The sequence below is a fragment of the Rhizobacter sp. genome, from assembly GCA_019635355.1.
Classification (GTDB): domain Bacteria; phylum Pseudomonadota; class Gammaproteobacteria; order Burkholderiales; family Burkholderiaceae_C; genus Rhizobacter.
Window position 1 is genome coordinate 3304045 of the sequence record JAHBZQ010000001.1, and the last position, 893140, is coordinate 4197184.

The window sequence follows — 893140 nt, forward strand, 5'->3', positions numbered from 1 at the left end:
GTCGCCACGGTTGGCGATGCGCCCACGCACCATCGCCAGGCCCGTCTCGGGCTCACGCAGCCACTCGAAGCGGTGCTCGGCAACCCGCGCCGCGGCGTGCCGGGCCAGCGCGTCGCGCGGGGCCAGGGCCAGCACGGCGAGCCAGGCTTGGCGTAGAGAATCAGGTGTCGAGGTCATGTCGATGTCATCTAGATGACTTTAGAATGCCCCGACTGTAGCGCTCCACCCGTGACAGCTTTTTGACATGACCCTGAACGCCTCGTCCCATCCCGCCGACAGCCCCGACACCCCCGCCCCCGTGCGCCGGTGGGAAGCCATTGCCGCCGAGCTGCGGGACGACATCGTGCAAGGCCGCCTGACCCCCGGCCAGAAGCTGCCCAACGAGGCCACGCTGGCCGCGCGCTTCGCGGTGAACCGCCACACGCTGCGCCAGGCGGTGCAGGCGCTGGCACAGGAAGGCTTCGTGCGGGTGGCGCACGGCAGCGGCACCTACGTGCGCGAGCTGGTTCTCGACTACGCACTCCAGCGCCGCACCCGCCTCTCGCAGAACCTGGCCGCCGCAGGCGAGACGGCCGACCGCGAGCTGATGGCGCACGAGGTGGTGCGCGCCGGCGAATGGGCGCGCGACCTCGGCGTGGCCGCCAGTGCCAAGGTGCAGCTGCTCTACACCCGCGCCACGGTGCGCGGCCGGCCGATCAACCTCGCCACCTCGGCCTACCCGCTGCCGCGGCTTGAGGGCATGGTGCAGGCGCTCGCGCAGCACGGCAGCGTCACCGCTGCGCTGCGCGCCCTGGGGGTGCCCGACTACACCCGCAAACGCAGCGTGGTCTCCTGCCGCCTGCCCACGGTGGAAGAGGCGGACGCGCTGGCACGCCCCGTCACGCAGCCGGTGCTGGTGGTGCGTTATGTGAACGTCGACGGCGAGGGCCTGCCGGTGGAGGCGGGTCGCACGCTGTTTGCCGCAGACGCGGTACAGCTCACCGTCGAGCCAGATGCTTTGGAGACATGAGTCCCATGCGCCATGCCGTGTATTTCGCCCCGCCGCCCACGCACCCCCTCTGGCGTGCCGGCTGCGAGTGGCTGCAGCGCGACCCGTCGGCGCCCGAGGCGCCCGTGCCGCAGCGTGAACATGTGCGCGAGCCCTGGCGCTACGGCTTCCACGCCACGCTGAAACCGCCCATCCGCCTGGCCGAAGGGCGCGACGAGACCAGCCTGCACGAGACCCTGGCGAGGCTTGCGCAGCGCACGCCCTCGTTCACCATGCCGTCCCTGTCGGTGCAATGGCTGAGCGGCTTCCTCGCGCTGCTGCCGGTGGAGCCGCTCTCGCGCAGCCACCCGCTGCACCGCTTGGCCGACGACTGCGTGGTGCAGCTCGACCCCTGGCGCGCGCCACCCACGCCCGACGAAACCCAGCGCCGCCTGAAGCTGCGGCTCGACGACGAGCAGCACGACCTGCTGCAGCGCTACGGCTACCCGCATGTGCTGGCGCGCTGGCGTTTCCACATGACGCTGACCGATTCACTGCCGCATGACATGGGCCTGCGCGCCGCCTTGCAGCGCGAGGCCGAGCGGCACTTCGCCCGCGCGCTCGCGCAGCCGCTGGTGTGCGATGCGGTCTGCCTCTTCGTGGAGCCCGCGCCCGGCCGGCCCTTCCGGCTGGTGCAACGCTTCCCGCTCGGGCAGTAGCCGCGTTGCCGGCACGGGCACCGAATTGCCGCAACATCCGCCGCCTGTCATCGGCCCGCCATGCGGCCACGCCACACTGACGGGTTCCATGCTGCACGACGATCCTCTGCTCTTGCCCCTGTCCACCCGTTTGCACACCCACAGCCGGCACCTGCTGGTGGTGGTGGGCCGCTCCGGCGTGGGCAAGGACGCGGTGATCGGCGCCTGGCTGCGCCGCTTCGCGCCCGGCACCCGCCCGCACCTCGCCCGCCGCGTGATCACGCGCGAGCGCCACCCGAGTGAAGACCACGAGCCGGTGTCGGTCAGTGCCTTCCACCGGCTGGTGGCCGAGCACCAGCTCGCGTTTCACTGGCACGCGCACAGCCTGCACTACGGCGTGCGATGGTCGGAGCTGGCCGCCTTGCATGAGGGCCGCTGCGTGGTGGTCAACGGCTCGCGGCAGCACCTGCCGCAGTTGCGCGAGCAGGCGCCGCAGGCCCGTGTGGTCGAGATCGTGTTGCCGGAGGCGCTGCGCCAACAGCGCCTGCAAAGCCGGGGCCGCGAGACGGCGGCGGAGCTGGCCACGCGGCTGTCGCGCGGCGCGCCCGAGAGCGGCGCCGACCTCGTGATCGACAACAGCGGCCCGATCGACGAAGCCGTGGCCGAGCTGCACGACTGGTGGACCGCCGGCACCCGCTCGCCCCTGCTCGCCGTGCAACAAGCCGTGCGACCGTGAACCACTGCTCGGCCACGCAGGTGGCCCGGGCCTTGCTCCACCCTCCGAAGGCGCGACAGCGCGCCAGTTGACGGCGTATGCTCACTCGCGTCGTCACCAGCAAAGGAGCGACGCACCCATGAGCAGCGACAAGGTCGGCGAGGCCCGTGCATCGAAGCACATCCGCCTCACTTCGCACCCAGGCCCCAATGCCACCCCCGTGATCCGCTGGGGCGCGGCCACTGCCGCCGAGCGCGGGCCGGTGATCGGCACCACCACCCACCGCCAGCACCGCAACGTGGTCGGCACGCACAGCGGCAGCTACGGTGTCTACCGGGCCCTCGCGGTCGCCGCCGGCAACCTGGTGAAAGGCCACCGCGCCGACCTCACCAACACTGCCCCCACCACGCCCATCGGCCCCTACCCGCAGTGGAGCGACCCGCACAAGATCGTGTCGCTCGACCCCTGGGGCGCGGCCGTGGGCGAGGTCTTCGCCGAGCAGATCGCGCAGGGCTACGACATCCGCCCCACCATCGCCGTGACGCAGGCGCATGTGCACCTGCCCGAGATCAAGCAGGCCATCGCCTTCCAGCGGCTGCAGATCGACGGGAAGATCCTGCTCGACGACGCCTCGGCCACCGTCACCAAGATCGCGGTCGAGCCGGTGTGGTGGATCGAGGGTGTGGCCAAGCGCTTCAACGTGAGCGAGGCGGACCTCCGGCGCGTGATGTTCGAAGAGACCGGCGGCATGTACCCCGAGCTCGTGACGCGCAGCGACATCGGCATCTTCCTGCCGCCCATCGGCGGGCAGACGCTCTACATCTTCGGCAACCCGCGCGACCTCGCCGACCCGAGCGTGACGCTCACCGCACGCGTGCACGACGAGTGCAACGGCTCCGACGTGTTTGGCTCCGACATCTGCACCTGCCGGCCCTACCTCACGCATGCCATCGAAGAGTGCATCAAGGGCGCGCAGGCGGGCGGCGTGGGGCTCATCGCCTACAGCCGCAAGGAAGGGCGGGCGCTCGGCGAGGTGACCAAGTTCCTCGTCTACAACGCACGCAAGCGCCAGGTGGGCGGCGACAGCGCCGACAAATACTTCCTGCGCACCGAGTGCGTGGCCGGCGTGCAGGACATGCGTTTCCAGGAGCTGATGCCCGACGTGCTGCACTGGCTGGGCATCCAGAAGATCCACCGCCTGGTGAGCATGAGCAACGACAAGTACGACGCGATCACTGGCAGCGGCATCGAGGTGGGCGAGCGCATCAAGATCCCTGATGAGCTGGTGCCGGCCGATGCGAAGGTGGAGATCGAGGCCAAGATCGCGGCGGGGTATTTCACCGATGGCGTGGTGCCCGATGCGGCCTCGCTCGCGTCGACGAAAGGGCGGGATCTTGTCTGACCCCGCCGCCCTGCTCCGCTCTCCTGCCACCATCCGCGAGCGCTGCCGCAACATCCTTGCGGCCGTGGAGGCCGGCCAGTCCAAGCACTTCACCCTGCACCGCAGCCAGCTCGACGAGGTGGCGCGGCGCGTGGAGCAGGTGACACGCCGGCAATACCCCGACCTGCGCATCCCGTATCACTCGCGCTGGCGGCATTTCGAAGCCGGCAGCGTGGACCGGCGCGCCGAGCTGGCGCTGCAGCTCGAAGGGCGTGACGCGGCCGAGCAGGCGCAGGCCCACATCGACCTCACCGTGATGAGCGTGCTGCTCGATGCGGGCGCGGGGCCGGCGTGGGGCTTCGATGAGAAGGGCGTCGAATTCACGCGGTCCGAAGGGCTGGGCGTGGCCACCTTCCGCGCCTTCGTCGCCGGCTGCTTCTCGAGCGACCCGCTGGACCCGCTGCGCGTGGACGCACAAGCGCTGCAGCGGGTGGACGAGGCGCTGCTCGCGCAAGTCTTCCAGGTGCGAGACGACAACCCGCTCGTCGGCCTCGCCGGCCGCGCGACCCTGATGCGACGCCTCGGCGAAACCCTCGCCGCACAGCCCGAGGTCTTCGGCGAAGACGGTCGCCCCGGCGGCCTCTACGACACGCTCACCCAGCGCGGCCAGCTCGACCGCCTGCCCGCGCCCGCCGTGCTGCAGGCCCTGCTCGACCACCTGGGCCCGATCTGGCTCACCGGCAGCCAGCTGCAGGGCACACCGCTCGGCGACTGCTGGCCGCACCCGGCGGCCGGCGGCAGCGGCCTCACCGCCGGCTGGGTGCCCTTCCACAAGCTGAGCCAGTGGCTCACCTATTCGCTGCTGGAGCCCTTCGAGTGGGCCGGCGTCACGCTCACCGAGCTCGATGGCCTGACCGGCCTGCCCGAATACCGCAACGGCGGCCTGCTGCTCGACTCGCGCGTGATCGTGCCGCGTGATGCGAGCTTCGCCTCGCGCACGCACACCGCGGCCGACGAGGCCATCGTCGAATGGCGCGCGCTCACCGTCGCGCTCATCGACGAACTCGCGCCGCTGGTGCGCGAGCGCCTGCACAAGAAGCCCGAGGAGATGCCGCTCGCGTGCATCCTCGAAGGCGGCACCTGGGCCGCAGGCCGCGAGATCGCGAAGAGCTTGCGCGAGGGCGGTAGCCCGCCCTTGAAGATCGAGAGCGACGGGACGGTGTTTTGAGCGACCGCCGTCATTCCCGCGAAAGCGGGAATCCACGCACGGCACGAATTCCTGGATTCCCGCCTTCACGGGAATGACGAGAGGCACATGAGATGAACAACAACCAGATCCACCACATCCAGCACCCGCTCATCCAGCACAAGCTCACGCTGATGCGCGAGAAAGACCGCAGCACCAACAGCTTCCGCCGCTTGCTCGGCGAGATCAGCATGCTGATGGCGTATGAAGTGACGCGCGACATGCCCACCCAGCTGATCGACATCGAGACGCCGCTCGAGAAGATGCAAAGCCCGGTGATCGACGGCAAGAAGACGGTGTTCGTCTCGATCATGCGGGCCGGCGCGGGCTTTCTCGACGGCATGTTGAACGTGATCCCCGGTGCGCGCATCGGCCACATCGGCCTGTACCGCGACCCGAAGACGCTCGTGGCCGTGGAGTACTACTTCAAGATGCCGCAAGACATGCACGAGCGCGACGCGATCGTGCTCGACCCGATGCTCGCCACCGGCAACTCGGCCGTGGCCGCGGTCGACCGGCTGAAGGAGACGGACCCGAAGTCGATCCGCTTCGTGTGCCTGCTCGCCGCGCCCGAAGGCCTGAAGAACTTCACCGAATCGCACCCCGACGTGCCGGTGTACGTGGCGGCGGTCGACCGCGAGCTCAACGAGCACGGCTACATCGTGCCGGGGCTGGGCGATGCGGGCGACCGCATCTTCGGCACGAAGTGAATGCCGCCCGAGCTACGGCTCGGACAGGTACCCGCGCTCCACCGCGGCGGCCTGGTTCTCGAAGATGGCCATGGCGGTGTTCATGCGCTTGAAGCCGAGCTTCGCGTAGAACGCCTCCTTGCCCGGCACCGAGTACAGGATGATCTTCTTGTGCCCGTTCGAGAGGTCCAGCAGCCGCTGCACGATCTGCCGGCCGAGACCCTGGCCCTGGTGGCTGGGCAAGAGCGCCACGTCGCAGAGGTAGGCCACGTCGGCCCCATCGGCCAGCGCGCGGCCCACGCCCACGAGCTTGCCTTCTTCACGCACGAAGCACCTGAACATGCTGTGGCCGAAGGCCGTCTTCAGGGCCGCCGCGTTCTTCTGGCCCAGCGGGGCCGCTGCATAGAGCGCCACCAGCTCGGCCCAGTCCACACCCTCGAGAGAATCCGACCAAACCAGTGCCACGGTTCAACTCCTGTTTGCCAAACGTGCGCGCGCCGCACCCAGCAGCACACGCGAGTAGAGCTTGTGAAAGCCCAGCAGCGCCCCGAACACGAACCCCAGGCGCGGCGTGCCACCGCCCGGCCTGGGTTGGCCGACCACGGCAGAACCGAAGTACAGCGTGGTGCCGCCCACACCCGCCGGGCTCACCATGAGCCACGAGCGCGTGCGGCCGGCCACGTCACACAGGAGCAACTGCGTGGGCGTGCGGCCCTCCACCCGCCAGGCCGAAAACCCGGCCACCTCGCCACGCGCGAGCTGGCGCACCTGCTCGTCGGTGCAAGGGCGTGACAAGAAGAGCTTGATCAGCAAGCGCTCGAGCTTGAAGACGCGGCCGGTGTAGAAGGCTTCGATGAACTGCGGCAGCGCGACCGGGGCTGCGACGCCGGTGGTGTAGCAGTCGGTGAAGCTGCCCGGGCGGGTGTACGTCGAGAGCAGGGCGTTGGGGGGCAACGGGCAGGGGCGGAGGGGCGACATGCGGGGAGCTTACTGCTGGGGTGTCCCGAGGCGACGTTGACGTTTGACTTGAACGACTGCAGTCACGCTGGCGGCTGCTTGTGCCCGTTTTGCAGCGAATGGCGTCATTCGCGGCGATACCCAAAAAATCCGCTTTTGCGCAGATAGCGCTCGTTCGCCCCCCAGCGGGCGAACGGCATAGCGGCCGATGGCAGAAGCACTACCGGTCACAAGTAGACTTGCGCCGGGAGAGGGCCCTCGGGCGCGAAGACCAACTATGGTGTTGTCGCCTTGCTACTCAAGCAGGCTTCAGGCTGATGCCCACACGACACGCGGCTGGAGCTGAATGCATTCCTGTCTCGACGGAAGAGCTAGCGGGAGCGTCTGCGTGAATATTCATGACCTAAGCGAACGCGACATCTGTACCAAGTTCATTACTCCCGCCATCCAGGCCGCTGGATGGCAGCAGGCGCAGTTCCGGGAGGAAGTCAGCCTCACGGATGGGCGCGTCATGGTTCGCGGCATGCTGGCCGCCCGCGTCCGCAACCCAGAAGCAAAGGGCGGGCCGAAGCGCGCCGACTACGTTCTCTACGCGCGACCGAACGTTCCGCTGGCGGTTGTCGAGGCCAAGCAAGCTCGCTTCCCTGTGGGGCAGGGTATGCAGCAGGCGCTGGCTTATGCCGAGATGCTGGACGCTCCCTTCGCGATCTGCAGCAACGGCACTGCACTCCTGATGCACGACCGAACGGGGCTTACCTCACCGACGGAGCGTGAAGTTCCGTTGGACGCCTTTCCGACGCACGCCGAGCTGTGGGCACTCTTCCAGCAGTGGAAGGGCTTGACCGAACCAAAAGCCGTGGCGCTCGTCGAGCAGCCCTTCTATACCGATGGCAGCGGCCGGGAGCCCCGGTACTACCAGCGCGTTGCCATCAACCGGGCCATCGAGGCCATTGCCACGGGTCAGCAGCGCGTGCTGCTGGTCATGGCCACTGGCACGGGCAAGACCTACACCGCCTTTCAGATCATCTGGCGGCTGTGGAAGGCCAAAGCCAAGAAGCGCATCCTGTTCTTGGCCGACCGAAACATCCTGGTCGATCAGACGATGCAGCAAGACTTCGCCCCCTTTGGCGAGGTGATGCACAAGGTCACCAACCGCGAAGTCAAGAAAAACTACGAGATCTACTTGGCGCTGTACCAGGCCGTGACCGGGCGCGAGGAATGGAAGCAGATCTACCGGCAGTTCCCGGCGGACTTTTTCGATCTGGTCGTCATCGACGAGTGCCACCGTGGCAGCGCAGCGGATGACTCAGCGTGGAGAGATGTGCTGGACTACTTCAGCGCCGCCACCCACCTTGGCTTGACCGCGACCCCGAAAGAGACCAAGGAGGTGAGCAACCTCACCTACTTCGGCGACCCGGTCTACACCTACTCACTGAAGCAGGGCATCGAGGATGGCTTCCTCGCACCCTACAAGGTGATCCGCATCGCGACCGACGTGGACGCCGTGGGCTACACGCCCGAGAAGGGCAAGGTCGACAAGCTCGGCCAGAAAGTTGAGCAACGGCAGTACACGACCAAAGACTTCGACCGCAACTTGGTTCTGGAGAAGCGCACCCAGCTGGTGGCGCGCAAGGTGTGGGAGTACCTCAAGGCCACTGACCCGATGGCCAAGACCATCGTGTTTTGCGACGATCAGGACCACGCCGAGCGCATGCGCCAAGAGCTGGTCAAGGTCATCCCGGCCGCAGCCAACAACCGCCGTTACGTCATGCGCATCACCGGCGACGACAACGAGGGCAAGGCTCAGCTGTCGTACTTCATCGACAACGACGAGCCATATCCCGTCATCGCCACCACGTCGAAGCTGCTGACCACCGGTGTGGACGCCAAAACCTGCAAGCTCATCGTGCTGGACCAGAACATCAACTCGATGACCGAGTTCAAGCAAATCATCGGGCGTGGCACCCGCTTGCGCGAGGACTACCAGAAGCTGTACTTCACCATCATGGACTTCAAGGGCGCCACGCGCCTGTTCGCCGACCCGGAATTCGATGGCGAGCCCGTGGTGATCTACGAGCCCAAAGGGGACGACCCGGTGGTGCCTCCCGAGCTGCCCCTAGGCACTGGCGAGCCCGAGCCGCCAGCCCTCGGGCCGGGCCTCGGCACGACCGGCGGTGACTTGGCGCCGCCCGGACTGACGACGGGCGGCAACGGCGAAGGCCGCGTCAAGTACGTCATCCACGATGTCAATGTGCGCGTGGCCGTTGAGCGTTCGCAATACCTCGATGCCGACGGCAAGCTGATCACCGAGGACTACCGCGTCCTGCTGAGGGACGACATCAAGAAGGCGTTGCAGGCCGAGTTCGGCAGCCTGACCGACTTCCTGCGCCGCTGGAACAGCACCGAGCGCAAGCAAGCCGTGCTGGAGGAGCTGGCGGACCATGGCGTCGCGCTGGAGGTCTTGCAGCAGGCCGTACCGAATGGCACCGAGCTGGATGCGTTTGACCTCGTGGCCCACGTCGCCTTCGATCAGAAGCCGCTGACCCGCCGCGAACGGGCGAACAACGTCAAGAAGCGCGACGTGTTCGGCCAATACGGCGAGCAGGCTCGTGCCGTGCTCGAAGCCTTGCTCGAGAAGTTTGCCGACCACGGCGTGCAAGACATCGAAGACGCCAAGGTGCTGGAGCTGCCGCCGTTCGACCAGTTCGGCAGCAAGACCCAGATCCGCCGCGGCATCTTTGGCGGAGTGGACCAATACATCCAGGCGGTTCAGACACTTGAACAAGCCCTGTACGACGCAGACAACGACAAGAAGCAGGCCTGACCACGACCGGTGGGCCCACAGCACAACAGACCGACATGAACCTCAGCAGCACCATCAAGTCCATCCAGGACATCATGCGCAAGGACGACGGCGTCGACGGCGACGCCCAGCGCCTGGGCCAGCTCACCTGGATGCTCTTCCTCAAGGTCTTTGACCAGCGCGAGCAAGAGTGGGAAGACGACGCCAAGGCCGACAGGAAAAAGTACAAGTCCCCGCTGCGTGAAGACCTGCGCTGGCGCAACTGGGCGGCCTACATCACCGACGCCGAGGGCAAGAAGAAGCCGCAGACCGCCGCCAGCGAGATCATTGGCTTTGTTAACAACCGGCTTTTCCCATCGCTCAAAGATTTGAGCGTTGCTGACAACGCCGATGGCAAGACCAAAGAGCGACACAAGGTGATCCGCAGCGTCTTTGAAGACGCCAACAACTACATGAAGTCAGGCGCCCAGCTGCTGGCCGTGATCGAGAAGCTGGAAGAAGCCATCAACTTCAACGACTTCAAGGTTCGCGCCAACCTGGGCGATGTGTACGAACAGCTGCTCAACGACCTGCGCGGCGCTGGCAACGCGGGCGAGTTCTACACACCCCGGACCATCACCCAGTTCATGGCAAACCGCCTGAACCCCAGCCTCGCGAAGCGCGAAACCGTCATGGACCCAGCCTGTGGTACTGGGGGGTTTTTGACGGCGGCTATTGATCACTTCCGCAATGAATTGGAGCGGATGAAGTCGCCTAAGCCCGATGACAAGCGTGCAATCGAACGCTTGATCAGCGGCATCGAGAAAAAGCAACTTCCCCACCTGCTATGCACCACCAACATGCTGCTGCACGGCATCGACGTGCCCAGCCAGATTGAGCGAAAGAACACGCTGGGTGTGGGCTGGAACGAATGGCGCGCTCACGACAAGGTGGACTGCATCATCACCAACCCACCGTTCGGCGGCTATGAGGACGACGGTGTGGGCAGCGACTACCCCGCTGACCTGCGTACCCGAGAGACAGCCGACATGTTCATGGCCCTCATCGTCAAAAAGCTGTTGAAGGAAGGCGGCCGCGCCGCCGTGGTGTTGCCCGACGGTTTTTTGTTTGGCGACGGCATCAAGGGCACGCTCAAGCGCATGCTGCTGCGCGACTGCCACCTCCACACCATCGTGCGCCTGCCCAAAGGCGTGTTCGCGCCCTACACCACCATCAAAACCAACCTGCTGTTCTTCACCAAGGGCGCGCAGGTGAACGACGGCGACGATCACTTCCACACCGACACCATCTGGTTCTACGAACACCCTTACCCGCCGGGCTACAAGAGCTACAGCAAGACCAAGCCCATCCGCATGGAGGAGTTCAAACCCCTGCAAGACTGGTGGGGCAGCGAAGCCAACGGCTTTGCCGACCGGGAGGAAACCGCGCTGGCCTGGAAGGTCGACTTCAAGGCCAAGCGCGAGCAAGCTGAAAGCCTCGCCCAGCCGCACTGGGCCCGCGCTGAGCAGCTGAACAACCAGGCCAGCGCGGTAGAGGGCCAGATGCGCGCCCTGCGCGAGTCCATCAAAGGCGTGACCGACCCTCTGCAGCGCAAGGCGGCTGAAGACGACATCGAAACGCTGCGCCCGCAAGCTGAGGGCCTGCGCCTTCAAGCCCGCGACGCCCAGGCCGCTGGCGACCGCATCTACTGGCCCATCTACAACCTGGACCTGAAGAACCCCAACGCACCGGAAGAGGAAACCCACGACCCCGACGTGCTGCTAGCGAAGTACAAAGCCCTGCTTGGCCAGATCGAAGAAACCGAAAGCCTGCTCAAGGCTGAACTGGCCGCCGCATTGGCACACCACTTCAATGCCGAAGACCGCGCTGAAGATGCCGCCGAGGCCCCCCAGTCATGAGCGGCAAGTCGGTTGAACCCACCCCTCAGCTGCTGGGCGACATTCGCCAGCTCATCGAGCAAAGCCGCCAGCAGCTGGCCAGCACGGTCAACAGCGCGCTCACCCTGCTGTATTGGCACATCGGCCAGCGCATCCGCACCGAGGTGCTGCAAGGCCAGCGGGGCGGCTATGGGGAACGCATAGTCTCCGCGCTGGCGAGACAATTGGAAGCCGAGTACGGGCGGGGCTTTTCCGAGAAAAACCTGCGCCACATGCTGCGTTTTGCAGAAGCCTTTCCTGACGAGCCAACCGTCTCCGCAGCGCGGAGACAATTGAGCTGGACCCACCTCAAAGCGCTGATCTACATCGCTGACCCGCTCAAGCGCGACTTCTACCTGCAGATGTGCCAGCAAGAAGGGTGGAGCACCCGCACCCTGCAAGACCGCATGGACTCGCAACTGTTCGAGCGCACGGCCTTGTCCAAACAACCTGCCGAGCTGATCGCGCAAGAGCTGGCCACCCTGCGCCAGACCGGCGAGATCCAGCCCGCCCTGGTGCTCAAAGACCCGTATGTGCTCGACTTCCTGGGCCTGCAAGACCGCTACGTCGAAAAAGACCTGGAAGACGCCATCCTGCGCGAGCTCGAAGGCTTTTTGCTGGAGCTGGGTGCGGGCTTCAGCTTCGTGGCGCGGCAAAAGCGCATCCAGCTCGACCAGGACGACTTCTACATCGACCTGCTCTTCTACAACCGGCGCTTGAAGCGCCTGGTGGCCATCGACCTGAAGCTCGGCGACTTCAAGGCCGAATACAAGGGCCAGATGGAGCTGTACCTGCGCTGGCTCGCCAAACACGAGCAGGAGCCGGGCGAAGCCCCACCCCTGGGCATCATCTTGTGCAGCGGCCACAAGAAGCGCGAGCAGATCGAGCTGCTGGAGCTGGACGCCAGCGGCATTCACGTGGCCGAGTACCTCACCGCCCTGCCATCCAAGGAAGTGCTGCAAGCCAAGCTGCACGAAGCCATCGCGCTGTCGCGCGCACGGCTGGACCACCGCAGCGGGGACGAGGTCTGATGGACGCGCAGCAGTTTCTGGCGGAATTCGGGCATGTTGCCAATGCACCGGGAGGTGTGACGAGGCTTCGTGAGTTGGTGCTCTTCCTTGCGGTTCGGGGTGAGCTTGTTGCTCGGCTCCCAGTCGATCATGCGCGGGTGGCAAAGATTCGCTTAGGTCTTGACCATTCGAAGACTTTGGAAAGGCGAACTCGGTTTCGAGTTCTAGAACCCGTGGCTGCCCCAGACGCGCCATATCCAGTAACTGATGGATGGATGTGGGCGCGCCTCGGTGAGTTGGTCGAAGTCCTTGATGGACTTCGACAGCCGATCACTAAGAGCCACCGAAAGCCTGGTCAAATTCCGTACTACGGGGCATCTGGCATCGTCGACTACATCGCTGAACACATCTTCGATGAGGACCTTGTTTTGGTCGGCGAAGATGGAGCCCGTTGGGGCCGGGGCGAGCCAACAGCGTTCAAGATTTCAGGTAAGTCCTGGGTGAATAACCATGTCCACGTACTCAGGCCCAACCGAGAGCTCATAGCGGACGACTATTTGGTCATCGTTCTCACTGAGATGGAGTTGAGCGGTTTCATCACCGGCATGACCGTTCCAAAGCTCAATCAACAGCGCTTGATTTCCATTCCGATACCGCTGCCTCCTACTGAAGAGCAATCCCGCATCGTCGCCAAAGTCGATGAACTAATGGCACTGTGTGATCTTCTGGAGAAGCAACAACAAGACCGACGCAAGCTGCAAAACGCCATGCGCCAGTCCACCCTGCAGGCCCTGGCCAGCGCCGAAAATCCGCACGAACTACATGAGAGCTGGCAACGCCTGCAAGCCAACTTTGGACAACTGGTGTTCGAGCCCGGTGATGTTGATGATGTGATTGCCGAACTAAAGAATCTGGCAGTCCGCGGACATCTCGAAGCCGCTTCTGCAGTTCCAGTGGACATGGTGCAGATCAAGTCAGACTGCTCCGAACTGCGTGCCAAATACATCGCGTCAGGCGTCATGCGTCGGCAGAAGCTGGTCGGCCCAGCTGAGAACGATGTGGGCTATCCGGAACATTGGGGTGTGACCTCGTTTGACGAGGTGGCGGTGGTGATCGGCGGCGTGACCAAAGGGCGCAATCTCCGAGGCAAGAAGACATTGGCGTGTCCCTACCTCTCCGTTGCAAACGTGCAGCGCGGTTACTTCAAGCTCGCCAGTCTCAAGTCGATTGAAATCGCCGAAGACGAACTGACGAAGTACGCGGTACATGAAGGCGATTTGCTCATCACCGAAGGTGGTGACTGGGACAAGGTCGGCCGTACCGCCATCTGGCGAGGGGGTGTTCCAAATTGCCTTCACCAGAACCATGTATTCAAGGCCAGAGTTCCCAGTGATCACCTCTTGAACGAATGGGTGGAACTGGTCTTCAACTCGGGCGTTGGCCGGGACTACTTTGCGGGTGCTTCCAAGCAAACGACCAACCTTGCGTCGATCAACATGACGCAGCTGCGAGGATTCCCATTGCCGGTCCCTCCGCTGGATGAGCAACGGCGGATTCTCAAGAAGCTGGCCGACTTGACCGCTCAGTGCAATGCCTGGCGAGACCAGCTCGACAAGAAGGTCAAGTTGTCGGCGCTACTGGCCAACGCTGTTGTCGCTGGTCTCACAGGCATGGACTTCGAACAACAGGAGGAAGCCGTGAAAGCACCCCAAACCGAACTGATCGCCCCACTCCGGCTGTGTGCCTTGCCGGACGTCAAGGACCAGGCGCCACTCGCCACCTTGCTGGCCCGTCACCAAGGCGAGATGTCGGCCCGCGACCTGTGGCAGCGCTTCGGCGGTGAGATCGATGATTTCTACGCGCAGCTCAAGACCGAAGTGGCCCATGGGTGGATCACCGAGCCCCCGGTGGCCCAGGTGCGCACCAAGACGGCTGAAACCGCAGCGGGCTGAACATGCAGTTGCGGCACCTGGCGATCCCGAACTTCCGCAACCTGCGTGGTCTGGTCATCAACTTCGCCACCCACCTCGAACCCCGGCCGGGCGCTGAGGGCACGGCGGCGCCCAAGGCCATCCGCAGCCACGCGCTGATCGGCCAGAACGGCACTGGCAAGTCCAACCTGATCGAGGCGCTGATCACCCTCTTCCGCGACGTGGACCTCGACCGCGACGCCGCCTTCGACTACACGCTGGAATACGAAATTCGCGGGCATGTGGTGCGCATTCAGGCCGACCTGGCCAAGCAGCGCCGGCCGTTCGTGTGGGTCGATGGCGAGCGGGTCAGCCAGGACTACCTGAACAAGAACGACCCGGCCGACAAAACGCCACGTGACGAGCGCCGCGGCCCGCGCCTGCTGCCCTCGCACGTGTTCGCCTACTACTCGGGCCGCAACGAGCGCATCGAGGCGCTGTTTCAGGATCACCAAAAGCGCTTCAATGGGCGACAAGAGATCACCGCCGACGAAGTGATTCGAGGTGACCTTTTTGCTTCATATAAGGCGCCCAAAGAAATGATTGCCTTGGAGGCAGCGCTGCGAGATTTCGAGGGTCGACAAGAGAACGAACTTTCGCCGACTGAGCTCACGAACCTTGCACGTATCCGGGATGCACTTAAGCCACTCTATGAGCAGCGCAGTCGGTTTTTGTCGTCAACCGAATCGGAGCATCGCAGGCGATCCGCGAAGTTGGGGGATGACCGCCTGCGCCGCCTGTTCTATTGCCGTGGTGGCCACAGTCAGCTGGTACTGCTGGCTTGCCTGCTGTCGGACGATCCGGTGTTCCAGAAGGTGTTGAAGACCCTGCACATCGAGTCGCTGGAGTCGGCCTTGTTTGTGTTGAAAGAGCCCTACCGGCTGCGCGAAAAGCGCCGCAATGGCAAATTCGACGAGGTGGAGCTGAACGAGGGCGACCCGCGCTTCTGGTACGCCCGAGGCAGCGTGGTGAGCGAGTTTCTGGACAGCCTGTGGCAAGTGGCCTGGGCGCCCATCGAGCAAGAGGTCACCCAGCAGATCGACTTTCGTGGGCGCACCGAGAAGCAGCGCCAGCTGTACCTGTACGTGCCCAACCAAGCCAAATTGCAGGAGCTGGGCCGCCTGGTTGGCGGCACCGACAGTTTCTTCCGCTACGCCGAGGGTGCCTACATCGGCGACCTGATCGAGGAGGTGCGCATCACCGTCAGGAAGCGCGTGGATGGTAACGATGCACATGACGGCAAGGTCGGTTTCACCCAGCTGTCAGAAGGCGAGTTGCAGATGCTCACCGTGCTGGGCCTGATGCGCATCACCCGCGAAGACCACTGCCTGTTCCTGCTCGACGAGCCCGACACGCACCTGAACCCGATCTGGAAGCTGCGCTACTTTGATGACATCGAGGGTGTGCTCCACCAGGACGGCGAGGCCTTGATGCAAGGCGCCTCGCAGGTGCTGATCACCACGCACGACCCGATGATGATCGGCAGCCTCAAACGCGAGCAGGTCCACATCCTGCGCCGGCAGGCAGGCCACACCACGGTCGAAACGCCGGACGAGCACCCGCAGGGCATGGGTGTGACGGGGCTGCTCAAGAGCGAGCTGTTTGGCCTGTCGTCGACCCTGGATGTTGAAACCGAGCGCCGCCTGTTCCGACGCAATGAGCTGTTCGTCAAGCAGCCTCGCACGGCCGAAGAAGATGCCGAGCTGACCCGCCTGTCGGCCGAATTGGCGGACCTCGGTTTTTCGACGGCGGACTTCCGCGACCCAGATTACGCGCTGTTCGTGCGCAAGATGGCGGAACACCGCAAGTTCCGCAAACCCACGCTCAGCCCAGAAGAGCAGGCCGAGCAGAACAGGGTGGCCGACGAGATCATCGACGAGATCCTCCGCGAGGAGGCCGGCAAGTGATCTTCATCGACCTGGAACACAAGCGGCCCACGGACCATGACATTCCGGGGTGGACGCCTTGGACGCAAGCGGAGTGGGACGCTTGGCTGGCGAAGTCGGCGCAGCTGGTGATCGACATGGCGGCATTGCAGGCCGCAGGGAAGCGCGAGGAACGCAACGCCCTGATCGATGCCAACGGCGCACATTGGGGAGCGCTGAAGGATTGGATGTTGGCGCTGTCGGGAGGCAAGTGTTGGTTCTCTGAGACGCGGCAGCCGTACTCGCACTACGACATAGAGCACTTCCGCCCGAAGAAGTCGGCAAAGGCGCTTGATGGCACGGAGCGTGACGGCTACTGGTGGTTGGCCTTCAACTACATGAACTTTCGGGTCTGCGGCAACGTCGGCAATCGCAAGAAGGGCGGCTGGTTTCCTTTGCAGCAGGGCTCGCTGTGCTCGACGTTCGACGCACGTTGCGAGGAGTCTGAGGCGCCCTACCTGCTCGACCCGATCGACGACGACGATGTGTCGCTCATCGCCTTCGACGAGGAGGGCAAGCTCATCACAATGCCGGGTAGTTCCCTGTGGGAGCAAGAACGCGTGAGTGAGACTGTCAAGCGGCTGAAGCTGAACGAGCATGTGCCGCTGGCAGAGGCGCGACGCAGCGTTTGGCAGAAGGTCGATGCCCTCATTGAAGACTTCCTGATCGCGAAGGCCAAGTGCGCAGGCGGCAAGAACCCTGCTGCGAAGGCCAAGCTCTTGGAGGTGCGTGCGAAGGTTCGCGAGCTCACGCACCGGTCGGCCGAGTTGTCGTCGGTGGCGCGGTGGTGCCTGCAGGTTCGCAACGAGCCGCAGCTGTTGAAGCTGGTGGCCTGAGCGAGGAGCGCGCAATGCCCATCCATCACGCCATCTGGCGCGTCGGCGAACAGCCTGTGCCGCTTTTCTCCAGCCGACTAGCCAGCGAGCAGCAGCTCGAAGACATGATCGTGCGGGACCCGAGCATCCTGTCGAGCGAGTGGATGCTCATCGGTCGCCAAGAGGTGACATCGCACAGTGGGCGTGTCGACCTCTTGGCGATCGCACCGGACGCCTCGCTTGTGTTGATCGAGCTCAAGCGCGACCGCACGCCGCGCGAGATCATTGCCCAGGCGCTGGACTACGCCTCATGGGTCGAGCAGCTGACGCCGACCGCGTGGCGCAGATCTTCCCGCGGTTCTCCGGTGGTAAGAGCCTGGATGTTGCGTTCCAGGAGCGCTTCGGTGTGGAGCTCGACGAAGAGATGCTCAATCAGTCGCACCAGATCATCATCGTGGCCGCCGAGCTCGACCCGTCGACCGAACGCATCATCGGCTATCTGAATGCGCGGGACATCGCGATCAACGTCGTGTTCTTTCAGGTCGTCGAGCACGGCGCCGACAAGCTGCTGAGCCGGGCCTGGCTGATTGACCCCGGGGAGACCCAGGCCAACGTGGTCACCACCACGGCCACGGGGCACAAAGAGCCCTGGAACGGTGAGTTCTACGTGTCCTTCGGCGACGCAGCTTCGCGCAGCTGGGAAGATGCCCGGCGCTTCGGCTACATCAGCGGCGGTGGCGGAAGTTGGTACAGCCAGACCCTGAAGCTGCTGTCGCCCGGAGATCGCGTGTTGGTCAAGATCCTGAAGAAGGGCCACGTTGGCGTTGGCACGGTCCGGGAGTCGGTGCAACCCGTGAAGGACTTCAAGGTCCAGACGGACGGCGGCGAACAGCCGGCGTTGGTGGCGCTGAAGCACGCCGAGAAATACCGGCTGACTGCCGATGACCCGGAGCGCGCGGGGTACTTCGTTCGGGTGAAGTGGCTCGACACCGTGCCGGAGAACAAGGCCGTCAACGAGGTGGGCTTGTTTGGCAACCAGAACACCATTTGCCAGCCGACGGCGCCCAAGTGGCGGCACACAGTCGAACGCCTCAAGGCCTCGTTTCCAGGCTGGTGCTGGAACTACTCGGACATGCGACAGGCAGCCTTACTCAAGAGCTGACATCGCAGAATACGCGACTGACTGACCGCACCCAGTCTGAAGCTGTAGGTCGAGGCACGAGAACCCGGTGACCCCTGGCCGAGCGGCCTCGCTCCGCATCAGCGCACCCGCAACCCCGCCCGAGTCGTCCTGAGCTCATGCCAACACGCCTCGCTGCACGCCCTGCCCAGCGGGCTCGTGCGCAGCGCCTCGTCGGCCGCGATGATGCGCATGCGGCGCCGCAGCTCGCGCACCGTCTGCATGACGGTCCATGAGGCGACCGATGAGCAGACCTTCGGCACCTCGCTCGGTGACACGAGCGAGAGCACGAGGCCGGTGCAACGGCCGAGCGCCGTGCGAAGCGAATCGGTGTGGGCCTCGGTGATCTTGGAGCGGCGGCCTCGGCTCAGCTCGAGCGTGAGCCGCACGGCGCGCGTGGCACAGGCTTCGGTGTCGCGGTGGAGCAGGGCGAGGTCGAAGGCGTCGGCGGTGAGGTGGTCGTTGACCGCCTCGGGGCCCCACTTCTGCAGGCGCTGCTCGAGCTCGGCGGTGACGGATTCGAAGGCCATCGCCGCGGGTGGCAGGCTCGACGCACAGAGCGCGACGGCAGCGAGGGTGATGCAGGCTCGGGTGCGCAGGGAGGGCCGGAAGTTCACGGTCGCCCCGCGCCACCCATCAGGACTTGGCCGGTGCCGGCTTGCCCGACTTGGCCTGCTTGGCAGCGCGCTTCTGGTCTTTTGCGCGTTTCTGCTTGATGCGGCGGATGCCGCGGTCTTTGTCTGCACTCATGTCGATCTCCTGGGGTGGGTGAACACGATATCGCGTCTCGATGGCATCGCGAGTGAGACCGGGGAATGACCAAAGCGTGCTCAGGGCTTGGGGCGACCCTGCAGCCTGATGAAGCCGCCAAACGCCGCCAGCGCCACCGAGGCCAGCGCGTAGAACAGCATGGCGCGGGGCGTGGCGCGAAACGCCAGCAGCGACAGCAAGGCGCCGAGCACGCCCACCACGATGACGTGTCGCCACGCCAGCGCCTTCGCAAAGCGCGCGGCGAGGTAGCCGCCCGAGACCGGCGGCACGAGAAAGCCCACCATGGAAATCACGCCGGTCGTGAGCTTCCACGCGTCGTGAGAGAGCCTGTCTTCGATGACCGCCATCACGCCGCCGAGCACGATGCCGGGCACCACGTAGCAGGTGACGAGGGCGAAGGCGATGACCTTCCAGTCGAGGGGTTTCTGAGGGGCCGTCATGGCCGGATGATCGCAGCGATTGACACCTGGCTTCGACAAGCTCAGCCCGAACGGGTTCAAGGTCATGATGGTTCTTGGCAGTCCCTTCGACGGACGGGCCTTCGACAAGCTCAGGCCCGGCTCAGGGCGAACGGGGTGAGGTATGGCGGCTACTCGCCCAGCAGGTGCAGCACCACGTCACGCCGGTGCGGCCGCACGCGGTGCTCCCACAGGTAGAGGCCTTGCCAGGTGCCGAGCGCGAGCCGGCCCTCGACGAGCGGCACCGAGAGCTGCACCGCCGTGAGCGCCGCGCGCACGTGCGCGGGCATGTCGTCGGGGCCTTCGTCCTGGTGGCGAAAGAGCGTGTCGCCATCGGGCACGAGGCGCGCGAAGAAGCGGTCGAGGTCGCCGCGCACGTCGGGGTCGGCGTTTTCCTGGATCAGCAGGCTCGCCGAGGTATGGCGCACGAACACGGTGAGCAGCCCCTCGCGCAGCCCGCTCGCGGCGACCCAGTCGCACACGGGGCGGGTGATCTCCACCAGCCCACGGCCGCGGGTCGGGATGTGAAGCGTGGTGTGTGACTGTTGCAGCATGGCGCCAGCAAATTTACGCCAGTCGGTGCATGCTCGCGCCCCATGGATTCACTCTCGCAGATTGCACTGGGCGCTGCCGTCGGGGTGGCGGTGATGGGGCGCCGCACCGCGGTGTGGAAGCCGGCGCTGTGGGGCGCGGTGTGCGGCACGCTGCCCGACCTCGACGTCTTCATCGACCACGGCGACGCGATCCGCAACATGGTGCTGCACCGCTCGGAGTCGCACGCGCTCTTCTGGCTCTCGCTGCTCTCGCTGCCGCTGGCGGCGCTGATCGCGCGGCTGCACGGCGAGTGGGCGTTGTGGCGGCGCTGGTGGCTGGCGGTGTGGCTCGCGTTCGTGACCCACCCGCTGCTCGACGCCATGACGGTCTACGGCACGCGCCTGCTGCTGCCCTTCACCGACCAGCCGTATGCGGTGGGCAGCATCTTCATCATCGACCCGCTCTACACCGTGCCGGTGCTGGTGGGCGGCCTGTGGGCGCTCTTCTCGCGCGGCAGCGCCCGGGGGCTGAAGGCCAACGCGGTGGGCCTTGCGCTCGGCACCGCCTACCTCGCCTGGAGCGCCGCGGCGCAGGCGCACGTGGAGCGTGTCGCGCACGCCGCGCTGCAGGCGCAGGGCGTGAAGGCCACGCAGGTGCTGGTGACGCCCACCCCCTTCAACACCCTGCTGTGGCGCGTGGTGGCCATCGAGGGCGACCGCTACCACGAAGGCTTCCGCTCGCTGCTCGACGGCGATCGGCCGATGCAGTTCGACCCTTTCCCGCGCGCCCTGGGCCTCCTGCCCGAGCTGCAGGCGATCAACGGGGTGCAGCGCGTCACCGCCTTCAGCCGCGGCTACTTCAAGCTGCACGAGGACGCCGCCCGCCTCGTCATCACCGACCTGCGCATGGGCCAGGAGCCCACCTACACCTTCAGCTTCGCGGTGGCCGAACGGCACAGCCGGGCCACGCCGCTGCAGCCGCCCATTCCCCAGGGCCGCCGGCCCGACGACATGAAGCGTGCGCTCTCGTGGCTGTGGCGGCGCGCGCTGGGTGAGCCGCTGCCGCCGCCGCGCTGAGCCGGCGGCTGAAATGAGCAATCCGCCCACCCTTCGACGACCCACGGGAACATAATCCGTGCTGGCGCATCCACATTGGGATGCAGGAGCCCCAAATGAAGCGACGCCAACCCATCAGTGAAGCCCGCATGCTGGATGCCGAAGCCCGCTTTCCGGAGTTGGCCGCCCAGGCCGGACGCGCTGCGCACGAGCGTACCCTGGCGTCGACGGGGCGGGTGGTCAAAGCCATCAAGGGACAGGTGATCGAGGCCAAGAACGACGGGTCGATCCGGGTGCTGCAGCAATTGCCGCCCGCCACCCCGGTCAAGAAAGGCCTGGTTCTCGTTCGCCGCGGCTCGCGTTGAGTTGACACAGGCTCGCCCGCGCCTGCGCATGTTTGCCGGCCCGAATGGGTCGGGCAAGAGCACGATCCTGTCGGAGCTGAAGGAAGAATGGATCGGCGTGTATATCAACGCCGACGACATCGAGAAGGTGCTGAAGCAAACCGGCGAGCTCAACCTGGCCGACTACGAGTTGATCCGCGCACCCGGCGACAGGCTGCACCACCAGTTCGCCCATTCCCCCTTGCTGGCGAAGGCAGGCGTCACACATCTGGCAAACCAGGTCGCAGTTGATGGTTTCGTGATCCGTTTCGGCCAGGTTCCCGTCAACTCCTATTTCGCATCCGAGATCGCCGACTACATCCGGAACGAATTGCTGGCCCAGGGCACCTCATTCACCTTCGAGACGGTGATGTCACACGAGGGCAAGGTCGCGTTCATGGCCAAGGCCCAGGCGGCGGGCTACCGCACTTACCTCTATTTCGTGGCGACCGAGAGTCCCACGATTAACGTCGAGCGCGTCAAGCAGCGCGTCGAGCAGGGCGGCCACCCCGTCGAACCCGTCAAGATCGTGGAGCGGTATCACCGCTCCATCGAACTGCTGGAGTCGGCCACCAATGCCGCCGATCGGGCCTACATCTTCGACAACTCAGGCGAAGCACACCTGCTGGTTGCCGAAGTCACCGCCGGCCAGGAGATGAAGATCCACGCGGACGCGTTGCCGCGCTGGTTCACCCAGTCACCCCTCTGGGCCGCATTCCAACCCTGACGGCCCGGGGCTTCGGGCTCGTGGCCCATACGCGGCAAAGCCGACACTGCTCGCTGGGAATCGGCCCGGGCGCTATGCTGAGCCCGTGGACACCAACGCCATCGTCTCCCATGCCCGTCTGGCCCCGCTGGCCATGACCTTCGGGGAGCACCTGGCCGCCTCCGTGCGCGGCCTGCCCTGCGCGCCGCCCGGTCGTTGAGCGCCCGGCGGTTCTTCGCCTGAACGAACCGCGCCCTCAACCACCTCGCACAGGAGCACACCATGCCCGATCTCTTCGACAACCCCATGGGCTTGATGGGGTTCGAGTTCGTCGAATTCGCCTCGCCCACGCCCCACACCCTGGAGCCGCTCTTCGAGCAGATGGGCTTCAGCCTCGTCGCCCGCCACCGCAGCAAAGACGTGCTGCTCTACCGCCAGGGCGACATCAACTTCATCGTCAACCGCGAACCCAAGAGCCTGGCCGGCTACTTCGCCGCCGAGCACGGGCCGAGCGCCTGTGCGATGGCCTTCCGCGTGAAGGATTCGCACAAGGCCTACTACCGCGCCATCGAGCTTGGCGCGCAGCCGGTCGACGTGCCCACGGGGCCGATGGAGCTCAAGCTGCCCGCGATCAAGGGCATTGGCGGTGCGCCGCTGTACCTGATCGACCGCTATGAAGACGGCAAGAGCATCTACGACATCGACTTCGAGTTCCTGCCGGCCTTCCAAGACCCCGCGGCGCGCCACCCGCGAGGCCACGGCTTCAAGATCATCGACCACCTCACGCACAACGTGTACCGGGGGCGCATGGCCTTCTGGGGCGGCTTCTACGAGAAGCTCTTCAACTTCCGCGAGATCCGCTACTTCGACATCCAGGGCGAGTACACCGGCCTGACCAGCCGCGCGATGACGGCGCCCGACGGGCTGATCCGCATCCCACTCAACGAAGAGGCGGGCAAGGGCTCGGGGCAGATCGAAGAGTTTTTGATGAAGTTCAACGGCGAGGGCATCCAGCACATTGCGCTCTTGACCGACGACCTGATCGCAAGCGTCGACGCGCTGCAGCTGGCCGGCGTGAAGCTGCAGACCGCGCCGAACGACATCTACTACGAGATGCTCGCCGAGCGACTGCCCGGCCACGGCGAGCCGGTGAAGGAACTGCAGACAAGGGGCATCCTGCTCGACGGCAGCACGGCGAATGGCGAGAAGCGTTTGCTGCTGCAGATCTTCTCGGCCAACGTGCTGGGCCCGGTGTTCTTCGAGTTCATCCAGCGCAAGGCCGACGAAGGTTTCGGCGAAGGCAACTTCAAAGCGCTCTTCGAATCGCTCGAGCGCGACCAGATCCGCCGCGGCGCACTCAAGGTGGAGGCATGACCATGGAACTGAAAACCGAACGCATCCACCACGTCGCGTATCGATGCAAGGACGCGAAGGAAACCGTGCTCTGGTACGAGAAGATGCTCAACTTCAAGTTCCAGCTCGCCATCGCCGAAGACCGCGTGCCGTCGACGAAGGAGCCCGACCCGTACATGCACATCTTTCTCGATGCAGGCGGCGGCAACGTGCTGGCCTTCTTCGAGCTGCCGACCAAGCCGCCGATGGGGCGCGACCCCAACACGCCCGAGTGGGTGCAGCACATCGCCTTCCGCGTGAAGGACCGCGAGACGCTGCTCGCCTACAAGGCCCACCTCGAAGCGCAAGGCGTGAGCGTGCTCGGCATCACCGACCACGGCGCCTTCCACTCGATCTATTTCTTCGACCCCAACGGGCACCGGGTGGAGCTGGCCTGCCCCGACCCGGAGGAAGAGGCCACGATCCAACGGCTCGACGCGGTGAAGTGGGACATGCTCGAAGAATGGAGCCGCACGAAGCGTGCGCCGAAGCACGCGGACTTCTTGCACGCGCGGGAGTTCAAGGGCTGAGCCAGCGCTGTGCGCAGGCTTCGACAAGCTCAGCCCGAACGGTGGCAAGGCCACCCACCCGTTCGCCCTGAGCCTGCCTGTCCTGAGCTTGTCGAAGGGTCGAAGGGCCCTTGCCCGTCAGAACGTCGTCAGCTGCAACCCGCTGAACTGATCGCTCTCGCGCCACTGCGCCAGCATCTTGAAGTAGGGGATCGGCCCCTGCCCATAGGGCGAGTTCTGTACCCCGCGCGCTTCCGGCTTGCCTTCGTTGTTGTAGTAGCCCGGGGTGCACGAGGCCAGGAACTCCTGGTTGCGGCGCTGCCCGTCGATGATGGTCTGCACCCAGGCGTCTTCCTCGGCCACGGTGGGCTCCATCGTGCGCACCTTGCGTGAATGCGCCTGGCTGATGAGGAAGGTGGCATGGCGCGCCTGCTCGCCCAGCGAGTGGGTGTAGTTGGCGGTCTGGCCCGATTGCGGCGGCCCGAAGATGAAGAGGTTGGGAAAGCCGTTCGTCATCATGCCGTGCAGCGTGCGCATGCCGTTGGCCCACTTCTGCGAGAGCGTCTCGCCGCTGCGGCCCACGAGGTCGTAACCCGCGCGGCGGGTGTAGCCGGTGCCGACCTCGAAGCCGGTGGCAAAGACGATGGCATCCACCTCGAAGTGCTGGCCGTTGGCGACGATGCCGTTCTCGGTGATGCGCTCCACACCCGCACCCTGCGTGTCGACCAGCGTCACGTTGTCGCGGTTGAAGGTCTGCAGGTACTCGTCGTGGAAACACGGGCGCTTGCAGAACTGGCGGTACCAGGGCTTGAGCGACTCGGCGACCTTCGGGTCTTTCACCACCTCGTCGACACGCGCGCGCACGGCCGTCATCTTCTTCGCGTCGGCCAGCTCCATCGTGAGCGTGATCTTTTCCATCGACGACAGCACGCTGCGGTCGGCCATCGCGAGCTGGCGGAAGTTGCGGGCGGCTTCGGTCCAGCCGTCGCGCACGAGGTCTTTGTCGGCATAGCCGCCGGCCACGAGCGTCGTGAAGTTCTCGATGCGCTCACGCTGCCAGCCGGGCTTCTGCTCGTCGTACCACTCGGGTGGCACCGGGCGATCGTTGCGGACGTCGACCGACGAGGGTGTGCGCTGGAAGACGTACAAATGCTTCGCGCCCTCGGCCAGGTGCGGCACGCACTGCACGGCGGTGGCGCCGGTGCCGATGATGGCGATGCGCTTGTCGCCGATCTTGTCGAGCCCGCCCAGCGGGCCGCCGCCGGTGTAGTCGTAGTCCCAGCGGCTGGTGTGGAAGGTGTGGCCCTTGTATCCCTCGATGCCGGGGATGCCGGGCAGCTTGGGCCGGTTCAGCGGGCCGTTGCTCATGACGACGAAGCGGGCGCGGATGCGGTCGTCGCGGTCGGTGTGCACGAGCCACACCGCGTCGGCCTCGACCCACTCGAGCTTCGTCACCCGCGTCTGGAAGAGCGCGTCGCGGTAGAGGTTGAAGTGGCGCGCGATGTGCTGCGCGTGGGCCAGGATGTCGGCGCCCATCGCGAAGCGCATCTTCGGCTTCACGCCCAGCTCTTCGAGCATGGGCAGGTAGACCGAGGCCTCCATGTCGCAGGCGGCGCCGGGGTAGCGGTTCCAGTACCAGGTGCCGCCGAAGTCGCCACCGGCTTCGATGAAGCGGATGCTTTCCTCGCCGGCCATGCGCAGGTGCGCGCCGGCCTGCAGGCCGCCGAAGCCGCCGCCGATGACGAGGATTTCGACCTGGTCGGCAAGCGGCGCCCGCGTGAAGCCAGGCGGCACATACGGGTCGACGGCATAGCGCGCGTAGTCGCCCTTGATCTCGACGTATTGCGCGTTGCCGTCTTCACGCAGGCGCTTGTCGCGCTCGACGCGATAGCGCTCGCGCAAGGCCTCGAGTTCGGCCATCTGCTGGTCGGAAAGGCCCGAGGCGGGTGCGGGTGTCGGGGCGGCAAGGGTGTCGGCGCTCATATATCAGCAGTACAAATTCGATGAAAGGTTTCAACTGTAAGGTATCTGCCTTAGAACTGCACCCGTTTTGCCGTGTGTATTTGAGCGTTGTCCCTATCAGGCGGAACGTTGTGTGCACCACGTCACCACCGCGACGTCGCTCATGTGACAGAAGCGTTCGGGCTGGCGCTCTTGAAGGCGGCCAACGGAGTGCGTACCCTCGTCGCTCCAGCAGTTTCCATTCGAGAAGGACTCCCCCATGCCCACCACCGCACGTGCCGTCGTCGTCCGCGAAGTCAACGGCCCCATCACCGTCGAGACACTGCAGGTCAAGGACCCGGGCCCCAACGAAGTGCTCGTGAAGATGTCTGCCTGCGGCGTGTGCCACAGCGACCTGTCGGCCGCCAACGGCACCATCCAGATGGCGCTGCCGCTCGTGCTCGGCCACGAGGGCGCCGGCATCGTGCAGGCGGTCGGCTCGGCGGTCACCGAGTTCAAGGTGGGCGACACGGTGCTGAGCAGCTTCGTCGCCATGTGCGGCCGCTGCCGCTACTGCTCGACCGGCCGCCCGCAGCTGTGCGACCAGCCGGTGCGCGCCGCACTCGCGGCACCCGGCGCGGTGCCGCGCTTCACGTCCGACAAGGGCGAAGGCTTCAACGTGTTCGGCGCGTGCGGCGTGATGGCCGAATACGCCACGCTGGCGGTCGACAGCGTGGTGAAGATCGACAAGGACATGCCGCTCGACAAGGCCTGCCTCGTGAGCTGCGGCGTCATGACGGGCGTGGGCGCTGCGCTCAACACCGCGCAGGTGCAGGCCGGCTCGATCTGCGTCGTGTTCGGCTGCGGCGGCGTGGGCCTGTCGGCGATCCAGGGTTGCCGCATCGCGGGCGCCTCGATGATCGTCGCGGTCGACACCTCCGACCTCAAGCTGCAGATGGCGAAGGACTTCGGCGCCACCCACACCGTCAACGCCAAGAGCGTGGAAGACGTGGTCAAGGCGATCATGAAGCTGACCGGCGGCGGCGCCGACTACGCGATCGAATGCGTGGGCGTGGGCGCCGTCGTGGCGCAGGCCGTCAACGTGCTCGCCCGCGGCGGCATGGCGGTCACCGTGGGCGTGTCGGCCCCGACCGACAGCGCCCCGGTGCGCACGCTCGCGATGACCGCGATGGAGCGCTCGCTCAAGGGCAGCTACTTCGGCTCGGCCCGGCCGCGCGAAGACTTCCCGCGCCTCATCAAGATGTACCGCACCGGCCAGTTGAAGCTCGACGAGCTCATCACCAAGACCTACTCGGTCGACGAAGCGCCGCAGGCTTTTGCCGACCTGGCCGAAGGGCGCAATGCGCGGGGCGTGATCCTCTTCGACTGACACGCCGCACGACAGGGCCGCATGCCCGCCCGGCGATCGGGGCCAAGCCTGCACATCGCGTAGGCTTGGCGGCGTGATCCTGCACCCACCCCCTTCCGACGACCACCCGACCATCACCGCCGCCGAACGGGCCCGCGCTGCGGCGCGCAGCACCTGGGTCAGTGTCTGGGTCAACCTCGTGCTCACCGCGGCGCAGATCGCGATCGGCATCGTCGCCCGCTCGCAGGCGCTGGTGGCCGACGGGCTGCATTCGCTGTCGGACCTGGTCTCCGATTTCGTGGTGCTCTTCGTCAACCGCCACAGCCACAAGGGGGCCGATGCGGAGCACCCGTATGGCCACCAGCGTTTCGAGAACGCGGCCACGCTGCTGCTGGGCGCGCTCTTGATGAGCGTGGGCGTGGGCATGCTGTGGTCGGCGGTGGACCGCATCGCCACGCCCTCGTCGGCCGGCGGCGTGCAGCCGGCCGCGCTGTGGATGGCGCTCTTCACGCTGGCGGCCAAGGAGCTGCTCTTTCGCTACCTGCTGCGCGTGGCCGAGCGGATGAAGTCGAGCATGCTCGTTGCCAACGCATGGCATGCGCGCTCCGACGCGGCCAGCTCGCTGGTGGTGGCACTCGGCATCGCCGGCAGCCTGATGGGCTACGCCTTCCTCGACGCGGTGGCCGCGCTCATCGTCGGCCTGATGATTGTGCGCATGGGCTGGCGCTATGGGTGGGGTTCGCTCAACGACCTGATGGACCGCGGCGTCGACGAAGAAGAACTCAATGCCATCCGCAGCACGCTCGTGTCCACGCCCGGCGTGGCCGGCGTGCATGACGTGCGCACACGCAAGATGGGCGACATGGTGCTCGTCGACGCCCACATCGAGGTCGACGCCACGCTGAGCGTGGAGGCGGGCCATGCGATCGCCGTCGCCGCGCGCGAGCACGTGATGCAGCAGCACCACCGGGTGCTCGACGTGATGACGCACGTGGACCCGTGGCACCCTGCCACGGCTTGAACCCTCAACCGCCGCGGCCGAGGATCCAGCGCAGGAGACGGGGCCGGGCCGCGCTCGTGGTGCCTTCGACGTCGTCGACCGCGATCACCCGCTCGGCGGCGCGCAGGTAGGCGAGTGCGGCCGCCGGGCGCCTCGACTTGCGGGCCACCGCTTCGAGCGAGCCCGTGCGGCGCAGGGCCCGGTTGAGCTCGTCGACCTCGTCGCCCACCGCCTGCGCGGCATCGAGCGCGTCCATGAGGTCGAGCAGGCCGCCGCTCTTCGGCCGCGACACGTCGGGGCACAGGCGCCGCACCTGCGCCCGCTGCGTGCGCAGCGCTTCGGCGAGGGCCAGCGTTTCCTTGTCGCGCAAGGGTGTGAGCTGCCCGAGGCCGCGCAGCCACAGCGGCGAGAGCGTGCGCATCGCGCCCGAGGGCAGGTTGGCGTAGAGCTCGCGCAGCAGCGTGCCCGCTTGGTAAAGCTGCTCGCGGATGGCCGCCCGCGCGAGCGGCAGCATCGCCGGGTCGGCCTCGGTCTCGAAGCGCCACACGCAGGCGGCGGCCAGGTACAGGTGCGAGAGCACATCGCCCAACCGCGCCGACAGCAGCTCCATGCGCTTCAGCTTGCCGCCGAGCAGGCCCATTGCGAGGTCGGCGCTCAGCGCGTACTGCGCGGAGAGCTTCGCGATGCGGCGCGCTTCGGGTCTGAGTGCATCGGACACCCGACCGCGCAACGGCGCGTGCACCACGCTGCGCCACAGGTTGCGCAGCACGTGGCCCGCATGGCCGAGCAGCGCGCGGCCGAGCGCGGCCTCGTCGCGCCCCTCGACGGCGGCCATCTCGTGCAGCACCTGCGGGTGGCAGCGGGTGGCGCCCTGGCCGAAGATGATGAGCGCGCGCGACAGCAGGTTGGCGCCCTCGACCGTGATCGCGATCGGCGCATGCCGGTAGGCCACGCCGAGCAGGTTCTTCGGGCCGGAAATGATGCCCTTGCCGCCCAGCACGTCCATGCCGTCGGTGACGGCGCGTCGGCCGGCTTCGGTGAGCTGCACCTTCAAGATGGCACTCGCCACGCTCGGGCGCTCGCCCGCGTCGAGCGCGGCGGCGGTGTAGCGGCGTGCGGCATCGGTGGCGTAGAGCCGCGCGGCCATGCCGGCGGTGATGCCCGCGATGGCGTGGAACTTCCCGATCGGCAGGCCGAACTGCTCGCGCACCTGGCCATAGCCGTTGACGACGAAGAGCGAGGTCTGCTGCATGGCCGCGCCGAGCGCGGGCAGCGAGATGGCGCGGCCTGCGGCCAGGCACTCCATCAGCATGCGCCAGCCCTGGCCAACCTGCGGCTCACCGCCGATCACCCAGTCCATCGGCACGAAGACGTCTTCGCCGCGCACGGGGCCGTTCATGAAGGCCGAGTCCATCGGGCGGTGGCGGCGGCCGATCTGCAGGCCGGGCGTGGGCACGGGCAGGAGTGCGCAGGTGATGCCGAGGTCTTGCTCGCCCTGGGGCCGACTTTCGTCAACGGCCTGGAAGGCGAGGCCCACGACGGTGGCGACCGGTGCCAGCGTGATGTAGCGCTTGTCGAAGCGCACGAGGAAGCCGCGCACGGCGCGGCCATCGATCACCCGCTCGGTGAGCACGCCACGGTCGGGGATGGACGCTGCATCCGACCCCGCATACGGCGAGGTGAGCGCGAAGCAGGGCAGGTCGCGCCCGTCGGCCAGGCGCGGCAGGTAGTGCTGCCGCTGCGCGTCGGTGCCGTAGCGCAGCAGCAGCTCGGCCGGGCCGAGCGAGTTGGGCACCATCACCGTCACCGCGCAGGCGACGTTGACGGTGGCGATCTTCGCCACGACCTCGGCGTGCGCGGTGTGGCTGAAGCCGAGGCCGCCGTGCTCGCGCGGGATGATCATCCCGAAGAAGCGGTGCTTGCGCAGGAAGTGCCACACCTCGGGCGGCAGGTCGCGAGCTTCGTCGATGGCGTGGTCGTCGAGCATCGCGGTGAGCGCGCGCACCTCGTGCTCGATGAAGTGGCGCTCGACTTCCGTGACGCGCGGCCGGCCACGGCGCATCAGTGCGTCGAAATCGGGCCGGCCCGAGAAGAGCTCTCCCTCGAAGCCGACGGTGCCGGCGTCGAGGGCCGCGCGTTCGGTCTCGCCCATCGCGGGCAGGGCCTTGGAAAACGGCGCCATCGCGAGGCGCCCGATGAGGCGGTGCAATCCCATGTGGGCGAGCCTAGGTGGGCTCGCCGTTCAAGCGCATCAGCGCACCGCGCGGATCGGCGTAGGAACCCGCCTTACTTGAAGGGATTGGCGGTGGCGAACCAGAGGCCGATGCCGGTCGCGATGATGAACGCGCCATCGAGCACGCCCACCAGCAGGAACACCTTGCCTTGCAGCGGCTCCATCATCTCGGGCTGGCGTGCCGAGGCTTCGAGGTACTTGCTCGCCATCACGCCCACGCCCAGGCACGAGCCGATGGCACCGAGGCCGATCATGTGGCCCACGGCGAGGGGGAGGAGGTTGATGCCTTCCATGTCGTTTCTCCTTGCGTCGTTGAATTCAAGGAGATCGTCTCGCCGTGGGGTGCGTGGCGTCCATGACCTGCGAGGTCATGGCGGCCTGCGCACGCTTCAGTCAGACTTGATGTTCCGGCTCGTGATGATGTCGGAGAGCAGCGCCGTGTCGGCCTTCATGCGCTGGGCCAGGCCCTCGGGCGCGCTGCCCACGGCCTGCCAGCCGGCCGTCAGCAGCCTGGCCTGCGTCTCGGGCTGTTTCATCACCTCGGCCACGGCCGCGGCCACACGCGCCACCACCGGCTTGGGCAACGAGGCGGGGCCGACGAGCGCCGTCCACACCTCGAGGTCGGTGCCGTTCACGCCCGCTTCGCGCAGCGTGGGCACATCGGGCACGAGCGCGCTGCGGCCGGGCGAGGTGACCGCCACCGCCTTCAGCTTGCCGGCCTTGACCTGCGGCATCGCGATGCCGGGCGGCAGCAGCGAGAGCTGCACTTGGCCTGCGATCAGCGCCGTCACCACCTGCGGGTTGCCGGGGAAGGGCACGTGCACCGCGCCGATGCCGGTCTTGCTCTTGAGCAGCTCCATGCCGAGGTGGCCCACGGTGCCATTGCCGGGCGTGCCGTAGTTGCCCTTGTCGCCGAGCGAGCGCGCCCAGGCGATCAGCTCGGCGGGCGTGCTGCCCTTCGCGTCGCCTGCGGCGGTGAGCACGAGCGGGGCGGTGCCGAGCAGCGAGATGGGCGCGAAGTCACGCGCCGGGTCGAACGGGGTGGCCGGGTTGATGAGCTTGGCGACGGTGAGGTTGCCGTTGATCACGATGCCGAGCGTGTGCTCGTCGGTGGCGCGGGCGACCTGGTCGGCAGCGATGTTGCCCGAGGCGCCGGGCTTGTTGTCGACCACCACCGGCTGGCCGAGCGCCTTGGCCAGCGCGTCGGACAGCGCGCGCGCCATCACGTCGGGCGACGAGCCGCCGGGGAAGCCCACCACCAGCCGCACGGGCTTGGTGGGCCAGGCGGCGGTCTGGGCCAGCGCAGGGGAAAGCGGCAGCAGTGCGGCCACGGCAGCGGCCAGCAGATGTCTCTTGGAGATCATGGGGTACGTGTCTTGCATGAGGGAAGGGCAAGCCTAAGCCAGAATCGTTTTCGTGTTTCTCAGGAGCCGCCCCATGATGGACCTGCTCGTTCGCAATGCCACGCTGCCCGATGGGCGCACCGGGATCGATGTGCTGGCGCTTCAAGGCCGCATCGACGCCATCGGCCCGCAACTCAGCGCACCGCCGGGCACGCCGGTGCTCGATGCGCAGGGCTTCCTGCTGAGCCCGCCCTTCGTCGACGCGCACTTCCACATGGATGCGACGCTCAGCCACGGCCTGCCGCGCGTGAACGCGAGCGGCACGTTGCTCGAAGGCATCGCGCTCTGGGGTGAGCTCAAGCCGCTGCTGACGCAGGAGGCGCTGGTCGAGCGCGCCCTGCAGTACTGCGACTGGGCGGTGGCGAAGGGGCTGCTCGCGGTGCGCTCGCATGTGGACGTGTGCGACGACCGCCTGCTCGCGGTGGAGGCGTTGCTGCACGTGAAGGAGCGTGTGAAGCCCTACCTCGACCTGCAGCTCGTGGCCTTTCCGCAAGACGGCGTGCTGCGCTCGAGGAACGCGGTCGACAACCTCAAGCGTGCGCTCGACAAGGGCGTGGAAGTGGTGGGCGGCATCCCGCACTTCGAGCGCACCATGGCCGATGGCGCCGAGAGCGTGCGGCTGCTGTGCGAGATCGCCGCCGATCGAGGCCTGCGTGTGGACATGCATTGCGACGAGACCGACGACCCGCTGTCGCGCCACATCGAGACGCTCGCCTTCCACACCCAGCGCCTCGGCCTGCACGGGCGGGTGGCGGGTTCGCACCTGACCTCGATGCACTCGATGGACAACTACTACGCGAGCAAGCTGATCCCGCTGATGGCCGAGGCGCAGATCCAGGCGATTGCCAACCCGCTCGCCAACATCGTGCTGCAAGGCCGGCATGACACCTACCCCAAGCGCCGCGGGATGATGCGAGTACCCGAGCTGCTCGCGGCCGGCGTCAACGTCGCCTTCGGTCACGACAGCGTGATGGACCCGTGGTATTCGATGGGCAGCGGCGACATGCTCGAGGTGGCCGCGATGGGCCTGCACGTGGCGCAGATGACCTCGCAGGCGCAGATGAAGCAGTGCTTCGATGCGGTGACGGTGAACCCGGCGCGAATGCTCGGCCTCGAGGGCTACGGCCTGGCGACGGGCTGCCACGCCGACTTCGTGCTGCTGCAGGCGCGCAGCCCGGTGGAGGCGATCCGCGTGCGCGCCACACGGCTTGCCGTGGTGCGCCGCGGCCAGGTGATCGCGCAGACACCGGCCGCCACCGCGACGCTCTCGTTGGCAGGCCGACCGACCCGTGTGGACTGGACCTTGCAACGCTGAGACTCCCCCTAGAATCGTTCGACAACAGGGAAGTCTTATTCATGAAACTCATCGGCGCGCTCACCAGCCCCTACGTTCGAAAAGTGCGCATCGTGATGGCCGAGAAGCGGCTCGACTACCAGTTCGAACTCGAAGACGTCTGGAATCGCGACACCATCATGAAGTCCAACCCGCTCGGCAAGGTGCCGTGCCTGGTGATGGAAGGCGGTGAGGCGGTGTTCGACTCGCGCGTGATCGTGGAATACGTCGACACGCTGTCACCCGTGGGCAAGCTGATCCCCGACCGTGGCCGCGAGCGCACCGAGGTGCGCACCTGGGAAGCACTGGCCGACGGCGTGATGGAAGCCGCCATCCTCGCGCGCCTGGAGCAGACCTGGGCCGGCCGCAGCGAAGCGCAGCGCAGCGCCGCCTGGGTCAGCCGCCAGATGGACAAGGTGCACGCCTCGGTGGCTGCGATGAGCCAGGGCCTGGGCGACAAGCCCTTCTGCAGCGGCATCCACTTCTCGCTGGCCGACATCGCCGTCGGCTGCGCGCTCGGCTACCTCGACTTCCGCTTCGCCCACATCGACTGGCGCAGCCAGTACCCGAACCTGGAGCGCCTGGAAGCGAAGCTCGCGCAGCGGCAGAGCTTCATCGACACGAAGCCTCCGGCGGGCTGAACTGCGATCAGGGCATCGCCACCCTCCGTTCGCACTGAGCCTGTCGAAGTGCAGCGCAGGGCTTCGACAGGCTCAGCCCGAACGGATCTCAGTGACGTGCCCGGTCAGGCCGCGCGCAGAGACAGCGTGCTCGCGCGCTGGTCGAACTGCAGCTTGTTGTAGACCCGGCGAATGCCGCAGGCCACGCTGTGCACGCTCGCGTGCCACTGCTGCGCGATCTCGTCCACGAGATACCCCTGCGCCACCCACTGCAGGATCTCCTGCTCCACGCCGGTGAGCACCAGCGGGTCGAGCGCTTCGGTCATGGTGTCGTAGCGGCGAGCACCCGGCTTGCGGAAGTGCGAGAGCAGCTGGCGCGCGATGGTCGGCGAGATCGGCGACTCGCCGCGCCACAGTTGCTCCAGCGCGCCGATCAGCGCCTCGTGCGTCTTGGTGTGCACCCAATAACCGTCGGCCCCGGCTCGCAACGCTTCGAGCAGCAGCGCGTCGTCGTGCGAGACCATCGTCACGAGCACGTGCGGGCCTTGCGATGCACCTTGGCGCAGCTCGCCCAGCAGCGGCTCGACTTCGCCGTCTTGCACGCGCAGGTCGGTGATGAGGATGTCGGGGCGACCCTGGCGCATCACGCGCCGGGCCTGCTCCACCGTGTGCACCTCGTCGCGCACCCAGAACGTCTCGGTTGCATCGATCAGCGCACGCAGCCGAGGACTGGCTTCGTGATCACGCTGGAGCAGGACGACGGACGGCATGAACGGGTGGACGCAAGGAGGAGGTTGCGGGGCATTGTTGTGACAGCCAACCCATGGTGCATCCCCTCAAACCCGCGTTCATCCCCGTGTTCGGGGGGGCGTTGTAGCGAGCTGCTACAGAGGTGTTTTGCGTCTTGTGCCGAAGGTCTATGGCGAGGCCTGAAAGCTGTGCGCACTGGCCATCGGCCAGTACAGCTTGAAGACGTTGTGCGGCATCTCGCCACGCAAAAGCTCGCCCGGTTGCAAGAACGACAAGAGGTTCGCGAGCAGCTTCACCTGGTGGTCGCTGCAGCGGCGCACGATGTGCGAAGCCGTGATGCCACCAGGGTGATCGAGGCCGGCCGCCTGCACGAGCTCCTTCAGCGCCTTGAGCGTGCTCTGGTGGTACTGGAACACACGCTCCGACTTGGTCGGCACCACCAGCGCACGCTGGCGATGCGGGTCTTGCGTGCTCACCCCGGTGGGGCACTGGCCGGTGTGGCAGGCCTGCGCTTGGATGCAACCCAGCGAGAACATGAAGCCACGCGCCGAATTGCACCAGTCGGCGCCGAGCGCCATCATCCGCGCGATGTCGAAGGCGCTGATGACCTTGCCGGCGCAGCCGAGCTTGACCTTGTCGCGCAGGTTCAGGCCCACGAGCGTGTTGTGCACGAGGAGCAGACCCTCCTGCAGCGGCGCGCCCACGTGGTCGGTGAATTCGAGCGGCGCGGCGCCGGTGCCACCCTCGGCACCATCGATCACGATGAAGTCGGGCGTGATGCCGGTCTCGAGCATGGCCTTGGCGAGGCCGAACCATTCCCACGGGTGGCCGATGCACAGCTTGAAGCCGGTGGGTTTGCCGCCCGAGAGCTCACGCAGCTGGTCGATGAACTTCATCATCTCGACCGGCGTGTCGAAGGCGCTGTGCTTCGCGGGCGAAATGCAGTCGACCCACGGCGTGACGCCGCGCGCCGCGGCAATCTCGAGCGTGACCTTCGGGCCCGGCAGCACGCCGCCGTGGCCGGGCTTCGCACCCTGGCTCAGCTTGAGCTCGATCATCTTCACCTGCGGCAGCGTCGCGTTGGCGCGAAATCGCTCGGGGTCGAAGCGGCCCTGCGCGTCGCGGCAGCCGAAGTAGCCGGAGCCGATCTCCCAGATGAGATCGCCGCCGTGCTGCTGGTGGTGCACGCTGATCGAGCCTTCGCCGGTGTCGTGCGCGAAGTTGCCTCGCTTCGCGCCTGCATTGAGCGCGAGGATGGCATTCGCCGACAGCGCGCCGAAGCTCATCGCCGAGATGTTGAAGACGCTCGCCGAATAGGGCTGCGCACGCGTGGCGCCGATGGTCACGCGGAAGTCGTGCGTGGCGAGTTCGGTGGGCACGAGCGAGTGGTTGATCCACTCGTAGCCGGTGGCGCCCACGTCCATCTGCGTGCCGAAGGGGCGTTTGTCCTGCTCGCCCTTGGAGCGCTGGTAGACGAGCGAGCGCTGCTGGCGCGAGAAGGGCGCGGCCTCGTTGTCGCTCTCGATGAAGTACTGCCGCATCTCGGGGCGGATGAACTCCAGCAGGAAGCGCAGGTGGCCGATGACCGGGTAGTTGCGCAGCACCGAGTGGCGCGTCTGCAGCACGTCGCGCAGGCCCAGGCCCAGCAGCAACGCGAAGACGAGCACCAGCACGCCGCTGGTGCCGAAGCCCACCCAGGTGAAGGCGCTGAGCAAGAGGCCCATCGCGCACAGCAGCCACGCGCTGTAGCGAACCGGGAAGTACTGGTTGAGCTTGTCCAGCCAGGCGTGCATGGTTCCCTCGTTTCCCTCGTGGCCCTGGTGGCGGGCCCCTAGGGCCTGTTCACACTAAATGAGCACCCACGCCAAGGCCTGAAGGCGTGGGCGGCAAGGCGCAGCGGAGGCCGTGTGCCCGTGGCACACAACGACGCTGCAACGCCGCCGCACGCGCCTTCAGGCCCCGGCCCTTCGGGTGATCTCAGCAAAAGCCCGCCCACAGCGTTGCAAATGCTCGCTGTAGCAAGTGCTACAGCTGCGCTTTGCGCCTCGTTGGCGGGCTTTTGTTGAGTCACGTGGGTGCTCATTTAGTGTGAACAGGCCCTAGTCGCGCGATGGTAGGCGCGCACTGGCGTGCAGGGCTGCTCGAAAAGCGGCATGGACACTGCCCTTCTGCCTTCGTATGCTCGCCCGGTCTTCCGACCTGCGAACCTGCATGCCTGCTTCCGTTCTCTCGCGCCTCGTGCTGCTGTGCGGCGCCACCTGCCTCACGCCGATGCTGTGGGCCGCACCGGCCTCCGCCCCATCCACCAACACGCCGCTGCGCGACACCCGCTGGGCCTTGCAGACGATCGCCGGCGCCCCCGCCGCCACCAGCCCCAAGCGAGGCCAGGTGCAGCTCTCGCTGCGTGCCGCCTCGCAGCACCTGAGCGGCTTCGCCGGCTGCAACACGCTGCAGGGCCGCTACATCCAGCGCGGCACCTCGCTCGCGCTCAAGCCCCTGGCCACCACGCGCATGGCCTGCGAGCCGGAGCTCATGCAACAGGAAGCGCGCTTCCTGCAGACGCTCGCCAGCATCGACGGCTACCGCATCGAAGGCCGCCAGCTGAGCCTCTTGCAGGGCGACGTGGTCAAGCTCACCTTCCTCGCCTCGCCCACCCGCTGATGCACACCGACACGGCACACGCTTCGGCACGGCATGCGTTGTTTTCGCACGGTCGTGCTTAGCAAGTCGTGCCAAAGGACCGTGAACGGAGACGCACTCTGGCCATGAATTCGCGCCGTGTCACCCTCGCGACTCGACTTGGGATTCCTCGCTCACTAGCCTGCCGACCAGCAAGCGTAATCGGTCGTAACGCCCCTCAAGTTCGCGCACGGCCCGACACGCCCCCGGTTTCTTTCACAGCTCTTCGATGTACGCCATGACGATGAATCGCCGACTCTTCCTCAGCCGCTCCGCCCAGACCGCCACCGCCCTCGGCATGGCCACCTGGCTGCCGAATTCGCAGGCCGCGGCGGAAGCCATGTCTTCCAAGCACATCACCTTCGGCAGCTCGCTGCCGCTGACCGGCCCGCTGGGCGCCTCGGGCAAGGAGCACGTCATGGGCATCCAGGCCGCGTTCGCCGCGGTCAACCGCGCGGGCGGCGTGCATGGTCGCGAGCTGCGCCTGGTCACGATGGACGACGCCTATGTGCCGGCCAAGTCGGCCGAGAACGTGAAGCAGATGGTGGCCGAGAACTCGGTGATGGCGCTCGTCTCGCAAGTGGGCACGCCCAACACCGCGGCACTCCTGCCCATCATCGAGAAGGCCGGCCTGCCGCTGGTCGGCCCGATCACCGGCTCGGGCGCCTTGCGCAACCCGCAGCTGCGCAACGTGTTCCACATCCGCCCGAGCTACGGCGAGGAAGTGACGCGCATGGTCGAGCAGCTGGTGAAGATGGGCCTGTCGAACATCGCCTTCGTCTACCTCGACAACCCCTTCGGCAAGGAAGTGCTGGCGCAGGGCAAGGCCGCGCTCGCCGCCGCCAAGCTCACCGCCTCGGGTGAATTCGCCCTGGCCTTCGACGGCAAGAACGCCGCGGAGGTGGCGCAGCGAGTGGAAGATTCGCGTGCCGGTGCCGTGTTCCTCGCCACCACCGGCGCGGGCGTGACCGATTTCGTGATCGCACTGCGCGGTGCGATGGGCTCGATCCCGATCGTGGGCCTGTCGGTCACGTACACCGACCTGCCGCGCCTGGGCAAGGACCGCGCGCTCGGCCTGGCGATGGCCTCGGTGTTCCCGAGCTACAAGAGCAAGAAGTTCGCGCTCATCCGCGACTACCAGGCCGACATGGACGCGCTGAAGTTCGAAGCGCCCACCGGCTCGGCCGTCGAAAGCTGGATCAACGCCCGCGTGCTGATCGAAGGCGTGCGCCGCAGCGGCCGCGACCTCAGCCGCGACAAGCTGCGCGCCTCGCTGGCCAGCATCCGCGGCTTCGAGGTGGGCGAACTCGTCATCAACTTCAGCGCCGCCGCGCCCTACGTGGGCACGCTGCCGGTGAAGCTGGGGGTGATGGGCCCCGACCTGACCCTTCGCGTCTGACGTGTTCGCGTTTGAACTGATCACGTTTGAACGGATACCGTCGGTTTGGGTGCGTCTGTGAACATCGTTCCACAACTACATACCAGGAGACAGCCTTCATGAACCCGCTGAACCGACGCCATTTCCTAACCCGTGCCAGCCAGGGAGCCGCCGCGCTGGGCGCTGCCAGCTGGGTCGTGCCGAGCTGGGCCGCCGAAGACGGCGTGACCGCGAAGTCGATCACCATCGGCAACTCGACGGCCCTCTCGGGCCCGCTCGGCAACGCCGGGCAGGACCACATCAAGGCCATCCAGGCCGCCTTCGCCCAGATCAACAAGGCCGGCGGCGTGAACGGCCGCGAGCTCAAGATCGTCACCAAGGACGACGGCTACCAGGCGCCGCGCACGGTCGAGAACATCAAGAAGATGATCGACGACGGCAGCGCGCTCGCGTTCATGTCGCTGATCGGCACGCCCAACAACGGCGCCATCCTGCCGATGACCGAGAAGGCCGGCATCCCGGTGCTGGGCCCGATCACCGGCGCCGCCTCGCTGCGCAAGCCCGAGTACAAGAACACCTTCCACATCCGCCCGAGCTACACCGACGAAGTCACGCGCATGGTGCAGCAGCTGGTGCAGATGGGCCTGCAGGACATCGCGGTCGTCTACCTCGACAACCCCTTCGGCAAGGAAGTGCTGGGCAATGCGCAGCGTGTGCTGGCCGAGCAGAAGCTGAAGGCCGTCACCGCGCTCCCGCTCGCGGTCGACGGCAAGAACGCCGCCGAAGTGGCGCAGCAGATCGTCGACAGCAAGTGCGGCGCCGTCTTCCTCGGCACCACCGGCACCGGCACCACCGACCTCATCCTCTCGCTGCGTGAGAAAGCGGCCGGGCTGCCGGTGATCGGCCTGTCGGTCACCTTCACCGACACCAAGCGCCTGGGCAAGCACATCCAGGGGCTGGCGATGGCCTCGGTGTTCCCGAATGCGCAGGTGATGAAGTTCGCCGTCGTGCGCAACTTCCACGCGTCGATGGAGGCCGCCGGCCTCACCACCACCGGCCTCGGCCTCGAGAGCTGGATCAATGCGCAGGTGATCGCCGAAGCGCTGCGCCGCGCGGGCCGCGACGTGACGCGCGAGAAGCTGCGCAACGCGCTGGCGGGTCTGCGCAACTTCGAGGTGGGCGAGGTGGCGATCAACTTCACCAACGCCGCGCCCTATGTGGGCACGACGGCGGTGAAGCTCGGGGTGTTCGGCCCCGACGGGATCCTTCGCTCCTAAGAAGGTGTCAATGCAACAGCGGCTGCTGGCACAGCAGCTTCAGCGCGAAGCTTTTCTCCAAGATCAGGTAGGAACGCGCGCAAGTGGAGAGGAATTTGTCCCAGTTCCCGTTTTGCCATCTCCTGGACTTTTTCGACATAACTCCCCTTCTTCATCTCAAAGAATCTCCCTAGATTGACCGTCAGATCCTTCTTGTTGAACATCTTCAAGATCAATATGAAGTCCCCAGAGGCTGCTGCTTCTTGTGCGTCTCGGAGCGCAGCAGCGTGAATGGCTTTCGGATCGATCTGCTTTTGAAATTTCTCGAATTCCGCGCTGTACTGATCGATGTCTATCTCAGCAGAACTGAATCGGCCAAGGGCTAGCGCGACTTTGTGTTGCGTGACTTCAATCGCGTGAACCGAGATTGAGCGATTGAACTCATCAAAAACAAAAGTTTGCACTTCTCGCAGAACCTTGGACTGGTCCAGCAGAAGTTGTTCGGCAACGGCCTGGATCACGTCGGGAATGAGATAAAGGTTCTCCACCTCCGCCACAAGCGGCACGTAGACACCGCCTCTCTCATAAGAAGCTATCTGCCCCTCTTCAAGGTAGTCTCGGTCAACGATGCCGAAGCATTGAAGATGGTGCAAGCCTCTCTGAGAGCGAAACATCTTGGTCGCCGCCACAACGTTGCTACATCCACCGATGGGTTTCACTGTGAACTGCGGAAAGGCGAGCCGATAGATAGCAGCGTCGTGAGAGCCATTTGTCCCTTCGACAAACAGCACGGGCTTCCTGCTACCAAGGACTTCTAAATAGACGTCCTCGGGAATCTCTTGCTGCTCCGGGACAAGAAACCAGTGGAAAGCGCCCTCACCGTAGCCGGTAACACACAACTTCGTTGCCCCTTGACGATCGGCCGCAAACAAGAGGTCATGCGTTAGATAGACGAAAGTGCAATCGGGCCGTGCCTTCTCTATCGCATTCCACAGGAAGTCTTGGATCGCCTTGTGAAGATGAATTTCTGGCTCATCAACAACGATGATTGCACCTGAAGGTGCGCACAAGCATTGGCCGACGAGATAAAAAATGACACGCTCACCATCGCTCAGCGCGCGCGCAGAGTAAGGCTCTCCTGGCACTCCGACCGGACTCACGCGAATTTCGCCACTGTCAATGTTGAGAGAACGATGAGGAAGCACAGATTCCCAAAGAGTCTGCACCCTGCGCAACAAGGTATCTCCAACAGGATGCAGCTGCCCCGTCTGCCGTTGGTGTGCTTCATATTCCAAAAGCGCCGTGTAGCTTTCGGAAAAGAGAAGTGTGAGCAGTTTGTCGAAGTCGCTCAACGGCGCAGTTTCTGGATAGACCATGGACCCATACCGGGCCTGTTGGCGCAGTATGGCCTTGTTGCTTTCATACTGCTCTTGATTCCAGTTTTCTGGAACAGGTGCCCAATAAAACTGGTTGCGTGCAGCCTGCAACGCTATAGGGCTCGCGCTTTCCGGAAATACCAGCGAACGTTGCGCTGCAATTCGGTGGACTCGATCTTTTTGCGGACTCTTGAATTCAAGCCATGAGCCCAGCCGGCTTTTGCCCGCTCCATTTGCCCCGATGACAACAACGCTCGTTTGACAGTCCACCAGCGTAGGGGGAGCTGTAGTCGACCCTGAAGCCGGAAACATGACCTCCCTTTGCGATGCTTTTGCCATTTCGATCCTCGGTGTAGGGCAGTTCTTCAACGTCGGGATAACGTCAAATTTTCACGGATTTTTGCCATCCAAGATAGCCTAGGCCGTTTGCTCGAAGACTAGAAATACGCCAGCAGCGCCTTCGCCGTCTCGGCGGGCGCTTCTTCGGGCACGAAGTGGCCGCTGGGCAGCGCCTCGCCGCTCACGCGGCCGGCGCACTGCGCCTGCCACAGCTCGATCGGCTTGAACATGCGGTGCACCACGCCGCGCGTGCCCCACAGCACCTGCGTGTCGCAGGCGATGCGCTCGCCGGCTGTGCGCGAGGCGCGGTCGTGTTCGAGGTCGATGCCGGCCGAGGCGCGGTAGTCCTCGCAGATGGCGTGGATGCTCTCGGGCACCACGAAGCAGCGTTCGTATTCGGCAATCGCCTCGGGCTCCAGGTAGCCCATGCCCGCGCTGCCCCAGCCGCCGAGCTTCCAGCGCAGGTAGAAGAGCGGATCGCCGCCGATCATGCGTTCGGGTAGCGGCGCGGGCTGGATCAGGTGGAACCAGTGGTAGTAGGCCGACGCGAATCGCATGTCGGTCGCGTCGTACATGTCGAGCGTGGGGGCGATGTCGAGCAGGCTGAGTTTCGTCACCGCCTCGCGGTGGTCGAGCGCCATGCGGTGCGCCACCCGGCCGCCGCGGTCATGGCCAACGAGGCCGAAGCGTTCATGGCCGAGCGCGCGCATCAGCGCCACCATGTCGGCGGCCATCGCACGCTTGCTGTAGGTGACATGCTCTTTGTCGCCGGGCGGCTTGGACGAATCGCCATAACCCCGCAGGTCGGGCATCACGAGGAAGAAGCGATCGCGTAAGCGCTGCGCCACACGGTGCCAGATCACGTGCGTCTGCGGGAAGCCGTGCAAGAGCAGCAAGGGCGGGCCGCCCGGCTTGCCGCCGGTGCGCGCAAAGATCTGCTGGCCGTTGACCTCGTACCGCTTCGCCTCGAAACCGTCGAACCATGCCATCGTGCTCACCTCCGGGGCTGCGATCTTGTCATGGGGCAGCTATCCTCGCGGCCTTCATGTCGAACCCCATCACCACCGTGGCCGAGGCGCAGGCCATGTTCCACGCACTGCAGCAGCGCGCACAGGCCGCGGGCGTGAGCCTGCGCGTGCCGCCGCCCGAGCCCACCACCTGCTGCGGGCGCGGCTGCAATGGCTGCGTGTGGGAAGGCTGGTACGCCGCGGTCGACTACTGGCGCGAGGAAGCGCTGTTGCGGCTCGCGCCTTAACGCTGCTTCGGCGGCTCCACCGGCGCGAGCGTCCACTCGGGCACACGCCGCCGGTCAGCGCTGTCGATCTTGCGGGCCACGAGCTGTGCGCACATGCGCAGGGTGTCGACGTCCTTGCGTCGCAGGTGCTCGTTGGGTGCGCTGCTGAAGCAGCAGAGCGTGCCGTAGGTCTGGCCGTCGGGCAGCACGATGGGCGTGCTGAGGTGCGCGCCGACGCGGAAGGGCGTCAGCGGCAGGTCGGGCACCTTGGTCGCGTCATGCACCAGCTCCGGCAGCCGCCCATCGACCACGCGCAGGCAATAGCTCGACTCCAGCTCGCCGCTGTCGCCCACCTGCACTGGCGGTGCGGCCTGCGCCTTGTCGACGAAGCGCATCACCCGCTCGCCGTCGACGAACTCGGAGACGAAGACCACGTCCATGCCCAGCTTCTCGCGCAGCGAGTGCAGCACCTCGGGCACGGCACGGTCGATGTCGGCATCGGCGGTGTCGGCGGTCGCGACCAGCAGCTCGGAGACCTGCACGAAGAGGGCATCGAGGTCGAAAGGGTCAGCCATGCCGCAAGGTTGCCACGGGTAGCCGCGCGCTGCGAAGCCCCAGACCTTCAGGGGACAATGCCGCGCATGGCCGCCCTGCGCACCGTCCACGCCACCCGCTACCTCACGCCGCTGCGCGAAGGCGGCTCGCTGCCGGCCATCGTCGAGGCCGACGACGACGGGCTCTACGTGCTCAAGTTCCGCGGCGCCGGGCAGGGCCCGAAGGCGCTGATCGCCGAACTCGTGGCCGGCGAGCTGGCCCGCACCCTCGGCCTGCCGGTGCCCGAGATCGTGCTGATGGAGCTCGACGCGGAGCTCGCCCGCACCGAGCCCGACCCGGAGATCCAGGACCTCATCCGCGCGAGCGGCGGCCTGAACCTCGCGCTCGACTACCTGCCCGCCTCCGTCACCTTCGACCCGCTGGCCGAGCGGCCCGACGGCGAGCTGGCCTCGCGCATCGTGTGGTTCGACGCGCTCATCACCAACATCGACCGCACGCCGCGCAATGCCAACCTGCTGCTGTGGCACCGCGGGCTCTGGCTCATCGACCACGGCGCGGCGCTGTACTTCCACCACAGCTGGGACGACTTCCTGCAACGCGCGGCGAAGCCCTTCGTGCCGATCAAGGACCACGTGCTGCTGCCCTTTGCCAACCGCCTGCACGAAGTCGACGCCGCGATGGCCGCGGCGCTCACGCCGGAGCGCATCGCCGAGATCGTGGCGCTGATCCCGGAGGCGTGGCTGCTGCCCGACCCGTTCTTCTCCGGGCCCGATGCGCAGCGCCGCGCCTATGTCGACTACTTCAAGCGCCGGCTGCAGGCGCCGCGCGCGTTCATGGAGGAGGCCGCCCGTGCCCACGCTGCACACGTATGACTACGCCATCGTGCGGGTGGTGCCGCGCGTGGAGCGCGGCGAGTTCGTCAACGTCGGCGCGATCGTGTCGTGCAAGCGCGCGGGTTTTCTCAAGGCGCAGATCGAACTCGACGAGGCCCGCGCGCTGGCGCTGGCGCCGGGGCTCGACCTCGTGCCGGTGCGCGCCACGCTGCGGGCCATCCCCGACATCTGCGCCGGGGGCGAGGCGGCCGGGGCCTTGCGCCACCTGTCGCCGCGCGAGCGTTTCGACTGGCTGGTGGCACCGCGCAGCACGGTGATCCAGACCTCGCCGGTGCACACCGGCCGCTGCGACGACCTCGAGCTCGCGCTCGCAAAGCTGATCGGGCGCATGGTGCGGGTCGCGCCCGCGGGCTGACGGCTCAGGCGACGCGGATGCGCGGCTCGCCGGCCGTCAAGCGGCCGATCACGGCGGCATCGTCGAAGCCCGCGGCCGCGAAACGCGCGAGCACGGTGTCGGCCGCATCGGCCGCACACGACACGAGCAAGCCGCCGCTCGTCTGCGGGTCGGTGAGCAGCGCCTGCTGCCACGGCGCGATCGACGCCCCGAGCGCCACCTCGGCGCCGTAGCCGGCCCAGTTGCGCGCCGACGCGCCGGTGGCCATGCCCTCGCGTGCAAACGCGGTGGCGGTGCCGATCAGCGGCACCTGCGCCATCTGCACGTCGGCCGCGAGCTTCGAGCCGCGGCACACCTCCAGCAGGTGGCCGAGCAGGCCGAAGCCGGTCACGTCGGTCATGGCATGCACGCCGTCGATTTCGGCCAGCACGCTGCCCACGCGGTTGAGCTGCGTGGTGTGGCGGATCATCTCTGCGTAGCCCTTGGCATCGAGCCGGCCCTTCTTCAGCGCGGCCGAGAGGATGCCCACTCCCAGCGGCTTGCCCAGCACCAGCACGTCGCCGTCTCGCGCATCGGCGTTACGGCGCACGCGTTGCGGGTGCACGAGGCCGAGGGCCACCAGGCCGTAGATCGGCTCCAGCACGTCGATCGAGTGGCCGCCCGCAATCGGGATGCCCGCCTCGCGGCACACGCTGGCGCCGCCTTCCAGGATGGCGCCGATCACCTCGAGCGGCAGCTTGTCGAGCGGCATGCCCACGAGCGCCAGCGCCATGATCGGCGTGCCGCCCATCGCGTAGATGTCGGAAATCGCGTTGGTGGCGGCGATGCGGCCGAAGTCGCGCGGGTCATCGACAATCGGCGTGAAGAAATCGGTGGTGGCCACGAGCGCCTGCTGGTCGTTGAGGCGGTACACCGCGGCGTCGTCGGCGGTCTCGGTGCCCACCATCAGCTCCGGCGGGATCAGGCCCTGCGGCGCGCGCGAGAGGATGTCGGCCAGCACGCCCGGCGCGATCTTGCAGCCGCAGCCGCCACCGTGGGAGAAGGAAGTCAGCTTGATCGGGTCCATGCCCGAAGTGTCGACCAAAACATGAGCCATAAGCTGTACACCGTCGAAGACCTCAGCGAGTTCAGCGTCATCATCGACGCCCGCTCGCCGTCGGAGTTCGCGCTCGACCACATCCCCGGCGCCATCAACTGCCCGGTGCTCGACGACGAGGAGCGCCGCATCACCGGCACGACCTACGTGCAGGTCTCGGCCTTCGAGGCGCGCAAGATCGGCGGCGCGATGGTCGCGCGCAACATCGCCCGCCACCTCGACGAACGGTTCGCCGACAAGCCGCGCGACTGGCGCCCGCTCGTCTACTGCTGGCGCGGCGGCATGAGGAGCGGCAGCTTCGTCACCTGGCTGCGCCTGGTGGGCTGGGACGCGCAGCAGTTGAAGGGCGGCTACAAGGCCTTTCGCCACCACGTGATGCAACGTCTTGCGGCGCTGTGCCCGGCTTTGCAGCTGCACGTGCTGTGCGGCCCGACCGGCAGCGCCAAGACCCGCGTGCTGCAAGCCCTGCGCGAGCAGGGCGAGCAGGTGCTCGACCTCGAAGCGCTGGCCGCGCACCGCGGCTCGGTGCTCGGCGCCGTGCCGGGGCGCGAGCAACCGTCCCAGAAGGGCTTCGAGACGCAGCTGATGAGCGCGCTGGCGCCGCTCGACCCCGCGCGGCGCGTGTGGGTCGAAGCCGAGAGCCGGCGCATCGGCCGCATCACCGTGCCCGATGCGCTGCTGCTGCGCCTGCGCGAAAGCCCCGTCGTGGAGATCGCCGCCACGCCCGAGGCGCGCCTCGCCTACCTGCTGCGCGACTACGCCTGGCTCGGCGACGACCCGCAAGGCCTCGCCGACAAGCTCGAGGGCCTGAAGGGCCTGCTGCCCAACGAGACCCTCGCGCACTGGCAGGCCTGGGCGCTGGCCCGCGAGTTGCCACCGCTCTTCGCCGCGCTGATGGCCGAGCACTACGACCCGCAGTACGCCCGCTCGCAGGGCCGCCACCTGCAGCGGCTCACACAGGCGCGTCGCGTCGAGACCGACGACCTCACGCCCGCCGGCATCGCCGCGCTGGCCCGACAGATCGCTTCCCTTCCCTGACCATCCTCCTATGAACACCCTCCGCCGACACCTGCTCTGCCTCGCCGCCCTCGCCGCCCTCGCCGCCACCCCCTGGGCCCACGCCCAGACGCCGGTGCTGCGTGTCACCGCCATCCCCGACGAGTCGCCCACCGAACTCGCGCGCAAGTTCGCGCCGCTCGGTGCCTACCTCGAAGCCAAGCTCGGCATGAAGGTGGAGTGGACGCCGGTCACCGACTACGCCGCCGCGGTCGAGACGCTGGTGCACCGCAAGATCGACCTCGCCTGGTTCGGCGGCTTCACCTTCGTGCAGGCGAATGTGCGCTCGGGCGGCAAGATGGTGCCGCTGGTGCAGCGCGAGGAAGACGAGCGCTTCCGCTCGGTCTTCATCACCGACGCGAAGAGCGGCATCGCCAAGCTCGACGACCTGAAGGGCAAGACGCTCAGCTTCGGCTCGGCCTCCAGCACCTCGGGACACCTGATGCCGCGCAGCTTCCTGCTGGCCGCGAAGGTCAACCCTGACGTCGACTTGAAGCGCGTGAGCTTCTCCGGCGCACACGACGCGACCATCGCCGCCGTGGCCAGCGGCAAGGTCGACGCGGGCGCGCTCAACATCTCGGTGTGGGAGAAGTTCGTGGCCGAGAAGAAGGTCGACACCACGCAGGTGAAGGTCTTCTACACGACCCCGCCCTACTACGACTACAACTGGACGGTGCACGCCGACATGCCCGCCGAGCTGCGCGAGAAGATCAAGGCCGCCTTCCTCGCACTCGATGCCAACGCGCCGCAAGGCAAGGAGATCCTCGCACTGCAACGTGCGGCGCGCTTCGTGCCGACCAAGGCCGAGAACTACACCGGCATCCGCGCCGCGGCGGAAAACGCCGGGCTGCTGAAGTAAGTGATCGAGCTGCAGCAGCTGTCGGTCGCGGCGGCCCCCGGCGCGCGCGGTGCCGCGCTCAAGGGGGTGAGCCTGCGCATCGCGCCGGGTGAGCAGGTGGCGGTGATCGGCGCCTCGGGTGCGGGCAAGACCACGCTGCTGATGGCGCTCGCGTGTGCGCTGCAGCCGCTGTCGGGCGAGCTGAAGCTCTTCGACGTGTCGCCGTGGCAGCTGGGTTCGGCGCAGCGGCAGCGGCTGCGCGCGCGGCTCTTCCTCGCGCCGCAGGTGCCGCCGCTGCCGCCGCGCCAGCGTGTCGTGGCCTCGGTGCTCGCCGGCCGACTGCCGACGATGGGCCTGTGGGCCAGCCTGCGCACGCTGTGGCACCCGCGCGAGGCCTCGGTGGCCCACGAAGCACTGGCCTCGTTGGACCTCGCCGACAAACTCTGGGAGCGTGTCGACCGCCTCTCCGGTGGCGAGCGGCAACGTGTGGGCCTCGCACGCGCGCTGGTGTCGCAGGCCGAGCTGTGGCTGATCGACGAGCCGCTGTCGGCGCTCGACCCGACGCGCGCCCAGCAGGTCATCACCACGCTCACCGAGCGCGCGCGGCGCGAGCAGCGCACGCTGGTGTGCAGCCTGCACCAGGTGGCGGTGGCGCGTGAGCGCTTTCCGCGCATCGTGGCGCTGCGCGATGGCGAATGCGTGTACGACGGGCCCGCAAGCGGCCTGGGCGACGAGGCGCTGCGGGCGCTCTACGCCGGGCGCGAGGCGGGCGACGGCTCGCCGCCGTCGGTGCGGCCCGCGCCGGGCCTGCCCGAGGCGATGTGCCGGTGAGCGCACTGCCGCAGCGCAACTTGCGCGACCCGGCCTGGCTGCGCCGCTGGTCGGCCGTGCTCGTGGGCGCGGTGCTGCTGTGGCCGCTGGTGGCCTGGACCGAGTTCAACCCGCTCACGCTGGCCGACGCGCGCAGCCTCGCCGCCACCTGGAACTTCGTGCGCGACTTCGCGCCGCCGCGCCACGACGCCGAGTTCCTCGCGATGCTGGCCCGCGAGACCTGGCGCACGGTGGCGATCGCCACGGCCGGGCTGGCGCTGGCGTGGCTGATCGCCGTGCCCCTCGCGCTCGTGGCCAGCACGCGGCTGTCGACCAGCGCCCTCGGCACGCGCATGGCCTGGGGCCCGCAGGCGCTGCGCCAGGCCGCACGCTGGCTGCTGGTGGTGCTGCGCTCGATTCCCGAGCTGGTGTGGGCACTCGTCTTCGTGCGCGTCGTCGGCCTCGGGCCCACGGCGGGCGTGCTGGCCATCGCCATCGCCTACGGCGGCATGCTCGGCAAGGTCTACGCCGAGATCCTCGACAGCAGCGACGCCAGCCCCACGCTCGCGCTGCTGCGCAACGGCAGCGGGCGGCTGCAGGCGTTCTGCTTCGGCGCGCTGCCGCAGTGCGCCCCCGAGCTCACGAGCTACACGCTGTACCGCTGGGAATGTGCGATCCGGTCGTCGGTGGTGCTGGGCTTCGTGGGCGCGGGCGGCCTCGGGCAGCAGCTCGACACCGCGACCAAGATGTTTGCCGGCGCCGAGGTGGGCGCGATCCTGCTGGTGTTCGTCGCGCTCGTCGCCTTGAGCGACCGGCTCAGCGCCTGGCTGCGCAAGGAGATCGCATGACAAGCCGTCGCCGCGCACTCCTGGTGCTGCTGGGCATCGCCGCGCTCGTGCTCGCGAGTTTTGCGACGCTCGATCTGCGCTGGGCCGAGTTCCTGTCGTGGGGGGCGTTGCAGAAGATGGGGGCGTTCGGCGCCAGCTTCTTCCCACCCGAGACCTCGGCACCCTTTCTGCGCAAGACGCTGCAGGGCGCGGGCGAGACCTTGGCGATGTCGCTGCTCGGCACGCTGCTCGCCGCGGTGGCCGGGCTCGCCATCGCCCTGACCGCGAGTGCCCGCGGCCATGCGGCGGCCCGCAGCGCCGCGCGCCTGGTGCTCAACGTGCTGCGCTCGGTGCCCGAGCTGGTGTGGGCCTCGCTGCTGCTGGTGGCCGCGGGCCTGGGCCCCTTCCCCGGCACCTTGGCGCTCGCCCTGCACACCACCGGCGTGCTGGGGCGGCTCTTCGCCGAGGCGATCGAAAACGCCGCGCCCGAGCCGGCGCTGGCGCTGCGCGTGCGCGGCGTCTCTAGCCCGCAGGTGTTCCTCTGGGCCACGCTGCCGCAGGTGCTGCCTCAGCTGCTGTCGTATGCGCTCTACCGCTGGGAGAACAACATCCGTGCTGCCGCCGTGCTCGGTGTGGTGGGGGCCGGCGGGCTGGGCCAGATGCTCAGCTACCACCTGAGCCTGTTCCAGATGCACGAGAGCTGCACCGTGCTGCTGGCCATGATGGCCCTGGTGCTGGCGGTGGACGGGCTCTCGTTCCTCACACGGCGGGTCCTCACACGCTGAGGACCCGTGGCGCAGACGGCTCAGCCGGGCTGGCCCTCGACCTGGATCGCGCGGGCCGCGAGGTAGCGGTGGAATTCGCTCAGCGGAATGGCCGTCACCCCGCGGGTGTTGCCTTCGGCCCAGCTCAGGGTCACGTCGAACTCCGACTCCTGGAATTCGATCGGGCCTTCGGGGATGGTGATGTTGGGGCCGTCACCCTCGCGGTAGACCACGGGGCCGGTGATGCGTGCGCTTTGGGACATGGCGTTTGCTCCTGTGTGCCGGGGTCGATGGACACCCATTCTCGAAACCGGCCGGGCGATGCCACAACCGGGGAAAGGCGTTCGCGCGTGTAGGCGTCGTCCTACGCGCAGTGGGAGGGGGACGGACGCGTGCAGCCTAGCGTGCCCGGCGCGCTTGTGGAAGGCCAGGGTTTTTATTTGCCACCCCGGCCTGACCTCGGTCAAGCGATGTCGTTTTGCGTCTCGACGATGCGCGAGACGATGCCGTAGTCGATCGCTTCCTGGGCACTCAGCCAGAAGTCGCGCTCCATGTCGGTCTTCACCGTGTCGTAGGGCTTGCCGGTCTGCTTGGAGATCACGCGGGCGATGCGCTCGCGCGTGCGCAGGATCTCCTTGGCCTGGATGGCGATGTCGGTCGCCTGGCCACCGGCGCCACCGGCCGGCTGGTGGATCATGAAGCGCGTGTTGGGCAGGCACAGGCGGCGCTCCTTCGGCGCGGCCAGGAAGATGTGCGCACCGGCGCTCGCCACCCAGCCGGTGCCGACCACCGTGACTGGGGCGCGCACGAAACGGATCATGTCGTGGATCGCATCGCCCGATTCCACATGCCCGCCCGGCGAGGAGATCAGCATGGTGATCGGCGCATCGGACTCTTCCGACAGGGCCAGCAGGCGGCGGCAGGTGGCGTGCGCCAGCTTGTCGTCGATGGCACCGAAGACGAGCACGTAGCGTGACTTGAAAGCGAGCTGGTCTTCGAGGCGATCGGTCTTTTCGATGTTGACGACGGGCTTGTCGTCTTCGTGGGAATGGATGCGGGTCATGTCGGCCTCCTGGCGTCTTTGGGGTGGATCGGCAAATTGTTGCGCATGCAGCGCGCCCGTGCCGCAGCCCTGTGGACAACTGCTGCAAACCCTGTGGGAAAGCAGTGGAACATCGGCGGAGAGCCGGTGGGCAAGCTGTGCAGTATCGCTAAGGCAGCAGCTGCAGGGCGAGCCCCGCCACGGCGCTGCCGGCGATCACCGGGATCACGCCGAACTTGAAGCGGAAGAGGGCCACGCCCGCTGCCACGCCGATCGCGGCCGAGGCCCACTCGAAGGGGCCGCCGAGGCCTTGTGGCCACAGCACGTGGTACGCGAAGAACACCGCCAGGTTCACGATCACGCCGACCACCGCCGCCGTGATGCCGGTGAGCGGGGCGGTGAACTGCAGCTTGCCGTGCGTCGTCTCGATGAAGGGCGCGCCGAGAAAGATGAAAAAGAACGAGGGCAGGAAGGTGAAGAAGGTGACGACCGTGGCCGCTGCGGCGCCGGCCAGCACCAGCGCGTCGGGGCCGAAGATGGCTTTCGTCCAGCCGCCCACGAAGCCCACGAACGACACCACCATGATGAGCGGGCCCGGCGTGGTCTCGCCGAGCGCGAGGCCGTCGATCATCTGCGGGCCGGTGAGCCACTGGTGGTGGTCGACCGCACCCTGGTACACGTAGGGCAGCACCGCATACGCACCGCCGAAGGTGAGCAGCGCCGCCTTGGTGAAGAACCACGCCATCTGCGTGAGCACCGCGGGCCAGCCGAAGGCCGCGGTGAGGCCACCGAGCGCCAGCGCCCACAGGCCGACAAAGACCACGATCACGGTGCGAAAGCGCGCCCAGCTGAAGCGGGCGTGCTCGGGCGTGGGCGTGTGGTCGTCGATGAGGGCCAGGCCATGCCCGTGCGCCGCTTGGCCGTGCCCACCGCCCGCGCTGAACCTGGCCGGCGCCACACGCCCGCCCACATAGCCGATGAGACCAGCCGCCAGCACGATCAGCGGGAAGGGCAGCTGCAAGGCAAAGATCGCCACGAAGGCCGCCACCGCGATGCCCCACAGCCAGCCGTTCTTCAGCGTGCGCGAGCCCACACGCCAGGCGGCGTGCACCACGAGCGCGGTGACCGCCGGCTTGATGCCGTAGAAGAGCCCGGCGATCACCGGCACGTGGCCGAAGGCCATGTAGACCCACGACAGCGCGATCAGGATGAAGAGCGAGGGCAGCACGAAGAGCCCGCCCGCCACGAGGCCGCCCCAGGTGCGGTGCATCAGCCAGCCGATGTAGGTGGCCAGCTGCTGCGCCTCGGGGCCGGGCAGCAGCATGCAGTAGTTGAGGGCATGCAGGAAGCGGCTCTCCGAAATCCAGCGGCGCCGCTCCACCAGTTCTTCATGCATCACCGCGATCTGGCCCGCCGGCCCACCGAAGCTGATGAAGCCGAGCTTGAGCCAGAAGCGGAAGGCCTCGGCGCGGGTGACGGGGGTGGGCAGGGGGGCCGGAGTGGAAGACGTCGCTGTCATGGGGTTGTCATGTCACCTGGAGCCAGAAACGACAACGCCGTGCAGGAGCACGGCGCGTCGCGGATCGCTGGGGGTGGAGCGCGATCAGAAGGGGATGTCGTCGTCCATGTCGTCGAAGCCGGTCGACGACTTCGGGGCCTGCTTCGCGGCGGGGCGCGAGGCCGGGGCGCTGCGCTCGCCGCGATCGCCGCCTTGTGAACCGCGGCTGTAGCCACCGCCACCGCCTTCGTCACCACCACCGCCGCCGCCTTCACGGCCGCCCAGCAGCTGCATGTTCTCGGCCATGATTTCGGTGGTGTACTTCTCGACGCCGTCCTTGTCGGTCCACTTGCGGGTCTTGAGGCGGCCTTCGACGTAGACCGGGCGGCCCTTCTTCAGGTACTCACCGGCGATCTCGGCCATGCGGTCGAAGAAGACGATGCGGTGCCATTCCGTCTCTTCCTGCTTTTCGCCGGAGTTCTTGTCTTTCCACTGGCGCGAGGTGGCCACGGTGATGTTGCACACCGCCGAGCCGTTGGGGGTGTAGCGGACTTCCGGGTCCTTGCCCAGGTTGCCGATGATGATGACTTTGTTGATCGAGGCCATGGGGCGCTCCAAGAAGGGGTAGATCGGGGATAGGCGAATTATGAGGCGCGACGCCGGTGGGGTCTCGCCCTCCTACAGGTGCCTACCTAGGGTTGATACCCTTCCACCCCCATCTGCCAGAGGAAGAAGGCCAGCATGTCGGCCCGCTCTTCCAGCTGCTGCTTCTTGGTACTGCCGATGCCGTGGCCGGCGTCGTATTCGAGGCGCAGCAGCACCGGCTTGCCGCTGGTGGTGGCGGCCATCAGGCGGGCGGCCGTCTTGGTGCTGGTCCACACTTCCACGCGCGGATCGTTCACGCCGTGCGTCAGTAGCACCGCCGGGTAGGCGGTGCCGGGCTTGATGTGGGCGTAGGTGCTCATTGCCAGCAGCGACTTGAAGCCCGCTTCGGTCTTCACCGAGCCGAACTCGGGGATGTTGGGCACGCCGTTGGCCGTGGTCTCCATGCGCAGCATGTCGAGGGCCCCCACCGCCGGGATGACGGCCGCGAAGAGCTCGGGCCGCTCGACCATCGCCATGCCCACCAGGATGCCGCCCGCGCTGCCGCCGAGGATGCCGAGCTTTGCCGGCGAGGTGTATTGCTGCGCGATGAGGTACTCGGCGCAGGCGATGAAGTCCTTCCAGGTGTTGGGCTTGGTGGCCTGGAACCCGGCGCGGTACCACTCCTCGCCGTAGACGCTGCTGCCGCGCGGGTTGGCGATGGCGTACACGCCGCCTTGGTCCAACCACGCGAGCCGGCTCACGCTGTAGAAGGGCTCTTCGGTCGAGCCGTAGCTGGCGTAGCCGTAAAGGATGGTCGGGTTGCGGCCGTCGAGCTTCACGTCGGCGCGGTGGATGATGGACATGGGCACCAGCGCCCCGTCATGGCTCTTCACCTTCACCTCCGTGGCCACGATGCCCGCGGGCTGGTCGAAGGGCCCGGCCGGTTGCAGGCCGGTGTTGCGCACGCTGCCGTCGGCGGCCACCTCGTACACCTGGCGCGCGGCGTTCCAGCTTTGCAGGTCGAGCAGCAGTCCGGGCAGGCGCGGGTTGGCCGCGCTGCCGCCGCCTTCGTCGTTGACGAGGCCGAACGAGCCTTCGAGCGGCAGCGTCACCTCCACCGGCGCGCCGCCCGCGCCGTGCGGGCGTTTGTAGAGGCGCTTGATGTTGCCGTCGCGCGCTTCGATGTAGACCGCATCGGCCGCGGCCGCCACGTTGACCACCACGCGCTCCGACGGCGGCATCACCAGCTCGGCCTGCTGCAGGTCGGGCGTCTTGAGCCGCATCGCGAGCACCTTGGAGCGCGGCGCGCCCTGGTGCGACACGAGGTAGAGCGTGTCGTCGAAATAGGTGATGCCGGTGACCTCGTCCGACGGCTTGAGCACACGCTTCCACGCCGGCTTGCCGGCCAGCACGCCGGCCTGCGGCGCGACGAAGAGGCCCAGCTCGCGCTGCGTGCCGTTGATGACGAGGCCGAGCGCCCATTTGCCGTCGTGCGTGAAGTTGACGATGGGGATCTCGGCGGGCTGGATGTCCACGCCCTTCGTCGCGGTGCCGAACACCGGCTTCGCCTCCGCGATGGGGCGGCCGGCGCGCAGCAGCCAGACCTGGCTGTGCTGGTACTTGTCGGTGGCCTTAGCGCCGCCGCGTGGCGCCCGCAGGCGGTTGACCACCAGCTGCGTGCCGTCGGGCGACCAGTCGACCCCGCCGAACTCGGCCCGCGTGATCGGCCGGCCGAGCGGCTTGCCGCTGCGGGTGTCGAGCAGGTGCAGCACCGCGGCCTCGGAGCCTTGCGCCGACAGGCCGTAGGCGAGGCGCGCGCCATCGGGCGACGGCATGTACCAGTTGATCGCATGCGGCTGGCCGGTCTTCTTCTCGACGGCTTCGGGGTCGACCAGCAATTGGTCGGCGCCCTTCAGGCCCCGGCGCAGCGAGAGCTTGTACTGGTTGTCGGTGGCACCGCGTCGCTCGATGAAATACAGGTCGCCGGGCACGCGGGTGATCTGCGCCACCCGTTCCGACGCAGCCGAGTCGTAGCGCGAGATCTTCTCCAGCAAGGCCTCGCGGCCGGGAATGCGCCGCAGCGTGGCGTAGGCGTGCTCGCTCTGCGCCTTCATCCACTTGGCGACCTCGGGGTTCTGCTTGTTCTCGAAGTAGCGGTAGGGGTCGTCGACGCGCACACCGTAGAAGGTGTCGGTCACCGTGCGAACCGGGGCCACGGGCGGCTGAGCTTGCGCCTGGGCCACGATGGCGGGAAGTGCAAGAGCGAAGCAGACGAGCGTGTGTTTCATGCAAACGAAGTTAGCACGCAGGCTCTCGCGCTCACCACCCCCACTTTCTAGCCACACGCCGTTGGGGGAAGGCGCGCCCCAGGCCCTCGCGTACCATGCCGGCTCGCCTGCCGCCATGTCTCCGACCGTCTCCCCCACCGCTTCGCCCACCGCCCCTCTGCGCATCCTGCAAGAGGTGTTCGGCTACCCCGCGTTCCGCGGCCAGCAGCAGGCCATCATCGACCACGTGGGCCAGGGCGGCGACGCGCTCGTGCTCATGCCCACGGGCGGCGGCAAGAGCCTGTGCTACCAGGTGCCGGCGATCGCGCGCCACCGCGCGGGCCGTGGCGTGACCGTGGTGGTGAGCCCGCTGATCGCGCTGATGCACGACCAGGTCGGCGCGCTGGAAGAGGCGGGCGTGCACGCCGCCTTCCTCAACTCCACGCTCACGCTCGAAGACACGCAGAAGATCGAGCGCGAGATGATGAGCGGCCGCCTGGTGCTGCTCTACGCCGCACCCGAGCGCGTGACCACGCAGCGCTTCCAGGCGCAGCTCGATTCGCTGAACGAGCGTGGGCTCCTGAGCCTCTTCGCCATCGACGAGGCGCATTGCGTGAGCCAGTGGGGCCACGACTTCCGCGAAGACTACCTGCAGCTCAGCCTGCTGCACGAGCGCTACCCCGATGTGCCGCGCATCGCGCTCACCGCGACCGCCGACGACCTGACCCGCGCCGACATCATCGAGCGCCTCGCGCTCCACGAGGCGCAGGTCTTCATCAGCAGCTTCGACCGGCCCAACATCCGCTACCAGATCGTCGAAAAAGACAACGCCCGGGCCCAGCTGCTGCGTTTCATCCAGGACGAGCACGAGGGCGATGCGGGTGTCGTGTACTGCCAGTCGCGCAAGAAGGTGGAAGAAACGGCCGACTGGCTGAAGGCCGAAGGTCTCCACGCGCTGCCCTACCACGCGGGGCTCGACGCCGACGTGCGCCGCCGCCACCAAGACAAGTTCCTGCGCGAAGAAGGCGTGGTGATGGTCGCGACCATCGCCTTCGGCATGGGCATCGACAAGCCCGACGTGCGCTTCGTGGCCCACCTCGACCTGCCGAAGAACATCGAGAGCTACTACCAGGAGACCGGCCGCGCCGGCCGCGACGGGCTGCCCGCCGACGCGTGGATGACCTACGGCCTGGCCGACGTGGTGAACCAGCGCCGCATGATCGACGACAGCCCGGCCGGCGAGGAGTTCAAGCGCAACCAGATCGGCAAGCTCGATGCGCTGCTCGCGCTGGCCGAAGCGCACGACTGCCGTCGCGTGCGCCTGCTGCACTACTTCGGCGAAGAGAGCTCGCCCTGCGGCAATTGCGACAACTGCCTGAACCCACCGGCCACCTGGGACGCCACCGAGGCCGCCCGCAAGGCGCTCTCGTGCATCTACCGCTTCCACCAGAACGGCGGCCAGCGCTTCGGCGCCGTGCACCTGATGGACGTGCTTCGCGGCAAGCTGACCGACAAGGTGCAGCAGTACCGGCACCAGGAGCTGTCGACCTTCGGCATTGGCGCCGACGTGAGCGAAGCGCAGTGGCGTGCCGTGCTGCGCCAGCTGATCGCGCTCGGCCACCTGCGCACCGAAGGCGAATACAACACGCTCGAATTGACGCCGAGTGCGCGTGCCGTGCTGCGTGGCGAGGTGACGCTGCTGCTGCGCCAGCCGAGCGAAGCGCCGAAGCGCGGCAAGACCGCCCGCGCCACCCGCGGCGGCAAGGAGAAGCCGCCCCCCGTGCCGCTCGACGCGCCAAGCACCGAGCGCTTCGCCGCCCTCAAGGCCTGGCGGGCCGAGGTGGCCAAGGAGCACGGCCTGCCGGCCTACGTGATCTTCCACGACGCCACGCTCGCCGAAATGGCCCGCTCGCAGCCGGCGTCGCTCGACGACCTGTCGCAGATCAGCGGCGTGGGCGAGAAGAAGCTCGAGGCCTACGGGCGCGAGATCCTGCGGGTGCTGGACACGGCCTGACACAGCCCCGGCTGGCCGGCCGGCCCCGCCCGCGGCACACTGCAGCTCTGGCCACCGGGAGCCTCGCCATGACGATCACACGCCCCTCGCGCACGCTTGCCGCTGCTTCGCTCGCGGCCCTCGTCACGGCCTGCGGCGGTGGGGGAGACGACGCGCCCTCGTCCTCGGGCAACGAGACCGCCCAATCGACCCGCGGCATCGTGGTGATCGACGAAAGCGCACGGGCACAAGCCACGGTGCTCTCCACCGCCAGGGTCGTGTTCACCATCAGCGGCGCGAGCGGCTCCAGCAGCTGCGCCGGTGGCGGCTCGGTGAGTTTCATCGCCACGGCCGGGCCCACCGGCAACCTCACCAACGGCATGCCGGACGCCGGCGAGACCTACACGATCCAGTTCAGCAGCTGCCGCAGCAACACCGACAACTCGGTGGTCAACGGCGCGCTCACGCTGACGGTCAACAGCGCCAACGGCGACAACCTGTCGGTCAGCACCGAATCGCACCTCACCGTGGCGCAGCAGGACCGCACGCTCCAGCTCGACGGCAGCTCGACCCTCAGCCACACGGTGCAGACGAGCGGCACGACGCAGGTCACGACCGACCGCTGGCAGACCCCCTCGGCCCGCATCACCAGCACGCACGGCAGCCGCACCACGCGCTTGAGCCTCACCCAGGTGGACCTCATCCACACGCGAACCACGACCAATGGCGCCGTCACCGGCAGCACCCACCAGGGCACGCTGACGATGGCCTACAGCGGCTGGCTCGGCGACTGGTCGGCCACCATCGGCACACAAGGCGTGGTGAGCTTCAACGCGAACGGCGTGCGCCTCGGCGGGCTGTGGCTGATCACGCTGCCGCGCCACCTGCTCTGGCTGGTGCCGGTCCTCGTCATCGAGGCCGACTGACACCACCGAAGGGCGCTCAGCCCTTGGTGTTCTGGTCGAACGCCCGGTAGGTGGACAGGAGCCGCCCGTAGGCGGACATCACACGCTCGAAGCACTTCGGGTCGCGCTTCACGTGGGCGTCGTAGAGAAAGCCCGAGAGCAGCGAGAACACTTCGAACACCATCTGCTCCGGGTCGGAGTCGGCGCGCAGGTGGCCGCGCTCGATGGCCTGCTGCACGGTGCGCTCGAGCGTCTGGCGCCAGGCCATCATGCCGTTGACAAGGCGCGTGCGCAGCGCATCGGGGTGGGCGTCGGGGTCGTCGTCGAAGGTGTTGACGGCGTAGTGCGAGGCGATGAGCGCGGTGAGCTCGTTGCCGTGGTGCACCCAGCGATGCACGATCGCATTGAGCCGCGGCAGGCCCGCGGGCTCCGACAGCGTGGGCATGAAGACGGTGAGCGCGAAGATGCGCTCGTACTCGTCGAGGATCAGCACCTGCAGCGCTTCCAGCGAGCCTACGCGGACGAACACACCGCTCTTGCTGATGTCGAGCTTCTGCGCGATCGCGTTGAGCGTCACGCTCTGCAAGCCCTTGTGGACTGCGATGTCCATGCCCGCCGCGACGATCGCCGCGAGGGTTTGTTCACTCTTGTCGCGTCTGCGAGCCATCCCTGAAACCTGGTGCTTTCTACTGCTGGAGAAGTGTGCGGAAGTATACGGATCGGGTCTCTTTTGACACCCTCGTAACTGAGTAGGAACGCGCCAACTAGTGCCGTGATTTATGCCCCCTAAAAGGGTGTGCGTTGCAGCAGGCGCTACAGCCCACGGCGCGCGGGTTCGAAAACAAGGGAGACACAGCCACACCCGCGAGACCCCCCATGTTCTGCCCCGCCCGCCTTGCCTTGCTTGCAGTTGCTCTGGCTGCTGCGGTGCCCGGTGCCCACGCCCAGACGCAGACCCACACCTTCGGACTGCACCTCGTCAGCTACCACGAGCCGGACAAGACCTACAACAACACCAATCCCGGCCTGTACTACCGCCACCCCGATGGGTGGACCGCCGGCTTCTATCGCAACTCGGTGCGTCGCGACAGCATCTACGTGGGCTACACGTGGAAGTACGGCATCTTCGACATCACCACCGCCGGCGTGAGCGGCTACTTCCACAAGGTGCAGCCCTTGCTCGTGCCGTCGGTGTCGCTGGGCACCTGGTACGGCGTCACGCCGCGCATTGCCTACATCCCCCGCGTGGAAAAGAAGATCGGGTCGCACGTGCTGCACCTGATGCTCGAGTTCTGAGCGGCTGGCCTCGTGCCGGCCGCCTGAAGGTGTCACCGCACGCAACAGCGCGCGCGTGATGCGCCCGCGCGGATGCGGGGCCTGCCGTTGGGCGCGAGAACTGCATCACGCACAAAGCTTTACGAGACCTCACGGAAGTCGCGGTCTCGCGTTCCGACAATGTCTCCATGTCTCAAGCAGTACCTGACATGCGCGCCAGCCTTCTTTCCCTCCTGGCGCTTTGCGCCTTCGCGTCCCTGATGAGTGCCTGCGGGGGCGGTGGCAGCGAGCCGACCGCCAGCGACACCACCGCGGCTGCCCCCACCGCCTCCACCTCGGCCACCACCGAAACCGCGGAACTCACCACCCCCGGGCTGCGCTGGCGCGGCGTGAATCTCTCCGGCGCCGAATACAACAGCACCCTGCTGCCCGGCCGCTACGGCTTCGAATACTTCTATCCGAACCCGACCTCGGTCGACTACTTCCAGTCGAAGGGCATGAACCTCGTCCGCCTGCCCTTCCTGTGGGAGCGGGTGCAGCCCACGCTGTACCGCGCGCTCGACCCCACCGAGCTGCAGCGCCTCGTGAGCTTCGTCAACAGCACCACGGGCAAAGGCGTCACGGTGCTGATCGACCCGCACAACTACGGCCGCTATCGCCAGCAGGTGATTGGGAGTGCGGGTGTGCCGCACACCGCCTTCGGTGACTTCTGGTACCGGCTCGCCGTCACCTTCAAGGGCAACCCGAAGGTGCTCTTCGGCCTGATGAACGAGCCCTATGGCATGACGACCGAGAACTGGGTCGGCGCCGCCAACGAGGCCATCCGCCGCATCCGCCTCGCGGGGGCCACCAACACCATTGCGGTACCGGGCAACGCCTGGTCGGGCGCCTACAGCTGGACGGCCAATTTCTACGGCACGCCCAACGCGCAGGCCATGCTGCAGATCACCGACAGCCGCAACAACCTCGTGTTCGAAACGCACCAGTACCTCGACACCGACAGCTCGGGCACCACCACCGGCTGCGTCAGCTCGACGATCGGCGCGCAGCGCCTGCAGGTCTTCACCGACTGGCTGCGTGCGAACGGCAAGCGCGGCCTGCTGGGCGAATTCGGCGCGGCGAACAACGACACCTGCCAGCAGGCCCTGACCGGCATGCTGGCCTTCATGCAGGCGAACAGTGACGTGTGGGTCGGCTGGAGCTACTGGCTGGCCGGCGCCTGGGCCAGCCACGACCCGTTCAGCATCCAGCCGGTCAACGGTGTGGACCGGCCGCAGATGCAGGTGCTGCAGCCGTACCTGAACTGATCTTCATCGGCTGCATCTCTCTCAGCTTCGCCTGAGCTTCGCGAGTTCATCGCTGACCAGGTGCACGACCAGGCGGTCGAGCGTCTGCACCGAATACTGCTTCACGTCGTGCGGCGTCTGCGTGCCTGGGCCGCTGCCCGGGTGGTGTGCGTCGCGGTAAGTGAGGAAGACGAAGCGGCCGGCGGTGTACTGCGCCATCTGGCGGTAGATGTATTCGCCCACCGGGTCGAGGCCGCTCGCGCCCACCGCGAAGAGCTTGATGCCCTTGGCGAGTGCGGCCTGCATGTCGCGGTCATATTGCGGGCCGCCGTAGTCGAGGTGAGGCGGCGCATCGGCCACCAGCACCACCATGCGCGCCGCCTGCTGGCGCCAGCTCATGCGGTGCACGGCTTCATGCAGCGCTTCGTTGAGCGCCTCGGGCGTGTCGCCGCCACCGTGGGCTTGCACGCTCGCCAGCTGCTGCTGGAAGGCGCCCAGGTCGTCGGTGAAGTCGTGCGTGCGGGTGATGTAGGCATCGCCGCGGTCGCGGTAGCTCACCAGGCCCCAGCAGATGTCGGGCTGGCCGGGCAGTTGGGCGATCTGCTGCGCCATCGCGCGCATCGACGCCTTGAGCTTGGCGATCTCGTCGCCCATCGAGCCGGTGGCGTCGATGAGGAAGACAAGGTCGAGGCGCAACGGCTGTGACGCGACCGCCCCCAGGCGCACCTGCACCGCGTTCGACTGGCCGCGCATCAGCAGCGCGCGGCTTTGCATCGTGCCCTTGCGCACGGCGATGCCGAGCGTGCGCTCGTCAGGTCCGTAAGGCATGAAGGCGCGCGGGTGCACCCACACCCGGCCTGCCGTGTCGGTGCGGGCCCACATGAGCGGTTGCGCCACGCCGGGGCGTTGCACCGCCACCTCGGCGTCGTGCACCGGCTGGCCACTGGCATCGGTCACTTCGAGCAGGTAACGCTCGCTGATGTCGCGCTCGCGCACCGGCAGGCCGGCGTGGCGCTGGCGGTAGGCGAGGTACTCGCCGAAGTCGGCGTTGTCGTCGACCATGCCGGCCGTTACCACGGGGTGGTGGGGGCGTTGCACCGAGGGCTGCGGTTGTGGCTGGGGCCACGGGGGCGGTGCAAACGGCGCGTGGGCAGATGGCCCACCCGCCGCGTCGGCCATGCGCGATTCGGCGGCCGGCGCGGCCGATGTTTCTTCCGCCGTCGATGCCCCTGCAGCATCACGGCGCTTCGCAAGCGGCGCTTCGGCGCGCGACGAAGCCATGTCACGCTCATGCCGCCAAGCGCCGCGGCCTTGCTGCACGTTGCCACCCCCGGGCACTTCGCGCATCGTCGGCAGGCGGCGGCAATGTGCGGCCGAGGGCGGGCTGAACGCAGGCGGCGCATCGTCGGGCTGCCACGCGGGGGTGTCTTGCCAGACGGGTGGCCAGGGTTCGCGTTCGGCCGAGGTGGCGCCGCAGGCCATCAGCATGAGGCTCATCAGCGCGGCCGGCCACAACGCACGGCGAGAAATGGGGATCGAGGGCATGGGGGGTCTCCTGAAGGTGAAGGTCACCTCCACTGACACGCACCAGCCCGCACGGTGGGGTGAAAGTTTTTTCGCCCCCGGTTCACCCCATCGGCACCCCGTGCGCGTATCACCCCAGGATGAGGCAGACTCCCACGCCGATGAGCCCCCCGTCCGACACACGCGGCGAACCGACCGACGACGAGCTGATGAGCGCCTACGCGCGCGGCGACGCCGCCGCCTTCGAGCGCCTCTACACGCGCCACCAGGCGGGGCTCTACCGCTTCGTGCGCCGGCTGCTTGGCCCCGCACTCGCCGCGCAGGCCGACGAGGTGTTCCAGGACACCTGGCTCAAGGTCGTCAACGCCCGCGCGCAATGGATGCCACAAGGCGCCACCTTCCGCACCTGGCTCTTCACGCTCGCGCACCACCGCGTGATCGACATCTGGCGGCGCAGCGGGCGCGAGGTCTCGGTGAGCACCGACGACGACACCCCCTGGGAGCCCGAAGGCGACGCCGCCTGGGCGCAGTGGCCAGAGGCCAGGAGCCCGGCGCCGCACAGCGAGGAGCTCGCGTTCTGGCGCCGTGCCGGCGAGCGGCTTCTGCGTTGCCTCGACGAACTGCCCCTCGCACAACGCAGCGCCTTCCTTCTGCACCACGAAGACGAGCTGCCGCTGGCCGACGTGGCACGTGCGCTCGAGGTCGGCTTCGAGACCGCCAAGACACGCCTGCGCTACGCGATGAGCAAGCTGCGCGTCTGCATGGGCGCCTACCTCGCGCCGCTGCAGCAAGGGGAAGCCCGATGAGCGAACCCGACGAAGCGCGCGACGTCCATCTGCGCGAAGCGCTGCGCCACGCGCCCGATGCGCAGCTGCAGGCGCCGCCGCACCTCAGCGAGCTGATCCTGAAGGAAGCACGCGCCAAGGCACGCGACGCCAAACCCGAGGTCACGCCCGCCCCCACCTGGGCCCGCCGCGTGTGGGATTGGCTCGCCCGCCCGGCCGTCGCCACCGGCTTCGCGGGTGTGATGGCCGCGACGCTCGTCGGTCTGATGTGGTGGGACCAGCCCATGGACGAAGCGATGCCACGCTCGCCCGTTCCCGCCGCCGCGCCTGCGGCAGAGCCGGCGGCGCCCGCGGCTTCCGAAGCGCCGCCCGTGCTGCGCACCAGCCCGTCCGATGGCGCCGCGACCGCTTCCCCCAAGCCCGAGCCCCCGCGCAAGAAAGCGGCCGAAGCCCCCCGCAATGCGGCAGCGGGCACCGCCGCCCCCGCGCGCTCCGAGACAGGGCTCGCCGTGCCGGCACCCGTGGCCATGCCACCGGCACCGGCACCTGCGGCGGCCGCAGCCCCGGCGCTGTCCGCCGACGCCAGCGCCGAAGCCTTGGCCAAAGCCCGCGTCAAGGAAGAAGAACACCAGCGCGAACGCAGCAGCATGGCACCCACCGAAGCGTCGCAACGCCGCGCGGCGGCCAAGGCACAACTCAACGAGTCGCGCTTGCAGCTCGAAGGCGAGGCCTACACCCGCGTGGCCAGCGTGCGCGCCGCGATCGCGAGCGAGGCCACCCGCTGGGCCTGGCAACGCGCCAACGCCCCCGCGCAGCCGATGAACGATGCCATCTACGCCTGGCTCGCCCAGCTCGACAGCAGCACCGGCACCCAGTGGCAAGCACGCAGCGCCCGCGAGACCACTGCGCCGCGGGGCCGCGCACTCACCCTGCTGCGCGACGGCCAGCTGCAGCACAGCTTCCAGATCACCGAGCGCAGCGTGCTGTGGCAACGTGGCCAGACCGCGTGGCAGGTGGAGCTGCCGGCCGAGACGCTCGCCGCGCTGCAAGCAGCCCTCGACAGCGCCGCGCCCTAAAAGGGCGTGCGGGGCGGGCGGCTTGAGCACAGCGCCGAATGCGCCGGTCGACAACGAATGCCTTCCCGCCAGCCGTGGCGCCTTCTTCAGCAGGCCTGGCGAGGCTCGGGCACCCCCTTCTCCCCCCTCAATTGGGCGTGCACTCCCCCATCGCCGACAACAGTTCAGCGAGGGTCTTGGTTATATTGCCGCCTGTCCAGTGCACACGCTCAAACAAAAAAAGCGTCAGCGCGGCTTCCAGTCGGAAGCAGGGGGGGAACAAGTTTTCGGGCCCATGCCGGGTGGCTGCTGCGAAGCAGCAGCCTGGCGTCTCCGTGTTCGCCCCACCGTGACTGTCGTCTCCGGGTGGGTGCGCAAGGCATCGTGTTCCGTATTCCTGCGGCAACTGCTGCAGGCCACGGCCGTATTCGATCGCATCGCCACCGGAGGCTTCTTGAATCACAACCGTACCCCTCACGTCGCGACTCATCGCGCCTTCCTCGTTGCCGCAGCCTTCTCGGCCGTGCTGGCCGCCTGCGGCGGCTCCAGTGACAGCGGCGGCAACGGCAGCACGCCATACGTCCCGCCCGCACCCCCGCCACCGGTCCCCCAGGTGCCCGGCGACGTGAGCAGCCGAACACTGTCGTCCGCCACCGGCCTGGCCGTGGCCGGCGCCACGGTGACCGTCGGTGCCGAGACACGCACGACGTCCGCAAACGGCTCGTTCGCGTTCCAGGATGTACCGGAGAACGATCGCCTCGCGATCACGCTCTCGGCACCCGGCTACGTGCCCAAGGTGCGCTACACGGCCTCGGTGAACAACGTCGAGACCGTCGTGCCCGTGCAGCTCACGCCCGTGGCGACGACGCAGAGCGTCGACGCTGCCGTCGGTGGCACCGTCACCGTGGGGGGCAGCACTGCACAGGTGAACATTCCTGCCAATGTGATCGTCACCTCGGGCGGCGCGGCGCCGGCCCAGCCGGTGAACGTGCAGGTCACGCCCATCAACCTCGCCCAGGACTCGGCCCTGCTGACCGGCGACTATCGTGTGTCGTCCAACACCTGGCTCCAAGCGCACGGTGCGATGTCCATCGTGGTCACCGATGGCAGCGGCAGCACGTATGACTTCGCCCCAAGCGCCGCCGTGCGCATCCCCGTCTCCTCACGGTCCACCAACATCCCACCGCTGGCCGCGCTGTTCCGGTTCGACGAGTCGACCGGCTTCTGGGTGAATGAAGGCACGGCCACCCTGGCGGGCGTCGCGCCGGCCCAGTACTACACCGGCGCCGCCACTCAGCCCGGCACCTGGGCGGTCGGCAGCGTCCTGGAGGCCGTGCAAGTCACGGGTTGTGTGCAGAACACCCTCGGCCAGCGCGTGAGCAGGGCTCGCGTCGAGTCTGATGGCGTGAACTATTCGGGCACGACGAGCGCCCTCACTGACAGCAACGGCAATTTCTCCATTGCAGTGCGAACCGATGCCGAATCTATCGTGTACGCCCGCTGGGGACGGCGTGTGTCGAACTACGTCGAGATCGAGACGGAGAAGGTTCCCAAGGCCATCGACACGGGCTGCCTGATCCTCGCCGACGCCATCAGCATCAAACTGACCTGGGGGGCCAACCCGGTGGATGTGGACTCGCACCTGATCACCCCGCATGGCACGCACATTTCATACCTGAACCTGGGCTCGTTGCCAGGCCTGCCGTATGCCGCCCTCGATCACGACGACACCACGTCGAACGGCCCAGAGATCGTCTCCGTGCGCCGTGTCGTGCGCGGCGGCATCTACCGCTACTACGTCGCCAACTACTCTCGCACCTACACCCCAGCGATGACGGGATCGCCAGTGCGGATCGAAGTCTCGGCGGCGGGCTACACCAGCATCTTCACGCCGCCCGCGGGCGAGGGCTTCAACGACTTCTGGCATGCGTTCGACATCGTGGTGGACACCGACTGCAACATCTCGGTCAACCCCGCCAACCCTGCGAACGCCTGGTCCGCCACGCCGCCACAGCCCCCGATCCAGACCATCGCCGGCCCCATCACCTACTGCCCGAACAACTGACGCGCCACGGCGCACGCGGCCGGCACCTTGCCGGCTCGAAGGGGCGGCCCTCCCGGGCGCGCCCCTTTTTCTTTGGGGCTCGCCGCTGACCGGCGGCAGCAGGCGTCAGCGGCGAGGACATCGTGCCTCGCTATCATCATTCGTTTACCTCGCCGCCCCATGCCCGCCCGCCGCCCGCCCGCTCCGCCCGAGGCCTCCATCGAAGCGCCGATGCTCCGTGCCAACTCCGTGGAAGCACCCGTTCTGCGGGTGCGAGGCGCGCGCACCCACAACCTCAAGAACGTCGACCTCGACATCCCGCGCAACCAGCTGGTGGTGATCACCGGGCTGTCGGGCTCGGGCAAGTCGAGCCTCGCGTTCGACACGCTGTATGCCGAAGGGCAGCGGCGCTACGTCGAAAGCTTGAGTGCGTATGCGCGGCAGTTCCTGCAGCTGATGGACAAGCCCGACGTCGACGTGATCGAGGGCCTGTCGCCCGCGATCAGCATCGAGCAGAAGGCGACCAGCCACAACCCGCGCTCCACCGTGGGCACGGTGACCGAGATCCACGACTACCTGCGCCTGCTCTATGCCCGGGCCGGCACGCCCTTCTGCCCCGAGCACAAGCTGCCGCTGCAGGCACAGAGCGTGAGCCAGATGGTCGATGCGGCGCTCGCGTTGCCCGAGGGCACCAAGCTCATGGTGCTGGCGCCGGTGGTGCGCGACCGCAAGGGCGAGTTCGCCGAACTGTTTGCCGACATGCAGGCGCAGGGCTACGTGCGTTTTCGCATCGACGGCGCGACCTTCGACGCAACCGACGTGCCCAAGCTCAAGAAGGCCGAGAAGCACGACATCGACATCGTGATCGACCGGGTGAAGGTGCAGGAAGGTTTGCAGCAGCGCCTGGCCGAAAGTTTCGAGGCCGCGCTGCGCAACGCCGAAGGGCGCGCCATCGCGCTGGAGATGGACAGCGGCAAGGAACACCTCTTCAGCAACCGCTTCGCCTGCCCGATCTGCAGCTACAGCTTGAGCGAACTGGAGCCGCGCCTCTTCTCGTTCAACTCGCCGGTGGGCGCCTGCCCGAGCTGCGACGGCCTGGGCCAGGTGACCGCGTTCGACCCCGAACGGGTCGTCGCCTTCCCCTCGCTCAGCCTCGCCAGCGGCGCGGTGAAGGGCTGGGACCGCCGCAACGGCTACACCTTCTCGCTGCTCGAGAGCGTGGCCAAGCACTACAAGTTCGACATCGACACGCCGTTCGAAGACCTCTCCAAGCAAGCCCGCCAGGTGCTGCTCTATGGCTCGGCCGAGGAAGAGATCAGCTTCACCTACGAAGCCGACGGCCCCAAGGGCAAGACGCGCAGCGTCAAGCGCAAGCACCCCTTCGAAGGGATCATCCCCAACCTGGAGCGGCGCTACCGCGAGACCGACTCGGCCGCCGTGCGCGAAGACCTCGCCCGCTACCAGGCCGCGAAGCCCTGCCCCACCTGCCACGGCACCCGCCTGCGCACCGAAGCGCGCCACGTCTTCCTGCAAGGCGACGGCGAGGCCGTCTCTGGCAAAGAGCCTGGCGAGCCGATCTACCGCATCGAGCACCAGACGCTGCGCGAGTGCCTCGCGTACTTCGAGCAGCTGAAGCTCAAAGGCGCCAAGGCCGAGATCGCCGACAAGGTGATCCGCGAGATCCGCTCGCGCCTCAAGTTCCTCAACGACGTCGGCCTCAACTACCTGAGCCTCGACCGCAGCGCCGACACGCTCTCGGGCGGCGAGGCCCAGCGCATCCGCCTTGCCTCGCAGATCGGCTCGGGCCTGACCGGCGTGATGTACGTGCTCGACGAGCCGAGCATCGGCCTGCACCAGCGCGACAACGACCGTCTCATCGGCACGCTGCGCCACCTGCGCGACATCGGCAACTCGGTGCTGGTGGTCGAGCACGACGAAGACGCGATCCGTGCCGCCGACCATGTGATCGACATGGGCCCCGGCGCCGGTGTGCACGGTGGCGAGGTGATCGCGCAAGGCACGCCGGCCGACGTGGCGGCGAGCAAGGAGTCGCTCACCGGCCGCTACCTCGCCGGTGTGCTGAAGATCCCGGTGCCGAAGCAGCGCCGCCGCCTGCAAGACATGGACGAGCCTCAGACGCTGCGCATCGTCAACGCCCGCGGCAACAACCTGAAGGGCGTGACGGCCGAGATCCCGGTTGGGCTCTTCACCTGCGTGACCGGCGTGTCGGGTTCGGGCAAGTCGACACTCGTCAACGACACCTTGTACGCAGCGGTCGCCCGCAAGCTCTACGGCAGCCACGCCGAGCCCGAGCCGCACGACACCATCGACGGGCTGGACCTCCTCGACAAGGTCATCAGCGTCGACCAGAGCCCCATCGGCCGCACGCCGCGCAGCAACCCCGCCACCTACACCGGGCTCTTCACGCCGATCCGCGAGCTCTTTGCCGAAGTGCCCACCGCCCGAGAGCGCGGCTACGGCCCGGGCCGCTTCAGCTTCAACGTGGCCGGCGGCCGCTGCGAGGCCTGCCAGGGCGACGGCGTGCTGAAGGTCGAGATGCACTTCCTGCCCGACGTCTACGTGCCCTGCGACGTGTGCCACGGCAAGCGCTACAACCGCGAGACGCTGGAGGTGCTCTACAAGGGCAAGAACATCACCGAGGTGCTCAACCTCACGGTGGAAGACGCGCACGAGTACTTCAACGCCGTGCCCAACATCGCGCGCAAGCTGCAGACGCTGCTCGACGTGGGCCTCGGCTACATCCGCCTCGGGCAAAGCGCGACCACGCTCTCGGGCGGCGAGGCGCAGCGCGTGAAGCTCGCACTCGAACTCAGCAAGCGCGACACCGGCCGCACGCTCTACATCCTCGACGAGCCCACCACCGGCCTGCACTTCGCCGACATCGATCTCTTGCTCAAGGTGCTGCACCAGCTGCGCGACGCGGGCAACACCATCGTCGTGATCGAGCACAACCTCGACGTCATCAAGACCGCCGACTGGTTGATCGACATGGGGCCCGAGGGGGGAGCGGGTGGCGGAACGGTGGTCGCGGCCGGCACGCCGGAAGAGGTAGCGGCCCACCCGGCGAGCCACACGGGGCACTACCTCAGGCCGTTGTTGCGGTAGATCAAGGCTCCGCGCTGGCGAGACTTTTCTCACGAGGTTGAAAAGCGCCACGATGCACCGCAGCAATGCGGCATCGTGCTTGCATGCGGGGGTTGCCACTCTTGGCAAGCGCCAGACGCTTGCACTACATTGCCGCAGCCCCGCCCCACCCCCTGTCGCGCAACGCGCCACGACGACACCCCCATGCCGCCTGCGCCTCTGCCCGCTGACGAATCCCAACGGCTGGCCAGGCTTCACGCGACGGGCATCCTCGACACCGCCCCCGAAGAGAGTTTCAACGCGCTCGTGCAGTGCGCCGCCGAACTCTGCGGCACGCCGATCGCCGCGATCAGCCTGGTCGACGCACAGCGCGAATGGTTCAAGGCCGTGCACGGCTGGGACGACCTGCCGGTGCGCGAGATCCCGCGCGCCATCTCCTTCTGCAACCACACGCTCGTGAGCGAGGGGCTCTTCGAGGTGCACGACGCGGCGCACGATGTCCGGTTTGCACACAGCCCCTTCGTGACCGGCGTGCCGCACATCCGCGGCTATGCGGGCGCGCCGCTGGTGGTCGACGGCGAGGTGCTGGGCGCACTGTGCGTGGTCGACTCGCGCCCCCGCACGCTGAGCGACGCGCAGCGCCAGAGCCTCGTGCAACTCGCGCGTGTGGCCAGCACGCTGATCGCCAACCGCCACGTCACACCGCCCGCCGACGACGAGCGCCACCGCCTGCTCGACTTCGCGCGCGCCTCGGGCGACTGGATGTGGGAGACCGACGCCTCCCTGCGCTACACCTGGGTGTCGTCGACCTTCGAAGCGGTGACCGGGCTCTCGCCCGGCTCGGTGCGCGGCCAGCTGCTCGAAGACGCGCCCTTGCTCGACGGCCTCGGCCAGCCGCTCGGGGGCGGGCGCAGCCTGCACGCACTGCTGCAGCGGCGCCAGCCGATCACCCGCGTGATCACGGACAAGGCCACCGCGCGCGGCGTGCTGCAGGTGTCGCGCAGCGCGGTGCCGGTGTTCGATGCCGACGGCGAGTTCACCGGCTACCGCGGCACCGCCCGCGACGTGTCGGCGCACATCGCGGCCGAGCGGCGCACGCATGCGCAGGGCGAGCTGCTGCGCAAGCTGTCGTCACAGGTGCCGGGCGTGATCTTCCAGCTCTGGATGCAGCGCGACGGCACGCCCTTCTACACCTACGCGAGCGACGCCACGCGCGAGCTCTTCGGCGTCGAGCCGCCGCGCAACGGCGACGGGGGCGACGCCAGCGTGGTGTGCCGCATGCTGCACCCCGACGACGCCGTCGACTTCGTGCCCAGCCTGATGGCCGCCTCGCGCACGCTGCGGCCCTGGCAGCGCGAATTTCGCATCATCCGCGACGGTGGGGTGCGCTGGATCGAAGTGCGTGCCGTGCCCGAGCGCCATGCCGAAGGCGGCACGCTCTGGCACGGCTTCTGTTCCGACGTGACCGCGCGCAAGGAGACCGAGCTCGCCCTGCGCAGCAGCGAAGAGCGCTGGAGCCTGGCCGCCGAAGCGGCCGGCATCGGCATCGCCGAACTCGACCTCGACAGCGGCCGCATGAACTTCGACGCCCGCGCCTGCGCCAACCACGGCCTCAGGTTCCCGCAGGGCGATTACCGGCTCAACGACTGGCTCGCCGCCATCCACCCGAGCGACCGCTATGCGGTGCAGGCGCGGCTGGAGCACGCGCTGGCCACCGGCGGCATGCTGGAGGCGCGCTACCGCCAGCAGCGGCCCGACGGCAGCGAGGCCACGCTCGAGATCTTCGCCCGCTGCACGCTCGGCGAGGCGCAGCGCCCGGTCGGCATGGTGGGCACCTGCCGCGATGTGACGCAGCAGGCCGCGCACGAGCAGCTGCGCCACGACAAGGAAGCCGCCGAGCGCGCCAGCCGCGCCAAGAGCGAGTTCCTTTCGCGCGTGAGCCACGAGCTGCGCACACCGCTCAACGGCATCCTCGGCTTCGCGCAGCTGATGGCCATCGACCGCGTGCACCCGCTGGAGCCCGACCAGGCCCGCCGCCTCGACAGCGTGCTGCGCGCCGGCCGCCACCTGCTCGAGCTCATCAACGACATGCTCAACCTCGCGCGCATCGAGCAGGAAGACTTCTCGCTCGCCAGCACGCCGGTCAACCTGGCAGCCACGCTGCAGACCTGCTTCACGCTGATCCAGCCGATGGCCGACAGTGCCGGCGTCCGTCTCGCCGCACCGCCACGCCGCGCCCACTGGGCGCTGGCCGATGCGCGCGCAGTGGAGCAGGTGCTGCTCAACCTGCTGTCGAACGCCATCAAGTACAACCGGCCCGCCGGCACGGTGAAGGTCACGCTCTCGCGCGGCGACGAGCACATGTTCGTGGCCGTCACCGATGAAGGCGAAGGCCTCTCGGAGACGCAGCAGGCGCGGCTCTTCCAGCCCTTCAACCGGCTCGGCGCCGAGCAGAAGCGGGTGGAAGGCACCGGCCTCGGCCTCGTGATCGCGCGCCAGCTGGCGGCCTCGATGGGGGGTGAGCTGAAGGTGACGAGCCGCCCCGGCAAGGGTTCGACCTTCACGCTGAGCCTGCCGGCCGGCACCGCCCCCACCGGCACCCGCCACCGCGCCGACCCGCGCGACCCGCTGCCACCCGAGCCCACCACCGCGCACCGCCAGGTGCTCTACGTGGAAGACGAGCCGCTCAACGTGCTCTTGATGCAGGAGGTGTTCAAGGCACGCCCGCAATGGGCGCTGCACATCGCGACCGATGGCCAGGGCGGCCTCGCCGCCGCCCGCGCGCAGCACCACGACCTGCTGCTGATCGACATGAACCTGCCCGACATGAACGGGCTGGAGCTCATCCGCGCCCTGCGCGCCGACCCGCGCACCTCGGGGCTGCAGTGCATCGCACTGTCAGCCGACGCGATGCAGGCGCAGATCGACGCAGCGCTCGCCGCGGGCTTCGACGGCTACTGGACGAAGCCGATCAACGTGGCTTCGATGCTCGAAGGCCTCGGCCAGGCGCTGGAACAGCCCCCCAGTCGCTAGCGCTCCTGCCCCCAAGGGGCGCCACCCATCGGGCCGGGGAACCCGTCCCTCGGGCGTGGCTTGATGGGTGCATCGCTGCGCTCGCACGCCGCCGGTCGCTCAGCCTGAGGTATCGAAGGCGCGTGCATTCGCCGCCCAGAATGAAAAAAGCCGGTGCACTGCACCGGCTTCTGTCGTTGGCCGAAGCCTTCGATTTACTTGAGGTGACCGTTGATCAGCTTGGTCATCTCGAACATCGACACTTGGCCCTTCTTGAAGATTTCCTTCAGCTTGGCGTCGGCGTTGATCATCGTGCGCTTGGCTGCGTCTTGCAGCTTGTTGGCCTTGATGTAGTCCCACACCTTCTTGGTGACCTCGGTGCGCGGAACCGGCTTGTCGCCAATGATGGCGGCCAGTGCTGCGCTCGGGGTCATCGCCTTCATGAAGGCGGCGTTGGGGGTGCGCTTCTTCGCCGGAGCCTTGGCGGCCTTCTTGGCGGGAGCAGCCTTCTTGGCGGCTGCCTTCTTCGCCGGAGCGGCCTTCTTGGCCGGTGCCGCCTTCTTCGCCGGGGCGGCCTTCTTCGCTGCCGCCTTCTTGGCCGGAGCGGCCTTTTTTGCTGCGGGTTTCGCAGCCTTCTTCGCAGTTGCCATTTCGAATTTCTCCATCAAATGAGTTGTTGATGTGCCCGTGTTGGGTGAGTGCCGCATGAGCTACTCGGTTCTCCATGGATCACGTGCGGAGCGAATACTACTGCGAGAGTGCTGCATTGAGAAGCAGTTTTCATAGGTAAAACGCGCGCAAACGCGCTTCGCAGCGTGCTTTTGTCGTCGCTGCGCGTCACTTGTGTGCCTCTCGTGCGCCTCTCTCATGCCACAGAGAGACACGACGAGCGCTCCCGCGCTCAGCTCACATCGCCCTCGTGCGGCTCGCGTTTTCGCCCGTGCAGCATCGCGGCGACGAGGCTCTCGCGGTGCCGAACACTCATCGCGAGCACGCCGCAGAGGTGCAGCGCGACGAGGGCGACCAGGGTCCACGCGAGCCCCGCGTGCAGCGCGAACATCGTCTCGTCGCCCCAGTAGCGGTCGGTGGTGCAGAGCCATCCGGTGCCGCCGACCGCGAGCACGCAGCCGAGCAACAGCACCACCATCCAGCCCCCGAGCGGGTTGTGGCCGAGGTGGCGCGACGCGCGCCCGCGCAGCAGCGCGGCAAGGTAGCCGAAGGTCTCGCGCGGGCCGCGCACGAACTGCCCGAAGCGCGCATAGGCGCCGCCCGCCACGCCCCACACCAGGCGCATCAGCACGATGGCAAGCGCCGTGTAGCCGATGGTCTCGTGCCAGTGCGTCCACTTCTCGGTGGTGAGCCATGCCCCCGCCACGGCGCCGATGAGCGCGAGGTGGAGGGCGCGGACGGGCAGGTCCCAGACCTTCATCGAACGAAGCTCAGGCGATCACTTGGCGGCGGCCTGGCCCGCGGGCAGCACCGGCTCAAAGCTCTTCGGGTCGAAGAAGGCCTCGGCCTTCTGGCCCTTCGAGTCGAAGCCGTAGACCTCGTAGCAACCGTTCTCGACCTTCACCTTGCGCACCTTCCAGCCTTCGGCGACGAGCTTGCTTTGCAGCTCCATCTGGCCGCGCCATTCGGCCTTGGGGGTGCTGCACTTGATGTCGCCGTGGGCTTGGGCGGCGCCCGTGGCGAGCAGGGTCAGGGTGGCAACGAGGAAGAGGTGTTTCATGGTGAGTCCCTTTCGAAGTGGCAAACGCGCGCTCAGGTGTCGGCCCAGGCGCGCAGGAGGTTGTGGTACGTGCCGGTGAGGCCGATCACCGCCGGGTCGGTCTCGCCGTGGCGTGTGCGCAGGCTCATCAGGTGCTGGTCCATGTCGAAGAGCAGGCGGCGCTGCTCGTCGCTGCGCACCATGCTCTCGATCCAGAAGAAGCTTGCGATGCGGTGGCCACGTGTGACGGGCTCGACGCGGTGCACGCTGGTGCCGGGGTAGAGCACCATGTCGCCGGCCGGCAGCTTGACCTGCTGGCGGCCGTAGGTGTCTTCGATCACCAGCTCGCCGCCGTCGTAGTCGGCGGGGTCGGCGAAGAAGAGGGTGCAGCTGATGTCGGTGCGCACCCGTTCGCCGGTGGGCGAGCCGGGCACGTAGCGGATGGCGTTGTCGACGTGGTCGCCGAAGGCGTTGGCGGTGCCGCCGTAGCGGTTGAAGAGCGGCGGGAAGACCTTCTTCGGCAGCGCCGCCGAGAAGAACACCGCGTGGCGGTTGAGGCCTTGCAGCACGATCTGCTGCAGCGCGCGCGCTTCGGGGCAGTCTTGCGGCAGCTGCTCGTTGTTCTTGGCCAGGGCCGATTGCATGCCGGCGGTCACCCGGCCGTCGCCCCAGGGCGCACGCGCGAGGATCTCGCGGGCAGTGCGGACTTCGTCGGGGGTCAAGACCTGCTGGATGTGCTGGAGCATGGCGATGGCTGTGCTGGAAGACGAAGGCTGGCCCCGAAGGGCCGGCAACGGGCGCTCAGAACTTCAGGGTCATGTTGAGCTGGACCGTGCGACCCTTGCCCGGGATGTAGTGGCCGCGGTAAAGCATGTCGGCGTAGTGCTCGTCGGTCACGTTGGTCACATTGAGCTTGAAGGTCGCGACGTCGGTGGCCTCGAACTCGGTCATCAGGTCGCCGGTGATGTAGCGCGGCGCGGTGATCGTGCTCTGCTGCGGCCGGTCCGAGCTGCGGGCATTCAGGCCACCGCCGACGCGCCATTTCGGCAGCACCTTGTAGGTGGCCCACAGGGTGCCGGTGTGGCGAGGCGTCAGGCCGGGGCGCATACCGACGGTCTCACCCGACAAGAGCGTGTCGCCGTTGGAGGCGGCCTTGTCGATCTTGGCGTCGGGAATGAACGAGTAGGAGGCGAATACTTCCCAGAGTGGGTGCGGCCGGCCCATCATGTCCAGTTCAAGGCCTGCGGCGTGGCGGGCCCCCGAAAGTGCGTAGTTGTCCGCCGTGGGTTCGTCGCGGTTGCGTTCGTTGTATTTGGTGGCGTGGAACAGGGCCACCCGAGTGGTGAACTTGCCGTCGGCTGTGTCGAGCTTGGCGCCCAGCTCGAAGTTGCGGCTGCCCTCCGGGCCGGTGTTCGAACCGAGCGCGTCATAGCGATAGGTGTCGCCAGAGGTGTTGAACGAGGTGCCATAGGAGAAGTGGTACGACTGCGTTGCGGTCGGCTGAAACAGGATGCCGAAGCGATGGCTCCAGAGGGCATCGGTTCGCTCACGCACCACGCCGTCTTGCGGCTGCGCGTAGCGCCCGGCAAAGTGATCCCAGCGCAGACCGCCGAGCACCTTCCATGCGGGTGCGACCTGGACCAGATCCTGGATGTAGACGCCAAGCGCCTTGGCGCGGAAAGTCTGCGTCACCCGGGTGATACGCGACCCTTCGTCGATGCTGGCGCCATCGTTCGGGTTCCCCACCGTCGTGGTGGGTTTCGTGAGGACAGGGCTGACCGGTGAAAGGCCAAAGTTTTCGAAGGACTCGTCTGCGTAGTCCATGCCGCCGACCACCGCATGGCTGTAGCCACCCAGGTTGAACTTCCCGTTGTAGTCACTTTGCAAATAGCGGGTGTCCATGTTCATGATCTTCGGCGTGGGTGTGCCGCGGTTCAGCACCGTGGCATCGCTGAAGGTGTCGGCGGTGACGGGCACCCCGCCCGGCTGGCTGGCCATCGGCGCAAAACGTATCGTGCTCGCCCGCTGGTCGCGGGTGTAGCGGGCCTGGCGAAAGGCGGTGCGCAGCTCGCTGCTGTCGTCGAACTTGTGGGTGTGCACGAGGTTGCCCTGCGTCGTGCTGCCGCGCAGGTAGTCGCTGGCCAGCCCGTAGTAGTTCTTCGGGTCGGTCGTCCAGAGCCGGTCGCCGTTGCCGCTCGCGCCCTGCGGCACCCAGGGCAGGCCGTAGTTGATGCCGCCGTTGTTCTCGAGGTGGTAGAGGCCGACCGACACCTCGTCGGGCGTGCCGATGCCGTACTTGATGGTGGGTGCGATGCCCTTGTTGTCGATCTTGTTGCCGTAGTTGTCGGCCTGCGTGAGCATGGTGTTGATGCGCACCGCCGTGGTTTCACCGGTGCGCTGGTTGAAGTCCAGCGTCGAGCGCATGTAGTTGCCGGTGCCGAGGGTGGTGCTGACCTCGTAGTCGTTCGACAGCTGCGGCTGCTTGGTCACCTGGTTGACCGCACCGCCGGTGGAGCCGCGGCCGAAGAGCATCGAGGCCGAGCCGCGCAGCAGCTCCAGGCGGTCCCAGTTGAAGGAGTCGCGCTCGTAGAAGGCCGGGTCGCGCATGCCGTCGATGAAGACGTCGCCCGCGGCCTGCAGGGAGAAGCCGCGCAGGCGGATGTCTTCTTCGCCCCCTTCGGCGGCGAGGAAGGAGATGCCCGCGGTCTGGTGCAGGGCCTGCTTCAGGGTGTCGACGTTGCGGTCGTCGATCAGGCGCTCGGTGACGACGGTCACCGACTGCGGCACGTCACGCAGCTCCTGCTTGCCCTTGCCGATGCGGGTGGTGGTGGCCTGGTAGTCCTGCTTGCCCGACGGCTCGGCGGGCTCGGCCTTGATGCGGATGGTGGGCAGCGTCACCACGGGTTCGTTGGCCGCAGATGCCGGAGAGGCCGCCGAAGCCGCCGGCACGGCGGCGGGCGCCGACTGCTGCGCCATCGCGGGCGACAGGGCGAGGCCGAAGCCAGCTGCGAGGGCACCCAGGGGCAGCAGGGTGGGGCGGGAAGGGGCCGCAGCAGCCGGGCTGAGCGGAAGCGTCTTGGTGGGCACAGTGATCTCCAGGTTGTCGGTGAGGCACTGGCTGGCGGCGACGGGCTGGCTGTGCTGGCGTGTTGGGTTTACTTGGTGAGGATGAGCTTGCCGAGCGAGGTCTCGCGCAAGCGGTAGACGGCGCCGCGGTGCTCGATCAGCACCTCCTTCGCATCGCCGAGCAGCTGGCGACTGGAGATGCGCGGCTCGGCCGGCACCGGCGCGGCGGGCTGGGCCTCGTGCACCGAGGGCCGGTCGATCGGCGGCGGGGTGATCGGCGGTGGCGTGAGGGTCACGGCGTCTCGGGCTCGCTGATGAAGCCGACCTTGGTGAGGCCCGCCTTGGACGCATCGGCCAGGGTCTGCGCCACCACGCGGTAGGCCACAGCCTGGTCGGCCTTCAGGTGCACCTCGGGCTGCGGCTGGCGCTGGCTTTCGACGGCAAAGCGGCGTGCGGCCTCGGCGCGCTCCACCGGCTCGCCGTTCCAGAAGAGGCCGCCGTTGGCGTCGATGCCGAACTCGATCTTGTCGGCCTGCGTCACGTTGGGCTGAGAGCTCGCCTTGGGCAGCTCGAGCTTCACGGCCTGCGTGAGCAGTGGTGCGGTCACGATGAAGATCACCAGCAGCACCAGCATCACGTCGATCAACGGCACCATGTTGATCTCGGCCATGGGCGCGCCGGCGCTGCGGTTGTCGAAGCTTGCGAAGGCCATGTCGCGCTCCTCGTCAGGCGGCCGCGCGGGCCGGCGTGCCGCCGTTGCGCAGCGGCACCACCTCGCCCGACAAGGGCTGGCCCATCGACACGAAGGTGTGCAGCTCGTAGGCGAAGGCGTCGAGCTTGGAGAGGATCACGCGGTTGGCACGCGTGAGCCAGTTGTAGCCCATCACCGCGGGGATCGCGACCGCGAGGCCCAGGCCCGTCATGATCAGCGCCTCGCCCACGGGGCCGGCCACCTTGTCGAGCGTGCCGGCGCCGCTTATGCCGATGGCGACGAGCGCGTGGTACACGCCCCACACGGTGCCGAAGAGGCCGACGAAAGGCGCCGTGGCGCCGACGGTGGCGAGCATCGCGAGCCCGTTCTCGAGGCGCGTGGTTTCTTCGTCGAGCACCTTCTTGATGGTGCGGGTGACGAAGTCGCCGGCCGTGCCGGCTTCTTCCAGCTTCGCGGCGCCGTACTTCGCGTGGTGCGCACGGGCGCTCATCGCGTGGCTGGTGAGGTGCGAGAACGGGTCGTTGGCACCGTGCGTCACGATCTCGGAGGCCACCGCGTCGAGCGAGCTCGCGTTCCAGAAGAACGACAGGAAGGCTTCGCTGCGCTTCTTGCGCGCGAGCAGGGTCAGGCCCTTGATCGCGATGATGGCCCAGGAGACGACGGACATCAGCACCAGGATCGCGAGCAAGGTCTTGCCGACCACGTCGCTCTGGGCAATGAAATGGGCGAAGCCCAAGGAGGTGTCTGCATTCATGGTGATCGATCAGGGAGGGTCAAAAGCGAGCACGGTCTCGGCCCGTGCGGCGACGGGCACGCCGTTGATGGCATGAGGCTTGAACTTGGCCGCGCGCAGGGCGATGACGGCGGCTTCGTCGAGCAGCGGATAACCGGACGACTTGCCCACCGTCACCTGCACGGGCCGGCCGTGCGCGTCGATCTCGACGCGCAGCAGCACCTCGCCGTATTCCTTGTTGCGCCGTGACAGGGACGGGTACACGGGCCTCGGCGGCACGAGATAGCGCAATTCCGACGCCGGGATCTGCGGCGGGGGCGGTGGCGGTGCGGGGGGGGCCGGAGGCGCAGGCGGTGCGGGCGGCGCCTGCGTGACCACCGGCGCGGGCGGCGGCGGCACCTCGGGCGCGGGCGGTGCCTCGAACGGTGCCGGCGCAGGCGTGGGCGCCGCGGCGATCACCCGCGGCTCGGGCGCCTTGACCACCGGCTTCACCTCGGGCGGTGGAGGCGGCGGTGGGGCCGGAGGCGCGGGCGGCGCCAGCAGGTTCACGAAGATGGGCGCGGCGTCGAGCACCGTGGCGCGCACCGCGGGCACTTGCAGGATGCCCCAGACGCCGGCCACGTGCGCGGCCGCGATGGCAGCCACCACCGCACGATGCTGTGCCTTGCTCAGCCCTTCACGGCGCTGCAGCGGCATGCGCAGCGCGGCCATCACGGCGAGCGGGTCGGGCAATGCGTCTTGTGCAGCGAGGGGTGGCATGGGGCGCGACGGCGATGTGCGGCTGCCGGGGCAGCGGGGCGCGCCAGTGTATCACTAATGAGAACGATTCGTATTTGAGATTGTGACGGGGCTCGCGGCTATGCTGCGCCCATGATCAAGATGCTCGTCCGCTGGCTGTTGCTCGCCGCCGCCTTGCTGCTGGTGGCCCATGTCTACCCAGGCGTCACCGTCAAGAGCTTCCAGTCCGCCATGATCGCGGCGCTGGTGCTGGGCCTGCTGAATGCGCTGCTGCGCCCGCTGCTGGTGCTGCTGACGCTGCCGGTCACGGTGATCACGCTGGGGCTCTTCCTCTTCGTGATCAATGCGCTGATGTTCTATTTCGCCGCCGAGCTGCTCTCCGGCATGGCGGTGACAGGCTTCGGCGCCGCGCTGATCGGCTCATTGATCTACAGCCTGTGCGGTGTCGTGATCGACACCGCACTTGAGCGCCTCTTCAAGAACTGAGCGCCGGCTCTTTCAGCATCGCCTTGATGCCGCGCACCGCCTGCCGGATGCGCGACTCGTTTTCGATCAGCGCGAAGCGCACGTGGTCGTCGCCGTGGTCGCCGAAGCCGATGCCGGGTGACACGCTGACCTTGGCTTTTTCCAGCAGCAGCTTGGCGAATTCGAGCGAGCCCATCGCGCGGTAGCGCTCGGGGATCTGCGCCCAGATGTACATCGAGGCCTTGGGGCATTCGACGTCCCAGCCGGCTTCGCGCAGGCCTTTCACCAGCACGTCGCGGCGCTTCTGGTACTGCAGGGCGATGTCTTTCACGCACTGCTGGTCGCCTTCGAGCGCGGCGATCGCGGCCACCTGGAGCGGCGTGAAGGTGCCGTAGTCGTGGTAGCTCTTGATGCGCGCGAGCGCGGCCACGAGCTCGCGGTTGCCCACCATGAAGCCCACCCGCCAGCCGGCCATGTTGTAGCTCTTGCTGAGCGTGAAGAACTCGACCGCGATGTCTTTCGCGCCAGGCACCTGCATGATCGACGGCGCCTTCCAGCCGTCGAACACGATGTCGGCATAGGCAAGGTCGTGCACGACGAAGATGTCGTGCTTCTTGGCGAGCGCGATCACGCGCTCGAAGAAGTCGAGCTCCACACACTGCGCCGTCGGGTTCGACGGAAAGCCGAGCACCATCATCTTGGGCTTGGGGTAGCTGCCGCGGATGGCGCGCTCGAGTTCGGCGAAGAAATCGACGCCCGGCACCAGCGGCACCGAGCGGATGTCGGCCCCCGCGATCACCGCGCCGTAGATGTGGATGGGGTAGCTCGGGTCGGGCACGAGCACGGTGTCGCCACGGTCGAGCGTGGCGAGCATCAGGTGCGCGAGGCCCTCTTTCGAGCCGATGGTGACGATGGCCTCGTGGTCGGCATCGATCTCCACGCCGTAGCGGTCGCGGTACCAATGCGAGATCGCACGCCGCAGTCGCGGGATGCCCTTGCTGGCCGAATAGCCGTGGGTGTCGGGCCGCTGCGCGACCTCGGCGAGCTTGGCGACGATGTGCGGCGGCGTGGCCCCGTCGGGGTTGCCCATGCTCATGTCGATGATGTCTTCGCCTCGGCGGCGCGCGGCGAGCTTCAGCTCGGCCGTGATGTTGAAGACGTAGGGGGGAAGGCGATCGATGCGCGCAAAGCGGCGCTTGCCTGAGAGAGACATTGGATTGACTTTCACGTGAGCGCCCGGAACCGTCCGAGCGACGTGCCCTGCAAGCCGCAGGGCTCGCGGATATTAGCCTGAAGCTAGCGGCCGAGCTGCGCGGTCTTCACGCCGGCGCCGCGCACTTCGAAGCGCACGCGTTGGATTTCACGGCCATCGCGGCCGATCAGCGCCAGCTCGTGGCGGCCGGGCCACGGTGCCCACGCGAGGCGCGTGCCCTCGCCGACCCGCTTGCCGTCGAGCACCCAGGTGCCCCGCTCGCCTTCGAAGTGGATGCGCTGCGCGCGCGGCGGCATGTCGGGGTCGATGGCGAAGAGGCTGCCGTCGCGCGGGCTGGTGATGCCGTAGCGCTGGCGCGCCTGCATCTGGCCGCTCGGCTGCCAGCGGGCCTGCGTCGTGCCGGCGAGGAAGAGCTCGTCACGCATCGGCTCGGCGCTGCCTGCGATCTGCACCCGTTCGCCGACGATGCCCTGGGGCGCGGCGGGCCGCTTCGACACACGCCCGTCATGCAGATGCCGCACCACCGCCTGCCAGATGGGCGCGGCACCGCTCACGCCGCTCACCTGGTGCATGGCTTCGCCGCTCGCGTTGCCCACCCACACGCCGACGGTGTAGCGCTCGGTGTAGCCGATGCACCAGTTGTCGCGCATGTCCTTGCTGGTGCCGGTCTTCACGGCGGCAAAGCCGGGCGTGACGAGGGCGCTGTCGAGGCCGAAGGTCTGCGCACGCGCGGCGTTGTCGGACAGGATGTCGGTCACGAGGTAAACGGCCGCCGGGTCCGCGACCTGCCGAGGAGAGGTGGCCGACTGCAGCGCGACTGGCGCATACGCACCGCCGTTCGCAAGACTGCGATACCCATTGGTCAGCGCCAGCAGCGTCACGTCGGCACCGCCGAGCGCCAGTGCGTGGCCATAGAAGCCGGCCGACTCGGGCAGCGCGAAGCCGAGCGCGTTGAGTCGCGCAAGCACCGCCTCGGGCCCCAGCATCGCACCCACCCGCACCGCCGGCACGTTGAGGCTGGCGCCGAGTGCGGTGCGCGCGCTGACCCAGCCCTTGAAGCTCTTGTCGTAGTTCTGCGGCAGGTAGAGCCCGCTCGTCGTCGCGATCTGCGCCGGTGAATCGTCGAGCAGGCTCGCAGGCGTGATGAGGCGGCGCTCGAAGGCAAGGCCATAGAGGAAGGGCTTCAGCGTGGAGCCCGCCTGCCGACGCGCGACAACGCCGTCGACCTGGGCCGCGTCGGACAGCGCGCCGCTGCTGCCCACCCAGGCCAGCACCTCGCCGGTCTTGTTGTCGAGCACCAGCACGGCGCCGTCTTCGACGTTGCGGCCGTTGAGCTCGGCGAGGTGACGGCGCAGCGTGGCGATCGCAAAGCGCTGCAGGCGCGCGTCGAGCGAAGTGCGCACGACGGGCTGGCCGAGCGAGAGCTGGCGCGCGAAGTGCGGTGCGAGCTGCTCACCGAGCACCATGCCGCCACGCTTGCGGAAGGCGCTGTGCGCGAGCGCCACCACGCCGGTGCAGTCGAGCTTCTGCTGTTGCAGCACGCCACAGGCGCGGCGCGCGGCGGTGTCGGCGTCGGCGTTGGGGCTGCGCAGCAGGGCGGCGGCGAGGGCGGCCTCTTGTGCATCGAGGCCGCTCGGGTGTTTGCCGAAGAGCGTTTGCGACAGGGCCGCCACGCCCACCAGTTCACCCCGGAAGGCGACACGGTTCAGATACGCCTCGAGGATCTCGCTCTTCTTCCAGCGCGATTCGAGCCGCGAGGCGGTGACGGCCTGGCCGAGCTTCTGCGTGACGCTGCGGCCACCTGTCGGGCGCGCCAGGTCCTCGTCGAGCAGGCCGGCGAGCTGCATGGTCAGCGTCGAGGCGCCACGGGTGCGGGTGTTCCACACATTCGCCCACGCGCTTTGCGCCACCGCACTCCAGTCCACGCCGCTGTGCTGGTAGAAGCGCTGGTCTTCGCTGAGCACGATGGCATGCAGCAGCGCGGGCGAGATGTCGGTGAGCGGCACCCAGGGCAGGCGGCGCACGGTCTTGTCGACGCGCACGGTCTGGATGGGGGTGCCGGTGCGGTCGAGCAGCGTCACGTCAGAGGGTTTGTGGGTGGCCCTCACCTCACCGAAGCTCGGAACAGCGCACGCCGCATTCGCCCACAGCAGCGCGACGCAAGCCACCCATGCCGGTCGCCCCAACCCACGCATCGTTCGCCCTGAGCCTGTCGAAGGGCCCGGTGGCATACCGCGGGGCTTCGACAAGCTCAGCCCGAACGGAAGACTCACGGCGCGACCTCCAGCGCTGCGTTCGGCAGCTCGCCGAAGCTCTCGGGCGCGTACATCGCCTCCACCCGCGACGGCGGCAGCGAGAACCGGCCGCCGTTGTTGAGCCGCACGGTGTACTCGATCACGTGCTTGCCCTTGGGCAGGTAGTCGAAGTAGCTGCGGAAGGCTTCGAAGCTGCGCTCTTCGAACGCTGGCCACGCCGTGCCGCCCTGCTTCTCGCCGGAGGTCGCGATGGTCGAGTCGCGCCCCAGGCCCGAGCCGAGCAGCGTGGCGCCACCGGGGACCGGGTCGCTCACTACCACCCAGGTCATGTCGCTTTGCGCGTCGACTTCCAGGCGCACGCGCATCACGTCGCCGCGCGACCACTTGGCCTTGTCCTTCTGCTCCACCGCGCTCACGCTGCGCGTGAGGCTGTAGCCGGCGCGCAGCGGCGACTTGAGCGGAATGGCGGCCAGGCTTTGCACCGTCAACCACGGCTTGCCGCTGCCTTGCTGCGCGACGTTGAGCGTGCCGCCCTTCTCGGGCCAGGCCAGTAGTGCCGCGCCGCCCTCGGGCTGGCGGGCCCAGTCGATGCTCGCGGGCTTGCTTCCCTCCACGCTGGCCACGGTGCTGCCGGCGATCTTCACCGACTCGAACCTGGCCGCGAACTTGTCGAGCGCGAGCGAACCCCAGAGGTTGGCGGTGGTGGTGAGCCACGCGCCGTGGCGCTGGCGCCCGAGGCTGCCGACGACCATGCGCGGCAGGTCGTCCTTCCAGCCCGGCTCGTCGAGCACCGCGAGGATGAGCCGCGCCGCATTGGCATCGGCGCTGTCCATCAGCCACCACCAGAAGTCGCCTTCTTCGTTGCTGAAGCGCAGCGTGGTGCCGGCGTAGGTGAGGCGGCCCCGCAGGATCTGCTGCGCCTCTTCCAGGCGCTTGGCCTGGTCCGGGATGCCCTTCACGCGCTTGAGGATCTGCAGCCAGTCGATCACCGCTGCGGTGGGCCACTGGTTGGGCGTGAGGTTGATCGAACCCAGCATCTTGGGCTGCGCGCGGCCGTGGCGCGAGAGCGCCTCGATCGCGGCGAGCTTGCGCACGTCCAGATCCGCGCGTGGCGACCAGAACTTCCGCTCGATGCGGCCTTCGACGAAGGCCGTGAGCCCGTCCAGCATCAGCGCCTGTGCCGACGACGGCAGTTCGAAGCCCGCTTCGTGCGTGGCCGCGATCACGTAGGCGGTGAGGCGGTCGCTGCCGCGTGGGCCATCATCCGCACGCGGCGGGAAGTAGCTCGCCAGGCCGTCGCTGTCGAGGTAGGTCGGCAGCGCATTGGCGACGGCCGCCCAGAGCTTCGCGTCTTTCAGGCCGACCGCCTTCGAGGTCTTCTGCTCCAGGCAGATGAAGGGGTAGGTCTCGAAGTAGCGGCGAATGCCGGGCAGCGCGCCGGTGAGGCGCGGTTGTACGGCGACGTTGAGGCCGCCGCGCTTCACGCCGGTTTCAGGCAGCGCATCGGCCGGCACCGCGACCGGCATCGCGACCGGCCCATCGAGCTGCTGCAGCGTGGCCTGCAGCACGCGCACCGGCACGGCCGGGCTCACCAGCTGCGTGACCTTCACGCGGTCCTTGGCTTTCTCTCCTCCTACTTCATCGGCGGTCGCCTCCCACGCGATGCTCAGCGCCTCGGGTGGCACCGCCACGCCCCAGGTCAGCTCCTTCGCGCTGCCCGCGGGAATGGCCACTTCCTGCGGCGTGAGGGCAATCGGCGTGCGGGCGATGTCGTCCCCGACACGCGCCATGCCCTGCAGCGCAACGCGCACCTTCATCTCGCGCGAGGTGGTGTTGCGCAGCGTCAGCATCGCGCTGAACTGGTCGCCCTCGCGCACCAGCGGCGGCAGGCCGGGCAGCACTTGCAGATCCTGCGTGACACGGATGCTCGCGCTGCCGGTGCCGAACTGCTGCACGCCCGCGTCGGCGATCGCCACCAGCGAGAAGCTGGTGAGCGAGTCGTTGATCGGCACTTCGATCACGGCTTCGCCGTTGCCGTCGAGCAGCACCCGGTCCTTCCACACGAGCAAGGTGTCGAACAATTCGCGCGTCGGGTTCTTGCCACCCCCGCCGCCCGCTGCCACGGCTTTGCGCCCGTAGTGGCGGCGGCCGATGATCTCGCTCTGGCCGGTGGCTGTCTGCACGCCCCAGGCCCGCTGCTGGATGAGCGCATGCAGCAGGTCCCACGAGTCATTCGGTTTGAGCGCCAGCAGGCCTTCGTCGACCGCGGCGAAGGCCACCTCGGTGCCGGCCAGCGGCTTGCCATCCTTCACCACCTTCACCTTCACACTCGCCTTCTGGCGGATGGCGTACTGCGTCTTGTCGGGCGTGACCGTGACCTGCAGCTTGTGCTCGCCGATGCCCACTTCGAGCGCCGCCACGCCGAGCTTGAAGGCCGGCTTCGACAGATCGACCATCGCCGTGGGCGCCTGGTACTCGCGCCCCTCGTACCAGAACGAGCGCACCCAGTTCATCGGCTCCTTCCAGCCCCAGGTGAAGAACGAGTACCACGGCACCTCGCGGATGCGGCCACGCAGCGCCAGCACGCTCACGTAGACGTTGGGCCCCCAGGCCTTGTCGATCTTGAGTTCCACCGTCGGGTCGTCGCCGCGCAGCGTGACCACCTGTGTCGAGAGGACGCCTTCGCGCTCCACGCTCACGAGCGCCGTCGCTTCGCGGAAGGGCATGCGCACCTGCAGCTTGGCTGTTTCGCCCGGCTGGTAGCTCTTCTTCTCGGGCAGCACATCGATGCGGTCGTCGTTGTCCTGCGCGAACCAGAGCTCGCCTTGCTTGGTGATCCACACGGAGCTCGCGGCCTGGGCGAGGTTGCCGTTGCCATCCTTGGCTTGCGCGATCAGCTCGACCTGGCCGGCGGTGTCGAGCGCGGCATCGCAGAGCACAAGGCCGCGGTCGTCGCTGCTGCCGCTGCAGAGCACGCCGAGGTCTTTGGTCTCGGTGCGGTTGTCGTAGGCGTAGAAGCCGCCGACCATGCGCTTGCGCGTGCTGATGACCTGCGCCAGCCGGCCTCGCACCTCGACCTTCTGGCCCTTGATCGGCTTGCCGGTCGTGTCGAGCGCCAGCGCCTGGAACAGCACCCGCCCGCGGTTGCTGGCCCACGAGCCGGTCTTCACGCCCAGCACCACCGCGCTCGGCCACAGCGCGATGCGGGTCGACGCCGTCTGCACCTCGCCGTTGGGGTCGTTGAAGGTGAGTTCGGTGACGAGCTCGCTGGGCCGGGTGATGGGCGGCAGTTCCTTCAGCGTGACGACGGCTGCGCCATTGCGGTCGGTCGTGAGCGGCAGCTTGTCGGCGACGAGCCGGCCCTGTTCGCTGCGCGGCTCGTCGTCGTCGCCGCTCGTCTCGCGCGGCGGCCCGAAGTTGAACTCGTCGTAGCCCGGCATGCCGGCGCTGCGCTCGCGCAACAAGGCGGTGAGGCGCGCGGCGGCCTGACCCATGCCGCCACCGGAGAAGTAGTTGAGCTGCACGTTGACCGGCAGCTCCTTCGGCGCCACGGCCACCGTCTTGGGGCCGCTCACACGCGCGTCCACCAAGGGCAGGCGGAACTCCTCGACGCGGAAGCTGCCGCTCGCCCAGCGGCGCTGCAGACCATCGTCTCTGGCACTCGGGCGCTCAAGCACCACGTCGTAGACGCCCAGCTTGGCGGCGCCGGGGATGTTCCAGGTGGAACTGGCACTGCGCGCCCCGTTCCAGCTGAGCGGCTGCACGTATTCCTGGCCGCTGCCCTGGTGGATGATCTTCATGCGCGTGGGCAGCTCGGCGGCCGGCAGCATCGCCAAACCCGCCGACGTTTCGCGGCGAATGAAGTGCTTCATCGACACCGTCTCCCCCGCACGCAACAGCGTGCGGTCGAACACGGTGTGGGCGCGCAGGTCGGGCTCTGGGTCCTGGCTGGTCGGGTGGCTGAAGCGCCACGGCTCCACGCCTTTCTGCCAGTGGCTGAAGACGAAGGCGATGTCGGTCGCGCCCTTGTCCATCGCCTTGCGGGCGGTGACGAAATACCCACCTTCGCCCTCGCATTCGGCCCCCTGCCGCAGCAGCGCCCTGTCGACTCGTGCCAGGCCGAGGGCGTCAGTGCGGCCGGCCCACTGCCGTTGGCCCGCGCAGTCGTACACCGCAACGTCCGCGTCGCCCACCGGCTTGCCGCGGTCGAGCGTGGTCACGAAGACGAGGCTGTTCTCGCGGCCGAGCTTGAAGTGCACGCCGAGGTTGGTGACCAGCACGCCGGTGCGCACATACATGGGCGCCTTCTTGTCGAGCAGCGATTCGCCGAGGCGACGCGACTCGATCTCGACCACGTGGTAGCCCGGCTCGGGCAGCGGAATGCCCACCACCTCGAAGGGCCGTGGGTCGCCACCTTGCAGCTTGGGCAGGTCGAGCCGCTGCGTGTCGGGGGCCCGTGCCAGCAGCGAGACTTCGCGACTTTCGTGATCGCGCTCGTGCGCGCGGGCCAGCTTGGCGTACCAGCTGCGGATGTCGGCATCGCTGCGCAGCGTCTTGATGCGCACCGCGCCCGACGCAGCGCCGGAGCGCAGGTCGCCCTGCACATGGCGCAGCGTGACCGGCAGCATCGCGTCGGCCTCTCGTTCGCCCCATTCGATGACGCCGAACGGTGCGGCCGCGAACTTGGCGATGGGTGGCGCGTCGCCCGTGGCGACCTTGAGCGGGAACGACCCGGCATTGGCCAGCGTCCGGCCGGCGGCGTCTTTCACCTCGCGTGGCAGCTCCACCGTCATCGCCATCGACTCGGGCAGCGGCGTGGGGAAGCGCACTTCGCCCACCTCGGCCGCGGTGTCGTCCTTGTCGAACTGCGGCTTGATCACCGAGCCCGAGGCGGGCTTCAGGCGCACCGCTTCGGCGGTGGCGCGTGGCACCGGCGACGAGAAGCGCAGCGACATCGGGCGGATGGGCAGGCAGGGCGCCTCGGCCCGCTCACGCTCGCAACTGAACTCGGCGGTGAAGGGCTTGCGCACGCGGAAGCTGTAGCGCTGCTCGGTGCGCGTCAGCACCTGCGGGTTGGCTTGCGCCGCGATGCCGGCGCCCCAGACGAGGCGCACCGGGGTGTCGGCCGGCAGCGGGCGCTGGCAGGCGACGAGCAGCCAACGGGCAGCGTCTTTGGTGAGGCGGCGCGCCTTCAGCACCTCGTCGCGCACGGGGCCGGTGATGATGCGCAGCGGCACGCGTTCACCGATGCCTTCGATCTCGCAGCGCGCGTGGGCGAGCACCGTCGACTCGACCGCCGGGCCGGTGAGGCGCAACAGGAAGTGCTGGTCTTCTTCGATCTGCCCGCCGGCGTAGGGCTGCGTGGCGCTCACCGCCGGGCCGCCGGTGCTGAAGCTGTAGTTCGCCGACGTGAAGCTGCCCTTGAGCGGCTTCCACTCGCTGCGCGCTTTCAGCGTGCAGCGTGTGCCGGGCGGCACGGGCTCCTGGAAGTCGTAGAGCCACACCCGGTCGTCGGACCACCGGCCCGCGCCCTTGGGCACCGGGCCTTCGCACGAGAGATTGAAGGGGTCGGGCTGTCGCAGGTCGCCGAAGGGCACCACGGGCTCCGAGAACTTGACGACGACCTGGCGCACCTGCGCCACTTCGCCTTGCGGGCTCACGCTCGTGACGGTGGCCGCGTGGGCCGCGGCGCCAAGCGCAGCGATGTAGAGCGCGACACTGGCGCGATGGGTGGCAGTCTTCAAGCGATGCATGCCGTTTTCTCCAGCCTCCTTGGGAAGGCGGCAAGGATAACGGCGGGCTCGCCCCTCAGCCTTCGCGCTGGCGGTCTTCGACGTCGCGCCGACGGGCCTGGGCCTCGATCTCCTTCAGACGCGCGTCGATCACCGAGGCTTCGATGAAGTCGACCGTGCGGCTGCTGCGCGCGAGGCGCTGGCCGGCGCGCAGGCGGTCGACGCCGCCCACGAGATCGCCAAGGGCGATGCGCGATTCGGCCTCGGCGCGCAGTGCGCGCAGCGGCTGGTCGAGCTTTTCCCACAGGCGGCCGAGTTGCGACCAGACGGTGGCGTCTTGCGGGTGCAGCGAGGTCCAGGTCTGCAGCTCTTCGGCGGCGCGTTGCACGGCGGGCTTGTCGCGCGACATCGCGACCTGCGCCGCGAGCAGCATCACCGCGCGCGACGAGGCCTGGCCCTCGGCCTTGGCAAACGGCTTGAGCGCCTCGCCGGCACGCTCGGCGTCGCCACGCGCCAGCAGCGACTGCGCCTGCAGCAGTGCCACGTCGCGCTGGGCGCGGGCGTCGCCGCGAGCGGCACCGAGGGCGAGCTGCAGCGCGCTGTCGGCCCGCGGCCAGTCGCGCAGCAGGGTCGCCGCGAGTGCGCTGGCGTAGCCGGCCATCAGGCGCTCGGCGGGTGGTGCGCTGGCGGGTGCGTCGAGCGCCTGCCAGCGACGCAGCGCATCGACGCGAGCGTCCATCAGCACCCGTGCACGTGCCTGCGCCGCGGTGTGGGCCAGCACGCCAGCGGGGGGTGTGGGCGGCACGGCGCCCAGGCGCGCGCGCGCCTCGCCGATGCGCTCGGCGTTCAAGGGGTGGGTGCGCAGGTAGGGGAAGCCGCCGCTGTCGTTGAGACGCGAGGAGTGTTCGAGTTTCTCGAACATCGCGGCCATCCCGCCCGGCGCATAGCCCGCCTGGGTCATCACGCTGAAGCCGATGCGGTCGGCTTCGCGCTCGGCGTCACGCGAGAAGTTGAGCTGGCCTTGTGCCGCCACCGCCTGGCCGCCGGTGATGAGCGCGTTGGCGCCATCCATGCGGGTGCTGCGGCTGGCGGCGATCATGCCGAGGATGATGGTGGCCAGCCCGATCATCGACTGGCGCTGGCTATTGGCCATCGACCGCGCGATGTGGCGCTGCGTGACGTGCGTGAGCTCGTGTGCGAGCACCGAGGCGAGCTCGTCGCGGGTCGACGTCATCGCGATCAGACCCAGGTGCACGCCGACGTAACCCCCGGGCAGTGCGAAGGCGTTGACGCTGCGGTCGCGCACGAGGAAGGCTTCCCAGGCGAAACGCTGCTCGAGGTCGGGGCCGATGTCGCCACGCTGGCGGGCGGCAGCCACCAGCGGGTCCCACAGCGACTGCAGGTATTCGAGCAGCACCGGGTCGTCGAGGTAGTCGGGGTCGCGGCGGATGTCGCGCATGATCTGCTCGCCCAGGCGGCGCTCGCTGCCGACGCTCAGGTCGTCGGACGCCGTTTCACCGAGGGCCGGCAGGCGGCTTTGCGCCACCACGGGTGCGGCAGGCACGAGCAGGCTCGCGGCAACCAAGGCCGCCAGCAGGCGCGCCACGGGGCGACGGGAAGAGACGGTGTTCAGCAAATCAGGCAGGGCCGGCAGCGTGCGGGTTGGAGCCGGTCGACGCGGGAAGGTTCGGCAGGCCCGCGACTATCATGCCAGCGCCACGTTGCTCCTCTGTTTCTCGACCATGCCCGCACCTGTGCCTTCCGATCCGAACTCGCCGCTCACGCACTTCGATGCGCAGGGGCAGGCGCACATGGTCGACGTGTCGGCCAAGGCCGAGACGCACCGCATCGCCCGCGCGAGCGGCGTGATCCGCATGCTGCCGGCGACGCTGGCGCTGATCCAATCCGGCAGCGCAAAGAAGGGCGATGTGCTGGGCGTGGCGCGCATCGCGGCCATCCAGGCCAGCAAGCGCACGGCCGAGCTGATCCCGTTGTGCCACCCGCTGCCGATCACACGGGTGGCGGTGGAGTTCGAGGTCGATGCTTCGTCCTCACTCGTGCGTTGCACGGCGCAGGTGGAGACGCTCGGCCGCACGGGCGTCGAAATGGAGGCGCTGACCGCGGTGCAGGTGGGCCTGCTCACCATCTACGACATGTGCAAGGCTGCCGACCGTGGGATGGTGATGGGCGAGATCCGCGTGCTGGAGAAGCACGGCGGCAAGTCGGGCGACTGGAGCGCTCCTAGCGCAGCTTGAAGTCTTCGTAGGTGAACTGGCGGGTCGCCGGTTTGCACTGGAAGGGCTCGGGGATGCCGGGCGGGCGCGGCTTGTCGCACAGCGCGAAGAACTCTGCTGAGTCGGGGTTGCGGAATTCACGCAGGCGATCGGCGATGTAGCGCGCACGCTCGACGTCGCCTTTCTCGGCATAGGCCGTGGCCCAGGCCATCATCAGGCGCGTGTCCAGCAGCAGGTGCGGGGCACGGCGGAAGGCTTTCCAGGCGGTCGAAGGACGCGTCGCGACGGTGGCAGCGGCGTAGTCGGCGTGGTGGGCGAAGAAGATGCTCTTCTGGCCCTGGGCGATGCGGCGTGAGAGGGGGGTGCTGTCGTCGTCCACGCTGAAGATGCGCGTGACGCGTAGGTAGTCGAAAAGCGAGAAGGCGGTCCCCGCCATCAGGAGCGAAGACGCAATGATCAATGCGTGACGCATCCGCGAAGATCCAGGCGTGGCGGCAGGTGTGCTCTCGTCTGACGGTGTCGAGCATCCAAGGCAAAGCCCCAACGCAAACGCGGTGGGAAGCAGGAAATAGGCGTACCACAGCGGGTACTCGAGCATGCTGTGGATCACCATGATGAGCACCATCAAAAACGTGGCCCGGACCATCGTGACGTCCGCATCGGCAGCAAGCATCGAAGCTCGCAAGCCCTTCCACAACGCCCAAGCCAGCAACCCCATTGCGAGCAGCCCCAGCGGCAGCCCCAGCTCCACCAGAAGCTGCAACGGCAGGTTGTGCGTGTGGTCGTAGAACGCCACGGGTCGCCCCGGGAACGGCGTCAAGGACCATGCGATGTTGAATTCCCCCCAGCCCACGCCCAACCACGGCTGCTCTCGCAGCAACGAGAGTGCATTGGCCCAGATGCCGAAACGGGAGCTGGATGGATCGGCCTTGTGGAGTTGGGTGCCCCCTATGAAGGTCTGCGAGGTGGCATCGGCCCATAGCGACATGCCGATCCATGACGCGACATAGACCACCGGAACAAGCCACAGCAGCACACGCGAGAACAGCGACAGCCGTCGGTCGATGATGGCCCACAGCACCAGCATGACCACGCACACTGTTCCCGTGCGCGACACCGTCAGCACGTCACCAAAGACGAGGACGGCCAGCGCCAGCATTGCGACCACGCGCCAGAGTACGCGACCGTGGCGCTCGGCTTTCTCGAGCAGGGTGTCGCAGAGCCAGACCAACCCCACGATGGACCACAGCAGGAAACTGCTGAGGTGATTGGGCTGGCGCAGGTTGCCTCCAGCTCTGCCTTGCGCCCCAGGACTTGCGATCCAGTCTGAACCAGCCCAACTGGGCATGAACGTCTGGACGGTGGCCAGCCCCACATTGACCAAGCCTGCCACCAACAGGGCGAGACAAACGGCCAGGAAGACTGCTTGTCGCTGCGTCCCGCGCGACACGACGAAGCCCCCCGCGAGCGTCAAAGCCGCCGCGAAGAGCAGCCCCAGGCTGGACATCGCCAGGCTCAGCGGCAACCTTTCGAGCACACAGGACATCAGCACGCCAAAGGCCATGAGGCCCAGCGCGGCCACCGCAGGCAGCACCCCGCTTACCGCCATCCAGCGACTGTTGGCGAAAAGACAGCTCAGGAAGACACCCCATCCACCTAGCGCCAAAGCCTGGTTGAAGAAGGTTGCTGAGGGAGAGACATTGCGGGCCAACAACGTTGGCGTCCCGATGGCGAGGAATGCCAGCAGGCACAGAAGCGCGAGCTTCAGGCGGTCTGGGAAAGAGGTCTGCACAGGTATCGAGTCGTCGTCGAATTCAGAAGAAGCCATCCACGGGTAGGTGATGGACCGGGGTACCCTGCGCATCCAGGACCACCACCCAGTCGCCCTTGCGCGCCCCGCTCAACGGCAGAAACCGGGCGTCGCTGTCAAGAAGATGCAGCTCGGCCAGACGGGCCATCGCTGCTTCGCGCACGGCGGGATAACGCGCAAAGAGGATGGAAATCGGACGAGCCTTGCGCGCTGCCTCGGCACGCCGCAGTTCGTAGGACTGCCAGAAGCGCGGACGCTGCGACCAGTCGAGGCCGCCCAGCGCCTTGAAGAGCGCCTCGTTGCTTTCCTCCCCCGCAGCGGGCACGCGAACGCTCAACAGCAAGGGACCACTCAAAGGAAGCTCACGGTACTCGGCCGGCGCTCGCGGAAGGTCAGCCACGTCAACCTGGGCCGCAGTGACCACGCGGAATCGATCACCCTCGAAAACCGACGCGATGGGGCGGGCCGCGAACACCGTGTGGAGCCCGTACAGCAACGCGGCCAGCTGGATCGCCGCAATCACGATGAGATCCATGGCGAGGTGCCGCCGCGTCTTGCGGGTGTCAAAAACGGCCAGCGTTAGCAGTGGACCGAGAACCAAGTCGACGCTCGTGATGAGCACAAAAAGACCCAGGCCGCCAGCGACGTGGCGGTAGATGCCCGGGTACCAGACCCCCAGCACCAGCGCGGCCGCGCTGGCGGCGATGAGGGCAGAAATCAGGAGATGGAGGCCGCTCGCACGGACACGGCTGCGGAGGTCGAATGTCGGCACGGCGCGAGTGTAGCGATCCGATATTGCACACCAAATAAAAAGGGGCGCCGAAGCGCCCCTTGCGGAAAACAGCGTCGCTGAATTTCAGCGGCAAGCAGCCGGAGCGTACTTGGCACGGACGCCGGTGGCGCCGACGGCAGCGGTGGTCATGCCACCAGCGGCAGCCGTTGCAGCCGTTTCAGACACGCAAGCCCAATCGATGGCGCCAGAGTGGCCAGCGGCGAGGGCGGTCGCCAGATCTTCCGGGGCGGTACCAGAGGCGCCGACGCGGATCCACGGTGCGATGCGGATGACGTTTTCCGTAGCAGCGAGACCGACCGCAGCGGAGAGGTAGGTCACTTCGATCACACCACTGGCGTTGTCGGCCAGCACGGACTGGACGTACTTGCTGTTCGCACCCGAGTTGCCGGCCTGGGCATTCCAGGTGTTGACGACGCGGAGCAGATCGCCGGTGGCGGCGGTGCCGTCGGTGGCAATGTTCTTCTTGATGGAGTCAGCCAAGCTCAGACCTTCCGTGATGCGGGTGCGCACCGTGTAGTCCTGATAAGCCGGCAGAGCGACTGCAGCCAAGATGCCGATGATCGCCACAACGATCATCAGTTCGATGAGGGTGAAACCCTTTTGAATAGAACGCTTCATGGAAAGCTCCTGAAAGGAATGAGAGGGGTGAGACACGGTTCTTCTGTTGCACCCTGCATGCCACCCTGAATCGGGGGAAAAAGCGTGGAATCCGACCTCAGTTCTGACACAAAGGGTCACCGGGTGATCCAGTTCACGTTGCAGGCGGACACAGATTGACGGAAATCGTCACTGAGGGGCATCAGGCCAGGTCCAGCACCTGGCCGGCGCGCAGGGCGCCCAGGCGGTGGGGAGTGGCCAGCCGGCCGACTTCTGCCATCACGGCATCGACTTCGCCCGGCTTGATGTGGGTGATGTGCACGTCGACGCTGCCCTGCAATTGCGCCAGCTCGAGGCCGAGCTTCTGTGGGTGCAGATGCTGGCTCAAGCAGGCGACATCGCGCTCGTCGTCACTGAACGCCGTCTCGATGACCAGGTGTGCGACCTTCATGGACGACAGGCGCCGCCACAGTGCCGGGTTCGGCCCGGTGTCGCCGGTGAACACCCACCAAGCCTCACGGCCTTGCAGCGCAAACCCCACCGCCGGCACGGTATGGGCGGCGCTCAGCACCTCGAAGGTCTTGCCGCCGAGGGTCAGCTGGTCACCCATCTGGAATGGGACCATCGCCAGCACGGGCCGATCGGCGACCGGCAAGCGGGTGAAATCGGGCCAGATCACGCCGTTGAAGATGTGCGTGCGCAACGCCTGCAGCGTCTCGGGCAGGCCATACACCTGGATCGGCCCGCGCCCCTGCGCCGCTCGCAGGCGCATCACCGCGTCGGCCAGCAGGCCGATCGAGAGAACGTGATCGAGGTGGGAGTGGCTGACCAGGATGTGATCGATCTGGGCCAGCGCCTCCAGCGGCAGGTCACCCACCCCCGTGCCGGCATCGACCAGCACGTCGTGGTCGACCAGGAAGGAGGTGGTTCGGCTGCCTTCGGCGATGGCGCCAGAGCAACCGAGGACGCGGATTTTCATGGGTGAGGCGACAGGCGAGAGCACAGAGCCAGGCGCAACATGCGCGGCACCCGGATGCTGCCGGCAGCAGACCCCTGCCGCAAGGTCGCAATGCGGCAATTCGCAACCAACGGCATGCACTCACACCACGCCCTCGCGGGCCGTGTGAAAAGCGTCACGCCGCGTGCGGCGGGCGTCAGGCCTGGATGAACTGCATCTGCGTGCCGGCGAGCTCGATCACGTCGCCGTTCTTCAGATGCAGGGTGTCGCCCACCAGCGGGTTGCCGTTGATGGTGGGGCGGGTGGCGCCTTCCACGTGGGCGAAGACATAGCCACCCGGGCGCTTGGTGATGGAGGCCACTTGCACGCCAGGCTTGCCGACGGTGGTGACGACCTTGGTGAGGGCCACTTCGCGGCCAGCGGCAGCGCCGTTCAGGACCTTGATGGTGCCGGGGGAAGTATTTTGGCCGAGACCGCCGAAGCCGGAGTTTGCGCCCTGAGCCGAGGTGTGCGCGAAACCGTGGCTGTAGGCCGCAGGGGCCGGGGCACCCTGCTTCATGATCATGGTCTTCTCGTAGTCGGTGCCATCGTCGACGAGGTACTTGATCTTGTACTTGCCGATCTCGACGGTGTCGTTGTGCGTCAAGAGCTGCTTCTTGACGGCCTTGCCGTTGATGTAGGTGCCGTTGGTGCTGTTGAGGTCTTCGATGAAGACGTCGGTACCGACCATCTGCAGCACGGCGTGCTCGCCACTCACCGCCAGGTTGTCGATCACGATGTCGTTGTACGGACGGCGGCCGAGGGTCGTCTTGTCCTTGGTGATCTGCACTTCCTTGATCACCACCCCGTCGAGCGAAACGACCAGCTTGCCCATGCTTGACCTCTGTGTTTTGTATGTCTCAGGCCCGTCGGGCCAGGTTGATGATGTCGACCATCTCAGCGCCGGAAGGGCCACCACGACCGGGGCGCATTGCTCTGGCCCTTCACGCGCACCAACACCACGGCAATATTATCCTTTCCCCCTGCGTCGTTCGCCGCATCGATGAGCCCGGCCCCCATCTCGGGAAGCGCATCGTGCGACTGCAACACCTGGGCGATGCCATCGTCGTCCAGCATGTCCGACAAGCCGTCGGAGCACAACAGGTAGATGTCCCCCGGCATGATGTCGTGCAGGTGGGTTTCGAGCAGCACGGTGTCTTCCACGCCCACGGCGCGGGTGACGAGGTTCTTGTTGGTCGAGAAGGCGGCCTGCTCGGGCGTGATGAGCCCGGAGTCGATCTGCTCCTGCAGCAGCGAGTGGTCGTGGGTGATCTGAACCAGCCGGCCGCCGCGGAAACGGTAGCCACGCGAGTCGCCCACATGGCCCATCAGCAGGCGGCCTTCGCGGAACGCGCCGACGACGAGCGTCGTGCCCATGCCGGCGTACTGCGGGTTGGAATTGGCAGCGTTGAAGATCGCCCGGTTGGCGTTGTCGACGCAGATGTCCATCGCACGGCGCACGTCGGTGTCGGTGGCGCTGCTTGAGGCTTCCTGCAGCCAGCGGCCGAGTTCTGCCTTGATGAACGAGGTGGCCATGCCGCTGGCCACTTCGCCGGCGTTGTAGCCGCCCATGCCATCAGCCAGCACCACGAGCCCGGCGGCTTCCTGGACGGCGATGGAGTCTTCGTTGTTGTTGCGGGCGCGTCCGGTGTCCGTGGCACTGAAGAACTCGAGCGTCATGGCGGGTGGGTGGGCGCGTGCAGGTTCGTTGACCAAGCGGATCAGAGGCTGGGATTGTGCCCCGTATCGACCCGCTCCATTTTCACGGTAGCGGCGAATCCGCTGGAATCGGGGGGGAGTGTCGCCGCATCGACGGGGCCGGGCTGTTGCCCTTGCGACTTCATGCTGGCCACGACGGCGCGCAAGTCTGCGGCGAGCTGCTGGCCGCCGCCGTAGCGCGCTTCGGGGCGCTTTTCGAGCGTGAGCGCCACGACACGCGCCAGCGCTTCAGGCAGGTCGGGGCGGATGCTGCGCACGTCGGGCGCGGGTTCGTTGGCGATCTGCTGCATCAGCGTCGCCATCGATTCCGAGCGGTGCGGCAGGCGGCCAGTGAGCAGTTGGAAGAGCATCACCCCGAGCGAGTAGAGATCGCTGCGGCCGTCGACACGCCGCCCCGCCAGTTGCTCGGGCGACATGAACGAGGGCGTGCCCAACACCAGGCCGGTGCGCGTGCGGGCCGAGTCGGCGACACGGGCAATGCCGAAGTCGGTGACCTTGACCAGATCGGTCGCGGGGTCGACCACCACATTGGCGGGCTTGATGTCTCGGTGAACCACCCCCTGGCTGTGCGCGTAGTGCAGCGCATCGGCGACCCGCGCCACGATCTGCAGCACCGTCGTCACCGGCAGCAGCTTCGTCGGTGTCGTGTAGGCCTGCAGGTTGTCCCCCTTCAGGTACTCCATCGCGATGTAGGCCAGCTCGCGCTCCTCGCCTGCATCGAAGATGGTGACGATGTCGGGGTGCTGCAGGCGGCCGGCGGTCTCGGCCTCGCGGAAGAACCGTTCGCGCGCCTCGACCAGCTCGTCACCCGAGAATTCGCGGCTGAGGGCCATGGTCTTGATCGCCACCTGGCGGCCGATCTTCGGGTCGCGGCCGAGGTAGACGGCGCCCATCGCACCCCGGCCGAGCTCACGTTCGATGCGGTAGCGGCCCAGGCTTGCGCGGTCGGTTTGGGCGGGCAGGGTCGAACGGGGCGCGGAAAAGGTGGAGGTGGGCGCTCTGGTGGCTGCGACATCCGGGCGGCGCGGCTGCAGGCGGCCCAGCGACCATCCGATGTGGCCGAAGACCAGCGCCGCCACCACCGGGAGCGTCCAGCCCACCGGCACGGAGAGTTGCCACCACAGCAAGGCGGCGACCGCGACGATGCTGAACACCAGCATGACCGAGACCGCCACCCCGGCCTCGCGGCGCAAGCGCGGCAGGACCCACACCAACTCCGCCCACACCAGCCCCAGCGCCAGCGCGCTCAAGCCCCAGCCTGCGGCAGACGTCTGGAAGAGATGCTGCGCCACACCCAAGACCCGTACCTCACAGTTCCGTCATGGAACCGGCACGGTATCACAGGGTTACAGCTCCCGCCGATGCAGAAACGGTGTGCATCAATCCGCGAGCGCCAGCATCGCGCTCAAGCCGGTGCTGATGGCCACGGGGTAGGTCCAACGGCTCAATTCCTGCGACTCCGCCCCGGCAGCCAGCGGCTCGTCGGGCTTGCCCAGTCGAGGACGGCGCGCGTCGAACACCTTGATGCCCCCGAGCCGCTGGTCCAGCCGGACCGCCACATCGAGCAGTGGCCGCTTGGCCACCATCTTTTCGATCTTGACGCCGGGCTGCGCCTCGAACATCACTTCCACCTTGGCCAGCAGATCGGCCGCCCAGCGCTCGCGCCACTGCTGGCGGCCCGCCGCCGACACCCAGCGGCCGATGTGGCGCGTGAGGGTGGGCGGGCAGGCCACCAGGATCCAGTGACTGGCCTCGCCTTTTTGCACCAGCGGGGCCAGCATCTGCGCCGCATGCGGCGCGTCGTTCAGGAACACAGCGATCTTGTCCATCGGCGTTCTCCTTGCGTGGTTCTGTCAGGTGGCGGAAGGCCGGTTCGCGGGTGTACGGCGCGCCGACCACCAGCCGGCCGCGAGCACCCCCACGATGAGCACCGCATAGGTGACGATGCGGTTGACGGCACTCGGATCGAACACCTCGTCGAGCAGCGGCTCGCCGATGATCATGTGCGCCGCGGTGTAGGCCAGCACACCGGCACCGACGTAAGTGATGATGGGGAAGCGTTCCACGAGCTTCAGCACCAGGGTGCTACCCCACACCACGATGGGCACGCTGATCAGGAGGCCGATCACCACCAGTGTGAAATCGCCGTGGGCCGCGCCGGCCACGCCGAGCACGTTGTCCACGCCCATCAGCGCGTCGGCGATCACGATGGTCCGCATCGCGCCCCAGAAGGTGGTGACGGCCGGGCCGCCATGCTCGCCTTCTTCACCCGACCCCGGGGCGAGCAGCTTGTAGGCGATCCACACCAGCCCCAGGCCACCAAGCGCCATCAGACCGGGGATCCTGAGCAGCCACACCACGCCGACGGTCATGGCCGTGCGCATCGCAATGGCGCCGAAGGTGCCCCACAGGATGGCACGCTTCTGCAGGTGGGTGGGCAGGTTGCGCGCGGCGAGCGCGATCACGATGGCGTTGTCACCGGCCAGCACCAGGTCGATGAGCACGATGGCCAGCAAAGCTGACAGCCACGCGGAAGAGAAGAGTTCCATGAGGTCTCCAGGAGCGGTTGCACGACAGACGGTGCAAGCCCATGAGGACGGGTGGTGGAGGCGAGGGGCGGTCGCCTTCGAGCCTGCCGTCATCGGCTTGCATCGAAGGTCTTGCTCGGCTTGGAGTGAATCGTTATGGCCTGGCAAACCGGAAGCAACGCTTCGTATTGACGGCTTGCCGATACCCGGCGGACGGCACTGGTGCCACGGACCGGGTCGAGCTACTCCCCTTCAGCGGCCAGTATAGCCACCGGGGTTGTGCTTGGGGATGTGGGAAGTACGCCCCTCAGGCCCGCTGGCGCGCGTGCTGGCCACGGCGCTGCAGCCAGAGGCCCACCACCACGACCAGCGCGGCGCCGATGGCCCCGGCGATGTTGATCTGGGTGTGCGTCAGGTCGGGAAAGCGCTCGCTCACTGCCGGGTCGGTCAACAGCATCTCGCCCGCCAGGAAACCGAGCAGCGCAGCCCCCAGGGTGATGATGATCGGGAAGCGCTCCATCACCTTGAGCAGCAGCGTGCTGCCGAAGATGATCAGCGGAATGCTGACCGCGAGGCCGATCACGAGCAAAGGCGTGTCGCCCTTGGCCGCCGCGGCCACGGCCAGCACGTTGTCGAGGCTCATCACCAGATCGGCGACCAGGATGGTGCGGATGGCCGACATCATGCCGCCCGCTTGATGGCCCTCGCCATCGTCGTCGTCTTCCTCGTTCAGCAGCGAGATGCCGATGTAGACGAGCAGCAGCGCGCCGACGATCTTGAGGTAAGGCCACTTGAGCATCTCCACCGCGATCAGCGTGAGCACGATGCGCATCACGATGGCGGCAGCGCTGCCCCAGAAGATGGCCTTCTTCTGCTGGTGCGGGGGAAGGGAACGTGCGGCCAGCGCGATCACGACGGCGTTGTCACCCGAGAGGATGATGTTCGCGAGAATGATCGAGCCGAGAGCTGCCCAGAAGGCGGCAGAGGTGAAGTCCATTGGCTGGGCCCGTTTGTAGGTGGGAGTCAGAGGCCCGCGTGGGGGCCCCCTTGTCGAGCTGCCAGGATTCTAGAAAGCCGGCCGTGCCGCTACGTTCGTAGTAGTACGGACCGGCGAGGGGCCTCAGCTCAGATCAGACCCTTGAGCAAGCGACCCATCTCCGACGGGTTGCGCGTGACGGTGAAGCCGCACTCTTCCATGATCGCGAGCTTGGCGTCGGCCGTGTCGGCACCGCCCGAGATCAGCGCGCCGGCGTGGCCCATGCGCTTGCCCGGAGGCGCGGTCACGCCCGCGATGAAGCCGACGATCGGCTTCTTCATGTTGGCCTTGCACCAGCGGGCCGCATCGGCTTCGTCGGGGCCGCCGATCTCGCCGATCATGATCACGGCGTCGGTGTCGGGGTCGTCGTTGAAAAGCTTCATCACGTCGATGTGCTTCAGCCCGTTGATCGGGTCGCCGCCAATGCCCACCGCGCTCGACTGGCCGATGCCCAGGTCGCTGAGTTGCGCCACGGCTTCATAGGTCAGCGTGCCGGAACGCGACACGACGCCGATGCGGCCCTTCTTGTGGATGTGGCCCGGCATGATGCCGATCTTGATTTCTTCCGGCGTGATGAGGCCGGGGCAGTTAGGGCCCAGCAGCAGCGTCTTCTTGCCGCCCTTGGCTTCCTTGACCTTCATCTTGTTGCGCACTTCCAGCATGTCCTTGATGGGGATGCCTTCGGTGATGCAGATGGCCAGGTCGAGGTCGGCTTCGACAGCTTCCCAGATCGCGGCGGCCGCGCCCGCGGGCGGCACGTAGATCACCGAGACGGTAGCGCCGGTCTGAGCCTTCGCTTCCTTGACCGAGGCGTAGATGGGGATGTCGGAGAACTTCTCGCCGGCCTTCTTCGGGTTGACGCCGGCGACGAACGCGTTCTTGCCGTTGGCATACGCCTGGCAGCCGAGGGTGTGGAACTGGCCCGTCTTGCCCGTGATGCCCTGGGTGATGACCTTGGTGTCTTTGTTGATGAGGATGCTCATGTTCGTGTCCTAGCGTGATTACTTCAGGGCGGCCATCACTTTTTGCGCGGCCTCGGCCATCGAGTCGGCGCTGATGATGGGCAGGCCGGACTCGGCGAGCATCTTCTTGCCCAGCTCTTCGTTCGTGCCCTTCATGCGCACGACCAGCGGCACCTTCAGGTTGACCGCCTTGCACGCAGCGATCACGCCTTCGGCGATGGTGTCGCAGCGCATGATGCCGCCGAAGATGTTGACGAGGATCGCCTTCACCTTGGGGCTCTTCAGCATGATCTTGAAGGCTTCGGTCACCTTCTCGGCGGTGGCGCCGCCGCCCACGTCGAGGAAGTTGGCCGGCTCGCCGCCGAAGAGCTTGATGGTGTCCATCGTGGCCATCGCAAGACCCGCGCCGTTCACCAGGCAGCCGATGTTGCCGTCAAGCTGGATGTAGGCGAGGTCGAACTTCGAGGCTTCGATTTCCGCCGGGTCTTCTTCATCGAGGTCGCGGTAGGCCACGATCTCGGGGTGGCGGAAGAGGGCGTTGCTGTCGAAGTTGAACTTCGCATCGAGCGCGATCAGGTTGCCCTTGCTGTCGCAGTTGAGCGGGTTGATCTCGACCAGCGACGCGTCGGTGCTCATGTAGCAGTTGTAGAGCTTCTGGAACACGTCGACGGCCTGGGCATGCGAGCCTTCGGGCAGGCCGATCGCCTTCGCCACCTTCGTCGCCTGTTCGGCGGAGAGGCCGGTCAGCGGGTCGATGTACTCGGTGATGATCTTCTCGGGCGAGGAATGGGCCACCTCTTCGATGTCCATGCCGCCTTCGCTGGAGGCGATCAGCGCAACCTTCTGCGTGGCGCGGTCGGTGACCAGCGACACGTAGTACTCCTTCTTGATGTCGGCGCCTTCTTCGATGTACAGGCGGCGCACCTTCTGGCCTTCGGGGCCGGTCTGATGCGTCTTGAGCTGCATGCCGAGGATCTGGCCCGAGATCGTCTTCACGTCATCGAGCGACTTGGCGAGCTTCACGCCACCGCCCTTGCCACGGCCACCGGCGTGGATCTGGGCCTTCACCACCCACACGGGGCCACCCAGCTTCTGGGCGGCTTCAAAGGCCTCCTGCACGCTGAATGCGGGATAGCCGCGGGGGACCGGCACGCCGGCTTGGCGCAGGATTTCCTTGCCTTGGTACTCATGGATTTTCATCGCGGACTCTCTTCACTCGGTTTGCAGGGAACGTTTGAACAGCTGGGGGGAGAACTTCGGACTTCGCCGGCCGATACCAGCGCGGGTAGTGCAGCTTGACGGTCGGGCCGTCGGTGCGCAAGGCGTGGCAGCGGTCGAGCTGGAACGGCGGCTTGGCGTCGGCGCCATCACCACCGCGGGTGTTGATCACGTCGCCGGCAAACGCCTGCACCACTGCCGTGGGCAGCACCTGCGTCAGCTCGGTCAGGTGGGTGCAGCCTGCCACACCCCCCAAGCGCTCGTGGACGGCATAGCGGAAGCCGCGCATCAGGTTCAGGCCGGCCAGCTTCGTGTAGGCATCACCGTGGTCGTTGCAGGCGCCGGGGTAGGGCATGCCACGGGTTTCGGAGCCGGCCTCGAGCACGTTGAACTGCTCGTCGATGACGAGCCGCAGCAGCATGTCGTGGATGGGCTCGCCAGCACGGCGAAATTCGGTGTCGCGGGTCTTGACGTCGGTGATCACCGCGTCGACTTCCCACAACCCATTGCCACGCGCAAACACCTGCACGTCGATGCAGCGTGTGTGCTTGAGCTGGCGCTCGGGCGCGGCGGCAGGCAAGGCCATCGGGGCGTGTGGGTCTGGCGGAGGGCTGGCCCCAGCAAATGTGACGGGGCCGCGAAAGCTCGGCACTTTAGCATTGCGCACTGCACCAAATTAGCGCGCTCGTGCGGAACCCGCGCGCACCGTCGGGTCGATCCGTTCAGGCCGATTCGTCGTCGGCACCGCCTTGCAGCGCACGCCGGATCGCCTCGCCGGAAAAGCCGCGCGCCGCGAGAAAGCGCATCTGGCGTGCCCGTTCGGCCGCGTCTTGTGGCGGCTGACCGAACTTGCGCGCCCACACCTCGCGCGCGCGGGCGGCCTCGCTGCCCTTGAGCTGCTGCGCGGCCTCAGCGCTCAGGGCCACCCCGTGCTGTGCCAGCTCCTGCTTGATGCGCAGGTTGCCATAGCGCGCTGCCCGCACGTGGATGCGGCTTTCGACGAAACGCTCTTCGCTGAGATAACGGTTCGCCTGCAGCCAGTCGAGCACCCCGTCGACCTGCTCAGCCGCGCGGTCTTCATCGACCGGCAGCTCGCCCTCACCCGCAGGCTTGCGGGCGTGGACCATCAGCTTGCGCCTGAGCTCGCTGCGGCTGTGCTCCCGCTGCGCGAGGATCTGAAGGCCCCGGCCCTTCAGTGACAAGCGGGGCTTCATGCGCGGCGTTTATTCCTCGGCCGCCGCCGCTTCCTTGGCCGCACGGCCGCGCTTGGGGGCCGGCGCAGCAGCTTCTGCGTCACCTGACGCGCCCGGCAGCAGCGGAATGCCCATCGCCTCACGCACCTTGTTCTCGATCTCCACCGCCAGCACCGGGTTCTCGCGCAGGAACTCACGCGCGTTGTCCTTGCCCTGGCCGATCTTCTCGCCGTTGTAGGCGAACCAGGAGCCGCTCTTCTCGAGGATCTTGGCCTCGACGCCCATGTCGATCACCTCGCCTTCGCGGCTGATGCCCTGGCCGTAGAGGATGTCGAACTCGGCCGTCTTGAACGGGGGCGAGACCTTGTTCTTCACCACCTTCACCTTGGTCTCGTTGCCGATGACCTCTTCGCCCTTCTTGATGCTGCCGATGCGGCGGATGTCGAGCCGCACCGAGGCGTAGAACTTGAGCGCATTGCCGCCGGTGGTGGTCTCGGGCGAACCAAACATCACGCCGATCTTCATGCGGATCTGGTTGATGAAGATGACCATGGTGTTGGTCTTCTTGATGGTGGCGGTGAGCTTGCGCAGCGCCTGGCTCATGAGGCGGGCCTGCAGGCCCGGCAGCGAGTCGCCCATCTCGCCTTCGATTTCGGCCTTGGGCGTGAGCGCGGCCACCGAGTCGACGACCACGAGGTCGACCGAGCCCGAGCGCACCAGCGCGTCGACGATCTCGAGCGCCTGCTCACCCGTATCAGGCTGGCTGATGAGCATTTCCTGCAGGTTCACGCCGAGCTTCTGGGCGTAGGACGTGTCGAGCGCATGCTCCGCATCGATGAAGGCGCAAGTGCCACCCATCTTCTGCATCTGGGCGATGACCTGCAGCGTGAGCGTGGTCTTGCCCGACGATTCCGGGCCGTAGATCTCGACCACCCGGCCGCGCGGCAGGCCGCCGACGCCCAGCGCAATGTCCAGCCCCAGCGAGCCGGTGGAGACGACCTCGATGTCTTCGATCTTCTCGCCCTCGCCGAGCTTCATGATCGACCCCTTGCCGAACTGCTTTTCGATCTGGGCGAGTGCGGCTTGCAAGGCCTTGGCCTTTTCGGTGTTCAGGGCCTTGACGGGTGCGTCCATGAATTTCTCCTTGTGGATCAATGGGTTACCAGCTGCAATTAACGACAGGCTGGATGAATGAACAGCATTCTGCAAGCGGAGTAGATCGAAGTAAACCCACTTTTTGGTCAGTTTGCCTTACGATCTAGCCATGACGGCCCCGACCGCGAAAGACGCCTGGCGCCAGACCCACCTGGGCCGCTTGCTCGGCCACGCGCTGCGCCGTTTCGACGAGCGCGTGCTGGCGCTGATGGCCCGCAACGTCGAGGTGCCGCTGGCCCTGTCGAACCTCGCTGCGCGGGCGCAGGTGAGCGCGGCCCACATCCACATCACCCGTCACCTGGCGCTCGACGGCTCGCGCCTCACCGACCTCGCCGCCCGCGCCGGCATGAGCAAGCAGGCGATGGGCGACCTGGTCGACCAATGCGAGGCGTGGGGCCTGGTGAAGCGCGAGGCCGACGCGCGTGACAAACGCGCCCGCGTCGTGCGCTTCACCGAGACGGGCCTGGCCTGGCTCAAGGCCTTCGAGCAGGCCGTGGCCCAGGCCGACCGCGAGTTCCGCGCCGAGGTCGGGCCCGACGTCGCCACCGTCGTCTCGCTGGGCCTGGAGGCCTATGCCGGCGCCTGGTCACCGGGTTGATACCCCGCATGGTTCGCGTCAGCAATTTCATTCACACTGCCAGCGAGACAACACCAGGAGAACACCGATGCGGATACTGATTGCCGAAGACGATCAGGTCCTGGCCGACGGCCTCTTGCGCACGCTGCGCAACACCGGCTACGCCGTCGATGCGGTGGCCAGCGGCTCCGAGGCCGACGCGGCACTCGTCTCGCACGAGTTCGACCTGCTGATCCTCGACCTCGGCCTGCCCAAGCTGCACGGCCTGGAGGTGCTGCGCAAGCTGCGCGCGCGCGGCTCGGCGGTGCCGGTGCTGATCCTCACCGCGGCCGACAGCGTCGAGCAGCGCGTGAAGGGCCTGGACCTCGGCGCCGACGACTACATGGCCAAGCCCTTCTCGCTGCAGGAACTGGAAGCCCGCGTGCGGGCGTTGACGCGCCGCGGCCTCGGCACCGCGTCGAGCATCATCAAGCACGGCCCGCTCACCTTCGATGCGACGGGCCGCGTGGCCTACATCAACGACCAGATGATCGAGCTCTCGGCGCGCGAGCTGAGCCTGCTCGAAGCGCTGCTGCAGCGCGCCGGCCGCCTCGTCAGCAAGGACCACCTCGTCGAGCGCCTGTGTGAATGGGGCGAAGAGGTGAGCAACAACGCGATCGAGGTCTACATCCACCGGTTGCGCAAGAAGATCGAACAGGGGCCGATCCGCATCGCCACGGTACGTGGCCTTGGCTACTGTCTGGAAAAGATTCCGAACTGATGACAGCCCCCCAGTCGCTTTCACTCCTGCCCCCAAGGGGCGCCGTCCGGCTTGGGGCGGCCCGGCGCCGGACCTAGGTGGCCCTGCGCAGAGAGCAACGCTCCCTCTTCGGCGAGATCCTCGATTGGATGCTCGCCCCGCTGCTGCTGCTGTGGCCGATGAGCGTCGTGCTCACCTGGCTGGTGGCGCAGGGCATCGCCAACAAGCCCTTCGACCGCCAGCTGGGCGAACTCACACGCCTGCTGTCGCAGCAGATCACGCTGCAGGTGCAGGACGACGGCGCGCAACATGCCAGCTTCTCGCTCACCCGCGGCACGGCCGACCTGCTGCAGACCGACGAGACCGACACGCTCTACTACCAGGTGCTGGGCCTGCGTGGTGAATTCCTGAGCGGCGACCGCACCCTGCCCGTGCCGCCCGACGACGACCGCGGCGCCCTGGGCCTGCTGCGCTTTCGCGACGACACCATCGGCGGCGAGCCGGTGCGCGTCGCCTACCAGTGGGTCGCCGTGCCAGGTTCCAACGGTGGGGCCGCCTTGGTGCAGGCCGCCGAGACCCTCGGCAAACGCTCGCGCCTGGCCACCGAGATCATCAAGGGCGTGATGCTGCCGCAGTTCGTGATCCTGCCGCTGGCGGTGCTGCTGGTGTGGCTCGCGCTCGTGCGTGGCATCGCGCCGCTCAACGAGCTGCAGCAGCGCATCCGCCACCGCGAGAGCCACGACCTGAGCCCAATCGACGAGCGCGAGGTGCCCGAGGAAGTGTCACCCCTCGTGCGCGCGATCAACGACCTGCTGATGCGGCTCGACCGCAGCATCAGCACGCAGAAGCACTTCCTCGCCGACGCGGCGCATCAGTTGAAGACCCCGCTCGCCGGCCTGCGCACGCAGGCCGAACTCGCGCAACGCGAGATCGACGCCGGCCAGACCGACCCGCAGTCGCTGAAGAAGTCGCTGCAGCTCATCGCCCGCAGCAGCCAGCGCGCCGCGCGCATGGTCAACCAGCTGCTGGCGATGGCCCGCGCCGAAGACGCCTCGCAGGCGCAGACGCACCAGCCCGTCAACTTCGCGCGGGTGGCCACCGAGGTGGTGCACGACTTCGTGCCGCGCGCGCTCGAAAAGCGCATCGACCTCGGCTACGAAGGCCCGAGCACCGGCGACGCCTCCAAGCCCATGGTGCTCGGCCAGCCGGTGCTGCTGCGCGAGCTGGTGCGCAACCTCGTCGACAACGCCCTGCAGTACACGCCCGAGGGCGGCACCGTCACCGTGCGGGTCGTCGACGACCCCTTCGGCCAGGTCGTCGTGCTGCAAGTCGAAGACTCGGGCCCGGGCATCGCGCCGGCCGAGCGCGACAAGGTGTTCCAGCCTTTCTACCGGGCGCTCGGCACCAACGTCGACGGCTCGGGCCTCGGCCTCGCCATCGTCAAGGAGATCGCGCAACAGCACCACGCCGAGATCGCCCTCGAAGACGCCAACCTGCGCCACCGCAGCGGCATGCTCACCGAGCATGCGGGCGCCGCCTTCGGGCCGGGTGCGCGCTTCACCGTGCGCTTCGCGGCGGCGCTCCCCGACAGCCCCACGGCCGCCGCCGCGGACGAGCCTCGCTAGACTGGCCGCACACCTCCCCTTCGTCTCGCATGGCCTCGTCATCCTCCGCTTCCACACGACAACTCGACCTCGCCCTGCAAGGCGGCGGCTCGCACGGCGCCTTCACCTGGGGCGTGCTCGACCGGCTGCTGGAAGAGGAAGACATCCTCTTCAGCGGCATCTCGGGCACCAGCGCCGGCGCCCTCAATGCCGCGGTGATGGCGACCGGCTTCCACAGGGGCAAGCGCCCCGGCGCACGCGAGGCGCTCACCGAGTTCTGGCACGACGTGAGCCGCTCCGGCTCCATCTTTTCGCCCTTCTCCGCGGGCAAGACCAACGGCCTGCACGACAGCCTCCAACTCGACCGCCTGCCGGGCTACCAGTGGGTCAGCGCCTTCTTCCGCTCGTTCAGCCCCTACGAGTTCAACCCGCTCAACCTCAACCCGCTGCGCGACGTGGTGCGCCGGCACGTGGACGAAGAAGCCCTGCACCACTGCCGCTTCAAGCTCTTCGTCACGGCCACGAGCGTGACCACCGGCCAGGCGCGTGTGTTCACACGGCCCGAGCTGAGCCTGGAAGCGCTGATGGCTTCGGCCTGCCTGCCGTTCCTCTTCCAGGCGGTCGAGATCGACGGCGAGCCCTATTGGGACGGCGGCTACACCGGCAACCCGGCCATCTACCCGCTGATCTACAACACCGAAGCGCTCGACATCCTGCTCGTGCGCATCAACCCGCTCGTGCGCAGCGGCACGCCCACGCGCAGCGAAGAGATCCTCGACCGCTTGAGTGAGATCACCTTCAACGCGAGCCTGATGGGCGAGATGCGCGCCATCGCCTTCGTCTCGCGCCTGATGCGCGAAGGCAAGCTCGACGCCGGCAAATACAAGGACCTGCGCCTGCACATGGTGGCCGACGATGACCAGCTCGGCCCGCTCGGCCCCAACACCAAATTCAACACCGACCGCGCCTTCCTCGAGCGCCTGCGCGACATGGGCCGCGACGCCGCGCAGGCCTGGCTCCAGAACCACAAGGCCGACATCGGCGTGCGCGGCACGCTGGACGTGGAGCGTGAGTTCCTCACGCCGCGCAAGCCTCGCGCCACGCCGTGAAGGCACCTGAAACCGCGCCGTAACCGCACAGCGCCGATGATGGCGGGATGCCCGCTTCGATTCCCGCCGCTCCCCGCCCCAGCCTCGTCGCGCTGACCCTGCCCCTGCTGGCCGAGCTGGTGCTCGGCATGGCCGTGGGCGTGGCAGGCCTGTGGCTCGCCTCGCGCGTGTCCGACACCGCGTCGGGCGCGTTCGCGCTCTCCAATCACGTACAGGTCTCGTTCTTCCTGCTGTTTCGCATCATCAGCATGGGCGTGAGCGTGACCATCAGCCAGAGCCTCGGCGCCGGCGACCGGGCGAGCGCCGACCTCACCGCACGCTCGGTGCTGGCCGCCAGCACCTGGCTGGGCCTCGTCGCGGGCGCGGCCCTTGCGCTCTTCGCGACACCGCTGCTGCACCTGGTGAACGCGCCGGCCGAGGTGTTGCCGCTCGCCACGCCGTACCTGCGCATCCTCGCGATCTCCCTCGCGCTCGACGCCTTCAACGCCAGCATGGCCGCCGTGATGCGCGCCCACATGCATGCGCGCGACACGCTCTACAACATGCTCGCGATGCACGGCGTGCACCTCCTGCTGTCGGTGCTGCTGATGCCCTCGATGGGGCTCGCCGGGTATGCGGTGGCCGCCGCGGTGAGCCGTGCCTTCGGCGTCGGCTTCCATCTCTTCCTGTGGCGCTGGCGCCTGCAACTCGTGCCGCACGCGGCCGACTGGTGGCGCCTGCAGCCGAAGCTGCTTGCCCCCGTGCTGCACATCGGCCTGCCGGGTGCGGCCGAGACCATCGCCTACCGGCTCGCGCTGATGGTCACCATCGCGCTGGCGGCCGGCATGGGCACCCACGCCCTGGCCACGCACAGCTACACCATGCAGCTGATGTATTTCATCCTGGTGTTCGGGCTGGCGATCGGCTTTGCGAGCGAGATCCTCGTGGGCTACCTGGTCGGTGCGCGGCAGCTGCACGCGGCGCACGCGCTGGTGCGCAAGAGCCTGCGCTACGGGCTCGTCGTCTCGACCGGCGTGGCCCTGCTGGCGGCGCTCGCCGGCCCGTGGCTGATGCGGCTCTTCACGCACGACGAACGCATCATCGAACTCGCCAGCACGCTGCTCTGGGTCACGGTGCTGCTGGAGCCCGGGCGCACCTTCAACCTCGTCGTCATCAACGCGCTGCGCGCGACCGGCGATGCGCGCTTCCCGGTGGTCGCCGGCATCGCCTCGATGGTGTTCGTGATGGCGGGCGGCGCCTGGCTGCTGGGCGAGGTGATGGGGCTCGGGCTCGTGGGCGTGTGGATCGCCTACGCGGCCGACGAGTGGGTGCGCGGCCTCACCATGTGCGCCCGCTGGTGGCGGCGCGGCTGGGTGCCGTCGGCGCGCGCCACGCACCGTCGGCTGACGCGGCAGCGCACGGCGCTCACGGCCGGGGGCTGAGTTCAGCCGCGCTCGCGGCGGCGCAGGAGTTCGAAGACGATGGCATCGTCCATGCCGGCGAGGCCCCGCTCGCAGGCCTGCGCGAAAACAGCCGCCGCCTGCTCGCCGATCGGCGTGGCGGCACCGGCTTCGCGCGCCATGCCGAGCGCGAGGTGGGTGTCCTTGTTCAAGAGGCTCGCGTGGGCGCGCGGCAGGTAGTCGCCCTGCAGCGCACGGCGCAGGCGGTCGCTGCCGATCCAGCTCTGGCCGCTGCTCTGCTCGATGACGGCCAGCGTGCGCGGCAGGTTCAGGCCCAGCTGCGAGGCGAGCGCCATCGCTTCGGCCGCGCCGGCGAGGTTGATGCCGGCGAGCAGGTTGTTGACGAGCTTGGTGCGCGCGCCATCGCCGGGCCGCGCGCCGAGGTGGAAGACCTTGGACGAGAGCGTGTCGACGAGCGTGCGGTGCCGCTGCAGCAGCGCCGGCTCGCAGGCCAGCATCAGGCTCATGCTGCCGTCGCGCGCCCGCTCGGGGCCGCCCGACATCGGCGCGTCGAACCAGCCGATGCCGCGCGCCACCAGTGCCTGCACCAGCCGCTCGGTGTCGGCGGGGGCGATGGTCGGGCACAGCATCACCGCCGAGCCGGGCGGCAGGGCGTGCGCCGCGCCGTGCGGGCCGAAGAGCACCGCCTCGGTCTGCGCCGCGTCGACCACCGCGACGATCACCACGTCGCTCGACGCCGCCAGCCCACTCGGCGTGGGGCAGGCCATCGCGCCGAGCGCCACCGCCTGCGCCTCGCGCTGGGCATCGATGTCGTGCACCGCCACGAGATAGTCCTGCGACAGCAGGCGGCCGGCCATCGCACCACCCATGTTGCCCACGCCGATGATCCCCACCCGCGGCACGGGCCAGGCGACGGGAAGGCGCTCCGGGTCCATCCGAGGCTCAGCGGCGCATGAAGCGCCGGCTCTTCGAGATCGACATCAGGATGCCGAGCCCGAGGCCGAGCGTCACCATCGCGGTGCCGCCGTAGCTGATGAAGGGCAGCGGCACGCCGACCACCGGCAGGATGCCGCTCACCATGCCCATGTTGACGAAGGCGTAGGTGAAGAAGCTGAGCGTGATCGCCCCGGCCAGCAGGCGCGAGAAGACGCTCGGCGCGTCGGCCGCGATCATCAGCCCGCGGAAGATGAGGAAGATGAAGCCGAGCAGCAGCAGCGCAAAGCCCATCAGGCCGAACTCTTCGGAGAAGGCCGCGAAGATGAAGTCGGTGGTGCGCTCGGGGATGAACTCGAGGTGGGTCTGCGTGCCCTTCATGAAGCCCTTGCCCGACAGGCCGCCCGAGCCGATGGCGATCATGCCCTGGATGATGTGGAAGCCCTTGCCCAGCGGGTCGGTCGTCGGGTCGAGCAGGGTGCAGACGCGGTTCTTCTGGTACTCGCGCAAGACGTGCCACTCCACGCCCGGCTGGCAGATGTGGTCCTCCGACAGCACGAGCGCCGTGATGCCGATGGCACCGACCACGAGCACCGGGATGATGAGCTTCCACGACAGGCCGGCGAAGAAGATCACGTAGAGCCCGGCCGAGAGCACGAGGATGGCCGTGCCGAGGTCGGGCTGCTTGACGATCAGGCCCACCGGCACCGCGAGAATCACGAGCGCCACCAGGAAGTCGCTCACCCGCAGCGCGCCTTCGCGCCGCTGGAACCACCAGGCCAGCATCAGCGGCACGGCGATCTTGAGCATCTCGCTCGGCTGGATGACCACGCCCACGTTGAGCCAGCGGGTGGCGCCCTTCTTGGTGATGCCGAAAAGCGCCACCGCGATGAGCAGCAGCACGCCCGCCGCGTAGAGCGGCACCGCCAGGCGCATCAGCTTTTGCGGCGGCACCTGCGCCACGACGAAGAGGATGGCGAAAGCCAGCAGCATGTTGCGGCCGTGGTCGACGAAGCGGGTGCCGTGGTCGAAGCCGGCGGAGTACATCGTCACGAGGCCGAGCCCGGCCAGCCAGAAGATCGCGAAGAGCAGGGGCCCGTCGAAGCCGGTGAAGATCGGCTTGATGCGGTTCCAGAGCGAGGGTTTTTCGAAGACGACGCTCATGGCCGTGCCTTTTCAGGGGCGGAGGCGGCGGTGGCCGCAGCGGTGACGACACCCACCGGCGCCGCCGCGAACCCGGCCGCGCCCGGCAAGGGCACGGCCGACGCGGCCCGCGGCGTACCGACCGGTGCCGCGGTCTTGCCTTCGCGCGTGAGCGCGATGTCTTCCTCGCTCGGGTACTGGCCGAGCAGCACGTAGTCCATCACCCGGCGTGCGATCGGCGCGGCGCTGGCCGCGCCGAAGCCGGCGTTCTCGACGATCACCGCCAGCGCGATGGTCGGGTTCTCGATCGGCGCAAAGGCGATGTAGAGCGCGTGATCGCGCTTGTGTTCTTCGAGCTTGCTGGCGTTGTATTTCTCGTTGGCCCGCACGCCCACGGCCTGCGCGGTGCCGGTCTTGCCGCCGCTCGGGTAACCCGCGCCGGCAAACACCCGCGCGCCGGTGCCGGCCGTCACCACCTGCTGCATGCCTTGCACGACGACGGCCACCTGCTCGGGCCTGAGCGGCAAGGAGTCGAGGGCGGCATGGGCCACCTGCCGCCGCTCGCGCGTGACCACGTCTTCCACCTCGCGCACGATGCGCGGCTTGTAGCGCTCGCCCTTGGTCACGAGCGTGGAGACCGCGCTGGCCAGCTGCAGCATGGTGAAGTTGTTGTAGCCCTGGCCGATGCCGAGCGAGATGGTCTCGCCGGCGTACCACTTCTGCTGCTCGGGCTTCTTGTAGGCACGGCGCTTCCACTCGGTGGAGGGCAGGAGACCCGTCACCTCGCCTTCGATGTCGATGCCGGTCTTGCGGCCGAAGCCGAAGGGCTCGAGTTCATCGTGCATCAGGTCCACGCCCATCTCGTTGGCAAGCGAGTAGAAGTAGACGTTGCTGGAGAGCGCGATGGCACGCACCATGTCGACCGGCCCGAGGCCGTGGTCACCGTGGCTGCGGAAGGTGTGGTTGCCGAAGACGAAGCTGCCGCCGTCGTGGATGATCTGCGTGGCGCTGCGCTTGCCGCTGTTGAGCGCGGCCATCGCCATGAAGGGCTTGAAGGTGGAGCCCGGCGGGTAGGTGCCCCGCAGGGCCCGGTTCAAGAGCGGCTTGTCGATCGACTCGTTGAGCTCCTTCCAGGAGTCGAAGTCGATGCCGTCGACGAAGAGGTTGGGGTCGAAGGTGGGCTTGCTGACGAAGGCCAGCACTTCACCGTTGCGCGGGTCGAGGGCGACGAGCGCGCCGCGCCGGTCGCCGTAGAGCTGCTCGACGAGCGCCTGCAGCCGGATGTCGACCGAGAGGATGAGCTTGTTGCCAGGGGTCGGCGGGCTGCTCTTGAGCCGCCGCACGGCACGTCCGCCGGCACTCGTCTCCACTTCCTCGACGCCGGTCAGGCCGTGCAGCTCCGATTCGTAGCTCTGCTCCACGCCGAGCTTGCCGATGTATTCGGTGCCGCGGTAGTTGTCGAGCTTCTCTTCCTCCCAGTCTTCCATCGCGGCCTTCTCGGCCTGGTTGATGCGGCCGATGTAGCCGAGCAGGTGGCTGCCCACCTCGCCGAGCGGGTAGTTGCGGAAGAGCCGGGCCTTGATGTCGACGCCGGGAAAACGGAAACGCTGCGCGGTGAAGCGGGCCACTTCCTCGTCGGTGAGCTTGGTGCGGATCGGCAGCGACTCGAAGCTCTTGCTTTCTTCCAGCAGCCGCTTGAAGCGCTTGTGGTCGCGGGGCTGGATCTCGATGATGGACTCGAGCCCGGCGATGGTGGCGTCGAGGTCGGCCACCTTCGTCGGGGTGATCTCCAGCGTGTAGGCCGAGTAGTTGTTGGCCAGCACCACGCCATTGCGGTCGACGATGAGGCCGCGGTTGGGCACGATGGGCACGACCGCGATGCGGTTGTTCTCGGCCTGGGTCGAGAGTTCGTCGTGGCGCGTGACCTGCAGCACCACCAGGCGTGCGGCGAGCAACCCGAAAGCGAGCAGCACGAAGGCAGCGGCCGCGAGCAGGCGGGTGCGAAAGCGCCCGACTTCCTGCTCGACGTTGCGAAGTTCTGTCATGGGTGGCCTCAGTACCGCAAGGCGATCACAAGGGACGATTCTTGTCGGTGTCGGGTGGCCGGCGCTGTGGCGCCAGCAGCACCAAGGTCACCACGGGCCACAAGAGGCTTTCGAACACCGGCGCGAGCATCACTTCCCAGCCGGGCAGCATGCCGCCGACCATCATGCGCACCACCATCGACACCGCATGCGCCGCCACGAAGAGCGGCAGGATCTGCAGCGCCTGTGACAGCACGCCGAACCACAGCAGCCGCCGGTGGATGGTGATCGCGAAGAAGCTCAGGAGCGTGTAGGCGAGGGCGTGCTGGCCGAGCACGGCGCTGTCGTGCACGTCCATCAGCACGCCGAAGACGAAGGCCGCGCCCAGGCCGACACGGCGCGGCTGGTGCACGTTCCAGAAGACGAGCACCAGGGCCAGCATGTCGGGCAGGTAGGCCACGCGGCCGAAAGGCACGAGGTTGAAGGCGAAGGCCAGCAACATCGTGGTCCACATGAAGAACGGGTTGACCGGCAGCAGTAGCTGGTCGGCGCCACGGGGCATCATCGTTTTGGCCCCTTTTCCTTCTTCGCCTTGGCCGGCTCCTCGGCGGGCGGGGTGTCGGGGCGCGGCGGCATCTGGATGCCCACCGGCTCCAGCACCAGCACGTGGCGCACGCTGTCGGGCTCGGCGATCGGCGCGAGCGCGATGCGGGCGAAGCCGGTCTCGACCTTGCGGTCCACGCTCACCACCTTGGCCACCGGCAGGCCGGAAGGGTAGACGCCGTCAACGCCCGAGGTCGACAGCAGGTCACCGACCTGCACGTCGGCGTTGCCGGCCATGAAGCGCAGCTCCAGGCCCGCGCCGGCCGAGTTGCCGAAGGCAGCGCTGCGCGCCTGCGTGCGGCTGTTGAGCACGGGAATCGCGGCTTCCTTGTCGGTGAGCAGCGTGACCTCGGCGCTGTAGGGGAAGACACGCGTGACCTGGCCCAGCACGCCGGCCTCGTTGATGACCGGCGACGAGATCACCAGACCGTCGCGGTTGCCGCGGTCGATGATGACCTTGCGGGAGTAGGGGTCGGGCGCGTCGTACAGCACCTCGGCGGTCTGCGACCGCACCTTGAGCGCGCCGCGCAACTCGAGCAGGGCACGCAGGCGGGCGTTCTCCTGTTGCAGCTGCTCGACCTTGGCGGCCCGCTCGGCCTGCTGCACCAGCATCACCTTGGCACGGGTCTCCTCACTGCGCGCTTGCTGCAGGCCGCCGAGGTAGTCGGCCGCGCCCTGCCACAGGTCGACCGGCGTGCGCAGCACCCGCTCGACCGGGTTGAGCACGGTGGCCACGATCGCGCGCAGCGGCTGCGTCACCTTGAAGCGTGTGTCGGCCACCATCAGGAAGAGCGCCAGCGCCGAGAAGAACACCATGCGCGTGAACGCCGATGGCCCCTGTCGGAAGAAGGGCGGCGGGGTCCGGTCAAGAGTGCCGAGAGGCATGGTGAGCGCTGTGACTCAGGAAAGGCTCAAACGTTTGAATTGAAAAAGCCGGCCACGCGATGCACGTGCCGGCTTCGTGGTGCTGTTCACGTTCACTCGGAGGTAAAGATGGAGCCCAGCCGTTCCATGCGCTCCAGCGCCATGCCGCAACCACGCACCACGCAGGTCAGCGGGTCTTCCGCGACCAGCACCGGCAGGCCGGTTTCCTCCGCCAGCAGGCGGTCGAGGTCGCGCAGCAGGGCGCCGCCGCCGGTGAGCATCATGCCGCGCTCGGCGATGTCGGCGCCCAGCTCGGGCGGGGTCTGCTCGAGCGCGTTCTTCACGCTGGAGACGATCTGGTTGAGCGGGTCGGTGAGCGCCTCCAGGATCTCGTTGCTGCTGATGGTGAAGCTGCGCGGCACGCCTTCGCTCAGGTTGCGGCCCTTGACTTCCATCTCCTTCACCTCGGAGCCAGGGAAGGCCGAGCCGATCTGCTTCTTGATGGCCTCGGCGGTGGGCTCGCCGATCAGCATGCCGTAGTTGCGGCGGATGTAGTTGATGATGGCTTCGTCGAACTTGTCACCGCCGACGCGCACCGAGCCCTTGTAGACCATGCCGCCCAGCGAGATCACGCCGACCTCGGTCGTGCCGCCGCCGATGTCGACCACCATCGAGCCACTGGCTTCGCTGACGGGCAGGCCGGCGCCGATGGCCGCGGCCATCGGCTCCTCGATCAGGTAGACCTCGCTCGCCCCGGCGCCGAGGGCCGATTCGCGGATGGCCCGGCGCTCCACCTGGGTCGAGCCGCAGGGCACGCAAATGATGATCCTCGGGCTCGGCTTGAGCATCTTCGAGTCGTGGACCATCTTGATGAACTGCTTGAGCATCTGCTCGGTGACGGTGAAGTCGGCAATGACGCCGTCTTTCATCGGGCGGATGGCTTCGATGTTGCCCGGCACCTTGCCCAGCATGGCCTTGGCTTCGGCGCCGACCGCCTGGATGGTCTTCTTGCCGTTGGGGCCGCCTTCGTGGCGGATGGCGACGACCGAGGGTTCGTCGAGCACGATGCCCTTGCCGCGCACGTAGATCAGCGTGTTGGCGGTGCCGAGGTCGATGGCCAGGTCGGTGGAGAAATAGCGACGCAGAGAAGCGAACATGTTCTTGTGTGTCAGATCGGCGAGCATGCGGCCGCGGTCAATGGCGCGCGGGTCATGCTGGGCGATGTGGGTCCGTGTTGGTGGCGGGTGGGGTGCTCACGCATTCGACCAATACGACGGCGTGAGCGCAATTGGGTTCCGAGGCCTTTTGAAACAAGCTCGCAAACCCTTGCAAACTCTGGGTTTTCGAGGCGTCGAGGGGCGTGTGGATAACCGGGGATAATACTTCAACACCCCTGGTTTTCGATCCCGCGAAGACCCATCCAACAGTGGATTTCCCATGGCCCTAGACCCCAAGGATGTCGGCCGCATCGCCCACCTCGCCCGCCTCGAATTGCAGGCCGATGAACAAGAGGCGATGAGGCTTCAACTCAACGAGTTCTTCTCCATCGTCGAGCGCATGAGCGCCGTCGACACCAGCGGCGTCGAGCCGCTGTACACCCCGCTCTCCGCCGTGCGCGACGTGGGCCTGCGCCTGCGTGACGACGTGGTCACCGAGACCAACGACCGCGAGCGCAACCTGCGCAATGCCCCTGCGTCGGAAGACGGCTTGTTCCTCGTCCCCAAGGTCATCGAATGAAGGACCTGCATTCCCTGGGCGTGGCCGCGATGGGCCGCGCGCTCGACGCACGCGAGGTGTCGAGCACCGAACTCACGAAACATCTGCTCGCACGCGTTGCGGCGCATGAACAACTGGGCGCCTTCCTCGTGGTCGACGAAGACCATGCGCTGCAACAGGCCAAATCGGCCGACGCCCGCCGTGCCGCGGGCGAGCGTGGCGCGCTGCTCGGCGTGCCGCTCGCCCACAAGGACATCTTCGTCACCCAAGACCTGCCCACCACCGCCGGCTCGAAGATGCTCAAGGGCTATGTGAGCCCCTTTGACGCGACCGTCGTCGCCAAGCTGGCGCAGGCCGGCACGGTAACGCTCGGCAAGCTCAACTGCGACGAGTTCGCGATGGGCTCGGCCAACGAGAACTCGGCCTATGGCGCTGTGCACAACCCCTGGGACGCGACCCGCGTGCCGGGTGGCTCCTCGGGCGGCTCGGCCGCCGCGGTGGCGGCCCGCCTCGTGCCCGCCGCCACCGGCACCGACACTGGCGGTTCCATCCGTCAGCCGGCCGGCTTCTGCGGCGTGACCGGCATCAAGCCGACCTACGGCCGCTGCTCGCGCTACGGGATGATCGCCTTCGCCTCCAGCCTCGACCAGGCCGGGCCGATGGCGCAGAGCGCCGAAGACTGCGCGCTGCTGCTCGACGCGATGGCCGGCTTCGACGAACGGGATGCCACGAGCGCCAACGAGCCGCTGCCGGGCTTTGCCGCGTCGCTCGCCCAGCCGCGCGAGGGTGCCACCACGGCGCAACCCTTGAAGGGCTTGCGCATCGGCCTGCCCACCGAGTTCTTCCCGGCCGCGCTGGCCGCCGACGTGAACGGCGCGCTGCGCAGCGCGCTCGGCGTCTTCGAGCAACTCGGCGCGACGCTGGTCGACGTGAGCCTGCCCCGCACCGAACTCTCGATCCCGGTGTACTACATCATCGCGCCCGCCGAGGCCTCGTCGAACCTGTCGCGCTTCGATGGCGTGCGCTACGGCCACCGTGCCGAGAAGTACACCGACCTGCTCGACATGTACAAGAAGAGCCGCGCCCAGGGCTTCGGCCCCGAGGTGAAGCGCCGGATCATGATCGGCACCTATGTGCTCTCGCACGGCTACTACGACGCCTACTACCTGCAGGCCCAGAAGCTGCGCCGCATGATCGCCGACGACTTCCAGCAGTGCTTCGGCCAATGCGACGTGATCGCCGGCCCGGTGGCACCCACGGTGGCCTGGCAGATCGGTGCGCAGGGCGACGACCCCGTCGCCGCCTACCTCGCCGACATCTTCACGCTGCCCGCGAGCCTGGCCGGCCTGCCCGGCATGAGCCTGCCCGCCGGCTTCGGCGAAGGGGGCCTGCCCGTCGGCCTGCAACTCATCGGCAACTATTTCCAGGAAGCACCGCTGCTGCAGGCCGCGCACGCCTTCCAGCAAGCGACCGACTGGCACACGCGTGTGCCTTCGGGGTTCTGACATGGCGACCACAAGCAAACTCATCCGCGGCTACGAGGTCGTGATCGGCATCGAGACGCACGTGCAGCTCTCGACGAAGAGCAAGGCCTTCAGCGGCTCGTCGACCCAGTTCGGTGCCGCGCCCAACACCCAGGCTTCGCCGGTGGACCTGGCGCTGCCGGGCACGCTGCCGGTGATGAACAAGGGCGCGGTCGAGCGCGCGATCCGCTTCGGGCTGGCCGTCGGCGCGAAGGTGGCGCCGCAGTCGATCTTCGCCCGCAAGAACTACTTCTACCCCGACCTGCCCAAGGGCTACCAGATCAGCCAGTACGAGATCCCGGTGGTGCAGGGCGGCGGCGTCGAGTTCTACGTGGGTGACACGCAGCACAAGGTCAACCTCACCCGGGCCCACCTGGAAGAAGACGCCGGCAAGTCGCTGCATGAAGACTATGCCGGCCAGACCGGCATCGACCTCAACCGTGCCGGCACGCCGCTGCTCGAGATCGTGACCGAGCCCGACATCCGATCGAGCGTCGAGGCCGTGGAATACGCGAAGGCCCTGCACGCGCTCGTGGTCTGGCTCGACATCTGCGACGGCAACATGCAGGAAGGCAGCTTCCGCTGCGACGCCAACGTCTCGGTGCGCAAGCCCGGCGCCGACTTCGGCACCCGCCGCGAGATCAAGAACCTGAACTCGTTCAAGTTCATGCAGCAGGCGATCGACTTCGAGATCCAGTGGCAGATCGACCTGATCGAAGACGGTGGCGAAGTGCAGCAGGCCACGGTGCTCTTCAACCCCGACACCGGCGAGACGCGGGCGATGCGCACCAAGGAAGATGCGCACGACTACCGCTACTTCCCCGACCCCGACCTGCCGCCGCTCGTGATCGCGCCCGAGTGGGTGGAGCGCGTGAAGGCCGAGATGCCCGAGTTGCCACGCGTGATGGCGACGCGCTTTGTGCTGCACGGAGTTACGCCTTACGCCGCCGCTCAACTTACCTCTGAGCGCAGTTTTGCGGACTTTTTCGAAAGCTCGTGCATCAACAGTGCGGACACTGAGTTTTCCATCGAGGATTGGCGCAACTCAGATCTTGTTCGCCTTTGTGCGAATCTGATGATCGGAGATGTCGCTCGGAAGCTTAACGAAGGGGGACCTCGGTGGCAGTTTTGGATTAGCCCAGAATCTTTGGGGCGTATCGCCATGCGCATCCACAAAGGCGTCATCTCGCTGAAGGCCGGCAAAGATTTGGTCGATGAGCTTTGGACTGAAGGCTGGCGAGATCAAAAACAAGAGCCTCCGAGCACGGTTGACCAGCTGATCGAGCGTTACGGCCTCAAGCAGGTAAGCGACACCGGCGAGATCGAGCGCATCCTCGACGAAGTGCTGGCCGCCAACGCCAAGTCGGTGGAAGAGTTCCGCGCCGGCAAGGAGAAGGCCTTCAACGCCCTGGTCGGCCAGGCCATGAAGGCGACCAAAGGCAAGGCCAACCCGTCGGTGGTGAACGAACTCCTGAAGAAGAAGCTCGCCGGCTGAGGCGGCCGGGGCCGCCGCCTTACTTGACGGCGGACTTGGTGCCGCTGGCAGGGGCCGGCGGCGAGGCCACCACCGGCAGGCTGCCGGCCGGGGCACCGGCCCACAGCTTGCGCAGGCGGGCGAGTTCGGTGTCGTACAGCGAATCGATGCGCTTGATCTCTTCCTTCTGGTTCTGCACCAGGGAGCGCTGCGCAGTGGTCGCGGCATCGTTCGCATCGAGCTGCTGGCGCAGCTTGAGCGGCAGCTTCTTGCCTTTGTAGAACTCCATCTCGTCGAGCAGGGGCTTGCGCTCCTTCTGCAGCTCGACCAGCCGGTCTTCGGAGAACTTCACGCCCTTGCGCACGTCGTCGAGCGCGGCCTCGCGGGCCTTGCTGTGCGCCGCTTCGTCGGGAAAGCGGGCCAGCAGGTTGCGGTCGCGACGCACCGCGTCTTGCTTGGCGGCGCGCTCCAGCTCGGCCTGGCGCTTCTTGGCCTCGGCCTCGGCCAGCTCGTCGACGGTCATGGTGGGCGGCACCACCTGCCTCACCGACCCGTCGGCGTTCAGCAGGCGTTGCTCGCGCGCCAGGCATTCGCGGATCGGCCGGTCGGAGGTGAGCCGGCGGCCGTTGCCGTCGACGCAGCTGTAGATCTGCGCGGCCTGGGCGCTCACCGCAAACAGGCCGACCAGCACACCAGCAAGGATCGGTCGGGTCACGGCAGGCAACACATCACACCCCATAGCGTTCTCGGTAAGCGGCCACGCGGGCGAAATGCTCGCCCAGGGCCGGGTCCTGGTTCGTCTTCAGATACTGCAGCAAGTCACCCAGGGTCGCCACGGCGGAAACCGGCAGTTGGAGCTGCCGCTCTACAAATTGCACCGCCGACCAGGGCGCATCGGCGCCGTTGTCGGTGGCCTTCTCCTGGCGATCGAGGGCGATGGCCACCGCACACGGCGTGGCCCCGGCCGACTGGATCATGGAGATGGATTCACGCACGGAGGTTCCCGCAGAAATCACGTCGTCGATGATGAGAACGCGGCCGCGCACCGGCGCGCCGACAAGCGTGCCGCCTTCACCGTGATCTTTGGCCTCTTTGCGGTTGTAGGCGTAGGGCACGTTGCGCCCGCCGCGAGCGAGTTCCATCGCCACGGCGGCCGCGAGCGTGATGCCCTTGTAGGCCGGGCCGAAGATCATGTCGAACTGGATGCCCGAGGCGACGAGCCTCGCTGCATAGAATTCCGCGAGGCGCGCGAGCTTGGCGCCGTCGTCGAACAGGCCGGCGTTGAAGAAGTACGGTGACAACCGCCCGGCCTTGGTCTTGAACTCCCCGAACCGCAACACGCCCGCCTCGACTGCGAACTTCACGAAGTCTTGAGCCAAGGTGTCGGCTTGCGTGCTCGGGGTCATGTCGGGGGAGTCTTCGTGTTTCGTCTGGTGTCTTTGAACCTGAACGGCATCCGTTCTGCCGCCACCAAGGGCCTGCTGCCCTGGGCTGAAGCCCTGGGCGCCGATTGTATGGGGGTGCAGGAGATCAAGGCGCAGGCGGCCGACATCGCCGAGCGCTTCGACACCGTGCACGACATGACCGGCTATTTCCACTTCGCCGAGAAGAAAGGCTACTCGGGCGTGGGCCTGTACACCCGCAAGGAGCCGAGCGACGTGGTCGTGGGCATCGGTGCCCCCGAATTCGACGCCGAAGGCCGTTACATCGAATGCCGTTTCGACACACCTTCGCGCAAGCTCTCGATCATCAGCTGCTACTTCCCGAGCGGCTCGTCGGGCGAAGAGCGACAGCTCGCCAAGTTCCGCTTCCTCGCGCTGATGACGCCGTGGCTCACGCGCTTGAAGGCCGAGCGCGAGTTCATCCTGGTGGGTGACATCAACATCGCCCACAAGGAGATCGACCTCAAGAACTGGAAGGGCAACCAGAAGAACAGCGGTTTCCTGCCCGAAGAGCGCGCGTGGATGACCCACTGCCTCGACGAAATCGGCCTGGTGGACGTCTTCCGCACCCTGAACCAGAAGGCCGAGCAATACACCTGGTGGAGCAACCGCGGCCAGGCCTACGCGAAGAACGTGGGCTGGCGGCTCGACTACCACCTCGCCACGCCCGGCATCGCCGCGCTGGCCCGCAAGGAACACATCTTCCTCGACCAGCGCTTCTCCGACCACGCGCCCCTCATCATCGACTACGACTTCACGCTCTGAGCGTGGGCCGGTCGGGTGAATAAGGCCTGCCGGCGTCATCTGTTTGGCCGATCTGGCGGCCGGGCCTCGTTCCTAGAATGAAATTCGCCTGCGCGGGCAGGCCTTTCCAAAGGAGGAACGACATGCGCCACCCCCATTTCCTCGCCGCCGCGGCGGCCCTGTGCCTGAGCGGCGCTGCCCATGCCGGCGAGGTCTACACCGGCGTCGGCACGCACGGCCTGATGCTCGGCTACGCCCAGCCGGTGGCGCCGCACGTCACCCTGCGCGCCGACTACGCCAGCGCCGGCAAACGCACCCGCCAGGAGCGCGAAGAAGGCATCGACTACGACGCCAAGCTCACCTACAACCGCATCGGCCTCTTTGCCGACGCCTTTCCCTTCGCGCCGGGCGGGTTCCGCTTCACCGGCGGGGTGACCTTCAACAACATGAAGATCGACATGGAAGGCCGCGGCAACGGCGGCACGATCAACATCGGCGGCACCGACTACACCATGTCAGCCAACGACCGATTCAACGTGAAGGTCGAGTTTCCGAAGACCACGCCCTACGTCGGCATCGGCTACGGCCACCAGCTCAGCACCGGCTGGGGCTTCGTCTTCGACCTGGGCGCCTCGATCGGCAAGGCCAAGGTCACCGAGACGCACTCCGGCCCCAACCTGGGCCAGGCCTCGCAGGCCGACATCGACCGCGAGCTGGCCGAGGTGCGCGAAGGCGCCGGCAAGGTGAAGGCGATCCCGCTGATCGCCATCGGCTTCAACTACCGCTTCTGAGCCCGACCCGGGGCAGGGTGCGCCCGACCCAGGCATCCACCAGTCCCGCGCACGCGCCCTGCGTGCTACGGTCTGCTGGATGGAACAGGCGCCACTCTCCGTTTCGCTGGCGTATGTCGCCGCGTTGCTGGAGGCGGCCGACGTGCCGCCCGCCCACGCCTCGCAGTTGCTGCGCCAGCAGGGGCTGGACCCCGACGACCCCGGCGCCCGCCTGAGCGAACACCAGTTCGCCACCCTCTACCGCTCGCTCGTCGTCGCGCTCGACGACGAGATGCTGCGCTGCTTCTCGCGCCCGCTGCGCCCCGGCACGCTCAAGTTCACCTGCCTCGCGCTGCTCGACGCGAAGAACCTGATGGTGGCGCTGCACCGCTGGTCGTACCTCTCGCGGCTGATGCAGGACGACTTCTACCTCGAGCTCACGCAGCGCGGCGACACCGCCCGCATCGCCATCGAGCAGGTGGCCGGCGCGCCGGCACGGCGGCCCTTCGCCTCCGACCTGATGCTGAAGGTGATCCACGGCGTGGCCTCGTGGCTGACCGGCCAGCGCCTCGCGCTCGTGCGCACCGATTTCCCCTTCCCGCGCCCCGGCTTCGCCGCCGACCACGCGCTGCTCTACCCGGGCTCGGTCTTCTACGGCCAGCCGCAGGCGGCGCTCACGATGGACGCCGCGTTGCTCGCGCTGCCCATCCGACGCTCCAAGCCCGAGCTCGACGACTTCCTGCACCGCGCGCCGGCCGACTGGTTCTTCGCCACCCCGCGCGAGCCGAGCCTCGCGCTGCGCCTGCGCGACTACCTCGCCGAGCGCCTGCCGCGCCCGGCCACCGCGGAAAACGCGGCCGAGACGCTGCACCTGTCGATCCGCACGCTGCACCGCCGCCTGGCCGACGAAGGCACGAGCTTCCAGCGGGTGAAAGACGAGTTCCGCCGCGACCGGGCCCTGCAGCTGCTCACCAAGAGCCAGGCACCCATCAACCTCATCAGCGAACAGCTCGGCTTCGACAGCACCGCCTCCTTCCACCGCGCCTTCCGCGGCTGGACCGGAGACACGCCGGGGGCTTTCCGCAGCGCCGGCGCACCGCCGCGCTGAGGGCCCGTAGGATGACCTCCACTGACAGAACGCAGTTGGAGCCCGCATGTCGCTTGAAACCCTCGAATACGAAACCGCCCCCAACCCCACACGCAGCGTGATCGTGCTGCACGGTCTCGGCGACGACGGCCACGGCTGGGCGCCCATCACGCAAGAGCTCGACCTGAGCCCGCTCGGCGCCGTGCGCTTCGTGCTGCCGCACGCACCGATGCAGCCGGTGACCATCAACAACGGCTACGTGATGCGCGCCTGGTACGACATCCTCGGCACCGACCTCGCGCGCCGTGAAGACGAGCGTGGCCTGCGCGAGTCGATGACGAAACTCGAAGCGCTGATCGCTCGCGAGAAAACGCGTGGTGTGCCGGCCTCGCGCATCGCGCTGGTCGGCTTCTCGCAAGGCTGCGCGATGGCGCTGCTCACAGGGCTGCGCCACGGCGAGCGGCTCGCGGGCATTGCCGGCCTGTCGGGCTACCTGCCACTGGCGGCCACCACCGCCTCCGAGCGCAGCGAGGCCAACCGCTCCACGCCGCTCTTCCTCGCCCACGGCACCGAGGACCCGGTGGTGATGCACAGCCGCGGCGTGGCATCGCGCGATGCGCTGGCCGCGCTCGGCTATTCGATCGAGTGGCACGAGTACCCGATGCCGCACTCGGTGTGCGCCGAAGAGGTCGACGACCTCAACCGCTGGCTGCTCCAGGTGCTGGCCGATTGAAAACGCATATGGCGCTCATGCATGCTGCGCCCGTTGCACGGGCGGCGTCGCGCGAGCACAATGGCGGCCTCATGAAGATCAACCACGATTTGTTCGACGCCTAGCGCCTTTCGATTTCGCATCGGAAGGCGTGCTGCGCCTTCCGGCTCTCTGAATTGGTCAAACACCGCAGACCCCGGCAGGCACCCGCCCTCCGGGGTTTTGTGTTTTCTGGACTCCCGCCATGACCATGCGCACCTACGACAAGCTGATCGCCACGATTCACGCCCGCCGGAGCGTGGTGATCCTGCGTGCGCGCTCCGGCCGCACCCCTTTCATTCGACGCTAGCCTCTGATGGCGAATCCGCCTGGGGCTGGCCTGCCTCAGACTCTTCCAAAGAAAGATTCGCCATGAACAACAACAAGCTTCGTCAACTGCGCAACATCGGTGTCATCGCCCACGTCGACGCGGGCAAGACCACGACGTCCGAACGCATCCTCTTCTACACGGGCGAGAGCCATCGCATCGGCGACGTGAACGCCGGCACGACGCAGCTCGACTTCGACCCCCAAGAGCGCAAGCGCGGCATCACGATCAACAGCGCGGCGACCACCGTTCACTGGAACGGCGTGCAGATCAACCTGATCGACACGCCGGGCCACATCGACTTCAACATCGAGGTGAACCGCTCGCTGCGCGTGCTCGACGGCGCCGTGGTCGTGTTCGACGGCGTGGCCGGCGTGGAGCCGCAGACCGAGACCAACTGGCGCCTGGCCGACCAGTACCGTGTGCCGCGCATCGCCTTCATCAACAAGCTGGACCGCGTGGGCGCCGATTTCCTGCGCGTGGTGGCCATGATGGAAGAGCGGCTCGGCACCAAGGTGCTGCCGCTGCAGCTGCCGATCGGCGCGGAAGGCGACTTCCGCGGCGTGGTCGACCTCGTCGGCCTGCGCGCCTTCGTGTGGGAGCGTGACGACGCACGCGAGCCCTATCGGGTGGCCGAGATTCCGGCCGACCTGCTGGCGCTCGCGCAAGCGCACCGTGCCCGCCTCGTGGAGGCGGCGGTCGAACAGGACGACGCCGCACTGAACGCGTACCTCAACGGCGACGCGGTGGACGAAGCCACGCTTCGCGCGTGCATCCGCCGCGCCACGCTGTCGGGCGCGTTCGTGCCGGCACTCGCCGGCTCCGCGTTCAGGAACCGCGGCGTCGAGCCGCTGCTCGATGCGGTCGTCGACTACCTGCCGTCGCCGGAAGACGTCGCCCGGGCGGAAGGCGAACCTGCGTCCGACCCGCAAGGGCCGTTCGCCGCGCTCGCCTTCAAGCTCGTGGCCGACGACCACGGCGCGAAGGTGTTCGTGCGCGTCTACCGCGGCAAGCTCAAGCGTGGCGACAGCGTGCTCAATGCGAGCACCGGCCGCCACGAGCGGGTGGCGCGGCTGTACGAGGTGCATGCCGACGCGCACGTCGAACGCGAGGAGCTCGTCGCCGGCGACATCGCCGCCATCGTGGGCCTGAAGGACACGCTGACGGGTCACACCCTGTGCGACCCGGCGCATCCTCTCCATCTGGAGGAGATCAGCGTGCCCGAGCCGGTGATCGACGTGGCCATCGAGCCGAAGACGCGCGACGACCTGACCGGGTTGTCGAAGGCCTTGCACGCCCTGCTGCGAGAAGATCCGAGCCTCAAGATGCGGCAAGACGCCGAATCGGGGCAGACGATCCTCTCGGGCATGGGCGAACTGCAGCTCGAGGTCTCGGTCGAGAAGCTGCGCGCACGCTTCGGCGTCGAGGTGCTGGTCGGCCGGCCGCAGGTGGCCTACCGCGAGACGATCACGCGGGCGGTGGACGTGCACCACGTGCACAAGAAGCAGTCCGGCGGCCCCGGCCAGTTCGCCCAGGTCACGCTGCGCTTCGCGCCCCTGGCACGCGGCGAGGGCGTGCGCTTCGCGAGCGAGGTCGTGGGCGGTGCGGTGCCGCGTGAGTTCATCCCCGCGGTGGAGCAAGGCATCCGCCGTGCGGCGCAGACCGGCGTGCTGGCCGGCGCCCCGGTGGTGGACTTCGAGGCCACGCTCGTCGACGGTGCCTTCCACGAGCGCGACTCGTCGACGCTCGCCTTCGAGCTGGCCGCGTTCGCCGCGGCGCGCGAGGCCTTCGCAAACGCGGAGCCAGTGCTGCTGGAGCCGGTGATGGCGGTGGAAGTCGTCACGCCGGTCGAGGCCCTCGGCGACGTGATCGGCGACCTGCACCGCCGGCGCGGGCACGTGCGCGGGCAAGGCCAGCGCGGCAACGCCGCGGTGGTCGACGCGCAAGTGCCGCTCGCGGAGATGTTCGGCTACATCGGCCACCTGCGTGCGCTCTCGTCGGGGCGTGCGCAGTACACGATGCAGTTCGACCACTACGCGGTGGCCCCGGCGAGTGTGGTCGCCGAGGTGGCGAAACGCTGAGCCAGGCGGGGTGCGGGTCTCGATCCGCACCCCGCTTTTTTTGCTTCGCTACATTGGCACCCCATGAGCTTTCGCTACCAAACCGTTCCCGTCACCCCGTTTCAACAAAACTGCTCCATCGTCTGGTGCGACGAGACGATGGAAGGTGCCGTCGTCGACCCCGGCGGCGAGCTGCCGCGCCTCGTGGCCACCGCGCATAAGCTCGGCGTCACGCTCAAGCAGATCCTGCTCACCCACGCGCACATCGACCATGCCGGCGGCACCGGCACGCTGGCGCGCGAGCTCGGCCTGCCCATCGTCGGCCCGCACGAGGCCGACCAGTTCTGGATCGACGGCCTGCCACAGCAGAGCGCGATGTTCGGCTTCCCACCCGCCGAGACCTTCACGCCCACCCGCTGGCTGCACGACGGCGACACGGTGCAGGTGGGCCACTGCACGCTGCAGGTGCGCCACTGCCCGGGCCACACGCCGGGCCATGTGGTCTTCTTCGAGCCCGGCTCGCAACGCGCCTTCGTGGGCGACGTGCTCTTCGCCGGCAGCGTCGGCCGCACCGATTTCCCGCAGGGCGACTTCGACACCCTGGTCGACTCGATCCGCACCCGGCTGTGGCCGATGGGCGACGCGGTGGTGTTCATCCCGGGCCACGGGCCGGAGAGCAGCTTCGGCCAGGAACGCCGCAGCAACCCCTACGTGCGTGACGCGATCGGGCCAAGGTGAATAAGTCACACGCCGGGCGGCAGGATTCACCTCCTCTGAGGACGCGCGCTTCCTAAATTTGCATCACGGCGACGGGAGGCCCGACGCCGATATTGCAAAGGGACAGCGTCATGTTCGACACCGCCACGACCAGCCACTGGCCGAACGCTTACACCGGCCCTGAACGCCGCAGCACGGCGCCATCACCCATGACACGTTGGCTTGCACGCATGCTCGATGAGACCCAGCACGGCATGCTGCTGATCACCCCCTACGGGAGGTTGCGCCATGCCAACCATGCCGCCCGCGACGAACTTGCACGCGGCCAAAGCCTGCGACTCGCGGGCGAGGAGATCCTCGCCACCCATCGTGACCAGCAAGGCATCTTGCTCCAGGCGCTGGCCGAAGGCAGGCACTGCCGCCGCCGGCTGATCACGCTCGGCACGGGTGACCAGGCCCTGCCGGTGGCCGTGGTGCCGATGGGCGATGGCGACCCTCGCGCCGAAGCCCTGGTGCTGCTGGTGCTGGGCCGCCGCCAGGGCCATGAAGCGCTCACGCTCGACTTCTACGCCCGCACGCAGGGCCTCACCAGCGCCGAGGCACGCGTACTGCAGTCGCTGTGCGACGGCTTGCGGCCGAAAGAGGTGGCGCAGCGTTTCGATGTGGCCGTCTCGACCGTGCGCACGCAGATCAGCAGCATCCGGGCCAAGACGCAGACGGCCAGCATCCGCGACCTGGTCTCCAAGGTAGGCACCCTGCCGCCGATCACACCGACGATGCGTCCGCTGGCCTCGGCGCATTGACGCACCGCCCAGCGCATTGCGGATGGCTCCGGTTTCGCGCGAAGATGCGCGCGCCGCCCACTCCGCCATGCGCCCATGCCGCCGCCCACCCCGGCCGATGCCAAAGGCCCCCCCTGGCCGCCAAGCCTGCAAGCACTGATCGACCGCGGGGAGACGCGGCGCTATCGCAAGGGCACGGTGTTGATCCATGAAGGGGATCTCGGCGACACCTTGTTCATCGTGCTGTCGGGCGAGGTGAAGGCTTTTTCCACCGACGAGCGCGACCGCGAGATCGTCTACGGGGTCTACGGCCCCGGCGACTACCTGGGTGAAATGAGTCTGGACGGCGGCCCGCGCTCGGCCTCGGTGGTGACGCTGGAGACCACGGTGTGCGCCGTGATCACCCGCAAGACGCTGCAGGAGCACATCGCCACCTACCCGGGGTTCGCTTTCGAGCTGCTGTCGCGCGTGATCCAGCGTGCCCGCCTGGCCACGCAGAGCGCGCGCAACATGGCGCTGCTCGACGTCTACGGCCGAGTGACCAGGCTCCTGGAGGGAATGGTGATCAGCCGCGAACACGACGGCACCCGCGTGATCCAGCAGCGGCTCACGCACGGCGAGATCGCCGGCCGCGTGGGCTGCTCGCGCGAGATGGTGAGCCGGCTCATGAAGGACCTCGAGCGCGGTGGTCACATCACGCGCAACGGCAAGGGCCTCGTGCTGGCACCGCGTCTGCCGCCACGCTGGTGAGGCGCTACCTGGCCAGCTTGCGCGCCACCTGCGGGGCAGCGAAGCTCGTGCCCCGCAGGCGCACCACGGTGCCGCTGCGGTTGGCCGCGGCCAGCACGCCCGGCCTGGCCGCGCTCTCCTCGCTCACACCGACCCAGTCCATGCCCACCGTGAGTGGCTTGCGCTTGTTGGTGCGCGTCGGCCCTTCGGACGCCGTGCGCCCGTCTTTGTCGTCTCGGTAGCGCCAGCCTCCCACCACGAACACCTTCTCACCGGTGGCGATTCCATTGAGGGTGCCGCTGCGCAGTACACCCACGAGGCGGCCAGAAGGGTCCTGCACGGCGGCACGGAGGTAGCGCTTGGGGTCGTAGTCGGGATCGACCAGGAATGACTGCCGGCCCCGCCGCAACATGCCCACATCGGTGTCGTTGCGCGACACATAGGCATGCACCTTCACCGGATTGCCGGTGACAGCGATGTTTTCGATGTCGATCGTCCAAACCCCGGCCGGTGCCACCGGATATCGAGGATCCACTGACGCGGTGCGCCCTACCGCCAGCAGCACCATCCCGCCCTTTTTCTCCACGCCGCGCCGCGTCGAGAAGATGACCATCGCAAGGGGCTCCTTCGCGCTCGAGGCCCAAGTCGCCGCGTCTCCCTGCACAAAGCGCTGGGTCTTGCCGTCGGGCGCCGTCACGTTCACCACCACGTCGTTCGCGCGGTCGAACCACAGCTGCAGGAAGCCGGGCGTCTGCGTGTCGGGAAGCACGCGCCAGCACAGCTCGCGTGTCTTGGCCGCGGGCACGCGTTCCGCCGCGTGGCAACGGGCCAACCGGCTGTTGCCACCGGGGATCACGATGGTCAGGGTGATGTTCTTCTGCTCTTGGGTCTCGGCGACCAGCGCATCCAGCGCCTGCTCGAAGACCGACGAGCCATCGTGCGGCCCCACGTAGGAGCCGTAGCTGATGTTGACGACGACGCGCCGGGTGGCCGGGCCCGCGCAGGCCAGGATGTAGCGCAGCCCATCCAGCAGTTGCCCGCCCAGCCAGCCCCCCGAGGTGTCTTGCAGGCAGCGCTCCGGCAGCTGCACGAACGCGATGTCGGCCGTCGAAGCCGCGCTGCCATCGGGCAGGTTGTCGAGGGCCCCGCCTTCCTGTCGAAACAGGCGCGACTCCACCGGCACCGGGCCCGCCATGATGTCCATCACGTGCGCGCCATGAGACATCCGGCGGCGCATGTTCGTGTTGCCGCAGTCGTCGTAGCAGGCGTCCTCGTCGATCACTCGCCCGACCGAGTGCTTCTTCATCACCTCGTCCAGCTGTGCGCGCGACAGCTCGCGTCCATAGCCCAGTTCCGCCGGCACGGGGGCCGCCTGTTGCTGGTCATCGCACAGGGTGGATCCGAGGTCCTGATCCCACAGACCGACGACACGTGTGCCCCAGGATCCGTTGGGCAACGGCTTGCGAAAACTGCGGTGCGCAAACGGGCAGCCGTAATCGATCACGCCGAGCAACAGCGGGCCATCACTGCCCACACGCTGCTTGGGAGCCACGGCCGAAGCCGTGGGAGCCTTCTGGATTGCACGGTCGGGGATGATGGGCTCGACCAGATCGACACGAAGAACAGCTGAGTTGAGCTGGCCGGACGAGAGCTGTTTCAAGAAGCCGGGACCGACGGTGGCCGTGCAAAAGCGGGACTTGGCCGTCTGGTAGGCCTGCGGGATATGCGCGTTCGTGCCACAACTCGTTTGAAAGCCTGCGGCATCTTCCGTCGAATCCAGCTCGATCAACAGCCGCAACGGGAAGGCGGATGTGTAGTCTCTGAACGCAGTGGCATGGGCCCACACCACGTAAGGGTCGAGCAAGCCAGGTGCGTGCGCACCCTGGGCGGCCAGCATGGAGCCGGCTTTGATGGATTTCCAGATTGGCATGGTGGCGCCTCGGTGACCGGATGCGTTCAGACGACACGCGAAGGTGGCATGTCTTTCCATTCGGCTTGTGCCTTGCCCCACAGGTACTTCAGGACGGGGCTGCCCGCCGGCATCGGGCCGGGACTGCCGATGAGGTGATAAGGGCACGCCTTCACGTTGCGGTCCAGGGGCTGTCGCTCAGGGTCGAAGTCCTCCCGGCCCGTCAATGCCGCACCGTCGAAACTGCGCTCGGTCCAGGTGCCGGCGGACGTGAAGCGCGCGAGGGCGTACTCCGCAAGCGTGACGCCCAGCAGGCGCCCGGCCATGCTGTCGATGGGGAAGTGCACGCCGGCCACCACGCGGTTGGTCGCGATGCGCGCGGCCTGCCGATCGAGCTGGGCGGTGATGGCCGTGTCTTGGTTGGGATCGAGCTTCAACAGCGCCTTGAGCACGGTGGCGACGATGTAGGCCTGCGTCGCATGGCCGCTGGGAAAGCTCCCATGCCCGGGCGTGGTGATCAGGGGCTGGACCTGCGGAGAAAGCTGATACGGGCGCCAGCAGCCCAGCTCGTGCTTGAAGCGCATCTCCACGTACACCGCGAGCTGCAAGACGATGTTGATCAACTCCAGGGTGCGCTTCACGCGCTGCGGCTGAAGCGGCAGCACCGAGCCCCAGAAGGCGTACTGCGGATCGATCTGGGCCAGGATCTCCGCCGCGCGGTCGTCCCGGAGTTCAGCCCAGTCCAGAACCGGCTTGATCTGCCGTGCAAACACCGTTGGAGACGCGCGCTGGATGGTCACCACCGGCCTGGCCGCAAAGCTGCCGCCTTGTTGCTGCGCGAGGTAAGACAGCTGCAAGCCCTTGCGCTGAGCCGTGTACTCAAAGTGCAAAGGCGACACGAGTTCTTGAATGCCCACATAGGCCCGCACCCAGGGCTCCCAGCGCTCAAGCTCGGTGTCACGCCCAACCTTCGGCAGCGGGAAGGTACGGGCCGCCCGATGGGCCGGATCAAACGTGGCGTCGCGGCTGGAGATCAGCGCCGACACCATCAGCGGCGAGGCATAGCCATCGGCCAGGCTGCCGACCCCACCCCCTCCGGCACCGCCGGCACCACCCGCGCCCCCGGCACCGCCCGCACCGCCCGCACCTCCGGCTCCGCCGGCTCCACCGGCACCGCCGATCACAGCCGCACCGCCCGCCGCACCCATGGCCGATTGCAAGAGATGACGTGAGAAATGCTGCTTGGAATACATGGGGCCTCCTCCTCGAAATCGATGTGTCGTGAAAAGCCGCGCTCAGTCCGGCAGCCCGGCCCGGCGCAACGCGTCGGCCCAGGTGTGGCCTGTCTCGTAGGCCGCAGCCGGGGTGCGGGCCAGGTAGGACCGAACCGTGAGCCCGCGCTCGGATTCGCGCAGCACACGCATCCAGTTGCGCGCTTCGTCCATCTGCCCGAGCTGCGAATGCGAGATGGCCAGCACCCTCAGCGTGGAGCTGTGTGATCGATTGGCCCGCAACGAACGCAAGGCCAGCTCGATGGCCCGCTCGTAGTCATGGGCGGACATCGCCGCCGTGGCGGCCAGCGAGTCGTGGTAATAGCGCAGCGGGTCAAGCGGCGACAGCGCCAAGGCCTGCCGGGCGCTGGCCACCGCTTTCTCTCCCTCGCCCTTGAAGGCATAAGACACGCTGGCAAACAACCAGGCCAGCGACTCGTTGGGGTTGGCAGCCAGCGCCTCGTCGTAGCGTTGCAGCGCGTGATCGAGATCCTTCTGCATGTGGCAGCGCACGAAGCCTTCGATGGCCAGCGCCAGGGCGCAATCGGGGTCGTCGTTGAGTGCACGCTGCGTCTGCTCGATCGCCTCGCGGGCTTGCGCGTGCTCGTCATCGGCCCAGCCACGCGTCACCCTCAGCACATACCACTTGGCCAACCAGGCCCGAGGCGTGGGCGCATGGGGGTTGCGGCTCACCAGATGCTCGAGCATCTCGCGCACCCGCTCGAAATCTGCGCGTGACGCCCGGTGCATCAGCGAGATGGAGCCCAGGAGCAGCGAGTGGCTGGCCAGGGTGGGCAAGGCATGCGACCTGACCAGCCGTGCCTCGGCTTCGAGTACCGAGCGGGCCACGCCGTCGCGGATGCGCTGGATCGCCTCGCTCTGGGGTTGCAGCGGATCGAGCGGCCCGACCACGATGCGGTCGGCCCAGACCACGCTGGCCGACGCGGTGTCGGCCAGCTCCGCCGCGATGCTGAGCGAGCTTGCGGACGCGTGGTATGAGCCACTCAGCACGTAGTTGGCGCCCAGCACGTTCGCGACCTGCGCAGGTGTGGATTTCCGGCCCTTGAGTGCGGCGGTCGACAGCCGGGAGATCACATGGATCAAGGCCTCGCCGGAGATCTGCGCAATCACGCCATCGGCAATCACGTCACCCAGAACATCCATGCCCGCATCACCGCCCAGGCAATCGAAGGGAATGACCGCGATGGCGGGCAAACCGATGCGCGAACCGCCCTGCGCCTGGCCGACCACGGGCCGCGGACCCGCCACACCCAGGCGAAAGGCTCGCACGGGCTTTTGCACATGCTTCACATGGCAATCGCCCAGGTCCTCGACGTCGGCATCGAGCCCTGGCACCAACTGGTCCCGGACCGGCGCCGACACGACGATTTCCCCCGGCCCCGCCAGCGACGTCAGCCGCGCGGCGAGGTTCACGCCGCTGCCATAGATATCGTGCGCGTCGACGATCACATCGGCCGCATGCACCCCAATGCGCAGGCACATCCACTCCTGGGGAGGCCGGCTGGCGTTATAGGGCTGGATCGCTTGCTGCATGGCCAGGGCGCATTGGACGGCGGGCGGAACGTTTCCGAACTCGAGCATCAATCCGTCACCCAGGCTCTTGACCAGGCGCCCCCCATGTTCGGGCAGCAGCCGGATCACCACCTCGCCCACGAACGCCTGCCAGCGGTGCACCGTGTCTTCTTCGTCCTGCTCCATCAGCCGGACGGACTCCACCACGTCGACCACGACAACCGTGCGAGAGACCCGCTGCAAGGCAGGCCAGGGCGTTTCGGATTGATTCGCCGACATGGTGGATTTGCGGCTCGCGCGGGGCATCCTCCGCATTGAGGACGTGGCACGCTACAGCAAGAAGTTAGCCAGCCGGAACCGCTGAATCCCGGGGGTGGGGCCCGCCGGGGAGGCGGGCGAAGGGCTCAGCCCTTGGCCGGCGCCGACGCCGCCTTCGGCGGCTCGAAGCGCTGATCGGGCTTGGGCGCCCTGGCGTAGAGGCCTTCCACCTTGGGCAGGGCCATCTCGATGTCGCGGATGCGGGTCGGCCCCGAGGGGTGGGTCGAGAGGAACTGGGGCGGCGCGCCCTTGCTCGCCTGGCCCATCTTGTTCCACAGGCTCACGCCGGCGCGCGGGTTGTAGCCGGCGCGCGCGGCGAGCTCCATTCCCACGAGGTCGGCTTCCGACTCGTCTTCACGGCCGAACTTGAGGGTGAGCAGCTGGCCGCCCAGGTCGGCGGCCATGCGGCCGGCGTTGCCGAGGCCGAAGATGGCAGCACCGAGCTCAATGGCGCCCCGCGTGGCGAGCGTCTTGCCCATGCGCTCGCGCGCATGCTCGCGCAGGGCGTGGGCCATTTCGTGGCCCATGATCATCGCGACCTCGTCGTCGTTGAGCTGCAGCTGCTGCAGGATGCCGTAGTAGAAGGCGATTTTGCCGCCGGGCATGCAGAAGGCGTTGATCTGCTGCGAGCCGAGCAGGTTGATCTCCCACTTCCACGACTTGGCGCGCGGGTTCCACTCGTCGGTGAACGGGATGATGCGCGAGGCAATGGCGCGCAGGCGGATGACCTGCGGGTGGTTGTCGGGCGCGAGCGCCTTCTTCTCGGCCGCCTGCTGCTTCATGGCCGCGTATTGCGACTGCGCCGCGCCTTCGACCTGGTCGGCCGACACGAATTTGGAGAACTGCGATTCCTTGCCGACCTCGACACCCTCGCGGGCCCAGGCCGGCACGGCGGCGAGGCCGGCGCCTGCGGCCAGCGCGCCGGTGAAGAGGCGACGGCGGTGACGGAAGCAGCCGCAGCCCTGCGGGTGCCCTTCGGGCGACAGGGGAGGTTCAGGCAGGTCGGCGTCGTGTCGGAAGTGGGTGGTCATGGCGTCTCGGATCACGAAGGGCAAATGTTGTTCCCGGGGGCGCGGCTTCAAGCCCGGCCGTCGTTCGTTCAATCGTCGGCCAGGGCGGCGCGCGGGTCGACTTCGAGCGCTTGCACCGGGCGGCGCAGCCACCACAGCATCACCAGCGCCGGGGCGGCCAGCACGGTGGAGAGGATGAAGAACGTGGGCCAGCCGATGGTCTCGGCCATCACCCCGGCCAGCGGGCCGACCCAGACCCGACCGACCGACGCGAAAGCCGACAGCAAGGCGTACTGGGTGGCGGTGAAGCGCTGGTTGCACAGGCCCATCAGGAAGGCGACGAAGGCGGCCGTGCCCATGCCGCTCGCGATGTTCTCCGCCGCGATCACCAGGATCAGGCCGCCGTCGACGGGGGTCGCCTTGTCCAACCACACGAGATACCAGTCGAAGGCCGGCACCACGAAGCCCGGCAGCACGCCCTTGCCGCTGACGGCGAGCCACCAGAAGCCGAGGTTGCTCACCATCTGCAGCACCCCGAAGAGCATCAAGGCGCGCCAGAGGCCGAGCTTGAGCATGAGCACGCCGCCCAGCAGCGCCCCGCCGATGGTGAGCCACAGGCCGATCAGCTTGTTGGCCACGCCGAACTCCGCCTGCGTGAAGGCCATCGACTGCAAGAGGAAGGGCGTCATCAGCGAGCCGGCAAACGCATCGCCGAGCTTGTAGAGCACGATGAAGCCGAGGAAGGCCCCGGCGCCGGGCTGGCTGAAGTAGCTGCGCAAGCCGCCGAGCAGGGTCTCGAAGCGCAGCGCGCGCGCCACCCAGGCGGCCAGCGGCAGGGTGAGCCCGACGCCCAGCACCAGCACGAGCAGCTGCGTCCACTTGGCCTGCAGCGCCGGCGACAGGGTGCTCGTGGCCCACAGAGGCGCCAGCAACGCCTTGGCGACGGTGGGCCCGAGGCGGTCGGTGAGCACCACGCCGGCGGCCACGGCCAGCAGCACACCCAGGAAGCCGAGCAGGTCGCGCCGCGCCGCGCTGGTGGGCTTGAGCGTGGCGTCGACCTTCGGCAGAAAGAGCAGCGACACCACCGCCGCCCCCACCATCAACCAGGCCATCACGCGGTAGACCTCGGGCCAGGTCCAGTGGCCGCCCTGCGTGGGGTCGGCCCAGATGAAGGCGATGCCGCCCGAGAAGATCATCGCCAGCCGGTAGCCCAGCACGCTGGTCGATGCGCCCAGGCCGCGCTCGCGCGCGGGCAGGAGGTCGGTGCGGTAGGCGTCGATGACGATGTCCTGCGAGGCCGAGATGAAGGCCACCAGCACCGCGAGCAGCGCAAAGAGGCGGATCGACGCCGTCGGCGAGGTGCTCGACATCCACCACAGCGCGAGCGCGAGCGCCAGCTGCGTCACCACCAGCCAGCCGCGGCGCCGCCCGAGCCAGGGCAGCTCGAAGCGGTCCATCAGCGGCGCCCAGAGGAACTTGAAGGTGTAGGGCAGGCCGACCACGCTCAGGAAGCCGATGGTGGCGATGTCGACCTTGGACAGGCTCAGCCAGGCCTGCATGGCCTGGCCGGTGAGCGCGAGCGGCAGCCCGGAGGCGAAGCCCAGCACGGCCACGACGATCAGGCGTCGCCAGGCATCGAGGCGCGCGTGCAGGGGCTGGGGAGGCGCGGAAACAGGCATGTGGCGGCGATTCTAGGAATGCGTGTGTCGCGGCGCGCCTCAGCGCTCGCCGGGCTGGAAGCGCTGGTCGACCCAGCGCAGCAGGTCGCGCCACATCTGCCGCATCTCGGTGTCGGTGGGCGCACGCAGCGCATTCGGCAACTCGATGGTCACCACCGGCACACCCTTGTGCACGCCGCCGTAGTGGCCCAGCGAGCCGGGGAAGATGCCCACCCGCTCGAGCTCGAGCCGGCCCAGGCGCTGCGGTGGTTCGCGCGGGCCGTCGTAGTCGAGCACGCCGTAGGGCGCGTGCACGCTCACGATGAGGTCGGGCTTCCACGCGCTGATGGTCTCGACGAGAAAGCGGCTCTCCGGCTCCGACAGCGCCGCACGGCCCGGGTAGCGGCGTGGGTCGCGGCGGGTGCGCTTTTCCCAGTACACCGGCGCCTCCTGGGCCCAGCGCGGGGTGGGGAAGTTGCGGTTGAGGTCGACCCGGTTGGCGTTGACGCGGGTCGGCTTGGGCAGCATCAGCCCGTCGGGGTTGAGGGCCGGCACGAAGCGCCAGTCGAGCCCGTGCGGCGCCAGGCCGGCCTGGGCGATCCAGTGGAAGACAAGCGACGACGACGACAGCTCGTCGCCGTGGATGCCACCCACCACCAGCACCCGCCGCGGCACCGTGGGCGCCGGGCCGACCCAGGGCGCGGCATCGTCGCCGCGCGCATGCACGTCGCGCCGGTACAGCGGTACGCCGCGCACCGACTGAGCGCCCGAGGGCACGAGCCGCGCCTCTTCACACAGGCCGCGGCTCACGCCGGGCAGGCGGCGCGACCAGTCGGCGCACTGCGGCACGGCCGCCGCCAGGCTGCTGGCGGCCAGAAGCGGGGCAGCAAGCCAAAACCGCGCCGGGCGTGAAGTTTTCATGGCGGCGGCAGTGTAGGGGCTCGCTTGCCCCCCTGTATGGGAGTTGGCCTTGTCGGAAAGGGTCCGCCACAATGCCCGAATGACCGCCTTGCTGCGCCCGCTCACCCCCGCCTTTTCCTCGCAGGAATTCCGCACGGCGCTGGGCGCATTTGCCACCGGCGTGACGATCGTCACCGCACTCGACGCCACCGGCCGCCCCATCGGCCTCACGGCCAATTCATTCAACTCGGTCTCGCTGTCGCCGCCCCTCGTGTTGTGGAGCCTGTCGCGCCGTGCGGGTTCACTGCCGGCGTTCAGCGGCGGCTCGCACTACGCGATCAACATCCTCGCCGCCGACCAGCGCGCGCTGGCCGAGCGTTTCGCCTCGAAAGACGTGGACCGTTTCGCCGGCCTGGCCTTCCGCCAGGGTGCGGGCGGTGCGCCGGTGCTCGAAGGCAGCGCCGCGGTGTTCGAGTGCTTCAACCGCAGCCAGTACGAAGAGGGCGACCACGTCATCTTCGTGGGCGAGGTCGAGCGCTGCGAGCGGCGCGAGGGCGCCCTGCCGCTCATCTACCACGGCGGGCGTTACTTCACCGAGCTGCCGCTTTAACGACCGGCCAACCGGCCTGGTCGGGTGCTGCCCCGAGAGACGCACGGTCCACGGCCGGCCAGAATCGGCCGACCTCTTCAGCGAAGCTCCCATGACCCTTCCTGTCTTGCCGCGCCGCTGGCTGGCGGCCGTTGCGCTTGCCTTCCTGTGGCCCACGGCCACCTTCTCGGCCGAACCGCTCCCGAGCGGCAACCTCCAGCGCGGCCCGATCGCCTTCGAGCTGGCCATCTACCTGCCCAAGGGCAGCAAGGCAACGGCCTTGCCCGCGCTGCGCCAGCGGCTGAACGCCTCGGGCATGCCGACGTGGGTCGACGCATTGCCGAAAACCGCCCCCACCGCGCCCGTCGTGCACGCCAGGCTGCTCGACACGGTGCAGAAGGATTACGCGCCGCCCAGTCTCGACATGCTGCAACGCTTCGGCCGCGGCCTCAGCCGCGACCAGGCCCAGGCGCTGCAGACGACCGAATACGCGCTCATCCTCCGCTTCGCGCACCCGACCCCGAACAACCTCACCGCGTACCGAGCCGCGCTGCAGCTGGCCGAGCAGGTCGCCCGCGACACCCAGGGCCTGCTGTGGGACGAAGAGACCCGCGAGGTGTTCACCCCCGATGCATGGCGCACGCGCCGCCTCGACAGCTGGTCGGGCGACATCCCCGACGCGGCCCTGCAAACCGTCATCCACGCCTACAAGGGCGACCAGCAGGTGCGCGCCATCACGCTCGGCATGGTCAAGTTCGGCTTGCCCGACGTGGTGATCGACGACTTCTCCTGGTCGAACAACCGGCCGATGGGCAATCTCGTCAACGCCCTGGTGCAGGCGCTGGTGGAAGGCGCCACGCTCACGTCACCGGGCCAGTACGAGCTTGACCTGCGCAAGCTGCGCCATGCACCGGTGAGGGAGGCCCTGCTGCCCTCGCTCAAGTCCAACGCCAATGCCGTGGCACGGCTCACGCTCCGCAACGGCAAGCCCGAGTCGGGCGACCCCGACAACCGGCTGCTCGAAGTGAAGTTCGACCGCTACCCCGGGCCGGACCACTACGCCCGGCAGGATGCGCTCTTGAGCGCACTCTTCGGCAGCGAAGACGGCGTGACCCGCGTGAAGCACAACGAGGAGCTGCTCGCCGCCAGCGCTGCCGCGAAGAAGCACCTGCCCGCCCTGCGCGAGGCCTTCCGCAAGGGCCTGCAGCCGGGCGAATACATCCTGCTCAAGCTGCCCTTTGCCACGCCCGCCGGCAGCAACGAATGGATGTGGGTCGAGGTGTTGAGCTGGGACGGCGACACGATCCGGGCGCTGCTGAAGAACGAGCCGGTCGACGTGCCGACGCTGCACGCCGGGCAGGAGGTGAAGGTCTCGCAAAGCAAGGTCTTCGACTACCTGCGCCGCTACCCCGACGGGCGCGACGAAGGCAACGAGACGGGCAGGATCCTGCAGCGCATGCAGGGGCGCTGAACCCCGGCCGCCCAAGCGGCCACCGCCTTGCGCCCCGAACTCAGCCAGCGCTCAAGCGACGCCGCGCAAACGCGACGAACCAAGGCACGCAGTCGGCATTGGCCATCGCATCGAGCTTGAACACCTGCTCGGGCGCTGTGCCCAGCAGGAGCTTCTTCACCGGCAGCTCCATCTTCTTGCCCGAGAGCGTGCGGGGGATCGCGCTCACCTGGAAGATCTCGTTCGGCACATGGCGCGCCGAAAGCGCCGTCTTGATCGCCTCGCGCAAGCGCTTGTCGAGCGCTGCATCGAGCGTCACACCCTCACGCAGCACCACGAAGAGCGGCATGTAGCTTTCGCGGCCGAGGTATTCGAGGTCGACCACCAGGCTGTCGAGCACTTCGGGTTGCGCTTCGACGGCGCGGTACAGCTCGGCCGTGCCCATGCGGATGCCGTGGCGGTTGATCGTGGCGTCGCTGCGGCCGTAGATGATGGCGCCGCCGCGCGGGGTGATGCGGATCCAGTCGCCGTGGCGCCAGATGCCGGGGTACATGTCGAAATAGCTGTCGTGGTAGCGGCGATGGCCCTCGTCGTTCCAGAAGTACAGCGGCATCGACGGCATCGGCTTCACGCACACCAGCTCGCCGACCTCGTCGACGAGCGGCCGGCCCTGTTCATTCCATGCCTCGACGGCGGCGCCGAGGCACCGGCATTGCATCTCGCCTTCCACCACGGGCAGCGTCGGCAGGCCGGCGATGAACGCGCCCGCGAAGTCGGTGCCGCCGGAGATCACCGACAGCCAGATGTCCTTCCCACCCACCTTGGGCACGTGGTCGTCGGCCCAGCGGTAGCAGTCGGTCGCCAGCGGCGAGCCGGTGGCGCCCAGCGCGCGCAGATGCGAGAGCTTCAGGATCTCCTTCGGCTTCACCTCGGCCTTGAGGCAGCTGGCAAAGAAGGCACTGCCGGCGCCGAAGAAGGTCGCCTTCGCGTCGTCGACGAAGCGCCACAGCGTCGACCAGTCGGCCTGGCCGCTCTTGCCCGAAGGGCTGCCGTCGTAGACGCAGATCGTCGTGCCCAGCAAGAGGCCCGCCACCTGCGAGTTCCACATGATCCAGCCGGTCGCGCTGTACCAGTGGTAGCGGTCGCCGGTGTCGACGGTGGCGCAGAGGTTGTTGTGCAGGCCCAGCATCTTGATCGCTTCGAGCACCACGCCGCCGTGGCCGTGCACGATGGGCTTGGGCAGGCCGGTGGTGCCGCTGCTGTAGACGACCCACAGCGGGTGGTCGAAGGCGACCCACGTCGGCGCAAGCGTGGCGTCGTCGGCGATGAGGGTGTCGAAGTCGTGCACGGGCCGCGAAGGCGAGGCCAGGCGCTCGGGTTGCGCGGCGGCATCGAGGTAACGCCACAGCACCACGTGCTGCACGCTCGGCAGGTCCGTCAGCAGACCCTCGAGCACCGGCAAGCGGTCGTGGGCGGTGCCGCCATACACGTAGCCGTCGCACGCGATCAGCACCTTGGGCTCGATCTGGCGGAAGCGGTCGAGCACGGCCACCGGGCCCATGTCGGGCGAACACACCGACCAGATGGCACCCAGGCTCGCGACCGCGAGGAAGGCCACCGCCGTCTGCGGCGTGTTGGGCAGGAAGGCGACGACACGGTCGCCCGCGCCAACGCCGAGCTTCTGCAAATGTGCCGCCAGCGAGGCGACCTGCCGCCGCAGCTCGGGCCAGCTCACTTCCTGCAGCTCACCCCGCTCGCGCAGGCGCTCGTTCTGGAACACGATCGCCGGGTGACCGGCCGCGTGCGCCGCATCGGCATGGCGGAACACCTGCTGCACGTAGTTGAGCTGCGCGCCCGGGAACCACTGCGCGCCCGGCATCTTGTCTTCCACCAGCACGGTGCTGCGCGGGGTGGGCGATTGCAGGTCGAAGTAGTCCCACACCGACGACCAGAAGGCATCGAGGTCGCTGACCGACCAGCGCCACATCGCGTCGTAGCCCTCGGTCGTGGTGGCGTCGAAATGCAGGCCGCGCTCTTTGGCCAGCCAGTGGGTGTAGCGGGTGATCTGGGGTTCAGGCTGGGTGCTCATGACACAGGAGATCAGCGTTTCGGCAGCTTGCTGGTGTCGATGTCGACGTATTGCCACCAGTCGAGCCAGAAGGCGGGCCGGCGGTAGCCGATCAGCGAAGCATCGGTGAGGTCTGTGAGGATGCGGTGCACGCCGATGCGGTAAGGCATGTAGGCGACGACGATCTTCGTGGCTTCGTCGAAGAGGGCGAGGCGCTCAGGCCCGTCGGGCAGCGCCTTCATGCGCTCGTAGATCGCATCGAAGGCCTTGAGCTGGAAGCGCGCGAGGTTGCCCTTGCCGGTGGACGGGCCGTAGTCGCGCTCCAGCGAGCCCTGGCCGTCGGGCGAGGCGGCCGACGAGCCCACGCGCCAGGTCATGAACTGGCCCGAGCGCGCGGCCTTCAGGTTCTCGGGCCACTGCGCCACCTTGAGCGACAGGCGCAGGCCGAGCGCATCCATGTCTTTCTTGAAGAGCTCGTCGAGCTGGCGGCTGGCGCCGTCGGACTGGCTCAGCATCTCGATCACCAGCGGCGAGCCATCGGGGCGCTCGCGCCAGCCGTCGCCGTTGCGGTCGACGAAGCCGTAGAGGTCGAGCAGGGCCTTGGCACGGGCCGGGTTGTACTCGCTCATCTCGGTGCGCCGGTCGGCCGAGTAGCCGGTGGTGAAGGGCGTCATCATCGACTGCGCCCGGATCGCCTGGCCGCGCCGCGCGAGCTGGATCTCGCGGTCGACGTCGTTGCCGAGCGCGATGGCGCGGCGCAAGGCCACCTGCGCGGGCGTGTAGCCGCCCACCACCGGGTTCTCCATGTTGAAGACGAGCAGGGTCACGTCGGAGCCCGGCACTCGGTGCGCCTGCACGCCGCGCTTGGCCAGGTGCGGCGCCAGCTTGCCGCCGGGCAGGGCCTGGTCGGCGAACTCGTTGGGCAGGCGCTCGATGAAGCTCTGCTCGCCGTTGAGGAACGACAGCCAGCGCGGCTGCGACTGCTCGATGATCGAGACCTCGACCCGGTCGATCATCGGCAGGCGCTGGCCTTTGAAGCGCTGGAGCAGGGCCTGGCCGTCGGCGTCGTCGGCGTTCGGCTCGGCGTCGTAGAAATCGTCCCGGTAGTTCGGGTTGCGCTCGAGCACGATCTTCGAGCTGCGCCGCCAGTCGACCAGCCGGAACGGGCCAGTGCCCACCGGGTGCTCCATGATGCGGTCGCCATAGAACTCGACCACCTCGCGCGCCACCGCCCCGGCCGACACGTCACGCCCCACCCACACCGAATAGAGGTGCCGCGGCCGCGACTGGCGCAGCTTCACGCGGAAGGTGTAGCGGTCGAGCGCTTTCAGGCCTTCGACCTCGCGGTCGTAGTCGAAGGGCTTGCCGCTCTTCAGCGCCTCGTCGCGCAGGGCTTGCAGGCCGACGATGCCTTCGTCTTCCAGCGAGGGGTGCACCGGCGACTTCACCTTCGGGTCGTACACGCGCTTGAGCGAGTACACATAGTCTTCGGCGACCAGCTCGCGCTTCTTGCCCTTGAAGGCCGGGTCGTCGGCGAAGTAGATGCCGGGCTTGATGCGAAAAACGAAGGTCTTGTAGTCGTCGCTGATCTCCGGCAGGGCCACCGCCGTCGACGGCTTGAGCTTGTAGGGCCGGGCCAGGTGGTCGTAGCTGAGCGGCGCCTCGAAGATGTGCGCCGTGACGATGCGCGAATAGATGTCGCTGATCTGCGAGGGGTCGAAGCCCGTCTCGGCCACGGGGAAGGCATAGCGCAACACCTTGGGCGGGGTGGCCGCCGGCTGCGCCCATGCGGCGGGCAACGCCGTCACCAAGAGCAGTGCCATCAGGGCGGCACCGAGGGCACGCTTCATCGATCGGTCTCCTAGGTCGTTCGCGCCAAAGTCTAAGCGGCATGGACCGCACGACGGCACGCAAGTTGCGTCGCGATGCCCCGGGCAAACGCGGGGCGATGCGCCAAAGGCCCCCGCTTAGACTCGCGCGCTGATCGACCCCCTGGACACCCGCTCACACGCCACATGGCCGCCTACGTCATCCGCCGATTGCTGCAGATGATCCCCACGCTGCTCGGGGTCTTGCTGCTGGTCTTCCTGCTCTTCAAGTGGGTCGGTGGCGACCCGGCCGAAATCCTCGGCGGGCTCAACGCGAGCCAGGCGCAGATCGACGCCATCCGCGACCAGCTCGGTCTCAACCAGCCCTGGTACGTGCAGCTCTGGATCTACCTCAAGGGCGTGGTCACCTTCGACTGGGGCAAGAGCTGGGCCACCAACGAAGCGGTGAGCAGCATCTTCGCCACCCGCCTGCCGGCCACGCTCACCGTGATGCTGCCCATCCTGGTGCTCGACGTGCTGCTGGCCATCCCCATCGCGATGTGGGTGGCCTACCGCCGCGGCTCGCTGGCCGACCGCACGGCGATGGTGATCACGACGGTGGCGCTGTCGATCTCGTTCCTGGTTTACATCATCATCGGCCAGTACGTGTTCGGCTTCCAGCTGGGCTGGTTCCCAGTGCAGGGCTGGAGCGACAGCATCCTCACCAACCTCACGACCTACGTGCCGCTGCCGGCGCTGCTGGCGGTGGTGGTGAGCCTTGCGCCGCAGATGCGGCTGTACCGCAGCTTCTTCCTCGACGAACTCGGCCACGACTACGTGCGCACCGCACGCGCCAAGGGCATGACGGAGAAAACGGTGCTGTTCCACCACGTGCTGCGCAACGCGATGATCCCGATCCTCACCAACGTGGCGCTGATGCTGCCGGGTGTGTTCGTCGGCTCGTTCCTGATCGAGGTGTTCTTCTCCATCCCCGGGCTCGGGCGCGAGATCATCCTCGCGGTGAACCGCAGCGACTACCCGGTGATCCAGTCGGTGGCCATCTACCTCGGCATGCTCACGATGCTGATCAACCTCTTGGCCGACATCCTCTACAAGCTGGTCGACCCCCGGGTGGTGCTGAAATGAGCGCGGTGTTGTCGACGGCGCAGGCCGTGCCGGTGGTGAAGTCCGACGGGGTGTGGGTCGCCGCGTGGAAGCGCCTGCGCGCCGACCGCGTGGGCCTCGCGTCGATGGCCGTGGTGCTCGCGTTCATCGTGCTGATCGTGCTCACCGGCACCGGGCTCGTCGCCAAGGATTGGCAGAGCGAAGTGGGCGTGGCCAACGCACCGCCCACCTTCATGGGGCCAGCGCCGAAGGTCGAATCGTCGGCGCTGCCGGCGCCCAAGGGGCCGGTGCTCGACATCTCGTCGGTCGACCCGCTGGCCCCGCGCTATGCCGAATGGGCCGCGCGCGCGGCGCAGCTCAAGTCCAACGAAACCCCCAAGGCCGAGACGCTGCCCTTCGGCGCCGACCGCCTGGGTCGAGACGTGCTCGCGAAGGCCGCCAAGGGCACGCAGACCTCGGTGGTGGTAGGACTCGTGGGCGCGGTGATCGCCGCACTCATCGGCACGGTGCTCGGGGCGCTGGCCGGCTTCTTCGGCCGGCGTGTGGGCGACTTCCTCGAGTGGCTCTACAGCGTGTTCACCGCGATGCCCGACATCCTCTTGCTGTTGGTGATGGCGGTCGTCTTCGGGCGCGGCATCGGCAGCGTGGCGATCATCCTGGCGCTGGTTGGCTGGACGGGCGTGTACCGCCAGGTGCGCGCCGAATTCCTGAAACACTCGGCGCGCGACTACGTGCGCGCGGCCGAGGCCATCGGCGCGTCGGCCGGCTCGCGCATGTTCCGCCACATCCTGCCCAACGTGAGCCACGTGGTGCTGGTGCGCATGTCGCTGCTGGTGGTGGGCTTCATCAAGTTCGAGGTGATCCTGTCGTACCTGGGCCTGGGCGTGGGCGTCGACGAGGTCTCGTGGGGCACGATGCTGCAGGAGGCGCAGAGCGAGTTGATCCTCGGGCAGTGGTGGCAGCTGGTGGCGGCAACCGCCTTCATGGCGGTGTTCGTCACGGCGTTCTCGCTCTTCACCGATGCACTGCGCGATGCGCTCGACCCGAAACTGCGAGGCCTCGAATGAGCGCGTTGCTGTCGCTTGAGGACCTGCGTGTCTCCTTCCGCACCGGCAAGGCCAATGGCGTGGTGCAACGCTTCCAGGCCGTGGGCCATGGCGACGATGGCGTGAGCTTCGAGGTGCCCGAGAACACCACCGTCGCGCTCGTCGGCGAGTCGGGCTCGGGCAAGAGCGTCACCGCCATGTCGGTGCTCAACCTGTTGCCCGACAACGCCGAGCGCTCGGGCGCCATCCGCTTCCAGGGCCGCGACCTGCTGCAGGCGAGCCTGCCCGAGCTGCAAGCCCTGCGCGGCCGCGAGATCGCCTGTGTGTTCCAGGACCCGATGAGCTCGCTCAACCCGGTCTTCACCGTGGGCCACCAGCTGTGCGAGCCGTTGATCAAGCACCTGGGCCTGACGCCGCGGCAGGCGCTCACGCGGGCCGAAGCGCTGCTCCACGAAGTCGGCCTGCCCGACCCCAAGCGCCGGCTCGGCGCCTATCCGCATGAACTCTCGGGCGGCCAGCAACAGCGCGTGATGATCGCGATGGCGATCGCCTGCGAGCCGAAGCTTTTGATTGCCGACGAGCCCACCACCGCGCTCGACGTCACCATCCAGCGCCAGATCCTCGACGTGCTGGCCAAGCTCAAGCAGCAGCACCGCATGAGCATGCTCTTCATCAGCCACGACCTCGGCGTGGTGGGCGAGATCGCCGACCACGTGGTGGTGATGCGCTCGGGCACGGTGCGTGAGCAGGGCCCGGTGGCGCGCGTCTTCGCCGCGCCGCAAGACGCGTACACGAAGGCGCTGCTCGCCTGCCGCCCCACGCTCGCCCACCGCGGCGCGCGGCTGCCGACCATCGACGACCACATCGCCGGCATCGCGACGCAGACGACCGCCAAGCCCAAGGAGGCCGACGCCCCCGTGGTGATCGAGGCCACCGCGCTGCGCAAGAGCTACTGGCTGCGCCGCGGCGTGTTCGGCCGCACCGAGTTCAAAGCGGTGAAGGGTGCAAGCTTCACGCTGCGGCGTGGCCACACGCTCGGTGTGGTGGGCGAGTCGGGCTCGGGCAAGACGACGATGGGCCTCGCGCTCTTGCGCCTGCACGACCCCAACGGCGGGCCGACCGGCGGGCAGGTGATGTTCGACGGCCGCGACCTGCTCGGCCTGAAGCGCGACGAGCTGCTGCCGATGCGCCGGCGCATCCAGGTCGTGTTCCAGAACCCGTATGCCTCGCTCAACCCGCGCTTCACCATCGGGCAGACGCTGGTGGAGCCCATGCGCATCCACGGCGTGGGCGCGAGCGACACCGAGCGCCAGGGGCGCGCCCGCAAGCTGCTCGCCAAGGTGGGCCTCGACGAGGCCGCGCTCTACAAGTACCCGCACGAGTTCTCGGGCGGCCAGCGCCAGCGCGTGGCCATCGCCCGCTGCCTCACGCTCGACCCCGAGGTGCTGGTGCTCGACGAGGCGGTGAGCGCGCTCGACGTCTCGGTGCAGGCCCAGGTGCTCAACCTGCTCAAGGACCTGCAGGACGAGCTCGGCCTCGCCTACGTCTTCATCAGCCACGACCTCGCCGTGGTGCGCTTCATGGCCGACGAGGTGCTGGTGATGAAGGACGGCGAGGTGGTCGAGCAGGCGAGCGTGGCGCAGATCCTCGACGCGCCCCAGCAGGACTACACCCGCCGCCTGCTCGCCGCCGTGCCTCGCGGCCTGCCCCGCGCGGCCGCGGCCTGAGCGCCGGAAGGGGAGGGGCTTGACACTTCGCACGATCGTGCGAAGATACGCCCCATGGAAACCAAGACCGAACGCAGCGAACTCACCCTCGCCGCGATCCTCGACACCTCGCTCGCGATGGCCGCCGCCGACGGGCTCGACAGCCTGACCATCGGCGAAGTGGCCAAGCGCCTGGGCCTCTCGAAGAGCGGCGTGTTTTCGCGCATCGGCTCGCGCGAGGCCCTGCAGGCGGCGGTGATCGACGAGTACGGCCGGCGTTTCCTGGCCGACGTGTTCACCCCCGCGATGCGCGAGCCGCGCGGCCTGCCACGCCTCAACGCGATCATGCGCCTGTGGATGCAGCGTGCCCGCGACATCGAAATCAAGATGGGTTGCCTCTACACCGCGGGCGCCTTCGAGTTCGACGACCGCGAGGGCCCGCTGCGCGAGCTGCTGCTGACGCACGTCCAGCGCTGGCGCACCGCGCTGCGCCGCACCGTGCTGCAGGCGGTGGAGGCCGGTCACCTCGACCCCGAGCTCGACCCCGACCAGCTCGTCTTCGAGCTCGACGGCCTCTTCGTCACGCTGATGCGCGAAGCGCGTTTCCTGCGCGACCCGCGCGCCGCCGACCGCGCCTGGACCGCCTACGAGCGGATCATCAGCTCGCTGCAAGTTCCTTCCCGTCGTTGACGAGGCGCCGTGATGCACCCCGCTGACGTTTTTGCTGGCCTCACTTCGCACGATCGTGCGACAAAAGGAGTTGAACCATGTTGATCGTTGTGCTGCTCGGACTCGTCGGGGCGCTGGCATGGGCCGGCGCGTGGTTGCAAGGTGTGTGGGCCTCGGTGCCACGCCGCAATGCCGACTTCCACCTCTAGGAGGCCCTCCATGACCCAGCCCACCTTGGCCCCCGCGGCCGCCAACCCGGCCGCCGCGTTCTACGCCGGCCTCGTCGCCCGCAGCCTAGGCGCCGCTTTGCGGGTGTCGCAGTCGGTCGCGCCGGCCGCGGCCACGCGGCTCGCGCTGCGGCTCTTCTTCACGCCCATGCCGCTCAAGCTCGCGGCACGGCGGCGCCCGCTGCCCGCGGGCTGGCAGGTCGAACACTGGCCTTTCGAGCACGGGTCGATGGCCGTCTACCGCCGTCGCCCAGAAGGCGAGGGCGAGCGGCCCACCGTGCTGCTCGTGCACGGCTGGGCCGGCAGCGGCCAGCAGATGCTGGCGCTGGCCGACACGCTGCACGCGGCCGGCCTCGACCCAGTGCTGCTTGACTTCCCGGCCCACGGCCGCAGCGCCGGCTGGCGCGCCACGCTGCCGCAGTTCGTGCGGGCGCTGTGGGCCGTCTCGGCGCGGATCGGGCCCTTGCACGGCGTGGTCGCGCATTCGCTCGGGGCGCTGGCCGCCGCGCATGCTGCGGCCAACGGGCTGCCCGTGCAGCGGCTGGCACTGCTTGCGCCGTCACCGCCACCCCGGCTCTTTCTGAAATGGTTTGCGGGCAGCCTCGGCCTGGGCGACGGCCTGCCGCAGCGCATGGGAGCGTGGATCGAGCGGGTGGAGGGCGTGCCCCTGGTGCGCTTCGACCCCGAATGGGTGGGCCCGCGCGTGGCGCAACCCACGCTGGTGGTGCACGACGAGCACGACCGTGTCTCGCCGCTGGCCATCGGCCAGCGCCTGGCGCAGGCGCTGCGGGGCGCCTCGCTGCTGACCACGCAGACGCTCGGCCACCGCCGCGTGCTGGGCGATGCCGCCGTGGCGGCAGCTGTGACAGCGCACCTTCAAGCCACCCCAGACGGCGCCGTGCGACCAAACGGGTCAGAGATGTAACACCGCCCTTACGCTTCGACAAAAAACGGCGCGGCCAGCGATCAAAACGTGGCCGGCGCCGTCGAAAGTCTCACGAAAAACCGCAAGTCAGCACTGGCACGGAAGCTGCGCCTGGAGTCGCATACCGCCGCCGCAGGCCCCACAAGAGCCAGGCGAGCGAGAAGACATTCACAGGACGTCGTGCCATGCCGTTGTTTCATCGCTCTGCCTCCTCTGCATCGCAAGCCTCGCGCCGTGTGCGCCCGGCTTCACCGAGCTGCCGCGGCGGCGCCTCGTCGATGCTGCGCCTGGCCCAGCCGGCCGCGCCGCGCCAAGCCAACCTGAGCACCTGGCTCAGCCGTGCGGCCAGCGTGCTGGCCCCGCCCGCCGCGCAGTCGCTGGCGGTGCGCCCGAGCGAATTCGCCCCCAGCCGCTGGCTGGTCGGCCACTGAACGAGGCCAGCATGAGCGAGCCGAGCGTGTCCCGCGTGACGCTGCCGAGCACCGCACGTGCCCCCGTGCAGCGCCGCAGCGCACCCGACTCCAGCTGGGCCACGCTGCCCGCGGATCGTTCGTTCAAGGTTCTGCAGCCCAGCCGCACGCCTGCGCAGCTGTCGCTGTTCCCGCCGCCGGGGCTCAAGCCCCACGGCCGTTGATCAAGATAAGTGAGAGAGGGTTTTTCGACGTGTGACGTCCAAGGGAAGCGGGCAATTCGGGGTGGATGAGAGCGAGCTCCCGAGACCTGTCCCGCTTCCCTGTCTTTTTCGTCCTGTCGAACCCGCGTCATCCCCCGTGACGCCCTGACCCGCCACTCCTACACTGCCGCGCACAACAGCGCGAGCAAGGAGACAGGAGATGGCCCTCTTCCCAGAATGGCGCGTCAAGCGCCCCGTTCCCGGCATCGTGGTCGCCCCCGACGAGCGCCTGCCCTGGCCGCAGACCTTCGCGATGGGCGTGCAGCACGTGATCGCGATGTTCGGCGCCACGGTGCTGGCGCCGCTCCTGATGGGCTTCGACCCCAATGTCGCCATCCTCATGAGCGGCGTGGGCACGCTGATCTTCTTCTTCATCGTGCAAGGCCAGGTGCCGAGCTACCTGGGCTCGAGCTTCGCCTTCATCGGCGTGGTGATTGCCGCGAGCGGCTACGCCGGCAAGGGCCCCAACCTCAACCTCGGCGTGGCCCTCGGCGGCATCATCGCCTGCGGCGTGATCTACACGCTGATCGGCGTGCTGGTGCACTTCACCAATGTGCGCCACTTCCGCTCGAGCACCATCGCCGGGCTGGAGGTCGACGAGGTGGAGCAGGGCCAGGCGGTGCACTGGATCGAGCGGCTGATGCCGCCCGTGGTCACCGGCTCGGTGGTGGCGGTGATCGGCCTCAACCTGGCGGGCGTGCCGATCAAGAACATGGCGCCGACCTCGTTCGACGCGTGGATGCAGGCCATCACCTTCGTGAGCGTGGGCCTGGTCGCGGTGTACACGCGCGGCATGACCCAACGGCTCCTGATCCTCGTCGGCTTGATCGCCGCGAGCGTGGTCTACGCGGTGCTCACCAACGGCTTCGGTCTCGGCAAGCCGATCGATTTCTCGGCCATTGCCGCAGCACCCTTGATCGGCCTGCCGAAGTTCGCTGCGCCGGTGTTCAGCGGCGAGGCCATGCTGCTGATCGCGCCGGTGGCGCTCATCCTGGTGGCCGAGAACCTCGGCCACATCAAGGCGGTGAGCGCGATGACCGGGCGTGACCTGAACCCGATGCTCGGCCGCGCCTTCATCGGCGACGGCGTGGCCACGGTGGTGAGCGGAGCCTCGGGCGGCACCGGCGTCACCACCTACGCCGAAAACATCGGCGTGATGGCGGCGACCAAGATCTACTCGACCGCGATGTTCGTGGTGGCCGCGCTCATCGCCATCGTGCTCGGCTTCAGCCCGAAGTTCGGCGCGCTGATCCAGACCATTCCGCTCGCGGTGATGGGCGGGGTGAGCATCGTGGTCTTCGGCCTCATCGCGGTGGCGGGCGCCAAGATCTGGGTCGACAACCAGGTCGACTTCAGCGACAACCGCAACCTCATCGTCGCGGCAGTTACGCTCATCCTCGGCACCGGCGACTTCACGCTCAAGTTCGGCGGCTGGTCGCTCGGCGGCATCGGCACCGCGACCTTCGGCGCCATCGCGCTCTGGGCGCTGCTCGGCCGCAAGAAGCCGGCTTAGCCCTTAGGCCTGCGCCTGCACCGGCAGCGCGCCCACCGGCTGCGCCTCGGGCAGGCTCGCGGTGAAGCAGCTGCCCACGCCCACCGTGCTCTCCACGGTGAGCCGCCCGCCCATCACCTGCAGCAGCCGCTGGGTGATGACGAGCCCGATGCCGGTGCCTTCGATGCCGCTGCGCTCGATGCCCAGGCGGTTGAAGGGCTCGAAGAGGTGCTCCTGCTGCGCGGCGCTCAGGCCGATGCCGGTGTCTTGCACCTGCAGCAGCACCTGGCCCTCGGGCGTCACCGGCCAGCGCAGCATCACGTGGCCGCCAGGGCGGTTGTACTTGATCGCATTGCTGAGCAGGTTGACGAGCACCTGCCGCAGCCGCAGGTGGTCGGCCCGCACGCAGGTGGTGGGGGCGGCGAGGTCGCGCGCACTGCGGTCGACCTGGATCGTGACGCCGGCCTCGGCCGCCGCGTTGACCACCAGCGCGATCGCCTCGCTCACGACCACGTAGACCGGCACCACCGCGGGCAACAGCGACACGCCGCCGCTTTCGATGCGCGAGAGGTCGAGCACGTCGTTGATCATCGCGAGCAGGTGCGAGCCGGCCTGCGAGATGTGGTCGACACGCGCGCGCTGCGCCGGCGTGAGCGGGTGCGCGGTGTCGAGCGCGAGCAGCTGCGCGAAACCCAGCACCGCGTTGAGCGGCGTGCGCAGCTCGTGGCTCATGCGCGAGAGGAACTGCGTCTTGGCCGCGTTGGCGCGCAGCGCCGCCTGCGCGGCCAGCTGGTTCTCTTCGGCCTGCTTGAGCGCGGTGGCGTCGATGATGAGGCCGCGCAGCAGGCGGCGGCCGTCGTCGCCCTGCAGCACGGTGACGAGGCTGCTCATCCACAGCACGCGCCCGTCGGCCGCGATGAAGCGGTATTCGATGGACTGCGGAGTGCCGGCCAGCTGCACCGCGATGATCTCGCTCACCGCGCGGTCGCGGTCGTCGGGGTGCACGCGGGTGGCCCAGAAGGCACGCTCCATCCAGCGGGCCGGCGCGAAGCCGGTGATGGCCTCGGCCTTGTCGCTCACATAGGTGAAGCGGCGCTCTTCGAGGTCGGCCTCCCAGAAGATGCCGTCGACCGAGTTCACGAGGTCGAGGAAACGCTGCTGGCTGCTGCGCAGCGCCGCGTCGGCCTGCATGCGCTCGGTGATGTCTTCGGCCACCACGATGAAGTAGTCGGGCCTCCCATCGGGCTTGCGCACGAGCGTGGTGTTGGCGTTGACCCAGACCGCGTGGCCTTCGGCATGCAGGTAGCGCTTGGTGCAGTGGTAGCGCGGGAACTCGCCCGCCAGCAGCCGGGCGCGCAGGGTGTGCTCGGCGGGCAGGTCGTCGGGGTGGGTGACCTGGTCGGTGCCGAGCTTCATCTGCGCCTCGCGGCTGCGGCCGAGCATCTCGCACATGCGCTGGTTGACCATGCGCGGCGTGCCGTCGAGCGTGAGCTCGACGATGCCCACGCCCGCCAGGTCGACGGTCGCCTGCAGCTGCGCGCGCTGCTCGCGCAAGGCCTGCTCGGCCGCGCGGCGGGCCCGTTCGGCGCGCACCGCGCCCATGATGGCCGCCACGCTGGTGAAGAGCGGCTGCAGCCGCTCGACCAGCGCCTGGTCGTAGCCGCCGTCGCGGTTGGCGAGGCCCAGCTGGCCCACCATCTCGCCGCCGTGGAAGAGCGGCACGCCGAGGAAGGCGCGCATCGGCGGGTGGCCGGCCGGCAGGCCACCACCCCGGCGCGGGTCGCTGCCCGGCTGGTTGCTGATGACCACCTCGCCGGTGCGCACCGCGTGGCCGAAGAGCGTGCCCAGGTTGTGGAACTCGAGCGCATCGCCCTCGCCACCGCGCAGATGGCGCTCGACCATCGCGCGCGTCGCGTCGTTCCACGAGATGTCGGTCAGCACCTCCATGCGCAGGAAGGGCGCACCGTGTTCGTCGTGCAGCACGTCGGCGATGAAGCCGTATTCGCTGCCGGTGCAGTCGAGCAGGTCGACCAGCAGCGGGTCGAACACTTCGCGGGGCGGCGCCGCGCGGATATAGCGGGACTGCACTCGCCCGATGATGGCGGCGAGGTCGTGCGGGCTCACGGGTGGTTCGCTCAAGGTCTTCACGCCGCGGTGCTGACGTCGGGTCACTGTGTCACAGCCCCCCAGGCTTGGGAAGGGCCCGCCCCTCTTCGAACCTGCTCGAAATACCCACTTTTGTCGCGACACTTCGGTGTTGCACACTGGTGCGGTCACTGCCTCCTGGAGTCTCGCCGCATGTCACGTTCCAACGCTGTTCCAAACCTGATCACCCGCCGCCGCGCGCTGGCCGCCGGTGCCGCCCTGATGGCCACACCGGCCGCATGGGCGCAAGGCGCGTGGCCCACGGCCAAGCCGGTGCGCATCGTCGTGCCCTTCGCCCCCGGCGGCACCACCGACATCCTCGCCCGCGCGATGGCGCCCGAGCTGAGCCGTGCCTTCGGGCAGCAGTTCATCGTCGACAACAAACCCGGCGCGGGCGGCAACGTCGGCGGCGACCTGGTGGCCAAGTCACCCGCCGACGGCTACACGTTGCTCATGGGCACGGTGGGCACGCACGGCATCAACCAGTCGCTGTACCCCAAGATGCCCTTCGACCCGATCAAGGACTTCGCCCCCGTCACGCTGGTGGCCGGCGTGCCCAACGTGCTGGTGATGAACCCGGCGCGCGCCGAGGCCGCGAAGATCAACACGGTGGCCGACCTCATCCAGTACGCCCGCGCCAACCCCGGCAAGCTCAACATGGCCTCGAGCGGCAACGGCACCTCCATCCACCTCTCGGGCGAGCTCTTCAAGAGCATGACCGGCACCTTCCTCGTGCACTTCCCCTACCGCGGCTCGGGCCCGGCGCTGCTCGACCTCATCGGCGGCACGATGGACCTGATGTTCGACAACCTGCCCTCGGCCATGCCGCACATCAAGGCCGGCAAGTTGAAGGCTCTTGGCGTGACCACCGCGCAGCGCAGCGCGGCGCTGCCCGAGGTGCCCACCATCGCCGAAGCGGGCGTGAAGGGCTTCGAGGCCAGCTCGTGGTTCGGCCTGCTCGCCCCCGCGGGCACGCCGGCCGACATCGTCAACCGCATCCAGCAGGAAGCGGCCAAGTCGCTCGGCGCACCCGAGCTGAAGGAGCGGCTGTTGGCGCAAGGCGCCATCCCGAGCGGCATGAAGCCGGCCGAGTTCGCGGCCTACATCGCGGCCGAGACGAAGAAGTGGGAGAAGGTGGTGAAGGCGTCGGGCGCGAAGGTCGACTGACCGCCCGCGGCGTCACAGCTCGGGGTAGAGCTTCTTCAGGTCGTCCACCAGCGCGCGGGCCTCGGCCAGCGTGCTGGGCAGCACCTTCTGCTCCTTCTTGATGCGCTCGATGTTGACGGCCATCTTGCGCAGCTCGTCGACGGTGAGCTGCGTCTTGTCGTCGAGCGTGCCCTCGGGCAGCACCCGGGCGATGGCCAGCAGCACCTCGCTCAGCTTGCCGATCTGCATGCCATACGACGCCACCTCGCGCAGCACGCGCACTTCGGTCTCGGCGTCGCGCGCCCGAAAGAGCAGCGAGGGGCTGATGTCTTGCGTGACCGAGCCGCTCAAGGGCCAGTGCACGATGGGGTTGTAGACGAATGACATGGCGCTCTCCCTGGCCTTCCTCTGGGGCAGACATGGTGCGGCGCAGCAACAAACCCGTCAAGCCAACGTTTGGATGAACCGGCGTCGACAATCGCCGTGATGCCCGACCCGCACGCCCCCCGCCACAGCGCCTTGCGCGACGACCTGCTGGCCGCCGCCATCGTCTCGGTGCTGCTGATCCCGCAGAGCCTGGCCTACGCGCTGCTCGCCGGGCTGCCGCCGCAGGTGGGCCTGTATGCGAGCGTGCTGCCGCTGGTGGCGTATGCGCTCGTCGGCGCGAGCAGCGTCAACGCCGTCGGCCCGGCCGCCGTGCTGGCCCTGATGACGCTGCAGGCCATCGCCCCGCTGGCGGGCCAGGTCGACCCGAGCGCCGCTGCGGTGGTGCTGGCCTGCGAGGTGGGCCTGCTGCTGGCCCTCGCGGCGGTGCTCAAGCTCGATGCGCTGGCCGCGCTCTTGAGCGCGCCGGTGCTGCAAGGTTTCTCGGTCGGCGCGGCGATCTCGATCGCGCTCTCGCAGCTGCCGGCGCTGCTGGGCAGCCCGGCGCACGGCGTGCACCTGCGCGCCTTGCTGCGCGGCTGGTGGAGCGCCGCGCAGGCGGGCCCGGCGGTGCACCTCGCCACCGCCGCCTTCGGGCTCGGCTCGCTGGCGGTGCTGCTGCTGGCGCGCCGCCACCTGCAGCGGCTGGCGGCCCGCTGGTTCAGCCACGACATGGCGCAGCTCGTGGCGCGCTCGGCGCCGCTGGTGGTGATCGCCGTCGCCATCGCGCTGGCCTGGGGCCTGGCGGCGCCGTCGCACGGCGTGGCGGTGGTGGGCCGGCTGCCCACGCTGCACCTGCCGCTCGGCCTGCCGCTGCTCGACGCCGAGCTCTGGCTCGCGCTGCTGCCCGCGGCCGCGCTCTTGGCGCTCGTCACCTTCGTCAGCAGCTTCGCCGTGGCCGAGCGGCTGGGGCTGCAGCGTGGCGAGCATGTGGATGGCCGGCGCGAGCTGGCCGGGCTGGCCGCGTCGAACCTGGTCGCAGGCCTGTCGAGCGGCATGCCGGTGGGCGGCAGCTTCTCGCGCAGTGCCTTGAACGCCGATGCCGGCGCCCGCACCCGCTGGGCCGGCGCGTGGACGGCGCTCTTCCTCGCCGCCGCCGCCGTGCTGCTGGCCGCGCCGCTCGCCTGGCTGCCGCGCACGGTGCTGGCTGCGACCATCGTGGTGCCGGTGCTGGCCGCGGCCGAATGGAAGGCCTTCGGCTTCGCCTGGCGCTACTCGCGGCGCGAGGCGCTGCTGATGGGGCTCGTGGCGGCGATCACGGTGCTGCACACGGCCGAATGGGCGCTCGGCGTGGGCGTGGTGATCTCGATCGCGCTCATGCTGCAGCACGCCGCCCGCCCGCACGCCGCGCTGATCGGCCGAGTGCCCGGCACCGAGCACTACCGCAACGTGGAGCGCTACGCCACCGAGCTCACGCCGGGCGTGCTCAGCCTGCGCATCGACGAGAGCCTGCTCTTCGTCAACGCGCGCCTGCTGCCGGGCCTGGTGGCGCGCCGCCTCGATGCGTTTCCCGACACCCGGCGCGTGGTGCTGCAGATGACCCCCGTCAACCGCATCGACCTGAGCGGCCTCGAAGCCCTGAACACGCTGCAGACGGTGCTGCGCGAACGCGGCATCCGCCTCGACCTGTCGGAAGTGAAGGGCCCGGTGCTCGACGGCCTGCGCGCCGCGCAATGGGCCCGCTGGTTCACCGGCCGGCTCTACCTGAGCCACCACCAGGCGGTGCGTGACGAGCAGGGCATGGCGCCATGACGGCGCAGGCCTCGCGTCTCACGGCCGGCCGACCACCACCGGCTTCTCGCGCACCGGCTTGCGCAGCGCCTCGTGCGCCAGGTCGCGCACCGAGCCGAGCGCCAGCGCCAGGAAGGCCAGCGCGCAGAGCTTGTAGGTGACACGCGCCCAGCGCAGGCCGGCGCGCTTGAACACGCGGTCGACGATGGCCGCACACACGAAGCACCACAGCACCGACGAGGCCATGAAGCCGGCGAAGAAGGTGCCGTAGTCGGCCGGCGTGGGCGCCTGCACGCCCACCGCGCCCATCGCGCTGCCGATGGCAGCCCAATAGGCCACGTTCTGCGGGTTGGTGACGGAGAGCAGCGCGCCCGCCTTGAGCGCACGCCGGCGCTGCACCTCGCCGCCCAGTTCGAGGCTGAACTCGTGGCTGGCCGCACGCCACGCATCGCGCGCCAGCCACAGCAGGTAGGCGACGCCTGCGAGGCCGATCGGCAGGCGCAGCCATTCGAGCTGCAGCAAGAGGCCGATGCCCACCAGGCCCAGCACCGCCCACAGCGCATCGCCCACCAGCGAGCCGACCTGCACCGCCAGCGCCGGGCGGAAACCACCGTGCACGCCCTGGCGCACCGTCTCGGCGAAGACGGCCCCCGGCGTCGCGTTGAAGATCAGGCCGAGCAGGAAGGCGGAGATGAAGAGCGTGGTCATGCGAACGACTCTAGCGACGGCGTGCTCAGCCTTCTGTCACCTGCAGCAACTTGAGCCGGCCCGAGGCGCCGCACTTGAGCGTGACCTGCGCCTTGCGGCAGCCGAAATGGCGCGCCACGAGCGCGATCAACTCCTCGTTCGCCTTGCCGTCGACCGGCGGCGACTTGAGCTGCGCAAGCCAGGTCCCGTCGGCCTGCTGCTCGAAGCTGCTCGTGCGTGCGTTGGGCTTGACCTTGACCTGCAGCGTCTTCATCGCGCTGCACTGTAAGCCTCAGCGCGCGCCGTCTCCCAGGCGGAGTTCCCACGACTCCCAAGCCGTGTCGGGCGCGCCGCCCCAGCGCGAGTAGAGGCGCTGGGCCGCGGCGTTGCCAGGCAACACCAGCCAGCGGATGCGGCCGGCGCCAAGGGCCTGCGCTTCGGTGCGCACCGCCGCGAGCAGCAACTCGGCCACGCCCTGGCGGCGGCGGCGCGCATCCACATACAGCTCCTTCAGCACGACGGTGGGCCGCAGGTCGTAGGTGAAGGGCGTGACCAGCAGCACCGCGTGCCCGCACAGCGCGCCGTGCGTGTCTTCGGCCACGAGCGCGGTGAACTGCTTCGCGCCCGTGCCGGCGAGGCCGCGCACCAGCAGGTCGTCGGCGGTCACGCGGAAGTCGGCCGCGTAACCCTCGAACACCGCCAGCGCCTGCATCGAGGCGAGCAGGGGCACCACGTCGCGGGCGGTCGCACGCCGCACCTTCACGGCGCCGAGCCTTCCTTGAGGCTGAAGCCTTCGTCGAGCCAGCCGGTGGCGCCACCGATCATCAGCTTGACCTTGCGGCCGAGCTTCGCGAGCCGCAGCGCGCCCTTGTGGCCGCCGTTGCAGTGCGGGCCGGCGCAGTAGGTGACGAAGAGCGTGTCCATCGGCCACTCGGCCATCTTCGACTCGACGATCTTCCCGTGCGGCAGGTTCAGCGCGCCAGGCACGTGGCCCTTGGAATAGAGGTCGGGGCCACGCACGTCGAGCAGCACGAAGTCGGCCTGGCCGGTGCTCATGGCGTGCTGCACGTCCCAGCAGTCGGTTTCGAATTCGAGCGCCGACTGGAAGTGCTCGACGGCACGGTGCGGCGCGGCGGCGGGGGTCTGGCTGACGACGGATGGCATGGTGGTTTCCTCTCCTGTTGATGACGGCTTCAGTGTGCGTGGACAGAGGAAAAATCGACAGTGGCGTGAATGACACCAGCCGGTAAGATTGCGACATGCCGAAACCGAAGCCGCACCTCGTCGCCATCCTGGCCTACGACCAGCTCTGCACCTTCGAATTCGGCTGCGCGGTCGAGCTCTTCGCGCTGCAGCGGCCCGAGCTGGGCGTGGAGTGGTACCGCCACGCGGTGTGCGCCATCGAGCCCGGCCCGCTGCGCGCGATGGGCGGGCTGACGGTCGAAGCGCCGCACGGCCTGGCCACCCTGCGCCGCGCCGACACCATCGTCGTGCCCGGCTGGCGCGATGCCGACGAAGTGCCGCCGCCCGCGCTGCTGAAGGCGCTGCGCAGCGCGCATGCGCGCGGGGCGCGGGTCACGTCGATCTGCTCGGGTGTCTTCGTGCTCGCGCATGCCGGCCTGCTCGCCGACAAGCGCGCGACCACGCATTGGCGTTACGCCGAGAAGCTCGCGCAGCGATTCCCCGACGTGCAGGTCGACGACAGCGCGCTCTACATCGACGAAGGGTCGGTGATCACCTCGGCCGGCTCGGCCGCCGGCCTCGACATGCTCCTGCACCTGGTGCGCCGCGACCACGGCGCGAAGGTGGCCAACCTCGTGGCGCAGCGGCTCGTGATGCCGCCGCACCGCGAGGGCGGGCAGGCGCAGTTCGTGCCGCGCCCGATGCCACGCGAAGAAGAAAGCCCGGTCGCCCGCCTGATCGACCTGATGCGCGAGAACCCGCGCGCCGACCACACGCTGCCGGCGCTCGCCGCGCACGCGGGCCTGAGCGTGCGCACCCTGCAGCGCCAGTTCAAGGACGCCACCGGCCAGACCCCGCTCGAATGGCTGGTGCGCGAGCGCATCTCGGTGGCCAAGGAGCTGCTGGAGTCGCACGCCGGCCTCGACATGGAGCAGGTCGCCGAGCTGGCCGGCTTCGGTTCGCCCGAGTCGCTGCGGCGGCACTTCCGCTTGCAGGGGCTGCCGGCGCCGACGAGCTTCCGGCGGCAGTTCGCCGTCGGTGCGCGCTGAGGCAGCGGCCCGCTCGACAACGGGGCATCGAACCGCTTCGGTGCACGCCCACGACGGCGCCAAGACCGCGCGCGACACGGACCAACGCGACCGCTGAGAACCACGCCACACCGGGCGTCAGACCCTCTTGCCCGCGCCTGCGCCCCCCGCACCAGACCTGCGCAACAGCGGCCCACATCGGCTGGCACGGCTCATGCTCGTCATGACTTGTCATAACGAGTTGGAAGGGCCATGGGCAAAGCTGATCCCGCGTCGACGAAGCCGCTGACACTGGTGGGCGCCCCGCCGCCACGTGTGGCGCTCGGCTCGACGCAACCGCTCTACACGCAGATCAAGGAGATCCTGCGCGCACGCATCCTCGACGGCAGCTACCAGCCGCACCAGCAGATGCCCTCCGAGAGCGAGATGATGGCCACGTTCAACGTGAGCCGCATCACCGTGCGCCAGGCGCTCAACGACCTGCAGAACGAAGGGCTCATCTTCCGCATCCACGGCAAGGGCACCTTCGTCTCCAAGCCCAAGGCCTTCCAGGACCTGGGCCGGCTACAAGGCTTCGGCGAAGCGATGCGGCAGATGGGCTACGAGACCTTTGCGCGTGTGCTGTCGCTGAAGACGGTGACGCCGAGCGCGCAGGTGGCCGAGAAGCTGCACCTGCCCAAACGCGCCAAGGTCACCGAACTGCAGCGCGTGCGCTTCCTCAACCGCGAGCCGATCTCGCTCGACGTGACCTACGTGCCCACGTCCATCGGCCAGCGCCTGGCGAAGGAAGACCTCGCCGCGCGCGACGTGTTCGTGATCCTCGAGAACGACTACGGCCTCGCACTCGGCCACGCCGAGCTGCAGATCGGCTCGACGCTCGCCGACGAGCCGCTCGCCGCGCAGCTCAAGGTGGAAGAGGGCTCGCCGGTGCTCTTCATCGAGCGCACCACGCACACCGCCGACGGCGCGCCCATCGACTACGAGCACCTCTATTACCGCGGCGACGCCTTCCAGTACAAGGTGCGCGTCGACCGTGTGCCCCTGCCGGAGCGCGCCACATGACGCAGCGCCCGCATATCGATCCACGCAGCGCTTCGTTCACGGCGCTGCCCCTTCTCTCCACACTCCCGGAGCACGCATGAACACGATCGAACACGAATACGACATCGTCGTCGTTGGCGGCGGCACCGGCGGCCCGATGGCCGCGGTGAAGGCCAAGGAGAAGAACCCGAAGCTCAAGGTGCTGCTGCTCGACAAGGCCAACGTCAAGCGCAGCGGCGCGATCAGCATGGGCATGGACGGGCTCAACAACGCCGTCATCCCCGGCCACGCCACGCCCGAGCAGTACACCAAGGAGATCACGGTCGCCAACGACGGCATCGTCGACCAGAAGGGTGTGTACGCGTATGCCGCCAACAGCTACTCGATGATCGAGGAGCTCGACAAGTGGGGCATCAAGTTCGAGAAAGACGAGACCGGCGACTACGCCGTGCGCAAGGTGCACCACCTCGGCAGCTACGTGCTGCCCATGCCCGAAGGGCACCACATGAAGCGGGTGCTGTACCGCCAGCTCAAGCGCGCGCGTGTCGAGATCACCAACCGCGTGGTCGCCACGCGCCTGCTCACCGGCCCCAGCGGCGAGATCGCGGGCGTGATGGGCTTCGACTGCCGCACCGCCGAGTTCCACGTCATCAAGGCCAAGGCCGTGATCATCTGCACCGGCGCGGCCGGGCGCCTGGGCCTGCCCGCGAGCGGCTACCTCTTCGGCACCTACGAGAACCCCACCAACTGCGGTGAGGGCCATGTGATGGCCTACCACGCAGGCGCGGAGCTCACCAACCTCGAGTGCTTCCAGATCAACCCGCTGATCAAGGACTACAACGGCCCGGCCTGTGCCTACGTCACCGGCCCCTTCGGCGGCTACACCTCCAACAACGCCGGCCAGCGCTTCATCGAGTGCGACTACTGGAGCGGCCAGATGATGATGGAGTTCTGGAACGAACTCGAAGGCGGCCGCGGCCCGGTGTTCCTGAAGCTCGACCACCTCGCCGAAGAGACGATCAGCGAGATCGAGCACATCCTGCACACCAACGAGCGGCCGAGCCGCGGCCGTTTCCACGCCGGGCGTGGCACCGACTACCGCAAGCAGATGATCGAGATGCACATCTCGGAGATCGGCTTCTGCAGCGGCCACAGCGCCTCGGGCATCTGGACGAATGAGCGTGGCGAGTGCTCCATCCCCGGCCTGTATGCGGCGGGTGACTGCGCGAGCATCCCGCACAACTACATGCTGGGGGCCTTCGTGTACGGCAAGTTCTGCGGCGAGAACGCGGCCGACTACGTGAGCGGCATTTCGCAGCCGGCGTTCTCGCAGGAGAAGGTCGAAGCCGAGAAGGCGCGTGTCTACGCCCCGCTCGGCAAGACCGAGGGCCTCACGCCCTTCCAGGTCGAATACAAGACACGCCGCATCGTCAACGACTACCTGCAGCCGCCCAAGGTCACCCGCAAGATGGAGATCGGCCTGCAACGCTTCGACGAGATCCGCGAAGACCTGCAGCACATGAGCGCCACCGACCCGCACGAGCTGATGCGTGCAATGGAGGCCCACACCATCCGCGACTGCGCCGAGCTGGCCGCGCGCGCTTCGCTCTTCCGCACCGAGAGCCGCTGGGGCCTGTACCACCTGTGCGTCGACCACCCCGAGAAGGACGACGCCAACTGGTTCTGCCACACCAACGTGACGAGCGACGAGCGCGGCAACGCCGTCTTCCGCAAGCGCGAGGTCGAGCCGTATGTGGTGGAGCTGAACGAGGAAGAGAAGTCGGCCTACCAGCGGCTGCGTGTGGCGAGCCCCGCCGCGGCCTGACCCGAACCTCCGTTCGGGCTGAGCCTGTCGAAGCCCAGCGCCTGCCCCCAGGCCCTTCGACAAGCTCAGGGCGAACGGGATTGCCCACAAGGAGAACCCCATGACCATCGCGATCACCCGAACCCAAGCCCCCGTCGTCATCGACGAAGACAAGTGCATCGCCGACAAGGGCTGCACCGTCTGCGTCGACGTCTGCCCGCTCGACGTGCTGGCCATCGACCTGACGAAGAACAAGGCTTTCATGAAGTTCGACGAGTGCTGGTACTGCATGCCCTGCGAGAAGGACTGCCCGACCGGCGCCGTGCGTGTCGACATTCCTTACCTGGTGCGCTGACCATGGTCGCCATTGCCTCCATCCACGACCGGCTGCGCAACCCCGATGCGGGCGTGCGCCGCATCGCGGTCATCGACCTGCCCTACAGCGACGAGGAAGACGACGTGGCGCCGCTGCTCGTCGAGGCCCTGGCCGATGCCGACGCGAGCGTGCGCCTCGAAGCGGCGAAGGCACTCGAAGGCTTCGAGGAGCCTGAGGTGCTCGACGCGCTCGTGCCCCTGCTGAAGGACCCCGACGCCGCCGTGCGCGACGCGGTGGCCTACACGCTCGCCGAGCTGAAGGACGCCGCCTCCGCCACGCCCATCCTGCCGTACCTGCTCGACGACGACCCCGGCGTGCGCGCTGCCGCGCTGCACGCAGTGCGCGCCTTGCGCGTCGACGCCGCCTTCGAGCCCGCGCTGCAATCGCTGGCCCACCCCGACGCCGCGGTGCGCCGCGCCGCGGTCGGCGTGCTCGGCTATCTCAAGAAGCCGCAGGCCCTGGGCGCCCTTACCGAGATCGCCGCGCACGACGCCGACCCCGAGGTGCGCCGCATCGCCGTGGGCGCCTTGAGCTACGCCGGTGACAGCGCCGAGGTGAGCGTGCTGCCCGCGCTCGGCCGCGCGCTGGCCGACCCGGTGTGGCAGGTGCGCGAGGAGGCCGCCACCACCTACGCCAAGACGAACTCGCTGCTCGGCGTGCCCAACCTGGTGCGTGCGATGGACGACGAGTACTGGCAGGTGCGCGTGAAAGCCGCGCGCAGCCTCGGCAAGCTGAAGGCGCGCGACGGCGTGCTGGCGCTGATCGAAGCGCTGCTGCACCCGGTGAGCAACCTGCGCAAGGAAGCCGTGATCGCGCTGGGCGAGATCGGCGACTCGCGCGCCATCGCGCCGCTGGAGCGTGCGATGCACGACCCCGACCCCGACGTGCGCAAGCTGTCGAAGCTGGCGCTGACGTCGATGCAAATGCCCAAGCAAGGAGCCTGACATGAAGCCCCCACGTTCGCTTCGCTCACTGCCCCCCACGGGGGCGCAAGCCTCCCTTGGGGCGGCCCGGCGGGAGGCTTGACATGGCCTTCGTCGTCACCGAAGCCTGCATCCGCTGCAAGTACACCGACTGCGTGGCCGCGTGCCCGGTCGAGTGCTTCCACGAAGGCCCCGACTTCCTCGTCATCGACCCGGCCGCGTGCATCGACTGCGGCGTGTGCGTGCCCGAGTGCCCGGTCGAGGCGATCTACGACGAGAAGGACCTGCCGCCCGAGCAGCACGAATACATCGCGCTGAACAAACGCCTGGCCGCGCAGTGGCCGCTCATCACCACCGCACAAGACCCGCTGCCCGACGCCGACCACTGGGCAGAGCAGAAAAACAAGCGAGGCCTGCTCACCGAAAACACCGAGCAGGTTTGACGGAGACAAACGAGGAGCCCTGCGCAGGCACCGATCTTGCGCAACGGCTTCGTGATTCCGACCCGACGCACCAGGAGATCCGAGATGAAGTTCCTATCGCTCCCGCTTGTTCCCGTCGCCCTGACGACCTGCCTGCTGGCGCTGCCTTGCGCGGCCTTCGCGGCCAAGGAGGTCGTGACGATCGGCATCGGCACCCAGAACACCACCACCAACACCGTCACCGGCGGCGTGGTGCTCAAGGAGCTGAAGCTCCTCGAGAAACACCTGCCCAAGACCGGCAAGTACGCCAACATCGAGTGGAAGCTCGACTGGCAGAACTTCACCTCCGGCCCGCCCATCACCAACGGCATGGTCGCCGGCAAGCTGCAGATCGGCATGATGGGTGACTACCCGCTGCTGGTGAACGGCGCCACTGGCCAGCAGAACAAGGGCAACGAGACACAGCTCATCGCGGTCATCGCCTACAACGCCTTCGGCTCCGGCAACGGCGTGGTGGTGCACAAGGACAGCCCGTACTACGAGCTGGCCGACCTCAAAGGCAAGACGGTGTCGGTGCCCTTCGGCTCGGCGGCGCACGGGATGATGCTGCAGGCCATGCAGGAGCGTGGCTGGCCCAACGACTACTGGAACTTGGTGAGCCAGAGCCCCGAGGTCGGCACCACCAACCTGCAGGAAAAGAAGATCGACGCGCACGGCGACTTCGTGCCCTTCGCCGACCTGCTGCCGCACCGCGGCTTCGCACGCAAGATCTTCGACGGTGCGCAGACCAAGATCCCCACCTTCCACGGCGTGGTGGTGCGCAAGGAGTTCGCCGACAAGTACCCCGAGGCAGTGGTGGCCTACGTCAAGGCCTTGATGGAAGCCAACGACTGGGTGCGCAAGGACCCGAAGACCGCCGCGGCGAAGGTCGAGGAGTGGACCAAGATCGAGAAGGAGGTGGTCTACCTCTTCCTCGGGCCGGGCGGCATCCACACGCTGGACCCGAGCATCAAGCCGCGCTGGGTCGAGACGATCAAGATTGCCCACGGCGTTCTCGCCAAGCTGGGCCGCGTGAAGGACTTCGACGTCAACGCGTGGGTCAACGAGAGCTACGTGCGTGAAGCCTTCAAGCAGCGCGGCCAGGACTACGACGCGCAGAAGCAGACCCTCGCGAACTACGACGTCTCGGGCAAGGACCCGATCTGCAAGGTGGCCGTCACGCGGCCGAAGGAAGCCGGCGAGATCTGGCTCTCGACCGGCGAGATCGTGCCGGTGAGTTCGCCCGCCTGCCTGCTGGCCGGCATCAAGCAGTACGAGGCGGCCGGCAAGAAGATCAACGTGGCCTACCTCTACGACAAGGCACTGGGCATCAAGGTCGTCGCCGACAAGGCCTTCTATGCGATGGACACGAGCAATCCCAAGGCGCCGGTGGCCGTGCCCTTCCTGCTGAAGAAGGACGCCGAGGCCCACGCCGCCAAGACCAACGGCAAGCTCGCCACCTACGCCGAAGCGCTGGGCCAGGCCTCGGCCACCGTGGTCGCGGCCACCACGAAGTGAAGTGAACACCATGCGCGCCCTGCAACGAGTCGAAGACTTCACACCGCCGCCCGAGCCCGTGCCGGCCCGCGCGGCCACAGCCCCTGCCCACGTGGGGCAGGGCGTCACGCCGCTGCCGCTCCCCGTGGGCGTGCCGAGCGCGCCCTCGCTGTGGCGCCGCTTCTGGGAGGGCCGCGGCGCCCTGCTGCTGATGGCGGCCATCTCCATCGGCGGCGTGCTGCTCTTCTGGCAGCTCGCCACGCACTACAAGCTCGACGCCTACATCCGCTTCAACAACATCCCCACACCGGCGGCGGTGCTGGAGAAGGTGGTCGAGGTCAACAGCAGCCCGAAGTTCGTCACCAACATCGGCATCAGCGTGCGGCGCATCCTGCTGGGCTTCCTGGTGGCCACGGTGCTGGGCGTGGGCCTGGGCGTGCTGATCGGCCGCTACCGCGTGGTGCGCGGCCTGGCGATGCCGGCGATGGAGATCTTCCGGCCCATCCCGGCCATCGCCTGGGTGCCGATGTCGATCATGCTGTGGCCCGACAACGAGGTGAGCATCGTCTTCATCACCTTCCTCGGCGCCTTCTTCCCCATCCTGCTCAACACGGTGCATGGCGTGGAAGCGATCGACCCGGTGCTCCTGCGCGCAGCGCGCACGCTGGGGGCAGGCGAGGCGAGCCTCTTGAAGCACGTGGTACTGCCGGGGGCGCTGCCGCACATCTTCACCGGGCTCGCGGTGGGCATGGGCGTGGCGTGGGTGTCGCTGATCGCGGCCGAGATGATCTCGGGGCAGTTCGGCATCGGCTACTTCACCTGGGAGGCGTATTCGCTCATCAGCTACGCCGAGATCGCGCTCGGGATGATCACGATCGGCGTGCTGGGGCTCCTGTGCAGTGGCGGCATCCGCCTGCTCGCCAAGCTCGCGATGCCGTGGCAGGCGCATTCGGGAGGCAAGGCATGAGCAACGTGGTGGCAACGCAAGGCCGTGTCGACGTGCGCGACCTGCACATCCGCTTCAGCGTCAAGGGCCAGGAAGTCGAGGCGGTGCGCTCGGCGAGCGTGCACGTGCGGCCGGGCGAATTCGTCTCGCTGATCGGCCCTTCGGGCTGCGGCAAGTCGACGCTGCTCAACGCGGTGGCGGGCTTCCTCAAGCCCAACGGCGGCCAGGTACTGCTCGACGGCCAGGCCATCACCGGCCCGGGCTCCGACCGTGGCGTGGTGTTCCAGCAGTACTCGCTCTTCCCGTGGATGACGGTGCGCAAGAACGTGGAGTTCGGGCTCAAGATGAAGGGCGTGTCGCTCACCGAGCGCGAGTCGCAGGCGCGCACGCTGCTGGGCCTCGCGGGCCTGCTCTCGTTCGAGAACCACTACCCCGACCAGCTCTCGGGCGGCATGAAGCAGCGTGTGGGCATCGTGCGCGCACTCGCCACCAGCCCGCAGGTGCTGCTGATGGACGAGCCCTTCGGCGCACTCGACTCGCAGACGCGTGTGGTGATGCAGGAGATCCTCACCAACATGTGGCAGCGCCTGCGCATCTCGGTGCTCTTCATCACGCACGACATCGACGAGGCGGTGTTTCTCTCCGACCGCATCTACGTGATGACGGCGCGCCCGGGCCGCATCAAGGCCGAGCTGCCGGTGCCGCTGCCGCGCCCGCGCACACCCGAGATGACGGCCACGCCGGAGTTCGCCGCGATGGTGCGGCAGATCAAGGGCTTGATCCGCGAGGAGAGCATCGCGGCGATGGGTGGCGAGCTGAGCGAAGGTGGGCTCGCGGGCCTGGCCACCGAGGTCGGCCCGCAAGGTGTGGGGCAGCTGGTGTGAGGGAGGCCGCGATGCTCATCTCCGAAGACACCGTGCCGGCCGACCTGGTGTGGCACGAAGCCAGTGGCCAGCTGGAGCTGGCCTGGGCCGACGGCCGGCGCGTGGCCTTCAGCTCGGCTCGCCTGCGCGCCGCCTGCAAATGCGCCGGCTGCGAGAAGCGGCGCCGCGACGGCCAGCCGCCGCAGGCGCCCGCCGGCATCGCACTGGCGCAGATCCACCCGATCGGCGACATGGGCGTGCAGCTCGTCTTCAGCGACGGCCACGACCGCGGCATCTATCCCTGGCCCTATCTGCATCAACTGGCAATGGAAGCCTCGCCATGAGCAACCTCTTCGACTCGCGCGTGCTGAGCGTTCGCCACTGGACCGACCGTCAGTTCTCGTTCACCTGCACCCGCGACCCGGGTTTCCGTTTCCAGAGTGGCCAGTTCACGATGATCGGGCTGGAAGTCGACGGCAAGCCGCTGCTGCGCGCCTACAGCGTGGTGAGCCCGCACTGGGAAGAGACGCTCGAGTTCCTGAGCATCAAGGTGCCCGACGGCCCGCTGACCTCGCGGCTGCAGCACATCCAGGTGGGCGACACGATCAAGATCGGCCGCAAGGCCTCGGGCACGCTGCTCACGCAGAACCTGCTGCCGGGTCGTCACCTCTACCTGCTGTCGACCGGCACGGGCCTGGCGCCCTTCATGGCGATGATCCGCGACCCCGAGGTGTACGAGCTGTACGAGAAGGTGATCCTGGTGCACGGCTGCCGCCAGGTGGGCGAGCTGGCCTACGACGAGGTGATCACCCAGGAGCTGCCGGCCAACGAGTACTTCGGTGACCAGGTCAAAGAGAAGCTCATCTACTACCCGACCGTCACCCGCGAGGCCTTCCGCAACCAGGGCCGCATTCCGGTGCTAATGGAGACGGGCGCGCTGGCGCGTGCGATCGGGCTGCCGCCGATGTCGAAGGAACACGACCGCTTCATGCTCTGCGGCAGCCCCGAGATGCTGCGCGACACCCGCGCCTTCTTCGACAAGCTCGGCCTGAGCGAAGGCAACATGAGCACGCCGGGGCACTTCGTCATCGAGCGGGCCTTCGTCGAGAAGTGATCGCCGCAGACGGCCCCGGAATCAACCCCGTTCGGGCTGAGCCTGTCGAAGCCGTGCGCTGCACTTCGACAAGCTCAGTGCGAACGGAGCGTGGCTGGCGCCCGTTCCGGATCCAGCCTCAACATGTTCGCGCGCACCTCCTTCCTTGACGCCAGCGCGCACAGCCTCAAGCGGGTGTGGCCGGGCACGGCCACCTGCCTGCTGATCGCGATGGCGGCGTCGTTCGTCGCCACGCTGCACCAGGGGCCGCCCATGCTGTACGCGCTGCTCTTCGGCACCGTGGTGCACTACCAGAGCCTGGAAGACCGCACCGCCCCGGGCGTCGACTTCTGCAGCCGCACGCTGCTGCGCCTCGGCGTCGGGCTGCTCGGTGCACGCATCACCTGGGAGCAGGTGGCCGGGCTCGGCGCGCCCACGGTGCTGATCGTGCTCGGCGCGGTGGCGAGCACGCTGCTCTGCGGCTGGTGGCTCGCGAAGGCGCTGCGCCTGCCGGCGGCGCTGGGGGTGCTCGCGGGCGGCGCCACGGCCATCTGCGGGGCGTCGGCGGCGCTCGCGATCGCGGCGGTGCTGCCGCGTGCGCGAGAGGGTGAGACCCCGCCCGAGCGGCATGCGCTGATCGTGGTGGTGATGGCCACGCTCCTGTCGACGGTGGCGATGGTGGCCTACCCGGTGATCGCACGCCGCCTGCAGCTCACGCCGGCCGAGGCCGGGCTCTTCATCGGCGGCAGCATCCACGACGTGGCCCAGGTGGTGGTGGCGGGCTACTCCGTCTCGCCCGCGGCGGGTGACGCGGCGTCGGTGGTGAAGCTTTTGCGCGTGAGCCTGCTGGTGCTGGTGGTGCTGGGGGTGTCGATCGTGAGCCGTGCGCCCACGGCACCGCGCGAGCGGGGGCCAACGGCGATGCTGCGCCGCCTCGGCGGGCTGGTGCCGGGTTTCCTGTGGCTCTTCGTCGCGATGGCCACGCTCAACTCGCTGGGCTTTCTTCGCCCCGTCGAACAGGAACTCGGCGTCGCCTCGCGCGCCTGCCTGATGCTCGGCGTGGCGGGCCTGGGCATGAAGACCTCGTTCCCCCACCTGAGCCGCGCGGGCTGGCGGCCGGTGCTGCTGATGGTGCTCACCGGCGCCTGGCTGGCAACCACACTGCTTGGCGCGGTGTGGGCGTGGCGCTGAGGCAGGCCTCGCCGCTCCTTCAACACATCACGCGCGAGGGCACGCCGAGGTGGCGTGCGAGGCCCAGGCCCCCGGCGCGCATCACCCCGCGGTGGTTCCAGCGGAACACCGGCGCCAGCAGCGGCGCGAGCCAGCGCATCCACGGCTGCGCCAACTCCACGCGCCAGACGTAGGTGACGTCGGTGCAGCCCCCTTCGCTGCGCAGCAGCCACAGGCCTTCGCCCCGCAGCGCACCGCACGAGCGGCCGCGAAGGCGCTCGAAGCGCCGCGACTCCACCGCCTCCACCTCGACCACCATCCCGTAGGGCAGCCGGGTGGCCCACTCGATGCGGCGCACGCTGCCCACGCCGTCGGCGCCGCCAGCCTTGAGCAGGCGCACCGAGCGCACGTAAGGCCACCAGCGCGGCCAGCTTTCGGGGGCGGTGAGGGCGGCCCACACCCGCTCGACCGGCGCGTCGATGCGCCAGTGGCTCACCAGGTCGAAATGGTGGCTCGACGACATCAGGCCGCCAGGCGCGGGTAGCCGCGCTGCTCGATGTCGACCCGGTCTTCGAGGGCGGCGGCGCTGACCTCCTTGCGGATCTGCGCTTCCAGCAAAGGCTTGAGGAGCCGGCCGATGACCGGGGGCAGCGGCAGGCGGATCACGATGTCGACCAGCGTGCCGGCACGGCCGCCGACCACCTGCGGCGAGAAGCCGAAGCGCAACGACCCCCCTCGGTTGAAGCCCTCGACCGACACGTCTTCGATGCCGCCATCGGCCAGCAGCCGGCGCTCGAACACATCGCGCTGCGCGATGCCGAGCAGGCGCACCACCTGCACGAAGCGGGCGCCGTCGGCCCGTCGCTCCAGCACCTCGAAGCGCAGCTTGGGGTGCACGTTGCAGCCGATGTGGTGGTCGAGATCGGCGAACTGGCTGCGCACCGTGGCGAGTGGTGCGGCGATCCACTGGGTGTGGTGAACATGGGCAAACGCGGGCATGGCGGTCTCCTGGCGGAGTGTCTCGGGGCTGTGTCTGCCCATACGGCCGGCGGGGGCATCCAGATGCATCCAAACGACCGGCCGCGCCGTAAGAAGCGGCATGACCCGCCCGAGCGACCCGGTTCCCCCTGCCCAGGCGCGCCAGATCAAGGCGCGGCTGCTGGAGCGGGTGGCCGATGCCGACCTCACCCATCTCACCGTGGACGCCCACCAGGGCAGCTGGCAGGCCTTTGCCCCAGGCATTGCGCTCAAGGTGCTGCGCGAACACGAGGGGGTGCTGTCGTACCTGCTGAAGCTGGACCCGGGCGCCACGCTGCCCGCCCACCGCCACCCGCTCGACGAGGAATGCCTGGTGCTCGAAGGGCGGCTGCGCGTGGGCACCCGCATCGAGATCGGCCCTGGGGGTTACCACGTGGCCCACCGGGGCGCCTTGCACGCCACCATCGGCAGCACGACCGGCGCGACGATCTTCCTGCGTGGCGCCATTCCCGAACTCGGGCAGGCCCTGGCCAGCCTCTGAAGGTGCATCCGACATCGCAACCCCGGCGTATCACCCGAGCATGAACGCCCAGCCCACCTCCGTCACGACGCTCGACGACCCCGCCGCGCTCTTCGACGACGACGCAGCGCCTCCCCCCACGCCGGACGAGGCGGAGCCGCCCGTCGCACGCGGCTGCGCCACGCCGGTCACCGACGACGAGATCGCCGGCTGGATCGGCCGCATCGTCACGCACGACGAACGTGCGCTCGCCGCGCTGTACGACGCCACGCTGTCGCGCGTCTACGGCGTCGTGCTGCGGGTGGTGCGCCGCGCGTCCTTGGCCGAAGAGGTGGTGGAAGACACCTTCTTCCAGGTGTGGCGGCAGGCCCCGCGCTTCGATCCGGCGCGCGGCAAGGCCCTGACCTGGCTGCTCAACATGGCGCGCTCGCGCGCCATCGACGCCGTGCGCCACGAGTCGCGCTTCCAGGCCGACAGCCTCGATGCCGACAACGCCCCCGCGCTCGACGCCGACGACCCCGGCCACGACGACCTGCTCGACGTGGCACGTGGCCATGCCGAGTTGCAGCGCGCACTGCTGCTGCTCCATGCACAGCCGCGCCAGCTGGTTGCGCTCGCCTTCTTCCGGGGCCTGAGCCATGAGGAGATCGCCACCCACACCGCACTGCCGCTGGGCACGGTGAAGTCGCAGATCCGCCGTGCGCTCGCCACCTTGCGCGATGCCCTGGGCCCCCAGGCCCGGCGCACGCTTGCCTCATGAAGAATCGTCACCCGATGAAAGCCTGGACGCCCAACACCCCGATGCCGCTGGCCGAGCCACCGACCGATCCGCTGGCGGCCGAACTTGCGCCCTTGCTCGACGCGCCGTTCGCCGAGGCCCTGGCGCATGAGGGCGCGGGCCGCGGCCTGCGCTCTCGGCTGATGTCGCGCGTGGCCGCCTCGCAGGCGGCCGAGGTGGGCATGGTCACCACACGCCGCCGGCACGCCCCCCGCGAGACGCTGGGCCCCGGCGTGAGCGTGCAGACGCTGTACCACGGCGTCGGCCGGCGCGACGGGGAGCCACTGCGTGCGCGCCTGATCGAACTCGCAGCGGGTGCCTCGGTCGATGCAGCCCTGCTCGGGGGTGAGGCCACGCTGCAGCCCCGCCACCGCGAGTGGCTGGTGGTGGGCGGGCACGTGTCGGGCCCCGGCGCACACCTGGGCCTGCGCGACTACCACGTCACCCCGGCCGGTGCGCCCACGCCCTCGTGGCGGGCCGAGACGGCCGCGCTGCTCTTCCTGCGCGAATCGATGCTGCCCGCGCAGGCTGGCGACGTGCCGCACACGGTGCACGATGCCGAGGCCGGCTGGCCCGATTTCGCGCCCGGCATCCAGCGCCGCGTGCTGTGGCAGCGCGACGGCCAGGCCGCCTTGCTCTATTTCGCCGAGCCCGGGGCCGCCGTGCCGCAGCACTCGCACGGCCACGACGAGGAGTGCCTGATGGTGCAGGGCGAACTCTTCCTCGACGACCTGCTCCTGCAGGCCGGCGACTACCAGCTTGCCCCTTCAGGCAGCGGCCACCGGATCACGCAGACCGACACCGGCGTGGTGATCTACGCGCACGGCGATCTGGACTTGCAGTTCGTCTGACGCGCGGAAAGACAAGGCGAAAAAAAGGCCCGGTTCCGCCAACCGGGCCAACGCTCTCTTTTCCCTTAGCAGGTTCGAATCACCACCAGGATTCGGCCTGCACACCCACCGAGGTGCCAGACTTCTTGTCGCCGAACACCTGGCGGGCGTTGGTGGAGCTCAACCCGCCGGCGCCGGCAGTGCGCACGGCGTCGTTCCAAATCGCGTGCGTGACGAACAGGCGCACGGTCGGGCGAGACCCGGCTTCCTTGCCAGCCGAGGCCGCCACGGCCAGGGTGCCCTTGGTCAGGTTCTGCTTCGCGCCGCCGCCATCGGGCTTGACCTGGTCATGGCCCAGCTCGGCGAGGAAGCGGAACGGGCCGGACAGGTGGGTGTCGGTGCGCGCACCGATGGTGAACCACTTGTTGCCGGTGTTGCCCGTGTTCTTGCGGATGCGGTACTCGGTGATGAAGTCGACCGCCGTGCCGCCCAGGGTCATGCCCTGCTGGAAGACGACGCGGGTGTTCTTCAGGTCGCCGAACTTGTCGCCCTTCACGCCGAACAGCGTGTCGCCGCCGAGGATGGTGCCGCTGAGCTTCTGGTACACGCCGACGGCCAGGCCGTTGGGCTGGTCAGCCGGCTCGGCGGGCGGCGTCGTGGTCTGGTTCTCGGTCTTCAGCTGCTTCGACGGCGTGACGTAGATCGACAGCTCGCCGTTGGGCACCGTCTTGATGCCGGTCATGCGGATCGGCAGCGCCATGCGGTTGTTGTAGGCGTCGTTGTTCGGGTCCATCATGAACGCGACGCTCAGCTTGCCGATGCCCAGGTCCATGTCTTCAACGCCGGCGCCGTTGCCGTCGTTGTTCTCGAGGAACTGGTCGTTGATGCCGGTCTGCAGGCGGTTGTAGAAGCGGCGGCCCGCCCACACGCGGCCATTGGCCAGCTGGCTGATGTTCTGGCCGTAGGCGTAGATCTGGCCGAAGCGGGTGGTCAGCTGGTCGGGGCCGTTGCCGTTGTTCTGGGCGTTGCCCGAGTCCCAACCCTTGTAGACGCTGGGCATCACGCGCACATGCCAGTCGGAGCCTTCGTACTCGGCCAGCTTGGCGTCGAAGGTGGGCTCGACCACGTAGTCGCACTCGTTGCCGAGGCGGTACTTGGTGTCGGCATTGGCCAGGCCGAAGCAGACCTGGTTGCCGCCGCGGGCGTTGACGCCGACGCCGGCGCGGAAGTAGCCCGAGAACTCGATGGGCGGTGCGGCCAATGCGCTACCGGCAACCCCGGCCAGGGCCAGGGCGGTGAACAGTCGAACGGTTTTCATGGTTGCTCCTCGTCACTTTCGTGGGTGGTTTTGCCGTCTTTGCGGCGGTGGTGGCGGGCCTTGCGGCCCAGGGTGGGAACGGGTCTCGGTTCAGTGCAGGGCCAGCGCCTGCCCGTCGGGTTGGAACAAGAGCGAGCGGCCGGGCTGGGGCGCGAGGCCCACAGCGTCGCCGGTGGCAAGAGGGGCGTGGTCGGCCGGCACGCGCAGCGCCACGGTGTGCTCGCTGCCGCGCAGGGTGGCGTGCACGATGGTCGAGTCGCCCAGGTGTTCGAGTAGCGCCACGCGGGCGGCGAGGCCCTCGCCCGCCTGCGTGATCTGCAGGTGCTCGGGGCGGATGCCCAGCACCAGGTCGCCTGCGGTGAGGCGCAGCGAAGTCGTGGTGGCCGGCAGGCGCACCGCACCGGCCTCACCCATGCGCAGCTGCACGGCGTCACGCTCGCTGCGCTCGGCGGTGCAGGGGATGAAATTCATGCGCGGCGAGCCGAGGAAGCCGGCCACGAACTGGTTCGCGGGCTTCTCGTAGAGCGCGAGCGGCGTGCCCACCTGCTCGATGCGGCCGGCGTTGAAGACGGCGATGCGGTCGCCGAGCGTCATCGCCTCGACCTGGTCGTGGGTGACGTAGATCATGGTCGTGCCCAGCTCGGCGTGCAGGCGCGAGAGCTCGATGCGCATCTGCACGCGCAGCCCGGCGTCGAGGTTCGACAGCGGCTCGTCGAAGAGGAAGACCCTGGGCTTGCGCACGATGGCACGGCCGATGGCCACGCGCTGGCGCTGGCCGCCCGACAGCGCCTTGGGCTTGCGTTCGAGCAGGTGGGTGATCTGCAGGATCTCGGCGGCGCGGCCGACCGATTCCTTCACCTGCGCCTTCGACTGGCCGGCGAGCTTCAAGGCAAAGCCCATGTTCTCGGCCACGGTCATGTGCGGGTAGAGCGCGTAGCTCTGGAACACCATCGCCACGCCGCGCTCGGCGGGGGGCACGTCGTTGATGCGGTCGCCGCCGATGAAGATGTCGCCGGCCGAGATGTCTTCCAGGCCCGCGATCATGCGCAGCAGGGTCGACTTGCCGCAGCCCGAGGGGCCGACGAAGACGGTGAACTCGCCGTCGGCGATGTCGAGGTCGACGCCCTTGATGACCTCGGCGCCGTCGTCATAACTCTTGCGCACGCTGCGCAGGGTGAGGGTGGACATGGTGCTGGCTCCTTTGCCTCAGCGGTTCTGCGCGATGAAGTCGCGGTACCAGTGCGCGCTGTCTTTGGGGGTGCGCTTCTGGGTTTCGTAGTCGACGTGGATCAGGCCGAAACGCTTGTCGTAGCCGGAGTTCCACTCGTAGTTGTCGAGCAGGCTCCAGTAGAAATAGCCGCGCACGTCGACACCGGCTTCCATCGCGGCGCGCAGCGCCTGCAGGTGGGTGCGCAGGTAGTCGATGCGGGGCTGGTCGGCCACGCGCCCGTTGACCACCACGTCGGCCACGGCGGTGCCGTTCTCGGTGATGTAGATCGGCGGCAGCTTGTAGTCGGCGTTGATCTTGACGAGCAGATCCGTGAGGCCTTGCGGGTAGTTCTCCCAGCCCATGTCGCTCTCGCCGGTGAGCTTGGGCGCCGGCACCGGCGGCTTGGCGGTGCTGGCCCAGATGCGGGTGTAGTAGTTGATGCCGAGGAAATCGAGCGGCTGCGCGATCACATCGAAATCGTTTTCATGTGTCACCGGGTAAAGGTTGACGCCGGGGGCCTTCGGGTACTGCTTCAGGAAGATCGGGTCCATGAACCAGCGCACGAAGGTCGCGTACTCGCGCTCCGCGGCCTCGCGGTCGGCCTGGGCGTCGGTGGCCGGCGTGGCGGGCGACTGGTTGAGCACGATGCCGAGCGGGGCCTTCACGCCGGCCGCACGCATGGCCTGCATCGCGAGGCCATGCGAGAGCAGCAGGTGGTGCGACACCTGCACCGCGAGCTGCAGGTCGCGCGCGCCGGGGGCGAACTGGCCGATGGCGTGGCCGAGCACCGCGGTGCACCAGGGTTCGTTGTGCGTGGCGATCGCGCTCACACGGTCGCCGAGGCGGCGCCCCATGTGCTCGGCATAGTCGGCGAAGCGCTGTGCGGTTTCGCGCGTGGCCCAGCCGCCCACGTCTTGCAGGGCCTGCGGCAGGTCCCAGTGGTAGAGCGTGGCGTGCGGCTTGAGGCCCTTGGCGAGCAGGCCATCGACGAGGCGGTCGTAGAAGTCGAGGCCTTTGTCGTTCCAGGCGCCGCGGCCTTGCGGTTGCACACGAGGCCACGAGATCGAGAAGCGGTAGGCGTCGACGCCAAGCGAGGCGATGAGGTCGATGTCTTCACGGTAGCGGTGGTAGTGGTCGCAGGCCACGTCGCCCGTGTGCCCCTTGTGCACGTTGCCGGGGAAATGGGAGAAGGTGTCCCAGATCGAGGGGCCGCGGCCGTCTTCGCGGGCCGCGCCTTCGATCTGGTAAGCAGCCGTGGCGACGCCCCACGAGAAGCTGGATGGGAATTTCGAGACAGTCACGCGTCGGGTCCTTGGAGATCTGGTGAATGAGTGATGAGCGTCAGGCCTTCACCGCACCGGCGGTGAGCCCTTCGATGAGGCGGCGCGAGGCCATCGCAAACATGACGAGCAGCGGCAGCACCGCGATCGACGAGCCGGCGCAGATGGCGCCCCAGGGCGTCTGCCCCGTGCCCTGCAGCGAGCGCAGCGCGAGCGGCACGGTGTACATCTCCATGTCGCGCATCACGATGAGCGGGCCCATGAAGTTGTTCCACGAGGCGATGAAGGTCACGAGGCCGAGCGTGCCGAGTGCCGGGCCGATGAGCGGCAGCACGATGCGGAAGTAGATGCCCAGCTCGCTGCAGCCGTCGATGCGCGCGGCATCCAGCAGGTCGCGCGGGATGGCCGAGGCGATGTACTGGCGCATCATGAAGATGCCTAAAGCGCCGCAGGCGGCCGGCACGATCAGCGCCTTGGGCTGGTTCATCCAGCCGAGGCCGCTCATGATGAGCGCGGTGGGGATCATTGCCACGAAGCTCGGCAAGAGCATCGTGCCCATCACGAAGACGAAGAGCTGCTTCTTGTAGCGGAACTCGAACATCGCGAAGGCATAACCCGCGAGCGAACACAGCAGCAGGTTGGCCGCGGTGACGGCGAGTGCCACGTAGACGCTCCAGCCGAGGTTCTGCCACCAGTGGGGCAGGCGCTCGAGCAGGAGCTTCAGGTTGTCGTCGAAGTGGTTGCCGAACCAGATGGGCGGCGGCAGCGACAGGATCTCGCGGTCGCTGTGCGTCGCGAAGATGAACATGAAGTAGAAGGGCGCGAGCATCAGCAGCGCACCGGCCAGCACGATGGCGTAGGCGGTGAGCTGGCCGACGTTGACGCCGGCGCGGCGCGGGCGCGGCGCCTGCAGGGCGAGGGTGGCGCTCATGCCTTGTCCTCCTTCTGGCCCAGGAGCTTGTTGTTGAGCCAGGTCACGGCAGCGATCAGCATGAAGAGCAGCCAGGCCACGGCCGAGGCGGTGCCGAAGTCACCGTCGACGAAGGCGGTGGCGTACATGTGCATGGCCGCGGTCTTGCCGGCCTGGTCGATGCCGCCCGTGCCACCCGTCAGGATGAAGGGCTCTTCGAAGAGCTGCAGGTTGCCGATGATGGTGAGCGTGACCGCGAAGAAGATCATCGGGCGCAGGAGCGGCAGCACGACGTGGCGGAATTGCTGCCAGCGGGTGGCGCCGTCCATCGTGGCGGCTTCGAAGAGGTCCTTCGGGATGGTCTGCATCGCCGAGAGATAGAGCACCGTGTTCCAGCCGACGTAGCGCCAGAAGACGACGAAGGAGATCATCCACTTGGTGTACTGCGGCTGGCCCCAGTCGATGTTCTGCGCGGGCAGGAACCAGCTGAACACCGGCAGCTCGTGGAGCGCTGCGATGCTCGCGTTGATCACGCCGTAGTCGCGCGAGAAGAGGGTCGAGAACACGAGCGAGATGGCCACGCTCGAGGTGATGAAGGGCAGGAAATAGGCACCCACCACCGCGTTGCGCCAGCGCTTGAACGCCATGTGCATGAAGAACGCGAGCGGCAGCGCCACCAGGTGCTGCGGCACGCCGGAGACGATGGCCATCCAGCCCGTGTTGTAGAGCGACTTGTGGAACCAGTCGTCGTTCAACACGATGTACACGTAGTTCTCGAACCCGACCCATTCCATCGCCGCGAGGCCGGCGGCCGGCTCCCAGCGGTGGAACGAGAGGTAGGCCGAGAACAGCAGCGGGAACAGCCCGAACACCAGGAAGATGACGAAGAACGGGCTGATGAAGAGGTAGGGCACCCATCCACGCAGACGGGCCCGCAGGTTCGTGCGCTTGTGGCGCAGCTCGGTCGGCGCGGCGGTGCGCGCCTCCGGGGTCAGGGGTTCAGACATGGCCTGCATGATGGCGCGCCCAGACTCTTCTCTGCTTCATCCGCGGCGATCAGCGGCGCACGCGCTTCTTGAGCGTGGCTTGTGCGTCGGCCAGGGCGGTCTTGATGTCCTTGTTCTGCTCGAGCACCTTCTCCAGCTCGGCATTGACCACCTCACGCGCGACCGGGTCGTACTTGTCGACGGCGATGGCCTGGATCTTGTCGGCCGCGAGCTTCCACTGCTGGCGGGCCTTCTGGCCACCGAGGTACTCGATCGGCTGGTTCAGGAAGTCGTCGTTCTGCGCTTCGATCAGCGAAGGGAAGGCGTCGAGCTTGCGGAAGGCCTCGAGCTGCATCTCCTTGTTGAGCGTGAGGAACTTGATGAACTCCCACGCCGCGGCCTTGTTCTGTGCCTTCTTCGGGATGGCGTAGAACGAGCCGCCCCAGTAGCCGAACGAGTTGTTGGGCAGCTGGGCCGAGCGCCACTTGCCAGCCGATTCCTTGGCCAGCCAGTTGGTCAGGTGGCCGTTGAGCCACGCGCCCATCATCTGCGAGGCGATGCGGTCGCGCTTGAAGCCTTCGGTCCATTCGTTGGACCAGGCACCGATCTTGCCGTCGATGCCGGCGGTGCGGGCGGCCTTGGCCAGCTCGAACGCCTTGGCGAAGCGGGCGCTGGTGACGAGCGGCTGGCCCTTCTTGTCGAAGTAGATGCCTTCGCCGTCCTTCAGGCCCGAGCGGATGTAGATGTCCTTGATGTCGACCGCATTGCCGAGCATGTAGGCGCCGGTCGCGGCCTTCACCTTCTTGCCCGCCTCGATGTACGACTCCCAGCTCTTGGTGAGGTCGGCTTCGGTGACACCGGCCTTGTCGGTCAGGTCCTTGCGATAGAACATCGCGCCCGGGCCGATGTCGACCGGCATCGCGTTCAGCGCGCCAGTGCCGCTCATGGCCTGCGGGTAGCTGAACTTCGCGACCTTGCTGCGGTACTGCATCGCGTTGTAGGGCGCCTTCGACAGGTCTTCCAGGCCGCCCGATTCGGCGAACTTGCCGATGAAGTCGTTGTCGACCGCCATCACGTCGGGCAGGTTGGAGCCCGTGGCCAGCGCGGTGGTCATCGCGGTGTGGTGGTCGGGGTAGGCGAGCGACGCCAGCTTGATCTCCACCTCGGGGTGCAGCTTCTGGTACAGCGGGATCGCGGCCTTCACGCCACGGTCGAGGTCGGGGAAGGAGGCGACCGTGAGGGTCACCTTGGTCTGGGCGCTGGCGCCGGCGGTCGCCAGCGCAAAGGTGACGCCGGCCAGGGCCAGCAGCAGCGGCTTGATCATGTTTTTCATCTGTGTCTCCGTCTGGGCTCGACTGCCATCGTTGTTTTCAACGTCTGGCATCGTTTTCACGAAATGCGGCGCATGTAACCCGATCACATGCCCCGCGCACTCGATCGCCTCATGCGCCCCGTCTGCCATTCCTCTCGGTAAGAGGGTGGAAACGGGGCGGCCGTGTCGGCGGGGATGTGACCCGATTTCATGTGAAATCGATTTCACAACGGCGCGTATTTCATCGCCCGTGACGGGAGGGTGTCAACACGGGAAACCCCAGAAAGCCACAAACCTAGGGAAAGCCCTTGTCTCGTCGGCGACGCACTTCAGCGCGCCGGCAACAAGGTCTCGAGCAGCGGTTTGCGCCAGCTGAGCGCGTGCGGGTCCAGCACGCCGAAGCCGGCAGCGAGCTCCCAATACGCCCAGGAGAACCCACGCGCTTCGGCGTGCTCGCGCACGGCGCGGGTCCACGCGAGACGGCTCGCGTTGTCGGCTTTGGAGTAGGCACCGAACTCACCGAGGTAGATGGGCCGCTGCTCACGCTTGGCCCAGTCGGCCACGCCGTCGAAGGCTTCGCGCAGCGCCCGCAGCTCGGGTGCGCGGCCACGCCAGGTGCTGCCCATCCACGCGCCGGCACCGCTCACCCATTCGGCACCTTGATGGGTGACCTCCATCGGCTCGTAGTAGTGGAAGGTGGCGATGAGATTGCGGTCGTCCTGAGGCAGCTTGAGCAACCACAGCATCTTGCGGCTGTTCCACTCGGAGCCGCCGACGATGAGCGTGCGGTTCGGGTTGCTCGCGCGGATGACGGGCAGCACGGCGGCCAGCGCGTCGTTCCACTTCGATTGGGTGAGCTTGTCGTGCGGCTCGTTGAGCACCTCGAAGATCACCTGCGCCGGCGCATCGCGGTAGTGCTCGGCGACCTGCTTCCACAGGCCGAGGAAACGCGCGCGCTCGGCGTCGGGGTCGCTCATCATCCCGGTGTAGTGGTGCATGTCGAGCACGATGGCGAGCCGGTGCTCGAGCGCGAGTTTCACCACGCCGTCGATGCGCGCGAAGAACTCAGGGTCGATGGTGTAGGGCGGCTTGTCGGCGGCCTGCGCGTCCCAGCGGATGGGCAGGCGGATGGCGGTGAAGCCGGCCTTCGCGGTGAGCGCGATGAACTCGTCGCGCAAGGCGGGGCCGGCCATGCCTTCGCGGGCATGATCGAGCATGTTGCCGAAATTGATGCTCTTGGCGAGCAGCCGGTTGCAGCTCTCGGCGCGCGCCTGCGGCGGCTGCTGGCCGTCGCACGCCAGCGTGGGCCCGGCGGCCAGAAGTGCCAGACTCGCGAGCAGCGATCTGAAGGGGTGGGGCATGGTTGTCTCCGTGTGTCGTGGGTGGGTTGTGGCTGGCGGGCGGGGGCTGGAACGGCACGCAAGTGGCCCACACTCGCGGCTTGAAAACGTTATCATCCCGCGCGCCTGCACCCCTTTCCTGACCTGTGCCTGACGCCGTGACCTCACCCAACGACCACCAGAGTTCGACTCCCGCGCCCGAGACCATCACGGCCATCACGGTGCTGGACGTGGCCCGCGAGGCCGGCGTCTCGGCCAGCACGGTGTCGCGCATCCTCAACGGCACCGCGCGGGTCGCCTCCGACAAGCGCACCGCCGTCGAGAACGCGATCCGCAAGCTCGACTTCAAGCCCAACCTCTTCGCGCGCAGCCTGAAGACGGGCACCACCATGACGGTGGGCGTGCTCACGCAAGACATCGAAAGCCCCTTCTTCAACCGCGCGATGCGGGGCATCGAAGAGGGCCTGTCGGGCAGCGGCTACGCGCCCATCATCGTGAGCGGCCACTGGAATGCGAAGGAAGAGGCCGAGCGCATCCGCCTGCTGCTGGCGCGCCGCATCGATGGCCTGGTGATCCTCACCGGCCACCTCGACGACGCGCAGATCATCGACTTCGCGCGCCACCAGCCCATCGTCGTGACGGGCCGCCAGCTGAGCGCGCCCAACCTGCGCAGCCGCCAGCTCGACCAGGAGCACGGCGGCTACATCGCCACCCGCCACCTGATCAGCCTCGGCCACAAGCGCATCGCCCACATCGCCGGCCCACGCGACCATTTCGACGCCACCGAGCGCCTGGCGGGCTACCGTCGAGCGCACGCGGAGGCGGGCATCGAGGTGGCGCCCGAGCTGATCGTGCAGGGCGACTTCCTGGAAAGCGGCGGCCTGTTGTCGATGAACCGGCTGCTCGACAGCGGCCACCCGTTCACCGCGGTGTTTGCCGCCAACGACCAGACGGCTTTCGGCGCGCGCGTGGCGATGTACCGCCGCGGCATCCGCGTGCCCGACGACCTGTCACTGGTGGGAGTGGACGACCTGCCCGCCGCGGCCTACCTCACGCCGCCGATCACGACGGTGCGCCAGCCGATCTACGAGATGGGGCTCTTCGCCGCGCACGCGCTGCTCAACATGCTCGGGCACCGCGTGCCGGAGATCGAGTTGCCGGCGCTGGAGTTGATCGTCAGAGAAACGACGCGCAGGCTTTAGCCGCGCGCGGCAGCGTCTTCGATGGCCTGCTGCACCTTGCGGGCGCCGCGCAACACCAGCGTCTGGTCCAGCATCGCCTGCGGTGCCACCGCCTGCGCTACTTCATCGAGCGAATCCGGGTCGGTCATCAGCGCATTGGCCAGCGCCGACAGCGCACAGATGGCGCGCCGCGGTGCCTGCGCCGGCAGCTGCCGCAGCGCGTTCACCCGCACGTGGTGGCGCACGCTTGCCACTGCCGCCTGGCCGAGGCCCCAGCTTTCGCAGAGCGAAGCACCCAGCGAATCGTGGCTCACGCCGAAGGCTTCGTATTCGCGCTCGACCAGCTCCATGTCGTTGGCCGATGAGGCCAGCATGGGCTGGTAGACCTCGGGGGCGTGTTTGTAGAGCACGGCCTTGCCGCACTCCTCAAAGAGGCCGGCCGAGTGGGCGCCCCAGGGGTCGACGCTGAGCGCCTGCCCGATGCGGCCCATCAGCAGGCCGCGCACGCTGGCGCGCTGCCACACCGGCTCCAGCTCCGGCACCGCCGGGAACACGGCGCGCAGGCCGAATTCGAAGGTCACCGCCGCCACTTCGCGGGTGCCCAGGTACATCACCGCCTGCTGCACGCTCTGCACCCGGCCCTTCAGGCCGTAGAGCGAGGAGTTCACCGCCTTCATCACCGCGGCGGCCAGCGCCATGTCGGACTCGACCAGGCGGCCGAGCGTGGGCAGGTCGACCTCGTCGTCGGCCAGCAGCAGCGAGAGCTTGACCAGCACCTCCGGCTGGGCCGGCACATCGATGTTCAGGGAGCGCAGTTTGGGGTCCACGGGCATGGGGCCTCCATCAAAGTCAATACTTCACGGACCATGCTACGCAAGGCAGAACGGGTCAATCAACCGAACAGACCACCCAAAGCATGGCTTCAATTGCTTTGACGAACGGCCGTGCCATTCGGTGCCTGCCTTCTTATACTGCGTGACATCCCCGCAAAGAGGGTCGACACATGACCATCAAGCTCGCCAAAAGCGAACAGACGCTCCAAGCCATCATCAAGACCGCCTTGCAGATCGCCGTGGTGGAGGGCCTGCAGGCCGTCACGCTCGGCGAAGTCGCCAAGCGCATGGACATCAGCAAGAGCGGGGTGTTCGCCCGTGTCGGCTCTGTCGAAGCGCTGCAGAGCATGGTGATCAAGGAATACAGCCGCATCTTCGTGGCCAACGTGTTCACCCCCTCGCTCAGCGCACCGCGTGGCCTGCCGCGCCTGAACGCGATCATGCGGCTGTGGATCGGCCGCGGCACCGGCGAGAACGCCTTCGCCGGCGGCCTGCACGCCACCGCCGCCTTCGACCTCGACCACGTGGAAAGCCAGCTGCGCGACGAGCTGCTCGAAGCCGTGCTCGCGTGGCGCGTGCTGCTCAAGGGCGCGATCGTGCGCTGCATCGAAGAGGGCCACCTGCGCTCCGAGACCGACCCGGGCCAGCTCACCTTCGAGATCAACAGCCTGATGGTCGGCTTCCTGCACGAATCGCGTTTCGTGCGCGACCCGCTGGCGCACGAGCGCGCCATGTCGGCCTACCAGCGGCTGATCTCGACCTACCGCAGCTTCTCTTACGCCGACTGAACGATGCGGGTGCTCGTCCTCGGCGCGGCGGGCTTCATCGGCTCGCGCCTGAGGCGGGTGCTGCAGGCCCAGGGCCACCTCGGCGGGCAACCCATCACCGAGCTGCTGCTGGCCGACAACCGGCCGGTGAGCGGCGGCGAGCAGGGCGACATCTGCGACGACGGTTTCGTCGACCACCTGTTCGCCAAGCCCGTCGACGCGGTGTTCCACCTCGCCGCCACGCTGACGCTCGATGCCGAGATGGATTTCGAGCGTGGCATGGCCGTCAACGTGCACGCGCTGATGCGGCTGCTGGAGCGCTGCCGGGCGCAGCGCAAGCGCCCCGCGTTCGTCTTCGCGAGCTCGATCTCCACCTTCGGCGGCGACGTGCCCGACACGGTCGACGACACCGTCGCCCAGAACCCGCAGACCTCCTACGGCACGCACAAGGCGATGGCCGAGCTGCTGCTCAACGACTACTCGCGGCGCGGCGCGCTCGACGCGCGGGTGCTGCGCCTGCCGGTCGTGCTCACGCACCCGGGGCCGCCGAGCGGGAGTGTGTCGGACCGCATCGCCGCACTGATCCGCGAGCCGTTGAACGGCCGCGACGCTATCTGCCCGCTGGCGCCCGACACCCGCGTGCCGGTGGCCTCGGTGCAGAAGGTGGTGGGGGGCTTTCTCGCCCTGCAAGCCTTGCCGCCCGAGCGCTTCGGCCCGACACGCGTGATGAACCTGCCCTCGCTCACCGTCACCCCGGCCGCGCTGGCCGCTGCCGTGGCGCAACGCGGTGCGACCGGCCGCGTGCACTGGCAGCCCGAGGCACAACTGCAGGCGATCGTCGACGGCTGGCCGCGCGCCTTCACCTCGGCCCGTGCGCTGGCGCTCGGCCTGACGCCCGACGCCGACGCACTGGCGTTGGTCGACGCCTACCTGGAGACTTGGCCCCCCGATGCCTGAACCTCAACTCCCCGTCTGCATCATCGGCGCCGGCTCCTCCGGCGTGACCCAGGCCAAGGCGCTGAAGGAACGGGGCGTCGCCTTCGAGTGCTTCGAGATCGGCTCCGCCATCGGCGGCATGTGGCGCTACGAGAACGACAACGGCCTGTCGTCGGCCTACCGCAGCCTGCACATCGACACCAGCCGCAAGAACCTCGGCTACGCCGACTTCCCCATCCCCGAGACCTACCCCGACTTCCTCTCGCACTGGGAGGTGATGGACTACCTCGATGCCTACGCGGACAAGGCCGGCGTGAAGCCGCACATCCGCTTCAACACGAGAGTGGATGAAGTCACCCCCGCCGGCGACGGCACCTGGGCCGTGCGCCTCTCCTCCGGCGAGACGAAGCGCTACCGCGCCGTGCTGGTCGCCAACGGCCACCTGTGGGACCCGCGCCTGCCGGCCTTCCCCGGCCACTTCGACGGCGAGGCCATCCATTCACACCACTACCGCACCGCCGAGCCCTTCCAGGACAAGCACGTGATGGTGGTGGGCATCGGCAACTCGGCCGTCGACATCGCCGTCGACGTCTGCAAGTCGGCGAAGAGCACGATCCTCTCCACGCGGCGCAGCGCCTGGGTGATGCCCAAATACATCATGGGCGTGCCCATCGACCGCTGGTCGGGCGTCTTCATGCGCAAGCTGAAGCTGCCGACCGTCGTGGCGCGCGAGCTGGTGCGGCGTTTCGCGTTTCTCGCCGTGGGCGACCAGGAACGTTATGGCGTGCGCAAGCCCGCGCACCCCATCTGGCGCGAGCACGCCACGCTGTCGCAGGAGCTGCTGCCTTACGTGGGCCACGGCTGGATCCGCATCAAGCCCAACGTGCGCGAGCTGCAGGGTGCGCAGGTCGCGTTCGACGACGGCAGCACCGCGCCGGTCGACGCCATCATCTATGCGACGGGCTACAAGACGAGCTTCCCGTTCCTGGCGAAGGAACTCTTCGAAGTGAACGACCAGCCGGTGTCGCTGTACCGGCGAATGCTCTCCCCGCAGCACCCGGGGCTGTATTTCGTGGGCCTGGTGCAGCCGATCGGGCCGACCATTCCGCTGGTGGAGATCCAGGCGCGCTGGGTGGCGTCCGTTCTTGCGGGTGAGACCGCACTGCCCGATCTGCGCACCATGCAGGAGGAGATCGCCCGCCACCACCGGCACCAGGCGAAGCGCTACCTGGGCTCGGCGCGTTACACCTTGGAAGTCGACTTCCGCGACTACGCGAAGCAGCTCCGTGGCGACATGGCACGCGGCCGGGCCACAGCCTAGAGGTGCAGCGCGTCCCAGCCGGTCTTCGCAATCAGCGCCGAGACCACGAGGATGAACACCCCGCGCACGAAGCCCGCGCCGTGCTTCAGCGCGAGGCGTGTGCCGAGCAGGCTGCCGATCACGTTGGCCACCGCCATCGCGGCGGCGATGTGCCACCACACGTGGCCCTTGAAGGCAAAGAGCGCAATCGCCGCGGCGTTGGTGGCGGTGTTGAGCAGCTTGGCGCTGGCGCTCGCGTGGAGGAAGTCGTAGCCCAGCAGGCGCACGAAGGCGAAGACGAAGAAGCTGCCGGTGCCCGGGCCGAAGAAGCCGTCATAAAACCCGATGACCGCGCCCAGCGCACCCGCCAACAGCGCTTCGGCCCGACCGCTGAAGCGCGGCGTGTGCTGGCGGCCGAGGTCCTTGCGCAGCAGCGTGTAGACGAGCACGGCCAGCAGCACGAGGGGCAGGGCCTTGCGCAGGCCATGGGGGCTCACGAGCGTGACGGCCCAGGCCCCGGCAAAGCTGCCGACGAGCGCGGCACCGGCCGCGGGCAGCAGCGCGGCCCAGCGCATCTCGACCTTGCGCGAGAACTGGTAGGTGGCCCAAGCCGTGCCCCAGATGGCGCCGCCCTTGTTGGTGCCGAAGAGCGTGGCCGGCGCGGCGGTGGGAAAGACGCTGAAGAGCGCCGGCACCAGGATCAGCCCGCCGCCGCCGACGATGGCGTCGACGAAGCCCGCGAACAGCGAGGCGAGGGTGACGGTGAGGAGTTCCAGGGGGCGCTTTCGGGGCCGGCGTCATGCGCCGGAAATAACAAAGGCGCCAGGGGTGACCCTGGCGCCTTTGGATTTTGTCATCGGCCGTGTCGCCTTCTGGGCGCCAGCTTTTGTGCGCCTGCAGGCGCTAGCCCTTGACGCGTTGAATGTCTCCTCAGACCCCCGCCAGTGCCCGGCAGATCAGGCCTGCCGGCCGCGAGTGGGCGGACTGTAGGCCGCTGTTTTGGCGCACACACTAGGGGTTTTCCTGCGCCATCCTGGGGCGCCGGCCGGTCAGCGTGTGGCGCTGGGCAGATCGCGTGGCAGAAACAAGTGCACGCGCGTGCCTTCTTGCGGTGCACTCACCACCTCGACCCGGCCGCCGTGCAATTCGGCGATGCGCTTGACGATGGCCAGGCCCAGCCCCTTGCCGCCTTCGCCGGTGGCGGGCGCCACCGTCTGGCGCGCCTGGTAGAAGCGGTCGAAGAGGTGGGGCAGGTCGGCGGCGGGAATGCCGGGGCCGGTGTCGGCCACCGTCACCGCCACCTCGCGGCCCTCGGCGTCGGCGCACAGCGTGATGCGGCTGCCGGCGCCGCAGAACTTGAGCGCGTTGTCGACGAGGTTGGCCAGGGCGCGCTCGAAGAGCTCGATGTCGACGGCGGCGGCCACCGGCTCATCGCGGTGCTCGGCGTCGAGCGCGACGCCGCGCTGCAGCGCACGTTCGGCGAAACGCGCGGCCACGTCGGCCAGCAGCTCGTTCAGGTCGACCACCTCGGGGCGCAGCTGGAAGCTCGGCTCGTCGAGCGTGGCCAGGTCGCCGAGCGACTGCACCAGGCGCGCGGCGTTGCGGGTGTTGCGCAGCGCCACCTCGGCCATTCGCAGGTCGTCGCCGCGCGCGGGGTCGCCGGCCCAGCGGGTCTGCAGCGTCTCCAGGCAGGCGGTGGTGGCGGTGAGCGGCGAGCGCAGGTCGTGCGAGAGGTTGCTCACCGCTTCGCGGCGGAAGTGGTCGAGGCGGCGCAGCGCGTCCCACTGCTGGCGCAGCGTCGTGAGCATGGCGCCGAAGGCCAAGGTGAGTTGGCCGAATTCGTCGCGTGTGGCGGGTGGCAGCAGCGGCTGGGCCTCGGCGACGCCTTCCTGCAGGCCGTCTTTCCCGAGGCCGTGCATCGACAGCGCCGCCACCGCGCTCGTGAGCCGCTGGAGCGGGCGTGTGACCGAGGCGATCACCAGCGCCGCGAGCAGGGTGGTGAGCGTCATGATGGCCACGATCAGCCCCATCGCCGGCCGTGCAAACGCGCTGCGCAGCGCCTGCCAGCGGCTTGCCGGCAGGCCCTCCTTGTGGCACACGAGATAGAGGTAGCCCGCCATCGGGTCGCTGCCCCCGATCGCCTTGCGGCTGAGCGCGCGCGCGGCCACCACCGCGTCGGCATCCATGCGCTCGGGGTCGTCACCCATCACATAGGGGCTGGGGGTGACGGCGGCGGCCTGGCGCACCGGCGCCATCGCCACGCGGAAGTCGGGCGGCAGCACCACCGAGCCGGTGCTCGCGAGCACACGCCCCTCGGGGTCGAGCAGATAGAGCTGGGTGTCGGCCTCGAACAGCACCAGGTTCTTGAGAAAGGCTTGGAAGTCGTCGGGGTGGCGCTCGTGCAGCTCGATCAGGTTGTCGTACTGGGCCACCACCCGCGTGAGGAAGGCCGACGAGCGCTGGAAGGTGGTCTCGTGCTCGAAGCGCTGGAAGGCGACGAGGACGGTGGCGAGCACGGCCAGCGCCGTGACGAAGCCCGTCGCAAAGATCGTCAGCGCGATCTTGAGGCGGACGCTCATCCCGGGGCGTCTCGCATCTTGTAGCCGGCACCGCGCACCGTGAGGATGAACTGCGGCCGCATCGGGTCGGCTTCGAGCTTGGCGCGCAGGCGGTTGATGTGCGTGGTCACCGTGTGCTCGTAGCCGTCATGGCTGTAGCCCCACACCGCGTTGAGCAACTGCGAGCGCGAGTACACATGGCCGGGGTGGCTGGCGAAGTACAGCAGCAGGTCGAATTCGAGCGCGGTGCATTCCACTTCCGCGCCGCGCAGCTTCACCTGGCGCTTCGCTGGCAGGATCTCCAGCTCGCCATTGCGCACCCAGCCGGTCTGCCCGGCCTGGCCTTGCTGGGCCGCACGTTGCAGGTCGGCCCGGCGCAGCAGCGCCTTCACCCGCGCCAGCAGCTCGGCGAGCGAGAAGGGTTTGGTCAGGTAGTCGTCGGCCCCGAGTTCCAGGCCCAGCACGCGGTCGAGCTCGGTGGCCTTGGCGGTGAGCATGAGGATGGGCGTGGTGCGTCCGCGCGCACGCAGCGCCTTGCAGACCTCCAGCCCGTCGAGCCCCGGCATCATCAAGTCGAGGATCAGGAGGTCGCTCGCCACCTCGGCCTGGCTGGCCAGCGCCGCGGGGCCATCGGCCACCGCCTGCACCTCGTAGCCGGCGCTGCGCAGGTTCATCGCGATCAGCTCGCGGATGTCGGTCTGGTCTTCGGCGACGAGGATGTTGGCAGGCATGCGGGGATTGTCGTGTCGAGCCCCGGCGCCCTGACACGCATCTGATGCAAATGTGATCTTCCTGTGATCTTCGGTGAGCTGGGCGCGAGCCGCGCTCGCGACAGTGAGCTCCATCGCACCACGACACCCCCAGGAGCCCACCATGACCGCAGCCGCCGCCAACTTCGCCGCCCCGTCCACCTTCCTGCCGGTGGCTTGGACGGAAATGGTCTCGCACCGCAGCTATCTGGTGCGCTTCGCCCAGCGCAAGCTGCACGACCCGATGCTGGCCGAAGACGTGGTGCACGACGTGTTCGAGGCGGTGATCTCCGGCCGCGCTGCCTTTGCCGGCCGCGCGGCGCTGCGCTCCTGGCTCACCGCCATCCTGAAGCACAAGATCGTCGACCTGGTGCGCAGCCGTGTCGGCCTGGAAAGCCTGGACGAAGAAGGCCCCGACGAGGCCGCGCACGCCGTCGCCTGCCCGCAGCCCCAGCCCGACGAGGTGGCCACCCAGCGCGAAGCCCTGCGCCAGACGCTCGCCCGCATCGACGCCCTGCCCGCCAGCCTGCGCGAGGTGGTGGAGCTGCGCGTGCTGCAGGACCAGCCCACCGAGGCGGTGTGCGCAGCGCTCTCGATCAGCGAAGACAACCTCTTCGTGCGCCTGCACCGGGCGCGCAAACAGTTGATGAACTGACAGCTGATGAACTGACATTCATCGCCGGGCGAACCGCGCCCGGCTTCGCACTGGCATGCGGATTGCGGCGGGTATCCTGCCGCACTCTCACCCCGTCCCTTGCTTGCGAAACTTCCGAAAGGCCGCGCCATGCCCCAGACCCTCCCCGCCACCCTCATCCCCGGCGACGGCATCGGCCCCGAGATCATGGACGCGACGCTGGCGGTGCTCGACGCGGTCGGCGCGCCCTTCGAATGGGACCGGCAGGTGGCCGGCCTGGGCGGCATCGCCGCCGCGGGCGACCCGCTGCCCAAGGCCACGCTCGACAGCATCCGCAAGACCCGCCTCGCGCTCAAAGGCCCTCTGGAGACACCCTCGGGCAGCGGCTACCGCTCGTCGAACGTGCGCCTGCGCGAGGAGTTCCAGCTCTACGCCAACCTGCGCCCGGCACACACGGTGATCCCGGGCGGTCGCTACGACAACATCGACCTCGTGATCGTGCGCGAGAACCTCGAGGGCCTGTACATCGGGCACGAGCACTACGTGGCGATCGACGGCGACCCGCATGCCGTGGCCATGGCCACCGGCATCAACACCCGCGCCGGCAGCCGCCGCCTGCTCGAGTTCGCCTTCGAGCACGCCATCGCCACCGGTCGCAAGAAGATCACCGTGGTGCACAAGGCCAACATCATGAAGGCGCTCACGGGCATCTTCCTCGAGACGGCGCAGCAGGTGTACGACGCCAAGTACAAAGGCAAGATCCAGTTCGAGACCATCATCGTCGACGCCTGCGCGATGAAGCTGGTGTTGAACCCGTATCAGTTCGACGTGATCGTGACGACCAACCTCTTCGGCGACATCCTGTCCGACCTGGTGGCCGGACTGGTCGGCGGCCTGGGCATGGCGCCCGGCGCCAACATCGGCACCGACGCCGCCATCTTTGAGGCGGTGCACGGCTCGGCACCCGACATCGCCGGCAAGGGCATCGCCAACCCGACGGCGCTGATCCTGGCCGCCGCGATGATGCTCGACCACGTGAAGCTGCATGACAAGGCCGAGCGCGTGCGCCGCGCGGTGGACGAGACGCTCAACGTCGACAACGTGCGCACCGGCGACCTCGGCGGCACGGCGAGCACATCGGCCTTCGCACAGGCGCTGGTGAAACGACTGGGATGACGACCCCTCGCCCAACGGGTACCTTGGGCGATCCCCCGAAGGGGATGCGGGCCGGCTTGGGAGCGGCCCGGCGCTCGGCCCGCGTCCGCTTCTAAGCGGTACCGAGCAACCTGCCGGGCTTGGCGTGCACCGAGAAGCTCATCGACGGCCCGCCGTACAAGGTAATGGTGTAAGCCCCGCCGTTGTCGAGCGTGATGGGCGCCGCAGGCACATGCACGTTCAGCTCTTTCGTCGGCAGCGGTGGGCCATCGACCGCGCCTTTCCTGATGGAGGCGTCGATGGCGGCGGGCAGGGCCGAACCGGAGGTGAGGGCAGCGAGCGAGGCCATGGGGTGTGGAGTGCGGGCGACACTCTAGTGGAGCGGCCTTGAGGGAGCACTCACCTTGAGCGATGTCGCCACCAAAAACGGCCGTTTTCAACACCGCCGGCGCGCATCGGCGCCGGGCCTCTTGCGTGTCAGGCCCGTGCCAGCCAAGCCCCGGCGTCGTCGACGGTGAGCGGCGGCGCGTAGAGCGCACCTTGCAGCACCTGGCAGCCGGCGTGGCGCGCGGCCTGCGCCTGCGCCTCGGTCTCCACGCCTTCGGCCACCACGTCGAGCTGCAGCACGGCGGCCAGCTGGCAGATCGCCTTGATCACCGCGGCGGCGTCGGGTGCGGGCAGCGGCTCGATCAGCGAGCGGTCGATCTTGACCGTGCTCACCGGCAGGCTGCGCAGGAGGTTGAGCGAGGAGAAGCCGGTGCCGAAGTCGTCGAGCGCCACCCGCACGCCCAGCTCGCGCATCTGGCGGATCTGGTCGCGCGCCTGCTCGAGGTGGGTGACGGCAGCGCTCTCGGTGATCTCGAGCGTGAGCAGGGCGGGCGGCACGCGGTACTGCGCGAGCGTGTCGGCCACCAGCTGCGGGAACTGCGTGTCGATCAACTGCAGCGGCGACACGTTCACCGCCACCGGGAAGGCCTCGCCATGCTCGGCGCGCCAGCGGGCGATCTGCTGGCAGGCCTGGGCGAGGATCAGGCGGCCGAGCGGGCCGATGAGGCCGGTGCGTTCGGCGGCGGGAATGAAATCGCTCGGGGCGATGCGGCCGAGGCCCGGCCGGTCCCAGCGCACCAGCGCCTCGAAGCCGAGCAGCGCGCCGTTCGCCGCATCGACCTTGGGTTGGTAGAAGAGCACGAATTCGTCTTTGCTCACACCGGCGCGCAGGCCCTGCTCGGCATCGAGCACCTGGCCCGAGCCGCGCTCGAAGCCTTCGGGCGGGAACTGCAGCGAGGTGCCCGGCACCGCCTTGGCGCGGTGCATGGCGGCGGTGGCCGCGCGCAGCAGCGCCTCGGGCGTGCCGGGGCCGACCGGGTGCAGCGCGGCACCCATCGACACGTCGAGGAAGAACTCGTGCTGCCCGTCGCTCGACGATTGCACCGTGAGCGCCTGCGCCAGGCGCTCGCGCACCAGCGCACCGAGGCCGCGCACGCTGGGCTCGTCGTCGGCACTGGGCGAGATCAGCGCGAACTCGTCTTCGCCCAGGCGCAGCACCTGGGCGTCGCCATTCACCGCCTGCTGCAGGGCGCTCGCCAGCGTGCGCAGCACCTCGTCGCCGAGCGAATGGCCGTGGGCTTCGTTGAAGAGCTTGAAGCGGTCGACGTCGAGCAGCATCAGCGCGAAGCGCTTGCCGGGCTGCGCGCACAGCTGGCGCAGGCGCTCGCGCAAGGCGTTGCGGTTGGGCAGGCCGGTCAGGCCGTCGTGCGTGGCCTGGTGCTGCAGGGCGCGGGCGGCGTTGTGCTGCACGGTCTCGTCGGTCACGACGACCTGCTCGGCGGGCAGGCCGTCCCAGTCGATGCGCCAGGCGGTGAAGCGCAGCTGGATCGGTGTGCCGTCGGCGCGCACGCGCACGCCGTCCCAATTCGCCTGCGGAATCTCGCCGTCGATCAGCTGGCGGTGCCGCTCGCGCGAGGCGAGGCGCTCGCTCTCGGTGAGCGCGGCCGGGCCACGCCAGAAGGTGTTGAGGTCGGCCAGCGAGCTGAGGCCGTAGATGCGCAAGAGCGCCGGGTTGGCGTACAGCACCCGCTCGCCCTGCACCACGGCCACGCCCTGGTGCGAGTGCTCGACGAGCTGCTGGAAACGCAGGCGCAGGCGGCGCGACTCCTCCGACGAGCGGGTGACCGCGGTGTGCAAGAGCGTGAGCCCGAGGATCAGGCGCAGCACCCCGGCGATCGCGAGCTGTACGCCCAGGCCGGCCTCACCGACCACCACGAAGATGTATTGGTTGACGCCCACCAGCACCAGCAGCAGCCCGACCAGCCGCTCGGCGAAGCCGCGGTGCCAGAGCCAGCCGAGCGCCACCATGCCGGCCGCCATGTGCAGCGTGGCGCTCGAGGCCTGCGCCCAGCGCGCGTCGATCTGGATCAGCCCGATGCCGAGCAGGAAGAGGCCACCGAAGAGACCGAGGATGTGTCGGCGCGTCGGCACATAGCCGGCCAGCCGCGCGCTGCCCAGCATCAGCAGCCCCACGTACAGCGCCGAGACCACCACCACCAGCAGCGTGCCCACACCCCGGCTGGCCGGCCCGGGCGCCCGCGTGCTCAGCATGTAGGCCACGGGCACCAGCGTCTGCGCGAGGTAGGCCCAGCCGAGGTCGCGCGTGAACACCTGCCGCGGGTCGCGCCACCAGGTGAGCAGCAGCGACAACCCGACGATGAGGTTGATGGCCGTGGTGAAGCCGAAGGAGAGGGTGTAGTCCAAGGGCGCGGGCGTCGCGTGTTCTTGTCTTACTGGCCGGCGAGGATCCAGCCGGCGGCACGCTCGGCGATCATCAGCGTGGGCGAATTGGTGTTGCCGCTCGTGATGGTGGGCATGACGCTCGCGTCGACCACCCGCAGGCCCCGCACGCCATGCACCTTCAGGCGCGCATCGACCACCGCGAGCGGGTCGGCCTCGGGGCCCATCTTGGCCGTGCCCACCGGGTGGAAGATGGTGGTGCCGATGTCACCGGCCAGGCGCGCGAGTTCGTCGTCGGTCTCGAACTGCGGGCCGGGCTTGATCTCTTTCGGCGCGTATTTCGCGAGCGCCGGCTGGGCCACGATGCGGCGCGTGAGGCGCAGCGACTGCGCGGCGATGTGGCGGTCGGCGTCGGTGCTCAGGTAGTTGGCCTGGATCAGCGGCGCATCGAGCGGCGAGGCGCTGCGCAGGTGCACATGGCCGCGGCTCGTCGGGTTGAGGTTGCACACGCTGGCGGTGAAGGCGTTGAACGGGTGCAGCGGCTCACCGAAGGCGTCGAGCGAGAGCGGCTGCACGTGGTATTCGAGGTTCGGGTGCGGCTGCGACGGGTCGCTGCGGGTGAAGGCGCCCAGCTGCGAAGGCGCCATGCTCATCGCGCCGGTCTGCTTGACGAGGTACTCGAGGCCGATCAGGGCCTTGCCCCACCAGTGGCGGGCCTGGATGTTGAGGGTGTTGACGCCCGTCACGCCGAAGACGGCGCGGATCTGCAGGTGGTCTTGCAGGTTGCCGCCGACGCCGGGCAGGTGGTGGCGCACCGCGATGCCGTGGTGCTGCAGCTGGCTCGCAGCGCCGAGGCCCGAGAGCTGCAGGATCTGCGGCGTGTTGACCGCACCGGCCGCCAGGATGACCTCGCCGCGCGCGTGCGCGATCTCGGGCTGGCCGCCGCCGTGCGGCAGCACCTCGACGCCGATGGCACGCCGCGCGTCGTCGCCCTCGCCGAAGAGGATGCGCGAGACGTGCGCGCCGGTCCACACCTGCAGGTTGTCGCGGTCGAGCGCGGGGCGCAGGAAGGCTTTCGCCGCGTTCCAGCGGATGCCTCGGCGCTGGTTGACGTCGAAATAGCCCACGCCTTCGTTGTCGCCGCGGTTGAAGTCGTTGCTGTGCGGGATGCCGGCCTGCTGCGCGGCTTCGGCAAACGCATCGAGCACGTCCCAGCGCAGGCGCTGCTTCTCGACGCGCCACTCGCCGCCAGGGCGTTTGCCCAGCGGGTCGAAGCCGGGGGCGGCGTGGAACTCGTCGGCGCCCTTGTGGAAGTCTTCGTGCTTCATGAAGGCGGGCAGGCATTCGCGCCAGCTCCAGCCCTCGTTGCCGAGCGCGCCCCAGTGGTCGTAGTCGCGCGCCTGGCCGCGCATGTAGATCATCCCGTTGATGCTCGAGCAGCCGCCGAGTACCTTGCCGCGCGGGTAGCGCAGCCGGCGGCCGTTGAGGCCGGGGTCGGGCTCGGTCTGGTAGAGCCAGTCGGTGCGCGGGTTGCCGATGCAGTAGAGGTAGCCGACCGGGATGTGGATCCAGAGGTAGTCGTCCTTGCCGCCGGCTTCGATCAGCAGCACGCGCTTCTTCGGGTCGGCGCTCAGCCGGTTGGCCAGCAGGCAGCCAGCCGTGCCGGCGCCGCAAATGATGTAGTCGTAGACGGGAGGAGGGGAAGGGTTCAAGACGGCGCCCTGCGGTTCGCCGCAAAGTCTAGCCGCCGCCTCGGGCCTTCCACCCCCGTCTTGACCCGGGGTGTGGTGAACGTGTTGGTTTCAATTGTTCGCCGGGGCCGGCGTGCGCAGAAGCGCATACCAGTCGACACGGCGCGTCATCACCATCACCGCGGCCAGCACCACGAAGAGCAGCCCCGAGCCGATGACGAGCGAGCTCTGCTCCAGCTGCAGCAGCAGGTAGAGCGCGCCGTACAGCCCTGCGATGCCGGCGGCGAACATCGCCCCGGCCTTCGCACCGCCCAACAGGTAGCGCCCATAGAAGCCAAGCAGCGCCACGCAGGCCGCGCTCGCCACCGCATACGACGGCCCGAACGCCAGGTGCTCCGACAGGCTCAGCAACAGCAGGAAGAAGATCGAGATCGCGCTGCCCACCAGCAGGTACTGGATGGGGTGCACCCGCAGGCGGCGCATCACCTCCACCATGCCGACGGCCACGAAGGTGAGCGCGATGAAGAGCAGGCCGTACTTGATGGCCCGGTCGCTCATCGAATAGGGGTTCACCGGGTCGATGAACGAGACGTTGAAGCTCTCGATGCACTTGCCTTCCGGGCCATCCTGCCCGCCACACAGGCCGGCGCCACGGGCGAAGTCGAGCGGCGCGGTGGTGGCCAGCGACGACATCTGCCAGGTGGCGCTGAAGCCATCGGCGCGAATCTCGCGCGCCACCGGCAGGAAACGCCCGCCGAACGACGGGTGCGGCCAGTTGGCGTCGAGCTTCATGCGCGTGTCGTCGGCCACCGGGGCGATGGCCAGGTCGGCGGTGCCCACGAGTTCGAGCGTGACTTCGGCGGTGACGGGTGCATTGGCCTGGCGCAGCGCCTCCGGCAACAGCGCGTGGAAGCCCCGCGGATGGCTCGCGTGGCCGGTGCCGGCGGCGACCGTGAGGGTGTCGCCCGCGACCTGCACCGTGGCCTGGCGGATGCCGCGGGCATCGCTCACGCCGACCATCAGCACCGGCGCCTGGCAGACGAGGCGCGAGCCGGCGTGTTCGGCCACCGGGCGCAGCGCGGCGAGCGTGGGCCATTGCGCGGTGAGCTGCGTGCGGCTCACGTAGGTGTTGACCTTGAAGAGCCCGCGGTAACGCGGCTCCATCGACACCACCGCCTGCACCGAGAGCTGGCGCGGCGTGGCCGTCAGCTGGAACTCGCGCCGGTGCGTGGTGGTGCTGCGCTCGCGACCTTCGCCGGTGATGCTGTCCCATTCCTCGCTGCACTGACTGTGCAGCACGGGGCCGAGCACCGCCTGGCGGCCGGCCTGGCTCTGCTCGACGCTGGCCACCGCTTCATGGAAGCGCTGCTGGCGCTCGTCGGCCAGGCTGCCGATGCGGCCCAGGCCCAGCATCAGCAGGCCGACGATCACGGCCAAAGCCAGGGCCTTGGCGAGGAGGGGGTTCAGTTTCATGGGTGCGGCTCCCTTGTGGATGGAAGCGCCGCACTGTCAAAGCCCGCGGTGAAGCCGGGATGAAGCCTGCGTGAAGTGAGTCAGCGCAAGGTGGCCGTGAGCACCGGGAAGAGCTTGATGAGCCCGTCGGACATCACCTCGACCGCGAGCGCCGCGAGGATCAGACCCATCAGCCGCGTCATCACGTTGATGCCGGTCTTGCCCAGCACGCGGGCGATGCGGCCGGCGGCGCTGAAGGCGAGCCACACCGAGAGGCCGATCACCACGCCGTAGCCGACGAGGTAGGCCAGCTCCCACCAATGGCGGGTCTTGTCGGCGTAGATCACCATCGTCGAGATGGTGGCCGGGCCGGTGAGGAGCGGGATGGTGAGCGGCACCACGGCGATGCTGTCGCCGGCATCGACCTTGTCGTCGCCTTCGGTCACGTCTTCGTCGCGGGTCTCGGCCGGGCGGGCGTTGAGCATCTGCAGCGCCGAGATGAGCAGCAGCGTGCCGCCGCCGACCTGGAACGACGCGAGCGAGATGCCGAAGAACTCGATGATCTTCAGGCCCGCGATGGCGCTGATGGCGATCACGCAGAACGCGCTGAAGGCCGACACGCGCACCGTGCGGCGGCGCTGCTCGGCGCTGAAGCCTTCGGTGAAGTGGATGTAGAAGGGGATCGCCCCGATCGGGTTGACGATGGCCAAGAGCGCGATCAGCGGTTTGAGAAGGTCCATCGAGGCTCCGGTCAGGCCGCCGCCAGCTCGCGCAGGTAGCGCAGCCCGGGCACGGCGCGTGGACCGTACCAGCTCACGAGCTCGCCGTCGACCCGCTGCACGATCGCCTGCGGGCACAGCGCCTGCGCCTCGCGCAGGTGGGCGTCGTCGAAGCGGAAGGGCTCGGAGCTCAGCAGCACCCGCTGCACCGAGCGCAGCCAGGGCTCGTCGCCGCGCACCACGGGGTAGCGCGCCGCACCGTGCGCACCGCCCTCGACCGCCGGCAACGTGCTCCAGCCCACCGTGGCGAGCATGCGCGAGATGTAGGTGTCGCGCGCAACCGTCATCCACGGGCCGCACCAGATGAGGTAGAGCACCTGCTGCGGCGCAGACGCGAAAGCACGGCTGTGCGCAAGCTCGTCGCGCAGCATTTGATGCAGCCGCGCACCACGCGCGGCCACCTCTGGGAGGTGGCCGAAGGCTTGTACGAGCTGGTCGACGAGCGGCAGGTTGTCGTCGGGGCCGTTCGGGTGGGTGACCACCACCTCGGCGCCCATCGCCTGCAGCGCCGGCACGATGTCGTGCCGGTTTTCATCCACATTCACCAGCACGTGCGTGGGCGCGAGTTGCCGCAGTTTGGCGAGATTCACATCCTTGGTGCCACCGACCTTGGGCACCTCGCGCAGCTGCGGTGCAGGGTGGATGCAAAACCCGGTGCGCGCGACCAGGTGGCTTTCCAAACCCAGCTCTACTACCAGCTCCGTGAGGCTGGGCACCAGGCTTGCAATACGAATGTCCTGCAGGTTTCGCATCGGGCAGGTCTCAAAACAACAGTTTCACCTTGAGCGAATTGCAGGGCTTTCCACTATTTGCGTGGGTTTGCACAATGACTTGATAATGGAATTTCCCGGTATTGGATGCAGCGCCTTCGCTTGAATGTTTCTACTCGAATGTTTCGAGGATAGGTAAAAGCTCCAGATTGTTCTCTGTCATCAGGAAAGAAAGGCGCTCTCCATGGGCAACAAACTCTACGTCGGCAACCTCGCCTACAGCGTGCGCGACGACGATCTTCAACAAGCGTTCGCGCAGTTCGGCACCGTGTCGTCGGCCAAGGTCATGATGGACCGCGACACCGGCCGCTCCAAGGGCTTCGGCTTCGTGGAGATGGGCTCGGATGCCGAAGCCCAATCGGCGATCAACGGCATGAACGGCCAGGCCCTCGAAGGCCGTGCGCTCGTGGTCAACGAAGCTCGCCCGCGTGAAGAGCGCCCGGGTGGCTTCCGCTCCGGTGGTGGCGGCGGCTACGGCGGCGGCGGTGGTGGCGGCTACGGCGGTGGTGGCGGTGGCCGCTCCGGCGGTGGCGGCGGCTACGGTGGTGGTGGCGGTGGCCGCTCCGGCGGTGGTGGCGGCTATGGCGGCGGTGGCCGCTCCGGTGGCGGCGGCTACGGCGGTGGTGGTGGCGGTTATGGCGGCGGCGGCGGTGGCCGCGGCGGCTACTGAGCCCCTCGGCCCATAAGTCGAATCAAACGAGAAGCGGTGGATGCGAAAGCATCCACCGCTTTTTCATTCCGGCCTGTGCTGTGAGCCCTATTCGCCCTGGCGCTGCTTGCGCGGCCGGCCGGCCAACACGAGATCGAAGATGGCGTTGGGCAGCAGGCGCAGCAGCTTGGCCACGGCGGCCATCTGCCAGGGGATCACGCGGTAGCTCACGCCACCTGCGATGGTGCGGAAGGCTCGGTCGGCAAAGGCCTCGGCCTTCATCAGGAAGGGCATGGGGTAGCGGTTGCGGCGCGTGAGCGGCGTCTCCACATAGCCCGGTGCGATGGTCACGACCTTCACGTTCGCATCGCGCAGCTCGCCACGCAGGCTCTCGCAGTAGCTGATGGTCGCCGCCTTGCTCGAACAGTAGGCCGCGTGGCCGGGCAGGCCGCGGATGCCGGCCACGCTCGCGATGCCCACCAGCGTGCCCGAGCGGCGTGCGCGCATCGGCGTGACGAAGGGCTGGAAGGTCGCGGCCATGCCGATGTTGTTGGTCTCGTAGACGGTGCGCATCATCTCGAGGTCTTCGAGGATGGCGGTATCGATGCCGATGCTGATGCCGGCGTTGGCGATCACCACATCGGGCAGGCCCTGCGATTCGATGCAGGCGCGGCCGGCGCCGGTGATGCTGGCGATGTCGCGCACGTCGGCACCGTAGACGACCACGCGCGACGTGTCGAGCTTCTCGCGTTCGGCCCACTGGCGCAGCTCCGCTTCGCGCCGCGCGACCAGCGCCAGCCGGTAGCCCGCGCGGTAGTAGCGCAGGGCCAGGGCCTGGCCGATGCCGCTGGAGGCGCCGGTGATGTAGGCCAGGGGGGCGGTGCTCATCGTGCAGGCTCCTTGTTGGATTTGGGCAGGAAGCTCGCGCGCATGCGCCCGCTGAACTGGATCAGGCGGTCGAGGTGGCTGTATTCCATGCCCTCGGCCTGCACCTGTGTGTCGCCGCGCGTGACGGTCACGGGCAGGTGCGACTTCACGCGCTCGGTGTCGAGGAAGGCATGCAGGAACTCGCCGCGGAAATCGAGCGCCGGGGTCGTGGGCGTGGCTTCGCTGACCACCTGGGCACCGCCCAGCAGCTGCACCTCGGTGCCGGCGCCGTTGGCAATGCCGCGACGTGCGCTCGCGTAGGTGATGCGGCCGTCGGCGCCGATGGCGCGCAGCCGCACGTTGTCGATCTCGACAGTGTCGGTGTCGGGGTAGTGGCGCAGGGCGTCGCCGTCGATCTGCGCCTTGAGGGGCCCCTGCGCACCGAAGCGCTGCACCGAGAAATTGCGCATCTCGTAGTCGGGCTCGTGGCGCAACGGGGCAGCGGCGCGGTCGCGGTCGACCACCGGGGTGTTCTTCACCAGCCACCAGGTGCCCAGCGCCAGCAGTGCCATCAGCAGCAGCGGCAGGTAGGCCGAGAAGAATTCCAGCACGCGCCAGCGCCAGGGCTGTTCGCCATGGGCCGGCTTGGGATCGGCGGGCATGGGCACGCCAGCGGGCGGCGCGGTCATGGGCTCAGCCCCCCGCATCGAGCGTGACGAGGTGGCCGTGCAGCAAGGCCGCGTAGCGGTTGGCGGCCATCAACAGCAGGTCGCAGAACTCGCGCGCGGCACCGTGGCCGCCGCTGGCGCCGGTCACGTGGTGCGCGATGGCACGCACTTCGGCGTGGCCATTGGCGGGGGCACAGGCAAAGCCGGCGCGGGTCATCAGCGGCAGGTCGGGCCAGTCGTCGCCCATCGCGGCCAGTGCCGGCCAGTCGAGCGAGAGCTGCTGCAGGATGCCGTGGGCCGCGGCGAGCTTGTCGTGCGCACCGTAGACGGCGTGCGCGATGCCGAGATCGGCCACACGGCGACGCACGGCCGGCGAATCGCGGCCGGTGATGACGATGGGCGTGATGCCGCCTTGCGCCAGCAGCTTCAAGCCGTGGCCGTCGAGCGTGCTGAAGGCCTTGAACTCCTCGCCGCGCTCGCCGATGTAGATGCGGCCGTCGGTGAGCACGCCGTCGACGTCGAAGATCGCTGCGCGCACGGCCTGGGCCTGGAGCAGCAGCTCGGGGGCGAAGCGCAGCACCGGGGCAAGTTCGCGCATCAGATGACCTTCGCGCGCATCAGGTCGTTGAAGTTGAGCGCGCCCACCAGCCGACCATCGGCCTCGACGACGAGCACGCTCGTGATCCGGTGCGCCTCCATCAGGTCGGCGGCCTCCACCGCGAGCACGTCGGGGCGGATGGTGCGCGGCGCCTTGTGCATCACGTCGGCCGCCGCGAGCGCACGCAGGTCGCGGCCGCTTTCGACACCGCGGCGCAGGTCGCCGTCGGTGAAGATGCCCAGCACCTTGCCCTGCGCATCGGTGATGGCGGTGGCGCCCAGGCCCTTCTGCGTCATCTCGCGCATCATGTCGACGAAGGGGGTGTCGGGTGCGACGCGCGGCACGTCGTCGCCGCTGCGCATCACGTCGCGCACGTGCGTGAGCAGCTTGCGGCCGAGGCTGCCGCCGGGGTGCGAGCGGGCGAAGTCTTCCTCGCGGAAGCCCCGCGCATCGAGCAGCGCCACGGCCAGCGCATCGCCGAGCGCCATCTGCGCGGTGGTGCTGGCGGTGGGCGCGAGGTTGAGCGGGCAGGCTTCGGCATCGACCGCGCTGTCGAGCACGATGTCGGCATGCTGCGCGAGGGTGGACTCGCGCCGGCCGGTCATCGCGACGAGCGTCACGCCGATGCGGCGGATGGCCGGCAGGATGGCCGTGAGTTCGTTGGCTTCGCCGGAATTGGAGATGGCGAGCACCACGTCGCCAGGCGCGACCATGCCGAGGTCGCCATGGCTGGCCTCGGCGGGGTGCACGAAGAACGCGGGCGTGCCGGTGGAGGCGAGCGTGGCGGCGATCTTGCGGCCCACGTGGCCGCTCTTGCCCATGCCCATCACCACCACGCGCCCGGTGCAGCGCAGGATGGCCGACATCGCCTGGCCGAATTCGTCGCCGAGGCGGCCCTTCAGGCCGAGCAGCGCCTCGGCCTCGATGTCGATGGTCTTGCGCGCGAGTTGCAGCGCACGATCCACATCAAGGCTGGCAGAAAGAGGGGTGGCAGAGGACACGAGAGGGGCTGCGTGGGCAGGGCTGTCCAGTAGGATCGGGCGATTGTAGGCACGTGGCCTGTGCCCCTTTTGTCCACGCTTGTGCCCTCGTGCCGCCCGTTGCGCCCACATGGTCAGCACCCTTGAACTGGTCCTGCTCTACCTGATTGCCGCCGTGCTGGGCGTGGTGGCCTGCCGCATGCTGCGCCTGCCACCGATGCTGGGCTACCTGGCGGTCGGCGTGCTGATCGGCCCCAACGCGCTGGCGCTGGCGAAGAACTCACCCAGCGTGAGCTACCTGGCCGAATTCGGCGTGGTGTTCCTGATGTTCGTGATCGGGCTGGAGTTCAACCTGCCCAAGCTCAAGAGCATGCGCAAGCTGGTGTTCGGCCTCGGCCTGAGCCAGGTGGTGCTCACCGTGCTGATCGCGCTCGCCGGCAACGCGTTGCTGGCCACGGCGTTTGCCGCCGTGGGGCGGGAGTGGGGCCTCAGCTGGCGCAGCGCCTTCGCGCTGGGCGGAGCGCTCGCCATGAGCAGCACCGCCATCGTGGTCAAGCTGATGGCCGAGCGGCTGGAACTGGAAAGCGAACACGGCCGGCGTGTGATGGGCGTGCTGCTGTTCCAGGATTTGGCGGTGGTGCCGCTCATCGTGCTCATCCCAGCGCTGGGATCGTCGCCCGAAGCGTTGATGCGCGAGCTGGCCTTCGCGTCGCTCAAGGCCGCGGCGCTGCTCACGGTGTTGCTGGTCGGCGGGCAGCGGGTGATGCGCTGGTGGCTCACGCTGGTGGCGCGGCGCAAGAGCGAAGAGCTCTTCATCCTCAACCTGCTGCTGGTGACCCTCGGCCTCGCGTGGATGACCGAACACGCCGGCCTGTCACTCGCGCTCGGGGCCTTCGTGGCCGGCATGCTGATCGCCGAGACCGAATACAAGCACCAGGTGGAGACCGACATCCGGCCCTTCCACGACGTGCTGCTGGGCCTCTTCTTCATCACCATCGGCATGAAGCTCGACATGGAGATCGTGCTCTCGCAGTGGCCGCTGGTGCTGGTGCTGAGCCTGATCCCGGTGGTGTTCAAGTTCGGCCTGGTGGCCGCGCTGGCCAAGCTCTTCGGGGCGGCCACGGGCACGGCGTTGCGCACCGGCCTGTACCTGGCGCAGGCGGGAGAGTTCGGCTTTGTGCTCGTCAACCTGGCGCAAGGCGAAGGGCTGTTGTCGCCCACGCTGCAGAGCGCGGTGCTGGCGAGCATGGTGCTCTCGATGCTGGCCACGCCGTTCATCGTGATGTACAGCAACCGCATCGTGATGCGGCTGTCGTCGAGCGACTGGCTGATGCAGTCGGTGGCCATGACGACCATCGCCAAGCGCGCCATCAACACCGAGGCGCACATCATCATTTGCGGCTACGGCCGCAGCGGCCAGAACCTCGCGCGCCTGCTCGACCTGGAGCGCATCCCGTACATGGCGCTCGACCTCGACCCCGACCGTGTGCGCCAGGCCGCGGCGGCCGGGCAGAGCGTGGTGTTTGGCGATGCGGCACGCCTGCAGAGCCTGATGGCCGCCGGCCTCGCGCGTGCGAGCGCGGTGGTGGTGAGTTATCACGACACGCCCTCGGCGCTGAAGATCCTGCACCTGGTGCAGGAACACGCGCCGACCGTGCCGGTGGTGGTGCGCACGATCGACGATGCCGACATCGAGCGCCTGCGCGCCGCGGGTGCCACCGAGGTGGTGCCGGAAGCGGTGGAGGGCTCGCTGATGCTCGCGAGCCACGCGCTGGCGCTCGTCGGCGTGCCGATGCGGCGCGTGATCCGGGTGGTGCAGGACCAGCGCGATGCACGCTACAGCCTCTTGCGTGGCTACTTCCACGGCGCCGACGACGACACGGTCGACGACCTGCAGCAGGCGCGGCTCCTGAGCGTGAGCCTGCCGCCGGCCGCGGCGAGCCTGGGCCAGCCGCTGGCCGACCTGGCCCTGCACGCCGTGGGGGTGAGCGTGGTGTCGGTGCGGCGCGCGACCGGCTCGGTCACCCAGCAACCCGACGACAGCGTCACCTTGCATGCCGGCGACACGCTGGTGCTGTCGGGTCTGCCGGAGGCCTTGGCGCTCGCCGAAGGCAAGCTGCTCGGGCGGGGCTGACGATGACAAAGGGGCCCGAAGGCCCCTTTGTCGTTCCCGGATTGCGCTGCGCTCAGGGAGGGCAGGCGCCACCATTCGCCGCGATCACCGGGCGGAAGAGCGCGGCCGCGGCACCCGCCGCCGCGTCCTCGGCCGTCGCCGCCCGCGTGAAGGTGCAACCGTAGGCCGGCGCGGCCACGGTCGCCGGGGTCAGCACGTCGTCACCCGCCGGCTTGGGGCCCCCTTCGGCCCAGGCGACCAGGTCACTGAAGGCTTCCACCTGCTCGGCGAGCGTGAAGTCGCAGTGGCTGATGCCGCGGATGGCGCGCTGCACCAAGCGGTCGCCATTGCCCCGGGCCACCGCACGCTGGCGGTAGACCTGCTCCATGTTGAAGGGCACGAAGAGGTCGCCCAGGGTGTGGATGGTCAGCACCGGCACGCTGAACTCGCCGTTGACCTTCGGGACCCAACGCAGGCCGTCGCGGCGCAGGCGGTTGGCGTCGGGGTCGGCGGTGAGCTTCAGCGCCACGTTGTTGATCGCCGTGCTGCCGGCCGTGTCACCCGTGATCGTGTAGGTGAAGGCATTGGTGTCCAGCACGTTGCGGTTCAGGATGCCGTTGACCGTGCCATCGGAGCCGAAGGTGCTGTAGGCCGACTGGAAGCTGCGGCCGGCCGCCAGTGCCAGGTCGAACAGCGGGCGGTCGCCGCCGGTCAGGTTTTCGACGATGGAGGCGAAACGCGCGCCGTTCGCGGTCGGCACGATGGTGCTGGCGCTGAAGGTGCTGAACAGGTTGCCGGTGACGGCGGCCGAGATGTCGGCCCAGTTCTGCGTCGGGTAGCGCGGCACGCCGGCCACCGCCTGCGCGGCCACCTGGATCCCGGCAAAGGTGTTGAAGAGCTCGGTGTCGCCGGTCACGCCGCACATCGGCACGGCACCGTCGTAGCGCACGCGGTTTCGCGCCGTGGCCAGGGTCTCCGCTTCCACCGCGGCGGCGGCGATGTGGCCGCCCATCGAGTGGCCAATGATGTAGGTCTTGGTCGGGGCTGCCAGCGTGCGGCCGTTGGCGGCGGCGATGCGGGTGAACTCGAGCGCCAGCGCGTTGGTGTCTTCGACGCCGGCCCGCACGTCGTACCAGTTCTTCGCGTAGCTGGAGGCGGCCCAGGCGTAGCCGTTCTCGATCAGGTAGCGGCGGATCGACGGGTTGCCGGTGGTCGGGGTGAGCGTGGTGCCGCGGTAGCCGTGGGCGTACATCACGAGCTTGCCGTTCCAGTTGGTCGGCACTTCGACGCGGTAGGAGGCGCCGTTGAGCACGCCCGCCCAACGGTCGGTCGTGACGGCGACGCCGGCCATCGCCGTGAAGCTCGGGCCGTTAGCGCCGGCGGCGTAGTCGGGGTAGACGGTGGTGTTGTCGAGCGGCACCGGCGTGAAGACGCGGGTGTCCTGTGCGCGGGTCTCTTCGGGTGCCGGCGGGTCGTCATCGCCGCCGCCGCAAGAGGCCAGGACCACGGCTGCGGCGAGGGCCGCCAGCCGGAAGGGGGAGAAGTGTTGCTGCATGGGGTCTCCTGTGATCGATCTGCTTTTGCAAACGCGCGTCGTGCGCACGTTCTGCCCGACGGTATCCGGGCGTGCTTTTGTGCGATCAGCGGGGATACCCGTTACAGCTCGTCACGTGGGGGACAAACGGTTCTGCAAGCCGGAACGCGGCGCGAACCTGGCCGATGCTGCCACTCCCGTGGCACGAAACGGCAATCGACAGCGCCCCGGCCGGCAGCGGTTGGCCGGGGCGGGCGCCGTCAGGCGAAAGGCATCTTGCTGGCCATGTTGGCGCGCATGCGCTGCGCCATCACCGCGCCAGCCGCCCGCACCAGCTCGAGCGCCAGGGCGGGGGAGCGCTGGGCCAGCTCTTCCAGGCGCGGGCCGCGCAGCGCCCACACCATCGACGGGGTGACCGCCTCGACGCTCGCCATGCGCGGGCCGTCGCCGAAGATGCCCGGCTCGCCCACCACCGAACCGGGGCGCAGGATCGCGATGCGGTTGCTGCCCGGGGGGCCGCCGGTCACGAACACCTGCAGCGAGCCGCGGCCCAGGAAGTACATCGTGCGGTCGGTGTCGCCCTGCTTGATGAGCAGGTCGCCGGCGCGGATGTCGTGCTGCGTGAAGTAGGGGCCGATGGTGCGCCAGTGTTCGGCGTTGAGCCGGGCCCGGAACGCGTCTTCGGTGTTGAGCGTCTGGATCGCGTTGACCAGTTCGTTGAAGTCCATGATGAGTCGGCCGCGGAGTGAGTAGGCGCGGCGGGCGCCGCGTGGGGCGATTATCGGCTCGCCCCGCCGCGTCAACAACGAAGGGCAACCCGCGGGCGGCGGGTCCTCACTCGCCTTACTTGCCGATACAGAAGCGGCTGAAGATCTCGCCCAGCAGGTCGTCGGGCGTGAAGGCGCCGGTGATCTCGGCGAGCGCGTTGTGGCCCAGCCTCAGCTCTTCGGCCAGCAGGTCGAGGGCAGGCTGGGCAGACTGCAGTTGCGCGCGGGCCATCGCGAGGTGATCGCGGGTGCGCTGCAGGGCGTCGACATGCCGGGCGCGGGCGATGTAGACGCCTTCGGGCTGCGCGTGCCAGCCGGCGAGCCGGAGCAAGGTGTGGCGCAGGGTGTCGAGGCCGTGGCCGGTCTGCACCGAGATCGCCACACCATCGCCTTCGGGCGCCGCGCGCAGGTCGTGCTTGTTGAACACGTGCACCACCCGCGCGGCGAGCGGCGCGAGGCGTTTTGCGATCGCGGCGTCGTCGGTGTCGTAGGCCGGCTCGCCGACCCGCGTGAGGTCGTGCAGGAAGAGCACGGCGTCGGCCTGGCCGATGGCGTCCCAGCTGCGGGCGATGCCGATGCGTTCGACCTCGTCGCCTGCGTCGCCGAGCTCGCGCAGGCCGGCGGTGTCGATCACGTGCAGCGGCACACCTTCGATCTGGATGGTCTGGCTGACCTTGTCGCGGGTGGTGCCGGGGATGGGGGTGACGATAGCGAGTTCCGCCCCGGCCAGCGCGTTGAGCAGCGAACTCTTGCCGACGTTGGGTTGGCCCGCGAGCACGACGCGGATGCCTTCGCGCAGCAGCGCCCCCTGGCGCGCGTGGTCGAGCACGGTGGCGAGCTGGGCGTTGATCGCATCGAGCTGGCCTTGCGCATCGGCCTGGCGCAAGAAGTCGATTTCTTCTTCGGGAAAGTCGAGTGTCGCCTCGACCAGCATGCGCAGGCGCACGATCTGCTCGCGCAGGGTGTCCACTTCGCTGGAGAAGGCACCCGAAAGCGAGCGGCTGGCCGAACGCGCCGCGGCTTCGGTGCTGGCGTCGATGAGGTCGCTCACGGCCTCGGCTTGCGCGAGGTCGAGCTTGTCGTTGAGGTAGGCACGCTCGGTGAATTCGCCCGGCTCGGCCAGGCGCAGGCCGATGTCGCGGCCGAGCTCGAGGCAGCGGGCGAGCAGCAGCTGCAGCACCACCGGCCCGCCGTGGGCCTGGAGTTCGAGGACGTCTTCGCCGGTGTACGAATTCGGCGCGGGGAAATGGATCGCGAGGCCGCGGTCGATGGGCTGGCCGTGCGCGTCGAGGAAGGGGAGGTAGGTCGCGTGGCGCGGGGCGAGAGCCCGGCCGCACACACCCTCGATCAGCGGCTGCAGGTCGCGCCCCGAGGCGCGCACGATGCCCACCGCACCCCGCCCGGCGGCGGTGGCGATGGCCACGATGGGCTGGTGATGGCGCGGCAGCATCGCCGAATGCTCCCCGCGCGCTCGCTCAGGTCACACCCAGGCGCTTGTTGATGATGTACTGCTGCGCGATGCCGAGGATGTTGTTGGTCAGCCAGTACAGCACCAGGCCCGCCGGGAAGAAGAAGAAGAACACGCTGAAGATGAGCGGCATGATCCACATCATCCGGGCCTGCACCGGGTCCGGCGGCGTCGGGTTGAGCCAGGTCTGCAGCAGCGTCGAGCCGGTCATGAGCAGCGGCAGGATGTAGTAGGGGTCTTTCGCCGACAGGTCGGTGATCCAGCCGAGCCACGGCGCGTTGCGCATCTCCACGCTGGACAGCAGCACCCAGTACAGCGCGATGAAGAAGGGCATCTGCACGAGGATGGGCAGGCAGCCGCCGAGCGGATTGACCTTCTCTTCGCGGTAGATGCGCATCATCTCCTGCTGCATCTGCTGCGGTTTGTCTTTCAGGCGCTCGCGCATTTCCATGATGCGCGGGTTGATGGCCTTCATCTTCGCCATCGAGCGGTAGGCGCTGGCGTTGAGCCAGTAGAACGCGATCTTCAGCAGCACCACGAGTGCCACGATCGCCCAGCCCCAGTTGCCGATCAGCGAGTGCAGCTTGTCGAGCAGCCAGAAGAGCGGCTTGGCGATGACGGCGAACCAGCCGTAGTCCTTCACGAGTTCGAGGCCGGGGGCGAGGGCCTGCAGCTTGTTTTCTTCCTGCGGGCCGGCATAGAGCTGGGCTTCGTGCGTGACGGTGGCGTCGGGCGCGATGCTGCCGAGCGGCAGCACCATCGCCACCGTGTAGAGGTTGTTGCCCAGGCTCTGGGTACGGAACTCGCGCGGCGCCTTGCCTGGCACCAGCCAAGCCGAATTGAAGTAGTGCTGGACCATCGCGATCCAGCCGTTGTCAGCCTTCTTCACGTAGTCGGTCTTGCCCTTCTCGATGTCGGCGAACTCGACCTTCTGGAAGTGCTTTTCTTCGGTGTAGACCGCCGGGCCAGTGAACGAGGTCGGCGCCATGAACATGCTGCTCGGCGGCACGGTGCCGTCGCGCTGCAGCTGCAGGTAGAGCTCGGGATGGACCGGCGCCGTGCCACGGTTGGTGACCTCATGGCGCACGCCGATGGTGTACTGCCCGCGCTTGAACACGTAGCTCTTGCGCAGGGTCACGCCGGCAGGCTCTGGCGTTTCGAAGCTCACGGTCAGGGTGTCCTGCCCGTCCTTCAGCGTGGTGTCGCCGGGCAGCATCTTCAGCAGCGTCAGGTGGTTGGGAAGGTTGATGCCAGGCTGCTGGGCAATGAGGCCGGTCTGCGCGACGTAGGTGCGGGAGCCACTGCGGTCGAAGAGCACCAGCGGCTGCTTGGGATCGGCATCGCTCGGGTGCTTGAGCAGCACGAGCTTCACCAAGTCGGCCCCCTTGGTGTCGAAGGTGGCTTCATAGAGGTCGGTCTTGACCGTGCGCTGCTCGCTGGCGACCGCGGCGGCGCTGGCCGCGCCCGCAGGAGGCGCGGCCACCCCGACCTGACCGGGGGCCGGCACACCCGAAGCGGCTGTCGCCGTGGCCGCAGGCTTGGCCGGCGTCGGCGCGAACATCGACGGCTTGCCGTTGTGCATGTTCCAGTTGTTCCACAGGAATGTCAGCGACACCAGGAACACCACCCAGAGCAGGGTGCGGCGCATATCGGTCATGGGGAGGTCTTTTCGCGAGAAGAGGTCAGAAGACTGGTGAAGGGGCGCGGCGCTTGTGCCGGCACCGGGTCGTGCCCACCGGCACACCAGGGGTGGCAGCGGGCGAGGCGACCGAGCGTGAGGTAAGTGCCCGCCGCGGCGCCGTGGCGTTCGAGCGCCTCCAGGGCGTAAGCCGAGCAGGTGGGCTCGAAACGGCAGGCGCTGCCCAGCCACGGGCTCAGGAAGAAGCGGTAAGCCCGCACCAAGCCCATCAACAGGCGTCGGGGAAGGGCCAGGACGGCGGCGAGCATGGCGATCTCCAGGCTCACGCCCCGGCCGCGCGGCGCACCGCGTCGGCCATCAACCGCGAGAGTTCACGCCCCGCTTCCTCGCGCAGGGCATCGGAGGCGGCGCTCGCAAAACGGTTCTTGTCGAACGGCGAGCGCAGGCGCACCACCCACAGCCCGGCCTGCAGGCTGGACTGCGCACCCGCGGCCTCGCGGATCTGGCGTTTGAGCAGGTTCCGGGTCACCGAACGGCGGGCATGGCGCTTGGGCACCACCGCCCCCAACCAGCAACCGGCGGGGGATTCATCCACAGGCTTGCCCATTTCCGGTGCCTGACCTGTTGACAACTTGCTGGCAACTGCCGGCGGAGCGGGCTTTCGTGCCGTGCTCGGGCCGGATCGCAGGTAGTGGACGGCGAAATGCAAACTGCGTGCGTGGGCGGGAGTGCCCAGCACGCGTTCGAAGTCGGCAGATCGCACGATGCGACCGATCACGGCGTGGCCGTGTCCAGGGTCAAGGCGCGGCCGTGTGCTGCGCGGGTGCCGTCTTCAGACGGCCAGGCGCTTGCGGCCCTTGGCGCGGCGAGCGTTGATGACGGCGCGGCCACCGCGGGTCTTCATGCGCACGAGGAAGCCGTGGGTGCGGGCGCGGCGGGTCTTGGAAGCTTGGTAGGTGCGTTTCATGGGGCAATCCTGCTGGTCTGTTTGAAGGTCTGGAAATCGAGATGAAGACCTGCGCTGAGACACTCGCAAGCGCTGCTTTGTGCCGCGGCGCCCACCGATCGACCAAGCCTTCGGGAAACCCACTATTACACCAAAAAGGCCTTTTGAAGTCAAAGACTTGCACGGCAGCATGCGCCTGCCAGCGCTTTCGTGAAGGGATTGACCATCGTCTCGAAACTGTGGATAACCGCGTCTCCCGCAACCAGGGGCACGTAGAATCCCGCCGCTCCGAAAAAGACTTTTCCACAAATGAGCGCTGACCTCTGGCAACGTGGCTGCGAACGACTCGCGGCGGAGTTGCCCGAACAACAATTCAACACCTGGATCCGGCCCCTGCCGGCCGCTGACGTCACCGACGAGGGTGGTGACGTGGCCGTGGCCAGCGTGCAGGTGCCCAACCGCTTCAAGCTCGACTGGATCCGCAACCAATACGCTGGCCGCATCGAGGCCGTGCTGAGCGAGCTGGCCGGCAAGCCGGTGCGGCTCGACCTCACGCTTGCCGCCCGCGAGCCGCAGGCCTCGGGTGCAAGCGCGGTGCGCGGCACGGGCCCGCGCTCCTTCACACAGGCCTTGCGCCAGGCGCCGGCTGCCAACGAGACACCGCTGCCCGCCCGCCCCCTAGCCGAAGGCCACTCGAGCGCCAACCTGCCGCGCCACCGCCTCAACCCGGCGCTGACCTTCGACACCCTGGTGCCGGGCCGCGCCAACCAGATGGCCCGCACCGCCGCGCTGCACGTGGCCGGCGCCCCGGGCCAGATGTACAACCCGCTCTTCATCTACGGCGGGGTGGGCCTGGGCAAGACCCACCTGGTGCATGCGGTGGGCAATGCCTTGCTGGCCGACCGGGCCGATGCGCGTGTGCTCTACCTGCACGCCGAGCAGTTCATCACCGACGTGGTGAAGAACTACCAGCGCAAGACCTTCGACGAGCTCAAGGCCAAGTACCACCAGCTCGACCTGCTGCTGATCGACGACGTGCAGTTCTTCGCCGGCAAGGAGCGCACGCAGGAGGAGTTCTTCAACGCCTTTGAAGCACTCCTGGCCAAACGCGCGCACATCATCATGACCAGCGACACCTATCCCAAGGGATTGGTGGACATCGACGAGCGCCTCACCTCCCGCTTCGACGCCGGCCTGACCGTCGCCATCGAGCCGCCAGAACTCGAGATGCGCGTGGCCATCCTCATGCGCAAGGCCGACAGCGAGGGCACCTCGATGCCGGAAGACGTGGCCTTCTTCGTCGCGAAGAACGTGCGCGCCAACGTGCGCGAGCTCGAAGGGGCGCTGCGCAAGATCCTGGCCTATTCACGCTTCTCGCAGAAGGACATCAACATCCAGCTCGCCCGCGAGGCGCTGAAGGACCTGCTGTCGATCCAGAACCGCCAGATCGGCGTCGAGAACATCCAGAAGACGGTGGCCGACTTCTACAAGATCAAGGTCGCCGACATGTACAGCAAGAAGCGCCCGGCCAGCATCGCCCGGCCACGCCAGATCGCCATGTACATCGCCAAGGAAATGACGCAGAAGAGCCTGCCCGAGATCGGCGAACTCTTCGGGGGCCGCGACCACACCACGGTGCTGCACGCGGTGCGCAAGATCGCCGCCGAGCGCCAGAAGAACACCGAGCTCAACCAGCAGCTGCACGTGCTGGAACAGACCCTGAAAGGCTGAGCGCACGCCTTGCCCAACTGTCAACTCACAACCCTGGGGACAAGTCCATGACAACTCGGGAGCTGTCCACAGCCTTCGCTGAAAGCCGAAAGTTGTTGTCGATCCTTCCCGCCATGCCAGCCCATCGGCACACAGGGTTCGCGGCAAGATAAGCGGTTGATGGAAAAGGGGAAAATGGCGTTCTCCACAGAAAACGTCGTCCTCTACTAAGACGACTAAATTAAGAGGTTCACATGATTGTCTTGAAGACAGCACAAGAAAAAGTATTGAGTGCGCTGCAAGCCGTCTCGGGCATCGTCGAGCGTCGGCACACGCTGCCGATCCTGGCCAACGTGCTGATCCGCAAGACCGGAGGGTCGATCGAGTTCACCACCAGCGACCTGGAGATCCAGGTGCGCACGCTGGCCGAGTTCGAGGGCGACGCCGGCAACTTCAGCACCACCGTCGGGGCCCGCAAGCTGATCGACATCCTGCGTTCGCTGCCCAGCGACCAGACCGTGACCCTCACCGCCAACCAGAACAAGCTGACCCTGCAAGGCGGCAAGAGCCGCTTCACGCTGCAGACGCTGCCGGCCGACGACTTCCCGCTGGTGCAGGAAGCCGCCGACTTCGGCCCGATGTTCAGCGTGCCGCAGAAGACGCTGAAGACCTTGATCAACCAGGTGCACTTTGCGATGGCGGTGCACGACATCCGCTACTACCTGAACGGCATCCTCTTCGTCGCCGAAGGCAAGAGCTTGACGCTGGTGGCCACCGACGGCCACCGCCTGGCGCTGGCCCAGGCCAACCTCGATGTCGAGATCCCGAAGCAGGAGGTGATCCTCCCGCGCAAGACGGTCCTCGAGCTGCAGCGCCTGCTCAAGGACGAAGACACGCCCATCGAGATGCGCTTCGCCGGCAACCAGGCCAAGTTCAGCTTCTCGGGCATGGAGTTCGTCACCAAGCTGGTCGAAGGCAAGTTCCCCGACTACAACCGCGTCATTCCGAAGAACCACAAGAACAGCGTGACGCTGGGCCGTGCACCGCTGCTCGCGAGCCTGCAGCGCGCCGCCATCCTGACGAGCGAGAAGTTCAAGGGGGTGCGCGTCAACATCGAACCGGGCAGCCTGCGCATCGCGTCGAGCAATGCCGAACAGGAAGAAGCTAAGGAAGAACTTGAGATCGACTACGGTGGCGACACCATCGAGATCGGCTTCAACGTGACCTACCTGATGGACGTGCTGGCCAACATGAGCGTGGACATGGTCAAGCTGGAATTGCAGGACACGAACTCCAGTGTGCTGATCACCGTGCCCGAGCAAGCCGGCTTCAAGTACGTGGTCATGCCCATGCGGATCTGACCCCGCCGGCCTTTGCGCCGAGTGCCACACGCAAGCGGGCTTCGGCCCGCTTCACCGTTTCTAAGATGGGGTGAAAGCCCCGTTCACCGAGTCACCCGTGACCATGACCGACGTTCAAAACCTTCCTGAAGAACCGCCGAAGAAGACCGCTGCCGAGATCAGCGCCGGCTATGGCGAGGGCAGCATTCAGATCCTCGAAGGCCTGGAAGCCGTGCGCAAACGGCCCGGCATGTACATCGGCGACACCTCCGACGGCACCGGCCTGCACCACCTGGTGTTCGAGGTGGTCGACAACTCCATCGACGAAGCACTCGCCGGCCATTGCGACGACATCGTCGTCACCATCCACAGCGACAACTCCATCTCCGTCATCGACAACGGCCGTGGCATCCCGACCGGCGTGAAGATGGACGACAAGCACGAGCCCAAGCGCTCGGCCGCGGAGATTGCCCTGACCGAGCTGCACGCCGGCGGCAAGTTCAACCAGAACAGCTACAAGGTCTCGGGCGGCCTGCACGGTGTGGGCGTGTCGTGCGTGAACGCACTCTCGAAGTGGCTGCGCCTGACGGTGCGCCGCGACGGCAAGCAGCACTTCATCGAGTTCAAGAAGGGTGTGCCGCAGGACCGCGTGCTGGAGATGCGTGACGGCTTCGAAGTGAGCCCGATGAAGATCACCGGCGAAACCGAGAAGCGCGGCACCGAGGTGCACTTCCTGCCCGACGACGAGATCTTCCAGCAGAACGCCGACTTCCACTACGACATCCTCGCCAAGCGCCTGCGCGAACTTTCGTTCCTCAACAACGGCGTGAAGATCCGCCTCGTCGACGAGCGCAACAACAAGGAAGACAACTTCGCCTTCGCCGGCGGCGTGAAGGGCTTCGTCGACTTCATCAACACCGGCAAGAAGGTGCTCAACCCGACCGTCTTCCACGCCACCGGCGAGAAGAACAGCGAGCAGGGCACCACCATCACCACCGAAGTGGCGATGCAGTGGAACGACGGCTACAGCGAGTCGGTGCTCTGCTTCACCAACAACATCCCGCAGCGCGATGGTGGCACCCACCTGACCGGCATGCGCGCGGCGATGACGCGCGTCATCAACAAGTACATCGAAGACAACGAGCTGGCCAAGAAGGCCAAGGTCGAGGTCACCGGCGACGACATGCGCGAAGGGCTCTGTTGTGTCTTGAGCGTGAAGGTGCCCGAGCCCAAGTTCAGCAGCCAGACGAAAGACAAGCTGGTGTCGAGCGAAGTCCGCGGCCCGGTGGAAGACGTGGTGAGCAAGGCACTGACCGATTTCCTGCTCGAGAACCCGGCCGACGCCAAGATCATCTGCGGCAAGATCGTCGAAGCGGCCCGCGCCCGCGAAGCGGCCCGCAAGGCGCGCGAGATGACACGCCGCAAGGGCGTGCTCGACGGCATGGGCCTGCCCGGCAAGCTCGCCGACTGCCAGGAGAAAGACCCGTCGCTGTGCGAGATCTACATCGTGGAGGGTGACTCCGCCGGTGGCTCCGCCAAGCAGGGCCGCGACCGCAAGTTCCAGGCGATCCTGCCGCTGCGCGGCAAGATCCTCAACGTGGAGCGCGCGCGCTTCGAGCGCCTGTTGACCAGCAACGAAATCCTCACGCTGATCACTGCCCTCGGCACCAGCATCGGCAAGGAAGAGTTCAACCCCGACAAGCTGCGCTACCACCGCATCATCATCATGACCGACGCGGACGTGGACGGCGCGCACATCCGCACGCTGCTCTTGACCTTCTTCTACCGGCAGATGCCCGAGATCGTCGAGCGTGGCCATGTCTACATCGCGCAGCCGCCGCTCTACAAGGTCAAGCTCGGCAAGGAAGAGCAGTACCTGAAAGACGGCCACGAGCTCGACGGCTACCTGCTCAAGGTGGCGCTGAAAGACGCCAAGCTCGAAACTGGCATGGGCGGCGCCGTGCTGACCGGCGAGACGCTCGACACGCTGGCCCGCCAATACGTGCTCGCCAACAACGTGGTCGACCGCCTGGCCAAGTGGATGGACGTGGAAGCCCTGCGCGCGATGGCCAACGGCCTGGAACTCCAGCTCGACACGCTCGAAGCCGCCGAGCAGTCGGCCCAGGCGTTGAAGGCTGCGCTGCACAACGCCGAAGTCACCGCCGAGTTCGACACGCGCATGGACAAGCACATCCTGCGCATCAGCCGCATGCACCACGGCAACGTGAAGAGCAGCGTGATCACCGCCGACTTCGTGCACGGCGCCGACTACGAAGCGCTCAGCACGGCCGGCCGCACCTTCAAGGGACTGGTGAGCGCTGAAGCCGTGGTCAAGCGTGGCGAAGGCGACAAGCAGAAGGAAGCCAAGGTCACCGACTTCCGCCAGGCGATGGCGTGGCTGATCCAGCAGGCCGAAAACGCGGTGGGCCGTCAGCGCTACAAGGGCCTGGGCGAGATGAACCCCGAGCAGCTCTGGGAAACGACGATGGACCCGACCGTGCGCCGCCTGCTCAAGGTGCAGATCGACGACGCGATCGAGGCCGACCGTGTCTTCACCATGCTGATGGGCGACGAGGTGGAGCCGCGCCGCGACTTCATCGAGCAGAACGCGCTGCGCGCGGCCAACATCGACGTCTGACCCTTTCTCTCGTTTCTGCACCCTCTTCCGGGCCGTGTCGACGGCGCAAGCCGTCGCATAGACTCCCGCTCGCCGATCACAGACAAGGGGAGCGGACGGCATGCAGTGGAGCCTGGAGGGGGTGGTGGCGCTGGCGCCCGACGATGCGTCGGCAAAGGCAGCCCGTGGCCTGACCTCGGCGGGCAAGTGGCCGTTGCTCGGGGCGAACGATGCGGCGGCCTGGGGCGAGTGCCAGGGCAGCGGCTCCAAGCCCTACCAGACGCAAGTCGACTTCAACGGGCCGGCGTTTCGCTGCAGTTGCCCGAGCCGCAAGTTCCCCTGCAAGCACGGCTTGGCGTTGCTGATGATGCGGGCGCAGGACGAGTCGCTCTTCAAGGCAACCGACGCGCCGGCCTGGGTCAGCGAGTGGCTGGCCTCGCGCCACGAAAAGGCGCAGAAGCAGGAAGAGCGTCAGCGCGAGAAAGCGAGTGCTCCTCCGCCCGACCCGCAGGCGGTGGCCAAGCGCGAGGCCCAGCGTTGGCAACGCATGACGGCCGCAGGCGAAGAGCTGCAACGCTGGTTGGCCGATCAGCTCGCGCGGGGCCTCGGTGCCTTGAACGACGAGACCCTCCGGACCTGGCACACGATGGCAGCGCGTATGGTGGATGCGCAGGCGCCCGGCCTGGCCTTCCACGTGCGAGAGGCCGCACAGTGCGCCGGCCGTGGCGTGTCGTCGCCCGAGCGGCTGTTGCATCGCCTCGGGGTGTTGCAGCTCATGTGCGATGCGCTCCAGCGCCGCGAGCAGCTCTCGCCCGAGCAGCAGGCCGACCTGCAAAGTGCACTCGGGTGGCCGCAGGACAAGGCCGAGGTGCTGGCCAGCGGGCCCCGGATGAACGACCGCTGGACGGTGCTCGGCATCGCAGTCGAAGAACGCGATGACAAGCTGACCGAGCGCCGGGTGTGGCTGCACGGCCAGCAGACGGGCCGCCGTGCCTGCCTGCTGGACCATGCCTTCGGTGGGCGCGGCTTCGAGCAGAGCTGGCTGGTGGGCACCGGTGTCGAGGGTGCGCTGGCCTTCTTCCCGGGTGCGGCGGGTGTGCGGGCCTTGTGGGCCGACGCTCCGGCAGTGCCGGGCCCCGCCGTGTGGCCGGTTGCGACGCCGGCCGAGGAGCGGCTTGCGATCGCCCAGCGGGTGTCGGCCTGCCCCTGGACGGGCACCCACCCGCGGGTGCTGGCGAAGGCCATCGTGATGATTCAAGGCCCCAAGGTGCTGGCACTGAGTGCTGATGAAGCGGTGCCGCTCCACCTGGGCGAACATAACCGGTGGCAGCTGATGGCGTCGACCGGGGGTCGTCCCTGCCAGTTGATGGGCGAGTGGGACGGCGAGCAGCTCGTCCCGCTGACCGCCTGGCGCGGCCCGGCCGAGGGTGTGCTGTGGCAACGGGGGGCCGAATGAGCGCAGGTTCCCCCTGGGCCCCGATGCTGCCCGTCGCCATGGTCGGCACCGACCGGCAACCCGGCCCCTTGCCACGCTGGCCGGGCGAGGTGGGGGAGGTGATGGAGCGTGCCGCGCAATCGGCCGAACATCCTGCGAATGGCTTGCTGCGAGCCGCCGGTGTGCTGGCCGTGTGTGGCCTCGCCGGTGCACAAGGTGCCGCGTGGACGCAGGCCGTGCCTTCGCCCGCACCTGACGACGCCTGGCCGCCGGTGCCCGAGGGTCCATTGCGCAGCCTCATCGCGTGGTCCTTGGCCGAGGGCCCGCCGCGCCTTGTGCAGTGGCTGTGCCTGCAGCTCGGGTCGGCGCAGCACCGCTTGCCGCACACCCTGCTGCCGGCCGCGCTCGATGCGGGCCGTCGGTCGATCGCCTTGCGCGCCGTGTTGCTGCCGGTGCTCGACCAGCGCGGCCTATGGCTTGCCGCACAACGCGACGAATGGCGATACGCCGCCGGTGCCGACGCCGACACGCCCGATGCCCAACGCTGGACCGACGGCAGCCTGGAGCAGCGCCGCGAGGTCCTGCTGCACGAGCGCCGCCACAACCCGGCCGCCGCCCGCGAGCGCTACGCCGCCGCCCTGGAAGAACTGCCCGCCAAGGAACGCGCCGAGCTCCTGGCCGTGTTGGCCGAAGGCCTCGGCCCCGATGACGAAGCCCTGCTCGATCGCCTGCGCGCCGACCGCAGCCGCGAGGTGCGACAAGTGGCCTGCCAGCTGCTGCTGCGCCTGCCCACCGCCGCCCATCCCCAACGCGCGACCGTGCGCCTCGCGCCGCTGCTCCGGCACGAACGGGTGCTGCTGCGCAAACGCTGGCAGATCGACGCCCCCACGGCGGAAGCCGCCGACTGGAAAGCCGACAACGTCGACGCGGCCCGGCCCAAGCACGAGACGCTCGGTGAACGCGCCTGGTGGCTCTACCAGCTGGTGCGCCAGGTGCCGCTGGGTTGGTGGACCACTCACACCGAGCTCGACGCCCCCGCCCTCATCGCCTGGGCCCACGACACCGACTGGGCCGAAGCCCTGCTGCGAGGCTGGCGCGACGTGCTGCTGGCCGCGCCCGAAGCCGCCTGGTGCAATGCCTTCCTCGACCACTGGCCTGCCAAGTACCTGCGCGACGACCCGGCCACCGTGCTGGCCTTGCTGCCACCCGCCGCGCGCGAGCGCCACTGGCTGCGCCACCTGGGCCAGGGCCAGGTGTCGGTGCCGGGCATCGTGCAGCAGGTGCTCACGGCCTGTGCCCCGGGCGAGTCGCTCTCGCGCGAACTTTCGGAGCGGCTCGTCGAGGCCATCGTGCCGCGTGTTGGGGGCCGCACCTTCGCCGACGACTACGCCTTGCGCTCGCTGCTCCCCGAACTCTGCTGCGCGCTGCACCACGAGCTGCTGCCGCGCCTGTCGCAGCTCGCCCAGCAAGACGAACTCACGCCCTCCATGGGGCAGACGCTGCACGCCGCCACACAGGTGGTGGCGGTGCGCCAGGCCCTTCATTCCTTCATCACCTCGAGGACACCATGACCGCTTCCACTGCCGCGACGACCCCCCAGCAGGTGATGCGCCAGCATGCCGAAGTGCAGTTCGCCGAAGAGCTGGCCGAGCTGCGCCGCGTCGATGACCGTGCGCGGCCCGAGAACTGGGCGTTGTCGCCCTGGGCCGTGGTGCGCTACCTGATGGGTGGCAAGCTCGACAACGGCTTCGAGGTCAGCGCCAAGTACATCGGCAGCGCCCGCCTGATGGAGATCGCCGTCGCCACGCTCGCCACCGACCGCGCGCTCTTGCTCTACGGCGTGCCCGGCACGGCCAAGTCGTGGGTGTCGGAGCACCTGGCCGCGGCCATCAGCGGCGACTCCACGCTCTTGATCCAGGGCACCGCGGGCACCAGCGAAGAGCAGTTGCGCTATGGCTGGAACTACGCGCAGCTGCTGGCCCACGGGCCGTCGGAGGCTGCACTCGTCGCCAGCCCGCTGATGCAGGCCATGCGCCGTGGCCGCATCGCACGCATCGAAGAACTCACCCGCATCCCCGCCGACGTGCAGGACAGCCTCATCACCGTGCTGTCCGAGAAGACTCTGCCCATCCCCGAGCTCGGCAGCGAGGTGCAGGCCTCGCGCGGCTTCAGCGTGATCGCGACCGCCAACAACCGCGACAAGGGGGTCAACGAACTCTCGGCCGCTCTCAAGCGGCGCTTCAACACCGTGGTGCTGCCAGTGCCGGCCACCGAAGACGAAGAAGTCTCCATCGTCGTCAAGCGGGTGGCCGAACTGGGCCGCGCGCTGCAGCTGCCGGCCGAGCCACCGGCGCTGAAGGAGGTGCGGCGCATCGTGCAGATCTTCCGCGAGCTGCGCAACGGCAAGACGGAAGACGGCAAGACGCAGATCAAGTCGCCGAGCGCCACGCTCTCGACCGCCGAGGCCATCTCGGTGATCAACAGCGGCATGGCCCTCGCCGGCCACTTCGGCGACGGGGTGCTGCGCGCGCACGACCTCGCTTCGGGCCTGATCGGCGCGGTGGTGAAAGACCCGGTGCAGGACAACGTGGTCTGGAACGAATACCTCGAAACGGTGATGAAAGAGCGCAGCGAGTGGAAGGACCTGTACCGCGCCTTCCGCGACCTCAGCTGAACCGCTGCCGCCGATGCCCGCACCGCACTACTTCGGCATCCGCCACCACGGCCCCGGCTGTGCCCGCAGCCTGCTGCGGGCCTTCGAGGCGCTGCGGCCCGACTGTGTGCTGATCGAAGGCCCGCCCGAAGCCGACGAGCTGGTGCGTGCCGTGGTCGCCGATGGCATGCAGCCCCCCGTGGCGCTGCTGAGCCACTGCCCCGACGACACCCGCCTCGCGGTCTATCACCCCTTCGCCGAGTTCTCGCCCGAGTGGCAGGCCCTGCGCTGGTCGGTGCTGGCGGGGGTGCCGGCGCGCTTCATCGACCTGCCGCTGGTGCATGGCCTGGCGCTCGACCAGGCCGAGCGCGATGCGCCGCCGCCCGAGGCCGAGGTGGAAGACGACCGCGAGGCCCTGCCCGACGAAGGCCCTCATGTCGAGACCGGCGACCCGCTCGACTGGTTCGCCCGCGCCTCCGGCCATGCCGATGGCGAAGCCTGGTGGAACCACATGGTCGAAGAGCGGGGTGACGGTGAAGAGCTCTTCGCCGCCATCCACGAAGCGATGACCACGCTGCGCGCCGAAGCCGGTGACCGGCCGAGGACAGACGCCGACGCACGCCGCGAGGCCCTGCGCGAAGCGCACATGCGCCAGAGCATCCGCGCCGCGCAGAAGGAAGGCTTCGAGCGCATCGCGGTGGTGTGCGGCGCCTGGCACCTGGGCGGCCTGGTGGCCGAGCACACCGTGAAGGCCGACACCGCCTTGCTCAAGGGCCTGCCCAAGCTGAAGGTGCAGACCACCTGGGTGCCCTGGACCTACCGCCACCTCTCGCGTGCCAGCGGCTACGGCGCCGGCATCGCCTCGCCCGGCTGGTACGAGCACCTGTGGAAGAGCCACGGCAGCCCGCAGCCGCGTGCCATCGGCTGGCTGGCCCGCGTGGCGCGGCTGATGCGCGAGCGCGAGCTCGACTGTTCGTCGGCGCACCTGATCGAAGCCTCGCGCCTCGCCGAGGCGCTGGCGGCGCTGCGCGAGCGGCCGGCACCCGGCCTGGAAGAGCTGCACGAGGCCACCCGCACCGTGCTCACGCTGGGCGACGACACGGTGCTGCATTTCATCCACGACGCGCTGGTCGTCGGCGACCGTTTCGGCAGCGTGCCGCCCGACGTGCCGGTGGTGCCGCTGCAGCGTGACCTGGAGCAGGCGCAGAAGTCGCTGCGCCTCAGGCCCGAAGCCTTGCAGAAGACGCTCGACCTCGACCTGCGCAACGCCAACGACCTGGCCCGCAGCCACCTGCTGCACCGCCTCAACCTGATCGGTGTCGCCTGGGGCAGCCTGGCCAAGGTGGGCCGCTCGGCACGCGGCACCTTCCATGAGGTCTGGTCGCTGCAGTGGCAACCCGAGTTCGTGCTGCGGCTGATCGAAGCCAGCGTGTGGGGCCGCACGGTCGAAGAGGCGGCCACCGCCCGCGCCATCGACCGCAGCGCGCAGAGCTCCGATCTGGTCGCCCTGTCGGCGCTGGTCGACAGCGTGCTGCTCGCCGACCTCGACCATGCGGTGGCGGCCGTGACGCAGGCGCTGGAAAACCGCGCGGCCGTCACCGGCGATGCACAGCAGTTGCTGGCGGCCCTGCCGCCGCTGGCCAATGTGTTCCGCTACGGCAACGTGCGACAGACCGACGCGTCGATGGTGGGCCATGTGCTCGACGGGCTGATCGTGCGCGCCGCGATCAGCCTGCCGCTGGCCGCCTCGTCGCTCGACGATGCGGCGGCCGAGACCCTGCGCGACAAGCTGCTCGGCGCGCACGCCGCGGTGGCGCTGCGCGATGGCGAAGAGCAGACGCAGGCGTGGCAACGGGCGCTTGTGCAGCTGGCCGCGTCATCGGGCGCGCACGAGTTGCTGCAAGGCGTGGCCGTGCGCCTGCTGCTCGACACCGGGGCCTGGGCGCACGAGCAGGCGGCGCAGGCGCTGTCGCTGCACCTTTCGTCGGGGGCCGACCCGGGCAAGGCCGCGGCGTGGCTCGACGGCTTCCTCAACCGCAACGCGGTGGTGCTGCTGCACGACCCCCAGGTGTGGCGGCTGGTCGATGCTTGGCTGGCCAGCCTGAGCGATGAGCATTTCCTGCGCGTGCTGCCGCTGGTGCGGCGCAGCTTCTCGGCCTTCGGGCCGGGTGAGCGGCGTGACCTCGGCCAGCGTGCGCGACAAGGCGCGCCCGACGCTTCGGCCACGGTCGTGGCGCACAGCTGGGACGAGACACGTGCGGTGATGCCGTTGCCGGTGCTGCGCCGCATCCTGGGGCTGGAAGCATGAGCACGAGCATGAGCACGAACGACGACGACCGCCTGCGCCGCTGGCGCCTGGTGCTGGGCCAGGAGGCCGAAGCGTCCTGTGGCGCGCTCGCCGGCCCGGCGCTCGAGATGGACCAGGCCCTCGCCGCGCTCTACGAACCGCAGGGCCCCGGCGGCCTGCAATCGCGCGACCGGCGCGGTGGCCGCGGCGGCTCGGCCCCGAGCGTGGCCCGCTGGCTGGGCGACATCCGCAAGTACTTCCCGAGCCAGGTGGTGCAGGTGATGCAGCGTGATGCGCTGGAGCGCCTGAACCTGCGCGACATGCTGCTGCAGCCCGAGATGCTGCAGAGCGTGCAGCCCGACGTGCACCTGGTGGCCAGCCTGATGGCGCTGTCGCACGTGATCCCGGCCGGCACCAAGGAGACCGCGCGCCAGGTGGTGCGCGCGGTGGTCGACGAGCTGATGAAGCGCCTGGAAGAGCCGATGCGCTCGGCCATCACCGGCGCGCTCGACCGCAGCCGCCGCAACCGCCGGCCGCGCCATGCCGAGATCGACTGGCAGCGCACCATCCGCGCCAACCTCAAGCACTGGCAGCCCGAGTACCGCACCGTGGTGCCCGAGACCCTGGTCGGCTACGGCCGCAAGGCACGCCGGCCGCAGCGTGAGGTGGTGCTGTGCATCGACCAGAGCGGCTCGATGGCCAACTCGGTGGTCTACGCCAGCATCTTCGGCGCGGTGATGGCCTCGCTGCCGGCGGTGGCCACCAAGCTCGTGGTCTTCGACACCGCGGTGGTCGACCTGAGCGAGCAGCTCGACGACCCGGTGGAGCTGCTCTTCGGCGTGCAGCTCGGGGGTGGCACCGACATCAACGGCGCGGTGGGCTATTGCCAGTCCATCATCCGCGAGCCGCGCAACACCATCTTCGTGCTCATTTCCGACCTGTACGAAGGCGGCGTCGAGGCCAACCTGCTGCGCCGCGCCGCCGAGCTGGTCGAGAGCGGCGTGCAGTTCATCACCCTGCTGGCGCTGAGCGACGAAGGGGCGCCCGCCTACGACCATGCGCTCGCGGCCAAGCTCGCCGCCTTGGGGGTGCCTTCGTTCGCCTGCACGCCCGATGCCTTCCCCGGCCTGATGGCGGCGGCCATTCGCCGCGACGACGTGAACGCGTGGGCCGCCGGGCAGGGCCTGGTCACGAGTGCCAAGGCGCGCTGAGCGGCCCGCTGCGTCCACATGAAAAAGGCCCCTCGCGGGGCCTTGGGGTGTCACCGGACGGTCAACCGCCGATCAGAGGTCGTCATCACGGCGCAGGTTGCGGTCGGCGTCCTTCAACGCCTCCTTCGCATCGCCGTAGCGCTTCTGCACCTTGCCCTCGACCTGTTTGGCCGCACCACGGGCTTCGTGCTTGGGGCTGCCGAGCGCCTCGCCGGCCTTGCGTTGCACCTTGCCGGCGGCGTCCTTCATGGCGCCTTTCACCTGGTCCTTGTTCATGGGGACATCTCCTTCAGTCGGGTTGAAACACCGAGACGTGGCGTTCACGTCTCACCGTGCTGGAAGCCTACGCGCCGCCTCACGGGAAGGCTGCGAGAGGGCGGCGCGGATCGAGGTCGGACCGCGCCTACATCGCAGGTCGGCGCGACGCGCTAGCGGCGGTGCGGGGCGAGGTCCTTCTCTTCGCCCGAGCGCGTCTGCGCGTCGAGGCCACGGTCGGGGGATTCGAAGGTCTGCTGCTCGTCGCCGCTCGGCTCGATCAGCTCTTCGATGATGAACTGGCCGTATCGCTGCGCCCGCTCGGCGTGGAAGCGGCGTGCGATCTCGGCCACCTGCGTCCATTGCGCTTCTTCCTTGGCCTTCACGACGAGGAAGCTGTAGCCCTCGTCGGCCAGCTCGCCGCGGGCGCGTGCGAGGTTGATCTCCTGGCCCAGGTTGGCGAGCGGGCTGGCCTTGGCCAGGTCGAGGTCGACCTGCTCGCGCATCTGGTCGGCGCTGTAGCGGGTGAGGTCGGTGTCGGCGAAGCCGGCATCGCGCAGCGCATCGGCCGCCGCACCCATGTCCTGCTGGGTGGGAAACGAGACGATCACGTGGCCGACGGGGGCGAAGACGCCGAGGGTTTCGTGCTTTGACGTACTGTCCATGAACATGCTCCTTGCCGGCCCGGCGGGCCGTTTCGTCGCATCGTCCCCAGGCGGGCGCGGCGCGTCACCCGGACGGCGGCGCAAGGGGCTGTCGGCGATTGCCTACCTGGCCGGGCCCGCCGACGCGAGCCCCGCCTGCCAGAGCGGCCAGGCGGCCTCGAAGGGCGTGGTGGGCGTGGTGGGCGATGGCGCGAAGCGCAGCGGGTCGCGCACGAGCGTGACCCAGGCCAGCGTGTCGTGGTGGTTGCCGGGTGGGGCGCCGTCGTCGCGGAAGGCCACGAGCCAGGCGTGCACGGCGGCGTAGTGCTGCGGGTGCTGGCGCTGCGTCCAGGCCAGGCCGACGAGGTCGGCATAGGCCTCTTCGCGGCGGGTCTGCTGCATGGCCTGCCACTCTTCGCGGGTGGCGGCATCGTCGATCTCGCGGCTGGCGGTGAAGCCGGCGGGCACCGTGTGCCAGGCGCCGCGCACGTAGCGCCAGCAGTGGCCCAGTTCATGCGCGGCCATCGCTTCGACGACCGGGGTGAGCAGTGGCGTGGGGATGGTGGTGAGCGTGCTCTCGGCCTCAGGGTTGCCGCGCATCGAGAGCACGAGCTTGCAACGCTCGTCGACATACGCCATCGCGAGTGGCGCTTCCCCCGGCGTGGGCTGCGGCTGCACCACGATGTCGAGCGGCAGGCCTTGCTGGCGTGCGTAGGTGACGACCGGCCAGGCGAGCTGCAGCCAGCGCCGTTCGAGCGCGGTCAGGCCCTCGTCGGCCAGCGCCGGCAGCGAGGCCAGCGCGGCACTGGCAAGCAAGGCGGGCTTCCACATGCCGCCATTGGAGCGGTGTGCACGCGCGGTCAAGCCTCGAAGAGTGCCGACTAAGCACGACTTTTCAGGGCCTTGCCGGCTTGATCTGTTCCACGCACCCGCTACCCTTTGAACCGACTTGCGAACCGACTTGCCGACGGGGCCATGAAAACATTCCAAGCCTTGCTGGACCAGCTGACCCTGGGCCTCGACTCCCGGACGTACAACCTCGACCAGACCTCGGAGCTGGTGTGCCGCCACGTGCAGGCCGAGCTGGGGTGCTCGCAGGTGAGCATCTGGCTGCTCGAGCAGGGGCCGGAAGGCCCGGCGATGCGCCACCAGGTGGGCTACGACGGGCCGGCGGAGCGGGTGCTGGTCGCCACCGAGCCGGTGTGCCACCCCAATATCCTGCCCTACGTGCAGGAACTGACGCAGCAGGGCGTGTTCGCGAGCGACGATGCCTGGGCCGACGAACGCCTGGGGGGCCTGCGCGACAACTTCCTCGTGCCGCTGGACCTGCGCTCGGTGCTCTACGCCACCATCGGCGCCAACGGCACGACGACTGCCATCCTCGCCTGCGCCGAACGGGCCCGCACACGCCACTGGACGGCGGTGGAGATCCGCACGCTCAAGGCCTATGCCGATGCGATCTCGCTGCGCCGTGCGCGGCGCCACCGGCGCGAGGCCGAGGCGAAATCGCTGGCGCAGCGGCTGCTGCAGGCGTAGGCCGCAGCGTCAACCGCCCGAGGCGTCCGTTCACAAACCCAGCCGCTGCGGCGAGAGGTACTGCTGTCGGTAGACCTCGAAGGGCAGGGTGTCGGTGGCTTCGACGCGTTTCTGTTCTTCGAGCGAGGCCTGCGCCATCTGCGCGTAGTGCAGCGCCTGCTCGGCGCTGAAGGGCAGCGCGAGCAGGCTCGCCTGCGTCTGGCGGCTCTGCGCCAGCGTGAACTGCGCAAAGCTGTGCTGGAAGTCCTGCGCCATCGCGTTGAGCACCCGCGCCGAGGGCGTGAGGCTCGCATCGGCCAGCAGCTCACGCGCGGCCACGAGCGCCGCCTGGTGCAGCTCGCCGCCATGGGCGGCATCGAGTGCGGCGGCGATCGGCCGGCACTCGTCGACGATCTGCAGGCCCCATTCGACGAGCGTCACCTCCTGCGTGCCACGCTCCAGCTTCAGGCCGGGCTCGCGCCCACGCGCCGCGGTGCGGTGCTGGTTGCGCCCGAGCGCGGCAATCTCGTCGGGCGTGTCGGGCGGGCTCGCGCTCAGCAGGCAATGCAGCAGGAAGACGTCGAGGAAACGCGTTGTCTCGGCGGTGATGCCGATGGGCACGAAGGGGTTGAGGTCCATCAGCCGCACTTCGACGTATTCGACGCCGCGCTCGCGCAGCGCGTGCAGCGGGCGCTCGCCGGGGAAGATCACGCGCTTGGGGCGGATGGTCCCGTAGAACTCGTTCTCGATCTGCAAGAGGCTGGTGGCGAGCTGGTTGTACTCGCCGCCCGGGTTGTGGATGCCCACCGCGGCATAGGCCGGGTAGGGGCGGGTCAGCGCGTCTTGCAATGAGGCACCGTAGCTCGCCAGGCCGTTGTAGCTGACGGCCAGGCTCGCCTGCGCATCGCTCTGGTAGCCGAGCCGGCCCATGCGCAGCGAGGTGCCGTGCGGCATGTAGAGCGTGCGCTCCGAGAGCTGCTGCAGCTCGTGCGGCCGGCCTTCGACGAAGCTCGCGCCCACCGCGGGCGAGGCGCCGAAGAGATAGAGCAGCAGGAAGGAATGGCGGCGGAAGTTGCGGATCAGCGAGAAGTAGCCTTCGTCGGACACCCCGGGCAGCGACCAGTTGTAGTGGATGCCCGAGATCGTCTGCATGCGCCGGCCGTAGCGGTGGCCGAGGCCCATGCGGTAGACGCTCTTGGCGCGCCCCACGTTGGAGTTGCCATAACGCCCGAGCGGGATGGTCTCGTCGGTGGGCAGCTCGCAGGGCATGCTCGACACCCACAGCAGCTCGTCGCCCGCGGCCTGCATCGCGTGGTAGACGGCCTGGTGGATCTGCGTGAGCTCGCCGAGGCAGCCTTCAATGGAGGCATGCGCGCCGGTCACGAGCTCGAGCTGCGACTCGCTGAAATCGGTGGTGATGTGCGGGTGGGTGAGGGCCGAGCCGAGGGCCGCCGGGTGCGGCGTGAGCGCGAGCGCCGCATCGGGGCGGGCCCGCAGGCTTTCTTTCTCGATGCCGCGGCGGATGCCGGTGAGCACGCTCTTCGGCAGCGCACGCAGGCGGTCTGGCAGGTCGCTCATGACAGCCCCTCGCCCTTCGGGCGATCCCCCAGGGGGATGCGGGCCGGCTTGGGAGCGGCCCGGCGCTCGGCCCGCTGCGCGCGTCTCTTGTCCATGCACGGTCTCCTCAATCCTCTCAGGGGAGCGGAAGGTATCAGAGCTTGGCGTCCGGCGCCGGCCAGCGGGTTGATCGAAGCTGTGTTAGGTCAAGCCGCCGGCAGCAGCTTCACCGTGAGGCGACCCCCGCGCTCCACGAGCTGCAGCAGGCGGTCGATGTTGGGGTGCTTGCCGGGGTGGGCGCGGGCGTCGGCGGTGTGCTCGGCGTAGAGCGTCAGGCCTTCGTGCGCGGCCTCCACCGTGATGGCGCCGAAGCGCTGCGCCAGCGCGTGGTACACGGCCACCGAGCCAGCGGAGCCGGGCTTGTTTTCCAGCGTGGCGATGGTGGTGCCCTGGTCGTCGAGGAGTTGCAGGCCGGCGAGGTGGTTCACCGGCGGCAGGGTCTTGAGGTTGTCCGCGAAGGCCATGTCGTCGTCCTCAGGTCGCCGACTGGAAGAGCGCCAGCGTGCGCTCGAAGGCGAGGCGTGCGCTCTCGGGTTCGTAGTCCTTGCGGCGGTCGGACTGGAAGCCGTGGCCGGCGTCGTACAGGTAGACGGGCACTTCGGGGTGCGCATCGATCACCTTCTGCACCCCGTCGAGCGGGATGCCGGCGTCGTGCTTGCCGAAGTGCAGGATGGTCGGGCACTTGGGGGTCTCGTTCGCGAACTGCGGCACGAGGCTCCCGTAGTAGCCCGAGGCGGCGGCGAGGCCGGTGCAACGGCAGGCCGCCGCCCACGACACCGAGCCGCCGTAGCAGTAGCCGGTGATGAAGACCTTGCCCTTCTTGGCAAGGGCGTCGATGCAGGTCTGCGCGTCGGCCACGCTCAGCTTGAAGGGGTGGAGCTCGCGCGCCACCTTGATGGCCTTGGCCACGTCTTCTTCGGAGTAGCTGGCCTGGAAGCCTGGCGCCTCGCGGTCGTAGATGGCGGGGGCGAGCACCTCGAAGCCCTGGTCGGCGAAGCGGTCGGCCTGCTCCTTGATGTGCTCGGTGACGCCGAAGATCTCTTGGATCAGCACCAGCCCGCCGCGGCGTTGGCCCTTCGGCTCGACGTGGTAGACCCCGATGGGGGCGCCGTCGCTCATGGTCATCTGGATCATGCTGCCGCGTGTGCTCATGGGGCTCTCTCCGGGGTTGATTCGGGGTGGGGCAGGAATATACGGCGTGATCCATGACATTGCCGAACGGGCGGGAGAAGCCGGTCTGCCTGCTGCAACGCGCGGGCCACGCCTGAAACAAAGACAGCAAGTTGCATAGACCAACTTATTGCGCTATGCTGAACTCGCTTCAAAGGAGAAACACCATGAGCCGTCGAGCCCAACTTCTCGTCATCGATCCTCAGAACGACTTCTGCGACCTGCCCGATTCCTACCGCCCGGCCGATGCCCTGACCGGCCAGCGTGTGGCGCCTACGCTGCCGGTGGCCGGCGCGCACGCCGACATGCAGCGCCTGGCCGCGTTCATCCGCGACACCAGCGCCGTGTGGAGCGACATCGCCATCACCCTCGACTCGCACAACCGCCTGCACATCGCGCACCCCACCTTCTGGCAAAAGGGCGATGGCGGCGCGGTGGCCCCATTCACCGCCATCAAGGCCGAACAGGTGCGCGCCGGCGAATACCTGCCGCGCGACCCGGCCATGCTGCCGCGCGCGCTGGCGTACCTCGACGCGCTCGACGCCCGTGGCCGCTACACGCTGATGGTGTGGCCGGTGCACTGCGAGGTGGGCAGCTGGGGCCACAACGTGCACCCCGACGTGCGCAACGCCTACAACGTGTGGGAGACGCAGCAGCTCAAGGTCGTGCGCAAGGTGATGAAGGGCGGCAATACCTTCACCGAGCACTACAGCGCGCTGCAAGCCGAGGTGCCCGACGCGGCCGACCCCGAGACGCTGCTCAACCGCACGCTGCTGGATGCACTCGACACGGCTGACCTCCTGGTGATCGCCGGCGAGGCCAGCAGCCACTGCGTGAAGGCCACCACCGAAGACATCGTCGACCACCTGCCCGGCGGCCGGCCGGAGCGCATCGTGCTGCTCACCGACTGCATGAGCCCGGTGGGTGGGTTCCAGGCGCAGCACGAGGCCTTCCTCGCCGACATGAGCGGGCGGGGCGTGCAATTGGCCACCACCGCCGACCTGCTGCCCGAGTTGCTGGCCAACCGTTGAAAGCTTGACATGACCCCCGTCATCCGCAACCTGCTCGAGACCGACCTCTACAAGTTCACCATGTGGCAGACCTTGCTGCATGGCCACCCGCAGGCGCAGGCCGAGTACCGCTTCGTCTGCCGCAACACGCCGGCCTACCCGCTGGCCGAGCTGCTGCCCGAGGTGAACGCGCAGCTCGACCACCTGTGCAGCCTGTCGTTCCGCGAAGAGGAGCTGGCCTATCTCGGCGGCCTGCGCTTCATCAAGAGCGACTTCGTCGACTTCCTGCGCATCTTCCGCTTCCAGCGCCGCTTCATCGAGGCGCGCGCCAAGGGCCCGGTGCTGGAGATCGTGGCCAAGGGGCCGCAGGTGCACGTGATGGGGTTCGAGATCTACGTGCTCGCGATCGTCAACGAGCTGTACTTCCGGCGTTTCGAGCAGGCGCCGGCGCTCGCCGAAGGCCGCCGCCGCCTGCAAGAGAAGCTGGCCCAGCTGCGCGCCTTCGAGGCCGAGCCGGCACGCGCCAACCCCTTCGAGTTCTTCGACTTCGGCGTGCGCCGGCGCTTCAGCGGCGCGTGGCAGGAAGAGGTGGTGGCGACGCTGAAGGAGAACGTGCCGCAGTTCTTCAAGGGGAGCTCCAACGTGCACTTGGCGCGCACCCTCGGCCTCGTGCCCATCGGCACCATGGCCCACGAGTACCTGCAGGCCTACCAGGCGTTCGGCGTGCGCCTGCGCGATTTCCAAAAGGCGGCTCTCGAAGACTGGGTGCAGGAATACCGCGGCGACCTCGGTGTGGCGCTCACCGACGTGGTCGGCATGGACGCCTTCCTTGCCGACTTCGACCTCTACTTCGCCAAGCTCTTCGACGGCCTGCGCCACGACTCGGGTGACCCCGTGGTGTGGGGCGAGAAGGCGCTCGCGCACTACGCGAAGCTGCGCATCGACGCACGCACCAAGCGCCTCGTCTTCAGCGACGGGCTCGACCTGCCCACCGCCTTCCAGCTCTACCGCCACTTCGCCGACCGCACGCAGACGGGCTTCGGCATCGGCACCTCGCTCAGCAACGACGTGGGCCTCACGCCGCTCAACATCGTGATGAAGCTGACCCACTGCAACGGCCAGCCGGTCGCGAAACTGTCCGACTCGCCGGGCAAGACGCTCTGCGAAGACCAGACTTTCCTGGCCTACCTGCGCCAGGTGTTCAACGTGAAGGAGGTGACTTGATGCTCCACATCGCCGTCGCCCAGCTCAACTACTTCGTTGGCGACATCGAAGGCAACGCGCAGAAGATGATCGCGGCCGCGCAGCAGGCCGCGCGCGACGGCGCCGAGCTGATCGTGTTCTCGGAGCTCTCGCTCACCGGCTACTACCCCGGCGACCTGCTCGACGAGCTGCACTTCATGGACCGCGTGGCCGCCGGCATCGAGAGCCTGAAGAGCGCCTCGCGCCAGTTGCGCAACCTGCACTGGGTGCTGGGTGCGCCGGTGCCGCGCGTCGGCCCGGGCAAGCGCCTGCACAACATGCTGCTTGTCATCCATGCGGGTGAGGTGGTGCTGCAGTACGCCAAGCAACTCTTGCCCACGTACAACATCTTCGACGAGCACCGCCACTTCGAGCCCGGCCCCGACGTGGCCCGCGTGCTGCGCATCGGCCACACCCAGGTCGGCGTGATGATCTGCGAAGACGGCTGGAACGACGAAGGGCAGGACTACCGCGTCAACCCCTTCGAGCGCATGCGCGATGCGGCGCCCGACCTGGTGGTGAGCATCAACGCAAGCCCGTCCAACATCGGCAAGCGCGAGCAGCGGCACCAGGTGTTCGGCGATGCGAGCAAGCGCCACGGCCTGCCCATCCTCTATGTCAACCAGGTGGGCGGGCAGGACCAGGTCGTGTTCGACGGTGCCTCGTTTGCCGTAGAGCCCGAGCGGGGTGTGGTCTACGAGGCGCAGCGTTTCGTGGAAGACCTGCGCGTGCTGCGCTTCGACAACGGCCGCTTCCTCACCCGTGCCGGCGAGGCGCTGCCGGCGGTCGACCCGAAGGGGCTGTCGACGATGGCCTTCTATCGCGCGCAGATCGTGCTGGGCCTGCGCGACTACGCCCGCCGCTGTGGCTTTGGCCGGGTGGTCGTCGGCTCCTCGGGCGGCATCGACAGCGCGCTCACGCTGGCGCTGGCCGCCGAAGCGCTGGGGCCCGACAACGTGGTGGGCGTGACGATGCCGTCGAAGTTCTCCTCGTCGGGCTCGGTCGACGACTCGGTCACGTTGTGCCGCAACCTCGGCATCGCGCTCCACACGCACCCGATCAAGGAGCTGGTCGATGGCTATGCGAAGCAGTTCGAGGCGAGCTTCGGCACGCCGCTCGTGGGCCTGCCGCTCGAGAACCTGCAGGCACGCATCCGCGGCACGATCCTCATGGAGTACAGCAACCACTTCGGCCACCTGCTGCTGACCACCGGCAACAAGTCCGAGATCTCGGTCGGCTACTGCACGCTGTACGGAGACACCAACGGCGGCCTCGGCCTGCTGGGCGATCTCTACAAGACGGAGGTGTTCGCGCTCTCGCGCCATGTGAACGAAGCGGCCGGCCGCGAGCTGATCCCTGTCGCCATCATCGACAAGCCGCCCTCGGCCGAACTCGCCCCCGACCAGAAAGACACCGACAGCCTGCCGCCCTACGAGGTGCTCGACGAAGTGCTCAAGGTGCTGATCGAAGGCCCGCGCCTCGCCGCCTGGGAGTTCGCGCAGGCCACCGGCTTCGTCGACAAGCTGACCGCCAGGCCCGAGGGGGCCGCCCTGGTGCAGCGGGTGCGCACGATGATCGCCCGCAACGAATACAAGCGGCGCCAGTCGCCGCCCATCATCCGCGTGCGTGCACGCGCCTTCGGCACCGGGCGGCAGATGCCCATTGCCGCGAAACACGTCTGAGGTGCCCATGACCACCCCGACCCCTGACGTGGCCGTGTATGTCGGCCGCTTCCAGCCCTTCCACCTCGGCCACCTCGCGTTGCTGAAGCACGCGCTGGAGATCGCGCCCACCGTCGTGCTCGTGATCGGCTCGGCCTGGCAGGCGCGCACGCCGAAGAACCCGCTGACCTGGCAGGAGCGCGCCGAAGTCGTGCGCCTCGCGCTGAACGAGGAGGAGCGCGAGCGCGTGAAGTTCCTGCCCATGCGCGACCACTACGACGAAGCCCGCTGGGTGCAGGCCGTGCAGCGCGGCGTGGCCGACCTGTGCGGCGAAGCGGCGAGCGTCGCGCTCGTCGGCCACTACAAAGACGCGACCAGCGAGTACCTGCGCAGCTTCCCGGGCTGGACGGTGATCTCGGTCGAGCGTGTGCCGGGCGCCGACGGCACCGGCCTGCGCGACGCGCTCTATGCGGCCGGCGCGCACAACATCGACGCCACGCTCGCCGCCCTCGTGGGCCAGGCGCCGCCGAGCACGCTCGACTTCCTGCGTGCCTGGGTGCGGCTGCCGCACTTCGACGCGCTCTGTGAAGAGTGGTGCCTGCTGCGCGAAGAGAAGGCCAAGTGGGCCGGCGCGCCGTACCCGCCCGTCTTCGTGACGGTGGATGCGGTGGTGCGCTGCGCCAACCACGTGCTGCTCATCCAGCGCGGCAAGGCACCCGGCAAGGGCCTCTATGCCGTGCCGGGCGGTTTCATCGAACAGCGTGAGACCGTCTACCAGTCCTGCCTGCGCGAGCTGGAGGAAGAGACGCACCTCACCCTGCTCGACCTCACGATGCGCGCGAGCCTCGTCGACGTGGCCGTCTTCGACCACCCCGACCGCAGCCAGCGCGGCCGGGTGATCACGCACGCCCACTACTTCGACCTCGGCGAGCGTGAGCTGCCCGAAGTGCAGGCCGACGACGACGCGCAGTCGGTCGAGTGGATGCCCATCGCGCGGCTGGCGACGATGGAGGATCGGTTCCATGACGATCACTTCCACATGCTCGATCACTTCCTCGACTTGACCGAGACATGAGCCGGCGCATGAGCGGTGGGGAGGCCTTCCCCCGCCCCTACACCACCGTCGACGTGGCGATCTTCAGCGTGCGCGACGACAGCTTGCAGGTGCTGCTCGTGCAGCGCCCATCCGACGCGGGCGAGCCCTTTCCCGGCCAGTGGGCCTTGCCCGGGGGGTATGTCGACGTCGAGCGTGACGACTCGCTGCTCGACTGCGCACGCCGCAAGCTGCACGAGAAGACGGCCGTTGCGAGCCCCTACCTCGAGCAGCTCGGCAGTTGGGGCAGCGCCACGCGCGACCCCCGCGGCTGGTCGGCCACCCACGTGTATTTCGCCTTGCTGCCGAGTGGCGACTTGACGCTCGCCAAAGGCGCCAACGCGGCGGACGTGGCGTGGTTCGAGGTCGAAGCGGCGTTGAAGAAGCGCCCGCGTCTGGCCTTCGACCACTACGAGCTGTTGCGCGCCGCCGTCGAGCGGCTGCGCAGCAAGGTGGAATACACCTCGCTGCCCGCCTTCCTGCTGCCCGAGCCCTTCACCTTGCCGCAGCTGCAGCGCATGTACGAGGTCGTGCTGGGCCGGCCGGTCGACAAGAGCGGCTTCCGCACCCGCATGTTGGCGGCCGGCTTTCTGCAGGAGGTGGGCGTGGTGCCGAGCGAATCGAATCGGCCGCCGATGGGCTACCAGTTGAAAGATCGGAAGCTGCCGGTCTTTTTTCCACGCACCTTCAGCCCTCGCGCTGACGATTGACCAAGCCCGGCGAAGCACGGGCTCATCGAGCAACCCCTCACGGATCGGGCTTTGCCCGGCCGTCGAGGGGGCGCCCCTCGGGGGCAGGAGCGAAGCGACTGGGGGGCGTCTTCACGCCTGCCAGACGCCCCAGCCCTTCTCGCGCAAGCCGATCGCCAGTTCCACCTCCATCTCCTTCGCGCCCTCATACGGCATTGGGTTGTAGACCTCGTATACCTGCGGCAGCAGGCGCAGCCCGTGCTCCTGCACGTAGCGGTTGGCCTGGAGGCCGGCCTTGTGCTTGTCGAAGCGCACGTCGGGGTCGAGGCCGGTCATGCCGACGTAGACGAAGGGTTTGCCGAGCTGGTAGTCGGGGTTGGCAGCGCGGAAGCGCGCGTGGTTCCACACGCGGTCGTCGAGCTCCACCACGTAGACGTGGTAGTGGTGCGAACGCGGCGTGGTGCTGGTGGAGGAGCGGGCTTTGCGCGGCATGGGCGTCCCTACAATTCTCGCGCCTCACTTCCCTGGGCCTCTCCTACGAGCTCACACGATGCCACGCGCCTCCAAACCCAAGACCCTCAGCATCCGCGACGTGGCCGAACTGGCGGGTGTGTCGCTCGGCAGCGCGTCGCGGGTCATCAACAAGGTGGCCAACGTGAGCGAGGCCACGCGCGAGAAGGTGGAGCGCGCCATCGCCCAGCTCGGCTACCGGCCCAACCACGCGGCGCAGTCGCTGCGCCTGCGCAGCTCGCGCACGGTGGGCTGCCTGCTGACCGATGTGGCCAACCCGCTCTACGCCAAGCTCTACCGCGGGCTGGAAGAGCGCCTGCGCCCGCACGGCTACATGATGCTGCTCGCCAACAGCCTCAACCAGGCCGAGCGCGAGATCGAGATCCTCTCCACCTTCGTGAGCCGCGGCATGGACGGCCTGCTCATCGCCCCCGGCAACGAGCGCGACCGCGAGGTGCTGGCGGCGGTGCGCTCGCTGCCGGTGCCCACCGTCATCCTCGACCGCGACATGGACTCCCCCACCGACAGCGTGCTCTTCGAGCATGTGCCCGGCGTGAAGAACCTGGTGCAGTACCTCGCGGGCCTCGGCCACAAGCGCATCGCGATGGTGTTGTCGCAGTCGCCCAACCGGCCGATCCGCCGCCGCACCGAGGGCTACCGCATGGGCCACAAGCTGGCGAAGCTGGAGGTCAACGAAGAGTTCATCGTGCACCTGCCGTCCGCCACCAGCTCGGCCTTCGAGGCGGTGAGCACCTTGCTGCGCCGCACCGACCGGCCGACCGCGCTGCTGGTGATGGGCACGACGATCCTCAACGACACGCTCAACGCCATCGGCGCGCAGCGCCTGCGCATCCCCGACGACGTGTCGGTGGTGTCCTTCGGCGACCCCGATTTCGCGGCGGGCCATGCGCCGGCGATCTCGTCGCTGCGCATCGACCTCGAGAAGGCTGCCGACGAAGCCACCGCGCTGCTGCTGGCCCGCATGCGTGGCGACGACGGGCCGCCCAAGAGCGTGACGCTGGTGAGCGACTTCATCCCGCGCGGCTCGTGCGGGCCGGCGCCGAAGAAGACCTGAGGCCTTTCGTGCGCGCGGCGCGTCAGGTCTCGCCGCGCGACAGGCCGACGAAGCTCACGAGCGACAGCGCGCCCATCGCGGCGACCAGCAGGCCGAGCGCCACGCCGCCGTGGATCGGCAGGCTCACCACCATCAGGCTGCCGAGCGAGCCGGCGGCCATGCGCAGGCAGCCCGAGAGCGCCGACGACGAGCCCACGAGCATGGGCGACACGCTCATGCTGCGCAGCATCGCGTTGGGCATCAAGAGGCCGTTGCCCAGGCCGAAGAGCAGCATCGGCACGGCGATGCAGGCGGCCACGTCGCCAAACACCCCGCCCAGCAGCGCGACGAGGCTGCCCGAGGTTGCCAGCAGCAGGCAGCCGGCCTCGATCAGCCGGCGTGGGGTGACCTGGCCGGTGAGCCGCGAGACGATGAAGTTGCCGATGACGTAGCCGATGGGCGGCAGCGCACCGTAGACACCGAAGGCCGCCGCGCTCACGTGCAGCTCGCCGATCAGCAGGGCCGGCGCCTGGGTGTTGTACGCAAAGATGCCCAAGGCACCGATGGCGATGGGCAGCGTGTTGGCCATGAAGCGGCGGGTGCGCAGCAGCTCCACGTAGCCGGTGACGAGCCGCCAGCCGCCGTGCGTGTTGCGGCGCTCGGCAGGCAGGGTCTCGACCAGGCCGCGCAGCGAGGCGGCCAGCAGCACCAGCCCGAGCAGCGAGAAGAGCAGCAGGTTGGCGCGCCAACCGAAACTCTGTTGCACCAGGCCGCCGACCATCGGCGCGACGATGGGCGCGATGGCGATGCTCATGCCCAGGTGGGCGCTCGCGCGGGCGGCGTCTTCGTCGCTCATCGCGTCGCGCACCATCGAGCGCGTGAGCACCATGCCGCCGCTCGCGCCGATGCCTTGTGCGATGCGCGCGGCGATCAGCCACTCGATGGTGGGCGCGCACCAGGCGGCGAGACTGCCGAGAAAGAAGACCACGAGCGTGACGAGCCCCACCTGCCGGCGCCCGGCGCGGTCGCTCCAGGGGCCGACCACCAGCATGAAGGCTGCCATCGCGGCGAGGTAGGCGCTGACGGTGAGCTGCACCTGGCCGATCGGCACGCCGAAGTCGCGCGCCATCGCCGGCAGCGAGGGCAGGTAGGCGGAGGAAGAGAAGAGGCCGACCGCGGGCAGCGCGCTCAGCAGCCAGAGGGGGGCGATGCGGCGGTCTGTGGTCACTGCACGGTGAGCACGATCTTGCCGAAGTGCGCGTTGCGCGCCATGTGGGCGAGGGCCTGCGCGGCGTCGTCAAAGGGGAAGGTGCTGTCGATCGGCAGGGCGAGCTGGCCGGCCGCGAGGGCGGGGCCGAGGTCGGCGCGCATGCGGCGGTTGATCTCGCGCACCTCGTCCACGCTGCGGGTGCGGAAGGTGACGCCGATGTAGTGGATGCGTTTCAGCGCGTGCAGGTCGAAGTCGAACTCGGCGCGGGTGCCGGCCAGTCGCCCCACGTTGACGATGCGGCCGAGCACGCGCGCGGCCTTGAGGTTCTGGTTGGCCTGCGCGCCCGAGAGCTGGTCGACGATGAGGTGCACCCCCTGGCCCTCGGTCGCATCGAGCAGCCGTTGCGGCCAGTCGGCCTGCGTGGTGTCGACGGCGAGCTGCGCGCCGAAGTCTTTCAGGCGCTCACGGCGGGTCGGGGTGGTGGAGCTGCCTGCCACGAGGCCCGCGCCCATGAGCTTCGCGATCTGCAGGCCCATCAGGCCGACGCCCGACGAGGCGCCCTGGATCAGCACCGCCTCGCCCTGCTGCAGGCGGCCGTTGGTGACCACCGCGTCGAGCATGGTCTGCAGGGCGACGGGCAGGGTGGCGGCTTGCTCGAAGCTCATGGACGTTGACGGGATCGGGATGACACGGCCGAAGTCCGACACCGCGTACTCGGCGAAGGCACCACGGCCGGAGCCCATCACCCGGTCGCCGGGCTTGTATTCCTTCACGTTGGCGCCGCAGCGCACCACCTCGCCGGCCACTCCATGCCGAGGCGTGTGCCCGGGCCGCCTTGCGCCCCGTGCGCGTGGCCGGCGGCCATGCCGAGGTCGGCACGGTTGAGGCCGCAGGCGCGCACCTTCACCAGCACCTCGTCGGGCCCCGGCTCGGGGATGTCGACGTGTTGGATCTGCAGGCCTTGGGCGCCGGCCTGGACGGCGGCTTTCATCGTCTTGCTCATGTCGACCTTTCTAGCAGGTGGCGGCGGGCCGAGCGCCGGGCCGCTCCCAAGCCGGCCCGCATCCCCTTGGGGGATCGACCGATGTACTCATCGGGCGAGGGGTTGTCATGTCCTGATGACGCCGATGCTCAGCCCGCCATCGGCCAGCAGCGCATGCCCGTTGACGTAGGTGGATTCGTGGGAGATGAGGAAGAGCGTCGCATACGCCACCTCCCAGCCGGTGCCCTGGCGGCCGAAGGGCACGGCCAGCGCGCGGTTGGGGCGACGGCGGCTCGCGTCGCGGCCCATCGGCGTGTCCATCAGGCCGGGCAGCACGGCGTTGCAGCGGATGCCCTTGGGCTCACCGGCGACGGCGATGGCGCGTGCCAGCGAGACCTGCGCGGCCTTGGCCGATTCGTAGGTCGGGTTGCGGCTCGCGTTGCGCAGGCTGGCGAGCGAGGACATCAGCACGATGCTGCCGCCCGGGCTCATCAGCGGCAGCGCGGCCTGGCTGAAGAACATGTGGCTCTTCACGTTGACGCCGTATTCCTTGTCCCAGGTCTCGGGCGTGATGCGGTCGAACGGCAGGCCATGCGAGATGCCGACGTTGAGCACCAGGCCATCGAGGCCGCCCATCGCCTCGGCGGCTTGCGCCACCAGCGGGGCGATGCCGGCGGTATCCAGCACGTCGGCCACGAAGGCGTGGGCCGTGCCGCCTTCGGCCGTGATCTGGTCGACGGTGGCCTGCACCGCCTCGGCCTTGACGTCGACACACGCGACCTGCGCGCCTTCACGCGCGAAGAGCACGGAGATGGCGCGGCCGTTGCCGATGGGCGGGTCTTCTTCGGGAATGACCCGCTGGCCGGCGCCGATGACGAGCACACGGCGGCCTTGTAGTCGGCCGCGGCCGGGGGCGTGGCCGAGGGTCTCGGGGTGCAGGGCGCGGCTCGGGTCGAGGTCGGTGGGGGCGAGGTTCATGGGGTTCCTTCTGCGTGGAAGTCAGCAACCCGTTCGGGCTGAGGTATCGAAGCCCTGCATGGCCTGAGCGGGCCTTCGATACCTCAGGCTGAGCGGTTGTGTTTACTTGATCGTGCCGGCGGGTTCGATGTCGACCTCGAAGTTCTCGAGGAAGCGGCTCACCAGCATGTAGAAGCCGATGGTCAGCACCAGCTCGGCGGTCTGGCGGTGACCGAAGCGTTCGGCGACCTGGTTGAACAAGGCATCGGGCGCCTTCACCTCGCGGAACACCACGTCGGTGAACTCGAGCACCAGCTTCTCGTCGGGGGTGAGCACCGAGGTGTCGGCGCCGACTTCGAGCGCGGCGATGGTCGCGTCGCACATGCCCACGTTCTTCGCCACCCGCTTGTGCTGGTGCACCTCGTAGCTCGCGTTGCTCAGGATGCCCACGCGCAGGATGGCGATCTCGCGCAGCTGCGAGTCGAGCTCGTTGTGGCGCAGCAGCGCGCTGCCGAGCGCAAGAAAGCCCGAGGAGGCCGCGTCGCCCGCGTGCGGCAGCATGCGGTAGAGGTTGAGCGGGTTGCGCGAGGCGAGCAGCGCCTGGTACTGCTCGCTCGCCTGGCTCATGTCGAAATAGGGAATGCGGGCCACGGAGGCTCCTTTGTGATGATGTTGTGGAGGCAATGCTAGCGCAGGAGTGAAACGTTTCATTTCGGGCAAGCCCGGGCCCGGGTTGTCCGCTGCGGGACACAATCGGCGCCATGAGCGCACCCCACCCGTCGTCGTCGACCGCCACGCTGCACGAGCAGCCGGATTTCCAGCGCTTTGCCGCCCGCCTGGGCGAGGTGCTGGCGAGCGACGACTTCGCGAAGCTGGTGCTGGCCAAGCCGCTCGCGGCGGCGGGTGACCTGCAGCGTGTGACGGCGCGGCGTGTGGTGCTGCGCGGCGAGCGGGTGCTCTCGCTCGTCTACACGCACGCCACGCGCGACATCACCAAGAACCACCCGCTCGATGAAGGCCAGGCCGTGCTGCTCGGCCTCGTGGGCACGCAGTTCGGCAATGCGCACCTCTTCCATGCGGACGAGGAAGTGCAGCTGGCGGTGAGCAAACGAGGCCGCTGCACGCTGGCCACGCACCGGGCCACCGCGCCGCAGGCCGCGTCGTCAGGCCACGACCGCGAGAAGCAGCGCTGGGTCGACGTGAACCGGCCCTTCCTCGTTGAGCTCGGCGTGACCACGCGCGACCACCAGGTGGTGCCGGCGATGGCGCGCAAGTGGAAGCAGATCAACAAGTTCGTCGAGGTGTTCGCGCATGCGTTGGAGCGCTCGCGCCTGGCCGACGCGAAGGCGCTGCACGTGATCGACTTCGGCTCGGGCAAGGGCTACCTGACCTTCGCGCTGCACGACTGGCTGCGCCACACGAAACACATCGACGCGCAGGTGACCGGCGTGGAGCTGCGGCCCGACATGGTGAAGCTGTGCAACGACGCCATCGCGCGCCTGAAGCTCGAGGGCCTGCGCATCGAAGAGGGCGACGTGCGGCACTACCAGCCCGCCGAGCTAAACGTGATGATCGCGCTGCACGCCTGCGACACGGCGACCGACCACGCGATCCACCTCGGCCTGCGCGCCGGGGCCGACATCATCCTGTGTTCACCCTGCTGCCACAAGGAGCTGCGCCCGCAGCTGCTGAGCCCGCACCCGCTCGCGCCCATCCTGCAGCATGGCGTGCACCTGGGCCAGCAGGCCGAGATGCTGACCGACGGCCTGCGCGCGATGCTGCTCGACGCCTGCGGCTACGACACGCAGGTGTTCGAGTTCGTGTCGCTGGAGCACACGCAGAAGAACAAGATGATCCTCGCGGTGAAGCGGGCGCAGCCGCGCTCCAACACCGAGGTGTTGCAGCAGGTGCGCGAGGTGAAGGACTTCTACCGCGTACAGCAGCAGTGCCTGGAGACGCTGCTCAAGGCCGACGGGCTGCTGCCGGCCTGATTCACTTCGACGCCACACCCGAGGCCGCCGCCGCGCTCTGCGGCGTGGGCACCACCTGCCCCGGGGTGTCGCTCGGGCCCTGGCCGGGCGGGATGTGCGGCAGCCGGTGGGCGATGCCCTTGTGGCAGTCGATGCAGGTCTTCTCTTTGTTGGCGAGGTAGGTGCTGTGCATCGCCTGCGCGCGCTGGCTCTGGCGGGTGAAGTCCATCGAGTCGTACTGGTGGCAGTTGCGGCACTCCAGCGAATCGTTGGCCTTCAGGCGCGCCCATTCGTGCTGCGCGAGTTCCAGCCGCTTGGCCTGGAACTTCTCGGGCGTGTCGATGGTGCCGAAGATCTTGCCCCACACCTCCTTCGAGGCCTGCATCTTGCGGGCCATCTTGTCGGTCCAGTTGTGCGGCACGTGGCAGTCGCTGCAGACCGCACGCACGCCGGAACGGTTGGTGTAGTGGATGGTGGTCTTGAGTTCGGCGAACACGTTGTCGCGCATCTCGTGGCAGCCGGTGCAGAAGGCTTCGGTGTTGGTCGCCTCCATCGCGGTGTTGAAGCCGCCCCAGAAGACGATGCCGCCGATGAAGCCGACGATGGTCAGGAAGCCGAGGCTGTAGTGGACGCTCGGGCGAGAGATGACATGCCAGTAACGCTTGAGCAGGTTGATCACGGTGTGGTCCTCTGGGGCGTCGTCAAACCTTGGAAACGGTTGCCGGTGATGGGGGACACCGGCTCCTGCGACACGTGGCACTGCTGGCAGAAGTAGCGGCGGGTGGAGATGCGGTCGAGTACCTTGCCGTTGCGGTCGACGTAGTGCGTCTTGCTCACCGGCACCGCGCCGCTGAACTCGGTCTTGTCACGCGCGTGGCAGTCGAGGCATTTGTTGAAGTTCTTGTCGATCTGGTAGCCGTCGACACGGTGCGGCACCACCGGTGGCTGCATGTCGTAGTTGCGCGGCATGCGGCGGTCGTCGTTGACGCTGTTGGTCAGGCGCGGCGGGCGGGTGCTGTCGGGGATGGGCGCCGTGCCGCGGGCGGCGTCGGTGAAGCCCGCGGGGGCGCTGGCAGGCGCGCTGGTGGAGGTTTGCGCCATCGGTGCGAGCGGCAGCGCGAGCGCCGCGGCGAGCAGGAGCAAAAAGCGTCGTGTCATGGCATCACACCTTCTCGATCTTGATCGCGCACTTCTTGAAGTCCGTCTGCAGGGAGATCGGGTCGGTGGCGTCGAGCGTCAGCTTGTTGATGAGCTGGCTGGCATCGAACCAGGGCACGAACACCAGGCCGCGCGGCGGCTTGTTGCGCCCCCGCGTTTCGACGCGGGTGTGCATGCGGCCGCGCCGCGAGCTGAGCATGACCTCGTCGCCGCGCCGCACGCCGAGCGCGCGTGCGTCTTCCGGGTGGATGTAGCAGACCGCGTTGGGCACCGCCTTGTGCAGCTCCGGCACGCGCCGGGTCATCGAGCCAGAGTGCCAGTGCTCCAGCACACGCCCGGTCGACAGCCAGAACGGGTACTCCTTGTCGGGTGCTTCCGCCGGCGGCTCGTAGGGCAGGGCGAAGATGACCGCCTTGTTGTCCTTGTGGCCGTAGAACTGGTAGCCGGTGCCCGCCTTCACATAGGGGTCGCTGCCTTCCTTGTAGCGCCAGCGGGTCTCCTTGCCGTTGACGACCGGCCAGCGCAGGCCGCGCACCTGGTGGTAGGTGTCGAAGGGGGCGAGGTCGTGCCCGTGGCCGCGGCCGAAGGTTGCGTATTCCTCGAACAGGCCCTTCTGCACGTAGAAGCCGAAGGCCTTCGATTCGTCGTTGGCGTAGCCGGCTTCGATCTGCGAGGTGGGGAAGGCATCGACCTGGCCGTTGCGGTACAGCACCTCGAAGAGTGTCTTGCCCTTGACCGACGGCTGCTTGGCGATGAGCTCGGCCGGCCACACCTCCTCGATCTTGAAGCGCTTGCTGAACTCCATCAGCTGCCAGAGGTCGCTCTTGGCTTCGCCCGGTGCGCTGACCAGCTGGTGCCAAAAGTGCGTGCGCCGCTCGGCGTTGCCATACGCGCCTTCCTTCTCGACCCACATCGCGGTCGGCAGGATCAGGTCGGCGGCGACGGCGGTGACGGTCGGGTAGGCGTCGGACACGACCACGAAGTTGGCCGGGTTGCGGTAGCCGGGGAAGCCTTCCTGCGAGAGGTTGGCCGCCGCCTGCATGTTGTTGTTGACCTGCACCCAGTACGCATTGAGCTTGCCGTCTTTCAGCATGCGGTTCTGCAGCACGGCGTGGTAGCCCGGCGTGGTGGGGATGGTGCCCTGGGGCACCTTCCAGATTTCTTCGGTGTGCTTGCGGTGCTCGGGGTTGGCCACCACCATGTCGGCGGGCAGGCGGTGCGAGAAGGTGCCCACCTCGCGTGCGGTGCCGCAGGCGCTCGGCTGGCCGGTGAGCGAGAAGGGGCTGTTGCCCGGCGTGGAGATCTTGCCGGTCAGCAAGTGGATGTTGTAGACCATGTTGTTGGCCCACACACCGCGGGTGTGCTGGTTGAAGCCCATGGTCCAGAACGACATCACCTTGACCTTCGGGTCGGCGTACAGCTCGGCCAGCGCGAGCAGCCGGTTGGCCGGCACGCCCGAGAGCTTGGCGGTGTACTCGAGCGTGTAGGTCGACACGAACTTGGCGAACTCGTCGAAGCTGCTCGGCTTGGCGCCGCCCGCGTCCTTCGCGTTCTTCGCCGCCACCTGCAGCGGGTGCTCGGGGCGCAGGCCGTAGCCGATGTCGGGGTTGCCCACCTTGAAGGTGGTGTGCTTGTCGACGAACTCGCGGTTCACACGCCCGGTGCTGATGATGTGGTGGGCGATGAAGTTGAGGATGGCCAGGTCCGTCTGCGGCGTGAAGATCATGTTGATGTCGGCCAGGTCGCACGAGCGGTGCTCGAAGGTCGACAGCACGGCCACCTTCACATGCGCGGCCGAGAGGCGCCGGTCGGTCACGCGGGTCCACAGCACCGGGTGCATCTCGGCCATGTTGGAGCCCCAGAGCACGAAGGCGTCGGCCGCTTCGATGTCGTCGTAGCAGCCCATCGGCTCGTCCATGCCGAAGGTGCGCATCATCCCGGCCACGGCCGAGGCCATGCAGTGGCGTGCGTTGGGGTCGATGTTGTTGGTGCGGAAGCCCGCCTTCATCAGCTTCAACGCGGCGTAGCCTTCCCACACCGTCCACTGGCCGGAGCCGAACATGCCCACCGCCGTCGGCCCCTTTTCCTTGAGCACCTTCTTCCACTGCGCGGCCATGGTGTCGAAGGCCATGTCCCAGCTCACGGGCTGGAACTCGCCGTTCTTGTCGTACTGGCCGTTCTTCATGCGCAGCAGCGGCTTGGTCAGCCGGTCTTCGCCGTACATGATCTTGCTGAGGAAGTAGCCCTTCACGCAGTTGAGGCCCTTGTTGACCTCCGCCTGCACGTCGCCGTGGGTGGCGACCACGCGGTTGTCCTTCACGCCCACGGTCACGCCGCAGCCGGTGCCGCAGAAGCGGCAGGGCGCCTTCGACCATTTCACGCTCGGGTCGTTGGGGGCGGCGGGTTGCTGGGCGTTGCCGGGCAGCGGCACGCCGGCCACCATCGCGGCGGTGGCCGCGGCGGTGTTGCGGATGAAATCACGACGGACGATGGCCATCGGGCACCCCTTCTCTTTCGTTGTTCGGTTCAATCAACTGGTTCATGGCCTCCAGGCTGTCGATGGCCTGGTAGACGACGGTGGCGCTCAGCACGCCGGGCAGGCGCTGGATGCGGCCGATCTGGCCGAGCATCTCGTCGGCGGTATCGGTTTCGAGGGTGACGACGAGCTTGCCGCCTTCGGTCACGGCGTGCACCTGGGCGCCGGGCAGGGCCTCAAGGGCGGCGGCGATGCCGGGGGCGCGTTTGGCGGTGGCATGCACCACCAGGCTCGTGATGTGGAGTTCGGGGTCGGCGACGACCATGATCGGCTCCCGTTCAACCGCCCGGCGGGCCGGCGAACATCTGGAAGACCCAGACCAGGAAGCCGTAGCCGGCCACGATGCCCACCGCCAGCACCGGGGCCATCACCACCGACAGAAAAATCAGGCTGCGCCGCTCCTGCGTTTTGACGGACGGCCCAGAAGTTGTCTCGCTCATGCAGCTTCTCCTTGGTGCGCACTGTCGCGTGGACTGTCAACCGCGGGCTTGAGCCCCGTCAACAAAACGCTAGCTCGCACCAGGGGTGTGCACGAAGAGCTTGCGCTCAGCCCCGGAAAAGCGCATGAAGGGCGTCGATGCTTTCCGGCCCATACGACACCGAGCCGACCGGCACGCGGTGGCCCACCGCCTCCAGCACCTGCGCCGTCCAGGTCGGGCCGAAGCCGCCGCAGAGCTCGATGAGCTGCACCCCGTCGGCCACCATCGCCTGGGCCACGGCCAGGGCCTGCGACGGGGACGACACGCCCACCGACAGCATCTCGAACGCTGGCGACCGCATCACCTGGCGGTGGCGGGTGGGGTCGAGCTGCGAGCCGGTGACGATGAAGCCGAACTTGCTGAGTGCCATGTGAAATCCTTCCCAAGCTTGTGAAGGCACCATTCTTGGGAACGCTGATACTCGCGTCCAAGACCGTTGGGGACTGAGTTCAGACCATGGGCGTCTCATCCGTGTTGGACCTGCAGCAATTGCGCTACTTCGTTGCGGTGGCCGAAACGGAGAACGTCGGCCAGGCGGCCGAGCTGCTGCACATCTCGCAGTCGCCGCTGTCGCGCCAGCTGCAGCAGCTGGAATCGCGGCTTGGGCTCACGCTCTTCACCCGCGAGAAGAAGCGCTTGAAGCTGACCCCGGCCGGGCGCGAGTTCCTCGCCGAAGCGCGGGCCCTGCTCGCACATGCCCAGCGGGTGCAGCAACGGGCGGCCGACGTGGGCCGCGGCAAGGTGGGCACGCTGGTGGTGGGCTACGTGGCCGGCGCGGTGCATGCCGGCGTCATCGGCAAGGCCTTGCAGGCGCTGCAGCAGCAGGTGCCGGGGGCGCGCATCCAGTTGCGCAGCCTGGCCTCGGCCGACCAGTTTGCGGCGCTGCAGCGTGGCGAGCTGGACCTCGGCTACACCTATGCGGCACCGCCGCACGAGTCGGGCCTGGCGAGCTGCCTGCTGCTGGAAGAGCCCTTCCGGCTCGCGGTGCCGGCCGGCCATGCGCTGGCGACGGCCGAGGCGCTCGACCTCGACGGCGAGCCGCTGGTCGCCCCGCTGTCCTGGCCGGCGCGCGAGGAGTTGCTGGCCGCCTGCGCGACGCTCGGCTGGACGCCCGACGTGCGCTACGAAGCCGCCGACCCCGCCGCCGCGCTGGGCCTGGTGGCCGCCGGGCTCGGGCACGCCTTCGTGCAGAAGAGCCTGGCGCCGCCCGCGGGCGCGCCGGTGGTGCTGCGCGAGCTGCCGCAGGCCTTTGCCTTGCGCTTGCAGATCCACTGCGTGCACCAGGGTTCTCCCTCACCCTTGGCGCATCGCTTGATGATGGTGTCGTAACGCTTGCGACACCCTCGGCGCTGGCACCTCGCCAGAATCGCCGGCATGACAAACCGAGTCCTCGCGCACACCGGCGCCACCGTCCCGATCCTGCAGGCCCCGATGGGCTGGATCGCCCGCACCCCGCTTGCCTCGGCCGTGTCCCGCGCGGGCGGGCTCGGCATCATCGAGACGTCTTCCGGCGAGACCGAGAACTGCCAGGCCGAGATCGCGAAGATGCGTGCCACCGGCCTGCCCTTCGGCGTGAACCTGCCGATCCGCTTCCTGAAAGACGACGCGATGCTCAAGTTCGTCTGCACGAGCGGCGTCAAGTTCGTGACGACCTCGGCCGGCAGCCCGGCCAAGTTCATCGCGCCGCTGAAGGACGCGGGCATCGTGGTCTACCACGCGGTGCCCACGGTCGACGCGGCCATGAAGTGCGTCGACGCCGGCATCGACGGCCTGGTGGTCGAAGGCGCCGAAGGTGGCGGCTTCAAGAACCCGGAGGAGGTGTCGACCCTCGTGCTGCTGCAGGCCATCCGCGCGCGCACCGAGGTGCCGCTGATCGCGGCCGGCGGCATCTGCGACGGGCGTGGCATGGCGGCGGCGTTTGCGCTCGGCGCCGAGGCGGTGCAGATGGGCACGCGCTTCGTGAGCTGCGCCGAGAGCCCGGTGCATGCGAACTACAAGCAGGCCATCGTCGACGCAAAAGACACCGGCACGCTGGTGCTCAACAAGAAGTCGACGCCGTGCATCCGCGCGCTGAAGTCGCAGCGCACGCTCGCGATCTATGAAGAGGGTGTGATGGCGCCCGATGCGCTCAAGGGCATCCGCAGCGTCTACTTCGACGGCGACATGGAGGCCGCACCGGCCCTGGCCGGCCAGAGCGCCGCGCTGATCGACCGCGTGAAGACCGCCAAGGAAATCATCGACGAGACGGTCGCGCAGTTCTTCGAGATCACGTCGCGGCTGGGCGGATTGGCGCAGCGTCGTTCGTTCGGCTGATCTCCGACTCGAGCGTCGGCTCGCCGCGGCGCGAGCCGTGGCTGTGCGCATAGACCCAGGTGAACTCGGCCCCCAGCAGGAAGATCTGCGCCGAGTAATACACCCACACCAGCACCACCGCCAGTGAGCCGGCCGCGCCGAAGCCCGAGGTGATGCCGCTCTTGCCGATGTAGAGGCCGATCAGCAGCTTGCCGATGGAAAAGAGCAGCGAGGTGACGGCGGCGCCGATCCACACGTCGCGCCACTCGACTTTCACGCGCGGCATGATCTTGTAGATCATCGCGAAGATGAGCGTGACGAGACCGAAGCTCACCAGCAGGTTGACGGCCTGCAGCGTCACCTCCCAGGCGCCGAAGAGTGGCGCCCACCAGTGGCCCAGTGCCGACAGCGCCGCGCTCACCACCAGCGAGACCATGAGCACGAAGCCGATGCCCAGGATCATCCCGAACGACAGCACGCGGGCGCGCAGCAGTGACCAGAGGCCGCTGCTGCGCTGGCGCACCGGCGCGCGCCAGATGCGGTCGAGCGCGTCCTGCAGTTCGGCGAACACGGTGGTGGCACCGATCAGCAGCACCACCACGCCGACGAACGTGGCGAACACACCTTCCTTCGGCTTGGCCACGCTCTCCAGCAGCCCCTGGATCGCGACCGCGCCTTCTTCGCCCAGCATGCCGCGCAGCTGCGCAAAGATCTCGCCGCGCGCCGCTTCGGCGCCGAACACCAGGCCCGCCACCGACACGACGATCAAGAGCAGCGGTGCTGCCGAGAAGGTGGTGTAGTAGGCGAGGGCTGCGCCCATGCTGGGCGCGTAGTCGTTCTGCCAGGAGACGGCGGCCTTCTTGGCCAGCTGCCACATCGCGGTGAGCTTCATGTCAGACGCGCTCCGCGATGTCCTTCATGTCACGCGAGCTGGATGGCCTGGTCGCTCGGCTGCGAGATGTCGCGCAGCGTGTGGTCGAGGTCTTCGCTCTCCTGCCGCGTGGCCAGGTCGCCCAGCGACACGATGCCCACGATCTCGCCTTCGCGGTTGAGCACCGGCAGCCGGCGCACCTGGGCCTCGCCCATCAGATGCGCCACGTCGTCGATCTCGTCGTGCTCGGTGCAGGAGAGGGTCTGCTCGCTCATCACGTCAACCACCAGCGTCTCGTCGGGCCGCTTGTTGTAGGCGGTGGCGCGCACGGTGATGTCGCGGTCGGTCACGATGCCGACGAGCCCCTGGCCGTCGTAGACGGGCAGGGCGCCCACGTCGAGCCGGCTCATCAGCTCGGCGGCGCGCTGCAGGGTTTCGTCGGGGCGCACCACCACGACGTTGCGGGTGATGACGGAAGCGATCTTGGGCATGGGGTTCTCCTCGTGGAATGTCGGCTCAGTATGGAAAGCGCTTCGCGGCCGGTCAGTCGGCGCGGGCCGCCGGGTGGTGTGGGAGCCTTCTGACAGCTCTGCGAAGATGCGCGCCACCAGAGATCAGGAGGAGGCACACATGAACCTTCGATGGGCGCTGCAGGCCCTGGCCGACACCCACGGGCTCGACGATTCCCAGCGGCGCCGCCTGCTGGCCCTCGGTGGTGTGGGGCAGCAGCCTGCGCAACTGGCACCCTGGCTGCCGCGCGGCCTTGCGGTGGTGACCGCGGCGCTGGTGGGCCTGGGGGTGGTGATGTGGATCGCCGCCAACTGGGACACCCTCGGCCGCATGGGCCGCTTCGCGCTGCTGATGGCACTCGTCGGCGCGACGGGCCTGGGTGCGGCGCTGCGGCCCGGGGCGCGGCCGGCGCTCGGGCTGCTGGCCTTCCTCGGCGTCGGCGCCTTGTTCGCCTACTTCGGCCAGACCTACCAGACCGGCGCCGACCCGTGGCAGCTCTTCGCGCTGTGGGCCGCGCTCGGCGTGCCGCTGTGCCTGGGCGCGCGCAGCGACGTGCTGTGGGCGCCGTGGTCGCTGGTGGCGATGGTGGGCATCTCGCTCTGGACCCATGCGCACCTCGGGCACCGCTGGCGCGTGGAGCCCGGGGACCTGACGGTGCACGGCCTGGCCTGGATCGCCGCGCTCTGCGTGGTGGCGGCCTTGAGCGCGCCGATGCGGCGGGTGACGGGCGCGGGGCTCTGGGGCTTGCGCACGGCAGCGACGCTCGCGGTGGCAATGGTCACGGCCACCGCGCTCGGCGGCCTCTTCCACCAGGAGGTGCCGGCGCACTACGGGCTCGGCCTGCTCGTGCTCGGCGTGGGCGCGGCCCTCAGCGCGCAGCGGCACAGCTTCGACGTCTTCGTGCTCAGCGCGGTCGCGCTCGGTCTCAACACCCTGCTGGTGAGCGGGCTGGCCAGGCTGCTCTTCCGCGACCTGGACGGCGACGAGATCGGCTCGCTCTTCGTGCTGGGCATGGCGGCAGCGGGCCTGCTGGCGGGCACGGTGAGCGGCATCCTCAAGCTCTCGCGTCGCCTGGCGCACGGCCCCGCGCAGGAGGCCGGCCATGCATGACGGCCTCGACGAGGTGATGGCGTGTGCCCGCGCCGAGCAGCTGCTGCCCGAGGGCGCCCTGCGGCCCGGCGGCGAGCAGCGGCCCTGGCCGGTGGTGCTGCTGACGGCGCTCGGGGCGTGGCTCGCGGCCGTGCCGCTGCTGGGCGTGGTGGGCCTGCTGCTCGAGCCCTTGATCAACAACCCGGTCGGGCCGTATGTCGTGGGCATCCTGCTGCTCGCCGGCTCGGCGGTGGTGCTGCGCTCGACGCAGGTGCCGCTCTTCGTGGAACAGCTGGCGGTGCCCGGCCTGTTGGTGGGCGGTGGGGCGCTGGGCTTCGGCCTCTTCGAGCACTTGCCGCATGCGGCGGCCTCGCTGCTGCTCGCGGCGGTGGCGGTGGGGCTTGCGCTGTCGCTGCGCCAGGCGTGGCTGCAGTCGCTGCTGGGCGTGGCGGCGGCGTCGCTGGTCGGGCTCTCGCTGATGGAGCCGCGCGGCTGGTTCCGCGCGCACACGGTCGAGCTGATGTGGACGGTGTGCCACCTGCTGCTCGCCGTCGCGTGGACCGCGCGGTGGTGGCCGGGGGTGTGGCGCGGTCGGGGCGCGGCGCTCGAAGCGCTGCTGTCGGGCTGGTGGCTCACGGTGCTGGTGGGCCTGGCCGCGCTGGCGGGCATGAGCTTCCTGGTGGGCGGTGTGATGGGTGGTGGCCTGGCGGGCGAGGTGGCGCGCGAGGTGGGCGGGGCACCGGGCCGGGCGCTCGGTGTGATGCAGGGCTTGCGGGTGGCGAGCGTGGTGCTGGCCCTGGCGGCGGTGGCGCAGCTCTGGGCCGCCTGGCCGGGCGTGCGTCATCCGGCGCTGGTCGGCGTCGCGGTGGGTGCGGCAGGCCTGTCGTTCTTCATGCCCACGCTGGGCGGTGCGCTCTTTGCGCTGGCCGCGCTGCTGGCCGAGCGGCGCTGGCGTCTGGCGGCCGTGGCCGGTGTGGCGGTGGCATGGATCGTCGGCGCCTTCTACTACGCGCTGGCCTGGGCGCTCGCCACCAAGGCGCTGGTGCTGCTGGGTGTGGGCGTGGCGATCGGCGCGATGGCGTGGTGGCTGCGCGCACCGCGCGAGCCGAAGGCGGTGGCCGCACCGCCGCCGCCGCTCGGCCGGCACGCGTGGTACGTGGGGGCGGCCACGGGCATCACCTTGCTGGTCGCGGGCAGCGCCATCTGGCAGAAGCAGGAGCTGATCGCGCGCGGCCAGCCGGTGTTCGTGGCGTTGGCGCCGGTCGACCCGCGCTCGCTGATGCAGGGCGACTACATGCGGCTCAACTTCTCGGTGCCCCGGGACCTGCTGGACGCACCGCCCTCGGCGACCGCCGAGCGGCCCAAGGTGGTGGCTCGGCGCGACGCGCGCGGCGTGGCCTCGCTCACACGGGTGCTCAAGCAGGGCGAAGTGCTGGCGGCCGATGAATTTTTGTTCGAGTTGACGCCCAAGGGCGGCGGCTGGATCCTCGTGAGCGATGCGTGGTTCTTCCGCGAGGGCGAGGCCGAGCTGTGGGCTAAGGCCCGCTTCGGCGAGTTCCGCGTGATGCCCGATGGGCGTGCGCTGCTGGTGGGCATGGCCGACGAGACGCTGCGCCCGATCAAGTCTGTGAAGGAGTGAGAAAGATGTCTGCGACCGATGCTGTTGTCGAGGCGCTGTTGAAAGCCCGCCGTACTTTGCAGCCTGCGGATGCCACGCCGCTCGCGAAGTCGCTCGTCGCGCCCGACGATGCCTACCTCGTGCAGACGGTGGTGGCCAACGAGCTGGGCTGGTTCGACGCCGACGGCGTGGCGCTCAACTGGAAGTCGGGTGGCGCCTCGCGCAGCGCGGGGCTGGGCCACTCGCCGCTGCCACCCACCGGCGTGTGGCCCAGCCCAGCCGACGCGCGGCCGTGGCCCTTCCGGCTGCGCCTGATCGAAGCCGAGGTCGCGTTGCGACTCGGCCAGGCGGTCGATGCCGAGCTGGCGGCCACGCTCGACGAGACGAACGCGCCGGCGCTGGTCGACGCCATGTGCGTGAGCATCGAGATCGTCGACTCGCGCTGGTTGCAGTCGGTGCAGGCGCCGCCGCTCTTGCGCCTGGCCGACCTGCAGTCGCACGGTGCGCTGGTGCTCGGCGCGTGGGTGCCGTTCGACGCCGGCCGAGACTGGTCGCAGCAACGCTGCGAGGTGCACATCGGCAGCGTGGTGCGCGAATTCCGCGGCACCCACACGTTGGCCGACCCGGCCTACGTGCTCACGGCCTGGCTGCAGCACGCCACCGCCGACGGCGCCACGCTGCCGGCCGGCACGGTGGTGACCACCGGCACCTGGTGCGGCGCGCTCGAGGCGCAGGCCGGCGATGCGGTGCGGGTGCTGTTCGACGGCATCGGCGAAGCGGCCGTCCAGCTCTGACCCCCGGTTCGAGAACCCTGTCGCGAAAGCGGCATGTTGCTTCGCAACATCTTTAGTATGATGATCGTCATGTAATGCCAACCTGGAGCTGAACATGACTGCTGCCGCTGCTACTTCCGCTGTGATCGCCGGCTATGCCCGCACCCCGTTCCACTTCGCGAAGAAGGGCCGCCTCGTCGGCGTGCGCCCCGACGATCTGGCCGCCACCGCGGTGAAGGGCCTGATCGAACGCACCAAGGTCAACCCGGCCGACATCGAAGACCTCATCCTTGGCTGCTCGTACCCCGAGGGCGAGCAGGGCCACAACATCGCGCGCATCGTGGTGTTCCTCGCCGGCCTGCCGAACACGGTGGCGGGCACGACGGTGAACCGCTTCTGCGGCTCGGCGATGACGGCCATCCACATCGCGGCCGGGCAGATCGCCATCGGCGCGGGCGAGGTGTTCGTCTGCGGCGGCGTGGAGTCGATGACGCGCGTGCCCGATGGTGGCTTCACGCCCTCGCCCAACCCGGCGCTGCGCGCGCGTTACCCCGAGGCGTATTTCAAGATGGGCGAGACCGCCGAGGTGGTGGCCGAGCGCTATGGCGTGTCGCGCCTCGCGCAGGAAGAGCTCTCGGTCGAGTCGCACCGCAAGGCGGCGAAAGCCCAGGAGCTCGGCCGCCTGCACGACGAGATCGTGCCGGTGACCACGCCCGAGGGCGAGGTGGTCGACAGCGATGGCTGCATCCGGCCGAACACATCGCTCGAAGGGCTGGCCGGTCTCAAGCTCGCCTTCCGCGAACCCGGCAACGGCACGGTGACCGCCGGCACCTCGTCGCCGCTGACCGATGGCGCGACGGCGGTGCTGGTGTGCTCGGAAGACTATGCGCGCCGGAACGGCCTGCCCATCCTCGCGCGCATCGTGTCGACCGCGGTCGCCGGCTGCGCGCCCGAAGAGATGGGCATGGGCCCGGTGCCGGCGGTGAAGAAGGCGCTCGCCCGCGCCGGCCTCACGGTGGCCGACATCGACCTCGTGGAGATCAACGAAGCCTTCAGCAGCCAGGCCGTGGCCTGCCTGCGCGAGCTGGGCATCTCGCGCGACGCGATCAACCTCGACGGCGGCGGCCTCTCGATCGGCCACCCGCTGGGTGCGACCGGCGCACGCCTGGTGGGCAAGGCCTCGACGCTGTTGCAGCGCGAAGGCAAGCGTTATGCGCTCGCCACGCAATGCATCGGCGGTGGGCAGGGGATCGCCACGGTGCTGGAAGGCGTTTGATCTGAGCGGTCGTCATTCCCGCTTTCGCGGGAATGACGACGCAGGCGCGGCTCAAGTTCCGATCACGCCCCCATCGCGCTTGCGGATGACCACCGTCGACGAGCGCGGGCGGCCGTCGGGCCGCCGGTCGGGCCAGTTGGAGTAGCGCCGCGGGTTGGCGGGGTCGCTGCGCTCGCTGGGGGTCTCGCCCGGGTGCTGGATGTTGATGAACATCGTGCGCCCGTCGGGGGTGCCGGTGGCGCCGGTGATTTCGCAGCCCGGTGGGCCGACGAGGAAACGGCGGATCTCGCCCGTCTTCACGTCGGCGGCCAGCATCATGTTGTTGCCCAGGCGCGCCATCTCGCCCTTGCCCATGGCGGTGCTGCTCATGTCGGTCTGGATCCACAACACGCCGCGGGCGTCGACCCACAGGCCGTCGGGGCAGCCGAAGAGGTCGCCCTGGATGTTGCCCTTCGCTTCGGCACGCTCGTTGGCGGGGTCGCCGGCCAGCACGAAGTGGTTCCACGCGAAGGTGCTGCCGTCGTGGTCACCGTCTTCGCGCCAGCGGATGATCTGGCCCATCACGTTGTTGGCGCGCGGGTTGGCCGCATCCACCCCCGGTTGCCCGGCCTGGCCGCGGCTCGAATTGTTGGTGAGCGAGCAGTAGACCCAGCGTTCGCGGTCGATGGCCACCCACTCGGGGCGGTCCATCTTGGTGGCGCCAAGGGCGTCGCTCGCTTGGCGTGACTTGATGAGCACCTCGCCCTGGTCGGCGAAGCCGTTGGCCGCGGTGAGCGGGCCCGTGCCGTGCGTGAGCGGCAGCCAGCGGCCGCGGCCATCGGCGTCGAAGCGCGCCACGTAGAGCGTGCCGTGGTCGAGCAGCTCGGCGTTGGCCTTGTAGCCGCCGGGGCGGATGGCGTCGCGGCTGACGAACTTGTAGATGTATTCGAAGCGGGCGTCTTCGCCGGAGTAGACGACGGCGCGGCCGTCTTTCGTGACCGCCACCGTGGCGCCTTCGCGCGCGGCGCGGCCCATCGCGGTGCGCTTGACGGGGGTCATGGTCGGGTCGAAGGGGTCGATCTCGACCACCCAGCCGAAGCGGTTGTGCTCGTGGGGGTGCTTGCCGGTGTCGAAGCGCTCGTCGTGCTCGTGCCAGCGGTAGTAGCGGCCGATGTCCTTGCGCTGGCCCCAACGGCGCTGGTGGGCGTCGGGCTGGTCGGGGCCCTGGAAGTAGAAGGCGAAGTTTTCCTCCGAGGTGAGGTAAGTGCCCCAGGGCGTGACGCCGCTCGCGCACTGGTTGAGGATGCCCAGCACGCGCCGGCCCGACGGGTCGGCCGCGGTCTGCAGCAGCGGGTGGCCGGCGGCCGGGCCGCGCAGCTCGACCGGCGTGTAGGCGGTGATGCGGCGGGCGTAACGCGAGGGCCGCACCACCTCGACGCGGCCGTCGGGCCCGCGCTTCACCTCGATCACCGAGACGCCATGCGCCGCTTGCGACTTGCGCACCTTCTCGGCCGACCAGTTCGCCAGGCCATCGGTGTGCAGCAGGCCGTCGTCGGTGTACTCATGGTTGATGGCGAGCAGGCCGGTCGTGTCGGTGAGGGCGTAGTAGTGCATGCCGTCGTGGTGCATGCCCATCTGCACCTCCTGGTCGGCGGCGCTGTTGCTGGCGTCGAACTTGAAGGCGGGGCTCTGGCCGGCGATGCCCACCGGCTCACCCCAGGGCGCGAGGGCCTCGGCGATGTAGCCCTCGGGCAAGGTGACGGTGTCGGCAGTGCCGGCCGGCACGCTCTTGAAGCCGAGCAGCGGGCCGGTGCCCACCGTGGCGCAGCCGCCGAGCGGCGCCAGCAGGCCGGCCATCGCCGCGCCCGCGCCGCCGAGGAGCAGGGTGCGCCGGGTGGGGTCGCTCACCTCGACGAGGCTGGGGTTGGAGGAGCGGTTGCTGTCCTCCATCGTGGAGAAGTCCTTGGCCATGGCGCGTGCGGCAGTGGGAAAGCGCCGATTGGAGCGCCAAAGCCGTGCCCCGGCCAGCCGGGATGGCCCGGTGGGCGTCAGTTGTCGCGCGTGGGTGGCAGCGGCAGCCCGAGGCGCTCGCGGATGGCCTGGCGCGAGGCGCGCAGGATGGCGGTGGAATGCGCCGGGTCGGCGATCGAACGGGCCAGCACGACCGCGCCCACCATTTCCGAGAGCAGCGAGACGGCGGCGATGCCCGGGTCGGGCCGGCCCAGCGCTTCGAGCTGGCCGGCGATCAGGGTCGTGAGGCGGGCGGCACCCTGCTCGAAGGCCACCCGGGCCTCGGACGCGAGGCGCGGCAGGTCGGCGGCCATCGTCGCGATGGGGCAGCCTTCCTCGCGGTGGTCGCGGTGGTAGCGCGAGAGGTAGAAGGCCACGTAGGCGGCCAGGCCCTCGCCCGCGGGTTTGCCGGCCGAGAGCTCCTCGAAATAGGCGCAGGCGGTGTCGAACATTTCGCCGATGGCGGCGACCAGCAGCTCGTCCTTGCTGGTGAAGTGGGCGTAGAAGCCGCCGTGCGTGAGCCCGGCGCGGCCCATGATCGCGGCCACGCCGATGCGGTCCGGCCCCTCGGCGCGGATGGCGGCGGCGGCCTCCTTCAGCACGCGGCTGCGGGTGCGTTGTTTGTGTTCGGCGTCGTAGCGCATGGGTCGAATGATATGACGATCGAAATATAAAACCGCGGGCCGGGAGTCAGCGCCGCCTGCCGGCCGGCAGAATTCACGGCCCCGGGTTGAGGGAAGACCTGGATTGCGAGACCTGCGAGAATCACGCCCTTCGCCGGCTCTGGCCGGCGGCCCCGTCTTCACCGGGGCTCAGGCCCAGGCGCCCACCCCAGGCCTTCTCCGATCTGCCAACCTCATTGGAATTTTCCGCATGAGCAACCTCTTCGACGCCAAGGTGTTGAGCGTTCGCCACTGGACCGACCGTCAGTTCTCGTTCACCTGCACCCGCGACCCGGGTTTCCGTTTCCAGAGCGGCCAGTTCACGATGATCGGCCTGGAGGTGGATGGCAAGCCGCTCCTGCGCGCCTACAGCGTGGTGAGCCCGCACTGGGAAGAGACGCTGGAGTTCCTGAGCATCAAGGTGCCCGATGGCCCGCTGACCTCGCGGCTGCAGCACATCCAGGTGGGCGACACGATCAAGATCGGCCGCAAGGCCTCGGGCACGCTGCTCACGCAAAACCTGCTGCCGGGCCGCCACCTCTACCTGCTGTCGACCGGCACGGGCCTGGCGCCCTTCATGGCGATGATCCGCGACCCCGAGGTGTACGAGCTGTATGAGAAGGTGATCCTGGTGCACGGCTGCCGCCAGGTGGGCGAGCTGGCCTATGACGAGGTGATCACCAAGGAGCTGCCGGCCAACGAGTACTTCGGCGACCAGGTGAAGGAAAAGCTCATCTACTACCCGACCGTCACCCGCGAGGCCTTCCGCAACCAGGGGCGCATTCCGGTGCTGATGGAGACCGGGAAACTCTTCCACGACATCGGCCTGCCGCCGATGAGCAAGGAGCACGACCGCTTCATGCTGTGCGGCAGCCCCGAGATGCTGCGCGACACGCGGGCCCTCTTCGACAAGGCGGGCATGACCGAGGGCAACATGAGCACGCCGGGGCACTTCGTGATCGAGCGGGCGTTCGTCGAGAAGTAAGAGAAGACAAAAGAGAAGACGACGGGCCTCCAGCACGCCGAAAGAAAAAGCCTGGCCGGGGCAACCCGGGCCAGGCTTTTCTTTTGGGAGATCAGCCGAAGAAGAGCTTGAAGAGCTCGGGCTCGTCGACTTCGCGCGTGACCAGGCCGCGGATGGGCTCCTGGTAGGCCTCGGAGGCCGAGGCCGTCATCAGGTCGGCCGGCATGGTGACGCCCCAGGCGGTGTTGAATTCCTGGGCCGCGTTGCGGCGCGCGATCATCTCGTAGGCGGTGGCGGTGTTCATGGGGCCGTCCCTCAATCTGTGTCTGGATGTGAAGGCTATCGGCTGCGCCAACCTCGGCATGAACCGAAAAGCAAGCGCTTCGGCCACCACTTCGTCACCCGCTCGGGGTTCGCGTGATTTTGTTGGCCGCTTTGGGCTTTGCGAGGGCCGCGCTCAGGTCGTGACCGAGCGGCTGTCGAGCCAGCGCAGCACGCAGGCGTAAAGGCGGCTCGGGGCGACGGGCTTGGTGATGTGGTCGTTCATGCCGGCGGCGAGGCAGAGCTCGCGGTCTTCGGCATACGCGTTGGCGGTCATCGCGAGGATGGGCAGCCCCCGGCGCTCGGGCAGCTGGCGGATGGCGCGAGAGGCGTCGAGCCCGTCCATCACCGGCATCTGCACGTCCATCAGCACCAGCGCGTAGTCGTGTGCACGCACGCGCTCCACCGCTTCGGCGCCGTTGCTCACCACGTCGACGCTGAGCTTGAGGCGCGTGAGCAGCGCAAGCGTCACTTCCTGGTTCACCGGCTCGTCGTCGACCAGCAGCACGCGGGCACCGGCATGGCGGGTGGCGATCTCTTCTTCCGGGCGCAGGTGCGCCCCGTCGGCCGGCTCGGGCGGATCGGCGGCCACACGCAGCCGCGCCGTCATCCAGAAGGTGCTTCCCACGCCGGGCGAGCTGCGCACGCCGACGTTGCCGCCCATCAGCGAGGCCAGGCGCTTGGCGATCACGAGGCCCAGGCCGGTGCCGCCGTACTTGCGCGAGGTGGAGTCGTCGGCCTGCGAGAACGACTGGAAGAGCCGCGCCTGCTGCTCGGGCGTGATGCCGATGCCGTGGTCCTGCACCTCGACGTGCAGCATCACCACGTTCTCGGCCGATTGCGCCACACGCGCGCGCAGCAGGATGCGGCCGTGCTCGCTGAACTTGATGGCGTTGCTGAGGAAGTTGAGCAGGATCTGCTCGAGCCGCAGCGGGTCGCCCACGAGCCGCTTCGGCATGCCGGGGGCGATTTCGGTGACGAGGGCCAGGCCCTTGGCCGTGGCCCGCTCGCGCAGCATGCCCTGCGCGTTGTCGATGACCTCGGCGAGCGCGAACTCGCGCTCCTCGAGTTCGAGCCGGTCGGCCTCGATCTTCGAGAGATCGAGGATGTCGTTGATCACGCCCAGCAGGTGGTGGGCCGCGGCGCCCACCTTGCCGAGCTGCGCGAGTGCCTGCGGCCGGTCCTGCAGCTCTTCCTGCAGCAGGTGGGTGAGCCCGATGATGGCGTTCATCGGCGTGCGGATCTCGTGGCTCATGTTGGCGAGGAAGGCGCTCTTGGCGCGGCTCGCCGCTTCGGCGGCGTTGCGCGCGGCCACGAGGTCGGTGGTGCGCTCGCTCACGAGTTGTTCGAGGTGGTGGCGGTGCGCCTGCAGCTCCTCGCGGGCGGCGCGCTCTTCGGTGATGTCGATGAAGGCGCCGTGCACGCGCGAGATCACGCCTTCGTGGTTGCGCACCGCGTTGCCGAGCGTGCGCACCCAGATGCGCCGGCCGCTCTTGGTGAGGATCTGCATCTCGAGGTCGTAGGCCACGCCGCGCCGGGCGCAGGCGCTGAAGGCCTGGTGCACGAGCTCGCGGTACTCGGGGGCGTAGAACTGGCCCGCCTCGTCGAGCGAGGGCGAGTAGCCCGGCGGCATCTCGTGGATGATCGCCGCCTCGTCGGACCACACCAGCCGCCGGTCGTTGAGCGTGGCGATCCAGGCGCCCATGCGCACCAGGCGGCTGGCCATCTTGAGCAGGCTCTCGCTCTCGCGCAGCTTGTCTTGCGACTCGCGCAGGTCGGTGATGTCTTGGATGACGCCGAGCACACGCGCCGGCTTGCCGTCCTTCATGACCACGCGTCCGCGTGAGCGCACCCAGATCGGCCGGTCGGTGGCGGTGACCATCGGGATCTCGACGTCCCACGGCGTGCCGTCGGTGATGGCGGCGGCCACCAGCGGCTCCACCTGCTCGCGCACGCCGGGGCGGCAGAACTTCCAGCCTTCGGTCATCGAGAAGCGCGAGCCGGGCGGCACGTCGAGCAGCAGGCACATCTCGTTCGAGGTGGTGGTCTCGCCGGTCTGGATGTCGAGCTCCCAGCCGGCCACACGCGCCAGCTCGCCGGTGCTGGAGAGCTGCTCTTCGCGCGAGCGCAGCGCCTGCTGCACGCGGTAGGACTCGGTGACGTCGCTGAACACCAGCACCACGCCGGTGACGCGCCCTTGCGCGTCGCGGATGGGCGCCGCGCTGTCGGCGATCTGGTACTCGTGGCCATCGCGCGAGATGAGCGTGGTGTGGTTGGCCAGGCCCACCACCTCGCCGCTCGCCAGCACCGGCTTCACCGGGTCTTCGGCGGGGGTGCGCGAGTCGGCGTTGACGATGTGGAAGACATCGAGCAGCGGGCGGCCGAGCGCATCGGCCAGCGGCCAGGCGGTCAGCCGCTCGGCGGTGGCGTTCATGCGGGTGATGTGGCCGCGGGTGTCGGTGACGATCACCGCGTCGCCGATCGAGTGCAGCGTGGTGGCGAGGTTCTCCTCGCTGTCGCGCAGGGCGCGCTCGGCGGCGGCGCGCGCGCGCAGCATGCCGGAGAAGTCGTCGGCCAGCGCCCCCACCTCGCGCGGGGCACCGCTCAGGTCGAGGTGGGCCAGCGCCTCCGGCTCGGGCGAGACACTGGCGCGGCGCGCGGCAGCGGCCATCGCCTCCACCGGCGCGCTGGTGCGCCGGGCGATCAGGAGGCCCAGCGCCGCCGCCAGGCCGATGGCCAGCAGGGCGAGCGTCACGCTGATCAACGTGCGCTCCCGCACCGGGCCGTAGACGGCGTCGATGGGGATGCCTACCGCCGCATGCCAGGGTGTGCCGCGCACGGGCACCACGCCGAAGATGCGGTTCACGCCTTCGAAGTCGGGCGATTCCCCGGTGCGCTCGTTACCGGGCACGAGTTGGCGGAACCAGGGGATGTGCGCGAGGCTTTTGCCGATCCATTCCTCGGGCTTGAGGCTGCTGCCGATGACCGCACCCTTGCCATCGACGATGCGCGCCAGCGCCCGAGAAGGCAGCTCGCCGGGGCCGGGGCCCAGGCGCAGCGTGGTGAGGTCGAGCGACATGGCGATGACGCCGGGGCTTTCCTTGCGGCCGTCGACCTCCTGCTCGGGCAGCGGGTAGGCCACCAGCAGGACCCAGCGGTTGGTGAAGTAACCGCGGCTCAGCGGGCCGATGGTGAAGCGCTGGGTGCGCAGCGTCTCTTCGAGCGGAAGGCCGCGGCTCACGCGCATCGGGGCGCCGGGTGGTGGGTCGATGGCGCTGCAGACGCGGTCGCCGTTGCGCTTGACCGAGATGAGGTTGGTGTAGGTGGGGAAGAGGCCGCGAAAGCTCTTGAAGAGCGGGTCGCACAGGTCGGGGTCGAGCGCGTTGACCCCATCGCGCTGGGCCAGCAGCGACAGCAGGCGCTCGGCGTTGGAGATGACCGCCTCGGTCTCGAGCGCGGCCCCGCGGGCGGCGCGCAGGGCTTCGACGGCGGCGCGCTCGGCATCCTGCTGCGCCTGGGTGATGCCGTTGTAGGCGATCAATGCCAAGAGCGGCAACGCGGTGGCCAGCACGAGCAGGCTCAGGCGTGCGCGGATGGGCAGGGCGTGGCGCATCGGGTCATTTCAGCACTGTGCGAGGGCGGAAGGGCCCGGGCGTGACCGCATTGTGGGCACGCGTCCGCTCGGGTAGCCTGCTGGCTGCAACTTTCACCACAGCGATGGCATCGGCGCAACAGCGGGGCGTCCTCGGTCGGCTGGCCGACGGGATGAAACAGCTCTTCGAGCGGGTGGGCGAGGTGCCTCCGGCGTCGGCGCTGCCCGATGCCGACCTGCTGGCGGGCATTGGCTGGGCCGAGTTCGAGCGCCAGGTGGCCGAGGGCTTCCGCCACCGGGGGTACGCGGTGAGCGAGACGGGAGGCGGCGGGGGCCGTGCCGTCGACATGGTGCTCACGCGCGGGCAAGACCAGTTTCTCGTCGACTGCAAACCCTGGCGCACGCTGGCGGTGGGGCCGGCGCCGGTGCGCGAGCTCATCGCGTTGCTGCGCAGCCGCGAGGCGGCGGGCGGCTTCGTCGTCAGCTCGGGCGAGTTCACCGACGAGGCGCGGCGCCTCGCCGCAGGCCACCCGGTGCAGCTGATCGACGGCAAGGTGCTGCGCGAGTTGCTCAACACACGCGAAGAGAAGACGCAGCCGGTGGTGGTGCGGCGCGAAGGGCCCTTCCTCGACACCACCTTGCCGCCATCGGCCTGGCGCCTGCGCGCGCAGCCCTGCCCGCTGTGCGGGGGCGCGATGGAAGAGGCCGAGCGCCACGGGCGGCGGGTGCTGGCCTGCGTGCACCACCCGTTGTGCGAGGGCGTGCGCGAGGTCTGAGCGGGCCTGGGCGGGCTCAGCCGCGGTGCGTTGCCCGGCGCGTGGCGCTGAAGCGCGAGCGCCACAGCGCCAGGCATTCGACCACGCCCCACAGCAGCGCGCAGCCGAGCGCCGGGGCCGAGCGGAGGAAGAGAGGGCGGTGCCGCGTCATGCCGCCCACCCTAGGGGCCGCGTGTGACACGGGCGTGTCAGCCGAGGCCGGCTCGCCTCGATCAACTGTCACATCACCCGGCTAGGCTCGCCGGGTGGACCGCGTCGACTTGCCCGCCCTGGCCGAACTGCAAGGCCTCGTGGAGGCCGGCGGCCCGCACCTGCAGCAGCGGGTGGTGTGCGAGGTGACCTGCGGCGACACCCGCCTGCCCGTGCACGTGGTCACGCTCGGCAACCCCGGGCCCGACGTGCCGGCCATCGGCATCTTCGGCGGGGTGCACGGGCTGGAGCGCATCGGCGCCGAGGTGGCGCTCGCCTTCCTGCGCAGCCTGGTGATGCGCCTGCCGTGGGACGGCGTGCTGCACCGCCAGCTCGAATCGCTGCGCATGGTCTTCATGCCGCTCGTGAACCCGGCCGGCATGGCGCTCGGCACCCGCGCCAATGCGCGTGGCGTCGACCTGATGCGCAACGCGCCGGTCGAGGCGGTCGGCCGCGTGCCGTTTCTCATCGGCGGCCAGCGCCGCAGCGCCGCGCTGCCCTGGTACCGGGGCGTCGCCGGCGCGCCGATGGAGGTGGAGAGCGAGGCGCTGTGCCGGGTGGTGGACGAGGAGCTGCTCGGCCGCCCCTTCAGCCTGGCGGTGGACTGCCACTCGGGCTTCGGCCTGCGCGACCGCATCTGGTTTCCGCATGCGCACACACCCGAGCCCATCGAGCACCTGCCCGAGCTGCACGCACTGCAGCACATCCTCGACCAGGCGCTCACGCACCACCGCTACGTGCTGGAGCCGCAGAGCCGCCAGTACCTCGCGCACGGCGACCTGTGGGATCACCTCTACCTGCGCTCGCTCGAACGGCCGGAGCATGTGTTCCTGCCGCTCACGCTGGAGATGGGCTCCTGGCTGTGGGTGAAGAAGAACCCGCGCCAGCTCTTCTCGCGCCACGGGCTCTTCAACCCGCTGATCGAACACCGGCAGCAGCGGGTGCTGCGCCGCCACGTGGGCTGGCTCGACTTCATGGCGCGCGCGGTGGCGAGCTACCGGCGCTGGGTGCCGCTCGACGCGGCCGAGCGGGACCGCCTGCGCATCGAGGCCCGCACCCATTGGTACGGGCCGGCGTGACGCTCAGGCGGCAACGGTTTCGCCGAACGCCGCGTCGATCTGCGCCGCGGCCGAGGCCAGCGCCTTCTTCTCGGCTTCCGGCCCCATCGCCAGCCCTTCAGCGTAGAAGAACGTCACGTCGGTCATGCCGAGGAAGCCCAGCACCGACTTCAGGTACGGCACCTGGCTGTCGGCCGGCGTGTCGCGGTAGAGGCCGCCGCGGGCGAGGGCCACATAGACCTTCTTGCCGGTGAGCAGGCCGATCGGGCCCTTGTCGGTGTACTTGAAGGTGACACCGGCGCGGGCGATGGCGTCGATCCAGTTCTTGAGCGCAGCCGGCACGCCGAAGTTGTACATGGGCACGCCCAGCACCAGCACGTCGGCGGCCTGCACTTCGGCGATCAGCGCGTCGTCTTGCGCCACGCGGGCGGCCTGGGCCGGGGTGCGCTGCTCGGCGGGGGTGAAGAGGGCGCCCAGCGCGGCTTCGTCGAGTGCGGGCAGGGGCTGCTTGCCGAGGTCGCGCACCGTCAGGGTGGCCGCGCCCAGGCGCTGCACGATGTCGCCGGCCAGGCGGGTGGAGTGCGAGCCGGTGGTGCGGGCGCTGGAATTGATCTGCAGGACGTTCATCGTGGGCTCCTTGTGGGAAACGTTGTGTCGATGGAGTCACTGTAGTTATCCCGAAAACCAACCGGAAGACGTCAAACTGGATAACATTGTTCCGCCAATGCAACGATGCTGAACGATGAGGTCCCCATGAACATGATCGAACCCAACGACCTGCTGCTTTTTGCGCGGGTGGTGGAAGAGGGCAGCTTCAGCCGCGCGGGCGAGCGCCTGGGCCTGCCGAAGTCGACCGTGTCGCGCCGGGTGGCGGCGCTCGAAACTCAATTGGGTGAGCGCCTGCTTCTGCGCACCACCCGCAAACTCAACCTCACCGACCTCGGCCACAGCCTCTTGGCCCACGCCCGGCAGGTGGCCGACGAGGCCGAGGCCGCCGCCGCGCTGGCCCAGCACCGGCAGGTGGAGCCGAGCGGCCGGCTGCGCGTCTCGATGCCGGGCGATTTCGCGACCGGGGTGCTGAGCGAGGTGCTGGCGGCCTTCGTGGCGCGCTACCCGGCGATCTCGCTGGAAGTGGACCTCTCGCCGCGTCGTGTCGACCTGATCGGCGAGAACTTCGACCTGGCCATCCGCATGGGCGAGCTGGCCGACGACGCGACGCTCGCCGCGCGGCTGCTGGCCGACCTGTCGCAGGGCCTGTACGCCTCGCCGGCCTACCTGCAGCGGCGCGGCACGCCCTCGGAGCCCGAGGCGCTGATGGAGCACGACACGCTGCAGATCCTGTCGCGCCACGGTGAGCCCAAGCCCTGGACGCTGGAGCGCGAAGGCCAGCGCTGGGAGGGCATCCCGCCGGCCCGGGCGCGGGCCAATTCGCCGGAGCTCTTGATCCGCATGGCGCTGGCGGGTGCGGGCATCGCGATGGTGTCGGACCATTTCGCCGAGGGCCATGTGCGCAATGGCGAGCTGATGCCGCTGCTGGTGGACTGGTACCCGCCGAGCGCGCCGGCCTGGGCGGTGTTTCCCGGGCGGCGGCTGATGCCGGCGCGCACGCGGGTGTTCCTCGACGCCCTGCAGGCCGAGTTCACCGGCCCGGCCTGCCAGGCGGCGCAGGTGCGCCATGCCGGCCTGCGCGAGGCGGGGCGCCGCACCGAGCTGGCGACGTAAGCCCACGTCCCGCAGCGGGATTCGGGCCCGTCCTACAGCCCCGGCGCGGCCGGGCCCCTACGCTGTGCGGCAGATTCGTTGGAAGGAGACCCCCATGATCCGCGCCCTCGCCCTGTTTGCCGTGGTGGTCGTGATCGGCCTGTTCGCGTTGCTGAACTGGACCGCGTTCACCACCCCCACCACGCTGTCGCTGCTCTTCGTCGACGTGCAGGCCCCGCTCGGCCTGATCATGCTGGGGCTGGTGGTGTTCCTCACCCTGCTCTTCACGCTGTGGGCCATCTCGATGCAGGCCTCGACGCTAATGGAAGCGCGCCGCCTCAACCGCGAGCTGCAGGCCCAGCGCGAGCTGGCCGACAAGGCCGAGGCCTCGCGCTTCGTGGAGCTGCGCAGCTACGTGGGCGAGGAGCTGCAGCGTTCGGTGGCCTCGGCCCACCGCGGCCATGAAGAGCTGCTGTCGCGCCTGACCCACCTCGAAGGCGCGCTGCGCCTGGCGCTGGAGCACAACGCGAACTCGGTGGCCGCGAGCCTGGGCGAGTTCGAAGACCGACTGGAGCGCGGCGACCTGCCGCCGCCCGAGATCACCTCGCGCGGCGACACGACGCCGCCGCTGCGCCGCTGAGGCGGGCCGAGCGCCGGGCCGCTCCCAAGTCCTGTCCTGAGGTACCGAAGGGCGGCCCGCATCCCCTCGGGGGATCGGCCGTGTATTCACGGCCGAGGGGTGGTCATTTCCCTTCGTCGGCCACCAGCGTCGGCGTGCCCGCCGGCGGGTGCTCGGCGTGATGGTGGTGCCGCTTGGTGTGCTTCGCCACCCACTGCTCCAGGTCGTCGACGAAGGTGAACACCACCGGGATCACGAGCAGGCTGAGGAAGGTCGAGGTGATCAGCCCGCCGATCACCACGATGGCCATCGGTGAGCGGAAGCTCGGGTCCACGCCCAGGCCAATGGCGATGGGCATCATGCCGGCGCCCATCGCGATGGTGGTCATCACGATCGGACGCGCCCGCTTGTGGCAGGCGTCGAGGATGGCGTCCCAGCGGTCGAGGCCATGCTCGCGCCGCGCCAGCACCACGTAGTCGATCAGCAGGATCGAGTTCTTCGTCGCGATGCCCATCAGCATGATCAGGCCGATCATCGACGGCATCGAGAACGCCGTGTGGGTGACGAAGAGCGCGAGGAAGGCGCCCGGGATCGACAGCACCAGCGCCACCAGGATGGTGGCCGGCTGCACGAAGTCCTTGAAGAGCAGCACCAGCACGATGTAGATGCACAGCACGCCGGTGGCCATCGCCAGCAGGAAGCCCGACACCAGCTCGCCCATCGCCTCGGCGTCGCCCACCTCGGTGTGCGTCACGCCCGAGGGCAGGTTCTTCATGCTGGGCAGGTTGAGCGCCTGCTCCTGCACTTCGCCGAGCGGCTGCTGGTTCAGCTCGATCTCGAAGTTGACGTTGCGGCGGCGGTCGAAACGTGCGATCTCCGCGGGGCCGCTGGCCAGCTCGATGGTGGCCACGTTCGACAGCGGCACCGGCCCGCGCGCGCCGGGCACCGGCAGGCGCGAGAGCACCTCGATGTCTTGGCGGCCGGCGTCCGACAGCTTCACCACCACCGGCACCTGGCGCTCGGAGAGGTTCATCTTCGCGAGGCCCTGGTCGTAGTCGCCGGCGGTCGCGATGCGCAGCGTGTCGGCGATCGCGGCAGACGTGACGCCCAGGTCGGCCGCGCGCGCGAAGTCGGGCCGCACCACCAGCTCGGGCCGCACCAGGCTCGCAGTCGACGTGACCGCGCCGATGCCGGGGATGGTGCGCAGCTCGCGCTCGACCACCGCCGCATGCTGGGCCAGCACACGGCCGTCTTCACCGGCGAGCACCAGCACGTACTTCTCGCTCGACGCGCCGAGGCCCACCTTCACGCGCGCACCGGGCAGCACTTCGAGCGCGGTGCGCAGCTGCGCTTCGACGTCCTGCTTGCTGACGCCCTTGCGGTCGTTGCGGTGCGTCATGTTGATCGTCAGCACCGCTTTGCGCACCTCGGCCGCCCCTTGCGGCGCGAACGGGTCGGCCCCCGCGCTGCCCCCGCCGATGGCGGTGTAGACCATCTTGATCTGCGGGTTCTGCTGCACGATCTCGCGCGCCTGCTCGGCGAGGGCGTAGGTGTCCTTGAAGGTGCTGCCGGGCGGCAGCGTCACGGTCACCTGGGTCTGCGAAAGATCATCGGGCGGGATGAAGCCGGTCGGCAGGAAGGGCACCAGCGCGAACGACCCGACGAAGAACACCGCCGCGCCCAAGAGCGTGAGCAGGCGGTGCTTCAGGCACCAGCTGACCCAGCCCATGTAGACCGTGAGCCACTTGGCATCGGCGTGCTCGCGCTTGGGCTTGCGCAGGATGTAGGCCGCCATCATCGGCGTCAGCATGCGGGCGACCACCAGCGAGAAGAACACCGCGATGGCCGCCGTCCAACCGAACTGCACGAAGAACTTGCCCGGCACGCCGCCCATGAAGGCCGTGGGCAGGAACACCGCGATCAGCGTGAAGGTGGTGGCGATCACCGCCAGGCCGATCTCGTCGGCCGCTTCCATCGCCGCCTGGAAGGGCGTCTTGCCCTCGCGCAGGTGGCGCATGATGTTTTCGATCTCGACGATGGCGTCGTCGACCAGCACCCCCACCACCAGCGAGAGGCTGAGCAGCGTGACCACGTTGATGGTGAAGCCCATTGCGTGCATCACCGCGAAGGTGGGGATGGCCGACAACGGCAGCGCCACCGCCGAGACGATGGTGGCGCGCCCGTCGCGCAGGAAAAGGAACACCACCAGCACGGCGAGGGCTGCACCTTCGTACAGCAGCTTCATCGAGCCGTCGTAGTTCTCGACCACCGGGTCGACGAAGTTGAAGGCCTCGGTGATGGTGATGTCGGGGTGCTCGGCCTTGAGCTTGTCGAGTGCGGCGCGCACGCCGTTGGTGACGTCGATCTCGCTGGCGCCGCGCGAACGCACGATCTCGAAGCTGACCACCGGCTTGCCGTTGAGCAGCGCCGCCTGGCGCCGCTCGGCCACGGTGTCGCTCACCTTGGCGATGGCGTCGAGCCGCACGTGGCGGCCATCGCTGAGCGTGACCTCCATCGCGCCCAGCTCCTGCGCCGTCTGCACGGTGGCGAGCGTGCGCACCGACTGTTCCGCGCCGCCCAGGTCGGCGCGGCCGCCCGAGGCTTCCTGCTGGATCTGGCGCAGCTGGCGCGAGACGTCGGCGGCGGTGATGTTGAGCGCGAGCATGCGCCCCGGGTCGAGCTCGACGCGCACCTCGCGCGAGACACCGCCCACGCGGGTGACGGCGCCCACGCCGTTGACGGCGAGCATGGTCTTCGAGACCTGGTTGTCGATGAACCACGACAGGGCCTCGTCGTCCATGCGCGTGCTGGCGACGGTGTAGGTGAGGATGGGCGTGCCGGCGAGGTTGACCTTCTGGATCACCGGGTCACGCAGGTCGGCCGGCAGGTCGGAGCGCACGCGAGAGACGGCGTCTCGCACTTCGTCGACGGCCTCCTGCGTGGGCTTCTCGAGGCGGAATTCGGCGGTGAGGATGGCGGTGCCGTCCTGCAGCGTGGTGTAGATGTGCTTCAGGCCCTGCACGGTCGCGAGCGAGTTCTCGATCTTGCGCGCGACCTCGGTCTCCATCTGCGCCGGCGAGGCGCCGGGCAGCGAGGCCGTCACCGTGACCATGGGCAGGTCGATGTCGGGGAAGTTCTGGATCTTCATCGCCCGGAAGCCGAGCAGGCCGGCCAGGGTCAGCATGATGAAGAGAAGGATGGCCGGCGTCGGGTTGCGGATCGACCAGGACGAGACGTTGATCATGGGGCGGGTCCTTGTCTCACGCTCACTTCTTGGGTGCGGCGACCGGCTTCACCGCCGCGCTCGGGGCGGTGGGGGTGGCGGCGGCCACCGGCGCCTCGACCACCCGCACCACGTCGCCTTCGGCCAGGAAGCCGCCGCCGGCGGCGACCACCTTGGCCAGTGGGTCGAGGCCGCTCGTGATCTCGACCCGCTCGCCCACACGCCGGCCCACGCCGACCTTGAGCTGCGTGACCTTCGAGTCGGGGCCCACCTTGAGCACGTAGTTGAAGCCGTCGCGCAGCACCACCGCGCCTTGCGGCAGGGTGAGCGCCTCGCTCTGGCCGATGTCGAACTCGCCGCGCGCGTACATGCCGGCCTTCACCTCGGGCGCCGAGGCGAGGTCGACGTAGACGATGCCGTTGCGCGTCTGCGCGTCCACCGTCGGCGCGACGGTGCGCACCTTGCCGCTGACCGGCGCAGCGGTGTTGGTGGCGACCACGCTGGCCACCATGCCGGGCTTGAGGCGCGCGAGGTCGGCCGCCGGCACTTCGGCGCGCCACTCCAGGCGGCCCTGGCGGATCAGGCGGAAGAGCTCCTGCCCGGCCGGCAGCACGGCGCCCACCGTTGCGCTGCGGGCCGAGATGATGCCGTTGTCGGGCGCGACGACCTGCGCATGCGTGACCCGGATCTGCGCGACCTTGTACGAGGCCTTGGCGGCTTCCAGGCGCGCCTGGGCGGTGCGCTCGGCGGTCAGGTAGTTGTTGATCTGCTGGCCCGACAAGGCGCCGGCCGGGCCCAGCTCGCGGGCGCGCTGGGCGTTGGCGGCGGCTTCGCCGAGCATCGCCTCGGCTTCGGCCACCGCGGCCTTGGCCTGCAGCAGGTCGGCCTGCACGGTGTCGCTTGCGAAAACGGCCAGCACCTGGCCTTTCTTCACCACGTCGCCCACGTTGGCGCGCACCTCGGCCAGGCGCAGGCCGTTGGCTTCGGTGCCCACGCTGGCTTCCTGCCAGGCGGCGATGTTGCCGTTGGCGCTGATCTTCATCGGCAGCCGGGTGGTCTGTGCCTGCGTCACCGTGACGGTGAGCGCGGCCTTGGTCGGGGCCGCAGCGGGGGCTTTTGTGTCCTTGGCGTCTTTCTTGGAATCGTCGGCGGCGCGCACGCCCAGCCCGTAGAGGGCAGCGAGCACGAGGGCCAGGGCGGGCAGCAGGACGGTCTTGGGGCGCAGGGTCATGATGGTGTCGAGGCAAAGCGTCGCCGGCAGGAAGCGGGGCGCGATGCTGACACGCCCCAGCTGACAACGAGGTGTCAGGAGCGCACGTCAATGCCGCGCCTGCGGACATGCAGGCTGATGGGTACTGCGGTTCGAACAGGAACGCGCGTCGGTGCGGGTGGCGCGGCCGACGCTGCGCGGCGTGAGCCGGTGATGGTAAACCTGGACGCGCCCAAGCCCTGGCGCGCGTCCACGCGCCAGGGTCGGGCACCTTCATGTTTTCTTAAAGCGCCTGCGGCAGGGTTCAGTGCAGCAGGGACATCTGGCGCGGCGGCTGGGCCGAGCGCTGGCGCAGCACGGCGTGCGGCACATAACCGCGGCTTTCCAGGTTCCAGCCGTCGGTGGCGGCCTCGTCGTTCACCTGCTGGACGTGGGTCGTGCCCAGTTTTCGCGCGCTGGCGCGGGCGACCACGCTCTCGCACTGCTCGGCGGTGAGCAGGCTGGCGAAGGCCGTCCAGCGCTGCAGCGTGAGCGGGTTGCGCCACGCGTCTTCGATGGCCCAGCGGGCGGCCACGCCTTCGGCGCCCTTGGCTTCGAGCACGCGCGGCAGCAGCGCGTGGAAGAAGGTCTGGAAGGCGCGGCGCGCGGCCTTGCCGGGCAGCAGGTCTTCGATGCGGGCGATGCGGTGGCTCCAGCCCGCCACCAGCAGTTGCTGGCTGATGAAGGCCTGCAGCGCTTGCGCGGGGTTGAAGAGGCGCAGCCGATTGGGCGGCAGCACCAAGAGCGGCAGCGTGCAGGCCTCGGCGTGCGCGAGCGGCTCGACGAAGCTGCACAGCGTGGCCACGCGCGACCATTGCGCGGCATTGAGCCCGCCGATGCCGCCGAGCTGGCCGTCTTCGATCAGCTTGGCGAAACGCTGCGCATCGCGGAAGCCGTGCGCGGCTTTGCCGTGGTTGGCCTTGGTGCTGATGATGGCCAGGTTGCCGGCGGCGTAGCCGGCGTCGCTGCGCACCCGGTCGATGGAGGCATCGCTGCCTTCCATCGTGGCGCTGCTGAGCGCCACGCGGGTGATGGGGCAGTGCGTCACGTCGATCTGCTGCAGGTAGTGCGGCGTGACCTGCACCAGCTCGACGCTGCGGCCGCGCAGCCAGGCGTTCAGGCGCAGCTGCAGCCACTTGCGCACGTGGCGGGTGGGCTCGAGCGTGCGGCGGCCGAAGGTGGCCTGGCCGGCGAGCCAGCCGTTGCGCAGCGGCGAGGGCTCCTGGGCGTAAGGCGCGGGCGGCGTGACGGCGTGGTGGGCGTAGTCCCAGCCCAGCTCGAAGCCGATCTGCTCGTGCGTGGTGAGGGTGGTGCTCGCGTTGTGCAGCTCGAAGCTGACTTGATCGATCTTGGCGGGGGACTTGAGTTCGGTGGTCATGGGCGTTCTCCGTTGCGGTGACGCCAGTGTGGCCAGCGGGTAGCTCATCAAATGAGCCAGTGGGCACTGTGGCGCTCTTGCATCACGGGATATCCTCTCGGCCAGTGGCTCATCGGGTGAGCCTGTGGCTTGGGATACGGGAACGCATGGACCGGACTGAACGCTTCTACAAGATCGAACGATTGCTGCGCCATCGCGGCTGCGTGAGCTTCGCGGAGCTGCGGGAAGAGCTCGACGTCTCGCCCGCCACGCTCAAGCGCGACCTGCAATACCTGCGTGACCGGCTCGATGCGCCCATCGTCTACGACCGTTTCGACAACGGCTACCGGTTCGAGCAGGACTCGCAGCACGAGCTGCCGGGCATCTGGTTCAACGAAAAGGAGATCACCGCGCTGCTCACCATGCACCAGCTGATGTCGGGCCTGGACGACGACGGCGTGCTGTCGCGGCACCTGCAGCCGCTGATCGACAAGCTGCAGGGCATGCTCGGCGGCGACGAAGGCGAGTCGCGCGAGCTGATGCGGCGCGTGAAGCTCATCTCCACCGCGCGCCGGCGTGCGCCCAGCCAGCACTTCGAGCTGCTCGGCAGCGCACTGGTGCAACGGAAGCGCGTGTGGCTGCGCTACTTCAAGCGCAGTGACCGCAGCCAGAGCGAACGCCAGGTCTCGCCGCAGCGCCTGGTGAACTACCGCAACACCTGGTACCTCGACGCCTGGTGCCATGCGAGCGAGGGCCTGCGCCGCTTCGCGCTCGACGCCATCCGCGAAGCCAAGGTCGACGAGACGAAAGCGCGCCAGGTGCCGCTGAAGGAACTCGAAGCCGAACTCGACGCCGGCTACGGCATCTACAGCGGCGCCGGCACCAAGGTGAAGTGGGCGACGCTCGTCTTCAACGCCGACGCCGCGCAATGGGTGGCCGTGGAGGAGTGGCACCCCGAGCAGCAGGGCCGCTGGCTGGCCGACGGCCGCTACGAGCTGCGCGTGCCCTACAGCGATCCGACCGAGCTCACGATGGACGTGCTGCGCCACGGCGATTCGGTGGTGGTGACCGGCGACAAGGCCTTCGCCGCCCGCATCGCGCAGCGGCTGCAGCAGGCCGTGAACCAATACGCCTGAGCGCGAGGGATTTCACGTTTTCCCCAGGCGGGTTGCGCGATAACGCGGAACCCGAACGTGTGCCCTTCGGCAACAATGGGCCGGTCAAGCTGCCCGGTAGATGGCGGCTGGCGACCATCATCAGGGAGGTTTTCATCATGTTCATGCGCCCATCGCTGCGTGCGGTGTTCGTCGTGCTGTTGTCCGTCGGCCTGCTGGCGGGCTTGTCGGGCTGCGGCAAACGCAAGGCCGAAGCCACCGTCGTGGCCAGCTTCGAGGCCCCCACCAAGGACGTGGCGAACATGGCCGCCGCGGCGGCCAAGGGCTCGCCCACCCTGAGCGACTGGTACGCCGGCCCCTTCGAGGTCAAACCCGAAGGCGGCGCGCACCTGCTGCGCTGGACCTTCACCGGCGAGGTCACGCGGGCCGGCCCGGTCGAGATCCGCGTCTTCGGCCAGCTGGAGAGCGAGACGCCGAGCGGCAAGGGCCCCGGGCTCGTGCGCTGCAAGGTGGAGAAGGCCGAAGCCACCCCCGGCCCGGCGACCTACAGCTGCGACACGAATCGCTTCCGCACCGAAGACCCGAAGAAGATGCACCTCGCCCCCGTGCTCGAGAAGCTGAGCGGCTTCACGCTCGCGCGCATGCAGCTCGAGGTGATGACCGTGCCGGTGGAAACCTCCGCCTGGGACTGGTTCATCTCCATGCCGCTGCTGGGCCTCGTGATGCTGGGCTTGTGGTGGTTCTTCTTCCGGCGCTGAGATGACGCCGAGCACTCCCGGCGGCGCGCCGAACCTGCTGGCGCAGTGGATCGAGCAACGCTCGCACCGCTGGCACGAAGGCCGCACCGACACGCTGCTGAAATCGAACCCGCTGCAGCGCCTGACACACGCGATGCGCGAGCTGCTCGACGCGCTGGAGCGCAGCGACTTCAGCCGCATGCTGCAGCCGCTCGGCTGGTGGCGGCGCGTGACCGGCGAGCGTGTGCTCAACGAAGTGCGCTTCCGCCTCGCCGACCGCGAGATCGCGCACCTGATGGCCGCCGCCCAGGCCTGCGCCGATCGCCAGCTCGACTGGCATGCGCAATGGCAGTCGATGGTGCGCGAGCACCGCGACTTCGTGCAGGGCCTGGCCGAGCGCATCCGCATCGAAGAGCGGCTGTTGCGAGATGACCCGCCCGAGCACCGCGAAGCCCGCGCGCTGCAGCTGCACAACGCGCAGCTGGTGCTGGTCTCGGCCCAGCTCACCGCGCAGCAGTTCAAGCTGCTGCAGGCCAAGCACGACACCGTGCTCGCCCGCTTCGGCGACATCAAGCACAAGCTGATCCCGCTCTGGCTGGACCAGCTCACCGCCGTGATCCAGGGCCGCGCGCTCAAGGCCGCACACTGGCAGGCGGCCGTGAAGACCTACGAGGCGCTCAGCACCCGGCTGCGCACCGATCTCCAACAGGCCGAGGCCTAGGACGAACGACAGGAGCTGACATGACTTCTTCTTCCCTCACCGACCCGTCTTCCGCCGGCGGCGCCGTGGCCACGATCCCGGCCACCGAGCTGCAGGCGCTGGGCCTCGCGCCAGACGACCTGCCGCGCATTGCCGAGCTCGCGCGCAGCCTCAACCTCGACGACCCGGCCACGCTCTTCGCCTTCGGCGGCGAGGCCACCGATGCCGCGGCGGCCTCGGCCGACGCCCTGCTGGCGCAGGCGCGCAGCTCCGACCTCGACGAGTCGGGCAAGGTGCTCACCAAGGTGCTCGCCGCGGCGCGCTCGGTCAACCTGCAGGGGCTGGAGAGGCGCTCGCGCATCCCGATCATCGGCGGGCTGATCGACAAGCTCACGCTCGCGAAAGACAAGCTCGTCGACGAGTTCTCCAGCGCCAGCAGCCAGATCGACGGCCTCACGAACGAGATCGAGACGCTGCAGGCCACGCTCACCACGCGCCTGGGCTCGCTCGACCAGATGTACCAGGAGGTCGCGGCCGAATACAAGGCGCTCGGCGCGCACATCGCGGCCGGCGACCTGTGCCTGAAGCAGGCTTCGGCCCAGGCGGCGTTGCCGCCGGCGAGCCCGCTCGAAGCCGAGCTGCGCGCCTCGCGCAAGGAGTCGCTGCAGGTGCTGGAAAAGCGCATCGCCGACCTGCGCGTGATGCAGCAGTCGGCCCTGCAGACGCTGCCGGCCATCCGCATGATCCAGGCCAACAGCCGGCTGCAGATCGACAAGTTCAAGACCATCCGCCAGCTGACCATCCCGACGTGGAAGCGCCAGTTCATGCTCGCGCTCTCGCTCAACGAGCAGCGCAACGCCGGGCAGCTGGGCCAGCGCATCGACGAGGCCACCAACGCCATGCTCAAGCGCAATGCCGAGCTGCTGCACACCAACTCGGTGGAGGCGGCCAAGTCGAACCAGCGCCTGGTGATCGACGTCGAGACGCTGCAGCAGGTGCAAGACACGCTGCTCAAGACGGTGCAAGACGTTTTGCAGGTGCAGCAGGACGGTGTGCAGGCGCGCCAGCAGGTGGCCGGCCAGATCGGCCAGATGCGCACGCAGCTGCAGAAGCTGGCCCAAGAGAAGCGCTGAGCGCGGACGGCGATGAGCGGGCCCGACGATCACTTCGACGTCGACCGGGCGCTGGGCCGGCTGGCGCGGCGCGTCGGCTGGCTGCGCTGGGGCGTGATCGGCGGGCTGGCGCTGTGTGCGGGGCTCGGGTGGCTGGTGGCGGACCATGTTTCGCTGATCGCGAGCGACCCGCTGCACCCGGTGGTCTCCAGCGTCGACATCCCGGTGCCGACCCTGAACGCCAGCGGCACGATGGACCGCGACCTGAGCGCCACGGAGCGCGCACTCGCGGTGCTGGGGGCGATCATGTTCATGGTGATCGTCGCGGCCTACCGCTACACCGAAGGCACCCGGCGCTACGTGGTGCTCTGGTGCGGCGCCGGAACCATCGCCCTGGTGCTGCTGGCGCAGTGGGCCACCTCCGGCGACCAGCGGGCCAACCGCGACATCGAGCGTCTGGCCAAGGCCGGTGCCTACCGCGAGCTGTCGGCCCGGGCCAAGGCGCGCCCGCAGATGCCGTATGCCCACTACATCGGTGCGCAGGCGCTGCTCCTGGCGGGCGACAAGGAACAGCTGCGCGCCGAATACGGTGATTGGCTGAAGCGCTGGGGTGACGAGGCGGTGCGCTCTGGCTACGTGGGCGCGCGGCGCGTGCCGCACGGCGTGCCTGAATGGGAGGGCAGCCATGCCTCCGCCCAAGTGATGCGGGCCCTGGAGCTGGCCGCCTTCGGCAACGACGTGACGCCTTATGCGCGCACCTACCTGCGCGACAACCTCGCACGCCTGGCCCATGCGCGCCAGCAGCTGCTCTGGCTCGTGCCCACGCTCTCGATCGCAGGCCTGGCCGCCGTGGGCGTGCTCGTGACCTGGCGCCGCGCGCGGCGCAACCTGCGGCAGGCCGAGCAGTGGGTGGTGCGCTTCGACTACTACCAGGCGGCGCCACCACCGCCCGGCTCGCCCGCCGCCCTCGAGGCCGCTGCGCCGGCCACGCTGCCGCCCCTCGAGTTTCAGGCCGAGAACCCTGTGGTGCGCTGAGCGGGCCCGCCGCGGTACGCTTGCCGGCTTCACCCTGAGGAGACCGTGCATGAAAGCCATCTGGAACGGCGTGACCCTGGCCGAGAGCGACGACACCGTGGTCGTCGAAGGCAACCACTACTTCCCCGAGAGCAGCCTCAAGCGCGAGTACGTGAGCTTCAGCAACCACCGCACGAGCTGTGCGTGGAAAGGGCAGGCGCACTACTACAGCCTGTTCGTCAATGGCGAGATGAACCCCGATGCGGTCTGGTACTACCCCGAGCCGAGCGAGGCCGCGGCGCAGATCAAGGGGCGCGTGGCGTTCTGGAAGGGTGTGAAGGTCGAGGAGTGACCGCCGCGCGTCGGACGACGGCTTGCCGCGACATGGGCTGAACGCCTGGCCGGTGTCGCCTGCGTGTCACATGAATGAGGGGCCCCAGAACTGATCACTCCCCCCTTCGGGGCGAGGCTTCCTGCAAGTGGCTGCAGGCAAGCTCCGCACCGGTTTTTCAGTTGACTTCAACATCATCCAAAGAGGGAGGGAATTCATGTCTCGTCTTGCATCGCTGATGCTGTCCGTGGCGGCGGTCGCCACGTTGGCGGCGTGTGGAGGCGGCGGCTCCGATGCACCGGCTCCGGCGCCTGCGACGCTGAACGGCGTGGCCGCCGTGGGTCGCGCGCTGGCCGGTGCCACCGTCGAAGCACGGTGCCGCGGCGGCTTCACCGGCACGGCCACTGCCAGCGCCAACGGCAGCTACAGCATCCCGTTCACCAGCGGCAGCCTGCCCTGCGTGCTGCGCGCCACCTCGGGCGCCACCGTGCTGCACTCGCTCGCCCGCGGCAGCAACACCGCCCACATCACGCCAGTGAGCCAGCTGGTCGTCGCGCACCTGGCAGGCGTCTCGCCGGCCGGCTACTACGGCAGCTTCAACGACACCGTGGCCGATGGCCTGACCGCCGCGCGTGTCGACGCCGCCCATGCCAGTGTCGTCAACACGCTCAGGAGCGGCGGTGTCGACTTCTCCGCCTTCGGCAACCTGATGACGGCCACGCTGGTGGCGGCCAACGGCGCGAACGCCGGCAATGCCTACGACCAGGCCCTGGACGCGCTGGCGCAGCGCATGACGGCCCGCGGCCTCACGCTCGCCGCGCTGACCGATGCGGTGCTGCGCGGCTCGCCGGCCAACACGGTGCAGACCGTCAACACGCCGTCCTTGCCGCCCCAGTCGCTGCTGCAGCCGGCGGCACCCAGCTGCAACGCGCTGCGCAGCGGCGCCTACCGACTGGTCATTCCCAAGCAGGGCACGATCGCCGGCCAGTTCTCGACCGAGATCATTCGGGTCGACGCGGTGGCGGGCACCATCCTCAATGCCGATGGCGACACCGGCACCTTCGCGCCCGCGGCCGCTGGCAACTGCCTCTTCACCACCGCCAACGGCCAGTTCGCGGTGTCTCCGGCCGGCGTGGTGGTGCTGCGCAGCCAGGAAGACGGCGTGATGCGCCTCGGCGTGGCCTTCCCGGAGCAGGCCCATGCACTGGCCGATCTCGCGGGCAGCTGGCAATCGCTGGGCGTCGACGAGGACACCAACGGCTTCAGCACCGACTCGCTGGCGGCCAACGTGTCGGCTGCGGGCGGCATCACCGCCACCAGCTATTGCGCCGACGTCGTCACCTGCCAGGTGCTCGCGGCGCACCCGCCGGTCACCTTCTCGGTGAACGCCGCCGGCGGCTTCACCTTGACCGACACCACCGGCTGGACGGAGCGCTTCTTCGCCTACCGCTCGGGCAACGGCGACCTCATGTTGGTCGAGCTGATGCACACCGGCGGCTTCGCCCTGTGGACCCCGCAGCGCGCCACCGGCCCGGTGGCCCTGGGCGCGCGCCTGTCCTCGTGGGGCGCCTGGATGGGCCCCGACCTGCAGTCGAACACGGCCTTCCAGTGGACCGACTACACGACCACCGCGTCCGATGCCACCAGCTGGACGCGCGTGAGCGCGAGCACCGGCCACAGCGAGACGCTCACGGCCAACAGCCCGCGCGCAGGCTGGGTCACCCGCCCCGAAACCGTCGCGTCGCTCCCTGGCGGCGGCACGGTGACGGTGCGGGGCTTCAACGGCCTGGTGGTTCGCGGCATGGGCCTCACGGCCCTCTCGATGCCCACGCTGGGTGGTGGCGCGTTCTTCCTGTCGGTCAACCAGCAGTAATCTGCCGCGCCCGCAAAAGGCCCGCTTCGGCGGGCCTTTTTTCATTCGTGCCGCAGCGCGTCGATCGGGTCGAGCTGCGCCGCACGGCGCGCCGGCACGTAGCCGAAGACCACGCCGATGGCGGCCGAGAACACGAAGGCGAGCAGGTTGATGCCGGCGTCGAACACATAGGGCACCGACATCACCTGCGCCAGCACGATGGAGGCGACGGTCGCGAGCGCGATGCCCACCAGCCCGCCGAGTGCCGCGAGCGACACCGCCTCGATGAGGAACTGCAGCAGCACCTCGCGCTCCAGCGCGCCGATGGCCAGGCGCAGGCCGATCTCGCGGGTGCGCTCGGTCACGCTCACCAGCATGATGTTCATGATGCCGATGCCGCCCACCAAGAGGCTCACCGCGGCCACCGCGCCGAGCAGGGTGGTCATCACCTGCGTGGTGCCCGAGAGCGTGTCGGCGAGCTGCTTGGTGTCGAGCACGTTGAAGTTGTCGTCGTCGGCCTCGCTCAGCTTGCGGCGCTCGCGCAGCAGGGTGCCGAGGCTTGCCTTCACGCTGTCGGCGTCGGCGCCGTCCTGCATCGACACGAGCAGGGTGTTGACGCGCTGGTTGCCCGTGACGCGGCGCTGCAGCGTGCGCAGCGGCACCACGACCACGTCGTCCTGGTCGTTGCCCATCGCGGCCTGGCCCTTGGAGGCCATCTCGCCGATCACGGTGCACGAGAACTGCTTCACGCGCACCATCTGGCCGAGCGCGTCGCGCCCGCCGAAGAGTTCGCGCTTGACCGTCTGGCCGATCACGCACACCGCGGCGCCGGCCTGCAGCTCTTCGTCGGCGAAGCGGCGGCCGTTGGCGAGCGTCCAGTTGCTGACGTCGAACCACTCGTTGGTGCTGCCGGTGATGAGGGTCGTCCAGTTCTTGCCGTTGGCCACCACGGTGGTGTTGGTGCGCGCCTCGGGCGCCACCGCGCGGATGCCGCCGATCTGCGTGGCCACCGCCTGCGCGTCGGCTTCCTTGAAGGACGGCGCACCGCCGCCGCCGCCCGGGCCCAGGCGCTGGCCGGGGCGCACCATGAGCAGGTTGGTGCCGAGGCTCGAGATCTGGTTCTGTACCGCCAGCGTCGCGCCGTTGCCGAGCGTGACCATGGTGATGACGGCGCTCACCCCGATCACGATGCCGAGGATGGTGAGGAAGGAGCGCAGCAGGTTGCGCCGGATCGAGCGCAGCGCGAGCAGCAGCGAGCTGAGCCACATCAGGCGGGCTCCTCGGCGTGTGGGGCGGGCACGCCCGGCTGCACGTTGGGCACGTCGCTCTCGATGCGGCCGTCGACGAAGCGCACGATGCGCCGCGCGTAGGCGGCCATGTCGGCCTCGTGCGTCACCATCAGGATGGTGATGCCGCGGTCGGTGTTGAGGTGGCGCAGCAGCTCCATGATCTCGTGGCTGCGCTGGGTGTCGAGGTTGCCGGTGGGTTCGTCGGCGAGCAGCACCGTCGGGTTGGTGACGATGGCGCGGGCGATGGCCACCCGCTGCTGCTGGCCGCCCGAGAGTTCGCCCGGCGTGTGCGTCTCGCGGCCGGTGAGGCCCACCGAGTCGAGCGCCTGCATCGCGAGTGCGTGCCGTTCCTTGGTGGGCACGCCGCGGTAGAGCAGCGGCAGCTCCACGTTCTCGAGCGCGGTGGTGCGCGGCAGCAGGTGGAAGCCCTGGAACACGAAGCCGAAGTACTTGCGGCGCAGCAGCGCCCGCTGGTCGCGGCTCAGGTGCTCGACGTGCGTGCCCTTGAAGAGGTACTCGCCTTCGGTCGGCCGGTCGAGCAGCCCCAGCGCATTCATCGCGGTCGACTTGCCCGAGCCACTCGGACCCATCACGGCGACGAACTCGCCGGCCTGGATGTCGAGGTCGACACCCTTGAGCGCCCACAGCGCGGCCTCGCCTTCGCCGTAGAGGCGTTTGACGCCGCGCAGCCTGATCAGCGGGGTGTCGCTCATTTCGCGGTCGCGCGTTGTTCGGTGATGACGGGCAGGCCTTCCTGCACGCCCTCGCCGCTCACCTCGGTCATGCGGCCGTCGGTGATGCCGGTCGTCACGCGCAGTGGCACGGGCTTGCCGTCTTGCAGCACCCAGAGCTGCTTTTGGCCGGCGGACGGCCCGGCCGCGTCGCCATTGCCACCGCGGCGCTGGCTGCTGCCGCGCGGCATGCGCGGCATCAGGCTGCCGACGATGCCGCTGCCGCCGCCCGCGCCCTGCGCCTTCTGGCCGGGTTGCGAGGGCGTGAAGCGCAAGGCGGTGTTCGGCACCAGCAGCACGTTCTGCCGCTCGGTGGCGGTGATGGTGGCGGTGGCCGTCATGCCGGGGCGAAGCGACAGGTCGGCGTTGTCGACGTCGAGGTAGGTGACGTAGGTGACGACGTTCTCGGTGATGGTCGAGCCGTAGGCCACGCGGGTGATCGTCGCCGGGTAGCGGCGGCCGGGGTAGGCGCTGACGGTGAAGTTGGCCTTCTGGCCGACCTGCACCGCACCCACGTCGGCCTCGTCGACATTGACCTGCAGGCGCAGCTTCGCCAGGTCTTCGGCGATGGTGAAGAGCGTCACGGCCTGCAGCGAGGCGGCCACCGCGTTGCCGGGGTCGACGTTGCGGGTGAGCACCACGCCGTCGGTGGGCGAGCGGATCGAAGCCTTCTTGAGGTTGGTCTCGTCGGTGGAGAGCGCGGCCTGCGCATCGGCCACGGTGGCGCGGGCGCTGGCTTCGTCGGCCTGGGCGCGCTCGACGGTGGCGCGGCCGGTGTCGAGCTCGGCCTTCGAGGGCACCTTGCCGCCCGAGAGGCGCGCCACCTCTTCGAGGCGCGCGAGGTTGCCCTGCGCTTCCTTCAGCGTGGCGCTCGCCTGCGCCACCCGCGCACGGGCCGAGGCCAGCGTGGCGCGCGAGCGCAGGATCTGATCCGACAGCTTGGCGGTGTCGAGCTCCACCAGGACCTGGCCTTTCTTGACGCGGTCGTTCACGTCGACCAGCACGCGCGCCACCGTGCCCGAGAGCTCGCTGCCGATGTTGACGGAGCGGGTGGGTTGCAGGGTGCCGTTGGCGGTGACCTGCAGGCGCAGGGTGCCGCGGGTGACGGGCTGGGTGGCGAAGGTGGGCGCGGCGTTGGCCTCTCGCTGCGACTGCCACCAGACGACGCCGCCGGCCACGAGCGCGAGCGCTGCGGCGATGAGCCAGGTGCGCGGCTGGCGCCACCAGGGACGGGGCGGGGCTTGGTCGAGCAAGGCGTGCAGCTCTTCAGGGTTGGCGTGGGGACTGCGACTCATGACCGTGGGCTTTCGTTCATTGACCAGCCGCCTCCCAGCGCCTTGTAGAGACGCACGTGGTCGGCGCTGAGTTCGGCCTGGGTGCTGGCCAGGCTGTCTTGCGTGCTGAGCAGCGAGCGCTGCGTCTCGAGCACGGTCTGGAAATCGACCAAGCCGCTGCTGTAGCGCTGGTTGGCGAGCAGCGCCGCTTGTTGCGCCGACTCGCTCGCGCTTTGCAGGCGCTGCAGGCGCTCGCGGTTGCCGCGCAGGGCGACGAGGGCGTCTTCCACTTCCTGCAGCGCGTTGAGCACCACGGCCTGGTAGTTGACGCGTGCCTTCTCGAGCGCGGCTTCCTGCGAGCGCACCTGGGCCTTGGCCGCGCCGCCATCGAAGAGCGGCACCGACACACTGCCGAGCAGCGCGCTCACCACCGAGCTGCCGCCGGTGAGCCCGCTGAGCGCGAGCGCCGACAGGCCGACCGAGCCACTCAGGTTGAAGCTCGGGTAACGCGCTGCATCGGCCTGCGAGACGCGCGCGAGCGCGGCCGAGATCTGCTGCTCGGCGACGCGCACATCGGGGCGCTGGCGCAGCGTCTGCGCGGGGATGCTGAGGGCGAGTTCGCCGGGGGGCATGGGCACGGGCGCCGTGGGGGCGAGCCGGTCATGCAGGGCGGTCGGCGGCTGGCCGGTCAGCACGGCCAGCGCATGCTCGGTCTGCGCGACGCTGGTTTCGAGCGAGGGGATCTGTGCGCGTGTCTGCTCGGTGGCGGTGCGGGCCTGCGCGAGTTCGAGCGAGGTGGCGAGGCCGGCCTGCACGCGCCAGTCGGTGATCTGCAGCGTCTCCTGCTGGGCGGCGAGGTTGCGGCGGGCGATGTCGAGCCGGGTCTGCAAGCCGCGCAGCTGCACGTAGCTCACCGCCACTTCGGCGGCGACCGAGACCTGCGTGTCACCGAGGCTCGCCTGGCTGGCCTGCGCTTCGGCTTCGGCCGCCGACAGGCCGGCGCGCTTGCCGCCGAAGACATCGGGCTCCCAGCTGGCGTCGAAGCCGGCCTGGTAGCGGCTGCCGGCGGGCGCATCGCCCGTCTTGCTGTGCTGGACGCTGGCCGAGGCGCCGAGGCTGGGCCCGAGGTTGGCGTCTTGCACGTCGCGCAGCGCCCGCGCCTGGGCGAGCGCCGCCTGCGCGCTGCGCACGGTGGTGTTGGCTTGGAGCGCTTGCGTGACGAGCGCAGTCAGCTGTGGGTCGTCGTAACGCTGCCACCAGTTGGCGAGGGTGTTGGGGCTGCTGGGCATGGGGGCACTGGCCGACCATTGCGCCGGCACGGCCACCGCTGGCAGGGCTTGCTGCCTGGCAGTGAGCGACGCACAGCCGCTCAGGGCGAGGGCCCCGGCCACGGCGGCGAGTGCCCCGAGGTGAAGGCGGGATGAGGAACGTGGAGCCATGACACCAATGTTGCGCGCAGGTGTGACGGGCGCGCTTCGCCTGCGTCAAGGCTTTGTAAAGATGGGGGTCTTTTGTGGGCTTGCTTGCTTGCTTGCTTGCGCTTGAGCGGCGCGCGGGGGCCGGGTGTCGCATTCCGCTCATGTCCTCCGAGAAAGCTCGCTCCCGCGATCTTTCTCTCCCCCTTTACTTCGCTCCATGCGACACCCGGCCCCCGCGCGTGGCACCGGCGTGCTACTTCTGGGTACCCACATCGCTCCGAACTACAGGCGAGCGGCGAGCCGCGTTCCCTGGTCGATCGCCCGCTTTGCATCCAGCTCTGCCGCCTCATCGGCGCCGCCGATGAGGTGCACCGAGACGCCTGCCGCCTTCAAGGGCTCCAACAGCTCGCGCAAAGGCTCCTGCCCCGCGCACAGCACCACGGTGTCGCATTCGATCAGTTGCCCGTCCTTGCGGGCTTCACCGTAGGTGATGAAAAGGCCCTGCGGCGTGATCTGCTCGTAGTTCACGCCGCCGATCATCTCGACGCGTTTCATCTGCAAAGTCGCACGGTGGATCCAGCCGGTGGTCTTACCGAGGGTCTTGCCCAGCTTGCCGGGCTTGCGCTGGAGCAGCGTGACCTGGCGGGCCGGGGGCGTGGGTTGGGCGCGGGTCACGCCGCCGCGCACCTGCTCGGGGTCGGCCACCCCCCACTCGGCGAGCCACTCCTGCAGGTTGAGCGTGGGTGAGTGGCCCGGCGCGGTGACGAGGTACTCGGCCACGTCGAAGCCGATGCCGCCCGCGCCGATGATCGCCACGCGCTCGCCGACGGGCTTCTGGTGCAGCAGCACGTCGATGTAGCTGAGCACGTTGGGGCCGTCGCTGCCGGGGATCTTGGGGTCGCGTGGCGTGACGCCGGTGGCGAGGATCACCTCGTCGAAGCCGCGCAGGTCGTCGGCACTCACGCGGGTGTTCAGCTTCAGGTCGACCCCGGTGGCTTGGAGCCGGTGGGTGAAGTAGCGCAGGGTTTCGCTGAACTCTTCCTTGCCGGGCACACGCTTGGCCATGTTGAACTGGCCGCCGATCTCGGCCGCGGCGTCGAAGAGCGTGACCGTGTGGCCGCGCTCGGCGAGGGTGGTCGAGGCGGCCAAGCCTGCCGGGCCAGCGCCGACGACGGCGATGCGCTTGCGCACCGGCGCGCGGTGCAGGATGAGCGTCGTCTCGTGGCCCGAGCGTGGGTTGACGAGGCAGCTCGCGAGCTGCGCCTTGAAGGTGTGGTCGAGGCAGGCCTGGTTGCAGGCGATGCAGGTGTTGATGGTCTCGGGCTTCGCGGCCGCGGCCTTGTTGACGAACTCGGGGTCGGCCAGCAGCGGGCGCGCGAGGCTCACCATGTCGGCGCAGCCGTCGGCCAGCACCTGCTCGCCGACCTCGGGCATGTTGATGCGGTTGCTGGTGATGAGCGGGATGGTGAGGCCAGCCGCGCGCAGCTCGGCGCGCATCTTCTTCGTCACCCAGGTGAAGGCGCCGCGCGGCACGCTGGTGGCGATCGTCGGGATGCGCGCTTCGTGCCAGCCGATGCCGGTGTTGATGATCGTCGCACCCGCTTGCGCCACGGCCTTGCCGAGCTGCACTGCCTCGGCCCAGGAGCTGCCGTCGGGGATGAGGTCGAGCATCGACAGGCGGTAGATGAGGATGAAGTCCTGGCCCACCGCCTCGCGCACGCGCTGCACGATCTCGACCGGCAGGCGCATGCGGTTCTCATAACTCCCGCCCCACTCGTCGTCGCGCTGGTTGGTGTGGGTGACAAGGAACTGGTTGATGAAGTAGCCCTCGCTGCCCATGATCTCGACGCCGTCGTAGCCGGCTTCGCGTGCCAGCACCGAGCAGCGGATGAAGGCCTTGATCTGGCGCTCGATGCCACGGGCGCTCAAGGCGCGTGGCGTGAAGGGCGAGATGGGCGACTGGATGCGCGACGGCGCCACGCAGAAAGGCTGGTAGCCGTAACGCCCGGTGTGCAGGATCTGCAGCGCGATCTTGCCGCCCTCGGCGTGCACCGCGTCGGTCACGAGCTTGTGGCGCTTGGCGGCTGCGTGGGTGGAGAGCGTGCCGGCGAAGGGTGCCGCCCAGCCTTCGATGTTGGGTGCGAAGCCGCCCGTCACCATGAGTCCCACGCCGCCGCGCGCACGCTCGGCGAAGAAGGCGGCCATGGCGGGGAATTTCTTGCGGCCGTCTTCCAGGCCGGTGTGCATGCTGCCCATCAGCACGCGGTTCTTGAGGGTGGTGAAGCCGAGGTCGAGCGGGGCGAGCAGGTGGGGGTAGGCAGTCATGGGCGCGATGCTAGGCGCGCCGTCTCAATTCAGGTTAGAGGTTCACCCTCAGGTGGCCGTGCCGAACTGCGCGAGGCGGCCGTTGGGTGACGGGCGGTGGTACCAGTGCCGGGTGGCCGTGGCGATGCCGATCGCGTCTTCGTCGTGCCACGCGCGCAGCAGCGCCATCGCGATGCGGCGCGACAGGGTCGCACCGGGGCAGGCGTGGCCGCCCAGGCCCCAGGTGAAGCACCGCGGTGTGGGGCGCTGGAGATCGAAACGATCGGGATCGGGGTTGGCGGCCGGGTCGCGGTTGGCGCTGGCCAGCAGCACGAGGATCGCATCGCCGGTTTTCACCGTGAGGCCGTGGACCTCGCAGTCTTCGGCGGCGAACCGGCGCGTGTTCTGTACCGGAGCGTCGTGGCGCGCCACTTCGAGCGCCAGGGCGTCGTCGAGTGACGGGTCGGCCTGCCACTGCGCGCGCAGGCCCGGCTCGCGCTGCAGGGCCACGAGCACCGCGCCCATGAGGCCGGCCGTGGCCTCGCAGGTCTGGGTGAAGAGGCCGACGCGGTTCGCGTCGCCCTCGCAGCGGGCGAGCAGGCGGGCCGCGGCCTCGTTGCCACGCTCGCGCGTCGACGCATCGGCCGTGGGCGACCAGCTTGCGATGAGCCCGCGCACATCGCTCGGCAGCGTGCCGGCGTCGTCGGCTCCGTGCAGCAGCGCCCACAGCACCCGCACCGGGGCTTCGAAGAGCAGGCCGTTCAGGTCTGCCGCGCTGGGGGAGGCGCCCTCGCGCACGACGCGGTGCGCCGCCTCGCCGACCTGCCAGTCGCGCTGCAGGAAGGGGGTGGCCCAGGCCTTGCCTTTTTGGTGCACTGGCCCGTCGTTCTGCCGCATCAGCCCGCCGAACACCGCGCCCGACGGCGTGCCGGCCACTGTGCGCGGCACCGGCTCGGCGGGTGGGCGCACGCGCAGGGCCGGGTGTTGCAGCACCGCCTGCACGGCGGCGGCGCTGCTGGCGACCCACAAGCCCAGCTCGGCGTCGTGGTGCAGGCCGCCCGGGAGCGCGGCGCGCAGCTGGGCGTAGAGCGGGTAGGGGTCGGGCTGGTGGGGGGCGGTGAGCAGCGGGTTCATGTCGCCAGTGTGGCGGCACCCCCGCGCGTCATGCTTCGGGCCGTGTCGAAACGTCGGCCAATGCGTTCAGCAGGCGGTCGACATCTTCGTTGCGGTGGGCGGCTGACAGCGAAATGCGCAGCCGCGCCGTGCCGGCCGGCACCGTGGGCGGGCGGATGGCCGGCACCCACAGCCCGCGCTCGCGCAAGGCGGCGGCGAGGTCGAGCGTGGGCTGGTTCTCGCCCACGATGAGCGGCTGGATGCAGGTGTCCGAGGCGAGCAGCCGCCAGGGCAGGCCAACCATGCCGGCGCGCAGGCGCCGGGTGAGCGCTGCCACGTGCTCGCGCCGCCAGTCTTCTTCGGCGATCACCCGCAGGCTGGCGCGCACTGCGGCGGCCACCATCGCCGGGGTGGCCGTGGCGAAGATGTAGGTGCGGGCGCGTTGCATCACCCACTCGACGGCATCGGCCTCGCCGGCCACGAAGGCCCCGGCGCAGCCCGAGGCCTTGCCGAGCGTGGCCATGTAGAGCAGGCGCGGCGAACCTGCCATGCCCAGGTGGGCGGCGCTGCCGCGGCCCTGCGGCCCGAGCACGCCGAAGCCGTGGGCATCGTCGACCATCAGCAGCGCATCGTGCTGCTCGCACAGGGCCAGGAGCTCGCGCAGGGGGGCGATGTTGCCGTCCATGCTGAAGACGGCATCGGTGACGACGAGCTTGCGCTGTGCGGTGGAGGCGGCGAGCTGTGCGGCGAGTGCCGCCAGGTCCACGTGCGGGTAGACGTGCGCCTCGGCCCGCGCCAGCCGCACGCCGTCGATCAGGCAGGCGTGGTTGAGGGCGTCGCTGAACACCGCGTCACCGCGGCCCACGAGCGCCGGCACCAACCCCACGTTGGCGAGGTAACCCGAGCCGAAGTAGAGCGCACGCGGGCGGCCCACGAAGGCGGCCAGTTCGGCCTCCAGCGCCTCGTGCGGCCCTTCGTGGCCGCACACCAGCGGCGACGAGGTGGCGCCCACGCCGTAACGCGCCGCCGCCTCCTGCGCCGCGGCGATCAGTGCAGGGTGCTGCGAGAGGCCGAGGTAGTCGTTGCTGGCGAAGGAGAGCAGCGGTGCACCATCGACCGTGAGGTGCGGGCCGTCCTTGGCCTGCACCACGCGGCGGGTGCGGCGCAGGCTGGCGGCGTCGAGGGCCGCCAACCGCTGGTCGTGGTCGTGACTCAAAGGGCGAGGCCGAGCGAGCGTTGCTTCATCGCGCGGACTAGGGTTAACACGGCCCGCGATTCTAGGAGGCCCTTGCGTTCTAGGGATCGCGCTCGGCGGCAGAATTGCCCTCGGATTTGAAGGCCGAAGTTCGCAGATGACGAAACCGGCTCGCAAAGGGAAGAGGCTGCATTCGCAGCCTCTGCATTTCGGGCGCACATCGCGCCTCATCAGGGAGGTTCATGAAGATCGAAAACCGAAAGGCGCGGCTTGCCCGCGCCCGTGTCTCGCTGCGCGCATTGGCCATCGTGCCCGCGCTGGGTTTGATTTCGTGTGGAGGAGGCGGTGGCGGCGATGACGCACCCCCGCCGGCCCTCATGGCGGGTGACTACTACGTCTACGACTATTCGTTCACGCCCGCTGGGTCGTCGACCTCGAGCTACCGCAACATCACGACCATCTCGAGCGTGGCGCCTGACGGCACCAACCTGCGCGTGGGCACGAGCTCTCTCGCCATCGCTTCGTACACCGCCTACCTGAATTCGGCGCAGGTCGGCTATATGACGAGCGTCAACGGATCGATCAATTGCCAGTTCTCTCCTCCGGCTCAGGTGGCGCCGCCTTCTCCGCGATCGGTGGGCCAGAGCTGGTCGGTCACGTCGACAACCTCGCCGTCCGGTTGCAACGGCGTTATCCAGACTACTCAGTCTGGCCAGGTGGTCGCGCGGGAGGCCATCACGGTTCCCGCTGGCACCTTTGAGACTTACAGGGTCACCCGCCAAGCAAGCAACACGCTGAGCGCCACGACCAGCAACCAGCAGACGAGCACCTGCTGGTACGCCGTCGACCGAGGGTACGTGGTGCGCTGCGACTTCAACACGACAACGACGACCAGTGGCTCCATCACGACGTCGACCTCCACACAGGTGCTGTCGGCCATCGGCGGGCCTGTACGCGCATCGCAGGGCAGCACCGTCAGCCGTTTCCAGGGGGCTTGGCGCGTTGGCTTCAACGGGGGTGTGTCCGGCAATTGCCCATCGCTGCTGATTTCGAGCAGCGGGAACGTCAGCGGCACCTGCAACGTCACCGGCGGTGCTTCCTTTACTGTCGCGGGTACGGTGACGCCCAGTGGCTCGGTGTCCCTGAGCCTCTCAACCGGTGGCAGTCTCACGGGCAGCCTGTCGACACCTTACGCGGGTAGTGGTACGTGGGTCGACAGCGGAACTTCAGGCAGCTGGACCGCTTCTCACCAGTGAGCCCAGGCGGGACTTCAAACCCGCCACTGAACGTGCTGCGGCTCTGGCACCGCCATCCGCGGCACGTCGGCCCACATCGGCGCGCCGAGGTGCTCTTGCAAGTAGGCGATGTTGTCGTCGGGCGAGGCCATCTGCGGGTCGATGCGGTTGGCCACCCAGCCGGCCAGCGTGAGGCCACGCGCGCCGATGGCTTCGGCGGTGAGCATCGCGTGGTTGAGGCAGCCCAGGCGCAGGCCGACGACGAGCAGCACCGGCAGCTGCAGCGCCTGCGCGAGGTCGGCGCCGGTCTCGCGCTCGTTGAGGGGCACGAAAAAACCGCCGGCGCCTTCGACCACCACGGCATCGGCTTGTGCGGCCAGCTGGCGGTAGCGCTCGACGAGCAACGGCAGCTCGATGCGCACACCCGCCGCGCGTGCCGCGAGGTGGGGTGACATCGGCAGCGGCAGGCAGTACGGGTTGTCGAGCTCGCGCGGCACCTGGATCGAGCTGCAGGCGCGCATCGCCACCACGTCTTCGTTGTCGTCGCCGTGCGCCATCGGCACCGTGCCGGCCGCGACCGGCTTCATGCCGACGACGCGTGCGTGCTGCTTTCGCAGATGCAACAGCAGCGCTGAGCTGATGAGGGTCTTGCCGACTTCGGTGTCGGTGCCCGTCACGAAGTAGCCCACCGTCATGCGAGCGCTTCGTTCAAGGCCGCGAGCGCACCGTCGGCCAGCCACGCCGACTCTTCCTCGTCGATCACATACGGCGGCATGAAGTACAGCGTGTTGGCGATGGGCCGCAGCAGCAGCCCGCGTTGCAGCGCGGCCATGTGATAACGGCGTGCAAAGCCGGGGTCGTCGGTGTCGATGTCGAAGCCCCACATCATGCCGATCTGGCGCGTGCGCAACACCTTCTCGTGCTGCATCAGCGGCGCGCACAGTGCGGTGAGGCGCGCGGCGGTCTCGCGGTTGGCGGCCATCCAGTCGCGCTGCTCGAAGACTTCGAGCACGGCCAGCGCCGCGCGGCAGGCGAGCGGGTTGCCGGTGTACGAGTGCGAGTGCAGGAAGCCACGCGCCACCCGGTCGTCGTAGAACGCGGCGTAGACCTCATCGGTGGTGAGCACGAGCGACAGCGGCAGCGTGCCGCTCGTGATGCCCTTCGACAGGCACATGAAGTCGGGCCGCACGCGGGCCTGCTCGCAGGCGAAGAGGCTGCCGGTGCGGCCGAAGCCCACCGCGATCTCATCGGCCACCAGGTGCACCTCGTAGCGGTCGCACAGGGCGCGCGCCTCGCGCAGGTAGGCCGGGTCGTAGGTGGCGATGCCGGCGGCGCACTGCACCAGCGGCTCGACGATGAGCGCGGCCGTCTCCGCGTGGTGCACTTCCAGGTAGGCCTGCAGGGCCTGCACGCAGTGCAGCAGGTGCTCCTCGGCCGAGACACCCGGCGCGGCCTTGCGTGCATCGGGCGTGGGCACGGTGGCGCTGATGCGCAGCAGCGGGCCATACGCATCGCGGAAGAGTGGGATGTCGGTGACCGACAGCGCACCCGCGGTTTCGCCGTGGTAGCCGTTGCGCAGGCCGATGAAGCGGGTCTTCCTGAACTTGCCGTGGTTGCGCCAGTAATGCGCGCTCATCTTGAGCGCGATCTCGGTGGCCGAGGCGCCGTCGCTCGCATAGAACGCGTGGCCGAGGCCGGTGAGCGCGCCGAGTTTTTCGGAGAGCGCCACCACCGGCTCGTGCGTGCAGCCGGCGAGCATCACGTGCGCCAGCGTGTCGAGCTGCTGGTGCAGCGATGCGGTGATGTGCGGGTGGCCGTGGCCGAAGAGGTTGACCCACCAGGAGCTGATGGCGTCGAGGTAACGCTTGCCGTCAGGGTCGTAGAGCCACACGCCTTGTGCGCGGGCGACCGGCAACGGCGGCAGGGTCTCGTGCTGCTTCATTTGGCTGCAGGGGTGCCACACCGCCTGCACGCTGCGTGCTGCAAGTGTGCTCATGCGTTCACCACCATGCCGCTGCGGAAGGTTTCGAAGATGAGCATCAGCGGCCCGCGCTCGGTGACGATGCGGTAGCAGCGGCTCGCGCGCAGGTCGGGGTGGCCGACGTGCTGCCACAGCGCGCTTTCGATCTCGGGGGTGCTCTGGAGCGGCTCGCGTTGCACGAAGAGTTTTTGCAGCAGGTGGCCGATGGGGGCCACGCCTTCGTCGAGCTTGGCGAGGAACCAGTCGGGCACCGCATCGAGCCGGGTGTAGGAGAGGTTGTCCATCAACACACGGCCGTGGGCGTGCAGGCTCGTCACACGGTGCAGGTAACGCTCGCCGCCGAGCTGCTCGCGCACGCCGGGCGGCACGCTGTCGGTCTGCTGTTGCGACAGCAGCTGCACCGTCATCGGTGCTTGCGCGATGGCTTCGCACACACGCGTGGTCGAGCCGTCGAGCGCCATCAACGCGCGCAGCAGCGGCGCGTGTTGCGGGTCGGGCGGGAAGGGGTGTCGATCTACACTCATTTGCTTCTTCTTGTCCCTGGCGGTTTTGGTTTTGTGAAACCCAGCATCGTACCGGCCACGCTCCACGCGACGCCGCAAGACCTCTACGCACGCCTGGGCGCGGTCGACGGCACGGTGCTGCTCGAAAGCAGCAAGCAGATGCCCGGTTTGGGCGGCTGGTCGTGGGTCACGGGCCCGGCCGTGGCCACGCTCGAAACGCGAGGCTCGCGCACGACGCTCGTCGACGCGGTGAGCCGCCATGTGCTGGCCGAATGGGCCGACCCCTTCGAGGCCATCGCCTCGGTGCTGTCGCAGCTGCCGGCCGACACGGCGGCGCGGCCCGCGGGCCTCGGCTTCGCGGGCGGGCTCGTGGGCCACCTCGGCTATGACCTCGCGCGTTTCGTCGAGCGCCTGCCGTCCATCGCGGCCGACGAGCCGGCGCTGCCCGCGATGCGCCTGCACCTGTGCGATCACCTCTACGCGCACGACCACGCGAGCGGCACCTGGTACTGGTGCGAGCGGGCCACGCCCTGGGGCGATGCCGAGACACGCCAGCGCGTGTGGGCGACGACACGCGCCTGTGCCACCGCGCGCACGCCGGCCGCGGGCCGCTTCCAGGCCGGCGCGCCGCAGTCGCGCACGCCGCCGGCACGCTACCTCGGCCAGGTGCAGCAGGTGCTCGACTACATCGCGGCCGGCGACATCTTCCAGGCCAACCTGTCGCACCGGCTCGAAGCGCCGTTCGAGGGCGACCCGTATGCGCTGTACCGCGCGCTCACCGCGCGCAACCCGGCGCCGTTTTCGGCCTACCTGCCGGGCGATGGGTTTGCGATCGCGAGCGTGTCGCCCGAGCGTTTCCTGAAGCTCGACTGCACGCCTGCGGGCCGGGTGGTCACCGCGCGGCCGATCAAGGGCACGCTGCCGCGCGAGGCCGATCCGGCGCGAGATGACGCGCAGCGCCTCGCCCTCACGCACAGCGTGAAGGACCGTGCCGAGAACCTCATGATCGTCGACCTGATGCGCAACGACCTGGGCCGCGTGGCGCAGGTGGGCAGCGTGAAGGTGGAGCGGCTCTTCGAGGCCGAGCCGCACCCGAGCGTGTGGCAGTTGGTGTCGACCATTCGCGCCACCTTGCGCGACGACCTGGGCGTGGCCGACCTCCTGCGCGCCTGCTGGCCCCCGGGCTCGATGACCGGTGCACCCAAGGTGCGGGCGATGGAGATCATCGAGGCGCTGGAGCCGGTGCGGCGTGGGCCGTATGCGGGCGCGATCGGCTACTTCGATGCGAGCGGCGCGATGGACCTCTCGGTGGTGATCCGCACGGCCATCGTGCACGGCGCGCGGGTGATGGTGCAGCTCGGCGGCGCGGTGGTGGCCGATTCCGACCCGGCCAGGGAACTCGCCGAGACCGAAGCAAAAGGCCGCTTCATCGTGCAAGCCTTGCGGGGCAGCTGATGGCCGGGCTCAGCGCGCTGCACAGCCGCCGCCTGCGCGAGATCTGGCGTTCGGCGGGCTGGCCCTGCCAGGACCTGGTGGAAGTGGAGCTGCTTGCGGCCGGCCTCATCGAACGCGTGCGCCAGCCGAGCGGCCACGAGACCTTGCGCGTGACCGATGCCGGGGTGGCGGTGCTCGCCGACACGCTGCAGCGCAACCGCGCGCGGCGCGATGCACACGAACACCTGGTCGAACGTGTGGCGCGCGAGATGACGCGCGCCGGCCGCCTCGCCTGGCGCGGCCTCGCCTTGCGCGCCAAGGTGGGGGAGGGCGATGAGTCGCAATGGGTCATGGCCATGCCCGATGTGTTCTCCATCCGCCACACCACCGTCGAGGCCTACCTCGAACCCATCGTGCACGAGATCAAGGTGAGCCGCGCCGACCTGCTGTCGGACCTGCGGCGCGAGGCCAAGCGCCACGCCTACCTGCAGCTCAGCGGCGAGTGCTGGTACGTGATCGCGCGTGGCATCGCCGAGGCCGACGAGATTCCGCCCGAGTTCGGCGTGATGGCCGCCGAGGGTGCGGCGCTGGAGGTGCTGCGCCCGGCGCCGAAGCGGGCGATGAGCATGTCGCTGCCGCTGTGGATGGCGCTGGCGCGGGCCACGCCGCTCGAGGGCTGGCGGCACGACGACGCGCAGGGTTTGCTTTAGGCGCAACTGCCGTGCGATGACGAAGGAGACGCCGCCGGCAGCGCCTCGCGCTGTGCGAGCTCCACCTTCGCCGCCCGGAAGGTGCCCTGCGCCACGATCGACGCCGGCAGCGTGCCGCCATGGGCCTCGGGCGTGAGCACCAGCGCCCAGCTCTCGTCGGCCAGGCGCACGCTGCCGATGCCTTGCACCTGGGTGCGCTCGGTCTCCAGCACCAGGGCCTTGGTGCGGCCCACCCCGCCCGAGAACGCGAGCGACACCGCCCCGCAGCGGATGGGCACCGGCTTGTCGCCGCCGACCAGCGAGCTCAGCAGGCGGCCGGCGTGCAGGCCGAGACGGGCGTCGAGCTTCTTCGGCAGGCTGCCGCCGGCGAAACGCAGGTCGAGCTGGCCGTCGAGGCCGCGCCACCAGCTGGCGAGGGTGGGCCCGAGCGTGCTCAGCGTGAGTGAGCCGGTGACCGTGGGCCATTGGACGTCTTCAACGTCGGTCTGGCGTGCGAGCGTGGGCCAGAGCTGGGTGGGCTTCACGCCGCGCGCGCTGAGTTGCAACGCGGCCTCGGGCGCCTTGCCGCGGGTGCCGAGCGAGAAGCGCCCTTGCCAGCGGCCGCCGGCCAGTTCCGCCTGTTGCAGCTGGAGCTGCAGGTCGCCGCCGTCGAGCGTGGCACTGGCTTTCAGCTGGTGCGCTGACGGCCAGGTGGGCGCTTCGAGCGTGTCGACCTGCACGGTGATTCGTGCATCGAGGCGGCGCACGCTGTCGAAGGGCAGGGCACGCTGCGGCAGCACGCGCGTGGCCGACGCGGGCCCGGCCTTCAGCGGCACGACGGGCTCGCCCTGGCGCGAGGGCAGGTCGTCCAGCCGCAGCAGTTCGCTCTTCGTGTTGGCCTGCAGCGACGCACGCCCCTCTCGCGAGCGGGCCGGTGTGTAGCGCGCCTCGCCGGCGAGGTCGGAGCGGCCGAGCAGGAGCTTCGCGTCACGCGCCACCCAGCTCGCGCCCTCGCGCGCCAGCTGGCCGTCGAAGCGATAGGGCCGTGAGGCCGGCCACTCGCCCCGCGGCAGGAAGGCGTGCAGCTGCGCCAGCGTCTCGCCGCGCAGCTGCACCCGGGTGTCGACCGCCGACAGCTGCATCAGGTCGGCGATCTCGCCCTGCACGGCGAGCGTGGTGCCACCGCTTCGGGCCTCGCCGCGCAATGGGAAACGCTCGCCGGTGTCGACCATGCTGAGCACAGGCCCCGCTTCGGCCTGGCCCGACCAGGCGGCGTCGCCGAAGCGGCCCTGGAAGGCAATGCGTTGCGTGCGGCCGTCGTGCGGTTGCGCCAGCGGTGTCGAATGCGCCTCCAGCGTGAGCCCGAGGCCGGGGTGGCTGAGCGTGAGGCGGCTGCGCTCGGCCTGCAGGCGCTGGATGCGCATGCGCGCGCCGCCGCGGTCGTCGGGGCGGGTGAGGCGCCAGTTGCGCAGGCCGTCGGGCTGCCGTTGCAGGTCGACGTCGGCCTCGACGAGGTGCATGCGGCGCATCACGCGCACGTGGGAAAAGAGCGTGGCCCAGTCGAAGGTGAAGCTGGCCTCGCGGGCGGTGATGAAGGGCCGGTCGCCGCTCGCCCAGGGCGCATTGGCGACGCGCAACCCGCGCAGGCGCACGACGGGTTGCCAGTCGGCGTCGAGGCGGATCTGCAGGTCGTCGACCTGCACCTCGCGCTTCGACTTGTGCTCGAGGTAGCGCACCACGGCCGGGCGTGCCCAGTTCCAGTCCGCCATCAGGAGCGTGAGCACCAGCAGGACGCCCGAGGCGCCCAGCAGGGCCACAAGGGTGCGCGGCGGTGGGGTCATGCGGGGGAATGCTAGGTCGCGACGGGTTCATGGGCGCCCGGCCAACCCCGCGTTGACGTGTAGGACGAGGGTGGCGTTACGCTCGTGCCCATGCTGCGCTTCGCTTGTCTCGTGGTCGCCACCGCCGCGCTCGCCGCCTGCGAGCGGCCCGCGGCGCCCGTCGCCGCCCCGGCCCCGCCCGCCAGTGCCACGGCGCTGGTGGTGCCGGCGCCCATTGGCACGCCGGCCGCGGCGGGCATCGCCTGGCTCGCCGCCAGCACCGAGGCCGAAGTCGACGCCGCCTTCGCCCAGGCCCGCGAGCAAGGCAAGCCGGTGCTGCTGTACTGGGGTGCCGAGTGGTGCCCGCCCTGCAACCAGCTCAAGGCCACGCTCTTCAACCGGCAGGACTTCATCGAGCGCACCCGTGCCTTCGTGCCGGTCTACCTCGACGGCGACCGGCCCGGCGCGCAGAAGCTCGGCGCGCGTTTCAAGGTGCGCGGCTACCCGACGCTGGTGCTCTTGAGCCCGGCCGGCCAGGAGATGACGCGCCTGCCCGGCGAGGTCGACGCGCAGCAGATCACGCAGGTGCTGACGCTGGCCCTCGCCATGCAGCGGCCGGTGAAGGCCGTGCTGGCCGATGCCCGCGCCGGGCGGGCGTTGAGCGCGGGCGAGTGGCAGCTGCTGGCCTTCTATTCCTGGGAGACCGACGCCGGCGACGCGCAGGCCCAGGTGCTGCCCCCGAAACAACTGCCGGCCGCCCTGCGCGAGCTGGCCGCCGCGTGCCCGCCCGCGCAGGCCGAGGCCGGCACGCGCCTCTTCCTCAAAGCCTGGGCGGCGGCGGAAGCGCCACGCCCCGATGCGAAGGCGCGCGAGCGGTTTCTCGCGGTGCTGCGCAGCGCCGAGGCGTCGCGGGTGCAGATGGACGTGCTGGCCAACCACGCCGAGGCCCTCGCCAAGGCGTTCGCACCGGCCGGTGACAAGGCCCGCACGGCGGTGATCGACGCCTTCGACGCCAGCCTGGCTGGCCTCGCCAACGACGTGACCCTGTCGCGCGCCGACCGGGCCAGTGCCTCCATCGCCCGCGTGCAGCTGGCCCGCCTCGACGCCGCTCGCGGCGTGCCGCCCGCGCTGATGAGCGACATCCGCGAGCAGGTCGCACGCCTGGACCGCGAGACGACCGACGGCTACGAGCGGCAAGCGGTGATCCCCACGCTGGCCTACTTGCTGCGCGAGGCCGGGGCGGCGCCCGAGTCCGATGCCCTGCTCAAGGCCAACCTCGCCCGCAGCCACTCGCCCTACTACCTGATGTCGAGCCTGGCGAGCAACGCGAAGAAGCGCGGCGACCGCGCGGAAGCCCTGCGCTGGAGCGAAGAGGCCTGGCGGCGCAGCGAGGGCCCGGCCACACGCCTGCAGTGGGGCGCGGCCCATGTGGCCACGCTCGTGGAGCTGGCCCCGCAGGACGAAGCGCGCATCGAGGCCGCCGCGCTGCAGGTGCTGCGCGAAGCAGCCGCGCAGCCGAATGCGTTCTACGAGCGCAGCGCGCGCTCGTTGCAGCGGGTGGCCGACACGCTGGCGACCTGGCAGAAGAAGAACCCGGGCCACGCCGACGCGATGTCGCGCCTGCGCACCGGGCTCGATGCACTGTGCGCCGCGGTGCCCGAGGCCGACGGCCAGCGCGACGCCTGCCGCAGCCTGCTCAGCCCGAAGAAGGCTTCAGCCTGAGCTCGAAGCCGAGGTAGAGCACGGCGGCGAGCGCCAGCGGCACCAGGTAGTACAGCGCCCGGTAGACCAGCAGTGCGGCCAGCAGCGTGCTCTGCGCGACAGGCGGTGACAGCAGCGTGAGGAACACCGCCTCCAGCACCCCGAGGCCGCCCGGCACATGGGTCACGACCCCGGCCACCGCGGCGGCGAGCAGTGCGGTGAGGGCAGCGGCGTAGTCGATTTGCGATGGCAGCAGCATGTAGACCGTGGCGCCGATCAGTCCCCAGTTGAGCGCCGAGAGTGCCAGCTGCAGCAGGGCCGCACGCCCCGACGGCAGGTGCAGGTGGTGGCCGCGCACCGCAAAGCTGCGCCGGGGCGAAGCAAAACACAGCGCCACGTAGCCGGCCGCGATGGCGACGAGCGCCGCCCCCAGCACCTGCAGCGCACCAGCGCCGAGCGACCAGGCTTCGGGCACCGCGATGGGCTGCCACAGGCAGCACACGCCCGCGAGCACGAAATAACCCAGCCAGTTGGTCAGCATGCTGAAGCCGACGATGCGCGAGATGCGCGCTGCGCTCAGGCCCTGGCGCGAATAGAGCCGCGCGCGCAGGGCCACGCCGCCCACCAGCGAGCCGAAGTTGAGGTTGAAGGCGTAGCTCGTGAAGGCGGTGGCGAGCACTCGCCAGGCCGGCAGCTGGTGGCCGGTGTAGCGGCGGCTCAGCAAGTCGAAGGTGGCGTAGAGCGTATGGCTGGCGATCGCGAGGGCGGCGGCGGCCATGAGGGTGGTGGCGGGGTAGTCGCCGATGGCCGCGAGCACCTCGCCCCACTTCACTGTGCGGGCATAGCGCAGCACCAGCCACAGCACCAAGGCCAGGAACACGGCCGACGCGCTGCGGCTGAGCGCCGGCCACCACGGTCGCCGCGTGAACGGCACACGCGGGGCCGGCGCCGTCTCAGACGCCATGGGTGCGGTGCTCGGGGGCGCGCTCGGCGGTGCTGGGCGGGTCGGCGTTCACCAGGGCCGGCGAGTGTCGCGGCAGCCAGGTGGCCCAGTACGGGAAGCGGCGCAGCACGTGGAAGACGACGAAGCTGCGCACCACCTGCCACGGCGTGGGCTTGCCGCTGCCCTCGGGCGCAACCTCGCGGCAGCTTTCGCAGACGAGCTTGTCGAGCCGCTCCGCAAGCTGGCGGTTGAAGTCGCCGTCGCGAATCACGACGTTGGCCTCGAGGTTGAGCGCGAGGCTCAGGGGGTCGAGGTTGCTGGAGCCCACCGTCGACCATTCGTCGTCGGCCAGCGCCACCTTGCCGTGGAAGGGGCGCTGGCAGTATTCGTAGATCTTCACGCCCGCGCGCAGCAGGTGGTCGTGCAGCAGCTCGGCGCCGAACTTCACGATCGGCATGTCGGGTGTGCCCTGCAGGATGAGCCGCACCTCCACGCCGCGCCGGGCCGCGCGGCGCAGCTCGCGCAGCAGGCGGTAGCCGGGGAAGAAGTACGCGTTGGCGATCCACACGCGCTTCTTCGCCGAGCGGATGGCCACGCGGTAGAGGCGCTCGATGTCGTCGCGGTGGTGGTTGTTGTCGCGCGTCACGAAGAGCGCGTGCGCGGTGCCGGCGTGCGGCTGCTGCGAGGGCGGTGCCACCGGCTTGCGGTGGAACCACCAGCGCCGTGGGCCATGCGGCTCGTGGATCGCGGCGCGCACGAAGCCGTGGATGTCCGACACGATGGGGCCGCGCACCTTCACCGAATAGTCCTGCTTGGCCTCGGGGCCGAAGTCGAGCAGGTGGTCGGCCGAGTAGTTGATGCCGCCGATGAAGGCGAGCTCGCCGTCGATGACGACGATCTTGCGGTGCATGCGGCGCAGCACGTTGGCGCGGATGCCGAGCAGGGGCTTTTGCGGGTCGAACACGCGGATGCGCACGCCGGCCGCCGTGAGCTCGCCGATGAACTGCGGCGAGAGGTCCGGCGAGCCGAAGCCGTCGATCAGCAGGTCGACCTGCACGCCGCGCTGCGCCGCCTCGACGAGCACCTGGTGCAGCGCCTTGCCGACCTTGTCTTCGAAAAGGATGAAGGTCTCGATGATGACCTCGCGCCGGGCCTGCGAGATCGCCTCGAACACTGCCGGGAAGAAGGCCTCGCCGTTCTCCAGCAGCGTGAAGTGGTTGCCCGGCTGCCAGCGCGCGCGGTCATTCATAGCGAGATCTCCGCGACGAGCGGGGCGTGGTCGGACAGGTGCGACCAGGGCCGGCGCGGCAACACCACCGGCGAGTGGATGCGCGCGTGGCGCACGTAGATGCGGTCGAGTGCGAGCACGGGCCAGCGCGCGGGGAAGGTGCGCACGTGTTCGCCATGCGCATGCACGAAGACCTCGCGCAGGCCGCAGTTGCGCTCGAGGATGGGGTTGGCGCGGTGGCGCCAGTCGTTGAAGTCGCCGGCCACCACCAGCGGCGCGTCGGCGGGCACCTCGGTGTGCACGAGCTTGCACAGCAGTTCGAGCTGGCGGCGGCGGTGCGATTCCTTCAGGCCGAGGTGCACGCAGATGGCGTGGATGCGCTGCTCGCGACCGGGCACGCGCAGCGCGCAATGCAGCAGCCCTCGCCGCTCGGGGCCGGCGATGGAGACGTCGTGGTTCTGGTAGTGCTCGATCGGGAACTTCGACAGCACCGCATTGCCGTGGTGGCCATGGGGGTACACCGCGTTGCGGCCATAGGCGAACTCGGGCCAGATCTCGTCGGCGAGGAACTCGTAGTGCGGGTCTTCCGGGAAGTTCAGGAACTTCGACGGGTGCTTCTCGTGCGCGCCCTGCACCTCCTGCAGGAAGACCACGTCGGCCCCGACCGCGCGCACGGCTTCGCGCAGCTCGTGCAGGATGAACTTGCGGTTGAGGAAGGTGAAGCCCTTGTGGGTGTTGACCGTCATCACCTTGAAGGCGAGCTCGGGCATGGGGCGGTCGGGCGGGTTGCGGGACATGCCCGTTTTTGTACCGTCAGGCCCGGCGAGGGCCTGTAGGACAAGGCCGGCCGCGGGCGCAGGCCGCCTTCTCGATTCAGCGCTGGGGCGCGGCCGGCGTGAGCTGCACCTCGTACTGCGCGCCGCGGCTGCGGTCGCCGAAGAGCAGCGTGCCGCCCGCCCAGCGGTAGCTGGAGAGGAACTCGGCGATCTGCATGCCGCCGTGCATCGTGATGCCCACCAGCAGGCCCTGCTCGAAGCTCAGCACGTAGCGGATGTCGTCGACCCGCAGCGTGAGCGTGCCGTCGGGGTCGACGCGCGCGTCCATCGGGCCGCAGGTGGGCGTGTGGGTGTTGAGGGTGACGCACATGCGCGCGTCGTAGTGGCCCGGGGCCGGCGCCCCGGGCAGCGGGGCGGCCGTGGCCGCCACCAGCAGCGGGAGCATCAGCATGGTGCGAGCCCCCGCGTGCGCGTCACTTGATCAGGCCTTCGGCCTTGAGGGCCGCCTGCACGGTGGGGCGTGCCGCCATGCGGGCCATGTAGGCCGTGATGTTCGGGAAGGCGCTGAGGTCGAGGCCCACGCGGCCCGACCAGTTGAGCACCACGAAGAGGTAGTTGTCGGCCACGCTGTAGTCGCCCAGCAGGTAGGACTTCCCGGCCAGCTGGTCGTTGACGTAGGCCAGGCGGCCGTTGATGCGGCTCTTGGCGGCGTTCTTCAGTTCGTCGGGGGTGTTGGGGTTGAAGAGTGGGCCATAGGACTTGTGCAGCTCGGTGCCGATGAAGGTCAGCCACTCCTGCAGGCGATAGCGCGGCATGGTGCCGTTGGCGGGCGCGAGGTTCTTGGCCGGCACCTGGTCGGCGAGGTACTGCTGGATCGCCGCCACTTCGGTCAGGCGCTCGCCGTTGTCGAGCTCCAGCAGGGGCACGTAACCCTTGGGGTTGATCGTGTAGTAGTCGGTGCCGTCTTCGAGCTGGTGCGTCTTGGTGCTGGCGAGCACGGCCTCGAAGGGCAGGCCGGACTCGAGCAGGGTGATGCGGACGGACAGCGAGCAGGCGCCGGGGCTGTAGTAGAGCTTCATGTTCCGCCTAAGTCGTGGTGAAAGGGGCGGTCATTACACCGCGAGGATGACGGCCCCTCGCCCGGTGGGTACATCGGGCGATCCCCCGAGGGGATTGCGGGCCGGCTTGGGAGCGGCCCGGCGCTCGGCCCGCTCGCGAGCGGCTTCAGCGGACGAAACGGCCGTCGCGCGTCACCTGCACCAGCTCCACGAAGCGCGAGCCGGTGTGGTTGCCGCTGGCGAAGCTGACGTCCATGCCGGCAATGCGCAGCTTGGTGGCGGCCAGCGCTGCATGCAGCTTCTGGCGGTTGAGGTCGCGGCCCAGGCGCTTGAGCCCGTCGAGCATCACGAGGGCGTTCACATACCCCTCGAAGCTGTAGTAGTTGACCGGCACCTTGGTGGCGGTCGCCAGGCGGCGGTATTCCTTCACCGTCGGGTCGACCTCGTTCCACGGGTAGGGCATGACCTGCGAGATGGCCAGGCCGCGGGTCTTCTCGCCGACCACCTTGGCGATGAGGTCGCCGGGCACGATCGACATGCCGTAGAACGACGGCTGCTGCCCACGGGCCCACACCGCCTTCATCAGCTCGCCGCCGAGCGCGCCGCCGAGGTACATGACGATCGCCTGCGGCTCGCCCGCCATCAGCGTGCCGGCCACGGCCGCGGCATCGGTCGCGTCGCCCTTCATGGGCGAGGCCGCCACCGGCTTCAGCTGGTGCGCAGCGAGCGCCTTCTCGATCAGGCGCAGCGCTTCCACGCCGCCGGGGTTGTCGAGGTGGGCCACCGCGATCTTGGTGATGCCGATGGTCTGCAGCTGCTGGATCAGCACCTCGGCCTCGCGGCCGGTGGTGGCGCGCACGAAGTAGGCCGAGCCCTGGGCCTTGTCGCGCGCCGAGTCGGCGACCGCGTAGCCGCCCACGAGCGGGGCGCCGCTTTCCTTCAGCACCTGGCTCGCCGCCGCCGTGGTGCCCGAGCCCACGCAGGCGAAGAAGGCGAAGGCTTTGTGTTCACCCAGAAGCTTCCGGTAGTTGGCGACGGCCTTGTCGGGCTTGAGTTCGTCGTCGAGCGACACCACGCGCACCTTGCGGCCGTTGACGCCGCCCTGCGCGTTGGCTGCGTGGAAGGCGAGGTCGGCGCCGGCCAGCATCATCTTGACCGGCGCGCCCAGCGGGCCGCCGAGGATGCCGCTGTTGCCGAGCACGATTTCGTTGGCGCTCTGGGCCCAGGCGGGAACACCCAGGCTGGCCAGGCCGCCAGCGGCCAGGAAGTGTCTGCGTTGCATGTCGTCCTTTCGCAGTGGGATTTCGGACGCACGTCCGAAGTAGTTGCTTTTCATAAGCAATCTGTGGGGCGGAGCCTACGCTTCTTGTGCTGGCGCGGGGAGTGGGCCAACTCCACATCCTTTGAGCGCTGTGTGCAAAAAGTCTTGAGCGCGGCGCATTTCGTGGCGCATAGAGTGGTTGTCATGAACACCACCACCGCGCTTTCCAGCCCTCCTGCTGTTTTGTCTGTCGCCCGCTCGCGCCGCGTCGAGCGGCTGGTGCAGGGCCAGCCCACGTCCGACGGCGACGGCGTGAAGCTCACCCGCGTGCTGACGCAGCCGCTGCAGCGCCGGCTCGACCCCTTCCTCATGCTCGACGCCTTCGGCAGCGACAGCGCGTCCGACTACATCGGCGGCTTCCCGAGCCACCCGCACCGCGGCTTCGAGACGGTGACGGTGATGCTCGAAGGCCGCATGCGCCACCAAGACAGCGTGGGCAACGTCGGCCTGCTCGAACCCGGCAGCGTGCAGTGGATGACCGCCGGCCGCGGAATCATCCATTCCGAGATGCCCGAGCAGGAAGAGGGCCGCATGGCGGGCTTCCAGCTGTGGGTCAACCTCGCCGCGAAAGACAAGATGACGGCGCCGATGTACCGCGACGTGCCGCCGCAGGGCGTGCCCGTGTTCACCTTGCCCGACGGGGTGAGGGTGCGCGTGATCGCGGGCGAGAGCCACGGCGTGACCGGCGCGGTGACCCGCCCGACCACCGAGCCGCTCTACCTCGACGTGGCGCTGCCTGCGGGCACGTCGTTCGCGCAGCCTCTGCCGGCCGGGCACAACGCCTTCGTCTATGTGTACGGCGGTGCGGTCGAGATCGCGGGCACGCGGGTCGAGTGCGAGCGCATGGCCATCCTCGCCAATGACGAGGCGGCCGATGGCGTGGCGGTGCGCGCGCTCGAGGGCGACGCGAAGCTGCTCGTCATCGCCGGCCGTCCGCTGCACGAGCCCATCGTGCAGTACGGGCCTTTCGTGATGAACACGCCGGCCGAGATCCACCAGGCGATGGCCGACTTCCAGCGTGGGGTGCTCGCGACCTGATCGACGCGGCGCGCGGGGGCGGCCGATACTGGCCGGCCCCGTTTTTCCGTCATCAGGAGCGCGCCCATGATCGAGGTCACCGGCATCGACCACATTTACATCACCGTGTCGGACCTGGCCCGCTCGCAGGTCTTCTACGACACGGTGCTGCGCGACGTGCTCGGCTTTCGCAGCAACCGCTTCTCGATCGGCGGCGACCCGCACGTGCAGTACTACAACCGCCATTTCGGCTACGTGCTGCGCCCCTCGCGCGGCGGTGCGCACGACCCGTATTCGCCGGGGCTGCACCACTTCTGCCTGCGCGTCGACTCCATCGACGACGTGGTCGCGGCCTCGAAGGCCCTGCGCGCCGCCGGCATCGACGCGACCGAGGCGCACCTGCACCCCGGCTACGCGCCCGACTACTGGGCCACCTTCTTCACCGACCCCGACGGCGTGCGGCTGGAGCTCACCAACTACCGCGCCGAGCGGCGCGAGCGGCATGACCACTGGGAGCAGTTGAAAGGCTAAGCTCGCGGCTTCGTTGTTTCGCGAGACCCTCGATGCCGCGCCCCATCCTCGACGAGCCCCTGCTGCACCCGGCCATTCGCGACAAGGTAGCCAACCTGCACGCCGACATCGTGCACAACGTGCGCTCGGCGGCGGCGTCGAACCCGGTGCTGGTGGTGGGCATGGCGCTGAACACGCCCGCGTGGCGCGCCCGGCGGGCGCTCGATGCGGCGGGCGTGCCCTACCAGTACCTGCAGTTCGGCGGCTACCTGGGCGGCTGGCGGCGGCGCAACGCCCTCAAGATGTGGACCGGCTGGCCCACCTTCCCGATGGTGTTCGTGAAGGGCCAGCTCGTCGGCGGCGCGAGCGATCTCGACAAGCTCATCGCCAGTGGCGAGTTGAAGCGCCTGCTGGGGCCATGAGCGGGCACCTCCGGCGCCTGCTCGTCGTCGGCCTCTTGCTGGGTGCGTGGGGGCTGCAGGCGCGGGCGGCGGGACCGGCGCCGTGCCGTGTCGATGGCCTGTCGCACCAGGTGCTGTGCGGCGAGGTGGCGCGCCCGCTCGACCCGGCTGCCGCCTCCGGCCCGCAGATCGCGGTGCACTACGTGGTGGTGCCGGCGCTCGCGCGCAACAAGCTCGCCGACCCGGTGTTCCTGCTGGCCGGCGGCCCGGGGCAGAGCGCGATCTCGCTGGCGGGGCAGGTGATGCCGCTCTTCGCGCGGCTCAACAACCGGCGCGACATCGTCTTCGTCGACCAGCGCGGCACCGGCCGCTCTGCGCCGCTCGTGTGCGACGACCCGCGCCGCCAGTCGGTGGCCGAGCAGGCCGACCCCGAGCGGCAGCTCGCGCAGCTGCGCGAGTGCCGCCAGCGCCTGCAGGCGCTGCCGCACGGCGACCTGCGCCACTACACCACGCCGATCGCGATGCAGGACCTCGACGCCGTGCGCCGCACGCTCGGCGCTTCGCGCATCAACCTCGTCGGCTTCTCCTACGGCACGCGCGCGGGGCTCGACTACCTGCGCCAGTTCCCGTCGCACGTGCGGCGCCTGGTGCTCGACGGGGTGGCCCCGCCCGACATGGCGCTGCCGGCGAGTTCGGCGGCCGATGCGCAGCGCGCGTTCGACGCGCTGCTGGCCGCCTGCGAGGCTGAGCCGGCGTGCCGGCGTGATCACCCGGATCTGCGCAGCGCCTGGTCGGCTTGGCTGGCCCGCCTGCCGCAGCCGGTGAGCGTTCAGCACCCGCTCACCGGGCAGCTGGAGCAGTTCACGCTGACGCGTGCGATGGCGATGTCGGCGGTGCGGGGTGCGCTGTACACGCCGGTGCTGATGCAGGCGCTGCCGGTGGCCATGCACGAGGCGACGCTCGGCCGTCCGCAGGGGCTGCTCACGCTCGGCAGCAGCCTCACCGGCCGCAAGGGCTCGGGCCTTGCGATGGGCATGCATTTCTCGGTGGTGTGCAGCGAAGACCTGGCGCGCGGGCGGGCGCTGCCCGACGCTGCGGAGGGTGACTTCGCCGACGGCCGCACGCTGTATGAGAAGGCCTGTGCCGACTGGCCGCGTGGCGAGCTGCCCGAGGCGTTCTACCGGCTCGGCACGAGCCCGGCCCCCGTGCTGCTGCTGAGTGGCGGGCTCGACCCGGCCACCCCGCCGCGGCATGGCGAGCGGGTGGCGCAGGCGCTGGGCGCGAGGGCGCGGCACGTGGTGGTGCCCCATGCCGGCCACGGCGTGCTCGGCGTCGGCTGCGGGCCGGAGCTGCTCACCCGCTTCATCGACCTGGCCGACGAGGCGGCGGCACTCGCACTCGACACCCGCTGCGTGCAGGGCGTGCCGCGCCCGCCCGCGTTTCGGCCGCTGGGGAGCGTGCAGTGATCGAGGTGCACGGCGTGGCCAAGCAGTTCGCCGCGGCGCGCAGCGGCTGGCGCCTGCAGCGCTCGGCGCCGGTGCTGGCGGTGCGCGACGTGAGCTTCCGCGCCGCCGATGGCCGCATCACCGGCCTGCTCGGGCCCAACGGCGCCGGCAAGACGACCACGCTGCGCATGCTGGCCGGCCTGATGGCGCCCGACGCCGGCACGCTCACCGTCGAAGGCGTCGACGTGGCGCGCGCGCCGCAGGCGGCGCAGGCGCGCATGGGTGTGTTGAGCGATGCGCGTGGCCTCTACCCGCGGCTCACCGCCCGCGAGAACATCGTCTACCACGGCCGCTTGCACGGGATGGCGCGCGAGGCGGCCAACGCCCGCGCCGAAGCGCTCGCGCAGATGCTCGAGATGACGCCCCTGCTCGACCGCCGCACCGAAGGCTTCAGCCAGGGCGAACGCATGAAGACGGCGCTGGCCCGCGCGCTGGTGCACGACCCGCGCCACATCGTGCTCGACGAGCCCACCAACGGCCTCGACGTGGTGGCCACCCGCGCCTTGCGCGACACGCTGCGCTGGCTGCGCTCGCCCGAGGGCGGCGAGAAGTGCATCGTGTTCTCGACGCACATCATGCAAGAGGTGGAGCGCCTGTGCGACGAGGTGGTGGTGGTCTCGCACGGGCGCACCGTGGCGCACGGCACGGTGGACGAGCTGCTCGCGCAGACGGGCGAGCGCGACTTCGAGCAGGCCTTCGTGAAGCTCGCCTTCCCCGAGGTGCTGCCGTGAAGCTCGTGTGGGCGGTGATGTGCAAGGAGCTGGTCGATGCCTTGCGCGACCGGCGCACGCTGGCGATGGTGCTGGTCTCCGCGGTGCTGCTCGGGCCGCTGGTGCTGGTGGCCTTGTCGAGCCTCCTGGCCTCGTTCGAGGAGCGCGCCGAGCGGCGCGAGGTGGTGGCGGTGGGCATCGAGCATGCACCGGGGCTGGCCAACTTCCTGGCGCGGCAGAGCATGACCGTGAAGCCGGCGCCGACGAACTACGAAGACCTGTTGCGCCGCTCGAAGCTGCACGAGGCGGTGCTGGTGGTGCCGGCCGGCTTCGAGGAATCGCTGCTGCGCGGCGAGCAGCCGCAGGTGGAGGTGGTGCAAGACAGCGGCAACCGGCCCTCGCAGGCGAGTGCGGCGCGGGTCTCGCGGCTGCTGCAGGCCTACGCGCGCGAGCGCGGCTCGATCGGGCTGATGCTGCGCGGGGTGTCGCCGGAGCTGCTGTCGCCGATCGCGGTGCAGGAGCGCGACCTCGCCAGCACGCAGGCGCGCGCGGCGCAGCTCACTGCGATGCTGCCCTTCTTCATCATGATGGCGGTGCTCTACGGCGCGCTGAACGCGGCGCTCGACACCACAGCCGGCGAGCGCGAGCGGGCCTCGCTGGAGCCCTTGCTGATGACGCCGTCGCCCCGGGTCGCGCTGGTGCTCGGCAAGTGGGCGGCGGTGGCGTCGCTCGCGATGCTGATCGCGGTGCTGAGCTGCCTCGGCTTCCTGCCGGCGCAGTGGCTCTTGCGCAGCGACACGCTGCAGGCGATGTTCCAGTTCGGCTGGGTCGAGGCGCTGTGGTTCCTCGCGGTATTGCTGCCGTTTGCCGCGGCCTTGTCGGCGGTGCTGATGGCGGTGGCGATCCGCTGCAAGACCTTCAAGGAGGCGCAGGCGGCCAGCACGCTGGTGGTGCTGGCGGTGTCGCTGCTGCCGCTGATGACCACCTTCAACCAGAGCGGCGAGGCGCCGTGGCACCTGTGGGTGCCGGCGCTTGCGCAGCACACGCTGATGACCAAGGTGCTGAAGGGCGAGGGCGTGGGCCCCGAGCAGCTGCTGGTGCCCGTCGTCGCCTGCGTGTTGCTGACGGCGCTCGGCGTGGGCTACGTGGCGCGGCGCTTGCGCGCCGCCGCGCTGCGGTAGGCCGCGGCGTTCAGAGTCCGGCTTTCTTTTTATCGAGCCAGCCGAGCGACTTGGCGTGCAGGCTCTGGATGTAGAGCCGGTCGTCGGCTTCGGTGACGGCGGTGGTCTCGGGGTAGGTGCCGGTCGGGTCCTGCAGGTCGAGCAGGACCTTGCCCGATTCGTCGAACGCGACCACGTGGCCGTAGGCCGGCGGCACCGGCCACAGCGCCTTGGGCAATCTCATCGACAGCGAGCGCAGCCAGGGCTTGCCGGCGCTGTTGTCGATGAAGGCGCCGCGCGGTTTCACGAGGCCCATCCAGACACGGCCGTCCTGGCCGCGCATCAGGTTGTCGGGGTAGCCGGGGAGGTTTTGCATCAGGATGCTCGCGGTGGCCGTCGGGGCTTTGGCGCTCACGGCCGTGGCGCTGGTGGCGACCTTCCAGACGCGGTACTCGCCGGTCTCGGCGACGAAGAGGTGCTGCTCGTCGGCGGAGAGCGCCACGCCGTTGGGGAAGCACAGGTCGGCGAGCAGCACGCGCGTCGCCTTCGTCGCGGGGTCGTACTCGAGCAGGCGGCCGGTCGACTGGTGCTCGATGATGTCGAGCACGCTCGCGTTGAAGGTGCCACCCCAGGCCTTGGCGCCGAAGCGCTGGCTGGCGTCGGTGAAATAGATCTTGCCGCTCTTGGCGACCACCACGCCGTCGGCATAGGCGATGGGGGTGTTGTCGACGCTGTCGGTGAGCAGCTCGAGCTTCACGCTCGCGCCGCTGCCGGTGGCGCGGAAGAGGCCGCCGTGCGGGCCGGCCATCGGATCGGCGATGACCATCGCGCCATCGGCATCGAAGTCGAAGCCGAGCGGGCGGCCGCCGGTCTGGATGACCACCTCGCGGCCGGAGCCGTCGGGGCGCATGCGGATGATGGCGCCGCTTTCCACCGCGATGTAAAGCCAGCCGTTGCGAAAGACGATGTGCTCGGGGCCCTGGTGGCTGCCGAGGTCGAGCAGCTCAAGCCCGGCCAGGCGGGTGTTGGCCGCATGCGCGCCGGTGTAGCCCGGCGTCGGCGCCGCGGTCCACGCGACCGGCTTCACCGGCACCGGCCACGCCAGCAGGTAGGCCACGAGCGCGGCGACGACCACGAACAAGGCGAGCAGCAATCGGCGCATCGGAAACCTCCTCCTTTGAATGGGGCCCGAGTATGCGCATGATGTGCGCATGAATCAGCCCGTTGCATCCCTGAGCCTCACCTGGCGCATTGCGCGCCTGGAGGAGCTGTCGCCCCTCGAACTGGCCCGCCTCTATCGCGCGCGGCAGACGGTGTTTGCCATCGAGCAGAACAGCATCTACCTCGACGCCGACGAGGCCGACGAGCACTCGTTCCACATCGCCGCATGGTCGCCCGCGCACGCGATGCCGCTCGCCTGCGCCCGCCTCGTCGACCCCGGCGTGAAGTACGCCGAGCCATCGATGGGCCGCGTGGTCACCACCGCCGCGGGCCGCGGCGCCGGCCTCGGCCGCGAGCTGGTGGCGCGTGTGCTGAGGCTGTCCGACGAGCGCTTCCCGGGGCAGGGCAATCGCATCTCGGCGCAGTCGTACCTGCGCGGCTTCTATGGCAGCTTCGGCTACCAGGCGGTGGGCGAGGAGTACCTGGAAGACGGCATCCCTCACATCGAGATGCTGATACCGGCCGGCCCCATGGCCCGTCAATGACAAGTTCTTGGCATTGGCCCCCGCGCCGGAGCGGCTTAGTCTTTGCCTGTTGCCGACACGGCAAACGCATGGACCCCTGCTCCACGAGAGAGGGGCCGACGTGGACAGGCTCCCGGGTCGGGGAGGACACAAGGGAGGCGTGAGGTCTGCAGCAGCCGACGAGCGGCCGCCACCATCACGCCAGCCCGAGGGCCTGGCCACGTCGGCATCCATCGGCCCGCTGGCGCTCAGCCGGGCTCGCACGATCCGCATCGGGTCTCCAACCGGGTTGCTCTCGCAACCTGCACCTACCGGGGTGTTTCCCAGGCCACCCGTGCCCGTGCGGTGGCCTGTCTTTCTTTGTGCCTGTGCGTTGCGAGCCTCAGTGCTCCACGCGCTCCAGCGCGCGTTGCACCTCGCTCTGCCAGGGCAGGGCGTGCACCAGCTCGTTGAGGCACAGCGTGGCCTCGAAGCCGGTGAGCACCTTGCCCTTCATGCCCACGAACTGCAGGTTGGTGACGAGCCCGAAGGGGTCGGCCATCGCGACCACGCCTTCCTGGATCTCGACCCAGTCCCAGGCCACGCCGGCCGCGCCTTCGCCCGACGGGCCGCCCCAGAGGGTCTGGCCGGTGGTGGGGCTGTCGGCATCGCCGGGCTTGAGCACGCGGGTTCCGAGGTGCACGAAGTTGAGACTGGGGGCCTGCTGGATGGGGCAGGTGACGGGGGGCCACGCACACACGATCCACGCGGGCGCGGCAGCGACATGAGGTTTGGACAATGGGCGCAGCATGAGAGTCCGATGGTTGTTGGAGTGGCCGCATGGTGCGCACAAGCCGGGCCCTTCGCAGCTGTCAACCCTGCCAGCTGTCAAACATGACAGGTGTAATCTGTGGCAGGTCGCCGGTCGTGGGCGACACTGCTCAGCAACAAGTGCCTTCAGGGCCAAACAGGGATGGATCACGAGTTACATCACGGCGACTACCTCGCGGTGCATGAGGTGTCGACCGCAGACGAGCTGCAGGCGTGCGTGGTGCGTTTCGCGCAGCGGCTGCAGTTCCAGACGGTCTCGCTCACCACGGTGCTGGAGCGGCCGGGCGACGAGCCGGAGTTCCGCTCGGTGCACAACACACCGGCGGCTTACCGCGACAGTTTTGCCAACCTCGACGACGCCAAGGTCGACCCCGTCAGCCAGCACTGCAAGCACAGCCACCGCCCGCTGGTGTGGGACCAGTCCACCTACGCGCACGCAGGGCAGGGCGCGGCTTGGGAACACCAGGCGCAGTACGGCTACCGCACCGGCATCGCGGTGGTGCACCACTTGCCGAACGGGCGCCACATGATGTTCGGCCTCGACCGTGCCGCGCCGCTCGTGCCCAACTCCGCCGAGGTGACCCGCGCACTCGCCGCGGCGCAACTCTTTGCCACCTACGCCCTCGAGCCCGCGATGCGTTTGCTCGCCCCGCCCGAGCTGGAGCAGCACAAGGGCCTGGCCCTCTCACCGCGCGAACTCGAAGTGCTGCGCTGGACGATGGAAGGCAAGACCGCCTGGGAGATCGGGCGCATTCTTGGCATCGCGGAAAACACGGCGATCCGGCACGCGCACAACGCTTCAAGAAAGCTCGGGTGTTCGAGCAAGCACCATGCGGTGGTGAAGGCGTTGAGGTTGGGGTTGATTCAGTGAGGAAGGCCGACATGCTTCGAGGCGGTTCCCTCGCCGTGTTCGAGGCGCGCACGCCCGACGAACTGCATCGGGCGGTGGAGCGCTTTTCAGGACAGCTGGGCTTTCAGACTTACTCGGCCGCGGCGGTCATCGATCACCTTCGGGGTGATGACCCGGCGCAATTTTTCTCCGTGGAGAACACGCCTGAGGACTATCTGGACGCCTACAACGATCCTGCGCGTGCGCGCCTCGACCCTGTCATGCAGCACTGCAAGTGGAACAGCGTTCCTTTGGTGTGGGACCAGGCGACCTACGTGAAGGCAGGGCGTGCCGACTTGTGGGAGCAGCAAGCTCAGTTCGGGTATCGATTCGGCATCACCATGGCGATGCACCTGCCAGGAGGGCGTCACTTCGTCTACGGCGTCGAACGCGATCAGTCCTTGCCGAAGTGCCCGGACGAGATTACCCACGTCGTCGCATCGCTCGTGATGTTTGCCGTCCATGCTCAGGATGCCGCGATGCGTGTCCTGCTGCCTCCGAGCACGCCGACGGCAGGCGTGCCCGCTCTGAGCCCGCGAGAGCTCGAAGTGCTGCGCTGGACGATGGATGGCAAGACCGCCTGGGAAGTGGGCCGCATTCTGGGGATCGCGGAAGACACGGTGGCTCGTCATGCGCACAGTGCGACGCGCAAGCTGGAGTGTTCGAGCAAGCACCATGCGGTGGTGAAGGCGTTGAGGCTCGGGTTGATCCAGTAGGCGGTGCGGCCACGCTTCCTTTCGTATCATGGCCGCCGAACGCTGTCGGCGAAGGCCGTGAACATGTCGAGGGTCTAGCTCATGTCAAGCCTGCTTCAAAGTGGCTACTTGTCCGTCCTTGAGGCCAAAACGAAGGACGAGTTGCTTGCACACGTCGTGCGGTTTGCGCGGGACCTTGGCTTTCAGACGGTCACCGCATCAACCGTCATCGACCATTTCATCGGCGATTCAGAGTTCATTTGGATCGACAACGCGCCGGCGGGGTATCGCGAGATCGGAGAGGACCGCAATACCGCCAAGCGCGATCCCGTGATGCAGCATTGCAAGCACAAGAGCGTCCCCATCATTTGGAGCCAAAACACCTACCTCGATGCCGGTCAGGCTGAGGTGTGGGAGGAGCAAGCTAGGTTTGGGTACCGGCATGGCATCTGTCTTGCACTCCACATGCCCGAGGGGCGGCACTTCCTGTTCGGCGTGGACCGCGACCAACCCTTGCCCAAGGATGTGACGGAAATTACCCGCATGGTCGCTGCGTTGCAGCTCTACGCGGTGCACGCACAGGAAGCTTCGGTTCGCTTGTTGCAACCGGCTGTGGTCTCCCAAGAAGGGCCCTCTCTCACACCGCGTGAGCTCGAAACGTTGCGGTGGACGATGGAAGGGAAGACCGCTTGGGAGGTGGCCAACGTCCTGGGCATCAGCGAACGCACTGCCGTGCTGCACGCGAACAACGCGATGCACAAACTCGGGTGTGTCAACAAGCACCAGGCGGTTTTGAAAGCATTGCGACTGGGGTTGATCCGCTGAGTTGGCTCACCCCGGGGTTTCTCGGAGTGCATCCCTGTAAGAGCTGACAGTTACCGGCCGTCGTGGTGGCTGCTGCAATGTGTTCAGTGCACATCGCCTTGTGCACAGCCCACAGGAGCACACCATGCAGCCCACCACCACCAAGAGCGTTCCCGGTTCCAGCGTTTCTCCCAAGCAGCAGCCTGGGCAAACAGTTCCCGCGCCGCAACCGCTGCCGCCGGAACTGCTGCGGCAGGTGTCCGGTGGCGCCCCCCGCCCCATGTGGTGATTGTTGGTAACGGGCCATGCCCTCCCTCTTCCGCCCTGAAGTCGTCGAAGGTCGACGGCAACAGTGGCTGGGCAGCATCCAGCTGATCCGGCCGGTATCCCTCGCCGTGCTCACCGCTCTCGTCGCCCTCACGGCGGCGGCGGCGGCAACATACCTATCGCTCGGGGAGTACACGCGCAAAGCACGTGTGAGTGGATACCTGGTGCCGGATCGGGGCGTGATCCGACTCGTGCCGCCGCAGGCGGCAACTGTCGTCGAGCGGCACGTGGCGGAAGGGCAGGTGGTCAAGCGTGGCGACGTGCTCTTCGTGTTGTCGATGGAGCGGGCCACGCTCCGCGGCGACACGCAGGCCGCCGTGCAGGCCTCGCTCGCGGCCCGCGAGAAGAGCCTCAAACAGTCGACCGAACACCAGCAGCGCCTGCAGCAAACGCAGGCGGCTGCGCTGCAGCGGCAGATCGCCGACATGCAGCAGGAACTGTCGCAAATCGGCGCCGAGGCGGCATTGCAAGCGCAGCGCCTCGCGCTCGCGCAGCAGGCGCAGGCGCGGCTGGAGTCGCTGCGCAACGACAACTTCGTGTCGTCTGCGCAGGTGCAGGCCAAGGCCGAAGAGGTGCTGGGCCTGCGCGCCCAGTTGCAGAGCCTGGAGCGCCAGCGTGCCGTGCAACAGCGCGAGATCGGCAACCTCGAAGCGCAGGCGCGCGAGCTGCCGTTGCGCATGCAGGCACAGCAAGGCGAGCTGGAGCGTGACCTCGCGGTCGTCGCGCAGCGCTCGGCCGAAAGCGAAGCGCAGTCGCGTCTCGTGGTGCGCGCGCCCGAAGACGGCATGGTGACCGCCGTGGTCGCCGAGCGCGGCCAGCCGGTCACGCCGGGCGTGGCGCTCGCCAGCCTGCTGCCGGCCGATGCCAAGCTGCAGGCGCATCTGTTTGCGCCGTCGAGTGCGGTGGGTTTCCTGCACTCGCACCAGGCGGTGCAGCTGCGCTACCAGGCCTATCCGTATCAGAAGTTCGGCCACCACGCGGGCGAGGTGCTGCAGGTGTCGCGCACGCCGCTGCAGGCGGCCGAGCTGGCGGGACTTTCACTGCCAGCGCGCGCGGCCGACGACCGCGAGCCGCTGTACCGCATCACCGTGTCGCTGGACCAGCAGGCGGTGCAGGCCTACGGGCGTGCGCAGCCGCTCGCCCCCGGCATGCAACTCGACGCCGACGTGCTGCTCGACCGCCGTCGCCTGATCGAGTGGATCTTCGAGCCCCTGCTGAGCGTGACGGGGCGCGTATGAACCGCCAAGGAAACGCCGGGCCGTCCCAAGTTTCCTTGCCCCCCTCGGGGGGCGGGCTGGGCGAAGCCTGGACCTGGGGGCAGCACTTTCTCGGGTTGTATTGATGCTGGACTCACTCCACCTCGGCTGGGGCGCACGACGCGTTCCGATGATCCTGCAGACCGAGGCCGCTGAATGCGGCCTCGCTTGCTTGGCGATGGTCGCGTCGCAGCTGGGGCTGCGTACCGATCTGCCCACGCTGCGCAAGCGCTTCTCGCTCTCGCTCAAGGGCGCGACGATGGCCGATCTCGTGCGCATGGCCGGGCGCATGCAGCTGAGCCCGCGGCCGCTGCGGGCTGAGATGGAGCACTTGCCGCAGCTGGCCTTGCCCTGCGTGCTGCACTGGGACCTCAATCACTTCGTCGTGCTGACCGAACTGCGCGGCGACGTGGCGGTGATCCACGACCCGGCGCGCGGCGTGCGCCGCCTGCGCCTGTCGGAGGTGAGCCAGCATTTCACCGGCATCGTGCTGGAGCTGTCGCCCGCGCCCGACTTCAAGCCCAAGGAAGAGAAGCAGTCGATCAGCATGCGGCAGATGATGGGCCGCGTGTCGGGCTTGCGCCGCTCGCTGGGCCAGATCTTCGTGCTGGCGCTGGCGCTCGAAGCCTTCATGCTGCTGTCGCCTTTCTTCATGCAGTGGGTGGTCGACGGTGTGCTGGTGAGCGCCGACCGCGACCTGCTGCTCACGCTGGGCCTGGGCTTCGGCCTGCTGGTGCTGCTGCAGGTGGCCACCGGCGCCATCCGCTCGTGGGCGGTGCTCTACCTCTCGTCGACGCTCAACCTGCAATGGCTGGGCAATGTGTTCGCGCACCTGATGCGCCTGCCGGTGAGCTGGTTCGAGAAGCGCCACACCGGCGACATCATGTCGCGCTTCGGGGCCATCCAGAAGATGCAGGAGACGCTGACCACGAGCTTCATCGAAGCCGTGCTCGATGGCCTCTTGGTGGTGCTGACGTTTGCGGTGATGTGCATCTACAGCGTGACGCTCGCGGCCATCGCCGCCGGTAGCGTGGCGATCTACGCGCTCTTGCGCTGGGCCTTCTTCCGGCCGCTGCGCGAAGCGACCGAAGAGGAGATCGTGCACACCGCCAAGCGCTCGACGCACTTCCTCGAATCGCTGCGCGGTGTGCAAAGCATCAAGCTCTACAACCGCCAGGAAGACCGCCACGCCGAGTTCATGAACAAGGTGGTCGATGCGATGAACGCCAACATCGCCACGCGCAAGCTCGACCTGCTGTTCGGCGTGCTGCACAAGCTGGTGTTCGGGCTGGAGCGCATCGCCGTCATCTGGGTCGGCGCGCTCTTGGTGATGGACCACCGCTTCTCGGTTGGCATGTTGTTCGCCTTCTTCGCCTACCGCGAGACCTTCTCCACGCGGGTGAGCGGCCTGATCGACAAGGTGGTCGAGCTCAAGATGCTGAAGCTCGAAGGCGAGCGCCTGGCCGACATCGTGCTCACCGCGCCCGAGGCCGAGCCCGATGTGCCGGCGCGCGAGCGCGATGAGCAACCCGCACGGCTGGAGCTGCGCAACGTCAGCTTCCGCTATTCCGACAACGAGCCCGAGGTGTTGAAGGACGTGAGCTTCACCATCGAGCCGGGCGAGTCGGTGGCGATCTCGGGGCCTTCGGGCTGCGGCAAGACCACGCTGCTCAAGATCCTGCTCGGCATCCACGAGCCGCAATCGGGCGAGGTGCTGGTGGGCGGCGTGCCGCTGCGGCAGCTCGGCCTGCGCAGCTTCCGCGACAGGGTGGGCACGGTGATGCAGGAAGACCAGCTCTTCGCAGGCAGCATCACCGACAACATCAGCTTCTTCGATGCCCACGCCGACCCGGCGTGGGTGGCCCAGTGCGCGCGGCTCGCGGCCGTGCACGACGAGATCGAAGCCATGCCCATGGGCTTTCACACGCTCATCGGTGACATGGGGGCCAGCATCTCCGGCGGGCAGAAACAGCGCATCCTGCTGGCCCGCGCGCTCTACAAGCGACCCCAGATCCTCTTCCTCGACGAAGCGACCAGTGCGCTCGACGTGGACCGCGAACGCCTGGTCAACCAGGCGGTGCGCCAGCTCGACCTCACGCGCGTGATCGTGGCGCACCGGCCCGAGACCATCGCCTCGGCGTCACGCGTGATCGTGCTGAAGGATGGGCATGTGGCTCAAGAGCTTCGCACCGTGGGTGCGGGGCGCTAACCCGTTTCACTGCCGATGCACCTGTCTCTCTCACCGGGGAGTGAGCCCAACCCTCATGCGCTGGCGGCGCTGACGCATGCGGCCGAGAGCCACGCGATCGTGGCGTGCCAGGACATCGTCGACAGCCGCGGCGTGAAGCTGTGGGCGCGTGGGCAGCCGGTGTCGGCCGCCTTGCAGCAGCGCCTGCTGGAGCGGCGGCTCAAGCAGCCGGTCGAAGCCTGCCTGCTGGCGGAAGACGGCGTCACGCCGTTCACGCTGATGCATGACCTGCAGGTGCTGCTCGAGTCGCAACACCCGCTGGCACCGGCACTGCGTGCGCACGGGCGCGAGCTGGTGGCGCAGCTGAAGCAGATGCCGCTGCACGCGGTGGCGCAGCTGCTGCTGACCACCGCCGCCGCCTCACGCCCGCAAGCCCTCGCGCATGCGGTCACCGGCATGGCGCTCGCGGGCGCGATGACGGCGAGCCGCCAGGCGTCGTCGCTCGAGATTCGCTTGGCCATGCTGGGCGGGCTGCTGCACGACATCGGCGAGGTCTACATCAACCCCGCCTTCCTCGACTACACGCAGGCGCTCGACCTGCTTGGCCACAAGCACCTGGTGGTGCACCCGCGCGTGGCGCAGATGCTGCTGACCGGCCTGACCGACTACCCCAAGGCGCTGGGGCAGGGCATCGCCGAGCACCACGAGCGGCTCGACCGCTCGGGCTACCCGGCGCGGCTGGGGCCCGATGGTTTGTCGACGCTCGGGCGGGTGCTGTCGGTGGTGGAGCTCACGCTCGGCAGCATCAACGACGCGCATGCACCCTTGACCCGTGCAAGCTTCGCGTTACGCGTGGTGCCGGGTGAGTTCGACCCGACCTGGTCGGCCTTCGTTTGCGAAGCGGCCCATGAGGCGGCGGAAGATTTCGCCCTCGACCAGCAGCCCGAGGCAGCCACGCTCGCCGCGCAGCTGGCCGAGATCGACCAGCAGATGGCCGCGGCCCACCAGCTGGCGAAGGAGCTGAACGAGCAGCGCCGCACCTCGCAGATCACCGAGGTGGTGGCCGATGCGCTGCACCGGCTGGAGCGGCTGCGCGTGGCGTGGAATGCGCTCGGGCTGTGGGGCGAAGAGGCGGTGACGGCCGGCATGGCGCCGCTCGAGCGGCTCGAGCTGGTGCTCGCCGAGAGCGAGCTGCGCCAGCGGCTGCGGGCGTTTCACCGCGAGTGTTTGTTGCTGAGCGAGGGGCTGACCGAGGCCGAGAAATTCCGGCTGTCGCCACTGTGGCAAGGGCTGTTGGAGCCGATGTGATGCGCCCGTGGGTCAGGGCGCGGTGATCTGCTCCACGTGGCCCAGCCAGCGCATCGCCTGCTCGCGGTTGTCGCCGCACATTTCGGCGGAGGGTTGCAGCGAGCTGCACACGGCGGGGCGATCGGGGTGGCCGAAGATCGCGCAGGCGTTGTCGGCCGTGAGGTGCAGGCAGCGCACGCCCGCCGGCTTGCTGATGCCGTTGACGAGCGGCATGCCGGGGATGGGCGACGAGATCGAGGGTGCGATGCAGCAGGCGCCGCAGCCGGGTCGGCAGTTCATGCGCCGATTATTTGACGGGGCGTTGGCCGGTGGAGCAGGTCTTGGTGTGCTGCCCGTGACGCCCAGGGCCGGCCCACCTAAAATTCACGCCCTGCCTGCACGGGCGTGTTCCGGAGCTGACTGAACACTGCGCCCCGTGCCCCTCTCCCGGAGCCCCCATGTTGTATCCCCATGAATTCGACGTGATCGTCGTCGGCGGCGGCCATGCCGGCACCGAAGCTGCGCTGGCCGCGGCGCGCATGGGCGTGAGCACGCTGCTGCTCACCCACAACATCGAGACGCTCGGGCAGATGAGCTGCAACCCGTCGATCGGCGGCATCGGCAAGGGCCACCTGGTGAAGGAGGTCGACGCGCTGGGCGGGGCGATGGCTGCGGCCACCGACGAATCGGGCATCCAGTTCCGCATCCTCAACGGCTCCAAGGGGCCGGCGGTGCGCGCGACCCGGGCCCAGGCGGACCGCATCCTCTACAAGGCGGCGATCCGTCGCCGGCTGGAGAACCAGCCAAACCTCACGCTCTTCCAGCAGGCGGTCGACGACCTGATGGTCGAGGGTGACAGGGTGGTGGGGGCTGTCACGCAAGTTGGCATTCGCTTCCGGGCCAAGGCCGTGGTGCTGACGGCGGGGACCTTCCTCGACGGCAAGATCCACGTCGGCCTGCAGAACCATGCGGGCGGCCGGGCGGGGGACCCGCCGGCGGTATCGCTCTCGGCACGGTTGAAGGAGCTGAAGCTGCCGCAAGGGCGCCTCAAGACCGGCACCCCGCCGCGGCTCGACGGGCGCACCATCGATTTCTCGGTGCTGACCGAGCAACCCGGCGACCTGGACCCGGTGCCGGTGTTCAGCTTCATGGGGCATGTCTCGCAGCACCCGCAGCAGGTGCCGTGCTGGATCACCCACACCAACGAGCGCACGCACGAGATCATCCGCTCCGGCTTCGACCGCAGCCCGATGTTCACCGGTGTGATCGAAGGGGTGGGGCCGCGCTACTGCCCGAGCATCGAAGACAAGGTGAATCGGTTCGCCGACAAGGATTCACACCAGATCTTCCTGGAGCCCGAGGGCCTGACGACGCACGAGTTCTACCCCAACGGCATCAGCACCAGCCTGCCGTTCGACGTGCAGCTGGCGGCCGTGCGCTCGATGCGTGGCCTGGAAAACGCCCACATCCTGCGGCCCGGCTACGCCATCGAGTACGACTACTTCGACCCACGCGGGCTGAAGGCGAGCTTCGAGACCAAGGTGATCCAGGGTCTGTTCTTCGCCGGGCAGATCAACGGCACCACCGGCTATGAAGAGGCTGCCGCCCAAGGCCTGTTCGCCGGCATCAATGCCGCGCGGCAGGTGCAGGGCCGCGAGGCCTGGACGCCGCGCCGCGACCAGGCCTACCTCGGCGTGCTGGTCGATGACCTCATCACCAAGGGCGTGACCGAGCCGTATCGCATGTTCACCAGCCGCGCCGAGTTCCGGCTGCAGCTTCGAGAAGACAACGCCGACCTGCGGCTGACCGAGATCGGCCGCGAGCTGGGCTTGGTCGACGACGAACGCTGGGCGGCCTTTAACCGCAAGCGCGACGCCATCGCCCGCGAGACCGAGCGCCTGCGCTCGACCTGGATCCACCCCGGCTCCTTGCCGGTGGACGCCGCCGAGCGCCTGCTCGGCAAGGCCATCGAGCGCGAGTACAACCTGGCCGACCTGTTGCGCCGGCCGGGGGTCGACTTCGACGCGGTGGCCGAAGTGGCGGCCGTGGCGAAACCTGAGGCCGGTGTTTCACGTGAAACACTGCGCCAGGAATTCGGGGATGAGCTGGCCGATGCGGTGGTCGAGCAGGCCGAGATCAGCATCAAGTACGCCGGCTACATCGACAAGCAGAACGAGGAAGTGGAGCGCGCCGCCCACTACGAGGGCCTGCGCCTGCCGGCCGAGCTGGATTACGCCCAGGTCACCGCCATCAGTTTCGAGGCACGCCAGAAGCTGGCGCTGCACCGGCCCGAAACGCTGGGCCAGGCCTCGCGCATCTCGGGCATCACGCCTGCGACGATTTCGCTCCTGCTGATCCACCTGAAGAAGGGCCGATTCAAGGGGTTTGCGGCCAACGAAGCGTCGGGCCGCAATGCCGCTTGAGCCGTCCATCGAATCCTTGCGCGACGTGCTCCTGAAGGGGGCCAAGGCCCTGGGGCTGTCGCTGAGCGACGCCCAGTGCACCGCGCTGCTCGGCTACGTCAGCCTGATGCAGAAGTGGAACGGGGTCTACAACCTGACCGCCTTGCGCCGGCCGGCCGAGATGGTGACGCACCACCTGCTGGACAGCCTGGCCGTGCTGCCCGCCTTGCGGCGACACCTGGCGGGCAAGCCGGCGCGCGTGCTGGACGTGGGCAGCGGCGGTGGTTTGCCCGGGGTGGTGCTCGCCATCCTGGAGCCGAAGCTCGAAGTGACCTGTGTCGACACCGTCGGCAAGAAGGCCATCTTCGTGCGTCAGGTCGGGGTGGAGCTGAAGCTGCCCAACCTCTTCGCCGTGCACGCCCGGGTGGAAAACCTGCGCCTGCCCCCGTTCGACGTGATCACCTCCCGGGCCTTTGCCTCGCTGGCCGACTTCACCCGTCTCACCCGGCATCTGGCCGGCGAGCGGACGGCATGGATGGCGATGAAGGGCAAACAACCCGACGAGGAGGTCGCCGCGCTGGCGGCAGACTGGTCGGTGTTTCACGTGGAACAACTGGCAGTGCCAGGCCTGGATGCCGAACGGTGCCTGGTCTGGATCCGCAAATCCCCCTCGGCGTGAGGCGCACATGACGGTCTTTGGGATCTCCGACTTCGGCACCTATTGCCTTTCGATCCTGGTGTTCCTGGCCCTGCCGGGGCCGGGCACGTTTGCGCTGCTGACGTCGACCGCCAAAGGCGGCTTCCGCGCCGGGGCCGCGGCGACGCTGGGCCTGATCGTGGGCGACCAGGTGCTGCTGTGGGCCGCGGTGGCCGGGGTGGCGGCCTTGCTGGCGGCGCACCCGCTGGTGTTCCAGGCGATCCAGTACGCCGGGGCGGCCTACCTGGCGTGGATCGGGCTGAAGCTGATCTTCGCGAAGGAGGGTGGGGCGTCGCCCATCCACATCGAGCCGCGCCGCTACCTGCGCCAGGCCTTTCTCATCACCTTGCTGAACCCCAAGGCCATCGTCTTCTACATGGCCTTCTTCCCGCTCTTCATCAACCCGGCCACGCACCAGGGTGGGGTCACGTTTGCAGCGATGGCCGTGACGATTGCGCTGATCACGCTGGTCTACTGCCTCACGCTGTGTGCCTTTGCCGGGCTGGTGACGCAACAGGTGAAGGCGCACAAGCGGCTGGCCAAGGCGCTCGAGCGCATCGCCGGCGTGTTCCTCGTCGGCTTCGGCATCCGTCTTGCGGCGCCCTGAGTGCTCTTTCTTCCCCACCTCCCGGATCGGCCATGACCCGAATCTTTTGTGTTGCCAACCAGAAAGGCGGCGTCGGCAAGACGACCACCACCGTCAACCTCGCGGCCGGTCTCGCCCGGATCGGCCAGCGTGTGCTGGTGGTCGACCTCGACCCGCAGGGCAATGCGACGATGGGCTCGGGCGTGGACAAGCGGGCGCTCAAGCTCAGCGTCTACGACGTGCTGCTGGAGTCGGCCTCCATCGCCGAAGCCCGCCAGCGCAGCGAGAAGGTGGGCTATGACGTGCTGGGCGCCAACCGCGAGCTGGCCGGCGCCGAGGTCGAGCTGGTCGAGCTGGAGCGCCGCGACAAGCGCCTGAAAGCCGCCCTCGAAACCGTGCGCAACGACTACGACTTCGTGCTGATCGACTGCCCGCCCTCTTTGAGCCTGCTCACGCTGAACGGCCTGTGCAGCGCCCACGGCGTGATCGTGCCCATGCAATGCGAGTACTTCGCGCTCGAAGGGCTGAGCGACCTGGTCAACACCATCAAGCAGGTGCACGCGAACCTCAACCCCGACCTGCAGATCATCGGCCTGCTGCGGGTCATGTTCGACCCGCGCATCACGCTGCAGCAGCAGGTGAGCGAGCAGCTCAAGGCGCACTTCGGCGACAAGGTGTTCAACACCGTGATCCCGCGCAACGTGCGCCTGGCCGAGGCGCCGAGCTACGGCTTGCCCGGCGTGGTGTTCGACCCCGCCTCCAAGGGCGCGCAGTCGTTCATCGAGTTCGCCGAAGAGATGGTCAAGCGCATCCAGACGCTCTGACGCCCCCGACGACCGATGCAGCTGCCCGTCTCCGACCTCAACCCGCGCTTCGACAGCCAGCTGCTGTCGCGTGTGGAAGACGCCGGGCTCAACGCCAGTGCGCCGCCCCAGCAGCGCTGGGTCGATGGCTGGCTGGTGCGTTTCTCCGCCGGCAAGGCCAAGCGCGCGCGCTGCATCAACGCGGTGGCCGACGGCCGCCTGAGCGTCGCCAGCCGGCTGGCGCAGTGCGAGCAGGTGTTTGCCGAGGCGGGGCTGCCTCTGGTGGTGCGCATCACGCCCTTCACCCGCCCGACCCACCTCGACGACACCCTGGCCGAGATGGGCTTGCGCAGCATCGACGACACGCGGGTGATGGTGCTGGATCGGCTCGAGTCGCTCGCCACGCCGGATTGGCCGGCTGGCTGGTCCGCGCACAACATCGGCCTCGACCCGTTCGCCCAGCGGGTCGGCGCCTTGCGCGGCTCGCCCCTGTCGCAGCGACAGGCCCACGCCGAGCGGCTGCTGCATTCGCCGGTGCCGTTCACCGCCTTCGAGCTGAGGGAGCAGGGCGAGGTGCTCGCCTGCGGACAGTACGCGATGGAAGGCGACCTGGTCGGGCTCTACGACGTGTTCACGGCCGAAGACGCCCGAGGCCGCGGTTGCGCCAGCCGCCTGTGCCTGCACATGCTCGCGCACGCCCGCTCACGCGGGGCGCGGCATGCCTATCTGCAGGTCGAGCACGACAACCACGCCGCCCGCGCCATCTACCACCGGCTGGGTTTCTCAGACGGCTACGCGTACCACTATCGGGTCCGTTAGACCAAGCCGAGCGACTCGTCCACGCCCAGGTGCACGTTCATCGACTGCACTGCCGCGCCGCTGGCGCCCTTGCCCAGGTTGTCGATGCGGCACATCAGGATTGCCTGGCTGTCGTTGGCGAACACGAAGACGTCGACGTTGTTGGTGTCGTTGTTGGCCTGCACGTCGAAGAAGCCCGATTCCAGCGTCGCCGCATCGCGCAGCGGCTGCACCCGCACGAAGCGCTCGCCGGCATAGCGCTCGGCCAGGGCCTTGTGCAGCGCATCGGGCGTGATGCCAGGCTTGAGCTGTGATAGATGCAAGGGCACACTGACTGCCAAACCCTTGAGGAATGGGCCCACGATGGGCTGGAAGATCGGCGGCGTCTTGAGCCCGGTGTGGGCCGACATCTCCGGCACGTGCTTGTGCGCCAGCGTGAGGCCGTAAGGGCGGGGCGCGTCGAGCTTCGGGTCGCCGCCGGCTTCGTACTGCTCGATCATCTTCTTGCCGCCACCGGAATAGCCGGTGATCGACGTCGCGCTGACCGGCAGCGTGGGGGCCACCAGGCCGGCGTCGACCAGCGGGCGCAGCAGCAGGATGAAGGCGGTGGAGTGGCAGCCGGGGTTGGAGATGCGCTTCGAGGCGCGGATGCGATCGCGTTGGTCGGGCGCCAGCTCCGGCAGGCCGAACACCCAGTCGGGCGCCACACGGTGCGCGGTGCTGGCGTCGATCACGCAGGTGTTGGGGTTGTTCACGAGCGCGGCGGCTTCCTTGGCGGCCGCGTCGGGCAGGCAGAGGAACGCGATGTCGGCGGCGTTGAGCAGGCGGGCACGCTCGTCGATGTCTTTGCGGCGCTCGGGTGCGATGCGCAGGACTTCGATGTCGCTGCGGTTCGCCAGATACTCGTTGATGCGCAGGCCGGTCGTGCCCTCCTGGCCGTCGACGAACACCTTGTAAGTCATCTCCATCACCTCTGAATTCAAAGAAGCCGACAGGATACGGCAGCCACATGACGACACCGCCCACCACCCCCTTGTCCGCTTCGCTCTCGCCAGTATTCCGTGTGCTCTTGCTGCCGGGCTGGCTCGATTCCGACGCGGCGCATTGGCAGTCGCGCTGGGAGCAGCGGCACGGCGACCGCCGTGTCACGCAGGACGACTGGCAATGGCCCAAGCGTGGCGACTGGATGGCGCGGCTCGAAGAAGTGCTGCTGCAAGACGACACCCCCGCGGTGCTGGTGGCACACAGCCTGGGCTGCCAGTTGGTCGCCGCGTGGGCAGCCCATTCGCAGCACACGGCGCGGGTGGCCGCCGCCTTGCTCGTGGCGCCGCCCGACGTGGAGCGCGTCGACATGCCGCCGCAGCTGGCGCCGTGGCGGCCCATCGTGCGGGCGCGGCTTCCATTCCCGAGCACCGCCGTCGTGAGCCACGACGACCCTTACTGCGCGCCTGAGCGGGCCGCCGAGATGGCGGCGCAGTGGGGCTGCGAACTCGTGTCGGTGGGTGATCGTGGCCACCTCAACGGCGAGTCGGGCCTGGGCGACTGGCCCGAGGGCCGCGCGCTGCTCGACGCCTTGTTGGCCCGCACCTGAGCCCCGGCGCGGGCCGCCGCGGTTGATCGGACAGAATGCGCGCATGGTCACGAAGAAACCCAAGGGCTTAGGCCTGGGCCTCGAAGCACTGCTCGGCCCGAAAGTCAGCGACACCCCAGCGCCCGCGAACGAAGGCGCCCCTCGCACGCTCAAGCTCGCGCTCTTGCAGCCCGGCAAGTACCAGCCGCGCACGCGCATGGACGAAGGCTCGCTCTACGAGCTGGCCGAGAGCATCAAGGCGCAGGGCATCATGCAGCCCATCCTCGTGCGGCCGGTGGGAGAAGGGCGCTACGAGATCATCGCCGGCGAGCGCCGCACACGCGCCGCCAAGCTCGCGGGCCTCGACGACGTGCCGGTGCTCGTGAAGGACGTGCCCGACGAGGCCGCCGCCGCGATGGCGCTGATTGAAAACATCCAGCGCGAAGACCTCAACCCGCTCGAAGAAGCGCAAGGCATCGCGCGCCTCGTCAACGAGTTCCACCTCACGCACGAGCAGGCCGCACAGGCTGTCGGTCGTTCAAGAAGCGCTGCGAGCAACCTCTTGCGTTTGCTCAACCTGGCCGAGCCGGTGCAGCAGATGCTGATGGCGGGCGACATCGACATGGGCCATGCGCGCGCGCTGCTGCCGCTCGAAGGTGCGCAACAAATACTGGTTGCCGCGGAAGTGGTCGGCAAGAAACTCAGTGTGCGCGAGGCCGAGAAGCTCGTGGCGAAGACGGCCTCGGCGCGTCAAAAGCCCCTGCTGCGCATCGCGAAAGAGAAATCACGCGATATTTCACGCATCGAGGAAGAGCTGTCGGATGCACTCACGGCGCAGGTCGAGATCCGGGTGAAGAAGCGCACCAAGCGTGGCGAGCAAGGCGAGGTGGCGATTCAGTTTGGTTCGTTGGATGAGCTCAACGGCCTGCTTCAAAAGCTTGGCTTGTCCGACGCGTAGGCGTATCTTGAGGGCGGCGTGATCTGGTTGACGTCGAATTCCATGAGGAACTCTGAATGTCACATGACGCTCTGTGTTGGAAGGAAGTGTTTTCATCAATGAAGGGCATGGGGTGGCAACGGCACACTCCTTGCAAAGCTTGAACAGCGGTGATATTTCGCTTCTTCTCAACACATGGTTGTGCACACAATGAATCAAGCTTGATCACACGAATGACGCGCTGACAACGACAACGACAACGCGTAGCGGCTGACGAACAGGAAAGCTCTGATGGAGCCTTGAAGCGGGTTTCATCAGAACTTCCCCAGACGTCACCGAGGTGGCCCCTCGGTGGAGTCTTCCTGAACCAGGAGGTCAGCATGGATGTGATCAGCCATTTCGCCGCGCGATACGAGCGCACGCGTGAAGAGGAACTCTCGCTCGAGGAGTACCTCAACGAGTGCAAGCGCAACCCCGTTGCGTATGCCACCGCTGCCGAGCGCATGCTCCAGGCCATCGGTGAGCCCCAGACCGTCGACACGCGAAACGACCCGCGGCTGTCGCGTCTGTTCGCCAACAAGGTCATCAAGATCTACCCGGCCTTCGCCGAGTTCTACGGCATGGAAGACGCGATCGAGCAGGTCGTGTCGTACTTCCGGCATGCCGCGCAAGGGCTGGAAGAAAAGAAGCAGATCCTCTATCTGCTGGGCCCGGTGGGCGGCGGCAAGTCGTCGATCGCCGAGCGCCTGAAGTCGCTGATGCAGGAAGTGCCCTTCTACGCGATCAAGGGCTCGCCGGTGAACGAGTCGCCGCTCGGCCTCTTCGACCTCACGGAAGACGGCCCGATCCTCGAGAAGGAATACGGCATCCCGCGTCGCTACCTCAACCGCATCCTGTCGCCCTGGGCCGTGAAGCGGCTCGAGGAATACGGCGGCGACGTGCGCAAGTTCAAGGTCGTGAAGCGCTACCCCTCGGTGCTCAAGCAGGTCGGCATCGCCAAGACCGAGCCGGGCGACGAGAACAACCAGGACATCTCCTCGCTCGTCGGCAAGGTCGACATCCGCAAGCTCGAGACCTACGCGCAAGACGACCCCGATGCCTACAGCTACTCCGGCGGCCTGTGCCTCGCCAACCAGGGCCTCTTGGAGTTCGTCGAAATGTTCAAGGCACCGATCAAGGTGCTGCACCCCTTGTTGACCGCCACTCAGGAAGGCAATTACAAGGGCACCGAAGGTTTCGGCGCGATCCCGTTCGATGGCGTGGTGCTGGCGCACTCGAACGAGAGCGAATGGAAGACCTTCCGCAACAACAAGAACAACGAGGCCTTCCTCGACCGCATCTACATCGTGAAGGTGCCCTACTGCCTGCGCGTAAGCGAGGAGGTGAAGATCTACGAGAAGCTCTTGCGCGGCTCGTCGCTCTCGCAGGCCACTTGCGCACCGGGCACGCTCAAGATGATGAGCCAGTTCGCGATCCTCACGCGCTTGAAGGAGCCTGAGAACTCGTCGCTCTATTCCAAGATGCTGGTGTACGACGGCGAGAACCTGAAAGACACCGACCCGCGCGCGAAGAGCTTCCAGGAGTACCGCGACTACGCCGGGGTCGATGAAGGCATGAGCGGCATCTCGACGCGCTTCGCGTTCAAGATTCTCTCCAAGGTCTTCAACTTCGACTCCACTGAAGTGGCGGCCAACCCGGTGCACCTGATGTACGTGCTCGAGCAGCAGATCGAGCGAGAGCAGTTCCCGGCCGAGACGGAGCAGAAGTACCTCGCGTTCATCAAGGAACACTTGGCGGTCAAGTACGCCGAGTTCATCGGCAAGGAGATCCAGACGGCCTACCTCGAGAGCTACAGCGAGTACGGCCAGAACATCTTCGACCGCTACGTCACCTATGCCGACTACTGGATCCAGGACCACGAGTACCGCGACACCGACACCGGCGAAGTCTTCGACCGGGCCTCGCTGAACGCGGAGCTCGAGAAGATCGAGAAGCCGGCCGGCATCAGCAATCCGAAGGACTTCCGCAACGAGATCGTCAACTTCGTGCTGCGTGCCCGCGCCAACAACGCCGGCAACAACCCGCTGTGGACGAGCTACGAGAAGCTGCGCACGGTGATCGAGAAGAAGATGTTCTCGAACACCGAGGAGCTGCTGCCCGTCATCAGCTTCAACGCCAAGGCCAGCGCCGACGAAGCCAAGAAGCACGAGGACTTCGTCACCCGCATGGTCGCCAAGGGCTACACGCCGAAGCAGGTGCGCCTGCTCTGCGAGTGGTACCTGCGCGTGCGAAAGAGTTCTTGATGACGAACGCCGAGCCGAGGCACCACTCCGTTCGGGCTGAGCCTGTCGAAGCCAGCGTGCGCCTCGGAGCGGGCACTTCGACAAGCTCAGTGCGAACGGGAATTTGAGTCCGAGGCAATGGGAAAGGCCAGCATGCTCCAGCAGATCATCGATCGGCGGTTGGCGGGGAAAAACAAGTCCATCGGCAACCGCGAGCGTTTCCTGCGCCGCCACAAGGACCAGATCCGCGAGGCGGTGAAGCGTGCGGTCGATGGGCGCGGCATCCGCGATCTCGCGCAAGGGGAAGACATCCACATCCCCAAGCGCGACATCGCCGAGCCGGTGTTCGGCCACGGCCAGGGTGGCAAGCGCGAGATGGTGCACCCGGGCAACAAGGACTACGTGCGCGGCGACCGCATCGAGCGGCCGAAAGGCGGCGGGGGTGGCGGCGGGGGTGGGCAGGCCAGCGATTCCGGCGAGGGGGATGACGACTTCGTCTTCCACCTCAGCAAGGAAGAGTTCATGCAGGTCTTCTTTGACGACCTGGCTCTGCCCAACCTCACGCGCACCGTGCTCGCCGAGACGCCCGAGTACAAGACCCACCGCGCCGGCTACAGCAGCGACGGCACGCCCAACAACCTGCACGTGGTGCGCAGCATGCGCGGCGCCATCGGCCGGCGCATCGCACTTGGCAACGAGTCGCGGCGCGAGCTGCGCGAGCTGGAGGCCGAGCTCGACGAACTGAAGGACAAGCCCGGCTTCGATGCCAGGGTGGCCGAGCTGACCGAGCGCATCGCGGCCCTCGAGGCCCGCCTCGCCCGCATTCCCTACCTCGACCCGATCGACCTGCGCTACCGCAGCCGCGTGCGCACGCCGGTGCCCACCAGCAAGGCGGTGATGTTCTGCTTGATGGACGTCTCGGGCTCGATGGACGAGGCGCGCAAGGATCTGGCCAAGCGCTTCTTCATCCTGCTGTACCTCTTCCTCACGCGCCACTACGAGAAGATCGACATCGTCTTCATCCGCCACCACACGCAGGCGCAGGAGGTCGACGAACACAACTTCTTCCACTCCACCGAAACCGGCGGCACCGTGGTGTCGAGCGCGCTCGTGCTGATGGAAGAAATCGCCAAGGCGCGCTACCCCACCAGCGAGTGGAACATCTACGGCGCGCAGGCCAGCGACGGCGACAACTGGCACCACGACAGCGGCCGCTGCCGCGAGATCCTGGCCAACAACATCCTGCCGCTGTGCCGCTACTTCGCCTATGTGCAAGTGGCCGAGGAAGAGCAGAACCTGTGGGACGAGTACGCGGCCCTGGCGCAAGACGCCAAGGACTTCGCGATCCGCAAGGTGACCGAAGCCTCGCAGATCTACCCCGTGTTCCGTCAGTTGTTCAAGAAGGAGGGGGCCGCGACATGAACAGTCCCATCGATGCCCCGTGGGGCGACGAGCGCCGCAAGGAGCAATGGAGCGTGTCGCCGCGCCGCCGTGCGAGCGACCTGGTCGCGCCCAAGCGCACGCACGAGCCGCTGCCATCGCCTTCCGACTGGTCGTTCGAGCTGATCGAGCGCTACCACGAGGTCATCAAGGCCACGGCCGAGCGCTACGGCCTCGACACGTATCCGAACCAGCTCGAGATCATCACCGCCGAGCAGATGATGGACGCGTATGCCTCGGTGGGCATGCCGGTGAACTACCGCCACTGGAGCTACGGCAAGGAGTTCATCTCCACCGAGAAGAACTACAAGCGCGGCCACATGGGCCTGGCGTATGAGATCGTCATCAACAGCAACCCTTGCATCAGCTACCTGATGGAAGAGAACACGATGGCCATGCAGGCCCTCGTGATCGCACACGCGGCCTACGGCCACAACAGCTTCTTCAAGGGCAACTACCTCTTCCGCATGTGGACCGATGCGGCGTCGATCATCGACTACCTCGTCTACGCGAAGAACTACGTGGCCGAATGCGAAGAGCGCCACGGCCTCGACGCGGTGGAAGAGCTGCTCGACAGCTGCCACGCGCTGATGAACCACGGCGTCGACCGCTACCGCCGCCCGAGCCGCAAGTCGCTCGCGCAGGAACTGGCCGACCGCAAGGACCGCGAGGCCTACGCGCAGCAGCAGGTCAACGAGATGTGGCGCACGCTGCCCAAGAAGGCCGAGAAGGCCGCCGAAGAAACGACGGCCCGTCGCTTCCCCGAAGAGCCGCAGGAGAACCTGCTGTACTTCATCGAGAAAAATGCGCCGCTGCTCGAGCCCTGGCAGCGCGAGATCGTGCGCATCGTGCGCAAGGTCGCGCAGTATTTCTACCCGCAGCGCCAGACGCAGGTGATGAACGAAGGCTGGGCCACCTTCTGGCACCACAAGTTGCTCAACACCATGTACGACGACGGCTACTTGAGCGACGGCATGATGATCGAGTGGCTGAAGTCGCACACCAACGTCGTCTACCAGCCCAAGGTGACCGACCGCCACTACAGCGGCATCAATCCCTATGCGCTGGGCTTCGCGATGTACACCGACATCAAGCGCATCTGCGAGAACCCGACCGAGGAAGACCGCCACTGGTTCCCCGACATCGCGGGCAAGGACTGGCTGGAAACGCTCGACCACGCGATGCGCAACTTCAAGGACGAGAGCTTCGTCGGCCAGTACCTCTCGCCCAACCTGATGCGCGAGTTCCGCTTCTTCGCGATCAACGACGACGAGAAGGAAGAAGAGCTCGAGGTCTCGGCCATCCACGACGAGAGTGGTTACCGCCGGGTGCGCGAAGCGCTGTCGCACCAGTACGACCTGGGTGCGCGTGAGCCCAACATCCAGGTGTGGAACGTGAACCTCCGGGGCGACCGTTCGCTCACGCTGCGCCATGCGCAGCACAACGACCGGCCGCTGCACGAAGGCGCCAACGAAGTGCTCAAGCATGTGGCGCGCCTGTGGGGCTTCGGCGTGCACCTGGAGAGCGTGAACGGCGCGGGCGAAGTGCAGCGCCGCTGGTCGGTGACGCCGCCGCAGTAAGCGGCGACCTCACCGCCGCCGCCTCAGTGCGTGCGGAACGACCCGGAGGTCGTGCGCCGCGCGGGTTCCAGCGTCACCTCACGCGTCACCGGCTGCGGGCTGGGCCCGATGGCGATCGAGGGCAGGCCCAGTGCCTTGCGCATCTCGGCCAATGACTTCTCCTGCTGCTCGCTGATCGACGCGCGCTGCGCATCGAGCTTGAGCGACTCCGCCAGCGTCAGCGTGCGTGTTCTCGCCAGGCGCTCCGCGAGGAAGCTCTGCCATGCCGTGGCCTGCGGCACGAGCTGCTCCAGCAGCGCGTCCTGCCGCTTGAAGGCGGGCTCGCGCAGGTCGGTGGGCAGTGTCGTGAAGCGGTGCGTGCAGGGGCAGGTGATCGCGTTCAGCTGGTCGACGAGGAAGTTCTTGCGGTCGGGCAGGAACACATCGCGCAAAGCCGGCGAGAGCGCGTGGCCCTGGTTGCTGGCGAAGGCCGGGGTCGACAGCTCGGTCAGCGCCTGGGGCATGGTTTCCACGTGCACGAAGTTGCCGAGCGAGTTGGGCCAGTTGGTGACGGTGGTGCCGGTCGGCGTGAGGGCGGGCCCGATGCTGTTGGCCGTGAGCAGGCCGAACGCCGACGGCTGGTGGCAGCCCGCGCAGCTCTGCGTGGTGGCGCGCTTCAGCAGCTGGGTGGCCGTGAGGCCGTGCACGGCAGCGCCGCTTTGCAAGCCGGTGCGAAAGGTGTTGACCGGCCCGACCGCGGCGTTGAACTGCGTCAGGTACTGGTCATGCCACACATCGAACGGTGGCTGCGACGAGGGCGTGCCGAAGGGCGGCGCGACCGGTGCCTGCGAGAAGCTTTGCGGTGCGTTGTGCTGGGGTGACACCGAGTAGCCGATGCGCATCAGCGTCGCGTCGCCGAGCAGGGCTGTCTGCGCGAGGGCGCTGTTCTGGAAGGCCAGGGCGGGCCCGTTCAGGGGGTGGGCCGGCGCGTTCGCGATGTCCTCGTTCCACAGCGTGCCCCAGGGGTTGACCTTGACCGGGATCGGCACGATCTCGAACTTGCACGGCGTGCTGCTGCAGTTGAGCACGGTCTTGAATTCCTTGAGCATCCAGCGCGAGGTCGTCGCGAACTGGTTGGTGCGGATCTGCCCGCTGCCCGAGGCACCGTAGGCGCCGGTCGCGCCCTTGCTGCTGTAGTGGTCCACATGCACCACCGGCCGGAAGCCCGGCAGCCCGGTGTAGAAGAACTCCTCGAGCTTGGTGGCGCGGTCGCTGGCCGACGTCATCGCCGAGAGCGACTTCCACATCTGCATCACCGGCTTGCAGCCGCTGCGGCAGCCCGGCGTGGGGTTGGGCAACACCCCTTCGAAGATGATCAGGTTGCGTGCGCCCGGCAGGGCCAGGATCTCGCCGTAGACGATGCGGTACTCGCCGCAGTTGCGCCAGCCTTCGTGCGCGAGGTCGAGGCGGTTGACGAGCGCGAGCGGCACATAGCCGCTGAAGCGGTCGAAGGAGCCGCTCATGCGGGTGTTGATCGACGCATCGGTGCCCACGGCTTCGTTGCCTTCCTCGCCCGCGTTGCGCGGCCGGCAGGCGTGCGGCAGGCCGTTGAGCGTGCCGCCCGCATCGCTGCAGCGCGGGCCGGTGGTGATGGCCTGCGCGGCGGGGTTCTGCGTGTCCCAGAACTGCCGGAAGATCGACGCGCCGGTGGTGCCCGGCACCTGTGCGACCACCTGCGAGGCCAGTTGGTCCATCGTGCGCTTGAGCGAGAAGTCGCGCGCGGTGAGCGTCGACAGGTCGTGGACCATCAGCGAGCGGTGCGGGTCGATGTCGGCCGGCGAGGTGGGCGGCGAGGGCAGGCACACCTTGGCGCTGAAGTCGCGGTCGAGCAGGTCGAGCTTGTCGACGATGTGGAAGCGCAGGATGTTGTCGCGCTGCACCGGCGTGAGCTTCGGATCGCTCGCGCTCACGCCGATGAGCTCGGTGGGCAGGGGCGTGAAGGTCTGCGGTTGTTTGATCACCTGGGCTTGCGCCACGGTGAAGGTCATGACCGACAGCAGGCCGGTCAACGAACGGGTGAAGATGGTCATGGAGTCTCCCTGTGGCTGGTTCACCGGGCACCACCTCGCGGCGGGGCTCGGAGAAACCAGTCTAGGAAGTTCCTAACCGGCAGGACTCACGTGAACTAGGGGGATCACGCGGTTCTAGGGGGAACGCGTGTTCTAGGGGGGGCGCTAGGCGCTGTCGGGCCGCAGCGGCTCGGGGACGAAGGGCTGCACCACGCCCAGCAGCTTCTGCACGTAGGCCTCTTTTTCGCCGACCGGTGCCACGTAGTGCAGCGCCTGTTCGGTGGCTTGCTGCCCCGCGCGCAGCAGCATCACCCAGGTGGCGAGGTACTGCGAGGCCATGCAGCCGCCGGCGGTGGCGACCGGGCCACGGGCGTGGAAGGGCTCGTCGACCACCCGCACGCCCGCCTGCACCACCCAGGGCTTGGTGGTGTTGTCGGTGCAGGCCGGCATGTTGCCGATGAGTCCGAGCCGCGCGAGGAGCAGCGTGCCCGAGCACTGCGCACCGATCAGCTGGCGCAGCGGGTCGAGCGTGAGGCGGTCCATCAGCGCGGCGTTTTCGGCGATGGCGCGGGTGTAGATGCCGCTGCCGAAGAGCACCACCTCGGCTTCGTTGGCAAATTCCAGCGGCTGCTGCACGTCGACGGTCACCCCGTTCATCGAGGTGAGCTTCAAGCCGGGGCCGGTGATCTCGGCGGTGAAGCCTTGGGGCCGCAGCCGGTTGAGCAGGCCGAGCGCGATGAACGAGTCGAGTTCGTTGAAGCCATCGAAGGTGACGATGGCCACCCGGGTGGTCACGGGTATCGGCGCGGCCATGCGGGTCACTCTTCCAGCAGGCTGCGCAGCATCCACGCGGTCTGCTCGTGCACCGTGAGGCGCTGGGTCAGCAGGTCGGCGGTGGGCTCGTCGCCGGCCTTGTCGGCCAGCGGGAAGATGCTGCGCGCAGTGCGCGCCACGGCCTCGTGGCCGGTGACGAGGATGCGCACCATGTCCATCGCCTTGGGCGGCGTGGCTGGCGCGTCCTTGATGGAGGCGAGCGCGCCGAACTGGCCATAGGAGCCCGGTGCCGCAAAGCCCAGCGAGCGGATGCGCTCGGCCACCGGGTCGACCGCATTCCACAGCTCGGTGTACTGCAGCATGAACATCTGGTGCAGCGTGTTGAACATCGGCCCCGTCACGTTCCAGTGGAAGTTGTGGGTGGTGAGGTAGAGCGTGTAGGTGTCGGCCAGCAGCTTCGAGAGGCCGTCGGCGATGGCCTTGCGGTCTTTCTCGCTGATGCCGATGTTGATCTGCGGGGCACTCGTCGCACTCTTGGCGGGGGTGGGGGTCTTGGTCTTCTTGGCCATGGTCGTGGGGGGGTGGGCGGAGGGGTCAGGACACACGCTGCACGCCTTCCAGCGGGCAGGCATAGATGGCATTGCGCAGCGCGGCGATGGCTTCGTAGCGGGTGAAGGTGCGCCGCCACGCGAGCACCACGCGGCGCGTGGGCACCGGCTCGCTGAAGGGCACGTAATGCACGTGCGGCTGCGGGTCTTTCGGCACGCTCAGCTGCGGCACCACCGTCACGCCCATGCCCGAGGCCACCATGTACTTGATGGTCTCGAGCGACGAGCCTTCGAAGCTCTTGCGGATGCCTTCGGCGTTGCTGGAGAAGCGCGCGTATTCGGGGCAGACCTCGAGCACGTGGTCGCGGAAGCAGTGGCCGGTGCCGAGCAGCAGCATCGTCTCCTTCTTCAGCTCTTCGGCGGCGATCTGCTGGCGCTTGGCGAGCGGGTGCGAGACGGGCACCGCCACCATGAACGGCTCGTCGTAGAGCGGCGCCACCGCGAGGCCGGTGTCGGGGAAGGGCTCGGCGATGATCGCGCAGTCGAGTTCGCCGGTGCGCAGCATGTCGAGCAGCTTCACCGTGAAGTTCTCCTGCAGCATGAGCGGCATCTGCGGCACCCGCTCGATGGCGGCCTTCACCAGGTCGGGCAGGAGATACGGGCCGATGGTGTAGATCACGCCGAGGCGCAGCGGGCCCGAGACCGGGTCTTTCCCACGCTTGGCGATTTCCTTGATGGCCGCGGCCTGCTCGATGACCGACTGCGCCTGGCGCACGATCTCTTCGCCCAAGGGGGTGACGCTCACCTCGTTGGCGCCGCGCTCGAAGAGCTTCACGTCGAGCTCTTCCTCCAGCTTCTTGATCGCCACGCTGAGGGTGGGCTGCGAGACGAAGCAAGCCTCGGCCGCACGGCCGAAGTGCTTTTCTCTGGCGACGGCCACGATGTAGCGAAGCTCGGTGAGGGTCATGGTTGCGCAGGATAGCGGAGCGGATGTGCCGCGTCATGCGCCCCTTGGCATCGCCTTGCGATACCGCATCACTTCCCGCTTGAGGGGCGAGGGCGCTTCGCGGATTCTCCCGCCGCGGCATGTGCCGCGCCTCGAAAACCCATATGAGTCAACCGCGCTTTCTCGCTTCCACCGCCGTGGCCGCCCTGGCGGCGCTCGCCACCGTCACCCTGTCGGCCTGCTACGTGGTGCCGATCGACCCGCGCACCGGCCAGCCCTACCCGGCGCCTCGCGATCCCTCGCAGCCCGCGAGCGTGGCGATCATCACCCCACCCGCGTCACCGGCACCGCCCCAGCCCACGGTCCTGAGCGCGCGGCTCTACCCCCTCAACCCGCAGGCCAACAAGGGCGGCATGCTCACCGCCGTGGTGATGGACAACAACACCGGCCGTGGCACCTTCACCCTGAGCTACCAGGGCGATGCGCTGCAGGGCGAGGCCTCGCGGGTGGAGGCCGGCTACGCCGCCTTCGGCCGGGTGCACAACGAGGTGCTGGGCGCCAACCCGCAGCGCAGCTTCAGCGGTCGCCGCGGCATCGCCAACGCCTACGGCGCCAAGGGCGTCAACGTGCAGTGCGAATACCTGATCACCGGCCCCACGATGGGCACCGGCGCCTGCCTGTTCTCCGATGGCGCGAAGTACCAGATGCACTTCGGCGGCTGAACGGCCGCTGGGCCGCCTCAGGACTTGGCCGGCCGCTTCATCGATTCGAGCCGCGCCAGGTCCAGCCCGTCGACGATGGCCTTGAGCGCGGCCGGCTCCACCTTGCGGCCGTCGGCCTCGACCACCACGCCGTTGGCCAGCAGCACCGTCACCTCGCCGTGGCTGCCGTCCTTGCGGTGCTTCTCGCGCACGGTGCGCTCGCCCTGCTTGTAGACGCGCTCGATGGCGGTGTCGGTCTCCTTGTCGAGCGTGGTGCCGGCCCAGCCGGCCAGCGCGGCGACGCCGGCCATGCCGCCGAGGTCGGTGATGCTCAGCTGCACGCGCTGAGTGCCGTCGGTGTAGCGTGCCTTGGCGGACGATCCGGCCACGCCCATCACCTGGTTGCTCTGGGCTTCGATCGAGTCGCGGCGCAGCGCGCCCAGGCTCTCGGGCAGGAGCGCCTTCAGGTCCTGCGGCGGCAGGGCCTCGCCCGAGGCGCCGGCCATCGCCCCCACCATCTCCGACATCGCCTTGCCGGCCGCCGCGCTGTCGCCCGACGTTTGCGCCGCTTCCATGCGCTTGCCTGCTTCTTCCATGCGTTTGGCCATCTCGTCGAGCTTGCTCGTGTCGAGCGTCACCTCGCCCTTGGGCGTGGTGATGGTCACGTCACGCTCGCCGTGCATGCCGCCGCCCATGCGGCCGAAGCCGTGCGAGGGCGTGACGGCCGCCGAGATGGCGCCGATCACGAGGCCCGCGACGATGCCGCACACCACCACCACCGCGGTGTAGCCGGCGGCCTTCTCGGGCGGGCACTTCATCAGCACCGGCAGGCCGGTGTAGACGAGGTAGATCGAATAGAGCGCCGCCAGCAGCCCCAGCACCGAGAGCGACGGGATCAGCCCGAAGATGCCGCCCACGAAGCCGGCGGTCGCGCCGTAGGCCACGAGCTTGAGCGCGTTGATCTGGTTCTTGCTGCCACCGAAGGTGGGGGCGAGCGCGTCGACGATCAGCGCGACCACGAACACCATCACCAGCGAGAGCGCGTAGCTCACCACCATGTTCGTGAGGCCCCAGAGGAAGGGCACGCGGATGTGCATGCCGAAGCCGCCCACGCCGATGAGCGTCATGCCGATGAAGCCCGCCACCGCGGGGATGGCGGCGAGGATCAGCACGTAGCGGGTGTAGAGCGAGGCCACGTCGGCCGGCTCCTGCTCGATGGCCGGCCAGGTGGTGGTGGGGCGCAGCAGGATGTCCTGCACACGTTGGATGAGGTTCATGGGTCACTCCGAAAGGGCGCCATCCAGACGCGGCGCGAGCGGAAATCTAGTCCCCGTGCGGGGTCTTGCCTAAGGACCAACGTCACATCGGCCCCGAGGCGCCTCTCTAGGCTTTCAGGTACTCGGCCTTGCTGCCCAGCCAGCGCGCCACATGCTGGCGGGCGCGCTGCGGCTCGCTCGCGAGCCAGCGCTCGGCGGCGGCGCGAGCCGGGGGCACGAGGTGCGCGTCTTCGTTGAGGTCGGCGAAGCGCAGCAGCGGCGCGCCCGACTGGCGAGCGCCGAGGAATTCGCCCGGCCCGCGGATCTCGAGGTCGCGGCGGGCGATCTCGAAGCCGTCTTGTGTCTCGGCCATCGCCTTCAGGCGTGACTTGCCGGTGTCGGACAAGGGCGAGGTGTAGAGCAGCACGCACACGCTCGCCACCGAGCCGCGGCCCACACGCCCGCGCAGCTGGTGCAGCTGCGAGAGGCCGAAGCGCTCGGCGTGCTCGATCACCATCAGGCTGGCATTGGGCACGTCGACGCCCACTTCGATCACGGTCGTGCTGACCAGCACCTGCATCGTGCCGGCTTTGAACTGGTCCATCACCGCGGCCTTGTCGGCGGCGGGCATGCGGCCGTGCAGCAGGCCCACGCTGTGGCCGGCGAGCGCGGCGCTCAGCTGCTCGTGCGTCGCGGTGGCGTTCTGCAGGTCGAGCTTCTCGCTCTCTTCGATCAGCGGGCACACCCAGTAGACCTGCTTGCCGAGCGCGGCCTCGGCGGCGATGGTGGCGATCACGCTGTCGCGCTTGGCATCGCTGAACACCTTGGTGACGATGGGTGTGCGGCCGGGCGGCAGCTCGTCGATCGTGCTGATGTCGAGGTCGGCGAAGAGCGTCATCGCGAGCGTGCGCGGGATGGGCGTGGCGCTCATCATCAAGAGGTGCGGCTCGAGCGACTGCGCCTGCAGCTTCTCCCGCAGCGCAAGCCGCTGTGCGACGCCGAAGCGGTGCTGCTCGTCGATGATCGCGAGCCCGAGCTTGGCGAACTGCACTTCGTCCTGGATGACGGCGTGCGTGCCCACCACCAGCAGCGCCTCGCCGGAGGCCACGCGCGCCAGCATCTCCTTGCGGGCTTTGCCCTTGCGGCTGCCGGTGAGCCAGGCGGTCTGGATGCCCAGCGGCTCCAGCCACTGCACCAGTTTGCGGAAGTGCTGCTCGGCCAGGATCTCGGTGGGCGCCATCAGCGCGCACTGCCAGCCGCTGTGCATGGCGATGGCGGCGGCAAGCGCGGCCACGACGGTCTTGCCCGCCCCCACGTCGCCTTGCAGCAGGCGGTGCATCGGGATCTCGCGCTGCAGGTCCTGCGCAATCTCCTCGACCACGCGGTGCTGCGCCTTGGTCAGCGCGAAGGGCAGGGCGGCGAGCAGTTGTTCCTGCAGGCCGCCGCGCGCCACCGCGAAGCGTGGCGCGCGTTGCAAGGCGCGCTCGTGCTTCGCTTCGAGCTGCGAGATCTGCTGCGCCAGCAGCTCCTCGAACTTGAGCCGCTGCCACGCGGGGTGGGTCTTGTCTTCGAGCGTGGCGAGGCTCACATCGGGCGCTGGGTGGTGCAGGAAGTGCAGCGCGTCTTTCAGCGCCCAGCTGCCGGGCGGCAACATGGCCGGTGGCACCAGCTCCGAGAGGTCGGCGCGTTTCAGGCCCGAGGCCACCGCCTTGCGCAGGTAGGCCTGGGGCAGCGAGGCGCTGGTCGGGTAGACGGGTGTGAGTGCGGTGGCGAGCGGCGTGTCGTCGTCCACGCCCTTGAAGCCGGGGTGCACCATCTCCAGCCCGAAGAAGCCGCCGCGCGCTTCACCGCGCACGCGCACCCGGTTGCCGGCGGCGAGGGTCTTCTGGTGGTTGGGATAGAAGTGCAGGAAGCGCAGGAAGAGCTCGTCCGTGCCATCGCTCAGCTTCACCACCAGCTGCCGCCGCGGGCGGAACTGCACCTGGCATTCGGTGACGATGCCTTCCACCTGCGCCGTCATGCCGTCGCGCAGCTCGGCGATGGCGGTGAGCTTGGTCTCGTCTTCGTAACGCAGCGGCAGGTGCAGTGCGAGGTCGATGTCGCGCACCAGGCCCAGCTTCTCCATCGCCCGCTGAGGCGCCGATTTCTCCTGGCGTGCGGGCGTGGTGGTGGCGGGGGGCATGGGACAATTTTGCGGCATATGTCTTCCGTCTCTTCTTCCCTGCGCCTCGCCGATTTCGACTTCGAGCTGCCGCCCGAGCTGATCGCGCAGCACCCCGCGCCCGAGCGCAGCGCCTCGCGCCTGCTCGATGGCACGCACACGCCGCCCGTCGACCGCATCTTTCGCGAGCTGCCCACGCTGCTGAAGGCGGGTGACCTGCTGGTGTTCAACGACACCCGTGTCATCAAGGCCCGCCTGCTCGGCGCCAAGGCCACGGGCGGGGCGGTCGAAGCGCTGGTGGAGCGGGTGCTGCCGAACCATGAAGTGCTCGTCCACCTGCGTGCGAGCAAGTCGCCGAAGGCGGGGGCGGTCGTGCGCTTCACGAGCGGCGATGGCACGAGCCACTTCGAGGCCGAGATGCTCGGCCGCGGCGGGCCGGAGGATTCGCTCTTCCACCTGCGCTTTCCCTCCGAGCCCTTCGCGCTGATCGAGCGCCACGGCCATGTGCCGCTGCCGCCCTACATCACGCATGCCGACGACGCCGAAGACGAGCGCCGCTACCAGACGGTGTTTGCCGCCAAGCCCGGCGCGGCGGCGGCGCCCACTGCGGCGCTGCATTTCGACGAAGGTGTGCTCGCCGCCTTGCGCGAGCGGGGCGTGGGCAGCGCGAGCGTCACGCTGCACGTGGGCGCGGGCACCTTCCAGCCGGTGCGTGTCGACAACATCGCCGAGCACAAGATGCACAGCGAGTGGTTCGAGGTGCCGCAGGCGACGGTCGACGCCATCGTCGCAACGCACGCGGCCGGCGGCCGTGTCGTCTCGGTCGGCACCACCACGCTGCGTGCGCTCGAATCGGCCGCGCGCGGCGGCACGCTCGTGGCCGGCAGCCGCGACACCGACATCTTCATCACCCCGGGCTTCACCTTCCGCGTGGTCGACGTGCTCGTCACCAACTTCCACCTGCCCAAGAGCACGCTCTTGATGCTCGTCAGCGCCTTCGCCGGGCACGAGCACGTGATGGCGCTCTACCGCCACGCGGTGGCGCAGCGCTACCGCTTCTTCAGCTACGGCGACGCGATGCTGCTCGCGCGCTGAGCACTGCATCACGCTTGCGTGCGCGGCGTGGTGCCGCTTCGGCCGTTTGGTCGATGGGTGCGGCGAAGGGCTCTCTCCAGAATGAATTGCAGCAGGCGCGCAGGTGCCGCCCGCATTCACGCTGAGGATGAAGCCGAGATGAACACAACAACCCCTGCGGTGCGCCGCCGCGTCGTGGCGCTGATGGCGCTGGTGCCCCTGGTGCTGGCCGGTTGCGGGGGCTCGTCGGGCGGCGGTGGTGGCTCGGGTGGCGCGGGCACACCGCCACCGCCACCTCCGGCACCTGTCTCGCAGATCAAGGCCATCCACACCAGCCCCAACGCGGCCCACGTGGTCGTGGTGAAGACCGACAACACCGTGTGGAGCTGGGGCCTGAACGACATCGGCCAACTCGGCCCGCAGGCCACCGGCTACAGCATCGTCTTCACGCCGATGCAGGTGAGCGCGCTCGGCACCGACTTCGACCGTGTCGCCGTGGGCTACAAGACGAGCTTCGCCTACGGCCCGGGCGTGTACGCCTACGGCTGGGGCGACAACACCTCCGGCGTGCTGGGCGACAACTCCACCACCGCCCGCACCACGCCCACCCAGGTGGCGGTGACGGGCGGCTTCACCTCGCTCGCCTCGGGCAGCTTCACGGTGGCGGTGCGCTCCGATGGCTCGCTGTGGCACTGGGGCTCGCGCATCAACGCCGCCGCGCCGTACTACCGGCCGCAGAACGTGGGCAGCGGCTTCAGCAAGGTCGCGATGGGCTACGCCCATGCGCTCGCGCTCGGCCAAGACGGCAGCGTGTGGACCTGGGGCTGGCAGAACACGGCCGGCCAGCTCGGCCGCACCGTGCAGAGCACCCCCTCCGGCAGCGACGCGCAGACACCGGTGCAGGTGATGACCGGCGTGGCGCAGATCGCCGCCGGCTTCCAGTCGAGCTACGCCCTCAAGACCGACGGCACGCTGTGGGCCTGGGGCAGCAACGACAAGGGCCAGCTCGGCGACGGCACCACCACTTCGCGCGCGGCGCCGGTGCAGATCCCCGGGCTCTACACCCACATCTCGGCCGGCGACAACCACGTGGCCGCGACCAAGGCCAACGGCACGCTCTGGACCTGGGGCTACAACAACTTCGGCCAGCTGGCCGACGGCACGACCAACGATTCATGGTCGCCCCATCAGGTGAGCAGCGCCGCCTGGACGATGGTGGCCGCGGGGGCGGGCATCACGCTCGTCGCCAACGCAGCGGGCGAGATCTACGGCGTGGGCTACAACTACTGGGGCAGCCTCGGCACCGGCTACCAGCAGTACGCGCCCACCACGACCTTCACCAAATCGGTGTTCTGATCCTTCGACCCGCCCGGCGGCACGCGCCCGATACTGCGTGCCGCCATGCGCCTTTCGCCCTTGCCTGCCGACCTCACTTCCGCCTCCCGCCTGCGCCGCGCGCTGCTGCCCCTCACCTGCCTCGGGCTGCTGCTGCTCTCGCTGTGGTGGGCCGATGCGCTGACGCATGACGTGAAGCGCTGGCCCGGCCAGCGGCTCGACGTGGCCGAGTCGCTCGTGTCGGCGAGCGAGCGCCCGCCGGCCCAGGCGAGCGGCTGGCAGGCCACCCGCCTGCCCGACAACTGGAAAGAGACCCGCCCTGAAGGCCCACCCGCCGTCTGGTACCGCGTGCCCTTCAGCGCGGCGGGCGTCAACGACCCCGCGGTGCTCATCCCGCGCCTGGCCACCAGCGGCCAGGTGTGGCTCAACGGCTCGCGTCTGTGGGACGGCCGCAGCACCCGAGCGCAAGACACCTTCAGCTGGAACGCCCCGCTGCTGCTCGTGCTGCCGAGCGGCCTGCTGCGCGCCGAGGGCAACCTGCTCGAGATCCAGGTGCAGGGCCTGCCGCGCTACCGCGCCGGCCTGTCGCATGTGCAGCTCGCGCCGCAGCAGGCGCTGGTGCCGATCTACACCTGGCGCAACCTGTGGCAGAAGGACGGGGCGCTGATCTCGAGCGTGGTGTCGCTGGTGGGCGGCCTGCTGATGCTGCTGCTGTGGGTGCGCACACGGCGCGACCCGATGTACCTCTGGTTCGCGCTCGCGACCCTTGCCTGGGCGGCGCGCAACAGCAACCTCTACCTCAACGAGCTGCCGGTGCCGATCGACGTCTGGGCCACGCTCGTGCGTGCCGGCCATGCGTGGTTCGCGGCCTTCTTCGGGCTCTTCGTGCTGCGCTTCACCGGCACCGCCTGGCGCGGCTTCAAGGTGGCGCTGGTGGTCTATGCGCTGGCCAACAGCCTGCCCTCGGCCGGCTTCGTGGAGCCCATGCTGCGCTGGCTCGCGCTGCCCGGCTTCGCGCTCTACTTCCCGCTGCTGTGGCTCTTGCTGCGCAAGGGCTGGCGCGACGGCAGCACCGAGTCGGCGCTGATGGCGGCCACCGCGCTCACCTTCCTCGCCCTCTCGGCGCGCGACGGCCTGCTGCTCGGCAGCCGCCTGCCCTACGAGGCCTACTACCTGTCGCACTACAGCGGCGTGCTGCTGCTGGTGTCGGCGGCCTGGAGCCTCGTCGCGCGCCTCGTGACCACGCAGCAGAGCCTGTCGCGCCTCAACGCCGAGCTCGAGCAGCGGGTGGCCGACCGCACCGCGGCGCTGCAGGCGGCCAACGCGGCGAAGACCCGCTTCCTTGCCGCCGCGAGCCACGACCTGCGCCAGCCGGTGGTGGCCATCGGCCTGCTCATCGGCCTCGTGCGCGAGCAGGTGCAGGCGCTCGACGTGCGCCGACTGATCGACCGCGCCCACGACGCGGTGATGGCGATGGAGAAGCTGCTGCAAGGCCTGCTCGACCTCTCGCGCCTCGACTCCGGCGTGGTGAAGCCACGCTTCGAAGGCGTGGGCCTGCAAGGCGTGTTCGACGCCATCGCCGCCACCGAGGCCGCCACCGCGCAGGCCAAGGGGCTGCGCTTGCGCGTGCACCCCACGAGCCTGAGCGTGCGGGCCGACCCGCTGCTGCTCGACCAGCTGCTGCGCAACCTCGTGGCCAACGCGCTGCGCTACACCGACCGCGGCGGCGTGCTGATCGCCGCGCGCCGCCGGGCCGGCCAGGTGTGCGTGCAGGTGTGGGACACCGGCCGCGGCATCGCGCGCGAGCGCCAGGCCGAGGTGTTCGAGGAATTCGTGCAGCTCGACAACCCCGGCCGCGACCGCTCGCTCGGCCTGGGCCTGGGTCTCGCCATCGTCGCCCGCTGCGCGCACCTGCTCGGCAGCCGCATCGAGCTGCGCTCCGAGCCGGGCCGCGGCTCGTGCTTCAGCCTGCGCCTGCCGGCGGCGCCCGCGCTGCCGACCACGCCGCTGAAACCCGGGGCGGTGCGCCCGCTTGCCCGCCAGCGGGTGCTGCTGGTCGACGATGACGAGACCGTGCGCGTCGCGCTCGCCTCGCGCCTGGAAGCCTGGGGCGCCGAGGTCACCGCGCTCGACGGCCTGCCCGCCGTGCAGCAGTGGCTGGCCGACCGGCCCTTCGTGCCCGACCTGCTGCTCACCGACCACCGCCTGCCGGTGGGCAACGGCCTGCAGGTCATCGACGCGGTGCGCGCCGCCTGCGGGCCGGTGCCGGCGCTGATGGTCACCGGCAACACCGCGCCCGAAGACATCGCCACCTTCAGCGCGAGCGGCATTCCGGTGCTGCACAAGCCCTTCCCGGCCGAGCAGCTGCTGGCCGCGATCGGGCGCATCGCCGGGCTCGGCGTGTTCGAGACGGGCTGAGCAGCCTCAGCTCAGGCGCAGGCCCAGGCGCGCCGCGGCCACCACGGCCTGCGTGCGCGAGTTCGCGTCGAGCTTGCGGAAGATCGCGCCGAGGTGCGTCTTCACCGTCGACTCCGAGAGGTCGAGCTCGCGGCAGATCACCTTGTTCGATTTGCCGTGAATCAGGAGCTTGAGCACGTCGAGCTGGCGCGGCGAAAGGCCGAGCACCGTCTCGGCCGGGGCCGCTTCGCTGCGCAGGCCCAGCACGCGCGGCGGCAGGTAGACGCCACCGGCCAGCACCGTCTCCAGCGCCGCGCGCATCGCGCCCGGCTGCGAGGTCTTGGGGATGAATCCGGCCGCGCCTTCGTCGATGGCACCGAGCACCGTCTCGGGCGTCTCGTCGGCCGAGAGCACCACCACCGTCACCTCGGGTGCCGCGTCGCGCAGGCGGCGCAGGCTCAGCGTGCCGCTGCTGTCGGGCAGGCCCAGGTCGAGCAGGGCGAGGCGGATGTCGGGCTCGCCGTGCAGTCGTTCGATCGCCTGCCCGATGCTGTCGGCTTGGCGGATGTCGAGTTGGGGGAAGGCGCTGGCCATCAGGAGCGCGAGGCCTTCGCGGAAGAGCGGGTGGTCGTCGATGAGAAGCGTCTTCATGGGGACTGCAAGGGAACCGGTCGATTCTGCCCGCCGCCTCGGCCCACACGCGCAGCGCGAGCGTGATGTCTTGCGCAGGTCGGCGCGGGCTCTGGCATGGGCGCGGCGACAATCGCGGCCTATGTTGCAGTTCGACCTCCTCAAGACCGAGGGCCTCGCCCGCCGTGGCCGCCTCACCCTCAACCACGGCGTCGTGGAGACGCCGGTGTTCATGCCCGTGGGCACCTACGGCACGGTGAAGGGCGTGATGCCCTCGTCGCTCGAAGAGATGGGCGCGCAGATCATCCTCGGTAACACCTTCCACCTGTGGCTGCGGCCGGGGCTCGACATCCTGAAGCAGTTCGGCGGCCTGCATCGCTTCGAGGCGTGGACGAAACCCATCCTCACCGACAGCGGTGGCTTCCAGGTGTGGAGCCTGGGCGAGATGCGCAAGATCAGCGAGGAAGGCGTGAAGTTCGCGTCACCCGTCAACGGCGACAAGCTTTTCCTCACGCCCGAGACCAGCATGCAGATCCAGACGGTGCTCAACAGCGACATCGTCATGCAGTTCGACGAGTGCACACCTTACGAGACCAAGGGCCACATCACCACCGAGCGCGAGGCGAGGTTGTCGATGGAGCTGAGCCTGCGCTGGGCGAGCCGCTGCCTCACGGAATTCCAGAAGCTGCAGAACCCGAACGCGCTCTTCGGCATCGTGCAGGGCGGCATGTTTGAGCACCTGCGCGAGGAGTCGCTGAACGCGCTCGTCGAACTCGACCTGCCCGGCTACGCCATCGGCGGCGTGAGCGTGGGCGAGCCCAAGGACGACATGCTGCGCATCATGGCGCACACGCCGCACCGCCTGCCCGCGCACAAGCCACGCTACCTGATGGGCGTGGGCACGCCGGAAGACCTGGTGGAGGGCGTGGCGAGCGGCGTCGACATGTTCGACTGCGTGATGCCCACCCGCAACGCGCGCAACGGCCACCTCTTCACCCGCTTCGGCGACCTGCGCCTGCGCAACGCCCGCTACAAGACCGACGAGCGCCCGGTCGACGAGACCTGCTCCTGCCACTGTTGCCAGAACTTCAGTCGCGCCTATTTGCACCACCTCGACCGCTGCGGCGAGATGCTGGGGCCCATGCTCACCAGCATCCACAACCTGCACTACTACGTGAACCTGATGCGCGAGGTGCGGCTGGCGCTCGACGAAGGGCGCTTCGAGAGCTTCCGCGCGGCGTTCAAGGCCGACCGCCTGCGCGGCGTCTCGACCTAGCGTGGCGGCACGGGCTGGCCCGCGACGGGCGAGCGCGGCCCGGGCAGGACGCCGTTGTACCGCGGCGCCCCCAGCAGGCGGGCGTTGGCGATGGCGGCGTACTTGTACGACTCGTCGGACGCCGTGCTCACGATCTGCCGCACCAGGGCCATGACCAGCATCCCGGCGAGCCCACCCTGGCTTTGTGCTTGCTGCTCGGCCGACGAGGCCGTGGCGGCGCCCTTCCAGAGCAGCTCGCCGGTGCGCAGGTCGACGATCCGGCCTTCCACGGTCACACGCGACTCGCTGGCCACCACGGCGTAGCTGGTGCCGTATTGCCGCACGCGCAGGTACACCGCCGCGTCGGCGCCAAACACCTCGCGCAGCTTCTGGATGGGAATTTCCTGGATCTCGTTCGCCACCGTGACGCCGTTCTGACGGAAGGTCTCGTCCACCAGCGTGACCGGCAGCACGTAGTAGCCGGCCTCGGCGAGCGGCCGGGTCGCATGCGCCCAGACGCTGGGCGTGGCGTTCACTTCGGGCGAATCGTTGACCGGCGGCAGCACCAGCAGGGTGGCGGGCCGGGCCTTCTGGAACGCGCTGTAGTCGTAAGGGGGCGGCTTGGTGGCGCACCCGCCCAGCAGCGCCGTGGCGAGCACGCCCGCGAGCGCAAGGGTCATCAGGCGCGGCGTCATGTCTGCTTCTCCTTCGGGGCAGGCGCCTCGAGGCGCTTGAGCAGTTGATCGATGTAGGGCGTCGATTCCGGAAACGCGGCTTTCTCCGCCTGCCAGAGGTCACGGGCCTTGCCCGCATCACCGGCCGCCAAGGCCAGCATGCCCCAGTGCGCGCGGAACCCGGGCGGAAGCGCAACGCCCCGCGCGCGGGCCTTTTCGGCGTGGGCCTCCAGGTCGGCGATCTGCCCTTCCGGCGGAACGCCGTGGCGCAGCAGCGTCTCGTACTGCTGGCGCGGGAACGATTCCCACAGGTAGAGCGGGCCCGGTCCGCGCTTGGCGCACCCGGCCATCAGGAGGGCTGCAACGAAGGTGACCGCAAGCCGCCGTTGCCGCTTGGCTGCGCTCACCGGCGCGGCTCCTGCCCCCACTGGCCGGCGTCTTTGCCAGCGACGAGGTTGTTGACCGCTTCGCGCATCGCCAGGTCGAGCACCTTGCCGTTGAGCGTGGAGTCGTAGCTGGCCGTGCCGCCGAAGCCGAGCACCTCGCGGTTGGAGAGTTCGTATTCGCCGGCCCCGCGTGCCGAGAAGACGACTTCCGAGGTAAGGCTGTTGACGACGTTGAGCGTGATCTTCGCGTAGGCCACCTGCGACTTGCCGCGCCCCAGCACGCCGAAGAACTGCCGGTCGCCGACCTCCTTGCGTCCGAATTCGGAGATGTCGCCGGTGATCACGTAGGACGCGCCCTTGAGCGTCTGCGCCGAGCCGAGGATCTTGGCTTCCTGGCCGGTTTCTGAGAGGTTGTCGCGGTCGAGCACCGAGAAGCGCTGCGACTGCTGGAGGTGGGCGATCAGGGTCGTCTTCGCCTGGCTGCCCAGCCGGTCGACCCCGTCGGAGAAGACGCCGCGCTGGAAGCTGGAACGGTTGTCGAACTTCCCGATCGAGACCGGCACCCGGGCGCCGGCATAGGGCGCGGCGGCGGCCTGCACCTTCTCGACTTGAACGGTGCGCGAACTTTCGGTGGCACAGGCGGCAAGCGCAAGCGCGGCCAGCGCGACCGCGGCCTTCAGTGGACGACGTGACATGGCGGTTTCTCCCTCAACTGCGTTCGACGAGCGCGCCGCCGAGCGGGGCGCGGGTTCCTGCCCGGGCGCCTTGCGTCGGCGCCTGCGGGCCCCGGAATTTATCGCTGAACCGTGACTTGCCACGCCCCTCGTTGGTGGGGGCGGTGGCGCAGACGTCAGCGAAACACCGGCGCGCGCTTCTCCAGCCCGGCGAGCGCCGCTTCGCGCTGGTTGGGGCTGCCGATCAGCGCCTTCTGTTCCATCGACTCGGCCATCAGCACGGCACCGGCCTGCACCGGCGAGGCGCCGTTGAGCAGGCGCTTGCTGGCGCGTACCGAGTCAGGGCTCTGCGCGGCGATCTGCGCTGCGAGCGCGCGGGCGTCGGCCAGCGGGTCCTGGCTGACGCGGGTGGCGAGGCCGATCTGCTGCGCTTCGACGCCCGAGACGATGCGGCCGGTGTAGGTGAGTTCACGCACGACGTCGGCGCGCATCAGCTCGGTCATGAGCACGATGCCGGCCATGTCGGGCACCAGGCCCCATTTCACTTCCATCACCGCGAGCTTGGCCTCGGGGTGCACGAGGCGGATGTCGGCGCCGAGCGCGATCTGCAGGCCGCCGCCGAAGGCCACGCCGTGCACGGCGGCGATCACCGGCACGGGAAGCGTGCGCCAGCCCCAGGCCACGTATTGCGCATCGTTGGCGAGGCCGCGGCTGCGGGTCAAGAGGTCCATGCCGAGCGTGCCGCTGGTCTGGCCCTGGCCCATCTGCGCGAAGCGGCCCATGTCGAGGCCGGCGCAGAAGGCCTTGCCCTCGCCGTGGACCACGACGACCCGCACGCGCGCATCGGCCTTGAGCTGCTCGATGCCGTCGTTGATCGCGCGGAACATGGCCGCGTCGATGGCGTTCATCTTGTCGGCGCGGGTCAGCGCCACTTCGGCCACGCCGCGCTCGTCGACGCTGATGCGAACCCGTTCTTCATTGCTCATGGTCGTCTCCTCGGTTGAGCTGCGATTCTTGTGCAAACGGCCCCAGAGGGGCCGTCGCAAGGGTGTCAGCGGAAGGGGTTCAGGCCTTCGGCTTGTCGCCCGTCAAGAGCGGCAGGCTGCCCTCGCTCTGGTCGCCCAGGAGGCCGGTGGCGCTGTAGATGCCGAGCTTCTGGCGCGTGTCGGCGATGTCGAGGTTGCGCATGGTGAGCTGGCCGATGCGGTCGACCGGCTGGAAGGCGCCTTCCACCTTCTCCATCGACAGGCGCTCGGGCGCGTAGGTGAGGTTGGGGCTCACCGTGTTCATGATCGAGTAGTCGTTGCCGCGGCGCAGCTCCAGCGTCACCTCGCCGGTGATGGCCTTGGCGATCCAGCGCTGGGCGCTCTCGCGCAGCATCATGGCCTGCGAGTCGAACCAGCGGCCCTGGTACAGCAGGCGGCCGAGCTTGCGGCCGTTGGTGCGGTACTGCTCGATGGTGTCTTCGTTGTGGATGCCGGTGACGAGGCGCTCGTAGGCGATGTGCAGTAGCGCCATGCCCGGGGCTTCGTAGATGCCGCGGCTCTTGGCTTCGATGATGCGGTTCTCGATCTGGTCGCTCATGCCCAGGCCGTGTCGGCCCCCGACCTTGTTGGCTTCTTCGAAGAGCGCGACCGCGCTGCCGAAGCGCACGCCGTTGATCGAGACGGGGCGGCCTTCCTCGAAGGCGACCGACACACGCTCCGCCTTGACCACGACATCGTCTTTCCAGAAGGCCACGCCCATGATCGGGTTGACGATGTGCAGGCCTTTGTCGAGGAACTCCAAGTCCTTCGCCTCGTGCGTGGCGCCCAGCATGTTGGAGTCGGTCGAGTAGGCCTTCTCCACGCTCATCTTGTAGTCGAAGCCGTTGGCGATGAGGAACTCGCTCATCTCTTTGCGGCCACCGAGCTCGTCGATGAAGGTCTGGTCGAGCCAGGGCTTGTAGATGCGCAGCGCCGGGTTGGCCAAGAGGCCGTAGCGGTAGAAGCGCTCGATGTCGTTGCCCTTGTAGGTGCTGCCGTCGCCCCAGATGTGGACGTTGTCTTCCTTCATCGCCACCACGAGCGCGGTGCCGGTCACGGCGCGGCCGAGCGGCGTGGTGTTGAAGTAGGTCGCGCCGCCGGTGCTGATGTGGAAGGCGCCGGCCTGGATGGCGGCGATGCCTTCGGCCACGAGCTGGGCGCGGCAGTCGACCAGGCGGGCGATGTCGGCGCCGTAGGCCTTGGCCTTGCGCGGGATGTCTTCGTAGTCGCTTTCGTCGGGCTGGCCGAGGTTGGCGGTGTAGGCGCAGGGCGTGGCGCCCTTCTTGCGCATCCAGTGCACGGCGGCGCTGGTGTCGAGGCCGCCCGAGAAGGCGATGCCGACACGTTCGCCGGCGGGGAGTTTCTGGAGGATGGTGGCGGCCACGGGGTACTCGCTGTTGGGCTGGAGGAAGCCCGCGATTTTAGGCGGGGCGGGGTACGCCGGTGGGCACGCCAGGAAGAGGCTCGGCCAGGAGGGCCGCGACACGTTCCTTCAGCAGCGCCGGCGACACCTCGGCGGCCGGCACCGCGGGGCCCGCCAGCAGGCCCACCCGGCTGCAGAGGCCGCGGCGGAAGGGCTGGCTCATCGCGTTGCCGCCGATGCGCGAGAAGAAGGAGCCCCAGAGGTTCTGCAGCGCCATCGGCACCACCGGCACCGGGTTCGTCTCGAGGATCTTCATGATGCCGCCCTTGAACTCGGCGAGCCGGCCGTCCTTGGTGATGGCGCCCTCGGGGAAGATGCAGAGCAGGTCGCCCTCGGCCAGCACCTGGCGGGCGCGCACGAAGGCTCGCTCGTAGGTGGCGGGGTTTTCCTTCTGCGACGCGATCGGGATCGCCTTCGCTAATCTGAACATCCAGCCCAGCACCGGGATCTGGAAGATGCGGTGGTCCATGATGAAGACGATGGGGCGGGGGCTCGCGGCCATCAGCAGCACCGCGTCGACGAAGCTCACGTGGTTGCACACCAGGATGGCGGCGCCCTCGGTCGGAATGTGCTCGTCGCCCTTCACGCGGAAGCGGTAAGCCAGGCGCGTGGCGAGGAAGGCCACGAAGCGCAGCAGGTACTCGGGCACCAGCATGAAGATGTAGAACGCGACCACCGCATTGAGCAGGCCGACGATCAGGAACACCTGCGGGATGGTGAACTTGAGCGCCAGCAGCACACCCACCATCACCGAGCTCACGATCATGAAGAGCGCGTTCAGGATGTTGTTGGCAGCAATGATTCGGGCGCGGTGCGTGGGTTTCGAGCGCAGCTGGATCAGCGCATACATCGGCACGCTGTAGATGCCGGCGAAGAGCGAGAGCAGCAGCAGGTCGGCCATCACGCGCCAATGGGCGGGCTGAGCGATAAAGGCGGCCACCGTCTGCGGCGCCGAAGGTGGCAGGCCGCGCGAGGCGAAATACAGGTCGATCGCGAACACGCTCATGCCGATGGCGCCCAGCGGCACGAGGCCGATCTCCACATGCCGGCGCGACAGCATCTCGCACATCAGCGAGCCGATGCCGATGCCGATGGAAAACACCACGAGCAGCATCGAGGCCACGTGCTCGTCGCCATGCAGCACCTCCTTCGCGACGGAGGGGAACTGCGCCAGGAACACCGCGCCGAAGAACCACATCCACGAGATGCCGAGCAGCGAGCGGAACACGGCCACGTTCTCGTGCGCGAGCTTCAGGTTGCGCCAGGTCTCGGTGAACGGGTTCCAGTTGATCCTGAGCGTCGGGTCGGTGGCGGGGGTCGGCGGCACCGCCTGCGCCAGCACACGGCCCAGCACGGCGAGGCCGACGCAGGCCCAGGCGATGTAGGTCGGCCCGACTTGCGGGATGGCGACGAGCAGCCCGCCCACCACGTTGCCGATCAGGATGGCCACGAAGGTGCCCATCTCGACCATGCCGTTGCCACCGGTCAGCTCACGCTCGTTGAGGTGCTGCGGCAGGTAGGCGAACTTCACCGGCCCGAAGAGCGTGGAGTGCAGGCCCATCAGGAACACGCAGGCCAGGAGCACCGGCACGTTGGCCGTCATGAAGCCCCAGGCCGCGATCGCCATCACCACGATCTCGAACCACTTCACGAAGCGGATCATGGCCGTCTTGTCGTGCTTGTCGGTGAGCTGGCCGCTCGTGGCCGAGAAGAGCAGGAAGGGCAGGATGAAGAGCGCCCCGATCACGAGACCGGCCAGCGACGCCGGCAGCCAACTCACCTGGATCTGGTAGGTCACCATCACCGTGAGCGCGAACTTGAAGAGGTTGTCGTTCCCGGCGCCGAGGAACTGCGTCCAGAAGAAAGGCGCGAAGCGGCGCTGCTGGAGCAGCGCGAACTGGTTGGGGTGGTCGTGGCTGCTCAAGGAGGTCCCTCGTGATCGTTATTCGACTTGCGCTTCGAAGCCGGCCGGCAGCTTGTACTGCGCGCGTTTGGCATCGAAGCTCAGCACGTGCGTGGCCGACACCCGCTCGCCGTGAAACTGGCCGAGGCTCGTGATGCGCAGCGGGTACGCGGCTGCGCCCTCGCGCACCTCGACCTTCAATCGGCGCGAGAAATCGTTGCACACGGCCGGCGTGGCGTGCGCGCACTCGTGCGTGCCGGTGTTGCGCACGGTGGAGGTGATGTCGAGCGCGACCTGGAAGCCCGCGTCGCGGGGAACGTACAGGCGCGTGCCGCCCAGCAGGTAACCCTGGCTCACCGAGGTGTCGCTGATCTCGAAGCCGTAGAGGTTCGCGCCGAGCTGCAGCACGTTGACCTCGCCGGGCCGGCCCATCTGGCCGCTTTCCAGGCCGAGCTTCTGCGCCACCGGCTGCCAGCCCTCGGCGTCGCGCTTGAGCAGGTAGAGGTCGATGCGGCCGGGGTCGTTGGGGGCCGACTCGGGGGCGCTGCGCGTGCAGATGGCCAGCAGGCGGTGCGGCTCGCCGCGCAAGCTCACGTCTTTCGAGGCGCAGGCGTCTTTCAGGCGGGCGAGGGGCGCTTCGGTGGGGGCGGGGCGAGCCATCAGCGCAGCGGCGCCGAGCACCAGTGCCGACGCGGTGGTGACGATGAAGAAAGGGGAGCGGACGACGGACATGGGGGGCGATTGTGCAGTCGCGACGGCGATCTGAGAGGGCCCTCAGCGTATGACTTGCACGGGGTTCCCCATGCCAGTTCTCGCGAGCCAGCTGAACACCGAGTCGACCGTCACCGTTTCGATGCGGTCGCGGAAGCGCTTGCCGTCGGGGTGGTCGTCGAAGGCGACGTTGGCAGCGGTCACGCGGGCCCCCAGGCGCTTGAAGGCCGAGAGGTGCAGCGTGGTCGGCTGGTAGCCCTCGCGCTGGAGCCAGAGCTGGGCCCGCTCGCGGGTCACGGCGCCCGGGTCCATCGCCATCGCCAGCGTCTCGATGGCCCACTGGTTCGACTGCTGGTAACGCTGCGCCCACGGGTAGGCGACCATGTTGTAGCGCTCGGTGTGCGCTTGCGCGAGGCGCTGGTTGTCGCGCAGCGCGGGCAGCAGGCGGGCCTGCACGTCGGGGCGCAGCAGCACCACGCCGGCCTGGTACTCGTGCAGGTCGTCGAGGAAGAATTCGCCCAGGCCTTGGCGGTAGACGGCCGCGTGCGCGGTGCCGCACTGGTTGAGCTTGTGAGCCACGCGCCATTTGCCGCCCTCGCGGTAGGCGAGGCCGAGGTGCGAGTAGCGCAGGCCGTACTCGCTCAGGTCCTGGCCGGCACGGGCCAGCACCACCACCTGCGCGCCGCTCGCGTCGAGCGTGCGGGCGGTGCGCTCGGCGAGCACCATCGCGCGCTCCACGTTGCGCGCCTCGGGCGGCTTGGGCTCGCAGGGGCGGCCGGCGTGGGCGAGGGTGGTGAACGCTGCCAGCACCAGCGCCGCAGCCCATTTCCGGTTCATCGTGTCACCCGTTCGTTGTAGAGCAGCGCGGCGCCGATCTCGTTGGGGATGTAGGCGATGGCGCGGCCGGCGGCCGAGAGCACCCAGCCGGCGCTGAAGGCGCTCACGGTGACCACCGTGCCGACACCTATCGACAGCGCCGCGGCGCCCTGCGTGCTGAGCGTGACGCTGGCCCGTGCGCCATCGGACGCCCGCTCCAGGATGCACACCACGCCGGTGGCCGAAGCCTCGACCGCCACGACGGTGAGCATCGCGCCGGCCGAGAGCAGCATCGCCGGCGCGGCGACCGACACCGCGATGGGCAGCATCGACAAGGCGCTCGCGTCCGACGCGTTGGGCGGGTGGGCCCGTGCGGGGCTTGCCGCCAGCGAGGCCGAGAGCAGCAGGGGCAGGACGAGTCGTTTCATGGCATCGCTCCTCATTCCGTGTCACGCGCACCGCGCATCGCCATGCCGTCGCGGCGGGCCTGGGCGATCAGCACCTCGTGCGCGTCGCGCAGCGTCTTGGCGAGCGTGAACACGCTGGAGATCAGGAACAGCCAGCACACGCCGAGGTAGGCCTTGTAGGTCGGGTTGATCTCCATGCGGTAGAGGCCCCAGCCGGTGAGCGCCATCGCAAGCGCGAAGCCGCCCCAGACCACGCTGCCCCACATCGGCGTGTCGACGCGCCGGCCTTCGTTGTCGCGCACGTACTTGGCGAGCGCGAAGGCGGTGGACAGGCAGAACACGTAGCCCATCACCATGAACGCGCGGTCCAGGTCGGCGCCGGGCAGGTAGGCCAGGCCCGTGGCGCAGAGCGTGGCGGCGACGCCGAACGAGACCCACACCTGGAGCTTCCAGGCCTTGGTGTCGGGGCGGGGGGCGGCGGGGGTGTGCATGACATCCTTGGGTTGGTTGAACACGGGGCGGATGATCTGCAGCCGCCCGATCGGGTTCAAGCGTTCCAGGAGAGGTTGCGCGGCTCCGGCCGGCTGGTATCGTTTGCCGGTACTTCAGGGGGTCACGGGAATGAGCACAACACAAGATCTGGTCACGGCACTCAAGGCCGAGCTCAAGGCCGCCGGCATCACCTACGCCGAGCTGGCCGAGCACCTCGACATGTCGGAGTCGAGCATCAAGCGCATCTTCGCCAAGGCCGACATGCCGCTCTCACGCATCGACGACGTGCTGCGGGTGCTGAAGATGGATTTCGCCGAACTCGCGCGCAAGGTGGCCGACGCGCAGCCGCTGCGCCGCGAGCTCACGCTCGAGCAGGAGAAGGCGGTGGTGGCCGACAAGCGCCTGATGCTGATGGCCATCTGCTGCATGAGCCAGTGGACCTTCGAGCAGGTGGTCGCCACCTACACGCTCACTGAAGCCGAGTGCGTGAAGTACCTGACCCAGCTCGACAAGATCGGCATCATCGAGCTGCGCCCGCTCAACCGCTACCGGCTGCAATTGGCCAAGACCTTCCGCTGGCGGCCGGACGGCCCGGTGATGGCCTTCTTCCGCGAACACGTGGTCGACGACTACTTCAGCGGCGGCTTCGACGGCGAAGGCGAGATGCTGATGCTTGTGCACGGCCAGGTCGGCAAGAGCCTGGCGGCGACCTTCATGGAGCGCCTGCAGCGCGTGGGTCAGGACTTCGCCCAGCAGCACCTGGCCGACCAGAAGCTGCCGCCCGACCAGAAGCGGCCCTACACCTTGGTGGTGGGGATGCGGTCGTGGTTGTTTGCGGCGTTCCGCGACCTGAAGCGCGACGACACCGCGCTGCTGCCTTCGATCCGCACCGCGCGCGGCGGGTAGAAGCTGACGGCGCCGCTCGTGTAGAAGTAGGCGGGCGACGCGCCGTAGGCGTGGGCCCAGATCTTCGAGAAGTGCGCCGAGTCGGTGAAGCCGGCGGCGGCGGCGATCTGGGTGAAGTTCATGCCCGAGCCGAGCAGGCGCGCGGCGGCGCGGATCTTCAGCGACTGGCAGTACTTGCGCAGCGGCAGCCCCATCTCCTGCGTGAAGAGGTGCGAGAGGCGGTCGCGCGACACGCACACCGCGTTGGCCAGCTCGGCCACGCCCAGCGTGTGGTCGGCGTCGAGCAGGGCGATGACACGCTCCACGCGCGTGTCGAGCTTCGGAGGCGGCGGCAGCAGGTCGCGCGCCAGCTCGAAGATGCGGCGGTACAGCAGGCGAGTGGTGCGAGAGGTCATCTCGCCGCGGCGGAAGGCATCGAGCGCCGGCATCGCCGGCTCGAAAGCTTCGGGCGGCAGCACCTTGTAGCCCGGCTCCGGCAGGAAGGCGAAGGCGCGGTACAGCGGGTGTTCGGTCGACGCGTCGATGCACGCGAAGGGCACGCCGCAGGCATGCAGGCGCTTGGCGGCGAAGGGGCGCACCGCCACCGCACGCACCCGCTGGGTCTGGCCGCCGACGTCGATCTCGAAGTCGGCGTCGGTCAAGGCCAGCAGCAGCGACGCGCTGTGGCGGGCGCTCTGCGAATCGGTGCCAGTGCTGGTGTAGAGGAAGCCGTCTTCGAAGAGACGCATGCGCCCCCGGGGCGATGCGGCAGCGTGGCGGGTGTTGGCCAGGCGGTCCACGTCAGGTCCTTGGGGGCGCGTGCGAGGACGATGCCTCAGGGGGTGACGAAGCTCTTCAGCCAGTTCGTGGTGGCGGGCAGCGCCCAGGCACCCGAGCCGTACTGGTAGTTGCTGTCGACCGGCAGGCCGGTGCACTGCGCGCCATAGGTGCCCAGGCCCATGAAGCAGTGGTCGGCGTAGAGGTCGAGCACCTGGTAGTCCTTGACGATTGCCCAGCCGGAGCCGTTGCTGCCGAAGCACTCGGTGGCGCCCGTGCAGGAGCGGCCGGTCACGAGCGTGGCCTGCGAGCGGGCGATGGCTTCGGTGCCACCGACGAACATGTCGCGCTCGCCGTTGATAATGCGCAGGCGGTCACCCGGCTGGGTGTGCTTGCCGTTGGCCATGCACGACTCGAGGTTGTAGGCGGCGGTGTAGGTGGAGCCCGTGCCCTGGCCCATCGAGGCGCGGATGCGGCTGTCGAAGTTGCGCGACAGCACCGAGATGATCGAACCCTGGCTCAGGCCGCCGGTGACCACGCCCTTGGAGCAATCGGCCTTGGCGCGGGCGCAGATCTTGGCGATGGCCGAGTTGCTGTTGGCCCCGTTGAAGATGCACTTGGCACGCGTGCTGATGGTGCTGCAGGTGCCGAAGCTGCCGTTGTCGTAGGCGACGGTGGCGGCCACGAAGCCCTTGGCGGCCATCGCGTTGACGGCGGCCATCGCCCAGGCGCTGTTGTAGTTCTCGCCGGTGCCGCCGATGTGGATGTACACCGGGTACTTGCCGGAGGCGGTGGGCTCGGCGCCGGTGATGTTGTAGGTGGTGCCGCACGACGAGGTGCTGCCGCCCTTGTAGGTGGCGCTGAAGCTGGTCTGGGCCGAGGCCAGGGCCGAGGCGGCAGTGAGGGCGAGGGCCAGGCCGGCCCGCACCAGGGTGCGCGTTGAAAGTTTCACGAAGGTCTCCAATCAGGTTTGTGGTAGTTGGTCTTGGAATGTGCACACCCGTGCACATGAGCAGATTCTTCGCCCGGCCTGCGGCGACCACTTGTACCGGCTTGTTCTTTTGGGCCCGGGCGCGGCGGGGTTTACCCGCGGCGCGAGGGCGGGTCAGCGGGTGCTCGTGAGCAAGGTCACGGTGAAGCGGGCCCAGGCACCGGCTTCGCTGTCGGCCTCGATGCGGCCGCCCATGCGCTCGATCAGCTGGCGGCTGATGGCCAGGCCGATGCCGGTGCCTTCACCGTGGCTCGCGTTGCGGCCGAGGCGGTTGAAGGGCTCGTAGAGGCGCGCGAGCTGCTCCGGTGTCATCCCGACACCGGCGTTCCACACCGAGAGGGCCACCTCGCCGGTGGCGGTGCGGCGCGCGCTCACCCGCACGCGGCCGGGAGCCAGCCCGTACTTGATGGCGTTCGACAGCAGGTTCAGCACACATTGGCGCAGCCGCAGCGGGTCGGCTTGCACGGGTGGCAGGCCCGGCTCGATCTCACGTTCGACGGTGACCGAGCGCTCGTCGACCTGCGCCCGCACCATCGCCAGGCTGTCGTCGAGCAGGCGCGGCAGGTCGACCGGCTCCGGCTGCAGTTCGACCGCCCCGAGCTCGATGCGGCTCAGGTCCATCAGGTCGGTGATGAGGCCCAGCAGGTGCTGGCCGGCACGTTCGATGTGGACGACGCGCTCCTTCTGCTGCTCGGTGAGCGGGGCGCGTTCGTCGAGCTGCAGCAGCTGCGAGAAGCCGATCACCGCGTTGAGTGGCGTGCGCAACTCATGGCTCACTCGGCCGAGGAACTGTGTCTTCATCGCACTGGCCTGCTCGGCGGCCTGGGCCTGCGCGAGCGCGTGCTGCGCGGCCTTGAGCGGCGAGATGTCGACGAAGGTGCCGACCACGCGGCGCACCCGGCCGTCGGAGCCACGCTCGGCGATGCGGCCCTGCACCAGCAGCCAGATCCAGCTGCCGCTTTCGTGGCGGATGCGGAACTCGTCGCTGTAGGGGGCGGCGGTCGGGTCCTTCAGGTACGCGCTGAACCGTGCGCCGGCCGCGGCCAGGTCGTCGGGGTGGCAGCGTTCCTCGAAGGAGCGCACCGTCACCGCGCCGAAGGCTCTCGGGGTGGTGCCCAGCACCTCGGCCCAGCGCCCGCCGAGCACCAGGCCGCCGGTGACGAGGTCGCGCTCCCACAGCGCCACCCGCCCGGCGTTGATGGCGGTGGCGAGCCACTCGCGCGAGTGCTGCAGCTTGGCGATCATCTGCTCGCGCTCGGCCTGCAGCGCGACCTCGGCGCTCACGTCCATCACCTGCACCAGGCGCACGGCGCGGCCGCGGTAGGTGAGGGTGTGGCCGCTGACGCGCACGTGGAAGATGCTGCCGTCCTTGCGGCGATGCCGCCAAACCCCGGGGACCGCCACGCTCGGCTTTTCGCGCACCTCGCGCGTGATCTCGTGCATGGCCGGCACGTCTTCGGGGGGACGGATGTCGGCCAGCGTCATCTTCAGCAGCTCGTCCTGCGTGTAGCCGTAGCGGCGCAGCATCGCGCCGTTGACGGCGAGGAAGCCGAGCGTCTCCACGTCGTAGGCGAACATGGGGTTGGGGCACAGCGTGAAGAGCTGCTCGTAGTCGGTGCCGGCCGGCAGCAGGGTGCTGTCGTCGGCGGCGTGGGCGGGTGGGCGTCGGCGCCACCACACCAGGGCCGCGAGCGTGGCCAGGGCCAGCAGCGCGCCGGCCAGGGCGTAGAGCGGCACGCCCGCGGTCACAGCACGCCGCGTTCGCGCAGGCGGGCTTCCTGCTCGGGCGTGATGCCGATCTCGCGCAGCACCGCGCTGGTGTCTTCGCCGAGCGTTGGCGCGCGGCGGGTGATGCGCCCCGGCGTGGCCGAGAGCTTGGGCACGATGCCGGGCACGTCGACGGTGAGGCCGTCGGCCGAGGTCACCGTCTCCACCATGCCGCGGGCGCGGTAGTGCGGGTCTTCGGCGATGTCGCGCGCGGTGTAGAGGCGGCCGGCCGGCACCTGGGCGGCGTTGAGCGCGCTGAGCACCTCGGTGACGCTGCGGGTTTGCGTCCAGGCGCCGATGGCGGCGTCGATCTCGTCGACCCGCTTCACGCGCGCGGCGTTGCCGACGAGCGTGGGGTCGTCGGCCCAGTCGCTGCGGCCGATGGTGCGCATGAGGCGGGTAAAGATGCTGTCGCCGTTGCCGGCCACGAGCACCCAGCCGTCGGTGCAGGGGTAGGCGTTGCTGGGTGCGATGCCCGGGAGGGCCGAACCGGCCGCTTCACGCACGGTGCCGAAGGCGCTGTACTCGGGCAACAGGCTTTCCATGCAGTTGAAGACGGCCTCGTAGAGCGCGACGTCGACGACTTGCCCCTTGCCCGAGGCATGGCGGTGGTGCAGCGCCATCAGGATGCCGATCACGCCGTGCAGCGAGGCCAGCGTGTCGCCGATGCTCACGCCCACACGCACAGGCACACGCCCCGGCTCGCCGGTCAGGTAGCGCAGGCCGCCCATCGCTTCGGCCACCACGCCGAAGCCCGGGCGATCCTTGTAAGGCCCCGTCTGACCGTAGCCGCTGATGCGCAGCATGATGAGCTTCGGGTTCAGCGCGCTCAGTGCTTCGTATGACAAACCCCAGGCCTCCATCACGCCGGGCTTGAAGTTCTCGATCAGCACGTCGCACTCGGCGGCGAGCCGCTTCACGATCTCGCGCGCCTCGGGCTGCTTGAGGTCGAGCGCCACGCTCTTCTTGTTGCGCGACTGCACCTGCCACCACACGCTGGTGCCGTTGTGCAGCAGGCGCCACTGGCGCAGCGGGTCGCCGCTGCCGGGGGGTTCGATCTTGATGACCTCGGCGCCGAAGTCGGCCAGCGTCTTGGCGGCGAAGGGGCCGGCGATGAGCTGGCCCATCTCCAGCACCTTGAGGCCGGCGAGGGGACCTGTCTGGAACGCGGTGTCGGACGACATGATCAGGCGGCCCGCTGTTCGATGAGGTAGTTCGCGTCGTCGTACTGGCCCAGCACCTCCACCAGCCAGGGCAGCAGCGCCTGCATCTCGTCGTGCAGCGTGTACGGCGGGTTGAGGATGAACATGCCGCTGCCGGCGAGGCCGAAGCCTTGCGAGTCGGGCCGCTGCACGGTCAGCCGCACGTGCAGGAAGCCCTTGGGCGCCAGCGCCTCCAGCCGGCGCGGCAGCTGGGCTGCCTCGACCTTGGTCACCTGCGGGTACCAGACCATGTACACCCCTTCGGCGAAACGCTGCAGCGCTTCGCGCAGCGAGGCGATCACCCGGCCGTAGTCGTGGTGGCCTTCGTAGCTCGGGTCCATCAGCACCGCGCCCCGGCGCGAATGCGGCGGCAGCTGGCCTTTCAGGCCGTCGAAGCCGTCGGCGTTGTAGATCTGCACGCCCTTGGTGTCGCCGAGGTAGGACGCGAGGATGCGGTGGTCGGTGTTGTGCAGCTCGAAGAGCCGCAGCTGGTCTTGCGGGCGCAGCAGCATCTGCGCGAAGGCCGGCGAGCCGGGGTACTGCGTGAGCTTGCCGTCGGGGTTGAACTGGCGCACGGCGGCGAGGTAGTCGGCCACGGCTTCGGGCAGCTCGTCGCCGCTCTTCTCTTTCTCCCACAGCCGGCCGATGCCCTCGACGTATTCGTTCTTCTTCTGCGCGTACTGGCCTTCGAGCGAGTAGCCGCCGGCCCCGGCGTGGGTGTCGACCAGGCGGTACGGCTTGTCTTTCTGGTTCAGGTAGCGCAGCACGCGCATGAAGACGATGTGCTTGAGCACGTCGGCGTGGTTGCCCGCATGGAAGGCGTGTCGGTAGGCGAGCATGGTGGGTTCAGGCTGGGGTGGACGGCGTATTGTCGGCCTCATCGATCGCCGCGAACTGCAGCACCAGCTCGTCGAGCAGACGGCGCACCCGCAGCGGCAGGTGGCGCTGCGCGGTGACGATGGCGTGCAGCGGGTAGCGCAGGCCCTGCCACTGCGGCATCAGCTCGACCAGGCGGCCGGCGCGCAGGTCGGCCAGCACGTCGAGCCGGGCCTTCTGCGCGATGCCCAGGCCCTGCACGGCCCATTCCCGCACCAGGCCGCCGTCGTCGGCGCGGCGGTTGCCCGCCACCTTCACCGTGAATTCGGCGCCGTCGCGCTGGAACACCCACTGCGTGTGCGGCCGTTCGGCGCGGTGCAGCGCGAGGCAGTTGTGCTGCGCCAGCTCGCGCGGGTGCTGCGGCGTGCCGTGGCGGGCCAGGTAGGCGGGCGAGGCGACGAGTGTCGATTGCGTCGTGTGCAGGCGGCGGGCGACGAGGTTGGAGTCGTGCAGCTCGCCGTAGCGCACGGCGATGTCGACGCGGTCGCGCAGCAGGTCCTGGCGCACGTCGCTCACTTGCAGCGCGATGCGCAGGCCGGGGTGGCGGGCGAGGATGTCGTCGAGCATCGGGCTCAGCACCTGGCGGCCGAGGTCGGCAGGCGCGGCGAGGTGGACTTCGCCTTCGAGCGTCTCGCGCTGGGCGCCGAGCAGGGAGCGGGCGTCGTCGAGCACGCCGAGGGCGCGCTCGGCATGCTCGCGCAGCAGCTCGCCTTCGGGCGTGAGGCGCATCGAGCGGGTGGAGCGTTCGACGAGGCGAACGGAGAGCGCGGCTTCCAGCCGCTTCAGCGCCGCGCTGGCGGCGGCCGGGGTGAGCTGGAGCTGGCGCGCCGCCGCGCTCAAGGTGCCGGCGTTGGCCAGCCGGACGAAGAGCTGGAGCTGCGAAAGCTGGAGGTCAGGCGGCAGGTTCATCTTCAAAAGCGAGTTGAAGCTGATTGTGTTTCGAGACGGATTATCAAATCCGGGCAGCACTTCTACAGTGCCTGCACTCTCATTTCCCTTTTCGCTGGAGCCGCCATGAAAGCCGTTGCCTATCGCCAGTCCCTGCCCATCGAACATGCCGAGTCGCTGCTCGACGTCACCCTCCCGGAGCCCACGCCCGGCCTGCGCGACCTGCTGGTCGAGGTGAAGGCGGTTTCGGTCAACCCGGTCGACACCAAGGTGCGCAAGCGCGCCGCGCCGCCGGCCGGCGAGGTGAAGGTGCTGGGCTGGGATGCCACGGGCGTGGTGAAGGCGGTCGGCCCGCAGGTCACGCTCTTCAAGCCGGGCGACAAGGTCTGGTATGCCGGTGACATCACCCGCCCGGGCAGCAACGCCGAGCTGCAGTGTGTGGACGAGCGCATCGTCGGCCATCTGCCGCTGAGCCTGTCGTTCGCGCAAGGAGCGGCGCTGCCGCTGACCGCGATCACCGCGTGGGAGGTGCTCTTCGACCGCCTGGAGATCGATCTCGACACCCGCGGTGCGCTGCTGGTCGTGGGCGCGGCCGGCGGGGTCGGGTCGATCATGACCCAGCTCGCGCGGCAGCTCACCGGGCTCACGGTGATCGGCACGGCCTCGCGGCCCGAGACGCAGGCCTGGGTGAAGGAGCTGGGGGCGCACCAGGTGATCGACCACACCAAGCCGCTGACCGAAGAGCTGGCGCGGGTCGGCGTGCCCGTGGTGAGCCACGTGGCCAGCCTCACGCAGACCCATCTTCACTACGCCGAGATCGTGAAGGCGCTGGCGCCGCAGGGGCGGCTGAGCCTCATCGACGACCCGGCGCAGCCGCTCGACGTGATGCTGCTCAAGGGCAAGAGCCTGTCGTTGCGCTGGGAGTCGATGTTCACCCGTTCGATGTTCCAGACGCCCGACATGCAGGCGCAGCACGATCTGCTGGAGAAGGTGGCGCAACTGGTGGACGACGGCAGGGTGCGCACGACACTCGCCGAGCATTTCGGGCCCATCAACGCCGCCAACCTCAAGCGTGCCCATGCCTTCATCGAAAGCGGCACGGCGCGCGGCAAGGTCGTTCTCGAAGGCTTCTAAAGCTTGTTGCGGTGCAGCCGGGAGAGGAAGAGCTCCCGGACGCCCACCTCGCGCGGGCCGGGGATGAGATCGAAGTCCTGCCCCGCCTGCAGCGTGCCCGGCGTGCGCACCGCGAGGTAGAACCCGCACCAGCCGTTCTGCCCCATCAGCTTCGTCGCGTGGTTGAAGCCCATCGCGTGGTTGAACTTGAAGCAGGGGAAGCGCGGCTCGCTCACCGCGAGTTCGCAGTCGGGGAAGCGCAGCACGTCGCCGACCCAGACCTGGTCTTCGAGCAGCCCGCTGGTCGTGAGGTTTTCGCCGATCGAGCCCGGCGGCAGGGGCTCGTCCCAGGCGGACACCTTGGCCTGGGCCCGCACGGTCTGCCAGAACGGGTAGTGCTCGACCGGGTAGGCGTAGACGGCCTTGGACAGGCCGCCGTGCACGCTGAGGTCGGCCTGCTCGTCACCGTCGAGGCCGAGCGGCTTGGCCGCCACGGCGTGCGGCACGGGGCGCTTGCCGATGCCGGTCATCACACGGCGGCCGACGATCTCCACCTCGCGGGCGAGGCTCACGTTGAGGCTGAGCAGGGTCGGCATGGGCGCGCATCATGCCGCATGCCGGCCGCGTGTCAGCGTGTCGCGGCCTTCCAGCCGCGCACGCTGGCGGCCACCCTTGCGCCCTGCGGGCCGCCGACCCACTGGCCGAAGAGCTTGGCGGCCGGGTGGTTGACGCGGAAAGAGCGCATCACGTGCACCTCGGTCGTGAGGCGCGGGTCGCCCTCCACCATCAGCGCGAAGGGCTTGCGCGCCTTGGCCAGCCACACGCCACGTTCGACCAGCGTGTAGGCACCTTCCGCGAAGGCCTGGTCGAGCGGGCTGCCCTTGGCTTCCACGAACCAGGGCGCGGCCGGCGACACCTTGGCCGCGTGCCACAACTTCAGGCTCGCGATCTGGGCGCCGCAGCCCGTGGGCGCGCCGATGAAGCGGGCCTTGGCCTCGGCGAGGCGCGCGAGGGCGGCGGCCACGTCGCGTTCACCCGCAATGCCGACCGGGTCCTTGGCCTTTTTGCCGGTGCCTTCCATCGGGCCGACCAGCACGAAGTCGCCGACGGCGAGCTGGCGCCGGTCGTGCGCCAGGCCCTTCTTTTCGAGCGAGGTTTCGAGTTCGGGCGCGTTGGTCATCGCGGCGTCGACCTCACCACGCTCCAGCGATTCGAGCAGCTCGGCACTGCGGCCCGGCACGAGCTGCACGGCCACGCCGGTGTCGCGCCCGAAGGCTTTCTGGAACTGCGGCGCGAGCCCGGACTCGATCAAGGCCTGCTCGACCCCCAGGCGCAGCGGGTCGCTGAGGGATTTGCGCTGCACCGCATGCACGGCGGGCCAACCCGCAGAAGCCAACGCGGCGAGGAGGAGGCGGCGTGAGGTCGTCATGCCGTGCATCTTAAAAGCCATGTGCCCGCGAAGTAACTGCACGCACGTTCGACGCGGCGGAACAAGTTCACATGCGGGTTGCATGGCGCTATGCAAACTTTGCATGACCCCCTGCGACCCGGTGGTTACCGCCGGATTACATTGGCAAGACAATCATTTCGCGTCCCGTTCCACCCCTGGGTCGCACGTCGATTGCTCCGCCAACAGCGGTAGCCCAAGCGGCATGGGGCGAGCCCCCGGCACCGGCATCTCCCGGTGCATGAGATTCGCCCGATTCCGCTTTTTCAACTTTGAAGATTGGACCCACGATGAACCGACCCGTCATGGAAGGCTTGCGCTTGAACGTACCGGCCTATGTCAAACACTCGCGGCTGATTGCCTGGGTGGCCGAGATCGCCGCGCTCACCGAGGCGAAAGACGTTTACTGGTGCGACGGCAGCAAGGAAGAGTACGACCGCCTGTGCGCCCAGCTCGTGGCCGCCGGCACCTTCAAGAAGCTCAACCCCGAGCTGCGCCCCAACAGCTACCTCGCCTGCAGCAGCCCGAGTGACGTGGCGCGCGTCGAAGACCGCACCTTCATCTGCAGCGAGAAGAAGGAAGACGCCGGCCCCACCAACAACTGGATGGCCCCGGCCGAGATGCGCGAGCTGCTCCAGACCGGCGAAAAGGCCCTGTTCAAGGGCGCCATGAAGGGCCGCACGCTCTACGTCGTGCCGTTCAGCATGGGCCCGCTCGGCTCGCCGATCGCGCACATCGGCGTGGAGCTGTCTGACAGCCCCTACGTGGCCGTCAACATGAAGATCATGACCCGCATGGGCCGTGCCGTGCTCGACGTGCTGGGCGAAGACGGCCACTTCGTGCCCTGCGTGCACACCGTGGGCGCGCCGCTCGAGGCCGGCCAGAAAGACGTCTCGTGGCCCTGCAACGAGACCAAGTACATCGTCCACTACCCGCAGACCCAGGAAATCTGGTCCTACGGCTCTGGCTACGGCGGCAATGCGCTCCTGGGCAAGAAGTGCTTCGCCCTGCGCATCGCGTCCACCATGGGTCGCGACCAAGGTTGGCTGGCCGAGCACATGCTGATCCTCGGCGTCACCTCTCCCGAGGGCAAGAAGTACCACGTCGGCGCCGCCTTCCCGAGCGCCTGTGGCAAGACCAATTTCGCGATGCTGATCCCGCCGGCCGGCTTCAACGGCTGGAAGGTCACCACCATCGGCGACGACATCGCCTGGGTGAAGCCGCAGGCCGACGGTTCGCTGCGCGCCATCAACCCGGAAGCCGGCTACTTCGGCGTGGCCCCCGGCACCAACACGCTGACCAACCCGAACTGCATGGCCAGCCTGAACCGTGACGTGATCTTCACGAACGTGGCGCTCACCGACGACGGCGACGTGTGGTGGGAAGGCATGGGTGAGGCCCCCGCCCACTGCATCGACTGGCAAGGCAAGGACTGGACGCCCCAGCTCGCCAAGGAAACCGGCGCCAAGGCCGCCCATCCGAACGCCCGCTTCACGGTCGCTGCGACCAACAACCCGGCACTCGACAGCGAGTGGGACAACCCCGCCGGCGTGAAGATCGACGCCTTCATCTTCGGTGGCCGCCGCTCCACGACCGTTCCGCTCGTGACCGAAGCGCGCGACTGGACCGAAGGCGTCTACATGGCCGCCACCATGGGCTCGGAAACCACTGCCGCGGCCTTCGGCCAGCAAGGCGTCGTCCGCCGCGACCCGTTCGCCATGCTGCCCTTCATGGGCTACAACATGAGCGACTACTTCCAGCACTGGCTGGACCTCGGCGCCAAGCTGCAGGCCCAAGGCGCCAAGCTGCCCAAGATCTTCTGCGTCAACTGGTTCCGCAAGGGCGCTGACGGCAAGTTCATCTGGCCGGGCTACGGCGAGAACATGCGCGTGCTCAAGTGGGTGCTCGACCGCGTGGAAGGCAAGGGCCAGGGCGTCGAGAACATCTTCGGCATCACCCCGCGTTATCAAGACCTCACCTGGACCGGCCTCGACTTCACCGCCGAGCAGTACGAGCAGGTCACCAGCATCGACAAGGCCGCCTGGCAGACCGAACTCGGCCTGCACGACGAGCTCTTCAAGCAGCTGGCCTACCACCTGCCGGCCGAACTGACCGCCACCAAGGCGAAGCTCGAGGCCCGCCTGGCGGCTTGATCCGCACGCTCCCAAAAAGAAAGGCGCCCTTGCGGCGCCTTTTTCGTGTCCGAACTGCCCAACAAAAAGCCCGCTGACGCGGGCTTTTTCAGGGGTGCCTTGCGGCGGTGGATCAGCGGTACAGCATCTCGTGGCGGTCGGCAGCGGCGTACAGCTCGGAGGCGAAGCGCGGGTCGCTGCCTTCGTAACGGTGAGCCATTGCACGCACACGAGCCGCTTCACGCGTCGGGTAGCGCGGTGCCGGCGTGCCCGAGGGCAGTGCGTTCAGCAGGGCGGCAACCCATTCGCCGATCACAGCGGCCAAACGAGGCGCCGTGCGGGTTTGCGGGATCTGGAGGCTGATGGTCGTAGCGGTCATGGTGTGCTCCTTCGGGGCAACTTCTGCAACTCACAGAGAGTTCGCATTGGTGTGAATCCTAGGGAAACCACTAATGCGCGTCCAATCAAGAATGTGAATCCGTGATATTCACCAAGCGCATGTCGGGACAAAATCACGAACCATGAACTTCAAGACGCTCGACCTCAACCTGCTGCGGGTCTTCGACGCCGTCATGGCCGAGCGCAACCTGACGCGCGCGGCGGCGCGGCTGGCGCTGACCCAGCCGGCGGTGAGCAATGCGTTGCGCAGGTTCCGCGAATCGGTGGGCGAGGAGCTGCTGACGCGCGCTACCCACGGTGTCGTGCCCACCCCGTTTGCCGAAAAGCTGTGGCCGCAGGTTCGCGCCGCGCTCGACCAGCTGCGCGCGGCGCTCGACCCGGGCGACTTCGACCCCCACCGCGATGCGGTCAGCTTCCGCCTCGCGATGGCCGACGCGACCGCCGCAGTGCTGCTGCCGCCGCTCATCGACCACATCGAAGCGGAGCAGGCGCTGGTCAACCTGCGGGTGATCCCGCTCACCACCCGCGACCCGAGGGCGCTGGTCGAACGCGGCGAGATCGACGTGGCCGTGGGCTACTTCCCGGAGGCGATCGCCGAGCTGGTGTCGCAGGGGGCGCAGAGCGCGCTGCGTCACCAGCGCCTGAACGAAAGCGAATACGTCTGCGTGATGCGCAGCGGCCACCCACTGGCCGAAGGCGAGCTGACGCTCGACGCCTTCTGCCAGGCCCACCACCTGCTCGTGAGCTTCTCCGGCCGGCCGCACGGCTTCGTCGACCAGGCCCTGGCGTCGCTCAACCGCACGCGCCGCATCGTGCTCACGGTCAACCAGTTCTTCACCGCCGGCCGCGTGGTGGCGCGCAGCGACCTGCTGACGGTGCTGCCGGCGTCCTTCGTCGTGGCCACCGGCTACCAGACGCAGCTGGTGGAGCGCCCCTTGCCGATGCCGATGGCACGCATCCACGTCGAGGCCATGTGGCACATGCGGCACGACCGGGTCAGCGCGCACCAATGGCTGCGCGAGCGGCTGGTCGACGCCTCGCGGCCTCGCCCTGGCGTGACAATTCCGACTTCACCCGCTCCTGTTTCCTGACATGGCCCACGCCGACCTCACCGATGAAGAGTTCGCCGAACTCGACGACCTGCTTGCCGACACGCCCGAGCCGCTGACGCCGCTCGACGGGGTGATGCTCGACGGCTTTCTCTGCGGCGTGATCGTGCAGCCGGTGCTGCTCGAGACCGACGCCTGGCTGCCGCACGTGTTCGACTTCGACGGCCAGCCGCTGCCCGACGACGTCGACCCCGCCTGGCTGGCGCGCACGCGTGAGTTGATCCAACGTCGCCACGACGCCCTCAACCGCGCGATGGCCGAAGAAGGTTGGTTCGACCCCTTCGTGCTCGAGTTCGACGAGGAGCACCCGCGCGAGCTCCCGCCCGAAGGCGAGCCCGACCCGCTGGCCGGCTTGAGCGAGGTGTCGCAGGCGCTGATGCCGTGGGTCGCGGGCTTCCAGCACGCTGCCATCTGCTTCCCCGACTTGTCGGAGATTCCCGACGACGCCGTGATGTCGGCCCTGGCCCGCCTCTACCGCCACTTGCCGACGGAGACCGAGCAGGAAAAGGAAGTCGTCGCCACCCTCGACCGCGAGCACCCGCTGCCCACGTTGGAAGACGGGATCACCGACATGGTCGCGGCCGTCGCCGACCTCTACGACCTCACGACCGACCGGCGTTACAAGGTCGAGACGGTGAAGCGTGACGCGCCCAAGGTCGGCCGCAACGACCCCTGCCCGTGTGGCAGCGGCAAGAAGTTCAAGCAGTGCCACGGGGCCACCTGACTCGGTGAAGCTCCAGCTCCTGTCCGACCTGCACCTCGAAACCGAGGACTTCCTGCCGCAGCCGGCCCCCGGCGCCGAGCTGCTGATCCTCGGCGGCGACATCGACAGCACCTGGCAGGGCCTGTCGCACTTCCGCGACTGGCCCGTGCCGGTGCTGATGGTGGCGGGCAACCACGAGTTCGACGAGCGCGACGTGGCCGGGACCTGGCCGCTGCTGCGCGCCCATTGCGAATCGCTCGGCATCCGCCTGCTGGAGCGCGAAAGCCTCGTGCTCGCCGACGCGCAGGGCCGCCGCATCCGCTTCGTCTCGACCGTGCGCTGGTGCGACTTCGACGCCTTCGGCGAGGCCCAGCGCGAGAAGTCGATGCGCGCCGGCAGCTACTTCATGCGCGTGCAACGCTCGACCATCCATGGCCAGCCCTTCGACGCCGCGCTCGTGCGCGAGGAGGCGCTGGCCTGCAAGGCCTGGCTGGCGCAAGAGCTGGCCCGGAAGCCGAAGGCCTGGGACACCACCGTCGCGCTGACGCACTTCGCCCCCAGCCTGCGCAGCGCCGATCCCCGGTACGGAAACCAATCCGGCACCGCCAGCTTCTGCAACGCCGACGACGCGCTGCTGCCGCTCGCCGACGTGTGGATCCACGGCCACCTGCACTGCCGACACGACTACACCGTGGGCGCCACGCGGGTGGTCTGCAATGCCCGCGGTCATGCACGCCGCGGCGAGGCCGAAGGCTACGACCCGCTCTTCGTGCTCGAGGTCTGAACCGCCTTGGCGCGCCCGGCCAGGCCATCGAAGCAGGTCGACATCAGCATCTCGATGATGCGTTCATCGCTGTGCTGGCCGCTCACCTTCAAGAGGCCGAGCACCGGGTCGCAGGCGCGGGCGAAGAGGGTGTAGAGCACCACTTCCGAGGGCAGCGCCGGGTTCAGGTCGCCGGCCTGCTGTGCGGCGACGATCCATTCGCCCAGCTGGTCGCTCACGTCCATCAGCCGGTCGAGATAGGGCTTGTTGGCCATCAACGCCGAGCGCAGCGCTGAGTTCTGGGCCGGTAGCGAGGGCATTTCGCCGGCGAGCTGCACCTGCATGGTCCAGCGGGCCACGGCCTTGAGCTGCTCCACGGCGGGCGCGTCGGCCGGCAGCGTCTCCATGAAGGCCTGCGCGCGTTGCAGCACCCGCACCATCGCCGCGCCGGCGAGTTCTTCCTTGGAGCTGAAGTGCTTGTAGAGGCTGGCCTTGGCGATGCCGACATCGGCGGCCACCTCGTCGACCGTCATGATGTCGTAGCCCTTTTCGGCCAGCAGACGGTTGACCGACGCGACGATCGCGTCCTCGCGTGCCCGCAGCACCTGCTCTTTGAACGACACCTTGGTGGCCATGCGCCGATTCTAGTCAGCCGGCGCGTGACGTGGACGGCGCAGTCGCGAAAGGACTCGCCGGTGCAGCGAGTTACCGTGAAGTTGTCTCGGTGCCGGTCAGCGTTGCGGCCGCCGATCGAGCCGCTGTTGCCAGAAGCGGTCGTCGGGTTGCGCGGGGGATTGCGCCACCGGCTCGCCTTCCAGCGGCCCGAGGCTCGCGTCGAGCCCGAATGCGGTGCCCATGTCCCCGGGGTCCGGCTCGGCACTGCGGGCCGAGCGCTGCATGGCGTCTGATCTCATCCAACGGGGAAGCAGGTTCATGATGCCCTCTCGCATGGGTCCGCTTGAGAGACAGTGTGACGCGACGCCGCCGCCACGATGGGCCGATTTGCGGCGACCAAGCCACGCAATTGAGGGTTATGTGCAGGGTGCCGCCGGGCGGTGCTTGCCCCCATCCTGCGCAGGGCCGTTTGCAGCGCCTTTGCTGCAATGCAAGAAGAAGCGTCACCATCGCGTCACGCGCGCTTCGCGTATGGAGGTTGTTGTCGTGAACCGGCTGTCGATTCGAGCGCTCACCTGGCTGACGGTGCTGGCCGCGCTGTTCAGCGCGCTGCTCCTGGCCTCGGAAGACACCGCCCTGCCCGAGCTGGCACGCACGGGCGCGCAGGTGCTTCAGCCGGCGCGCTGAGCGCGGGTCGGGCCGAGCGCGGCGCGGGCGCCGGCCGCCAGCGCGTCGCCGATGCGGTCGAGCAGCGCCACCCGTTCCGACGGCGGCGTGCCATCGGGCCCGAGCCGCCACTGGTGCCAGTAGAGCTTCACGCTGAGCTCCACCTCGGGGCGCAGGGCGACCAGGTCGCCACGCGCCATCAGGCCGCTCACCTGCACGAGCGGCACTACGCCCACGCCCCAGCCCATCAGCGCGGCGCGCACATAGGCTTCCGACGAGGGCACGAAGCTTTCCTGCAGGCGCGGCGAACGCACGCCGAAGGCGCGCGCCACCCACTGCGTCTGCATGTCGTCTTTCCGGTTGAAGACGAGGAAGGGCACCTGTGAGAAGTTGCCGCGGTCCAGCCCCTGCGGCAGCCGCTGCGCGATGAACGCCGGGCTCGCGACCGCCGTGTAGCGCATCGTGCCGAGCGGCACCACGCGGCAGCCGCGCAAGGCCTCGCTCACCGTGCTCACGCAGCCGAGCACCGCCCCTTGCCGCAGCCAGTCGTGGGTGAAGTTCTGGTCGTCGACCACCAGCTCCAGCGACGCACCGGCCTGCACCACCGGGTCGAGCGCCGGCAGCACCCAGGTGGCGAGGCTGTCGGCGTTGACGGCGATCGGCAGGCGCTGGCCGCTGTCAGGGCCCACGCCGAGTTCCAGCGCCACCTCGGCGCGCATCGCCTGCAGCTGGCGGGCGAAGCGCAGCAGCACCTTGCCGGCGTCGGTGAGGCGCAGCGGCCGTGAGCGCACCACGAGCAGCTGGCCCACCTGCGCTTCGAGCGTGCGCAGGCGCTGCGACACCGCCGACTGCGTGATCGAGAGGCGGCGGGCCGCACGTTCGAAGTGGCCATCGTCGGCCAGCGCCGCCAGGCAGTCGAGGCCGGCCGGGTCGAGGTCTTTCATAAGCGTCTCTGATGAACTCTGAGAAATATGAATGACGCTTCACTTCAGCGCAAGCGCTCCCCACAATCCTGGGCATGACAGGCACCGCATTCCTCCAGGGCTGGCTGATGACGGCCGGGCTCATCGTCGCCATCGGCGCGCAGAACGCGCTGGTGCTGCGCCAGGGCCTGCAGCGTGCGCACGTGGGGCCGGTGGTGCTGCTGTGCACCGTGTCGGACTGGCTGCTGATCGCGCTCGGCGTGTTTGGCCTCGGCACGGTGATCCAGTCGTCGCCGGGGGTGCTGCAGGTCTTCCGTTTCGGGGGCGCGGCGTTTCTGCTGGCCTACGGTGCACGCTCGGCCCTGCAGGCGTGGCGCGGCCACAGCCAGCTGGTGCAGGCGGGGCCGCGGGCGGCCAGCCTGGGCGCCACGCTTGCGAGCACGCTCGCGCTGACCTATCTCAACCCGCACGTCTACCTCGACACGGTGGTGCTGCTCGGCAGCGTGGGTGCGCAGCACGGCGACACCGGGCGCATCGCCTTCGCCACCGGCGCGGGCCTCGCCTCGATGATGTGGTTCGCCACCCTCGGCTATGGCGCAGCCGCGGCCTCGCGCTGGCTGCAGCGCCCCCTCATCTGGCGCGCGATCGACGCCACGGTGGCCGTGGTGATGTTCACGGTCGCGGGGCAGTTGCTCATCGGAGGTGTGTCATGAAGGTGGTCGTGCTCGGGGCGGGGATCGTTGGCATCAGCACCGCCTGGTACCTGCTGGAGCAGGGCCACGAGGTCACCGTCGTCGACCGCCAGCCTGACGCTGCGCTGGAGACGAGCTTCGCCAACGGTGCGCAGATCTCGGTCAGCTACTGCGAGCCCTGGGCCCACCCGAGCGCGCCGCTCAAGGTCGCCAAGTGGCTGGCGCACGACGACTCGCCGCTGCTCTTTCGCCCCAAGCTCGACGTGCACCAATGGCGCTGGGGCCTGAGCTTCCTCGCCAACTGCACGCACGCGGCCTTCGAGCGCAACGTGGCGCAGCTGGTGGCGCTCGGCCGCTACAGCCACGAGTCGCTGAAGGCGCTGGTGGCGCAGACCGGCATCGAGTACAACCGGCTCGAGCGCGGCATCCTGCATTTCTTCTGCAACGCGAAAGATTTCGACGGGGCCGCAGCCGGTGCCGCGATCATGCGCCGTCACGGCGTGGACCGGCGCATCCTCTCGCGCGACGAGGTGCTGCAGGTGGAGCCGGCTCTGCGCGGCTTTGCGGAGCAGATCGTCGGCGGCACCTTCACCGCTAGCGATGAATCGGGCGATGCGCGCAGCTTCACCCAACAGCTGGCACGCCGCTGCGAAGCGCGCGGTGCCACGTTCCTCTACGGGCACGACGTGGCCGGCTTCGACGTGGCCGGCGGCGAGTTGCAGGCGGTGCGTGTGCGCCAGCGCCACGAGTCGCGCACGCTCAAGGCCGACGCCTTCGTGGCCGCGCTCGGCAGCCACACCGCGCCGCTGCTGCGCCCGCTGGGCGTGTACCTCAACATCTACCCGGCCAAGGGCTACTCGGCCACCTTCAAGCTACGCCACCCCGAACGGGCCAGCGTGGTGAGCATGATCGACGACACGCGCAAGATCGCCATCAGCCGCCTGGGCGACACGGTGCGCGTGGCCGGCACCGCCGAGATGGCGGGCTACGACACCGGGCTCGACTCACCCACCGCGCAGGTGCGCTGCGCCGCGCTGGTGAAGCGCTATGAAGAAATCTTCCCCGGGGTGGCCGACACCCGTGAGCCGAACTTCTGGGCCGGCCTGCGCCCGAGCACGCCCGACAACATCCCCTACATCGGCCGCACGCGCATCGGGCGACTGTGGGTCAACGCCGGCCACGGCACGCTCGGCTGGACGCACGGCGCCGGCTCGGGTCGCGCGCTCGCCGAGCTGATGAGCGGCCAGCGGCCGGCGCTGGCCTTCGGTTTCTGCGGCGACTCGGACGGAGCGCCGCTGCGGGAAGCCGCGGCTTGATCAGTAGTCGCTGGCCACGTACTTCTGCCCGGCCGCCTTGTAGCGCTCGATCGCACGCTTGAGGTCGGCGTACTCGCTGCAGGCCTTCTGGCAGGCGGCGCCGAGCGCGGCCAGGCGCTGCTCGGCCTTGGGCAACTCTCCCTTCATCAGGTACAGCTCGCCCGAGTATTCGAGCGTGCCCAGGTGCTGGGGGTCGATGCGCAGCGCTTCGTTGTAGAACTTCTCCGAGCCGGCCAGGTCGGGCGTCTTCGCCTTGCGCAGGCTGTAGCCCATCAGGTTGTTCCACTCGGCGCTGCCGGTGTCGTTGATGCGCTTGAGCTCCTCGATGGCGCCGCTCCAGTTGCGCGCGGCGATCTGTGCGCGCACGGGGGCGAGCTTGTCCTGGTCGCTCGAGGCGGCGCTCATGTCGGCGGCGGCTTGCGCAGCCGACAGGGTGAGGGCGAACAGGCCGAAGGCGAGAAGGCGGGAGAGTGCGTTCATGGTGGGTTTGGGTTGCCGCCGGGGATCGGCGACATGCCGGCACTTACGAGAGCGGGCCCCGGCGCGGACGCAAGGGCCATGAAAAAAGTTTCGCGCCTACCAGAGCTTGACGCAATGGCCGCTCAGCACCAGCGGCTCGGTGGGCGCCTGGCCAGCGATGGCGGGGGTGCTTTCGTAGCTCACCGCCAGCCGCGACACCTTGAAGAAGAGCTTCTCCGAAGTGTCGGCCAGCGCGACGGTGGCGGTGCCGCTGGCAGGCAGCACGCCCACCGGAAACGCGGCGCTGCCATCCTGCGGATAGGCCCACAGCTGCGCGACCCTCCCGCTCGGCACGGCCAGCGGCTTCAGGAGCTTCACGGTCAATTGGCGCCCGTGGCGGCGCGAGCTGGCGAGCAGCGTCGGTGCGCCGGCCGCATCGGTGAGCAGTCCCACGTAGCTCGCCGGCAGGGTCTCGGCGCGCGGCTCCAGGCCCACGAGCCCGGGCTCCAGGCGCAGCACCACGGTGCACAGCATCACCCCGGCCAGGACGCCCCCCAGCAGTGGCCACCAGCCGGGCTTGCGCTTCACGGGCGAGGGGAAGAGCCGCTGCTGCAGCCCCTGCCACACGTCGGGGCGCGGTGTCATCGGGGGCAGGCCTTCGGCGAGCACGGCATAACGTTCCTGCCAGCCGGCCACCGCCCGCTCGGCCTGCGGCGACTGGCGCAGCACCTGCTCGAAGCGCCGCCGTGCGCCACCGCTCAGCGTGCCGAGCGCGTATTCGCGGGCCAGTTTGTCCAGGCGCTCGGGTGGCTGCAGGTAGTTCATGCCCGGACCCCGCGCGATTCGAGGCATTCCTTCAGCTTGTCGAGCCCGCGGCGCACCCAGGCCTTGGCGGTGCCGAGTGGTGCGTTCAACGAGGTGGCAATCTCGGTGTGCACCATGCCGCGGTAGTAGGCGAGCGCGAGGGCCTGGCGTTGCGACGCGGTGAGCGTGCCCATGCAGGCGTCGATGCGTGCCTTGGCGAGGCTCGTGGCCAGCAGCTGCTGCGGTTGCGGCAGCTCGTCTTGCGCGGCGTCGAGGGTGTCGTCGTCCAGCGGCACGGTGCTCGCGCGCTCGCTGCGGCCGGCGCGCAGCAGGTCGATCGCCTTGTTGCGCACGATGTTGATCAGCCAGGTCATGGGCGTGGCCATGACCGGGTTGTAGCTGGCGGCGCTGTGCCACACGTTCATGAAAGCTTCCTGCAGCACCTCTTCGGCGCGGTCTCGGTTGTTCAAGATACGAAACGCGACGCTCAACAGATGCGCACAGGTGGCGCCATACAGCCGCTCGAAGGCCGCGCGGTCGCGCAGTGCCACGCGCGAGAGCAGCGCAGGCAGGTCGGGGCCGGGGGCATCGGTGGGCATGGCGGCCGAGTCTAGGGCCTGTCGCACCGGAGGAGCAGGCCCTAGAATCGCGCCCCCTTTTTTGCGACCTCCGCTCATGTACTGCGCCATCGACTTCGGCACATCCAATTCCGCCATTGCCATTCCGGTCGGCGGCGCGATGCAGCTGGTCGAGCTGGAAGCGGGTCACCCGACCATGCCGACGGCGGTGTTCTATTTCGCCGAAGGGCCCGAGACGAATGGCCCGCCGCGCGCCTTCGGCCGCGCCGCGCTGGCCGCGTATGTCGAAGGCATCGACGGCCGCCTGATGCGCTCGATGAAGAGCATCCTCGGCAGCAGCCTCGTCGACCAGACCACCGACGTGGGCGGTGGCCGCGGCGCCAAGTACCTCGACATCATCGGCGGCTACCTGCTGCACCTGAAGACCGCGGCCGAGCGCGCCGCCGGCGCGCGCATCGAGCAGGTGGTGATGGGCCGGCCGGTGTACTTCGTCGACGACGAGCCCGAGCGCGATGCGCAGGCCCAGGCCTCGCTCGAGTCGGCGGCGCGCGCGGTGGGCTTTCGCGAGGTGCACTTCCAATACGAGCCGATCGCCGCCGCCTTCGATTACGAACGCACCACCTCATGTGAAGAAATCGTGCTCGTGGCCGACATCGGCGGCGGCACGTCGGACTTCTCGCTCGTGCGCGTGGGCCCCGAGCGCGCCGCGCACCTCGAGCGCAAGCACGACATCCTCGCCAACCACGGCGTGCACATCGCCGGCACCGACTTCGACCGGCGCATCGAGCTGGCGAGCATCCTCGGCGAGTTCGGCTACGGCGCGTTCGGGCCGAGCGTGAACGGCGCGCCGGCGCGCGAAGTGCCGAGCGGCGTGTACTTCGACCTCGCCACCTGGCACCTCATCAACACCGTCTACAACCCGGCGCGTGTGGCCGAGCTGCGCCAGATGCGCAGCTTCTACGCCGATCCGAAGCACCACCAGCGGCTGATGACGGTCGTGACCGAGCGGCTCGGGCACGAACTTGCCTCGCGTGCCGAAGCGGCCAAGATCGCGGTGGCCGATGGCGGCGAGGTGCGCATCGACCTGAGCCACGTCGAGCACAAGCTGGCATCGACCTTGAGCGAGCCGCAGGCGGTGGCGGCGATCGAGGGCGACCTCGCGCGCATCGCCGAGGCGGCGCGGGTGACGGTCGCGCAGGCGGGCCTGCAACCGTCGCAGGTGGATGCGCTCTATTTCACCGGCGGCTCCACCGGCCTGCGCCTCCTCGCGCAGCAGATCGCGGCGGCCTTCCCGCAGGCGCGGGCGGTGCGTGGCGATCGTTTCGCGAGCGTCGCGACGGGGCTTGCGCTCTACGCGCAGCGCTGGTTCGAGCGCACGCGTTGACGGGTCACCGGCGACCGCGCGGCGGCGGTCCTGGGCGCCTCGGTTTGGCTGTGGGCCTGGGCGCGGCAGGCAGTGGCCGGCCGACGTCGGCCAGCAGCAGCGTGGCGCGCACCAGTTCTTCCACCGCGGCGCTCAGGTCTTCGGGCGGCTCCAGCGTGTCGATCTCGGCCAGCAGCGCATCGGCGTCTTCCAGGTCGTCGGGGTCGAGGTGGCGGTACAGCAGCGCGAGCGGCTCGGTGAGCACCGATTCATCGCGCTGCATCAGCTCCGGGAAACATTCCATCGCGAGCGCGAAGCCGGCCACCCACGGGTACACCGCGTCGGGTGCGGCCGGTTCGTCTTCGTCATCGCTCTCCAGCTCGAACACCCACGGGTCGAACCACTGGCGGCGCGCGATTGCATCGTTCAGCTCGGCGTGACGACGCTGCGCCAGTGCGTGCAGGCGCGACGCGTCGAAGCTGGCCGGCAAGGCGCGCCCGTCGGCATCGGTGATGTGCGGCAACCAGCGACTCGCCGGCACCCGCACCGGCTGCACCAGCACGCCGCAGAGGTAGCCGTCGAGCATGCTGACGTCGAGTGGCTCCAGCGGCGCGGGCACACGGTCGAGCAAGGATTGCAACTCGTCGATCTCGCGTTCACCGAACGGTGGTGTGTCGTTCGAGGCGTGACGGGAAGAGGGCGGTGTGGGCATGCCGCATTGTCGCGCCCCCCAAAAGAGGGTGGAGGAAATGGCTTGCTACAAAGCACTTCGATCCGTCCCTCGTATTGGGGATGGAGTGTGTTTGTGAGGCCCGACTACAGTGCCCCGGTGCTGTCACACGGGGTCTTTTGACCACCACGTACACGGTTCCACTCGACAGAGCGCCGAAGAACAACAACGCGACGCCCACACGAAGAAACGAGAGAACCCGCAACGGTCCCAACGACGTCCTCTAGAGGACTTGAACAGCCCACCCTTCACCGGGTGGGCTTTTTTTTCGCCGCTGTCACGCCATCGTCACTCGATCGGGAAGCCGGCGCTGAAACCCTGCTTCAGGTGCGCCACCAGCGCCTGCACCGCCTTCGGCGTGGTGGGGCTCCACGGGTGCAGCGCGTAGAGGGCATCACCGAAGGCGCCCACCGGCCGCCACGCCGGCAACACCACACGCAGGCGCTTCGTGCGCAGCGCGGCGACGGCGCTGAAATCGGGCACGAGGGCGATGCCCAGGCCCGAGAGCGCGGCGTCGCGCAGCACCTCGCTGTTGCCCGCGCGCAAGGGCCCCTGCACCGTCACGTTCACCCGCTCCGGGCCGCTGCGCGCGGCGCGCTCGAACTGCCACACCGTCGGCCCCGGGCGCAGGTAGGCCAGGCACGCGTGCTGCGCGAGCTCGCTCGGGTGCGTGGGCGTGCCGTGGCGTTTGAGATAGGCATGGCTGGCCACCAGCAGTGCGCGTGAGGCGCACAACTTCCACGCGACGTGGTTGTCGGGCGGCGCGCTGGTGTGGCGCACGGCGAGGTCGTAGCCCTCGTGGGCGAGCGTGGCGAAACGGTCCGACAGGTCGAGCTCGACCCGCACCTCGGGTTGCGCCCGCAGGAAGGTCTCGATGTGCGGCGCGAGGTGCTGGCGCCCGAGCGCGACGGGGGCCGTGAGCCGCACCAGGCCGCGCGGCTGTGCGGCGAGGTCACGCGCCTCGCCCACGCTGCGTGCGATGAGCGCGAAGCTTTCGGTCGTCTGCTCGGCCAGGCGCTGGCCCGCTTCGGTGAGGCGCACCGAGCGGGTGGTGCGCTGCACCAGCGTCTGGCCCACGGTGCGCTCGAGATCGCTGATGCGCTGACTCACCGCCGCTTTCGACAAGCCCAGGCGCTGCGCCACCTGCGTGTAGCTCGCGGTCTGCGCGAGCAGCACCAGGGTGTGCACCTGCGGCCAGAGCAGGTCGACGCGGGGATCGAGGGTCGCCATCAGTGTTCAGTTTATCGAACGATGAAGTCAGGCCAATCGCATTGGCAAGCGTCGGGGCGGCGCCTAGACTGGTTTCAGCAACACACACGACGCTGGAGACCCCATGGGCGCACCCGAAGCCTTCACCACTGCCCACGACGTGGGCCACTTCATCCACGGAGAGCCGGTGGCCGGCAGCAGCGGGCGGCGCCAGGCGGTCTACAACCCGGCCACCGGCCGGGTGGCGCGGCAGCTCACGCTGGCGAGCGTCGACGAGGTGAACGCGGCCGTGGCGTCGGCCCAAGCGGCCTTCCCCGCCTGGGCCGACACCCCGCCGCTGCGCCGCGCGCGGGTGATGTTCAAGTTCCTCGAACTGATGAACCAGCACCGCGACACGCTCGCCGCGATGATCACCGCCGAACACGGCAAGGTGTTCACCGATGCGCAGGGCGAGGTCAGTCGCGGCATCGACATCATCGAGTTCGCCTGCGGCATTCCGCAGCTCCTGAAGGGCGACTACACCGAGCAGGTGTCGACCGGCATCGACAACTGGACGCTGCGCCAGCCGCTCGGCGTGGTGGCCGGCATCACGCCCTTCAACTTCCCGTGCATGGTGCCGTGCTGGATGTTCCCGGTCGCGATTGCCGCGGGCAACAGCTTCGTGCTCAAGCCCAGCGAGCGTGACCCGTCGCCTTCGATCTTCATGGCGCAATTGCTGAAGGACGCCGGCCTGCCCGATGGCGTGTTCAACGTCGTGCAGGGCGACAAGCTCGCCGTCGACACGCTGCTGACCCACCCCGACGTGAAGGCCATCAGCTTCGTCGGCTCGACGCCGATCGCGCAATACATCTACGAGACCGGCGCGCACCACGGCAAGCGGGTGCAGGCGCTCGGCGGCGCGAAGAACCACATGGTGGTCATGCCCGATGCCGACCTCGACCAGGCGGTGGATGCGCTCATCGGCGCCGGCTACGGCTCGGCCGGCGAGCGCTGCATGGCGATCAGCATCGCGGTAGCGGTGGGCGACGTGGCCGACAAGCTCGTGCCGGCGCTCGCCGCGCGTGCCAAGACGCTCAAGATCAAGAACGGCATGGAGCTCGACGCCGAGATGGGCCCCATCGTCACGCGCGAGGCGCAGCAGCGCATCGCCGGCTACATCGAGCATGGCGTGACCGAAGGCGCGAAGCTCGTCGTCGATGGCAGAGGCTTCACGGTGCCTGGCCATGAACAGGGCTTCTGGCTCGGCGGCACGCTCTTCGACCACGTGACGCCCGAGATGAAGATCTACAAGGAAGAGATCTTCGGCCCGGTGCTCGGCGTGGTACGCGTGCCCGATTTCGCGTCGGCCGTGAAGCTCATCAACGAGCACGAGTTCGGCAATGGCGTGTCGTGCTTCACCAGCGACGGCAACGTGGCGCGCGAGTTCGCCCGCCGCATCCAGGTCGGCATGGTGGGCATCAACGTGCCCATCCCGGTGCCGATGGCGTGGCATGGCTTCGGCGGCTGGAAGAAGAGCCTCTTCGGCGACATGCACGCCTATGGCGAAGAGGGCGTGCGCTTCTACACCAAGCAGAAGAGCGTGATGCAGCGCTGGCCCGCGAGCATCGGCAAAGGCGCCGAGTTCGTGATGCCCACCTCGAAATGACGGCCCCTCGTCCGTGAGTACACGGCCGATCCCCCGAGGGGATGCCGGCCGGCTTGGGGCGGCCCGGCGCTCGGCCGGCACGCGCTAAGAAAAGGGGATCACCGTGTCCCCATCACCCGGCGTGCATCCCGCCGCAATCGGCTCCCACCCTCGCCGCACCACCATGTGCCGCTCGTTGTGGCAGAACTCCATGCGCGTCGCGCCCGGCACCTGCTGGCGCACGAAGGCTTCGATGGCCACCGGCATGCTGATGCGCAGGCTCGCCTCGCGCAGGTCGGCGTCGGGGTGGTCGTCGCGGTGCAGCCAGGGCACGAAGACCATCGCGAGCGAGAGCATCCAGCGGTGATGGATGTCGAAGCGGCTCGGCTGGTAGTCGTGCTGCGCGAGCCATTGCTGGGCTTCGCGGCGTGAGCCGATGGGTGTGTCGGACCAGGCGCCGGCCAGCAGCTCGGCCACCCACTGGTTGCAGTTCTGGTACTGGTCGCTGAAGGCGAACGCGTTGGCGCTGTACACCCCGGCCAGCAGCGAGAGGGCGCCGTGCTTGTCGAGTGCCGCGGCCTCCAGCCGGCGTGCGGCGGCCTCGGGCAGGAAGACGATCGAGACGTAGCCTTCTTTCGGGTCTTCGGTGCCGAGCAGGAAACCCGAGATGCCCTGGTCGTAGAGGCGCGGCCGCCCTTCGTCGCAGGCGTAGTAGAGCTGGCGCACCGCCCAGGGAATGTCGGCGTTGGCCTTGAGGCTCACCCCGGCGTGCGAGTAGCGGTGGCCGAAGCGGGCGAGGTCGAGCCCCGAGCGCGACATCAGCGCCACACCGCCGGTGGCGTGCGCTTCGAGGGTGGTCTTGATGACACCGCCCAGGCGGAAGAGGCGGTCTTTCTGCGCAGCGTCGAGGTCGAGCGGCTGGTCGCAGAAGCGGTAGCTGCCCGCGTGGGCGCCGAGCGCGGCGCCGCACAGCGCGAGCAGTACCGCTGCCCGCGCGACCCAGCGTGAAATCAAAGCGTGACGGCGTTGGACTGCAGCTCGCGGTGCCAGGCGTCGTGCATCACGAGGAAGAAGGCGCGGCCGGTGTCGGCACGGGCGAACTCCACGCCATAGACGCGCGGCTTGGCGGTGATCACCTGGCCGGCGGCGACCGGGTCGCGGGCGACGACCTGCGCCGGCACGTAGAGCACGAAGCTGTCATCGGCTTTGGCATCGGCGGCCACGGGGGCGAGCGTCAGGCGCACGGTGCCGGGGCGCTCGGCCACTTCGGCGACCTCGGTGACCTTGTAATCGCCGGCGGCGGTCTTGTCTTTCTTCGACGAACCATCGCTCGACTTCTCGAACGAGGTGGACACGCTGCCGACCGAGGCGGAAACCCCTTCGGAGGCCGACGACGCGGCGGTCGAACTCGCGAACACAGGCGGGGTGGCGATGCCGAGGGCAAGCGCCGCGGCGGCGGCCAGGGGGGTGGCAAGACGGGTGAACTTCATCGTGCAGCTCCGGGATGACATGAGGATCAGGGACAGCGCAGCATAGTGCACCCGCGCCGCCCGATCCTTGTCAATCTGTGACCCGGACGGCGCACCCGCCGCCGAGGGTCAGTCGCCCTTGAAGCCGCTCTGCTTGACGATGGCCGCCCAGCGTGGTGCTTCCGCCTTGACCATCTTCTCGGCGTCGGCACGCGAGGTGCCGGTGACGGTGAAGCCGGCGTCGATGAGCTTCTGCTTCACGTCGGCCGATTGCACGGCGGCCACGGCCTGCTTGCTCAGGGTGTCGAGCACGGCGGCCGGCGTGCCGGCGGGGGCGAAGAGGGCGAACCAGGCCGAGAAATCGACCTTGGGCAGGCCGGCTTCGGTGAAGGTGGGCACGTCGGGCAGCAGCGGCGAGCGGGCGTGGGCGGTGGTGGCCAGGGCGCGCATCTTGCCGGCCTTGATCTGGGCCGAGCCGAGGGCGGTCGACACGAAGGCGCCTTCCACCTGGCCGCCGACGATGGCGGTGATGGCGTCGCCGGTGGCGCGGTAGTGGATGGGCTCGACCTTGAAGCCGCCCTGTTCGGCCAGCATCTCGCCGCCGAAGTGGCCCGGCGTGCCGGCGCCGAAGGTGGCGAAGTTGACGCGGTCCTTGTTGGCCTTGCCGGCCTTCACGAAATCGGCCACCGTCTTGTGCGGTGACTGCACCGGCACGACGAGCAGGAAGTCGGAGCGCACGAGTTCCGCCACCACCGCCAGCTCCTTCGCCGGGTCATACGGCAGCTTGCTGAACGCGGGCGGTGCAATGCTGATCGAGCCCACCTCGCCGATCAGCAACGTGTAGCCATCGGGGGCGCTCTTGGCCACGGCTTGCGTGGCGATCTGGCCACCGGCACCGGCGCGGTTGTCGACCACGACCGACTGCTTGAGGCTCGTCTCCAGCTTCTGCCCGACGAGGCGCGTCACGATGTCGGGCCCGGTGCCGGGCGGGAAGCCCACCACCAGCTTGACCGGCTGGGTCGGGTAGGCCTGGGCGAGGCCCAGCGTGGGCGAGGCGAGCGCGGCAAGGCTCGCGGCGGCGATCAGGGCACGGCGGGTGACGAGGTGAACGGTTCGCATGGTGGTGGGTCTCCTTGGGGGTGGAGTGTGGGCCGGTCGGGGCGTCCGGCGTGTCATCCCTGAGGACGACAACGCGGCGTCATCTTCTGGGATGACCGGGTGAACGCCAGGGCGCGCGTATCGTCGCGCCATCGTCCGCCCTCGACCCGCTGCCATGACCGACATTGCCCCGCCGCCCGCCCTCGTCCCCATGTGCCAGGTCCGCTGCGAGGTGGAGAAGCTCGTCACGCTCGGCGGCGGCCCGTATGGCGAGCGGCGCTACATCCCGCTCAAGGGCGGCACGGTGAAAGGCCCCGAGCTCAACGGCACGCTGGTCGATGGCGGTGTCGACTGGCAGATCAACCGTGGCGACGGCGTGCTCGACATCTCGGCCCACTACGTGATCCAGGCCGACGACGGCGCGCTGATCGAGGTCACGAGCGTGGGCATGCGCCACGCCGAGCCCGCGGTGATGGCACGCCTGGCCAAGGGCGAGTCGGTCGACCCGAGCGAGTACTTCTTCCGCACGCTGATCCGCTTCCAGGCCGGCGCGCCGGCTTGGCTGCACCTCAACAAGACGATGGCCATCGCCTCCGGCCGCCGCGAGGCGCGCATGGTGATCCTCGACTACTTCCGCATCACCTAGAGCTTCTCGGTTTCGCCGCTCTTCGGCTGCCACTTCATCAGCCGCCGTTCGGCCTGGCCCACGAGCGCATCCAGCAGCAGCGCAAACACGGTCAGCACGAGGATGCCCGCCATCACCGTGTTGATGTCGAACGCACCCTCGGCCTGCAGGATGAGGTAGCCCACGCCGCGCGCCGAGCCCAGGTACTCGCCCACCACCGCGCCCACGAAGGCCAGGCCCACGCTCGTGTGCAGCGAGCTGAAGACCCAGCTCATGGCGCTCGGCAGGTACACGTGGCGCAAGAGCTGCCGCGGGCTCGCCCCGAGCATGCGCGCGTTGGCCAGCACGATGGGGCTCACTTCCTTCACGCCCTGGTAGACGTTGAAGAAGACGATGAAGAAGACGAGCGTCACACCGAGCGCCACCTTGCTCGCCACGCCAAGGCCGAACCACACCGCGAAGATCGGCGCGAGGATCACGCGCGGCATCGAGTTCAGCGCCTTGATGTAGGGGTCGCAGATGGCGGCCGCGAGCGGGCTCAGCGCGAGCCACATGCCGCAGGCAAGGCCGAGCACGGTGCCGATGCCGAAGGCGAGCACCGTCTCCAGCAGCGTCACGCCCAGGTGCTGGTAGATGTCGGCGTTGCCGACGAACCAGGCCCAGATGCGGCCGAAGATCTTCACCGGCTCGCCGAAGAAGAAGGCCGCCTGGCGGTCGTCGGCGAAGAGGAAGGGTGGCACGAGGCCCGGTGTGGTGAGCACGTGCCACAGCAGGAACACCGCCACCAACAGGGCGAGCTGCGCGAATCGAAGCGTGAAGGTGTTCTTCATGCGGCCAACTGCTGCTGGTAGCCCTTGAGCACTTCGTCGCGCAGCACCGACCAGATGGCCTGGTGCAGCTCCACGAAGCGCGGCGTGACGCGCACCTCGGCCACGTCGCGCGGGCGTGGCAGGTCGATGTGGAACTCGCCGATGGGGTGCGAGGCCGGCCCGGCGCTCAGCACGACGACGCGGTCGCTCATCGCAATCGCCTCGTCGAGGTCGTGGGTGATGAACAAGACGGCTTTGCGCTTCGCCGCCCACAAGGCCAGCACCTCGTTCTCCATCAGCTGCCGCGTCTGGATGTCGAGGGCGGAGAAGGGCTCGTCCATCAGGATGATGTCGGGGTCGAGCACCAGCGTCTGCGCGAGGCTCACGCGCTTCCTCATGCCGCCCGAGAGCTGGTGCGGGTAACGGTCGCCGAAACCGCCCAGGCCCACACGTTTGAGCCACTCGTCGGCCTGCGCTCGCGTATCGGCCACGCCGCGGAACTCGAGCCCCGCCATCACGTTGCCCCGCGCGGTGCGCCAGGGCATCAGCGATTCCGTCTGGAACATGTAGCCGGCGCGGCGGTTGAGCCCGGCGAGCGGCTCGCCGAAGACACGCACCGTGCCGCGGCTGGGTGCCAGCAAACCGGCCGCCACGTTGAGCAAGGTGCTCTTGCCGCAGCCGGTCGGCCCGACGACCGACACGAACTCTCCGGCGCCGACGGTGAGCGAGACATCGTCGACCGCGGTGTAGCGCTGTGCGGGGTCGTCGCGCGAGACGAAGGTGCAGCTCACCGCGTCGAGTTGCAGGGCAGGGGTCATGGGTTCGGGGCTCAGGAGACCGCGGAGAACACGGGCAGCTTCAGGTCGTAGGCGATCGCGGCCAGGCGTGTGCCTGCCACCGTGACCGCGCCCGCCCCGAAGGCCCACGCGGTGGAGACCTTGGCCGCGCGGGCCAGCAGGTACACCACGATGCCCGCGATGGCGGCGGTGGCGTAGATGTCTTGCCGCAGGATGAGCGGCACCTTGGCCGACAGCACGTCGCGCAGCACGCCGCCGCCCGAGCCGGTGAGCGTGCCCATCAGCACCGTCACCATCGGTCGGCAGCCGGCCTTCTCGGCCACCTGCGCGCCGGAGATCGCGAAGACCGCGAGGCCGATCGCGTCGGCGATGAGCAGGGCGTCGGTCGGCACGGGCAGCACCTGCACCCACAACAGCGTGGCCGCGGTCGCGGCGAGGATGGTCCAGATCGGCCCGCTGTCGTGCATCCAGAAGATCGGGTGCCGGTTGAGCAGCACGTCGCGCAGCGTGCCGCCACCAATGGCGGTGATGGACGCCAGCACGATGATGCCGAGCAGGTCGAGCCGCGTGGCGATGCCGGCCAGCGCGCCGCTGGCGGCGAAGACGGCGACGCCGAAGAGGTCGAGGACGTAGAGCAGCAAGGGGCGCCCTAACCCTTGGGGTACTTCGCGTTCGCCTTCTTCACGAAGTCGTTGGTGTAGACCGCGCCGAGGTCGAAGTTGACGCTCTTCAGGCTCTCGTCGACGCTCAACAGCGCGCGCAGCGCGGTGGTGGCGCCGGCATCGGGCACGCTGCCGTCGGGCGAGAGGGCGCCGCGGCTCGCGAGGAAGGCGTCGATGTAGACGGCGCGGTCGCCGAGCAGGTAGCTCTCGGGCACGGCTTTCACGATCTCGCTCGGGCCCGCGGCCTGGATCCATTTGTCGGCGCGCACGATGGCGTTGGTCAGCGCCTGCACGGTGCGCGGGTGTTTGTCGATGAAGGCCTGCGGTGCGTAGAGGCAACCGGCCGGCATCGGCCCGCCGAACACCCGGTCGGCCTCGGCCACCAGGCGGGTGTCGGACACGATCTTCAGGTCGCCGCTGCGCTGCAGGAGCGTGATCACCGGGTCGAGGTTGGACATCGCATCGATCTGGCCGGCGCGCATCGCCGCCACCGCGCCGTTGCCGGCGCCCACGCCGATGATCGACACGTCGCTCGGCTTGAGCCCCGCCTTGGCGAGCACGAAGTTCACCATCACGTTGGTGCTCGAGCCGGGCGCGGTGACCCCGATCTTCTTGCCCTTCAGGTCGGCCACCGTCTTGAAGCCGGGCATGGTCTTCGGGTTCACGCCCAGCACGATCTGCGGGGCACGGCCCTGCAGCACGAAGGCACGCAGCTTCTGGCCTTTCGCCTGCATGTTGATCGTGTGCTCGAAGGCGCCCGAGACGACGTCGGCGCTGCCGCCGATCACCGCTTGCAGCGCGCGCGAGCCGCCGGCGAAGTCGACGATGGTCACGTCGAGCCCTTCGGCCTTGAAGTAGCCCAGGCTCTCGGCGATGGTGAGCGGCAGGTAGTAAAGGAGGTTCTTGCCGCCGACCGCGATGGTGACCTGTGGCTTTTCAGGGGCGGTGGGCTGGCTGTGCACGAGGCCAGGCAGTGTGAATGCGGCCAGCGCGAAGGTACGTCGTTGCATGGACACGGTCTCCTTGGTTGGGGCCACTTGTACCAAGCGTGGAGAACCACGTGCATCCGTAGAATCCACCGCAATGCGAGTCGAACTCCAGCGCCTGGCCGCGCTGCTGGTGCTGGCGTGTGCCGGTGCCGCAGCGTTTGCCGCACCGCCGCCGCCGGTGCCCGTGGTGGCCCCTGCCGCCGACCCCGCCGCGTCGGCGCCCGTGTCGCTCTCGGCACGCAAGGTGTACGAGCAGGCGAGGTCGCAGCTGGTGCAGATCCGCACCGTGCTCAAGGGCCAGGCCAGCCAGACCTCGGTGGGCTCGGGCTTCGTGGTCAGCAAGGACGGCCACCTGATCACCAATTTCCACGTCGTCAGCGAGGCCGCGCTCAAGCCGGAGCGGCACGAGCTGGTGCTCGTCACCGCCGACGGCCGCGAGACACCGGCGCAGATCCTGATGCTCGACGTGCTGCACGACCTCGCGCTGCTCAAGGTGCAAGACCCGAAGAAGACCAGCGGCTACGACGCGCTGAGTTTCCGGCCCGACACCGACAAGCTCGCGCAGGGCGAGCGCATGTATTCGCTCGGCAACCCGCTCGACGTGGGCTTCGCGGTGATCGAGGGCAACTACAACGGGCTGGTCGAGCGCAGCTTCTACCCGCAGATCTTCTTCGCCGGCTCGCTGAGCGGCGGCATGAGCGGCGGCCCGGCGCTCGACCAGGCCGGGCGGGTGATCGGCATCAACGTGGCGCGGCGGGTCGACGGCGAGCAGGTGAGCTTCCTCGTGCCGGCCTCGTTTGCGAGCGCGCTGCTGGCGCGGGGGCGCGACGCGGTGCCGCTCAAGGGCAACGCCTGGCCCATCGTCGCCGCGCAGCTCACCGCGCACCAGGACGTGCTCACCGAGCGCTTCATCGCGCAAGGCTGGAAGCCCGGCACGCACCCGCGCTACAGCGTGCCGGTGCCGCCCGACCGGTTCATGCGCTGCTGGGGCTCGAGCGAACCCTCGCGCACCGGCGGGCTCGACTTCGAGCGCTCCGACTGCGTGATGGACACGCGCATCTTCGTGGGCGAATTCAACACCGGCACCATCGCCACCCGCCACGAAGCGTATGACGGCAGCAAGCTCGGCACGATGCGCTTCGCCGCGCAGTATTCGGCGAGCTTCCGCAACGAAGGCTTTGGCCGCCTCGGCCCGCAGCACCAGACCAAGCCGCAGTGCCACGAGGGGTATGTCGACCGCAAGGGCCTCGCGCTGCGCACCGTGGTCTGCGTGCGCGCCTACAAGAAGCTGCCCAAGCTGTACGACGTGGCCGTGCTCGTGGCCACGCTCGACCAGCCGCAGGCCGGCGTGCAGGGCCGCTTCGATGCGCAGGGCGTGAGCTACGCGAGCGCGATGAAACTCGCGCAGCACTACATCGAGGCCTACGCATGGGTGAAATGAGTTCGACCCTCGCCCTGCTGGAAGTGCTCGACCGCGACGGCGTGGTGCGCCAGAGCGTGAAGGTCGGCGCCTGGCCGTTGCGGGTGGGGCGTGCGCTCGACAACGACCTCGTGCTCGACGACCCGCACACCGCGCCCGAGCACCTGCGCATCGCGCGTGACGACAGCGGCCAGCTGGCCTTGACCGTTGGCGACAGCGTCAACGGCCTGCAGCTCAACGGCCGCACGCTCGCCGCCGGCGAGCAGGTGGTGCTGCCGGCGGGGCCACACGACAAGCCGGTGTCGCTGGTGCTTGGCCGCACCCAGCTGCGCCTGCGCCTGGCCACACAGCTGCTCGCGCCCGAGCAGCGGCTCGGCACGGCGCGTGTGCTCACCCAGGGCCTGCCGACGCTGCTCGTGCTGGCGCTGGCCGCCGCGCTGGTGCTGGGCTTCAACACCTGGCTCGACAGCGAGCCCGACCTGCTGACCAAGTCGCTCGCGTCGTCGGCGATCTCGGCGCTGGCCATCGGCTTCGGCTGGGCGGGCGTGTGGACGCTCCTCTCCAAGGTCTTCACCCACCAGGCCCATTTCGGCTGGCACCTGCGGGTGATGCTGCTGGCCGTGCTCGCGTGGGAGGCCCTGATGGCCGGCACCTCGCTGCTGGCCTTCGCCTTCTCGTGGCCCTGGATCACCGACTTCAATTTCGTGCCGGCCTACGCCATCCTCGGGGCGATGCTGTATTTCCACCTGCAGGCGGTGGAGCCGCTGCACCCGCGGCGCACGCTCGGCTTCGCGGTGGGCAGCGCGCTCACCGGGCTGGCGCTCAGCCTGTGGTTCAACGTGCAGGCGACCGACCGGGTCGGCAGCGAGCTCTACATGAACCACCTCTTTCCGCCCGCGCTGCGGGTGGCCAAGCCGATGGAGGTGACGGACTTCATGCAGGGCGCGGCCGGGCTGCAGGCCCGCGTCGATGCGAAGGCGAAGAAGACCGATGCAGAAGACTGACTCCCCCAACGCGCGGACCGTGCTCGTCACCGGCGGCAGCCGTGGCATCGGCGCTGCCACCGCGCGCCTGTGCGCCGCCCGCGGCTACGCGGTGGCCGTCAACTACGCGCGCGACGCCGCTGCGGCCGACGCGGTGTGCGAGGCCATCGCGCAGGCCGGTGGCCGAGCGCTCGCCATGCAGGCCGACGTGGCCGACGAGGCCCAGGTGCTCGCGATGTACGCCCGCCTCGATGCCGAGCTGCCGCCGCTCGCCGGCCTGGTCAACAACGCCGGGGTCATCGACGTGGGCGCGCGGGTCGACACGATGAGCGTGGCCCGCCTGCGCCGCATGTTCGACATCAACATCCTCGGCAGCTTCCTCTGCGCGCGCGAAGCGTTGCGCCGGATGTCGACGAAACACGGCGGCACCGGCGGCGCCATCGTCAACCTCTCGTCGGCCGCGGCGCGCATCGGCTCGCCCGGCATGTACGTCGACTACGCGGCGGCCAAGGGGGCCATCGACACCTTCACCCTCGGCCTGGCCAAGGAAGTGGCGATGGAAGGCGTGCGGGTGAACGGCGTGCGGCCCGGCATCATCGACACCGAGATCCACGCCTCGGGCGGCCTGCCCGACCGGGCGCACCAGTCGGCGGCGCTGATCCCGATGCAGCGGCCGGGCACGGCCGACGAGATCGCGAACGCGATCGTGTGGCTGCTCTCCGACGAGGCGAGCTACACCACGGGCGCCATCCTCGACGTGACCGGCGGGCGCTGAGTCGGCGTCAGAGGCCGGCCAGCAAACGCGCGCGCTCGCGTTCGGCGGGGCCGAAGTGGGACTGCAGCAGGCGCTCGAGCCGCTGCTGCTTCTCGGGCACCTCGAGGTCGGCGGCGACGATCTGGTCGCGCTCGCGGATGAAGCTCGCGTGGCGCAGCTCCCAGGCCTGGCGTTCCGCCTCGAACTTCTCGCGCTCGATCTCGACGGCGGACTTGGCGCCTTCGGTGTCGACGAACTGGCGGCGCAAAAAGGTCACCTCGGCATCGCTCTCGCCGCGCGAGCGCATCTCGGCGACCTGCTTTTCCATCGCAAACGAAAACTCGGTGCCGCCGAATTCCTGCGCCGCCACCTCGGGCGGCAGGCTCATGCGCAGCGCGAGCAGGCGCTGGTGCTGCTGCGCTTCGCTCAAGGAGGGGTCGGCAAAGATGCGCGCCACTTCCGAGGCATAGAGGCCGCGCGCCTCCTGCACGCCGAAGAGTTCCTGCACCGAGACCGAATCGAAATGCCGGCGGCGCAGCGCCATCTGGCGGTCGAGCAGCTCGCGCGCCGACAGCGGCGCCTGTGTCTTCAACTGCTTGAGCAGCTCGCGCTCGTCCTCGCGGTAGGCGGCGTAGCGCTGCAGGAGCCCGAAGGCCCTCTCGGCGGCCAGTGCGGGCAGCTGGCTGCGCAGCCTCGCTTCGAGGGGGGCCAGCGCTTGGCCGCGGCCGGCGAGGGCGAGCCAGCTGTCGAGCACGGGAAGGGTCTTCGCACTCACCAGCAGGCGGCCGAGCGGGTCGACGCTGAAGGGGCTGCCCGCGGGCAACGCGCCGACGGTCGGCACGCGGTCATCGTCGGTCTGGGGCACGGCCACGTCGGCCAGCGCCGGGGTGTTGCGCTCGATCGCCGCCATCGTGCGGGCCAGGCTGCCGGCCGTGGCATCGGGCTGTGGGCGCGACAGGTAGGCCACGCCGCCCGCCACGGCCGTCACGCCGGCCAGGGCGATCCAGAAGGGGGTGGTGAAGGTGGCCACGTGCGAAACCTGTGCGACAACGAGGCGGTGATGGTGAAGGGTCGGGGTGTGAAGGAAGGGCCGGTTGTGCCCGCGTCACCCTGCTGGGCAGCGTGACGCGGGTCCCGGGTCTCCTTCCCTCACGGACTCTTTCAGGTCAGTGCGTCACGAAGCCGTTGAGCCAGGTGAGGTTGGCTTTCAAGCCCCAGTTGGTGCTGCCATTGCGCCAGGTGTTGTCGGTCGTGCTCTGCAGGCCGAGGCAGCCGCCGACACGCTGGTAGCAGTGGTCGGCCGAGAGGTCACCCACGGCGCTGTCGCGGATCATGATCCAGCCGGCGCCATTGGTGGCCAGGCACTCGTAGGCGAGCGTGCCGCAGCTGCGGCCGGCCACGCTTTCGGATGACGAGCGCACCACCGTGGCGGTGCCGCCCGGGAAGATGTCGCTCTGGCCGTTGACGATGCGCACGTTGTCCTTGCTGATCGTGTAGTTGCCCGGCGTCATGCACGAGTTCATCACGTAGGTGGTGTACAGGGTGTGGGCACCCATGCCGTAGGCGGCGCGCACGCGGCTGTCGTAGTTCTTCGCGTTGATCGCGATCACCGAGCCCTGGCTGAAGCCGGCCACGACCACGCCCTTGCTGCAGTCGGCGGTGGCGCGGGCGCACAGCTTGGAGACGGCGCTGCTGGTCGAGCCGCTGTTGTAGATGTACTTGGCCTTGGAGAGGATCTGCGAGCAGGTGCCGAACAGCGAGCTGTCGTACTGCACGGCGGCGGCGACGAAGCCCTTGGCGGCCATCTCGGCCACGGCGCCCATGGCCTGGGCGTTGTCGTAGGTCTCGGTCGTGCCCACGGTGTAGATGAAGACCGGGTGCTTGCCCGAGGCAGGCTCCGTGCCCTTGATCGAGTAGGTGCTCAGGCCAGCCGAGTAGGAGCTGGTGAAGTTGCCGGCCCAGGCGGTGGCGGTGCCCAGCAGAGCGGTCGCGATGGCGGCGATGCGGATCAGTCGAGAGTGCATGGCAACGATCTCCATTTGAGGTGGATGGGCGGCGTCTCTGGCTTCCGCCCTCTTGTTGCCCTGAGACAGTTCAGGGTGGAGTCAATGTTGCACGGCGGTCCAACTTTCGCTTCCGGGTTTTCATTTCGTTCGTGTACTTCTTGTCACAAGCGCCCCAAAACCTCGGGTAAGCCCTTGGTTTGCGAGGGCTGGCTCAGGTTTTGAAGGGTGCGCCGCACCAGGTCGCCACGCAATATTCGGTGGCTGTGCAATTTTTCAGGTTTTCAGCGCCGCTCGACGACCACCGGCACCAGCTTGAGCGCGTCGCGGATGCGGGTGGCGGCGTCTTGCGCCTCGCCGCGCGAGGCAAAGGGCCCGGCCTGCAGCCGGAAGAGCTGCGGCTCGCCGAACACCGCCAGCAGCGGGGCCAGCCAGTCGAGCTCGGCGCTCACCTGGCGCTGGAACTGCTCGGCGCCATCGCGCTGGCGGAAGGCGCCCAGCTGCACCCAGAAGCCGGGTGCGGTGGGGTCGGGGGTGTCGCCGCTGCGCGCAGCGACCTCGGCCACCGCGGCGGCCGGCACCTCCACTGCGCCGCCGCCCTTCCAGGCGCCGCTGCGGATCTGCTCGTGCGTGAGCCGCTCCACCTCCACCGGCGCCACGCCGTTCAGCACCCCCAGGCGCAGCGCGGCGGTGTAGCTGAGGTCGATCACCCGGTCTGGGTGGAATGGCCCGCGGTCGTTGACGCGCACGATCACCTCGCGCCCGTTGGCCGGGTTGCGCACGCGGGCGTAGCTCGGCAGCGGCATGGTCTTGTGCGCCGCGCTCATCGCGTACATGTCATAGGGCTCGCCGCTGGCGGTGGGCCGGCCGTGGAACTTGCGGCCGTACCAGGAGGCCAGGCCCTTTTCGGCCATCGGCTTGTCGGTGGTGACGGGCGTGTAGCTGCGGCCGTTCACCGTGTAGGGCTTGTTGGGGCCGCCGTTGCGGATGGGCTCGACCTTCGGCTGTGCGTCGGGTGTCTTGTCGAGGCCCGTCGGTGGCTTGGCCTCGGGGCCATCGCGCGTGGGGGTGGAGCTGCAGGCGGCGAGCAGCGCCAGCAGGGAGGTGGCCGCGGCCTGGGCAAGCCGAAAGGAGAGGGAAGCGCCGGACGGGAGGGCGTGCATGCCGAAAATTCTGGCAGACGCATCGCCCGGCGCGTCACACCGCCCCACATCGCGTGGGGCGGCGCAACAGTCACATCAAGGCGTGACGAAGCTCTTCAGCCAGTTCTGGTTGGCGTTCATCTGCCAGGCGGCGCTGCCGGTCTTGAAGCCGTTGTCGATGCCGCTCGGCGTGGTGCAGCCGCCCACCATCATGTAGCAGTGGTCGGCGCTGCCGTCGCTCACCTCGCTGCCCTTCACGATGTACCAGCCGCTGCCGTTGCTGCGGAAGCACGAGAAGGCGCTGCTGCCGCACGAGAGGCCGGTGATGGCCTGGTTGGCGGTGCGCACGTTGCTCGCGGTCGGGCCGACGAAGGAGTCGGACTCGCCGTTGACGAGGCGGATGCGGTCGGCCGCCTGTGTGTGGCCGCCGTTGTTCATGCACGAGCTCAGGTTGTAGATCGAGTAGTTGGTGCCGGCGCCCTGGCCGTAGGAGGCGCGCACGCGGCTGTCGTAGTTCTTCGAGAGCACCGAGATGATCGAGCCCTGGCTCAGGCCGCCGGTGACCACGCCCTTGCTGCAATCGGCCTTGCTGCGTGCGCACAGCTTGGCGATAGCGCTGTTGCTGCTGCCGCTGTTGAAGATGCAGCGCGCTTTGGTGCCGATGGTGGAGCAGGAGCCGAAGCTGCCGTTCGAATACTCGACGGTCGCGGCGACGAAGCCTTTGTTGGCCATCGCCTGCACCTGGGTCATCGCCAGTTCGCCGTCGTAGGTCTCGCCGGTGCCGACGATGTGCACGTACACCGGGTACTTGCCGGTGGCGCTGGGCTCGTAGCCTTTCACGGTGTAGGTGCTGCTGCACAGGCTGCTGGTGCCGCCGCGGTAGGTGGTGCTGAAGGCGGTCTGGGCGAAGGCGCTGGCGCCGAGCGAGGTGGCCAGCATGGCGAAGCTGAGTTGCAGCAGGCGTCGGGTCAAGGATTTCACGGTCGGGTCTCCTGGAGGGGTGTTGTGGGACGGGAGGGTGGGCGCAGTCAGCGCACGCCGAGGCGGCGCGCCTCGCGGAGCTGCTCGCCCTTGAAGTGCTGTTGCAGCAGCTCGTCGAGCAGCTGCTGGCGCTCGGGGCTGTCGAATTCGTGCGCGGCGAGCAGCGCCTCGCGCTCGCGCACGAAGCCGGGGTGGCGCAGTTCCCACGCCTGGCGCTGCGTGTCGAGCTGCTCGCGTTCGACCTCGAGCAGCGACTTCGCGCCCTCGACGTCGACGAACTGCTTGCGGCGGAACACCACCTCGTCGTCGTTCTCGCCTTCCTCGCGCATCTGCGAGGCGATGCGCTCCATCGCGACCGAGAACTCGGTGCCGCCGAACTCCTGCTCGGCCACCTCGGGCGGCAGGCTCATGCGCAGCGCCATCAGCCGCTGCGCCTGTTGCGATTCGTTGAGGCTCTTGTCGGCAAAGATGCGCGCGACCTCGCTGGCGTAAAGCGCGCGTGCTTCCTGCACGCCGAAGAGTTCTTGCACCGTCACCGTGTCGAAGTGGCGGCGGCGCAGCGCCATGGTCCTGTCGAGCAGGTCGCGTGCGGCGACCGCACCGTGCGCCTTCAGCTCGCGCAGCATCTCGCGCTCGGCCTCGCGGTAGGCGGCATAACGCGTGAGCAGTGGCCAGGCACGCTCGGCGGCCAGCGGCGGCAGCTCGGCGCGCAGGCGCGCTTCGATTGGTGTGAGTGGCTGGCCGCGCGGCACGAGGGCCAGCCAGCTGTCGAGCACCGGCAGCGTCCTGGCGCTGACGACCAGGCGGCCGAGGTGGTCGATGGTGAAGGGGCTGGCCGCGGGCAGGGTCGTGGCGCGCGGTGCGGGAGCCTCGTCGGGGTCGGCGGGCAGCACCACGTCGGCCAGCTGCGCGGTGCGGTCCGGCAGCGCGCTGAAGGTGTGGGTCGCTTGCGGCGCGTCGTCAGACGGGCGCGCCAGGTAGGCCACCCCTGCGGCCAGCACGGCCACGCCGGTGACGGCCGACCAGAACGGGGTAGAGAAGGCAGCCACGGGCGGGGCTTTCTCGATGGGTGAAGCGAGGGTGTGGGTGCTGCGGCCCTCGCGAGGCCGCAGCACCCATCACGACAGGTTCACGCTCAGTGCGTGACGAAGCCGTTGAGCCAGTTGAGGTTGGCTTTCAGGCCCCAGTTGGTGGTGCCGTTGCGCCAGGTGTTGTCGGTCGTGCTCTGCAGGCCGAGGCAGCCGCCGACACGCTGGTAGCAGTGGTCGGCCGAGCCGTCGCCCACGGCGCTGTCGCGGATCATGATCCAGCCGCTGCCGTTGGTGTTCAGGCATTCGTAGGCCAACGAGCCGCAGGTCTTGCCGGCCACCGCCTCGGACGACGAGCGCACGGTGGGCGCGGTGCCGCCCGGGAAGGCGTCGCTCTGGCCGTTGACGATGCGCACGTTGTTCTTGCTGATCGTGTAGTTGCCGGCGTTCATGCACGAATTCATGATGTACGTGGTGTACAGGTTGTGGGCACCCATGCCGTAGGCAGCACGCACGCGGCTGTCGTAGTTCTTCGCGTTGATCGCGATCACCGAGCCCTGGCTGAAGCCGGCGACGACCACACCCTTGCTGCAGTCGGCGGTGGCGCGGGCGCACAGCTTGGAGACGGCGCTCGAGGTCGAGCCGCTGTTGTAGATGTAGCGCGCCTTCGAGAGGATCTGCGAGCAGGTGCCGAAGAGGCCGCTGTCGTACTCCACCGCGGCTGCGACGAAGCCCTTGGCGGCCATCTCGGCCACGGCGCCCATGGCCTGGGCGTTGTCGTAGGTCTCGGTGGTGCCCACCGTGTAGATGAAGACCGGGTGCTTGCCCGACGCGGGCTCGGTGCCCTTGATCGAGTAGGTGGAGAGGCCAGCCGAGTAGGAGCTGGTGAAGTTGCCGGCCCAGGCGGCGGAACCGAGCAGCAAGGTGGTGGCGGTGAGGGCGACGGCCCGGACGAAGCGTGACGACATCTCTGTCTCCTTGTCATGAGGGCGCCTGTCTGCCGCGCCCTTGTTGCCCTGAGGTACTTCAGGGTGGCGCGGAATATTGCACTCGTGTGCGATTCCTTCTTGAAGCTTCTTGCGACGAGGGGCGTTCCGGGCCCGATGAAAGGATTCAGCTACGGGAAAACGCCGACAGGCGCTGTGGCGAATGGGCTCAGCGGAGCCACTGCCGCAGGGCCTGCGAGACGGCCTCGGGCTGCTCCATCGTGCTCATGTGGCCGCAGCGTTCGACGATCACGAGCGTCGAGCCGGGGATGCGCGCGTGCAGGTGCTGGTGGCGCGCGGGGTTGCTCCACACGTCTTCGCGCCCGCAGAGCACGAGCGTGGGGCAGGTGATGGTGGGCAGCAGCGGGTCGGCATCGGGCCGGTCGAGCAGGGCCTGGATCTGCGCGGCGAAGACCTCGGGCGAGCTGCGCTCGAACATGTCGAGGATGGCCTCGAACACCGGCCCGCCGATGCGGCTCTCGTGCACCATGCCGCGCGCCCACTCGTCGGCCATCGCGCGCATGCCGTCGCGGCGCGCCTTTTCCAGCAGGGTGTGGCGGCCGAGCTTTTCGTTCTCGCCCGCTTCGCCGGGCGCCAGCGGGTGGTACGAGGTGTCGAGCAGCGCGAGGCGTGTCACCCGCTCGGGTGCCAGGCGCCACACCTCGAAGGCGACCCGCCCGCCCATCGAGTGGCCGGCGAGGGCGAAGCGCGGGGCGGGGGCGGTGTCGAGCACGTGCTGCGCCATCGCGGTGAGGCTGTCGCGCTCGCCGTAATGCACCACGTGCGCATTGACGCGGTCGCCCAAGGCTGCGATCTGCGGCGCCCACACGGCCTGGTCGCACAGCAGGCCGGGCAGCAGCACCAGCGGGGTCACACTCATGCGGAGAACTCCTCGGTGTCGACGCCGGCCTGTGCCATCGCGTCGTAGCGCGGGCCGACGACCGTGCGGGGGTTGATGAGCGCCTCGAGCTGCTGCCTCACCGAGGCGTCGAGCGTCACCGCATCGGCGCCGAGATCGTCTTCGAGGTGGGCGATGCTGCGCGTGCCGGGGATGGGGATGATGTGCGCCGCCTTGTGCAGCAGCCAGGCCAGCGCCAGCTGCGAGGGCGTGCAGCCCACCCGCGCCGCAATGGCCGCGTAGCCGTCGAGCAGCTTCAGGTTGGCCGCGTAGTTCTCGGGCGCGAAGCGCGGCATGGTCTTGCGGATGTCGCGCTCGCCGAGGGTGCCGACGTCACGCAGCTCGCCGCAGAGAAAGCCGCGTGCCAGCGGGCTGAAGGCCACGAAGGCCGCGCCGATCTCGCGGCACGCGTCGAGCACGGCGATCTCGGGGTTGCGCGTCCACAGCGAGTATTCGGTCTGCACGGCCGTGATCGGGTGCACCGCATGGGCGCGCCGGAGGGTCGCGGCCGAGACCTCCGACAGGCCGATCGTGCGCACCTTGCCCTCGCGCACGAGCTCGGCCATCGCGCCCACGCTGTCTTCGATGGGCACGCGCTTGTCCCAGCGGTGCAGGTAGTAGAGGTCGATCACGTCGGTGCGCAAGCGCTTCAGGCTCTGCTCGCAGCTCCACTTGATCGTCTCGGGCCGCCCGTCGACCACGCGCTTGCCTTCGGCATTGCCGTGCAGGCCGCCCTTGCTCGCGAGCGTGAACTTCGTGCGGTGCGGGGCGAGCACCTCGCCGATCAGCGTTTCGTTCAAGCCGAAGCCGTAGAGCGCGGCGGTGTCGAAGAGCGTGACGCCAAGGTCGAGCGCCCGCAGCAGCAGGGCCTCGGCGTCTTGCCTCGAAGGCGGTGCGCCGTAGGCGTGGCTCAGGTTCATGCAGCCCAGGCCAAGGGCCGAGACCTGGAAAGGTCCAAGGGGACGTTGTTTCAGCGTCATGGGGAATACCGGTTCAGTGATGGGCAACAGTACATTGCGGCGACCCACAAGGGAGCAACATGCACACAACACTCATCTCGCGTCGAGGTCTTGGCCTGTGGGCCCTGGGCAGCTGGCTCCTGCCGGGGTCGGCCGGGGCGCAAGCCACCGGCGCGCGCACACCCATCGGCGACACTCACTCGCACATCACCATGATGCGCAGGAACCCGCTGGAGTTCGACCTGCCGAAGCACCTGGCCGAGACGGGCACCACGCTCATGGCCTGGACCCTCGTCGACGACATCCACTGGATCAAGGGCACGCCCCACGGCATCAAGCAGACGGGCACACCGGCGCCGGGTGCGCTGTGGGCGAGCTTCCAGAAGATGGTGGCCGAGCGCTACGACCCCGCCTTGAAGCAGTGGGGCCTGCCCAAGGCGCTGGTGCCGGCCGATGTCGACGCAGCGCTGGCCGGCAAGGCGCACGTGGTGATGGCCTCGGAGTCGGCCAACTTCCTCGAAGGCCGGCCGGAACGTGTGGCGCTGGCGCACGCGATGGGGCTGCGCCACCTGCAGCTGGTGCACTACATCGAGTCGCCGCTGGGTGACCTGCAGACCGAGCCGCCGCACCACCACGGCATGCCGCCGGCCGCGTTGCTGGTGATCCAGGAATGCAAGCGGCTGGGCATCCTCGTGGACCTCGCGCATTCCACGCCGGAGTTCGTGGACGCCGCCTTCGCCGCGTCCGACGCGACCATGATCTGGTCGCATTCGTGGGTGAGCCGCCGCGGCGGCAGCTGGAAAGACAGCGCCTACCTCGCCCGCTCGCTGTCGCCGCAGCAGGCCCGGCGCATCGCGGCGCGCGGGGGCGTGGTGGGGCTGTGGAGCGTGAGCGTGCCGTCGGATTCGGGTTACCCGCTGCACAGCGTGCGCTCGTATGCCAACGAGATCATGCGCATGGTCGACCTGCTCGGCCCTGAGGCCGTGGCGTTTGGCACCGACATGGACGGCGCCGGCCGCAACCCCGTGCTCACGCACTATGCCGATGTGCGCGAGGTCGTGGAAAACCTCGCCAAACGCGGGTTGCCCGAGGCGGCGCTGCACAACATCTGCATCGGCAACTACGCCCGGGTGCTCAAGAAGGCGATGGCCGCCTAATTGAGCTGCTGCTCCAGCTGGTGCAGCACCTGGTAGCAGGGCAGCACCTGCGCCACGCTGGCGTTCGGCTCGCGCTTGTCGCGGATGGCGGCGAAGAACTCGCGGTCCTGCAGCTCGATGCCGTTCATGCTGACGTCGACCTTCGACACGTCGATCTTTTCTTCCTTGCCGTTCACGAGGTCGTCGTAGCGCGCGATGTAGGTGGCGGTGTCGCCGATGTAGCGGAAGAAGGTGCCGAGCGGGCCGTCGTTGTTGAAGCTCAAGGAGAGCGTGCAGATCGCGCCGTTGGCCGCCTTCAGCTGGATGCTCATGTCCATCGCAATGCCAAGCGTCGGGTGGCTCGGCCCCTGGATCGCATTCGCCTTCACGATGGGCGAGCCGGTCTGGTAGGCGAAGAGGTCGACCGTGTGCGCGGCGTGGTGCCACAGCAGATGGTCCGTCCACGAGCGCGGCTGGCCCAGCGCATTCATGTTGGTGCGGCGGAAGAAATAGGTCTGCACATCCATCTGCTGGATGTTGAATTCGCGCGCCGCGATCTTCTGGTGCACGTACTGGTGGCTGGGGTTGAAGCGGCGGGTGTGGCCGCACATGGCCACGAGCCCGGTCTGCTTCTGCATCGCCACCACCTTCTCGCCATCCTTCAGCACGTCGCACAGTGGGATCTCCACCTGCACGTGCTTGCCCGCTTCCAGGCAGGCGATGGACTGGTCGGCGTGCATCTGCGTCGGCGTGCAGAGGATCACCGCGTCGACTTCCTTGATCTTCAGGCTGTCGGCGAGGTCGGTGGTGACGTGCTGGATGCCGTACTTGTCGGCCACCTCTTGCGTCTTGCCGAGGTCGCGGCTGATGAGCGAGATGACTTCCACGCCGTCGATCTGCTTGATCGCGTCGAGGTGCTTGATGCCGAACGCGCCGGCGCCGGCGAGGGCGACTTTGATGGTCATGCCAACCTCCGCAGAGCCGCCTCAAGGAGGTTGGAGCCCCCGCGGGGGGCAGCGAACGAATGTGAGCGTGGGGGTTTCATGTTTCATTCTCCAGAATCAGATGGCCCACGGCGGTGTTCGACGCAGGCACGTGGTAGAAGCGATGCGCCACCTTCGGCGGGTTGACGCTCATGGCCCCGCGGGCGATGAGCCACATCACGAGTTCGATGCCTTCGCTGCCGGCTTCGCGCACGTAGTCGATGTGCGGCATCTTGGCGAGTTCGGCCGGCTCGGCGATGAGGCGGTCGAGGAAGCGGTTGTCCCACTCCTTGTTGATGAGGCCGGCGCGCGGCCCCTGCAGCTGGTGGCTCATGCCGCCGGTGCCCCAGACCTGCACCTTGAGCGGCTTGTCGTAGCTCGCGATCGCCCGGCCGATGGCCTTGCCGAGGTTGTAGCAACGCTGGCCCGAGGGCACCGGGTACTGCACCACGTTGACGGCGAACGGGATCACCTTGCACGGCCACTGCTCGGGCTGGCCGAACATCAGCGACAGCGGCACGGTGAGGCCGTGGTCGACATCCATCTTGTTGACGATGGTGAGGTCGAAGTCGTCTTGAATGACCGAGTGCGCGATGTGCGAGGCGAACTCCGCGTCGCCCTTGACCACGGGCACCGGCCGGGCGCCGTAGCCTTCGTCGGCGGGCTGGTACTGGTCGGCGCAGCCGATGGCGAAGGTCGGGATCATCTCCAGGCTGAAGGCCGTGGCATGGTCGTTGTAGACCAAGAGGATCACGTCGGGCGTGTTGTCCTTCATCCACTGCTTGCTGAAGTCGTAGCCCTTGAACACGGGCTGCCAGTAGGGCTCGGTGGTCTTGCCCTGGTCGAGGGCCGCGCCGATGGCCGGCACGTGCGAGGTGTAGACGGATGCGGTGATCTTGGCCATGTCAGTTCACTTCGTTTTGCCGGCAGCGCCTTGCGGCTGGCGGTGGGGTTGGGCGTCGCCGTCTTCACCGAGCTTGCGGTTGCCTTCGGCCGAACGGCCGCCGGCGATCATCATGTTGCGGTACTCGTCTTCGGTCATGCCGGTCATGCTGCCGGCCATCTGCTGGAAGCTCTTGCCGTCGGTGGCGCCGATCTTGGCGAGGAAGTAGATGTTGCCGCCGAGCGCGATGCAGCGATTGAGGTCGCGTGCGAGCACGGCCTGCTTCTGCTCTTCGGTCATTGGCCACTCGTCGAGGTAGGCGCGTTCGTTGGCCTTGAAGCGCTCGCGGTTGGCGGCCTTCATCAGCGACATGCAGAACTGGTTGAGGTGGAAGCCCTTGCGGGACTGTTCGGCATCGAAGATCGTGGTGCCGGGGATGTCGAGGTAGGGTTTGTCGAGGGGCATGGTGAGGGTCCTTTCAAGGACGGCATTCGAAGCTGGTGGCGGCGTTGACGTTGCCGCTGCCGACGTGGCGTGGCACCAGCGGCCAGCGGCACAGCGGGCGGGCGCGTGAGACGGTGAAGGGCGGCTTGGCGTTCTGCTCCACCAGCTGCAGCTTCGCGGGCACCTGGCCACGCTCCACCCAGTCGCTCAAGGCGCCCAGCATGTCGACGTTGGCCGGCCCGCCGGTGCCCACGTGGTCGACGTTGGGCGCGGTGTAGAGGTGGAAGAAGCTGTCGACCGCGGCCTGGCCCATCGTCTGCACCACGGCCTGGTGGTAGGCGATGCCGGCATACGGGCTCTGCGCGTAGTCGGCCATGTTCTCCAGCACGATGAGCTTGCCGCCGCGGGCGCGGAAGGCGCTCAGGTCGGGGTTGGTCGAGTCCATCAGCGCCGACACCTCGCGGATGCGCTTCTCGTGGTCGGCGGGCTTGTACTTCAGCAGGTCGTAGCCGGGGTCGCGCGCATAGAAGTATTGGATGGCGCCCGCGCCGTAATACCAGGCGATGCTGTTGTTGGGCTGCGGCGGCAGCGAGGGCGGGGTGCTGCCCAGCCACCAGGTCGTCCAGCCGCCGGTGGGGCCGTAAGACGCGAGGGCTTCGCCGCTCGGGCCGCGGCCCGGGTACTCGCGCAGGCCGTGGGCAAGGTCGAAGTCGAAGCGCAGCGGCGAGTGCAGCACCTGCACTGCTTGCACCTGCGCGGGCGCGAGGCAGTTGTCGGCCGGCGCACCGGGGCAGCGCAAGGCCTCCACCTTGAAGCGTGTCTTGCAGGCCACCGGGTCGCTCACGAGGCCGTCGGCCACGCCGTCGAGCGCGTCACAGGCGGCGAGCACCGCGTCATGCACCAGCTTCACCTGCGGCGGGCGGATCCAGCCGTCGCCCATCGTCGCCAGGCCATCGCGGAGGCCGGCGTGTTGCAGCCCGGTCCAGTGGATCACCGGCACGCGGCTGAAGATGCCGTCGAAGGCATCGGGGTAACGCTGGGCCATCGTCAGGCCTTCGCGCCCGCCTTCGGAGCTGCCGACGAAGTAGAGCCGGCTGGGGCCACGCCCGTAGGCCGACTGCATCAGTGCCACGGCCACGTCGCGCACCTTCTTGTAGGAGGCGTGGGCGAAGTTGACGAGCGCTTCGTCGTTCAACGCAAAGGCCTGCGGCGGCCGGCCGGGCTGCGTCTGGTGGCCGGAGTCGGTGCCGTAGGTCGCGTAGCCGCGCGCGAGTGGCGCGGCCTCGTCGAAGCGGGCGGCCGGCAGCAGCGAGAGGCCGGTGATCAGCGTGCCGTTGAAGCCGCCGCCGCCGTATTGCACCGAGCGGCCGTTCCAGGCTTCGGGCAGGTTGAGCTGGAAGTTGATCGCGGGCGCGGCCGGGTCGAGTGGGGCGATGCTGCCGAGCACCCGGCAGTGGTCGGGTGTGGCGGGCGTGATGGTGGCCGCGGGCGTGGGGCCACGGTCAGCCACGCTGAGCTTGGTGGCCGCCACCCAGGTGGCCGAGGTGACGCGGGCGGCACCGCTCGGCAGGCCGATCAGGTCGGCGGTGACAGTGGTGCCGGCGAGCGAGGCGCAACCCGCCTTCGGGTCGGCGCTGGAGAGCACGCCTGTCGACGCGCAGCCCGCCAGGAGCACCACCGTCATTCCCGCGAAAGCGGGAATCCACGCCCAGGCACATCGTGGATTCCCGCTTTCGCGGGAATGACGAGAAGTGGCGTGGTGCATGGCAAGTCTCCTGGTTCAGCGGGCTTCTTCGGGCCAGTACAGCCGCATCGGGTTGTCGACCAAGAGCTTCTTCTGCAGCTCGGCCGTCGTCGCGATGTGGGGGATGAAATCGACCAGCAGGCCGTCGTCGGGCATGTGGTTCTTGAGGTTCGGGTGCGGCCAGTCGGTGCCCCACAGCACACGGTCGGGGAAGGTCTCGACGATGCGGCGGGCGAAGGGGATCACGTCCTTGTACGCGTTGCGCTCGCCGTTCAATGCCGGCGGGCCCGAGACGCTCAGGCGCTCGGGGCAGCTCACCTTGCTCCACACGTTGGGGTACTCGCGCATGAACTTCACGAACAACTCGAACTCCGGCCCGTCGACCGGCTTGGTCACGTCGGGCCGGCCCATGTGGTCCACCACCACGGTGGTCGGCAGGGCGGTGAAGAAGTCCCACAGCTCCGGCAGGTCCACCGCCTCGAAATAGATCACCACGTGCCAGCCCAGCGGGGCGATGCGCGCGGCGATCTCCATCAGCTCGTCCTTCGGTGTGAAGTCGACCAGGCGCTTGACGAAGTTGAAGCGCACGCCGCGCACGCCGGCTTCGTTCATCGCCTTCAACTCCGCATCGGTCACCGAACGTCTGACGGTGGCCACACCACGCGCCTTGCCGTTCGAATGGACGAGCGCATCGACCATCGCGCGGTTGTCGGCCCCGTGGCAGGTGGCCTGCACGACCACGTTGCGGTCGAAGCCCAGATGGTCGCGCAAGGCGTAGAGCTGCTGCTTTGACGCATCGCAAGGCGTGTACTTGCGCTCGGGGGCGTAGGGGAATTCATCACCCGGGCCGAACACGTGGCAGTGCGCGTCCACGCTGCCGGGGGGAAGTTGGAAGGCAGGCTTGCTCGGGCCGGCGTACCAGTCGAGCCAGCCGGGGGTCTTCTCGAAGTGCATGTGACGGTTCAGTCCAGAGGTTTGAATTGCGCGAGGATGCGGTCGGCTTCGGTGCGCCAGTCGGCGCTACGGGCGAACTCGGTCGTGCCCTTGGGGCCAAAGAGGCCCGCGTCGGCGAGGTCGGCCACCCAGGCCTGACGCTCGGCGGTGCCGCTGGCCGACCAGGGCTCGAGGCCGATCTCGCGCACGGTCTGCGCCACTTCACGCACCTCTTCGCTGCGGCGGCGGCCGTGTTCGATCACCCGCTGGAAGAAATAGGCGCCCTGCTTTTCCCAATCGACGCCGGGGAAGGTCTCGAAGAGCGACGCGATCACCGCGTCTTCCACGCCGTAGGCCCGCGCGGTGGTGAAGCTCTCGATCACCATCGCCTCCAGCCCCTTGATCATGATGCTGCGGCACATCTTGGTGGCCGAGGCCACGCCGAGTTTCTCGCTCGTGACCTTGCTGGCGAAGCCGAGCGCATTGATCAGCGGCATCAGCGCCTGTGCATCCGGCCCGCCGAGCAGCAGCGGCACCTTGATGCGGTAGGGCGGGATGGACGTCATCACCGCACCTTCGACATACCGCCCGCCATTGCGGTTGACGATGTCGGCGGCGCGGATCTTCGCGCCGGGCGAAGCGGAGTTGAAGTCGAGGAAGAAGGCGCTCGGGCGGATCGACGGTGCGCAGGCTTCGGCCACCGGCACGGCCTGGCTGGCGGTGACGGCGCTGACGATGAAGTCGGCGTGCTCGGCCAGCACGGCGTGCGACTCTTGCAGCGTCACGCCGTGGATGGCCGCATGCTGGCGCAGCGGCGAGCCGGCTTCGCTCTTGAGCTTCACGTCATGCGCGCTGACCTTTACGCCCTGCGCGCGCAGGTCTTCGGCCAGGATGCGGCCGACCTCGCCATAGCCGACGAGGCCGATGTGCCACTGCTTGGGGTCGGTGTTCATGGAGCGCTCCTTCGTCACCGAACGGGTCGGTGTCAATCGATGTACTTGAGGCCCGCCTTCTCCAGCGGCTCACGCATCTTGTACATGTCGAGCCCCAGCACGCCCGAGGCCAGCTTGGCGCGCTTCTCCCCTTCGAGGGCTTCGCGGGCGACCGCGGCTTCCAGCGTCTTCGCGGCGATGCCACGTGGCACGCAGACCACGCCGTCGTCGTCGGCCACGATCACGTCGCCCGGGGTCACCAGCATGCCGGCGCACACCACCGGGATGTTGACCGAGCCGAGCGTCGCCTTGATCGTGCCTTTGCTGCTGATCGCGCGGCTCCACACCGGGAACTTCATCTCGGCGAGTGTCTTCACGTCGCGCACGCCGGCGTCGATGATCAGCGCGCGGGCGCCACGGGCCTGGAACGAGGTGGCGAGCAGGTCGCCGAAATAGCCATCGGTGCACTCGGCCGTGACCGCGGCGACGACGATGTCGCCTGGCTTAATTTGCTCGGCCACCACGTGCATCATCCAGTTGTCCCCCGGATGCAGCAGCACGGTGACGGCAGTGCCCGAGACCTGCGCGCCGGCATAGATCGGCCGCATGTAGGGCTTCAGCAGGCCGACGCGACCCATCGCTTCGTGCACGGTGGCACTGCCCAGCGACGCGAGCTTGTCGGCGACCGCCGAGTCGGCGCGCTGGATGTTGCGGTAGACGACGCCCAGTTCGTACATCTCACTTCCCCTTTGCTTTGAGAGCCGCGTCGAGGCGCGGGTACACACGCCGAGCATTCGCCTCGTAGACCTTGTGCTTGTCTTCGGCGCTCAGGATCTTCGAGGCCTCGATGTAGCGCTTGGTGTCGTCGTAGTAGTTCCCGGTCTCGGGGTCGATGCCACGCACCGCACCGATCATTTCGCTCGCAAAGAGGATGTTGTCGACCGGGATCACCGTGGTCAGCAGGTCGATGCCGGGCTGGTGGTAGACGCAGGTGTCGAAGAACACGTTGTTGAGCAGGTGGTCTTTGAGCAGCGGCTTCTTCAGCTCCTGCGCCAGGCCCCGGTAGCGGCCCCAGTGGTAGGGCGCGGCGCCACCGCCGTGCGGCACGATGAACTTCAACTCGGGGAAGTCCTTGAACAGGTCACCCTGGATCAGCTGCATCACCGCCGTGGTGTCGGCGTTGATGTAGTGCGCGCCGGTGGTGTGGAAGCAGGCGTTGCAGCTCGTGCTCACGTGGACCATCGCCGGGATGCGGTGCTCCACCATCTTCTCGTAGATGGGGTACCAGGCCTTGTCGGTGAGCGGCGGCGAGGTCCAGTGCCCGCCCGACGGGTCGGGGTTAAGGTTGATCGCCACGTTGCCGTACTGGGTGACGCACTTCTCCAACTCGGGGATGCAGGTCTTGGGGTCGACGCCCGGCGACTGCGGCAGCATCGCGGCCGGGATGAAGTTGTCGGGGAAGAGCTGCGCCACGCGGAAGCAAAGCTCGTTGCAGATCGCCGCCCAGGTCGACGAGACCTCGAAGTCGCCGATGTGGTGCGCCATGAAGCTCGCACGCGGCGAGAAGACGGTGAGGTCGCTGCCGCGCTCCTGCATCTTCTTCAGCTGGTTGTTGACGATGCTCTCGCGCAGCTCGTCGTCGGTGATTTTCAGCTCCGATGCCTTCGGCAGGTTGGCCTTGTCGTTCAGGTTGGCGATCTGCCGGTTGCGCCAGTCTTCCAGCGCCTTCGGGGCGGTGGTGTAGTGGCCGTGGATGTCGATGATGAGGCTCATGTCGTGTGCGCTGGGGAGCGCCGTGGGGGCGATCTGCGAACGATTCTTGCGCAGCACTTCTCATGCAGCAACGAGATAGCCCACATAGCAGCTATGCCGCAGTGGCATATTCCGACTTATGGACCTGAAGCAGCTGGAGTACTTCGTTCACGTGGCCGAACTCGGCAGCTTCACGCGTGCTGCGAGCTTCCTGTCCATCGCCCAGCCCGCGCTCAGCCGCCAGGTGCGCGCCCTCGAAGTCGAGCTGCGCCAGTCCCTCTTCGAACGCAACGGCCGCGGCGTCACGCTCACCGAGGCCGGCACCCGCCTGCTGGCCCACGGCCGCGGCATCCTGCAGCAGGTCGAGCGGGCCCGGCTCGACATGGAAGACCACCGTGGCGCTGCCACCGGCCGCCTGGTGCTGGCGCTGCCGCCGAGCGTGAGCCGCACGCTCACCACGCCGCTCGTGGCCTCGTTCCGTGCGCGCTTTCCCAAGGCCACGTTGAGCGTGGTGGAGGGCCTGTCGACCTACGTGCTGGAGTGGCTGGCCATCGGCCGGGTCGACTGCGCGGTGGTCTACAACGTGGCGCCGTCGGCGGCCATCGACCTGGTGCCGGTGCTCGACGAGCAGCTCTACCTCGTCTCCGCGCGCGAGAAGGGCGGCAAGCTGATCGGCCCGCCCGTCACGCTGGCCGAAGTGGCCGAGCACGAGCTCGTGATCCCGAGCCTGCCGCACTCGATCCGCATGCTGCTCGAGACGGCGCTCGCCAACGAGGGCCGCAAGGCGAGGGTTTCCCTGGAGGTGGAGAGCATCCCCGCCATCCTCGACCTGGTGCAGCAGGGCCAGGCGCATGCGGTGCTCGCGCTCAACGCCATCCGCGCGAGCGGCCAAGAAAACCGCTTTGCCGTCAGGCCCATTCGCCGCCCGAAGATGACCACCACCTTGTGGATCGCCACCTCGGCCCAGCGCCACCGCGGGCCGCTGATCGACCAGTCGATCGACCTCGTGAAGGAACTGCTGCTCAAGCTCTGGTCGTGAGCGGCGTGTGAAACCCTGGTCCTGTCAGGCCTGACAGTGGCGGTGTACGGTCGGGCCTGCTCGAATCGTCGGAACGATGGCCGCCCGTGTGCGGCCCGGTGTGACCCACGCAGAGGACTTGCATCCTGAGCCAGGACACGAGACGCATGAGACGCGAGGCCTGGGCGCTGTGGTTGCGCGCCGTGCCGGTGTGCGCCTTGTTGTCGTGCGCTTTGCCGGCCTGGTCGACGGTGCGCGACATCGCCGACCTCTCGCTCGAAGAGCTGGGCCGCCTCGAGGTCACCTCGGTGTCGCGCCGCGGCGAGCCGCTTGCGGCGGCGCCGGCCTCCATCTACGTCATCACCGCCGAGGCCATCCGCCGCTCGGGCGTGAGTTCGTTGCCCGAAGCGCTGCGCCTCGCGCCCAACCTGCAGGTGGCACGCCTCGACGCCACGCAATACGCCATCAGCGCGCGCGGCTTCAACAACGCCATCGGCAACAAGCTGCTGGTGCTCATCGACGGGCGCACCGTCTACACACCGTTCTTCTCGGGTGTGTTCTGGGACCAGCAGGACGTGCTGCTCGACGACGTCGAGCGCATCGAGGTCATCAGCGGCCCCGGCGCCACGCTGTGGGGGGCCAACGCGGTGAATGGGGTGATCAACATCCTCACCCGGCCGAGTGCCGACACGCAGGGCACGCGGGTGGTGGCCGACGCCGGCACCCATGAGCGCGGCCTGTCGCTGCGGCATGGCGTGGCGCTCGGCGCGACGGGCCACCTGCGGGTGTACGGCAAGACGCAGCGCCTCGACGCCAACGAAACCGCCAGCGGCAGCGCCGTGCCCGATGCCAACGAGCGCCACCAGGCCGGCCTGCGCGCCGACTTCGTGATGGGCACCGACACCCTGACGCTGCAGGGCGACATCTACCGCACGCGGGCCGAGCACCGCGGCGTGCTGCTCGGCACCGAGCTCACGCCGATCAGCAGTTCCGGCGCCAACCTGCTCGGCCGCTGGACGCGCCGGCTCGAAGCCGGCAGCGAGCTGCGCGTGCAGGCCTATGTCGACCACATGGAGCGCGAAGACGCGCTGCTCTACCGCCCGACTGTCGACCTCGCCGACCTCGAGCTGCAGCACGCCCTCACCCACGGCCGCCACAAGCTCGTGTGGGGCGGCGGCTATCGCTGGGCGCGCGACAAGCTCGAGCCCGGCCTCTTCTTCGGCTTCGTGCCCGAGCGCCAGACGCTCAGCTGGGGCAACCTCTTCGTGCAGGACGACCTGGCCCTGAGCGACACACTCGACCTCACGCTCGGCCTGAAGCTCGAGCACAACGACTTCACCGGCCTCGAGCCCCTGCCCAACCTGCGCCTGGCGTGGCGCCCGCTGCCGCAGCAGATGGTGTGGACGGCACTCTCGCGCGCGGTGCGGGCGCCGGCCCGGCTCGACCGCGACATCCGCCTGCCGCCCACGCCGCCCTACATCATCGCGGGCGGGCCCGACTTCCGCGCCGAGGTGGCCAACGTGTTCGAACTCGGCTGGCGCGGCCAGTTCGGCGCGGGCTGGAGCGGCTCGGCCACCGCCTACCTGAGCGACTGGGACTACCTGCGCAGCGGCCAGCCGCCGCCCAACGCGCAGGTGCAGAACATGATCGAAGGCCAGACCTACGGCCTCGAGGCCTGGGCCACCTGGCAGGCGTTGCCGAGCTGGCGCCTGAGCGGCGGCCTCACCACGCTGCACAAGCGCCTGCACCTGAAGGCCGGCAGCACCGACCCCGTCGGCCCGCCCAACCTCGGCGACGACCCGTCGTTCCAGTGGTCGCTGCGCTCCACCCACACCCCGGTCGAAGGCCAGGAGCTGGAGCTCTCGCTGCGCCGCGTGGCCAGCCTGCCGCAGGCGGGCGTGCCGGCCTACACGGCTTTCGATGCGCGCTACGGCTGGCGCGTGAGGCGCGACCTGGAGCTGTCGCTCGTGGGCTGCAACCTCTTCGATGCAAAGCATGCCGAGTTCGGTGCCGCCCCGGGGCGCAGCGAATTCGAGCGCAGCGTCGGCGTCTGGCTGAGGTGGTCGTTGTGAAACGCCGTGCGGCGGTGTGCGCCTGTCTGCACGCTGCCCTCGGCGCGGCTGCCTGGCTGCGGCCCCAAGCCGGCGTGGCCCAGGTGGGTGCGGTGGCCGAGCACCAGGTCAAGGCGGCCTACCTCTACAAGTTCCTCGATTTCGTGGAGTGGCCGGTCGCAGCCTTCGAGGGCCCCAAGAGCCCCTTCGTGATCGGCGTGGCCGGCGCCGATGCGCTGATGGAAGAACTCGACGCGCTCATTGCGCGTCGCCGGGCCGAGAGCCGGCCCGTGGTGTCGCGGCGCCTGGGGCCCGGCGAGGCGGCGTCGGGGTTGCACGTGCTCTTCGTCGGCCGTGGGGCCGGGGCCCGCGCGGCCACCTGGCTCGCCGCCACCGGGCGCCAGCCGGTGCTCACGGTCACCGAGGCAGACGACACGCTGCCGGCCGGCAGCACGATCAACTTCGTGATGCTCGACAAGCGTGTGCGCTTCGACGTCGACCTGCGCAGCGCCGAGTCGCGCGAGCTCAAGATCAGCTCGCGCCTGCTCGGCGTGGCGCGTCGCGTGGAGGGTGCGCCATGACGATCGCCGCGCACCGACGCTCGTCGACCTCGCTGCAGACCAAGCTCGTGAGCGTGGTGCTGCTCACCACGCTCGTCTCGCTGGTCGTGGCGCTGGCGGCGATGATCGCCTACGACCTGCGGTCGTACCACCAGTCGTGGGTGGGCGACATGGCCGGCCAGGCCGAGCTGCTCGGCAAGTCCACCGCCACCGCGCTCGCCTTCGACGACGCCAAGGTGGCCAGCGACAACCTCTCGCTGCTGCGCCTGCGGCCCCAGGTGCGCGTCGCGGCGGTGTATGACGAGCACGGCGAACTCTTCGCGCTGTACCCGGCCACCGCGGCGTCGGCGTCGTTTCCCACGCGGCCCGACGTCCCCGGCGTGCGCATCGAGGAGCGTGAGATGGTGGTCACCGCGCCCATCGTCGACAAGGGCGAGGCGCGCGGCTCGGTCTACCTGCGTGCCGACTACGGGCTGCACGAGCGGGTGATCGGCTACAGCGGCATCGCCCTGGCCGTGCTGGCCGTGGCCATGGGCGTGGCCTGGGCCGTTTCGTTGCGCCTGCAGCGTGTGGTGACGCGGCCGGTGCTGGCCATCGCCACCACCGCGCGCGAGGTGATGGAGCAGCGCGACTACTCGCGCCGCGCGCAGAAGATGAGCGACGACGAGGTGGGCACGCTCGCCGAGTCGTTCAACGGCATGATGGCCGAGATCGAGCGGCGTGCGCACGAGAACGAAGCCGCGCTGCGCGAGATCGCGCGCGAGGTCAACGACCGCCGCCAGGCGCAGCACGAGGTGATGCAGCTCAACGAGCGGCTCGAAGCGCGTGTGCACGAGCGCACTGCCCAGCTCGAAGCCTCCAACCGCGAGCTGGCCCAGGCCACCGAGGCCGCCGAGCGCGCCAACCGCGCCAAGTCGGAGTTCATCTCCAGCATGAGCCACGAGCTGCGCACGCCGCTCAACGCCATCCTCGGCTTCGGCCAGCTGCTGGCGAGCGAGGGCATCGCGCTGCCGGCCACCAAGCGCGCCGAGTTCACGCAGCACATCCTGAAGGCCGGCAGCCACCTGCTGAGCCTCATCAACGAGGTGCTCGACCTCGCGCGCATCGAGTCGGCCAACCTGATGCTCTCGCCCGAGCCGGTGGAGATGGCCGCGCTGCTGAAGGAATGCCACACCATGCTGGAGCCGGCCGCGGCGCAGCGCGGGCTGCACATGCTGATGCCGGTCGACCCCTCGCTCACCGTGGTGGCCGACCGCACGCGACTGAAGCAGGTGATGCTCAACCTGCTGTCCAACGCCATCAAGTACAACCGCGACGACGGCGCGGTGGTGGTCGAGTGCGCCTCGTTCAACAGCGGCACCGCGCGCATCGTCGTGCGCGACACCGGCCCGGGCCTCAGGCCCGAGCAGGTGGCTTCGCTCTTCCAGCCCTTCAACCGGCTGGGGCAGGAAGCGGGCGCGGTCGAAGGCACCGGCATCGGCCTCGTGGTCACCAAGCGCCTGGTCGAACTCATGGGCGGGCGCATCGGCGTGCACAGCACTCCGGGCGTGGGCAGCGAGTTCTGGATCGAACTCCAGCGCTCGCAAGACACGGCCGCCGCTGCCGAAACCGACCGCATGCCGCTCACCCCGCGCGACACGCTGGCGCTGCCGCACATGCCGCTGCTGCTCTACGTGGAAGACAACCCCGCCAACCTGCGGCTGGTGGAAGAGATCGTCACCTTCCGCGGCGACCTGCGCATGCTCTCCGCGCCCGATGCGCAGCTCGGCATCGAACTCGCGCGCGCCCACTTGCCGCAGGTCATCCTGATGGACATCCACCTGCCCGGCCTCAACGGCGCCGACGCCCGCGCGCTGCTGGCCGCCGACCCGGTGACGCGCCACATCCCGGTCATCGCCGTCACCGCCGATGCGATGCCGCGCGCGCGGGCGTTGGGCCTGGAAGCCGGCTTCTTCCGCTACCTCACCAAGCCCATCCACGTGGGAAAGCTCAACGAGGCGGTCGACGCCGCGCTCGCCGCGGCAGCGGAAAGCGCCACATTCCAACGCTGATCGGCCCCGGCGCATGGCTCAAGCAGCGCCGCCGCGGGCCGATATCCGGGCATGGGCGCCGCCCTTTCCACCCAGCTTGCCACCCTCGTGCTCGGCCGCGAGGCGCGGCAGCGCCTGCGCGCCTCGCAGGCGCTGCTGGTGGTGCTGGTCGACGTGCTGCTGTCGTTCATCTGCGCCTTCGGCGTGTGGACGGGCCTGATCGAAGCGCACCACGCGCTGGCCTGGTCGTCGCTCACGCTGCTGGGCGTGCTGGCCTTCTATGCCGTCATCCGCAGCGGCTGGAATGAACGCCTCTCCCCCACCGACCCCGCACTCACCATGGCGCAGGGCGTCTTCAGCGTGTTCTCGACCGTCACCGCCTACCTGATCTGCGGGCCGGTGCGCGGCGCGAGCCTGCTCGCGATGGCCATCACGCTGGTGAGCGGCATGTTCGCCCTCAAGCCCGGGCAGGTGCGGCGCCTGAGCGTGCTGGCCGTGCTGCTGCTGGGGGTGGCCATGGTCGGCGGCCACCTGCGCTGGCCGGAGCGTTTCCCGATCGCCGAAGAGGCGCTGCATTTCATGATGATCGCGGTGGTGCTGCCCGCCATCGCGGTGCTCGCCGGCCAGCTGAGCACCATGCGCCACAAGCTGCGCCAGCACCGGCACGACCTGGAGCAGGCGCTGGAGCACAACCGCCAGCTCGCCATCCGCGACGAACTCACCGGCCTCTACAACCGCCGCCACGTGATGGCGCTGATGCACAAGGAAGTGCAGCGCGCCGAGCGCAGCGGGCGGCCGATGTCGATTGCGCTGCTCGACATCGACCACTTCAAGCGCATCAACGACAGCTGCGGCCATGCGCAGGGCGACGAGGTGCTGAAAGCCTTTGCGCTCGCGGTCGGTGCGACCGTGCGCGACACCGACGTGCTCGGCCGCTGGGGCGGCGAGGAGTTCATGGTCGTGTTGCCCGAAACCGATGCGACCGGCGCCGCCTGCGTGCTCGAGCGTGTGCACGAGCGCATGCGCAGCCTGAGTTTTGCGTGCGGCAGCGAGGCGCGTGGGGTCAGCTTCTCGGCCGGCATCGCCGCCGCGGCGCCGGGCGAGGCGCTGCACATGACCATCGAGCGGGCCGATGCGGCGCTCTACCGGGCGAAGGAAGCCGGCCGCCAGCGCAGCGTGGTGGCCGAAGCCCCCGAGACGACGACCGCGCTTGCGCAGGCCGCGAGGCCTGTGACATCATGCGCCCCGTGACCCGCCGGCCCGCACCCTCCCCACACGTCTCGCACCTTGCGAGCGTCGTGCTGCGCCGCGCTGCCATCTCCCCCACGTCCATCTCCATTCGAATTCGCCTGGACCGCTGAGCTGCGGCTTTGTCCGGTGCTTGGCGGTCCCGCATGCCGCCTGCGTGCGCGCGTGTCGTTCACGGCCACGCATTCCTTGCACCGAATGGAGTCCTCTCATGTCCGCATTGCTTCAAGCCGACGCTGCTGCGCCGGTGTCGTCGTCGCTTCCGTCCTACCCCCGCCTGCATGAGGTCGAACGTGTCGCCATGCGCCTGGCCGGCCAGATCATGCCCACGCCCGTGTGGCGCTGGCAGACCGGCGTGATCGCGCGCACGTTCAACCCGCTCACCGAGGTCTGGCTCAAGCTCGAGCTCTTCCAGCAGACCGGCAGCTTCAAGCTGCGCGGGGCGCTCAACACCGTGCAGTCGTTCAGCGACGAGCAGCGCCGCCGCGGGGTGGTGGCGGCGAGTGCCGGCAACCATGCGGTGTCGGTGGCGTGTGCGGCCCGCGCGGTGGGCTCGCATGCCAAGCTCGTGATGCCGAAGTTCGCCAGCCCGGTGCGGCTCGACGCCTGCCGCGGCTACGGCGCCGAGCTGCTGCTCACCGAGACGCTGGCCGAGGCCTTCGCGATCGCCGACCAGATCGCCGCCGACGAAGGCCGCAGCATGGTCCACCCCTACGACGGCCCGCGCACGGCCGAAGGCACCGGCACCATTGCACTTGAGCTGATGCGCCAGGTGCGCGGGCTCGATGCGGTGGTGGTGCCGGTGGGCGGTGGCGGGCTCGCGGCTGGCATCTCGGCCATCGTCAAGCAGATCAACCCGCGCTGCCAGGTGTTCGGCGTTGAGCCCTTGGGTGCCGATGCCATGTACCGCAGCTTCCAGGCGGGCCGGCCGATGCGGCTGGAGGGCGTCGACACCGTGGCCGACAGCCTGAGTGCCCCGTATGCGATGGCCTACAGCTACGGCGTGTGCCGGCGCTTCGTCGACGAGATCGTGCGGGTGGACGACGACGCGCTCGTCGCGGCCATGCACCACCTCTTCCTCGACATGAAACTCGCCGCCGAGCCGGCAGCGGCCGCCGCGACGGCCGCCTTGCTCGGCCCGTTGCGCGAGCGGCTCGACGGCAAGCGCGTGGCGCTCATCGTCTGCGGCTCCAACATCGACGCCGCGCGGTATGGCGAGCTGCTGCGGAGGGCCGCGGCATGAGCCATTTCAACGACGACGTGCCGGTGACGGTCGACTTCCGCGAGGCGGCGCACGCACGCCAATGGACCGAGGCCGCGATGTCGGTGCGGCCGTGGCGTGCCGAGTTCTTCTCGGCCTTCGCCGAGGTGATCGCGCCGCATGCGGGCACGCCCTGCCGAGTGCTCGAACTCGGCTCCGGCCCGGGCTTCCTGGCCGAACGCCTGCTCGCGCTGCGGGCCGATCTCGACTATGTGGCGCTCGACTTCTCGGCACCGATGCAGGTGATGGCGCGCGAGCGCCTCGCGCAGTTCGCCGGCCGTGTCGACTTCCTCGTGCGCGATCTGCGCGACCCGCTCTGGGGCGAGGGCCTCGGCGCGTTCGACTTCGTCGTCACGCACCAGGCGGTGCACGAATTGCGCCACAAGCGCTACGCGAGCAGCTTGCACGCGCAGGCCCGCGAGCGACTTCTCCCGGGTGGGAGCTATCTCGTCTGCGACCACTTCTTCGGCGAAGGTGGCATGACGAACGACCGGCTCTACATGACGGTGGACGAGCAGCGCGAGGCCTTGCACTCGGCAGGCTTCGCGCACGTCCATCCGTTGCTGCTGAAGGGCGGCCTCGTCTTGCACCACGCCCGCTGATGCACCTCAGGCGTTGGGCAACCCGAGCTGCTTGAGGTAGCGCACCGCGTCTTCCACGCCCTGGTAGTAGCCGCTGCGGCGGTCGTGCTCGATGAAGCCGTGGTGCTTGTAGAAGGCGCGTGCCCCGGCGTTGCCGCTGCGCGTCTCGAGCTTGATGGTGCGGATGCCGGCCACCTGCAGCGTGCCCTCCAGCCAGGCCAGCAGCATGCTGCCCACGCCCTGGCGGCGGCAGCGCGGCTGCGTGGCGAGCAGCAGCAGGTGGGCGTCGTCGTCGGCGTATCGCATCACCGCGAAGCCGAGCAGGTCGTTGAACTGGCGCGCCACCACCACGTTGGTGTCGGCGTCGGCCATGCTGGCCAGCACACGCTGGGGTGTCCAGCGCCATTCGAGGCCATGCTCGATCACCCGCCGCGACAGCGCAGCAATCGCCACCGCGTCGTCGGGCACGGCCAGACCGATGTCGCTTTCGGTGATCATGGCCGTTGATTCTGTGCCAGCCGGTGCAAAGCGACAATCCGGTTTCTTCGTCTCTGGTTCATCTCTTGCGATCGCTCGTGCGTCACGTCGTTGCTCTCCTGGTGGTGTGGTCGGTTTGGTGGCCGTGCGCAAGCGTGGCGAACGAGGCGGCGGCCGAGCTGCGGGCGCTCGTCGAGCAGAGCCAGGCGCAGGTGAAGGTCGACCCCGAGCGCAGCCGCAAGCTCGCCGAGCAAGCGCTCCAGCAATTGGCGGGCCTCCCCGACGCTGACCTGCAGGTGCGCGCCCACTTGCTGCTGTGCGACTACCACTCCGAGCGTGATGGCGCTGCCGCCCAGCGCCACGTGGCCGAGGCGCGCGCACTGCTGCCGCAGCTCAAGCGCCGCGGTCTCGCCGCCGGCCTGCTGGGCTGCGAAGGCACGCTGCAGGAAGCGGCCGGCGACAACGCCCGCGCGCTCGAGCTGTACGAGCAGCAGGTGGCTCTCGCCGAGAAGGCGCAGGACGACGAGATGCAGGCCGACGCGCTCTTCAACCGCGGCCACCTGCGCGGCGTGCGCGGCGAGTTCGCGAGCGGCCTGGCCGATCTCAAGCGATCGCGTGCGCTCTTCGAGCGGCTGCAGATGCCGTACCACGCGCTCACGGTCGAGAACACGATTGCCATCCTCTACAACCGCATGGGCGACCATGTGCAGGCACGGCACTACTACGAGTCGGCGCTGAAGGCGCAGGCCGCGGCCGGCCTGCAGCGCGAGCAGGCGGTGACGCAATACAACCTGGGCCGCTCGCTCGAGAACCTGCGCGAGTGGGACGCCGCCCAGCAAGCCTTCGACAGCGTGCTCAAGCTGAGCCGCGAGCTGAGCTACCCGCGCGGCATCGCCTACGCCTTGCGCGGCCAGGCAGCGGTGCGCAACGCCCGCAACGAGCCCGGCGCGGCGCTGGAGTTGCTCGACCAGGCCACCGAGGTGCAGAAGACGCTGCCCGACGCCCGCCTGCGGGCGCAGATCCAGCTGCAGCGGGGCATTGCCCTGCGCCTGCTGCACCGCCTGCCCGAGAGCGCTGCGGCGCTCAACGAAGCGCTCAAGGTCTTCAGCGATGGTGAGTCGCTCGCCGAGCAGGCCGCCACGCACGGCGCGCTCTCGCAGACGTTCGCCGAGATGGGCGACTGGCGCGGCGCCTTCGAGCAGCAGGCGCGCTTCAAGGCCGCCACCGACCAGGTGCTCACACGCCAGCTCGACGAGCGTTTCGCCACGCTCAAGGTGGAGTACGACAACGCCGCGCGCGACCGCGAGATGGCGCTGCTGCAGCAGTCGCAGAAGGTCACCGAGCACGCGCTCGTGCAGGAGCGCCTGGCGGGCCGCCTGCTGAGCGCGGTGATCGTGCTGGCCGGCATCCTGCTCGTGGTGCTGGGTGTGCTGCTGTGGCGCCACCGGCGCACGAGCGCGGCGATGCGCGGCCTCGCGATGACCGACGAGCTCACCGGCCTGCCCAACCGCCGCGCCGCGCTCACCGAGCTCGAAGCGCAGATGGCCAAGGCCGAGCCGAACTGCGCGCTGCTGCTCGCCGACATCGACCTCTTCAAGGCCATCAACGACAACCACGGCCACCTGGCCGGCGACCAGCTCCTGCGCGCCGTGGCCGAGGCCGTGCGGGCGATCGGCGGTGACGTGAAGAGCCCTGCGCCCTGCCTCTCGCGCTTCGGCGGCGAGGAGTTCATCGCCGTGCTGCCCAAGGTGTCGCTCGACGACGCGCTGGTGGCCGCCGAGCGCTTCCGCGAGCGGGTGGCGGCGCTCGACGTGTCGCGCCACACGCCGGGCCGCAGCGTCACCATCAGCGTGGGCGTGACGCGGCTCGCGGCCGGCGACACGCTCAGCTCGCTGCTGCGGCGTGCCGACGAGGCGCTCTATGCCGCGAAGGACGGCGGGCGCAACCGCGTGGTGTCACGCGTGGTGCCCGAGCCGGTGGTGGATGACGCAGGTGACGAAGACGGCGAGGCCACGCCCTCCGTGCTGCCGGCCTGAGACGTCAGTCGACCGTCGCCCCCGAGTCCTTCACCACCTTCGCCCACTTGGTGATTTCCTTCTGCTGGTAGGCCGCCAGTTCGGCCGGCGTGCCGGTTGCGGGCTCGAGGCCGATGTCGAGCAGCTTCTTGCTCACCTCGGGCGACTTCATGATCTTGCCGACCTCGGCCGAGAGCTTGTCGGTCACGGCCTTGGGCATGTTGGCCGGGCCGAAGAGCGCGAACCACGACACCGCCTCGAAGCCGGGCAGGCCCTGCTCGGCGATGGTCGGGATGTCGGGCGCGGCGGCCGAACGCTTGGCACTCGTCACGCCGATCGCGCGCAGCTTGCCTTCCTTCACCAGCGGCAGGCTCGACGGCATGTTGTCGAACATCATCGTCACACGCCCGCCCAGCAGGTCGGGGATGGCGCCGGCGCGGCCCTTGTACGGGATGTGCTCCATCGGCATGCCCGTCATGCTCTTGAAGAGCTCGCCCGAGACGTGGATCGAGGTGCCCGAGCCCGACGAGGCGAAGGTCATCTTGCCGTCCTTCTTGCCGAGCGCCACCAGCTCCTTCACGTTCTTCGCCGGCACGTCGTTGTTGATGACGAGCATGTTGGGAGTGGTGGCGAGCAGGGTGATGGGGGTGAAGTCCTTCACCATGTCGTAGGGCATCTTCTTGTAGAGCGCGCCGTTGATCGAGTGCGTGCCCACCGTGCCCACGACCACCGTGTACCCGTCGGCCGGCGACTTGGCCACCGCGTCGGCGCCGGTGTTGCCGCCCGCGCCGGGCTTGTTGTCGATGATGGTCGGCACGTTCCACGCGGCGGTGAGCTTCTCGCCGATCAGGCGCGCAATGATGTCGGGCGCACCGCCAGTGGTGAAGGTCACGACGATGTGGATGGGCTTGTCGGGGTAGGCCTGGGCCATCGCGGTCGAGGCGGCCAGGGTCATCGCAGCAACAGTGATGGCTTTCATCAGCATGGGTGTCTCCTGTGGTGTCGTGAAGGGTCGTTCGTGATCAGCCGCGCCATGCGCCGAGCCGGTCGATCAGCTTGGCGCGGCGTGCGAGCCACCAGCCGTAGGGCGGCAGCCAGTGCGTGTAGCGCTCGTTGGCAGGCTGGTCGGCTTCGAGCGCGGTGAGCGCCTTGGCCGGCCAGTTCGGGTCTTCGAGGGCCTGGCGTGCGATGGCCACGAGGTCGGCGCTGCCGTCTTCGAGCGCGCGCTCGGCCTGGTGCGCATCGACGATCAGGCCCACCGCCATCGTCGCGATGCCCGCGCCTTCACGCACCGCCTTCGCATACGGCAGCTGGAAACCGTATTCGCGCGGCACCGCCGAGGCGGTGGGCGAGGTGGTGATGCCGCCCGACGAGCAGTCGATCACGTCGACGCCGATCTTCTTCAGTGCTTTCGCATAGGCCACGCTGTCGTCGATCGACCAGCCGTTCTCCACCGCGTCGACCGACGAGATGCGCACGAAGAGCGGCAGGTGCTGCGGCCAGGCCGCGCGCAGCAGCGTGGCCACTTCGAGCGGCAGGCGCATGCGGCCGGCAAGGGTGCCCCCATAGGCATCGCTGCGTTGGTTGGTGATGGGCGAGAGGAACGAGTGCAAGAGGTAGCCGTGCGCGTTGTGCATCTCCAGCACCTCGAAGCCCGCCTTCAGCGCACGCTCGGCGGCCGAGACGAAATCGCGCTTGAGCTTGGCGATGTCGTCGAGGCTCATCTCGCGTGGCATCAGCCAGCCGGGCTCCACCGCCATCGCGGTGGGCGCGATCACGGGCCAGGGCACTTCGCCGCGCGCGGTGTCGCTCGCGTCCATCGGCCCGTTGCCCTGCCAGGGCCGCTGCATGCTCGCCTTGCGGCCGGCGTGTGCGATCTGGATGGCGGGCGTGGCCCCGTGCGCCTTGAGGAAACGCGCGATGCGGGCCAGCGGCTCCACCTGTGCGTCGTTCCACAGCCCGAGGTCGCCGTGGGTGATGCGGCCTTCGGGCTGCACCGCGGTCGCTTCCACGAACACGAGCCCCGCACCGCCGAGCGCGTAGCGCCCGAGGTGCACGAGGTGGAAGTCGCTCGCCACGCCATCGGTGGCGGAGTAGGTGCACATCGGCGCAATGACGATGCGATTGCGCAGCGTCAAGCTGCGCAGGGTGAGAGCTTGCTGCAGTCGTGACATCTTGGGCAGAGCCATTTGGAGTGAACAGGCACTGACCATGTTGCGGCGTTTGAAGTGGCCTGTCACTCAAGGACTTCCAGAGTTCAGGGTGTCGTGCGTGTGACAGGCGCTGCCGTGAATCAACTCACGCGAGCCTTGTTTCTGTTAGCACACCCATGCTGAAACGCTGGCGCAAGTGGCGCGCCGCCCTGACCATAGCGACCTGCGCTCAGGCCCCAACCACACAATTCCAAGTGACCATGCACCCCGAACCACAAGCCCTGGACGCGCTGCTCCCAGCGCGCGCCCTCGATGCCTTGTATGAAGAGGCGGCGCAGGGTCTCGACGCCATCGGCCACCTGAGCTGGGACGACACCGGCGCCCTGCATGGCACGCCCGCGGCGCTGGCCATCCTCGGCCTGCGTGCCACCGAGACACCCACTGTGCGCGGCCTGCTTGCGATGGTGCGGCGCAGCCGCCAGGCGGCCCTGATGGCTGCGTGGAACGACGCGGTGAGCGCACGCCAGCGGCGCATCGAGATGGAGCTGCCGTGCGTGCTCGCGAGTGGCGCGCTGCGCCACGTGCGCACTGTCGCGGTCGTCGAATACACCCCCTTCGGCCAGGTGCGCCAGGTGGTCGCGGCCGTGCAGGACGTGACGCTCGCGCAGCAACTCTCGGTGGCGCTCACCGCCGCCGAAGGCCGGCTCGAAGAAGCCCAGCAGATGGCTGACTTCGGCTCCTGGGAGTGGGACTTCCAGCGCAACCGCGCCATCTATTCCGCCGAGGCCTTGCGCATCACCGGCATGGGCAACACCGCCACCGTCTCGTCGGGCCTCGACCAGGCGGCGGGGCTCATCCCACCCGAGCAGCGCGAGGCGGTGCTCGAGATGTTCCGCCGAGCGGTGCGCGAACGCCTGCCCTCGCTGCGCTACGACTACCACGTGGCCGATGCCACCGGCCAGCGCCGCGAACTGCACGGCCGCGCCAAGCTCGTGTACGACGGCGCCGGCAAGCTGCGCCGCATGCTGGGCACGATCCAGGACGTGACCGAGTTGCGCGACTACCGCCGGCAAGTGCATTCACTCGCGTTCTTCGACCCCGTCACCGCGCTGCCCAACCGCAGCTGGCTGATCGAGCGCATGCACCAGGCGCTGTCGCAGATGAACGGCCCCGGCCACCCAGCGGAGTTCGGCATGCTGATGCTGGGGCTCGACCAGTTCAAGAAGGTCAACGACTCGCTCGGCCACTCGGCCGGCGACGAGCTGCTCAAGCTCGTGGGCGCGCGCCTCTCGCATTCGATGCGCGAGACCGACGTGGTGGCGCGCCTGACGGGCGACGCTTTCGCCATCCTCGCCCCCGAGGTGCGCCAGGCCGACGTGCTGGCGCGGGTGGCGAGCAAGCTGCTGCAAGCGCTCTCGGCGCCGTTCGACCTCAACGGCACCGATGTCTTCGTGACCGCCAGCATCGGCGCGGCGCTCTACCCGAGCGATGGCAACAGCGCCGAGGCGCTGCTGCAGCACGCCGACGCCGCGCTCTCGCACGCCAAGGCGCGCGGGCGCAACAACGTGCAGTTCTATTCGCCGCAGCTCACCGCGCAGGCGTCACACCGCCTGATGCTGGAGAGCGAGCTGCGCCGTGGTGTGGAGCGGCAGGAGCTGCTGCTGCACTACCAGCCCAAGTTCGACCTTGCCACGCAGAAGCTCGTGGGCGCCGAAGCGCTGATGCGCTGGTGCCAGCCGCAGCGCGGCATGGTGTCGCCGATGAGCTTCATTCCGCTGGCGGAAGAAACCGGCCTCATCGTGCGCATGGGCACCTGGGCACTGCACGAGTCGTGTCATGCAGTCGCGAGCTGGAACCGCGAGCGTGCGGCCGACCCGCTGAAGATCGCGGTCAACCTGTCGGCCCGCCAGTTCGCCGAAGGGCACAACCTGGTGGAAGCGGTGCAGGGCGCGTTGACAGCCAGTGCCTGCAAGCCGGAGTGGCTGGAACTCGAGATCACCGAAAGCCTGCTGCTCGACGGCAGCGAAGGCGTGCGACAAAGTCTGGAAGCGCTCTCGGCGATGGGCATCACGATTGCGATCGATGACTTCGGCACCGGGTATTCGGCGCTGGGCTACCTCACCCGTTTGCCGGTGCAAACCTTGAAGATCGACCGCAGCTTCGTGTCGGAGCTGCCTCACAACGGCAAGAGCGCCGAGCTGGTGAAGGCCATCGTGTCGGTGGGGCGCTCGCTCAACATGGCGTTGGTGGCGGAGGGTGTCGAGACGGCTGAGCAGGCTGAGTACCTGAAGAACGCGGGGTGCCATTTGGCCCAGGGTTATCTCTTCGGGCGGCCGCTGGAGATGGCGGCGTTCGACAAGCTGCTCAGTTCCTGAGGTCTGAGCGAGCCTGGGCCGATGGGTACCGGGCTCCGCTCATGTCCCCCGAAGAAACCCGCTCTCGCGGTTTTCTTCTCCTCCTTTACTTCGCTGCGCCCGGTACCCATCGTCCCAGGCAAGCCACCAAAGTGGCATGCCGATAGGTGGCGTGCCGCGATGGTGCAGATCGTGTCGACGGGGTGCCCTGCGCAGCGAAGTAAAGGAAGGAATCGATGAACGCGGGAGCGTTCATCGAGGAGGGACATGAGCGGAGCAGGGCACCCCGTCGGCACGATCCCGCTCAGAGCCCAAAATCACACGGTGGCGGGCCCCACAGAATCATGCGAGTTCGCGACAGGCCCAGAGACACGCAGCAGCCCCGCCCCGATCAACCCCGCCGCAGCCGCAAAGCACGCGCCGACGACGAACGCGATCGCATAACCGCCACTCAGCGCCACCGGCGTGCTCGCGCCCATCGACAGCAAGGCATCGCGCCGCGCATCGGCCAGGCTCGCCAGCACCGCCAGGCCAAGCGAGCCGCCCATCATGAACGAGGTGTTGACGATGCCCGAGGCCAGGCCGGAATCGGCGGGTGACACATCGCTCATCGCCGCCAGCAGCACCGGGTTGAACGCGATGCCGGCGCCCAGGCCGAGCAGCAGCATGCCCGGCAGCACGTCGACCCAGAAGGTGCCGTCGACCGGCGCACGTGCGAAGAGCGCGAGGCCCACCGCGGCCATCAAGAGGCCGGCCGCGAGCGGCTTGCGCAGGCCGAAGCGCATCACCATCTTGGCCGAGATGCCCAGCGAGAAGATGGCCATGATGATGTTCGACGGCAGGAAGGCGAGGCCCACCTGCATCGGCGTGTAGTCGAGCACCAGCTGCAGGTAGAGCGCCGAGATGAAGAACCACGCGAACATGCCGGCGGCCCACAGCACGCCCACCACGTTCGAGACGGCGAGGTTGCGCGAGCGGAAGAGCTTGAGCGGCATCAGCGGGTGCTGCACACGTGCTTCGATGGCGACGAAGACGCCCAGCAACACCACGGCCGCGGCCAGCAGGCCGAGGGTCTGCGTGGAGCCCCAGCCGGCCTGGTTGCCGTTCACCACCGCATAGACCGCGAGCAGCATCGCGGCCGTCACCGTGATGGCGCCGCCCACGTCGAGCTTCTCGCCGTGCGCCTGGCCGCGGCCCTTCGGCAGCAGGCCCATGCTGAGTGCGTAGACCAGCACGCCGATCGGCAGGTTGACGAGGAAGATCCAGTGCCAGTTGAGGCTGCTCGTGAGCAGGCCACCCAGCAGCACGCCCACGCTGCCGCCACCGGCGCAGACGAAGCCGTAGATGCCCATCGCCTTGGCGCGGTCGGCCGGCGCGGTGAAGAGGTTCATGATCAGCGAGAGCGACACCGCCGACACCACCGCACCGCCGATGCCCTGCACCGCGCGCGCGACGATGAGCATCGCCTGGCCTTGGGCCAGCCCGCACGCGGCCGACGCAGCGGTGAAGAGCACGAGGCCCAGCAGGAAGAGCTTGCGGTGGCCGTACAGGTCGCCCAGCCGGCCGCCGAGCAGCAGGAAGCCGCCGAAGGTCAGCATGTAGGCGTTGACCACCCACACGAGCGACGTTTCGGTGAAACCGAGGTCGGCGCGGATCGAGGGCAGGGCCACGTTCACGATGGTCGTGTCGAGCACGATCATCAGCACGCCGATGCACAGCACGGCGAGTGCCGTCCAGCGTTTCTTGTCGTCGATCTTCTTGTCGTCGAGGGTGGGGGTCGTCATGGAGATCCTTGAAGCTCAGCCCATCTCTTTGGGGCCGCCGTTGATGAGCCAGCAGGTGCCGAAGCGGTCGACCACCGCGCCGAAGGCCTCGGCCCAGAAGGTGGGCGACATCGGCATGTCGACACGGCCGCCGGTGGCGAAGGTGTCGAACACCTTGCGCGCTTCGGCGACGGTCGGGTAGGTGAGGGCGAGGCCGAAACCCTTCTGGCCCTCGTAGGGCTGGCCGGGCATGGTATCGGAGGCGAGCAGGCGCTGTTCGCCGACCAGCAGCGACGCATGCAGGATGCGGTTCTTCACCTCGGGCGGCGCGTCTGCCGGCGCGCGCATCGCCGGGTCGGGCGACTCCGAGAGTTTCATCATCATCTCGAGCTTGCCGCCCAGCGTCTTCTCGTAGAAGCGCATGGCGTCGGCGCAGGTGCCGTCGAAGTTGAGGTAGGCGTCGATGGTCGGTGTGCTCATGGTCGGGGCTCCTGAGGTGGGAGGGGGTTGGGCGGCCAGTCTAAGCACGTTAGTCCTGAAAAACAACTGACAAGTTGTGAGTCAGGATTTGGCGGTAGACTGCCCCGCATGAGCTTCAAGCGCAGTTACGAAGACGGGTGCGCCGCCGCGCACGCACTCGACCTGGTGGGGGAGCGCTGGGCGCTCCTCATCGTGCGCGAGCTGGTGTTCGGCGGCAAGCGCTTCACCGACCTGCGCGCCGGCCTGCCCGGCATCAGCCCCAACGTGCTCACGCTGCGGCTCGAAGAGCTGGAGCAGGCCTCGGTGCTGCGGCGCCGCCGCCTCTTGCCGCCGGCCGCCACCTACGTCTACGAGCTCACCGACTGGGGCCGCGAACTCGCGCCGCTGCTGAGCGCGCTGGGCCGCTGGGGCTCACGCTCGCCCTTGATGACACAGGGGCTGCCGGTGTCGACGGCGTCGTTGATGATGTCCCTGCAGACGCTCTTCAGCGCCGAACTCGCGGGCGACTTCCGCGCCACGATCGGGCTGCGGCTCGGCGACGAGCGCTTCCATGCGGTGGTGGCCGAAGGCAGCATCGCCGTCGAGCGTGGCGAGGCCGAGACACCCGATGCCGTGATCACCGGCAGCACGGCGGCACTGGCCGACGTGATCTATGGCGGGCGCAAGCTCACCGAGGCGGTCAAGGCCGGCGACCTCGCCCTCGACGGCGACAAGGCCGCCGTCAAGCGTTTCGTCACGCTCTTCGTGTTGCCCGAGCCGGTGCCGGCCGCGGGCTGAACGCAACGGGAAAGAAGCTCAGGAGTCGAGCGGCGACAGGCGCTCCGACATCTGCTGGCAGATCGTGCTGCCGAGTGCGCTCACGCGCAGCTGGCCGCCGTGCCATTCGAGCCAGCCCAGGGCCACGTAGTTGTCGATGAAGGTTTCGTCGACGAGGTCGGCGCGGCGGCGCTGCAGCAGGTTGACCGTGTCCAGCAGCGCATCGCGCAGGACTTCATGGCGGGTGAGGCCATGCTGGGCCGCGGCGGGGTGGTGACGACCGTAGGTCTGTGCAGTGGCAAACGACATGAGGAACTCCGTGAAGGGGTGACAACGTTGGCGTCATCGTCGCGGAAGCGGCTCGCCTTGCCTGTAGGACAACCGGCCGGCCGACCGTCATCGGCCGGCGGATTTGTGGCACTGCATCATTCCGCGCGGCGCAGCGTGGCGACGACCTGCTCCTGCAGGGCGTCGACGGCCGCCGAGCCCGCCGAGGCCTTGCTGCGCAGCGCGGCGACTTCCATCGGCGGCAGCGCCGGCAGGCCCTGCCGTTCGCCGAGGATCTGCAGCCCCGTCGGCACGCTGCAGCGGGTGAGCGCGGCGATCGCGAGGCCGCTCTCCACCGCCGCCACGTGGCCGGGCAGGCTGGAGCTGTTGTAGACGATGCGATGCCGGCGGCCGTGGGCGGCGAGGGCGGACAGTGCACCTCGCCGTGCGAGGCTGCCCGGTTCGTAGACGGCGATGGGCAGCGGGTCGCGCCGCCAAGCTTCGTGCTGGGGAGCCCCCACCCACACCAGCGGCTCGTGGAAGAGCAGGGTGCCTCGCTGCGGCCGGTCGCGCGTGACGACGGCCAGGTCGATCTCGCCCCGCTGCACCCGAGGGATCAGCAGCGTGGACTGCTCGCACACGAGGGTGAGTTCGACGGCCGCATGCCGCGCGGCGAAGCTGCGCAGCACGGGGGCGAGGTAGGCCACCGCATAGTCGTCGGGCACGCCGAGTGTCACGCGGCCGGAGAGGGCCGGGCCCCGCAGTGCGGCGACCGCCTCGTCGTGCAGCGCCAGCACGCGGCGCGCGTAGCCGAGCAGCTCATGGCCGCTCGCGGTGAGCTCCAGCAGGCGCGGGCCGCGGCTCAGCACCGGGCGGCCGATGGCGTCTTCGAGCTTCTTGAGCTGCATGCTCAGCGCCGATTGCGAGCGGTGCACCAGCGGCGCGGCGGCAGTGAGCGAGCCGGCGTCGACCACCGCCACGAAGGCGCGCAGCCAGTCGAGTTGCAGGTCGTTCGAGGCCATGGTGCTCCACTATTCGATTAGCGCATGATAGGCGTTCGAACTATGCGCTTTACGGGATTGTGGTGCGTGACCACAGTGCCGTGCCATGAACCCGAACGACCGCACCGCGTTGCGCCACGGCACCATCTTGGTGGTGGCTGGGGGCCTGCTCCTGGGCACGCTCGGCGTGTTCGTCGAAGAGGCCGGGGCGCACCCACTCACCACCGTGTGGTGCCGCTGTGCCTTCGGCCTGCTGGCGCTGAGCGTGTGGGGCCTGGCGTCTCGCCGCCTGGGCGAGCTGCGCCTGCCGTGGCGCGCGTGGCGATGGGCCGCGGCGGCGGCGCTGCTGATGATCGTCAACTGGGCGCTTTTCTTCGCGGCCATCCCCCGCCTGTCGATCGGGCTGGCCACCGTGGTGTTCCACGTGCAGCCGCTGTGGGTGCTGGTGCTGGGCGCGTGGTGGTGGCGCCAGCCGGTCACCGCGCGGCAGTGGGGCGCGGTGCTCGTGGCGCTGCTTGGCCTGGGCCTGGCCTCGGGCCTGCTCGACGAAGCCTGGCCCGGCGACCCGCAGCGTTATGCGCTGGGGCTGCTCATGTGCTTCGGCGGCTCCCTGAGCTATGCGCTCGTCACGCTGATCGCGAAGGCGGCGAAGGAGGTCGGCTCGTTGGCGATGGCGTGGTGGCAATGCGCCATCGGCACCGTGCTGCTGCTGGCGTGGCCGCTGCTGCACGGCTGGCCCGCGGGTGGTGCGGCGTGGGCCTGGCTGGCCGGGCTCGGCGCGCTGCACACCGGCCTTGCGTATGTGCTGCTCTACGCGGGCATGGCCCGCCTGCCCACCGATCGCATCGCGGTGCTGCAGTTCGTCTACCCGCTGGCGGCGATCGGGGTCGACTGGATCGTCTACGGCCGCGCCTTGAGCCCCGTGCAGCTGGGTGGGGCCGCGCTGATGGCGCTGGCCCTCTTGAGCCTCAAGCGAGGCCCGTCCGGGCTCACTCGGCCTGCACCGCCTCGACCTGGATGCGCAGGCCCACGTCCATCTTGAAACCCCAATCCTTGCCAGCGTCCATGCCGAAGTCGGCGCGGTTGATCGTGGCCGACGCATCGGCACCGCACCAGTCGCGCTTGAGCATGGGGTGCGGGATGCACTTGAAGGTGTGGATGGTGAGCGTCACTGGCTTGGTCACGCCGCGCAGCGTGAGCTCGCCCACCACGCGAGAGGGGGCGTCGTTGCTGAAGCCGTCGAGCTTGCCCGTGTAGCGCGCCTGCGGGAATTTGGCGGTGTCGAAGAGCTCGGCTTCGCGCGCCTTGCTGTTCATGATGTCGAGGCCGAAGTCGATGCTGGTCACGTCCATCGTGATGTCGACGCTGCCGCTGCCGGCCGCCTTGTCGAGCACGATGGTGCCGGTGTTCTTGTTGATCTTGCCGCGCCACATCGACATGCCCATGTGGTCGGCCTCGAAGCTCGGGAAGGTGTGCATCGGGTCGACGGTGTAGGTGGCCGGGGCGGCGTGCGCGGCGGCGGCCAGGGCCAGCATGCTGAAGAGGGCGAGTGCTTTCATCGGTCGGCTCGGGCAGGGGTGGCGGGGAGCGCGATGGTGCCACGCCCGGCTACGATGCGCGCCGACATGGATGCTGCCACCCTGCACACGCTCGACGTCGCGCTGCGCGCGGGGCTGGTCACGCTGATGCTCTTCGTGGGGGCGGTGCTGTGGCGCGACGCCCGCTCTCCATCGTGCCGGCCCGGGGCGCTGGTGGCGCTGGGCGTGGCCGCGTATGCGCTGCAGTCGTCGGCCGGCTTCGCGGGCTGGCCGCCCTTGTGGCGTGCGCCGGTGGCGATGCTGTCGACGGGCAATGCCGTCATGTTCTGGCTCTTCGCACGCTCTCTCTTCGAGGACGACTTCCGCTGGCACCCGCGGCACGCGCTGCTGTGGGCGGTGCTGGCGGGGCTGGCGCTCTTCGGCTGCGTGTTCGGCCCGCGGCTGTGGCTGGGTCTCACGATCACGGGCGTCACGCTCGGCTTCTCGGTGCTGGCCGTGGCGCAGACGCTCGCCTCCTGGCGCGCCGACCTGGTGGAGCGGCGGCGCCGGCTGCGCGTCTTCATCGTTGGCGCGGGTGCGCTCTACACGGTGGTGCAGATGGGCCCGCGCCTCGGGTCGGCCGGGCCGGTCGGGCCGGTGCTGGCGCTGGTCGACATGGCGATGCTGTCGGCCATCGCGCTCGTCGTGTCGTGGCGGCTCATCGCCGTGCCGAGCCAGGGCCTGCTGGTGCCGACCCAGCCGCCGCCCTTGCCGGTGCCCGAGACCCGCACCCCGGCCGCGGCCACCGCCCCAGAGCCGCCGGTCGACCCGGCGCTCATCGCCGCGCTCGAGCGCCTGATGGCCGAAGAGCGGGTCTACCGCGAAGAAGGCTTGACCATCGCCCGCCTGGCGGAACGGCTCGCCGTGCCCGAGTACAAGCTGCGCCGCGCCATCAACCAGGGCCTGGGCTACCGCAACTTCAACGTCTTCCTCAACCGCTACCGGCTCGACGAGGCCAAGGCCGCGCTGGCCGACCCGGCGCAGGCGCCCGTGCCGGTGCTGACCATCGCGCTCGACGCCGGCTTCCAGTCGCTCGGCCCCTTCAACCGCGCCTTCAAGGCCGAGACGGGCCAGACGCCGACCGAATTCCGCAAAGCAGCATTGACCTGAGCTTTCGCTCGCCGATTTCAGGAATCGGCCAGCCGATTCCGGCATGGGCAAGACGCGGCCGGGGCGCTTTCGCATCCTGAGGGCTCTATTCAGGAGCCTTCGATGACCCTCAACACCTTTCTTCCCCGTCTCGGCTGGCTGATGGCCGTGAGCGTCGCCCTCGGCGCCTTGGCGGGCTGCAGCAGTTTCTCGCCCGGCCACGGCCTCAAGGTGGCGACCGCCGGTGTCAGCCAGACCTTGTGCTCGGCGGTCTTCGTGTCGGGCCGCGATGTCGACCAGGCCTACCGCGAGGAGATGCGGCCGCAAGGCGGCATGTGGATGCTCGACTGGGGCCTGCGCTACGAACTTGACCGCGACCGCCGCGAGGTGCGCACCCGGGTCTACGGCGCCTACCCCAGCCGCGCCGTCTACCGCGACGGCATGGGCTGCCTGCTCGACAACGGGCACATCCCGCCGGCGGTGGCGTCGGGCCCGCGGGCGGCGGTGACGCCGGTGCTCCCCGAGATTGCCGGCCCCGGGTTGGTCACGCCCGCTTCCCCGAAGCTGCAGGCTGCGCTCGACGCCGCGTTCGACCCCGCCTGGCAGGCCACCAAGGCGGTGGTCGTGCTGCACCGCGGGCGCGTCGTCGCCGAGCGTTACGCGCCCGACGTGACGATGCACACCGCCTGGCACGCGCACTCCATCAGCAAGTCGGCCACGCACGCGCTGGTGGGCGTGCTCGCCTTGCAGGGCCGGCTCGACCCCAAGCCGCTCGACCCGCTCCTGCGCATGACCGAGGGCAAGGCGCGTTTCCGCGGCTACAACGGCTTCGACGACGCCACCCGCATGTGGTCGCTCGAGCCCGACATGGCCGCCTATGCCGAGAGCCGTCCGCAGGAAGTGCCGCCCGGCACCCGCTGGGACTACAGCGACCCCGGCTACATGCGCGCCTCGAAGGCGATCCGCGATGCGGTCGGCGGCACCGCGGCCGACGTGCAGCGCTTCGCCCACGCCGAACTCTTCGGCCTGCTCGGCATGCGCTCGGTGGTGATGGAGTTCGACGCCGCCGGCACCCCCGTGGGCGCGAGCCACTTCTACGGCACGGCGCGCGACTGGGCCAAGCTCGGCCTGCTCTATCTCTACGACGGCGAGGTGGGCGGTGAGCGCCTGCTGCCGCGCGACTGGGCGCACCAGGCCGCGACGCAGACGCTCGACACCGGCTACGGCGCCGGCTTCTGGCTCAACCTGCCGGCCACGAGCCGGCACCCGCTCGGCTTCCCCTGGGGCCTGCCCGGCGCTCCGGCCGATGCCTACTTCGGCTACGGCTACCTCGGGCAGTACCTGATCGTCGTGCCGAGCCAGCAGCTCGTGATCGTGCGCTTCGGGCTCACGCACGAGGCGGGTGGCGGCCGGGTGCAGGCCGGCCGGCTGGTCGCTGACGTCATCGATGCGCTCGCCCAGCAGAACGTCGCTGTCCGCTGAGCGTCAGCACAAAACGGTTCGGCCCGCTACGATGGTCAGATGATGACCATCATCTCTCGCCAGCCATGACGGCGACGCTGGCCGCCGCGGTCGCCCCGCCGCGGGCCTTGCTGAAGCAGGTGATGGCGCTGGCGGCGCCGACCACGCTGCTCGCGCTGCTGCAGGTGGGGGCGCAGCTGGTCGAGACCTGGCTCGCCGCGCGCCAGGGCACGGCGGCGCTCGCCGGCTGGGCGGTGCTGCTGCCGTTTGCGCTGCTGCTGCAGCAGATGTCGGCCGGGGCGATGGGCGGCGGCGTGGTCTCGGCGGTGGCGCGCACACTGGGTGCGGGCAAACGCGACGAAGCCTCGGCGCTGGTGCTGCACGCGCTCATCATCGCGGTGAGCTTCGGGCTCTTGTTCGCGCTCGGCCTGTCGGTGTTCGCGCGGCCCATGCTCACGGCGGTGGCCGGGGCCGAAGCGGCCGATGCCGCGGTGGTCTACGCGTTCTGGCTGTTCGGGCTTGGGGCTGTGCCGGCGTGGCTGTCGAACACGCTCGCTTCGGTGCTGCGCGGTGGTGGCCAGCATGCGGTGGCGGCGCGCACGCTCTTGCTCACGGCGCTCGCCTTCCCGCTGCTCGCCTACCTGCTGGCCGAACCGCTGGGCTTCGGCCTCGCCGGGGTGGGCGCGGCGCAGGCGCTGGTGCAGTGCGTGGCCGCGGCGGCGATGGCGTTCGTGGTCTTCCGCGGTGGCGCGGGCTTCGTGCCCACCTTGCGTGTGCAGCCCTCGTGGGCGCTCTTCAAGCGCATCCTCGCGGTGGGGGCGATCGCCTGCACGCTGGCGGCCGTGGCCAACCTCACCACCATCCTCGTCACCGCGCAGCTCAAGGGCTACGGCGTGGCGGCGGTGGCGGCCTACGGCATCGCGGCGCGGCTCGAGTTCCTCATCGTGCCGCTGGCCTTCGGCGTGGGCTCGGCGCTCACGGCGCTCGTCGGCCGTGCGGTCGGTGCGGGCGACTGGGCCACGGCGCGCCGCACGGCCTGGGTCGGCGGGGTGTTGTCGCTCGTCGTCTCGGGCGCGGTGGGCCTGGCCGTGGCGGGTTGGCCGCTGCAGTTCGCGCTCTTCTTCACCAGCGACCTGCAGGTGGCCATCACCGCGGCGCGCGGCCTGCAGTACACCGGGCTCGCCTTCGGCGGCTTCGGCCTCGGCATGGCGATGTACTTCGGTTGCATGGGGGCGGGCCGCATGGTGTGGCCGGTGGTGGCGGGGCTTGCGCGCATCACGCTGGCTGTGGGTGTGGGCGGGTGGCTGGCCAACGGGCTCGGCCTGGGCCTGGAAGGCCACTTCATCGGCGTGGCGCTCGGCATCGCGGCCTACGGGCTCATCACCGCGTCGAGCGTGCGGCCCGGCGTCTGGCCCGGGGCGCGCTGAGCGCGTTCTTTCTGGCCAGGGCGGCACATCGGTTGCCGCGTTCGCGGTCGTGGACTCGTTTCGACCTCGGGCGAGGCCCTCCCCCGCTGCTTTGCCGCAAAACCTACCCGGTGCCGGCAAGCGCGCCTGTCGAACTTCCTGATGGAGAGAACCGATGACACGCATCACCACGCTCACCTTCACCCTGCTGGCCGCGGCCGGCCTCACCCTCGCCGGCTGCAACAAGCGCGAGGACATGCCGCCCACCGGCGCCGGCCCCGGCACGACCACCACGACGCCGAGCGACACGCTGCCGGGCGGCACCTCGACCACGCCGGGCGGCGGCGGCACCACGATGCCGGGCGACAGCAGCGCCTCCGGCACCATGGGCTCGACCACCCCGATGCCCTCGGCCTCGGCCGCCAGCCAGTGAAGCGGCGCGAGCTGCGCGGCCGCACCGTCGTCCTGACCGGCGCCAGCAGCGGCATCGGCCGCGCCACGGCGCTGGCCTTTGCCGACGCCGGGGCGCACCTCGTGCTGGCCGCGCGCAACCAAGGCCCGCTGGAAGACGTGGCCGAGCTGTGCCGCGCGCGTGGCGCGCAGGCGCTGGTGGTGCCCACCGACGTGACGCAGGCCGACCAGGTGCGGGCGCTGGCGGCCGCGGCCGTCGAGCGCTTCAGCGCCATCGACGTGTGGGTCAACAACGTGGGCGTGGGCGCGGTCGGCTCGTTCACCGAGACGCCGATCGAGGCGCATCGGCGGGTGATTGAGGCCAACCTGCTCGGCCACTTCCACGGTGCGCATGCGGTGCTGCGGCACTTCATGTCGCGCCAGCAGGGCGTGCTCATCAACATGATCTCGCTCGGCGCCTGGGCGGCAGCGCCGTATGCGGCGGCCTACTCGGCCAGCAAGTTCGGCCTGCGCGGCTTCAGCGAGGCGCTGCGCGGCGAGATGTCGGGCTGGCCCGACATCCACGTGTGCGACATCTACCCGGCCTTCATGGACACGCCCGGCATGGCGCACGCGGCCAACTACACCGGCCGCCGGCTCAAGCCCGCGCCGCCGCTCTACGACCCGCGCATGGCGGCCGAGGCCATCGTGTCGGTGGCGCGCGAGCCACGTGCGTCGACGACGGTGGGCGCCGCCGCCACGGCGCTGCGCGCGGGGCATGCGGTGTCGCCGCTGCTGTCGAGCTGGATCGGCGCGCGGGTGGTCGAGCGTTACCTGCGCCAGGCCGACGCCGCGCCCAAGGGCGACGGCAATCTCTACACACCCTCCATCGGGAACGCGATCGACGGTGGCTTCCGCCACGGCGAGAAACCGAACCGCTGGTGGATGTGGGCCGCGCTCGGTGGCGCACTCTGGCTGGGCGCGCAGGCGGTGCGCCGGCCGCGCTAGGTACGTGGCCTTGGACGCCACGGCGCAGCTGCTCGAGCGATTGCTCCTCGGCGCGCTGCTGCCGGTGTGGATGCTCGCCGGCTTCGCCGACTGGGCCTGCCACCGGCGCGAGCGCATCGAGGCGAGCGCGGGTTGGAAAGAGTCGGCCCTGCACCTCCTGATGATCGGCGAGCTGGGCGGGGCGGTGCTTCTGCTGCTGTGGTGCGAGGTGACCGCGACGGTGCTTCTGCTGGCGCTCGCTGCGTGTGTGCTGCACGAGATCACGCTGTGGGTCGACCTCACCTATGCCAGCGCGCGGCGTGTCATCCCGCCCATCGAGCAATGGGTGCACGGCCTGCAGATGGGCCTACCGTGGCTGGGCCTGCTGACGCTGTGCATCGCCTACCGCGGTCAGTCGCTCGCCATCCTAGGCCTCGGCCCCGAGGCGGCCGACTGGGCGCTGCGCCTGCGCGACCCGCCGGTGCCCACCGAGGCGAAGGCGGCGGTGATCGTGGGCGCGGTGATGTTGGTGCTGCTGCCGTTCCTGCAGGAGTTCCAGCGCTGCCGTGCGCTCAAACCGGCTTCGCCACCATCAGGTAGAACACGATGACGAGGCCGAAGAAGGCGGGCACGCCGAGCGCCGTCCAGATCCACAGGAAACGCCAGTAGCGTGGCGGCAGTGGCTCGCCGCGCGTGTCGGCCTCGCGGGCGAGGTCGCGCATCTTCAATTGAATCCATACCACCGGCAGCCAGCAGGCACCGGCCAGCAGGTAGAGGCCGTAGGTCCACATCAGCCACTTGCTCGTGAGCGGGATGCCCGCGAGGTGCGTCATGTACCAGCCGCTGAGCGGCTGCAGCAGGATGGTCGTGGTGGTGAACCAGAGGTCGGCCTGCACCACCTTGTGCGCGACCACGGCGACCGGGCGCGGGTCGCCGGTCTTGCGCACCGCGAGGCTCGTGAAGAGCAGGTAGTAGGCCGAGCCGATGCCGGTGCCGAAGAGCACGGTCGACGAGAGGATGTGCAGCCACTTGGTGATCAGGTATTCCATCAGCGTCTCTCTTTCGTCAATGGCTCCAGCGCCATCAGCACCGCGATGGCCGCCAGCATCGGCAGGTTCTTCAGGATCGGCCCGTAGGGGTGCAGCCAGAACTCCGGCAGGCGCCAGGTGATGAGAACCATGTAGCCGAGGATCAGGCCGAGTTGCGCGAGCCACAGCGCGTGTCGGTGTTGCCGCAAGGTGAGCGTGAGCACGCCGAGCGCGAGATCGAGCGCGGCCGCGCCGTACAGCAGCAGCGGTGCGAGCGCACCGCGCACGTCGAGCCGGGCGAGGAGCGCGTAGCTGTCTTCGACCGGGTAGACGCCGAGCGACAGCACGCCCGTCACGATCCACACCAGCGCGACGCTCACGCGCAGCAGCGGCAGCAGCCACGACAACTGCGCCATCACGCCGGTGCTTCGGGCCGTCTCGGGGGGAATGAATGCCTCCACGCCGCGCGGCGGGTGGCCGAGCAGCGCCGTGGTGTCGTCGGCGGGCGCGGTGTTGCCGCGCTCGAGCATGGCGAGGCTGTCGCCGTCGAGCAGCGCGCCGTTCCACCAGCGGCCAGCGTGGGCGGCCAGTCGCACGAGCGGCATCGGCACCGGCCACACCCAGGTGTGCGGCACGCCGAGGGCCGAACGCAGGCCGGTGAGGAACTCGCGCAGGCTGAGCGGTCGCGGGCCCACGAGCGCGATGCGCCGGCTGTGCGCGTCGGGCCGTTCGACGAGCACGACGAGCGCCTGCACGAGGTCGTCGACATGGATCGGTTGCACGCGCTGCTGCCCCTGGCCGGGCAGGGCGAGCAGCGGCAGGCCTGCCAGCAGATTGAAGAGTTGCGCACTGGCCCCGCCGGGCCCGTAGACCAGCGAGGGCTGCACGACGCTCGCCTGCAGTGGCAGCGCGAGCAGCACGTCGTCGGCCGCCTTCTTGCTCAGGTGATAGCGGCTTTGCGCATGCTCATCGGCACCGAGTGCCGAGATTTGCACCACGCGCCGCACGCCGGCGGCGACGCAGGCCCGAAAGAGCGCGATCGGCGCCGCCTCGTGCAGCGTGTCGAAGCGCTGCCTGCCCTGCTCGCGCAGGAGGCCCACGGTGTTGACCACCACGTCGATGCCGTGCAGTCGCGCTTGCCAGTCGGCGGCGTGCAGGTCGCGCGTGAAGTCGCCTGCAATCTGCGCGCTCACGCCGGGCAGTGCCACACCGGGCCGGCGCACCACCGCAACCACCTCGTGGCCGGCCTGCGCGAGCGCGAGCGCCAGGTGGCGGCCGATGAAGCCGGTAGCGCCCGTCAGCAGCACCCGCATGGCGTGCTCCCGCGGGAAAGGGCATGGTGTTTGCCGAGGGTGTCCATGGGTGAGGCCGGCAAGTCATGTGCCTCGCAGCGTTCACAGGAGACACGATGAAGACTTGGACACAAGCAGCACGCGACGGCCTGTGGCCTGGGTTGGCGTCCGGGCTGTTGTCGCTTGCGGTGCTGGCCTGGCGGGGTCGCCAGGAGACGGGCAGTGCGTTCGCCCCCGTCAACGCGCCGAGCCATTGGCTGTGGAGCAACCGCGCGCTGCGGCGCGACGACGCGAGCTGGCGCTACACCGGCGTCGGCGTGCTGGTGCACCAGGGTGCGGCCGTGTTCTGGGGCGTTCTCTACGAACGTTTCTTCGCCAGCCGGCGCTTGGCGCACCCGCTGCATGCCGACCTGCGCGATGCGGCGCTGGCCACGGCGGCCGCGGCCACGGTCGATTTGGTGATGACCCCGCGCCGCTTCACGCCGGGCTTCGAGAAGCGCCTGTCCGCGCGTGGGCTCTTGTGGGTGTATGCGGGCTTTGCCCTGGGGGTGGCGCTCGGGAGCCGGGCGGTGCGGCGTCATGGGATGCGCGGGGGCGGCTCTTCTTCTTGATCTTGAAGCAAGCCTTGGCGCGTCCGGCTGGGATCGAACCAGCAACCCCTGCCTTCGGAGGGCAGTACTCTATCCATTGAGCTACGGACGCGTGGGCGGCGATTCTATCAGTGGGCCTTTCGCGGGCCGGGGGCGCTGCGGGTCGGCCGTCTATAATCCCGCGGTTTTGCGCCACGCCCTTGCGCCCACCACTGAAGCGGCCAGCCTCCGAGGATTTCATGAGCGACCACCACCACACCGAACACGATGACGCCCCGCACGAAGGGCCGATCAAGAACGTCAAGCAGCTCATCGCTGCGGTGATCTTCGCCTTCATCGTGCCGATCGCCGTCATCGTGCTGCTGGTCACCCGCGTGGGCGCCGACCCCCGCTCCGGCGCCGGCAGCGACGCCGCCAAGGCCGAAGCCGTGGCCCGCCGCATCCAGCCGGTGGCCAGCGTGGAAGTGAAAGACGCCTCCGACGTGGCCTCGCTCAAGACCGGCGAGCAGGTCGTGGCCGCCCAATGCGGTGCCTGCCACAACTCCGGCGCCGCGGGCGCACCCAAGATCGGCGACGCCGCCGCCTGGGCGCCGCGCCTGGCCCAAGGCCTCGAAGCCCTGCTGAACAGCGCCCTCAAGGGCAAGGGTGCGATGGGCCCGCAAGGCGGCGGCGACTTCAGCGATTTCGAGATCGCCCGCGCCGTGGTCTTCATGGGCAACCAGAGCGGCGGCAAGCTGGCCGAGCCCAAGGCTCCGGCGGCGGCCTCGGCGGCATCCGACGCCAAGTAAGCGCACCCCACGCGCCCTGCATCAGCCGACCTGCGGGTCGGCTTTTTCATGCCTGCGCGATTTGTGCATCCAGGCGGGCCTCGGCTGCGTAGAGGGACTGAGGCGGCTGTGTGGCCGCCCCTCAACCTGTCACCGATGCCTGGAGATGATCATGAAGAACGCCCTCTTGCTCGCCAGCCTGGCCGCCGCCGTGTCGGCCTGCTCCACCACCCCCGCGGCGACGATGGTCGACAACATGGCCCTGCCCGACGCCGTGCGTGCGCCATCGGGTGCGAAGCAGACGATGTGGACGGTCGGCCGCGGCGAACTCACCTACGAGTGCCGCGAGAAGAAGGACATGGCGGGCCAGTTCGAGTGGGCCTTCGTCGGCCCGGTCGCCACGCTCTACGGCCCCGGCGACAAGGCCGTCGGCAAGTACTACGCCGGCCCGACCTGGGAGGCGAACGACGGCTCCAAGGTCACCGGCAAGCAGGTGGCCGTGGCGCCGGGTGGCGCGGGCAACATCCCGCTGCAGCTGGTGAAGGCCGACCCGGCGATGGGCACTGGCGCGATGCAAGGCGTGGCCTATATCCAGCGGCTCAACACCAAGGGCGGCGTGGCGCCGAGCGCTGCGTGCACGGCAGCGGCGAAAGGCCAGCGCCAGCAGGTGGCCTACGCGGCCGACTACGTGTTCTACGGCATGTGAGCGGCGGCGGCACCGCGCTCACGCTGAGGGCTCAGGCGGTGGCCGAAGCGGCGGGGCAGCTCGGCGGCGGTGCACTCGTCGGTGCGCCAGTGGCCAGCCTCGATCGCGTCGGCCGCGGTTTCCATGTCGAGCGTGTGCACGATGCCGAGGCCGAGGTCGGTGGCGAGGTAGAGCCGGCCGTTCTCGTCGACGAGTGCCGCTTGGTAACGTGCCTCGCGCCCGGTGTGCGATCGGATGGCTGGCGCCGTACCAGCGCGCGCTTCGAGGCGCCAGATCCAGGGCGCCGATTCGAGCTCGACGTAGACACGCTGCGGCCCGTTCTGGAAGTACCAGTCGCCCTGCTCGTCGCGCTCGTAGTTGCGCTCGATGAACTCGCGCAGCTTGTCGTGGTTGATGCGGCTGCCCTTGACCGTGGGGAAGGGGCCGGCCGCCTGGATGCGGTCGTCGCGCATGTACCAGTCGCCGCGCGCGTCGAGCGCCAGCCAGCCGTAGCAGGCCGGCACGTTGGGCCATTTCTTGAGGGCGGCTTTGACGATCTCATCCATGCGGGGCTCCGATGTGTTGCGTCATCCAGTCCATGACCTGCTCGGGCAAGGTGAGCACATGACCGGGCCAGCGGCCCTTGGGAAAACCGACGTGCCCGCCGTGCTCCGGCTGCCACAGTGTCACGAACGCGCCGACCTCGTGCGGCTTGGGCAGGCTGGCAGCGGGGATGAAAGGGTCATTGCGCGCGTTGATTGCCAGCGCCGGGATGCGGATTCGGGGCAGGTGCGGCTTGGCCGAGCCCCGCGCCCAATAGTCTTCGGTGTTGCGAAAGCCGTGCAACGGCGCGGTGAAGATGTTGTCGAACTCGTACAGGTCGCGCGCACGCTGCAAGGCCTTGCCATCGAAAAGACCCGGGTGCTGCTGCAACTTCAGCAAAGCCTTCGGCACCATCGTGCGCAGGAACATGCGGGTGTAGACCTGTCGGTTGAAGCCGCGGCCGATGGCTTCTCCTCCGGCAGCGAGGTCGAGCGGCGAGCAGACCGAGCACACCGCGCTCACCGTGCGCGATGCCGTCTCGCCGGCCTCTTCGGCCCAGCGCATCAGCGCATTGCCGCCGAGCGACACGCCCACCGCCACCATCGGCCCGGTGTGGCCGGCGCGCAGGCGCTCGAGCACCCAGCCGATTTCTTCGAAATCGCCCGAGTGATAGGCGCGTGGCGCAAGGTTGAGCTCGCCCGAGCAGCCGCGGAAGTGCGGCACCGCGTAGCGCCAGCCGTTCTGGCGCGCCCAGTTGGCGAAGGCGCGGGCGTAGTGGCTGTCCGACGAGCCTTCGAGGCCGTGGAAGAGCACGAGCAGCGGGCGCACCCGGCCGTCGTCATCGGGCGTGACTTGAAAGTCGACGTCGATGAAGTCCTGGTCGGGCGTCGTCCAGCGTTCACGCCGGTACACCGGCCGTGGCCCCTGGTGGCTGCGCGCGAAGAGCGCCGGCCAGATCGTCTGCAGGTTGCCGCCCCACGGGCCATCGCCCGCCAGCCAGCGCGGAGCGCGGTACTCGTTCATGCCAGATCAGTGCAGGACAGAAGGCGTCTCGCCCACCTCGGGCAACTCTTGCGCGGTGCCGGGGCTGGCATGGTGCGCCACCAGGCGCCAGCCGAGCGAGGTCTTCACGTACACGTTGGTCGCCAGCACCCAGGCCATCTGCGGCCCTTCGTCGGTCATCACCTGGATGCGCTCGACCACGCTGTGCACCGCGCTGTCGTGCGTCTGCACCCGGCGCACCCGCTCGGGGCGGGCGTCGATTGCGCCGTTGCCGAACATCGCCTCGAACGCAGTGCGGATGGCCGCCGGCCCGATCATGCGGGGGCCATTGGGGTGCACGCAGCAGATGTCGTCTTCGTCCGACCACACCGCCATCAGCTTCTCGATGTCGGCCCGCTGCAAGGCTTCGTAGAACTGCGCCTCGGCGTCGTCGGACGAGCTCATCAGGGCGATCTCGGGCGGCTTGGGCGGACGCGGCATCGGGGCAGGGCCTTCTTAGTGGAAGACGACGGTTTTCTGGCCGTTGAGAAGCACACGGTGTTCCACGTGCCAGCGCACCGCGCGGGCGAGCACCATGCACTCGACGTCGCGGCCCACCGCCGTGAAATCTTCGGCGCTGAGCGAATGGTCCACACGCGCCACGTCCTGTTCGATGATGGGGCCTTCGTCGAGCTCGGGTGTCACGTAGTGCGCGGTGGCACCGATCAGCTTCACGCCGCGGTCATGCGCCTGGAAGTAGGGCTTGGCGCCCTTGAAGCTCGGCAGGAAGCTGTGGTGGATGTTGATGGCGCGGCCCTTGAGGAAGCTGCAGAACTCGGGGCTGAGGATCTGCATGTAGCGCGCGAGCACGACGAGATCGACCTCGTGCTGCGCGACCAGCGCCTCGACCTGCTGCTCCTGCGCCCGCTTAGCCTCGGCCGAGCTGCCGGCCGCCAGCGGCAGGTGGTGGAACGGGATGCCATAACGCCCGGCCAGCTCGGCAAAGACGGCGTGGTTCGAGACGACTGCCGGGATGTCGACCTCGAGCTGCCCCGAGTGCCAGCGGTAGAGCAGGTCGTTCAGGCAGTGGCCGTGCTGGCTCACCATCAGCAAGAGGCGCGGCTTGCGCGCGAGGCTGTGGAACTTCGCCTCCATCGCGAACTGCTCGCGCACGCTGGTGAAGAGCTTGTTGAGTGTGTCGACGTCGGCCAGGTGCGGCGGTGCCTCGAAGTGCACCCGCATGAAGAAGAGGCCGGTGGCATGCGCGCTGCCCTGGTCGGGCAGGTCGCCGAACTGCTGCGAGTCGACGATGTTGCAGCCGGCCTGGTAGAGCAGGCCCGAGACGGCGTAGACGATGCCCTTGGCATCGCGGCACGAGAGCGTGAGGACGAATTCGCGCGAACGAGGTGCGGTGGCAGGCGGCATGGCGCGGAATTGTACGGACGGGCCTCGCCTTGCAGGCGACAGCCCGGCATCATTCCCCCCTCATCACGGGCCCATCATGCGCACTGACCCCACCGCCTGGACCGAACGCAGCCGCGAGCTGTCGCAGCTGCTGGCGAAAAGCGGCCTGGGCGACCGGGCGGCTTTCGCACAGCTCTACGAGTGCACCAGCGCGCATCTGTTCGGGGTGGTGCTGCGTATCAACCGTGACAGGGCCCAGGCCGAAGACGTGCTGCAGGAGGTCTATGTCAACGTGTGGCGGGCCGCGCAGTCGTTCGACGCCGCGCAGAGCCAGCCCCTGACCTGGCTCACCAGCATCGCGCGCAACCGGGCCATCGACAGCCTGCGCCGCCGCCAGACGGAGCCGCACACCCAGCCTGCGCCGCTGTCGGGTGAGGGCGATGAGGACAAGGACGTGTACGACGACGTGGCCGACACCACCCCCGGGCCTTTGGCCCTGTTGAGCCAGGCCTCGGACGCCCGCGCGCTCGGGCGTTGCATGCAGGGGCTGAGTGCGCAGCAGCGGCAGAGCGTGGCGCTCGCCTTCTACGACGGCCTGAGCCATGCCGAGGTGGCCGAGCAGATGCGCCAGCCGCTGGGCACGGTGAAGTCGTGGGTGCGCCGGGCGCTGCTGGCGCTGAAGGCCTGCCTCGACGGGGCCGTGGTGCGCGACCTGCAGGCGGAATGAGGGCCATGGACTACAGCCGTCCCGAACTCGCCGACCGCCTCGCCGCCAGCTATGTGGCCGGCACGCTGCGCGGTGCCGCACGCCGGCGTTTCGTCGCCCTGACGCGTGTGCACCCTTCGCTGCGCCGAGCCGTGCGCGACTGGGAAGCGCGGCTGATGCCGCTCACGGCACCGGTCGAGCCGGTCACGCCGCCGCCGCAGGTCTGGCAGGCCATCGAGCGGCGCATCGCGCCGGCGTCGGCCGTCACGGCCAAGGTCGGCTGGTGGCAGCGCCTCGCGGTGTGGCGGGCGCTGACCGGCGTGGCCTCGATGGCCGCGCTCACGCTCGCCGTGCTGCTGGCCCTGCCGCAGCCAGCGCAGCCGCCGATCGTGGTGGTGCTGTCGGCGGCCGGCGGCACACCCGGGGCGGGGGGTGTGGTGCCGGCGTCCTTCGTCGCAAGCATCAGCGCCGACGGGCGGGCGCTCGTCACCAAGCCGATCCAGCAGGTGTCGCTGCAGGCCGACAAGGCCCTGGAGCTGTGGGCCGTGCCGCCGCAGGGCGCGCCCCGTTCGCTGGGCCTCATCTCTGCGCAGGGTGCGACGGTCGTGCAGCGGGGCAAGGTGCTCGACAACACCGCCGCCCTCGCCGTGAGCCTGGAGCCGCCCGGCGGTTCGCCCACCGGCGCGCCCACCGGGCCCATCCTCTACATCGGCAAGTTGACGTCCTGAGTGCGTGGGGGCGAGGCGTCGGGCAGCAGCACGCTGAAGGTAGAGCCTTTGTCCAGCACGCTGTTGACGTCGATGCGGCCGTGCATCAGCGTGACCAGGCCGCGCGTGATGGCCAGGCCGATGCCGGTGCCTTCGATGCCGCTGCGGCGCTGGCCCAGCCGATTGAAGGGCTCGAAGAGGCTCGGCAGGTGCGCCGGGGCGATGCCCACGCCGGTGTCGGCCACGCGCAGCGCCACCATGCCGCCTTCTTCGTGGCGCGCTTCCAGCCGCACTTCGCCGCCGCGGCGGTTGTACTTGATCGCGTTGCTGAGCAGGTTGATCACCACCTGGCGCAGGCGCGTGGGGTCGGCGCGCACCTGCAGCGGGTCGTCGAGGTGGCCCCAGTGCAGGCGCACGTCGGCGGCCTGCGCGGCCGGGTGCAGCATGTCGACGCACTCGCGCAGCAGCTCGGGCAGCGACACGTCGATGAGGTCGATCGACAGCTGGCCCGCTTCGATGCGCGAGTGGTCGAGCAGGTCGTTGATCATGCGCAGCAGGTGCTCGCCCGACTCGCGCACCAGCCCGAGGCGGTGGCGCTGGCCGGGGCTCAGCGGGTCGCTCTGGTCGAGCTCGAGCAGCTGCGAGAAGCCGAGCACCGCGTTGAGCGGTGTGCGCAGCTCGTGGCTCATGCGCGAGAGGAATTCGGTCTTGGCTCGGTTGGCCGCTTCGGCGGCGGCAGCCAGCTCGCGGGCGCGCTCGAGTTCGCGGTACTCGGTGATGTCTTCGAGGTAGCCGTGCCACACGATCGTGCCGTCGGCCTCGGCCCGCGGAGACGACACGCCGAGCATCCAGCGCTGGTGCCCGTTCGGGTGCAGGTAGCGGAACTCGATGCGGCGGGCCGCCTGGCTGTTCGTCCAGTCTTCCAGCATGCGGTTGGTGCGCTGGCGGTCGGCCGGGTCGATGCGGCTGAAGAGCAGGCCAGCGTTGTGCATCAGCGCTTGCGGGTCGAGGCCCAGCACGTCTCGGCAGCGTTCGCTCACGTAGGGGAAGACACCGCGGCCATCGCGCGGCAGGCGGAACTGGTACAGCAAGCCCGGCACGTGGCGGGTGATTTGGCGCAGGCGTTCGTCGCGCTCGGCCGCGGCGTGCTCGGCCTGCTTGCGCAGCGTGACGTCGGTGAGCGTGCCCACCATGCGGCGCGGCGAGCCGTCGGGCGACCATTCGACGATGCGTCCGCGTTCGGCCAGCCAGCGCCAGGAGCCGTCCTTGTGCCGGGCGCGGTACTCGCTTTCGTAGGCCGGTGTCTTGCCCGCTGCATGGGCCTGGTAGGCCGCGTCGTTGGCGGCCAGGTCTTCGGGGTGGATCACCGAGTCCCAGGCCTGCTGGGTGGCGGGCATGTCGCCGGGCTGGTAGCCGAGCAGGGCGACGCTGCCGTCCATGCCGCTCAGCACGTCGTCGGCGAGGTCCCAGGCCCACACCGAGGTGCCGGCGCCGACGAGCGCTTCGCTCATGAGCTTGCGGGCTTCGAGGTCCATCGGCTCAGGCCTTCGGGAGCGTGCCGTCGAGGGCGTCGTCGAGTGCGGCCTGCACGCGCGTGGCCGGCACGCCGGTCAGGCAGCGGTAGTGGCCGTAGCGGCAGGTGCGCTCGAAGCAGGGCATGCAATCGAGCTGCAGCTCGTCTTTCAGCCACAGCACGCGGGCGTGGGGGCTGAGCGGCGGGGTGTGCTCGGGGCTGGTCGAGCCGAAGACGGCCACCTGCGGAATGCGGAAGGCGGCGGCCACGTGCATGAGGCCCGAGTCGTTGCTGACCACACCGCGGCTGCCTGCGATCAGCACCATCGCGTCGATCAGCGTCGTCTTGCCGGCGAGCACGCGGCAGGCGCCGGGGGCGGGGCTGGCGATCTCGTCGCACAGCGCGGCTTCCTTGCCCGAGCCGAGCAGCACGACGGGCTGGCCGTGGCGGGCGTGCAGCGCGCGTGCGAGTTCGGCGTAGTGGCTGGCGGGCCAGATCTTGGCCGGGCCGTATTCGGCGCCGGGGGCGAAGACCCAGTAGGCCTGCGGGGCCAGGCCCAGGGCGGTGGTGACCGACTGCAGCCGCTCGGGCGGGAAGCTCAAGCGCGGCTCTTCGGTCACTGCCGGCTCGCCGCTCAAAGCACGATAGAACGCCACCATCGGCGGCCGGCCGCCCGGGTTGGGCCGGCGCTCGTTCAGCAGCACGTAGCGGCCTTCACCCTGGTAGCCCACGCGGCGCGGAACGCCCGCGAAGAACGGGATCAGCGCCGCCTTCAGCGAATTCGGCAGCACATAGGCGATGTCGAAGCGCCCGCGCAGTTCACCTGCCACTCGCCGGCGCCCGGACCAATCGAGCCGGCCATGCGCAAACGGCAGCGCGATCACCTCGGCCACCTGCGGCATCGCGTGGTAGACCGGCGCGACCCAGGGCAACGCGGCCACGGTGAGCCGCTCGCCGCGCTGAGCGAGCACCCGCAGCAGTGGCTCCGACATCACCGCGTCGCCAATCCACTGCGGCGCGATGACCAGCGACCTCATGCGATCAATGGTGGCTGTGCAGCTTCTCGCCGGCCTTCAGGCGGTAGACGGTGCCGCAGTACGGGCACTTGCCTTCGCCCGTGGTGGCCACGTCGATGAAGACCTTCGGGTGCCCGCTCCACAGCGTCATCTTGGGGTTGGGGCAGGCGATGACGCCCGGGCCTTGCAGGTCGCGGGCGAGCAGTTCGACGCTGGATGGGGTGTTGCTCATGTCAGCCTCTTCAGACGGCGGTCAGCCACTCGGCGTACTTGGGGTTGCGCCCGTTCACGATGTCGAAGAAGGCGCTCTGGATCTTCTCGGTGATGGGGCCACGCGAGCCCTGGCCGATCTGCACGCGGTCGAGTTCGCGGATGGGCGTGACTTCGGCGGCGGTGCCGGTGAAGAAGGCCTCATCGCAGATGTAGACCTCGTCGCGCGTGATGCGCTTCTCGACGAGCTTGAGCCCGAGGTCCTGGCAGATGTTGAACACCGTGTTGCGGGTGATGCCGTTGAGCGCGCCGGCCGAGAGGTCGGGCGTGTAGACCACGCCGCCCTTGATGACGAAGAGGTTCTCGCCCGCGCCTTCGGACACGAAGCCGGCCGAGTCGAGCAGCAGGGCCTCGTCGTAGCCGTCGTCGGTGGCTTCCATGTTGGCGAGGATGGAGTTGGTGTAGTTGCTCACCGCCTTGGCCTGCGTCATCGTGATGTTGACGTGGTGGCGGGTGTAGCTCGAGGTCTTGACGCGGATGCCGCGCTTCAGGCCCTCTTCACCGAGGTAGGCGCCCCACGACCAGGCGGCGACCATCAGGTGGATCTTGTTGCCTTTGGGTGACACGCCCAGCTTCTCGGAGCCGATCCAGGTGAGCGGGCGCAGGTAGCAGCTCTTGAGGTTGTTGGCCTTCACCACCGCGCGCTGGGCCTCGATCACTTCCTCGATCGAGAACGGGATCTTCATGCGCAGGATCTTGGCGCTGTTGAACAGGCGCTCGGTGTGCTCGCGCAGACGGAAGATCGCGGTGCCGTTGACCGTGTCGTAAGCGCGCACTCCTTCAAAGGCGCCACAACCGTAGTGCAGCGTGTGCGACAGCACGTGGATCCTGGCGTCGCGCCAGTCGATCAACTGGCCGTCCATCCAGATTTTTCCGTCGCGGTCTTCCATGGACATGGAGCTCATCCTCAGTGTTGGGCAATGCCGCCGATTCTACGAGCCGGGCTTCGCCACCCCCGGCTCTCGGGGGCGCGCGCCGGCACGCCACTTTCTATAGTGATTCCCATGCGTGGCCGAGGCATCGGGGAGGGCCCGGCGCTTGTTCACAGGTGGTTGTCATGAAACTCTCGCTCACCACATGGTCGGTGCTGGCCATGTCGACCTTGTCAGTCTTGCCGGCGGCAGCCCAGGGGGATCGGGTGGCCGCTTCCGAGGAACCCGCGCGCACGGCGTTCGTGCAAATGAGCGCCGAGCCGCGCCTCGCTGGCGCCGTCGTGCGCACGCGCAGTGAGCCGCGCGCTGGCGGCGGGGAGCGCTCCGCGGCACCGCCGCCCGCCGAGAAGGCGTCGGTCGAGCCGTCGACCTTGGGCTTGATGCTGGCCGGCCTGGCGCTGATCGGCCTGATGCTGCTCAGGCGGCGCCACGACTGAGCCGCGAGGCTCAGCCTTCGGGCGCGGTGGGGCGGTTGAGGTCCCAGCGGCTCAGCTTGCCGCCTTCGAAGACCAGCGTCACCCGGCTGTCGCCGGCGTCGCGCCAGGCCCAGGTGTCGGGCGACTCGCTCACGTGATCGCCCAGGCTGCGGGTGAGGGCGATCACCTGCATCAGCGTCATGCCGCGCTTCAGCTTGGCGTTGAGCATCACGGTGCTGCCGACTTCGCCCTTGGGCGCCTGCGCCGCGTTCTTCATCACGCGCAGCGCGCGGCTGAACTGCAGCAGCAGCCAGAACACGATGGCCGAGACCACCATCACCACACCTTGCCAGCCGTAGCTCAGCCAGCCGGCCACCAGGGCCACGAAGGCCAGGCCCCACCCCACGATTGGATTCATGGCCGCGATGGTAGGGGCCGAGCCGAGCTCACGGCCTGCGTGGTTCCCGCAATCAGGCCTTGGGCCGCCGGTGGAACTGGATCGGTTGGGCGGCGGATGGCGCCGGCTTCTTCAACTCACACCCGGCATCGCAACCGCAACCTGCGGAGGCTGTCGCCGCGCGCTGCAGGCGCCGGGCGATGGGCGCGGGCCACCGGCCACGCTGCAGCCGCTGCGCCAAGGCGCGGCGCAGCGCCGACGGCATCAGCGTCCACACGGCATAGCCGGTGCACGCGACGACGATGAGGGCAACGATCAGCTCCTGCATGTTCAGCTCCCGAGCCACAGGGCCACGCGGTAGGTGACGAACGACGCTGCGTAGGCGAGGGCAAACAGATACGCCGCCATCAGCAGCGGGTAGCGCCACGAGTTGGTCTCGCGCTTGACCACCGCCAGCGTCGACAGGCACTGCGGCGCAAACACGAACCAGGCGATCAGCGAATACGCCGTGGCCAGCGACCACTGCTGGGCGATCACCGGCATCAGCGCATCGGCCACCTCGCCGCCACCCGACAGCGCATAGACGGTGCCGAGCGCGCCCACCGCCACCTCGCGCGCGGCCAGGCCGGGCACGAGGGCGATCGAGATCTGCCAGTTGAAGCCGATCGGCGCGAACACATGCTGCAGCAGCTGGCCCAGCTGGCCCGCCAGGCTGTACTGGATGGCCGCGCCGGTGGCGCCCTCGGGCGGTGCCGGGTAGGTGGACAGGAACCACAGCAGCACGGTGAGCGAAAAGATGATCGTGCCCACCCGCGTGAGGAAGATGCGCGCACGCTCCCACAGGCCGATGGCGAGGTTGCGCAGGCCGGGCCAGCGGTAGGGCGGCAGCTCCAGCATCAGCGGCTGGTAGCTCGACTTGATCCACACCCGCTTGAGCGCCCAGGCCACCGCCATCGCCGACAGCACCCCCGCCACGTACAGCCCGAAGAGCGTGAGCCCCTGCAGGTTGAAGGGGCCGATGTGCCGCTCCGGGATGAAGGCGCTGATGAGCAGCGCATAGACCGGCAGCCGCGCCGAGCAGGTCATGAGCGGCGCCACCATGATGGTCGCCAGCCGGTCGCGCCAGTTGGGGATGGTGCGCGTGGCCATGATCCCGGGAATGGCGCACGCGAAGCTCGACAGCAGCGGGATGAACGCCCGCCCCGAAAGCCCCACCTTGCCCATCACCGTGTCGAGCAGGAAGGCGGCGCGCGGCAGGTAGCCCGAGTCTTCGAGCACGAGGATGAAGAAGAAGAGGATCAGGATCTGCGGCAGGAAGACCAGCACGCCGCCCGCGCCGGCGATCACGCCGTCGACCAGCAGGCTGCGCAGCGGGCCATCGGCCATGTGGGTGGTGAGCCAGGCGCCGGCGCCTTCGGTGGCGGCCTTGATGGCGTCCATCGGCAGCGCGGCCCAGGAGAACACCGCCTGGAACATCAGGAAGAGCAGCAGGGCCAGCAGCGCCAACCCCGCCACCGGGTGCATCACCACCGCATCGAGCCGGTGGTTGAAGCGCTTGAACTGCATCGCCGCGGGCGCCGCCACGGCCAGGATGCGTCGCACCTCGCGCTGCAGCTCGGCCGGGCTCGGCGCCTCGCCGGCGACGGCGGCTGCGATGGGCCATTCGGCCTGTTGTTCGAGTTGCGCGAGCAGGGCCGCGTGGCCGTGGCTCTGCACCGCGACCGTCTCGACGACGGGCATGCACAGCTCGGCGCTCAGGCGCGCCACGTCGATCTGCAGGCCGCGGGCGCGTGCCACGTCGGCCATGTTGAGCGAGAGCAGCATCGGCCGGCCCAGGCGCTTCAGTTCGAGCACCAGGCGCAGGTTCATCGGCAGGTTGGTCGCGTCGACCACGGCGACGATGGCGTCGGGTGCCGCTTCGTCGGCGCGCCGGCCGAGCACCACGTCGCGCGTCACGGCTTCATCGGGCGTCGAAGGCGTCAGGCTGTAGGCGCCGGGCAGGTCGACCACCGAGACCGTGCGGCCGCTCTTCAAGGTGGCGGTGCCGACCTTGCGTTCGACCGTCACGCCCGCGTAGTTGGCGACCTTCTGGCGGGCGCCGGTGAGCAGGTTGAAGAGGGCGGTCTTGCCGCAGTTCGGGTTGCCGACCAGGGCGACCTTGAGCGCCGTGGTGTTGCTCATGGCGCCGCGACCTCCACGCACTGCGCTTCGACCAGACGCAGTGCGAACAGCGTCTCGCCGATCTGCACGGCCAACGGCTCCCGGCCACCGGGCCCCCGGCGCAGCACCTCCACCGGCTCGCCCGGCAGGAAGCCCAGCTCGGCCAGGCGGCGCAGCATCGCGTCATCGGCTTGCGGGGCGTGTGCGCTCAGGGCCGTGACGGTGCTGCGAGCCCCGTTGGGCAGGTCGGACAGACGGGGAGAAGACATCACGGCATCCGCGGGAAAGCGAGATGCAAATGATAATCGATCTTATCTAGAAAGCGGGGGCGAAGGCTTCGCCCCCGGGGCTCACCGCCGTGTCGAGCCGTCGTCGGCGGTGGGGGCCGTGGGCGCCTTGCGCGGGTAGGCCGTGGCCTCGATCCGCGTCGTGTGGAGCGTGCCGACGAAGCCCCATTGCCACGACTCGGTGACGGTGACGTCACTCAGCAGGTCGTCGCCGGCCTGGCGCAGCAGGTCGTTGTAGGCCGACTGGTAACGGCCGTTGATGGCGATCGGGATGAGCAGCAGCAGCTGGAAGCCGGTGGCTTCGGCTGCGATGCGGCGGCCCTTGTAGGGGTCGATCTGGGCGCGGTCGGTCACGCCGCGTTTGGACAGGTCGAGCGGCAGGCCCTGGCAGCCCGCCAGCATCGCGCCGGCCAGCACCGCGATGGCGAGGGGTTTGGCGACACCGGGCGTCTTCATGCGACCTCCTTGACGGCGTCGCCGGTGATGGTGGTGCAGCGCATCGTCACGAGGAGCAGCCATTGCCAGTCTTCGACGATGTTCACGTTCACGAGGCTGGTGGCGCCCGGCACGCTCGCCAGGGCCTCCTGATAGGCCCGCTCGACACGGCTGTTCAGCCCGAGCGGGGCCACGTAGTAGGCCGTGGCCAGGAAGCCCAGCGCGCCGCAGGCCTTGCCTTCGGCGCGGCCGAGCACCTGGTACTTGGCGGGCGGCATGGGGGCGATGGTGAACGGGGTCGAGGCGCAGCCGGCGAGCTGGCCCGCGGCCAGCACGGCCGCGCACAGGCGGGCAATTCTCTTCATGGTTCCTCCCGAAAAAGCGTCGTCAACGTTGGGCGGCGATTCTGCCCGCCGCGTCGTCGTGCGTTCAGAGGGTCCGCACCAAGTCGAGTGCCTGCTCGATGCGCTCGACCGCATGCACCGTGAGCCCCTCGATCGGCTTTTTTGGCGCATTCGCCTTGGGCACGATGGCCACGCTGAAGCCGAGCTTGGCGGCTTCCTTCAGCCGCTCCTGCCCGCGCGGCGCGGGCCGCACCTCGCCGGCCAGACCCACTTCGCCGAAGGTGATGAAGCCGCGCGGCAAGGGCTTGCCGCGCAGGCTGCTCTGGATGGCGAGCATCACCGCCAGGTCGGCGGCCGGCTCGCTGATGCGCACACCGCCCACCGCGTTGACGAAGACGTCCTGGTCCATGAAGGCGACACCCGCATGGCGGTGCATCACGGCCAGCATCATCGCGAGACGGTCGCGGTCGAGGCCGACGGAGAGACGCCGTGGGCTGGGCCCGCCCGAGTCGACCAGCGCCTGGATCTCCACCAGCATCGGCCGCGTGCCTTCCAGCGTGACCAGCACGCACGAGCCCGCCACCGGCTCGCCGTGCGTCGAGAGGAAGATCGCGCTCGGGTTGGCCACGCCCTTCAGGCCCTTTTCCGTCATCGCGAAGACGCCGATCTCGTTGACCGCGCCGAAGCGGTTCTTGATGGCGCGCACCAGGCGGAAGCTCGAATGTGTGTCGCCCTCGAAATACAGCACCGTGTCGACGATGTGCTCCAGCACGCGCGGGCCGGCGAGCGCCCCTTCCTTCGTCACGTGGCCCACCAGCACGATGGCCGTGCCGCGGCTCTTGGCGATGCGCACGAGCTGCGCCGCGCATTCGCGCACCTGGGCCACCGAGCCGGGGGCCGAGGTGAGCTCTTCGCTGTACATGGTCTGGATCGAGTCGATCACGCACACCGTGGGCTGCTCGGCTTCGAGCGCGGCGCTGATCTTCTCAAGGTTGATCTCGGCGACCACGCGCACCTGCGAGCCGTCGAGGCCCAGGCGGCGCGAGCGCAGCGCCACCTGGGCGCCTGACTCTTCACCGGTCACGTACAGCGTGGGCACCGTCTTCGACAACGCATCCAGCGCCTGCAAGAGCAGTGTCGACTTGCCGATGCCCGGGTCGCCGCCGATCAGCACGACGCCGCCAGCGACGATGCCGCCGCCGAGCACGCGGTCGAGTTCCTCGATGCCCGTGGGGCGCCGGTCGACGTCGGTCGCCTCGATCTCGGAAAGTGTGGCCACCGGCTGCGGCGCGGCCAGCGACTGGAAGCGGTGTTGCTTCGCACCACCCTCGGCCACGCCTTCGACCAGCGTGTTCCAGGCATTGCAGTGCGGGCACTTGCCCAGCCACTTGGGGCTGGTGCCACCACACTCGCTACAGGTATAGACGGACTTGGTTTTGCTCACCCGGGCACTGTAGCCGCCCGGGTGGCTCGCCTCGTGAGCCTGCGCAGGCCCCGTCGCAGCGACCGGCCGAGGCGTTGGTGCCACGCCGTGTCGCACTCGAAGCGCAGCCAGACCTCGTGGTCGGCCTGGATGAGGGTGTTCCGCTCACGCCGCAGCTCGAAGCACTCGCCGTGGTACAGGAAGTGGTCGTCCAGGTCGTCGCGCTGGGTCACCCACACCCGGCCGCCGCCGACCACGCGCATCCGCGCCGGGGCTTGTTGCCAGGCGAGCACTTCGCCGGCTTGCAGACGAAGGGTGACGGGGGGTGTGAAGCGGACCATGACGTTCTCCTGTCTCGTGGGCATTCAGTGTGCGCAGCCGCGCGGCGCGCCGCCATATCCAGCCGTGCACGAACTTCAGCGACACAGATGTCACGCCGAGCATCTGTATTGGTGACAACTGGAGGGCTCTGTATCTGTCACGGCACGGGCTCCCTCGTCAGAATGGCTGCATGAACGCCCCCGCCGACTCTGGATTGCCGCTCTACACCCGCGTGGCGGGCGAGCTGGCACAGGCCATCCAGGCCGGCAGCCTGCGCACCGGCGACCGGCTGCCCTCCGTGCGGATGTTGTGTCAGCAACATGGCGTGAGCCCGTCCACCGTGACGCAGGCCTATCGCTGGCTGGAGAACCAGCGCCTCGTGGAAGCACGCCCGAAGTCGGGCTACTTCGTGGCCGCGCGCCACGCGCCGCTGCCCGAGCCCGAGCTCGACACGCGCATGAGCCGCGCCGGCTTCGTGACGCCCGACGACCTCACACGCCAGTTCCTTTTCGGCAACGACGACCCCGAGGCCGCGCCCTCGTTCTGCCCGCTGCCGGCGCGCGAGATCCTGCCCGAGGCCAAGCTGCGGCAGCTCACCGCCAAGCTCAACCGCCTGCACCCCGAATACGCCTCGCGCTACAGCATCACCGGCAGCCTCAACCTGCGCCAGGAGATCGCCCGCCGCAGCGTGAGTGCCGGCGTGCGGCTGCGGCCGGAAGAAATCATCCTCACCAACGGTGGCAGCGAGGCCGTCTTCCTCGCGCTGCGCTCGGCGGCGCAGGCCGGCGACACGGTGGCGCTCGAATCGCCCACCTACTGGATGCTGCTGGAGATCATCCGCACGCTGGGCATGAAGTCGATCGAGATCCCCACGCACCCGCGCGAAGGCATCTCGGTCGAAGCACTCGACCTCGCCACGCAACGGGCCGGCGCCGTGCAAGCCTGCGTGGTGGTGCCCAACTTCCACAACCCGCTCGGCAGCCTGATGCCGGTGGCCAACAAGCGCCGGCTCGTGTCGCTCGCGCGCGAGCGTGGCTTCACGCTGATCGAGACCGACATCTACGGCGAGACCTACTTCGGCGACGAACGCCCGCCGGTGCTCAAGGCCTTCGACGCGCACGACGACGTGATCCTCTGCTCGGCCTTCACCAAGACGGTGGCGCCCGGCTATCGCGTGGGCTGGATCGCGCCGGGCCGCCATTTCAAGACGGCGCAGTCGCACAAGTTCCACACCTCCATCACCGGCGCGATGCTGCCGCAGGAGGTGATCGCCGAGTTCATCCGCGATGGCGGCTACGACCACCACATGCGCAAGCTGCGCGCCGCGCTCAAGCAGCAGTGCGCGCAGATGGTCGACGCGGTGACACGCCTCTTCCCCGATGGCTGCCGCCTGAGCGTGCCGCAGGGCGGCCTGATGCTGTGGATCGAGATGCCCCGCAGCGTCGACTCGCGCAAGGTCTTCGAGCGGGCGCGCCACGAGCACATCGGCTGCGCGCCGGGCGCCACCTTCAGCAACAGCACCCGGTTCAATCACTTCCTGCGCCTGCACTACGGCGAGCCGTGGTCGCCACGCCACGAGGCGCACATCCGCCGCCTGGGCCAGATCGTGGCCGAAGAGGCCGAGCGTGGCCGCGCGGCGGCCTGACCTTCCTTCAACGAGAGACCTTCCCATGGAACTGAGCACCTGGCTCGCCTTCTTCGCCGCCTCGTGGGCCATCAGCATCTCGCCCGGCGCGGGCGCGGTGGCGGCCATGAGCGCCGGCCTCAACCACGGCTTCGCGCGCGGCTACTTCATGACGCTCGGCTTGATCCTCGGCATCTGGACGCAGGTGCTGGTGGTGGGGCTCGGCCTGGGCGCGCTGATTGCCACCTCGAGCCTCGCGTTCGCCATCGTCAAGTGGCTGGGCGTGGCCTACCTCGTGTACCTGGGCATCAAGCAGTGGCGCGCACCGGCCGAGCCGATGGTGGCCGAGGTCGACGGCGGCGCCGTCAGGGTGCCGCGCCGCACGCTGGTCCTGCGCGGCTGGATGGTGAATGCCGTCAACCCCAAGGGCACCGTGTTCCTGCTGGCCGTGGTGCCGCAGTTCCTCGACCTCGCCCGCCCGCTCGCCACGCAATACGCCGTGATCGGCGCGACCCTCGGCTTCACCGACCTGGTGGTGATGGGTGTGTACACGCTCCTCGCGGCGCGTGTGCTGCGCCTGCTGAAGTCGGCGCGGCAGTTGCGCTTGATGAACCGGACCTTCGGCAGTCTCTTCGTCGCGGCGGGTGGCCTGCTTGCGTTCTTCAAGCGCGCCTGATGTGAGCCCCTCGCCCGACGAGTACATCGGGCGATCCCCCGAGGGGATGCGGGCCGGCTTGGGAGCGGCCCGGCGCTCGGCCCTCGACACGACTCGTCACAACCTGGCCCTCAATCCCTATCAAGCGGGGCCGGCGTTCGGCCGACAACAAACCGTAGCCACGGCCTGTCGGAGCTTGCCCATGAACGCACCTGCCTCTTCTGCTGTCTTCCAGACCGCCAACCCGCACGCGTTGGCCGTCATCCTCGACGCGGCGCAGACCCGATCGATCATCGCCTCGCGCGACATCTTCGACATCTCCGGCACCAAGCTCTGGGCGCGTGACCAGCCGGTGTCGCAGGCGCTGCAGCGCAAGCTGATGGACCGCCAGCTGCGCCACCCGCTCGAAGCATGCCTGCTGGCCGAAGACGGCGTGACCGCGCACTCGCTGGTGCACTCGCTGGAAACGCTGCTCTCGCGCGATGGCGGCCTCGCGCCGCTGCTCATGCCGCACGCGGCCAAGCTGCTGCGCGAAGCGCCGCACCTGCCGCTGCACCCGGTGGCGCAGCTGCTGCTCACCGCCAGCCAGGCCTCGCGCCCCGAAGCCTTCGAGCATGCGGTGGAGGCGATGGCGCTCAACGGCGCACTCGCCATCGCCCACGGTGCCAGCCGCGGCGACGTGCGCCTGGCCATGCTCGCCGGCCTGCTGCACGACCTGGGCGAGATGTACATCGCGCCCGAGCACGGCGAAGCCGACGTCGAGCACATGCTGCAGTTCGAGAGCTACCAGCACCTGGTGGTGCACCCGCACGTGGGCCAGCTGCTCCTGCAGCAGCTCACCGACTACCCGCCCAGCGTGGCGCGTGCGGTCGCCGAGCACCACGAGCGGCTCGATGGCTCGGGCTACCCGCACTGCCTGCAGCGCGAGCAGCTCTCGCCGCAGGGCCGCCAGCTCGCCATCACCGAAGCGGTGCTCGCCGTGCTGCGCAGCGAGTGCCCCGAGCTCGCCCGCGCGAGCGTGGCACTGCGCGTGGTGCCCGGCGAGTTCGACCTGAGCCTGGTCGGCCCCATCGCGCAGGCGGCGCGGCAGCAGCCGCTCCCGGCGTCGTCGCTCACGCCCGACGAGATGCGGGTGCGCCTGTCGCTGCTCGATGCGGCCCTGCACACCGCGCACGCCGGCATCGTGGCGCTGGCATCGACTGCGAAGTCTCAAGCCCTGATGGACGCGCTGACACTGTCGCAAGCCCTGCTCGCCCGCCTGCGCAAGGGCTGGGCGGCGAGCGGCCTGTGGAGCGGTGGCGAGCTGGCACTGCAAGACGCCGCCGAGATCGAAGCGGTGGAGCACGAGTTGTTGTTCCGCCTGCGCGCGATCCGAAGCGCGACGCTGCTGCGCGCCGGCAAGCTGCCGGCGGGCGACCTGCAAAGCCTGATGGTGCTGGGCGAGCAGCTCGGCGCCTGACCGTTCAGGGCGCGGCGCATCAGGCCCACACGGTGACCGGACACTAGCCGTCGTGTGGCTTGGTGCGCCCTGCCTTGAGCAGGCTGCGCTGGCCTTTCGCCTGCAGGCGCCGCTGTTTGGACGCGAAGGTCGGCTTCGTCGGCTTGCGCGCGCGTGGCGGCGTGGCCACGCTGTCGATCAGCTCCTGCAGGCGTTGCAGGGCCTCTTCCCGGTTGGCCTCGCGGCTGCGCGCGGTCTGGGCCTTGATGACGACCACACCCTCGTCGGTGATGCGGTGGTCGCGCAGGGCCAGCATTCGCTCCTTCACCGGCTCGGGCAGGGATGAGGCGCGGATGTCGAAGCGCAGGTGCACCGCGCTCGAGACCTTGTTGACGTTCTGCCCGCCCGCGCCTTGGGCGCGGATGGCGGTGATCTCCACCTCGCTGGGGTCGAGCCTGAAGGGCATCATCGCCACAGCTGCGAGATCGACACCCAGCCGGGCTGCCACAGGCGCAGGCCCCAGCCGAGCGCGGCGCTCATGAGCACCATCAGCACGCCGATCAGCCAGGTCTTGCCGAGGATGTGCACGAAGGCATCGTCTTCCGACTTCGGGCGCAGCACACGGCGCGCGATCAGCGTGCCGAAGACGAACTGCACCGCCACCTCGGCCAGCAGGCCGGCCAGGCCGTCGACCAGCATCACCGGCAGCAGGCCGGTGGCGAGCAGCACGCCCACGAGCATCAGCAAGAGGGCGGGGATGAGCAGCAACAGGCCGGCTTCGTCGAAGCTCAGCAGGTCGGCGGCACTGCCGAGCACGTCGCCCCAGTCGAAGGACTTTTGCGCGGCCTCGCTGCGCCGCACCGGTTCCACCGCCGCCACACGCTCGCCGAGCGTCGGGTCACCGCGCACCGAGGCGGCGAAGTGCTTGAGCCACACCTGCACGCCGAGCACGAGGCCGAGCGCGTACATCAGCAGGGCACTCATCGCGTAGCGAGCGGCGGGCAGCGTCACGTCGAACACATGCAGCAGCGTCCAGCTGCTCGCCAGCCCGACCAGCAGGCACCACGCCGTCAACAACCACCCATGCCAGCGCAAGCGGCGCCGTGTGCGCGGGTGCAGCTCCCGCAGGCTCATGACAGCCCCTCGGCCGACGAGTACGTCGACCGATCCCCCGAGGGGATGCGGGCCGCCCTTCGATACCTCAGGACAGGACTTGGAGCGGCCCGGCGCTCGGCCCGCTTCATGCTGAATGCACAGGTACCCGCGCAGCCACCGCACACATCAGCTCGTAGCCGATGGTGCCGGCCGACTGCGCCACCTCGTCGATCGGCAGTTGCGTGTCGTGTGGGCCGCGGCCCCACAGCGTGACCTCGCTGCCAACGTTCGCGTCGGGCACCGGCGTCAGGTCGACCGCCAGCATGTCCATCGACACCCGCCCGACCGTGCGCGTGCGCACGCCGTTCACCAGCACCGGCGTGCCGGTGCCGGCATGGCGCGGGTAGCCGTCGGCATAGCCGCAGGCGACCACGCCGATGCGCATCGCGCGGTCGGCCATGAAGCTGCTGCCGTAGCCCACCGTGTCGCCGGCCTGCAGCTGCTGCGTGCCGATCAGGCGCGAGCGCAGGGTCATCGTGGGCTGCAGGTCCCATTGCGCGATGCTGTGCTGCGGGAAGTCGGGCGACGAGCCGTAGAGCATGATCCCCGGGCGCACCCAGTCGCCGCGCACGCCGGGGCGGTCGGGCGCGTAGCGCAGCGTCGCGGCGCTGTTGCTGAGCGAGCGTTCGCCCGCCAGGTCGTGCGTGGCGGCCTCGAAGGTCTCGATCTGGTGGGCGATGCCGCGTGGCGAGGCCGGGTCGGCATCGGCGTCCGACAGGTGCGTCATCAGCGTGATCTCGTCCACCTGCGTCAGGCCCGAGAGCCGCTGCCAGGCGTTGCGGAAGGCCGAGGGCGTGAAGCCGAGCCGGTTCATGCCGCTGTTCATCTTCAGGTAGACGTGGTGCGGCCAGGTCGTCTTGTGGGTGGCCAGCCAGTCGATCTGCGCCTCGTGGTGCACCACGTGCCAGAGGTTCAGGCGGGAGCAGAGCTCGAGGTCGCGCGCTTCGAAGCAGCCTTCGAGCAGCAGGATGGGCCCGCGCCAGCCGAGCGCACGGATGCGTTCGGCCTCGGCCAGGTCGAGCAGCGCGAAGCCATCGGCCGACTGCAACCCCGGGTAGGCGCGTTCGATGCCGTGCCCATACGCGTTGGCCTTCACCACCGCCCAGACCTTGGCGTCGGGCGCGTGCTGGCGTGCGCGGCGCAGGTTGTGGGCCAGCGCATCGGCGTGAACCAGGGCTTCGATGGGGCGCGGCATGGCGGGGATTCTGCCAGCGGGCCCTGTCGTCCCTGCGTGCTATAACCCCGCCGCACCCCACGCGGCCCCTTGCAGTACGACCTGTTTCTCGCCGAATGAAAAAAGGCTTCTACACGATCATGTCGGCGCAGTTCTTCAGCTCGCTGGCTGACAACGCGCTCTTCGTCGCCGCCGTCGAACTGCTGAGAACCTCCGGCCAGCCCGAGTGGCAGCGTGCCGCGCTGGTGCCGATGTTCGCGTTGTTCTACGTGATCCTCGCGCCGCTGGTGGGCGCGTTTGCCGATGCGGTGCCCAAGGGGCGGGTGATGTTCGTCTCGAACCTCATCAAGGTGGTGGGTTGCCTGATGATGCTCTTCGGCACCCACCCGCTGCTGGCCTACGCCATCGTCGGCCTCGGCGCGGCAGCCTACTCGCCAGCCAAGTACGGCATCCTCACCGAGCTGCTGCCCAACTCGCAGCTGGTCAAGGCCAACGGCTGGATCGAGGGCCTCACCATCGCCTCCATCATCCTCGGCGTGCTGCTCGGCGGGCAGCTCGTGGGGCAGGCGGTGTCGCGCATGATGCTGGGCATCGACGTTCCGATGATCGACACCGGCATCGACACCGCGCCTGAAGCGGCCATCTCGGCGCTGATCGTGCTCTACGCCATCGCCGCGCTCTTCAACCTCAAGATCCCGCGCACCGAAGCCCCGCTGCAGCCGATGACGGGCAACGTCGTCACGCTGGTGCGCGACTTCTCCAGCTGCAACGCGCGCCTGTGGGGCGACAAGCTGGGCCAGATCTCGCTGGCCACGACCACGCTGATCTGGGGCGTGTCGGGCAACTTCCGCTACATCGTGCTCGCCTGGGCCGCCGCGGCCCTCGGCTACGGCACCACGCAGGCCTCGGCGCTCGTCGGCGTGGTGGCAATCGGCACCGCCGTGGGGGCGGTGGTGGCCTCGATGCGCATGCGCCTCGACCAGGCCACCAAGGTGATCCCGATGGGCATCGCGATGGGGCTGCTCGTGATCGCGATGAACTTCATCAGCAACGTCTGGACGGCGGCGCCCTTCCTGCTGGTGCTGGGCGCCATCGGCGGCTTCATGGTGGTGCCGATGAACGCGCTCTTGCAGCACCGCGGCCACAACCTCATGGGCGCCGGCCGCTCGATCGCCGTGCAGAACTTCAACGAGCAGGCCTGCATCTTGGCGCTCGGCGCCTTCTACACCGGCATGACGAAATTCGGCCTGTCGGCGTTTGCCGCCATCACCGTGTTCGGCCTCGTCGTGGCCGGCGCGATGTGGGTGATCGGCCGCTGGCACTCCAGCAACTGCGTTCGCTTCAAGGACGAAGTCGACCACCTGCTCGCGCTGGCGCGCTCCGACAAGCACTGACCGCCATGCGGTCTTCATCCCGGTTGTGGCCCGCGCTGGCCTTGATGGTCAACGCCTTCGTGTGGGGCGTGTCATGGTGGCCGTTTCGCCACCTGCAATCCGCCGGCCTGCACCCGCTGTGGGCCACCGTGCTGGTCTACCTCGTCGCGGTGGTGGTGATCGCCATCGCCCGTCCGCACGCCTTCGGCCAGGTGCTGCGCCGGCCGGTGCTGTGGGTCCTGGTCATCGCCTCGGGCAGCACCAACGCCGCCTTCAACTGGGGCGTGGCCATCGGCGACGTGGTGCGGGTCGTGCTGCTTTTCTACCTGATGCCCTTGTGGGTGGTGCTGCTCGCGCGCGTGCTGCTGCACGAGAAGCTCACCTGGCTCGCAGGGGCGCGGGTGGTGCTGGCGCTGGGCGGGGCGGCCATCGTGCTGTGGCCCGAAGGGGGCGGCTCGTTTCCGCTCCCGCGCTCGCTGCCCGACTGGCTGGGCGTGTGCGGCGGCTTCTCGTTCGCACTCAACAACGTGATGCTGCGGCGTGAAGCCGCGCAGCCGGAAGAGAGCCGGGCGCTGGCGATGTTCCTCGGCGGGGTGCTGGTGGCCGGCACGCTCGCGGCCACGCTGGCCACGCAGGGCCAGGTGGCCTGGCCGCCGGCGCCAGCGATGAGCTGGGTGCCGCTCGCGCTGGTGCTGAGCGGCTTCTTCCTGATCAGCAACGTGGCGCTGCAGTACGGCGCGGCGCGCCTGCCGGCCAACGTGGCCTCGGTGGTGATGCTGACCGAGGTCTTGTTCGCTTCGGTCTCCGCCATGCTGCTGGGCGGCGGCACGCTGACCCCGGCGCTGGCGATGGGCGGTGGGCTGATCCTGCTGGCTGCGCTGCTGTCGACGCTCGACAGCCCCAGTGCCCACTGACTCAGCGCGCGCGGGTCGGGTCGACCTGGCGCAGGGCCGCCATGAACTCGTCTTCCATCAGCGGCTTGGTGAGGTAGGCATCGCAGCCAGCGAGGTCGCCGCGCACGCGGTCGGCGGAGCGGGTGCTGCCGGTCACGACGACCACGGCGGGGGCGATGTCGCCTGGGTGCGTGCGGCGCTGCTTCAGGTGCTGGCACACCGCCAGGCCGTCGAGCGGGCCTTCGCCGAGGTCGATGTCGAGGAAGACGATCGAGAAGGGTTGCGCGTCGAGCAGGGCCAGCGCCTCGTCGGCCGTCTGCACCGCATGCACGCGATAGCCCAGGCCCTGCAGCCGGCTCTGCAGGAACTTGAGCGCGATGCGGCTGTCGTCGAGCACCAGCACGTCGAGCGCGGGCGGGCTGTCGTCGCCGCGCAGGGCGTCGGGCGATGACACCACCCAGTCGGTCAGCGGCGGCTCGTCGAGCAGCGCGAGGCGCGCTTCGAGCAGCAGGTCGAGCTCGTGCAGCAGGCGCTTGGGTTCGATGGGCCGCGGCAGGTGGGCCGCCGCACCCGCCGGCGGGTGCGAGCCGATGAAGATCGCGTCTTGCACGCGGTGGGCGTCGTTGACGGCGTTGAGCGCGGCGGGGCTGTCGGCGTCGGCGATGACGAAGTCGCTTTCCACCAGCGAGTTGCCCTGCACGTAGGCGGGGGCGCGCTGTTGCTCCAGGCGGAACAAGGAAGCCAGCGTGCTGCGCTCGAAGTCGCTGAAGCCTTGCAGCGCAACGGTGTAGCGCATGGGGATGCGCTCGGGCATGGGGACTTTCGGTCGTGGCGGTGGCCGATGTTCGGCGCCGGCCGAAGGGGCGTCAACCCTGCTCGGCGCCGGATGGGCGGCGGCGCTACGATCGGCACCCACATTTGTCACACCCGGCAGGAGGGTCCATGACCAGCGTTTACGACTTCGAGGCTGTTTCCATCGATGGCCAACCCGCCCAGCTGTCCACTCAGCGCGGCAAGGTGCTGCTGATCGTGAACACGGCGAGCGCCTGCGGCTTCACGCCGCAGTTCGGCGGGCTCGAGAAGCTGTGGGAGCGCTACAAGGACAAGGGCCTGGTGGTCGTGGGCTTCCCGAGCAACGAGTTCGGCGGGCAGGACCCCGGCAGCAACGACGAGATCGCCTCCTTCTGCCAACTCAACTACGGCGTGAGCTTCCCGATGATGGAGAAGGTGAAGGTCAACGGCGCCGACGCCCACCCGCTGTGGAAGTGGCTCACGAGCGAAGCCCCGGGCATCCTCGGCACCAAGGGCATCAAGTGGAACTTCACCAAGTTCCTCGTCGGCAAGGACGGGCAGGTGATCAAGCGCTACGCGCCGAACGACGCGCCCGAGTCGATCACCCAAGACATCGAAGCCGCGCTCGCCGCGTAAGCCTACGCGGGCACCCACAGCCCGCCGTAGGCCACGCGCAGCCGATGCTGTGCAGCAAGCTGCTGGATCAACTCGTTGACCGTCTGCCGCGACAGGCTGGCGAGTGCCGCCAGCTCTGCCTGCGTGGTGCGGATGTGGCGCCAGCCCTGCGCATCGGGCGGGCCGGCGCGGTCGGTGCGGGCCAATTGTTCGAGGGCGAGGCGCAGGCGCTCGTCGGCGCTGCGGTGCCGCGAGGCTTCGAGCAGCCGCAGCGTGCCGTGGTAGCGGCGGGCGTATTCGCGCATCAGCGCTCGCGCGAAACCCGGCACCTCGTCCATCAGGTACTCGTAGGCCGCCGGCCCGAAGGCGACCACGCGCGAGGCCTTGGCGCCACCTTGCACCTCGAAGGTCGACGGCTCGCCGCTCGCGAACGACGACAGGCCGAAGAGCCGCCCGGGCGGCACCCGCTCGATCACCGACGCTTCGCCGTCCACCGTCAGGAAACGGATCTCCATCTCGCCGCTGGCCAGGCCGAAAAGGGCGGGCGTGGCGTCGCCCTGGCGCAGCAGCACCTGGCCGCGGCCCAGGCGGTGCAGGCGGCAGCGCGGCAGCAGGCCGCGCCAGTGCGCGTCGGTCAGCGTCAGCTCGGGGAGGCTCGTGCCCAGCACGCGGGCCACGTCGTCTTGCATCGCTTGATTGTCGGATGCCCGACATTTGAGCCGCAAGCCCGGGGCTACGCTGCCGTGCATGGACCTCACCCCTGCCGACACCGAGCGCCTGGCCGCGCTGTTCCGCCGCTTCGCGGACGCGGAGTGCCCCGAGGAGCCGCTCTACGAAGCGCTGTGCCGCATCGTCGCCGACGATCCGGCATTGCTCGACCTGCTGAGCGGCGCGAGCCCCGAGCAGCAGCGGCCCAACCTCTGGCTGGCCGCGGTGCACGACCTGTTGCTGTCGGGCGTGGTGCACCCGTTGGCCGCCTACTACCCCAGCTGCGGCGGAGGCCGTGCGCCCGACGCGTCGCTGCCAGGCCGCGTGCGCGACTTCGCCTTGCAGCACGCCGCCGCCCTGCGCGAGCGCATGCGCACCCACACCACCCAGACCAACGAGATCGGCCGCTGCGCCGTGCTGTGGCCCGCGCTGCATGCGCTGGCCGCCCGCAGCGGCACCGCCGAGCTGGCCTTGCTCGACGTGGGCACCAGCGCCGGCTTGAACCTCGGTGTGGACGTCTACCGCTACGACATCACCGACGCACGCCCCGGGGTGCCGCTGCTGAGCTGCGCGTGGCAAGGCGAGCGGCGCCCGCCCACCTCGCCGAGACCGAAGCTCGTGCAGCGCCTCGGCCTCGACCCTGCCCCGGTGCCGGTCGACGACGAGGTGGCGGTGCGCTGGCTGCGCGCCTGCCTCTGGCCGAGCGACACCGCCCGTGCCACCCGCTTCGAGCAGGCGGTGCAGATCGCGCGCACGCAGCGCTGGCCCGTGCGCCGCGAGGCCGACTGCACCGCGGCCCTCGAACCGTGGATCGCCTCGCTGCCGGCTGGCGTGCAGCCGGTGATCTTCAACAGCTGGGTGCTCACCTATTTCGAGAAGCCCGCTTTGCAGCGCCACATCGAAACCGTGACCGAGCTCGTGCGCCGCACCGGCGCCATGTGGCTCTCGGCCGAATCGAGCGGCCTGCAGGTCGGCCCGGTCGAGCTACCGCCGCCCCGGGCCGACCTGCCAAAAGCCCACAGTGTGTGGACTCTGTGCCACCGCGTCGACGGCGAGCCGCGTTTCGAGGCGCTGGCCCGTTCGCACGCGCATGGCCGCTGGGCGGAATGGCTGAGCGAAGGGCTGGCCGGATAATCGCCGCTCCCCTGCAGGAGCCCCACATGTTCGAGCACGTCGACGCCTACGCTGGCGACCCCATCCTCACCCTCAACGAATCCTTCGGCAAAGACCCGCGGCCGCACAAGATCAACCTCAGCATCGGCATCTACTTCGACGACGCCGGCCACCTGCCGGTGATGAAGGCGGTGAAGACCGCCGAGACCGCGATGCTGCAGAGCGTTGGCGCCCGCCCCTACCAGCCGATGGAGGGCGCGCCCAACTACCGCCAGGCGGTGCAGCACCTGCTCTTCGGTGCCGACCATGAAGCGGTGAAGAGCGGTCGCATTGCCACCATCCAGACGCTCGGCGGCTCGGGCGGCCTGAAGGTCGGCGGTGACTTCCTGAAGCGTTATTTCCCGACGAGCAACGTGTGGGTCAGCGACCCCACCTGGGACAACCACCGTGCCATGTTCGAAGGCGCCGGCTTCACGGTGAACACCTACCCCTACTACGACGCCAAGACCGGCGGCCTGCGCTTCCCCGAGATGCTGGCGGCGATCAAAGCCTTGCCCGAGCAGAGCATCGTGCTGCTGCACGCCTGCTGCCACAACCCGACGGGCGTGGACCTCTCGCACGCGCAGTGGGCCGAGCTGATCCCGGTGCTGAAGGCGCGCCGGCTGATCCCGTATGTCGACATCGCCTACCAGGGCTTCGGCGACGGCATCGAGGAAGACGCGTGGGCCGTGCGGGCGCTGGCCGATGCCGGCGTGAGCTTCTTCTGCGCGAGCAGCTTCTCGAAGAGCTTCTCGCTCTACGGCGAGCGCTGCGGCGGCCTGAGCGTGGTGTGCCCCAACAAGGCCGAAGCCGATCTCGTGCTGGGCCAGATGAAGGCCACCGTGCGCAAGAACTACAGCAGCCCGCCCACCCACGGCGGCCAGATCGTCGCGCGCGTGCTCTGCACGCCTGAGCTGCGCCAGCAGTGGGCCGACGAGCTGAACGCGATGCGCACCCGCATCCAGGCCATGCGCCAGAAGCTGCATGCGGTGATCAGCGCCAAGCTGCCCGGCCGCAACTTCGACTACTTCATCACCCAGCGCGGCATGTTCAGCTACACCGGCCTCACGGCCGAGCAGGTCGACCGCCTGCGCGAAGAGCATGCGGTGTACCTCGTGCGCTCGGGCCGCATGTGCGTGGCGGGGCTGAACTCGGCCAACGTCGACGCCACCGCGGTGGCGATGGCGGCGGTGCTGGCTCAATAGTCGCTGGCAGGGGTGTCGCTGGCGCGGGTCCAGCCGCCGCGCGGCAGTGCCGCTGGGCTCGAGAGGGGTGCAGGCCGCATGGCCGTGTCCGGTTGACGCGAGGGCCGCATCGTGCGGCCGGGCGTGCACCGCGTCGATTACCTGGCAGGTAAGCGGGCCGCCGCGGCTTTCTCACTACGATGGCGGCATGCAAGCGTCTCCCTCTCCTTGGCCCACCGGCCAGCGGCCCTTCGGCGAGCACCTCAAGGCCTGGCGGCAGCACCGCCGCTGGTCGCAGCTCGACCTCGCCGCGCGTGCCGAGGTGTCGGCCCGGCACCTGAGCTTCGTCGAAACCGGGCGCGCCGCGCCCAGCCGCGAGATGGTGATGCGCCTGTCGCAGTGCCTGCAGGTGCCGCTGCGCGAGCGCAACCAGTGGCTCACCGCGGCTGGCTTCGCGCCGCTCTACCGCGAGCTCGCGCTCGACGGCGAGGAGCTCGCCTCGGCGCGCAAGGCCATGCAGCGGCTGATGAAGGGGCACGAGCCCTACCCGGCGATGGCGCTCGACCGGCACTGGAACATCGTCGCCGGCAACGCGGCTGTGCCCATCGTGCTCGGCGCCAACACCCTGCCGCCGGGCACGCCGCCCAACGTCATCCGCGGCTCGCACCACCCTGCGGGGCTGGGTTCGCGCCTGGTCAACCGGCGCCAGCTGCGTGCCATCCATGACGAGCGCCTGTGCCAGCAGATCGACGCCAGCGGCGACCCCGCGCTGGTGGCGCTGCTGGCCGAGCTGCGCGGCTACCCCGAGCCCGACGAGGCGTCGACCATCGCCCCCGTGGCCACCGAGCATTCGGGTGTCGCCGTGCCCTTCCAGGTGCAAAGCCCGAAGGGCGTGCTGAGCTTTCTCACGGCCACCACCATCTTCGGCTCGGTGAGCGACATCACGCTGTCGGAGCTGTCGATGGAGATCTTCATGCCGGCCGACGACTTCACCGCCGAGGCGGTGCCGCTGCTCTTCCAGGCGGCGCGCCAGGAGCGGGTGTCAGGCCGCTGACCAGCGCCGGGCCACGCCCTTGCCGGCCTGCTTGCTGGCGTACATGGCCGCATCGGCGCGGCGCAGCAGCTCGGCCGGGTCGGTGCCGTCGGCCGGGGCCAGGGCGTAGCCGATGCTCAGGCCCAGCTCGCAGCGGTGGGTGCCGACCTGGAAAGGCTCATGCACGGTGTCGAGCAGCTTCTGCGCGAGCGACTCTGCCTGCGCCGGGCCGCTGAGCCCGCTCGTGAGGATCACGAACTCGTCGCCGCCGAGGCGGCCCACGGTGTCTTGCGCGCGAGTGGCCGCCTGCAGGCGGCGCGACAGCAGCAGGAGCAGCTGGTCGCCCACCTCGTGGCCGTGACGGTCGTTCACCGCCTTGAAGCCGTCGAGGTCGAGCAGGTAGATCGCCACCCGCCCTTCGGGCTCGCGCTTCTGCAGCGCGGCCTTGATCTGCGCCTGCAGCCCGCGCCGGTTGTGCAGGCCGGTCAGCGGGTCGCTGTGGGCAAGGAAGCGGAACACGTCGCGCTCGCGGCTGGCGCTCTGCGCGGCGGCGTGCATGGCCTGCGTGCTCAGGCTCAGCACCCGCAGGTAGAAGAGCATGTCGACGGTGGCGCCGAACTCGAAGGAGTGCAGCGTCCAGAAATTCACCGGCAGCGCGCCCTGGATCACACCGATCAGCGTGGCGGTGGCGAGCGCGTAGATGCCCCAGGCGAAGAGGAAGCCCGTGCCCACCGGGTCACGCTGGCGTGCGCGTGACAGCGCCCCCGGCAGCCCGAGCAGCGCCGGCACCGGGCCCAGCACGCTCACGATGGCGGTCACCACGCCGGTGTCGAAGAGCCCGAGCGCATAGGCCAGGGCCAGCACCGCCACCCCCACCGCGCCGCCGTGCATCAGCCGGCTGAAACCGCGGCCGGTGTGGCGCGTGTGCACGAGCGTGGCCGCGCGCGTGCCGATCGGCCGCGTGAGCGCATGCTCGATGAAGAGGAAGGAACCGCACAGCGCCATCAGCGAGAAGAGGCCGCCGGCGTGCTGCTCCATCCACATCCAGTCGCGCCACAGGTACTGCGCGCCGATGCCGAACTGGAACAGCGAGAAGAAGATGCTGCCCGCCGCCAACAGCGCGTACTTCAGCGAGAGCGTCTCGCGCAGCGTGAAAAAGCGCCCCAGGCTGTAGACCAGCAGTGCGATGCCCAGGCCGCCGAGCGCGCCCTGCAGCGTCTGCTCGGCCAGCGCCCGCTCGTGGAAGGCCTGCGGCGTGTTGAAGGTGATCGGCAGGATCATCGCCCCGCCCGTCTGCACCCGCAGCAGCACTTCGCCCGAAGTGCCCGGTGCCAGCTCGACGGGCATCGCATGCGAACGGCTGGCGAGCGGCCGCTGCGAATACGGCTGATGGCTGCCGAGCACGGCCTGGCGCACCACGCGGCCTTGCACCAGCACGTAGGCGTCGAGGCGGTGCAGGGCGGGGTAGTCGATGTCGAGCACCCAGCGCGGCGTGGCCCGCGCGGAAGACTCGACCGGGATGCGCAGCCACACCACCTCGTCTCGCACGCCCAGCGTGGCGTGCGGCGAAGGCGGGGCGGTGAAGCGCTCGCGCTGCGCCAGCACCTGCTCGAGCGTGAGGGCGCGCGTGGGGTCGGCCAGCAGCGTCACCGCCGGCCAGGCGTCGACCACCCGCTGGCCTTCGTCGAGGCGCAAGGGCGCGGCGGCGGCGCTCGTGTGCAGCAGCAGCCAGGCGAGGGCCAGCAGGCACAGCCGGCAGGCGGCGTGGAAGGGGGGCAGGCGGGGCGTCGGCACGATGGAGAAGGCATGCGGTGCATGCCAACCCGGGATTGTCCCGGCTCGGTGGCGTTAGGGGTGGCGCCTCAGTGACGCGCAAACGGCAGAACTGCTCGCTTGCCCCGGGATCGTCGTCCACGCCGCGTGCACGCCGGTGTGTAAGAAGCCACAGACCGCCCCGACAGAGCCCGGCAAGCGCGGTGATGCGGCCCGGCCGGTCCTGTGCGCTGCACCCCTCGTCAACACTTCAGAAGGAATCGACATGAACTTCACATCGGGCCTCGCCCTGGCCACCACCGCTGCCGCGCTCTTCTCCACCCTCGCCGCCCCCGTGCAGGCCGCCAGCCATGCCGGCGGCGACATGACGGTGAAGTGTTCGGGCGTCAACAGCTGCAAGGGCACCTCGGAATGCAAGACGGCCAAGAGCGAATGCAAGGGCCACAACAGCTGCAAGGGCCAGGGCTGGGTCAGCAAGAAGAGCGCCGACGAGTGCACCAAGGCGGGCGGCAGCGTCATCAAGTGATCTGTCTCCTGTAGCGACCAGGATTCCGGCGTGACGGTGCTCATCGCCTCACGCCGGCTTTTTGAGCCATGAGCCCACCCCCCTTGAGCGGTTTCGGCCTCGGCCTGCGGGTCGAGCACTACGCCGAGTTCCTCGACGGCCACCCTGCCGTGGACTGGCTCGAAGTCATCTCCGAGAACTACCTGGTGCCCGGCGGCAAGCCGCTCGCGCACCTCGACCGCATCCGCGCCGAGTACCCGATGGCGATGCACGGCGTGTCGCTTTCCATCGGCAGCACCGACCCGCTCGACCGCGACTACCTGCGCGAGCTGAAGGCGCTCACGCGGCGCATCGAGCCGGCGTGGGTGTCGGACCACCTCTGCTGGACGGGTGTGGACCACCACCATCTGCACGACCTGCTGCCGCTGCCCTACACCGAAGAGGCGCTGCGCCACGTGAGCGAGCGGGTGATGCAGGTGCAGGAAGTGCTCGGCCGCCGCCTGCTGCTGGAAAACGTGTCGAGCTACGTGAGCTTCGAAGGCGACGAGATGAGCGAGTGGGAGTTCATCGCCGAACTCGCCCGCCGCGCCGACTGCGAGCTGCTGCTCGACGTCAACAACGTCTACGTCAGCAGCCGCAACCACGGCTTCGACGCCCGCCGCTTCATCGACGCGATGCCGCGCGAGTGGGTGCGCCAGATCCACCTCGCCGGCCACGAAGACCACGGCGACCATCTGATCGACACGCACGACCACCCGGTCTGCGACGCGGTGTGGGAGCTCTATGCCTACACCGTGGGCCGGCTCGGCGCGGTGCCCACCATGATCGAGCGCGACGACCACATCCCGCCGCTGCCCGAGCTGCTGGCCGAGCTGGACCGGGCGCGGGCCGTCCAGCACGAGGTGCTCGCCCGATGACAGCGCTCATCCAGCTTCAGCACCAGATGCGCCGGGCGATCGCCGGCGAGCCCGACGCGGGCGAGGGCCTGCTGCGCGCACGTGCCGGCGGCTCGCTGCTGAGGGTGTACCGGCATGCGTACCGCGCACGCCTCGTCGCGGCGCTGCGCGACAACTTCGGCACGCTGCCGCGCGCCATGGGCGACGAGGCCTTCGACGCACTCGCGGCGGCCTACCTCGACGAACACCCGTCGCGCCACCCGTCGATCCGCTGGTTCGGCGACCGGCTGGCCGACTTCATGCACGAGCACGACGAGCTCGTGCCGCACCCGGCCTTCGTCGACCTCGCGCGCATGGAGTGGGCGTTGCGGGGCGCCTTCGATGCGGCCGATGCGCCACTGCTGTCGCGCGACACCTTGGCCGCCTTGCCGCCCGACGACTGGCCCGGCCTGCGGCTGCGCCTGCACCCCTCGGTGCAGCGGCTGCAGATGGACTGGGCGGTGGAGCCTGCGTGGAAGGCCTTGCAGGACGACGCGGCCGACGACCCCGATCTGCCCGAGCCGCAAGCCCTGCCGCATGCGCTGATCGTGTGGCGCCCGCGGCTCGACACCCGCTGGCGCTCGGCCGGCAGTGCGCTGGAGGCGGTGCTGCTCGAGGCCGTGCGACAGGGCGAGCCCTTCAGCGTGCTGTGCGAGCGCGCAGCCAGTGCGGTGGGCGACGACGCGGCCGTGCCCCAGGCGGTGGGCCTGCTGCAGCAGTGGGTGGACGAAGGGCTGCTCGCCGCTTAGGCGCTCGGCTTCTTCTCGCGCGGCACTCGCCCGAGCAGGTAGAACTCGTCGTTGGGCCGCAGGCTCATCAGGTTGGCCATGCGGTTGGACAGGCCGAAGAGCGCGGTGATCGCGCCGATGTCCCAGATGTCTTCGTCGTCGAAGCCGTGGGCGCGCAGCGCGGCGAAGTCGGCCTCGCCGATCTCGTCGGCCGCGTGGCTCACCTTGAGCGCGAAATCGAGCATCGCCTTCTGGCGCTCGGTGATGTCGGCCTTGCGGTGGTTCACCGCCAGCTGGTCGGCGAGGAGCGGCTTCTTCTCGTAGATGCGCAAGATCGCCCCGTGCGCCACCACGCAGTAGAGGCAGCGGTTCGCGCCCGAGGTGGCAACGATGATCATCTCGCGCTCGCCCTTGGTGAGGTGGCCGCCTTCCTTCAGCAGCAGTGCATCGTGGTACGCGAAGAAGGCGCGTGCCTCCTCGGGCCGGTGCGCGAAGCCGAGGAAGACGTTGGGGATGAAGCCCGTCTTCTGCTGCACGTCGAGGATGCGGGTGCGGATGTCCTCGGGCAGGTCGGCGATCTCGGGCACGGGGTAGCGGCTGATGGGGTAGGGGATGGGCGGGCTCATGGGACAGTCTCCTTTCGGCCGCATCATGAGCGCGCTTCAGAAGCTGCGCTTGGCTTCGACAAGAAACTGCACCTTCTTGATGGACGCATCGCCGTCGAGCGGGAAGGCCAGGTCGAAGTGCACCACGCTGCCGATGGCCGAGCGGCTGTTGCCCAGGCGCAGGCCGAAGCCCCAGTCGCGCAGCAGGCCCAGGCGTGGGCCGGTGGTGGTCTGGTCCCAGGTGCGGCCCATGTCGTAGAAGACGGCGCCGCCCACGTTGAACACCCGCCACGGGTACCAGTCGGTGAACCAGCGCTGCTCGGCGGTGGCCAGCCAGCGACCCTTGCCGCTCTGGTAGCGCATGGGGTAGCCGCGCAGGCCCGAATCGCCGCCGATCAGCACCTGCTGGTCGGGGTCGGGGTTGACGCTGCGGTCGGCGCTCAGGCCGAGGAAGAAGCTGCGCCGGTCCGACTGCCGCAGGTGGTAGCGCACGCTGCCGCTGAAGAGCGTGCCGGCGAGGCGGTGCTCTTCGTAGCGGCCTTCGGCACTGCCTTCGACGAGCAGCGTGTGTGTGCGCGCCGGCTGCCAGCCCTTGTTGAGCTTGAACGAGAACACCGTGGCATCGCGGTCGGCGCCGAAGGCCTCGCGTGCCAGGCCCAGTTGCAGGCTCAGCTGCCAGCCGAGCGCCAGGTCTTCGGTCTTGCCGATCTGGTCGAAGTTGCGGGTTTCGCGGAAGTCGTCCTGCAGCCATTCGACGCCGACCCAGGGGCGGTTGAGCTTGCGATCGGCCGCCACGCCGGTGGCCGGTATCCCGGGTGCCGCGGTGGGGCGGGCGAGGTGCTCGTCCTGTGTCCAGCCGGCCGTCCAGCGAGTCACCCAGCCGTCGCGCCATCCGCTCGATCGCCCGGCATAGACGGTGGCGTGGCGCTCGCTCACCTGGTACTGGCCCACCACCTGACCTTGCTCGTAGACCGAGTCGATGCGTGTCTCGCGCCGGCTCGACACGCCGGCAGCCCAGGGCGTGTCGAGGCTGTAGAAGGGGCGGTCGAGGCCGAGGCGCGTCTGCGTGCCGTCGCTGTTGTCGGCATAGCTCGCGGTGAGGTCGAGGCGGCGACCGCCGAGCAGCGGGTCGTGGTACGACAGCATGCGCGAATTGCGGTCGACGCCCGAGCGGAAGTCCAGCCCGAGCTGCGTGCCCAGCCCGAAGAGGTTGGACTCCTCGATGCCGAAGGCCGAACTGTTGGCGCCGCCCTTGCGGCCGAGCGAGAGCGAGGGCTTGAGCGTCCACACGTCCTGCACGGCCACCTCGAGTTCGGCCTCGCCGTTGGTGCAGCCCAGCACGCGGATGGTGGCGTCGTGCAGGTAGCCGGTGGCGCGCATCAGGCGCTCGCTTTCGCGCAGCAGCCGCGGCTCGTAGGGGTCGCCGGGTTTGACGAGCAGCAGCTGCTTCACTGTCGACTCGCGTGTGTCGAGGTGCAGCGTGTTGGCCAGGCGGAAGAGCGAGCGGTCTTCCTCCGCGATGCGCGTGTCGAACACGTCGGTGCGCACGATGCGCACCTCGCCGATGCGCTGGCAGTCCGGCTCGGCCGGTGGCGCCTGGGCCACGGCCGCGGCACAGGCCCACACGCCGAGGGCCGGCAGGGCCGTGCGCAGGCAGGGGCGTCGGGTGGGCAGCATGCGGCCACTGTGCAGCCGCTGGCTTAACGCCAGCTGAGCTGGCGCAAGAAAGGCTCAAGGCAGCTCGTCGATGTTCTTCGGCCAGCTTTTGTGCAGCAGCGTGGAGAGTGCCCGGTCGGCCAGCAGCTTGCCACCGGTCTGGCAGCGGGCGCAGTAGTTGGTCTCGTTGTCGGCGTAGACGATGCGTTGCACCGGCGTGCCGCAGACCGGGCAAGGCTGGTCGTACTTGCCGTGCACCGCCATCTGCGGGTGGAAGGCGGTGACCTTCTCCGGCCAGTCGCCCGCTTCTTTGTCGAGGCGGGCGATCCATTCCTGCAGCACCGTTTGCGTCGCGTGGTACAGCCGTTCGATCTGCTCGGGGGCGAGCTTCTGCGACAGCTGGATCGGCGACAGCCGTGCGCGGAAAAGGATCTCGTCGGAGTAGGCGTTGCCGATGCCGCTGAAGAGCCGCGGGTCGGTCAGCACGCGCTTCAGCGTGTGGTTCTCGCGCGTGAGGCGCTCGCTGAAATCGGCGAGGGTGGCCGTCATCACGTCGATGCCACCCGGGTCCATCGCGTCGAGTGCGGCGCGGTCGGCCAGCACGTGCAGCGAGGCGCGGCGTTTGCTGCCGGCCTCGGTGAGCACCACGCTTCCGTGCTCGAACTCGAACGCCGCCAGCGAGATCTTCCCCGGCGGTTTGCCACCCGGCAGCAGCCAGCGCAGCCGCCCGGCGATCATCAGGTGGATCACGAGGAAGAGCCCGTTGTCGAGCGCCAGCACCACCCGCTTGCCCAGGCGCTCCACGCCGACGACGGTGTGGCCTTCGGCCTCGGCGAGCGGCGGCAGCGCGGTGCGCAGCAGGAAGGGGTTGAGCACCTTCACGTGCTGCAGCACGCGGCCCTGCACTTTCTCGGCGAGGCGATCGACGTAGAGCGTGATGTCGGGCAGCTCGGGCATGGCGGTCAGTGTCGGGGAAATGCGCCGCCGCCGATAATCACGGGTTTTCACGAGGCGGCGCAGGTTTCAGCAGCGCCGCAACCCCATGTCCGACCTGACCCCCCAGGTGCGCCGCCGTCGCACCTTCGCCATCATTTCCCACCCCGACGCGGGCAAGACCACGCTCACCGAGAAGCTGCTGCTGTTCTCGGGCGCGATCCAGATTGCAGGCTCGGTGAAGGCACGCAAGGCCTCGCGCCACGCCACGTCCGACTGGATGGAAATCGAGAAGCAGCGCGGCATCTCGGTGGCGTCATCGGTGATGCAGATGGAATACCGCGACTGCGTCATCAACCTACTCGACACCCCGGGCCACCAGGACTTCTCGGAAGACACCTACCGCGTGCTCACCGCGGTCGATGCCGCGCTGATGGTGATCGACGCGGCCAACGGCGTGGAGCCGCAGACCCGCCGCCTGCTGCAGGTCTGCCGCGCGCGCAACACGCCCATCCTCACCTTCGTCAACAAGATGGACCGCGAGGTGCAGGAGCCGCTCACGCTGATGGACGAGATCGAGCGCGAACTCGGCATGAGCGTCGTGCCCTTCACCTGGCCGGTGGGCATGGGCAAGCAGTTCCACGGCGTGATGGACCTGCGCGAGAAGCAGATGCGCGTCTTCAGCCCCGGCGAAGACCGCAAGGGCGCCGACGACGAGATCCTGCCCGGCCTCGACAACCCGGCCTATGCCGAGCGCTTCGGCATGCAGTACGAAAACGCGCGTGGCGAGATCGAGCTGGTGCAGGAGGCGGCACCCGCGTTCGACGAGGCGCAGTTCCTCTCTGGCCACCAGACGCCGATGTTCTTCGGCTCGGCGGTCAACAACTTCGGCGTGCGCGAGGTGCTCGACGCATTGGTCGACCTCGCGCCGCCGCCGAGCGAGCGCGCCGCCATCCAGCGGGTGGTGCACCCCGACGAGAAGAAGTTCACCGGCGTCGTCTTCAAGATCCAGGCCAACATGGACCCGGCGCACCGCGACCGCATCGCCTTCGTGCGCGTGGCCTCCGGCCGCTTCGAGCGCGGCATGAACCTGAAGGTGGTGCGCTCGGGCAAGACGCTGCGGCCCAACACGGTGGTCACCTTCATGAGCCAGAAGCGCGAGCTGCTCGACGAGGCGTTCGCCGGCGACATCATCGGCATCCCCAACCACGGCGTGCTGCAGCTGGGCGACACCATCACCGAAGGCGAGACCTTGCAGTACACCGGCCTGCCCTTCTTTGCGCCGGAAATGTTCCGCAGCGTCGAGGTGGCCGACCCGCTCAAGACCAAGCAGCTGCGCGCCGGCCTCACCCAGCTGGGTGAAGAAGGTGCGATCCAGGTCTTCCGCCCGGTGGCGGGCAGCGTGCTGCTGCTCGGTGCTGTCGGCCAGCTGCAGTTCGAAGTGGTCGCGCATCGCCTGGAGCATGAATACGGCGTCAAGGCGCGCGTGATGCCCGCCCGCTACAACGTAGCGCGCTGGGTGACCTGCGACGAGGCCGATGGCGGCGAAAAGGAGCTCAAGCGCTTCATCGACGCCAACGACCACCGCGTGGCGCTCGACGCGGTCAACGCGGCCTGTGTGCTGCTCGAATACGCCGGCGAGCTGCGCGCCATGCAGGAGAACTGGCCCAAGATCAAGTTCCACGCGCTGCGCGAGCACGCCGGCCTGGTCTTTCAAAAGCAACTCGACGGCTGACGCCGCTGGCGGCGCATCCCGCGCCGTCAACAGTGCGTTTCGTCGCATGCGCTTGCCGCGGGCGGTGGTGGCGCGGCACAGTCGAGGCCTCGTCCACGATGCCCGCACGCCACCATGCTCGCCAGCTCGTTCATCGCCTTCCTGCACTTCGTGTTCGCGTTCGGCATCGTCGCCACGCTGTTCTTCGAGTGGTTCACCTTCAGCAAGGCACCCACCTGGCGTGAGGCGAAGCAGCTCGCCATGGCCGACCGCTGGTATGGCGCGTTTGCCGGTGGCTTGCTCGTCGTGGGCCTGCTGCGCGTCTTCAGCTTCGAGAAGGGCTGGGATTTCTACAAGGCCATGCCCTTCTTTCACCTGAAACTCACGCTCTTCGTCGTGATCGGCCTCTTGTCGATCTACCCCACGATCAGCTTCGCGCGCTGGAAGTCGGCGCTCCAGGCCGGCCAGGCGCCGCAGATCCCCGAGGCGCAGTACCAGCGCATCTCGCGTTTGCTGAACCTGCAGATGCTGCTGCTCGTGCCGCTGGTGCTGAGCGCCTCGCTGATGGCCAAGGGCGTGCGTCTCTGATGCGCGCACTTGCCGGGTTCATCGCGGCGCTGGCGCTGTGTGCCGGTGCGCAGGCCGCGCCGCGTTGTCTCACTGACTGCACCCCACGCATCGGCATCGTGTCGGCTTTCGGCGCCGAGGCCGACATCCTCGTCGCGCAGACGCAGAAGAAGCGCACCTGGACGCTTGCCGGCAAGCGCTACACCACCGGCGTGCTGCGGGGCAACCGTGTCGTGATCGTGCTGAGCGGCGTGAGCATGGTCAATTCGGCGATGGTCACGCAGCAGATGCTGGATCACTTCCGCATCGAGCGCCTGATCATGAGCGGCATCGCCGGGGGCCTCAACCCGGCGCAGCACGTGGGCGACGTCACCATCCCCGAGCGCTGGGCCATGCCGATGGAGGTGTACTGGAACGGCGACACGCAGGTGCCGGCGCCGTGCGGCAAGAGTGGCGACGTGGGCTGCCTCGGCCTCCAGCTCGCCACCGGGGCCGACGGCCAGCCGCTGCCGCCCTACGCGCCGGGCCTCTTCATGCGCGAGACCCATGTGCTCACCGCGGCCAATGCGCCGAAGGGCGAGTTCCGCTTCGACTATCCGGTCGACACCGAGATGCTGGCCGTCGCCCGCACGCTCACCCCCCGGCTCGAACGCTGCGGCCCGAAAGCCCGCCAGCCCTCGGGCGAGATCGATGCGCAGCAATGCGTGCGGGAACAGCCCGAGCTGCGCGTGGGCGGCCTGGGTGTGTCAGCCACGGTCTTCCTCGCCAACGCGGCCTACCGCCAGTACCTCTTCGAAACCTTGAAGGCCGACACCTTCGAGATGGAAACCGCCGCACTGGCCCACGTGGCCCACGCCAACGGTGTGCCCTACATCGCCTTTCGCAGCATCAGTGACCTGGCGGGCGCGACCGAGTTCAACGCCGACGTGGGCGCGCTCTTCATGAGCGGCCTGGCCGAGGCGAACGAAGCGGCCGTGACGCTGGCCTTCCTCGAGGCCTGGGCGGCCCGCCCGAAGAAGCGGCCCTAGACTTCGCGGATGGCTACCACCGCGCCCGCGCCTTCCCGCCTCTCGCTCTACCTCGACCTCATCCGCTGGGACCGCCCGGCCGGCACCTACCTGCTGCTGTGGCCCACGCTGTCGGCGCTGTGGATCGCGGCGCAGGGCTTTCCGGGGTGGCATCTGCTGGTGGTGTTCGTGCTCGGCACCTTCCTCATGCGCAGTGCCGGCTGTGCGGTCAACGACGTGGCTGACCGTGATTTCGACAAGCACGTGAAGCGCACCGCGCAGCGGCCGGTCACGAGCGGTGCGATCGGCGTGAAGGGGGCGCTGCTCTTCGGTGCGGCGCTCGCGCTCGTGGCCTTCGGTCTCGTGCTGACCACCAACGCACCCACCATCGCGTGGAGCTTCGCGGCGCTCGCGGTGAGCATCTTCTACCCCTTCACCAAGCGCTTCTTCTCGATGCCGCAGGCGGTGCTGGGCGTGGCCTTCAGTTTCGGCATCCCGATGGCGTTCTCGGCGGTGCAAGGCTCGGTGCCGGCGCTGGCGTGGCTGCTGCTCGTCGGCAACCTTTTCTGGGTGCTGGCCTACGACACCGAGTACGCGATGGTCGACCGCGACGACGACCTCAAGATCGGCATCCGCACTTCGGCGATCACGCTCGGCCGCTTCGACGTGGCGGGGGTGATGCTGTTCTATGCGGTGTTCGTGGCGATCTGGGCGGCGATCGGCCTTGCGCTCGGCATGGGCCCGGCCTACTTCGCCGGGTTGGCGGTGGCAGCGGGCCTCGCCGGCTGGCACTACACCCTCATCCGCACGCGCACCCGCGACGGCTGCTTCAAGGCCTTCCGCCTCAACCACTGGCTCGGTTTCGTCGTCTTCGCCGGCGTGATGATCGACTTCGCCGTGCGCTAGTTCGCAGCCGCGGCGGGTTGCCGCGCGCGCAAGCGCGGATCGCGCCCGAAAATCGGGGCATGCCTGATTCGTCTGCTGCCCGGCGCGCCGGCCACTCCGGCCGTTCGTACTGGCAGGTGCTGGTGCGGGCCGTCGTGGCCGCGTCTCTGGTGCACACGGCGTTCGCCGGCCTCTTCTTCGCGCTGTCGGCCCCGCTGATGGGCTGGGTGAACGTCGGCAGCGTGGCGCTGTACGGCGCGGCCTACGCGCTGCTGCGCCGGCGCCAGAACCGCGCGGCGCTGGTGCTGGTGTGGGCCGAGTTGCTGCTGCATGCGCTGGTGGCCACGCGTGCGCTCGGGTGGGAGAGCGGCTTCCACTACTACGTGCTGCTGATGATGCCGATGGTGTTCATGAGCCCGGTGCGCCGCGCGCACACCAAGGTGCTGCTGGGTGCCGCGCTCGCGATCTTCTACCTCGGCCTCGACCTGCTGGCGCACCACCACGCGCCGCTGGTGGTGCTCACCGCGGGTGCGCTCGATGGGGTGCGCAGCCTCAACATCGTCGCCACCCTCGCGCTGCTCGCCCACCTGGCCAATTTCTACCGGCGCGCCGTGATGCGCGCCGAGACCCGCCTGCACGACCTCGCGACGACCGACCCGCTGACCGGCCTGGCCAACCGCCGCCGCGCGCTCGACGTGGCCAACCTGCACCTCGCGCGCCGCCGCCGCGACGGTGCGCCGATGAGCCTGATCCTTGGCGACGTGGACCACTTCAAGTCGGTCAACGACCGCCACGGCCACGAGGTGGGCGACCAGGTGCTGATCGCGGTCGCGCAGGCGATGCAGGTCGCCACCCGCGAGGCCGACACGGTGTGCCGCTGGGGCGGCGAGGAGTTTCTCGTCGTGCTGCCCGACACCGGCCCGGCCGAAGCGATGCAGGTCGCCGAGCGTGTGCGCGAGGCGGTGCAGCGCGCCCAGGTGCCGCACGGCGACGCGCGGCTGGGCGTGACCATCACCCTCGGCGTGAGCACGCTGCACACGATGGAGTCGCTGTCGCAGGCGATCGCACGTGCGGACGGGGCCCTGTACCGCGGCAAGATCGAGGGCCGCAACCGCTGCGTCGGCGACGGCAGCGACGAGGTGCCCGCCCCGCAGCGCGAGCTGGCGCTCGAATACTGACGCACTGACGCACTGAGGCCGAAGGCTCAGGGGTACAGCCCGCGCTCCTCGCGTGCCCACAGGATGCGCTCGCAGGCCACCGCGAAGGTGGCGGTGCGCAGCGTGATCTTGTGGCGGTCGGCGGTGTCCCAGATGTGGCGCAGCGCGTCGACCATGATCTTGTCGAGCCGCAGGTTGATCTCGTCTTCGCTCCAGAAGAAGCTCGAGAAGTCCTGTACCCACTCGAAGTAGCTCACGGTCACGCCGCCGGCATTGCAGATCACGTCGGGCACGACGAGGATGCCGCGGTCGCGCAGCACGTCGTCGGCATCGGGCAGGGTGGGGCCGTTGGCGCCTTCAAGCACGAGCTTGGCCTTGAGGCGGTTGGCGCGGTCCGTGGTGATCTGGCCTTCGAGGGCGGCGGGGATGAGGATGTCGCAGTCCACGTCCCAGAAGCGCTCGTTGTCGACGCGCTCGGCCGCGGCGTACTGGCCGATGCCGCAGTCGCGCTTCAGCACTGCCATCGCTTCGGCCATGTCGAAGCCTTTGGGGTTCACGAGCGTGCCGGTGTGGTCTTGGATGGCGACGATGGTGGCACCGGCCCCCACGAAGAGCTCGGCCGCCGAGCTGCCCACGTTGCCGAAGCCCTGCACCGCCACGCGGGCGCCGTCGAGCTTCAGGCCGAGGCGGCGGGCCGCTTCGCGGCCGGTGACGAAGACCCCACGGCCGGTGGCCTTCACGCGGCCGAGCGAGCCGCCCAGGTGAATGGGCTTGCCGGTGACGACACCGGTGGCGGTGGCGCCGGTGTTCATCGAATACGTGTCCATCATCCAGGCCATGATCTGGCCGTTGGTGTTCACGTCGGGCGCGGGGATGTCGCGCTGCGGGCCGATGATGATGCCGATCTCGCTGGTGTAGCGGCGGGTGAGCTTTTCCAGCTCCTTCATCGAGAGTTTTTTCGGGTCGACTCGGATGCCGCCCTTGGCGCCGCCGTAGGGCAGGTTCACCGCCGCGTTCTTCACCGTCATCCAGGCCGAGAGGGCCATCACCTCTTCGAGTGTCACGTCGGGGTGGTAGCGCACGCCGCCCTTGCCGGGGCCGCGCGAGAGGTTGTGCTGCACGCGAAAGCCTTCGAAGTGCTGCACCTCGCCGTTGTCCATCTCGATCGGCACGTCGACGATGAGGGCGCGCTTCGGGTGCTTCAGCGTCTCGGCCCACTTGGCGAGCCGCCCCAGGTAGGGCACCACGCGGTCGACTTGTGCCAGGTAGGTGTGCCAGGGGCTGTTGGCGTGCGGGGTGACGTAAGAGAGGTAGCTCATGGCGATCTCCGGGTCTTCTGTGGTCTTGGTGGAGACGACTGTAGGCCGGCGGTCATCGCTTGTGGGCCTCGCGTTCATGCCACCTTTGCATGACCGCGGGCATACCCCTCGGCTCAGCGGCCGAACTCGTCGCCCAGTTCGGCGGCGCGGCGCTGCGCGGCCTTCAGCGCCTTCACGATGGCGGGTTTGACGCCGCTCGCCTCCATCGAGGTCAGTGCCGCGTAGGTGGTGCCGCCCTTGGAGGTGACCCGCTCGCGCAGCACGGCCGGCGCTTCGGGCGAGGCCAGGGCGAGGGCGCTGGCGCCCTGGAAGGTGGCAAGCGCCAGGGTCTTGCCCTGTTCTTCGGTGAGGCCCATCTCCACCGCCGCTTCCATCATGGCTTCGACGAAGTAGAAGACATAGGCCGGGCCCGAGCCCGACATCGCCGTCACCGCATCGAGGTCGTGCTCGGCGTTCACCCACAGCGTGCGGCCGGTGGGGGCGAGCATGCGCTCGATCTCCTTGCGTTCGAGGGCGGTCACGGCCGGGCGGGCGTACAGGCCCGTGATGCCCTGGCCGATCAAGGCGGGGGTGTTGGGCATGGAGCGCACGATGCGCTCGGTGCCTAGGGCCTTCGCCATGTCGTCGCTGCGGATGCCGGCCATCACGCTGAACTGCAGCGCCTTGCCGACGTGCGGCAGGTTGGCCTCGGCGGCGGCCTTGAAGTTCTGCGGCTTGATCGCCCACACCACGGTGGCGGCGCGCTGCAGCACCGAGCCCGGGGCTTCGAGCGTGATCACCTGCAGCTCGCGCTGCAGCCGGCTGCGCTGGTCGGCATTGGGCTCCAGCACGAGGATGTCGCCGGGCGCCCGCCCGCTCTTGAGCAGGCCGCCGATGATGGCGCTGGCCATGTTGCCGCCGCCGATGAATGCAATGGTGGTCATGTGGTGTTCTTCGTCAGGCTTGGGCCCAGCGCCGCAATTCACGCTCGGTGGCTTGCAGGGCAGGGCGGGTGAGGGAGTAGAAGGATAGTCGGCCGGGCGAGGGCCAGCGCTGCGAGGCCGAGAGGGCGACGAGGTCGGCCGGAATGGCCGACTGGTTCAGGCAGCCGATGCCCCAGCCGGCGCGCAGCGCGGCCATCGCGCCGTGGGCGCCGGTGCAGCTCAGGCGCAGGTGGTGCGCCCGGCCGGCCCGGGCCAGTGCGTCGAGCGCCAGGCGGCGCACCGGGCACTCGGGGCCGAGCAGCACCAGTGGCGCCGGGCCGGCGCTGGGCACCGCATAGCGCTCGGCGTGCACCCAGGTGAGCGGCTCGCGGCGCATGAGCCTGGCGCCGGGCAACGGGTCGTCGCTCGTGACGACGGCGAGGTCCATCGCGCCGGCCTGCCACAGCTGCTGCAGCGAAGCGGAGCTCGCCCACAGCAGCTCGAAGCGCACGCCGGGCGTGCTGTCGTGCAGCAGCGCCAGCAGCTCCCCCAGGCGCGCTGGCATGAAGTATTCGCTGATGCCGATGCGGCGCACTTCCTCAACGGCTGCGGGCTGCACCGCGGCGCGCGCATCGGCCTGCCAGTCGAGCAGGCGGCGGGCATGCGGCAGGAAACGTTCGCCCTCGGCCGTGAGCGCGAGCGCACGCGTGCTGCGCTCGGCCAGGCGCACGCCGAGCGAGGCTTCGAGCTGCTGCAGGTGCGTGCTCACGGCCGACTGCGTGCGGTGCACCTGCTGCGCGGCGCGGGTCACCGAGCCGGTGTCGGCCACGGCGATGAAGCTGCGCAGCCAGAGTGGGTCCAGGTCGTTCATCTGTTTTTCTGATGAATATCACGAATTCAAACTGCTTATCAGATGAATGCTCGGTGCCTAGAGTGACGCTGTCAAGTTCAACAACCCAGGAGCGACACATGCCTTACCTGCACATCCAGATCTCCGGCGCGCAAGACGACAACCTGGCCCACCGTGTGGCCGAGACCGGCACCGCACTCACGTCGACGCTGCTTGGCAAGAACCGCGAGCACACCGCGGTCGTCGTCGACTTCATCGCCCCTTCGCGCTGGTTCATCGCCGGCAAGCCCTTGGTCGGCGCGCCCAAGCGCAGCTACCACTGGATGGTGAGCATCACCGACGAGACCAACACCAAGCGCGAGAAGGCCGACTACCTGGCCGCGGTGCACCAGGCGATGGACGAGCTGCTCGGTGGCGCCGCCGAACATTCCTACGCCCACGTGGCCGACCTGCGGGGCAGCGCCTACGGCTTCGCCGGTCGCACGCAGGAGCACCGCTACCAGCACGGCTGAGCCGTGCTCAGTTGCGCAGGCCGGCGAGCAGCGCGGCGTTGCCGCCCGCTGCGGCGGTGTTGATCGTCAGCGTGCGCTCGACGCAGAAGCGGTAGAGGTAGTGCGGCCCGCCCGCCTTCGGGCCGGTGCCCGACAGGCCTTCGCCGCCGAAGGGCTGCACACCGACCACCGCGCCGATCATGTTGCGGTTGACGTAGACGTTGCCGATGTGCGCGGCGTCGGCGAGCTGGTGGGCACGGCCGTCGATGCGCGTCTGCAGGCCGAGCGTGAGGCCGTAGCCAAGGGCGTTGACCTCCGCGATCACGGCCTCGGGTGCGCCGCGCCAGCGCACCACGTGCAGCACCGGGCCGAAGATTTCCTCGTTGACGTCGGCGACGTGTCTCAACTCGAACGCGATCGGGGCGACGAGGCGGGGGACCGTGCTGCGCAACGGTGTCTCGCCGATCAGCATCGCCTCGCGGCGCAGGCGGGCGATGTGGCGCTGCAGGCCCTCGAAGGCCTCGTCGTCGATGACGGGGCCGACGTCGGTCTCGAGCCGGGCCGGGTCGCCGAGGCTCAGCTCGGCCATGGCGCCGCGCAGCATCTCGATCACGGTGTCGGCCACGCTCTCGTGCACGCACAGGAGGCGCAGCGCCGAGCAGCGCTGGCCGGCGGAGCGGAAGGCGCTCTGCACCACGGCGTCGACCACCTGCTCGGGCAGGGCGGTGCTGTCGACCACCATCGCGTTGATGCCGCCGGTCTCGGCGATCAGCGGCACGAGGGGGCCGTCTTTCGCGGCGAGCGTGCGGTTGATGGCCCGGGCGACGGCGGTGGAGCCGGTGAAGCACACGCCGGCCGTGCGCGCGTCGGCCACGAGGCCGGCCCCGATGGTCTCGCCCGCGCCGTGCAGCAGGGCGAGTGCGTCGCTCGGCACCCCGGCCTCGTGCAGCAGCGCGACCATGCGCTGCGCGATGGCGGGCGTCTGCTCGGCCGGTTTGGCGGCCACGCTGTTGCCGGCCACCAGTGCCGCGGCGACCTGGCCGGTGAAGATCGCGAGCGGGAAGTTCCACGGGCTGATGCAGACGAAGACGCCGCGGCCGTGCAGGCTCAGCTCGTTGCTTTCGCCGGTCGGGCCCGGCAGCGCTTGCGGGGCCAGCCGCTCTTCGGCCTGCTCGGCGTAGTAGCGGCAGAAGTCCACCGCCTCGCGCACTTCGGCGATTGCGTCGCCGAGCGTCTTGTGGGCCTCGCGCACGAGCAACCCGCAGAACTCGGGCAGTCGCGCGTCGAGCAGGTCGGCGGCGCGGCGCAGGGTGTTGGCGCGGGCCGAGAGGGGCGTGCGGGCCCAGTGGGCGTGGCCCTGCTGCAGGCGGGCCATCGTGGGCGCGATGTCGGCCACGTTCGCCAGGGCCACGGGCTGCAGATGGGTCGAGGCGATGGCGGCTTCGAAGGCCGCGCGCTCGTCGCGGTTCGTCGGGTCGGCGCCCGTCGAGTTGGCGCGCCGCGGGCCGTAGAGATCGGCCGGCAGCGGCAGGCCGGGGTGGGCCGATGGCACGAGCGGCGACGCCAGCAGCTCTTCGGGGTGCACCGCGTCGTCGGCCAGCTGGTGCACGAAGGAGGAGTTGGCGCCGTTCTCCAGCAGGCGGCGCACGAGGTAGGCAAGCAGGTCGCGGTGCTCGCCGACCGGCGCGTAGACGCGCACCGCGATCGACGGGTCCTTCATCACCTCGCGGTAGATGCCTTCGCCCATGCCGTGCAGGCGCTGCATCTCGAACGGCGCCTGGGCCTTGCGCGCCATCTGCAGGATGGCGGCGATGGTGCCGGCGTTGTGCGTGGCGAACTGCGGGTAGATCGCGTCGGCGTGTGCCAGCAGGGCTTGTGCGCAGGCGAGGTAGGAGATGTCGGTGTGGTGCTTGTGGGTGAAGACGGGGTAGCCGGGCAGCCCCAGCTCCTGCGCGCGCTTGACTTCGCCATCCCAATACGCGCCCTTCACCAGCCGCACCATGAAGTGCAGGCCGTGCCGGCGCGCGATGCGGGCGACTTCGTTCACCGTGTCAAGCGCGCGTGTCTGGTACGCCTGCACCGCGAGGCCGAAGCCGCGCCATTGCGGGTGGTGGGTGGCGATGCGTGCGGCGAGTGCATCCAGCACGTCGAGCGAGAGTTCGAGGTGCTCGCTTTCTTCGGCGTCGATGGTGAGGTTGAGGTTGGCCCGTGCGGCTCGCTCGACGAGCGGCCACACACGCGGCAGCAGTTCGGCGAAGACACGCTCGCGTTGCAGCTCTTCGTAGCGTGAGAAGAGCGCGCTGAGCTTGATGGAGATGCCGTCGGCGGTGGTCGGGTCGCCGGTGGCCCGCTTGGCGGCGATGGCGTCGAGTGCGTTCAGGTAGGCCGCGAGATAACGCTGCGCATCGGCTTCGGTGCGCGCGCCTTCGCCGAGCATGTCGTAGCTGAAACGCAGGCCGGGTTGCTGCTCGCGGGCCTGACCGGCCTCGTTCATCGCTTCGCCGATGGAGCGGCCGAGCACGAACTGGCGGCCGAGCAGCTGGATGGCGCGCACGGTGGCGGCCACCACGGTCTGCGCGCCCAGGCGCTTCATGAGGCTGGTGTCGCCGGGGCCGTCCGGCAGGAATTTCTTCGACAGCGTGATCGCACTCGCCGAGAGCGTGGCCAGCATCTTGTGCGGGCCATCGGCCTGCGAATCGAAGGCGGCGCGGCCGAGCTGGTCGGCGGTGAGCGCGATCGCGGTTTCGGTGTCGGGCACGCGCAGCAGCGCTTCGGCCAGCCGCATCAGCGCCAGGCCTTCGGCGCTGGAGATGGGGTACTCGCGCAGCAGCGATTCCATCGCCCAGAAGGGCGCCGGCTTGTCGCGCACCGCCTGCACCCAGGGGCGCGCGGTGGTGATGACACGGGGCCAGTCGAGCGAGGTGGCGAGCGTGGGCAGCAGGCCCGCCAGCAGCTCGGCCTCACGCCGGCACGGGGCCGGAAGACGGGGCCGGAAGGCGGGTGGGGGCGGAACGTCGGACGGCATGGTGGCGACATGGAGGATGAGAATGTCGCCAAGATACCCAGCTTGATGCCGGATATTTGCCTAAATGGTGCATGATCTGCCGGATGAAATCCGGCCGCGTCAGCGCCGCCCGAAGATCGCCGTGCCCACGCGGACCATCGTCGAGCCTTCGGCGATGGCGGCTTCGAGATCGCCGCTCATGCCCATCGAGAGGGTGTCGAGCGCCAGCCCTTCCTGCTGCAGGCGATGGAAGAGCTGGCGCAGCTGGCGGTGCGGCGCGGCCTGCTGTGCAGGGTCGTCGCTTGGCTCGGGAATCGACATCAGGCCACGCAGCCGCACGCGGGGCAATGCCGCCACGGCATGCGCGAGCGCGGGCAGCTCGTCGGGCGCGACACCGCTCTTGCTCGCCTCGCCGCTCACGTTGACCTGCAGGCACAGGTTGAGCGGTGGCTGGTCGGGCGCGCGTTGTTCGCTCAGGCGCTCGGCGATCTTCAGGCGGTCGACGCTGTGCACCCAGTCGAAGTACTTCGCGACCACACGCGTCTTGTTGCTTTGCAAGGGCCCGATCAGGTGCCACTCGATCTGCGCGCGCAGGTCGGCCAGCACCTCGATCTTTTCGATCGCTTCCTGCACGTAGTTCTCGCCGAAGCGGCGTTCGCCAGCCGCGGCGGCCTCGCGCACTTCATCGGCACCGAAAGTTTTGCTTACGGTTAGCAGCGTGACACTTTGCACGGGGCGTTGCGCAGCCGCACAGGCCCTGGCGATGCGCTCCCGCACTTGTTGTATGTTCGATGCAATCGTCGCCATAATCCCGCGAGCCTATCGCAGAGGCGCAGCCCCACGGCCTTGGCCGTCACCACAGCGGGGCTTCAACCCCCAAGTCGAAGACACATGGACATCACCCAACTGTTGGCGTTCTCGGTCAAGAACAAAGCGTCCGACTTGCACCTCTCTGCCGGCCTGCCCCCGATGATCCGTGTGCACGGCGACGTGCGCCGCATCAACGTCGACCCGCTCGAGCACAAGCAGGTGCACGAGATGGTCTACGACATCATGAACGACTCGCAGCGCAAGGCGTATGAAGAAACGCTGGAGTGCGACTTCTCGTTCGAGATCCAGGGCCTTGCGCGTTTCCGTGTCAATGCCTTCAACCAGAACCGCGGTGCCGGCGCCGTGTTCCGGACGATTCCGTCGAAGATCCTCACGCTCGAGCAGCTCAACACGCCCAAGGTGTTTGCCGAGCTGGCGCTCAAGCCGCGCGGCCTGGTGCTGGTGACGGGCCCCACCGGCTCGGGCAAGTCGACGACGCTCGCCGCGATGGTCAACCACCTGAACGAAAACGAATACGGCCACGTGCTCACGGTCGAAGACCCGATCGAGTTTGTGCACGAGTCGAAGAAGTGCCTGGTCAACCAGCGCGAGGTCGGCCCGCACACGCTGAGCTTCTCGAACGCGCTGCGCTCTGCGCTGCGCGAAGACCCCGACGCCATCCTCGTCGGCGAAATGCGCGACCTGGAAACCATCCGCCTCGCGCTGACCGCCGCCGAAACGGGCCACCTGGTGTTCGGCACGCTGCACACGAGCTCCGCTGCCAAGACCATCGACCGCGTGGTCGACGTGTTCCCGGCGGCGGAAAAGGAAATGGTGCGCGCGATGCTCTCCGAGTCGCTCGTGGCCGTGATCTCGCAGACGCTGTGCAAGCTGAAGGACGGCAGCGGCCGCGTCGCTGCGCACGAGATCATGCTGGGCACCGCCGCCATCCGAAACCTCATCCGCGAGAACAAGATCGCCCAGATGTACTCGTCGATCCAGACCGGCAACACGGTGGGCATGCAGACGCTGGACCAGAACCTGTCCGACCTCGTCCGCCGCAACATCATTGCGCCGGCCGAAGCGCGCAACAAGGCCAAGTTCCCCGAGAACTTCCCCGGCTGATCGACCTCGGCCCCCGTCTTCCCACGCGAGCGAGCCTTGAAGAAACTCCTGGATCGACTCAAGCGAGGCAATGGTGCTGCCGCCGCGCGCATGTCCGACGAAGGGCCGGCCACCGACGACGGCTACTTCTCCACCCAGTTCAACGACCGTGGTGACGACGTGCAGCTTGCCACCTGGGCCGAGCGCGCCAAGCAGGTGGGCGCGCAGCCGCTCGATCGCAAGCAGGCCGAACCGCTCTTTGCCAAGCTGTGGGGCGCCGACCGCTACGTGGCCGCGCTCAGCGCCGACGAGTTGATGCGCATGAGCCAGTACCTCCAGTTCGTGACCGTGCCGGTCAACCAGGAGGTGATCGGGCAGGACGAGCAGGGCGACTACATGCTGATCGTGCTCGAGGGCACGCTGGCGGTCGACCGCGTGCAACCCTGGGGCGGGCGTGCCCGCTTGGCGGAAGCGCGTGCCGGTGACATGCTTGGAGAGATGTCTCTGCTCGACGCCGGCACCCGCTTTTCCGCCTGCACCACGCTCACGCCGTGCACGCTGGCGGTGGTCGACGCGCAGCGTTTGGATGAGATGATCATGTTCGAGCCGCGGCTCGGCCTGGCCTTGCTGGCCTCGCTGTCGCGGCGCCTGTCGCTGCGCCTGCGGCAGGTGAGTGCGCGCCTGAGTGCTCTGTTGTCGAGCAACTGACCGCAAGCTGTAAAGAGAGCGCTGAAGGAAGGCACCATGGAAAGAGACCAGGCATCGAAATTCGTCAACGACCTGCTGCGGCTGATGATCTCCCGCAACGGCTCCGACCTCTTCCTCACGGCCGACTTCCCGCCGGCGATCAAGGTCGACGGCAAGATCACCAAGGTCTCGCCGCAGCCGCTGACGAGCCAGCACACGCTGGCCCTCACCCGCTCGGTGATGAACGACAAGCAGGCCGCCGAGTTCGAGAAGACGAAGGAGTGCAACTTCGCGATCTCGCCGCAGGGCATCGGCCGCTTCCGCGTCAACGCCTTCGTGCAGCAGGGCCATGTGGGCCTGGTGCTGCGGACGATCCCGCAGACGCTGCCCACCATCGACAGCCTGAACCTGCCGCAGGTGCTGAAAGACGTGACCATGACCAAGCGTGGCCTGGTCATCTTCGTGGGGGCCACCGGCTCGGGCAAGAGCACCTCGCTCGCGGCCATGATCGACTACCGCAACGAGAACTCCTACGGCCACATCATCACGATCGAAGACCCGGTGGAGTTCGTGCACCCGCACAAGAACTGCATCGTGACGCAGCGCGAGGTGGGTCTCGACACGGAAGACTGGTTCTCGGCGCTGAAGAACACGCTGCGTCAGGCGCCCGACGTCATCCTGATGGGTGAAATCCGCGACCGCGAGACCATGGAGCACGCGGTGGCCTTCGCCGAAACCGGCCACCTGTGCATGGCCACGCTGCACGCCAACAGCGCCAACCAGGCGCTCGACCGCATCATCAACTTCTTCCCCGAAGAGCGGCGCGCGCAGTTGCTGATGGACTTGTCGCTCAACCTGAAGGGCCTGATCTCGCAGCGCCTGTTGCCGCGGCAGGAAGGGCGGGGCCGCATCGCCGCGGTGGAGATCCTGCTCAACACGCCGCTGATCAGCGACCTGATCTTCAAGGGCGAGGTGGCCGAGATCAAGGAAATCATGAAGAAGAGCCGCGAGCTCGGCATGCAGACCTTCGACCAGGCGCTCTTCGACCTCTACGAGAACCACCTCGTGACCTACGAAGACGCGCTGCGCAACGCCGACTCGGTGAACGACCTGCGCCTGCAGATCAAGCTGCACAGCAACCGGGCGCGCTCGCAAGACCTCTCCGCCGGCACCGAACACTTGACCATTGTTTGATCTTGCTTCTCTCATCCAACGGCCTCGATACTTCGAGGCCGTTGTCGTTTCAGAAGGACCAGAACCATGAGCACACGCAGCTACGACCCCATCAAGCCCCACAAGGTGGCCTTCCTTGGCTTGGGCGTGATGGGCTATCCGATGGCCGGGCACCTGAAGCGTGCCGGCCACGACGTGGTGGTCTACAACCGCACGGCGGCGAAAGCTTCGCAGTGGGTGGGCGAGTACGGTGGTGCGAGCGATGCCACGCCAGAAGCTGCGGCCAAGGGTGCGGACATCGTGTTCGCCTGTGTGGGCAACGACGACGACCTGCGCGCTGTGACCATCGGTGAGCGCGGTGCCTTCGACGGCATGAAGGAAGGCGCGATCTTCGTCGACCACACCACCGCGTCGGCCGAGGTGGCGCGCGAGCTGAGCGCCGAAGCTAAATCGCGCGGGCTGCAGTTCATCGACGCGCCCGTGTCGGGCGGCAACCTCGGTGCCATCAACGGAGCGCTCACCGTCATGTGCGGTGGCGATGCGCAGGCGTTTGCCACCATCCAGCCGGTGGCGATGGCCTTCTCGAAGGCGGTCACGCTGCTGGGCGAGAGTGGCTCAGGTCAGCTCGCCAAGATGGTCAACCAGATCTGCATCGCCGGCCTCGTGCAGGGCCTGGCGGAGGCGATTGCCTTCGGCCAGAAAGCCGGCCTCGACATGAAGGCCGTGCTCGGCGTGATCGGCAAGGGCGCCGCGCAGAGCTGGCAGATGGACAACCGCGGCCCGACGATGATCGACGGCAAGTTCGACTTCGGCTTCGCCGTCGATTGGATGCGCAAGGACCTGGGCCTGGTGCTGGAGGAAGCCAAACGCAACGGCGCCCGACTTCCGGTCACGGCACTCGTCGATCAGTTCTACGCCGACGTGCAGGCGCAAGGCGGCCAGCGCTGGGACACGTCGAGCCTGATCAAGCGCCTGACCTGAATTACCTTGCTGCCGCCGACTTCGGTACGGCTTTGGGGTCGATCTCCGCCAGCTCGGCCTCCGAAACGATCTCGAGCACCTTCACCACCTTCTGCACGCCGCTGATGCTGCGGGTGAGGTCGGCGGCGCGCTCGGCTTCGCGTTCGGTCACGCGGCCCATCAGGTAGACGACACCGCGTTCGGTGATCACCTTGAAGGCGTTGGAGCTGACGTCGCCGGCGTCCACCAGCGTGGCCTTGACCTTGCTCGTGACGAGTGCGTCGTTGGAGCGCTGGCTCAGGGAGCTGGCGAACATCGGCGCCAGCTCGTTGACCACCGACTTCACGTTGTCGATGCGCGAAAGCGCCTGCTCGATGTTCGTGCGGTCGGCCTCGGTGGGCACTTCGCCCGTCAGCAGCAGCAGGCGGTTGTAGCTCGTCGCGTTGACGTGGCCTTTGTCACCCAGCAGGTCGCGGATGCGGCTGTTGGCCTTGAACTCGATGGCCTGGTCGTCGAGCTGCGTACCCGAGCTGCGGCGGTCGGTGGCCAGCAGCGAGCCGCCGACGACGGCTCCGCCCACCAGCAGCGCGGCGCAGCCCGACAGGGCGGTGGTGGCGGCCAGCAGGCTGACGATGAGGGTGGTCCGGATGGGCTGACGGGTCATGTGTTTTCCTGTTCTCCGAGCAATTGCAGGTCTACCGCATCGCACAGGCAATGCAGCGCGAGGATGTGCACTTCCTGGACGCGCGCAGTGCGGTCGTGCGGCACGCAGATGTGGACATCGGTTTCGGTCAACAGCTCGTTCATCTTGCCGCCGCCGCGGCCGGTGAGTGCCACCACCGTCATCTCTTTCGCATGCGCCGCTTCCACCGCGGCCAGCACGTTGGCCGAGTTGCCGCTGGTGGTGATGGCGAGCAGCACGTCGCCGGGGGCGCCGAGCGCCTGCACCTGCTTGGAGAAGATGTCGATGAAGCTGTAGTCGTTGCCGACGGCGGTGAGGATGGAGCTGTCGGTGGTGAGCGCGATGGCCGCGAGGCCGGGGCGTTCACGCTCGAAGCGGCCGATGAACTCGGCCGCGAAATGCTGGGCGTCGCTCGCCGAGCCGCCGTTGCCGCAGGCGAGCACCTTGCCGCCTGCGGTGATGCAGCCGACGACCGCGTTGACCGCATCGGCGATCGGGCGAGACAGGATCTCGGCCGCCGCGTACTTGAGGTCGGCGCTGTCGAAGAATTGCTGTTGGATGCGTTGTTCCAGCATGGTCACCGATGATATGACACGGGTTTTGCACGCCCGGTTCCAAATGGTGTGTGGCGTGCGATCACTCGGCGAAGAACGCGCCGCGCAGCCATTCCAGGGCGTCGCCGTCGAGGGCCACCACATCGAAGCGGCAGGGCGGTGGGGTGGCACGCCGCTGCAGGTAATGCTGCGCGGCGTAGATGACACGCCGTTGTTTGCCGTGGGTCACGCTGGCCGCCGCCCCGCCGTGGCTTCGGCTCTGCCGGGCCCGCACTTCGACGAACACCAGCGTGCCGTCGCGGTCGAGCATGATGAGGTCGACCTCGCCGCCGCGCGCCCGTGGGCCGGCGGCCACTCGATAATTGCGCTCAACCAGCCGGAGCCCTTGCCGCAACAGGTGTTGCAATGCGCGCTCTTCGGCGTCGTCCCCCACCCCTTTCCTGCTCTTCTCCACCGTGGCCATCGCTCCCTCTCTGATGCTGCAGGCGGCCCAGGCCGCCGCTGGCGCGCAGCAGTATCCCGCAGGGGCGCTGTACGTCGTGGCCACGCCGATCGGCAACCTGGCTGACATGAGCCTGCGGGCGATCCACGTGCTCTCGCTCGTCGATGCGGTGGCCTGCGAAGACACGCGCCACAGCGCGGCCTTGTTGCGCCACCTCGGCATCGACAAGCCGCTGCTCGCCGTGCACGAGCACAACGAGCGTGAAGCGGCCGGTGAGGTGCTCGTGCGGCTCGAGCGTGGCGAGCGTGTGGCCTATGTGAGCGATGCCGGCACGCCGGCTGTGAGCGACCCCGGGGCGGCTTTGGTCGCCGCGGTGAGCGCGGCGGGCCGGCGTTCCATTCCCTTGCCCGGCGCCAGCAGCGCGCTCGCGGCGGTGTGCGTGGCGGGCGACGTGGTGGGGCAAGGCTTCGTCTTCGTCGGCTTCCTGCCGGCCAAGGGCGGCGAGCGCGCGCAGGCCTTGGAAGCCGTGGCCGAGCGGGCAGAGACGCAGGTGCTGTTCGAGGCGCCGCATCGCATTGAGGGCTTGTTGCACGGCCTGGCGGCGCAGTGCCCCGAGCGACGTGTCACGGTGTGCCGCGAGCTCACGAAGCAGTTCGAAGCGGTCGACACCCGGCTGGCCGCCCAACTGCCGGCCTGGCTGGCGGAAGACGCGAACCGCTCACGCGGTGAATTCGTGCTGGTGCTGCACGCACGCGCGCCGAGCGATGAAAGCGCCGACGAGGCCGCGCACGACAAAACCCTGCGTGTGCTGATGGCCGAGCTGCCGCTCAAGCAGGCCGTGGCCCTGGCGGCCGAGTTGACCGGCGCGCCGCGCAACGCGCTCTACGCGCGTGCGCTGGCGCTGAAGGCACAGGCGAACGGTTGAGGCCGCCTGCGCCCGCGCATCACGGCTTGGCCGTTTGCGCGTCGTGCTTCTGCTTGGCGATGTTGGCGCTGGCGCGGTCTTGCTTGCGCTCGATGCGCGCACGTTCGGCCTTCGTCACCTTGCCGTCGGCCTTGGCGTTCGCTTCTGCGGCGTTGATGCGTGCCTGCTGCTTCTCGAGGCGGTAGGTTTCCTTCGCGTTCAGCTGGCCGGAAGCCACGCCGTTCTGGATGCGGGTGTCCTGCTTCGCTTCGCGGGCATCGGCACGCGGGGTGGCAGGCGCCGAAGCGGCTTGGGCGAACGCGCCGAGGCTGGTGAATGCGAGGGTGGCGAGGGTGGTGGCCAGGGCCACGGACTTGAACTTCATCATGGTCAGACTCCTGAAGGGTTGTCGAAGGTTGTTGTGCTGCACAGGCACACAACGACACCACCGCAGGCGCGGCAGACAAACCGCTCGGTAAAGAACTGTGAAACAACGAGGAAGAGACAGGGTCTTTGCCCAACGCTGCGGCGAGGGGCGACTCCTACAATGACTTCATGATCTCGCGCGAACCCACCCTGGAGCGCCTGGCCACGGCCAGGTCCTTGTTGCTGGAACCCTTCGGGCTCACCGACGCCACGCTGTCGAAGGCGCTCGCGACGATCGCCCGGCACCGCATCGACGACGCCGACCTCTACTTCCAGTACACGCGCAGCGAAGGCTGGAGCCTGGAAGAGGGCATCGTCAAATCCGGCAGCTTCGGCATCGACCAGGGTGTGGGCGTGCGCGCGGTGGCAGGCGAGAAGACCGCCTTTGCCTACTCCGATGACATCTCCGAAGCCGCGCTGCTCGACGCCGCCCAGACCGTGCGCACCATCGCCGCGGCCGGCCAGAGCAAGACGGTCAAGATCACCGGCCACCACCGCATTGCCGAGAGCCGCAAGCTCTATGCGCCGATGGACCCGATCGCCACCCTCGACAGCACGCAGAAGGTGGCGCTGCTGGAGAAGGTGGAAAAGCTCGCCCGTGCCAAGGACCCGCGCATCAAGCAGGTGATGGCTGGCGTGGCCGCCGAATACGACGTGGTGCTGGTCGCCCGTGCCGATGGCACGCTCGCCGCCGACGTGCGCCCGCTGGTGCGCCTGTCGGTCACGGTGATTGCCGAGCAGACCATCGACGGCAAGGTGCGCCGCGAGGTTGGCAGCGGTGGCGGTGGCGGGCGTTTCGGCCTCGGCTACTTCCACGACAGCATCATCGAGAGTTATGTGAACGACGCCGTCAAGGCCGCGCTCACCAACCTCGAAGCCCGCCCGGCCAAGGCCGGCGAGATGAGCGTCGTGCTCGGGCCCGGCTGGCCTGGCGTGCTATTGCACGAGGCGGTGGGCCACGGGCTGGAGGGCGACTTCAACCGCAAAGGCTCGAGCGCCTTCAGCGGCCGCATCGGCCAACGGGTGGCGGCCAAGGGCGTGACGGTGCTCGACGACGGCACCATCCCCGACCGCCGCGGCTCGCTCAACGTCGACGACGAAGGCAACCCGAGCCAGCGCAACGTGCTGATCGAAGACGGCATCCTGAAGGGCTACATCCAGGACTCGATGAACGCCCGCCTGATGGGCGTGGCCCCCACGGGCAATGGCCGGCGAGAGAGCTACGCCGCCGTCCCGATGCCACGCATGACCAACACCTACATGCTGGGTGGCGACAAGACCAAGGAAGAAATCATTGCCGGCCTGAAGCGTGGCCTCTATGCCACCAACTTCGGCGGCGGGCAGGTCGACATCACGAGCGGCAAGTTCGTGTTCTCGGCGTCTGAGGCCTTCTGGGTCGAGAACGGCAAGATCCAGTACCCGGTGAAGGGCGCGACCATCATCGGCAATGGCCCCGACGCCCTCACGCGCGTCAGCGCCATCGGCAACGACATGAAGCTCGACACCGGCGTCGGCGTCTGCGGGAAAGAAGGGCAGAGCGTGCCGGTCGGCGTCGGTCAGCCGACGCTGCGCATCGACCGGTTGACGGTGGGTGGGACCGAGTAAGGCTCGGTCCTCGTCGATCCGCGAGTGAGCGCTCGGCCCCTGGGCGCTCAGCGACCGCCGGCCACCACGATCGGGGCGGGGCGCGCGGCGGGCAGGTTGACGGCGAATTCCGCGTGGTCGACCACCAGGCCGTCGGCCGCGGCCAGCTGGGCAGCCACTGATTCCTGCAGCTGGGCGCTGATCAGGCCATCGGCCTCGACCAGCTGGGCCACGGCGTATTCAGCGGCGGCGATGCGCATGTCGTTGGTGATCAGGCCATCGGCCTGGGCCGTGAGGGCGATGTCGCGCTGGTCGAGCCACTGCTGCAACTGCATCGCAACCTGTGCATCGGTGGTAGCGGCTTCCCGGGCAGCGCTCAGCTGCGCGTCTTCGCCGGCGACGCTGGCGGAGGCGATGGTGAGCGAGGCCAGGGCCAGGCTGAAACGGCGGAAGAAGGCGGTGCGGGTCATGTCGGTTCCCTCGTATGGGTTCAAGCTGTTGTGGGCCGGCAGGTGCACCGCGGGCGGTGCGCCATCAGGTGAAACCATGCTATGGACCCCCTGGTTCACGGGATAGGAACTAGCGCACGGTTGACAATTCGTTACTGCTCGCTCACCTGCTTGACGCGGCGCAAGTCGTTGAAAACTGCGCGCTTGACGGATCGGGTGAGCCCCGTGCTACATTGCGGCTCATGCGTTTCGCCAGCTTTTTCTTTGCCTACTTTTGGTTCTCGCACCGCACCGGCGGAGGAGAGGCAAGCGCGTAGGTCAAAGCCAAACGCAACCGCTCACCAAACCGCCGGAGACTCCGGCGGTTTTTTTTTGCCCCAGCCACACAGCCACCACGAACGAGGAGAACTCGAATGAACGCCAAGTCCAGCAGCGCCGCGGAGGGTTGGTATGCGCCCGTCGACAAGACCGGCCAAACCGACGATGAAAGGATCAAGGACGTGATGCCCCTGCCCCCTCCCGAGCACCTGGTGCGCTTCTTCCCCATTCGTGGCACTGCCGCCGAAACGCTGATCGCCGAGACGCGCCAGCGTGTGCGCAACATCATGTCGGGCAAGGACGACCGCCTGCTCGTCATCATCGGGCCCTGCTCCATCCATGACCCGGCCGCCGCCGTCGACTACGCCCGCCGCCTGAAGGAGCAGCGTGAGAAGTACGCCGACACGCTCGAAGTCGTGATGCGTGTCTACTTCGAAAAGCCGCGCACCACCGTCGGCTGGAAGGGTCTGATCAACGACCCCTACCTCGACGAGAGCTACCGCATCGACGAAGGCCTGCGCATCGCGCGCCAGCTGCTGACCGAGATCAACCGCCTGGGCGTGCCCGCCGGCAGCGAGTTCCTCGACGTGATCTCGCCGCAGTACATCGGTGACCTCATCAGCTGGGGCGCCATCGGCGCGCGCACCACCGAAAGCCAGGTCCACCGCGAGCTGGCCTCGGGCATCTCGGCGCCGATCGGCTTCAAGAACGGCACCGACGGCAACATCCGCATCGCGACAGACGCCATCCAGGCCGCGGCCCGCCCGCACCACTTCCTGTCGGTGCACAAGAACGGCCAGGTCGCCATCGTCGAGACCAAGGGCAACAAGGACTGCCACGTGATCCTGCGCGGCGGCAAGACGCCCAACTACGACGCGGCGAGCGTCGAGGCCGCCTGCAAGGACCTCGAAGCGGCCAAGCTCCCCGGCACGCTGATGGTCGACTGCTCGCATGCCAACAGCAGCAAGCAGCACGAGCGCCAGATCGACGTCGCGAAAGACATCGCCTCGCAGATCGCGCACGGCTCGCGCCGCATCTTCGGCGTGATGGTCGAGAGCCACCTCAAGGCCGGCGCGCAGAAGTTCAGCGCGGGCAAGGACGACCCGTCGAAGCTCGCCTACGGCCAGAGCATCACCGATGCCTGCATCGGCTGGGACGATTCGCTCGAAGTGCTGAACGTGTTGAGCGGCGCCGTCAAAGCGCGCCGCGGTTGAAAGAAGAGAGCGTCTACTCGGAGTCGCGGGCCAAGCGCTGGCTCTTCCAGTAGACGTTGTCCCCGCCCAACCCATCCAGGTTGGCGCGGTTGAGCACGCGGGCCAGCACGAAGAGCAGGTCGCTCAGGCGATTGAGGTACTGGCGCGGCTCGGGGCGTATCGCCTCGCTCGCGGCCAGCGTGACCACCGAGCGCTCGGCGCGCCGCGCCACCGTGCGGCACACGTGCGCGATGGCCGCGCTGCGCGTGCCGGCCGGGAGGATGAATTCCTTCAGGCGCGGCAGCGTGGCGTTGTAGTGCGCCAGTGCCTCGTCGAGCCGCAGCACCGCCTCCGCTTTCAAGAGCTCGTAGCCCGGGATCGACATCTCGCCCCCCAGGTTGAAGAGCTCGTGCTGAATCACCACCAGCAACTCGCGCACGTCGTCGGGCAGCGGCTCGGCGAGCAGCACACCGATGTGCGAGTTGAGCTCATCGACGTCACCGAGCGCGGCGATGCGCCCGTGGCTCTTGGGCACCCGCGTGCCGTCGCCGAGGCCGGTGGTGCCGTCGTCGCCGGTGCGGGTGGCGATCTGCGAGAGGCGGTTGGCCATGCTTACTGCTGCTGGCCGGCCGGTGCGGCCTGTTGCTGCATCCGCTGCTGCGCGGCCTTCGCGCGCTCGGTGTAGTCCTGGTAGGCCGGCAGCGCGATGGCGGCGAGGATGCCCACCACCATGCCGACCACCGGGAAGCCGAGGCCCAGCACCTTCACGCTGGTCGGATTCGGCGGCGGCGGGTTGCCGAAGCGGTTGGCGCCGGGCGTGCCGGCCTTGAAGAGCCAGATCAGCGCCGCCAGCGGAATGAACGCCAGCAGCACGCTCCAGCCGCTCCAGTCCATGTCGTGCGAGCGCTGGATGAGCAGCAGCACGGTCAGCACGATGTAGGCGACGTAGGCCACCACCGCGACGGCGACACCCGCGAACATCGAGCCGGTGGCGATCAGGAGCCCCATCACGCCGAGTGCGGCGTAGAGCGCGAGGGTCGCCACGCTGATGTAGGCGAGGTAGCGCAGCCGCCCCAGGCGACCACTGGCCGACCAGGCCTTGGGGGTGGAGTAGCCGGTGGTGGCCGGGGCGACGTCGGCGACTTCGGCGAGCGGTGGGTTGAATGGGTTGACGGCTGACATGGGATCTCCCTCCTTGATGTGTGATTGGATGCACCGCGAGGCGCGGTGCCGGCGCATCGTAGCCAGCGCGCGCGGCTACAGCAACCCGGCGCGCTTGACCGCGTGGTAGCGGTTGACGAGCGCCACCGCCAGCGCATCGGGCTCCACGTCGACCGACAGCGCATCGTGCCCGGTCGTGCGGGCAAACGCATCGCCGCGCGCTTGGGTGAAGAGGTGAGCGGTGGCCACTTCGATGGCGTGCTGGTCGGCCACGATCGGCTGGGTGGCCAGCTCGCGCAACACCCGCTCGCGCAGGCTGGCCACCAGCACGAGGTGGCGGCTGCGCAGCAGCTTGAGCGCGGGCGTCAGCTCGGCCGCGTCTTCGTCGCGGAAGTTGGTGAGCATGATGACCAGCGCCCGCTTGGGCTGCACCTTGAGCAGCTCTTCGGCGGCGGCCAGGTAATCGGAATGGGTGGCGCTCGGCTCCACGTCGTAGAGCCGCGCCATCAGCGCGTTGAGCGTGGCGCTGCCCTTGCGCGGCGCGAAGCGGCGGCCCTGGCCGGGCGCGTGGCCGAAGGTGACGGCGCCCACTTCGTCGCCTTCCTTCAGCGCCACGTAGCTCAGCAGCATGAGCGCATTGAGCGCCTGGTCGAAGTGGCTGCCGTCGCGGCTGCGGTGCTCGGGCGACGCGCCTTCGTCGGCCCGCATGCGCCGGCCGCAGTCGAGCAGGAAGATCACGCGCTGGTCGCGCTCGTCCTGGAACTCGCGCACGATGGGCTTGCCGTGCCGCATGGTGGCCTTCCAGTCGATGTGGCGGATCGGGTCGCCGGGGCGGTAGTCGGCCAGTTGCTTGAAGTCCGTTCCCATGCCGCGCTTGGGATAGGTCTTGATGCCGATGCTCGCGAGGCGCCGGTCACCGGCCAGCCAGGCGTAGCGCGCGACGGCGGCGAAGTTGGGGTAGACGTGCAGGCGCTGCGCTTCGCCCACGGTGCGCAGCAGCTCGAAGCTGCCGCCGCGCGAGCGCAGGCGCAGCTGGGTGGCGCCCAGGCGCACCGGGCCGCGCCGCTGTGGCGTCACGCTGTACTGCAGCTCGAGTTTCTTCTTCGCCGGCAGGCTCACCTGCTGTGGCAGGCCGTCGAAGGTGAGCTGCGGGTCGACCTCGTCGAACACCGCTACCTTCCAGTGCAGCGCGCTGTCATTCACCAGCGTGAGCTTGAGCACGCGCGGCACGCCGAGCGCCAGCGCGTCGGGCAGCGCGCGCACCGTGCGCAGGGGCGTGCGACGCCAGGCGCGCAGCGTGAGCACGAGGTCGCCCACCACCCACAGCGCTGCCGCCGCCGCGAGCGCCGCACCGGCGAGGCTCACCGCGGCGAGCGGGGCGCCGAGCAGCAAGGCCGCCGCACCCACGATCGCGGCGCTGGCCAAGGCCAGCACCGACACGCGGCTGGGGATCAGGGCGAGCATGCGTGTCCAGCCAGGGTCAAAGACGCGGCGCCTCGACGCTGTCGAGCACACCTTCCAGCAGCTCGCCCACGCTGCGCCCTTCGAGCTGCGCGTCCGGGGCTAGCAGCACCCGGTGGCGCAGGGCCGGCAGGGCGTGCAGCTTGATGTCGTCGGGCGTCACGAAGTCGCGGCTCTGCATCAGCGCCGTGGCACGCGCTGCGCGCACCAGCGCGATGGCCGCCCGCGGGCCGGCGCCGGTGGCCAGGCCCGGCCAGCTGCGGGTGGCGCGCACGAGGCGCACCGCGTAGTCGATCACCTTGTCGTCGGCGCGGATGAACGCGACCATGCGCTGCAGCGTGAGCACCGAGCGCTCGTCGACCCGCGCCGCCACGCCTTCGAGTGGGAACTGGTCGCCCGTCTGCTGCTCGGTGGTGCGCTTCACGATGGCGGTTTCTTCGTCATGCGGCGGGTAGCCGATGTCGATCTTGAAGAGGAAGCGGTCGAGCTGCGCCTCGGGCAGCGGGTAGGTGCCTTCGGTGTCGATCGGGTTCTGCGTGGCCAGCACCATGAAGGGCCGCGGCAGCGCATGCGTCTGGCCTTCGAGCGTGACCTGGTACTCCTGCATCACCTCGAGCAGCGAGGCCTGCGTCTTGGCCGGCGCGCGGTTGATTTCGTCGGCCAGCAGCAGGTTGGTGAACACCGGCCCGCGGTGCACACGCAGCGTGCCGAGCGAATTTGCGTCACCACCGCGTGCATCGAGCACAGCATGGCCAGTGATGTCGGACGGCATCAGGTCGGGCGTGAACTGCACCCGCGCGTATTGCAGCGACATCGCCTTCGCGAGCGAGCGCACCAGCAGCGTCTTGCCAAGGCCCGGCACGCCTTCGATCAGCACATGGCCCGAGGCGACCAGCGCGACCAGGATCTGCCCGACCGCCTGCGACTGCCCGACCACCGCCTTGCCCACCTCGTTGCGCAGTTCGTTGAGCAGGCCAGCGGCGCGTTCGAGGTCCGTGGGTTTGAGTTGCATGGAGGTCCTCAGTCTTTCTTCGATGAGCGTGGAACGGGGGTCTTCTTCTGCACGAGCAGGCGGCGCGCGGTTTCGAGCAGTTCGAGCGTGGCGGGCAGGTCGTGGCGCTTGCGGGCGAGGCTCTTGTCGAGCGCGGAGGTGAGCGCGGCGGCGTCCTGGCCGGTGTGCTTGGCGATGGCGGCGGCGCGCTGGCCGCGGTCGAGCGTTTCGTAGAGGCGGATGTGGTTGCGTGCGGCGGCATCGAGCGCGCGGATCTGCGAGGCGAGCAGCGCGTCGGGCCCCTGCTTGCGCAGGAACTGCGCCGTGCCCGAGATCTGCTCGGCCATCGAACGGCGGCTGTGAGCGGCCGTGGCGGCGAGCGGCCCGAAGCGGCGCGCGCCGCGCCAGAGGGCGAAGACGAGCGCCGCCGCGGCGAAGAGCAGCACCGCGGCCGCCTCCTGCCACAGCCAGGCCAGGAGCGACGGGCGCGCTTCTTCGGTGACGAACCACACTACCGCGCCGGGCCGGGCCTGCAGCGCGGCCACGGTGGCCAGTCCGTTGTCGGACTGCAGCACCCGTTCGTTGTCGAGCAGGCCCATCGGCTTGATGACGGTCACCGTGCCGCGGCCCTTGGCCACGCGCAGCAGCAGCGGGCCGTCGCGCCCGTCGATAGACCACAGTGCCGGCCCCACCGGCTCCATCTTCCAGCCCGAGTAGACGAAGCCGCAGAGCTTGTAGTGGCGGGCGCTGCCGGGGTAGTGCGGCGCGACGGACTCGGGCTCGGCGGTGTCGTGGCAGGGCATCTTGAGCCGCTGCAGCACGGCCTTCTGGATCGGCTCGGCGGTCTCTTCTTCGCTGTCGTCGCGGTCATCGTCGTCGTCGGTGGCGTCAGCGTCCTCATCGTCTGGCGCGTCTTCGTCCCGCTTCTTGCGCCGCGGCGGCTCCAGCGGCTTCACCGGCAGCCAGCCCTTGAGCTGCTTCTGGTTGAGGTTATCGCTGAAGATCACGAGGTGCCCGCCGCCTTCGACCCACTGCCGCAGGCGCTGCGCGCGCTCGGGGAAGATGTCCCAGTGCCACGAGGTCAGCAGCAGCGTGGCACCCGCGGGCGGCAGTTGCGACAGGTTCGACGGCTTCGCCACCGTGGCGCCCACGCGGCGCAGCAGCTCCTGCGCCGCGTAGTGGCGGTTGCGAGCGGCCTCGCCGCGTGGCGGTGTGGGCACTTCGACCTCGGCCCATTCGGTGCACGAGGCCAGCCAGGCGACGAGGCCCAGCAGCATGGCTGCCATCACCGCGCGCAAAGCCCAGGTGCGCTGGTTCTCGCTCATGCGGGACCCCCGCGCAGCTGTACGTCAAACTCGCGGCACAAGGTGATCACGCTCTCGTTGTCGGGCAGCCGCGCGCCATAGACGGCCAGCTGCCACGCCTGCACCAGCCGTCCGAAATAGGCGCTGCGCTCGGGGGCGAGGCGGCGCGCGGCGAGCGCCAGGCACTCGCCTTCGGTGCTGGCCGCGCGGATGGGCACCTGGTGCTGGTGCACGAGCCGCGACAAGGCCCCGCGGTACAGCAGCGACAGCGCGGCGCGGTGCTCGCCCTTTTGCCACAGCGCCGCCGCCGCTTCGCCGATGCGCTCGGGCAGGCTCTCCGGGCGGATGTCGAGGTCGCGCACGTGGCTCGGCAGCGGCCCGGCGCTGCTGCCCTTCACCGCCCCGGCACGCACGCGCATCCAGTGCCGCAAGCCCACCAGCAGCAGCGCCACCAGCACCGCCGCCACCACCCACACCGCCACCCGACCGGCTTCGGTCATCCAGCGGGCGAAGTCGCGCAGCCAGGCCCAGGTGCCGTCGTTCTTCGCGTCGGGTGGCTTCTTCTTCGCGTCGCCGCGGTCCTTGAAGCGCAGGGTCTTTTCCTTGCGCTTGCCGGCGAGGTTGGGGTCTTGCCGCAGCGTGTCGACCTCACGCTTCACCTGCTCGCGCGTGACGGGCTGGGCCGGGGCCGAAGCCGCCTCGGGGGCGGCCTGCGCTTGGCCGTTCAGCAAGGCCAGGCTCACGAGCAGCGCGGCGGCGGCCTCAGAACGCACGGCGAAACTCCTGCTCGATGTCCCACGCTTCGAGCTGCACGCGCCGGTTGAGGTACATCGCAAAGCCGGCCCCCACGTAGAACGGCTCCAGCAGCAGCACGATGCCCGCGTAGACGCTCGCGGTGCACAGCGAGGCGAGCACCTCGCTGCCTTCGCCGCGGCCGACGAGCCAGTCGAAGATGTCGCCGCGCATCTGCTCGGGCGCGAACCACAGCGCCAGCGCGAGCGCGCCGAAAGTGAGCGAGGCCTCGATGTTGGCGAAGGCGAAGTGCATGCCCCCGGCCGCCCCTTGCTGCTGGCGCAGCAGCTGTTTGCGGCGCTGGCGCCGTGCCTTGCCGCGCTGGCCTTCGAGCTGGTAGATCGGCTGCGTGAAGGCGCGCCAGGGCGAGAAGCGGCGCCACAGCAGCGTGCTCAGCAGCTGCCCGCCCCACACGCTGCGTCGCTCGGCCCACAGGTCGGCGAAGCGGGTCTCCTGTCCGAAGACCGCGCGCGACAGCACGAAGAGGATGCTGCGGTCCATCCAGGGCTTGAACCAGAAGATGAGGAAGCTGGGCAACCACGGCGAGATCTCGACCGTGGCCAGCGCGAGGATCGCGAAGACGCCATACAGCGGCGCCCAGGTGCGCCAGATGGAGCGCGCGTTGGCCTGCACCAGGCGCACGCCGAGGTCGGTCGCCTCCCACATGGGGCGCGGCCGCAGCTCGACCGCGATCGCGTCAACCCGCATGCACGCTCCTCGCGGGTGACGGCGGCACGCGTGCCGGGCGGCCTTGCCAGCCGAGGTACGCGAAGACGAAGAGCCAGCACGCCCCACCCACGCCGTATTTCACTTCCGCCGGCACCCAGCGGGCCGACGACCAGAAGGCCTCGATCGCCGCCGCGATGACGAGCATGCCGATCACGCCGTAGACGATCACGATGGCCTCAGCCGCGGCCCGGCGCAGCGCTTCCAGCCGCGTGTGGCGGCCCGGTGCCAGCAGCGCGTGGCCCAGCTGCAGGCCGGCGGCACCGGCGAGCACGATGGCCGTGAGTTCGAAGGCGCCGTGCGTGACGACGAAGGACCAGAAGTTCTCCACGTGCCCGCGCCCCGTGAGGTAGCCCGCCACTGCCCCGAGGAAGACGCCGTTGAAGAGGATGAAGAAGACGCTGCCGATGCCCACGAAGAGGCCGCCCGCGAAACACTGGAAGCCGATGCCGATGTTGTGCATCACGTAGTAGCCGAACATCTGCCAGTCGGTCGAGGCGGTGCGGGTGCGGCCGAGCGCGCGCTCGCTGCCGCTGTACATCTGGTCGAACTCCTGCGCCTGCTCGGCGCTGGCGATGTGCAGGATGAACCCCGGGTCGAAGTAGCACGCGAGCCCCATCGCGACGGCCGGCACCAGGAAGAGCAGGGTGGCGGCGAGCAGGTACCAGCGCTGCTGCCGCACGGCCTGCGGGAAGTCGACCAGCACCAGCTGGCGCAGGCGCGCCACGCCGTAATCATGGCGGCGGTAGATGAGGCGGTGGGCACGCTGGGTGAGCGACTCCAGCCGCTGCGTGAGGTGGATCGGATACGCGCGTGCCTGCGACAGCGCGAGGTGCTCGCAAGCGCGGCGGTACAGCTCGGCGAGGCGGGCGCCATCGAGCGGCTTGGGTTTGCCGCCGGGCTTCTTGTCTTTGTCTTTCGTCTTGTCGCGCGGGCGTTTTTCGGCGCGGTCGAGGGCGTGCTCGAGTTCGTCCCACAGCGGGCCGTTCTGCGCTTCGAAGAGGCGGGGGGTCATGGGCGCTCTCCGGTGCGGCGCGGGTCGTGGCGGTTGCCCACCAGCCACTGCGCCACACCGAGCAGCCGGCCGGTGGCGTCGCCGCCCTGGCCGGGGGTGACCGAGCGGGCGAGCTGGGCCAGCTCGTCGAGCCGGGCTGGGGTGAGCCGCTTGGCCCGCCCGGCCCAGGCCACGATGGCGGCCTGCTCGCGTGGGGCGAGGGCACGGGCGGGCGCGGTGGCGGCGGCGTCGGGCAACTGGCCGTGCAGGGCCACCGTGTCGGCGTAGACCACGAGCGTGCCGGCGGCGAGGTCGCCCAGGCGCTTGAAGTCGCGGCGCAACAGCATCGTGAGCAGACCGCTCGCATAGAGGAAGGGGAAGAAATCGGCCGCGCGCAGCAGGTTGCGCGTGAGGGCGGCAGCGGGCGTGACGGGCAGGCCCGAGTCCATCACCACCTGCAAGCCGAACATGCGCTTGCCCGGCGTGGCGCCCGACCCCGTGAGCTCGAAGAACACCGGGTAGAACCACTCCAGCAGGAAGTAGCTCACCAGCAGCAGGCCCTGGCCCATGCCGCCGAGCGGGATGGCGGCGATCGACACCACCATGAAGAGACCAAAGCGCACGCCCAGGTCGACCATGTAGGCCAGCGCCCGGGCAGCGGCGCCGGCAGGGCGCAGCGACAGCGCAATGCCCTCGGGTGTTTCGGCGGTGTACAGCGTGTCGAGTGACACGGCCAGGTGCTCAGCAGACACGTCGCGTCAGCGCCTCCCCGCGCATGGCATTGGTGTGCGGGCGGATTCTAGGGGCCGCTTTTTGCCCGGAAGCGCAGAATCGCTGCATCCGCGATTCCTGTTGTTGGAGCCTGCCCGTGAACGCCCCGCTTCCCTCCCATGTGCTGCCCCCGATGGAACGCCGCCCGGTGCCGGCGGCGATGCACGAGGCCTTGAAGGCCCATTTCGGCGAGCGCTGCTCGGCGGCGCTCGCGGTGCGCGAGCAGCATGGCCGCGACGAGTCGCCGTTCGACGTGGCGCCGCCTGATCTGGTCGTCTACTGCGAGAGCACCGAGGAGGTCGCCTTCGTCGTGAAGCTGGCCGATGCGCATGCGGTGCCGGTCATTCCCTTCGGCGTGGGCTCCTCGCTCGAAGGGCATCTGCTGGCGGTGCAGGGCGGTGTGAGCATCGACCTCTCACGCATGCAGAAGATCGTGTCGCTCGAGCCCGATGACCTCACGGTCACGGTGCAGCCTGGCGTGACGCGCACCCAGCTCAACAACGAGATCCGCCACAGCGGCCTCTTCTTCCCCATCGACCCCGGCGCCGACGCGAGCCTGGGCGGCATGACGGCCACCCGCGCCAGCGGCACGAATGCCGTGCGCTACGGCACGATGCGTGAGAACGTGTTGGGCCTGACTGTTGTCACGCCGCAGGGCGAGGTGATCCGCACCGGCACGCGCGCGCGCAAGTCGAGCGCCGGCTACGACCTCACGCGCCTGATGGTCGGCAGCGAGGGCACGCTGGGCGTGATGACCGAGATCACGCTGCGCCTGTACCCGCTGCCCGAGGCGGTGCTGGCGGCGGTGTGCACCTTCCCGAGTGTCGACGCGGCGGTGCGCACCACGATCCAGATCATCCAGCTCGGTGTGCCCATTGCCCGCTGCGAGCTGCTCGATGCGAACACGGTGCGCGCCGTCAACCTGCGCGACAAGCTGGGCCTGACCGAAGCGCCGATGCTGCTGATGGAATTCCACGGCAGCGAGGCCGGCGTGGCCGAACAGTCGGCCACCGTGCAGGCGATCGCCGACGAGCTCGGCGGCCAGGGTTTCGAATGGGCGACGACACCGGAGGCGCGCACGCGGCTGTGGGCGGCGCGCCATCACGCCTACCTGTCGGCGCTGCAGACCAAGCCCGGTTGCCGCGCCGTGACCACCGACACCTGCGTGCCCATCTCGCGTCTCGCCGACTGCATCAATGAAAGCGTGGCCGAGGTCGAGGCGAGCGGCCTGTCGTACTTCCTCGTGGGGCACGTGGGCGACGGCAACTTCCACATGGGCTACCTCGTCGACCCGACGATTCCCGCCGAGCGGGATCTCGCCGAGCAGCTGAACCACCAACTCGTGCAACGTGCACTCAAGGTTGGCGGCACCTGCACCGGCGAGCACGGCGTGGGCCTGCACAAGCAGGGTTTCCTGGTGGAGGAAACGGGCGAGGGCGCCGTCTCGATGATGAGAACGCTCAAGCGTGCACTCGACCCGAAGAACATCATGAACCCTGGAAAGATCTTCAGTTAGCAGCGCGAGACCCGGCTCGTAGACTCGACCGGGTGAAGTCCCTCCCACTCTCCCAACTCATCACGCACACGGCCGACGCCGTGCAGGCCGTGCGTGCCGGCCGCTCGCTCAACGACGCACTGGCGCGTTGCCCCTTTGACGCCCGGCCCGGCGTGCAGGCGCTGTCGTTCGAAGTGCTGCGCCGCCTCGGTGCCGCGCAGGCGATCCGCGCCCGGCTGGCGCCCAAGACGCCGTCGCCGCCCGTCGACGCGCTGCTGCTGACCGCGCTGGCGCTGTTGTGGCCCGACGCGCAAGACGGCGCCCGCTACGAGCCCCACACGGTGGTCGACCAGGCGGTCGACGCGGCCAAGCGCCGTTCGCAGTCCAGCGCACCCTTCATCAACGCGGTGCTGCGGCGTTTCCTGCGCGAGCGCGACACGCTCGTGGTCGCCGCCGAGGCCGACCCGGTGGCGCACCACAACCACCCGCGCTGGTGGATCGACCGCCTGCGCGCCGACTGGCCCACGCAATGGCAAGCGGTGCTCGACGCCAACAACCATCACCCGCCGATGGCGCTGCGGGTCAACGCCCGCCACGGCAGCGTGGCCGCCTACCGCGAGCGCCTGCAACAGGCGGGCATCGCCTCGCAACCGGCCGGTGCGCACGGCCTGGTGCTCGCCTCGCCGGTGCCGGTGCAGCAACTGCCCGGTTTTGCCGAAGGCGACGTGTCGGTGCAAGACACCGCCGCCCAGCTGGCCGCGCCGCTCCTGATCGGCGAGGGCCTGCCGCCCGGCGCCCGTGTGCTCGACGCCTGCGCCGCCCCCGGCGGCAAGACCGCGCACCTGCTGGAGCTGGCCGACCTCGACGTGCTCGCGCTCGACGCCGACCCGGCCCGCCTGGAGCGGGTGCACGACACGCTGGCCCGCCTCGGCCTCCAGGCACGCAGCGTGGCCGCCGACGCCCGCCGCCCCGCCGACTGGTGGGACGGCACCCCGTTCGACGCCATCCTGCTCGACGCGCCCTGCAGCGCCTCGGGCATCGTGCGCCGCCACCCCGACGTGCGCTGGCTGCGCCGCGACAGCGACATCCCCGCCCTGGCCCGCACCCAGGGCGAGCTGCTCGACGCGCTGTGGCCGCTGCTCAAACCAGGTGGGCGCTTGCTTTACTGCACATGCTCGGTCTTCAAGGCCGAAGGCCAGCGGGTGATCGACGCTTTTTTGCAACGCCAAGGGCCCGGAGAAGCCACGCTGCAGCCCGCGGCGCCCGGCCACCTGCTGCCGCTGCCCGACAATTCGGGCAACGGCGCGGCGCCCGCTTCAGGTGCATCGCCAGACGGCTTTTTCTACGCTCTGCTGGCCAAAGCCTCCTGACCGAGGCTTCCTGACTTTTGCGCTGCGCACGACCTTCTTGCACCGTTTCTTCGCCGTTGCCTGCCTGGATCCGGTCGCTCGTCGGCTGGGTGCGCCATGCGGGCGGCGCGGTGCTGGCGGCGCTCGTCCTGAGCCTGGCCGTCGGTAGCGCCCACGCCGAGCCCGTCACCCTCGACAGCTTCGAGCTGACCCGCAGCGACGACGGCCTGGCGCTGAGCTTCTCGGCCCGCTTCGAACTCTCCAAGCCCATTGAAGAGGCGCTGCAGAAAGGCGTGCCGCTCTTCTTCGTGGCGCAGGCCGAGGTGTTCCGTGACCGCTGGTACTGGGCCGACAAACGCCTGGCGCAGGCCACGCGCACCTGGCGGCTGGCCTTCCAACCGCTCACGCGCAAGTACCGCGTCACCTATGGCGGCCTCAGCCAGCACTACGACAGCCTGCCCGACGCGCTGACCGCCGTCACCCGCAGCGTGAACTGGAAGCTCGTCGACGCGGCCCAGCTCGACGACGGCAAGCACTACGTCGAATTCAGCTACCAGCTCGACAACACGCAGCTGCCGCGCCCGATGCAGATCGGCATCGGCGGCCAGTCCGACTGGTCGTTCAAGGTCGAGCGCACCCGGCGCTTGAACTGATGACAGCCCCCACGTCGCCTCGCTCCTGCCCCCCGAGGGGGCGCCCAGCCGGCTTGGGGCGGCCCGGCGCCGGCTGGGTCCTCGCCTGACCGACACAGGCGCATGCGATGAAAAAAGCGACCCGCTGGGCCTGGATCATCTCCCTGGTCGCAGTGACGGGCGCCGGGCTGGTGCTGGTCTTCCTGCTCTCGCTCGCCACCAACAGCCGCGGCCTCTACGAGCGCCACTACGTGTGGCTGTTCTGGGTCAACGTGGTGGTGGCCTCGCTGCTCGTGCTCGTGATCGGCATCGCCGGGGTGCGGCTGATGGTGCGCGTGCGGCGCGGCAAGTTCGGCAGCCGCTTGCTGCTGCGGCTGGCGGCGGTGTTTGCGATGGTGGGCGTGGTGCCGGGCCTGTTGATCTACGTGGTGTCGTACCAGTTCGTCTCACGCAGCATCGAGAGCTGGTTCGACGTGAAGGTGGAAGGCGCGCTCGACGCCGGCCTGAGCCTCGGCCGCGGCACGCTCGATGCGCAGCTCAACGACCTCACCACCAAAACCCGGCTCGCCGCCGAGCGCCTGGCCGACACGCCCAACCCGGTGCCGCCGCTGGTGCTCGAGCGCCTGCGCGAGCAGCTCTTTGCGCAGGAGGTCACCTTGCTCGGCCCCAACGGGCAGGTGCTCGTCACCGCCGGCGGCCTGACCGGTGCGCTGGCGCCCGAGCGGCCCAGCCCGCTGCTGCTGCGGCAGGCGCGCAGTGCACGCATCACCGGCCAGCTCGAAGGGCTGGACGAAGACACCGCCGCGCAATCGGGCAGCGCACGCATCCGCACGCTGGCGCACATGCCGAGCAACAGCCTGGCGCTCGGCCCGCAAGACCGCTTCCTCATGGTCACGCAGCTGCTGCCGAGCGCGATGGTCACGCAGGCGCTGGCGGTGCAGGCGGCCTATCGCGAATACCAGCAGCGCGCGCTGGCGCGCGAAGGGCTGCGCCGCATGTACATCGGCACGCTCACGCTCACGCTGATCCTCGCGGTGTTTGGCGCGCTGCTGCTCGCGGTGACGCTCGGCAACCAGCTCGCCCGCCCGCTGCTCGTGCTCGCCGAAGGCGTGCGGCAGGTGGCGCGTGGCGACCTCACGCGCAAGCCGGTGTTCGCCTCGAAAGACGAGTTGAGCGGCCTCACCCGCTCGTTTGCCGACATGACCGAGCAGCTCTCGGAAGCGCGCTCGCTGGTGCAGCGCAGCCTGGCGCAACTCGAAGCCGCGCGCAGCAACCTGCAGACCATCCTCGACAACCTCACGGCGGGCGTGATCGTGTTCGACCGCGAGGGCCACATCGACACCGTGAACCCCGGCGCCACGCGCATCCTGCGCCAGCCGGTGTCGGCCTACCGGGGCCGCACGCTCGACGAAGTGCCGGGGCTGCAGGAATTCGCCGCCGCGGTGAGACAGCGCTTCGAGCAGCACCAGGACAGCCCCGAGGCCGGCGAGCGCGACCACTGGCAGGACGCCTTCGACCTGCAGGTGGTTGACCGGCGCGCCAACGAGAGAGGCGGCGAGCCAGACGGCGACAAGATCACCCTGCTCGTGCGCGGCGCGGCCATGCCCCATGCAGGCCGCCTGATGGTGTTCGACGACATCACCGAAGTGGTCTCCGCCCAGCGCGCCGAAGCCTGGAGCGAAGTCGCGCGCCGCCTCGCGCACGAGATCAAGAACCCGCTCACGCCCATCCAGCTCTCGGCCGAGCGGCTGCAGCACAAGCTCGAATCCAAGCTCGAAGGCCTCGACCAGGCCATGCTCGCGCGCTCGGTGGGCACCATCGTCAACCAGGTGCAGGCGATGAAGCAGCTCGTCAACGAGTTCCGCGACTACGCCCGCCTGCCCGCGGCCAAGCCCCAGGCGCTCGATCTGAACGCGCTGGCCTCCGAGGTGCTCACGCTCTACGCCACCGCGCAGGAAGCCGGGCGCCTCAAGGCCGAGCTGACCCCCGAGCTTCCACTGATCCTCGGCGACACCTCGCAGCTGCGCCAGGTCATCCACAACCTCGTGCAGAACGCGCTCGACGCCATCGCCGAGCGGCCCGACGGCTGCGTGCGCCTGCGCACCGAGATTGCCCGCACCGAGCAGGGCGAGCTGCGTGCGGTGCGCCTGCAGGTGCTCGACAACGGCCCGGGCTTCTCGGAGAAGGTGCTCAAGCGCGCCTTCGAGCCCTACGTCACCACCAAGACCCGCGGCACCGGCCTCGGCCTCGCGGTGGTGAAGAAGATCGCCGACGAACACGGCGCCCGCGTCCGCCTCGCCAACCTCACCTACACCGGCCCGGGTGGCGCCGAGGTGGCGGGCGCGCAAGTTTCGCTATCATTTTCGAAATTCGCGCCGGCCGACAGCGTCACCGCTGTTCCAGCACCCCCCGAGGCCCGAGCGCACTGAGGATTCATGGCCACCATTCTTGTTGTCGACGACGAACTGGGCATCCGCGCCCTGCTGTCCGAAATCCTGAGCGATGAAGGCCACAGCGTCGAGCTGGCCGAGAACGCGGCGCAGGCCCGGGCCATCCGCGAGCGGGTGCGCCCCGACCTCGTGCTGCTCGACATCTGGATGCCCGATGTCGATGGCATCACCCTCCTCAAGGAGTGGGGCGCGTCGTCCTTGCTGACGATGCCGGTGATCATGATGTCGGGCCACGGCACCATCGACACCGCCGTCGAGGCGACCAAGGTCGGCGCGATCGCCTTCCTCGAAAAACCCATCACGTTGCAGAAGCTGCTGCGTGCCGTCGAGCAGGCCCTGGCCAAGCCGGCTGCGCGGGCGGCTGGTGCCCACCACAACAACGCCCTGGCGCCTGCCCGCGTGGAGATCGGTATCTCGATCGACGGCGCGGCGTCCGGCGTGGCGCCGATGCTGCCGCCGGTGCCGCTCGTGCTCGGGCCGCAACCCGAGCAGCTCTTCGAGCTCGATCGCCCGCTGCGCGAGGCGCGCGATGCCTTCGAGAAGAGCTACTTCGAATTCCACCTGGCCAAGGAAAACGGCAGCATGACGCGCGTGGCCGAAAAGACCGGCCTGGAGCGCACGCACCTGTACCGCAAGCTCAAGCAGCTGGGGGTGGATCTCAGCCGCAACAAGCGCGGTGCCGGGGGCAACTGAGTCTGGCTATAATCGCCGGCTCGCTTCCAAGAATTACGGCCAAGTAGCTCAGTTGGTAGAGCAGCGGATTGAAAATCCGCGTGTCGGTGGTTCGATTCCGCCCTTGGCCACCAAACATCCCTAACGGGCACAAGCACTTAGCAGGTTCACTCTGCTAAGTGCTTTTTGTTTGGGCGCTCTGATGCGCCCTGTCGATTTGGCGGTGTGTGGATCGTCGTAGGGGAGAGCCTGCGCAGGCGCGTAGGCGGGCCCATCACCGATCCACTGGAAACTGCCATGACCTCCACGCTCTACTACTCGCGCAACCCGAACCCGCGGCTGGCCGTGGCTGTGGCCCGACACCTGGCGGCGCCGGTCGCCTTCGAGTGGGCCGCGCCGCTCGCACCTGGCCAGGCCGACCGGTTCCGGCCGCTGAACCCGTCGCTGCGCGTGCCCATCCTGGCCGAGGGTGCGGGTTCGCTGTGGGAGGCAGACGCCATCGCGTGCCGTCTCTCGCAGATGCAAGGCTCGGACTTCTGGCGCAGCGGCGTTGAGTTGCCCGACATGATCCGCTGGATCAGCTGGGCGCGCGATCACTTCATGCGGGCTTGCGACATCGTGCACTTCGAGCGCGGCACCAAGCAGCGCTACGGCCTCGGCCCGGTCGACGAGGTTGCGGTGGCCGAGGGCTTGTCGCTGTTCCACGAAAGCGCCGCCGTGCTGGAGGCGCAATTGAGCGGGCGCGAGTGGCTGCTGGCGAGTGGGCTCAGCTACGCAGACTTCCGCATGGCGGCGTTCCTCCCCTTCAACGACGTGGCCCGGCTGCCGCTGTCCGACCACCCGGCCGTGGAGAGGTGGCATCGTCGCCTCCTGTCCCTGCCGGCATGGGCCGACCCGTTTGTGGGCCTGAACGCGCCCGAGCTGCCGCCCTTGCCGGGCTGAACTCGCGAGGTCAGGCCAGCCCGGCAGTCGGGCTGGGGCTTGCACCCGGTGCGGTCTCGGTCGGCTCCGACACCGCTGGGGCGGTGGGGGTGTCATCGTGCACCTCGTCGTTGCTCGCCAGCCGGTTGCAGTACAGCAGCAGCTCGTCGATCTCGTTCGACTTGTCGAACACACAATCGGCGCCCAACTCGAGGCAGCGGTTGCGCATCTCAGGGGTGGCGTGGTTGCTGAACACCACCCACTTGGCCGGCTTGTAGACGCCGGCGCCGGCTTTCAGCACGCCGAGGCCGGAGCCGCCCTTGAGGTAGATGTCGACGATCACCAGGTCGCAGTCCTGGTGGCGGTGGTCGATCCAGTCGAGGGCGGTGAGTTCGTCCTCGGCCGTGCCGACCACTTTCACCGGCACGGACTCTTCCAGCAGCGCCACCAGACTCTCACGGATGACGGGGCTGTCTTCGACGATGTAGGTCTTGAGCGCGTGCATCGGCGGAGCTCCGTCTTCAGCGCATGCGCACTTCGCCGTGCGTGCCCAGGTCGTGCGGCGGGCGGCCGGTGAGGGCCGACTTCGCCATCGCGATCAGCTGCACCAGCTTGCTCGACTTCACGTCCCAGTAGTCGGCGTGGGTGATCTGCACCTGCACCAGCGCCAGGTCGGGGTCGGTGGGGCCCTGCGGGAACCAGGCCTCGTTCATCTTGTTCCACAGCTGCTCCTTCTTCGCCGGGTTGTCGACGATGCGAGCCACGCCCGAGACCGACACGTAGCGGTCGTCGCCCGGTTCGGCGTAGACCACGTTCACCTCGGGGTCGGCGCGCAGGTCGGCCACGGGCTCGCCGCTCGCCGACATGAAGAACCACAGGCTGCTGTCCTCGTCGACCTTGGTGTTCTGCGTGGTCATCGGACGCGAGTGCAGGTGGCCGTTGCGGTGGTGCGTGGTGAACATCGCGAACTTGATGTCCTTGATCAGGTCCCAGAGCTTCTCGCGGGAGGAGGTGTCTCGGTCGTCCATGGTGTGCTCCTGCTGTGTGGGGTGGTGGCCACTTTTCGTGTGGCCCATGCGACGATTGAAACAGTCGCCCCCTGTCGAAGCGATCAGCCGTGGACGCCTCCGCGTGTAGGAGCTGTCTGGTCTTCCGCCCGAAAGTGCCAATGCCCCACGACGTCAGCCTGATTTCCACCATCGCCGCCGGCTTCGGCCTCGCGCTCATCTTCGGTTTCATCGCCGCGCGGCTGAAGGTGCCGCCACTGGTGGGCTACCTGCTCGCCGGCATCGTGATCGGGCCGGGCACGCCGGGCTTCGTGGCCGATGTGGGCCTGGCCAGCCAGCTGGCCGAGATCGGCGTGATGCTGCTGATGCTGGGCGTGGGCCTGCACTTTTCGGTGGCCGACCTGATGGCGGTGCGGCGCATCGCCATCCCGGGCGCGGTGCTGCAGATCGCGGTGGCCACGGCGATGGGCCTGGCGGTGGCGTATGCCTGGGGCTTCGGCCTGGGTGGCGGCCTGGTGTTCGGCCTGTGCCTGTCGGTCGCGAGCACGGTCGTGCTGCTGCGGGCGCTGGAAGCGCGTGGCGTGCTCGAGTCGATGAACGGCCGCATCGCGGTTGGCTGGCTGGTGGTCGAAGACCTGGTGATGGTGCTGGTGCTGGTCCTGCTGCCGCCGCTCGCGCCGCTGCTCGGGGGGCAGGTGCCTGCCGGCCACGAAGCACCCGATGGCCAGGGCCTGTGGGCCACGCTCGGCATCACGATGGCCAAGGTGGCGGCCTTCATCGCGCTGATGCTGGTGGTGGGCCGGCGCGTCTTTCCCAAGCTCCTGTGGTGGGTTGCGCGCACCGGCTCACGCGAACTCTTCACCCTGTGCGTGGTGGCCGCGGCGGTGGGCGTGGCCTTCGCATCGGCCAAGCTCTTCGACGTGTCGTTCGCGCTCGGCGCCTTCTTCGCCGGGATGATGATGCGCGAGTCGGAGTTCAGCCACCGCGCGGCCGACGAATCGCTGCCCCTGCGCGATGCCTTCTCGGTGCTCTTCTTCGTCTCGGTGGGCATGCTCTTCAACCCGCAGGTGCTGCTCGACGAGCCGCTGCGCGTGCTGGTGGTCGTGGCCATCATCATGGTCGGCAAGACGCTCGCAGCCGTGGCCCTCGTGCTCGCCTTCCGCTACCCGATGAACAGCGCGCTCACCGTGGGGGCGAGCCTCGCGCAGATCGGCGAGTTCTCGTTCATCCTCGCCGGGCTCGGCATGGCGCTCGGCCTGATGCCGCAGGCCGGGCACAGCCTCATCCTCGCCGGCGCGTTGATTTCCATCGCGCTCAATGCCTTGCTCTTTCGCGCCATCGAGCCGGTGCAGAACTGGCTGCGCGAGCGCTCGCCGCTGGCGCGCCGGCTGGAGATGCGCGACGACCCGCTGGCCGAGCTGCCCACCTCCGTCCACCCGGCCTTCCTCAGCGGCCAGGTGGTGCTTGTCGGCTACGGTCGCGTGGGCCGGCGCATCGCGCAGCAGCTCGACGCGCACCGCGTGCGCTACGTGGTGGCCGAGCAGAACCGCGAGCGTGTCGAAGAGCTGCGTGAGCGCAACGTGCCCGCCGTCAGCGGCGACGCCACCGACCCGGGCGTGCTGATCCAGGCCCACATCGCGCAGGCCGGCATGCTCGTGATCGCCACGCCCGACGCCTTCGGTGCGCGCCAGATGATCCAGACCGCCAAGACGCTCAACCCTGCCATCGAAGTCGTGCTGCGCGCGCAGAACGACGACGAGGCCGCGCTCATCGCGCAGGAAGGCCTGGGCACCGTCTTCATCGGCGAACACGCCCTGGCCGCGACCATGGGTCACCATGTGTTGTCGCGCATGCAGCCCCCCGGCGCGCACCCCTCGGGGCACTGACAACCGGTAACAGCGACCGTCGCCCTTCCTGCTGCAATCGAGTCCGCCCTCCGCTGCGACGGAGGCGCGCCATCTCACTCGACCCCACAGGGAGGCCCATGCCGGCAGATCGTTGCACCACTTCTTCGGAGGCGCGCATGCGCGGCGTCGAGCGCTGGCAGCATGTGGTGGTGGGCGCTCTCTTCGCCGCGGTGCTGGCCGGTTGTGGCGGTGGCGGCGGTGGTGGTGGCAGCAGTGCTCCTGCGCCGGCGCCCGGCACCGGCTCGCAGAACCCGCCGCCTCCACCCCCGCCGCCGCCTCCTCCTCCGCCCCCCGCCACCCTCTCGCAGCGCGACGCCGTGCGCCTGGCCGACCAGGCCACCTTCGGCCCGACCGAAGCGCTCGTGGCCAGCATCCGATCGCAGGGGGCTTCGGCCTGGGTGGCCGCGCAGATGCAGCTCAACAGCTCGCGCTACACCAGCGGTGGCGATGGCGCCGTGCACCAGTACACCGGCGCGGGCGAGTTCTGCAACGGCCGTGGCACCAACTGCTGGCGCGACTGGTACTCCACCGAGCCGCTGCTGTCGGATTTCTACCGCAACGCGCTCGGCCAGCCCGACCAGCTGCGCCAGCGTGTTGCGTATGCGTTGCAACAAATCGTTGTCGTCAACAACCTCGACGTCTCGGGCACCTACGGCTTTCGCAACTACCACAACGTGCTGATCCGCGAGGCCTTCGGCAACTACCGGCAGGTGCTGAAGAAGGTGACGCAATCGCCGGTGATGGGCGACTTCCTCAACAACGCCAACAACGACAAGGACGCGCCCAACGAGAACTTCGCGCGCGAGCTGCTGCAGCTCTTCTCCATCGGCACCTGCGAGCTCAACGCCGACGGCACGCTGCGCGGCGGCACCTGCACGCCCACGTACACCAACGAGCAGGTGCGCGCCTACGCCTATGCGCTCACCGGCTGGACGTATCCCGCCGGTGGCGCCACCTCGTATGGCTGCTACCCCACCGGCGCCAACTGCCGCTACTACGGCGGTGCGAACGACGGCGACATGGTGCCCGTCGCCCGCTACCACGACACCGCCGCCCGCACGCTGCTCAACGGCTACTCGCTGAGCGCCGGTCACACCGCGCCGCAGGCGCTCGAGACCGTGCTCGACAGCGTGATGACACACCCCAACACCGCGCCCTTCATCGGCAAGCAGCTGATCCAGCACCTGGTCAGCAGCAACCCGTCGCCGGCCTACGTGGGGCGTGTGGCCACGGCCTTCGCGACCGGCCGCTACGGCAGCTTCGGCACCGGCCAGCGCGGCGACCTCGCGGCCACGGTGGCCGCTGTGCTGCTCGACGCCGAGGCGCGCGGCGACACGCCCGGCCGCACCCAGGGCAAGCTGCGCGAGCCGGTGCTCATGTTCACCGGCGTGCTGCGTGGCCTGAACGGCACCAGCGACGGCGAATCGCTCGGCTGGTGGTGGGGCGAGACGATGCGCCAGCACATGTTCCGCGCGCCCTCGGTCTTCAACTTCTATCCGCCCGACTACCCCGTCGCCGGCACCGCGCTCGTGGGCCCGGCCTTCGGCATCCACAACGCCAACACCGCGCTCGCGCGGCTCAACTACCTCACCTACCTGCTCGACTGGGGCGGCACCCCCGCGTCGAGCAGCGGCGCGGCCAACCCGCTCGGCACGCTCGTGAACCTCTCGGCCTACACCGCCGACGCCACCGACGCGGGTGTGCTGGTCGACCGCCTGTCCAACCTCGCGCTCGGCCGCACGCTGACCGGCACGGCCCGCAGCGAGGTCGTGCGCGCCACCGAGTGGTGGACGTCCTCGCGCGACCCCGCCAACTGGCGCGTGAACCGCGTGAAGACCGCGGCCTTCCTGATCTACGGCTCCCCTCACTACCACGTGCAACGCTGAGGACGACGACGAACATGAACCGCAAAGCCTCTTCCCAAGCGCTGCCCACGATGAACCGCCGCCAATGGCTGCTGCGCAACAGCGCTGCGCTGGCCGGCGCCCTGGGCGTCGGCACGCTCGCCAACCTCACCCTCGGCACGCGCCGCGCCTGGGCCGGCGACTACAAGGCGCTGGTGTGCGTCTTCCTCTATGGCGGCAACGACGGCCTCAACATGGTCGTGCCCAACGACGCCACACGCTACGGCCAGTACGCCGCCGTGCGCCGCGGCCTCGCCCTCCCGCAGGCGAGCCTGCTGCCGATGAGCGGCATCAACTACGGCCTGCACCCGGCCCTCGCCGGCCTCGCGCCCGCCTGGGCGGCCGGCGACCTCGCGCCCGTCTTCAACGTCGGCACGCTGGCGCGGCCGCTCACCAAGAGCCAGTTCCGCGCGCTGCCCGAGAGTTCGCCCGACAAACCGGCCAACCTCTTCTCGCACTCCGACCAGCAGATCGAGTGGGAGACCGGCAGCACCAGCCCGCTCACCCGCAGCGGCTGGGGTGGCCGCGCATCGGCTGCGCTCGGCACCGTCAACCCGGTGATCTCGGTGGCCGGCAGCACACGCTTCGGCCTCACCGAATCGGTGTCGCCGCTCGTGCTGCCCGACACGCCGGGCGATGTGTTCGGCGCCTACGTGCTCACGCCCGAGGCGCAGCAGTACGCACCCTTCGTGGCACGCAAGGATGCGCTCAACGCGCTCTACGCCAGCGGGCAGGACAACGACCTCGCCGAGGCCTACGCCACGGCGCAGCGCAATGCGTTCGCCGTCTCCGAGCGGCTGGGCGGCCTGGTGGCGGTCGAGCCGGGCGGTGCGGGCGCGGTGGCGGCCATCGACGCTGCCTTCGCCTCGCTCGTCGGCAGCGACGGCGAATTCACGACCGGCCTCGGGGGCCAGCTGTACCAGATCGCCAAGCTCATCGTCGCCAACGCCACCGTGGGTGGCAACAAGCAGATGTTCTTTGCCTCGCTCGACGGTTTCGACACCCACGGCAACCAGGTCGCCGGCGGCGCGCCCACCACCGGCAACCACGCCAACCTGCTGCGCGAGCTGGGCGATGCGCTTGGCGCCTTCTACACCGCGATGCACACGCTCGGCCTCGGCCCCGACGTCACCGCCTTCACACAGAGCGACTTCGGCCGCACCTTCGTGCCCAACAACAGCCTGGGCACCGACCACGCCTGGGGCAACACGCAACTCGTGGTGGGCGGTGCGGTCAACGGTGGCGCGAGCTACGGCACCTTCCCGCAGCTCGTGCTCGGCGGCCCCGACGACGTGGGCGTCGACAACTGGGAGCTGCAGGGCCGCTGGATCCCCACCACGGCCGTCTCGCAATACGCGGCCACGCTGCTCGCGTGGTTTGGCGCCAGCGATGCGCAGATCGACACCGCGCTGCCGGGCCTCGCGGCCTTCGGCAGCAACCGCCGCCTGGCCTTTCTTTGATGCTTCTCTGACGTATTGCTGACGTGGAGGCCGCGCGTGCCGCGGCCTGGCACTGGTGTTTGCGCCGGGGTGTGCGCTGAGGGCGGTGCGTGGCATCATGGCCCGACCCCTCCGGGCCATCCGAAGAACACAACACCCATGCCGGACGCTGGCCGACCCGCGCGCATTCCGCTCAGACGCAGCCTGCTGATGGCGGCGTTCACGCTGGTGTTCGGGGCGCTGCTGGCGTTCATCGTGCTGCTCTATGCGGTGGTGGTGCGCCCGATCAGCGCCGATCTCGCCGCCTCGCAGCTCACCGCTGCCTCCGACCAGGTGGGTTCGCGCCTGCGCACGCTCGTGAGCCGCGTCGAGGCCATCGCGCGCATGAACCGCGAGTGGGGTCGCGCCGGCCTGGTCGACCTCGACGAGCCGCGCGCGTTCAACGCGCTCTACCAGCCCATCCTCGAACACGGCCCGCAGCTCTCGTCGATGGTGGTGGCCAGCGCCACCGGGCGCGAGTTGCTGTTGCTGCGCCTGCCCGAAGGCCGCTGGCTCAACCGGCTCACCGACCCCGCCAAACGCCCGGGCCGGGCTCATTTCCTGAGCTGGGATGCCGAGGGCCGCCTGCTCGGCGAAGAGACACGCGAACTCGACTACGACGCCCGCACCCGGCCCTGGTTTCGCGGTGGCCTCGAGCTCGCGCAAGACGGCGACACCTTCTGGAGCGAGCCCTATACCTTCCGCTCGTCCAACGAGCCTGGCCTCTCGGTGGTCGTGCGCTGGGCCGACCGCAGCGGCCTGCGCCATGTGATGACGGCCGACCTGAAGCTCGCCGACCTGTCGCGCTTCACACGCGACATCACCGCCGGCCGCAACGGCTTCGCGGCGATCTTCACGCAGGACGGCCGTGTGATCGGCATGCCCAAGGCCGCCCGCTTCGCCGACGACGAGGCGATGAAACGCGCCGTGCTGCTGCAGGCCGATGCGCTCGACGTGCCCCCGTTGCGTGAGGGCTTTCGCCGCTGGCGCAGCGACGGCGCGCAAGACCGCCAGCTCATGCGCTTCGAGGTCGACGGGCAGGAGTGGCTCGCCACCTTCACGCGCAGCCAGTTCGGCACCCGCACCTTCTGGGTCACGACGATGGCCCCGCTCGACGATTTCGCGCCCGCCTTCTCGCAGCCTGCGCTCATCGTGGTGGGGCTGGCGCTCGCGAGCCTGCTGCTCGCCTGGGGCGTGGCGGCGTGGCTCGCGCGGCGCTTCACCCGGCCGCTCGGCGAGCTGGCGCGCCGCAGCGAGCGCATCGGCCAGCTCGACCTGGGCGAGCCGGTGCAGGTGCACACGCCGTGGATCGAACTCGACGCGCTGGCGCAATCGCTCGACACCATGCGCGAGCGCCTGCAGCAGGCCAACGACACGCTGGAAGCCAAGGTCGAGGAGCGCACGCGCGAGCTGGCCATTGCGAAAGACCAGGCCGATGCGGCGGCCGGCGCCAAGGCCGAGTTCCTGGCCAACATGAGCCACGAGATCCGCACGCCGATGAACGCCATCCTCGGCATGACCGACCTCGCGCTGCGCACCGAGCTCACCGTGCGCCAGAAGGGCTACCTGCAGAAGGCGCGCGCGGCGGCCGACTCGCTGCTGGCCATCCTCAACGACATCCTCGACTTCTCGAAGGTCGAGGCCGGCAAGCTCGAACTCGAGCAGCGCGAGTTCAGCCTGCAGGGCGTGTTCGACCGGGTCACCGCCATCGTCGGCCTGAAGGCGCAGCAAAAAGGCCTCGAGCTGCTGATGAACACTGCGCCCGAGGTGCCCGCGCGGCTGGTGGGCGACCCGCTGCGGCTCGAGCAGGTGCTCATCAACCTCTGCACCAACGCCGTCAAGTTCACCGACAGCGGCGAGATCGTGGTCGTGACCGTGCGCACGCTGGTCTCGGCCGACGAGCGCGTGACGCTGCGCTTCTCGGTGCGCGACACCGGCATCGGCATCGCAGAGGCGCAGGTGGCGGGCCTCTTCCAGCCCTTCGCGCAGGTCGATGCGTCGACCACGCGGCAGTACGGCGGCACCGGCCTGGGTCTTGCGATCTGCAAGCAGCTCGTCACGCTGATGGGCGGCGAGATCGGCGTGAAGAGCCAGCTCGGCCGCGGCAGCGACTTCTTCTTCACCGCCGAATTCGGCGTGCCGGTGCAGGCGGGCGACGCGCCCGTGCCGCACGCCGAAGGCGGCGGCCTCAAGGTGCTGGTGGTCGACGACAGCGCCAACTCGCGCGAGATCTTCCAGGGCCTCCTGAGCGGCCTCGGCCACCGCGCCACGCTCGTCGCCTCGGGCGAAGACGCGCTCGCCGAACTCAAGCGTGCCCAGGCCGGCCGCGAGCCCTATGCGCTGGTGCTGCTCGACTGGAAGATGCCCGGCCTCGATGGCTTCGAGGTGGTGCACCGCATGCGGCAAGACGTGTCGCTCGTGCCGCTGCCGCGGATCATCCTCGTCACCGCCTACGGCGACGAAGAGCTGCCCCGGCGTGCGGCGCGCGAGGGGCTCGCGGGCTGCCTCGGCAAGCCGGTGAGCAGCTCCACGCTGCATGACAGCATCGTCGACGCCTTCGGCTACCCCGCGGCCGTGCCGGCCCAGGCCGGCGCCGCCGTCGTGCCGCGGGCGCTGGCGGGCCGGCGTGTGCTGCTGGTGGAAGACAACGAGTTCAACCAGGTCGTTGCGGTGGAGCTGCTGCGCGACGTGGCCGGCATGGAGGTGCTGCTCGCGCCCAACGGTCAGGCTGCCGTCGAGGCGGTCCAGCGCGAGGCACCCGAGCTCGTGCTGATGGACGTGCAGATGCCGGTGATGGACGGCTACGAGGCCACACGCCAGATCCGACGCGACCCGGCGCATGCCGGTCTGCCCATCATCGCGATGACGGCGCATGCGATGCAGCGCGACCGCGACAACGGCCTGGCCGCCGGCATGAACGACCACGTCGTCAAGCCCTTCGTGCCCGAGGCGCTCTTCGCCATCATCGAGCGATGGCTGCCGCCGCCGTCGGCCGAGGTGGAGCCCGAGGCCGTCTCCGCCGAACTCGGCCTCAAGAACTGCCTCGGTCGCCGCGAGCTCTACGAGAAGATCCTGCGCCGCTTCCTCGACACCCGGGCCGGCGATGCCACTGCGCTGCAAAAGGCTTTGGCCGAGGGCCGCAGCGTCGATGCGGCGATGATTGCGCACGCGGTCGTCTCGAACGCGGGAACCATCGGAGCCGCCGCCCTGTCAGACACGGCCAAGAGCCTTCAGCTGGCCCTCGATGCCGACGAGCGCTCCACCTGGGCCACGCTGGCGGCGGAGTTTGCCCGCCAGCACGCCCGGGTGATCGCGCAACTGCGCAAGCGTTTCCCCGACACCCCCCCACCCGCTTCAGACCCTTCGTCCTGACCGTGCCCCGTTCCTCCCGTTCCGCCACCGACAAGACACCCTCCCGCTCCGGCCAGCCGCCTCGGACCTACTCCACCGCCTACGTCGCGCGGCGGCTGGGCATCTCCATCCCCACGGTGCAGCGCTGGGTCGATGCCGGCCGGCTGAAGGCCTGGAAGACCCCCGGCGGCCACCGCCGCATCGACGCCGCCAGCGCCGACCGCCTCTTCGAGACGCAGGCCGCGCCGGGCGAGTCCGGCGACGAGGCCATGCCCCAAGGGGCCGAGGCGCTGTCGGTCGTGATCGTCGACGACAACGCCGAAGACAGCGAGCTCCTGCGCGAGCTTGTTGCCACGGCGCTGCCGCAGGCGCAGGTGACGGTGTTCGAAAGCGGCATCCAGGCGCTGGTGGCCATCGGCCAGCACGCGCCCGAGGTCGTGATCACCGACATCGTCATGCCCCACATGAACGGCGTCGAGATGCTGCGCCAGCTCTCCACGCAGTGCGTGGTGCGCCCGCGGCTCATCGTGGCCGTCTCCAGCTTCGGCGAGAAGCGCCTGGCCGAGCTGGGCGAGCCGCCGCCGCAGGTGCACTTCGTGCCCAAGCCGGTCGACCCCGAGCCCTTCATCGCACTGTTGCAAGGTGTGTGTGGCGTGGCATGAGCCCACTGTCTGCACCCGCTTGGGGCTTGGGCGGGAACTGAAGGGTGTTGCCGCCGCATCTCGCGGCTTTCGTTCAATTCGTTCAAATTAAAGTCCTCTCCGATGGCCTCCGATAAGGGGGTGACGGCGCCTCGTCATGGCGTGTGGATCGTGGGTGGATGGACATGAACGGACTCAAGGACCTGAAGATCGGAACCCGGCTGAGCCTCGTGCTCGCCTGCGTGTTGGTGGCTCTGGCGGCTGTCGCAGGCGCGGGCTTGTGGGGCCTCGGCGCGGTGTCGAACGCGAGTCAGCATGCGCTGGCGCAGGACGTGCAGCTGGCCCAGCAGGCGCTGGAAATCCAGACCCTCGTGCTGCTGGAACGCCGCTACGAGAAGGACGCGTTCATCAACCTCGCCGAGGCCGACAAGCGCGTGGCCTACGTGAAGAAATGGACCGAGACCCGCGCACGCATGGTCGAGGCCCTGGCGAAGCTGCGCAAGCTCGACCTGACCCCCGAAGATGCCCAGGCCGCCGAGGCGATGGCCCGCCATTTCGACCGCTACGCCGCCGGCTTCGAGGCGACCATGGCGATGGTCCAGCGAGGTGAGCTGGCCACCACGCAGGCGGCCAACACCGAACTCGGCAAGTACAAGGGCGACGTGCAGGGCATGGAGTCCACCAGCGAGAAGATCAACGACCACGCCGCCGAGCGCGCCCAGGCGGTGGCCCCGCTGATCGCCGCCACGCAGGCGCGCGGCCAGGCCCTGCAGCTCGGCTTCTCGGCGCTCGCCATCCTGCTGGCCATCGGGCTGTGCCTGTGGGTCACGCGCTCGATCACCGTGCCGCTGGCGCATGCGGTCGCCATCGCCGAGACCGTGGCGCGCGGCGACCTCGGCTCGCGCATCGGCGCCACCTCGAAAGACGAGGTCGGCCAGCTGCTGGGTGCCCTCGGTCGCATGAACGACAGCCTGGTGAAGATCGTGGGCGACGTGCGCAACGCGTCCGACTCCATCGCCACCGGCTCGGCCCAGATCGCCACCGGCAACGCCGACCTCAGCCAGCGCACCGAAGAGCAGGCGAGCAACCTGCAGCAGACCGCCGCCTCGATGGAGCAGCTCACCGTCACCGTGAAGAACAACGCCGACACCGCCCGCCAGGCCACGCAGCTCGCCTCTGGCGCTGCCGCGGTGGCCGCGCAGGGCGGCAGCGTCGTCGGCCAGGTGGTCGAGACCATGCAGGGCATCAGCGAGAGCTCGAAGAAGATCGCCGACATCATCGGCGTGATCGACGGCATCGCGTTCCAGACCAACATCCTCGCGTTGAACGCCGCAGTGGAAGCGGCACGCGCCGGCGAGCAGGGCCGCGGCTTCGCGGTGGTGGCCGGCGAGGTGCGCACGTTGGCGCAGCGCTCGGCGCAGGCGGCGAAAGAGATCAAGAGCCTGATCGGCGAGAGCGTCGGCAAGGTCGAGACCGGCACCCAGCTCGTGGGCGACGCCGGCCGCACGATGGACGACATCGTGGCGCAGGTGCGCAAGGTCAACGACCTCATCGGCGAGATCAGCAGCGCGAGCGGCGAGCAGACCTCGGGCATCGGCCAGATCAACGACGCGGTGACGCAGCTCGATCAGGTCACGCAGCAGAACGCCGCGCTGGTGGAAGAGAGCGCCGCCGCGGCCGAGAGCCTCAAGAACCAGGCGCAGCGCCTGGCCGAGGCGGTGTCGATCTTCAAGCTCTGACGCGGCCCCGTGCCGGCAGCGACGCCGCGATGCACAGCTGCGCCAGCCAGTAGGTCGACAAAATCCACAGCGCCGACAGCGGCAGCGGGCTCGCGAACTTGTTGATGGCGAGCAGGCTGTCGGACGCCAGGAAGAGGGCGCCACCGAGGGCCGCAGCGCGCGCGAGCGGCGAGGCCGGCGCATGGCGCCACCACGCCCCCGCCTGCGCCGCCATGCAGGCGAGGCACACCACATAGCCCACCACCGGCGCGCGCAAGGCCGCCGGCACGCCGCTCCACAGCTGGCTCAGGATGAGCATCGCGATCACGCCGTAGATCGCGAACGCGGCGGGCTTGGCGCCGAAGCGCACCGGCACGCTGAAGGCCGCGATATAGGCCAGGTGTGCCAGCAGGAAAGACACCAGCCCGAAGAGAAAGCCTTCCTTCGGCCACAGCAGGAACACATCGCCCGCTAGCGAGAGCCACAGCCCGATCAGCACGCGGCGCCGCTGCACCGGCACCTCGTGGCCGCGGGTGAACGCCCAGGCGATCACGAGCAGCGTGGTCAGCGGCTTGAAGACGAAGGCGAGCTGCGGGGGCAGGGCGCCGGTGGCGGCGGCGATGCACAGCGCGGCGCTCACGATCGCGAGCAGCGGCAGGGCAGGGGTGGGGGTCATGGGCGGGGTGCGGCATGCGGCCGCAGTTCTTCGAGGTGCTGGCGCAGGTAGCGCAGGAGGGTACGCCGCTTCTCGGGCCCGCGCACGCCCTCGCCGGCGGTCGCGCCCGGTTCGGCCAGCAGCGCCGGGAAGCGCTCTTCCACCCGCGCGTAGATCGCGCGCCAGAGCTTCTTCACGGTGTGCATCGACACGCCCAGCAGCACGGCGATCTCCTCGTCCGGCTCGTCGAAGAGGGCGCGCCGCAGCAGCCGCTGCTCGGCCCCGCGGAAGTGGAAGCGCGGCGGCGTGTGCTCGAAGATCTCGCGCAGCTGGAAGCCCGGCAGCTTCTGCAGTGCCTCGCGGCGCGTGAGGCTGAAGAGTTCGGGTAGGCCCTGGCCGCTGGCCGGGCGGTTGTGCGCGCTGCGCTGGACCATGCCCACGCTTGCCATGTACTCGCGCTCCGATTGCCACGCTTCCTGGAACACCTCGCGCACGCGGTGTCCGGCGTGTGCGACGCGCATCGCCACCACACCGGCCGACAGCACCGCCACGGCATGCGGGTCGCGCATGTCGCCATTGCGCTGCTGGTAGTGCAGCACCATGAAGCTCACGCCGCCGTCGTCGTCGGTCGAGGCATTCGCGCGGGCCAGCTCGCGCTCGCCGGGCGGTGCGGTGTGCCCGTCGAGCAGCTCGGCGTAGAGCTGCCGCGTGACCCACGGGTCGGATGTGCCGCGCAGGCGCTGCGCCCAGGCGTCGTCGAGCGCGATCGACATGCCCAGCGCCTGCAGCCGCTGCCCCGCGGGGGCGGCCACGTCTTCGATGGCATCGGCGTTGAAGCCCGGGTGGTGCAGCAGGCGTGCCCACAGCGCGGGCAGGGCGGCGTGTTGGTCCTGGCTCAGGGCCAGCCAGGGCGGCACCAGGGCGAGCGCTTCGGCGAAGTCGGCCGGGCGCAGCAGCCGGCGCTGCAGCGAGGGGCGGCCGTGCGGTGAGTCGTGCGGAGGTGTCGGCATCTCGGGCCGCCGATTCTGCCTGCGGCCTTCGTTCACGGGGTGCGGACGCGCGGACAGCAATCGCGGCGTGCCGGACATGGCCGCGCAGCCCGTCGATTTCCAGAATCCACGCCTTTCAACTGAAGCGAATCCGCAGCGAGGCATGCCGTGACGTACCGACCGATGAACGAGAGAAGAAGGGCCTTCGTGAAATGGATGGCCGGCGGCGCCGCGGTGGCGACGGCGGTGCCGGCGCTCGTGGCGTGCGGCGGTGGTGGTGGCAGCGGCGGCGCGCCGGCCGAGGGCGGCAACCCGCCCGACGGCAGCTTCGACGCCGAGCGCTTCGATGCGATCGCCGACATCGAGGACATGAGCCGCCGCCTCTCGCTCACCACCTCCACGCCGCTGGGTTTCGTGCAGGCGCTGGCGGCCTACATGCGCACGCTCGACGCCTACGAGCGTGCCGGCTACAACGAAGAGTCCTTGTGCGCCTGGGGCATCTTTCGCGATGGCCGCACGCACATCGTCGCCAACAACCGGCTGCCCGCAGCCCCCGCGAGCCCCACCGCTCAGCGCGAGCACCCGCTCGCGAGCGGCCTGCCGCAGGCACGGCAGGCGCGGCTGCTGCACACCTTCGGCACCGGCTTCGACGACGGGCAGGGCATGGTCAACGAACTCACCACCTGGCTCGACAACGCCGGCTACCAGGTGCGCAGCGGCGGCCAGGAAGGCGACGGCCGCCTCACCGCGCTGCGTGCCGTGAAGGGCGACGGCTTCTTCTACATCAACACCCACGGCGGCTGGGGCGACGCGCTCCACGCCGACGGCAGCACCACCGGCGGCACGGTGTTCTCGATCCAGTCGTCGACGCTCGTCGATGCGGTGCTGGAGCGCACGCCCGAGATGCGCGAAGACCTGGCCGACGGACGCCTCACCTATTTCACCGCGCGCAACGGGCTCACCAAGACCATCCTCGGCATCGAGTACCCCGACCACGACACCCGCTACGGCATCACCGACAGGTTCGTGCGGGCGCATTGGGCGTTCGCGCCCAACAGCGTGGTGCTCGTCAACGCTTGCGTGAGTGCGCGGCCCGCGAGCAACGGCCGCCCGCTCGCCGCGCCCTTCTACGACGCCTGCCTCGCCAAAGGCGCCGGGGCCTACCTCGGCTGGACCAACACCGTCTCGGCCACCGGCGCCTTCAGCGTGCCGCGCCGTTTCGTCGACCGCGTGCTCGGCGCCAACGCCTACCAACCCGAGTCGCCGCGCCAGCGGGCCTTCGTCGTGGCCGACGTGATGGAGGAGCTGGCCGACAAGGGCCTCGACCGCGACCCCGACAGCAGCGCCGTCTTCGTGCTGCGCGCGAACGGCGACGCACCCACCGTGATGCCTGGTCTCAAGGAGATGGTGGTCGACGAATTCCGCGACGAGCTGGTGCTGATCGGCGACTTCGGCCCGCGCGAGACCACCGGCCCCAACGTCGGCCGGGTCACCGTCGACGGCCACGAGCGCAGCGTGCTGAGCTGGACGGCCACCCGCATCGTCTGCGCACTGCCGCGCATTGGCGCGGGCTCGGCGGGCGCGGTGCGGGTGCAGGTGGGCGAGCACCGCAGCAACGTGCGCTGGATCACCCGCTGGACCACCACGCTCGACTACCGCTGGGAAGACCCGGCACGCCCCGGCTTGCGCGTGGCCGGCGTGGGCACGATCCGCCACCGGGCCGACGTGGGCCGCACGCGGGCCAAGCCTGGCGAAGCGCCCGAAGCGCCGGTGCGCTATGCCGTCACCACGCGCGATTCCTCGCTGCCCCTGCAGGCGAGCGGCAGCCACACCGACGGGCCCGACTGCACCTTCACCTGGAGCGGCGCGATGACCTACCCGGGCACGCACCTCACCAACGGCCACGTGTTCTTCGCCGACCTGAAGATCGACACCGACACCCGCACCGGCGCGCTCGGCCTGGCGCTCGGTGCGACCGGGCCCGATTTCACCGAGTCGGGCTGCAGCCGCGACCCGGCGCGCTTCGCCGTGGTGTTCCTCGAGATGCACCGCATCGAGCAGTTCGGTCGCTACAACAATGGCACGACGGTGATGGTGCCCATGCCCGCACTCGACGTGAGTTTCGGTGCCGACTTCACCCTCGCTGGCGGCAGCTTCGAGCGCGACCAGATGCACCTCAGCTGGACCTCGGCCGCGCCCGAGTTCGCGCCTCAGCCCGACGATGCGATCTGAGGGCGTGCCCTCAGGCGCGCGGCGAGCTGCGTGTCTCGCGCTTGTAGGCCTTCGAGAAGGCAAAGCCGCTCGAGTAGCCCACGCGCTCGGCCACCTGGTCGAGCGAGAGGCGGCGGTCTTCGAGCAGCCGCCGCGCCTGTGCCATGCGCCAGCGCGTGAGGTAGCGCAGCGGCGCGTCGCCCACCGCCGCGGCGAAGCGTTCGCAGAAGGCAGTGCGGCTCATGTGGCACAGCTCGGCGAGGGCCTTCACCGACCAGTCATGCGCCGGCTCGGTGTGGATGGCCCGCAGCGCGGGCGCAAGGGCGGGGTCGGGCCGCAGCGCCGGGGGCGCGGCATCGGCCGCGGCGCTCAGCTGCGTGAGGATCACGTGGCGCAGCAGCGCGTTGACCGATTCGTTGAGCCCGACGGCGGCGCCACCGCGCGGCAGGTCGGTCATCCAGCGCATCGGCTGCGACAGCGGCTCGACCCAGGCGTGGTGGCCGTGCAGGTGCACCACCGGCGGCAGGCGCGCCACGAGCGGCTGGGCCTGCAGCTCGTGCGTCCAGAAGAAGCTGCCAAAGACGTGCGCCACCGGCGCAGCGTGCTCCACGGTGAAGGTGCGCCGGCCGTCGTGCAGGTGCGTGCGGGCGAATTCGAGCATCGGCTGTGCGGCGGCGTGTGGGTCGGTCGCCACCTCGTGCCGGCCGCCGTGCGGCAGGAAGAGCAGCTCTCCGGCGCGCAGCGTGCCGCGCCAGCCGCTCGGGGTGTGGTGCACCGCCAGGGCCTCGCCCTGCGCCAGGTACAGCGGCGCCCGCGACCGGCTGTCGACCACCAGGCGCTGCGCCCCGCCGATGCCCGACTGGAAGTGCAGCACCGGGTCGAACGAGAGCGTGTCGACCACGGCTTCAAGGTCGGCGCCAGGGCGGGTGGAGTGGGCTCGGGTTGGCACGGCGCGGATGATGTCGCCCGCGCCGTGCGGCCGCCAGACCTCTAAAAGAGGCCCATGCGCGCTCAGAGGTGGCGCGTCTCAGCCGGTGTGTTCCACCAGGCGTTGTGACGGCCGTCGGAGTAGTGCACCGGTGCTGCGATCAGCTCGGCCGGCTCCGCGTTGTCGAGGCAGGCCACCTGCACCGACACGTAGTCGCCGCCGATCTGCTCGATGTAGCCGCGCCCGAACGAACGCACGCCGCAGGTCTTGCAGAAGAGGTGGTGCGCGCTCTGGGTGTTGAACTGGTAGTCGCTGAGCGCCGCTTCATCGGTCAGCAGGCGGAACGCATCGGGCTTGATCGTGATGCCCCAGTTGCGCGTCTTGGTGCAGATCGAGCAATTGCACTTGCCGGTGCCGGCGGCGAGGTCGAGGTCGGCTTCGAAGCGCACGGCGCCGCAGTGGCAGCTGCCGGTGTAGGTCTTCAGCATGGTGAGGCTCCCGCAGTCAGAGAAGGGCGGGATCTTGCGCGGCGGCTGCTGACAACGCAGTGTCAGCAGCCGCGTGGCGCTCAGGGTTTCACGTCGGCCTGCGCGGCGCGTTTGGCGGCGGCCTCGCGCAGCAGGCGCAGCTTCTCACGCGGGTCTTCCTTCGACTTGGCCTCGTGCAGCTTCATCTCGCCGATGAAGCGGCTCGGGATGGCCTGCACCGTGTCGCGGCCCTTCTTGCGACGGCGCAGCACGTTCACCGCCAGCGTGCGCCGCGCGCGGGTGATGCCCACGTACATCAGGCGGCGCTCTTCTTCCAGGCGCTCGGGCGTCATCTCGTCGTCGTCGCTCTTGAAGGGCAGCAGCCCTTCGTTCACACCGGCCAGCACCACGTGCGGCCACTCGAGGCCCTTGCTCGCGTGCAGGGTGGAAAGGGTCACCACGTCTTGCTCGTCGCCGCGCTCGGCGAGGCTGATGATGACGGAGATGGTCTGCGCCACGTCGAGCACCGTCTTCTTCTCGGTCTCGAAGGTGGCACCGCCGTCGTTCTCGATCTCGCCGCCGCAGCGCTTGGCGATCCAGTCGACGAAGTCGAGCACGTTGGTCCAGCGGCTGGCCGCCAGCTTCTCGCTGTCTTCGCCTTCGTAGAGGTGCTTCTCGTAGTCGATGTCTTTCAGCCAGCCGAGCAGCAGCGCCTTCGCGTCTTCGCTGCCCGAGGTGTGGCGGGCGCGGTATTCGAGGTCGTTCACGTAGCGGCCGAACTCGTGCAGCGAGCCGATGGCGCGGGCGTTGAGCACGGTGCCGAGCGACTCGGCGAAGAGCGCTTCGTAGAGGCTCGTCTTGAAGCGCTTGCTGAACTCGCCGAGCGCGCCCAGCGTCTGGTGGCCGATGCCGCGCTTCGGGGTCGTGACGGCGCGCAGGAAGGCCGGGTCGTCGTCGTTGTTGACCAAGAGGCGCAGCCAGGCGCAGAGGTCCTTGATCTCGGCGCGGTCGAAGAAGCTCTGGCCGCCCGACACCTTGTACGGGATCTCGGCGCGGCGCAGCGCCTTCTCGAAGACACGCGCCTGGTGGTTGGCGCGGTAGAGCACGGCGAAGTCCTTGAACGCGACTTCACCGCCCTGGCCTCTGAGCGACTGGATGCGCGCCACGGCCCGCTCGGCCTCGTGCTCCTCGTTGTCGCACTCGACCACCTGCACCGGGTCGCCGTCGCCCAGGTCGCTCCAGAGCTTCTTCTCGAAGAGCTTGGGGTTGTGGCCGATCACCGCATTGGCCGCGCGCAGGATGTGGCCGGTCGAGCGGTAGTTCTGCTCCAGCGGGATCACCTTCAGCTGCGGGTACTCGGCGGGCAGGCGGCGCAGGTTCTCGATGGTGGCGCCGCGCCAGCCGTAGATCGACTGGTCGTCGTCGCCCACGGCGGTGAACATTGCGCGCTCGCCGGCCAGCGACTTCAGAAGCTCGTACTGGATGGCGTTGGTGTCCTGGTACTCGTCGACCAGCAGGTAGCGCAGGGTGTTCTGCCATTTGGCGCGCGCTTCGGCGTCGCGCTGGAAGAGCTGGTGCGGCAGGCCGATCAGGTCGTCGAAGTCGACCGCCTGGTACGCCGCGAGGCGCTCTTCATAGCGCTTCATCACCTGCTGGGCGATGCGCTCGTCGTCGTTCTGCGGCTCGACGGTGTCGGCGTTCTTGCCCTGGTTCTTCCACAGGCTGATGGTCCATTGCCAGCGGCGGGCCAGCGCGTTGTCGCTGCTGCTGCCGGCGTCTTTCAACACGCCGAGCACGTCGTCGCTGTCGAGGATGCTGAACTGCGGCTTCAGGCCCAGGCGCTCGCCCTCGGTGCGCAGGATGCGCACGCCCAACGAGTGGAAGGTGCTCACCACCAGGTCTTTCGCGGCACGCGGGCCGATCAGCGCCTTGGCGCGCTCGCGCATTTCCTGCGCGGCCTTGTTGGTGAAGGTGATGGCGGCGATCTGCGAAGGCGCGTAGTCGGCCTGCAGCAGGCGGGCGATCTTGTGGGTGATGACGCGGGTCTTGCCGGAGCCGGCGCCGGCCAGCACCAGGCAGGGCCCGCCCAGGTGGTGCACCGCGTCCATCTGGGCTGAATTGAGGGTGTCTGCCATGGGTACTTCCGAGAGCGCGGCGGATCATAGCCAAGGCCCCTTCGCCAGGCTGTCGTGCCGCTGTGGTAAACCGCCGCGCCATGAGCCTTGTGATCACCCGCCGCCAAGTTCTTGCCACGCTTGCTGCCGCGCCCTGGTTCGTCCGCCATGCGCGGGCGGCCGACGTGCCGCGTTTTGCCCTCGGCATCGCCTCGGGGCACCCCCGGCCCGACCGGCTCGTGCTGTGGACGCGCCTCTCGGGCGCCGACCTGCCCGAGCGTGTTGACGTGCGCTGGGAACTCGCGCACGACGAAGCCTTCACCCGCATCGCCGCGCGTGGCACCGAGGTGGCCGAGGCCGCCTGGGCGCACAGCGTGCACGCCGAGCCGCAGGGGCTGGAGCCGGGAAGGGGGTACTGGTACCGCTTCAGCGCGCTCGGCCAGCGCAGCGCGGTGGGCCGCACGCGCACCGCCCCCGCGGCCGATGCTGCCGCGCCGCTGCGCTTTGCGATCGCGAGCTGCCAGCGCTGGGACCACAACCACTACGCCGCCTGGCGCCATCTGGCCACGCAAGACCTTGACCTCGTGCTCTTCCTCGGCGACTACATCTACGAGTACGCCTCGCCGCCCACCGCCGTGCGCCTGCACGAGGGCCCCACCACGCTCACGCTCGACGACTACCGCGCCCGCTACGCGCAGTACAAGAGCGACCCGGCGCTGCAGGCCGCGCACGCCCACGCCCCCTGGCTCACCGTGTGGGACGACCACGAGATCGAGAACGACTACGCCGCCGGCACGCCGCAGGGCGGCCCCGAGCCGCTCTTCGCCAGCCGGCGCGCGGCGGCCACGCAGGCCTATTGGGAGCACATGCCGTTTCCGAAGGCGTGGCGCCCGCGCGGCAGCGACCTGCGCCTCTACGCGCGCTACGACTGGGGCACGCTCGCCCGCATCCACACGCTCGACGACCGCCAGTACCGCGACGTGCAGGCCTGCCCGCGGCCCAACCGCAACGGCTCCAACACGGTGGCGTTCAAGGACTGTGCGGCGCTCGTCGACCCGCGGCGTTCGCTGCTCGGCGCGGCCCAGGAACGCTGGCTCGCCGACGGCTGGGACACCGAGCGCCCCTGGAACCTCGTCGCCCAGCAGACCTTGATGGCGCGTTTTAGCTGGACCGACCCCGCCCAGGGCGGCGGCACCTACTGGACCGACGGCTGGGACGGCTACGCCGCTTCGCGCCAGCGCCTGCTGCAAGGCGTGGCCGAGCGCAAGCTCCCCGGTGCGGTGGTGCTGGGCGGTGACGTGCACGCGCATTACGTGGCCGACCTGAAGGTGGACTACGACGACGCCAAGTCGCCGGTCGTCGCGAGCGAGTTCTGCGGCACCTCGATCTCGAGCAACGGCATGGCGCAGTCGCGCGTGAGCGCCGCGCTGCCCCACAACCCGCACCTGAACTACGCGCGCAGCGACCAGCGCGGCTACGTGAGCTTCACGCTCGACGCGAAGCGGCTGCAGGCGCAGCTGCATGCGGTGCTCGACCCGAAGAACCCGGCCTCCGAGGTGAACGTGGCGGCGCGCTTCGCCGTCGAGCTGGGCCGGCCCGGGCCGCAGGCGTCCTGACAGGCGGAACGAGCCGGGCGGGCGGCGGCCAACCCTTGCGTAGTCCCGCGTAGGTGCAGTCGCGTAAGCCGCTCAGTAGAGAGCCCTCTCCTGAGCAAAAACGTACAAAGGCCCGGATACTCCGGCCCCTGCCGGCACCACCCTGCCGGCCCCAGTGAAGTACACAACCCCCCGCCACACGCGGGGGGCGATTGGGGCCAGGGCCAGGGCGATCTGGGCCTCAATGGTCGAGGTAGGGCGCGAGGGTCTCCGCCACCCAGGCCATGAACACCTGCACCCGCTGCGGCAGGTTGCGCCGGTTGGCGTACAGCAATGACACCGGCAGCGAGGGCGCCCGATGCTGCGGCATCACCTCCACCAGCAGCCCGCGCGCGAGCAGCGACGCCAGCCCCGCCGCCGGCGCCTGGATCAGCCCCAAGCCCGCCACGCAGGCCGATTGATAGGCCTCGGTGCTGTTGACCGTGAGCACGCTCGGCATCGCGAGGGTGCGCACGCGGCCCTCATGCACGTACTCCCAGCCGCTGGGCTTCGCCCCCAGCGTGGGCACGTAGTGGATCGCCCGGTGCGAGGCCAGGTCCTCGAGCGTCTTCGGCGTGCCGTGCTGCGCCAGGTAGCCCGGGCTCGCGCAATTGATCTGCCGCAGCTGGCCCACCGGCCGCGCCACCAGGCCCGAGTCGGCCAGTGGCCCCACGCGCAGCACGCAGTCGAAGCCTTCGCGCACCACGTCGACCCGGCGGTCGGTGCTGCTGAACTCGAAGCTCAGCTGCGGGTGCGCGGCGAGGAATTCCGGCAGGCGCGGAATGATCTGGTCGCGTGCGATCAGCGTGGGCATGTCCACCCGCAGCCGGCCGCGCAGCGACTGCGGCCCCTGCTGCTGGAACATGCCCTGCAGCTCGTCCATGTCGTCCAGCAGGTCCTTGCAGCGCTCGTAGAAGGCCTGGCCGTCTTGCGTGAGCTGCACCTTGCGGGTGGTGCGGTGGAGCAGGCGTGTGCCGAGCTGGCCTTCGAGCTGCTGCACGGCGGTCGACACGCGCGCCTTGGGCAGCGCCAGCTGCTCGGCGGCCTGGGTGAAGCTGCTGAGTTCGGCCACGCGCACGAAGATCTGCAGGCCTTCGATTGTTTTCATGGGTTGAACAAACTGATCTAGATAAGCGTATTTATTGCGAAGGATTGGACCAATAAAGTGCCTTCACCACAACCCATCCCGAAAGGCACTTCCCATGAACACCTCCCCCACCATCGCCCTCATCACCGGCGGCAGCCGCGGTCTCGGCAAGAGCATGGCGCTCAAGCTGGCCGAGCAGGGCCACGACCTCATCCTCACCTACCGGGCGAATGCGGCCGAGGCGCAGGCCGTCGTCACGCAGGTGGCGCAACTGGGGCGCCGGGCCGTCGCCCTGGCGCTCGACGTGGGCGACAGCCGCGGTTTCAGCGACTTCGCCGCCCAGGTGAAGCGGGCCCTGGCGCAGCACTGGCAGCGCGAGCGCTTCGACTTCCTCGTCAACAACGCCGGCATGGGCCACCACGCGAGCTTCGCCGAGACCACCGAGGCGCAGTTCGACGAGCTGATGAACGTGCACCTGAAGGGCCCGTACTTCCTCACGCAGGCGCTGCTGCCGCTGCTCGCCGACGGTGGGCGCATCGTCAACGTGTCGTCGGGCCTCACGCGCTTCGCGCTGCCGGGGTATGCGGCCTACTCCGCGATGAAGGGCGGCGTGGAGGTGCTCACGCGCTTTCTCGCCAAGGAGCTGGGCCCGCGCCGCATTGCCGTCAACACCCTGGCCCCCGGTGCCATCGAGACCGACTTCGGCGGCGGCCTGGTGCGTGACAACGCGCAGTTCAACGCCGCCATCGCCGCGCAGACGGCGCTCGGCCGCGTGGGCCTGCCCGACGACATCGGCGGTGCCGTGGCCGCACTGCTGTCGCCCGGTGCTGGCTGGGTCAACGCGCAGCGCATCGAGGTGTCGGGCGGCCAGATGATCTGACGCACACGCGACCCCCGCGGCCAGGCCGCTTGCGATACTCGCCGCTCCCATGCAGGCGATCCTGGCCGTCACCGTTCCCTTCTTCGCGCTCGTGCTGTGCGGCTACCTCGCTGCCCGGCAGCGGGTGTTGCCCGAAGCGGCCATCCCCGGGCTCAACGCCTTCGTGCTCTTCTTCGCGCTGCCGTGCATGCTCTTCCGCTTCGGCGCGAGCATGCCCTTCGCGCAGCTCATCAACCCGGCGCTGATCGGCGTCTATGCGCTGAGCGCGGTGGTGGTGGTGCTCTTCACCGTGGCGGTCACGCTGCGGCGCGCCGACGGCAAGGGCGTCGACACCAAGAACGCCGCCTTCGGCGCGCTGGTGGCGGCGTTCCCCAACACCGGCTTCATGGGCGTGCCGCTGCTGGTGGCGCTGCTGGGCGACAAGGCCGCGGGGCCGGTGATCGGCACCGTGCTCACCGACCTCTTCCTCACGAGCTCGCTCTGCATCGCGATCGCGCAGGCCGGCCCGGCCGACGACGGCGCGCCGCACGACAGCCTCTGGGCCACCGTGCTGCGCTCGCTGCGCGGCGCGCTGAGCAACCCGCTGCCGTGGTCCATCGGCCTGGGCGCGGCGCTCGCGGCCAGCGGGCTCGAGCTGCCGGGGCCGGTGTCGCAGGTGATCAAGATGCTGGGCGACGCGGCCACGCCGGTGGCGCTCTTCACCATCGGTGCGGTGCTGTGGCGCGCCGGCCAGCATGCGCACACGCGCACGCCGGTGGGCCAGTACCTGCCCGTCGCGCTGATCAAACTCTTCGTGCACCCGCTGCTGGTGCTGGGCATCGGCGTGCTGCTGCGCGCGGCCGGCGTGCCCATGCCCGAGTTCGGGCTCATGGTGCTGATGCTCGCGGCGGCGCTGCCGAGCGCGAGCAATGTCTCGCTGCTCGCCGAGCGCTACGGCGCCGACAACGGGCGCGTGGCCCGCATCATCATGGCGAGCACGGTGCTGGCCTTCGTCACCTTCTCGCTGCTGGCCTGGGGCCTGGGCGTCGGGCGCAGCTGAGGGTCACGGTGCGCTGCACAGGCAGTGCGCCACCGCGGCAAACGGCTTGCGGCCTTCGGTCAGCTCGCTGACCCAGCCCAGCTCGCGGCGCGCTTCGCGCAGCACCGGGGCCACACCCGGCGCCACTTGCGCGTCGAGCCAGCGACTCAGGCTCGTGTGCACGCTCGCGCTCAGCCATTCGAGCAGGCGCTCGGCCCGCCCCGGCTCGGGCTGGATGTAGACCACGCGCGGGTTTTCGCCCAGCTGCGCGCGTTTCGCCGCTGCCTTCAAGGCGTCGGCATAACCGCCGAGCGTGTCGACGAGGCCCCGCTCCTTCGCCTGCGCACCGGTCCACACCCGGCCCTGCGCCACCGCGTCGATCTTGTCGGGCGTGGTCTTGCGGGCCTGCGCGGCCTTGGTGGTGAAGTCGGTGTAGACGTGGTTGATGGTCGCCTGCAGCAGCTCGGCGAAGCGCGGGTCGAGCGGGCGGCGCGGGTCACCGGCGCCGGCCAGCCAAGTGGTGGTGACGCCGCCGGTGTGCACGCCGATCTTCTCGAGCGCCTTGTCGGCCGAGGGCAGCAGCGTGAAGACGCCGATGGAGCCGGTGACGGTGCCCGCATCGGCCAGCAGCTCGTCGGTGGCGAGCGAGATCCAGTAGCCACCCGACGCGGCGACGTCGCCCATCGACACGATCACCGGCTTGCCCGCGGCGCGCGTGAGCTCCAGCTCGCGGCGGATCAGCTCCGAGGCATAGGCCGAGCCGCCGGGCGAATTCACGCGCAGCACCACGGCCTTGACCGACTTGTCGTCGCGCGCCTTGCGGATCAGGTCGGCCGTCGACAGCCCGCCCACCTGGCCGGCCGGCGCGCGGCCGTCGACGATCTCGCCTTCGGCGATCACCACGCCGATCGCGTCGCCCACGAGCGCGGGTTTCTGGCGGGCGAGGTACTGGTCGAACGCCACCTGGCGGAAGGTCTTGCCCTCGGCGTCTTTCGCGCCGCGCTCGATCATCAGCTGGCGCAGCTCGTCGCGCGTCTTGAGACCGTCGACGAGCTTGGCCGACAGGGCGAGCTTGGCCGGGTCGCCCCCGGCCGCGGTGAGGCGGGCGGGCAGCTCGTTGATGATTGCCATCAGCGTGCCGGCGGGCAGCTTGCGCGCCTTTTCCACGCCGTCGACATAGCTGCCCCACAGGCCGTTGTAGGCGTAGCCCATCGCCTCGATCGTCTCGGGCGACGGGCCGTTGAGCGTGAAGGGCTCGCCGAAGTTCTTGTAGGTGCCGGCACGCACGAGGTTGACGCTGATGCCCAGCTTGTCGAGCGCGTCGCGGTAGTAGTTCTGGTAGCGGCCGAAGCCCTTCACGAACACCATGCCCATCGGGTGCAGCAGCACCTCGTCGGCCTGCGCGGCGAGGAAGTACTGCGCCTGCTCGTAGTGGCCGCTCCAGGCGGTGAGCTTCTTGCCGCTGGCCTTGAAGCGCTGCAGCGCCGCGGCCACCTCGCGCAGGCTGGCCATGCCGCCGCCCTGGAACTCGTCGAGCACCAGCACGGCGTGCGTGATGTGCGGGTCGCGTGCGGCGGCGTCGAGCACCGTCAGCACGTCGCGCAGCTGGGTGCTGCGCGGGGCTTCGCCGGCCAGCTGGGCGAACGCGGCGTCGCGCACGCCTTGCGCATGCTGCTCGACCAGCGGGCCGCGCAGGTTGAGCACAAGGGCGGTCTTGTCCTCGAGCTTCGGCGCGCCGCTGGTGAAGAGCGCCACCAGCACCACCACCAGGATCAGCAGGAAGACCAGGTTGAACACCAGGCGGCGGGTGCCGTCGATCAGCCACCAGAGGCGCCCCAACCAGCGGCGGACGGCAGAACGGGGAGCAGTGGACATGCGGGACTCCGGGGTGTGAACCACGTCACTGTAAGGGAGGGGCGCCGAGGGCATAGGGTGTAACCGCTGGTGAGAAAACGGCCCGCTGGCGGCAAGACGCGGCGTTGTCCTACAAACGCATCGTGCAGTGCGTCATAGCATTTGTCTCGGGCCACGGTTCCCTCCTCCCTCCCTCCCTGAATGCTGTGGCTCATTCGGCGGGCCTTGTGCGAAAGCACGGCCCGCTTTCTTTTTGGGCAAACCTCGGCCGATGCACACAATGGCGGCTTCTCATTCGAGGAGCCGCCCATGCCCATCCGCATCGTCCGACTCGGCGAGCCGCGCGCGGCCGGTGAAGGCGTTCGCTTCGGCACCGTGCGCCGCCCGCCCCGCGGCGTGCCCAAGGCCGAGTTCGCCACGCGCGACTACTACGACGTCTGGCTGCCCAACCTCGCGCCGAGCGAGGCGCTGATGAAGGAAGGGCAGGCGGCCGAGACGGACGCGCAATGGAAAGCCTTCGCCCGCCGCTACACCGCCGAGATGAAGGCGCCCGAGCACGCGCACCTGCTCGACGCGCTGGCCGCCTTGTCGCACCAGACGGCGTTTGCCGTCGGCTGCTATTGCGAAGACGAGAATCGCTGCCACCGCTCGCTGCTGCGCGGCCTTCTGGCCGAGCGCGGTGCCGCGATCACCTGATACTTCCTGCCCTCTGAACCGAACCTGCGCCCATGTCTTCCCAACCCCTCGTCATCGTCGGCTCCGGCCTCGCCGGCTACAACCTCGCCCGCGAGTTCCGCAAGCTCGACAAGGAGACGCCGCTCGTCGTCGTGAGCCGCGACCACGCCGGCTTCTATTCCAAGCCCATGCTCTCGAACGCGCTGGCCGGCAAGAAGACCGCGGCCACGCTCGTGATGAAGGCGGCCGAGAAGATGCGCGAGGAGCTCAACGCCACGCTGCTCACCCACACCGGGCTCAAGCGCCTCGACACCGCGGCGCAGACGGTCGAGCTCAGCAACGGCGAGACGCTGCACTACCGCGACCTCGCGCTGGCGCTGGGCGCCGACCCGATCCGCCTGCCGCTCGCGGGCGACGCCGAGCCCGAGGTGATGTCGGTCAACGACCTCGACGACTACGCCCGTTTCGCCGAGCGGCTGGAAGGGGCCGACACCGTGGCCATCCTCGGCGGGGGGCTGATCGGCTGCGAGTTCGCCAACGACCTGCTGCACCGCGGCGTGGCGCCGACGGTGATCGACGTGGCCGGCACGCTGCTGTCGCGCCTCTTGCCGCCGCAGGCGAGCGAGCGCCTGCAGGGCAAGCTCGAAGCGGCGGGCGTGGCGTTTCGCCTCGGCGTGTCGGTGAGCCGTGTCGACCGTGACGGCAATGGCTACCAGCTCACGCTCAGCGACGGCAGCCGCCTCTACGCCGACCGCGTGCTCTCGGCCATCGGCCTCAAGCCCCGCACCGCGCTCGCCGCCGAGGCCCGCCTCGCCACCCAGCGCGGCATCACCACCGATCGCCTGCTCGCCACCAGCGCGCCGCACGTCTACGCACTCGGCGACTGCGCCGAAGTGGCCGGCCTGTCGCTGCCCTTCGTGCTGCCGCTGATGGCGCAGACCCGCGCGCTCGCCGCCACGCTGGCCGGCACGCCCACGCCGGTGGTCTACCCCGCGATGCCGGTCACGGTGAAGACCCCCGCCTGCCCAACCGTCGTCTGCCCGCCGCTGCCGGGCGCAGAAGGCTCGTGGAGCGTCGAGCTGAGCGACGACGCCTGCACGGCCAGGTTCACCGATGCGGCGGGCCAGCTGCTCGGGTTTGCCCTGCTCGGCGCAGCGGTCTCGCAACGCCAGGCGCTGGCGGTGCAGGTGCCGGCCTGGTTGGCGTGAGAAAGCGCAAGCGCGGATCTGCGCGGCCCTTTACGATGGGCTGCCCCTCCACCCCCTGACGCGCGATGAGCAGCAGCAGCGAGACCGACCTCGACCAGGCCAACCCGCACGCCCTTGCCGCCATCGTCGAAGCCAGTGCCAAGCGCACCATCGTCGCGTCGGACGACATCCTCGACGAGCGCGGCGTCAAGCTCTGGGCGCGTGGCCAGCCGGTGTCCGAATCGCTGCAGCAGCGCCTGCTCGAACGCAAGCTCAAGCAGCCGCTGGAGGCCACGCTCGAAGCGGCCGATGGCGTCAACGGGCAGGAACTGAAGCAGGCGCTCGAGCACTTCCTCGGCTCCGGGCAGGCGCTGGCGCGGGGGCTGCAGGCCTGGGCCGGCCCGCTGCGCGCGGCGGTGGCCGAGCTCAAGCTGCAGTCCGTCGCGCAGCTCCTCCTGACCGCGGCGCAGGCCGCACGGCCCGGCATCTACGAGCACGCGGTGCGCGGCATGGCGCTCTCGGGCGCGATGGCGCTGGCCGCCAAGGGCGACCGGGCCCAGGTCGAGCTGGCGCTGATGGGCGGCCTGCTGCACGACCTGGGCGAGATGTACGTCAACCCCGACTACCTCGACCCGCAGCAGCCGCTCGACATCACCGGTTACCGCCACCTCGCCGTGCACCCGCGCACCGGCGCCATGCTGCTCACGCGCCTGGCCAAGTACCCGCCGGCCCTGGCGCGCGGCGTGGCCGAGCACCACGAGCGGCTCGATGGCAGCGGCTACCCGGGCCGCCTGCTGGGCAACGCCCTCTCGCCGCTCGGGCGCCAGCTGGCGGTGGTGGAGGTGGTGCTGGGCGTGATGGCGCAGGGCGACGCGCCCTGGGCGCGGGCGAGTTTTGCGCTGCGCATGGTGCCGGGCGAGTTCGACGGGCATGCGGTGGGTTTCATCACCCGCTGCGCCCGCGAGGTGGGCGAGCCGCGGCCCGAGCCGGACGAGCTGGCCCTGCACGGGCTGCACCTGGTCGACGGCCACCTCGGGGCGGCGCTCGCGCTGGCCGACGAGCTGGAGCGCTCGCCCTCGTCGGCCGCCGCCGTGCGCGCCGTGGCGGGGCGGGCCGGCCACCTGCTCTTCCGTCTGCGCACCGGCTGGAACGAGATGGGCCTGTGGGCCGCGGAGACGACCGACGCCTCGGGCGAGGCGAAGGTCGAGATGAGCTTCGCCGGGCGCGAGCTGGCCTACCGCATGCGCTTCATCCGGCGCGAGTGCCTGTGGGCGGAGAAGGAGCTCGGCCACGCCGATGCGGCGGCACTCGCGCCGCTGTGGGCAGGCCTCGACCTTTAGATCGCCAAAGGGTCGACGTCCAAGGCCCAGCGCAGCACGCCCTTGTGCTGCGACTTCAAGCGCGTGAGTTCGTCGACCCAGGGCCTGAGCACCCGTTGCAGGGTGCCGCGCGCGGAAGACTCCACCAGCATCTGCATGCGCTCCACGTTCGCCACGCGGGCGATGTGGTGCGGCACGGGTGGGTAGATCAACAACTCGTTGGCGCCGGGGATCTGCTCGGCCAGTGACGCGGCGGCCTGCAGGAACTCACGCGCCGCCTGTGCCGTGCGCGCCTCCGCACGCAGCAGCGCGAGGTGGCTGAAGGGCGGCAGTCCGGCCATGCTGCGCTCCTTCAGCTGGCTGTCGGCGAAGGCCTTGAAGTCGTGGCGCTGCAGCGCGGCGTAGAGCGGGTGCGTGGGGTGCCAGGTCTGCACCACCATCTCGCTGCGGTCGGCCTGTGATGCGTCGCGCCCGGCGCGGCCGGCGGCCTGCATCAAGAGCGCGAAGAGCCGCTCGGGCGCGCGGAAGTCGCTGCTGAAGAGTGCGTTGTCGGGGCTCACCGCGGCCACCAGCGTGATGCGGCGGAAGTCGTGGCCCTTGGCCACCATCTGCGTGCCGACCAGCACGTCGACATCCCCCGCGTGCACGGCCGAGAGCTGCGCTTCGAGCGCACCCTTGGTCTTGGTGCTGTCGGCATCGATGCGGGCCACGCGGGCGCCGGGCAGGGCTTCGGCGAGCTGCTCTTCCAGCCGCTCGGTGCCGCGGCCGAGCGGGGCGATGTCGAGGTTGCCGCAGTCGGGGCAGGCGCGCGGCACGGCCTGGGTGAAGCCGCAGTGGTGGCAGCGCAGCGTGCGGTCGACCTTGTGGAAGACGCGCCAGGCGCTGCAGTGCGGGCAGTCGCTCTTCCAGCCGCAGGCGCCGCAGTGCAGCACCGGCGCGTAGCCGCGGCGGTTGAGGAAGACGAGGCTTTGCTCACCGCGCTCGACCCGCTTGGCCAGCGCCGACACGAGCTGGGGCGAGAGCAGCGTGGTCACACCCGGCGCCTTGGGCAGCAGGTTCATGTCGACCAGGCGCACGGCGGGCAGGGCGCCATTGCCCACCCGGTGGGCGAGCGTGAGCCGCTCGTAGCGGCCCTGCTCGGCGCGCTGCCAGCTCTCGAGCGAGGGGGTGGCCGAGCCGAGCACGACGCAGGCGCCCTCGAGCTTGCCGCGGTAGACCGCCAGGTCGCGCGCCGAATAACGGGCGCCTTCCTGCTGCTTGTACGACGGGTCGTGTTCCTCGTCGACCACGATCAGCCCGAGCCGCGGCAAGGGGGCGAACACCGCCATGCGCGTGCCCAGCACCAGGTCGGCCAGGCCCAGGTGGGCGGCGAGCCAGTTCTTCAGGCGCTGGGCCGGGGTGAGGCCGCTGTGCAGCGAGACGATGCGTTTGGGCGCCGGGCCGCTGCCGAAGCGTTCGGCAAAACGCGCTTCGAGCTGCGGCGTGAGGTTGATCTCGGGCACCAGCACCAGCACCTGGCGGCCGGCGGCCAATGCGTCTTCGGCGGCGCGCAGGTAGACCTCGGTCTTGCCGCTGCCGGTGAGGCCGTGCAGCAGCACCACGGGCGCCTGGCCCGGCGTGCTGAGTTCGGCCAGGCGGGCCAGGGCGGCGGCCTGGTCGGGCGTGAGCTCGGGGCGGGCCGGTGCGGGGCCAGCTGGCGGCACGGCCCAGGCCTTGCGCAGGCGGGCCACCCGCTGGGCCAGTTGGGCGTCGTCGAGCTTGCGCAGCTCGGGCGGCAGCACCGACAGCGCCACCTCGCCCAGGCCGCGCTGGTAATACGACGCGGCGAAATCCACCAGCTCGCACCAGCGGGCCGAGAGCGGCGGCACGGCGTCGAGCACGGCGGCCACTGGCTTCAAGGCGACCGAGGGTGCGGGGTCGGCGTCGCCCGGCCAGACGATGCCGGTCACTTCACGGCGGCCCAGGGGCGCACGCACCAGGGTTCCGGGTGAGAGCGGGCGCTCGCTCAGGTAGTCGAGCGCGCCCCCCAGGCCGCTGTGCTGAGGGGCGTCGACGGCCACACGAACGGGCAGGCGGTCATCCATCGGAGGGAGCGTCGGAAAGCAAAGACCTTGTTAGGAATGATTCCTAAGTGGCTGATTTTTCAGCTCTTTTGAAAGTTTCCACGACTCTTGTGGATAACTTTGTGGGGAACCTGCCAAAAATGACGCTAGAGCCTTGATTTTCGGGCCTTCGCGCTGCGTTGCTCACTTTCGAAGCAAATCGCAGCTCCAATGAAATCAAGGACTTAGCAACCTAATCAGAAATACTGATGGTGCGCTGCGGCGGTCTTGTCCTACTGGGGGACCGTTCGCGGTTTTGGGGATAAGTCAAGCCCTGAGTGCTCGCTCACCGGGAAAGCACTGCCGGCCGTTCCAGAAAGATGCAACCAACTGCAACCGAAGCCGGAGGCTATCGGTGCAGGCTGGGCGAGTGCTCGTGCACCGCGTCGACCAGGGCCGCCACGCTTTCCGGAGGTGTGTGCTGGCTGATGCCGTGGCCGAGGTTGAAGATGTGGCCGACCGGGCGGTAGTCGGCCTTCCAGGGGCCGAAGCTGTCGAGCGTCTTGATGACCTCGGCGCGCACCTGGTCGGGCGAGGCGAAGAGCACCGCCGGGTCGAGGTTGCCCTGCAGCGCGGTGAACTGGCCGATGCGTTTGCGCGCCGAGGCGAGGCTCACCGTCCAGTCGAGGCCGACCACGTCGCAGCCCAGGGCGGCGATCTCTTCCAGCCAACCGCCGCCACCCTTTGTGAAGACGATGTGCGGGATGCGCCGGCCTTCGTGCTCGCGCTTCACCTGCGCCAGCGCGCGGCGGGTGTAGTCGAGGCTGAACGATTGGAAGGCGCCGTCGGCCAGCACGCCGCCCCAGCTGTCGAACACCATCACCGCCTGGGCGCCGGCGTCGATCTGGGCGTTGAGGTAGGCGGCGACCGCGTCGGCGTTGACCGCGAGCATCTTGTGCAGCAGGTCGGGCCGGCTGTAGAGCATGGTCTTGACCAGCCGGTAGTCGTCGGAGCCGGCGCCTTCGACCATGTAGCAGGCGAGCGTCCAGGGGCTGCCCGAGAAGCCGATCAGCGGCACCCGGCCGTTGAGGGCCTTGCGGATGGAGGTGACGGCGTCGAAGACGTAGCGCAGCTTGTCCAGGTCGGGCACGGCGAGCTGGGCGACGGCGGCTTCGTCGCGCACCGGGTGGGCGAACTTCGGGCCTTCGCCCATCGCGAAGCTCAAGCCCAGGCCCATCGCGTCGGGGATGGTGAGGATGTCGCTGAAGAGGATGGCCGCGTCGAGCTTGTAGCGCTCGAGCGGCTGCAGCGTGACCTCGGTGGCGAAGTCGGTGTTGGTCGCCAGGCCCATGAAGCTGCCGGCCTTGGCGCGGGTGGCGCGGTACTCCGGCAGGTAGCGGCCGGCCTGGCGCATGAGCCAGACGGGCGTGTGGTCGGTGGGCTGGCGCAGGCAGGCGCGCAGGAAGCTGTCGTTTTGGAGGGGGGCGAACATGCGGCGATTGTCGCAGGCCCCCCCGGGGCGGCGACCTGCCCTACTTCAAGCTGCCGCTGAACGTGCCCTTGCCGATCGTGCCCATGTCGGTGGTGCCTTCGACCTTCTTGCCGCTGACCTTGCCGGTGTAGGTGATGGGGCCGTTGCCCGAGTTGTAGCGGAGGGTCAGCACATCGCCCTTGAGCGTGCCGGTCACATCGGCCGAGCCGAAGGCGCCCTGGTAGGTGCCGCTGACCTTTTCGCCGTCCTGCTTGAGCACGAAAGTGGGGTTGCCACTGCCGGCGGGGGTGGTGACCGACATGTTCCAGGTGCCGCTCACGTTGGTGGCCCACGCGGCGAGGGTCGCGAGGGTCAGGCCGGTGCCGGCCAGTGCGCGGCGGATGAACCGTCCGGTTTGGATCTTCTTGAACATGTGTGTCTCTCTCCTTGAGGGGTGAATCAATCAAGCCGCCCTGGGCCAGGTGCAAACGGTGGGCGACGCCTATCATTGAACGCTCTCCGGCACGGGCACCCGTTCCGTACCGCGCAACCCACCCACAGGAGACTGACATGCTGGCCCAGAACGTCCTGCAGACCATCGGCAACACGCCGCACATCCGCATCAACCGCCTGTTCGGCAACACGCACAGCGTGTACGTGAAGAGCGAGCGTGCCAACCCCGGCGGCTCGATCAAGGACCGCATCGCGCTGTCGATGATCGAGGCGGCCGAAGCCAGCGGCACCTTGAAGGCCGGCGGCACCATCGTCGAGCCGACCTCGGGCAACACCGGCGTGGGGCTTGCGATGGTGGCGGCCGTCAAGGGCTACAAGCTGGTCCTCGTGATGCCCGAGAGCATGAGCGTCGAGCGCCGCCGCCTGATGCTCGCCTACGGCGCGAGCTTCGTGCTCACGCCGCGCGAGAAAGGCATGAACGGCGCCATCGCCAAGGCCACCGAGATCGTGGCCGCCACGCCCGGCGCTTGGATGCCGCAGCAGTTCGACAACGCGGCCAACATCGACGTGCACGTGCGCACCACCGCCCAGGAGATCGCGGCCGACTTCCCCGGTGGCGTCGACGTGCTGATCACCGGCGTGGGCACCGGCGGCCACATCACCGGCTGCGCCAAGGTGTTGAAGGGCCTGTGGCCGAAGCTCAAGGTGTTCGCGGTCGAGCCCACCGCCTCGCCCGTGATCAGCGGCGGCAAGCCGAGCCCGCACCCGATCCAGGGCATCGGCGCCGGCTTCATCCCGAAGAACCTGCACACCGACCTGCTCGACGGCGTGATCCAGGTCGAGGCCGAGGCGGCCAAGGAGATGGCCCGCCGCTCGGCGCGCGAAGAGGGGCTGCTGGTGGGCATCTCGTCGGGCGCCACACTGGCCGCGATCTCGCAGAAGCTGCCCGACATTGCGAAGGGCGCGACCGTGCTCGGCTTCAACTACGACACCGGCGAGCGCTATCTCTCCATCGAAGGTTTCCTGCCCAACGAATGAAGCCGAGGGTTCTGATCGTCGAGGACGAACCCGGCATCGCCGACACGCTGCAGTACGCGTTGCGGACGGATGGTTTCGAGCCGAGTTGGGCGGCGACGGGTGAAGAGGCCGTCGCCCAGTTCAAGGCCCAGCCGCCTGCGCTCGTGATCCTCGACGTCGGCCTGCCCGACACCAGCGGCTTCGAAGTCTTCAAGCGCCTGCGCGAGGTGGCCGACGTGCCGGTGGTCTTCCTCACCGCACGCAGCGACGAGATCGACCGTGTGGTGGGGCTGGAGCTCGGCGCCGACGACTACGTGGCCAAGCCCTTCTCGCCGCGCGAGCTGGTGGCGCGGGTGCGCTCCATCCTGCGGCGCAGTGCCAAGGCGGCCGCGGCTCCCGCTGCAGCGGCGGCATTGCCGCTGGTGGTGGACGAGGGCAAGCGCCAGATCCGCTTCTACGGCAAGCCGCTCGAACTCTCGCGCTACGAGTTCGGCCTGGTGCAGACGCTTGCCTCACGCCCCGGCCATGTGTTCAGCCGCGACACGTTGCTCGCGCGTGTGTGGGGTGACGACACCGAGAGCCTCGACCGGACGGTCGACGCGCATGTGAAGACCGTGCGCGCCAAGATGAAGCTCGTCGCACCCACGTTGGAGCCCATCCGCACGCACCGCGGCAGCGGCTACGCGCTCGCCGAAGATCTGCCTCCCACGCCCCCCTCTTCGTGACGAAGAGAACCCGGATCTTCCTCGGCATCCTGCTGGCCTACGCGATCGGCGTCGGCCTCCTGATGTACCGCCAGCTGCAGGACATCGACCCGCGCTACCGCGAGTCCGCCGAGGAGAACCTCGTCGAAACAGCGCAGCTGATGGCCACCCTGCTCGAAGGCAGCTCGCGCGACGGCACGCTGCAGGTCGACGCGCTTGGCCCCGTCTTCCAGGCGCTCTACGCGCGCCGCTTCAAGGCCGACATCTACGGCTTCGAGAAGACCCGTGTCGAGCTGCGCATGACGGTGGTCGACCGCGGTGGCACGGTGGTGTTCGACTCCACCAACCGCTTCCTCGGCGCCGACCACTCGCTGTGGCGCGACATCCGCCGTGCGCTGCAAGGCGAGTACGGCGCCCGCACCACGCCCGACGTGGAAGGCGATGCCCAAAGCGCGGTGATGTACGTGGCGGTGCCCATCCGTGTGGGCGGCGCCATCGTCGGTGCGGTGAGCGTGGGCAAGCCGGTGCAGAGCTTCGGCCAGTTCGTGCAGGCGGCACGGCGCAAGACGCTCCTGGTTGGCACCACCTCGGTGGTGGCGGTGCTGCTGCTGGTGGTGATCCTGTCGGTGTGGCTGGTGCGCCCGTTCGGCGTGGTGGCCGACTACGTGCGCTACGTGAAGGCGCAGCGCAGCTTCAGCCTGCCGCGGCTCACGCGGCGTGCGCTGAAGGCCATCGGCGCGGCGTATGACGAGATGCGCGATGCCCTCGCCGGCCGCAACTATGTGGCCGACTACGTGCAGACGCTCACGCACGAAGTGAAGAGCCCGCTCTCGGCCATCCGCGGCGCGGCCGAGCTGCTGCAGGAGCCGATGCCCGATGCCGACCGCGCGCGCTTCGTGGCCAACATCGCGCGCGAAACGCAGCGCATCCAGGAGCTGGTCGACCGCATGATGGAGCTGACGGCGCTCGAATCGCGCCGCACGCTCGACGCGCCGGTGGCCGTGCCCTTGCGCACGCTGCTGCAGGAGCTGGTGGTGAGTGTGCAGCCGGCCGCCGCCGCGCGTGGCCTGCGGGTGGTGCTGGAGGAGGGCGATGACGCCACCGTGCAGGGCGACGCCTTCCTGCTGCAGCGCGCGGTGTCGAACCTGGTCGACAACGCGCTCGACTTCTCACCCGCCGGCGGCACCGTCACGCTGGCGCTGAAACGCCAGCACCAGCACGCCGAGATCACCGTGCGTGACCACGGCCCGGGCATTCCCGACTACGCCGAAGACAAAGTGTTCGAGAAGTTCTATTCGCTGGCGCGCCCGCAGTCGCGCAAGAAGAGCACCGGCCTGGGTCTGCCCTTCGTGAAAGAGATTGCCGAGCTGCACGAAGGCCGGGTGACGCTGCGCAATGGCAGCGACGGTGGTGCCGTGGCCACCGTGACGCTGCCGCTGGCCGGTTGAGACGCGCGATCGTTTACTTCTTGCTGTAGACGATCTTCTTCTTGCCGCCGTCGCAGCTGCCCACCACCTTGGCGTCGCCCACCTTGTCGGTGTCGACGATGTCGAGCTGGTAGCCGGCGACCTTCTTCTCGTCGAGCTTGGCGGCGATCTCCGACTTCAGCTCGTCGCAGGGCTTGCTGGCGGCGAACGAGGGGGCGGCGAGGGCCAGCAGGGCGGCCGACAGGATCAGGTGCTTCATCAATCTCTCCTCCGGGTTGAACGAGGCGCCAGTATCGCGGCTGTCGTGCGGTTCACGCAGTCTTCACACAGCCGCTTTCAGGCTTCAAACCGGCTTCGAGCACGGCGCCGATCCTCTTCGCACCACCACCGCCCGGTGGCTTGCCCAGGAGAGGATCCATGTCACGCCCGCTCATCCCCTATCAACCGCTCAGTCGCACCGGCCGTGTGCTGTGGTGCATGGCCCTTGCGCTCTTCTCGGCGCTCTTGATGCTGTTCTGGTCGCCGGCCCACGCCGACGATTCGGAAGCGCTCAAGGCCGAGAGCCCGTATTTCGCCGTCAACAGCAGCGAGCCCGGCACCGACCGGCTGCCGCTCAAGTCGACCTCGGTCGACGTGAAGATCGCCGGCGTGATCGCCGACGTCACGGTGACGCAGCACTACCGCAACGAAGGCCAGCGGCCGATCGAGGCGCGGTATGTGTTCCCGGGCTCGACGCAGGCGGCCGTCTACGCGATGAAGGTGACGCTCGGCGAGCGGGTGCTCACCGCCCGCATCAAGGAAAAGGAAGCGGCGCGCATCGAGTACCAGGCCGCCAAGCGCGAGGGCAAGACGAGCGCGCTGCTCGAGCAGCGCCGGCCCAACGTCTTCGAGATGAAGGTGGCCAACATCCTGCCCGGCGACGACGTGGCGGTGGAGCTGCGCTACACCGAGCTGCTGCGCCCGACCGACGCGCAATACGCGTTCGTCTTCCCGACGGTGGTGGGCCCGCGCTACAACAGCCCGGCCGCTGCGGCCGACAACGGCGGGGCCGTCGGCGGTGCGTACCTGAAGCAAGGTGTCGCGTCGAACGCGTCGTTCGCCTTGCGGGTGTCGCTCGACACGCCGCTCGTGGTGAAGGAGGTCGCCTCGCCCTCGCACGAGGTGATGGTCGATGGCCTCGGCAGCACGCATGCCGCGGTTTCGCTCAAACCCACCGACAAGCCGGCGAACAACCGCGACTTCACCCTGAACTACCGCTTGGCCGGAGACCGCATCGAGTCGGGCCTGGTGCTCTACCGTGGGGAGGGCGAGGGCGACGAGAACTTCTTCCTCGCAATGGTCGAGCCGCCGAAGGCGGTGGCGCCGCGCCAGATCAACCCGCGCGACTACATCTTCGTGGTCGACATCTCGGGCTCGATGCACGGCTACCCGCTGGACACCGCCAAGGTGCTGCTGCGCAACCTGATCGGCAGCCTGCGCCCGAGCGACACCTTCAACGTGATGCTCTTCTCCGGCAGCAGCCGCATGCTCTCGCCCGCCTCGGTGCCGGCCACGCGCGCCAACATCGATCAGGCCATCCGCACGATCCACGAAATGGGCGGTGGCGGCAGCACCGAGATCGTGCCCGCGCTCAAGCGCGTGGCCGCGCTGCCCAAGGCCGAGGAGGTGTCGCGCAGCGTGATCTTCGTGACCGACGGCTACGTGAGCGTCGAGGCCGAGGTGTTCCGCCTCATCCGCCAGAACCTCAACCAGTTCAACGTGTTCTCGTTCGGCATCGGCACGAGCGTGAACCGCCATCTCATCGAAGGCATGGCGCGCGCCGGCCAGGGCGAGGCCTTCATCGTGACCAAGCCCGAGCAGGCCGCCGCGCAGGCCGAGCGCTTGCGCCGCATCATCGAGGCGCCGGTGCTCACGCAGGTGAAGGCCTCGTTCGAAGGCCTCGACACCTATGACGTGGAGCCGCTGCAACTGCCCGACGTGCTGGGCGGCCGCCCGGTGGTGGTGATGGGCAAGTGGCGTGGCGCGTGGGAGGGCCGCTTCGTCATCGAAGGCCGTGCCGCCGATGGCCCCTACCGCCAGGTCCTCACTGCCGCGCCAAACGGCCGGGGCCCCTCGGCGCTGCGCCAGCTGTGGGCGCGCCAGCGCATCGCCGCCTTGAGCGACCAGGAGGCGCTGGAAGGCGGCAGCACGCAGAAGGCGCAGATCACCGAGCTCGGCCTCACCTACAGCCTGCTCACGCAGTACACGAGCTTCATCGCCGTCGACCAGCGGGTGCGCAACCCCAACCCCGCGCAGACTCCGCAGGTCGACCAGCCCTCGCCGCTGCCCGAAGGCGTGAGCGACCAGGCCATCGGCGCCGAAGTGCCGAGCACGCCGGAGCCGGGCGCACTTGCCGCGCTGCTGGTCGTGCTCGGCGTGGTCGTGGCCGGCGTGTGGCCCTCGCGTCGCCGCCGCAAGGAGTGAACGATGGCCACCGCAATCGCACTGCATCCGCTGGCGCGTTGGCAGACGCGTTTCGAGACCGTGTCGCCCCTCGCCTGGCTGGGGCTGCACGCCGCCGCCCTGTGGCCGCACTGGCGTTGGGCCGGTGCGCGGCTCGCCGACGGGTCGGACGACCCGCTGGGCGTGGCGGCGCTGGTGGCGCTGCTGGTCTGGGTCGTGCGGCGCGAGCCGCTCCTGCGGGGCGCACCACGCCAGGGCTGGGTCTACGCCGCCGCGGCCTTGACGGCACTGGCCACGCTCGCGCTCTTCCACCTGCCGCCCCTGCTCGGCGCGGTGTTGGCCGTGCTGTCGCTCGCCACGGCCTTGCGCAGCGTGATGCCCTCGGGCCAGCCCTGGCTGCCGGTGGCGGGCCTCGCCGTGCTGGCCTTGCCGGTGGTGTCGTCGCTGCAGTTCTATGCGGGCTACCCGCTGCGGGTGGTCACCGCGGAGATCAGCACCTGGGTGCTGCAGCTCGCCGGCCTGGCCGCCGAGCGCAGCGGCACCACGATGATCGTGCAGGGTCGCCAGGTGATCGTCGATGCGCCGTGCTCCGGCGTGCAGATGGTGTGGATGGCGTACTTCTGTGCTTGCGTGGTGGCGGCCTTCAGCGGCCTGCGCGACCGCGCGATGCTGGCGCGCCTGCCGGCCGTCGGCGCGCTGGTGCTCGTGGGCAATGTGCTGCGCAACAGCGTGCTGGTGGCGCTGGAAGCGCAGCAGTCGCAGGTGTCCGATGCGGTGCATCAAGGTGTGGGCCTCGTGGTGCTGGTGGCGGTATGTGCCGGTGTCGTGGGGGTGATGCGGGGAGGCCGCGATGCGCAGGACTGAACCCGGGCTCGCCCGACTCGGCATCGTGCTGGGCCTCACAGCGTGTGCGCTCGCGCCGCTGGGGCGTGAGGCCGATGCCGGCGCGCGTGCCAGCGTGGCGGCTCCCGAGTGGCCGGTGGCGTGGGAAGGGCGCCCGCTGCGACCGCTCGCGCTGGGCGCCTTCGAGGCCCGCTTTGCCGAGCGTTTCCCCGGCCACATCGCGCGCATGACCGACGGCGAGCACACGCTGGTCTTGCGCGAGGTGCGCGAGCCCACGCGCATGCTGCACCCGGCAGCCGATTGCTACCGCGCGATCGGCTATTCGATCGCCGACACGCGGCTGGAGCGTGATGGTCAATCGCAGCTGTGGCGCTGCTTCGTCGCCGAACGCGACGGGCAGCGGCTGCGCGTGTGCGAACGCATCGTCGATGCGAAGGGCGAGGCGTTCACCGATGCGTCGAGCTGGTTCTGGGCGGCGGCGCTCGGCCAATCCACCGGCCCATGGCGGGCCGTCACCGTGGCGAGGGCGTTGTGAAGACCTTTCTGAAATGGCTGATCGGGGTGTCGTGCGCGCTGCTCGTGGGCGTGGCGCTGGCGGTGTTCTTCATCCTGCGGGCCCTGCAGCCGGCGCCGGGCGAGTGGACACGCACGGTGCAACTCGGGCCGTTCGAGCGCGAGCTGAGCATGCCGGCCCTGCTGCGCATCGCGAGCCACCCCTTCACCCTGCGCCTGATGGAAGGCCGCGCGTTCCGCACGCCCTACGGCACGGTGCACTGGCAGGCGGTCAATGCGCCCAACACCTGGCGCGCGGTGTGTGCGCCCTGCACGCTGCCGGTGGGCGGGCTCGGGCGTGAGCCGCTGCGGCTGTCGCGGGTGGAGCTCACCGTCGTGCCCGACATGGAGATGAACCTGCAAGGCCACTTCGCGCTCGGCGAGGGGAAAGAGCCGCTGCAAGGGCGCTGGTCGTCGCGCATCGAGCGGCAGCAGCTGGTGCTGCAGTTCCGCATCGTCGACGAGCCGGCGGTGCGGGCGTTCGCGCTCTTCCAGCGCGACATCCCCGAGTTCCACCATGCCCGCATCGAAGGGCGGGTGAATGTGAAGGCGCAATGGCGCTGGCCGTCGCACGCGTGGGAGATCAAGCCCCGGCTCGATGGCCTGCAGGTCTCGGGCTTGGGCACCGAGGCCTTGCTCAACGCCCAGCCGGCCTGCGGCGACGCGGTGACCGATTTCGGCCCCTGGCTGCCACGCGCCGTGATCGCCGCCGAAGACCAGCGCTACTACGAGCACCCCGGCTACGACCTGCAGGAGATCGTGGCGGCCTGGTTCGGCAACCAGCGCCACGAGGGGGCGACCGCGGGCGGCAGCACCGTCTCGCAGCAGCTCGCCAAGCTGCTCTACACCGGCGATAGCCGCCACCACAGCCGCAAGCTGCGCGAGCTGCTGTATGCGGTGGAGATCGACCGCACGCTCGGCAAGGCGCGGCAACTGAACCTCTATCTGTCGCTCGCGCCCTGGGGCGACGGCCAGTGCGGTGCGCAGGCGGCGTCACGCCACTTCTTCCGCAAGCCGGCCGACCAGCTCACGCCAGTCGAAGCGGTGTGGCTCGCGACGCTTTTGCACAACCCCGACCGCGAACTCGCGCAGATGGGCCGCCACGGCGAGGCGAACAAGGCGCGCGTGGCCTGGGTGGCCGATCAGCTGCGGCCGGTGTCGCGCCGCGAGCGCGAAGCCCTGGTGAAGGAGGCCGCGCGCTGGCGCCCACCGCCACCGGCGCTCAGGGTGGCGATGGCGGTGGCGGCGTCGCAGGCCGCGCAGGGGCGCTGAGGTTTCCGGCCAGCCATTCGTCGGCCACGGCCGCGGCGTTGCGGGCCTGGCTCGCGTCCCACATCAGCTCGGGCGGCACCACGCGTGTGCCGGGGGCCGACTGCGGCAGCACCGCCGCCAGCCGCGCCGCGAACGCGGCCACCTTGGCGGCCCGCACCGGCCGCTGCCGCTCGGGCACCATCATCTGCAGCTGCGAGAGCATCCAGTGCGCGAGGCGCTGGGCGGGGTTCTCGTGCTGCACACGATCGGGCGCCTGCGCCGAGCGCACGAAGACCAGGTGCTCGAAGCCGAGCGCCGCCACGGCCTGTTCGTCGAGGCTCGCGAGGCCACGTTTCAGCGCCTCGGGCAGCATGGCCTGCGTGTGCGGCATCACGATCAGCAGGTGGCGCACGCCGCGCGCGTGCAACTGCGCGGCAAGCTCGGGCAAGTGCTCGGGCTGCGGCCGGTAGAACACCAGCTCGCGGCCGTTGACGCCGCGCTCGCGGTCGAACACCACGACGGCGGTCGGTGCGAGTGGCGTGTCGTCGTGCTCGCGCCATGCGAGCGTGTGCAGGCCGCGCAGCCCGGTCTGCAGCGGCTGGGTGGTGAACACGCTCACCTGCGCGTGGCGCCGAGCGGCGAGCAGCTGTTCGAGCAGCGCCGAGCCGAGGGCGCCGGCGCCGCCGCACACCAGCACGCGCGGGCCCGCCGCGGCGCGCGGCATGGGTGCGTGGCCGGCACGCAGGGCTTCGTGGAGCAACGACATGCGGGCGAGTATCCCTGCCCCTTGAATTGCCGAGCGCGCCCCGCATCTGGTGCGCCGGGGTAGCATCGCCCCGCCTCGGCTTCTAGGACACACGATGACGACCAAACGACTCTGGCTTGCCGCGTTCGCTCTTGCTGCCACCCTGGGCCTCAGCGGCTGCGGCTACAACGACTTCCAGCGCCTTGACGAGCAGACCAAGGCCGCCTGGTCGGAAGTGCTGAACCAGTACCAGCGCCGCGCCGACCTCATCCCCAACATCGTGGCCACGGTGAAGGGCGAGGCCAACTTCGAGCAGGAGACGCTCACCAAGGTGGTGGAAGCACGCGCCAAGGCGACGAGCATCCAGGTCACGCCCGAGACGCTCAACAACCCCGAGGCCTTCAACAAGTTCCAGCAGGCCCAGGGCGAGCTGAGCAGCGCGCTGAGCCGCCTGCTGGTGGTGAGCGAGAACTACCCGAACCTGAAGGCCAACCAGGGCTTCCAGGACCTGCGCGTGCAGCTCGAAGGCACCGAGAACCGCATCACCGTGGCACGCAACCGCTACATCAAGGCCGTGGCCGACTACAACGTGCTCGCGCGCAGCTTCCCGAGCAACCTGACGGCGATGGTCTTCAACTACGACCCCAAGCCGAACTTCACCGTGCAGAACGAGGCGCAGATCTCCACGCCGCCGGCGGTGAACTTCGACAAGCCGGCCTCGAAGTAAGCGGCCTGTGATGCGCCAGGCCTTGGCGTGGCTCTTCGTCCTGCTGCTGGCAGCGGTGTCGCCGCTGCACGCGCAGGACGTGCAGCCCGTGCCGCCGCTGTCGGGCCGCGTGATCGACCAGACCGGCACGCTCACGCCGGCGCAGGTGCAGGCGCTGACCGCCAAGCTCGAAGGCATCGAGCGCCAGCGTGGCTCGCAGCTCGTGGTGCTGATGGTCGCGAGCACGCAGCCGGAAGACATCGCCGCCTATGCGCAACGTGTGGGCGACGCGTGGAAGATCGGCCGCCGCGACGTGGGCGACGGGCTGCTCATCGTCGTCGCGAAGAACGACCGCAAGGTGCGCATCGAGGTGGCCAAGGCGCTCGAAGGGGCGGTGCCCGATCTCGCGGCCAAGCAGATCATCAACGACCGCATCACGCCGGCGTTTCGCGCGGGTGATTTCGCGGGTGGCCTCAACGCGGCGGTGGACCGGCTGGCCGAGCGCATCGGCAGCGAAGGGCTGCCCGAGCCGTCGCCGTCGGATCGGGCGCGTGGCAGCAGCGGCTTCGACCTCGAAGACATCGCGATCTTCTTCTTCGTCGGCGTGCCGATTGCGGGCGCCATCCTCACCTCGGTCTTCGGCCGCAAGCTCGGCTCGCTGGCGACCGCAGGCGCGGCGGGTGGCCTCGGCTGGTGGCTCACGACGAGCCTCTTCATCGCCGGTGGCGCGGCACTCGTCGCACTCGTGCTGGTGGGGGTGATGGGCGTCGGCTCGCGGCGAGGCGGCGGCGCGCCCATCATCTGGGGTGGCGGAGGTGGTGGCGGCTGGGGTGGCGGCTCCGACGGCGGTGGCTTCAGCTCGGGTGGTGGCGGTGACTTCGGTGGCGGTGGTGCCTCAGGGGACTGGTGAGATGAATCGCCTTTTTCGCATCCTCAAACACCGATGGCTCGACGAAGCCGATGCCCGCCGCGCCTTGGGCGACGGAACGCTCAAGCGCCTGCAACAGCGTGTCGCGCAAAGCGAGCGCGGCCACAGCGGCGAGATCCGCATCTGCGTGGAAGCGGGCCTGCCCTTGTCATACCTGTGGCGCAACGCCACGCCGCGCGAGCGCGCGGTCACGATGTTCGGCAAGCTGCGCGTGTGGGACACCGAGCACAACAACGGCGTGCTGATCTACCTGCTGCTGGCCGAGCATGCGATCGAGATCGTGGCCGACCGCGGGCTCAACCGGCATGTGAGCGCCGAGCAGTGGCGTGGCCTCACCAAGGGCATGGCCGAGGCCTTCCGCCGCGGTGACTACGAGGGCGGCCTCAACGCGGCGGTCGACGCGGTGAGCCAGCTGCTCGACCGTCACTTCCCCTGGGCCGGCCCTGAGGCAAATCCCAATGAACTGCCGGACGCGCCTGTGGTCCAGTAGCGGCTGTTCTTCACTCTCAGCCGGAGCGCGCGTCGATGAAAACCAAGAGCCTCATCCGTTGGCGGGTGCTCGGTCTGGTGGCGGCGTGTGCCGCCGTGGCCCATGCGCAGACCGCGCCGCCGATCAAGCCGGGGCTCTGGCAGGTGACGAGCGAGCGCACGATCGATGGGCAGAAGGCGCCCGACATGTCGCAGCAGATGGCCAACATGCCGCCCGAGGCGCGCAAGCAGATGGAAGCCATGATGAAGCAGCGTGGCATGGACATCAGCGGTGGTGTCAACAACATGAAGATGTGCCTCACGCGCGAGCAGCTCGACGAAGGCCGCTGGCGCAGCGACGAAGGCAGCTGCAAGACCGACTTCATCACCCGCACCGCCACGCAGTGGAAGTGGCGCTCGGTGTGCACGCAGCCGCCGAGCGAGAGCGAGGGCGAGGCCAACATCGCGAGCCCCGAGCGCTACACGGTGAAGGTCACCACCGTCAGCCAGCGCAAGGGCGAGCCGCGCAACACCCAGATGACGATGAACGCCAAGTGGCTGGGCGCTGACTGCGGCGATGTGAAGCCACTCGCGCCGCCGCCCAAGCAGGGCAAGCCCACCAAACCCTGAGCCCGGCTCAGGGGAGCCGCTTCAGCCAGATCAAGCGGTCGCCATAGGCCACGAGGTCGCCGCTCGGTGCGTGCCGGGCGATGCCCTTCAGGCGTGCGCGGGTGTGGGTGTCGATGGGGCGCCACGCCAATCCTCCATCGATGGACCGCAGCAGCGTGCCGTCGCGCCCCGCGATCAGCAGCTCGCCGTCGGGCAGCGGCAAGAGGCCGCGCAGGAAGGCCTGGGTGCCCGTCGGCACGGTGGTCCAGGTGAGGCCTCGGTCGGTGGAGCGCAGCAACGTGCCTTGGCCGCCGGTGATGAACCACGCGCCGCTCCCCGGGTCGGCGGTGGCCCGGGCCAGCGGCTGAGCGGTCGGCACCTCGATGCGCTGCCAGTGCAGGCCCGCGTCGGTGCTGCGCAGCACACGGCCGTTGGCCCCGACGAGCAGGGCGATGCCGCTCGCCTGGTCGACGAGGCCGCCGTGCAGGTCGTCGGTGCTGCCGTGGTCGACGCGGGCCCACTGGCGGCCGTCGGTCGAGCGGGTGATGACGCCGCCTTCGCCGAAGGCCAGCAGCGCGCCGCTGCGCGGGTCGGCGAGCACGCCGTGGTAGTTGGCGCTCGTCGCCGCGGGCATCGGCTCGGCGTGCCGGCCCTCGCGCACGCGCAGCATGTGGCCGGCGTTGCCGACGAGGTAGACCGCGCCCGTCGGTGGGTGGGCGACGCTGGCGACGAAGTCCTCGCCTTGTGCCTCGGTGTGGTGATGCCAGCTGCGGCCACCGTCGTGTGTCGCGAGCATCGACGCCTGCCCGCCCGCCACCACGATGGCGCCGCTGGCCGGGTCGAGGCTCGCATCGAAGAGATAGGCCGGCTCGGCGAGCTGGGTCATCACCTGCGGCGTCCAGCGGTGGCCGCCGTCGTCCGACGTGGCCAGCGTGCGCTGGATGCCGAAGGCCATCAGGCGGCCGCTCACCGGGTCGGTGAGCACCTGGTGCACGTACTCCGGCATGCCCTGGCGCACGATCTGCCAGGTGAGGCCGGTGTCGTGCGAGGCGAGCACCAGGCCACCGCGGCCGACGGCGACGAAGGCACCGCTCGCGGCGTCGACTGCCAGGTCTTCGAGGTTTTCCTGTGTGGGCAGGGCGATGCGTTGCCAGCGGCGGCCCTGGTCGGTGGAGCGCATCACGACGCCGCCGTCGCCGGCCGCCACCAGCACCGCTTCGCGTGGATGCGCGGCCAGCGCCGAGAGGTAGTGCTTCGGGCCGCGTTGCACACGCCAGCGCAGGCCGCCGTCGTGCGAACTCGCGAGCAGGCCGGCGTTGCCCACGGCGACCACGGTGCGCCCGTCGGGCGAGGCCCACAGGCGGGCAATGTATTCCGGCACGCCGAGGCTCGTGCGAGACCAGTTCAGGCCGCCATCGGTCGAGCGGAAAAGGCCCCCCTGCGCACTGCCGGCCCACAGTGTGCCGGCGTGTGCGACGAGTGCCGTCAGCGTGTGCCCGGGGTCGAGCGTGCGGTGTTGCCAGCCCTCCGCGTTGTCGGACAAGAGCGAGAGCGCGCCGTGTTCACCCAGGGCGACGAAGTGGCGGCTGCGCGGCTCGTAGGCGACGAGGCCGAGCCCACCGGCGTGGGGCGTAGGAACGGGGCTCCAATGGTCGCCGCCATCGCCCGACTGCACGATGCGCCCGCCCATGCCGACCGCGACCACGCGCTGGCCGCGGGTGTCGGCGGCGATGGCGAGCAGGTCCTGGTCGACGTGTGAGGCGCGGGGCTGCCAGGTCTGGCCCTGGTCATCCGACACCAGCAAGCTGCCCTGGTGGCCCACGGCCACGAGGCGGCCGGTGCCGCCGAGCGGGGTCAGCGCGCGCAGCGTCTCCGGCGTGGCTGTGCGGCCCTCTTGCCACGCCCGCCCGCCATCGGTGCTGCGCCACACGGCGCCATCGGTGCCGGTGGCCCAGACCACGCCGCTCGCGGCGCGCACGTGCTGCAGGTGCGGGTTGGTGACCAGCGCTTCGTAGCGCGCGGCCGGCGGGGCGGCGGTGGCGCTGCGGGGGGCGTCAGACGAGGGCGTGCAGGCGGCGAGCAGGGCCAGCGCGCCGGCGCTCAGCGCGGCGCCGACAAGACACGTGTGTCGTCGGCGCGGGTGGCTCGGTGGGTTGAGTGGGCTCAATAGGCGCTGATGTCGGTCCGGCGCACGTTGCAGGCGGCGGTGCCCCAGCGTTCGCCGAGCTTGGGCGACTCGCTGCCCTTCTGCACACCGCGGTATTCCACACAGACCTGCGGGCTGCCGGCCTTGTAGCCCTTGATCTTGACGGCCCGGATCGTGGCCACGTCGCCGTAGTTGGAGTTCACGCCGACCACCGAGGCGGTGACCTTCTCGAGCTGCACGTTGTTGATGTTGACCTTGCGCGGGCCGCCGTTGCTTTCGCAGTTGCCGCACGAGCGATACAGCTTGCCGATGCTGCCGGTGGTCTTGAAGCTGTCGATGCTGATGGTGCTGCCCTTGCCGTTGTGCTGGAACACCTTGTCGCTCGCGTTGGCGGCCGAGCCGCCGCGGATGCGCATGATCTTGCCGCTGCCGCCCTTCATGGTGGCGGCGTCTTCGCAGACGTCCTGCCAGACCACGTTGTTGATGTTGCAGTTGCCTTCGCAATGCACACCGTCGGCGGCGTTCTTGTTGATGACCACGTTCTGCAGCGTCGCGCCGTCCTTCAGGAGGAAGACGGGCTGCTGGCTCTCCGACGAGCCGTTGCACGAGGTGCCGTAGGTGCGTCCGCCGCCGTCGAAGGTGCCGGTGACGGTGGTGGTGGCGGCTGCGGTGAAGCTCAGCAGGGCGAGTACGGCGGTGAACAGCGTCTTGCGCATGTGTGTCTCCTCAAAGGGGTGGGGCAGGATGGCTCAATAGCTGGGCCAGCCATCGCTGGTCCAGTTGAGGTCGTTGATCAACAGCTTGGGGTTGCCGTTGTCGTTGGCGTCGTAGGCGTGGCGGGCGATCACGCCATTGCTCACGTCCTGGCCGCCGGGGCCTTTCCAGCGCACGTTGCCGGCGTCGAGCACGGTGCCGCCGCCGTCGAGCAGGCGCTTGCCCGACCGGTCGACGTAGGGGCCGGTGACCGAGGTGGAGCGGCCGTAGATCACCTTGTAGGTGCTGTTCACGCCCTGACAGCACTTGTCGATCGACGCGAACAGGTAGTAGTAGCCGTTGCGGTAGGTGATGGCCGGCGCTTCGATGCCGGCGCTGCGCTTGGCGATGGAGATCATCGAACCCGTGGGCTTCATCGTGCTCGGGTTGATGCGCACGATCTTGAGCCCGCTCCAGAACGAGCCGAAGGCGAGCCACGGTGTGCCGGCGGCGTCGACCACGAGGTGCGGGTCGATCGCGTTGTAGTCGTTGGCGCTGGTGCTGCGCAGCACCAGGCCGTTGTCGGTCCACTTGCCGGCGCCGATGCTGGTGGCCGAGGCCAGGCCGATGGCCGAGGTGTTGGAGCCGAAGGTCGAGATCGAGTAGTAGAGCCAGGTCTTGCCGTTGAAGACGTGCACGTCGGGCGCCCACACGTCGTTCGTCTTCTGACCGGGCACGTAGGTCTTCCACCACGACGGAGGCGACAGGAAGATCTGTGGCACGCGGCTCCATTGGCGGCCGGTGCTGTCGGACTTGAGCACCTGGATGCCTTGGCCCGTGCTGAAGGTGTACCAGGCGCTGCCCTCTTTGATGATCGAGGGGTCGTGCACGCCGATGTCGCCGCGCAAGTCCCAGAAAGCGGCCGAGGCGGGCAGGGCGGTCGTGAGAAGGCCCAGGGCCGTGGCCAGGATGCCGGGCGCCATGGCCAGGCGCCGTGAGAGTCGCTGCATGGAAGTCTCCTGTCTTGCTGGCGTGGCAGCACGGGCGGCGCCATCGGTTCCGGTATCACACCGGGATCGGTACATTTAAAAATGCACGATCGTGCACAACAATTCGGGTTACTACGCGGCGAACTGCCTTTTACATGTGCAGATTCGTGCTCTTTGCGCAGCAAAATTCAACAAACGTGCAGTCGAAGATGGTGGCGGGCAGAAAAAAGCCCGCAGCTGCCAAGCAGTGCGGGCTGGATGTCGCGGGCCGTCTCGCAGCGATGCGAGGCCGCCCGGAAGAGTTTGGAGTTATTTCTTGCGGAACTTGCGCAGCGCGGCGATCTGGGCGGCCAGGGCCACCAGTTCGTTCTGGGCCTTGGCGAGGTCGATGTCGCTCTTGGCGTTCTTCAACGCTTCTTCGGCGAGCTTCTTCGCTTCGTTGGCCTTGGCTTCGTCGAGGTCCTTGCCGCGGATGGCGGTGTCGGCCAGCACGGTGACCGTGCCCGGCTGGACTTCGAGGATGCCGCCGGCCACGAACACGAACTCTTCCTGGCCGTTGTCGGCGCGTTCGATGCGGACGGCGCCCGGCTTGATGCGGGTGATCAGGGGCGTGTGGCGCGGGTAGATCCCGAGCTCGCCCAGTTCACCCGGCAGGGCGACGAACTTCGCTTCGCCGGAGAAGATGCTCTCTTCGGCGGAGACGACGTCTACGTGCAGGGTTGCCATGTGGTTTCCTTAAAGGTTGAGAGAGGTCCGGCAAGCACAGGGCTTACTGGATCTTCTTCGCCTTCTCGAACGCCTCGTCGATGGTGCCAACCATGTAGAAGGCCTGCTCGGGCAGCGAGTCACACTCGCCAGCCACGATCATCTTGAAGCCACGGATGGTTTCCTTCAGCGGCACGTACTTGCCGGGCGAGCCGGTGAAGACTTCGGCCACGTGGAAGGGCTGCGACAGGAAACGCTGGATCTTGCGGGCGCGGGCCACGGCCAGCTTGTCTTCCGGGGCCAGTTCGTCCATGCCCAGAATCGCGATGATGTCGCGCAGTTCCTTGTAGCGCTGCAGCGTGCCTTGCACGGCGCGGGCCACGGTGTAGTGCTCTTCGCCGACCACGTTCGGGTCCAGCTGGCGCGAGGTCGAGTCGAGCGGGTCCACGGCGGGGTAGATGCCCAGCGAGGCGATGTCACGCGACAGCACCACGGTCGAGTCCAGGTGGGCGAAGGTGGTGGCAGGCGATGGGTCGGTCAGGTCGTCCGCCGGCACGTACACGGCCTGGATCGAGGTGATCGAGCCAACCTTGGTGGAGGTGATGCGCTCTTGCAGGCGGCCCATTTCTTCGGCCAGCGTCGGCTGGTAACCCACGGCGGAAGGCATGCGGCCCAGCAGTGCCGACACTTCGGTACCGGCCAGCGTGTAGCGGTAGATGTTGTCGACGAAGAAGAGCACGTCACGGCCTTCGTCGCGGAACGACTCGGCGATGGTCAGGCCGGTCAGCGCCACGCGCAGACGGTTGCCCGGGGGTTCGTTCATCTGGCCGTACACCATCGCGACCTTGGAGTTCGCGAGGTTCTCCTGGTCCACGACCTTGGAGTCGGACATCTCGTGATAGAAGTCGTTGCCCTCACGGGTACGTTCGCCCACACCGGCGAACACCGACAGACCCGAGTGGGCCTTGGCGATGTTGTTGATGAGCTCCATCATGTTCACGGTCTTGCCCACGCCGGCGCCGCCGAACAGGCCCACCTTGCCGCCCTTGGCGAACGGGCACACCAGGTCGATCACCTTGATGCCGGTTTCGAGCAGGTCTTGCGAGGGGCTCAGCTCGTCGTATGCGGGCGGCTTGCGGTGGATGGAGGCGGTGAGCTCCTGGCTCACGGGGCCGCGCTCGTCGATGGGCGTGCCCAGCACGTCCATGATGCGGCCAAGGGTGGCCGGGCCGACGGGCACCGAGATCGGTGCGCCGGTGTTCGAGACGGTCAGGCCGCGGCGCAGGCCGTCGGACGAACCCAGTGCAATCGTGCGCACCACGCCGTCGCCCAGCTGCTGCTGCACTTCGAGCGTCAGGGCCGAGCCCTCGAGCTTCAGGGCGTCGTACACCTTGGGCATCGCGTTGCGGGGGAACTCCACGTCCACCACCGCGCCGATGCACTGAACAATCTTGCCTTCTGCTGCAACCGAAGCCATGTTCTTTCCTTTGAATCTAGAAAACTTTTTGCGTCACACCGCGGCCGCACCGGCCACGATTTCCGACAGTTCTTTGGTGATCGCCGCCTGGCGGGTCTTGTTGTAGACCAGCTTCAGCTCGGCAATCACGTTGCCAGCGTTGTCGGTGGCGGACTTCATCGCGACCATGCGCGCCGACTGCTCCGAGGCCATGTTCTCGGCCACGGCCTGGTAGACCAGGGCTTCGGTGTAGCGCACCAGCAGCTCGTCGATCACCGTGGCGGCGTCGGGCTCATAGAGGTAGTCCCAACCGTGGCTGCCCTTGTCGGCAGTCATGCTCTCGGCCGTCAGCGGCAGCAGTTGCTGCACCACCGGCTCCTGCTTCATCGTGTTGATGAAGCGGGTGTAGCAGAGGTACACGGCGGAGAGCTTGCCTTCGGCGTAAGCGTCGAGCAGCACCTTCACCGGGCCGATCAGCTTGTCGAGGTGCGGCTGGTCGCCCAGCTGCGTGGCCTGCGACACCACCTTGGCGCCGATGCGGTTGAGAAAGCCCAGGCCCTTGTTGCCGATGGCCACCGCCTCGCTCTTCTGGCCTGCGGCCTCGAGCTCGCGCAGCTTGCCGGTGACGGCGCGCAGCACGTTGGTGTTGAGGCCGCCGCACAAGCCCTTGTCGGTGGTCACCACGATGAAGCCCGTGGTCTTCGCACCGTCGTTCTTCACCATGAAGGGGTGCTTGTACTCGGGCGTGGCCTGCGAGAGGTTGGCCGCCAGGTTGCGCACCTTCTCGGCGTAGGGGCGTGCATGACGCATGCGGTCCTGTGCCTTGCGCATCTTGGAGGCGGCCACCATCTCCATGGCCTTGGTGATCTTCTTGGTGTTCTCCACCGATTTGATCTTGCCGCGTATTTCCTTGCCTGCTGCCATGTCTGGCTCCTGTCAGGGTTTAGGCGAAGGACTTCTTGAAGGCAGCGACGGCGGTCGACAGTTCGGCTTCGGCGTCCTTGTCGAGTTGCTTGCTGTCCTCGATCTTCTTGAGGAGGGCAGCGTGGCTGGTCTTCAGGAACTGGTGCAGGCCGGCTTCGAACGCGAGGATCTTCTTCACGTCGACGTCGTCCATGAAGCCCTTGTTCACCGCGAACAGCGTCGCGCCCATCAGGCTGATGGACAGCGGCGAGTACTGGGCCTGCTTCAGCAATTCGGTCACGCGGGCGCCGCGGTCGAGCTGCTTGCGGGTGGCTTCGTCGAGGTCCGAGGCGAACTGGGCGAAGGCCGCGAGTTCACGGTACTGCGCCAAGTCGGTACGGATACCGCCGGACTGGCCCTTGATGATCTTCGTCTGGGCCGACGAACCCACGCGCGACACCGAGATACCGGCGTTGATGGCGGGGCGGATGCCGGCGTTGAACAGCGAGGTCTCCAAGAAGATCTGGCCGTCGGTGATCGAGATCACGTTGGTGGGCACGAAGGCCGACACGTCACCGGCTTGCGTTTCGATGATGGGCAGTGCGGTCAACGAACCGGTCTTGCCCTTCACTTCGCCCTTGGTGAAGGCTTCGACGTAGTCGGCGTTCACGCGGGCGGCACGCTCCAGCAGGCGGCTGTGGAGGTAGAACACGTCGCCAGGGTAGGCTTCACGGCCCGGCGGGCGGCGCAGCAGCAGCGAGACCTGGCGATAGGCCACGGCCTGCTTGGACAGGTCGTCGTACACGATCAGCGCGTCTTCGCCGCGGTCGCGGAAGTACTCGCCCATCGTGCAGCCCGAGTAGGCCGACACATACTGCATGGCGGCCGATTCGGCTGCCGACGCGGCCACGACGATGGTGTATTCCATCGCGCCGTTGGCTTCGAGTGCGCGCACCACGTTCTTGATCGACGAGGCCTTCTGGCCGATCGCGACGTAGATGCAGGTCATGTTCTGACCCTTCTGGTTGATGATCGCGTCGATGGCCACGGCGGTCTTGCCGGTCTGGCGGTCGCCGATGATCAGCTCGCGCTGGCCACGGCCGATCGGCACCATCGAGTCGATGGACTTGAGACCGGTCTGCATCGGCTGGTCGACCGACTTACGGGCGATCACGCCCGGGGCGATCTTCTCGATCGGGGCGGTCAGCTTGGCGTTGATCGGGCCCTTGCCGTCGATCGGCTGGCCGAGGGCGTTGACCACGCGGCCCTTGAGTTCGGGGCCGATCGGCACTTCCAGAATGCGGCCGGTGCACTTGACCGTGTCGCCTTCGGAGATGTGCTCGTACTCGCCCAGGATCACGGCGCCGACGGAGTCGCGCTCGAGGTTCAGGGCCAGGCCATAGGTCGGCTGGCCGTCGGAGCCAGCGGGGAATTCCAGCATTTCGCCTTGCATCACGTCGGACAGGCCGTGGATGCGGGTGATGCCGTCGGTCACCGAGACCACGGTGCCCTGGTTGCGAATGTCGGACGAGCCAGCCAGGCCTTCGATGCGGCTCTTGATCAGCTCGGAAATTTCAGCGGGATTCAGTTGCATTGCTTTCTCCGGTCCACGGGCCAATCAGTGGCCTGCAGGGTCAGACGATGTCGAAGCGTTCGCTCTATGAAAGAGACCTCACGCCGTCAACGCCACCTTCATTTGTTCAAGACGTGCCTTGACCGAGGTGTCGAGCACCTCATCGCCGACCACCACCTTGATGCCGCCGATCAGTTCGGGATCGAGCTGCACCGTCGCGTTGAGCTTGCGGCCGAAGCGTTTTTCCAGCGTTGCCACCACGCCCGACAGCTGCGACGCGTCGATCGGGAAGGCGCTGTACACCGTGGCTTCGGACACGCCGGAGCGGGCAGCGGCCAGGGTGTGGAACTGCTTGGCAACTTCGGGCAACGCGGCCAGGCGACCGTTGTCGATGACGGTGCGCAGCAGGTTGCTGACGTGGCTCGACAGCGTGGTCTTGGCGACGCCGGTGATCACGTCGAAGACCTGCTGGGCGGTGACCTTCGGGTTGTCGGCGAAGGAGCGCAGCTGCGCGTCGGCGGCCACGGCGGCCACCGCGTCGAGCTGCTCGACCAGCGGCTTCACGTCGGCGTTGCCGGCAGCCTTGTACAAGGCTTCGGCGTAAGGGCGGGCGATGGTTGCAAGCTCGGCCATGGTCAGAGCTCGGCCTTGAGGCGGTTCAAGAGGTCGGCGTGCACGCCGGCGTTGACTTCCTTGCGCAGGATCGCTTCAGCGCCCTTTACGGCCAGCGCAGCCACCTGCTCGCGCAGGGCTTCACGGGCCTTGATCGATTCCTGCTGGGCTTCGGCCTTGGCAGCAGCGACGATCTTGGCGCCTTCTTCGGCAGCGCGGGTCTTGGCTTCTTCGACCATCGACTGGGCCAGGCGCTCGGCATCGGCCAGGCGCTGCGCCGAGTCGTTGCGGGCGGCCGACAGCTGCTCTTCGACGCGCTTGTTGGCGGCGGAGAGTTCGCTCTTGGCCTTGTCGGCAGCCGACAGGCCGTCGGCGATCTTCTGCGCACGCTCGTCGAGTGCCTTCACGATCGGTGGCCAGATGAACTTCATCGTGAACCACACGAGGATCAGGAACACGATCAGCTGCGCGATCAGCGTAGCGTTGATGCTCACGGTGTTGCCTCTACAGAATTGGACAGATCAAAAGTACGGCGACGTTCGGGCGGGGCCCGAGACGCACATTACTTCGGCAGGTTGGCGATCTGGGCCAGGAACGGGTTGGCAGTGGCGAACCAGAGGGCGATACCGGTACCGATGATGAACGCGGCGTCGATCAGGCCGGCCAGCAGGAACATCTTGGTCTGCAGTTCGTTCATCAGCTCGGGCTGGCGGGCGGCCGACTCGAGGTACTTGCTGCCCATGATGCCGATGCCGATACAAGCACCAACGGCACCCAGACCGATGATCAGGCCAGCGGCGAGGGCAACAAAGCTAATGACTTCCATGATGACTCCTTAGGGTTTTAGGAAAGAAAGGGGGAACGAAAACGAAGGGACAGAAACTGCGGTGATCAGTGCGCGTCGTGCGCCTGGCCGATGTAGACCAGCGTGAGCATCATGAACACGAAGGCCTGCAGGGTGATGATCAGGATGTGGAAGATGGTCCACACCGTGCCGGCCACGATGTGGCCGAGGAAGAGGGCGATGCCGGTGGCGTTGAGCGCGAAGGCGCCGCCCATCAGCGCGATCAGCATGAAGATCAGTTCGCCAGCGTACATGTTGCCGAACAACCGCATGCCGTGCGACACGGTCTTCGCGACGAACTCGATGATCTGCATCGCGAAGTTGAAGGGGTAGAGGAACCACTTGTCACCGAACGGTGCAGCGAAGAGTTCGTGGATCCAGCCGCCCAGGCCCTTGATCTTGACGTTGTAGATCAGGCAGACGATCAGCACGCCGACCGACAGGCCCATGGTGATCGACAGGTCGGCGGTGGGCACGACGCGCAGGTAGGGCAGGCCGATGGTCTTGTCGTTGATCCAGGGGAGGATGTCGACCGGCAGCATGTCCATGAAATTCATCAGGAAGATCCAGACGAACACGGTCAGCGCCAGCGGTGCGACGAGCTTGCGGCTCTGGGCGTTGTGCACGATGCCCTTGGCCTGGCTGTCGACCATTTCGACGAGGATTTCAACCGCAGCCTGGAAGCGACCGGGGCGGCCCGAGGTGGCCTTGCGTGCAGCCAACCAGAGCAGCCAGCAACCAATCACCCCCAGCACGATGCTGAAGAAGATGGAGTCGAGGTTGATGACCGAGAAGTCGACCGGGCCGGTCTGGTGGTGGTTCTGCAGGTGATGCAGGTGGTGGCTGATGTATTCACCCGCGGACGGGGCGTGTTCGCCTGCGCTTGCCATTGGTCAGTCCTGAATCTGGTCCATCAAGACCGGCGCCACGCGAGCGCCAGCCAGTTCACCTTCATGCACACCACCATCGTGATCAGCAACGCTGGCCAGCTCAGTTGGGGCACCACTCTGGCCGCGATCACCAACATGGCGATCGCCGCCGCAATCTTCAGCATTTCCCAGAACATGAACCCCACGGCCGCAGCCACCGGGCTCTTTGTTCCCCTGGTCATTCCACGGGCCAGCAAGGCCCCCGGAAGCACCACGGCCAACGCGCCGTAGAGCGCCGACCAAGCTGCCGAGCTGCGTTGTGTGACCGCCCAGACCACAGCGGTGCACAGCAAACCGACCAGCGCCTGAACGCAAAGTACGCGCCATGGCGAGACCATGGGGAGCTTCGACTTCAGGGCTTTGGCTTCTTCGGCGGTCAGCGTCTTGAAGGACGGCTGATCTGCCTCATCTGGCCACGAGTCACGGCCCACAGGGTTGGTCATGGCTCGGGTTACAGGCGGCTGCAGCAAAGCCTCGGGATTATACGTGGTAACCCGGGCGGTTCCAGAGCCGCCTGGAGGCGTTACTTATTGGCGCCCGGTTGTCGCGCGATTTCAGCCGAAGGCGTTGGCCGGGAGGCCCGGCGTGTCGACGCGCAGACTGAGGATGCGACCCGCCAGGGGCTGGGCGGCCAGTTCCGCCTCCGGCCGTTTCTCGCGTGACGTGGTGATGTAGAGCGTCTTGAGGTCGGGGCCGCCGAAGCAGGGCATCGTGGCGCAGCGCACGGGCAGACGGATCTCGCGCAGCACGACACCTTGCGGCGACAACTTCAAGAGACGCTGGCCTTCGAACATCGCGCACCAGTAAGCGCCTTCGGTATCGACAGCGGCGCCGTCGGGCCGGCCGCCGTAGGTGCCGAGGTCCTGGTCCGGCTGCTTCACTGGGAACTGGGCGAGGATGCGCCGGGCGCCAGGTTGGCCGGTGGCGGCATCGAAGTCCTGTGCGTAGATGGTGTGGGCCTTGGTGTCGCTGTAATAGAGCGTGCGGCCGTCGGGGCTCCAGCCCAGGCCGTTGCCGACGGTGATGTCGCTGGCCATGCGGCGCAGGCCGTGTTGCCCGTCGTAGCAGTAGAGGGCTGCGAGGGCCGCGTCTCGGGGCTCGTAGATCGTGCCGGTCCAGAAGCGGCCTTGCGGATCGCACTTGCCGTCGTTGAAGCGCTCGCGGCTGCTGTCGTAGGGCGCGGCGACCAAGGCATGCTGCCGACCGGTCTCGGGGTCGAACTGCCAGAGGCCATCGCGCCGCGCCAGCAGCAGGCCGCCTTCGCGCATCGGTGCGAGGCTGCCCACTTCGGTGTCGACCGGCCACGTCTTGTGGCGGCCGCTGCGGGGGTCGTGGCAGTGCAGGGCCTTGCCGGGGATGTCGGTCCAGTAGAGCTGCCGCTCGGTTGGGTGCCAGAGCGGAGATTCGCCGAGCAGCGAGGCGGGCGCATCGAGTGCGGTGATGTCGGAAGAGGTGTCGGTCACAGGGCTGTCACGTCGAGGGTCATCCAGGCGTCGGTGGTGTCGCCGGGGGGCAAGGCCACCAGACCGTGCTGCAAGGGGCCGGGCATCTGGATGGCATTGTTCACGTGGCTCACGGGCTCGACGCAAAAGTAGTCTTTGTCTTGCGGCGTGTAGACCACCAGGTGCCGAAGCGACGAGCACAGCTCGAGCGAGAACTGCTCGTCGTGCAGCAGCGCCCGCCCTGACCAACCGTCGAAGCAATGGTCGAGGCGCAGTTGGGCGATGGGGTCGTCGATGCGGTCTTGCGCCACCGGACGCGTCGGCAGTTGCGCGTCGTCGACCTCCCAGCGCCGAGTCACCCGCGTGTGCAGATGGCTGCGTGCCCGCTTCGGGAAATACGGGTGCCAGCCGAGCCCCGCCGGCTGGGCTTGCGGCGAGGTGTTGGTCATCGCCAGCCGCACCGAGAGTCGTGCCGGGGTGAGCGTGAAGTGCTGTTCGGCGGCAAACGCAAAGGGCCAATGCGCATCGGGTCGATGCTCATATCGCAACACCAGCCCGGCCGGCTCGAACGACACCACCTGCCAGGCGCGCAACCACGCCACGCCGTGCAGCGAATGCGGGCTGTCGCCGAAGTTGGGTGCGGTGGTGTGATCGAGCCCTTGCCATTGGAAGCGGCGGTGCCCGACGCGGTTGGAATAGGGCACCAGCGGGAAGCTTCCGGACGGTCGTGAGGCGTGCAAGGTCTGCGGCTCGGCCGACAGCAGCACGGGTGTGTCGCGGTGCCAGAGGCCGGCGATGCAGCTGCCCAGGTCGGGCCTCACCGCGAGGCGCATGTCGCCGGCGCGCAGTTCGCAGCCGGCCTGGAGGGCATCACTCATCTGGATCTATCGCCGCGACACCTTGAACTCGGCGGCGTGGTCCAGCCTGGCGCGCAGGTAGTGGGCGCCAGGGATGGGGTTGTAGTAGTAGGGGGGCACTTCCTCGAAGCCCAGCGTGGCGTACAGCTCGCGCGCCGACTCCATGTCGTCGAGCGTGTCGAGCAGCATGTTGGAGTAGCCGGCGCGGCGTGCGTCGTCGAGCAGTTGCATGACCAGCAACCGGCCGAGGCCGAAGCGGCGAAAGGCGGGTCGCACGTAGAGGCGCTTCATCTCGCAGGCATTCGGGTAATCGGCGTCGTGCAGGGGCCGCAGGGCGCCACAGCCCGCGACATCGCCATCGACCAGGGCCAGCAGCAATTGCCCCGAGGGCGGCGCGTAGTCGCCGGGCAGGTGGGCCAACTCGGTCTCGAAGCCCTGGAAGCAGAGGTCGACGTCAAGGCTCGCCGCGTACTCGCGAAAGATCGCGCGGGTGTCGGCGATCAACTCGGCAGTGTCCGGCGTGATGAGCTGGATGGTCGGGGCGTCCATGCGCAGTTGTCAGCAGCCCGGGCCCGACAGGATGCGTAACGCGAGCAGACCCCGCGGCCAATGGAGCCGCCGGATGGGCAGTTCCCAAGGGTGGATGCGGTGGAGAGCGGGCGGCATGGCGGGCTGGCGGACGCGGGAGCTGAAAGATACCTTGTTGGGGGCCGGGTGGCGAGCGGCCGGCGCGATGCCCCGATGGAACGCCTGGTCCTTGCGGTAGGGACCTTTGCCCAATCTCTGCCAGCGCGCCGCGTGCGGGTCTTTTCATAGGGGCTTGCAGGGGGCAGGCGCCGAAAGTCCTTCCGCTACCATTGCCCGCTGCCGTTTCGGCGGCTTCCACTGCAGTTGGAGAGGCAGCGCGTGCTCGCGTTGCCCCAGCCACGAGCTCGCTTCGCATGACACCGTTCAGGTTTGCTCCTCTCCCCCAGGTATTTCGCGCTCTGCCCGTCGTGCTTGCTTTATTTGCGGTGGAGGGTCACGCGGCCGATGAATCCGGCAGCGGCACGTTCAACACACCTGGCTATTCGTCGGCGCCCGCAGCGGGCGCCTCTGCGCCCGACAGTGTTCGCTCTCAGCAGGCGCTCCCGGGTGTGGGCCAGCGCCAACTTGGGCGGAGTGCATCTGCCGAAGCGCTCGCCGGTCCAGGGAAGGGGCGCGATGCCGTGCAGCGCCGGGATGAGCCCGCACAACGACGGATCGAGTTGCCGCCGCCGCGGCTGAGCGAATTTGAGCGTTTTGTCGAAACGGCCACCGGCCGCCAGCTGCCGGTTTTTGGGGCCAGCTTCTTTGTCGATGCCGCCAACCGGCCTGTCGCCGCTGACAGCGTGCCAGTGTCGAGCGATTACACCGTGGGACCCGGCGACGAGGTGCTGATCCGCGCCTGGGGTGCGATCGATGTCGACTACCGCGCGGTCGTTGATCGCAACGGCCAAGTGAACCTTCCGAAGGTTGGCAGCCTCACCGTGGCGGGCGTCAAGGCCTCCGACCTCGAGCGCCACCTGCGTGCGCAGATCGGCCGGCTGTACACCAACTTCAACCTGAGCGTGTCGCTTGGGCAGCTGCTTGGGGTGAAGGTCTTCGTGGTGGGGCCGGCACGGTTGCCGGGCGTCTACACCGTGTCGAGCCAGGGCACCGTGCTGTCGGCCGTGGTGGCGGCCGGTGGCCCCGGGCCGAACGGGTCGATGCGCAAGGTGCTGCTGCGGCGCAATGGCGCCGTGGTCTCCGAACTCGACATCTACGACTTCCTTGTTAATGGTGACAAATCCAAGGATGTGCAGCTGATTGCGGGTGACGTGGTCGTTTTCCAGCCGGCGGGGCCTCGTGTCGCGCTGAGTGGTGCGCTCGACACCCCAGGGATTTATGAACTCAAGTCGGCGCAGGAGCCGATGCGCGACGTCCTGCGCTATGCGGGGGGCACCCCGGTGCTGACCAACCCCAACAAGGTGCTGGTCGAGCGCATCGAGCCGGCGCGCATGCCGGCGGCCCGCTATATCGAGGAATTCAAGCTTGACGAAGCCGGGCTGCAGCGTCCTTTGCGCGATGGCGACGTGCTGACGCTGCTGCCGATCTCGCCGCAGTTTGCCAACGCGGTGACGCTCAAGGGCGCCGTGGCGCAGCCGCTGCGTTATGCGCACAAGCCGGGCATGCGGATCCGCGATCTGATTCCGGACAAGGACGCGCTGGTGACGCCCGACTTCCATCGGCGCAAAAACCTCCTGGTGCAGTCGCCAGAGGTCGGGGAGCCGGTCGAGATCGATGCCGACCCGGCAAGAGACGCTCCGGGCACGAGCGCGAACGCCCAGGGGAGCCTCGATCGGACGGGGCGCAGCGCCGCCGAGCGCGCGCGCCGCGTCGAAGACCGCAACGTCGCCGAGCGTGCCAAGAAGGCGCCCGCCGCCCTCTTTGAGGAACTGAACTGGGACTACGCCGTCATCGAGCGATTGAATCCCGATCTCAGCACCCAGGTGATTCCCTTCAACCTCGGCAAGGCCGTCCTGCAGGGCGACCCTGCGAGCAACGTCGAGCTGCTGGCGGGCGACGTCGTGACCGTCTACAGCCAGAAGGACATCCGCGTGCCGGTCGCCAAGCAGACCCGGCTGGTGTCTGTGGAAGGTGAAGTGGGTGCGCCCGGCGTGTACCAGCTGCTGCCCGGCGAGACCTTGCCGCAGCTGATTGCGAGGGCGGGTGGTTTTACCCGGCAAGCGTATGTCTATGGCTTGGAATTCACGCGCGAGGACACGCGGCGCCGGCAGAAGGAGAACCTCACCGAAGCCATCTCGCGCCTTGAAACCCTGGCGGCGACGCAGGGCGCGCGTGATGCTGCTAACCGGCGTGATGAAACCGGCGACCGCAGCGCGTCCGTCAACGCCGCCGCCACCCAAGCCCAGATGGCCAGACTGCGCCGTGTCGAACCCAATGGCCGCATCGCGCTGGAACTGCGGCCGGATGACGCTGCGATCGGCACCTTGCCCGAAGTCCCCCTGGAGCACGCCGACCGCATCTCCGTGCCTGCTAAGCCGGGCTTCATCACCGTCGCAGGCGCTGTGGTCAACAACAACGCGCTGCTGTGGAAGCCGGGTCGCACCGTGGGGGACTACCTGAACCAGGCCGGGCTGGACGAGGCGGCCGAGCGGTCCAACATGTTCGTGCTGCGGGCCGACGGCACGGTGCTGCATGCCGGCGACCGGCGCGGCTTCCTCGGCTTCGGGGGCATCGAGTCGCAGTCCATCCAACCGGGCGACGCGATCGTCGTGCCTTCTCAACTCGACTTCGAAACCTGGGGCCGGGCCTTGGTGCGCAACCTGAAGGACTTCAGCCAGATCTTCTACCAGTTCGGCTTGGGCGCCGCCGCGATACAGACCTTGCGCAAGAACTGATCTCATGAACCAACTGGATTCCCACGTGCTGCAGCAGGAAGAAGACGTCGACGAGGGACCCGCCGTCAGCCTGCTGGACTTGCTGACATGGCTGGGCGAAGGCAAACGCCTGATCGGCTCCGTGACCGGGGTGGCGGTCGTGCTTGCGCTGGTGTTCGCCTTCGTCCGGGACCCGGTCTTCACCGCCCGCACCACGCTCCTGCCGCCGTCAGCGCAGCAGCCGAGCGCCTCGGGAGCTGCGTTGGCCGCGCTGGGGTCCCTGGGCGGGCTGGCCGGAGGCATCGCGGCCAAAACGCCGGACGAGCTCTACGTGAATCTGCTGAAGAGCGACACCGTGCAGCGCGCGCTGGCCACCCGGTTCGACTTGTACAAGCGCTACAAGGTCGACACCTACGAGGTCATGCGCACCACCATGCCGCGGTATGTGCGTGTCACTTCCGACAAGAAGTCAGGCGTCATCACGCTGGAGGTCGACGACCGGGACCCGAAGTTCGCCGCCGACCTCGCCAATGCGTATTCCGCGGAGCTGAGCAAGCTCCTCAGCCGGCTGGCGGTGTCCGAAGCCCAGCAGCGCCGGGTCTTCTTCGACCAGCAGCTGAAGGACACCAAGGAAAACCTGGTCAAGGCCGAGCAGGCCTTGCGCACGGTGCAAGAGAAGTCCGGAATGATCGTGCTCGACCAGCAGGCCGAAGCCATCATCAAGGCGGTGGCCGAACTCAAGACCAAGATCATCGAGCGCGAAGTGCGCCTGAAGGTGATGCGCACCAGCACCACCGCGCAGAACCCCGACGTGCAGCTGCTGACGTCCGAGCTGAGCGCCTTGCGCGGCGAGCTGGCGCGCATGGAGTCCTCGGTGCCGCCGACGGCCAAGGCCGCGTCGGGCGCCAGCGGCGGCATCGACATCCCGATCGGCAAGCTGCCGGCCGCGGCGATCGACTACGTGCGTGCCGCGCGCGAGGTGAAGTTCCAGGAAACCATGCTCGCCAGCATGCTGCGCCAGTACGAAGTGGCCAAGCTCGACGAAGCCAAGGAAGGGCCGGCATTGCAGCAGGTCGACGTGGCCCAGCCGCCGGACCGCAAGTCCAAGCCCTCGCGGGCGCTCATCGTGCTGGGGGCGGCACTGGCCGCGTTGCTGCTGTCGAGCTTCTTCGTCATCCTGCGCCGCTACCGCGCCCTGGTGCGCGAACAGGACCCCGAGGCCGCCCAGGCCTGGGAGCGCATGGCCGCCGCCTGGCGGTTGCGTCGCAAGGCCTGAGCTGCTGCCTCAAAGCGTCAGCTCGCCCCGCACGCAGCTGACGCTCTGCCCGCCCACCCACAAGGTGCGGCCATCGTGTTCGATCTGCACACGGCCGGCGCGGCCCAGCCGCTGGCCTTGTGACGCGAGGTAGCGCTTCGGCGCATCGCCGCGTTCGATCAGCCATTGCGCCACGCCGGCGTTCAGGCTGCCGGTGACCGGGTCTTCCGGCACGCCGATCACGGCGGCGAACGCGCGCAGCTCGAACTGGCACGCACTGCCGGCCGGATACGGCCCGACGAGGCCCACTTCGGCGAGGTCTTTCAACGCGCCGTGGTCCGGCTCGACGGTGAGCACCGTCTCGGCGCTGTCGAGCAGCAGCGTCAGCCAGCGCGGGCCGTTCTGCAGCCACTGCGCTGCGCGCACCCGTTCGCGCGCCAGGCCGAGCGCGGCCAACACCTTGTCGAGCGTCGCCTCGTCGACCGCTTCCATCTTCAACGCCGGTGCCGCGAAGGCGGCGCCGCTCTCGTTCTGCCGGATGCGCACCAGCCCCACGCCACACTGTTGCACCACCATGCCGCGCACGCGCGGCGTGCCACCGGCCTGCAGCCACGCATGGCAACTGCCGAGCGTCGGGTGGCCGGCAAAGGGCAGCTCTTCGTTGGGCGTGAAGATGCGCACCCGGTAGTCGGCGGCCGGGTCGGTGGGCTGCAGCAGGAAGGTCGTCTCCGACAGGTTGGTCCAGTGGGCGAAGGACTGCATCTGCGCATCGCTCAGCGCATCGGCGCCGTGCACCACGGCGAGCGGGTTGCCCTTGAGCGGCTGGTCAGTGAAGACGTCGACCTGCGTGAACGTGAAGGTGCTCATCGGGTGTGCGTTTCCAGGGCTTGGGCCAGCAGGCGGATGCCGCGGTCGATCTGCTCTGGCGGCACGGTGACGAACGACAGGCGCAGCGTGTTCGCGCGTGCGTTGTCGGCGAAGAACGCGGCACCCGGCACATAAGCCATGCCGAGGGCCACCGCGTGGGGCAGCAGCGCGGTCGCGTCGACGCCCTCGGGCAGCTCGACCCAGAAGAACATGCCACCCTGCGGCGTGTTCCAGCGGCAGCTCGCGGGCAGATGCGCCTTGAGCGACGCGGCCATCGCATCGCGCTGAGCCTTGTAGCGCGCACGGATCGTCGGCACGTGCTGGTGCAGGAAACCACCGCGTATCACCTCGTGCACCACCCGCTGATTGAAGCCCGGGGTGTGCAGGTCGGCGGCCTGCTTGGCCTGCAGCAGCTTCGGGAAGAGCGGCTTCGGCGCGATCACGTAGCCCAGGCGCAGGCCGGGGGCCAGCACCTTGGAGAACGAGCCGAGGTACACCGTGCCCTCGGCCCAGCGCGAGGCGAGCGGCGCGGGCGGTGCGCCGTCGAACCAGAGGTCGCCGTAGGGGTTGTCTTCCACCACCGGCAAGCCCAGGGCACGCGCGGCGTCCATCAGCGCGTCGCGCCGCGTGGCACCGATGCAGCGGCCGCTCGGGTTCTGGAAGTTCGGCAGGGCGTAGAGGAAGCGTGCGCCGCGCGCAGCGGCGAGCCCGCCCGGCAGTGGCCCGTCGTCATCGCAGGCCACGGCCACGTAGTCGGGCTCGCAGGGGTTGAACGCCTGCAGCGCGCCGAGGTAGGTGGGCGACTCGACGGCGACCGTCGAGCCGGGGTCGATCAACACCTTGCCGACGAGGTCGAGCCCCTGCTGCGAGCCGGTGGTGATGAGCACCTGCGCCGGGTCGACCTGCAGGCCCTGCTCGGCCATCTCGATCGCCACCCACTCACGCAAGGGCGCGAAGCCTTCGCTGGCGGCGTACTGCAGCGCTTCGCGCGGGTGGTCGCGCAGCACGCGGGTGGTGGCCTCGCGCATCGCCTCGATGGGGAAGGTGTCGGGCGAGGGCAGCCCGCCGGCGAGCGAGATGATGCCGGGCTGTTCGGTGACCTTGAGGATTTCGCGGATCACCGAAGGGTTCATGCGCTCGGCACGGCGGGCGAGCGTCCAGGGCAGGGAGTGGGTCATGGTGTCGAGGCCCGTTCAACGGGCGGCAGCGGGCAGGTTCACCGGCATTCTCTTGCCGACGAAGACGGTCGCGATCACCGCGAGCGAAAAGAGAAGGGTCATCGCGTCCAGCCGCTCCCCGAGCACCGGCACGGCAAACAGCAGCGAGAGGAAGGGCTGCACCAGTTGCACCTGGCTGACCCGCACCGTGCCGCCCAGCGCGAGCCCGCGGTACCAGGCGAAGAAGCCAATCCACATCGAGAAGAGCGTGACGTAGGCGAAGCCGCCCCAGGCCGACATGCTGGCCGGCTGTGTCGGCCAGGTGTGCCACGCGAGGGGCCAGGTGAGCGGCATGCTCAGCACCAGCACCCAGCAGATCACGTGCTCGGCCGGCCATTCCTTCGCCAGCTGCGCGCCGCTCACGTAGCCCACGGCGGCGCTGAGCACCGCGAGCATCAGCAGCCCGTCGGCCAGGCCGAGCTGCCCGCCCGCCAGCAGCGCAAACGCCACGACCAGCCCGAAGCCCAGCCCCGCGCAAGCCCAGAAGCCGCTGGAAGGGCGCTGCCGCAGCGCCACCGAGGCGACCACCGCCGTGCCCAGCGGCAGCAGGCCCGTGACGACCGCAGCGTGCATCGCATCCACCTCGCGCAGCGCGAGGCCGAGAAAGAGCGGGAAGCCGATCACCGTGCCGGCCGCGCTCACCGCGAGTGCCGGCAGGTGGCGCGTCTGCGGCCGGGGCGCGCGGGTGAGCAGCAGGTAGGCGAGGCTCAGCACCCCGGCCAGCGCGGCACGCCCGGCGGTGACGAAGAGCGGCGGCAGCTGCGGGTCGTCGGCCGGCCCGACGGCCAGCCGCGTCATCGGCGTGGTCATCGCGAAGAGCGTCACGCCGGCCAGGCCCAGCCACATGCCTTTGGTTTGTGGGTTCATTCGGCCAGTCTAGGGTTGTGACCAGCACAGAGCCGATACACTTCACCGGCACATTTCAGCTGCTGTATCGGCTGTGTTCCCAACACAGCTGCCCCACCATGTCGCCGCTCCAGCCCCTGTCGCGCCAGTCTGATGCCACGCTCACCGAGCAGCTGTCGAACCGTTTTGCCGAGCACATCCGCCAGCGGCTGATGGCCCCGGGCGCGCGCCTGCCCTCGGTGCGCGAATGCGCGCGCCGGCATGGTGTCAGCCCCTACACCGTGGTGGCGGCCTACGACCAGTTGCTGGCGTTGGGCCTCGTCGAGGCGCGCAAGCAGCGGGGTTTCTTCGTGCGCGACCACCAGCGCCGTGACGCGGAGCGGCCCACGCCCGAGGCTCCCAGCCCCGCCCCGCGCCTGGCCGCGCCCGTCAGCGCCACCATGCTCGTGCGCAGCATGTTCCAGCCGCCCGGCAGCCAGCCCATGCCTGGGCTCGGCACGCTGCCCATCGAATGGCTGGACCTGCCGATGCTCAGCGCCGCGCTGCGCCGCGTGAGCGCGCCGGCCCAGCTCGGGCCGCTGTCGCTGCAATACGGCGAGCCGGCGGGTGACCTGCGCCTGCGCCGCGCGCTGTCGATGCGGCTCGAAGACTTCGCCGTCAAGGCCCGCCCCGAGCAGATCGTCACCACCATCGGCGCCACGCAGGCGCTCGACATCGTCACCCGCAGCCTGCTGCGCGCGGGCGACACGGTGCTGGTCGACGAGCCCGGCTGGTCGGTCGAATACGCGCGGCTCACCGCGCTCGGCCTGCGCATCCTGCCGGTGCCGCGCGGCGAAGACGGGCCCGACCTGGCCGTGATGCAGCGCCTCATCGAGGCCCAGAAGCCGCAGGACCGGCCGCGCCTGTACATCACCGTCTCGGTGCTGCACAACCCGACCGGCGCGTCGCTCTCGCTCGGCACCGCGCACCGCCTGCTGCGGCTGGCGCAGACCTTCGACTTCCATATCGTGGAAGACGACACCTACGCCCACCTCGCGCCGGCGCACCTGCCGCGCCTGTCGGCGCTCGACGGGCTGGAGCGCACGATCTACATCTCGGGCTTCTCGAAGATCCTCGTGCCCAACTGGCGCGTGGGCTACCTCGCCGCGCCGCCAGCGCTCGTCGACCGATTCATCGACACCAAACTCCTCACCAGCCTCACCAGCCCCGGCGTCACCGAGCAGGCGCTGGCGCATTGCCTGGAGCAGGGCCTGCTGCGCCGCCATGCCGAGCGGGTGGCCCAGCGGCTCGACGCGGCGCGGGGCCGCTCGGTCAAGCTGGCCGAGGCGGCCGGCTGCCGTTTTGCCAGCCCGCCGAGGGGTCTTTTCGGCTGGGTCGACGTGGGGGTGGACACTGAGCGCCTGTCGCAGGCGATGGTCGACCAGGGCTGGCTGCTCGCCCCCGGGGCCCTGTTCCATGCCACCCCCCGGCCCACCACGCTGATGCGCATCAATTTCGCGACCACGCAAGACGCCCGTTTCTGGCGGGCGCTGGAGCGCACACGCGACGGCCTGCGCGGCACGCCCTGATTGCGGCGCTGCGGGGGCGTCGCCTACAGTCATACCGTTCATGAGCTTGTTCGAACCCACCATTCCCTTTGGCGAACCCGAGTTGATGCGGGTGAGCGACTTCCAGCGCTACCTGCATGAGCCGGGGGGGCCGCGTGCGCGCGTCGTCACCGAGCTGACGCCCGGGCAGCCGAGCTTGAGCCAGTCGCTCCTCGCCGACCTGATGCGCTTCGAGCACTCGGGGCAAGCCTCCGAGGTGCTGGAAGTGCTGGCCGCCTGCGTGCGCCATGCGCAGCACGTGGTCGTTCATTTGCAGATGGGTGAGTCGGTGGTGCCGCTCACCGTCTTCGCGGTCGACCGCCTGGTGCATTGCCCGGTGTCGATCGACGCGCTGCTGCTGCAGCGGCCCACCGAGCTGCGGGTGCTGCACGTGGAGCCGGCCGTGCTGCGCCCGCCCGGCGATGCCGAGGCCTCGCTGGTCGGCGAAGGGCATCACTACCACCCCCTGCGCCCGCTGTTGTGGGAGCTGGCCTTGCGTGGCGCCCGTGCGGCCCTGCTGCCCGAGATCGCCGGCCAGGTGGCCTACCGCGTGGCGCCCGGCGTCGACCTTTCGGGCCTGCGCGTGGCGGGCGCCTTGCCGGGGGCGATCCAGAAGCTGCAGGGCGACCGCTACACCCTGCGCGAGATGGCCGAGTGGCCGGGCTTCGACACCGAGCGGGCTTCTCGCCTGCTCAACGCGCTCTACCTGCAGTCGGGCCTGATCGTCAGCCGCACGCGGCCGACGGGCTTCGGCGAATCGTTCTTCGGCGCGTTGGGGCGGTAAGGCCCCCGGTCGCGAGCGCTACTTCGAGCCCAGCAGTTCCCAGCGCTCCAGCGCTTCCATCAGCTCGGTCTCGATCTGCGAGAAGCGCGCCTGCGTCTGCGCCAGCACCTGCGGGTCGCCGCTGTAGATGGCGGTGCCGCTGAGCTGCTCGCCGAGCTGCTTCTGCTCCGTCTCCAGCGCTTCGATGCGCGCCGGCAGGCCGTCGAGTTCGCGCTGCTCCTTGTAGCTGAGCTTGGCCTTCTTCGGTGCTGGCGGGGTGGGCGCGGCGATGGGTGAGGGCGCTGCCGGCTTGGCCGCCTTGTCATCACGCAGCGCGCGGGCGCGGCCCTGCTGCAGCTTCCAGTCTTCGTAGCCGCCCTCGTACTCGCGCCAGAGACCCGGCGACTCGTCGCCTTCCCAGGCGATGGTGCTCGTGACCACGTTGTCGAGGAAACGCCGGTCGTGGCTCACGAGGAACACCGTGCCGTTGCACGACTGCAGCAGCTCTTCAAGCAGCTCCAGCGTGTCGATGTCGAGGTCGTTGGTCGGTTCGTCCAGCACCAGCACGTTGGCCGGCAGCGCGAAGAGGCGCGCCAGCAAGAGGCGGTTGCGCTCGCCACCCGAGAGCGTGCGCACCGGCGAGTTGGCGCGCTCGGGTGAGAAGAGAAAGTCGGTGAGGTAGCTCATCACATGCTTGCGCTGGCCGTTCACCTCTACCCATTCGCTGCCGGGGCTGATGGTGTCGGCGAGCGTCGCATCGAGCTTCAGCGTGCTGCGCATCTGGTCGAAGTAGGCGACCTCGATGCGCGAGCCCTGGCGCACCGTGCCGCTGTCGGGTTTCAGCTCGCCGAGGATGAGTTTCAGCAGCGTGGTCTTGCCGGCACCGTTGGGGCCGATGAGGCCGACCTTGTCACCGCGCAGGATGGTGGCGCTGAAGCCCTTGACGATGACCTTCTCGCCGAAGCGCACCGACACGTCTTTCAGCTCCGCCACGATCTTGCCGCTCGGCACGCCCGAGTCGACCTCGAGCTTCACCTGGCCCAGCGAATCGCGCCGCTTCTGGCGTTGGTCGCGCAGCACCTTGAGCCGCTCGATGCGCGCCACGCTGCGGGTGCGGCGCGCTTCCACGCCCTTGCGGATCCACACCTCTTCCTGCGCCAGCAGCTTGTCGGCGCGGGCATTGGCCAGCGCCTCGGCCGCGAGCTGCTCTTCCTTCGTGCGCTCGTAGGCGCTGAAGTTGCCGGGGTAGCTGCGGATCGTGCCGCGGTCGAGCTCGAGGATGCGCGTGGCCACGTTGTCGAGGAAGGCGCGGTCGTGGGTGATCAGCATCACGCTGCCCTTGAAGCCGTTGAGCAGCTCTTCCAGCCAGGCGATGGAGTCGAGGTCGAGGTGGTTGGTGGGCTCGTCGAGCAGCAGCACGTCGGGCACGGCCACGAGCGCCTGCGCGAGCGCCACGCGCTTCTTCATGCCGCCCGAGAGCTCGCCGACGACGCGGCTGCCGTCGAGGTGCAGCTGCGCGAGCGTGGTGTCCACGCGCTGCTCCCAGTTCCACGCGTCGAGTGCTTCGATGCGCGTCTGCAGCGCGTCGAGGTCGGTGCCTTCGGCGTGCTCCTCGTACTGCTGGCGCACACGCTTGGCTTCGGCCACGCCTTCGCTCACCGTGTCGAACACGCTGGCCTGTGCGTCGAACACCGGCTCCTGCGGCACGTAGCAGATGCGCAGGCCCTGCGTCATCTGCAAGAGGCCGTCGTCGGGCTTCTCCAGCCCCGCGATGATCTTGAGCAGCGAGGACTTGCCCGCGCCGTTGCGGCCGATCAGGCCGAGGCGTTCGCCGGCTTCGAGCGAGAACGCGGCCTTGTCGAGCAGGGCGACATGGCCAAAAGCGAGGTCGGCGTTGGAGAGGGAGAGGACGGCCATGATCTGCGGGGCAAAACCCGCATTGTCGCCCCCACCCGAAAGGCCCGGCCGTTCAGGAGATGTAGCGCCCGCCCGGGCCGATGACGGTCAGCTCCACCAGCTTGGAGCCGTGGTGGTTTTGCGGGCCGTAGCTGAGCTTGTAGCCGCCGATGTCCATCGTGCCGGCACGTTCCATCGTGCTCACCAGGCTCTGCGGTGTGACCGACTTGCCGGCGCGGCGCAGGCCTTCGAGCAGCGCGCGCAGGTTGATGTAGCCGAAGAAATGGTCGTAGTCGATGGGAATCTTGGCGCGCTCCATCGCCGCACCGTAGTCGCGGATCACCGGCAGTGTGGGCCGCAGCGCATTCGGCAGCAGGCGGGTGAAGGCGAGGCCGCGGGCTTCGTCGCCCAGCGCTTCGATCGAGTTGCGGCTGTTGGCGATCGTCGGCCCGTAGATGGGCACGCCGATGTAGGCGCGCGCGGCCTTCACCGTGGGCACGAACATCGGCCCGAAGGCCATGATGATGAGCCCGTCGGGCTTGGCCTCGCCAAGGAGGCGGCAGGCGTTGACGGCATTCGAGCCGGTGAGGTCGATGGCCTGGGTCGCGACCACGGTGGCGTCGTGGGCCTTGGCCACTTCTTCGACCATCGGCGCCATTTCCTTGCCGAAGGCGTTGTTGAGCACCGCCACTGCGATGCGCTTGCGCTGGCCCGACACGAGGTTCTGCACCATCTTGCCGACCTCGTCTCGGTAGCTCGCCATCGTGGTGAAGAAGTACGGGTGCTGAGGCGTGCGCAGCGAAGGCGCGCCGGTGTAGACGCTGATCAGCGGCACCTTCTTCTCGGCCAACACCGGCAGCACTGCGGTCACGTTGGCCGTGCTCGCGAGGCCGTAGAGCGCGACCACTTTTTCCTTGTCGATCAGCGTGTTCACGTTCTCGACGCAGCGCTTGGGGTCGAAGGCGTCGTCGAGCGTGATGAGCCGCACCTTGCGGCCGGCGACGCCACCTTTGCGTTCGTTGAATTCTTCGAGCGCCAGCTCCTGGCCCTTGAGCACCCGCACCAGCTGCGCCGCGGCCGGGCCGGTGAGGTGCGCGCTCTGGCCGATCAGGATCGCGTCGTTCGGGGCGGCGTGGATGGCAGGCAGCGCGAGGCTGGCGGAACCGGCGGCAATGCTTTGCAGGCATGCGCGGCGTGAGATCGAAAGGCTCATGGATGCTCTCCCTGGCCGCGTGGCGGCCCTCCTGTTGATGCCGATGCGGGCGCAGTATGGGAGCGCGTGCGGCAGCCCCGGGTCGGGACTAGCCCCAGGCCGGGCGTGCTTTTTTGCTAGGCGTGGCGCTCGAGCGCATTTATGAACGCGCGTGCTACGTCGAAGCCGGTCTGCTGTGTGATCTCTTGAAAACCGGTCGGGCTGGTCACGTTGATCTCGGTGACGCAATCGCCGATGACATCGAGCCCCACGAGCAGCAGCCCACGCGCGGCGAGGATGGGCCCGATGGTGGACGCGATCTCGCGGTCGCGTGCCGAGAGCGGCTGGGCCACGCCCTTGCCACCGACCGCCATGTTGCCGCGGATCTCGCTGCCCTGCGGGATGCGCGCCAGCGCATGCGGGATGGGCTCGCCGTCGATGATGAGGATGCGCTTGTCTCCGAGTGCGATCTCGGGCAGGTAGCGCTGCACCATCACCGTTTGCGCGCCGTGCTTGTTGAGCGTCTCGATGATGCTGCCGAGGTTGAGCCCATCGGGGCCGACACGGAAGATGCCCATGCCACCCATGCCGTCGAGCGGCTTCAGGATGATGTCTTGGTGCTCGGCGTGGAAGGCGCGGATCTCGGCCGCATGGCGCGTGACGAGCGTGGGCCCGATGAACTGCGGGAACTCGAGGATCGCGAGCTTCTCGGGGTGGTCGCGCAGCGCGGCGGGTTTGTTGAAGACTTTCGCGCCTTCGCGTTCGGCCTGCCCGAGCAAATGCGTGGCGTAGAAGTATTCACTGTCGAAGGGCGGGTCGCTGCGCATCAGCACTGCGCCCATCTCGGCAAGCGTGACGCCGGTGCGGGCCTCGGGCTCGAACCAATCATGAGGGTCCGCCTTCAAGGTGAAGCGGCGCGCCTGCGCGCTCACCTGGCCGCCTCGTTGCCACACCAGGTCTTTCGCTTCGCAGGCCCACAGCTCGTGGCCGCGTGAAGCGGCTTCGCGCATCATCGCGAAGGTCGAGTCCTTGTAGGTCTTGAAGCTCTCCAGCGGGTCGGCCACGAACAACAGCTTCATGGGGGCATCTCAGGCAGTGAGTCGGGGCCGCCACTGTTGCACAAAAAGCGCGAGCGCGCCGGCGACCACGCCCCAGAAGGCCGAGCCGATGCCCCACAGCGAGAGGCCGCTCAGCGTGACGAGGAAGGTGATGAGCGCCGCCTCGCGGTGGGTGTCTTCCTTCATGGCGACGGTCAGGCCCCCGCCGATGCTGCCGAGCAAGGCGAGGCCGGCGATGGCGGCGACCAGCTCCTTCGGAAAGGCGAGCAGCACCCCGGCGACCGCTGCACCGAACAAGCCCACGACGATGTAGAACACACCCGCGGTGGCCGCGGCCGCATAGCGGCGCTCGGGGTCTTCGTGCGCTTCGCGGCCCATGCAGATCGCTGCGGTGATCGCGGCGAGGTTGATCGCGAAGGCGCCGAAGGGCGCGAGCACGAGTGTCGCGGCACCCGTCATCGTGATCAGGCGCGAGATCGGCATGGTGTAGCCGGCCGCGCGGATGGCCGCCACCCCCGGCAGGTTCTGCGAGGCCATCGTCACGACGAAGAGCGGGAGTGCCAAGCTCGCCATCGCCTGCCAGTGGAAGGCCGGTGCGGTGAACACCGGCATCGTGAGGCCGAAGGGGATGCCGCCGGGATGCAGCTGCCCGTGCCACGCTGCCCACAGCGTGCCGACTGCGAGCACCACTGGCACCGCGTAACGCGGCCACCAACGCCGGCCGACGAGGTAGGCCAGCAGCATCGTCATCACCAGGCCAAACGCCGACTTCGCCGCGATGAACGCATCGAGCCCGAAGCGCGCCAGCACGCCGGCCAGCAGCGCGCTGGCGATCGGCATCGGGATGCGGCCCATCAGGCGCTCGAACCAGCCGGTGGCACCGAAGAGCACGATCAACGCCGCCGAGACCATGAAGGCCCCGATCGCCTCGGGCATCGTGAAGCCACCGGCTGCGCCTGCGGTCGCGAGCACCGCCGCGCCGGGCGTGGACCACGCCACCATCACCGGCTTGCGCAGCCACAGCGACGGCACCAGGGTGCACACGCCCATGCCGATGCCGAGCGCCCACATCCACGAGCTGATCTGTGCGGCGTCGGCCCCGAGCGAACGGGCGGCCTGGAAGACGATGGCCACCGAGCTGGTGTAGCCGACCAGCACGGCGATGAAGCCGGCGGCGAGGGTGGAGAGCGAGCTGTCGCGCAGCAGGGAGCGCATCGCTCGCTAGCGGGAATGTCCGGCGCCGGGCCGCCCCAAGCCGGACGGCGCCCCTTGGGGGCAGGAGCGAAGCGACTGGGGGGCTGTCATCAAATCTCGACTTTCGAGCCGAGCTCCACCACGCGGTTCGTCGGCAAGCTCAGGTATTCCGAAGCGCCACTGGCGTTGTGGTGCATGCTCGCAAAGAGCTTCTCGCGCCACATGGTCATGCCTTGGCCCATCGTGGGGATCACGATGTCGCGCGACAGGAAGTACGAGGTCTCCATGTCGTCGAGCTGCACGCCGCGGTGGCGCAAGAGGGCCAGCGCTTCCGGCACGTCGGGGTCGTTCTTGAAGCCGAAGTTGAGCGTGACCTGCCAGCAGTCGCGTCCCAGCGGTTCGATCTCGCAGCGCTTGTCGAAGCCGATCCACGGGATCTCGTGGTGCTTCACCGTGACGAAGAGGTTGGTCTCGTGCAGCACCTTGTTGTGCTTGAGGTTGTGCAAGAGCGCGTTGGGCGTGACGCCGGCCTCGGGCACGAGGAACACCGCCGTGCCCTGCACCCGCGTGGGCGGGCTCACGAACACCGCTTCGAGGAAGCTCTTCAGGTCGATCGCATCGTCGCGCAGGCGGTCGCGCATCAGCGCGCGGCCCTGCTTCCAGGTCATCATCAGGGTGAACATCGCCGCGCCGATCAATACCGGGAACCAGCCGCCATCGAAGATCTTGATGACGTTGGCCGAGAAGAACATCAGGTCGACGACGAAGAAGAAGCCGGTGGCCGCCACGCAGAGTGCCCAGGGGTACTTCCAGCCGTAGCGGATGACGAAGAAGGTCATCACCGTCGTGATCAGCATGTCGATCGTCACTGCGATGCCGTAGGCGGCGGCCAGCTTGCTGCTGCTGCCGAACAGCACCACCGCCAGCACGATGGCCACGTAGAGGCTCCAGTTGATGAAGGGCACGTAGACCTGGCCCGTCTCCTTCACCGAGGTGTGCAGGATGCGCAGGCGCGGCAGGTAACCGAGCTGGATGGCCTGCTTGGTGACGGAGAAGGCCGCGGTGATGAGCGCCTGCGAGGCGATCACCGTGGCCGCGGTGGCCAAGGCGATCAGCGGGTACAGCGCCCACTGCGGCGCCATCTCGTAGAAGGGGTTCTTCACGTTCTCCGGGTGCGCGAGCAGCATCGCGCCCTGGCCGAAGTAGTTGAGCACCAGCGCCGGCATGACGAACCCGAACCAGGCCAGGCGGATCGGTTTCTTGCCGAAGTGGCCCATGTCGGCATAGAGCGCTTCGGCGCCGGTCACGCACAGCACCACCGAGCCGAGGGCGATGAAGGCGACGCCGGGGTGTTCGGCGAAGAAGCGCAAGGCGTAGTGCGGGCTGAGCGCGGCGAGCACCGCGGGGTTCTTCACCACGTGCACGATGCCCAGCAGCGCGAGCGCAATGAACCACAGCAGCGTGATGGGGCCGAAGAGCTTGCCGACGCTCGCCGTGCCGTGCCGCTGCACGATGAAGAGCGCGGTCAGCACCACCAGCGTCACCGGCACCACGTAGCGGTGCAGGCCGGGGGCGGCGACCTCCAGGCCCTCGACCGCCGACAGCACCGAGATGGCCGGTGTGATCACGCCGTCGCCGAAGAAGATGGCGGTGCCGAAGATGCCGATGACCATCAGCACCTGGTGCAGACGGCGGCGATCTTTCACCGCCTGCGAGGCCAACGCGAGCATCGCGATGAGCCCGCCTTCGCCGTTGTTGTCGGCGCGCAGGATGAGGCCCACGTACTTGAACGAGACGATCACCGTCAGCGACCAGAACATCAGCGACAGCACGCCGAAGATGTTGTCCGCACTCAGCGGCACGTGGCCATGTGCGAAGACTTCCTTGAACGCGTAGAGCGGACTGGTGCCGATGTCGCCGTAGACGACGCCGAGGGCGCCCAAGGTGAGGGCGGCCAGGCTGGAAGAGGGGCGCTGCGAATTCACGGTCGACCGGGCCCGGAGCGGCCCGGCAGAGTCCAAAGGGGGACTATTGTGCTCTGCGCTCCCAGGGGTTCACGCCCGGCGACGCGGCGGGGCGTGAACGATGTTGCAATGCAGCAACCTACTCGTAGACCTCGGCGTCGGGGTCGGTGGCTTCCAGTTCATACGACGCGGCCAGCATCGCCAAGCGGGCGATCACGCCATACATGTAGAAGCGGTTGGGCGCGCTCGCCCCCGGCTTCACCCCCGGCTTCGGCAGCTGGTTCGACTCGGCAAACGCCAGCGGCACGAAGCTCGCGCCCGGGGAGTTGAGGTTCTCGTCGATGCCGCGCTCGGCGTTGACCCGGTAGAAGCCGCCGACCACGTAGCGGTCGATCATGTAGACCACCGGTTCGGCCACGGCGTCGTGCACCCGCTCGTAGGTGGGCACGCCTTCCTGCAGGATGACCTCGCTCACCTCCTGGCCGTCCTTGATGACGCTCATCTTGTTGCGCGTCTTGCGGTTGAGGTCGGCCAGGTCCTTCGGGTCGCGCACGGTCATGATGCCCATGCCGTAGGTGCCGGCGTCGGCCTTCACGATGATGAAGGGCTTCTCCTGGATGCCGTATTCCTTGTACTTGCGGCGCACCTTGGCGAGCAACGCTTCGGCGTTGCTCATCAGGCACTCCTGCCCGGTGCCGTCGCTGAAGTTGACCTCGCCGCACTTGGCGAACATCGGGTTGATGAGCCAAGGGTCCATGCCGAGCAGCTTGGCGAACTTCTTCGCCACCTCCTCATAGGCCTGGAAGTGGTTGGTCTTGCGGCGCACAGCCCAGCCGGCGTGCAGCGGCGGCAAAAGGTACTGCTCGTGCAGACCTTCCAGCACTTTGGGGATGCCGGCCGACAGGTCGTTGTTGAGCAGGATGGTGCAGGGGTCGAAGTCCTTCAGGCCCAGGCGGCCGCGGGTGCGGATCAGCGGCTCGAGCATCAGGGAACTGCCGTCGGGCAGGTCGAGCTGGGTGGGCGACTTGATGGTCTCGTCGAGCGTGCCCAGGCGCACGTTAAGGCCGGCCTGGTGAAAGATCTGCTTCAGGCGGGCGACGTTCGACAGGTAGAAGGTGTTGCGCGTGTGGCGCTCGGGGATCAGCAGCAGGTTCTTCGCCTCGGGGCAGATCTTCTCGATGGCCGCCATCGCGGCCTGCACGGCCAAGGGCAGCATCTCCTGCGTGAGGTTGTTGAAGCCGCCGGGGAAGAGGTTGGTGTCGACCGGCGCCAGCTTGAAACCCGCGTTGCGCACGTCGACCGAGGTGTAGAACGGGGGCGTGTGTTCCATCCACTCCAGCCGGAACCAGCGTTCGATGGCGGGCAGCGATTCGAGGATGCGCTGCTCCAGTTCGTTGATCGGGCCGGTGAGTGCGGTGATGAGGTGCGGAACCATGGGTGAGGGCCCGAAAGACAGGGTGGAGGAGGAGGAATTCTAGGAGTTGGGGTCGCATTGGCGCAGTGCAAGCGGCAAGCCGCGGTCCGCTGCTTTCGGTTCTGCAAAAGAAAAGGCCACCTTGCGGTGGCCTTTCCGGTTGACGGCAAGCGGGCGCTTGCTTGTCTGCGGCTTACTGGTGGTAAGCGGTTTCGCCGTGCGACGTGATGTCCAGGCCTTCGCGTTCCTCTTCTTCCGGCACCCGCAGACCGATCACCAGGTCGACGATCTTGAAGGCGACCACCGAGACCACACCCGACCAGACGACGGTCAGCAGCACGGCCTTCAGCTGGATCCAGACCTGGGCACCGATGCCGTTGGACGTGACCGAGGCCGTGACCCAGTCGCCCACGAGGCCGGGGCCACCGAGGGCTTGCGTGTTGAACACGCCGGTCAGCAGCGCGCCGACGATGCCGCCCACACCGTGCACGCCGAACACGTCGAGCGAGTCGTCCGCGCCGAGCATCTTCTTCAGGCCGTTCACGCCCCAGAGGCAGGCGAAGCCGGCGACGAAGCCGATCACGATCGCGCCCATCAGGCCGACGTTGCCGGCGGCCGGGGTGATGGCGACCAGACCGGCGACTGCACCCGAGGCAGCACCCAGCATCGAGGCCTTGCCGCGCATCAGCGCTTCACCGATCGACCAGGCGAGCACCGCCGCGGCCGTGGCCGAGAAGGTGTTCATGAAGGCCAGCACGGCGCTGTTGCCCGCTTCCAGAGCCGAGCCGGCGTTGAAGCCGAACCAGCCCACCCACAGCAGCGAGGCACCGACCATCGTCAGCGTCAGCGAGTGCGGGGTGAAGGCTTCCTTGCCGTAGCCCACGCGCTTGCCCACCATGAAGGCGCCCACGAGACCGGCGACGGCCGCGTTGATGTGCACCACGGTGCCGCCCGCGAAGTCGAGCGCGCCCCATTGCCAGATCAGGCCGGCCTTGGCGTTCATCGCGTCAACCACTTCCTTGCTGGCGTAGGCGTCCGGGCCCATCCAGAACCAGACCATGTGGGCGATCGGCGCATAGCTGAACGTGAACCAGAGGACCATGAACAGCAGCACGGCGCTGAACTTGATGCGCTCGGCGAAGGCACCGACGATCAGGCAGCAGGTGATGCCGGCGAAGGTGGCCTGGAAGGCGGCGAACAGCAGCTCGGGGATGTAGACACCCTTGCTGAAGGTCGCACCCATTGCGAAGGCGCCGGTGGCGGGGTCGAACAGGCCTTTCATGAACAGCCGGTCGAAGCCACCGATGTAGGAGTTGCCTTCGGTGAACGCCAGGCTGTAGCCGTAGATGCACCACAGCACGACGATCAGCGAGAAGGTGACGAGCACCTGCATCAGCACCGACAGCATGTTCTTGCTGCGCACCAGGCCGCCGTAGAAGAGGGCGAGACCGGGCACCGTCATCATGATGACGAGGAGCGTGGCGACGATCATCCAGGCGACGTCGCCCTTGTTGGCGACGGGGGTCGCGGCAGCGGCGGGAGCCGAGGCCGCTTCAGCGGCCGAAGCCGCAGCGGGTGCAGCGACGGCTGCCACCGAGGCAGCGGCCTCAGGGGCCGAGGCCGCCTGGGCCAGCACGGCCCCGCTGAAGCCGAGGACCGCGAGGCCCAGGGCGAGGGTTGCAATGAGTTTCTTCATGATGGGTTGTCTCTCGTTCGTCTTGTGCGTCAGAGGGCGTCCTTGCCGGTCTCGCCGGTGCGGATGCGCACCACCTGCTCGAGCGGCGAAACGAAGATCTTGCCGTCGCCGATCTTGCCGGTGCGGGCGGCGTTCTCGATGGCTTCGATCACGCGGTCGATGAGCGCGTCGTCGACGGCCGCTTCGATCTTCACCTTGGGCAGAAAGTCGACCACGTACTCCGCGCCGCGGTACAGCTCGGTGTGGCCTTTCTGACGGCCGAAGCCCTTGACTTCGGTCACCGTGATGCCTTGCACGCCGATGGCGCTGAGGGCTTCACGCACTTCGTCAAGCTTGAAGGGCTTGACGATGGCAGTCACCATCTTCATGGTTCTCTCCAGTGGTTATGGGTGGGTTAGAAGGTGCGCTTGATGCCGAACACCACGGTGTCCTTGCCGAGGTTGGCGCCGGACGGGTCGTAGTAGGCATTGCCGTTGGGGTTGCCGGTGATGGTCTTGGTGTTGGTGCCGACGTAGGTGAGGCTCACCACGGTGCCCGAGATGTCCTTGCTCAGGCTGAGCGAGTAGTCGGTGTACGACAGCGACTTGTAGTTCTTGATCTTCTGATAGCCCACGTGCGGGGTCAGCATGACGCCTTCCGGCAGTTCGAAGGTCGCGCTCAGGTCCAGGTAGCCGCTGCCCTTGCTGTCGCGGTTGCCGAAGAGGTTGCTGGTCGAGTGCGAGTACTTGAGGGTCGCCGGGCCGAAGGTGACGGCGCCGTACAGCTCGGTGGTGTTGGGGTCGTCATAGGCGGCGTCCCAGGCGGCGGTCTTGGCGCTCGGGTAGACGTACTGCAGCACGCCGAAGTCGAGGGTCAGGCCCTTGGCCACTTCGCTCTTCCAGCCGGCGTACACGTCGACTTCGACGGTCGAGTCGCCACCCGAGTCACGGATCCACTTGATGGTCGAACCCCAGGTGCCGATGTAGAAGCCGGCCGGCAGCGCGAGGTCGGCGCCGAATTGCAGGGCGGGTTCGAAGCGGGTTTGCGAGATGCCGCGGTAGCGGTAGTCGGTCACCGCGCCAAGGTTGAAAGAGAGCGGACTGGCTTCTTCGGCAAAGCTGATGGCAGGAAGAGCCGAGGCGACGACGGCCAGGGCCAGCAACGACTTTTTGAGCATGTAGTGTTCTCCGCGATCGGGTGGTGTGAAGGGTGCGGCAACACGGTTTGCAGCTTTTGTGCCAACGTCGTTTTGGGGCGCATCGCCCCAAAACAGGATAGGTGCCCGGCTTTTCTCTCCACTTTGGTGCTTTGGTGAGGTGATTGGGCCCATTTGGCACGCTGGCGGTGCAGATCCGACCTTTGCGGGATGGTCGGGGCGGGGTGGCTGCGGACAATGCGCTCCGCATCAAAACAAGGCGGCATGCAGCCGCCGGGTGCCCCAAGGGAGAAAACCATGTCATTGGCGGTGATCCACAGCCGCGCGCTCGACGGCCTGGCGGCGCCCGAGGTCACGGTCGAGGTCCATCTGGCCAATGGCCTGCCGAGCTTCACGCTGGTCGGGCTGGCCGACACCGAGGTCAAGGAGGCGCGAGAGCGTGTCCGGGCGGCCCTGCAGAACAGCGGCCTCGAATTTCCATTCAACAAGCGCATCACGGTCAATCTGGCGCCGGCCGACCTGCCCAAAGAGACCGGTCGCTTCGACCTGCCCATCGCGCTGGGAATCCTCGCCGCGAGCGGCCAGATCGACCCGGCCCTGCTCGGCCACTACGAGTTTGCTGGCGAGCTTTCGCTCTCGGGCGAGCTGCGGCCGGTGCGCGGGGCGCTGGCGATGGGCCTCGCACTCAAGCGCCGCGAGGGGGCGACGCCCCGTGCGCTGGTGCTGCCACAGGCGAGCGCGCAGGAAGCGGCCCTCGTCGAAGGCCTGCCCATCTTCGGCGCCGCCCACCTGCTCGACGTCGTGCAGGCCCTGCTGCCGGGCGACGCCGCCCAGCGCGGCGAACTCCGGCGTGCGCAAGCCCACACCGTGCCCGTCACCGACACGCTCCCGGACCTGCGCGACGTGAAGGGCCAGGCCGGCGCCAAACGTGCGCTCGAAGTGGCCGCTGCTGGCGGGCATTCGCTTCTCATGATGGGCCCGCCCGGCACCGGCAAGTCGATGCTCGCGCAGCGCTTCGCGGGCCTCCTGCCCCCGCTCACCCAGGACGAAGCCCTGGAGTCGGCCGCCGTGCTGAGCCTGTACCACGGCTTCTCGCCCGAGCGCTGGCGCGTGCGCAACGTGCGGGCGCCGCACCATGGGGCCTCGGCGGTGGCGCTGGTGGGTGGTGGGTCGCCGCCGCGCCCGGGCGAGATCTCGCTGGCTCATCACGGTGTGCTCTTCCTCGACGAACTGCCCGAGTTCCCGCGGGCGGCGCTCGAAGCCTTGCGCGAGCCGATGGAGACCGGCCGCGTCACCATCTCGCGGGCCGCGCGGCAGGCCGAGTACCCGGCTTCCTTCCAGTTGATCGCCGCGATGAACCCGTGCCCGTGCGGCCACCTGGGCAGCCCCTTGCGCGCTTGCCGGTGTACGCCCGATGTGGTGCTGCGTTACCAGGGCCGGCTCAGCGGCCCCTTGCTCGACCGCATCGACCTGCAGGTGGAGGTGCCGGCCGTCCCACCCGACACGCTCGCGTCGGCACCCGATGGCGAGCCCAGCGCCCAGGTGGCCGATCGGGTGATGGCCGCGCGCGAGGCGGCGCTGTCACGCCAGGGGTGCACCAACGCGCGCCTGGCGGGCTCGGCGATCGACATGCACTGCGCGCTGGGGGCCGCGGAAACGCGCCTGCTGCAAGGCGCCTCGGCGCGGCTGGGCTGGTCGGCCCGCAGCTACCACCGGGTGCTGCGCGTGGCCCGCACCGTGGCCGACCTGGCGGCCAGCCCCGACATCCAGGTGGCGCACCTGGCCGAAGCCATTCAATACCGGCGCCTGCTGATGGCGCCGGCCTGAGGGGCTGGGAAGAAAGCCTCAGCCCTTGGCCGGGCGCGGCTTCAACTCGTTGCCCTGCACCTCGACGCGTGCGCCCACCGCAGGCGCGGTCGATTGCGTGACGGTGCGGGTGCTGCCGTCGTCCATGCGCAGCTGCACCTGGTAGACCGTGGTGGCGCGGGCATGCTTCTCGATCTCATGACCGGCGAGGCCGCCGCCCACGGCGCCGAGCACGGTCATGGCCTTCTTGCCATTGCCGTTGCCGACCTGGTGGCCGACGACGCCGCCCACCACCGCACCGCCGACCGCGCCGAGGCCGGTGGCTTCACCCTTCTGCTTCTCCGCCTTGACGCTTTCGACGGTGCCGCAGTGTGCGCAGGTCACGGTGTTGGCCTGCTTGGCCGCTGGGGTGGCCTTCGCCACCGCAGGCTTGGCTGCGGGCACCGGCTGCGCGGCCGCCTGGGGCGTGTCTTTCGGCGGGCTCATCAACGCGCCGGCCAGGGCGCCGACGCCGAGCAGGCTCAGGCCGCCGGCCACCCACCAGACGAGTGGGTTGGCGCTGGGGCGCGGCACGGCGCCGGGGGCGATGGGTTCGGACAAGGAGGTGCTGCTGGTCATGGGTGAGACGGATGAGGAATGAAGCTCAGGTCCTCATGAACCCGAGGTCGCGCTGGAAGTTCCGCAGGTTGGGGAAGACCGAGTCGAGGTTGCTGTCGGAGACGCCGAACCACTTGCCGAGCGTGGCGCCGATCTGGTCGACCGAGACACCGGGCAGGAAGCTGCCGGAGCCCACCTCGTCGTTGTGGTTCAAGCCCACCTGCGGGAAGCGGCCGTAGATCTCGCGGCCGTTGACCGCGCCGCCGTATACGAAGTGGTGCGCGCCCCAGCCGTGGTCGGTGCCGTCGCCGTTGGTGGTGAAGGTGCGGCCGAAGTCGGAGCCGGTGAAGAGCGTCACGCTGTCGCGCAGGCCGAGCGTGCCCAGCACGGTGTCGAAGTAGCCGATGGCATGCGACAGGCGCGCCATCAGGTCGGCCTGGGTGCGGTTCTGGTTGTCGTGGGTGTCGAAGCCGCCCATGCTGACGAAGAACACCTGCCGCTGCACGCCGAGGGTGCCGCGCGCCGCGATGATGCGGGCGACCGCCTGCAGCTGCTGCGCGAGGTTGTTGTTGGCGGCGACGCCGGTGGAGGGCGGCACGTACTGTGACGGCGCGGCCACCTGTCCGTTGGCGTCGACGAACGCCTGCTGGAACTGCGCCTGCGCATCGATCGAGCGCTTGGTGATGCTGGCCTGTTCGCGGCCGAGCAGGTGCGAGACGGTATTCGGGTCGCCGTTGGCCGTGAGCAGGTTGCGGTAGGCGGTGGCGGCGGCGGCCGAGCTGAAGAGGCTCCCGGTGATGCCGCCCACCGCGGTGGCGCCGCCGGTGCCGATCTGGTACTGGAAGACGTTCTGCCCGGCCATGAACACCGCGTTGCCGTTCACCGAGATGCTGGTGAAGACGGTGTTGGTGTTGCTGCTGGCCAGGAGGTCGCCGAAGCGGCCGCCCCAGCCCACGCGTGCGCCTTCGGGGCCGAGGGCCTGCCAGGTCGACTGCTGGTCGTTGTGCGAGAAGAGCTTGGCCGGCCGCGGGCGCGAGGGCAGGTTGGCCTGGTACTCGGCCTTGGTCATCGGGAAGACCAGCGGGCCGGCGTTGGCGATGATGGCCAGGCGGCTGCCGGTGCTGGCGTTGAAGAGCGTCTGCATCTCCGTCATCGACGGGTGCAGCGCGAAGCTGCGGGTGTTGTTGACCGGCGAGGCGGTGAAGGCGGGGTTGAGCGCCAGCACGCCGCCCAGCGCCGCTGGCGAAGCCCGTGGGGCGGTGGTGTCGGGCGCCGTGCCCACCGGGCGCAGCGCGATCGGGTCGGTGCCGGTGGCGCGCACCGTCTGGTAGGCCGTCCACGAGGCGGTATCGGTGGGCAGCACCGTGTTGGCCGAGTCGTTGCCGCCGTAAAGGAACAGGCAGACGATGGCCTTGTAGCTGGGCGCGGTCTGCGCCACTGCGGCGTTCATCGTCGCGAGGTTGAGCGCGAAGGGCAGCCCGGCCGGGCCCACCGTGCCCGAGAGGATGGCGGCGCGGCGCAGGAACTCGCGGCGGGAGGCGTGGTCGTGTCGCATGTCGGTCTCCCTCTTATTTCTGGACCAGGTAGTCGGGCGAGGCCATCGTGAGGAGGATGGCGATGAACACCCGGTCGCGTTTGGCCGCGTCGATGTTGGTCTGGTTGGTGGCCGGGATGCTGCGGCTGGTGACGGCATTGATCACCAGGTCGCGGTGGGCCGTGCTCATCTGGCCCGACATCAGCAGCCAGTTCAGCCGGTCGACGAGCGCGGTGGCGTTGTCGGCGATCGCGGTCTCGGCGCTGAAGTCGAGCTGGATGTCGCGGCTGGCGTTGACGGTGAGCCAGGTGCCGCGCAGGTAGTTGAGGTAGCCCGCGACCGACACCTCGTTGGCCAGCTGCAGCTCGGGCGCCACCAAGCCCGCGCCGGCCGCAGCGCTGTTGGGCGGCGTGAAGCCGGGGCGGTAGAAGTTGAAGACCGAGGGCGAGCGCATCGCCGTCTGGCTCAAGCGGCTGGCCGGGTCGTCGGTGTTGTCGATGCCGGTCCAGTTGCCGGTGGTCGACGTGGCCTTGAAGGCGCGCAGGAAGTGCGACAGGCGCAGCAGCGGCTCGCGGATCTTGCCGTAGTGCGGGTTGGCGAGGTCGGGGTTGCGTGCTTCGGGGTCGAGCAGGATGGCGCGCCACACCGCCTTCATGTCGCCGCGCACACCGCGGCCGTTGTTGTTGAACGCCGAGGCCACGCGGCCCACGTAGGCGGGGCTCGGGTTGCTGGTGACCATGCGCTGGATCAGCTGCTTGCCGATGAAGGGGCCGACGTTCGGGTGGTTGAAGAGGGTGTCGAGCGCGATGCGCAGGTCGGCGTCGGCATCGGCCGTGGTGCTGGCGGGGATGGTGCGGCCGAGGAAGCGCTTCTCGCTGGTGGAGTGGAACGCGTTGTAGGCCTGCATCGGCTGCCAGTCGCGGTCGGGCTGGGCGTCGGCGCCGCCGAAGCGGCGGGTGGTGCGGTCGGCGAGGTTGGGGCCGGCGTACCAGCTGTAGCCGGTGAAGACCTTGGCCAGGCCCTGGATGTCGGCGTGGGTGTAGGTCTCGGTCTCGGTGCCGCCGCGCGGCGTGCCGTCGTTGTTCAGCTCGTACAGGCCGATCGAGAACAGCTGCATGATCTCGCGCGCATAGTTCTCGTCGGGCACCCGGCCGGTCGCGGGGTTCTCCTTCTGGTTGCGCATGTGCGTGAGATAGATGCCCATCATCGGGTGCAGGCTCACCCGCTCCAGCAGGTCGCGGTAGTTGCCGAAGGCGTGCTCGGCCAGCATGTCGTAGTACGAGGTCACGCCGCGCGGGTTGTTGGCGAGCGTGCTGTCGGCGAACGAGATCACGAAGATCTGCGAGAGCGCGAAGGTGGCGCGCTGGCGCAGCTGGTCGTCGCGCGAGAGCGCCTGGGCCCAGTAGCTTTCGCGGAACTGGGCTGCGCTCGGGTCCTGCATCGTGGTTTCTAGCTCGGCATCGCGCCGGTCGTAGTGCGTGCGATGCGGCAGGCGCGGCAGGTTGAACTGCGCCTCGATCCAGGCGGCGAAGTTCGAGCGGGTCAGCGCGTTGATCGAGGCTTCGGTCGGGCCGTAGCTGGCTTGTGCGAGGAAACGCGCCGCCTCGTTGCGCGTGGGCGCCGGGCCGGTGTTGGCCGGCGTCTGCTGTTCGTTGTCTTCCTTGCCAGCGCCGCAGGCGACCACAAGGGCCGCCATCACCAGCGCGAGGCCGGTGCGGGTGCGCTGCTTCAGCCAAGCGCCCAATCGGCCACTCTGGCGCGAGCGTGTGTTCTCAACTTGCGTGCTGTCCACGGTCCCCTCCTCCGCATGTCGTCATGCTTGAAGGGACATTGTTCGGGTCACGCGCCGCGAAAAAACGTGAATTGTTGGCGGCCTGCGAAAGGCTTACCTCTCGCAACAGGCCTTTTGGTGTCGATTCATGCACACCTTGCGAGGGTGTGCATCGTCTGTAAGTGGATGCAAGCCGGGTCGTGTCAGGACAACAGCGGGGCGAGCGAGCGCTCGGCCTGCTTTTCGTCCACCGCGTTGCGGGCGGCCCAGTCCTTCAGCTGGTCGCCGCCGATCTTGCCGACGTTGAAGTAGGTCGCCTCCGGGTGCGCCATGTAGAAGCCGCTCACGCTGGCGGCTGGCGTCATCGCGAGGCTCTCGGTCAGGCCCATGCCGATGTCGTCGCATTGCAAGACGCGGAACATCTCGCGCTTCACGGTGTGGTCGGGGCAGGCCGGGTAGCCCGGGGCGGGGCGGATGCCGCGGTACTTCTCGGCGATCAGCTCTTCGTTGCTCAGCGCCTCGTCGGGCACGTAGCCCCACAGCTCCTGGCGCACACGCTGGTGCAGGCGCTCGGCGAAGGCTTCGGCCAGCCGGTCGGCGAGCGACTTGAGCATGATCGAGCTGTAGTCGTCGTGGTCATCGAGGAACTGTTTTTCCTTCTTGTCGCAGCCAATCCCGGCGGTCACGGCGAAGAGGCCGATGTGGTCGGCCTTGCCCGAGCTCTTCGGTGCAACGAAATCGGCCAGGCAGCGGTTGGGCCGGGGCACGCCGTCGATCACCGGGCGCTCGCTCTGCATGCGCAGGCCGCGCCAGGTCATCAGCACTTCGCTGCGCGACTCGTCGGTGTAGATCTCGATGTCGTCGTCGTTGACGGTGTTGGCAGGGTAGAGGCCGATCACGCCGTTGGCGGTGAGCCAGCGGCCCTTGATGATTCGGTTGAGCATGCTCTGGCCGTCGCTGTACACGCGGCGCGCCGATTCACCCACGATCTCGTCCGTGAGGATGGCGGGGTAGGGTCCGGCCAGGTCCCAGGTCTGGAAGAAGGGGCCCCAGTCGATGCACTTGGCGAGCTCGGCCAGGTCGTAGTTCTTGAACACGCGGCGGCCGGTGAACTTCGGCGCCGGCGGGGTGTAGGCCGCCCAGTCGATGGGCGTCTTGTTGGCGCGGGCCTTGTCCAGCGTGACGAGCGGCGTGGCTTTCTTGTTCGCGTGCTGGTGCCGCACCCGCTCATAGTCGGCATTGAGTTCGGCGATGTAGGCGCTGGCCTTTTCGTCCGACAGCAGGTCGCTGCACACGCTCACGCTGCGGCTCGCATCGGGCACGTAGACCACAGGGCCTTCGTAGTGCGGCGAGATCTTCACCGCGGTGTGCACACGGCTGGTGGTGGCGCCGCCGATGAGCAGCGGGATCTTCTTCACGCGGAAGTAGTCGTCGCGCTGCATCTCGCCGGCCACGTGCTGCATCTCTTCCAGGCTCGGGGTGATGAGGCCCGAGAGGCCGATGATGTCGGCGCCTTCGACCTTGGCGCGGGCGAGGATGTCCTGGCACGGGACCATCACGCCCATGTTGACGACCTCGAAGTTGTTGCACTGGAGCACGACGGTGACGATGTTCTTGCCGATGTCGTGCACGTCGCCCTTCACGGTGGCGATGACGATCTTGCCTTTGGCTTTTGCTTCACCCCCCGCGTCGATCAGCGCCTGCTTCTCGGCCTCGATGTAGGGCAGCAGGTGGGCCACCGCCTGCTTCATCACGCGGGCGCTCTTCACCACCTGCGGCAGGAACATCTTGCCCTGGCCGAAGAGATCGCCGACGACATTCATGCCGTCCATCAGCGGGCCTTCGATCACGTGCAGGGGGCGGCCGCCCTCGGCCTTGATCGCCTGGTAGACCTCTTCGGTGTCTTCGGTGATGAAGTCGTTGATGCCGTGCACCAGCGCGTGCGAGAGGCGCTCGCGCACCGGCTTCGCACGCCAGGCGAATTTCGCGCTGTCGTCCTTGGCCGCGCCCTTGGCGGTCTCGGCGATCTCGACCAGCCGCTCGCCCGCGTCGGGGCGGCGGTTCAGCACCACGTCTTCCACCCGCTCACGCAGCGTCGGCTCGAGGTCGTCGTACACGCCCACCATCCCGGCATTGACGATGCCCATGTCCATGCCCGCCTTGATCGCGTGGTACAGGAACACGGTGTGGATGGCTTCGCGCATCGGGTCGTTGCCGCGGAAGCTGAAAGAGACGTTCGACACACCGCCGCTCACCTTCGCACCCGGCAGGTTCTGCTTGATCCAGCGCGTGGCCTCGATGAAGTCGACCGCGTAGTTGTTGTGCTCTTCGATGCCGGTGGCGATGGCGAAGATGTTGGGGTCGAAGATGATGTCTTCCGGCGGGAAGCCCACCTCATCGACGAGGATGCGGTACGCGCGCTCGCAGATCTCGATCTTGCGCTCGAAGGTGTCGGCCTGGCCCTTCTCGTCGAAGGCCATCACCACGGTGGCGGCGCCGTAGCGGCGCACGAGCTTGGCCTGGCGCTTGAACTCGTCGACGCCCTCCTTCATCGAGATCGAGTTGACGATGCCCTTGCCCTGGATGCACTTGAGGCCGGCTTCGATCACCTCCCACTTCGAGCTGTCGACCATGATCGGCACGCGCGCGATCTCGGGCTCGGAGGCGATCAGGTTCAGGAAGCGCACCATCGAGGCCTTCGCATCGAGCATGGCCTCGTCCATGTTGACGTCGATCACCTGGGCGCCGTTTTCCACCTGCTGGCGCGCGACGGCCAGCGCTTCCTCGAACTGGCCGTTGAGGATCATCCGCGCGAAGGCCTTGGAGCCCGTGACGTTGGTGCGCTCGCCGATGTTGACGAAGAGCGTGCCCTCGCCGATCGAGACCGGCTCCAGGCCGGAGAGCTTCATGGGCGGGACGGGGGTGCGGGCAGCGGCGGCAGTCATGGCGTGGTTCGATGGAACTGCGCATGCGCCGTGGTGCTCACCCGCGGCGCATGCGTGCGATCGTGGGAATCGGGGCATGCAGGGGTGAGCGTCGTTGCGAGCTTCCAAGCCTGGCGGCGCTGGCTTCTGAGGCGAAGCCGGGCGCCGTCGCAACGCTCCTTGGAAGCCGCGAAGTTTAGCGGCGGCGGCCCGTGTGCGATACCCGCACATCGGGCCTGTGCGTCTCGAGCGCGGCCCAGCACCTGGTTACAAGCCCAGGCAGCGGCCCTGAACCTGATGGGGTTACCGGCGTTCCAATCGCCGCTCGTCACCAAAATCGACCGCACCATGACGTTTGCCCGCTCGTTCCAAGCCGCGCTGTGCGCGGCGCTCTTCGCCGCCGGCTGCTCGTCGCCGCCGCCCAAGGCCGTGCCGCCGGCGACCGCGGCCGTGCCCGGCTCGGCTGCCGGCCCGGTGTATGGCAAGGGCTCGACCGACGGCAAAGGCTTCTCGCCGCAGATGGAAGCGGCCGAGCGCCAGCTCAGCAGCGCGTTGAGCGGCTCCGGCGTGTCGGTGGCCCGCACCACCGACGAGCGCATCTGGATCACCCTGCCGGGCGACCTCACCTTCCAGCCCAATCGCTCGGCGCTGAAGCCGGGGGCCACCGCCTTGCTCGACAAGATCGTGGTCTCGTTGCGCGGCCTGCCCACCGCCGAGTTGCGCATCGTCGGCCACACCGATTCGAAGGGCGCCTCGGCCGCCAACGACGCGCTCTCGCTCGACCGCGCCGCCAGCACCCGCGACTGGCTCGTGGCCCGCGGCATGTCGCCGGTGCGCATCGCCGTGGCCGGGCGCGGCTCGCGCGACCCGCTGGCCAGCAACGACGACGAGGCCGGGCGGGCGACCAACCGGCGCGTCGAGATCCTGGTGGGTGAGAAGCCGCGCGCCGGCGCCACCACCAGCGCGAAGTAAGCCGCGGGCCCCCTCAAGTTCGAGGCAGGGCGGTCGAAATCCCAAACAGGGTGCCCGGTTCGGACGCCCGGCTTTCCGCTTCCGGCTTCGCACGCCCCCATGCCCGTCATCCAGCTGCCCCCCGAGATCCTGCGCACCGGCCACCCGGCGCCGGTGTCCGTGCGCGACGCCACCGGCCACCTGCTGCTGGCCAAGGGGGTGCTGGTGGCCACCGAGGAGCAGCGCCAGCGCCTGGTGTCGCGCGCGCTCTACGTCGACGAACTCGAAGGCGACCTGCTCAAGCGGGCGCTGGCCGGCAAGCTCGATTCCATGCTGCGGCAGAACGCCAAGCTCGGCCACATGGCCCGCGCCGAAGTGGGCGAGGTGGTGATGGGCACGAGCGGCCCGGCCGCCGTGGCCGTCGACCCGGTCACCGCCTGGGCCAACCTGCAGATGCGCGGACGGGCGTTGTTGCAGACGCCGGCCCCGGCCGACTTCCTCGCCAAGCTCGACAGGTTCCAGGCCGAGGTGCTGGCGCTGACCGAATCGGACGCCGACCTGGCCCTGCTGCTGCTGGTGCAGGCGACCTGCAGCGACGCCCACCACTACAGCGTCACGCACGCCCTGCTCGTGGCGGTGCTGTGCGAGCTGGCGGCGCGCCAGATCCCGTCGTTCACGCCCGAGATGCGCCATTCGCTGCGCGGTGCGGCGCTGACCATGAACATCGCGATGACCGCGCTGCAGGACCAGCTGGCCCTGCAGGAAGAACCGCCCGCGCCGCAGCAGCGGGCCTTGATCGACAACCATGCCGAGCGGGCCGTCACCTGCCTGCGCCAGGCCGGGGTGGCCGATGCCGTCTGGCTGGAAGCGGTGGCGCACCACCATGACACCACGCCCGGCCCCTTGGCGGGCCACCGCCCCGGCCTGCAACTGGCCCGGCTGCTGCAGCGGGCCGACATCTTCTCGGCCCGTCTGAGCATGCGCCGCGCACGCCCGGCACTCGCGGCCTCGGCCGCCATCAAGGCGGCTTACCTTGACGAACACCAGCAGGCCGACGAAGCCGGCAAGGCCATCATCCAGGCGACCGGCATCTACCCGCCGGGCAGTTTCGTGCAGCTGTCGAGCGGCGAAGTCGCGGTGGTGTTGCGCCGCGGCACGCACGCCAAGACGCCGAAGGTGGCCAGCATCGTCAGCAAGAGCGGCACGCCGCTCGTCGAGCCGACGCTGCGCGACACCCGCCTGCGCCCGCACGACGTGACGGGTGGCGTGGCCCCTCAGGAGGTGCGGGTGCGGCTCAACATGGAAAAGCTGTTGAGCCTGGCCTGACGCTCAGGCGGCGACCAGGCCGCTGAACAGCGGGTCGTGCTTGGCCCGCGGCCGATAGGCCGACACCTTCTTCGCAATCTCGGCGATGTGCGCCGGCGTCGTGCCGCAGCAGCCGCCTGCGATGTTGAGGAAGCCCGACTTCGCGAACTCTTCCAGCAGCCCGCCGGTGATCTCGGGCGTCTCGTCGAAGCCGGTGTCGCTCATCGGGTTGGGCAGGCCGGCGTTGGGGTAGCAGCTGATGTAGGTGTCGCCCGCGACCTTCGAGAGCTCTTCGATGTAGGGGCGCATCAGCGCGGCCCCGAGGGCGCAGTTGAGGCCCACCGCGATCGGCTTCGCGTGGCGCACGCTGTGCCAGAAGGCCGTCACCGTTTGGCCGGAGAGGATGCGGCCCGACGCGTCGGTCACGGTGCCGGAAATGATCACCGGCAAACGCTGCCCGGTCTCTTCCATCAGCTCGTCGAGCGCAAACACCGCGGCTTTGGCGTTGAGCGTGTCGAAGATGGTCTCGACCAGGAAGAGGTCGACCCCGCCTTCCAGCAGCGCCCGCGCCTGCTCGAGGTAGGCCTCGCGCAGCTCGTCGAAGGTGATGTTGCGGGCGCCCGGGTCGTTCACGTCGGGGCTGATGCTCGCGGTGCGCGGCATGGGGCCGAGCGCGCCGGCGGCGAAGCGCGGTTTGTCGGGGGTGCTGTACTTGTCGCAGGCCTCGCGGGCCAGCTTCGCGGCGGCGAGGTTCAGCTCGCGCACCAGGTGGCCGAGTGCGAAGTCGTCTTGCGCCACGGTGGTGGCGCCGAAGGTGTTGGTCTCGATGATGTCGGCGCCGGCCGCGAGGTACTGCTCGTGGATCTCGCGGATGACGTCAGGCTGCGTGATCACCAGCAGGTCGGAGTTGTTCTTCAGGTCCTTGCCGTGGTCCTTGAAGCGCTCGCCGCGCACCTGCTCTTCGGTGAGTTTGTAGCGCTGGATCATCGTGCCCATCGCCCCGTCGAGGATGGCGATGCGGTTCTTGAGGATCTCGGGCAGCGCCTGGGCGCGGGTGTAGGCAATCGGAGCGTTCATGCCCTCGATTGTAGAAACCGTGTCAAGTCCCGGCGCTGTCTGCCGCTTCGGCCGGCAGGATCGACTGAGGCAAGGTGTCACCGAAGAGCGAGGGCCGGAAGTCCAGCGCCCGCGGCCCTTCGTCGTTCATCGCCCACAGCATCAGCGCCTCGGGCGGCATCGGTTTGGCGAAGAGATAGCCCTGCAGCTCGTTGCAACCGAGCTGGCGCAGGATCTCCTGCTGTTGCTCGGTCTCCACCCCTTCGGCCACGACCTTGAGGCCGAGCGCCTGCGCGAGTTTCACCACCGCGTCGACGATGGCGCGCGCATCGGCGCTCGTTTCCAGGTCGAACACGAAGCTGCGGTCGATCTTCAGCTCTTCGGCGGCGAGCTGTCGCAGGTACGAGAGCGACGAGTAACCGGTGCCGAAGTCGTCGATCGACAGGTGAACGCCGATCGCCGACAGCCGCTCGATCACCTGCAGCGTGACGCGCGTGTCGTCCATCGCCGCCGACTCGGTGATCTCGCAGGTGAGCAGGGCCGGGTCGATGTGATGGCGCTCCAGCGCGCCGAGGATGCGCTCCACCAGGTCGGCCTGGCGCAGCTGGTGCACCGAGAGGTTGATGGCGACCCGCATGCGCAAGCCGTTCTCGCGCCAGGCGCGGATCTGCCGGCACACCTCTTCGATGAGGAAGTTGCCGAGCGAGTTGATGAGCCCGTAGCGTTCGGCCAGCGGAATGAAGATGTGCGGGCCGACCATGCCGCGCTGCGGGTGCTTCCAGCGCATCAACGCCTCGGCGCCGGTGATCTGGCCGCTGGGCGCGTGGATCTTGGGCTGGTAGTGCAGCGTGAGTTCGTGGTGGGCGATGGCGCGGCGCAGGTCCTGCAGCAGCTCCACCTGGTCGCGCGAGCCGGCCACCATGCGCTCTTCGAACATCGCGTGGCTCGCGCCGCCCGTGCGCTTGGCGTAGCGCATCGCGGCGGCGGCATGGGCGATGAGCCGCGTCGCGCTGCCGTGCTCGGGGTAGATGGCCACGCCGACGGTGCAAGAGACCGAAATCTCGTGGTCGTCGATGCGGCACGGCTCGTTCATGCCACCCAGGATGCGCTCCACCATGTGGGTGGCGTCCTGCTGCGTCGGGTTGCCTTCGAGCAGCAGCACGAACTCGTCACCGCCGGCGCGGGCGATCACGTCGTTGGCACTCGCCACCTTGCGCAGGCGCTGGGCCACTTCGCGCAGCACCGCGTCGCCGGTCGACTGGCCGAAGGATTCGTTGACCGCCTTCAGCCCGTCGACGTTGAGGAAGACGAGCGCCAGGCGGTGCTTCTGGCGGTCGGCGCGCACCGCGGCGACCTGCAGTGCTTCTTCCACCATCGAGCGGTTGGGCAGTTCGGTGAGGCGGTCGGTCTGCGCGGCACGCTTCACCTCGTCGCGGGTGCGCCGGAGCAGCCGGCGGAAGCGACCTTCGAGCACCGAGGTCATCAGCAGCAGGGCCAGCAGGGCCGGCACGCCCAGCGCGGCCAGGGCGGCCACGGTGGCGGGGGTGGTGCGGCTGGCGGCGAACGAGAGTGTGAGCAGCGGCACCGAGGCCGCGTGCAGCACGGCCGCGTTGCCGATGGAAATGGCGCCGCCCAGGCCGAGGGCGACACAGGCCTGCCACAGCAGGCCCAGGTGCGGGCGGCGGCGGCGCTGCTCGGCCACCAGCGCCAGCGCCACGCCAGCGCAGGCGCTGGCCATCAGGGCACCCGCGGCCAGCAGCGGCAGGTTCCAGTGCGGGGCCGGCGAGAGCTGCAGGGCCAGCAGGCCGAGCGCCGGCACGCCGCAGGCGCCCAGGCCGAGCACCAGGGCCGCGACCGTGACCCGGCCCAACCCCAGCTGCGGGCGTGCGCTCATGTGCACCCCCACCATCGAACTCACGAGCGCCAGCACCAGCGAGGCGAACACCCAGCCGCCGTGGTAACCCATGGCGAAGGGCAGGGGCTCGTTGGCGACGGCGATGAAATGGGCGGCCCAGGTGCCCGCGCCGAGGGCGACGGCGGAGGCGAGGCACGCACGCAGCGCGGTCGAGGCATGGCGCGACGACACGCCGCGCGCGAGATCGAGCGCGACGTAGGCGGCAAACACGGCCATCGCAGCGGAGGCGGCCCACAGCTCGGCGCGGAACCCCCACTTCAGAAAAGCCTCGTCCATCGAATCCTCGGGAAGACCGTCGTTCGGGTTTTATCGGCCGGCCCCGCCGCCAGCTTGATGCGGGGATGCACCACCCGAGCGTGACGAATGTCTCGTCGTGCGGGCGTGTTGGCCCGCGTCAGTGCAGGAAGCCGATCTCGCGCCGCCGCCGCACCTCGGGCTTCACGCGGTGCTCGGCCTCCAGCTGCGAGAGGAACTCGTCGGGGCCGAAAGCGACGCCCAGCACGTCGATCTGGCGCTTGACCGCCGCGAAATCGCCGGGCGCAAGCGCGTCGAGCTTGTGCAGGCGGGTGGTCTGCTCGGCGGTCAACTGGTCGGCCTGGCCCTCCAGCGCCTCGATCACGAACATCCGCTCGCGCTGCTCGGGCGTGAGCGGCAGGAAGCGGATCTTGAAGCTGAAGCGGCGCAGCGCGGCCTCGTCGAGTTCGTCGAAGAGGTTGGTGGTGCAGATGAAGACGCCGGTGAAGCGCTCCATGCCCTGCAGCATCTCGTTGACCTCGGTGACCTCGTAGTTGCGCTCGGCCATGCGCCGGCTGCGCAGGAAGCTGTCGGCCTCGTCGAGCAGCAGCACCGCGTTTTCGCTCTGCGCTTCTTCGAACATGCGCGCCATGTTGGCCTCGGTCTCGCCGACGAACTTGCTCACGAGGTCGGAGGCCTGGCGCACCATCAGGGGCCGTTGCAGCGCCTGCGCGATGTATTCGGCCAGCGCGGTCTTGCCGGTGCCGGGCGCGCCGTGGAAGCACAGCGTGCCGTGGCCCTTGCGGCGCAGCGCCTCGACGATGCGCGGCAGCTCGAAGCGCGATTCGGTGTGCACGAGGCTCAGGTCGTATTGCGTGACCACGCGCCGCGCCGGCCGTTGCTGGCCGTGGCTGCCGAGCGCCTTGTCGGCGTTGACGAGCTGGCGCTCGATCAGGGCCTCGACCTCCGGCCCGTGGGCGTCGTCGGCCGCGAGCTTGGCGAACTTGACGGCGGTACGCACCTGGGCCGGCGTGAGCGCGCGCCGCTCGGCCAGGCGGGCGATGAAGTCCTTCGACACGTCGACCCCATCGAGCGCCTTCGTGACCAGCGCTTCGCGCGCACCGGGCGGCGGGCTCTTGAGTTCCAAGTGGTACTGGAAGCGGCGGCGGAACGCCGGGTCGATCTGCTCGATGCGGTTGGTGACCCAGATCACCGGCACCGGGTTGGTCTCGAGGATCTGGTTGACCCAGGCCTTGCCGCTCACGCTGCCCGAGACGGCGCCATCGCCGGTGTCGATGCGCGCCATCAGCTGCGCGGCGTCGGTCGAGATGGGCGGAAAGACGTCTTCCACCTCGTCGAAGAGCAGCGCCACCTGCGGGCTGCCCTTCAGGAACACCTGGCTGATCTGCAGCGAGCGATATCGGTCGCGGCCCGACAGCGAGTTACCGTCGCGGTCGGCGTATTCCACCTCGTAGAGCTGAAGCCCGGCGGCCTGCGCGGCCACCTTGGCGAGCTCGGTCTTGCCGGTGCCGGGCGGGCCGTAGAGCAGTACGTTGACCCCCGGCGACTTGCGCGCCACCGCGTTGCGCAAGAGCGCGGTCAGCACCTGCTGGTCGTCGCCGACGAAATCGAAATCGGCCGCGCTCAGCTCGCTCTTCGTCGCGGGCCGGGTGAAGACGGCCATCAGGTCCGACGGGCCTTCGTAGTGGCGCATCAGCACCGGCGGCAGTTGCTCGCTCACCTTCATCAGGTCGGCGAGGTCGGTGATGTTGTGTTCGGAGATGAGGTTCTCGACCATGCCGGTGCGCTCGAGCCGCGAGCCGGCACGCAGGGCCTCGGCCACGTCCTGCTCGTTCACGCCCGCCACGGCGGCGATGGCAGCGTAGGCCTCCTGCGCGTTGGAGACCTTGAACTCGACCAGCAGGCCGCGCAGGTCGCGCTGGTAGCGGGCCAATGTTCCATAGAGCAGCAGCGCGCGCTCGGCGGGGTTGAGCTGCAGGAGGCCGGCGAGCGCGTCGATGTTCTTCTCGACGAGGGTTGACTCCTTCTTGAGGCTGCGGTCGAGCCAGTCGGCCGTGGCGCCCAGCACCGAGAGCAGGTCTTTCGGGGCGTCCTTGATGTATTCGTCGATGTAGAAGAAGAGCGTGCCTTCTTCGTAGGGGCCGTTCCACGCGCCGTGGCGCTGCATGAAGGCGGTGTCGGTGAGCGCCTCGTGGCCGTTCCAGTGTTCGTTGCCCTTGCAGCGCTTGTTGAGGAAGGCGCGCAGCCGCGTGAGCACGGTGGCCGGCCACACCAGGTGCTTGCCGGTGAGGGCGAGCAGGCCGTTCCAGTCTCGGCGCACGTTGAAGCGGCCGGCATGCCGCACCGTCAACGTGAGCACGAACTGGGAGCACATGCGGTCGAGCACCGGCGCCTCTTTCAGGCCGGGTGACAACACCATCCGTGCGTCAGGGTGAACGGTCGCCATCGACGAAGCTCCCGCGAGAAAAAGACTGCGCAGCCATCTTGGCGCAGCGTGCGCCAGGATGGCAAGCCCTTTTCAAGCCAAGGATTCGTCGCTGCCGGCGCGGGCGTCGGCGCTCAGTGCATCACCACCGGGTGCTGCATCAGCGAGGTGTAGCGCGAGATGTAGTCGTCGATCTCTTCTTCCGACGGCTCGCGGTCTTCGATCAGGGCTTCCACACCGAGCTTGAAGGTCTCGGCCATCGCGCCTTCGATGAAGATTTCCTTGCGCGCGAACTTGTCGACGATCTCATAGCCGCCGCGTGTCAACGCGCCGCTGGAGCCTCCCTCGAGCGCCGGTGCGTCCTGGTGGGCCACGTCGAACTGCAACACGGCGAAGCTGTCGGAGTTGTAGAGCATCTGCATGGAATCTCTCCTTCACCACCACCTCGGGGTGAAGCGGGCCGTTTCAAGCCATGCGGGATGCAGAGCCCTCAAGTCGGCGGTTGTGAGGTTTGGAGCCTCAAATCCCAGCTGGAGTTCTCGGTGGTTTGTTTCGCGCGCACCGGCAGGTAGTGCAAGCTCGGGGCGAGCCACACCTCCACACGCGTGTCATGGGGTTTGCGCGGCTCGCGCAGCAGCTTCACCGTCTTCACGGCACCGTCGGGTGTGCTCACTTCCTGTGGGCCTTCGACCTGGAAAGCCCAGACGTCGGAGTCGCCCCGCGCGCCCACCACGTGCAGCACGATGCGCGAGCCGGTGGCCACGCGTTTGGGCTCGGCCTGCGCGATGGCGGCCAGCTGCACCATCCAGCTCAGGCGGTCCTGGCTGCCCTGCAGCAAGGGGAACTCGGCCGGGTTGCCCGAGAACGTGATCTTGCCGGCCTTGCGCTGGAAGTTGGCCGCCTGCTCGCCGCGGCCACGGCGCTGGTCGGTGTAGCGCACGGGAGCAAGGCCTGCGGCGTCGAGGTTGCCCTTGCTCACGAGCGTGATGGCCGACATGCCGAGCACGCGGCCTTCGAGGCGCGCCTCGTAGCTGTTGCCGCTCGGCCGCCACACCAGTTCGCCGCGGCCGGTCCAGCGGCCATAGGTGAGCTCGTAGCCGAGCGTCATCGGCGGGGGCAACTGGGTGCGGTAGACGGGCACTTCATCCTGACCCACTTCGCCGCGGGCCACCGGGACCATCTGCAGCGCCGCGTCGGCGGGCAGCGCGGCGGCCACGAGCACCGGGTCGGTGTTGATGACGACCGCTTCCTCCGGCTCCTGCTGCGGGGGCGGCGGTGTTGGCGTGGCCTCGGGTGCCGGTGCGCGGCGCGCCGGCGGTGCAGGCTTGGCGACCACCACCGGCAACACCTCGGCCGGCGCAGGCGCCGGAGGTGTCAGCGTGCGCACCTGCACGGCGGGCCGCGCGCTGGACGCCTTGTCGACGCCCCAACCTTCAGCGAGCCGATCCCAGGCCAGCCAGTGCAGCAGCGCCACGCCCGCGGCCAGGGCCAGCAGGGTGGGCGCGAGGCGCCGGGCAGGGGCAGACGGGGAATGGGCCATGCGAAGAGAATACGAAGTCCAGGCATCCTAGCCAAACGACAAGACCCCATGAAACTTGCCAGCTACAAAGACGGTTCCCGCGACGGGCAGCTCGTCGTCGTCTCGCGCGACCTCTCGATGGCGCACTACGCCAACGGCATCGCCAGCCGCCTGCAGCAGGTGCTCGACGACTGGAACTTCCTCTCGCCGCAGCTCGAAGACCTCTCCGTCTCGCTCAACCACGGCCGCGCCCGCCACGCCTTCCCCTTCGACCCGGCGATGTGCATGGCGCCGCTGCCGCGCGCCTACCAGTGGGCCGATGGCTCGGCCTTCATCAACCACGTGGAGCTGGTGCGCAAGGCGCGCAACGCCGAGATGCCCGAGAGCTTCTACACCGACCCGCTGATGTACCAGGGTGGCAGCGACGACTTCCTCGGCCCCTGCGACGACATCGTGGTGCCGAGCGAGAAGATGGGCATCGACTTCGAAGCGGAAGTGGCGGTGATCACCGGCGACGTGCCGATGGGCGCCACGCCCGACCAGGCGCTCGAAGGCATCCGCCTGCTGATGCTGGCCAACGACGTGAGCCTGCGCAACTTGATCCCCGCAGAGTTGGCCAAGGGCTTCGGCTTCTTCCAGAGCAAGCCTGCCACCGCCTTCAGCCCGGTCGCGGTGACGCTCGACGAAGTGGGCGGTGCGTGGAAAGACGGCCGCCTGCACCTGCCGCTGCAAAGCACCTGGAACGGCAAGCGTGTGGGCCTGTGCGATGCCGGCCCCGAGATGACCTTCCATTTCGGCCAGCTGATCGCCCACATCTGCAAGACGCGCAACGTGCGCGCCGGCAGCATCGTGGGCAGCGGCACGGTGAGCAACAAGGACTGGTCGCATGGTTACTCCTGCGTGGCCGAGAAGCGCGCCATCGAGACCATCGAGCACGGCGAGCCCAAGACCGAGTTCATGAAGTTTGGCGACACGATTCGCATCGAGATGAAGGGCATCGACGGGCAGACCGTGTTCGGCGCGATCGACCAGACGGTGCGTGCACCCATCGACTCGGCCGAATGAAGGAGTTTCCCCACACGCTGAAGATCGCCACGGTGTGGCTGTTGGTCGGCGTGGTGGTGTTCCTGGGTTTTCGCTACTTCGAACATGAGCGGCAGCGCTCGAGCTTCACGGTCACGAAGACCGGCGTGATCGAGATCCGCCGTGGGCCCGATGGCCACTACCACTGGCCCGGCACCATCAACGGCCTCGCGGTCGACTTCCTCATTGACACCGGCGCCACCGGCACTGCAATGTCGCAGGCGATGGCGCGCGCCCTCTCGCTCGAATCGCAGCAGCGGGTGCGCAGCCACACCGCTGGCGGCGTGGTGACGGGCGACCTGGTGCGCGCCGACGTGGTGCTGCAAGGCGGCGTGCGCGTGGAGCGCCTGGCGATCACCGCGCTGGCCGGCCTCGACGATCGTCCGCTCCTGGGCATGGACGTGCTGGGCCGCCTGCGCTGGCAGCAGCGCGATGGCGTGCTGGCCATCCACACCGAGGCGTCGCCATGAGGCTTTGGCGCTGGTGGCTGCTGCTCGCCACGGCACTGGCCTTGCACGCCCGGGCCGCAACGCCCGACTGCCCGCCCACCCCGTCGCCCAGCCCCGAGGCCGTCGCCCGCGCCAGCGAGCAGGCGCGCGACCGCGGCTTTCTCTGGCGCATCCGCAAGGGCGGTCGCACCTCATGGCTCTACGGCACGATCCACCTCGGCCGCCTGGAGTGGGTCTTCCCCGGCCCCCAGGTGACTGACGCGCTGCGGGCGAGCGACGTGGCGGCCTTCGAGCTCGATTTCTCCGACCCCGCGCTCGTGCAGCGCCTGCAGGACGGCCTGGGCGCTGCGGCCCGCGACCCGGCCGCGCCCGTGCTGCCCGACGACCTGGCCGCGCGCCTGCGCCGGCAGCTGCAGGCCGCCTGCGCACCGCTCGAGTTGCAGCAGGCGCTGCCGCCCGAGATGCTGGCGGCCACGCTCACGGTCATGGCCGCCCGCCGCGACGGGCTCGACGCGGGCTATGCCATCGACCCGGCCCTGGCCCAGCTCGCGCGGCGCGAGGGCAAGGAAGTGGTATCGCTCGAAACCCCCGAGCAGCAGATCGGCCTGCTGCGCAGCGAGTCGGCGGCCGAGCTGCGCGAAAGCGTGGACAAGATGCTGGGCGACCTCGAACGCGGCCGCGTGCGCCCGCTGCTGCGGCGTGTGGCCACGGCGTGGGAGCAGGGCCGGGCGGCAGAACTCTCGAACTATCGCCGCTGGTGCGAGTGCGCCCGCACGCCCCAGGAACGCCAGGCACTCAAGGCTTTGCTCGACGACCGCAACGGCCCGATGGCCGAGCGCATCGATGCGCTCCACACAGGCGGCAAGACGGTGTTCGCGGCCGTCGGCAGCCTGCACATGTTCGGGCCCGCAGCCTTGCCCGCGCTGCTGGCGGCACGCGGCTACGAGGTGGCCCGCGTCGAGTTCCAGCGCTGAGCGCCACGGCGGTGTGCATGCCTCGTTCAGAGGCTGCCGGCGCGGTGTGGCGAGTGCACAATGGCCCGGCGCACGTTCACGAGACACCAGCAAGGAGACAACAAACATGGCCGACACCGCCGCCAACTTCACCAAGCTCGTCCCCGGTTTCGACTTCCTGCAAGGCCTGGTCAAGAACGCCGGCTCGGCGCTTCCCAACATCGGCCAGTGGGTCGCACCCACGCTCAACCCCGAAGAACTGGAAAAGCGCATCGAGGAGCTGCGCACCGTGCAGTTCTGGCTGGAGCAGAACGCCCGCATGCTGGGCGCCACCATCCAGGCCCTCGAAGTGCAGCGCATGACGCTCAGCACCTTGAAGACCATGAACGTGCAGATGGATCACCTGCGCGATTCGCTCACCATCAAGCCCTCGGCGGCAGTGCCCGTCGCCGCCCCCGAGCCCAAGCCGGCCACCAAGGCCGCGGCCAAGACGTCGCGCGGCAAGTCGGCGGCCGCCCCGGCGCCCGCGCCGCAGGCGGTCGACCCGATGCAGTGGTGGGGCGCGCTCACCAAGCAGTTCACCGAACTGGCCGCGACCGCGATGAAAGACAGCGCCACCGATGCCGCCAAGAACCTGGCCGGCGCGATGATCAAGCAGTCGGTCGATGCAGCCGGCCAAACTCTCAAGGCTGCAGCCTCGACACCGGGCAAGGTGGTGCGCAAGGCGGCGAGCGCCGCGCGCAAGCGCCCTTCCAACAAGGGCTGAGCCGCCCATGAAACTCTTCGCCCACGCGCACGCGACGCACCCCGACTGGCGCATGGCCGTGGCCCTGGCCGCCGCGCAGGTCGAGGCGCAGCGGCATGACGCGGCGGGCCTGCACATCCGCCAGCCCACGCTCGGCTGGGTGTACTTCAGCGACCACTACGCCCCGCACGCGCAGGCGCTGCTGGCCGACCTGCAGCAGCGCTGGCCGGGCGTCTCGTGGGTGGGCGGTGTGGGCGTGGGCATCTGCGCCAACGGCGTGGAGTATTTCGACGAGCCGGCCGTCACGCTCATGCTCACCGACCTGCCGCGCGAGCAGTTCTGCCTCTTCTCCGGCCGCAAGCCCCTGGGCCAGGCGCCGGCCGGCTTCGTGCCGGCGATGGCGCAGGTGCATGCCGACGGCCGCACCGATGCGCTCGACGAGCTGCTGGTCGACCTGAGCGATGCCACACAGACGGGCTACCTCTTCGGCGGCCTGGTGTCGGCGCGCAACCAGCCGGTGCACCTGGCCGACGGCGTGTTCGAAGGCGGCCTCTCGGGCGTGGCGTTTGCACCCGAGGTGGCGCTGATCTCGCGCGTGACCCAGGGCTGCCAGCCCATCGGCCGGGTGCGCCGCGTCACCCGTGCCGAGCGCAACGTGGTGGCCGAACTCGACGGCGAGCTGGCGCTCGATTGCCTGCTGCGCGATCTCGGCGTGAGCGAGCGCGAGCCGCGCGAGGCGCTGCCGCGCATCCGCGAGACGCTCGCCGGGCTGAACGACGCCAGCGAAGACGCGCTGGCCCGCCCAGGGCAGTTCGGCGTCGACACCCGCGTGCGCCACATCGTCGGCATCGACCCGGCGCGCGGCGCGGTGGCGCTCGCCGATGGCGTCGAGCCCGGCCTGCAACTCGCCTGGTGCCGGCGCGACACCGAAGCGGCGCGGCGCGACCTGGTGCGCATCTGCGCCGAGATCCGCGAGGAGCTGGAGCCCGAGACGCTGACCGTCGAGGCCGCGCTCGCGCTGCAGGGCGCGCAGGCCGACCATGCGCCGCACCCCGCGCGCCGCATGGCCGGCGCCATCTACGTGAGCTGCCTCGGCCGTGGCGGGCCGCATTTCGGGGCGCCCTCGGCGGAGCTGGCGATCATCCAGCGCGCGCTGGGCGACGTGCCTCTGGTCGGCTTCTTCGCGTCGGGCGAGATCGCGCGCCGGCATCTTTATGGCTACACCGGCGTGTTGACCGTCTTCCCGGGCACCTGAGCTTCGCTGCATGAACACCGCATTCGCCCCTTCCCAGTCCGCGCAGAACGAGCGCGTGGCGCGCCGCGCGCAGGTCGTGTCGGAGCTGACGGCGGTGCTGCCGCCGCACGCCCTGCTGTGGCACACCGAAGACACCGTGCCCTACGAGTGCGACGGCCTCACCGCCTACCGCGAGCAGCCGCTGGCGGTGGCCCTTCCTGAAACGGAAGATCAGGTGGCTGCTGTGCTGCGCACCTGCCACCGCCTGCAGGTGCCGGTGGTGGCACGCGGCGCGGGCACCGGCCTCTCGGGCGGCGCCATGCCGCACCGCCTGGGCGTGACGCTGAGCCTGGCCAAGTTCAACCGCATCCTGAAGGTCGACCCGTTCTCGCGCACGGCCGTCGTGCAATGTGGCGTGCGCAACCTCGCCATCAGCGAAGCTGCCGCGCCGCACGGCCTGTACTACGCGCCCGACCCGAGCAGCCAGATCGCCTGCACCATCGGCGGCAACGTGGCCGAAAACTCCGGCGGCGTGCACTGCCTGAAATACGGCCTCACGGTGCACAACGTGCTGCGCGTGCGCGGCTTCACGATGGAGGGCGAGGCGGTCGAGTTCGGCTCCGAGGCTTTCGACGTGCCGGGCCTCGATCTGATGGCCGTGATGGTCGGCAGCGAAGGCATGCTGGCGGTCGTGACCGAGGCGACGGTGAAGCTCGTGCCCAAGCCGCGGCTCGCGCGCTGCATCATGGCGAGCTTCGACGACATCCGCCGTGCCGGCGATGCGGTGGCGGCCATCATCGCGGCCGGCATCATCCCGGCCGGCCTGGAGATGATGGACAAGCCGATGGTCGCCGCCGTCGAAGACTTCGTGCGCGCCGGCTACGACCTCGACGCCGCCGCCATCCTGCTGTGCGAGAGCGACGGCACACCGGAAGAGGTGGCCGAAGAGATCGGCCGCATGCAGGACGTGCTGATCGAAAGCGGCGCCACCCGCATGGAAGTGAGCCGCGACGAAGCCCAGCGCCTGCGCTTCTGGAGCGGCCGCAAGAACGCGTTTCCCGCGAGCGGCCGCATCAGCCCCGACTACATGTGCATGGACTCGACCATCCCGCGCAAGCGCCTGGCCGACATCCTCATCGCCATCGCCGAGATGGAAAAGAAGTACATGCTCCGCTGCGTCAACGTTTTCCACGCCGGTGACGGCAACCTGCACCCGCTGATCCTCTTCGATGCCAACGACCCCGACCAGCTGCGCCGCTGCGAACTCTTCGGTGCCGACATCCTGGAGACGAGCGTGGCGATGGGCGGCACGGTGACGGGTGAGCACGGCGTGGGCGTGGAGAAGCTCGGCTCGATGTGCGTGCAGTTCTCGTCGGCCGAGCGGGCGCAGATGTTTGGCGTGAAGCACGCGTTCGACCCGGCGGGGCTCTTGAACCCCGGCAAGGTGATCCCGACGCTGCACCGCTGTGCCGAGTACGGAAAGATGCACGTCAAGAAAGGGCTCTTGCCCTTCCCCGACCTGCCGCGCTTTTAAGCACCTACCCGGCTCATGCCGGGACCCCTTCCTATAATTCCGTCCCCCAAGGAGGCGGGCGCTGGTGTGTCATTCCGGTGCGTCTGTCCGAAGAGCGAGCCAACGAGCCGAGCCATGAACCCCGACTTCAAGCCCACCGAGATCGAGCGCGCCGCCCAGGCCGCTTGGAAAGCCGCCGACGCCTACCGCGTGACCGAAGACGCGAGCAAGCCGAAGTTCTACGCCTGCTCGATGCTGCCCTACCCGAGCGGCAAGCTGCACATGGGCCATGTGCGCAACTACACCATCAACGACATGCTCACGCGCCAGCTGCGCATGAAGGGCATGAACGTGCTGATGCCGATGGGCTGGGATGCCTTCGGCCTGCCGGCCGAAAACGCCGCCATCAAGAACAAGGTGCCGCCGGCGAAGTGGACCTACGACAACATCGCCTACATGAAGGGCCAGATGCAGGCGATGGGCCTGGCCATCGACTGGAGCCGCGAGGTCGCCACCTGCTCGCCCGAGTACTACCGCTGGAACCAGTGGCTGTTCCTCAAGATGCTCAAGGCCGGCATCGCCGAGCGTCGCACGCAGGTCGTCAACTGGGACCCGGTCGACCAGACCGTGCTCGCCAACGAGCAGGTGATCGACGGCAAAGGCTGGCGCTCGGGCGCGGTGGTCGAGAAGCGCGAGATCCCCGGCTACTACCTCAACATCACGAAGTACGCCGACGAGCTGCTCGAGCACGTGACGCACAAGCTGCCCGGCTGGCCCGAGCGCGTGAAGCTGATGCAGGAGAACTGGATCGGCAAGAGCGAAGGCGTGCGCTTTGCCTTCACGCACAGCATTGCCGGGTCTGACGGCCAGCTGATCCAGGATGGCAGGCTCTACGTCTTCACCACGCGTGCCGACACCATCATGGGCGTGACCTTCGCTGCCGTCGCGCCCGAGCACCCGCTCGCCGCGCACGCCGCGAAAGCCAACCCCGCGGTCGCCGCCTTCATCGAAGAGTGCAAGACCGGCGGCACCACCGAAGCCGAGCTCGCCACGCAAGAGAAGAAGGGCGTGCCCACGGGCCTGACCGTGTCGCACCCGATCACGGGCGAAGCGGTGCCGGTGTGGGTGGGCAACTACGTGCTGATGAGCTACGGCGACGGCGCCGTGATGGGCGTGCCGGCGCACGACGAGCGCGACTTCGCCTTTGCCAAGAAGTACGGCATCGACATCCTGGAAGTGGTGCACGTCGACGGTGAGCACTACTCCTATGACCACTGGCAGGAGTGGTACGCCGACAAGCAGCGCGGCGTGACCATCAACTCCGACAACTTCAGTGGCCTCAAGTACCAGGACGCGGTGAACGCCGTGGCCAAGGCGCTTGCCGCCAAGGGCCTGGGCGAGAAGAAGACCACCTGGCGCCTGCGCGACTGGGGCATCAGCCGCCAGCGCTACTGGGGCACGCCCATCCCCATCATCCATTGCGACGAGCACGGCCCGGTGCCGGTGCCCGAGCGTGATTTGCCGGTGGTGTTGCCAGAAGACGTGGTGCCCGATGGCAGCGGCAACCCGCTGAACAAGAACGAGGCGTTCCTCGCGTGCAAGTGCCCGACCTGCGGCAAGCCCGCACGCCGCGAGACCGACACGATGGACACCTTCGTCGACAGCTCGTGGTACTTCATGCGCTACTGCGACGCGAAGAACGACCGCGCGATGGTCGGCGCCGGCACGCAGTACTGGATGCCGATGGACCAGTACATCGGCGGCATCGAGCACGCGATCCTGCACCTCTTGTACGCGCGCTTCTGGACCAAGGTGATGCGCGACCTCGGCCTCGTGAAGGTCGACGAGCCCTTCACCAAGCTGCTCACGCAGGGCATGGTGCTCAACGAGGCCTTCTCGCGCACCGACGGCGGCAAGGACTACTTCTGGGCCCACGACCTCGACATCGTGCGCGACGAACACGCCCACGTGCTCTCGGCCACGCTCAAGGCCGACGGCAAGCCGGTCACGTATGAGGGCTGGACCACCATGTCCAAGTCCAAGAACAACGGCGTCGACCCGCAGGATTTGATCGAGCGCTACGGCGCCGACACGGCCCGCCTCTTCGTCATGTTCGCCTCGCCGCCCGAGCAGACGCTGGAGTGGAACGACGCCGGCGTCGACGGTGCGCACCGCTTCCTGCGCCGCGTGTGGAACTACGCCGCGAAGAACGCCGAAGCCCTGCGTGCCACCGGCGACACGACGGGCAGCGACGGCCCCGAGGCGAAGGCGCTGCGCCGCGAGGTGCACACCGTGCTCAAGCAGATCAGCGACGACTACGAGCGCATGAAATACAACACCGTGGCCTCCGGTGTGATGAAGCTGCTCAACGCGCTCGAAGGCTTCAAGGTCGGCGCGCCGGCGGTGATCCGCGAGGCCTTCGGCATCTTGCTGCGCGCGCTTTACCCGGCGTGCCCGCACGTCACCTGGCAGCTCTGGCAGGAGCTCGGCTACGCCACCGTGCACGGTGACCTGCTCGACGCGCCTTGGCCGCAGGTCGACGAGGCTGCGCTGGTGCAGGACGAGATCGAGCTGATGCTGCAGGTCAACGGCAAGCTGCGCGGTGCCATCAAGGTGCCGGCGGCGGCCGACAAGGCGGCGATCGAGGCGGCGGCGCTGGCCAACCCGGACTTCATCCGCTTCGCTGAAGGCAAGTCGCCCAAGAAGGTCATCATCGTGCCGGGCCGTCTGGTGAACGTGGTGGTCGGGTGACCGTTCTGCGTCGTTCCTTCGTTCTCGGGCTCGCGGCCGTCGCCGCGGGTTGCGGCTTCCAGCTGCGCCGCGCGCCCGAATTGAGCTTCAAGACCATCTACCTCTCTGGCTTCAAGCCGCACTCGCCCCTCGCCGAAGAGCTGCGTCGCCAGATCGCGACCAGCACCACCACCCGCGTGGTGGAGGTGCCCACGCAGGCCGAGGTCATCTTCGACGCGCAGACCGACAAGCGCGACAAGGGCGTGGTGGTGTCGACCACGGCGGGCCAGGTGCGTGAAGTGCAGCTGCGCCTGCACCTGCAGTTCCGCCTCAAGACGCTGGCGGGCAAGGAGCTGATCCCGTCGACCGCGATCGCCCTGACCCGCGACATGACCTACAACGAGCGCGACGCGCTGGGCAAGGAGCAGGAAGAAGAGATGCTCTTCCGCGCGATGCAGAGCGACATCGCGAACCAGGTGTTGCGCCGGTTGGCAGCCGTGAAGAGCTTGTAGAGAATCCAGCCTCATGCAGGTACGCGCCGACCAGCTCTCCGCCCATCTCGCCAAGGGGCTGCGCCCGCTCTACGTCGTCTACGGCGACGAGCCGCTGCTGTCGCAGGAGGCGACCGACGCCATCCGCGCCGCGGCCCGTGCGGCCGGGCACACCGAGCGCCAGGTGCACACCGTGGCCGGTGCGCATTTCGACTGGAGCGGCCTGCTCGGCGCCTCGCAGGCGATGAGCCTCTTCGCCGACAAGCAGCTGATCGAGATCCGCATCCCCTCGGGCAAGCCCGGCAAGGACGGCTCCGAGGCCCTGCAGCGCTATTGCGAAACCTTGAGCGACGACGTGGTCACCATCGTCACGCTGCCCAAGCTCGACCGCACGCAGCAGGCGAGCGCCTGGTTCACCGCGCTCGATGGGGCCGGCGTGTCGGTGCCGGTGTTCGCGATCGAGCGCAAGGCCTTGCCGGCGTGGATCGCGCAGCGGCTGGCCGCGCAGGGCCAGCGGGTGCAGGGTGGCGAGCCTGGGCAACAGGCGCTGGCCTTCTTCGCCGACCGCGTCGAAGGCAACCTGCTCGCCGCGCACCAGGAAATCCAGAAGCTCGCGCTGCTCTACCCCGCGGGCGAGCTGAGCTTCGAGCAGATCGAGGCGGCCGTGCTCAACGTGGCGCGCTACGACGTCTTCAAGCTCGGCGAAGCCGTGCTCGCCGGCCAGGCCACGCGTGCGCTGCGCATGCTCGATGGCCTGCAGGCCGAGGGCGAAGCGGCGGTGCTGGTGCATTGGACGTTGGCCAACGACATCCTCTCGCTCAAGCGCGTGCGCGATGCGATGAACCACGGCAAGCCCTTGCCGATGGCGCTGCGCGAAGCACGCGTGTGGGGCGCGAAGGAGCGCCTCTTCGAGCGTGCCGTGCCGCTGCTCACCGACAACGCCCTGGCCCAGCTGGTGGAAGCCGCGCAGATCTGCGATGGCCTCGCCAAGGGCCTGAAGCACCCCGACTGGCCGCTCGACGCCTGGGAAGGCCTGAAGCGCCTGGTGCTGATGCTGGTGCAGTGGACGGCGGGTGGTGGGCCACGCAAGACCGTGCGGCTGGCGCTCAGCGCCTGATCAGTAGCCTTTGGTCCGGTCGACCAGGTGGGAGACCGGGCGGCCTTCCAGGAAGGCCTGGAGGTTGGCGACGGCGATACCGGTCGCACTCGTGAGGTCGGTCAGCGCCGCCGCGTGCGGCAGCAGCGTCACCTGCGGGTGCACCCAGAAGCGGTGGTTCGGCGGCAGTGGCTCGGCGTGGAAGACGTCGAGCACCGCGCGGCCGATGCGGCCGTTGTCGAGCGCGGCGAGCAAGGCCGCTTCCACCACATGCTGGCCACGCGCCAGGTTCACGAAACCGGCGCCGCGCTTCATCTGCGAGAAGCGGCGCTCGTCGAAGAGCGAATGCGTGCGCACCGTGAGCGGCAGCAGGTTGATCACGATGTCCGCCGTGCGCAGCAGGTCGGCCAGCGCGGCATCGCCGTAGCAGGTGTCCACCCCGACCATGACACGCTGTCGGCGGCTCCAGCCGCTCACGAAATAACCATTGCCGGCCAGGCGCCACGCCACGGCGCGGCCCATCTCGCCGAGGCCCAGCACGGCCACGTGCACCTCGTCGGCGCGCCGTTGCGGCAGCTGCTGCCACACGCCGGCCCGTTGTTGCTCGGCGTAGCGGAAGTAGTCGCGGTGCAGGTTGAGCACGGCCCAGAGTGCGGTCTCGGCCATCGCGGCGCTCATCGCCGGGTCGACCATGCGGGCGAGCGGCACCTCGGCCGGCAGGGTGTCGTCGCGCAGCAGCTTGTCGACGCCGGCCCACATCGACTGGATGAAGCCCAGGCGTGGCAGGCCGCTCAAGGCGCCTGCCGGTGGGTTGGCCACGAGGGCCATCGTGACCTCGCCATCGGTGGCGGCGCTGCGCTCGGTGAGCACGGGCACGCCAGGCAAGGCGGCCCGCAACTGTTCGGCCCAGGCCGACAGGGTGTCGGAGGCGAAGTCGGTGGCGAGCAGCAGGCTCATCGTGCGGCGTGGAGCAGGGCCGCCAGGGCGGCATCGACCGTCTGCTCGCGCACATCGCTGCGCGAGCCGTCGAGCTGCAGCAGCACGGGGTGGGTGGGGGTGCCGCGCTGGGCCACCGCCATCCACACCGTGCCTACGGGCTTGCCGGGTGTGGCGCCGCCCGGGCCGGCGATGCCGGTGACGGCCACGGCGAGGTCGACGCGCGCCTGTGCCAAGGCGCCCTCGGCCATCGCGCGCGCGACCTCCGCGCTCACGGCGCCATGCTGGGCGATGAGCGTGGCCGGCACGCCGATGAGTTCGGTCTTGGCCTCGTTGGAGTAGGTGACGAAGCCGCGCTCGAACCAGTCGCTGGAGCCGGCGATCGAGGTGCAGGCCGCCGCGATCAGCCCACCGGTGCACGACTCGGCGGTGGCGAGGTGCCAGCCCTTCGCACGCAGCGCCTGCGCGAGCGAGGCGACCGCATCGTCCCAGCGCGCGAGTGCGTGGCTCACACCCACCTCCACAGCGCGATCACGATCAACGTGCACAGCGCCGCGACCAGGTCGTCGAAGAGGATGCCGAAGCCCTGGCCCCAGCCGATGGGCGCGCCGCGCTTGCCCTTGAAGAGCCCATCGGCCCAGGCCACCGGGCCGGGTTTCACCGCGTCGAAGAAGCGGAAGAGCGCAAACGCGGCGACCTGGCCCCAGAAGCCGGCCGGCATCACGAGCCACAGCACGGCCCAGAAGGCGATGACTTCGTCCCACACGATGGCGCTCGGGTCGGCGGTGTGGAGGTGGCGCGCCGTCACGGTGCCGGCCCACCAGCCTACCAGCGTGCCAACGCCGAGCACGAGCGCCCACTGCAGGTCGCTCAGGTGCGGCTGCATCACGAGGAAGGCGAGCCAGGCCCACAGCGTGCCGACGGTGCCCGGGGCGACGGGCGACAGGCCGCTGCCGAAGCCGAGCGCGATCACGTGCGCCGGGTGGCGCAGCATGAAGCGCGCGCTCGGCTTGAGCGGTGCCGGCCGCAAGGGCGGGTTGAGGGCGGGGTCGGCCGGCGTCATGACTTGAAGTGGTCGAAGGAGCCGAAGTGGTCGGCGACCGGCTGGCCTTGTGCATCGACGAGCAAGAGCGCCGAGCCGGCCTCGATGCGGCCGATGCGCGTCACGGGCGTCGCCGCCTGCCGTGCGGCAGCCTGCACGGCGTCGGCGTGGGCGGGCGCGGCGGTGAACACGAGCTCGTAGTCGTCGCCGCCGGCCAGCGTGCATTCGCGTTGCAGCGCCAGGGGCTGCGCTGCCAGCACCGCGCTGCGCGGCAGGCGGTCGACCTCGAGCCTGGCGCCGACCTTCGAGCGCTGCAGGATGTGGCGCAGGTCGCCGAGCAGTCCGTCGGACACGTCGATCGCGCTGCTGGCAATGCCGCGCAGCGCGAGGCCGAGCGCCACGCGGGGCTGCGGCTGCTCCATCGCCACGCGAGCCTGCTCGAAATGGTCGCCCGCCAGCGCCACGGTGCCGCGGAAGGCCTCGAGCGCCAACCTCGCATCGCCCACGGTGCCGCTCACGTAGACGTCGTCGCCCGCCCGCGCGCCGCTGCGCAGCAGGGCCTGGCCCGGTGGCACTTCGCCGAACACGGTGATGCAGATGTTGAGCGGGCCCTGGGTGGTGTCGCCTCCGGCGAGCTCGCAGCCATGGGCCTCGGCGAGTGCTAAGAGGCCGCGCGAGAAGCCCTCGAGGAATCGTTCGTCGACGCGCGGCATCGAGAGGGCCAGCGTGAAGGCCAGCGGCCGCGCGCCACAGGCGGCGAGGTCGCTCAGGTTGACAGCGAGCGCCTTGTGGCCGAGACGCTCGGGCGCCACGGTCGAGAGGAAGTGCCGGCCCTCGACCAGCATGTCGCTGCTCACCGCGAGCTGCAGGCCGGGGGCCGGTTGCAGCAGGGCGCAGTCGTCGCCCACGCCGAGGGCCACCCGCTGCACCGGCCGCGTGAAGTACTTGCCGATGAGGTCGAACTCGCCGAGGGGCGTGGAAGGCGTGGGCACGGGGGCGGCGCGTGGGAGCGGCGATTGGAACAGGAGGGCCGCGATTATCGGCCGCCGTCCGTGCGCAGCGCGCGCAGCAGGTTGGTCAGCTCGACCGCCGACTTCACGTCCATCTTCTCGAAGACACGGGCGCGGTGCACTTCCACCGTGCGCACGCTGATGTTGAGCTGGTCGGCGATGAGCTTGTTGGCCAGGCCGTCGATGACGAGGTGCATCACGTCGCGTTCGCGCTCGGTGAGGTCGGCCAGGCGGCGGCGCACGCTGGTCTCGTCGCGGCGTTTCAACAGGGCTTCGGTGCTGGCCTGCAGGGCCTGCTCCACACGGTCGACGAGCGCGTTGTCGGAGAAGGGCTTCTCGACGAAATCGAAGGCGCCGCGCTTGACGGCGGCCACGGCGGTGGGCACGTCGCCGTGGCCGGTGAGGAAGATCACCGGCATCAGCGAGAGCAGCCCGCGCTCGATGAGCCGCTCGAAGAGCACCAGGCCGCTGGTGCCGGGCATGCGCACGTCGAGCAGCAGGCAGCTCGGGGCGACCGGCCAGTGGGCGGTGCCGTCGTGGCTGGCCCCGGGCGGGCCGATGCGCGAGTTCAGCATCGCCTCGAAGGCCTCCGCGCTGGCGAACCCTTCGGAGAGCAGCCGGCGGGTGCGCAGCAGCCAGGCCAGCGCATCGCGCACGACGTCTTCGTCGTCGACCAGGTAGACCATCGGCAGGCCGAGCTGCAGGTTGGGGTTGGCATCCATCGGGGGTTCGCTTTCAGGAGGCTCGTTCGGTGGTGCTGGCCTTCAGCGCGGTGTGGCCGGTGGGCGCCGCCGGCAAGGTGAAGCGGAATTCTGCGCCGCCGGCGCGGTGCGGGCTGCCGGGCGGGGCGGGCAGGTTCTGGAAGTCGAGTACGCCGCCGTGTTGTTCGATCACTGTGCGGCACAGGCTCAAGCCCAGGCCCATGCCTTCGGCGCGGGTGGTGAAGAAGGGGGTGAAGAGGCGCTCTGCCACGTCGGGCGGCACGCCGCGGCCGTGGTCGATGACGCTGAAGGTGACCCAGCGCTCGTGCGTGTGCCGCACGCGGATCAGGAGCTCGCGCTTGGGCAGCGGCGTGGTGGTCTCCATCGCCTGGATGCCGTTGCGGGTGAGGTTGAGCAGCACTTGCTCGAGCATGGTGCGGTCGCACTCGACGCGCGGCAGCGGCGTCGGCAGGTCGAGCTCGATGCGGGTGCCGCTCTTGCGGGCCTGCAGGCGCACGAGCGGCATCACCGACTCGATGAGATCGTCGACCCGGATCACCTCGCGCGCCTGCTCGCGGCGGCGCACGAAGTCGTGCACGCTCTTGATCACACGCCCGGCGCGCTCGGCCTGCTCGGCGATGCGCTGGGCGGCCTGGCGCAGCAGCGACTGCGTCTCCGCACGCGCTTCGGCGCTGTCGGGCTGTTGCGTGTCGTTCAGCAGGTTGAGCGAGCCGGTGGCGTAGCTGGCGATGGCGGCGAGCGGCTGGTTGAGCTCATGGCTCAGCAGCGAGGCCATCTCGCCGACCGTGGCCAGGCGCGCGGTGGCCTGCAGGCGCTCCTGCTGCTGGCGCGAGATCTCTTCCACGCGGCGCTGGGCGCTCACGTCGAGCGCGGTGCTCATCCAGCCGGTGTGCTGGCCCTGGCCGTCGACGAGCGGCGCCTCGAAGATCATCACGGCGAAACGCTCGCCGTTCTTGCGCATGAAGACGGTCTCGTGGCCTTCGGCCGGCGGCGGCGTGCTGCCGGTCAGGCGCACCTGCTGGCGCGCGGTGTACTCCTGCACGTGCTCGGGCGGCCAGTAGGGCGGCGTGGCCTGGCCAATCAGCTCCTGCGCGCTGAAGCCGACCATGTTGCAGAAGGCGGGGTTCACGTAGGTGATGCGGCCTTGCAGGTCGCGGGCGCGCAGGCCGGTGATGAGCGAGTCTTCCATCGCCTTGCGCACCGCGAGGGCTTCGGCGAGCGCCGTCTCGGCCTCGGCGCGGCGGCGCACGTCGCGTGCCAGGAGCAACACCACCCCGCCGAGGGCGAGCGAGAGGCTCAGCACCAGGGCGATGGTGAGGTTGGGGATGAGGCGCGCGCGGCCCTTGCCGCTGTCGAGCCGCAGCTGCAGCGTGAGGCCGGGCAGGTCGAGCACCCGGTCGCTGCGGAAGACGCCGGTGCCGCGCGGCAGGCCGGCGCGGGCGAGCCGGGTGCCGTCGCCTTCCACGAACGAGAGTTCGTGCTTGCGCGTGACCTCGGCGCTGACCACGTCGCTCAACAGCGTGGTCAGCGAGAAGGTGCCCACGAGGTAGCCGGTGATCTCGCCCGCGGCCTGCGAGGGCAGGCACACGTCGACCACTTCGAGACCCATGCCCCCTGGCAGCGGCACGAAGTAGCTGCGCGAGTACGAGGGGCCGGCCTGGCGCTGCGCGTTGGCGCAGGCGAGCTGGGCTTCGAACTCCATGCGGTCGCGCGGGATCTGCGTGAAGAGGGCCGTCTGGTAGGGCGAGCTCACCACCGACTCGATGCGCATCGCCGCGTCGCGGCGCTCGATGCGCAGGAGCTCGCGCCGCACGCGCAGCACGTCGCTCGCGTCGGCGCGCCACTGCAGCACCGGCGGGTTGTTCCAGGTGAGGGCCTGCAGGTCCTGCAGGTCGCTGCTGAGGGCGTGGCGCAGGTCGCCGATGGCGGCGGCGGCGGCGGCGTCGACCTGCTCTTGCGCGCGGTTGTTTTCGTAGTCGAGCGTGAGCCACACCAGCAGCGACTGCGCGACCAGCAGCAGCCCCACGAGCGCGCCCCACAGCAGTGCCCGGCGCCAGCGCCGCGGGCGGGCCGAGACGGCGGGGAGGGCGAAGGTGGAGTGGTACATGGGCGTGACGGTCACCAGTATTGCGGACGTCGCTGCCCAGGCGATACGCAATTACGCGCACGACGCTGTGCGGGGCGCTCCTACAATCGCTGCCCACCGTTCGCGCCCCCCTGGCGCACGTGATCGCAAACACGAGAGATGGCCATGAGCTCTTCAGAAGAAAAGCGTGCCGAGCTACGCCGCGCTGCACTCGAGTACCACGAGTTCCCGACCCCCGGCAAGGTGGCCATCGCCGCGACCAAGCAGCTGGTCAACCAGCGCGACTTGGCGCTCGCGTATTCGCCCGGCGTGGCCGCGGCCTGCGAAGAGATCGTGGCCGACCCGGCCAACGCCTTCCGCTACACCTCGCGCGGCAACCTCGTCGCCGTCATCACCAACGGCACCGCGGTGCTCGGCCTGGGCGACATCGGCCCGCTGGCCGCCAAGCCGGTGATGGAAGGCAAGGGCGTGCTCTTCAAGAAGTTCGCCGGCATCGATGTGTTCGACATCGAGGTCAACGAGAAGAACCTCGACAAGCTGATCGACATCATTGCGGCGCTCGAGCCCACCTTCGGCGGCATCAACCTCGAAGACATCAAGGCGCCCGACTGCTTCTATGTGGAGCGCGCGCTGCGCAGCCGCATGAACATCCCGGTGTTCCACGACGACCAGCACGGCACCGCCATCGTCGTCGGCGCAGCCGTGCTGAACGCGATGCGCGTGACGGGCAAGAAGCTCAACGAGATCAAGCTCGTGTCGTCGGGCGCGGGGGCGGCGGCACTCGCCTGCCTGAGCCTGCTCGTGAAGCTCGGCCTGCCGCGCGAGAACATCTGGGTCACCGACCTCGCCGGTGTGGTCTACGAAGGTCGCACCGAGCTGATGGACGAAGACAAGATCGTCTTCGCGCAGAAGACGACGCTGCGCACGCTCTCCGAGGTGATGGAAGGCGCCGACGTGTTCCTCGGCCTGTCGGCCGGTGGTGTGCTCAAGAAGGACATGGTCGCCAAGATGGCGAAGCAGCCGGTGATCCTCGCGCTCGCCAACCCCACGCCTGAGATCCTGCCCGAGGAGGTGAAGGAAGTGCGCAGCGACGCGATCATCGCGACCGGCCGCACCGACTACCCGAACCAGGTCAACAACGTCCTGTGCTTCCCGTACATCTTCCGCGGTGCACTCGACTGCGGCGCGACCACGATCACGGTCGAGATGGAGATCGCGGCGGTGCATGCGATCGCCGAGCTGGCCCAGGCCGAGCAGAGCGACGTGGTGGCGGCAGCCTATGCCGGCGTGACCCTGAGCTTCGGGGCCGACTACCTGATCCCCAAACCCTTCGACCCGCGGCTGATGATGAAGATCGCGCCGGCGGTGGCGAAAGCGGCGGCCGAGTCCGGCGTGGCGACAAGGCCCATCAAGGACCTCGACGCCTACCGCGACAAGCTGCAGAACTTCGTCTACGCCTCCGGCACGACGATGAAGCCCATCTTCACCATCGCCAAGGCCTCCAAGCACAAGCGCGTGGCCTACGCCGAAGGCGAGGAAGAGCGCATCCTGCGCGCGGTGCAGGTGGTGGTCGACGAGAACCTGGCGCGCCCCACGCTGATCGGCCGGCCGGCCATCATCGCGCAGCGCTGCGAGAAGTTCGGCCTGCGCCTGCAGGCCGGGCGCGACTACGACGTCGTCAACGTCGAGCAGGACGACCGCTATCGCGACTACTGGCAGACCTATCACCGCATGAACGCGCGCAATGGCGTCACGCAGCAGTACGCGAAGATCGAGATGCGCCGTCGCCTCACGCTGATCGGCTCGATGCTGCTGCACAAGGGCGAGGTCGACGGCCTGCTCTGCGGCACCTGGGCCACCACCGCGCTGCACCTGCACTACATCAACCAGGTGATCGGCCTGCGCAAGGGTGCGAAGACGTATGCCTGCATGAACGGGCTGATCTTGCCCAACCGGCAGGTGATGCTGGTCGACACCCACGTCAACTACGACCCGACGGCCGCGCAGCTGGCCGAGATCACCATCATGGCGGCCGAGGAGATGAAGCGCTTCGGCCTGCTGCCCAAGGCCGCGCTGCTGTCGCACAGCAGCTTCGGCTCGAGCAACCAGCCCTCGGCGATCAAGATGCGCGAGGCGCTGGCGATGATCCGCGAGGAGGCGCCCTGGCTGGAAGTCGACGGGGAGATGCACGGCGATGCCGCGCTCGACGCCGCCTACCGCCAGCAGCTGATGCCCGATTCCACGTTGACCGGCGAGGCCAACCTGCTGGTGCTGCCCAACATCGATGCGGCCAACATCGCCTACAACCTGCTCAAGACGGCGGCGGGCGGCGGTATCGCCATCGGCCCGGTGCTGCTGGGTGCGGCCAAGCCGGTGCACATCCTGACGCCGTCGGCAACGGTGCGGCGCATTGTCAACATGACGGCGCTGACCGTTGCGGACGCCAACGGCGTGCGCTGAAGTGCCTGCAAGGCCGTGCGGAGCGGCCGGTCAATGTGACAGCGTGTCATCTCCGGGAAAACGGCAGCTGAACCGCCTCGGCTGACTGTGTGCCTGTTGGCTGGACATGGGATGGAAGGAAGTTTGCGCTCGCAAACAATACCTGATCCTTGCCTCAAATTGAGGCACCGGCTTGAGCTTTTTGCCCTGATTCGGTACCATCTCGGTTTCATATTTCAGGTATAACCCGTGGTCCTCTTTGGTCGGCAGCTTGGGTGGCCGTCCCTTCGAAAGTCGGCACTTGCCAACTTTCTAGCGATGGTGGTTCTGGCAAGTGCCGCAGTGTTTGGCAATGGTGCCGCTGGCAAGCCACCCGCAGCGCTGATCCAGACAGTTCCGCTGGCCAGCCTGCCGAGCGAAGCCCAGGAGACCGAGCGCCTCATCCGCGCCGGCGGACCCTTCCCATATGAAAAAGACGGCAGTCGCTTCGGCAATCGCGAGCGGCTGCTGCCGGTCCAGGCTCGCGGCTACTACCGCGAATACACCGTCAAGACACCCGGGTCGCGCGACCGTGGCGCGCGCCGCATCGTGTGTGGGGGCCGCCAGCCCACCGCGCCCGATGCCTGCTTTTACACGGACGATCACTACGCGAGCTTTCGCCGCATCGTGAAGTGAGCGTCAAAGGTTTTTGTTTTGAACCCAAAGGAGGAACGTGACCATGCTGTTGCAGACAGTCCGTCCAAACATTGTCCAGTCGATACGCGCCTACCGCGTGGATGAGCTGCAGGACGCCGCACAAGGCGCCGGCCAGCATTTCCTCTACGCCAACCTGACTTCGGCCCAGACCAAGCAGGACGTCATGGAAGCCATTGCCGAGTCGTTCCTCTTCCCGGCGCATTTCGGCAAGAACCTCGACGCCCTCTACGACTGCATGACGGACCTGGTCCACAAGTCGGGCGCGCAGCCCGGCTTCGTGGTGGTGCTCGAGCAGTTGCCCGACAACCCGCGTTTCGACCGCGAAGCGCGCGAGCAACTGCTCGATGTCTTCCGCGATGCGGCCGATTTCTGGGCCGAGCGGAAGATTCCCTTCAGGTGCTTCTATTCTTTTCAGTAGCCCGCTCCCAAGAACAAGGGTCATGGGAGCGGGCGAATGAAACGGCCCCGAGCACTGCAGCAGAAAAGCCCACCAAGGTGGCAGCCAAGAACGCCGCGAACGCCAGCTTCGGCATGAACATGCCGATGATGAGCAGCGCCTTCGACACCTCGATGTGGCTGACGGCTGCTTGAGCTGAGCGAAACGTGTTCTGCGAAAGAGCGGCTTCGGCCGCTCTTTTCATTTCCGGACCAAGGTGCGCGCGAGAGCCAGGTATTCCGCCACCGGGACTTCCTCGGCGCGCCGCTGCGTGTCGAAGTCGCCTCCGAAGCCACGCTCGGTGAGCCAGCGGCCGAGGGTGTGGCGCAGCAGCTTGCGGCGCTGCGAGAAGGCGACGGTGACCAGTTCGCCAAGCAGGGCGGCATCCACGCCTTCAAGGCTCGGTAGCGGCACCATGCGCACCACCGCCGAATCGACGCGCGGCGGTGGGTCGAAGGCTTCGGGCGGCACGTCGAGCACCGACTCGATGGCGTAGCGCCATTGCAGCATCACCGACAGGCGGCCGAAGTCTTTGCTGCCCGGGGCTGCGGCCATGCGGTCCACCACTTCCTTTTGCAACATGAAGTGTTGGTCGACCACGTGCTCCACGGAGTCGAGCAGGTGGAAGAGGATGGGCGTGGAGATGTTGTAGGGCAGGTTGCCGACGATGCGCAGCTTCTGCCCGGCCTGCTGGGCCAGCGCCGTGAAGTCGACCTTCAGCACATCGGACTCGACCACGGTGAGCTCCGCCCGCTTGCGCAGCCGGGTCGCGAGATCGCGGTCGAGCTCGACCACCGTGAGGTGATGGCTGCGCGCCACCAGCGGGTCGGTCATTGCGCCCAGCCCGGGCCCGATCTCGACCAGGGCCTGCCCCGGCTGCGGATCGATCGCGTCGACGATGTCGTCGATCACAGATGCGTCGGCCAGAAAATGCTGGCCGAATCGCTTGCGCGGAATGTGCTTCAAACGCGGTGCCGGTTATTGCGGCGGCTCGCGCAGCTCGACATACGCCCGCGCACGCAGGTCGCGCACCCACTCCAGGTAGGCCTCTTCGAACTTCTGCTCGCGCAGCGCACTACGGGCCTGCTCTCGCTGCTGCTTCGCGTCGAGCGTGACCTTGCGGCGCTCCATCACCTGGATCAGGTGCACGCCGAAGCGCGAGATGACGGGGTCGGACAGGCCGTTGAGCGGCAGTGCGTTCATCGCCTCTTCGAACTCGGGCACGAAGTTGCCCGGCGACACCCAGCCGAGGTCGCCGCCCTGGGCGGCGCTGCCGTCTTCGGAGTTGTCGCGTGCGATCTGCTCGAAGGTGCGGGTGCCGGCCGCGATCTGCCGCTTGAACTCCTGCAGCCGGCGAATGGCAGCCTCCTGGCTCAGCTGGGCTGAGGGCCGCAGCAGCACATGGCGCGCACGCGTCTGCGTGACGGTGAAGGCGCCGGTCTCGGTGCGCGACAGCACCTTGAGCACATGGAAGCCTGCCGAGCTGCGCAGCAGCGTGGGCGTGAACTCGCCCACCTTCAGCGTGCGCACCGCGTCGACGAAGATGTCGGGCAGCTGGCTCGCTGGGCGTGCACCGATCTCGCCGCCTTTTGCCCGGTTGGTGTCTTCCGAGATCTCGCGGGCCACGGCATCGAAGGCCTCGCCTTTGCGCAGACGCTCGAGCGCCGCTTCGGCGCGGGCGCGGCGCTCTTCGACCACCTGGGCCGGCGCGTTCTCGGGCACGACCACCAGCACCTGCGCCAGGTTGTATTCGGTGGAGTTGCCGGCTGCAGCGCGCTGCTTGTCAAGCCAGGCGTCGATCTCGGGGTCGCTGATGCGGATTCGCTGCTGCACCTCGCGCTCGCGCGTGCGCTCGACCAGCAGCTGGTCGCGGATGTTCTTGCGGAAGCGTGCGTAGTCGATGCCTTCGCGGCGCAGGCGCTCGCGCAGCTGTTGCGGCGTGAGCTGGTTCTGCGCGGCCACGTTGGCCATCGCCCGCTCGAGCTCGGCATCGTCGAGGCGCATGCCGCTGTCGCGTGCGTTGGTGACGATCACACGCTCGTCGATCAGCGCGTTCAACACTTCCTGCTTGAGCTCTTCGTCGGGCGGCAACGGGGTGTTGCTGCGGCGTGCGTTCTCACGCACTTGCGCGATGCGCTGCTGCAGCTCGGCGGCGGTGACCAGCTCCTGGTTGACGATGGCGACGATGTAGTCGGCCGTGCGCGGGGCGCTGCGCTGGGCGTGGGCGGGCAGGCCGGCTGCGAGCGTGAACGACAGCAAGGCGATGCAGGGCCAGTGGCGGATCGTGGTCATGGGGGATTCAGGGTGCGGTCGGCGAGGGGGCCTCGGTGGGCGCGTCGTCGCGCAGCAGGCGGTAGCCGGGGATATTGTCCTTCAAGACCTTCAGCGGGTTGGTGCCCAGGCGCGACAGGCCGACGAACTCGATTTCGAAGCCGAACTGGGTGGTGGCGTCCTGCTGGCTGGTGGACACACGCTTGGCCACCACACGCCCGATCCAGCAGCCGGCGTCGTATTCGAAGCCGAGCACCGAGTCGGTCACGCGGCGCTCGCGCACGCTGTAGTTGACGCGGCCGGCGCTGTACCACCCGCCGGCACACTGGGCGTTCGGCCCAGCCTTGCCGTCGCGCACCCGTCCATAGATCGGCCATTGCCAGCCGAGTTCAACCTGCTCGCTCTCGCCGCGCTTGAAGCGGTAGGCGCTGTAGAGCGTGCGGTACGGGCCGGGGGAGTAGCGGGCGCTCAGCATGGACCGTTTGGTGCGTGACAGCTCCGGGCTGTACTGCACGCCGGCGTCGAGCTTCCACTGCGGCCAGAAGCTGCTGGAGCCCATCAGCAGCAGGTCCTTGTTGGCGCCGCCGGTGGGGGTAATCCGCTGCTCCGACAGCAAGAAACGCTGCGCGATGCCCAGCCGCAAGGCCTCGGCACCGCTTTGCGCGTCGAGCATGCGTGTGGTGACGCCCACGGTGACCTGGTGCGCGTCCGACACTTGGTCGATACCGGAGAAGTCGTTGTCGCCGTAGATCGAATCGAGGTTGAGGTCGCGCTCTGCCGAGTCGAAGCGCGGCAGGCCGTTCTGGTCGCGGTACGGCGTCTTCACGTAGTAGACGCGAGGCTCGAGCGTCTGCCGCATGTAGCGGCTGAACCAGCTCGTGTCGCGCTCGAAGACCCACGCGTTGTCGAGGCTGAAGGTGGGGATGGTGCGGCTGAACTGGCGCTGCCCGATGAACTCGCCGCCGGTGAGGGCGCGGTCAAGGCTGTAGGTCGCCGAGTTGAACGCCAGACGTGGCACGAGGCTCCAGCCAGGGGCGACGATCGGCAAGCTGAGCGAACCGAGGCTGTGCCAGCGCTCGCCGGGATTGCGGTCAAGACGGTCCTGGGCGCTGGTGTCGTTGGGGAGAACAAAACGGTTGTACTCGGATTCGAGGCTGAACTCGAAGCCACCCGGCAGCCTTTGCGTGCCGCGGATGCCCACCTGCGGATAGCGGTCGTAGGGCGCCTCGATGCGGTTGGCATCGTCTTGCAGGATCTGCCAGCGCAGCACCCGCGCATAGGTTTTCCAGTTGCCAAACACGGGCGCCTGCACCTGCGCATCGCCCGTCAGCAAGCGCGGCAGCAAGCTCGGGTAGTCGCCGGGGAAGTCTTTCCAGTACTCGTCGTCGGAGACGCGGGTGACGTCGGCCTTGTAGTAGCCGTTGCCGAGAAAGTTGCCCTCGTGCAGGTAGCCGAGTGCGTCGCGGCTGTGGCCGGTCAGGCGGTCGTTCGGCAGCACGAAATAGGTCAAGGCCCCTTCGTCGCTGCGCTGCAGGTAGCGGAACTCCGAGCCCAGCGCCACGCCGCGCTTGGCGATGACCGTGGGCGTGAGCGTGGCATCACGGTTGGGCGCGATGTTCCAGTAGTACGGCACCGAGAGCTTCAGGCCGCTCTTGCTGTCGACGCTGGTGGTGGGCGGCAGCCAGCCTGATTTGCGCGCGTCGGTGAGCGGGAAGCTCAGCACCGGCGCGGCGAGGATGGGCACGCCATAGAAGCGCAGCACCGCGCCTTCGGCAATGCCTTCGTTGTTGGGCAGGTCCATGCGCACGCGACGCGTTTCCAGCAGCCAGGCCGGCTCGCCGCTGCCGTCACGCGGGCAGCTGGTGTAGTTGCCGTCGGTGGCGAGTGCCACGTCCTTGCCCATGAAGTCGAGGCGCGAGGCGCTGCCGCCGGCCTGCGTGCGCGAGAAGAAATACGTCGGGTTGACGAAATACCCCTCGTAGGTGCCGAGCTTCAGTTGCAGCTCAGGCCCGCTGTAGACGTTGCCATCGCGCGAGATGCGCACCTTGCCGAACGCGCGGGCGGTGTCGGTGGCCTGGTCGTAGCTGAGGCGGTCGGCGCGGATCTCGATCGGGCCCTGCCGCAGCAGGGCATTGCCCTCGGCCACGGCGTCGAGGTCGGGCCGCGCGCGCACCTCCTGGGCCTCGACGATGACCGGTGCCTTCTCCGCCGCGGCGGGCGTGGCCTGGGCCCACGCCGAGGGCCAGGCACCGACAGCCAGGCAGGCCGCGGCAGCGATGGCGTGGTGGCGATGTCGAGGGAGGTGGCGCAAAGGACGGGGCGAAGAGAGCGAGGAGATCGTGCGTGGGGAAGAGCCGTGCATCGCGGCCCGCCCCTGGCGGCATCGAGGCCACCCGCGAGGGTCGATTTGTAGAATCGATTATCGACGAGGGACGCGGCCATCCGGCCCTCAATTCCCCTAGCCCGCCGCCTGCTTCCCCCTATGGTCACCACCTCCTCTCCCGCCGCCATCGTGTGGCCCGACGACGCCCGCCGCGAGCGCTTCGACCGCTGGCTCGCGAGCGCCGCCCAGCGCCACGGCTTCGACCCGCAGAGCCTGCGTGCGGCGAGTGCCGATGCCAGCTTCCGGCGCTATTTCCGTGTCGACGGCGCGGGCCGCTCTTTCATCGTGATGGACGCGCCGCCGCCGCAGGAAGATGTGCGCCCGTTCATCGCCATCGCGTCGATGTTCGAATCGGCCGGCCTCAATGCGCCGCGTGTGCTCGAGCAAGACGCCGAGCACGGTTTCCTGCTGCTGAGCGACCTCGGCTCGCAGCTCTACCTGCAAGCCCTGCAACAGGCGCAGGCCACCGGCGATCTCAGCGGCGCCGCGTCGTTGATGCGTGACGCGACCGTCGCGCTCGTGCAGTGGCAGACCCGCGCCGATGCGAGCGGCCTGCCGCCCTATGACGACGCGCTGCTGCGCCGCGAGCTGCAGCTCTTTCCCGACTGGTGCGTGGCACGGGAATACGGCGTCACCTGGACGGCTGAGCAGCAATCGCGCTGGGACAAGGTCTGCGACCTGCTCGTCAAGAGTGCCCTCGCGCAACCGACGGTCGCCGTGCACCGCGACTACATGCCGCGCAACCTGATGATCTGCGCGCCCGAGGCCGGCAACCCCGGCATCCTCGACTTCCAGGACGCGGTGCGCGGCCCCATCACCTACGACATCGCCTGCCTGCTGCGCGACGCCTTCATCTCCTGGGAGGAAGAGCAGGAGATCGATTGGGCCGTGCGCTACTGGCAGCAGGCGAAGAAAGCCTCGCTGCCGGTGCCCGAGGACTTCGGCGACTTCTGGCGCCAGCTCGAGTGGATGGGCCTGCAGCGCCATCTCAAGGTGCTGGGCATCTTCTGCCGCTTGAAGCACCGCGACGGCAAGCCCAACTACAGCCAGGACCTGCCACGCTTCTTCCGCTACGCCCACAAAGTGGCGGTGCGCTACAACGGCCTCGGGCCGCTCGCGCACCTGCTCGAGCCCTTGATGGGCACGTCGCGTAGCGACGCCTTCTACTGACGCGCGGTCACTGCAGCAGGCTGCGCTGCTCCGGCATCGCGACCTGCTGCGGGCAGGTCTCGCAACCAGCCGCCTGCAGCCACGGGTCGTGCTCGCGCCCGCCGAAGGTCTGCACCAGGAAGTCGATGAACGCGCGGGTGCGCGCCGGCACGTACTTGCGCGTGGGCATCGCGGCGTAGAGGCGCAGCGTCAGCACCCGCCATTCGGGCAGCACACGCTCCAGCGCGTGTTCGAGCAGGGCGTCTTCCACCACGTAGGACGGCAGCCCCGAAATGCCCATGCTGGCCAGCGCCGCGGCGTACATCGTGTCGCTGTGGGTGGTCGACAGCGCCGGGCGTGAGGGCACCAGCGTCACCGATTCGCCCGCGGGCTCGTCGTCGCCCCAGGGCCCGCGGTGGAAGGTGATCTCGCGGGCGAAGCTGGGCAGCATCGCTTCGTGGTGGTGCAAGTCGTTCGGGTGCTCGGGGCGCCCGCGGCGGTCGAGGTAGTCGGGTGAGGCGCAGGTGATGACCTCGGACCGCGCCAGCAGCCGCGCCACGAAATCGCCATCCAGCGGCTGCCGGCCGACCTGGATGATGCTCACGTCGTAGTTCTCGTCGACCGTCTCCACCGGCCCGGGTGCGGCCAGCTCCAGCGTCACCTTCGGGTACTGCTCGCGAAAGCGCGGCAGGTGCTTGGCGATCTGGTGCACCGCAAAGGCGGGCGGGGCCAGCACCCGCAGGTGGCCGCGCGGCTCTGAGGTGGCGGCACTCGCCAGTGCCTCGGCCTCTTCCACCTCGGTGAGGATCTGCCGCACGCGCTCGAGGTACAGCTCGCCGATGTCGGTGAGCGCCAGGCGGCGCGTGGTGCGGTTGATGAGGCGGGCGCCCAGGTGCTCTTCCAGGTCGGCCACCAGGCGGGTCACCACCGCGGCCGACAGGTTCAGCTGGCGCGCCGCGCCGGCAAAGCTGCCTTCTTCGATCACCCGGGAAAACACCCGCATGGAGTGGAGTCGGTCCATCGCTTACATCCCAATCGTTTCGTTTTCAGCAATGCGCCGTTTGAGGATAGGTCATTTATTGATGGTTTGGCAATGTCTACAGTTCGCTCCATCGATGAGCCGATTTGACTAACACGACTCACCGAGGCAGGACAAGACGGGGAACCCTAGCCCGCCATGCCCGAAACGTCACAACCACTGTCAATCCACTGAAGGAATCATCATGAACCGCAAGCAAGCCCTCACCGCCGCCGCCATCGCCCTCCTCGGCTCTTCTGCCGCCTTCGCGCAGAGCAGCGAAGCCGATCTGCAGTATTTCGGCCAGAACCAGGCCTCGACCGTGAGCCGCGCCGCCGTGCGCGCCGAGGTGCTGTCGGCCCAGGCCAAGGGTGAACTGGCCGTCCCCGGCGAAGTGATCGCCGCCGCCGTGCCGACCGCTGCCCAGAGCCCGTTTGCCACCCGCGTGACCCGCGCCCAGGTCAAGGCCGAGCTGGCCGGTGCCGACCTCGCGACGCCGCCTGAAGTCGCTGCCTGGAAGGCCCCCGCCGCTTCCGGCCTGAGCCGCGAAGCCGTGCGTGCCGAAGCGCGTGCCCAGGCCCGCGTCGACACCTACCAGGACAAGGGCCGCATCGGCGCCGGCTACTGAGCCGCGACCTCGACCGAATCGAACCGCATTGAACCGAACCCAGGAGAAATCACCATGAACCGCCAACACGTCATCGCCCTCGCGCTCGCCGCCGTCGGCTCCACCGCCTTCGCCCAGAGCAGCGAACTCGACCTGCAGCACTTCGGTGCCTCGCAGCCCAGCACCGTCACCCGCGCCGCCGTGCGCGCCGAGGTGATCAAGGCCCGCGCCGACGGCGAGAACCTGGTGCCGGTGCAAGCCGACGTCGCCGGCCTGTTCCAGAAGGCCCCGGCCGCCAGCACCGTGACCCGTGCCGACCGTCGCGCCGAAGTGCTGCAAGCCCGCAAGGACGGCACGCTGGAGCGCCTGAGCCTGAGCGAAGTCGACGTCAGCGCCACGCCGGTCGTCTCGACCCGCACCCGCGAAGAAGTCCGCAAGGAAGCCATCGCCGCCACCCGCGCTGGCCAGGCCGCCCGCGGCGGTGTGGGCGCCGGCCACTGAGCTGCGCGCACCCGCGTGAAGAAGCCGCCTCCGGGCGGCTTTCTTTTTGCCTGCGGGACAATCGCCGCATGCTCCGTATCACCGAACTGCGACTGCCCCTGGACCACCCCGAAGAGGCGCTGCGCCCGGCCATCGTGGCGCGGCTGGGCATCGCCGACGCAGCCTTGCAGTCGTTCACCGTCTTCAAGCGCAGCTACGACGCGCGCAAGAAGAGCGCCATCCAGCTCATCTACACGCTTGACTGCGCGCTGGCCGATGAAGCGGCCGTGTTCGCGCGCCTGCAAGGCGATGCGCACATCCGCCCGTCGCCCGACACACGCTACAAATTTCTCGGCCATGCGCCGGCCGATTTCGGCGTGGCCAGTGGACAGCGCCCGCTCGTCATCGGCTTCGGCCCCTGCGGCATCTTCGCCGCGCTGATCCTGGCGCAGATGGGCCTGCGCCCCATCGTGCTCGAGCGCGGCAAGGAAGTGCGCCAGCGCACGCAAGACACCTGGGGCCTGTGGCGGCGGCGTGAGCTGAACCCGGAGTCGAACGTGCAGTTCGGCGAAGGCGGCGCCGGTACGTTTTCCGACGGCAAGCTCTACAGCCAGATCAGCGACCCACGCCACCTCACGCGCAAGGTGCTCACCGAGTTCGTGAAGGCGGGGGCGCCGGAAGAGATCCTCTTCGTGAGCAAGCCGCACATCGGCACCTTCCGCCTGGTCAGCATGGTCGAGAAGATCCGCGCCGACATCGTGGCACTCGGTGGCGAGATCCGCTTCGAACAACGCGTGACCGATGTGCACATCGACGGGGGCCAGGTGCGGGGCGTGACGCTCGCCTCGGGCGAGCAGATCGACAGCGAGCACGTGGTGCTGGCGCTGGGCCACAGCGCACGCGACACCTTCGCCATGCTGCACCAGCGCGGCGTCTACATGGAGGCCAAGCCCTTCTCGGTGGGCTTTCGCATCGAGCACCCGCAAAGCCTCGTCGACAAGGCGCGCTTCGGCCCCAACGCGGGCAACCCCATCCTCGGCGCGGCCGACTACAAGCTGGTGCACCACGCGAAGAACGGGCGTTCGGTCTACAGCTTCTGCATGTGCCCGGGCGGCACCGTGGTGGCCGCCACCTCCGAGCCCGAGCGGGTGGTGACCAACGGCATGAGCCAGTATTCGCGCAACGAGCGCAATGCGAATGCCGGCATCGTGGTCGGCATCTCGCCCGACGACTACCGCCAGACGCCGGGCGAGGGCCCGGTGAACCCGCTCGACGGCATCGCCTTCCAGCGCGCGCTCGAGTCACGCGCCTTCACGCTTGGCGACCGGGCCTATGGCGCCCCCGCGCAGCTGGTGGGCGACTTCATCAAGGGCCAGGCCTCGAAGGTGCTTGGGCGCGTCGAGCCCTCGTACAAGCCCGGCGTGCGCCTCACCGACCTCGGGGCCCCGGGCCAGGAGAGCCTGCCCGCTTACGCCATCCACGCGATCCGCGAAGCCTTGCCCGCTTTCGAGCGCCAGATCAAGGGCTTCTCGATGCCGGATGCGGTGCTGACGGGCGTGGAGACGCGCACCTCGTCCCCGCTGCGCATCACGCGCGGCCGCGACTACCAGAGCCTCAACGTGAAGGGCCTCTACCCGGCCGGCGAGGGCGCGGGTTATGCGGGCGGCATCATGTCGGCCGGCGTCGACGGCATCGAAGTGGCCGAGGCTGTCGGTGCGAGCCTCTTGAAGCTTCAGCGCGCCGAGGCCAGGTAGTCCAGCGCCAGCATGGTGAGCGACAGGGCGCCGAGCGGCATCGCGTCTTCGTCGAAATCGAAGTTGGGCGAGTGGTTGGTGGCGGCGTCCATCGGCGTCTTGCCCTTGGGCGGCGCGCCGAGGATGTAGAACACGCCCGGCACGACTTTCTGGAACTCCGAGAAGTCTTCCGACGCGCTGATCTTCGGGATCGGCACCGCCTTGCCGCCGCTCGCGCGCTGCAGCGTCGGCAGCATGGCCTGCATCAGCGGGTCGTCGTTGATGGTCACGCTGTAGGCGTTGCTGCCGAAGCGCACCTCGGCTTTCGCGCCACTCGCTTCGGCGATCTTCTCCGCGGTGGTCACGATGCGCTGCTTGGCCTCGGTGCGCATCTCCTCGTCGAAGGTGCGCAGCGTGCCCAGCATCTCCACCTTGTCGGGGATGATGTTCTCGCGGTGGCCGCCGTGAATGGACGCGATGGTCAGCACCACCGGCTCGTGGTTGATGTTGAGCTGTCGGCTCACGATGGTCTGCAGCCCGTTGATCACCTGCGCCGCGACGACGATCGGGTCGGTGCCCGTCCACGGCGCGGCGCCATGCGTCTGTTCGCCGGTGATGGTGATGTGCACCGTGTCGGCGCCGGCCATCATCGGCCCGCTGCGATAGCCCAGCTGGCCGGCGCCGAGGTTGGGCGAGAGGTGCAGGCCGAACACGGCGTCGACCTTCGGGTTGTTGAGCACCCCGTCGGCCACCATCGCGCGGGCGCCCCACAAAGTCTGCTGGCCGGCGTCTTCGGTCGCCACGCCTTCCTCGGCCGGCTGGAAGATGAACTTCACCGTGCCGGGCAGCTCGGCCCGCAGCGAGGTGAGCACTTCGGCCACGGCCATCAGCATCGCCACGTGGCCATCGTGGCCGCAAGCGTGCATCACCGGCGTGTCCTGCCCGCGGTAGCGGCCGAGGGCCTTCGAGGCGAAGGGCAGGCCAGTGGTTTCGAGCACCGGCAGCGCATCCATGTCGGCGCGCAGCGCCACCACCTTGCCGGGTCGCCCGCCTTTGAGCACGCCCACGACGCCGTGGCCGCCCACGCCGGTCTTCACCGTGAGGCCGAGTTGGCGCAGGTGATCGGCCACGAGGCGTGCGGTGCGCACCTCCTGGCCGGAGAGTTCGGGGTGCTGGTGGATGTCGCGACGCCACGCGACCATCCGGTCCTGCAACGCGGCCACACGGGGTGCGACCAGCGAGGCGCTGGGTTGTGCCTGCACGCTGCTGCACACGGCGGCTGCCATCAGCAGCAAGGCCCACTTCAACATTCAAACGCTCCCGTTGTCTCTCCGTGCGCCTCGGCATGGGCGCACTGGGCGGGCCAGTCTACGAGGCAAAGCGAGCGTTCACGGGCAGGCGGCCATCACCTGGGCCACCGCGGCCGTGAGTTTTTTCCCATAGGGCACATGCAGGAACTCGTTGGGGCCGTGCGCGTTGCTCTTGGGCCCGAGCACGCCGCAGACCATCATCTGCGCCTTGGGGAAGCTCTGTTGCAGGAGGCTCATCAACGGGATGGTGCCGCCCTGGCCGATGTAGCCGCAGGGCGCGCCGTAGTGGGCTTGCGAGGCCGACTGCAGCGCGTCTTCGAGCCAGGGCGCGAGGCTGGGCGCATTCCAGCCGGTGGCGCCCGCGGCCCCGGCGCGGCCATCGGCGCCGAAGGTGACCTTCGCGTTGTAGGGCGCGTTGTCTTCCAGCAGCAGCTTCAGCTTCTCGGCCGCCTCGTTCGCATCGACCGTGGGCGGCAGGCGCAGGCTCAGCTTGAAAGCGGTGTAGGGGCGCAGCACGTTGCCGGAACTCTTCCACTCGGGAAAGCCGTCGGCCCCCGTCACGCTCAGCGTGGGCCGCCAGGTGCGGTTGAGCAGCGCTTCCAGCGGGTCAGTCGTCGTGGGCAGCGACGGCGAACCATCGGCGCCGCAGGCCCACGGGAAGCGCTTCCAGACCTCGTCGCCGAGGATCTGCGCTGTCGCGTTCGCCTGCTCGATGCGGTCGGCGGGGATGGTGCAGTGGAAGCTCTCCGGCAGCAGCCGCCCGGTCTTCGAGTCTTCCAGCCGGTCGAGCACCTGTCGCAGGATGCGGAAGCTCGACGGCACGAGCCCGCTCGAGTCGCCCGAGTGCACGCCCTCGGTGAGGATCTCGACGCGCAAGGTGCCGCTCACCATGCCGCGCAGGCTGGTGGTGAGCCACAGCTGGTCGTAGTTGCCGGCGCCGCTGTCGAGGCAGACGACGAGGGCCACATCGCCGAGACGCGGCGCGAGCGCGTCGATGTAAGCGGGCAGGTCGAAGGAGCCGCTTTCCTCGCAGGCTTCGATGAGGCCCACGCAGCGCGGGCGCGGAATGCCTTGCGCATCGAGCGCCTCGATGGCGGTGATGGCGGCGTAGATCGCGTAGCCGTCGTCGGCGCCGCCGCGGCCGTAGAGCAGGCCGTCTTCGTACTTGGGCGTCCAGGGGCCGAGGTCGGTGCGCCAGCCGGTGAACTCGGGTTGCTTGTCGAGGTGGCCGTACATCAGCACGGTGTCGGTGCTGCCCGCTTTGGTGGCTGGCACCTCGAAGAAGATCACCGGCGTGCGGCCGGGCAGCCTCACGATTTCCAGCTTCAGCCCGGCCACCTTGCGGCCTTCGACCCAGCTCGCCGCATCGCGCACCACCTTGTCGATGAAGCCGTGCTGCTGCCACTCGGCGTCGAACATCGGGCTCTTCGCCGGGATGGCGATGTAGTCGGTGAGGGCGGGGACGATGCGCTCGTCCCAGGCGCGGTCGGCGTAGTCGGCGAGGGCGGTCGCTTCGTCGGGCTGGATCGGTTGCAGCGGGTCGCGGGCGTTCATGGCGGGCTCTCCTTCGAAAGGAAAACCCAGTTTAGTTCTGGCAGCCACGCGCGGAGCCGCGTGCTCATCAAGCCTCGCCCGCGGAGCCGGCTTTGCCGGTCCGCCAGGCGGCGCCCCTTGGGGGCAGGAGCGGAGCGACTGGGGGGCCTTATGCCCGCTTGAATTGGAGCGACTTCACTTCCAGGAAATCTTCCAGGCCCCACTTGCCGAACTCACGGCCGTTGCCGGATTGCTTGTAGCCACCGAACGGTGCCTGCATGTTGAAGCCGCCGCCGTTGATGTCGACCATGCCGGTGCGGATCTTCTTCGCCACTTCCTTGGCGCGCTCGTCGGTGGAAGCCCACACGCCGCCCGACAGGCCGTAGATGCTGTTGTTGGCGATGGCGATGGCTTCGGCTTCGTCCTTGTAGGTGAGGATCGACAGCACCGGGCCGAAGACTTCTTCCTGCGCCAGGCGCGAATCGGGTTTCACGCGGCCGAAGACGGTGGGCTTCACGTAGTAGCCCTTGTTCTCCAAACCTTCGGGGGCACCCAGGCCGCCGGTCAGGAGCTCGGCGCCTTCGTCGAGGCCGATCTGGATGTACTCCTGCACCGTGTCCTGCTGCGACTTCGAGGCGACCGGGCCCATCACCGTGGTCTCGTCGAAGGGGTCGCCCACCTTGTAGGCGGCGGTCACCGCCACCGCGATCTTGGCCACCTCGGCGTACTTGCTCTCGGGCACGACCATGCGGGTGTGCGCGGTGCAGGTCTGGCCGGCGTTGAGGAAGCAGGCCTGCACCGAGCCCTTCACTGCGGCGGTGAGGTCGGCGTCTTCGAGGATGACCGAGGCCGACTTGCCGCCGAGCTCGAGCGCCACGCGCTTGATGGTTTCCGAGGCCTGCGCCGAGATGCGGCGGCCGGCGCCGGTGGAGCCGGTGAACGACACCATGTCGACCTCGGGGTGCTTGACCATCGCCTCGCCGACGATGGTGCCGCGGCCAGTGACGAGGTTGAACACGCCGGCCGGCACGCCGGCGTCATGGATCACCTCGGCCAGGATGAAGGCGTTGAGCGGCGTCACGTCGGCCGGCTTCAACACCACGGTGCAACCCGCCGCCAGCGCAGCGGCGACCTTGGCGCCGATCTGGTGCAGCGGGTAGTTCCACGGCGTGATGGCCGCGACCACGCCCACCGGCTCGCGCACGATGGTCGAGTGGCCGGCCTGCTCTTCCCAGTGGAAGCTCTCGACGAGCTTGGCGTAGTACTTGAAGACGGCGATGGGCGAGCCGGCCTGGATCGGCAGCGACTGCTTGAGCGGCATGCCCATCTCGGAGCTGATGGTCTTGGCGATCTCGCCGGCGCGCGCCTTCAGGCCTTCGTGGATCTTGAGCAGGTAGGCACCACGCTCGGCGGGGGTGAGGGCAGCCCAGGCGTCGAAGGCGCCACGGGCGGCGGCCACGGCGCGGTCGACGTCGGCGGCATTGCCACGCACGACGCTGGCGATGGTGTCGCCGGTCGCGGGCGAGATCACCGCGCCAGGTGCCTCTTGGCCCAGGCTGGCCACCCATTGGCCGCCGATGTACAGCTTGTCTTTCTGGATCATGGTGTGCTCGCTCGCATGAAATAGGACGGAAGTGCGATTTTAGGCGGCGGGCACCTTCTGCGACTGCAACCAGGATGACAAGGTGGCCAACACCTCAGCCTGCTCGGGCTCGTTGAAGATCTCGTGATAGAGCGGGCCGAACTCCTTGCTGGTGATCACTGACTTGTTTCCTGTGGCCGCAAAGTCGCGGCTACCCGAGGGGGCGACGCAGCGGTCGCTGCCGGCGTAGAGCAGCAGCGTGGGCACCTTCCAGCGCGCGGCGTGCAGGCGCACCCACTCGCCGTTGCCGAGGATGAAGCGGGCCAGCCGCGGCGTGATGCGGTCGTGCACCAGCGGGTCGGCGCTGTAGGCGGCCACGACCTTCGGGTCGCGCGAGATCCAGGCCGGCTTCAGGCCGTTGTTCACCGCGAGGTCGGGGGCCAGCGTGCCGAGCGTGGCCAGCAGCAGCTTCTGGATCGCGTTGGTGTCGGCCGCCAGGGCGGGCGACGAGAGCACCAGCGCGTCGACCGGCCGGTACCACTCGGCGGTGGCTTCGCCGGGCCGGGCCACGCCCTGGCCGACGAAGCGCGCAGCGACCAGGCCGCCCATGCTGTGGCCGAGCAGCACGAGCGGGCCCGGCTGCTGGGCGCGCACGTGGTCGATCACGAGCGAGAGGTCGCGCAGCAGGTCGTCGGCGGTGTTGATCTTGCCCTTGGGGCCGTCGCTGCGGCCGTGGCCGCGGTGGTCGTAGCCGATGACGTGCCAGCCGCTCGCGTTGAGGTGCCGGGCCACGTGGGCGTAGCGGCCGATGTGTTCGCCCAGGCCGTGCACGATGAGCACGGTGCCGCGGGCGGCGGCGGGGTCGGGGGCGGGCCAGGCCTGCAGGTGCAGGCGCTGGCCATCGGGTGTGGTGAGGGCGGCGTAGGTCATGGGGGCGCACCCTACGCACTTCGCGCTGCCGCGCCAAGCGGACTTGCGCTCAGGTGGCCCTGCTCAGGCCGCCATCACGATGCGGTCGAGCCCGTTCGACAGGCGCGGGTCGATGCGGCCGGTGATCCATGCGTTGACCGTCGCCTCGTGCGAGATCGGCCCCAGGTGGCCCGCGCCGGGCACTTCGGCGCGCAGCACGTTGGGCAGCGTGTGTGCCAGCAACTCGGCCACACGCCGTGCGGGCGTGCGCGTCTGCGAACCGTGCATCAGCAGGATGGGCATGGTCAGGCGGGCCAGCAGGCTCTTGTGCCAGCGGGCGGTGAAGCAGGCGTCGAAGTGGCGTGGCACGGCGGGCATGCGGCCGGCCACGGCATCACGCTGGCTGGCGGCCATCTGGTTCCAGCTGGCATCGCCGCCCCAGTAGCCGATGAAGAAGGCGGCGGCCTGGTCGATCTCGCCGCGCTGCACCAGGCCACGGGCGGTGTGCGCCACGTCGGTGATCTCCATCAACGCCGGGTCGCGGGGGGCCAGCTCGCGCAGCACGCCGAAGGCCACCGGCTCGTACAGGCTCAGCGAACGCACCCGCTCGGGGTGGCGCAAGGCGATCTGCAGCGCGAGTGCGGCGCCGTAGGAGTGGCCGACCAGGTGCACGCCACGCTGGTCGAGCTGCGGCTGGGTCGTTTCCATGAGCGCGATGACGGCCTGTGCATCGGCCTGCAGCGCATTCATCGTCGCGCTCGGAAAGGGCGGGCTCTTGCCGTGGCCGTGCAGGTCGGGCAGCAGCACCTGCCAGTGGCGCGAGAGGGTGTTGGCGAGACCCTGCCATTGCGAGTGCGTGCCGGCCGTCGAGTGCAGGCACACCACCAGGTCGCCGGCACCCTGGGTGCGGGCCGACAGGCGGGTGGTGGGGGTCAAGGCATCGGGGGTGTCAAAGCTCATGGCGTGTCCATCCGGTTCTTCGGGGGCGGCACCGCGGGTGGCGGCGCCGTCTCGGGGACCATGAGGATGGAACGCCGCGGTATCGGCCGGATGTCGCGGCCCCGGCCGGCGTGATTCATTCGTTGCAGGCGTGTTTCAACGCCTGCGGCACCTCATTGCGAGATGTCTTTGGTGCGGGTGCGCGACACGCCGGTGATCACGCCGATGCCGGCCAGGATCACGCACGCGACGGCCACGTAGGTGGGCGCCACGCCGGCCAGCACCAGCGCCCAGGCGACGCCGCCGATCAACAGCGCAAAACCGATCAGGTAGAGAGCGAAAGACATGGACAGGCTCCTTGTGTCTGCGGAACTTGGCCGCCACTGTAGGCAGCGCGCCTCGTGCCGCCGATCGGTGCCGGCCGCCACTTGTCGTAGGCCGGCGCCTACTGGCTCAAGCGCCGCGCCAGCCCTCGGCCCACTCGCACAGCGGGCCGAGCGATGCCATCAAGCGCCGGCCCTCGGCGGTCAGGCGGTAACCGCCTTCCTCGTGCTCGAGCAGGCCCACTTCACGCAGCTCCTTGATGCGCGTGTTCAGCAGGCTTGGGTTGGTCTCGCAGGCGTCTTGCAGGGCGCGGAACGTCATCTGCTCGCCATGGCGCAGCTCCCAGAAGATGCGCAGCGCCGCACGCCGGCCCAGCAGGTCGAGCGCCACCATCAGCGGGCGGCCGGTCTTCGAGCCGCGCACCGGCGAGCCGATGCGCGGGGTCTGCTTGGGGCTGGGCATGCGGCGGATTGTCGCTTCGCCGCCTGGCCTCACTTGGTGGCGGTGGGCTCCGTCCAGCCGCCACCCAGCACCTTGTAGAGGTTGACCTGGTTCTGCACCACCGCCGCCTGCACCTGCACCACGGCCTGCTGCGCGCTGAAGAGGGCGCGCTGGGCGTCGAGCACGTCGAGGAAGCTCGCCGCGCCGTTGCGGTAGCGCAGGTCGGCCAGCCGGAAGCGCGTCTGCTCGGCATTGGCTTGGGCCAGCTGCGCGCGCGCCTGCTCGCCCAGCGTGGCGCGGCCGGCCAGCGCATCCTGCACTTCGCGGAAGGCGTTCTGGATCGACTTCTCGTACTGCGCCACCGCGATCTCGCGGTTGGTCTTGGCGAGGTCGAGGTTGGCGCTGTTGCGGCCGGCGTCGAAGATCGGCTGCACCAGGTTGCCCGAGATGCTCCAGGCCTTGGTGCCGCTCTTGAAGAGGCCGTCGAGTTCGCTGCTCGCGCTGCCGGCGCTGCCGGTCAGGCTGATGCGCGGGAAGAAGGCGGCGCGTGCGGCGCCGATGTTGGCGTTGGCGGCGATGAGCTGCTGCTCGGCCTGGCGCACGTCGGGCCGGCGCGTCAGCACCTCCGACGGCAGGCCAGCGGGCAGGTCGGCGGCGAGGCGCTGTTCGCCGATGGCGAGCGGCGGCGGCAGGTCAGCCGGCAGCGGCTGGCCGATCAGCAGCACCAGCGCGTTCTCGTCGAGCGCCCGCTGCCGCGTGACGGCGGCGAGCGTGACCTTGCCCGCTTCGAGCAGCGACTCGGCCTGGCGCAGGTCGAGTTCGGAGGCCGCGCCGTTGTCGAACTTCAGCTTGTTGAGCTTGAACGAGTCTTCGCGCGTGCCGAGCGTGTCGCGCGTGATGGCGAGCAGCTCTTCGTCGGCCAAGAGGCTGAGGTAGGTGTTGGCCACCGCCGCCACCAGGCTGATCTGTGCGGCCTTGCGGCCTTCCTCGCTGGCGAGGTACTGCGCGGCAGCCGCGTTGCCCAGGCTCTGGATGCGGCCGAAGAGATCGATCTCCCAGGCCGAGAGCTGGATGCCCGCCTGGAACACCGTCTGCAGCCGGCCGGGCACCACCTGCGACGGCCCACGCTGGCCGCTCAGGCCGACGCCGAGGTTGGGGTAGAGGTCGGCCCGGCGCACGCCGTAGTTGGCGCGCGCAGCCTCGATGTTGAGCACCGCCACGCGCAGGTCGCGGTTGTTCTTCAGGGCGATCTCGATCAGGCGCTTCAGGCGCTCGTCGACGAAGAAGCTCTGCCACGCGATGTCGGCAGCGGCCTGGGTGCCCGTGGCCGTGGCGCTGTCGGTGAAGGCCGGGGCCACGGGGGCGGCGGGGCGCTCGTACTTCGGCGCCATGCTCGTGCAGCCGGCCAGCAGCAGCGCGGCCGTCAATGCCGTGAGGCGAATGTCAAACATGCTGGTGGCCTCCTTGGTCATCTGCCTCTTTCTCGTGTGCGTAGAACTTGCGCTGCCGCTCGCTGCCCTTGAAGAAGCGGCGCACCACCACGAAGAACACCGGCACGAAGAACACCGCCAGCAGCACCGAGCTGATCATCCCGCCGATCACGCCCGTGCCCAGCACCCGCTGGCTCGACGAGCCGGCGCCCGAGGCCAGCATCAGCGGCAGCGTGCCGAGGATGAACGCCATCGAGGTCATCAGGATCGGCCGGAAGCGGATGTGCGCGGCCATCAGCGCCGCTTCCATCGCCGTCTTGCCCTGCGCCTGCAGGTCTTTCGCGAACTCGATGATCAGGATCGCGTTCTTCGCCGACAGGCCGATGATGGTGATGAGGCCCACCTGGAAGTACACGTCGTTGGTGTAGCCGCGGAAGGTGACACCCAGCAGCACGCCCAGCACGCCGAGCGGCACCACCAGCATCACCGCCAGCGGGATCGACCAGCTCTCGTACAGCGCCGCGAGGCACAAGAACACCGCGAGGATCGCGAAGCCGTAGAGGATGAGCGCCTGCGAGCCGGCAAGCTTTTCTTCGCGCGACTGACCCGTCCACTCATACGCGAAGCCGGGTGGCAGCTTCGCGGCCAGCGCTTCCATCTCGGCCATCGCCGCCCCCGTGCTGTAGCCCGGCGCGGCCGAGCCGTTGATGCGGATCGCGGGGTAGCCGTTGTAGCGCACCGTCTGCATCGCCCCCGTCACCCACTTGGTGGTGGCGAAGGCCGAGAGCGGCACCGGTTTGCCCTGGTTGTTGATCGCGTTGAGCTTCAACAGGTCGTCGGGCTGCATGCGCGCGGGTGCATCGGCTTGCACCACCACGCGCTGCAGGCGGCCGGCGTTGGGGAAGTCGTTGACATAGGCCGAGCCGAGCGCGGTGGAGATGGCGGTGTTGATGCTGTCGAAGCTCACGCCCAGCGCGTTGGCGCGGTCGCGGTCGATGGCGAGCTCGACCTGCGGCGCGTCTTCCAGGCCGTCGGGGCGCACCTGCGTGATGACCTTGCTCTGCGAGGCCATGCCCAGCAGCTGGTTGCGCGCGTTGATGAGCGCCTGGTGGCCCTGTCCGCCACGGTCCTGCAGGCGGAAGCTGAAGCCCGACGACTGGCCAAGCTCGGGGATCGGCGGTGGGCTCAGCGGGTAGATGAACGCATCGCGGATGCCCATCAGCGCGCCGAAGGCACGGCCCGCGATCGCGTCGGCCTTCTGCTGCGGCTCCTTGCGTTCGCTCCAGTCCTTGAGCGTCACGAAGGCGAGCGCCGCGTTCTGGCCCTGGCCCGAGAAGCTGAAGCCCAGCACGCCCACCATGCTCTGCACCTCGGGCTGCTTGAGGATGTAGGCCTCGACCTGCTTCATCACCTCCAGCGTGCGCTCCTGCGTGGCGCCCGGCGGCAGCTGCACGTTGACGATCATGTTGCCCTGGTCTTCCTGCGGCAGGAAGGAGGTGGGCAGGCGCTTGTAGAGCAGCGCCACCGCGACGCCGATGGCCAGGTAGATGATGAGGAAGCGCCCGGCGCGTTTGAGGATGCGTGCCACCCAGCCTTCGTAGCCCTTGGCCGTGCGCGTGAAGCCGCGGTTGAACCAGCCGAAGAAACCGGTCTTCTCATGGTGGTGGCCGGCTTCCACGGGCTTGAGCAGCGTGGCGCACAAGGCCGGCGTGAGCGAGAGCGCCATGAAGGCCGAAAACGCGATCGAGGCCACCATCACCGCCGAGAACTGGCGGTAGATGTTGCCCACCGAGCCCGAGAAGAAGGCGAGTGGCACGAACACCGAGATCAGCGCCACCGTCACGCCGACGATGGCCCCGCTGATCTGCCCCATCGCCTTGCGCGTGGCCTGCAGCGGCGGCAGTCCTTCCTCGCTCATGATGCGTTCGACGTTCTCCACCACCACGATGGCGTCGTCGACCACGATGCCGATCACGAGCACCATGCCGAACATGGTCAGCACGTTGATCGAGAAGCCGAGCGAGAGCAGCACCGCGAAGGTGCCGAGCAGCGCGATCGGCACCACGATGGTCGGGATGATGGTGTAGCGCCAGTTCTGCAGGAAGAGGAACATGACGAGGAACACCAGCACCACCGCTTCGATCAGCGTCTCGGCCACCTGCGTGATCGAGATCTTGATGAAGCGCGAGCTGTCGTAGGGGATGGCGTACTTCACGCCCTGCGGGAAGAGCTTGGAGAGCTCGTCCATGCGCTTGTGGATGGCCGCGGCCGTCTGCAGGGCGTTGCCGCTGGGCGCGAGCTGCACGCCGATGCCGGTGGAGGGGTTGCCGTTCAGCCGCGCCGAGGTGGCGTAGGCCTGCGCGCCGAGCTCGAGGCGGGCCACGTCGCGCAGGCGCACGGTGGAGCCGTCGGTGAGTGCGCGCAGCACGATGTTGCCGAACTCCTCGACCGTGCTGAGCTGGCCCTTCACCACCACGGTGGCCGAGATGCCCTGGCCGGCGATGTTGGGCAGGTCGCCGATGGTGCCCGACGACACCTGCGCGTTCTGCGCGCGGATGGCGGCGATGACTTCGGCCGACGACAGGTTGTAGCCCTGCAGCTTGTTCGGGTCGATCCAGATGCGCATGGCGCGCTCGGTGCCGAAGAGCTGCGCCTGGCCCACGCCAGGCACCCGCTGCAGCTCGGGCAGCACGTTGCGCGAGGCGTAGTCGCCGAGCGCCACCGGGTCGTAGGCCGGGTTGTCCGACGAGAGGATGGTGAAGAGCAGGAAGTTCGAGCGCGCCTTGTCGACGCGCACACCTTGCTGCGTCACCGCCGAAGGCAGGCGAGGGGCGGCGCGGCTGAGGCGGTTCTGCACGTCCACCTGCGCCAGGTCGGCATTGGTGCCGGGCTCGAAGCTGATGGTGATGCTGCCGGTGCCGTTGGCCTGCGCCACCGACTCCATGTACATGAGGCCGGGCGAGCCGTTCATCTCGCGTTCGATGACGGAGAGCACGGCGTCTTCCAGCGTCTGCGCCGAAGCACCGGGGTAGGTGGCCGAGACGACGATGGAGGGCGGTGCGACCGGCGGGTACTGTGCGATCGGCAGCTGCGTGATCGCCACGCCGCCGGCCACCAGGATGAAGAGCGCGATCACCCACGCGAAGATGGGGCGGTCGATGAAGAAGCGTGACATGCGCGGTGCTCCCTCTTATCGGCTGGCAGCCGACGCGGGGGCCGAGGCCGCGGCAGGAGCCGACGCACCCGATGCCGCAGCAGACGGGCTCCACGGCACCGGGTTCACCGGCGCGCCGGGCACCATCATCTTCTGGAAGCCGTCGACGATCACCTTTTCGCCCGGCTGCAGGCCCTCGGTGACGAGCCAGCTCTGGCCTTGTGCCGAGGCGACCTTGATGGTGCGCTTCTGCGGCTTGTTGTCGGCACCGACCACGAGCACGGTGTCGCCGCCCTCGGTGCGCGTCACCGCCTGCTGCGGCAGCAGGATGCCCTGCGGCTGCGAGGCCTGGGCCACGCGCACGCGCACGTACATGCCAGGCAGCAAGAGGCCTTGCGGGTTGGGCACTTCGGCGCGCAGGGTGATCTGGCCGGAGGTCGGGTCGACGGTCAGGTCGCTGAAGAGCAGCTTGCCGGTCTGGGCGTAGACCGTGCCGTCTTCCAGCACCACCTGCACCTTGGCCGCGTCGGCCCCGGCCTTCTGCAGCTTGCCGGCGGCGAGCGCCTGGCGCAGCTTCAGCACCTCGGTGGTCGACTGCGTGAAGTTCACGTACATCGGGTTGATCTGCTGCACCACGGCCAGCGGCGTGGCCTCGCCCTGGCCGACGAGCGCGCCTTCGGTCACGAGCGCCCGGCCGATGCGGCCGGCGATGGGCGAGGTGACGCTCGAGTAGCCGAGGTTGATCTGCGCCGTCTGCACCGCGGCGCGGCTGGCGGCGAGGTCGGCCTCGGCCGACTTCTGGGCCGACACCGCGTTGATGTAATCCTGCTTGCTGATGGCGTTGGCCTCCATCAGCGGCTTGTAGCGCTCGGCCTGGGCGGTGGTCTGCGCCACGTTGGCCTGCGCGCGGGCGAGCGTGGCCTGGGCGCTGGCCAGCGCCGCCTGGTAGGGCGCGTTGTCGATGCGGAACAAGAGCTGCCCGGCCTTCACGTCGCTGCCTTCCTTGAACACCCGCTCGCGCAGGATGCCCGCGGCACGCGCGCGCACTTGCGCCACGCGCGAGGCTTCGAGCCGGCCGGGTAGCTCGGTGGTGAGGCTCACCGTGGTCGGCTGGACCGTCACCACGCCCACCTGCGCCGGCGGCATGCCGCCACCGGGCGCACCGCCGCCCTTCGGGGCTTCCGTCTTCTGCCCGCAGGCGGCGAGCACGACGGCGATGGAAATCAAGGCAAAGCGGGCCGGAACGCCTTTCAACGCAAACATGCGGAATCCTCGGAGGGTGCGCCGTGCGGCGCTGGTTGGGTGTTGTTATTCAGTGCGCACGCAGCACGAAACCGCAGCGGAACCGGGAAGCCGGATTAGTATACATACACGCATGAATGTATATGGGCAGGCTACTGACACACACCGATGGTTCGTCGCACCAAAGAAGAAGCGCAGGCTACCCGCAAACTCATCCTTGACACGGCTGAGGTGGTCTTTCACGAGCGGGGCGTTTCGCGCAGCACGCTGAATGACATCGCGCAGGCCGCCGGCCTCACGCGCGGCGCCATCTACTGGCACTTCAAGGACAAGGCTGACCTCTTCAACGCGATGATGGAGCGCGTGACGCTCCCGCTGGAAGAGACGGCCCACCGCAGCGACGACGAGAGCCTCGACGACCCGATCGCCTACATGCGCAGCAACTTCCTGCAGGCGCTGCGCCTGACCGCCCGCGACCCGCAGGTGCGTCGCGTGTTCGGCATCGCCATCCACAAGGTCGAATACGTGGACGAACTGCTGGCCGTGCGCGACCGCCACCTGCGCATCCGCGACGAGTGCCTGTTGCACGCGCAGCGTGGCGTGACGCTCGCGATGCGCCGCGGCCTGCTGCCCAAGCGCATCCCGGCGCGCGCGGCGGCCCTCGGGCTGCACGCACTCATCGACGGCCTGATCCAGAACTGGCTGCTCGACCCCGAGGCCTTCGACCTCGTGAAGACCGGCCAGCAGGTGCTCGACGCCTACCTCGCCGGCCTGGCCGCGCCGGTGGTCAGCAAGGGCTGATTCGGTCATCATCCGGCCCTACCCCAACGGAGGGCCCATGACGACGTCGTTGCACACCCTGAGCGCGCTCGCGCTGCTCGCCGCCTACGAGAGCCGTGCGCTGTCGCCGGTCGAGGTCACGCGGGCCGTGCTCGGCCAGATCGACCGCTGCGAGCCGAAGCTGCACGCCACCTACGCGCTCGACCACGAAGCCGCGCTGGCGGCGGCAAAGGCCAGCGAAGCCCGTTGGCTGAAGGCCGAGCCACAGGGCGCGCTCGACGGTGTGCCGGTCACGATCAAGGAAAACATCGCCACCCGCGGCACGCCGGTGCCCCTGGGCACCGCCGCCACGCTGCACACCCCGGCCGAGCGCGACGCCCCACCCGCCGCACGCCTGCGCGAAGCCGGTGCGGTGCTGCTCGGCAAGACCACCATGCCCGACTACGGCATGTTGTCGTCGGGCCTGTCGAGCTTCCACGCGCTCACGCGCAACCCGTGGGACGTGTCCAAGAACCCTGGCGGCAGCAGCGCCGGTGCTGCTGCCGCCGCGGCCGGTGGCTACGGCCCGCTGCACCTGGGCACCGACATCGGCGGCTCGGTGCGCCTGCCCGCCGCCTGGTGCGGCATCTTCACCTTGAAGCCCAGCCTCGGCCGCATCCCCATCCACCCGCCGTACTACGGCCGTGTGGCCGGGCCGATGACGCGCAGCGTGCAAGACGCGGCGCTGATGATGCGGGTGCTCTCGCTGCCCGATGCGCGCGACACCATGAGCCTGCCCTACCAGCCGATCTCGTGGACCGAGCTCACGCGGCCGATCAAGGGCTTGAAGATCGGCTTGATGCTCGACGCCGGCTGGGGGCTGCCTGTCGAGCCCGAGGTGCGGGCTGCGGTCGAAGCGGCGGCGAGCGCCTTTGCCGCGGCCGGCGCAGTCGTCGAACCGCTCGCACCCTTCATGACACGCGCCATGATCGACGGCATGGACCGCTTCTGGCGCTGCCGCTCCTGGATGGACATCTCGGCCCTGCCGGCCGAACGGCAGGCCAAGGTGCTGCCCTTCATCCGCGAGTGGGCGCGCGGCGGCGCGGGCCTCACCGGCGAGCAGGTCTTCACCGGCTTCAGCCAGATGGGCGTGATGCGCGAGGCGGCGGTCGCGGCCTGCCAGTCCTTCGACTTCGTGCTCACGCCGACGGCGCCGATCGCGGCCTTCGCCGCCGAGCTGCCGTGCCCCACCAACGACGCGACGCTGCCCTTCGAGCACATCGCCTTCACGCTGCCCTACAACATGAGTGAGCAGCCGGCCGCCAGCATCAACTGCGGCTACACGAGCGCCGGCCTGCCCATCGGCCTGCAGATCGTCGGCCACCGCCATGACGACCTCGGGGTGCTGCAGCTGGCGCGGGCCTGGGAGCAGTTGCGCCCGGCGCAACGGCCCTGGCCGATGGATTGAGCGGCGGGAATAGTTCACGTTTTGCCCGAAGGCGAGGGTGCGGCAGTTGCGTATGCTGCCGGCCATCACGACAGGGCAATGACCCGGGAGACGAGGGATGGATGGCCAAGCGCAGGTGCGTCTGGTGTTCGCGGGGGAGCTGCTGGAAGGCCACACCGCCGACGAGGTGAAGCGGCTGTTCGGCCAGATGTTCAAGCTGGAAGGCGACCGCCTCGCGGCGGTGTTTTCCGGCAAGCGCACGGTGCTCAAGCACCAGATCGGCCGCGAGGACGGCGAGCGCTACGTCGACCGCCTGCGCAAGCTGGGCATGCGGGTGCTGGTCGAGCCCCTCGACGCGCCGCCCGAGCCCCAGGCCGTGCCCGGCGTGCCGGCGCCCACGCCTGCCGTGCCGCCCCAACCCGCCGAACCCGCGGTCGGCACGCTGTCGCTGCAGGAGCTGGCCGACGAGGTGCAGTGCCCCAACTGCGGCAACCGCCAGCAGAAGAAATTCGTGCTCTGCAAGCAGTGCAACACCGACATCCCCCGCGCGCTGGAAAGCAAGCGCGAGGACGCCGAGCGTGCGCGAGCCGAGCGACAGGCGGCGCGCGAGATGGCGTCCAACGGTGGCCGTTTCGCGCCGCCGAACGCCGAGGTCGACGGCGAGCGCAGCACCGACCTCGTCGAGCCGCCGCCGTTTGCCAGCCTGAGCTTCGAAGGCCGCTACGGCCGCGCCAGCTACATCAACACCTGGGGCGCGTCCATGCTGGTCGTGTTCGGGGTGGGGGTGATCGCGGCGGTGCTCACGCCGGTGCTCGGCAAGCTGATCCTGCTGCCGCTCGGGCTGCTGGGCCTCGCGTGGCTGGTCTGGGGCATCCGCGTGACCGCGCTGCGCCTGCACGACTTCAACCGCAGCGGCTGGTGGATGCTGCTCACGCTCATCCCTTATGTCGGCGTCATTGGCAACCTGGTCATCTCGCTCTGGCCCGGCACGGCCGAAGAAAACGACTACGGCCCCAAGCCGAGACGCGGCAACATGGTGCTGGCCATCGCGATCTGCGTGCTGAGCACGGTCGGCCTGGGGATCATGGCCGCGGTGGCGCTGCCGGCCTACAACGACTACGTGAAACGGGCACAGCAGAAGGCCGAGCAAGCCGAGCAGTCCGAGCAACGCCAGGCCGAGCGCATGCAGGAGCAGGCCATGCCCCGCTTGCCCGACGGCTCGGCCGCGCAGGTGTACCGCGACGAGTACATGCCGGCCTCGAACGAAAAGGCCTTCGCGGTGTCGAGCGCCGGGGCCTACGGCTGGTCGAGCGGCAAGACCTCCGCCCGCGAGGCGATGTCGGCGGCACTGTCGGACTGCGACACCCGCCGCGAGGCCTACACCGGCCAGTGCCGCATCGTCAGCGTGAACGGCATGGTGCCCAAGGAGCGCTGATGTGAATTGGCTATTGGCCATTTCACCGATCACCGACTAACGTGGGATCGTGGTGGTGCTGCTTCGCTGCCGCACCACCCCATGCTGCGACGAGCCTTTTCCCTGTGCATCGCCAGTTATGCCTGTGTCGGCATGAAGGCGCACGCCCAGCCCGTGCTCGACCCGCTGCAGGCTGCGACCGAGCGTTTCCTGCGGCTCGCCGAGGGCCTGCGCCGCCTGCCCCTGGCCGAGCGCCACGCGGCGGCGAACCGGCGCATCAACGAGCTGGTCGACTACACCCCCGACCTCGAGCTCTGCGGCGCCCGCGACTGCTGGCAAACCCCGGCCGAGACGCTCGCCTCGGGCCGCGGCGACTGCGAGGACTACGCCATCGCCAAGTACTTCCTGCTCAACGCCTGCGGCAGCGGCGGGTGCCCGCGGCTCGTCTACGCCAGCTGGACCTCGCCGGTCGCGTCGACCCCACGCGTGGCCCACATCGCGCTGATCGCCGACGCACACGACCGCGACCCGGTGGTGCTCGACTGCCTCGACCCGCCGCTGCAGCCGCTGTCGCACCGCACCGACCTGCGGCCGGTGTTCAGCTTCGACAGCAGCGGCCTGTGGCGCGGCGCCGACGGCCAGCGGGTGGGCGACGCCGCGGTGCGACTTCGCCCCTGGCGCGGCGTGCTGGAGCGTTGGGCGCTGCAGCAGCGCGGCAGCGCGATGGCGCACTGAAGCGCGGGTTCAGTTCGCTTTCGGGTGTGCCTGCCGGTGCGCCGCTGCCGACACCTCGGCCTGGCGGAAGAAATCGGGCAGCGTCTTGCCCGGCTCGTCGCGGAAGCTCCCCAGCACGTCAAGCTCGCGGATGCGGTCGATGCGGAAGTTGCGGAACTCCTCGCGCACCTCGCACCAGGCGGCGAGCGTCCACACCGCGCCCCAGTAGAAGCAGCCGAGCGGGCGCACGGTGCGCTCACTGGGCACGTCCTTGAGGTCGAGGTAGCTCAGGCGCACCTTGCGCCGGCCCTCGGCCGCCAGCCGCAGCGGCTCCAGGCGCAGGCGGGTGGCCGGGTCGAACTCGACCGGTGGGGCGTAGACCGCGAGTGTCTCGGCCGCGGCGCGGGCCGCCGCCGGCAGCACCGCGAGGATCTTCGACAGCGCGTTTTCCGCCTGCGCGGCCAGCGTGGCGTCGAGCCGCGGCTGGGCGATGCGCACCGAGGCGACCAGCGCCTGCGCTTCTTCGTGGGTGAACATGAGCGGTGGGAGGTCGAAGCCGCTGCGCATGCGGTAGCCCACACCGGCCTCGCCCTCGATGGGCACCCCTTGCGTCATCAGCTCGGCGATGTCGCGGTACACGGTGCGTTCCGACACCTCCAGCCGTTCGGCGAGGAACTGCGCGGTCGACAGGCGCCGGCCGCGGATGAGCTGCACGATCTGGAAGAGGCGGTCTGCACGTCGCATACGGTCGGGCTCGTCGGTCTGGGGCCGTGACGGCGGGGTGAGGGGTGGATGATTCTGCAACCGCGGCGCGAGGGGGCCACGCAGCGGCAGCAGGGCGGGGCGCGCCATCACCTGCAAGGGGTGGCGCAAGGGTGGCTCGAAAGGCTCCAGCGGCATGGCGGATCAGCTCAGCGCGTGCAGGCCAATGCGGTTGCCTTCGGTGTCGGTCACGTGGGCGAAGAAGCCCAGGTCGCCCGGCAGCTGCACCTTGGGGGTGGTGACGCGACCGCCGGCCGGCTCCACGCGGGCGAGCGCCGCGTCGAGCGAGGGCTTGGCGTTCAGATACACCAGCGTGCCTACGGTCGAGGGCGCCATGCCCTGGCCGGCCGCCACCAGGCAACCGCCGACAGCACCGTCGTCGTAGGGGATGACAGCGAGGGATTGCCCGCCCATCGTCTGCCAGTCGAGCTTCACATCGAGCAGGCGCTCGTAGAACGCCTGGGCGCGGGGCTGCTCCAGCACCGGGATTTCAAACCAGTTCACGGCATGCTGTTGGGTGTGTTGGGCCATGTTTCGCTCCTGTGGTTGAGTGAGTGGCCATGCTCGGCGCCTCTTGCTGACAGCGTTATGTCAGGAGCCTTTTAGGGGGTGGGTGCAGCTCGCCAGCGGCGGCCGGCGCAAGGCAGCACAATCGCTGCTCTTCCACCTCGACAGGACCTTGCATGCCGGCTCCACCCCCCGCGCCGATCTTCAGAACCGAGGAAGACCTTGCGCAGCTGAGCGCGTCGGAGCGCATCCGCTACCGGCTGGTCGGCTCCGGGCGGCGCTACCACGCCAACGACAACATCTCGGCCTTCATCCGCGAAGGCGAGATCGACGAGTTGCGCGACGAGATCGCCGCCAAGATGCAGGAGGTGCTGAAGTCGCTGGTGATCGATACCGAAAGCGACCACAACACCAACGAGACGGCGCAGCGCGTGGCCAAGATGTACCTCACCGAGGTGTTTCGCGGACGCTACCAGCCCATGCCGGCGGTGACCGAGTTCCCCAATGTCGAGCGCCTCAACGAGCTGATGATCGTGGGCCCGATCACGGTGCGCAGCGCCTGCTCGCACCACCTGTGCCCGATCATGGGCAGGGTGTGGATCGGCATCCTGCCCAACGAGCATTCCAACCTCATCGGTCTGTCGAAGTACGCGCGCATCTGCGACTGGATCATGTCGCGCCCGCAGATCCAGGAGGAGGCGGTGACCATGCTCGCCAACGAGCTGCAATCGCGCGTCAAGCCCGATGGCCTGGCCATCGTGATGGAGGCCGATCACTTCTGCATGCACTGGCGAGGCGTGAAGGACGACGACGCGATGATGACCAACAGCGTGATGCGCGGCGCTTTCCTGAAAGACGCGAACCTGCGCCGCGAGTTCCTGTCATTGCTCAGCAAGAAGACCTGAAGGGGTTCGACCATGCTTGTACGCCTGATGTATGCCAGCCGCGCCGCCGAGTCGGTCAACCAGGAGGCGCTGGCCGCCATCCTGAAGAAGTCGCGCCAGCACAACCCCGCCTCCGGCGTGACCGGCGTGCTGTGCTTCTCGGAAGGCCTGTTCCTGCAGGTGCTCGAGGGCGGCCGCCTGGCGGTGAGCCAGCTTTACAACCGCATCGCCAACGATGCTCGCCACCGCGATGTGGTGCTGCTGACCTACGAAGAGATTGGCGAACGCAAGTTTGCGGGCTGGGCCATGGGGCAGGTGAACCTGTCCGACCTGAACGCCTCGCTGCTGCTCAAGTACTCGGAGACGGCCACGCTCGACCCGTATGCGGTGTCGGGGGGGGTGTCGATGGCCTTGTTCAACGAACTCGTGGCCACCGCATCGGTCGTTTGCAGCTAGCGAAACGCGCTCGGCGGTTTGCCGGTGTGCCTGAGCACCAGTCGATAAAGCGCCGAGCCGTCCTCGAAACCCACGTCACGCGCCACTTGGTCGATGGGCGCCCGTGAGGTCTGTAGGGCATGCAGCGCCGAGTCGAGTCGGATCTTCTGCACCAGCCGCATCGGCGTGAGGCCGGTGGCGGCGGTCACGCGGCGGGTCAGCGTGCGTGGGCTCACCGCCAGCGTGTCGGCGATCTCCTCCAGCGAGGGCACGTCGGCCAAGCGTTCGCGCACCAGCAGCTCCACCCGGTGCGCCAGCGGGTCTTGCGCGGCCAGGAAGGCCGGCGCCACGAAACGCGCCTGCGACGCACGCGGCTCGATCACCAGGTAGCGCGCCACCTCGGTGGCGAGGCCCGGGCTCGCGAAGCGGGCGACGAGCGCGAGCATCAGGTCGATGTGGGCCAGCGAGGCGCCGGCCGTCCAGATGCGCTCGTCTTCCGTGACCATCGCATCGAGCGTGGTCTCGCTCTTGGGCGCAAGCGACTTCAGCGTGGGCACGAGCCACCAGGTGCTGGTGCAGCGGCGGCCGTCGAGCAGGCCGGCCTGCGCGAGCAGGAAGACGCTGCTGCACGAGGCCGCGAGGCTCGCGCCCTGGCCCCAGGCCTTGTGCAGCCAGGCCGAGGCGAGCTGGGCGTCGGGCTCGGCCAGCCGGTCGGCGATCTGCCCCGGCGTGGCGGCCCCCAGCCCGGGCAGCACCACCAGCTCGCGGGCACGCGCCTTGGCCAGCGGCTCGGCCGCCATCGACAGCCCGCCCCGTAGCGCCACCGAGGGCGCGCCGGGCGAGAGCACGCGGTGGTCGAAGAGACGCTTGCCCGAGAGGGCGTTGGCGGCGCCCAGCACGTCGAGCGTGATGCCGAGGGAGGCCGGGCTGCTGCCGGCGAGCAGGAGGGTGTCGATGCGGATCATGGGCTGGGTCGTGGCTGGATTGGCAAGATCAATGTCAAAACAGACACTAGCACGAGATGCGGCCTCGGCGCGACAGTGGCGGCCTGTTCAACCCTTGGCGCCGACACCATGCCGCTTCTCACCGTCACCGTCACCCCGGGTGCCTTCGACCCGTCCGCCCAGGCCCGCCTCGCGCGCGGCCTCACCGAAGCGGCTTTCGAGGCCGAATCGATTCCCCACGAAGCCGGGCCGCGCGCCCGCGGCATCGTGCTGATCCAGGAGCTGGCGCCGGGCCAGTTCTATTCCGCGGGCGAGCCGGCCGACCGCCTGGTGCGCGGCGTCTTCGCCTCGCTGCAGGTGAGCGCCGGGGTGCTCGATGGCGCGCGCAAGGCGCGCCTCGCCGCGGCGGTCCAGGCCGCCGCCGAAGCGGCCGCGCCCGACCGCAGCCGGCCCGTCGTCACGTCATTGGAGATCCGCGAAGTGCCCGAGGGCAGCTGGGCACAGAACGGCCGCATCGCGCGCCTGCCCGAGATCACCGCCACGGCCCGCTTCGGGCACCTGGTCGACGCGCTGGTGCCGGCGCGCGGGTGATTCAGGCCGTGACGCTCGGCTCCACGTAGTGCCGCGCCAGCTCGGGCGGCAAGGGCGAGTCGAGCAACACCGCGGCCAGGCGCAGCGCGTCGCAGGCCTCGTCGGCCAGCGGGCCGGGCGGCTTGTGGCGCAGGGCGGTTTCGGTCCAGTGGCGCACGAGCACCGGTTTGAGCATCCACGGCAGTGTCTGCACTTCCTGCAGCGCGTGCACCAGGCCATCGGCGTCGGGCGCTTCGCAGGGCGGCAGCGCGTCGCCTTGCAGCCACGGCAGCATCACGCTCTGGTACCAGGCGTCGCCATCGGGCACCAGGCGCGCCAGGAAGGCGGTGAGCCGGGCGATCTCGCGCCGGGTGTGCAGCGAGGTGTCGGCGATGTCGTGGAAGCTGCCGCCCGACGGCACCACCGGCGGCGCCTCGCCCAGGCGCTGGCGCATCAGCAGCAGGTGCAGGCGGTCGATGGGGCGGATCTGCCCGTCGGCCGCCATCACGCGCCGCGCGGCGGCCATCAGGTGCTGGCGGTCGGGCAACGGGGCCTTCGCGGCGCGGGCCAGCAGCAGGCCGAGCCAGGGCAGGCGCGTCGCGGGGCCGAGCTTCTTGACGTCGTCGCGCACCTCGCGGGCGGTGCTGAGGCCGGCGGTCTCGTCCTGCCAGGCGCGGCGCTCGCGACGGCTGCCCGGCGTGGCCAGCAGCGCGAGGATGGCGGCGCGCAGCTCGCCCGGGCCGTTGAGGCGCGCCAAGCGCTCGACCGCCTCGCGTTCGTCTTGCGCGCTGAAGGCGCGTGGCTCGGGCGTGGAAGCGGGCTCGGGGTCGTCGTGCGAGGTCATGGGGGCAGCATAGGCGATGGGTGCGGCGGCGGCGACGGCGGCCACCACCGCCTGTGTGGTCGCCGGCATCGGGGTGGCCGGCGCACGGCGCGGCTCGTCGGCCTGGGTGCCGGCGTCGAGCTTGGGCGCGGGCAGCGGGTCGACGGCGCGGCCGTAGAGCCGGCGCAGTCGCTCAGGCAGTGGCGGGTGCGTGGCCAGCCAGTCGGCCGGGGCCTGCAGCAGCATCGCGGCGAGCAGCCGTGCGGGCACACGCGCAAGGCGGTCCTGGTGGTGCTGGGCCTGGTGCCACACCTTGCGCAGCACGCCGCCAAGGCCTTCGCGGCTGCGGGTGAATTGCACCGCGCAGGCATCGGCCAGCAGCTCGCGCTGGCGCGACACCGCGGCCTGCAGCAGCTGCCCGGCGAGCCAGCCCAGGAGGCCGGCGGCCACGAACACCGGCCCCACCAGCAGCCCGAAGGCCGAGCGGCGCCCGGCCTCGTCGGCCTCCAGCAGCTTGTGGCCGTAGCCATGCACCAGCGACAGGCCCCACACGAGCGCGAGCAGTTGCATGTTGAGGCGCAGGTCGTCCTGGTGGATGTGGCCGAACTCGTGTGCGACCAGCCCCTGCAGCTCGTCGCGCGTGAGCCGGTCGAGCGCGCCCTGCGTCACGGCCACGATCGCGTCGTCGGGCGACCAGCCGGCGGCGAAGGCGTTGATCGCGTCTTCGCGGTCGAGCAGGTAGACGGCGGGCCGCGGCAGGCCGCTGGCGATGGCCATCTCGTCGACGATGTTGAGCAGGCGGCGCTCGCTCAGGCTGCGCGCGTCGAGCAGCTCGCGGCCGCCGGCCCAGTGCGCCACATGGGCGCCGCCGCCGGTGCGCAGGCGGCCAAGCTCGACCCAGGCGCCACCCAGCACGAAGAGCAGCACGACGGCGGTGTTGGTCTCGATGAAGAGCGGCGGCAGCGGCAGGTCCCACGAGAGCAGCCAGCGCAGCGCCCACCACACGCCGATCAGCAGGCCGTTGACGGCCAGCACGAGGCCGACGAGCAGCAGCGCGAAGAGCGCCAGCAGCCGCTGCGTGGCGCGGCGGGCGTCGGTTTGCTGGTCGCGGAAACGCATGGGCTTGGGGAGGTGGCACCCACCGCTCAGGCTGAGGTATCGAAGCCCGGCACGGCCTGAGTAGGCCTTCGATACCTCAGGCTGAGCGGGTGGTGGCGTCCGCCTTGACTACAGCTGCACCCGCACCGGCGCGCGCTCGGCGTCGCTGGTGGTGGCCTGCAGCATGGCCGCCTCGCGGAAGCCGAACATGCTGGCCATCAGGTTGGTGGGGAACTGCTGCGCCGCGTTGTTGTAGTCGAGCGTGGCGTCGTTGAAGAGCTGGCGCGCGAAGCCGATCTTGTTTTCGGTGCTGGTGAGTTCTTCGGCCAGCTCGCGCAGGCTCTGGTCGGCCTTGAGCTCGGGGTAGGCCTCCACCACGGCCATCAGCCGGCCCATCGCGCCCGTGAGGGCTTGTTCGGCGACGGCGAGGCTCGTCACCGCGCCGGCCGCGGCGGGGCGGGTGCGCGCCACGTCGGCGGCGGCCTTGGCCTGGTTGCGCGCGGCGGTCACGGCTTCCAGCGTTTCGCGTTCGTGGGCGGCGTACTTGCGCGCCACTTCCACCAGGTTGGGGATCAGGTCGTAGCGGCGCTTCAACTGCACGTCGATCTGCGCGAACGAGTTGCCGATCACGTTGCGCAGGCGCACGAGGCGGTTGTAGGCGCCGACGCCCCAGAAGACCAGGATGGCCAGGACGATCACGCTCACGATTTGCACAGTGGTCATGTAAATCCCTCCTTGGGTGCGAGCGGACTCTACGACATGGCCTCGACGATTCGACCGGCGCCGAAGCATTTGGTGACGCGGCCGAGGCATCATCTGTGGAAATGAGCGCACCCGAGCCCCGCTTCGCCCGCATCGCGTCGACCATCGGCGACCCCACGCGCGCCCGCATGCTGTCGGCGCTGATGGGTGGCGGCTTTCTCGCCGCGGGCGAGCTGGCGCAGGCGGCGGGGGTGACGGCGCAGACCGCGAGCAGCCACATCGCCAAGCTGGTGGACAGCGAACTCGTGGTGGTGCGCGTGCAAGGCCGGCACCGCTACTTCCGCCTCGCCGATGCCGACATCGCGCATGCGCTCGAGGCCCTGTCGCTGGTGGCCGAGCGCAGCAGCGTGGCCGACAAGTGGGAGCGCGAGCCCTACAAGCGGCTGAAGGCGGCGCGCACCTGCTACGGGCACCTCGCGGGTGAGCTCGGCGTGCAGCTCTTCGAGGGCCTGCTGGCGCGCGGCACGCTGGTGCCGGCCGATGGGCAGTTCGTGTTGAGCGAGTCCGGGCGTGCCGAGATGGCCGCGCTCGGTGTCACGCTGCCCACAGGCCGGCGCTTCGCGTATGCCTGTCTCGACTGGTCGGAGCGCCGCGATCACCTCGCCGGCAGTTTCGCGGTCGCCTTGCTCGACCACGCGCTCGAACGCGGCTGGCTGCGCCGCGCCCCGGACTCGCGCGCCCTCTCGCTCACCCCGTCGGGCGCGAAGGCGCTGTCACCGTGGCTCGATCAGCGCAAGTCCATGCGGTCGGTGGCGTCGAAGGCCGTGGGCGGCTCGGGGTTGCGCGAGCGCCAGGCCTTGTAGCCGCGCATGCGAAGCGCGCACGCCGGGCAGTGGCCGCAGCCGTAGCCCCACTCGTGACGCTGCGTGCGGTCGCCGAGGTAGCAGGTGTGGGTGTGTTCGACGATGAGGCGGATGAGCGCCTCGCCGCCGAGCGTGGCCGCGAGTTCCCAGGTCTGCGCCTTGTCGAGCCACATCAGCGGCGTCTCGATGCCCATGGGCGTGTCGAGCCCGAGGCTCAGCGCCACCTGCAGCGCCTTGAGTGTGTTGTCGCGGCAGTCGGGGTAGCCGGAATAGTCGGTCTCGCACATGCCGCCCACCATCACGTCGAGCTCGCGGCGGTAGGCCACGGCGGCGGCGAAGTTGAAGAAGATGAGGTTGCGGCCGGGCACGAAGGTGTTGGGCAGGCCGGTCGAGGTCATCTCGATCGCACGTTGCTGGGTGAGCGCCGTGTCCGACAGCTGGCCCAGCAGCGAGAGGTCGACCAGGTGGTCGTCGCCCAGCCGGCCGCCCCAGCTCGGGAAGTTGGCGTAGAGCTGCGAGCGCACCGCGAGCCGGCATTCGAGCTCGATGCCGTGGCGCTGGTCGTAGTCGAAGCCGATGGTCTCGACGTAGTGGAAGTTGGACAGCGCCCACGCGAGGCAGACGGTGGAGTCTTGTCCACCCGAGAAGAGAACGAGGGCGCGGCGGGGCTTGGTCATCGGGTGATGGTAGCGAGGCGCCTGGCGCGCGGTGCGATGATTTCGCCTCATGGCCTCCCCCGATTCGGTGTTCGACCAGGTGCTGCCGCTGCTGGCCGAGGCCAGCGAGCGCGCCGTGATGCCGCGCTTTCGCCAGCTGCGCGAAGGCGACGTGATCGAGAAGGCGAAAGACGAGCTCGTCACCGTGGCCGACCGCGAAGCCGAAACCATCATCGAGCACGGCCTGCTCGCGCTGTGGCCCGGTTCGCGCGTGGTCGGCGAAGAGGCCTGCGCGGCCAATCCGGCGCTGCTGCAGGGGCTGGACCGCGGCATGGTGTGGCTCGTCGATCCGCTGGATGGCACGGCCAACTTCGTGGCGGGCCGGCCGGTGTTTGCGGTCATGGCCTCGCTCGTGATCGACGGCGAGGCCATCGGCGCCTGGGTGCTGAACCCGGTGTCGGGCGAGCGCTGGCGGGCGCAGCGTGGCAGCGGCTGCTTCTGCAACGGGCAGCGCATGCGGGTGCCGGATCGCAGCGTGCCGCTGCACGAGGCGCGGGGTGCGGTGCTCACGAGATTCCTGCCGGCGGCGCTGAAGCAGCAGGTCGAGGCCAAGCTCGGGCGCATTGGCCAGGCGCTGCCGGGTGCGCGCTGTGCCGGCGTCGAATACCCGGCCATCGTCACCGGCCAGCAGCAGTTCGCGATGTTCTACCGCACGCTGCCCTGGGACCACGTGCCCGGCACCCTGCTGCTGCAGGAGGCTGGGGGCCATGTGGGGCGCTACGACGGCAGTGCGTACCGCGCGGGCGACGAGGCCGTGGGCCTGCTCTCGGCGGTGGACGAGCCGCTGTGGCGCGCCCTGAGGGCCGCGCTGCTCTGACTCAGGTGCGCACTTCGCCCTGGCCGAGCACCACCCACTTCATCGAGGTGAGGCCTTCCAGGCCCACCGGGCCGCGCGCGTGGAACTTGTCGGTGCTGATGCCGATCTCGGCACCCAGCCCGTATTCGAAGCCATCGGCGAACCGGGTGCTCGCGTTGACCATCACGCTCGCCGAATCGACCTCGCGCAGGAAGCGCATCGCGTTCGGGTGGTTCGTCGTGAGGATGGCGTCGGTGTGGTGCGAGCCGTAGCGGTTGATGTGGGCGATGGCCTCGTCCACGCTCTTCACCACCTTGGCGCTGATGATGGGGGCGAGGTACTCCTCGCTCCAGTCCTGCTCGGTGGCCTCGGCGAGCTTGACTTGCGGCACGTCTTTCAAGAGCGCGAGCACAGTGGCGTCACCGCGCACCTCCACGCCCTTGGCGGCGAACACCGCGCCGATCTTCGGCAGGAACTTGGCAGCCACGGCTTCATGCACCAGCAGCGACTCGGCCGCATTGCAGGGGCTGTACTTCTGCGTCTTCGCGTTGTCGGTGACCTTGAGCGCGAGCTCGAGGTCGACCTCGGCGTCGACGTACACGTGGCAGTTGCCGTCGAGGTGCTTGATCACCGGCACCCGCGCCTCGCGGCTGATGCGCTCGATGAGCCCCTTGCCGCCGCGCGGGATGATCACGTCGACCGACTCCGGTGACGCGATGAGAAAGCCCACGGCCGCGCGGTCGGTGGTCTGCACCAGTTGCACCGCGTCGACCGGCAGCCCGGCTTCGGTGAGCGCGGCCTGCACCAGCTTCCACAGCGCGAGGTTGGAATGGATGGCCTCCGAGCCGCCCCGCAGGATGCAGGCGTTGCCGCTCTTGATGGCGAGCGACGCGGCTTCGATGGTCACGTTGGGCCGGCTCTCGTAGATCATGCCGAAGACCCCCAGCGGCACACGCATCTGACCCACGCTGATGCCGCTCGGGCGGCGCTTCACGCCGGTGATTTCGCCCACCGGGTCGGGCATGGCGGCGATCTGCTCGCAGCCTTCGGCCACGGTGGCGATCACCTTCTCGGTGAGGCGCAGGCGGTCGACCATCGGGGCGGCCAGGCCCGCAGCCTCGGCCGCGGCGATGTCTTTCTGGTTCGCATCGGCCAGCGGCGCGGCGCTCTCGCGCAGGCGACGCGCCAGGGCGGTGAGGGCGTGGTTCTTCGCGCGTGTGGAAGCCGCGGCCATGAGCGTGCTGGCCGCGCGTGCGGCCGTGCCCATGCGGGCGACGGTGGCCTGGAGATCGGTGGAGGTCATGCCCGGCATTTTTGCAGGTTTGCCCGGCGGGCCGCCGGTGTGTCGCAGGGTGACGGGTGCCACCCCAAAAGCTGCTTTTGCCGCACTGCTTATGGCCGCACCGGGCGGGTGAATGTGCGAGTTGTGGCACGAAACGCAGGGCCGCAGAGCGCACGAATCGCTTCAGTCGATCGGCACCGAGGCCGAAATGACCGACATGTCCCATTTGAGGTTTGTTGCATGAATCAGTTTTCTGTGCGGCCACTCGCGGCTGCGATCAGCCTTGCCCTCTGCGCCGGTGCGGCGTTGGCGGAACCCACCTACAAGCTGAGCGGCTTCGGCACGCTGGCCGCCGTGCATTCCGACCTGGACACGGCCGACTTCACCGGCAGCGTGTTCCACCCCAACGGCGCCGGCGCCACCCGCTCGACCACGGGCAACCCCGACAGCAAGCTCGGCGTGCAGGTCAATGCCTCGTTCAACAGCCAGTGGTCCGCCGTGGCGCAGGTCATCTCGCAGTACCAGCACGACGCCTCGTACTGGCCGCAGCTCGAATGGGGCAACGTCACCTACAAGCCCACCGATTCGCTGAACCTGCGTGTGGGCCGCATCGCGCTGCCGGCCTACCTGATGTCGGAATCGCGCCTCGTCGGTTACGCCCACGCCTGGGCCCGCCCGCCGCAGGACGTCTACGGCGTGCTGCCCCTGACCAGCAACGACGGTGTCGACGCGACCTACCGCTCGAAGATCGGCTCGGCGTCGAACACGGTGCAGGCCTACTACGGCACCAACGAAGTGAAGATCTCCGGCGGTGGCACCGCGAAGGCGAAGAAGAGCTGGGGCATCAACGACACGGTGGAGCTCGGCTCGCTGACGCTGCGCGCGTCCTACACCTACCTCAAGGAAGACCTGCAGATCGACAGCTTTGCGCCGCTCTACGCCGGCATGGCCTTCTTCGGCGAAACCGACATGCTGGAGAAGTACAACACCCGCGACATGAGCACTTCGGCCGTGTCGCTGGGCGCGCAATATGACCCGGGCGACTGGTTCGTCATGGGCGAATTCGTGTCCTACCGCGGCGACAGCATCCTGTCCGACAGCCGCTCCTGGTACGTGGCCGGCGGCTACCGCTTCGGCAAGTTCACGCCCTACCTCATCCACTCGCAGGTGAAGGCGCTGATCAAGGACGAAACCGAAGGCGGTTTCATGAACGGCGGCATCAACACCCTGCTGTACCAGGTCACCCCGACGCAGAAGACGACCGCCCTGGGCGTGCGCTACGACGTCTACAAGAACACCGCCCTCAAGCTGCAGTACGACCGCATCGAGACGGGTTCGCGTTCCAACGGCCGCCTGAAGCCGCCCTCGGGCACCACGCCCACCGGCCTCGATGCCAACGTCGTGACGCTCGGCGTCGACTTCGTGTTCTGAGGGGGCGACGATGAAGAGCAGCAAATCGTTCGTCGTGGCCGCCATCGCCGTGGCGGGCCTCATCGGCAGCGCCACCGCCGCCGACCTCGTGGTGATCGGTCACCCTTCGGCCGCCGCCATGAGCAAGGACCAGGTCGCCGACACCTTCCTCGGCAAGAACCCGAGCGTGTCGGTGGTCGACCTGCCGGAGTCATCGCCCATCCGCGCCGACTTCTACAAGCAGGCCACCGGCCGCGATGCCGCGCAGGTCAAGGCCACGTGGTCACGCCTGGTGTTCTCGGGCAAGGTGCAGCCGCCCAAGGAAGCGGCCGATGCCGCCGCCGTCAAGAAGGCCGTGGCCGCCGACCCGAAGGCGGTGGGCTACATCGAGAAATCGGCCGTTGACGGCACGGTGAAGGTCATCTCCACGCTCAACTGAGCCTCGCGCCGTGCCGATATGGTGGGTGAGCCGCCTCGATGGAGGGCCGGCTCGCCCGCAGCCCCGACAGGAAAAGTCATGAAGTTCCGTACCAAGATCTGGAGCCTTCCAGCCAGCGCCGCGCTGGTGCTCATCGTCGGCGTGATCATCAGCGCCGCCATCGGTGCCCGCCTGTCGGCCGGCATCACCACGCTGCGCAGCATCGACGACCCTTTCCTTGCGCGTGTCACGCAGGTCGACCGCGTCACCGAAAACGTGCGCCTCACCGTGCAGACCGCCACCGCCGAAGGCGATGCCGAGCGCTTGAAGGACGTGCAGGAACTTGTGAAGGGCGGCCATGCCGCGCTCGACGCGATGGCGTCGCTCGCCGGCAAGGACGACGAAGCGCGCGACCTTCGCGCGGCCTTCGACGCCTACCAGACGGCTGCGGCGGCCGCGGCCAAGGGCATGATCGACAAGAACCCCGATGCGATGGCGTCGGTGCAGAAGATGCAAGCCGCGCAGAAGGCCCTCGACCAGGTGCTCGCGGGTGCCAAGGAAGCGGCCCGCGCGAAGGTCGATGCGCAGTACGAAGCGGCCTCGGCCGGCGTGCGGCTGAGCCTCATCGCCACCGTGCTGACGGGGCTGGTGGTGCTGCTCGCGCTCGGCGTGGCCTCGTGGGTGATCGTGAGCTCGGTCTGGAAGGACCTGGGCGAAGAGCCGGCGCAGCTGCGCGTGTCGGTGCGCCGCATTGCCTCGGGCGACCTCGACGTGACCGCGGTGCCGGGTGCGCACCCCGAATCGCTGCAGGCCGCGCTCGGCGAGATGACGAACGGCCTGCGCGAGATGGTCTCGCAGATCCGCATCACCAGCGACTCGATCGCCACTGCCTCCAACGAGATCGCCACCGGCAACCTCGACCTCAGCCAGCGCACCGAGCGCACTGCGTCCAACCTGCAGCAGGCCGCCAGCTCGATGGAGCAGCTCACCGGCTCGGTGCGCCACACCGCCGACAGCGCCCACGGCGCCAACGAGCTGGCCAGCTCGGCCTCGGGCGTGGCCGCCAAGGGTGGCGAGGTGGTGGGCCAGGTCGTGCAGGTGATGGAACAGATCAGCGCCAGCTCGAAGAAGATCGCCGACATCATCGGCGTGATCGACGGCATCTCGTTCCAGACCAACATCCTCGCGCTCAACGCCGCGGTGGAAGCGGCGCGGGCCGGCGAGCAGGGCCGCGGCTTCGCGGTGGTGGCGGGCGAAGTGCGCTCGCTGGCCCAGCGCAGCGCGCAGGCGGCCCGTGAGATCAAGGGCCTGATCGGCGAGAGCGTGGACCGTGTCGAATCGGGCTCGCGCCTGGTGCAGGACGCCGGCGCCACGATGAACGAGATCGTCGGCTCGGTGAAGCGCGTGACCGACATCATCGGCGAGATCACCGCCGCGTCGAATGCGCAGAGCAGCGACATCGGCCAGGTCAACGGCACCGTGGCCCAGCTCGACCAGATGACGCAGCAGAACGCGGCACTGGTGGAACAGTCGTCGGCCGCGGCCGAGAGCCTGCGCGAACAGGCCGGCCTGCTGGCCCAGGCGGTGGCCCGCTTCCGCGTCGCCCGCGCCTGACGCGCCGCCTCGCGGCCTTCAGGGCTGCCGGATCGCTTCGACCTGGATCACCAGGGTCACCGTGTCGCCGATGAAGGGCAGGCCGTCGGTCATGCCGAAGTCGCTGCGGCGCAGGGTGGCGCTGAGGTCGGCGCCGCAGACCTCGCGCTGCAGCAGTGGGTGCGGGTAGCAGCGAAGCGCCGGGGCGCGCAGGCTGAGTGGGAGCGACACACCGCGCAGGGTGAATTCGCCGCGCACGTCCAGCGGGGCATCGCGCTGCCAGCGCCACTGCTTCGCCACGAAATACGCGACCGGGTGGTCCTCGCTCGCCAGGTAGCTGCGGCGCAGCACGCCGTCGAGCGGTGGCACGCCGGTGTTGACCGACGCGGTGCGCACCGCGATCGACACCTCGCCGGTGCCCGACGCGGCGTCGAGTTCGAGGCTGCCGCTCACGTCGTCGAAGCGGCCTCGGGTGGTCGAGGTGCCGAAGTGCATCACCTCCCAATGCACCCGGGTGTGGGCCGCGTCGAGCAGGTACGCGACGGCCTGTGCGTGGGCCGTGGTCGCATGCCCCGAGAGCAGGCACCCACCCACGAGCAATGCTTTGCGCATGGTGGTGCAAAAACAGCGTGCAAACGTGATCAAAGGCAGGTGCTCAAAACAGACGGTCTCGGGATAATGCGCCAATCTGAACAGAGGGTCATGGGCAGGTGAGGGGGCGGGGGATGTCAACAGAATCGCGAACGCCGCCGCCCAGCACCGACTCGGCTGATGCCGGGCTCGCCGCGCGCGTCCAAGACGCGCAGACCGTCATGCTCTACGAGCGGGCGCAGACCTCCACGCTGGCCGGCGTGGGTTTCGCGCTGCTGGTGTGCGTGGGCCTTCTCCCGTATGTCGACGCACGCCTCGCCTGGGGCTGGTTCGTGGTGCGTTGTGCCGTCTCGGCGCTGCGCCTCGCACTCACCCACCAGTTCGTGCGCACCACGCTGCCGAGCGACCGCATCTGGCGGCGCTGGCTCGAGATCACGCTCGTGGCCGACGGCTTCACCTGGGGCATGGCCACGGCGTGGATCCCCGCCAGCACCAGCCCGCACGTGGTGGCGCTCTTGCTCACCTCGCTGGTGGGGGTGGCGGCGATCGGCATGTTCGTGCTGCAGCCGAGCTTTCGGGCCAGCTCGCTCTTCCTGTTGTCGATGCTGCTGCCGGCCGGGGCCGAGCAGATGATGAGCGGCACACGCTATGGCCTCTTCGCCGGCATCGGCCTGTGGGCGTTTCTGGCGCTGGTGATGGTCGAGGCGCGGCGCTCCGAGGCGCGCATCCGCGAGCTGCTCACGCTGCGCTTCACCACCGACCGCATCTCCGAAGAGCGCGCCGAAGCGCTGCTGCTCGCGCAGCGGCAGAGCAGCGTGAAGAGCCAGTTCCTCGCCACCATGAGCCACGAGATGCGCACGCCACTGCACGGCATCCTCGGGCTCACCCGCATGCTGCGCAAAGACGGCGCGATCACGCCCGAGAAGCGGCCCGAAGAGCAGCTGCAGCTGATCGAGCGGGCCGGCGAACACCTGCTCACGCTGATCAACGACATCCTCGATTTCTCGAAGCTCGAAGCGGGGCAGGTGCGCCTGTCGCCGCAGACCTTCGACCTCGCCGCGCTGATCGACGACGTGGTGTCGCTGTCGGTGCCGGGCGCCTTCCAGGCAGGCCTCTCGCTCACGACGCGGCTGCACATGCCGCGGCCCTGTTTCGTGCGGGGCGACCCGTCGCGCCTGCGCCAGGTGCTGCACAACCTGATCGGCAATGCGATCAAGTTCACCGAGTCGGGCGCGGTGACGGTGGTGGCCAAGCACCGCGGCTCGCGCGCGCGCATTGCGGTGCACGACACCGGCGTGGGCATCCCGGCCGACGAGGTGCCGCGCATCTTCGACGCCTTCCACCAGGCCGACAGTTCCTTCACCCGCCGTTATGGCGGCACCGGCCTCGGCCTCACCATCGCCCGCGAGCTGGCGCGTGCGATGGGCGGTGATCTTGTCTGCACCAGCCAGCAGGGCCGAGGCTCGTGTTTCACCGTGACGGTGGAGCTGCCCGAAGCCCCGAACCCGGCGCCCGCCACGGCCGGCCTCGGCGACGCGGGCGTGCCGCTGCAAGGGCGTGTGCTGCTCGCCGAAGACAACCCCGTCAACGCCCTCGTGGCCGAGGCGGCGCTGAAAAACATGGGGCTCACGGTCGAGCTGGTGGAGGACGGCCTGCAGGCCGTGGCCTCGTTCCGCGCCTCACCGCCCGATCTTGTGCTGCTCGATTGCCAGATGCCGGTGATGGATGGTTTCGAGGCGGCCCGCCGCATCCGCGAGCACGAAGGCGAGCAGGGCCTGCCGCGCACGCCGGTGGTGGCGTTGACGGCCAACGCCCTGCAGGGCGACCGCGAGCACAGCCTCGCGGCGGGCATGGACGATCACCTCGCCAAGCCCTTCAAGGACGAGGACCTGCGTGCAGTGCTGCGGCGCCACCTCGTCCCGGCCTGAGCCTTACTGCTTCACCGCTTCGACCTGGATCAGGAGCTTGATGCTGTCGGGAATGCCCGGCACGCCATAGTTGTTGCCGAACTGCGTGCGCTGGATCGTGGTGGTGAAGTCACCGCCGCAGACCTCGCGCTTGAGCATCGGGCTCGTGTAGCAGTTGAAGTTGGTGGCCGTCAGCGTGACCGGCTGGGTCTTGCCGAGGAAGGTCAGCGTGCCGGCGACGGTGGTGACCTTGTCGCCGTTGAAGCTGAACTTGTCGCCCACGAACTTGGCGGTCGGGTACTCGGCGGCGTTGAAGAAGTCCTTGCTCTTCAGGTGGCCGTCGAGCGGGCCCACGCCGGTGCTGACCGAGGTGGTGTCGATGGTGATCTCGGCCTTGCCCGACTTGCCCTTCTCGAGCGACACGCTGCCTTCCTTCTTGTCGAAGCGGCCACGGATGGTGCTGGTGCCGAAATGGTTGGCCTCGAAGGTCACGAAGGTGTGCGACGGGTCGATTGCGTAGGTGGCGGTTTCGGCCTGGGCCATGCCGGCGACGGCGAGCAGGGCGGAGACGAGCAGGGTCTTGGTCATGGTGAGTTTCCTGGTGGTGGAGAAAGAGTGATCAAGCAACGCCCGCGGAGCCGGCTTTGCCGGGCCGCCAGGCGGCGCCCCTTGGGGGCAGGAGCGAAGGGACTGGGGGGCTAAAGGGCCCCGACGCCCGTCAGCGCGAACTTGAGCTTCACGGTGACTTCGTTGGCGACCATCGAGGTGTCTTTCCAATCGCCGTCGCCGATTCGGAAATCGAGGCGCTTGAGCACGAAGCCGCCGGTGGCCGTGGTGGTGCCGCCGGCCTGGGCGAGCGCCACCGGCACGACGATGTTCTGGCTCGCGCCCTTGATCGTGAGCTTGCCGGCCACCTCGAACTTGCCCGGGCCCGTGGCCTTGACGGTGGTCGACTGGAAGGTCGCCTGCGGGAAGGCCTTGGTGTTGAACCAGTCGGGCTTGGCGACTTCGCTCTCGGTCTCGCTGGAGCCGAAGCTCACGCTGGCCAGGTCGACGGTGAAGGCGATCTTGGCGGCCTCGGGCTTCTTCGGGTCGAAGGCCACCTGGGCGTCGAACTTCTTGAACTTGCCGTCGACCGGCACGCCCATCTGCTTGCTGGTGAAGGCGATCTCGCTCTGGGCGGGCACGAGCTTTTGTTGTGCCGCGGCACCCAAGGCCACGGAGGCGAGCAACACGGAGGCGATGAGTTGTTTCATGAGGGCGGGTCCTTTCAACCACGCAGCGACATGCGGCCGATGAGCCCGTCGCGATCGATGAAGTGGTGCTTGAAGGCGGCGGCCACGTGCATCAGCACCAGCACCGCGAGCAGCCAGGCGAGCCGCCCGTGCCAGGGCTTGATGGCCTCGGCCAGCGCCTTGTCGGGCGACACGAAATCGGGCAGCGGCAACACGCCGAACCACACGATGGGGAAGCCCGCGGCCGAGCTGTACGCCCAGCCCACCAGCGGCACCGCGAAGAAGAGGGCATAGAGCGCCCAGTGCGTGGCGTGGGCGGCAAGCTTCTGCCAGGCCGGCGCGGGCAGGTCGGCCGGCGGCCGGTGCGTCAGGCGCCACAGCAGGCGCAGCGCCGAAAGGGCCAGGATCGTCACCCCCGCCCACTTGTGCCAGTTGTAGTACTTGAGCCGCTGCGGGGAGAAGGGCAGGTCGCTCATGTAGACGCCCATGCCGAACGCGCCGACGATCGCCAGCGCCAGGATCCAGTGGAACGCGATGGCGACGGCGCTGTAGCGGGGTGCTGAGGTGTTCATGAGGTTGGCACTCTACGGGGGCATCGTTCAAAGCCGTTCACCGACCTTGTCGTGAGCCTTCAAATTTTTGAACGTCCGGGCCAGCACCGCGCCTGCGGGGGCTTACGCAAAAGCGCCAACACGCAAACCCTGAGCGGACTTTCCCTAGGGCGGGTTCGGCGCATGTTGCAGCGCTGCAGGCGGCTCTTAGACTCGGCTCCCGGTGTTCATGTAACTGAATTGCGTTCAACAGGCTGAACTACCCCACATGCTCCCGATGGCCACTCCCTCTTCCCCCACCAAGCCCGCCCTCGTGCCGGCGGTGGCGCGGGCGATGGCCTTGCTCGACCTGCTGGAAAAAGAGCGCGGGGCCATGAGCCTGGCCAAACTCGCAGCCAGCCTGACGCTGCCCAAGAGCAGTGTGCATGGCCTGTGCAACACCCTGGTGGCATTGGGGTACTTGCGCCGCCAGGACGACGGCGCCTTCTACATCGGCCCGCGCGTGATGGGCCTCGCCCATGCGTTTGCCGAGGCGACCACGCCGGCCCAGGAGTTCGAGCGCCTGTGGGCGAGCCTCGGCACCGTGCCGCAGGAGACGCTCATCCTCTCGGTGCTCGACGGCACCGACGTCGTCTACGTGGGCGTGCGCAACGGCATGCGCCCGCTCGGCATGGCCTTCAGCGTGGGCATGCGCCTGCCGGCCCACCGCGCCGCCACGGGCCGCGCGATGCTCGCCTTCCACGACGAGGCGTGGGTCAAGCAGCTCTACCCCGCCGCGCGCCTGCCCGCCTACATGAACCTGCCGGCCATGCGCCGCAGCGATCTGCTGCAAGAGCTTGCCGAGACGCGCGAGCGCGGCTACAGCATCGACGACGAAAGCGTGCGCCAGGGCGTGTACTGCCTGGCCGCGCCGGTGCGTGGCGCCTCGGGCGAAGTGGTGGCCGGCCTGGGCGTGTGCATGCAGAAGGCGGGGCTCAAGGCCCGCTTCGTCGCCCAGCAGCGCGACACCGTGATCGACCTCGCCCGCCGGCTCTCCGAGCGGCTGGGTGCTTCCCCTCAGCAAGGGTCCAAATGAGCGACGACATCATTCTCGAAACGCGCAAGCTCACCAAGGAGTTCAAGGGCTTCGTCGCGGTCAACCAGGTCGACCTGAAGGTCAAGCGCGGCCACATCCATGCGCTGATCGGGCCCAACGGCGCCGGCAAGACCACCTGCTTCAACCTGCTCACGCACTTCATCACGCCGACCTCCGGCCAGATCGTCTTCAACGGGAATGACATCACCGGCGAGGCCCCGGCCCACATCGCACGGCGCGGCATCATCCGCTCGTTCCAGATCTCGGCGGTGTTCCCCCACCTCACCGTGCTGGAGAACGTGCGCGTCGCGTTGCAGCGCAAGCTTGGCACCTCGTTCCACTTCTGGAAACCCGAGCGCTCGCTGCACACGCTCAACGAGCGCGCGCTCGAGCTGCTGCGCCAGGTCGACCTCGAAAGCTACGCCGAGCACACCACGGTCGAGCTGAGCTACGGCCGCAAGCGCGCCCTCGAGATCGCCACCACGCTCGCGATGGAGCCCGAGCTGATGCTCCTCGACGAGCCCACGCAGGGCATGGGCCTGGAAGACGTGGACCGCATCAAGACGCTGATCAAGAAGGTCTCGGCCAACCGCACCATCCTGATGGTGGAGCACAACATGAGCGTGGTGGCCAGCATCGCCGACACCATCACCGTGCTGCAGCGCGGCGCCACGCTGGCTGAAGGGCCTTATGCCGAGGTGTCGAAGAACCCGGCGGTGATCGAGGCCTACATGGGCTCGACGAACGTCGAATTGAAGGGGGCGCATTGATGTTGCGTGCGTCGATCCGCGCGAGCCGAGGCCACCGGGTGACCGGCTCCGCTCATGTCCCCCGGCCAGGCTGCGCCTGGCCTCCTCCTTTACTTCGCTGCGCCGGTCACCCGGCATCCTCGGCCAGACACTGCAGTGGCATGCCCCGCGCGAGGCATGCCTGGCTGGTGGTTTGCTCGCTGTGGTGGGGCGCCGTGTGGAGTGAGGTAAAGGAGGAGAGGCGGGCGCAGCCCGACTCGGGGGACATGAACGGAACACGGCGCCCCGCCGCAGCGAGCCCGCGCCGCCGCTCCAAGCAAAGGACCCACTGAAAAATGGCCACCAGATTTCTAGAAGTCAAAGAACTCCAAGGCTGGTACGGCGAAAGCCACGTGCTGCACGGCGTGAATTTCCACGTCGACGAAGGCGAGGTCGTCACGCTGCTCGGCCGAAACGGCGCCGGCCGCACCAGCACCTTGCGCGCCATCATGGGCCTCATCGGCTCGCGCAAAGGCAGCATCAAGGTGCGCGGCACCGAGGCCATCTCGCTCCCCACGCACCGCATCGCCCGCATGGGCCTCGGCTACTGCCCCGAAGAGCGCGGCATCTTCTCGACGCTCTCGTGCGAAGAGAACCTGCTGCTGCCGCCCAAGCAGGCCGAAGGCGGCATGAGCATCGCCCAGATCTACGACATGTTTCCCAACCTGAAAGAGCGTGCCAGCAGCCAGGGCACGCGCCTCTCGGGGGGCGAGCAGCAGATGCTGGCCGTCGCGCGCATCCTGCGCACCGGCGCCAAGCTGCTGCTGCTCGACGAAATCTCGGAGGGCCTCGCACCCGTCATCGTGCAGAAGCTCGCCGAGATGGTGGTGGCCTTGCGCAAGCAGGGCTACACCATCGTGATGGTGGAGCAGAACTTCCGCTTCGCCGCACCGCTGGCCGACCGCTTCCTCGTCATGGAGCACGGCCGGATCATTCAAGAGTTCACCCAAGCGCAACTGCCTGACCGCATGGCCCAGCTCCACGAGTACCTGGGCGTTTGAACCTGCTCGCCTCTCTCACCACCACCAGGAGAAACACATGATGAAACTCAAGAACATCGCCGCAGCAGCCGCCATCGCGTGCACCAGCGCGCTTCTTCCCGCCCAGGCCCAGATCTCGGGCGACGTGATCAAGATCGGCATCATCACCGACATGTCGGGTCTGTACTCCGACATCGACGGCCCGGCCGGCGTCGAAGCCATCAAGATGGCCATCGCCGATGCGGGCGGCAAGATCAACGGCAAGACCATCGAGCTCGTCTCCGCCGACCACCAGAACAAGCCCGACATCGCCGCCGCCAAGGCGCGCGAGTGGTTTGACACCAACGGCCTGGACATGCTGATCGGCGGCACCAACTCCGGCACCAGCCTCGCGATGGCCAAGGTCGCTGCCGAGAAGAAGAAGCTCTTCATCTCGGTGGGGGCGGCCACCTCGGCGCTGACCAACGAGCAGTGCAACCCCTACACCGTGCACTGGGCGTATGACACCGTGGCCCTCGCCAAGGGCACGGGCAACGCGGTGGTGAAGGCCGGCGGCAAGAGCTGGTACTTCCTGCAGGCCGACTACGCCTTCGGCGCGCAGCTGATGAACGACACCTCGGCCGTGGTCAAGGCCGCGGGCGGCACCATCGTGGGCAGCGTGAAGCACCCGCTGTCGGCGAGCGACTTCTCGTCCTTCCTGCTGCAGGCGCAGTCGAGCAAGGCGCAGATCCTGGGTCTCGCCAACGCCGGTGGCGACACCATCAACAGCATCAAGGCGGCCAACGAGTTCGGCATCACCAAGACGATGAAGCTGGCCGGCCTCTTGATGTTCATCAACGACGTGCACTCGCTGGGCCTGAACGCCACGCAGGGCATGTACCTCACCGACAGCTGGTACTGGAACCGCGACCCCGAGACGCGCGCCTGGAGCCGCAAGTTCTTCGAGAAGATCAAGCGCATGCCCTCGTCCATCCAGGCGGGTGACTACTCGGCCGCCCACAACTACCTGAACGCCGTCAAGGCCGTGGGCAGCGACGACGCCGACAAGGTGCTGGCCCAGATGAAGAAGACCAAGGTCAACGACATCTTCGCCAAAGGCGGCTTCATCCGTGACGACGGCCGCATGGTGCACGACATGTACCTGATGCAGGTGAAGACGCCGAAGGAGTCGACCGAGCCGTGGGATTACTACAAGGTGGCGCAGACCTTCAAGGGTGAGGAGGCCTGGACCACGAAGGCTGAATCGAAGTGCGCCCTCTGGAAATAAATGACGGCCCCCCAGTCGCTCTCGCTCCTGCCCCCAAGGGGCGCCACCTGGCGGACCGGCAAAGCCGGCTCCGCGGGTGTTGCTTGATGTGCACCTTGCTTCGCAGGTGCGAGTGCGTCTGACGTTCTACTGATCACTGCCATGACCGAAATATTTGGTATTCCGATACAGGCCTTCATGGGCCAGCTCATGCTGGGCCTGGTGAACGGCTCGTTCTACGCCATGCTGAGCCTCGGCCTGGCGGTGATCTTCGGCCTGCTCGGCATCGTGAACTTCGCGCACGGTGCGCTGTACATGATCGGCGCCTACGTGGCCTGGTTCTCGCTCGAGAAGTTTGGCCTCAACTATTGGATGGCGCTCATCGTGGCGCCGCTGGTGGTAGGCGCGCTCGGCCTCGTGATCGAGCGCACGCTGCTCAAGCACCTCTACAAGCTCGACCCGATCTACGGGCTCTTGCTGACCTTCGGCATCTCGCTGATCTTCGAAGGCGTGTTCCGCGAGCAGTACGGGGTGTCGGGCCAGTCGTATTCGGTGCCCGAGGCGCTGCAAGGTGCCACCAACCTCGGCTTCATGGTGCTGCCCAACTACCGCGCCTGGGTGATTGTGGCTTCGCTCATCGTCTGCCTGGGCACCTGGGCCTTGATCGAGAAGACGAGCCTCGGTGCCAAGCTGCGTGCCGGCACCGAAAACCCGGCACTGGTGCAGGCCTTCGGCATCAACGTGCCGATGATGGTGATGTTCACCTACGCGGGTGGTGCGGCCCTCGCCGCGCTGGCCGGCGTGCTGGCGGCGCCGGTGATCCAGATCACGCCGCTGATGGGCACCAACCTCATCATCGTCGTCTTCGCGGTGGTGGTGATCGGCGGCATGGGCTCCATCCTCGGCTCCATCCTCACCGGCCTGGCGCTCGGCCTGGTCGAGGGCCTGACGAAAGTGTTCTACCCCGAGGCGTCCAACATCGTCGTCTTCGTGATCATGGCCATCGTGCTGATGATTCGCCCCGCCGGCCTCTTCGGCAAGGAGAAATAAGGCATGGCCACCCCAGCCACCACCCCGACCCCGGTCGTGCGCAAGGCGCGCATCGCGTGGGCCGTGCTCTTCGCGCTGCTCGCCGTCGCGCCCTTCGTCGGCCTGTACCCCGTCTTCATGATGAAGGCGCTGTGCTTCGCGATCTTTGCCTGCGCCTTCAACCTGCTGCTCGGCTTCACCGGCCTGCTGTCGTTCGGCCACGCGTGTTTCCTCGGCTCGGCGGCGTATGCCACCGGCTGGCTCGTGCGCTCGGCGGGCCTCACGCCCGAACTCGGCCTTCTCGCCGGCGTGGGGATTGCGGCGCTGCTCGGCCTGGCGGTGGGGCTGATTGCCATCCGCCGCCAGGGCATCTACTTCGCGATGATCACGCTCGCGATGGCGCAGATGGTGTACTTCGTCTGCCTGCAGGCGCCCTTCACCGGCGGTGAAGACGGCCTGCAGGGCGTGCCGCGTGGCAAGCTCTTCGGCCTCTTGCCGCTCGGCAACGACATCGCGATGTACTACCTGGTGCTCGCGATCTTCGCGGCGGTGTTCCTTGGCATCCTGCGCATCGTGCACTCGCCCTACGGCCAGGTGCTGAAAGCCATCCGCGAGAACGAGCCACGCGCCATCTCGCTCGGCTACGACGTCGACCGCTACAAGCTCCTCGCCTTCGTGCTCTCCAGCGCGCTCGCCGGCCTGGCCGGCTCGCTCAAGACCCTGGTGCTCGGCTTCGCCACGCTGACCGACGTGCACTGGTCGCTCTCGGGCGAGGTGATCCTGATGACGCTGCTCGGCGGCCTCGGCACCTTCGCCGGCCCGGTGATCGGCGCCTTCACCATCATCGGCCTGCAGAACTTCCTCGCCGACCGCGTGGGCTCGTGGGTCACGGTCATCATCGGCGGCATCTTCGTGGTGTGCGTGATCGCCTTCCGCCGCGGCTTCGTGGGCGAGCTGCTCGCCTGGCAGCAAAAGCGAAAGCAGTGACATGACCATCGAGATCCCGAAAGACGCGCGCAAGGAGGCCATCGCCTCCATCGAGCGCTACTTCCAGGAAAACATGGACGAGAAGATCGGCAACATCGCCGCCGGTGCGTTGCTGAACTACTTCCTCGAAGAGATCGGCCCGCTCGTCTACAACCAGGCGGTGGCCGACGTGCAGGAGCGCCTGCGCATGCGCGTCGACGAGCTCGACGTCGAACACCACGAAGACGAATTCCAGTACTGGCGCAAGCGCCGCTGAATGGGCACCATACGCGGCTTCATTCCTGAGGAGACGCGCATGAAGTACACCGGCAGCTGCCACTGCGGCAAGGTGGCGTTCGAGGTCGAAGGCGAGATCGGCACCGCGCTCGCCTGCAACTGCTCGATCTGCCAGCGCAAGGGCTCGCTGCTGTGGTTCGTGCCGCGTGCGGAGCTGAAGCTCAAGACGCCCGAAGACGCCGCCAGCACCTACACCTTCAACAAACACGTCATCAAGCACCGCTTCTGCCCGACCTGCGGCATCCACCCCTATGGCGAGGGTGTCGACCCGAAAGGCAACGCGATGGCCGCGATCAACGTGCGCTGCCTCGAAGGCATCGACCTCGACACGGTGAAGGTCCACCACTTCGACGGGCGCTCCCAGTGACGGCCGTGCATGACCGGCGCTGAGATCGCGCTGCTCGTCGTCGGCGCGGCCGTCGCCGGTTTCGTGCAGGGGCTGTCGGGCTTCGCCTTCGGCATGGTCGCGATGTCGATCTGGGTCTGGGCCATCGACCCCCGCGTGGCGGTGGTCATGTCGATTGCCGGTGGCCTGAGCGGGCAGATCTTCGCGGCCGTGCGGTTGCGCCGCGGCCTGCAATGGCCGCTGCTGTGGCCCTTCCTGGCGGGTGCCCTCGTGGGCGTGCCGCTGGGTGTGGTGGTGCTGCCCTTCGTCGACGCGGTCGTCTTCAAGTTCGGCCTCGGCGTGACGCTGATGGTGTGCTGCTCGGCCATGCTCTTCGCCCAGCGCTTCCCGCGCATCACCCGTGGCGGGCGCATCGGCGATGCGCTGGCCGGCACGGCCGGTGGCGTGATGGGCGGGCTCGGCGGCTTCACCGGCGTCGTGCCCTCGCTGTGGTGCACGCTGCGCGGCTGGGACAAGGACACCGCCCGCGCCGTGCTGCAGAACTTCAACCTCGCCGCGCTCTCCGTCACCTTTGCCACCTACGTGGGCGGCGGCATGGTCACGCGCGAGATGTGGCCGCTCTTCTTGGCGGTCATTCCGGCGCTGCTCATCCCCTCGGTGCTGGGCACGCGCCTCTACGTGGGCCTGAGCGAAACCTCGTTCCGGCGCGTGGTGCTGGGCTTGCTCACCGTCTCGGGGGTGGTGATGATCGTGTCGTCGCTGCCCGTTCTGCTGAAGAGATGACACGAGAGACGACATGACCGACATCGCCTTCCTCCACACCTCGCCAGCGCACGTGGCCACCTTCGATGCGCTCCTGAAAGAGGTGGCGCCGCGGCTCACCGCGTCTCACCTCGTGCGCGAAGACCTGCTGGCCCGCGCGCAGCGCGAGGGCCTCGACGACCCGGCCCTCATCGCCGGCGTGCGCTCGGCGCTGCAGTCGGCCGCGGCGCATGCCCGCGTCGTCGTGTGCAGTTGCTCCACCCTCGGCGGCCTGGCGGAAGCCGCGCCCACCCCCGTGCCCGTCACCCGCGTCGACCGTGCGATGGCCGACGAGGCGGCGCAACGCGGCGCGCCGGTGCTGATGGTCGCCGCCCTGCAGAGCACGCTGGCGCCGACCGCTCAGCTGCTGCAGTCGTCGGCCGAGCGCCTTGGCCAGCCGCTCGCGATGCGCACGCTGTGGGTCGAAGACGCCTGGCCCCACTTCGAAGCCGGCCGCCGCGAGGCCTACCTCAGCTGCATCGCCAGCGCCGTGCGCCAGCACGCCAAGCCCGGCGACACCGTGGTGCTCGCCCAGGCCTCGATGGCCGGCGCCGCCGATCTCTTGGCCGACACCGGCCTCGTGGTGCTGAGCAGCCCGCGGCTGGGGGTGATGCACGCGCTGCGTTTCTGCGATGTCGGCTGAATCCGATCGATGGCTTCGTTCGGCGTCGCTGGGTGCGGTGGTTCTTGCCTGGAGCTCATCCGCCATGGCCCTTGACCTGTCGACCTTGTGGGACTTCCGCCAACCGGCTCTCAGCGAGCAGCGCTTTCGCGCGGCTTTGCAGACGGCAAGCGGTGATGATGCGCTGATCCTGCAAACGCAGATCGCGCGCAGCCACGGCTTGCGGGGCGACTTCGCGAAAGCCCGCGAGCTGCTGGCCACGCTGCAGCCCGCGCTGGAGTCGGCTGGCGCGCCAGCCCGCGCCCGGCACGCACTTGAGTGGGGCAGAAGCTTCGCCTCGGCCGCGCATCGCGCACAAGACGTCACCCCGGAGTCCCGAGCCGAGGCACGGGCCGCCTTTGAGCGCGCGGCCCGCATCGCCAGCTCCGTGGGGCTGGACGAACTCACGGTCGATGCGTTGCACATGCAGGCCTTCGTCGACCCGTCCCCGGCCGAACAGGAGCGCTGGACGCGCGAGGCGCTGAAGGTGGTGAGCGCATCCACCCGGCCTGACGCCCGTGCATGGGAAGCGTCGCTGCGCAACAACCTGGGCATGGTGTTGCACGACCAAGGCCGTTTCGGTGAGGCGCTGGGCGAGTTCGAACTCGCGCTGATCGTTAGAGAGCGTGGCCAGGATGCTGCGGCCACGCGGGTGGCGCGCTGGATGGTGGCCTGGACCCTGCGGGCGCTCGGCCGCATCGACGAAGCACTCGCCTTGCAGCAGCGCCTGGAGCGTGAAGGCGATGCCGCGGGCGAACCCGACCCCTACGTGTATGAAGAACTCGAAGCGCTCCATCGAGCGAGACACGAAGCCGAGTTGGCAGCCCACTACGCGCGCAAGCGCCAAGCCCCCCGCTGAGCTTGAAGAAGTGCATGCGCACAAGGGCAAGGTGGTGTTCCGCCAGGTCGAGGAGACGGCACGATGAGTGAGACGACGACCGTGGCCGAAGGCGGCTGCACCTGTGGCCAGCTGCGCTACCGCCTGACGGGGGCGCCGCTCATCGTGCACTGCTGCCACTGCCGCTGGTGCCAGCGCGAGACGGGTGCGTCGTTCGCGCTCAACGCGATGATCGAAGCCGACCGGGTGCAGCGGCTGACCGCCGGCGAGGTCGAGACCGTGCTCACGCCCTCGGAGAGTGGCAAGGGCCAGAAGATCGTGCGCTGCCCCAACTGCTGCATCGCCGTGTGGAGCCACTACGCCGGTGCAGGTGACGCAGTGTGCTTTGTGCGGGTGGGCACGCTGGACGAGCCCGACCGTTTCCCGCCCGACATCCACATCTACACGCAGTCGAAGCAGCCCTGGGTGCTGCTGCCGCCCGGTGCACGGGCGGTGCCGGAGTACTACCGCGCGTCGGAGGTCTGGCCGGCCGAGAGCCTCGCGCGGCGCGAGGCGCTGATCCGCAGGCTCAAGCCGGCTTCTTGACCTTGGGCGGCTGCGGGCGCATCAGGCCCTCTTGCGCGACCGAGGCGACGAGCCGCCCGTCCTGGGTGTAGATGCTGCCGCGGCAGAAGCCGCGGGCGCCGTTCGCGGCCGGGGAGTTGGTGGCGTAGAGCAGCCAATCGTCCATGCGGAAGCTGTCGTGGAACCACATCGCGTGGTCGAGGCTCACGCCCTGCACGCTGCCGTTCATGAACGAGAGGCCGTGCGGCAGGAGCGCGGCGCTGAGCAGCCCGAAGTCGGACGAATAGGCCAGCATCGCCTGGTGCAGCACCGGGTCGTCGGGCAGGCGGTCGGAGGCGCGGAACCACGAGTTGTTGACCGCGGCGCGCTCGCCGGCCGGCGGCGGGTTGAGCGGGTTGAAGGGCTCGCAGTGGCGGATGTCGATCGCGGTCTCGGCATGCAGCACCGCGCGCAGGCGCTCGGGCAGCTTGTCGGCCAGCTGGCGGCGCAGCTCGTGCACGCTGGTCAGGCCCTCGGGCGGCGGCACCTGCGGCATCGCGTCCTGGTGCGACACGCCTTCTTCCTTCACATGGAAGGAGGCGGCGAAGTTGAAGATCGGCTGGCCGTGCTGGATGGCGACCACGCGCCGGGTGGTGAAGCTGCCGCCATCGCGGATGCGCTCCACGTCGTAGACGATCTTGGCCTGCTTGTCACCGGGGCGCAGGAAGTAGGCGTGGAGCGAGTGCACGGAGCGGTCACGCTCGACGGTGAGTGCGGCGGCCATCAGGGCCTGGCCCAGCACCTGGCCGCCGAAGACGCGCGGGCTGCCGATGTCGCCGCTGATGCCGCGGAACAGGTTGTGTTCGAGCTGCTCGACCTGCAGCAGCTCGACCAGCTCTTGGACTTGGGTATTCATGGGCGAAATGATCTCACCAAACCTGCCGCTTACCATCGCGCGGCCCCCTCCACTGCGCGCTCACCGTGTTGAATCCTGCCCCCCGACTCCACGCTTTGCCGTTCATTGCCTGCGCCGTTGCGAGCGGCCTCGCGCTCGCGGCCGGCGTGGCCCATGCCCAGGCGAGCACCTCGCCGTCGGCCGTTCCCGCCCCCACCAATGAGGCGATGCAGGAATGTGCCGCCATCGGCGCCGCCGCCGACCGCCTGGCCTGCTACGACAAGCTCGCCGGTCGCGCGCTGCCCGCGCCCCCGCCAGCGGAGGTGCCCATTGCCACCACGCAGATGGCGCCGCAAGGGGCACCCACCGCCCCAGCGCATGAGGTGAAGCCCGAGGCGAGCCCGTTGTCGCAGTACTGGGAGCTCGACGCCAGCGACAAGCGCGGCACCTTCAACCTGCTCGGCTATCGCGCCAACTACGTGATGCCCTTGCACAAGACCAACCGCATCAACCGCGCGCCGCAGTCGCCCACGCAGGCGGCGGTGAACCAGCCCAACTACCGCGACGTCGAGGCCAAGTTCCAGATCTCGCTGCGCACCAAGGCGGTTCAGGACGTGCTCGGCACGGGTGGCGACCTGTGGCTCGCGTTCACGCAGCAGGCGATGTGGCAGATCTGGAACGGCAAGGACTCCAAGCCCTTCCGCAACACCGACTACGAACCCGAAGCGATCTTCGTCGTGCCCGTGCCCAGGGCGGTGCGGCAGTTGCCCTTCGGCTGGCAATGGCGGCTCGGGCAGTTCGGCCTCGCGCACCAGTCGAACGGCCAGTCGGACCCGCTCTCGCGCAGCTGGAATCGCGTGTACCTCGGCACCGGCTTCGAGCGCGGCGACCTGAGCCTCACCGCGCGTGTCTCGCAGCGGCTGAACGAGAAGCTGGAGCGCGACAACAACCCCGACCTCGTCGACTACCGCGGCCGCACCGAGCTGCAGCTCGGCTGGACGCCGGGCGCCAGCACCCATTCGCTGACTTGGCGCAACAGCGCCCGGCGCAGCGACTGGGGTGCGCTGCAGTTCGAGTGGACCTACCCGGTGTCCATGAGCCGGCCGAACGGCCTGCGCTGGTTCGTGCAGGCCTTCCACGGCTACGGCGAGACGCTCACCGACTACAACTTCAAGCAGACGAGCTTCGGCTTCGGCCTGAGCTTCATGCAGTTCTGACCGAAGCTGGCTGCGCCGTCAGTTGGCGGCAAAGCAGTACAGCAGGCCGGCGCCGCCGGTGGCCTTGAGCGCGTCTTGGCTGCAGCCGCGCGAGGGGTGCGAGGAGTTCCACGACTTCGCCTCGGCCGAGTCGTTGAGGCCCATGCGGTCGTGGTGGCCGACGATGGCGCTGCCCTCGCCGCTGGACGTCCAGTTGTTGCAGGTGGCGGTGGCGGCGCGGCCGTCGGGCAGCGACCCGGTGAGGATGTCGTGCAGGTTGGGCGTGTCGCCGCGGCCGTTGGTCACGGCGCCTTTCTCGGTGAGCGCGGTCTGCTTGGTGAGCTTGTTGTTGGCGCTGTGCAGGTCGTCGACGCTGGTGGCGATGACCTCGCCCTTCACGTTCTGCCACGGGCCGCGGCCGATGCGGTCACGGGCGTTTACCGCGGGTGAGGTGGTGGTCGCCGTGGTGCTCAAGTACGCACGCCAGGTCCGCGCGCCCATGCCGGCAGCCTCGGCGAGCGACTGGCAGTGTTTGTCGGCGCCGGCCAGGCCGCCGAAGTCGGCGCCCTTGCCGCTGCCGGTGCTGGTCACGAAGAAGGTGGTGGGGTTCTTCGGCGCCATCGAGCCGCAGGCGGCGAGGGCGAGGAGGGTGAGCGAGAGCAGGGCCGGCAGGCGGAGGCGAGCGTTCATCGGGTGTCTCCTGGGTGGTTGGGGCGCTGCATCTTCCCACCGCGAAGAGACCCGTGTCACGCCCGGGTTCTCACCGCCTCCACCGTGGGGCCGGCGTGCCACGCGGCCATCAGCGCCTGCCACTTCGGGCGCGCCGCGGCGAGGTGGCGCGCCTTCACATGGCCGTAGCCGCGGATCTCTTCCGGGATCTTCGCAATCGCGATGGCCTGCGGCAGCTTGTCGGCGCTGAGCGTGGTCAGCACCTCGTCGAGGCTTGCCCGGTACTCGGCGATCAGCGCACGTTCGGTCTTGCGCTCTTCGGTGCGGCCGAAGGGGTCGAGCGCGGTGCCGCGCAGGCCCTTGCACTTGGCGAGCACGCGGAAGGCGGTCGTCATCCAGGGGCCGAAGCGCTGCTTCACGAGTTCGCCGCGTTCGTTGTGTTTGGCGAGCATCGGTGGCGCGAGGTGGTAGTGCACGCGGTAGTCGCCCTCGAACTGCGAGGCGATCTTCTGCAGGAAGCCGGTGTCGGTGTGCAGGCGCGCGACCTCGTACTCGTCCTTGTAGGCCATCAGCTTGAAGAGGTAGCGGGCCACGGCTTCGGCCAGCTTGGTGCTGCCGAGCGGCGCCTCGGCGGTGCGCACCTTGTCGACGTAGGCGCGGTACTGCGCGGCGTAGGCGGCGTTCTGGTAGGCGGTGAGGAACTCCACGCGCTTGGCGACGAGCTCATCCAGGTTGCCGCCGGGCTTGCGCACGAACTCGATGACCTGCGAAGGCTGGGCCAGCGACTGCACGGCACGCAGGTCATGCGCCGCACGGCGGCCCCACTCGAAGGCCAGTTGATTGCGCTCGACCTGCACACCGTTGAGCTCCATCGCGCGCATCAGGGAAGCGTGCGACAGCGGCACCCGGCCCTTCTGCCAGGCGTAGCCAAGCATCATCGGGTTGGTGTAGAGCGAGTCGCCGCACAGCGCAACCGCGAGTTGCTCGGCGTCGAACGCGCCGAAATGGTCGCGCCCCGCCGCGGCCATCAACGCGGCTTCGCAGCTCGCCGAGGGGAACTGCCAGTCGGGGTTGTGCACGAAGGCGGCGGTGGGCGAGCCGTGGGTGTTGAGCGCGACGAAGGTGCGGCCTTCGCGCACCACCGCGAGCGTGGCCTTGTTGGCGCCGACGATGGGGTCGCAGGCGAGCACGAGGTCGGCCTCGGCGGTGCCGACCTTGGTGGTGTAGATCTCGCTCATGCGGTCGGCGATCTGGATGTGGCTCCAGGTGCTGCCTCCCTTCTGCGCGAGGCCGGCGGCGTCTTGCGTGACGATGCCCTTGCCGTCGAGGTGCGCGGCCATGCCGAGCAGTTGCCCGATGGTGATGACGCCGGTGCCGCCGACGCCGGCGACGACGATGCCGAAGGCATGGCGCGTGTCTGGCAATGTCGGCTCGGGTACGCCGATCTTCGACGGATCGGGGCGTGACACCTCTGCCTTCTTCGCGCTCTTGAGCTGCCCGCCCTGCACGGAGACGAAGCTCGGGCAGAAGCCCTTCACGCAGGAGTAGTCCTTGTTGCAGGTGTTCTGGTTGATGCGGCGCTTGCGGCCGAACTCGGTCTCGACCGGCTCCACGCTCAGGCAGTTGCTCTGCACCGAACAGTCGCCGCAGCCTTCGCACACCAGCTCGTTGATGACGACGCGCGTGTCGGGCTCGACCATCGTGCCGCGCTTGCGGCGGCGGCGCTTCTCGGTGGCGCAGGTCTGGTCGTAGATGATGGCCGTGGTGCCCTTGAGCTCACGGTACTCGCGCTGCAGGCGGTCGAGTTCGTCGCGGTGGAAGACCTGCACCCCGGGCGCGAGCGTCACGCCGTCGTATTTGGCCGGGTCGTCGCTCACGATGCAGAGTGCGCTCACGCCTTCGGCCTTCAGGCTCTGCATGATCTGCAGCACCGAGTGACCCTCGGGCCGCTCACCGACACGCTGGCCGCCCGTCATCGCGACCGCGTCGTTGTAGAGGATCTTGTAGGTGATGTTCACGCCCGCCGCGATGCTCTGGCGGATGGCGAGCAGGCCGCTGTGGAAGTAGGTGCCGTCACCGAGGTTGGCAAAGATGTGCTGCTCGGTGGTGAAGGGCGCCTGGCCCACCCAGGGCACGCCTTCGCCGCCCATCTGCGTGAAGGTGGAGGTGCTGCGGTCCATCCACACCACCATGTAGTGGCAGCCGATGCCGGCCACCGCGCGCGAGCCTTCGGGCACGCGGGTGGAGGTGTTGTGCGGGCAGCCGCTGCAGAAGAAGGGCTGGCGGTCGCCGCTGTCGGCCTTCAGCGCCTGCAGCGATTTTTCTTTCGCGTCGATGAGTGCGAGGCGCGCGTCGATGCGGGCGGCGGTGTCGGCATCGACGCCGAGCTTCTTCAGGCGCTTGCCGATCGCCTTGGCGATGATCGCGGGCGTGAGGTCGGCCTGCGCGCGCAGCAGCCAGTTGGCGCTCGGGTTGGGCTGCGACCATTCGCCGCCGGTGGCGTCGCCCTCGGCTTCGTCGAATTTGCCGAGCACGTTGGGCCGCACGTCGGTGCGCCAGTTGTAGAGCTCTTCCTTGAGCTGGTATTCGATGACCTGGCGCTTTTCTTCGACGACGAGGATCTCCTGCAGGCCGGTCGCGAAGTCGCGCGTGATGGTCGCCTCCAACGGCCACACCACGTTGACCTTGTGCAGGCGGATGCCGAGGCGTCGGCAATCGTCGTCGCTCAAGCCGAGGTCGTGCAGCGCCTGGCGGGTGTCGTTGTAGGCCTTGCCCGAAGCGATCAGGCCGAAGCGATCGTTCGGGCCGCTGATGACGTTGTGGTTGAGCTTGTTGGCCCGCACGTAGGCCAGCGCGGCATACCACTTGTGGTCCATCAGCCGCGCTTCTTGCTCCAGCGGCGGGTCGGGCCAGCGGATGTGCAGGCCGCCGGGCGGCATCACGAAGTCTTCGGGCAGCACGATCTGCACACGGTCGGGGTCGACGCTGATGCTGGCCGACGATTCGACGATCTCCTGGATCGTCTTCATGCCGGCCCACACGCCCGAGAAGCGGCTCATCGCAAACGCGTGCAGGCCCATGTCGAGGATGTCTTGCACGCTGGAGGGAAAGAACACCGGCAGCCCGCAGGCCTTGAAGATGTGGTCGCTCTGGTGCGCGGCGGTGGAGCTCTTGGCGATGTGGTCGTCACCGGCGAGCGCGATCACGCCGCCGTGCTTCGCGGTGCCGGCCATGTTGGCGTGCTTGAAGACGTCGGAGCAGCGGTCGACGCCCGGGCCCTTGCCGTACCAGAGGCCGAAGACGCCGTCGAACTTCTTGGTCTCGGGGTAGAGGTCGAGCTGCTGCGTGCCCCACACGGCGGTGGCGCCCAGCTCTTCGTTGACGCCGGGCTGGAAGACGATGTTCTGCGCCTGCAGATGTTTCTTCGCCGCCCACAGCGCCTGGTCGTAGCCGCCGAGCGGCGAGCCCCGGTAGCCGCTGATGAAGCCGGCGGTGTTGAGCCCGGCCATCGCATCGCGTGTGCGCTGCAGCATGGGCAGCCGCACCAGCGCCTGCACGCCGCTCATGAACGCCTTGCCGGTGGGCAACGCGTATTTGTCGTCGAGCGAGACGCTCTCCAGGGCCTTGCGGATCGAGTCGGGCAGCGGTGCGTTCATGCGTCGGGGCTCCTGTGGGTGGGCAGTGCCGCAGCTCGTGACCGCGGCGTGCTTCAAAGGGGAACGGTCTGGGCAGTGTAGGGAAGCGGGCGGTGGAAGTCCTTTCTTTGTTTGCTCGATGAAAGGGTGTTCCAGCAATAATCTTTCGCAAAACTCGCAGTTGGAGTCGAAATGCCGCTCAAAAAGCCGTTCCCAGGGAAAACCATCAAGCTCGCAGACGAGCCTGCAGAACCTCATGGCGACGCGCTCGACCGCTACGACGTGCTCATCCTGCGCGAGCTGCAGCACGACGCCCGCCTGTCCAACGCCGAGCTGGCCGCGCGCATCGGCCTGTCGGCCGCGCCCACCTGGCGGCGCGTGAAGTGGCTCGAAGAGCAGGGCTACATCACCGGCTACCGGGCCGAGATCGACCGCCGCAAGATCGGCCTCGGCGTGCTGGCCTTCGTGCGCGTCGACGCTGAGCGCAACAACGGCCTGGCCACCCGGGCGCTGGAAGACGCCATCCGCAAATTGCCCGAGGTGATCGCCTGCCACTACATTTCAGGCACCGGCACTTTCGAGCTGCAAGTCATGGCCACCGACCTCGATGCGTTCTCCCGCTTTTCGATCGACACCCTGCTCAACCTGCCGAACGTCAAAGACATCCACACCAGCTTCTCGCTGGGCGAAGTGAAGGCTGGGGCCGCGCTGCCCCTCTCGCATCTGCACACCGCCAAACCGCGCTCGCGTTGATGTCCTCGTCCCGCCTGGCCGACTGGCTCTTCGGCACCGAACCCAAGCAGCGGCTGCGCCTGGTGCAGTGCGGCACGGCGATGCTGCTGGTGCTGGGCAGCGTGCTCAACATGCAGTACCTGGTGTGGGCCGGGCTCGCGCCGATGGTGCCCACGGCGTGGTGGACGCTGGTGCTGATCGGCGGCTTCGTGGTGTTCTTCATCACCATCCGCAGCGGGCAGAACCTGCGTTATGCCGACCCGTCGCTGACCGTGCCGCAGATGGTGTTCGCCATCCTCTGCGCGGCGGTTGCGTATGCCATCGCAGGCAAGGGGCGCGGCGGGGCGTTTCCGATCCTGATGGTCGTGTTCATGTTCAGCATGTATTCGCTCGCGCCGGGGACCGTGCTGCGCACGAGCTTCTTCGCGGTGGCGGTGTTCGCCGTCACGATGGCCACGATGGCCTGGCGCCACCCGGCGGTCTACGAGCCGGCGGTGGAGTGGGGCCACTTCATCATGATCGCGATCATGGTGCCGGCGGTCGCGGTGCTGGCCGGGCAGCTGAGCCGCCTGCGCGACCGGCTGCGCCGCCAGAAGAAAGACATCGCGACCGCGCTCGCGCGCATCCAGGAGCTCGCCACGCGCGACGAGCTCACCGGCCTCATCAACCGCCGCCACATGCTCGAGCTGATGGAGCAGGAACGTCAGCGCGGTGTGCGCTCGGGGCAGTCGTTCTGCCTCGCGGTGATCGACATCGATGGCTTCCGCGAGATCAACGACCGGCACGGCCACGCCTTTGCCGACGAGCTGCTGCGCCGCTTCGCGAACGAAGCGCTCAACGTGATCCGCATCTCCGACCTGCTCTCGCGCTGGAACGGCAAGGAGTTCCTGCTGATGCTCAGCAACACCCGCGCCTCGCTCGGCCGCACCAGCCTCGAGCGCCTGCGCGAGCGCATGAAGGCGATGGCCGTCGAGGTGCCCGGCGGCGAGCCGGGGGCCGAGCCGCTGCACCTGAGCTTCTCGGCCGGCGTGGCCGAGCACCGCGCGGGCGAATCGGTGGCCGACACCGTGCAGCGTGCCGAGCATGCGCTCATCAACGCCAAGGCCTCGGGCGCCAACCGGGTGGTGCTGGCTTGACGGTGGCCGCGCACCCGCCGTGGCGGCACCTGCTGCTGGCGCTGGCGGTGGTGGCGGTGTGGGGCACCAACTTCGTGGTCATCAAGTCGGCCCTGGCGCACCTGCCGCCGCTGCTCTTTGCCACCCTGCGCTACGCCATCGCGTTTTTCCCCGCGGTGCTGCTGCTGCGCAAGCCGGCGGTGCCGTGGCGCAACCTCGCCGCCTACGGGGTGCTGATCGGCGTGGGCCAGTTCGGCGTGCTCTACATCGCGATGCGCAGCAGCATCTCGCCCGGCCTCGCCTCGCTCGTGATCCAGACACAGGTCTTCTTCACCATCGTGCTGGCGATGCGCCTGGCCCGTGAGCGGGTGCAGGGCTACCAGTGGCTCGCGCTCGTGCTCGGCGCCGCGGGCATCGGGGTGATCGGTGCGCACACCGGCGGCGATGCCACGGTGGCCGGCCTCCTGATGGTGCTGTCGGCCGCGTTCTGCTGGGCCTGCGCCAACATCGTCAGCAAGCGTGCGGGCCAGGTGAACATGCTGGCGTATGTGGTGTGGTCGAGCGCTGCGGCCGTGCCGCCGCTGCTCGCGCTCTCACTGTGGGTGGAAGGCTGGCCGGCGGTCGAGGCCGGCGTGGTGAACGCCGATGCCGCCACCTGGGCCGCGGTGGTGTGGCAGTCGGTCGGCAACACGCTCTTCGGCTACGCCGCCTGGGGCTGGCTGCTCGCGCGCCACCCGGCGGCCAGCATCACGCCGATGGCGCTCTTGGTGCCGGTGTTCGGCATGGCGGCGTCGAGCTGGTGGCTGGGCGAGTCGCTGCCGGGCTGGAAGCTGCTGGCCGCCGCGCTGATCCTGTGCGGGCTCGGCCTCAACGTGCTCTGGCCACGTTGGCGCACTGCACAAAACTGAAGCTGCTTGGCACAGGCCTTGCACTCGGTTGGTGAGCCTCCCGAGGTGACCGCCCCATGTTCACTGAGTTCATCCAGCCCGTGCGCGCCACGCCCAGCCCCAGCGGGGCGTGGAGCGAGCGCCTGCAACTGCTGCTCGAATCCACCGGCGAGGGCATCTTCGGCATCGACATGGCGGGCCGATGCACCTTTGTCAACCGCGCCGCCGCCGAGATGCTGGGCTACCGCACCGAGCAAGTGCATGGGCGGAACATGCACGAACTGATCCACCACACGCATGCCGACGGGCGCCACTACCCCGAGTGCGACTGCCCGATCTTCAACGCCTTTCGCCGCGGCCTGCCGTGCCGCATCGACAGCGAGGTGCTTTGGCGCGCGGATGGCTCGGCCTTCAGCGCCGAGTACTCGTCGCACCCGGTCATCGATGGCGGCGTGGTGCAGGGCGCGGTGGTCACAATCGTCGACATCACCGAGCGCAAGCGCGCCGAGGGCGAGCTGCGCCAGGCGCATGAAGAGCTGGAGCGACGCGTCGAAGAGAGAACGCACGAGCTGACCCATGCGCTCGGCCAGTTGCGCGAACTCTCGGCCTATCTGGAGACGGTGCGCGAAGAAGAGCGCACGCGCATCGCCCGCGAGATCCACGACGAGCTGGGCTCGCTGCTGGTGGCGCTGAAGATGGATGTGAACTGGCTGCACAAGCGTGTCGACGACCGCCCGCCGCTGGCCGCCAAGTGCGAGGGCATGGGCAGGCTGATCGACCGCGCCGTCGACAACCTCGGCCGCATCATCACCGACCTGCGCCCGAGCATCCTCGACCACCAGGGCCTGTGGGCGGCGCTCGAATGGCAGGCGCAGGAGTTCATCGAGGCCACCGAGTTGCAGCACGAGCTGCAAGTGCATGTGCACCACGGGGTCGAGGCGCCCACCGGCCCGCAGGGCGAGCGCTGGGCGATCGCGGTCTTCCGCATCTTTCAAGAGATGCTGAGCAACGTGGCGCGACATGCGCAGGCGCGCTGGGTGCACATCCGCCTGTACGTCGATGGCCCGCCCGCGCCCGTGCTGCACCTCGAGGTGCGCGACGACGGCGTGGGCGCCACCCGCGAAGCGCTCGACGCCCCGCGCAGCTACGGCGTGATGGGCATGCGCGAACGCGCCGGGCATTTCGGCGGGCAGATCACGATCGACAGCGTGCCGGGTCTGGGCACCTACGTGCGCCTGACCATGCCTTTGCCAGGAGCCGAGATGGGCTTGAACGAAGACGCGCGGGCCGAGCGCCGGGCCGCTCCCAAGCCGGCCCGCATCCCCTCGGGGGATCGGCCAACGTCCTCGTTGGACGAGGGGCAGTCATGACCATTCATGTCTTGATCTGCGATGACCACCTGATCGTGCGGCAGGGCATCCGGCAGGTGCTGGCCGATGCGCCCGACATCGAGGTCGCGTTCGAGGCGGCCAACGGCCCGGAAGCGCTGACAAGGGTGCGGCAAGGCGGCATCGACGTGGTGCTGATGGACATCGCCATGCCCCACCGCGACGGGCTCGACGTGCTGCGCCAGATGAAGAGCGAGTACCCGAAGCTCCCGGTACTGATGCTCAGCACCTACCCCGACAAGCAGTACGCGGTGCGCAGCATGAAGCTCGGCGCGGTGGGCTACCTCAACAAGAGCGCCGACTCCGAGCAGATGATCTCGGCCATCCGCAAGGTGGCGGCGGGCGGCATGTTCATCACACCCACCGTGGCCGAGCACCTGGCGAGTGCCATTGGCGCCGGCCACACGGAAGACAAGCCGCTGCACGAGCGCCTGTCGCACCGCGAGTACCAGGTGTTCCGCCTTTTGAGCCAGGGCCGCAGCGTGGGCGAGATCGCCGAGCAGTTGGCGCTGTCGTCCAACACGGTGAGCACCTACCGGGCGCGCATCCTCGACAAGACCGGCGTGCGCAACGACGTGGAGCTGGCGCTCTACGCGGTGCGCCAGGAACTCACACAGGTTTAGGCCAGGAAGCGGCCGCGTGCCGCCTCGGTGATCGCCACCACGCAGGGGTGCGTGATGCGCCGCTCCACCGAGATGGCGTAGAACTCTTCCACCAGCGCCTCGGTGCGGCCGAGCACCTTCACGCCGTATTGCTCGCAGGTTTCGTCGTCGAGCACGGTGGGTGACATGAAGACGCCCTGGCCCTCGCGGCCGAAGGCCTTCATCAGGGCCGCGTCATCGAACTCGCCCACCACCCGCGGATGCAGGCCCTGCTCGGCGAGCCACAGGTCGAGCCGCTGGCGCATCGCCGACGACGATCCTTGTGAAAGGAAGGGTGCACCGTCGAGGCATTTCGGAAAGGGGCCCTTCAGCGAGCGCTTGAGGGCGGGCGCGGCGAAGAAGCTCATGGCGGTCGTGCCGAGCGGGTGGTTGTAGGCCTTCACGCTGACCGACTTGCCCATCGGCTCGTCGGCGAGCACGAGGTCGAGCCGGTGCACCGAGAGCTGGCCGAGCAGGTCTTGCAGCTTGCCCTCGTGGCCGATGAGGCGGGTGTTGGGCACGCGCAGTGCCGGCTCGATCAGCCGGTAGGCGATGGCCTTGGGCACCTGGTCGGCGATGCCCACGCGAAAAGGCAGCACGGCCCCTGCCGTTCCCGCCTTGCCGATGGCCGCTTCGAGCTCGGTGCTCAACGCGAAGATCTGGTCGGCATAGCCGAGGGCGGTGCGGCCCTCTTCGGTCAGTTCCAGGTGGCGGCCCTTCTTGCGAAAAAGTGCACAGCCCAGGCGCTCTTCGAGCAGCTTGATCTGGGTCGAGAGTGTCTGCGGCGTGGTGTGCAGTTGCTCGCCCGCGCGCATCACCCCGCCCGCCTTGGCGGTGGCCCAGAAGTAATAGAGGTGCTTGAAGTTCATGCTTCCGTTTTCTAGAAGTCACGCTTCCAAAATCGCGACTTTACGCGAAGTGTTGGAGCGCCTAGATTCCAAGCGATGGAATTCCTGCTCGACCCCAACCTCTGGATCGCCTTCGCGATGCTCACCGCCCTCGAGATCGTGCTCGGGGTCGACAACATCATCTTCATCTCGATCCTGGTGGGCCGCCTGCCGGCGCAACAGCGCGACATGGCACGCCGGCTCGGCCTCGGCTTCGCGATGCTGAGCCGTCTGGCGCTGCTTTTCTCGCTGAGCTGGGTGATGAGCCTCACCGCCGACCTCTTCACCGTGGCCGGCCAAGGCATCAGCGGGCGCGACATCGTGCTGCTGCTGGGTGGCCTCTTCCTGCTCTACAAGGCCACGCACGAGATCTTCATCGAGGTCGAGGCGCGCGAGCAGGACGGCCCGCCCAAGACCGACGACGCCGTCATCAAGTCGGTGGGGGGCAAGCTCTTCTGGGCCATCATCGGCCAGATCGCCATCATCGACATCGTGTTCTCGCTCGACTCGGTGATCACGGCGGTGGGCATGGTCGACGAGATCGGCGTGATGGTGGCGGCCGTGATCGCCGCCGTGGCCGTGATGCTCTTCGCTGCCAAGCCGATCGGCGAGTTTGTCGACCGCCACCCGTCGGTCAAGGTGCTGGCGTTGGCCTTCCTGGTGATGGTGGGCATGGCGCTCACCGCCGAAGCCTTCGACGTGCACGTGCCCAAGGGCTACATCTATGCTGCGATGGCCTTCTCCCTGGCCGTCGAAGCCCTCAACATCCGCGCCCGGAACAAGCGGCGGGCCGCGGTGTCTCATGAGTCTTCCGCTGGTGTCTGATTAGCAAAGGAGTCTTCATGAACTACGACCTTCAACAGGTTTACGGCCAGGCCGTCACCTCGCCGCAGGAGCGCAACAAGGTCCTGCGCAACACCTACTGGCTGCTGGCCCTGTCGATGGTGCCCACCGTGCTGGGCGCCTGGGTTGGCGTGGCCACCGGCATCGCCGCGGCCATGTCGCCGATGGTGAGCCTCGTGGTCTTCCTCGGCGGCGCCTTCGGCTTCATGTTCGCCATCGAGAAGACGAAGAACTCGTCGGCCGGCGTGCCCATCCTGCTCGGCTTCACTTTCTTCATGGGCCTGATGCTCTCGCGCATGGTGGGCATGGTGCTCGGCCTGTCGAACGGCGCCGGGCTCATCATGATGGCCTTCGCCGGCACGGGCGCGATCTTCTTCGGCATGGCGATGCTGTCGTCGGTGATCAAGCGCGACCTGTCCAGCATGGGCAAGTGGCTCTTCATCGGCGCGATCATGTTGCTCGTGGCCGGCATCGCCAACATCTTCCTGAAGTCGCCCGCGCTGATGATCACGCTGTCGGTGCTGGCCATCGGCATCTTCTCGGCCTTCATCCTGCACGACCTGAAGCGTGTGCAAGACGGGCATGAAACGAATTACATCACCGCCACGCTGGGCGTGTACCTGAGCCTGTACAACGTGTTCCAGTCGCTGCTGGCCCTGTTCGGCATCTTTGGCGGGCGCGACGAGTAAGCGTCAGCCCGCGATGTAGGCCCTGAGCCCATCGGCCAGGGCCTGGAAGGTCACCTGGCAACGCGGGCTCGCCCGCAGGTCTTCGTGCATCGCGAGCCAGGTGTCCAGCTTGAAGGCAAACCGTTTCGGCATGACGCGCACCAGCGCGCCATGCCGTTTTGCCAATCCGACCTGGCAGAAGCCGATGCCGTGCCCCGCGCGAATGGCAGCCAGTTGCGCCAGGTCGTTGTCGGTGCGCAGCGCGAAGGCGTCGCGCTGCACCACGCCGATCGATTTGCCAAGCGCGCGGATGAATGGCGTCTCGCTGTCGAAGCCGATCAAGTCATGCCCCATCAGCTCGGCCTCGGTGCGTGGTGTGCCACGCCGGGCCAGGTAGTCGCGGTGGGCGTGCATGCCGAGTTCGATGGCACCCAGGCGCTGGGCGATCAGCGCCTCATGGCGCGGCGGGGTCATGCGCACTGCGATGTCGGCCTCGCGGTGCAGCAGGTCCTGCAGGCGGTTGCTGATGACCAGCTCGACCACGAGCCCTGGCTGCTGCTGCCGAAGCCGTGCCAGGATCGGCGGCAGCACCTCCACGCCGATCACCTCGCTGGCGGTGATGCGCACCGTGCCGCGCACCCGCTCGTGGCTGTCGGCCTGGCTGCTGGCTTCGCGCTGCAAGGCTGCGGCGGTGGCGGCCATGCTTTCCGCATAGGGCTGCAGCGCGCGGGCGGCGTCGGTGGGCAGCAGGCCCGTCTGCGACCGGGTGAAGAGCGTGAGCGACAGCGCCTTCTCCAGCGCCGCGACATGCCGGCCCACCGTGGGCTGGGTGAGGCCCAGCTCGCGTGCGGCGGCCGAGAGCGAGCCGGCCTGCAACACACCGAGGAAGGTGCGGAAGAGTTCCCAGCCGGGGGTGTCGTGGGCCATGCAGAAATGTATGGTCGCACCACGATGTTCGGCAATTCCTTTTGAGTGCCAGGCTGCCCACACTGCCGTCATCGCAACACCGAAGAGGAGCATGACGATGGACACGCAAGGCGGGAAGACAGCGCTGGTGCTGGGCGCGACCGGGGGCATCGGCGGCGAGGTCGCCCGGCAGCTGCAGCGCGCCGGCTGGCGGGTGAAGGGCCTGGTGCGCCAGGTCGCCCGCGTGGCCGGCCGTGACGACGGCATCGAGTGGCTGGAGGGCGACGCGATGAACGCGGCCGACGTGCTGCGCGCCGCGCAAGGCGCCTCGGCCATCGTGCACGCGGTCAACCCGCCGGCCTACCAACGCTGGGGCGAGCTCGTGCTGCCGATGATCGACAACACCATCGCCGCGGCGCGCGCCACCGGGGCGCGCATCGTGTTGCCGGGCACCGTCTACAACTACGGCATCGGCGTGTTCCCGCTCGTGGCGGAAGACGCGCCCCAGCACCCGCACACCCGCAAAGGTGCGGTGCGTGTGGCCCTGGAGCAGCGCCTCGAAGCGGCCGCCCGCAACGGCGTGCGCAGCCTGGTGGTGCGGGCGGGCGACTTCTTCGGCCCGCAGGCGGGCAACAGCTGGTTCTCGCAGGGGCTCGTCAAACGTGGCCAGCCGGTTCGCGCGGTGGTGCAGCCCGGTGCGGCCGCCCACGCCTGGGCCTACCTGCCCGACGTGGCGCGAACGATGGTCTTGTTGCTGGAGCGCGAGGCCACGCTGCCGGCCTTCGCCCGCTTCCACATGGCGGGGCATTGGGACGCGACCGGCGCGCAGATGGCCGAGGCGGTGCAGCGGGTGGTGCTCGCCGAGACCGGCCGAGCGCCACGCATCGCACGCTTCCCGTGGCCGGTGGTGACGCTGCTCGCGCCGGTGGTGCGCATCCTGCGCGAGCTGAAGGAGATGCGCTACCTGTGGCAGCAGCCACTGCAGCTGCGCAATCACGCGCTGGTGGCCGCGCTCGGCGCCGAACCCCACACGCCGCTCGACCAGGCCGTGCGCGAGACGCTCGTCGGCCTGGGCTGCCTGCCGGCGGCTCAGCCTTCGGCGCGCCAGGCCTCGATCCAGGCCCAGGCCTGAGGCCAGTCGCCGAGGCCACTCTGCGCATTGAGGTGGCCGCGCGCGCCCAGGTCGACGTGCTCGGCCTGCCAGCGGGCGGCGAGGGTGGCGCTGTGGTCGCCCGGCGCATACGGGTCGTCGTGGCTCGTGACCATGCGGATGCGCCGGCCGGGCAGCGCCTCGGGCAGCGGCGCGAAGCCCCGCGCTTCGGGTGGGAAGGCCGGCCCCAGCGGGTCGGGCACGGCGACGAGCAGCAGCGCGTGCACCGCGGCGCGGTGGCGCGCCGCCCAGTGCGCCACCACCAGGCAGCCCAGGCTGTGGGCCACCACGATGGGCGGCTGCGGTGCGGCGCGCACGGCGGCGTCGAGCGAGGCGACCCACTCGTCGCACACCGGGTGGTCCCAGTCGCGCTGCGGCACGCGCGTGACGCCGGGGTGCTGCACTTCCCACAACGATTGCCAATGGGTGGGGCCCGAGTTCTGGATGCCGGGCACGAGGAGGACGGGTCGCATGGGGTGAAGCCAACAGGAGTGACGATGCCGCCTACGATAGGCAGCCGGCGCGATGCGCGCCATCGCCACTCATCGGAACTTGCCCCGCCAAACCTTTGCTTCATCGCCATGACCGCTGCCGTGCCGTTCAAGCTCGACAAGAAAGACCACCAGATCCTGCAGGCGCTGCAGGACGACGCGCGCCAGCCGCTGGCCGCGCTCGGCCGTCGCATCGGCCTGTCGCAGCCGGCCATCAGCGAGCGGGTGAAGAAGCTCGAAGAGGCCGGCGTGATCGCCGGCTACGGCGCGCGCATCAACCTCGCGGCGGTGGGCCTCGCGCTGCAGGCGGTGGTGCGGGTGCGCACCACGCATGCGCACATCCAGCGCTACGTGCAGCTCTTCCAGTCCATGCCCGAGGTGCTCGACGCGGTGCGCGTGACGGGTGAAGACTGCTTCATCGTGCGCTGCGCCTTCGCCGGCCCGCAGGACCTGGAGCGCGTGGTGGACGCGCTCGCCGCGCATGGCAGCGTGAGCACCTCGCTCGTGCTCTCGCATCCGGTCTCGAAACCTCCAACGCTCGGCTGAGCAGAAGCCGCGTTGCGCTCAGGGGTGAGCGCGCTGCCTATGCTGCAAGGCTCCTCTCACCTGGAGCCTCACCATGCGCCACCTGCCGCTCGGCCGCACCGGCCTCTTCGTCTCCGAGCTGTGCCTCGGCACCATGACCTTCGGTGGCAGCACCGACCTGTGGGGCAAGATCGGCACGCTGCAGCAGGGCGAGGCCGAGCGCCTCGTGGGCCAGGCGCTCGATGCCGGCGTGAACTTCATCGACACCGCCGATGTGTATGCCGGTGGCGTGTCGGAGCAGATCACCGGCCAGGCGCTGAAGAACCTCCAGGTGCCGCGCGAGAGCGTGGTCGTCGCGACCAAGGTCTTCGGCGAGACTGGCGCCACGCCCAATGCCCGCGGCAACTCGCGCGGCCACATCCTCGACGGCGTGAAGGCGAGCTTGAAGCGCCTGCAGCTCGAGCACATCGACCTCTACCAGATCCACGGCTTCGACCCCGCCACGCCGATCGAAGAGACGGTGCGCGCGCTCGACACGCTGGTGCGCGACGGGCGTGTGCGCTATGTCGGCGTGTCGAACTGGGCGGCGTGGCAGATCGCCAAGGCCTTGGGCATCAGCGAGCGGCTGGGCCTCGCGCGCTTCGAGTCGCTGCAGGCCTACTACACCGTGGCGGGCCGCGACCTCGAGCGCGAGATCGTGCCCATGCTGAAGAGCGAAGGCCTGGGCCTGATGGTGTGGAGCCCGCTCGCGGGTGGGCTCCTGAGCGGCAAGTTCTCGAGCGGCCAGGCGGAGGCGGGCAGCCGCCGCAGCGGCTTCGACTTCCCGCCGGTGCTGCGCCCGCGGGCCGAGGCCTGCATCGAGGCCATGCGGCCGATCGCCGAGGAGCACGAGGTGTCGATCGCTCAGGTGGCGCTCGCGTGGCTCTTGCACCAGCCGCAGGTCACGAGCGTGATCGTCGGCGCCAAGCGCCCCGACCAGTTGGCCGACAACCTGGCGGCGGTGAAGCTCAGGCTCAACGCCGACGAGCTGCGCGCGCTGGACGAGGTGAGCCGCCTGCCGCCCGAGTACCCGGGCTGGATGTTCGAACGCCAGGGCGACTTCCGGCGCAAGCAGCTGCGCCTGGCGGGCCGCGGTGACTGAGCGTTCAGCGCCCGCCGGCCACCGTGGCGCGGGTGCCGAAGAAGGCCTGCACCGGCTGCCGCTCCGGCAGCACGTAGACCACGCCGCGCTGGCGGCCGAGCGAGGGGGCGATCACCGCGTCGTAGAACGACGGCGGCACCACCACGCAGCCGAGCGAGGCACGTTTGTCGTCGGCACCGGGGGTGCCGAGGCGTGCCATGCGCTGCGCCTGCGAGGCGCCGGGGCGCACGCGGTGGATGGCCAGCGCCGCCTGGTAGTCGAACCAGACGATCGCCTCGCCGCTCAGGTTGCGGCCCGGCTGCGAGGCGAAGCGGCCGGCTGGCGTGGTGCGGTCGGCGAGGGGGATGCGCTTGAGGTCGGCCACGTCGGCCACCCCGGGCACCGAATGGTCGCCCAGACCCTGGCCGAGCAGCACGCGGGTCGCGCCGAGCAGCCGGCCGTCGGCATCGAAGGCGTAGAGGCGGGCGGCCTTCTTGTCGACCACGGCGAAGGGTTGGTGCTGCGTGTCGCCGCTGTCGAGCGCCCAGTCGCGCACGTGGCGGGCGTCGGCCGTGAGGGCAGGGCCGTCGGTGGCGACGGTGCCGAGCGGGGAGTCGGGGGTGTGAGGGGTGACGGCCTGCGCCGCCACGCTTGTGAGGGCCGAGAGGGCCAGTGCGATGAACTGCTGGATGACTTGCACCGCATGACTGTAAGAAGCGGTCGCGCTGTGGCGGTATGAACAATGCCGCAACAAACGCCCGCGTCACACCCCGTTGCGAAACGCGCTGCGCTTTTTCATTTCTTGTTTGGAGACGAGACGACATGACCCAGCCCTACACCGAAGCCCAACCCGCCCGAGCCGAGGTCGACGCCCTCCAGGGCGCCGTGGTGCTCGATTTCGGCACCAACTGGTGCGGCTTCTGCAAGGCCGCCGAGCCGCTGGTCGACGCGGCACTGGCCCCGCACCCGGGCGTGCGGCACCTGAAGGTCGAAGACGGCCCCGGCCGGCCGCTCGGCCGCTCGTTCCGGGTCAAGCTGTGGCCCACGCTCGTCTTCCTGCGTGATGGGCAGGAGGTCTCGCGGGTGGTGCGCCCGGGCGATGCGGCCACGGTCGCGCAGGGCATCGCGGCCCTCGGCCCGGCCTGACGCTCAAAGCGCGACAACGAGGGGAATTCCGGCGGTTATCCGCGCACTGCGTCACGCGGGCAGGAGGAAGATGGCCTCGCCCTCAGTTCGCAGGGTGTAGGACGCGTGCGCTCTGGCCGGGATCGGCGTGTCAATCCGCCAACCCTTTCCAGCCTTGACCTTGCCATGCGCGACAACCAGCCCGTGACCCAGCGGGAACACCAGTTTCCCGACAACGCGACCCTGATGTCGACCACCGACACGCAGAGCCGCATCACCTACGCCAACGAGGCCTTCGTCGCCGCCAGCGGCTTTTCGCGCGAGGAGCTGGAAGGCCAGCCACACAACGTGGTGCGCCACCCCGACATGCCGCCCGAGGCCTTTGCCGACATGTGGGCCACGCTCAAGAACGGCGAGCCGTGGACGGCCCTGGTGAAAAACCGCCGCCAGAACGGCGACCACTACTGGGTGCGTGCCAACGCCACGCCGGTGGTGCGCGGTGGGCGTGTCACCGGCTTCATGTCGGTGCGCACCAAGCCCTCGCGCGAGGAGGTGGCGGCGGCCGAAGCGCTGTACCGCGAATTCCGCGAAGGCCGCGCCGGTGGGCGACGCTTCCACAAGGGCGTGATCGTGCACGGCGGGGCGATGGCCCTGCGGTCGGTGTTCAAGACCTTGCCGGTGCGCTGGCGCATCCGCGCCGCGTTTGCCGGCGTGGTGCCGGCGCTCGCGCTGGGGGCCTGGGGCCTGGGCGCCGGCGCGGCGCTCGTAGCGCCGCTGGCCGGGCTGGCCGCGCTGCTCGGGGCCGGCGCCTCGTGGTGGCTGGAGCGCCAGATCGCACGCCCGCTGGAGCAGCTGCGCGAGCAGGCGCTGAAGATCGCCAGCGGCCAGAGCCAGCAGGTCGACCACATGGACCGCGTCGACGAGATCGGCATGACCCTGCGCACCATCGGCCAGATCGGCCTGATGTTCCGCTGGATCATCGACGACGTGAGCGGCCAGGTGCTCAACATCCAGACCGCCACCAGCGAGATCGCCCAGGGCAACCAGGGCCTGAGCAACCGCACCGAACAGTCGGCCTCCAGCGTGCAGCAGACGGCCTCGTCGATGTCACAGATGACCGCCACCGTGCAGAGCAACGCCGACATCGCGAACCAGGCCACGGCCCTGTCAGGCAGCGCGAGCGATGCCGCAGCGCGCGGCGGCCAGGCGGTGGCCCAGGTGGTGAGCACGATGAACGACATCACCGACAGCTCGCGCAAGATCGCCGACATCATCGGCGTGATCGACAGCATCGCCTTCCAGACCAACATCCTCGCGCTCAACGCTGCGGTGGAAGCCGCGCGGGCCGGCGAGCAGGGCCGCGGCTTCGCGGTCGTGGCCGGCGAAGTGCGCAGCCTGGCGCAGCGCAGCGCCGATGCGGCGCGCGAGATCAAGGCGCTGATCGGCGCGAGCGTCGACAAGGTCGAGTCGGGCTCGCGCATCGTCGACGAGGCCGGCCGCACGATGGACGACATCGTGGCGCAGGTGAAGCGGGTGTCCGACCTCATGGTCGAGATCGGCGCGGCCACGCAGGAGCAGAGCAAGGGCATCGGCCAGGTCGACTCCGCCGTGGCCCACCTCGACCAGATCACGCAGCAGAACGCCGCGCTGGTGGAAGAGAGCGCCGCCGCGTCCGAAAGCCTCAAGGTGCAGGCCGAGCGCCTGGCCGAGGCGGTGGGCGTGTTCCGCTGAAGGGCTGGGCCAGAATCCGCGCATGCCGGACTTCAAGAGCTTCGACGAGTTCTATGCGATCTACCTCACGGCCCACCAGCGGCCGTGGAACCGCCGCATCCATTTGCTCGGCTGGCTGATCGGCGCGGCGCTCGGGCTCTACGCGCTGTGGGTCGGCCCGCTGTGGTGGCTGCTCGGCGCGCCGGCCGCGGCGCTCGTGGCCATCGCCATCGGGCACGGCCTGATCGAGCCCTCTCACGCGGTCGAGTTCAAGTACCCGCTGCGCACGGCGCTCGCCAACCTGCGCATGTTTGCCGACATGGCGCGTGGCCGCCTGCCGCGCTGAGCGGCATCACCGCCGATGCGCACGCTCTTCGACGCTCCCTTCGCCTGGTGGCTGGCGGCCGACTGGCCGCTCGCGCTGGCCGCGGTGCTGGCCTTCCACCTCGTCATCTACCTCGTGGGCGGCGTCGTCGCGTCGTGGATGACCTTCCGCCTCTTCCCCGCGCTCGACATCGGCCACGTGATCGACAACCAGCCGCTCAAGCCGAAGCAGATCCGCACCGAGCTGCGCAACGGGCTGCTCACCTGCGCGGTGCTGGCCGTCGTCTCGCTGGCCTACCGGCCGCTCGCGCACGGCATCTGGCCCGAGACGTTGTGGCAGGCCGCGTGGCAGCTCGGCGCCTTCGTGCTCTTCAACAACGTCTACGCCTACGCCACGCACCGCCTGCTGCACCACCCGTGGCTGATGCGCTTCCACAGCGTGCACCACTGGTCGGTGCGCGTCACGCCCTGGTCGGGCTACAGCGTGCACCCGGTGGAGGCGGCAGTGATCGGCGGCACCTTCGTCGCCTTCATGGCGATCGTGCCGGTGGGCGTGGGCACCATTGCGCTGCTGCATGTGATGGGCATCGTGTTCACCTCCTGCATCCACTGCAACCACGAGCTGATGCCGATGCATGCTGACGACCACTGGCTCAAGCGCCTGGTGTCCGACCCGAAGTTCCACCAGATCCACCACGAGCAAAGCCGCGTCAACTACGGCTTCACCTCGCCCTGGCTCGACCGGCTGCTGAACACGCTGGGCCGCTGAACCCCAAGACGCTCGACAAAAGAAAAAGCCCGCGACCATTGCTGGCGGCGGGCTCGTCTTCCGGGCATGGGGGCTCACCGCTCGAAGCGGCTGCGGCCATGACGGTTTCGCTCTGTGCTGGGTGACGGGTTCCCGTGTGTCCGCCCAATCGTGCGGTCGGTTTTGCATCAGAAGGCCTTCAGTGTAGGCGGTTCGTGTTTCGGTGATGTGACGAATAGCGGGGCTTTTGCAGGGCTATTGACGTGGCTCAAGCGAAGCACCGGGCGTCAGGTGGGCCAGCGCACCACCGCTTCGAGGCCGGGGTGCGCATTGCGCAACACCAGCGAGCCGCCATGCGACTGCGCGACGAGACGGCACAGGTACAGCCCGAGGCCCACGCCGCCGGCGGCCCGGGTGCGCGCCACGTCGGGCCGGTAGAAGGGCTCGGTGAGGCGCGCGAGCTGGTCGTCGGGCACACCGGGGCCGTGGTCACGCACGGTGAGCACGGCCCGCTCGCCATCGACATGCGTGCTCACCGTCACCGGCCCATCCGACGCACCGTGGCGCAGCGCGTTGTCGATCAAGTTGCGCACCAGCATCGTCGCGCGAGGGCGGTCGAGCGGCACGGCGGGCAGGTCGTCGGCGAGCACCAGCTGCAAGGGCTGGCCGTCGAAGCTGGCCGCGACTTCCTGCACCAAGGTGTTGAGGTCGGTGGGCGTGCGCTGCAGGGCCGAGGGGCCGGCGGCGAGACGCTCGCCTTCCAGCAGGTCGGCGATCAGCGTGCCCATCAGCGTGAGGTCGCGCAGCAGCGCGGCGCGCTCTGGGGTGTCGCCCGACAGTTCGGCGTTGAGGCGCGCGCGCGTCAGCGGCGAGCGCAACTCGTGGCTGATGGCCAGCAGCAGCGCGCGCTGGCTGTGCAGCATGCCTTGCAGGCCGGTGGCCATGTCGTTGACCTGCTGTGCGAGGTCGCCCAGCTCGTCTCGGCGGCGAATGGGAATGGGCGTGCTGAAGTTGCCTTCGCCATAGCGCTGCGCGCCCTGGCGGATGTCGTCGAGCGGGCGGAAGAGCCGGCGCACGGTGGCATAGGCCAGCAGCGTGAGCAGCAGCAGCCCGGCGAGTGGCAGCAGCGCACGCACCGGGTGCCGCTCGTGCCAGACGTTGGTGCCCATGCCGAAGACGATGCGGTGGCCGTCGGCGGTGCTGCGGGTGAGCAGGCGCCGGCCCCAGTCGTCGTCCTTCAGCTGGCGCTTCCATTCGGCGTACTTGCCCGGGTGCGAATCCCACTGCACCGCGGGCCCCTCGATGCGCACCGAGATCGGCAGCTTCTCGACCAGCGCCTGCGCCCGCGCCAGGTCGGGCGGCGAGCCGATGTCGGCGGCCAGGCGGTCGACGTAGTCGGTGAGCAGCGGCTTGACGAAGAGTTCGAAGCCGCCCGACAGCGCCGCGCGCGTGCCGCCCATGAACACCACCACCGTGCCGGCCGCGAGCACCAGGAAGAGCGCGACCAGCCGCCACTTCAGCGAATGGCGGAAGCGCTGGTGCCAGCGCGGGTGGGCGTGCACACGCTCGCGCCACTTCATGCCCGCGGCACCCCGGCGAAGGTGTAGCCCGCGTTGCGCAGCGTCTTGATCACCGGCAGCGGCTCGAGCTTCTTGCGCAGGCGGCTCACCAGGATGTCGACCGCACGGGTGAAGAGGTCGGCCTCACGCCCGCGCAGCTTGTTCAGGATCTCGTCGCGCGTGAACACACGGCCCGGCTCGCGCGCCAGCATCACCAGCAGCTCGAATTCGGTGCCGGTGAGATCGAGCAGCTCCCCCTCGCGATGCACTTCGCGGCGTTGCAGGTCGATGGTGAGGCCCTCGAAGCTGAGCTTCTGCGCTTTGGCATCCCCGGAACCCCCGTTGCGCGAGCGGCGCAGGATGGTCTGCAGCCGCGCCGCCAGCTCGCGCGGCTCGAAGGGCTTGGGCAAGTAGTCGTCGGCGCCGAGTTCCAGGCCCACCACACGGTCGGTCACGTCACCGCGGGCGGTGAGCATCAGCACCGGGATGTCGCTGTCGTGGCGGATGCGGCGGCAGACCTCGAAACCGTCCATCTCGGGCAGCATCACGTCGAGGATCACCGCGTCGTAGCGTTGCTCGGCCAGCCGCGCGAGGCCCAGCGTGGGGCGCGCGGCGTGGTCGAGCGCGAGGTCGAAACGCTGCAGGTAGGTCGCGAGCGGCGCGGCCAGGTCTTCATCGTCATCGATCAGCAGGATGCGGTACATGGGCGCGATGCTGACACAAGGCGCGGGTTCATCCGCGCCACCCACGGTGGTGGCCGAAGCGGTCGAGTGCTTCGCGCACCTTCTGCTGCTGCTCGGGCTTGAGGCTGTCGTAGAAGTCGGCTGCGGCGTTGATGACGGCCGGCGAGGCGCCGCGCATCGCGGTGGTCTTGGCGTCGACCAGCGACTGGGCCTTGGCGCGGTCGAACTGCGCGCCGGCGATCACGGCCTTCAGCTCCGCACGCGGCTCGCCGCCGCTCGCCTTCATCGACTGGCGCTGGGCTTCGAGCGTGTCGGCCAGCACCGTGAGCTTGGCCTTCTGCGCGGCGTCGAGGTCGAGCTTGCGGCTCGCCTTGTCGACCATGTGGGCGCGTTTCTCGGCGCGCTCGGCTTCCGTGGTGCGGTCGCCGAAGTAGCCGTAGTGACGCTGGTGCGAGCAGGCCGCCAGGCCGCCCGCGAGCAGCGAAACACCGAAGATGCCGATCAGGGAGCGCTTGAGCCAGGTTCTCATGTCGAGTCCTTTCGAGACGTGTTGAACATGAGCGCATGGTCGGGTGGCCGTGCGCGGGTGTCCTTTCGCGCCGGCATCGTTGTGTTTCGTTTCTTTTCAGTGCCTCGCTTCAGCGGTAGCGCGCCGCGGTGATGAACTGGCTGAAGGTCTCGCACCAGATCACCACCGTGTCGTAGCGGGCGAGGTCGGTGCCGGGTGGCAGCGGCAACTCGAAGCGCTCGAAGTTGCGCACGTCGCCCACGCGCAGCATGGTGGGCTTGAGCCGCTGGAAGTCGGCCTCGGTCTCCACGAACTGCGGCGACAGGTAGAGCTTGTAGTCGGGGCCGGGGGCGAGCTTGCCGTCGAAGGCGATGCGGCGCGCGTCGAGCCGCACCTGGCCTTCGCCCCAATGCAGGAAGTCGCTGTCTTTCAGGTCGCGGCGGAACCGGCCTTCGAAGAGCGCCTCGCGCGCTTCCAGCGTCACCGGCGACGGCGGGGCCGCGGTGAGGATGGGCAGCAGGTAGATCCCGGCCCCAAACCCCAGGGCCAGTGCCACCAGGTGTGTCGCGAGCAAGAGCAAGGCTTTCTTCATGGCGGCAAGGTCGTGGGGTGGTGGCGAACCTTACAGCGCAGCGGGTCGGCGTCGTCCTACAGCCGGTCGATCCGGTGCCCGACGGCGCAGCCCCGATGGCCGGCGTAGCCTGCGGTCCACCATGGCTGCTCGCTCGCTTGCATCGCTCACCCTCGGCTTCGGGCTCGTCTCGATCCCGGTGAAGCTGTATTCGGCCACCGAGAGTTCGGCCAGCGTCGGCTTCAACCTGCTGACGAAAGACGGCTCGCGCGTGAAGCAGCAGTACGTCTCGGTCAAGACCGGCGAGGTGGTCGAGCGCGCGGCGATGGTGAAGGGCTACGAGTTCGAGAAAGACCACTTCGTGATCTTCGAGCCCGAGGAGCTGAAGGCGCTGGAGGCCGAGGCGAGCCACGTGGTCGACATCGTGGCCTTCGTGCCCGACAAGGCCATCGACCCCATCTACTACGACCGCGCCTACTACCTGGGGCCCGACAAGCGCGGCGCCAAGCCCTACTCACTGCTGATGCAGGCGATGCGCAAGACCAAGCGCGTGGCGCTTGCGCGCATGGCGTGGAAGGGCAAGCAGTACGTGGTGCAGGTGCGGCCCGCCGAAGAAGGCCTGGTGCTGCAGCAGCTGCTCTACGCCGACGAGGTGCGCAGCCTTGGCGAACTCGACATCGAGACGGTGAACGTCTCAGACGCCGAGGTGCAGCTCGCCACCCAGCTCATCGAGCAGATCTCGGCCGACAACTACGATCCGGCGCAGTTCCAGGACGAAGAGAAGGCGCGCATCCTCGCCGCCATCGACAAGAAGATCGCCGGCAAGAAGATCGTCGCCGCGCACCGCCCCGATGAAGCGCCCGGCAGCGGCGGCGGGCAGGTCATCGACATCATGGATGCGCTGCGCGCGAGCTTGGCGAAGAAGGGCGGCGCCAAGGCTGCGCCGGCCAAGGCCGTAGCGGCGGCCGACACCGCCTCGCTGAAGGAGCGCAAGCCGCCCCGGCGCGCCGCCGCGAGCCCCGCCGCCGCACCGGCCCGCGCTCGCGCGAGGAAGTGAGCCCCTCGGGCGCCGACGACCGCCAGGCCACGCTGAGCCTGCGCAAGGTGCAGGCGCTGCTCGGCCTGCCGCCGCATGTGGTGACCGGGCTGATCGAGGCCGGCGTCGTCACGCCCACCCGCGGCCCGCGCCATGCGTGGCGCTTTACCTTTCAGGACGTGGTGCTCTTGCGCACCGCCCACCGCCTGCGCACGGCGCAGGTGCCGTCGCGCAAGCTGCTGCGGGCCTTGGCGCGGGTGAAAGGTGGGCTGGGCCCGCTGCCCTTGAGCGGCGTGCGGCTGACGGCCATCGACCGCCAGGTGGTCGTGCGCGAAGGCGCATTGCAGTGGGAGGCCGAGAGTGGCCAGCTGCTGATGAATTTCGACAGCGCGGCCGCGCCGGTCGTGCAGCCGCTCGCGCAGGAGACGGTCGACGGGTTCGCCGAGGCCGTGGCGCTCGAAGCGCGCGACGCCGCGTTGGCCGAGAAGGCCTACCGGCAGGCCCTGGCGGCCGACCCCCGGCATGCGGCGGCGTGGCTCAACCTCAGCGCGCTGCTGTGCGAACAAGGCCGCTGCGACGACGCGGTGCAGGCGCTCGACGAGGCGCTCGCGCACCTGCCCGACGACGCCGATCTGCATTTCAACCGCGGCATCGCACTCGAAGACCAGCAGCGCCACGACGAGGCCATCGCCGCCTACGAACGCGCGCTGGCCCTGAACCACGAGCTGGCCGATGCGCATTTCAACCTCGCGCGCCTGCATGAGCGCGCCGGGCGACCGCACCGGGCGCTGCGACATTTGCACGAGTACAGGCGCTTGTCTCGATGAGGGGCGCGCTATCCTCGGCCGACGATGCGCTGCGAAGAGATCGCCACCCACCCCGACTTCCGCCGACTGTCCTCCATCGATGGTGTGCGGGTCGACCTGCGCTACGTCGGCCCGCGCAACTTCGTGGGGCGCGATCTCTACGGTGAGCTCGATTGCGCCTGGCTGCACCGCCTGGCCGCTGAGGGTCTGGCACGCGCGGCGGCCGAACTCAAGGCGCTCGCCCCCGGGCACCACCTGCTCGTGCTCGACGCGCTGCGCCCGCACCGCGTGCAGGTCGAGCTGTGGGAGTTCCTCGACGGCACCGGCCTGCGTCAATACGTGGCCGACCCGGCGCGCGGCTCCATCCATTCCTTCGGCATGGCGCTCGACGTGACGATCGTGAACGAGGCCGGCGACGAGCTCGACATGGGCAGCGGCTTCGACGAGATGGACGAACTCTCGCACCCCAAGCTCGAAGCCGAGCACCTCGCCAGCGGCGCGCTCACGCCCACGCAGGTGACGAACCGCGAGCTGCTGCGCCGGGTGATGGCGGCGGGTGGCTTCAACGGCGTCGACAACGAGTGGTGGCACTTCGACATGCTCGACCGCAGCCACGTGCGGCAGACCTTCGTGCGGGTCGACTGAGATCAGCTGCCCGGCGTGCGCGCCGGCGCCAGGCGCTGCGCGAGCGCCGACTGCGCCATCAGTTCCTGGAACCACACCGCGTAGCCGCCGTCGCTCGGGTGCAGGCCGTCCTTCGCGTTGAGCTCCGGGTGCTGCGCAAACGGGTCGTCCGCCCGTTCCTTGAAGAGCCGCACGTAGCCCACGCCCTGGCGCTGCGCCGCGTCGCGCACCAGCGCATGCAGCTCGCGTGAGCGCGAGGCCATCCACCACGACACGGGCGGAAAGAAGAAGGGCGCATTGCCTACGTTGCCGGCTGGCATCAACACCACCGTGTCGGCGCGCGCCTTGGCCAGCTGCGCGATGCGGTCGAGGTGGCTGGCGGTGTTGTCGAGGTCGCGCAGTCGGATCACGTCGTTGCCGCCGGCGAGCACCAGCACGATGTCGAAGCGCGTGTCGCCCGCTTCCAGCTGGTGTGGCACTTCGGCGAGCGTGGCGCCGTCGCGCCCGCGGTTCTCGATGTGCAGGCCCGGGTACGCCTGCGCCAGCAGCCCGGCCAGGCTCTTCTCGGGTGAGCTGGCGCCGGTGCCGACCGCGGTGCTGTCGCCCACGATCAGGAGCCGCACCCGCGCGGTGTCGACGGGGTGTTGCAGCGGCTCGCTCTGGCGGGCCAGCTCGGCCGCGGTGTGCAGCCGCGTGACGGTGCAGCCGGCCAGCAGGAGCGCGACGGCCGCAGCGCCCCAGGCGACCAGCCTGGCGGGGTGTCGGGAACGGGGCAGGGCAGGCATGGCAATGCATGTTGGTCGACAGCCGGCAGCTTGTGCACCGGCCTTTGGCGGAACCTGCGGTAGTCGCGCTCCTACAGCGCGGCCGGCGGCTTGTAGTGCCAGCCCTACACGACAAAGACGGTTGCCGCGATGGCCCGCAGCGGTGCCGGTTCCTAGCATGAGGTCTCGTTCATCGAAGGCCCGCCATGCGCACCGACAACCGCTTCGACCCCTACAACGCCGACCGCCCCCTCACGATGCGCTGCGCCTGCGGGCAGCACGCCTCTGCCGAAGAACATCGAAGTGCGCAAGATGCCGTTGCCGAGCTGAAGCGCCGGAGCGAGACGGCCGAGTTCGAGGCCTACTCCAACGACTTCATCGAAGCATCGCTGGTGAAGGCACTGTTCCCGCACGACGCGATGCGCCGGCGCTTCCTGCGCGCAGTCGGCAAGGGCTCGGCGATGGCGGCGATCGGCTCGGTGTTGCCGGTGGCGTCGTTGCAAGCGATGGCGCAAGAGAAAGGCACCTTGGAGAAGCGCGATCTCAAGATCGGCTTCATCCCCATCACCTGCGCCACGCCGCTCATCATGGCGCACCCCTTGGGCTTCTATTCGAAGCAGGGGCTCGACGTGCAGGTGGTGAAGACGGCCGGCTGGGCGCTGATCCGCGACAAGATGCTCAACAAGGAGTACGACGCGACGCACTTCCTGTCGCCGATGCCGCTGGCGATCTCGCTGGGGGTGGGCAGCAACCCCACGCCGATGAACGTGGCGACGATCCAGAACACCAACGGCCAGGCGATCACCCTGCACGTCAAGCACAAGGACAAGCGCGACCCGAAAGACTGGAAGGGCTTCAAGTTCGCCGTGCCCTTCGAGTACTCGATGCACAACTTCCTGCTGCGCTATTACGTGGCCGAAGCGGGGCTCGACCCCGACCGCGACATCCAGATCCGCGTGGTGCCACCGCCCGAGATGGTGGCCAACCTGCGCGCCGGCAACATCGACGGCTACCTCGGCCCCGACCCCTTCAACCAGCGGGCGGTGTTCGAAGAGGTGGGCTTCATCCACCTGCTCACCAAGGACCTCTGGAACGGCCACCCCTGCTGCGCCTTCGGCACCAGCACCGAGTTCATCCAGAAGAACCCCAACACCTTTGCGGCGCTCTACCGCGCAGTGCTGACCTCGGCCGCGATGGCGCGCGAGGCGCGCAACCGAGAGCTGATCGCCAAGGTGATTGCGCCGCAGGCCTACCTCAACCAGCCCGAGACGGTGCTGACGCAGGTGCTCACCGGCAAGTTCGCCGATGGCCTGGGCAATGTGAAGACCGTGCCCGACCGCGCCGACTTCGACCCCATCCCCTGGCAGAGCATGGCGGTGTGGATGCTCACGCAGATGAAGCGCTGGGGCTACGTGAAGGGCGAGGTCAACTACAAGCAGATCGCCGAGAAGGTGTTCCTGCTCACCGACGCGAAGAAGCAGATGAAGGCGCTCGACATGAAGGTGCCCGACGGGGCGTACCCGAAGATCACCGTGATGGGGAAGGTGTTCGACCCCGACAAGGCCGAGGCCTACGTCAACGGCTTCGCCATCAAGCGCAGCCCGAACGCATGAACGCTGCACGCTCGCTGGGCTTGCGCGCAGGCCTGCTCTCGGCTGTGCTCCTGCTCGTGCTGCTGGCCGTGTGGCACGTGGCCACGCTCAGCAGTGCGCCCGTCGCGACGGCCGCACCGGCGCTCACGCCCGAGCAGATCGAGTACGCCAAGTTGATGGGCAAGGATCCATCGGCCGGTGGCGCGCCCGCCGCGAAGTCGGGCTTCCCGACGCTCGCGCAAATGGGCAGCACGATCGCGAAGCACCTGTCGCAGCCGTCCTACGACAACGGCCCCAACGACAAGGGCATCGCGCTGCAGCTCGGCTACTCGCTGGCGCGGGTGGGCCTGGGCTACCTGCTCGCCGCGCTGGTCGCCATTCCGCTCGGCTTCGTGATCGGCATGAGCCCGCTGGTCTACCGCGCGCTCGACCCGTTCATCCAGGTGTTGAAGCCCATCTCGCCGCTGGCGTGGATGCCGCTCGCGCTCTACACGATCAAGGACTCGTCGATCAGCGGCATCTTCGTGATCTTCATCTGCTCGGTGTGGCCGATGCTGATCAACACCGCCTTCGGCGTGGCGAGCGTGCGGCGCGAGTGGCTCAATGTGGCGCGCACGCTGGAGGTGACGCCGCTGCGGCGTGCGTTCGAAGTCATCTTGCCGGCGGCCGCGCCCACCATCCTCACCGGCATGCGCATCAGCATGGGCATCGCCTGGCTCGTGATCGTGGCGGCCGAGATGCTGGTGGGTGGCACGGGCATCGGCTACTTCGTGTGGAACGAGTGGAACAACCTGTCGCTGCCGAACGTAATCTTCGCGATCCTGACCATCGGCGTCGTCGGCATGTTGTTGGACCTGATGTTCGCCAGGCTGCAAAAGGCGGTGACCTATGTCGACTGAGAGCTTTCTGAAAATCGAAGGTCTGGCCAAGCGCTACGGCGACAGCACCGTCTTCGACAGCGTCAACTTCGACATCCGCCAGGGCGAGTTCGTCTGCATCATCGGCCACAGCGGCTGCGGCAAGACGACCATCCTCAACGTGCTGGCGGGCCTCGAGCAGGCGAGCGAGGGCCATGTGTTCATGGACAACCGCGAGATCGCCGGCCCGAGCCTGGAGCGCGGCGTGGTGTTCCAGGGCCATGCGCTGATGCCCTGGCTCACGGTGCGCGCCAACATCGCGTTTGCGGTGCGCAGCAAGTGGCCGCTGTGGAGCCGTGCGCAGGTCAACGAGCACGTGGAGAAATACGTGGCGATGGTGGGCTTGTCTGCTGCCATCGACAAGAAGCCCTCGGCGCTGTCGGGCGGCATGAAACAGCGGGTGGGCATTGCGCGGGCGTTTGCGATCCAGCCGCGCATGCTGCTGCTCGACGAGCCTTTCGGCGCGCTGGATGCGCTCACGCGCGGCACCATTCAAGACGAGCTCTTGCGCATCTGCGCCGAGACGCACCAGACCGTCTTCATGATCACGCACGACGTGGACGAAGCCATCCTGCTGGCCGACCGCATCCTGCTGATGAGCAACGGCCCGCAGGCGCGTGTGGCCGAGATCGTGAAGAACACGATGCCGCGAGAGCGTGAGCGTGCGAGCCTGCACCACGACCCGCAGTACTACCGCATCCGCAACCACCTGGTCGACTTTCTCGTGGCGCGCTCGAAGGAGCTGTCGCACGGCAAGGCGCCGGTGCAGCCGCCCGAGGTGAGCCCGGGCCTGCACGAACCGCTTCCAGAACCCCCGCCGCGCATGCCCTTGCATCGCGTGGCTTGATCGATCTCTCAACGAAGGAGCAGAAGATGAGCCGTCTCGACGTCACCGAAAAAATCGTCGCCACCAAGGTGGCCAAGGGCCTCAAGTGGTCGGACGTGGCCGCCAAGGTCGGCCTGAGCAAGGAGTGGGTCACCGCCGCCTGCCTCGGGCAGATGACGCTGGATGCGAAGCAGGCCGGCATCGTCGGCGAGATCTTCGGCCTCACCGATGCCGAGCAGAAGTGGCTGCAGGTCGTGCCGTACAAGGGATCGCTGCCGACCAGCGTGCCGACCGATCCGCTGATCTACCGCTTCTATGAGCTCGTGAACGTGTACGGCACGACCTTCAAGGAGCTGATCCATGAAGAGTTTGGCGACGGGATCATGAGCGCGATCGATTTCAAGATGGACCTGACCCGGGAGGCCGACCCGAAGGGCGATCGCGTCAGCATCAACATGTCCGGCAAGTTCCTCCCATACAAAACGTACTGATCATGGAAAGCCGGCCGCCCGTTCCTCCGTTTACTGCCGAGACCGCGCGGCAGAAAGTGAGGCTTGCCGAAGATGCGTGGAACTCGCGTGACCCGGACCGCGTGGTCGGGGTCTACACGCCGGACACGCGCTGGCGCAACCGGGCGGAGTTCCCGGTCGGCCGCGAGGAGGTGCATGCGTTCCTGTCGCGCAAATGGGCGCGCGAGCTCGATTACCGGCTGATCAAGGAGCTGTGGGCCTTCGACGGTGCGCGCATCGCGGTGCGCTTCGCCTACGAGTGGCACGACGACTCGGGCCAGTGGTATCGCAGCTACGGCAACGAGAACTGGGAGTTCACCCCGCAAGGGCTGATGGCCTGGCGCCACGCCAGCATCAACGACCTGCCCATCCGCCCCGAGCAGCGGCTCTTCCACTGGCCGCTCGGCCGCCGGCCGGATGAGCACGCGGGTCTGAGCGAACTCGGGCTCTGATTCAAAGGACTCCCGAAGGGCGCGAGCGAACCCGGCGGCGCTGGCCTACGATGCGGGGCCATGCGCCCTTTGCATCACCTGAGCTCCCGAGGTCAGCGCCTGCTGTGGATGTTGGCCGGGCTGGTCAGCCTGGTGGTGGGGTTCATCGGCATCTTCCTGCCGCTGCTGCCGACCACGCCGTTCGTGCTGTTGGCGGCGTTCTGTTTCTCGCGTGGCAGCAAGCGCATGGAGGCTTGGCTCGTCCATCACCCGCGATTCGGCCCGATGGTGCAGGCCTGGCGGCGCCACCGCGCGGTGCCCTTGCGGGCCAAGCAACTCGCCACCGTGATGATGGCCGCCAGTGCGATCGGCACTTGGTTCGTGGTGCACTCGCCGTGGCGGTGGGCGCCCGCCATCGTCTGCACCTGCGTGGCGCTGTGGCTCTGGAGCCTGCCCACCACCCCCGCCGCGCCGCCTGCCGACGACTGAACGGCGGCGACCCCGGTTCAGGGGGGACCCTTCCGACAACGTGTGCTTTCACACGGCGCGGCACAGGCGTACCGTTGAACAATCTGACGGTGCAGCCGATAACGATCCCGACATGAATCGAGCCGTTTTCACCTCGTGGGCCGATGCCCTGCTGGGCACCGACCGGAACCAGCGCGTGCGCATGACGCAGGCGCTGGTGGCGAGCGGCATCTATACGGCCCTCACCGGCATCATGGGCCTGGGCGTGCTGCTCGGGCTCGTCGAGCCGCGCCCGGCGGCGGCGCTCGCCGTCACGGTGCTCGGTGTGTCGGCGGTGTTCCTCGTGCTCATCCGCAGCGGCGCCAACCTGCGCTTTGCCTCCGACCCGGCGCTCACGCAGGCGCAGGGCTTCTTCTGCGTGCTGGCCGCCTGCGCGTGTTACGTCATCGCCGGGCCGTTCCGCGGCGCGATCCTCATGACGGTGGTGATCGGCCAGGTGTTCGGCATCTTCGCGCTCACGCCGCGCCAGGCCCGCCGCATGGCCACGCTCGGGGTGGCGGCCCTGGGCGTCACGATGACGGCCGGCGCGTTCGCCGACCCGGTGCGCTTCCCGCCCCGCGTCGAGCTGCTCAACTTCCTGCTCATCGTGCTGATGCTGCCGACCATCGGCTGGCTGACCGGCACGCTCAGCGCCATCCGCAACAAGCTGCGCCTGCAGAAGGTGCAGCTCGAAAACGCCCTGCAGCAAAACCGCCTGCTGGCCACGCAGGACGAACTCACCGGCCTGTCGAACCGGCGCCACATGACCACCCTGCTCGTGGCCGAGCGCGGGCGCCAGCAGCGCAACCGCATGCCGATCAGCATGGTGCTGATGGACATCGACCACTTCAAGCGCATCAACGACAGCTGCGGCCACCAGGCCGGCGACCAGGTGCTGCAGATCTTTGCCGACGTCATCACCCACGGCCTGCGAACGGGCGATGCGCTGGCGCGCTGGGGCGGCGAGGAGTTCCTGCTGATGCTGCCCAACACCACCGCCGAAGACGCGCTCATCTGCGTGGAGCGCATGCGCGGCCAGCTGGCCGCTCGCAGCTTCGAGCACATCGCCCCGAAGCTGACCGTGACGTTTTCCGCAGGCATCGGCGTGTGCACGGTCGACGACCGCACCGACGCCATCATCGAGCGCGCCGACCGCGCCATGTACCGCGCCAAGACCTCGGGCCGCAACCGTACCGTCGTGGCCTGAAAAGGGGCCGCTGGCGGGAAATGTGCCCGCACCTCGCGAGCGCATGCCCACATCGGCCCGTCGTGCTTGCTCAAGAAAGCCCGGGCAATGGCCGATACATCAGGCATCCCCTGAACGCTGGACCCGCCTGCCATGCAACCCGATTACAGCCCGTCTCTCGAAGGCCCGACGCAGCCCTATGTCGACCTGACCGACCCGCTCGAGGTCGCCCGCTGGTCCTGGCTGCTCGACGTGCCCGACCACCAGATCCACCACGCCGTGCGGCTGGTGGGCAACAACGGCGACGCCGTGGCGCACTACATCGAGCTCTACGGCCGCCCGGCCGGCCGAGCCCGGCACTGAAGCGAACGCTGGCACGAAGCTCGCTTTCCAGCCGCTCGAGCGCTTCAACCGCGTTTGAAGTGCTCGCCAACCGACCGGGTACGTCGGTTTTGCTGCTGGAAATCACATGACTGACAAACAACGTCATCGCCACCACCATGCACCCCACGGCTTTCTGCCGAACTGGGCGCTGGTGATGTTTGCGGCCGGCGCCATCCTCGTGGCGACCCTGGCGCGCACGCTGATCTGAACGATTAGCCTGACCCTCCTCCTCCACGGGCGCACCGGCCCGGGGCGGCAAGCGGCTTGCATTGAAGATGCCGGCACGTGTCGCCACGCACTGTTTGGAGGATGGCCATGGACGAGTACACCGCCCAATTGGTGAAGGAAAGCTGGGACCTGGTCGAGCCCATCGCTCCCCGGGCCGCCGAACTCTTCTACGCCAACCTCTTCCGGCTCGACCCGTCGCTCAAGCCGCTCTTCACCGGCGACATGGTGGTGCAGGGCGAGAAGCTGATGAAGATGATCGGCGTGGCGGTGGGCCTGCTGGGCCAGCCCCAGCTCCTGCTGCCGGCCTTGCAGACCCTCGGCCGGCGCCATGCCGACTACGGCGTGCGCGACGACCACTACGACACCGTGGGCACGGCCCTGCTGGCCACGCTGCAGCAAGGCATCGGCGTCGCCTTCACGCCCGAGGTGCGCGAGGCCTGGATCGATGTCTACGGGGTCTTGTCGCGCACCATGAAGGAAGCGGCGCGGGTGGCCGCCTGAGCGGCGCTCACTTCGGCAACAAGGCCCACATGCGCAGCGGCTGCTTCATGCGGCCGGCCTGCTGCTCGGCGGTGTCGCCCCAGCCCCAGAAATAGTCGGCCCGCACCGCGCCGACGATCGCGCTGCCGGTGTCTTGCGCCATCACCAGGCGGCGCAGCGGCGTGCTCGCGAGCGGCTCGGTGGTGTCGAGCCAGACGGGGGTGCCGTAGGGCACGCTCTGCGCGTCGACCGCGATGGAGCGGCCGGGCGTGAGCGGCACGTTCTGCGCGCCCTTGGGGCCGAGCGCCGGGTCGGGCAGGGCTTCTTCGCGGAAGAAGACGTAGCGCGGGTTGGCCCACAGCATCTCGTCGAGCCGCTTCGGGTTGGCCCGCGCCCAGGCCTTGATGGCGGGCCAGGAGGCTTCACCCGCGCGCAGCTCGCCCTGGTCGATGAGCCACTTGCCGACCGAGCGGTAGGGGTGGTCGTTGTGCCCGGCGTAGGCCACACGCAGCAGCTTGCGCTGGCCGTTGGCTTCGGTGAGCTGCAGGCGGCCCGAGCCCTGGATCTGCAGCACCAGCGCATCGAGCGGGTCGGCCACGAAGGCGATGGCGTTGCCGCGCAGCGCGGCCTGTGCAGCGGGCTGGGTGGCGATCTGCTGGCGCGTCCAGTAGGGCTTGCGGGTGGCGAGGTCGGCCGGCACGCCGTGCAGCGGGATGCGGAAGCTGCCACCCGCCACGCGCCGGGCTTCGACCAGCGGCTCGAAGTAGCCGGTGATGAGGCCTTCGGTGGCACTGTCGGCCGTCTCCACGCGCCAGGGCTGCATGCGCTGCTGCACCCAGGCGCGCGCCGAGGCGTTGGAGGCCGGGGTGACGTTGCGCGCGTCGAGGCAGATGCGCGCCCACTCGAGCGGCGGTTTGTCGCAGCCGCGTTGCAGCGCCGGCCACCACTCCATCAGGGCATCGGACTCCCAGCCGGGCAGTTCCGACCAGTCGGCCTTCACCCAGCGCGAGCGGTTGCGCTGCATCACCACGGGCGGTGTGGTGCCCGGCTTGTCGACCGCGGGCGGGGTCATGACCGGGGGCGGCGGGCTCACAGGACCACTCGCGCAGGCGGTGAGCACTCCTAGAATCGCCGCCGCTGCAAAACGGCGGAAGCCGAACGGGATCGTCATCATGGGTTTGTTGTTGCTCGAAGCGCTGGCGGCGCTCGGGGTGTTGGTGCTGATCGTGTGGTGGACCATGTTCTCGGGACGCAAGGGCGGTGAACGCCAGGAGCGTGGCGACGAGGCCGACGGCGATGAGAGCTGAAAGACGAGCGCGGGTTCAGCCGCCGCCGTCGAGATCGATGTGCTGGTCCATGTCGAGCGCCGGCTGATCGACACGCGGCGTGCCCACCACGCGCGCCGGCACACCCACCACCGTCTTGTGCGGCGGCACCTCGTCGAGCACCACGCTGCCCGCGCCCACCTTGGCGCCGTCGCCGACGCGGATGTTGCCGAGCACCTTGGCCCCGGCACTGAGCAGCACGCCGCGGCCGATCTTCGGGTGGCGGTCGCCCGTCTCCTTGCCGGTGCCGCCGAGCGTCACGCCTTGCAGGATGGAGACGTTGTCACCCACCACCGCCGTCTCGCCGATCACGACGCCGGTGGCGTGGTCGATGAAGACACCGGCCCCGACCACGGCCGCCGGGTGGATGTCGACCGCGAACACTTCCGACGCGCGTCCCTGCAGGCACTGCGCGAGCGCCTTGCGGTTGCGGCCCCAGTACCAATGCGCGATGCGATGCGTCTGCAGCGCGTGGAAGCCCTTGTGATTGAGGACGGGGTTGACGCTCGACCCGGCGGCCGGGTCGCGCTCGCCGATGGCGGCGAGGTCGGCGCGGGCGAGCTGGCCGATCTGCGGCTCGGCCTGCAGCGCATCGCGCACGAGCGTGCGCAGGTCGTCGACGGGCAGCTCGGCAAACGCGAGCTTGTGGGCCAGCAGCTCCGCCAGTGCAGCTTCCAGCGAAGGTTGGTCGAGGATCACCGCGTGCAGCAGTCGCGCGAGCACCGGCTCGGCGCTCGCGAGCTGAGAGGCGTCGGTGCGCAGTGCCTGCCAGATCGGATCGACCGGAGCGTTCATGCGCGCGCTCAATGCAAGGTCGACGGGACCGACAGCGAGAACTCGGGCACGGCCGCGTCGAAAGGCCGTGCGTCTTCGGTCATGCAGAAGAAGGTGCCGCGCATGCTGCCTTGCGGTGTGTGGATCCGCGTCCAGCTCGTGTACTCGAAACGCTCGCCTGGTTTCAGCAGCGGCTGCTGGCCGACGACGGCGAGCCCGCGCACTTCTTCGACGTGGCCGCGTGCATCGGTGATCACCCAATGGCGCGCGATGAGCTGTGCGGTGATGTCGCCGGTGTTGACGATCTGGATGGTGTACGCATAGGCATGCACGCCTTGCTCGGGGTCTGCCTGTTCAGGCAGGGGGCGCACGCTGACGCTGCAGGTGAATTCGGGCTTGGCCATCGTTCGATTCTAGGGAGGCTCCTAAAATCCTTCGGATGAGCACGCCCACCTACCGCATCGCCCCCAGCATCCTCTCTGCCGATTTCGCCCGCCTGGGCGAGGAGGTGCGCAACGTGATCGCGGCCGGCGCCGACTGGATCCATTTCGACGTGATGGACAACCACTACGTGCCCAACCTGACCTTCGGGCCGATGATCTGCGAGGCGCTGCGCAAGCACGCCGCGCGCGCCGATGGCACCGCGGTGCCGATCGACGTGCATTTGATGGTGCAGCCGGTCGACTCGCTCGCGCAGGCCTTCTGCAAAGCGGGGGCGGACCTGGTGAGCTTCCACCCCGACGCCAGCACGCACGTGGACCGCACGCTGCAGCTCATCAAGGCCGAGGGCAAGCAAGCCGGGCTCGTGTTCAACCCGGCCGAGCCGCTCGATGTGCTGGAGTGGGTGATCGACAAGGTCGACCTCATCCTGATCATGAGCGTCAACCCCGGCTTCGGCGGGCAGAGCTTCATTCCGAGCGCGCTCAGGAAGATCGAGCAGGCCCGCAAGATCATCGAGAAGAGCGGGCGCGACATCCGCCTCGAAGTCGACGGGGGCATCAAGGTCGACAACATCCGCCAGGTGGCCGATGCCGGCGCCGACACCTTCGTGGCCGGCAGCGCGATCTTCGGCAAGCCCGACTACAAGGGTGTGATCGACGCGATGCGCATGCAGCTGGCGCGCTGAACGGCCGATGCTGAGACCGCTGACGGAATTCAAGGCCGCGATCGTCGACCTCGACGGCACGATGATCGACACGCTGGGGGACTTCGACGTCGCCCTCAACGCCATGCTCGACGACTTGTCACTGTCGCGCGTGGACCGTGCGTTCATCGAGCACACCGTGGGCAAAGGCTCGGAGCACCTGATCCGCAGCACGCTGGCGCATGTGGGCAGCGAGGCCTCGGCCTTCGGCGCCGCGTGGGCGCGCTACCAGCACCACTACCTGCGCATCAACGGCGAGCATGCGGCGGTGTACCCGGGTGTGCGCGAGGGCCTGCAGGCCATGCAGTCACGAGGCCTCGTGCTGGCCTGCCTCACCAACAAGCCGACCGCCTTCGCGCGGCCGCTGTTGGAGAAGAAAGGCCTTGACGGCTATTTCGCGCAGGTCTTCGGCGGCGATGCGTTCGAGCGCAGGAAACCCGACCCCTTGCCGTTGCTCAAGACCTGCGAGGCGCTGGGCGTGCCGCCCTCACGCACGCTGATGGTGGGCGATTCGAGCAACGACGCGCGTGCCGCACGTGCCGCCGGCTGCCCGGTGGTGCTGGTGAGTTACGGCTACAACCACGGCGAGCCGGTGCAGGCCGTCGACGCCGATGGCGTGATCGACCGGCTCGACGCCCTGGCCTGATCAGCTGTTGGGCGGCAGTGCCGGCGCCTTGCCGAGCAGCGCGTCTTTCAGGTTGGCATCGGCGGGCGACTGGCCCAGCCAGATCTTCACGAGCGCCGAGAAGAACTCGGGCTCCTTGATCGGCTCGATGGTCGGCTTGCCGTTCACATAGATCATGGTGCCGGTGCCCGGCGTCCAGTCGACCGAGAACGAGTCACCGGCATTGAGCTTCTTGATGCGGAAGAAGAGCTCGCTCAGCTTGAGCGTGCCGGCCACCGACTTCGAGAACTCGTCCTTCGGTGCGTTGTCTTCCATGCCGCGGGTGAAGAGCTTGCCGAGTTCACCGGCGTTGATCTCGCGCAGCATCACGATGTGCACACGCTTCGCGCCGGGCGTGCGCAGCACGTCTTCGGTGGTGTTGGCTTTCTTCGTGAGGTAGAGGCCGGCGGCATAGACCTTGAACACCGCCTTGTAGCGCACGCCCGCGCCATTGAGCACGAGCGTGGTGTTGCCCGACTGGATGGCGTTGTCGTACTTCACACCGCCGACCTGGGTGGTGTCGGCCAGGGCGCTGCCAGCGGCAGCCAGCGACAAGGCGGTGGCGATGATGAGCTTGCGAATCACGGCGAGACTCCGGGCATGGATCGCACGAGCGTGCGGAAAGCAGGATTGTCGCAAAACGTCGTTCGAATGCGAGGGGCCCAGTTCACGGAAACCCGGGATTCAGGGCTGCGCTTCGAAGTCGCCTGCTACACTTTTTGGATGTTCATCGCGCGCAAACAAACCAAAGGGTCGCACGACCGGGGAGCTTGGCCCTGGCGTCGCCAGCTTCCGTAGGTTGCGTTTGCCGCCGGCCTTGAGCGTGTTGTCGTGAAACGCTCCGCCTTCGGCTCCACCGGCTGCCCCGCGCGGGCGCCGTCCGTCTGAACCTCGTCACATGCGGGCTGCATGCTTGCCCCGCCGGGCCATTGGAGGGCCCAGAAGGTGATCACCGAACTCGAATTCAAGAGCCTTGCCGCCGAAGGCTTCAACCGCATTCCGCTGATGGCCGAAGCCTTCGCGGACCTCGAAACCCCGCTCTCGCTCTACCTCAAGCTTGCCTATGCCTCGGGCAGCGGCAAGCACAGCTTCCTGCTGGAATCGGTGGTGGGCGGCGAGCGCTTCGGACGCTATTCGTTCATCGGCTTGCCGGCGCGCACGCTGCTGCGCGCCACCGGCTTTCGCACCGAGATCGTCACCGACGGCAAGGTGGTCGAGACGCACGAGGGCAACCCGCTCGACTTCATCTCCGAGTACCAGAAGCGTTTCAAGGTGGCGCTGCGCCCGGGCCTGCCGCGTTTTTGCGGCGGCCTGGCCGGCTACTTCGGCTATGACGCGGTGCGCTACATCGAGCCCAAGCTCGCGAAGACCGAGAAGCCGGGTGGCATCGACACACCCGACGTGCTGCTGCTGCAGTGCGAAGAGCTGGCGGTGATCGACAACCTGTCGGGCCGGCTCTACCTCATCGTCTACGCCGACCCGTCGCAGCCCGAGGCCTACTTCCGAGGCAAGCGCCGGCTGGCCGAGCTCTCCGACAAGCTCAAGTACAGCGTGACCGCACCGCCCGTGAAGCGCGGCACGTCGCACGCGGTGGAGCGCGAGTTCGCGAAGGAGGACTACCTCGCCGCGGTGCTCAAGTCGAAGGAGTACATCGCGGCCGGCGACATGATGCAGGTGCAGATCGGCCAGCGGCTGAAGAAGCGCTACACCGAGTCGCCGCTCAGCCTGTACCGCGCGCTGCGCTCGCTGAACCCGTCGCCCTACATGTACTTCTACGACATGGGTGACTTCCAGATCGTCGGCGCCTCGCCTGAGATCCTGGTGCGGCAGGAGCACACGCCCGAGGGCCAGAAGGTGACGATCCGCCCGCTGGCCGGCACGCGGCCTCGCGGTGCCACGCCCGAGCAGGACAGGGCGCTGGAAGCCGAGCTCAGCGCCGACCCGAAGGAGCGTGCCGAGCACGTGATGCTGATCGACCTGGCGCGCAACGACATCGGCCGCATCGCCAAGACCGGTAGCGTGAAGGTGACCGACGCCTTCGTGATCGAGCGCTACTCGCACGTGATGCACATCGTGAGCAACGTCGAAGGCATCCTGAAAGACGGGATGAGCAACCTCGACGTGCTCAAGGCGACCTTCCCGGCCGGTACGTTGACCGGTGCGCCCAAGGTGCGGGCGATGGAAATCATCGACGAGCTGGAGCCGGTCAAGCGCGGCATCTACGGCGGCGCCTGCGGCTACCTGAGCTTCGCGGGCGACATGGATGTGGCAATCGCCATCCGCACCGGCATCGTCAAGGACAACACGCTGTACGTGCAGGCCGCGGCGGGTGTCGTGGCCGACTCGGTGCCCGAGCTGGAATGGAAAGAAACCGAAGCGAAGGCGCGGGCCTTGCTGCGCGCCGCTGAACTCGTCGAGGAGGGCTTCTGAATGCTGCTCATGATCGACAACTACGACAGCTTCACCTTTAACTTGGTGCAGTACTTCGCCGAGTTGGGTGAAGACGTCCGCGTCTTCCGCAATGACGAGATCACGCTCGAAGGCATCAGCGAGTTGAAGCCCGACCAGCTGGTGCTGTCGCCCGGCCCATGCTCACCCGCCGAAGCCGGCATCTGCGTGAGTGCGATCCAGCACTTCACCGGCAAGCTGCCCATCCTGGGGGTGTGCCTGGGCCACCAGGCCATTGGGGCGGCACTGAAGGGCAAGATCATCCGCGCGAAGACGCAGATGCACGGCAAGACCGATGTCATCACGACGGACAAGCGTGGTGTGTACAGCGACCTGCCGGAGAAGTTCACCGTCATTCGCTACCACTCGCTGGTGATCGAGCGGGCGACGCTGCCGAAAGAGCTGGAGATCACCTCGACTTCGCAAGACGACGAGATCATGGGCGTGCGGCACACCGCGCTGGCCGGCACGAAGACGCCGCTGGAAGGTGTGCAGTTCCATCCCGAGTCCATCCTCACCGAGCATGGGCACGCGATGCTGAAGAACTTCCTCGAGCTGAAGAACTGAATCGAGCGCGGCATGAAGGTCGTCGATCTGCGCAGCGACACCGTCACCCGGCCCACGCTTGGCATGCGCGAGGCGATGGCGCGGGCCGAGGTGGGCGATGACGTGTTCGGCGACGACCCGACCGTCAACCGGCTGCAGGAGCGCATCGCGGCGATGCTGGGCAAAGAGGCGGCGCTCTTCCTGCCCAGCGGCACGCAGAGCAATCTCGCGGCGGTGATGAGCCACTGCGGCCGTGGCGACGAGATGATCGTCGGCCAGATGGCGCACACCTACCGCTGGGAGGCTGGCGGTGCGGCGGTGCTGGCGAGCGTGCAGCCGCAACCGCTCGAGCACCAGCCCGATGGCACGCTGGCGCTGGCCGACATCGAGGCCGCGGTCAAGCCCGACGACCCGCATTTCGCGCGCACGCGCCTGCTGTGCCTGGAGAACACGCTGGGGGGGAAGGTCCTGCCGCAAAGCTACATGGGCGATGCCACCGCGTTGGCGCGCCGGCATGGCCTGGCGACGCATCTGGATGGCGCTCGCCTCTTCAACGCGGCGGCGGCACTCGATGTGCCGGCAGGTGACATCGCGCAGCACTTCGACAGCGTCTCGGTGTGTTTCTCGAAGGGCCTGGGGGCGCCGGTGGGTTCGGCCTTGTGCGGTTCGCGCGAGCTGATCGAACGTGCCCGGCGTGTGCGCAAGATGCTCGGCGGCGGCATGCGCCAGGCCGGCGTGCTGGCGGCAGCGGCGCTCTATGCACTGGACCATCACGTTGAACGGCTTGCCGACGACCATGCACTCGCACGGCGGCTCGCCGAGGGCCTGCGCGGCATCCCGGGGCTGGTGGTCGAGCCACCTGAAACCAACATGGTGTTCGTCGAGGTGGACCGGGGCCGTGCCGCCGCGCTGCTTGAACACCTCAAGGCGCAAGGCGTGCTGGCGACGGGCCTCTACCGCCTGCGTTTCGTCACGCACCTCGACCTCGATGCGGACGGCATCGATCACGCCATCGCTGCGATCCGTGTCCACATGACCGCTTGAAAGTACCCGAAGCCATGACCATCACCAACACCGAAGCGCTGGCGCGCGTCATCGACCACCGCGAGATCTTCCACGACGAGATGCTGACGCTGATGCGCCGCATCATGAGCGGCGAGATGTCGCCGGTGATGATCGCGGCGCTCTCGATGGGCTTGCGCGTCAAGAAAGAAACCATCGGCGAGATCGCCGCGGCCGCGCAGGTGATGCGCGAACTGGCGACGCCGGTGCCCGTGGCCGACAAGGCGCACCTCGTCGACCTGTGCGGAACCGGCGGCGATGGCGCGCACACCTTCAACATTTCGACGGCGGCCATGTTCGTGGCAGCCTCTGCGGGCGCGAGGGTGGCCAAGCATGGCGGGCGCAGCGTGTCGTCGAGCACCGGCAGCGCCGACGTGCTGGAGGCGTTCGGCGCCAATGTGAACCTCACGCCCGAGCAGGTCGCGCAATGCCTGGAGCAGACCGGCATCGGCTTCATGTTCGCCCCGAACCACCATGCGTCGATGAAGCATGCCGCGCCCGTGCGCAAGGAGCTCGGCGTGCGCACCATCTTCAACATCCTCGGGCCGCTGACCAACCCGGCGCAGGCGCCGAACCAGCTGATGGGCGTCTTCCATGCCGACCTCGTGGGCATCCAGGTGCGCGTGTTGCAGCGCCTCGGCTCCGACCACGTGATGGTGGTCTACGGCATGAACGGCATGGACGAGATCTCGCTCTCGGGCGAGACGCTCATCGGCGAGCTGAAGAACGGCGAGGTGCGCGAATACGTGGTGCACCCGAGCGACTTCGGCATGCCGGTGTACGACAGCCGGGTGCTGCGGGTGGCCGACAAGGCCGAGTCGGTGCAGTGCATCCAGCGTGCGCTGGCCAACGAAGACGGGCCCTTGCGCGACATCGTGCTGCTCAACGCGGGCGGGGCCCTGTATTGCGCGAACGTGGTGTCGTCGATCGCCGATGGCGTGAAGCGCGCCCGCGAAGCGGTGGCCTCTGGTGCTGCCACCCGGAAACTGAGCCAGTTCGTGGCCGCCACCCAGCAGTTCAAATCATGAGCGACATCCTCGACAAGATCGTGGCGGTCAAGCGCGAGGAAATCGCCGCCGCCAGCCGCCACCGCGACCTGGCGTCGCTGCGCCGTGAGGCCGAGGCGCGCACGGATGTCCGCGACTTCGTGGCCGCCCTGCGGAGCAAGGTGGCCGCAGGCCAGGCGGCGGTGATCGCCGAGGTGAAGAAGGCCAGCCCCAGCAAGGGCGTGCTGCGTGAAAACTTCGTGCCGGCCGACATCGCCACGAGCTACGAGCGTCATGGCGCGGCGTGCCTGAGCGTGCTGACCGATGTGCAGTTCTTCCAGGGCTCTGCGGCCTATCTGCAGCAGGCGCGCGCCGCCTGCGCCTTGCCGGTGTTGCGCAAGGACTTCATGGTCGACCCGTACCAGGTCTACGAGGCGCGTGCGATGGGGGCGGACTGCATCCTGCTGATCGCCGCCTGCCTGGAGGACGCGCAGATGGCTGACCTGGAGGCGCAGGCGCTCTCGCTGGGCATGGCGGTGCTGGTCGAGGTGCACGATGGTGCCGAACTCGACCGGGCGCTGCGGCTGAAGACCCCGCTCGTCGGCATCAACAACCGCAACCTGCGCACCTTCGAGGTGACGCTCGACACGACGCTCGCCTTGTTGCCCCGCGTGCCGCGCGATCGTCTGCTCGTGACCGAGAGCGGGATCCTCGGGGCGGCCGACGTGGCCCGCATGCGCGGCGCGGACGTTCACGCATTTCTGGTCGGCGAAGCCTTCATGCGCGCCGCCGACCCGGGTGCCGCGCTAGCGCAACTCTTCGCATGACGGCCGACGACCTGCGCGCCGCCTTTGGCACGGTGCCCGAGGCGTGGCGCAGGGTGCTGCCTGGCTGGACGCTCGACAAGCAGGCGGCCTTGATCGGGCGGATCAAGGAGGTCTCAGGCGACAAGCCGATCGGCCCGGAAGACCCGTTCCGGGCCTTGCGCCTTGTGAGGCCAGAGGAGGCCAAGGTGGTGATCTTCGGCCAGGACCCCTACCCCACGGCGGGCCATGCCGACGGCCTCGCCTTTTCGGCGGGGCATGGCAAGCCGCGGTCGCTTGCCCGCATCTTCGAAGTGCTGGCTGCGGATCGACCGGGGTGGGTGCCGCCCGCCGTGTGGAAGCTCGACGCCTGGGCCCGGCAAGGGGTGTTGCTCTTGAACCCGGCGCTGACGGTGGAAATCGGGTCGGCAGGCAGTCACCTCAAGACGGGTTGGCTTGCGCTTACATCCGAGATTGTTTCCGTGTTGAGCCAGCGCAGCGATCCACCCATCTTCCTCGTTTGGGGCGGCAAGGCCCAGGATTTCCTCGCCCGGGCGGTGCCTCCCGGGGTGCAGCCGCGCGTCCTGGCAACGCGCCACCCCTCCTACGACCTTCACAAGCAGTTCATGTCCGGCGGCAGCCACTTCGTGGCAACTCAGCAACTCGTCGACTGGTGGGCTCTGTGATCGCGGATCTTCAAAATTTGATGCTATAGTCCCGGGTTCGCTTTGGAGGGGTGCCCGAGTGGCTAAAGGGGGCAGACTGTAAATCTGTTGGCTTACGCCTACGCTGGTTCGAATCCAGCCTCCTCCACCAAAGCGAACCGATTTCAAAACAAGTGTTGACGCCCGGATGGCATGGCGCCTGAAGGGGCTCCCGAGCGGGAGTAGTTCAATGGTAGAACCCTAGCCTTCCAAGCTAATGACGCGGGTTCGATTCCCGTCTCCCGCTCCATGACGTCGCCAGTGGTTTGCGTGTTGAAGAAGTGCAAACCAGTGTCGATTGGCACCGAAGTTTGGTTCGGCCCATGTGGCTCAGTGGTAGAGCACTCCCTTGGTAAGGGAGAGGTCACGCGTTCGATCCGCGTCATGGGCACCACAGTTTTCTTCAGCACCGACCGCTAGGAGCTCGAAATGGCAAAAGGCAAATTTGAACGGACCAAGCCGCACGTGAACGTGGGGACGATTGGTCACGTGGACCATGGCAAGACGACGCTGACGGCGGCGATCACGACGGTGCTGTCGAAGAAGTTCGGCGGTGAAGCCAAGGCGTATGACCAGATCGACGCGGCGCCCGAAGAAAAGGCGCGCGGCATCACCATCAACACCGCCCACGTTGAGTACGAGACCGCCAACCGTCACTACGCGCACGTCGACTGCCCCGGGCACGCCGACTACGTGAAGAACATGATCACCGGTGCTGCCCAGATGGACGGCGCCATCCTCGTGTGCTCGGCCGCTGACGGCCCCATGCCCCAGACCCGCGAGCACATCCTGCTCGCCCGTCAGGTCGGTGTGAAGTACATCATCGTCTTCCTCAACAAGTGCGACATGGTCGACGACGCCGAGCTCCTCGAGCTCGTCGAAATGGAAGTGCGCGAGCTCCTCAGCAAGTACGACTTCCCCGGCGACGACACCCCCATCATCAAGGGCTCGGCCAAGCTCGCCATGGAAGGCGACACCGGCGAACTCGGCGAGGGTGCCATCTTCAAGCTCGCAGAAGCCCTCGACACCTACATCCCCACGCCTGAGCGCGCCATCGACGGCGCCTTCCTCATGCCCGTGGAAGACGTGTTCTCCATCTCCGGCCGCGGCACCGTCGTGACCGGCCGTGTCGAGCGTGGTGTCATCAAGGTCGGTGAAGAAATCGAAATCGTCGGCATCAAGGCCACGCAAAAGACCACCTGCACCGGCGTCGAGATGTTCCGCAAGCTGCTCGACCAAGGTCAGGCAGGCGACAACGTCGGCATCCTGCTGCGCGGCACCAAGCGCGAAGAAGTCGAGCGCGGCCAAGTGCTGTGCAAGCCCGGCTCCATCAAGCCCCACACCCACTTCACCGCTGAGATCTACGTTCTGAGCAAGGAAGAGGGCGGCCGCCACACCCCGTTCTTCAACAACTACCGTCCCCAGTTCTACTTCCGCACGACGGACGTGACCGGCGCGGTGGAGCTGCCGAAGGACAAGGAAATGGTCATGCCGGGCGACAACGTCAGCATCACCGTCAAGCTGATCGCCCCGATCGCCATGGAAGAAGGCCTGCGCTTCGCCATCCGCGAAGGCGGCCGCACCGTCGGCTCGGGCGTCGTCGCCAAGATCCTGGAGTAAAGAAAGCCACAGGGGTATAGCTCAATTGGCAGAGCGCTGGTCTCCAAAACCAGAGGTTGTAGGTTCGATTCCTACTGCCCCTGCCAAGCCCGCAAGGAGCCGAAAGCCCTGCGGGCTTTGCTACTGAAAGGCAGTTCGCTGCCTGAGCTTCAGGTTGAACCTGATCGAACACATGGCCAATCCGCAAATCGAAACTGTTTCCACCGGCGCCGACAAGGCCAAGCTGGCTGTGGCCGGCGTCCTGGTCGTGGGCGCGGTGGTCGCGTTCTACCTGCTCGGCAAGCAAGACATGTGGGTGCGCGTGGTCGCGCTCCTCGTGCTGCTGGCGATGGCCGTTGGGACGTTCTTCACCTCCGAGTCGGGCAAGCAGCTGATCGCCTTCGGTCAAGACTCCGTCAAGGAAGTGAAGAAGGTGGTCTGGCCGACCCGCAAGGAAGCGGGCCAGATGACCCTCTACGTGTTTGCGTTCGTCGTCGTGATGGCACTGTTCCTGTGGCTGACCGACAAGACCCTGGAGTGGGTGCTGTACGACCTGATTCTCGGATGGAAGAGGTAAGCCGATGAGCGAACAACCCACCACGGGCGGTGAAGTGACGGCGGCCTCGCTGGCGCCGGCGACCAACAAGCGCTGGTACGTCGTGCACGCCTATTCCGGCATGGAAAAGGCTGTCGAGCGCAACCTGCGCGAGCGCATCGAACGCTCGGGCATGCAAGACAAGTTCGGCCGCATCCTGGTGCCGATGGAAGAAGTTGTCGAGCTCAAGAACGGCAAGAAGGCCGTGACCGAGCGCCGTTTCTTTCCGGGCTACGTGCTGGTCGAGATGGAGATGGCCGACGACACCTGGCACCTGGTGAAGCACACCAGCAAGGTGACGGGCTTCGTGGGTGGTGCGAAGAACCGCCCGGCGCCGATTTCCGAAGCCGAGGTGATGAAGATCGTCACCCAGATGCAAGAGGGTGTGGAGAAGCCGCGGCCTAAGGTGGAGTGGTCGGTTGGCGAGCTGGTGCGCGTCAAGGAAGGCCCGTTCACCGACTTCAATGGCGCCGTGGAAGACGTCAACTACGACAAGTCCAAGGTGCGTGTGTCGGTCACCATCTTCGGCCGCGCGACGCCGGTCGAGCTCGACTTCTCCCAAGTCGAAAAGATCTGAGCCTGAATGGCGGCTCGGCGCTTCGGCGCTGAAGCTATTCCGTTGCTGCCGGTGACGAGACACCGGTCCGAGGAGCCAAGGTAACCAGTCCTTGGCGTTTGAACTCAAGGCCCATGCTGTTGATGGGCCTCGTAGGAGAGAAACATGGCCAAGAAAATTGTCGGCTTCATCAAGCTGCAAGTTCCGGCGGGTAAAGCCAACCCGTCCCCCCCGATCGGTCCGGCGCTGGGTCAGCGCGGTCTGAACATCATGGAGTTCTGCAAGGCGTTCAACGCCCAGACACAAGGCATGGAGCCGGGTCTGGCGCTGCCGGTGGTGATCACCGCCTTTGCGGACAAGTCCTTCACCTTCGTCCTGAAGAGCCCGCCCGCGGCGGTGCTGATCAAGAAGGCGCTCAAGCTCGACAAGGGTTCGGCCAAGCCCCACACCGACAAGGTTGGCAAGCTGACCCGCGCGCAGGCTGAGGAGATTGCCAAGGTCAAGGTCAAGGACCTGACCGGCGCCGACCTCGACGCCGCTGTCCGCACGATCGCTGGTACCGCCCGTTCGATGGGCGTGACGGTGGAAGGAGTCTGAACATGGCCAAGCTGACCAAACGCCAGAAGGCCCTCGCCGGCAAGGTTGAGAGCACCAAGCTGTACGCCCTCGACAACGCGCTCGCGATCGTCAAGGAATGCGCCACCGCCAAGTTCGATGAATCCATCGACGTGGCCGTGCAACTCGGCATCGACGCCAAGAAGTCCGACCAGGTCGTGCGTGGCGCCGTCGTGCTGCCCAACGGCACCGGCAAGACCAAGCGCGTCGCCGTGTTCGCCCAAGGCGCCAAGGCTGAAGAAGCCAAGGCCGCCGGTGCCGACATCGTCGGTATGGACGACCTCGCCGAGCGCATCAAGGCCGGCAACATGGACTTCGACGTGGTGATCGCATCGCCCGACACCATGCGCATCGTCGGTACCCTCGGTCAGGTGCTGGGCCCGCGTGGCCTGATGCCGAACCCGAAGGTCGGCACGGTGACGCCTGACGTCGCCACCGCGGTGAAGAATGCCAAGGCGGGCCAGGTGCAGTTCCGCGTCGACAAGGCCGGCATCGTGCACGGCACGATCGGCCGCCGTTCGTTCGACTCCGACAAGCTCGCCGGCAACCTGCGCGCACTGATCGAAGCCCTGAACAAGGCCAAGCCGGCCACGTCCAAGGGCATCTACCTGCGCAAGGTGGCGATCTCGTCGACGATGGGTGTGGGCGCCCGCGTGGACGTGGCGACCATCAACGCCGCACCGACGCAGGCTTGAGAAGACATGGGCCGCGCTGAGTCTGGCGCGGCCTTGAAGAGTTTGGTGGGCCGTTGCGGCGAAAGCGGCAACGGGTCATCGAAGACCGCAGGCGCAGCGCGAGCTGCTTAATCGACGATCCGAGTGATGAACTCGGTCCGACGCCCGCGCAGATGGCGGTCCCCGCTGGAAAGAGAACGAAAGTTTTCTGGATAGAGAGGTCGCTGCATTGTGGTGTGTTCGGAGGCGGCAACGCCAAAGAACACGTTTGTGTGAGGAGCAGACCTTGAGTCTCAATCGCAACGAGAAAGCCACCGTGGTGGCGGATGTGGCGGCCCAGGCGGCCAAGTCGCAGACGCTGGCGCTGGCCGAGTACCGTGGCCTCACCGTCGCTCACCTCGACGTGCTGCGCAAGCAGGCGCGCGAAAAGGGCGTGTACCTTCACGTGCTGAAGAACACCCTGGCTCGCCGTGCCGTCGCTGGCACCCCGTTCGAAGTGGCGTCGGACGCCATGGTCGGTCCGCTGATCTACGGTTTTTCTGAAGATGCTGTCGCCGCGGCCAAAGTCATCGCCGACTTTGCCAAGGGCAACGACAAGCTGGTGCTGAAGGCTGGCGCTTACGCTGGCAAGGCGCTGGACGCGGAGGCTGTGAAGGCCCTGGCGTCCATCCCGAGCAAGGAAGTGCTGCTGTCGCAGATCGCCGGCTTGCTCAAGTCGCCGGTCCAGCGCACCGCTGCCGTCCTGGCCGCTCTGGCCAAGAAGCGCGAAGAAGCCGCCCCGGCTGCCTGATCGGCAAGCATCTCAATTCACTCATCTATCTAGGAAATCATCATGGCATTCGACAAAGACGCATTCCTGACCGCCCTCGACAGCATGTCGGTCATGGAACTCAATGACCTGGTCAAGGCAATCGAAGAGAAGTTCGGCGTGTCCGCCGCTTCGATGGCTGTTGGCGGTGGCGGCGGTGCCGCTGGCGGCGCTGCCGCTCCGGCCGCTGAAGAGAAGACCGAATTCAACGTGATGCTGCTCGAAGCAGGCGCCAACAAGGTGTCGGTCATCAAGGCCGTTCGCGAAATCACCGGCCTGGGCCTCAAGGAAGCCAAGGACCTGGTCGATGGCGCTCCGAAGCCCGTCAAGGAAGGCGCTGCCAAGGCCGATGCCGAAGCCGCCGTCAAGAAGCTGGTGGAAGCCGGCGCCAAGGCCGAACTCAAGTAATCGAGTCTCGGCAAAGGGGCTGGGAGCCGTTTTCGGCCCCCAGCCTTTTGCGCTTCAAGGGTCCCTCTCGCCAAACGGCCGGATGACCCCTTGGAGAACAGCTGTAAAGCCCCCGGTTGACAATCGAGGGCTTTCCAAGTGTTCTCTGAACCGACTGCAGAGAACCGGTTTGGTCGGGCCCCGGTGCAACGCCGGGGTTGTCCGCCAGCGGCTGGTAGTGGCCAGCCACCAAGCGTCGAACGCAATGTTCGAGTTGACAGTCGCCGACGGTGACTCGCCTAGGCCAGGCGTGTTTCCTGAGATGGAGTGAGAAATCACCTATGGCGCAACAAGCAACCCCGTACAGCTACACCGAGCGCAAGCGTATCCGCAAGAGCTTCGGCAAGCGAGAGAGTGTCCTCAACGTTCCCTATCTGCTCACGATGCAGAAGGAGTCTTACGTTGCCTTCCTGCAAAAGGACGTCCCACCGCAGAAACGCAAACCTGAAGGTCTGCAAGCGGCTTTCCTCTCCGCCTTCCCGATCGTGTCGCACAACGGGTTTGTGGAGATGAAGTTCATCGAATACAACATGGCCAAGCCCGCATTCGACACGCGCGAGTGCCAGCAGCGTGGCCTGACCTACGCCGCCGCCGTGCGCGCCAAGTTGCAGATGATCATCTATGACCGTGAAGCCGCGCAGGCCAAGACGGTCAAGGAAATCAAGGAACAAGAGGTCTACATGGGCGAAGTGCCGCTCATGACCGACTACGGCTCGTTCATCGTCAACGGCACCGAGCGCGTGATCGTGTCTCAGCTGCACCGTTCGCCGGGCGTGTTCTTCGAGCATGACAAGGGCAAGACGCACTCGTCGGGCAAGCTGCTGTTCTCGGCGCGGATCATTCCGTACCGTGGCTCCTGGCTCGACTTCGAATTCGACCCGAAGGACATCCTGTACTTCCGCGTCGACCGCCGTCGCAAGATGCCGGTCACGATTCTGCTGAAGGCCATCGGCCTGAACCCGGAATCGATCCTGGCCAACTTCTTCGTCTTCGACAACTTCCGCCTGATGGACTCGGGCGCGCAGCTCGAATTCGTGGCCGACCGCCTGCGTGGCGAAATCGCCCGCTTCGACATCACCGACAAGAACGGCAATGTCGTGGTCGAGAAGGACAAGCGCATCACCGCGCGCCACACCCGCACCCTCGAGCAGACCGAGACGCAGTTCATCAGCGTGCCTGAGGACTACCTCGTCGGCCGCGTGCTGGCCCGCAACATGGTCGACGCCGACACCGGCGAGATCATTGCCAAGGCCAACGACGAGTTGACCGAAGCGCTGCTGAAGAAGCTGCGCGCCGCCGGCGTGAAGGAGCTGCAAGCTCTGTACACCAACGAGCTCGACGAAGGCGCCTACATCAGCCAGACCCTGGCCGCGGACGAAACCGCCGACCAGCTGGCCGCACGTGTCGCCATCTACCGCATGATGCGCCCCGGCGAGCCGCCGACGGAAGACGCGGTGGAAGCCCTCTTCAACCGCCTCTTCTACAACGCCGACACGTATGACCTGTCGCGCGTGGGCCGCATGAAGTTCAACGCTCGCGTGATGCGTGATTCGGCCGAAGGTCCGATGACGCTGAGCAACGATGACATCCTCGATGTGGTGAAGATCCTCGTTGAGCTGCGCAACGGCCGTGGCCAAGTGGACGACATCGACCACCTGGGCAATCGCCGCGTGCGTTGCGTCGGCGAGCTGGCCGAGAACCAATACCGTTCCGGTCTCGCCCGCATCGAGAAGGCCGTGAAGGAGCGTCTGGGTCAGGCCGAAACCGAAGCCTTGATGCCGCACGACCTGATCAACTCCAAGCCGATCTCGGCTGCCCTGAAGGAGTTCTTCGGCGCGTCGCAGCTGTCGCAGTTCATGGACCAGACCAACCCGCTCTCCGAGATCACGCACAAGCGCCGTGTCTCGGCCCTGGGCCCGGGCGGTCTGACCCGCGAGCGCGCCGGCTTCGAAGTGCGCGACGTGCACGTGACCCACTACGGCCGCGTCTGCCCGATCGAAACGCCGGAAGGCCCGAACATCGGCCTGATCAACTCGCTGGCCCTCTACGCGCAGCTGAACGAATACGGCTTCCTCGAGACGCCGTACCGCCGCGTGGCCGATGGCAAGGTGACCGACCAGATCGACTACCTCTCCGCCATCGAAGAAGGCAAGTACGTGATCGCCCAGGCGAACGCGACGCTCGACAAGGACGGCAAGCTGATCGACGAGCTGGTCTCGGCCCGTGACAACGGCGAATCCATCCTGACCTCGCCGGAACGCATCCAGTACATGGACGTGGCCCCGACGCAGATCGTGTCGGTCGCCGCCTCGCTCGTGCCCTTCCTGGAGCACGACGACGCGAACCGCGCACTGATGGGCGCCAACATGCAGCGCCAGGCCGTGCCGGTGCTGCGCCCCGAGAAGGCCTTCGTCGGCACCGGTGTCGAGCGCGTGGCCGCGAAAGACTCTGGCACCGTCGTCGCGGCCCGCCGCGGTGGCGTGGTGGACTACGTCGACACTAACCGCATCGTGATCCGCGTCAACGACACGGAAACGGTGGCCGGTGAAGTCGGCGTCGACATCTACAACCTGATCAAGTACCAGCGTTCCAACCAGAACACCAACATCCACCAGCGCCCGATCGTGAAGCGCGGCGATGTGGTGTCGGCCGAAGACATCATCGCCGACGGTGCCTCCACCGACATCGGCGAGCTGGCCCTCGGCCAGAACATGCTGGTCGCGTTCATGCCCTGGAACGGCTACAACTTCGAGGACTCGATCCTCATCAGCGAACGTGTCGTCGCCGACGACCGCTACACCTCGATCCACATCGAGGAACTGGTGGTCATGGCGCGTGACACCAAGCTGGGCGCCGAAGAAATCACGCGCGACATTCCGAACTTGAGCGAGCAGCAACTGGCTCGCCTTGACGAGTCGGGCATCGTCTACGTGGGCGCCGAGGTGAACCCGGGCGACACGCTGGTGGGCAAGGTCACGCCCAAGGGCGAGACCACGCTGACGCCGGAAGAGAAGCTGCTGCGCGCCATCTTCGGCGAGAAGGCTTCTGACGTGAAGGACACCTCGCTGCGCGTGGACCAGGGCACGAGCGGCACCGTGATCGACGTGCAGGTCTTCACCCGCGAAGGCATCCAGCGCGACAAGCGCGCCCAGCAGATCATCGACGACGAGCTGAAGCGCTACCGCCTCGACCTGAACGACCAGCTGCGCATCGTGGAAGCCGACGCCTTCGACCGGATCGAGAAGCTCCTGGTTGGCAAGGTCGCCAACGGTGGCCCGCAGAAGATCGCCAAGGGCACGAGCATCACGAAGGACTACCTCGCGACCGTCGAGAAGTACCACTGGTTCGACATCCGCCCGGCCGATGAAGAGCTGGCCAACCAGCTCGAGTCGATCAAGAACTCGCTCGAGCAGACCCGCCACAGCTTCGACCTCGCCTTCGAAGAGAAGCGCAAGAAGCTGACGCAAGGCGACGAGCTGCCCGCTGGCGTGCTCAAGATGGTGAAGGTGTACCTCGCCGTCAAGCGTCGCCTGCAGCCTGGCGACAAGATGGCCGGCCGTCACGGCAACAAGGGTGTGGTCTCGAAGATCACCCCGGTCGAAGACATGCCCTACATGGCCGACGGCACGCCGTGCGACATCGTGCTCAACCCGCTGGGCGTGCCCTCGCGGATGAACGTGGGTCAGGTGCTCGAGGTTCACCTCGGCTGGGCCGGCAAGGGCATCGGCCAGCGCCTGGGCGACATGCTGCAACAGCAGGCCAAGGTGGCCGAGCTGCGCAAGTTCCTCGACGAGCTGTACAACAAGTCGGGTGGCAAGACCGAACGACTCGATCACCTCGGCGACGACGAGATCATCGAGATGGCGCAGAACCTGAGCAAGGGCGTGCCCTTCGCAACGCCGGTGTTCGACGGCGCGACCGAAGAGGAAATCCGCGGCATGCTCAAGCTTGCCTACCCGGATGACATCGCCAAGGCCAAGGGCCTGACCGAGACCCGCACGCAGGCCACGCTGTACGACGGCCGCACCGGCGAGAACTTCGAGCGCCCGGTCACCGTCGGCTACATGCACGTGCTGAAGCTGCACCACCTGGTCGACGACAAGATGCACGCCCGCTCCACCGGCCCGTACTCGCTGGTCACGCAGCAACCGCTGGGCGGCAAGGCCCAGTTCGGTGGTCAGCGCTTCGGCGAAATGGAAGTGTGGGCACTGGAAGCCTATGGCGCCAGCTACGTGCTGCAGGAAATGCTGACCGTGAAGTCCGACGACGTGAATGGCCGTACCAAGGTGTACGAGAGCATCGTCAAGGGTGAGCACGCGATCGAGGCCGGCATGCCGGAATCGTTCAACGTGCTGGTCAAGGAGATCCGTTCGCTCGGGATCGACATGGAACTCGAGCGCAACTAAAGGAATAGGAGAGATATATGAAGGGTTTGCTGGATCTCTTCCGTCAATTCACCCCTGATGAGCATTTCGATGCCATCAAGATCGGCCTGGCCTCGCCCGAGAAGATTCGGTCGTGGTCCTTCGGCGAGGTGAAGAAGCCCGAGACGATCAACTACCGGACTTTCAAGCCGGAACGTGACGGTCTCTTCTGCGCCAAGATCTTCGGGCCGATCAAGGACTACGAGTGCCTGTGCGGCAAGTACAAGCGCCTGAAGCACCGCGGCGTGATCTGCGAAAAGTGCGGCGTCGAAGTCACCCAGACCAAGGTCCGCCGTGACCGCATGGGCCACATCGACCTGGCCGCTCCCTGCGCGCACATCTGGTTCCTGAAGTCGTTGCCGTCGCGCCTCGGCCTCGTGCTCGACATGACGCTGCGCGACATCGAGCGCGTGCTGTACTTCGAAGCCTACGTGGTCGTCGACCCGGGCATGACCCCGCTGAAGAAGTTCAGCATCATGTCGGAAGACGATTACGACGCGAAGCGCACCGAGTTCGGCGACGAGTTCGTGGCCCTGATGGGTGCGGAAGGCGTGCAACGCCTGCTCGCCGAGATGGACCTCGACACCGAGATCGAGAAGCTGCGTGGCGACATGACCGGCTCCGAGCTCAAGGTCAAGAAGAATTCCAAGCGCCTCAAGGTGATGGAAGCCTTCAAGAAGTCGGGCATCAAGCCGCAGTGGATGGTGATGAACGTGCTGCCCGTGCTGCCGCCGGACCTGCGTCCGCTGGTGCCGCTGGACGGCGGCCGTTTCGCCACCTCCGACCTGAACGACCTCTATCGCCGCGTCATCAACCGCAACAACCGTCTCGCGCGTCTGTTGGAGTTGAAGGCCCCCGAGATCATCGTGCGCAACGAAAAGCGCATGCTGCAAGAAGCGGTGGACTCGCTGCTCGACAACGGCCGTCGCGGCAAGGCGATGACCGGTGCCAACAAGCGCGCCCTCAAGTCGCTGGCCGACATGATCAAGGGCAAGTCGGGTCGTTTCCGCCAGAACCTGCTGGGCAAGCGCGTCGACTACTCGGGCCGTTCGGTCATCGTGGTGGGCCCGACGCTCAAGCTGCACCAGTGCGGCCTGCCCAAGCTGATGGCGCTCGAGCTCTTCAAGCCCTTCATCTTCTCGCGCCTGGAAGCCATGGGCATCGCCACCACCATCAAGGCGGCGAAGAAGGAAGTGGAATCGGGCACGCCGGTGGTGTGGGACATCCTTGAAGAAGTCATCAAGGAACACCCGGTCATGCTGAACCGTGCGCCGACGCTGCACCGCCTGGGCATCCAAGCCTTTGAGCCGGTGCTGATCGAAGGCAAGGCGATCCAGCTGCACCCGCTCGTCTGCGCGGCGTTCAACGCCGACTTCGACGGTGACCAGATGGCTGTCCACGTGCCGCTGTCGATCGAAGCGCAGATGGAAGCCCGCACGCTGATGCTGGCCTCCAACAACGTGCTGTTCCCGGCCAACGGCGAACCGTCGATCGTGCCGTCGCAAGACGTGGTGCTGGGCTTGTACTACGCCACCCGCGAGCGCATCAACGGCAAGGGCGAAGGCATCATCTTCTCCGACGTGGTCGAAGTGCAGCGTGCACTCGACAACGGCCAGGTCGAGATCACCGCCAAGATCAGTGTGCGCCTGACCGAGTGGGTGAAGGACAAGGCGACGGGCGAGTTCAAGCCCGAGACCAAGCTCGTCGACACCACCGTCGGCCGTGCTCTGTTGAGCGAGATCCTGCCCAAGGGGTTGCCGTTCTCGAACATCAACAAGGCGCTGAAGAAGAAGGAAATCTCGCGCCTGATCAACACCTCGTTCCGCAAGTGCGGTCTGAAGGAAACGGTGGTCTTCGCCGACAAGCTGCTCCAGTCGGGCTTCCGCCTGGCCACGCGCGCCGGCATCTCGATCGCGATCGACGACATGCTGGTGCCGAAGGAAAAGCACACGCTGATCGAGCGCGCCGAGAAGGAAGTGAAGGAGATCGAGCAGCAGTACGTCTCGGGTCTCGTGACGGCGGGCGAGCGCTACAACAAGGTGGTGGACATCTGGGGCAAGACCGGTGACGAAGTCGGCAAGGTCATGATGTCGCAGCTGTCGAAGCAGAAGACGACCGACCGCAACGGCAAGCAGGTGGACCAGGAGTCGTTCAACTCCATCTACATGATGGCCGACTCGGGTGCTCGTGGCTCTGCCGCGCAGATCCGCCAGCTGGCCGGCATGCGCGGCCTGATGGCCAAGCCGGACGGCTCGATCATCGAGACGCCCATCACGGCGAACTTCCGTGAAGGCCTGAACGTGTTGCAGTACTTCATCTCCACCCACGGTGCTCGTAAGGGCCTGGCGGACACGGCGTTGAAGACCGCGAACTCGGGCTACCTCACGCGCCGTCTGGTCGACGTGACGCAAGATCTGGTGGTCACCGAAGACGACTGCGGCACGCAGAACGGCATGGCGATGCGCGCGCTGGTCGAAGGCGGTGAAGTCATCGAATCGCTGCGCGACCGTGTGCTCGGCCGGGTGACCGCGATCGAAGTGCAGCACCCGGAAACCAGCGCCACGCTGGTCGAGCCCGGCCGCATGCTGGACGAAGACACGCTGGACGAGCTGGAGGCGGCGGGTGTCGACGAGATCAAGGTCCGCACCGCGCTGACCTGCGACACGCGCTTCGGCCTGTGCGCCAAGTGCTACGGCCGTGACCTCGGCCGTGGTGGCGTGGTCAACCGCGGCGAAGCCGTCGGTGTGATCGCTGCCCAGTCGATCGGCGAACCCGGCACGCAGCTGACGATGCGCACCTTCCACATCGGTGGTGCGGCGTCGCGTGCGGCGGTGGCCTCGAGCGTAGACGCGAAGTCCGACGGCAACATCGGCTTCAACGCCACGATGCGCTACGTGACCAACGGCAAGGGCGACCTGGTGGTGATCTCGCGTTCCGGCGAAATCATCATCTCCGACCAGCACGGCCGCGAGCGTGAGCGCCACAAGGTGCCGTATGGCGCGGTGCTCAACATCAAGCCCGACCAGGCCATCAAGGCCGGCACGGTGCTCGCCAACTGGGACCCGCTGACCCGACCCATCATCACGGAATTCGCCGGCAAGGCGAAGTTCGAGAACGTGGAAGAGGGCGTGACGGTCGCCAAGCAGGTCGACGAGATCACGGGTCTGTCGACCCTGGTCGTGATCGACCCGAAGCGCCGCGGCTCGACCAAGGTCGTGCGTCCGCAGGTCAAGCTGCTCGACGTGTCGGGCGCCGAAGTGAAGATCCCGGGCACCGACCACTCGGTGACCATCGGCTTCCAGGTCGGTGCGCTGATCCAGATCCGCGACGGCCAAGACCTCGCGCCGGGTGAAGTGCTCGCACGTATCCCGGTCGAAGGCCAGAAGACCCGAGACATCACCGGCGGTCTGCCGCGTGTGGCCGAGCTCTTCGAAGCCCGCACCCCGAAGGACAAGGGCACGCTGGCCGAGATCACCGGCACCGTGTCGTTCGGCAAGGAGACCAAGGGCAAGGTTCGCCTGCAGATCACCGACCCGGAGGGCAAGGTGTTCGAGGAACTCGTGCCGAAGGAAAAGAACATCCTCGTGCACGAAGGCCAGGTGGTGAACAAGGGCGAGTCGATCGTCGACGGTCCGGCCGATCCGCAGGACATCCTGCGCCTGCTGGGCATCGAGGAGCTGGCGCGCTACATCGTCGACGAAGTGCAGGACGTCTACCGTCTGCAGGGCGTGAAGATCAACGACAAGCACATCGAGGTGATCGTTCGCCAGATGCTGCGCCGCGTGCAGATCGTCAACCCGGGCGACAGCCACTACATCGCCAACGAGCAGGTCGAACGTTCGGAGCTGCTGGACACCAACGATCGCCTGCGCGCCGAAGGCAAGCAGATCGCCACGCACGCCGACGTGCTCTTGGGCATCACCAAGGCCTCGCTGTCGACCGACTCGTTCATCTCGGCCGCGTCCTTCCAGGAAACGACCCGCGTGCTCACCGAGGCGGCCATCATGGGCAAGCGCGACGAGCTGCGTGGCCTGAAGGAAAACGTCATCGTGGGCCGTCTGATCCCGGCCGGCACCGGCATGGCCTTCCACGAGGCCCGCAAGGTGAAGGAAGAGCTGGACGACGCCGAGCGCCGTGCGATCGCGCTGGAAGAAGCGGCGGAAGAGATGTCGGCGGTGGACGAAGCGGCTGCGGCCGCTCCGGCGGCCGGTGGCGAAGCTTCCGAATAAGCGACCTTCTTCGCGATTTGAAAGGGCGGCTTCGGCCGCCCTTTTTCATGTCAGCTGCCAGCGACCGGGAGGAATCACCTGCAGACCCAGTCGCCCCGCGCGGCGAGCGAGCTTCAGCACCGCCCGGTCGCGGCTGATCAGCCAACGGGCTTCGGCGACCGCCAGGTCGATGAACTTCTGGTCGTCGGTGTCGGTGCAGCGCAAGCGACCCGCGTCACCCTGTGGCTCAGGTGCGCGAATCGTCTCAGAAAGCAGGCGCCAACTTTCGTTGATTCTGGACAGATCGGGCCGGTAGCTCGCGGCCACGCCTCGACCGAGGACGTGCAGGAGTTCATCGTGCATGGCGTCCGTCACCAGCCAGCGCAGCTCGCGGCGCTCGATCGCGCCAAAAAGCGCTTGGCCGTCCGCGTTGCGGAACACCAGCCAGTCCAGCACGACGTTCGTGTCCAGCACCACCGCCGGCTTCAGAAGAGTTGCGTCCAAGTCCTTGCTTGCGAGTGAGGGTTGCCACGAATATAATCGCGGGCTTTCCAGCAGATTTTGCTGCGCTCTTTGTCGGGCGGCTCACCGTGCACACCACGGCTTCGGGCTCGTCTCCTGCGGAGCGCTCGACGACCTCTACTGAAAAAGACCAGGGCGCCTTGGCCGCACGTTCATGCGGCCCGGGCGCTTGTGTGACTTCAAACGGGAACAAGTTACCAATGCCAACCATCAACCAACTCGTGCGCAAAGGTCGTGAGACCGAAGCCACGAAGTCCAAGTCGCCTGCGATGCAGGGCGGCCCGCAGCGCCGCGGCGTCTGCACTCGTGTGTACACCACGACGCCGAAGAAGCCGAACTCGGCCCTTCGTAAAGTCGCCAAGGTGCGCCTGACCAACGGGTTCGAGGTCATCTCGTACATCGGCGGCGAAGGCCACAACCTGCAAGAACACAGCGTCGTGCTCGTGCGCGGCGGCCGTGTGAAGGACCTCCCCGGCGTGCGTTACCACATCGTCCGTGGCTCGCTCGACCTGCAAGGCGTGAAAGACCGCAAGCAGGCTCGTTCGAAGTACGGCGCGAAGCGCCCGAAGAAGGCCTGATAGATCAAGTTGTCATGCGCAATCTTCATGCTGCGCACGTCGTATTGCGGTACATCGTGTGATGTGCTGAGTAAGTGGGGTCGCAAAGCGTGTGATTCCGCGGCAGAGCTGAAAAGCCGAGCCAACTGAAGCCAAAGGAAGAGAAATGCCTCGTCGTCGCGAAGTCCCCAAACGGGACATCCTCCCCGATCCGAAGTTCAACTCGGTCGAGCTCTCCAAGTTCATGAACGTGATCATGGAGTCCGGCAAGAAGGCCGTGGCCGAACGCATCATTTACGGTGCCCTCGACCAGGTCGAGAAGAAGTCGGGCAAGGACCCGCTCGAGATCTTCAACGTCGCGCTGAACAACATCAAGCCGATGGTCGAAGTGAAGTCACGCCGCGTCGGCGGTGCGAACTACCAAGTTCCCGTGGAAGTTCGCCCCGTGCGCCGCGTGGCCCTGGCCATGCGCTGGTTGAAGGAATCGGCGCGCAAGCGTGGTGAGAAGTCGATGGCCCAGCGTCTGGCCAACGAACTGCTGGAGGCCGTCGAAGGCCGCGGCGGTGCGATGAAGAAGCGCGACGAAGTGCACCGCATGGCAGAAGCCAACAAGGCGTTCTCTCACTTCCGCTTCTAAGTTCTGGTCCCCTTGCGCGCCTGGGTCGTGTGACCGCCGGGCGCGCTTTTCAGTTTCTGGAGTGCCACCATGGCCCGCAAGACCCCCATCGAGCGCTATCGCAACATCGGCATCTCGGCGCACATCGACGCCGGCAAGACGACGACCACCGAGCGCATCCTGTTCTACACCGGCGTGAACCACAAGATCGGCGAGGTGCACGACGGCGCCGCCACGATGGACTGGATGGAGCAGGAGCAAGAGCGCGGCATCACGATCACGTCAGCCGCGACGACCTGCTTCTGGAAGGGCATGGAGCTCAACCACCCCGAGCACCGCATCAACATCATCGACACCCCCGGGCACGTCGACTTCACCATTGAAGTCGAGCGCTCGATGCGCGTGCTCGACGGCGCTTGCATGGTGTACTGCGCCGTGGGTGGCGTGCAGCCCCAGTCGGAAACCGTCTGGCGCCAGGCCAACAAGTACAAGGTGCCCCGCCTCGCGTTCGTCAACAAGATGGACCGCACCGGCGCGAACTTCTACAAGGTCTACGACCAGATGAAGGTTCGCCTGAAGGCCAACCCCGTGCCCATCGTGATCCCCATCGGCGCCGAAGACAACTTCACCGGCGTGGTCGACCTCATCAAGATGAAGGCCATCATCTGGGACGAAGCCTCCCAGGGCATGAAGTTCGACTACAAGGACATCCCGGCCGACCTGCAGGCCGACGCGCAGAAATGGCGCGAGAACATGCTCGAAGCCGCGGCTGAGTCCAGCGAAGAGCTGATGAACAAGTACCTCGAGTCGGGTGACTTGAGCGAAGCCGAGATCAAGCAGGGCATCCGCACCCGCACGATCGCGACCGAGATTCAGCCGATGCTGTGCGGTACCGCCTTCAAGAACAAGGGCGTGCAGCGCATGCTCGACGCGGTGATCGACTTCATGCCGTCGCCGATCGACATCCCGCCAGTGCCGGGCACCGACGAAGATGAAAAGACCGTCACCCGCAAGGCCGACGACAACGAGAAGTTCGCCGCGCTGGCCTTCAAGCTGATGACCGACCCGTATGTCGGTCAGCTGACCTTCGTGCGTGTGTACTCCGGCGTGCTGAAGTCGGGCGACTCGGTCTACAACCCGATCCGCGGCAAGAAGGAGCGCATCGGCCGGATCCTGCAGATGCACGCCAACCAGCGTGAAGAAATCAAGGAAATTCTGGCCGGCGACATCGCCGCCTGCGTGGGCCTGAAGGACGTCACCACCGGTGAAACGCTGTGTGACCCCGAGCACGTCATCACGCTCGAGAAGATGGTCTTCCCGGAGCCGGTGATCTCGCAGGCCGTCGAGCCCAAGACCAAGGCCGACCAGGAAAAGATGGGCATCGCCCTCGGCCGTCTGGCCGCGGAAGACCCCTCGTTCCGCCTGCGCACCGACGAAGAATCGGGCCAGACCATCATCTCCGGCATGGGCGAGCTGCACCTGGAAATCATCGTCGACCGCATGAAGCGCGAGTTCGGCGTGGAAGCCAACGTGGGCAAGCCGCAGGTGGCCTACCGCGAAACCATCCGCAAGTCGGTGAGCGACGTCGAAGGCAAGTTCGTGCGCCAGTCGGGCGGCAAGGGCCAGTACGGCCACGTCGTGCTGACCGTCGAGCCGCAGGAGCCGGGCAAGGGCTTCGAGTTCGTCGACGCCATCAAGGGTGGTGTCGTGCCGCGCGAATTCATCCCCGCAGTGAAGAAGGGCGTGGAAGACACGCTGCCGAACGGCGTGCTGGCCGGCTTCCCGGTGGTCGACGTGAAGGTCACGCTGACCTTCGGTTCGTACCACGAGGTGGACTCGAACGAAAACGCGTTCAAGATGGCCGCCTCGATGGGCTTCAAGGACGGCATGCGCAAGGCCAGCCCCGTGATTCTCGAGCCGATGATGGCCGTGGAAGTGGAAACGCCGGAAGACTACGCCGGCAACGTGATGGGTGACCTGTCGTCCCGCCGCGGCATGGTGCAGGGCATGGACGACATGCCTGGTGGCGGCAAGATCATCAAGGCCGAAGTCCCGATGTCGGAAATGTTCGGCTACTCGACCACGCTGCGCTCGATGTCGCAAGGCCGTGCCACGTACACGATGGAGTTCAAGCACTACAGCGAAGCTCCGAAGAACGTGGCCGACGCGATCATCACCGCGCGCGGCACGAAGTAATCAATTCAGTTAGACGAGCCGGTCTTCGTCGGGGCACCGCCTGCTGCCAGTGGCAGGCGGATCAACCTTCCGCCGGAGACCTTAAACACCGCACTGGACTGCTCTTTGATTTGGAGAATCTGAAATGGCAAAAGGCAAATTTGAACGGACCAAGCCGCACGTGAACGTGGGGACGATTGGTCACGTGGACCATGGCAAGACGACGCTGACGGCGGCGATCACGACGGTGCTGTCGAAGAAGTTCGGCGGTGAAGCCAAGGCGTATGACCAGATCGACGCGGCGCCCGAAGAAAAGGCGCGCGGCATCACCATCAACACCGCCCACGTTGAGTACGAGACCGCCAACCGTCACTACGCGCACGTCGACTGCCCCGGGCACGCCGACTACGTGAAGAACATGATCACCGGTGCTGCCCAGATGGACGGCGCCATCCTCGTGTGCTCGGCCGCTGACGGCCCCATGCCCCAGACCCGCGAGCACATCCTGCTCGCCCGTCAGGTCGGTGTGAAGTACATCATCGTCTTCCTCAACAAGTGCGACATGGTCGACGACGCCGAGCTCCTCGAGCTCGTCGAAATGGAAGTGCGCGAGCTCCTCAGCAAGTACGACTTCCCCGGCGACGACACCCCCATCATCAAGGGCTCGGCCAAGCTCGCCATGGAAGGCGACACCGGCGAACTCGGCGAGGGTGCCATCTTCAAGCTCGCAGAAGCCCTCGACACCTACATCCCCACGCCTGAGCGCGCCATCGACGGCGCCTTCCTCATGCCCGTGGAAGACGTGTTCTCCATCTCCGGCCGCGGCACCGTCGTGACCGGCCGTGTCGAGCGTGGTGTCATCAAGGTCGGTGAAGAAATCGAAATCGTCGGCATCAAGGCCACGCAAAAGACCACCTGCACCGGCGTCGAGATGTTCCGCAAGCTGCTCGACCAAGGTCAGGCAGGCGACAACGTCGGCATCCTGCTGCGCGGCACCAAGCGCGAAGAAGTCGAGCGCGGCCAAGTGCTGTGCAAGCCCGGCTCCATCAAGCCCCACACCCACTTCACCGCTGAGATCTACGTTCTGAGCAAGGAAGAGGGCGGCCGCCACACCCCGTTCTTCAACAACTACCGTCCCCAGTTCTACTTCCGCACGACGGACGTGACCGGCGCGGTGGAGCTGCCGAAGGACAAGGAAATGGTCATGCCGGGCGACAACGTCAGCATCACCGTCAAGCTGATCGCCCCGATCGCCATGGAAGAAGGCCTGCGCTTCGCCATCCGCGAAGGCGGCCGCACCGTCGGCTCGGGCGTCGTCGCCAAGATCCTGGAGTAAACCTCTGCGTGACGACCGGGTGGCCGCAGGGCTACCCGGCCATTACACCCGCGGCCCGCGCAGTCGCAACGGCCGCACCGCTCTTTTCAGGAATTCGTCATGCAAAAGCAAAAGATCCGCATTCGCCTCAAGGCGTTTGATTACAAGCTGATCGACCAGTCCGCACTGGAGATCGTCGACACCGCCAAGCGCACCGGCGCGATCGTCAAGGGCCCGGTGCCCCTGCCGACCCGCATGCAGCGTTTCGACATCCTGCGTTCGCCGCACGTCAACAAGACGAGCCGTGACCAGTTCGAAATCCGCACGCACCAGCGTCTGATGGACATCGTCGACCCGACCGACAAGACCGTGGACGCGCTGATGAAGCTCGACCTGCCGGCTGGCGTGGACGTCGAAATCAAGCTGCAGTAACCCTGTTTGGCGGGCGGTTGCTGAGACTTCAGCTTCTGCCCTACAATCGCAGGCTTTTCCGGAAGCAGGTGCGCCCATTGGGCCGCAGTTTGCATTCCAACCAGTCAGCCCGGCCAATCGATGTCGGGTATCGAAACAAAGGCTTCCGAACCGCAAGGCGAGGGGGCTGGAGAACACTATGAGTCTGAGCAACCGTCTCGGTTTGCTGGGCCGCAAGGTGGGCATGATGCGCATCTTCACGGACGATGGCGACGCCATTCCCGTGACCGTGCTCGACGTGTCCAACAACCGCGTCACCCAGGTCAAGACCGCAGAGACCGACGGCTACAGCGCCATCCAGGTGGCGTTCGGCACCCGCAAAGCATCGCGCGTGTCCAAGCCTGAAGCTGGCCACCTCGCGAAAGCGGGCGTCGAAGCTGGCGAAATCCTCAAGGAATTCCGCGTGGCTGCCGATGTGGCGTCGGGCTTCAAGCCTGGCGCGCAAGTTCCGGTGACCACCTTCGCCGTGGGCCAACTGGTGGACGTGCAAGGCACCTCCATCGGCAAGGGCTTCACCGGCACCATCAAGCGCCACAACTTCGGCTCGCAGCGCGCGTCGCACGGCAACAGCCGTTCGCACAACGTGCCGGGCTCGATCTCGATGGCGCAGGATCCGGGTCGTGTGTTCCCCGGCAAGAAGATGTCGGGTCACCTCGGTGATGTGACCAAGACCGTGCAAAACCTCGATGTGGTCCGCGTGGACGAAGCCCGCCAGCTGCTGCTGGTGCGCGGCGCCGTCCCGGGCTCGAAGAACGGCCATGTGGTCGTGAGCCCCGCCGTCAAGGTGAAGGTCAAGAAAGGAGCCCAGTAATGCAGCTCGAGCTCCTGAATGAACAAGGCCAGGCGACCTCCAAGGTCGACGCGCCCGACACCGTGTTCGCCCGCGACTACAACGAAGCGCTGGTGCACCAGATCGTCGTGGCCTTCCAGGCCAACGCCCGCCAAGGCACGCGCGCTCAGCTCGACCGCGCCGAGGTGAAGCACACGACCAAGAAGCCGTGGCGCCAGAAGGGCACCGGCCGCGCTCGTGCGGGTATGTCCTCGTCGCCGCTGTGGCGTGGGGGCGGTCGCATCTTCCCGAACAGCCCGAACGAAAACTTCAGCCAAAAGGTCAACAAGAAGATGTACCGCGCCGGCATGGCCGCCATCTTCTCGCAGCTGGCCCGTGAAGGCCGCCTGGCGGTGGTCGATTCGATCTCGGTCGATTCGCCCAAGACCAAGCAACTCGCCGCCAAGCTGAAGGCCATGGGCCTGTCCAGCGTGCTGGTGATCGCCGACCAGGTGGACGACAACCTGGCGCTGGCCTCGCGCAACCTGGCCAACGTGCTGGTCGTCGAGCCGCGCTACGCCGATCCGCTGGCCCTCGTGCACTACAAGAAGGTGCTCGTGACCAAGGCCGCGATCGAGCAACTCAAGGAGATGTTCGCATGAGCACCTCAACCCAAAAGCCCAAGCACGACGAAGGTCGCCTGGCCCAGGTGCTGGTCGCTCCGATCGTGAGCGAAAAGGCAACCGCCGCTGCCGAGAAGAACAACCAAGTGCTGTTCAAGGTGCTGCGCGACGCCACCAAGCCCGAGATCAAGGCCGCTGTCGAGCTGCTGTTCAAGGTCGAGGTCGAGTCCGTTCAGACCGTGGTGCAAAAAGGCAAGGTCAAGCGTTTCGGCCGTTCGGTCGGTCGCCGTGACCACGTCAAGAAGGCCTACGTGTCGCTGAAGGAAGGCCAAGAGCTCAACTTCTCCGGGGAGGCCGCGTAATGGCCGTCATCAAAGTCAAACCGACCTCGCCTGGCCGTCGTGGTGTGGTGAAGGTGGTGCATCCGCACCTGCACAAGGGCAAGCCGGAAGCGTCGCTCGTCGAGCCGCAATTCCAGCACTCGGGCCGCAACAACAACGGTCACATCACGATTCGCCACAAGGGCGGTGGTCACAAGCACCACTACCGCGTGGTCGACTTCGTGCGCAACAAGGATGGCATCCCGGCAAAGGTCGAGCGCATCGAGTACGACCCGAACCGCACGGCGCACATTGCGCTGGTCTGCTACGCCGATGGCGAGCGCCGCTACATCATCGCCCCGCGCGGTCTGGAAGTGGGCTCCACCGTGATCTCGGGCGCCGAAGCCCCGATCAAGGCCGGCAACACGCTGCCTATTCGCAACATCCCCGTGGGCTCGGTGATCCATTGCATCGAGCTGCTGCCGGGCAAGGGTGCGCAGATCGCCCGTTCGGCCGGTACGTCGACGACGCTGCTGGCTCGCGAAGGTACCTACGCCCAGGTTCGCCTGCGCTCGGGTGAAGTGCGCCGCATCCACATCGATTGCCGCGCCACCATCGGTGAAGTGTCGAACGAAGAGCACAGCCTGCGCCAGTACGGCAAGGCCGGTGCGATCCGCTGGAAGGGCATCCGCCCGACCGTCCGCGGCGTTGCCATGAACCCGGTGGATCACCCGCACGGTGGCGGCGAAGGCCGTACCGGCGAAGGCCAGGTGCCGGTGTCGCCTTGGAACACGATGACCAAGGGCTACCGCACTCGCAACAACAAGCGCACGCAGACGTTCATCGTCTCGCGTCGCAAGAAGTAAGGGGAACGGCACATGACTCGTTCACTCAAGAAGGGTCCGTTCGTCGACCATCACCTTCAGGCCAAGGTCGAGAAGGCTGTTGCGACCAAGGACAAGAAGCCCATCAAGACCTGGTCGCGCCGCTCGACGATCCTCCCCGATTTCATCGGTGTGACGATCGCCGTGCACAACGGCAAGCAGCACGTGCCGGTATACGTCACGGACCAGATGGTCGGCCACAAGCTCGGCGAATTTGCGCTCACCCGCACGTTCAAGGGCCATCCGGCTGACAAGAAGGCCAACAAGAAGTAAGGATGACGACGATGGAAACCAAAGCTATCGTTCGCGGCGTCCGCCTCTCGGCTGACAAGGGTCGGCTGGTGGCCGACATGGTCCGCGGCAAGAAGGTGGACCAGGCGCTCAACATCCTGACGTTCACCCCCAAGAAAGCTGCCGGCATCATCAAGAAGTGCCTCGAGTCCGCGATCGCGAACGCCGAGCACAACGACGGTGCCGACATCGACGAGCTGACCGTGAAGACGATCTACGTCGAGCAAGGTGCCACGCTGAAGCGTTTCTCCGCACGTGCCAAGGGCCGCGGCAATCGCATCAGCAAGCCGACCGCGCACATCTACATCACCGTCGGCAACTAAAGGCAAAGACCATGGGACAAAAAATCCACCCAACCGGGTTCCGCCTGCCGGTCACGCGCAACTGGGCCTCGCGTTGGTACGCATCGAACCAGAACTTCGCCACCATGCTGGCCGAAGACCTGAAGGTTCGTGACTACCTCAAGGCGCGCCTGAAGAGCGCTGCGGTGTCGCGCATCCTCATCGAGCGCCCCGCCAAGAACGCCCGCATCACCATCTTCTCGGCACGTCCGGGCGTGGTGATCGGCAAGAAGGGCGAGGACATCGAAAACCTGAAGGCCGAACTGACCAAGCGTCTGGGCGTGCCGGTGGCCGTGAACATCGAGGAAGTGCGCAAGCCCGAGATCGATGCCCAACTGATCGCCGACAGCATCACCCAGCAGCTCGAGAAGCGCATCATGTTCCGTCGCGCGATGAAGCGTGCGATGCAGAACGCGATGCGCCTGGGCGCCCAAGGCATCAAGCTGATGTCGTCGGGCCGCCTGAACGGCATCGAAATCGCTCGCTGCGAGTGGTATCGCGAAGGTCGCGTGCCCCTTCACACCCTCAAGGCCGACATCGACTACGGCTTCTCCGAAGCTCACACCACTTATGGCGTGATCGGCGTGAAGTGCTGGGTCTACCGCGGTGACCGTCTCGCCAATGGCGAGCTGGCACCCCAAGCCAAGCCGGAAGTGCAGGAAGACGATCGTCGCCCGCGTCGCGGCCCCCGCCCGGGTGGCCCTGGCGCTCCCGGCGGCCGTGGTGACCGTGGCGCTCCGCGCCGTGACGGTGGCCGTCCGACCGAAGGTGCCGCTGCAGCTCCCGCTGCGCCGGCTTCCGATGCGCCCAAGGCGCCGGCCGTCAAGCGTGTGCGCAAGGCGCCCACCGAGGCCAAAGGAGAATAAGCATGCTGCAACCTGCACGCAGAAAATTCCGCAAGGAACAAAAAGGTCGCAACACCGGTGTCGCCACGCGTGGCGCTGCCGTGTCGTTCGGCGACTTTGGCCTCAAGGCCACCGAGCGCGGCCGCCTGACGGCGCGCCAGATCGAAGCGGCTCGCCGCGCGATCTCGCGCCACATCAAGCGCGGTGGTCGCATCTTCATCCGCATCTTCCCCGACAAGCCGATCTCGCAGAAGCCGGCCGAAGTCCGCATGGGCAACGGCAAGGGCAACCCCGAGTACTACGTGGCCGAGATCGTCCCGGGCAAGGTGCTGTACGAAATCAACGGCGTGCCTGAACAGCTGGCCCGCGAAGCGTTCAAGCTGGCTTCGGCCAAGCTGCCGCTGAGCACCACGTTCGTCGCCCGCCAAGTGGGCGCCTGAGGCGCGAACGGAGCATCTTTATGAAAGCATCTGAACTCCGCGCCAAGGACGTTGCTGCACTCGAGAAGGAAGTGGCTGACCTGATGAAGGCCCACTTCGGTCTGCGCATGCAGAAGGCGACCCAGCAGTTGACCAACCACACGACGCTGGGCAATACCCGCCGTGACATCGCTCGTGCCAAGACCATCCTGGCCGAGAAGAAGAAAGGGGCCGCGAAATGACTGCCACCGCCGGTGAAATCAAGATCGACGCTCCGGGCAAGAACCAGCGCAAGCTGGTCGGCAAGGTCGTCAGCGACAAGCGTTCCAAGACCGTCACGGTCCTGATCGAGCGTCGCACCAAGCACGAGCTGTACGGCAAGATCGTCGCCAAGTCCAGCAAGTACCACGCGCACGACGAGAAGAACGAGTACAAGCTCGGTGACACCGTCGAGATCGCTGAAAGCCGCCCGATCTCCAAGACCAAGTCGTGGGTCGTGACCCGCCTGGTCGAGAAGGCTCGCGAAGTCTGATCTGATCTACCCTTGCGGGGCTGAACTCCCGCAGCAACGGTCGGGTGTGTCCTTTCCAGGCACCCCGGCCGTTTTTCATTCCATCTGACTCTCTTCATCGTTCGGAGGTGAACATGCTCAAGGTTGGCGACAAGCTCCCCGCAGGCGCGCTGCAGGAATTCATCGAGGTCGAAGGCAACGGCTGTTCGATCGGCCCCAACACCTTCGACATCGCGAAAGAGACGGCCGGCAAGACCATTGCCGTGTTTGCGCTCCCCGGTGCCTACACCCCCACATGTTCGGCGCAGCACGTGCCGGGCTATGTGCAGAAGGCCGAAGAGCTGAAGAAGGTCGGTGTGGACGAGATCTGGTGCGTCTCGGTCAACGACGCCTTCGTGATGGGCGCTTGGGGGCGTGACCAGAAAACGACGGGCAAGGTGCGCATGATGGCCGATGGCAGCGCTGCCTTCGCCAACGCCACCGGCCTGACGCTGGATCTGACGTCGCGCGGCATGGGAGTGCGCTCGCAGCGCTACTCCATGCTGGTGCAAGACGGCGTGGTCAAGACGCTGAACGTCGAGGCGCCCGGCAAGTTCGAGGTGAGCGATGCCGACACCTTGCTTGAACAAGCGAAGAAGCTGAAGGCCTGATTTTCCAGAATGCGTTGCCCGTGCTTGACACGGGCTTTTCCGCCGCTGCATAATCCGCAGCTTCGCCGAAAACCGGTTGTCATTCCTTCGCGGGTGACGTAACGAGTCGGCTCCGCCCATACACGGGCCCAAGACTGCTTGCTTCGGCGAGACAAGTTGGGGACAGAACATGATTCAAATGCAATCGCGGCTTGACGTCGCGGACAACACTGGCGCGAAGTCCGTCCAGTGCATCAAGGTGCTCGGCGGCTCCAAGCGTCGTTATGCCGGCATCGGTGACGTGATCAAGGTTTCCATCAAGGAAGCTGCGCCGCGTGGCCGCGTGAAGAAGGGCGAGGTCTACAGCGCCGTCGTCGTTCGCACCGCCAAGGGCGTGCGCCGCCAAGACGGTTCGCTGGTCAAGTTCGACGGCAATGCCGCTGTCCTGCTGAACGCCAAGCTCGAGCCGATCGGCACCCGCATCTTCGGCCCGGTGACGCGTGAACTGCGCACCGAGCGTTTCATGAAGATCGTTTCGCTCGCACCCGAAGTGCTCTGAGCTGCGGTTGGAGAAAGCTGAATGAACAAGATTCGCAAAGGCGACCAGGTCATCGTGTTGACCGGCCGCGACAAGGGCAAGCGTGGCACGGTGCTGTCGCGCGAAAGTGAAGACCGCATCGTGGTCGAAGGCGTGAACGTGGTGAAGAAGCACGTCAAGCCGAACCCGATGAAGGGGACGACCGGCGGTGTCGTCGACAAGACCCTGTCGATCCACCAGTCCAACGTCGCCATCTTCAACCCTGCCACCGGCAAGGCCGATCGCGTGGGCATCAAGTTGGTGGCCGACGCCAAGACCAACAAGACCACCAAGGTCCGCGTCTTCCGCTCCAGCGGCGACGAAATCAAGGCGTAATCAGCATGGCCAAGCAACAAGCCCAAGCCGCCCAAGCAGGCGTGCCCGCAGCCCGTCTGCAGAAGGTCTACCGTGAGACCATCGCTCCGGCGCTCATCGAGAAGTTCGGCTACAAGTCGCCGATGCAGGTTCCTCGCATCACCAAGATCACGCTCAACATGGGTGTGAGCGAAGCGGTGTCCGACAAGAAGGTCATGGAACACGCCGTGGGCGACCTGACCAAGATCGCCGGCCAGAAGCCCGTGGTCACCAAGAGCAAGAAGGCCATCGCCGGCTTCAAGATCCGTGACGGTGTGCCCATCGGCTGCATGGTCACCCTGCGTGGCGTCCAGATGTATGAATTCCTGGACCGCTTCGTGACGATCGCGCTGCCCCGCGTGCGCGACTTCCGCGGCATCTCGGGCCGTTCGTTCGATGGTCGTGGCAACTACAACATCGGCGTCAAAGAACAGATCATCTTCCCCGAGATCGAGTACGACAAGGTGGATGCGCTGCGTGGTCTGAACATCAGCATCACGACGACCGCGAAGAGCGACGACGAGTGCAAGGCACTGCTGTCGGCCTTCAAATTCCCGTTCAAGAACTGAGGCGGCCATGGCTAAAACTTCCCTCATCCAGCGCGAACTGAAGCGCGAGCAACTGGTCGCCAAGTACAAGAAGAAGTACGACGAGCTCAAGGCCACTGCCAACGACGCGAAGAAGTCCGACGAAGAGCGCTACGCCGCCCGTCTGGCTCTGCAGCAGCTGCCCCGCAACGCCTACCCGACCCGCCAGCGCAACCGCTGCGAACTGACCGGCCGCCCCCGTGGCACGTTCCGCAAGTTCGGTCTGGCCCGCAACAAGATCCGCGAACTGGCCTTCAAGGGTGACATCCCCGGTGTCATCAAGGCGAGCTGGTAATCGGCACGACGATCAGGAGATATTCGAATGAGCATGAGTGATCCTATCGCCGACATGCTGACGCGCATCCGCAACGCGCAGATGGTCGAGAAGACCAGCGTTGCCCTGCCGTCCAGCAAGCTGAAGGTGGCGATTGCCCAGGTCCTGAAGGACGAGGGTTACATCGAGAGCTTCGCCATCACCGGCGACAAGGCCAAGCCGCAGCTGGAAATCGCGCTGAAGTACTACGCAGGCCGCCCCGTGATCGAGCACATCGAGCGCGTGAGCCGTCCTGGCCTGCGCATCTACAAGGGTCGCCACGATATCCCCAGCGTTCAGAACGGTCTGGGTGTGGCCATCGTCACCACCCCGAAGGGCGTGATGACCGACCGCAAGGCACGCCAAGCCGGTATCGGCGGCGAAGTGCTCTGCTACGTCGCCTAAGAGAGGGAGCACAGCAATGTCCCGCGTTGGAAAAATGCCGATCGCCATCCCCAAGGGTGTGGATGTGTCGATCACCGCTGAGCAAATCAGCATCAAGGGTTCGCTCGGCACGCTGGTGCGTCCCGTGAACTCGCTCGTGACCGTGAAGAGCGCTGACGGCAAGGTGACCTTTGCCCCGGCCAATGACTCGGTCGAAGCCGACGCCATGTCGGGCACCATGCGTGCGCTGGTGAACAACATGGTCAACGGCGTGAGCAAAGGCTTCGAGCGCAAACTGACGCTCGTCGGCGTGGGCTTCCGTGCCCAGGCTGCCGGCCAGAAGCTCAACCTGCAGATCGGTTTCTCGCACCCCGTGGCCAAAGACATGCCGGCTGGCATCAAGGTCGAGTGCCCGACGCAAACCGAAATCATCATCAAGGGTTCCGATCGCCAGGTCGTGGGTCAGATCGCCGCTGAAGTGCGCGCGATCCGCCCGCCTGAGCCTTACAAGGGCAAGGGCATCCGCTATGCGGACGAGAAGGTCACGATCAAGGAAACCAAGAAGAAGTAAGGAGCGACGACCATGTCTCTGACCAAGAAGGACCAGCGCATTCGCCGCTCCCGCCAGACCCGCGCCCGCATTGCGGTGCAGCGCGTGGCCCGCCTGACGGTGTTCCGTACCAACCTGCACATCTATGCCAGCGTCATCTCCGACGACGGCAGCCAGGTGCTCGCCAGCGCCTCGACGGTCGAAGCCGACGTGCGCAAGGAACTCGGCGCTGCCGGCAAGGGCGGCAACGTCAACGCTGCCACGCTGATCGGCAAGCGCATCGCCGAGAAGGCCAAGGCCGCCGGCATCGAGAAGGTTGCGTTCGATCGCGCCGGTTTCGCTTATCACGGCCGCGTGAAGGCCCTGGCTGAAGCCGCGCGTGAAGCCGGCCTGCAGTTCTAAGGAAGATTGAAATGGCAAAGTTCACTCCCCGCGCACAAGCCGAAGGCAATGACGACGGCCTGAAGGAAAAGATGATCGCGGTGAACCGCGTCACCAAGGTGGTGAAGGGCGGTCGCACGCTGAGCTTCGCTGCGCTGACCGTGGTCGGTGATGGCGATGGCCGCATCGGCATGGGCAAGGGCAAGGCCAAGGAAGTGCCGGTCGCGGTGCAGAAGGCCATGGAATCGGCCCGCCGCAACCTGTTCAAGGTCTCGCTCAAGAACGGCACGATCCACCACAAGGTGGTCGGCGAGCACGGCGCATCGCGCGTGCTGATGGCTCCGGCCAAGCCCGGTGACGGCATCATCGCCGGCGGCCCGATGCGCGCCGTCTTCGAAGTGATGGGCGTGACCGACATCGTGTGCAAGAGCCTCGGCTCGTCGAACCCCTACAACATGGTTCGCGCCACGCTGGACGCGCTGAAGAACATCAGCACCCCGGCCGAGATCGCCGCCAAGCGCGGCCTGACGGTCGAAGAGATCCTCGGCTGAGCGGCCGGGATCGGAGAAACATCATGGCAGCAGCAGACAAGAAGACCGTCACCGTGAAGCTCGTGCGCAGCATCGCCGGCACGCGTGAATCGCACCGCGCCACCGTGCGTGGCCTGGGCCTGCGCAAGCTCAACAGCACCTCCACGCTCGAGGACACCCCGTCCGTGCGCGGCATGATCACCAAGGTCCAGTACCTGGTGAAGGTGATCTGAGGCAAGGAACGAACATGGAACTCAACAGCATCAAGCCCGCCGCTGGTTCGAAGCGCCCCCGTCGCCGTGTCGGCCGTGGCATCGGCTCTGGCCTGGGCAAGACCGCAGGCCGCGGCCACAAGGGCCAGAAGTCGCGTTCGGGCGGCTACCACAAGGTCGGTTTCGAAGGCGGCCAGATGCCGCTGCAGCGTCGCCTGCCGAAGCGTGGCTTCAAGTCGGCTTCGCTCAAGTACAACGCCGAGATCAGCCTGACCGACCTGGAGCGCCTGGGCGCTGCGGAAGTCGACGTGCTCGCACTCAAGGCCGCGGGCCTCGTGGGCGAACTCGCCAAGGTGGTCAAGGTGATCAAGTCGGGCGAGCTGACCAAGAAGGTCGCGCTCAAGGGCATTGGCGCCACCGCTGGCGCGAAGGCGGCCATCGAAGCCGCCGGTGGCTCGGTCGCCTGAGCTGACTGACTTCGCTTAAGGAATCGGTCTCAGTGGCAACCAACGCGAATCAGCTGGCCAAGAGTGGCAAGTTCGGCGACCTGCGTCGCCGGCTTGTCTTCTTGTTGCTCGCGCTCGTGGTCTACCGCATCGGGGGGCACATTCCGGTGCCCGGCATCGACCCGGCACAGCTGCAGGAGATGTTCAAGACGCAGGAGGGGGGCATCCTCAGCTTGCTGAACGTGTTCTCCGGCGGCGCGCTGCAACGCTTTACCGTGTTCGCGCTGGGCATCATGCCGTACATCTCCGCGTCGATCATCATGCAGTTGATGACCTACGTGGTGCCCTCGCTCGAAGCCCTGAAGAAGGAAGGCGAGGCCGGTCGTCGCAAGATCACGCAGTACACGCGTTATGGCACCTTGGGCTTGGCGCTGTTCCAGGCGCTGGGCATTGCGTTGGCGCTGGAAGGTTCGCCGGGTCTCGTGATCAGCCCGGGCTTCGGCTTCCGCATGACCGCGGTGGTGAGCCTGGTGGCCGGCACGATGTTCCTGATGTGGCTGGGTGAACAGATCACCGAGCGTGGGCTGGGCAACGGCATCTCGATCCTGATCTTCGGTGGCATTGCCGCTGGTCTGCCGAGTGCTATCGGCGGTTTGCTGGAACTGGTGCGTACCGGCGCGATGAGCGTGCTGGTGGCGATGTTCATCGTCGTGCTGATCGGCGCCGTGACTTACGTCGTGGTGTTCGTTGAGCGTGGCCAGCGCAAGATCCTGGTGAACTACGCCAAGCGCCAGGTGGGCAACAAGGTCTATGGCGGCCAGTCATCGCACCTGCCGCTGAAGCTGAACATGTCTGGCGTGATCCCGCCGATCTTCGCGTCGTCGATCATCCTGCTGCCGGCCACGATCGTGGGGTGGTTTGCCACGGGTGACAGCCTCCGCTGGCTGAAGGATCTCGCTGCGGCGTTGTCACCCGGCCAGCCGATCTACGTGATGCTGTTTGCCGCGGCCATCGTTTTCTTCTGCTTCTTCTACACGGCCCTGGTGTTCAACAGCCGCGAGACCGCAGACAACCTGAAGAAGAGCGGTGCCTTCATCCCGGGCATCCGCCCTGGTGAGCAGACCGCTCGACACATCGACCGCATCCTGTCCCGTCTGACGCTGGCTGGTGCGATCTACATCACCGCGGTGTGTCTGCTGCCCGAGTTCCTGGTGCTGAAGTACAACGTCCCGTTCTACTTCGGTGGTACCTCCCTCCTGATCATCGTGGTCGTCACGATGGACTTCTGGGCCCAGGTGCAGAGTTATGTGATGAGTCAGCAGTACGAATCACTGCTGAAGAAGGCAAGTTTCAAGGCGAGCTGAACGACAACACGGCATGGCGAAAGACGACGTCATTCAGATGCAGGGTGAGATTCTGGAGAACCTCCCCAACGCCACGTTCCGTGTGAAGCTGGAAAACGGGCACATCGTGCTGGGCCATATTTCCGGAAAGATGCGCATGCACTACATCCGCATCCTTCCTGGAGACAAGGTGACGGTCGAGTTGACGCCCTACGATTTGTCGCGAGCACGCATCGTGTTCCGCGCCAAGTGACGAACGAGTTTGATGATTTGAGAAGCGGTCTGACGAAGGCCTAGGAGAAGAGAATGAAAGTTGCAGCATCGGTCAAGGCAATGTGCCGGAATTGCAAGGTCATCCGCCGCAAGGGCGTGGTGCGCGTGATCTGCACCGATCCGCGTCACAAGCAGCGCCAGGGCTGAGCCACGGCTCGCCTGCACACAGCGAATAGAGGAAGCACATGGCACGTATTGCTGGTATCAACATTCCGCCGCACAAGCACGCCGAGATCGGCCTGACTGCGATCTACGGCATCGGCCGCACGACCGCTCAGAAGATCTGCGAAGCCAGCGGCGTTCCCTTCGACCGCAAGATCAAGGACCTGACCGACGCCGATCTGGAAAAGATCCGCGAAGAGATCGGCAAGATCACGATCGAAGGCGATCTGCGCCGCGAGATGTCCATCAACATCAAGCGCCTGATGGACCTGGGTTGCTACCGCGGTTTCCGTCATCGCCGCGGCCTGCCGGTCCGCGGGCAGCGCACCAAGACGAACGCCCGCACCCGCAAGGGCCCGCGCAAGTCTGGCGCCCTGGTCAAGAAGTGATCGCTGCTCGGCAACGACAAGCAGTCTGACGAGCACACAGAGAGAAGGTCGATATGGCTAAAGCACCCCAGAACACCGCCGCCCAGCGCGTGCGCAAGAAGGTCCGCAAGAACGTTGCGGACGGCATCGCGCACGTCCACGCGTCGTTCAACAACACGATCATCACCATCACCGACCGCCAAGGTGGCGCCCTGTCGTGGGCCTCGAGTGGTGGCCAGGGTTTCAAGGGCTCGCGCAAGTCGACTCCTTTTGCTGCCCAGGTGGCGGCTGAAGTGGCCGGCCGTGCGGCTCAAGAGCAAGGCATCAAGAACCTCGACGTGCGCATCAAGGGCCCCGGCCCCGGCCGCGAGTCGTCGGTTCGTGCACTGGCGTCGCTGGGTATCCGCATCACCTCCATCTCGGACGTGACGCCGGTCCCGCACAACGGTTGCCGCCCGCAGAAGCGCCGTCGCATCTAAGGATTCGCATCTGTTTTCGTCGCCGGCCAGCGCCTCACGGTGCTCGCCGGCGGTTCTGTTGAAACCGCAAGGTTTCGCTAAGCCCACCGTCTGAGCGCCTACAAAACAACCCGCCAGACTCGCGCGAGCCTCTCCGTCGTGAAGCACGCGTCAGATTGACAAAGGAAGCAACGTGGCACGTTACCTAGGACCCAAGGGCAAACTTGCCCGCCGTGAAGGCACCGATCTTTTCCTGAAGAGCGCCCGTCGCCCGATCGGGGACAAGGTCAAGTTCGACAGCAAGCCCGGCCAGCACGGTCGCACCTCCGGCTCGCGCACCTCCGACTTCGGCCTGCAACTGCGCGAGAAGCAGAAGGTCAAGCGCATGTACGGCATCCTCGAACGTCAGTTCCGCCGCTACTTCGCCGAAGCCGAGCGCCGCAAGGGCAACACCGGCGCGAACTTGCTGACCCTGCTCGAGTCGCGCCTTGACAACGTGGTGTACCGCATGGGCTTCGGCTCCACGCGCGCCGAAGGCCGCCAGCTGGTGTCGCACAAGGCGATCACCGTGAATGGCCAGGTCGTCAACATCGCCTCCTACATGGTCAAGGTCGGTGACGTGGTCGCCGTGCGCGAAAAGTCGAAGAAGCAGCTGCGCATCACCGACGCGCTGAAGCTTGCGGAATCGCAAGGCATGCCCAACTGGGTGCAGGTCGACGCCAGCAAGCTGGAAGGCGTGTTCAAGAAGACGCCGGACCGCGACGAATTCGGCGCCGACATCAAGGAAGCGCTGATCGTCGAACTGTATTCGCGCTGATCTGCGACCAGACTGCGAAGGGTGCCTTGGGCACCCTCGTGGTCTTTGCAAGTTTTAAGAGTTCCCTACGTCCGCGGCGGCATCTCGCCGTTGCGGTTGGTCCCTCAGCCTTATCGGTGTAACGAACCGAGGGTATTGAAAGAAAGACCTCATGCAAACAAACCTGCTCAAACCCAAAGCCATCAATGTGGAGCCGCTGGGCGGCAACCGCGCCAAGGTCACGCTCGAGCCGTTCGAGCGCGGCTACGGTCATACGCTGGGCAACGCGCTGCGTCGCGTGCTGCTGTCGTCGATGGTGGGTTATGCGCCGACCGAAGTGACCATCGCGGGCGTGCTCCACGAGTACTCGGCCATCGACGGTGTGCAAGAAGACGTGGTTCACATCATGCTGAACCTCAAGGGCGTGGTGTTCCGCCTGCACAACCGCGATGAAGTCACGCTCGTCCTGCGCAAGGAAGGCGAAGGCCCCGTCACCGCCGGCGACATCCAGACCCCGCACGACGTCGAGATCATCAACCCCGAGCACGTGATTGCCCACCTGTCGCAAGGCGGCAAGCTCGACATGCAGATCAAGGTCGAGAAGGGCCGCGGCTATGTGCCGGGCACGCTGCGCCGCTACGGCGACGAGCCGACCAAGTCGATCGGCCGCATCGTGCTCGACGCTTCGTTCTCGCCTGTTTCGCGCGTGAGCTACACCGTCGAGTCGGCCCGTGTCGAACAGCGCACCGACCTTGACAAGCTCGTGATGGAAATCGCCACCAACGGCGCCATCACACCGGAAGAAGCTATCCGCGCGTCGGCCAAGATCCTGGTCGAACAGCTCGCCGTGTTCGCGCAGCTCGAAGGCAGCGAGATCGCTGCGTTCGACGCGCCGGCCCAGCGCAGTACGCAGTTCGACCCGATCCTGCTGCGCCCGGTCGACGAGCTCGAGCTGACGGTGCGTTCGGCCAACTGCCTGAAGGCCGAAAACATCTACTACATCGGCGATCTGATCCAGCGCACCGAGACCGAGCTGCTCAAGACGCCTAACCTCGGCCGCAAGTCGCTCAACGAAATCAAGGAAGTGCTGGCCTCGCGTGGCCTCACGCTCGGCGCTCGCCTTGAAAACTGGCCCCCCCAAGGCCTGGACAAGCGTTAATCAAAACATGGGGCCACCCGGCCCCGGTGCACCCGGCAGTACCTGATACGGCTGCCGGCTCATTAGTCAGAAAGGAAACAGCACCATGCGTCACCGTCACGGACTTCGTAAGCTCAACCGCACCAGCGAGCACCGCCTCGCCATGCTGCGCAACATGACCAACTCGCTGCTGCAGCACGAGGCGATCAAGACCACGCTGCCCAAGGCGAAGGAACTGCGCCGCGTCGTCGAGCCGCTGATCACGCTCGCCAAGGAGCCGACGCTGGCCAACCGCCGCCTCGCCTTCGACCGCACCCGCGATCGCGACATCGTCACCAAGCTCTTCAACGAACTGGGCCCGCGCTACAAGGCTCGCCCGGGCGGCTACACGCGCATCCTGAAGATGGGCTTCCGCGTGGGCGACAACGCGCCGATGGCGTTCGTCGAACTGGTCGACCGTCCGGAACCCGCGGCTGAAGAAGCTGGTGCGGACAAGGCTGAATAAGCCACACCACCCGCATCAAGAGGGCCGGTTCTTACCGGCCCTTTTCTTTTGCAGTGACTTGGTGCCGTGCCGTCATTTCTCCTCTGTTTGGACGTGTTCAACGGTGACATGCAAGGCGCTGCTGTGCTACACTCATCGGCTCAGTCGCGGGGTGGAGCAGTCTGGTAGCTCGTTGGGCTCATAACCCAAAGGTCGTTGGTTCAAATCCAGCCCCCGCAACCAAATTCAGCAAGAAGAAAAAGAACTCAAAGGCCCGCCTCGCGCGGGCCTTTTGCATTTCGGAGGCCGTGGAACGCGGCCGGTCTTGGGTACGCTATGGCATCCGCGCACGCGCCGTGCGCCGGCTCGCGCAACTTCGCCACCCGAAGCATGAAAAACCCCCTCGTCGCGGCGTACCGCTACACCACGAACAACTGGTCGCAGATCCTCGCGAGCAAGGTCTGCGGCTGCTGCAACTGCGTGCAGACCTTCGGGTCCGACGAAGTGGTGGGCTGGACGGGCCTGGACATGCACAACGCTGACGACCCGAAGGCCATCGAGGGCCAGACCGCGATGTGCCCGCGCTGTGGCAGCGAAGCGGTGCTGGGCGACAAATCGGGCTTCCCGATCACGGTGCCGTTCCTCACGCAGATGAATGAAGCCTGGTTCCAGCAGACGCTCATCCGCCCGGCCAAGCCCAAGGCGTAGTGCCGCGCCCGAGGGGTTCCCGTGCCGACCTGCCGCATCGACCACATCACCATCACCGCCGCTACGCTCGAAGCAGGCGCTGAGCTGGTGTTCGAGTCTCTGGGCGTGAGGCCGCAGCCAGGCGGCGAACACCCGCGGATGGGAACGCACAACCTGCTGCTGCGCCTCGGTGACGCCGTGTTCCTCGAGGTGATCGCCGTCAATCCGAACGCGCCTCGTCCGCCGCGCCCACGGTGGTTCGAGCTGGACCGCCTCTCGCCCGGCACGCCGCCGCGCCTTGCCTGCTGGGTGGCGCGCACCGACGACATCGTCGGTGCCTTGCGCGACTGTCCTGCGCCGCTGGGCGCGCCGCAGACCCAATCCAGGGGCACTTTGGAATGGCGCATCTCGATCCCGGACGATGGCCACCTACCCTTCGGTGGCGCGGCGCAGGCGTTGATCCAGTGGCAAACCGCCACGCATCCCGCCCGCAGCCTGCTCGACCTGGGTTGTGCACTGGTCGCCTTGGAGCTGCTGCACCCCGACACACCCGCATTGCGCAATGTGCTCGACACGCTTCAGGTGGCAGAGCCAGGCGTCGACCTCACGGTGCGCGAGGCCGCATCGCCCGGAATCGTGGCGCACATCCGCACCCCGCACGGGCTCCGACGGCTGGGCCCGCAAGCCCCTCTCCTGCAGCGTTAGCATCGAACCGATCCGCTCCGCCCCCTCAAGACCTTCCCATGCGCACGACCCTCCTCCTGACCTCGCTGATCCTGCTCTCCGCCTGCGCGAATGCTCCCGAGAGCGCCGCCGACAAAGGCGCCCTGGGCAAGGTCCAGGAACGCAAGATCGTGTCCACGACGATGGAGCGCTCGGCGTCCCGGCCCCAGGTGCCGATCCGCGAACGGGCGATGTCGAGTCAGCCGCTCCAGGAGTCGGTGCTCAAGCCGGTCTACGAGCACCTGGTCGCGCTCGAAGACGGCCGCTCGCTGCGGGTGCAGAGCACCCATGCCGGGTTTCCGGTGGGCAGCTGTGTCCGCGTGGCCGAGGGCGACAGCCCCGCGCGGCTGCTGCCGAGCACCGGCTGCAAGTAGGCCCACCGCTTCACCTTCATGATGCTCATGACCGGCCGGAAAGACGACGCCACCCTGCGCTTCTATGAGCGCGCCGCCTTCGACCGCCACGGCAAACAAGCCTTCATCGCGAGGCCGCCGCACTGACATGGCACGCAACATCGAGATCAAGGCCCGCATCGCAGGCATCGACTCCATCGTCGACGCCTTGCGCCCCTTGGGTGCCGAAGGCCCGACCGAGATCCTCCAGGACGACACCTTCTTCCACTGCGACAACGGCCGCCTGAAGCTGCGGGCGTTCTCCGCCACGCACGGCGAGCTGATCTTCTACCAACGCGACAACCAGCCCGGCCCGAAGGAGTCGTTCTACGTGCGCGCTCCGACCCACGACCCCGCCGCGCTGCGGCAGGCGCTGACGCTTGCGCATGGCGCGTGCGGCCGTGTGATCAAGCAGCGCACGCTGTACCTTGTCGGTCGCACGCGGGTGCACCTCGACCGCGTGCAGGGCCTCGGCGAGTTCCTCGAACTCGAAGTGGTGATGGACGAGGCCGAGCCTGTGTCGGCCGGTGTCGACGAGGCGCACCGCCTCATGGCCGCGCTCGGCGTGCAGCCCCATCAGCTGGTCGAAGACGCCTACGTCGACCTGCTCGCCCGCGCGCCAGCGCACGCACGCGATGGCTGACGCCCCGCTCTACCAGCTGCTTGCCGATGCCGTGCTGGTGCTGCACGTGTCGCTCGTGCTCTTCGTCGTGGGCGGCCTGGTGCTGGTCGTCGTGGGCAACCTGCGATCGTGGCCGTGGGTCAACGCCTGGTGGTTCCGGCTCGCCCACCTGCTGACCATCGGTGTGGTCGTCGCCGAAGCGTGGTGGGGTGTCGTGTGCCCGCTCACCACGCTCGAGATGTGGCTACGGGCTCAGGCGCGCGACAGCACCTACGCCGGCAGCTTCATCGAGCACTGGTTGCAGGCCTTGCTCTTCTGGCAGGCGCCGCCCTGGGTGTTCACCGTGGCCTACACGCTCTTCGGCCTGGCGGTGGCCGCCGCGTGGTGGCGTTTCCCGCCCCGGCGATGATCAGGCGCGTGACCAGAGGCGCTTGGCGAGCGCCTGCACCTCGGTATCGGGGTGCGGTGTACCGCGGCGGCCTTCGCGCTCGTTGCGCAGCAGGCGCCAGAGGGTGTCTTTGTGGGGCAGCACGGTGCCGAAGAAGCGCACGCCATCGGCATCGCTGACCAGCAAGGTGGGAAAGTTTTCCACCTCGACGGGGTCGACGAATTCGGATTCGTCTTCGATGTCGACCCACACGAAGCGCATGTCGCCGGTGTGGGAAAAGGCCTGCGCCGCCTCCTCGAAGATGCTGCGGTAATCGCGGCAGGTGCCGCACCACTCGGCGCACAGGCACACCACGAGCAGGGGTGCAGAGGATGTGGGCGTGTCAGACATTGCCCCGGATCATCTCAGACCGCGCCGCATCGTGCCGCGCGCGGCAGGTTTCGGAATGCGAGTTGCCGCAACCGGGGCAGGCTGGGTGTCCAGTCGCTGAAGGAGATACATCCATGAGCAAGAAACTACTCGCCGCCATCGTCGCCACCACCTTGGGCTGCGGCCTCGCCACGGCGCAGACCACCACCACCGCGCCGAACTCCGGTTCCCCTGGCGCCGCGCCCGCAACCGCGCCGAGCGTCCTGACCCAGGAAGGCAAGGACGCGAAGGAAACCGCCAAGGGCGAATACAAGGCGCGCAAGAAGATCGCCGAGGCGAACAAGGAACTGAACAAGGCCGACTGCGAGGTCTCGTCCAACGGCATGGCCGAGCACGCCTGCAAGAAGCACGCGCGCGCCCAGGCCAAGGAAGAGAAGGCCGAAGCCAAGATGGTCTACGAGAACGAGAAGAAGGACATCAAGGACACCCACAGCAAGTAAGCGTGGGTTCGGGCGACGGGCCACGCGCCCGTCCGCCTGTGCGTGGCGCACACCCGGCCGCTCAGAGCTTCGGCTCGATGAGGACGCCGGGGATCTTCTCTTCCCAGAACGCCACGCGCCCGCGCAGGCCTTGGTGCTCCTCATAGGGCGCTTCATAGCTCCACGCCGCATCGCGCAGCAGGCCCGCGTCGAGCTTCAGCGAGTAATACGTCGCGCGGCCCTTGTACGGGCAGTCGCTCGTGGTGTCGGAGCGCACCAGCCGCTGCATGGCCACGTCTTCCCGCGGGAAGTAATAGCGCACCGGGTGGTGGTCTTCCACCACCTGCACCACGTCGATGGAATCGGAGATCACGTCGCCGTCGACCTCCACCTTCATCCACAGGCCGAGGGGCTGCTCCCGCACAAGATGGTCGGGGTCCTTCTGGTACCCCGGTGATTTGCGCATCGTGAACTCCTGTGAGGCAAGCAATGCCCTGTGTCGGCAAACCCCATGCCGTTGCCGGTGTATCGCGGGTGCATGACAGCAGCGCGGCAGGCGAGGGCGATATGCTGGCCTGGCCATGCCCCTGCAAGACTTCCACCCTGCCGTCGCCCAGTGGTTCCAGAAGCGCTTCCCAGCGCCGACCGAGGCGCAGGCCGCCGCGTGGCCGGCCATCCGCGCAGGCCGCCATACGCTGGTGGCGGCGCCCACCGGCTCGGGCAAGACGCTCACCGCCTTCCTCGCCGCGCTCGATGGCCTGGTGCGACAGGGCCTGCGCCCCGAAGGCCTTCCCGACGAGACGGTGGTGGTCTACGTCTCGCCGCTCAAGGCCTTGTCGAACGACATCCGCCTGAACCTCGAAGCGCCGCTCGCCGGCATACGCGCCGAGCTCGCCGCGCTCGGCCTGCCGGAGGTCGAGATCCGCACCGCGGTGCGCACCGGCGACACGCCGCAAAAGGAGCGGCAGCTGAGCCTCAGGCGCCCGCCGCACATCCTCGTCACGACGCCCGAGTCGCTCTACGTGCTGCTCGGCTCGGTGTCGGGCCGCACGATGTTGTCGACCGTGCGCGCGGTCATCGTCGATGAGATCCACGCCATCGCCGACGGCAAGCGCGGGAGCCACCTCGCGCTGTCGCTGGAACGTTTGCAGCAGCTGTGTGGCGTGCGCCTGAGCCGCATCGGCCTCTCGGCCACGCAAAAGCCGATCGAGGAAGTGGCGCGCTTTCTCGTCGGCACGGCGGCGGTGCACGGTGGCGTGGCCGACTGCCACATCGTCGACATCGGCTACGCCAAGCAACGCGACCTGGCGCTGGCCGTGCCGCCCACGCCGCTCGGCGCGGTGATGTCGAACGACCAGTGGGAGCAGGTCTACCGCCAGGTGGCGGCGATGGCGCAGGAGCACCGCACCACGCTCGTCTTCGTCAACACCCGCCGCATGGCCGAGCGCGCGGCACGGCACCTCGGCGAGTTGCTGGGCAAGGAGTCGGTGGCCGCGCACCACGGCAGCCTCGCGAAGGAAGCGCGGCTCGAGGCCGAGCAGCGCCTGAAGTGCGGTGAGCTCACGCTGCTCGTGGCCACCGCCTCGCTGGAGCTCGGGCTCGACATCGGCGATGTCGAACTCGTCTGCCAGCTCGGTTCGCCGCGTTCCATCGCGAGCTTCCTGCAGCGTGCGGGCCGCTCCGGCCACGCGGTGGGTGGCGTGCCCAAGGCGCGGCTCTTCCCGCAGTCGCGCGACGAGCTGGTCGAATGCGCGGCGCTGCTCGACTGCGTGCGCCGCGGCGAGCTCGACGCGCTGCACATCCCGCCCGCGCCGCTCGACGTGCTGGCCCAGCAGATCGTGGCCGAGATCGCCTGCCAGGAGTGGGACGAGACCGCGCTCTACGAACTCGTGCGCCGCGCCTGGCCGTATGCCGCCTTGCCGCGCGAGCGCTTCGACGCGGTGGTGCGCATGCTGGCCGATGGCTACACCACCCGCCACGGCCAGCGCGGCGCCTATGTGCACCGCGACGCCGTGCACCACCGCCTGCGCGAGCGGCGCGGCGCGCGCATGACCGCGCTCACCTCGGGCGGCACCATCCCCGAGACCGGCGACTACACCGTGCTGCTCGAGCCGCAGGCCACGCAGGTGGGCACGGTCAACGAAGACTGGGCGGTCGAAAGCCTGGCCGGCGACATCTTCCAGCTCGGCAACACGAGCTACCGCATCCTGCGCATCGAGCCCGGCCGCGTGCGGGTGGAAGACGCCCACGGTGCGCCGCCCAACCTCCCGTTCTGGCTGGGCGAAGCGCCGGGGCGCAGCGACGAGCTGTCGGCCGGCGTCTCGCGGCTGCGAGAGGAGCTGGCGCGTGCGATCGCCGAGCAGGGCGTCGACGCGGCGCGGCAGTGGCTCGTCGACACCCTGCGGCTCGAAGACGCCGCCGCGCGCCAGCTGGTCGACCACCTTGCGCGGGCGCTCGCGGTGCTCGGCGAGCTGCCCTCGCAGCACTGCATCGTGCTCGAGCGCTTCTTCGACGAGTCGGGCGGCATGCAGCTCATCGTGCACTCGCCCTTCGGCAGCCGCCTGAACCGCGCCTGGGGCCTCGCCTTGCGCAAGCGCTTCTGCCGCCAGTTCAACTTCGAGCTGCAGGCGGCCGCCACCGAAGACGCGATCGTGTTGTCGCTGTCCACCAGCCACAGCTTTCCCTTGGAGGAAGTGGCGCGCTACCTGCACAGCAACACCGCGCTCGACGTGCTGCTGCAGGCGCTGCTCGACGCGCCGCTCTTCGGCGCCCGCTGGCGCTGGAACGCCACCAACGCACTGGCCCTGCCGCGCTTCACCGGCGGGCGCAAGGTGGCGCCGCAGCTGCAGCGCATGCGCTCCGAAGACCTGCTCGCGTCGATCTTCCCCGACCAGGTGGCGTGCGGCGAAAACATCGTCGGCGACCGCGAGATCCCCGAGCACCCGCTGGTCGCGCAGACGCTCGACGACTGCCTGAACGACGCGATGGACGCGCAAGGCTTTCTTGCGCTGCTGCGGCGCATCGAGTCGGGCGAGGTGAGGGTGCTGGCGCGCGACCTGCCGGCCCCGTCGCCGCTCGCAGCCGAAGCGCTGAGTGCGCGGCCCTACGCCTACCTCGACGATGCGCCCATCGAAGAGCGCCGCACCCAGGCGGTGCAGGCGCGCCGCTATGGCGATGGGCCCGCCGACGCGGGTGACCTCGGGCAGCTCGACGCCGAGGCCATTGCCAACGTGCGCGAGGAAGCGTGGCCACAGCCGCGCCATGCCGATGAGATGCACGAAGTGCTGAACGGGCTCGGCCTCGTCACGCACGACGAGGCCACGCAGCACGCGGGGTGGGCGGCGTGGCTGGCCGCCCTCGCGCAGGTGAAGCGTGCGACCGCGCTGCAGGCCGAGGGCGCGGTGCTGTGGGTGGCCGCCGAGCGGCTGGTGCAGGTGGCCGCCGTGCACCCGCACGCCACGCGCGTGCCTGAGATCGAAGCCCCTGCGGGCTACGACACACCGCCCGCCTCGCGCGAAGAGGCCTTGCAGGAACTGCTGCGTTCGCGCCTGAGTGCGCTCGGGCCGGTGCGCGCCGAGACGCTGGCGCACCAGCTCGCGGTGCCTCTCGGTGACATCGAATTCGCACTCTCGGCCCTGCAGTCGGAAGGCTCGGTGATGCAGGGCCACTTCACCCCCGGCACACCGCATGTCGAATGGTGCGAGCGGCACCTGCTCGCGCGCATCCACCGCTACACGCTCAAGCGCCTGCGGCGAGAGATCGAGCCGGTGGCGCCGCGCGACTTCGCCCGCTTCCTCTTCGAGTGGCAACGCGTGGGCGCCGACAGCCGCGTGAGCGGGCCCGAGGCGCTGGCTGGCGTGCTGTCGCAGCTGGAAGGCTTCGAAGCCCCCGCCGCCCTGTGGGAGGCCGAGCTGCTGCCCGCGCGGGTGAAGGACTATTCCAGCGGCTGGCTCGACGACCTCTGCACCGCAGGCCGCACCCTCTGGCTGCGCTTGCGGCCCTTGGCGAGCGAGAGCCGTGCCGGTGGGGCGTCGCTGCGCAGCACGCCGGTGCTCCTGCTGCCGCGGCGCAGCGCCGCACTCTGGGCGAGCCTCGCACCCCCGGGCAGCGACGACGCGCAACTCTCGTCACGCGCCCAACGCGCCGTGGCCTACCTCGCCGAGCACGGTGCCTCGTTCTTCGACGAGATCGCCCACGGCACGCGCCTGTTGCAGGCCGAGTTGGAAGAAGCCTTGAGCGAACTCGTGGTGCGGGGCCGGGTGAACTGCGACAGCTACGCCGGCCTGCGCGCGCTGCTCGTGCCGGCGGCCAAGCGCGCGACCGCGGCCTCGCGCCAGCGGCGGCGCGTGCCGCTCTTCAGCATCGAAGACGCCGGCCGCTGGACGCTGGTGCGCCAGCCGGTGTCCACGCAAACCGCGTTGCCGGCCGAAGCCCTCGAGCATGTGGCGCGGGTGCTGCTGCGCCGCTACGGCGTGGTGGCCTGGCGCATCGTCGAGCGCGAGGCGGCGTGGCTGCCGCCGTGGCGCGAGCTGGTGCGGGTGTATCGGCGGCTCGAAGCGCGCGGCGAGATCCGCGGCGGCCGGTTCATCGACGGCGGCACCGGCGAGCAGTTCGCGCTGCCCGAGGCCATCGCCTCGATGCGGCAGGTGCGCCGCCAGCCGCCCGACGAGCACCTGGTGTGCCTCTCGGCATCCGACCCGGCCAACCTGCTGGGCACCGTGCTCGCCGGCCCGCGCCTGCCGCGCGTGGCGGGCTCGAAGGTGCTGTACCGGGGCGGCGTGCCCATCGCCACGAGCGTGGCCGGTCAGGTCGACGCGCTCGTCACCTTGTCGCCCGAGCAGTTGCAGCTCGCCACGCGGGCGCTGTCGCTGGAGCCGGGTTTGCGCTTTCTGGAGCTGACGCTGTGACGACACCCCTGCACATTGCCATCGTCGGCTGTTCGGCCGAGGGCGTGGTCGACTTGATGCTGGCCTCGGCCTCGGCCTCGGCCCCGGCGCGGGCAGTGCACGCTCAGCGGTCGGCCTGAACCGGCACGAGCGCCGGTTGCGCGCGGCGCGACCACACCAGCTCATGGAAGAAGAAGGCCACGGTGTTGACCATCGGCTCGATCAGCGCGACGGCCCCCGAGACCTGCCAGCTGCCGGTGATGGCGTAGGTGACGCCGAAGGCCACGCTGAAGTGCAGCACGGCGAAGCTGGTGGTTTTCTTGACGTGGCGGGCCATGACGAACTCCTGTGAAACGCAGTGTCGTCAGTGTGCCTGTAGATGAGAATGATTCTCATCAAATCGGCCGATGGCCGCCATAGCCACCACCGGCCTAGGCCGGGTCAGAGCCCGGTCTGCGTCACGAACTTCGCGTTGAGGTAGGCGTCGATCGCTTCGCTGCCGCCTTCGGTGCCGTAGCCCGAATCCTTGATGCCGCCGAAGGGCACCTCGGGCAGGGCGAGGCCGAAATGGTTGATCGAGACCATGCCGCTCTCGATGGCGCTGCCGATGGCCGTCGCCGTCTTGAGCGACTTGGTGAACGCATACGCGGCCAGGCCGAAGGGCAGGCGGTTGGCCTCGGCCACCACCTCGTCGTAGGTCTTGAAGCGCATGATCGGCGCGATGGGGCCGAAGGGCTCTTCGTGCAGGATGCGCGCGTCGGCCGGCACATCGGTCAGCACGGTCGGCTCGAAGAAATAGCCAGCGCCCGCGCCACGCTTGCCGCCGAGCGCCACCTTCGCGCCCTTGGCCACTGCGTCGTCGACGAACATCTGCATCGCCTCCACACGCCGGCTGTTGGCGAGCGGGCCCATGCGGGTGTCTTTCTGCAGGCCGTCGCCGACCTTGATCTGCGAGGCCGTGGCCACGAAACCGTCGACGAACTGCGCGTACACCGACTCGTGCACGAGAAAGCGCGTGGGCGACACGCACACCTGCCCCGCGTTGCGGAACTTCGCGCTTGCCAGCTGCTTGGCGGCCGAGGCCACGTCGGCATCGTCGAACACGATGGCCGGGGCGTGGCCACCGAGTTCCATCGTGATGCGCTTCATGTGCTGGCCGGCGAGCGCGGCGAGTTTCTTGCCCACGGGCGTGGAGCCGGTGAAGGTGATCTTGCGGATGACCGGGTGCGGGATCAGGTACTCCGAGATCTCGCTCGGCACGCCGAACACGAGGTTGATCACGCCGGCCGGCACGCCGGCATCGGCATAGGCGCGGATCAGCGCGGCGCAGCTCGCGGGCGTTTCTTCCGGCCCCTTGAGGATCACCGAGCAACCGGCGGCGAGCGCGGCCGACACCTTGCGCACCGCCTGGTTGATCGGGAAGTTCCACGGCGTGAAGGCCGCGACCGGGCCCACCGGCTCCTTGATCACGAGCTGGGTCACGCCCTCGGCCCGCGGCGGCACGATCTGGCCGTAGGTGCGGCGCGCCTCTTCGGCAAACCAGTCGATCAGGTCGCCGGCCGAGATCGCTTCCATCTTGGCTTCCATCAGCGGCTTGCCTTGCTCCAGCGTCATCAGCTGGGCGATCTCGTCGGCGCGCTCGCGCATCAGGTTGGCGGCCTTGCGCAGCACCTTGTAGCGCTCGAAGGGCGACACGGCTTTCCATTGCTTGAAGCCCTTGTCGGCGGCGGCGAGGGCGCGGTCGAGTTCGGCGATGCCGGCGTGGTGCAGGCGGGCCAGGGCCTGGCCGGTGGCGGGGTTGAGGATGGGCTCACTCTTGCCGCTGGTGCCGGCGGTCCATTCGCCGTCGATGAACAGGGAGACGTCTGAGTACATGGGGAGTCCTGGGCTGGGAGGTGCGTGAGGTGGCGCGCGGCCACGCGGAACGAAGATTGTTCCGCGTCCGGCAAGCCCAGGTTGTCGCCCAGGTTCAGCGCCTGGGGGTGTGCGGGTCAGCGTGCCGGGGCAGGCGGCACCGGCGCGGGCGCCGTGCGTGAGGCCGCCGCGGCAGGGGCGGGCGCCGCGGGCTGAGCCGGCACGGCGGTTGTGCCGGAGCCGCTGGAGCGACCGGAGCCGCGGGCGCGGCGGTGGCCGGCACTTCCTGCCAGGGCGAGGGGCAGGACGTGACGTAGGGGTAGTACATCTGCGCCTCGCGGCAGTAGTACCAGAGGTGCGCCTGCTGCGCGGGCTGCACCACCAGCGGCTCGGCGGGCGGCTGCACGACCACCGGGCGCTCCACCACCATCGGGCCCCAATAACCGGGCCACCAGAAGGGGCCACCAATCCACACGCTCACACGTCCGCGCGGGTGGGCCTCGGCGAGGGCCGGGGCGAGCGCGGCGGCAAGCGCCGCGGCCAGGGTGAGGGCTTTGAGGGGGACAGCGAGGCGTGCGTTCATGAAAGGCTCCTCGGGTCAGCGCAGGGGCGGCGGGGGCTGGATGCCCTCGGGCGGCCGGGGTGGTACGGGCGGCACCGGCGCCGGGGCCGTGCGGTAGCCGGAGTAACCGACGCCGGGCACCTGGTTGCCCTTGGCGTACATGCACTGCTGGTAGGCGATGTCGTAACGGCGCTGAGCGCTGCCGGCGGCGTAGTTGCTCTGGTCGGAGCCGACCGCCGCGCCCGTCATGCCGCCGACGGCCGCGCCGACCCCGGCGCTGCTGTGCGTGCCGCCGATCAGCGCGCCGGCCGCGGCGCCGAGCACCACGCCGGTGGCGGTGGCGGCGGCGAAGCGCTGGGCGGCGGCGTCGCTGCCGGGGCCGCCGATGCGGCTGTGGGCCCAATCGCGGCAGAGCTTGTCGTCGGCGATGAACACCTCGAAGGGCTTGTTCGGGCCGGGCATCACGTGGGCCGTGGGCCCGGTGGGCATCTGGGCGCAGCCCATCAGCGAGGCGGCGGCCAGCACGGCCAGCGGCCAGGCGGCCGAACGGGGGAGGTGGGGGCGGAGTGCAGGGTTCATGGGGGCACCCGGGTCATCGTTGTCGATCTTGAGGAACGGCCGCGCGCGTGGCGTCGTTGACGTCTTTACACACCAGCAATGCAGCCGGCCGCCATGACGCTTGGTGCCGATTCGGCTTAGTTGGTTCGCGAGCAAGCAAGCGCTGTTTTCTTCGTTCGCCGAACGGGGGCCGCTCCCTAGCATGCACGGCATTCCCCGCAAATTCCGGCCCCGGGCCCCTCACGATGAAGACTTCGATCCGCACCCTGCTCGCCACCGCTGCGCTGGCCCTCGTGGCTGGCACCGCCGCCGCCAAGGACGTGACCCTGCTCAACGTCTCCTACGACCCGACGCGCGAGCTGTACCACGAGTACAACGCCGCCTTCGCCAAGCACTGGAAGGCCAAGACGGGCGACAACGTGAGCATCAAACAGTCGCATGGCGGCTCGGGCAAGCAGGCCCGCTCGGTGATCGACGGCATCGATGCCGACGTCGTCACCCTGGCGCTGGCGTATGACATCGACGAAATCGCCGAGCGGGGCAAGCTGCTCGGTGCCGACTGGCAGAAGCGCCTGAAGCACAACAGCTCGCCCTACACCTCGACCTACATCTTCCTGGTCCGCAAGGGCAACCCGAAGGGCATCAAGGACTGGGGCGACCTGGTCAAGCCGGGCGTGTCGGTGATCACCGCCAACCCCAAGACCTCAGGCGGTGCGCGCTGGGGCTATCTGGCCGCCTACGGCTGGGCATTGCAGCAGCCCGGCGGAAACGAAGCGAAGGCGAAGGAGTACATCGCCAAGCTGTTCCAGAACGTGCCGGTGCTCGACTCCGGCGCCCGCGGCTCGACCGTGACCTTCGCCGAGCGCGGCCAGGGCGACGTGTTGCTCGCCTGGGAAAACGAAGCCCACCTGTCGCTGAAGGAGTTCGGCACCGACAAGTTCGACATCGTCTACCCGCCGTCGAGCATCCTCGCCGAGCCGCCGGTGGCCGTGGTCGACAAGGTCGTCGACAAGAAGGGCACCCGTGCCGTCGCCACCGCCTACCTCGACTATCTCTACACGCCGGAAGGCCAGGAGATCGCGGCGAAGCACTTCTATCGCCCGATCGACGCGAAAGTGGCCGCGAAGTATTCGAAGCAGTTTCCGGCCGTGAAGCTCTTCACGATCGACCAGCTCTTCGGCGGCTGGACCAAGGCGCAGAAGACGCACTTCGCCGACGGCGGCGTGTTCGACCAGATCTACACCAAGAGCAAGTAAGACACGACAGCAGGGGCTCTCACTCGGGCAGCGAATAAGCAAACTCAAATCTTGTCGTTTCCCGAGTTTTCATGAGGCCGTAGCATCGACGGTCTGTTTCTTAGCGAGCCCTTCGTCATGCGCTTTTCTCATGCCTTTTCCCGTCGCTCGGTCCTGTCTCTCGCGGTGGCGGCCGCTGCGCTCCAGGTCGCCCCGGGGGCACTTGCCGCGGGGCCCACGCTGCTCAACGTGAGCTACGACGTGGCGCGCGAGCTCTACAAGGAAATCAACCCCGCTTTCATCAAGCAGTGGAAAGCCCAGACCGGCGAAGACGTGTCGGTCAACCAATCGCACGGCGGCTCGAGCAAGCAGGCCCGCGCGGTGATCGACGGGCTCGAGGCCGACGTGGTCACGATGAACCAGTCGAGCGACATCGACGCCATCGCCACGCGCGGCAAGCTGATCCCGGCCGATTGGGCCAAGCGCCTGCCCGACAACAGCGCGCCCACCACGTCCACCACCGTGATCCTGGTGCGCAAGGGCAACCCCAAGGGCATCAAGGACTGGGCCGACCTCGCACGGCCCGGCGTGAGCGTCGTCATCCCCAACCCCAAGATCACCGGCAACGGTCGCTACACCTACGTGGCCGCGTGGGGCGCGCTCGTGAAGGGCGGTGCGACCCAGGCGCAGGCCCGCGAGACGGTGCAGAAGATCTTCGCCAACGTGCCGGTGTTCGATGGCGGCGGCCGTGCCGCCACCACCACCTTCGCGCAACGCAACATCGGCGATGCGCTGTGCACCTTCGAGAGCGAGATCAACCTCATCAAGGCCGAGTTCGGCGACAACTTCGATGTGGTCTACCCGAAGTGGAGCATCCTCGCGGAGAACCCGGTGTCGTTGATCGACAAGGTGGTCGACAAGAAGGGCACCCGCAAGCAGGCCGAGGCCTACCTCAAGTTCCTGTGGAGCGACGAGGCCCAGGAGATCGCAGCCAAGCACCAGATCCGCCCGCGCTCGGCCAAGATCCTTGCGAAGTACGCGAAGGACTTCCCCAAGGTCAACACCTTCACCATCGACGAAGCCTTCGGCGGCTGGACCAAGGCGCAGAAGGAGCACTTCGACGACGGCGCGGTCTACGACCAGATCCTCGCGGCCATCAAGAAATAACGAGCGGCGCAGACCGCAGGCGTCATGTTCCTTTCGCGCACTCTGCTGCGGCGGCACTCCGTGCTGCCGGGCTTCGACCTCGCCCTCGGTTTCACGGTGCTCTACCTGAGCTTCATCGTGCTGATCCCGTTGTCGGCGGCATTCCTGAAGACGTTCACGATGACGTGGCCCGCCTTCTGGGAGGCGGTGGCCACGCCGCGTGTACTGGCCTCGTACCGGCTGACCTTCGGTGCGTCGTTCGCGGCGGCGCTGCTCAATGCGGTGTTCGGGCTCGTCGTCGCCTGGGTGCTGGTGCGCTACAGCTTTCCGTTCAAGCGGGTGATCGATGCGCTGGTCGACCTGCCGTTCGCGCTGCCCACGGCGGTGGCCGGCATCGCGCTCACCGCGCTCTACTCGGGCAACGGCTGGATCGGCCAGTACCTCCCGTTCAAGGTGAGCTTCACGCCGGTGGGGGTGTTCGTGGCGCTCACCTTCATCGGCCTGCCCTTCGTCGTGCGCACCTTGCAGCCGGTGCTGGAAGACATGCACAAGGAGCTGGAAGAAGCCGCGGCCACGCTCGGGGCCTCGCGCTGGCAGACCTTCCGGCACGTGATCTTCCCCATCGTCTCGCCGGCACTGCTGACCGGCTTTGCGCTCGCATTCGCCCGGGCGCTGGGCGAGTACGGCTCGGTGATCTTCATCGCCGGCAACATGCCGATGGTCTCGGAGATCACGCCGCTGCTCATCATCACCAAGCTGGAGCAGTACGACTACACCGGCGCCACCGCGATCGCGGTGGTGATGCTGGTGGCGGCCTTCGCGATGCTCCTGGCCATCAACCTGCTGCAGGCGTGGACACGCCGCCGCCAGGGCCGCTGAAGACACCATGACTGCTCTGCCCGTCTCCCACCGCAACGCCATCGACGCCACCGCCGAGCCGGCGTGGGTGCGGCGCACCCTCATCACGGTGGCGCTGCTGTTTCTCACGCTCTTTCTCTTCGTGCCGCTGGTCGCGGTGTTCTTCGAGGCGTTCAAGAAGGGCGTCGACGTCTATCTCGCGGCCATCACCGAGCCCGACGCGGTGTCGGCGGTCAAACTCACGCTGCTGGCCGCGGCCATCTCGGTGCCGCTCAACCTGGTGTTCGGTGTGGCGGCGGCGTGGTGCATCGCCAAGTTCGACTTCCGCGGCAAGGACCTGCTGCTCACGCTGATCGACCTTCCGTTCTCCGTCTCGCCGGTGATCTCGGGCCTGATCTTCGTGCTGATCTTCGGCCTGCAGGGCTGGTTCGGCGAGTGGCTGCGCGACCACGACCTGAAGATCATCTTCGCGCTGCCGGGCATCGTGCTGGCCACCGTTTTCATCACCTTCCCGTTCATCGCGCGTGAGCTGATCCCGCTGATGCAGGCGCAAGGCGTCGAGCAGGAAGAGGCCGCGCGGGTGCTCGGCGCCTCGGGATGGCAGATCTTCTGGCGCGTGACCCTGCCCAACGTGAAGTGGGCGCTGCTCTACGGTGTGATCCTGTGCAATGCGCGGGCGATGGGTGAGTTCGGCGCGGTGAGCGTGGTGTCGGGCCACATCCGCGGGCAGACCAACACCATGCCGCTGCACATCGAGATCCTTTACAACGAATACCAGTTCGCCGCCGCGTTTGCCGTGGCCTCGCTGCTGGCCGGCCTGGCGCTGGTCACGCTGGTGTTGAAGTATCTGGTCGAGCAGCGCGTGAAGGCGCAGAAGCGCGAGGCCGAAGGCCGAAGCGAATGAAGGACATGGCATGAGCATCGAAATCCGCAACCTCAACAAGGCCTTCGGCAAGACCGTCGTCTGCGACAACATCAACCTCGACATCCCGTCGGGTGAACTCGTCGCGCTGCTGGGCCCGTCGGGCTCGGGCAAGACCTCGCTCTTGCGCATCATCGCGGGGCTGGAGCGACCCGATTCGGGCACGGTGTCGTTCCACGGCGCCGATGCCACGTATGACGACGTGCGCGACCGCAACGTCGGCTTCGTGTTCCAGCACTACGCGCTCTTCGGCCACATGAGCATCTTCGAGAACGTGGCCTTCGGCCTGCGCGTGCGGCCCAAGGCCACGCGGCCGAGCGAGGCGCAGATCAAGGCCAAGGTGATGGAGTTGCTCAAGCTCGTGCAACTCGATTGGCTGGCCGACCGCTACCCGCACCAGCTCTCGGGCGGCCAGCGCCAGCGCATCGCGCTTGCCCGCGCGCTCGCGGTCGAGCCCAAGGTGCTGCTGCTCGACGAGCCCTTCGGCGCGCTCGACGCCAAGGTGCGCAAGGAGCTGCGCCGCTGGCTGCGCCGCCTGCACGACGAGATGCACGTGACCAGCGTCTTCGTCACCCACGACCAGGACGAAGCGATGGAAGTGGCCGACCGCGTGGTCGTCATGAACCTCGGCAAGATCGAGCAGGACGGCACGCCCGACGAGGTCTACGACCGCCCGGCCACGCCCTTCGTGCTGCAGTTCCTCGGCGACGTGAACCTCTTCCACGGCCGTTTCGGCCACTCACCCGGCGGCAACGTCGACCCCGACGACGTGAGCTACGTGCGCCCGCACGAGCTGGAGATCGTGGCCACGCCGTCGGAGGGCACGCTGGCGGTGACGCTCTCGCAGGCGCTCACCGTCGGCCCGCAGACGCGCATCGAGTTCAAGCGCCAGGACGACGGCAGCTATGTCGACGTGGAGATGGCCCGCGCCGACTACACCGCGCTGCGCGACCAGCTCGGCCTCGTGACCGGCAGCCAAGTCTACCTGAAACCGCGCCGTGTGACGCGTTTCCTCGCCGGCGGCCAGGGCCCGCAGACCGAAGAGATCGACCCGGCCGCGATGATCTGATGCGGCGGCGGCCTCACTCGGCGACCGGCTCGCCGCGCATGGCCGCTTCGACCACCTCGGGCTTGAGCGGCGAGGCGAAGGTCTCGATGAAGTCGTACACGAAGGCGCGCAGGAAACTGCCGCGCCGCACCGCGAGCTTGGTCAGGTTGACGGCGAAGAGGTGGCGTGCGTCGATCGCCCGCAGGTTGCGGTCGCGCTCTTCGTCGAATGCGATCGAGGCGACGATGCCCACGCCCAGGCCGAGTTCGACGTAGGTCTTGATCACGTCGGCGTCCATCGCGGTCAGCACGAGGTTGAAGTCGAGGCCCGAGGCCTGGAAGGCTTCGTCGATGTGCAGGCGGCCGGTGTAGCCCGGGCCGTAGGTGATGACCGGGAACTCCGACAGCCGCTCGAGCGTGAGCGGCCGGCCGTCGAGCAGCGGGTGGCCGGGCGGCACGATGACGCTGTGCGTCCAGCGGTAGCAGGGCAGGGTGACGAGCGCGTCGTACTGGGTGAGGGCTTCGGTGGCGATGCCGATGTCGGCCTCGCCCGAGATCAGCATCTCGGCCACCTGCTTGGGTGACCCCTGGTGCAGGTTGAGCGTGACCTGCGGGTAACGCTGGCGGAAGTCGCGCACCGCGCCAGGCAAGGCGTAGCGCGCCTGCGAGTGGGTGGCCGCGATGGAGAGCCGGCCGTGCACCGCCTGGGTGAACTCTTCGCCCACGCGCCTCAGGTTCTCGGCGTCGTTGAGCATGCGCTCGACGATGGGGGCGACCACCTCGCCCACCGCCGTCAGCGAGGTGAGGCGCTTGCCGGCGCGCGCGAAGAGGTCGACGCCGAGCTCTTCCTCCAGCTCGCGGATCTGGCGGCTCACGCCGGGCTGCGAGGTGTGCAGCACCTTGGAGACCTCGGTCAGGTTGAAGCCGCAGCGCACGGCCTCTCGCACGGAGCGAAGCTGCTGAAAGTTCATGGCGACATGCGGAAATCGTGACGGGAGCGCAGTATCGGCAGCCGTCCGTAGTTGAGGAACGACTTAAAGCTGCTTTCCTTATCCAAAAAACGATTAAGTCGCGGGTCTTTGGAACCTCTGGCCGCCACCCGGGTCTGCGCCCAGGCCCCCATCGCTGGCCCAGGATGAGGGGCATACAATTCCAAGCTTTCACTCTGGCGGGCGCCATTTCGCGCGCTTTCTGCCCCAACGAGGATCCACACGTGTTCATTTCCGAAGCATTCGCACAAGCTGCCCCCGCGGCCGGCGCCTCCGATCCGCTGGGCGGCCTGACGGGCATGCTGCCCATCGTCCTGATGTTCGTGGTGCTGTACTTCGTGATGATCCGCCCGCAGATGAAGCGGCAGAAGGAGCACAAGGCCATGATCGACGCCATCGCCAAGGGCGACGAAGTGGTGGTGGCCGGCGGCGTGCTGGGCCGCGTCACCAAGCTCGGCGACAGCTTCCTGCACGTGGAAATCGCCAACAACGTCGAGATCCAGGTGCAGCGCGGCGCCGTGGTCCAGGTGCTGCCCAAGGGCACCTTCAAATAAGAACCTGAGAGACAAGCCGGCGCGAGCCGGCGCCGTGAAAGACACGACATGAACCGCTACCCGTGGTGGAAATACGCGATCCTTGCGGTCGCCTTGCTGGTGGGGCTGATCTACACGCTGCCCAACTTCTTCGGCGAGGCGCCGGCGGTTCAGGTCAGCAGTGGCAAGGCCACGCTCAAGCTCGACAGCTCGACCGCTCAGCGCGTGAGCGATGTGCTGAAGGCGGCCAACCTGCAACCCGACTTCGTGGTCTTCGAAGGCAACAGCGTCAGGGCGCGCTTCGCCGACGGCGACGCGCAGCTCAAGGCGAAAGACGAACTCTCCAAGGCGCTCAATCCCGATCCAGCCAACCCCAGCTACATCGTCGCGCTGAACCTGGTGTCGCGCTCGCCCAAGTGGCTGACCTCGATGCGTGCGCTGCCCATGTACCTGGGCCTGGACCTGCGCGGCGGTGTCCACTTCCTGATGCAGGTCGACATGAAGACCGCGCTCAGCAAGAAGATGGAGTCGATCGTCGGCGACATCCGCTCGCAGCTGCGCGACAAGAACCTGCGCCATGCCGGCATCGGCCGTGACGGCAACGCAGTCGACATCCGCTTCCGCGATGCCGAGACGCTGAAGGCGGCGGCCGACCTGCTGTCGCAGATGACCGACCTGCAATGGACGCAGGCACCCGACGGCACCGACACCAAGCTGATCGGCACGCTCAAGCCCGAAGCCGCGCGCGCGGTGCAAGACGCGGCGCTGAAGCAGAACATCACCACCCTGCACAACCGCGTCAACGAACTCGGCGTGGCCGAGCCGGTGATTCAGCAGCAGGGCGCCGACCGTGTGGTGATCCAGCTCCCCGGCGTGCAGGACACCGCCAAGGCGAAAGACATCATCGGCCGCACGGCCAACCTCGAATTCCGCCTGGTCGACATGTCGGCCGAGGCACGGGCGGCCACCGAAGGCGTGGGGCCGGTGCCGTTCGGGCGCGAGCGCTTCACGGTGGGCCGCGGCGCGCCGGTCGTCACCTACAAGGAAGCGGTCGCCACTGGCGAGATGCTGACGAATGCGCAGCCGCGCCCCGACCAGAACAACCAGCCGGCGGTGTCGGTGAGCCTCGACGCCAAGGGCGGCCGGCTGATGCGCGAGATGACGCGCAACAACGTCGGCAACTTCATGGCCGCCATCTTGTTCGAGAAGGGCAAGGGCGAGGTGCTGACGGTCGCGCGCATCCAGGGGGAGTTCGGCAATGATTTCCAGATCACCGGCATGGGCACCACCGAGGCCGCCAACGACCTGAGCCTCTTGCTGCGCGCCGGCTCGCTGGCCGCCCCGATGGAGATCATCGAAGAAAGCACCATCGGCCCGACGCTCGGCGCCGACAACATCGCCAAGGGATTCAACAGCGTGATCTGGGGCTTTGCTGCGATCGCGGTCTTCATGTGCGTGTACTACCTGCTGTTCGGTGTGTTCTCGACGCTGGCGCTTGGTTTCAACCTGCTGCTGCTGGTGGCGGTACTGTCGATGCTTCAGGCGACGCTGACGTTGCCGGGCATCGCGGCCATCGCCCTCACGCTTGGCATGGCGATCGACGCCAACGTGCTGATCAACGAGCGGGTGCGCGAGGAACTGCGCGGCGGGGCGTCGCCGCAGGCGGCGATCAACACCGGCTACGAGCGGGCGTTCGCCACCATCCTCGACTCCAATGTCACCACGCTGATCGCCGGCATTGCGCTCTTTGCGTTCGGCTCCGGCCCGATCAAGGGTTTTGCCGTCGTGCACTGCCTTGGCATCCTGACCTCGATGTTCTCGGCGATCGTGTTCTCGCGCGGCCTGGTGAACCTCTGGTACGGCCGCCAGAAGAAGCTCAAGAGCGTGTCGATCGGGCAGGTGTGGAAGCCCAAGGCTGCGCCGGCCGAGACCCCGGCGAACACTTGATCCCGCCTCAACAAGAACACAACCGGACCTGACTCATGGAGTTCTTCCGCATCCACCGCGACATCCCGTTCATGCGGCATGCGCTGGTGTTCAACATCATCTCGGCCGCGACTTTCCTGCTGGCCGTGTTCTTCCTGATCACCCGCGGCCTGCACCTCTCGATCGAGTTCACCGGCGGCACGCTGATCGAGGCGCACTACGCGCAGGCGGCCGACATCGCCAAGGTGCGCGCCACGGTCGAGGGGCTGAAGGCCGGCGAAGTGCAGGTGCAAAACTTCGGCAACACGCGCAATGTGCTGATCCGCCTGCCGGTGCGTGGCGACGGCAAGGCCGGCGACGTGGTCGAGAAGGTCTTTGGCGAGCTGTGCAAGGCCGAGTCGGGCACGGTGTCGCACCAGGCGGTGAAGACCGACAAGGGCGAAGTTATCGACAAGCCGGTCTGCCAGGCCAATGGCGCCGAGCCGGTGGTGCTCGCGCGCAGCGAGTTTGTCGGGCCGCAGGTGGGGCGTGAGCTGGCCGAAGACGGGGCGAAGGCGCTGGCCTTCGTGGTCATCGGCATCATGATTTACCTGGCGTTTCGCTTCGAGTGGAAATTCTCGGTGGCCGCCATCGTCGCCAACCTGCACGACGTGGTGATCATCCTGGGCTTCTTTGCGTTCTTCCAGTGGGAGTTTTCGCTCTCGGTGCTGGCGGCGGTGCTGGCGGTGCTCGGCTACTCGGTGAACGAGTCGGTGGTGATCTTCGACCGGATCCGTGAAGCGTTCCGCAAATACCGCAAGATGAACACCCACGAGGTGATCGACCACGCGATCACCAGCACGATGAGCCGCACCATCATCACCCACGGCAGCACGCAGATGATGGTGCTGTCGATGCTGATCTTCGGCGGCCCGACGCTGCACTACTTCGCGATCGCGCTGACGATCGGCATCTGTTTCGGCATCTATTCGTCGGTGTTCGTCGCCGCCGCGATTGCCATGTGGCTGGGGGTGAAGCGCGAGGATCTGATGAAGTCCGGCCCCTCGAAGGACGTCGATCCGAACGACCCGAACGCCGGGGCGGTGGTGTAGAGTAAGGGCATCCCTTACCGAGAAACCCCGACCAACCGTCACATGGCGACCGCCGCCGATTCGTTGGCCCTGGCCGCCCAGGCGCGACGCTCTTACGTAGAGCGCCTATTGAGCGGCGTGCCGAGTGTGGTGCATGCGGTGGAAGAGGGTGCCCGCCTGCTCGCCGGGCAGACCGCCGAGCACAGCCTCCAGTACAAGCGGCGCGACGTCGCCGCCGATCTGCGCAAAGCTGCGCCCAACTGGATCAGCGGGATCATCTCCGCGTTGCGTGGCTCGCTGGTGAGCGGTGTCGTGTCGGCGTCGCGCCCCGGTGATCTGCCGCCACCCGGACGCACCAGCCCCGGCATGGCGCTGGTCGACGATGACACCATCGAGGTCGAGATCCTCAGCTCGCGCCTGGCGTTGGCGATGATGGACCGTGCATCGTGGGAGTTCACCGACCTGCGCTCACGCATGTCGGCGCTCGAGAAGCGCGACGAGCTCGACGCCAACGACGTGTTGCGCCCGCATGTGCTGGCCCGCATCTTCACTGGTGCCTGGCGCAGCGCCTCGCTCAGCCAGGATGCCTGGCGCACGCTGCAGGCGGTGCTGCACGAAGAATTCGCGCACTTCGCCGAAGAGGCGTACCACGAGACCAACCGCTGGTTGATCCAGCAGCGCGTCTTGCCCGAGATCGACCTGCGGCCGTTCATCCGGCGCACGCGCAACTCGTATGGTGCACCTGTCACCAGCGGTGGCGCCCCCAGCGCGCCGGCGCCGGTGTCTGGGACCAGCGCACACGGCCGACTCGGGACGGTAGGCGAAGAAACCCGCCTGATGACGCGTGCCGGCGGTTTCGCGCGAGGCTCCGACCACGCTGAAGCCGTACTTGGCCGGCTCAACCGGCTGATCGGTCGCCAGGTGCCTGATTTCGCCGGCACCGCCCAGATGCCGCATCAGCCCTCGGCGGGTCTGAAGGCGGCGATCAACGAGGCGCAGCAGGGCATCCAGCGCAGGCTGGTGACGACGAGCGGTGCTGTGCAGGCCGATGGCGCCCGTGCCGCCGAAGGCCCTGTCAGCACGCCTGCGCTGCTGGAAGAGCTTCACCAGCGCAAGCAGGCGCTGAAGCAGGCGGCGTCGACCCAGGTGGAGCGCGCCACCATCGAGATCGTCGCGCTGCTGTTCCAGAGCATCCTGATGGAGGAGCGCATTCCGGCCGTGGTGCGCGTCTGGTTCGCTCGGCTGCAGATGCCGGTGCTGCGGGTGGCGGTGAGCGAGCCCGACTTCTTCGCCACCGTCGACCACCCGGCACGCCGACTGATCGACCGCATGGGCGCATGCGTGATGGGGTTCGACTCCACGAGCCGCGCCGTGGCCGACACGCTCGAGAAGGAAATCAAGCGTGTGGTGCAGGTGGTCGAGGCCTATCCCGACACCGGCCGGCGGGTGTTCCAGACCGTGCTCACCGAGTTCGAGAAGTTCCTCGAGCACTATTTCAAGAACGAGAACGAGATGACCCGCAAGGGAGTCTCGCTGGCGCAGCAGGTGGAGCAGCGCGAGACGCTCGCGATCCAGTACACCATCGAGTTGCGCAAGATGCTCAACGAGGTGCCGGTTCAGGAAGGGGTGCGTGAATTCCTCTTCCATGTGTGGGCCGACGTGATGGCGATGACCGCGGTCAAGCACGGGCCGCAGGGCAACGAAACCAAAGCCATGAAGCGCGTAGCGGCCGACCTGATCTGGTCGGCCAGTGCGAAGGTGTCGCGTGAAGAGCGGGCCGAGGTCATTCGCCGCCTGCCGCCCCTGCTGAAGACGCTGCGCGAAGGCATGGACCACGCCAACATCGCAGCCGACAAGCAGGACGAGCACATCCAGAAGCTCAACAACTCGTTGGCCGCCGCCTTCACGGCGAAGACCGCGACCATCGCTCCCGAGCGGCTGGAGGAGCTGATGGCGCGGCTCGAGACATTGGAAGAGCTGCTGCCCGAATCTGACGACATCGAGATCGACGAGTCGATGGTGCTCGACCTGTCTGGCCACGAAAGCGCCGAGCTGGAAGTGGTCGGCGAGGGCGGCTCGATGGCGACGCCGGCCATGCTCGCCTGGGCCAAGGAGCTGCAGGTGGGGGGTTGGTACATGCTCGACTACCGCAACCGCAACGAGGCTGTGCAGCTGGTGTGGCAAGGGTTGCGCCGCCAGCTGACGCTCTTCGTGTCGCCGCATGGGCGCGGCATTTTGTTCCAGCAGAACCGCCTGGCGGCGTTCCTGCAGGCGGGCCTGCTGGTGCCGGCGCAAGACGAATCGCTGACGGTGCGCGCCACGCGCAGCGCTCTGGCCAAGCTCGACGTCGATCCGAGCCGGCTGCTCAACTAGCCGTCTCATCCGTAGGCATGAAAAAAGCCGCCCCGAAGGCGGCTTTTTCATGGGGGTCCTCGCGGACTTCAGTGAATCAATCGATCTTCTTCGGCCACGAAGAGTTCGTCGAGGATCAGTGCGTCGGGCTCTTCGCCGAGGCTCCAGAAGACCATCAGCACGATGATCTTGAGGTCTTCCAGGTCGACGGGGCCGCCAGGGATGGCGGTGGCACGATCGATCACCATTTCGCGCATCGACGGGGGCAGCACGCCCGCGGATTCGAGGAAGCTCACGAAGCCGATCGAGTCTTCACCCAGATGCTCTTGCTCGGCCACGGAATAGACACGCAGGCTGTCGGGCAGTTGTTCGCCGACGTAAGACTCGGCGGCGGTGGCCAAACCGTCGAGCCATGTGAGGGCTTCTTCGATCTCGTCCGATTCGAAGCCCATGGCCGACAGTTTGCGGGTCAGCTGGGCATGGTCAGGACAGGCATCCGGCCGCCAGTAGTTTTCGTACAGGTAGACGAGCACGTCGAACATGAATTCATGATAACCCAGCAGGCTTCGAGTGGAAGCGGAATAAATGCACCGCTCCGTGTGCGGATTCCTCCGCGTGTCAGCCTGCGCTTACTCGTTGGAAAAGCTGCCCTGGCAGACGGGCCACATCGCCGATCAACTCGAGTTCCAGCAGCTTGGCGTTGAGTTCCGGCGCAGGCCAGCCCGTTCTGGCGATGAGGGCGTCGAGGCTGACGGGATCGAAGCCCAACGCTTCGAGCAGCGGGTCGGTCGCGGGCGCACTGTCGCTGGTGACAGGTGATGCTGCGGTTTTCGGGGCGGCCTTCGCCGGGAACTCTTCGAGCACATCGTCCGCGCTCTCGACCAGCTTGGCCCCCTGCTTAAGCAAGGCATGGCACCCGCGCGATTGAGGCGAATGGATCGAGCCTGGAATGGCGAAAACTTCGCGGCCAGCCTCGCTTGCCAAGCGCGCGGTGATCAAGGAGCCCGACTGCAGTGCCGCCTCCACGACAAGGGTGCCGCGTGTCAGCCCCGCAATGATGCGGTTGCGCAGTGGGAAGTTCGGGGGCAGCGGCGGCGTGCCGATGGCGTACTCGCTGACGATCGCACCGTGCTGCGCGATGCGGCGAGCGAGTTCCAGGTGCCGGCGGGGGTAGACCCGATCGAGCCCGGTGCCGACCACGGCGATCGTCCGGCCGGAGCCGGCCAGGCCACCTTCGTGGGCGGCGCCGTCGATGCCGAGCGCAAGGCCCGAGACGATGGTCCAGCCCGCCTGGCTGAGGTGCGTGGAAAAAGCGAGTGCGTTGTCCCTGCCTTGCGGTGTGGGATGCCGGCTGCCCACGACCCCGATACCGGGCGCGCGCAGCAGGGCGAGATCGCCTTGCACGTACAGCAGCAACGGTGGATCGGCCGTCTGAAGCAACAACGCCGGGTAGGCGGGATCGCCGAGGGCCAGGACGTGACGCGGCCCGGTGCTGTCATCCGAGAGCCAGCGCCAGGTGGCTTCCAGCAACGCTGGGAAGTTCTCGGGCTCCTGCTCCAGCGCCTTGGCGGGCTCGGCCGGCACGACTTCGCGCCTGGCGGCGGAGGACGCACTCAGCACTGCTTCGGGGGACCCGAATGCGGCCAACAGCCGGCGCGCGGATTCGCGTCCGACCGCCGGCGTTTCCAACAGCCGCAACCAAGCGGCGACTTCCTCTCGGTCCATGACGGGCGCCTGGATGGGCGCGCGGGCGGTACTCAGGGCTGGGTGAAGCGGTCGCCAGTAGTGACCGGCTCCCTGACCGACACGATCAGCGCATAAGACATGCGGTTGAACACACGGAAGACAAACAAATAGCCGTGGCGTTCGTCGGGCAGCTTGATGCGTGTGCGGTCGTCGTCGGTGGTGTCCCGGATGCGCACGCCGTCGCGCCACAAGGCGAGAACGTGGCCGTTTTCCAGCCCGTCTTGGCTTCCCTTGTTCAAGGCAACGATCTGGTTCTGGCCGGCGTTCACGCTGTCGCCGTAGACCGAGACGATCTGGCCCGCGATTGCCTTCTGCGGTGCCCGGGGAATGTAGTTGACGATCTCTCTCGGCGGCACCGGGGCCAACTTGTCGCCAACGCGGATCTCCTGACGGATGCTCGTCACGGTGAAGGTATCGGGCACGATCTCACCCGTGGTGCTCGTGCCTTTGCGCGTGAACTCGGTGGTGCCGAGGTAGAAGGCTTCGTATCCCAGGACCTCACCGGTGGTGGGATCTTTCAGCGGCTTCGGCTCACGGAAGACACGGAAGTTGCGGGTGTTGCCGATGTCGCCTCGCACGTAGGCCAGGTCGCCACGCGACAGCAAGACACGACCCTCCTGGGTGCTCACGACACGCGGCGCGCTCGCCAACTGGTTGCTCTCGAAGATGACCGCTTCGTTGAGGAAGGGCTCGATCAGGTGCAGGGGAATGGGCGGGATGCCGTCCTTGTTGAGATCGCTGCTGCGAACCCGGGGCGACAGCCGCACGGTGCCATCAGGCCCGACCTGACCGACTTGCAGCGTGGCCCGGCCATTGGCCTTCACGAGCGACAGGATCTGCCCGGGGTAGATCAGGTGCGGGTTGCGGATCTGCTCCAGGTTCATGCCCCACAGCTCCGGCCAGCGCCAGGGGCTCTTGAGGTACATGCGGGAGATGTCCCACAGCGTATCGCCCGACTTGACGGTGTAGACGTCGGGCGCGTTGTCGGCCAGCTCGGACAGCGGCACGCCGGCCTGGGCGACCTGCTGGGCCGTGCTGCGCTGCTTGCTGGTGATCGGGAAGTTGGGTTCTGCGGCCCATGCCGTGCCCAGGCCGATGCCGAGCGCCACGGTGATCGCAGAAGCCCGGAACAAGGCCAGGGCAGGACGGGTGCTTCGGGTCATGAACGTAAGTCTCCGGGGCGCGTCAGACAGCACAATGCTGGGCTGTGCGGTTACTGAGCCGAGTGCGGCGAGGTGCCCGCGCTTCGGCGAAAATCTTCATTCAGTTTCGCAGATTCTGCCTCTAAACCCTTGATATCGCAACGAAAGTCACCCGCCGATACCTTTGTTGTGCTGCCTGTCACGAGGGTCGGCGTTGCATGCCGTCCACACGATCTGGCAACCCTAGGGTGGCCCCTTAGTTGTTGAATTTCTGTCGTTTTCCATGCCCAAGCTCGACATTCTTCGTTACCCAGACCCCCGTCTGCACACCGTCGCCAAGCCGGTGGCGCAGGTCGATGACCGCATCCGCCAGCTGGTCGACGACATGCTGGAGACCATGTACGCCGCCGACGGCGTGGGCCTCGCGGCCACCCAGGTCGACGTGCATGAGCGGGTGATCGTGATCGACACCTCCGAGGGCCGCGACCAGCCCCGCGTGCTGATCAACCCCGAGCTGGTGCAGCGCAGTGACGAGATGACGCTGGGCGACGAGGGCTGCCTGTCGGTGCCCACCATCTATGACAAGGTGCCCCGCCACGCCCGTGTGCGCGTGCGCTCTCTCAACCGCGCCGGCGAAAGTTACGAGTTCGACGCGGAAGGCCTGCTGTCGGTGTGCGTGCAACACGAGATGGACCACCTGATGGGCAAGGTGTTCGTCGAGTACCTGAGCCCGCTCAAGCGCGACCGCATCAAGACCAAGATGCTCAAGAAGACGCGGGACGAGCAGCGCCCGTGAGCGGTGGCATGAGAGTCGCCTTCGCCGGCACGCCGGAATTCGCGGCAGCCGCCCTCGAGCGCCTGCTGGCTGCCGGCTTCGAGGTGCCGCTGGTGCTGACCCAGCCCGACCGCCCGGCGGGCCGCGGCATGAAGCTCACGCCTTCGCCCGTCAAGGCGCTGGCGGTGTCGCGCGGCATCCCGGTCGCCCAGCCGCGCAGCCTGCGCCTGGACGGCAAGTACCCCGACGACGCCGCCGGCGCGCAAGCCGCGCTGCAGGCTGCCCGCCCCGACGTGATGGTGGTGGCCGCCTACGGCCTGATCCTTCCGCAATGGGTGCTCGACCTGCCGGCCCGTGGTTGCCTGAACATTCACGCCTCGCTCCTGCCGCGCTGGCGCGGTGCGGCGCCCATCCACCGGGCGATCGAAGCCGGTGACGCCCGCACCGGCATCACCATCATGCAGATGGATGCCGGCCTCGACACCGGCGACATGCTACTGGTCGAAGCCGTCGACATCGCCCCTGACGACACCACTGCCCGCCTGCACGACCGCCTGGCCGCGCTGGGCGGCCGGCTGATCGTCGAGGCGCTGGAACTGGCCGCTTGCGGCGGCCTCACCCGCACGCCCCAGCCGGCTGAAGGCGTGACCTACGCGCACAAGATCGAGAAAGCCGAGGCGGCCATCGACTGGTCGCTCCCCGCGAGTACGCTCGAACCGCGCATCCGCGCCTTCGACCCCTTCCCCGGGGCCAGCACCCAGCTTGACGGCGAAACGGTGAAGCTCTGGCGCGCCCGCGTCGCCACCGGCACGGGCGAGCCCGGTCGGGTGTTGGCGGTCACTGACGAGCACATCACGGTGGCCTGCGGCACCGGCGCCCTCGACCTCCTCGAATTGCAGCGCCCGGGTGGCAAGCGCGTGAGCGCCCGACAGTTCCTCCAGGCACATCCCGTCAAGGCTGGACAGCGCTTCAACGCCCCCGGCAGTTGAACTTTGCGGCGCCAGCCGCACCTGAGGGGGCTGGAATGATCCCCTTCTGGAGATTCACGCATGTTCAATCTGTTGAAGACCGCAGTGCTGATGGCGGCCATCACGGCGCTGTTCATGGCCATCGGTGCGCTCGTCGGGGGCCGCGCCGGGATGATGTTCGCGCTCGTGCTGGCGCTGGGCATGAACTTCTTCAGCTACTGGTTTTCCGACAAGCTCGTGCTGAAGATGTACAACGCGCAGGAAGTCGACGAGTCGACTGCGCCCGGCTTCTACCGCATGGTGCGTGAGCTGGCCGAGCGCGCGCAGCTGCCGATGCCGCGTGTCTACCTGATCCAGGAAGACGCGCCCAACGCCTTCGCCACCGGCCGCAACCCGCAGAACGCGGCCGTTGCCGCCACCACCGGCATCCTGCGTGTGCTCTCCGAGCGCGAGCTGCGTGGCGTGATGGCGCACGAGCTGGCGCACGTGAAGCACCGCGACATCCTCATCAGCACCGTGAGCGCCACCATGGCCGGTGCGATCTCGATGCTGGCCAACTTCGCGATGTTCTTCGGCGGCCGCGACAACGAAGGCCGCCCGCACAACCCGATCGTCGGTCTGTTGGTGATGCTGCTGGCGCCGCTGGCGGCAAGCCTGATCCAGATGGCGATCAGCCGTGCCCGCGAGTTCGAGGCCGACCGCGGCGGCGCTGAAATCTCCGGCGACCCGGCGGCGCTCGCGAGCGCCCTGCAGAAGATCCAGCGTTACGCCCAGGGCCTGCCGATGGAAGCCGCCGAGCGCCACCCCGAGACGGCGCAGATGATGATCATGAACCCGCTCTCCGGCGGCGGACTGCGCGGCCTCTTCTCCACCCACCCCTCCACCGAGGAACGGGTGCAGCGCCTGCTGGCGATGACCTGAGGCGTTAGAAAAGCGGGGCACAAGCCCCGCTTTTGTCTGCCATCCCTTGCCGGGCGGCTGTCGACAATCGGACCACGACTCTTCTCCGATCTGTCTGTCATGCGACGCCTCACCTTGCTCTCTCTTGCGCTGGCCGCCGTGTCCCTCGTGGGCTGCGACCTCTTCGGCGACTCCGCCGAGAAGGTGGCCGCGGCCCGGGAAGCCGAAGGCCGGGCCATCGGTGGCGCCTGCCGCCATGCCGGTCGCGCGATCGAAGATTGCTACGCGCTGAACAAGAAGGCCGACAAGGCCTCGGTGTTCGCCGGCTGGCGTGACATGAACGACTACATGCGCGAGAACAAGATCGACGCCGTGGCGCCGCAGCTCGGCCCCCGGCCCAAGAATGCCGAGGCCAAGACGGCCGATGCCAAGGCCGAGCCCACGGCCGACGCGCCGGCCGAGGCCGTGGTCGTCGACAAGAAGGCGGCCAAGCCGGTGTCGACCAAGACCCCGAAATCCCACGACTGATCGCGGCGTCTGGTTTGCCCCCTGACCCCCGTGGAAACCCGCAAAGCGGGACAATCGCGACCATGCTTTCCCTTCAAGACGTGCTGCGCCACCGGCAGTTCCGCGCTGGCGCGCGCGAGATGAGCGCCGTCAGCCTGGGCATCGCGGCCTGGGGCCTGGTGACCGGCGTGGCCATGGTCAAGGGCGGCTTGTCGATCCCCCTCGCGCTCTTGATGACCTTCGTCGTCTACGCCGGCAGCGCCCAGCTGGCCGCGCTGCCGTTGATGATGGTCGGCACGCCGGTGTGGATCGTCTGGGCCACGGCCTTGTGCATCAACTTGCGTTTCGTGATCTTCAGCGCCCAGTGGCGTCCGTATTTCATGCAGTACCGCCTGCGCGACCGCTTGCTGCTCGGCTACTTCAGTGGCGACCTGACCTACGTGCTCTTCATGAAGAAGTTCCCGGAGGCGCGCGACGACGAAGGCCAGGTCGAGTACTTCCTCGGTGCCTCGGCGGCCAACTGGTTCAGCTGGCAGGTGCCGGCGGTCGCCGGCATCCTGCTGGCCGACGTGATCCCCACGCATTGGGGCCTGGGCTTCGCCGGCGTGCTGGCCTTGCTCGGCCTCACCTATTCGCTCATCACCGACCGGGCCACCTCGCTCGCGGCGGTGGTGGCCGGTGCGGCGGCGGTGGCCGCGTTCTCGCTGCCGTTCCGCCTGCACATCGTGGTGGCGATCGCCGCGGCCGTGTGCATCGGCCTGATGATCGAGGGCGGAGGTGATGCCGGCCGTCGCCTGCGGGCGGCGCTTGATCGCACGAGGCCGGCCACATGAACGGCGGCTACGCGCTCATCACCATCGCCGGCCTGACCGTCATCACGGTCGTCACGCGCGGCTTCTTCCTCATCTCCGAGAAGGAGCTCGTGCTGCCCGAGTGGGTGAAGCGTGGCCTGCGCTTTGCCCCACTCGCGGCGCTCGCCGCGGTCGTTGTGCCCGAGATCGTGATGGCCCACGGCGAACTCATCGAGACCTGGAAAGACGCGCGCCTGTACGCGGCTGCGGCGGCCACGGCCTACTACTTCTGGCGCCGCGGCATCCTCGGCACCATCGTCACCGGCATGGCGGTGCTGATTCCGCTGAAACTCGGCTTGGGGTGGTGAGTTACAGGGGAGTACATGGTGTCCAATAGCGGGCTGAAATTCTTGTCATCACGCCCGTCAACACGATCCGCCCCACCATGAAAGTCCTCCGCTTCGAAGACCTCGCCGCCCAAGGCAAGGCGACCGGCCAACGTGTGTTCATCCGCGCCGACCTCAACGTCCCGCAAGACGATGCCGGCAACATCACCGAAGACACCCGCATTCGCGCCTCCATCCCCTGCATCGAGATGGCCCTGAAGGCCGGTGCAGCGGCGATGGTCACCTCGCACCTGGGCCGCCCGACCGAAGGCGAGTTCAAGCCGGAGGATTCGCTGGCCCCGGTCGCCAAACGCATGGGCGAGTTGATGGGCCGCGAGATCAAGGTCGTGCCCAACTGGGTCGACGGCGTGCAGGTTGCGCCGGGCGAGCTGGTGATGCTCGAGAACTGCCGCCTCAACAAGGGCGAGAAGAAGAACAACGAAGAGCTGGCGAAGAAGATGGCCGCGCTGTGTGACATCTTCGTGCACGACGCTTTCGGCACCGCGCACCGCGCCGAAGCCTCGACCTACGGCATTGCCCAGTTCGCCAAGATCGCCTGCGCCGGCCCGCTGCTCGCCGCCGAGATCGACGCGATCTCGAAGGCGCTGGCCAACCCGAAGCGCCCGTTGGTGGCCATCGTGGCCGGCAGCAAGGTGAGCACCAAGCTGACCATCCTGCAATCGCTCGCGAAAAACGTCGACCAGCTCATCGTCGGTGGCGGCATTGCCAACACCTTCCTGCTCGCGGCCGGCCTGCCCATCGGCAAGTCGCTCGCCGAGGCCGACCTGGTGAACGACGCCAAGGCGGTGATCGAGGCGATGAAGGCGCGTGGCGCCGCGGTGCCCATCCCGGTCGATGTGGTGACGGCCAAGACCTTTGCGGCCGATGCGCCCGCCACCGTGAAGGCGGCGGCTGACGTGGCGGCCGACGACCTCATCCTAGACATCGGCCCGAAGACGGCGGCGCAGCTGGCCGACATGCTGAAGAAGGCCGGCACCATCGTCTGGAACGGTCCGGTCGGCGTGTTCGAGTTCGACGCGTTTGCGAAGGGCACCGAGACGCTGGCGCGTGCCATCGCCGAGTCGAGCGCTTTCAGCATCGCAGGCGGCGGCGACACGCTGGCCGCCATCGCCAAGTACGGCATCGAGAAGGATGTGGGCTACATCTCCACCGGCGGTGGCGCCTTCCTCGAAGTGCTGGAAGGCAAGACCTTGCCCGCTTTCGAGATCCTGCAAAAGCGCGCCGCCTGATCCACGCCTGACCGACAGAAGAACGGAGACCCTGCATGCCCGCCACCAAGATCGTCGCCACCCTCGGCCCTGCGTCCAGCACCCCCGAGGTGTTGCAGCGAATGATCCGGGCCGGGGTCGACGTGGTGAGGCTTAACTTCTCGCACGGCAAGGCGCAAGACCACATCGAGCGTGCTGCGCTGGTGCGCGAGGCGGCCAAGGCGGTGGGCAAGGAAGTGGCCATCATGGCCGACCTGCAGGGCCCGAAGATCCGCGTCGGCAAGTTTGAAGGTGGCAAGACCATCATCGAAGCGGGGCAGAAGTTCATCCTCGACGGCGCGACCACCGAGCTCGGCAACAACGAGCGTGTGGGCCTCGACTACAAGGAGCTGCCGCGCGACGTGCGCCCCGGCGACACGCTGCTGCTGAACGACGGCCTGCTGAAGCTCACCGTCGACGCGGTGAAGGGCGCCGAGGTGCACACCACCGTCGTGATCGGCGGCGAGCTGTCGAACAACAAGGGCATCAACAAGGCCGGTGGCGGCCTCACCGCGCCCGCGTTGACGGGCAAGGACATGGAAGACATCAAGACCGCGATGAGCTTCCAGTGCGAGTACCTGGCGGTGAGCTTCCCGAAGAACGCCACCGACATGGAAATGGCCCGCCAGCTCGCCAATGTGGCCGGCGAGCCCTATCGCCACAAGCCGGCGCTGATCGCGAAGATCGAGCGCAGCGAGGCGATCCCCGCGCTCGAATCGATCATCAAGGCGAGCGACGGCATCATGGTCGCGCGTGGCGACCTGGCGGTGGAGGTGGGCAACGCGGCCGTGCCCGCGCTGCAGAAGCGCATGATCAAGATGGCGCGCGAACTCGACCGCGTGGTCATCACCGCCACGCAGATGATGGAGTCGATGATCGTGAACCCGGTGCCCACGCGCGCCGAGGTGAGCGACGTGGCCAACGCGGTGCTCGACGGCACCGACGCCGTGATGCTGAGCGCCGAGACGGCGGCCGGCAAGTACCCGGTCGAGACGGTGGAGATGATGGCCAACATCTGCGTCGAGGCCGAGAACGCGGAAGAGATCTCGCTCGATGCGAGTTTCACCGACAAGAAGTTCGGCCGCATCGACCAGTCGATCGCGATGGGCGCGCTCTTCACCGCGCACCACCTGGGCTGCAAGGCGATCGTGGCGCTCACCGAGTCGGGCTCCACGGCGCTGTGGATGAGCCGGCACAAGATCCACGTGCCCATCTTCGGCCTGACCTCGCAGGTGGGCAGCCAGCGCCGTATGTGCCTTTATCGGAACGTGAGGCCGCTCTTGATGTCGAGCCACTCCGACCGTGACGAGGCGCTGAAGCATGCCGAGAGCATGCTCGTGGAAGCCGGTGTGCTGAAGCCGGGTGACACCTACGCGATCACCTGCGGCGAGCCGATGGGCTATCCCGGTGGCACCAACATGCTGAAGGTCTGCCTCGTCGGTTAGCGAGCGCGGGCCGAGCGCCGGGCCGCCCCAAGCCGGCCCGTATCCCCTCGGGGGATCGACTCATGTAGTCATGAGGCGAGGGGTCTCATGCCTTCAATCGAACCTCATCGAGATCCCGGTGAGGAACATCGCGTCGTATTTCTTCAAGCTGCCGCCCGGCGCGCTGTTGTAGCGGTACAGGACCCCCGTGGTGAGCTGCCAGGTGGCTGTCATGGCGACTGACAGTCCGGTGTCGAACACCGCGCGGTACTCGCCGCCGTTGCGCAGGTCCGGGTAGTACTCCAGCTTCTGCTTGAAGGTCGTGCTCGGCGTCAGCTTGTGGTTCGAGCTCTCGCTGATGACGCCTTCGGTGCGCCCATAACGCAGGCGCAACTCGCCCGCCACCTCGGCCGGGTTGATGTAGCGGTCTTCGCTGTAGCCGAACCCCCCGAACACATCCCAGGTGTTGGCGTCGTTGCGGATCAGGTGCCGGCCGAGGCCGCCGTAGGCCGACACGCGCGAGACGATGTTGGCCGGCCGGTCGCGAAAGTAGTCGAGCTTGGCAACTGCGAAGTAGTCGTTGTCGATGAGGTCCTGGTCGTACTGCGTGCCGAGTGCGACGTTGGAGGCGCTCGTCTTCTCGGCGTCGCGGGCGTAGTACACGCGGCCGAGCGAGAGCCACTTGCTGTGGTCGGTCTGCTTCACCGCTTCGCCGGTCAGCGTGATGCTGCTGGCTTGGGTGTTGCCGCCACTCACGCTCGAGGCCAGCGTCCACAGCGAGCGGAGCTGGCCATCGGGCTTCATGGTGACCTGCGCGCTGGCGGGGGTCGAGACAAGGGCGGGGAGGGTGAGGGCCACGAAGGCCAGGGGGCGGGTCAACTGCGTCATGCTTGCAAGCGACCATATCGCGTGAACATCGGTTCACGCGAATGTCACCGGCGAGGCCACAATCCCGGAATGGAAACGCCCATCACGCTCGACGAGATCCGTGCTGCGGCACGCCGATTGCACGGCCACGTGCTCGAAACGCCGTGCCTGCCCTCGCGCACCTTGGGCGAACTCGCGGGCTGCGAGGTGTTCCTCAAATTTGAGAACCTGCAGTTCACCGCGTCATTCAAGGAGCGCGGGGCGCTCAACAAGATTTCGCAGCTGAGCGATGACGAGCGTGCATGGGGCGTGCTCGCGGTGTCGGCCGGCAATCATGCGCAAGGCGTGGCGTATCACGCGCAGCGGCTGGGCATTCCCGCGACCATCGTGATGCCGCGTTTTGCCACGCCGGTGAAGGTGGCCAACACCCGCCGCTTCGGCGCCGAGGTGGTGCTGCACGGCGACACCTTCGATGACGCGCGGGCACACGGTTTGCTGCTCGCGCGCGAACGCCAGCTCACGCTGATCCACCCCTTCGACGATGCGGCGGTGATCAACGGGCAGGGCACCGTGGCGCTGGAGATGCTCGCGCAGCAGCCGCAGATCGACACGCTCGTGGTGGCCATCGGCGGCGGTGGCCTCATCGGCGGCATGGCCACGGGGGCGCGCGCCTTGAAGCCGGGGATCGAGATCGTCGGCGTGCAGAGCGAGCGCTTCCCGGCGGCGTGGAATGCCAAGCATGGCGGCCATCGCGAGGTGCAGCACGCCACCATCGCCGATGGCATCGGCGTGAAAGCGCCCGGCGTGCTCACGTTGCCCTTGATCGAGCAGCGGGTGGACGACGTGCTGCTCGTCGGCGAAGACGACATCGAGCAGGCCATCGTGCTGCTGCTGGAGATCGAGAAGACGGTGGTCGAGGGGGCTGGCGCCGTGGGCTTGGCCGCGTTGATGAAGCACCGTGGGCGCTTCGCGGGGCGCAAGGTCGGGCTGGTGCTGTGCGGCGGCAACATCGAGCCGCTGGTGCTGGCCGAGATCATCGAGCGCGGCATGGTGAAGTCAGGCCGCCTTGCGCGGCTGCGGCTCGACATCCGCGACGTGCCCGGTGCGCTGGCCGACGTGTGCCTGCTGCTGGGCAAGCTCGGCGCCAACATCGACGAGGTGCAGCACCAGCGCGCGTTCAGCTCGGTGTCGGTCGAGCGGGTGCAGATCGAGGTGGTGGTCCACACGCGGGGCGTGGAGCACATTGCGGAGATTCTCGCGGCCATGACGGCCGCTGGTTATCGCGCCGAGCGGATCGGTTAGACCACCTTACGCGCCGTCGCGCACACTGCGCACCAGCGCTTCGACCTTCGGCGACATGTTGGTCGGCACCATCTCCACGCCGTCCATCGGCAGCGCGCGGAAGAGTTCGTCGGCGAAGCTGTGGCCGATGCTCTCGACGCCGTCGAAATCCATTTCGGCGCGGCGGAACTGCTGCAGGCGGGCGGCCACGCGGCGGGCCTGGGCCCGTGAATCGAGTCCGGCGAGCGGCGTGGCCAGCAGGCGCAGCGGCACCGTGGTGCGCTCGAAGCCGTAGCCCGTGCCGTCGAGGCTGTAGGCCTGCAACACGTCGTCGAGCTTGCGCGTCGTGTCGAGCGCCACGGCGGCATAGACCGAAGTGCCGCGGCGTTTCATCGCGCGGCCCGGGTGCCAGCCGCCGTCCCACAGGCGATGCTGGAAGGCAGTGTCGTTCGCGTGCAGGTCGAACACGTCGGCCAGGCGCGAGGTGAAGAAGAGGCCGCGGCCGGCGTGGCGATTCGGCTGGCTCGTCAACTTGCCCTTGCTCACCTCAAGCATGGCGAGTGCCGGGTCGCCGAGCGAGAAGGTGCGTGCGAGCTGGTCGAAGACACCGCAGCCGTCGTCCGACACGAGGAGTTGCACGTGGCTCGGCGTCTGGCGCAGCGAGACGGTCACGCTCTCGCCGCCACTGTGGTCGATGGCGTTGTTGAGCAGCTCGCCGAAGATGTGCTGCGTGATGCGGCGCACTTCGGGCGGCAGGTCGAAGAAAGGCGCGAAGTGGCGCGCCCAGGGCAGGTCTTCCTGCAGGCCGGCCAGCGGATAGCGCTGCACCACCTGGCGCAGCAGGCCGGGCTGGAAGCGCGGCTGGCGGACCGTGCCTTCACGCCGCAGCCACCCGAGCTGCACCAGCCGCTGCAGCGCCTTGCGGGCCGTGCTGCGGCTCACACCGGCCACCTGGGCCACGTGGGCGGCGAGCTCATCCGGGTGCTGCAGGGCAGATGCGGTGATGTGCAGCGTGAGGGCGTTGAGGTCGAGGCGTGCCATGAGGGTGTCGTCCGTCGGAAACCGGAAGCTCAGTGTCGGCGGCGGCACGCCCGACTGGAGGGCGAAAAGCGGCCCCATCGCCCTTCAATTCGTGGCTTCGCAAGGCGCGAATACGTCATGCGCAAGCCCCAAACATTGGGTCCCCCAGACATGGGAGACGGCCCCGGGCGGAGGGTTTTCACCGAGGGGCCGCCGCTACAATCCCCAGGTTTCGCAGCGGTTACAGCGCTGTTTCACCGGGGACGTGCGCACACTGCCCACCCGGTCGCAGGTTTCATCACTTCCGGACTCCGACCATGCCTCTCGTCTCAATGCGTCAGCTCCTGGACCACGCCGCGGAAAACGGCTACGGCATCCCGGCTTTCAACGTCAACAACCTCGAGCAGGTGCAGGCCGTGATGGCCGCTGCCGATGAAGTGGGCGCCCCGGTCATCCTGCAAGCCAGTGCCGGTGCACGCAAGTACGCGGGCGAGCCCTTCATCAAGCACCTGATCCAGGCGGCCACCGAGGCGTATCCGCACATCCCGCTCGTGATGCACCAGGACCACGGCACCTCGCCCAAGGTGTGCGAAGGCGCCATCAACCTCGGCTTCGGCTCGGTGATGATGGACGGCTCGCTGCGCGAAGACGGCAAGACCCCGGCCGACTTCGCCTACAACGTCGATGTGACGCGCAAGGTCGTGCAGATGGCGCACAAGTCGGGTGTGACGGTCGAAGGCGAACTCGGCTGCCTCGGCAACCTCGAGACCGGCGATGCGGGTGAAGAAGACGGCATCGGCGCCGAAGGCAAGCTCGACCACAGCCAGATGCTGACCGACCCCGAAGAGGCTGCCGTGTTCGTGCGCGAAACGCAGCTCGACGCGCTGGCCATCGCCATCGGCACCAGCCACGGTGCCTACAAGTTCTCGCGCAAGCCCACGGGCGACATCCTCGCCATCTCGCGCGTGAAAGAGATCCACAAGCGCATTCCCAACACGCACCTCGTGATGCACGGCTCGTCGTCGGTGCCGCCCGAGTTGCTGGCCATCATCAACCAGTACGGCGGCAAGATCAAAGAGACCTACGGCGTGCCGATCGAAGAGATCCAGGAAGCCATCAAGTTCGGCGTGCGCAAGATCAACATCGACACCGACATCCGCCTTGCGATGACCGGCGCGGTGCGCAAGTTCCTGGCCGAGAACCCCGACAAGTTCGACGCCCGCGAATGGCTCAAGCCCGCGCGTGAAGCGGCGAAGGCCGTGTGCAAGGCGCGCTACCAGCAGTTCGGCTGCGAAGGCCAGGCCGGCAAGATCAAGGCGCAGAGCCTGAGCGAGATCGCCCAGCGCTACGCCAAGGGCGAACTGGCACAGACGGTCGTTTGATGACCCAAGCCCTGCTCACGTCGACGCTCACCTCGCTGCCGCTGCTCGCGCGTGGCAAGGTGCGTGACAACTACGCGGTCGGCGACGACCGCATCCTCATGGTCGCGAGCGACCGCCTGAGCGCGTTCGACGTGATCATGGGCGAGCCGATTCCCGGCAAAGGCGCACTGCTCACCGAGATGGCGCTCTTCTGGTTCGCGCACCTGCAAGGCATCGTGCCCAACCACTTGACTGGCGACGACCCCACGTCGGTGGTGACGGCCGCCGAGCGTGACCAGGTGCGCGGCCGCTCCATGCTCGTCAAGCGCCTGAAGCCGCTGCCCGTCGAGGCGGTGGTGCGCGGTTATCTTGCCGGCAGCGGCTGGGCCGAGTACCAGGCCTCGCAGTCGGTCTGTGGCGTGAAGCTGCCCGCGGGCCTGAAGAACGCGAGCCGCCTGCCTCAGCCGATCTTCACCCCGGCCACCAAGGCCGAGATGGGCGACCACGACGAGAACATCTCGTTCGAGCGCATGCAGGGCATCATCGGTGCCGAGCTGGCCGAGAAGGTGCGCACGACGGCGATCAAGCTCTACACCACCGCGGCCGAGATCGCGCTGAAGAAGGGCATCATCATCGCCGACACCAAGTTCGAGTTCGGCCTCGATGCCGACGGCACGCTCACGCTGATGGACGAGGTGCTCACGCCCGATTCCTCGCGCTTCTGGCCCATCGAGGGTTACGAAGCCGCGTTCCGCGAAGGCCGCAACCCGCCGAGCTACGACAAGCAGTTCGTGCGCGACTGGCTGGAGCAGGCGCGTGTCAACGGCGCGCCGTGGAACAAGAAGGCGCCTGCGCCGAGCCTGCCGCCCGAGGTGATCGCCAAGACCGCCGACAAATACCGAGAGGCCTTGCAGCGCCTCACGGGTTGAGCCGATGAAGTCGCGCCTCCTGAGCCACCTGGATGCGGCCATTGCGGCCGCCGCCATGCCCTCCGAGGCCGACTGCCTGCGTGCCGAGCGTGCGGCCCTGCTGGCGCGCCAAGGCCAGCTCAACGAAGCGCGCAGCATCGTGGCCGGCCTGCAGGCGCAGTACGGCCTCAACCCGCACCCACGGGTGAATGCATGGATCAGCCTGGCCGAAGGGCTCACCAGCTACTTCAGCGACCTCGGCCCGACCGCGCACGACAAGATCAAGCGGGCGTATGCGGTGAGCGGCGCCTCGCGCGACCGTCGCCTGAACGCGCTGGCCGCGGCGTGGCTCGCGCACATGGACTACACCGCCTACGACCTCGACGCAATGGGCCGGCACGTCGCCGAAGCGTTGCAGCTGGCCGACGCCGACAACCACAGCGCCCGGGCGCGCGCCTGCCTGGTGGTCGCGCTGGCCTACCACTTCGGCGGGCGTTTCGACTCGGCGCAGCCCTGGTACGCCAAGTCCCGCCTGCATGCCAGTGCCGAGGGCGACGAGACCATGCTCAGCGCCATCATGTACAACATGGCCGGCCTGCTGGCCGACCAGTCACGCCACGCGGTGATGACCGGCGAGCACGACGTGGCGATGCTGCGCCGAGCCGAGCTGAGCCTGCAGTCGGCCACCAATCTCGATGCGCTGATCGGCATTGCGTCGCTCGACGCGCTGGTGCCGCTGCACCGGGCGCGGGTGTGCACGCTGCAAGGTCAGTGGGCCGAGGCGGTCTCGCTCTACGAAGCGCATTTCAGCGACGGTCTGCTGCAAGGGCTGGACCGCATGCGCGCGTCGCTCGGCGCCGATCTGGCGTGGTGTCGCCTGCAGCTCGGGCAGACCGAGCAGGCCCGCAAGGATGCGGTGGCGGCGCAGGTGTCGGTCGCCCACGACCGCGATGCCGATGACCGGGCCGCCGCGCACCACCGGCTGGCGCAGGTCTTTGCGCAACTCGGCCAGGCCGACGTGGCCGCCCATCACCGCGAGCAGGCCGCGGCCGACTGGCAGGTGCACGAACGGGAGCAAGCGATGTCGATCGCCGCGATCGAGAAGGCGGTGGCCACGCTGGCCAGCTGAGCCTCGGCGTTGCCCGAGGCGAGGTGTCCCGCGACGCTCAGAAGAGCGCCATGCTGAGCTTGCGCCGGTACTGGTCGACGACCGGGTCGGCCGGCGCGGTGTTCACCTTGGCGGCGACTTCGAGCGTGCTCTTGGGTGCTGCGGCCTCGGTGCTCTTCGGGGCCGGCTTGCTCATCAGCTCCAGGATCGCGACGTAGGTCTTGCGCGCGAGTTCGCCATTCCAGGCTTTGTCGCGCATCACGATCTCCAGCAGCTCGTCCATGGCTTCAGTGAAGCGCTGCGCGGCGAAGTGCGTCTGCGCGAGTTCGAAGCGGGCCTCGAAGTCGCGGCGGTTGGCAGCAATGGCAGCGGCCAGTGCCTCGGGGCTGCGCGCGGACGCGGCCTTTTCACCCGCGTCGATCCAGTGGCCGGCGGCGGCGAGGCGCGCATCGAGCATCACCTTGCTCGCGACCGGCTCGAACGCGCGGCGTGCATCGGCCACACGGCCGGCCAGCAACAGGGCACGCAGGTAGTCGTAGCGGGCTGCGTCGTTGGCGGGGTCGATGGCCACCGCCTCCTGCAGCTTCTCGAGCGCGCTTTCGGTGTCGCCTTCGGCCATCAGTTCTTCCGCGGCGGCCACGTCCTCATCAGCGGCCATCTCGGCGGCGCTCGGCACGTGGCGGTCGAGGAACTCGCGCAGTTGCGCCTCGGGCAGGGCACCCACGAAACCGTCGACCGGCTGGCCGTCCTTGAACATCACGCAGAACGGGATGCTGCGCACGCCAAACATCTGCGAGAGCTGGCCCGAGATCTCGGGCTGCTCGTCGGCGTTGCACTTGGCGAGCTTGAAGCGGCCGGCGTAGGCGACCTCCAGCTTCTCGAGCACTGGCGTCAGCGACTTGCAGGGGCCGCACCACGGGGCCCAGATGTCGAGCAGCACGGGTTGCTGCATCGAGGCTTGGATGAGGTCGGCTTCGAAGTTCTGGAGGGTGATGTCCATGGGTGGTGCGCCAGTGGGTCGGGCAGGGCAGGTGAAGCCTGCCCGCCTACAATTCAAGGTTCTTTGAGCACTTGGAGCGAGCCTTGAGCAGCGCCCCCGTGGTCGGCGTGGTGATGGGGTCCAGCAGCGACTGGGAGACCCTGCGCCTCGCGACCGAGATTCTCGCCGAGTTCGGTGTCCCCTTCGAAGCGCGGGTGGTCTCGGCCCACCGCATGCCCGACGACATGTTTGCCTACGCCGAAGGCGCCGCCTCGCGCGGCCTGAAGGCCATCATCGCCGGGGCCGGCGGTGCGGCCCACCTGCCGGGCATGCTGGCTGCCAAGACCACGGTGCCGGTGCTCGGTGTGCCGGTGGCCAGTCGTCATCTCCAGGGCGTGGACTCGCTTCACTCCATCGTGCAGATGCCCAAAGGCATTCCGGTCGCCACCTTCGCGATCGGCACGGCGGGTGCGGCCAACGCGGCGCTCTTCGCCGTCGCGATGCTGGCCAACGAGCAGCCCGCGCTGCGCGAGAAGCTGGAGGCCTATCGCGCCCGCCAGACCGAGGCGGCCCGTGCGATGACTGGCGAGCTGAAATGACGTCCGCGAAGTTCATCCCCCCTGGCGCGACGCTGGGCGTGATGGGCGGTGGCCAGCTCGGCCGCATGTTCGTGCACGCGGCCCAGCAGATGGGGTACTCGACCGCGGTGCTCGATGCCGACACGGCAAGCCCGGCCGGGCTGGTGTCACACCACCATGTGCGTACCGACTACCTCGACGAGGCCGGTCTCGCGGAGCTGGCGCGTGTGTCGTCTGCCGTGACCACTGAATTCGAGAACGTGCCGGCCGCTGCCCTGCGCCGCCTTGGCGAAGCCCGCCCGGTTGCACCAAGCGGTGATGCGGTCGCCACCTGCCAGGACCGTGCGCTCGAGAAGGCGCATTTCGTCGCTTGCGGCGTGTCCTGCGCACCGCACGCGGTGATCGAGACCGCGGCCCAGCTCGCCGCCGTACCCGACGAGCTGCTGCCCGGCGTGCTGAAGACCGCACGCCTTGGCTACGACGGCAAGGGCCAGGTGCGGGTTGCCACGCGCGACGAACTCGTCCGCGCCTGGGCCGAGCTGAAGCAGGTCGGCTGCGTGCTCGAAAAAATGCTGCCGCTGGCCTACGAGGTGAGCGTGATCGTGGCGCGTGGTGCGTCGGGCGAATGGGTGCACTTCCCGCTGCAGCAGAACCTGCACCGCGACGGCATCCTCGCGGTCACGCAAGTGCCCGCGCCCGACGTCACGCCGGTCGTGCAACAGCAAGCCGTCGCAGCGGCCGGCAAGATCGCCGAGACGCTCGGCTACGTCGGCGTGCTGTGCGTGGAGTTCTTCGTGCTGAAAGACGGCACGCTGGTCGCCAACGAAATGGCCCCGCGGCCGCACAACTCCGGCCACTACACGATCGACGCCTGCGACCTGTCGCAGTTCGACCTGCAGGTGCGCACGCTGACCCACGCGCCGCTGCGCGAGCCGCGCCTGCACTCGCCCGCCGTGATGCTCAACCTGCTCGGCGACCTGTGGTTCCGCCAAGGCGAGCTGGAAACCGCGCCGCCGTGGGACGCGGTGCTGGCCCTGCCCGGCGTGCACCTGCACCTCTATGGCAAGACCAGCGCACGCCGTGGCCGCAAGATGGGCCACCTCACCGTGACGGCGGCCACGGCCGAGGCCGCGCGGGCCACGGCGCTCCAGGCTGCGTCGCTGCTGGGTCTGGCGGCCTGGTGATTGGCGCGGGGGCGTTGTCGCATGCTGCTCGACGGTCGTGATGTCGGTGCCGTGGCGCGCGCCGCGCAGGCGCTCGCCGCGGGCGAGCTGGTGGGTCTGCCCACCGAGACGGTCTACGGCCTGGGGGCCCGCGCCGACGACGATGCCGCCGTGGCCCGCATCTTCGAGGCCAAGGGCCGGCCGGCCGACCACCCGCTGATCGTCCACGTGGCCTCGCCCGCCGACGCCCTGGCCTTCGCCGCGCAGTGGCCGCCGGTCGCACAACGCCTGACCGAGGCGCTGTGGCCCGGCCCGCTCACCGTGATCGTGCCGCGCCGCCCCGACGTGGCCACGGCCGCGGCCGGTGGGCAACCGACTGTCGGCCTGCGCTGCCCACGCCACCCGGTGGCGCAGGCGCTGCTGAAGGAAGCCCAACGCCTGGGCGTGAAGGGCGTGGCCGCGCCGAGTGCCAACCGCTTCGGCCGCATCAGCCCCACGCTCGCGCGCCATGTGGTCGAAGAGCTGGGCGACGAACTGCTTGTGCTCGACGGTGGCCCGTGCGAAGGCGGCATCGAGTCGACCATCGTCGACTGCTCGCGCGGCCGGCCGGTGCTGCTCAGGCCCGGCGTGATCACGCGCGCGCGGCTGGAGGCGATCGCCGGCGAGCCGGTGCTCGACCGCGACGATGCGGCGCCGAAGGCCTCGGGCACGCTGGAGGCGCACTACGCGCCGCGCGCGAAGCTGCGGCTGATGCCGGCCGACATGCTGCGCCAGGCGCTGCAGGTGCTCGATGCACCGGGCCAGCCGACGTCTTTGAAGCTGGCGGTATATTGCCGCACCGTGCCGCGCAGCGTGGCGCGCGGCGTGATCTACCGGGCGATGCCCACCGAGGCGGTGCCGGCCGCCCACCAACTCTTTTCCACCTTGCGTGAACTGGATGACCAGGGCGCGCATCTCATCTGGGTCGAAACGCCGCCCGACACCCCCGAGTGGGACGGCGTGCGCGACCGGCTGCAGCGTGCCGCGGCCGCCTGACCCCCTCTTGGAGATTTCATGAAGTTGTCGTTGGCAAAGCTGAACCTGTTGCGTGTGACCCTGGCGAGCTTCGCCGTGGCCCTGCTGGCCTCGTGCGGGGGCGGGGATCAGATCGAGAAGTTCGTGCCCGACCGCATCATCGTGTTCGGCGACGAGGCCAGCGTCATCGACGACAGCGCCACGGCGAACCAGGGCCTCAAGTACACCGTCAACGGCATCGGCCGCAACACCGATGGCACGCTGAACGGCGTGCGCGATTGCACCCGCAACCCGATCTGGGTGCAGGTGCTCGCCAACGACTACGGCTACGTGTTCGACGAGTGCCGGGCGGCCGGCGTGACGCCGCGCGCGTTCATGCGTGCCGCGAATGGCAGCACCGCGGCCGACGTGCGTGCGGCGATCACTGCCTACATGGCCAGCCCCGGCTTCACCGACCGTGACCTCGTGACCATCATGGTGGGCACGCACGACGTGCTCGCCGCCGCCGCCCTGGCCACGCCCGAGCTCGCGATCGCCGCGGCCGAAGCGGCCGGCAACATGGTGGGTGAAGAGGTGATTCGTGTCACCAACCGTGGCGCCAGGGTGCTGGTGTCGACCATCCCCGACGTCAGCACGACGCCGGACGGACGCCTGTCCCCGCAGGCTTCGCTGCTGCAGACGCTGACGCAGCGCTTCAACGCGCGGCTGCGCGTCAAGCTGCAAGAGGTGCGCGGAGGCGGCCATTCGGCTGGCCTCGTGCTCGGCGACGAGCTGGTGCTGGTGATCCTGCGCTCGCCCTCGGGCTACGGCATCACCAACACCGTGCAGGCGGTGTGCACGCCGGCCCTGTTCAGCTGCGATGAGCAGAATGGCCTGGTGCCCGAGGCGGTGACCACCGGCAACCACGGCAATGACTGGCTCTGGGCCGGCCCCTACCAACTCGGCGCCAACGCCCAGACGCGCCTGGGCCAGGCCGCCGTCTACCGCGCCCGCAACAACCCGTTCTGAGTCAGCGGGTCGGCGGCCGGCGCCGCCGACGGGTCTCGATCGTCACCTTCATCGCGAGGATGCTCAGCGCGAGCGCCAGCGTCACCGCGTTGGCGACGCTGATCGGCCATGAGCGCAACACGACCCCGTAGGCCAGCCACAGCGCCACGCCCACGGTGAAGGCGCTGTACATGCCGAGCGAGATGCCGCTAACGTCGCGTGTGCGGAAGGTGTGCCACGCCTGCAGGGCGAAGGAGCCGGTGGTGAGCGTGGCGGCGACGTAGCCCAGCCAGTCGAGCGCGAGGTGGTCCATCGTTCAGCTGGGTTGGGCGGAGGATGCCGGAGCCGAGGCCGGCGCCGGGGAGGCCGCCGATGCAGCGGGCTCTGGCGGCGGCACGACGAGCGGCTGCGGCGGCACCGGCGGCGTGAAGTCGTTCGCCGTCCACTGCACCATCGCCTCCAGCGCGGGCCGTGCAAGGTTGGCGTTGGCGTGGTTGATGACGGCGACGAGCACATAGCGCCGGCCGCCGCTGCTGAGCACGTAGCCAGCGAGTCCGGCCACACCGTTGAGCGAGCCGGTCTTGAGATGCGCACGGCCGGTGGCGCCGTTGCGCGCGCGGCGCAGCGTGCCGTCGACGCCGATCACCGGCAGCGAACTCATCAGCTCCGGCATCGACGGCCCGGCATACATTGCCTGCAGCAGCCGGGCCAGCAGCTGGGCGCTCAGGCGCGCGTCGCGCGACAGGCCCGAGCCGTTGTCGATCACCGCGCTGCGCGCCGCGTCGCCGAAACGTTCGGCCAGCCAGCTGCGCACCAGGTCGCGTGCCTGCTCGGGCGTGCCGGGGCCGCCGCGCTGCGATGTCGGCACGGCAAGGGGCAACGTGAGGAAGAGCTGCTGCGCCATCACGTTGTTGCTGAACTTGTTGATGTCGCGCACCACTTCCGCCAGGGCCGGTGACGCGACCTGGAACGTTGGCGCATCACCCGGCGCCTGACCTTCGCGAACCCGCCCCACGAGCTTGCCGCCCATTTCGCGCCACAGACCGGCGAGCACGCGGGCGTTGTAGCTCGCGGGGTCGGCATAGGCGACCTGCCAGAACTGCTCGCCGCAGCTCGCCGGGTAGTGGCCCATGAAGCGGATGCGTAGCGGGTCGGTGAAGTCGGGTCGCAGCGCCTCGCGCCAGTCGTTGCAGACGCCCTGCGCCGACAGCGGGACCGTGAGGTCGATGCGCACACCGGCCAGCGGCGGCTCGCTGGAGACCACGGCCAGGCCGCGTGCGGGGTCGGGTGTGAAGGTCAGCTGCACCGACTTGTAGTTGAGCAGCAGCGCATCGGGGCCGGTGTTCTGCGGGCTGTAAGGCTTGGCGTCGAAGGCGGCCGGGTTGTGCGGTGGCAGGCTGAAGGTGCTGCGGTCGAGCACGATGTCGCCCCGGATCTCGCGCACGCCCAGCTGCTGCACGCGGCGCAGCACCTGCCACAGGCGCTCCTGCACGAACTTCGGGTCGCCGCTGCCCTTGATGACGAGGTTGCCTTCGAGCACGCCGTTGAGCGTGCTGCCCTGGACCCACACCGGCGTGCTCCACGCCCAGGCGGGGCCGAGCAGGTCGAGCGCCGCGCTGGTGGTGACGAGCTTCATCAGCGACGCCGGGTTCACTGGCAGCTGCGGCTGCCAGGCGAGGCGTGCCTCGGAAGCGCCGACCTCCTGCGCCACCACGACCATCGCTTCGCGGGGCACGCCGGCACGCGTCAGGGCGGCGTCGACTTCGGGCGGCAAGCCCACGATCGGGGCGGCGCTGGCCTGCGAGGCCAGGCAGATCAGGCCGGCCGCGCAGACCGCGCAGAGGCCGCGCACGATGTCGCGTATCAGCATGGGGAGATGATCGCATGGGCCCTGTCGAGGGAAGGGCGCCCGGTAGACTCCTTCCCATGACCCGCCTGCTGGCTTTCGACACCTCGACCGACGCGATGAGCCTCGCGCTGCGCACGCCGCAGGGTGTGCGCACGCGCGACGAAGCGGGCGGTGCCAAGGCCTCGGCGCGGCTGGTGCCCGAACTGCTGGCCCTGCTGGCCGATGGCGGTTGCACCTTGCAGGAACTCGATGCCATCGCGTTCGGCTGCGGCCCCGGGGCGTTCACCGGCCTGCGCACCGCATGCTCGGTGGCGCAGGGCTTGGCCTTCGGTGCGAGCAAGCCGGTGGTGCCGGTCGACAGCCTGCTGATCGTGGCGCAGGACGCGCGCACCCAGCTCGCCGATGGCGCGCCCGCCGAGCTGTGGGTGGCGATGGACGCCCGCATGGACGAGGTCTACGCCGGTGCCTACCGCTGGAACACGGGCCGCTGGTCGGTGCTGTCGGCGCCGGCGCTCTACACCGTCGACGGCCTCAATGCGCAGTGGCAGGCAACACCGCCGGCACTCGTGGCCGGGTCGGCGCTCGAGGCTTTCGGCGATCGGCTGCTGCTCGGTTCCGCGGCGACCGTGCGCCACGAGCGCTCTCGTGCTGCCGCGCTCATCGACGTGGCCTCGCAGCTGCTGGCCGAGGGCCGGACCGTCGATGCCACGCACGCGTTGCCGGTGTACCTGCGCGACAAGGTCGCGCAGACCACGCAGGAGCGCGAAGCCGCGCGCGCCGCGAAAGAGGTCGCGACATGAGTGCGGTGCTGCGCGACGAGCGCCTGCTGCTCCCGATGACCGTGAAGCAGCTCGACGCCGTGCTCGCCATCGAGCTGCAGGCCTACCCCTTCCCGTGGACCCGCGGCAACTTCATCGACTCGCTGGCTGCCGGTTATCCGGCGCAGGTGCTGCACGGACCTCACGGCGAGCTGCTGGGCTACTTCATCGCGATGGAGGGAGTCGACGAGCTGCACCTGCTCAACATCACCGTCGCGCCCGCGGCGCAAGGGCAGGGCCACGCCCGCTTCATGCTCGACGAGCTGTGCGCCCTGGGCCGCGCCCGCGGCGCGCACCAGATCTGGCTCGAGGTGCGTGGCAGCAACCTGCGCGCGCGCCGCATCTATGAGCGCTACGGCTTTCGCCACATCGGCCTGCGCCGCGGCTACTACCCGGCCTCGCGCGACGAATACCCGAACGGTCGGGAAGACGCGATCGTGATGAGTCTTTCACTGGAGGCCGCGCGTGGGGTGGACTGACCGCCAGGTTGCGATGCTGGCCGAGATGGGCATCCGCGTGTGGAACCGCGCCGAGCCCGAAGACGCGCCGGCCGCCGTCGAGGCGCCGGCCGATGCGGTGGCGGTTGCGAGGCCGGTGGCGGCACCGGCGCCGTCTCCCCGGGAGCAGCCGCTCGCACCGCCGCCCAGGGCGATGCCGGGCTCGCGCCCGCTGGGCACCGAGACGATGGACTGGCCCACGCTGCGCGCCGCCGTCGCCGGCTGCACCGCCTGCAAGCTGTGCGGTGGCCGCACCAACACCGTGTTCGGCGTCGGTCACGAGCGTGCGCACTGGATGATCGTCGGCGAAGCGCCGGGCGAGCAGGAAGACCGCCAGGGCGAGCCCTTCGTCGGCAAGTCGGGCCAGCTGCTCGACAACATGCTGCGCGCCGTCGGCCTGACACGCGGCGAGGCTGCTGCGGCCGAACAGGTCTTCATCGCCAACACGGTGAAGTGCCGCCCGCCCGGCAACCGCAACCCCGAGCCCGAAGAGCTCGCGCAGTGCGAGCCGTATCTCATCCGCCAGATCGCGCTGGTGCAGCCGCGCATCATCCTCGCGATGGGGCGTTTCGCGGTGCAGAGCCTCTTGCGCAGCGACGAGCCCATCGGCCGCCTGCGCGGCCGTGTGCACCAGTACCAGGGCGTGCCGCTCATCGTGACCTACCACCCGGCCTACCTGCTGCGCAACCCGGAGGACAAGGCCAAGTCCTGGGACGACCTCTGCCTCGCGCGCGAGGTGCTGCAGAAGGCCCTCGCCACCCCCTAGGCTGAGCGTCTCTCCGAGGGTGAAAACCAGGGGGTGACGGCTATCATGGCCCGCCATGAGCCTCCGCCCGTTCCTGCGCGACAGCGACCTGCCCGATGCGGACAGCCTGCCCTGCATGCTGGCCTGGGTCGCGCCTGACGGAACGGTGCTGCATGCCAACCGGGGCTTTCGCGAACAGATGGGCGTGGTCGACGAATCGGCCTCGCTGCCCTCGCTGCTGAGCGCCGATTCCGGCGTGGCCCTCACCACCCAGCTGGCCGCCCGCCGCGACTTCCGCCTGAGCGTGCGCATGCCGCTGGCCGGCCACCAGCGCCACCGCGAAGCCTGGCTCGACCTGCAGGTGACGTGGCTCGAAGCGCAGGGCTGCTACGTCTGCGTGCTGCACGACGTGAGCGACAGCCGCCGTGCCGAGATCTCGTCGCGCTCGCGCGCCGAGCAGTTCCAGCTGCTGGCCGACAACGTGCCGGTGCTGATCTCGTACTACGAGGCGCAGAGCTTCCGCTGCCTCTACGCCAACAAGCTCTACGCGCAGACCTTCGGCTTCGACGAGCACTCGGTGATCGGCCGCACCTTCGCCGAGATCGTGGGCGAGGCTGCTGCCGAGGTCATCCAGCCCTACGTCGACTACGTGCTGCGCGAGCACAAGCCGGCCGCCTACGAGCGCGAGCTGCGCACGCCCGAGGGCCAGCGCCACTGGCTCGAGGTCAACCTCATCCCGCACCTGGCGACCGACGGCACGCTGGTCGCCGCCTTCGTGCTCGTGACCGACATCACCAAGCACCGCCTGGCCGAACAGTCGGTGCGCGAATCGGAAGAGCGGCTCGGCAAGTTCATGCAAGCGAGCGTGGAAGGCATCCTCTTCCACAAGAACGGCTACCTGACCGACGCCAACGAGCCGCTGTGCGAGCTGGTGGGCTACCCGCTGGAAGAGATCCTCGGCCGGCATGTGTTCGACTTCCTGCCCGCCGACCAGATGGCCAAGGTCTCGGCCGTGATGGAAGCGCACGGCGAGACGGCCTACGAGAGCGTCATCCTGCACCGCGATGGCCGGCGCATCCCGGTCGAGTTCATCGTGCGCACCATCGAGCGCCACGGCGAGCGCCTGCGCATGAGCATCGTGCGCGACATCCGCGACCGCCACGCGGCTCAGGAACACATCCGCCGGCTCGCGCACAACGATTCGCTCACCGGCCTGCCCAACCGCCTGAGCCTGATGGAGCACCTGGGCCACATGATCGCCGCCGCCCGCCGCGACGATTCGCAGGTGGCGCTGCTCTTCATCGACCTCGACCACTTCAAGCGCGTCAACGATTCGCTCGGCCACCTGGTGGGCGACACGCTCCTGCAGACCATCGCCCGCCGCATCACCGAGAGCCTGCGCGGCACCGACGTGGTGGCGCGTTTCGGCGGCGACGAGTTCATCGTGCTGCTGCCCCGCACCTTGCAGCGCATGGACGTGGAAGAAGTGGCCCACAAGCTGCTCGCGCGCATCGAGGTGCCCGTCAACGCCGATGGCCGCCTGATCTCGGTCACGCCCTCGATCGGCATCTCGATGTTCCCGCACGACGGCGAGACGGCCGACGACCTCATCAAGCATGCCGACACCGCGATGTACCTCGCCAAGTCGCGCGGCCGTGCCAACTACCAGTTCTTCACGCCGGCGATGGCCAGCACCGCCTACGACGCGCTGGTGCTCGAGAGCCAGATGTCGCAGGCGCTCGCGCGCCGCGAGTTCGTGCTGCACTTCCAGCCGCAGGTGCGCGCGCGCGACGGGGTGCTGGTCGGCGCCGAGGCGCTGATCCGCTGGAACCACCCCGAGCGCGGCCTCTTGATGCCCGACACCTTCATCCCGCTGGCCGAACAGCAGCGCCTCATGCTGCCCATCGGCCAATGGGTGCTGCGCGAGGCGATGCGCTGCGCGCGCCGCTGGCACGAGGAAGGCCTGCACGTGCCGGTGGCGGTGAATCTCTCCACCGTGCAGTTCCAGACCAGTGGCTTCACCGCGCTCATCGAGCAGCTCCTGGCCGAGGAGGGCGTGGCCGGCGAGCTGCTCGAACTCGAGCTCACCGAGCGCATGCTGATGGACGACCTGCCCGAGGTGAAGCGCAAGCTCTCCGAGCTGAAGGCGCTGGGCATCCGCATCTCGGTCGACGACTTCGGCACCGGCTACTCGTCGCTCGCGCACTTGAAGGAACTGCCGATCGACAAGATGAAGATCGATCGCTCGTTCGTGCTGGGCCTCCCCGGCGACAACGACTCCGCGGCGATCGCACGCGCCATCGTGCAGATGTCGCGCGGGCTCGGCCTGGTGGTCATCGCCGAAGGCGTGGAGACCGACGCCCAGCGCCAGTTCCTCACCCGCCTCGATTGCGACGAGCTGCAGGGCCTCCTCGTCGGCGAGCCACTCGCCGCGCCCGACTTCGCGCACTGGGTCACGGCACAGGCCTGAAGGCCGGGCGGGGCCCTCGCCATAATTGGCTTGTGCACGCACGTGCACGCATCAGTCGAAAAACGCTTTCAGGGAGATCTCCATGCTGAACTTGTCCAAGGCCGTGGTGGCCGGCGTCGTCGTGTCCGCTTTGCTCGCGGGGTGTTCCTGGCGATCGGCCAAACCCCAGACGGCGGTGCTCGGCGCCACCAACGCGGCGGTGTATGACGCGGTGCCGGCGTCCCTGCTGCAGCCCTTGAAGGCCGGCGACGAAATCGAATACCTCGTGCACGACAAGTCCACCGGCAACCGTCGTTCGGTCGTCCTTCGCGTGGACCGGGTCGAGGCCACCCGCGTGCGCTTCGATCAGGGCGGGCGCGTCGAGAAGCCCACGGGCGAGCCGCTGGAGGTCACGGTGGTGCAGGCCGGTGACCTGGACGCGATGATGCCGCCCGGCGGTTGGGGGCGTGAGTCGCTCCAGCCGGGCACCACGTGGAGCAGCTCCCACCGCGGGAACGGCGCCGCGTCGAACATGGCCTATTCGCTGAAGGCGGAGGCCGGCGCGATGGTCACCTTGCAGACGCCCATGGGCGCGCTGCCGGTGGTGCCGATCGAAGTCTGGGGTTGGGCCACCGACAAGAGCCGCAACATCTCCACCCCGTCGAAGGTGACGGCGCAGGTCTGGTACTCGCCGCAGCTTCGCCGTGTGGTGCGCATGGAGTCGACCGTCAAGGCCGCCACCAACCTGGCCCCCCGCGTCTTCGAGTCCTCGCGCGAGCTGATCGAGCTCGTCGCGATCCGCCGGTCCTGAACGCGGGCCTCAGCCCTTCTTCTTCACCGGCCGTACCCAGCCGGCGATCACCGTCTGCTTGCCGCGTGCCACTGCCAGGTTCCCGGCGGGCACCGGCTTGTTGATGGTGGAGCCGCCGCCGATGGTGGCGCCGTCGCCCAGCGTCACCGGGGCCACCAGCACGCAGTTGCTGCCCACGTGCACGTCGTTGCCGATCACGGTGCGGTGCTTGTTGGCGCCGTCGTAATTGGCGGTGATGCTGCCGGCGCCGTAGTTCACGCGTTCGCCGACCGTCGCGTCGCCCAGGTAGGCGAGGTGGTTGGCCTTGGCACCCTTGGCGAGGGTGGAGTTCTTCACCTCGACGAAGTTGCCGATGTGCACTTCTTCCGCGAGCTGAGCGCCGGGGCGCAGGCGGGCGAAGGGGCCGATCAGCGAGCCGGCACCGACGCTTGCGCCGTCCTTGTCGCCGTCGATGTGGGTGTACGGGTGGATGGTCACGTTGTCGGCGATGCGCGCATTGCGGATCACGCAGTGAGCGCCGATGCGCGTGCCGCTGCCGAGGTGCACCGTGCCTTCGAAGATGCAGTTGATGTCGATCTCGACGTCGGTGCCGCAGTGCAGGTCACCGCGCAGGTCGAAGCGCGCCGGGTCGGCGAGGCGCACGCCGTCGTTCATCAGGTGCTCGGCCTTTGCGCGTTGGTGGCGGCGCTCCAGGTCGGCGAGTTGCACCGGGCTGTTGACGCCCAGCACCTCGGCTTCGGTGAGCGGCTGTGCGGCCACCACCGGCGTGCCGTCGGCGACCGCCATCGCGACGATGTCGGTCAGGTAGTACTCGCCCTGCACGTTGTCGTTCTTCAGATTGGCGAGCCAGCGCTTCAGCGCGGCGGTGGGCACGGCCATCATGCCGGTGTAGATCTCGCGGATCTGGCGCTGCTCGGGGCTGGCGTCCTTGTGCTCGACGATGGCGCGCACGGCGTCACCCTGGCGCACGATGCGGCCGTAGCCCGTCGGGTCGGCCAGCTCGATGGTGAGCAGCGCGAGCTTCGAGCCGCCGCAGGCCTCGATCAGCGCACGGGCGGTGCGCTCGGTGATGAGCGGCACGTCGCCGTTGAGGATGAGCGTGGTGCCGGCCTCGTGCAGCGAGGGCACGGCCTGCTGCACGGCGTGGCCGGTGCCGAGCTGCGGCTCCTGGCGCACGAAGTGAAGCTTGGGCGCCGTCACGGCCGCTTCGACCACCTCGGCACCGTGCCCGGTGATGGTGATGATGCGATCGGCCGACAGCCGTGTGGCGGTGTTCAACACGTGCTGCAATAGCGAGCGACCGGCCAGCTTGTGCAGCACCTTGGGCAGGCTGGATTTCATGCGGGTGCCCTTGCCCGCGGCCATGATCACGATGTCGAGTGCCATGCAACTTCTCTCTTTGCTGAATCGCCTGATTATCGTTTCGTGCCTCGCCCTCGCCACCCTGCTGTCGGGGTGCACCGCGGTGCGTTTCGCCTACAGCCAGGGCCCCGAGCTGAGCTACTGGTGGCTCGATGGGTATGCCGACTTCAGCGACGCGCAGATCCCCAAGGTGCGCGACACGCTCGAAGCCTGGTTCCGCTGGCACCGCCAGACCCAGCTCGACGACTACGCGCAGTTCCTCGTGCGCCTGCAGGGCCAGGCGGCCGGGCCGGTCACGCCCGAGCTGGTGTGCCGCTCCTACCAGGAGGCGCTGTCGCGCGTAGACCCGATGCTGGAGAAGGCGCTGCCGATGGCCGTCGACCTCGTGCGCAGCCTCACGCCGGCGCAGGTTCAGCACATCGAGCGCAAGTACGCCAAGGTGAACCGCGAGTTCCGCAACGATTTCCTGCAGCCCGACCCGGCCGAGCGTTTCGAGGCCTCGGTGAAGCGTGCGCTCGACCGCGCCGAGATGTTCTACGGCAGCTTGGACGACATCCAGCTTGAATCGCTGCGGCGAGGCATCGCCGCGTCGCCCTTCAACCCCGAGCTGTGGCTGGAGGAACGCATGCTGCGCCAGCAGGAGGCCCTGGCCATGCTGCGTCGCATTGCGAACGACAAGGCGATGCCGCCCGACCAGACGCTGGCGTCGCTGCGCGTCGTGGTGGCCCACGTGCAGCGCTCGCCGCGCCCGCACTACCTCGAGTACCAGCAGAAGCTGCTGGCCTACAACTGCAAGCTCGCCGCCCAGCTGCACAACAGCGCGAGCCGCGAGCAGCGGGCCTCGGCGGTGAAGCGCTTCAAGGGCTGGGAGGAAGACGCCCGCTCGCTGGCCGCCGATGGGCGCCGGGCCCCGTGAAGGATCGGGCCGCGATCAGGGGGTGAGCTGCACGCTCACGCGGCGCGGGTTGATGCCCGTCTGCGGGAAGTCTTTCAGCGCCGCCTTGAACATTGCGGCCAGCAGCTGCGTGTTGCCGGAACTCAGGCCGTCGCTGGCGGCGCGCGCCTCGTAGAGCGGCTGCGCGGTCTGCCGGTCGCGGATCAGCACCACCACCTCGCGGTCGTAGCGTGGGCTGTCAACCATCATCCCGAAGCCCGGGCCCCAGTACGGTCGGCCATAGCGCGAATAGAAGAGGCTGCCGCGCCAGTAGAAGGGGTCGTCGTAGAAGCCGCGATCGGTGCGCGAGACGCGGGCGGCGACCTGCACGGTGGTGTCGGCGGTCTGGAGGTCGTTGACTTCCTGGAAGCCCGCGCCCAGCAGGGCGGGGCGGGCGGCGGCTTCGAGCTCCGACTGTTCCTGGGGCCGCGCCTGCTGCGAGGGCAGGCGCTCGAAGGCAAAGGTGGCCGGCTTGCGCGCCGCGGGCCACTGGCTGTAGGTGGAGACTTCGCTGTCCACCGTGTTCATGGCGGCGCAGCCGCCGAGGGCAGCAGCCAATGCCAGGGTTGCCAGAGCCGTGATGCGCATGGGACTTGTCCTGCTTCGTTACTCCGCGAACTTGATGACCGCCTCGGCGGGCGCAGCGGGCGGGGCACACGATTCGTCGTCGTCGAACGCGATGTCGCCACCCGGATTCGCGACGCCGGTCGTTTTGATCGACGTGAACGGGTAGAGGTTCCGGTCCATCATGTGCGAGGGCACGATGTTGCCCATCGCGGTGAAGAGGTTGTCGATGCGGCCGGGGAAGCGCTTGTCCCAGTCGCGCAGCATGGCCTTGATCTGCACGCGCTGCAGGTTCTCCTGGTTGCCGCACAGCGAGCAGGGAATGATCGGGAACTGCCGGTGCGCGGCCCAGCGCTCGATGTCGGTCTCGGCCACGTAGGCGAGCGGGCGGATGATGATGTTCTTGCCGTCGTCGCTCACGAGCTTCGGCGGCATGCCCTTCATCTTGCTGCCGAAGAACATGTTCATGAAGAGCGTCTGGATCATGTCGTCGCGGTGGTGGCCGAGCGCGATCTTGGTCGCGCCCAGCTCACCCGCCACACGGTAGAGGATGCCCCGGCGCAGCCGCGAGCACAGGCTGCACATGGTCTTGCCCTCGGGGATGAGGCGCTTGACGATGCTGTAGGTGTCCTGGTTCTCGATGTGGAAGGGCACGCCGCGTGCCTTCAGGTACTCGGGCAGGATGTGCTCCGGAAAGCCCGGCTGCTTCTGGTCGAGGTTGACCGCGACCAGCTCGAAGCGGATGGGCGCCCGCTGCTGCATGTTCATCAGGATGTCGAGCAGCGTGTAGCTGTCCTTCCCGCCCGACAGGCACACCATGACCTTGTCGCCGTCTTCGATCATGTTGAAGTCGGCGATGGCCTGGCCCACCTGGCGATGCAGGCGCTTGCTGAGCTTGTTGGTCTCGAAGGCGAGCTTCGCCTCGTCTTTCTGAACGTTGTCGGGGGCGATCACGGCACTCATCACATCACTTCCTTGATTCCAAACACTTCACAGCCCACCGCATCGCAATCGGGGTAGACGTCGGGCTTCTCCGTCGACACGCGTGCGGCCTTCACGCGCGGGTGCGCGAGCATGAGTTTGAGCACGTCGTCGCACAGCGTTTCCTGCAGGTGCACATGACCCTGCTTGATGCGCACCGCGATGCTGCGGCGCATGAAGTCGTAGTCGACCACTTCGTCGAGCTCGTCGTTCCGGGGTGTCGACACGGTGAGCGGGATGTACAGGTCGACGTTGATCAGCACCCGCTGCTCGCCGCGTTTCTCGAAGTCGTGCACGCCGATGTTGATCCACACCTCGTAGTTGCGCAGGAAGAGGCGGCGGCAATCGCGCAGGTCGAGGTGGCCGAGCAGGCTCTGCATGTCAGGCTTTCTTGTCAGGGTTGGCGATGAACATCACATCGCGGGCTTGGGCCTGCAGGTGCTGGCCGCCATCGACCAGCAGCGTCGTGCCGGTGATGGCGGGCGACTCGATCAGGAAGCGCACGCTGCGGGCGATGTCTTGCGGGGTGGACGAATGCCCGAGCGGCGTGAGCTGGTGCGAGGTCGCAAACTCGTCGGCCGTCATCGCGCCCGACAGCAGCGTCACGCCGGGGGCCACACCGCACACCCGCACGCTCGGGGCCAGCGCCTGCGCCAGCATCACCGTGGCCGTCTGCAGCGCCGCCTTGGACAGCGTGTACGAGAAATAGTCGGGGTTGAGGTTCCACAGCTTCTGGTCGAGCAGGTTGACCACGCAACCCTGCCGGTTCGTGCCGGCCAGGTGCCGATGCAGGGCCTGGGCGAGCAGCACCGCGGGGGCCGTGTTGGCGCGCCAGTGTTTCTCCATCGATGCGAGGCCGAAGCTCTCGGCGTTGTCGTACTCGAAGGTCGACGCGTTGTTGACGACCGCATCGAGCCGCCCGAAACGTTCGACCACCTGCGGCACGAGGGCGCGGCAGCTCGCCTCGTCGGCCAGGTCGGCGTGCACGCGTTCGGCAACGGCGCCGGCCTGCCGTGCCAGCGCCACCGTCTCGGCCGCGTCGGCCTCCGAGCGGTGGTAGTGCACGGCCACATCGACGCCATGCGCGGCCAGGTCGAGCGCGATCTCGCGGCCCAGGCGGCGGGCCGCGCCGGTGACGAGCACGACCGGGCGTTCAGACATGGTGGTTGGGGGGTGACAGCGGAGGCCGACAGTGTATCGGCGGGGCCTTTTTCGACCCGTGATCGGGCTCTTGCGGGGCACCGTTCGGCACCCCGCAGCGGCGTTTCGGCACCACCGGCCGGCCGTTCGCCACTTTGGCCACCGCCGCGGCGATGCGGCTGCGTAGACTGGCGTCACCTTCCGACACCATGACCACGACCACCCCCCACGAGGCCGCTGCTGCCTTGAGCGCCCGGCCGCTGGCGCTCGCTCGAGACCGCCGTCGCGTGTTCCTGCGCGACCTCGGCATCGTGCTGGTGCTCAACACCGTGGTCGCCCTCACGCTGTGGCTGATCGTGGTGGCGATGACACCCGGCAGCAGCTCGCAGCAGCAGCTCGAAGCGCTGGGCAGCCACCTCGTGTTCTCGCATTGCATCGGCCTGTGCATCTTCGGGCTCATCGAATGGCCGCGCCTCACCTGGTGGTGGGAGCGCCCGCCGCGCTGGCTGGCGCTGGGCGCGGTGACGCTCCTCGCCATTCCGGTCGGCCACACGATGGGGCGGCTGCTGGCGGGCGCGCTCCTGGGCATCCCGGCTGGCCTCACCGATGCGCTGCAGCCGGCGATGGCGCTGGTGATCTTCACCACCATCGTCGCCTCGCTGGTGGCGGTGCACCTCATCACCCAGCGCGACGACATCGAATCGGAACGCCTGCGCGCCGAAAACGCCGACGTGCGCGCGGCGAGTGCCCGCCTGCAGCTGCTGCAGCAGCAGATCGAGCCGCACATGCTCTTCAACACGCTGGCCAACGCGCACGCGCTCATCGACACCGAGCCCGCGCGTGCGCAGCAGATGCTTGAAGCGCTGAGCGAGCTGCTGCACGCGAGCATGCAGACGGGCGAGCAATCGCTCGTCACGCTGCAACAGGAGTTCACGCTGGTCGAGCAGTACCTGAAGCTGATGGCGATCCGCATGGGGCCGCGCCTGCGCCCGTCGCTCGTGTTGCCCGCCGATCTGCAGGGCGCTCGCCTGCCGCCGCTCTCGCTGCAGCCGCTGGTGGAAAACGCCGTGCGCCACGGCCTCGATGCACGCGCCGAGGGCGGCAGCATCACCGTCACCGCGCGGCGTGAGGGCGCGCACGTCGTCATCGACGTGCTCGACGACGGCCAGGGCCTGTCGGTCGCCGACCCGTTCGCGGCCGGCCGCATCGGACTGGCCAACCTGCGTCAGCGGCTGGCCTATGCGTTCGGTGACGACGCGGGCCTCACGCTCGCCGACCACGCACCGCACGGTGTGCGTGCCACGGTGCGCATTCCGCACGTGAGCCCCGCATGAACATCCCTGTGCTCGTGGTCGAAGACGAGCCGGTGCTCGCACGCCGGCTCCAGCAGCAGCTCGCCACGCTCTGGCCCGGCATCGACCTGCTCCCGGTGGCCGACAACGGCGCCGCCGCCATCGCCCTCGCGCTCGAACACCTGCCGCGCGTGATCTTCCTCGACATCCACATGCCGGCCGCCTCAGGGCTCGATGCGGCCGAGGCCATCGTCGAGGACTGGCCCGAGGGCGTGCCGCTGCCGCAACTGGTGTTCGTCACGGCCTATGGCCAGTACGCGGTGCAGGCCTTCGAGCACGGGGCCATCGACTACCTGCTCAAGCCGGTGAGCACCGAGCGCCTGCAGCGCGCGGTGCAGCGATTGCAGGAGCGGCTCGCGCTGCTCGATGGGGCCAGCGGCGAGGCGCTGGGCGGTGCGCTGCAACGCGTGGCACAGGCGCTGCAGCCGGCGGCGAGCACGGCACCGCTGTCGGTGATCAATGCGGCGGTGGGCGCGGTCACCCATCTCATCCCCATCGACGACGTGTTGTATTTCGAGGTGGCTGACAAGTACCTGCGCGTCGTCACCCGCGAGCGTGAGGCCTTGATCCGCATGACGCTGCGCGAGCTGCTGCAGCGGCTCGATGCCGAGCGCTTCTGGCAGGTGCACCGCAGCCTCGTGGTGCAGGCGCGCTGCATCGCACAGGTCGAGCGCAGCGAAGACGGCCGCCTGTGGCTGGGCCTGCGCGAGCACCCCACGCGCCTGGGCGTGAGCCGGCTCTTCGCGCATCGCTTCAAGGCGATGTGACGCTCGCCCTCGGTTTCTGACGCTTCGGCACCTCGCGCTGACCGTTCGCGGATCGCGCGCAGACGCGTGCCCCTTCGCGTTTCGACACTGGCCGCCTTGCGACTCCGAAGGTGAACCGATCGTGAAGATGCTGACCTCTGCTGCGGCGCTGACCTGCGCCGCGCTGGCCCCCATCGCCCAGGCCCAAGACGGCCCGCCGCCCGGCTGGGTGGGCCCGGCGCCGGGCTGGTCGGGCGGTGTGCTGCTGGGTGCCGCCGCCGTGCCCGAATACGAAGGCAGCCGCCACACGCGGGTGCAGCCTGTGCTCGGCGGCGAGGTCTACTGGCGCCCCGGCGCTGGCGCGAGCGTGGCGATGGGCAGCCGCGGCTTGGTGTGGACGCCGTGGCAGACCACGGCCGGCAGCGCGAGCCTCGGCCTCTCGGTCGACCCCGGCCGTGTCGACGATGACGAGCGCAAGCTCACCCCCGCCGGCCTGCGCCCCGGCAGCGCCGACCTGCGCGGCATGGGCGAAGTGAAGATGACGGCGCTCGTCTCCGCGTCGGGTTCGCTCGTGCTCGGGCCGGTGTCGCTCACTGGCGCCGTGCGGCAGGCGGTCTCGAGCCACCGCGGCACGCTCGTCGAGGCGGGCCTCGCACTGCCGTGGCAGCTGCACCGCCACGCCAAGCTCACCCTCACGCCCGGCGTGACCTGGGCCGACCGCCGCCACATGCAGGCCTACTTCGGTGTGACGCCGCAGCAGTCGGCCGCCAGCGGCTTCGCCTTCTTTGACGCGGGCGCGGGCCTCAAGAGCCAGCAGCTCGTGCTCGACTTCGACATGGCCTTCAGCCGCCACTGGCACGTGAACGCCCTGCTGCGCGTGCAGCGCCTGGCCGGCGACGCCGCCGACAGCCCCCTCACCCAACGCACGCGCCAGGCCAGTGGCATGCTGGCGCTGCGCTACGAATTCCAGCTGTGAGGTTCTCCATGAAGCTCTCCACGTTCTCGATGCGCAGCACCGAAGCGGCGTTGGCGCTGATGGCGGTGGCCGTGGCAGCCTATGCCTTCATCGCCTATGGCCTGCAGCCGGCCGGCGCACAGGTCGGCGAAGCCATGCAGGCGGTGTATCGCCTGAACCCCATCGTCATCCACACCCATGCGTTTGCGGCTGGCCTCGCGCTGCTGCTCGGGCCGTGGCAGTTCTCGGCCCGGCTGCGCGCACGGCGCCCCCAGGTGCACCGCTGGATCGGCCGCATCTACCTCCTGGCCGGCATCGTGGTGGGTGGGGTGTCGGGGCTGCTGCTGTCGCGCATCGCGCAAGGCGGCTGGGTCGCGCAGCTCGGGTTCGCCTGCCTGGCCGTGCTGTGGCTCTACACCGGCTATCGGGGCTACCGCGCCATCCGCCGCGGCGAGCGTATCGAGCACCGGCGCTGGATGCTGCGCAACCATGCGCTCACGCTGGCCGCGGTGAGCCTGCGCCTCTACATCCCGCTGGCGCTGGCCAACGGCATTCCGTTCGAAGTGGCCTATCCGGTGATCGCGTGGATCTGCTGGGTGCCGCATCTCTTCATCGCGCAGTGGTGGTTGAGCCGGGGCCAGCCGTCCGATGGAAAGGTGCTTCCTACAATGGCGCGATGACCTCCAATGCCGCCTCGCCCCTCGTGCGCCTCATCCGCGAGGCGGTGGTGCGCGAAGGCGGCTGGTTGCCCTTCGACCGTTTCATGGCGATGGCGCTCTACGCGCCGGGCCTCGGCTATTACGCACATGGCAGCCGCAAGTTCGGCCTGTTGCCGCAGTCGGGCAGCGACTTCGTCACCGCGCCCGAACTCTCGCCGCTCTTCGGCCGCGCCGTGGCGAAGCAGGTGGCACAGGCGCTCACCGCCTGCGGCAGCACCGAGCTGTGGGAGTTCGGCGCCGGCTCGGGGGCACTCGCCGAGCAGCTGCTGTCCACGCTCGGCGAGGCGGTCACCCGCTACACCATCGTCGACCTCTCGGGCAGCCTGCGCGAGCGCCAGCGCGAGCGGCTGGCCCGTTTCGGCGAGACGGTGCAATGGGCCGACGCGCTGCCCGCCTCATTCAGCGGCGTGGTGGTGGGCAACGAGGTGCTCGATGCGATGCCGGTGCAGCTGCTGCACTTCGACGGCGCGCAGTGGCAGGAACGCGGCGTCACGGTCGACGGCGAGCGTTTTGCATGGGCCGACCGGCCGACGGCCTTGCACCCGCCGCACGAGGGCCCGTTCCTCCCCGGCACCGTCACCGAGATCCACCCGCAGGCCGAAGCCTTCATCGCGACGCTGGCCGACCGCCTGCAGCGCGGTGCCATCTTCCTCATCGACTACGGCTTTCCCGAGGCCGAGTACTACCACCCGCAGCGCCACGGCGGCACGCTCATGTGCCACCGCGCGCACCAGGCCGACATCGACCCGCTGGCCGACGTGGGCGAAAAAGACATCACCACGCACGTCAACTTCACCGGCATCGCGCTCGCCGCGCAAGACGCCGGGCTGGAGGTGCTGGGCTACACCTCGCAGGCGCGCTTCCTGCTCAACTGCGGTTTCATGGAGCTGCTGGAGGGCGCCGACATTCCCACCATCGCCCACGCGCAGAAGCTGCTGCACGAGCACGAGATGGGCGAGCTCTTCAAGGTGATCGCCTTCGCGCGCGGCTGTGGTGAAGACTTCATGCAACAGCCCCTCGGTTTCACCGAAGGCGACCGGACGCACCGCCTGTGATCCGCTGGCTGGTCCTCATCTTCTTTGCGCTGCTCATCTTCCAGGGCCTGCACCGCTGGCTGGAGAAGATCGGCCTCGGCCGGCTGCCGGGCGACTTTCGCTTCAAGCTCTTCGGGCGTGATTTCTTCCTGCCCGTCACGAGCAGCGTGCTGCTGAGCCTGGTGGCCGCCGGCCTCGCGCGGCTCGTCTGATCCCCGGGCCTGCGGGCCAATGGCTCCTTTGGGCGATGTGGCCCGGGCGGGCGCTCGCGACACTGCCGGGCATCTCAGAGGAGCTTCCACCATGTCCCGCAGCCTTCGTCTCATCTCCGTCGCCGCCCTCGCGGCCGTGTTTGCCGTCACCGGTGCCCGCGCGGCCGACGCGCCGCCGTCCATTGCCACGCTCTTCCAGCGCGTGCCCGACCTGCCGGCCACCGCCGAAGAGGCCGCCACCTGGGTCGACAAGACCGGGCGGCTCGTCCACCCCGGCCTCTTGGCGCTGAAGGCCGACATCGCCGCCCACCAGCGCGCGATGGAGCAGGTGCAGCTCGCCACGGCACAAGATGGTGTCGCGCAGGGCCAGGTCGTGGCCGACAACATGAACCAGGGGCTCGCCAGCGTCGGCATCGACATGGCCCGCATGCAGCGCGACCCGGCCTACGCCAAGGAGGTGCAGGACCGCATGCGCCAGATGTCGCCGCAGGAGCTGATGGCGATGTCGCAGAAGATGAATGCGCCGCTCAATGCCGACCCGCGCTTCACCAACCAGGCGCAGGCGATGGTCGACGACACGCCCGTGGTGCGTGCCGCCGCCGAAGCCGGCAGGGCCTACACCGAAGGCCAGCCTGCACGCCTGCAAGCGCACCAGAAACTCTGGCGCGAGGCCGACGAGGCCGCCGCCAGGCTGCGCCGCAAGCCGCTGCAGGTGGCCGTGGCCAAGCCCAGGATGGAATGGGAAAACATCGGCTGCGATGCCGGCTGCCGCGCCGCCTGGGACGCGTATGCCACCGCGATGCTGCCCCTCATGATCGCCCGCGACACCGAGGCCCTGCGCGTTCACCGTGCGACCCTCCAGCGCCACCGCGCCGCCGTGGCCGAGGGCCTCAAGACGGCCGACCGGCACCTCCTCGCCTCGCAGTACGGCGCCGCCTCGCGCAGCCAGGCCCACCGCGGCTGGATTGCCGGCTACGACGGTGCGGCCCTGGGCGAGATCAGCTTCCTCATCGAGCGCATCACCGACAGCGTGAAAGCCGCTGCCGTGGTGGCCCACTGCGGCAAGCAGATCGTGCTGGCGCCGGGGGCGGTCTGCCGCTGAGGGCGCGGCCCGCAGAGCGTGGATTCCTACCGCCACCCCTTCACGGCGCGCCGCTATATTGCGCGCCGGGAGAGGATTTCATGCGTTCACGTTCGTACCTTCGCGGCCTGCTGCCGGGCGCCGCCGTCGTGTTGCTGCTGGTGTCGGGGGCGGCCGTCCAGGCCCAGTCGCTCGTTCGCTGCACCGACGGTGGCCGGGCCTACTACTCCGACAAGCCCTGCCCGGGCCAGGGCAGCACCCGCATCACCACCTTCGGGCCCGAGCCGGCGCGGCCCGACTATTCCCGGCATTCGGGCTCGTCGTCGCGCCTGCAGAAGGCACCGGAACACCTCACCCGCATGAGCGCCGAATGCGCCTCGCTCAACGACGCGACGCGCACCGCGGGCGCCCGCGGCGTGGGCTACGACACCCAGCGCGAGCTGCACGAGGAATACCGCCGCAAGTGCAGCGACGAGGAACGCGAAGCCCACCAGCAGGCGCGTGAAGACGAACGCCGCCGCCGCCTCGAAGCGCGCGACCAGCGTGTGGCCCAGCAGCAGGAGCGCGCCCAGGCCAGCATGACGCTGGAGCAGTGCCGCGAGATGGGCCGCATCGTGGCCGAGCGCAAGAAGCGCTTTGACGGCATGACGGCGGGCGAGAAGGGCGACTTCGAGCGCTTCCAGGCCAACTTCGGCGAGCGCTGCCGGGGGCTTTGAACGCTCAACCGGCGAGCGCCGCCGCCACCGCCGCCTGTCGGGCGTTGCGGATCGCGTCGCCGATGGCCGGGCCCTTCCAGCCACGCGCCAGCGCGTCGGTCGACACGGCCGCCGTGTCGACCGCCAGTGCCGCATCGAGCGCCCGCTGCAGGCGCGCGCGCTGCGGATAGGCCTCGTTCTCCAGGCCCGTGCGGCCCCGCGCGTCGCACTCGCAGGCGAGCAGCAGCTCGGCAAACCGTTGGGGCCGTCGCCAGGCGTCGCAGCGCTCCAGCAGGCGCATCACGGCCGCCGCGTTGAGCTCGCCGCTGCGGTGCACGTTGCCGTGCTCGCGCGCCACCGTCACCGCGAGTTCGCGGCAATCGGTGGGCACGCGCAGGCGCTCGCACACCGCTTCGACGAGCTTCACGCTGCGCGCTTCGTGGGCGATGTGGCGCGGCAGCTCGTCGGCAGGCGTGGTGCCCTTGCCGAGGTCATGCCCGAGGCAGGCGAAGCGCACGGTGAGCGGCGCGTTGAGCTGCGCGGCCATGTCGAGCACCAGCATCAGGTGCAGGCCGGTGTCGACCTCCGGGTGGTGCGCTTCGGGTTGCGGCACGCCCCACAGGCGGTCGACTTCGGGCAGCAGCCTGGTGAGCGCGCCGCAGCTGCGCAGCACCTCGAACATGCGCGAAGGCTTGGGCTCCATCAGCCCGCGCGAGAGCTCCTGCCACACCCGCTCGGGCACGAGCGCGTCGACCTCGCCGGCTTCCACCATCTGCCGCATCAACGCCGTGGTCTCGTCGGCCACGCTGAAGTCGGCGAAGCGCGCCGCGAAGCGCGCCAGCCGCAGGATGCGCACCGGGTCTTCGGCAAACGCCGCCGACACGTGGCGCAGCACCTTGGCTTCGAGGTCGCGCTGGCCGTGGTAAGGGTCGATCAGCGTGCCGTCAACGTCCCGTGCCATCGCGTTGATGGTGAGGTCGCGCCGCATCAGGTCTTCTTCGAGCGTGACGCCCGGGTCGGCGTGGATGGTGAAGCCGCGGTAGCCCGGCGCCGACTTGCGCTCGGTGCGCGCGAGCGCCACTTCCTCTTTGGTCTGCGGGTGCAGGAAGACCGGGAAGTCCTTGCCGACCGGCGTGTAGCCCGCAGCCACCATCTCCTCGGGCGTGGCGCCCACGGCGACCCAGTCGTGATCGTTCACCGGCAGCCCGAGCAGGGCATCGCGCACTGCGCCGCCGACCATGTAGGTTTTCATGGCCGGCAGTGTAGGTTCGCCTCCCTCGCTATCGGGAGGCGCGGTAGTCCTCGTTGCCTTCGAGGAAGTCGTGCTCGGCCAGGGCGTCTTTCGTCCAGGCGGCCACGCTCTTCAGCGCCTGCACCCGCTCGATGTAGCCCTGCACGACCGGCGGCACCGGCAGGCCGTAGGTGACGATGCGCTTGACCACCGGGGCGTAGAAGGCGTCGGCAATGCAGAAACTGCCGAAGAGCATGGGCCCGCCCGAGGTGGCGAGCAGGTCGCTCCACATCTGCACGATGCGATCGAGGTCGGCGCGCACCTGCGGCTGCTCAGCCAGCACGCGCGGGCCCACGTGCTGCAGCTGCGCTTCGATGTTCATGCCGCAGTGCGTGCGCAGCGCGCTGAAGCCGGAGTGCATCTCGGCCACCACGCTGCGCGCGCGGGCGCGGGTCTTCACGTCGGTGGGCCAGAGCTTCTTCTCGGGAAATTTCTCGTGCAGGTATTCGGCGATGGCGAGCGAGTCCCAGATCGCGAGGCCGTCGTCCATCAGCACCGGCACGCGGCCGGCGGGGTTGATGCGCACGATCTCTTTCTTGAAGGCCGAATCGGCGGCGGTGTAGTCGAGGCGCATCCGCTTCTCGTCGAAGGGAATGCCGGTCTCCGTCATCAGCACCCAGGGTCGCATGGACCACGACGAGTAGTTCTTGTTGCCGATGATGAGCTGCAGTGCCATGGGGAGTCCTTGTGAGATCCAGTCGGAGGGCCTGAGATGCTAGGACAGCCACGCGGGCCCGTCGATGACAACGCCGCATGGCCGTGATGCCGCCGCGTCATCGCCGGCGGCGTGGGGTGGGTCAGCCGCGCCGGGCTTCGCGCCGCCAGCCGTCGAGGCGGGCCGCTTCGCGGCGGCGCGACAGCACCTCGGGCATCACCGCTTCGAGCGCCGCCGGGTGGAGGCCCAGCGCGTCCAGCCCCGGCAGCTGGCCGGTGGCGACGTTGGGCACGGCCATCGAGTCGAGGTTGTCGCGCGACATCAGCGGCTCGCCGGGCAGCAGCTCCAGCAGCCCGGCCTGCAGCCGGCCGAGCGCCGCGGGCAGCGGCAGCACGGGCCGTGGGTGGCCCGACCAGGCGCCCGCCCGCTGCACCAGCTCCTTCAGGGTGTAGGTCTTGGGGCCGACCGCCTCGTAGGTGGCGCCGATGGTGTGCGGCGAGTGCAGCACCCGCACGATGGCCTGGGCCACGTCGTTGACCCACACCGGCTGGAAGCGCGCCTCGGCACACGCCAGCGGCATCAGCGGGAAGAGCGCCTGCAGCCGCGCGAAGAGGTTGAGGAAGCGGTCGTCGGCGCCGAAGATCACCGAGGGGCGCAGCACCGTGAGGTCGAGGTTGGTGGCCGCGCGCAGCACCGCCTCGCCCTCGGCCTTGCTGCGCTGGTAGCGCGAGGGCGCGTCGCTTGCCGCGCCCAACGAGCTCACATGCACCACGCGGCGCACACCGGCGATCGCGCAGGCCCGCGCCAGCCGGCGCGGCAGCTCCACGTGCACCTGGCGAAACGCGGCCTCGCTGCCGTGCAGGGTGGCGATCAGGTTGACCACCGCGTACTTGCCGCGCAGCAGCCGCACGAGTTCGGGTTCGTCGAAGCTGCGCGCCGGCAGCAGCTCCAGGCCGGGCAGCATGCCGAGCGCCTTGGCACGCGACGGGCGGCGGCTCGGCACGGTGATGCGGGCGGCGCCGTCGCCGTCGTGGATGAGTTGTTCGCACAGCGTGCGGCCGACGAAACCGCTGCCGCCCAGCACCAGCACGGGCTTCATGGCAGGTCTCCGTTGCTGGACGGGGCCGCGGCCAGGCGTGGCCCGACCATGCGGCCCAGGCGGGCCTTGAGCGACGGGGCGTGTGCCGACGCGACCTGGCCGCTGGGTGTGTTGAGCAGGGCCGAGTAGAAGATGGCGTTCGAGAGCACCTTCTTCACGTAGTCGCGCGTTTCGTTGAAAGGCACGTTCTCGGCCCAGATGGCGGCTTCGAGCACCGGGCCTTCGCGCCAGCGCCGCGGGCGGCTCGGGCCGGCGTTGTAGGCCGCGGCGGCGAGCAGCTCGGAGCCCTCGAAGTCTTCGAGCACCAGTCGCAGGTACTGCGTGCCGAGCTTCAGATTGGTGTCGCGGTCGGTGATCATGTCCTGCGTGAAGGGCAGGCCGATCTTCTTGGCCGTCCACCGGGCGGTGGCCGGCATGATCTGCATCAGGCCCGAGGCGCCCACGCCGGAGCGTGCGTCCATCACGAAGCGCGACTCCTGGCGGATGAGGCCGTACACGTAGGCCGGGTCGAGGCCGATCTCGCGTGCGCGCGTCTGCACCTCGCGCCGGAAGGGCGTGGGGAAGCGCTGCGCGAGGTGGATCTCGCCGCGCGTGCGGTCGCTGGTGTTGATGCAGCGGTCCCAGACCTCGCGGTCGCAGGCGAGCTGCGCGGCGGCGAGCAGGGCGCGGTCGTCCATGCCGCGCAGGGTGAAGTTCCACTCGCGCACGCCTTCGTTGCGCAGGCCGATGGCGATCAGCTGCAGCGCGCGTTGCAGGCCGGGCTCGCGGGCGGCGGCCTGGCGCTCGGCCTCGGTGAGCGGCGGCGGCGGCTCGGGCAGGGCGATCGGCCGGCCCAGCTCCTCGGAGGCGAGCGCGCCGTAGAAGCTCAGCTGGCCGGCGATGCTGCCGAGCAGCTCTTGCGATTGCGAGGCCATCGCCTGCGGGTCGCTCGAATCGCGGGCGATGGCCTGGAGCGCGCGCGCTTTCCAGTAGACCCAGGTCGACTCGCGCTGCTCGTTGGGCGCCATCGCGTTGATGGCCTGCACCACCTGCTGCCAGCGCGGCTTGCCGCCGTTGGCGCGCAGTGCGGCACGCGCCTTCCAGGCGAGCGTCTCGTCGGCCCAGTCGATCTCGACCGCGGCCTTGCCGGCCAACAGCGCGGCGCGCTGGTAGTGCTCGGAGGCATCGGGCAGCAGCTTGATCGCTGCCTGCTTGGCCACCGCGGCCCAGGCCCAGGCGCCCAGCTCGGGCGGCAGCAGCGCTTCCCACTTGCCGCGCAGCGAGGCGGCGGCGGCATCGGGGTCGTTCGTGGCCCATCGCATCAGGGCGAGCGTGGCCAGCTCGCGCTCGGTGCGGCTGCGCGGGCTCGCGCCGTGGAGGTAGCGCTCGGGCCTGTCGAGCAGCGTGCCGGCGTCATCGCCCGCCTTGGGGCTGATGAGGGCGGCGGCCTGGCGCACGGCGCGCGGCTTGTTGGCATCGACCGCGAGGCGCGCACGGCGCCACACCTCATCGTCCTTCAGCTGCTTGGCTTCGTAGAGCGTGGTGGCAAGCAGGTTGCAGCCGTCGTCGCCCTCGCGTTGCGCAAACCAGGCGGCACGGCCGGCCTGGCGCACGTCCTTGCCCTCGAAGTGGTCGGCCAGCAGTGCGTAGCAGAAGACCTCGCGGTCGTCGTTCATGCGGAAACGCGGGTAGTCGGCGGCCAGCGCCTTCCATTCGCGGCGGCGGCCCAGCTCGAGCAGCCAGTCGTTGCGCAGGCGGTCTTCGACGTAGGTGCCGCTCCAGCGGCGGTAGAACGACTCCACCTCGTCGAGCGAGGCGGCGTAGAGGCGGCTGTTGAGCTGCCAGTAGTCGGCCCACATGGCGAGCGGGTGGCGCTCGAGCATCGCGGCGGTGCGCATCTGGGCGAGTTTTGCGCTGTCGCGTTTGCCGAAGGCGTCGCGAGCGGCGACGATCGCGTCATTGCCGGTCTGTGCCAGCGCCCCGGCTGGGCCCACCAAGGCCAGCCCGAGCGTTGCCACGATCATGCGTGTGGCACGCCAGCCCGGTTCCAATGCTGCTTTCAACGCCGCTGCTTTCAACACCACTGCTCTTACCGCCACGTCCGGCCGCCCTTCATGTCTGCTTCTTCCCGCCTCACCCGCCCCGCGCTGCGCGCGCAGCTGCTGGCTGCCCGTGAACGATTCGCCGCATCGGCAGAAGTTTCAGCGGCCGTCGAGGCCATTGCGCGGGAGTTGAGGCAGGTCATCGACCGCCTGGAGCCCGAGTGCCTGGGCCTCTACTGGGCGATGCGATCGGAATTTAACGCAGCAGACCTCTGGATCGACGACAACGGCGACACCACCATCCCCTTGGCGTTGCCTTTCGCACGGCGCGAGCCGCGGCAGATGCACTACCGGGCGTGGGACGGGCAGGCGCCCCGCCTGAAAGACGAGTGCGGCATCGCCGCGAGCGACGGCGCCGAGGTGGTGCCCGACGTGGTGCTCGTGCCCTGCGTGGGCTTCACCGCGAGCGGGTATCGCCTCGGCTACGGCGGCGGGTACTTCGATCGCTGGCTGGCGGCGAATCCGCATGTGACGGCGGTGGGCGTGGCGTGGTCGGCCAGCCTCGTCGCCGAGGCCGATTTCACGCCCGAGCCGCACGACCAGCCGCTCGCGCTGATCGTCACCGAGGGTGGGGTCGTCTAGAAATTGCATGGGCTTGTGGCGCAGGGGCCGGAGGGTCCGGCCTCTGCCACGAAACGGGGGCAGGCGATGACGACATGGCGCGGTCTTGTTCTGATGGCAGGTGTGGTGTGGGTCATGGCCGCCGGGGCACAAACGCGCCCCGCCAAGCCGCCACCCGGGCCGGCGCCTGCTCCCGAGGCCGTGGACCTTGTCTACATCGCAACGGCAGAGCGTCTTCTCGACGGGCGGGCCACCCGGGAGAACGGGCTTGTCGAGCAAGAGCTCGATGCGATGCGGGTGGCGCTCAACCGGGCCGGTGAGGCGTCGTTCTCGGTGTACCGGCGCTATTCCGGCAAACAGTTGTTTGACGGCTATCGGGTGCTCGTGCGCAGCACGGTTCCCGTTCCAAGGAACCGGGCCAAGCAACTGATCGAGACCTTGTCGCCGGCGACGGGCATCGAGCTGCGAGCGCTTCCGGTGGAGCTTCGGCTTTCTGCCGCGGACGCGGCGGCATTGCGTCGCGGCGAAGGGGTTGGCGGTGCCAGCAGCCGCCCACCCCATTTCGTGGGCGCCAACATCTCCCGGCTGATGGCGAATCGGGCACTCGCGCTGGCGCAAACACAGGCGCTGAAGTCGGAGGTCGTCTTCTGGGAGCACGCGGGCTTCAGGCGGCTTGGGTGCTTCTATGCCGCGGCGGGCGCTCCACTGGGGCAGTCTGACGAGCACGATGGGGTGCTGTTCTGGTACGAGACGCAGGGTGGGCTGGACCAACTGCCTCGAGACCCGGCAGGCGCTGATTTCTGGATCAACCTTGTCGACACGGCGATGACGGCCTGCCCCGCCACGCTGGGTGATGTGTATGGCCGGCTGTCGCTGGCCGTGGCGTCGGCCAAGACCAGGCCCCAGGGGGTGGCGCCCACCCGCAGCGACGAAGAACTCCAGCGCTTCTTCGGGCCGCTTGCGGCCTTCATCAGATTCGGCCTGGCGCTGCAGCAAGCCACGGATGCACTTCCCGGCATGCGTGTCGATGATCCTTCGCGCGCGTCGACGGTGAGGGCGGAAGAGGAGCGAGAGCGCGAGAAGGCGGAGCGGCGCGAGGACAACAAGCGCAACTGCCAGACTTACAACTTCGTTCGTGGCGATGCCTTGGGCTTCATGGGGTGTTGATCGCGCTCCCTCCCGGTGAGCGTCGCTGCCGGGTCATTCGCCGAGCGCGGCGCGCGTCTGCGCGGCGCGCGTCTCCACCCAGCGGCAGAACTCCTCCACCTCCTGCCGGTCGCGCGCCTGCGGCGAGGCGATCAGCCAGTAGGCGAGCGGTGTGGCGATGCGGCCCTGCGTGCCGAAGGGCTCGACCAGGTCGCCGCGCTCCAGCTGCTCGGCCACCAGCGGCAGGCGGGCGAGCGCCACGCCCTGGCCGGCCATTGCGGCCTGGATCTGCTGGTAGGTGTAGTTGAGGTAGAGCCAGCGGCGCGGTTGCGTCTTCGGTGCGCCCTGCTGCGCGAGCCAGTAGCCCCAGCTCAGGTATTCCGAGCCGTGCCGGTGGTCGTCTTCCTCGGTCACGGTGTACTGCGCAATGTGCTCCGGCTTGCTGAGCGGCGGCGAGGCGCCGGTGCGGATCTGCTCGGCCAGCCAGGGGCTGATCACCGGCGTGACCACCTCGCCGAAGAGCCGCTGCGCGCCGGACGGCGCGCGCTGGTGGCCCGTGTACCGCAGGATGAGATCGAACTCCGGGTCGAGCGGGTTGGCGAGCGTGTCGGTGGCCTGCACGCGGATGTCGATCTCGGGGTGCTCGCGCTGGAAGGCTTCCATCTGCGGGATCAGCCACATCGAGGCGAACGAGGCGAAGGTGTTCACGCTCACCACCCGCCGCCCCTGCGCCTGGCGGATCTGCTGCACGGTGGTATCGATGCGGGTGAGGCTGGGCGCGAGCGCGCGCAGGAAGCTCGCGCCGTCGTTCGTGAGCTCGACCTTGCGCGTGCCGCGGATGAGCAGCGTGGCCCCCAGGTCTTCTTCCAGCGACTGGATCTGCCGGCTCACCGCCGACTGGGTGAGGCTCAGCTCATCGGCGGCGGCCCGGAAGCTCAGGTGCCGGGCCACGGCCTCGAAGGTGCGGATGGGGCCCACGAAGAGCGGGCGGCGGCGAAAGTTGTTCATGGCGATTGATGACGATCAAGCATCAATGGGTTGTGCCCATTTCATTGGACCGGGGTGTCGGACCTGCCTATTCTCCAGCCACCCCATTGCAAAAAGCCAGCAAGGAGCTACACCATGATCCACGCAACGATGACAAATTCGCAACAGTCCAGTTCTGCCGACTGGGCCCTGCCGGCCGGTCAGGCCCTGCGCTTGGACATCGGCCCCGGCCCCCGCGAGCTGCGTGTGACCCAGGGTCGTGTGTGGCTCACCCGCGAGGGCTCGGCCGACGAGCCGGCCGAAGACCTGTGGCTGTCGGCCGGCGACACCCTCGCACTCGACTCCGGCAGCGAGTGGGTGATCGAAGGCTGGGGCCACGATGGCAACGAAACGCGCTTCCAGCTGCTGGTGCCGCCGCGTGCCTGCCCGTCGTTTGCGAGAAGGCTCAGCGCTTCGTCGCGGGTTTCTTCTTCGCTGGCGCGGCTTTCGTTCTGGCGGCCGGCGCCAGCGCTCGGCTGAGCGTCTTCTTTGCGGCGGCGGTTTTCCGGGGCGCGGGCTTCTTGGCATTCAGCGCCTTGAGTGCCGCCTGCATCGCCATGCGCCCCCAGGGCTGCATCAGCGCTGGTGACTCCAGCGCGTCGTCGGGCGCCGACCAGAAGCCCAGCACCACGCGCTTGCCGTCCTTGGTGTCGAAGTCGAAAGGCTCGCAGCCGGCCGCTTCGAAGCGCGGCCGGGAGTCGTCGTCCACCTTCAGGTAAAAGCGCTCGCCCGCGGCGATGCCGATGAAGAGGTCGTCGACGTAGAAACCGTGGCCGCCGAACATGCGGCGTGAGCGCGCCGGCCCGAGCGGGCTCAGCAACTCCAGGCAATGGGCGGCGAATTCGTTCGAGGCGGCCATGCGGGGCAGTGTGCCCAAACGCGCCGATCCCTTCAGCCGCTCCTGCCGGCTCCTGCCACCGCGGTGGCGAGCGGAAAGCGCACCACCACCCGCAGCCCATGTGGCTTCACCGATTGCAGCGCGACGTGCCCGTGGCTGCGCTCCACGATCTCCTTCACGATCGCCAGGCCCAGCCCGCAGCCGTTGCCCTCGTGCGTGGCGCGCACGAAGCGCTGGAAGATGCGCTCGTGTTCGCTCTCGGGCACGCCGGGGCCGGTGTCTTCCACCGTCAGCACGGCTTCCTGCCCCTCGGCATGCGCGCTCACGGTCACGCTCGCGCCGCGCCCGGCATAGCGGATGGCGTTGTCGACGAGGTTGACCAGTGCCTCGCGGATCAGCATCGCGTTGCCCGTCACGGGAAGCGGCGTCTCGCCATCCTCGCTGCCGAGGTCGATGCCGGCGGCGAGCGCGCGTGGCACCTGCTCGGCCGCCACCTCGCGCGCCAGGCGCTGCAGGTCGAAGCGGGTGCGCGATTGCGCGGCCGCCGCTTCGGGCTCGGCGCGGGCGAGCGCGAGCAGCTGGCTCACCAGGTGCGCGCTGCGGGTGGCGCTTTCATGCACGAGCTTCAGGCGGGCGCGCAGCTCCGGGTCGGTCGCGACGGTGGTGCTCGCGAGCGCGAGTTCGGTCTGGCTCTTGAGGCCGGCGAGCGGCGTGCGCAGCTGGTGCGCCGCATCGCTGATGAAGCGGTTCTGCGCGTTCACGCTCTCGCGCACTTCGGCCAGCAGCGTGTTGAGCGCGAGCGCGAGGCTCTTCACTTCCTCGGGCGCGGCTTCGAGCTTGATGGGGGCGAGGTCGTCGATGGCGCGCGCCTCCACCAGGCTGCGCAGCCGCGCGAGCGGCGCCAGGCCGCCGCGGATGCCGCCCCACACGATCACCGACATCAGCACGATCAGCAGCGACAAGGGCAGCGCGGTGTCGATCAGGATCTGCTGCGCCAGCTCTTCGCGGCTGGTGCGGCTCTTGGCCACCTGCACCAGGAGCGTCTGCGGCTTGCCCGGCTCGCCATAGGCGAGGTAGAGCGCGACCACACGCACGCTGATGTCGCGGCCCGACTCCGCGCCAGGGGCGCCGACCTTGTCGCCGGGCTTGTCGTTGTGTCGGTCGTGCAGCGTGCCGTCGTAGAGGTAGGGCTGGTTGAGCTGTGGGTTGGGAATGCCAGTGGGCGCCGGCATCTGGCTGTTGCCGAGGATGAACTCACCCGGCGGCGAACTCACCTTGTAGTAGAGGCGGTCGTCGGGGTCGGCCTCGATCACGTCTTGCGCCGCACGCGGGAAGTCGATGTACAGGCCGCTGCCGCTCGGCTTCACCTGCCGCGCCAGCGCCCGCGAGGCGGTGGAGAGGCTCGCGTCGATGGCCTGGTTGGCGTAGCGCTCGGCGAGCTTGTAGGTGAAGATGGCCGCGGCCATCCACAGCACGAGCTGCGGCAGCAGCAGCCACAGCAGCAGGTGCCGGTGCAGCGAGCGGGTGCCCGGGGTGAGCCAGGCCTTCCAGGCGGTCATGGGCACCAGGCTTCGACAGGCTCAGCCCGAACGGAGTTCGGGGTCGGTTTCGAGCAGGTAGCCGAGGCCCCGCACCGTGCGGATCGACACCTTCGAGCCTTCGAGCTTGCGCCGCAGCCGGTGGATGTAGACCTCGATGGCGCCGGGCGTCTGCTCGCTGGTGTCGCCCGTCCAGCCTTGCACGATCTGCTCTTTGGTGACGACCTTGTCCTTCTGCGTGAGCAGCAGGTCGAGCAGCGTCCACTCGCGCGGCGAGAGGTCGAGCGGCGTCTTGTCGATGCTCGCGCGGCGGGCTTCGCGGTCGAAGCGCAGCAGGCCGGCTTGTTGCGGCACGGCCGCCGCCGTGGCGCCATGCGCGCGGCGCAGCAGGGCGCGGATGCGCGCTTCCAGCTCGGGGAAGTCGAAGGGCTTGGTGAGGTAGTCGTCGGCACCGGCGTTGAGGCCGGCCACGCGCTGCTCCATGCCGTCCCAGGCGGTGAGCACCATCATCGGCAGGGCGGGCTTGGCGGCGCGCACTTTCTTCAACACGCTCAAGCCGTCGACGAGCGGCAGGCCGAGGTCGAGCACGCCGAGGTCGAAGTCGTGCTTGAGCAGAAGGTACTCGGCGACGGCGCCGTTCTCGGCCACCTCGACCTCGAAGCCGCAGCCCTTGAGGTTGGCGGTGAGGGCATCCGCGAGGATGGTGTCGTCTTCGGCGAGCAGGAGCTTCATCGGCAGGGCGTGTTCAAGCGCCCGCGATGGTAAGACAGCCCCTGCGGCCGTCTCGGGGTGTTTGCCCCGAGACGGCTTCGCCGTGGGCTTAGAACCAGACTTCGGCTTGCAGGCCGAAGCTCGTGCCGCTGGTCTTGCCATTGCCCAGTCCGGTGAGGCCGTCAGGGCCAGCCGCAGCGTTGGCGGCCTGGTTCCACTTGGCCGTCGTCACGTACAGGCGCAGCTCGGGCCGCTTGAAGAACTCGGGCCCGGTGGCGATGGCGGGCGCGAAGGTGAACTTGGTCAGCTTCTGCGTCTCGCCGCTCGCGGGTTTCTTCTGCATGTGGCCCACTTCGGCCAGCAGCTTCAGGTTCTTCGTCAACGCATACGACACCCGCCCGCCGAGCGAGACCTCGGTGAAGCGCGGCGTGCCGGCCACGGTGTTCTCGTCCTGCCGGCCCACGAGCGCCACCGCCTGCCCGCCGAAGTTGCCCGACTGCCAGGTCACGCTTTCCACGAGGCGCACCTTCTTCGCACCCGAGGGCGCGGTGAGGTCGCCGAAGTTCGCATCCAGCCCGGCCGAGCCTTGCGCGTACTGCAGCCAGAGCGTGTTGCCGCCGCCGATGGAAGCGATGTCCTGCGTGTGCTGCAGGCTCACACCGAAGCCGCTCGTGCCCTTGTCGCCCGAGCCGTTGTCGTCGAAGCGGCCCTGCGTGGCGGTGCCCGTCACGCGCAGCGCGCCGCCGGCGTTGAGCGGGATCTCGCTCAGGTCGACGTTGAAGCGCACGCCCGGGTTGTTGGGCGTGGCGCTGTCGGAGTCGGTGGTGAAGAGCGCGAGGCCGAGCTTGCCCGCGCCGCCCAATGCGATCTGGTCGGCGCCGCCGCCCACGCCGTCCATCTTCACGAAGAAGGTGTCGAGGATGTGCACGTCCTTGCGGCCGTAGAAGCGCTTGCCGATCCAGAAGTTGGTGCCGGGCGCGAAGTCGAAGCCCTTGCCTTCGACGTACATCTGGTTGATCGAGGTCTTGGAGTCGCCGGTGTCGGTGCCAGGGTTGTACTGGCTGAACATCACCAGTCCCTTCCAGTCGACGCCTTCGGTCTTGCCGGTCTGCGAGAGCGCGAATTCGCCGTAGAAGTCGCATTCGTTGCCCAGGCGGTAGTGGCCGCCCGAGATGCCGAGGTCGTAGCAGGCGCGCGAGGCGTTCTTCGAGGTGAGGCCGGGGCCGCCGCGGAAGTAGCCGCCGAAATCGACGGCATGGGCCGAGCCGGCCGCGAGCGCGGCGGCGAGCGCCAGGGTGGTCGGCGCCAGGGAGCGAAGGGTGGTCATGGGAGCTGTCTCCAGGGGTGGTGGTTGTTCAGGGAAAAGAGCGAAGCCATCGGATGGGCTGGCGGGCCCTGGCTTCGGCGCGCATTGTTTTCAGAAACATTAATAATATTAATTCGGTGTTAACCATGAGTTGCCTGAAACGCACAGCACTTCTCCCCAGGAGAGGCGTGTGCATAGGCAGAAACCAAGGGTAAGCCCGAGGTTCAAGGGATTAATTTATCGTTAATGTTCGGCCCCGATCGTTCATCGAGTGCTGCAGCCCCGACCCGATCTCCACCTCACACAACACACGACGGAGACATGCGAATGACCTTCCACCGCTTCCCTGCCCGTGCGCTGCACATTGCTGCCGCGACGACCCTCTTCTGTGCTTTCTTCGCCGCACAAGCCGGCGAGGTCGAGGTGCTGCACTACTGGACCTCCGGCGGCGAAGCCAAGGCCGCCTCGGCCCTGAAGGCCACGCTGCAGGGCAAGGGCCACAGCTGGAAGGACTTCGCGGTCGCCGGCGGCGGCGGTGACTCGGCGATGACGGTGCTCAAGTCGCGCGTGGTCTCGGGCAATGCCCCGGCTGCGGCGCAGATCAAGGGCCCGTCGATCCAGGAGTGGGGCAACGAAGGCGTGCTCGCCAACCTCGATGACGTGGCCAAGGCCAACAACTGGGACGCGCTGCTGCCCAAGGTCGTCTCCGACGTGATGAAGCACAAGGGCCACTACGTTGCCGTGCCGGTCAACGTACACCGCGTCAACTGGCTCTGGGCCAACCCCGAGGCGCTGAAGAAGGCCAACGCCAAGATGCCGACCAACTGGGACGAGTTCTTCGTCACCGCCGAGGCGCTCAAGAAAGCCGGCCTCATCGCCGTGGCCCACGGCGGCCAGAACTGGCAGGACTTCACCACCTTCGAGTCGGTCGCGCTCGGCGTGGGCGGTGCCGACTTCTACCGCAAGGCCCTGGTGCAGCTCGACCCCGCCACGATCAAGGGCCCGACCATGCTGAAGGTGCTCACCACCTTCAAGCGCGTGAAGGGCTACACCGACAAGAACGCGCCCGGCCGGGACTGGAACCTCGCCACCGCGATGGTCATCCGCGGCGAGGCCGGCATGCAGCTGATGGGCGACTGGGCCAAGGGCGAGTTCATCGCCGCCGGCAAGGCGCCGGGCAAGGACTTCCTCTGCGCCGCCGCCCCCGGCACCGCCAATGCCTTCACCTTCAACATCGACAGCTTCGCGATGTTCAAGATCAAGAACACCGCCAACCTGCAGGCGCAGAAGGACATGGCCGCGGCCATCATGTCGCCCGAGTTCCAGGAGACCTTCAACCTGAACAAGGGCTCGATCCCGGCGCGGCTGAACATGGACATGAGCAAGTTCGACGACTGCGCCAAGCTGTCGAGCAAGGACTTCGTGGCCACCGCCAAGGGCAACACGCTGGTGCCGTCGATCGCGCACGGCATGGCCGTGTCGTCGGCCGCCGAAGGCGCGATCAAGGACGTGGTCTCGCAGTTCTGGAACACCGATGCCATGACGCCTGAGCAGGCCGCCGACCGACTGGTGGCTGCGGCCAAGACCCGTTAAGTCTCAGCGAGAAGAGGAGCAAGTCAGAAGCTTGTTTCTTGGGCGGGCTGCGTTACCGCGCAGCCCGCGTTTTTATCCTCCAACCCGTTCGTTCATGAGCCCCGGTTTTGCCACTCGCCTCGCGCGCTGGATGCCCAAGCTGGCGGTCGCGCCCGGCTTCGCGCTGTCGTTCGCGTTCATCTACGGCCTGATCGCGTGGAACGGCGTGCTGTCGTTCTCGGCCTCGCGCCTGCTGCCCAACTACGAGTGGGTGGGCCTCGCGCAATACGTGGCCCTCTTCGAGAGCGAGCGCTGGATCGTCGCGCTCACCAACCTCGGCATCTTCAGCGCACTCTTCATCGGCGTGGGCCTGGCGCTCGGGCTCTTCCTCGCCGTCCTGCTCGACCAGAAGATCCGCGCCGAAGGGGCGCTGCGCACCATCTACCTCTATCCGATGGCGCTGAGCTTCATCGTCACCGGCACCGCCTGGAAGTGGATCCTGAACCCCGGCCTCGGCCTCGAGCACTTGGTGCGCAGCTGGGGCTTCGAGGGCTTCAGCTTCGACTGGCTCGTGAACCCGGACATGGCGATCTACACCGTCGTGATCGCCGGCGTGTGGCAGAGCGCGGGCTTCGTGATGGCGCTCTTCCTCGCCGGCCTGCGCGGCATCGACGACGCCATCCTCAAGGCGGCGCAGATCGACGGCGCCACGCTGCCGCGCATCTACTGGCGCATCGTGATCCCGAGCCTGCGGCCCGTCTTCTTCAGCACGCTGCTGGTGCTGGCCCACATCTCCATCAAGAGCTTCGACCTCGTGATGGCGCTCACCGCCGGTGGCCCCGGTTTCGCCACCGACATGCCCGCGACCTTCATGTACGCGATGAGCTTCTCGCGCGGCCAGATCGGCCTGGGCGCGGCCTCGGCCACCATCATGCTGTGCACGGTGGCAGCGATCGTGGTGCCGTATCTGTATTCGGAACTGCGGGGAGCGCGGCGATGACATCGACGATGAAGGCGCAAACCGTCCACCGCATCGCCATCTGGTCGGTGCTGCTGCTCTTCGCAGCCTTCTTCCTGCTGCCGCTCTACGTGATGGTGGCCACCTCGCTGAAGGACATGGCCCAGGTGCGCGGCGGCAGCCTGCTCGACCTGCCCCAGGGTCTCGACTTCGGGGCCTGGCGCAAGGCCTGGTCCGAAGCCTGCACCGGCACCGACTGTGGCGGCCTGAAGCCCTTCTTCTTCAACTCCATCCTGATGGTGGTGCCGGCGGTGCTCATCTCCACCGCGCTCGGCGCTGTCAACGGCTACGTGTTCGCCAAGTGGCGCTTCAAGGGCAGCGAGCTGATGTTCGGGCTGATGCTCTTCGGTGCCTTCATGCCGCTGCAGGTGGTGCTGCTGCCGATGTCGCAGGTGCTCGGCTGGTTCAACCTCGCCGACTCGATCTGGGGCCTGGTGATCGTGCACGTGCTGGTGGGCCTGGCCACCACCACGCTCTTCTTCCGCAACTACTACGTGGCGCTGCCCGACGAGCTCATCCGCGCGGCCATGCTCGATGGGGCTGGCTTCTGGCGCATCTTCTGGCGCATCGTGCTGCCGCTCTCCACGCCCATCCTCGTCGTCACGCTGATCTGGCAGTTCACCGCCATCTGGAACGACTTCCTCTTCGGCGTGGTGTTCTCCGCGGGTGATGCCAAGCCGGTGACGGTGGGCCTCAACAACATGGCCAACACCAGCAGCAGCGTCAAGGAATACAACGTGGACATGGCCGCCGCCATGATCGCCGCGCTGCCGACGCTGGCCATCTACGTGCTGGCCGGCAAGTACTTCGTGCGGGGCCTCACGGCCGGCGCCGTCAAAGGTTGAACGAAAGGATCGGCCGCCGGGCCGCCCCAAGGCCGATCGCTCCCCTCGGGGGGCGGGCGCCGAAGGCGACCTTGGGGCTCTAAAACATATGGGTGCACTCTCCATCCGCCAGGTCCGCAAGAGCTACGGGCCCGTCGACATCCTCAAAGGCATCGACCTCGAGATCGACGAGGGCGAGTTCCTCATCCTCGTCGGCCCCTCGGGCTGTGGCAAGTCGACGCTGCTGTCGATGATCGCGGGCCTCGACACGCCCACCTCGGGCAGCCTGCACATCGGCGAGCGCGACGTGACCAACACGCTGCCGCGCGACCGCGACATCGCGATGGTGTTCCAGAGCTACGCCCTCTACCCCAACATGAACGTGGCGCAGAACATCAGCTTCGCGCTCGAGATGCGCAAGGTCGCCAAGGCCGAGCGCGAAGCCGCCGTCGCGCGCGTCGCCAAGATGCTGCAGATCGAGCACCTGCTCGACCGCAAGCCCGCGCAGCTCTCGGGCGGCCAGCGCCAGCGGGTCGCGATGGGCCGGGCGCTCGCGCGCAACCCCAAGCTCTTCCTCTTCGACGAGCCGCTGTCGAACCTCGACGCCAAGCTGCGCGTGGAGATGCGCGCCGAGATCAAGCTCCTGCACCAGCGCACGCGCACCACCACCGTCTACGTCACGCATGACCAGGTGGAGGCGATGACGCTCGGCGACCGCATCGCGGTGATGAAAGACGGGCTGGTGCAGCAGTTCGGCACGCCCGACGACATCTACAGCCGCCCGGCCACCCGCTTCGTGGCCGAGTTCATCGGCTCCCCGGCGATGAACATGGTGAAGGCCGAAGTGGCGGGCGAGGGCCTGAGCGTGCACGGCCAGGCCATCACGCTCGCCGCCGACCAGCAGCAGGCCCTGCGGGCCGCTTCACCGAAGGGCGGCTGCGTGCTCGGCGTGCGGCCCGAGTGCGTGCGCCTCGCCGACACGGGGCTCGCCGGCCGCCTGACGCTGCTCGAGCCCACCGGCCCCGACACCTACGCCTTTGTCGACACGGCCATCGGACCGCTGGTGTTGCGCACCGGGGGGCGGGTGCCGCAGCGCGTAGGCGATGCCGTCCACGTCGCGTGGGATGCGCAAGACCTGCACGTGTTCGACGACGCCACCGACCGGCGGCTCGGCTGACCCTCTTCAGACCCTCTTCCTCAAGCGGTTTCTTCCTACGAGCGCTTCTCGCCCTCGCCGATGCCGGCGCGGTGGCCGGCGGCCCACACTGCGGCGCAGTCGATCGGCGCACGGTGCGCCGACCCCGCCACCGATGGAGGACGCATGCCCGCCATACGCGAGGACGATGCCCAAGGCTTCCTTCGCCTGCTGCACGAGGCCCAGGGGCACGGCGTCATGTTTGCCGATGCCGAAGGCTTCATCACGAGCTGGAGCGAGGGAGCCACACACATCACCGCGCTGCAACCCGACGACGTGGTCGGCCGCCCGTTCAGCAGCCTCTTCACCCCGGAAGACCGCGACGGCGGCATCCCCGAGCACGAGCTGAACGCGGCCCGCGCGATGGGCTGCTCGCAAGACGAGCGCTGGCACCCACGCCGCGACGGCTCGCGCTTCTGGGCCAGCGGCCTGACCTACGCACGGCACGACGACGCAGGCCGCCTCATCGGCTTCATCAAGATCTTCCGTGACGCGACCCACCTGCGCACGCGCATGAAGTACCTCGAAAACGTGCTCGAAGAGCGCAACGCCGAGCAGGCCGAGCGCAACACCTTCATCGCCGCAGTGGCCCACGAGCTGCGCGGCCCGCTGGCGCCCATCCGCAACGTGCTGGAGATCCTCCAGTCATCGGCTGACCTCGCGCGCCACGATGGGCTGCTGAAGATCCTGGATCGCCAGGTCGACTTCCTCACCCGCCTGGTCGAAGACCTCGTCGACCTCACCCGCGCACGCGTGGGCAAGCTCAGCGTGCAATACCGGCCGGTGGTGCTGCAGTCGCTGATCCACGAGGTGGTGGCCGATGCGCAACCCAAGGCCGAGGCCGCGGGCGTGTCGCTCACCGCGGTGCTGCCCGAGCAGCCGCTGGAGGTCGAGGTCGATGCCGGCCGCATGCAGCAGGTGTTCGGCAACCTGGTGGCCAACGCGATCAAGTTCACGTCGGCCGGCGGCCGGGTGTGGGTCACGGCCAGCGCCGACCAGACGCACTTCGTCGCGACGGTGAAAGACACCGGGCGCGGCATCCCGAAGAGCCTGCTGCCCACCATCTTCGACGTCTTCACGCAGGCCGATGGCGCGAGTTCGGCGCGTGGTGCGGGCCTTGGCATCGGCCTGTCGGTGGTGAAGGAGATCGTCAACCTGCACCGCGGCACGGTGGAGGTGCGCAGCGAAGGCGAGGGCAAGGGGGCCGAGTTCTCGCTGCGCATTCCCCTCACCGAGGGCGCGACCTCGGCCGTGGCCGAGGCGGGGGCCGGGCTCCTGCGCTGATGTGGGCGAGGCGGCTGCGCGGCTGCGGCCCGGTCAGCCCTTGAGCGCGGCCTCGATGGCGGCGATGTCGATCTTCTTCATCGTCATCATCGCGTCGAAGGCCCGCTTGGCGGCCTTCGGGTCGGGGTGGGCGATGGCCTCCATCAGCACGCGCGGCGTGATCTGCCACGACAGGCCCCATTTGTCCTTGCACCAGCCGCAGGCGCTTTCTTCTCCGCCGTGGTCGACGATGGCGTGCCACAGGCGGTCGGTCTCGGCCTGGTCTTCGGTGCTCACCTGGAACGAGAAGGCCTCGGTGTGCTTGAAGGCCGGGCCGCCGTTGAGGCCCAGGCAGGGGATGCCCATCACGGTGAACTCGACCGTGAGCTCGTCGCCCTGCTTGCCATCGGGGAAGTCACCCGGGGCGCGGTGCACCGCGCCCACGCTGCTGTTCGGGAAGGTCCTGGCGTAGAACTGCGCGGCCTCCAGGGCGTTGCGGTCGTACCAGAGGCAGATCGTGTTCTTGCTGGGCATGCTCGTCTCCTTCGCGATGTGGGTGAGGCGGTGAAACGCAGGGTCAGGGCGCGGCCTTCTTCAGCATCGCCCCCATCTGCTGGTGGATCAGGTTGATCGCCTTGAGCGGGCGGATCATCACCTTGAACTCGACGATGCGGCCTTCGTCGTCCCACTGGAGCATGTCGACGCCGTTCACGGCAATGCCGTCGATCTCGACCTGGAACTCCAGCACGGCATCGCGCGGGCCGGCGATCTCGCGCACGTAGCGGAAGGTCTCGTTGAAGAAGACCTGGAACGCCGCCGCGAGGTACTGCGTGGTGATCGCCTTGCCGACCTGCGGGGTGTGCACCACCGGCGAGTGGAAGACCACGCCGTCGGCGAGCAGGGCGTCGAGCCCCTTCACGTTGCGGGTCGAGACCAGGTCGTGCCAGGTGGCGAGGGTGGCGATCGTCATGGGGGTGTCCTCTGTGGCCCTGCGGGTGCAGGGGTTGCGGCCACTATAGGCCCGCGGTTCATGCCAAGTCTCAGGCCACCTTCTGCAGCCAGCGGCCCAGCATCGCGGCGAGCTTCTCGATGGTGCACGGCTTGGTGAGGTAGTCGTCCATGCCGGCCTGACGGCATTGCTCGGCGTTGCTCGCGAGCACGTTGGCGGTGAGCGCGACGATGGGCACGCGGGGCCGGCCGCCCGCGTCTTCTTCGGCGCGCCAGGCGGCCGAGGCGGCGTAGCCCGACATGCCGGGCAGCATGCAGTCCATCAGCACCAGGTCGTAGTGGCCGTCGCGCAGCCGCTGCAGGGCCTCCTTGCCGTCGATGGCGATGTCGCACGAGCAGCCCAGGCGCGCGAGCTGGGCCTCGGCGATCATGGCGTTCACTGGGTCGTCCTCGACGACGAGGATGTGGCAGCCCTCGTGTTCGACCCCCTGCGTCTCGGCCAGCGGCGTGGCGCCGCTGTTGGCGAAGCGCTCGTGCACCTGCTGGCCGATCGGCTGGGGGTGCACCGCGCCTTCGGCCGCCACCTTCAGCGGCAGCTCGAACCAGAAGGTGCTGCCCTGGCCCGGCGTGCTGAGGTAGTCGAGGGTGCCGCCCATCAGGTGCACGAGCCGCTGCGAGATCGCGAGCCCGAGCCCGGTGCCGCCGAACTTGCGGGCCACCGAGCCGTCGACCTGGGTGAAGGGCTGGAAGAGGGTCGCGCGCGCGGTGGGGTCGATGCCGCTGCCGGAGTCCTCGACCTGGAAGCGCACCGCGACGCGGTCAGCGCCAATCCGCCCGTGCTGGCTGACCGACAGCCGCACGTGGCCGCGGTCGGTGAACTTGATCGCGTTGCTGGTGAGGTTGACGAGCACCTGCCGCACCCGGTTCAGGTCGCCTTCCACCGCGGCGGCCAGGCCGGTGGAGGGCAGGGCTTCGAGCGCCAGGCCCTTCTTGGAGGCGTAGCCCATGAAGAGGTCGCGCACCTCGTTCACCACCTCCGTGGGCGAGAAGGCGCTCGGAAAGACCTGCAATTCGTCGGCCTCGATCTTCGACAGGTCGAGGATGTCGTTGATGATGCCGAGCAGGTTGCGGCCCGACGCCATCAGCGTGCGCGCGAGCTGCGCCTGGTGCGGGCTGAGCGGCGTGCGCGCGAGCAGGTCGGCCGTGCCGAGGATGCCGTGCATCGGGGTGCGGATCTCGTGGCTCATGGTGGCGAGGAACTCGCTCTTGGCCTTGTTGGCGCTCTCGGCCTGCACGCGCAGGCGCTGGTTCTCCACCATGTGCTGCTCGCGCCGCTGCAACGAGTGCGAGAGCGAGCGGAAGATCGCCGCCAGGCACACCGCCACCAGGCCCACCAGCAGGCCGACCACGGTGCTCTGGGTGCGCCACTCGCCGAGGAAGGCGTCGTTGTCGACCACCACCGCGGCCACGACGGGGTGGCCTTCGGCCCAGTCGAAGCTGGCGAGGCTGTGCTGCGGGGCGCGCGGCTCGGCGTCCCACGGGGTGGCCACGGGGTAGTCGGGCGTGCCGGGCAGGGGCAGCCGGTCATTGCCGAGCTGGCGATAGTGGCCATCGGGGCGCAGCCGGTGGCCCAGCAGGCCTTCTTCCGCGGGGGCGCGCACCAGCACCACCCCGTCGTCGCGCAGCAGCGTGACCGTCACCGGGTGACCCTCGCCGGCGGACTGCCCGAAGGCGCGCTGCCCGCGCACCTGGTCGTAAAAGCGCGAGAAGTAGCGGCTGGCCAGGCCCACCAGTACCACGCCGAGGAAGTCGCCCGAGCGGCTTTCGAGGCGGCGCGCGAGGTAGAACGTCCAGTCGCCACGCGAGCGGTTCTGCACCGCTCCCGCAATGAAGGCTTTGCCGTAACCGGCGCTGGCCACCGTGAAGGACTCGCGGTCGCGGATCTGGATGGCCGGCGCCGGGAACTGGCGCGAGTACGTCACGAGCTGCCCCTCGGCATCGAAGATCGAGATCACGTCGAGGACCGACAGACTTTCGGTGCGGGCGCGCAGCCGCTCGTGCGCCGCGCGGCTCCCGAGGGCGGCGTGCAGGTCGGCGGCGTCGCGCGGTGCGGCGGCGGCGATTTCGGTGGCCAGCGAGTCGACCACGTAGCGGGCGGCATCCAGGGCCTGCGCGGCGTGGGCCGAGATGGCCACGGCCCGGTTGTCGGCGTGTTGCTGCGCCGAGGCTTCCGCCGCCTGCCGCAGCCGCCAGATTGACAAGCCGCCCGCCAGCAGCACGCCCGTGACCAGCAGCACGCCGAGCGCGGCCGTGGCGCGGCTCGTGGCGTCGATGCCGCGAAAGACGAGCAGGACGGATCGGCGGGGCATGGGCTTCCTCCTGTCCGCTTCCAGGCGAAGCGAACAGGGAAACGGGGCAAACGGCTCGCCCGGTGTTCTGCCTAGCGGCCCGACACCAGCCGCAGGCCGAGGGCGATGAACACCGTGCCGGCCAGGCGGTCGAGCCATTGCCCGGCGCGCGGCGTGCGGTTGAGCCAGGCGCCCACGCTGCCCGAGAAGTAGCCGAGCAGGCTGAAGAGCAGCGCCGCCTGCAGCGTGAAGACGAGGCCCAGCAGCGCGAGCTGCCCTTCCACCGCCCCTTGTGCAGGCACCACGAACTGCGGCAGGAACGACAGGAAGAAGAGCACCACCTTCGGGTTGATGGCATTGGCGAGCAGCCCCTTGAGGAACAGCCGCGTCAGCGACGTCGACTCGGCCGCCGACGGCCCCACGCGGCCGATGCCGGCGCTGCGCAGCGCGCCGATGCCCAGCCACACGAGGTAGCCGCCGCCGAGCCAGCGCAGCAGCGTGAAGGCGGTGGGCGACGCGGCCACCAGGGCGCTCACGCCCACCACCGCGAGCACGGTGTGGCTCAGGCAGCCGATGGCGCAGCCGAGGCCGAAGGCGATGCCGGGGCGGCGCCCGCGCGACATGCCGATGCTCAGCACCATCAGGTTGTCGGGCCCCGGCGTCGCGGTGAGCAGCACCGCGGCGAGGAGGAACGCGAAGGTCTGGGCGGTGGTGAGCATCGCGCGATCGTAGCGGCGCGGTCGCAACCGCGCCGCACTCAGGCCCGCTTCGACGACGCCAGCGTCACCCCGGCCATCACGAGCACCGTGCCCACGAGCAGCGTGAGCGTGAAGGGCTCGCCGAGCACCCACACGCCCATCGCGATGGTCGACACCGGGCCCACCATGCCCACCTGTGCCGCCAGGGCCGAGCCGATGCGCTCGATGGCCATCATCACCATCAGGATGGGCGCCACGGTGCAGGCCAGCGCGTTGAGCACCGACCACCAGAGCACCGGCTCGGGCACCACCAGCGCCCCGAGCGGCCGCACCGCCACGAAATGCAGCAGGCAGAACACGCAGGCCGCGCTCGACGCGAGCCCGGTGAGCCGCAGCGCCCCCACACGCTGCACGAGCTCGCCGCTGGCGATGAGGTAGATCGAGTAGCACACGGCGCTTGCGAACACGAGCGCCGCGCCGAGCGCGATGTGCTCGCCTTCGGCGCGCCACTCGCGGCCGAAGACGAGGGCCGTGCCGGCATAGCTCACCGCTGCCGCCACCCACTGGCGGCGCGTGACCGGCTTCTTCACCCACAGCACCGACAGCGCCATCACGATGGTCGGGCCGAGGTAGAGGATGAGCCGCTCCAGGCCCGCGCTCACGAACATGAGGCCGTAGAAGTCGAGCATGCTCGACGCGTAGTAGCCCGTGAAGCCCAGGCCCAGCACGGCCAGCCCGTCGCGGCGTGACAGCGATGCCTTGCCGCGCCCGGCCCAGAGCGCCATCGCGAGGAACATCGGCAGCGCGATCAGCATGCGCCAGGCCACCACCGTCACCGCGTCGACCCCATGCTGGTACATCAGCTTGGCGAGGATGGCCTTGCCCGAGAAGCCGATGGCGCCGGCCAGTGCGAGGGCGATGCCCAGGCCGGAAGCCGGCGCGGCGGTGAAGGTGGGAAGGGCGGTGCGGGTGTTCATGGCCGCCCACTGTCGTGTCACAGGATCGTTCTGTAAATTCGTTCCTCAGGAACGTTTCCATACGCCAAACCTATGATCAATTTCCGACTCGTGCGACACCTGTGGCTCTTTCTCGCGGTGGCCGAGGAGCAGAACTTCGGGCGCGCCGCCCGGCGGCTCGGCATGTCGCAGCCGCCGCTCACCGAGCAGATCCAGGTGCTGGAGCAGGCGCTGAAGGTGAAGCTCTTCGAGCGCTCGCGGCGCGGCGCCCAGCTCACGCACGTGGGCCGCGCCATCCTGCCGGCAGTGCGCAAGTTCGCCGACCAGCTGGAGCACCTCGAAGTGGCCGTGCGCGAGGCGGTGAGCGGCCAGTCGGGCACGCTCACCATCGGCGCCATCTCGTCGGCGCTGCTCGAAGTGGTGCCGCCGCTCCTGGAGCGGCTGCGGGCGCAGCGACCCGACCTCAGCGTCTCGGTGCGCGAGATCGACAGCGCCGAGGCCCTGCCCGCGCTGCACGCCGGTGACATCGACCTCGCATTCGCGCGCCTCCAGCCCGAGCCGCACGACGCCATCGAGACCTTGCCAATGGCGCGTGACCGGCTGTCGGTCGCGCTGCCCAGCTCGCACCCGATGGCGAAGCGGCGGCAGATCAAGCTCGCCTCGCTGTCGGAGGAGGTGTTCGTGATGTTCGAGCGGCGGCTGAGCCCGGTCTACTTCGACAGCATCATCGCGGCCTGCCAGGCGCAGGGCTTTTCGCCGCGCATCCTGCGCGAGGTGCGCAGCGTGACCACGCAGGTGGCCTTCGTGGGCTGCAACCAGGGCATTGCGCTCGTGCCGTCGGACATGCATGCGCTCGCGCCGGCCAACGTCACGCTGCGCCCGCTGGTCGAGCGCATCGACACCGTGGCCACCGCCGCCGCGTGGAACACCACGCGCATGACGCCGGCGCTGCAGGTGGCGGTCGACGTGATCCGGGCCGCGCCGATCAGAGCCGGGAGAGCACGTGCCGCACCGCGTCGTAGCCCACGGGCTTCGTGAGGTGCAAGTCGAAGCCGGCGTCGAGCGAGCGGCGCTGGTCTTCGCGGGCGCCGCGGCCGGTGACGGCGATCAGCAGGGCCGGCGCGTGCCGCGGGTCGCGCCGCAGCGCGGCGGCCACTTCGTAGCCGTTCATGCCGGGCATCTCGATGTCGCAGAAGACGGCCTGCGGCATGAAGTCGGACGCTTCCTTCAGCCCAGCTCGGCCGTTGTAGGCGCGGTGCGTGTCGTGGCCGTGTGCTTCGAGCAGCATCGAGAGTGTCTCGGCCGCATCTCGGTTGTCGTCGATCACCAGCACGCGCAGGCGCTTCTCGGCGCTGGCGCCGGGCCCCTCGCCTTCGGTTCGGGTGTCTTCCGTGGCCACCTTTTCGAGCGCAGGCATGCGCAGGGTGAAACGCGAGCCCTGGTCGGCGCCGGCGCTGTGCGCCTGCACCGAGCCCCCGTGCAGCTCCATCAGCCGGCGCACCAGCGCGAGGCCGATGCCCAGGCCGCCCTGCGCGCGGTCGAGCGTGCGGTTGACCTGCGCGAACATGTCGAACACCTGGGTGAGCATGTTGTCGGGGATGCCCACGCCGTTGTCTTCGACGATCACTTCCACGTGCCCGTCGTCGTGCCGCATGCGCACGTCGATGTGCCCACCGTCGGGGGTGTACTTGGCGGCGTTGTTGACAAGGTTGCTCACCACCTGCGCCAGCCGCGCCGGGTCGCCGTAGACCCACACCGGCTGGTCGGTGAGGCTGACCGCGAGCGTGTGCCGGGCCGCGTCGACCATCGGCTGGCTGCCTTCCAGGCCCACGCGGATCACCTGGCGCACGTCGGTGCGCTCCTTGTGCAGCACCACCTTGCCGGTGGAGATGCGCGAGATCTCGAGCAGCTCGTCGATGAGCTTGACCATCTGCACCATCTGACGGTCCATGATCTCGTAGAGGCGGCGGGTCTGCGCATCGGCGCCCGGTGTCTTCGAGAGGATCTGGATGCCGGTGCGAATGGGCGCCAGCGGGTTGCGCAGCTCGTGCGCCAGCGTGGCGAGGAATTCGTCTTTGCGCTGGTCGGCCTCCACGAGGGCCTGCTCCGCACGCTGTTGCTGCTCGATCTGATCGCGGATGCGGTACTGGTGGCGCCGGTCGCGCAGCGCCGACTGCACCGCGCTGATCATCGAGCGCGTGGAGACCGGCCGGTCGAGCACGGTCACGTTGTCGAGCGAGGCGAGCATGCGGTTGCCGGCCGGCGAGGCGCCGTGCTCGCGCACCAGCACCACCACCGGCAGGTGTGACCACGCCGGCTGCCCGTCGAGCGTGCTCACCAGGGCGGGCATGTCGGGCTGCGAGAGCGCCGCGTCGGTGAACAGCAGGGCGCCCGCGCCGCGCCCGATCTCGGCCATGAGCGCAGGCAGGCCGTCGCACACGCAACAGGCGATGCCCTGTCGCTCGAGCAGGCCTTGCGTGACCTCGCCGTCGCGCCGCGTCACCGGCACGACGAGCACACGTTCGTCGAGTCGGAGGTCGTCAGAGGGCATCGGTCCGGCTCGGCGCCGGCTGCTCGCCGCTGTCCGATTGCACTTCGGTGGGAACACCCGTCAGCACGCCGCGCAGGTGCATCAGCGGCTCGCTCAGGTGCACGCCGTCGGCGTCGAACCACAGGCGCCGGATCGACTCTTCATGGCGTCCGCTGCGCTTCTTCACCACCGAGATCGCTTTTCTCACCGCGCCGTCGTGTTCGTACATGCGCAGCACCACCACCGCGTCGGCGAGGTAGCTCGCGTCGATGGGCGAGCGCATCGGCCCGAGCATGCCGCTCTGCGCCGCCACGAGGAAGGTGACCACGCCGTGGTTGTTGAGGTAGGCCAGCAGCTCGTGCAGCTGCGCGGTGAGGAACTTGTCTTCCGGCAAGGCGTTGAGGTAGCCGTTGAGGCTGTCGATCACCACCACGCGGGCCCCCTCGGCTTCAACGGCGTGCCGCACGCGGTGCGCGAATTCGCCGGGCGAGATCTCGGCGGGGTCGATCTGCCGCACCGAGATCTGCCCGGCTCCCGGGCCTTCGTCCACGGGCATGCCCAGCCCCTCCGCCCGGTCGAAGAGGATGGCCTTGGCTTCCTCGAAGCTGAAGATGGCCGCGTGGTCGCCGCGCTTCGCCGCCGCGTGGGCGTACTGCAAAGCGATGGTCGACTTGCCCGAGCCGGGCGGGCCCACGAGCAGGGTGGTGGTGCCGCGGTCGATGCCACCGCCCAGCAGCGCGTCGAGGCTTGGCAGGCCGCTCGGCACGGTCTCGCGCGGGTAGTTGGAGCCGTGCTCCGCGGCCGACAACCGCGGGAAGACGGTGAGCCCGCCCTGGCCGATGATGAAGTCGTGCACGCCGCTGCGGAAATCGCTGCCGCGGAACTTCACCACCCGCAATTGCCGCAAGGTGCGGCCATAGGCAGGTGTCTGCGAGTCGAGCGAGATCACGCCGTGGGCGATGCTCTGCAGCTGCATGTCGGCGCCTTCGGAGGTGCGGTCGTCGAGCAGCAGCACGCTGCAGTTGTAGGCGCCCAGGAATTGCTTGATGCCGAGGATCTGGCGCCGGTAGCGCAGCGAGCTCTGGGCCAGCAGCCGGAGCTCGGAGAGCGAGTCCAACACCACGCGGCGCGGCTTGAGCTCCTCGACCTTGTCGAGCGCGCGGCGGGTGGTGGCGCTGAGTTCCACCTCGGAGGGGTGGTACATGGTGAGCTCGTTGTCGGCGCCGACCTGCATGTCGTCGGCCAGCAGCTCCAGGATCTCGATGCCGTCGAGCGACCAGCCGTGCGAGCGGGCGTTGGCGATCAGCTCATGGCGTGTTTCCGACAGCGTGATGTAGAGGCAGCGCTCGCCCTGGCGCACGCCTTCGAGCAGGTATTGCAGCGCGAGGGTGGTCTTGCCGGCCCCGGGGTTGCCGTCGATGAGGTAGATGCGGGCGTCGACCAGGCCGCCGTGGAGGATCTGGTCGAGGCCTGCGATGCCGGTGGTGGCGCGCTGGATGGGGGTTTGTGGATGTTCTGGCATGGGCGTGCTCCGCCGGGCCCGCAGCCCGGTCTGCTCTGTGTCACCCCCTGCGGCAAGCGGCGTTCCCGCCCGCCCTCACAGCCTGCCGACGCAGCCCGCCACCCCGCACCGGCAACGCAGGCGGCCCTGGTGGTGCGTCTCGCCGTAGTTCACCGTCAGCTCGTCGCCGGGCGCGATGTCGCGCAGCGCATAGAACTCCACGCGCCCCTGGTTGAGCTTGAGCGTGGCGTTGGGCCGGCAGGAATGGTTGATGAAGCGCAGCGCGTCGGTCGAGCGCGAGGCGTCGATCGCCCGCCGTGCCGACACCGCGATCATCATGATGCGGGCCTGGCCGCGGCTGCGCGCCGCCGCTTCCTGCAGGCTCACCGGCTCGCCGCGCACCTCGCCGATCTTGCGCCGCGCCGGGATGGGCTCGGCGGCAAACACGCCCTGGCCGTCGATCGTGCTCGGGCCCACCGTCAGCTTGAACTTCTGCGGGTCGGCCGGCACGCCGCGCGGGCGCGCTGGGGCGGCGGGTGGCACTTCGGCGGCTTCGGGTGCGAGGACGGTGAGGCGGGGCATGGCGCGATTTTCGTGCGGGGCTGGCTAAGATGAATCTTTCAGGAGAACCCACATGAAATCACGCGCCGCCGTGGCCTTTGCAGCAGGCCAACCCTTGCAAGTCGTCGAGATCGACGTCGCCCCGCCGAAGAAGGGTGAGGTGCTCGTCCGCATCACCCACACCGGCGTGTGCCACACCGATGCGTTCACGCTCTCGGGCGACGACCCCGAGGGCCTCTTCCCCGTGGTGCTGGGCCATGAAGGCGCGGGCATCGTGGTCGAGGTGGGCGAGGGCGTGACGAGCGTGGTGCCCGGCGACCACGTGATCCCGCTCTACACCGCCGAGTGCGGCGAGTGCCTCTTCTGCAAGAGCGGCAAGACCAACCTGTGCGTCTCGGTGCGCGCCACGCAGGGCAAGGGCGTGATGCCCGACGGCACGTCGCGCTTCTCGTATGAGGGCAAGCCGCTCTACCACTACATGGGCTGCTCGACCTTCAGCGAGTACACCGTGGTGGCCGAGGTGTCGCTCGCCAAGGTCAACCCGAAGGCCAACCCCGAGCAGGTGTGCCTGCTGGGCTGCGGCGTGACCACCGGGCTGGGTGCGGTGAAGAACACCGCCAAGGTGCAGCCGGGCGACAGCGTGGCCGTCTTCGGCTTGGGCGGCATCGGCCTGGCGGTGGTGCAGGGCGCGAAGATGGCGAAGGCCGGCCGCATCATCGCGATCGACACCAACCCGTCGAAGTTCGACCTCGCCAAGACCTTCGGCGCCACCGACTGCGTGAACCCGAAAGACTTCGACAAACCCATCCAGCAGGTGATCGTCGAGATGACGGGCTGGGGCGTCGACCATTCCTTCGAGTGCATCGGCAACGTCAACGTGATGCGTGCGGCGCTCGAATGCGCGCACCGCGGCTGGGGCCAGTCGGTCATCATCGGCGTGGCGGGTGCGGGGCAGGAGATCTCCACTCGGCCGTTCCAGCTCGTCACCGGCCGCCGCTGGCTGGGCACCGCCTTCGGTGGCGTGAAGGGCCGCAGCCAGCTGCCCGGCATGGTGGAAGACGCGATGGCCGGCACCATCCAGCTCGCGCCCTTCGTCACCCACACCATGCCGCTCACCGGCATCAACGAAGCCTTCGACCTGATGCACGAGGGCAAGTCGATCCGCTCGGTGGTTCACTACTGAGAGGCACTTCTGATGGAGCGCGTCGAGCAACACGCGAGCTTCGGCGGCCGGCAGGAGGTGTGGAAACATGCCTCGGCCGTGCTCGGCTGCGAGATGAAGTTCGCCGTCTACCTGCCGCCCGCGGCGCTGCGCGGCGAGCCTTGCGCGGTGCTGTACTGGCTGTCGGGCCTGACCTGCACCGAGCAGAACTTCATCACCAAGGCCGGCGCACAGGCGCATGCGGCTCAGCACGGGCTCATCGTCGTCGCGCCCGACACCAGCCCGCGCGGCGATGCCGTGCCCGACGACCCGGCCTATGACCTGGGCCAGGGCGCCGGCTTCTACGTGAACGCGACACAGGCGCCGTGGGCCACGCACTACCGCATGCAGGACTACGTGGCCGAGGAGCTGCCCGCGCTCGTGGAAAAGCACTTCCCGGCGTCTGCGGCGCGCGGCATCTTCGGCCACTCGATGGGCGGGCACGGTGCGCTCGTCACGGCGCTGCGCCACCCGGGTCGCTACAAGAGCGTGTCGGCCTTCTCACCCATCGTGGCGCCCACGCAGGTGCCGTGGGGACACAAGGCCTTCGGCGCCTATCTCGGCGCCGACCGCGAGGCCTGGCGCGCGTGGGATGCGGTCGAACTCGTGAAGACGGCCACCGAGCGGCTGCCGCTGCTCGTCGACCAGGGCGAGGCCGATGAATTCCTCGCCACCCAATTGCGCCCCGAGCTGCTGCAGGCGGCGTGCGCGGCGGCCGGCCACCCGCTCACGCTGCGCCTGCAGCCGGGCCACGACCACAGCTACTACTTCATCGCGAGCTTCCTCGGCGAGCACTTCGCCCACCACGCCCGTCAGCTGCGGGCTTGATCGGTGGAGAGCAGGCGGCGCAACGCGATGGCGCCGACCAGGGCCGCCACCGCCGACAAGAGCCAGGTGAGCGACGAGGTGGCCGACAGGTTCACGCCGCCCGTCAGCACCACCGCCGTGTTGACCGCGGCGTGCAGCGCGATGCACGGGATGAGCGAGCGCGAGCGTTCGTACAGCCAGCCGAGCAGGAGGCCCAGGAAGAAGGCCAGGAAGAACTGGTAGACGTTGAGGTGGGCCGCGCCGAAATACAGCGCCGAGTAGCCGATGGCCACACCGCGCGGGTAACGCTCGAGAAACGCCCGCAGCAGGATGCCGCGAAACAGCATCTCTTCGAAGAGCGGTGCGAGCACGCAGGTCGCGATGACGGTGGGCATGGTGAGGGCCGTCATGCCCGAGAACGCCTGCTGCTCCCACGACGAGACGGGCAGCATGAACTCGAGCGTGTCGATGAGCGCCACGTCGAGCAGCAGCACCAGCGGCAAGAGCAGCAGGATCGGCGGCACCAGCAGGAAGAAGGTCGCGGGCATCGAGGCCTGGCCGGGGTGCAGCAACTCGCGGTAGCCGATGCCGAGGAGCTGCGTCACCACCGCCACGATGATGCCGTTCGACAGCAGCATCGTCAGTGTGGTGACCTGCTCGAGGTTGAGGCCGAGCGTGTGCCGCGCGTCGTAGAGCGCGGCGCCCACCACGTACTGGAAGAGAAACCCCGCCAGCAGAAGCAGGGCGGCCTGTGGGGCCGACGGGAAGGCCTTGATGTTCAGCCCTCGCCCTGGAACATGCCGACCACGAAGGCCACCACGAACACCACCACGAGGAAGGCGATGAAGCACAGCAGCGCATAGAGCATGGGCTTGCCCCAGCCCTTGCGCGGATACGTGGTGCCGAAGCGGGCCGCCACATGGGCGACCTGCAGCTTGGCGCTGAGCATGTACCACGCCACCAGCAGGCCGATGCCTGCGCCACGGAAGGCGAGGTCCACGCTGCGCGATTCGGGCAGCACGATTCCCAGCACGAAGAGCACCGCGAAGAAGGCGATGCTCGCGATCAGCCACTGCTTCGACTGCGCCGCCTTCTCCGGCTCACCCAGCGCCTGCCAGTTCTTCATCTGCAACGCCGCACCGAAGATGGGGCTGAAGAGCAGGCTCCACTTCGCCGCGGCGCTCGGGTTCCACAACGGGGGCGAGGCTTCGGTGGGGCGGAGCGAGATGTCTTCGACCTTGGCGGTGGGCGGTGCGTAGGGGTTGTGGCTCATGCGGGTGCAGGTGGGGTTGGTGGAGAAGCGCCCAGGCCGCGCAACAGCACCGCAGTGGGCATGAAGGTCAGCCAGGGTGTGAGGTAGAAGACCGACAGATACCAGTACTGGCTGATGAAGTCTGCGCCGTGGCCCAGGTACCAGCCGCAGTAGAGCGCGTCGAGTGCGGCGAACGGGGCGGTGTAGTAGACCGACAGCCAGAAGGCTCTCGACGTGCGGGCTTCAGTCTGCACGCCTCGCAGCACCACGATCGCGGCCAGCGAGATGGCGACCGACAGCAAGATGCTGGCGACGGCCATCGTGACGGTGGCGTACTGCTGGTAGTAGCCCGGCAGGCCGATGAGCCAGAAGACGAACCACACGCCGATGGCTTGCAGCAGCAGGACGAGGTGTTTGCGCGGGGTCACGTGGGCGGCTCAGGCGTCAGGGCTCAAACGCTGGCAGTACCAGGCGTGGATGAGACCGGCTTGATAGAACTGCACCGGCGCGTCGAAGCCGGCCGATGCCATGAGCGCCTCGACGGTGGGGCCCGGCAGGATCGCGACGTCTCGTTGGTAGGCGTCGCGCATCTGCAGCACGCGCTCCGGCGAGAGGTCGGCTGCCGTCATCGTGCGCAGCCACACTTCCAGCAGGCTGGCGTAGTGCGGGCCTTCCGTGTCGGCGCTCAGGTCCGACGAGGCCAGCATGCCGCCCGGTTTGAGGCGAGCGGCGATGGCGCGGAAGAAGTCTTTTCGTTCATCGCGGTCGAGCAGGAACTGCGACACCAGCAGCGCGCTGGCGCAGTCGAACGGCTCGCCGGCCGGAAGGGAGTCGAGATAGCCGGTGTGGAAGGTGCAGCGGTCGAGGTAGCCGTGCTGCGTGGCGCGCGCTTTGGCGGCCTCGACCATGCCCGAAGAGGGCTCCACGGCCACGAAGCGCCAGGACGGAAAGCGCTCGGCGAGGAAGTGGATCTCGGCACCGGTGCCCGCGCCGACACACAGCATGCGGGCGTCGCGTGGCAGGCGGCTGAAGATCGAGGCCATCAGCAGGTGAATGCCATCGCGAAACGGCGCGAGCTTCGCCCATTGCTGGTCGTAGCTGCCGGCCTGCTGGTCGAAGGTGGATTCCAGTTGATCGCGGTTCATGTCACCTCTTCGCTGGTGGCGCCACCACGGGCGGGCCTTGGAACTGTTCGAGCGAGGGGTCGACACACGCCCAGCTCGGCGCACTGCCGACCCAGATGTTGCTGGTCGGCTTGACGGCCGACGGTTCGTCGAGCGTGCCGACCCGCACCACCGTGAGACCGGGGCGCCCCGTTGAATCAGAGAACAGCTGGGTGCCGCAGTGGCCGCAGAAGCGGCGGGTCACCGTGTTGCCGCTGTCGGCGGGCTTTTGGTGTTGGCTGGGTGACCCGGAAACCTGGATGGCGTCGCTCGGGAAGATGACGTTCACGGTCCCGTTGGCGGCGATGCGCTGGCAGTCCCGGCACCAGCACACGCGCGAGGGGCCGGCCTCGGCCTCGATCTCGTAGCGCACCTGGCCACAGAGGCAGCCTCCGGTGAATGAGGTCATGTGAACTCCTTGAAAAGTTTTGACGCGAGAGGTCAAGCGGCCGCGTTCGAGGCATTGATCGCTTCGCCTGCGGACCTGGCCCGCAGCACGGGCCCAGGCACGTAGCCTTTTCGCTTCAATTCCTCGCCCAGCAGGAAGTTGGCGACAAAGCCCGTCAGCACCCAGATGGCGAGGAAGGCCGTGACGGCCAGCGCCTGCGCGCCCGATGCGGCGGAGCCTGCCAGCGAACGGATCACCAGCGGCGCTCCCCACATGACGCTCAGCGAGAGAAGGAACGTCAGCGACATGCCATTCAGCAGGAACCACAGCGGCCCGATCAGGAATGCGGCCCAGCTGAAGCCTTGCTTGACCGCCACGACCGCCGGTTTTCGGACTGGGTGACGGAAGATCTGAAATGCGCGCAGCTTCGCGTCTGAGACAGACGGGCCGTCGTCGCTTTCTTCTGGCGCACCGTGGTTCGCATCAAGCTGATACGCGCCGGCATTGAACGCGTCCACCGTCGCTTTTGCTTCCGCGGCCAGCGCGGCAGGCACCAGCACTCTCACGCCTCCGACGGCGTTGCTCATCCAGGAGTTGGCTTGAATGAAGTTCGCATCGGCGACTTCGGCTTTCAAGCCGGCTGCGATCAAGGTCTCCTTCAGCAGGTGGGCCTCCGTCGGCGTCGTGCAGCTGGCGACGGTCACGAAATCGCCTTCGTATGTGGCGGTGCGCTCTGGCATCTGTGCCTCCCTTGTGTGCGACGAGTTTAGTGTCGGTGTGCCATTCATGCTCTGCGTGAGAGTACGCAAGCGAAGACAAGAGCCAAGAGAAGCAGCCAGGGACCGACCCCAATGGCCAGCAGCAAGCCGACGACCGGCACCAGGAATGTGACGAGGCCCAGAAGCAGAACGCTCAGGAACACAGTGATGGTGGCCTGCCACCAGGCGCCGTGGGCGACCATGACGCCGAATATCAGGACGCTGCCCACAAGGGGCATGACGGTGAGAGGTGACAAGCCGCCGAACTGAGCGCCTTGCGAGGATGCATCGGGGTGGGCGCCCGCAGCGGCGAAGGCTGTCTCCGAGACGACACAGAGCGCCATCAGAAGCGGGCGGGGTGCTCCACTCATTGCGAAGACGCGGTGGTGTTCATAGCCTGCCAGCTTCAGCGGCCCGAGACAGCAGGCGACGAACGCCCCACTGGTGAAACGGGGCGATGACGCGCAAATAGGCTCGCCCAAACCGATTGCGGACTCGGCAGACCGTCGAGACCGTGGCATAGGTTGCCTGACCTTCGCCGTGCTTCAGCACGGAAACCCGGAAGTCGAGGTGTTTGTTGTCGCGGCCTGCCACGACCTCAGACTCGCACAGGAAGTAGATGGGCCAAGCGCCGATCGCTTGACCAACGCGGTAGTTTTCTTCTTTCGTCGGGCGCCATATCTGCGAGCTGCTGGCGGCATCCAGCCCGAGCCAGGCGCCCACACGGTGCCGAACCCACAGGAGGGCCTTCAACCATGCCGGATGGTGGCCAAAGATCGCAAAGAAGATGTCGGTGATGCTCGCGTCGCTGCGCGACAAGGGGACACAACAAGCGTCTGCAAAAAAGGCGTTGTCGATCAGCGCGCGATCGAGCGCGGTGTTGTCCGGAAGCGGGCATGAAACAACAGGCATGCGAAAGGCTTTCGTTTGAACCTAAGTTCCAGGCGTCGAGCTTGGCTTGAGGCCGTAGTAGAAGACCCAGGCCGCAAGAAAGTAGACAAATGGATAGGCAATGACATAGCCGAGAAGGTACAGGTACTCCGCCATGCGGTTTTCCGCCACGAGAAGGGCATGGCATAGCGCGGCGCCAAGGCCAACGGTGTATGCGAACAGTGCGAGGTAGGCCGCAATGGTGACTGCGGACAAAACGGGCGCCGCACACCGGGAAGCCGCAGTTCGTTCGACCACAGCCTGCGTGGAATTTGGTACAGGCGGAATACCGCCAAGGCAAAGACCAGGGGAAGGATCAGGGCTGGCAACACGAACATGGGGCCGACTAACATTTGAAATGAGAGGCATGACCTGGCTTGCCGGGGCATGTCCTCTCGATGGAAGGGTTAGACATCACGTTGTCGGGGTCAGGTTTGACTGTTCGTCAGGTGGCTAGGTAAGTGCCCGATGATTACCTGCTCGTCGTCCTCGTCATAGAAGAAGTAGATACGAAGCGTGTTCGCTTCGTTGTGATCACTTCCGCGCTTTAGATGCCATTCGAGGAATCGATTCGTGCCCCGATGTGGGACAAAGTATTTTTCTTTCCACTGGGACAGGCGATTGGGGTCTCCTGTTCTCTCTAGTCCTACCCCAAGGTCTTCAAATAGTGCATCGACTGGGTTTCCTGTTCGGCGGGCTTCGACGTATTGGCGAGCCAGTCGATCAAGGCAGCGATATACAAGCTGCGGCTCGCTGAAGGGGCTCTTTTTTGCAGATCGTGCCGCTCGATTGAGGAGAACAAGACGGCCGGGATACTGATCTAGTGCCCACGCATCAACTTGATCGAGTGCGGTGGGATAAGTAGGTTGGGCTTGAGACGTGCCGATTTGTTCTTCCAGCCGTTGGACGAGCGATCGCATTGCCATTGCTTGTGCTCGGTACTGGTCTCTTTCGGCTTGTGCAGCAGTTACCTCCGCATCGGCATAGTTGAATTCATCAGTCTTCTCCTGAATCTGCTGTCGCAACAGAGAGTTCTCCTGCTCCAGAATTGCCGAGCGCTCATCTGTCACTGGTTTGTCGAGCTTTGCGAGTTGATAGCTCAAACTTGCTTGCTTGACTGTTCTGACGGTGGGTAGGTCATGGTCTGGTGACGTTCTCCGTAGCGACAAAGCAGTAAAGGATCTCAACAGAACTTCGATGAATTGATCGTGACTCCGGAAGCGACGCTGCAGCCACTCTCGCGTTGCAACCGGATGAACTGAGACCTCATCGGAGAAGGGGTCGAACCCTGCGTTGTACGTTCGAACAGCACCCCCCCAGACCGAGAATTCCCTGCCGAAGCTATCGATCAAGTCATCTACTTGGCTGTCGCCGAGCACGAAGACATGGGCAAGCCCTGCGAGGCGCATTGCCGTTTTTGCGGCATTTGCCCGCGCATCGATTCCCTTTCCTTCACTGAAAACAACAACCGGGCGAGTCCGCTTGCTGTTCAGGAGAAGTTCGCACATCGATTCGAGCGCAGACAGATCATCGACTTGTGTGGGTCGTTCGCTGAGCTTGGTGCCATATTCGCGTAGACCTGGGCTCTTTACCCACGCGCTTACGATCGCCGGAACACTTGGATTGAAATCAAGGCCAGAGATTGAGTCGAGAAGCGTCAGGCGAACGCCTCCAAGGGCTTTGGTATCTGTGCTGGCGACCGTTGCTTCAGTACGCCAAATTCGGCCAGGTACGCTTGGATCGAATTTGTCGAACTGGAGGGCCCAGTAGTTGTCAAAGCGCACTGCCGAAACAGGCATGGATTCCGACGCATCAAGTTCGAAGGAGTCACCTTTGAATGCGGCATCAGGCAGCAACACTCTCTGCCGATCTCTTAGCCATGTGAGAACTGCGGTGCGCGCGTTGGCAGCGTTCTCGGACGGGGACTGATTCTGTGCGCAGAACTCGCCTGTAACCTGGACTACGGTTCGGGAGTGCGTTCTTCTTCCAGCAGTCGGTGCAAGTACCAAGATTGCCTCCTGAAACGCGCGGGTGATGTCTAACCCGACATCAACGTCTCTCTAGCATGCCACACGCCCCCAGGCGCAAAAAAGCCCGCTGCGTTTCCGCGGCGGGCTGAAAAGGCCTGAGGAGACCTTGTGTTCAAACGGTCATGCGGGCATGCGCCACGCCATCAGAAGCTGTGGCGGATGCCGAGCGCGAGTTCGGTGATGTTGCGTTCGCTGGCGCTGGTGAGGCTCGCGGGCAGGGTCGAGGCCCAGCGGTTGGCGTAGCCGGCGGTGCCTTCGTTCTTGAAGCGCGTGAGCGAGGTGTAGAGCGCGGTGCGGCGCGAGAAGTCGAACTGGTAGCCGACGCCGATCGCCTGCGTCTTGCCGGTGTTCACGTTCTCGGCCTTGTTCTCGACCCACTGGGCCTTCACCTGGTGTTGGCCGAAGCGGTAGTCGGCGCCGACCCAGTAGCCTTGGCCGTCGGCATCGGTGGTGCTGCGGTCGTCGACCGACACGTAGCCGCCGGTCACGCGCGCCGCGCCGAAGGAGTAGGCCGCGGCGCCCGAGATGGTGCGCACGCTGAAGCCGCTCGCATCGATCTTGTCATCGACGAACGAGACCATCGCGTCGAGCGGGCCGCCGGTGTAGCGCACCCAGGCATCGGCCACGCGCGTGCCGGTGGTGCTGCCCGCAGCTTCGCCCAGGCCCCACAGCGCGCCGACCTTCACGCCACCGAACGAGGCGCTCTCGGCCTTCACCGAGTTGTTGACGCGCGACGGGCCGCCGTTGGCGGTGGCCGAGTTGGCGCTGCCGCGCACCGGCTCGTAGCCGCCGAAGCCGCCGATCACGGCGGTGCTCGGGCCGTACACGCCGTTGGCGAATTCGCTGAAGTCGCTGGTCAGCGGGTAGAGGCTGCCGTACTGGCGGCCGAGGGTGACCGAGCCGATGCTGCTGTCGGCCAGGCCCACGAAGGCCTGGCGGCCCCAGAAGGCACCCTGGCCGTTGGTGCCGTCGTCGAGGTTGATGCCGTGCTCGAGCGTGAAGACGGCGCGCAGGCCGCCACCCAGGTCTTCATTGCCACGGAAGCCGAGGCGCGAGCCGGCGAGGCCGCCGCTTTGCACGCGGGTCAGGCGGTTGGCGCCGTCGGCGTATTGCACGAAGGCATCGGCCACGCCGTAGATGGTGACGCTGCTCGTCGGCGCAGCGGCGGTGGTGGTCTGGGCGGATGCCGCGGCGCTGGCCGCCAGGGCGATGGTGGTGAGCGCGAGATTTTGGAATTTGGATCGCATGCGAAAACTTCTCCGATCAGTGAGGCAGACCCCCTCGCCAGGCGGGCGCGTGCAGGCAGTCGATGCGGCCTGATGGCCTCGACGTCAGCAGCGGCGGTCACCGACCGGTGACCGCGTCTTGGGGCCGCATCCTAGGGAGAGCCCTGATCTCGACCAAGCTGCTGCAGCGCAACAGGCCATGTCGCATTTCGCAAGAATCTTCGGGCTTGAGATTCAGATCGTTGACCGCAATGCGCGCAGTGCGGAGCGTGCGGCGGCAAGGTCCCACGCGGCGGTGCCCACGCTCTTGAACACGGCGGGGCGGTGAAGGTCGGGCGTGTCTCGCAACAAGCGGCCGAGTGATTTCACGCGTGACCACTCGACACCGGCGCGCAGTAGGTCGCCGGCTTCGTGACGGGCGCCGAGCGGGTCGTCGGCGTAGAGATCGCTGCCGTCGAGCGTGCGCTGGCCGATCTCGGCCATCTCGGGTTTGAATGCGCCCACACCGATGACCACGCGGCCGGCGCGTGCGGGCTCGTCGTACACCGGCTCGGTGCTGGTAGTGAGCGTGATCACCGCGTCGACGTCGTCGGGCACGTCGGCACCCACCGCATCGCGGCCACGCACCTGCACACGCGCTTGCGGAAAGATCGCTTGCAAGGCCAGCTGGTGGTGGCGTGACTGCACCCCGGCGCCGATCAGCAGCACGTGGTGCGGCGCGCGGCCGAGCAGTGCGCGCAGCGCGAGCAGCGTCACCGCGGCGGTGCGGCGGCCGGTGACTTCGGGGCCGTCGAGCAGGCACAGGGGCTGGCCGGTGGTGGCGTCGCACGCCGTCACGATGCCGTGGATGGTGGGCAGGCCCTGCTGTGCGTTCGCGCGTTGCACGTTCACGAGCTTGTGCACGGCGATGTCGGGCGCGGTGGCCGGCATGCTCAGCATCACGCCGCCGTGGCCGAAGGGCACCACCATGCGCGGCGGGCTGAGCAGGGAGCCTTGTTCAACTTCCGCTGCGGCGTGCGCCACGGCTTCCATCAGCGACGGGAAGTCGAGCAGCTGCGCGGTGCGGGCGGCGTCGCAGACGAGAGGTGTGCTCATGGTCGCAGGCGTGTGCTCAGGCGCTCAGCCGGTATCGCTCGCCGTCCAACGTCACACGGCCAGCGGCCATCAGCTCGTCGAGGTGCTGCGAGATCGACCAGCGCTCGATGGCCTGCGCCGACGGCGAGGGGTTGAACCCGGCCGGATACAGGAAGCCGTGCGACACGAGTTCGTCCAGGTTCAAGGGCGCAGCGCGCAAGCGCTCGATGAGGCCGGCTTCGCGTTCGTCGAGGCGTGCGGTGTAGGCGCGCAGTGCGTCGTCGAACGCGCTGCGCTCGGTGTAGACGCCCTTGTGGTGGGAGGTGATCCAGACCTTCGCATCGAGCTCGGGCAGGCGCGCGAGCGATTGGCGGAACAGGCCGAGCTTGGAGGTCGCGTCGCCGTAGTAGGGCCCGAAGCTGGAGAGGTCCATGTCGCCGATGAAGGCGATGCCGTGCGGCTCGACGATGAGCGCACAGTGGCCCGCGGTGTGCCCGGGCAGGTGCACCGCGCGCACGCGGATGCCGCCACCGAGGTCCCACTCGGCGCCGTCGGCGTAGGCCAGCGCATCGGGCCGCGGCATGTAGGTGAACTCGGCATCGAGCTTCGCGCGGAACGCATCGAGCGCCGGGGCCGGGTAGCCGAAGTGGCGGCGCAGGCCTTCCCAGCTGCGGGCGGCCTCCACGTCGAGCTCATGCACATGCACCGGCGCCTGCGGCAGGCGGTGCAGGCCGCACATGTGGTCTTCGTGCACGTGGCCGAGGATCACCATGTCGACCGCGTCGTCGAAGATCTTGGCGCCGAGCCGGTTCGCGACCTTGGGGGTGTCGAACGCGACCACGGTGTCGCCACCGTGCACGATGACCTGGTTGCCATCGGGGTACTTGCCCGACTTCTCGCCGAAGTAGACGGTGACGGGGCCGAAGCGGGCGCTGGGAGTGTCAGGGTGCATGGGGGAATGCTAGGCGAGGTGGGGAGACCTTGCGTTCGCCTCTACAGTACGCCCGACGTTCTCTCGGGAGCCGCCATGCCCTCGTCCCAGAAGCCACCGAAGCTGCTCTCCGGCGGCAACCCGCAGATCGCCAAAGGCGATGGCGATGCACCCGTGCAGGCCTACATCGCCGCCATGCCCGACTGGAAGCGCAACATCGGCCGCCAGCTCGACGCTCTCATCGAGCGCAGCGTGCCCGGCGTGCGCAAGGCGGTGAAGTGGAACTCGCCGTTCTACGGCGTCGAAGGCCAGGGCTGGTTCGTCAGCTACCACTGCTTCACCCACTACGTGAAGGTGACCTTCTTCCGCGGCACTTCGCTCGACCCCCTGCCGCCGGGTGAATCGAAGACTGCGGAAGCGCGTTACCTCGACATCCGCGAAGACGGCATCCCCGACGAGGCGCAACTCGCCTCGTGGCTGAAGCAGGCCGCCGCCATCCCCGGCTGGGACGGCGGCTCGCCGAGCGCCGGCGGCAAGGCGATGTAGCGTGGCCACGCCTAGCGGGCAGGACCCGCAGCTGCTGCGCCGCCTGCTGCGCGCGAAAGACCGCATGGACGCCGCCTCGCACGAGGCCTGGCCCGTGGAGCGCCTGGCCGAGGTGAGCGGCGTCTCGGCGGCGCACTTCGCGCGCCAGTTCAAGCAGGCCTTCGGCGTGCCACCGCACCGCTACCTGCTCACGCGGCGCATCGAGCGGGCCACCGCCCTCTTGCGCGACACCGACCAGCCCGTCATCGACATCGCCTTCCAGACCGGCTGGGAAAGCCTCGGCACCTTCGGCCGCACCTTCCGCGACATCACCGGCGAAAGCCCGAGCGTCGTGCGCGAGCGCGCCCGTGCCGAAGCGCAGGACTTGAGCCGCGTGCCGCATTGCGTGGTGAGCGCCGCGCAGCGCCCGCACCTCACCACAGCAGTTTCGGAGAAGCGCCGCCGCGAGGCGAAGCCTATAACTGGAACCCTCAACGGTGACGACTCGAAGGAGATTCCATGACACAAGTGCAAGTGGTGGGTTTGTATGTGAACGACCAGGACGAAGCGCTCCGCTTCTACGTCGACAAGCTCGGCTTCAAGGTGCACACCGACGTGCGCAACGGCCCCTACCGCTGGCTGACGGTGCAGCACCCCGACCAGCCGTCGTTCCAGCTCGGCCTCTTCGTGCCCGGCCCGCCGGTGCACGACGAGGCCACCGCGCAGATGCTGCGCGAGGTGCTCGCCAAAGGCGCGATGCCGCCGCTGGTGCTGGAGGTCGACAACTGTCGCGCGGTGTACGACCGCCTGCTCGGCAAAGGCGTGGAGTTCACGCAGGAGCCCATCGAGCGCTTCGGCACGGTCGACGCCGGGTTTCGCGACCCGGCGGGCAACGGCTGGAAGATGATCCAGTCTCGCCGGTGAGGCTGCCGTGTGTTTTCACGGCATGTTCAAGGAAGAGGTTTGCATGGCGACGAAGAAGAGTTCCACCGGCAATGAAGACGCCTCGGCCCTGATCGACCGCCGCATCGCCGAACTCGGCGGCTGGCGCGGCGAGACGCTTTCCCAGCTGCGTGCGCTGATCCAGGAAGCGGTGCCCGACGTGGTGGAAGAGTGGAAGTGGGGCAACCCGGTGTGGTCGTCGAACGGCATCCTCTGCACCGGCGAGGCCTACAAGGCGGCGGTGAAGACGACCTTCGCCAAGGGTGCCTCGGTGCCCGACCCGGCCGGGCTCTTCAACTCCAGCCTCAACGGCAACGTGCGCCGAGCGATCGACTTCCGCGAGGGCGACACGCTCGACAAGAAGGCGTTGAAGGCACTCTTCAAGGCGGCGGCGCAGGTGAACCAGGCGGCGGCGAAGAAGTAGCTCGCCCTGCCACCCTCGGCGTTCCGGCCCTTAAACTGCCGGAATGAACGAACCAGTACACCGCGCACGCCCGTCGGCCAAGCGGGCGGGCTCGGCCCGCAAGGAGCCGACCCGCACCAACGACCCCGAGCGCACGAAGGCCAACATCCTCGAAGTGGCCGAGGCCGAGTTCGGCGAGAAGGGGCTGGCCGGTGCCCGCATCGACGAGATCGCCGCGGCGACCAACACGTCGAAGCGCATGATCTATTACTACTTCGGCAGCAAGGAAGGTCTCTACCTCGCGGTGCTCGAGGAAGCCTACCGCCGGGTGCGCGACGTCGAGGCCGAGCTGCACCTGCAAGACCTGCAGCCCGAAGAGGCGCTGCGCCGCCTGGTCGCCTTCACCTTCGACCACCACCTGCACCACGAGAACTACATCCGCCTCGTGATGTCGGAGAACATCCACCGCGGCGAGTACCTGGCGCAGAGCCCGCGCATCCAGGAGCTCAACGTGCCGGCCATCGCCGCCATCAAGAACCTCTACGAGCGGGGCGTGAAGACCGGCGTCTTCCGCAAGGGCCTGAACCCGATCGACATCCACGCGTCGATCTCGGCGTTGAGCTTCTTCAATGTCTCCAACCGCCACACCTTCAGCCTGATCTTCAAGCTCGACATGACCTCGCCGGCGTACATCGCCGAGCGCCGCGAGAACGTGGTCGAGATGATCGTGCGCTTCGTGCGCAAGGGCTGACACCCAGCTTCCCCCTTCCCTTGCCTCGCTTCCGCGAACCGCGGAGGCTTAGGTGTTTTTACCAAGAATAAAACTAACCAGTTCGTACAAACTTGCGGCCGGAGACAACGAATGCTCGACAGATCGATCGACGGGATGTGCCGCCTTTTCGGCATGCTGATGGTGGCCTGCCTCGCGCTGATGGTGCTGATGGTGTTCGGCAACGTGGTGCTGCGCTACGGCTTCAACTCGGGCATCACCGCATCGGAAGAGCTCTCGCGCTGGCTCTTCGTGTGGATGACCTTCCTCGGGGCTATCGTTGCGGTGCGCAAGCACGCGCACCTGGGCACCGATGCGCTGGTCTCGCGCCTGCCGCTCGCCGGCAAGAAGCTGTGCTTCGTGGCCGCGCACGGGCTGATGCTCTACATCTGCTGGCTGATGGGCCGCGGCGCGTGGCAGCAGACGGTGATCAACGTCGACACCACCAGTGCGGTGATGCAGCTGCCGATGGCCTGGCTCTACGCGAGCGGCGTCGTCTTCGCGGTGCTGGCCGGCGCCTTCATCCTGATCGAACTCGTGCGCCTCGTCACCGGCCGCTTGAGTGATGCCGAGCTGATCGGCGTGGCCGAGTCCGACGACATGCCGCATGGCAACCCCACCGTGCGCGACGACAAGGCGCGGCCATGACCATCGCGATCTTTCTCGGCGCGCTGCTGGGCGCGATGGCCCTGGGCGTGCCGATCTCGTTCTCGCTGCTGGTGTGCGGCGCGGCGCTCATGCTTCACCTCGACATGTTCGACGCGCAGATCCTCGCGCAGAACACCATCGAAGGCGCCAACAGCTTCCCGCTGCTCGCCGTGCCCTTTTTCATGCTGGCCGGCGAGATCATGAACGCGGGCGGCCTGTCGCGGCGCATCGTCAACTTCGCGATGACGCTGGTGGGCCACGTGCGTGGGGGCCTGGGCTACGTGGGCATCATGGCCGCGATCATCATGGCCGCGCTCTCGGGCTCGGCGGTGGCCGATGCCGCGGCACTCGCCGCGCTGCTGCTGCCGATGATGAACCGCGCCGGTTACGACACCGCGCGCTCGTCGGGCCTGCTGTCGGCGGCCAGCATCATCGCGCCGGTCATTCCGCCGAGCATTGCCTTCGTGGTGTTTGGCGTGGCGGCCAACGTGTCGATCTCCAAGCTCTTCATGGCCGGCATCGTGCCCGGCCTGATGCTCGGCGCGGCGCTCTGGGTCACCTGGTGGGTGCTGGTGCGCAAGGAGAAGATCCAGCCCGCCCCGCGCGCCAGCCGCACCGAGGTGCTGGTGGCGCTGAAGGATGCGACCTTCGCGCTCGTGCTGCCGGCCATCGTGGTCGTGGGCCTGAAGTTCGGCGTCTTCACACCCACCGAAGCCGCGGTGGTGGCCGCGGTGTACGCGCTCTTCGTGTCGACCGTCGTCTACCGCGAGCTGAAGCTCTCGCAGCTCTACGGCCTCTTCCTGTCGGCGGCGCAGACCACCGCGGTGATCATGTTCCTAGTGGCCGCGGCGATGGTCTCGGCCTGGATGATCACGGTGGCGAATCTGCCGGCCGAGCTCACCGCGCTGCTCAAGCCCTTGCTCGACCAGCCCACGCTGCTGCTCGTGATGCTGATGGTGATCACCATGCTCGTGGGCACGGCGATGGACATGACGCCCACCATCCTCATCCTCACGCCGGTCTTCATGCCGCTGGTGAAGGCAGCCGGCATCGACCCCGTCTACTTCGGCGTGCTCTTCGTCATCAACAACGCCATCGGCCTCATCACACCGCCGGTGGGCACCGTGCTCAGCACCGTGGCCGGTGTCGGCAAGGTCAGCATGGATGCGGTCACGCGCGGCGTGTGGCCCTTCATGCTGGCGCAGTTCGCCGTCATGTTCCTGATGGTCTTCTTCCCCGCAATCGTGACGGTGCCGGCGCGCTGGTTCTACGGTTGATCGTTCACACATCCAGAAAACGGAGACAACCCCCATGAAACGCATCGTCCTGAAGAGCCTCGTCTTGCTCGCTGCCGTGGCCGCTGTCGGCGCCGCACAGGCCCAGACCCGCACCATCAAGTTCGCGAACCAGAACGCGAAGGGCCACCCCATCGTGCAGGGCATGGAGAAGTTCGCCGAGATCGTGGAAGCGAAGTCGGGCGGCAAGCTCAAGGTCAACGTCTTCCCCGGCGGCGCACTCGGCAGCGACCAGGCCAACCTCTCGGCGCTGCAAGGCGGCACGCTGGAGATGGCCTCGATGAACTCGGGCATCTTCGCGAGCATCGTCAAGGACTTCGCGGTCTACGACTTTCCCTTCCTCTTCTCCACGCCGAAGGAAGTGGCGGCCGTGGTCGACGGCCCGGTGGGCCAGCAGCTGCACGCCAAGCTCGACGAGAAGGGCCTGATCGGCCTCACCTATTACGAGCTGGGCTTCCGCCAGATCACCAACAGCAAGCGGCCCATCAACAAGGTGGAAGACATCGCCGGCCTGAAGCTGCGCGTGATTCCCAACCCGATCAACATCGACTGGGTGAATGCCCTCGGTGCGAACCCGACGCCGCTGCCGTTCCCAGAGTTGTATGCCGCGCTGGAGCAGAAGGCCGTCGACGGGCAGGAGAACCCGGTCGCCACCATCCAGGGCGCCAAGCTCAACGAGGTGCAGAAGTACATGGTGCTCACCAACCACCAGTACAACCCGCAGTCGGTGGTGGTGAGCAAGAAGTTCTGGGAATCGCTCTCGCCCGCCGACCGCAAGCTCCTGCAAGACGCCGCCGTGGAGTCGGCCAAATTCCAGCGTGAGCAGTCGCGCAACGCCGCGGCCGGCATCCTCGACGCGCTGAAGAAAGCCGGCATGCAGGTCACCGAGCTGCCACCGGCCGAGATGGCCAAGCTGCGCGACAAGATGAAGCCGGTGATCGCCAAGCACACGGCCAACGTGGGCGAGGCGACGGTGAAGGCCGTGCTGGCCGACATCGAAGCCGCGCGCAAGTAAGCCACCGATCCATCACGGAGCCCTCCATCGTGATCGACGGCAGCACCGAGGTCATCGCGCACCTCGGCTACCCCACGCACGCCTTCAAGGCGCCGCTGGTCTACAACCCGTACTTCGAATCGGCGGGCATCAACGCCGTCGTGGTGCCGATGGGCTGCAGGCCCGAGGCCTTCACGGCGGCGCTCAAGGGCCTCTTCCAACTGGAGAACCTGCGTGGTGCGCTGATCACCATGCCGCACAAGGTGAGCGTGGTCGAGCTGCTCGACGAGGCCACGCCCGCCGTGCAGGTGTCGGGGGCCTGCAACGCGGTGAAGAGGCTGCCCGATGGCCGGCTGCTGGGCGACCAGTTCGACGGCGCCGGCTTCGTGCGCGGCATCGAGCGCAAGGGGCTGACGCTCGCCGGCGCACGCGCGCTGGTGGTGGGTTGCGGTGGGGTGGGCTCGGCCATCGCCGCCTCGCTCGCCGCAGCGAAGGTGGCGCATCTCGCGCTCTTCGATGTCAACGCCGCGTCGGCCGATGAACTTGCGCAGCGCCTGCACACGCACTTCCCGTCGGTCGATGCGAGCACCGGCCGCCACGACCCCGAAGGCTTCGACCTCGTGGTGAATGCCACGCCGCTCGGCATGAACCCGGGCGACCCGCTGCCCGTCGACGTGGCGCGCCTCGCGCCTGGCACCTTCGTCGGCGAGGTGGTGATGAAGACCGAGATGACGGCCTTCCTGCAGGCCGCGAAAGCACGGGGCTGCCGTGTGCAGGTGGGCACCGACATGCTGTTCGAGATGATCCCGCCGTACCTGGAGTTCTTCGGTTTCCCGACGACGACGCCCGAGCACCTGCGCGCCGTCGCTCGCCTGCAGTACGAGGAGACACGACCATGAGCGATCTGCTGCTGGACCCCGTTCGTGCACGCGAGCCGGTGCAGGCTTCTTTCAGCGACGAGCACAACCCGCTCGGGCTCAACGGCATCGAGTTCGTCGAATACGCCACCTCGGCCCCACAGGCCCTGGGTCAGGTGCTCGAGATGATGGGCTTTCGCCCCGTGGCGCGGCACCGCTCGCGCGAAGTGATGCTGTACCGCCAGGGCGGGTTCAACCTCATCGTCAACGCGCACCCGGCCGCGGGCCCCGAGGCGCCGTTGACGGCCCCGCCCACGCCGACGATCAGCGCCATCGCCCTGCGCGTGCGCAACGCCAACGAGGTGCACCGCCACGTGCTCGACCGTGGCGGCTGGGATGCCCCGACCCACCCGCAGGCGATGGAACTCAACATCCCCGCCATCCACGGCGTGGGGGGCAGCCGCATCCACTTCGTCGACCGCTACCGCGAGTTCTCGATCTACGACGTGGACTTCGTGCCCATCGTCGGCGCCGAGCAGCAACCGCCCGGCATCGCGGGCCTGCACTTCTTCGGCGTGGTGCAGTACATCGGCTTCGGCCGCAGCGAAGACTGGATCGAGTTCTACGCCGAGCTGCTCGGCACCACGCTGATCCCCGACGAGCGGCGCTTCGGCATCCTCCCGGCCGGCAAGCTGCTGCAAGCGCCGTCCACCGAGCCGGGCAACGGCTTCATGTTGCAGCTGGTGGAGCCGCCGCTCGATGCGGAGTCGCCCAACGAGCAATTCCAGCGCATCGGCCTCGGCGTGCCCGACGTGCTGGCGGCGGTGCGCAGCCTGCGTGCACTCGGCATGGAGTTCGTCGAGACCGACGCGGCCCACACCGAGCGTCGCGGCGCATTGACGAAGACCTACCTCGGCGGTGTCGCCTTCGAACTCGTGCAGAGCGGGGCCGCAGCATGAGCATCCAGGGCTTCGGCATGGACACCATCAGCCTGGCAGGCCCGCTGGAAGCCAAGCTCGATGCCATGCGCGCGGCCGGCTTCGACCAGGTGATGCTCAAGGCCAACGACCTCGTCGGCCACCCGCAAGGCTGGCGGGCCGCGGTGGCGGCGGTGAAGGCGAGCGGCCTGCGCGGCACCGGCTTCCAGGTGCTGCGCGACTTCGAGGGTTTGAGCGGCCACCTGCACCACTACAAGCTCGACATCGCGAAGACCATGCTCGAGATGTGCGCCGCGCTCGGCTGCGACGTGCTGCTTGCCTGCTCATCGACCTCCACCCACGCCAGCGCCGACCTCGACCACATCGCCCGCGACCTGCGCAAGCTCGCCATGCTGGCCATCCCGCACGGCATCCGCATCGCCTACGAAGGCCTGTCGTGGGGCCGCACGGTGAACGAGTACACCACCGCGTGGGACGTGGTGGGCCGTGCCGATTGCCCCAACCTCGGCTTGTGCTTCGACTCCTTCCACGCGCTGGCCGCGAAGACGCCGCTCGACGGCATCGACGAACTCGACCCGCAGAAGATCTTCCTCGTGCAGCTGTCCGACTTCATGTGGCAGGAGACGCGCACCTTCGAGGAACGCATGGCCACCGCGCGCACCTTCCGCGTCTTCCCCGGTGAAGGCGTGCACACCGCGACGGTGGTCGAGATGGTGCGCAGGCTCGATGCGCTCGGCTACGAGGGCGACTACAGCTTCGAGGTCTTCAACGACGACTACGTGCAGATGCCGCTGCCGATGGTGTGCGAGCGCGCAAGGCGCTCGGCCCAGTGGCTGGCCGACGACGTGCTGAGGCGTGCCGCGCCGCAGCCCAACCAGCTTCGCTTGCGCCGCATGCGCGGCTGAGGGTCTCACCTCCAGAAGGTTTCTTCCGCTCGACCACCACCCCGGGCGACATGGTCCCAGCGCCCGGGCCGGGCTTGCCTTTGCCCGAATCTTTCAACACGGGCCGCATGACTCACGAGGAGACACCATGAAAACAGCTCTCAAACCCATTGCCCTGGCGGCCGTCGCACTCCTGGCCGCTGGCGGCGCGCAGGCGCAATCGAGCGTCGTGCTCTACGGCCTGGTCGACCTCGCCGTCGACCACTACAAGGCCGGCAGCGCCTCTGGCGCCGGCAACGTGTGGAAGTTGAACGATGGCGTCGTCAACGGCCTCAACGGCTCACGCTGGGGCGTGCGCGTGAGCGAAGACCTGGGCGGCGGGCTCAAGGCCAACGCCGTGCTGGAGAGCGGCCTCAGCGCCGACACCGGCGCCCTGGGCCAGGGTGGCCTTGCGTTTGGCCGGCAGGTGTTCGTCGGCCTCTCGCAGGCCTCGCTCGGCGAGCTGCGCATGGGCCGGCAGTACATCCTCTCCGACTCGGTGATGGGCATGACCAACCCCTATGGCAACGCCTCGGTGGCCAACCCCGGAACGGCGAGCACCAACGCCGGCCGCAACCTGCCGCTGTGGCTGAACGCGCCGCGGGCCAACAACGTGATCCAGCTCGCCACGCCCAACCTCGGCGGCTTCACCGGCGCGGTGCAGCTGGCGCCGGGCGAAGGCACGGCTGACCGCTTCCACGGCGTGAAGCTCGGCTTCGGCAGCGGCCCCTTCAACATCGCCGCTTCGTATGAGTGGAACAAGTCGCGCACCACCGGCGACGACATCAACAAGTCGCTCACGCTCGGGGCCAACTACAACTTCGGCCCGGTCAAGCTGCTCGGTGGCATTCAGATGAACACCGACCTCGCGCTCGGCTCGGGCAATGGCGCCTTCATCGGCAACAACCTCATCGTCACCGGCCCGGCCGGCGGTTTCACCGCCGACGAGATCAACGGCTACACCCTTGGCGTGCAGGTGCCGGTGGGCCTGCTGACGCTGGGGGCCAACTACACCGGCGTGAAGTACGAAAACGCGGCCGGCGCCAACGCCACCCTGGGCAAGGCCGCGGTGATGGGCTGGTATGCGCTGTCGAAGAGCACCTTCCTCTACTCGGGCCTGTCGTTCTCGACCGGCGACCTGAAGGACTACATCGCCGAGAACCGCGTCTTCCAGGCGGGCCTGCGCATGGCCTGGTGAAGCTCGCGCGCGTGCTGCAAAAAAGGCGCCCCGAGGGGCGCCTTGAAAAGGCCACTGCAATGGCTGAAAGAAAACTCAGCGCACGCGGATCGCGATGAGCCGCCCGGTGGGCTCGCGTGCGCCTTCCACGATGTAGAGCATGCCGCTCGCCGACAGGCTGATCATCCCCGGCGACGGGTACGACCACACCGACTGGTGCGTCGCGAGGTCGATCGCATGCACGGCGCGGTCAGTGCTGACGAAGAGCAGGTTGTCGGTGACGACCACGTTGCGGTGGAACTCGCTGTCGCTCGCCGTGCCGGCCCACGACCACAGCACTTCGCCGGTGGCTTCGCTGATCGCATCGAGCGACTTCGGCGCATTGCGGCCCGCATACACCACCCCCTTGGCGAGCGCCGGTGTCGTGAGGTAGGCCCGTGCGCTGATCCAGCGGGTGTTGCGGTTCTCCACCGAGAAGTTCACCAGGCGGCGGCTGTCGTATTGCTCGACGCTCGACGACGCCCGGCCACTGAACGCACCGCCGCTGAAGGCGATGACGTTGTCAGCCGAGCCGAGGATCGGCGAGCCGTGGTACGAGTAGCCCCAGCCCGGGCCATACGGGTCGGGGATCGACGCGACCAGGTTGCCGTCGACCTTGCCGTACACCTCGAGCCCGAGGCCGCTGTAGTGGTAGACGTAGCGGCTGTCGACGGCCGGCGTGCTCATGTCGTCGTCGCCCGCGGTCTGCGACCACAGGCGGCTGCCCGAGGTGGCGTCGAACGAGTAGATGCCACCGCCGTAGTAGCCGCCGTTGGTGTAGGCGCGGCCGTCGGCGAGCGTCGGTGCGAGCACGTGGCCCCACTGCGAGTCGAAGGCCGACTGGAACACCGGCTGGCCATCGGCGGCGCGGAAGGCGTGCAGGTAGGTGTCGGAGTGGCCCATCGTCGCCGCATAGACCACGCCGTTGGCCACCGCCGGCGGGTTGAGGCCGGGCTTGGTGCCGAAGTCGCGCGTCCACACCGGCGAGCCATCGGCTTCGTTCAAGGCGCGGATCGACACGGCGCTGAAGTAGTCGTCGTCGGTGACGAACACCTTGCCGCCTTCACTCACCACCGCGTTGATCGCGCCGATCACGCCACTCGCGGGGCGCCGCCAGTCCCACGCGTACTGGAAGCGCGCCGGGTCGAGCGTCACCGGCACGTAGCCGGTGTGCGCCGCGTTGCCCTGGTGCATCTGCCAGTCGCTCGCCGCGGACACGGTGATGCTGTAGGGCACCGCCACGCGCGCCGTCCTGCGGGCGTTCTTGCACTTCGGGTCATGGCAGCCGGCGAACTGCAAGGTGCCGGTGTAGGTGCCGTCGGCCAGGCCCTCGGCCGTGCTCAGCTTCACCGTGAAGCGCCCGTCACCCAGCGACTCGATCACCGGCTTGGGCGCAAAGACGGCGGGCAGCTCGCCTTCGATGACGAGCCTGGTGTGCGGGGCCGCGGCGCCGCTGTACTGCAGCGCCAGCTCGCCGACGGCGGTCTGCCCGCTCGTCAAACGAAGTTCGAGGCTCGCCGGCGTGGCCATGAGCGAGGCTTGCTGCGCCGCGCTCTGGGCCTGCTCTCGCGAAGCGTCTGCATTGGCAGTGGTGCTGTCACCAGCACCACCGCCGCCGCACGCAGACAGGAACACGGCGACCGCAGCCACCGACCAGATTTTTTTCATGTGATCTCCCTGTTTACCGTGATGGGCCCCCGGGTGCGGAGGCCAGCGAAACCGCGATGCGATCGTGTCGATCGATGCGGTAGGGAGACTGTAGAGAGGGGGTCCTGACAACGTTCTGTCAGGAGTTCTTCAGAGCTTTTCCCACTCGGGAAGGCAGTGCTTGGCGAGTGCCGTGACCCACGCCGGCTCGGTGGGGTCGAAGGCCAGCCCGAGGGCCGGGCTGACCATGAAGCGCGCACGCCAGAACACCTGCTCGTCGTGTGTGAGCACGAAGGGCCGCAGGTGGTCGAAGGGGATGGCGATGCTGCCCAGGTGCAGCACCGGCGCGGCGGCGGTGATCTCTTCGAGCCGGCCGCTGTCCTGGAAGCGCAGGACCACGTCGCCGTAGTCCATCTCGTTCAGGCCGACCTCGTTGCGGCCTGCCTTGAGCGGCGTGCCGCGTTGCTTCAGCAGGTCGTCTGGCGTGAGCGAGAACGCGTAGCCCGCGAACGAGAGGTAGGGGTCGAGCCGCATGGTGGGGGCTCGGCCCGGCGCCCCTCAGCGCCCGAGTTGCGTGAGCGCCGCCTGCAGGCCTGCCAGGCCGCCGACACGCTGCTCGTTGATGAAGATCTGCGGCATCTGCCGCACCGAAGGCCCGCACTTCTCGAAGAAGGCCAGGCGCTCGGCCTCGTCATCGATCTTCACTTCCTTGAAGTCGATCGACTTGGTCTTGAGCAGCATCTTGGCCTGGTCGCATTGCGGGCAGGCCGACTTGGAGTAGACGACGATGTTGAGGTTCATGCGCGCGAGTTTAGGCGGCCGGTCGCTTCTGGCGCTTCTCGAATGACCCTGCCGCCGCCGCACGCAGCAGGCGGCGGAAGGTGGGGCACTCGGCGTGGTTGCGCGCGGGGCACACGGCCGCGTGGCGCAGGCCGTTGCTCATGGCCTTGAGGCGCTTGATCGTCGCATCGAGCTCGTCGGCCTTGGCGTCGAGCATCTTGCGATTGATGTTGGGCTTGCCATCGGCGGAAAACATGGCGCCGATGTCATCGAGCGAGAAACCCGCGGCCTGGCCGAGCGCGATGAGGGCGAGCTGGTCGATCACTTCCGGCGCGAAGAGGCGGCGCAGGCCCTGGCGGCCCACCGAGGCGATCAACCCCTTTTCTTCGTAGTAGCGCAGCGTGGAGGCGGGCACGCCCGAACGTTTGGCGACTTCGGCGATGTCCATGCAAAAACCCCTTGACTTCAAGTTGACTTGAACTTCTATATTCCCTTCAACGCTTCGCCACGTCAACCGGAGAACCCCATGAATCCGCTGCTGCACGACACCGCCCGCATCGCCCTGATCGGCCTCGGCGCCACCGCCACGATGGACGTGTGGCTGTGGGGCCTGAAGCGGCTTGGCGTGCCCTCGCTCAGCTTCGCGCTCGTGGGCCGCTGGGTGGGCCATGTGGTGCAGGGGCGCTGGTCGCACGACGGCATCGCCAAGTCGGCACCGGTGCGGCACGAGGCTGCGCTCGGCTGGGCGGTGCACTACGGCGTGGGGCTCGGGTTCGCCTCGCTGCTGGTGGCCGTGTGCGGCACGGCCTGGTTGCAGGCACCCACGCTGGGGCCGGCGCTCGCCCTCGGCATGGGCACGGTCGTCGTGCCGCTGCTGGTGATGCAGCCCGCGATGGGCGCGGGCATCGCGTCGTCGAAGACGGCCGCGCCGCTGAAGAACTGCCTGAAGAGTTTCGCCACCCACACCGTGTTCGGCGTGGGCTTGTTTGTCACTGCTGTCTTGATCGAAAGGACCTTGCCATGATCCCCAGAAAGTTCGAACCCTATCTCTTCGGCCTCGTGCTCTCGGGCCTGATGTCGTTCGTGGTGGCGGGCATCTCCACCTTGCGCAACGTGGGCGTCGTGGAGGGCTTCACCGGCCTGTGGGTCGGGGCGTGGCTGACCGCATGGCTGCTCGCCTTCCCGATCGTGCTCTTCGTCGCGCCGCTCGCGCGGCGTGTGGTGCAGCGGGTGCTGGCGCCGCAGTGAGCTTCAGCGCAGAACGGCCGCCTCACAAGCGGCCGTTCACACGCATGCCCTCCAGACGCAGGGCGATCGCCAGCTCCAGCTCGCCGAGCCGGCGCTTGAGCGTGTCGCGTTCATCGTCGGTGGTGGCCGCTTCCAGCTGCTGGCGCAACTCGGCGCGCTTGTGGAAGAGGTCGATCTCGGGCGGCGTCACGCCCGCGTTCTTCAGGATCTTGAACGGCAGCCGGAACTCGACCGGCGTGCGCAGGTAGTCGTCCTGGTCGGCCAGGGGCTTGCCGTAGCTCTCGGCGCTTTGCAGCTCGCCCGATTTCATCGCCTGGGCCAGGTGCTCGGCGATGGCTTCGTCCTGGCTGCGCAGCAGGGCATCGCGTTTCTTGCGGCGCTCGGAGTCGCTGGGGTGAGGCATGGCCGCAGTGTGCCAAAGCGCCGGTGCGGTGGGGCCGCTTTGCGGCGCCGTCCTACAGCCCACGCCTGCTCCGGCTGACGTTGCTTGCGCACTGCAACAGGCAGCATGCGTGCCGTGCAGCGCAGGTCATGGGGATCGGCGCGCAAGGTCCATCAGGAGAATGTCATGAAGAAAGCACTGACCCTCGCACTCGCCGCATTGTTCGCCGCCGGCACCGCGTTCGCGCAGGTCGGCACTGCCGTGAAGGAAACCGGCAAGGCCACCGCCGAGACGGTCAAGCAGGGTGCCGAGAACGCCAAGGCCGCTGTGTCCGACCAGCCGGAGAAGACCGTGCACAAGGCCAAGGCGAAGGTCCACAAGGCCAAGGCCAAGCACCACCGCGAGAACGCGAAGGACGCGGCCAAGGACGCGACCCAGTAACCCGCGCTACAGACGCTACCGACGCACGCACGGGAGGCCGCCGCGTGGCCAAACGCACGCTGGCGAGCGCCTGGGCGAAGTCGTTCGAGCGCAGCCTCGGCGTGTGGACACGCGCCGGGCTCAACGCGGGCCTGAAGCAAAGCCGGCAGCAGATCGGCCAGGTGGCCAGCCATGTGGCGAAGGCGGCGGCCGCCAAGCACAAGCCGCCGCCCGGCCCCGGCGACTGGCTGCCCGGCGTGGCGGTCGGCCTGTCGGGCCTGCTGCGTTTCCACCTCTACCGGCCGCCGGGCCTGCACTACGCCGAGCGGGTGCCGGTGATGGTGATGCTGCACGGCTGCGGGCAAGACGCGCGCAGCTTCGCCGTCAGCACCCGCATGAACCGCGTGGCCGACCGTGAGCGCTTTCTCGTGCTCTACCCCGAGCAGGACCGCGTGGCCAACCCGCAGGGCTGCTGGAACTGGTTCGAGACGCGCTCGGGGCGGGCCTACAGCGAGGCGGCGCTCATCCTGAAGGCGATCGACCAGGTGGCCCTCTTCTACCCGGCCGACGTGACGCGGGTGGCGTTGTGCGGGCTCTCGGCCGGCGCGAGCATGGCGGTGCTGCTGGCCACGCGCCACCCGGCGCGCTTCAAGGCGGTGGTGATGCACTCGGGCGTGGCCCCGGGCTCGGCCGACTCCAGCGCTGCCGCGGTGCGCGCGATGCGCGGGCGGCAGATGCTCACGCCGCTGGCGGTGAGCGAGGTGCTGCCGCCGCTGATGGTGATCCACGGGGCGCACGACCGCGTGGTCTCGTCGCGCAACGCGAGCGCCACGGTCAACCTCTGGGCCGATGCGGCGGGTGCCACCGCGAGCGAATCGCGGCGGGTGCAACGCGGCCAGCGCCACGCGATGACGATCACCGAACACAAGCGCCGCAGCCGCGACGTGGCGTCGCTGGTGGAGGTCGACACGCTCGGCCATGCCTGGAGCGGCGGCGCCGCGAAGAAGCCCTACAGCGACAGCCGCGGGCCCGATGCGTCGCGCCTCGCCTGGGCGTTTGCGCAAAGGCAATTCCGCGCGTGAGCGAGGGTGGTCGCGCAGGGCGGCTCCTGCACAATGCCGGCGGCCTTCCAAGAAAGAGACTCGCATGCCCCCCGAAGACCGCCGCGCCCTGCGCGCCAAGCTCATCGCCGCCCGCCAGGCGCTGCCCGACCGTCTGGAGCGCGCCGTGCAACTGCAGCAGGTGCTGCGTGCGTGGCTCGTGAGCCGCAAGGAATCGACCATCGGCGCCTACTGGCCGATCAAGGGCGAGTTCGACCCGCTCCCCGCCCTCTACCGCTGGAGCGAAGGTGGGCCCGAAGGCTCGCCGCGCCGCATTGGCCTGCCCGTCACCGACAAACGCACCGGCGAGCTGCGTTTCCACGTGTGGTTCCCCGGCTGCGAGATGGAGCTCGACGCGCACGACATCCCCAAGCCCAAGGGCACCGACGAGTTCAGGCCCGGCCTGCTGCTGCTGCCCTGCGTGGGCTATGGCCCGGGCGGTGTGCGCCTCGGTTACGGCGGCGGCTTCTACGACCGCACCATCGAGAGCCTGAACCCGCGCCCGCTCACCATCGGCGTGGGCTACGCGCACGGCTTCCTGCCACTGCTGCGCGCCGAGCCCGACGACCTCACCGTCGACGTGATGCTCACCGAAGAAGGCGTGATGTGGCAGCGGCCCGGCACCTGAGCGGATGAAAAGTTTTTTCGGCTGTCGTGTCGATTCCCGGCCGGCCCGTGCGTCGTGTGATCAGAGCCACCCATTTCCAGCCCCGGCTCGCTCAACCAATCCACAGGAGAACGACATGCGCGTGATGGTGATCGTGAAGGCCAGCCCCGAGTCCGAAGCCGGCAAGATGCCGAGCACCGAGCTGCTCGCCGCGATGGGCGCCTACAACGAAGAGCTGGTCAAGGCCGGCATCATGAAGGGCGGCGACGGCCTGCATCCGAGTTCGCGCGGCAAGCGCGTGGCCTTCTCGGGCCAGAACCGCACGGTGATCGATGGCCCCTTCGCCGAGACCAAGGAGCTGATCGCCGGCTACTGGGTGTGGGAAGTGAAAGACATGGCCGAGGCCGTCGAGTGGGTCAAGCGCTGCCCCAACCCGATGGAGAGCGATTCCGAGATCGAGATCCGCCCGTTCTTCGAGGCGGCCGATTTCGGCGAGGCGATGACGCCCGAGCTGCACGCGCAGGAAGACCGCATCCGCCAGCAGCTGGGCGGCAACGCCGTCTGAGGCCCTGCCGCCTCAGAGGCGGGCGGCGTGTTCCTTGAGCTTGGCCGGCACGCTACCTGACAGGCCGACGGCGGCGCGGCTGGCCAGCATGCGCTGGAAGACGCCTTGCACCTCGAGCGCCTGCACGGCCTGCAATCGCGCCAGCCACTCGCTCGTGTCGCGCAGGCGGCCGAAGGTGAAGAGCTCCTGCGCCGCCACTTCCATGCGCTTGGCCGGCTGCTCGAGCGCCCGCAGGGCGCGCACGCTGATCTGGTTGCGCGCCCGCGCGAGGCCCTCGGGGTCGGCGCGGTCGGCGTGCTGGTGCAGCAGGCGGGCCACTTCGGTGATGAAGGCTTCGCCCTGCGCCGGCTCGGTGGCCGCGTCGATCACGAACTGGCCGGCCAGCGGCGTCACGTCGGCCGAGCAGCCCACCTGGTAGGCGAGGCCGCGCCGCTCGCGGATCTCGTCGAGCAGCGGTGAGCTCATGCCTTCGCCGAGCAGCGCGGCGGCGAGCACCCACGCGATGTGCGTGTCGTCGGCGAGCGAAGGCGCTTCGAAGCCGAGCACGATCTGGCACTGCGCGCTGCCGGAGAGCCGCCGCAGCTTCACGCCGCCGTGCCACACGGGCGCGGCCACGGTGTTGGGCTCGCCGCGCGGCATGTCGCCGAAGGCGCGCTCGGTGGCGGCCACGAGCGCGGCCTCGTCCACCGGCCCCGCGGCGGTCACCACCACGTTGCACGCGGTGTACTGCTGCTGCACGTAGGCCAGCAGGTCGTCGCGGGTGAAGCGCTTGATGTTGGCGCGGTTGCCGATCACCGGGCGGCCGGCGGCATGCTGGTCGCCGTAGCTGGCCTTGTCGAAGAGGTCGAAGGCGATGTTGACCGGGTCTTCCTCGAACTCGGTGAACTCGTGCTGGATCACCTGGCGCTCGCGCTCCAGTTCGTCGGCGGGGAAGGTGCTGTGGCGCACGATGTCGGCGATCTGCTCGATGAAGGTCGGCAGGTCGCGCGGCAGGCCTTCGATGTGGAAGGCGGTGTGGTCCTTGTCGGTGTGCGCGTTGACCTCGGCGCCCAGCGCTTCGGCATCGAGGTTGATGCGCTGGCAGTCGCGGCTTTGCGTGCCCTTGAAGGCCATGTGCTCGACCACGTGGCTGATGCCGTTCTGCAGCCGTGTCTCATGCAGGCTGCCGGTGCGCACGAAGACGCTCAGGCTCACCGTCTGCCGCCAGGGCATGGGGATGGCGACGATGCGCAGCCCGTTGGCGAGGGTGTGCAGGGCAGGGGTGGGAGCGGTGGACGAGGTCAAGGCGGGGCGTGGCCAGATGGGACAGGCCCCGATGATCTCAGGTCCCCGCTTCACCCGCGGGGCGCGAGGTTGGGCTCAGAAGCGGTAGCCCACGCCCACGCCGACCAGCAGCGGGTCGACCTTGAAGGTGCCGAGCGTCGTGCCGCCCGAGCTCACGTCGGTGCGGATCTGCACCTTCTTCACGTCGAAGTTGAGGTAGACGTTCTTCGCCACGGCAACGTCGAGGCCGGCCTGCACCGCGAGGCCGAAGCTGTTGCGCTCGATGTCCACGCCGGCCGGCAGCTTCACCGCCGAGAAGCGCGTGTAGTTCACGCCCGCGCCGAGGTAGGGCTTGACGGTGCCCAGCTGCGTGAAGTGGTACTGCACGGTGAGGGTGGGCGGCAGGTGCTTGAGCGAGCCGATCTCGGTGCCACCCGACTTGAGCGTGTGCTTCTGCGGGTAGGTGAGGATCAGCTCGGCGGCGATCTGCGGCGTGAAGAAGTAGCTCAGGTCGAGCTCGGGGATCACCTTGTTGTTGACGCTGAGGTCGAGGCCGGTGCTGTCCTTGTTGGCGCTGTCGAGGTGGACGGCGCGCAGGCGCACGAGGAACGGGCCGTCCTGGGCCTGGGCGGCGAGCGGGGTGGCGAGTGCGGTGGTGGCGGCGAGGGCGGCGAGAAGGGTCTTGTTCATGTTCATGGTTTGTTGTCTATCGTCTGCTGAGGGAGAGGTCCTCGTCGGTGATTTCAATGCCCCTACTCCTTGTGCATGTTGCGGTGCATCAATCGAGGCGGGCGCCGCGGTTTGCGGCAGGTCAAGAGACCTTCGATGTCACAGGACGGGTGGCCAAAACGTCTGAGCGATGAAGAATCGCGACGGCCGCTCGGTGGCACCCCGCTGCGCTGGCCGTGTCGCCCACCACGAGAACCTGCTCCGATGAACCCACGCCAAGCCGAAGACCCGACTGCCGTGTTCGCACGCCTGCGCCCGCGCTTGCAGGGCATCGCCTACCGCATGCTCGCGAGCGTGGCCGAGGCCGAAGAGGTGGTGCAAGACGCGTGGCTGCGCTGGCACGACGCGCAGGCGAGCCCGCCCGACAACGGCGAGGCCTGGCTCGTCACCGTGACCACGCGGCTGGCCATCGATCGCCTGCGCGCGACCAAGGTGGCCCGCGAGCATTACGCCGGCATGTGGCTGCCCGAACCGATGCTCACCGAAACGGCCGACAGCCCGCAGGACGTGCTGGAGCGCGCCGACGACCTCTCGGTCGCCTTCCTCATGCTGCTGGAGCGGCTGTCGCCGGAGGCGCGAGCGGCCTTCCTGCTGCGCGAGGTGTTCGACGTCGACTACCCCGAGGTCGCTCGCATGGTCGGCAAGGCCGAGCCGGCATGCCGGCAGCTGGTGAGCCGCGCGAAGAAGCAGCTCACCGAGGAGCGGCCGCGCTACCGCGTGACGCCCGACATGCACCACCGGCTGCTGAGCGGCTTCGCCCAGGCGATGACGTTGGGCGACTTCAGCGCCTTGCGCGCGATGCTCGCCGAAGGCGCCGAGCTGATCGGCGACGGCGGCGGCAAGGTGCTCGCCTTCCCGAAGCCACTGCAAGGCGGGCAACGCATCGCGCAGCTCTTCTACGCGGCGCACCGCAAGCTGCGGAATCGCCAGCGGGTGCAGCTCGTGCGGCTCAACGGCGAGTGGGGCCTGCTGCGCTTCATCGACGGGGTGCTCGAGTCGGCGCAGACCTACGAGACCGACGGCGAGCGCATCCTGCGCATCCGCGTGCAGCGCAACCCCGACAAGCTGGCGCGCATCGCGGCGGCTGTCACAAGCGCGGGCCCTGGTGCGTCTAGTGGGCATGGAGATCTTTCCATCGACCCACAGGAGTGATTCATGACCCAGCGCATCAACTACATGCAGCAATCGCCGGAACTCTTCAAGAAGTTCCTCGAGTTCAGCACCGCGGCCAAGGGTGGCGCGATCGAGGCGACGATCCAGCACCTGATCGAGATCCGCGCTTCGCAGATCAACGGCTGCGGCTTCTGCGTCGACATGCATGTGAAGCAGGCCACGCTCCACGGCGAACGCCCGCTGCGCCTGCACCACCTCGCGATCTGGCGCGAGTCGACCTTGTTCTCACCGCGCGAGCGGGCCGCACTCGCGTGGACCGAAGCGCTCACCACGCTGGGCCCGCACGGCGTCGACGACGCCACCTACGACAAGGTGCGCACGCAGCTGTCGGAGAAGGAGCTGTCGGACCTGAGCTTCCTCGTGATGGCGATCAACGGCTGGAACCGCATCAATGTCGGCTTCCGCGGCGTGCCGGGCTCGCACGACAAGGCGTTCGGGCTCGACAAGGCGGGGCTCGCCTGAGGCGTGTTCAGCGCAGCTTGGCCCAGAGCGTGTCGAACTGGGCCTGGAAGCTGCGCACGAGCCCGGGCTCGTTGGTGACGATGAGGTTCTCTTCGTTGTGCTCGCTGGCGCTGCGCGTCCAGTTGTAGCTGCCGTTGAGCAGCCAGGTCTCGTCGACGAGCGCGAACTTGTGGTGCATGTGGGCCGGGGTGCGGTCCACCGCCACCGGCACGCCGCGCTGGCGCAGCAGCGCGACGTCGCTGCCGGCGTCGAACTCCTTGTCGTTGTCGGTGATGAAGCGCAGCGCCACGCCGCGGCGGTGGGCGGCCAGCACCTCGTCGGTGATGCGGTCGTCGGAGAGCGTGAAGACGCACAGGTCGAGGTTGCGCCGGGCCGACCGGAGCTGCTGCACGATGGCCGAGAGGCAGGCGGTGCCAGGGCTGAAGTGCGCCTGCGAGCGCACGGTGCCCGCTGGCAGCCGGCCGACGTCGAGCGCCCGCATCACGCCTTCCAGCCACTTGAGCAGGCCCAGCTGGTCAGGGCTTTCGCTGCGCGAGCGCACCAGGTCGAAGGCGCGGTTGCGCAGCTGGCGCAGGCCGTCTTCCGGGGGCGACGCCTCGCGCAGCGCCTGGGTCAGCGAACGCTTTTCCTCGTCGCTCAGTCGTTCGTCGGCAATCGTGGCCTCGATCTCGCGCAGCAGCTCGTCCATCGTCGTCAGGCCTTGGGTTCTGGCTTCTTGCCGCGCTTCACGTCTTCGAGCGCGCGGCCCACGCGCTCCACCTCGTCGCGGATGGAGCTGTCGAGCTTGAGGCGATGTTCGGTGGCGCTGATCAGCGGCAGCATGATCTTGCGGTAGGTGACCGACAGCTCCAGCAGCGCCTCGGCCATGCGGCGGCCTTCGTCGTTGGGGGCTTCGGGCTTGAGCGTCTCGATCGCGCGCGACACGTCGAGCAGGGTGCTCGCGATGCGGGTGCTGCCGTCGGCGTCGTCGCCGCCGAGCTTGCGGCGGCGCACGTACTCGTCGCAGATGTCGCGGAAGCGTTGCCGCTCGGCCGGCGTCGGGTTGCCGATCAGGTGCGCGAGCTTGAGCAGGTTTTCCTCGGCGCCGGTGGTGAGCGTCTGGGCTTCGCCGCGGTAGTGGTCGCGCAGCAGCGCATCGAGCTCGTCGTCGCGCATCAGCGGCGTGATCTTGGCCGCGAGCTTGGTCATGTTGCGGTAGCTGCCCTGCAGCTTGAAGGCTGGCTCGGTGCGGTAGGCGTCTTGCTGCGCGGCCGACTCGATGTAGGCGAGATTGACCTTCAGCAGCAGGTCTCGTGCGCGGAAGAGCCGCTGCATCAGCGCGGTCAGCTCTTCCAGCTCGACCCCGCTGTAGCTGTGCGCAAAGCTGCTGCTCGCCACTTCGGCGCCGGCCGCGCGCTCGGCGAGCAGCTGCACGTCTTTCGGGTCGCGCGAGGCGAGCGGCAGCAGCGCCGGGTTGGCGGTGAGGCAGTTCTCCACGTAGGAGAGCGCGAAGAGCTGCTCGCGGCCGGAGAGCACGTCGCCCAGGTTGTAGATGTCGGCCCGGTTGGCCAGCATGTCGGGGATCTTGAAGACGTCGCCCGACTCGGTGTACGGGTTGCCCGCCATCACGATGGCGAAACGCTTGCCGCGCAGGTCGTGGCTGTGCGTCTCGCCGTCGATCACGCCTTCGATACGGCGCGTGCCGTCGGCGAGTGCGATGAACTTCTGCAGGAACTCGGGGTTGGTGTGCTGGATGTCGTCGAGGTACAGCATCACGTTGTTGCCCATCGCGAGGCCGAGGTTCAGCTTCTCGAGCTCTTGCCGGGCTGCGCTGTTGGGCGCGGTGGCGGGGTCGATGGCGGTGACGCCGTGGCCGAGCGCGGGGCAGTTGATGCGCACGAAGATGAGGCCGAGGCGGTCGGCCACGTACTCCATCAGCGTGGTCTTGCCGTAGCCCGGGGGCGAGATCAGCAGCAAGAGGCCCATGCGGTCGGTGCGGGCCTGGTCGCCGGCCGCGCCCAGCTGCTTGGCGAGGTTGTCGCCCACCAGCGGCAGGTAGACCTCGTCGATCAGCCGGTTGCGCACGAAGCTCGACAGCGGCTTGGCCTGGAACTGGCCGAGGCGCAGGCGCGCCTTCTCCTGCGCCAGCACTTCGTGGCGCAAGGCCTGCAGCGCGTTGAACGCGGGCAGGTCGTGCGCCTGGTGGTGCAGGAAGCGGCGCCAGAAGTCGTTGAGGTTGAGCGACAGGCTTCCGTCGACGATGCGCGGGTGCTCGCCGAGCAGGCCGGTGAGCGTGGCATCGAGCGTGGCGTTGATGCGCTGGCGGGCGGCGGGCAGGGCGAGCAGGCTGGCGGCATCGTCGGCCCAGGTGAGGGCCGCGGGCGCTTGGGTCTGCGCATAGGCGCGGGCCCATTGGCGGGCCAGGCGCCAGCGCTCGGGCGGCGTGGCGGCGTCGAGGTCGCGCTGCCAGTCGGCGAGGCGGCCGTTGCGCTCCAGCTCGCGGTGCAGGGCGGTGGCGAGGTCTTCGCCCGCACCCGACACCACCCAGCTCTCCGCCCCTCGCTCAGCGGCGAGCTGGCGCACGAGATACGCCGCAGACTGCGCGCACAGGGTGCGCAGGTGCTCGTCGCCTGGCCCGGTCAGGTCAGGCGAGAACTCGGCGGCGAAGGCCTGCAGGGCGGTGGCGGTCTCGGCTTCCAGGTCCTGCATCGGCTCGCGCACTGCGAAGAGCTGCTGCATCTGCCACGCGGCGCGGGCACGGCGCTGCAGGGATTCGCGCTCCGATGAGAAGCGGCTGTGGTGCCAGTAGAGCGCCGCCAGCGCACGCTCGGTGGGGCCGTAGGCCAGCAGGCCGGCCTGGGACTGCATCGTGGCCAGCGTGGCGAAGAGGCGCGCGGCATCGTCGTCGTGCACGCCTTTCTGGTAGCCCTCTTGATAGCGCGGGGCGGCGTAGCGCCGGGTGTGGTCGAGCAGTGCGGCCTGGCCCTCGGGGCCTTCGGCCAGGCGTTTCTGCACCTCGTGCCAGGTGAGGTCGCCGCGGCCTTCGAGGCTGTCTTGCAGCATCAGGCCGGCGAGGTATTCGGCGCGTGAAAGCGCGGGCGTCTCGGAGGCGAGCGACTGCTGCCACGCGGCCGAGCGGGTGTCGAGCCGCGGGTCTTTCACCGGCGCGTGGTAGTCGGTGCCGGTCAGGTGGAAGAGGGGCTGGCCATCGTGCACGACGAGGGTCAGGTCCAGCGGCTGCCGGTTGACGGTGAAGGCATGCCGGCCCAGGCGCAGCGTGTGGCCGCCATCGGCCACCAGCTCGCGCTTGTCGCGCACGCTGCGCAGGGCCTGGTCTTGCGCGGTCTTGAGCTTCGTGGCCAGGTCGTCGGCGGCCACGGCGGCGCCGAGCGCACGCAGGTCGTCGATGAGCTTGCGCAGCTTGGCGATCAGGGCGTCGGCCGCGAAATAGCTGTGGACCTCGGTGAGCTCGTTGAGCTGCGCCAGCCGGCGGGGAATGCCATCGAGGATGCGCTCGGCCGCCGCGCCCATCGCCTGCGCCCGGCCCTGGCGTGCGTCGACGAGGCTCTGCCGGCGCGACGAGAGCGCTTCGTACACCGCCTCGCGCTTGGCGGCGATGTCGGCGAGGAAGCCTTCCTGCTCGGCGAAGCGGCCTTCGAGTTCTTCCAGTTGCGCCATCAGGCGGGTGAGCGCGTCGTCGCACTTCTCGGGCGTGTCAGCGAACTCGAGCGCGTTTTCCACCGCTTGACCGAAGAGCTTGAACTGCGCGCCGAACTCGGCGGTGGCCTCGGCGGTGCCGAGCGCCTTGCGGCGGTTGCGGGCATCGGCGCGCAGCCGGTTGATGTCGGTGTAGAGCGCCGAGATGCGGTCGAGGATGGCGGTGCGGGTGACGGCATCGCCGCCGGGCAGGTTGCCGAGCTGTTCGGTGAGCAGGTCCAGGCCTTGCGCCTGGGTGTCGAGCGCGTCGAGCAGCTGGGCCAGCATCGGCGTGGTGCTGGCGGCGGGCAGCTCGGCGGCGAGCTTGTTGAGCGCCTCGCGCTGGCCGTCGAAGGCGTTGTCGGCGGCGAGGAAGCGCATGGCGCGCTCGCCCACACGCTGCTGCTCGGCCTGCAGCTCCTCGTCCATCGCGGCGATGCGCGGCAGGTCGGCGTAGCGCAGCTCCTTGAGCATCTGCAACTTGCCGCGCTGCTCGCGCAGGCGGGTGAGGGCGCCCACGAAGTCGCTCGGCTGGCGCCACAGCGTGCTGGCGATGTCGGTGCCCAGCGCCCGCTGCTC

At 68.6% G+C, this 893140-nt stretch carries 876 protein-coding genes, 7 tRNA genes, 6 pseudogenes and 1 riboswitch (2 of these 890 running past the window's edge); of the genes and pseudogenes, 467 read left to right on the plus strand and 422 right to left on the minus strand.

The window, feature by feature from the left end; genetic code table 11:
- Nucleotides 1-177: the 5' portion of a phosphonate C-P lyase system protein PhnG gene (gene phnG, locus KF892_15085; protein MBX3626340.1), read on the minus strand. Its footprint begins 291 nt before the window's first position; the window shows 177 of its 468 coding nt (coding positions 1-177); the start codon lies at nucleotides 175-177; the stop codon falls past the left edge of the window.
- 67 nt (nucleotides 178-244) lie between these two features.
- On the opposite strand from phnG, the gene phnF reads away from it, so the two are divergent.
- The 6 genes from phnF to upp all read left to right on the plus strand — a co-directional run bounded on the left by phnF (nucleotide 245) and on the right by upp (nucleotide 5717).
- Nucleotides 245-1009 carry a phosphonate metabolism transcriptional regulator PhnF gene (gene phnF / locus KF892_15090; GenBank protein MBX3626341.1) on the plus strand — a complete coding sequence of 255 codons (765 nt, stop codon included), beginning with the start codon at nucleotides 245-247 and terminating at the stop codon, nucleotides 1007-1009.
- Nucleotides 1010-1014: 5 nt separating this feature from the next.
- A complete protein-coding gene (locus KF892_15095; GenBank protein ID MBX3626342.1) occupies nucleotides 1015-1686 on the plus strand; it encodes a DUF1045 domain-containing protein in 672 nt (223 codons plus the stop codon).
- Between the two features lie 88 nt (nucleotides 1687-1774).
- Nucleotides 1775-2401 (plus strand): phosphonate metabolism protein/1,5-bisphosphokinase (PRPP-forming) PhnN, encoded by a 627-nt coding sequence (locus KF892_15100; GenBank protein ID MBX3626343.1) that lies wholly within the window; start codon nucleotides 1775-1777, stop codon nucleotides 2399-2401.
- A 118-nt stretch (nucleotides 2402-2519) separates the two neighbouring features.
- Nucleotides 2520-3782: a GTP cyclohydrolase II gene (locus KF892_15105; GenBank protein MBX3626344.1), complete on the plus strand. Its 1263-nt coding sequence runs from the start codon at nucleotides 2520-2522 to the stop codon at nucleotides 3780-3782.
- Nucleotides 3739-4989 (plus strand): URC4/urg3 family protein, encoded by a 1251-nt coding sequence (locus KF892_15110; GenBank protein MBX3626345.1) that lies wholly within the window; start codon nucleotides 3739-3741, stop codon nucleotides 4987-4989. The genes KF892_15105 and KF892_15110 overlap by 44 nt, the downstream gene beginning before the upstream one ends.
- 92 nt (nucleotides 4990-5081) lie before the next feature.
- A complete protein-coding gene (upp, locus tag KF892_15115; GenBank protein ID MBX3626346.1) occupies nucleotides 5082-5717 on the plus strand; it encodes a uracil phosphoribosyltransferase in 636 nt (211 codons plus the stop codon).
- A gap of 12 nt (nucleotides 5718-5729) precedes the next feature.
- On the opposite strand, the gene KF892_15120 is transcribed toward upp, so the two are convergent.
- Both KF892_15120 and KF892_15125 read right to left on the minus strand, forming a co-directional pair.
- Complete coding sequence (locus KF892_15120) at nucleotides 5730-6161, minus strand: GNAT family N-acetyltransferase (GenBank protein MBX3626347.1); 432 nt, start codon at nucleotides 6159-6161, stop codon at nucleotides 5730-5732.
- A gap of 3 nt (nucleotides 6162-6164) precedes the next feature.
- The gene (locus KF892_15125) at nucleotides 6165-6674 is read right to left on the minus strand and encodes a hypothetical protein (protein MBX3626348.1); all 510 of its coding nucleotides are present in this window, start codon (nucleotides 6672-6674) and stop codon (nucleotides 6165-6167) included.
- A gap of 367 nt (nucleotides 6675-7041) precedes the next feature.
- Here KF892_15125 and KF892_15130 point away from each other — a divergent pair, with 367 nt between their 5' ends.
- Genes KF892_15130 through KF892_15165 form a run of 8 tightly spaced genes read left to right on the plus strand, consistent with a single transcriptional unit; the run spans nucleotide 7042 to nucleotide 18254 of the window.
- Nucleotides 7042-9477: a DEAD/DEAH box helicase family protein gene (locus tag KF892_15130; protein ID MBX3626349.1), complete on the plus strand. Its 2436-nt coding sequence runs from the start codon at nucleotides 7042-7044 to the stop codon at nucleotides 9475-9477.
- Between the two features lie 35 nt (nucleotides 9478-9512).
- Nucleotides 9513-11354 (plus strand): N-6 DNA methylase, encoded by a 1842-nt coding sequence (locus KF892_15135; protein ID MBX3626350.1) that lies wholly within the window; start codon nucleotides 9513-9515, stop codon nucleotides 11352-11354.
- Nucleotides 11351-12403, plus strand: coding sequence for a DUF1016 family protein (locus KF892_15140; protein ID MBX3626351.1), 1053 nt, complete (start codon nucleotides 11351-11353; stop codon nucleotides 12401-12403). Before KF892_15135 ends, KF892_15140 begins: the two co-directional genes overlap by 4 nt.
- Nucleotides 12403-14334 (plus strand): restriction endonuclease subunit S, encoded by a 1932-nt coding sequence (locus tag KF892_15145; GenBank protein ID MBX3626352.1) that lies wholly within the window; start codon nucleotides 12403-12405, stop codon nucleotides 14332-14334. Before KF892_15140 ends, KF892_15145 begins: the two co-directional genes overlap by 1 nt.
- Nucleotides 14335-14336: 2 nt before the next feature.
- Nucleotides 14337-16259 (plus strand): AAA family ATPase, encoded by a 1923-nt coding sequence (locus tag KF892_15150; GenBank protein MBX3626353.1) that lies wholly within the window; start codon nucleotides 14337-14339, stop codon nucleotides 16257-16259.
- Nucleotides 16256-17113 (plus strand): hypothetical protein, encoded by an 858-nt coding sequence (locus tag KF892_15155; GenBank protein MBX3626354.1) that lies wholly within the window; start codon nucleotides 16256-16258, stop codon nucleotides 17111-17113. Before KF892_15150 ends, KF892_15155 begins: the two co-directional genes overlap by 4 nt.
- 14 nt (nucleotides 17114-17127) lie before the next feature.
- The gene (locus tag KF892_15160) at nucleotides 17128-17595 is read left to right on the plus strand and encodes a DUF91 domain-containing protein (GenBank protein MBX3626355.1); all 468 of its coding nucleotides are present in this window, start codon (nucleotides 17128-17130) and stop codon (nucleotides 17593-17595) included.
- Nucleotides 17499-18254 carry a hypothetical protein gene (locus KF892_15165; protein ID MBX3626356.1) on the plus strand — a complete coding sequence of 252 codons (756 nt, stop codon included), beginning with the start codon at nucleotides 17499-17501 and terminating at the stop codon, nucleotides 18252-18254. The genes KF892_15160 and KF892_15165 overlap by 97 nt, the downstream gene beginning before the upstream one ends.
- 98 nt (nucleotides 18255-18352) lie before the next feature.
- Here the strand turns inward: KF892_15165 and KF892_15170 are convergent, their stop codons facing one another.
- From KF892_15170 to KF892_15180, 3 genes are all read right to left on the minus strand, one after another.
- A complete protein-coding gene (locus tag KF892_15170; protein MBX3626357.1) occupies nucleotides 18353-18889 on the minus strand; it encodes a hypothetical protein in 537 nt (178 codons plus the stop codon).
- A 213-nt stretch (nucleotides 18890-19102) separates the two neighbouring features.
- Nucleotides 19103-19483, minus strand: coding sequence for a hypothetical protein (locus KF892_15175; protein ID MBX3626358.1), 381 nt, complete (start codon nucleotides 19481-19483; stop codon nucleotides 19103-19105).
- A gap of 149 nt (nucleotides 19484-19632) precedes the next feature.
- A complete protein-coding gene (locus KF892_15180; protein MBX3626359.1) occupies nucleotides 19633-20052 on the minus strand; it encodes a secondary thiamine-phosphate synthase enzyme YjbQ in 420 nt (139 codons plus the stop codon).
- Between the two features lie 45 nt (nucleotides 20053-20097).
- On the opposite strand from KF892_15180, the gene KF892_15185 reads away from it, so the two are divergent.
- The 5 genes from KF892_15185 (at nucleotide 20098) to KF892_15205 (ending at nucleotide 24101) form a co-directional block, all read left to right on the plus strand.
- Entirely contained in the window at nucleotides 20098-21111 is a 1014-nt protein-coding gene (locus KF892_15185; GenBank protein MBX3626360.1) for a metal-dependent hydrolase, read from the plus strand.
- Nucleotides 21112-21206: 95 nt separating this feature from the next.
- Nucleotides 21207-21455 carry a hypothetical protein gene (locus KF892_15190; protein MBX3626361.1) on the plus strand — a complete coding sequence of 83 codons (249 nt, stop codon included), beginning with the start codon at nucleotides 21207-21209 and terminating at the stop codon, nucleotides 21453-21455.
- Nucleotides 21456-21483: 28 nt separating this feature from the next.
- A complete protein-coding gene (locus KF892_15195) occupies nucleotides 21484-22200 on the plus strand; it encodes a zeta toxin family protein (GenBank protein ID MBX3626362.1) in 717 nt (238 codons plus the stop codon).
- Nucleotides 22201-22461: 261 nt separating this feature from the next.
- The gene (gene hppD, locus KF892_15200; GenBank protein MBX3626363.1) at nucleotides 22462-23553 is read left to right on the plus strand and encodes a 4-hydroxyphenylpyruvate dioxygenase; all 1092 of its coding nucleotides are present in this window, start codon (nucleotides 22462-22464) and stop codon (nucleotides 23551-23553) included.
- Nucleotides 23554-23555: 2 nt separating this feature from the next.
- Nucleotides 23556-24101: a VOC family protein gene (locus KF892_15205; GenBank protein ID MBX3626364.1), complete on the plus strand. Its 546-nt coding sequence runs from the start codon at nucleotides 23556-23558 to the stop codon at nucleotides 24099-24101.
- Nucleotides 24102-24218: 117 nt separating this feature from the next.
- On the opposite strand, the gene KF892_15210 is transcribed toward KF892_15205, so the two are convergent.
- Nucleotides 24219-26063 carry an NAD(P)/FAD-dependent oxidoreductase gene (locus tag KF892_15210; GenBank protein MBX3626365.1) on the minus strand — a complete coding sequence of 615 codons (1845 nt, stop codon included), beginning with the start codon at nucleotides 26061-26063 and terminating at the stop codon, nucleotides 24219-24221.
- A 238-nt stretch (nucleotides 26064-26301) separates the two neighbouring features.
- On the opposite strand from KF892_15210, the gene KF892_15215 reads away from it, so the two are divergent.
- Together KF892_15215 and KF892_15220 are read left to right on the plus strand one after the other, a co-directional pair.
- A complete protein-coding gene (locus tag KF892_15215; GenBank protein ID MBX3626366.1) occupies nucleotides 26302-27411 on the plus strand; it encodes a Zn-dependent alcohol dehydrogenase in 1110 nt (369 codons plus the stop codon).
- A 73-nt stretch (nucleotides 27412-27484) separates the two neighbouring features.
- Entirely contained in the window at nucleotides 27485-28411 is a 927-nt protein-coding gene (locus tag KF892_15220) for a cation transporter (protein ID MBX3626367.1), read from the plus strand.
- 4 nt (nucleotides 28412-28415) lie between these two features.
- On the opposite strand, the gene KF892_15225 is transcribed toward KF892_15220, so the two are convergent.
- From KF892_15225 to KF892_15235, 3 genes are all read right to left on the minus strand, one after another.
- Nucleotides 28416-30605 (minus strand): acyl-CoA dehydrogenase, encoded by a 2190-nt coding sequence (locus KF892_15225; GenBank protein MBX3626368.1) that lies wholly within the window; start codon nucleotides 30603-30605, stop codon nucleotides 28416-28418.
- Between the two features lie 71 nt (nucleotides 30606-30676).
- Entirely contained in the window at nucleotides 30677-30916 is a 240-nt protein-coding gene (atpE, locus tag KF892_15230; GenBank protein ID MBX3626369.1) for a F0F1 ATP synthase subunit C, read from the minus strand.
- A 96-nt stretch (nucleotides 30917-31012) separates the two neighbouring features.
- Complete coding sequence (locus KF892_15235; GenBank protein ID MBX3626370.1) at nucleotides 31013-32005, minus strand: tripartite tricarboxylate transporter substrate binding protein; 993 nt, start codon at nucleotides 32003-32005, stop codon at nucleotides 31013-31015.
- 58 nt (nucleotides 32006-32063) lie between these two features.
- Between KF892_15235 and KF892_15240 the strand changes: the two genes are divergently transcribed.
- Both KF892_15240 and KF892_15245 read left to right on the plus strand, forming a co-directional pair.
- Complete coding sequence (locus KF892_15240) at nucleotides 32064-33341, plus strand: amidohydrolase family protein (protein ID MBX3626371.1); 1278 nt, start codon at nucleotides 32064-32066, stop codon at nucleotides 33339-33341.
- A gap of 41 nt (nucleotides 33342-33382) precedes the next feature.
- Nucleotides 33383-34000, plus strand: a complete 618-nt coding sequence (locus KF892_15245) for a glutathione S-transferase N-terminal domain-containing protein (protein ID MBX3626372.1) — start codon at nucleotides 33383-33385, stop codon at nucleotides 33998-34000.
- Between the two features lie 104 nt (nucleotides 34001-34104).
- On the opposite strand, the gene KF892_15250 is transcribed toward KF892_15245, so the two are convergent.
- Together KF892_15250 and KF892_15255 are read right to left on the minus strand one after the other, a co-directional pair.
- Entirely contained in the window at nucleotides 34105-34749 is a 645-nt protein-coding gene (locus tag KF892_15250; protein ID MBX3626373.1) for a response regulator transcription factor, read from the minus strand.
- Between the two features lie 147 nt (nucleotides 34750-34896).
- The gene (locus KF892_15255) at nucleotides 34897-36522 is read right to left on the minus strand and encodes an FMN-binding glutamate synthase family protein (protein MBX3626374.1); all 1626 of its coding nucleotides are present in this window, start codon (nucleotides 36520-36522) and stop codon (nucleotides 34897-34899) included.
- Between the two features lie 385 nt (nucleotides 36523-36907).
- Here KF892_15255 and KF892_15260 point away from each other — a divergent pair, with 385 nt between their 5' ends.
- The 3 genes from KF892_15260 to KF892_15270 all read left to right on the plus strand — a co-directional run bounded on the left by KF892_15260 (nucleotide 36908) and on the right by KF892_15270 (nucleotide 40063).
- Nucleotides 36908-37390 (plus strand): META domain-containing protein, encoded by a 483-nt coding sequence (locus KF892_15260; protein MBX3626375.1) that lies wholly within the window; start codon nucleotides 36908-36910, stop codon nucleotides 37388-37390.
- A gap of 262 nt (nucleotides 37391-37652) precedes the next feature.
- Nucleotides 37653-38807 (plus strand): ABC transporter substrate-binding protein, encoded by a 1155-nt coding sequence (locus tag KF892_15265; protein ID MBX3626376.1) that lies wholly within the window; start codon nucleotides 37653-37655, stop codon nucleotides 38805-38807.
- 98 nt (nucleotides 38808-38905) lie between these two features.
- Nucleotides 38906-40063: an ABC transporter substrate-binding protein gene (locus tag KF892_15270; GenBank protein MBX3626377.1), complete on the plus strand. Its 1158-nt coding sequence runs from the start codon at nucleotides 38906-38908 to the stop codon at nucleotides 40061-40063.
- Here the strand turns inward: KF892_15270 and KF892_15275 are convergent.
- Together KF892_15275 and KF892_15280 are read right to left on the minus strand one after the other, a co-directional pair.
- The gene (locus KF892_15275; GenBank protein MBX3626378.1) at nucleotides 40060-41757 is read right to left on the minus strand and encodes an AAA family ATPase; all 1698 of its coding nucleotides are present in this window, start codon (nucleotides 41755-41757) and stop codon (nucleotides 40060-40062) included. The two genes, KF892_15270 and KF892_15275, sit on opposite strands and share 4 nt — an antisense overlap.
- 98 nt (nucleotides 41758-41855) lie before the next feature.
- Complete coding sequence (locus KF892_15280; protein MBX3626379.1) at nucleotides 41856-42746, minus strand: alpha/beta hydrolase; 891 nt, start codon at nucleotides 42744-42746, stop codon at nucleotides 41856-41858.
- 95 nt (nucleotides 42747-42841) lie between these two features.
- Here KF892_15280 and KF892_15285 point away from each other — a divergent pair, with 95 nt between their 5' ends.
- Entirely contained in the window at nucleotides 42842-43012 is a 171-nt protein-coding gene (locus KF892_15285; protein ID MBX3626380.1) for an oxidoreductase, read from the plus strand.
- On the opposite strand, the gene KF892_15290 is transcribed toward KF892_15285, so the two are convergent.
- Nucleotides 43009-43566, minus strand: a complete 558-nt coding sequence (locus KF892_15290) for a GAF domain-containing protein (protein ID MBX3626381.1) — start codon at nucleotides 43564-43566, stop codon at nucleotides 43009-43011. The two genes, KF892_15285 and KF892_15290, sit on opposite strands and share 4 nt — an antisense overlap.
- Nucleotides 43567-43641: 75 nt before the next feature.
- Here KF892_15290 and KF892_15295 point away from each other — a divergent pair, with 75 nt between their 5' ends.
- On the plus strand, nucleotides 43642-44418 hold the full coding sequence (locus tag KF892_15295; protein MBX3626382.1) for an aminotransferase class I and II: 777 nt from the start codon (nucleotides 43642-43644) through the stop codon (nucleotides 44416-44418).
- The gene (locus KF892_15300; protein MBX3626383.1) at nucleotides 44336-44794 is read left to right on the plus strand and encodes a DUF3037 domain-containing protein; all 459 of its coding nucleotides are present in this window, start codon (nucleotides 44336-44338) and stop codon (nucleotides 44792-44794) included. Before KF892_15295 ends, KF892_15300 begins: the two co-directional genes overlap by 83 nt.
- Nucleotides 44795-44798: 4 nt before the next feature.
- Here KF892_15300 and selD read toward each other — a convergent pair whose 3' ends face one another.
- Nucleotides 44799-45869: a selenide, water dikinase SelD gene (gene selD / locus KF892_15305; protein MBX3626384.1), complete on the minus strand. Its 1071-nt coding sequence runs from the start codon at nucleotides 45867-45869 to the stop codon at nucleotides 44799-44801.
- Between selD and mnmH the strand changes: the two genes are divergently transcribed.
- The 5 genes from mnmH to phnE (KF892_15330) are packed head-to-tail and all read left to right on the plus strand — an operon-like array spanning nucleotide 45861 to nucleotide 50185.
- Nucleotides 45861-46907, plus strand: coding sequence for a tRNA 2-selenouridine(34) synthase MnmH (mnmH, locus tag KF892_15310; protein ID MBX3626385.1), 1047 nt, complete (start codon nucleotides 45861-45863; stop codon nucleotides 46905-46907). The genes selD and mnmH overlap by 9 nt on opposite strands.
- 10 nt (nucleotides 46908-46917) lie before the next feature.
- The gene (locus KF892_15315; protein ID MBX3626386.1) at nucleotides 46918-47784 is read left to right on the plus strand and encodes a putative selenate ABC transporter substrate-binding protein; all 867 of its coding nucleotides are present in this window, start codon (nucleotides 46918-46920) and stop codon (nucleotides 47782-47784) included.
- Nucleotides 47785-48594, plus strand: coding sequence for an ATP-binding cassette domain-containing protein (locus tag KF892_15320; protein ID MBX3626387.1), 810 nt, complete (start codon nucleotides 47785-47787; stop codon nucleotides 48592-48594).
- Nucleotides 48591-49421, plus strand: coding sequence for a phosphonate ABC transporter, permease protein PhnE (gene phnE, locus KF892_15325; protein MBX3626388.1), 831 nt, complete (start codon nucleotides 48591-48593; stop codon nucleotides 49419-49421). Before KF892_15320 ends, phnE (KF892_15325) begins: the two co-directional genes overlap by 4 nt.
- On the plus strand, nucleotides 49418-50185 hold the full coding sequence (gene phnE / locus KF892_15330; protein ID MBX3626389.1) for a phosphonate ABC transporter, permease protein PhnE: 768 nt from the start codon (nucleotides 49418-49420) through the stop codon (nucleotides 50183-50185). The genes phnE (KF892_15325) and phnE (KF892_15330) overlap by 4 nt, the downstream gene beginning before the upstream one ends.
- A 20-nt stretch (nucleotides 50186-50205) precedes the next feature.
- Here phnE (KF892_15330) and KF892_15335 read toward each other — a convergent pair whose 3' ends face one another.
- The 5 genes from KF892_15335 to KF892_15355 all read right to left on the minus strand — a co-directional run bounded on the left by KF892_15335 (nucleotide 50206) and on the right by KF892_15355 (nucleotide 55577).
- Nucleotides 50206-50427, minus strand: coding sequence for a hypothetical protein (locus tag KF892_15335; GenBank protein MBX3626390.1), 222 nt, complete (start codon nucleotides 50425-50427; stop codon nucleotides 50206-50208).
- A gap of 200 nt (nucleotides 50428-50627) precedes the next feature.
- Nucleotides 50628-51227, minus strand: coding sequence for an ATP-dependent Clp protease proteolytic subunit (locus KF892_15340; protein MBX3626391.1), 600 nt, complete (start codon nucleotides 51225-51227; stop codon nucleotides 50628-50630).
- Nucleotides 51228-51375: 148 nt separating this feature from the next.
- Nucleotides 51376-52725: a chromate efflux transporter gene (gene chrA / locus KF892_15345; protein ID MBX3626392.1), complete on the minus strand. Its 1350-nt coding sequence runs from the start codon at nucleotides 52723-52725 to the stop codon at nucleotides 51376-51378.
- A gap of 84 nt (nucleotides 52726-52809) precedes the next feature.
- A complete protein-coding gene (ssb, locus tag KF892_15350; protein ID MBX3626393.1) occupies nucleotides 52810-53310 on the minus strand; it encodes a single-stranded DNA-binding protein in 501 nt (166 codons plus the stop codon).
- Between the two features lie 86 nt (nucleotides 53311-53396).
- Nucleotides 53397-55577 carry a prolyl oligopeptidase family serine peptidase gene (locus KF892_15355; GenBank protein ID MBX3626394.1) on the minus strand — a complete coding sequence of 727 codons (2181 nt, stop codon included), beginning with the start codon at nucleotides 55575-55577 and terminating at the stop codon, nucleotides 53397-53399.
- A gap of 115 nt (nucleotides 55578-55692) precedes the next feature.
- Here KF892_15355 and recQ point away from each other — a divergent pair, with 115 nt between their 5' ends.
- Both recQ and KF892_15365 read left to right on the plus strand, forming a co-directional pair.
- Nucleotides 55693-57570, plus strand: a complete 1878-nt coding sequence (gene recQ, locus KF892_15360; protein MBX3626395.1) for a DNA helicase RecQ — start codon at nucleotides 55693-55695, stop codon at nucleotides 57568-57570.
- Nucleotides 57571-57638: 68 nt separating this feature from the next.
- Nucleotides 57639-58475 carry a hypothetical protein gene (locus KF892_15365; protein MBX3626396.1) on the plus strand — a complete coding sequence of 279 codons (837 nt, stop codon included), beginning with the start codon at nucleotides 57639-57641 and terminating at the stop codon, nucleotides 58473-58475.
- 16 nt (nucleotides 58476-58491) lie between these two features.
- Here the strand turns inward: KF892_15365 and KF892_15370 are convergent, their stop codons facing one another.
- On the minus strand, nucleotides 58492-59121 hold the full coding sequence (locus KF892_15370; protein ID MBX3626397.1) for a TetR/AcrR family transcriptional regulator: 630 nt from the start codon (nucleotides 59119-59121) through the stop codon (nucleotides 58492-58494).
- 209 nt (nucleotides 59122-59330) lie between these two features.
- Here KF892_15370 and KF892_15375 point away from each other — a divergent pair, with 209 nt between their 5' ends.
- Both KF892_15375 and KF892_15380 read left to right on the plus strand, forming a co-directional pair.
- Complete coding sequence (locus KF892_15375; protein ID MBX3626398.1) at nucleotides 59331-59750, plus strand: hypothetical protein; 420 nt, start codon at nucleotides 59331-59333, stop codon at nucleotides 59748-59750.
- Nucleotides 59751-59917: 167 nt separating this feature from the next.
- The gene (locus tag KF892_15380; protein MBX3626399.1) at nucleotides 59918-61036 is read left to right on the plus strand and encodes a glycoside hydrolase family 5 protein; all 1119 of its coding nucleotides are present in this window, start codon (nucleotides 59918-59920) and stop codon (nucleotides 61034-61036) included.
- Nucleotides 61037-61057: 21 nt separating this feature from the next.
- Here the strand turns inward: KF892_15380 and KF892_15385 are convergent, their stop codons facing one another.
- A complete protein-coding gene (locus KF892_15385; protein ID MBX3626400.1) occupies nucleotides 61058-62560 on the minus strand; it encodes a VWA domain-containing protein in 1503 nt (500 codons plus the stop codon).
- A gap of 140 nt (nucleotides 62561-62700) precedes the next feature.
- On the opposite strand from KF892_15385, the gene KF892_15390 reads away from it, so the two are divergent.
- The 5 genes from KF892_15390 (at nucleotide 62701) to KF892_15410 (ending at nucleotide 72561) form a co-directional block, all read left to right on the plus strand.
- Complete coding sequence (locus tag KF892_15390; protein ID MBX3626401.1) at nucleotides 62701-63345, plus strand: sigma-70 family RNA polymerase sigma factor; 645 nt, start codon at nucleotides 62701-62703, stop codon at nucleotides 63343-63345.
- Nucleotides 63342-64400, plus strand: a complete 1059-nt coding sequence (locus tag KF892_15395; protein ID MBX3626402.1) for a hypothetical protein — start codon at nucleotides 63342-63344, stop codon at nucleotides 64398-64400. The genes KF892_15390 and KF892_15395 overlap by 4 nt, the downstream gene beginning before the upstream one ends.
- 328 nt (nucleotides 64401-64728) lie before the next feature.
- Entirely contained in the window at nucleotides 64729-66444 is a 1716-nt protein-coding gene (locus KF892_15400; GenBank protein MBX3626403.1) for a hypothetical protein, read from the plus strand.
- A gap of 210 nt (nucleotides 66445-66654) precedes the next feature.
- Nucleotides 66655-69549 carry an excinuclease ABC subunit UvrA gene (uvrA, locus tag KF892_15405; GenBank protein MBX3626404.1) on the plus strand — a complete coding sequence of 965 codons (2895 nt, stop codon included), beginning with the start codon at nucleotides 66655-66657 and terminating at the stop codon, nucleotides 69547-69549.
- A gap of 183 nt (nucleotides 69550-69732) precedes the next feature.
- Nucleotides 69733-72561: a PAS domain S-box protein gene (locus KF892_15410; GenBank protein MBX3626405.1), complete on the plus strand. Its 2829-nt coding sequence runs from the start codon at nucleotides 69733-69735 to the stop codon at nucleotides 72559-72561.
- A 194-nt stretch (nucleotides 72562-72755) separates the two neighbouring features.
- Here the strand turns inward: KF892_15410 and KF892_15415 are convergent, their stop codons facing one another.
- From KF892_15415 to KF892_15455, 9 genes are all read right to left on the minus strand, one after another.
- Nucleotides 72756-73190, minus strand: coding sequence for a hypothetical protein (locus tag KF892_15415; protein ID MBX3626406.1), 435 nt, complete (start codon nucleotides 73188-73190; stop codon nucleotides 72756-72758).
- 251 nt (nucleotides 73191-73441) lie between these two features.
- Nucleotides 73442-73969 (minus strand): cytochrome b/b6 domain-containing protein, encoded by a 528-nt coding sequence (locus KF892_15420; protein ID MBX3626407.1) that lies wholly within the window; start codon nucleotides 73967-73969, stop codon nucleotides 73442-73444.
- An 18-nt stretch (nucleotides 73970-73987) separates the two neighbouring features.
- Nucleotides 73988-74269, minus strand: a complete 282-nt coding sequence (locus tag KF892_15425; protein MBX3626408.1) for a PepSY domain-containing protein — start codon at nucleotides 74267-74269, stop codon at nucleotides 73988-73990.
- Nucleotides 74270-74301: 32 nt separating this feature from the next.
- Complete coding sequence (locus tag KF892_15430; GenBank protein ID MBX3626409.1) at nucleotides 74302-74994, minus strand: Fe2+-dependent dioxygenase; 693 nt, start codon at nucleotides 74992-74994, stop codon at nucleotides 74302-74304.
- A 55-nt stretch (nucleotides 74995-75049) separates the two neighbouring features.
- Nucleotides 75050-77224 carry a TonB-dependent receptor gene (locus KF892_15435; GenBank protein ID MBX3626410.1) on the minus strand — a complete coding sequence of 725 codons (2175 nt, stop codon included), beginning with the start codon at nucleotides 77222-77224 and terminating at the stop codon, nucleotides 75050-75052.
- A 179-nt stretch (nucleotides 77225-77403) separates the two neighbouring features.
- A complete protein-coding gene (locus KF892_15440; GenBank protein MBX3626411.1) occupies nucleotides 77404-77589 on the minus strand; it encodes a hemin uptake protein HemP in 186 nt (61 codons plus the stop codon).
- A gap of 17 nt (nucleotides 77590-77606) precedes the next feature.
- Nucleotides 77607-78026: a biopolymer transporter ExbD gene (locus KF892_15445; protein ID MBX3626412.1), complete on the minus strand. Its 420-nt coding sequence runs from the start codon at nucleotides 78024-78026 to the stop codon at nucleotides 77607-77609.
- 13 nt (nucleotides 78027-78039) lie between these two features.
- Complete coding sequence (locus KF892_15450; protein MBX3626413.1) at nucleotides 78040-78780, minus strand: MotA/TolQ/ExbB proton channel family protein; 741 nt, start codon at nucleotides 78778-78780, stop codon at nucleotides 78040-78042.
- A gap of 9 nt (nucleotides 78781-78789) precedes the next feature.
- Nucleotides 78790-79455, minus strand: coding sequence for an energy transducer TonB (locus tag KF892_15455; protein ID MBX3626414.1), 666 nt, complete (start codon nucleotides 79453-79455; stop codon nucleotides 78790-78792).
- A 174-nt stretch (nucleotides 79456-79629) separates the two neighbouring features.
- On the opposite strand from KF892_15455, the gene KF892_15460 reads away from it, so the two are divergent.
- A complete protein-coding gene (locus tag KF892_15460) occupies nucleotides 79630-79983 on the plus strand; it encodes a phage holin family protein (GenBank protein MBX3626415.1) in 354 nt (117 codons plus the stop codon).
- Here KF892_15460 and alaC read toward each other — a convergent pair.
- From alaC to KF892_15480, 4 genes are all read right to left on the minus strand, one after another.
- The gene (gene alaC, locus KF892_15465) at nucleotides 79973-81175 is read right to left on the minus strand and encodes an alanine transaminase (protein MBX3626416.1); all 1203 of its coding nucleotides are present in this window, start codon (nucleotides 81173-81175) and stop codon (nucleotides 79973-79975) included. The two genes, KF892_15460 and alaC, sit on opposite strands and share 11 nt — an antisense overlap.
- 83 nt (nucleotides 81176-81258) lie before the next feature.
- Nucleotides 81259-83406 carry a penicillin-binding protein 1C gene (gene pbpC / locus KF892_15470; protein ID MBX3626417.1) on the minus strand — a complete coding sequence of 716 codons (2148 nt, stop codon included), beginning with the start codon at nucleotides 83404-83406 and terminating at the stop codon, nucleotides 81259-81261.
- Between the two features lie 38 nt (nucleotides 83407-83444).
- On the minus strand, nucleotides 83445-89183 hold the full coding sequence (locus KF892_15475) for an alpha-2-macroglobulin (protein ID MBX3626418.1): 5739 nt from the start codon (nucleotides 89181-89183) through the stop codon (nucleotides 83445-83447).
- Between the two features lie 55 nt (nucleotides 89184-89238).
- A complete protein-coding gene (locus tag KF892_15480; protein ID MBX3626419.1) occupies nucleotides 89239-90795 on the minus strand; it encodes a M48 family metalloprotease in 1557 nt (518 codons plus the stop codon).
- 109 nt (nucleotides 90796-90904) lie between these two features.
- Here KF892_15480 and moaC point away from each other — a divergent pair, with 109 nt between their 5' ends.
- Complete coding sequence (gene moaC, locus KF892_15485) at nucleotides 90905-91417, plus strand: cyclic pyranopterin monophosphate synthase MoaC (GenBank protein MBX3626420.1); 513 nt, start codon at nucleotides 90905-90907, stop codon at nucleotides 91415-91417.
- On the opposite strand, the gene KF892_15490 is transcribed toward moaC, so the two are convergent.
- From KF892_15490 to recA, 15 genes are all read right to left on the minus strand, one after another.
- On the minus strand, nucleotides 91404-93224 hold the full coding sequence (locus KF892_15490) for an O-antigen ligase C-terminal domain-containing protein (GenBank protein ID MBX3626421.1): 1821 nt from the start codon (nucleotides 93222-93224) through the stop codon (nucleotides 91404-91406). The two genes, moaC and KF892_15490, sit on opposite strands and share 14 nt — an antisense overlap.
- Complete coding sequence (locus tag KF892_15495; GenBank protein ID MBX3626422.1) at nucleotides 93211-93978, minus strand: pilus assembly protein; 768 nt, start codon at nucleotides 93976-93978, stop codon at nucleotides 93211-93213. The genes KF892_15490 and KF892_15495 overlap by 14 nt, the downstream gene beginning before the upstream one ends.
- Nucleotides 93979-94062: 84 nt before the next feature.
- The gene (locus KF892_15500) at nucleotides 94063-94617 is read right to left on the minus strand and encodes a pilin (protein ID MBX3626423.1); all 555 of its coding nucleotides are present in this window, start codon (nucleotides 94615-94617) and stop codon (nucleotides 94063-94065) included.
- A 181-nt stretch (nucleotides 94618-94798) separates the two neighbouring features.
- The gene (locus KF892_15505; GenBank protein MBX3626424.1) at nucleotides 94799-95575 is read right to left on the minus strand and encodes a 3',5'-cyclic-nucleotide phosphodiesterase; all 777 of its coding nucleotides are present in this window, start codon (nucleotides 95573-95575) and stop codon (nucleotides 94799-94801) included.
- A gap of 175 nt (nucleotides 95576-95750) precedes the next feature.
- Nucleotides 95751-96428, minus strand: coding sequence for an FHA domain-containing protein (locus tag KF892_15510; protein ID MBX3626425.1), 678 nt, complete (start codon nucleotides 96426-96428; stop codon nucleotides 95751-95753).
- A gap of 62 nt (nucleotides 96429-96490) precedes the next feature.
- Entirely contained in the window at nucleotides 96491-97273 is a 783-nt protein-coding gene (locus tag KF892_15515; GenBank protein MBX3626426.1) for a Stp1/IreP family PP2C-type Ser/Thr phosphatase, read from the minus strand.
- 41 nt (nucleotides 97274-97314) lie between these two features.
- Nucleotides 97315-98472 carry a serine/threonine protein kinase gene (locus KF892_15520; protein MBX3626427.1) on the minus strand — a complete coding sequence of 386 codons (1158 nt, stop codon included), beginning with the start codon at nucleotides 98470-98472 and terminating at the stop codon, nucleotides 97315-97317.
- 219 nt (nucleotides 98473-98691) lie between these two features.
- Complete coding sequence (locus KF892_15525; GenBank protein ID MBX3626428.1) at nucleotides 98692-99141, minus strand: hypothetical protein; 450 nt, start codon at nucleotides 99139-99141, stop codon at nucleotides 98692-98694.
- A 24-nt stretch (nucleotides 99142-99165) separates the two neighbouring features.
- A complete protein-coding gene (locus tag KF892_15530) occupies nucleotides 99166-99861 on the minus strand; it encodes a TerC family protein (protein ID MBX3626429.1) in 696 nt (231 codons plus the stop codon).
- Nucleotides 99862-100147: 286 nt separating this feature from the next.
- Nucleotides 100148-100837 (minus strand): TerC family protein, encoded by a 690-nt coding sequence (locus KF892_15535; protein ID MBX3626430.1) that lies wholly within the window; start codon nucleotides 100835-100837, stop codon nucleotides 100148-100150.
- A gap of 128 nt (nucleotides 100838-100965) precedes the next feature.
- Nucleotides 100966-101859 carry a succinate--CoA ligase subunit alpha gene (gene sucD, locus KF892_15540; GenBank protein MBX3626431.1) on the minus strand — a complete coding sequence of 298 codons (894 nt, stop codon included), beginning with the start codon at nucleotides 101857-101859 and terminating at the stop codon, nucleotides 100966-100968.
- Nucleotides 101860-101877: 18 nt separating this feature from the next.
- Nucleotides 101878-103038: an ADP-forming succinate--CoA ligase subunit beta gene (sucC, locus tag KF892_15545; GenBank protein ID MBX3626432.1), complete on the minus strand. Its 1161-nt coding sequence runs from the start codon at nucleotides 103036-103038 to the stop codon at nucleotides 101878-101880.
- On the minus strand, nucleotides 103025-103642 hold the full coding sequence (locus KF892_15550; GenBank protein ID MBX3626433.1) for a DUF2889 domain-containing protein: 618 nt from the start codon (nucleotides 103640-103642) through the stop codon (nucleotides 103025-103027). The genes sucC and KF892_15550 overlap by 14 nt, the downstream gene beginning before the upstream one ends.
- 136 nt (nucleotides 103643-103778) lie before the next feature.
- The gene (gene recX / locus KF892_15555) at nucleotides 103779-104270 is read right to left on the minus strand and encodes a recombination regulator RecX (protein MBX3626434.1); all 492 of its coding nucleotides are present in this window, start codon (nucleotides 104268-104270) and stop codon (nucleotides 103779-103781) included.
- A 9-nt stretch (nucleotides 104271-104279) separates the two neighbouring features.
- Complete coding sequence (gene recA / locus KF892_15560) at nucleotides 104280-105383, minus strand: recombinase RecA (GenBank protein ID MBX3626435.1); 1104 nt, start codon at nucleotides 105381-105383, stop codon at nucleotides 104280-104282.
- 130 nt (nucleotides 105384-105513) lie between these two features.
- Here recA and KF892_15565 point away from each other — a divergent pair, with 130 nt between their 5' ends.
- The 5 genes from KF892_15565 (at nucleotide 105514) to KF892_15585 (ending at nucleotide 110854) form a co-directional block, all read left to right on the plus strand.
- On the plus strand, nucleotides 105514-106002 hold the full coding sequence (locus KF892_15565; GenBank protein MBX3626436.1) for a winged helix-turn-helix transcriptional regulator: 489 nt from the start codon (nucleotides 105514-105516) through the stop codon (nucleotides 106000-106002).
- Nucleotides 106003-106069: 67 nt separating this feature from the next.
- Nucleotides 106070-106741 carry a response regulator transcription factor gene (locus tag KF892_15570; GenBank protein ID MBX3626437.1) on the plus strand — a complete coding sequence of 224 codons (672 nt, stop codon included), beginning with the start codon at nucleotides 106070-106072 and terminating at the stop codon, nucleotides 106739-106741.
- Nucleotides 106742-106869: 128 nt separating this feature from the next.
- Nucleotides 106870-108345: a sensor histidine kinase N-terminal domain-containing protein gene (locus KF892_15575; GenBank protein MBX3626438.1), complete on the plus strand. Its 1476-nt coding sequence runs from the start codon at nucleotides 106870-106872 to the stop codon at nucleotides 108343-108345.
- Between the two features lie 29 nt (nucleotides 108346-108374).
- Complete coding sequence (locus KF892_15580; protein MBX3626439.1) at nucleotides 108375-109433, plus strand: patatin-like phospholipase family protein; 1059 nt, start codon at nucleotides 108375-108377, stop codon at nucleotides 109431-109433.
- Nucleotides 109434-109480: 47 nt separating this feature from the next.
- Nucleotides 109481-110854 (plus strand): MATE family efflux transporter, encoded by a 1374-nt coding sequence (locus KF892_15585; GenBank protein MBX3626440.1) that lies wholly within the window; start codon nucleotides 109481-109483, stop codon nucleotides 110852-110854.
- A 2-nt stretch (nucleotides 110855-110856) separates the two neighbouring features.
- Here KF892_15585 and KF892_15590 read toward each other — a convergent pair whose 3' ends face one another.
- From KF892_15590 to KF892_15615, 6 genes are all read right to left on the minus strand, one after another.
- Nucleotides 110857-111768 (minus strand): NAD(P)-dependent oxidoreductase, encoded by a 912-nt coding sequence (locus KF892_15590; GenBank protein ID MBX3626441.1) that lies wholly within the window; start codon nucleotides 111766-111768, stop codon nucleotides 110857-110859.
- A 7-nt stretch (nucleotides 111769-111775) separates the two neighbouring features.
- Entirely contained in the window at nucleotides 111776-112930 is a 1155-nt protein-coding gene (rodA, locus tag KF892_15595; protein ID MBX3626442.1) for a rod shape-determining protein RodA, read from the minus strand.
- Nucleotides 112927-114954 (minus strand): penicillin-binding protein 2, encoded by a 2028-nt coding sequence (gene mrdA, locus KF892_15600; GenBank protein ID MBX3626443.1) that lies wholly within the window; start codon nucleotides 114952-114954, stop codon nucleotides 112927-112929. Before mrdA ends, rodA begins: the two co-directional genes overlap by 4 nt.
- 25 nt (nucleotides 114955-114979) lie before the next feature.
- Nucleotides 114980-115498: a rod shape-determining protein MreD gene (gene mreD / locus KF892_15605; GenBank protein MBX3626444.1), complete on the minus strand. Its 519-nt coding sequence runs from the start codon at nucleotides 115496-115498 to the stop codon at nucleotides 114980-114982.
- Entirely contained in the window at nucleotides 115495-116421 is a 927-nt protein-coding gene (gene mreC / locus KF892_15610; GenBank protein MBX3626445.1) for a rod shape-determining protein MreC, read from the minus strand. Before mreC ends, mreD begins: the two co-directional genes overlap by 4 nt.
- A 92-nt stretch (nucleotides 116422-116513) precedes the next feature.
- Nucleotides 116514-117557: a rod shape-determining protein gene (locus KF892_15615; GenBank protein MBX3626446.1), complete on the minus strand. Its 1044-nt coding sequence runs from the start codon at nucleotides 117555-117557 to the stop codon at nucleotides 116514-116516.
- A gap of 280 nt (nucleotides 117558-117837) precedes the next feature.
- Between KF892_15615 and gatC the strand changes: the two genes are divergently transcribed.
- The 3 genes from gatC to gatB are packed head-to-tail and all read left to right on the plus strand — an operon-like array spanning nucleotide 117838 to nucleotide 121134.
- Complete coding sequence (gene gatC / locus KF892_15620) at nucleotides 117838-118137, plus strand: Asp-tRNA(Asn)/Glu-tRNA(Gln) amidotransferase subunit GatC (protein ID MBX3626447.1); 300 nt, start codon at nucleotides 117838-117840, stop codon at nucleotides 118135-118137.
- Nucleotides 118134-119621, plus strand: a complete 1488-nt coding sequence (gene gatA, locus KF892_15625) for an Asp-tRNA(Asn)/Glu-tRNA(Gln) amidotransferase subunit GatA (GenBank protein ID MBX3626448.1) — start codon at nucleotides 118134-118136, stop codon at nucleotides 119619-119621. Before gatC ends, gatA begins: the two co-directional genes overlap by 4 nt.
- 1 nt (nucleotide 119622) lies before the next feature.
- Nucleotides 119623-121134, plus strand: a complete 1512-nt coding sequence (gene gatB, locus KF892_15630; protein MBX3626449.1) for an Asp-tRNA(Asn)/Glu-tRNA(Gln) amidotransferase subunit GatB — start codon at nucleotides 119623-119625, stop codon at nucleotides 121132-121134.
- Between the two features lie 19 nt (nucleotides 121135-121153).
- Here the strand turns inward: gatB and KF892_15635 are convergent, their stop codons facing one another.
- Both KF892_15635 and pyrE read right to left on the minus strand, forming a co-directional pair.
- Nucleotides 121154-121852: a DUF4124 domain-containing protein gene (locus KF892_15635; GenBank protein MBX3626450.1), complete on the minus strand. Its 699-nt coding sequence runs from the start codon at nucleotides 121850-121852 to the stop codon at nucleotides 121154-121156.
- Complete coding sequence (pyrE, locus tag KF892_15640) at nucleotides 121842-122519, minus strand: orotate phosphoribosyltransferase (protein MBX3626451.1); 678 nt, start codon at nucleotides 122517-122519, stop codon at nucleotides 121842-121844. Before pyrE ends, KF892_15635 begins: the two co-directional genes overlap by 11 nt.
- A 15-nt stretch (nucleotides 122520-122534) precedes the next feature.
- Here pyrE and xth point away from each other — a divergent pair, with 15 nt between their 5' ends.
- The 8 genes from xth (at nucleotide 122535) to KF892_15680 (ending at nucleotide 130544) form a co-directional block, all read left to right on the plus strand.
- Nucleotides 122535-123320 carry an exodeoxyribonuclease III gene (gene xth / locus KF892_15645; GenBank protein ID MBX3626452.1) on the plus strand — a complete coding sequence of 262 codons (786 nt, stop codon included), beginning with the start codon at nucleotides 122535-122537 and terminating at the stop codon, nucleotides 123318-123320.
- A 122-nt stretch (nucleotides 123321-123442) separates the two neighbouring features.
- A complete protein-coding gene (locus tag KF892_15650) occupies nucleotides 123443-124090 on the plus strand; it encodes a hypothetical protein (protein MBX3626453.1) in 648 nt (215 codons plus the stop codon).
- Nucleotides 124091-124169: 79 nt separating this feature from the next.
- Entirely contained in the window at nucleotides 124170-125177 is a 1008-nt protein-coding gene (locus tag KF892_15655; GenBank protein MBX3626454.1) for an AraC family transcriptional regulator, read from the plus strand.
- Nucleotides 125178-125223: 46 nt separating this feature from the next.
- Nucleotides 125224-125889, plus strand: coding sequence for a dienelactone hydrolase family protein (locus tag KF892_15660; protein MBX3626455.1), 666 nt, complete (start codon nucleotides 125224-125226; stop codon nucleotides 125887-125889).
- A gap of 390 nt (nucleotides 125890-126279) precedes the next feature.
- Nucleotides 126280-128316, plus strand: coding sequence for an elongation factor G (gene fusA, locus KF892_15665; protein MBX3626456.1), 2037 nt, complete (start codon nucleotides 126280-126282; stop codon nucleotides 128314-128316).
- Between the two features lie 63 nt (nucleotides 128317-128379).
- Complete coding sequence (locus tag KF892_15670) at nucleotides 128380-129033, plus strand: MBL fold metallo-hydrolase (protein ID MBX3626457.1); 654 nt, start codon at nucleotides 128380-128382, stop codon at nucleotides 129031-129033.
- 110 nt (nucleotides 129034-129143) lie between these two features.
- The gene (locus KF892_15675) at nucleotides 129144-129815 is read left to right on the plus strand and encodes a hypothetical protein (GenBank protein ID MBX3626458.1); all 672 of its coding nucleotides are present in this window, start codon (nucleotides 129144-129146) and stop codon (nucleotides 129813-129815) included.
- 75 nt (nucleotides 129816-129890) lie between these two features.
- Nucleotides 129891-130544 carry a Crp/Fnr family transcriptional regulator gene (locus KF892_15680; GenBank protein MBX3626459.1) on the plus strand — a complete coding sequence of 218 codons (654 nt, stop codon included), beginning with the start codon at nucleotides 129891-129893 and terminating at the stop codon, nucleotides 130542-130544.
- A gap of 4 nt (nucleotides 130545-130548) precedes the next feature.
- On the opposite strand, the gene KF892_15685 is transcribed toward KF892_15680, so the two are convergent.
- The 6 genes from KF892_15685 to KF892_15710 all read right to left on the minus strand — a co-directional run bounded on the left by KF892_15685 (nucleotide 130549) and on the right by KF892_15710 (nucleotide 139143).
- Nucleotides 130549-132453, minus strand: coding sequence for a hypothetical protein (locus tag KF892_15685; protein MBX3626460.1), 1905 nt, complete (start codon nucleotides 132451-132453; stop codon nucleotides 130549-130551).
- A gap of 26 nt (nucleotides 132454-132479) precedes the next feature.
- Nucleotides 132480-133640: a phosphatase PAP2 family protein gene (locus tag KF892_15690; protein MBX3626461.1), complete on the minus strand. Its 1161-nt coding sequence runs from the start codon at nucleotides 133638-133640 to the stop codon at nucleotides 132480-132482.
- Nucleotides 133641-133727: 87 nt separating this feature from the next.
- Nucleotides 133728-135515, minus strand: coding sequence for a hypothetical protein (locus KF892_15695; GenBank protein ID MBX3626462.1), 1788 nt, complete (start codon nucleotides 135513-135515; stop codon nucleotides 133728-133730).
- Nucleotides 135516-135640: 125 nt separating this feature from the next.
- On the minus strand, nucleotides 135641-136585 hold the full coding sequence (locus tag KF892_15700) for a M48 family metallopeptidase (protein MBX3626463.1): 945 nt from the start codon (nucleotides 136583-136585) through the stop codon (nucleotides 135641-135643).
- 68 nt (nucleotides 136586-136653) lie between these two features.
- Nucleotides 136654-138243 carry an MFS transporter gene (locus KF892_15705; protein MBX3626464.1) on the minus strand — a complete coding sequence of 530 codons (1590 nt, stop codon included), beginning with the start codon at nucleotides 138241-138243 and terminating at the stop codon, nucleotides 136654-136656.
- A gap of 39 nt (nucleotides 138244-138282) precedes the next feature.
- The gene (locus KF892_15710; GenBank protein ID MBX3626465.1) at nucleotides 138283-139143 is read right to left on the minus strand and encodes a DUF2817 domain-containing protein; all 861 of its coding nucleotides are present in this window, start codon (nucleotides 139141-139143) and stop codon (nucleotides 138283-138285) included.
- 79 nt (nucleotides 139144-139222) lie between these two features.
- On the opposite strand from KF892_15710, the gene KF892_15715 reads away from it, so the two are divergent.
- Together KF892_15715 and KF892_15720 are read left to right on the plus strand one after the other, a co-directional pair.
- On the plus strand, nucleotides 139223-139732 hold the full coding sequence (locus KF892_15715; protein ID MBX3626466.1) for a flavin reductase family protein: 510 nt from the start codon (nucleotides 139223-139225) through the stop codon (nucleotides 139730-139732).
- Between the two features lie 91 nt (nucleotides 139733-139823).
- A complete protein-coding gene (locus KF892_15720; protein ID MBX3626467.1) occupies nucleotides 139824-141182 on the plus strand; it encodes a DUF2314 domain-containing protein in 1359 nt (452 codons plus the stop codon).
- A 40-nt stretch (nucleotides 141183-141222) separates the two neighbouring features.
- Here KF892_15720 and KF892_15725 read toward each other — a convergent pair whose 3' ends face one another.
- Together KF892_15725 and KF892_15730 are read right to left on the minus strand one after the other, a co-directional pair.
- Nucleotides 141223-143250 (minus strand): acetoacetate--CoA ligase, encoded by a 2028-nt coding sequence (locus KF892_15725; protein MBX3626468.1) that lies wholly within the window; start codon nucleotides 143248-143250, stop codon nucleotides 141223-141225.
- 11 nt (nucleotides 143251-143261) lie between these two features.
- Nucleotides 143262-145079, minus strand: a complete 1818-nt coding sequence (locus tag KF892_15730) for a bicyclomycin resistance protein (GenBank protein ID MBX3626469.1) — start codon at nucleotides 145077-145079, stop codon at nucleotides 143262-143264.
- Between the two features lie 165 nt (nucleotides 145080-145244).
- Here KF892_15730 and KF892_15735 point away from each other — a divergent pair, with 165 nt between their 5' ends.
- From KF892_15735 to KF892_15770, 8 genes are all read left to right on the plus strand, one after another.
- Nucleotides 145245-146183 carry an ABC transporter permease gene (locus KF892_15735; GenBank protein MBX3626470.1) on the plus strand — a complete coding sequence of 313 codons (939 nt, stop codon included), beginning with the start codon at nucleotides 145245-145247 and terminating at the stop codon, nucleotides 146181-146183.
- Entirely contained in the window at nucleotides 146180-147229 is a 1050-nt protein-coding gene (locus tag KF892_15740) for an ABC transporter permease (protein ID MBX3626471.1), read from the plus strand. The genes KF892_15735 and KF892_15740 overlap by 4 nt, the downstream gene beginning before the upstream one ends.
- Nucleotides 147226-148935, plus strand: a complete 1710-nt coding sequence (locus KF892_15745) for an ABC transporter ATP-binding protein (GenBank protein MBX3626472.1) — start codon at nucleotides 147226-147228, stop codon at nucleotides 148933-148935. The genes KF892_15740 and KF892_15745 overlap by 4 nt, the downstream gene beginning before the upstream one ends.
- A gap of 54 nt (nucleotides 148936-148989) precedes the next feature.
- Nucleotides 148990-149604, plus strand: coding sequence for a TetR/AcrR family transcriptional regulator (locus KF892_15750; protein MBX3626473.1), 615 nt, complete (start codon nucleotides 148990-148992; stop codon nucleotides 149602-149604).
- Between the two features lie 198 nt (nucleotides 149605-149802).
- Complete coding sequence (locus KF892_15755) at nucleotides 149803-150735, plus strand: alpha/beta fold hydrolase (protein ID MBX3626474.1); 933 nt, start codon at nucleotides 149803-149805, stop codon at nucleotides 150733-150735.
- Between the two features lie 185 nt (nucleotides 150736-150920).
- Nucleotides 150921-151166 carry a hypothetical protein gene (locus KF892_15760; GenBank protein MBX3626475.1) on the plus strand — a complete coding sequence of 82 codons (246 nt, stop codon included), beginning with the start codon at nucleotides 150921-150923 and terminating at the stop codon, nucleotides 151164-151166.
- Between the two features lie 11 nt (nucleotides 151167-151177).
- The gene (locus KF892_15765) at nucleotides 151178-151369 is read left to right on the plus strand and encodes a hypothetical protein (protein ID MBX3626476.1); all 192 of its coding nucleotides are present in this window, start codon (nucleotides 151178-151180) and stop codon (nucleotides 151367-151369) included.
- Nucleotides 151370-151568: 199 nt separating this feature from the next.
- Complete coding sequence (locus KF892_15770) at nucleotides 151569-152921, plus strand: pyrimidine utilization transport protein G (protein MBX3626477.1); 1353 nt, start codon at nucleotides 151569-151571, stop codon at nucleotides 152919-152921.
- 3 nt (nucleotides 152922-152924) lie between these two features.
- Here the strand turns inward: KF892_15770 and KF892_15775 are convergent, their stop codons facing one another.
- Nucleotides 152925-155039 carry a PAS domain S-box protein gene (locus KF892_15775; protein ID MBX3626478.1) on the minus strand — a complete coding sequence of 705 codons (2115 nt, stop codon included), beginning with the start codon at nucleotides 155037-155039 and terminating at the stop codon, nucleotides 152925-152927.
- Nucleotides 155040-155198: 159 nt separating this feature from the next.
- Between KF892_15775 and KF892_15780 the strand changes: the two genes are divergently transcribed.
- Nucleotides 155199-156212: a tripartite tricarboxylate transporter substrate binding protein gene (locus tag KF892_15780; protein MBX3626479.1), complete on the plus strand. Its 1014-nt coding sequence runs from the start codon at nucleotides 155199-155201 to the stop codon at nucleotides 156210-156212.
- A 12-nt stretch (nucleotides 156213-156224) separates the two neighbouring features.
- Here KF892_15780 and KF892_15785 read toward each other — a convergent pair whose 3' ends face one another.
- Entirely contained in the window at nucleotides 156225-156578 is a 354-nt protein-coding gene (locus KF892_15785) for a hypothetical protein (GenBank protein ID MBX3626480.1), read from the minus strand.
- Nucleotides 156579-156677: 99 nt separating this feature from the next.
- On the opposite strand from KF892_15785, the gene KF892_15790 reads away from it, so the two are divergent.
- Nucleotides 156678-158366: an STAS domain-containing protein gene (locus tag KF892_15790; protein MBX3626481.1), complete on the plus strand. Its 1689-nt coding sequence runs from the start codon at nucleotides 156678-156680 to the stop codon at nucleotides 158364-158366.
- An 18-nt stretch (nucleotides 158367-158384) separates the two neighbouring features.
- Here the strand turns inward: KF892_15790 and KF892_15795 are convergent, their stop codons facing one another.
- The 4 genes from KF892_15795 to KF892_15810 are packed head-to-tail and all read right to left on the minus strand — an operon-like array spanning nucleotide 158385 to nucleotide 160196.
- A complete protein-coding gene (locus KF892_15795; protein MBX3626482.1) occupies nucleotides 158385-159053 on the minus strand; it encodes a LysE family transporter in 669 nt (222 codons plus the stop codon).
- Nucleotides 159054-159078: 25 nt separating this feature from the next.
- Nucleotides 159079-159306 (minus strand): DUF167 domain-containing protein, encoded by a 228-nt coding sequence (locus tag KF892_15800; GenBank protein MBX3626483.1) that lies wholly within the window; start codon nucleotides 159304-159306, stop codon nucleotides 159079-159081.
- 18 nt (nucleotides 159307-159324) lie between these two features.
- On the minus strand, nucleotides 159325-159795 hold the full coding sequence (locus KF892_15805) for a GNAT family N-acetyltransferase (protein MBX3626484.1): 471 nt from the start codon (nucleotides 159793-159795) through the stop codon (nucleotides 159325-159327).
- Nucleotides 159792-160196, minus strand: a complete 405-nt coding sequence (locus KF892_15810) for a rhodanese-like domain-containing protein (protein MBX3626485.1) — start codon at nucleotides 160194-160196, stop codon at nucleotides 159792-159794. Before KF892_15810 ends, KF892_15805 begins: the two co-directional genes overlap by 4 nt.
- A gap of 95 nt (nucleotides 160197-160291) precedes the next feature.
- Between KF892_15810 and ftrA the strand changes: the two genes are divergently transcribed.
- The 12 genes from ftrA to KF892_15870 all read left to right on the plus strand — a co-directional run bounded on the left by ftrA (nucleotide 160292) and on the right by KF892_15870 (nucleotide 171437).
- Complete coding sequence (gene ftrA, locus KF892_15815) at nucleotides 160292-161263, plus strand: transcriptional regulator FtrA (protein MBX3626486.1); 972 nt, start codon at nucleotides 160292-160294, stop codon at nucleotides 161261-161263.
- A gap of 231 nt (nucleotides 161264-161494) precedes the next feature.
- Entirely contained in the window at nucleotides 161495-162304 is an 810-nt protein-coding gene (locus KF892_15820; GenBank protein MBX3626487.1) for a GntR family transcriptional regulator, read from the plus strand.
- A 76-nt stretch (nucleotides 162305-162380) separates the two neighbouring features.
- Entirely contained in the window at nucleotides 162381-164108 is a 1728-nt protein-coding gene (locus KF892_15825) for a fumarate reductase/succinate dehydrogenase flavoprotein subunit (GenBank protein MBX3626488.1), read from the plus strand.
- A 100-nt stretch (nucleotides 164109-164208) separates the two neighbouring features.
- Nucleotides 164209-164442, plus strand: a complete 234-nt coding sequence (locus KF892_15830; GenBank protein MBX3626489.1) for a ferredoxin family protein — start codon at nucleotides 164209-164211, stop codon at nucleotides 164440-164442.
- A 2-nt stretch (nucleotides 164443-164444) separates the two neighbouring features.
- Complete coding sequence (locus tag KF892_15835; GenBank protein MBX3626490.1) at nucleotides 164445-165407, plus strand: HEAT repeat domain-containing protein; 963 nt, start codon at nucleotides 164445-164447, stop codon at nucleotides 165405-165407.
- A gap of 83 nt (nucleotides 165408-165490) precedes the next feature.
- Nucleotides 165491-165829: a ferredoxin family protein gene (locus KF892_15840; protein ID MBX3626491.1), complete on the plus strand. Its 339-nt coding sequence runs from the start codon at nucleotides 165491-165493 to the stop codon at nucleotides 165827-165829.
- Nucleotides 165830-165913: 84 nt separating this feature from the next.
- Nucleotides 165914-167365: an ABC transporter substrate-binding protein gene (locus KF892_15845; protein ID MBX3626492.1), complete on the plus strand. Its 1452-nt coding sequence runs from the start codon at nucleotides 165914-165916 to the stop codon at nucleotides 167363-167365.
- Nucleotides 167366-167375: 10 nt separating this feature from the next.
- Nucleotides 167376-168311, plus strand: a complete 936-nt coding sequence (locus KF892_15850; protein MBX3626493.1) for an ABC transporter permease — start codon at nucleotides 167376-167378, stop codon at nucleotides 168309-168311.
- Complete coding sequence (locus KF892_15855) at nucleotides 168308-169174, plus strand: ABC transporter ATP-binding protein (protein MBX3626494.1); 867 nt, start codon at nucleotides 168308-168310, stop codon at nucleotides 169172-169174. Before KF892_15850 ends, KF892_15855 begins: the two co-directional genes overlap by 4 nt.
- 11 nt (nucleotides 169175-169185) lie before the next feature.
- Nucleotides 169186-169497, plus strand: a complete 312-nt coding sequence (locus KF892_15860) for a DUF971 domain-containing protein (protein MBX3626495.1) — start codon at nucleotides 169186-169188, stop codon at nucleotides 169495-169497.
- Nucleotides 169494-170267 carry a ferredoxin--NADP reductase gene (locus KF892_15865; GenBank protein MBX3626496.1) on the plus strand — a complete coding sequence of 258 codons (774 nt, stop codon included), beginning with the start codon at nucleotides 169494-169496 and terminating at the stop codon, nucleotides 170265-170267. Before KF892_15860 ends, KF892_15865 begins: the two co-directional genes overlap by 4 nt.
- Before the next feature lie 123 nt (nucleotides 170268-170390).
- The gene (locus KF892_15870; GenBank protein ID MBX3626497.1) at nucleotides 170391-171437 is read left to right on the plus strand and encodes a putative sulfate exporter family transporter; all 1047 of its coding nucleotides are present in this window, start codon (nucleotides 170391-170393) and stop codon (nucleotides 171435-171437) included.
- 19 nt (nucleotides 171438-171456) lie between these two features.
- Here the strand turns inward: KF892_15870 and KF892_15875 are convergent, their stop codons facing one another.
- Nucleotides 171457-171939, minus strand: coding sequence for an SRPBCC family protein (locus KF892_15875; protein ID MBX3626498.1), 483 nt, complete (start codon nucleotides 171937-171939; stop codon nucleotides 171457-171459).
- The gene (locus tag KF892_15880; protein ID MBX3626499.1) at nucleotides 171939-172415 is read right to left on the minus strand and encodes an SRPBCC family protein; all 477 of its coding nucleotides are present in this window, start codon (nucleotides 172413-172415) and stop codon (nucleotides 171939-171941) included. The genes KF892_15875 and KF892_15880 overlap by 1 nt, the downstream gene beginning before the upstream one ends.
- A gap of 100 nt (nucleotides 172416-172515) precedes the next feature.
- Between KF892_15880 and KF892_15885 the strand changes: the two genes are divergently transcribed.
- Genes KF892_15885 through KF892_15895 form a run of 3 tightly spaced genes read left to right on the plus strand, consistent with a single transcriptional unit; the run spans nucleotide 172516 to nucleotide 174543 of the window.
- Entirely contained in the window at nucleotides 172516-172935 is a 420-nt protein-coding gene (locus KF892_15885) for a cupin domain-containing protein (protein MBX3626500.1), read from the plus strand.
- A 40-nt stretch (nucleotides 172936-172975) separates the two neighbouring features.
- Nucleotides 172976-173674 (plus strand): sigma-70 family RNA polymerase sigma factor, encoded by a 699-nt coding sequence (locus KF892_15890; protein ID MBX3626501.1) that lies wholly within the window; start codon nucleotides 172976-172978, stop codon nucleotides 173672-173674.
- A complete protein-coding gene (locus KF892_15895; protein MBX3626502.1) occupies nucleotides 173671-174543 on the plus strand; it encodes a cupin domain-containing protein in 873 nt (290 codons plus the stop codon). Before KF892_15890 ends, KF892_15895 begins: the two co-directional genes overlap by 4 nt.
- Nucleotides 174544-174622: 79 nt before the next feature.
- Here the strand turns inward: KF892_15895 and KF892_15900 are convergent, their stop codons facing one another.
- From KF892_15900 to KF892_15930, 7 genes are all read right to left on the minus strand, one after another.
- Nucleotides 174623-175840, minus strand: coding sequence for a carbohydrate porin (locus KF892_15900; GenBank protein MBX3626503.1), 1218 nt, complete (start codon nucleotides 175838-175840; stop codon nucleotides 174623-174625).
- Nucleotides 175841-175930: 90 nt separating this feature from the next.
- Nucleotides 175931-177028, minus strand: a complete 1098-nt coding sequence (gene ugpC, locus KF892_15905; protein MBX3626504.1) for a sn-glycerol-3-phosphate ABC transporter ATP-binding protein UgpC — start codon at nucleotides 177026-177028, stop codon at nucleotides 175931-175933.
- 18 nt (nucleotides 177029-177046) lie between these two features.
- Complete coding sequence (locus KF892_15910) at nucleotides 177047-178351, minus strand: beta-glucosidase (GenBank protein MBX3626505.1); 1305 nt, start codon at nucleotides 178349-178351, stop codon at nucleotides 177047-177049.
- A gap of 40 nt (nucleotides 178352-178391) precedes the next feature.
- Nucleotides 178392-179261: a carbohydrate ABC transporter permease gene (locus KF892_15915; protein MBX3626506.1), complete on the minus strand. Its 870-nt coding sequence runs from the start codon at nucleotides 179259-179261 to the stop codon at nucleotides 178392-178394.
- Nucleotides 179258-180247 carry a sugar ABC transporter permease gene (locus tag KF892_15920; GenBank protein ID MBX3626507.1) on the minus strand — a complete coding sequence of 330 codons (990 nt, stop codon included), beginning with the start codon at nucleotides 180245-180247 and terminating at the stop codon, nucleotides 179258-179260. The genes KF892_15915 and KF892_15920 overlap by 4 nt, the downstream gene beginning before the upstream one ends.
- A gap of 49 nt (nucleotides 180248-180296) precedes the next feature.
- Nucleotides 180297-181550 carry an extracellular solute-binding protein gene (locus KF892_15925; GenBank protein MBX3626508.1) on the minus strand — a complete coding sequence of 418 codons (1254 nt, stop codon included), beginning with the start codon at nucleotides 181548-181550 and terminating at the stop codon, nucleotides 180297-180299.
- Between the two features lie 317 nt (nucleotides 181551-181867).
- Entirely contained in the window at nucleotides 181868-182899 is a 1032-nt protein-coding gene (locus KF892_15930; GenBank protein MBX3626509.1) for a glycoside hydrolase family 5 protein, read from the minus strand.
- Between the two features lie 203 nt (nucleotides 182900-183102).
- On the opposite strand from KF892_15930, the gene KF892_15935 reads away from it, so the two are divergent.
- Nucleotides 183103-184080, plus strand: a complete 978-nt coding sequence (locus KF892_15935) for a substrate-binding domain-containing protein (GenBank protein MBX3626510.1) — start codon at nucleotides 183103-183105, stop codon at nucleotides 184078-184080.
- On the opposite strand, the gene KF892_15940 is transcribed toward KF892_15935, so the two are convergent.
- The gene (locus tag KF892_15940; GenBank protein ID MBX3626511.1) at nucleotides 184077-184892 is read right to left on the minus strand and encodes an HDOD domain-containing protein; all 816 of its coding nucleotides are present in this window, start codon (nucleotides 184890-184892) and stop codon (nucleotides 184077-184079) included. The genes KF892_15935 and KF892_15940 overlap by 4 nt on opposite strands.
- A 170-nt stretch (nucleotides 184893-185062) precedes the next feature.
- On the opposite strand from KF892_15940, the gene KF892_15945 reads away from it, so the two are divergent.
- Genes KF892_15945 through KF892_15955 form a run of 3 tightly spaced genes read left to right on the plus strand, consistent with a single transcriptional unit; the run spans nucleotide 185063 to nucleotide 187916 of the window.
- Complete coding sequence (locus KF892_15945) at nucleotides 185063-185680, plus strand: TetR/AcrR family transcriptional regulator (protein MBX3626512.1); 618 nt, start codon at nucleotides 185063-185065, stop codon at nucleotides 185678-185680.
- 3 nt (nucleotides 185681-185683) lie between these two features.
- Nucleotides 185684-186616 (plus strand): NAD-dependent epimerase/dehydratase family protein, encoded by a 933-nt coding sequence (locus tag KF892_15950; protein ID MBX3626513.1) that lies wholly within the window; start codon nucleotides 185684-185686, stop codon nucleotides 186614-186616.
- On the plus strand, nucleotides 186609-187916 hold the full coding sequence (locus tag KF892_15955; protein MBX3626514.1) for an NAD(P)-binding domain-containing protein: 1308 nt from the start codon (nucleotides 186609-186611) through the stop codon (nucleotides 187914-187916). Before KF892_15950 ends, KF892_15955 begins: the two co-directional genes overlap by 8 nt.
- Here the strand turns inward: KF892_15955 and KF892_15960 are convergent.
- The 3 genes from KF892_15960 to KF892_15970 form a co-directional block, all read right to left on the minus strand.
- Nucleotides 187913-188671: a TSUP family transporter gene (locus KF892_15960; GenBank protein ID MBX3626515.1), complete on the minus strand. Its 759-nt coding sequence runs from the start codon at nucleotides 188669-188671 to the stop codon at nucleotides 187913-187915. The two genes, KF892_15955 and KF892_15960, sit on opposite strands and share 4 nt — an antisense overlap.
- 273 nt (nucleotides 188672-188944) lie before the next feature.
- Complete coding sequence (locus KF892_15965) at nucleotides 188945-190474, minus strand: HAMP domain-containing histidine kinase (GenBank protein ID MBX3626516.1); 1530 nt, start codon at nucleotides 190472-190474, stop codon at nucleotides 188945-188947.
- Nucleotides 190471-191184 carry a response regulator transcription factor gene (locus KF892_15970; GenBank protein MBX3626517.1) on the minus strand — a complete coding sequence of 238 codons (714 nt, stop codon included), beginning with the start codon at nucleotides 191182-191184 and terminating at the stop codon, nucleotides 190471-190473. The genes KF892_15965 and KF892_15970 overlap by 4 nt, the downstream gene beginning before the upstream one ends.
- A gap of 142 nt (nucleotides 191185-191326) precedes the next feature.
- Here KF892_15970 and KF892_15975 point away from each other — a divergent pair, with 142 nt between their 5' ends.
- Nucleotides 191327-191857 (plus strand): sigma-70 family RNA polymerase sigma factor, encoded by a 531-nt coding sequence (locus tag KF892_15975; protein ID MBX3626518.1) that lies wholly within the window; start codon nucleotides 191327-191329, stop codon nucleotides 191855-191857.
- 129 nt (nucleotides 191858-191986) lie between these two features.
- Nucleotides 191987-193012: an NAD-dependent isocitrate dehydrogenase gene (locus KF892_15980; protein MBX3626519.1), complete on the plus strand. Its 1026-nt coding sequence runs from the start codon at nucleotides 191987-191989 to the stop codon at nucleotides 193010-193012.
- A gap of 91 nt (nucleotides 193013-193103) precedes the next feature.
- Here KF892_15980 and KF892_15985 read toward each other — a convergent pair whose 3' ends face one another.
- The 6 genes from KF892_15985 to KF892_16010 form a co-directional block, all read right to left on the minus strand.
- The gene (locus KF892_15985; GenBank protein MBX3626520.1) at nucleotides 193104-193340 is read right to left on the minus strand and encodes a hypothetical protein; all 237 of its coding nucleotides are present in this window, start codon (nucleotides 193338-193340) and stop codon (nucleotides 193104-193106) included.
- 128 nt (nucleotides 193341-193468) lie between these two features.
- Nucleotides 193469-195742 (minus strand): GGDEF domain-containing protein, encoded by a 2274-nt coding sequence (locus KF892_15990; GenBank protein MBX3626521.1) that lies wholly within the window; start codon nucleotides 195740-195742, stop codon nucleotides 193469-193471.
- A gap of 26 nt (nucleotides 195743-195768) precedes the next feature.
- Nucleotides 195769-197430 (minus strand): GMC family oxidoreductase N-terminal domain-containing protein, encoded by a 1662-nt coding sequence (locus KF892_15995; GenBank protein MBX3626522.1) that lies wholly within the window; start codon nucleotides 197428-197430, stop codon nucleotides 195769-195771.
- 90 nt (nucleotides 197431-197520) lie between these two features.
- Nucleotides 197521-198882 (minus strand): cell envelope integrity protein CreD, encoded by a 1362-nt coding sequence (gene creD / locus KF892_16000; GenBank protein MBX3626523.1) that lies wholly within the window; start codon nucleotides 198880-198882, stop codon nucleotides 197521-197523.
- Between the two features lie 80 nt (nucleotides 198883-198962).
- Nucleotides 198963-199601 carry a MarC family protein gene (locus tag KF892_16005; protein MBX3626524.1) on the minus strand — a complete coding sequence of 213 codons (639 nt, stop codon included), beginning with the start codon at nucleotides 199599-199601 and terminating at the stop codon, nucleotides 198963-198965.
- An 11-nt stretch (nucleotides 199602-199612) separates the two neighbouring features.
- Nucleotides 199613-200392: a cobalamin-binding protein gene (locus tag KF892_16010; protein ID MBX3626525.1), complete on the minus strand. Its 780-nt coding sequence runs from the start codon at nucleotides 200390-200392 to the stop codon at nucleotides 199613-199615.
- 202 nt (nucleotides 200393-200594) lie between these two features.
- Between KF892_16010 and KF892_16015 the strand changes: the two genes are divergently transcribed.
- Nucleotides 200595-201080 carry an RNA-binding protein gene (locus KF892_16015; protein ID MBX3626526.1) on the plus strand — a complete coding sequence of 162 codons (486 nt, stop codon included), beginning with the start codon at nucleotides 200595-200597 and terminating at the stop codon, nucleotides 201078-201080.
- An 87-nt stretch (nucleotides 201081-201167) separates the two neighbouring features.
- Here KF892_16015 and KF892_16020 read toward each other — a convergent pair whose 3' ends face one another.
- The 4 genes from KF892_16020 to KF892_16035 are packed head-to-tail and all read right to left on the minus strand — an operon-like array spanning nucleotide 201168 to nucleotide 204304.
- Nucleotides 201168-201947, minus strand: a complete 780-nt coding sequence (locus KF892_16020; protein MBX3626527.1) for an SDR family oxidoreductase — start codon at nucleotides 201945-201947, stop codon at nucleotides 201168-201170.
- On the minus strand, nucleotides 201944-202588 hold the full coding sequence (lptC, locus tag KF892_16025) for an LPS export ABC transporter periplasmic protein LptC (GenBank protein ID MBX3626528.1): 645 nt from the start codon (nucleotides 202586-202588) through the stop codon (nucleotides 201944-201946). Before lptC ends, KF892_16020 begins: the two co-directional genes overlap by 4 nt.
- 31 nt (nucleotides 202589-202619) lie before the next feature.
- Nucleotides 202620-203192 carry an HAD hydrolase family protein gene (locus tag KF892_16030; GenBank protein ID MBX3626529.1) on the minus strand — a complete coding sequence of 191 codons (573 nt, stop codon included), beginning with the start codon at nucleotides 203190-203192 and terminating at the stop codon, nucleotides 202620-202622.
- A complete protein-coding gene (locus tag KF892_16035; GenBank protein ID MBX3626530.1) occupies nucleotides 203192-204304 on the minus strand; it encodes a KpsF/GutQ family sugar-phosphate isomerase in 1113 nt (370 codons plus the stop codon). Before KF892_16035 ends, KF892_16030 begins: the two co-directional genes overlap by 1 nt.
- On the opposite strand from KF892_16035, the gene KF892_16040 reads away from it, so the two are divergent.
- A complete protein-coding gene (locus tag KF892_16040) occupies nucleotides 204303-206306 on the plus strand; it encodes a monovalent cation:proton antiporter-2 (CPA2) family protein (GenBank protein MBX3626531.1) in 2004 nt (667 codons plus the stop codon). The genes KF892_16035 and KF892_16040 overlap by 2 nt on opposite strands.
- Nucleotides 206307-206358: 52 nt before the next feature.
- Here the strand turns inward: KF892_16040 and KF892_16045 are convergent, their stop codons facing one another.
- The 7 genes from KF892_16045 to rpmH form a co-directional block, all read right to left on the minus strand.
- The gene (locus tag KF892_16045) at nucleotides 206359-207840 is read right to left on the minus strand and encodes an alpha/beta hydrolase (protein ID MBX3626532.1); all 1482 of its coding nucleotides are present in this window, start codon (nucleotides 207838-207840) and stop codon (nucleotides 206359-206361) included.
- Between the two features lie 239 nt (nucleotides 207841-208079).
- On the minus strand, nucleotides 208080-208547 hold the full coding sequence (locus tag KF892_16050) for a cyclic nucleotide-binding domain-containing protein (GenBank protein MBX3626533.1): 468 nt from the start codon (nucleotides 208545-208547) through the stop codon (nucleotides 208080-208082).
- A gap of 115 nt (nucleotides 208548-208662) precedes the next feature.
- Nucleotides 208663-210036 (minus strand): tRNA uridine-5-carboxymethylaminomethyl(34) synthesis GTPase MnmE, encoded by a 1374-nt coding sequence (gene mnmE / locus KF892_16055; GenBank protein MBX3626534.1) that lies wholly within the window; start codon nucleotides 210034-210036, stop codon nucleotides 208663-208665.
- A gap of 25 nt (nucleotides 210037-210061) precedes the next feature.
- The gene (yidC, locus tag KF892_16060; protein MBX3626535.1) at nucleotides 210062-211711 is read right to left on the minus strand and encodes a membrane protein insertase YidC; all 1650 of its coding nucleotides are present in this window, start codon (nucleotides 211709-211711) and stop codon (nucleotides 210062-210064) included.
- A complete protein-coding gene (gene yidD, locus KF892_16065) occupies nucleotides 211708-212001 on the minus strand; it encodes a membrane protein insertion efficiency factor YidD (protein MBX3626536.1) in 294 nt (97 codons plus the stop codon). Before yidD ends, yidC begins: the two co-directional genes overlap by 4 nt.
- A 14-nt stretch (nucleotides 212002-212015) precedes the next feature.
- Nucleotides 212016-212471 (minus strand): ribonuclease P protein component, encoded by a 456-nt coding sequence (locus KF892_16070; GenBank protein MBX3626537.1) that lies wholly within the window; start codon nucleotides 212469-212471, stop codon nucleotides 212016-212018.
- 54 nt (nucleotides 212472-212525) lie between these two features.
- Nucleotides 212526-212660: a 50S ribosomal protein L34 gene (gene rpmH, locus KF892_16075; GenBank protein MBX3626538.1), complete on the minus strand. Its 135-nt coding sequence runs from the start codon at nucleotides 212658-212660 to the stop codon at nucleotides 212526-212528.
- A 288-nt stretch (nucleotides 212661-212948) separates the two neighbouring features.
- Here rpmH and dnaA point away from each other — a divergent pair, with 288 nt between their 5' ends.
- The 8 genes from dnaA (at nucleotide 212949) to KF892_16115 (ending at nucleotide 225892) form a co-directional block, all read left to right on the plus strand.
- Nucleotides 212949-214370, plus strand: coding sequence for a chromosomal replication initiator protein DnaA (gene dnaA, locus KF892_16080; protein ID MBX3626539.1), 1422 nt, complete (start codon nucleotides 212949-212951; stop codon nucleotides 214368-214370).
- Nucleotides 214371-214603: 233 nt separating this feature from the next.
- Nucleotides 214604-215710 carry a DNA polymerase III subunit beta gene (locus tag KF892_16085; GenBank protein MBX3626540.1) on the plus strand — a complete coding sequence of 369 codons (1107 nt, stop codon included), beginning with the start codon at nucleotides 214604-214606 and terminating at the stop codon, nucleotides 215708-215710.
- Between the two features lie 103 nt (nucleotides 215711-215813).
- Nucleotides 215814-218327, plus strand: a complete 2514-nt coding sequence (gene gyrB / locus KF892_16090; GenBank protein MBX3626541.1) for a DNA topoisomerase (ATP-hydrolyzing) subunit B — start codon at nucleotides 215814-215816, stop codon at nucleotides 218325-218327.
- Nucleotides 218328-218427: 100 nt separating this feature from the next.
- A complete protein-coding gene (locus KF892_16095) occupies nucleotides 218428-219762 on the plus strand; it encodes an SWIM zinc finger family protein (GenBank protein MBX3626542.1) in 1335 nt (444 codons plus the stop codon).
- Nucleotides 219759-221312: a hypothetical protein gene (locus KF892_16100; GenBank protein ID MBX3626543.1), complete on the plus strand. Its 1554-nt coding sequence runs from the start codon at nucleotides 219759-219761 to the stop codon at nucleotides 221310-221312. The genes KF892_16095 and KF892_16100 overlap by 4 nt, the downstream gene beginning before the upstream one ends.
- Nucleotides 221309-222415 (plus strand): AAA family ATPase, encoded by a 1107-nt coding sequence (locus KF892_16105; protein MBX3626544.1) that lies wholly within the window; start codon nucleotides 221309-221311, stop codon nucleotides 222413-222415. The genes KF892_16100 and KF892_16105 overlap by 4 nt, the downstream gene beginning before the upstream one ends.
- Before the next feature lie 13 nt (nucleotides 222416-222428).
- Nucleotides 222429-224702, plus strand: a complete 2274-nt coding sequence (locus KF892_16110) for a hypothetical protein (GenBank protein ID MBX3626545.1) — start codon at nucleotides 222429-222431, stop codon at nucleotides 224700-224702.
- Nucleotides 224703-224710: 8 nt separating this feature from the next.
- Entirely contained in the window at nucleotides 224711-225892 is a 1182-nt protein-coding gene (locus tag KF892_16115) for a VWA domain-containing protein (GenBank protein MBX3626546.1), read from the plus strand.
- 72 nt (nucleotides 225893-225964) lie between these two features.
- On the opposite strand, the gene KF892_16120 is transcribed toward KF892_16115, so the two are convergent.
- The 3 genes from KF892_16120 to KF892_16130 all read right to left on the minus strand — a co-directional run bounded on the left by KF892_16120 (nucleotide 225965) and on the right by KF892_16130 (nucleotide 227622).
- The gene (locus tag KF892_16120; protein ID MBX3626547.1) at nucleotides 225965-226168 is read right to left on the minus strand and encodes a CsbD family protein; all 204 of its coding nucleotides are present in this window, start codon (nucleotides 226166-226168) and stop codon (nucleotides 225965-225967) included.
- A 152-nt stretch (nucleotides 226169-226320) separates the two neighbouring features.
- Entirely contained in the window at nucleotides 226321-226812 is a 492-nt protein-coding gene (locus tag KF892_16125) for a hypothetical protein (GenBank protein MBX3626548.1), read from the minus strand.
- Between the two features lie 102 nt (nucleotides 226813-226914).
- Nucleotides 226915-227622 carry a hypothetical protein gene (locus tag KF892_16130; protein ID MBX3626549.1) on the minus strand — a complete coding sequence of 236 codons (708 nt, stop codon included), beginning with the start codon at nucleotides 227620-227622 and terminating at the stop codon, nucleotides 226915-226917.
- A gap of 144 nt (nucleotides 227623-227766) precedes the next feature.
- Here KF892_16130 and KF892_16135 point away from each other — a divergent pair, with 144 nt between their 5' ends.
- Nucleotides 227767-228327 carry a GAF domain-containing protein gene (locus KF892_16135; protein MBX3626550.1) on the plus strand — a complete coding sequence of 187 codons (561 nt, stop codon included), beginning with the start codon at nucleotides 227767-227769 and terminating at the stop codon, nucleotides 228325-228327.
- Nucleotides 228328-228357: 30 nt separating this feature from the next.
- Here KF892_16135 and gshA (KF892_16140) read toward each other — a convergent pair whose 3' ends face one another.
- From gshA (KF892_16140) to KF892_16150, 3 genes are all read right to left on the minus strand, one after another.
- Complete coding sequence (gene gshA / locus KF892_16140) at nucleotides 228358-229884, minus strand: glutamate--cysteine ligase (protein ID MBX3626551.1); 1527 nt, start codon at nucleotides 229882-229884, stop codon at nucleotides 228358-228360.
- A 185-nt stretch (nucleotides 229885-230069) separates the two neighbouring features.
- Nucleotides 230070-230387 carry a DUF2322 family protein gene (locus KF892_16145; GenBank protein MBX3626552.1) on the minus strand — a complete coding sequence of 106 codons (318 nt, stop codon included), beginning with the start codon at nucleotides 230385-230387 and terminating at the stop codon, nucleotides 230070-230072.
- A 10-nt stretch (nucleotides 230388-230397) separates the two neighbouring features.
- On the minus strand, nucleotides 230398-231075 hold the full coding sequence (locus KF892_16150) for a dienelactone hydrolase family protein (GenBank protein MBX3626553.1): 678 nt from the start codon (nucleotides 231073-231075) through the stop codon (nucleotides 230398-230400).
- Nucleotides 231076-231260: 185 nt separating this feature from the next.
- Between KF892_16150 and KF892_16155 the strand changes: the two genes are divergently transcribed.
- From KF892_16155 to KF892_16175, 5 genes are read left to right on the plus strand one after another with little or no spacing between them, the layout of a single operon-like run.
- Entirely contained in the window at nucleotides 231261-232124 is an 864-nt protein-coding gene (locus KF892_16155; protein MBX3626554.1) for an isochorismatase family protein, read from the plus strand.
- A 9-nt stretch (nucleotides 232125-232133) separates the two neighbouring features.
- Nucleotides 232134-233327: a nicotinate phosphoribosyltransferase gene (gene pncB, locus KF892_16160; protein ID MBX3626555.1), complete on the plus strand. Its 1194-nt coding sequence runs from the start codon at nucleotides 232134-232136 to the stop codon at nucleotides 233325-233327.
- On the plus strand, nucleotides 233327-235027 hold the full coding sequence (locus KF892_16165) for an NAD+ synthase (GenBank protein MBX3626556.1): 1701 nt from the start codon (nucleotides 233327-233329) through the stop codon (nucleotides 235025-235027). Before pncB ends, KF892_16165 begins: the two co-directional genes overlap by 1 nt.
- Before the next feature lie 7 nt (nucleotides 235028-235034).
- Complete coding sequence (locus KF892_16170) at nucleotides 235035-236081, plus strand: bifunctional nicotinamide-nucleotide adenylyltransferase/Nudix hydroxylase (protein MBX3626557.1); 1047 nt, start codon at nucleotides 235035-235037, stop codon at nucleotides 236079-236081.
- The gene (locus tag KF892_16175; GenBank protein ID MBX3626558.1) at nucleotides 236078-236809 is read left to right on the plus strand and encodes an NUDIX hydrolase; all 732 of its coding nucleotides are present in this window, start codon (nucleotides 236078-236080) and stop codon (nucleotides 236807-236809) included. The genes KF892_16170 and KF892_16175 overlap by 4 nt, the downstream gene beginning before the upstream one ends.
- A gap of 111 nt (nucleotides 236810-236920) precedes the next feature.
- Here the strand turns inward: KF892_16175 and KF892_16180 are convergent, their stop codons facing one another.
- Nucleotides 236921-237280 (minus strand): hypothetical protein, encoded by a 360-nt coding sequence (locus KF892_16180; protein ID MBX3626559.1) that lies wholly within the window; start codon nucleotides 237278-237280, stop codon nucleotides 236921-236923.
- Between the two features lie 58 nt (nucleotides 237281-237338).
- On the opposite strand from KF892_16180, the gene KF892_16185 reads away from it, so the two are divergent.
- Nucleotides 237339-238373, plus strand: a complete 1035-nt coding sequence (locus tag KF892_16185; GenBank protein MBX3626560.1) for a LacI family DNA-binding transcriptional regulator — start codon at nucleotides 237339-237341, stop codon at nucleotides 238371-238373.
- Between the two features lie 22 nt (nucleotides 238374-238395).
- Here the strand turns inward: KF892_16185 and KF892_16190 are convergent, their stop codons facing one another.
- The 5 genes from KF892_16190 to KF892_16210 form a co-directional block, all read right to left on the minus strand.
- On the minus strand, nucleotides 238396-239580 hold the full coding sequence (locus KF892_16190; GenBank protein ID MBX3626561.1) for a multidrug effflux MFS transporter: 1185 nt from the start codon (nucleotides 239578-239580) through the stop codon (nucleotides 238396-238398).
- The gene (locus KF892_16195) at nucleotides 239577-240356 is read right to left on the minus strand and encodes a zinc-binding dehydrogenase (protein MBX3626562.1); all 780 of its coding nucleotides are present in this window, start codon (nucleotides 240354-240356) and stop codon (nucleotides 239577-239579) included. The genes KF892_16190 and KF892_16195 overlap by 4 nt, the downstream gene beginning before the upstream one ends.
- Entirely contained in the window at nucleotides 240332-240553 is a 222-nt protein-coding gene (locus KF892_16200) for a hypothetical protein (GenBank protein ID MBX3626563.1), read from the minus strand. The genes KF892_16195 and KF892_16200 overlap by 25 nt, the downstream gene beginning before the upstream one ends.
- A 117-nt stretch (nucleotides 240554-240670) precedes the next feature.
- Complete coding sequence (locus KF892_16205) at nucleotides 240671-241522, minus strand: SDR family oxidoreductase (GenBank protein MBX3626564.1); 852 nt, start codon at nucleotides 241520-241522, stop codon at nucleotides 240671-240673.
- A 102-nt stretch (nucleotides 241523-241624) separates the two neighbouring features.
- Nucleotides 241625-242152: a carboxymuconolactone decarboxylase family protein gene (locus KF892_16210; GenBank protein ID MBX3626565.1), complete on the minus strand. Its 528-nt coding sequence runs from the start codon at nucleotides 242150-242152 to the stop codon at nucleotides 241625-241627.
- 110 nt (nucleotides 242153-242262) lie between these two features.
- Between KF892_16210 and KF892_16215 the strand changes: the two genes are divergently transcribed.
- On the plus strand, nucleotides 242263-243492 hold the full coding sequence (locus KF892_16215) for an SAM-dependent methyltransferase (GenBank protein MBX3626566.1): 1230 nt from the start codon (nucleotides 242263-242265) through the stop codon (nucleotides 243490-243492).
- A 1-nt stretch (nucleotide 243493) separates the two neighbouring features.
- On the opposite strand, the gene KF892_16220 is transcribed toward KF892_16215, so the two are convergent.
- The 6 genes from KF892_16220 to KF892_16245 all read right to left on the minus strand — a co-directional run bounded on the left by KF892_16220 (nucleotide 243494) and on the right by KF892_16245 (nucleotide 248014).
- On the minus strand, nucleotides 243494-244150 hold the full coding sequence (locus KF892_16220; GenBank protein MBX3626567.1) for a cytochrome c3 family protein: 657 nt from the start codon (nucleotides 244148-244150) through the stop codon (nucleotides 243494-243496).
- Complete coding sequence (locus KF892_16225; protein ID MBX3626568.1) at nucleotides 244147-244572, minus strand: nitrate reductase cytochrome c-type subunit; 426 nt, start codon at nucleotides 244570-244572, stop codon at nucleotides 244147-244149. The genes KF892_16220 and KF892_16225 overlap by 4 nt, the downstream gene beginning before the upstream one ends.
- 61 nt (nucleotides 244573-244633) lie before the next feature.
- Nucleotides 244634-247126, minus strand: a complete 2493-nt coding sequence (gene napA, locus KF892_16230) for a periplasmic nitrate reductase subunit alpha (GenBank protein ID MBX3626569.1) — start codon at nucleotides 247124-247126, stop codon at nucleotides 244634-244636.
- A complete protein-coding gene (locus KF892_16235; GenBank protein ID MBX3626570.1) occupies nucleotides 247107-247430 on the minus strand; it encodes a chaperone NapD in 324 nt (107 codons plus the stop codon). Before KF892_16235 ends, napA begins: the two co-directional genes overlap by 20 nt.
- 13 nt (nucleotides 247431-247443) lie before the next feature.
- Nucleotides 247444-247605 carry a periplasmic nitrate reductase, NapE protein gene (gene napE, locus KF892_16240; GenBank protein MBX3626571.1) on the minus strand — a complete coding sequence of 54 codons (162 nt, stop codon included), beginning with the start codon at nucleotides 247603-247605 and terminating at the stop codon, nucleotides 247444-247446.
- A gap of 106 nt (nucleotides 247606-247711) precedes the next feature.
- Nucleotides 247712-248014, minus strand: a complete 303-nt coding sequence (locus KF892_16245; GenBank protein MBX3626572.1) for a hypothetical protein — start codon at nucleotides 248012-248014, stop codon at nucleotides 247712-247714.
- An 86-nt stretch (nucleotides 248015-248100) separates the two neighbouring features.
- Here KF892_16245 and KF892_16250 point away from each other — a divergent pair, with 86 nt between their 5' ends.
- Nucleotides 248101-248973, plus strand: a complete 873-nt coding sequence (locus KF892_16250; protein MBX3626573.1) for a LysR family transcriptional regulator — start codon at nucleotides 248101-248103, stop codon at nucleotides 248971-248973.
- A gap of 45 nt (nucleotides 248974-249018) precedes the next feature.
- Nucleotides 249019-249957: a nitronate monooxygenase gene (locus tag KF892_16255; protein ID MBX3626574.1), complete on the plus strand. Its 939-nt coding sequence runs from the start codon at nucleotides 249019-249021 to the stop codon at nucleotides 249955-249957.
- On the opposite strand, the gene KF892_16260 is transcribed toward KF892_16255, so the two are convergent.
- Both KF892_16260 and KF892_16265 read right to left on the minus strand, forming a co-directional pair.
- Nucleotides 249911-250828 carry a YihY/virulence factor BrkB family protein gene (locus tag KF892_16260; GenBank protein MBX3626575.1) on the minus strand — a complete coding sequence of 306 codons (918 nt, stop codon included), beginning with the start codon at nucleotides 250826-250828 and terminating at the stop codon, nucleotides 249911-249913. The two genes, KF892_16255 and KF892_16260, sit on opposite strands and share 47 nt — an antisense overlap.
- Before the next feature lie 29 nt (nucleotides 250829-250857).
- Complete coding sequence (locus KF892_16265) at nucleotides 250858-251298, minus strand: CBS domain-containing protein (GenBank protein ID MBX3626576.1); 441 nt, start codon at nucleotides 251296-251298, stop codon at nucleotides 250858-250860.
- Nucleotides 251299-251437: 139 nt separating this feature from the next.
- On the opposite strand from KF892_16265, the gene KF892_16270 reads away from it, so the two are divergent.
- From KF892_16270 to KF892_16285, 4 genes are all read left to right on the plus strand, one after another.
- The gene (locus KF892_16270) at nucleotides 251438-252427 is read left to right on the plus strand and encodes a DUF2157 domain-containing protein (GenBank protein ID MBX3626577.1); all 990 of its coding nucleotides are present in this window, start codon (nucleotides 251438-251440) and stop codon (nucleotides 252425-252427) included.
- Entirely contained in the window at nucleotides 252420-254045 is a 1626-nt protein-coding gene (locus KF892_16275; protein MBX3626578.1) for a GDYXXLXY domain-containing protein, read from the plus strand. Before KF892_16270 ends, KF892_16275 begins: the two co-directional genes overlap by 8 nt.
- A 5-nt stretch (nucleotides 254046-254050) precedes the next feature.
- Nucleotides 254051-254818: a fumarylacetoacetate hydrolase family protein gene (locus KF892_16280; GenBank protein ID MBX3626579.1), complete on the plus strand. Its 768-nt coding sequence runs from the start codon at nucleotides 254051-254053 to the stop codon at nucleotides 254816-254818.
- A 94-nt stretch (nucleotides 254819-254912) separates the two neighbouring features.
- Nucleotides 254913-256073 (plus strand): thiolase family protein, encoded by a 1161-nt coding sequence (locus KF892_16285; protein ID MBX3626580.1) that lies wholly within the window; start codon nucleotides 254913-254915, stop codon nucleotides 256071-256073.
- A 51-nt stretch (nucleotides 256074-256124) separates the two neighbouring features.
- On the opposite strand, the gene KF892_16290 is transcribed toward KF892_16285, so the two are convergent.
- Together KF892_16290 and KF892_16295 are read right to left on the minus strand one after the other, a co-directional pair.
- Nucleotides 256125-258023: a PhoX family phosphatase gene (locus KF892_16290; GenBank protein ID MBX3626581.1), complete on the minus strand. Its 1899-nt coding sequence runs from the start codon at nucleotides 258021-258023 to the stop codon at nucleotides 256125-256127.
- Between the two features lie 77 nt (nucleotides 258024-258100).
- Nucleotides 258101-258706 (minus strand): TetR/AcrR family transcriptional regulator, encoded by a 606-nt coding sequence (locus KF892_16295; protein ID MBX3626582.1) that lies wholly within the window; start codon nucleotides 258704-258706, stop codon nucleotides 258101-258103.
- 229 nt (nucleotides 258707-258935) lie between these two features.
- On the opposite strand from KF892_16295, the gene KF892_16300 reads away from it, so the two are divergent.
- On the plus strand, nucleotides 258936-259709 hold the full coding sequence (locus KF892_16300) for a ferredoxin--NADP reductase (GenBank protein MBX3626583.1): 774 nt from the start codon (nucleotides 258936-258938) through the stop codon (nucleotides 259707-259709).
- A gap of 91 nt (nucleotides 259710-259800) precedes the next feature.
- Here KF892_16300 and KF892_16305 read toward each other — a convergent pair whose 3' ends face one another.
- Nucleotides 259801-259992: a hypothetical protein gene (locus KF892_16305; protein MBX3626584.1), complete on the minus strand. Its 192-nt coding sequence runs from the start codon at nucleotides 259990-259992 to the stop codon at nucleotides 259801-259803.
- Between the two features lie 153 nt (nucleotides 259993-260145).
- Nucleotides 260146-263622 (minus strand): PAS domain S-box protein, encoded by a 3477-nt coding sequence (locus KF892_16310; protein ID MBX3626585.1) that lies wholly within the window; start codon nucleotides 263620-263622, stop codon nucleotides 260146-260148.
- A 152-nt stretch (nucleotides 263623-263774) separates the two neighbouring features.
- On the opposite strand from KF892_16310, the gene KF892_16315 reads away from it, so the two are divergent.
- Both KF892_16315 and KF892_16320 read left to right on the plus strand, forming a co-directional pair.
- Complete coding sequence (locus tag KF892_16315; GenBank protein ID MBX3626586.1) at nucleotides 263775-264377, plus strand: restriction endonuclease; 603 nt, start codon at nucleotides 263775-263777, stop codon at nucleotides 264375-264377.
- A 245-nt stretch (nucleotides 264378-264622) separates the two neighbouring features.
- A complete protein-coding gene (locus tag KF892_16320) occupies nucleotides 264623-265645 on the plus strand; it encodes a DUF2817 domain-containing protein (protein MBX3626587.1) in 1023 nt (340 codons plus the stop codon).
- 3 nt (nucleotides 265646-265648) lie between these two features.
- On the opposite strand, the gene KF892_16325 is transcribed toward KF892_16320, so the two are convergent.
- Nucleotides 265649-266251, minus strand: a complete 603-nt coding sequence (locus KF892_16325) for an FMN-dependent NADH-azoreductase (GenBank protein MBX3626588.1) — start codon at nucleotides 266249-266251, stop codon at nucleotides 265649-265651.
- 126 nt (nucleotides 266252-266377) lie between these two features.
- Between KF892_16325 and KF892_16330 the strand changes: the two genes are divergently transcribed.
- Both KF892_16330 and KF892_16335 read left to right on the plus strand, forming a co-directional pair.
- Nucleotides 266378-267346, plus strand: a complete 969-nt coding sequence (locus KF892_16330) for a LysR family transcriptional regulator (protein ID MBX3626589.1) — start codon at nucleotides 266378-266380, stop codon at nucleotides 267344-267346.
- 94 nt (nucleotides 267347-267440) lie between these two features.
- Nucleotides 267441-267965 (plus strand): LapA family protein, encoded by a 525-nt coding sequence (locus tag KF892_16335; GenBank protein MBX3626590.1) that lies wholly within the window; start codon nucleotides 267441-267443, stop codon nucleotides 267963-267965.
- Between the two features lie 103 nt (nucleotides 267966-268068).
- On the opposite strand, the gene KF892_16340 is transcribed toward KF892_16335, so the two are convergent.
- The 3 genes from KF892_16340 to KF892_16350 form a co-directional block, all read right to left on the minus strand.
- Complete coding sequence (locus KF892_16340) at nucleotides 268069-271188, minus strand: efflux RND transporter permease subunit (GenBank protein MBX3626591.1); 3120 nt, start codon at nucleotides 271186-271188, stop codon at nucleotides 268069-268071.
- Between the two features lie 22 nt (nucleotides 271189-271210).
- Nucleotides 271211-272398: an efflux RND transporter periplasmic adaptor subunit gene (locus tag KF892_16345; GenBank protein ID MBX3626592.1), complete on the minus strand. Its 1188-nt coding sequence runs from the start codon at nucleotides 272396-272398 to the stop codon at nucleotides 271211-271213.
- Between the two features lie 283 nt (nucleotides 272399-272681).
- Nucleotides 272682-273794, minus strand: coding sequence for a hypothetical protein (locus KF892_16350; GenBank protein ID MBX3626593.1), 1113 nt, complete (start codon nucleotides 273792-273794; stop codon nucleotides 272682-272684).
- Between the two features lie 146 nt (nucleotides 273795-273940).
- On the opposite strand from KF892_16350, the gene KF892_16355 reads away from it, so the two are divergent.
- The 7 genes from KF892_16355 (at nucleotide 273941) to KF892_16385 (ending at nucleotide 280655) form a co-directional block, all read left to right on the plus strand.
- A complete protein-coding gene (locus KF892_16355; protein MBX3626594.1) occupies nucleotides 273941-274909 on the plus strand; it encodes a WYL domain-containing protein in 969 nt (322 codons plus the stop codon).
- A 137-nt stretch (nucleotides 274910-275046) separates the two neighbouring features.
- Nucleotides 275047-275646, plus strand: coding sequence for a hypothetical protein (locus KF892_16360; GenBank protein MBX3626595.1), 600 nt, complete (start codon nucleotides 275047-275049; stop codon nucleotides 275644-275646).
- A 1-nt stretch (nucleotide 275647) separates the two neighbouring features.
- Complete coding sequence (locus tag KF892_16365) at nucleotides 275648-276346, plus strand: hypothetical protein (protein MBX3626596.1); 699 nt, start codon at nucleotides 275648-275650, stop codon at nucleotides 276344-276346.
- A 20-nt stretch (nucleotides 276347-276366) separates the two neighbouring features.
- Nucleotides 276367-277458: a toxic anion resistance protein gene (locus KF892_16370; GenBank protein MBX3626597.1), complete on the plus strand. Its 1092-nt coding sequence runs from the start codon at nucleotides 276367-276369 to the stop codon at nucleotides 277456-277458.
- 12 nt (nucleotides 277459-277470) lie between these two features.
- Nucleotides 277471-278472 carry a hypothetical protein gene (locus tag KF892_16375; protein ID MBX3626598.1) on the plus strand — a complete coding sequence of 334 codons (1002 nt, stop codon included), beginning with the start codon at nucleotides 277471-277473 and terminating at the stop codon, nucleotides 278470-278472.
- A 49-nt stretch (nucleotides 278473-278521) separates the two neighbouring features.
- Entirely contained in the window at nucleotides 278522-278803 is a 282-nt protein-coding gene (locus KF892_16380) for a DUF427 domain-containing protein (protein ID MBX3626599.1), read from the plus strand.
- Nucleotides 278804-278999: 196 nt separating this feature from the next.
- Nucleotides 279000-280655, plus strand: a complete 1656-nt coding sequence (locus KF892_16385) for a hypothetical protein (protein ID MBX3626600.1) — start codon at nucleotides 279000-279002, stop codon at nucleotides 280653-280655.
- A 41-nt stretch (nucleotides 280656-280696) separates the two neighbouring features.
- Here KF892_16385 and KF892_16390 read toward each other — a convergent pair whose 3' ends face one another.
- The 7 genes from KF892_16390 to bioF all read right to left on the minus strand — a co-directional run bounded on the left by KF892_16390 (nucleotide 280697) and on the right by bioF (nucleotide 290189).
- On the minus strand, nucleotides 280697-281902 hold the full coding sequence (locus KF892_16390) for an ABC transporter permease (GenBank protein ID MBX3626601.1): 1206 nt from the start codon (nucleotides 281900-281902) through the stop codon (nucleotides 280697-280699).
- Complete coding sequence (locus tag KF892_16395) at nucleotides 281902-282636, minus strand: ABC transporter ATP-binding protein (GenBank protein ID MBX3626602.1); 735 nt, start codon at nucleotides 282634-282636, stop codon at nucleotides 281902-281904. Before KF892_16395 ends, KF892_16390 begins: the two co-directional genes overlap by 1 nt.
- On the minus strand, nucleotides 282633-283949 hold the full coding sequence (locus tag KF892_16400) for an efflux RND transporter periplasmic adaptor subunit (protein ID MBX3626603.1): 1317 nt from the start codon (nucleotides 283947-283949) through the stop codon (nucleotides 282633-282635). Before KF892_16400 ends, KF892_16395 begins: the two co-directional genes overlap by 4 nt.
- On the minus strand, nucleotides 283946-285367 hold the full coding sequence (locus KF892_16405; GenBank protein MBX3626604.1) for an efflux transporter outer membrane subunit: 1422 nt from the start codon (nucleotides 285365-285367) through the stop codon (nucleotides 283946-283948). The genes KF892_16400 and KF892_16405 overlap by 4 nt, the downstream gene beginning before the upstream one ends.
- A gap of 261 nt (nucleotides 285368-285628) precedes the next feature.
- The gene (locus tag KF892_16410) at nucleotides 285629-287671 is read right to left on the minus strand and encodes an NADPH-dependent 2,4-dienoyl-CoA reductase (protein ID MBX3626605.1); all 2043 of its coding nucleotides are present in this window, start codon (nucleotides 287669-287671) and stop codon (nucleotides 285629-285631) included.
- A 48-nt stretch (nucleotides 287672-287719) separates the two neighbouring features.
- A complete protein-coding gene (locus KF892_16415; GenBank protein ID MBX3626606.1) occupies nucleotides 287720-288784 on the minus strand; it encodes a cytochrome P450 in 1065 nt (354 codons plus the stop codon).
- Between the two features lie 28 nt (nucleotides 288785-288812).
- Nucleotides 288813-290189, minus strand: coding sequence for an 8-amino-7-oxononanoate synthase (gene bioF, locus KF892_16420; protein ID MBX3626607.1), 1377 nt, complete (start codon nucleotides 290187-290189; stop codon nucleotides 288813-288815).
- A gap of 11 nt (nucleotides 290190-290200) precedes the next feature.
- Here bioF and KF892_16425 point away from each other — a divergent pair, with 11 nt between their 5' ends.
- Nucleotides 290201-291214: a hypothetical protein gene (locus tag KF892_16425; GenBank protein ID MBX3626608.1), complete on the plus strand. Its 1014-nt coding sequence runs from the start codon at nucleotides 290201-290203 to the stop codon at nucleotides 291212-291214.
- A gap of 14 nt (nucleotides 291215-291228) precedes the next feature.
- On the opposite strand, the gene bioD is transcribed toward KF892_16425, so the two are convergent.
- From bioD to KF892_16440, 3 genes are read right to left on the minus strand one after another with little or no spacing between them, the layout of a single operon-like run.
- Complete coding sequence (bioD, locus tag KF892_16430; protein ID MBX3626609.1) at nucleotides 291229-291888, minus strand: dethiobiotin synthase; 660 nt, start codon at nucleotides 291886-291888, stop codon at nucleotides 291229-291231.
- Nucleotides 291885-293189 (minus strand): adenosylmethionine--8-amino-7-oxononanoate transaminase, encoded by a 1305-nt coding sequence (locus KF892_16435; GenBank protein ID MBX3626610.1) that lies wholly within the window; start codon nucleotides 293187-293189, stop codon nucleotides 291885-291887. Before KF892_16435 ends, bioD begins: the two co-directional genes overlap by 4 nt.
- The gene (locus KF892_16440) at nucleotides 293186-293698 is read right to left on the minus strand and encodes a DUF98 domain-containing protein (protein MBX3626611.1); all 513 of its coding nucleotides are present in this window, start codon (nucleotides 293696-293698) and stop codon (nucleotides 293186-293188) included. Before KF892_16440 ends, KF892_16435 begins: the two co-directional genes overlap by 4 nt.
- Before the next feature lie 33 nt (nucleotides 293699-293731).
- Between KF892_16440 and pabB the strand changes: the two genes are divergently transcribed.
- Entirely contained in the window at nucleotides 293732-295132 is a 1401-nt protein-coding gene (pabB, locus tag KF892_16445) for an aminodeoxychorismate synthase component I (GenBank protein MBX3626612.1), read from the plus strand.
- Complete coding sequence (locus KF892_16450) at nucleotides 295132-295821, plus strand: hypothetical protein (protein ID MBX3626613.1); 690 nt, start codon at nucleotides 295132-295134, stop codon at nucleotides 295819-295821. Before pabB ends, KF892_16450 begins: the two co-directional genes overlap by 1 nt.
- On the opposite strand, the gene KF892_16455 is transcribed toward KF892_16450, so the two are convergent.
- On the minus strand, nucleotides 295818-297641 hold the full coding sequence (locus KF892_16455; protein ID MBX3626614.1) for an AsmA family protein: 1824 nt from the start codon (nucleotides 297639-297641) through the stop codon (nucleotides 295818-295820). The genes KF892_16450 and KF892_16455 overlap by 4 nt on opposite strands.
- A gap of 90 nt (nucleotides 297642-297731) precedes the next feature.
- Here KF892_16455 and KF892_16460 point away from each other — a divergent pair, with 90 nt between their 5' ends.
- Nucleotides 297732-299342, plus strand: coding sequence for a thioredoxin fold domain-containing protein (locus KF892_16460; protein MBX3626615.1), 1611 nt, complete (start codon nucleotides 297732-297734; stop codon nucleotides 299340-299342).
- Here KF892_16460 and KF892_16465 read toward each other — a convergent pair.
- From KF892_16465 to KF892_16490, 6 genes are all read right to left on the minus strand, one after another.
- Entirely contained in the window at nucleotides 299317-300285 is a 969-nt protein-coding gene (locus KF892_16465; protein ID MBX3626616.1) for a UPF0104 family protein, read from the minus strand. The genes KF892_16460 and KF892_16465 overlap by 26 nt on opposite strands.
- Nucleotides 300275-301513: a cardiolipin synthase ClsB gene (gene clsB / locus KF892_16470; protein ID MBX3626617.1), complete on the minus strand. Its 1239-nt coding sequence runs from the start codon at nucleotides 301511-301513 to the stop codon at nucleotides 300275-300277. Before clsB ends, KF892_16465 begins: the two co-directional genes overlap by 11 nt.
- Nucleotides 301510-302289 carry an endonuclease/exonuclease/phosphatase family protein gene (locus KF892_16475; protein MBX3626618.1) on the minus strand — a complete coding sequence of 260 codons (780 nt, stop codon included), beginning with the start codon at nucleotides 302287-302289 and terminating at the stop codon, nucleotides 301510-301512. The genes clsB and KF892_16475 overlap by 4 nt, the downstream gene beginning before the upstream one ends.
- Before the next feature lie 76 nt (nucleotides 302290-302365).
- The gene (locus KF892_16480) at nucleotides 302366-302719 is read right to left on the minus strand and encodes a hypothetical protein (protein ID MBX3626619.1); all 354 of its coding nucleotides are present in this window, start codon (nucleotides 302717-302719) and stop codon (nucleotides 302366-302368) included.
- A gap of 22 nt (nucleotides 302720-302741) precedes the next feature.
- Entirely contained in the window at nucleotides 302742-303347 is a 606-nt protein-coding gene (gene gstA / locus KF892_16485) for a glutathione transferase GstA (GenBank protein ID MBX3626620.1), read from the minus strand.
- A gap of 145 nt (nucleotides 303348-303492) precedes the next feature.
- Nucleotides 303493-304608 (minus strand): ABC transporter substrate-binding protein, encoded by a 1116-nt coding sequence (locus KF892_16490; protein MBX3626621.1) that lies wholly within the window; start codon nucleotides 304606-304608, stop codon nucleotides 303493-303495.
- A gap of 183 nt (nucleotides 304609-304791) precedes the next feature.
- Here KF892_16490 and KF892_16495 point away from each other — a divergent pair, with 183 nt between their 5' ends.
- The 6 genes from KF892_16495 to KF892_16520 all read left to right on the plus strand — a co-directional run bounded on the left by KF892_16495 (nucleotide 304792) and on the right by KF892_16520 (nucleotide 309971).
- Nucleotides 304792-305685: a pirin family protein gene (locus tag KF892_16495; GenBank protein MBX3626622.1), complete on the plus strand. Its 894-nt coding sequence runs from the start codon at nucleotides 304792-304794 to the stop codon at nucleotides 305683-305685.
- Between the two features lie 66 nt (nucleotides 305686-305751).
- Nucleotides 305752-306195: a VOC family protein gene (locus KF892_16500; GenBank protein ID MBX3626623.1), complete on the plus strand. Its 444-nt coding sequence runs from the start codon at nucleotides 305752-305754 to the stop codon at nucleotides 306193-306195.
- A 32-nt stretch (nucleotides 306196-306227) separates the two neighbouring features.
- Complete coding sequence (locus KF892_16505; protein ID MBX3626624.1) at nucleotides 306228-306596, plus strand: glutaredoxin; 369 nt, start codon at nucleotides 306228-306230, stop codon at nucleotides 306594-306596.
- Entirely contained in the window at nucleotides 306593-308041 is a 1449-nt protein-coding gene (locus tag KF892_16510) for an alpha/beta fold hydrolase (GenBank protein ID MBX3626625.1), read from the plus strand. The genes KF892_16505 and KF892_16510 overlap by 4 nt, the downstream gene beginning before the upstream one ends.
- 14 nt (nucleotides 308042-308055) lie before the next feature.
- Nucleotides 308056-308811 carry an ATP-binding cassette domain-containing protein gene (locus tag KF892_16515; protein MBX3626626.1) on the plus strand — a complete coding sequence of 252 codons (756 nt, stop codon included), beginning with the start codon at nucleotides 308056-308058 and terminating at the stop codon, nucleotides 308809-308811.
- A gap of 17 nt (nucleotides 308812-308828) precedes the next feature.
- Nucleotides 308829-309971, plus strand: a complete 1143-nt coding sequence (locus KF892_16520; GenBank protein ID MBX3626627.1) for an ABC transporter permease — start codon at nucleotides 308829-308831, stop codon at nucleotides 309969-309971.
- 10 nt (nucleotides 309972-309981) lie between these two features.
- Here the strand turns inward: KF892_16520 and KF892_16525 are convergent, their stop codons facing one another.
- On the minus strand, nucleotides 309982-311112 hold the full coding sequence (locus KF892_16525; GenBank protein ID MBX3626628.1) for an SMP-30/gluconolactonase/LRE family protein: 1131 nt from the start codon (nucleotides 311110-311112) through the stop codon (nucleotides 309982-309984).
- A gap of 49 nt (nucleotides 311113-311161) precedes the next feature.
- Between KF892_16525 and KF892_16530 the strand changes: the two genes are divergently transcribed.
- Complete coding sequence (locus KF892_16530; protein MBX3626629.1) at nucleotides 311162-311656, plus strand: GNAT family N-acetyltransferase; 495 nt, start codon at nucleotides 311162-311164, stop codon at nucleotides 311654-311656.
- Nucleotides 311657-312017: 361 nt separating this feature from the next.
- Here KF892_16530 and KF892_16535 read toward each other — a convergent pair whose 3' ends face one another.
- Nucleotides 312018-312425, minus strand: a complete 408-nt coding sequence (locus KF892_16535; protein ID MBX3626630.1) for a hypothetical protein — start codon at nucleotides 312423-312425, stop codon at nucleotides 312018-312020.
- Between the two features lie 162 nt (nucleotides 312426-312587).
- Here KF892_16535 and KF892_16540 point away from each other — a divergent pair, with 162 nt between their 5' ends.
- From KF892_16540 to KF892_16580, 9 genes and pseudogenes are all read left to right on the plus strand, one after another.
- On the plus strand, nucleotides 312588-313316 hold the full coding sequence (locus tag KF892_16540) for an autoinducer binding domain-containing protein (protein MBX3626631.1): 729 nt from the start codon (nucleotides 312588-312590) through the stop codon (nucleotides 313314-313316).
- Nucleotides 313317-313327: 11 nt separating this feature from the next.
- A complete protein-coding gene (locus tag KF892_16545) occupies nucleotides 313328-314050 on the plus strand; it encodes a LuxR family transcriptional regulator (GenBank protein MBX3626632.1) in 723 nt (240 codons plus the stop codon).
- 81 nt (nucleotides 314051-314131) lie between these two features.
- Entirely contained in the window at nucleotides 314132-314854 is a 723-nt protein-coding gene (locus KF892_16550; GenBank protein ID MBX3626633.1) for a LuxR family transcriptional regulator, read from the plus strand.
- A 124-nt stretch (nucleotides 314855-314978) separates the two neighbouring features.
- On the plus strand, nucleotides 314979-315122 hold the full coding sequence (locus tag KF892_16555; protein ID MBX3626634.1) for a hypothetical protein: 144 nt from the start codon (nucleotides 314979-314981) through the stop codon (nucleotides 315120-315122).
- A gap of 16 nt (nucleotides 315123-315138) precedes the next feature.
- A pseudogene (locus KF892_16560) lies at nucleotides 315139-315447 on the plus strand (biotin/lipoyl-binding protein).
- Nucleotides 315439-316308, plus strand: a pseudogene (locus KF892_16565) (HlyD family efflux transporter periplasmic adaptor subunit). The pseudogenes KF892_16560 and KF892_16565 overlap by 9 nt, the downstream one beginning before the upstream one ends.
- A 72-nt stretch (nucleotides 316309-316380) precedes the next feature.
- Nucleotides 316381-316479 (plus strand): annotated as a pseudogene (locus tag KF892_16570) (glutaredoxin).
- A 22-nt stretch (nucleotides 316480-316501) separates the two neighbouring features.
- Entirely contained in the window at nucleotides 316502-318625 is a 2124-nt protein-coding gene (locus KF892_16575) for a peptidase domain-containing ABC transporter (GenBank protein ID MBX3626635.1), read from the plus strand.
- 15 nt (nucleotides 318626-318640) lie between these two features.
- Nucleotides 318641-319912, plus strand: coding sequence for an HD domain-containing protein (locus KF892_16580; GenBank protein MBX3626636.1), 1272 nt, complete (start codon nucleotides 318641-318643; stop codon nucleotides 319910-319912).
- Between the two features lie 12 nt (nucleotides 319913-319924).
- Here the strand turns inward: KF892_16580 and KF892_16585 are convergent, their stop codons facing one another.
- Nucleotides 319925-320191 (minus strand): YkgJ family cysteine cluster protein, encoded by a 267-nt coding sequence (locus KF892_16585; GenBank protein MBX3626637.1) that lies wholly within the window; start codon nucleotides 320189-320191, stop codon nucleotides 319925-319927.
- Nucleotides 320192-320349: 158 nt separating this feature from the next.
- Between KF892_16585 and mnmG the strand changes: the two genes are divergently transcribed.
- From mnmG to KF892_16610, 5 genes are read left to right on the plus strand one after another with little or no spacing between them, the layout of a single operon-like run.
- Nucleotides 320350-322314, plus strand: a complete 1965-nt coding sequence (gene mnmG, locus KF892_16590) for a tRNA uridine-5-carboxymethylaminomethyl(34) synthesis enzyme MnmG (protein MBX3626638.1) — start codon at nucleotides 320350-320352, stop codon at nucleotides 322312-322314.
- Nucleotides 322304-322972: a 16S rRNA (guanine(527)-N(7))-methyltransferase RsmG gene (gene rsmG / locus KF892_16595; protein MBX3626639.1), complete on the plus strand. Its 669-nt coding sequence runs from the start codon at nucleotides 322304-322306 to the stop codon at nucleotides 322970-322972. Before mnmG ends, rsmG begins: the two co-directional genes overlap by 11 nt.
- A gap of 7 nt (nucleotides 322973-322979) precedes the next feature.
- Nucleotides 322980-323597, plus strand: coding sequence for a LysE family transporter (locus KF892_16600; GenBank protein ID MBX3626640.1), 618 nt, complete (start codon nucleotides 322980-322982; stop codon nucleotides 323595-323597).
- 32 nt (nucleotides 323598-323629) lie between these two features.
- Nucleotides 323630-324400, plus strand: coding sequence for a ParA family protein (locus KF892_16605; GenBank protein MBX3626641.1), 771 nt, complete (start codon nucleotides 323630-323632; stop codon nucleotides 324398-324400).
- Between the two features lie 15 nt (nucleotides 324401-324415).
- Complete coding sequence (locus tag KF892_16610) at nucleotides 324416-325198, plus strand: GNAT family N-acetyltransferase (GenBank protein ID MBX3626642.1); 783 nt, start codon at nucleotides 324416-324418, stop codon at nucleotides 325196-325198.
- On the opposite strand, the gene argC is transcribed toward KF892_16610, so the two are convergent.
- Nucleotides 325195-326139 (minus strand): N-acetyl-gamma-glutamyl-phosphate reductase, encoded by a 945-nt coding sequence (gene argC, locus KF892_16615; protein MBX3626643.1) that lies wholly within the window; start codon nucleotides 326137-326139, stop codon nucleotides 325195-325197. The genes KF892_16610 and argC overlap by 4 nt on opposite strands.
- Nucleotides 326140-326186: 47 nt before the next feature.
- Here argC and KF892_16620 point away from each other — a divergent pair, with 47 nt between their 5' ends.
- The 5 genes from KF892_16620 to KF892_16640 all read left to right on the plus strand — a co-directional run bounded on the left by KF892_16620 (nucleotide 326187) and on the right by KF892_16640 (nucleotide 332986).
- Entirely contained in the window at nucleotides 326187-326768 is a 582-nt protein-coding gene (locus KF892_16620) for a serine hydrolase family protein (protein ID MBX3626644.1), read from the plus strand.
- A 43-nt stretch (nucleotides 326769-326811) separates the two neighbouring features.
- Nucleotides 326812-327705 carry a ParB/RepB/Spo0J family partition protein gene (locus KF892_16625; protein ID MBX3626645.1) on the plus strand — a complete coding sequence of 298 codons (894 nt, stop codon included), beginning with the start codon at nucleotides 326812-326814 and terminating at the stop codon, nucleotides 327703-327705.
- Nucleotides 327706-328064: 359 nt separating this feature from the next.
- Nucleotides 328065-329987, plus strand: a complete 1923-nt coding sequence (locus KF892_16630; protein MBX3626646.1) for a PrkA family serine protein kinase — start codon at nucleotides 328065-328067, stop codon at nucleotides 329985-329987.
- Nucleotides 329988-330119: 132 nt separating this feature from the next.
- Nucleotides 330120-331388, plus strand: a complete 1269-nt coding sequence (locus KF892_16635; protein ID MBX3626647.1) for a YeaH/YhbH family protein — start codon at nucleotides 330120-330122, stop codon at nucleotides 331386-331388.
- Entirely contained in the window at nucleotides 331385-332986 is a 1602-nt protein-coding gene (locus KF892_16640; protein MBX3626648.1) for a SpoVR family protein, read from the plus strand. Before KF892_16635 ends, KF892_16640 begins: the two co-directional genes overlap by 4 nt.
- 23 nt (nucleotides 332987-333009) lie before the next feature.
- Here the strand turns inward: KF892_16640 and KF892_16645 are convergent, their stop codons facing one another.
- The 4 genes from KF892_16645 to KF892_16660 form a co-directional block, all read right to left on the minus strand.
- On the minus strand, nucleotides 333010-335055 hold the full coding sequence (locus KF892_16645) for a hypothetical protein (GenBank protein ID MBX3626649.1): 2046 nt from the start codon (nucleotides 335053-335055) through the stop codon (nucleotides 333010-333012).
- A gap of 144 nt (nucleotides 335056-335199) precedes the next feature.
- The gene (locus tag KF892_16650; GenBank protein MBX3626650.1) at nucleotides 335200-335847 is read right to left on the minus strand and encodes a DJ-1/PfpI family protein; all 648 of its coding nucleotides are present in this window, start codon (nucleotides 335845-335847) and stop codon (nucleotides 335200-335202) included.
- Nucleotides 335848-335852: 5 nt separating this feature from the next.
- Nucleotides 335853-336377, minus strand: coding sequence for a DNA starvation/stationary phase protection protein (locus tag KF892_16655; protein MBX3626651.1), 525 nt, complete (start codon nucleotides 336375-336377; stop codon nucleotides 335853-335855).
- Between the two features lie 25 nt (nucleotides 336378-336402).
- Nucleotides 336403-337323 carry a LysR family transcriptional regulator gene (locus tag KF892_16660; protein MBX3626652.1) on the minus strand — a complete coding sequence of 307 codons (921 nt, stop codon included), beginning with the start codon at nucleotides 337321-337323 and terminating at the stop codon, nucleotides 336403-336405.
- A gap of 143 nt (nucleotides 337324-337466) precedes the next feature.
- On the opposite strand from KF892_16660, the gene KF892_16665 reads away from it, so the two are divergent.
- On the plus strand, nucleotides 337467-338024 hold the full coding sequence (locus tag KF892_16665; protein ID MBX3626653.1) for a hypothetical protein: 558 nt from the start codon (nucleotides 337467-337469) through the stop codon (nucleotides 338022-338024).
- A gap of 17 nt (nucleotides 338025-338041) precedes the next feature.
- Here KF892_16665 and KF892_16670 read toward each other — a convergent pair whose 3' ends face one another.
- Both KF892_16670 and recG read right to left on the minus strand, forming a co-directional pair.
- On the minus strand, nucleotides 338042-339280 hold the full coding sequence (locus tag KF892_16670; protein ID MBX3626654.1) for a YIP1 family protein: 1239 nt from the start codon (nucleotides 339278-339280) through the stop codon (nucleotides 338042-338044).
- A 106-nt stretch (nucleotides 339281-339386) separates the two neighbouring features.
- On the minus strand, nucleotides 339387-341441 hold the full coding sequence (gene recG / locus KF892_16675) for an ATP-dependent DNA helicase RecG (GenBank protein MBX3626655.1): 2055 nt from the start codon (nucleotides 341439-341441) through the stop codon (nucleotides 339387-339389).
- Between the two features lie 18 nt (nucleotides 341442-341459).
- Between recG and queA the strand changes: the two genes are divergently transcribed.
- The 3 genes from queA to KF892_16690 all read left to right on the plus strand — a co-directional run bounded on the left by queA (nucleotide 341460) and on the right by KF892_16690 (nucleotide 346247).
- Nucleotides 341460-342515 (plus strand): tRNA preQ1(34) S-adenosylmethionine ribosyltransferase-isomerase QueA, encoded by a 1056-nt coding sequence (gene queA, locus KF892_16680; GenBank protein ID MBX3626656.1) that lies wholly within the window; start codon nucleotides 341460-341462, stop codon nucleotides 342513-342515.
- Between the two features lie 138 nt (nucleotides 342516-342653).
- On the plus strand, nucleotides 342654-343850 hold the full coding sequence (locus KF892_16685) for a hypothetical protein (protein ID MBX3626657.1): 1197 nt from the start codon (nucleotides 342654-342656) through the stop codon (nucleotides 343848-343850).
- Between the two features lie 45 nt (nucleotides 343851-343895).
- The gene (locus KF892_16690) at nucleotides 343896-346247 is read left to right on the plus strand and encodes a response regulator (GenBank protein ID MBX3626658.1); all 2352 of its coding nucleotides are present in this window, start codon (nucleotides 343896-343898) and stop codon (nucleotides 346245-346247) included.
- A 6-nt stretch (nucleotides 346248-346253) separates the two neighbouring features.
- Here KF892_16690 and KF892_16695 read toward each other — a convergent pair whose 3' ends face one another.
- Nucleotides 346254-346877 (minus strand): response regulator transcription factor, encoded by a 624-nt coding sequence (locus KF892_16695; GenBank protein MBX3626659.1) that lies wholly within the window; start codon nucleotides 346875-346877, stop codon nucleotides 346254-346256.
- 121 nt (nucleotides 346878-346998) lie between these two features.
- On the opposite strand from KF892_16695, the gene tgt reads away from it, so the two are divergent.
- Nucleotides 346999-348132, plus strand: a complete 1134-nt coding sequence (gene tgt, locus KF892_16700) for a tRNA guanosine(34) transglycosylase Tgt (protein MBX3626660.1) — start codon at nucleotides 346999-347001, stop codon at nucleotides 348130-348132.
- On the opposite strand, the gene KF892_16705 is transcribed toward tgt, so the two are convergent.
- From KF892_16705 to KF892_16750, 10 genes are all read right to left on the minus strand, one after another.
- A complete protein-coding gene (locus KF892_16705; GenBank protein MBX3626661.1) occupies nucleotides 348129-348791 on the minus strand; it encodes a DUF799 domain-containing protein in 663 nt (220 codons plus the stop codon). The two genes, tgt and KF892_16705, sit on opposite strands and share 4 nt — an antisense overlap.
- Before the next feature lie 11 nt (nucleotides 348792-348802).
- The gene (locus tag KF892_16710) at nucleotides 348803-349135 is read right to left on the minus strand and encodes a DUF4810 domain-containing protein (GenBank protein MBX3626662.1); all 333 of its coding nucleotides are present in this window, start codon (nucleotides 349133-349135) and stop codon (nucleotides 348803-348805) included.
- 53 nt (nucleotides 349136-349188) lie between these two features.
- Nucleotides 349189-349866 (minus strand): CsgG/HfaB family protein, encoded by a 678-nt coding sequence (locus tag KF892_16715; protein ID MBX3626663.1) that lies wholly within the window; start codon nucleotides 349864-349866, stop codon nucleotides 349189-349191.
- Between the two features lie 155 nt (nucleotides 349867-350021).
- Nucleotides 350022-350831 (minus strand): crotonase/enoyl-CoA hydratase family protein, encoded by an 810-nt coding sequence (locus KF892_16720; GenBank protein MBX3626664.1) that lies wholly within the window; start codon nucleotides 350829-350831, stop codon nucleotides 350022-350024.
- A 79-nt stretch (nucleotides 350832-350910) separates the two neighbouring features.
- A complete protein-coding gene (gene argG, locus KF892_16725) occupies nucleotides 350911-352254 on the minus strand; it encodes an argininosuccinate synthase (protein ID MBX3626665.1) in 1344 nt (447 codons plus the stop codon).
- A gap of 37 nt (nucleotides 352255-352291) precedes the next feature.
- Nucleotides 352292-354217 carry an MFS transporter gene (locus KF892_16730; protein ID MBX3626666.1) on the minus strand — a complete coding sequence of 642 codons (1926 nt, stop codon included), beginning with the start codon at nucleotides 354215-354217 and terminating at the stop codon, nucleotides 352292-352294.
- A gap of 18 nt (nucleotides 354218-354235) precedes the next feature.
- Nucleotides 354236-354928, minus strand: a complete 693-nt coding sequence (locus KF892_16735; GenBank protein ID MBX3626667.1) for a hypothetical protein — start codon at nucleotides 354926-354928, stop codon at nucleotides 354236-354238.
- 42 nt (nucleotides 354929-354970) lie between these two features.
- Nucleotides 354971-355744, minus strand: coding sequence for a DUF2145 domain-containing protein (locus KF892_16740; GenBank protein ID MBX3626668.1), 774 nt, complete (start codon nucleotides 355742-355744; stop codon nucleotides 354971-354973).
- The gene (locus KF892_16745) at nucleotides 355741-356151 is read right to left on the minus strand and encodes a hypothetical protein (GenBank protein ID MBX3626669.1); all 411 of its coding nucleotides are present in this window, start codon (nucleotides 356149-356151) and stop codon (nucleotides 355741-355743) included. The genes KF892_16740 and KF892_16745 overlap by 4 nt, the downstream gene beginning before the upstream one ends.
- An 11-nt stretch (nucleotides 356152-356162) precedes the next feature.
- Complete coding sequence (locus KF892_16750) at nucleotides 356163-356621, minus strand: hypothetical protein (GenBank protein ID MBX3626670.1); 459 nt, start codon at nucleotides 356619-356621, stop codon at nucleotides 356163-356165.
- Nucleotides 356622-356751: 130 nt separating this feature from the next.
- Here KF892_16750 and KF892_16755 point away from each other — a divergent pair, with 130 nt between their 5' ends.
- Nucleotides 356752-357528 (plus strand): helix-turn-helix transcriptional regulator, encoded by a 777-nt coding sequence (locus KF892_16755; GenBank protein MBX3626671.1) that lies wholly within the window; start codon nucleotides 356752-356754, stop codon nucleotides 357526-357528.
- Here KF892_16755 and KF892_16760 read toward each other — a convergent pair.
- From KF892_16760 to KF892_16785, 6 genes are all read right to left on the minus strand, one after another.
- On the minus strand, nucleotides 357420-358307 hold the full coding sequence (locus tag KF892_16760; protein ID MBX3626672.1) for a helix-turn-helix transcriptional regulator: 888 nt from the start codon (nucleotides 358305-358307) through the stop codon (nucleotides 357420-357422). The two genes, KF892_16755 and KF892_16760, sit on opposite strands and share 109 nt — an antisense overlap.
- 35 nt (nucleotides 358308-358342) lie before the next feature.
- Nucleotides 358343-359236 (minus strand): hypothetical protein, encoded by an 894-nt coding sequence (locus tag KF892_16765; protein MBX3626673.1) that lies wholly within the window; start codon nucleotides 359234-359236, stop codon nucleotides 358343-358345.
- Between the two features lie 153 nt (nucleotides 359237-359389).
- Nucleotides 359390-361012 (minus strand): PAS domain-containing protein, encoded by a 1623-nt coding sequence (locus tag KF892_16770; GenBank protein ID MBX3626674.1) that lies wholly within the window; start codon nucleotides 361010-361012, stop codon nucleotides 359390-359392.
- An 8-nt stretch (nucleotides 361013-361020) separates the two neighbouring features.
- Nucleotides 361021-362226, minus strand: a complete 1206-nt coding sequence (locus KF892_16775) for a CoA transferase (GenBank protein ID MBX3626675.1) — start codon at nucleotides 362224-362226, stop codon at nucleotides 361021-361023.
- A gap of 2 nt (nucleotides 362227-362228) precedes the next feature.
- Complete coding sequence (locus tag KF892_16780) at nucleotides 362229-363083, minus strand: 23S rRNA (adenine(2030)-N(6))-methyltransferase RlmJ (GenBank protein ID MBX3626676.1); 855 nt, start codon at nucleotides 363081-363083, stop codon at nucleotides 362229-362231.
- Between the two features lie 7 nt (nucleotides 363084-363090).
- Complete coding sequence (locus KF892_16785; protein MBX3626677.1) at nucleotides 363091-364029, minus strand: LysR family transcriptional regulator; 939 nt, start codon at nucleotides 364027-364029, stop codon at nucleotides 363091-363093.
- A 105-nt stretch (nucleotides 364030-364134) separates the two neighbouring features.
- Between KF892_16785 and KF892_16790 the strand changes: the two genes are divergently transcribed.
- Nucleotides 364135-365142, plus strand: a complete 1008-nt coding sequence (locus tag KF892_16790) for a zinc-binding alcohol dehydrogenase family protein (GenBank protein ID MBX3626678.1) — start codon at nucleotides 364135-364137, stop codon at nucleotides 365140-365142.
- Here KF892_16790 and KF892_16795 read toward each other — a convergent pair.
- Both KF892_16795 and KF892_16800 read right to left on the minus strand, forming a co-directional pair.
- Entirely contained in the window at nucleotides 365139-365717 is a 579-nt protein-coding gene (locus KF892_16795) for an MOSC domain-containing protein (protein MBX3626679.1), read from the minus strand. The genes KF892_16790 and KF892_16795 overlap by 4 nt on opposite strands.
- Before the next feature lie 32 nt (nucleotides 365718-365749).
- Nucleotides 365750-366550 (minus strand): hypothetical protein, encoded by an 801-nt coding sequence (locus tag KF892_16800; GenBank protein MBX3626680.1) that lies wholly within the window; start codon nucleotides 366548-366550, stop codon nucleotides 365750-365752.
- Nucleotides 366551-366858: 308 nt separating this feature from the next.
- On the opposite strand from KF892_16800, the gene KF892_16805 reads away from it, so the two are divergent.
- A complete protein-coding gene (locus tag KF892_16805) occupies nucleotides 366859-368721 on the plus strand; it encodes a phosphoenolpyruvate carboxykinase (GTP) (protein MBX3626681.1) in 1863 nt (620 codons plus the stop codon).
- Between the two features lie 112 nt (nucleotides 368722-368833).
- Here KF892_16805 and KF892_16810 read toward each other — a convergent pair whose 3' ends face one another.
- Nucleotides 368834-369079: a hypothetical protein gene (locus KF892_16810; GenBank protein ID MBX3626682.1), complete on the minus strand. Its 246-nt coding sequence runs from the start codon at nucleotides 369077-369079 to the stop codon at nucleotides 368834-368836.
- A 142-nt stretch (nucleotides 369080-369221) separates the two neighbouring features.
- On the opposite strand from KF892_16810, the gene KF892_16815 reads away from it, so the two are divergent.
- From KF892_16815 to KF892_16825, 3 genes are read left to right on the plus strand one after another with little or no spacing between them, the layout of a single operon-like run.
- Nucleotides 369222-370190 carry a LysR family transcriptional regulator gene (locus tag KF892_16815; GenBank protein MBX3626683.1) on the plus strand — a complete coding sequence of 323 codons (969 nt, stop codon included), beginning with the start codon at nucleotides 369222-369224 and terminating at the stop codon, nucleotides 370188-370190.
- Between the two features lies 1 nt (nucleotide 370191).
- The gene (locus tag KF892_16820) at nucleotides 370192-370932 is read left to right on the plus strand and encodes a UPF0149 family protein (GenBank protein ID MBX3626684.1); all 741 of its coding nucleotides are present in this window, start codon (nucleotides 370192-370194) and stop codon (nucleotides 370930-370932) included.
- A gap of 4 nt (nucleotides 370933-370936) precedes the next feature.
- The gene (locus KF892_16825) at nucleotides 370937-371695 is read left to right on the plus strand and encodes a metallophosphoesterase (GenBank protein MBX3626685.1); all 759 of its coding nucleotides are present in this window, start codon (nucleotides 370937-370939) and stop codon (nucleotides 371693-371695) included.
- Here KF892_16825 and KF892_16830 read toward each other — a convergent pair.
- Nucleotides 371665-372309, minus strand: coding sequence for a TetR/AcrR family transcriptional regulator (locus KF892_16830; GenBank protein ID MBX3626686.1), 645 nt, complete (start codon nucleotides 372307-372309; stop codon nucleotides 371665-371667). The two genes, KF892_16825 and KF892_16830, sit on opposite strands and share 31 nt — an antisense overlap.
- 96 nt (nucleotides 372310-372405) lie before the next feature.
- Nucleotides 372406-372609: a hypothetical protein gene (locus KF892_16835; protein MBX3626687.1), complete on the minus strand. Its 204-nt coding sequence runs from the start codon at nucleotides 372607-372609 to the stop codon at nucleotides 372406-372408.
- A gap of 226 nt (nucleotides 372610-372835) precedes the next feature.
- Between KF892_16835 and KF892_16840 the strand changes: the two genes are divergently transcribed.
- Nucleotides 372836-372976, plus strand: a complete 141-nt coding sequence (locus KF892_16840; protein MBX3626688.1) for a hypothetical protein — start codon at nucleotides 372836-372838, stop codon at nucleotides 372974-372976.
- Here the strand turns inward: KF892_16840 and KF892_16845 are convergent.
- A complete protein-coding gene (locus KF892_16845; GenBank protein MBX3626689.1) occupies nucleotides 372961-373899 on the minus strand; it encodes a LysR family transcriptional regulator ArgP in 939 nt (312 codons plus the stop codon). The two genes, KF892_16840 and KF892_16845, sit on opposite strands and share 16 nt — an antisense overlap.
- Before the next feature lie 74 nt (nucleotides 373900-373973).
- Between KF892_16845 and KF892_16850 the strand changes: the two genes are divergently transcribed.
- Nucleotides 373974-374591 (plus strand): amino acid transporter, encoded by a 618-nt coding sequence (locus KF892_16850; GenBank protein ID MBX3626690.1) that lies wholly within the window; start codon nucleotides 373974-373976, stop codon nucleotides 374589-374591.
- Nucleotides 374588-375886: a D-amino acid dehydrogenase gene (locus KF892_16855; GenBank protein MBX3626691.1), complete on the plus strand. Its 1299-nt coding sequence runs from the start codon at nucleotides 374588-374590 to the stop codon at nucleotides 375884-375886. The genes KF892_16850 and KF892_16855 overlap by 4 nt, the downstream gene beginning before the upstream one ends.
- Here KF892_16855 and KF892_16860 read toward each other — a convergent pair whose 3' ends face one another.
- The 3 genes from KF892_16860 to KF892_16870 form a co-directional block, all read right to left on the minus strand.
- Nucleotides 375887-376366: a tetratricopeptide repeat protein gene (locus KF892_16860; GenBank protein ID MBX3626692.1), complete on the minus strand. Its 480-nt coding sequence runs from the start codon at nucleotides 376364-376366 to the stop codon at nucleotides 375887-375889. It lies immediately after the preceding gene.
- Nucleotides 376367-376462: 96 nt separating this feature from the next.
- A complete protein-coding gene (locus tag KF892_16865; GenBank protein MBX3626693.1) occupies nucleotides 376463-377170 on the minus strand; it encodes an anti-sigma factor in 708 nt (235 codons plus the stop codon).
- On the minus strand, nucleotides 377167-377748 hold the full coding sequence (locus tag KF892_16870) for a sigma-70 family RNA polymerase sigma factor (protein ID MBX3626694.1): 582 nt from the start codon (nucleotides 377746-377748) through the stop codon (nucleotides 377167-377169). The genes KF892_16865 and KF892_16870 overlap by 4 nt, the downstream gene beginning before the upstream one ends.
- 76 nt (nucleotides 377749-377824) lie before the next feature.
- Here KF892_16870 and KF892_16875 point away from each other — a divergent pair, with 76 nt between their 5' ends.
- The gene (locus KF892_16875) at nucleotides 377825-379111 is read left to right on the plus strand and encodes an Hsp70 family protein (GenBank protein ID MBX3626695.1); all 1287 of its coding nucleotides are present in this window, start codon (nucleotides 377825-377827) and stop codon (nucleotides 379109-379111) included.
- Nucleotides 379112-379115: 4 nt separating this feature from the next.
- Here KF892_16875 and KF892_16880 read toward each other — a convergent pair whose 3' ends face one another.
- Entirely contained in the window at nucleotides 379116-379802 is a 687-nt protein-coding gene (locus KF892_16880) for a YecA family protein (GenBank protein ID MBX3626696.1), read from the minus strand.
- A 306-nt stretch (nucleotides 379803-380108) separates the two neighbouring features.
- Complete coding sequence (locus tag KF892_16885) at nucleotides 380109-381050, minus strand: LysR family transcriptional regulator (GenBank protein MBX3626697.1); 942 nt, start codon at nucleotides 381048-381050, stop codon at nucleotides 380109-380111.
- A 103-nt stretch (nucleotides 381051-381153) separates the two neighbouring features.
- On the opposite strand from KF892_16885, the gene KF892_16890 reads away from it, so the two are divergent.
- A complete protein-coding gene (locus KF892_16890; protein MBX3626698.1) occupies nucleotides 381154-382674 on the plus strand; it encodes a CoA-acylating methylmalonate-semialdehyde dehydrogenase in 1521 nt (506 codons plus the stop codon).
- 84 nt (nucleotides 382675-382758) lie between these two features.
- On the opposite strand, the gene KF892_16895 is transcribed toward KF892_16890, so the two are convergent.
- From KF892_16895 to KF892_16905, 3 genes are all read right to left on the minus strand, one after another.
- The gene (locus KF892_16895) at nucleotides 382759-383664 is read right to left on the minus strand and encodes a DUF2145 domain-containing protein (GenBank protein MBX3626699.1); all 906 of its coding nucleotides are present in this window, start codon (nucleotides 383662-383664) and stop codon (nucleotides 382759-382761) included.
- The gene (locus KF892_16900; protein ID MBX3626700.1) at nucleotides 383664-384086 is read right to left on the minus strand and encodes a hypothetical protein; all 423 of its coding nucleotides are present in this window, start codon (nucleotides 384084-384086) and stop codon (nucleotides 383664-383666) included. Before KF892_16900 ends, KF892_16895 begins: the two co-directional genes overlap by 1 nt.
- Before the next feature lie 165 nt (nucleotides 384087-384251).
- Entirely contained in the window at nucleotides 384252-385241 is a 990-nt protein-coding gene (locus KF892_16905; protein ID MBX3626701.1) for a tripartite tricarboxylate transporter substrate binding protein, read from the minus strand.
- A 154-nt stretch (nucleotides 385242-385395) separates the two neighbouring features.
- Here KF892_16905 and KF892_16910 point away from each other — a divergent pair, with 154 nt between their 5' ends.
- On the plus strand, nucleotides 385396-385866 hold the full coding sequence (locus KF892_16910) for a DUF3237 domain-containing protein (GenBank protein MBX3626702.1): 471 nt from the start codon (nucleotides 385396-385398) through the stop codon (nucleotides 385864-385866).
- Here the strand turns inward: KF892_16910 and KF892_16915 are convergent.
- Genes KF892_16915 through KF892_16930 form a run of 4 tightly spaced genes read right to left on the minus strand, consistent with a single transcriptional unit; the run spans nucleotide 385863 to nucleotide 389123 of the window.
- Nucleotides 385863-386675 carry an ABC transporter permease gene (locus KF892_16915; protein MBX3626703.1) on the minus strand — a complete coding sequence of 271 codons (813 nt, stop codon included), beginning with the start codon at nucleotides 386673-386675 and terminating at the stop codon, nucleotides 385863-385865. The two genes, KF892_16910 and KF892_16915, sit on opposite strands and share 4 nt — an antisense overlap.
- A complete protein-coding gene (locus KF892_16920) occupies nucleotides 386672-387472 on the minus strand; it encodes an ABC transporter ATP-binding protein (protein ID MBX3626704.1) in 801 nt (266 codons plus the stop codon). Before KF892_16920 ends, KF892_16915 begins: the two co-directional genes overlap by 4 nt.
- Before the next feature lie 11 nt (nucleotides 387473-387483).
- On the minus strand, nucleotides 387484-388092 hold the full coding sequence (locus tag KF892_16925; protein ID MBX3626705.1) for a trimeric intracellular cation channel family protein: 609 nt from the start codon (nucleotides 388090-388092) through the stop codon (nucleotides 387484-387486).
- An 8-nt stretch (nucleotides 388093-388100) separates the two neighbouring features.
- Nucleotides 388101-389123 carry an ABC transporter substrate-binding protein gene (locus KF892_16930; GenBank protein ID MBX3626706.1) on the minus strand — a complete coding sequence of 341 codons (1023 nt, stop codon included), beginning with the start codon at nucleotides 389121-389123 and terminating at the stop codon, nucleotides 388101-388103.
- A 73-nt stretch (nucleotides 389124-389196) separates the two neighbouring features.
- Between KF892_16930 and KF892_16935 the strand changes: the two genes are divergently transcribed.
- The 3 genes from KF892_16935 to KF892_16945 are packed head-to-tail and all read left to right on the plus strand — an operon-like array spanning nucleotide 389197 to nucleotide 392280.
- Nucleotides 389197-390543: a trypsin-like peptidase domain-containing protein gene (locus KF892_16935; GenBank protein ID MBX3626707.1), complete on the plus strand. Its 1347-nt coding sequence runs from the start codon at nucleotides 389197-389199 to the stop codon at nucleotides 390541-390543.
- Nucleotides 390540-391526 carry an FHA domain-containing protein gene (locus KF892_16940; GenBank protein ID MBX3626708.1) on the plus strand — a complete coding sequence of 329 codons (987 nt, stop codon included), beginning with the start codon at nucleotides 390540-390542 and terminating at the stop codon, nucleotides 391524-391526. The genes KF892_16935 and KF892_16940 overlap by 4 nt, the downstream gene beginning before the upstream one ends.
- The gene (locus tag KF892_16945; GenBank protein ID MBX3626709.1) at nucleotides 391513-392280 is read left to right on the plus strand and encodes an SDR family oxidoreductase; all 768 of its coding nucleotides are present in this window, start codon (nucleotides 391513-391515) and stop codon (nucleotides 392278-392280) included. The genes KF892_16940 and KF892_16945 overlap by 14 nt, the downstream gene beginning before the upstream one ends.
- A gap of 7 nt (nucleotides 392281-392287) precedes the next feature.
- On the opposite strand, the gene KF892_16950 is transcribed toward KF892_16945, so the two are convergent.
- The 8 genes from KF892_16950 to KF892_16985 all read right to left on the minus strand — a co-directional run bounded on the left by KF892_16950 (nucleotide 392288) and on the right by KF892_16985 (nucleotide 400271).
- Nucleotides 392288-393289 carry a hypothetical protein gene (locus KF892_16950; protein ID MBX3626710.1) on the minus strand — a complete coding sequence of 334 codons (1002 nt, stop codon included), beginning with the start codon at nucleotides 393287-393289 and terminating at the stop codon, nucleotides 392288-392290.
- A 136-nt stretch (nucleotides 393290-393425) separates the two neighbouring features.
- Complete coding sequence (locus KF892_16955) at nucleotides 393426-394283, minus strand: hypothetical protein (protein ID MBX3626711.1); 858 nt, start codon at nucleotides 394281-394283, stop codon at nucleotides 393426-393428.
- A gap of 263 nt (nucleotides 394284-394546) precedes the next feature.
- Complete coding sequence (locus KF892_16960; GenBank protein ID MBX3626712.1) at nucleotides 394547-395425, minus strand: septal ring lytic transglycosylase RlpA family protein; 879 nt, start codon at nucleotides 395423-395425, stop codon at nucleotides 394547-394549.
- A gap of 75 nt (nucleotides 395426-395500) precedes the next feature.
- Complete coding sequence (locus KF892_16965; protein ID MBX3626713.1) at nucleotides 395501-396343, minus strand: hypothetical protein; 843 nt, start codon at nucleotides 396341-396343, stop codon at nucleotides 395501-395503.
- A gap of 89 nt (nucleotides 396344-396432) precedes the next feature.
- Nucleotides 396433-397434: a hypothetical protein gene (locus tag KF892_16970; protein MBX3626714.1), complete on the minus strand. Its 1002-nt coding sequence runs from the start codon at nucleotides 397432-397434 to the stop codon at nucleotides 396433-396435.
- 86 nt (nucleotides 397435-397520) lie between these two features.
- The gene (locus KF892_16975) at nucleotides 397521-398381 is read right to left on the minus strand and encodes a hypothetical protein (protein MBX3626715.1); all 861 of its coding nucleotides are present in this window, start codon (nucleotides 398379-398381) and stop codon (nucleotides 397521-397523) included.
- Nucleotides 398382-398568: 187 nt separating this feature from the next.
- Nucleotides 398569-399279, minus strand: a complete 711-nt coding sequence (locus tag KF892_16980) for an alpha/beta fold hydrolase (GenBank protein ID MBX3626716.1) — start codon at nucleotides 399277-399279, stop codon at nucleotides 398569-398571.
- Nucleotides 399276-400271, minus strand: a complete 996-nt coding sequence (locus KF892_16985) for an aldo/keto reductase (protein ID MBX3626717.1) — start codon at nucleotides 400269-400271, stop codon at nucleotides 399276-399278. Before KF892_16985 ends, KF892_16980 begins: the two co-directional genes overlap by 4 nt.
- Before the next feature lie 65 nt (nucleotides 400272-400336).
- Here KF892_16985 and KF892_16990 point away from each other — a divergent pair, with 65 nt between their 5' ends.
- Nucleotides 400337-401413 (plus strand): membrane dipeptidase, encoded by a 1077-nt coding sequence (locus KF892_16990; protein ID MBX3626718.1) that lies wholly within the window; start codon nucleotides 400337-400339, stop codon nucleotides 401411-401413.
- On the opposite strand, the gene KF892_16995 is transcribed toward KF892_16990, so the two are convergent.
- From KF892_16995 to KF892_17030, 8 genes are all read right to left on the minus strand, one after another.
- Nucleotides 401410-402357: a Gfo/Idh/MocA family oxidoreductase gene (locus tag KF892_16995; GenBank protein ID MBX3626719.1), complete on the minus strand. Its 948-nt coding sequence runs from the start codon at nucleotides 402355-402357 to the stop codon at nucleotides 401410-401412. The genes KF892_16990 and KF892_16995 overlap by 4 nt on opposite strands.
- A 76-nt stretch (nucleotides 402358-402433) precedes the next feature.
- Entirely contained in the window at nucleotides 402434-403279 is an 846-nt protein-coding gene (locus tag KF892_17000; protein ID MBX3626720.1) for a protocatechuate 3,4-dioxygenase, read from the minus strand.
- Nucleotides 403280-403285: 6 nt separating this feature from the next.
- Nucleotides 403286-403723, minus strand: coding sequence for a protocatechuate 4,5-dioxygenase subunit alpha (gene ligA, locus KF892_17005; protein MBX3626721.1), 438 nt, complete (start codon nucleotides 403721-403723; stop codon nucleotides 403286-403288).
- 13 nt (nucleotides 403724-403736) lie between these two features.
- Nucleotides 403737-405386 (minus strand): tannase/feruloyl esterase family alpha/beta hydrolase, encoded by a 1650-nt coding sequence (locus tag KF892_17010; GenBank protein ID MBX3626722.1) that lies wholly within the window; start codon nucleotides 405384-405386, stop codon nucleotides 403737-403739.
- A gap of 96 nt (nucleotides 405387-405482) precedes the next feature.
- The gene (locus KF892_17015; GenBank protein MBX3626723.1) at nucleotides 405483-406400 is read right to left on the minus strand and encodes an amidohydrolase family protein; all 918 of its coding nucleotides are present in this window, start codon (nucleotides 406398-406400) and stop codon (nucleotides 405483-405485) included.
- Nucleotides 406401-406408: 8 nt separating this feature from the next.
- Complete coding sequence (locus tag KF892_17020; GenBank protein MBX3626724.1) at nucleotides 406409-407332, minus strand: NAD(P)-dependent oxidoreductase; 924 nt, start codon at nucleotides 407330-407332, stop codon at nucleotides 406409-406411.
- A 32-nt stretch (nucleotides 407333-407364) separates the two neighbouring features.
- On the minus strand, nucleotides 407365-408048 hold the full coding sequence (ligK, locus tag KF892_17025; GenBank protein MBX3626725.1) for a 4-carboxy-4-hydroxy-2-oxoadipate aldolase/oxaloacetate decarboxylase: 684 nt from the start codon (nucleotides 408046-408048) through the stop codon (nucleotides 407365-407367).
- Nucleotide 408049: 1 nt separating this feature from the next.
- Nucleotides 408050-409084 (minus strand): amidohydrolase, encoded by a 1035-nt coding sequence (locus KF892_17030; GenBank protein ID MBX3626726.1) that lies wholly within the window; start codon nucleotides 409082-409084, stop codon nucleotides 408050-408052.
- A gap of 118 nt (nucleotides 409085-409202) precedes the next feature.
- Between KF892_17030 and KF892_17035 the strand changes: the two genes are divergently transcribed.
- From KF892_17035 to KF892_17065, 7 genes are all read left to right on the plus strand, one after another.
- Complete coding sequence (locus KF892_17035; GenBank protein MBX3626727.1) at nucleotides 409203-410102, plus strand: LysR family transcriptional regulator; 900 nt, start codon at nucleotides 409203-409205, stop codon at nucleotides 410100-410102.
- A 230-nt stretch (nucleotides 410103-410332) separates the two neighbouring features.
- Nucleotides 410333-412153 (plus strand): TonB-dependent receptor, encoded by a 1821-nt coding sequence (locus KF892_17040; protein ID MBX3626728.1) that lies wholly within the window; start codon nucleotides 410333-410335, stop codon nucleotides 412151-412153.
- Nucleotides 412150-412713 carry a YfiR family protein gene (locus KF892_17045; GenBank protein ID MBX3626729.1) on the plus strand — a complete coding sequence of 188 codons (564 nt, stop codon included), beginning with the start codon at nucleotides 412150-412152 and terminating at the stop codon, nucleotides 412711-412713. Before KF892_17040 ends, KF892_17045 begins: the two co-directional genes overlap by 4 nt.
- Entirely contained in the window at nucleotides 412710-414743 is a 2034-nt protein-coding gene (locus KF892_17050) for a response regulator (protein ID MBX3626730.1), read from the plus strand. The genes KF892_17045 and KF892_17050 overlap by 4 nt, the downstream gene beginning before the upstream one ends.
- Before the next feature lie 51 nt (nucleotides 414744-414794).
- Nucleotides 414795-415973: a diguanylate cyclase gene (locus tag KF892_17055; protein MBX3626731.1), complete on the plus strand. Its 1179-nt coding sequence runs from the start codon at nucleotides 414795-414797 to the stop codon at nucleotides 415971-415973.
- 208 nt (nucleotides 415974-416181) lie between these two features.
- Complete coding sequence (locus KF892_17060; GenBank protein ID MBX3626732.1) at nucleotides 416182-417213, plus strand: threonine/serine dehydratase; 1032 nt, start codon at nucleotides 416182-416184, stop codon at nucleotides 417211-417213.
- The gene (locus tag KF892_17065; GenBank protein ID MBX3626733.1) at nucleotides 417210-417833 is read left to right on the plus strand and encodes a class I SAM-dependent methyltransferase; all 624 of its coding nucleotides are present in this window, start codon (nucleotides 417210-417212) and stop codon (nucleotides 417831-417833) included. Before KF892_17060 ends, KF892_17065 begins: the two co-directional genes overlap by 4 nt.
- A 6-nt stretch (nucleotides 417834-417839) precedes the next feature.
- Here KF892_17065 and KF892_17070 read toward each other — a convergent pair whose 3' ends face one another.
- Complete coding sequence (locus KF892_17070) at nucleotides 417840-418310, minus strand: GNAT family N-acetyltransferase (protein ID MBX3626734.1); 471 nt, start codon at nucleotides 418308-418310, stop codon at nucleotides 417840-417842.
- Between the two features lie 134 nt (nucleotides 418311-418444).
- Between KF892_17070 and KF892_17075 the strand changes: the two genes are divergently transcribed.
- Nucleotides 418445-420325: a GGDEF domain-containing protein gene (locus tag KF892_17075; protein ID MBX3626735.1), complete on the plus strand. Its 1881-nt coding sequence runs from the start codon at nucleotides 418445-418447 to the stop codon at nucleotides 420323-420325.
- Nucleotides 420326-420329: 4 nt separating this feature from the next.
- Here KF892_17075 and KF892_17080 read toward each other — a convergent pair whose 3' ends face one another.
- Nucleotides 420330-421283: a tripartite tricarboxylate transporter substrate binding protein gene (locus KF892_17080; protein MBX3626736.1), complete on the minus strand. Its 954-nt coding sequence runs from the start codon at nucleotides 421281-421283 to the stop codon at nucleotides 420330-420332.
- Between the two features lie 43 nt (nucleotides 421284-421326).
- The gene (locus KF892_17085) at nucleotides 421327-422493 is read right to left on the minus strand and encodes an NADH:flavin oxidoreductase/NADH oxidase (protein MBX3626737.1); all 1167 of its coding nucleotides are present in this window, start codon (nucleotides 422491-422493) and stop codon (nucleotides 421327-421329) included.
- Between the two features lie 224 nt (nucleotides 422494-422717).
- On the opposite strand from KF892_17085, the gene KF892_17090 reads away from it, so the two are divergent.
- Complete coding sequence (locus KF892_17090) at nucleotides 422718-424832, plus strand: EAL domain-containing protein (protein MBX3626738.1); 2115 nt, start codon at nucleotides 422718-422720, stop codon at nucleotides 424830-424832.
- 296 nt (nucleotides 424833-425128) lie between these two features.
- Here the strand turns inward: KF892_17090 and KF892_17095 are convergent, their stop codons facing one another.
- Nucleotides 425129-426595 carry a DHA2 family efflux MFS transporter permease subunit gene (locus tag KF892_17095; protein MBX3626739.1) on the minus strand — a complete coding sequence of 489 codons (1467 nt, stop codon included), beginning with the start codon at nucleotides 426593-426595 and terminating at the stop codon, nucleotides 425129-425131.
- A 15-nt stretch (nucleotides 426596-426610) separates the two neighbouring features.
- A complete protein-coding gene (locus tag KF892_17100; protein MBX3626740.1) occupies nucleotides 426611-427054 on the minus strand; it encodes a VOC family protein in 444 nt (147 codons plus the stop codon).
- 108 nt (nucleotides 427055-427162) lie between these two features.
- Here KF892_17100 and KF892_17105 point away from each other — a divergent pair, with 108 nt between their 5' ends.
- Nucleotides 427163-427831: a transcriptional regulator gene (locus KF892_17105; GenBank protein MBX3626741.1), complete on the plus strand. Its 669-nt coding sequence runs from the start codon at nucleotides 427163-427165 to the stop codon at nucleotides 427829-427831.
- A gap of 18 nt (nucleotides 427832-427849) precedes the next feature.
- Here KF892_17105 and KF892_17110 read toward each other — a convergent pair whose 3' ends face one another.
- Nucleotides 427850-428119 (minus strand): hypothetical protein, encoded by a 270-nt coding sequence (locus KF892_17110; protein ID MBX3626742.1) that lies wholly within the window; start codon nucleotides 428117-428119, stop codon nucleotides 427850-427852.
- Between the two features lie 116 nt (nucleotides 428120-428235).
- Entirely contained in the window at nucleotides 428236-429099 is an 864-nt protein-coding gene (locus KF892_17115) for a LysR family transcriptional regulator (GenBank protein ID MBX3626743.1), read from the minus strand.
- 85 nt (nucleotides 429100-429184) lie between these two features.
- Here KF892_17115 and KF892_17120 point away from each other — a divergent pair, with 85 nt between their 5' ends.
- Nucleotides 429185-430120, plus strand: a complete 936-nt coding sequence (locus tag KF892_17120) for a DMT family transporter (GenBank protein MBX3626744.1) — start codon at nucleotides 429185-429187, stop codon at nucleotides 430118-430120.
- Here KF892_17120 and KF892_17125 read toward each other — a convergent pair.
- Entirely contained in the window at nucleotides 430068-430637 is a 570-nt protein-coding gene (locus KF892_17125; protein ID MBX3626745.1) for a polyisoprenoid-binding protein, read from the minus strand. The two genes, KF892_17120 and KF892_17125, sit on opposite strands and share 53 nt — an antisense overlap.
- Nucleotides 430638-430703: 66 nt before the next feature.
- On the opposite strand from KF892_17125, the gene KF892_17130 reads away from it, so the two are divergent.
- From KF892_17130 to KF892_17150, 5 genes are all read left to right on the plus strand, one after another.
- A complete protein-coding gene (locus KF892_17130; GenBank protein ID MBX3626746.1) occupies nucleotides 430704-431765 on the plus strand; it encodes a helix-turn-helix transcriptional regulator in 1062 nt (353 codons plus the stop codon).
- Between the two features lie 102 nt (nucleotides 431766-431867).
- Entirely contained in the window at nucleotides 431868-433226 is a 1359-nt protein-coding gene (locus KF892_17135; protein ID MBX3626747.1) for a serine hydrolase, read from the plus strand.
- 65 nt (nucleotides 433227-433291) lie between these two features.
- Nucleotides 433292-434632: a multidrug transporter MatE gene (locus KF892_17140; GenBank protein ID MBX3626748.1), complete on the plus strand. Its 1341-nt coding sequence runs from the start codon at nucleotides 433292-433294 to the stop codon at nucleotides 434630-434632.
- 141 nt (nucleotides 434633-434773) lie between these two features.
- Nucleotides 434774-436009, plus strand: a complete 1236-nt coding sequence (locus tag KF892_17145; GenBank protein MBX3626749.1) for an SDR family oxidoreductase — start codon at nucleotides 434774-434776, stop codon at nucleotides 436007-436009.
- A gap of 4 nt (nucleotides 436010-436013) precedes the next feature.
- On the plus strand, nucleotides 436014-436598 hold the full coding sequence (locus KF892_17150; protein ID MBX3626750.1) for a diguanylate cyclase: 585 nt from the start codon (nucleotides 436014-436016) through the stop codon (nucleotides 436596-436598).
- Here KF892_17150 and KF892_17155 read toward each other — a convergent pair.
- Complete coding sequence (locus KF892_17155) at nucleotides 436561-437037, minus strand: DUF2269 domain-containing protein (protein ID MBX3626751.1); 477 nt, start codon at nucleotides 437035-437037, stop codon at nucleotides 436561-436563. The genes KF892_17150 and KF892_17155 overlap by 38 nt on opposite strands.
- Nucleotides 437037-438329, minus strand: coding sequence for an NAD-dependent epimerase/dehydratase family protein (locus KF892_17160; protein ID MBX3626752.1), 1293 nt, complete (start codon nucleotides 438327-438329; stop codon nucleotides 437037-437039). Before KF892_17160 ends, KF892_17155 begins: the two co-directional genes overlap by 1 nt.
- A 95-nt stretch (nucleotides 438330-438424) precedes the next feature.
- On the opposite strand from KF892_17160, the gene KF892_17165 reads away from it, so the two are divergent.
- The gene (locus tag KF892_17165; GenBank protein ID MBX3626753.1) at nucleotides 438425-438919 is read left to right on the plus strand and encodes a hypothetical protein; all 495 of its coding nucleotides are present in this window, start codon (nucleotides 438425-438427) and stop codon (nucleotides 438917-438919) included.
- A gap of 15 nt (nucleotides 438920-438934) precedes the next feature.
- Here the strand turns inward: KF892_17165 and KF892_17170 are convergent.
- Nucleotides 438935-439010 (minus strand) — tRNA-Arg (locus tag KF892_17170).
- Between the two features lie 127 nt (nucleotides 439011-439137).
- Between KF892_17170 and KF892_17175 the strand changes: the two genes are divergently transcribed.
- Both KF892_17175 and KF892_17180 read left to right on the plus strand, forming a co-directional pair.
- Nucleotides 439138-439686, plus strand: coding sequence for a cytochrome c5 family protein (locus KF892_17175; GenBank protein ID MBX3626754.1), 549 nt, complete (start codon nucleotides 439138-439140; stop codon nucleotides 439684-439686).
- Between the two features lie 151 nt (nucleotides 439687-439837).
- A complete protein-coding gene (locus KF892_17180; GenBank protein MBX3626755.1) occupies nucleotides 439838-440371 on the plus strand; it encodes a DUF3455 domain-containing protein in 534 nt (177 codons plus the stop codon).
- Here the strand turns inward: KF892_17180 and KF892_17185 are convergent.
- From KF892_17185 to purU, 4 genes are read right to left on the minus strand one after another with little or no spacing between them, the layout of a single operon-like run.
- Nucleotides 440359-440916, minus strand: coding sequence for a DUF2946 family protein (locus KF892_17185; protein MBX3626756.1), 558 nt, complete (start codon nucleotides 440914-440916; stop codon nucleotides 440359-440361). The two genes, KF892_17180 and KF892_17185, sit on opposite strands and share 13 nt — an antisense overlap.
- Nucleotides 440909-441916, minus strand: coding sequence for an alpha/beta fold hydrolase (locus KF892_17190; protein ID MBX3626757.1), 1008 nt, complete (start codon nucleotides 441914-441916; stop codon nucleotides 440909-440911). The genes KF892_17185 and KF892_17190 overlap by 8 nt, the downstream gene beginning before the upstream one ends.
- Before the next feature lie 6 nt (nucleotides 441917-441922).
- Nucleotides 441923-442375 (minus strand): nuclear transport factor 2 family protein, encoded by a 453-nt coding sequence (locus KF892_17195; protein MBX3626758.1) that lies wholly within the window; start codon nucleotides 442373-442375, stop codon nucleotides 441923-441925.
- Nucleotides 442376-442390: 15 nt separating this feature from the next.
- Nucleotides 442391-443299 (minus strand): formyltetrahydrofolate deformylase, encoded by a 909-nt coding sequence (purU, locus tag KF892_17200; protein MBX3626759.1) that lies wholly within the window; start codon nucleotides 443297-443299, stop codon nucleotides 442391-442393.
- A 76-nt stretch (nucleotides 443300-443375) separates the two neighbouring features.
- Here purU and KF892_17205 point away from each other — a divergent pair, with 76 nt between their 5' ends.
- Both KF892_17205 and KF892_17210 read left to right on the plus strand, forming a co-directional pair.
- Complete coding sequence (locus KF892_17205; protein MBX3626760.1) at nucleotides 443376-444005, plus strand: sigma-70 family RNA polymerase sigma factor; 630 nt, start codon at nucleotides 443376-443378, stop codon at nucleotides 444003-444005.
- A 5-nt stretch (nucleotides 444006-444010) separates the two neighbouring features.
- Nucleotides 444011-444712: an anti-sigma factor gene (locus KF892_17210; GenBank protein ID MBX3626761.1), complete on the plus strand. Its 702-nt coding sequence runs from the start codon at nucleotides 444011-444013 to the stop codon at nucleotides 444710-444712.
- On the opposite strand, the gene KF892_17215 is transcribed toward KF892_17210, so the two are convergent.
- From KF892_17215 to KF892_17230, 4 genes are read right to left on the minus strand one after another with little or no spacing between them, the layout of a single operon-like run.
- The gene (locus tag KF892_17215) at nucleotides 444688-446226 is read right to left on the minus strand and encodes a PAS domain-containing sensor histidine kinase (protein ID MBX3626762.1); all 1539 of its coding nucleotides are present in this window, start codon (nucleotides 446224-446226) and stop codon (nucleotides 444688-444690) included. The two genes, KF892_17210 and KF892_17215, sit on opposite strands and share 25 nt — an antisense overlap.
- 4 nt (nucleotides 446227-446230) lie before the next feature.
- Entirely contained in the window at nucleotides 446231-447241 is a 1011-nt protein-coding gene (waaF, locus tag KF892_17220; protein MBX3626763.1) for a lipopolysaccharide heptosyltransferase II, read from the minus strand.
- Between the two features lie 4 nt (nucleotides 447242-447245).
- Entirely contained in the window at nucleotides 447246-447452 is a 207-nt protein-coding gene (locus KF892_17225; GenBank protein ID MBX3626764.1) for a zinc-finger domain-containing protein, read from the minus strand.
- Nucleotides 447453-447462: 10 nt separating this feature from the next.
- Nucleotides 447463-448395, minus strand: coding sequence for a branched-chain amino acid transaminase (locus KF892_17230; protein MBX3626765.1), 933 nt, complete (start codon nucleotides 448393-448395; stop codon nucleotides 447463-447465).
- 152 nt (nucleotides 448396-448547) lie between these two features.
- Here KF892_17230 and KF892_17235 point away from each other — a divergent pair, with 152 nt between their 5' ends.
- Nucleotides 448548-448859, plus strand: a complete 312-nt coding sequence (locus tag KF892_17235) for a PEP-CTERM sorting domain-containing protein (GenBank protein MBX3626766.1) — start codon at nucleotides 448548-448550, stop codon at nucleotides 448857-448859.
- Nucleotides 448860-448869: 10 nt separating this feature from the next.
- Here the strand turns inward: KF892_17235 and KF892_17240 are convergent, their stop codons facing one another.
- From KF892_17240 to KF892_17275, 8 genes are all read right to left on the minus strand, one after another.
- Nucleotides 448870-449256, minus strand: a complete 387-nt coding sequence (locus tag KF892_17240; GenBank protein ID MBX3626767.1) for a hypothetical protein — start codon at nucleotides 449254-449256, stop codon at nucleotides 448870-448872.
- 52 nt (nucleotides 449257-449308) lie between these two features.
- The gene (locus tag KF892_17245; GenBank protein ID MBX3626768.1) at nucleotides 449309-449563 is read right to left on the minus strand and encodes a hypothetical protein; all 255 of its coding nucleotides are present in this window, start codon (nucleotides 449561-449563) and stop codon (nucleotides 449309-449311) included.
- A 2-nt stretch (nucleotides 449564-449565) separates the two neighbouring features.
- Nucleotides 449566-451416 (minus strand): ferrous iron transporter B, encoded by a 1851-nt coding sequence (locus KF892_17250; GenBank protein MBX3626769.1) that lies wholly within the window; start codon nucleotides 451414-451416, stop codon nucleotides 449566-449568.
- On the minus strand, nucleotides 451413-451664 hold the full coding sequence (locus KF892_17255) for a ferrous iron transport protein A (GenBank protein ID MBX3626770.1): 252 nt from the start codon (nucleotides 451662-451664) through the stop codon (nucleotides 451413-451415). Before KF892_17255 ends, KF892_17250 begins: the two co-directional genes overlap by 4 nt.
- Before the next feature lie 81 nt (nucleotides 451665-451745).
- Nucleotides 451746-452138 carry a hypothetical protein gene (locus KF892_17260; protein MBX3626771.1) on the minus strand — a complete coding sequence of 131 codons (393 nt, stop codon included), beginning with the start codon at nucleotides 452136-452138 and terminating at the stop codon, nucleotides 451746-451748.
- Nucleotides 452135-452482, minus strand: coding sequence for a hypothetical protein (locus KF892_17265; protein ID MBX3626772.1), 348 nt, complete (start codon nucleotides 452480-452482; stop codon nucleotides 452135-452137). The genes KF892_17260 and KF892_17265 overlap by 4 nt, the downstream gene beginning before the upstream one ends.
- Before the next feature lie 64 nt (nucleotides 452483-452546).
- Nucleotides 452547-453905 (minus strand): DNA repair protein RadA, encoded by a 1359-nt coding sequence (radA, locus tag KF892_17270; GenBank protein MBX3626773.1) that lies wholly within the window; start codon nucleotides 453903-453905, stop codon nucleotides 452547-452549.
- On the minus strand, nucleotides 453902-454225 hold the full coding sequence (locus KF892_17275; protein ID MBX3626774.1) for a DUF2917 domain-containing protein: 324 nt from the start codon (nucleotides 454223-454225) through the stop codon (nucleotides 453902-453904). The genes radA and KF892_17275 overlap by 4 nt, the downstream gene beginning before the upstream one ends.
- 170 nt (nucleotides 454226-454395) lie before the next feature.
- On the opposite strand from KF892_17275, the gene KF892_17280 reads away from it, so the two are divergent.
- The 3 genes from KF892_17280 to KF892_17290 all read left to right on the plus strand — a co-directional run bounded on the left by KF892_17280 (nucleotide 454396) and on the right by KF892_17290 (nucleotide 457943).
- Nucleotides 454396-455850, plus strand: a complete 1455-nt coding sequence (locus KF892_17280; protein ID MBX3626775.1) for a PLP-dependent aminotransferase family protein — start codon at nucleotides 454396-454398, stop codon at nucleotides 455848-455850.
- 25 nt (nucleotides 455851-455875) lie between these two features.
- Complete coding sequence (locus tag KF892_17285; protein ID MBX3626776.1) at nucleotides 455876-456505, plus strand: LysE family transporter; 630 nt, start codon at nucleotides 455876-455878, stop codon at nucleotides 456503-456505.
- Nucleotides 456506-456686: 181 nt separating this feature from the next.
- Nucleotides 456687-457943: an HD domain-containing protein gene (locus KF892_17290; GenBank protein MBX3626777.1), complete on the plus strand. Its 1257-nt coding sequence runs from the start codon at nucleotides 456687-456689 to the stop codon at nucleotides 457941-457943.
- A gap of 43 nt (nucleotides 457944-457986) precedes the next feature.
- Here the strand turns inward: KF892_17290 and arfB are convergent, their stop codons facing one another.
- From arfB to alr, 3 genes are all read right to left on the minus strand, one after another.
- The gene (arfB, locus tag KF892_17295) at nucleotides 457987-458388 is read right to left on the minus strand and encodes an aminoacyl-tRNA hydrolase (GenBank protein MBX3626778.1); all 402 of its coding nucleotides are present in this window, start codon (nucleotides 458386-458388) and stop codon (nucleotides 457987-457989) included.
- A complete protein-coding gene (locus KF892_17300) occupies nucleotides 458388-459056 on the minus strand; it encodes a hypothetical protein (protein MBX3626779.1) in 669 nt (222 codons plus the stop codon). The genes arfB and KF892_17300 overlap by 1 nt, the downstream gene beginning before the upstream one ends.
- Before the next feature lie 106 nt (nucleotides 459057-459162).
- Complete coding sequence (alr, locus tag KF892_17305) at nucleotides 459163-460272, minus strand: alanine racemase (protein ID MBX3626780.1); 1110 nt, start codon at nucleotides 460270-460272, stop codon at nucleotides 459163-459165.
- 95 nt (nucleotides 460273-460367) lie between these two features.
- On the opposite strand from alr, the gene lplT reads away from it, so the two are divergent.
- Entirely contained in the window at nucleotides 460368-461645 is a 1278-nt protein-coding gene (lplT, locus tag KF892_17310; protein MBX3626781.1) for a lysophospholipid transporter LplT, read from the plus strand.
- Between the two features lie 5 nt (nucleotides 461646-461650).
- On the plus strand, nucleotides 461651-462538 hold the full coding sequence (locus tag KF892_17315) for a DMT family transporter (protein ID MBX3626782.1): 888 nt from the start codon (nucleotides 461651-461653) through the stop codon (nucleotides 462536-462538).
- Nucleotide 462539: 1 nt separating this feature from the next.
- On the opposite strand, the gene KF892_17320 is transcribed toward KF892_17315, so the two are convergent.
- On the minus strand, nucleotides 462540-463331 hold the full coding sequence (locus KF892_17320) for a response regulator (protein MBX3626783.1): 792 nt from the start codon (nucleotides 463329-463331) through the stop codon (nucleotides 462540-462542).
- A 128-nt stretch (nucleotides 463332-463459) separates the two neighbouring features.
- On the opposite strand from KF892_17320, the gene KF892_17325 reads away from it, so the two are divergent.
- Nucleotides 463460-463945, plus strand: a complete 486-nt coding sequence (locus tag KF892_17325) for a glutathione peroxidase (GenBank protein ID MBX3626784.1) — start codon at nucleotides 463460-463462, stop codon at nucleotides 463943-463945.
- A gap of 2 nt (nucleotides 463946-463947) precedes the next feature.
- Here the strand turns inward: KF892_17325 and KF892_17330 are convergent, their stop codons facing one another.
- The gene (locus tag KF892_17330) at nucleotides 463948-464613 is read right to left on the minus strand and encodes a Crp/Fnr family transcriptional regulator (GenBank protein MBX3626785.1); all 666 of its coding nucleotides are present in this window, start codon (nucleotides 464611-464613) and stop codon (nucleotides 463948-463950) included.
- A gap of 58 nt (nucleotides 464614-464671) precedes the next feature.
- Between KF892_17330 and KF892_17335 the strand changes: the two genes are divergently transcribed.
- The 3 genes from KF892_17335 (at nucleotide 464672) to KF892_17345 (ending at nucleotide 468022) form a co-directional block, all read left to right on the plus strand.
- Nucleotides 464672-465766, plus strand: a complete 1095-nt coding sequence (locus tag KF892_17335) for a DUF2332 domain-containing protein (protein MBX3626786.1) — start codon at nucleotides 464672-464674, stop codon at nucleotides 465764-465766.
- 26 nt (nucleotides 465767-465792) lie between these two features.
- Nucleotides 465793-466989, plus strand: coding sequence for an aspartate/tyrosine/aromatic aminotransferase (locus tag KF892_17340; GenBank protein ID MBX3626787.1), 1197 nt, complete (start codon nucleotides 465793-465795; stop codon nucleotides 466987-466989).
- Nucleotides 466990-467176: 187 nt separating this feature from the next.
- On the plus strand, nucleotides 467177-468022 hold the full coding sequence (locus KF892_17345; protein ID MBX3626788.1) for a helix-turn-helix transcriptional regulator: 846 nt from the start codon (nucleotides 467177-467179) through the stop codon (nucleotides 468020-468022).
- On the opposite strand, the gene KF892_17350 is transcribed toward KF892_17345, so the two are convergent.
- On the minus strand, nucleotides 468011-469795 hold the full coding sequence (locus KF892_17350) for a GGDEF domain-containing protein (GenBank protein MBX3626789.1): 1785 nt from the start codon (nucleotides 469793-469795) through the stop codon (nucleotides 468011-468013). The genes KF892_17345 and KF892_17350 overlap by 12 nt on opposite strands.
- A gap of 244 nt (nucleotides 469796-470039) precedes the next feature.
- Between KF892_17350 and KF892_17355 the strand changes: the two genes are divergently transcribed.
- From KF892_17355 to KF892_17365, 3 genes are all read left to right on the plus strand, one after another.
- Nucleotides 470040-470300 (plus strand): hypothetical protein, encoded by a 261-nt coding sequence (locus KF892_17355; protein MBX3626790.1) that lies wholly within the window; start codon nucleotides 470040-470042, stop codon nucleotides 470298-470300.
- A gap of 68 nt (nucleotides 470301-470368) precedes the next feature.
- On the plus strand, nucleotides 470369-471196 hold the full coding sequence (locus tag KF892_17360) for a DUF692 domain-containing protein (protein MBX3626791.1): 828 nt from the start codon (nucleotides 470369-470371) through the stop codon (nucleotides 471194-471196).
- Nucleotides 471193-471963: a putative DNA-binding domain-containing protein gene (locus KF892_17365; protein MBX3626792.1), complete on the plus strand. Its 771-nt coding sequence runs from the start codon at nucleotides 471193-471195 to the stop codon at nucleotides 471961-471963. Before KF892_17360 ends, KF892_17365 begins: the two co-directional genes overlap by 4 nt.
- On the opposite strand, the gene KF892_17370 is transcribed toward KF892_17365, so the two are convergent.
- From KF892_17370 to KF892_17380, 3 genes are read right to left on the minus strand one after another with little or no spacing between them, the layout of a single operon-like run.
- Nucleotides 471960-472568, minus strand: a complete 609-nt coding sequence (locus KF892_17370) for a peroxidase-related enzyme (GenBank protein MBX3626793.1) — start codon at nucleotides 472566-472568, stop codon at nucleotides 471960-471962. The genes KF892_17365 and KF892_17370 overlap by 4 nt on opposite strands.
- Nucleotides 472569-472604: 36 nt before the next feature.
- Entirely contained in the window at nucleotides 472605-474224 is a 1620-nt protein-coding gene (locus KF892_17375) for a hypothetical protein (GenBank protein ID MBX3626794.1), read from the minus strand.
- A 54-nt stretch (nucleotides 474225-474278) separates the two neighbouring features.
- Entirely contained in the window at nucleotides 474279-475160 is an 882-nt protein-coding gene (locus KF892_17380) for a hypothetical protein (protein MBX3626795.1), read from the minus strand.
- An 85-nt stretch (nucleotides 475161-475245) separates the two neighbouring features.
- Here KF892_17380 and KF892_17385 point away from each other — a divergent pair, with 85 nt between their 5' ends.
- From KF892_17385 to KF892_17405, 5 genes are all read left to right on the plus strand, one after another.
- A complete protein-coding gene (locus KF892_17385) occupies nucleotides 475246-476871 on the plus strand; it encodes a peptide chain release factor 3 (GenBank protein MBX3626796.1) in 1626 nt (541 codons plus the stop codon).
- 114 nt (nucleotides 476872-476985) lie between these two features.
- Nucleotides 476986-477438 carry a DUF2214 family protein gene (locus KF892_17390; protein MBX3626797.1) on the plus strand — a complete coding sequence of 151 codons (453 nt, stop codon included), beginning with the start codon at nucleotides 476986-476988 and terminating at the stop codon, nucleotides 477436-477438.
- On the plus strand, nucleotides 477438-478445 hold the full coding sequence (locus tag KF892_17395) for a 5'-methylthioadenosine/S-adenosylhomocysteine nucleosidase (protein MBX3626798.1): 1008 nt from the start codon (nucleotides 477438-477440) through the stop codon (nucleotides 478443-478445). Before KF892_17390 ends, KF892_17395 begins: the two co-directional genes overlap by 1 nt.
- 9 nt (nucleotides 478446-478454) lie before the next feature.
- Nucleotides 478455-479330, plus strand: a complete 876-nt coding sequence (gene ubiA, locus KF892_17400; GenBank protein ID MBX3626799.1) for a 4-hydroxybenzoate octaprenyltransferase — start codon at nucleotides 478455-478457, stop codon at nucleotides 479328-479330.
- Between the two features lie 59 nt (nucleotides 479331-479389).
- Nucleotides 479390-480487 (plus strand): GGDEF domain-containing protein, encoded by a 1098-nt coding sequence (locus tag KF892_17405; protein ID MBX3626800.1) that lies wholly within the window; start codon nucleotides 479390-479392, stop codon nucleotides 480485-480487.
- A gap of 26 nt (nucleotides 480488-480513) precedes the next feature.
- Here the strand turns inward: KF892_17405 and KF892_17410 are convergent, their stop codons facing one another.
- The 3 genes from KF892_17410 to KF892_17420 form a co-directional block, all read right to left on the minus strand.
- The gene (locus KF892_17410) at nucleotides 480514-481785 is read right to left on the minus strand and encodes a Glu/Leu/Phe/Val dehydrogenase (GenBank protein ID MBX3626801.1); all 1272 of its coding nucleotides are present in this window, start codon (nucleotides 481783-481785) and stop codon (nucleotides 480514-480516) included.
- A gap of 113 nt (nucleotides 481786-481898) precedes the next feature.
- Nucleotides 481899-482708: a pyrroline-5-carboxylate reductase gene (locus KF892_17415; GenBank protein ID MBX3626802.1), complete on the minus strand. Its 810-nt coding sequence runs from the start codon at nucleotides 482706-482708 to the stop codon at nucleotides 481899-481901.
- Between the two features lie 13 nt (nucleotides 482709-482721).
- Entirely contained in the window at nucleotides 482722-483558 is an 837-nt protein-coding gene (locus KF892_17420) for a LysR family transcriptional regulator (GenBank protein MBX3626803.1), read from the minus strand.
- Between the two features lie 98 nt (nucleotides 483559-483656).
- Between KF892_17420 and KF892_17425 the strand changes: the two genes are divergently transcribed.
- A complete protein-coding gene (locus tag KF892_17425) occupies nucleotides 483657-484049 on the plus strand; it encodes a tautomerase family protein (GenBank protein ID MBX3626804.1) in 393 nt (130 codons plus the stop codon).
- 7 nt (nucleotides 484050-484056) lie between these two features.
- On the opposite strand, the gene KF892_17430 is transcribed toward KF892_17425, so the two are convergent.
- On the minus strand, nucleotides 484057-487053 hold the full coding sequence (locus tag KF892_17430) for an L-glutamate gamma-semialdehyde dehydrogenase (GenBank protein ID MBX3626805.1): 2997 nt from the start codon (nucleotides 487051-487053) through the stop codon (nucleotides 484057-484059).
- Nucleotides 487054-487152: 99 nt separating this feature from the next.
- Nucleotides 487153-487839: a YggS family pyridoxal phosphate-dependent enzyme gene (locus tag KF892_17435; GenBank protein ID MBX3626806.1), complete on the minus strand. Its 687-nt coding sequence runs from the start codon at nucleotides 487837-487839 to the stop codon at nucleotides 487153-487155.
- Nucleotides 487840-487923: 84 nt separating this feature from the next.
- Here KF892_17435 and KF892_17440 point away from each other — a divergent pair, with 84 nt between their 5' ends.
- The 4 genes from KF892_17440 to KF892_17455 all read left to right on the plus strand — a co-directional run bounded on the left by KF892_17440 (nucleotide 487924) and on the right by KF892_17455 (nucleotide 491787).
- Nucleotides 487924-488967: a type IV pilus twitching motility protein PilT gene (locus KF892_17440; GenBank protein ID MBX3626807.1), complete on the plus strand. Its 1044-nt coding sequence runs from the start codon at nucleotides 487924-487926 to the stop codon at nucleotides 488965-488967.
- A gap of 90 nt (nucleotides 488968-489057) precedes the next feature.
- Nucleotides 489058-489654: a cyclic nucleotide-binding domain-containing protein gene (locus KF892_17445; GenBank protein MBX3626808.1), complete on the plus strand. Its 597-nt coding sequence runs from the start codon at nucleotides 489058-489060 to the stop codon at nucleotides 489652-489654.
- Nucleotides 489655-489690: 36 nt separating this feature from the next.
- Nucleotides 489691-490827 carry a PilT/PilU family type 4a pilus ATPase gene (locus KF892_17450; GenBank protein ID MBX3626809.1) on the plus strand — a complete coding sequence of 379 codons (1137 nt, stop codon included), beginning with the start codon at nucleotides 489691-489693 and terminating at the stop codon, nucleotides 490825-490827.
- A gap of 66 nt (nucleotides 490828-490893) precedes the next feature.
- Nucleotides 490894-491787, plus strand: coding sequence for an NAD(P)-dependent oxidoreductase (locus KF892_17455; protein ID MBX3626810.1), 894 nt, complete (start codon nucleotides 490894-490896; stop codon nucleotides 491785-491787).
- A 1-nt stretch (nucleotide 491788) separates the two neighbouring features.
- Here the strand turns inward: KF892_17455 and KF892_17460 are convergent, their stop codons facing one another.
- From KF892_17460 to KF892_17470, 3 genes are all read right to left on the minus strand, one after another.
- A complete protein-coding gene (locus KF892_17460) occupies nucleotides 491789-492430 on the minus strand; it encodes a BON domain-containing protein (GenBank protein ID MBX3626811.1) in 642 nt (213 codons plus the stop codon).
- The gene (locus KF892_17465) at nucleotides 492427-493023 is read right to left on the minus strand and encodes a phosphoheptose isomerase (protein MBX3626812.1); all 597 of its coding nucleotides are present in this window, start codon (nucleotides 493021-493023) and stop codon (nucleotides 492427-492429) included. Before KF892_17465 ends, KF892_17460 begins: the two co-directional genes overlap by 4 nt.
- 61 nt (nucleotides 493024-493084) lie before the next feature.
- Nucleotides 493085-493465 (minus strand): YraN family protein, encoded by a 381-nt coding sequence (locus tag KF892_17470; GenBank protein MBX3626813.1) that lies wholly within the window; start codon nucleotides 493463-493465, stop codon nucleotides 493085-493087.
- A gap of 13 nt (nucleotides 493466-493478) precedes the next feature.
- On the opposite strand from KF892_17470, the gene rsmI reads away from it, so the two are divergent.
- Complete coding sequence (gene rsmI, locus KF892_17475; protein MBX3626814.1) at nucleotides 493479-494369, plus strand: 16S rRNA (cytidine(1402)-2'-O)-methyltransferase; 891 nt, start codon at nucleotides 493479-493481, stop codon at nucleotides 494367-494369.
- Nucleotides 494370-494388: 19 nt separating this feature from the next.
- Here rsmI and KF892_17480 read toward each other — a convergent pair whose 3' ends face one another.
- The gene (locus tag KF892_17480; protein MBX3626815.1) at nucleotides 494389-494736 is read right to left on the minus strand and encodes a hypothetical protein; all 348 of its coding nucleotides are present in this window, start codon (nucleotides 494734-494736) and stop codon (nucleotides 494389-494391) included.
- 167 nt (nucleotides 494737-494903) lie between these two features.
- On the opposite strand from KF892_17480, the gene tldD reads away from it, so the two are divergent.
- Nucleotides 494904-496379 (plus strand): metalloprotease TldD, encoded by a 1476-nt coding sequence (gene tldD, locus KF892_17485; GenBank protein MBX3626816.1) that lies wholly within the window; start codon nucleotides 494904-494906, stop codon nucleotides 496377-496379.
- 47 nt (nucleotides 496380-496426) lie between these two features.
- On the opposite strand, the gene KF892_17490 is transcribed toward tldD, so the two are convergent.
- Entirely contained in the window at nucleotides 496427-496828 is a 402-nt protein-coding gene (locus tag KF892_17490; GenBank protein ID MBX3626817.1) for a hypothetical protein, read from the minus strand.
- Nucleotides 496829-497220: 392 nt separating this feature from the next.
- Here KF892_17490 and KF892_17495 point away from each other — a divergent pair, with 392 nt between their 5' ends.
- A complete protein-coding gene (locus KF892_17495) occupies nucleotides 497221-498339 on the plus strand; it encodes a 3-deoxy-7-phosphoheptulonate synthase (protein MBX3626818.1) in 1119 nt (372 codons plus the stop codon).
- Between the two features lie 13 nt (nucleotides 498340-498352).
- On the opposite strand, the gene KF892_17500 is transcribed toward KF892_17495, so the two are convergent.
- The 9 genes from KF892_17500 to KF892_17540 form a co-directional block, all read right to left on the minus strand.
- The gene (locus KF892_17500; GenBank protein ID MBX3626819.1) at nucleotides 498353-498928 is read right to left on the minus strand and encodes a cob(I)yrinic acid a,c-diamide adenosyltransferase; all 576 of its coding nucleotides are present in this window, start codon (nucleotides 498926-498928) and stop codon (nucleotides 498353-498355) included.
- A 2-nt stretch (nucleotides 498929-498930) separates the two neighbouring features.
- Nucleotides 498931-499500 (minus strand): DUF805 domain-containing protein, encoded by a 570-nt coding sequence (locus KF892_17505; GenBank protein ID MBX3626820.1) that lies wholly within the window; start codon nucleotides 499498-499500, stop codon nucleotides 498931-498933.
- A 75-nt stretch (nucleotides 499501-499575) separates the two neighbouring features.
- The gene (locus KF892_17510; protein ID MBX3626821.1) at nucleotides 499576-500943 is read right to left on the minus strand and encodes a DUF58 domain-containing protein; all 1368 of its coding nucleotides are present in this window, start codon (nucleotides 500941-500943) and stop codon (nucleotides 499576-499578) included.
- Nucleotides 500944-500959: 16 nt separating this feature from the next.
- Complete coding sequence (locus KF892_17515) at nucleotides 500960-501952, minus strand: MoxR family ATPase (GenBank protein ID MBX3626822.1); 993 nt, start codon at nucleotides 501950-501952, stop codon at nucleotides 500960-500962.
- 8 nt (nucleotides 501953-501960) lie between these two features.
- Nucleotides 501961-503256 (minus strand): DUF4350 domain-containing protein, encoded by a 1296-nt coding sequence (locus tag KF892_17520; protein ID MBX3626823.1) that lies wholly within the window; start codon nucleotides 503254-503256, stop codon nucleotides 501961-501963.
- Nucleotides 503253-503984 carry a DUF4129 domain-containing protein gene (locus KF892_17525; protein ID MBX3626824.1) on the minus strand — a complete coding sequence of 244 codons (732 nt, stop codon included), beginning with the start codon at nucleotides 503982-503984 and terminating at the stop codon, nucleotides 503253-503255. Before KF892_17525 ends, KF892_17520 begins: the two co-directional genes overlap by 4 nt.
- Before the next feature lie 13 nt (nucleotides 503985-503997).
- Nucleotides 503998-504735, minus strand: coding sequence for a hypothetical protein (locus KF892_17530; protein ID MBX3626825.1), 738 nt, complete (start codon nucleotides 504733-504735; stop codon nucleotides 503998-504000).
- On the minus strand, nucleotides 504725-505768 hold the full coding sequence (locus tag KF892_17535) for a stage II sporulation protein M (GenBank protein MBX3626826.1): 1044 nt from the start codon (nucleotides 505766-505768) through the stop codon (nucleotides 504725-504727). Before KF892_17535 ends, KF892_17530 begins: the two co-directional genes overlap by 11 nt.
- Nucleotides 505765-506478 carry an RDD family protein gene (locus tag KF892_17540; GenBank protein MBX3626827.1) on the minus strand — a complete coding sequence of 238 codons (714 nt, stop codon included), beginning with the start codon at nucleotides 506476-506478 and terminating at the stop codon, nucleotides 505765-505767. The genes KF892_17535 and KF892_17540 overlap by 4 nt, the downstream gene beginning before the upstream one ends.
- 137 nt (nucleotides 506479-506615) lie before the next feature.
- On the opposite strand from KF892_17540, the gene KF892_17545 reads away from it, so the two are divergent.
- From KF892_17545 to KF892_17575, 7 genes are all read left to right on the plus strand, one after another.
- Nucleotides 506616-508034: an FAD-binding protein gene (locus tag KF892_17545; GenBank protein MBX3626828.1), complete on the plus strand. Its 1419-nt coding sequence runs from the start codon at nucleotides 506616-506618 to the stop codon at nucleotides 508032-508034.
- A gap of 32 nt (nucleotides 508035-508066) precedes the next feature.
- Nucleotides 508067-509383, plus strand: coding sequence for a 16S rRNA (cytosine(967)-C(5))-methyltransferase RsmB (gene rsmB / locus KF892_17550; GenBank protein ID MBX3626829.1), 1317 nt, complete (start codon nucleotides 508067-508069; stop codon nucleotides 509381-509383).
- 56 nt (nucleotides 509384-509439) lie between these two features.
- Nucleotides 509440-510015 (plus strand): DUF4390 domain-containing protein, encoded by a 576-nt coding sequence (locus tag KF892_17555; GenBank protein MBX3626830.1) that lies wholly within the window; start codon nucleotides 509440-509442, stop codon nucleotides 510013-510015.
- Nucleotides 510016-510122: 107 nt separating this feature from the next.
- The gene (locus KF892_17560; protein MBX3626831.1) at nucleotides 510123-512423 is read left to right on the plus strand and encodes a PAS-domain containing protein; all 2301 of its coding nucleotides are present in this window, start codon (nucleotides 510123-510125) and stop codon (nucleotides 512421-512423) included.
- A gap of 6 nt (nucleotides 512424-512429) precedes the next feature.
- Complete coding sequence (locus tag KF892_17565; GenBank protein ID MBX3626832.1) at nucleotides 512430-513137, plus strand: response regulator; 708 nt, start codon at nucleotides 512430-512432, stop codon at nucleotides 513135-513137.
- A gap of 37 nt (nucleotides 513138-513174) precedes the next feature.
- Nucleotides 513175-513250 (plus strand) — tRNA-Phe (locus tag KF892_17570).
- 163 nt (nucleotides 513251-513413) lie between these two features.
- Nucleotides 513414-514058 carry a glutathione S-transferase family protein gene (locus KF892_17575; protein MBX3626833.1) on the plus strand — a complete coding sequence of 215 codons (645 nt, stop codon included), beginning with the start codon at nucleotides 513414-513416 and terminating at the stop codon, nucleotides 514056-514058.
- Between the two features lie 10 nt (nucleotides 514059-514068).
- Here KF892_17575 and KF892_17580 read toward each other — a convergent pair whose 3' ends face one another.
- Both KF892_17580 and KF892_17585 read right to left on the minus strand, forming a co-directional pair.
- A complete protein-coding gene (locus KF892_17580) occupies nucleotides 514069-514542 on the minus strand; it encodes a response regulator transcription factor (protein ID MBX3626834.1) in 474 nt (157 codons plus the stop codon).
- Nucleotides 514543-514558: 16 nt separating this feature from the next.
- Nucleotides 514559-515065, minus strand: coding sequence for a pyridoxamine 5'-phosphate oxidase family protein (locus tag KF892_17585; GenBank protein MBX3626835.1), 507 nt, complete (start codon nucleotides 515063-515065; stop codon nucleotides 514559-514561).
- Between the two features lie 140 nt (nucleotides 515066-515205).
- Here KF892_17585 and KF892_17590 point away from each other — a divergent pair, with 140 nt between their 5' ends.
- From KF892_17590 to KF892_17615, 6 genes are all read left to right on the plus strand, one after another.
- The gene (locus KF892_17590) at nucleotides 515206-516930 is read left to right on the plus strand and encodes a Kef family K(+) transporter (GenBank protein ID MBX3626836.1); all 1725 of its coding nucleotides are present in this window, start codon (nucleotides 515206-515208) and stop codon (nucleotides 516928-516930) included.
- Between the two features lie 137 nt (nucleotides 516931-517067).
- Nucleotides 517068-518837 carry a DUF1800 domain-containing protein gene (locus KF892_17595; GenBank protein MBX3626837.1) on the plus strand — a complete coding sequence of 590 codons (1770 nt, stop codon included), beginning with the start codon at nucleotides 517068-517070 and terminating at the stop codon, nucleotides 518835-518837.
- Nucleotides 518838-518887: 50 nt separating this feature from the next.
- Nucleotides 518888-520315 carry a DUF1501 domain-containing protein gene (locus tag KF892_17600; GenBank protein ID MBX3626838.1) on the plus strand — a complete coding sequence of 476 codons (1428 nt, stop codon included), beginning with the start codon at nucleotides 518888-518890 and terminating at the stop codon, nucleotides 520313-520315.
- Nucleotides 520316-520453: 138 nt separating this feature from the next.
- The gene (locus KF892_17605) at nucleotides 520454-523705 is read left to right on the plus strand and encodes a response regulator (GenBank protein ID MBX3626839.1); all 3252 of its coding nucleotides are present in this window, start codon (nucleotides 520454-520456) and stop codon (nucleotides 523703-523705) included.
- A gap of 2 nt (nucleotides 523706-523707) precedes the next feature.
- Nucleotides 523708-524346, plus strand: coding sequence for a response regulator (locus KF892_17610; GenBank protein MBX3626840.1), 639 nt, complete (start codon nucleotides 523708-523710; stop codon nucleotides 524344-524346).
- Nucleotides 524347-524510: 164 nt separating this feature from the next.
- A complete protein-coding gene (locus KF892_17615; GenBank protein ID MBX3626841.1) occupies nucleotides 524511-526064 on the plus strand; it encodes an MCP four helix bundle domain-containing protein in 1554 nt (517 codons plus the stop codon).
- On the opposite strand, the gene KF892_17620 is transcribed toward KF892_17615, so the two are convergent.
- Both KF892_17620 and KF892_17625 read right to left on the minus strand, forming a co-directional pair.
- Nucleotides 526054-526719, minus strand: a complete 666-nt coding sequence (locus KF892_17620) for a lysoplasmalogenase (protein MBX3626842.1) — start codon at nucleotides 526717-526719, stop codon at nucleotides 526054-526056. The genes KF892_17615 and KF892_17620 overlap by 11 nt on opposite strands.
- On the minus strand, nucleotides 526716-527708 hold the full coding sequence (locus tag KF892_17625) for a hypothetical protein (GenBank protein ID MBX3626843.1): 993 nt from the start codon (nucleotides 527706-527708) through the stop codon (nucleotides 526716-526718). The genes KF892_17620 and KF892_17625 overlap by 4 nt, the downstream gene beginning before the upstream one ends.
- A 186-nt stretch (nucleotides 527709-527894) precedes the next feature.
- Between KF892_17625 and KF892_17630 the strand changes: the two genes are divergently transcribed.
- Nucleotides 527895-529919: a hypothetical protein gene (locus KF892_17630; GenBank protein MBX3626844.1), complete on the plus strand. Its 2025-nt coding sequence runs from the start codon at nucleotides 527895-527897 to the stop codon at nucleotides 529917-529919.
- A gap of 10 nt (nucleotides 529920-529929) precedes the next feature.
- On the opposite strand, the gene KF892_17635 is transcribed toward KF892_17630, so the two are convergent.
- The 3 genes from KF892_17635 to KF892_17645 all read right to left on the minus strand — a co-directional run bounded on the left by KF892_17635 (nucleotide 529930) and on the right by KF892_17645 (nucleotide 533428).
- On the minus strand, nucleotides 529930-530847 hold the full coding sequence (locus KF892_17635; GenBank protein MBX3626845.1) for a helix-turn-helix transcriptional regulator: 918 nt from the start codon (nucleotides 530845-530847) through the stop codon (nucleotides 529930-529932).
- Between the two features lie 62 nt (nucleotides 530848-530909).
- Nucleotides 530910-531314 (minus strand): GFA family protein, encoded by a 405-nt coding sequence (locus KF892_17640; protein MBX3626846.1) that lies wholly within the window; start codon nucleotides 531312-531314, stop codon nucleotides 530910-530912.
- An 80-nt stretch (nucleotides 531315-531394) separates the two neighbouring features.
- Complete coding sequence (locus KF892_17645) at nucleotides 531395-533428, minus strand: UvrD-helicase domain-containing protein (protein ID MBX3626847.1); 2034 nt, start codon at nucleotides 533426-533428, stop codon at nucleotides 531395-531397.
- 80 nt (nucleotides 533429-533508) lie between these two features.
- Between KF892_17645 and KF892_17650 the strand changes: the two genes are divergently transcribed.
- Nucleotides 533509-535023 (plus strand): alkaline phosphatase D family protein, encoded by a 1515-nt coding sequence (locus KF892_17650; GenBank protein ID MBX3626848.1) that lies wholly within the window; start codon nucleotides 533509-533511, stop codon nucleotides 535021-535023.
- Nucleotides 535024-535243: 220 nt separating this feature from the next.
- Here the strand turns inward: KF892_17650 and KF892_17655 are convergent, their stop codons facing one another.
- On the minus strand, nucleotides 535244-536149 hold the full coding sequence (locus KF892_17655) for a LysR family transcriptional regulator (GenBank protein ID MBX3626849.1): 906 nt from the start codon (nucleotides 536147-536149) through the stop codon (nucleotides 535244-535246).
- A 94-nt stretch (nucleotides 536150-536243) separates the two neighbouring features.
- On the opposite strand from KF892_17655, the gene KF892_17660 reads away from it, so the two are divergent.
- Both KF892_17660 and KF892_17665 read left to right on the plus strand, forming a co-directional pair.
- Nucleotides 536244-537008 (plus strand): SDR family oxidoreductase, encoded by a 765-nt coding sequence (locus KF892_17660; protein ID MBX3626850.1) that lies wholly within the window; start codon nucleotides 536244-536246, stop codon nucleotides 537006-537008.
- A gap of 49 nt (nucleotides 537009-537057) precedes the next feature.
- Nucleotides 537058-538047, plus strand: a complete 990-nt coding sequence (locus tag KF892_17665; GenBank protein MBX3626851.1) for an AEC family transporter — start codon at nucleotides 537058-537060, stop codon at nucleotides 538045-538047.
- Between the two features lie 3 nt (nucleotides 538048-538050).
- Here the strand turns inward: KF892_17665 and sppA are convergent, their stop codons facing one another.
- A complete protein-coding gene (gene sppA, locus KF892_17670) occupies nucleotides 538051-539901 on the minus strand; it encodes a signal peptide peptidase SppA (GenBank protein MBX3626852.1) in 1851 nt (616 codons plus the stop codon).
- Between the two features lie 288 nt (nucleotides 539902-540189).
- Here sppA and KF892_17675 point away from each other — a divergent pair, with 288 nt between their 5' ends.
- From KF892_17675 to KF892_17685, 3 genes are all read left to right on the plus strand, one after another.
- Nucleotides 540190-540576: a DUF488 family protein gene (locus KF892_17675; GenBank protein ID MBX3626853.1), complete on the plus strand. Its 387-nt coding sequence runs from the start codon at nucleotides 540190-540192 to the stop codon at nucleotides 540574-540576.
- Nucleotides 540577-540608: 32 nt separating this feature from the next.
- Entirely contained in the window at nucleotides 540609-541763 is a 1155-nt protein-coding gene (locus KF892_17680) for an FAD-dependent oxidoreductase (GenBank protein ID MBX3626854.1), read from the plus strand.
- 65 nt (nucleotides 541764-541828) lie between these two features.
- Nucleotides 541829-543082 carry an HD domain-containing protein gene (locus KF892_17685; protein MBX3626855.1) on the plus strand — a complete coding sequence of 418 codons (1254 nt, stop codon included), beginning with the start codon at nucleotides 541829-541831 and terminating at the stop codon, nucleotides 543080-543082.
- Here the strand turns inward: KF892_17685 and KF892_17690 are convergent.
- The 3 genes from KF892_17690 to KF892_17700 all read right to left on the minus strand — a co-directional run bounded on the left by KF892_17690 (nucleotide 543079) and on the right by KF892_17700 (nucleotide 547007).
- Entirely contained in the window at nucleotides 543079-545145 is a 2067-nt protein-coding gene (locus tag KF892_17690) for a primosomal protein N' (GenBank protein MBX3626856.1), read from the minus strand. The two genes, KF892_17685 and KF892_17690, sit on opposite strands and share 4 nt — an antisense overlap.
- Nucleotides 545146-545512: 367 nt before the next feature.
- On the minus strand, nucleotides 545513-546595 hold the full coding sequence (gene hemE / locus KF892_17695) for a uroporphyrinogen decarboxylase (GenBank protein ID MBX3626857.1): 1083 nt from the start codon (nucleotides 546593-546595) through the stop codon (nucleotides 545513-545515).
- Nucleotides 546596-546635: 40 nt separating this feature from the next.
- Entirely contained in the window at nucleotides 546636-547007 is a 372-nt protein-coding gene (locus KF892_17700; protein MBX3626858.1) for a hypothetical protein, read from the minus strand.
- Nucleotides 547008-547144: 137 nt separating this feature from the next.
- On the opposite strand from KF892_17700, the gene cysK reads away from it, so the two are divergent.
- Genes cysK through creC form a run of 3 tightly spaced genes read left to right on the plus strand, consistent with a single transcriptional unit; the run spans nucleotide 547145 to nucleotide 550196 of the window.
- Nucleotides 547145-548065 (plus strand): cysteine synthase A, encoded by a 921-nt coding sequence (cysK, locus tag KF892_17705; GenBank protein MBX3626859.1) that lies wholly within the window; start codon nucleotides 547145-547147, stop codon nucleotides 548063-548065.
- On the plus strand, nucleotides 548062-548769 hold the full coding sequence (creB, locus tag KF892_17710) for a two-component system response regulator CreB (GenBank protein MBX3626860.1): 708 nt from the start codon (nucleotides 548062-548064) through the stop codon (nucleotides 548767-548769). Before cysK ends, creB begins: the two co-directional genes overlap by 4 nt.
- Complete coding sequence (gene creC, locus KF892_17715; GenBank protein ID MBX3626861.1) at nucleotides 548766-550196, plus strand: two-component system sensor histidine kinase CreC; 1431 nt, start codon at nucleotides 548766-548768, stop codon at nucleotides 550194-550196. Before creB ends, creC begins: the two co-directional genes overlap by 4 nt.
- Before the next feature lie 13 nt (nucleotides 550197-550209).
- Here creC and KF892_17720 read toward each other — a convergent pair whose 3' ends face one another.
- Complete coding sequence (locus KF892_17720; protein ID MBX3626862.1) at nucleotides 550210-550434, minus strand: DUF1161 domain-containing protein; 225 nt, start codon at nucleotides 550432-550434, stop codon at nucleotides 550210-550212.
- Between the two features lie 158 nt (nucleotides 550435-550592).
- Between KF892_17720 and KF892_17725 the strand changes: the two genes are divergently transcribed.
- From KF892_17725 to KF892_17740, 4 genes are read left to right on the plus strand one after another with little or no spacing between them, the layout of a single operon-like run.
- Entirely contained in the window at nucleotides 550593-552638 is a 2046-nt protein-coding gene (locus KF892_17725) for a VWA domain-containing protein (GenBank protein ID MBX3626863.1), read from the plus strand.
- Nucleotides 552639-552641: 3 nt separating this feature from the next.
- Nucleotides 552642-553481: an exosortase Q gene (xrtQ, locus tag KF892_17730; GenBank protein MBX3626864.1), complete on the plus strand. Its 840-nt coding sequence runs from the start codon at nucleotides 552642-552644 to the stop codon at nucleotides 553479-553481.
- Nucleotides 553468-553995: a hypothetical protein gene (locus tag KF892_17735; GenBank protein MBX3626865.1), complete on the plus strand. Its 528-nt coding sequence runs from the start codon at nucleotides 553468-553470 to the stop codon at nucleotides 553993-553995. The genes xrtQ and KF892_17735 overlap by 14 nt, the downstream gene beginning before the upstream one ends.
- The gene (locus KF892_17740) at nucleotides 553992-555284 is read left to right on the plus strand and encodes a transglycosylase domain-containing protein (GenBank protein MBX3626866.1); all 1293 of its coding nucleotides are present in this window, start codon (nucleotides 553992-553994) and stop codon (nucleotides 555282-555284) included. The genes KF892_17735 and KF892_17740 overlap by 4 nt, the downstream gene beginning before the upstream one ends.
- Here KF892_17740 and KF892_17745 read toward each other — a convergent pair.
- The gene (locus KF892_17745) at nucleotides 555235-556029 is read right to left on the minus strand and encodes a hypothetical protein (GenBank protein MBX3626867.1); all 795 of its coding nucleotides are present in this window, start codon (nucleotides 556027-556029) and stop codon (nucleotides 555235-555237) included. The genes KF892_17740 and KF892_17745 overlap by 50 nt on opposite strands.
- A gap of 94 nt (nucleotides 556030-556123) precedes the next feature.
- Here KF892_17745 and KF892_17750 point away from each other — a divergent pair, with 94 nt between their 5' ends.
- The 4 genes from KF892_17750 to KF892_17765 are packed head-to-tail and all read left to right on the plus strand — an operon-like array spanning nucleotide 556124 to nucleotide 558740.
- Complete coding sequence (locus KF892_17750) at nucleotides 556124-556735, plus strand: LemA family protein (GenBank protein ID MBX3626868.1); 612 nt, start codon at nucleotides 556124-556126, stop codon at nucleotides 556733-556735.
- A 10-nt stretch (nucleotides 556736-556745) separates the two neighbouring features.
- Nucleotides 556746-557624 carry a TPM domain-containing protein gene (locus KF892_17755; GenBank protein MBX3626869.1) on the plus strand — a complete coding sequence of 293 codons (879 nt, stop codon included), beginning with the start codon at nucleotides 556746-556748 and terminating at the stop codon, nucleotides 557622-557624.
- A 1-nt stretch (nucleotide 557625) separates the two neighbouring features.
- Nucleotides 557626-558132, plus strand: a complete 507-nt coding sequence (locus KF892_17760) for a TPM domain-containing protein (GenBank protein MBX3626870.1) — start codon at nucleotides 557626-557628, stop codon at nucleotides 558130-558132.
- 35 nt (nucleotides 558133-558167) lie between these two features.
- Nucleotides 558168-558740 (plus strand): DUF3617 domain-containing protein, encoded by a 573-nt coding sequence (locus KF892_17765; GenBank protein MBX3626871.1) that lies wholly within the window; start codon nucleotides 558168-558170, stop codon nucleotides 558738-558740.
- 7 nt (nucleotides 558741-558747) lie between these two features.
- Here KF892_17765 and KF892_17770 read toward each other — a convergent pair whose 3' ends face one another.
- The 15 genes from KF892_17770 to KF892_17840 all read right to left on the minus strand — a co-directional run bounded on the left by KF892_17770 (nucleotide 558748) and on the right by KF892_17840 (nucleotide 572417).
- Nucleotides 558748-560886, minus strand: coding sequence for a hypothetical protein (locus tag KF892_17770; GenBank protein MBX3626872.1), 2139 nt, complete (start codon nucleotides 560884-560886; stop codon nucleotides 558748-558750).
- Nucleotides 560883-561581, minus strand: coding sequence for a pectate lyase (locus KF892_17775; protein ID MBX3626873.1), 699 nt, complete (start codon nucleotides 561579-561581; stop codon nucleotides 560883-560885). The genes KF892_17770 and KF892_17775 overlap by 4 nt, the downstream gene beginning before the upstream one ends.
- A gap of 33 nt (nucleotides 561582-561614) precedes the next feature.
- Nucleotides 561615-562568, minus strand: coding sequence for a glycoside hydrolase family 43 protein (locus KF892_17780; protein MBX3626874.1), 954 nt, complete (start codon nucleotides 562566-562568; stop codon nucleotides 561615-561617).
- 288 nt (nucleotides 562569-562856) lie between these two features.
- Nucleotides 562857-563273: a F0F1 ATP synthase subunit epsilon gene (locus KF892_17785; GenBank protein ID MBX3626875.1), complete on the minus strand. Its 417-nt coding sequence runs from the start codon at nucleotides 563271-563273 to the stop codon at nucleotides 562857-562859.
- Nucleotides 563274-563316: 43 nt separating this feature from the next.
- On the minus strand, nucleotides 563317-564729 hold the full coding sequence (atpD, locus tag KF892_17790) for a F0F1 ATP synthase subunit beta (protein MBX3626876.1): 1413 nt from the start codon (nucleotides 564727-564729) through the stop codon (nucleotides 563317-563319).
- A 33-nt stretch (nucleotides 564730-564762) separates the two neighbouring features.
- Nucleotides 564763-565632 (minus strand): F0F1 ATP synthase subunit gamma, encoded by an 870-nt coding sequence (atpG, locus tag KF892_17795; GenBank protein MBX3626877.1) that lies wholly within the window; start codon nucleotides 565630-565632, stop codon nucleotides 564763-564765.
- Nucleotides 565633-565651: 19 nt separating this feature from the next.
- A complete protein-coding gene (gene atpA, locus KF892_17800) occupies nucleotides 565652-567205 on the minus strand; it encodes a F0F1 ATP synthase subunit alpha (GenBank protein ID MBX3626878.1) in 1554 nt (517 codons plus the stop codon).
- A 78-nt stretch (nucleotides 567206-567283) separates the two neighbouring features.
- Complete coding sequence (locus tag KF892_17805; protein MBX3626879.1) at nucleotides 567284-567817, minus strand: F0F1 ATP synthase subunit delta; 534 nt, start codon at nucleotides 567815-567817, stop codon at nucleotides 567284-567286.
- Nucleotides 567818-567819: 2 nt separating this feature from the next.
- Nucleotides 567820-568290 carry a F0F1 ATP synthase subunit B gene (locus tag KF892_17810; GenBank protein MBX3626880.1) on the minus strand — a complete coding sequence of 157 codons (471 nt, stop codon included), beginning with the start codon at nucleotides 568288-568290 and terminating at the stop codon, nucleotides 567820-567822.
- A 68-nt stretch (nucleotides 568291-568358) separates the two neighbouring features.
- Nucleotides 568359-568625, minus strand: a complete 267-nt coding sequence (atpE, locus tag KF892_17815) for a F0F1 ATP synthase subunit C (protein MBX3626881.1) — start codon at nucleotides 568623-568625, stop codon at nucleotides 568359-568361.
- A gap of 62 nt (nucleotides 568626-568687) precedes the next feature.
- Entirely contained in the window at nucleotides 568688-569530 is an 843-nt protein-coding gene (gene atpB, locus KF892_17820) for a F0F1 ATP synthase subunit A (GenBank protein ID MBX3626882.1), read from the minus strand.
- Between the two features lie 23 nt (nucleotides 569531-569553).
- A complete protein-coding gene (locus KF892_17825; GenBank protein MBX3626883.1) occupies nucleotides 569554-570012 on the minus strand; it encodes an ATP synthase subunit I in 459 nt (152 codons plus the stop codon).
- A 111-nt stretch (nucleotides 570013-570123) separates the two neighbouring features.
- Nucleotides 570124-571032, minus strand: a complete 909-nt coding sequence (locus tag KF892_17830) for an SMP-30/gluconolactonase/LRE family protein (GenBank protein ID MBX3626884.1) — start codon at nucleotides 571030-571032, stop codon at nucleotides 570124-570126.
- Nucleotides 571029-571889: an aldose 1-epimerase gene (locus tag KF892_17835; GenBank protein ID MBX3626885.1), complete on the minus strand. Its 861-nt coding sequence runs from the start codon at nucleotides 571887-571889 to the stop codon at nucleotides 571029-571031. The genes KF892_17830 and KF892_17835 overlap by 4 nt, the downstream gene beginning before the upstream one ends.
- A 6-nt stretch (nucleotides 571890-571895) precedes the next feature.
- Nucleotides 571896-572417, minus strand: coding sequence for a GNAT family N-acetyltransferase (locus tag KF892_17840; protein ID MBX3626886.1), 522 nt, complete (start codon nucleotides 572415-572417; stop codon nucleotides 571896-571898).
- Nucleotides 572418-572809: 392 nt separating this feature from the next.
- Here KF892_17840 and KF892_17845 point away from each other — a divergent pair, with 392 nt between their 5' ends.
- Both KF892_17845 and KF892_17850 read left to right on the plus strand, forming a co-directional pair.
- The gene (locus KF892_17845) at nucleotides 572810-575290 is read left to right on the plus strand and encodes an SLBB domain-containing protein (protein MBX3626887.1); all 2481 of its coding nucleotides are present in this window, start codon (nucleotides 572810-572812) and stop codon (nucleotides 575288-575290) included.
- 4 nt (nucleotides 575291-575294) lie between these two features.
- A complete protein-coding gene (locus KF892_17850; GenBank protein ID MBX3626888.1) occupies nucleotides 575295-576545 on the plus strand; it encodes a lipopolysaccharide biosynthesis protein in 1251 nt (416 codons plus the stop codon).
- Nucleotides 576546-576554: 9 nt separating this feature from the next.
- On the opposite strand, the gene KF892_17855 is transcribed toward KF892_17850, so the two are convergent.
- From KF892_17855 to KF892_17865, 3 genes are read right to left on the minus strand one after another with little or no spacing between them, the layout of a single operon-like run.
- The gene (locus KF892_17855) at nucleotides 576555-577391 is read right to left on the minus strand and encodes a PhzF family phenazine biosynthesis protein (GenBank protein ID MBX3626889.1); all 837 of its coding nucleotides are present in this window, start codon (nucleotides 577389-577391) and stop codon (nucleotides 576555-576557) included.
- Entirely contained in the window at nucleotides 577388-578557 is a 1170-nt protein-coding gene (locus KF892_17860; protein ID MBX3626890.1) for a PLP-dependent aminotransferase family protein, read from the minus strand. Before KF892_17860 ends, KF892_17855 begins: the two co-directional genes overlap by 4 nt.
- Before the next feature lie 27 nt (nucleotides 578558-578584).
- Nucleotides 578585-579475 (minus strand): DMT family transporter, encoded by an 891-nt coding sequence (locus KF892_17865; protein MBX3626891.1) that lies wholly within the window; start codon nucleotides 579473-579475, stop codon nucleotides 578585-578587.
- Nucleotides 579476-579573: 98 nt separating this feature from the next.
- Here KF892_17865 and KF892_17870 point away from each other — a divergent pair, with 98 nt between their 5' ends.
- Entirely contained in the window at nucleotides 579574-581022 is a 1449-nt protein-coding gene (locus KF892_17870) for a PLP-dependent aminotransferase family protein (protein ID MBX3626892.1), read from the plus strand.
- A 46-nt stretch (nucleotides 581023-581068) separates the two neighbouring features.
- The gene (locus tag KF892_17875; protein MBX3626893.1) at nucleotides 581069-581824 is read left to right on the plus strand and encodes a hypothetical protein; all 756 of its coding nucleotides are present in this window, start codon (nucleotides 581069-581071) and stop codon (nucleotides 581822-581824) included.
- 18 nt (nucleotides 581825-581842) lie between these two features.
- Here the strand turns inward: KF892_17875 and KF892_17880 are convergent, their stop codons facing one another.
- The 9 genes from KF892_17880 to KF892_17920 all read right to left on the minus strand — a co-directional run bounded on the left by KF892_17880 (nucleotide 581843) and on the right by KF892_17920 (nucleotide 593373).
- The gene (locus KF892_17880; protein ID MBX3626894.1) at nucleotides 581843-583720 is read right to left on the minus strand and encodes an ATP-binding cassette domain-containing protein; all 1878 of its coding nucleotides are present in this window, start codon (nucleotides 583718-583720) and stop codon (nucleotides 581843-581845) included.
- Between the two features lie 52 nt (nucleotides 583721-583772).
- The gene (locus tag KF892_17885) at nucleotides 583773-584912 is read right to left on the minus strand and encodes an ABC transporter substrate-binding protein (GenBank protein MBX3626895.1); all 1140 of its coding nucleotides are present in this window, start codon (nucleotides 584910-584912) and stop codon (nucleotides 583773-583775) included.
- 116 nt (nucleotides 584913-585028) lie between these two features.
- Entirely contained in the window at nucleotides 585029-585970 is a 942-nt protein-coding gene (gene gshB, locus KF892_17890; GenBank protein ID MBX3626896.1) for a glutathione synthase, read from the minus strand.
- 9 nt (nucleotides 585971-585979) lie between these two features.
- Entirely contained in the window at nucleotides 585980-587164 is a 1185-nt protein-coding gene (locus KF892_17895; GenBank protein MBX3626897.1) for a benzoate/H(+) symporter BenE family transporter, read from the minus strand.
- Between the two features lie 89 nt (nucleotides 587165-587253).
- A complete protein-coding gene (locus tag KF892_17900; GenBank protein MBX3626898.1) occupies nucleotides 587254-589128 on the minus strand; it encodes a potassium transporter Kup in 1875 nt (624 codons plus the stop codon).
- A 118-nt stretch (nucleotides 589129-589246) separates the two neighbouring features.
- Nucleotides 589247-590542, minus strand: coding sequence for a glutamate--cysteine ligase (gshA, locus tag KF892_17905; GenBank protein ID MBX3626899.1), 1296 nt, complete (start codon nucleotides 590540-590542; stop codon nucleotides 589247-589249).
- Nucleotides 590543-590714: 172 nt separating this feature from the next.
- Complete coding sequence (gene amt / locus KF892_17910; GenBank protein MBX3626900.1) at nucleotides 590715-592013, minus strand: ammonium transporter; 1299 nt, start codon at nucleotides 592011-592013, stop codon at nucleotides 590715-590717.
- Between the two features lie 233 nt (nucleotides 592014-592246).
- A complete protein-coding gene (gene glnK / locus KF892_17915) occupies nucleotides 592247-592585 on the minus strand; it encodes a P-II family nitrogen regulator (protein ID MBX3626901.1) in 339 nt (112 codons plus the stop codon).
- Between the two features lie 26 nt (nucleotides 592586-592611).
- Nucleotides 592612-593373, minus strand: coding sequence for a TorF family putative porin (locus KF892_17920; GenBank protein ID MBX3626902.1), 762 nt, complete (start codon nucleotides 593371-593373; stop codon nucleotides 592612-592614).
- 276 nt (nucleotides 593374-593649) lie between these two features.
- On the opposite strand from KF892_17920, the gene KF892_17925 reads away from it, so the two are divergent.
- The gene (locus tag KF892_17925) at nucleotides 593650-595179 is read left to right on the plus strand and encodes a YifB family Mg chelatase-like AAA ATPase (protein ID MBX3626903.1); all 1530 of its coding nucleotides are present in this window, start codon (nucleotides 593650-593652) and stop codon (nucleotides 595177-595179) included.
- Nucleotides 595180-595197: 18 nt separating this feature from the next.
- Here the strand turns inward: KF892_17925 and KF892_17930 are convergent, their stop codons facing one another.
- The 4 genes from KF892_17930 to metH all read right to left on the minus strand — a co-directional run bounded on the left by KF892_17930 (nucleotide 595198) and on the right by metH (nucleotide 601969).
- On the minus strand, nucleotides 595198-595776 hold the full coding sequence (locus KF892_17930) for a glycine zipper 2TM domain-containing protein (GenBank protein MBX3626904.1): 579 nt from the start codon (nucleotides 595774-595776) through the stop codon (nucleotides 595198-595200).
- Between the two features lie 25 nt (nucleotides 595777-595801).
- Nucleotides 595802-597310, minus strand: coding sequence for a DUF1501 domain-containing protein (locus KF892_17935; protein ID MBX3626905.1), 1509 nt, complete (start codon nucleotides 597308-597310; stop codon nucleotides 595802-595804).
- A 13-nt stretch (nucleotides 597311-597323) separates the two neighbouring features.
- Nucleotides 597324-598985 (minus strand): DUF1800 domain-containing protein, encoded by a 1662-nt coding sequence (locus KF892_17940; GenBank protein MBX3626906.1) that lies wholly within the window; start codon nucleotides 598983-598985, stop codon nucleotides 597324-597326.
- Nucleotides 598986-599263: 278 nt separating this feature from the next.
- The gene (gene metH / locus KF892_17945) at nucleotides 599264-601969 is read right to left on the minus strand and encodes a methionine synthase (GenBank protein MBX3626907.1); all 2706 of its coding nucleotides are present in this window, start codon (nucleotides 601967-601969) and stop codon (nucleotides 599264-599266) included.
- Nucleotides 601970-602084: 115 nt separating this feature from the next.
- A riboswitch (S-adenosyl-L-homocysteine riboswitch) is annotated at nucleotides 602085-602172 on the minus strand.
- Nucleotides 602173-602332: 160 nt separating this feature from the next.
- Here metH and KF892_17950 point away from each other — a divergent pair.
- Together KF892_17950 and KF892_17955 are read left to right on the plus strand one after the other, a co-directional pair.
- Nucleotides 602333-602956 carry an OmpA family protein gene (locus KF892_17950; GenBank protein ID MBX3626908.1) on the plus strand — a complete coding sequence of 208 codons (624 nt, stop codon included), beginning with the start codon at nucleotides 602333-602335 and terminating at the stop codon, nucleotides 602954-602956.
- Nucleotides 602957-603055: 99 nt separating this feature from the next.
- Complete coding sequence (locus KF892_17955; GenBank protein MBX3626909.1) at nucleotides 603056-604261, plus strand: phosphohydrolase; 1206 nt, start codon at nucleotides 603056-603058, stop codon at nucleotides 604259-604261.
- A gap of 3 nt (nucleotides 604262-604264) precedes the next feature.
- Here KF892_17955 and KF892_17960 read toward each other — a convergent pair whose 3' ends face one another.
- From KF892_17960 to KF892_17980, 5 genes are all read right to left on the minus strand, one after another.
- On the minus strand, nucleotides 604265-605317 hold the full coding sequence (locus tag KF892_17960; GenBank protein MBX3626910.1) for a homocysteine S-methyltransferase family protein: 1053 nt from the start codon (nucleotides 605315-605317) through the stop codon (nucleotides 604265-604267).
- Nucleotides 605318-605339: 22 nt separating this feature from the next.
- Nucleotides 605340-607487 (minus strand): EAL domain-containing protein, encoded by a 2148-nt coding sequence (locus KF892_17965; protein ID MBX3626911.1) that lies wholly within the window; start codon nucleotides 607485-607487, stop codon nucleotides 605340-605342.
- Nucleotides 607488-607605: 118 nt separating this feature from the next.
- A complete protein-coding gene (locus KF892_17970; GenBank protein MBX3626912.1) occupies nucleotides 607606-609912 on the minus strand; it encodes an AAA family ATPase in 2307 nt (768 codons plus the stop codon).
- Nucleotides 609913-610025: 113 nt separating this feature from the next.
- On the minus strand, nucleotides 610026-610313 hold the full coding sequence (locus tag KF892_17975; GenBank protein MBX3626913.1) for a DUF3567 domain-containing protein: 288 nt from the start codon (nucleotides 610311-610313) through the stop codon (nucleotides 610026-610028).
- A gap of 68 nt (nucleotides 610314-610381) precedes the next feature.
- The gene (locus KF892_17980; GenBank protein ID MBX3626914.1) at nucleotides 610382-611431 is read right to left on the minus strand and encodes a DUF3108 domain-containing protein; all 1050 of its coding nucleotides are present in this window, start codon (nucleotides 611429-611431) and stop codon (nucleotides 610382-610384) included.
- Nucleotides 611432-611479: 48 nt separating this feature from the next.
- Here KF892_17980 and KF892_17985 point away from each other — a divergent pair, with 48 nt between their 5' ends.
- The 9 genes from KF892_17985 to KF892_18025 all read left to right on the plus strand — a co-directional run bounded on the left by KF892_17985 (nucleotide 611480) and on the right by KF892_18025 (nucleotide 621725).
- The gene (locus KF892_17985) at nucleotides 611480-612475 is read left to right on the plus strand and encodes a fumarylacetoacetate hydrolase family protein (GenBank protein MBX3626915.1); all 996 of its coding nucleotides are present in this window, start codon (nucleotides 611480-611482) and stop codon (nucleotides 612473-612475) included.
- Complete coding sequence (locus KF892_17990) at nucleotides 612472-612963, plus strand: retroviral-like aspartic protease family protein (GenBank protein MBX3626916.1); 492 nt, start codon at nucleotides 612472-612474, stop codon at nucleotides 612961-612963. Before KF892_17985 ends, KF892_17990 begins: the two co-directional genes overlap by 4 nt.
- Complete coding sequence (locus KF892_17995; GenBank protein ID MBX3626917.1) at nucleotides 612960-613916, plus strand: TraB/GumN family protein; 957 nt, start codon at nucleotides 612960-612962, stop codon at nucleotides 613914-613916. The genes KF892_17990 and KF892_17995 overlap by 4 nt, the downstream gene beginning before the upstream one ends.
- A 106-nt stretch (nucleotides 613917-614022) precedes the next feature.
- Nucleotides 614023-614661 (plus strand): hypothetical protein, encoded by a 639-nt coding sequence (locus KF892_18000; GenBank protein ID MBX3626918.1) that lies wholly within the window; start codon nucleotides 614023-614025, stop codon nucleotides 614659-614661.
- A 7-nt stretch (nucleotides 614662-614668) separates the two neighbouring features.
- On the plus strand, nucleotides 614669-615895 hold the full coding sequence (locus KF892_18005; protein ID MBX3626919.1) for an FIST C-terminal domain-containing protein: 1227 nt from the start codon (nucleotides 614669-614671) through the stop codon (nucleotides 615893-615895).
- Nucleotides 615896-615905: 10 nt separating this feature from the next.
- Nucleotides 615906-617408, plus strand: coding sequence for an FAD-binding protein (locus KF892_18010; protein ID MBX3626920.1), 1503 nt, complete (start codon nucleotides 615906-615908; stop codon nucleotides 617406-617408).
- A gap of 114 nt (nucleotides 617409-617522) precedes the next feature.
- Complete coding sequence (gene leuS, locus KF892_18015) at nucleotides 617523-620138, plus strand: leucine--tRNA ligase (GenBank protein MBX3626921.1); 2616 nt, start codon at nucleotides 617523-617525, stop codon at nucleotides 620136-620138.
- Entirely contained in the window at nucleotides 620135-620629 is a 495-nt protein-coding gene (locus KF892_18020; GenBank protein ID MBX3626922.1) for a hypothetical protein, read from the plus strand. The genes leuS and KF892_18020 overlap by 4 nt, the downstream gene beginning before the upstream one ends.
- Before the next feature lie 13 nt (nucleotides 620630-620642).
- Entirely contained in the window at nucleotides 620643-621725 is a 1083-nt protein-coding gene (locus KF892_18025; GenBank protein MBX3626923.1) for a DNA polymerase III subunit delta, read from the plus strand.
- Here KF892_18025 and KF892_18030 read toward each other — a convergent pair whose 3' ends face one another.
- From KF892_18030 to KF892_18055, 6 genes are read right to left on the minus strand one after another with little or no spacing between them, the layout of a single operon-like run.
- Nucleotides 621726-622661: a glyoxylate/hydroxypyruvate reductase A gene (locus KF892_18030; protein MBX3626924.1), complete on the minus strand. Its 936-nt coding sequence runs from the start codon at nucleotides 622659-622661 to the stop codon at nucleotides 621726-621728.
- Nucleotides 622658-623152, minus strand: a complete 495-nt coding sequence (locus tag KF892_18035; protein MBX3626925.1) for a CinA family protein — start codon at nucleotides 623150-623152, stop codon at nucleotides 622658-622660. The genes KF892_18030 and KF892_18035 overlap by 4 nt, the downstream gene beginning before the upstream one ends.
- A complete protein-coding gene (locus KF892_18040) occupies nucleotides 623149-623703 on the minus strand; it encodes a phosphatidylglycerophosphatase A (GenBank protein MBX3626926.1) in 555 nt (184 codons plus the stop codon). Before KF892_18040 ends, KF892_18035 begins: the two co-directional genes overlap by 4 nt.
- Complete coding sequence (thiL, locus tag KF892_18045; GenBank protein ID MBX3626927.1) at nucleotides 623700-624674, minus strand: thiamine-phosphate kinase; 975 nt, start codon at nucleotides 624672-624674, stop codon at nucleotides 623700-623702. Before thiL ends, KF892_18040 begins: the two co-directional genes overlap by 4 nt.
- A 44-nt stretch (nucleotides 624675-624718) precedes the next feature.
- Nucleotides 624719-625378 (minus strand): response regulator transcription factor, encoded by a 660-nt coding sequence (locus tag KF892_18050; protein ID MBX3626928.1) that lies wholly within the window; start codon nucleotides 625376-625378, stop codon nucleotides 624719-624721.
- A gap of 49 nt (nucleotides 625379-625427) precedes the next feature.
- A complete protein-coding gene (locus KF892_18055; GenBank protein ID MBX3626929.1) occupies nucleotides 625428-627521 on the minus strand; it encodes a PAS domain S-box protein in 2094 nt (697 codons plus the stop codon).
- Nucleotides 627522-627665: 144 nt separating this feature from the next.
- Here KF892_18055 and KF892_18060 point away from each other — a divergent pair, with 144 nt between their 5' ends.
- The 3 genes from KF892_18060 (at nucleotide 627666) to KF892_18070 (ending at nucleotide 631053) form a co-directional block, all read left to right on the plus strand.
- A complete protein-coding gene (locus tag KF892_18060; GenBank protein MBX3626930.1) occupies nucleotides 627666-629960 on the plus strand; it encodes an NADP-dependent malic enzyme in 2295 nt (764 codons plus the stop codon).
- Between the two features lie 297 nt (nucleotides 629961-630257).
- Entirely contained in the window at nucleotides 630258-630614 is a 357-nt protein-coding gene (locus KF892_18065) for a ribonuclease (protein ID MBX3626931.1), read from the plus strand.
- 43 nt (nucleotides 630615-630657) lie between these two features.
- Nucleotides 630658-631053 (plus strand): barstar family protein, encoded by a 396-nt coding sequence (locus KF892_18070; protein ID MBX3626932.1) that lies wholly within the window; start codon nucleotides 630658-630660, stop codon nucleotides 631051-631053.
- Here KF892_18070 and KF892_18075 read toward each other — a convergent pair.
- The 4 genes from KF892_18075 to KF892_18090 are packed head-to-tail and all read right to left on the minus strand — an operon-like array spanning nucleotide 631028 to nucleotide 635653.
- Nucleotides 631028-631276: a hypothetical protein gene (locus tag KF892_18075; GenBank protein MBX3626933.1), complete on the minus strand. Its 249-nt coding sequence runs from the start codon at nucleotides 631274-631276 to the stop codon at nucleotides 631028-631030. The genes KF892_18070 and KF892_18075 overlap by 26 nt on opposite strands.
- Nucleotides 631273-632037: a 16S rRNA (adenine(1518)-N(6)/adenine(1519)-N(6))-dimethyltransferase RsmA gene (rsmA, locus tag KF892_18080; protein MBX3626934.1), complete on the minus strand. Its 765-nt coding sequence runs from the start codon at nucleotides 632035-632037 to the stop codon at nucleotides 631273-631275. The genes KF892_18075 and rsmA overlap by 4 nt, the downstream gene beginning before the upstream one ends.
- Nucleotides 632038-632049: 12 nt before the next feature.
- Entirely contained in the window at nucleotides 632050-633363 is a 1314-nt protein-coding gene (locus tag KF892_18085; GenBank protein ID MBX3626935.1) for a peptidylprolyl isomerase, read from the minus strand.
- Nucleotides 633364-633370: 7 nt separating this feature from the next.
- Entirely contained in the window at nucleotides 633371-635653 is a 2283-nt protein-coding gene (locus KF892_18090; protein MBX3626936.1) for an LPS-assembly protein LptD, read from the minus strand.
- Nucleotides 635654-635824: 171 nt separating this feature from the next.
- On the opposite strand from KF892_18090, the gene KF892_18095 reads away from it, so the two are divergent.
- On the plus strand, nucleotides 635825-636895 hold the full coding sequence (locus KF892_18095) for a phosphotransferase (protein ID MBX3626937.1): 1071 nt from the start codon (nucleotides 635825-635827) through the stop codon (nucleotides 636893-636895).
- 7 nt (nucleotides 636896-636902) lie between these two features.
- Here the strand turns inward: KF892_18095 and KF892_18100 are convergent, their stop codons facing one another.
- A complete protein-coding gene (locus KF892_18100) occupies nucleotides 636903-637895 on the minus strand; it encodes a LysR family transcriptional regulator (GenBank protein MBX3626938.1) in 993 nt (330 codons plus the stop codon).
- A 202-nt stretch (nucleotides 637896-638097) separates the two neighbouring features.
- Here KF892_18100 and KF892_18105 point away from each other — a divergent pair, with 202 nt between their 5' ends.
- The 3 genes from KF892_18105 to KF892_18115 all read left to right on the plus strand — a co-directional run bounded on the left by KF892_18105 (nucleotide 638098) and on the right by KF892_18115 (nucleotide 640733).
- Nucleotides 638098-638520 carry a DUF4148 domain-containing protein gene (locus KF892_18105; protein MBX3626939.1) on the plus strand — a complete coding sequence of 141 codons (423 nt, stop codon included), beginning with the start codon at nucleotides 638098-638100 and terminating at the stop codon, nucleotides 638518-638520.
- Between the two features lie 54 nt (nucleotides 638521-638574).
- Nucleotides 638575-639000: a DUF4148 domain-containing protein gene (locus KF892_18110; protein ID MBX3626940.1), complete on the plus strand. Its 426-nt coding sequence runs from the start codon at nucleotides 638575-638577 to the stop codon at nucleotides 638998-639000.
- Nucleotides 639001-639068: 68 nt separating this feature from the next.
- Nucleotides 639069-640733 (plus strand): NAD(P)/FAD-dependent oxidoreductase, encoded by a 1665-nt coding sequence (locus KF892_18115; protein MBX3626941.1) that lies wholly within the window; start codon nucleotides 639069-639071, stop codon nucleotides 640731-640733.
- Here KF892_18115 and KF892_18120 read toward each other — a convergent pair.
- From KF892_18120 to KF892_18165, 10 genes are all read right to left on the minus strand, one after another.
- Nucleotides 640712-642022 carry an amidohydrolase gene (locus KF892_18120; protein MBX3626942.1) on the minus strand — a complete coding sequence of 437 codons (1311 nt, stop codon included), beginning with the start codon at nucleotides 642020-642022 and terminating at the stop codon, nucleotides 640712-640714. The genes KF892_18115 and KF892_18120 overlap by 22 nt on opposite strands.
- Nucleotides 642023-642100: 78 nt before the next feature.
- The gene (locus tag KF892_18125; protein MBX3626943.1) at nucleotides 642101-643576 is read right to left on the minus strand and encodes a M20 family metallopeptidase; all 1476 of its coding nucleotides are present in this window, start codon (nucleotides 643574-643576) and stop codon (nucleotides 642101-642103) included.
- Between the two features lie 148 nt (nucleotides 643577-643724).
- On the minus strand, nucleotides 643725-645158 hold the full coding sequence (locus KF892_18130) for an aldehyde dehydrogenase family protein (protein MBX3626944.1): 1434 nt from the start codon (nucleotides 645156-645158) through the stop codon (nucleotides 643725-643727).
- Between the two features lie 39 nt (nucleotides 645159-645197).
- Nucleotides 645198-646067 (minus strand): lysophospholipase, encoded by an 870-nt coding sequence (locus tag KF892_18135; protein ID MBX3626945.1) that lies wholly within the window; start codon nucleotides 646065-646067, stop codon nucleotides 645198-645200.
- 63 nt (nucleotides 646068-646130) lie between these two features.
- Nucleotides 646131-647006 carry an alpha/beta hydrolase gene (locus KF892_18140; GenBank protein ID MBX3626946.1) on the minus strand — a complete coding sequence of 292 codons (876 nt, stop codon included), beginning with the start codon at nucleotides 647004-647006 and terminating at the stop codon, nucleotides 646131-646133.
- Nucleotides 647007-647158: 152 nt separating this feature from the next.
- Nucleotides 647159-647332: a hypothetical protein gene (locus tag KF892_18145; GenBank protein MBX3626947.1), complete on the minus strand. Its 174-nt coding sequence runs from the start codon at nucleotides 647330-647332 to the stop codon at nucleotides 647159-647161.
- Nucleotides 647333-647438: 106 nt separating this feature from the next.
- Entirely contained in the window at nucleotides 647439-647702 is a 264-nt protein-coding gene (locus KF892_18150; GenBank protein MBX3626948.1) for a helix-turn-helix transcriptional regulator, read from the minus strand.
- 98 nt (nucleotides 647703-647800) lie between these two features.
- A complete protein-coding gene (locus tag KF892_18155; GenBank protein ID MBX3626949.1) occupies nucleotides 647801-649201 on the minus strand; it encodes an efflux transporter outer membrane subunit in 1401 nt (466 codons plus the stop codon).
- A complete protein-coding gene (locus KF892_18160; protein MBX3626950.1) occupies nucleotides 649194-652355 on the minus strand; it encodes an efflux RND transporter permease subunit in 3162 nt (1053 codons plus the stop codon). The genes KF892_18155 and KF892_18160 overlap by 8 nt, the downstream gene beginning before the upstream one ends.
- 15 nt (nucleotides 652356-652370) lie before the next feature.
- Nucleotides 652371-653597 (minus strand): efflux RND transporter periplasmic adaptor subunit, encoded by a 1227-nt coding sequence (locus tag KF892_18165; GenBank protein MBX3626951.1) that lies wholly within the window; start codon nucleotides 653595-653597, stop codon nucleotides 652371-652373.
- A gap of 147 nt (nucleotides 653598-653744) precedes the next feature.
- On the opposite strand from KF892_18165, the gene KF892_18170 reads away from it, so the two are divergent.
- The 4 genes from KF892_18170 (at nucleotide 653745) to KF892_18185 (ending at nucleotide 657931) form a co-directional block, all read left to right on the plus strand.
- Nucleotides 653745-654377, plus strand: coding sequence for a TetR family transcriptional regulator (locus tag KF892_18170; protein MBX3626952.1), 633 nt, complete (start codon nucleotides 653745-653747; stop codon nucleotides 654375-654377).
- Between the two features lie 37 nt (nucleotides 654378-654414).
- On the plus strand, nucleotides 654415-655803 hold the full coding sequence (locus KF892_18175; protein ID MBX3626953.1) for an amidase: 1389 nt from the start codon (nucleotides 654415-654417) through the stop codon (nucleotides 655801-655803).
- Between the two features lie 97 nt (nucleotides 655804-655900).
- Nucleotides 655901-657217, plus strand: coding sequence for a DUF805 domain-containing protein (locus KF892_18180; protein ID MBX3626954.1), 1317 nt, complete (start codon nucleotides 655901-655903; stop codon nucleotides 657215-657217).
- A gap of 81 nt (nucleotides 657218-657298) precedes the next feature.
- On the plus strand, nucleotides 657299-657931 hold the full coding sequence (locus KF892_18185) for a transglutaminase-like cysteine peptidase (protein ID MBX3626955.1): 633 nt from the start codon (nucleotides 657299-657301) through the stop codon (nucleotides 657929-657931).
- 9 nt (nucleotides 657932-657940) lie between these two features.
- On the opposite strand, the gene KF892_18190 is transcribed toward KF892_18185, so the two are convergent.
- Together KF892_18190 and KF892_18195 are read right to left on the minus strand one after the other, a co-directional pair.
- On the minus strand, nucleotides 657941-658654 hold the full coding sequence (locus tag KF892_18190) for a YafY family transcriptional regulator (GenBank protein ID MBX3626956.1): 714 nt from the start codon (nucleotides 658652-658654) through the stop codon (nucleotides 657941-657943).
- Nucleotides 658655-658816: 162 nt separating this feature from the next.
- Entirely contained in the window at nucleotides 658817-659203 is a 387-nt protein-coding gene (locus KF892_18195; GenBank protein ID MBX3626957.1) for a VOC family protein, read from the minus strand.
- Nucleotides 659204-659355: 152 nt separating this feature from the next.
- Between KF892_18195 and KF892_18200 the strand changes: the two genes are divergently transcribed.
- The gene (locus tag KF892_18200) at nucleotides 659356-660084 is read left to right on the plus strand and encodes a GTP cyclohydrolase I (GenBank protein ID MBX3626958.1); all 729 of its coding nucleotides are present in this window, start codon (nucleotides 659356-659358) and stop codon (nucleotides 660082-660084) included.
- Nucleotides 660085-660096: 12 nt separating this feature from the next.
- Nucleotides 660097-660519, plus strand: coding sequence for a BLUF domain-containing protein (locus KF892_18205; GenBank protein MBX3626959.1), 423 nt, complete (start codon nucleotides 660097-660099; stop codon nucleotides 660517-660519).
- On the opposite strand, the gene KF892_18210 is transcribed toward KF892_18205, so the two are convergent.
- Nucleotides 660516-661463 (minus strand): helix-turn-helix domain-containing protein, encoded by a 948-nt coding sequence (locus KF892_18210; GenBank protein MBX3626960.1) that lies wholly within the window; start codon nucleotides 661461-661463, stop codon nucleotides 660516-660518. The two genes, KF892_18205 and KF892_18210, sit on opposite strands and share 4 nt — an antisense overlap.
- A 108-nt stretch (nucleotides 661464-661571) precedes the next feature.
- Between KF892_18210 and KF892_18215 the strand changes: the two genes are divergently transcribed.
- The gene (locus KF892_18215) at nucleotides 661572-662033 is read left to right on the plus strand and encodes a hypothetical protein (protein ID MBX3626961.1); all 462 of its coding nucleotides are present in this window, start codon (nucleotides 661572-661574) and stop codon (nucleotides 662031-662033) included.
- A gap of 946 nt (nucleotides 662034-662979) precedes the next feature.
- Here the strand turns inward: KF892_18215 and KF892_18220 are convergent.
- Nucleotides 662980-663954: pseudogene (locus KF892_18220) on the minus strand (M48 family metalloprotease).
- 108 nt (nucleotides 663955-664062) lie between these two features.
- Complete coding sequence (locus KF892_18225) at nucleotides 664063-664656, minus strand: LemA family protein (protein ID MBX3626962.1); 594 nt, start codon at nucleotides 664654-664656, stop codon at nucleotides 664063-664065.
- A gap of 101 nt (nucleotides 664657-664757) precedes the next feature.
- Between KF892_18225 and KF892_18230 the strand changes: the two genes are divergently transcribed.
- Nucleotides 664758-665498 carry a helix-turn-helix transcriptional regulator gene (locus tag KF892_18230; protein ID MBX3626963.1) on the plus strand — a complete coding sequence of 247 codons (741 nt, stop codon included), beginning with the start codon at nucleotides 664758-664760 and terminating at the stop codon, nucleotides 665496-665498.
- Here KF892_18230 and queC read toward each other — a convergent pair.
- Nucleotides 665423-666175 carry a 7-cyano-7-deazaguanine synthase QueC gene (queC, locus tag KF892_18235; GenBank protein MBX3626964.1) on the minus strand — a complete coding sequence of 251 codons (753 nt, stop codon included), beginning with the start codon at nucleotides 666173-666175 and terminating at the stop codon, nucleotides 665423-665425. The genes KF892_18230 and queC overlap by 76 nt on opposite strands.
- 67 nt (nucleotides 666176-666242) lie before the next feature.
- On the opposite strand from queC, the gene KF892_18240 reads away from it, so the two are divergent.
- Entirely contained in the window at nucleotides 666243-667031 is a 789-nt protein-coding gene (locus KF892_18240; protein MBX3626965.1) for an inositol monophosphatase, read from the plus strand.
- Between the two features lies 1 nt (nucleotide 667032).
- Here KF892_18240 and KF892_18245 read toward each other — a convergent pair whose 3' ends face one another.
- Entirely contained in the window at nucleotides 667033-668313 is a 1281-nt protein-coding gene (locus KF892_18245) for a glutamate-5-semialdehyde dehydrogenase (protein MBX3626966.1), read from the minus strand.
- Nucleotides 668314-668532: 219 nt separating this feature from the next.
- Between KF892_18245 and KF892_18250 the strand changes: the two genes are divergently transcribed.
- From KF892_18250 to KF892_18260, 3 genes are all read left to right on the plus strand, one after another.
- Nucleotides 668533-669723, plus strand: a complete 1191-nt coding sequence (locus KF892_18250; protein ID MBX3626967.1) for a porin — start codon at nucleotides 668533-668535, stop codon at nucleotides 669721-669723.
- A gap of 34 nt (nucleotides 669724-669757) precedes the next feature.
- The gene (locus KF892_18255) at nucleotides 669758-670141 is read left to right on the plus strand and encodes a hypothetical protein (GenBank protein MBX3626968.1); all 384 of its coding nucleotides are present in this window, start codon (nucleotides 669758-669760) and stop codon (nucleotides 670139-670141) included.
- Nucleotides 670142-670219: 78 nt separating this feature from the next.
- The gene (locus KF892_18260) at nucleotides 670220-671734 is read left to right on the plus strand and encodes a chemotaxis protein (GenBank protein ID MBX3626969.1); all 1515 of its coding nucleotides are present in this window, start codon (nucleotides 670220-670222) and stop codon (nucleotides 671732-671734) included.
- 18 nt (nucleotides 671735-671752) lie between these two features.
- On the opposite strand, the gene KF892_18265 is transcribed toward KF892_18260, so the two are convergent.
- Complete coding sequence (locus tag KF892_18265; GenBank protein MBX3626970.1) at nucleotides 671753-672325, minus strand: YceI family protein; 573 nt, start codon at nucleotides 672323-672325, stop codon at nucleotides 671753-671755.
- Nucleotides 672326-672438: 113 nt separating this feature from the next.
- On the opposite strand from KF892_18265, the gene KF892_18270 reads away from it, so the two are divergent.
- Nucleotides 672439-674232: a response regulator gene (locus KF892_18270; GenBank protein ID MBX3626971.1), complete on the plus strand. Its 1794-nt coding sequence runs from the start codon at nucleotides 672439-672441 to the stop codon at nucleotides 674230-674232.
- Nucleotides 674233-674235: 3 nt separating this feature from the next.
- Here the strand turns inward: KF892_18270 and KF892_18275 are convergent, their stop codons facing one another.
- The 3 genes from KF892_18275 to KF892_18285 all read right to left on the minus strand — a co-directional run bounded on the left by KF892_18275 (nucleotide 674236) and on the right by KF892_18285 (nucleotide 676018).
- Nucleotides 674236-674799, minus strand: coding sequence for a polyisoprenoid-binding protein (locus KF892_18275; GenBank protein ID MBX3626972.1), 564 nt, complete (start codon nucleotides 674797-674799; stop codon nucleotides 674236-674238).
- Nucleotides 674800-674909: 110 nt separating this feature from the next.
- Entirely contained in the window at nucleotides 674910-675467 is a 558-nt protein-coding gene (locus KF892_18280) for a YceI family protein (GenBank protein ID MBX3626973.1), read from the minus strand.
- Between the two features lie 14 nt (nucleotides 675468-675481).
- Nucleotides 675482-676018 carry a cytochrome b gene (locus KF892_18285; protein ID MBX3626974.1) on the minus strand — a complete coding sequence of 179 codons (537 nt, stop codon included), beginning with the start codon at nucleotides 676016-676018 and terminating at the stop codon, nucleotides 675482-675484.
- Between the two features lie 256 nt (nucleotides 676019-676274).
- Here KF892_18285 and KF892_18290 point away from each other — a divergent pair, with 256 nt between their 5' ends.
- From KF892_18290 to KF892_18345, 12 genes are all read left to right on the plus strand, one after another.
- Nucleotides 676275-677072, plus strand: coding sequence for an IclR family transcriptional regulator (locus tag KF892_18290; GenBank protein MBX3626975.1), 798 nt, complete (start codon nucleotides 676275-676277; stop codon nucleotides 677070-677072).
- On the plus strand, nucleotides 677069-677842 hold the full coding sequence (locus KF892_18295) for an ABC transporter ATP-binding protein (GenBank protein ID MBX3626976.1): 774 nt from the start codon (nucleotides 677069-677071) through the stop codon (nucleotides 677840-677842). Before KF892_18290 ends, KF892_18295 begins: the two co-directional genes overlap by 4 nt.
- Before the next feature lie 314 nt (nucleotides 677843-678156).
- Nucleotides 678157-678861, plus strand: a complete 705-nt coding sequence (locus KF892_18300) for an ABC transporter ATP-binding protein (GenBank protein MBX3626977.1) — start codon at nucleotides 678157-678159, stop codon at nucleotides 678859-678861.
- Between the two features lie 40 nt (nucleotides 678862-678901).
- Nucleotides 678902-680107: an ABC transporter substrate-binding protein gene (locus KF892_18305; GenBank protein MBX3626978.1), complete on the plus strand. Its 1206-nt coding sequence runs from the start codon at nucleotides 678902-678904 to the stop codon at nucleotides 680105-680107.
- A 141-nt stretch (nucleotides 680108-680248) separates the two neighbouring features.
- Entirely contained in the window at nucleotides 680249-681136 is an 888-nt protein-coding gene (locus tag KF892_18310) for a branched-chain amino acid ABC transporter permease (protein ID MBX3626979.1), read from the plus strand.
- A gap of 3 nt (nucleotides 681137-681139) precedes the next feature.
- Entirely contained in the window at nucleotides 681140-682102 is a 963-nt protein-coding gene (locus tag KF892_18315; GenBank protein ID MBX3626980.1) for a branched-chain amino acid ABC transporter permease, read from the plus strand.
- 1 nt (nucleotide 682103) lies between these two features.
- On the plus strand, nucleotides 682104-682358 hold the full coding sequence (locus KF892_18320; GenBank protein MBX3626981.1) for a DUF2164 domain-containing protein: 255 nt from the start codon (nucleotides 682104-682106) through the stop codon (nucleotides 682356-682358).
- Nucleotides 682359-682397: 39 nt separating this feature from the next.
- Nucleotides 682398-682745 carry a GFA family protein gene (locus KF892_18325; GenBank protein ID MBX3626982.1) on the plus strand — a complete coding sequence of 116 codons (348 nt, stop codon included), beginning with the start codon at nucleotides 682398-682400 and terminating at the stop codon, nucleotides 682743-682745.
- A gap of 9 nt (nucleotides 682746-682754) precedes the next feature.
- On the plus strand, nucleotides 682755-683507 hold the full coding sequence (locus tag KF892_18330; GenBank protein MBX3626983.1) for a sulfite exporter TauE/SafE family protein: 753 nt from the start codon (nucleotides 682755-682757) through the stop codon (nucleotides 683505-683507).
- Between the two features lie 13 nt (nucleotides 683508-683520).
- The gene (locus tag KF892_18335; protein ID MBX3626984.1) at nucleotides 683521-684168 is read left to right on the plus strand and encodes an Asp/Glu/hydantoin racemase; all 648 of its coding nucleotides are present in this window, start codon (nucleotides 683521-683523) and stop codon (nucleotides 684166-684168) included.
- A gap of 64 nt (nucleotides 684169-684232) precedes the next feature.
- Nucleotides 684233-685045 (plus strand): tetratricopeptide repeat protein, encoded by an 813-nt coding sequence (locus KF892_18340; protein MBX3626985.1) that lies wholly within the window; start codon nucleotides 684233-684235, stop codon nucleotides 685043-685045.
- A gap of 63 nt (nucleotides 685046-685108) precedes the next feature.
- Nucleotides 685109-685609, plus strand: a complete 501-nt coding sequence (locus KF892_18345) for a GFA family protein (GenBank protein MBX3626986.1) — start codon at nucleotides 685109-685111, stop codon at nucleotides 685607-685609.
- Here KF892_18345 and tesB read toward each other — a convergent pair.
- The gene (gene tesB, locus KF892_18350) at nucleotides 685593-686483 is read right to left on the minus strand and encodes an acyl-CoA thioesterase II (protein MBX3626987.1); all 891 of its coding nucleotides are present in this window, start codon (nucleotides 686481-686483) and stop codon (nucleotides 685593-685595) included. The genes KF892_18345 and tesB overlap by 17 nt on opposite strands.
- 206 nt (nucleotides 686484-686689) lie before the next feature.
- Here tesB and KF892_18355 point away from each other — a divergent pair, with 206 nt between their 5' ends.
- The gene (locus tag KF892_18355) at nucleotides 686690-687679 is read left to right on the plus strand and encodes a phospholipase A (protein ID MBX3626988.1); all 990 of its coding nucleotides are present in this window, start codon (nucleotides 686690-686692) and stop codon (nucleotides 687677-687679) included.
- A gap of 18 nt (nucleotides 687680-687697) precedes the next feature.
- On the opposite strand, the gene KF892_18360 is transcribed toward KF892_18355, so the two are convergent.
- Nucleotides 687698-688348, minus strand: coding sequence for a hypothetical protein (locus tag KF892_18360; GenBank protein MBX3626989.1), 651 nt, complete (start codon nucleotides 688346-688348; stop codon nucleotides 687698-687700).
- Nucleotides 688349-688404: 56 nt separating this feature from the next.
- The gene (locus KF892_18365; protein ID MBX3626990.1) at nucleotides 688405-691983 is read right to left on the minus strand and encodes an indolepyruvate ferredoxin oxidoreductase family protein; all 3579 of its coding nucleotides are present in this window, start codon (nucleotides 691981-691983) and stop codon (nucleotides 688405-688407) included.
- A gap of 171 nt (nucleotides 691984-692154) precedes the next feature.
- Between KF892_18365 and KF892_18370 the strand changes: the two genes are divergently transcribed.
- From KF892_18370 to KF892_18390, 5 genes are read left to right on the plus strand one after another with little or no spacing between them, the layout of a single operon-like run.
- Entirely contained in the window at nucleotides 692155-692715 is a 561-nt protein-coding gene (locus KF892_18370; protein MBX3626991.1) for an Lrp/AsnC family transcriptional regulator, read from the plus strand.
- Entirely contained in the window at nucleotides 692715-693830 is a 1116-nt protein-coding gene (locus KF892_18375) for a GGDEF domain-containing protein (GenBank protein MBX3626992.1), read from the plus strand. Before KF892_18370 ends, KF892_18375 begins: the two co-directional genes overlap by 1 nt.
- Nucleotides 693827-694717, plus strand: a complete 891-nt coding sequence (locus KF892_18380) for an EamA family transporter (GenBank protein ID MBX3626993.1) — start codon at nucleotides 693827-693829, stop codon at nucleotides 694715-694717. The genes KF892_18375 and KF892_18380 overlap by 4 nt, the downstream gene beginning before the upstream one ends.
- Before the next feature lie 56 nt (nucleotides 694718-694773).
- Entirely contained in the window at nucleotides 694774-696066 is a 1293-nt protein-coding gene (locus tag KF892_18385) for a PAS domain S-box protein (GenBank protein ID MBX3626994.1), read from the plus strand.
- Nucleotides 696063-696707, plus strand: a complete 645-nt coding sequence (locus KF892_18390) for a response regulator transcription factor (GenBank protein MBX3626995.1) — start codon at nucleotides 696063-696065, stop codon at nucleotides 696705-696707. The genes KF892_18385 and KF892_18390 overlap by 4 nt, the downstream gene beginning before the upstream one ends.
- Here the strand turns inward: KF892_18390 and nhaR are convergent.
- Nucleotides 696704-697594: a transcriptional activator NhaR gene (gene nhaR / locus KF892_18395; protein MBX3626996.1), complete on the minus strand. Its 891-nt coding sequence runs from the start codon at nucleotides 697592-697594 to the stop codon at nucleotides 696704-696706. The two genes, KF892_18390 and nhaR, sit on opposite strands and share 4 nt — an antisense overlap.
- A 75-nt stretch (nucleotides 697595-697669) precedes the next feature.
- On the opposite strand from nhaR, the gene KF892_18400 reads away from it, so the two are divergent.
- Nucleotides 697670-698437, plus strand: coding sequence for a TerC family protein (locus tag KF892_18400; protein ID MBX3626997.1), 768 nt, complete (start codon nucleotides 697670-697672; stop codon nucleotides 698435-698437).
- Between the two features lie 17 nt (nucleotides 698438-698454).
- Nucleotides 698455-699144 (plus strand): Bax inhibitor-1/YccA family protein, encoded by a 690-nt coding sequence (locus KF892_18405; GenBank protein ID MBX3626998.1) that lies wholly within the window; start codon nucleotides 698455-698457, stop codon nucleotides 699142-699144.
- Between the two features lie 3 nt (nucleotides 699145-699147).
- Here KF892_18405 and KF892_18410 read toward each other — a convergent pair whose 3' ends face one another.
- Complete coding sequence (locus KF892_18410) at nucleotides 699148-700050, minus strand: LysR family transcriptional regulator (GenBank protein MBX3626999.1); 903 nt, start codon at nucleotides 700048-700050, stop codon at nucleotides 699148-699150.
- A gap of 97 nt (nucleotides 700051-700147) precedes the next feature.
- On the opposite strand from KF892_18410, the gene KF892_18415 reads away from it, so the two are divergent.
- The gene (locus KF892_18415) at nucleotides 700148-701161 is read left to right on the plus strand and encodes an NAD(P)H-binding protein (protein ID MBX3627000.1); all 1014 of its coding nucleotides are present in this window, start codon (nucleotides 700148-700150) and stop codon (nucleotides 701159-701161) included.
- Here the strand turns inward: KF892_18415 and KF892_18420 are convergent.
- The gene (locus KF892_18420) at nucleotides 701119-701652 is read right to left on the minus strand and encodes an alpha/beta hydrolase (protein ID MBX3627001.1); all 534 of its coding nucleotides are present in this window, start codon (nucleotides 701650-701652) and stop codon (nucleotides 701119-701121) included. The two genes, KF892_18415 and KF892_18420, sit on opposite strands and share 43 nt — an antisense overlap.
- Nucleotides 701653-701760: 108 nt before the next feature.
- Here KF892_18420 and KF892_18425 point away from each other — a divergent pair, with 108 nt between their 5' ends.
- Both KF892_18425 and KF892_18430 read left to right on the plus strand, forming a co-directional pair.
- Nucleotides 701761-702216, plus strand: coding sequence for an Lrp/AsnC family transcriptional regulator (locus tag KF892_18425; GenBank protein ID MBX3627002.1), 456 nt, complete (start codon nucleotides 701761-701763; stop codon nucleotides 702214-702216).
- A 73-nt stretch (nucleotides 702217-702289) separates the two neighbouring features.
- A complete protein-coding gene (locus KF892_18430; GenBank protein ID MBX3627003.1) occupies nucleotides 702290-703336 on the plus strand; it encodes an aldo/keto reductase in 1047 nt (348 codons plus the stop codon).
- A gap of 4 nt (nucleotides 703337-703340) precedes the next feature.
- Here KF892_18430 and KF892_18435 read toward each other — a convergent pair whose 3' ends face one another.
- Complete coding sequence (locus tag KF892_18435) at nucleotides 703341-704015, minus strand: L,D-transpeptidase (GenBank protein MBX3627004.1); 675 nt, start codon at nucleotides 704013-704015, stop codon at nucleotides 703341-703343.
- 122 nt (nucleotides 704016-704137) lie between these two features.
- Here KF892_18435 and KF892_18440 point away from each other — a divergent pair, with 122 nt between their 5' ends.
- The 4 genes from KF892_18440 to KF892_18455 all read left to right on the plus strand — a co-directional run bounded on the left by KF892_18440 (nucleotide 704138) and on the right by KF892_18455 (nucleotide 707243).
- On the plus strand, nucleotides 704138-704461 hold the full coding sequence (locus KF892_18440; GenBank protein MBX3627005.1) for a thioredoxin family protein: 324 nt from the start codon (nucleotides 704138-704140) through the stop codon (nucleotides 704459-704461).
- Nucleotides 704462-704626: 165 nt separating this feature from the next.
- Nucleotides 704627-706171: a PAS domain-containing protein gene (locus KF892_18445; protein MBX3627006.1), complete on the plus strand. Its 1545-nt coding sequence runs from the start codon at nucleotides 704627-704629 to the stop codon at nucleotides 706169-706171.
- Between the two features lie 22 nt (nucleotides 706172-706193).
- Nucleotides 706194-706496 carry a DUF962 domain-containing protein gene (locus KF892_18450; protein ID MBX3627007.1) on the plus strand — a complete coding sequence of 101 codons (303 nt, stop codon included), beginning with the start codon at nucleotides 706194-706196 and terminating at the stop codon, nucleotides 706494-706496.
- A 15-nt stretch (nucleotides 706497-706511) separates the two neighbouring features.
- Nucleotides 706512-707243 carry a sterol desaturase family protein gene (locus tag KF892_18455; GenBank protein ID MBX3627008.1) on the plus strand — a complete coding sequence of 244 codons (732 nt, stop codon included), beginning with the start codon at nucleotides 706512-706514 and terminating at the stop codon, nucleotides 707241-707243.
- 266 nt (nucleotides 707244-707509) lie between these two features.
- Here the strand turns inward: KF892_18455 and KF892_18460 are convergent, their stop codons facing one another.
- The 4 genes from KF892_18460 to KF892_18475 all read right to left on the minus strand — a co-directional run bounded on the left by KF892_18460 (nucleotide 707510) and on the right by KF892_18475 (nucleotide 710564).
- The gene (locus KF892_18460; protein MBX3627009.1) at nucleotides 707510-708802 is read right to left on the minus strand and encodes a HAMP domain-containing histidine kinase; all 1293 of its coding nucleotides are present in this window, start codon (nucleotides 708800-708802) and stop codon (nucleotides 707510-707512) included.
- Complete coding sequence (locus KF892_18465; GenBank protein MBX3627010.1) at nucleotides 708799-709485, minus strand: response regulator transcription factor; 687 nt, start codon at nucleotides 709483-709485, stop codon at nucleotides 708799-708801. The genes KF892_18460 and KF892_18465 overlap by 4 nt, the downstream gene beginning before the upstream one ends.
- A 28-nt stretch (nucleotides 709486-709513) precedes the next feature.
- Complete coding sequence (locus KF892_18470; protein MBX3627011.1) at nucleotides 709514-709993, minus strand: Spy/CpxP family protein refolding chaperone; 480 nt, start codon at nucleotides 709991-709993, stop codon at nucleotides 709514-709516.
- 109 nt (nucleotides 709994-710102) lie between these two features.
- Complete coding sequence (locus KF892_18475) at nucleotides 710103-710564, minus strand: DM13 domain-containing protein (protein ID MBX3627012.1); 462 nt, start codon at nucleotides 710562-710564, stop codon at nucleotides 710103-710105.
- Nucleotides 710565-710685: 121 nt separating this feature from the next.
- Between KF892_18475 and KF892_18480 the strand changes: the two genes are divergently transcribed.
- Genes KF892_18480 through KF892_18490 form a run of 3 tightly spaced genes read left to right on the plus strand, consistent with a single transcriptional unit; the run spans nucleotide 710686 to nucleotide 713030 of the window.
- Nucleotides 710686-711600, plus strand: coding sequence for a Ku protein (locus tag KF892_18480; protein MBX3627013.1), 915 nt, complete (start codon nucleotides 710686-710688; stop codon nucleotides 711598-711600).
- 38 nt (nucleotides 711601-711638) lie between these two features.
- Nucleotides 711639-712406 carry a tetratricopeptide repeat protein gene (locus KF892_18485; protein MBX3627014.1) on the plus strand — a complete coding sequence of 256 codons (768 nt, stop codon included), beginning with the start codon at nucleotides 711639-711641 and terminating at the stop codon, nucleotides 712404-712406.
- A gap of 24 nt (nucleotides 712407-712430) precedes the next feature.
- Complete coding sequence (locus KF892_18490) at nucleotides 712431-713030, plus strand: M15 family metallopeptidase (GenBank protein ID MBX3627015.1); 600 nt, start codon at nucleotides 712431-712433, stop codon at nucleotides 713028-713030.
- A 2-nt stretch (nucleotides 713031-713032) separates the two neighbouring features.
- Here the strand turns inward: KF892_18490 and KF892_18495 are convergent, their stop codons facing one another.
- A complete protein-coding gene (locus KF892_18495; GenBank protein MBX3627016.1) occupies nucleotides 713033-713794 on the minus strand; it encodes a GDSL family lipase in 762 nt (253 codons plus the stop codon).
- Between the two features lie 185 nt (nucleotides 713795-713979).
- Between KF892_18495 and KF892_18500 the strand changes: the two genes are divergently transcribed.
- From KF892_18500 to KF892_18540, 9 genes are all read left to right on the plus strand, one after another.
- The gene (locus KF892_18500) at nucleotides 713980-715386 is read left to right on the plus strand and encodes an ABC transporter substrate-binding protein (GenBank protein MBX3627017.1); all 1407 of its coding nucleotides are present in this window, start codon (nucleotides 713980-713982) and stop codon (nucleotides 715384-715386) included.
- Complete coding sequence (ntrB, locus tag KF892_18505) at nucleotides 715383-716264, plus strand: nitrate ABC transporter permease (GenBank protein ID MBX3627018.1); 882 nt, start codon at nucleotides 715383-715385, stop codon at nucleotides 716262-716264. Before KF892_18500 ends, ntrB begins: the two co-directional genes overlap by 4 nt.
- On the plus strand, nucleotides 716254-717129 hold the full coding sequence (locus KF892_18510; protein MBX3627019.1) for an ABC transporter ATP-binding protein: 876 nt from the start codon (nucleotides 716254-716256) through the stop codon (nucleotides 717127-717129). The genes ntrB and KF892_18510 overlap by 11 nt, the downstream gene beginning before the upstream one ends.
- Nucleotides 717130-717155: 26 nt before the next feature.
- Nucleotides 717156-717599 carry a cyanase gene (gene cynS, locus KF892_18515; GenBank protein ID MBX3627020.1) on the plus strand — a complete coding sequence of 148 codons (444 nt, stop codon included), beginning with the start codon at nucleotides 717156-717158 and terminating at the stop codon, nucleotides 717597-717599.
- 2 nt (nucleotides 717600-717601) lie between these two features.
- Nucleotides 717602-718069, plus strand: a complete 468-nt coding sequence (locus KF892_18520) for a nuclear transport factor 2 family protein (protein ID MBX3627021.1) — start codon at nucleotides 717602-717604, stop codon at nucleotides 718067-718069.
- A gap of 60 nt (nucleotides 718070-718129) precedes the next feature.
- Nucleotides 718130-718537 (plus strand): YbaN family protein, encoded by a 408-nt coding sequence (locus KF892_18525; GenBank protein ID MBX3627022.1) that lies wholly within the window; start codon nucleotides 718130-718132, stop codon nucleotides 718535-718537.
- Between the two features lie 112 nt (nucleotides 718538-718649).
- Complete coding sequence (locus tag KF892_18530; protein MBX3627023.1) at nucleotides 718650-719762, plus strand: diguanylate cyclase; 1113 nt, start codon at nucleotides 718650-718652, stop codon at nucleotides 719760-719762.
- A gap of 132 nt (nucleotides 719763-719894) precedes the next feature.
- On the plus strand, nucleotides 719895-720104 hold the full coding sequence (locus KF892_18535) for a DUF3606 domain-containing protein (GenBank protein ID MBX3627024.1): 210 nt from the start codon (nucleotides 719895-719897) through the stop codon (nucleotides 720102-720104).
- Nucleotides 720105-720440: 336 nt separating this feature from the next.
- Nucleotides 720441-720854, plus strand: coding sequence for a hemin receptor (locus tag KF892_18540; GenBank protein MBX3627025.1), 414 nt, complete (start codon nucleotides 720441-720443; stop codon nucleotides 720852-720854).
- Nucleotides 720855-720861: 7 nt separating this feature from the next.
- Here the strand turns inward: KF892_18540 and KF892_18545 are convergent, their stop codons facing one another.
- The 3 genes from KF892_18545 to apaG form a co-directional block, all read right to left on the minus strand.
- Nucleotides 720862-722073 carry an MltA domain-containing protein gene (locus KF892_18545; GenBank protein MBX3627026.1) on the minus strand — a complete coding sequence of 404 codons (1212 nt, stop codon included), beginning with the start codon at nucleotides 722071-722073 and terminating at the stop codon, nucleotides 720862-720864.
- Between the two features lie 82 nt (nucleotides 722074-722155).
- A complete protein-coding gene (gene cysE, locus KF892_18550) occupies nucleotides 722156-722953 on the minus strand; it encodes a serine O-acetyltransferase (GenBank protein ID MBX3627027.1) in 798 nt (265 codons plus the stop codon).
- Nucleotides 722954-722961: 8 nt separating this feature from the next.
- The gene (gene apaG / locus KF892_18555; GenBank protein ID MBX3627028.1) at nucleotides 722962-723336 is read right to left on the minus strand and encodes a Co2+/Mg2+ efflux protein ApaG; all 375 of its coding nucleotides are present in this window, start codon (nucleotides 723334-723336) and stop codon (nucleotides 722962-722964) included.
- Nucleotides 723337-723371: 35 nt separating this feature from the next.
- Between apaG and rpe the strand changes: the two genes are divergently transcribed.
- Together rpe and gph are read left to right on the plus strand one after the other, a co-directional pair.
- Complete coding sequence (gene rpe / locus KF892_18560; GenBank protein MBX3627029.1) at nucleotides 723372-724058, plus strand: ribulose-phosphate 3-epimerase; 687 nt, start codon at nucleotides 723372-723374, stop codon at nucleotides 724056-724058.
- Between the two features lie 7 nt (nucleotides 724059-724065).
- Entirely contained in the window at nucleotides 724066-724722 is a 657-nt protein-coding gene (gene gph, locus KF892_18565; protein ID MBX3627030.1) for a phosphoglycolate phosphatase, read from the plus strand.
- On the opposite strand, the gene KF892_18570 is transcribed toward gph, so the two are convergent.
- Nucleotides 724723-725322: a chalcone isomerase family protein gene (locus tag KF892_18570; protein MBX3627031.1), complete on the minus strand. Its 600-nt coding sequence runs from the start codon at nucleotides 725320-725322 to the stop codon at nucleotides 724723-724725.
- Nucleotides 725323-725685: 363 nt separating this feature from the next.
- On the opposite strand from KF892_18570, the gene KF892_18575 reads away from it, so the two are divergent.
- The 19 genes from KF892_18575 (at nucleotide 725686) to rpoC (ending at nucleotide 745236) form a co-directional block, all read left to right on the plus strand.
- Nucleotides 725686-727170 carry an anthranilate synthase component I gene (locus KF892_18575; protein ID MBX3627032.1) on the plus strand — a complete coding sequence of 495 codons (1485 nt, stop codon included), beginning with the start codon at nucleotides 725686-725688 and terminating at the stop codon, nucleotides 727168-727170.
- On the plus strand, nucleotides 727171-727755 hold the full coding sequence (locus KF892_18580; GenBank protein MBX3627033.1) for an aminodeoxychorismate/anthranilate synthase component II: 585 nt from the start codon (nucleotides 727171-727173) through the stop codon (nucleotides 727753-727755).
- A gap of 12 nt (nucleotides 727756-727767) precedes the next feature.
- Nucleotides 727768-728778 carry a low-specificity L-threonine aldolase gene (gene ltaE / locus KF892_18585; protein ID MBX3627034.1) on the plus strand — a complete coding sequence of 337 codons (1011 nt, stop codon included), beginning with the start codon at nucleotides 727768-727770 and terminating at the stop codon, nucleotides 728776-728778.
- Between the two features lie 14 nt (nucleotides 728779-728792).
- Nucleotides 728793-729824, plus strand: a complete 1032-nt coding sequence (gene trpD / locus KF892_18590) for an anthranilate phosphoribosyltransferase (GenBank protein MBX3627035.1) — start codon at nucleotides 728793-728795, stop codon at nucleotides 729822-729824.
- Nucleotides 729821-730609, plus strand: coding sequence for an indole-3-glycerol phosphate synthase TrpC (gene trpC / locus KF892_18595; protein MBX3627036.1), 789 nt, complete (start codon nucleotides 729821-729823; stop codon nucleotides 730607-730609). Before trpD ends, trpC begins: the two co-directional genes overlap by 4 nt.
- A complete protein-coding gene (locus KF892_18600) occupies nucleotides 730606-731271 on the plus strand; it encodes a uracil-DNA glycosylase (GenBank protein MBX3627037.1) in 666 nt (221 codons plus the stop codon). Before trpC ends, KF892_18600 begins: the two co-directional genes overlap by 4 nt.
- Before the next feature lie 44 nt (nucleotides 731272-731315).
- Nucleotides 731316-731401 (plus strand) — tRNA-Tyr (locus tag KF892_18605).
- 64 nt (nucleotides 731402-731465) lie between these two features.
- Nucleotides 731466-731539 (plus strand) — tRNA-Gly (locus KF892_18610).
- Nucleotides 731540-731608: 69 nt separating this feature from the next.
- Nucleotides 731609-731683: transfer RNA gene (locus tag KF892_18615), tRNA-Thr, on the plus strand.
- A gap of 35 nt (nucleotides 731684-731718) precedes the next feature.
- The gene (gene tuf / locus KF892_18620; protein ID MBX3627038.1) at nucleotides 731719-732909 is read left to right on the plus strand and encodes an elongation factor Tu; all 1191 of its coding nucleotides are present in this window, start codon (nucleotides 731719-731721) and stop codon (nucleotides 732907-732909) included.
- Nucleotides 732910-732919: 10 nt separating this feature from the next.
- A tRNA-Trp gene (locus KF892_18625) sits at nucleotides 732920-732995 on the plus strand.
- An 86-nt stretch (nucleotides 732996-733081) separates the two neighbouring features.
- The gene (gene secE, locus KF892_18630) at nucleotides 733082-733465 is read left to right on the plus strand and encodes a preprotein translocase subunit SecE (GenBank protein ID MBX3627039.1); all 384 of its coding nucleotides are present in this window, start codon (nucleotides 733082-733084) and stop codon (nucleotides 733463-733465) included.
- 4 nt (nucleotides 733466-733469) lie between these two features.
- Nucleotides 733470-734060, plus strand: a complete 591-nt coding sequence (gene nusG, locus KF892_18635; GenBank protein MBX3627040.1) for a transcription termination/antitermination protein NusG — start codon at nucleotides 733470-733472, stop codon at nucleotides 734058-734060.
- A 144-nt stretch (nucleotides 734061-734204) separates the two neighbouring features.
- Nucleotides 734205-734636: a 50S ribosomal protein L11 gene (gene rplK / locus KF892_18640; protein ID MBX3627041.1), complete on the plus strand. Its 432-nt coding sequence runs from the start codon at nucleotides 734205-734207 to the stop codon at nucleotides 734634-734636.
- 2 nt (nucleotides 734637-734638) lie between these two features.
- Nucleotides 734639-735349 (plus strand): 50S ribosomal protein L1, encoded by a 711-nt coding sequence (rplA, locus tag KF892_18645; GenBank protein ID MBX3627042.1) that lies wholly within the window; start codon nucleotides 734639-734641, stop codon nucleotides 735347-735349.
- A gap of 265 nt (nucleotides 735350-735614) precedes the next feature.
- Nucleotides 735615-736118, plus strand: a complete 504-nt coding sequence (gene rplJ / locus KF892_18650) for a 50S ribosomal protein L10 (protein MBX3627043.1) — start codon at nucleotides 735615-735617, stop codon at nucleotides 736116-736118.
- 42 nt (nucleotides 736119-736160) lie between these two features.
- A complete protein-coding gene (rplL, locus tag KF892_18655) occupies nucleotides 736161-736544 on the plus strand; it encodes a 50S ribosomal protein L7/L12 (GenBank protein ID MBX3627044.1) in 384 nt (127 codons plus the stop codon).
- A 320-nt stretch (nucleotides 736545-736864) separates the two neighbouring features.
- Nucleotides 736865-740989, plus strand: a complete 4125-nt coding sequence (gene rpoB, locus KF892_18660) for a DNA-directed RNA polymerase subunit beta (protein MBX3627045.1) — start codon at nucleotides 736865-736867, stop codon at nucleotides 740987-740989.
- Nucleotides 740990-741006: 17 nt separating this feature from the next.
- Nucleotides 741007-745236 (plus strand): DNA-directed RNA polymerase subunit beta', encoded by a 4230-nt coding sequence (gene rpoC / locus KF892_18665; protein ID MBX3627046.1) that lies wholly within the window; start codon nucleotides 741007-741009, stop codon nucleotides 745234-745236.
- Between the two features lie 45 nt (nucleotides 745237-745281).
- Here the strand turns inward: rpoC and KF892_18670 are convergent, their stop codons facing one another.
- The gene (locus KF892_18670; protein ID MBX3627047.1) at nucleotides 745282-745719 is read right to left on the minus strand and encodes a putative toxin-antitoxin system toxin component, PIN family; all 438 of its coding nucleotides are present in this window, start codon (nucleotides 745717-745719) and stop codon (nucleotides 745282-745284) included.
- 218 nt (nucleotides 745720-745937) lie between these two features.
- On the opposite strand from KF892_18670, the gene rpsL reads away from it, so the two are divergent.
- The 41 genes and pseudogenes from rpsL to KF892_18875 all read left to right on the plus strand — a co-directional run bounded on the left by rpsL (nucleotide 745938) and on the right by KF892_18875 (nucleotide 768692).
- Nucleotides 745938-746315 (plus strand): 30S ribosomal protein S12, encoded by a 378-nt coding sequence (gene rpsL, locus KF892_18675; protein ID MBX3627048.1) that lies wholly within the window; start codon nucleotides 745938-745940, stop codon nucleotides 746313-746315.
- A gap of 145 nt (nucleotides 746316-746460) precedes the next feature.
- Complete coding sequence (gene rpsG, locus KF892_18680; GenBank protein MBX3627049.1) at nucleotides 746461-746931, plus strand: 30S ribosomal protein S7; 471 nt, start codon at nucleotides 746461-746463, stop codon at nucleotides 746929-746931.
- Nucleotides 746932-747000: 69 nt separating this feature from the next.
- Entirely contained in the window at nucleotides 747001-749106 is a 2106-nt protein-coding gene (gene fusA / locus KF892_18685) for an elongation factor G (GenBank protein ID MBX3627050.1), read from the plus strand.
- Between the two features lie 124 nt (nucleotides 749107-749230).
- On the plus strand, nucleotides 749231-750421 hold the full coding sequence (gene tuf / locus KF892_18690) for an elongation factor Tu (GenBank protein ID MBX3627051.1): 1191 nt from the start codon (nucleotides 749231-749233) through the stop codon (nucleotides 750419-750421).
- Between the two features lie 99 nt (nucleotides 750422-750520).
- Nucleotides 750521-750832, plus strand: coding sequence for a 30S ribosomal protein S10 (gene rpsJ, locus KF892_18695; GenBank protein ID MBX3627052.1), 312 nt, complete (start codon nucleotides 750521-750523; stop codon nucleotides 750830-750832).
- Nucleotides 750833-751010: 178 nt separating this feature from the next.
- Nucleotides 751011-751682, plus strand: a complete 672-nt coding sequence (gene rplC / locus KF892_18700; protein MBX3627053.1) for a 50S ribosomal protein L3 — start codon at nucleotides 751011-751013, stop codon at nucleotides 751680-751682.
- Complete coding sequence (gene rplD / locus KF892_18705) at nucleotides 751682-752302, plus strand: 50S ribosomal protein L4 (GenBank protein ID MBX3627054.1); 621 nt, start codon at nucleotides 751682-751684, stop codon at nucleotides 752300-752302. The genes rplC and rplD overlap by 1 nt, the downstream gene beginning before the upstream one ends.
- A complete protein-coding gene (gene rplW / locus KF892_18710) occupies nucleotides 752299-752625 on the plus strand; it encodes a 50S ribosomal protein L23 (GenBank protein MBX3627055.1) in 327 nt (108 codons plus the stop codon). Before rplD ends, rplW begins: the two co-directional genes overlap by 4 nt.
- On the plus strand, nucleotides 752625-753449 hold the full coding sequence (rplB, locus tag KF892_18715) for a 50S ribosomal protein L2 (protein ID MBX3627056.1): 825 nt from the start codon (nucleotides 752625-752627) through the stop codon (nucleotides 753447-753449). The genes rplW and rplB overlap by 1 nt, the downstream gene beginning before the upstream one ends.
- Nucleotides 753450-753461: 12 nt before the next feature.
- The gene (rpsS, locus tag KF892_18720; GenBank protein ID MBX3627057.1) at nucleotides 753462-753740 is read left to right on the plus strand and encodes a 30S ribosomal protein S19; all 279 of its coding nucleotides are present in this window, start codon (nucleotides 753462-753464) and stop codon (nucleotides 753738-753740) included.
- 11 nt (nucleotides 753741-753751) lie between these two features.
- Nucleotides 753752-754081, plus strand: a complete 330-nt coding sequence (gene rplV, locus KF892_18725; protein ID MBX3627058.1) for a 50S ribosomal protein L22 — start codon at nucleotides 753752-753754, stop codon at nucleotides 754079-754081.
- 11 nt (nucleotides 754082-754092) lie between these two features.
- Nucleotides 754093-754965, plus strand: a complete 873-nt coding sequence (gene rpsC, locus KF892_18730) for a 30S ribosomal protein S3 (GenBank protein ID MBX3627059.1) — start codon at nucleotides 754093-754095, stop codon at nucleotides 754963-754965.
- Between the two features lie 2 nt (nucleotides 754966-754967).
- Complete coding sequence (gene rplP, locus KF892_18735; GenBank protein MBX3627060.1) at nucleotides 754968-755384, plus strand: 50S ribosomal protein L16; 417 nt, start codon at nucleotides 754968-754970, stop codon at nucleotides 755382-755384.
- Nucleotides 755385-755404: 20 nt separating this feature from the next.
- The gene (gene rpmC / locus KF892_18740) at nucleotides 755405-755605 is read left to right on the plus strand and encodes a 50S ribosomal protein L29 (protein MBX3627061.1); all 201 of its coding nucleotides are present in this window, start codon (nucleotides 755405-755407) and stop codon (nucleotides 755603-755605) included.
- Nucleotides 755602-755895: a 30S ribosomal protein S17 gene (gene rpsQ, locus KF892_18745; GenBank protein MBX3627062.1), complete on the plus strand. Its 294-nt coding sequence runs from the start codon at nucleotides 755602-755604 to the stop codon at nucleotides 755893-755895. The genes rpmC and rpsQ overlap by 4 nt, the downstream gene beginning before the upstream one ends.
- Before the next feature lie 113 nt (nucleotides 755896-756008).
- The gene (locus tag KF892_18750; GenBank protein MBX3627063.1) at nucleotides 756009-756524 is read left to right on the plus strand and encodes a peroxiredoxin; all 516 of its coding nucleotides are present in this window, start codon (nucleotides 756009-756011) and stop codon (nucleotides 756522-756524) included.
- A 169-nt stretch (nucleotides 756525-756693) separates the two neighbouring features.
- A complete protein-coding gene (gene rplN / locus KF892_18755; protein MBX3627064.1) occupies nucleotides 756694-757062 on the plus strand; it encodes a 50S ribosomal protein L14 in 369 nt (122 codons plus the stop codon).
- 21 nt (nucleotides 757063-757083) lie between these two features.
- Nucleotides 757084-757416: a 50S ribosomal protein L24 gene (rplX, locus tag KF892_18760; protein MBX3627065.1), complete on the plus strand. Its 333-nt coding sequence runs from the start codon at nucleotides 757084-757086 to the stop codon at nucleotides 757414-757416.
- A 5-nt stretch (nucleotides 757417-757421) separates the two neighbouring features.
- Entirely contained in the window at nucleotides 757422-758003 is a 582-nt protein-coding gene (gene rplE / locus KF892_18765; protein MBX3627066.1) for a 50S ribosomal protein L5, read from the plus strand.
- 7 nt (nucleotides 758004-758010) lie between these two features.
- Nucleotides 758011-758316 carry a 30S ribosomal protein S14 gene (rpsN, locus tag KF892_18770; protein MBX3627067.1) on the plus strand — a complete coding sequence of 102 codons (306 nt, stop codon included), beginning with the start codon at nucleotides 758011-758013 and terminating at the stop codon, nucleotides 758314-758316.
- A gap of 27 nt (nucleotides 758317-758343) precedes the next feature.
- Nucleotides 758344-758739: a 30S ribosomal protein S8 gene (rpsH, locus tag KF892_18775; protein ID MBX3627068.1), complete on the plus strand. Its 396-nt coding sequence runs from the start codon at nucleotides 758344-758346 to the stop codon at nucleotides 758737-758739.
- 16 nt (nucleotides 758740-758755) lie between these two features.
- The gene (gene rplF, locus KF892_18780; protein MBX3627069.1) at nucleotides 758756-759289 is read left to right on the plus strand and encodes a 50S ribosomal protein L6; all 534 of its coding nucleotides are present in this window, start codon (nucleotides 758756-758758) and stop codon (nucleotides 759287-759289) included.
- Between the two features lie 12 nt (nucleotides 759290-759301).
- A complete protein-coding gene (rplR, locus tag KF892_18785) occupies nucleotides 759302-759670 on the plus strand; it encodes a 50S ribosomal protein L18 (GenBank protein ID MBX3627070.1) in 369 nt (122 codons plus the stop codon).
- 11 nt (nucleotides 759671-759681) lie between these two features.
- Nucleotides 759682-760200: a 30S ribosomal protein S5 gene (gene rpsE, locus KF892_18790; protein MBX3627071.1), complete on the plus strand. Its 519-nt coding sequence runs from the start codon at nucleotides 759682-759684 to the stop codon at nucleotides 760198-760200.
- Between the two features lie 23 nt (nucleotides 760201-760223).
- Nucleotides 760224-760412, plus strand: a complete 189-nt coding sequence (gene rpmD / locus KF892_18795; protein MBX3627072.1) for a 50S ribosomal protein L30 — start codon at nucleotides 760224-760226, stop codon at nucleotides 760410-760412.
- Nucleotides 760413-760426: 14 nt separating this feature from the next.
- Nucleotides 760427-760858, plus strand: coding sequence for a 50S ribosomal protein L15 (gene rplO / locus KF892_18800; GenBank protein ID MBX3627073.1), 432 nt, complete (start codon nucleotides 760427-760429; stop codon nucleotides 760856-760858).
- A 32-nt stretch (nucleotides 760859-760890) separates the two neighbouring features.
- Nucleotides 760891-762201, plus strand: a complete 1311-nt coding sequence (gene secY / locus KF892_18805) for a preprotein translocase subunit SecY (GenBank protein MBX3627074.1) — start codon at nucleotides 760891-760893, stop codon at nucleotides 762199-762201.
- Nucleotides 762202-762214: 13 nt separating this feature from the next.
- Nucleotides 762215-762433: a translation initiation factor IF-1 gene (gene infA, locus KF892_18810; GenBank protein MBX3627075.1), complete on the plus strand. Its 219-nt coding sequence runs from the start codon at nucleotides 762215-762217 to the stop codon at nucleotides 762431-762433.
- A 53-nt stretch (nucleotides 762434-762486) separates the two neighbouring features.
- Nucleotides 762487-762600, plus strand: coding sequence for a 50S ribosomal protein L36 (gene rpmJ / locus KF892_18815; GenBank protein MBX3627076.1), 114 nt, complete (start codon nucleotides 762487-762489; stop codon nucleotides 762598-762600).
- Nucleotides 762601-762638: 38 nt separating this feature from the next.
- Complete coding sequence (gene rpsM, locus KF892_18820; GenBank protein ID MBX3627077.1) at nucleotides 762639-763004, plus strand: 30S ribosomal protein S13; 366 nt, start codon at nucleotides 762639-762641, stop codon at nucleotides 763002-763004.
- 53 nt (nucleotides 763005-763057) lie between these two features.
- Entirely contained in the window at nucleotides 763058-763462 is a 405-nt protein-coding gene (gene rpsK / locus KF892_18825; GenBank protein ID MBX3627078.1) for a 30S ribosomal protein S11, read from the plus strand.
- 172 nt (nucleotides 763463-763634) lie between these two features.
- The gene (gene rpsD / locus KF892_18830; protein ID MBX3627079.1) at nucleotides 763635-764258 is read left to right on the plus strand and encodes a 30S ribosomal protein S4; all 624 of its coding nucleotides are present in this window, start codon (nucleotides 763635-763637) and stop codon (nucleotides 764256-764258) included.
- Between the two features lie 151 nt (nucleotides 764259-764409).
- A complete protein-coding gene (rpoA, locus tag KF892_18835) occupies nucleotides 764410-765396 on the plus strand; it encodes a DNA-directed RNA polymerase subunit alpha (GenBank protein ID MBX3627080.1) in 987 nt (328 codons plus the stop codon).
- An 85-nt stretch (nucleotides 765397-765481) separates the two neighbouring features.
- Nucleotides 765482-765880, plus strand: coding sequence for a 50S ribosomal protein L17 (gene rplQ / locus KF892_18840; GenBank protein ID MBX3627081.1), 399 nt, complete (start codon nucleotides 765482-765484; stop codon nucleotides 765878-765880).
- A 145-nt stretch (nucleotides 765881-766025) separates the two neighbouring features.
- Nucleotides 766026-766102 (plus strand) — tRNA-Met (locus tag KF892_18845).
- A gap of 147 nt (nucleotides 766103-766249) precedes the next feature.
- Nucleotides 766250-766567, plus strand: a complete 318-nt coding sequence (locus tag KF892_18850; protein MBX3627082.1) for a hypothetical protein — start codon at nucleotides 766250-766252, stop codon at nucleotides 766565-766567.
- 21 nt (nucleotides 766568-766588) lie between these two features.
- A complete protein-coding gene (locus KF892_18855; GenBank protein MBX3627083.1) occupies nucleotides 766589-767251 on the plus strand; it encodes a VOC family protein in 663 nt (220 codons plus the stop codon).
- A 38-nt stretch (nucleotides 767252-767289) separates the two neighbouring features.
- On the plus strand, nucleotides 767290-767643 hold the full coding sequence (locus KF892_18860) for a hypothetical protein (protein MBX3627084.1): 354 nt from the start codon (nucleotides 767290-767292) through the stop codon (nucleotides 767641-767643).
- A gap of 18 nt (nucleotides 767644-767661) precedes the next feature.
- Nucleotides 767662-767769 (plus strand): annotated as a pseudogene (locus tag KF892_18865) (GNAT family N-acetyltransferase).
- A 1-nt stretch (nucleotide 767770) separates the two neighbouring features.
- Nucleotides 767771-768304 carry a class IV adenylate cyclase gene (locus tag KF892_18870; GenBank protein MBX3627085.1) on the plus strand — a complete coding sequence of 178 codons (534 nt, stop codon included), beginning with the start codon at nucleotides 767771-767773 and terminating at the stop codon, nucleotides 768302-768304.
- Complete coding sequence (locus KF892_18875; protein ID MBX3627086.1) at nucleotides 768297-768692, plus strand: DUF2784 domain-containing protein; 396 nt, start codon at nucleotides 768297-768299, stop codon at nucleotides 768690-768692. Before KF892_18870 ends, KF892_18875 begins: the two co-directional genes overlap by 8 nt.
- On the opposite strand, the gene KF892_18880 is transcribed toward KF892_18875, so the two are convergent.
- Nucleotides 768693-769061: a thioredoxin family protein gene (locus KF892_18880; GenBank protein MBX3627087.1), complete on the minus strand. Its 369-nt coding sequence runs from the start codon at nucleotides 769059-769061 to the stop codon at nucleotides 768693-768695. It abuts the gene before it with no gap.
- Between the two features lie 113 nt (nucleotides 769062-769174).
- Between KF892_18880 and KF892_18885 the strand changes: the two genes are divergently transcribed.
- Nucleotides 769175-769540: a hypothetical protein gene (locus KF892_18885; GenBank protein MBX3627088.1), complete on the plus strand. Its 366-nt coding sequence runs from the start codon at nucleotides 769175-769177 to the stop codon at nucleotides 769538-769540.
- Between the two features lie 61 nt (nucleotides 769541-769601).
- Here KF892_18885 and KF892_18890 read toward each other — a convergent pair whose 3' ends face one another.
- Nucleotides 769602-769985, minus strand: coding sequence for a DUF427 domain-containing protein (locus KF892_18890; protein MBX3627089.1), 384 nt, complete (start codon nucleotides 769983-769985; stop codon nucleotides 769602-769604).
- A 115-nt stretch (nucleotides 769986-770100) separates the two neighbouring features.
- On the opposite strand from KF892_18890, the gene KF892_18895 reads away from it, so the two are divergent.
- On the plus strand, nucleotides 770101-774426 hold the full coding sequence (locus KF892_18895; GenBank protein MBX3627090.1) for a DEAD/DEAH box helicase: 4326 nt from the start codon (nucleotides 770101-770103) through the stop codon (nucleotides 774424-774426).
- Between the two features lie 103 nt (nucleotides 774427-774529).
- Here the strand turns inward: KF892_18895 and KF892_18900 are convergent, their stop codons facing one another.
- The 4 genes from KF892_18900 to KF892_18915 all read right to left on the minus strand — a co-directional run bounded on the left by KF892_18900 (nucleotide 774530) and on the right by KF892_18915 (nucleotide 777400).
- Complete coding sequence (locus KF892_18900) at nucleotides 774530-774742, minus strand: DUF2061 domain-containing protein (protein MBX3627091.1); 213 nt, start codon at nucleotides 774740-774742, stop codon at nucleotides 774530-774532.
- 104 nt (nucleotides 774743-774846) lie between these two features.
- On the minus strand, nucleotides 774847-776280 hold the full coding sequence (locus tag KF892_18905; protein MBX3627092.1) for an NAD-dependent succinate-semialdehyde dehydrogenase: 1434 nt from the start codon (nucleotides 776278-776280) through the stop codon (nucleotides 774847-774849).
- Between the two features lie 94 nt (nucleotides 776281-776374).
- Nucleotides 776375-776842, minus strand: coding sequence for a hypothetical protein (locus KF892_18910; GenBank protein ID MBX3627093.1), 468 nt, complete (start codon nucleotides 776840-776842; stop codon nucleotides 776375-776377).
- A 15-nt stretch (nucleotides 776843-776857) separates the two neighbouring features.
- The gene (locus KF892_18915; GenBank protein MBX3627094.1) at nucleotides 776858-777400 is read right to left on the minus strand and encodes a hypothetical protein; all 543 of its coding nucleotides are present in this window, start codon (nucleotides 777398-777400) and stop codon (nucleotides 776858-776860) included.
- 224 nt (nucleotides 777401-777624) lie between these two features.
- Here KF892_18915 and KF892_18920 point away from each other — a divergent pair, with 224 nt between their 5' ends.
- From KF892_18920 to KF892_18940, 5 genes are all read left to right on the plus strand, one after another.
- Nucleotides 777625-778635 carry a sulfate ABC transporter substrate-binding protein gene (locus tag KF892_18920; protein ID MBX3627095.1) on the plus strand — a complete coding sequence of 337 codons (1011 nt, stop codon included), beginning with the start codon at nucleotides 777625-777627 and terminating at the stop codon, nucleotides 778633-778635.
- A gap of 117 nt (nucleotides 778636-778752) precedes the next feature.
- Complete coding sequence (locus KF892_18925; protein ID MBX3627096.1) at nucleotides 778753-779781, plus strand: sulfate ABC transporter substrate-binding protein; 1029 nt, start codon at nucleotides 778753-778755, stop codon at nucleotides 779779-779781.
- A gap of 24 nt (nucleotides 779782-779805) precedes the next feature.
- A complete protein-coding gene (gene cysT, locus KF892_18930) occupies nucleotides 779806-780639 on the plus strand; it encodes a sulfate ABC transporter permease subunit CysT (protein ID MBX3627097.1) in 834 nt (277 codons plus the stop codon).
- A 7-nt stretch (nucleotides 780640-780646) separates the two neighbouring features.
- Nucleotides 780647-781522 carry a sulfate ABC transporter permease subunit CysW gene (gene cysW, locus KF892_18935; protein MBX3627098.1) on the plus strand — a complete coding sequence of 292 codons (876 nt, stop codon included), beginning with the start codon at nucleotides 780647-780649 and terminating at the stop codon, nucleotides 781520-781522.
- Between the two features lie 10 nt (nucleotides 781523-781532).
- A complete protein-coding gene (locus tag KF892_18940) occupies nucleotides 781533-782609 on the plus strand; it encodes a sulfate ABC transporter ATP-binding protein (GenBank protein MBX3627099.1) in 1077 nt (358 codons plus the stop codon).
- Between the two features lie 13 nt (nucleotides 782610-782622).
- Here KF892_18940 and KF892_18945 read toward each other — a convergent pair whose 3' ends face one another.
- Entirely contained in the window at nucleotides 782623-783558 is a 936-nt protein-coding gene (locus KF892_18945) for a CysB family HTH-type transcriptional regulator (protein MBX3627100.1), read from the minus strand.
- A gap of 242 nt (nucleotides 783559-783800) precedes the next feature.
- On the opposite strand from KF892_18945, the gene yajC reads away from it, so the two are divergent.
- Genes yajC through KF892_18965 form a run of 4 tightly spaced genes read left to right on the plus strand, consistent with a single transcriptional unit; the run spans nucleotide 783801 to nucleotide 789478 of the window.
- Complete coding sequence (yajC, locus tag KF892_18950) at nucleotides 783801-784130, plus strand: preprotein translocase subunit YajC (protein MBX3627101.1); 330 nt, start codon at nucleotides 783801-783803, stop codon at nucleotides 784128-784130.
- 48 nt (nucleotides 784131-784178) lie between these two features.
- On the plus strand, nucleotides 784179-786056 hold the full coding sequence (gene secD / locus KF892_18955) for a protein translocase subunit SecD (protein MBX3627102.1): 1878 nt from the start codon (nucleotides 784179-784181) through the stop codon (nucleotides 786054-786056).
- 35 nt (nucleotides 786057-786091) lie between these two features.
- Complete coding sequence (secF, locus tag KF892_18960) at nucleotides 786092-787126, plus strand: protein translocase subunit SecF (protein MBX3627103.1); 1035 nt, start codon at nucleotides 786092-786094, stop codon at nucleotides 787124-787126.
- Between the two features lie 42 nt (nucleotides 787127-787168).
- The gene (locus KF892_18965; GenBank protein ID MBX3627104.1) at nucleotides 787169-789478 is read left to right on the plus strand and encodes a DUF1631 family protein; all 2310 of its coding nucleotides are present in this window, start codon (nucleotides 787169-787171) and stop codon (nucleotides 789476-789478) included.
- A 68-nt stretch (nucleotides 789479-789546) separates the two neighbouring features.
- On the opposite strand, the gene KF892_18970 is transcribed toward KF892_18965, so the two are convergent.
- The 3 genes from KF892_18970 to KF892_18980 all read right to left on the minus strand — a co-directional run bounded on the left by KF892_18970 (nucleotide 789547) and on the right by KF892_18980 (nucleotide 792366).
- Nucleotides 789547-789999, minus strand: a complete 453-nt coding sequence (locus KF892_18970) for a DUF494 domain-containing protein (GenBank protein MBX3627105.1) — start codon at nucleotides 789997-789999, stop codon at nucleotides 789547-789549.
- Nucleotides 790000-790075: 76 nt separating this feature from the next.
- A complete protein-coding gene (dprA, locus tag KF892_18975) occupies nucleotides 790076-791182 on the minus strand; it encodes a DNA-processing protein DprA (GenBank protein ID MBX3627106.1) in 1107 nt (368 codons plus the stop codon).
- Nucleotides 791183-791214: 32 nt separating this feature from the next.
- Nucleotides 791215-792366, minus strand: coding sequence for a LysM peptidoglycan-binding domain-containing protein (locus KF892_18980; protein MBX3627107.1), 1152 nt, complete (start codon nucleotides 792364-792366; stop codon nucleotides 791215-791217).
- Nucleotides 792367-792628: 262 nt separating this feature from the next.
- Here KF892_18980 and def point away from each other — a divergent pair, with 262 nt between their 5' ends.
- From def to pyk, 8 genes and pseudogenes are all read left to right on the plus strand, one after another.
- Entirely contained in the window at nucleotides 792629-793141 is a 513-nt protein-coding gene (def, locus tag KF892_18985) for a peptide deformylase (GenBank protein ID MBX3627108.1), read from the plus strand.
- Nucleotides 793142-793149: 8 nt separating this feature from the next.
- Nucleotides 793150-794109: a methionyl-tRNA formyltransferase gene (fmt, locus tag KF892_18990; GenBank protein MBX3627109.1), complete on the plus strand. Its 960-nt coding sequence runs from the start codon at nucleotides 793150-793152 to the stop codon at nucleotides 794107-794109.
- 60 nt (nucleotides 794110-794169) lie between these two features.
- The gene (gene htpX, locus KF892_18995) at nucleotides 794170-795009 is read left to right on the plus strand and encodes a zinc metalloprotease HtpX (GenBank protein MBX3627110.1); all 840 of its coding nucleotides are present in this window, start codon (nucleotides 794170-794172) and stop codon (nucleotides 795007-795009) included.
- A gap of 99 nt (nucleotides 795010-795108) precedes the next feature.
- Nucleotides 795109-795396: pseudogene (locus KF892_19000) on the plus strand (hypothetical protein).
- A 182-nt stretch (nucleotides 795397-795578) separates the two neighbouring features.
- On the plus strand, nucleotides 795579-796328 hold the full coding sequence (locus tag KF892_19005; protein MBX3627111.1) for an AzlC family ABC transporter permease: 750 nt from the start codon (nucleotides 795579-795581) through the stop codon (nucleotides 796326-796328).
- Nucleotides 796325-796654: an AzlD domain-containing protein gene (locus KF892_19010; GenBank protein ID MBX3627112.1), complete on the plus strand. Its 330-nt coding sequence runs from the start codon at nucleotides 796325-796327 to the stop codon at nucleotides 796652-796654. The genes KF892_19005 and KF892_19010 overlap by 4 nt, the downstream gene beginning before the upstream one ends.
- Before the next feature lie 77 nt (nucleotides 796655-796731).
- Nucleotides 796732-797922: a phosphoglycerate kinase gene (locus KF892_19015; GenBank protein MBX3627113.1), complete on the plus strand. Its 1191-nt coding sequence runs from the start codon at nucleotides 796732-796734 to the stop codon at nucleotides 797920-797922.
- Between the two features lie 35 nt (nucleotides 797923-797957).
- Complete coding sequence (gene pyk, locus KF892_19020) at nucleotides 797958-799385, plus strand: pyruvate kinase (GenBank protein MBX3627114.1); 1428 nt, start codon at nucleotides 797958-797960, stop codon at nucleotides 799383-799385.
- 93 nt (nucleotides 799386-799478) lie between these two features.
- Here the strand turns inward: pyk and KF892_19025 are convergent, their stop codons facing one another.
- The gene (locus KF892_19025; protein ID MBX3627115.1) at nucleotides 799479-800252 is read right to left on the minus strand and encodes a DUF481 domain-containing protein; all 774 of its coding nucleotides are present in this window, start codon (nucleotides 800250-800252) and stop codon (nucleotides 799479-799481) included.
- A gap of 69 nt (nucleotides 800253-800321) precedes the next feature.
- Here KF892_19025 and KF892_19030 point away from each other — a divergent pair, with 69 nt between their 5' ends.
- Nucleotides 800322-801533: a threonine ammonia-lyase gene (locus KF892_19030; protein ID MBX3627116.1), complete on the plus strand. Its 1212-nt coding sequence runs from the start codon at nucleotides 800322-800324 to the stop codon at nucleotides 801531-801533.
- 6 nt (nucleotides 801534-801539) lie between these two features.
- On the opposite strand, the gene KF892_19035 is transcribed toward KF892_19030, so the two are convergent.
- Nucleotides 801540-802553 carry a DUF4325 domain-containing protein gene (locus tag KF892_19035; protein ID MBX3627117.1) on the minus strand — a complete coding sequence of 338 codons (1014 nt, stop codon included), beginning with the start codon at nucleotides 802551-802553 and terminating at the stop codon, nucleotides 801540-801542.
- Between the two features lie 296 nt (nucleotides 802554-802849).
- Between KF892_19035 and fba the strand changes: the two genes are divergently transcribed.
- From fba to KF892_19050, 3 genes are read left to right on the plus strand one after another with little or no spacing between them, the layout of a single operon-like run.
- Complete coding sequence (gene fba / locus KF892_19040) at nucleotides 802850-803914, plus strand: fructose-bisphosphate aldolase class II (protein ID MBX3627118.1); 1065 nt, start codon at nucleotides 802850-802852, stop codon at nucleotides 803912-803914.
- Nucleotides 803914-804822, plus strand: coding sequence for a phosphoribosylaminoimidazolesuccinocarboxamide synthase (locus KF892_19045; GenBank protein ID MBX3627119.1), 909 nt, complete (start codon nucleotides 803914-803916; stop codon nucleotides 804820-804822). The genes fba and KF892_19045 overlap by 1 nt, the downstream gene beginning before the upstream one ends.
- Nucleotides 804823-804826: 4 nt before the next feature.
- A complete protein-coding gene (locus tag KF892_19050) occupies nucleotides 804827-805930 on the plus strand; it encodes a hypothetical protein (GenBank protein ID MBX3627120.1) in 1104 nt (367 codons plus the stop codon).
- Between the two features lie 37 nt (nucleotides 805931-805967).
- Here the strand turns inward: KF892_19050 and KF892_19055 are convergent, their stop codons facing one another.
- Nucleotides 805968-806909: a tetratricopeptide repeat protein gene (locus KF892_19055; GenBank protein ID MBX3627121.1), complete on the minus strand. Its 942-nt coding sequence runs from the start codon at nucleotides 806907-806909 to the stop codon at nucleotides 805968-805970.
- Between the two features lie 113 nt (nucleotides 806910-807022).
- Here KF892_19055 and purE point away from each other — a divergent pair, with 113 nt between their 5' ends.
- The 4 genes from purE to KF892_19075 are packed head-to-tail and all read left to right on the plus strand — an operon-like array spanning nucleotide 807023 to nucleotide 810651.
- Nucleotides 807023-807487: a 5-(carboxyamino)imidazole ribonucleotide mutase gene (gene purE, locus KF892_19060; GenBank protein MBX3627122.1), complete on the plus strand. Its 465-nt coding sequence runs from the start codon at nucleotides 807023-807025 to the stop codon at nucleotides 807485-807487.
- Nucleotides 807484-808650, plus strand: a complete 1167-nt coding sequence (locus KF892_19065) for a 5-(carboxyamino)imidazole ribonucleotide synthase (GenBank protein ID MBX3627123.1) — start codon at nucleotides 807484-807486, stop codon at nucleotides 808648-808650. The genes purE and KF892_19065 overlap by 4 nt, the downstream gene beginning before the upstream one ends.
- A gap of 21 nt (nucleotides 808651-808671) precedes the next feature.
- Nucleotides 808672-809664 carry a threonylcarbamoyl-AMP synthase gene (locus KF892_19070; protein MBX3627124.1) on the plus strand — a complete coding sequence of 331 codons (993 nt, stop codon included), beginning with the start codon at nucleotides 808672-808674 and terminating at the stop codon, nucleotides 809662-809664.
- Nucleotides 809665-809682: 18 nt separating this feature from the next.
- Nucleotides 809683-810651, plus strand: coding sequence for a hypothetical protein (locus KF892_19075; GenBank protein ID MBX3627125.1), 969 nt, complete (start codon nucleotides 809683-809685; stop codon nucleotides 810649-810651).
- Between the two features lies 1 nt (nucleotide 810652).
- On the opposite strand, the gene KF892_19080 is transcribed toward KF892_19075, so the two are convergent.
- Both KF892_19080 and dacB read right to left on the minus strand, forming a co-directional pair.
- A complete protein-coding gene (locus tag KF892_19080) occupies nucleotides 810653-810943 on the minus strand; it encodes a SemiSWEET transporter (GenBank protein MBX3627126.1) in 291 nt (96 codons plus the stop codon).
- 3 nt (nucleotides 810944-810946) lie between these two features.
- Nucleotides 810947-812500, minus strand: coding sequence for a D-alanyl-D-alanine carboxypeptidase/D-alanyl-D-alanine-endopeptidase (gene dacB / locus KF892_19085; protein MBX3627127.1), 1554 nt, complete (start codon nucleotides 812498-812500; stop codon nucleotides 810947-810949).
- Between the two features lie 56 nt (nucleotides 812501-812556).
- Here dacB and tsaB point away from each other — a divergent pair, with 56 nt between their 5' ends.
- The 5 genes from tsaB to KF892_19110 all read left to right on the plus strand — a co-directional run bounded on the left by tsaB (nucleotide 812557) and on the right by KF892_19110 (nucleotide 817799).
- Nucleotides 812557-813279: a tRNA (adenosine(37)-N6)-threonylcarbamoyltransferase complex dimerization subunit type 1 TsaB gene (tsaB, locus tag KF892_19090; protein MBX3627128.1), complete on the plus strand. Its 723-nt coding sequence runs from the start codon at nucleotides 812557-812559 to the stop codon at nucleotides 813277-813279.
- Complete coding sequence (gene rimI, locus KF892_19095; protein MBX3627129.1) at nucleotides 813276-813776, plus strand: ribosomal protein S18-alanine N-acetyltransferase; 501 nt, start codon at nucleotides 813276-813278, stop codon at nucleotides 813774-813776. The genes tsaB and rimI overlap by 4 nt, the downstream gene beginning before the upstream one ends.
- Before the next feature lie 13 nt (nucleotides 813777-813789).
- Nucleotides 813790-814560 carry a uracil-DNA glycosylase gene (locus KF892_19100; protein MBX3627130.1) on the plus strand — a complete coding sequence of 257 codons (771 nt, stop codon included), beginning with the start codon at nucleotides 813790-813792 and terminating at the stop codon, nucleotides 814558-814560.
- 115 nt (nucleotides 814561-814675) lie between these two features.
- A complete protein-coding gene (locus KF892_19105) occupies nucleotides 814676-817009 on the plus strand; it encodes an EAL domain-containing protein (protein ID MBX3627131.1) in 2334 nt (777 codons plus the stop codon).
- 82 nt (nucleotides 817010-817091) lie between these two features.
- Nucleotides 817092-817799 carry a hypothetical protein gene (locus KF892_19110; GenBank protein ID MBX3627132.1) on the plus strand — a complete coding sequence of 236 codons (708 nt, stop codon included), beginning with the start codon at nucleotides 817092-817094 and terminating at the stop codon, nucleotides 817797-817799.
- A gap of 9 nt (nucleotides 817800-817808) precedes the next feature.
- Here KF892_19110 and glmU read toward each other — a convergent pair whose 3' ends face one another.
- Nucleotides 817809-819185 (minus strand): bifunctional UDP-N-acetylglucosamine diphosphorylase/glucosamine-1-phosphate N-acetyltransferase GlmU, encoded by a 1377-nt coding sequence (gene glmU / locus KF892_19115; protein MBX3627133.1) that lies wholly within the window; start codon nucleotides 819183-819185, stop codon nucleotides 817809-817811.
- Here glmU and KF892_19120 point away from each other — a divergent pair.
- A complete protein-coding gene (locus KF892_19120) occupies nucleotides 819184-820077 on the plus strand; it encodes a hypothetical protein (GenBank protein ID MBX3627134.1) in 894 nt (297 codons plus the stop codon). The two genes, glmU and KF892_19120, sit on opposite strands and share 2 nt — an antisense overlap.
- Before the next feature lie 15 nt (nucleotides 820078-820092).
- Here KF892_19120 and KF892_19125 read toward each other — a convergent pair whose 3' ends face one another.
- From KF892_19125 to KF892_19140, 4 genes are read right to left on the minus strand one after another with little or no spacing between them, the layout of a single operon-like run.
- Nucleotides 820093-820683: a DUF4136 domain-containing protein gene (locus KF892_19125; protein MBX3627135.1), complete on the minus strand. Its 591-nt coding sequence runs from the start codon at nucleotides 820681-820683 to the stop codon at nucleotides 820093-820095.
- Between the two features lie 18 nt (nucleotides 820684-820701).
- Nucleotides 820702-821622, minus strand: coding sequence for a tRNA 2-thiocytidine(32) synthetase TtcA (gene ttcA / locus KF892_19130; GenBank protein MBX3627136.1), 921 nt, complete (start codon nucleotides 821620-821622; stop codon nucleotides 820702-820704).
- Nucleotides 821622-822020 (minus strand): dihydroneopterin aldolase, encoded by a 399-nt coding sequence (locus tag KF892_19135; GenBank protein MBX3627137.1) that lies wholly within the window; start codon nucleotides 822018-822020, stop codon nucleotides 821622-821624. The genes ttcA and KF892_19135 overlap by 1 nt, the downstream gene beginning before the upstream one ends.
- A 1-nt stretch (nucleotide 822021) precedes the next feature.
- Nucleotides 822022-822801: an SDR family oxidoreductase gene (locus KF892_19140; GenBank protein ID MBX3627138.1), complete on the minus strand. Its 780-nt coding sequence runs from the start codon at nucleotides 822799-822801 to the stop codon at nucleotides 822022-822024.
- 188 nt (nucleotides 822802-822989) lie between these two features.
- Between KF892_19140 and KF892_19145 the strand changes: the two genes are divergently transcribed.
- From KF892_19145 to KF892_19180, 8 genes are all read left to right on the plus strand, one after another.
- Nucleotides 822990-824114, plus strand: a complete 1125-nt coding sequence (locus KF892_19145; GenBank protein MBX3627139.1) for a histidine kinase — start codon at nucleotides 822990-822992, stop codon at nucleotides 824112-824114.
- Nucleotides 824111-824899, plus strand: a complete 789-nt coding sequence (locus KF892_19150; protein ID MBX3627140.1) for a response regulator transcription factor — start codon at nucleotides 824111-824113, stop codon at nucleotides 824897-824899. The genes KF892_19145 and KF892_19150 overlap by 4 nt, the downstream gene beginning before the upstream one ends.
- A gap of 121 nt (nucleotides 824900-825020) precedes the next feature.
- On the plus strand, nucleotides 825021-825854 hold the full coding sequence (locus KF892_19155) for a MipA/OmpV family protein (GenBank protein ID MBX3627141.1): 834 nt from the start codon (nucleotides 825021-825023) through the stop codon (nucleotides 825852-825854).
- 8 nt (nucleotides 825855-825862) lie between these two features.
- Entirely contained in the window at nucleotides 825863-826513 is a 651-nt protein-coding gene (locus KF892_19160) for a DUF2306 domain-containing protein (GenBank protein MBX3627142.1), read from the plus strand.
- Nucleotides 826510-827607, plus strand: coding sequence for an SAM-dependent methyltransferase (locus tag KF892_19165; GenBank protein MBX3627143.1), 1098 nt, complete (start codon nucleotides 826510-826512; stop codon nucleotides 827605-827607). Before KF892_19160 ends, KF892_19165 begins: the two co-directional genes overlap by 4 nt.
- Nucleotides 827604-827798 carry a DUF2905 domain-containing protein gene (locus KF892_19170; protein ID MBX3627144.1) on the plus strand — a complete coding sequence of 65 codons (195 nt, stop codon included), beginning with the start codon at nucleotides 827604-827606 and terminating at the stop codon, nucleotides 827796-827798. The genes KF892_19165 and KF892_19170 overlap by 4 nt, the downstream gene beginning before the upstream one ends.
- 91 nt (nucleotides 827799-827889) lie before the next feature.
- Entirely contained in the window at nucleotides 827890-828900 is a 1011-nt protein-coding gene (locus KF892_19175; protein MBX3627145.1) for a hypothetical protein, read from the plus strand.
- Between the two features lie 80 nt (nucleotides 828901-828980).
- Nucleotides 828981-829595 carry a DUF4124 domain-containing protein gene (locus tag KF892_19180; GenBank protein ID MBX3627146.1) on the plus strand — a complete coding sequence of 205 codons (615 nt, stop codon included), beginning with the start codon at nucleotides 828981-828983 and terminating at the stop codon, nucleotides 829593-829595.
- A 4-nt stretch (nucleotides 829596-829599) separates the two neighbouring features.
- Here KF892_19180 and KF892_19185 read toward each other — a convergent pair whose 3' ends face one another.
- The 4 genes from KF892_19185 to KF892_19200 all read right to left on the minus strand — a co-directional run bounded on the left by KF892_19185 (nucleotide 829600) and on the right by KF892_19200 (nucleotide 834622).
- Nucleotides 829600-830826 (minus strand): multifunctional CCA addition/repair protein, encoded by a 1227-nt coding sequence (locus tag KF892_19185; GenBank protein MBX3627147.1) that lies wholly within the window; start codon nucleotides 830824-830826, stop codon nucleotides 829600-829602.
- Between the two features lie 28 nt (nucleotides 830827-830854).
- Entirely contained in the window at nucleotides 830855-831541 is a 687-nt protein-coding gene (locus KF892_19190; GenBank protein ID MBX3627148.1) for a glutathione S-transferase family protein, read from the minus strand.
- Nucleotides 831542-831662: 121 nt separating this feature from the next.
- Nucleotides 831663-832619 carry a complex I NDUFA9 subunit family protein gene (locus KF892_19195; GenBank protein MBX3627149.1) on the minus strand — a complete coding sequence of 319 codons (957 nt, stop codon included), beginning with the start codon at nucleotides 832617-832619 and terminating at the stop codon, nucleotides 831663-831665.
- On the minus strand, nucleotides 832616-834622 hold the full coding sequence (locus tag KF892_19200) for a lytic transglycosylase domain-containing protein (protein ID MBX3627150.1): 2007 nt from the start codon (nucleotides 834620-834622) through the stop codon (nucleotides 832616-832618). The genes KF892_19195 and KF892_19200 overlap by 4 nt, the downstream gene beginning before the upstream one ends.
- A 90-nt stretch (nucleotides 834623-834712) precedes the next feature.
- Here KF892_19200 and KF892_19205 point away from each other — a divergent pair, with 90 nt between their 5' ends.
- Together KF892_19205 and KF892_19210 are read left to right on the plus strand one after the other, a co-directional pair.
- Nucleotides 834713-835282 (plus strand): 5-formyltetrahydrofolate cyclo-ligase, encoded by a 570-nt coding sequence (locus KF892_19205; GenBank protein MBX3627151.1) that lies wholly within the window; start codon nucleotides 834713-834715, stop codon nucleotides 835280-835282.
- Nucleotides 835283-835348: 66 nt separating this feature from the next.
- Nucleotides 835349-836428, plus strand: a complete 1080-nt coding sequence (locus tag KF892_19210) for a hypothetical protein (protein MBX3627152.1) — start codon at nucleotides 835349-835351, stop codon at nucleotides 836426-836428.
- Between the two features lie 33 nt (nucleotides 836429-836461).
- Here KF892_19210 and KF892_19215 read toward each other — a convergent pair whose 3' ends face one another.
- On the minus strand, nucleotides 836462-837415 hold the full coding sequence (locus tag KF892_19215; protein ID MBX3627153.1) for a LysR family transcriptional regulator: 954 nt from the start codon (nucleotides 837413-837415) through the stop codon (nucleotides 836462-836464).
- A 129-nt stretch (nucleotides 837416-837544) separates the two neighbouring features.
- Here KF892_19215 and KF892_19220 point away from each other — a divergent pair, with 129 nt between their 5' ends.
- Complete coding sequence (locus KF892_19220; protein ID MBX3627154.1) at nucleotides 837545-837913, plus strand: DUF2917 domain-containing protein; 369 nt, start codon at nucleotides 837545-837547, stop codon at nucleotides 837911-837913.
- Here KF892_19220 and KF892_19225 read toward each other — a convergent pair.
- The 4 genes from KF892_19225 to KF892_19240 form a co-directional block, all read right to left on the minus strand.
- Entirely contained in the window at nucleotides 837840-838292 is a 453-nt protein-coding gene (locus KF892_19225; protein ID MBX3627155.1) for a TfoX/Sxy family protein, read from the minus strand. The two genes, KF892_19220 and KF892_19225, sit on opposite strands and share 74 nt — an antisense overlap.
- A gap of 32 nt (nucleotides 838293-838324) precedes the next feature.
- Entirely contained in the window at nucleotides 838325-839830 is a 1506-nt protein-coding gene (locus KF892_19230) for a sensor histidine kinase (protein ID MBX3627156.1), read from the minus strand.
- Nucleotides 839831-839851: 21 nt separating this feature from the next.
- Nucleotides 839852-840541, minus strand: coding sequence for a response regulator transcription factor (locus tag KF892_19235; protein MBX3627157.1), 690 nt, complete (start codon nucleotides 840539-840541; stop codon nucleotides 839852-839854).
- 88 nt (nucleotides 840542-840629) lie between these two features.
- Nucleotides 840630-841847 (minus strand): carbohydrate porin, encoded by a 1218-nt coding sequence (locus tag KF892_19240; GenBank protein ID MBX3627158.1) that lies wholly within the window; start codon nucleotides 841845-841847, stop codon nucleotides 840630-840632.
- A 306-nt stretch (nucleotides 841848-842153) separates the two neighbouring features.
- Here KF892_19240 and KF892_19245 point away from each other — a divergent pair, with 306 nt between their 5' ends.
- The 5 genes from KF892_19245 (at nucleotide 842154) to KF892_19265 (ending at nucleotide 847719) form a co-directional block, all read left to right on the plus strand.
- Nucleotides 842154-843419, plus strand: a complete 1266-nt coding sequence (locus tag KF892_19245) for a carbohydrate ABC transporter substrate-binding protein (GenBank protein MBX3627159.1) — start codon at nucleotides 842154-842156, stop codon at nucleotides 843417-843419.
- 94 nt (nucleotides 843420-843513) lie between these two features.
- A complete protein-coding gene (locus KF892_19250) occupies nucleotides 843514-844398 on the plus strand; it encodes a sugar ABC transporter permease (protein ID MBX3627160.1) in 885 nt (294 codons plus the stop codon).
- Between the two features lie 8 nt (nucleotides 844399-844406).
- The gene (locus KF892_19255; GenBank protein ID MBX3627161.1) at nucleotides 844407-845261 is read left to right on the plus strand and encodes a carbohydrate ABC transporter permease; all 855 of its coding nucleotides are present in this window, start codon (nucleotides 844407-844409) and stop codon (nucleotides 845259-845261) included.
- 88 nt (nucleotides 845262-845349) lie between these two features.
- Nucleotides 845350-846417, plus strand: a complete 1068-nt coding sequence (gene ugpC / locus KF892_19260) for a sn-glycerol-3-phosphate ABC transporter ATP-binding protein UgpC (GenBank protein ID MBX3627162.1) — start codon at nucleotides 845350-845352, stop codon at nucleotides 846415-846417.
- A gap of 144 nt (nucleotides 846418-846561) precedes the next feature.
- Nucleotides 846562-847719, plus strand: coding sequence for a PAS domain S-box protein (locus tag KF892_19265; protein MBX3627163.1), 1158 nt, complete (start codon nucleotides 846562-846564; stop codon nucleotides 847717-847719).
- A 33-nt stretch (nucleotides 847720-847752) separates the two neighbouring features.
- Here KF892_19265 and KF892_19270 read toward each other — a convergent pair whose 3' ends face one another.
- The 5 genes from KF892_19270 to KF892_19290 form a co-directional block, all read right to left on the minus strand.
- Nucleotides 847753-848232 carry a VOC family protein gene (locus KF892_19270; GenBank protein MBX3627164.1) on the minus strand — a complete coding sequence of 160 codons (480 nt, stop codon included), beginning with the start codon at nucleotides 848230-848232 and terminating at the stop codon, nucleotides 847753-847755.
- Between the two features lie 43 nt (nucleotides 848233-848275).
- The gene (locus tag KF892_19275) at nucleotides 848276-848668 is read right to left on the minus strand and encodes a nuclear transport factor 2 family protein (protein MBX3627165.1); all 393 of its coding nucleotides are present in this window, start codon (nucleotides 848666-848668) and stop codon (nucleotides 848276-848278) included.
- Nucleotides 848669-848738: 70 nt separating this feature from the next.
- Entirely contained in the window at nucleotides 848739-851015 is a 2277-nt protein-coding gene (locus KF892_19280; GenBank protein ID MBX3627166.1) for a response regulator, read from the minus strand.
- Between the two features lie 71 nt (nucleotides 851016-851086).
- The gene (locus KF892_19285) at nucleotides 851087-851713 is read right to left on the minus strand and encodes a LysE family translocator (protein ID MBX3627167.1); all 627 of its coding nucleotides are present in this window, start codon (nucleotides 851711-851713) and stop codon (nucleotides 851087-851089) included.
- 38 nt (nucleotides 851714-851751) lie between these two features.
- On the minus strand, nucleotides 851752-852669 hold the full coding sequence (locus tag KF892_19290) for a DMT family transporter (GenBank protein ID MBX3627168.1): 918 nt from the start codon (nucleotides 852667-852669) through the stop codon (nucleotides 851752-851754).
- A 72-nt stretch (nucleotides 852670-852741) separates the two neighbouring features.
- Here KF892_19290 and KF892_19295 point away from each other — a divergent pair, with 72 nt between their 5' ends.
- Nucleotides 852742-853686, plus strand: coding sequence for a LysR family transcriptional regulator (locus KF892_19295; protein ID MBX3627169.1), 945 nt, complete (start codon nucleotides 852742-852744; stop codon nucleotides 853684-853686).
- Here KF892_19295 and KF892_19300 read toward each other — a convergent pair.
- The 3 genes from KF892_19300 to KF892_19310 form a co-directional block, all read right to left on the minus strand.
- The gene (locus tag KF892_19300; GenBank protein ID MBX3627170.1) at nucleotides 853634-855199 is read right to left on the minus strand and encodes a response regulator; all 1566 of its coding nucleotides are present in this window, start codon (nucleotides 855197-855199) and stop codon (nucleotides 853634-853636) included. The two genes, KF892_19295 and KF892_19300, sit on opposite strands and share 53 nt — an antisense overlap.
- The gene (locus KF892_19305; GenBank protein MBX3627171.1) at nucleotides 855189-856700 is read right to left on the minus strand and encodes an AAA family ATPase; all 1512 of its coding nucleotides are present in this window, start codon (nucleotides 856698-856700) and stop codon (nucleotides 855189-855191) included. Before KF892_19305 ends, KF892_19300 begins: the two co-directional genes overlap by 11 nt.
- 75 nt (nucleotides 856701-856775) lie before the next feature.
- The gene (locus KF892_19310) at nucleotides 856776-857261 is read right to left on the minus strand and encodes an SET domain-containing protein (protein MBX3627172.1); all 486 of its coding nucleotides are present in this window, start codon (nucleotides 857259-857261) and stop codon (nucleotides 856776-856778) included.
- 52 nt (nucleotides 857262-857313) lie between these two features.
- On the opposite strand from KF892_19310, the gene KF892_19315 reads away from it, so the two are divergent.
- Together KF892_19315 and fghA are read left to right on the plus strand one after the other, a co-directional pair.
- Nucleotides 857314-858423 (plus strand): S-(hydroxymethyl)glutathione dehydrogenase/class III alcohol dehydrogenase, encoded by a 1110-nt coding sequence (locus tag KF892_19315; protein ID MBX3627173.1) that lies wholly within the window; start codon nucleotides 857314-857316, stop codon nucleotides 858421-858423.
- A gap of 12 nt (nucleotides 858424-858435) precedes the next feature.
- The gene (gene fghA, locus KF892_19320; GenBank protein MBX3627174.1) at nucleotides 858436-859269 is read left to right on the plus strand and encodes an S-formylglutathione hydrolase; all 834 of its coding nucleotides are present in this window, start codon (nucleotides 858436-858438) and stop codon (nucleotides 859267-859269) included.
- Here the strand turns inward: fghA and KF892_19325 are convergent.
- The 13 genes from KF892_19325 to KF892_19385 form a co-directional block, all read right to left on the minus strand.
- On the minus strand, nucleotides 859254-860030 hold the full coding sequence (locus KF892_19325) for a CPBP family intramembrane metalloprotease (GenBank protein ID MBX3627175.1): 777 nt from the start codon (nucleotides 860028-860030) through the stop codon (nucleotides 859254-859256). The genes fghA and KF892_19325 overlap by 16 nt on opposite strands.
- Nucleotides 860027-860521 carry a hypothetical protein gene (locus tag KF892_19330; GenBank protein ID MBX3627176.1) on the minus strand — a complete coding sequence of 165 codons (495 nt, stop codon included), beginning with the start codon at nucleotides 860519-860521 and terminating at the stop codon, nucleotides 860027-860029. Before KF892_19330 ends, KF892_19325 begins: the two co-directional genes overlap by 4 nt.
- Entirely contained in the window at nucleotides 860518-860928 is a 411-nt protein-coding gene (locus KF892_19335; GenBank protein MBX3627177.1) for a hypothetical protein, read from the minus strand. Before KF892_19335 ends, KF892_19330 begins: the two co-directional genes overlap by 4 nt.
- A 9-nt stretch (nucleotides 860929-860937) precedes the next feature.
- Entirely contained in the window at nucleotides 860938-861645 is a 708-nt protein-coding gene (locus tag KF892_19340; GenBank protein ID MBX3627178.1) for a class I SAM-dependent methyltransferase, read from the minus strand.
- A gap of 1 nt (nucleotide 861646) precedes the next feature.
- On the minus strand, nucleotides 861647-862072 hold the full coding sequence (locus KF892_19345; GenBank protein MBX3627179.1) for a GFA family protein: 426 nt from the start codon (nucleotides 862070-862072) through the stop codon (nucleotides 861647-861649).
- A 32-nt stretch (nucleotides 862073-862104) separates the two neighbouring features.
- On the minus strand, nucleotides 862105-862791 hold the full coding sequence (locus KF892_19350; GenBank protein MBX3627180.1) for a DUF2628 domain-containing protein: 687 nt from the start codon (nucleotides 862789-862791) through the stop codon (nucleotides 862105-862107).
- Nucleotides 862792-862835: 44 nt separating this feature from the next.
- Nucleotides 862836-863153, minus strand: coding sequence for a hypothetical protein (locus KF892_19355; protein ID MBX3627181.1), 318 nt, complete (start codon nucleotides 863151-863153; stop codon nucleotides 862836-862838).
- 46 nt (nucleotides 863154-863199) lie between these two features.
- Complete coding sequence (locus KF892_19360) at nucleotides 863200-863721, minus strand: DUF2867 domain-containing protein (GenBank protein ID MBX3627182.1); 522 nt, start codon at nucleotides 863719-863721, stop codon at nucleotides 863200-863202.
- 21 nt (nucleotides 863722-863742) lie between these two features.
- A complete protein-coding gene (locus KF892_19365) occupies nucleotides 863743-863955 on the minus strand; it encodes a hypothetical protein (protein ID MBX3627183.1) in 213 nt (70 codons plus the stop codon).
- Between the two features lie 212 nt (nucleotides 863956-864167).
- Entirely contained in the window at nucleotides 864168-865598 is a 1431-nt protein-coding gene (locus KF892_19370) for a hypothetical protein (GenBank protein ID MBX3627184.1), read from the minus strand.
- Between the two features lie 314 nt (nucleotides 865599-865912).
- Nucleotides 865913-867016, minus strand: a complete 1104-nt coding sequence (locus KF892_19375; GenBank protein MBX3627185.1) for a porin — start codon at nucleotides 867014-867016, stop codon at nucleotides 865913-865915.
- A 213-nt stretch (nucleotides 867017-867229) separates the two neighbouring features.
- Nucleotides 867230-868090 (minus strand): delta(1)-pyrroline-2-carboxylate reductase family protein, encoded by an 861-nt coding sequence (locus KF892_19380; GenBank protein ID MBX3627186.1) that lies wholly within the window; start codon nucleotides 868088-868090, stop codon nucleotides 867230-867232.
- 16 nt (nucleotides 868091-868106) lie between these two features.
- A complete protein-coding gene (locus KF892_19385; protein MBX3627187.1) occupies nucleotides 868107-869021 on the minus strand; it encodes an MBL fold metallo-hydrolase in 915 nt (304 codons plus the stop codon).
- 75 nt (nucleotides 869022-869096) lie between these two features.
- On the opposite strand from KF892_19385, the gene KF892_19390 reads away from it, so the two are divergent.
- From KF892_19390 to KF892_19445, 12 genes are all read left to right on the plus strand, one after another.
- Entirely contained in the window at nucleotides 869097-869546 is a 450-nt protein-coding gene (locus tag KF892_19390) for a DUF1801 domain-containing protein (protein ID MBX3627188.1), read from the plus strand.
- A 64-nt stretch (nucleotides 869547-869610) separates the two neighbouring features.
- Nucleotides 869611-870048, plus strand: coding sequence for a helix-turn-helix transcriptional regulator (locus KF892_19395; GenBank protein MBX3627189.1), 438 nt, complete (start codon nucleotides 869611-869613; stop codon nucleotides 870046-870048).
- Complete coding sequence (locus tag KF892_19400; protein ID MBX3627190.1) at nucleotides 870045-870449, plus strand: VOC family protein; 405 nt, start codon at nucleotides 870045-870047, stop codon at nucleotides 870447-870449. Before KF892_19395 ends, KF892_19400 begins: the two co-directional genes overlap by 4 nt.
- Nucleotides 870450-870492: 43 nt before the next feature.
- Nucleotides 870493-870891 (plus strand): DUF1801 domain-containing protein, encoded by a 399-nt coding sequence (locus KF892_19405; protein ID MBX3627191.1) that lies wholly within the window; start codon nucleotides 870493-870495, stop codon nucleotides 870889-870891.
- A 43-nt stretch (nucleotides 870892-870934) separates the two neighbouring features.
- Nucleotides 870935-871621, plus strand: a complete 687-nt coding sequence (locus tag KF892_19410) for a TetR family transcriptional regulator (GenBank protein MBX3627192.1) — start codon at nucleotides 870935-870937, stop codon at nucleotides 871619-871621.
- Between the two features lie 111 nt (nucleotides 871622-871732).
- Nucleotides 871733-872287: a TRAP transporter small permease gene (locus KF892_19415; protein MBX3627193.1), complete on the plus strand. Its 555-nt coding sequence runs from the start codon at nucleotides 871733-871735 to the stop codon at nucleotides 872285-872287.
- Complete coding sequence (locus KF892_19420; protein ID MBX3627194.1) at nucleotides 872284-873564, plus strand: TRAP transporter large permease subunit; 1281 nt, start codon at nucleotides 872284-872286, stop codon at nucleotides 873562-873564. The genes KF892_19415 and KF892_19420 overlap by 4 nt, the downstream gene beginning before the upstream one ends.
- Nucleotides 873565-873598: 34 nt before the next feature.
- Complete coding sequence (locus tag KF892_19425) at nucleotides 873599-874597, plus strand: TRAP transporter substrate-binding protein (GenBank protein MBX3627195.1); 999 nt, start codon at nucleotides 873599-873601, stop codon at nucleotides 874595-874597.
- A 29-nt stretch (nucleotides 874598-874626) separates the two neighbouring features.
- A complete protein-coding gene (locus KF892_19430; GenBank protein ID MBX3627196.1) occupies nucleotides 874627-875475 on the plus strand; it encodes a shikimate dehydrogenase in 849 nt (282 codons plus the stop codon).
- Complete coding sequence (locus KF892_19435) at nucleotides 875472-876392, plus strand: 4-hydroxyphenylpyruvate dioxygenase (protein ID MBX3627197.1); 921 nt, start codon at nucleotides 875472-875474, stop codon at nucleotides 876390-876392. Before KF892_19430 ends, KF892_19435 begins: the two co-directional genes overlap by 4 nt.
- Nucleotides 876389-877276 (plus strand): sugar phosphate isomerase/epimerase, encoded by an 888-nt coding sequence (locus tag KF892_19440; GenBank protein MBX3627198.1) that lies wholly within the window; start codon nucleotides 876389-876391, stop codon nucleotides 877274-877276. Before KF892_19435 ends, KF892_19440 begins: the two co-directional genes overlap by 4 nt.
- Before the next feature lie 127 nt (nucleotides 877277-877403).
- Nucleotides 877404-878492, plus strand: a complete 1089-nt coding sequence (locus KF892_19445; protein ID MBX3627199.1) for a porin — start codon at nucleotides 877404-877406, stop codon at nucleotides 878490-878492.
- 75 nt (nucleotides 878493-878567) lie between these two features.
- On the opposite strand, the gene KF892_19450 is transcribed toward KF892_19445, so the two are convergent.
- The 4 genes from KF892_19450 to KF892_19465 form a co-directional block, all read right to left on the minus strand.
- A complete protein-coding gene (locus tag KF892_19450; GenBank protein MBX3627200.1) occupies nucleotides 878568-880178 on the minus strand; it encodes a PQQ-binding-like beta-propeller repeat protein in 1611 nt (536 codons plus the stop codon).
- 129 nt (nucleotides 880179-880307) lie between these two features.
- On the minus strand, nucleotides 880308-880691 hold the full coding sequence (locus tag KF892_19455) for a hypothetical protein (GenBank protein MBX3627201.1): 384 nt from the start codon (nucleotides 880689-880691) through the stop codon (nucleotides 880308-880310).
- 24 nt (nucleotides 880692-880715) lie between these two features.
- Complete coding sequence (locus tag KF892_19460) at nucleotides 880716-880958, minus strand: glutaredoxin family protein (protein MBX3627202.1); 243 nt, start codon at nucleotides 880956-880958, stop codon at nucleotides 880716-880718.
- A gap of 10 nt (nucleotides 880959-880968) precedes the next feature.
- Complete coding sequence (locus KF892_19465; protein ID MBX3627203.1) at nucleotides 880969-881385, minus strand: helix-turn-helix domain-containing protein; 417 nt, start codon at nucleotides 881383-881385, stop codon at nucleotides 880969-880971.
- A 78-nt stretch (nucleotides 881386-881463) separates the two neighbouring features.
- On the opposite strand from KF892_19465, the gene KF892_19470 reads away from it, so the two are divergent.
- Nucleotides 881464-881961 (plus strand): DUF2938 domain-containing protein, encoded by a 498-nt coding sequence (locus KF892_19470; protein MBX3627204.1) that lies wholly within the window; start codon nucleotides 881464-881466, stop codon nucleotides 881959-881961.
- Complete coding sequence (locus KF892_19475) at nucleotides 881958-882185, plus strand: DUF2798 domain-containing protein (protein ID MBX3627205.1); 228 nt, start codon at nucleotides 881958-881960, stop codon at nucleotides 882183-882185. Before KF892_19470 ends, KF892_19475 begins: the two co-directional genes overlap by 4 nt.
- A 22-nt stretch (nucleotides 882186-882207) precedes the next feature.
- Here the strand turns inward: KF892_19475 and KF892_19480 are convergent, their stop codons facing one another.
- Nucleotides 882208-882588 carry a DUF1992 domain-containing protein gene (locus KF892_19480; GenBank protein ID MBX3627206.1) on the minus strand — a complete coding sequence of 127 codons (381 nt, stop codon included), beginning with the start codon at nucleotides 882586-882588 and terminating at the stop codon, nucleotides 882208-882210.
- A gap of 128 nt (nucleotides 882589-882716) precedes the next feature.
- Here KF892_19480 and KF892_19485 point away from each other — a divergent pair, with 128 nt between their 5' ends.
- From KF892_19485 to KF892_19495, 3 genes are all read left to right on the plus strand, one after another.
- The gene (locus tag KF892_19485) at nucleotides 882717-884069 is read left to right on the plus strand and encodes a prolyl oligopeptidase family serine peptidase (protein ID MBX3627207.1); all 1353 of its coding nucleotides are present in this window, start codon (nucleotides 882717-882719) and stop codon (nucleotides 884067-884069) included.
- 64 nt (nucleotides 884070-884133) lie between these two features.
- Complete coding sequence (locus tag KF892_19490) at nucleotides 884134-884715, plus strand: 5-formyltetrahydrofolate cyclo-ligase (GenBank protein ID MBX3627208.1); 582 nt, start codon at nucleotides 884134-884136, stop codon at nucleotides 884713-884715.
- A 115-nt stretch (nucleotides 884716-884830) separates the two neighbouring features.
- Nucleotides 884831-885259: a YciI family protein gene (locus tag KF892_19495; protein ID MBX3627209.1), complete on the plus strand. Its 429-nt coding sequence runs from the start codon at nucleotides 884831-884833 to the stop codon at nucleotides 885257-885259.
- 12 nt (nucleotides 885260-885271) lie between these two features.
- Here KF892_19495 and KF892_19500 read toward each other — a convergent pair whose 3' ends face one another.
- Together KF892_19500 and KF892_19505 are read right to left on the minus strand one after the other, a co-directional pair.
- Complete coding sequence (locus KF892_19500) at nucleotides 885272-886471, minus strand: insulinase family protein (protein ID MBX3627210.1); 1200 nt, start codon at nucleotides 886469-886471, stop codon at nucleotides 885272-885274.
- A 147-nt stretch (nucleotides 886472-886618) separates the two neighbouring features.
- A complete protein-coding gene (locus KF892_19505) occupies nucleotides 886619-887212 on the minus strand; it encodes an OmpW family protein (protein ID MBX3627211.1) in 594 nt (197 codons plus the stop codon).
- A gap of 243 nt (nucleotides 887213-887455) precedes the next feature.
- Between KF892_19505 and KF892_19510 the strand changes: the two genes are divergently transcribed.
- Both KF892_19510 and KF892_19515 read left to right on the plus strand, forming a co-directional pair.
- Entirely contained in the window at nucleotides 887456-888403 is a 948-nt protein-coding gene (locus tag KF892_19510; GenBank protein ID MBX3627212.1) for an RNA polymerase sigma-70 factor, read from the plus strand.
- A 3-nt stretch (nucleotides 888404-888406) separates the two neighbouring features.
- The gene (locus KF892_19515) at nucleotides 888407-888886 is read left to right on the plus strand and encodes a carboxymuconolactone decarboxylase family protein (GenBank protein ID MBX3627213.1); all 480 of its coding nucleotides are present in this window, start codon (nucleotides 888407-888409) and stop codon (nucleotides 888884-888886) included.
- Nucleotides 888887-888893: 7 nt separating this feature from the next.
- On the opposite strand, the gene KF892_19520 is transcribed toward KF892_19515, so the two are convergent.
- Nucleotides 888894-889574, minus strand: coding sequence for a nuclease (locus tag KF892_19520; protein MBX3627214.1), 681 nt, complete (start codon nucleotides 889572-889574; stop codon nucleotides 888894-888896).
- Nucleotides 889575-889579: 5 nt separating this feature from the next.
- Nucleotides 889580-893140, minus strand: partial view of a DNA repair ATPase gene (locus KF892_19525; GenBank protein MBX3627215.1) — the 3' portion only. 1590 nt of this gene lie beyond the right edge of the window; 3561 of the gene's 5151 nt are visible here — the last part of the coding sequence; its start codon lies beyond the right edge, outside the window; it ends in the stop codon at nucleotides 889580-889582.

Bases quoted from the DNA above. Each gene is read 5' to 3' on its own strand.
- phnF (MBX3626341.1), top strand. From the start codon at position 245: ATGACCCTGAACGCCTCGTCCCATCCCGCCGACAGCCCCGACACCCCC.
- KF892_15095 (MBX3626342.1), top strand. From the start codon at position 1,015: ATGCGCCATGCCGTGTATTTCGCCCCGCCGCCCACGCACCCCCTCTGG.
- KF892_15100 (MBX3626343.1), top strand. From the start codon at position 1,775: ATGCTGCACGACGATCCTCTGCTCTTGCCCCTGTCCACCCGTTTGCAC.
- KF892_15105 (MBX3626344.1), top strand. From the start codon at position 2,520: ATGAGCAGCGACAAGGTCGGCGAGGCCCGTGCATCGAAGCACATCCGC.
- KF892_15110 (MBX3626345.1), top strand. From the start codon at position 3,739: ATGCGGCCTCGCTCGCGTCGACGAAAGGGCGGGATCTTGTCTGACCCC.
- upp (MBX3626346.1), top strand. From the start codon at position 5,082: ATGAACAACAACCAGATCCACCACATCCAGCACCCGCTCATCCAGCAC.
- KF892_15125 (MBX3626348.1), bottom strand. From the start codon at position 6,674: ATGTCGCCCCTCCGCCCCTGCCCGTTGCCCCCCAACGCCCTGCTCTCG.
- KF892_15135 (MBX3626350.1), top strand. From the start codon at position 9,513: ATGAACCTCAGCAGCACCATCAAGTCCATCCAGGACATCATGCGCAAG.
- KF892_15140 (MBX3626351.1), top strand. From the start codon at position 11,351: ATGAGCGGCAAGTCGGTTGAACCCACCCCTCAGCTGCTGGGCGACATT.
- KF892_15145 (MBX3626352.1), top strand. From the start codon at position 12,403: ATGGACGCGCAGCAGTTTCTGGCGGAATTCGGGCATGTTGCCAATGCA.
- KF892_15150 (MBX3626353.1), top strand. From the start codon at position 14,337: ATGCAGTTGCGGCACCTGGCGATCCCGAACTTCCGCAACCTGCGTGGT.
- KF892_15160 (MBX3626355.1), top strand. From the start codon at position 17,128: ATGCCCATCCATCACGCCATCTGGCGCGTCGGCGAACAGCCTGTGCCG.
- KF892_15175 (MBX3626358.1), bottom strand. From the start codon at position 19,483: ATGACGGCCCCTCAGAAACCCCTCGACTGGAAGGTCATCGCCTTCGCC.
- KF892_15185 (MBX3626360.1), top strand. From the start codon at position 20,098: ATGGATTCACTCTCGCAGATTGCACTGGGCGCTGCCGTCGGGGTGGCG.
- KF892_15190 (MBX3626361.1), top strand. From the start codon at position 21,207: ATGAAGCGACGCCAACCCATCAGTGAAGCCCGCATGCTGGATGCCGAA.
- KF892_15195 (MBX3626362.1), top strand. From the start codon at position 21,484: ATGTTTGCCGGCCCGAATGGGTCGGGCAAGAGCACGATCCTGTCGGAG.
- hppD (MBX3626363.1), top strand. From the start codon at position 22,462: ATGCCCGATCTCTTCGACAACCCCATGGGCTTGATGGGGTTCGAGTTC.
- KF892_15205 (MBX3626364.1), top strand. From the start codon at position 23,556: ATGGAACTGAAAACCGAACGCATCCACCACGTCGCGTATCGATGCAAG.
- KF892_15210 (MBX3626365.1), bottom strand. From the start codon at position 26,063: ATGAGCGCCGACACCCTTGCCGCCCCGACACCCGCACCCGCCTCGGGC.
- KF892_15215 (MBX3626366.1), top strand. From the start codon at position 26,302: ATGCCCACCACCGCACGTGCCGTCGTCGTCCGCGAAGTCAACGGCCCC.
- KF892_15225 (MBX3626368.1), bottom strand. From the start codon at position 30,605: ATGGGATTGCACCGCCTCATCGGGCGCCTCGCGATGGCGCCGTTTTCC.
- atpE (MBX3626369.1), bottom strand. From the start codon at position 30,916: ATGGAAGGCATCAACCTCCTCCCCCTCGCCGTGGGCCACATGATCGGC.
- KF892_15235 (MBX3626370.1), bottom strand. From the start codon at position 32,005: ATGCAAGACACGTACCCCATGATCTCCAAGAGACATCTGCTGGCCGCT.
- KF892_15240 (MBX3626371.1), top strand. From the start codon at position 32,064: ATGGACCTGCTCGTTCGCAATGCCACGCTGCCCGATGGGCGCACCGGG.
- KF892_15245 (MBX3626372.1), top strand. From the start codon at position 33,383: ATGAAACTCATCGGCGCGCTCACCAGCCCCTACGTTCGAAAAGTGCGC.
- KF892_15250 (MBX3626373.1), bottom strand. From the start codon at position 34,749: ATGCCGTCCGTCGTCCTGCTCCAGCGTGATCACGAAGCCAGTCCTCGG.
- KF892_15255 (MBX3626374.1), bottom strand. From the start codon at position 36,522: ATGCACGCCTGGCTGGACAAGCTCAACCAGTACTTCCCGGTTCGCTAC.
- KF892_15260 (MBX3626375.1), top strand. From the start codon at position 36,908: ATGCTCGCCCGGTCTTCCGACCTGCGAACCTGCATGCCTGCTTCCGTT.
- KF892_15265 (MBX3626376.1), top strand. From the start codon at position 37,653: ATGAATCGCCGACTCTTCCTCAGCCGCTCCGCCCAGACCGCCACCGCC.
- KF892_15270 (MBX3626377.1), top strand. From the start codon at position 38,906: ATGAACCCGCTGAACCGACGCCATTTCCTAACCCGTGCCAGCCAGGGA.
- KF892_15275 (MBX3626378.1), bottom strand. From the start codon at position 41,757: ATGGCAAAAGCATCGCAAAGGGAGGTCATGTTTCCGGCTTCAGGGTCG.
- KF892_15280 (MBX3626379.1), bottom strand. From the start codon at position 42,746: ATGGCATGGTTCGACGGTTTCGAGGCGAAGCGGTACGAGGTCAACGGC.
- KF892_15285 (MBX3626380.1), top strand. From the start codon at position 42,842: ATGTTCCACGCACTGCAGCAGCGCGCACAGGCCGCGGGCGTGAGCCTG.
- KF892_15290 (MBX3626381.1), bottom strand. From the start codon at position 43,566: ATGGCTGACCCTTTCGACCTCGATGCCCTCTTCGTGCAGGTCTCCGAG.
- KF892_15300 (MBX3626383.1), top strand. From the start codon at position 44,336: ATGTCGACTACTTCAAGCGCCGGCTGCAGGCGCCGCGCGCGTTCATGG.
- mnmH (MBX3626385.1), top strand. From the start codon at position 45,861: ATGAGCCATAAGCTGTACACCGTCGAAGACCTCAGCGAGTTCAGCGTC.
- selD (MBX3626384.1), bottom strand. From the start codon at position 45,869: ATGGCTCATGTTTTGGTCGACACTTCGGGCATGGACCCGATCAAGCTG.
- KF892_15315 (MBX3626386.1), top strand. From the start codon at position 46,918: ATGAACACCCTCCGCCGACACCTGCTCTGCCTCGCCGCCCTCGCCGCC.
- phnE (MBX3626389.1), top strand. From the start codon at position 49,418: ATGACAAGCCGTCGCCGCGCACTCCTGGTGCTGCTGGGCATCGCCGCG.
- KF892_15335 (MBX3626390.1), bottom strand. From the start codon at position 50,427: ATGTCCCAAAGCGCACGCATCACCGGCCCCGTGGTCTACCGCGAGGGT.
- KF892_15340 (MBX3626391.1), bottom strand. From the start codon at position 51,227: ATGACCCGCATCCATTCCCACGAAGACGACAAGCCCGTCGTCAACATC.
- chrA (MBX3626392.1), bottom strand. From the start codon at position 52,725: ATGACAGCGACGTCTTCCACTCCGGCCCCCCTGCCCACCCCCGTCACC.
- ssb (MBX3626393.1), bottom strand. From the start codon at position 53,310: ATGGCCTCGATCAACAAAGTCATCATCATCGGCAACCTGGGCAAGGAC.
- KF892_15355 (MBX3626394.1), bottom strand. From the start codon at position 55,577: ATGAAACACACGCTCGTCTGCTTCGCTCTTGCACTTCCCGCCATCGTG.
- recQ (MBX3626395.1), top strand. From the start codon at position 55,693: ATGTCTCCGACCGTCTCCCCCACCGCTTCGCCCACCGCCCCTCTGCGC.
- KF892_15365 (MBX3626396.1), top strand. From the start codon at position 57,639: ATGACGATCACACGCCCCTCGCGCACGCTTGCCGCTGCTTCGCTCGCG.
- KF892_15370 (MBX3626397.1), bottom strand. From the start codon at position 59,121: ATGGCTCGCAGACGCGACAAGAGTGAACAAACCCTCGCGGCGATCGTC.
- KF892_15375 (MBX3626398.1), top strand. From the start codon at position 59,331: ATGTTCTGCCCCGCCCGCCTTGCCTTGCTTGCAGTTGCTCTGGCTGCT.
- KF892_15380 (MBX3626399.1), top strand. From the start codon at position 59,918: ATGTCTCAAGCAGTACCTGACATGCGCGCCAGCCTTCTTTCCCTCCTG.
- KF892_15385 (MBX3626400.1), bottom strand. From the start codon at position 62,560: ATGCCCTCGATCCCCATTTCTCGCCGTGCGTTGTGGCCGGCCGCGCTG.
- KF892_15390 (MBX3626401.1), top strand. From the start codon at position 62,701: ATGAGCCCCCCGTCCGACACACGCGGCGAACCGACCGACGACGAGCTG.
- KF892_15395 (MBX3626402.1), top strand. From the start codon at position 63,342: ATGAGCGAACCCGACGAAGCGCGCGACGTCCATCTGCGCGAAGCGCTG.
- uvrA (MBX3626404.1), top strand. From the start codon at position 66,655: ATGCTCCGTGCCAACTCCGTGGAAGCACCCGTTCTGCGGGTGCGAGGC.
- KF892_15410 (MBX3626405.1), top strand. From the start codon at position 69,733: ATGCCGCCTGCGCCTCTGCCCGCTGACGAATCCCAACGGCTGGCCAGG.
- KF892_15415 (MBX3626406.1), bottom strand. From the start codon at position 73,190: ATGGCAACTGCGAAGAAGGCTGCGAAACCCGCAGCAAAAAAGGCCGCT.
- KF892_15420 (MBX3626407.1), bottom strand. From the start codon at position 73,969: ATGAAGGTCTGGGACCTGCCCGTCCGCGCCCTCCACCTCGCGCTCATC.
- KF892_15425 (MBX3626408.1), bottom strand. From the start codon at position 74,269: ATGAAACACCTCTTCCTCGTTGCCACCCTGACCCTGCTCGCCACGGGC.
- KF892_15430 (MBX3626409.1), bottom strand. From the start codon at position 74,994: ATGCTCCAGCACATCCAGCAGGTCTTGACCCCCGACGAAGTCCGCACT.
- KF892_15435 (MBX3626410.1), bottom strand. From the start codon at position 77,224: ATGGCGCAGCAGTCGGCGCCCGCCGCCGTGCCGGCGGCTTCGGCGGCC.
- KF892_15445 (MBX3626412.1), bottom strand. From the start codon at position 78,026: ATGGCCTTCGCAAGCTTCGACAACCGCAGCGCCGGCGCGCCCATGGCC.
- KF892_15450 (MBX3626413.1), bottom strand. From the start codon at position 78,780: ATGAATGCAGACACCTCCTTGGGCTTCGCCCATTTCATTGCCCAGAGC.
- KF892_15455 (MBX3626414.1), bottom strand. From the start codon at position 79,455: ATGCCGCTGCAGCGCCGTGAAGGGCTGAGCAAGGCACAGCATCGTGCG.
- KF892_15460 (MBX3626415.1), top strand. From the start codon at position 79,630: ATGATCAAGATGCTCGTCCGCTGGCTGTTGCTCGCCGCCGCCTTGCTG.
- alaC (MBX3626416.1), bottom strand. From the start codon at position 81,175: ATGTCTCTCTCAGGCAAGCGCCGCTTTGCGCGCATCGATCGCCTTCCC.
- pbpC (MBX3626417.1), bottom strand. From the start codon at position 83,406: ATGCCACCGGGCCCTTCGACAGGCTCAGGGCGAACGATGCGTGGGTTG.
- KF892_15475 (MBX3626418.1), bottom strand. From the start codon at position 89,183: ATGCATCGCTTGAAGACTGCCACCCATCGCGCCAGTGTCGCGCTCTAC.
- moaC (MBX3626420.1), top strand. From the start codon at position 90,905: ATGCCCGCACCTGTGCCTTCCGATCCGAACTCGCCGCTCACGCACTTC.
- KF892_15490 (MBX3626421.1), bottom strand. From the start codon at position 93,224: ATGGCTTCTTCTGAATTCGACGACGACTCGATACCTGTGCAGACCTCT.
- KF892_15500 (MBX3626423.1), bottom strand. From the start codon at position 94,617: ATGAAGCGTTCTATTCAAAAGGGTTTCACCCTCATCGAACTGATGATC.
- KF892_15505 (MBX3626424.1), bottom strand. From the start codon at position 95,575: ATGAAAATCCGCGTCCTCGGTTGCTCTGGCGCCATCGCCGAAGGCAGC.
- KF892_15510 (MBX3626425.1), bottom strand. From the start codon at position 96,428: ATGGGCAAGCTGGTCGTTTCGCTCGACGGGGTGGTGATCAAGGAAGTG.
- KF892_15515 (MBX3626426.1), bottom strand. From the start codon at position 97,273: ATGACGCTCGAGTTCTTCAGTGCCACGGACACCGGACGCGCCCGCAAC.
- KF892_15520 (MBX3626427.1), bottom strand. From the start codon at position 98,472: ATGCTGGTGTTCAGCATCGTCGCGGTCGCCGCCTTGCTGTGGTGGCAA.
- KF892_15525 (MBX3626428.1), bottom strand. From the start codon at position 99,141: ATGGACAAGATCGCTGTGTTCCTGAACGACGCGCCGCATGCGGCGCAG.
- KF892_15530 (MBX3626429.1), bottom strand. From the start codon at position 99,861: ATGGAACTCTTCTCTTCCGCGTGGCTGTCAGCTTTGCTGGCCATCGTG.
- KF892_15535 (MBX3626430.1), bottom strand. From the start codon at position 100,837: ATGGACTTCACCTCTGCCGCCTTCTGGGCAGCTCTCGGCTCGATCATT.
- sucD (MBX3626431.1), bottom strand. From the start codon at position 101,859: ATGAGCATCCTCATCAACAAAGACACCAAGGTCATCACCCAGGGCATC.
- sucC (MBX3626432.1), bottom strand. From the start codon at position 103,038: ATGAAAATCCATGAGTACCAAGGCAAGGAAATCCTGCGCCAAGCCGGC.
- KF892_15550 (MBX3626433.1), bottom strand. From the start codon at position 103,642: ATGGCCTTGCCTGCCGCCGCGCCCGAGCGCCAGCTCAAGCACACACGC.
- recX (MBX3626434.1), bottom strand. From the start codon at position 104,270: ATGAAGCCCCGCTTGTCACTGAAGGGCCGGGGCCTTCAGATCCTCGCG.
- recA (MBX3626435.1), bottom strand. From the start codon at position 105,383: ATGGACGCACCCGTCAAGGCCCTGAACACCGAAAAGGCCAAGGCCTTG.
- KF892_15565 (MBX3626436.1), top strand. From the start codon at position 105,514: ATGACGGCCCCGACCGCGAAAGACGCCTGGCGCCAGACCCACCTGGGC.
- KF892_15570 (MBX3626437.1), top strand. From the start codon at position 106,070: ATGCGGATACTGATTGCCGAAGACGATCAGGTCCTGGCCGACGGCCTC.
- KF892_15575 (MBX3626438.1), top strand. From the start codon at position 106,870: ATGCTCGCCCCGCTGCTGCTGCTGTGGCCGATGAGCGTCGTGCTCACC.
- KF892_15580 (MBX3626439.1), top strand. From the start codon at position 108,375: ATGGCCTCGTCATCCTCCGCTTCCACACGACAACTCGACCTCGCCCTG.
- KF892_15585 (MBX3626440.1), top strand. From the start codon at position 109,481: ATGCCCGCTTCGATTCCCGCCGCTCCCCGCCCCAGCCTCGTCGCGCTG.
- KF892_15590 (MBX3626441.1), bottom strand. From the start codon at position 111,768: ATGGACCCGGAGCGCCTTCCCGTCGCCTGGCCCGTGCCGCGGGTGGGG.
- rodA (MBX3626442.1), bottom strand. From the start codon at position 112,930: ATGAGCGTCGTCTTCGAAAAACCCTCGCTCTGGAACCGCATCAAGCCG.
- mrdA (MBX3626443.1), bottom strand. From the start codon at position 114,954: ATGACAGAACTTCGCAACGTCGAGCAGGAAGTCGGGCGCTTTCGCACC.
- mreD (MBX3626444.1), bottom strand. From the start codon at position 115,498: ATGATGCCCCGTGGCGCCGACCAGCTACTGCTGCCGGTCAACCCGTTC.
- mreC (MBX3626445.1), bottom strand. From the start codon at position 116,421: ATGCCTCTCGGCACTCTTGACCGGACCCCGCCGCCCTTCTTCCGACAG.
- KF892_15615 (MBX3626446.1), bottom strand. From the start codon at position 117,557: ATGTTCGCTTCTCTGCGTCGCTATTTCTCCACCGACCTGGCCATCGAC.
- gatC (MBX3626447.1), top strand. From the start codon at position 117,838: ATGGCCCTAGACCCCAAGGATGTCGGCCGCATCGCCCACCTCGCCCGC.
- gatA (MBX3626448.1), top strand. From the start codon at position 118,134: ATGAAGGACCTGCATTCCCTGGGCGTGGCCGCGATGGGCCGCGCGCTC.
- gatB (MBX3626449.1), top strand. From the start codon at position 119,623: ATGGCGACCACAAGCAAACTCATCCGCGGCTACGAGGTCGTGATCGGC.
- KF892_15635 (MBX3626450.1), bottom strand. From the start codon at position 121,852: ATGGGGTGTGATGTGTTGCCTGCCGTGACCCGACCGATCCTTGCTGGT.
- pyrE (MBX3626451.1), bottom strand. From the start codon at position 122,519: ATGACCCCGAGCACGCAAGCCGACACCTTGGCTCAAGACTTCGTGAAG.
- KF892_15650 (MBX3626453.1), top strand. From the start codon at position 123,443: ATGCGCCACCCCCATTTCCTCGCCGCCGCGGCGGCCCTGTGCCTGAGC.
- KF892_15655 (MBX3626454.1), top strand. From the start codon at position 124,170: ATGGAACAGGCGCCACTCTCCGTTTCGCTGGCGTATGTCGCCGCGTTG.
- KF892_15660 (MBX3626455.1), top strand. From the start codon at position 125,224: ATGTCGCTTGAAACCCTCGAATACGAAACCGCCCCCAACCCCACACGC.
- fusA (MBX3626456.1), top strand. From the start codon at position 126,280: ATGAACAACAACAAGCTTCGTCAACTGCGCAACATCGGTGTCATCGCC.
- KF892_15670 (MBX3626457.1), top strand. From the start codon at position 128,380: ATGAGCTTTCGCTACCAAACCGTTCCCGTCACCCCGTTTCAACAAAAC.
- KF892_15675 (MBX3626458.1), top strand. From the start codon at position 129,144: ATGTTCGACACCGCCACGACCAGCCACTGGCCGAACGCTTACACCGGC.
- KF892_15680 (MBX3626459.1), top strand. From the start codon at position 129,891: ATGCCGCCGCCCACCCCGGCCGATGCCAAAGGCCCCCCCTGGCCGCCA.
- KF892_15685 (MBX3626460.1), bottom strand. From the start codon at position 132,453: ATGCCAATCTGGAAATCCATCAAAGCCGGCTCCATGCTGGCCGCCCAG.
- KF892_15690 (MBX3626461.1), bottom strand. From the start codon at position 133,640: ATGGGTGCGGCGGGCGGTGCGGCTGTGATCGGCGGTGCCGGTGGAGCC.
- KF892_15695 (MBX3626462.1), bottom strand. From the start codon at position 135,515: ATGTCGGCGAATCAATCCGAAACGCCCTGGCCTGCCTTGCAGCGGGTC.
- KF892_15700 (MBX3626463.1), bottom strand. From the start codon at position 136,585: ATGACCACCCACTTCCGACACGACGCCGACCTGCCTGAACCTCCCCTG.
- KF892_15705 (MBX3626464.1), bottom strand. From the start codon at position 138,243: ATGCCTGTTTCCGCGCCTCCCCAGCCCCTGCACGCGCGCCTCGATGCC.
- KF892_15710 (MBX3626465.1), bottom strand. From the start codon at position 139,143: ATGAAAACTTCACGCCCGGCGCGGTTTTGGCTTGCTGCCCCGCTTCTG.
- KF892_15715 (MBX3626466.1), top strand. From the start codon at position 139,223: ATGACCGCCTTGCTGCGCCCGCTCACCCCCGCCTTTTCCTCGCAGGAA.
- KF892_15720 (MBX3626467.1), top strand. From the start codon at position 139,824: ATGACCCTTCCTGTCTTGCCGCGCCGCTGGCTGGCGGCCGTTGCGCTT.
- KF892_15725 (MBX3626468.1), bottom strand. From the start codon at position 143,250: ATGAGCACCCAGCCTGAACCCCAGATCACCCGCTACACCCACTGGCTG.
- KF892_15730 (MBX3626469.1), bottom strand. From the start codon at position 145,079: ATGAAGCGTGCCCTCGGTGCCGCCCTGATGGCACTGCTCTTGGTGACG.
- KF892_15735 (MBX3626470.1), top strand. From the start codon at position 145,245: ATGGCCGCCTACGTCATCCGCCGATTGCTGCAGATGATCCCCACGCTG.
- KF892_15740 (MBX3626471.1), top strand. From the start codon at position 146,180: ATGAGCGCGGTGTTGTCGACGGCGCAGGCCGTGCCGGTGGTGAAGTCC.
- KF892_15745 (MBX3626472.1), top strand. From the start codon at position 147,226: ATGAGCGCGTTGCTGTCGCTTGAGGACCTGCGTGTCTCCTTCCGCACC.
- KF892_15750 (MBX3626473.1), top strand. From the start codon at position 148,990: ATGGAAACCAAGACCGAACGCAGCGAACTCACCCTCGCCGCGATCCTC.
- KF892_15755 (MBX3626474.1), top strand. From the start codon at position 149,803: ATGACCCAGCCCACCTTGGCCCCCGCGGCCGCCAACCCGGCCGCCGCG.
- KF892_15760 (MBX3626475.1), top strand. From the start codon at position 150,921: ATGCCGTTGTTTCATCGCTCTGCCTCCTCTGCATCGCAAGCCTCGCGC.
- KF892_15765 (MBX3626476.1), top strand. From the start codon at position 151,178: ATGAGCGAGCCGAGCGTGTCCCGCGTGACGCTGCCGAGCACCGCACGT.
- KF892_15770 (MBX3626477.1), top strand. From the start codon at position 151,569: ATGGCCCTCTTCCCAGAATGGCGCGTCAAGCGCCCCGTTCCCGGCATC.
- KF892_15780 (MBX3626479.1), top strand. From the start codon at position 155,199: ATGTCACGTTCCAACGCTGTTCCAAACCTGATCACCCGCCGCCGCGCG.
- KF892_15785 (MBX3626480.1), bottom strand. From the start codon at position 156,578: ATGTCATTCGTCTACAACCCCATCGTGCACTGGCCCTTGAGCGGCTCG.
- KF892_15790 (MBX3626481.1), top strand. From the start codon at position 156,678: ATGCCCGACCCGCACGCCCCCCGCCACAGCGCCTTGCGCGACGACCTG.
- KF892_15795 (MBX3626482.1), bottom strand. From the start codon at position 159,053: ATGACCACGCTCTTCATCTCCGCCTTCCTGCTCGGCCTGATCTTCAAC.
- KF892_15800 (MBX3626483.1), bottom strand. From the start codon at position 159,306: ATGAAGACGCTGCAGGTCAAGGTCAAGCCCAACGCACGCACGAGCAGC.
- KF892_15810 (MBX3626485.1), bottom strand. From the start codon at position 160,196: ATGCCATCCGTCGTCAGCCAGACCCCCGCCGCCGCGCCGCACCGTGCC.
- ftrA (MBX3626486.1), top strand. From the start codon at position 160,292: ATGCCGAAACCGAAGCCGCACCTCGTCGCCATCCTGGCCTACGACCAG.
- KF892_15820 (MBX3626487.1), top strand. From the start codon at position 161,495: ATGGGCAAAGCTGATCCCGCGTCGACGAAGCCGCTGACACTGGTGGGC.
- KF892_15825 (MBX3626488.1), top strand. From the start codon at position 162,381: ATGAACACGATCGAACACGAATACGACATCGTCGTCGTTGGCGGCGGC.
- KF892_15830 (MBX3626489.1), top strand. From the start codon at position 164,209: ATGACCATCGCGATCACCCGAACCCAAGCCCCCGTCGTCATCGACGAA.
- KF892_15835 (MBX3626490.1), top strand. From the start codon at position 164,445: ATGGTCGCCATTGCCTCCATCCACGACCGGCTGCGCAACCCCGATGCG.
- KF892_15840 (MBX3626491.1), top strand. From the start codon at position 165,491: ATGGCCTTCGTCGTCACCGAAGCCTGCATCCGCTGCAAGTACACCGAC.
- KF892_15845 (MBX3626492.1), top strand. From the start codon at position 165,914: ATGAAGTTCCTATCGCTCCCGCTTGTTCCCGTCGCCCTGACGACCTGC.
- KF892_15850 (MBX3626493.1), top strand. From the start codon at position 167,376: ATGCGCGCCCTGCAACGAGTCGAAGACTTCACACCGCCGCCCGAGCCC.
- KF892_15855 (MBX3626494.1), top strand. From the start codon at position 168,308: ATGAGCAACGTGGTGGCAACGCAAGGCCGTGTCGACGTGCGCGACCTG.
- KF892_15860 (MBX3626495.1), top strand. From the start codon at position 169,186: ATGCTCATCTCCGAAGACACCGTGCCGGCCGACCTGGTGTGGCACGAA.
- KF892_15865 (MBX3626496.1), top strand. From the start codon at position 169,494: ATGAGCAACCTCTTCGACTCGCGCGTGCTGAGCGTTCGCCACTGGACC.
- KF892_15870 (MBX3626497.1), top strand. From the start codon at position 170,391: ATGTTCGCGCGCACCTCCTTCCTTGACGCCAGCGCGCACAGCCTCAAG.
- KF892_15875 (MBX3626498.1), bottom strand. From the start codon at position 171,939: ATGTCGTCGAGCCACCATTTCGACCTGGTGAGCCACTGGCGCATCGAC.
- KF892_15880 (MBX3626499.1), bottom strand. From the start codon at position 172,415: ATGCCCGCGTTTGCCCATGTTCACCACACCCAGTGGATCGCCGCACCA.
- KF892_15885 (MBX3626500.1), top strand. From the start codon at position 172,516: ATGACCCGCCCGAGCGACCCGGTTCCCCCTGCCCAGGCGCGCCAGATC.
- KF892_15890 (MBX3626501.1), top strand. From the start codon at position 172,976: ATGAACGCCCAGCCCACCTCCGTCACGACGCTCGACGACCCCGCCGCG.
- KF892_15895 (MBX3626502.1), top strand. From the start codon at position 173,671: ATGAAGAATCGTCACCCGATGAAAGCCTGGACGCCCAACACCCCGATG.
- KF892_15900 (MBX3626503.1), bottom strand. From the start codon at position 175,840: ATGAAAACCGTTCGACTGTTCACCGCCCTGGCCCTGGCCGGGGTTGCC.
- ugpC (MBX3626504.1), bottom strand. From the start codon at position 177,028: ATGTCCACCCTCACCCTGCGCAGCGTGCGCAAGAGTTATGACGACGGC.
- KF892_15915 (MBX3626506.1), bottom strand. From the start codon at position 179,261: ATGAGCGCCACCCTCGCCCTGCAGGCGCCGCGCCCGCGCCGCGCCGGC.
- KF892_15920 (MBX3626507.1), bottom strand. From the start codon at position 180,247: ATGTCTGAACCCCTGACCCCGGAGGCGCGCACCGCCGCGCCGACCGAG.
- KF892_15925 (MBX3626508.1), bottom strand. From the start codon at position 181,550: ATGATCAAGCCGCTGCTGCTGGCCCTGGCCGGCGTCACCTTTGCGCTG.
- KF892_15930 (MBX3626509.1), bottom strand. From the start codon at position 182,899: ATGCCCCACCCCTTCAGATCGCTGCTCGCGAGTCTGGCACTTCTGGCC.
- KF892_15940 (MBX3626511.1), bottom strand. From the start codon at position 184,892: ATGCCCGTGGACCCCAAACTGCGCTCCCTGAACATCGATGTGCCGGCC.
- KF892_15945 (MBX3626512.1), top strand. From the start codon at position 185,063: ATGACCATCAAGCTCGCCAAAAGCGAACAGACGCTCCAAGCCATCATC.
- KF892_15950 (MBX3626513.1), top strand. From the start codon at position 185,684: ATGCGGGTGCTCGTCCTCGGCGCGGCGGGCTTCATCGGCTCGCGCCTG.
- KF892_15955 (MBX3626514.1), top strand. From the start codon at position 186,609: ATGCCTGAACCTCAACTCCCCGTCTGCATCATCGGCGCCGGCTCCTCC.
- KF892_15965 (MBX3626516.1), bottom strand. From the start codon at position 190,474: ATGAGCGTCCGCCTCAAGATCGCGCTGACGATCTTTGCGACGGGCTTC.
- KF892_15970 (MBX3626517.1), bottom strand. From the start codon at position 191,184: ATGCCTGCCAACATCCTCGTCGCCGAAGACCAGACCGACATCCGCGAG.
- KF892_15975 (MBX3626518.1), top strand. From the start codon at position 191,327: ATGACCGCAGCCGCCGCCAACTTCGCCGCCCCGTCCACCTTCCTGCCG.
- KF892_15980 (MBX3626519.1), top strand. From the start codon at position 191,987: ATGCCCCAGACCCTCCCCGCCACCCTCATCCCCGGCGACGGCATCGGC.
- KF892_15985 (MBX3626520.1), bottom strand. From the start codon at position 193,340: ATGGCCTCGCTCGCTGCCCTCACCTCCGGTTCGGCCCTGCCCGCCGCC.
- creD (MBX3626523.1), bottom strand. From the start codon at position 198,882: ATGAAACTGAACCCCCTCCTCGCCAAGGCCCTGGCTTTGGCCGTGATC.
- KF892_16005 (MBX3626524.1), bottom strand. From the start codon at position 199,601: ATGGACCTTCTCAAACCGCTGATCGCGCTCTTGGCCATCGTCAACCCG.
- KF892_16010 (MBX3626525.1), bottom strand. From the start codon at position 200,392: ATGCGAAACCTGCAGGACATTCGTATTGCAAGCCTGGTGCCCAGCCTC.
- KF892_16015 (MBX3626526.1), top strand. From the start codon at position 200,595: ATGGGCAACAAACTCTACGTCGGCAACCTCGCCTACAGCGTGCGCGAC.
- KF892_16020 (MBX3626527.1), bottom strand. From the start codon at position 201,947: ATGAGCACCGCCCCCCTGGCCTACATCACCGGCGCCTCCAGCGGCATC.
- lptC (MBX3626528.1), bottom strand. From the start codon at position 202,588: ATGCCCGCCGATCCCAAGCCGGCCCATGGCGAACAGCCCTGGCGCTGG.
- KF892_16030 (MBX3626529.1), bottom strand. From the start codon at position 203,192: ATGCGCGAACTTGCCCCGGTGCTGCGCTTCGCCCCCGAGCTGCTGCTC.
- KF892_16040 (MBX3626531.1), top strand. From the start codon at position 204,303: ATGGTCAGCACCCTTGAACTGGTCCTGCTCTACCTGATTGCCGCCGTG.
- KF892_16035 (MBX3626530.1), bottom strand. From the start codon at position 204,304: ATGTGGGCGCAACGGGCGGCACGAGGGCACAAGCGTGGACAAAAGGGG.
- KF892_16045 (MBX3626532.1), bottom strand. From the start codon at position 207,840: ATGCAGCAACACTTCTCCCCCTTCCGGCTGGCGGCCCTCGCCGCAGCC.
- KF892_16050 (MBX3626533.1), bottom strand. From the start codon at position 208,547: ATGGACTTCAACGAACTGGTCAACGCGATCCAGACGCTCAACACCGAA.
- mnmE (MBX3626534.1), bottom strand. From the start codon at position 210,036: ATGCTGCCGCGCCATCACCAGCCCATCGTGGCCATCGCCACCGCCGCC.
- yidC (MBX3626535.1), bottom strand. From the start codon at position 211,711: ATGACCGATATGCGCCGCACCCTGCTCTGGGTGGTGTTCCTGGTGTCG.
- yidD (MBX3626536.1), bottom strand. From the start codon at position 212,001: ATGCTCGCCGCCGTCCTGGCCCTTCCCCGACGCCTGTTGATGGGCTTG.
- rpmH (MBX3626538.1), bottom strand. From the start codon at position 212,660: ATGAAACGCACCTACCAAGCTTCCAAGACCCGCCGCGCCCGCACCCAC.
- dnaA (MBX3626539.1), top strand. From the start codon at position 212,949: ATGAGCGCTGACCTCTGGCAACGTGGCTGCGAACGACTCGCGGCGGAG.
- KF892_16085 (MBX3626540.1), top strand. From the start codon at position 214,604: ATGATTGTCTTGAAGACAGCACAAGAAAAAGTATTGAGTGCGCTGCAA.
- gyrB (MBX3626541.1), top strand. From the start codon at position 215,814: ATGACCGACGTTCAAAACCTTCCTGAAGAACCGCCGAAGAAGACCGCT.
- KF892_16095 (MBX3626542.1), top strand. From the start codon at position 218,428: ATGCAGTGGAGCCTGGAGGGGGTGGTGGCGCTGGCGCCCGACGATGCG.
- KF892_16100 (MBX3626543.1), top strand. From the start codon at position 219,759: ATGAGCGCAGGTTCCCCCTGGGCCCCGATGCTGCCCGTCGCCATGGTC.
- KF892_16105 (MBX3626544.1), top strand. From the start codon at position 221,309: ATGACCGCTTCCACTGCCGCGACGACCCCCCAGCAGGTGATGCGCCAG.
- KF892_16110 (MBX3626545.1), top strand. From the start codon at position 222,429: ATGCCCGCACCGCACTACTTCGGCATCCGCCACCACGGCCCCGGCTGT.
- KF892_16115 (MBX3626546.1), top strand. From the start codon at position 224,711: ATGAGCACGAACGACGACGACCGCCTGCGCCGCTGGCGCCTGGTGCTG.
- KF892_16120 (MBX3626547.1), bottom strand. From the start codon at position 226,168: ATGAACAAGGACCAGGTGAAAGGCGCCATGAAGGACGCCGCCGGCAAG.
- KF892_16125 (MBX3626548.1), bottom strand. From the start codon at position 226,812: ATGGACAGTACGTCAAAGCACGAAACCCTCGGCGTCTTCGCCCCCGTC.
- KF892_16130 (MBX3626549.1), bottom strand. From the start codon at position 227,622: ATGTGGAAGCCCGCCTTGCTTGCCAGTGCCGCGCTGGCCTCGCTGCCG.
- KF892_16135 (MBX3626550.1), top strand. From the start codon at position 227,767: ATGAAAACATTCCAAGCCTTGCTGGACCAGCTGACCCTGGGCCTCGAC.
- gshA (MBX3626551.1), bottom strand. From the start codon at position 229,884: ATGAGCGACCTGCCAGACCGCCTGCGTGCGCTGCCGAAGAGCGTGCTC.
- KF892_16145 (MBX3626552.1), bottom strand. From the start codon at position 230,387: ATGGCCTTCGCGGACAACCTCAAGACCCTGCCGCCGGTGAACCACCTC.
- KF892_16150 (MBX3626553.1), bottom strand. From the start codon at position 231,075: ATGAGCACACGCGGCAGCATGATCCAGATGACCATGAGCGACGGCGCC.
- KF892_16155 (MBX3626554.1), top strand. From the start codon at position 231,261: ATGAGCCGTCGAGCCCAACTTCTCGTCATCGATCCTCAGAACGACTTC.
- pncB (MBX3626555.1), top strand. From the start codon at position 232,134: ATGACCCCCGTCATCCGCAACCTGCTCGAGACCGACCTCTACAAGTTC.
- KF892_16165 (MBX3626556.1), top strand. From the start codon at position 233,327: ATGCTCCACATCGCCGTCGCCCAGCTCAACTACTTCGTTGGCGACATC.
- KF892_16170 (MBX3626557.1), top strand. From the start codon at position 235,035: ATGACCACCCCGACCCCTGACGTGGCCGTGTATGTCGGCCGCTTCCAG.
- KF892_16175 (MBX3626558.1), top strand. From the start codon at position 236,078: ATGAGCCGGCGCATGAGCGGTGGGGAGGCCTTCCCCCGCCCCTACACC.
- KF892_16180 (MBX3626559.1), bottom strand. From the start codon at position 237,280: ATGCCGCGCAAAGCCCGCTCCTCCACCAGCACCACGCCGCGTTCGCAC.
- KF892_16185 (MBX3626560.1), top strand. From the start codon at position 237,339: ATGCCACGCGCCTCCAAACCCAAGACCCTCAGCATCCGCGACGTGGCC.
- KF892_16200 (MBX3626563.1), bottom strand. From the start codon at position 240,553: ATGAAAGCCGCCGTCCAGGCCGGCGCCCAAGGCCTGCAGATCCAACAC.
- KF892_16205 (MBX3626564.1), bottom strand. From the start codon at position 241,522: ATGAACCTCGCCCCCACCGACCTCGACCCGAGCCGCGCCCTGCACCCC.
- KF892_16215 (MBX3626566.1), top strand. From the start codon at position 242,263: ATGAGCGCACCCCACCCGTCGTCGTCGACCGCCACGCTGCACGAGCAG.
- KF892_16225 (MBX3626568.1), bottom strand. From the start codon at position 244,572: ATGGCGCAAACCTCCACCAGCGCGCCTGCCAGCGCCCCCGCGGGCTTC.
- napA (MBX3626569.1), bottom strand. From the start codon at position 247,126: ATGGCCATCGTCCGTCGTGATTTCATCCGCAACACCGCCGCGGCCACC.
- KF892_16235 (MBX3626570.1), bottom strand. From the start codon at position 247,430: ATGGTCGTCGCCGACCCCGAACTCCACATCACGAGCCTGGTGGTGCAT.
- napE (MBX3626571.1), bottom strand. From the start codon at position 247,605: ATGAGCGAGACAACTTCTGGGCCGTCCGTCAAAACGCAGGAGCGGCGC.
- KF892_16245 (MBX3626572.1), bottom strand. From the start codon at position 248,014: ATGGCACTCAGCAAGTTCGGCTTCATCGTCACCGGCTCGCAGCTCGAC.
- KF892_16250 (MBX3626573.1), top strand. From the start codon at position 248,101: ATGGGCGTCTCATCCGTGTTGGACCTGCAGCAATTGCGCTACTTCGTT.
- KF892_16255 (MBX3626574.1), top strand. From the start codon at position 249,019: ATGACAAACCGAGTCCTCGCGCACACCGGCGCCACCGTCCCGATCCTG.
- KF892_16260 (MBX3626575.1), bottom strand. From the start codon at position 250,828: ATGAAGCTCACCGCGATGTGGCAGCTGGCCAAGAAGGCCGCCGTCTCC.
- KF892_16265 (MBX3626576.1), bottom strand. From the start codon at position 251,298: ATGCCCAAGATCGCTTCCGTCATCACCCGCAACGTCGTGGTGGTGCGC.
- KF892_16270 (MBX3626577.1), top strand. From the start codon at position 251,438: ATGAACCTTCGATGGGCGCTGCAGGCCCTGGCCGACACCCACGGGCTC.
- KF892_16275 (MBX3626578.1), top strand. From the start codon at position 252,420: ATGCATGACGGCCTCGACGAGGTGATGGCGTGTGCCCGCGCCGAGCAG.
- KF892_16280 (MBX3626579.1), top strand. From the start codon at position 254,051: ATGTCTGCGACCGATGCTGTTGTCGAGGCGCTGTTGAAAGCCCGCCGT.
- KF892_16285 (MBX3626580.1), top strand. From the start codon at position 254,913: ATGACTGCTGCCGCTGCTACTTCCGCTGTGATCGCCGGCTATGCCCGC.
- KF892_16290 (MBX3626581.1), bottom strand. From the start codon at position 258,023: ATGGCCAAGGACTTCTCCACGATGGAGGACAGCAACCGCTCCTCCAAC.
- KF892_16295 (MBX3626582.1), bottom strand. From the start codon at position 258,706: ATGCGCTACGACGCCGAACACAAACAACGCACCCGCAGCCGCGTGCTG.
- KF892_16300 (MBX3626583.1), top strand. From the start codon at position 258,936: ATGAGCAACCTCTTCGACGCCAAGGTGTTGAGCGTTCGCCACTGGACC.
- KF892_16305 (MBX3626584.1), bottom strand. From the start codon at position 259,992: ATGAACACCGCCACCGCCTACGAGATGATCGCGCGCCGCAACGCGGCC.
- KF892_16310 (MBX3626585.1), bottom strand. From the start codon at position 263,622: ATGCGCCACGCCCTGCCCATCCGCGCACGCCTGAGCCTGCTCGTGCTG.
- KF892_16315 (MBX3626586.1), top strand. From the start codon at position 263,775: ATGAAACAGCTCTTCGAGCGGGTGGGCGAGGTGCCTCCGGCGTCGGCG.
- KF892_16325 (MBX3626588.1), bottom strand. From the start codon at position 266,251: ATGAACGTCCTGCAGATCAATTCCAGCGCCCGCACCACCGGCTCGCAC.
- KF892_16330 (MBX3626589.1), top strand. From the start codon at position 266,378: ATGAACATGATCGAACCCAACGACCTGCTGCTTTTTGCGCGGGTGGTG.
- KF892_16335 (MBX3626590.1), top strand. From the start codon at position 267,441: ATGATCCGCGCCCTCGCCCTGTTTGCCGTGGTGGTCGTGATCGGCCTG.
- KF892_16340 (MBX3626591.1), bottom strand. From the start codon at position 271,188: ATGATCAACGTCTCGTCCTGGTCGATCCGCAACCCGACGCCGGCCATC.
- KF892_16345 (MBX3626592.1), bottom strand. From the start codon at position 272,398: ATGACCCTGCGCCCCAAGACCGTCCTGCTGCCCGCCCTGGCCCTCGTG.
- KF892_16350 (MBX3626593.1), bottom strand. From the start codon at position 273,794: ATGACCACCGAACTCAAGTCCCCCGCCAAGATCGATCAAGTCAGCTTC.
- KF892_16355 (MBX3626594.1), top strand. From the start codon at position 273,941: ATGGACCGGACTGAACGCTTCTACAAGATCGAACGATTGCTGCGCCAT.
- KF892_16360 (MBX3626595.1), top strand. From the start codon at position 275,047: ATGTTCATGCGCCCATCGCTGCGTGCGGTGTTCGTCGTGCTGTTGTCC.
- KF892_16365 (MBX3626596.1), top strand. From the start codon at position 275,648: ATGACGCCGAGCACTCCCGGCGGCGCGCCGAACCTGCTGGCGCAGTGG.
- KF892_16370 (MBX3626597.1), top strand. From the start codon at position 276,367: ATGACTTCTTCTTCCCTCACCGACCCGTCTTCCGCCGGCGGCGCCGTG.
- KF892_16375 (MBX3626598.1), top strand. From the start codon at position 277,471: ATGAGCGGGCCCGACGATCACTTCGACGTCGACCGGGCGCTGGGCCGG.
- KF892_16380 (MBX3626599.1), top strand. From the start codon at position 278,522: ATGAAAGCCATCTGGAACGGCGTGACCCTGGCCGAGAGCGACGACACC.
- KF892_16385 (MBX3626600.1), top strand. From the start codon at position 279,000: ATGTCTCGTCTTGCATCGCTGATGCTGTCCGTGGCGGCGGTCGCCACG.
- KF892_16390 (MBX3626601.1), bottom strand. From the start codon at position 281,902: ATGTGGCTCAGCTCGCTGCTGCTCGCGCTGCGCTCGATCCGGCGCAAC.
- KF892_16395 (MBX3626602.1), bottom strand. From the start codon at position 282,636: ATGAGCGACACCCCGCTGATCAGGCTGCGCGGCGTCAAACGCCTCTAC.
- KF892_16400 (MBX3626603.1), bottom strand. From the start codon at position 283,949: ATGAGTCGCAGTCCCCACGCCAACCCTGAAGAGCTGCACGCCTTGCTC.
- KF892_16405 (MBX3626604.1), bottom strand. From the start codon at position 285,367: ATGGCTCCACGTTCCTCATCCCGCCTTCACCTCGGGGCACTCGCCGCC.
- KF892_16410 (MBX3626605.1), bottom strand. From the start codon at position 287,671: ATGACTGCCTACCCCCACCTGCTCGCCCCGCTCGACCTCGGCTTCACC.
- KF892_16415 (MBX3626606.1), bottom strand. From the start codon at position 288,784: ATGAACCCGCTGCTCACCGCCCCCCACCAGCCCGACCCCTACCCGCTC.
- bioF (MBX3626607.1), bottom strand. From the start codon at position 290,189: ATGAGGCGCGATGTGCGCCCGAAATGCAGAGGCTGCGAATGCAGCCTC.
- KF892_16425 (MBX3626608.1), top strand. From the start codon at position 290,201: ATGAAGATCGAAAACCGAAAGGCGCGGCTTGCCCGCGCCCGTGTCTCG.
- bioD (MBX3626609.1), bottom strand. From the start codon at position 291,888: ATGACGGTGGGCTACTTCGTGACGGGCACCGACACCGAAGTCGGCAAG.
- KF892_16435 (MBX3626610.1), bottom strand. From the start codon at position 293,189: ATGAGCACACTTGCAGCACGCAGCGTGCAGGCGGTGTGGCACCCCTGC.
- KF892_16440 (MBX3626611.1), bottom strand. From the start codon at position 293,698: ATGAGTGTAGATCGACACCCCTTCCCGCCCGACCCGCAACACGCGCCG.
- KF892_16450 (MBX3626613.1), top strand. From the start codon at position 295,132: ATGGCCGGGCTCAGCGCGCTGCACAGCCGCCGCCTGCGCGAGATCTGG.
- KF892_16455 (MBX3626614.1), bottom strand. From the start codon at position 297,641: ATGACCCCACCGCCGCGCACCCTTGTGGCCCTGCTGGGCGCCTCGGGC.
- KF892_16460 (MBX3626615.1), top strand. From the start codon at position 297,732: ATGCTGCGCTTCGCTTGTCTCGTGGTCGCCACCGCCGCGCTCGCCGCC.
- KF892_16465 (MBX3626616.1), bottom strand. From the start codon at position 300,285: ATGGCGTCTGAGACGGCGCCGGCCCCGCGTGTGCCGTTCACGCGGCGA.
- clsB (MBX3626617.1), bottom strand. From the start codon at position 301,513: ATGAATGACCGCGCGCGCTGGCAGCCGGGCAACCACTTCACGCTGCTG.
- KF892_16475 (MBX3626618.1), bottom strand. From the start codon at position 302,289: ATGTCCCGCAACCCGCCCGACCGCCCCATGCCCGAGCTCGCCTTCAAG.
- KF892_16480 (MBX3626619.1), bottom strand. From the start codon at position 302,719: ATGCTGATGCTCCCGCTGCTGGTGGCGGCCACGGCCGCCCCGCTGCCC.
- gstA (MBX3626620.1), bottom strand. From the start codon at position 303,347: ATGAAGCTCTACTACAGCCCCGGCGCCTGCTCGCTGTCCGTCCGCATC.
- KF892_16490 (MBX3626621.1), bottom strand. From the start codon at position 304,608: ATGCAACGCAGACACTTCCTGGCCGCTGGCGGCCTGGCCAGCCTGGGT.
- KF892_16495 (MBX3626622.1), top strand. From the start codon at position 304,792: ATGAACACCACCACCGCGCTTTCCAGCCCTCCTGCTGTTTTGTCTGTC.
- KF892_16500 (MBX3626623.1), top strand. From the start codon at position 305,752: ATGATCGAGGTCACCGGCATCGACCACATTTACATCACCGTGTCGGAC.
- KF892_16505 (MBX3626624.1), top strand. From the start codon at position 306,228: ATGCCGCGCCCCATCCTCGACGAGCCCCTGCTGCACCCGGCCATTCGC.
- KF892_16510 (MBX3626625.1), top strand. From the start codon at position 306,593: ATGAGCGGGCACCTCCGGCGCCTGCTCGTCGTCGGCCTCTTGCTGGGT.
- KF892_16520 (MBX3626627.1), top strand. From the start codon at position 308,829: ATGTGCAAGGAGCTGGTCGATGCCTTGCGCGACCGGCGCACGCTGGCG.
- KF892_16525 (MBX3626628.1), bottom strand. From the start codon at position 311,112: ATGCGCCGATTGCTGCTCGCCTTGTTCGTGGTCGTCGCCGCGCTCGTG.
- KF892_16530 (MBX3626629.1), top strand. From the start codon at position 311,162: ATGAATCAGCCCGTTGCATCCCTGAGCCTCACCTGGCGCATTGCGCGC.
- KF892_16535 (MBX3626630.1), bottom strand. From the start codon at position 312,425: ATGCTGCGCCCATTGTCCAAACCTCATGTCGCTGCCGCGCCCGCGTGG.
- KF892_16540 (MBX3626631.1), top strand. From the start codon at position 312,588: ATGGATCACGAGTTACATCACGGCGACTACCTCGCGGTGCATGAGGTG.
- KF892_16545 (MBX3626632.1), top strand. From the start codon at position 313,328: ATGCTTCGAGGCGGTTCCCTCGCCGTGTTCGAGGCGCGCACGCCCGAC.
- KF892_16550 (MBX3626633.1), top strand. From the start codon at position 314,132: ATGTCAAGCCTGCTTCAAAGTGGCTACTTGTCCGTCCTTGAGGCCAAA.
- KF892_16555 (MBX3626634.1), top strand. From the start codon at position 314,979: ATGCAGCCCACCACCACCAAGAGCGTTCCCGGTTCCAGCGTTTCTCCC.
- KF892_16575 (MBX3626635.1), top strand. From the start codon at position 316,502: ATGCTGGACTCACTCCACCTCGGCTGGGGCGCACGACGCGTTCCGATG.
- KF892_16580 (MBX3626636.1), top strand. From the start codon at position 318,641: ATGCACCTGTCTCTCTCACCGGGGAGTGAGCCCAACCCTCATGCGCTG.
- KF892_16585 (MBX3626637.1), bottom strand. From the start codon at position 320,191: ATGAACTGCCGACCCGGCTGCGGCGCCTGCTGCATCGCACCCTCGATC.
- mnmG (MBX3626638.1), top strand. From the start codon at position 320,350: ATGTTGTATCCCCATGAATTCGACGTGATCGTCGTCGGCGGCGGCCAT.
- rsmG (MBX3626639.1), top strand. From the start codon at position 322,304: ATGCCGCTTGAGCCGTCCATCGAATCCTTGCGCGACGTGCTCCTGAAG.
- KF892_16600 (MBX3626640.1), top strand. From the start codon at position 322,980: ATGACGGTCTTTGGGATCTCCGACTTCGGCACCTATTGCCTTTCGATC.
- KF892_16605 (MBX3626641.1), top strand. From the start codon at position 323,630: ATGACCCGAATCTTTTGTGTTGCCAACCAGAAAGGCGGCGTCGGCAAG.
- KF892_16610 (MBX3626642.1), top strand. From the start codon at position 324,416: ATGCAGCTGCCCGTCTCCGACCTCAACCCGCGCTTCGACAGCCAGCTG.
- argC (MBX3626643.1), bottom strand. From the start codon at position 326,139: ATGACTTACAAGGTGTTCGTCGACGGCCAGGAGGGCACGACCGGCCTG.
- KF892_16620 (MBX3626644.1), top strand. From the start codon at position 326,187: ATGACGACACCGCCCACCACCCCCTTGTCCGCTTCGCTCTCGCCAGTA.
- KF892_16625 (MBX3626645.1), top strand. From the start codon at position 326,812: ATGGTCACGAAGAAACCCAAGGGCTTAGGCCTGGGCCTCGAAGCACTG.
- KF892_16630 (MBX3626646.1), top strand. From the start codon at position 328,065: ATGGATGTGATCAGCCATTTCGCCGCGCGATACGAGCGCACGCGTGAA.
- KF892_16635 (MBX3626647.1), top strand. From the start codon at position 330,120: ATGCTCCAGCAGATCATCGATCGGCGGTTGGCGGGGAAAAACAAGTCC.
- KF892_16640 (MBX3626648.1), top strand. From the start codon at position 331,385: ATGAACAGTCCCATCGATGCCCCGTGGGGCGACGAGCGCCGCAAGGAG.
- KF892_16645 (MBX3626649.1), bottom strand. From the start codon at position 335,055: ATGACCATCTTCACCCGTTCGTTGACCGGCCTGCTGTCGGTCATGACC.
- KF892_16650 (MBX3626650.1), bottom strand. From the start codon at position 335,847: ATGGCCGCGCCGATACCCGTGACCACCCGGGTGGCCATCGTCACCTTC.
- KF892_16655 (MBX3626651.1), bottom strand. From the start codon at position 336,377: ATGGCCAAGAAGACCAAGACCCCCACCCCCGCCAAGAGTGCGACGAGT.
- KF892_16660 (MBX3626652.1), bottom strand. From the start codon at position 337,323: ATGACCCTCACCGAGCTTCGCTACATCGTGGCCGTCGCCAGAGAAAAG.
- KF892_16665 (MBX3626653.1), top strand. From the start codon at position 337,467: ATGAGTCAACCGCGCTTTCTCGCTTCCACCGCCGTGGCCGCCCTGGCG.
- KF892_16670 (MBX3626654.1), bottom strand. From the start codon at position 339,280: ATGAACCTCATCCAACGTGTGCAGGACATCCTGCTGCGCCCCACCACC.
- recG (MBX3626655.1), bottom strand. From the start codon at position 341,441: ATGCCCCCCGCCACCACCACGCCCGCACGCCAGGAGAAATCGGCGCCT.
- queA (MBX3626656.1), top strand. From the start codon at position 341,460: ATGTCTTCCGTCTCTTCTTCCCTGCGCCTCGCCGATTTCGACTTCGAG.
- KF892_16685 (MBX3626657.1), top strand. From the start codon at position 342,654: ATGAACACAACAACCCCTGCGGTGCGCCGCCGCGTCGTGGCGCTGATG.
- KF892_16690 (MBX3626658.1), top strand. From the start codon at position 343,896: ATGCGCCTTTCGCCCTTGCCTGCCGACCTCACTTCCGCCTCCCGCCTG.
- KF892_16695 (MBX3626659.1), bottom strand. From the start codon at position 346,877: ATGAAGACGCTTCTCATCGACGACCACCCGCTCTTCCGCGAAGGCCTC.
- tgt (MBX3626660.1), top strand. From the start codon at position 346,999: ATGTTGCAGTTCGACCTCCTCAAGACCGAGGGCCTCGCCCGCCGTGGC.
- KF892_16705 (MBX3626661.1), bottom strand. From the start codon at position 348,791: ATGACCCTTGCGCTCGCGGGCGTGCTCGCCACGGCGCTGCTGGGCGGG.
- KF892_16710 (MBX3626662.1), bottom strand. From the start codon at position 349,135: ATGGCCGGGTGCGCCAAGCGCGGACCGGGCCCGCTCTACCTGTGGGAA.
- KF892_16715 (MBX3626663.1), bottom strand. From the start codon at position 349,866: ATGTCACGTCGTCCACTGAAGGCCGCGGTCGCGCTGGCCGCGCTTGCG.
- KF892_16720 (MBX3626664.1), bottom strand. From the start codon at position 350,831: ATGAGCAATGAAGAACGGGTTCGCATCAGCGTCGACGAGCGCGGCGTG.
- KF892_16735 (MBX3626667.1), bottom strand. From the start codon at position 354,928: ATGTCCGTCGTCCGCTCCCCTTTCTTCATCGTCACCACCGCGTCGGCA.
- KF892_16740 (MBX3626668.1), bottom strand. From the start codon at position 355,744: ATGAACCGGAAATGGGCTGCGGCGCTGGTGCTGGCAGCGTTCACCACC.
- KF892_16745 (MBX3626669.1), bottom strand. From the start codon at position 356,151: ATGAAACGACTCGTCCTGCCCCTGCTGCTCTCGGCCTCGCTGGCGGCA.
- KF892_16750 (MBX3626670.1), bottom strand. From the start codon at position 356,621: ATGCACACCCCCGCCGCCCCCCGCCCCGACACCAAGGCCTGGAAGCTC.
- KF892_16755 (MBX3626671.1), top strand. From the start codon at position 356,752: ATGAGCACAACACAAGATCTGGTCACGGCACTCAAGGCCGAGCTCAAG.
- KF892_16775 (MBX3626675.1), bottom strand. From the start codon at position 362,226: ATGTCGTCCGACACCGCGTTCCAGACAGGTCCCCTCGCCGGCCTCAAG.
- KF892_16780 (MBX3626676.1), bottom strand. From the start codon at position 363,083: ATGCTCGCCTACCGACACGCCTTCCATGCGGGCAACCACGCCGACGTG.
- KF892_16785 (MBX3626677.1), bottom strand. From the start codon at position 364,029: ATGAACCTGCCGCCTGACCTCCAGCTTTCGCAGCTCCAGCTCTTCGTC.
- KF892_16790 (MBX3626678.1), top strand. From the start codon at position 364,135: ATGAAAGCCGTTGCCTATCGCCAGTCCCTGCCCATCGAACATGCCGAG.
- KF892_16795 (MBX3626679.1), bottom strand. From the start codon at position 365,717: ATGCCGACCCTGCTCAGCCTCAACGTGAGCCTCGCCCGCGAGGTGGAG.
- KF892_16800 (MBX3626680.1), bottom strand. From the start codon at position 366,550: ATGACGACCTCACGCCGCCTCCTCCTCGCCGCGTTGGCTTCTGCGGGT.
- KF892_16805 (MBX3626681.1), top strand. From the start codon at position 366,859: ATGAACCGACCCGTCATGGAAGGCTTGCGCTTGAACGTACCGGCCTAT.
- KF892_16810 (MBX3626682.1), bottom strand. From the start codon at position 369,079: ATGACCGCTACGACCATCAGCCTCCAGATCCCGCAAACCCGCACGGCG.
- KF892_16815 (MBX3626683.1), top strand. From the start codon at position 369,222: ATGAACTTCAAGACGCTCGACCTCAACCTGCTGCGGGTCTTCGACGCC.
- KF892_16820 (MBX3626684.1), top strand. From the start codon at position 370,192: ATGGCCCACGCCGACCTCACCGATGAAGAGTTCGCCGAACTCGACGAC.
- KF892_16830 (MBX3626686.1), bottom strand. From the start codon at position 372,309: ATGGCCACCAAGGTGTCGTTCAAAGAGCAGGTGCTGCGGGCACGCGAG.
- KF892_16835 (MBX3626687.1), bottom strand. From the start codon at position 372,609: ATGAACCTGCTTCCCCGTTGGATGAGATCAGACGCCATGCAGCGCTCG.
- KF892_16845 (MBX3626689.1), bottom strand. From the start codon at position 373,899: ATGAAAGACCTCGACCCGGCCGGCCTCGACTGCCTGGCGGCGCTGGCC.
- KF892_16850 (MBX3626690.1), top strand. From the start codon at position 373,974: ATGACAGGCACCGCATTCCTCCAGGGCTGGCTGATGACGGCCGGGCTC.
- KF892_16855 (MBX3626691.1), top strand. From the start codon at position 374,588: ATGAAGGTGGTCGTGCTCGGGGCGGGGATCGTTGGCATCAGCACCGCC.
- KF892_16860 (MBX3626692.1), bottom strand. From the start codon at position 376,366: ATGAACGCACTCTCCCGCCTTCTCGCCTTCGGCCTGTTCGCCCTCACC.
- KF892_16865 (MBX3626693.1), bottom strand. From the start codon at position 377,170: ATGAACTACCTGCAGCCACCCGAGCGCCTGGACAAACTGGCCCGCGAA.
- KF892_16870 (MBX3626694.1), bottom strand. From the start codon at position 377,748: ATGCCCACCGATGCCCCCGGCCCCGACCTGCCTGCGCTGCTCTCGCGC.
- KF892_16875 (MBX3626695.1), top strand. From the start codon at position 377,825: ATGTACTGCGCCATCGACTTCGGCACATCCAATTCCGCCATTGCCATT.
- KF892_16880 (MBX3626696.1), bottom strand. From the start codon at position 379,802: ATGCCCACACCGCCCTCTTCCCGTCACGCCTCGAACGACACACCACCG.
- KF892_16885 (MBX3626697.1), bottom strand. From the start codon at position 381,050: ATGGCGACCCTCGATCCCCGCGTCGACCTGCTCTGGCCGCAGGTGCAC.
- KF892_16890 (MBX3626698.1), top strand. From the start codon at position 381,154: ATGGGCGCACCCGAAGCCTTCACCACTGCCCACGACGTGGGCCACTTC.
- KF892_16905 (MBX3626701.1), bottom strand. From the start codon at position 385,241: ATGCGAACCGTTCACCTCGTCACCCGCCGTGCCCTGATCGCCGCCGCG.
- KF892_16910 (MBX3626702.1), top strand. From the start codon at position 385,396: ATGACCGACATTGCCCCGCCGCCCGCCCTCGTCCCCATGTGCCAGGTC.
- KF892_16915 (MBX3626703.1), bottom strand. From the start codon at position 386,675: ATGAAGAACACCTTCACGCTTCGATTCGCGCAGCTCGCCCTGTTGGTG.
- KF892_16920 (MBX3626704.1), bottom strand. From the start codon at position 387,472: ATGACCCCTGCCCTGCAACTCGACGCGGTGAGCTGCACCTTCGTCTCG.
- KF892_16930 (MBX3626706.1), bottom strand. From the start codon at position 389,123: ATGCAACGACGTACCTTCGCGCTGGCCGCATTCACACTGCCTGGCCTC.
- KF892_16935 (MBX3626707.1), top strand. From the start codon at position 389,197: ATGCGAGTCGAACTCCAGCGCCTGGCCGCGCTGCTGGTGCTGGCGTGT.
- KF892_16940 (MBX3626708.1), top strand. From the start codon at position 390,540: ATGAGTTCGACCCTCGCCCTGCTGGAAGTGCTCGACCGCGACGGCGTG.
- KF892_16945 (MBX3626709.1), top strand. From the start codon at position 391,513: ATGCAGAAGACTGACTCCCCCAACGCGCGGACCGTGCTCGTCACCGGC.
- KF892_16955 (MBX3626711.1), bottom strand. From the start codon at position 394,283: ATGCACTCTCGACTGATCCGCATCGCCGCCATCGCGACCGCTCTGCTG.
- KF892_16960 (MBX3626712.1), bottom strand. From the start codon at position 395,425: ATGCACGCCCTCCCGTCCGGCGCTTCCCTCTCCTTTCGGCTTGCCCAG.
- KF892_16965 (MBX3626713.1), bottom strand. From the start codon at position 396,343: ATGCTGGCCACCTCGCTCGGCGCCAGCGCCTTCGCCCAGACCGCCTTC.
- KF892_16975 (MBX3626715.1), bottom strand. From the start codon at position 398,381: ATGTCGTCACGCTTCGTCCGGGCCGTCGCCCTCACCGCCACCACCTTG.
- KF892_16980 (MBX3626716.1), bottom strand. From the start codon at position 399,279: ATGAGTGTGACCCCGCTGGTGCTGCTGCCCGGCCTGCTGTGCGACCAG.
- KF892_16990 (MBX3626718.1), top strand. From the start codon at position 400,337: ATGCACACAACACTCATCTCGCGTCGAGGTCTTGGCCTGTGGGCCCTG.
- KF892_16995 (MBX3626719.1), bottom strand. From the start codon at position 402,357: ATGACCATCAAAGTCGCCCTCGCCGGCGCCGGCGCGTTCGGCATCAAG.
- KF892_17000 (MBX3626720.1), bottom strand. From the start codon at position 403,279: ATGGCCAAGATCACCGCATCCGTCTACACCTCGCACGTGCCGGCCATC.
- ligA (MBX3626721.1), bottom strand. From the start codon at position 403,723: ATGCCCCTCGACAAACCCTACCTCGACATCCCCGGCACCACGATCTTC.
- KF892_17010 (MBX3626722.1), bottom strand. From the start codon at position 405,386: ATGACGGTGGTGCTCCTGGCGGGCTGCGCGTCGACAGGCGTGCTCTCC.
- KF892_17015 (MBX3626723.1), bottom strand. From the start codon at position 406,400: ATGCACTTCGAGAAGACCCCCGGCTGGCTCGACTGGTACGCCGGCCCG.
- KF892_17020 (MBX3626724.1), bottom strand. From the start codon at position 407,332: ATGAACACCGACCCCAAGCAGTGGCACATCGGCCTCGTCGGCTATGGC.
- ligK (MBX3626725.1), bottom strand. From the start codon at position 408,048: ATGTACGAACTGGGCGTCGTCTACCGCAACATCCAGCGCGCCGACTCG.
- KF892_17030 (MBX3626726.1), bottom strand. From the start codon at position 409,084: ATGAGCCTCATCATCGACATCCACGGCCACTACACCACCGCCCCGAAG.
- KF892_17035 (MBX3626727.1), top strand. From the start codon at position 409,203: ATGGACCTGAAGCAGCTGGAGTACTTCGTTCACGTGGCCGAACTCGGC.
- KF892_17050 (MBX3626730.1), top strand. From the start codon at position 412,710: ATGACGATCGCCGCGCACCGACGCTCGTCGACCTCGCTGCAGACCAAG.
- KF892_17055 (MBX3626731.1), top strand. From the start codon at position 414,795: ATGGGCGCCGCCCTTTCCACCCAGCTTGCCACCCTCGTGCTCGGCCGC.
- KF892_17060 (MBX3626732.1), top strand. From the start codon at position 416,182: ATGTCCGCATTGCTTCAAGCCGACGCTGCTGCGCCGGTGTCGTCGTCG.
- KF892_17065 (MBX3626733.1), top strand. From the start codon at position 417,210: ATGAGCCATTTCAACGACGACGTGCCGGTGACGGTCGACTTCCGCGAG.
- KF892_17070 (MBX3626734.1), bottom strand. From the start codon at position 418,310: ATGATCACCGAAAGCGACATCGGTCTGGCCGTGCCCGACGACGCGGTG.
- KF892_17080 (MBX3626736.1), bottom strand. From the start codon at position 421,283: ATGAAAGCCATCACTGTTGCTGCGATGACCCTGGCCGCCTCGACCGCG.
- KF892_17085 (MBX3626737.1), bottom strand. From the start codon at position 422,493: ATGGCTCTGCCCAAGATGTCACGACTGCAGCAAGCTCTCACCCTGCGC.
- KF892_17090 (MBX3626738.1), top strand. From the start codon at position 422,718: ATGCACCCCGAACCACAAGCCCTGGACGCGCTGCTCCCAGCGCGCGCC.
- KF892_17095 (MBX3626739.1), bottom strand. From the start codon at position 426,595: ATGACGACCCCCACCCTCGACGACAAGAAGATCGACGACAAGAAACGC.
- KF892_17100 (MBX3626740.1), bottom strand. From the start codon at position 427,054: ATGAGCACACCGACCATCGACGCCTACCTCAACTTCGACGGCACCTGC.
- KF892_17105 (MBX3626741.1), top strand. From the start codon at position 427,163: ATGAGCTTCAAGCGCAGTTACGAAGACGGGTGCGCCGCCGCGCACGCA.
- KF892_17110 (MBX3626742.1), bottom strand. From the start codon at position 428,119: ATGTCGTTTGCCACTGCACAGACCTACGGTCGTCACCACCCCGCCGCG.
- KF892_17115 (MBX3626743.1), bottom strand. From the start codon at position 429,099: ATGGCCTCGAACGACCTGCAACTCGACTGGCTGCGCGCCTTCGTGGCG.
- KF892_17120 (MBX3626744.1), top strand. From the start codon at position 429,185: ATGAACCCGAACGACCGCACCGCGTTGCGCCACGGCACCATCTTGGTG.
- KF892_17125 (MBX3626745.1), bottom strand. From the start codon at position 430,637: ATGAAAGCACTCGCCCTCTTCAGCATGCTGGCCCTGGCCGCCGCCGCG.
- KF892_17130 (MBX3626746.1), top strand. From the start codon at position 430,704: ATGGATGCTGCCACCCTGCACACGCTCGACGTCGCGCTGCGCGCGGGG.
- KF892_17135 (MBX3626747.1), top strand. From the start codon at position 431,868: ATGACCCTCAACACCTTTCTTCCCCGTCTCGGCTGGCTGATGGCCGTG.
- KF892_17140 (MBX3626748.1), top strand. From the start codon at position 433,292: ATGACGGCGACGCTGGCCGCCGCGGTCGCCCCGCCGCGGGCCTTGCTG.
- KF892_17145 (MBX3626749.1), top strand. From the start codon at position 434,774: ATGGAGAGAACCGATGACACGCATCACCACGCTCACCTTCACCCTGCT.
- KF892_17155 (MBX3626751.1), bottom strand. From the start codon at position 437,037: ATGGAATACCTGATCACCAAGTGGCTGCACATCCTCTCGTCGACCGTG.
- KF892_17160 (MBX3626752.1), bottom strand. From the start codon at position 438,329: ATGCGGGTGCTGCTGACGGGCGCTACCGGCTTCATCGGCCGCCACCTG.
- KF892_17165 (MBX3626753.1), top strand. From the start codon at position 438,425: ATGAAGACTTGGACACAAGCAGCACGCGACGGCCTGTGGCCTGGGTTG.
- KF892_17175 (MBX3626754.1), top strand. From the start codon at position 439,138: ATGAGCGACCACCACCACACCGAACACGATGACGCCCCGCACGAAGGG.
- KF892_17180 (MBX3626755.1), top strand. From the start codon at position 439,838: ATGAAGAACGCCCTCTTGCTCGCCAGCCTGGCCGCCGCCGTGTCGGCC.
- KF892_17185 (MBX3626756.1), bottom strand. From the start codon at position 440,916: ATGGATGAGATCGTCAAAGCCGCCCTCAAGAAATGGCCCAACGTGCCG.
- KF892_17190 (MBX3626757.1), bottom strand. From the start codon at position 441,916: ATGAACGAGTACCGCGCTCCGCGCTGGCTGGCGGGCGATGGCCCGTGG.
- KF892_17195 (MBX3626758.1), bottom strand. From the start codon at position 442,375: ATGCCGCGTCCGCCCAAGCCGCCCGAGATCGCCCTGATGAGCTCGTCC.
- purU (MBX3626759.1), bottom strand. From the start codon at position 443,299: ATGCCGCCTGCCACCGCACCTCGTTCGCGCGAATTCGTCCTCACGCTC.
- KF892_17205 (MBX3626760.1), top strand. From the start codon at position 443,376: ATGCGCACTGACCCCACCGCCTGGACCGAACGCAGCCGCGAGCTGTCG.
- KF892_17210 (MBX3626761.1), top strand. From the start codon at position 444,011: ATGGACTACAGCCGTCCCGAACTCGCCGACCGCCTCGCCGCCAGCTAT.
- KF892_17215 (MBX3626762.1), bottom strand. From the start codon at position 446,226: ATGGACCTCGAAGCCCGCAAGCTCATGAGCGAAGCGCTCGTCGGCGCC.
- waaF (MBX3626763.1), bottom strand. From the start codon at position 447,241: ATGAGGTCGCTGGTCATCGCGCCGCAGTGGATTGGCGACGCGGTGATG.
- KF892_17225 (MBX3626764.1), bottom strand. From the start codon at position 447,452: ATGAGCAACACCCCATCCAGCGTCGAACTGCTCGCCCGCGACCTGCAA.
- KF892_17230 (MBX3626765.1), bottom strand. From the start codon at position 448,395: ATGAGCTCCATGTCCATGGAAGACCGCGACGGAAAAATCTGGATGGAC.
- KF892_17235 (MBX3626766.1), top strand. From the start codon at position 448,548: ATGAAACTCTCGCTCACCACATGGTCGGTGCTGGCCATGTCGACCTTG.
- KF892_17240 (MBX3626767.1), bottom strand. From the start codon at position 449,256: ATGAATCCAATCGTGGGGTGGGGCCTGGCCTTCGTGGCCCTGGTGGCC.
- KF892_17245 (MBX3626768.1), bottom strand. From the start codon at position 449,563: ATGCAGGAGCTGATCGTTGCCCTCATCGTCGTCGCGTGCACCGGCTAT.
- KF892_17250 (MBX3626769.1), bottom strand. From the start codon at position 451,416: ATGAGCAACACCACGGCGCTCAAGGTCGCCCTGGTCGGCAACCCGAAC.
- KF892_17255 (MBX3626770.1), bottom strand. From the start codon at position 451,664: ATGTCTTCTCCCCGTCTGTCCGACCTGCCCAACGGGGCTCGCAGCACC.
- KF892_17260 (MBX3626771.1), bottom strand. From the start codon at position 452,138: ATGAAGACGCCCGGTGTCGCCAAACCCCTCGCCATCGCGGTGCTGGCC.
- KF892_17265 (MBX3626772.1), bottom strand. From the start codon at position 452,482: ATGAAGAGAATTGCCCGCCTGTGCGCGGCCGTGCTGGCCGCGGGCCAG.
- KF892_17275 (MBX3626774.1), bottom strand. From the start codon at position 454,225: ATGGTCCGCTTCACACCCCCCGTCACCCTTCGTCTGCAAGCCGGCGAA.
- KF892_17280 (MBX3626775.1), top strand. From the start codon at position 454,396: ATGAACGCCCCCGCCGACTCTGGATTGCCGCTCTACACCCGCGTGGCG.
- KF892_17285 (MBX3626776.1), top strand. From the start codon at position 455,876: ATGGAACTGAGCACCTGGCTCGCCTTCTTCGCCGCCTCGTGGGCCATC.
- KF892_17290 (MBX3626777.1), top strand. From the start codon at position 456,687: ATGAACGCACCTGCCTCTTCTGCTGTCTTCCAGACCGCCAACCCGCAC.
- arfB (MBX3626778.1), bottom strand. From the start codon at position 458,388: ATGCCCTTCAGGCTCGACCCCAGCGAGGTGGAGATCACCGCCATCCGC.
- KF892_17300 (MBX3626779.1), bottom strand. From the start codon at position 459,056: ATGAGCCTGCGGGAGCTGCACCCGCGCACACGGCGCCGCTTGCGCTGG.
- alr (MBX3626780.1), bottom strand. From the start codon at position 460,272: ATGCCGCGCCCCATCGAAGCCCTGGTTCACGCCGATGCGCTGGCCCAC.
- lplT (MBX3626781.1), top strand. From the start codon at position 460,368: ATGAAAAAAGGCTTCTACACGATCATGTCGGCGCAGTTCTTCAGCTCG.
- KF892_17315 (MBX3626782.1), top strand. From the start codon at position 461,651: ATGCGGTCTTCATCCCGGTTGTGGCCCGCGCTGGCCTTGATGGTCAAC.
- KF892_17320 (MBX3626783.1), bottom strand. From the start codon at position 463,331: ATGCCCGAGCGCATCCCCATGCGCTACACCGTTGCGCTGCAAGGCTTC.
- KF892_17325 (MBX3626784.1), top strand. From the start codon at position 463,460: ATGACCAGCGTTTACGACTTCGAGGCTGTTTCCATCGATGGCCAACCC.
- KF892_17330 (MBX3626785.1), bottom strand. From the start codon at position 464,613: ATGCAAGACGACGTGGCCCGCGTGCTGGGCACGAGCCTCCCCGAGCTG.
- KF892_17335 (MBX3626786.1), top strand. From the start codon at position 464,672: ATGGACCTCACCCCTGCCGACACCGAGCGCCTGGCCGCGCTGTTCCGC.
- KF892_17340 (MBX3626787.1), top strand. From the start codon at position 465,793: ATGTTCGAGCACGTCGACGCCTACGCTGGCGACCCCATCCTCACCCTC.
- KF892_17345 (MBX3626788.1), top strand. From the start codon at position 467,177: ATGCAAGCGTCTCCCTCTCCTTGGCCCACCGGCCAGCGGCCCTTCGGC.
- KF892_17355 (MBX3626790.1), top strand. From the start codon at position 470,040: ATGAACTTCACATCGGGCCTCGCCCTGGCCACCACCGCTGCCGCGCTC.
- KF892_17360 (MBX3626791.1), top strand. From the start codon at position 470,369: ATGAGCCCACCCCCCTTGAGCGGTTTCGGCCTCGGCCTGCGGGTCGAG.
- KF892_17365 (MBX3626792.1), top strand. From the start codon at position 471,193: ATGACAGCGCTCATCCAGCTTCAGCACCAGATGCGCCGGGCGATCGCC.
- KF892_17370 (MBX3626793.1), bottom strand. From the start codon at position 472,568: ATGAGCCCGCCCATCCCCTACCCCATCAGCCGCTACCCCGTGCCCGAG.
- KF892_17375 (MBX3626794.1), bottom strand. From the start codon at position 474,224: ATGCTGCCCACCCGACGCCCCTGCCTGCGCACGGCCCTGCCGGCCCTC.
- KF892_17380 (MBX3626795.1), bottom strand. From the start codon at position 475,160: ATGCCCGAGCTGCCCGACATCACGCTCTACGTCGATCGCCTCGCCGAG.
- KF892_17385 (MBX3626796.1), top strand. From the start codon at position 475,246: ATGTCCGACCTGACCCCCCAGGTGCGCCGCCGTCGCACCTTCGCCATC.
- KF892_17390 (MBX3626797.1), top strand. From the start codon at position 476,986: ATGCTCGCCAGCTCGTTCATCGCCTTCCTGCACTTCGTGTTCGCGTTC.
- KF892_17395 (MBX3626798.1), top strand. From the start codon at position 477,438: ATGCGCGCACTTGCCGGGTTCATCGCGGCGCTGGCGCTGTGTGCCGGT.
- ubiA (MBX3626799.1), top strand. From the start codon at position 478,455: ATGGCTACCACCGCGCCCGCGCCTTCCCGCCTCTCGCTCTACCTCGAC.
- KF892_17405 (MBX3626800.1), top strand. From the start codon at position 479,390: ATGCCTGATTCGTCTGCTGCCCGGCGCGCCGGCCACTCCGGCCGTTCG.
- KF892_17410 (MBX3626801.1), bottom strand. From the start codon at position 481,785: ATGAGCTACCTCTCTTACGTCACCCCGCACGCCAACAGCCCCTGGCAC.
- KF892_17415 (MBX3626802.1), bottom strand. From the start codon at position 482,708: ATGACCACCATTGCATTCATCGGCGGCGGCAACATGGCCAGCGCCATC.
- KF892_17420 (MBX3626803.1), bottom strand. From the start codon at position 483,558: ATGAACGACCTGGACCCACTCTGGCTGCGCAGCTTCATCGCCGTGGCC.
- KF892_17425 (MBX3626804.1), top strand. From the start codon at position 483,657: ATGCCTTACCTGCACATCCAGATCTCCGGCGCGCAAGACGACAACCTG.
- KF892_17430 (MBX3626805.1), bottom strand. From the start codon at position 487,053: ATGCCGTCCGACGTTCCGCCCCCACCCGCCTTCCGGCCCCGTCTTCCG.
- KF892_17435 (MBX3626806.1), bottom strand. From the start codon at position 487,839: ATGGCGACGATTGCATCGAACATACAACAAGTGCGGGAGCGCATCGCC.
- KF892_17440 (MBX3626807.1), top strand. From the start codon at position 487,924: ATGGACATCACCCAACTGTTGGCGTTCTCGGTCAAGAACAAAGCGTCC.
- KF892_17445 (MBX3626808.1), top strand. From the start codon at position 489,058: ATGTCCGACGAAGGGCCGGCCACCGACGACGGCTACTTCTCCACCCAG.
- KF892_17450 (MBX3626809.1), top strand. From the start codon at position 489,691: ATGGAAAGAGACCAGGCATCGAAATTCGTCAACGACCTGCTGCGGCTG.
- KF892_17455 (MBX3626810.1), top strand. From the start codon at position 490,894: ATGAGCACACGCAGCTACGACCCCATCAAGCCCCACAAGGTGGCCTTC.
- KF892_17460 (MBX3626811.1), bottom strand. From the start codon at position 492,430: ATGACCCGTCAGCCCATCCGGACCACCCTCATCGTCAGCCTGCTGGCC.
- KF892_17465 (MBX3626812.1), bottom strand. From the start codon at position 493,023: ATGCTGGAACAACGCATCCAACAGCAATTCTTCGACAGCGCCGACCTC.
- KF892_17470 (MBX3626813.1), bottom strand. From the start codon at position 493,465: ATGGCCACGGTGGAGAAGAGCAGGAAAGGGGTGGGGGACGACGCCGAA.
- rsmI (MBX3626814.1), top strand. From the start codon at position 493,479: ATGCTGCAGGCGGCCCAGGCCGCCGCTGGCGCGCAGCAGTATCCCGCA.
- KF892_17480 (MBX3626815.1), bottom strand. From the start codon at position 494,736: ATGATGAAGTTCAAGTCCGTGGCCCTGGCCACCACCCTCGCCACCCTC.
- tldD (MBX3626816.1), top strand. From the start codon at position 494,904: ATGATCTCGCGCGAACCCACCCTGGAGCGCCTGGCCACGGCCAGGTCC.
- KF892_17490 (MBX3626817.1), bottom strand. From the start codon at position 496,828: ATGACCCGCACCGCCTTCTTCCGCCGTTTCAGCCTGGCCCTGGCCTCG.
- KF892_17495 (MBX3626818.1), top strand. From the start codon at position 497,221: ATGAACGCCAAGTCCAGCAGCGCCGCGGAGGGTTGGTATGCGCCCGTC.
- KF892_17500 (MBX3626819.1), bottom strand. From the start codon at position 498,928: ATGGCCAACCGCCTCTCGCAGATCGCCACCCGCACCGGCGACGACGGC.
- KF892_17505 (MBX3626820.1), bottom strand. From the start codon at position 499,500: ATGTCAGCCGTCAACCCATTCAACCCACCGCTCGCCGAAGTCGCCGAC.
- KF892_17510 (MBX3626821.1), bottom strand. From the start codon at position 500,943: ATGCTCGCCCTGATCCCCAGCCGCGTGTCGGTGCTGGCCTTGGCCAGC.
- KF892_17515 (MBX3626822.1), bottom strand. From the start codon at position 501,952: ATGCAACTCAAACCCACGGACCTCGAACGCGCCGCTGGCCTGCTCAAC.
- KF892_17520 (MBX3626823.1), bottom strand. From the start codon at position 503,256: ATGAGCGAGAACCAGCGCACCTGGGCTTTGCGCGCGGTGATGGCAGCC.
- KF892_17530 (MBX3626825.1), bottom strand. From the start codon at position 504,735: ATGCGGGTTGACGCGATCGCGGTCGAGCTGCGGCCGCGCCCCATGTGG.
- KF892_17535 (MBX3626826.1), bottom strand. From the start codon at position 505,768: ATGACCCCCCGCCTCTTCGAAGCGCAGAACGGCCCGCTGTGGGACGAA.
- KF892_17560 (MBX3626831.1), top strand. From the start codon at position 510,123: ATGAAAAAAGCGACCCGCTGGGCCTGGATCATCTCCCTGGTCGCAGTG.
- KF892_17565 (MBX3626832.1), top strand. From the start codon at position 512,430: ATGGCCACCATTCTTGTTGTCGACGACGAACTGGGCATCCGCGCCCTG.
- KF892_17575 (MBX3626833.1), top strand. From the start codon at position 513,414: ATGACCTCCACGCTCTACTACTCGCGCAACCCGAACCCGCGGCTGGCC.
- KF892_17580 (MBX3626834.1), bottom strand. From the start codon at position 514,542: ATGCACGCGCTCAAGACCTACATCGTCGAAGACAGCCCCGTCATCCGT.
- KF892_17585 (MBX3626835.1), bottom strand. From the start codon at position 515,065: ATGGACGACCGAGACACCTCCTCCCGCGAGAAGCTCTGGGACCTGATC.
- KF892_17590 (MBX3626836.1), top strand. From the start codon at position 515,206: ATGCCCCACGACGTCAGCCTGATTTCCACCATCGCCGCCGGCTTCGGC.
- KF892_17595 (MBX3626837.1), top strand. From the start codon at position 517,068: ATGCGCGGCGTCGAGCGCTGGCAGCATGTGGTGGTGGGCGCTCTCTTC.
- KF892_17600 (MBX3626838.1), top strand. From the start codon at position 518,888: ATGAACCGCCGCCAATGGCTGCTGCGCAACAGCGCTGCGCTGGCCGGC.
- KF892_17605 (MBX3626839.1), top strand. From the start codon at position 520,454: ATGCCGGACGCTGGCCGACCCGCGCGCATTCCGCTCAGACGCAGCCTG.
- KF892_17615 (MBX3626841.1), top strand. From the start codon at position 524,511: ATGAACGGACTCAAGGACCTGAAGATCGGAACCCGGCTGAGCCTCGTG.
- KF892_17620 (MBX3626842.1), bottom strand. From the start codon at position 526,719: ATGACCCCCACCCCTGCCCTGCCGCTGCTCGCGATCGTGAGCGCCGCG.
- KF892_17625 (MBX3626843.1), bottom strand. From the start codon at position 527,708: ATGCCGACACCTCCGCACGACTCACCGCACGGCCGCCCCTCGCTGCAG.
- KF892_17640 (MBX3626846.1), bottom strand. From the start codon at position 531,314: ATGCTGAAGACCTACACCGGCAGCTGCCACTGCGGCGCCGTGCGCTTC.
- KF892_17645 (MBX3626847.1), bottom strand. From the start codon at position 533,428: ATGGCAGACACCCTCAATTCAGCCCAGATGGACGCGGTGCACCACCTG.
- KF892_17650 (MBX3626848.1), top strand. From the start codon at position 533,509: ATGAGCCTTGTGATCACCCGCCGCCAAGTTCTTGCCACGCTTGCTGCC.
- KF892_17655 (MBX3626849.1), bottom strand. From the start codon at position 536,149: ATGAAAACAATCGAAGGCCTGCAGATCTTCGTGCGCGTGGCCGAACTC.
- KF892_17660 (MBX3626850.1), top strand. From the start codon at position 536,244: ATGAACACCTCCCCCACCATCGCCCTCATCACCGGCGGCAGCCGCGGT.
- KF892_17665 (MBX3626851.1), top strand. From the start codon at position 537,058: ATGCAGGCGATCCTGGCCGTCACCGTTCCCTTCTTCGCGCTCGTGCTG.
- sppA (MBX3626852.1), bottom strand. From the start codon at position 539,901: ATGTCCACTGCTCCCCGTTCTGCCGTCCGCCGCTGGTTGGGGCGCCTC.
- KF892_17675 (MBX3626853.1), top strand. From the start codon at position 540,190: ATGCCCATCCGCATCGTCCGACTCGGCGAGCCGCGCGCGGCCGGTGAA.
- KF892_17680 (MBX3626854.1), top strand. From the start codon at position 540,609: ATGTCTTCCCAACCCCTCGTCATCGTCGGCTCCGGCCTCGCCGGCTAC.
- KF892_17685 (MBX3626855.1), top strand. From the start codon at position 541,829: ATGAGCAGCAGCAGCGAGACCGACCTCGACCAGGCCAACCCGCACGCC.
- KF892_17690 (MBX3626856.1), bottom strand. From the start codon at position 545,145: ATGGATGACCGCCTGCCCGTTCGTGTGGCCGTCGACGCCCCTCAGCAC.
- hemE (MBX3626857.1), bottom strand. From the start codon at position 546,595: ATGTTCGCCCCCCTCCAAAACGACAGCTTCCTGCGCGCCTGCCTGCGC.
- KF892_17700 (MBX3626858.1), bottom strand. From the start codon at position 547,007: ATGTTCAAGAAGATCCAAACCGGACGGTTCATCCGCCGCGCACTGGCC.
- cysK (MBX3626859.1), top strand. From the start codon at position 547,145: ATGCTGGCCCAGAACGTCCTGCAGACCATCGGCAACACGCCGCACATC.
- creB (MBX3626860.1), top strand. From the start codon at position 548,062: ATGAAGCCGAGGGTTCTGATCGTCGAGGACGAACCCGGCATCGCCGAC.
- KF892_17720 (MBX3626862.1), bottom strand. From the start codon at position 550,434: ATGAAGCACCTGATCCTGTCGGCCGCCCTGCTGGCCCTCGCCGCCCCC.
- KF892_17725 (MBX3626863.1), top strand. From the start codon at position 550,593: ATGTCACGCCCGCTCATCCCCTATCAACCGCTCAGTCGCACCGGCCGT.
- xrtQ (MBX3626864.1), top strand. From the start codon at position 552,642: ATGGCCACCGCAATCGCACTGCATCCGCTGGCGCGTTGGCAGACGCGT.
- KF892_17735 (MBX3626865.1), top strand. From the start codon at position 553,468: ATGCGCAGGACTGAACCCGGGCTCGCCCGACTCGGCATCGTGCTGGGC.
- KF892_17745 (MBX3626867.1), bottom strand. From the start codon at position 556,029: ATGTCGTTGCTCCACGAAGCCCTGCGTGCCGGCCACGCACCCATGCCG.
- KF892_17750 (MBX3626868.1), top strand. From the start codon at position 556,124: ATGACGACCAAACGACTCTGGCTTGCCGCGTTCGCTCTTGCTGCCACC.
- KF892_17755 (MBX3626869.1), top strand. From the start codon at position 556,746: ATGCGCCAGGCCTTGGCGTGGCTCTTCGTCCTGCTGCTGGCAGCGGTG.
- KF892_17760 (MBX3626870.1), top strand. From the start codon at position 557,626: ATGAATCGCCTTTTTCGCATCCTCAAACACCGATGGCTCGACGAAGCC.
- KF892_17765 (MBX3626871.1), top strand. From the start codon at position 558,168: ATGAAAACCAAGAGCCTCATCCGTTGGCGGGTGCTCGGTCTGGTGGCG.
- KF892_17775 (MBX3626873.1), bottom strand. From the start codon at position 561,581: ATGCGCAAGACGCTGTTCACCGCCGTACTCGCCCTGCTGAGCTTCACC.
- KF892_17780 (MBX3626874.1), bottom strand. From the start codon at position 562,568: ATGCAGCGACTCTCACGGCGCCTGGCCATGGCGCCCGGCATCCTGGCC.
- KF892_17785 (MBX3626875.1), bottom strand. From the start codon at position 563,273: ATGGCAACCCTGCACGTAGACGTCGTCTCCGCCGAAGAGAGCATCTTC.
- atpD (MBX3626876.1), bottom strand. From the start codon at position 564,729: ATGGCTTCGGTTGCAGCAGAAGGCAAGATTGTTCAGTGCATCGGCGCG.
- atpG (MBX3626877.1), bottom strand. From the start codon at position 565,632: ATGGCAGCAGGCAAGGAAATACGCGGCAAGATCAAATCGGTGGAGAAC.
- atpA (MBX3626878.1), bottom strand. From the start codon at position 567,205: ATGCAACTGAATCCCGCTGAAATTTCCGAGCTGATCAAGAGCCGCATC.
- KF892_17805 (MBX3626879.1), bottom strand. From the start codon at position 567,817: ATGGCCGAGCTTGCAACCATCGCCCGCCCTTACGCCGAAGCCTTGTAC.
- atpB (MBX3626882.1), bottom strand. From the start codon at position 569,530: ATGGCAAGCGCAGGCGAACACGCCCCGTCCGCGGGTGAATACATCAGC.
- KF892_17825 (MBX3626883.1), bottom strand. From the start codon at position 570,012: ATGACCAACCCTGTGGGCCGTGACTCGTGGCCAGATGAGGCAGATCAG.
- KF892_17835 (MBX3626885.1), bottom strand. From the start codon at position 571,889: ATGAGTGATGCCCTCCAGGCCGGCTGCGAACTGCGCGCCGGCGACATG.
- KF892_17840 (MBX3626886.1), bottom strand. From the start codon at position 572,417: ATGGACGCCCCGACCATCCAGCTCATCACGCCGGACACTGCCGAGTTG.
- KF892_17845 (MBX3626887.1), top strand. From the start codon at position 572,810: ATGACACCGTTCAGGTTTGCTCCTCTCCCCCAGGTATTTCGCGCTCTG.
- KF892_17850 (MBX3626888.1), top strand. From the start codon at position 575,295: ATGAACCAACTGGATTCCCACGTGCTGCAGCAGGAAGAAGACGTCGAC.
- KF892_17855 (MBX3626889.1), bottom strand. From the start codon at position 577,391: ATGAGCACCTTCACGTTCACGCAGGTCGACGTCTTCACTGACCAGCCG.
- KF892_17865 (MBX3626891.1), bottom strand. From the start codon at position 579,475: ATGAACCCACAAACCAAAGGCATGTGGCTGGGCCTGGCCGGCGTGACG.
- KF892_17870 (MBX3626892.1), top strand. From the start codon at position 579,574: ATGTCGCCGCTCCAGCCCCTGTCGCGCCAGTCTGATGCCACGCTCACC.
- KF892_17880 (MBX3626894.1), bottom strand. From the start codon at position 583,720: ATGGCCGTCCTCTCCCTCTCCAACGCCGACCTCGCTTTTGGCCATGTC.
- KF892_17885 (MBX3626895.1), bottom strand. From the start codon at position 584,912: ATGAGCCTTTCGATCTCACGCCGCGCATGCCTGCAAAGCATTGCCGCC.
- gshB (MBX3626896.1), bottom strand. From the start codon at position 585,970: ATGAAGCTGTTGTTCGTGGCCGACCCGCTGGAGAGCTTCAAGACCTAC.
- KF892_17895 (MBX3626897.1), bottom strand. From the start codon at position 587,164: ATGCGCTCCCTGCTGCGCGACAGCTCGCTCTCCACCCTCGCCGCCGGC.
- gshA (MBX3626899.1), bottom strand. From the start codon at position 590,542: ATGGTTCCGCACCTCATCACCGCACTCACCGGCCCGATCAACGAACTG.
- amt (MBX3626900.1), bottom strand. From the start codon at position 592,013: ATGATCGTCGCCACGCTCCTCGTCATCATGATGACGGTGCCCGGTCTC.
- glnK (MBX3626901.1), bottom strand. From the start codon at position 592,585: ATGAAGATGGTGACTGCCATCGTCAAGCCCTTCAAGCTTGACGAAGTG.
- KF892_17920 (MBX3626902.1), bottom strand. From the start codon at position 593,373: ATGCTCAAAAAGTCGTTGCTGGCCCTGGCCGTCGTCGCCTCGGCTCTT.
- KF892_17925 (MBX3626903.1), top strand. From the start codon at position 593,650: ATGTCATTGGCGGTGATCCACAGCCGCGCGCTCGACGGCCTGGCGGCG.
- KF892_17930 (MBX3626904.1), bottom strand. From the start codon at position 595,776: ATGACCAGCAGCACCTCCTTGTCCGAACCCATCGCCCCCGGCGCCGTG.
- KF892_17935 (MBX3626905.1), bottom strand. From the start codon at position 597,310: ATGCGACACGACCACGCCTCCCGCCGCGAGTTCCTGCGCCGCGCCGCC.
- KF892_17940 (MBX3626906.1), bottom strand. From the start codon at position 598,985: ATGGCGGCCCTTGTGGTCGCCTGCGGCGCTGGCAAGGAAGACAACGAA.
- metH (MBX3626907.1), bottom strand. From the start codon at position 601,969: ATGAAGCTCTCCGGCCTGGAGCCGGTCTCGATCGGCGAGGGCACGCTC.
- KF892_17950 (MBX3626908.1), top strand. From the start codon at position 602,333: ATGACGTTTGCCCGCTCGTTCCAAGCCGCGCTGTGCGCGGCGCTCTTC.
- KF892_17955 (MBX3626909.1), top strand. From the start codon at position 603,056: ATGCCCGTCATCCAGCTGCCCCCCGAGATCCTGCGCACCGGCCACCCG.
- KF892_17960 (MBX3626910.1), bottom strand. From the start codon at position 605,317: ATGAACGCTCCGATTGCCTACACCCGCGCCCAGGCGCTGCCCGAGATC.
- KF892_17965 (MBX3626911.1), bottom strand. From the start codon at position 607,487: ATGGACGAGGCTTTTCTGAAGTGGGGGTTCCGCGCCGAGCTGTGGGCC.
- KF892_17970 (MBX3626912.1), bottom strand. From the start codon at position 609,912: ATGGCGACCGTTCACCCTGACGCACGGATGGTGTTGTCACCCGGCCTG.
- KF892_17975 (MBX3626913.1), bottom strand. From the start codon at position 610,313: ATGCAGATGCTCTACAACTCCGACAGCTTCGCCGTGTTGCAGTTCGAC.
- KF892_17980 (MBX3626914.1), bottom strand. From the start codon at position 611,431: ATGGCCCATTCCCCGTCTGCCCCTGCCCGGCGCCTCGCGCCCACCCTG.
- KF892_17985 (MBX3626915.1), top strand. From the start codon at position 611,480: ATGAAACTTGCCAGCTACAAAGACGGTTCCCGCGACGGGCAGCTCGTC.
- KF892_17990 (MBX3626916.1), top strand. From the start codon at position 612,472: ATGAAGGAGTTTCCCCACACGCTGAAGATCGCCACGGTGTGGCTGTTG.
- KF892_17995 (MBX3626917.1), top strand. From the start codon at position 612,960: ATGAGGCTTTGGCGCTGGTGGCTGCTGCTCGCCACGGCACTGGCCTTG.
- KF892_18000 (MBX3626918.1), top strand. From the start codon at position 614,023: ATGGCCGACACCGCCGCCAACTTCACCAAGCTCGTCCCCGGTTTCGAC.
- KF892_18005 (MBX3626919.1), top strand. From the start codon at position 614,669: ATGAAACTCTTCGCCCACGCGCACGCGACGCACCCCGACTGGCGCATG.
- KF892_18010 (MBX3626920.1), top strand. From the start codon at position 615,906: ATGAACACCGCATTCGCCCCTTCCCAGTCCGCGCAGAACGAGCGCGTG.
- leuS (MBX3626921.1), top strand. From the start codon at position 617,523: ATGAACCCCGACTTCAAGCCCACCGAGATCGAGCGCGCCGCCCAGGCC.
- KF892_18025 (MBX3626923.1), top strand. From the start codon at position 620,643: ATGCAGGTACGCGCCGACCAGCTCTCCGCCCATCTCGCCAAGGGGCTG.
- KF892_18030 (MBX3626924.1), bottom strand. From the start codon at position 622,661: ATGAGCCTGCTGCTCGCCACCGACTTCGCCTCCGACACCCTGTCGGCC.
- KF892_18040 (MBX3626926.1), bottom strand. From the start codon at position 623,703: ATGACGCCGGCCGACCCCGCCCTCAACCCGCCCTTGCGGCCGGCACCG.
- KF892_18050 (MBX3626928.1), bottom strand. From the start codon at position 625,378: ATGGTCTACCTGGTCGACGACGAAGACGTCGTGCGCGATGCGCTGGCC.
- KF892_18055 (MBX3626929.1), bottom strand. From the start codon at position 627,521: ATGTACCACTCCACCTTCGCCCTCCCCGCCGTCTCGGCCCGCCCGCGG.
- KF892_18060 (MBX3626930.1), top strand. From the start codon at position 627,666: ATGAGCTCTTCAGAAGAAAAGCGTGCCGAGCTACGCCGCGCTGCACTC.
- KF892_18065 (MBX3626931.1), top strand. From the start codon at position 630,258: ATGGTGGTTCTGGCAAGTGCCGCAGTGTTTGGCAATGGTGCCGCTGGC.
- KF892_18070 (MBX3626932.1), top strand. From the start codon at position 630,658: ATGCTGTTGCAGACAGTCCGTCCAAACATTGTCCAGTCGATACGCGCC.
- KF892_18075 (MBX3626933.1), bottom strand. From the start codon at position 631,276: ATGAAAAGAGCGGCCGAAGCCGCTCTTTCGCAGAACACGTTTCGCTCA.
- KF892_18085 (MBX3626935.1), bottom strand. From the start codon at position 633,363: ATGACCACGATCCGCCACTGGCCCTGCATCGCCTTGCTGTCGTTCACG.
- KF892_18095 (MBX3626937.1), top strand. From the start codon at position 635,825: ATGGTCACCACCTCCTCTCCCGCCGCCATCGTGTGGCCCGACGACGCC.
- KF892_18100 (MBX3626938.1), bottom strand. From the start codon at position 637,895: ATGGACCGACTCCACTCCATGCGGGTGTTTTCCCGGGTGATCGAAGAA.
- KF892_18105 (MBX3626939.1), top strand. From the start codon at position 638,098: ATGAACCGCAAGCAAGCCCTCACCGCCGCCGCCATCGCCCTCCTCGGC.
- KF892_18110 (MBX3626940.1), top strand. From the start codon at position 638,575: ATGAACCGCCAACACGTCATCGCCCTCGCGCTCGCCGCCGTCGGCTCC.
- KF892_18115 (MBX3626941.1), top strand. From the start codon at position 639,069: ATGCTCCGTATCACCGAACTGCGACTGCCCCTGGACCACCCCGAAGAG.
- KF892_18120 (MBX3626942.1), bottom strand. From the start codon at position 642,022: ATGTTGAAGTGGGCCTTGCTGCTGATGGCAGCCGCCGTGTGCAGCAGC.
- KF892_18125 (MBX3626943.1), bottom strand. From the start codon at position 643,576: ATGAACGCCCGCGACCCGCTGCAACCGATCCAGCCCGACGAAGCGACC.
- KF892_18130 (MBX3626944.1), bottom strand. From the start codon at position 645,158: ATGATCCAGAAAGACAAGCTGTACATCGGCGGCCAATGGGTGGCCAGC.
- KF892_18135 (MBX3626945.1), bottom strand. From the start codon at position 646,067: ATGACCTACGCCGCCCTCACCACACCCGATGGCCAGCGCCTGCACCTG.
- KF892_18140 (MBX3626946.1), bottom strand. From the start codon at position 647,006: ATGAGCTTTGACACCCCCGATGCCTTGACCCCCACCACCCGCCTGTCG.
- KF892_18145 (MBX3626947.1), bottom strand. From the start codon at position 647,332: ATGTCTTTCGCTCTCTACCTGATCGGTTTTGCGCTGTTGATCGGCGGC.
- KF892_18150 (MBX3626948.1), bottom strand. From the start codon at position 647,702: ATGGTGGCGCTCGACCTGCTGGGCCGGCGTGCGGCGCTGCGCATCTTC.
- KF892_18155 (MBX3626949.1), bottom strand. From the start codon at position 649,201: ATGTTTGACATTCGCCTCACGGCATTGACGGCCGCGCTGCTGCTGGCC.
- KF892_18160 (MBX3626950.1), bottom strand. From the start codon at position 652,355: ATGTCACGCTTCTTCATCGACCGCCCCATCTTCGCGTGGGTGATCGCG.
- KF892_18165 (MBX3626951.1), bottom strand. From the start codon at position 653,597: ATGTTTGCGTTGAAAGGCGTTCCGGCCCGCTTTGCCTTGATTTCCATC.
- KF892_18170 (MBX3626952.1), top strand. From the start codon at position 653,745: ATGGTTCGTCGCACCAAAGAAGAAGCGCAGGCTACCCGCAAACTCATC.
- KF892_18175 (MBX3626953.1), top strand. From the start codon at position 654,415: ATGACGACGTCGTTGCACACCCTGAGCGCGCTCGCGCTGCTCGCCGCC.
- KF892_18180 (MBX3626954.1), top strand. From the start codon at position 655,901: ATGGATGGCCAAGCGCAGGTGCGTCTGGTGTTCGCGGGGGAGCTGCTG.
- KF892_18185 (MBX3626955.1), top strand. From the start codon at position 657,299: ATGCTGCGACGAGCCTTTTCCCTGTGCATCGCCAGTTATGCCTGTGTC.
- KF892_18190 (MBX3626956.1), bottom strand. From the start codon at position 658,654: ATGCGACGTGCAGACCGCCTCTTCCAGATCGTGCAGCTCATCCGCGGC.
- KF892_18195 (MBX3626957.1), bottom strand. From the start codon at position 659,203: ATGGCCCAACACACCCAACAGCATGCCGTGAACTGGTTTGAAATCCCG.
- KF892_18200 (MBX3626958.1), top strand. From the start codon at position 659,356: ATGCCGGCTCCACCCCCCGCGCCGATCTTCAGAACCGAGGAAGACCTT.
- KF892_18205 (MBX3626959.1), top strand. From the start codon at position 660,097: ATGCTTGTACGCCTGATGTATGCCAGCCGCGCCGCCGAGTCGGTCAAC.
- KF892_18210 (MBX3626960.1), bottom strand. From the start codon at position 661,463: ATGATCCGCATCGACACCCTCCTGCTCGCCGGCAGCAGCCCGGCCTCC.
- KF892_18215 (MBX3626961.1), top strand. From the start codon at position 661,572: ATGCCGCTTCTCACCGTCACCGTCACCCCGGGTGCCTTCGACCCGTCC.
- KF892_18225 (MBX3626962.1), bottom strand. From the start codon at position 664,656: ATGACCACTGTGCAAATCGTGAGCGTGATCGTCCTGGCCATCCTGGTC.
- KF892_18230 (MBX3626963.1), top strand. From the start codon at position 664,758: ATGAGCGCACCCGAGCCCCGCTTCGCCCGCATCGCGTCGACCATCGGC.
- queC (MBX3626964.1), bottom strand. From the start codon at position 666,175: ATGACCAAGCCCCGCCGCGCCCTCGTTCTCTTCTCGGGTGGACAAGAC.
- KF892_18245 (MBX3626966.1), bottom strand. From the start codon at position 668,313: ATGACCTCCACCGATCTCCAGGCCACCGTCGCCCGCATGGGCACGGCC.
- KF892_18250 (MBX3626967.1), top strand. From the start codon at position 668,533: ATGAATCAGTTTTCTGTGCGGCCACTCGCGGCTGCGATCAGCCTTGCC.
- KF892_18260 (MBX3626969.1), top strand. From the start codon at position 670,220: ATGAAGTTCCGTACCAAGATCTGGAGCCTTCCAGCCAGCGCCGCGCTG.
- KF892_18265 (MBX3626970.1), bottom strand. From the start codon at position 672,325: ATGCGCAAAGCATTGCTCGTGGGTGGGTGCCTGCTCTCGGGGCATGCG.
- KF892_18270 (MBX3626971.1), top strand. From the start codon at position 672,439: ATGTCAACAGAATCGCGAACGCCGCCGCCCAGCACCGACTCGGCTGAT.
- KF892_18275 (MBX3626972.1), bottom strand. From the start codon at position 674,799: ATGACCAAGACCCTGCTCGTCTCCGCCCTGCTCGCCGTCGCCGGCATG.
- KF892_18280 (MBX3626973.1), bottom strand. From the start codon at position 675,467: ATGAAACAACTCATCGCCTCCGTGTTGCTCGCCTCCGTGGCCTTGGGT.
- KF892_18285 (MBX3626974.1), bottom strand. From the start codon at position 676,018: ATGAACACCTCAGCACCCCGCTACAGCGCCGTCGCCATCGCGTTCCAC.
- KF892_18290 (MBX3626975.1), top strand. From the start codon at position 676,275: ATGGCCACTCCCTCTTCCCCCACCAAGCCCGCCCTCGTGCCGGCGGTG.
- KF892_18295 (MBX3626976.1), top strand. From the start codon at position 677,069: ATGAGCGACGACATCATTCTCGAAACGCGCAAGCTCACCAAGGAGTTC.
- KF892_18300 (MBX3626977.1), top strand. From the start codon at position 678,157: ATGGCCACCAGATTTCTAGAAGTCAAAGAACTCCAAGGCTGGTACGGC.
- KF892_18305 (MBX3626978.1), top strand. From the start codon at position 678,902: ATGAAACTCAAGAACATCGCCGCAGCAGCCGCCATCGCGTGCACCAGC.
- KF892_18310 (MBX3626979.1), top strand. From the start codon at position 680,249: ATGACCGAAATATTTGGTATTCCGATACAGGCCTTCATGGGCCAGCTC.
- KF892_18315 (MBX3626980.1), top strand. From the start codon at position 681,140: ATGGCCACCCCAGCCACCACCCCGACCCCGGTCGTGCGCAAGGCGCGC.
- KF892_18320 (MBX3626981.1), top strand. From the start codon at position 682,104: ATGACCATCGAGATCCCGAAAGACGCGCGCAAGGAGGCCATCGCCTCC.
- KF892_18325 (MBX3626982.1), top strand. From the start codon at position 682,398: ATGAAGTACACCGGCAGCTGCCACTGCGGCAAGGTGGCGTTCGAGGTC.
- KF892_18330 (MBX3626983.1), top strand. From the start codon at position 682,755: ATGACCGGCGCTGAGATCGCGCTGCTCGTCGTCGGCGCGGCCGTCGCC.
- KF892_18335 (MBX3626984.1), top strand. From the start codon at position 683,521: ATGACCGACATCGCCTTCCTCCACACCTCGCCAGCGCACGTGGCCACC.
- KF892_18340 (MBX3626985.1), top strand. From the start codon at position 684,233: ATGGCCCTTGACCTGTCGACCTTGTGGGACTTCCGCCAACCGGCTCTC.
- KF892_18345 (MBX3626986.1), top strand. From the start codon at position 685,109: ATGAGTGAGACGACGACCGTGGCCGAAGGCGGCTGCACCTGTGGCCAG.
- tesB (MBX3626987.1), bottom strand. From the start codon at position 686,483: ATGAATACCCAAGTCCAAGAGCTGGTCGAGCTGCTGCAGGTCGAGCAG.
- KF892_18355 (MBX3626988.1), top strand. From the start codon at position 686,690: ATGCAGGAATGTGCCGCCATCGGCGCCGCCGCCGACCGCCTGGCCTGC.
- KF892_18360 (MBX3626989.1), bottom strand. From the start codon at position 688,348: ATGAACGCTCGCCTCCGCCTGCCGGCCCTGCTCTCGCTCACCCTCCTC.
- KF892_18365 (MBX3626990.1), bottom strand. From the start codon at position 691,983: ATGAACGCACCGCTGCCCGACTCGATCCGCAAGGCCCTGGAGAGCGTC.
- KF892_18370 (MBX3626991.1), top strand. From the start codon at position 692,155: ATGCCGCTCAAAAAGCCGTTCCCAGGGAAAACCATCAAGCTCGCAGAC.
- KF892_18375 (MBX3626992.1), top strand. From the start codon at position 692,715: ATGTCCTCGTCCCGCCTGGCCGACTGGCTCTTCGGCACCGAACCCAAG.
- KF892_18385 (MBX3626994.1), top strand. From the start codon at position 694,774: ATGTTCACTGAGTTCATCCAGCCCGTGCGCGCCACGCCCAGCCCCAGC.
- KF892_18390 (MBX3626995.1), top strand. From the start codon at position 696,063: ATGACCATTCATGTCTTGATCTGCGATGACCACCTGATCGTGCGGCAG.
- nhaR (MBX3626996.1), bottom strand. From the start codon at position 697,594: ATGAACTTCAAGCACCTCTATTACTTCTGGGCCACCGCCAAGGCGGGC.
- KF892_18400 (MBX3626997.1), top strand. From the start codon at position 697,670: ATGGAATTCCTGCTCGACCCCAACCTCTGGATCGCCTTCGCGATGCTC.
- KF892_18405 (MBX3626998.1), top strand. From the start codon at position 698,455: ATGAACTACGACCTTCAACAGGTTTACGGCCAGGCCGTCACCTCGCCG.
- KF892_18410 (MBX3626999.1), bottom strand. From the start codon at position 700,050: ATGGCCCACGACACCCCCGGCTGGGAACTCTTCCGCACCTTCCTCGGT.
- KF892_18415 (MBX3627000.1), top strand. From the start codon at position 700,148: ATGGACACGCAAGGCGGGAAGACAGCGCTGGTGCTGGGCGCGACCGGG.
- KF892_18420 (MBX3627001.1), bottom strand. From the start codon at position 701,652: ATGCGACCCGTCCTCCTCGTGCCCGGCATCCAGAACTCGGGCCCCACC.
- KF892_18425 (MBX3627002.1), top strand. From the start codon at position 701,761: ATGACCGCTGCCGTGCCGTTCAAGCTCGACAAGAAAGACCACCAGATC.
- KF892_18430 (MBX3627003.1), top strand. From the start codon at position 702,290: ATGCGCCACCTGCCGCTCGGCCGCACCGGCCTCTTCGTCTCCGAGCTG.
- KF892_18440 (MBX3627005.1), top strand. From the start codon at position 704,138: ATGACCCAGCCCTACACCGAAGCCCAACCCGCCCGAGCCGAGGTCGAC.
- KF892_18445 (MBX3627006.1), top strand. From the start codon at position 704,627: ATGCGCGACAACCAGCCCGTGACCCAGCGGGAACACCAGTTTCCCGAC.
- KF892_18450 (MBX3627007.1), top strand. From the start codon at position 706,194: ATGCCGGACTTCAAGAGCTTCGACGAGTTCTATGCGATCTACCTCACG.
- KF892_18455 (MBX3627008.1), top strand. From the start codon at position 706,512: ATGCGCACGCTCTTCGACGCTCCCTTCGCCTGGTGGCTGGCGGCCGAC.
- KF892_18460 (MBX3627009.1), bottom strand. From the start codon at position 708,802: ATGAAGTGGCGCGAGCGTGTGCACGCCCACCCGCGCTGGCACCAGCGC.
- KF892_18465 (MBX3627010.1), bottom strand. From the start codon at position 709,485: ATGTACCGCATCCTGCTGATCGATGACGATGAAGACCTGGCCGCGCCG.
- KF892_18470 (MBX3627011.1), bottom strand. From the start codon at position 709,993: ATGAGAACCTGGCTCAAGCGCTCCCTGATCGGCATCTTCGGTGTTTCG.
- KF892_18475 (MBX3627012.1), bottom strand. From the start codon at position 710,564: ATGAAGAAAGCCTTGCTCTTGCTCGCGACACACCTGGTGGCACTGGCC.
- KF892_18480 (MBX3627013.1), top strand. From the start codon at position 710,686: ATGGCTGCTCGCTCGCTTGCATCGCTCACCCTCGGCTTCGGGCTCGTC.
- KF892_18490 (MBX3627015.1), top strand. From the start codon at position 712,431: ATGCGCTGCGAAGAGATCGCCACCCACCCCGACTTCCGCCGACTGTCC.
- KF892_18495 (MBX3627016.1), bottom strand. From the start codon at position 713,794: ATGCCTGCCCTGCCCCGTTCCCGACACCCCGCCAGGCTGGTCGCCTGG.
- KF892_18500 (MBX3627017.1), top strand. From the start codon at position 713,980: ATGCGCACCGACAACCGCTTCGACCCCTACAACGCCGACCGCCCCCTC.
- ntrB (MBX3627018.1), top strand. From the start codon at position 715,383: ATGAACGCTGCACGCTCGCTGGGCTTGCGCGCAGGCCTGCTCTCGGCT.
- KF892_18510 (MBX3627019.1), top strand. From the start codon at position 716,254: ATGTCGACTGAGAGCTTTCTGAAAATCGAAGGTCTGGCCAAGCGCTAC.
- cynS (MBX3627020.1), top strand. From the start codon at position 717,156: ATGAGCCGTCTCGACGTCACCGAAAAAATCGTCGCCACCAAGGTGGCC.
- KF892_18520 (MBX3627021.1), top strand. From the start codon at position 717,602: ATGGAAAGCCGGCCGCCCGTTCCTCCGTTTACTGCCGAGACCGCGCGG.
- KF892_18525 (MBX3627022.1), top strand. From the start codon at position 718,130: ATGCGCCCTTTGCATCACCTGAGCTCCCGAGGTCAGCGCCTGCTGTGG.
- KF892_18530 (MBX3627023.1), top strand. From the start codon at position 718,650: ATGAATCGAGCCGTTTTCACCTCGTGGGCCGATGCCCTGCTGGGCACC.
- KF892_18535 (MBX3627024.1), top strand. From the start codon at position 719,895: ATGCAACCCGATTACAGCCCGTCTCTCGAAGGCCCGACGCAGCCCTAT.
- KF892_18540 (MBX3627025.1), top strand. From the start codon at position 720,441: ATGGACGAGTACACCGCCCAATTGGTGAAGGAAAGCTGGGACCTGGTC.
- KF892_18545 (MBX3627026.1), bottom strand. From the start codon at position 722,073: ATGGTCCACCACACGATCAGCACCAACACCCCGAGCGCCGCCAGCGCT.
- cysE (MBX3627027.1), bottom strand. From the start codon at position 722,953: ATGAACGCTCCGGTCGATCCGATCTGGCAGGCACTGCGCACCGACGCC.
- apaG (MBX3627028.1), bottom strand. From the start codon at position 723,336: ATGGCCAAGCCCGAATTCACCTGCAGCGTCAGCGTGCGCCCCCTGCCT.
- rpe (MBX3627029.1), top strand. From the start codon at position 723,372: ATGAGCACGCCCACCTACCGCATCGCCCCCAGCATCCTCTCTGCCGAT.
- gph (MBX3627030.1), top strand. From the start codon at position 724,066: ATGCTGAGACCGCTGACGGAATTCAAGGCCGCGATCGTCGACCTCGAC.
- KF892_18580 (MBX3627033.1), top strand. From the start codon at position 727,171: ATGCTGCTCATGATCGACAACTACGACAGCTTCACCTTTAACTTGGTG.
- ltaE (MBX3627034.1), top strand. From the start codon at position 727,768: ATGAAGGTCGTCGATCTGCGCAGCGACACCGTCACCCGGCCCACGCTT.
- trpD (MBX3627035.1), top strand. From the start codon at position 728,793: ATGACCATCACCAACACCGAAGCGCTGGCGCGCGTCATCGACCACCGC.
- trpC (MBX3627036.1), top strand. From the start codon at position 729,821: ATGAGCGACATCCTCGACAAGATCGTGGCGGTCAAGCGCGAGGAAATC.
- KF892_18600 (MBX3627037.1), top strand. From the start codon at position 730,606: ATGACGGCCGACGACCTGCGCGCCGCCTTTGGCACGGTGCCCGAGGCG.
- tuf (MBX3627038.1), top strand. From the start codon at position 731,719: ATGGCAAAAGGCAAATTTGAACGGACCAAGCCGCACGTGAACGTGGGG.
- secE (MBX3627039.1), top strand. From the start codon at position 733,082: ATGGCCAATCCGCAAATCGAAACTGTTTCCACCGGCGCCGACAAGGCC.
- nusG (MBX3627040.1), top strand. From the start codon at position 733,470: ATGAGCGAACAACCCACCACGGGCGGTGAAGTGACGGCGGCCTCGCTG.
- rplK (MBX3627041.1), top strand. From the start codon at position 734,205: ATGGCCAAGAAAATTGTCGGCTTCATCAAGCTGCAAGTTCCGGCGGGT.
- rplA (MBX3627042.1), top strand. From the start codon at position 734,639: ATGGCCAAGCTGACCAAACGCCAGAAGGCCCTCGCCGGCAAGGTTGAG.
- rplL (MBX3627044.1), top strand. From the start codon at position 736,161: ATGGCATTCGACAAAGACGCATTCCTGACCGCCCTCGACAGCATGTCG.
- rpoB (MBX3627045.1), top strand. From the start codon at position 736,865: ATGGCGCAACAAGCAACCCCGTACAGCTACACCGAGCGCAAGCGTATC.
- rpoC (MBX3627046.1), top strand. From the start codon at position 741,007: ATGAAGGGTTTGCTGGATCTCTTCCGTCAATTCACCCCTGATGAGCAT.
- rpsL (MBX3627048.1), top strand. From the start codon at position 745,938: ATGCCAACCATCAACCAACTCGTGCGCAAAGGTCGTGAGACCGAAGCC.
- rpsG (MBX3627049.1), top strand. From the start codon at position 746,461: ATGCCTCGTCGTCGCGAAGTCCCCAAACGGGACATCCTCCCCGATCCG.
- fusA (MBX3627050.1), top strand. From the start codon at position 747,001: ATGGCCCGCAAGACCCCCATCGAGCGCTATCGCAACATCGGCATCTCG.
- tuf (MBX3627051.1), top strand. From the start codon at position 749,231: ATGGCAAAAGGCAAATTTGAACGGACCAAGCCGCACGTGAACGTGGGG.
- rpsJ (MBX3627052.1), top strand. From the start codon at position 750,521: ATGCAAAAGCAAAAGATCCGCATTCGCCTCAAGGCGTTTGATTACAAG.
- rplC (MBX3627053.1), top strand. From the start codon at position 751,011: ATGAGTCTGAGCAACCGTCTCGGTTTGCTGGGCCGCAAGGTGGGCATG.
- rplD (MBX3627054.1), top strand. From the start codon at position 751,682: ATGCAGCTCGAGCTCCTGAATGAACAAGGCCAGGCGACCTCCAAGGTC.
- rplW (MBX3627055.1), top strand. From the start codon at position 752,299: ATGAGCACCTCAACCCAAAAGCCCAAGCACGACGAAGGTCGCCTGGCC.
- rplB (MBX3627056.1), top strand. From the start codon at position 752,625: ATGGCCGTCATCAAAGTCAAACCGACCTCGCCTGGCCGTCGTGGTGTG.
- rpsS (MBX3627057.1), top strand. From the start codon at position 753,462: ATGACTCGTTCACTCAAGAAGGGTCCGTTCGTCGACCATCACCTTCAG.
- rplV (MBX3627058.1), top strand. From the start codon at position 753,752: ATGGAAACCAAAGCTATCGTTCGCGGCGTCCGCCTCTCGGCTGACAAG.
- rpsC (MBX3627059.1), top strand. From the start codon at position 754,093: ATGGGACAAAAAATCCACCCAACCGGGTTCCGCCTGCCGGTCACGCGC.
- rplP (MBX3627060.1), top strand. From the start codon at position 754,968: ATGCTGCAACCTGCACGCAGAAAATTCCGCAAGGAACAAAAAGGTCGC.
- rpmC (MBX3627061.1), top strand. From the start codon at position 755,405: ATGAAAGCATCTGAACTCCGCGCCAAGGACGTTGCTGCACTCGAGAAG.
- rpsQ (MBX3627062.1), top strand. From the start codon at position 755,602: ATGACTGCCACCGCCGGTGAAATCAAGATCGACGCTCCGGGCAAGAAC.
- KF892_18750 (MBX3627063.1), top strand. From the start codon at position 756,009: ATGCTCAAGGTTGGCGACAAGCTCCCCGCAGGCGCGCTGCAGGAATTC.
- rplN (MBX3627064.1), top strand. From the start codon at position 756,694: ATGATTCAAATGCAATCGCGGCTTGACGTCGCGGACAACACTGGCGCG.
- rplX (MBX3627065.1), top strand. From the start codon at position 757,084: ATGAACAAGATTCGCAAAGGCGACCAGGTCATCGTGTTGACCGGCCGC.
- rplE (MBX3627066.1), top strand. From the start codon at position 757,422: ATGGCCAAGCAACAAGCCCAAGCCGCCCAAGCAGGCGTGCCCGCAGCC.
- rpsN (MBX3627067.1), top strand. From the start codon at position 758,011: ATGGCTAAAACTTCCCTCATCCAGCGCGAACTGAAGCGCGAGCAACTG.
- rpsH (MBX3627068.1), top strand. From the start codon at position 758,344: ATGAGCATGAGTGATCCTATCGCCGACATGCTGACGCGCATCCGCAAC.
- rplF (MBX3627069.1), top strand. From the start codon at position 758,756: ATGTCCCGCGTTGGAAAAATGCCGATCGCCATCCCCAAGGGTGTGGAT.
- rplR (MBX3627070.1), top strand. From the start codon at position 759,302: ATGTCTCTGACCAAGAAGGACCAGCGCATTCGCCGCTCCCGCCAGACC.
- rpsE (MBX3627071.1), top strand. From the start codon at position 759,682: ATGGCAAAGTTCACTCCCCGCGCACAAGCCGAAGGCAATGACGACGGC.
- rpmD (MBX3627072.1), top strand. From the start codon at position 760,224: ATGGCAGCAGCAGACAAGAAGACCGTCACCGTGAAGCTCGTGCGCAGC.
- rplO (MBX3627073.1), top strand. From the start codon at position 760,427: ATGGAACTCAACAGCATCAAGCCCGCCGCTGGTTCGAAGCGCCCCCGT.
- infA (MBX3627075.1), top strand. From the start codon at position 762,215: ATGGCGAAAGACGACGTCATTCAGATGCAGGGTGAGATTCTGGAGAAC.
- rpmJ (MBX3627076.1), top strand. From the start codon at position 762,487: ATGAAAGTTGCAGCATCGGTCAAGGCAATGTGCCGGAATTGCAAGGTC.
- rpsM (MBX3627077.1), top strand. From the start codon at position 762,639: ATGGCACGTATTGCTGGTATCAACATTCCGCCGCACAAGCACGCCGAG.
- rpsK (MBX3627078.1), top strand. From the start codon at position 763,058: ATGGCTAAAGCACCCCAGAACACCGCCGCCCAGCGCGTGCGCAAGAAG.
- rpoA (MBX3627080.1), top strand. From the start codon at position 764,410: ATGCAAACAAACCTGCTCAAACCCAAAGCCATCAATGTGGAGCCGCTG.
- rplQ (MBX3627081.1), top strand. From the start codon at position 765,482: ATGCGTCACCGTCACGGACTTCGTAAGCTCAACCGCACCAGCGAGCAC.
- KF892_18850 (MBX3627082.1), top strand. From the start codon at position 766,250: ATGAAAAACCCCCTCGTCGCGGCGTACCGCTACACCACGAACAACTGG.
- KF892_18860 (MBX3627084.1), top strand. From the start codon at position 767,290: ATGCGCACGACCCTCCTCCTGACCTCGCTGATCCTGCTCTCCGCCTGC.
- KF892_18870 (MBX3627085.1), top strand. From the start codon at position 767,771: ATGGCACGCAACATCGAGATCAAGGCCCGCATCGCAGGCATCGACTCC.
- KF892_18875 (MBX3627086.1), top strand. From the start codon at position 768,297: ATGGCTGACGCCCCGCTCTACCAGCTGCTTGCCGATGCCGTGCTGGTG.
- KF892_18880 (MBX3627087.1), bottom strand. From the start codon at position 769,061: ATGTCTGACACGCCCACATCCTCTGCACCCCTGCTCGTGGTGTGCCTG.
- KF892_18885 (MBX3627088.1), top strand. From the start codon at position 769,175: ATGAGCAAGAAACTACTCGCCGCCATCGTCGCCACCACCTTGGGCTGC.
- KF892_18890 (MBX3627089.1), bottom strand. From the start codon at position 769,985: ATGCGCAAATCACCGGGGTACCAGAAGGACCCCGACCATCTTGTGCGG.
- KF892_18895 (MBX3627090.1), top strand. From the start codon at position 770,101: ATGCCCCTGCAAGACTTCCACCCTGCCGTCGCCCAGTGGTTCCAGAAG.
- KF892_18900 (MBX3627091.1), bottom strand. From the start codon at position 774,742: ATGGCCCGCCACGTCAAGAAAACCACCAGCTTCGCCGTGCTGCACTTC.
- KF892_18905 (MBX3627092.1), bottom strand. From the start codon at position 776,280: ATGTACTCAGACGTCTCCCTGTTCATCGACGGCGAATGGACCGCCGGC.
- KF892_18910 (MBX3627093.1), bottom strand. From the start codon at position 776,842: ATGAACGCACGCCTCGCTGTCCCCCTCAAAGCCCTCACCCTGGCCGCG.
- KF892_18915 (MBX3627094.1), bottom strand. From the start codon at position 777,400: ATGAACCCTGCACTCCGCCCCCACCTCCCCCGTTCGGCCGCCTGGCCG.
- KF892_18920 (MBX3627095.1), top strand. From the start codon at position 777,625: ATGAAGACTTCGATCCGCACCCTGCTCGCCACCGCTGCGCTGGCCCTC.
- KF892_18925 (MBX3627096.1), top strand. From the start codon at position 778,753: ATGCGCTTTTCTCATGCCTTTTCCCGTCGCTCGGTCCTGTCTCTCGCG.
- cysT (MBX3627097.1), top strand. From the start codon at position 779,806: ATGTTCCTTTCGCGCACTCTGCTGCGGCGGCACTCCGTGCTGCCGGGC.
- cysW (MBX3627098.1), top strand. From the start codon at position 780,647: ATGACTGCTCTGCCCGTCTCCCACCGCAACGCCATCGACGCCACCGCC.
- KF892_18940 (MBX3627099.1), top strand. From the start codon at position 781,533: ATGAGCATCGAAATCCGCAACCTCAACAAGGCCTTCGGCAAGACCGTC.
- KF892_18945 (MBX3627100.1), bottom strand. From the start codon at position 783,558: ATGAACTTTCAGCAGCTTCGCTCCGTGCGAGAGGCCGTGCGCTGCGGC.
- secD (MBX3627102.1), top strand. From the start codon at position 784,179: ATGAACCGCTACCCGTGGTGGAAATACGCGATCCTTGCGGTCGCCTTG.
- secF (MBX3627103.1), top strand. From the start codon at position 786,092: ATGGAGTTCTTCCGCATCCACCGCGACATCCCGTTCATGCGGCATGCG.
- KF892_18965 (MBX3627104.1), top strand. From the start codon at position 787,169: ATGGCGACCGCCGCCGATTCGTTGGCCCTGGCCGCCCAGGCGCGACGC.
- KF892_18970 (MBX3627105.1), bottom strand. From the start codon at position 789,999: ATGTTCGACGTGCTCGTCTACCTGTACGAAAACTACTGGCGGCCGGAT.
- dprA (MBX3627106.1), bottom strand. From the start codon at position 791,182: ATGGACCGAGAGGAAGTCGCCGCTTGGTTGCGGCTGTTGGAAACGCCG.
- KF892_18980 (MBX3627107.1), bottom strand. From the start codon at position 792,366: ATGACCCGAAGCACCCGTCCTGCCCTGGCCTTGTTCCGGGCTTCTGCG.
- def (MBX3627108.1), top strand. From the start codon at position 792,629: ATGCCCAAGCTCGACATTCTTCGTTACCCAGACCCCCGTCTGCACACC.
- fmt (MBX3627109.1), top strand. From the start codon at position 793,150: ATGAGAGTCGCCTTCGCCGGCACGCCGGAATTCGCGGCAGCCGCCCTC.
- htpX (MBX3627110.1), top strand. From the start codon at position 794,170: ATGTTCAATCTGTTGAAGACCGCAGTGCTGATGGCGGCCATCACGGCG.
- KF892_19005 (MBX3627111.1), top strand. From the start codon at position 795,579: ATGCTTTCCCTTCAAGACGTGCTGCGCCACCGGCAGTTCCGCGCTGGC.
- KF892_19010 (MBX3627112.1), top strand. From the start codon at position 796,325: ATGAACGGCGGCTACGCGCTCATCACCATCGCCGGCCTGACCGTCATC.
- KF892_19015 (MBX3627113.1), top strand. From the start codon at position 796,732: ATGAAAGTCCTCCGCTTCGAAGACCTCGCCGCCCAAGGCAAGGCGACC.
- pyk (MBX3627114.1), top strand. From the start codon at position 797,958: ATGCCCGCCACCAAGATCGTCGCCACCCTCGGCCCTGCGTCCAGCACC.
- KF892_19025 (MBX3627115.1), bottom strand. From the start codon at position 800,252: ATGACGCAGTTGACCCGCCCCCTGGCCTTCGTGGCCCTCACCCTCCCC.
- KF892_19030 (MBX3627116.1), top strand. From the start codon at position 800,322: ATGGAAACGCCCATCACGCTCGACGAGATCCGTGCTGCGGCACGCCGA.
- KF892_19035 (MBX3627117.1), bottom strand. From the start codon at position 802,553: ATGGCACGCCTCGACCTCAACGCCCTCACGCTGCACATCACCGCATCT.
- fba (MBX3627118.1), top strand. From the start codon at position 802,850: ATGCCTCTCGTCTCAATGCGTCAGCTCCTGGACCACGCCGCGGAAAAC.
- KF892_19045 (MBX3627119.1), top strand. From the start codon at position 803,914: ATGACCCAAGCCCTGCTCACGTCGACGCTCACCTCGCTGCCGCTGCTC.
- KF892_19050 (MBX3627120.1), top strand. From the start codon at position 804,827: ATGAAGTCGCGCCTCCTGAGCCACCTGGATGCGGCCATTGCGGCCGCC.
- KF892_19055 (MBX3627121.1), bottom strand. From the start codon at position 806,909: ATGGACATCACCCTCCAGAACTTCGAAGCCGACCTCATCCAAGCCTCG.
- purE (MBX3627122.1), top strand. From the start codon at position 807,023: ATGGGGTCCAGCAGCGACTGGGAGACCCTGCGCCTCGCGACCGAGATT.
- KF892_19065 (MBX3627123.1), top strand. From the start codon at position 807,484: ATGACGTCCGCGAAGTTCATCCCCCCTGGCGCGACGCTGGGCGTGATG.
- KF892_19070 (MBX3627124.1), top strand. From the start codon at position 808,672: ATGCTGCTCGACGGTCGTGATGTCGGTGCCGTGGCGCGCGCCGCGCAG.
- KF892_19075 (MBX3627125.1), top strand. From the start codon at position 809,683: ATGAAGTTGTCGTTGGCAAAGCTGAACCTGTTGCGTGTGACCCTGGCG.
- KF892_19080 (MBX3627126.1), bottom strand. From the start codon at position 810,943: ATGGACCACCTCGCGCTCGACTGGCTGGGCTACGTCGCCGCCACGCTC.
- dacB (MBX3627127.1), bottom strand. From the start codon at position 812,500: ATGCTGATACGCGACATCGTGCGCGGCCTCTGCGCGGTCTGCGCGGCC.
- tsaB (MBX3627128.1), top strand. From the start codon at position 812,557: ATGACCCGCCTGCTGGCTTTCGACACCTCGACCGACGCGATGAGCCTC.
- rimI (MBX3627129.1), top strand. From the start codon at position 813,276: ATGAGTGCGGTGCTGCGCGACGAGCGCCTGCTGCTCCCGATGACCGTG.
- KF892_19100 (MBX3627130.1), top strand. From the start codon at position 813,790: ATGCTGGCCGAGATGGGCATCCGCGTGTGGAACCGCGCCGAGCCCGAA.
- KF892_19105 (MBX3627131.1), top strand. From the start codon at position 814,676: ATGCTGGCCTGGGTCGCGCCTGACGGAACGGTGCTGCATGCCAACCGG.
- KF892_19110 (MBX3627132.1), top strand. From the start codon at position 817,092: ATGCTGAACTTGTCCAAGGCCGTGGTGGCCGGCGTCGTCGTGTCCGCT.
- KF892_19120 (MBX3627134.1), top strand. From the start codon at position 819,184: ATGCAACTTCTCTCTTTGCTGAATCGCCTGATTATCGTTTCGTGCCTC.
- glmU (MBX3627133.1), bottom strand. From the start codon at position 819,185: ATGGCACTCGACATCGTGATCATGGCCGCGGGCAAGGGCACCCGCATG.
- KF892_19125 (MBX3627135.1), bottom strand. From the start codon at position 820,683: ATGCGCATCACGGCTCTGGCAACCCTGGCATTGGCTGCTGCCCTCGGC.
- ttcA (MBX3627136.1), bottom strand. From the start codon at position 821,622: ATGAGTGCCGTGATCGCCCCCGACAACGTTCAGAAAGACGAGGCGAAG.
- KF892_19135 (MBX3627137.1), bottom strand. From the start codon at position 822,020: ATGCAGAGCCTGCTCGGCCACCTCGACCTGCGCGATTGCCGCCGCCTC.
- KF892_19140 (MBX3627138.1), bottom strand. From the start codon at position 822,801: ATGTCTGAACGCCCGGTCGTGCTCGTCACCGGCGCGGCCCGCCGCCTG.
- KF892_19145 (MBX3627139.1), top strand. From the start codon at position 822,990: ATGACCACGACCACCCCCCACGAGGCCGCTGCTGCCTTGAGCGCCCGG.
- KF892_19150 (MBX3627140.1), top strand. From the start codon at position 824,111: ATGAACATCCCTGTGCTCGTGGTCGAAGACGAGCCGGTGCTCGCACGC.
- KF892_19160 (MBX3627142.1), top strand. From the start codon at position 825,863: ATGAAGCTCTCCACGTTCTCGATGCGCAGCACCGAAGCGGCGTTGGCG.
- KF892_19165 (MBX3627143.1), top strand. From the start codon at position 826,510: ATGACCTCCAATGCCGCCTCGCCCCTCGTGCGCCTCATCCGCGAGGCG.
- KF892_19175 (MBX3627145.1), top strand. From the start codon at position 827,890: ATGTCCCGCAGCCTTCGTCTCATCTCCGTCGCCGCCCTCGCGGCCGTG.
- KF892_19180 (MBX3627146.1), top strand. From the start codon at position 828,981: ATGCGTTCACGTTCGTACCTTCGCGGCCTGCTGCCGGGCGCCGCCGTC.
- KF892_19185 (MBX3627147.1), bottom strand. From the start codon at position 830,826: ATGAAAACCTACATGGTCGGCGGCGCAGTGCGCGATGCCCTGCTCGGG.
- KF892_19190 (MBX3627148.1), bottom strand. From the start codon at position 831,541: ATGGCACTGCAGCTCATCATCGGCAACAAGAACTACTCGTCGTGGTCC.
- KF892_19195 (MBX3627149.1), bottom strand. From the start codon at position 832,619: ATGAAGCCCGTGCTGGTGCTGGGCGGCAGCGGTTTCGTCGGCCGCACG.
- KF892_19200 (MBX3627150.1), bottom strand. From the start codon at position 834,622: ATGATCGTGGCAACGCTCGGGCTGGCCTTGGTGGGCCCAGCCGGGGCG.
- KF892_19205 (MBX3627151.1), top strand. From the start codon at position 834,713: ATGTCTGCTTCTTCCCGCCTCACCCGCCCCGCGCTGCGCGCGCAGCTG.
- KF892_19210 (MBX3627152.1), top strand. From the start codon at position 835,349: ATGACGACATGGCGCGGTCTTGTTCTGATGGCAGGTGTGGTGTGGGTC.
- KF892_19215 (MBX3627153.1), bottom strand. From the start codon at position 837,415: ATGAACAACTTTCGCCGCCGCCCGCTCTTCGTGGGCCCCATCCGCACC.
- KF892_19220 (MBX3627154.1), top strand. From the start codon at position 837,545: ATGACAAATTCGCAACAGTCCAGTTCTGCCGACTGGGCCCTGCCGGCC.
- KF892_19225 (MBX3627155.1), bottom strand. From the start codon at position 838,292: ATGGCCGCCTCGAACGAATTCGCCGCCCATTGCCTGGAGTTGCTGAGC.
- KF892_19230 (MBX3627156.1), bottom strand. From the start codon at position 839,830: ATGACCGCCTGGAAGGCCTGGCTCACCCCGGGCACCCGCTCGCTGCAC.
- KF892_19235 (MBX3627157.1), bottom strand. From the start codon at position 840,541: ATGAAGCTCCTGCTCGCCGAAGACGACACCATCCTCGCGGATGCCCTC.
- KF892_19240 (MBX3627158.1), bottom strand. From the start codon at position 841,847: ATGACCACCCTTCGCTCCCTGGCGCCGACCACCCTGGCGCTCGCCGCC.
- KF892_19245 (MBX3627159.1), top strand. From the start codon at position 842,154: ATGACCTTCCACCGCTTCCCTGCCCGTGCGCTGCACATTGCTGCCGCG.
- KF892_19250 (MBX3627160.1), top strand. From the start codon at position 843,514: ATGAGCCCCGGTTTTGCCACTCGCCTCGCGCGCTGGATGCCCAAGCTG.
- KF892_19255 (MBX3627161.1), top strand. From the start codon at position 844,407: ATGAAGGCGCAAACCGTCCACCGCATCGCCATCTGGTCGGTGCTGCTG.
- ugpC (MBX3627162.1), top strand. From the start codon at position 845,350: ATGGGTGCACTCTCCATCCGCCAGGTCCGCAAGAGCTACGGGCCCGTC.
- KF892_19265 (MBX3627163.1), top strand. From the start codon at position 846,562: ATGCCCGCCATACGCGAGGACGATGCCCAAGGCTTCCTTCGCCTGCTG.
- KF892_19270 (MBX3627164.1), bottom strand. From the start codon at position 848,232: ATGCCCAGCAAGAACACGATCTGCCTCTGGTACGACCGCAACGCCCTG.
- KF892_19275 (MBX3627165.1), bottom strand. From the start codon at position 848,668: ATGACGATCGCCACCCTCGCCACCTGGCACGACCTGGTCTCGACCCGC.
- KF892_19280 (MBX3627166.1), bottom strand. From the start codon at position 851,015: ATGCCCCGCCGATCCGTCCTGCTCGTCTTTCGCGGCATCGACGCCACG.
- KF892_19285 (MBX3627167.1), bottom strand. From the start codon at position 851,713: ATGCTCACCACCGCCCAGACCTTCGCGTTCCTCCTCGCCGCGGTGCTG.
- KF892_19290 (MBX3627168.1), bottom strand. From the start codon at position 852,669: ATGAACACCCGCACCGCCCTTCCCACCTTCACCGCCGCGCCGGCTTCC.
- KF892_19295 (MBX3627169.1), top strand. From the start codon at position 852,742: ATGATCAATTTCCGACTCGTGCGACACCTGTGGCTCTTTCTCGCGGTG.
- KF892_19300 (MBX3627170.1), bottom strand. From the start codon at position 855,199: ATGCCCTCTGACGACCTCCGACTCGACGAACGTGTGCTCGTCGTGCCG.
- KF892_19305 (MBX3627171.1), bottom strand. From the start codon at position 856,700: ATGCCAGAACATCCACAAACCCCCATCCAGCGCGCCACCACCGGCATC.
- KF892_19310 (MBX3627172.1), bottom strand. From the start codon at position 857,261: ATGCCCCGCCTCACCGTCCTCGCACCCGAAGCCGCCGAAGTGCCACCC.
- KF892_19315 (MBX3627173.1), top strand. From the start codon at position 857,314: ATGAAATCACGCGCCGCCGTGGCCTTTGCAGCAGGCCAACCCTTGCAA.
- fghA (MBX3627174.1), top strand. From the start codon at position 858,436: ATGGAGCGCGTCGAGCAACACGCGAGCTTCGGCGGCCGGCAGGAGGTG.
- KF892_19330 (MBX3627176.1), bottom strand. From the start codon at position 860,521: ATGAGCCACAACCCCTACGCACCGCCCACCGCCAAGGTCGAAGACATC.
- KF892_19340 (MBX3627178.1), bottom strand. From the start codon at position 861,645: ATGAACCGCGATCAACTGGAATCCACCTTCGACCAGCAGGCCGGCAGC.
- KF892_19345 (MBX3627179.1), bottom strand. From the start codon at position 862,072: ATGACCTCATTCACCGGAGGCTGCCTCTGTGGCCAGGTGCGCTACGAG.
- KF892_19350 (MBX3627180.1), bottom strand. From the start codon at position 862,791: ATGCCAGAGCGCACCGCCACATACGAAGGCGATTTCGTGACCGTCGCC.
- KF892_19355 (MBX3627181.1), bottom strand. From the start codon at position 863,153: ATGGCGCTCTGTGTCGTCTCGGAGACAGCCTTCGCCGCTGCGGGCGCC.
- KF892_19360 (MBX3627182.1), bottom strand. From the start codon at position 863,721: ATGCCTGTTGTTTCATGCCCGCTTCCGGACAACACCGCGCTCGATCGC.
- KF892_19375 (MBX3627185.1), bottom strand. From the start codon at position 867,016: ATGCGATCCAAATTCCAAAATCTCGCGCTCACCACCATCGCCCTGGCG.
- KF892_19380 (MBX3627186.1), bottom strand. From the start codon at position 868,090: ATGAGCACACCTCTCGTCTGCGACGCCGCCCGCACCGCGCAGCTGCTC.
- KF892_19385 (MBX3627187.1), bottom strand. From the start codon at position 869,021: ATGCACCCTGACACTCCCAGCGCCCGCTTCGGCCCCGTCACCGTCTAC.
- KF892_19390 (MBX3627188.1), top strand. From the start codon at position 869,097: ATGCCCTCGTCCCAGAAGCCACCGAAGCTGCTCTCCGGCGGCAACCCG.
- KF892_19395 (MBX3627189.1), top strand. From the start codon at position 869,611: ATGGACGCCGCCTCGCACGAGGCCTGGCCCGTGGAGCGCCTGGCCGAG.
- KF892_19400 (MBX3627190.1), top strand. From the start codon at position 870,045: ATGACACAAGTGCAAGTGGTGGGTTTGTATGTGAACGACCAGGACGAA.
- KF892_19405 (MBX3627191.1), top strand. From the start codon at position 870,493: ATGGCGACGAAGAAGAGTTCCACCGGCAATGAAGACGCCTCGGCCCTG.
- KF892_19410 (MBX3627192.1), top strand. From the start codon at position 870,935: ATGAACGAACCAGTACACCGCGCACGCCCGTCGGCCAAGCGGGCGGGC.
- KF892_19415 (MBX3627193.1), top strand. From the start codon at position 871,733: ATGCTCGACAGATCGATCGACGGGATGTGCCGCCTTTTCGGCATGCTG.
- KF892_19420 (MBX3627194.1), top strand. From the start codon at position 872,284: ATGACCATCGCGATCTTTCTCGGCGCGCTGCTGGGCGCGATGGCCCTG.
- KF892_19425 (MBX3627195.1), top strand. From the start codon at position 873,599: ATGAAACGCATCGTCCTGAAGAGCCTCGTCTTGCTCGCTGCCGTGGCC.
- KF892_19435 (MBX3627197.1), top strand. From the start codon at position 875,472: ATGAGCGATCTGCTGCTGGACCCCGTTCGTGCACGCGAGCCGGTGCAG.
- KF892_19440 (MBX3627198.1), top strand. From the start codon at position 876,389: ATGAGCATCCAGGGCTTCGGCATGGACACCATCAGCCTGGCAGGCCCG.
- KF892_19445 (MBX3627199.1), top strand. From the start codon at position 877,404: ATGAAAACAGCTCTCAAACCCATTGCCCTGGCGGCCGTCGCACTCCTG.
- KF892_19450 (MBX3627200.1), bottom strand. From the start codon at position 880,178: ATGAAAAAAATCTGGTCGGTGGCTGCGGTCGCCGTGTTCCTGTCTGCG.
- KF892_19455 (MBX3627201.1), bottom strand. From the start codon at position 880,691: ATGCGGCTCGACCCCTACCTCTCGTTCGCGGGCTACGCGTTCTCGCTC.
- KF892_19460 (MBX3627202.1), bottom strand. From the start codon at position 880,958: ATGAACCTCAACATCGTCGTCTACTCCAAGTCGGCCTGCCCGCAATGC.
- KF892_19465 (MBX3627203.1), bottom strand. From the start codon at position 881,385: ATGGACATCGCCGAAGTCGCCAAACGTTCGGGCGTGCCCGCCTCCACG.
- KF892_19470 (MBX3627204.1), top strand. From the start codon at position 881,464: ATGAATCCGCTGCTGCACGACACCGCCCGCATCGCCCTGATCGGCCTC.
- KF892_19475 (MBX3627205.1), top strand. From the start codon at position 881,958: ATGATCCCCAGAAAGTTCGAACCCTATCTCTTCGGCCTCGTGCTCTCG.
- KF892_19480 (MBX3627206.1), bottom strand. From the start codon at position 882,588: ATGCCTCACCCCAGCGACTCCGAGCGCCGCAAGAAACGCGATGCCCTG.
- KF892_19485 (MBX3627207.1), top strand. From the start codon at position 882,717: ATGGGGATCGGCGCGCAAGGTCCATCAGGAGAATGTCATGAAGAAAGC.
- KF892_19490 (MBX3627208.1), top strand. From the start codon at position 884,134: ATGCCCCCCGAAGACCGCCGCGCCCTGCGCGCCAAGCTCATCGCCGCC.
- KF892_19495 (MBX3627209.1), top strand. From the start codon at position 884,831: ATGCGCGTGATGGTGATCGTGAAGGCCAGCCCCGAGTCCGAAGCCGGC.
- KF892_19500 (MBX3627210.1), bottom strand. From the start codon at position 886,471: ATGCCCTGGCGGCAGACGGTGAGCCTGAGCGTCTTCGTGCGCACCGGC.
- KF892_19505 (MBX3627211.1), bottom strand. From the start codon at position 887,212: ATGAACAAGACCCTTCTCGCCGCCCTCGCCGCCACCACCGCACTCGCC.
- KF892_19510 (MBX3627212.1), top strand. From the start codon at position 887,456: ATGAACCCACGCCAAGCCGAAGACCCGACTGCCGTGTTCGCACGCCTG.
- KF892_19515 (MBX3627213.1), top strand. From the start codon at position 888,407: ATGACCCAGCGCATCAACTACATGCAGCAATCGCCGGAACTCTTCAAG.
- KF892_19520 (MBX3627214.1), bottom strand. From the start codon at position 889,574: ATGGACGAGCTGCTGCGCGAGATCGAGGCCACGATTGCCGACGAACGA.